This window comes from Nocardia aegles (genome assembly GCF_052545135.1).
The window spans coordinates 170713-1089195 of record NZ_JBQWRI010000001.1 but is presented as its reverse complement, the minus strand read 5'-3'; the positions used below and the strand labels follow the sequence as shown (position 1 = coordinate 1089195).

Genomic DNA, 918483 nt, shown 5'->3' with positions numbered 1-918483 from the left:
CACAAAAAAGGGGCGCAATCAAAAGTAAAAACCAGAGTCCGAAAACCCAGCAAAAACAATCGCCAGCAAAAAAGCTGACAAAAACATCCGACCCTCCACACGGGGGTATGAAGAGCCGAAACCAAAAAAATTTGGCACTGACATTCATCGACACACTGTTAAGTTCTCAAAGAACACACGCACACACATCCAGACCGAATAACTCCGGACCTTCCGTGAAGCAACTTTTCCAGCTTAGCCCACTCGCTCATCCGATCAAAATCGGACTCCCGATCGAGCTAGTGTGATTGTCAGGCGCTCCTCGTCCTACCTCGTTTCCCAGTCCTTCCGCTCGGCGTCTCCGCCTTGCTTCTCGGCTCCGGGTCGGTGTCCGTGTCGCTCTGACTTGGAATAAGTTACGCGGCGGATAACGCTTCGTCAAATCGCCTGACCAGCGCGCTTTTTCGCAGGTCAGAGGCGTGCGGACAGCGAGACTCGGGCACGAATGACACAAGTGTGATTCAGGCCACCACAAGATCGATAAGCACCGCTGCGGCGACAATCGCGCCGCCCGGCGATCAGCCGCCCATCGGAGTGCGGCGCGGAATGACTTTGCGATAAGTGATCCGCAATCCGCGGGTTCCCGCACCACCACGTCTTCATCGGTCAGGCTTCCGCATCGGCCGTCGGCGGCGAGGCCGAGCCCTTTGGACGACACGCTCACGCGGTCCGCTTCGCTTCCGGTGACAATCACATTCGTGACGTGATGTCCGACCGGATTCGCGTCGCCGAGCGTACGGGCCGCGTCGCCCGCTGTGTGAGCTTTTCCGCCAGGCGGCACGACCTACGACCGGGCCTGTTCAGTTTCGATTCCGACGGCGCGGCGAATACGACGGCGCCGCGGTGATCTTCACCGGCCTGGCGTACCCCGGTCACCACGGTGTGCCGGACCTGCCAGGGACGTAGGTACCGTGGCGAGATCGTTTTCGCCGGGACACCGGCGGAGTTGCCGGCGGAGGCCGGTCGCCGACCGCGGAGTACCTGCGGCGCAATTCGTTGCCGATGATCCCGCCGCCGGGGACGCGATCCCGGCATCATGAATTCATGGCGACACGGGAGGTGGTCCGGGCGGGGACTTTCGCGCGGATCTACGACCCGAGCGCCGGAGAGCCGCGAGCCTGGTACATCAACGATCACACGATTGTTCGCGACGATTCCGGGCGGTGGCACCTTTTCGGGATCACCCACCCCGAGCCCGCGGACCCGTCCGACGAGATCGAGTTCGCCCACGCCACCGCGGACCGGCTGCACGGACCGTGGACCAAACACGCCTCTGCGTTGAAGGTGGATCGGGACTACGGTGAGACGCATTTGTGGGCGCCCTATGTGCTCCGCGCCCACGGGCGGTACCACATGTTCTACGCGGCGGGTGGCGCCGACCGCACCGCCGCCGCGATGAACTCGGCGACCTCACCCGACTTGTTCCACTGGACCCGGTCCGCGGCTGGTCCGCTGTTCCGCGACGGCTACGACGCTCGCGACCCCATGGTGGTGCGCGTGGGCGACCAATGGGTGATGTACTACTGCGCGACCAGCGCCCCCGCCGGTGGTCACCATATCGTCGCCTACCGCACCAGCACCGACCTCGTGCACTGGGGCGAGCGGCACATCGCCTACACGGACCCGGCCAAAGGCACCGAAGCCGGCAATACCGAATCGCCGTACGTCCTCCGGCACGGCGGTTGGTGGTATCTGTTCATCGGTCCGCGCCCGCATTACGTCGGGACCGACGTCTTTCGCAGTGACAACGCCTTCCACTTCCGCATCGGCGACAAGGTCGGCCACGTCGCGGCGCACGCCGCCGAGGTGGTCGACGAGGACGGCCGCTGGTGGATCACCAGCGCGGGCTGGGGCCAGGGCGGGGTTCATCTGGCGCCGCTCGGCTTCCCACGAGCGCGAATCGCGAAGGCGGTCCCCCGCTGAGCCAGAATCTCCGAACCGAGCGTTATTTCGGCGAAACGCGTCTGCGAGCGCGGTCGCTGCTGGTATCTGTTGAGCGAGTCGAACTTCCGATCACCCACCCTACGGGAGGGACCGGCATGGCCCGTACCGGCATCAGGACCGGCTCGTGACCGCGCTGACGGCGGCGGGGCACGACGTGGTCCGCGGCGCGGCGCCGATCAGCGACAACGCCCTGGCCGGTTCGGTAGCGCGCACGGTCGCCGCGGCGGGCGCTATACCCGGCCCGCTGCTGTTGCTGTCGAATATCGACCCGGTCCAGCCCGGAATGGTGGGCATGGTCGCCGCCCGCAGCGACGATCCGGCGGAGAACCTGGCGAAGGTGTACCTGTATCCGGAGGTGTTCTTCTTTCCGGCGGGCGGCGCCTCGGTGCATCACCTGGCCGCGCCGGGCCGGATGACGCTCGCCCGGCTCACCCGGCTCGACGGCGACTACCGCATGCAGCTGATGCTCGGCGATTTCGAACACTACGACGAACAGACCAACGAAGCGCTGATGCAACAATCGCCCCGGGAGTGGCCGCACGCATTCGCCCTGCTGGACGCGCGCGCCGAGGACTTCCTGAACCGGTTCGGCGCCGACCATATTCACGCGGTGCCCGGCGACCACCGGGAAGCCGTGCGGGCTACGTGCGAATTGCTCGACGTCACCGTGGACGAGTTCACGCGGTGACGATGTTCCTCGGCATCGACATCGGGACCTCGAGTTCCAAAGGCGTGCTCACCGATGCGCGCGGCACGATCACCGCCAGGGCCGAGCGGGCACGTCAGATTTCCATGCCGCGCCCCGGCTGGGTCGAGCACGACGCGGAGAAGGTGTGGTGGGCGGATTTCCTCGCACTCGCCCGTGAGCTCGTGGCGGCGGCCGACGGCGCCGAGCTCGCGGGTCTCGCGGTGTCCGGGATCGGACCATGCCTGTTGCCCGCCGACGCGGAAGGCAGGCCGCTGCGCCCGGCCATCCTCTACGGCGTCGACACCAGGGCGAGCGCCGAGATCGCCGAGCTGAACGACGAATTCGGCGCGCGAGCGGTACTCGACCGGGCCGGGTCGCCGCTGACCAGCCAGGCCGTCGGACCGAAGGCGCGGTGGCTGGCCCGGCACGAGCCGGACGTCGCCGCACGCACCGCGATGCTGCTGATGGCGAGTTCCTTCCTGGTGCACCGGCTCACCGGCCGGTACGTTCTCGACCACCACTCGGCCAGTCAGTGTGTGCCCCTCTACGACCTGCGCGAGCGTGCGTGGGCGAGCGACTGGGCCGAGCGGATCGTGCCGGGCTGGAGGCTGCCGGAGCTGGCCTGGCCCGCCGAGATCGTGGGCCGGGTGAGCGCCGACGCGGCGGCCGCCACCGGACTTCCGTCGGGACTGCCGGTCACCACCGGGACCATCGATGCCTGGGCCGAGGCGGCCAGCGTCGGCGTCCGCGCTCCGGGTGACGCCATGATCATGTACGGCACCACCATGTTCCTGGTGCAGGTGCTCACCGACCCGCGCCCGCATCCCGGCCTCTGGGGCACCTGCGGCGCCTGGCCGGACACCTATACCCTCGCCGCGGGCATGGCCACCTCCGGCGCGGTCACCGACTGGCTGCGCAAACTCGTGGGCGGCGAGTTCACCGACCTGGTCGCCGCGGCAGCGGAGGTGCCCGCGGGCAGCAGGGGTTTGCTCGCGCTGCCCTATTTCGCCGGGGAGCGCACTCCCCTGTTCGACCCGGACGCTCGCGGCATCGTCGCGGGATTGACCCTCGGGCACGGACGAGCCGAGCTCTACCGCGCGGTTCTGGAGGGCATCGCCTACGGGGTGCGGCACAACCTCGAGGCCATGACCGAAGCCGGCGGGCAGGCAGGGCGTCTGGTCGCGGTGGGCGGTGGCACCAGAGGCGGGCTGTGGACCCGGATAGTCTCCGATGTCACCGGCCTGCCCCAGCAATTGCCCGCCGAGACCGTCGGGGCGAGCCTCGGCGATGCCCTGTTCGCCGCCGAAGCCGCCGGGATCGACACCTCGGCGTGGAATCCGGTCGTCGATACCGTGCGGCCGCATCCCGAGCGCGTCGAGAAATACGCGGAGTACTACCGCCACTACCGCGATCTGTACGATCGAACGACGACTATCGCGCATTTCCTTGCGGCCGAACAGCACCGGGCCGGGGCGGCTTCCTGATCGACGAATATCCGTGCGACGATGCAGAGTTGTTCCACGGAACGATACGAGGATCTCATGCCCACGATCACCCTGACCCAGGACAATTTCGACTCCGTCGTCACGTCGCATCCGATCGTGCTGGTGGATTGGTGGGCCGGTTGGTGTGGGCCGTGCCAGTATTTCGCTCCGGTGTACGAGGCGTCCGCCGAGCGGCATCCACAGATCGTGCACGGCAAGGTCGACACCGAAAACGAGGTCGCGTTGACCGCTGCCGCGCAGGTGACGCAGTATCCGACAGTGATGGCCTTCCGCGACGGCCTGCTCGTCTATTCCGCGGCGGGCGCGCTGGCGTCGGAGGCGCTGGAAGACCTGGTGCAGCAGATCTTGTGGCTCGACATGGACCAGTTCCGCCGGGAACTTGTCCAGCAGGCCGACACCCGGCAGTTGGTCGAGGCCGGCGGGACCGCCACGGCCCACCGGGCCGGGCTCGCGCCGACCGCACCCCGATACGGGTGGCCCGGACTGTGACCGCGCCGCGAGGTGAACTGTGGCGGCTGGACGGCACGCGAACGCGGTCGGTCAGCGCCGAGAATCCGACCGGGGCGCCCGGCGCGGGCGCCCGGGCGACCGAGGGCACCGGAGCGCACGCGGCGCGGCTGCTCGGCCCGGGGTGGAAGATCTCCCCCTCGATCGCACTCGCCCACGGCGAGACCGCCACGCTGGCCGACGTGTCGGGACCCGGCGTGTTCCGGCATTTCTGGTTGACCACGGAACGTTCCGTCCTCCGCGGACTGACACTGCGGATGACCTGGGACGACGCGGCACAGCCCGCGATCGAGTCACCCCTCGGCGACTTCTTCTGCAACGGATGGGGCGAGACGGCCCTGCTGAGTTCGGAGATGGTGGTCGTCGCGCCCGCGGGTGGGTTGAACAGCTACTGGGCTATGCCGTTTCGGCACCGTGCGCGCATCACGCTCGACAATCACTGCGGCCGTGAGGTTCCGGTGTATTACCAGGCGACCTACACCGAGCAGGATGTGCCGGACGACGCCGGGTACCTGCACACCCGATGGACGCGAACGACCGGTCTGGGGAATCCGGCCGTCCACACGATTCTCGACTCGGTGCCGGGGCCGGGCCGCTACGTCGGCACCTACCTCGCCATCCGCCCGGGCGCACCGGGGTGGTGGGGCGAGGGCGAGGTCAAGTTCTTCCTCGACGGGGACGCCGAGCATCCCACCATTTGCGGAACGGGCACCGAGGACTATTTCGGCGGCGCCTGGAATTTCGACCTCGACGGGACATATCGGACATATTCCACGCCCTATCTCGGGCTGCATCAAGTGCTGCCGCCGGAGCAGATCTATCGATCGGATCAACGCTTCGGCATGTACCGCTGGCATGTGCGCGATCCGATTTGTTTCGACCGCGAACTCCGCGTCACCGTGCAGGCCCTCGGATGGCGCGACGCCGAGACCTATCTCCCGCTGGAGGACGCCGATGTGGCGACCACCGCTTGGTGGTATCAGGCCTGAGCGGGGCGGTCGGCATCCGGCGGGAGCTCCGATGCCAGCAGTTCGTCGGCCCGCGCCAGCGCCGCGTCCATGCCCGCGGTGAGATCGTCCATCCCGGTCAGGCCGTCCAGCAGTCCGGCGAGTTCGTCCTGCACGGCGCGCAGTTCCGCGATCGCCGGGTCGACCGGGAACCACGCGACCGAGTCGCGCCACCACGGATCGTCGGCCAGCCACGCCCACAACACATCGCGCACCAGCACCGGGTCGGAGGTGTACATCTGGAACGACTCGGTCGGCGAACCGGCTCGGTGCTCGAGCTCGTAGACGCCGTCGGGCAGCAACCTGGCCCGTATGTCGCGCAGATCGGCACGGCTGAGTTCGAGCACGGTGTGTTCCGGCCCGGCCGGTTCGCCGAGCAGGTCGCCGAGCGCGTCCTCGGTCAATTCCGGCAGCTGCGTCCCGTCTCCCGTGCGGATACGCACGGCGGTGGGGTCGATGCTCATCGCGCCAGTCTGCCCGATACGGCGGCGGGATACCCGAAATGCTCCGGTAGGGGGCGGCTCGGGTGCAAGGTGGTCGGTATGGAGGTGCTCCAGACGGTCGGACGGTTCGCCGGATCGCGCGGCGGGCTCGTCCGCGACAGGCCACCGGTTTCGTCCGAGGTCTCGATGCGCCCGCGTCTCCCGCGCGGCGCATGCCGTATCGGCGACGCCAGCGGGCTTCGATCGGGGGCCGCCCGATGACGAGGGTGGCGGGAGTCGACAGCTCCACCCAGGCCTGCAAAGTCCTGGTCTGCGACGCCGACAGCGGTGAGATTCTCGCTCAGGGGCGGGCCCCGCACCCGGATGGGACCGAGGTCGCCCCGGCCGCGTGGTGGGACGCGCTGCGGACGGCGAGCGCGGGATTGCTCGACGGCGTCGACGCGATAGCGGTCGCCGGACAGCAGCAGGGCTTGGTGCCTTTGGACGCGACGGGCGTCCCGGTGCGCGACGCACTGCTGTGGAACGACATCCGCTCCGCCGACGCGGCGCAGGAATTGATCGCCGACCTCGGCGGCCCCCGGGCGTGGGCCGATGCGGTCGGCAGCGTGCCGGTGGCCGGGCTGACCGTCGCCAAACTGCGCTGGCTGGCCGACCACGAGCCGGAACTCGCCGACCGCACCGCGCACGTCGTGCTACCGCACGACTACCTGACCTGGCGGCTGCGGGGCGGCGGACCGGGACGCATGCTCGATCCGACCACCGACCGGGGCGACGCGTCCGGCACCGGCTATTGGTCGCCCGCCCATGGCGGTTATCGCGAGGACCTGCTCGCCATGGCCTTTCGTGGACGTCGCCCGGCCCTGCCCCGAGTCCTCGGCCCGGACCAGCCCGCCGGGCGCACACCGTCGGGCGCACTGATCGCCGCCGGCACAGGGGACAATGCCGGGGCCGCCCTGGGCTTGGGCATCGCCGATGGCGACGTGGTGGTTTCCGTCGGCACCAGCGGGACGGCCTACGCTCGCACCGACCGTCCGGCCGCGGACGCAACCGGCGCGGTCGCCGGGTTCGCGGATGCCACCGGCGCGTTTCTGCCACTGGTCTGCACGCTCAACGCCGCCCGCATCCTGACCTCGACCGCCGATCTGCTCGGCGTGGACCTCCCCACGCTGGAATCGCTGGCCGCACAGGAGCCGCCGGGCGCGGACGGTGTGGTCCTGCTGCCCTATCTCGCCGGTGAACGCACGCCCAACCTGCCGCACGCCACGGGCAGCCTGCACGGGTTGCGGCCGGAGGCGATGCGACCCGGCACGGTCGCCCGCGCAGCCTTCGAGGGTCTACTGTGCCATCTCGCCGACGCGCTGGACCACCTCACCGAGATCGGCGGGGTCACGCCGCGGCGGGTGCTGCTCATCGGTGGCGCGGCGCGCTCCCGGCTGGTGGCGGCGATCGCCGCACAGGTCTTCGGCGTCACGGTGACGGTGCCGGAGCCGGCCGAGTACGTCGCGCTCGGCGCTGCCCGGCAAGCGGCATGGGCGCTCAGCGGCGCATCCCGGCCGCCGTCCTGGCCCGCCTGCCCGGTCGCGGAGATTCCGCCACCGGACGACACCGCGACCGGACGACAGCTCCGGGCCGCGTATCGCAGCGCCCGCCAGGCGCTCCACGGCTGACCCGGTCCGCACCGCGATCCCCGCGCGCCGGAATATGCGGCTACCCCGTTTCCGGGTAGCTGATTTTCGTCGCCGGGTGGCGCCTCGACGGCCGGAGGGGTTGGATCACCCTCGTCGAAGAGAGGTAGACGAATGACCGATACCCAGGTGCGGAGGGCGGTGACGGCGGAACGGACGGAACTCGCCGAACTCCTGGCCGGACTGGACGCCGAGAGCTGGGACGCGCCGACCCTCTGCGCGGGCTGGCGGGTCCGCGAAGTGGCCGCGCACATCACGATGCCGTATCGCCTGTCGAGCGCACGCTTCGCGCTGGGGATGATCGCGGCGTTCGGCAACTTCAACCGCATGGCCGATCACACCGCCCGGATGGACGCCGCCACGCTCAGCACCTCGGATCTACTGAAATCGCTGTGGGACAACGTCGATCACCCCTGGCGGCCGCCGGGCGGCGGGCTGTCCAACGCGTTGAGCCACGACGTGATCCACGGGCTGGACATCACCGTGGCGCTGGGCCTGGACCGCCGGGTGCCCGAGGATCGGATGCGTTTGGTACTGGACACGGTCGATCCCAGGACCGTCAAACTGTTCGGCGCCGAACTGGGCGGCATCGAACTGCGCGCCGACGACCTGGACTTCAGCTACGGATCCGGCACGGTACTGTCGGGACACGCCCAAGACCTGCTGCTCGTCCTCTGCGGCCGCAAGTTGCCCGCCGGACACCTCGGCGGCGAGCCCGCGGAGCGATTCACCGTCTGGGAATGACCCCGGTGCGCAGCGCGCATGATGGCACCGACCGCACAGATCCCATCGCCCCAGGACTCGACCAACGCGGCACCGGGTGTCAGGTCATCAACGCCGGGCGCTGCGCCCGAGCGCGGCCCTGGGCGGAATCGGCTCGGCCGCGGGACCACCCGGCATGTTCGCCGCTGCGGCATTCCAGGTAGCCGATGGCGCTGCGGTCTCGCTCGATCCTCTACTGGATCAGGCCGAGCAATCCCACCGCGGCCAGTGCCCCGGTTAGCGCCGCGACCGGGCCACCGCTGTGGCGCGTGCGGCGGGTGACCCTGTCGACGAGCAGTGCGAGCTCGGTGCTCGGCTCGGCGCCGTCGCCGCGTTCAGGCCTCGCCGTGGGGGCTGAGCAGAAGCAGGGTGCGCACGATGGCTAGACTGAGCCAACTCCTCAGACAAGTAGCGGGGTAGTAGATGATCTCTCAGGTACGGCGTCACCCGCTGGCCGCCCAGGCGGCCGACATGCTGCTCGCCCGGATCCAGGCGGGCGAATGGCCCCTGGGTCACCGCCTGCCCGGTGAGACCACGCTGGCCGCGCAGCTCGGCGTCGGACGCTCGACGCTGCGCGAGGCGATCCGCGAGCTGGCCGGAAAAGGCGTGCTGGACAGCAGGCAGGGCGCGGGCGTCTTCGTGACCGCGGTCGAGGTGACCGAGCAATGGGATGCCGTGCTGCGCCGCGCCACCATCGCCTCGGTGATCGAAGCGCGCATCGCCATCGAGGCCGAGGCCGCCGCGCTGGCCGCCCAGCGGCGCACCCCCGCCGACCTGCGCACGATCCGCCGGACACTGGCCGCGCGCGAAGCGCACGGCGAATCGGTGGCCGAGCACGTCGACGCCGATATGGCGTTCCACCGGGCGGTCATCGTGGCCGCCCACAACGACGTGCTGACCCAGCTGTTCGACAGCTTCCTGCCCCGGCTGCGCCTGGCGATGATCGACATGCTCGAGATCCGCCCGGTGCCGTCGGAGTCCGCGGATCACGCCGCGCACCAGCGGCTGGCCGACGCGATCGCCGCGCGCAACCCCACCACCGCTGCGGAGTACAGCCGCGCCCACCTGACCACTTTGAAAGAGGCTTTCACGTGACCGAACCGGTGCTCGAACTGACCGACGTCACCTTCCGCCGCGAGGGCAAGAAGATCATCGGCGGGATCTCGCTGACCGTGCGCGCGGGCGAACGCTGGGCACTGCTCGGCCCCAACGGCGCGGGCAAGAGCACGCTGCTCGGCTTCTGCGGCGCCGTCACCTTCCCGACCTCGGGCTCGGTCCGAGTGCTCGGCGCGGAACTCGGCCGCGTCGAATTGCAGCAGCTGCGCCGCGGCATCGGGCAGGTGAATCCGCGCCATCCCTTGCGCTCGCCGCTGACCATCCGGGAGGTCGTGCTGACCGGCCTGACCGCGACGATCGACATCCCCATGCGCTGGACCCCGACAGCTGATCAGCTCGACCGAGCCGACGCGATGATCGACACCGTGGGTCTGTCCGGAAAGGCGAAGGAGGTCTGGCCCACGCTGAGCCAGGGTGAGCGCGGCCGTACCCTCATCGCCCGAGCGCTGATCGCCGAACCCCGGTTGCTGCTGTTCGACGAACCGTCCACCGGTCTGGACGTCGCCGCTCGCGAGCAGTTGCTCGACACCCTCGACACTTTGGACCGAACCCATCCCGACGTCGCCTCCATCCTGGTCACCCACCACCTGGAGGAACTGCCCAGCACGACGACGCACGCGTTGCTCATCGCGGGCGGCCACGCCGTCGCGGCGGGCCCGGCCCGGGAGACGATCACCACCGAGAATGTCACCGCCGCCTTCGCACACCCGGTAGAGGTCCGCCACGACGACGGCCGCTGGACCGCGCGGGCCGCCCGAAAACCCTCCGCATGGCCGCGGTAGGCGCTGAGCGAGCATGCCGGGACGTCGACTTCGCAAAAAATTCGGCCGGGTCTGTCGATTCGGGCGGTGGTCGTTCGATGCAGTGATGTGAGGATCGACCGATCCTGACACCACATCGACCGAGGATGCCCCGATGCGATACATGATGCTCATCCGCCTTGACCCCGCCACTTCCCCGGAGCCGGACGAAGCGCTGCTGGAACAGGTGGGCAAGGTGATCGAGGAGATGACCAAGGCGGGCGTGCTGCTGGACACCAACGGCCTGCACTCGATCACCGAAGCCACCCGGGTCGCCCAGTCCGGCGGCAAGCAGACCGTGCTGGACGGACCGTTCACCGAATCCAAGGAGATCGTCGGCGGATACTGCATTCTGCAGGTCAAGTCGAAGGAGGAGGCGGTGGAATGGACCTCCCGTTTCCTCGCCGCACACGGACCCGAATGGGATATCGGGGTCGAGGTCCGGCAGATCGCCGAGCCGGCCTGAGCGGGCGCGGCGGATGAGCGGGCAGCCGTCCGCGGATTCGGCGCGACGCGCCGTCGAAGCCGTGACCCGGATGGAGTGGCCCCGGTTGGTCGCCGGGCTCACCCGGGTGGTCGGCGATATCGGGGCCGCGGAAGAACTGGCGCAAGATGCCTTGGTCGCGGCGTTGGAGCAGTGGCCGCGCGATGGCGTGCCGCCGAATCCGGGTGGCTGGCTCATGCTCACCGCCAAGCACCGGGCGATCGATATGGTGCGGCGCAACCGCACCTTCGCCCGCAAGCTGCAGCTGCTCGGTCGCGACCTCGTGACCGAGCAGCCACCGCCGCCGGCTGCGGACGGCGACCTGGTCGAGGACGACCTGCTGCGGATGATGTTCACCGCCTGCCATCCGGTGCTCACCGAACCGGCGCGCGTCGCGCTGACCCTGCGGCTGCTCGGCGGGCTGACCACCGAGGAGATCGCCCGGGCGTTCGTCGTGCCGGAAACGACCGTGGCGCAACGGATCGTGCGGGCGAAACGCACCATCGCCGACAAGCGGCTCCCTTTCGAGGTGCCGCACGGGCCCCAGCTGGCCGAACGGTTGGCGTCGGTGCTGGCCGTGGTCTACCTGATCTTCAACGAAGGCTATGCCGCGACGGCAGGCGAGGACTGGGTCCGTGTGGAGCTGTGCCAGGACGCGCTGCGCCTGGCCCGCATGCTCGGTGAGTTGTTGCCCGCCGAACCGGAGGCACACGGCCTGGTCGCGCTACTGGAATTGCAGGCGTCCCGGCTGCCCGCACGCGCCGGAACCGGCAAAGAGATGGTGCTGCTCGACGACCAGGACCGCGCACGCTGGGATCGCTTGCTGATCCGGCGCGGACTGGCGGCCCTCGCGCGAGCGAACAGCGTGGCACGCGAGCGCGGTCTGCCTCCCGGCCGATACGCGCTGCAAGCCGCCATCGCCGCGGTGCACGCGATGGCGGCGACGCCGGAAGAGACCGATTGGCGGCGGATCGCCGGACTCTATGCCGTTCTCGCGCAACGCTTTCCCTCCCCCGTCGTGGAGTTGAATCGCGCGGTGGCGGTGAGCAAGGTGCACGGCCCCGTCGCGGGACTGGAGCTGGTGGACGCGCTCGTCGCCGCGGGCGCCCTCGCCGACTATCACCTGCGCTACGCCGTGCGCGGTGACCTGCTCGCCCAGCTGGGCCGGTATGCGCAGGCACGCGTCGAATTCACGCGTGCGGCGGAACTGACGGGCAACACTTCCGAGCGGGCTCTCCTGCTCGACCGGGCAGTGGCCTGCGCACAGGCCGACTGACCGCACCACGGTGGTAACGCCGCTTGATCCGTTCCCGGACGCCGGAGCCAACCACCATTGCCGCGGCGCCGGCTCAGCCGGTGATCAGCCCCGGAGTGAGTTCGTCCAGACCGGAGATGACCTTGGCGGCCAGGCCGAGCGCATCGGAAGCGGGCGGGTACTCCGGGCGTGGCGCCGCGATCACCCGCATCCCGGCCGCGTGGGCCGAGCGCAGGCCGTTGCTCGAGTCCTCGATGGCGACACAGTCACTCGGCCGCTGACGCAGGAAGGTCGCGACCGTCAGATAGACGTCCGGCGCAGGCTTGCCCCGCTCGACCTCCTCGGTGGAGAAGGTGACGGAGAAGTACTCGATCAGCCCCGTCCGGCCCAGCACCGCGTCGATGAGCGCGCGCGGCGACGAACTGGCCAGCCCGAGCGGCCAGTGCTCACAGATCCGCTGCACGGCCTCGACCGCGCCCGGCAGCAGCGGCACGCCCTCGGTGTAGCGCTCGGACATCCGCTCGATCACGTCCCGCGCGACGGTCTCCGGCGGCTCGCCGACACCGAGTTCGTCGCTCAGATAGGCCGACCATTCAGCTGTGCTCATCCCCATCAGCCGCTGCTGGGTGTCGGGCAGCCACCGCCCGCCTTTCTCCGCGACGTAGCCACGCCGCACCAGTTCCCAGACCGGTTCGGAGTCGATCAGGACGCCGTCCATGTCGAACACGACCGCGGTGATACCCATGCGCACAGAGCCTTTCGCCAGCCGAAGCGGTCAGAGATCCAGCACGGCCGCCACGCGTCTCCGGCCGCCGGAACCAGGCCGATACCACCCGGAAAACAGCGATATGCGGTTGCGCACCAGCCTAATGGGTGCGGTCGTCCTCAACCCCGCGCACGGCCGCAGCGGAGGCGGAGGTACACCGCGGTGACGGCCCGGGGCGACGGACACAGCACCCGCGCGGCGAGCATTCAGCGGGCAACCGATAACTTGTTCTTATGAACGAACCGCAGGCCGGCGACTCGCTGCCGAGCAAGGAGCACCACGAGGGCGGGTTCCGGCCGCTGACCGAGCTGATCGCCGCCCACGAGGCCGCCACGGACGACATCTCCCGCGGCGGGCCGCACTACGGCCAGTTCATCGAGCAGGTGCGCGGCCTGATGGACCGCGTCCGGCTGGCCTCGCCCTCCGACGAGCTGGCGGTGGAGGCGATCGGCGTTCTCAAGGAGCTGAACGACAAGCTGGACGCCGCCCTGGTGGACGAGTGGTCGACGCCCAATTGGACCCGCTTCGACCTGCCCGCCCGCGGCAACATCACCCTGCCCCCGTTCTTCATCGACCACGTCGACCCGCAGAACGGCGTCGACGCGCGCCTCACCTTCCGCACCTTCCACCTCGGCGGCAACAGCGCCGCCCACGGCGGCCAGATCGCCATCGCCTTCGACGACCTGCTCGGCCTGGCGGCGGCGGTGCGTTCCGGCGCGGTGACCAGGACGGCGTCGCTCACCGTCGATTACCGCTCCGTCACGCCGCTGAATACCGAGCTGAAGGTGCGCGCGTGGGCCGAACGGCAGGAGGGGCGCAAGGTCTACGTGCGGGCCACCCTGCACGACGGCGACCGGCTGTGCGCGGAGGCGAACGGCTTGTTCATCGTGCTGAAGCCCGGACAGCCCTGACAGCCGGCTGCCGAAGACCGCACCAGCGCTGGACCTGCTCGCCGGGCTGGATACCACCACCTCGCAGATGCGCGTCGTGGTTCTAAGCACCGCATGTTTCGATACATGCAATAGAAGATGTACCATTCCGCGGTGATCGATTCCAGTCGGCGGACCACCCGTCCTCCCGGCCGCCCGGCCTCCGCGACCAGGGAACAGGTCATCGAGCACGCTCGCCGAGCGTTCCTGGCCGGAGAGCGCGTGGACATCCAGGCGATCGCAGCGCAACTCGGGCTCAGCCGCGCCTCGGTCTACCGCTGGTTCGGCTCCCGAGACGGCGTGCTCGGTGCCGTGCTGGCCGGGGAGTTCGAGGCGCTGCTCACTCGCGCCGACGCCCGCCGCCGTTCCACCGGCGCTCGGCGCATCCTGGATGTGCTGTACCGGGTCAACCGCTGGATGACCGACAACGAACCGTTCCGGCACTACTTCGAGAACGAGCCGCTGTCCGGCCTGCGCATCCTCACCGCGAGCGACGGGCCGGTACAGCCGCTGGTCGTCGCCGCCGTTGAGGAGCTGATCGTGCGCGCCGCCGAAGAGGACGGATACGATCCGCCGCTGGACCCCCCGCTGCTGGCCTACGCGCTGGTGCGGCTCTGCGAGGCGTTCCTGTACAACGACAACGTCGCGGGCATTCGCGGTGACATCGACCGGCTGCACCAGGTCCAGGCGGCGCTGCTGGGCATCCCCGACGCGATCACACCATGACATCGTCCGGCTCGCCGCGCGGACCGCGCGCCTGCGGCGCGCCCCCGGAGCACGCTGCACGCCCGACCGCGCTCCAGCCGGAGGACGTCACGATGACCACCGCCTGGATCGGTCCCGGCGACGGCCACACCACACCCGCCGCCCGGCCTGCCGTGGACCGCGTGCGTGTGTTCGGCGCTGGACCGGCGCTGTTCATCAACGCTTACGGTCCGCGACCGTAGATACGTACGGCGTGGCCGGCACGAACCCGATTTCGAATCGCTGTGATCGAAATTCGGCTGATCGCGTCCGACCTGGCGGATTGGCCGGACAACCGCGTATATCGCCAGGTCGGGCCGCGCGGCACCCGGCGCAATAACATCCCCTGATTTGTCCTGGCGCAGACGCCGGAACGGGCGCGGCCGCAACCGCATTATCGTCGCTATTCGTGCAGGTCAGCGACAGAAAGGCGGAGAAGGTGGCGGCGGAACCCACGCCGGTGCGGCAGTTGCGCGCCGATCAAGCGCGGCGGGTGGCCGACATCTTGCGCCACCAGTTGCACGCCGGCGCGTTCGACGGCGCGCTGCCGCGCGAACAGGAGCTCGCCGCCGAATACGGAGCCTCCCGCAACACCGTCCGGGACGCCTTGGCACTGTTGAAGGACGAGGGCTTGATCGACCGAGCGCCCAAGGTGGGTACCCGGGTGGCCACCCGCAAGTACGACCACGGGCTCGACGCGCTGCTCGGGTTGCAGGAGACCTTCAAGGGACACGGCACCGTGCGCAATGAGGTGCGCGCCGCGATGCACGTCGCCGCACCACCCGCCGTCGCCCGCAGGCTCGGCCTCGCGCCGGGCGAGCGCGTGGTCTACCTCGAGCGGCTGCGTTACCTGGCGGATCTGCCGTTGAGCCTCGATCTCACCTACCTCGTACCCGACATCGGCACCGAGGTACTCGGCCACGACCTCGAGCACACCGATGTCTTCGTGCTGCTGGAACGCATCAGCGGCCAGTCGCTCGGATCGGCCGACCTCGCCCTGGAAGCGGTACCCGCCGACCCGCACACCGCCTCCACCCTCGACGTCCCCGGCGGCGCGCCGCTGCTGATGCTGGAACGACTGACCCGGCTCGACGACGGCCGACCGGTCGACTTGGAGTACATCCGCATGCGCGGCGACCGCATCACCATGCGCGGCAGCCTGACCCGCAGCACCCCCGAATGGAAGGTCCTCTAGATGGCACTGGTCGACCAGCGCGCCGATATCCCCGTCACCATCGACGAGTCGTTGTGCATCCAGGGCTGCACGCTCTGCGTCGAGATCTGTCCGCTCGACTCGCTGGCCATCAACCCCGACAACGGCAAGGCCTTCATGCATGTGGACGAGTGCTGGTACTGCGGTCCCTGCGCGGCCCGCTGCCCCACCGGCGCCGTCACCGTCAACATGCCCTACCTGCTCCGCTGATCTGGAAGACCGATGAAAGTGAAATTCGCTCCCGTCCTGCTCGCCGCCGCGCTCGCGTTGACCGGATGTTCGCTGGAGCAGTCCGACGACACCCCCGCGGGCACCGTCAAGGTGGTCGTCGGGTACCAGTCCAAGACCATCAACACCGTCACCGCGGGCACCCTGCTGCGCGCGCAGGGCTACCTCGAGCGGCGGCTACAGCAGATCACCGACAACGGCGGGGCGAAGTACCAGGTCGAGTGGCAGGATTACGACACCGGCGCGCCGATCACCGCGCAGATGGTGGCCGAGAAGATCGACATCGGCTCCATGGGCGACTATCCGTTGCTGATCAACGGCTCCCGCACCCAGGCCAACGAGCGAGCGCGGACCGAGCTGGTGTCGGTCACGGGGTACAACCCCAAGGGCGCGCTGAACATGGTCGTGGTGCCGAACGATTCGACCGCCACCGGCATCGGCGACCTGGCCGGGCAGAAGATCTCGGCCAGTGTGGGTTCGGCCGGGCACGGCACCTTGGTGCAAGCGCTGTCGCGTGCGGGGATCGACCCGGCCAAGGGCGTGGAAGTGCTCAACCAGCAGCCGCAGGTCGGCGCGACCGCCCTGGAGTCCCACCAGGTGGGCGCGCTGTCGCAGTTCGTCGCGTGGCCCGGCCTTGTCGTCTTTCAGAACAAGGCCAAGCTGCTCTACGACGGCGCCGAACTCGGCGTGCCGACCTTCCACGGCGTGGTGGCCCGGCGCGCGTACGCCGCCGATCACCCGGAGGTGCTCCAGGCGTTCTTGGCCGCGCAACTGGATGCCACCCGGTTCCTTCAGGACAAGCCGTTCGAAGCAGCGAAAATCGTCGCGGACGGATCCGGACTGCCGCAGGAGGTGGTGTACCTCTACAACGGTCCCGGCGGCACGAGTTTCGACACCACACTCAAGCCGAGCTTGATCGACGCGCTCACAGGCGATGTGGCCTACCTGAAGTCGATCGGCGACTTCGCGGACCTCGACATCGACCGGTTCGCCGACGACGGCCCGCTGCGCAAGGCGTACGCCGAGACCGGGGGCGACTACGACCGCGACCTCGCCACCACCGCCAACCCCACCCGGGTCACCGGCACCGACCCGGTCTGCGGCACACCGGCACAGGACCCCGCGCTGGCCGGCGAACTGTGGGTGGACGGCGTGGCGAAGCCGCAACCGGCCGCGGACCCGACCTGCCTGCTGCGCGCCGTCCAAGCCGCGAAAGCGCAGGGCCGGACGATCCGCGCCGCCTACGTCCCGGATGCCGAGCTCGGCACCCGCTGGTTCGCCGACAAGTCGATCTGGCTACGCGACGGCGCCGCCTACCTGCCCTTCACCACCGCCGCGGCCGCGCAGCGCTACCGCCAGGCGCATCCGTCCGCCACGCCGGTCGGCTACGACCAAGCCGTCACGGAAGTACGCGGATGACCAGCGAACTCGCCGCCCCCGCAGTGCGGGCCACGGCCCAACCCGCGATCCGATCGGATGCCGCCCCGACGTCGCGGTCGGCCTGGCGCTCGCGCCTGGTGCGCATCGCCTCGGTCGCCATCGCGGTCGGTCTGTGGCAGTTGCTCACGGCCAACAACGTGCGGGCGGGCCTGCGATTCGACACCCTCCCCACCGTCGGCGAGATCGTCGCCGAATTCGGCACGCAGTTGCGCTCCGACCAGTACTACCTGGACATCGCGCAGTCGCTGATCCGGATCGTCACCGGCTTCGGGCTGGCCGCGGTGGTCGGCGTGGTCGTGGGCATCGGGCTGGGCCGGTCGCGGCTGCTCGCCGACACCTTCGGCCCGCTGGCCGAACTCGTCCGCCCGATCCCGGCCATCGCGCTGGTGCCGGTCGCGATCCTGCTGTTCCCCAGCGACGAATCCGGCATCGTATTCATCACGTTCACCGCGTCGCTGTTCCCGGTGCTGGTCAGCACCAGGCACGCGGTGCGCGCACTGCCCACGATCTGGGAGGACGCGGTGCGCACGCTGGGCGCGTCCCGGCTGGACGTGCTCACCCGCGTGGTGTTTCCCGGCATCCTGCCCGGCGTCTTCAGCGGACTGTCCGTGGGCGTCGGCGTCGCGTGGATCTGCCTCATCTCCGCGGAGATGATCTCCGGACGTCTCGGCGTCGGCTACCGCACCTGGCAGGCGTACACCATCGTGGACTATCCGGGAGTGTTCGTCGGCATGATCACCATCGGCGTCCTCGGTTTCGCGACATCGGGACTGGTCGAGCTGGCCGGTCGCCGCATCACCCGCTGGCTGCCCAGGGAGGTCGACGCATGACCACAGTGATCGACGCACCGGCATCGACCGGAATGCGCCTGGATATCACCGGCGTTCGCATCGCCTATGGCGGCGAACCGGTGCTCGACGGACTGAACCTGTCCATCGCGCCGGGCGAAATCCTCGTCGTGGTCGGCAAATCCGGTTGCGGCAAGTCCACGTTGCTGCGCGCGATCGCCGGACTACGCACCCCGGAGGGTGGAGCCGTCCTGGCCGACGGCGACCACGTCAGCGGACCCGCGGCCGACCGCGCCCTGGTATTCCAGGACGACGCGCTGCTGCCGTGGCGCACGGTGCGGCAGAATATCGAACTCGCCCTACGCCTGAGCGGCACACCGCGGGCCCAGCGACGAGCCACCGCACTGCACTGGGTGGACGAGGTCGGGCTCACCGGCTACGCCGACTACCTGCCACGCGACCTGTCCGGCGGCATGCGCCAGCGTGTCCAGCTCGCACGCAGCCTGGCCGCCGCGCCACGCGCCGTGCTGATGGACGAGCCGTTCGGCGCCCTGGACACCCAGACCAGGGAAACCATGCAGCGCCTGCTGATCCAGACCTGGCGCGCCCACCCCACCACCATCGTCTTCGTCACCCACGACCTCGACGAAGCCCTGTTGCTCGGCGACCGCATCGCCGTGCTCGGCGGCGGCACGCTGCGCGCGCTGGTGCCGGTGCCCAGTCCGCGGGAGGCGATCGACCGGGCCGCGACGAAGGCCGAGATCTTGGAGAAACTGTGAACATTCCGCCGCTGTCGGAACGAATTCGGCTGGACTGCGACGTGCTCGTCATCGGCGGCGGCACGGCCGGCACGATGGCCGCGCTCACCGCCGCCGAGCAAGGCGCGAACGTACTGCTGCTGGAGAAGGCTCACGTGCGGCACTCCGGTGCGCTGGCCATGGGCATGGACGGCGTGAACAACGCCGTGATCCCGGGCAAGGCCGAACCGGAGGACTACGTCGCCGAGATCACCCGCGCCAACGACGGCATCGTCGACCAGCGCACCGTCTACCAGACCGCGACGCGCGGGTTCGCCATGGTGCAGCGGCTGGAGCGCTACGGCGTGAAGTTCGAGAAGGACGAGTACGGCGAGTACGCCGTGCGCCGAGTACACCGGTCCGGCTCGTACGTGCTGCCGATGCCCGAGGGCAAGGACGTCAAGAAGGCGCTGTATCGCGTGCTGCGTCAACGCAAGATGCGCGAGAAGATCCGCATCGAGAACCGGCTCATGCCGGTGCGCGTGCTCACCGACAACGGACGCGCCGTCGGCGCGGCCGCCCTGCACACCCGCACCGGCGAATTCGTGGCCGTCGGCGCGAAGGCGGTGATCCTGGCCACCGGACCGTGCGGCAGGCTGGGGCTGCCCGCCAGCGGATACCTGTACGGCACCTACGAGAACCCGACGAACGCGGGCGACGGCTACTCCATGGCCTACCACGCCGGCGCCGAACTCAGCGGCATCGAATGCTTTCAGATCAACCCGCTGATCAAGGACTACAACGGCCCGGCGTGCGCCTACGTCGCCAATCCGTTCGGCGGCTACCAGGTCAACGCCGACGGCGAACGCTTCGTCGACTCCGACTACTGGTCCGGCCAGATGATGGCGGAGGTGAAGCGCGAGATCGAATCGGCGCGCGGTCCCATCTATCTCAAGGTGTCGCATCTGCCGGACGAGACGCTCAGCGCGCTCGAAGGCATCCTGCACACCACCGAGCGCCCCACCCGCGGCACCTTCCACGCCAATCGCGGCCACGACTACCGCACCCACGATATCGAGATGCACATCTCCGAAATCGGTCTGTGCAGCGGACATTCCGCCTCCGGCGTGTGGGTCGACGAACACGCCCGCACCACGGTGCCGGGCTTGTACGCGGCGGGCGATCTGGCGTGCGTTCCGCACAATTACATGATCGGCGCGTTCGTCTTCGGCGATCTGGCCGGTGCGCACGCCGCGTCCACCCTGGATGAGGTGGCCGCGCCCGCCGAGCTGCCCGAGGACCAGCTGGCCGCCGCGCACGAGCTGATCTACCGGCCGCTGCGCCGACCGGACGGGCCGCCGCAACCGCAGGTCGAATACAAGCTGCGGCGTTTCGTGAACGACTATGTCGCGCCGCCCAAGACGGCGACCAAGCTGGCCATCGCGGTGGAGACCTTCGACCGGATGCGCGCCGAGATCGCTGGCATCGGCGCGCGCACCCCGCACGAGCTGATGCGCGCGGTGGAGGTGTCGTTCATCCGCGACTGCGCCGAGATGGCCGCCCGCAGCTCACTGACCAGGACCGAATCCCGTTGGGGCCTCTACCACGAGCGCGCCGACCTACCTGAACGCGACGATGTCGAATGGCGATATCACCTGAACCTGCGCAAGAACCCGGACGGAACCATGGCGTTCCTGAAGCGACCGGTAGCGCCGTACCTGGTTGCGGTGCCCGGGCTCGACGACCTGCCCGCGGCCGATGCCGAGGCCGTGCCGGTGCACCAGCCGCACCGAGTTGTCGGCCGTGCGCCGCACACCGCCGCCGGCGCCGAGCCCGATCGCACCGCGGCCGGCTCGCTGTCGCAGGCGGCCACTCCCCCGTCACCTCGGATCGTCGCCCTACTCGCTCTCGACGAACCCACCGTGGCACAACTGTCCACCTATCTGACGGATCCGGACGCGGGCGTGCGGGCCGCGGCGGTCGCGGTGCTGACCGAGCACACGCCGGAAGGCTTCGCGACCGCCCTGAGTGACGCGCTGGACGATGCGGCGGCCTCGGTCCGGCGCGCCGCTGCGGCAAGCCTGCGCGAGCTCGTCGAGGTCTTGCCCTCGGCGGCGGGGCTTTCCGACCGACTCGGTTCGCCCGATCCGGTCGTCCGGTCCACGGTCATCGATCTGTTGCGCGCCCTGCGGGCGGGCGAGCCCGGGCACTACCGCGCGGCGCTGGCGGACGAGGATCATCGCGTCCGCATCGAGGCGGTCCGCGCGCTGGTCTCGCTGAACGACCGGGACGGTGTCGCCACCCTGGCCGTCGACGGCAACCGGGAGGTGCGGGTTGCGGTCGCCCGAGGGCTGGCCGCCATCGGCGACGGCGGGGCCGAGGTGATCCGCCGCCTCGCCGACGACCAGGACCCGCTGGTCCGCGCCGCGGCACTGACCGCGTTCGCGCAGCTGGGGGCCGAACCCCCGGACATCACCGCGCTCGAGGCCGCCCTGCGCCACTCGGCCTGGCAGATCCGGGTGGGCGCGGCGCGCGGGCTCGCGGGCGCCGACCCGGACCTCGCGGTGCCGATCCTGGCTGCGGCACTGCACGATCCGCATCTCGACGTCCGCAAGGCGGCGGTGCTGTCGTTGTCGGGGTGGCTGGATCTGCCGGCCGCGCACGACGCGCTGCGCGCCGCGATCGACGACACCGACGCCGACGTGCGTGCGTATGCCCGGCGAGCGCTGGGCACCCAGCCGACGGCCTAGCACCACCTGGTTGCCGCACGTCGGATCGCTGATTGTCGGGGAAACGCGAGATCTACACCTCGGGACGGCTCGTTCCAGCACCGCAATTCGGGTGGGCCGCTGGTCGATCGCGACGGCCGCGCGCTGGGCACCGCGTTCGGTGCCGACGGGAACAGCAGCAACGTCGGCTTCGCCACCAGCCTGCTGGAAGTCATCGACCGGCTCGACCACGGATGGCGCCGCGACCGCCCGGTCGGCACCGGCCGCTGCGCCTCCTGACCGCCGTCAGGAGGCGTCGGCGACGATCACCACCCCGCTCGAGGCGTCCAGCAGCGGAATGGTCCGCTCCGCGGCGTCGTCGACGTGCACGCGCGGGTGTGCGGGCAGCTCGGCCTCGTAATAGGTACCCGGACCGTAGAACTGGCCGTACTTCACCACCACGCCGTCGAAGTCCAGCACGGCAGTCTCGTGCTGCTGGATCACCGCGCCCCGGCCCGCGGGCGGTTCCCACGCGATGCTCTGGGCGAGAAAGCGTTTCGCACCGGCCGCCCGCGCGGCGGCGATCAAGTTGCGGGTGCCCTCGGTACGGATGCGTGCGTTCGCCTCGGCCCGCTCCGGCAGCGACGCCGCATCGTCGGGCAGGTCGGTGAGCTGATGCATCACCAGGTCGGGCCCGAACCCGACCACCGCGGCGGTCAGGGCGTCGGCGTCGTACACATCGCACACCACCGGCTCGGCCCCCAGCGCCCGCAGCGAATCGGCCTTTCCCGCCGACCGGGTCATCCCCGCGACCTCATGCCCCGCCTCGATCAAGAGCGGAAGCAAGCGGACCCCGATCACGCCGGTCGCACCGGCCAGGAAGATGCGCACGGTGTCGATTGTGCCGTGCCTGCGTCGCCGGGTGTTCACGGCCCCTCAGCTCGGCCGCGAACGGCGCAACCTGATCTCGCCTCTTCGGGTAACCCTCGGCGGTTGCCCGCTCGATCACTGCGGCGAACACGGCAGTGCCGACGCGCGTTCCGCGGCGGGAACGGCCGTGCGCGACCGGTTTTCCCCACTCGGACCAGTGATCGGCAGTCGCCACGCACCCGGCGCGGCAACCAGTACCACCGAGTTCTTCGGCTCGATCGGCGCCGGCCTGCGGTAGGCGCTGACCGGTCGCGACACGCCGCATGTCAACACGCCGGAGGTCCGCCGCATAGCAATCTCCGGGCTACCATCTGAACAAGTCGCTCACCAGCGTTCCCGCTCGGACGATTCCGATCGTCCGAGCTGCCACAGCGGCATACCGAGGTCGGTGAGCTGCCCACACCGCTCCAGGTCCGGACTTCCCATGCCCGGCCGGGACGAAGCCCGGTAGCCGATCGGGCACAACGTAGGATGAATCCTCGGTCGTGGGTGCCGGTGCCGGTGCAGAAAGCAATTCGCCTGAGCGACAGCAGATTCGGTTTCTCGTCACCGACAGGACGCGGGTAGGAGGTATGCGGGTGGGCGCAGGTGCGCGGTCCGGAAAGCAGCGGGGCATTCGCGGTCGGATGAGGAAGACCGGCGCTGTCGTGGCAACGGCTGTGCTCATATCGTCCGTCGGTGCGGCTGCGGCCGCCGCCGCGCCGATCCACGCACCGATACTGCGCGCACCGGCGCGGGGTTTCAGCGAACTCTCCGTGCCGTCCAGCATGGGCCCGATCAAAGTCCAGGTCCAGTGGGCCGCTCGCGGCGGCAGCGCGGCACTGTATTTGCTCGACGGCCTGCGCGCGCCCGCCGACCACAGTCAGTGGACGACCGATACCGACGCCCTGAGCCAGTTCGAGGACGACAACGTCACCCTGGTGTTGCCGGTCGGCGGACACTCGAGCTTCTACACCGACTGGTATCGGCCGAGTAGCACCAACGGTCAAGAGACGACGTACAAATGGGAAACCTTCCTGACCCAGGAGTTGCCCGCCTACTTGCAGCGATACGGCGTCTCGCGAACCAACAACGCCATCGTCGGAGCCTCCATGGGCGGCAACGCCGCGCTGATACTGGCCGCATACCATCGCAACCAGTTCCAGTTCGCCGGATCTTTCTCCGGGTTCCTGCACCCGACGTTCCCGCTCTGGAACGAAGCGATGCGCGCCGCCATGTGGGACGAGGGCAACTTCGACGTGGACGACATGTGGGGGCCGGTCGGCGATCCGGCCTGGAGCCGCAACGATGCCACCGTGCAGGCGGAGCTGCTGCGCGGACTGCCGATATACGTCTCGACCGGCAATGGCCTGCCCGGCCCGCTCGACGTGCCGTTCGGAGTCGGGAACACGGTCAACGCGATGGGCCTGGAGTCGATGACGACGATCGCCGCCCAGATGTTCCGCGATCGCCTCACCGAGCTCGGCATGACCGCGCGCGTCGACACCGTCGACGGAACACACACCTGGCCCTACTGGCAGCAAGCGCTCGCGACCGCGCGGCCGATGATCCTCGACGCGCTCGGCGCGCACTGACGCCGTCGACACCTGCGTTGTGATCGGCCGCGCGGATCGCCGATCTGTGGGATATGTCAGGCAGTGCGGGATGTGCTGATCGGTTCGGAGGCCGGTGAACGGGTCGCGTGTGCTCGCGCGATGACCTGTCTCAGCCCATATCCGTTGACGATGGGTATCCCATAGCGGTGTTCGAATCTGGTGCGCAGGTCGATTCCGGCCGGTGCCGAACAGCACAGGGCGAAACGCACCGACGAGGTGTCCGGCGGTGTCCGTCCGGGCAGATCCGACAGCGCCGCGTACAGGTTCGGCAACGCCGACGCGTAAGTGGGCCGGATTCGCTCGATCCGTTCCAGGAAAGACGTCGGGTCGAGGGGACCCACCAGGGTGGTGCGGCCTCCGGCGACCAGCGGCGATAGAGCGCCCAGCAAGATGCCGTAGATCTGCCGCATCGGCAGGGTCGACATGCTGTGGTCGGCATCGGTGAGGGAGAAGACCGTGATCACCAACTCGCACATGGCCCCGAGGTGCCGGTGGTCGAGCATGGCCCGGTCGCCGCCGTAGGTGATCAGCGCCAGTGCCTCCCCGCCGGACTGTTCCGCCGGCGTGAGGTCGCGTTCGCCCGCGCCGAGCGCCGCGCCGGGCGGGATCACCCGGATCGACCGAGAGATTCCCGCCGGGCGCTCGGTGACGATGAGGACCTTGGGATCGGCGTCGGCTATCCGGTGGCCCGTCTGCGCGTCGGATTCCATCGGGTCCAGCACGGCCGCCGTGGCACCCAGCCGCCAGGTCGCGAACAGCGACACCACCAGCTCGACGGCGCCGGGCAGCATGATCGCGACGACGTCACCGGTCGTGACGCCCCCGGCGCGCAGGCAGGCCGCCGCACGCTGGACGGCGACCAGGAATTCGCAGTTGTTCAGTGCGGCGCCGTCGTCGGCAATGGCCGGTGCGTGGGGGGCCGCGACGGCGCGACGGTCCGGAAGGGTGGAAAGCGTCATGCGATGTCCTCGGCAGCGGCGTGGGTGCTGATTACCACGGTAGAAAGCCCAGCTCGGATCGCCACCGTCGTGCAACGATGAAATTCGTCGCCCGCCTTGTCGCCGGAAGACAATATCGACCGGCGCAAGCCCACCGTGCTCACGGCCAGGGGAATACGATCGGTTGGTGACGAGCTTTCGTCGCAACGGTGAAGTAGAGGTCGACCGTTGTATCGCGACGATCGCCGCCCGCATGAGCGAGCGGGTGACGGATATCAGCGCGAGCATCCATAGCTCGCTCGAGGAAGAGGTACCCGAGCTGCGCGCGGACGTCCACACCGTCGAACTGCTGCGGGCCAGCGTGCAGGGCAATGTCGACACCATGTTGCACGCGCTGCAACACGACATCCCCGCCGAACGCACCCACCTCCCGTCTGCCGCGACCGAGTACACCAGGCGTCTGGCCCAGCACGGCGTCCCGCTCCATGCCCTGGTGCGCGCCTATCACGTCGGACAGCGGCGGGCTACCGAACTGGTATTCGCCGAATTACACTCCGCCGCCGATATCGCGCCGGTCGATCGATTCGTCGTCGGCCGGGCGATCACCACCCGACTGTTCACCTACCTCGACCAGGTGATCCAACAGGTCGTCGTGGTCTATGAAGGAGAGCGCGAGCAGTGGTTGGACACCCGCAACAGTGTGCGCGCGCTCTGTGTGCGCGAGCTGCTGACGGGAAAGAAGTTTGTCGACGTCGACAGCGCCACCGAGCAGATCGGCTACCCGCTGCGCTGGCATCACCTGGCGCTCATCGTGTGGTATCCCGACACAGGGGACCGCGGTGACGAACTCGGCGAGCTGCAACGGTTCGTCCGGGAATCGGCCGAGACCACCGAAACCTCCGGCGGCCCCCTGTTCGTCGCCGACGATCAGCTGAGCGGCTGGGCGTGGCTGCCCTACCGTTCGGCGCGACCCGATGCCATCGCCGACGTCCGTGGTTTCGCGACCTCGCAACACGACGCCCCGTGCGTGGCGATCGGCACGATGGCCCCCGGACTGACCGGGTTCCGCCGCTCTCATCGCCTGGCCCAGGACGCGCGTACGGTCGCGCTGGCGCAGACGGACACCGAACACCACGTGGTCGCGGCCGATGACCCCGGAATATCGGTGGCGGCCCTGCTCGGTGGCAGCATCGCGGAAGTCCGGGAGTGGGTCGGCGACGTGCTGGGCGATCTGGCCTCCGACACCGACAACGACGCGCGGCTGCGCGACACGCTCCAGGTCTTCCTCCGCACCGGATCGAGCTACAAAGCAGCCTCCGCACAGCTCGACCTCCACTCCAACTCGGTGAAATACCGGGTGGGCCGGGCAGTTTCGCGACGCGGCAGGCCTATCGCCGAAGACCGGCTCGACGTCGAGCTCGCACTGCTCGCCTGCCACTGGTACGGTCCGGCGATACTGCGACCCGATACGACGTGACCGGCTGCCCGACTCGGCGGCGAAGCGCGGTGTTGCGCCGCATACGGGACAGCTTCTCGGGACCGCGCACGGCGTAGCGTCCGGTGACGAGTCCGTCGTCGACGCGCAGCGCCACGACGGTGTCGATCTCGCCATATCGCCGCGAGATCAGCGCCGGATGGCCGCTGACCGGCCACATCGGGCGCGATGAGCAGCGGCGCGGGCAACCAGGGGCCCCTGGACACCGGGCCCCGCCGCTTTGTGACACGCAAGATGGTGCCGGTCCCCGCGGTGGGTTCCCGGCGCCGCCAGGCCGAACGATCAGGAATCGAGAAGCGCTGGTCAGCGGGCCGCGGTTAGCGTTGGGACGCGAGCCGATCGCATACAGAGGAGGACTCATGGACTGGATCAGACGGGTTCGGCAGACACACCGATGGCTGGCCGTCGTTTTCACGGCGACCATCGCCGTCACGGTCGTCGCCTTGGCGTTGAAGGGTCCCGTGTGGGTCTCCTATGTGCCGCTGCCCCCGCTCGCCTTGCTGCTCTTCTCCGGTCTCGGCGTATTCGGATTGTCGTGGGCCGCCCGGCTGCGTGGCCGGGCGGCCGGGAACTCCTCGCCGCGGCAGGTCGCGTCGGCACCGCGGGTCCGGCAGTTGCATCGCTGGTCGGGCATCGGCTTCGTCGCTACCGTTATCGCCACATTCGTCGCCCTGGCACAGGAGGAGCCGATCGTCTGGGTCTCCTACCTGCCGCTGCTGCCGCTTGCCCTGCTGCTGTTCTCCGGCCTGTACCTGCTGGTATTGCCGCTTGCGGTGCGTCGGCGCACCGGTCGGCTCGCCACGTCCTAGTCGCCCAGCGGCGTGACGCGGGCGGCGGCGAGCCCGATCGCACCCGGCCACGGGTCGATCGCTTCGGGGAACGGCCGCTCGTGCCCGGGCGGCAGGGAGCGATATCGTCGCAGCATGCGAGCCCGGCCGTTGACTCTGATCCAGGACGACCTCGTCGACTACGACAGGGCGATGGAGCGCATGGGACAGCTGGTCGAAGAACGCCACGGCGGCGCGCGGCCGGACACCTTGTGGTTGCTGAGCCATCCGCCGGTCTACACCATAGGGCGGAAGACGCCGCAGGAGCACCTGCCGGACCCGGCCCACGACATCCCGGTCGTGCAGACCACCCGAGGGGGTCAGCTCACCTATCACGGGCCCGGCCAGTTGGTCGGCTATCTCATCGTCCGGCTCGATTCCGGCGAAGGGGTGGTGGACTACATCCGTGAGGTCGAGCTCCGCCTGATCGAGGCACTCGGCCGGGTGGGCGTTCCCGCCGAACGCCGCGACACTCCGCCCGGCTCCGAACTGCTCACCGGAGTGTGGACCCGCCGCACCGGCCGCAAGATCGTCTCCATCGGCATGCGCCAGAGCCGAGGGATCACCAGTCACGGCTTCGCCCTCAATGTGAACGGCGACCTCGAGCCGTGGCGCTGGGCCGTCGCCTGCGGGCTCCCCGATGTCGACATGACCTCGGTGACCCGCGAAACCGGCGCGGCCACCATGGCGCACGTGCGCTCGATCGTCGCCACCGCTTTCGAAGCGAGTGGTGCAGCCGGGTAGCCGCGCAGACCCAGGTATCGGGGCGCAGTAGTTCCGGTGCGAGCTTGTCCGCGGCCCACAGCGAGTTCGGTGGCGCACACCGAGGCCGCCAGTAGTGTTGCCAAACGGTTGCCAACGGTCGGACAGTTCTGGCCATCGGACGCCGGTGTGCCAGGTACGGTGCGGAGGAACAGCGTTGCGCCGAGCAATCGCAGGCGTCCGCATGCGGCACTGGCACCGGGAATCCCGAGACAACGGAGGTGCGGCAGTGACAGGCACACAAGCCACGCCCGGGACGTGGCCGGCGTTGCGCGTCGATGACTGGACCCCCACGCGGGAGACGCTGCACATGTGGACGCAGATCATCGGCAAGATCAGACTCTCGCATGCTCCGCTGGTCAATCACTGGTGGCAGGTCACCTTCTACGTCAGCCCGAGGGGACTGACCACCTCCGCCATCGCGCACCCGGCGGGATCCTTCGACGTCGAATTCGACTTCCTCGATCATCGGCTGCACATCAGGTCCAGCGACGGCCGGACCCGGCAGGTCACGCTGGAACCCAAACCGGTGGCGGCCTTCTACGACGAAACCGTCGCCGCTTTCGATGAACTCGGGATTCCGGTGCGAATTCAGGCCAGGCCCAACGAGGTGGAGCCCGCCATCCCGTTCGCCGAGGACTACGAGCATCGCTCCTACGACGCCGGTGCCGCGACTTTGTTCTGGCGACAACTGCTCGCCGCCGACCGGGTGATGCACGAATTCCGCGCGCGCTTCATCGGGAAAGTGAGCCCGGTGCACTTCTTCTGGGGCGCAATGGACTTGGCGTGCACCCGGTTCTCCGGTCGCGCGGCTCCGCGACACCCGGGTGGCGCGCCCAACTGTGGCGACTGGGTCATGGTCGAGGGCTACTCGCACGAACTGAGTAGTTGCGGCTTCTGGCCGGGCGGCGGGTCGGAAGGCGCCTTCTACGCCTACGCGTACCCTGAACCCCCGGGATTCGCCGATCACTCCGTCGGCCCGCGAGAAGCCCGCTACAGCCGGGAGAACGGCCAGTTCCTCCTGCCGTACGAGGCCGTTCGCGCCGCCCGGGCCCCGGAACGCATGCTGCTCGAATTCCTCGAGACCACCTACGAGGCCGCCGCCGACCTCGGCCACTGGGACCGCGCCGCCCTGGAGGCCGATCCGGACCGCTGGAAGCACAAGCGGCGAGCGCGCGAAACGGACCTGCCACGGCCGCCGGTCGAGTGATCTTCCACTGAACACCCCCCCACAGTCGAACCAGGGCGATCTGGATACAGGGTGTTTCACATCCCAAATCTCCCAGACTTGGGGATTGCCACCAGATATGGTCCACCAATCAATGTATCGTTATTTGACGGCACGTTAACTGACGGGATGAATGCACATGCACAACACGAGGAAGCGCGTGACAGTGTGTCGAATGGTGGCCGCGGCGGTGATCGGCGGGGCGGTCGTCATGGCGGCGGCAGTCGCCTCGCCCGAACCCACGGTCGCCACCACCGCGGACCGGTACTCGCACAACCCCTCCGACCGGCGCGGTTCCGGCGTGGGAGAGCGCGCTCTGAGCGGCAACCACGGCGGCTACCAAGGACGCAACGAGCGCCCGTGTCAGTACACCCCCGAGGGTTACTGCACCGGAGGGCGCTGACCACCGGATCGACTCGCCCGGTCGGCGGCGAGCGGAGCACCCGGGCGGCCCGGACGGGCCGCCCGTCCGCGTGACATCAACCCTCGGCCGGGCCGTAGGCGATGTGGACCACGCCGTTGGCGTCAGACCTCATGCTCGGTGAGCGCGAGCTTTGTCGCGTCGACACCCTCGCCCCACAGGCGCTTACGCTTGCCGAGCGCGATCAGGTAGACGAACAGGTGCAGGCGCGCGACCTGGCGGCCGCGCGGTTCGGGTCAGCCGATGATCGCGTTCATGATCGTGCCCGCGCTCGTCGCCACCGCGCCGCCGGCCATCGCGCTGGCCACCATCTTCGGCGACTCCAGGCTGCCGCCGTTCCACTTCTCCCACGCGAACCTGCCTCCGCCGTAGGTGATCGCCGTGATGCCGGACAGTTGCACCAACCAGGTGAAGTAGCGGCCCATCTGCATCAGTTTGTCCGCCAGCGGCGGCTCTTCTGCGGTCGGATTTTCGAATTGCGCGATCACGGTGTCGTGCAGCGCGGCGAGAATCATGCTCACGTTCCTGCTCCTTTTTCGCATGCCGAAGTGATGCTGAAGACAATTCGAGAGAAAGAGCTGCGCTACCGGAAGTTCGGCGCGCCACGGGCACCGCGACGCTCACGGCCGCCTATCCGGCGGTCCGTGTCGCGATCGTATCCCGCTTTCCGGATCGTGGCCGGAAAACGCGTGACAAGATCGATTAGACCGCATGGCAAAGGCGTATTCCCCGCGACACACCGTTGTGCGCATTCGACGCTGATGGTTCCCGAACGTGTCGGCGTTCTTCACCGAACTCGCGCGGGTCACCGCGCAGGACATCTCGACCAGGTTCGCCGCCGCCCACCGACTCTCTCGAGAAACGGACCAATCGGCCGAATTGCCGGTTGCCGCGGACCCGCCGCCCTATTGTCGATGCGTAATTCGTAAGCGCCAGGTCGCCTTCGAGGCGACAGCGGTGCGGCGCCGCCCCGGTCCGGCGGCGCCCGGGAAGGAGTCTTCATGCCGGACGGTCACGCGCGAGTGCGCGCCGGATCGTCGACCGGACTCGACACGAGCACTTCCTCGACGCCGACCTGCGCGATCCCGGCACAATCCTGGACGCTCCGGCCCTGGGCGATACCTTCGATCCGGATCGGCCCATCGCGATCTTGTTGGTCGCGGTGATGATGTTCTTCCGCGACAGCGACGATCCGTACGACGTCGTCGGCCGACTGCTGGACGCCGCCCCGTCCGGTAGCTACCTGGTGCTCACCCACTTCACCGGCGATTTCGGCCCGCGACCCATGGCACGCGCGGCGGCCGCGGCCGAGCAGGCCGGTATCGCCTTCCAGCCCCGCAGCCACGCGGAGACCGAATCCTTCTTCGCCGGAACGGAACTCGTCGAGCCGGGTGTCGTGCCGGTGGAAGCCTGGCGTCCGGACCCGGACGTCACCTCGGCCGCGGCGCGGTCGGCCTGGTACTTGGCCGGCGTCGGGCGCAAACCCTGAGCGGCGTTTGAGCCGCCGCCGTTCGGCAACTCACGTCGGAGATACCGGCGGCCACGGACGGCGAGGTGGTGGACATGGTCGACGACGTCGAGAAACGCTGGCGCGATCCGCGCGGGTTCCGGCGTGCCGCGACCTACGTCACTTCGGTACTCGCCGCGGCCGCGCTGGTCTTCCTGCTGGCCGTGCTGTGGGCCGCGCAGCGCGAGTGCCCGGACGCGGACAAGCTGCTGTGTGACACCGCCGCGCAGGTCGCCGTGGTACTCGGGCCGGCGGTGGTCCTGCTGATCGGCGGCATCGGCGCCTTCGTCGAAACCTACCTGCAGTGGCGGCGCGGCCGGACCTGGCCCATCTGGCAGGGGGCGGGCTGGTTCCTGTTCGTGCTGATGGTGGTCTACCTCGGCATCGGCGGCGGCGCGGTCGCGAGCTGATCAGCCGGCGACCCGGACGACCACCTTGCCGAAGTTGCGTCCCTCCAGCATGCCGATGAACGCTTCCGGGGCGGCGGCCAAGCCGGAGACGACGTCCTCGAGGTACCGCACGCGGCCGTCGGCGACCCACTCGCCCATCTCGCGCAGGAAGTCCGCGTACAGCTCGCGGACGAATTCGCTCTGGATGAATCCGCGCACCGTGAGGCTTTTGGTCAGAATCCGGCCGTAGTAGGCGGGCAGCCGGTCCGGACCCTCCGGGGCGCCGGTGGCGTTGTAGTTGGCGATCAGCCCGCAGACGGGCACGCGCGCGTAGGTGTTCAACAGCGGATACACCGCGTCCGCCACCGCGCCGCCGACGTTCTCGAAATAGACATCGATGCCGTCGGGAACCGCGGCCGCCAGCTGCTCGGCGAAATCGGGGGCACGGTGGTCGAGCGCGGCGTCGAAGCCGAGTTCGTTCAGATAGGCGACCTTTCGCGGACCGCCCGCGATGCCCACCACGCGGGTGCCGCCGATCTTGGCGATCTGGCCGACCGCCGAGCCCACCGGTCCGGTGGCCGCGGCGACCACGAGGGTCTCGCCGGGCCGAGGTTTGCCGATCTTGCGCAGCCCCGCGTAGGCCGTGAAGCCCGGCATGCCGAGCACGCCGAGGGCGGTCGAGATCGGAGCCTTGCCCGGGTCGAGCTTGCGCAGCCCGCGCGCCGAGGCGACGTCGTGGGACTGCCACCCCGAATAGGCCAGTACCAGATCGCCTTCGGCCAACGAAGGGTCGCGGGATTCGAGCACTTCGGCCACGGTCCCGCCGACCATGACCGCGCCGACCTCGACCGGGTCGGCGTAGGACTTCGCCGAACTCATCCGGCCGCGCATGTACGGATCGAGCGACAGGTACAGGGTGCGCAGCAGAACTTCGCCTTCGGCCGGGGCGGGGAGTTGCGCGGTCTCGGTCCGGAAATTCTCCGTGGTGGGCGCACCCACCGGCCGGGAAGCAAGCACGATTCGCGTCGACTCGACCATGCGCCCACCTTAATGGTGCGGTCGGACGTAGTCCGACCATGCCGGATCGTGTCCGGCGATCACCACCGCGATTCCGAACCGAGAACAGGCCGCCCTTCATTCATTCCCAGGGTCCGGCCGGGAATCCAGCGCCCGTCGCCGGAGGAAGAACGCCGCCGCGTCGGCGATGTCCGCGCCGCTGCTCACCGACTCCGGTCAGCCGGTCCGCGATCTGGCGGTCGGCGCAGCGGCGAGTTCCGAGCCGCACCGATCGGCGCCCACCTGGCCGAATTGTCCTTACTCGCGGAGGAATACGGCCGCGGACCACCGCACCGCGACACCAGACCGTTCGAGTACCTCGTATTGCTCCACATCGCGACGCGGCGAGGTACTTTGATCTTCGCACGCCGACCACAGCTTCAGCTCCATCCCGCACCCACCCGAGATGCACAGGAGTTCACTTTGGCACGGCACCGTCGCCCGAACCGCTCGCGCACCCGCGGCGCGCTCGCCATCGTCGCCGCGCTCGGCATCCTGCTCGCCGGCATCGCACCCGATGCGACGGCGCGCCCGATCGGCCCCTACGACGTCGGCGGGGCGATCGAAGTCGAGTACGACCAGGCCGGTGGGCCTGCGTTCTTCGGCGACCCCGTCACACCCGAGGACTCCGCTGCCCGCGGCGGCCGCTACCAAGCGTTCGAGCGTGGCTCGTCCATCTATTTTCACCCCGACACCGGCGCACATCAGGTCGGTGGCGCCATCCGCGAGAAATGGGGCAATCTCGGTTACGAGGGCGGAGCGCTCGGCTACCCCGTGACGCGGGAAGCGGCGACACCATCGAAACCGGGCAGCTACAACGTCTTCCAGAACGGTTCGATCTATTGGTCGCTCGGCACCGCAGCGCATCAGATCGGCGGTGTGATCCGCGACAAGTGGGGTTCCTACGGCTGGGAGAGCAGCCCGCTCGGGTTCCCCATCACCGACGAATCTCCTGCCCGCGCGGGCAACGGCCGCTACAACCTGTTCGGCGGCGGCGCCATCTATTACGCCCCGCGCACCGGCGCCCATGTCGTCTGGGGGTCCATCCGCGAGAGCTGGGAGGCCGCGGGCGGCGACGCCGGGCGATACGGCTACCCCACCAGCGACGAGTACGACTTCGAGAACGGGAAAGCCCAGGACTTCGAGGGCGGCCGCCTCACATGGGCGCCCTGAGCCGATCGCTCTGGGACGCGCGGCGCACATCAGCCGATCGGCCCGCTGGGAGCACGCCGGCACCGTGAACTCCCGGCACTCCGGACATTCGGAGCGGTTCGCGACGGGCTCCGCCGGCGGCCCCAACTCGCGTCGGGGCCGCCGCGGCCGAACCAGCCAGTGCCCGAGTCGATCCTCAGACCCCGACCTCGACAGGGATACTGCCACATCACAGCGGCCACGTCGCATCGGTGATCGTCCATCGGTACGTACACGCGCCCGTGCATGTGCATACGCGCAACCGGCTACGAAAGCCTCGAAAATGGAGGTGAAAGCATTGCGATAAGATAACGAACGAGTATCGGTAACCTCGTCTCGATATCGAAATGTTACCGATCTCTGGCGGGCGTTTTGCCGAGTTACCGCTGGGGACAAGGGATTTCATACCGCAGGACGAGGATTCGATTCGGAAGCTCCACTTCCCGCAGCACGGCGCGCGAATCCAGCCGACCGACCGGTTGCGAACATACCGCCCCAACTCGCCACCGACAGTGCGCCGCGGCGGTTCCTCGGTCGCGAATCATCCCCTCGGCAAACGTGCCGCGCGGAGCGACCGCACACACGCCGAGCACGGATAGGGCGCTCCGCGATCGAGATTATTCGCCCGAGTGCATCTCGGTGAGCAGCTCGCGCAGAAATCGCACACTCGCGCCCGGGGACAACGCCTCCACGCTGATCCGGTTCATCACCGACATGTACAGCTCGACATCGCGCTGCTTGTCCAAATACAGGGAGCTGGTGAGCTGCTCGGTGTAGACGATGTCGGCCAGCTCGGGCTCGGGGAACCGAAGGATACTGAAGGGGCCGCCGGCGGCGGAGTGCCCACCCGCCGCGTACGGGAGCACTTGGAGCCGGATGCTGGGACGGTCGGCCATTGTGACCAGATGCTCGATCTGCTCGCGCAGCACCTCCACTCCGCCGACGGGTCTGCGTAGCGCGTTCTCGTCGATGACCGCCCACAGCGTGGGAGCCGGGGCCCGGTAGAGGATCTGCTGGCGGCGCATGCGGATGGCGACGCGGCGTTCGGTCTCGTCGGTGTTGCCCAGCTGGATCACCGCGCGCGCGTAATCGGCGGTCTGCAGCAGCCCGGGGACGAACTGCGCCTCGTAGGTCCGGATCGTGGTCGCGGCCTGTTCGAGGCCGATGTAGGTCTCGAACCACGCCGGGAGCAGATCGCTGTAGTGCTGCCACCACCCCGGGTCGTTGGCCCGCCGAGCCAGTTCGAAGTACGTTTCGCGTTCAGCGGGGTCGACAACTCCGTAGAGGCTCAGCAGGTCGTGCAGATCGCGTTCCTTGAACCCGGTCCGGCCCAGCTCCAGCCGACTGATCTTGGCGTGCGATCCGCGGATCGCGTCGCCCGCCGCCTCTCTGCTGATTCCGCAGCCCTCGCGCAGCTGACGCAGCCGGCTGCCGAGCGCGATCCGCAGAACCGTCGGACCACGTTCTGCGGCAGGTAATTCGGCGCTGTCACCACTGTCTTCGTCATTGGTCATGCATGCCTCCGGCCGATCGGGGGTCAGACCGCGCGGCGTAGTGCCTCCACCGGCACAGCTGTCGGAACATCGGCGACGATCCTACTCGGCCGGGCCCGGACACCGGCCCAGACGCGAGCGCGTGCCGCGAATCGGCTGCGCACGTTCGGATCGACAAGAGCGCCAACGCTATATCCTGACCGGATTCCCAGGCGAGCCGGGACAGCTGTGCGTAAAGTCGCCCCCGACGGTGGCCACGCGGAGGAGGACCGCCATGACGTCGGCAGCGGAATCGACCCGTCCAGCGGGTGTGGACTTGGAGATACCCAGTATCGCACGGGTGTACGACAACGCCCTCGGCGGGGCGGACCGGTTCGAGCCCGACCGGCAGGTGCACCAGCGCTCGAGGAAGCCGGTGCCGGACCAGGTCTTTGCTGATGGGCCAGACGACGGAACTAGAAAGGTCTCCATGTCCGATCCCGCTCTCCAGACCGGTGTCCGCGCGCCGGTAGGTGTGGACACGACACGCGCGAGCATCGCCCGCGTCTACGACGCCACCCTCGGCGGCAAGGACAACTACGAAGTCGACCGCTACGTGCGCGACCGAGTCGCCGAGGTCGCGCCGCGGCAGCGCGATGTGGCCTGGATGAATCGCCGCTGGCTGCACCGCGTGGTGCGTTATCTGGCCGGCACCGTCGGCATCGGCCAATTCCTCGACATCGGCGCCGGCCTGCCGACCGTCGGCAACACCCACGAGATCGCCCAACAGCAGAATCCCACGGCGCGGGTGGTGTACGTCGACAACGATCCGGTGTGCAACATCCACGGCCGCGTGCTGCTCGAGCGCAACGAGTTCACCCATTTCGTGCCCGCGGATCTGACCGCGCCGAAAACTCTGCTGGCGCACTCCGAGGTCACCCGGCACCTCGACCTCACCCGCCCGCTGGCGCTGATCCTCTGCGGCATCCTGCATCACGTCGACGACGATCTCGATCCGGCGGGGATCATGCGTCAGTACATCGATGCGCTGCCCGCCGGATCCTACGTCGCGATCACGCATTTCTACGATCCCGCCGACGGCGGCGAGGCACACGAGATGGCCATCGAACTGCAACGGCGTTTCACCGAAATGGGTCTGGGCTCCGGCTGGTATCGCACTCGGGAGCAGATCGCCTCGTATTTCGGCGATCTGGATCTGATCGAGCCCGGCCTGGTCGAACTCGACGACTGGTGGCCGATGGGCCCCGCGTTGCGGCCGCGGCTGACCGAGGAACGTCTGCTGCTCGGCGGTGTCGGCTACAAGTCCGGATCGTCGAACGGCGTCGTGACCGCCCTGCGCCGCCGGTCGACCGAGGACGACCCATCGGATCCCACCGAACGAATCGGCTGAAAGGTACTTGCCGCGATGACATACGACGACCTGACCGGACCGGAGCTACGCGAGGATCGGTGGCGCTTCCTCGAAGTCCCGCTCGGACCGGACCAGGCTTGGCGCTACGCCGACCCGGCCGCGCAGACCGAGGTCGGCGAGGGCGCCGTATCGGTGCGGATCGACGCATTCACCCGATCCCATGCCGAGGTCCAGATCCTGGACAACCCGAAGCATCTGCTGGTGTCGACCGAAACCTTCGCTCTCACCGGCGGACCGCGGACCTTCGCGGTGGAGATGGCGGCGGAGAACATCGGCGCCACCGGCGAGGACTACCGCGACGGCTTCGCGGCGTTCAACGTCCTCGACATGAGCAGCGCCCAGGTCTTCGACTTGATCGCGACCAGCAGGCACGCGTACGCCATCCACGAACGGCTGTTCGTGCCGGGCGTCGTCCCGGCGGAAGAGGCGTTCACGCACGTGGTGCACGCGCCCTTGGCCGGAGTCGACATCAAGCCCGGCGAGTTCCACCGCTACGCCGTCACCATCGACCGCGCCGCGGGCATGGCAGGCTGGTACGTCGACGACGTTCCCGTGTACACCACGCGCGCGGCGCGGCTGCCGGAGACGATTCAGATCGGTTTCGGCATCATCACCCTGCATCCGATCGAAGACGGGCGCAGCACGTCGCTGCGCGGGCAGGGCCTGCACGCGCAGTGGCGCGACTTCACCGTGGCGTGACCCGAACCGCTTCCTCGAGCGAGTCCACCGAACAGAATGGCGCCCAGGCACACTCGGCCGGGCGCCACGCACGTCGGCCAAGCGGTCGTTCCCGATCGATCAGGTGCTCCGCTTGCGCGGCCACTCGACACCGCGCGAGCGGGCGTACTCGTCCGCCGAAGCGCCGTCCTCGTTCGGGTCGTACTCGTAGTCGTACTCGTCCGACTCCGTACGACGGCGCGGATCCCACACCATCGCCACGGCCGACACGGCCAGCAATGCCACGACAATGGCCGCGATGACTACATAGAGCACGTCTTCCACCCTCCTGAAGTAAACCGAACAGCACGTAGCCGTGCCGGATACTCCACGCGCACAGCTGGTTTCACGCCGCAGGCATGGTAAGCCGCACGGCCGGAGACCGGTCGTTCCGACGGCGGTTACCGGCCGGTCGCCACCGAATACCGGCCGGTCGGCTACTCCTGCCGATTCGACGGAAACACTCCCGCGAATCTTCAGCGTCGCTTAGGCTCGTCACCGTCCCGGTGGCTCCGGGACATCCGGCGCGGCACCGGCACGCCCAAGCCGGCCGCGATCGCTGGTGGTAGCGGTGGGGTTCACCCTATTCGATGAACCTCGCCGTCCCCACTTCCCATGAAATCCGAAGGACATTCAGCGGGAATCACCCGCTTGGGGCATCCGGCGAGCTACCGTCTTCGGTCATGGACGACATCGAACTGCAGCCTCCGACCGTCGCCTCCGCCAAGCAGACCGGCCTGGTCCTGGACATCGCCGCGCTCGACATCCACAACCCGCTCGCTCGGCCGGGCGAGATCACCTATCCCTACGTTCGCTGCACCGACCACCGGGTTCTGCGGCTACCCGAGCCGTTGCACCGGTGGGCCACCGAGACCATCGCGCTCAACCACAGCAAACACGCCACCGGCGCGCTGCCCCTGTTCCCCGGACAGGTCGAATTCGGCATCCTCGACGGAACCATGTACGCCGAAGTCCTTTGATCCCGCGAGAGCCCGGCGGACCCGGCCGGGCTCTGTCGGGTCACTGGGATGCGCCGTCGCAGCCGGACGGACCGCGGTCCCGCTCGGGCGATGCACGCCCGCGAAGGTCGCCGCGATCATCGCCACGGTCGCGCTCGCCCTGACCGTCGTCCTGGTCGCCTGCGATGATCGGATAGTGGCCCCGCGCTGTCGCGTGACGACGAAAACGCCTGGTGCGCGCTCGGGCCGGCTACGCGGTTGGCGCGGGTTGCGGGCGCACGACACACTGGAGCCCGTGAATCGCATGTCAATCCGACGACGCCGCCGCGGATCGGACGGCCTGCCGTGACCGATCTCGCCCGCGGTGAGAACCGCCCCGCGCCCGGCGACCGGCTGACCGTGACCGTCACCTGCTCGGCTCCCGTCGACGTATCGGCGCTGTTGCTGAATTCCGCGGGGCGCGTTCGCTCCGACGCCGATTTCGTATTCTTCAATCAACCGGTCGCCCCGGGCGTCACCTACCGGCACGGCCGAGGCGCGGGCGATGCGGTGGACATCCAGACCGGCGCGCTGCCCGGTGACGTGGACCGCGTGGTGGTCACCGCGAGCCTGGACGGCAGCGGCCCGCCCACTTTCGCCGCCGCGGGCTCGCTGCGCGCGACCATCGCGGCTTCGTCGGGCACGCTCGCCTTTCCGATGACGGGGCTGAGCACCGAAACCGCCGTGGTGTGCGTGGAGATCTATCGCCGCGCCGGCGGGTGGAAGGTGCGCGCGGTCGGCCAAGGGTACGACAACGGCCTGGCCGGTATCGCAACGGCTTTCGGCGTGAACATCGATGACGAGCCGGGCCCGCCGGCCTCGACACCGGCTCCCCCACCGGCATATCGACCCGCGCACTCCCCCGGGTACCATCCCGCGCCATCTCCGGCGTACCAGCAGGCGCCCCCACCCGCCTATCCACCCCAACCGGCCTATTCCGCACCGGCCGCCGCGGTGCCGCCGCCACCGATGCCTTCACCTCAGCAAGGAGCGCTGCCGATGCACAGCGAACTGTTCACCGCCGGCCACGCCGAAGTCACCGGTGCGGGCATCCAGAAGCAGGGCGGCAAGATGATCAAGGTGGCCGTGAACGGCGAGGTCCTGGCTCGCGCCGGATCGATGGTCGCCTACCAGGGCGATCTGCATTTCCAGGCGCTCGGCGCGGGCGGGATCGGCCGGGCGATCCAGCAGCGGCTGACCGGTGAGGGCGTGCCGCTGATGAAGGTGTCCGGGCGCGGCGACCTGTTCGTCGCCAACGGCGCCGCCGATGTGCACACCATCGACCTGGACGGCACCGACGGCCTCACCATCAACGGTGCCAACGTGCTCGCCTTCGATTCCGGCCTGCGCTACGACATCCGGATGGTGCAGGGCGCCGCCGGGTTCGCCGGCAACGCCGGATTGTTCAACTGTGTCTTCACCGGCCGTGGCCGCATCGCCATCACCACCCACGGCACGCCCGTGGTGCTCAATGTCGACCAGCCCACCTACGCCGATCCGCAGGCGGCGGTGGCCTGGTCATCGAGCCTGCAGACGGGCATCAAACGCAATGATTCGTTCGGGCTGGGCAGGCTGATCGGCCGCAGCACCGGCGAGGGGATGACGCTGTCGTTCTCCGGCCGCGGCTTCGTCATCGTGCAGCCGTCGGAGCTGCCGCCAGGAGGTTTCGTCGGAGGCACCGGCGGCGGGCAGGAGGCCGGCCAGAGCGGCGGTGTGCTGGGCGGCCTGTTCGGCTGACGCCGGGCGCATGCGCTCGAACCTGCACGACACGTGCCAGCAGCAACAACGGCCCCGTCGGCATGAGGGCGGTGCCGACGCGCCGCGGGCGGTTCCGCTGTGGTCGTGTCTCGCACGAGTCGCCGCCGGTTATCCCGTCCGTTCCAGCACGCCGCGCAGAAACGCCGCTTGGCCCGCGTGCTGCAGATCGTCCGAGATCACGCTGACCAGCCGCGCACCAAGCGTCACCGGCGGATCCCATCGGGTGTCGACGACACGGTCCAGATCGGCGTCCGCCAGCGTCCGGACGAAACGCAGCGTCTGCTCGTGCACCGCGTCGTAGTACGCCGCGAGCAACTCGGCGGACGCTCGGACGACCGCCACGTCGGCGGGCCGGTCACCGTAGCCGGTCGCGCCCTTGTCGAGGGGCAGACCGAAGCGGTCATACCAGCCCTTGGCGGTCCAGACCTGCTCGACACCGGCCACATCCGCGATGTGGTCGTCCTGCACGCGGGTCAGATGCCAGATCAGCCACGCGATCGAGTTGGCGCCCGAATCGATCCGCCGAGCGAGAATGTCCTCCGCCAGTCCGTCCACCGCTTCGTGCACCACCTCCCGGATCCGCTGGTACGCGTCGGTCAGCATGTCGGCACTGGTCGCCATCAGTCGACTCCTCTCGAGTGTCCGCTGCCCCGACCGTACCGAGCGCGGCCGGGCAGTACGAGCGTCGACATGCGTGCCCCGAGTTCAGCGCCATCCAACCGAATTGAATGTGCCGTTATATAACGGTACGATTGTCGATGGCGAGATCGGGTCGATGACCTTTCGAATCGGTCACCGACCGGAGGAAGACATACCGAAGTGAGGAACTACCGATGATTCACGACGTCGAAAACGGACGCGTCCGGCAAGCGGTCGCCCGCGTGGCGATGGTCGCAGCGCTCGCGCTGACCCCCGTTGCCGCGGTCGCCGCGCCCGCCGTAGCGCAGCCGACTGCCGCGCAGACGAGTCAGATCGAAGAGGTCCACGGCGCGTGGCACCGGCACGACGGGTGGGGTCGCGGCGGCTACGGCGGCTGGGATGGTTACGGCGGGTGGGGCGGCTACGGGTACTGGGGTAGCCCGTTCGGCTACTGGGGCAGCCCGTTCGGCTACTGGCCCGGCATCGCCCGGCTGCTGCCCGGCACCGGTAGCGCACTCTGAGCAGGAACACTCCCGCACAGTCGGCCAGGTGATTCCGGCCTCGCGCCCTCGTCGCGATACCGTGGGCACGGACCGGAATCACGTTCGCCACTCGCCGAAGGGGACGCGGCGATCCGCAATTGCGCGACATCACCGAGGGCGGCTACGTCGCGGCGGTCACCGATGAGGCCAACCATCCTGTGGTCGCACGGCGGTCCGGTGGGAATAGTTGGGAACCCGATGCGGTCGTTCCAGGTGCTTAGACAGGCGAACGAGAGGGGCCGCCGATGGCGACCGAAACCGTGACAGTATCCGTGGGCTTCCGCTCCGAGCGCGGCGCTATTCTCGGCTCGCTGATGCTGGCGACCGCGCTGGTCGCACTCGACTCGACGGTCATCGCCACGGCGGTGCTCACCATCACCGACAGTCTGGGCGGCTTCGCGCAGTTCCCCTGGTTGTTCTCCATCTATCTGCTGGCGCAGGCGGTGACGGTGCCGATCTACGGCAAGCTCGCCGACACCGTGGGCCGCAAACCGGTGATCCTGTTCGGTATCGCGATATTCGCGCTGGGTTCGCTGCTGTGCGGCCTCGCGACCAGCATGCTCGGACTGATCATCTTCCGAGCGGTCCAGGGCATCGGCGCGGGAGCGATCCAGCCGATGACGATGACGATCGCGGGCGACTTGTACACGCTGTCCGAGCGCGCCAAGGTCCAGGGCTATATCGCCAGCGTGTGGGCCATGTCCAGTGTGGCGGGACCGCTGCTGGGCGGCCTGTTCGCACAGTACGTCAGCTGGCGCTGGATATTCTTGATCAACCTTCCGCTCGCCGCGCTCGCCGGATGGATGCTGGTGCGCAATTTCGTCGAGAGCGCGCCCCGGAAGCGGCAGAGCGTCGACTATCCGGGTGCGGCGCTGCTGACGGTCGGCGCGGGCGCGTTGATCCTCGGACTGCTCGAAGGCGGTCAGGCATGGGCGTGGTCGTCTCCGGAGAGTATCGGGATCTTCGCGGGTGGCGTGGCGGTGCTCGCGCTGTTCGGGCTGGTGGAACGCGGAACGCGGAATCCGATCCTCCCGCTGTGGGTGTTCACCCGGCGTGTGGTGATCGCGAGCAGTTTGGCGTCGGTGCTGGTCGGCGCCATGGTTCTCGGCGCCACCTCCTATGTCCCCACCTTCACCCAGAGCGTGCTGGGTGCCGGGGCGCTGGTCGCGGGCCTCACGGTCGGCGCGCTGACGCTGGGGTGGCCGCTGGCCGCGTCCCAGGCCGGAAAGGTGTACCTGCGGTTCGGCTTCCGTACCACCGCGTTGATCGGCAGTGGATTGGCCGTCCTCGGCGCTGTCAGCACACTGTTCATCACGCAGCATTCCACGCTGTGGCAGGTCGCCGCGTCCTGCTTCGTGATCGGCACCGGTATGGGACTGGTCGCGACCCCGACTCTGATCGCCGCGCAGACCAGCGCCGAATGGACCGAGCGCGGTGTGGTCACCTCGGCCAATATGTTCGCGCGCTCGATCGGCAGTGCGGTGGGCGTCGCGGTGTTCGGCGCGATCGTGAACTCGCGCGTCGGCCACACCGATCACCCGGAGCCCGCCACACTGGCCTCGGCAGTGCATCTGGTCTTCATCGCGATCGCGGCGATGGCCGTCGTCATGCTCGCCGCCTCGGCCATGATGCCCCGGCGGTCGGTGAGTGCATGATCGAGGCAATCCCTGATCGAGGCAGTGGTTTTTCGGAAGCGCAGGCCCTGGAGCATGCTCAGCTTTCCTGTCGAACGAGAATCTGGAGGTCGCGGTGGCGCAGGCCGTATGCGTGATAGTCGGTGTGTTCTTCCTGGGTATGGGGGTCTACGCGCTTGCCGCGCCCGTCGCTTTGATCCGGCCGTTCGGCATCCGGCTCACCGAAGCGAGCGGGCGCTACGAGGTGCGCGCCGTCTACGGCGGCTTCGGACTGGCGATGGCGGGCGCGCTCGCGGTAGCCGCCCTCGACCTCGCAGCGCTGCGCGGCGGGATCATGGTCGCGATCGGCGCGGCACTGGCGGGGATGGCCCTCGGCCGGGTGGTGTCGGCCGTGCTCGACGAGCGCACGGCGTTCTATCCCACCTGGTTCTACGGCGCGGTGGAGACGATCGGGGCCGCCGCGCTCTTGCTCGCCGCCTAGCGGAAACCGACCGTCAGCTGGTGCGCGCGGCGTCCGTCTGCGAGCCGGCGCTGCCGAGTGCGCGCAGCGCGAAGTACCCGGCCGACACCAGCACCGCCCACACCACGCCGACGACCAGCGCCGTGCGCCCGCTGTCGGTGAACAGCAGCAGCACGACCACCACGCCGAGGAACGCCAGCGCGAGCACGGTGGTGTAGGGCGCGGCGGGCAGCCGGTAGTCGCTCGCGGGCAGCTCGCCCCGGGCGACCTTGGCGCGGTAGACCAGGTGGCAGACCAGGATGACGCCCCAGACGAAGATAATGCCGATGGTCGACACCGAGGTGATGTAGGCGAAGGCCTTGTCCGGGGAAACGATGTTGACGATCACGCCGATCACCATCGCCGCCGCCGACACGGTGATCCCGACGTAGGGCACCGCGTTCGGGCTCAGTGCGCTCAGCCGAGCGGGCGCCTCGCCGCGCAGCGACAAGGTGCGCAGCATGCGGCCGGTCGAGTAGATCCCCGAGTTGCACGACGACAGTGCCGCGGTGAGCAGAACGAAGTTGACGATACCCGCCGCGCCGGGGATGCCGATCAGTTCGAAGACCGCCACGAACGGGCTCCTGCCCGCGTGGAAGTCGCGCCAGCTGGACACCGACATGATCACCAGGAGCGCGCCGACATAGAACAGCCCGATCCGGAAGGGCAGCGTGTTGATCGCCGTGCGCAGGGTCTTGCGGGGCTCGCGCGCCTCACCGGCGGTGACGCCGACCAACTCCACCCCGACATAGGCGAACAGCACGATCTGCAACACCAGCAGAGACTGACCGATGCCGTTGGGGAACACCCCTCCGTCGGCCCACAGATTGGTGACGGTGGGATTCGGCGCGTGCCCGAACCCGAACAGGAGCACGCCGATGCCGAGCAGGATCATGCCGACGATCGCGGTCACCTTGATGGTGGAGAACCAGAACTCGCCCTCGCCGAACAGCCGCACCGAGATCAGGTTGGCGCCGAACATCACCGCGAGCACGACCAGGGCGGTGACCCACGGCGCGATGTCGAACCAGTACTCCACGTACTTGCCCGCCACGGTGATCTCCGCCATGCAGGTGGCCACCCAGACCGCCCAGTACGACCAGCCGGTCACGAAACCGGCGAAGCGGCCGAGGAACTCGTGCGCGTACTCGGCGAAACTGCCGGAGATCGGCCGGTAGGTCAGCAGTTCGCCGAGCGCCCGCATGATCACGAAGATGGCCAGGCCCGCCGCCAGGTACGCCAGGATCAAGGCGGGCCCCGCCTGCTCGATCGCGCCGCCGGCGCCGTAGAACAGACCGGTGCCGATCGCGCCGCCGATGGCGATCATCTGAATGGTGCGCGGGCTCAGACCCCGGGCATAGCCTTCCGAGTCGCCGCTGTCCACCGGAACCGACGGTTGCGTGCCGTGGAGGTGACGGTCGGAGGCTGTCATGCTGCGGTCCTTCCCTCGCTGGGCAGCGATGTGACGATCCGGTGCGCCGAACCCAGGACGGCGGATCATCGCGTGTCCGCCCTGGAATCATCTGGCCACGCTACCGCTGCGTCCGCCTGCGCGTCGTCTCCGGGCCGACTCGCCGCGGACGGTGGGCACTTACCGGGCGAGCGTCCGGCATGCCCTCATCGGATTCCCGACGATGGGTTCCCACCATGATCGAACCGGCGTCCCGGCGCACGCGACCGTGGCGCTACGCGCTGCGCACCGCCGTCGTTCCAATGCCTGAACGCGACGGCCCGCGACTTCGCCCAGATCGGGCAGGTCGTCCTTGACGGCGGCCGCGTGGGCGACGCGCAGATCGTGCCGCCGGCGTGGATCGAACGCATCCGCACCCCCGTTCACCAGGTGGGCGACTGGCCCTACGGCGCACAGTGGTGGCACCCGACCGGTGGGGACGGCGCCGATCTCACCGCCGTCGGTGTTTACGGCCAGTACGTCTACCCCGACCCGCCCGGCCGCACCGTCATCGTCATCGTCATCGTCATCGTCGAGCTCGGCGACCACGGCACCACCCGGGACGAGCAGGAGACCATCGAGGTGTTCCGCGCGATCGCGCGCGGCTGAGCCGACCGGCGAAATACACCGGGGACCGGGGACGTTGGCAGTGGAGATCGCCACTGTGGAGGAGACCCGATGATCGACGTCCCGCTGTCCGTACTGGATCTGGCGCCGGTGCAGTCCGGCCGCACCGTCGGCGAGGGGCTCGACGCGACCACCGAGTTGGCCAGGCGCACCGAGGCTTTGGGCTACCACCGCTTCTGGGTCGCCGAACACCACAACATGCCCGGTATCGCCAGCTCGGCGCCGAGCGTGCTGCTGGCTCACCTGGCCGCCGCCACCTCGACCATCCGGCTCGGCTCCGGCGGGGTGATGCTGCCCAACCACGCACCGCTCGTGGTCGCCGAGCAGTTCGGCACCCTGCACGCGCTGCATCCGGGGCGGATCGACCTGGGCATCGGACGCGCGCCGGGTACCGATCAGGCGACCGCCCGCGCGCTGCGACGGACCGCGGACGGACTGTCGGCGGAGTCGTTCCCCCAGGAACTGGCCGCGCTGCTGGGCTACTTCCGCGGGTCCGATCCCGGCGGCATCGCAGCGACGCCGGGACGCGGCGAGGAACCAGAGATCTGGCTGCTCGGCTCGAGCGGCTACAGCGCCCAGGTCGCAGCTCTGCTCGGAATCCCGTTCGCGTTCGCACACCACATCAGCCCGGACAACACCGAGCCCGCGCTCGCGCTCTACCGCGAGCACTTCCGGCCATCGCAGCGCCTGGAACGTCCGTACGCGATGGTGGCGGTCGCCGCGATCTGCGCGGACACCGACGAGCGTGCCGAACTCCTCGCCGGTCCGCGCGACCTGGCCTTCCTGAACCTGGTGCGCGGCACGCCGCGGGCGCTGGCCACGCCGGAGGAAGCGGCCGCGTTCCAGCCGTCGGAGCAGGAGCGCGCGTTCATCCGGCAGCGCCGGGCCGGGCAGTTGCTCGGCTCCCCGGAGACGGTGCGTGGCGGGCTCGAGGATCTGCTGCGGCGCACCGAGGCCGACGAGCTGATGATCAACACGCTGGTCTACGACATCGACGATCGCGCCCGGTCGTTCGAGCTGCTCACCGAGAAGGTCGCGGCCTGAGCGGGTCAGTGCAAGCGGAAGCCGTGGTTGGCCAGCGATTCGCGCAGCCGATGCCTGCCGTTGAGCGCCGCCGCCGAGGCCAGCCGAGCCAGTACGCGTTCGGTCCAGGAGTGCGAAAGCTGTTGCTCGGCATAGAATTCCGCGATCCGAGTCTCGTATTCGGCCACGTGCGCTCGCTGCGCGTCCAGATCGTAGGTCTCGTGGTGCAAGACGGCGTCCTGCGGCAGGCGCGGCTTCACCCGCGCGTCCCCGGCGGGATCGGGATGACCGACCACCACACCGAAGACGGCGAAGACCTGCGGCGGCAGCCCCAGCTCGACGGCGACTTCTTCCGGCTTGTTGCGCAGTGCGCCGATGTAGACAGTGCCGAGCCCCAGCGATTCCGCCGCCACCACCGCGTTCTGTGCCGCGAGTGCGGCGTCGATGAATCCGACATAGCTCGATTCGAGGTAGTCCGCGCCCTCCAGCGGCGCGCCCCGATCCTCGGCGAGCTGGCGCAGGCGTGCGAAATCGGCCGTCCAGACCAGCAACAGCGGCGCCTGCACGATGTGAGACTGGTCGCCGGCCAACGCGGCCAGGCGCGCCTTGCGCTGCGGGTCACGCACCGCGATGACGCTCCAGACCTGCAGATTCGACGAGGTCGGCGCGGACTGCGCGGCGGAGATCAGCAGCCGGAGGGTGGCGTCGGACACCGGGTCGGGCAGGTAGCGGCGCACCGAGCGATGCTCGTGCAGGATCTGCAATACCTGGTTCCACTGCGCGGGTTCGACCGGTCGCGGGTCGCGGTAGCGCTGCTGCACGGCATGGGTCGGGGTCGGCACGAACTGCGTCATGGGCATCATCCTTTCGCCCAGGGGGCGCGCCGTCAGCGGTTGCCCGCAGCCTGAGCGGAACACGGGTAGGGTGAGTAAGGTAATCCTAATTATTCATATCGGAGGTTCTCTTGGCACGTCCCCGCACCACGCTGACGGTGCAGCGCACCGAATGGCTTACCCCGCATCTGATCCGGGTACATCTCGGCGGGCCCGGCTTCGCCGCGTTCCGCCCCGGCGAGTTCACCGACTCCTATGTGAAGTTCATCTTCCCGCAGGACGGGAACGAAGTGCTGCGTACCTACACCGTCCGGTCCGTCGATTCCGTGGCCGGGGAGATCGCGGTCGATTTCGTCTTCCACGGTGCGGAGGGCATCGCGGGACCGTGGGCTGCCGCGGTCCGGCCCGGCGAGACCATCGACTGCTACGGCCCTGGCGGCGCCTACGCCCCCCGCCCGGATGCCGACTGGCATCTGCTGGCCGGTGACGAGGCGGCGCTGCCCGCCATCGCGGCAGCGCTCGAGGCTCTGCCCGGCGAGGCGACCGGGCTGGCGTTCGTCGAAGTCGCTGGTCCGGACGACGAACTGCCGTTGAAGAAGCCGGACGGCATCGAGCTGATCTGGCTGCACCGCGGCGTGCGGGCACCGGGCGAGGTGCTCGCCGAGACCGTCCGCCGCGCGCCGTGGACGCCGGGGCAGGTCCAGGTGTTCATCCACGGCGAGGCCGAGGCGGTCATGAAGGATCTGCGCCGCTACATCCGCAAGGATCGCGGCGTTTCCGCCGAGTGGGCGGCGTCGATCTCCGGGTATTGGCGCCGCGGCCGCACCGAGGAAGGCTTCCGGGAATGGAAGGCCGAACTGCGGGCGGTCGAGGGGGCCGACGGCTGAGCCTGCGGACCGCGAGTCGAGAAGCGCGGTCAGGTGTCGGCACACGGCGGCCGCCCGGGACGATCCCGGGCGGCCGCACCTGGTCACCGGCGCCGCTACTGTCGCGGCGCGCGCAACGCCTCCTCCACGAACTGCGTGGTGTAGGTCGCGGACAGGTCGATGCGATCGCGCACGGGCCGCACGTTCTTCGAGTACCTGCCGAGGATGTCCAGCACGTTCTGCGCGCCTTCGGGTTTCATCAGTCCGTCGCCGTTGAACATGCCGATGGAGTCGCGGATCGATTGGACGTAGAGGTCCTTGCCCGCGCTCGCATACTGCGGCGGCATCTTCTCGGCGATCTCCTCGGGCGTGTGCGTCCGGATCCACTGCAGCGTCTGCACGAACGCGGCGGCGAGCTTACGCACGATGTCCGGATGGGCCTCGATCGTCGCGCAGCTCATGTACAGCGACGTCGCCGGATACAGCCCGCCCAGAGCGGCTCTGGTGCCCGCCTCGGTACGCAGGTCGACGAGGATTCGCGCGTCGCCGGAGTTCACCATCTGCGCCACGGTGGGGTCGGTGGTCATGCCCGCGTCGATGCCGCCGTGGTTCATCCCCGCGATGAACGTCTGTCCCGCACCGACTTTCACCCGGGTGTAGTCGGCCGTGCCCATGCCGACCTGGCCGGTGAGCGCCTGGGTGAGGAAGTCGGTGGAGGAGCCGAGCGAGGTCACGCCCAGCTTCTTGCCGCGCAGGTCGGCGACCGAGGTGAGGTCCGCGTCCGCCTTCGACAGCAGCTCGACCTCACCCGGCACGTCCGACATCTGCACCACCGAACGGATGCACTGGTCCTTGGCCTGCAGATCGATCGTGTGGTCGTAGAACCCGACCACACCCTGCACGTCGCCGGTGAGCAACGCGGTCTCGGCGGTGGCTCCGGACTGCTCGCCGAGCAGCTTCACGTCGATGTCGTTGCGCTCGAAGAAGCCGAGTTGCCGCGTGAGCACGGCGGGCAGGTAGATCACCTTCTCCAGCCCGCCCACCATGATGGTGATCTGGGGGCGGCCGCCTGCCATCGGAATGGTGCGGGAGTCCCGGCATCCGGTGGCCATCAGCAGTGCCGCGATCACGACGGCGACGAGGGCCAACTGTATGCGATGCCTCATGCTCAGATCCCGTGGTTCGAGGTCGACTGCGAGGGCCGCCATTTCAGCAACCGATTCTCCGCCATGCCGATCCCCCACTCGGCGATCAGCGCGGCCACAGTGACGATGATCATGCCCGCGTAGATACCCGCCGAGTCGAACGTGCCCTGCGCGTTGCTGATCAGCAGGCCCAGCCCCTTACTCGCGCCGGCGTATTCGCCCACCACCGCGCCGATCAGTGCGAAACCGAAGGCGGTGTGCAGGCTGGACAGGATCCAGGTGGTCGCGCTCGGCAGCACGATCGACACCAGCACTTGCCTGCGGCCGGCGCCGAGGATGCGGGCATTGTCGATCACGTTGCCGTCCACCTCCCGAGCACCGGTGAACGCGTTGAAGAACACCGCGAAGAACACCAGCACCACCACGGTCGCGACCTTCGAACTCAGCCCCAGACCGAACCAGATGATGAACAACGACGCCAGCACGATGCGCGGAACGGCGTTGAGCGCCTTGATGAACGGCGCGAGTACCTCGGCCCAGTACCGGCTGCGGCCGAGCAGCACACCCAGCACGACGCCGGCCACCGTACCGATCACGAAGCCCAGTACAGCCTCCTGCACGGTGGTGTAGATCTGCAACCAGATCGAGCCGAATTGCGTTCCCTCGGTGAACCATTCGACCAACCGCGCCCAGATCAGCGACGGCTTGGAGTAGAAGAAGGGGTCGATCCACACCGTGGCGGTGAGCTCCCATGCGCCCAGCCACAGCGCCACCAGCGCGACGCGCAGGCCCCAGGTGCGGATCCGGGCGCGGCGCGCGGTGGTGCGGACCCTGGCCAGGATCTGCTCCTCGGTCTCGTTCGCCACGGCGGGCGCGTCGGCGGCGTCGGCTACCAGCACATCATGCGACACGGGAGGCTCCCTTCGCCCGGGCCGCCTCGACCTGATCGCGCAGCGTCTGCCAGATCTCCTTGTAGATGTCGCGGAACTCGGCCGTCAGCCGCACGTCCTCGACACTGCGCGGCCGCGCCAAGCCGACGGTGAAGTCCCCGCAGACGGTGGCCGGGCTCGCGGTCATCACGACCACCCGGTCGGCGAGCACGATCGCCTCCTCCAGATCGTGGGTGACGAAGATGACCGCCGCGTTGGTGCCCGCCCAGACCCGCAGCAACTCGTCCTGCATGAGCTGGCGGGTCTGCACATCCAGTGCGCTGAACGGCTCGTCCATGAGCAGGATTTCCGGCTCGTTGACCAGCGTCTGCGCCAGCGCCACGCGCTTGCGCATGCCGCCGGACAGCTGGTGCGGATAGTAGCTCTCGAACCCGGCCAGACCGACCTTGCGAACCCAGCCCGACGCCTTCGCGCGCGCCTCGGCCTTCGACGCGCCGCGCAGGCGCGGACCGAGCGCGACGTTGTCCAGCACGCTCTTCCACGGCAGCACCGCGTCCTGCTGGAACATGTAGCCGATGCCGTCCGGGATGCCGTCTACGTCCTTGCCGCGCACCAGCGTCCGTCCGGCCGAAGCCGGCTCCAGCCCGGAGACCAGCGACAACGTGGTGGACTTGCCGCATCCGGTCGGGCCGACGACGGCGAGGAATTCGCCGGGGCGCACGGCGAGGTTCAAATTGCGCACGGCGGTGTGGATGCCACCGCCGGTGCCGGGGAAACGCTTGGTCGCGTTCCGCAGCTCGATGAGGGATTGCGTCATTGCTTCCTACTCCTGCGAGATCGGGTAGGGCGAAGGTACGTGTCTCCGGTCACACGGCGGAGCTTGTGCGCACAACCGCCACAAACGCGGGATATGCGGGTTTTGCGCATTCTGCTCATGCGGCGTACGCGATGGTCTGCGCCTATGCTGCGGCCATGGCCACTGAGGGCGCGCGGGCCGTGCGGTTGCGGACCCAGGTTCTGCTGTCGCAGATCTTGGTGGTCGCGCTGACGCTCGGGGTCGCGTTCGTGGTGTTCGGCTACCTCAGTGATCAGCGGCTGCGCGACGCCTACGGCCAGCGCGCGCTGGCCGTCGCGCGCACCGTCGCCGCCGACCCGGTGGTGCGCGGCGAGGTGGCCGGGTATGCGCCGGGCGCGGTCGATCCCGGCGCGCGTGCGGAACTGGCCACCGGTCCGCTGGAGCGGCTCGCGGTGGACGCGACCCAGCGCAACGATGCGCTGTTCGTCGTGATCACCGACGACGCGGGCATCCGCCTGGCGCATCCGGACGCCGGGCGGCTCGCCGAGCACGTCAGCACCGATCCGTCCGAGGCGCTCGCGGGCCGTGAGTCGATCACCGAGGAACGCGGCACGCTCGGCGACTCCGTGCGCGCGAAGGTTCCCGTCATCGCTCCCGGTTCCGATCGTGTGGTCGGGGCGGTCAGCGTCGGCATCGCCACCGACGCGGTGCACGAGCAACTGCTCGGCGATCTGCGCACCGCGGGCGGGCTGGTCGCGGTGGCGCTCGCGATCGGCATCGCCGGATCGGTCCTGCTCGCCCGCCGGTGGCGCGGGCTGACGCTCGGGCTGGAGCCGGACGAGCTGGCGGAGTTGGTCCGCGGCCAGGCCGCGGTGCTGCACGGCATCGGCGGGGGCGTGCTCGCCGTCGACGCGGAGTGGCGCACGACCTTCGTCAGCGACGAGGCGCGCAGGCTGCTCGGCATCGCACCCGATATCGGGTGCCCGGTCGACGAGATCGGGCTCACCCCGCGGGTGCTGGAGGTCTTCGGCGACCTCGATCAGCAGCCCACCTCGGCGACGGTCGGCGCGAACGTCCTCATAGTCTCGGCGCGCCGGGTCAGCCGGGACGGACGCGATCTCGGCGCGGTGCTCACGGTGCGCGACCGCACCGACGTGGAATCGCTGACCAGGCAGCTGGACGCGGTGCAGTCGATGAGCACGGTGCTGCGCGCGCAACGCCACGAGTTCTCCAACAAGATGCACCTGATCAGCGGGCTGCTGCACAGCGGGCACGTCGAGGAAGCGGCGCGGTCGGCCGACGAACTGATCGGCGCGGGTCCACTCGGTCCGGCGACGCCGGGCATCGATGCCATCCACGACACGTACCTGCAGGCCTTCCTGGCCGCCAAGGCCGCGCATGCCAGGGAGAACGGGGTCGAACTCGTGCTCGGGCCCAACACCTGGGTCGAGGGCGATCTCGCCGATCCGGTGGACGTGACCACCGTGCTCGGCAATCTGCTGGACAACGCCATGGAGGCCGTGCGGGCCCCGGACCGGCCGGTACGCCAGGTGGAAGTCGAACTGGTGCAGGAGGGTTCGACACTGCACATCACCGTCGCCGACAGCGGTGACGGTGTCGCGCCCGATCTGGTGGACACGCTCTTCACCGAAGGGATCTCGACCCGCGACGACCGTGGCGTCCCCGGTGGGCGCGGGGTCGGACTCGCCTTGATCCGCCAGATCGCCCGCGCCCATGGCGGCGACGTGCGCCTGTCGAGTCCCCGCGGTGGCGAGCCGCCGCTCACCGGTGCGGAGTTCATCGCACGCGTGCCCGGGGTGCTCGTGGAAAGCGAGGTGTCATGGCCCCGCCGTCTCTGACCGTTCTTGTCGTCGACGACGACTTCCGCGTGGCGCACCTGCATGCCGGGATCGTGCAGGCCATCCCGGGTTTCACGGTGGCGGGAACCGCCAATACCCTCGCCGCCGCGCGGGAACTCGTCGCGGCGCAGCCGATCGACCTGGCGCTGGTGGACGTCTACTTACCGGACGGATCCGGCATCGACTTCGTCCGTGCGCTGCGCTGCGACGCCATGGTGCTCACCGCGTCGACGGAGAGCGAGTCCGTCCGCGCCGCCGTCGCGGCGGGTGCGGTGTCCTACCTCGTCAAGCCCTTCCCCCATACCGAACTCGCCGCCCGGCTCGCCGCCTACGCCCGCTACCGGCGCATTCTCGCCGTGCCGCAGGTCGACAACGCCCGGGTCGCCGCCGCGCTGCACGCGCTGCGTCCCTCGGTCACCGCGAGCCCGTCGGCAACCGCCCCGTCCCCTACCAAAGACGCTGTCCTGCGAGCGATTCTCGACGCGAGTGCACCCCTGTCCGCAGGCGAGGTCGCGAGCGCCATCGGTATCTCCCGGGCCACCGCCCAGCGCTATCTCGCCGCGCTCGTGGCCGGTGGCGCGGCGCGCATGAGTCTGCGCTACGGCAGCACCGGGCGGCCCGAGCAGGAGTACTTCGCCGCGCCTCCGCACTGAGCCGACGCGTGTCGCTCAGGCTGTTGTCGGCACGTTCGCAGCACCGCTGCCTGCTGTGATCGGGCGATGCGCCGCCCGCTGACCAGCGCGTACCAGCCGGCACCGAACGCGGTCGGCGGCGCGGTAGCGTCGGGGGCATGAGCATCCTCGAGGTCGCCGTCGTCGGCTACGGCTTGGCGGGGTCGGTCTTTCACGCCCCGCTGATCGCCGCGCAGCCCCGGATGCGGGTCGCGGCGGTAGTCACGTCCTCGGAGCAACGTGCCGACCAGGCGCGCGCCGAACACCCCGGTGTGCGTGTGGTGGCGCACGCCGAGGAATTGTTCGCCAACGCGGACGGCATCGATCTGGCCGTGATCGCGACACCGAATCGCACGCACGCGCCGCTGGCCCGGCAGGCGCTGGCGTCCGGGCTGCCGGTGGTGGTCGACAAGCCGTTCGCGGTCACGGTGGACGACGCCGAGGATCTCGTCCGGCGTGCGGAGCGGTCCGGCCTGGCGCTGTCCGTCTTCCAGAACCGGCGTTGGGACGGCGACTTCCGGACGGTGCGCGAATGCGTCGAGACCGGAAAACTGGGCCGGGTACGACGTTTCGAGTCCCGGTTCGAACGGTGGCGTCCGGTGCCGAAGGGCGGTTGGCGGGAGGTCGGCACCGACGAGGACGGCGCGGGCATTCTGCTCGACCTCGGCAGCCACCTAGTGGACCAAGCTGTGACCCTGTTCGGCCCGGTGGCGTCGGTGTACTGCGAGCTGGACCAGCGGCGCGACGGGATCAGCACCGACGACGACGCGTTCGTCGCGCTCACCCACAGCGGCGGAGTCCGTTCCCACCTCTGGATGAGCGCGGTCGCCCCGCAACTCGGACCGCGTTTCCGGGTGCTCGGGTCGAAAGCCGGGTATGTCACCTACGGGCTGGACCCGCAGGAGGACGCACTCCGATCCGGTCGCCGACCGGCAGACGATTCCCGCTGGGGCACGGTCGATCCCGACCGCTGGGGCGTGCTGGGCTCGGAACCGGACTTCACCCCCGTGCCGACCGCGCCCGGCGCGTATCCTCAGTTCTACTCCGGCATGGCCGCCGCGCTGCTCGACGGCGCACCGGTGCCCGTCGACCCGTACGACGCCGTCACCACGCTGCGCCTGTTGACGAGAGCCCGCAAATCGGCGGCCCGAGGGGTGACCGTCACGGCCTGACCGGCGCCGGCCACCTCGCTGCGACTCGATCACGTCGGTCCCCAGGATCCGGGCGGTGCGGCGAAGAGCGGACGCGAATGTGTGCAACGGTTTTCGCGGTGCCGCCGGCGCGGGTTCGGTCGGACTGCGACCGGGCAAAGTCGCGCAGGTCTCGCCATCCAGCTGGTGCCCGTCGCGATCGGCAGGGTGGTGCACCGGCGGCTCCCGGACGGGTCGCGGCGGATGCGCGCCACGGTCACGATCCGGTCCATTGCGGTCCTCGCGCCGGTGATCGCGGGGAACGTATGGCCCGAGCGCGGCAGTCCGCGGGCGGTTAAGGTGCGGCGGTGGACAGAGCGGAATTCCTCGAGCGCGGCGCTTCCGTCGCCGATCGTCTGACGACGACGCAAGCGCAACCGCCGTGGTGGCTGGTGGTGGCGGCCGCGGTGGCGGCGCTCGTGCTGGTGGGCTACGCCCCCATCTGGCGGTTGACCCGCAATATCGTCACCATCGCGCACGAAGGCGGGCACGCCCTGGTCGCCCTGCTGACCGGCCGCAAGCTCAACAGCATCCGACTGCATTCGGACACCTCGGGGCTCACCGTGTCGAGCGGCAAACCCTACGGCCTCGGCATGATCCTCACCACCATGGCGGGTTACCCGGCACCGCCACTGCTCGGTCTCGGCTTCGCCGCGCTACTGGGCGCGAGCCGGATCACGCTGATGCTCTGGACCGCCATCGTGCTGCTCGCCGCGCTCCTGATCAAGATCAGGAATGTCTACGGCGCCAGCACCGTGCTCGGCGTCGGAGCGATGGTGTTCGTGGTCTCCTGGTTCGGCACCGATACGCTGCAAGCGGGTTTCGCGTATCTGGGCGCCTGGTTCCTCCTGTTCGCCGGAGCGCGTCCGGTGCTGGAGCTACAACGAAGCCGTTCCCGACAGCAACGTGCCCGCTATCACGAGGTCGACTCCGACGCCGATCAACTCGCCCGGCTCACCCGGCTACCCGGCCTGCTGTGGGTTTTCGTGTTCGGCACGATCGCCGTGGGTTCGCTGGTGCTCGGCGCGTGGCTGCTCGTCTCCGCCATCGCCGAAATCTGCCTGCCGGGCGCGCCCTCCGGGTCCTGCTTCGCGGCTCGCTGACCGGGCGCGGCGCGGTAGGCGTACCTCCGCCTTCGCTGCGGCCATGCGCGGACTGAGGACGGACTGCGTCCGGCTGCGCCCGTTATGCGTACCTCCGCCTTCGCTGCGGCCATGCGCGAGGCTGAAGACGGACTGCGTCCGACCGCACCCATCAGGCGTACCTCCGCCTTCGCTGCGGCCATGCGCGAGGCTGAAGACGGACTGCGTCCGGCTGCGCCCATGATGCGTACCTCCGCCTTCGCTCCCGACCGCACCCATTAGGCTTCGATCCCGCCGTGTGCCAACGCCTTACCTCTTGCGGCGGCGGCGCATCGCCGACGCGTACCCGCTTCGGCCGACCCCAGTTCGCGATTCACGAATTCCGGAGCCAGCATGGCGAACATTCCCGCGTGCAACTCGAAATGGTTTGCACAGCAGTCATTTTCGACCCTCACCCTGCTCGTCACCGTACTACTCGTCACCATCGCAGTACGGCCCGCGACCGCTGTGGCAGCGGCCGATCCGGCCTGCGGCACACCGTTGACACCGGCCGAGAAAGCCGTGATCGCCGAGTTGTCCGACACCGGAGCACAGTCCGGCTCGGCGCTGTGGCAGCTGGAGCAGGCCATCGACCGGCACCGACGGATCACGGAAATACTGGTCCGCCACCGCGACCCGCGCGGAGTGTTCGCCCTCGGGCTCGACACGGTCGAACAGGCCGCCGTCCTGCCACTCCAGCGCGATCCCGCGTCGTTCGACGACCCGGAATGGGCGCACCGGATCAGTCTCGAGCTGCTGTCGCGTTTTCTGCGCGCGCTGCACGCGGAATTCACCGGCGCACCCGCCGAACCGCAGTGGGCGCACTATTTCGATCTGACCCGCCGCTGCGAGTTGTCACCCGCGCGGGTGGCGATGGCCGGGTACGACGCACATCTGACCGTCGACCTGTCCTATTCCGTCGCGGCGGTCGGCAGCACCCCGGCCAACGCTCGCGATTATTTCCGCATCGTCGACTCGATCGCCCAGCAGGGCGCGCTGATCATCGAGGAGACCAAGGCGGTCTACGGCGGTGACCTCGGGCCGCTGTGGCGCTTCTACTTCGTCGGCGAGGGCTTGGACTCGGTGCTCGGCCAGGGCGCGGCAACCGGCCCGTTGCTGCGGCTGGCCGACGCGGGCGCCAACGTCGTCATCTTCGGGAACGGACTCGCCCTGCGAGATCCGGCCGCGGCGCCTGCCGTGACCGCCGAAATAGACGCTCTGTGGCGGGGTTTGGATCTCGGTTTCGAGACACTGTCCGGCCTCGGTGGCCTCTGAACGAGGCAGAGCTCACCGCTTCAGCGCCGCCACGGCTTCCCGGATCACGTCCTCGGGCGGGAGTGTCGCGTCGAGGGTGCTGCCGTGCTCGTCGGCCTCGAGCCGCTCCAGAGTGGCCAGCTGCGAATCCAGCAGGCTCGGTGGCATGAAGTGCCCGCGACGTCCGGCCACCCGGCGCTCGAGTTCCTCCCGCGGCACGTCCAGATGCAGGAAGAACGCATCGGGAGCGGACGCGCGCAGCCGGTCGCGATAGTCCCGTTTCAGGGCGGAACAGCTCACGACGGCTCCGTGTGCGGATCGCTCGGCCATCCAGGCGGCGACGGCGTCGAGCCAAGGGGCCCGGTCGGCATCGTCCAGCGGCATCCCCGCCGCCATCTTCGTCGTGTTCGCGGGCGGGTGGAAATCGTCGCCTTCGGCGTACTCGACCCCCAGCTCATCGGCCAAGCGGACACCGACCGTCGTCTTTCCCGAACCCGACACCCCCATCACGACCAGCACCGGTACCTCGTGCACTCGAACCCTTCTTCCTTCCGGGGGCCGATCTCCCGTGCGCGGACTTGTCCTCGGCGACACTTGTACCGCCCGATCGCTCCGCCCCCTGACCACGCTCCCCGATCCACCGCCACACCGGGCCGATCGCGTTCAGCCGGTCCGGGGCTCGAGCCCACAGCCGCGAGCGCCCGATTCGCCCTGCGGCCGACCCGTTAGGGTCATCGATATGGAACTACGCATTTTCACCGAGCCGCAGCAGGGTGCGAGCTACACTACCCTGCTCACCGTTGCCAAGGCCGCCGAGGACTTGGGTTTCGACGCGTTCTTCCGCTCCGATCACTACCTGAGCATGGGCGGCGGCGACGGGCTGCCCGGCCCCACCGACGCCTGGATCACGCTGGCCGGCCTGGCCAGGGAGACCAAGCGGATCCGCCTCGGCACGCTCGTGACCGCTGCGACCTTCCGACTGCCGGGCCCGCTGGCGATCCAGGTGGCGCAGGTCGACCAGATGTCCGGCGGCCGAGTCGAATTCGGCCTGGGCGGCGGCTGGTTCGCCGAGGAGCACGCCGCGTACGGCATCCCGTTCCCCGCCGACAAATTCTCCCGGCTCGAGGAACAACTGGCCGTCATCACCGGACTCTGGGCGACCAAACCCGGCGACACCTTCAGCTACGACGGCAAGCATTACCAGCTCACCAACTCTCCTGCCCTGCCCAAACCGGTGCAGGACCCGATCCCGGTGGTAATCGGCGGGCACGGCGCCACCCGCACCCCGCGGCTGGCCGCGCAGTACGCCGGCGAGTTCAACATGCCGTTCGCCTCGATCGAGGACACCACACGCCAGTTCGACCGGGTGCGCGCCGCCGCGGAGTCATACGGCCGCGCCGCCGACGACCTGGTCTACTCCACGGCATTGGTGGCCTGTGTGGGCGCGAACGACGCCGAGGTGGCGCGCCGAGCCGAGGCGATCGGCCGCGAGGTGGACGAGCTGAAGTCCAGCGGCTTGGCCGGTTCACCCGCCGAGGTGGTGGACAAGATCGGCCGGTACGCCGAGATCGGCGCCAGCCGCATCTACTTGCAAGTGCTGGATCTGACCGATCTCGAGCATCTGGAGCTGATCTCCGCGCAGGTGCAGTCGCAGTTGTCGTGACGCTCAGTCGAGCGGACGGTTGGTCGGCACCACGACGAAGCTCGGCGCCGACGGATCCAGCGCGAGGTGCTGCGGCTTCAGCTCGGTGTTGTTGAGCATCGGCCGGAAGGCCAGCGCCTTCGGCGAATTGCCCGCGAAGACGTCGATCCGCAGCCGGTGGCCGGGTTGCAGCACCGCCTGGGTGGGAATCACCGCGATGTCGAGCGCCACCGGCTCACCGGGAACCACCGGCCGCACACTGTCCAAGGTGATCGGGTTGAACGGTTCGGTCAGGTCGCCGGTCGGTGTGCGGCGGCTCTTCTGCTCGTCGACGTCGCGCAGTGAGGCGGTCAGCTGTCCGGTGGACAGTACCTTCGAGGTCCCGTCCGGCGCGACGTCGTTCATGGTGACGCTCCAGTAGCCGTCGCCGGCGTCGTGCACTGTGTTCAGGTGCACGTTCACCGGCCCCGAGATGACGGTGGGCTCGGTCATCGGCGCGCTGGTGAAGGTCAGCGCGTTGCGCTCGGCTATGCGCGAGTCCTTCGCGCACACATCCACCACCGCGGCCATCCCGGCCGAGCCCTGCGCGGTGTCGCGGGAACACGCCGAGGCGATGCCGGGCGCCACCGTCAGCGTCTGGCGTTCGGCGGGGGCGGTCATCGTCAACGTTCCGTCGTGGACGGCCTTCCCCGCGGTGCCGCTCGGCTCGGCCGACAGATACACGCGGCGATGGTTGAGGTCTTTCTGCGGGAACTGGCCGAGGGAGATCCAGCCGCCGCCCTGCTCCCACACGGTGATCGGCCCGAAATCGCCCAAGCCGTGATCGATGTCCTTCAACCACTTGTCGAACCACACGCGCTGCAACACGTCCAGCCGTGGCGGCGCACCCGGAACACCGGTTCCCGCACCGGGATTCGCGTGATAGGTGTCGCCGACGACCAACTGTTTCCGGCCCGCGGGGAGCGGAATCGCGTTGTACAGCTTGGTCGCGCTGTTGGCGAAGATGTCGTGCCAGCCGCCGTAGACGAAGGTGGGCACCGTGATGTGCTCCGGATGGCCCTCGATGCCGCGCCGGAAATAGCTGTTCTCGTCCAGCGCGTCGGCCAGCGCGGGCGGCACATGGTCGAGCGAGGGCGTGAGCAGCGCCTGGGCCAGCAGATCCACGTTGCTGGCCGGATCGGACATCCGTTCCTGGAGCCACCCCCAGTCGAAGGTGCCGGTCAACATCGACCGCACGTCGGGAATCAGCTTCAGCTGGTTGACCGTGCTGAGCCACATCGGAAGGAACGTCGTCCCCACGCCGCCACCCGGTGCGACGACGTCGCGCATGAGGTCGCTGCCCGGTTCCACCGGGAAGATCGCCTGCAAGGGCGCGGGGGCGTTCTCGGCGGCGCGCAGCTGATTGATGCCCGAATAGGAGCCGCCGCTCATCCCGACCCGGCCGTTCGACCACGGTTGGGCCGCCGCCCACTCGATCACCTCGCGGGTGTCGAGCTGTTCGCGCTCGCCGAGGGTGTCCCACGATCCCTGGGAGAAGCCGGTACCGCGCACGTCGGCGATGACCTGGGTGTATCCGGAGCGGATCAGATCGCGATCCAGACCGAGCACCGTCTGCACGGTGCCGCCGTCGACCGCGTGCAGCAGATCGCCGAAACCACTGACCGGTGTGCGGGACAGATTCACACGGTTGACCAGCCGCACGGTCAACGGCTGCAAGCCGGGCACCGCGAGCGCCGTGTCGATCAGGTTGGTCATGAGCTTGGTGTACGGCGTGAGGTTCACGATGGTCGGCAGCGGCTGCCGCTCCACCTCGCCGCCCGGCCGCACCGGCCGGTAGACGTTGGCCTTCAACACGACACCGTCGCTCATCCGGATCGGCACATCCCAGTCGATGTGCACGTCGGCATACGGCTGAGGACCGTCGTGCAACGCGGTCCACCCCACATTGTGGGCGTCGACCGATGGTTCCGCGGCCGCCGGCACGGACAGCAAACCCACGGTCGCCAGCACCGCGACCATGGCCACCATCCGGATCGCCCTGTTCGTCGTTCGTCTCACGCCACGCCCCGCTGCCATCTCGCTCCCTCGACCGGTGTGCGGACCGACCATCCATCGCCCAATTGCGCGACAACGTAGCAATCGGCCGGCGAATAACGCGGGAGGTGCGGTCGGGTCGGTTTGTCGCGGGCGAACAGACGGTGAACGCCGCGCCGCCGCGTGCGCCGCGGCTTAGGGTGGAACGCATGACGCCGCTGCAACGCTACATCGCGGAGGAGATCGCGTCCGATCACGCCGACGGCCTGCTCGCTCGGCGGGAGGCGCTGCGCAGGCTGGGGCTGCTCGGGCTCGGCGCCACGGCCGCCGCCACTCTGCTGGCCGCCTGCGCGAAGTCCGATACCGGGATCACCGACTACTCGCCCTCGCCCCCGACACCCCCGTCGCCCCCGACGCCACCGGGTTCGGCCACCGCTCTCGCGACCAGCGCCGTCACTTTCGCCGGTCCCGGCGGGACACTGCACGCCGCGTGGGCGGAGGCGCCGCAGCCGCGGGGCGGGGTGCTGGTGGTCCACGAGAACAAAGGCCTCACCGACCACATCCGTTCGGTGGCAGGGCGATTCGCGGGCGCCGGATACTGCGCGCTCGCGGTCGACCTGCTGTCCGCACGGGGCGGCACCGCGACGTTCACCGATCCGGCCGAGGCGACCGCCGAGCTGAGCCGGATCCCGCAGGACCAGCTCGTCGCCGACTTGCGCGCGGGGTTGGACGAACTTCAGCGCCGGGTAGCGGGAAAGAAGCTCGGCGCCACCGGTTTCTGTTTCGGCGGTGGGCTGACCTGGTTGCTGCTGGCCTCCGGCCCGTCGCGATTGGCCGCGGCGACACCGTTCTACGGACCGTTCCCGGACAACGGCGATCTGTCCGCGTCGAAAGCCGCGGTGCTCGGGGTCTACGCGGCGGCCGACGCCCGCGTGAACGCCTCCCGGCCCGCCGCGGAAGCGGCACTGGCCCGCTCGGGCAACCCGCATCAGATCTTCACCGCCCCCGACGCGGACCACGCCTTCTTCAACGACACCGGTCAGCGGTACAACGCCACGGCCGCCACCGAGGCGTGGCGCCGCGTACTGGACTGGTACGGAACGTATCTCGGCTGATGCGGACCGGATCGGGCCGTTCGCGCGGCGTCCGGAGCCCTTTCCGGGACCCGGATTCCGGCCTGCGGTCGCGATGCGTTCGCCGTCCGCACGCTCGCGAGAGCAGGCGCGCGGTGCCGAGACTGCCCCATGCGTGCACCGCGCTCGCCGCACTCCTGCTCGCGGCGGCGCTGCCGGCATGCGCGGACCAGACCTCGACCGGGCCGGCCGGCACGCCTCCGGCGGCAGCCACCGCCGCGCCGAGCAATCCCGCCGGGCGCCCCGACCTCGATGCCGCCGAGGAAGTCGCCGTGGACCTCGACGTGCCGTGGGGGCTGGCCTTCCTGCCCGACGGGGCGGCGCTGGTCGCCGAGCGGGACTCCGGACGGGTACTGCGCATCGGCGCCGGCGGTGCGCCGGAACAGGTGTACCAGGTGCCGGGCGTCGCCGCTCGCGGCGAAGGCGGGCTGCTGGGGCTCGCCGTCGCGCCCGATTACGCCGAAAGCCGGTACGTCTACGCCTATTTCACCGCCGCGACGGACAACCGGATCGTCCGGTTCCGGCTCGACGGCCCACCTGAGGTTCTGGTCGACGGGATCGCGAAGGCCGGCAATCACAACGGCGGGCGAATCGCGTTCGGGCCGGACGGCATGCTCTACGCCGGAACCGGCGACGCCGGGCAATCCGGACGATCGCAGGATCCGGCGAGCCGCAACGGGAAGATCCTCCGCGTCACTCCCGACGGCCGCCCCGCTCCGGGAAATCCGTATCCCGGCTCACTGGTCTACAGCCTCGGCCACCGCAACGTGCAGGGTCTGGCCTGGGACCGCGACGGGCGACTGTTCGCGGCGGAATTCGGGCAAGACCGGTTCGACGAGATCAATCTGATCGAGCCCGGCCACAACTACGGCTGGCCCGATGTCGAGGGATCGGGCGGCGCCGCCCGCGGTTTCACCGATCCGCTGCTGACCTGGACCACCGCGGAAGCCTCACCGTCGGGGATCGCGATCACCGGCGACACCTTGTACGTCGCCGCGCTGCGCGGCCGTCGGCTGTGGACCGTGCCGCTCGTGGACGGCCACACAGGTGAACCCCGTGCCGAACTGCGTGACCGGTACGGCCGGCTGCGCACCGTGGCGGTCGCACCGGATGGAGCGTTGTGGCTCACCACCTCCAACACCGACGGCCGTGGCGAACCCGTCAGCGGTGACGACCGCGTCCTTCGTTTCCCGGCCCGCTGAGCCGCACCGCCCGCAGCCTGTTGTGGCGAGCGACACCGCTATTTCTATTGTGCACAATTGAATTGCTCCCTACATTATTACTCATGACCGATCACCTCACCCTCGGCGAGCAAGCCTGCTTCCCGCTCTACGCGGCGTCCCGGGCGATGACCGCGGTCTACCGCCCGAGGCTGGAGCAGCTCGGGCTCACCTACCCGCAGTACCTGGTGATGCTCGCGCTGTGGGAACGCGACGAACGCAGTGTCGGCGACGTCTGCCATGCGCTCGATCTGGATTCCGGCACGCTCTCCCCGCTGCTCAAGCGGCTGGAGGCGGCGGGCCTGATCGAGCGGCGGCGGTCGGCGGCCGACGAACGCCGCGTCGACATCCGGCTCACCGACCGCGGACGCGCATTGCGCACCGAAGCGGCCGACATCCCGGCCCAGATGGCCGAGGCCAGCGGCCTGTCCATGGACGACATCGCCGCCTTGCGCGACATTCTGCGCCGACTGACCCATTCGCTGAAGTCTCAGCTGAACGAAGGAGAGTAGACATGCCGATCCTCTACACCGCGGAGGCCCTGGCCAGCGGCGACGGACGTAACGGCCGCGCCAGCACCACCGACGGCAAGCTCGACCTGAATCTGTCGATTCCCAAGGAAATGGGCGGCGACGGCGAGGGCACCAACCCCGAGCAGTTGTTCGCGGCCGGCTACGCCGCGTGCTTCCACTCGGCGCTGCGCCTGGTCGGCAAGCAGGTCGGAGCGAACGTCGACGACTCCGCGGTCGGCGCCAAGGTCGGAATCGGGCCGAACGACGCGGGCGGCTTCGGCCTCGCGGTTACCCTGGAGATATCGCTGCCCCACCTGTCCAGGCAGGACGCGCAAGCGCTCGCAGACAAAGCACACCAGGTCTGCCCGTATTCCAACGCGACCCGCGGCAACATCGACGTCCAGGTCCTCGTCGCCGACGACTGATCGAGAAGGAACGGATATGCGTGCGGTAGTCATCGAACGGTTCGGTGCACCGAAGGACGTACTAACCACCACCGAACGCCCGGTCCCCGAGCCCGGTCCGGGCCAGGTGCGACTCGCGCTGATCCTGTCACCGATCCACAATCACGATCTGGCCATCGTGCGCGGCGTGTACGGCTACCGGCCCGAGTTGCCCGCCATCCCGGGCAGCGAGGCGGTCGCACGGGTCGACGCGGTGGGTCCCGGCGTCACCGACATGTCGGTCGGCCGGCGCGTGACGGTGTCCGGTGCGAGCAACGTGTGGGCCGAGTATTTCGTGGTCCCGGCCCGCCAGGTCATTCCGCTGCCGGACACGGTCTCCGACGAGACCGCGGCCCAGCTGCTGGCCATGCCGTTGAGCGCGCTGATGCTCATCGACGACCTCGGGCTGCGGTCCGGCGAGTGGCTGGCGATCAATGCCGCCAATGGCGCGGTCGGCAGGCTCGTCAACCTCTTCGCCCGGCAACGCGGCCTGCGCGTGCTGAATCTCGTGCGCGGCCCCGGTTCCGTCGCGGCGCTGCGCGAACTCGGCTACGAACCGGTGCTCGACACCGAGAGCGAGGGCTGGCGCGACCAGGTCGAAGCGGTCACCTCCGGTGCCCCCATCAGTCGTGCCGTCGATCAGGTCGGCGGTCGCGCCGCGGCCGACGAGCTGGCGTTGCTCGCGCCCGGTGGTCAGCTGATCTCCTTCGGCGCGCTCTCGGGCCAGCCGCTGTGGCTCGATCCGGGCAGTCTCATCTTCGGCCAAGTCACGGTCAGGGGCTTCTGGGGCGCCAAGCGGATCGAGGAGATCGGTGCCGACCAGCGCGGACGGCTCATCAGCGAGCTGATCGATCTGGCCGCCCGCGGTGAGCTGCGGCTGGACATCGAAGCCGCCTATCCGTTGGAGGCCGCGGCGGACGCCGCCGTCGCCACCGAAACGCCGGGCCGCACCGCCAAGATCGCGCTGCGCGGTCAGCCCGCCTGACCGGCGTCGAGCACGGCCATCGCGGCATTGTGCCCGGGAATGCCGCTGACGCCGCCGCCCCGGATGGCGCCGGCACCGCACAGGAACACGTTGCGGTGGCCGGTCGCCACGCCCCACCGGGCGGCGGGATCGGCCGGGTCGGCGTCCTCCGGGAGATAAGGGAAGGCCAGGTCCCGGTGGAAGATGTGTCCACCGGGCAGGCCGACCTCACGCTCGAGTTCGGTCGGCGTCTTCGCCTCCAGACAGGGCATGCCGTTTCCATCGGTCGCCAAGCAGTCCGCGATCGGTTCGGCGAGCGCCGAATCCAGTTGTGCCAAGGTCGATTTAACGAACTCGTCTTTCGCTGAGGCAGGATCGGCGGCGAAAAGTTTTTCGCGAGCGTGCAATCCGAACAGGGTGAGGGTGTGCGCGCCCGTCGCGGCCAAGTCCGGCGACAGGATCGTCGGATCGGTCAGGGTGTGGCAATAGATTTCGGCGGGCGGCGCGGACGGGATCCGGCCGATGGCGGCCTCGCCGTAGGCTCGGTCGAGTTGGGCGTACGACTCCCCGATGTGGAAAGTCCCGGCGAAGGCTTCCCGCGGATCGACTTCGGCGTCGCGTAACCGAGGAAGGCGGCGCAGCAGCATATTGATCTTCAACTGTGCGCCTTCCGGCTTCGGCGGCAGGGATTCGCCGAGCAACCCGGCGAGCGTATACGTTGCGACGTTCGCCAGGACGTGACGCGCTCCGATCCTGCCGTGCGCGTGAGCGACTTCCGCTGTGGCGCCGTCGGTTTCGATGCTCGTCACCGGACAGCCGGTGACGATCTCCGCACCTGCCTCTCGGGCGGCCGTGGCCAGTGCGTCGGTGAGCGCGCCCATGCCGCCGATCGGCACGTCCCAGTCGCCGGTCCCGCCGCCGATCACGTGATACAGGAAGCAACGATTCTGCCGCAGCGACGGATCATGCGCGTGGGTGAACGTGCCGATCAGCGCATCGGTGAGCACCACGCCGCGCACCGTGTCGTCGGCGAACGTCGACTCGATCGTTTCGCCCAGCGGCCGCTCGAACAGCGCCTCCCAGGTGGCCGCATCGTCCACGATGCGCCGCAACGCCTCCCTCGACGGAAGCGGGCGGGTCAGGGTCGGAAAAACCCTTCGGGCCAGCTGCCCCGTGGTCGCGTAGAACCGCTGCCACGCCCGGAATTCCCTATCCGAGCCGGTCAACCGCGCGAAACTCGCCTCCGTCCGCGCGTGCGCCGACGACACCAGCAAGCCCTCTTCCCCCACCGGCGTGTAGGACGAGACCGCCCGCCGCCGCGTCTCGAACCGCATGCCCAGATCCGTCACGATCGAGCGCGGCAACAAGCTCACCAGATACGAGTACCGCGACAACCGGGCGTCGAAGCCCGCGAACACCCGCTCGGACACCGCTGCGCCACCGACATGCGGCTGCCGCTCGAGCACCAGCACGGAGCGCCCCGCCCGCGCCAGATACGCGGCGGATACCAAACCGTTGTGGCCGCCACCGACGATCACGACATCGTAGAAGGAGCGCATCGGCGTCATGGGTTGTCGATAGCACGAATCGGTGGCGGATGACAGCGACCCGGCCGACAGCGGCCAGTGATGCGAGTTCAGCCCGCGATCGGATGCGGGGATCGAAATCCGCTCAGGTGGCCGCGGTGAGCAAGGCCGCCGCGGCGGCGCGAGCATGCCCGCCGACACCGGCCGGGCCGTGTATCGCCGCGACAACGGTCGCGCCCTCGACCAGCATCAGCAACTGACGGCCCAGCAAGACCGGATCCTCGACTCCGGCGCGGACGGCGATGCCGGTGAAGAGGTCGAGATAGCGATGCAGGTGCCGCGTGGTGATGGCCCGCACCTTGTCGTCGTAGTGCTGGGCCGACGCGTTCACCATGGCGCACCCGCGAAAGGTCGGTTGCGTGTATTTCCCATGACGATTGCATCGGTCTTGGGCTTCTTCCCAACCATGCCGGACACTTCTTGCAAAATGGGCGTCTGTCGGAGGTCGAAAGACTTCTGTGGTTGGGGCAGGCCCATCACCCACAAGCTGCGGTGCGGCAGCCACCCGGTCACGCGCCGAGCGTGGTGCGTGGCGGCACCGGACACGGACAAGACCGCGCCCGCGGAGTATCCCGCGACCGATAAACCCTCGCCGCTCGATCGGCTCACCGTGCGGTCGGCTTCTGGTCGGGTGGAGGTTGCGGTCGCACGATCAGGTCACAGAAGAGCCGCCTGTCCGCTGTGCCATCGAGTTTCGCGGTTCGGCTACTGGGCTACGATCGGGCTCCGTGGCTGACACAGTGGTGCAGGCGGGGCGGCCGTCCGTAGAGCGGGCCGAGATCGAGCGCGAGCGTCGCCCGGATCGGATCCGAGTCGTCGCGATCATCACCGGGCTGCTGAGCGTGGTGCTGGCTGTGGCTGTGCCGTTCCTGCCGGTCCGGATGGAGGTGGCCTCGCTCGCCTGGCCGCAGGCGGGAGTAGCGAGCAGTGTTGCGGCGCCGCTGGTCTCCTACGCGCCTGTTCAGCTTTCTGCCCGGGTGCCCTGTTCGGCGTTGGCTGCTGTAGCGGATACGGGCGGCGTCGTCGTCTCGACCATTCCTCGGCAGTCGGCGGATATGGAGCGGTACGGGTTCGTCGTCAAAGTGGTTCCCGCTACCGCGGATCGGCCCGGCAGGGTCGATGTGGTGTCGCGCAGCACGCTGCTGTGGTCTGGGTCCTCGGAGTCGATCCGCGTGCGCGACTGCGCGCTGGCGATCGAGGTGTCGGCAACGCGGGCGGTGGTGTCTCTGGTCGGCGGCGCCGATCCCGGCAACGTGATCGGCTCCGATGTGCGACCACAGGTAGTGGGTGTCTTCACCGACTTGGCCGGTGTCGCGCCGGAGGGGATGCGGGTGGACATCCACATCGATTCCCGGTTCTCGACATCACCGACACCGCTCAAGTCGGCCGCGATCGGGGTGTGCCTTCTGCTGACGTTGGCGTCGCTGGTCGCGCTACACCGTCTGGACCACATTGATGGCCGGTCCACGCGGCGGTTCCTGCCGCGACGGTGGTGGCGGCTTCGCCCGACCGATGGGGTGGTGTTCGCGATCTTGTCGGTGTGGCATTTCATCGGCGCGAACACCTCCGATGACGGCTACATTCTCGGGATGGCCCGTGGCTCGCAGTCCTCGGGGTACATGTCGAATTACTACCGCTGGTTCAGCGTGGACGAAGGCCCGTTCTACACGCCCTACACAGACGTGATCGCCTGGTTGACCCATATCTCGACAGCGAGCGCGTGGGTGCGGTTGCCGACCTTGGCCGCCGCGGTCGTCACGTGGTGGGTCATCAGTCGGGAGATCCTTCCGCGCCTCGGCGCGGCCGTACGCAACGACAAGATCGTGGTATGGACGGCCGCGCTGGTTTTCCTGGCGTTCTGGCTGCCCTACAACAACGGACTGCGCGCCGAGCCGTTCGTAGCGATGGGTGTCGTGCTTACTTGGGTCTCCATCGAACGATCCATCGCGACCCGCCGGCTGCTTCCGGCGGCCGCGGCGGTCATCATCGCCGCTCTCACCTTGACCGTCGCACCGTCGGGTCTGATCTGTGTCGCCGCCCTGCTCGCCGGGGCACGCAGTCTCACCGCGGTCGTGGTGCAGCGTGCCCGCACCGTCGGATATCTGTCGCAACTGCTGCCATTGCTCGCCTCCGGTCTGGTGATCCTGACAGTGATCTTCACTGATCGGACGCTGGCGGCCGTACTGGAGATGTCCCACGTTCATGGGCTGATCGGGCCGGGCGAGTCCTGGTTCTTCGAATTCCTGCGGTATCAGTACCTGCTGCAGGTCAACTCCGACGGGTGGCTGACGCGCCGCTTCGGCATGTTCATGATGGTGCTGGGGCTGGCCGTCTGCGTGGTCACGATGCTGCGCCGCGGCGGCCACATCCCCGGCACAGCGGTCGGGCCATCGCGGCGCGTTGTCGGTATCACCATCGCGGCGATGGTTTTGATGATGTTCTCGCCGACCAAATGGACTCACCAGTTCGGGGTGTTCGCCGGTCTGGCCACCTGCGTCGCGGCGCTGACCGCCGTCGCTGTCGGCCCCACGGTCATGCGGCCGCTCCGAAATCGCGCGCTGTTCGCCGCCGCGTTGTTCTTCGCGCTGGCTCTGACATTCGTCGGCGCCAACGGCTATTGGTACGTGTCCTCGTGGGGCATACCGTGGTGGGACAAACCACCGACCCTCGCGGGCAAGGGATTGTCGAGCTTCGCGGCCGGGTTGTCGTTTCTGGCCCTGACCACCGCGGCATGGTTCCACATCCGGCCGCATGCCCGGCTGCGTGAGCACTCGATCGCCGCACGTCTGTCCCGGGTTCCCGTGCTGGCGGTGTCGGCGGCCGTGATGGTGGTGTTCCTGGTGGGGGCGTTCGTCAAAGCGGCTGTTGCGCAATATCCCTCGTACTCACTCGCGAAATCGAACCTGTCCACCGCGTTCACCGGTGGCTGCGGTTTGGCCGACGACGTGCTGGTCGAAACCGATCCCAATGCCTCCATGCTGTCTCCGGTGTCTGGTGACTTCGGCTCCGCGCCGGCAGGCAGCGACAGCGTGGGGTTCAGCCCGAACGGAGTGGCGCCGGTACTCACCTCCGACGAGGTCGAGTCCACCACCGGCCGAGCCAATTCGGTCTCCGACGACCAGGACGAGCTGCGCGACGCCGCGAAATCCGCCGGATCGGAGTCCGATACCGCACGCGGCAGCGGGATCAACCTCGGCAACGTCGCGCTGCCGTTCGGTCTCGATCCGGCGACCACACCCGTGCTCGGAAGCTACCGCGATGGCAGCCAAACTCCCGCCACGCTCACCACCGGATGGTACCGACTGCCCGATCTCGTCGACGGAAGCCGCGGGGACATCATCGCGATCGCTGTGGCGGGAAGGATTCGCTCCATCGACTCCGACGGAGTCGTCCACCCCGGCCAGAACCTCGAACTGGAATACGGCAGCCGCCAACCCGACGGCAGCATCGCTGCCACCGGCCGCGTCCTGCCGATCGATATCGGCCCCTCGCCCATGTGGCGCAACCTGCGCGTACCACTCGACCAACTGCCCGTAGCGGCTGACGTCGTACGCCTCGTGGCCGAGGACAAGGACCTCGACAAAGACCAGTGGCTCGCCGTGACACCACCGCGCGTACCCCAGACGAAATCCCTCAACACCGTCGTCGGCTCGAAGACACCCGTGCTGCTGGACTGGGCCGTCGGACTGCACTTCCCGTGCCAGAATCCCCTGCCCACCCACGCAGGGGTCGCCGATCTGCCCAAATACCGAATCCTGCCCGACCGCAACGGCGCAACCATCACAAACCTCTGGCAAGGCCACGACGGCGGCGGCCCGCTCGGCTGGACCCAACTGCTGTTCACCGCACGCACCATGCCCGCCTACCTCGACAACGACTGGGACAGAGACTGGGGATCCATCGAGCAATTCATCCCACTCGACCCGACCACACGCCCGGCAACCATCACCCACGGTGACGTTCAGCGTTCAGGTACCTGGACAACCGGACACATCATCACCTCCTACTAACCGTCCGCATCGGGCGATGGTTCGCTGGTGGCCGAGCGCGAGATGGCGCCTCATCAGGAGGATGTCTCTTTGTCGCCCCCAGCTCCGCCGCTGTGACTGTCGCAATCTCCCTAGCGTCGCATCGAAGACGATTCGGTGCTGTCGATCCAGGCCAGCGACTGTCCGCGCGCCCGCGTAGGCAAGCGGCTTCCCGTCGAGGCTGATGACGAAGCTGCCCCGAGTCGCGTCGGATGGCTGGGGAAGTCGCTTGGCGACCGACTCGATCACGCCGGCACCCTCGTTCGCGATCCACTTGCACCGTAGATCCCGCACTGTCGCCTCGAACGCACGGCGCGAATCGGCATCGAGGTAGGCCAGAACCGCGCTGCCGAAGACCACCACGGTGGTATCGGAGGAGGCGGCGTCAACCAGATCCGCGACGGTATCGAGTAGGTCACCGGTGACCAATCGGGGCGGTTCCGTCCGAGCGACGCCGACCGCGGCGCGTAATCGCTGTAGTCGATGCCGCTGTTCGGGCCAAACCAGGCATTCGAGCCACCGCACATCCTCGGGGTCGTCGACATCGAGCGGATTCAGATCCACTCCGGCCCGCGACACCACTGCCGGGAGAGCGGCAGGCAACGGTGGATTGCCCGACGTCGCACAAGACAGCACCACCGGCGACACTCCACCAGCCGGATCGATCACCTGGTCGTCGTAGCGATAGCTGTACCGGTCGGGATAGAGACACAACCCAGCCGAGGCTCCCACTTCGATCAACGACAGCGGCCCCGGAATGCCCGCCAACACCGGCAGCAGGACCGCCGCACGCCCGGCCTCGTTGGTCTGCGTACGCCGCACCGACGCTACCTCGGCAACCTGTGCCCAGTGCCGCGTCAGCCACGTTTTGAAATCGGAATAGTCCGACGGTTCGACACCGACGTAACGAGCCGCACCCAGAACGAGGTTCGGTTGCCGCTTCTCCGGAGAAAGTTGCTCGATCAACCCGAGAACATCAGTGTCACAGGCGATTCCGCGACACCACTGTTCGTAGCAGGGTGAATGCCCTCGTACCTCGTACTCGGCGAAGAACTCGTAGCGCTGGGCCGTATCCACCCGTCCCCCTTCGACTTTCCGACCGGCTATCCAATACCGAGTCGCCGCTGCCGACGCTACCAAGCGGTCCGCTCGAACGGCCCCGCAGCCCAGACTGCTCCGCTTGTCACGCGGAAAGCAACATGTTGTGAGCACGCGGAGCACTCCATGTGCGTAGGTTCAGACCGCACCATCGCTGCGCCCGGCGATCTCGTCCATCAGCATCCGCAGGGTCAGGGAGTGCTTCTCGGGCGGAAGTGCGTCCATCGCGCTGCGTGCGGTCCGAACGCCTTCGGCTCGATCACCCGCTCGGACCAGCATCAGACCGCGGTGCATCTCCAGATGCGTTGCGAACCGGGGTAACTCGGCTGGAAGCTCCCTTCGCGCCTGCTCTTGCGCGGCGACTGCCGTTTTCTCATCTCCGAGCCGCGCGGCGAGCAGGGAAAGGAAGACGTTCATGCGCCACCACGGAACGGCGTAGTCCGAGGTCTGCTCGTAGGAGCCCGACTTGTCGAACACCCGCCGTCCCTCTTCGGCGAGGGCGCCCCCCGTCTCACCATCGCCTCGCAACACTGCCGCATGAGCCTTGCCCATGATCGCGTTGAGCCGCCCCAAACTCGGCTTGTCCGACAACGCCAGCGCCTGATCGGCGAAGAGATCGGCGACTCCCAGCGCCGCACCCTCGTAGCCGAGGGCTATCGCCGCACGCCCCCGCACCCACACTCGGGTCTGCTCATCGTCGGAACGGTCCGCGGCCTCGGCGGCCATTCGGTACCAGGTGACCGCCTTCGAGCCGTCCGATCCCGGAAACGTCTTCGCGTACAGCGTCATAAGCCGGGCGGCAGCTCCCCACATCTGCGGACTGTCCAACTGCTGTTGCAGGATCGCCAGGTCGATGGCCAAGCGCCGCTGGATATCCGCCGCCCCGAGAGACATGTAGTCGGTGCCGTAGGCGCTGAGCTTCTCCTGCCACGCCTCGATACTCGGCCCAGCACGATCCAGCCGCGCCGAGAAACCGGCGGCCAGCAGATCGGACGCCACTCCCGGCGCGATGCTGGTCGCGGCCACCTGAGCCAGGAGATGCCATCTGTTCACGCCTTCGTTCTCGAACACAGCCAGAGGCACGTCCAGCACCGCCGATAGATGGCGCAACCAGAACCGGCTGGGTACCGTGTCAGCGTTTTCCCAACGCCTCGAGATGTATTCCCGAGAAATACTCACCCCAGATTGAGCCGCCAATTCGTCGGACAGCCGTCCCTGCGACCATCCCCGCGCCTTCCGGAGTTCACGGATCAACTCACCGACACCCATAGCCCGATCTTCTCCAGGTTCGACGACACCTCCCACCGTCGAGCTGCATCACAGCCGGTACCGAGCGGGCGTGGTCAGTCTCGCCGGGCCCCGGAGGGCCACACCACAGTTACCGGCATCCCCCGCTTGCGTGCCGCCGCAACTACATCGGCTGTGCCACCGTACCCCCGTGCCGGCAGACCGTCCCACACGGCGATCAGTTCGTCCGCCTCCTCCAGCATTCGCACGCTCCCGGCCTGGTGTGCTTCGGAGTCGGACTCTTCTCGATCCAGCGCGATCACTTTTGTTGCGGCCGAATATAATTCGTCATACAGACGATGATGTTCACGTGGCAGGCTGTCCCGGTACATCCGCGCCGGCGCACCACTACGAGCAAAGAGCCGCCGGCCTCGAGCACCGCGCTCGCGAACAAGCTGTCCGGACCGTCTGCAATACAGCTCACGCCAACCAGCTCGCCGTCCGCACGAGCGGAGATCTGCGACCGCAACTCGGCTTCTACCAGCGCGGTCGTGTCCGAGGGAAGTCCTCGATGGCCGGTGATAGCCACCCGTGTCATAGCTGGTCCCGTCGGTAAAGGGTGGCCAGCGCATCATCCAGCCGCCGCGCCTCCGAAGTCTTTGCCGGGAGGCTAGCTCGGAAGTCTCGAGCACGCCGGGTGATTCGCTCGCTTCGGTGGCTAAGGCCGACAGCCAGGGCTTGGGCAGCTACCGCGCATGCGGCTTCGATCTCTCCAGTTCGTCCGCTGTGGCGCCGGACGGGCGCCGTTGCGTCGGCGAACCGTGACTGTCGATCAGATCCGCGTGGCGGCGTCGATCATGGTGAGCACATCCGAGGTCGGACGCACGTCGCCGAATGATCGGTAGATGGTGTGGAGTGTGGCGTTGTGGTCTCGGTTGCGGCGGGCGGCGTTGGCGTCGGCGACCATGATCACCCGCAGGCCGAGGGCGGCGGCGTCGCGCGCCGAGGACTCGCAGCACACGTTTGTGACGGTTCCTGTGATCAGGACCGTATCGATGTCTCGCTGTTCGAGTAGTTGCGGAAGGAGGCAACGACCAGGGAAGAAGGCGCTGAACGCGGATTTGTCGACGAACAGGTCATCGCCGTGGGTGGCCAGCTCGGGCCAGAGCCGAATGGGTAGCGGACCGGAAGCCTTGGCATTGCTGTAGGTTTCGGCGATTTTCGGGCCGAAGAACTCGATCGCCCGTTCGGTGGGTTCCCCGGTTGCGGGAAGGACCCACGCGACGGTTCCGCCGGCAACCCGCAATGCGGAGGCCAAGCGGTTGATGTTGGGCACGATCGCCTGGCAGTAGGGATTGTCGGAGACGTGCAGCGGCACCATGTCGATCACGGCCAACGCGGTGCGCTCGGGACGAAGATCCGGGTATGCGAACCGGCGTCCGCGACGGGTTTCGTGGCGAGCAAACTCCCTGGCCTCGATATGCCAGTCGTGTGTTGAGAGTGTCGGCGTGACGTCGCCGTCGTCGCGGATCAGGTCGTACACATACGAGTGGTCGCCTGCGCGGCTCACCCACACGCCCTCGGGCGGCAGGTCGCCTCGGCCCGCGTCGTCGAGCGGGCGGCTGGACACCGCACCGGATTCCGAGCACACCACCCACCCGAAGTCCGGCAGTCGTCGACACCAGAGGTCGAGATCGACACGCTGGTACGACGGAAAACCATGCGTCTCCCCGTCGCGGGTGAACTCATAGGTCAACCCGTCCACTCGCCGCACGAACTTCAGTTCCGACATCACGCCATCCTCGACGAACAACCCGATCGCCTCAACCGAAAACAACTCGCCGAGCTCGATCCTCGATGAACTCGCGGGGACACCCGAGACGCCATCGAGCCGCTCAGTAGTTCGGGCGCGGCTTCTGGCTTCCGCACGCGCACGTTCACAGGCTCGACGAGGGGCCGTCGCCTGCACGCACTTTCGAGCCCATGCGCCACACCGGGTTCGGGTGGCGTAACGGAGAAACCCCGCCCGGCGGTGAGGCCGGACGGGGTCGGGTGTCCCCCAACGAACGAGACGTCGGGTTCTTCGCCGCTATCTACTTCGCCTGGATGGACGGCTGGTTGATAGTGGAGAAGTACTGGATGGCGGCGCCGATCGCCACCGGGGCGGTGACCAGGATCTGGCCCGCGATGGTGCCCAGGGCACCGACGGCGATGATGCCGCCGAGGCAGCCGATGGCAGCGGCCGGGATGAACGCGCCGAACAGGCCGACGATCGTCGCCGAGGCGACGGTCGCGCCGGCGATACCGCCGAGCACGCAGCCGAGGGCGCCGCCGCCGATGCCACCGACCAGGGTGCCGAGGGTGGCGCCCATGGAGATGGTGCTGGTCAGGCGGGACCAGGCGGCCTGCTCACGGTCGTAGTCGTTCTTCCACGGCGCCTTGTCCTCGAACGGCAGGGCGACCGGCTTGTAGGCCGCGTGCGCCGTGTCGAACTGGGGGGTCAGGGTGGCGGTGTGGTCGGCGATGTCGGCCACAATCGGGAACTCGAAGTCATCGACCCGGAACTTCAGCGGCATCCCGGTGAGCACGGTGCCGTTGACGGCCTTGATCTTGAACGTGCCGTCCTCGACGACCATGGAACCGGCGTCGGTCGTGATGATCGACTGGGTGTCGGTGGCGTAGGCGGTGAAGTCGACGGCGTCGTCGCTGCCGGGCTGCGCACCGGCCGAGCCGGCAGCGATCCCGACTGCGGCGACCAAGCCCGCGGCCACCGCAACGATTTTCCTCATCCTTGTTTCTTTCCTCTCGGTTTTCCACGGGAAGCGGTCGCGACGAGCGCGCCGCATACCCGCCGCGGTCGCGGCGGGTAGGTCAGAGGTCGAGGACGAGCGGGCCCGACCTGGCCCGCGAGACACACAGCATCATCGTGTCGCCGCGCGCCCGCTCCTCGTCGGTGAGCAGTTCGTCCCGGTGCTCGATGTCGCCGGACACGACCGCGGTCTCGCAGCTGCCGCAGGTGCCTTCGCGGCAGGAAGTGACGATGCCGATCCCGGCGGCCTCCAGGACGTCGGCGATGGATTGGTTGGCCCCGACACGAAAGGTCTTGCCGCTGGCCGCCAAGCGCACCTCGAACGGTTCGTTCGACGCGAACTGCACCTGCCGCGGCACGAAACGCTCCACATGCACCGGCACCCCGGCGCGCGCGCCTTCGGATTCCGCCGCCGCCAGCAGCGGCTCCGGTCCGCAGCAGTACACAGGAGTGTCGCCGAGGTCGGCGAAGATCTCGCGCAGCGGCAGCAGGCCGTGTTCGTCCTGCGGCAGCAGTTTTGCCTGCGGAAAACGATCGGCGATGGTGTCGGCGAATGCCATGTGCTCTCGGGTGCGGCCGCCGTAATAGAGCGACCAGCGAGCACCCGCGGCTTCCGCAGCGGCCACCATGGGCAGGATCGGCGTGATACCGATGCCTCCGGCGAGGAAGACGTAACGGTCGCTGCCGACGAGTTCGAAGTTGTTGCGCGGCGCCGACACGCGCAGTACCGAGCCGGGCTGCGCGGCGCGGTGCAGGTAGGCCGAGCCACCGCGCCCGTCCGGTTCGTGCAGCACCGCGATCCGCCAGCGTGCCCGATCGGCCGGGTCGCCGCACAGCGAGTACTGCCGCACGCCCGCCGCGCCGACCGCGACATCGATGTGGGCTCCCGGGGTCCACGACGGCAGTTCGCCGCCGTCGACCGGGGCAAGGTCGAGCGCGAACACGCCCGCGGCCTCGTCGCGGCGGCGCCATACTCGCACCGCTGTGTCTGTCATATCCGTCCTCTGGCCCGGCAACGTCTCCGCGATCACCGTCGCTGAGATATGCCGCCCACGCAGCGGACAAATAGGCAGTCGATTCGCACAATCGACGTTGACTATCGCCCCCTCCCCCGAACACGCGCCGCACCGAGACTGACGCCATGACCACTGTGGCGCAATTGGTGGACAAGACCACCCAGTTCATCCGGGACCAGGTCGTTCCGGTGGAACGCGAAGTCGTCGTGGACGGGCGGGTGATGGACGACGCGCTGCGGCTCGAGCTGCAGAAGAAGGCCAAGGAGGCCGGCGTCTTCGGGCCGCTGTCGGATCCCCGGTACGGCGGCCTCGGCCTCGACACCCGAGCCCAGGCGCACGTGCTCGAAGCGGCTGGGGCCAGCCTGCTGGGCCCGATCGCGGTGAACGCGTGGGCGCCCGACGACGGCAACATCCACCTGCTCGCGCACGTCGCGAACGAAGAGCAGAAGCAGCGCTACCTCGCGCCGCTGGCCGCGGGCGAGGTCCGTTCCGCGATCGCGATGACCGAACCCGCCCCCGGCGCCGGATCCGACCCCGGGATGCTGCGGACCGTCGCCGAGGAGACCGATTCCGGCTGGGTCATCAACGGCGCCAAGCATTTCACCACCGGCGCGCAGGGTGCGGCGTTCACCATCTGTGTGGCGCGCACCGGCGACGGACCGACGATGTTCCTGGTCGACCAGGACAATCCCGGACTGCGGGTGGGGCGCCGGATGCCGACGCTCGACCGCACCAGTGCGCCCGGCGGCCACTGCGAAATGACCTTCGACAACTGCGAGGTGCCCGATTCCGCCGTGCTGGGCCAAGTCGGCCAGGGCCTGGCGCTCGCGCAGGTCCGGCTGGCGCCCTCGCGGCTGGTGTTCTGCATGAACTGGCTCGGGCTCGCGGTGCGGGCGCACCAGCTGACCATCGAGCACATCGGCACGCGCATGTCGTTCGGCGCTCCGATCGCCGAGCACGGCATCGCCCAGGGACTCATCGCGGACAACGAGATCGACATCGCCGCCGCGCGCGGCGTGATCCGCACCGCCGCCGAGACCGTCGACGCCCAGGGACCGACCTCCTCGCAGGCCCGGCACGAGGCGTCGATCGCCAAGACGTTCGTCTCCGAAGCGGTCTGGCGGGTGCTCGACCGGGCGGTCCAGCTGCACGGCGGACTCGGTGTCAGCGAGGACCACCTCGTCGCTCGATTCCTGGTCGAAGCCAGGGCCTTCCGGATCTACGAAGGACCCTCCGAGGTCCTGCGCTGGTCCATCGCCCGCCGCGCACTGCGCACCAAACGCTGAAGGAGACGTCATGACCACGCGTGAGATCGCCGGTTTCGCGGCGGCCTATCCCGAACTCGACTGCGACGCGGTCGATTACGAATACCTGCGGGCGGTGTCGCAGGAGATGGTTCCGTTCGGCCGCCACGTCGGCACGCTGATCACCGAGATCGGGCCGGAACGCGCCGTCGTCGAGATCCCCGCCGTCGGCACGGTCGGCAACCACATGGGCACCGTGCACGCGGGGGCGCTGTTCACCGCGGCCGACATCGGCGGAGCGGCCGCGTTCGTCGGCGCTGCGGCCACCCGCCTGCGCACTGTCGAGCGGCTGGTGCTGCGCGGCGCGAGCGCGTCCTACCGCAAACCCGCCGTCGGCCGCATTCGCACCATCGCCACCGTCGACCAGCGCGAACTCGCCGACGTGCTCGCCGCGACGGCCTCGCAGCGCTTCGAGCTGTCCGGCAAGGCGGCGCTGCTCGACGACAGCGATGTGGTCGTCGCGAAGTTCACCTTCGACTACGTCTGCGACATCACCATCGCGGAGGACGAGCGATGACCACCGCGGCACCGCAGAACCGTTCGGAGTTCACCACACTGGAATCGACCACGGTGCAGACCGACGACGGTGTCACCTTCACCGTTCGCTTCCTGGAATCGAAGAAGCCGGGCGCACCCGTCGTACTGATCCTGCCCGCCATGGCGATGAAGGCGAAGAACTATCTGTTCCTCGCCAAAGAGCTTCATGCGCAGGGGCTTTCGGTGGCGATGACCGACCTACGGGCGCATGGCGAGGCCAAGCCCGAGCTGGGGCTGCACCGCGACTTCGGCTACCGCGAGATGATCGAGACCGACCTGCCCGCTCTCGTCGCGGCGGTGCGGGCGCGGTTCCCCGAGGCGCCGATCCATCTGTTCGGGCACAGCCTGGGCGGGCAGCTCGCGTTGCTGTTCACCGCGGCCGAGCCGGAGCGGATCGCCGGCGTCACCGTCATCGGCACCGGCACGGTCTTCTGGTGGGCGTTCGGCGCGCGCCGCTGGTGGGAGGCGCTGAGCCAGATCCAGTGGATCGGCCTGGTCTCCCGCTGGAAGGGCCACTGGCCCGGCGGTGTGCTCATCCCCGCCCCGATGCCGGGCGGTGTCATGCGTGACTGGTCGATGCACTCGCTGACCAGCTACTACCGGCCCAAGGGCAGCAAGCGCCGGTACAACACCCTGCTGCGCAACCTGACCGCGCCGGTGCTGGCGATCTCATTGTCCGACGACGTGCTCGGCCCGAAGTCCAACGTCGACTTCCTGGTCTCCCGGATGCCGAACGCCCGGGTGACCCACTGGCACATCGACGAAGACGCGCCGGTGTCCAATCGCGACCACTTCCTGTGGATCAAGGACTCCCCCGCGATCGCGGCCCGGGTGGCGACCTGGATCGTCGCGGGCGAGCTGCCGGACTGAGGGGGCGACAGTGGCACGACTGCGAATCGAAGCGGTGTCGAAGCGATTCGGCGCCGCCCACGCGGTGCGCGAGGTGAGCCTCGACATCGCCGACGGCGAGTTCATGGTGCTGCTCGGCCCGAGCGGCTGCGGCAAATCCACACTGCTGCGGATGATCGCTGGTCTGGAGGATCCCTCCGACGGCCGGATCCTGCTGGACGACAACGAGATCACACACCACGCGCCGCAGCAGCGCGACTTGGCGATGGTGTTCCAGAGCTACGCGCTCTACCCACACCTCACCGTCGCCAAGAACATCGGATTCCCGCTGCGCGCCCGGCGCACACCGCGCGGGAAGATCGCCGAGCGGGTGTCGGAGGTCGCCGGAGTGCTCGGGCTGACCGAGTTGCTGCGCCGCAGGCCGTCCGCGCTGTCGGGCGGGCAGCGGCAGCGCGTCGCTCTGGCGCGCGCCATGGTGCGTGACCCCGGCGCGTTCCTGATGGACGAACCGCTGTCGAATCTGGACGCGAAGCTGCGCAGCGCGACGCGCGCCGAACTGATCGGGCTGCACCAGCGGCTGGGCGCGACGTTCCTGTACGTGACCCACGATCAGGTCGAAGCGATGACCATGGCCGACCGGATCGCCCTGCTCAACGAGGGCCGGGTGGAGCAGGTGGGCACGCCGACCGAACTCTACGACCGCCCCCGGTCGACTTTCGTCGCCGGATTCCTCGGCGCACCGCCGATGAATCTGTTCCCCGCCGTCGTCACCGTGCGCGACGGCTCGCTGCGCGTGGTGGCCGACGGCATCGATACCGAATTGGCCATCGACGGGGCGGATTTCGGTGACGATCTGGAAGTTGTCGCGGGCATCCGCCCGGAACAGCTGCGCCTGGATCCGGCCGGCGCCGACATCCGCGGCCGGGTGACGATGGTGGAGAACCTCGGCAGCGAGGAATTGATCCACTTCACCACCGGTGATCGCGTCCTGTGTGCCCGAGCGCCGCGCCCCGCGGGCGTCACGGTCGACGACAACATCGCGCTGCGGGCCGACCCGGCGCACATCCACCTGTTCCACGCCACCTCCGGGCTGCGCCTGACCTGGCAGGAGACTCGCCAGGACGCCCCCATCGACAGCGCGGGCGAACCCGTCGCCGTCGCCTGAACCTCGAACATCCCTACTCGATGAGGAGAAACACCGTGAAACGCACCGCGCCCATCCTGGGCCTGGTGTTGGCTACCACCTTGGCGCTCAGCGCTTGTGGGGGACTCGGTAGCACCACCAACGACTCGAAGTCCGACAGTGCGCAGGTTCCGGAGCTCAAGCCGGACCAGCAGGTGTCGATCGTCTTCGAGTCCTACAACTACGGACTCGCCGGCGCGTGGACCGACACCTTCAACTCCCTGATCGGCGACTTCCAGAAGAAGTACCCGAACATCAAGGTGACCGCGCAGAAGCCGCAAGGCAACAGCCCGAACCCGGCCACCGACACCATCTCCAGCATCCAGAACCAGATGGTCGCGGGCAACCCGCCGGACGTCGCGCAGCTCGGCTTCAGTGACCTGGACTTCACCATCCACCAGCTCGGCGCCAAGCCGCTGGACACCCTGGTCGGCAAGCAGGAAGTGCAGCACAACTTCGACGGAGCGAAGTATCCCTTCGCGCCGAAGGCACGCACATTGGCCGACTGGGACGGCCACACCTACGGCGTGCCTTTCGTGTTCTCCACGCCGGTTCTGTATTACAACGCCTCGCTGTTCGCCGAAGCGGGCCTGGATCCCGCGCATCCGCCGGCCACCTGGCAGCAGGTCGCCGAGGCCGCCACGGCGATCCACCAGAAGACCAGCAAGGACGGCATCTACGTCGACTGCCTGACCAAGACCGCCAAGGACTGGTGCTTCCAGGCGATGGTGCGCTCCAACGGCGGCCGGGTCATCTCCGACGACCGTAAGAAGCTCACCTTCGCCGACGCGCCCGCGGTCGAGGTCGCCGCGATGAGCCAGCAGCTGGTCAACTCCGGCGGTATGCCGAAGCTCAACCAGAAGCAGGGCTACGAGGCATTCGCTCGCGGTGAGATCGGCATGATCCTGGAGACCAGCGCGATCCAGGCGACCTTCACCACCGGCGCCAAGGACAAGTGGGACCTGCGCGCCGCTCCGATGCCGAGCTTCGCGGGCAAGCCGACGGTGCCGACGAATTCGGGTGCCTCGCTGCACATTCTGTCCAACGACCCGGCCAAGCAGCGCGCCGCGTGGGAGCTGATCAAGTTCCTCACCAGCGAGTCGGCCTACACCAAGATCTCGTCGGGCATCGGCTACCTGCCGCTGCGCACCGGTCTGATGGACGACCCGGACGGCCTGCAGGCGTGGGCCAAGCAGAATCCGCTGCTGCAGCCGAACGTCGCCCAGCTGGCGAACCTGGAACCGTGGGTCTCCATGCCCGGCAACAACTACCTGCAGATCCGTGACGGCATGATGGACGCTGTCGAATCGATCGTGTTCCAGGGCAAGGATCCGCAGTCCACCCTCACCGCCGCCCGTGACCAGGGCGCCAAGCTGATGCCACCGTCATGAGCGAGGTGACGATCGTCCAGCTCACCGACACCCACATCCGGCCTGCCGGGGAACAGGTGCACGGGAAGCTGGACACCTACGCCCACCTCACCCACGTCCTGCAGCAGCTGCGGGCCTCGCGGCGGCGCATCGACGCGCTGGTGCTCTCCGGTGACATCGCCGACGCCGGTTCGCCCGAGGCCTATCGGCGGCTGCGTGCGGCGGTCGAGCCGGTGGCCGAGGAACTCGGTGCGCAGACGGTCTACGTCATGGGCAACCACGATGAGCGCACCGCCTTCGCGACCGAGTTGCTCGGAGCGGTTCCCACCGCGGTCGATCCCGACGCCACCCTCGACCAGGTGGTCGACGTGGCGGGTATGCGGGTGATCGCGCTGGACAGCTCGACGCCGGGGCGGCACGACGGACGGCTGGAGGAGCACCAGCTGACCTGGCTCGCAGAGCAATTGCGTGTGCCCGCGGCCCGCGGCACATTGCTGGTGCTGCACCATCCGCCGATCCCGTCGCCGGTCGCCGCCACCGAGTACCTGCGGCTGGAAGAGCCGCAGCGGCTCGCCGAAGTACTGGCGGGTTCGGACGTGGGAATGATCATCTGCGGGCACAACCACCTCACCGGCGCGGCCGCGCTGGGGGGTATCCCGGTCTGGATCGGTCCGGCGATGTCCTACCGGATCGACACGATCGCGCCCGCCGGACGTCACCGGGGATTGGTCGGATACGGCTACAGCCGAATCGACCTGCTCGGTTCGACCTTCGTCGCCACCGCGATCGAGGCGACACCCGCCGACACCGTGTACGACCGGGACGAACAGGGATACCTCGACCAGCTGGTCGCACTGATGGCCCAGGCCCGGTAACTCGATGTTCGTCGTCGAATCCCACAGTGTGACCACGTCCGGCCCCGACCCGGTCACGCCGTCGCACCGCCCCGCCCGGTTCCGCCGGGCGGGGCGGTCCGCCGTGCCCTATCTGTATCTGGCGCCCGCGCTGATCCTGCTGGTCGTGTGGATCTACCGGCCGCTGGTCCAGGCGGTCGAGCTGTCCACGTATTCGTGGAATCTGCTGCCGACCGCGCCGATGAAGCCCGTCGGCACGGGCAATTACGAGCGGCTGCTGGGCCTTCCGGCCTTCTGGGACTCGGTGGGCCGCACCGCGGTACTGATCGCGGGCATGCTGCCGTTCACGGTGGTGCTCCCGCTGCTCATCGCGCTGGCCAGCCGGCGGGTGCACGGCCGGGCGCGGACGGTCTACCACGCGTTCGTCTTCGCGCCGTTCCTCGTCGCGCCGGTCGCGGCGGCGGCGGTGTGGCGCTGGCTGCTGCATCCCGGTAGTGGCTTCGTCGATCAGATCCTGCATTCGAATCGCAACTGGGTCTATGACGTGGATACCGCGCACGGGGTGATCATCGCGATCACTGGATGGCAGTTGCTCGGCTTCGCCGTCCTCGTGATCTGGGCCGGGCTGGCGGGCATCAGCAATGATTACGACGAGGCCGCCCGGGTGGACGGCGCGAGCGCCCGGCAGATCCGCCGGTGGATCACCTTGCCCCTGCTGTCGCCCACGCTGCTGTTCCTGGTGCTGACCACGGTATTGCTGAGTCCCACGCTGACTTTCCCGCTCATCGACTCGATGACGCAGGGCGGTCCCGCGCAAGCGACCACCAACATCTACTACCTGCTGTGGGACTACGCCTTCCACAGCTTCGACGCCGGGCTCAGCGCCGCCGCCGGCGTGCTGCTGTTCGCCGGGTTCGGCGTGATCGCGGGCGTGCTGGTATGGATCTCGGAAAAGGTTGCCTTCCATGACGATTGACCGATTGCGCACCGCGGGAAGTCATCTGCTGCTCGCCGTCACCGCGGTGCTGTGCGCGTTCCCGATCTACTGGCTGTTCGCCACGTCGCTGCGGCGACCCGAGGACGTCACCTCGCTGTCGCCGATCCCCTGGCCGATCTCGTTCGCCAACTACGCCGACGCGGCCGACAAGGTCGACGTGGTGGGCTTGATCGGCAACACCTTCTTCGTCGCGGCGCTCTCGGCGGCCGGGCAGCTGCTGATCGCACTGCTGGCCTCCTACGCGTTCGCGATGTACACCTTTCCGTTCCAGAAGCTGCTGTACCTGGCGTTCGTCGGCACCTGGCTGGTGCCGTTCCAGGTGACGATGCTGCCCAACTATGTCCTGCTGACCAAGCTCGGGCTGATCAATTCCCTGATCGGCGTGGTGCTGCCGACGTTGTGCTCGGCGCTCGCGGTGCTGCTGCTGCGCCAGCACATGGCGAGTTTCCCGAAGGAGCTGGTGGCGGCGGCGAAGATCGACGGCCGCTCCTCCTGGTCGATCCTGTGGACGGTGGTCGTGCCGAATCTGCGGCCGGCGCTGGCGGCGTTGGGAATTCTGCTGTTCATCAACGCGTGGAACGAATACTTCTGGCCCGCGGTGGTGCTGCGCCAGTCCAACAGCGTGCTCCAGCTGGGTCTGCGCAGTTTCATGGGCACCGAAGGCGACCAGTGGGGTCCGATGATGGCGCTGGCCAGCCTCGCCTGTCTGCCGGTGCTGCTGATGTACCTGCTGCTGCAACGGCACATCGTCAACGCGTTCGTGCGGTCGGGGTTGAAATAGGAACGCCGGCCCGCGGGGCCCGGGTCCCCGGTTCGAATCGGCACTGGCGCAACTGTTTCGTGGAATAATCATGCCGGTCTCCCACGGCCCGAGGAGGGCTCGATGCGATCGGTATCGCAGCTTGTTGCAGTGTTTTTCGGTCTTTCGCTCTGCGGGCTGGCGGCCTGCGGATCCACCGATTCCTCGACCACGATCTCATCGACCACCTCCGCTCCGAGTTCGAGCGCGGCGGGCACCGTGACCGCCGCGCCGGACGGGGAAACCGCCACCTCCGCGCCTTCGGCCACTGCACAGCAGTCATCCGGGACGGCGCCCGTCCGGACCGAGCCGGTCATCCCGTCAACGGTGCCGATCTCTTCGGCAGCCACCACGACGGGGGTGACGTTGCCCTCCACAACGCCTACGACCATCCCGCCGACCGCACCGATCTCTCCGGGCCGAGCGGCCAACGGTGTCGAAATCACGACCACGCCGAAGCCGGCGCCCCCGACGACGTCCGCTGAGCCTCGTAAATGACCCGGGAAAGCGCTGATTCGACCGGTTCACGGGGTTTCCGCCTGGCATCGACAGCGGCCGGAGCCATCGCATCGCAAGGCGCGATCATCGCGGCGGTGCTCTACTACTTCGGCGTCGTATACACACGCGCGTGGTACGGCTACTTCGGAGTGGAAGTCGGCATGCTCGGCCTGTCTGTGCCCGACTATCTCATCGGCAGCCTCACCAGCAGCTATTGGCCCGTGGCCATGGCCTTGCTGGCAGTACTCGCGTGCTACGGCCTTCGAGGAATCCCGCTCGCCGTTGCCGTGCGTACCCGGCGGCCCCGCGCCATGCTCCGGCGCTGGGCTGTGGCCGTTCTGATCGGCGGTGCCGTTCTCGCGACAGTGTTCGCCCTGCTGGTCATCGTCCGCGACCGGTTACCGCCGTGGCTGGGAGCGTACATACCGATCATGCTCATCGCCGCCGTGTCGCTGCTCGGCTATGCCATCGCACTACGCGAGACCTATCCGGCCGTTCTCGGCCGCCGCGGTATCGGTCGCGGGCGCTCACGATCCACCCCATGGCTGCCGATCTTGGCCTTGCTCGCTCTGGGGTTCCTCGGGTTCTCGTGGGCAGTGGGTTCCTACGCCCATGAGCGCGCCCTACGGGACGCCCGGATCACCGTGGAGACCGGTTTCGCCACGCGCCCGGTCGTTCTGCTGCTCAGTGTGGACCGGCTCGCGATCGAAGGCGGCGGTTCCCAAGTCGTCCCGATCACCGCACCCGGGGAGAAATACCGCTACGCGTACAGCGGTCTCCTACTGCTGGCGCGCACGCCGGACCGCTTCTTCCTGATTCCCCACAAGTGGACGAAAGCGAACCGCGATCGGATCTTCGTCATAGACAACGACGACAGTATTCGTATCGACCTCGCACCTCACCCGTGACCCAACCCCCTCCACGAATCTGAAGCGACGCTTTACCGTGGCTCGGTGAGCGGACGAGCACACCGTGCGCCTCGCCATCAGGATGTCAGTAGCTGACCAGCGGATTCGCCACTCGGTGTCAGTAGTTTTCGCCACCGAAATGTCAGTGCATGCCAGATGAGGATGTCAGTGCGCGTGTTCACAGCCGTTATGGGCTCCTTCACTGACCTGGCCGAAGCGTGCCAGGTAGTGCCAGACCTTTTTGAGGTCTCGAGGGTCGTGCCGGTTGGTGCGCGCAGCGTCTCCGATGATTCGAGGGTCCAGTTGGCCGTCGACGGCGATCTGGGCACCCAGCTCGACGTATCGCGGCCCCCGGAACGCGGGGTGACGGCGTAGTTGGTCCACGCTGAGTCGGAATCCTGGGTGCCACTCGATCCGGCACGGCAACCGTGTCGCTGCCTGGGCTACGGACGTGTTGCGGTAGCTGGGATCCAGGACGAGCGCCTCCACGTCGCGTTCGAATCGGACCGGTCCGTGAACGTGTGCCTCGATGTGGCCGTCGAGGATGTCGAGGCCACCTGCTTCGGCCAGTTCGATGAGCGAGAAGTGGTCGGCTACAGCGAAATCGGTGGGTTCGGTGGAGCTGTCCGGGTAGCAGAATGTGGTTCGTGCCAGGGTTTCGGCGGTGAGCCGGAAGAACGACGAACCGAACCGTGGCGCGCCGCCGTGCGGCTGATCACGGAAGTTCAAAGCGCCGTAGACGGGCCGCTCGGTGGCGGTGACGTGGTCGTAGGCGCCGGCGAAGATGCGATGTTCCCAGTGCCATCGGTCCCCGCCCGGATACGCGGTCAGGCCGCCGTTGCTGACTCCGGTGGCGAACTGCGACAGATAGACGCCGTCGTCGGCCATCTTCGCCAGGATCTGCTGCCTTGCCACGATGCGGTCGGGGTGGAAGTTCAGCGTGACGCGCAGAGCGGGATCCAGCGCAGGCCCCCGCACTGAGGCGGCAACATGCCGGATCGCGCGCTGCTGCGGCGACTCGGCGATGCTCCCCGTGTCGGGACTCACGGGGTGGTGGTCGCTTGCGCGGTTTTGACTTCGCCGTGGACCACGGCGAGGCGGACGCCGACCCCGCGGGCGATTTCGCGCAGCGATTGACCCTCGGCGTGGCGGGCGAGGATCGCGCGGCTGCGTTCGGTGTGCTCCCCGGCGGCGATGCCGTGCCGGATCTTCACCGAAACTCCTTGTCGGAAAAGGTCGTTGAGAACGATCAGGCCCTCGAGGGGGTTGCGGCCGAGCCGGTCGGCCTCCTGCACGGTGAGTATGTCGCCTGGGCGCATGTAGTCCAGCGCGCCCCGCAGACCGGGCCGATCGGCGACCGCGAGCGTGCCGCTGATCTTCTCCTCGAATACCCGCACGCAGATCGGGGCGAGGTCGTCGTGTTGACGCTGGGTTTCCTGCTTGCTCGTGCCGACCCGCACAAGTCCGACAAACGCCATCCGTGATCCTCCGAGCGTTCGGTAAACGTGTTCGACAACCTCCGGGAGGGTACCGGTAAAAGAACGGGTTTCCGAACACTTTTTCCTGCGCGGACACCGGCTGTGACTCGCAGCGGTAGATGGCGGTGTTCTCCCACCGTCAGGTGGCGCCGATGACCGCGACATGTGCGTGTGTTGCGTTGGGCAGGGCGTGACCTGGTGAACTCGCGCCAACCTTTCGTCCATTAGTGTCGCGGTCGTGGGTGGCGATAGCCGTTACGAAGCATACGAGGCGGACCTCTGGGAGCAACTGGCCATACTGCTGCCATCGGCCGAAGCCGGCGAGAACTTCCGCGACTGCCGGTCGACTGGCCGACAGGAGGCCGGATTATGGATCTTGACGCAACAGTTGATTGAGCACCAGGTGCCTATCAGCGACCGAACGCGCGCGGAGATCGAAGTGCTGGCCGAGCAATGGGGCGAACGACTGGCACGGCACGACGAAATCGTTGCATGTGCACGAGATTCCGATGTCGGACCTTCGATCCGATTGCTGCCCGACGAATCCTCATCGCCGGTAGAACCCGGCCGACTCGGCATCACAGACTCCACCTTGACGGGCCTGCTCGTCGTTCCATGGCTCGAATGCCTGCGATGTGGGCGAGTGCTGGACCGTGTTCACGCCAGGGAACCCTGGGCCGATCTGCGGTATGTGGCTGACTACTACACCATCCGGCGTCACACCGCGTCGGGCGTGGAACCCGAAATCTTCGACGGGTCCGACCTGCACAGCGCCTTTGAATTGCTGTTGACCTGCACGTGAACGCCTTAACCCGGCATTATCGGACCTCCCGACACTCCGACCCCGAACCCGCATTCGGTCTCATCGGCGCCACATGATCGTGCGAGAACACCGCCATCTGCCGGTGCGAGTCACAACACCGGCGCTGACCAGGGGGGTAGTCGTGTTCGGCAGACGGTCGTTTTCCGAACGCCGGTGTCAGTGTTCGAAGTCATCTGTATCTGTGGACCTGGGGCCGCCGCAGAACGAACTCACTGACCTCATCGGGTGGAATTCGATCACGAACCCGTCACCGACACGCGGGAGTTCACTGACAATTTTCGTGGCCAAAAGCTACTGACATTTCAATGGCGAGGCGCACGCCGCCGTCGGACGCGGGCCGTCACCGCGTCCGACGGCGGCGGCTTCATGAGGCGACGCGCGACACCGTGGTGAGGGTCCTGATGAGGGCGGTGTCGTGATCCGCGGCGCGAAGACGGGGATGATCGAGGATGTCGTGCAGGAATTCGGTCGTGGTGGCACGAGCAGTCGCGCGCGACGAGATGCCGCACCGTGCCGCCGCGGCCATCAGCGACCGCGCCGCCGACCCGCCGTCGAGGCGGGCCGGCGCGACGATCATGGCCGGGCAGTCGGCCGACAAACGGTCACCGTGCAATTCGAAGCACACCAGCCAGGCGGTCCGGGTGTCCGGACCGGTCTCCAGCGTGGTCATCGTCGCTCCCGCGGGCGGGGTACGAAGCGGGCGCAGTCGGCGGGTAGCCGCACGCCCGCGGTGCGCAGCTGGGCAACGCGGGTGAGGTAGGCCGCGCCCAGCATCATCTGGTCGGCGATGTCGGCGACGTGCCGGTTGCGCAATGCCGCCAGATAGCTGCCGGCCGCCCAGTTGTTGAATCCGCCCATCGCCGGCCCGCACCAGATCTGGTAATCGGCGACGCGACCGGCCTCGCCGCGAATGCTCCACCCCGACGACAGCCCCAGATACCACCGGAACACCAGCGCCATCTTCCGTTTCGGGTCCGCGTCCGCGCCGGCCAGCTGGGCCGGATCGCGTTCGGTGAAGTAGGTGACGCAGTCCCCCCACACGGCGTCGAGGGGCCGCTGGAACAGCGTGGCCTCGAGATCGCGGCGCAACTCGGCCGGGATCGCGTCGATACCGTCGTAGGCGCGGTAGGTGTCGTAGAGGCGCTGGGCGCGGGTGGCGAACATGGTGCCCCTGCGCAGCACCTGGACCTGGACGCCGAGCTCGAACATGTCCGAGGACGGCGCCATGGTGCAGTCGGCGAAATCCGCCTGGGTGAGCAGCTGTTTGGTGGTGTCGCACTGGGCCGCTTCCACGGTGGCCTGATTCACCGAACCGGTCACCACGTAAGCCGCGCCGAGCGCGAAGGCGGCGGCCGCGGCGGCGGGGGTGCCGATGCCGCCCGCCGCGCCGACGCGGACGGCCGCGGCGGCGGGCACCGTGCGGGCCAGCCGGTCGCGTGCCGCGATGATCTCGGGCAGCAGCACCAGCAGCGGTCTGCGGTCGGTGTGGCCGCCGGAGTCCGCCTCGGCCGTGATGTCGTCGGCCATCGGCACCTGTTCGGCGAGCCGGGCCTGCTCCGGTGTCAGGTCACCGGCCTGCACCAGCGCGCGCAACAGCCGCGCCGGAGCCGGACGCAGGAACGGCTCGGCCACCTCGACCCGGGAGACCTTCGCGATCAGGCGATGGCTCACCTGCACGCGGCCTTGCCGGTCGACGGACAGCCCCGCCGCCCGGTAGCGCACGACCTCGCCGGTGAGATCCATGAACGCCGACGCCTCCACGCAGCGAACCTGGTGCCGCAGGCAGGCGTCGACGATGGCGCGCTCCAGGGCGGGTTCGGAGGGACTGTGGATGAGGTTGCAGGCGAAGGGTTTTCCCACCAGCGTGCGGCTCAGCTCGGCCAGTGCGGCGTCCACCGCGGTGGGCGGCACACCCGCCGCGCCGTAGGAGGCGAGATACCCCGCCCGTGCCATCGCCGAAACCAAGGCGGGTGAGGCGATGCCGTTCGCCATCGCACCCGCCGCGTAGGCCGCCCGCACACCGTGAGCGGCGGCGAACCGCCGATCACCCAGTTGCTCGGGCGGCAGCGGGGCCACCGCCGCGAGCACCTGCGCGTGTGCCGCGGTGCGCTCGTCGGAGGTCGCGCCCGCCCGGCCGTCGTGGCGCACGATCCAGCACGGACGCGTCAGGTCGGACAGGACGGCGGTGATGCCGTCGGCGGTGTCCGCGAGGACACCGGCCGCAGACGTGGTCATCAGCGCTCCTCCCGCTCGACCAGTTCGACCGCGAGGTCGATCAGCTCGTAGATGCGCAGCCCCGGCTTCCACAGCGAACCGTCGGCGACGACGGTGACGCCGCGCGGGCCGCGCTGGATCTCCTTGATGTGGGCTTCGAGTTCGACGGTGCCGTCGGTGGGCAGGAACTGCCCGCGGTAACGCCAGCTGAATGCCCGGTCGGCGGGGATGCGGAAGACCGGATCGCCGATCGTGTCGGCGAATCCGGCGTCGAGCATCCACTCCTGGATCGCGTGGATCACCGACTCCACACCCAGTGAGCCCGGGATCACCGGGTCGAGGTGGAAGTGCCGGGCGAAATACCAGTCGGACGGATCGATCTCGCGCAGCGAGTGCAGATACCCGGAGTCGTACCTGCCGCCGCCGTCGACGACCTCGACCCGATCGATCAGCGCCAGGGTGCGCCGGGCGCACAGGCGGGCGGCCGGGTCGGCGCGGCGGGCGGCGACGTCGATGGTGCGTACCCGCGCACCCGGGTGCTCGGCAAGCCAGGTCGGCGCGGGACGGCCCGCGTCGAGTCCGGTCTGGTTGGCCAAGGCCTCGTCGCTGAAGTAGCCGAACATGGTCTCGCCGGTGTAGAACGGTTCGCCGTCCACGCTGAGCGTGTAGTCGAAGGTTTGCAGCGACGAGCCGGGCAGGATGGTGGTGGACAGCAGCCGGGAGGACTGGCGGATCGTCTTGTCCCGCACGTCGATCTGCCGCAGCACGGTGGCGGTGCCGCCCAGGTTGCGCAGGCTGAGGGTGGTGCCGGGCTGGGTGAGCGTGGGGCCCGCGTAGTAACCCATCAGCAGCGCCGCCTGCAACGAGGTCTCCATGTAGACGAAATGCGGCATGGAGTCGTTCGCGGTGTCGCCGTAGTACCAGGAGTCGGCAGGTGAGTCGTATTCGGTGGTGTAGGACGCGCCGTCCAGTTTCCCCCGCCTGCCGTCGAAATCGAGCACCCGGTCGACCAGCAGCAGGCCGCCGGTCGGCAACCGGGTCGCCCGCACGCCGGTGTACTCCGCGAATTCCGGACCCATGGCGATCTCTTGATCACCTCGGGCGAGGTGCGCCATGTGGAACTCGTTGAGCAGCAGGCTCTCCGAGACCTGGCCGGGGCCGACCCCGCTGCCCGGACGCTCTACCACGGTGACCGTGATGTCGAGCGCCCCTTCCGCGCCGGCCACGACCACCGTGCCGGTGACGTGCGGCCGGGGCACCAGGTCGAGCCCGGTCACCGTGAAGGTGATGGCGCCGGAGGCGACATCCGCGACGGCGCCCGCGCATTCGCCGACCAGGGAGCTGCCCGACAGCACCAGCGGCATGCCGAGATACAGCGCGAACACCTCCGCGGCCTGTATCGCCGCCGCGCGCGGATCGCCGTCGAACCGTGCTTGCACGCTGCCGTCGCCGTGGCCTCCGTACAACTCGATACGCGTCACCTCGGTGAGCGCGAGTCGGGTCGACCCGGCCAGCCGGGCCGCCGCCGCGCTGCCGGAGCGCCGATAGGCGGGTCCGAAGACGCCGCTCAGGTCGCCCTCGGCCAGCCGCAGCAGGTCCGCTCGATCCAGGTGGGTGCGGTCGGTGCGGGCCAGTGGTTTGAAGGCGGACTCGGCGGCGATGAATTCGCCCCGGGCACCGGAGGCCGCGCTCGCCGCCTCGGCATGGATGCCTCGGTCAGCGTGACCCGTCGCCTCGGCGGCGACACCCGAACGGCGCAGCGCTCGCTGCCACACCGCGCGCTGCATCGCCAGCTGCGCGCTCAACGCCGCCCGGTGCGCGGCGACCACACCGGAGCGGATTTCGGCGAGCGGACCGGCCGCGCGCGACGCGACGCCGTCGATATGCACCACCGGGGCTTCGCGATGCGTCCCGGTGACCGCGAGATCAGCTGTCGCGGTGTCGATCGGAGCCTGCTCCGAGTACCCGGCGCGCGGACTCGCCGGCGTGCCCGGGTCGTCGGTACCCGGCCGATGCGACGACGCACCGTCCGCGCTCTCCCGTGGCTGCGCGAACGCTGTCACCGGATCGAACGGAACGCCGTCGAATTCCAGGGTTGTCATGCCATCCACCGCCTCACCGAGGTCTGGAACTTCTCCGTCAGATCGGGTGTCGTCACCACCGTGACGTCCGAGAAACGTTGCAGTACAGTGCCGTCCGCCGTCGTGGCGGTGGCGTCGATCCGAGCGTCGAGCCGACCGGCGCGCGGGTTGTCCACCGTGAGTACGAAGGGCTCACCCGCGGGCAGGGGCTGGAAGTAGTCGATCCGCCCCGCGCCGAGCGGCAGGCAGGCACTGCCGAGCAGCCGGTGGCCCAGCACCGGCGGTCCCTGCAGAATCAGGTCGGCCAGGACCGGGTCGTGCAACCGCCCGGCGTAGGCCCCGCCCGCCACGGTGGCGGCGGGCAGTTCGCAGTCGAAGACGATCGCGTCGTCCGAGACCGCCCGGACCCGGCGCAATCCCTGCAACGCGGGCGCGTGGAACTGGACGGCGTCGCGGTAGATGGTCGCCTCGCCCACCGAACCGCTCGGCACCGGCTTGTGCGGTGGCCGACCCGTCGCTTCGGCGAGCAGCAGGGTCGCGCGGAAGTGGACGGCGTTCTCGCCGCGCACGGTCGCCCGCACCGTGGCGACGCCCTCTTCCGGCACGATCTCCAGTTCCAGTTCGTCCAGCGGTCGATCGAAAACGATCCCTTTGAGGACCTGGAAGTCCTCGACTCCGACCACCGTGCGGCCGGGCAGGCCACGTTCGGCGAAGTTGATCATCGCGCCGAGCCCGAAGGTGGCGGGCAGCACGATGTGCTCACCGATGCGGTGCGCCGCGATGATCGGGTCCGCGGTGATCCCGCTGATCGTCCGGCGGCCCCGCACCGGCGCGGCCACCGCCGTCGGGTCCGACAGCGACTTCGCCGGTCCGATGAGCACGACCGTGTCCGCGGCGCGTGCCTCGGTGAACTGTTCGGTGAACGCCGCCGCACCCACCTGCGGGTCGAGCAATTCGACACCGCGCGTCCGGAAGTGTTCCCGCAAGCCGGGCGTCACCATGCCGCCGTCCCACGCACCCCAGTCGATCGCGGTGACATGGCAATTCGGCTGATGCGCCCGCCAGCTCAGCGCGAATCGGGAGAGCGCTTCGTTCGCCGCCGCGTAGTCGGCCTGGCCCGCGTTGCCGAACAGCCCGGCCACGGAGGTGAACAGCACCAGGTGGCGCAGTTCGCCGACCGCGCGCAGCACCGAGGCCAGCCCGGCGATCTTGGGATCGAGCACCCGCGCGACCGATTCGGCGGTCTTGTCCGTGATCATGGAGTCGGCCAGCACTCCCGCTCCGTGCACGACGCCGGTGATCGCGTCCCGCCACGGCGCGAGCGCGGCGGCGACCGCCTGCTCGTCGGTGGCGTCGACCGCGAGGTACTCGGCGCGGGAGCCGAGAGCGGCCAGCGTCTCCCGGATCTCGCGAGTGGCACGGACTCCGGACACGGCACGCTCGATATCGCGCGGCTTGGCGCCGGAACCGGCCAGCGCACCTACCGCGGCGGCCTTGAGATCGGGATCGAGAACACCTGCCGCCCAGTCGGGTTCAGCGGCCGGCTCGGAGCGCCCGAGCAGCACGAAACGCGCCTCGCTCCGGGCGGCCAGCGCCAGCACGCAGGTCGCCGTGACGCCACGGGCGCCGCCGGTGACCAGCAGAACGTCCTCCGCGGTGAGCACGGTGGGATCCTGCTCCGTGCCCGTGCGGACCGGCAGCACCGTCCGCGCGGGCGCGTGTCCGCTCGGCACCGGAGTCCTTCGCTGCCACGCCGCGTCGATGCCGACCTCGAGGGTGTCGCGGGCCGAATCGAACAACTCGGCGGTGACCAGATCCGCCAACTGCCCCGCGGAACAGGCCGGATCGACATCGAGGGCCCGGCAGAACAGCTCCGGCTGTTCGGCGGCCAGGGTCTTCACCACACCGCCGATGCCGCCGAGCAGCGCGTGCTCGGGCTGCGCGCTGCCGAGGAAACCGAGCGCTCCGTCCAGCCGCGTCACCGTCACGAAGGCCGTTCGGCCCGATCCGCCGCGCAGCAGCGGCACGGCGCGGCCGGCCAGGAGGATGCCGTCGGTCAGGCGGTGTTGCGCCGAGGCCCAATCGGCGGCGCCGCCGAGCAGGGCGAGGCAGACGTCGATCGGCTCGTCGTCGAGCTCGTCTGCCGAATGCGCCTGTCGCACAGTCCAACCGAGGGCGGTCAGCGCCGCCGCGATGGCGTCCGAGCCGGCGCCCGGGTCGCCGGTGAGATCGACGAGCACCGCCCGTGCCCCGTCCCGGTAGGGCGCTACCGCCCGATCCGGCGCAGACAGCGAGACCAGTTCGACGGCGTGCCGCGACGTTCCCGCCGCGGCCTCAGCTTTTGGGTGGACATCACCGCCCGCGGCGCCGGCGAGCTCCACCACGATCTGATCCAGCGTGCGAAGCGTGCCCAGCTGCTCCGGGCCGAGGCTCGGTAGATTCGGAAATCGTTCCTGCAACGCGCCGATCACCTGAACCCGCTTGATCGAATCCACGCCGAGGTCGGCTTCCAGATCCATCGACGGATCCACCATCTCGACCGGATAACCCGTCTTCTCCGCGACCACCTCACGCAGCGCACGCCGCAACGTCTCACCCGACACCTGAGCGTCGGCGGCGCCGCTCGCCGCCGGGGACGATCCGGCGGCCGGGGCGCCGAGCAACTCGACGATCTGATCCAACGTCCGCACAGTGCCCAGCTGCTCCGGGCCGAGGTTCGGCAGCTGCGGGAAACGTTCCTGCAACGCGCCGATCACCTGAACCCGCTTGATCGAATCCACGCCGAGATCGGCCTCCAGATCCATCGACGGATCCACCATCTCGACCGGGTAACCCGTCTTCTCCGCGACCACCTCACGCAGCGCACTGCGCAACGCCTCACCCGACACCTGGGCGTCGGTGCCCGCGGGCGCGGTGCCGTTCGTCGCGGACGGCGCGGCGGTGGGCTGCGCTGTGCTGCCGAGCAACTCGACGATCTGATCCAGCGTCCGCACCGTGCCCAACTGCTCCGGGCCCAGGTTCGGCAGCTGCGGGAAACGTTCCTGCAACGCGCCGATCACCTGAACCCGCTTGATCGAATCCACGCCCAGATCGGCTTCCAGATCCATCGACGGATCCACCATCTCGACCGGATAACCCGTCTTCTCCGCGACCACCTCACGCAGCGCGCTGCGCAACGCCTCACCGGTCAGCTGGTTCTCGGTCGCCGGAGCCGCCGGCGCGGTGTGCCCGTTCGCCGCCGCAGCCGGTGCCGCAACAGGTTCCGGCGCGCGGACTGCGGGGGGCTCGTCCACGACCGTGGCGGTGGCCAGCGGCCGACGGACCGGCGCGGGCTCGATCGCCGCGCGCGGCGTCGGCACGGGGCGCGTGACCTGGGTCGAGGGCCGCGACACCGGGGCGAAGCCGCTTTCCAGTTCGACCAACTGGGCGAGCACCTCGCTGGCTCGCGCGTGGCTGTGGCTGATCGCCACACCGTGTTCCTTGACCGCCTCGATGGCACGGACGGTGCCTGCGTCGAGCCTGCCGTCGCCGAGCGCGCCCGCCAGGCCGCGAGCCATGTCCAGCTGACCGTCCAGGAACTGGCGGTGGGTGTGCAGGTGCTGGACGAGCGCGCTCTCCAGCGCGTCCGAACCGGCGTCGCCGGGCTGCGGTGTGGGGTACACGGGGATCTCCGTTGCTGCGGTGGAAGCGGTGGGCACGGCCCGCTGCTGCGCGGGCTGGTGATCGACCACGCTGTCGACCGGAGCGGGAGCCGCCGCGAGCACGCTGAGCCGGTAGTCGGCTTCGAGCGCGGCGGCGTAGGACTTGCGCCGGGTGTCGGGCACGTATTCCGGCGCCGACATGGTCACCGTCATGGCGCGGCCGGAGACGGCGGCTTCCGGTGCGGACGCGGTGTGGCGGTTGATGCCGTGCAGGCCGAATCCGAGCACGGCCAGGCGTACCGCCGCGCGGGTCAGCGCGAGATCGCTGTTGCCGATCGGACCGGAGTCGGTCGCGATGACGACCACGTCGTCGCCGAGGGTGCGCCGCACCAGCGAGGTCAGCACCTGCTTCGGCCCGAACTCCACGAACACGGTGCAGCCCGCGTCGCGCATCGCGGTGAGCGCGGCCACGAATTCGACCGGCTTGCCGAGCTGTTCGGTCAGCACCGCCCGGTTGGCCGCCACGTCGTCGCCGTAGCGGACGCCGGGCGTGTTGGCGAAGACCGGTGCGTCCGGCGCGCCGATGTGCACCTCGGCGACCGCGGTGGCGAACGCCGCGGTGGCGTGGGCGACATAAGGCGTGTGGAACGCACCGGACACCGGCAGCGCCCGCGTCGCCACGCCACGCTCGCCGCAGCGCGCGACGACGGCCGCGATCCCCTCGGCGCCGCCGCCGACCACGACCTGGTCGGGCGCGTTGTGATTGCAGATCCAGACGTCCTCGACTCCGTCGAGCAGTTCCTCGGCGGTCTGCCGGGAGGCGCCGAGTGCCACCATGGTGCCCGCCTCGACACCCGGCTCGGGGGTCATCGCCACGCCGCGCGCGCGAGCCAGCGCGTAGAAATCGGCGGTGGTGAGCGCACCGGAAGCCCACAGCGCGGTCAGCTCACCGAAGCTGTGCCCGAGGTACCCGTCGGCGCGGAAACCGTAGTCCGCCAGCGCGGTGAACTGCCCCGCGGACAGCGCGCCGATCGCCGGCTGGGCGAATTCCGTTCGGCGCAAGGCGGTTTCCTGCTCGGCCGCCGCGTCGTCGTCGAACGCGGGGGGCGGGAAGACCACCGACGACAACCGCACCGGCGCGCCCGCGAACGCCTCGTTGGCCGCGTCGAACGCCGCGCCGACGGCCGGCTTGTTCACCGCCGCGTCCAGCCCCATGTCGACGTACTGGCTGCCCTGTCCGGCAAACAGCGCGCCCGCCTTACGATCCGGCAGCGCGGCGGCCCGGAAGTACACGCCCTCGGGGTGCTCCCAGTTCGTGGCGTCGGGGTTGCGGACCAGTTCGTCCACCGCGAGCGAGCGCAGGTGCGCCGCGTTCTCCTCGTCCACCGAGACGAACCCGATGCGCGCGTGGTTCTCCGGGATATCGGCTCCGTCGGATGGCGCGACGCTGCGCACCGCATCGATCAGCCCGGCCACGTCGGGCGCGTGCCACAGGTGCGCCTGGGCGGTGCGGTGCAGCACCGGGTGCGCGGCGCGATCGGCCTCCGCCTCCTCCAGCACGACGTGGAAGTTGGTGCCGCCGAAACCGAACGCCGACGCCGCCGCGCGGCGCACCGGGCGCTGCGGGTCGCGGATCCACGGACGCGTGCGGGTGTTCACGTAGTACGGCGCGTCGGCGGCGGCGATCTCGGCGTTGGGCGCCGCGACGTTGATGGTGCCGGGCAGCACCTTCTGGTGCAGCGCCAGCGCCAGCTTCATCAGGCTCGCGGTGCCCGCGGCACCCTTGGTGTGCCCGATCTGCGACTTCACGCTGCCGAGGGCGGCGAAGGCCCGCTCCGGCGTCGCGTCGGTCAGCAGTTCCTTCAGCGCGGTGAGCTCGGTCTTGTCGCCGACGGGCGTGCCGGTGGCGTGCGCTTCGATGAGCGCGACATCGGCGGGCGAGATCTCGGCGTCGGCGTAGGCGCGGTCCAGCGCGACGCGCTGACCGCCCGCGCGGGGGGCGTAGATGCTCTTGGCGCGACCGTCACTGGAGGAGCCCAGGCCGCGGATCACGGCGTAGATCCGGTTGCCGTCGCGCCGCGCGTCCTCGAGTCTGCGCAGCGCGAGCATGGTGATGCCCTCGCCGAGCAGCGTGCCGTTGGCGTCGGCGGAGAAGGGACTGATCTGCCCGCTGGACGACAGCGCGCCCACCTTGCTGAAGCACATGTAGATGAAGATGGTGTTCTCGGTGTCCACACCACCGGTGATCATCATGTCCGCGCGGCCGTCCTGCAGTTCGGCGATGGCGGTGCGCAGGGCGGCCAGCGAGGCCGCGCACGCCGCGTCGACGGTGCAGTTGATGCCGCCGAGGCCGAGCCGGTTGGCCACCCGGCCCGCGGTGATGTTGGCCAGCAGGCCGGGGAACGAATTCGCCTCCCACGGTGCGAAAGCCGCGACGAACCGATCCGCGATGGCGTCGGCGTCGGTGTCGGACAGCCCGACCGAGCGCGCCGCCTCCTTCAGCACCGGCGTGGACAACCGCGCGGCCAGCGGGTGCATGAGCGGCACCGGGCCGGTGGTGCCGAGCACGACCCCGGTGCGGCTCGCATCGTACCAGGTGGAGTCCACCGCACCCGCGTCGCGCAGCAGGTCCCGCGCGACGCCCAGGCTGAGCGTCTGCATGGTGCTGGTGACTTCGAGCTGATTGGGGGGAAGCCCGAATTCCAAGGGGTCGAACTCGATGTCGGGCAGGAACGCGCCTCGGCGCGAGTAGGTCTTGTCCGGCGTGGCCGGGTCGGGATCGAAGTAGTCGTCCAGGCTCCAGCGCGACTCGGGGACCTCGGTGGTGCAGTCCACGCCGTCGACGATGTTCTGCCAGTACTCTCGGTGGTTGTGGGCCTTGGGCAGCAGCCCGGACATCCCGACGATGGCGATCGGGTTGCGCGCCAGGCGTCTGTCGTCTGTCACGGAGATTCCTCTCGAACCGGATGGGTGGTCAGGCGGCCACGGTGGTCGCGGTGCGCGACGCGACGAGTTCGGCCGCGCTCGCGGCGAACCGGTGGTGGCCCAGGGAACTGGGGTGCAGACCGTCGGCGGTCCACATCTCCGGCCGTTCCCATTCGGGCTCGGCGGCGATATCCAGCAGCAGCGTGCCGGTGTCGGCGGTGACCTCGGCGAGCACCACGTTGGCGAAGGCGAACCGCTCGCGCAGCAACGCGCGGAAGCCGTCCGGCACGGGCAGCCGAGCCGGGATGTCCGGGTAGCTGGCCGTGAACACCGTCGCGCCGCCCGCCCGCAGGGCGCCGAACAACTCGGCGAGATTGCGGGCGAAGCGATCCTCGGCGAAATCGCTCACCAGGTCGTTGACCCCGACGACGACGCCGAACAGGCCGGAGCGGCCCGCAAGGGCGACACGCAGTTGCCGTTCCAGCACGACTGTGGTCGTCGCGCCGTGCTCGCCGAGATTGCGCACCGCCGCGGGCCGCAACCCGAGCTGGCCGCCGAGGCGCGGTACCCAGCCTCGGTAGCCGCCACCGGCCGCGGCGTCGCCGCGGCCCTCGACGAAGCTGTCGCCCAGCGCGGTCAGCACGGGAGCGCTCATGCGGTCACTCCGTCCTTGCTGACGTGCCGGGCCGCCGCGGGGAAGTTCAGCTTCTCGTAGAGCGCGGCCAGCTCCTGCTCGCCGAAGTACTTGTCCGGCGGGTAGATTCCCGAGATCAGCCCGAAGAAGCGCTTGGTGTAATCGGCGTCCAGCGACGTCGCGCGGAACACCGAGTCGTAGTACGGGGTCAGCGACAGCTCCGAGATGCTCAGGGTCAGCTCGTAGGTGCTGGCGCTCTGGGCGTCGCGCTCGCGCTGGTACTGCGCCAGCGCCTCGTCCATCGGACGTGCGCCGGACAGGCCTTCGTCCACGTGGTCGGCGAGCAGCTGCGAGTACTTGAACGCGTCGGTGATGCCCCAGCCGGTGAACGGGTCCTTGTGGTAGCCGGCGTCGCCGACGAGCGCCCAGCCGGGTCCGAAGGACTGGCGGCGGTAGTTGTCCGGGTACAGCATCGGGCGGAACTGCTCCACCCGCTTGCCCGTGTCCCGCAGGCGAACGCCGAGCTCCGGGTCGATCTGGTCGACGACTTCCTGCACGCCCGCGTCCGGGTCGGCGCGGAACGCGCGGAACCGGTCGCGCTTGCGCATCACCGCGACCAAGGCCAGATCGTCGTTGGTCGGCCAGGACGCGAACTGCTGCTCGCCGAATCCGGTGCGGTGCTGCATGCCCCAGTCGACGCCCTCGTAGTAGGAGTAGTAGACGAAGCACGCCCCGGGCGAGCCCTCGTATTCCTGCGCGCCGACGGCCTTGGCCACCGTCGAGTTCGAGCCGTCGGCGCCGACTACGAGCTTGGCGCGGAACTCCTGTTCGGCGCCGTCGCCGATCGCGCCGCGGATGCCGACCACGCGGTCGCCGTCGAAGACCAGCTCGGAGACGGTGAAGCCCTGGATCACCTCGGCGCCGGCGTTGCCCGCGGCATCGACCAGGATCTTGTCCAGCACCGTGCGGCGCGGGCAGTAGACGGCGTCGACACCGTCGGCGGCGGGGTCGGCGAAGCCCTTGATGACGATGTCGGTGTAGGAGAAGTTCATGTGCCGGATCGGCGGAACGCCGGTGGCGACGACCTCGTCCAGCAGACCCCAGGACTTCAGGAAGCCGAGCCCGGCCTGGTGGATGTAGTGGGTCGACGGAGTGTCGCTGGGGAAGCTCGCGCGGTCGACGGCGAGCACACGGTAGCCCTTCTTGGCGAGCAGCATGGCCAGCGGGGCGCCCGCGACCCGAGTTCCGACAACGATAACGTCGTACATGTTTCGCATCACTTTCCGGTAGTCGAATTCCGATTCGAGTTTGTGGCCGGGCCGGGCGCTCGACCACCGCGGCGGGCCCTGATTCATCGGCCGATCGGCCGCGGCTATCGTGCGGGCCGGGGCGTGGAATACAGCAGTTCGATATCCGCGGCGTAGGCTTCGGCGATCGCGGCGCGGCGCAGTTTTCGTGACGAAGTCGACAATCCGGCCTCGACGGTGAAATCTCCGTCCACGATCCGAAATGCCCGAATCGATTCCGCGCGCGAGACGAGCGAATTCGCGTCGTCGACCGCTGATTGCACGGCGGCGGTGAGGTCGCCGTCCGGTTCGGCGGCGCGCCAGCGCTGCACCTGCGCCTGATCCAGCGTCACCAGGGCGGTCACGAAATCGCGGCCGTCGCCGAGCACCATGCAGTTGGACACCAGCGGATGCAGCCGGATCCGATCCTCCAGGGGGGTGGGCGCCACGTTCTTGCCGCCGGAGGTCACCAGGATCTCCTTCTTGCGTCCGGTGATCCGCAGGAATCCGTCGTCGTCGAGTTCCCCGAGGTCACCGGTGTGCAGCCAGCCCTCCGGGTCCACCGTCGACTGGCCGGCCGCGGCGCCCCAATACCCCGGCGACACGTGCGGTCCGCCGACCAGCACCTCGCCGTCCTCCGCGGCGATGGCCACCGAGGTCCCCGGGATCGGCCTGCCGACCGTGCCGATCCGGTTGGTCTCCGGGGCGCTCACCGTCACGGCGGTCGCGGCCTCGGTGAGGCCGTAGCAGTTCAGCAACAGCACGCCGAAAGCCGCGTAGAACCCGACCGTCGAATCGTCCAGCGAGGCACCACCGGAGATGACGTAGCGCAGCTCGCCGCCGAGCGCGGCCGCCACCGGATGCGCCGACGGTTCCGGGGTGGCCTGCGCCCGCACCAGTTCCAGACCGCGCTGTACCGCCTCCCGCTCCTCGGCCTCGGTGAGCAGGGTGCGGCAGTACTTGCGGATCTTCTCCAGGCCGTAGGGAATTATCGCCAGGAAGGTCGGCCGCACGACGGGCAAGGTCGGCACCAGGTCGGGAATGCCGGGCAGCAGGTGGGTGCGGCTGCCGCCGAACAGGCAGGCGAACAAGATGGTCTGGCCGAAGACGTGCGACAGCGGCAGGGCCAGCACGGTCGTCCCGTCGAACATCGCGCCGGTGCGGCGCACCGTGTTCGACGAGGACACGAACATGTTGCGATGGGTGATCAGACAGCCCTTCGACACGCCGGTCGTGCCGCTGGTGTACACGATCATCGCCAGGTCGTCGGGCCGCACGGCGGCGATGCGCGCGGCCAGCCCGGGATCGATCGCGCCGGTGGCCCAGTCCGCGATCTGCTCGAAGACCCAGACCTCGCCCGCGCCCGCCGCGCGCAGCCGCTCGGCATCCTCGGCGCTCTCGGCGGCGAAATAGGCACTGCCGCTGTCGCGCAGGATGTGCTCGATCTGACTCGGTGACGAGGTGGGGTAGACCGGTACCACCACCGCGCCGAGGGCCAGCAGCGCGCAATCCAGCAGCGCCCAGGCCAGATTCGTGCGGCCGAGCACCGCGACCCGATCACCCGCCGCGACGCCGCGCTCGGCCAGCGCCGACGCCAGGGCGCGGGCCCTGCGGTCCACCTCGGCGCTGGTCAGCTGCGTTCCGTCGGCGTCGCACAGCGAAAGCCGGTCCGGATGCTCGGCAGCGGCGCCGGAAATCACCGAGTACAAACTCGCCGATTCCGGTAGATCGTAACCATTCTCACCGACCGACACTGCGATGACAGACACTGTGTTCACAATGTCGAATTGTGGTCGGCGGCGCGGAATTACCGCGCCGCCGATATCGCGGTTCCTACCGCGCGAATGTCATCACCTATCGACGTGGTCAGGCCGATACCGCGCGGGCAATATCGATTTGCGCCGGTTCCGGACAATCGATGCACTCCAGGAAAAAGTCCACCGCAGGATTCGACTCGTCCGCACGCCACACCGCGTACAAATCGAGCGTCGGCACCGGATCGAACAGTTTCACCGCGACCGAGGCGGTGCCCGCTGCGCCCATGCCCATCGAAATCGCCCGCGGCAGTGAGGCGAACCCCACCAGCGGGCGCACCGAGACCATGTGCGCCGTCGCACCGGGGTCGTCGGCGGTCTGCGCCACCGCGAGGGAGATCCTGGAATCAGCCGCCGCCCGGAAGATCGAGTCGTACATCGCCGGACACTGTTCCCGGGCGAACAGCACACACTCCTGACCCTCGAGCTCGGCGAAGGGGACGCCGGGCCGGTCGGCCCACCGATGCCTGCGCCCGACCACGGCGACCAGCGGCACCCGGTGCAGCAGCCGCCGGTACCGGAAATCGGTGGTGCTGGGATGGCCGTAGACGAGGGCGAGGTCGAGTGACCCGTCGGAGAGCGCGGCCAACTGCGGGCCGGTGCGCTTCTCCCACAGTGACACCACGACGTCGGGATGTCGCTCGGTCATCCTGGTGAGCGCCTCCGGCAGCACATGTCTGCTGGCCGGAAGGTTGTAACCGATGTTGAGGGTGCCCGCCCGCCCTTCGGCGGTCGCCTTCGCGGCCTGCGCCGCGCGGTCCATCTGCGCCACGATGAGCCGGGCCTGACACTCGAACTCCCGGCCCGCTGGGGTCAGCTTGACCTCGTGCGAGTTGCGTGCGACCAGTTGCACGCCGAGCGATTTCTCCAGCTTCTGCAGCTGGGCACTGAGACTTGGCTGCGTGAGATGCAAGCGCTGCGCTGCGCGGCCGAAATGCAGCTCTTCGGCAATCGTGATGAACGAAACCAGATGTCGGAACTCCATGCCGCCGGCTCCTTTTTCCGCGTATCGGAAACGGTAGCGCCATCAAGTAACCGACGATGAACCACGATCGGACGGACCGTACCGAGACCGTAGCGGATGAGTGAACTGGCCCCGAAGGGCGAACGGGCTGTGCTATCCATGCCCGTGACCATCCAGGATGCTCCGAACTCGTCGGGACGGCAACTCGAACGGGCGCGATAAGACGAACTCCCCGCTCCGGCCGGACGCGGTCGGCGCCACGCCGCGAACGCCGTCGGTGACCCGGTGTTCTCCCGGGTGAGCGGACGACGCACGGCGGTCGCGACTCGCCCGGGCCGCCGTCAACCCGATGCCGCGGGCGGGCCCGGGCTGCGGTGCAGGGCGAGCTGGATCTCCAGCAGCAGGCGGTCGGCGGGGTCGTCGAGGTCCATGCCGAGAATCTCCTCGACCCGGCGCAGCCGGTAACGCAGCGTGTTCGGATGCACACACAGCACCGCGGCGGCGGCGCGCACGTCGCCGTGTTCGCGCAAGTAGGTTTCGACGCTGTCGCGCAGGCTCGCGGAATGCTTGCGGTCGTAGTCGAACAGCGCACCGAGCCGCGGATCCCGCAGTTCCGTTCGTGATCCGATCAGGTCGAGCACCTCGCCGAGCAGCACCGCGGTCCGCGACTCGGCGAGGGTGGTCACCCGGCTCGCGGGCGATGCGGCGGTGCGGTCCAGAACCCGATCGACCTCGGCGCGCGCGGCGGCCACCCCGCCGAGATCGGGCACCGGGCAGGCGATCGCGGCCCGTAGCGACAGCGACCGCTGTGCGTCGAACTGCTCGATCAGTTGACCGGTCCAGGCCGTCACCGCCTGCGCGGATCGGTAGCCGGGCAGCAGCACGTAGACGCGGTCACCGATCGCGGTCGTCACCGAATCACCGCGAAAAGAACTGGCGCGCAAGCGGAGTGCGCCCAGCGCAGCAGGCTCGGCGCCCGGCGCCTGCTCCCCCGCCGTGAGCGCGAAACCGATCACCGCGGCCGGACCGGCCGACGGTAAGTGCAGCGCGTTCGCCACCGCCGCGGCATCGACCGCCGCACCAGCGCCGAACAGCCGACCGATCAGCAGCGCCTCGGTGGTCGGCGCGTCCAGTCTCCGGGAGATCAGGCGTCCCACGATGGCCGCGGCGCCGCGCAGGATCTCCGCGGCGTCCGGTTCGAACGGCCGAGCGCCCTGCTGGAGCCAGATCGCGCCGAGCACGCGCGGAGCGCGGGCCTGCGCGTCCGCGGGCCTGCGGATACCGATCACCAGCCTGCGCTTGATGTTCAACTCGTCGTGGGCGGGCACGTCGACGACCTCGTCGGTGTCACGCAACCGATCGAACACGCCCCACTGCCGCAGCAGGGCCAGGTACTCCCGCGGTCCCTCGCGGCCGAGGATCGATCGCACGCGCAACTCGTCGGCGGTCTCGTCGGACGCCGAGTACGCGAGCACACGCGACTGCGGATCCTCGATCGACACCATCCCGCCAGCGTTGTCCGCGATCATCTGCGCCAGCGCGAACAGGTCGACCTCCGCGGCGAGCTCGTCACCATCCGCGCCCACGTTTCCGTCCTTCGGACAACTCGACAACACACTTGCTTCATCTTTGTTCAATCTGCTCATTATCTGGGCAGTTTTCCGGTGTTGACTACCCAGTACCGAAAATTCATCTGACAGATGGAGGTCCCATGGATGCCGTCGCGTCCCCGCCCCCGCCGGTCGACGAACCGGTGGGCAGCGTCGCGCCGGGCACCCCGGGCCTGACCATCGCCACCGGCGGCCACACCGACGACAGCAACGACACACCCACCGGGGCGGTCGTCGGCCGGCAGCCTTTCGGCGGGTCGCGCCCCTCTGGCCCCGACGACAAGGCAGGCTCGGCACAGCACCTGCTGCGCTGGACCTCCGCTCGCACGATCAAGGAAACCTTCGTCCCCGCGACCGACCACCGCTACCCGCACCAGGAGTTGTGATGGCCTTCTCCGGACTGCTGCGGCCCGCCGTGCTGGCGGCCTCCCGTTCCCCGCGCATGGAGCGCGCGATCACCCGCATCCCGGCCACCAAGAAGCTGGTCGACCGTTTCGTCGCGGGCGAGACCGAGGGCGACGCGGTCGCCGTGACCTCGGCACTGCTCGGCTCCGGCCGCTCGGTGACCATCGACTATCTCGGCGAGGACACCACCGATCTCGACCGCGCTCGCGGCACCGTCGCGCACTACCTGCGGCTGCTGGCGGCGCTGGCCGAGCTGGGCGCCACCGACGACGCTCCGGTGCCGCGGCTGGAGGTCTCGCTCAAGCTTTCCGCGCTGGGCCAGTCGCTGCCGCAGAACGGATACGCCATCGCGCGGGAGCACGCCTACGAGATCTGCACGGCGGCGAAGGCCGCCGGAGTCTGGGTGACCGTGGACGCCGAAGACCACACCACCACCGAAGCGACGCTGGCGATCGTGCGCGAGCTGCGCTTGGACTTCCCGTGGCTCGGCACAGTTCTGCAGGCCTATCTCAAACGCACCGAGGCGGACTGCCGCGCCTTCGCGGGTCCGGGTTCACGGATCCGCTTGTGCAAGGGCGCCTATCGTGAACCCGCGGCGGTGGCCTATCAGAGCCGATCAGCGGTGGACGAGTCCTACGTGCGGTGCCTGCGGGTCCTGATGGAGGGCACCGGTTATCCGATGATCGCCACGCACGACCCGGCGCTGATCGACGCGGCGCTGCGTCACGTGCGGGAAAGCGGCCGGAAGTCCGGTGATTTCGAGTTCCAGATGCTGCACGGCATCCGCGACTCCGAACAGCGGCGCCTGGCCGGAGCCGGTCACACGCTGCGCGTCTACGTGCCCTACGGAGACCAGTGGTACGGCTATTTCATGCGCAGGTTGGCCGAGCGCCCGGCCAATATCGCGTTCTTCCTGCGGTCACTCGGCCGCGACCGCTGAGCGAGAGCGCGAACGGTACCTGTGGTCGGCCGCCACTTACGCAGCCAGATGACGCGCCGCAAACCGCTCGGCGAGGTCGAGACCGCCGCCGCTCCGGCCGACGAACAGCTGTCGCGGTCACTGGGTTTGTGGCAGCTCACCGCGATCGGTGTCGGCGGCATCATCGGCGCGGGCATCTTCACCTTGGCGGGTGCGGTGGCGCACTCGGTCACCGGACCTTCGGTGGTGATCTCGTTCCTCATCGCCGGTGTGGCGAGCGCCGCCGCCGCGCTGTGCTACGCCGAGTTCGCCGGGATGGTGCCCACGGCCGGGTCCGCCTACACCTACGGATACGTGTCGCTGGGTGAGATCGCCGGCTGGTTCATCGGCTGGGATCTCCTGCTGGAATACGTCGCGGTCGCGGCGGTGGTGGCCATCGGCGTCTCAGGGTACTTCAGATTCCTGCTGGAACAGGTCGACATCGCACTGCCCGAGTGGATGATGGGCGCTTCGGGCACCGGCGAGGGCCACGTCGTCGACGTGTTCGCCATGCTGTTCTGCCTGGGCACGGCCTGGCTGCTCGCGCGCGGCATCCGCAGCGTCGGCCGGTTCGAGGCCGTCGCCGTCGGGATCAAGGTCGCCCTTGTCGTGCTGATCATCGTGCTCGGCGTGTTCCACATAGACAGCTCTAACTACACCCCCTATTTCCCGTTCGGCGCCGGCGCGGTGTGGACGGGCGCGGCCACCGTCTTCTTCGCCGTGTTCGGCTACGACGCGATGAGCACCGCAGCCGAGGAGTCCATCGAGGGCAAGAAGCATCTGCCGAAGGCGATCATCTATTCGCTGGCCATCGCGATGGTCCTCTACGTGCTGGCCACCTTGGTGCTCACCGGCATGCAGAACTACACCGAGATCAGCCCGGCCAGCGGGTTCTCCACCGCGTTCGAGTCGGTCGGGCAGCCGGGCGTCGCGAACGTCATCGCGGTCGGGGCCATCGTCGGCATCGTCACCGTGGTACTCACCTTCATGCTCGGCGTCACCCGCGTGTGGTTCGCGATGAGCCGCGACGGGCTGCTGCCGGAGTGGTTCGCCAAGACCCATCCGGTCCGGAAGGTGCCCACCCGGGTGACCTGGATCGTCGGCATCGGATCGGCGCTGATGGCCGGGCTGCTGGACATCACCGTGGTGGCCGAGCTGACCAATATCGGCATCCTGATGGCGTTCATCGTGGTGTCCGTCGCGGTGATCGTGCTGCGGCGCACCCGCCCCGACGAACCGCGCGAGTTCCGCCTGCCGTTCATGCCGGTCGTCCCGCTGACCGGCATCGGGTTCTCGCTGTATCTGATCTGGTCGCTGCCGTGGCAGACCTGGACGCGTTTCGTGATCTGGCTGGTCGTCGGCTTGATCGTCTACTTCACCTACTCGCGCGGGCATTCCAGGCTGGAGCGTACCCGGCCCGCCGCGACGGAAGGCCCGGCGACCTCCTGACCCCGGTCGTCGGGCTGGTCCGCGAGTACCCCATTGCGAAACGGTCGCCGGCCTGCCTACGGTCGACAACATCGGCATCGGCGGCAGCCGCGACGTCGCGCGGCTCGGAAGGAGCGGTGGCGGATGGATCTGCGGGAGGTCGTGGCGGCGGGTGTGCTCGAACAGCGCGAGTTGCTGGCCCAGGGCGCACTTTCGGCGGAGCAACTGGTCGAGGCGACGCTCGACGAAATCGACGCCGCGGCGGCTCTCGGCGCCTTCACCCATGTCCTCCGGGACGAGGCCAGGGCCGAGGCCGTCGAGCGGGACCGTGCGCGGGCAGCGGGCGAGGCGGTCGGCCCGTTGCATGGGGTGCCGATCGCGGTGAAGGACGAATTCGACGTCGCCGGCGTGGTGACCACCTTCGGCACCAGGGCGAATGCCACGCCCGCGGTGGCGGACGCCGAAGTCGTGCGCAGGCTGCGCGCGGCCGGGGCGATCATCGTCGGCAAGACCACGATGCCGGAATTCGGGCAGTGGCCGTTCACCGAGTCCAGCACCTTCGGCGTGACCCGCAATCCGTGGGACCCGAGCCGTTCGGTGGGCGGATCGAGCGGCGGGTCCGCCGCGGCGGTGGCCGCCGGACTGGTGTCCGCCGCGCTCGCGGGCGACGGTGGCGGGTCGATTCGCATCCCGGCGGCATGCTGCGGATTGTTCGGTCTCAAGCCGCAACGCGGGCGCGTGCCGATGTCCCCCAACGAGCACCTGTGGTGGGCGTTGGGCGCCGCCGGGCCGCTGACCCGCGGCGTGCTGGACTCCGCCGTCGTCTACGACGTCATCCGCGGCACTACCCCCATCGACCGATTCCGGGCGCCGGAACCGGCGACCTCGTTCGAGGCGGCGGCACGCGAACCGGCCCGGCCGTTGCGCATCGGCTACAGCACCAAGCCGCACGCCCTCATGGCGAAACTCGATCCGCACCATGTGCGCGCCCTCCGCGACACCGCGAGACTGCTCACCGAACTGGGCCACACGGTGGCGGAGGTCGACCCGCGCTACCCGGAATCAATGCACGCATTCTTCCCGCAGTTCTTCGGCGGCGTGCGCGCCGAACTGGCCGAGATCGATCATCCGGAACTGCTCGAACGCCGCACGAAGCAGACGGTCGCGGTCGGTGCCTGGGCGCGCAGGCCGGTCGTCGAATGGGCGATCCGGCGCGGCGAGGCGTTGACGCGCGCGATGGACCGCGTCTTCGCCGAATGGGATCTGCTGCTGACTCCCACGATCGCGATCCGCCCGCCCCTGCTCGGCGTGCTCGACGGGGCGAATACGGTACGAGCTCAGCTCGCCTCGATTCCGATGGTCGCCTACACCGAACTGTGGAACGTCACCGGCCACCCCGCCGCCTCGCTGCCCGCGGGGGTGGGCGACGACGGGCTTCCGTTGTCGGTGCAGCTGGTCGGCCCCACGAACGGCGAGACGACGATTCTTCCGGTCGCCGCGCAACTCGAGCAGGCACGCCCGCATCCCCGCCCGGTGGCCCTATCGCGTCGCTAGTTCTTCGGCGTCAACAGGACCAGCGGAATCTCGCGCGTGGTCTTGGTCTGATAACCGGCGTAGACCGGCTGCGCGGAGGTGACCCGGGGCCACAACACCGCCCGCTCCTCGGCGGTGGCCACCCGTGCCGTCATCGGCACCTTCGGCCCGCTTCGCACCGATACGACGACGTCCGGGTTGTCGCGCAGGTTCAGCAGCCACGCGGGATGGGCGGGGTCGCCGCCGCGCGAGGCGACCACGACGTAGGTGTCGCCGTCCACGATCGGCGCCGTGAGCATCACCGCGTGCGGACGACCCGATTTGCGGCCGGTGGTGGTGAGCTCGAGCGACGGCATGCCGGCGAAGTCGTTGCCCAGCCTCCCGAAACTGATCGTCAGTAGGACGCGATGCGCCGTATTCATGGCCTTCAGCGCGAAATTCGAGGGCATGCGATCCTCACGATCGGCTCGACGGGTGGTTCGGCTCGACGACCTCCGCACCCGGAGACCGCGAATCGGACTGTACTCGAACCGGCGCGGCTCGCTCAGCGGGCGGACCATCCCGACCAGCGCGCCACGTCGATGGCTATCACCGGACCCGGTGGCGGCTGCCGTTCGTACTGGGGGTAGCGCGCGGTCAAGCGGCGGATCGCCGCTTGCGCCTCCACCCCGTCGGCGATGCGGGCCGCTCCGTCGGCGCGGACCCACCACAGCTGGGTCCAGTCGTCGCCGTAGCGGTCGACCAGCACGGCGACCGCGGGGTTCGCCGCGATATTGTCCAGTCGGCGCAGCGCCGTTGTCGACTTCGGCTTCGCGTCGACACTGGTATAGACGACTTCCCCGGCCACCGCGAAGACGATGGGGACCACATGGGGGCGCAGTTGCGCCGAAACGGTCGCCAACCGCGCGACCGGACTGGTCGCGAATCGTTTGCGGGCTTCCTCGGAACTCAACCGCACACCCATCTCCTAGAGCTCGCCATCCCCGGAAATCGGGGATCGAGTACGTTCCGCCCCCTAGGCAACCGGACATTTGCCGTGAAATCGCGGCGATCGACCACTCCCACGCTACGGTCGAGTCAATGTGTGACCCGTCAAGAGGCTATGTCGCCAGAAGGTGGAGGCGGTCGTGGACATCGATATCACTGCCCGGCTGAACCTAGCGTTCGAGATGTGGGAGCGTGCGCACGGGCGCCCGCTCGCCGACGATGCGGTCGAGACATGGGTGACCGCAGCCGGGTACGACCTGCAACCAGGTCACCTGACGAAAGTTCGACGCGGCCAGGTCGCCACGCTCCCGGAGCAGGCCCGCGCCGGGCTGGCGCATGTGTTCGGGCTCGACCCCAACTATTTCGTCTACGATCCCGGCCCCGACCGGGCCTGCGACGCCGAAGTGATCGCGCACCTGGACAATTCGGCCCTGCGCCGACTCGGACAGGCCGTGAACGGCGTCTCGCTGCGCACCTTGCTGTACCTGGAGTCCGTCGCCGAAGTGCTCCGCCAGGCCGACGGCCTGCCCCCGTGCGAGCAAACCGCACAACTCTGATCGAACGACAGCGGCTCGGCTTCGGCCCCCGGGAAGCGCTCCCGCACGAAGCACCTTCCGCCCATCGTCCGCGTCATCCGGACATCGACACGGCAGCGGAATCGCCGGCCGCAAGCACGTTCCCCGGAATCCACCCGGGTCGCCGCTCCGGCATACCTCGGGCCGAATTCGGTTGGCGCCGCGTTCGGACCGCTCAGTACAGTGGGCCGGTGATTCGCACCGCCGCGCTGGCCCATGTCCGGGATCGTCGCCTGCTGCAGGCGCGCTCGGTCGGCAAGGACGTCTTCTACATGGCCGGCGGCAAGATCGACCCCGGCGAGACGCCCGAGGCCGCACTGCACCGCGAGGTGCGCGAAGAACTCGGCGTCGGCGTCGTCGCCTACGACGAGCTCGGCGTGTTCCACGCCGAGGCGTACGGGCACGCCCCCGGCACCCCGTTGCACATGACGTGCTTCACCGCGGAACTCGACGGCGAGCCACGACCCACCAGCGAGGTCGCCGAGCTGCGTTACTTCACCGTGAGCGAGTACGCCGCCATGGACCATGTGGCCCCCGGCTCGATGCTGGTCTTCCGCAGGCTGCACGAACTCGGCCTGATCGACTGGTAATCCGCGAAAAATTCTGGTGCGCAACGACTTTCGTCTGCGGACGCTCACAGGCCGTTCTGCTGCGGACCGCGCAGGAAGGCGCCGAGGGCGGTCTCGTCCAGGGCGAGTGCCTCGACGACCGACGCCGCGCCCACGATCACCACCGACAGGACGAAAAGCCAACTGACCGTGGTGAAAGCCAGGCCGAGCGGACCGAAATGCGCTTCGGCGTTCGCCGTGGTCCGCGGCAGGACCACCCGCCCCACCGCGTGCATCGCGGTCAGACCGGCCGCGGTGAGCACTCCCGACACCCACGACAGCCGCCCTCTCAGCGCTCCCTTCGTCAGCAGGAACGGCGCGACCGTCCAGACGCAAGCCCAGACGGCCAGCTCACCGACCAGGGCGAGCGGCCCACCCGCATAGCGGATGCGTGTGAGTTCCCTGGTCTGCCCGACCAGCGCCACCGCGATCGCGACGGCGAGCAGCGCGGCGAGCCAGCGCCACGCGTCCCGGGGGCCGAGAGCGGGCACCTTCCACACGGCCGCGTAGACGCGAGCCAGTGCCCGGGCGAACGACGTGCCGCCGAGCACGACCATGAGCAGACCGACCACACCGAACGCGGCCAGTGTGGGATCGGTCGACGTCGTGCCGGTGCCGGCGCCGAGGGAGCCGGAATCGAACCCGAGCTGGTCGTTGATCGTGTCCGCCGCCGCATGCCAACCGCTGAACACGGACGCGGCGATGATCACCGGAAGCACCGACGTGAAGATCTGCGCGGCGAGGACCATCGACCGATCGACGATCTGGATCTCCGCGAAGCCTTCGGCCACCCGGCGCACGGTGCGGCCGTACGGCGTTCCGCGCAGCCATCCGGTCGCTGCCCGGCTCCGTGCCAGCGAGACTTCCCGGGCCAACGCCACGGACAATTTCACCGACCGCACCGCACTTCACTTCCTCTGCTCGCCCGGCCGCGACGGGGCGGATTCGCGCGAGTGGTCCGCTGCGTCTCGATATCCGGCCCGTTCCGAGCCGGTGATCGCCGGATCAGGCGAACCACGCATTTCGCCGAATCGACGCTACGCCCCGCGCATGGCGACTCGCGTACATTCCGGCAACAATTGCGCTGATCGTGACCGGGAAATGTGCGCACCCGCGAAACGACACTCCGGGCCGCGTGCCTGTGCAAGGATCGAGTGCACCGGCACCATTGGACAGTTGTATGCGTGCGGGCCCGTTCCCCGGCTATTCCACGCATCGCACCGAATGACGCACATGGGATTTCTCCACCGAAACAGGAGTAGGCAGATGATATCCAGGACAAGCGTCAGCGGAATCGCCGCTGTGGCCGTCGCACTGCTCATGACCGCGGCGTGCGGGTCCGATGACGGCTCGAATTCCTCGGCGACGACGACCGAGCAGACCCACCCCCTGCGCAGCAGCCTGGCCGCCACCGCCTCCTCGGCCGTGCGCTCGGGCCTGAACACCGCGCAGCAGGCGATCCAGGACGCGATCAACGCGGCATTGGCCGCCGCGCCGATCACCTTCGACAGCGGCAGCTCCGACCTCAGCGGAGCGGATGTCGCCACCATCAAAGTGGCGGCGGTCCCGCTGAAAGGAAACGACGCCAAGGTCGAGATCACGACCTATGCCCAGGACGAGAACCCCGCCACCGCCAAATCCGTGGCCAAGGCCAGGGGCGACAACATCGCGGCCGAACTCGAGTCCGCCGGCATCGAGACGTCGCGCATCACCGTGAAACCCCAGGGCAACCCGACCGACCAGAACATCAAGGTCGACGAAGCGAAGATCGAGGTGGTCGGCAGCTGACCGTTGCCATCGGGCCGCGTCCGGCCCGATGGCGACGGACTCACACGGCTGCGAAGCGGGTGGGCAGCGCCTCCAGCCCGCGGATCACGACATTCGGCTTGTACGGCGGCGTGTCCGACAGCAACTCGATGTCGCGGACCTTCCGCAACAGCACCTCCAGCAGCACTTCCATCTCCAGCAACGCCAGCGGCGCGCCGAGGCAGTAGTGGATGCCCAGGCTGAAGCCGAGGTGCTTCTTGGCCGGGTTCATCGGATCGGAGTACCGGGCGACGTCGATGCGATCGGCATCGGCGTAGGCCGCGTCGTCGCGGTTGGCCGAATTGATCAGCACCACCACGCCTTCGCCCGGCTCGAAGTCGTGACCGGCCAGCGTGATCGGGCGGGTCGCGGCACGCGTGGTGACCTGGACCGACGGTTCCAGGCGCAAGAGTTCGTCGGGTGCCGTCGCGACCAGTTCCGGTCGCTTGCGCAACGTGTCGATCGCCTCGGGGTTGCGCATCAACTGCAACGAACCGGTGCCGATCAGGTTGGCCGTGGTCTCGTGCCCGGCCACGAACGTGGTGATGCAGGTGGCGAGCAACTCCTGTTCGGTGAGCACGTCCCCGCGATCCTCGACCTGGGACAGCACACTGAGCAGGTCGTCCTTCGGGTCACGACGGCGCTCGTTCAGCAGCTGGCGGAAGTAGCCCATGAAGCCGCGCGAGGCCGCGCTGCGCGCCTTCAGCGCCTCCTCGGGCAGCGTGTAGTCGTGGTCGAAGCCGCGCGCCAGGTCCTGCGACCACTGGTGGACCTGGTCGTAGGCCTCCGGTGGCACGCCGATCAGCTCACACGCGATGATCAGCGGCAACGGGTAGGCGATCATCTCGACGAGGTCGAATTCCCCTGCCTCCAAGGCCTGGTCGACCAGTTGCTCGGTGAGTTCCAGGATCCGCGGACGAAGCCTGGTCACCATGCGCGGGGTGAAGCCCTTGGTCACCAGGTTGCGCAGGCGGGTGTGGTCCGGCGGCTCCATCCACAGGAACGAGGTGGGCAGTTCCTCGGGCGCGTCGTCCGGCGATACCGTCGGATGCATCATCGCCGCCTCCTCCGCGTGGCTCCACGCGGTGGTCGACAGGACCGCCGCGCAGTCCTCGTAGCGGGTGAGCACGTAGTGGCCCAAGGGGGTCTGGTGCAGCCGGCCCGCCTCGCGCAACACCCGGGCCGGGCGGTAGGGATCCGGCCTGCCTTCGGGACCGAAGAGCTGGATAAGGGCGGTCTGGACGGCGGAATCCGGTTCCGCGACAGCCGCACCCGCGGTTGACGAGTCCATGTCGAGTAGTTCCTCCTGTGCGGAGCACCGACGCCGGTCGGTGCTGCCGGTAGTCGAAGTGGGTCAGCGATCGGAAGGGATGGACAGCCGCGGGTCCGGCGACGAACCCGGTGCGCGCAGGGGTCCGGGACCGGTGGGAAGAATGTTCGGTGCGGCCGCACGGGTGCGGCCGCGCAGCAGTACTCGTCCCGCTATCGCGGGATGCACTAGTGCCGCGGGCGGTTCGACCAGATTCGCCACCCGCAGGAAGGTCCGGGACACTCGCGGGTCGACGTGCGCGGCGCGGTGCACGCGGGCCACATACGCGTTGGTGAGCCGCGTGCGCACCGTGCGCGGCCCCACCACATCCGGATGCGCGAGATCCGCTCCCGCCGCCAGCTGCCAGGCGACGTCGAGCGCCTTGTCCGCCGCCGCGTAGAACCGCGCGGGGAGATCGGGCGTCGGTCCGCCGGCACGCAGACACACGCGTAACGCCAGCGCCTGCTGCGCTGCGACCGCCATGCCCTGGGCGTAGAGCGGGTTGAAGCTGCACAGCGCGTCGCCGAGCAGCAGGAAGCCACGGGGCACCTCGGCACGATGCCGGTAACCCCTGCGTACCGGAGCGCGGAAGCGATGGGGCACCGCGTCGCCGAGCGGTTCGGACCGGGTGATCAGATCGAGGATGTCCGGCGCGGCGAGCGAGGCGGCGAAACGGGAGAAGCCGCCGGGGTCGGTGGGCGGATGGTCGCCGAGGATGCCGGCCAGCGTCACGTGCCAGCGGTCGTTTTCCACCCGCACCGCACCGCCGCCGCGGCCGTTCGCTCCGGTCGAGATGATCACCGACGCGTGCCCGTCGAGCTGGCCTTCGATGCGCCGGTAGAACCGCGAGGCGTAACCCAGATCCACCTCGAGCCGCTCTTCGCTGGGTGGCTCGGCGCCGAGCGCGGTGAGCCACACCGACGCCCGCGAGCCGCGGCCGGTCGCGTCGACCACGAGGTCGGTGGCGTGCGTCTCGACGCCGGCAGCACCGGACACCGACACCGCGCGCACGCCGTGCCGGTCACCGATCAAGCCGCGCGCGGTTCCCGCCACGAGCCGCGCCTGGGGCAGCTCCGAAACACGCTGCCGCAACACGGATTCCAGCAGCGGCCGGGTCGCGATCAGCGACGTGAGCCCGGTCGCGGCCGGCGCGGCCCGCAACCCGCCCACATACCATCTGGTTCCGACCAGGGCTTCGGCCCGGGTGGCGCCGCGCGCGGTCATCTCGTCGGTGAATCCGGGCAACAATTCCTCGATGATGGTGCGGCCGCGATCCAGCAGGCCGTGCAGGTGCCGCGCCTGCGGAACGCCTTTGCGCATGCCCTCGGCGTCGAAACCGTCCCGCTCGAACACCGTGACCCGCGCGAAGTGTTCGGCCAGTACGCGTGCCGCCAGCAGCCCGGCGACGCCGGCACCTAGCACGACCGCGTGCGGTGTCCCGTTCACAACGTCACCGGCAGCGACACGATGCCGCGGTGGATCAGGCTCGGCCGGTACTCGATCACCTCGGACGCCGGCGCGAGCCGCGGCGCCCGGGCGAGCAGCTCGCCGATCGCGGCCTCGGCCTCGATCCGCGCCAGCGGTGCGCCCACGCAGTAGTGAATGCCGAGGCTGAAGCCGAGATGCTTGCGCGCGGGGTGGTTTCCGGCGTAGCGGGTGACGTCGAAGCGGTCGGCGTCCGGATACACCCGGTCGTCCCGGCTGGCCGACGCGGTGAGCACCACGACTCCGTCGCCCCGGCGGAACTGGTGTTCGCCGACCACGGTGTCGGCCAGCGCGACGCGAATGGTGAATTGGGTGGGCGCGTCGTAGCGGAGCATCTCGTCCAGCGCGGGCGCGATCAGCTCGGGCCGGTTGCGCAGCAGGTCGAGCTGGTCCGGGTTGCGCAGCAGCGCGAGCATGCCGTTGCCGATGAGATTGATCGAGGTCTCCATCCCCGCCACCAGGGTGAGCAGGGCCATGCCGATCACCTCCGGCTCGGTGAGCTGGTCGCCGTCCGCGCTCGCGGCGACCAGTGCGCTCAACAGATCCGGTGTCGGGTGCTCCTTCTTCCGCTGGACCAGCCGGGCGAAGTAGCCCATGCACTCCACCGCCGCGGCGGTGCGGGCCGCCACGTCCCGTGGCCCGAGCAGCGAGTCGGGGTCACTGCCCCGCGCGATGGCCAGCTGCCACTCCCGGAACTTCGGTCCGTCGGCCGGGTCGGCGCCGAGCAGCCGGACCGGCACCATCGCCACCGCCAGCGGCACCGCCAGATCGTCGAGCACGTCGAGTTCGCCGCGGACGAGAGCCGCGTCCACGATCTCCCGCACGACCTGCCCCGCGACCGGGACCATCTCGGCCATCAGCCGCGGCGTGAACGCCTTCGCGACCAGCTTGCGGTAGCGGCCGTGCTCGGGCGGGTCCATGCGGACGAAGGAACCGGGAATCGCCGCCGTGGTGTCGCGGAACGGACTGATGCCCGCCGCGTAGCCGTGCCCCCAGTCGGCGCCGGTGAGGATCGCGGCGCACTCCTCGTAGCGGGTGACCAAGGTGACCGGCACGTCGCCGAACGCGTACGGGAACAGCGCCGCCGCGTCCCGTACCCGCCGGTAGGCCGGGTACGGGTCGGCGCGCTCGCTCGGATCGAAAGCATCGAAGGTCACATCGGCGGGCGTAACGGTGTTCATCTGGCCTCCATCCGGACACGCAATTGGGACATGCCGCGCACCACCACGTTCGGCCGGTACAGCGGTTCCTCGAGCAGGGACAGCGCCGCCACCCGGCCCGCGATCGCCCGCAGCACCACGCCCATCTCCAGCCGGGCCAGTGGCGCGCCGAGGCAGTAGTGCAGGCCGAGCCCGAAGGACAAGTGCCGCTCGGCCTTTCGACCCTGCGCATACCGCGCGATGTCGAACTCGTCGGCCCGCGGGAACGCCGCCGGATCGCGGTTGGCCGACGCCAGCAGCACGATCACCGCCTCGCCCGGCGCGAAAGTCTTTCCCGACACGGTGATCTCGTCGTGCGCGGTGCGTGTGGTCAGATGCACCGGGGCGTCGTAGCGCAACACCTCGTCCACCGCGGGCTCGGACAGCTCGGGGAAGCCGCGCAACCGCTCGAACTGCTCCGGGTCGCGGATGAGCGCCAGCACACCGTTGCCGATCAGGTTCACCGTGGTTTCGTGCCCGGCGACGACGAGGATCAGCAGCGTGCCGAGCAATTCGGTGCGCGTCAGCCGGGCGCCCGCGTCGTCGGCCTGCACCAGCGCGGTGATCAAGTCGGCGCGCGGGGCGCGGCGGCGCTGTTCGACCAGGTCGCCGAAGAATTCGCCGAAGGCGTGCACGGCGGCGGTGCGCGCGTCCAACTCCGGTTTCGACAGCAACACATCGGGGTCGAGGCCGCGCGCGATGGCCGCGGAGATCGAGCGCACGTGCCCGTGCGCCTCGGGCGGCACGCCGAGCAGTTCGCACACCATGGTCAGCGGCAGCGGATAGGCCAATGCCTCGAGCAGGTCGACGTCGCGCTCGGCGAGCATCTTCGCCATCAGGTCGTCGACCAGCCGCTCGGCGCGCTCGCGCATACCGCTGACGGTGCGCGCGGTGAACGCCTTGCTCACCAGTCCGCGCAAGCGGGTGTGCTCCGGCGGCTCCATCCAGAGAAAGGAGCCGGGCAGTTCGACCTCGCTGTCGCCGTGCAGCAGATCCGGTTCCTCGGCGTGGCTCCAGCGCGAGTCCTGCATGATCGCCTGCGCCTCGTGATGGCGGGTCACCAGGTGGGTGCCGTGCGGGCCGGGCACGAACGGGCCGGCCGCGCGCAGCACCTCGTAGCTGCGGTACGGATCGTGCCGCGTATGCGGAGCTATGCTCTCGACAACCGCCAGCTGAACCGAGGTCATTTCCTCGACCGCGGAATGGTCGGAACTCACCGGCGACTCCTGGGTAGAAATGGACGCGGCGCGGAAAAGGATGACATCCGCCGGATCGCTGCGGACAATTCCGGGACGCGGAAGAAATTTCTCGTCCATCGTGCTGCGCGGGACCGGCCGGGTGCGGCGACGATCGCCCGTTCCTATCGGACCATAGCCGAAATACCTTATCGCGCAGTGCGATCGGATGATCGTGCTTGTTTATCGCCGACGTCAATTCACAATGAGTTCAATGCACCGTCACAATTCGCTGTTTCCGTGGCAGACATGAATTCCGCGGAATCGGCCGTCACCCTGCACGACCGCCTCGCCGAGATCGCCGCCGCCCATCCCGCGGTGGCCGCCAGGTTCTGGTCGGTGTCCGAAACCGTGAACTACGCCGAACTGCACCGGCGGTCGCTGGTCGCGGCGGCGGCCCTGCTCCGGCGCGAGGTGCGGCGCGGCGAACCGGTGGGCATTCTGAGCCCGAACGCTCCCGAGTTCCTCACCTGCCTGTTCGGTGTGACCGCGGCGGGCGGCGCCGCCACTCCCCTTCCACTGCCCGCCGGCGCGCGGGCGGCGAGTGGCTACCCGCAGAAGCTGGCCGCCATCATCGCGGCGGCGGGCATGCGCACGGTGCTGGTGTCGCACCGCTTCGCCGACCTGACGGCTCTGCTGGGCGACTCGCTCAACGTCGAGTTGGTCGATACCACAGTTCTTTTCGCCGCCGCCGCCGACGCCGCCGACGACGCCGCCGCGGCGGAGGCTCTTCCCGCGCTGACGGGCGACGATCCCGCCGTCATCCAGTTCACCTCCGGCAGCACCGCGACGCCCAAAGGCGTTCGCCTGACGCATCACAACGTCCTCAGCGGCCTGGCATCGATCCGCACCGGCATCGACCTGACCCTGGACGATCAGGGCGGCTTCTGGCTTCCGCTGTTCCACGACATGGGCCTGTTCGGCACGCTCTCGGCGATCCTGCGCGGCATTCCCGCACACGTGTGGTCTCCGCTGTCGTTCGTCAAGGATCCGGCCCGCTGGCTCGCCGAGTTCGCCGCCGGCGCAGCCACCATCACCGCGATGCCGAATTTCGGTTACGAGGCGCTGCTGGCCGCGGTGCCCGCCGAGCGGGTGCCCGACTACGACCTGAGCCGCTGGCGGATCGCGTTCAACGGGTCGGAACCGATCTCCCGGGACGTCGTCGTCGCGTTCTGCGAGCGTTTCGCTCCCGCGGGATTCCGCCCGGAGACGATGTTCGGCGTCTACGGCATGGCCGAGGCAACCCTCGCCGTCACCTTCCCGCCGCTGGGCCGCGCGCCCGTCTTCGAGTGGGTGGATCGCGCCGCGCTGTCGGATGACGCAGTCGCCCGACCCGTTCCATCGGACGCATCGGGCGCCCGGCCGGTCGCCGGAGTGGGCTCGCCGGTGTCGCGGATGCGGTTGCGCGTCGTCGCCCCCGACGAGGACCGCGACCTGCCCGACGGCGAAGTCGGCGAAATCCTCATTCGCGGCGACGCGGTCACCGACGGCTACCTCACCGCCGAACCCGCACGAGTGGCCGGCCTGTTCACCGGCGGCTGGCTGCGCACCGGCGACCTCGGCTACCTGCGGGACGGCGAGCTTTTCGTCACCGGCCGATGCAAGGACATGATCACGGTGCGTGGCGTGAACTACTACGCCCAGGACGTCGAGGCGGCCGTGCATGACCTCGACGGCGTGTACAAGGGCCGGTGCACGGCGGCGATCGACCCGGACGACGCGGACGTGATCGCGCTGATCGCCGAATCCGAACACACCGGGGCCGACGCCGACGCGCTGACCGAGGCGATCCGCGCCCGGATCGCCGCCGAACTCGGCCTGGCCGCAGTCCAGGTGCACCTGGTCGAACCGCGCAGCATCCCCCGTACCAGCAGCGGCAAGCTCCAGCGGCTCGCCGCCCGCGATCTCATCACCCACCGCAGGTAATCCCGACCGAACCGGAGCCTTTCGTGCACAGCTATGACGTCTTCCGCCACTACGAGCGCCTGCATTGGAAGCTGGCCGACCTCGATCTCGACGCCGTCGACAAGTCCCTGGTCCGCCCCGAGTACATCACCCTGGCCAAGAGCGCGACGATGGGCGAATCCAACGTGATCGCCGCGGTGCACGGATTCCTCAACGAGTTCGTCGACGACTACGACTTCTCCACATTCGCGGTGGTATGGGGCTATCAGGAAGTCCAGCACCACTACGCGTTCCGCTCCTGGCTGAGCGCGCTCGGCGAGAGCGTGGACGACAAGGCCGTCGATTCGATGCGCGAGCCGTACTCGCCGGGCACCACCCCCTCGGCGACCTTGGCCACCAACATCATCTCCGAGCTCACCGTCAACCACATCTATCGGGCGGTGGCGAGCTGGGTCGCCGAACCCGTGCTGAAGGGATTGCTGCTCAACGCCAGTCGTGACGAGGCGGGTCACGCGCGCGAGTTCATCCACTACGCCACCGAACGGCTGCGACGGCGACCCGAGGAACTGCCGTCGGTGCTGGAGACCCTGTACGTGTACAGCTCCGAGGCCAAGATCAAGCACCCGGTCAGCACGTTCAAGGCCGGGATCAGCGAACTCGGCGACCACGAGACCATCGACACCGGCTTCGACCTGTTCCTCGAGCAGGTCGCCGCCGAGGGCGAGCTGGATGTCCTGCACGACAAGGTCCGGCGCACCTTCGGCAACATGACCGGACTCGACCTGTCCAGCAACGCCAAGGTTCGCCGGGCCCTGGCCGACGCGATCGCCTAGCGCCGTGGACCGCGACAGCGCCTTCGAGGACACCGAGCACGGCGGGATGGACACCGTCCGGGTGCCCTGGTCGGTGATCCCGGATTACCACTGCTTCGGCTGCTCGCCGCACAACACGACCGGCCTGCGCCTGCGGTTCACCCCGCATCCGGACGGGCTGCAAGCCCGGTTCCGGCTCGGGCGCGAGTTCGAGTCCTACCCGGGTGTGGTGCACGGCGGGTTGATCGGCGTGATCTGCGACGAGGTGATGGGCAACCTCATCGTCCTGGCTCGCCACCACCCGGCGTTCACCGTCACGCAGCGCACCCGATTCCTCACTCCCCTGCTCGTCGGACGCGAATACCACTGCGTCGCAATGCTTTCCGGCGGTGAAGCGGACCGCCCGATCCAGACGTCGGCGGAGATCCGCGACGCCGACGGCCTGGTGTGCGCCAGCTCCACCGCGGCCTACCAGCCGTTCGCGCTCGACGACGTGCGCCATCAGCTCACCCTCGGCGACGACGATGTCGCCGCGCTCTCCCACGCGCTGTCCATCGGCACCGCGCTCGCACCGAACGGAGTCACGTCATGACGACCACCCACACCACCGACGACATCCTGCGCACGGTCACCGGCATCGCCACCGCCGAGACCGGGATCCCCGAGGCCGAGCTGCGCCCCGACCTGGACCTGCGCGGCATGGCCGGCGTCGATTCGGTGCGCGTGCTGCGCATGGTCGCCAAGATCGAGCGCACCTACGACATCGAGCTCGAGGACCAGGACGTGTTCGGCCTGTCCTCGTTGAACGATGTCGTCACGGCGGTCGGCAAGGCGCTGCGCGAGGCGGCGGCGTGACCGTCACCGACCAGCCGGTCACCGCCGACACCAACCAGCACTACGACCTCGACCCCGACATCTTCGGCCAGTTCCTCGACCCGCTGCGCAAATACAGTTCGGCGCTCTACGAATCCGAGTCCGACACCCTCGAGCAGGCGCAGCGGCGCAAACTGCGTTTCGTGGCCGACCGTCTCGGGCTGACCGGCGGGGAGCGCCTGCTGGACGTGGGCTGCGGCTGGGGCTCGCTGATCCTGTTCATGGCGGCGGAATTCGGCTGCGACACGACGGGGATCAGCCCGGCGCCGCGTCAGCACGACTACATCGCCGAGCAGGCGCGCGCCCGCGGCCTCGCGGATCGGGTGCACACCCGGGTCGGCCATTTCGAGCGGCTGGACCTGCCCGCGCGCGGCTTCGACGCCGTGACGCTGCTCGGCTCGATCGTGCACATGCCCGATCTCGGCGCGGTCTTCCGCCGCGCCGCCGGGGTGCTGCGCCGCGGCGGCACGCTGTATGTGTCGGAGAGCTGCTTCCGCAACGCGGCCGCACGCACGGCGTTCGACGCCAAGGCCGGCACGGAATTCGTGCGCGCGGACATCTTCGGGTGGGGCGATCTGCGTCCGCTCTCCGACCTGGTGACCGCCGCCGAGGACGCGGGATTCTCCATCATCGCGGTGGACGACCTCACCGAGCACTACCGCCGCACCATCGACGACTGGATCGCAGGCGTCGACGCCGCCGCCGAACGCATCGACGCGCACGGGCCCGGCTTGGCCGCGAAGCTGCGGCACTACCTGGAGATCGCGAACGCCGGATGGGGTTACACCACCAAGCATTACGCGCTGACCTGCCGTAACGCCCGCTGATCCGCAGGAGCAACAGATGAATATCGAATCGGCGCCGATTCCGGTCGACGAACTGGTCGCCGCTGTCGACGGGTTCCTCGCGGCCTCCCCCGCCACGCGGGCCTGGGACGTGGAGACCGCCGTCGACTGGTCCCGCGCGGACGCGGGCAGGCTCACCGAGGGCCAGCGGTCGGCGGTCGGGTTCGTCACCCTCATCGAGGACCACCTGCCCGGCTACTTCGACGTCTACCACCGCTATTTCCCCGTGGACGACACGGTGGATCGGGACGCGTTCGTACACAACCGCGAGCTCTACCACTTCACCGTCCGCTGGGCGCTGGAGGAGGACACCCACGCACGCGCGCTGAGCCGCTACCAGGTGGCGTCCGGGATGGCCGAGCGCGGCGCCCTGCGCGCCGAGCTGGCGATCGAGGGGCAGAAACCGTTCGACCTGCCCTACCGGCATCCTGTGCAGTTCTTCGCGTACGCGCTGGTGCAGGAGAAGGCGACGCAGATGTACTACCAGCACTTGCGCGACGTGGTCGACGACCCGGTGCTCGGGGAGGTGCTGGCGCGGTTGTCCCGCGACGAGGCCCGGCACTTCAGTTTCATGGCCGACGTCGTCGGCCGCTACCTGCGAGTGCACGGCGACGCGACCGTGGAGCCGATCCGCGAGGTCATCGCGACCTTCCGCATGCCCTTGGCCGACACCATGCGCGGCTACTGGCGGTGGGCGCTGAAGATCGCCGACGTGGCTTCCTACGACCACACCGAGGCCTACGAGCACCTGGTCAAGGTCATCGACCGCGCAGTGGACGCCCGCAGCGACCGTCTCGACGAACTGGTGCGCTTCATCGACGAATGCCGCTCACTGGCCTGAGCTTCGACAGCGCGCGGCCCGGCTCCTGTTCCGGGAGCCGGGCCGTTGGTGTTCGGTCCACAGGCAGGAATCGGCACTCGCCGATGAAACGCACCAACTCGTCGCTGTGGGTGTAGACCGCGCGGTCGATCACCTTGACCAGGTGCTCGGTCTCCCGCAATCCGTACACTCAGCGGCGTGGTCCCCGCCAAGCGCCCATTCCCGTTGCCGCAGCCCGCATCGACGTCCGACCCGTCAGCTATCCGTACCAACGATTGGACGGCGTTCCGCCAACTCCGGAACCTGCACGACCACTGGACCCTGAAGGCCTGGGCGCCCGGCCAGTCGGGCTACTACTGGTACCTCACGTTCGATGCACCTGCGCTGACCGATCTCGCGGAGCAGTGCCAGAAGAGTCTCGCCGACGACGGGATCGACCCGGTCCCCCTCGACGCTCTGCACATCACACTGCTGAGCGTCGGCAAAGTCGGCGACGTCTCCAGCGAACAGCTCACCGGCATCGCTGACGCCGCACGGTCACGGCTGGCCGACATCGCACCATTCGACGTCGAGATCGGGCCGCTGACCGGATCACGCAGCGCACTGAGGTTCTCGGTCACCCCGTGGAACAACTTGCTCACGCTGCACCGCGCGCTGCGTGCAGCGACCGCCGTGCACCGGCCGACGAGTCGCCTGGCCGAGACCACCGAACTCCGGCCACACCTCGGGATCGGCTACATCAACCGACCTCAGGACTCCGCGGCGCTGATCGCCGAGGTCGCCGCGTTGCGCGACCTACCACCGGTCACCGTGAGTGTGAGCAAGATCGACCTTGTCGAGCTGCGCCGCGACGGCCGCCAGTATCGCTGGACCGACCGCGCCGCGCTTCCACTCGGCTGAACATCTACACCTCAGGCGCCGAAACCATACGGTCCGGGCCGCACTCGCCGCCGGATCTGAGCCTCCACACCGGACGGCCCGGCTCCCGATCGTGTTCCGGGAGCCGGGCCGCCCGCTGTACTCAGTGTTCGGGCTGCAACACCAGGATGGTCGTCGAACCGTGCGCGATCAGCTTGCCGTTCGCGTCGGTGATCCGGCCCTCCGCCGTCGCGGTTCGCCGCCCGACGTGCACCGCGTTGGCCTCGCACGTCAGCCGGGAACCGTCCAGCGTCACCGACCGGATGAAGTTCAGCTTCAGCTCCAGAGTCGTATAGGCCACGCCGTCGCCGAGTTTCGTGAAGACCGCGCTACCCATCGCCGTGTCCATCAAGGTGGCCAGCACACCGCCGTGCACGGTGAACATCGCGTTGATCGTGGCCGGGTTCGGATCGAGGTAGTACCGGGTGTAGCCGTCACCCGCCGTCTCCAGTCGAATGCCCAGAGACGCGCCGACTCCTAGGTTCTCGCGAAGTCCCCGCTCGAAAACCGTGGTCAGTTCGGTGACACGGGACGCCACGGTTCCGTTGGCGTGAGTGTCGATGCTGGTCATGGCTTTTCCTCCCTGCGAACGTTGCCCCGCTATTCGACCAGCGCCCGATGAACGCCACCCGACGGCAACCGGTTGCATTTCGACATTCGATCGGGTGATAGGACACTCTTTCGTAGCGATTCCGCAGGTGTGGCCGATATACAGCCAGGTCGCCGCGCGAACAGCCGAATATTCGCCGAGTCACCATGCCGGGCGACCGCTCGATGGCCTCACATCGGTCGCGTGACCAACCGAGCGAGTCGCGTCACCTGCGACGTTTTCAATCGCACGTCCGCCCGTCCCGACTGCCCCTGATCGATCACCGCGAGGTCGTAGGTGAAGCACACTCGGTCCGGTCGGTCGATGCTGAACTCGATTGTCGCCCAACGCGGATGCGTCACCGGCACATCGATGTGTTTGAACCGGCCCGCCCACACCACCACTCGTCGGTCGGTGGTAACCGCGATCGCACCGGAGACCGCCTGCCGCTCCCATTCCACGAGACGACCGGATGATCGGACAACGCGACGGGTGACCGAACCGGTCAGACCCTCCGCCAAGAACACGACATCGCCGGACGCGACCAGCGACGCACGCAGATCCTCTGGCAACCGCCCCGACCCGAGCAGCAGCCGCTGCAGGGCATTCACTCATCCAGCGTAACCCGCATGCCCACCTCCCGCCCCAGATCGCCCGGCTCACAACTGCACCTCCAGGGATTGCCCGCTGCCGTAATGGCCGGGTCTCACAGCCGGGTGTAGTCCGCCTGGTCCTGCTCGAACGCGGTCAGGATCTGCGGTGTCAGCGTCTGGCGGGTGTTGGCGACGGCGGCCAGATAGTCCTCGAGGTCGGCGGGTTCACTCGTTTCCTCGCGTATCGCGCGTTCGAACGCCGACTGCGCGCCGGCGCGGGCCGCGTACTCGATATCCGCAGGGGTGAAGTGCACGGTGGCGCGGACCAGCCGGTCGATGTCGATGGTCTCGGCTGCCGGGCCCAGGTACCGCCGCCAGATCGCGTTGCGCGCCGGCTCGTCGGGCGGCCCGATCGGGATCACGTAGTCGAACCGGCCCGGCCGCAGGAACGCCGAATCCAACGAACGGACCGAGTTGGTCGCGCAGACCAGCAACCGGCTGTAGTCCTCTCGGAACACCGGAATAAGTTTGAGCAACTCGTTCGTCACTCCATGCGCCGGGCTGGTCGCCGTCCCCTCGCGCACACCGGCGATCTCCTCGACCTCGTCGATGAACAGCAGCAGTTCGTCGAGGTCGGCCAAGTCCGCGAACACCTCACGCAGAGACGCGGCGAGACCACCCCTGGCCGTCGCGGCCAGCCGAGACGGGAACAACTCCACGAACGGCCAGCCCAGCCGGGAGGCGACCGCTTTCGCGAAACTGGTCTTTCCCGTGCCAGGCGGTCCGAACAAGATCACGCTCTTCGGTGGCCTGACTCGATAACGTTCGGCGACATCCGGATGCGCCAGCGGCAGCACGATCCGCCGTTCGATGACCTCTTTCTCCCGGTCCATGCCCGCCATCGACTGCCACAACCCGGGTGGTAACAGCCGCCCGCCCAGCTCGGTCAGCAAACCGGACTGCGCCGGCGGCAACGGTTCCAGCAATTCGTAGAAGATCAGACCGGTCCTGCGCGCATAGCCGGAATTCTCGAACGCGACCGACCCGGTGGCACCCTCGGGAACGAGAGCGCAGATCCGGCGCACCCCGGTCGAGCGCAGCCGCCGCTCCAGCTCGGTCAGCAACGCACTGCCGATGCCCCGCCGACGCCACTGCGCACCCAGCGCCACCAACAGCACCCACGCACGCTCGCCCTGGATCTGCGCGACCGCCACGCCCACCAGCTCTTCGCCGACCTCGGCCACCACCGCCGGTTGCCCCGCCCGCACGGCCGCCAAAACCTCCGCCAACGCGAACACCGGCTCACCCGCAGTACCGACACGGCTCTGCTCCCAGATCCGGATCACTTGATCCAGATCATCATCGTGAAACTCGCGAAGACGCCACACCGGCATACACACCACCAACCGCGATCGAAGGGTGCACGAACCGAACCGCTCCCTAGTAAACACCTTTGTGTACGCGAGCACGCCGATCCTGCGCTCGGTGGTCCGAACTGGTGGCAACCCGTGCCGCGGCCGGATCGACCGGTTCACCTCCGGCCTCGCGGTAGGGCGGACACGACCGGCGGACACGACCGGCGGTCGCAGGCCGCGATCCGGACCGCGACCTCCGAATCGGTCGCCACGCCGACCGACCCGGCGAGCACGCCGGTCGCCGGGAGGAGGTGCGGTTACCGCTCGGACTGCGAACCGGGCCGCGGATCCGGTAGCTGATCGTGCGGTGGTCGCGGCACCGCGCCGCGACCTTGCCACAATATTCGTGCGACGGTCCCGGGCTTCAGCAATGTCTCGGGCGGATCGACGAGATTGGCGACCCGCATGAACGTGCGGGCGACAGCCGGGTCGACGTGCGCGGCACGGTGCGCACGCGCCAGGTAGGAATTCAGCACTCGGATTCGCGCGGTGCGCTGCCCAGCCACACCGGGGTGGTTCAAGTCGGCGCCGGTGGACATCCGCCACGCTACGTCGACGTAGCGCGCCGCATGGGCGTAGAACCGTGCGGGTAATGCCGCGGTGCCGTTTCGCAGGCACGCGCGCAGCGCGAGCGCTTGCTGCGCCGCGACGGTCATGCCCTGCGCGTAGAGGGGGTTGAAACTGCACAGCGAATCGCCGAGCGCGAGGAATCCGTCCGGATGCTTCGCGATTCGCTCGAAGTACCTCCGGACCGAACCGCGGAATCTGTGCGGCACCGGGTCGCTCAACGGTTCGGCGTCGGTCACGATGGAATGGATGTCGGGAACGGGCAGAGTCGCGGCGAACGCGGTGAAGCCGTCGTGATCGGTGGGTGGGTGATCTCCCAGCATCCCTCCCAGCGTCACGTGCCATTTATCGCCCTCGACGACGATCGCGCCGCCGCCACGCCGGCCCGGCATCGTCGAGACGACCACGCCGAGCTGACCTTCCAGATGTTCGGGTTTACGCCGGTAGGTACGCGACGAATAGCCCAGGTCGACGACCACGCTGTCCTGTTCGGGTGCCCGCGCGCCGATCGCCCGCAGCCACTCGGGTGCGCGCGACGCCCGCCCGGTGCAGTCGACGACGAGGTCGGCGGCCATGGCCTCGGCGGGGCCGCCGCACTCGCTCACCAGCACTCCGGTGACCCGTCCCGCCTCGGCGACAAGGCCGGTGGCGGCCATACTTTCCCGCACTGTCAGCCCGGGGAGCGCGGCCGCTCGGCGGCGTAACCCGGACTCGAGCAGCGGGCGGCTGGCGAGCAAGGTGACCAGGCCGGTATCGGTCGGCGCGGCACGCAGGCCGCTCAGATACCAGCGCGAGCCGGCCAGCACCTCCGTGGTCGGCGCACCGGCCGCCACGATCTCGTCGGTCAGTCCGGGGCAGAGCGTTTCGATGATGGCGCGCCCGCCCTCCATCAATCCGTGCAGATGCCTGGCCTGCGGGACTCCCCTGCGCGGCTCGCTGCCGACCAGAACGTCGCGCTCGAGCACGGTGACCCGGGGGAAATGCTCGGTGAGCACGATGGCGGTGAGCAGACCTGCGATGCCTGCGCCGAGAACGACGGCGTGCGGCGAATCGGAATTCACCCACTGAATCGTCGACGGCACAGTCGTGTATTCCCACCGATATCGGACGCTCCTATCAACCGATAACACTGTGCCGGAACGGGATGCGCTATCACGCCATCGAACACAGCTATTATCGAGGGCAATTCACAAATAATTCACAATGTCGCCATGACCCGCTGTTGCACTTCCGACGTGAATTCAGCAGAAGGGTCCGCGGTCGAGTCGAGTCCATTGGCGAGACTGTTCTTGCCCGAAGGCAGGCACGACCCGTACACCCCGACGCGCGAACTGCGCGCCGCCGGCCCGGTGCACCAGACACCGCTTGGGTTGCGGCTGCTCACGCGCTACGCCGACTGCGCCGCGGTGCTGCAGAATACCGCGTGGAGCCACGCGGACGAGGCCGCGCAAATGCATCCCAGCGTGCCCGCCGACAGCGCCGCGGAGGAGATGCCGACCTCGTTCCTCTGGATGGATCCGCCGGACCATACGCGGTTGCGCACTCTCGTCTCGAAAGCCTTCACCCCCCACATGGTTTCGGGACTGCGGCCGCGAATCGAGCAGCTCGTCGACGATCTGGTGACGAACGCTCTGCGGATGGGCGAGTTCGACCTCATCGAGCACATCGCCTACCCCTTGCCCCTGTCGATCGTCTGCGAACTCGTGGGCGTTCCCGCATCGGCCCATCCCGATGTGCTGCGCTGGTCGCAGGACCTCGCCCGCGGCTTCGACCCGGACCCGCTGATGACGCCCGAAGCGCACGAGGCCCGCAGCACCGCCTCCCGTGAGTTCATGGCCTTCTTCCGTCACGTGATCGACCAAAGGCGCGCGGATCCGCGCGACGACCTGCTCAGCGCGCTCGGCGCTGTCGAAGACCGCGGTGACGTGCTGACCGAGACGGAGTTGCTCAGCACCTGCGTCACCACGGTGGTCGCCGGGCACGAGACCACGGTCAACCTGATCGGCAGCGGTCTGCTCGCGCTCATGCGCAACCCCGGCCAGCTCGCACTGCTGCGCGACGATCCGGACCTCATTCCCAGCGCGGTCGAGGAGCTGCTGCGCTACGAGCCGCCGGTGCAGTTGACGACGAGGTCCGCGACCCGACCGATGACGGTGGCAGGTGCGGATTTCCAGCCCGGTGACGGCGTGGTCGTGCTGATCAACTCGGGCAATCGCGACGAGCGGGTCTTCGATGACCCCGACCGGCTCGACGTCACCCGCTATCACGATCGGTCGACACCGCCGCCGCGTCACTTGGCGTTCAGCCTGGGCATCCACTACTGCCTCGGCGCGCCACTGGCGCTGCTGGAGATGCGGATCCTGCTCGAAACCCTCATACGGCGGGTCGCCGTCCTCGAGCCACTGACCGACACACCGCCGTACAAGCCGAATCTCGTCGTCCGCGGCCTCTCGGCGCTGCCGACCCGCTTCCGGCCGGTCGAAGGGGCCACGCGATGACCGACACCCTCGACCCGTTCTCCCCCGAACTTCGTGCCGACCCGGCCCCGGCCTACCGGTCGTTGCGGGCGGCGGGCCGACTGCACGAATTCCGGCCCGGTATCTATCTCGTGCCGCACTACGCCGACTGCGACGCGATCTTCGGCGACCCGGCATTCGGACACGGCTACTTCTCCGGGATCAACCCGTTCCGGCCCGGCGTCGACCCACGAACGCTTCCCGGTTCGTTCCTATTGATGGACCCGCCCGAACACACGCGACTGCGCGCGATGGTGGCGCCATCCTTCACTCCCCGCGCGATCGCCCGACTGCGCGACCAGATCACCCACACGGCGATCACCCTGCTCGACCGTGCCGCGGCGGCCGGAGAAATCGACTTCGTCACCGACATCGCCTACCTGCTGCCGCTGACGACGATCTGCACGATGCTCGGCATCCCGCCGGCCGACCATGCCCGGTTCGGCGTGTGGACGTCCGCGATAAGCCGAGGCTTGGACCCCGACGCACTGCTGTCCGACGACGACAAGCATGCCCGCGCCGATGCCGTGCAGGCTTTCGGTGAGTACTTCGCCGACCTCATCACGCGCCGACGCGCCGAGCCCGGCACCGACCTGCTCACGAAACTCGCGACCGAGACACCCCTACCGCTCGCGGACCTCGTCGACATGGCTGTGCTGCTGCTCATCGCCGGGCACGAAACCACGATGAATCTCATCGCGAGCGGCGTGCTGGCCCTCGCGCGCCACCCCGACCAGCGCGCCATCCTCCGGGACGATCCCGACTCGAGCCGGCTCGCGGTCGAAGAGTTCCTTCGCTTCGACACTCCGGTACCGTTCCCGACCCGCGTGGCCTTGCGCGACGTCGAGTTCGCCGGGAAGACACTGCCACGCGGCACCGGTCTGATCCTGCTCGTCGGTTCGGCCAACCGGGACCCCGCGGCATTCGCCGACCCCGACACCCTGGACGTGCTGCGATTCGCGGGCAACCATCCGACACCGCGCCATCTCGCCTTCAGCCACGGACCGCACTTCTGCGTCGGCGCACCGCTGGCCAGACTCCAAGCCGAGGTGCTGTTCATCCAACTCATGCGCCGCATGCCCGATTTCCAACTGATCGACGATGCTCCGCCCTACCGGGAATCGATCTCGATGCGCGGCCCCCGCACGCTACCGATCCGAACAGTCACCTGACCACGAGGTTCACCGAACCACAAGCGAGACAGAGGAACGCCCCTGCCACCATCCGCCGTGGCGTGCGCTAGGGTTCGACTCCGTGTCCAAGCTGCGTCGGCGCGTGGTCGAGGCCGCCGAAGCGGCGCTGGTCCAACGCAAATACGTGTCGGCGGTCGATGTGTTCGCCGTTCTGGGGTGGGTGCGATCCGGTCAGGTCGATCGCTGGCGGCAGGGGCAGGTGCGGTCGCTGGAGCAGGTCGCGGCGGTGGACGGGCGGCGGATGTCCGAAGCGGCGGAACTACTGGGCGAGTGGGCCCGCGAGCAGGGGCTCACCGCGAGCACCGCGGCGTATCTGTCCAGCGGGCGCGATCGCGAGGAGCTACGGTTCGCCGACGACGGCGAGGACGCGGTGTTCCGGGTGCATTGGCTCTCGCCGGAACTCACCCCGGCGCGACGCGAGCAGGTCGTCCGACGCCAGAACCAGGCCCCGGATCTGACGGTGGTCGCGGCCGTGGAGCCGTGGACGTGCGCGGAATGCGCCGAGACCGGCCCGTATCTGATCACCTCCGCGGCCGGTCCGCTGTGCCTTACCTGCTCCGACCTCGACCATCTGGAATTCCTGCCCGCCGGGAATGCTGCTTTGAGCCGACGCGCCAAGAAGGAGAGCACCCTCGCCGCCGTGGTGGTCCGCTTCAACCGGCGGCGCAAGCGCTACGAGCGGCTCGGCATACTCGTCGAGGAGGATGCTCTCACCCGCGCCGAACAGCAATGCCTGGCCGACGAGGAGGCCCGTTCCCGCCGGCGCGACCGCGACCGTGTGCGCCGCGACGTCCAGGATGTCGAATACCGCGCCCGGATGACCGACGAGATCCGGCGCCTGTTCCCCGGCTGCCCCGCCGATCGCGCCGCCGAGATCGCCGAACACGCCGCTGTCCGCGGCAGCGGCCGCGTAGGCCGCACCGCCGCCGCAAAACTCCTGTCCCGCGAGGCCCTCACCCTCGCCGTCATCGCCTCGGTTCGCCACCGCGACACCGACTACGACCACCTCCTGATGACCGGCGTCCCCCGCGCGGAAGCCAGGGCCCGTATCCGGCCCACCGTCGAGCGCGTCCTCGACAGCTGGCGCGGCTGAGGCGCCACGATTTCGTCACGCTCGCACAGCAGCCGGATCCCGAGTCGGTATCGATCAGGTCATCCTTCGGCCCCGTCTCCCGCGGCAACCGGCGAACGACGGGCATGCTCGGCCACCCAGACGCCGACGCCGATCGCTCCGGCGACCGGCCACGACACCAATCCGGTGACCGCCGCCGCCCCGAGTCCACCGAAATAGAGCAACGACTCCCGATCGGGTACCCGGTTGCGCACCGCCGTAGTCGCCGATGAAACCCCGGTCGCCACGGTGCGCGGCCCGGGTGGCAGCGGAACTCGCGCCATCCGCATTCCCAGCGTCGGAATCGGGACCCGCATCCCGCCGCGCTCGGTGGTCGCGGCCTCGGAGCCGGTCGGCGATTCGGTCTTCGCGTCCGGCGCGGAACGTGCCGTCTCCGGCACTTCGGACCCGGCTTCGCGGACCTTCTCGGTTGCTGTTTTGGACATGACCGCTCCTTCCTTCGCCCTGTACCTCGTCGCTGTGTATGTGATCCAGCCAAGCCGTGCTCGCCGCACATCGCAACCCCTGGTCGGGATGCATTCGATCGCGAAGCGGCACATCGAACGGGCACCGCCGGACACGGCCGCCACGGCGGATCGGATCCCGGCGTGGGTGTGCGGTCTCCCCTTCGGACACAAGGGGACACCCGTTAGTGGCTGGCTAGTTGCTGCAAATCACGATACCTCGCCGAAGGTATGACAGTCTCCCCAGTTGTGTTCCAGGCCAGTACGTTTTTCACGCATTCCGAACTCACCGCTCAATGTTGCTGATAGTTTGCCGACGAAGGCAAGCTGAGGCAGACCACTGTTCGGCGAATGCGCGGAACTACCCCTGGAGGTCAAGGTCGTGACTCGTCCGCTTCTTCGTTCTCTCCGCAGTGCACGCGTCGGTTCCGCCCGTGTCCTCGGCGCGGTCGGCGGAATGGCACTCACTCTCCTGCTCGGGACGGCGGCAACCGCGGAACCGCTCTATCCGCACCCAGATCCGGACCCCTTCTACGCCGCACCGACCGATCTGGCGGCACACCGCCCCGGCGACATACTCGACGTGCGGGTGTTGCCGCCACTGGCACTCTTCCCCGGCGCGACTGTCCGGTTGGTCGAGTTCCGGTCCACCAATTCGCGGGGTGCGCCGATCTCGGCGACGACGACGATCCTCACCCCGATCGGCCAGCGGCCCGGTATGCCGCTGCTGTCGTATCAGCACTTCATCAATTCGCTCGGCACACACTGCGCGGTGTCGCACCTGCTCTACACCAACGACATGAACCTGTCGCTGACGACACCGATGTTGAACGTCCTGCTGGCGCAGGGCTGGAGTGTCGCGCTACCGGATCATCTCGGACCGCAGTTCGCGCTCGGCGCCGGGCGTTTGGGCGGCCAGATCACGTTGGACGGCATCCGCGCGGCGAAACAGGTACCCGAACTCGGGCTGCAGAACAGCCCGACGGTGATGACCGGCTACTCCGGCGGCGGTCTCGCCACGGCATGGGCGGCCGCGCTGCAACCGACCTATGCGCCCGATCTGCGGCTCGCGGGCGCGGCCATCGGCGGCGCCCCGATGAACCTGGTGACGATGGCCAAAGCGCTGGGTTTCGAACCGCATCCGGCGTTCGGCCTGGCCATGGCGACGGCGATCGGTTTGGAACGGGAATACCCGGACGAGGTGCCGACCAGCCGGTCGCTCAACGAGCGCGGCCTGGCACTGCGCGACGAGATGGCCAACAGTTGCACCAACGACATCCTCGCCGCGGGCATGAACGGGAGCGCGCGCGACTACGTGACCTCCACCTCGGTCTTCGACACGCCCGCCGCGTGGGCAGTGGTCGAGGAGAACAGTGTGGAGCTCTACCCGAGGGCCCCGGAAATGCCGATTTTCGAATGGCATTCACCGAGCGACACGCTGATTCCGATCGACGCCATCGACAACACCAACCGCCATTGGTGCGCGGCCGGAGTACCCGTGCAGACAGTGCGCGTGCCCGACGTGGAGCATCTGACCGCGGCGGTACTCGGCGCGCCCTCGGTGCTGCCGTGGCTGCAGGGCCGGGTTCGCGGCGAGCCGGCGCCCAGTACCTGCTGACCCCGGCCGCCGGTCATCACATCCACACGGGTCGCGCTCACGGAAGCTCCGTGTGGCCGGGCCCGGCACACGAGCCGGGCCCGTTCCGGATTGCGCGGAGATTCCCGGGGTAGACCGCACATACAGGAGGTGATGACATGCCGAAGGCTTGGACCGACAAGCAGGAACGACAGTACGAGCACATCAAGGATTCGGCGCAATCCCGGGGCGCGGGCACCGGACGCGCGAAGGAGATCGCCGCTCGCACGGTCAACAAGAACCGCGCCCAGTCCGGGCAGTCCAAGACCGCGAGCAAGACCTCGACCGACGACACGTCCCCACAGCGGCGCGGCGGCCGGCGTTCGCACAGCGGCGCCCAAGGGCCGACACGCGACCAGCTGTACAACGAGGCCAAGCAGCGCAATGTCGAAGGCCGCTCGAAGATGACGAAGAAGGAGCTGGCGCACGCGCTCGGACGGGACTGAGCTCGGCGACGAAGCGAAAGGAGTGGAGATGACCAAGCAGCAGGAAACGGGCACCATCACCGGCACCAGGGACAAGGACTACAACCTGATCTGGTTCGTCGAGGCGTCCCTCGAGAACGCACTGCGTCTGGACACGTTCATCCAGGACGCGGAACGTGCCGGAGACACCGAGCTGGTGGAGTTCTTCCGCAAGGCGCAGGCCGACAGCCGCAAGGGCGGCCGCATGGGTAAGGAACTCCTGGCCAACCGTCTCGCGCAATCGAATATGTGATTTTCGGATGAGCGGCGGACGGGAGCTCGAGTGGGCTCCCGTCCGCCGCGCTCTTCGACGGTCATGCTGTTCGATCGTCACCGGGAATTCGACAGTCACCGGGAATCGTGGCTTCCCGGCACCGATTCTCGGTACGCCGGGGCGCGACCTACTGCCGGCGACGTTCGGTACGTTGCACCTGTTCGTTGATCAGCGTGTCATCGTCTGCCGGAGGTTCGGGGTCGTGCCATTCCTCCGCCCTGCTCGACCGGTTGCCGCGCAAGGTGCCCTGCAGCTCGTGAACCATTTCGTCGTCGCGCAGCGGACCGTGCTTACTGTTTCCGCGTTCCATGGGTTTCTCCTGGGTTGGTGGATGTGGACATGCGCAGCGGCCTGTCGTGACGCGGTCCCGGCCACGCCTTCGGACCAACCACACTCGGCGGTTACCCGGCCGGGCCGAGCGGAATCCGATTCACCCCAACTGGGTGTCGTCGCCCACATCCTGGGTAAGTCGCTGTCGAACCTCGTCGCCGAGCCAAGGAGCAGATATGCGCGTCGTCGTGGTCGGTGCCACCGGAAACGTAGGAACGAGCGTGCTGGAGACACTGTCGGCCGAAGCGGGCGTCAGTTCGATCGTGGGGATCGCGCGCCGCGTGCCGGGCAAACCTCGCGCGGGTGTGGAGTGGGTGCGCGCGGATGTGCGAACCGACGACCTGGAGTCCCATTTCCACGGCGCCGACGTGGTGGTGCATCTGGCTTGGCTGTTCCAGCCCACCCACCAGCCCATGGTGACGTGGCGCGCGAACGTCGGCGGCACCGAACGCGTGCTGCGCGCTGTCGCCGCGGCCCAGGTTCCCGCTCTGGTCTACGCCTCTTCGGTCGGCGCGTACTCCCCGTGCCAGAGCGACGAGCCGGTGCCGGAGAGCTGGCCGACCGACGGCTGGCCGCCGGCCGCGTACATGCGGGAGAAGGCCTACGTCGAACGGCTGCTGGATCGGTTCGAGGCCGAGAACCCGGATCGCCGCGTGGTTCGCATGCGCCCGGCGTTCATCTTCCGCAGAGACACCGCCAGTCAGCAGCGGCGTCTGTTCGCCGGTCCGTTGTTGCCGAATCGCCTGATGCGGCCCGGCCTCCCTCCGATCCTGCCGATTCCGCGAGGCCTGCGGTTCCAGGCGGTGCACAGCGCCGACGTCGGCCGCGCGTACGCGCTCGCGATCGCGACCGACGCCCGTGGACCGTTCAACCTGGCCGCGGAACCGGTGATCGATCGCTCCTGGCTGGCCGCGGTCTTCGACGCCCGGGTGGTGTCGGTTCCGCCCGCGCTCATCCGCGCCGCACTCGCGCTGGGCTGGCACGCGCGGACACTGCCCGCCACGCCGGACCTGCTGGACGGGGTGATGCATCTGCCGATCATGGACACCGGCCGCGCGCGGGCGGAACTGGGCTGGACGCCGCGATTCACCGCCGTCGACGCACTCCGGCACCTGATCTCCGGGCTGCGGGCGGGCGCGGGAGAAGACACCCCGCCGCTGGCTCGCGACGCGGGCGGGCCATGGCGCTGGAAGGAGTTCACCTCCGGAGTCGGTGGCCGAGAAATCGGCGTCGGCTAACCGCAGTCCGCGCATGGCCGGAGCGAAGGCGGAGGTACGCATAATAGGCGCCGCCGGACGTAGTCCGTCCTCAGTCCGCGCATGGCCGGAGCGAAGGCGGAGGTACGCATAATAGGCGCCGCCGGACGTAGTCCGTCCTCAGTCCGCGCATGGCCGCAGCGAAGGCGGAGGTACGCGTACCCCGGCCAGCACCTGCTGGATGCGGGCGCTCGAGAACCGGCCCGCCGCCAGCAACGGTTCCGTCGAGCGCAGCGTGCGGCTGAGCACGAAAGCGCCCTCGAGGCTCGTCAGAACGGCGAGGACGAGGTCGCGGGCGTCCGCGGCGGACAAGCCGCGGCGGATGAAGTAGTCGGTGCCCTCGCTGATCCAGGAGGTGATGACTTCGGCGGCGACATCGCGTAGCACGGGTTCGCTGTCGGCGACCTCGCCCGCCACCGTGCCGACCGGGCACATGTTGATCCAGCCGGTGTGCTCGATCTGTTCGGCGGCCGCCGCGAAGGCGGCCGGGATGGCTTCGCGCAAGTCGTCGTGGGCGTCGAACAGCAACGGGAGCAACTGGAGGTACGCGGCTCCCGACGTGCGCAGCGCCGCGGCGGCGAGCTCCGGTTTGCCGCCGGGAAAATGGTGATAGAGCGATCCCATCGGGGCGCGAGCGGCGACGGTGATCTGCTTGACGCTGGTGCCCGCGTAGCCCTGCGTGCGCAGCAGCTCGGCCATCGCGGTGATCAGCCGTTCCCGGGTGCTGGTTGACATTTTCTCGGCCACCCTCCCAGACTAGAGCAAATACTCTAGAGCGATCGCTCGGATGGAGGCGGACATGCCCGTGATCGAACTCCCGGCAGGCCGGGTGCACTACGTCGAGCGCGGGGAGGGACCGCCGGTCGTCCTGCTGCACGGCCTGCTGATGAACCACACGCTCTGGGACGAGGTGCTCGACGCCCTGCCCGGAGGCTTCCGGTACGTGCTGCCGGATCTGCCGCTCGGCGCCCATCCACTGCCGTTGCGCCCCGGCGTCGACCTGAGCTTGCGCGGCCTGAATCACCTGGTCGCCGATTTCCTCGCCGCACTCGACCTGCGCGAGGTCACGCTCGTGCACAGCGATTGGGGCGGTGCGCTGTTCCTCACCGCCTACGGGCTGGACGAACGCGTCGGCAGGCTGATCGTGCTGCCGTGCGAGGCGTTCGACAACTTTCCCCCCGGTCTACCGGGCAAGATGGCCACCGTCGCCGCGCGTCTCCCCGGCGGTATCTCGCTGGCGCTGCGGCAGTTGCGCGTTCGGTGGCTGCGCCGTTCGCCGTTGCTGTTCGGCTGGATGGCGCGGCGCCCGTTGTCCGACGCGCTGGTGCACGGCTGGACCGAGCCGGGGCTACGCGACGCCCGGATCCGGCGGGATCTCCTCGCCTACACCAAGTCGGCGTTCCCGAAACACGAATTGATCGCCGATACCGAAGCACTGCGGAACTTCCGCGGCGACGCGCTGATCCTGTGGTCTTCGGCGGGCAAGGTGATGCCGCGCGAGCACGGCCGCCGGCTCGCGGAACTCATTCCCGCGGCGCGGCTGGTCGAAATCGACGACGCGTACGTTCTGTCCATGCTCGACCAGCCCGCCGCGGTGGCCGCGGCGATGTCGGCGTTCCTGCTCGACAACCACACCGCACCGGAGCGCAACCGGCGCTCGCCGCGATAGCGCTCGAGTGGCGGTCCGGCGACCGCCCGCCCGCGGGGGGATTCGGCGATCCGCTGCGGCTGGAGGCGCGAGCCGTCGGCGTCGATTTTCGCCTCCCGGGGCCGTCGCGCCGACGTGCCTCTGCTGTGGTCCGGTGGTACGAACGCGGTGAGCTGCGACGGGCCGGGGCGCAGAACCTGCTCAGACGGTATGGCCCGCAACGAGATCCGCCACCGAGTGATAGTGCAGCGTCTCCGCGGTGGGCCGCAGCACGGCGCCGTCCTCGGGTTCCAGCAGCATACCGACGTGATCGCCGAGGTCGTACCGGTCGCGGATGCGAGCGATGAACCAGCCGGGCACCGTGCTGAGCACCGGGATGCCGCCGGGACCGGCGTCCCAGTCGCAGTGCACGAACTTGTCGATGTCGTCGCCGGTCTCCCCGCCGAAAAGTCGCGCCAGGGAGAGCTGATCGGTGCCGAGCAAATGCACCGCGAGCCGGTCGGCGTGCTGCGCGACCCGATAGGTGTAGTTCTTCTTGGACAGGCCGATCAGAAACCGGCGCGGCTCGATGCTGACCTGCGTCGCGAAGCCGACCAGACAACCAGCGCGCTGGCCGTCCGCCTGCACGGTGACCAGCAACACGGGATAGTCCGCCGCCGCGACCACCGCGTCGAACACTGCGGTCCGGTCTTCGGTAGCCATCGGTCCTCCCAGCGTGATGCGGCGTCTTCCCCGGATGCCCGCGCGACCGTCGCGCAAACATGCCGGGACGAGCAGCGCCCACCCTACAACCGCGGCGGCAAGTCGTCTGAGACGCCGACGCCGGCCAGGGTGGGGTACCCATCCGACGGCCGGGTAGATCAGCTCTTTCCGATCTACATTTCCGTGGATGATAGTCCACCACAACGACTTCCGTGCCGACACCGGAAATCCATGGTGGCGGTCGCCACATTGCGAGCGCATTTCTGCCGCTGGCCCCGCCGCGGTTCGGCGGCACGGATCGTGCCCAGGCACGCAACACCGCGCGGGCCCTCCCCAGGCCCGGATCACCGATCCGCGCTCCGGCCGACCGGATCGGCGCCGGTGCGCCAGGACACCCGCCGCGGCGTCCGACCCGGTCGACGCCTTGCGCTGACCCGCGCCTCCGGCCGTGACGGGAGGCGCGGGTCCGCCGCTAATCCGCTGCCAAGTACACCGGCAGCTTGATGTGCCCGTTGGAGATGAAGCTGGACACGGTCCCGAGTTCGGCGGGATCGGCCGCCAAGCGCAGGTTCGGGAAGCGCTGGAAGAGCGCGGGCAGCGCGATCTCGGCTTCCAGCCGCGCCAGCGGCGCGCCCAGGCAGTGATGCGCCCCGTAGCCGAAGGCCAGATGTTCCTTGGTTGCTCGCCGCACGTCGAACTCGTCGGCGGTGGGGCCGTGCAGTTTCGGATCGCGGTTCGCACCGGCGTAGGACGCCAGAATCGGTTCGCCCTTGGCGATGCGCAGGCCGTCGATCTCGATGTCGTCGGTGGCGAAGCGCAGCGGCAGGTGCGCCACCGGCGCCTGGTACCGCAGCGCCTCCTCGATCAGATCGCTCCAGGCCGCACGCCCTTCGGTCACCTCCGCACGTTGGTCCGGGTGGGTCAGCAGCGCGAAGATGGCCTGATCGAGCAGGTTCACCGTGGTCTCGTGCCCGGCGCTGATGACGAGCAGCAGCGTGTCGATCAACTCCTGCTCGGTCAGCTGCGAGCCGTCCTCCTCGTCCCGGTGCGAGATCAGCAGGCTGGTCATGTCGTCGTCGGGCGTCTCCCGCCGATACGCGACGAGCTCACCGAGGATCCGGTACATCTCCATGTAGTTCGCCTGGGCCTCCTCGACTCCCAACGCGGTATCGAAGATCCCGTCGACGCATCGACGCAGCCCGGGATTCAGGAACTGCGGAACGCCCATCAACGCGCTGATGACCTGGATCGGCAGCGGGTAGGCGAAACCTTCCCTGAGATCGACCGCTGCGCCCGCCGGCGTCGCCGCGAGCGTGTCGAGCAGATCCACGGTGATCTGTTCGACCATCGGGCGCATCGCCTGGGTGCGGCGGTGGGTGAAGGCGGGCGCGACGAGTTTGCGCAGCCTGCGGTGATCGGCGCCGTACGCGGTGAACATGTTGTTCACTGCCACCCACGGCAACAACGGCCAGTCCTGTGGTATCTCACCGCCGATCAACGCGGGCCAGTGCTGCTTGGCGTCCTTCGACACCCGGGGATCGGCCAGCAACCGCTTGAGCACGTCGGCGTCGGTGACCGACCACGCACGCACGCGACCCGGCAATTCGACGAGGGCAACCGGCCCGCGCGCACGAATACGCGCGGACTCGCCCTGGATGTCGGCGCCGGTCGGGTCGAGCACTAGGGGTTGAGTGTCCATCGTGACTCCTTAGAAGACGGTCAGCGGCGGGGATTTCGGAAAGACGACCGGCAGGGACACCAGCGCACGATGAAACGGCCCCGGCCGCCAGTTCAATTGACCGGGCGGCACGGCCAACCGCATCTCGGGCAACGCGTCGAGGATCTGATCGATCGCGTCCTGGACCACCAGGTACGCGGCCGATTGGGCCGGGCAGGCGTGCGGTCCCGCACCCCACGCCAGATGGGCACGGCTGTCGGTGCGTTGCCCGACGCCGATCGCGGGATCGTTGTTGCATCCCGCCATGCTGATCAGCACCGGCTGGTGCGCGGGTAGCCAGACATCATCGATGAGCATCGGCTGGCGCGGATAGCTCACGCAGAAATTCGCCATCGGCGGGTCGTTGAACAACACCTCATCGAGGGCATCCCGGGTCGAAAGGCTCCCGCCGAGAAAGTCTCCCGCGAAGCGTTCGTCGGTGAGCATCAGCAGCAGCGTGTTGACGATCAAGTTCTGCATCGGCTCGATGCCCGCACCGTAGAGCGTGGCCAACTGATGGATCATCTCGGCGTCGTCGAGCCCGGCTTCGTGCCGCAACAGCCTGGAGGTGATGTCGTCGCCGGTGTCCGCGCGCTTCATCCGCACGATTTCGAACAGCGCTTCGGTGAGCATCGCGTTGCTCTTGTCCGCGTCGACGCCCTCGAAAAGGGCAGCCATACTGGTCGCGATCCGCTGGCCGATGTCGGGTGTGCAGCCGAGCATCGAGTTGAGTACCGCGAAGCTGAGGGGGAACGCGTACTGGCTGATCAAATCCGCCGCGCCGTCCTCACAGAAGGCGTTGATCAGCGGGATGGCGATCTGCTCGACGGTTCCGTGCAGCGCGTGCAGGTCCGCCCCGGCGAGGCCGGCGACATTCGCACGGCGGAAGCGCAGATGCTCGGGGCCCGCACTGCGCAGCGCGTTCGGCCGCCACTCCAGCATCGGCAGGATCGGGCACTCGCCGGTGATGCCCTTCTGCCAGACCCTCGGATCGGCCGGGAAATGATCGGGATCGTTCAGGATGCGCAGTGCGGTATGGTAGCCGATCACCAAGGTGGCGGGTACGCCCGGCGACAGCTCGACCGGAACGAGCGAACCGTACTGGCGGCGCATTTCGCGGTATGCCTGATGCGGATCTTCCGCGAATTCCTGCGTGAACAACTTATAACGGGGACCGCTGGTGTCGATCGGCGAGCCGTGCGAGACCGGGCATCCATTCACAGAAGTGGACGTCGGGAAGTGTGGCGTGGTCAATAGACGAAACTCCAGAGGAACGAACATGCGACGAACGCGATCACCGGCGCGGGCGCGCCGCGACGGCGTAGGCCGACGTGAAGCATGGAATCGGTGACAAGCCGGCGCACACCCGCAGCAGCTGCGTGCACGACGACCTCTGAGCGGCAACCTCCTTCTGGATCGGAAGCGGCGAGGTAGGCTCGCCGCAAAGCGGTACGGCCAGGGTGCCGCACTACCTCGGGCTGCGGCGCATAAACCCGCAAGACCGGATTTCCGGAAGAGCACCGGCAGGCGAATTCGACTCTGAGCCGTATTTTGCTGCAGCACAGCATATCTCGTACACCGAACCGACACGAGGGTGGGTTCCGCGTGCGCACGCCTGCGGTGTCACACCTCTGCCCGCGTATCCGCGAGGGATACGCGGGCGGCCCGTCCCGGCACCAGACCCCCGAGCGCCGTGCCGGGGTGGGATCGAGATGCTTTCCAGGCCGACCTACTCCGCCGCCTCCGGCAACACCGGCAGCTCGGAATGGCCGTTGGAGGGGAAGACGCTTCTCCCTACACCATGATCAACGGAGTGGACGGAGGGAAGACAACCGGCAGTGCCGCCAACGCCCGGTGGAATGGGCTCGGGCGCCAGACCACTTGATCCGCGGGCAGGGCCGGCCGCATTTCGGGGAGAGCATCGAGAAGCTGGTCGATGGCTTCTTGGACGACCACGGACGCGACGGACTTGGCGGGACAGGCGTGCGGTCCGGCCGCCCACGCCAGATGCGAGCGATTGCCGGTGCGGTCACCGCCGCGGATCGTCGGATCGTTGTTGCACGCGGACAGGCTGACCAGCACCGGCTGGTGCGCGGGCAACCAGACGGTGTCGATCAGAATGGGCTGGCGCGGGTAGGTGATGCAGACGTTCGCCATCGGCGGGTCGTCGAACAACACCTCGTCCAGCGCGTCTCGCGTCGACAGGGCGCCGCCGAGCATGTCGCCGCCGAAACGGTCGTCGGTGAGCATCAGCAACAAGGTGTTGGTGATCAGGTTCTGCTGCGGCTCGATTCCGACGCCGTAGAGGCCGATCAGGTTCGACAGCATCTCCTCGTCATCGAGGTTGGCCGGGTGCTGCGCCATCCGGGAGGTGAGGTCGTCGCCCGGCTCCGCACGGCGCTGGTGGATCAGCTCCATCAGCGCCTCGGAGAGCATCTGCATGCCTTTGGCCGCCTCCACGGTGTCGAACACCATCGCCAGGCCGGTCGCGACCCGCTGCCCCAGTTCCGCGGAACAGCCCACGACCCGGTTGAGCACTTCGACGACGAGCGGGAACGCGTACTGTGCGACCAGATCGGCGGACCCGGCCGCACAGAAGGTGTTGATCAGCGGAATGGCGAGGCGTTCCACCATCGAGTGCACCTCGTGCAGGTCGATGGCGTCGAGGCTCGCGACGTACGCACCCCGGTAGCGAGCGTGCGCCGCGCCGCTGTTGCGCAGCGCGTTCGGGTACCACTCCAGCATCGGGCGGATGGGCGAGCCCTCGGGGATGTTCTTCTGCCAGACGCGCGGATCGGCGGAGAAATGCTCGGGATCGTTGAGAATCCGCACGGCTTCCTGATAGCCGATCACCAGCGTGGCGGGCACCCCCGGCGACAGTTCGATCGGGACCAGCGAACCGTGGCGCCTGCGCATTTCCCGGTAGATCCGGTGTGGGTCGGCCGCGAATCCCTCGTGGTAGAGCGGAATTCTCGGACCGGCGGTGTCGACCGGCGATCTGTGTGCGACCGGGCAGGCGCCGCCGGATAGGTGCGTGGGGTGGGTAGAGGACTGTGGCGCGGTCAAACGCGAGACTCCAAACGGTGGAACAAGAATTCGACCAGTGTGATCAACGAACGCAGGCAGGTGCCGCGGTCCCGGGCATCCAGCGACGTCAGTGGGGTGCCGGGTTCCAGGTCGAGGGCATCGCGCACCTCGTCGAGCGGGTAGGGCCTGGCGCCTTCGAACTGGTTGACGGCCACCGAATACGGCACGCCGCGTTCCTCCAGCACCGAGAGGACCTCGTCGGACTTCTCGATGCGACGGGTGTCCACCAGCACCAGCGCGCCGAGCGCGCCGCGGGCCAGCTCCTCCCACAAGGGGACGAAACGCTGCTGGCCCGGAGTGCCGAACAGATAGAGCGCCAGTTTGGGACTGAGCGTGATGCGGCCGAAGTCCATCGCGACCGTGGTCTGCGACTTGCCCGGCAGCCCCGCCATGTCGTCTACGCCGACGCTGGCTTCGGTGATGGTCTCCTCCGTGCGCAGCGGCTTGATCTCCGAGACGCTGCTCACGAACGTGGTCTTGCCGACACCGAAGTTGCCGGCCACCAGCAGTTTCACCGAGCGGGTCACGGTCTCCGGCACGTAATCGACGGCGCGATCAGACGGCGAGAGCACGGAGCCCATTGAGTACCTCCTCCAGCAGAGCGATCTCCGGCAGGGACTCGGCCGGGGTGGGGGTGACCAGGTGTCCACCATCCAGGAGATCGGACGCGACGATCTTCACAACGGACGGCGGAAGGTCGAGGTACGCCGCGATCTCAGCGATCGACAGCGCACCCCGACGGCTGCACAGGGTCATGACCCGGCGCGCATCGGGCGACGCGCCGGGGAGCGGATCTTTGGCGGTCAGGACCAAGGTAACCAGGTCCAGCTCGCGAGTGGGGCGCGTACGCCCCCCGGTGCGCACATAAGCCCGGACCAGGTCCGGATCGCGCCGCGGCTTGCTCATGACGACGGCACCTCGCTCTCAGTCGGCTCCGTGCTGCCCAGCGGCGCAGTACCTCTGACTCGCTCGCTGCGTTCGATCATGCGATTTCGCTACCGTCAACGCGCCTGCGCGGCTGGCTGCCGAGCTCGCGTCCGACCCGGCCTGCCAGCTCGTTCATCCGGTGGGCGACGAGGCCCACGTCGATGTCGTTGGTGGTCGCAACGCCGAGCAGCGCGCCCTCACCCGCCGCGGTGATGAGGATCATCCCCTGGTCGTACTCGGTGATGTTCTGCCGTACGCCGTTCGTGGCGTCGCCACAGAATTCGCCGAGCGCCTTGCCGAGCGAACGTAGGCCGGAGGCCGCCGCGGCGAAGCGTTCCGCCTCGTCGCGGGCGATCCCCGTGGAGTGCGCGATCCGCAGGCCGTCGTCGGACAGCAACACCGAGAACCGCACACCCGTGATGCTGAGATCTTCGAGTAGCCAGCCCAGTTTGTTGCTGCTGTCGGTCACGGGTGTGGCCATCAGGATGTCATCCCTTCCGTGTCATCAGATGCGGCGGCGCGGCCGCTCTTGGAGCCGGTATGCCAAGCTGCGGCGATCTCGGGGCGAGCGAGGCCGGGTTCGGTGCGCGGCCCCACCGGGGCGAGTGCGACCGTTCTGCGACGCCGCTTGGGTAGCCCGCCGCTGGTGATCTCGCTCACCGACAGCGCCGGCTCGTTCTCGCCGGGCTGTTCGCTCGGCGCGTCCTGCGCGGGAACCGTGGCCGGCTCCGGTTTTGCCTCGGTCACGGGCGCGACCTCCTGGACGTTCTGCGGGGAGACCAGCAGCGACTCCGGGATGTAGACCATCGCGCGCATGCCGCCGTAGACGTTCGGGCCGTCGATGTAGACGGTGAAACCGTAGCGGCGGGCCAACGCGGCGATGCCCGGGAAGCCGACCTTCGGCGATGGGCCGAGCTGGTGGATGTCGACGGGCCGCTCGTGCGCGAGCACCTGGCGGGCCTCCTCCATCTGCTCGGCGTTCATGCGCACGCCGGCGTCATCGATGATGACGGTGACTCCGTGGTGACCCTCCTGGAAGTTGACGTCCACATAGGACGTCGGCGGCGAGTACCGCAACGCATTGTCCAGCAGGGTCGCCAGCGTGTGCACGAGCGGTTCCACCGCGCGGCTGATCACGACACGGTCGAGCTGATTGGGCCGCACCCGCAGGTATTCCCGGACACGGCCGATGGCGCCGCCGACCACGTCGGTCAGTGTCTGCGCGGGCCAGCGGCGTCCGGGCAGACCACCGCAGACGATCACGTAGGACTGCGCCTGACGGATCATCTGCTGCACCGTGTGGTCGATGCGGGTGAGGGTTTCGTACACCGCGTCGTCGCGATGCTCACGCAGCGCGGCGCTCACCACCTGGCTGACGTCCGCGCCGAGGCTGACCACCGAGGTGCCGAACGAGCGGACCGCGGCGCTGGTCGCCTGGCGCGATGCTGCGGCGACCTCGCCGCGCGCGGTCTCCTCGGCCGCCTTGATCGCCTGCTGCGCTTCGTTGTTGGTCAGGTCCCTGGTCTCCGAGCGCATCAGGCTCAGATCGTCGGCGTACCGCTCGGCGATCCACCGCAGGATCTGCGCGAGCCGCGAATTCTCCATGCCGGCCTGGACTTCGACCGGCGGCACCTGCGACTCGAACCCGCGGATCGACTCGGCCACCGCGGGTAGCGTGGTGGCGGCGAACCGCTCGAGCGTGTCCTCTGTCGCGCGCTGTTCCCTGGCCAGAGCCTCGGCCTTGGCCCGCTGAGTTCTGGCATACTGTACTGCGTACAACGCCCCCGCTACGGCGATCACCGAAGCGGCGGCGAGGATCCATGAAAGCACCACGGCGATATCTTGATTCATCAGTTCTTTCGTCGTTGACTGGTCTCGAGGAATCGGCCCATTGCCATCCTGCTTCGCTCGCCTTCCCTCGCCTGCCGACCATGAACGGACCGGTCGGTGGGGTCCGCGTCGGAGTACCGGAAACCCCGCGACGGCACCGGCGCTCACGGAGAGCGCCTACCGCACAGTGCCCGCAGGACAGGCGATTACATGTCAATCGCCGACCGCCCGGATCGTGTCCGAACGGGTAACCAGAATCCGACCATCCGCACATTAGCAGCATTCCGACGAAGTCTCCGCCGATCCCATCGACACTTTCCGGATTCCCGGAACTGGGCTGATAGGTGCCGCAGATCGCGACATAGCTGCGCAATAATGTTGGGCTGCCGCGCATCCCGCGGACCATTTGCCCTGCGTACAGCCCCGCGCCGCGGACCAGCGCCGGAATCGGCGGGGTCGCGCGGTGGCGGGCCGAGGCCGTGGCGGCCGCGCTGAGCAGGCCGAATGAGCGTTCGCTGCCGCTGCGAAAAAATGTATTGGCGGGTTCTCGAATTCGATTCCGCGAGGTTGCGTTCACCTCGACGCCGCGAGCCCGCCCGAACCGGCCGCCCGCGCGACCGAGCAGACCACCGGAGCCGGATACCATGCGCCCATGGCAAAGCTGAAGGTCTCGGTCGACGTTCCGATCTCGCCCGAGGACGCCTGGACGCACACCTCCAACCTCGCCGAACTCGGCCAATGGCTGACCATGCACGAAGCGTGGCGCGGCGAGGTTCCCGCCGAATTGACCGTCGGCACCCAACTGGTCGGCATCGCCTCGGTGAAGGGTCTGCGCAACCGGGTGACCTGGACCGTGCGGGCCGCCGAGCCACCGCGCCGCCTGCAACTCACCGGCGCGGGCAAAGGCGGCACCAAACTGGGGTTGCAACTGCTCGTCGCCCCGAAAGGCTCCGGCTCCGAAGTCACCGTCGACATCGAACTCGGCGGCGCGCCGCTGTTCGGCCCGATCGGATCCGGTGTGGCCCGCGCGGTCAAAGGCGATATCGAACGTTCTCTGGACCGCTTCATCGCCCTGTACGGCTGACCTCGGCCGTCACCCGCCGAAGATCGCTTCGGCCCCGGGACCACTGGACGAACCGGCGATCCCGGGACGAGCGACTGCTAGGCGTGCACCACCGTCGCCGCGTCGGCCGCCTGCGGGTTCTTCGTCTTCGTGCGCGGCAGGAAGGACGCCGGGATCAGGGTGAGCACGATCAGCACCAGCGCCACCACGTAGGTGTGGCTGAACGCTTCCGCGGCCTGCTGCAGACCGGTGTCGACGGCCCCGGGCGGAAGCTGGCCGGCCAGGCTGGGATCGAAGTTGGCCATGATGGCCGGACGCGCCAGCGGCTGGTTGTTCAGCAGGTTGGTCAGCACCACCGACATCGTCGCGGTGCCGATGGAGCCCGCGGTCTGATTGACGATGTTCATCAGCGTCGACCCGCGCGCCACCTGCTGGTGGGTCAGGGTCTGGATCGCCGCGGTCATGATCGGCATCATGGTGCAGCCCATGCCGAGTCCCATGACGAACAGCGCGCCGATCATCGGGAGATACGAGCTGTCCGCGTCGAGCTGGACGAAGTAGGCCGTTCCGATCGAGATCAGCGTGATACCGACCAGCACGATCTTGCCCGGGCCGATCTTGTCCACGAAACGGCCGGCGATCGGCATGCTGAGCATCGCGCCGATGCCCTGCGGCGCGACCAGCAGACCGGCTTGTAGCGCCGACTCCCCGCGCACCTGTTGCAAGTAGGTCGGCAGCAGCAGACCCGCTCCGAAGAACGCGATGGCGAACAGCACCATCGTGAGTACCGCGAAGGTGAGCGCGCGGTTGCGGAACAGGTGCAGATCGATCAGCGGGTGCTCGGTGCGCACGGCGTGGAACACGAACGCGACCATCAGCAGCGCGCCGATGACGGCCGGGATCAGCACCCGCGCCGCGAGCACGGTCCCCTGCTCCGGGATGGAGGAGACGCCGAACAGGAACAGCGCCAGGCCGGGCGAGGCCAGCAGCATGCCGATGAAGTCGAACGACTCGGACGGCTCAGGCCTGTCGCTGGGCAACACGATGAACGCCAGCGTCAAGGCGATCACGCCGATCGGCAGGTTGATCAGGAAGATCCAGTGCCAGCTGAAGTTCTCGATCAGCCAGCCACCCAGGATCGGGCCGCCGATCGGGCCGAGCAGCATCGGGACGCCGAGCACCGCCATCACCCGTCCGACCCGCTGCGGACCGGCCGCGTGGGTCATGATCGTCATCCCCAGCGGCATCAGCATGCCGCCGCCGAGGCCCTGGATCACGCGGAAGGCGATCAGCGATTCGATGTTCCATGCCGTGCTGCACAGCAGGGAGCCGAGCACGAAGAAGGTCAGGGCCATGATGTACAGCCGCTTGGTGCCGAAGCGGTCGGCCGCCCACCCGGTCAGCGGGATCACGGTGGCCAGCGCCAGCGTGTACCCGGTCATGGTCCACGCCGCGATGGCGTAGCTCGTGTCGAACTCGCGCTGGAAGGTCGGGATCGCGACGCTGACGACGGTGATGTCGAGAATCGACATGATCGCGCCGAGCACCACGACGCCGGCGACCTTGAAGACGGCCGCGTCGAGTTTGTCGGCCGTCGGGTCAGGCCCAGCCGCCTGAGTATCCGGAGGTTGTGTCACCGCTTAAGCCTGTCACCTTCGGGGCCGGAGCACCAGTCATTACCGATTCCCCACGCCGAAGAATTTCGCCGGCGCGGACAACGCCGCCCGGGTGAGCGCGAACGATGATGGGTGCACAGCGGCCGAGGCCGCGATCGCCGCGCCGATGTGCCGAGGGCCCGCAGCGGCGCGGCGAACAGATCGTTCCGTGCCCGCACGGCGCACTCGACGGGGGCTCCGGCCGCCGAACCGCTCAGCGCAACCGATACCGGCTGGTGGGAACGACATCCAGATTCCGGTCGCCGCCGAACGTCGCGACGCTGCCCATCAGACGGTCGATGCGGCGGGCCAGTTCCGCCCCGTCACCGCCGCTGCCGTAGAACGCGTGCGGATCGGTCAGCGCCTCGATTGGGAACAACTCTTCCACGATCCCGGCGATGTCCGGCGCACCGGCCGTGGCGGGCCCGGTCACGAGGTTCTGCACGTAGCCGAAGGTCGCCTGGGTGTCGATGGCGACGGCGGTGTGGTGGTTGCGCCACCGATCCAGCCACTCGGCATGCGACAGGTCGTCCGGCTTGCGCAGGAAGGCGACGTTCGACAGGCCCGGCGCACGCTCGAGCGCGGCGGTGACCGGCGGCGGGATCGGCGTCGCCTCCTCGACGTGCCAGCCCTCCACTCGCTCGGCCACCGCGCTCAGCACCCGCTCGGCATCTTCCACGCACGGCCCGTCGGTCCACCAGATGCTGATGACGGCCTGCACCGGCGTGTCGAAGGTCGTGATGCGCAGCATCGCCGTCTCGACCGCCGCGTCGGAGATGTTCGCCTGCACCGCGGCGGCCCCGGCCAAGCGCGGGGCGAAGTCCGCCGCGAGCAGGTCACCAACGCCCCACAGCGCAAAAATGCTCTTCATCGACAGGCCGCTTTCTAGAACACGTTTCACTCGCGTCCGAGCCTAGCCCACCGGCACGGTTGGCCGCCGCAGCTCGGGGTATCCGACCGTCAGCTCGCGAAGGTGGTGACCCGTGCGGACCATATCGACCGACATCCCGGCCAGACTCGATCGCCTGCCCTGGTCACGGTGGCATTGGATGATCGTGATCGGACTCGGATCGGTCTGGATCCTCGACGGGCTGGAAGTGACCGTCGTCGGCAGCGTGGCCGCCCGGCTGGCACAACCGGGAAGCGGCCTGGCCATCACGGCCGCACAGGTGTCCGGTGTCGCGGCGGCGATGTACGTGGCGGGCGCCGGCTCGGGCGCCCTCTTCTTCGGTTGGCTGACCGACAGGTTCGGCCGCAAGAAACTCTTCTTGATCACGCTGGCGGTCTACCTTTTCGCGACCGCCATGACGGCGTTGTCGTTCTCGATGTGGTGGTTCGTCCTGTTCCGCTTCCTCACCGGTTTCGGCATCGGCGGCGAATACGCGGCGATCAACTCCGCGATCGACGAGCTGATCCCCAAGCAGTACCGCGGCCGTATCGACATCGTCATCAACGGCACTTATTGGCTCGGCGCGGTCGGCGGCGCGTTGCTGTCCATCGTCGCGCTGAACACCGATCTGTTCCCGCCGAATGTGGGCTGGCGCTTGACCTTCGCGCTCGGCGCCGTGTTCGGCGTGATCATCTTGCTGGTGCGCAGGCATGTGCCGGAGAGCCCGCGCTGGCAGTTCATCCACGGTCACGAGGACGACGCGCAACGCTCGGTCACCGCGATCGAAGCGCGCGTGCGGGACGACACGGGCGCCTCGCTCGCCGACGTCTCCGAGCACCGGATCCGGATCAGGCAGCGGCGCAGCATCTCCTTCCGGGAGATCGGGGCGGTGATGGTGCGGCACTATCCGCGGCGCAGCGCGCTCGGGTTGGCGCTGTTCATCGGGCAGGCGTTCCTCTACAACGCCATCACGTTCAACTACGCGCTGATCCTGACCAGATCGTTCGGCATCCAGGACGACCGGGTGGGCTATTACTTCGCGATCCTCTGTTTCGGCAACTTCCTGGGACCGCTGCTGCTGGGCAGGCTGTTCGACACGATCGGGCGCAAGCCGATGATCTCGGGTAGTTACCTCGGTTCGGCGGTGCTGTTGCTGGGCACGGCATGGCTTTTCGCGGCGGGCTACCTGACCGCGACGACGCTCACCGCCTGCTGGACCGCGGTGCTGTTCGTCGCGTCGTGCGGCGCCAGCGCGGCGTATCTGACCGTCAGCGAGATCTTTCCGATGGAGACCCGCGCTATGGCCATCGCGTTCTTCTACGCGATCGGCACTGTCGCCGGCGGTGTCGCGGGACCGTTGGTGTTCGCCGGGCTGACCGCGGACGGCGAGCCGGGCAAGACAGCCCTGGCGTTCACCATCGGCGCGCTCGCCATGTTCGCGGCCGGTCTGGTGGAACTGGCCTATGGGGTGCGGGCCGAAGGGCGGTCGCTGGAGGAATTGGCCGAGCCGCTCAGCGCGACACCCGAGCGGTCGCGCGTCGAAGCCGGTCAGCCGCCGCCGAGCGGATAGGGACGACACCGCGGATCATCGCTCGCGGTGGCCCCGGCCGCAGCCGTAGCTCGATCATGTCGGCAGACCCAAAAGGCTTGCTGCTCACAGCGCTTGGCAACAATTGGCGGCCACCGACGCGGTGGCGGAAACGGTGCGGCGACCCTGCGAATCACAGGTCGGACCTGCTCGGAATTCGCGGGGCGGTCATGGGTGGAGTCATTCGCTACAGCCTCGGAAAGTCGAGCCAACTCGGAGCGAGTCTTCGGTTTCGCATGCCGCAAAATGCGGATGTCGCCGTAAACGCGCAGGGTTCGGTCGAATCGTCCCGGCCCGCCGTTTGCATCACAAGCGACATTCGTCATGCGAACAGCGATGTCATGGAAACTTCTGCGCAACCGGTATTCGGGCACGGTTTGTATAACCGCTGCACGCCCGCAATTACGCGCCGTCGGCGTACTGCCGGCCGGCGGCGGCAGGCCTTCCGCATCTCGTGGCGGATCCGACGAACCAGCGGCTCGTCAGTTGTGCCGCGGGTCGGCGGTCGAGGCGTGCGGCCGGGTGATCCGGCGATGCGCCATGACTTCGGCCCACCAACCGCTCAGCGGGCTGGGGTCGGGCCACACGATCCGATCTCGTTCTTCGTCGTCCGCGACGGGCGCTTCGGGTTTCTCGATCACGATGACGTTCCTCTGCGCTGGTGCACGTCGCCGTGCACATACTTGCGGAGAGCCCTCGTGTCGTGCGCGCCGGTAGTGTCGCGACAAAGCGCTTCGAATCGGCTGAACGTCGAGCAGCGCGGGTTCCTCGCCCCGTTTATCGGATGACCGCGCTGTCGATCCGATACATCCAACATTTACCACAGGAGACCTGAAACAAACGGTTTTTTCAGTGTACGATCCGGAAACCAATCGGTCGCTTGTTTATATTTTACGGCGCTGAACAGTGGAAATACCGGTTCGACCGGCTTTCTTACCCGAAACCGAAAAAGCGACGGGTGATGAAACACATGCCGCCTACTCCTCGCGGCTGCGGTCGCGACGGCGACGGTTGGCCCGGCCTCAGTGGGCGATGTTCGCACCACGCCCGCCGGGCCCGGAGGCTTTCGTAAATCCTTTGCCGCCAACCGTGTGACGGTCCGCCGCACGCGGAACGCGCCGCGCCGGCGCACCCGCGTCCGCTGATTCGGCTCGACACGCCCGGGTACCCGCCGAATGTGGTTCACCGAACCGAATCCGTCGGCACACACGACGAAGTCATCCGGGCGCCGAGGCCCACGCACCGGGTGGGCGCGGATGGCCGCGACAACCATCGGCGCGGGCGTTGGTGGCCGGGAAGACCTGGATGACGATGGCCGACCTCCGCCGGATAATCCGCAAACGCGGGCCTTTCGCATCGGTCTGCTTCGACAGTTCCCACGACACCGAAGACGCGGCGCGCGGCACCGAGCTGCGCTGGCGCTCGATCGACGCCGAACTCGACCGCAGCGGAGCCCGGCCCCGCATCCGGCGGCTGCTGGCGCAGGCGATCGAACTGCATCCGCCGGCGCGCGGGCGATGCGGCAGGCTGCTCATCGCCGATGAGACCGAGGTGCTGGCCGACGAACGCCTGCCGAGCCCGCCCGACATCGAGATAGTCCGGGTATCGTCCTTGCCCTACCTGTTGCCGCTGATCGAAGCGCAGGCGGAGAAAGTACCGCATGTCGTCGCCCTCGTGGGCCGGTTGGGCTCGGAGCTGTACGCACTCGACGGCCACGGCAGCGAAGCGACGCCGCCCCTCCGCGGCGCCGGCCATCCGGTGCTGGAGCCTCGGCGCGACCACTGGTCGCATCACACGATCCGGCGGTGGGTCGAGGACACGACGCGCCGCAACGTCCGCGAGTTCGCGGGCGAGCTGGACCGGCTCGCCGACACCGTGCACGCGGAAGTCGTCGTGCTCGCCGGAGAAGCCCTGGCTCGCGCGCAACTGCGGGCGGTGTTCGACGCGAAGGGCCGGGATGTCGTCGACGCCGAATCCGGCACCCTGACGCCGAGTTCGGATCCCGAAGCGCTCGACGTGGAAGTACGCGAGATCCTGCACCGGGTGGCGGCGCAGCGCCGCCGCCGGCTCCTCGACCGCTTCACCGCCGAGATCGAGCGCCCGGACGGCCTCGCAGTGGCCGGGCTGGCCGCGACCACCAGCGCGTTGCGCGCCGCCACCGTCGAGCGGCTGCTGCTCGACCGCATCGCGCTGGGCGACCGCTCGGTGCCGGCGGGATCCGCCCCAAACCCCCTGATCGGCCCGGCCACGAACGGCTCGGCCGGTGAGATGCGCCGCGCCGATGAGGCCCTTCCGGTCGCCGCGCTGTCTATCGGGGCCGAGATCGTCCTGGTCGACGCGGTGGCGGGCCTGCGCGACGGGGTCGGCGCCGTGCTGCGCGGCTCATAGCGCGCATCCGCGCCGGGTGCCCTTACGACTTCGGCACACGCTCGTGCAATGTGAGCAGCATATGGTCGAAAGCGGTCTGCACCGCCGGCGGAGCCGGGGGCAGGCGGTCGATCTCGGCGATGAGCTGGGCGGCGAGGTCACGCAGCTTGACGTTGGTCTCCTGCGAACGCCACTGCAACACGTGGAAGGCCTGGTCGGCGTTGATCCGGTAGACCCGCATCAACACACCTTTGGCCTGCTCGATCACCGCGCGCGCTTCGACGAGCCGCGGCAGCGTGTCGTCGAGCAGGTCCTGGCGTTCCTCGGCGATGGTTACCGTCAGGTCGACGTAGTAGCCCGCGGTGCCGACCACGGTGCCGTTCTTGTCGGTCATGATGTCGCCCAGCACGAGCACGTGGTGCGGTACTCCGGCGGTATCGATGATGCGATGACGGCTGCAGAACGGCTCGGCGTTACGCAGCGACTTCTCGATCGCCTCGGCGACATGATCCCGGTCCTCGGGGTGCTTGTGCGCGAGCAGCAGCTCGGTCGTCGGCGTCACCGTGTCGGGCTCGTAGCCATGCATCGCGGCGACTTCGTCCGACCACTCCCACCGCTGATCGGCGAACCAGAACCGGAAGCTTCCCGTGGCTTGCGGGGTCCCGGCACCGACCACCCGGGCTACCGCGCCTTCGACCGTGTCCACGATTCGGTCGCCCGATTCGTCCATCGCGTCAGTATGCTCCTGCCTGCAGCGTCTCACCGTGATCCCGGCGGTCGAGGCGGACGTCCCGACCGCACACCGCATGCGGTGACGACATCATCTTATTCCCGTCGAAACGGGTTCCCAGCTGCGGCGTCGGCCCGCACCGATCCGGTGCAGGCCGCTCCCCGGCGTCGTAGGAACCCGATCCGGAGCCACCCCCGATCGCGGACCGACGTGGCACCGGACCGATCCACCGCGAACGCTTCGCCGGCCGGATAGCCTTGGGATCGTGCCGGGGCAGGTGGAGTCTGCCCCGGCACACCCGTGCCGAGCGTTATTCAGCGTGCGCCAAGGCGACTCGCTGCTTCTCGGGATCGATATCGAGAATGCGCACCGTCAGAGTGGCACCGACCCGCGGTTCGGTGGACCACTCGGTTCGGTGCAGCAATCCGTGAATTCCCGGAGCGATCTCCAGGAACGCGCCGAACGGCACGATCCGCACGACGGTGGCCTCGAGAACTCCGCCCCGGGCGTGGGCCGCGACGAATTCCGGCCATCCGCGCTGCGGCGATTCCGAATGGGACATGTGTTCACCTCCTTCCGGCGTCCCTGTAGTGACATGGGATTTCGTGAAGAAGGCCGGCGGGCCCCTGGCCCGCCGAATGATCACTGCGCGGCCGGGTGACCGTTCTGTGCGCGGCGTGTCGCCGACCCGGCAGTCATGGCGACGACCATAACTCAGCACGACGCGGAGCGGCAAGATCACGAGGGATCCCCTCGGCGAGGCGAGCAACAGCCGCGCCCGCATCTCGTGTTCGACCGGTCCGGACCGTGATCAGCAGCCTCGGCGAGGGAATCAGCGGTTGATCTCCGCCCAGAAGGCACAATCGTGTCCGGCCGCGAAGTCCTCCGTCATGAAACTGCCGGTCGCCCGCATGAGCAGGGCGGGTCCATCGGCGCCGGTCGACTCCGGCCAGGGCTGCCATTCGGGCGAACCGGGCGCGTTCGGGTCACCGGTGTGGGCGAAGGTGGTCCACCATCGTTGCATTTGCACGGCGAAAGCGGCGGACGCACCGGTCCAGGGAATCGGCACGCCCATGAATCGGGTGAGCAAATAGTAGAGTTCGGCGGAGTGAAAGGCGCCGGGCAGAACCGGATTGGCGTCGCCGAGCGGCGCCTGGTCGAATTCGTACTGCCACAGCGGATGCCCGGCACCGCGCGCCGTTCGGCTGGTGGACAACGTGGGACACGCGAGCCCGCTGTCGGTGATCACCGCGCTCTGGGCGGCTGACGGTGAGGGAAATCGGTCCAGCGGATATCGGGCCAGGACTCGATCGGCGTCGACGCCGAAGGATTGGCGCACGAAACGTTCGTAGCTCGCCGCGTCCGGGATGTGGCCGCGGGCATAGTCGGTTTCGGCGATGATCAGCCCGCCTTCCGCGCTGGTGGTCCCGATCATGACCGGCGCCTTCCTGGCGTCCCCCACCAAGCCGGCGTCGAGTGTCCGGGTGATGACGACGCCGTCGATGCTCGGAAACCAGATCGGATTCTGGCCTTCGGATCGGGCGCTCGGCGAGTCCAGGAGTGTCGCTACGGGCAGTGCGCGCAGGCAGGCCAGCCGGGTTGCGGCGTCGCGGCAGCCGACGCTGTCCGCGTAGCGCTGCGAGCGCGCGAAAGCATCCTCCCGGTCGCTGGGGGCCAAGGGCGCTTGGGCGCAGGGACCGCTCTGGATGATCGCCTTGGCGAACAGCGCATCGGAACCGGGTGCGGCGAAGTGTGTGCAGACGCTCACGGCGCCCGCCGACTCACCGAAGATCGTGACATTGCCCGGATCACCACCGAAGACGTGCGCGTTGTCGCGCACCCAGCGCAGCGCGGCTTGCTGGTCCATGATGGCGACCGTTCCGGTGGCTCCGCCGGATTCGGCCGTCAGTTCGGGCAGCGCCAGGAAGCCGAACGGCCCGAGGCGGTAATTGGGGATGGCCACGATGACGTCGCCGTCGGCGGCCATCCGGGTGGGCCCGTCGTATTCGCTGTTGGAGCCGTCGAGATAGCCGCCACCGTGGAAGAACACCATGACGGGGAGCGGGCGGTCGCGGGCGCCGTCCGGCGCGTAGATGTCGATGGTCAGACAATCTTCGCCGGTAGAGCCGAGCGGCGGTATGCCGGGCAGGTATCCCGTCTGCGGACACTGCGGCCCGTGGTCGCGCGCAGGGCGCACACCGGGCCACGGCGATACGGGGCGTGGCGGCGCGAACCGCGCTTCGCCCCCGGTGGGCGCGGCGAACGGGATGCCCAGGTATTCGACGATCCCATCGACGGCGCGTCCGGAGATCCCGCCGCCGGTCACGAACACCTCCAGCGGCGCCGCCGCGACCACGGGCACCGGAGTCCCCGCGAACCACATACCGGCGGCGACCGTCAACGCGGTCGCGGTTCGCACGATCGAGCGAATCATGACGGTCCACTACCTCCGATGCGAGCGCTACGGTCGGCGGCGAGGCAGGCGGCCTCGTCCACCGCGGTAGCCGGCATCGATCGGCTCGGCGGCACGGTGCTGTCCGGGATGGGAGCAGACCGGTCGCACGCGGCATGAGCCGAATCGCCGCTGGAACCTTCACCTGGCAGTCACACGCCTACAGCGCCCGTCGACCCGCTCGGCAGACCCCGTCGACGGCGCTCCAACCCGCACCCGCGACAGCGGATACCGTGCCGGCCCTCATCGTCCGCCCGGCCCCCCGAAAGTCGCCGCTACCGACTCGAGCTGGAGCAATGGCACCTCGGCCGATGCTACAGCGGTCCGTAGCGCAGCGCGGTACCCGACGCAGACGTCCGGTCGCCGCAAAGCCAGGGGGCTCTACTCACGTCGGCCGGGCGGGCGATTCAGTACCACGGACGCTCGGCAGAACGCAGATCGACGGCCGTCGCCGAGGTCAGGGCGACGGCCAGGCAGCGCAACTCACCGGGAATCAGGATCGATCGGATCGCTCCCTGGAAACATTCGAGCACCGCGCCGTCGGACCACCGCACGTCATAGCGGTACCAGCACCGACCGGCGCCGCCCGCGCGCTGAACGTCCCGCTCGACCCGGACGGCCAGCTCGGCGAGCGCGGCACGAACCTGACTCGGCGCGCCGGTGCTGGCGATCTTCCACCACGGCCGATTGAAGTAACCTGGCTCGGAGATCTCGACCAGGTAGAGCAACGGCATCCCCACGACGTCGGAGGCGGTCATACCGCTCAGAGTGCCGCAAAACGGACTGGACGGACGGGTGAAACGCCGGGCGTCATCAATGCGATACCGACTGCGCCCGGCGCTGACCGTGTCACGAGCCGACGCGACCGAGCAGCCAGCTCGGACCGACCACCTCCGCACCGAAGGCCGCCACCCGGTCACGCAGTTCCCGGTCCGCCGTCACCACAGTGATCGGGCGGCTACCGTCCGCCCCGCGAGCCGCGGCCACCACACCGACGATGGCGTCGTCCCCGGAACCGTCCGCCCGCACCACCCGCAGGCCGCCGACCTCCGGATGCGTCGCATCGACCGCGGCCTTCGCCGCTCCCTCGAGCACCACGATCACCTCGGCGGATTCCGCCAGACGCGCCGGCAATCCGGTCATCCGTTCGAGCAAGCGCCGAGCGGCACCGGAGCGGTCGCGCCACCATCCGTCGGGCCGCGAACCGATGACATTCGCCGCGTCCACCACGATCAGCCGGGCATCGTCCGCCGCCACCCCTTCAGTCTCCTCCCACGCCCAGCACCGCTTCGGCGGCGGACTCGGCTTCCGTGGGCCGCGCCGCTCGCACAGCGGCGAGGGCGTTGATCCTGCCGTACCCGTACTTCTCGCTGTGCCCGTCGGCCCCATAGCCGCCGCCCTGCGGATCGATCTTGTCGCAGGCGCCTTTCAGCAGGTTCTTCGCCTCGTCCCAGGTCAGATCGGGATTCACCGACAACATCAGGGCCACCGTCCCGGCGGCGCCCGGACAAGCGCTGGACGTGCCGCCGAAGTCGTTGGTGTAGTCGCCCGCCGCATCGCCCGACGCCGCCGTGCCGGGGTTGTAGCCGTCCGCACCGTGCCGATCTACCGTCCAGATCCCCGGCGTCAGCGGGTCGGGATGCTCGAAGGCGCGGTACCCGATGTCGCTGCTGGGGAACGCGCACCAGACCGCTTTGCCGTAATCGCTGTAGACACTGTGCTTACCGGTGTCGTTGCAGGCCCCGACCGCGATGACCTTCGAGAAACTCGCGTAGCCGTCGTTGTCGACGGACTCGTTGCCGTTGCCCGCCGCGAACAGCACCACACAGCCCTTTCCGCCGCGGCCGCTGGTGACGGCGTGTTCGATCGCCAGTCTGGTGCTCGCGGGCAGCGCCACGACCCGGTTGTGCACGGGATCGCTCGGCTGGAACCATGCGCCGTCGGCCGGGCCCCAACTGCACGAGATGACGTCCGCACCGTGATCGGCGGCCCACTGGAAAGCGTCCGCCTCGGCGTGCGAACCGAGCCCGGAGGCGAGCCGGATCGGCATCAGCGCGGATTCCGGCGCCACTCCGGATGCTCCGGCCGTGCCGTTGGCGCACGCCACGCCCGCGCACGCGGTGCCGTGATTGTCACCGTTGTCGGGTCCGGTGCCGAAGCTGTCCTTCGGGCGCGGATCGCCGGTCTTCACGGTGACGTCCCGTGGCGCGACGATCTTGGCGGCACCGGCGAATTCGGGATGGTCGATGTCGACACCGTCGTCGATGATCGCGATCGTCACCCCGGCCCCGCGGGTGATCGCATGGGCGGCTTCCACTCCGGCGTGCGCGTCGATCGTGACACCGCCGATGGTGGTCTTCTTCAGATGCCACTGCTGGGGAAAGATCGTCTTCTTGGCGCGGCTGCGGATCAGCTCGGGATGGCAGTACTCGACGTCGTCGCGATTCAGCAGCGAGTTGGCGATGTCGAACACTTGCTGGCCGGTACCCTCCGGCGCCGCCGTGAAGTACGCGTTGGTGGCGTACGAAACCGTCTGCTTCACAGTCAGATTCGTCGCGCCCAGCACGGCGAGACAATGCTCGCGGTCGACGCGGTCGACGAACTTCACGAAGATGTTCTCGGTATAGAGCACCGGTTCCCCAGTGCCCGGATCCACCAGGACGTGCCCGGCGAACCGCACTTCCGGCGCGGCGTCGAGCACCGGCTTGCGCTCCTGAACCGACCTCGATCCCGCGGGCAGCCGGTAGACCTCGACCCCCGCCTCCGGGTAGGCCTGCACCAGTGTCGCGTCGTCTAGTTCAGCACCGAGGGGTGTGCGCACCGACCCCCATTGCCGCCGGATCCCGCGACCGCTGTGCGTGCGCACCACGATCAGATCGGGACTCTGCGCCAGCTCGAAACCAGGATCGTCCTTCGTGCCGAAATTCGCGATGGGCACCATGATCTCCTTCGCCGTGGGACCGGTGCACCAACTATGAACCACACCCCCGCCACCACGGAAATACCGAGTAGCGAGGCACTCCGGTGTAGGCGGCCCGGCGACAGTCCCACGGGCAGTTCGGGAATCAGAGAACAGCCATCGACCGAATCTTTCGCGGCGGAATGCACACCGTGCGCCGGTCGGTGTCCCGAATACGCGCAAGCGTGTGGTGGATCACTCTCCGCCCTCGTACGCCGGGCCGGTGCGATATCGTCTCAGCGCAGGCAGTCCATGTTCCGGGGTTCGGCGCTGCGGTGGATGCGCTACGGAGATGCCCGGTGCCCGTGTCGAATCCGCTCCCGCGAGGTCCTCGGTGTCGAACGGAGTCGAGGCGTTGCCGAGCGACCAGATGATCTTCTTGTTACTGGATCTCGTAGCGATCGTGGCCGCGGCGCGTCTGCTGGGATGGCTGGCGCAGAGGTTGGGCCAGCCTCCGGTGATCGGCGAGATCATGGCAGGCATACTCGCGGGCCCGACCGTACTCGGGGCGCACTTGTCCGAAACAGTCTTCCCGCACGACATCCGCTCGTATCTCACCGCATTCGCGAATGTCGGCGTGATGATCTTCATGTTCTCAGCGGGCCTCGAGATGGATCTCCGGTCTGTCGCCGGGCGGCGGCGGTCGGTCACGGCGATCGCACTGTCGGCCTACCTCACCCCGTTCGCGCTCGGTTCCGCCGTCGCGGTGTGGGCGCTGGCCCGGCACGACGGCGGCAACCGGTTGAACTTCGCACTCTTCATCGGTTGCGCGCTGGCCGTCACGGCGTTCCCGGTGCTGGCCCGGATCCTGCACGACCGCAAGCTGCTCGGCACCCGGCTGGGCCAGTCGGCCATGACCTGCGCCGCACTGGACGACGTTCTCGCCTGGTGTGTCTTGGCGGTGGTCATCGGCGTCGCCCGGCCGGGCCTCGGTCACCACTGGCGGTTGCTGTTGTTCGTTCCGCTGGTCGTGGTGTTGTGGTGGGCGGTGCGTCCCGCGCTGGATCGCCTCGCGGGCGCCGGATCCGAGAAGAACCCATCCACCATGGTCTTCATCGGCGTCTCGGGCGCTCTGCTGCTGGGTGCGACCACCGAATGGATCGGGTTGCACCTGATCTTCGGCGCGTTCCTGTTCGGGGTCGTCTTCCCTCGGCGGTTGCGAGCGGCCGTCGACAGCGGCGCCCAGCTCCTGAGCAGCATCTTCCTGCCCGCGTTCTTCGTGGTGGCGGGTCTCCAGGTCGATCTGGGCACCCTCGATCGCGCCGGTATCGGCGAGTTCGCCGCGATCATGTTCGCCGCGCTCGCGGGGAAGCTCGGCGGCACCTATGTGGCGGCTCGTTTCGGCCGCGCCGGCCGCACCGAATCCGCGGCCCTCGCGGCACTGATGAATACCCGCGGGTTGACGGAATTAGTGATCTTGAACGTGGGCCTGACGATCGGCGTCATCAACGAGCGGCTGTACTCGCTACTGGTCCTGATGGCATTGATCACCACGGCGATGACGGCGCCGTTGCTGAAACTCTTCGGTGTCCCGCGCGCACTGCACGACGGCGACCAGCCCGAGGAGACCGGGGAAGAACGGCGACGCACCGATTCCGCCGCACAGACCGAGACCGCGGTTCCCGGGCCTGGTTCCGCCGCGGGCTGATGATCCGGACGTGCGCGGAAGTTCGGTACGGAGCGCGCACCGCGGCCGTGGGCCTCGGGTAGTGCTCGCAGCGCCGGTTCCGGCGGCGGTGTTTCGTCGGACGCGTACCCGGGCATCACCACAGTCTCCGCAGGACGCACAGCCTCCAGCCCGGCGACAGTCATACACGACAACACCGGAACCGACGTCGGCGAGACCGCACACACCTCGAGGCAGTAGTTGGGGGCCGATCGTTGCGGTGATCGGTACTCGGACTACTACCCCGGGATTCCGGCGCGCACATAGCCTCGCTGGAGCATCCGAGCCGACTAGCCGAAAGAAGGAGTTCGATGTCCGATTTCGCGAGCTTCTCCAGCAGCAACGGGGGTTTTCGGAGTGTGGTCGTCACCGCTGTCGAGATGTCGACCGCGGTCGGCGCCGACACCGATGCGACGTGGAAGGGACTGCTCGCCGGAGAAACCGGGATCGCCAAAATGCGCGGTCCCGACTTCGAGCGCTCCGATGTCCCGGTCGACATCGGCGGCCAGTTCGAGCTCGATCCGACCGATGAGCTCAGCCGCGTGCAGAAGCGCCGCATGTCCTACATCCAGCAGGTCGCCTATGTCATGGGCCACCGGATCTGGGCGACCGCGGGCAGGCCGGAGGTCGACCCCGATCGGCTCGGCGTCTGCATCGGCACCGGTCTCGGTGGCGCTGACACGATCATCGAGTCCCACGACCTGATGCGGGAATCCGGCTATCGCAAGGTGTCTCCCTTCGCGGTGCCGATGGCCATGCCGAACGGCGCCGCCGCGGTGGTCGGGTTGGAGCTCGGTGCGCGAGCCTGCGTGCTCACGCCCGTGTCGGCATGCGCTTCCGGATGCGAGGCACTGGTACACGCGTGGCGGTCGATCATCCTCGGGGAAGCCGACATGATCGTGGCCGGCGGCGTGGAAAGCCGCATCAACGCCCTGGCGGTGGCCGGATTCGCGATGATGCGGGCGTTGAGCACCCGGGTCGACGAGCCCGAGCGCGCGTCACGCCCGTTCGACCGGGACCGCGACGGCTTCGTCTTCGGCGAAGCCGCCGCGCTGTTCGTGCTGGAGTCGGAGGATCACGCACGCGCGCGGGGTGCGAAACCCCTGGCCCGGCTGCTGGGCGCGGGCCTGACCGCCGACGGCTACCACATGGTCGCGCCCCATCCCGACGGCGCGGGAAACACTCGCGCGATGCGCCGCGCACTCGAGACGGCAGGCGTGAGCGGCACGGACATCGACCATGTCAACGCCCATGCCACCGCCACCTCGTTCGGCGACCTGGCCGAAGCCAGAGGGATCCGGGCGGCGGTAGGCGACCATCCCTCGGTCTACGCGCCCAAATCCGCGCTGGGACATTCCGTAGGCGCGGTCGGCGCGGTGGAAGCCGCCCTGACCGTGCTCAGCGTGCGCGACGGGGTGGTGCCACCCACGCTGAACCTCGACAACCGGGATCCCGAGATCGATCTCGACATCGTGCACGGCAGCGCACGCACCCAGACCATCGAATACGCGCTGAACAACTCGTACGGATTCGGCGGCCACAACGCGGCGGTCGTGTTCGGCCGCTGCTGAGCGGATCGACCCGCACCACTAGGCGTGGCGAGCCCGACTGCCGGAATCCGCTTCGCCGGCCCGGCCGCTCCCTGTGCCGCGGCGCGCTCGTCTTCCACGAGCGATCTCCGTCGCGAGCGCGTCGAGCGGCTGAGCGAACTGGCGCATCGGGTCCGCCAACCCGGTCAGCCAGGCCCGGGCCGCATCGACACCGGCCGGGTCCAGGGCATAGATCCGTCGCGTGCTCTCGGCTCGGACCCGCACCAGCCCCGCGTCGCGAAGCACCTTGAGGTGCTGGGAGACGCCCGGCTGAGAGATCGGCGTGCGCTGTTGTACGGCGGCGACCAGCGCGCCCGCGGGCTGCTCCGCGGCTGCCACCATTTCGAGGATGAACCGGCGGACCGGATCGCCGAGCGCCTCGAAAATCTTCGCCGGGGACCCATCCATCAGGCCTCGGAGCCGTCCTCGGGGGTAACCGTATAGAAGTCGATGGTCCGCAGCGCCGCCGAGTTCGCGGCCGCCGGGTCGTCTCCGTCACCGACGGCTGCCGCCGCCCAGCCGAGAGCCGCCGTCCGGACGAACGTCAGGCCCTCTGGCGTAGTCGGGAAGGCGAGCCCCTCGGCCGGATCCACCGGATCTCCGCTCGACAAGTGCAGCCCGAGACCCATGAGCGCCAGATCCCAACCCACGCCCACCGCGCCCGGTCCGTACTGCGCCCAGAATTCGGGGGCGATCGGCGCCTCGTGCAGCAACTCCAATTCGGTGCCGGCCGCGGTCGGCGTGAGAACAACCGTGAGCCAGGAAACCTGCGGTCCCATCTCCCAGGTCACGGCGAACCGCTCCGGCGCGTCGCACTGTTCGACGACACCGTTGGCGTTGCCGTGCAGCTGGTAGCGGCCGCCGACCCGTAGATCGCCGCTGATCGGCAGGAACCACCGCGGGATTCGCTCGCTATCGGTGAGCGCATCCCAGAGATCCGCTCGATCGGTCGGGTAGTCCCGCCGGGCGACAGCGATTCGGGTGGGTACGCCGTCGCGGGATCCGGTACGGACTTCGCGGGTCACCAGCCCGGCGATGGCGGCGGGATCGGTCAGCAGCGCCATAACAACCTCCTTTGATAAGACTAGACTTATATTAGCGCGGTACGGCGGGACCGCAAGACCGACGCAGCGCCGCCGCGCGGGACCGGACGCGCGCCGCTCGATCAGCCGTCCGCCGACAACCCTGCGATGGCGCGCAGCGCGGAGATCATTCCCGCGACCGGAATGCCGGGATCGATCGACCGGAACAGACCCAGCCCGACACCGAGGGCCAGCACGGCGACAGCGGCGTCGGCGCGAGGCATCGGGATATCGAGATCGTCGCTCGCCCGCAGAGCAGCGCCGACCATGCCCACGATGTTGTCGAGCCGGGTCGCCAGCTCGGCGCGCAGATGCTCGTCACGCCGCGCGTGCACACTGAACTCCAGTTCCAACTGCGTCCAGCCGGGCTCGCCGACCACCCGTTCGGCCCATTCGGTCATTCGCGTCAGCCGCTGGGCGGCCGTGGGCGCGGCGATGATCTCGGCGACCTCCGCCGCTCGCTCACCGTGAATTTCGTCCAGCACCGCCAGACACAAGTCGTCTTTGGTGCCGAAGTTCGAATAGACCGCGCCTTTGGTGAAACCGGCGGTTTTCGCGACCTTGTCCAGCGTCGTGGCCTGATAACCGTCCTGGAGAAAAAGCCGCTTGGCGGTCGCGATCAAAACGGCGCGCGTCCGCGCCTGGCGCTGCACTCGCGTCGGCCGTGAACGCTCCGCCCCCGCAGGCCGCCGACACTCATCGCCATTCCAGGACAATTTCGACCCCTTACAGATACTCTCAGTATCCGATTCTAGATGCCAGGGGTATCCCAATCGCAGGAAGGATCGCATCGTGAGGAGCCGAATACTCAGATTGGCCACAGCTTTGACGGGAACCCTCCTCGTGGTCGGGGGTGGGGCGGTCGCCGCCCCACACGCATGGACGGAACCGGCCGGGGAATCCGTGGCCGGCGACGATTTCTACATCCCGCCCGCGACACTCGCGGGCGCACCGGGCTCCATCATCCGCACCGAAGGTTCGCGGCTGGCGATCTCGGTCCCGGGGCAGCCGGGGCAGATCCCCGCGACGTCGACGCGCATCATGTACACCAGCAGCGATACCCACGGTGCGCGCACCGCGGTGACGGGGACCTATCTGGAGCCGTCCCAGCCGTGGACCGGGCCGGGCGAACGACCGCTGGTCTCCTACGCGGTCGGCACCAAGGGACAAGGCGATCAGTGCGCGCCGTCGAAATTGCTGGCGCAATTCATCCAATACCAGCCTCCGTTCGACGTGATCGTCGAATACGACGTACTGGCGATCTACACGCTGCTGGCCCGCGGCATGTCGGTGGTGGTGACCGACTACCACGGTCTGGGTACACCGGATGTGCACGACTATCTCAACCGCAAATCTCAGGCCTACGCGGTCCTCGACGCCGCGCGCGCGGCGCTGCAATTGCCGGGCACCAGCCTCAATCCCGGCTCGCCCGTCGTTCTGTACGGATACTCCCAGGGTGGCATGGCCTCCGCGGGCGCGGCCGAACTGCAGCCGAGCTACGCCTCCGACCTGAACGTGCGGGGCGCCTACGTCGGCGGGCCGGTGGTGGACGACGAGTACTTCATCGCCTTCAACGACGGACGAGCCCCACTCGGACCGGCCTTCGCGTGGATCCTCAACGGCATCGCCGCCGATTATCCCGAAACCCGGCCGGTGCTCGACGCCGAACTCAACGACACCGGTAAGGCGATCATGCGCGAGTCGATGGACAAGTGCGCCGTGCCGCTCGGACTGGCCCAGCAGTTCCCGAACACCTCGCAGTGGACCACCAGCGGGCAGCCACTGAACGCGGTGATCGATCAGTCCCCGGTGTTGAAGGCGGCGTTCAACGACCAGCGGGTCGGCACGCTGACCCCGGGAGTGCCCGTCCTCATCGCCTCCAACCAGGCCGACGAGGGCGCGCCGTACGTGCCCGTCCGGGAACTGGCCAGCAGCTGGTGCGGCGGCGGCGCGCCGATCCAACTGGACGCGAATGCCGAGATACCCAGCGTCATCACCGGATTGCGGGTTACCCACGTGCTGACATTCTTCCCGTCACTCGGCGCCTCGCAGGACTGGATGAACGAACGACTCGCGGGCCAGCCCACTGCCTCCAACTGCGGGGCGCTGCCCTGATTTGCGAAAGCACGACACACTCGGATACCTTCGGTATCTGACTTGCAGGGCCGGCACAGCGGTTGTGCTCGTAGTGCCGTGAGCTTCATGCACGATGGTCGGCCGCGGCCCGGTTTCACGACCGAGCCGCGGCCGACCTGCCTGCCCGGAGAAGCGCGGATGTTCGTGCGCTGGGCGGGCTGCACTCCCCAGATCTCCCAGTGCCCCGGATCTCGATTCCGGCGCACGATTTGCAGGACGTTTGCTTCTTAATCGCTGGTCAGCTGGGTCGAATTCGGGACAGAAAGGTTCGAATGTCGGAGTTGGCTCACCCCCGCCGGCCTGAGCCACTCAGGAGTGCACACCGGTGACATTCGGACATCCGGCAGGAATCGACCCGTACCCGGCGCGGCAACTCCGACTGTCCGACGACCGGATGTCGAAACTTCGCTGCCCAAATCGGCACGGCCTCCAGGCTTCCGACGTCGCTGTGACACAAACGCGCACCGGTCCCGATCCCGGCCACACCACGCCGAATCGAACGGGCAACGCGCTCAGGATTCGCCTCGCACACCTGCCGGCCGATCGATCGTCGGATCGCGTTCATACGCCGGGGATTACCCGCTCAGACGACGGTTTCCACAGTTCACTACCACTCAGCGAACTTCCAGTTATCCTGGATTGGCGCGCATGGTTCAGGTGTTGTCCGCAGTCGGAACTGTCGGTTGAGTGTCGTCCTCACGGATCGGCGAGATGACTATGACGATCTTCGAGCACACGCGAGCCCGCGACCCCAAGCGCTACCTGTGGATTCTGGGTTTGATCGCCCCGGGTTGCGCGCTGCTACCTTCCACACTGGTTGCACACACCGGACTGGAAGTGTTCTGGTGGATCGGCCCGATCATCGTGCTGGGGGTGATCCCCTTGCTGGATTGGGTCATCGGCGACGACGGAAGCAACCCTCGCGACGAAGACTACGAGGCGCTGACCAACGATCGCTATTACCGGTGGTGCACCTTCCTGTTCCTGCCGATGCAATTCGTCGGCCTGCTGATCGCCGGCTACATGTGGGCCAGCCACGAGCTGAGTTTGGCCGACAAACTCGGCTTGGCGGTCACCCTCGGCTTCGTCTCGGGTATCGGCATCAACGCCGCACACGAACTCGGCCACCGCGTCGAACATCTCGAACGGTGGCTGGCCAAGATCGCGCTCGCCCAGTCCGGATACGGGCACTTCTTCGTCGAGCACAACCGCGGCCACCACGTCCGCGTGGCCACGCCCGAGGACCCGGCCAGCGCTCGCTTCGGTGAATCGCTGTGGCAATTCCTACCGCGCACCATGGTGGGCGGATTCCGGTCGGCGCTGGAGTTGGAACGCACGCGCCTGGCCCGTAACGGCAAACGCTGGTTCAGCCCCGGCAATCATCTCCTGCAGGCCTGGACGATGAGCGCGGTGCTGTTCGGCGGCCTGATCGTGACCTTCGGCCCCGCAATCACGCCATACCTCGTTATCCAAGCGCTGATCGGCGCGGGTCTGCTGGAAACCGTCAACTACGTCGAACACTACGGGCTGCTGCGCGTCCGCCGCCCCGACGGCCGTTACGCTCGCTGCTCGCCGCGCGACAGCTGGAACAGCGACCGCCTGGTCACCAACATCTTCCTGTTCCACCTCCAGCGCCACAGCGACCACCACGCCAACCCCGGCCGCCGGTACCAGACCCTGCGCAGCAGCGATGTGGCGCCCCAGCTGCCCGCGGGCTACGCCACCATGGTGGTGCTCGCCGCGATCCCGCCGCTGTGGCGTACGGTCATGGACCGTCGCGTCCTCGACCACTACCACGGCGACATGACGCTCATCAACCTCAAGCTCCGCAGACGCCGGTTGGCGTTGCCCATCCGGCGTCCGCGCGACGACGTCCAATGGGCCGCGGACCCCGGCACACCCGACATGAGTCCGTCGAGCGGCGACGACGACCTGTTCTCGACCGGAGCGACTCGCTGACACGGCCGTCCGGCGGACGAGGCCAGAAGTCGAAGAACTCCCTGTGGCGGTCCACCGGAAGGTGCTCCAGTGCTCCGATGCACACGACGCGGTCGGCGCGGCGGTCGAAATCCTCCCAGCCCTGCACGCGCACCGCGCCGTACGGGCGGCCGCGGATCAGCCGGTCGACGAGCATGTCCCGCACATACCGGTACTGGTTACGGCTCGCGCCTCGACCGTCGGCGCGCATGTCGGGCCACGTCCGCCCAGCCGCAGCTGGGCACCGCGCGCGCTCGTACCAGCCCGTGTCTCAATAGTGGGGAGCTGTCGCACCGGCGCCGGAATCACCGCTGCTCGCCAGGGCACGGGCGAGCCTTCGCCGAAAGCTCTTCCGCAACGCGACGCGGGATCCTCCGGCGCTGAACCCGACCGCGGACACCAGTCGATCCCTGGCGTTGGATCACCGACGACGCGTGCGCCGCGGACGCCGGGCGTCAACCGCGGAGACGTTCGAACTCCGTCGCACAGTGGGCGGAGAAGATTGTTACTGCGTCGCCGTTGTCGCGGACGAGTTCACGTAGCCGCTCCTGGTTTTCGATCCGCGACTGCCGCCGAGTGTCGACATACCACTGAAAGAGACGCGCACCCAAGGGCATCGACTGCTGCGCACGCATCTGCCCGTGGTAGGTGTATGCGTCACCGGCGTGCAACAGCCAGCCGTCTCCGGTGTCGACGGCGACACCGACGTGACCGCGTGTGTGTCCGGCCAGTGGAATCACGAGTATTTCTGCGGGCAGCCCCCGCAGTGCACGCACCGCCTGGAAACCGAACCAGTGCTCCGCGTCGCTGTCGGATTCGTCGTACACCGACCACGCGGGCCCGTGCTCGAATTGCACCGGCCGATACCGCAACTTCTCGCGCCGACCGAACGGCCCGGCGACGGCGTCGAGTTCCGCGCGGTGCACATGCACGGTGGCCTGCGGAAAATCGGCGAGGCCACCGGCGTGATCGAGATCGAGGTGCGTCACGATGATGTCCCGGACGTCGTCGCGGGAGAAACCGAGCGCTTCGATCTGCCGGGCGATCGGCTGGTCGAGCACCGGATTCGATTGCCGGATGAGTTCACGCCCCACCCAGACATCCGGCCGGGCCAGCGCCTGCTCGCCGTAACCCGTGTCGACCAGGACCAGCCCAGCGGAGTGCTCGATCACCAAGCAATGAGACGCTCCGGCGGCCGCACGCCGAAACCCCGGCCGGCCGTCGAACAAACGGCCTCCGAAGGGACGAGTTCCGCCGGCATCGAGATGATGGACACGCACCAGTCCGCTCCTATCCGCGCCGCCCGGCCAGCCACGCTACACGTCGATGCCGCTGGACGCGACAGCTGCCGGTCGGATGCGGAATGCGAAGTGCGCGAGCGCATTCAACCTGCAAGGCTCGCGGCGCGAGTCGGAGGCACTCCCCGCCGCGGGATCGGTCGGGCGATGCGTTGTAGCCCAGGTACGAGGACGGCGCACCTGCTCCCCGGCTACCCCACCAGGCGGGTCGATGCCCCGGAATCGCGCTGAGCGCAACCCGTGTCCGACGATCATGCGCCTCGCTAACGTTCTCTCGTCGGACGCTGTTGTGGAGGAGTGCGCGGTGACCACTGAGTCGATTGTCGACGTCGATACCTCGCTGCACCCGCTCGACGACCCGGTGCGGGCGTCGCTGCGTGGTGCGCACCACCGGTTCGCCAGCTGGGTGGGACGGATCGGCCGCTACGACCCTGAGGTCGCCAGGTTCGTCGGCCACCCGCCGAGGCTGGACGAACAAGACTGGACCGACCTGGCCACGCTGCTCGGACCGGGCGCCAGCACCGCGTTGCGCGGCTTCGGCCACGAGCCGCCCGACGGCTGGACGGTGCTGAACCACCTGGACTCGGTGCAGATGGACGGCACCGCGCTGGACGTCGCCCATGACCCGGAACTGGAGGTGCTCACCGCGGCGGACGTGCCCGAGATCCTCGCGCTGATCGCTCGCACCCAACCCGGCCCGTATGCGCCGCGGACCATCGAAATGGGCACCTATCTGGGTCTGCGGGTCGACGGCGAACTGGTGGCGATGGCTGGGGAGCGGCTGCACCCGCCGGGATGGACCGAGATCAGCGCCGTATGCACCGATCCCGAATTCCGCGGCCATGGCTTCGCCACCCGCCTGGTTCGCGCGGTCGGCGCGGGCATCCGCGCGCGTGGTGAGACACCGTTCCTGCACGCCCGCGCCGACAATACCGCGGCGATCCGCTTGTACGCGACGCTCGGTTTCACGCTGCGCAAACGTTCGAACTTGACGGTCGTGCAGGTGCCATCGCAGTCGTCGCCGGAGGGCGACTCGCTTTGACGTATGTCCGCGCCGACCGACATCGTTGCACACGCGACCGATTTCGAGTTCATGGGCTGGGATCCGCGGTGCCTGCGATCCCGCCCGCACGTTCGCCCAATGGGCGGTAGACCACGTGGACGACTGCCGCCGACCGCACGCCCCTCCCCCATCGGCGATCCACCCCCGTCAACCCAACACTTCAACCCACTCTGACCAGGCGATTAGCACCCCTCCAGCCTGGTGCGGTAATCTCTTCGAGCGCCCGCACAGCGGACGCGACGGGCTGTGGCGCAGTTTGGTAGCGCACTTGACTGGGGGTCAAGTGGTCGCAGGTTCAAATCCTGTCAGCCCGACCAGCGCGGCCTTACCTGAACCAGTGACTGAAAAGACACTGGCAAGGGTAAGGCCCGAGTCGTTTCCGGGGGCATTTCCCTCGTTGACCTGCTGCTCAGCGGTTGGATCTGAGGCAGGTGGTAGCTTCCGCCGTTTCGCCCTGTTCGATCTGTCCCCGGATTCATGCTCGGCTCGTCCGACAGCCAACTGGATACCGACCGGAGCGGTACCCGTGCGGTGTCGGTAGGCCCGGTGAGCATCGTGCAGTTCGGTGAAGAGTGGCGTCTTCTCGTCCGCAGCCACGTCGGGGTCGTCCAGGTAGAACCGCTCGAAGAATGTTTCGTTGAGCAGGCGACGGATCGCGTCCGTGCCGCCCAGGTACAGCTGGCGGGGATTGGCGACCAGACGGAGCGCGTCCCGCAGCATCCCAACACCAAGACTCAGTTCTGCCGCCGTGTTGGTCAGTCCCGCTTGGATACGGGCGCGCTGGATGGTGATCTCCTGAATCTTCGCCTTGATCTTGCCTGTCGGCATGGTGTCGTCGGCGAGAGCGGCAACCAGACGGTCTTCCTGTTGATCCAGCTTCTTCAGCTGCCGCTGTAAGGCGGCGTGGCGTTCCTTCACACCGGCGGATTCATCGGCCAGAGTTTCGTCCAGGAGGCTACAAAGCTCACGCACGAAGTCGTCCGGCAGGCACAGGGTTTCGTAGTGGTCGATGATGGCCTGCTCGACCAATTCGACGCGAAGATGCGGCAGATTGCAAAGCCCATCCTCCCGGCCGCGGCAGACGAAGTATTGGTACTTGATGCCGCCGCGCCCGGTGACCTCAGCGAAGATCAGGCGGCTGGTCCGGCCGTGCTGGTGGCACCGATCGCAGAACAGGAAGCCTTTGAGGTAGTGGTGGTGTACCCGATCCCGCTGGCCTCGGCCGCTGCGGGCCTTCATCACTTCCTGCACCTGCTCGAACAACTCTGGCGTAATGATCGGCTCATGCCGGCCGGGATAGATGTCGCCCTTGTAGACGACGAACCCGACGTAGTACGGATCGCTGAGCATGTCATGCAGCTTGCTGCCTGATACGGGCTGCTCCGGGTAGCGTTTCGTCGGTCTGGTGGTAAGGCCCAGATCGGCCATAGTGGCCTCAAGCCTTTCGATCGGGTACTTGCCCGTGGCATACAGCTCGAACGCCTTGCGCACCAACGGTGCCCGCTTCGCATCAACCGCAATAGAGTTGACCAGCGTGCCTTCGTGATCCACCCGCACGTTCAGGTAGCCCAGCCGGGCGCGGGAAATGGTGCCACCGAGATCAACCGCCTTGCGCCGCAACTTCTCCTGGATATCCAGGCCCTGAATCTTGTTGGTAAAGTGATTCATCACGTCGACCATGCCCTCGATGGCTTCGGCATACGGTCCTTCGCCGAAGTCCTCCTTGGCACTGATCAGGCGGATACTCATTTTTTTGAGCTGGTAGTCCACGATGGCTGCTTCGTAGCGGTTGCGGAAGATCCGCGAGCGCATGTAGACGATCACATAGTCGATGTCAGGGTTGGTCCGTACGAACGTCAGCAGCTCCTGGAATACGGGCCGCTCGTCGATCGTCAGTTTCCCGGCCGAGTACCCCGGTTCGATGAAGACCTTTACTACGTCAGCATTCAGCTTCTCCGACTTGTCTTCTGACACGGCACGCTGGGTGCCAATGGAGAGGCCGTCAGGATCTATATCGACAGCCGTTGTAAGCTGGTCTTTGGTGGAGACGCGAAGGAGGAGGATAGATTTCTTACGTGCGCCCGGAACGGTGAGATCTTCCGGTGGGGTACTGCTCTTTCTCAATCGTGGCTCCTGGTGGTCGAGGCGGTGATGGCAAGGCGATCGACAAACCGTCTGGGCTGCGGAGCAAGGGCATCACGTAGTGATATCCATTGCCACAGCACGGGATTCGGCTCGTGGTGGTGACCATTTTTGACGGTGAATCTGACGGCTAAAGTGCCGAAAATGTGGACGTTTGTTCGTGCTCGGAGTTGGTGAATAACTGGGGTAAGGGCGGGGTCTGAGGCAAGAGGGGCAAAAGATGGTATACTTCCACCGAATTTGACTTTTGATGACATTTCAACAGATTGAAATGATGTCGATCCTGCAACGAAATGCTGGTTTGACGGTGAATCTTGACGGCTAATCGCACCGTCACCTTCATGCAATAGCGCACGCTCCAGCCGAGTCAGGCCATGTATCTGCGTTTCAAGGTCGCCATGCTCGTAGACATCCTGAGTGATCGCGAGCCGGGCATGGCCAAGTATCATTTGGATATCTTTGTCGGGAACTCTAAAATTCTTGAGGATGGTTGCAGCCGAGTGCCGGAATCCATGCAACTTCGTACGTCGAAGACCAGCTTTTCTTGCAAGCTTATGGAATAGGCTTGCAAAGTTACTAGCCTTCATAGGCTCTCCGCTTTCGGTCCGGAATACTAGATTCCAATCATCTACCGGTCGAATACCGAGATCGGCAATGGCGTTCCGGTAGTCGATCAACGCTTGCCGAATCGGCGCGAGAAGCGGGAGATCCCGTTTGCTTCGTTTGGTTTTCAGTGGCCCTGTTTGCAACCTGTTGCGCACAGACAAAAGTTGCTGACGGACACGGACTACTCCATGATCCCAGTCGATGTCTGACCAACGTAGACCAAGAATTTCGCCTTCCCTCATACCGTATAGAGACAGCATGAGGAAAGCCGGATACAGCCGTTCAGTGCGATTCGACTTCAGGAAGTGGCTTACCTCATCAGCTCTCCACGGTGTGAACGCTTTCGGTTCGTATTGCCCGATACTTAACAGTCTTGCAACATTGCGTGCTACAAGATCTTCGCGCATCGCGTGGGTCAGCATCGACATGAGCACCGTCTTAACGTGAACGGCCCTTGATGTAGTCATACCCCTGGTCAGTTGCTCATCCATTACTTTCTGGAGGCCGGAAACACTCAGGTGCGTCAGCGATTGTGAGCCGAATAATGGCTCTACATAGAGGTGGGCGATGCTCTCGTAAACCGCAACGGTTGATGGCCGCAACTTTTTCGGCGCAACTTCGGCGAGGTAGTAATCCAGATACTCGCGAACTGTCCACGAACGTTCAGGAGCAGGTATACCTCGCTCAACATCGGCCACCCGAACCGTCAGCTTGTCGCTGACTTCCTTGGCGGTCTTTCCGTAGATCCGGATTCGCCGCGAGGCACCACTAGCCGTCGGCAGATATACCGCGCCTTCCCATCGGCCATCCTTGCGCCTATAGACGCTGCCTCCACCCCTGACGCGGCGGCTCATAACAATTGTCCTCCGCTTAAGGGCAGTGAGTTCACATAGCGGTGTAGCTCGCTGCTCGGAATGAACCGCCGACGACCGATCTTGACGGATAGCAGCTGCCGTCGATGGATCAGGTCATAGATACTCCACCGACTAATACGCAATTGGTTCGCCGATTCAGGCACAGTCAACAGCGGACCTTGAGAACTCGACCGGTTCACATCACCAGTTTGGGATGGGCTGTCTATTTGATCGATCAGCCACTTCTTGCTTATTGGCTCGCCATCGGCTATCCGTATGGCAACCCCAGCCAATAGCCGGAGCATCTGACTGGCCTCAACCACTTTGTCTTTTTTTGTGTTCATTTTCACCTCCCTTCTCGCACACTCGATGCCAGTTCACCGCTAACTCACTTTTTAATTCCCGCCTTTCCGTATTCTGACCGCAGAATAACTCGCCTAGTTGTGAAAATCAATAAATGAAACGATAAATTCAGGTTAAATTAGAAGTGTGCAATCGATGTGCATTTTGCATCCTTAAACCATTTTCTAGAAGGGCACCGAAGCCCGGCAGGCAGGAGGAAAATGGCGGTGACCATTTACGCTCCCGACCTGCCGAACCTTCGATTTCCCTCACGGCTGAGCCATCGGAATCGTCAGAACCTTGGTGCTCAGAAATCGAGCATCATGGCCTGAAGAAAGTGCCTGGCTCAGTCCGTCGACGGATCAGCGGTGCGCCGTCCACGCTTCTGGGATGAAGCCGGCGGTTCCGTGCTGCTGGGTTCGCTCGCCTCGGGGGTTGTCGCGGGCTTGGAACGTCGCAGCCGGTTGATCGCATCTCGTCGGATTGCTGCTTCGCGCTCGATCTCGGCTATCGCTTCTTCTGCGCGCTCCGCAAGGTCGGCCTCCTCTCGTGCTTTCTCGATGTGATTCAGCACGGCTTGCAGATGTTCGTCTGCCAGCGTGTGGCCGCGGAGTTGAGCGATCAGACTCAGTTCCGCATGGATGTCCGGGTCTACCCGGATAGCCATGGTCTTGCGTTGGGAGTCGTTGTCCGGCATGGACATGGCAGCTACCTCCTCGGTAGGTGCGACTGGTGAGTGCCGGTATGGCGCTCGAACGACCAGCCGCATTCCACCGACGAGGACGACTCCGTTACCTGCCCACGGGGCCAGCCCGAACCGTGATCCTGGTGTTCATGCGGCTTCTCTCGATCGGAAGCTCCGATCCGAGGGCACCGGGTAGCCGGGAATCTCGATGTCCGAGTCGATTTCGTTTCCCCATGCGTCCCACCCCGGTTGGTGGCGTCGAGCGAACAGCTCCAGATATGGCCCGCTGCTGATTCTTTCGATGATCGCGAACTGTTCTTCCGGCTTGTGGCTGTGCTCCTGAACCGGGGCGATGAACCAGGTGGGTTGCGCCCGGAAGTTGACCGACGCTCGCCCCCGCGTGCCGAACAGCACATGTTCGGTCATGTTGCGGAGGTACTGGCCGAGTTGTAGGCGCGGTTTCATCCAAGTGAGCGGCGACCGGTAGGTGAAGCCCCATGCCTCCATCACCTCGAAGCCGTGCCGCAAGGTGGCGTTGGTGACCCACAGCCAGAGATGTGCATCCGCGTCGGCCAACTCATCGACCGGCAGTGCCTTGATCTGCTCCACCGTCATCAACGGATAGTGCTCGCTGGCGCCGTAGTGGCCTCGTTGGAGCACATCCCACGGTGGATCGACCAGAATCGTCTTGTAGCGCCGAAGCGGTGCGGGTCGGGTCATAGATCACCCCCTTTCTGAACGAGTTCGATGAGCTGGTCCGGCGAGATGACGCGGAACAATTCGGCGGGCAGACGGGTATCGCGTTCGATCCGCTCGCGCAGTTCGCTGCGTCGCTGTTCGGCGGTGACAGTCCGGGCAGCAGTCATGCACCACACGATCAGCGGGAAGGAACCGCCGCTCTTTTCCTGCTCAAAGCCGGTGCTGCGGTATTTCTCGTATTCCCGAGATTTCTTGACCAGCGTCGGGATGCTCTCGCTGCCCATGTCGCGCTCCAGAAACCAGGTACTCACCAACTCGCCGCCCACCGATCCGGCGGTTTCCAAGTACAGATCCGGCCGCAGTGTCAGCAGCGCACCGCCGAGCCCCTGGTAAGTGCGCCACGCCGCCGTTTCCACATCCGCGCGAAGCACTTCCAGCCTGCCGTGGAGTTGAGCTGTGAGCAGTGTGATGCGGCTTTCGGCCACGGCCAGCGTGTGATCGAGAAAGGTTCGACTCGGTGTGGTGTAGCGCCGCCGCACCGTGCGGCCGGATTCAGCTCGCAGCAGTTTGTCACCGATGACGTCGACGTAGTGCACCAGGCCACTCGATCCGGCCCGCAGTCCGCCGATGCGCCGTTCGAGGGTGCCGAGTACTCGCCACTGCCGTAGCCGGGCCAGTGCCCGCTGGGTAATTCGTAGTCCAGAACTCGGGCTGAGTTCGTGGAAGTGCAGATCGTGCAGCTGCCGAACGGTCAGGAACCGGTACTCGTCCACGGAGCGTAAAACCGCCCAGTCTCGCTCGCTCAGTGCCGCGCCGATCGCCGCCGCATCATGACGGATACGAATCGGCCTGCTGGGGCCGTGGGGACGAGGGGATGATGAAGAAAAACCAGCATCAGTCGTTGCACGAACGCGGACCGATTCGCCACCCACCGGCGAGGATGCACGGCTGGAAGACAACGCGAAGTGATCACCGATGTGGTGAGCGAGATGATCGCGTCGCAGCAGCGGGCAGACGGCGGCTGGGTCCATCCCGCACCCCGATTCGGCTGGGCAGGTTCCGGCGGTGAGTTGGCAGGACTCGGTCATGACCGCCTCCGCCGCTGATGCGTTCGGTTACCCCGTCCATCCGCGCCCAGATCGTCCAACAGACGTGAGAATCCAGCCTCGATCTCCTGAATCGGTCGACCGTAGCGTTCCCGGCTGAGTCGGCGGATTGCCTCTGGATCGCTCGTTACCGGAGGTGGTGCCTGTGTCACCCCGGACACCCAGGGCTGCAAGGTGTTGTTACGGACGAGGCGGGCGTAGACGTGATGCGCGGGCAGTGCCGTGAAATCCTCTGGCGTCAGAACGGATTGCCCGGCAGCCGTCGCCTTCGCATCGTCTGCGCTGAGAGCGAAGGCGACACGATTTCTCGCGTTGTTCCGGAAGGCATTGAGCATCTGGGCAGGCAGCTGTTTCTCATACTGATGCGCCAGATGAAACCCAGCGTGGAGGCTGCGTGACAGTGCCAGCGCTTCGTCCAAATCTGTTGGCAAATTGAGGAATTCCTGCACCTCGTCGATGTAGATCATGGTGGGTATCCGTAGCCCTTCGGGCACGCTGACCCGCTCCAAGATCGCTTGCCAAAGGTCGTAGAGCACCACGGCCGCGAGCAGTTGCGACGCTTCCGGCCCGATGATGCCCTTCTGGAGCGGCACCAGCAGGATCTTGCGGTCATTCAACACTTGACGAGTATTGAATCGGGGCCGCTGCTGGGCCAGTACCGCCCGAAGGTGCCGATCCAGAAGGGGGCGAATCTTATTACTCAGCGGTGCAACAACATTCGCGGCAGCCTCGGGCGTCATACCCTCATACCACTGCCAGAACGGCCCGCTGGAAAACGGATCATCACGCACCGCGGCCTGCACCAACGGGCGCCGGAACGCTGGGTTGGTCAGGATCAAGGGCAGCATGATCAGGCTGGCGTCCGGCCGACGCACCAGCACTTTCAGGCTATTACGCAAAATGTCGGCGCTCCGCGGGCCGAGCGATTCCCCATAGAGGGAACGAAAGGTGCCGAACATGCTGTCCGCGATGACATCCGGCGACAGGTGCTCCCGGCCACTGCCGGTTGAACGATCCAGTGGATTCAACCCGACAGGTGCGTCACTGAGTGGGTCAATGATCACTACGTCATCACGGCGTGACGCTGGAATCCGTTCCAGGACATCGTCAATCAGGTTTTTGGGCTCGATCACCACTACCGGCAGATTGGCCTCCATATCGGCCACGATCAGATTCTCTAGCAGCGTTGATTTTCCGGTGCCGGTCGGTCCGTTGATGACTGTATGTTTGAGCGAATCGACTGTGTTGTAACCGATCGTCCCTGACGAACCCGGCGCGTTAGCCAAGGCGATGATTCGCTCTCCACTCTGCACTGCCGCGGTCGGTCGAATCGGTCGGGGATGCGACGACGGCACACCGGGCAGCGAGACGTCATCCTTCTCCCGGATCGGCCAGGCCACCAGCAGCGTAATCTCCGGGACGCTCAGATGTGGGGCGGGAACGAACGAAGACCAGAAGGATGTACGCGGACGGTTCAGGCGGTCAACCGAGTCGGTTTGAAGGCGCAGCTGCACCCCGGATGAGTTCACCGTGGCCAGGGCTGACGCGAGGTTCAGCAGCAGGGATTTCCGACGGCCGGCCGCAGGCGCCGACACGCCGATCCGTACCGTCGCGGAGAAACCGTGCTGGCCCAACTTGCGCGTTGCCGCCTGGGTCGCACCTGGACGGTCGTCGGTTTGGATGCCGATGAGTACCTTCGACAGCACGCTTTGGCTGGTGTCGTGACGTTCCGTCGAGGGCAGCGAAGGCTGGCGGCCGTGCCCCAACACGATCTGGATAACCAGCTCCTCCCCCTCGGCCACCGCCGTCAGGGCAGACAAGATCGAACGTTCGGCAGCAAGCCGGTCGGCCGCTTCTAGCGGCCAGTCCGTGGCGGACAGTCCCAATCGCCGCGAGGCTCGTACAGGTGACCGACCCTCCTGCGGTGCGTCGGTCACCATGCTGCCGGGTACCAACTGCTCGATGCTGTGACGAAGTGTCTCGGCGTAACGGCGCTGGGTGCCGATCAGGAAGCGGATGCCCTCCTGATCGGCGCGGGCTTCGACGATGACCTTCGGGCGATGGTGCTGGGCGGCCCAATGCCGCAGCAGTCCTGCCGCCGCGGCTTCCGTCAACGGACTCGGCCAGAACACGTACTGCCACAGGATGGTTGTTGGGGTGATCGGTAGAGGGAGCTGCTCATTCGTCATCGGCAATCTCCTGCTGAGCTGCTTGAGCAGTAGGGGTGGTGTCGGTTTCGGCGGTGGGCGACGCCTTCGTGTTGCCGGTCGGTTGGATGGCATCATCAGCCGACGCGTCCGCGAGCGCCGCTGCAATCGCGGCTCGGCCCAGCAGACGAAGATCCGGTGCCGTCTTCCGGACACTGCGCACCGTGATGCGACGCTCCTGGCCCTTCGGCCGATTCGGCCGGTTACGTCCCTTTTCCGGCCTCCGGTAGTTGAATTTGTTGTTCTTCGACATACTTCACCCCTTCGTAGAATTACCTTTGATGATTTCGCGGCCATGACGAGCAGTGGCGCGAGTCGCGCCCACCCTGTCTGTCACTGCCGCTCTCTTCCACTATGTGGATGAGAAATTAACTGACAATTAAATGAGAGAATTTCGCAACACCGAAGCGAACAGTACGACTACAGGCTTTAGAACATCGGCTACCAGCGTTCTCGCAGTGTCCGAATCACAACGACCGCCAGCCAGACCAATACGCCACCGCCGACAATGAGGATCAACGGCCAGAGAATTGTCTGCACCAGGTAGACCGCAACGTACAGCGCGATAGCCGCGCCCAGCACCTTCAGGCATACCCCGACCAGGCGGTCAATGAGTCCAGGCTGTTCGTGGCCGCTCATGCCTGCCACCTGCGCACCCACGCCAGTACCTCATCGGCAAGGACGATGAGGAGGGTAGACACCTTTGTTGCCGTTCTCGGTGCCATTTCGGAATGCACCTCGTTCATATCGACAATCTCATGCAGTACGGCAACGAGCTTTGCCACCGTCGACTCCGCCAGGTGGCGTGTGACATCGGGATTGTCACCTTCGGGAATACCGCCGTCGAATTCCCAGGGCAGCGGATCAGGTTTCGATTCATGCCGACCCGAGTTAAATGTATCGCTCATATCTGAACGGCTCCTTAAATGTTGTGCCTACTGGTGCTGCCGCCTGTTTTTGGCATGACGGCAGCACCGCAGGAATTGCTAGAAGTGAAATTTGGGAACGGAACTGATCAGGCTGCTGCGTCGGTGATGCCGCCAGCCGTGGCCTGATCCGCCACCGCCGCGCCTGCAATCGCGGGCGTGGGCAGTCCGTTCGGGGCGGGGTGAGCCGAGCTGCCCGCTGGCCCGCTGCCGCCGGCCTCGGCTACATCCCGCCGCACGGCCAACCCTTCGAGTCGCGCCACCAGCTCGTCCAGCACTGACGTATCCACCAGCGTGGCGGGAGCGAACAACCCGAACGAATCCCGCTGGGCCGGGAGGAATTCCACGCCCCAGCCGCATCCCTGGTGCAGGGAGCGGGCGGTAGCGCGCAGCTGATCCGCTCCTGCAATGGGCCGGGCCATCTTCAGTTTCGTCAACGTCCGCACCTGCTGTCCCTTGGCGATGAGCAGGTCAATCCGGTTCGCGAGTTCATCCCGCTTCCGTTCCAGCCGTTCCCGCTGTTTCCGTATGGGTCGCAGTTGCCGCGACAGGTGCGACAGTTCATCGGTCAGCACCGAACCATCGCGGAAGACCGCCACGGCCACCACAAGACTCAGCACCGCTACCACGCAGGCGAAGAACAGACCCAGGATCACCGCGCCGGGCACGCCAACCTCAGCGGCCAAGGATTCCCGGATCACCCGAAAGCCCATCACGACGCTGGCGCCGATGCCGATCAATGCAGCAGCGACGATCAGCAGCCGCGGCACCAGACCACCGCGCCCCTTCGGCAGATTCGGCTGCCCTTGGGCATCCTTGGTACCGCGCAGATCGAAGCCCACGACATGAAGCGCCAAAGCCAAGCCCGCAGTGGCGAGCAGTCCGAAGACGATAGACGTGATGGCGGGCAGGAGCGATCGTCCTTCTGCTACTTGGTCCCATGCCACGTTGAACATGTCCCCGGCGAACAACGTGAACACCGGCAGGTCGACGATCGGAACCAGCAGCGCAGCCAGGCGGATGGCCTTCGGCACCCGCCGATGCTTCAAACTGCCGGAGACGGTGTCTTTCCTGATCTGCGTATCCACGGCGGACTGGCGTTGTTCGCCCTCCGTGGCCGTCAGCAGCTCGTCATGGGCACCCGTGATGGGCCGGGTTGCCAAACGGGCCATGTCGGCCTCCACGACGGCGATAGTGCCCCTCAGTTGCACCGCCCGCTGAATGAGCGTGCCGAGACGGGCCACACCCTCATCCCGACTTGTGGTGGCGGCCTGGATGCCTTCGCTGGTGACTTCGGCCTCCAGGTAGCTCACGCGATCGGCGGAGCGAGACTTGTTGATCCGCAGCTGTTCCCGGAACAACGCCCACACGATCGGGGCAGCTTGTCTCCGGGACAACGACCGGCCGCGTAGTGCGGTCCGCACGTCCGCTTTGGATACCTGGGGCGGGTTGTACGCCGGGGATGGCGGTGACGAGCTGGCCGTTCTGGGTGTTGACCGGGCTCTCCGGTTCAAGGGACGAGCCATAGGAACTCCTTCGGTGTTGATGGGGAGGAGGTGGAAGTGGAGGAATAGTGGTGCAGTCCGGCAGCAGTGGTGGCACCTGGGCTAGCGATAAGCCCTGTGGCGCAGAGGAATACAGCGGTGCTCAGGGTGAAATACGAGCCGTGTGTGTCACTGCCACAGCGTCACTTCCACCCGCCGGTTCAGCACGGCCGCCGACTCGATGAACTGACCATCGGGCGTCAGGTTGGGAATGACCGGCTCGTCCGCCCCGCGGCCAACCACCTGGCCCAGCAGGCTCGGTGGTAGGCCCAGGGTGACAAGCTGCGATGCCACAGCATCGGCCCGCCGGCCAGACAGGTTGCTGCTGTCGCGGCCGTCGAGTGTCGTGCAAGCGATGTGCCCGATCACATCCACTTGCCGCACTCGGCAGCGTCTGGCGGATTCCACCAGGGGGCGCAGCACTTCATCGGCCGAGGCTGACAACGCGGCACTGTCCGGAGCGAAATGCAGGATTTGATCATCCAGCTGGGTGTAGCGCGGGCATCCGTCGGCGTCGGTGTAGACAGCTGGCACTGGCACGATCGGTACGGACAGGGTTGCCCGCGGTGGTGCCGCCACCGGTTCGGATTCGGCGATGTCGCAGCGAGCGGCACCAGCCTTCTTGCAGATCTGCATCCACAGGTCTTCCAGCAACCGACGCCCGTAGGCAGGCAGCCGAGGCTGTACGCTGCCGCCGGTCACGCCGAGGCCGGCGAAGGTGACATGGTGGCCGGTCAGATGCAGGCGTCCCTGGCGCTGGACGGAATCCGCTACTTGGACGGGGTCGAAGTTCCAGCCAAGAACAGTGAAATCTACCGGGGCAACCGTGCTCAGGCCGGAGGACACCACCACAATGCGAGAGCCGGGATACTGGCTGGCGGCGTCGAGCGGCCCAGCCACATCCAACCCGGGTGCCGGGGCCTGAAGGGCGGCGAGATCCTGTCTCAGGGTCGCGATGTTCTCGCGGATCTTGCGATCCTTGGCACTACCGTGTTCGACGTCCTTGCCGCGCAGGGGCGTCAAGTCTCTCTCGATGACTGGACCGTCGACCGAAGTGACGATGCGGACGATGGCGTCGCCGGGCTTCGTGGCCAGGTTGGCGTAGGAGATGAGTTCTGCCTCAAGAGGTTTGGGGATGGTCGGAAGGGGTTCTGCCGAGGTTGCCGGAGCAACGATGACGATGGGGGCAGGCGTCGGGGTGGGATCTGCACCGCAGGCGGTGAGGCCGGATACAGCGGCCAGGGTTGCCGCGCTGGCGATAAGGCCGGTGATGTGGCGGTGCAGGCGGTGGCTGCGTCTGGTGGTGGGTGGAGACATGGTTTCCTTCAGAAAGTTCAAATGGGGATGGGGTGGGCACCAGGCGACGAGCCTGGCGCCCCCCGGAACGGCTTGAAGTCGGAGCTACTCGTGCGGCCAGTGGATGAACCAGCCGATGTGGGCCTTGGTCAGGAGTTCGCCGAGGCGCTTCGTGTGGCTCACGGCGAAGGGGGCCACTTCTTCGCATTCGGACAGGACCGAATCCAGATCCCGGCGCAACTCCTTGAGACGGGAATGGGCGAAGGCGAAGATTTCGCTCGCCACCTTCACGTCATCACTCTCCGGAACGACCGGATACAGCGACTCGGCCATATCCAGGCCGGTGGTTTCGGGGGTCATTTTGGTACCCACGGATGGGCACCTCCTTACATGGTTCATGGGCAGGTTCCCGAAATGGTTTATGAGGTTCACACTGTGGAGTTGTGCAAGGAACGTGTGCTGCGCCAATAGCGGAGCGCCGGGGTCAGATTCGAAGCTGAACCTGATACATCCACAATGCCAAGACGTCCCCGGTGTGCGATACGACATCCCCGCCACGTACCCCGCCAATTGAAGTGGCGGGGTACTCCGTTGCCCGACATTCCCGCCATGCGACTTGCTCAACGGAAGCTAGGCAGAAATTATTTGAATTTCCATATAATTTGTGCTTATATATGTTCAGCGTATTAGATATGTCAGAGCAATTTCCACCAACACCGCCGCTGCCTGAACGTGAACTACCCGAGCGAGCACCTCCGGGAGTTGATTTGTCTTCGCTTACGGCGGAGCAGATCGTCTATTTCCACACCGTGACAGACGTCATCGCCAGTCTTCCCGATGAAGATCCAATGCATTCGAAGATTTATGATTTGGGTGCGGACGGTATTGCATCAGATATGCAGCACGGTCTTACTGCTTTAGTATATAAAGACACGGAAAAGGCGCGGGAAGTTCTGTATAGCATGGCGAGTGACGAAACTTCGCCTCTGCAAGATCTAAAACAGGAATTAAGCACCTACCAACTGAAAGATCTTCTTAGAGTAGAGCATGCAAACGGCGATAACGAGCATATATTGATTACCGCAGGCCATTTGTTGAGAATAATGCGCAACCATCACAATAATCCCGCCGACCGATTAGGCGATGTGTCAGAGATTGTATATAACATTGCCCATAGCGAATGGGTGCGCCCTGACATTCGTGACTGGTTCTTACATGACTATCGGTCGCTCGGCTACGAAGAGTAGGCTAATCGGCATTCGTCCTCATTCTAGCTATCCGGACAAGCTGCGAGCCCGTACGATGCCCTCATGTACATCGATTCGGCCGACGACCCGGTGGCCACGCTGACCAAGGAGATCGGAAAGCTGCCAGCAGATCGTAAGGCGGCCCAAGAGCTATTTCAAGATCGCATATTTGAGACTGGCGATACTTCTGATCCCGACAATCTACGCCACCTGACCGAAGTCGTTGAGTATCTTCGCCCCGACCTATGGGGTCCGGGGCAATATTATGACGCTATAATAGCGGTGTTACGGAAAGCGGCTGGAGATGAGTTCGACGGAAGCCTCTGCACCGATCCCAATGAGCCGAGTCTGGGTGAAACACAAGCCACCTGGAGACAAATATTGTGGCTTAGACTGAACCTCCAAAAAGAAGATTTAGGGGGCGCTATTGATGGCAAAAAGAAGGCGGAATACCTCAATATTAAGTCGTCCGACTTCTGTGCGAAGATTGATGGCAAAGCACCGTCGCTGCGTAGCGTGCAGCGATACGTCGAGAAAGCTCGACCGCATCTAGCCACCCGGCTGCTCGAATTGTTGGCAGAAGAAAAGCTCAAGCGCGCATGGGAAGAATCTTCCAGTAATGCCGCAGATCCGCTCGCGCCGACCGAGCTTGTACCAGTAGAGTTGCCGTTTTTCCAGCGCTTCGAGGAGCAGGACCGATTAAGGCGCTGGATCAATGGCAAGGGTCGGGTTCTCCTAATAGCGGGTGATAGCGGCAACGGAAAATCCTCCATCGCGATCGAGACACTCAAAGAGCAGCCTGAATCGAAGATCTTTAAGAAGGTGGCGGTGGATGCTTCTTCTGAATATGCTCTTCTAAACTCGATGAGTCAGTACCTGGCATCATCTAAGATCGACATGGCAACTACTACCAAGAAATTTGCGGAGTTTCTTCAATCACTGTCACCCCTATCTGTGCTGCTGATTGACAACGCTTCCGACTGGTTGTCCATAAGAGAGCTTGTACTAGCAAGTCACCGAACGATAGTGACTGCCGAGGAACGGATTATCCCTAAGAATATTACACACTCAGAAATACAAGTCGATCCACCAACCTCGGATGTGGCGGTCCAAATAGTAAAGTCATTCCGATCGGCCGCGACCGAGGAGGAAGCGCAGCGCTTCGCTGCCGCTGTCGGGCGAAAGCCTCGGATTATCGTGGACTGTCTTGGCATGTTCTCGGAAGCAGAAATGTCTCTCGATGAGATGAGCGAATGCGTCGAAATTGAGGCGGTAAGGCTCTTGGAGACCGCAGGAACGGATGAGCGATCTGTTCATAAACTGTACCAACGCTATTTTTCTCGCATCGAGAACGAAAACGCGGTTGTTACTCTATGCCTAGCTACACTTGCCCATCTGGACCAGACAACTATTTCTAGAGCGGTCGTCGCTGATATCGTCGCAAGTTTGGTGCAGAAAAGATGCATGGAACCGCTTAGCGCATCATTCATTATCGTTGCGATGCGCATCCTCCAATCCCGGTTTCTTGTCAAGGTAAATCCGGAAGACATCGTCGTTCACGGCGTTACGCTTCGACTTTTTCGGGAAGTTGGCAAGAAATACCGCTGGGACGTCTACGTCGCTGGTATTGACGCGTACGTGCAGCAACGCGAATCCCGTGAACCGCCAAACTATCTTCGCTTGCCACATCGAATGGTTGCTGCGAGTGCTGCATGGTCGCCGGTCTTACTGCGCGTAGTGACTTCTATACACGCCGACGAATTCCGACGATTCGATGATGGGCTCTTGAATATCGCTGCGGCCGACTTACGGTACGGGTTGAATCAACGCGGCGATGCGCTTCATTATATAGCCCTGGTTCTTTTCATGGCTCGCTACGATGACGCTATATTGCAATGCTTCCATCCACTGGAACGGTCGGCGTGGGGTTTCGATCTGTATCGTTCCGGAGAGATGTCACGGCAGAGTGCCATTAATAATGGGACCAGGATTCGCCATACCCGTACCACGATTGTTGCCAATCATGTAGAGTCGAAGTACCTGTCTTGTAGCGCAGCATACGACTATAAAGGCTACATAGCATGGCAGGATATATATTGTGAACAAGTGGCACAGAGGCCGGACGTGACAGAATACGATGTGTATGTGCTCATGATGGCACGCGCCTTCGCCTATAAACAGCTTGGACACCTCCGGATCGCCGAGGGAATATTTGAGCGCATGCTGGATCGGCACGACTTGACAACCGCTGAAAAGCTTGAGATTGCCCGTAATGGCATGGAGTGTGCGGCCCTTCTCGGTGACGGCAAACGCGCTGATAAGTGGAGAAACGTTGCGACAGCGGAGCTAGATTATCTGGTTCCTCGTATGACGATACCAGCTGAAGCGAATTTCGTTCTGACGCGAGCCTGGATGTACTGGTTACTGATCCCTGATGGCATTGAAAACGCGGTAGTCGCACGCAACAACTTCATTTCGGGCGCGGTAATGTTGATGAGCTCCGGCTCTAGGCGGGAATCTTTAGAATTATATGCGGAAGCCCTAGCTGTTGAAGAATGGCTCAAGCTGCACACCGGGAGAGAAGAGGACGAGCTCGCTCGGTTTCTTGGTTATGGGGATCTCACGAAATTCCTAGAGACCACGAACGACAACCCGCATGTCGTAAATAGAATAGAGCTGCTGCATTTGACTGGGTCGATACTGCGTGACAATTTCAATGCTTCGTCAGTCGAGGCTGTAAGGCGTATTTTCTTCTCGGCCCAGGATGTATATCAAGATGAACGTACCGCGAACAACGCAGCTCTCGTCTTAACATACTTGCATGATAAGCTTGGGCTTGCGCGTGATGAAGCGATAGTTGATGAACTGTACAGAAAGTTTCTCAATCGGATCGATCGCGTCGATTTGATTGACATGGATCAACCGAGGTCTAGATTTGTTGCAATGATTGACGAGGAGTTGATTAATGACCCAGCATCGCTCTTAGTGTCCGCACAATGACGATGAACGAATCTCGCATTGCAACGCAGTAGCGCCTCTGTCTTTCGATGGCCGATCTAAGTCACGGTAGATTATCGCCACGCCTTCTTCACACCCAAGGCGGCCGACGTATCGGCGTCGCCCGCAGCGGAGGCCGGATGTCCTGCAACCGCGGCAAAACCGCCGTGTCCTCATCCTCCCGCCACCATCGTCCAGCTTTGCCCTTGGCCAGCACCTGTTCTATCGGGTGGGTTGCAGCCTCCATCTCGGATTGCGGATCATCCGAATAGCCCCCGCACGCTTGATCTTCCATCCACTCCTCCGGCGCCGATGCCGGCGGCCTCGGCAGCCAGGAACCGTCATCGCCGTTGCCGTCGCCTGAAGCGTCAGTCGAATCCGTAGCGTCACTGTGACGCCGCATGAACGCGACAGTGTGACGGTTCTCCGTCCGAACCGACTGCCACCACCGACCAACCCGGAAGCTCAGCACCGCCGTGAAGAACACCGAAGCAGGCCACAGGATCATGACGAGGGAGGCCGACATTCCACTCAGCAGTCGTCTTCGCTCATAAGCAACAGATACGCGGCCTCCAAGTGCACGATGCACTCGTCCGGATGGTGAAACCGGTGGATGTACCGAAGCTCTCGGGCACGTTCGACGGTTAGCTCCATCAAGGACACCTGGCACATGAACTCGGCCAGCTTGCCGTCAGCTTGCACAAAGGTCCTGTGCCGCCCGGGATGTGACGACATGTTCGGCTCCTTCCTGTGGCGCTCACTCCCACAGCTCCGCGCAAGGCAACAGAGGCAACCCATCAGGAACGTTGTCGTCGATGGTCACCACCAGCTGCAGGTCGGCGTAGCCGCTGCTGGTCAGCTCGTTCGCCACGCTTTGGGCTTGCTCGGCGCTCGCCTGGTAGTCGAGCGTGAGGGCACCGCTTTCGATGTGAATGTGACGCGGCCTGCTGCTCATTCCGGTTGCCTCCCTTGCGGTTTGGCCGTTGTCCGGCGGGCTGGTGCGGTCCAGAATTCGCGTAACCCCTGGTCAGGGGCTATACCGCGTTGGCTCGCCGCGTTATGCGTCCGGCGTATAGGCCGGACGTCACGAAGGGATTAGGCTCGGCGTGAGTCACCCCGAAGTTCGGTAAAAGTCCAGGTCAGCGATATAATCCAGGTGAAAGGGAATGCGCCCGTATGAGCGTCACGACTGAATCCAGTCACGAAACCAAGCCCCAGCGTCACAAGGTCACCGGCGATGTCCATCTGCTGCTGCGCCGCGGCAACGAGGTGCTGTTCGGTCAACGTCAGAACACCGGATTCGAAGATGGGGCATGGCATTTGCCCTCGGGCCACCTTGAGGCCGGCGAATCCGTCATCGACGCTCTGATCCGTGAAGCCGAAGAAGAGATCGGCGTGACGATCGCTCCGGCTGATGTGCAGTTCAGCCACATCATGCACAACTCGTCCTCGGGCGGCCGGATGGCGTTCTTCTTCACCGTGCGCAGCTGGCAGGGTGAACCCACCAACCTGGAGCCGGACAAGTGCAGCGCGCTTGAGTGGTTCGCGGCAGATGCCCTGCCCGACCATATGATTGACTACTGCAGCACAGCCATGCAGCACATCGCCAAGAGCACACCTTTCTCGGTCTACGGCTGGTAGTCGTGATGGCGGCATGTGCTGACGGCCCGATCGTCTGTGTTTCATACCTTGCCCTGGCCGAACTTTGGAGCGTGCCGCTGTTTCCGGTTGCCAACCACGGTGCCGAGGTACGGGCCACCGAGCAGTCCATCGCTGCCGATGGTCCGATGGCCGCGGCGGCGCTAGCGGCATTGGATGCGCCAACCACTCTCGTAGCCAACGATATTGGTGACGATGAGGACGGCCGGATTGTCCGAACCTGGCTGCGGCGCCGCAATGTTACGGCGACCGCCGTGTCCCATCCCGGAGTCGTCACGCCATGGATCGTGGTGATTGCTGATCAGCACCACACCCGGACCTGGTTCGCGCATCTGCCGGGGGTGGTAAAGCAGCTCGCCGCTGTCGACCTGTCACCGATCGCCACGGCATCGTTCGTGTACCTCGATGCCTACCAGCTCATCGAGACAGCGGCGGTGCGAGTGATTGAAGCGGCGCGTGCGGCGCAGGTGCCGGTGCTCGTTAACCTCGGCGGATCGCCGCTGTCGGATGGGATTCGGTCCGCGGCGGCCGGCTACGAAAAGCTGCTCGTGCAAACCAACGTCGATGACAGCGTCCACGCCGAAGCGTTCACCGTCGCCCGATCACTGCTGGCGGAAAGCAACGCGGCCTGGGCGGTAGTGACGGCTGGAGCCTATGGTGCGGTAGCTGTGAGCCGCACGGACGAAGTTGCCGCGCCTGCCTTTCCGGTGACGGTGCGGCATACCCATTGCGCTGGCGCCGCGTTCTCAGGCGGGCTGCTCTATGGCCTGCGGGAGGGGTGGTCGATGGCGAGCAGTATGGTGCTCGGGTCGGCGAGTGGGGCACTGCGGTGCGCACGACACCACAGTGCCCCACTGCCGACGCTGGCGGAGCTGGAGGCCGTCGTCGCTGGCGGTGGTCTCCAGCGTCAGCAGTCACGCTACGCTAGCTAATCCGATGCATGTCATGACCGCACTCGCCCGTGAGGCGCGACATGTCGCAGCCGCGTAGGCAGTGATACATCCGGTCCACCCGAGCCGGTTCGCCAGCGCCGTGGCCTTCGATGGGGCTATCGACGTAGCGGACCGGCCCATTGCAGTATTTGCACTTCTTCGTGCTCTGTGTGCTCACGGGCAGAGCGTAATCCGAGGGACCGACAGTCGATCTTGATCGTTTGCGCAGTTCAGAACAGTTTCCACTCGTCCAGTTGCCCGATCAGCCAGTCGAGGCGTTCGGGCGTCATCCGCTTCCGTTCGGCGTCTTCTTCGGTTTCCTGCCTGGCCCCGTACTGCCACCAGGCTTCGTTCGTCAGGCGGTCCATCACCAGGAAGCGATCCTTGACAGCCGGGCCACGGATGACCAACGAGGCGGTGTAGGGCTCGGCTACCACGGCGTGCACCATCGAGTGGTGCAAGGCGTAGCTGGAGCCGACGAGTTCCTCCCGTGCCTGGAGCACCGGCAGTTTGGCCGGATCGACATGCTCATCCACTTCAGCGTTGCCGAACAGGTAGTGCCGGTACTGGCCGCGCAGGATGCGGCTGGCGTAGCTCCACCGGTGATTGTGTGGCCGGTCGAAGTAGCCGGGCAGGAAGATGTGCAATCGAACGCGGAAGCCGGCCTCGGCGTCATCGTGCAGCACCAGCTTGTCCAGGATGTCGTAGTGCTCGCACAGGGTGAACAACTCCGGCCTGGTGGGCAGGACGGTGATTCGACCGCGCACGATGCTGGGGTCCTCGACCAAGATGTCGAGTACTTCGATGCAGGCGGTTTCGACGGCGTCGATGTCGTTCCAATCCAGGTCGCGAAGCTTCTCGACCAGGGTGTCCATGGCGTCCATCAGGCAGACTCGCTTTCGGGTTTGGCGCTGGATTTCCACAACCGGCAGACCGGCACGATGTCGTCGTAGGCAGCACAAGACGCTTTGCCCATCACCAGTTCCTCGGCCGGGCAGCCACCCTGACAGGCACTGGCTTTGCAGCCGCCGCAAGAGCTTTCGGCCAGCGCGCTGGTGAACAGGTCGAACTCATTAACCCCGTGGTTCAGTTGCACCTGACCGTCGACCATCTGGGCGAAGTGCAGCTCGGTGTCGAACAGGTAGGAGCAGACGTAGCAGCGTCCGTCCGGGAAGATCGAGATGCGATCCAGGGTCCGGCCGATGCACCCCTGGTAGCCCTCGGCGGCGTAGCGCTCCATTTGGTCACGCCGGGCATAGGTCGGCTGGTACCACACCCGCGTTTTGTACTGCGGTGCGACAACGTTCAGGTCGTCACAGAACTCGACCCACTCCCGCGGGTTCATGGCCATCTCCGAGTTGCCGTGCCCGGTGCCGATGGTCGAGAAGACATGGAACTTCACCAGGCTGACCCCGAGCTGATCGGCAATGTCGAGCAGTTGCAGCACGTCCTGCTCGTTTGCCTTGTTCACCGTGCAGATGATGCGGGTGTCGAAACCGCGGCGGGTCAGTTCGGCGGTGGTTTCCAGCGCCTGGGTGAAGGTCCCCGCACCACGGATCGCATCGTGGCTGTCGCCGCTACCCCCGTCCAAACTGACTTGGATGTAGGCGAAATCCTCGGGTTCGAGCTTGCGGAACTTCTTGAGCGCGGGCTTCTGGGCGTTGGTCGTGGTGATGACGTGCTTGTAGCCCAATTTCCGACTGAGACGAATCGCCTCGCAGTAGTGCGGGTGCAGCGTCGGCTCGCCACCGAGGATGGTCAGCTTGTCACCGCCCATCCGCCGCCAAGTGGTCAGGGTGTCCACAATCTGCGGCAAGGGCATCTTGAGCGCGCGGTCCAGCCGCTCACCCATGTAGCAGTGCTCGCAGCGCAATTGGCACGCTTCGGTGATGTAGAGGTAGACGTTGCGGAACCGGCCGTACGCGACGCGGTCAATCCGGTCCGGTTCAGGAACGTCGGCACCACGGGGCATGCGGGCATGGCCATAGCGGTCGCCGTTGGCTCGCAGGCCAGGGGTAGGCAGATCAACGGTTGTCATCGTGGTGCACTCCGGAAATAAGCAGCGGGGCAAGCAGATTCGCCGCCCCGTCGATGGTGTTGGTGGTGTCGAGCTGGGTGAGGGTGACATCGGCACGGGCGAAGCCATCGCGGATGCCGACTGCCGCCTGGTGGTAGCGCTGCATACGCGCTTTGAACAGCCGCGGTGAATCGCCGCGTCGGGGATGCAGCAGGCCCCCGCACCGGCCGCACTGCCACGGGTCGGCATCACTCGGGATCGCCGGCAAGCGGGGATCGTTAATCGGGTCACGCTCGCAGCGATGGCAGACCTTCCGGTTCCGGGCGCGCTGCCGGAGCGTCTTGACGTCGGTCACCACTTCGATGGCTTCGATGTGGCAGGGCGTCAGCGACGACAGGATCGCCAGCAGCTGATCAACCTGCGCCGCGGAACCGGGAAAATTGTCGAGCAGCACTGCCTGAACCGTCGGGTCCGCATTGACGGTCTCGAAGTAGGAGCGGAGTGCTGCGGCGACGGTGTAGTCGTCGATCCACCCCAACTGCTCCGGCGTAACCGCCGTTGCGGCCAGCACCTCCTGCGAGACATGCTCCCGCAGTCGGAACACCCGGCGCCCAGGTGCCGATCCGAGCTGCATCGTCAGCGTCGTTTTGCCCGCTGCTGGCGGACCAAAGATGGGAACTACTAGGGACAACGCCACGGCCTACCCCTTTCCTCGGCAAGGTTTTCGTGACCCGCCCAAGGGTCGGTTTCTGGGGTGAAAAGGGCCACGACAAGGGGGTATTCGGGGTATGTATGAAACGTATAGCGTCGCCTGTCAAGCGCTGGTAGGGTCACGCGACCAAGGCGAAACGGCGAGAAGACCCAGGAAAACCCGGGAGCGGCCATCATGACGCGGGGACCCCAGACAGAGCGGTACTGCGCTCGTTGTGGGAGCAGGCTCAATCGGTACAATCTTGAATCGCGTTGCGCGCCATGCGAAATCGCGCTCCGGAATGAACGACAGCAGCCGTCGCCGGTACCACCAGCCTTCTGGCAAACCGATCAGATGCGCGATGCGCTCGCCACTTGGCACATGGGCCGGGTGATCTTCGCCTACCGCACGCACCCATTTCACCATCGGCCCTTGCCGCAGGAGCTGGTTGCCACCTGGCTTGGCCTCACCCAGGCCCAACTCAGCCGTATCGAGAAGGGGCCAGCACCCGAGCAACTGTCGAAACTGATCCGTTGGGCGGAGGCGCTGGAAGTGCCGCCCGAGCTGCTTTGGTTCAAGCTGCCAGCAAAGTCCGGCGCTACGCTCGGTGATGTGAAACGCCAGGAATTTGTTCGCGCCGCGCTGGGCGTCACTGCGGCGGTCGCGACCAAACAGCCGCTACTGGATTTGCTGGCCCAGCTTGAACCAACGCCTGTCCCGTCGACGGTCGGCCTGGCAGAAATCGAGCAGGTGCGAACTGCCGCGCGCGAGTTCAGCTCCTGGGATCACACCTACGGCGGTGGCCTGGTTCGAGAAGCGGTCTCGGCCCAGCTGCGCTATGCCGTGAACTTGCTGGGTGCCAGTTGTGCCGAGAAGCACCGCATGGACCTGCACAGCGCGGTCGGGTTCCTCGGACATACGGCCGGGTTCATGGCCTTCGATGCCTACTCGCACGCTGATGCCCGCAGCATGTTTCAGCTCGGGCTGACCTGCGCCGAAGAGGTCGGCAACTGGCACCTTCGAGGCAAGGTGTTGTCGTCAATGGCTCGTCAGGCCATCTGGTGCGGGCACCCCGACGATGGGCTCACCTTCATCGAACTGGCTATGGTCCGGGCTGATCGACTGACGGCGACGGAGCGGGCCATGCTGCACGCGGCAAGAGCCCGAGCGCTGGCCAAACTGCACCGCACCGACGAAGCCGTGCGAGCGGTTGGACAAGCTGACGAGGAGTTCGCGCAGGCGGCGCCGGAGAACGACCCGCCCTGGATGGCCTACTACGACCATGCCCAGCACTCCGGCGATACCGGGCATGCCCTATTCGATGTGGCACTCGAAGGTCGGTTCGTCGGTGAGGCACGGCAACGATTGGAGATTGCCGTTGCCGGACACACCGACGCCTTCGTTCGTTCGCGGGCGATATCTGGCATCAAGCTGGCGTCGCTCACCATGGCCACTGGCGATCCGGTAGAGGCTGCCTCCTTCGGCCAGACTGCGCTCGGCGACGCTGGACACCTTCGTTCCCGCCGGGCGGCGGATGATCTGCGTGAGCTTCGCATGTTCACCCAGCCACATGCCCAAACAACGGAGGTTGATGAACTGCGCTCGCAGATCGACAGCACGCTGGTTTCCGCATGACGGACGTGACCGGAACCGATTGGCTGGCGATCGTGCGTTCGGCCGGCACCACGGTCGGCCTGGACGTGGACCATGCCGAACCGATTCAGGTGAGCGAGAATGCCATCTACCGGCTGCCAGGATCGGTTGTCGCTCGGGTGAGTCGCCCGGGGCAATTGGATGCAGCGCGGCGTGAGGTCAACGTGGCTCGCTGGTTGCAGCAATCCGGCGTTCCAGCGGTGCAGGTTGTTCCTGATGTCGACCAGCCCGTCGAGGTCGAAGGCCACGCGATTACCTTCTGGCGCGAGCTACCGCAGCATCATCATGGCACCCCGACGCAGGTCGCTGCCCTGCTCAAGCAGCTCCACCATCTGCCGATTCCCACCGAACTTAACCTCGGGAGAATCGCGCCGTTCGTGCGACTGGACGAGCGGATCAGTGCCGCCCACACCCTGTCTGATCCCGATAGACGTTGGCTCCAAGAACATTTGGCCGATCTCCGGCAACGGTGGGAGTCGCTTCCGGACGGCCTTCCCTGGTGTGTGATCCACGGTGATGCCTGGATCGGCAACGTCGCCGCGATGGAAGGCGGGAAGGCCGTCCTCCTCGATCTGGAGCGGACATCGGTCGGACCACCGGAGTGGGATCTGGTGCACACGGCGATCAAGCACAGTTCGTTCGGATGGATCACCGCAGAGCAATACGCCGCGTTTTGCGAGGTGTACGGCCATGATGTCGCCACCTGGGAGGGGTTCGAGCTGCTGCGGGACATCCGGGAACTACGGATGACCACGATGGCGGCGCAAACGGCAACAGCAGATCCCGCCTACCAGGGGCAGGCGCTTCATCGGCTGGCGTGCATCCGAGGGGAACGCGGGCCGCGGCCATGGGCAGGATGGAACCCGCTCGGATAGCCGGTGTCTGCGGGGCTACAAGCGGTTGAGTAGTTCAGCCGTTGTCACGCGTAGCGCGTTGGCTAGTCGTTGCAGGGTTGTCAATCTGGCCCAGCGCTTGCCTTGTTCGATCGAAGCGATCGTAGCAACCGCCAGGTCTGATCGTTCGGCAAGTTGCTCCTGCGTCAATCCACTGGCGCGCCGAAGAGCGGCAATATTTTTGCCAAACGATCGGAGGGCACGAGCTTCTTTCGCATTCATTCACCAATAACAGTAAACAACTACGACTAAGAGTTACAGAGACCCGTAGTATTAGTTCGCATTGTGTTCTATAATAAGCAACGGATGCAACTAATACTACGGGTATGGGTGTCATCCGAGTAAGCGGGGACAACTCAATATGGACAAAACAATGAAAACTCAGGATGAACGAAGCGGCAGCGTCGAAGCTGAATATGCCGACGTGCTACGCACGCTCGCCCAGCATGGCTATGACGCTAGCATCGCCGACACTGGCGGCGGCTGCGAGTCGATCGAGATTCCGCTCGATGACGGTGGTCGACTGCTTGTCAACGATAAGGATGACCTGCTTGCATGGAAACGCGCCAACCACAGCGGATGGAGCGTGAGCCGATTCGACGGAGATGGCGAGATGATCCAGTTTGAATCAACAAAAGTAGGATCTGTGGGTGGACTCCTGGTGCTAATTGCGCAGCTTGTCGATCGCCAGATCAACATCGGCGAAGACTTGCATAATAACAGTAACCTGTCAAAATAATAGCAATGGACCCCGATTATCCCAAATACGAACTCCTCGCTAAAGCTCTCGATGCTCAATTCGGAAACATTTACGAGTACAATATGGCCGAGGGGCAAGATGCTGGTTTTGACGGCCAGGAATGGACCGATGAGCTTCGCGCCGCAGTGAGGCGGTACGTCCTTCACGATCTACCGGCGGATGTTCGGGATTGGTTATTTCACTCCAAAGACCGTGCCGCTGCTGACGTCGACGTTGAGAAACAAGTCGACCAGCTGCTCCACCTGGAACCTTGGGAAGTGGCCTTCGAGGTGCGCAACGCCGCAGTGGCTGCGGTTCCGACACTTCACGATCTGATCGGCCATCTCGACACCTGGCCCTCTGGGGAGGAGTCTGCCGACACCATCGTGTGGTTGGAGGCCCATTCCACTTTGGCCGAGTGGCGCGCAGTTGCAGAAGCAAGCAATCACGACGAGCTACACGGGATCCTGGCGGCGAACCAAAGGCGTGCGTTGACACCGCATGATCTAGTGCGCGTGCTGTCGCCACCGGAACTCCTTGCGGCGTGGCACTGGGAATTTGGCCCGGCCGAATCTGATCTCACTGACGACGAATGGCGGCTCATTGAGTCGGCGATACCACCTCGAAAGATTGGAACCCGAAGAGGCGAAATCGTGTTCCGCCCGTGGAAAGAGCATCAGCTTGCCCAGAGACGCCGCAATCTCAATGGATTCCGCTACAAATTTGCCCGTGGCGTGGGATGGAACGAAGTGCCACCACGCTACGGCAATCGTCTCGACCAGACGTGGCAAAACTACGCAAAGAGCGGGTTGCTCGTCCGTTTGCGCGATGCACTGCAAGACAATCCGGATGCCATAGCCCTCGTGGCTTGGCTGGACCAGGTGATTGCCGAGAGTCCGAAGAAGCGCAAACAACAGCATGTGAGCGGGGCGGCGGCATGAGCCTCCATCTGCATCCACGGTCCTGGTACATCGAAGAGGTAGAGATCGTGGGCTATTCGCCTATGGGCTACCTGTTCGATGCCACGATGCGCTGCCGTCAGTGCCAGCGTGTACGCACGAAGCGGTACCTAGATACGCTTCTGGTCTTTCGGCTGAGCCTCATGGGCCTTCGTCATCCTGATTACCGGGAAAAGGCGACTGATCTTTCGGAACACGTCAGGGATGAGGTTTGGGCGGCGCTGTAAAGAACCAGATTGCAGCTCACCGGCAGGACCGTTCATCGGTTTGAGCAAGAGCTTGCTCCATCAGCGCTATCAGGGCGCACAAGAAGTCCGTGATTCGGTGCACCACCGACTCGAACATCTCGGCAGGACATCCCGAAGGTACGTATCCGTGGCACCACTCCGCTCTTTCACCGGTCGAGGAAATGACAGCTGCTGAAGCGCGCCGACGTCAGCGGGCGTACGCAACTGGTGCTTGGCTCACTGATTGGTATCCGTCAGCTCGGCGCAATTGGTTTGCTGTTGGCAACCGCGTTGGGGCATGCTTGATCTGGCACCGGCGTTGGCTGCCGCCGTGTCACTCCCGGCTCTGGAGTGGCGAAAGGTGCACGGTCTGTGGCTACTTCGTCTCAGCCTGAGCGGTTGCGGGTGAAACTAGTGGAACAGCTGAACTTCCTTGACCGTTCGGCAATCCTGTACGACCAGGGACACGAAGATGAGGCGCTGCGGATGGCCGTTGCGCTCCGGGTGCTCTTTCATCAGACGGCGAGAAGCGACGCCTTGATGGTCATGCTGGGGCACGGAGGCTGCGACGTGCTGAGTTCATCCAGAGGACTTGGAACCTGGAAGGACTACCTCAGCGAGCGGATCGACCTGAGCAGTCCGCGACCGGTCACGATGATTCCGATGTGCCAATCTGAATTTCTCCATGCAGTTTCATTCGATACATGGTGGAAGCAAGAAGTTGTCTTCCAGTACAACGGGACGAACTACACTCGGTACAAGATCATCTGGAGCATGGCCAACAAGGACGGTGGCGCACACGTCGATGACCTTGAGCCGTACTACGAGGTGCTGTGTTCGGGGAAATGGGCGCTCACGATCACCGGAAACTTGACCTACGCCGGTCCCGCGCCATTTCCCCAAGGTGTTGAGATCTCTCCGGATAATGGTCACTTTGCGCTCATTCGGCAGTTTGCATTCGAGGTTCTGCATAGTGCCGATGCTTTCAAGTGGCGAGGATGATGGAACTAGGCGAGGCCCGCACCGTGAACGTCCATGATCCATCGGCAACAGGATATATAATGTAGCTATGGCAATAGACGCAAAAGATGCCTTTCTGCACGTTATCTATGATTACCGATGCCTGGCGACGGCCGGCTATGCCTGGAGTGTCGCTGGCCCAACTGGTGCACATATCAAAGAGGCCAACCTATTGCTCCCCGAAGTGGGAACTATGATTCAAGATAGCATTCACGTTCACGCGCGCTCTCTTATAGACTTCTACACCAAGCAGGGGCCACGTACAACGGACGTAGTTCTGTCGAGATTTTCCACCAGTATATCGATCAGCTCGGGTCTGTCGACCTATCTGAAGAGTATGAAGCACCCGATAGAGGTGCATTCGCTCCATCTGACCGAGTGGCGCGATGTTCCATATCGGACGGCTAATGCAAACACCAGAGATGGCGCAACTAGAGATCGCCCCCAATGGCCTACCGAGAACGCGATCCTCATCGACCAACTCATCGAAGCTCTGAAAGAAGTATCACAACAGCAGAGTCAGTGGCAGAAACCGTTTGCGGAGCTTCATAGTGCCGCAGTGGCGAGGCTTAGCGATGGGGCCTTTGAATGGCCTGCGAACCTGGGTGAGAAGCAGAACGTCGATAGCTATTTGGTTGGGATTGGATTGTAGAGGTTGGACGATATCGCAATGACAACCCTGTAGGCTAACCGTTTCGAGACGTCGGCGGTGGTTCTGCCGAGCGTTCGTTGTCGCTGTGAGGTACGTTTCTACCCTGGATGCTCGGTGATCCGCCTTTCATTTTTCGACGTTTGATCTAAAATAAGATACATGAGTGCAAGAATAGCAAAATCTTCCTCAATTCCCGAGATTTCCGGTCACCGGTTTAGCTATTTGGATTACTATCACTCAGGTGAGGAATGGCTGGCGTGTCTTCATGTACTAATGGACAATCGAGACGAGAGGCATCGTGGATTGTTCACGGTCGAACCATTCATGCTATCCATGAGCCTGGAACTCCTGGCAAAGGCTCACGCTGCACAGTGTGACAGCGAGTTCGATGCAAAGTCGTATCGCCACGCAACGAGTAGGGTGATCGAGGACTACAAGGATCGCGTTCCAACTTTCGATTCAATTTCATCAGACACTGATCTCATGGCTCTCATCAAAGAGTACGAAAAGACGGTGGATGCCCGCTACGGCGAAATGTATATGAGCCTAAGTGGACCCGAGACGGAGCGGCTTATAGATGCTGCTCACGAAATGTATGCGGCAATTAGTGGCACTAAAGACCTTACCATTCGGTCAGCCGAAGAAAAACAAAAGATATGGCTAGATAATTTTCGCGATCGTCAGCGGTCAGGCATGCCCATCGATGACGCCTTCTTTAAAGATACTGCCGCGAACAACAATCGCGACTGGCTGCATATTGAGCCTCCAATCCGCGTGAGCGACATCAATGCACAGCTCTTGCTCCGCATGTACGAAGATAACTACTGGACTCCAAAATTGAGAAGGGAGGTGCTCGACTATCTTCGAGACGATCTATCAGATGACATATGTAACTGGCTTTTTGATCCTCGTCATGGCAGGCCGTTTAATCCAGTCAACAAGAAGTACAAGATCGCTGGCCTATTCAGACGCTGCCGCGAGCCTCGGGATGTAGCCCTTGCCGTGGCCAGGGCTGCTAATGCGGTTGGCCGTTCCACGGAAGAACCCCTCAACGCCGCTGGTCTTACCAGGTAGATGAACGCATCTCCACTCGTCGATTCCTGAGCGCCTTCCACACACTTCCTTTGGCCTTGCCGAGCTTCCGCGCGATAGCGTTGAGCGACTGCCCCTCAGTGTAAAGCTTTACCGCCCAGTCGATTTCCTCTTCGGTCATCGGCTGGTTCCGCATCTCGACCCCATGTTCCCGCAGGATCGACAGCAGCCCGCCTTTCGACAATTCGTACTGCTCGCACAGCGCGTTGGTTGATGCTCCACTTCTGTAGCCCTCGACCACCTCGGCGATGATGGCAGCAGACAGCCGACGATCCAACCGCCGCGGTTTCACCGCGCTGCTACCTGCCGTCGAATTCCTGCGGGTCGGTGCGGCATCCACCTTGGCGATGACTGTCTTCAACCAGTCCGGTTCCCACTGTTTCAAATACCGTCCGGTAACCCCGACAGAGAGAAATCCCCTCCGACCTGCATCGGAGGGGATTTTTTCTACGGTACCGCCCGCAGAGTTGGGGCCAATCTGGGGCCAGACTTGCCCCGCAGGTGCCGCGACAGCTGATTGCCGTCCTCCTGCAATGCCGCGATATCCGGGTGTAGGTACCGCTGCGTGATCCTGGGATCAGTGTGCCCGGCGATTGCGGACGCACCGCAAATCGTCAGACCGGATACGCACCCACTATGACCAGGCGTTTTTCAGTTGCCCATGTTTTGCGTGTCCTGCCGAGTACCGGTACCTGCGACTCTCTATGAAATCGCCGCCACAAACCCGTTGCAGCTACACCGCCCGGGAGTGTCAGAGACTTAATCGGACACTCCCGACCTAGGCCGTCAGTTTCGGTTCAGACCGTGCCTGCGCGTATCGAGGGCGACCTTGAAGTGGATCTCCGCCGCATCGATATCCCTGGTGGGCGTCGCGGGGTCGAAGACGCGCAGGATCGAGAAGCGAAAGCTGTTCGGGTCGAGGCCGCGCAGCTCGACGTTGCCACCGTGGCCGTTGGCCGCGTATGCGCTCCAGCGCTGCCGGATGCTCTCTGTGCCGTCGGCCTTGCCGACATACTGGCGGCCGTCCCGGGTGTCCGTGACCAGGTAGACACCCACCACCGATGAGAGTGCAGTGCGCCATGAGGCGTACCTGTGCTCGCGCATCACCGCCTGCAGCTGCGTGTGGTCGAGGACGAGGCGGTCGAAGCCTGGGAAGGGCACCGGCTGCGCATCCGCGATCTCGGTGACCGGATAGCCGGCGGCCGTGGGGCCGTTGAGTCTCCAGGTACGCGGCGACCTCCAGCCGATGACGAGCCGGTTGCTGAGGTCGGCCATGCGGTCTGAGACGACCAGGTCGAATGTTCGGAGCGCGCCATCGTTCGAGACCTCGCCGCGGTTCTCCACCACCGACCACAGGCGCGCCCGATCGCCGCCTTCGCGGATGAACACGATCCAAGTGCGCGGCGGGACGGCGGGGAAGATCCGGGGGTTCGTCGACTGCTGGCTCGTGTACGCCAGGATCTCTTCGTCCGATGAGTCTGCGTGGATGCCCGGCATGCCGGTGTCTTGGTGCTCCCTGACATAGGCGTGCCGAATCACCTGCGTGTCCACGGGGTCGATGCCGGCGCTCTGCATGATCGGTCCGAGAGTCAGGGTCATCCCGACATCAGCGCCCCGAACTTGTCGCGAAATCTCTCCGCATCGTCTTCCACTTTCCTTCCCACGCCCGTGCTGGTATCTGGACATAGGAACACAGGCCGGGGTGTCCAGCCAAACGTACGGAGTGGATATTCCCCCACGATGATCAGGCGTTCTCCAGTTGCCAATGTTCTACGTGGCCTGCCGACTACCGGCACCTTCGACTCTGACTAAAACCGCAACCGCGTTGCCACGCAGTCCCGGTCTGCTACGCAGATTTTGCAAATGAGGTGCTCTTAGCTTGTGATTCAACTGTGTGCGGAGATGCTGGCGACGAACCGGTCAGGAGAGGATCGAGAGAATGCAGGCTGGCGCATCAAGATGGCGGAGAACTACATCCAGGGCGGTGAAATCGCCGAAGGATGTCAACGCCTGGTGGATCACTTCGAGCAAATCGGCGGCATGTCGTCGACACGGTTGCGCTCGACACTGAACGCCGTCGCGGTGGATGTCCGCCCTCACGCCACGGTGCCCGAAGTTCGGGAATTCCTCGGTCTGCTCGCAACGGTGTAGGTGCCAGTTCACTACTCACCCTGGCAAACCGTTGTCCAGTTGCTGCCGGTAGAGCGACATCGCCGCAGTGATCAGCTCACGTGCGGCGTTGCCGATTGCCGCTTGCTCCGACACGGCGTTGAACGCCCGTTCGTATAGCCCGATCTCGCGGGGCTGGGTGACGGTCAGCTGTGCGGAGATGGTCTCTGCCTGCACCATGGCGCGGTCGAAGATCGCGAAGTTCATTAGCGGCACTCGGTATGGGGCGCGGAGGGGCACGATGCCGAGCACGACCCGAGGCAATGTCATGGCAGTGAGGAGCCGGTCGAGCTGTTCGACCATGACCTCCGCGTCGCCGACGACCGACCAGAGTGCTTGTTCCCCGATGATGAAGTGGAAGCGGTGACGACCTTTGTAGAGCACCTGCTGCCGCTGTAATCGGGCAGCCACCGATGCCTCAATGACGTCAGGTCCGCCGTACAGAGCTTCGACCGTCTTGAGGACACCGTGGATGTACCGGGAGGTCTGGAGCAGTCCCGGCACGAGACCAGGCTCGAACCAGCGAATGAGTTCGGCGTCGGCTTCCATCTTGCCGATGACCCGTTGCCACTGCGGCACCCGCATACGCCGGACTTCGAGGTAGGCGGCTTCGACGTTGTGCAGGGTGGCGATCAGGTCGGGCAGTTGCGCAGCCGCGTCGGCGTGATCGCACCACGTGCGCAGGTCGGACTCCGTGGGTGTCTGTTTGCCGTACTCGATCTTGGACACCTTGGACTCGTGCCAGCCTGCCAGTCCCGCCAGAGCGCGACCGGTCAGACCGGCACTTCGGCGGATCTCGCGCAGTCGTTGTCCGAGTGCCTCCTTCGCCGCCCGCGGGTTGGTCACCGATGTGATGCCTGGACGTATTCATTGTGGGGCACAGCCAGCGACCAGATCCGATCGCGCACTGCCCGGAAGTGAGCCGCGACCACCGGATCGGTCGTGACGGCAAAGCCTGCGCCTTCGCCGCTGCGGGTGAAGACACTGAACGCTGCCAGATGGTCATCGAAGAGCCAGTAGTCGTCGCCGGTCAGTAATGCGGGATCGATGGCGTGACGCGGCAACCAGCGGACGTCCTCTCCCGCCGCGATATTGCGAGGCGACACCGCCAGCGCCCACCGGGTGTAGTCGGTGTGCGGCTCGGTGACTACGCGGACGCGCTGAACAGTTTTGCCGGTCACGGTGATCTCGGCAACGAGGTCCAGCCAGCCTTGCTGCCATTCGGCATCCTCGGCTTCGCCGGCCAGGAACTGACGAAGCGGCTCAAACTCGCTGGATACGGCATAGCTGTCTTGGAGTTCGAGGTGGAATGCTCGTCGCCACGGTGAGCGGAACAGCTCGTCCAGTTCCTCACCCGTCAGTGAGTACATCCCGGCGGCGCTCCTTTCCGATCGGCACCTCAACGCTGGCTTCATGCGATGGAATGTCCATCTGCGCCAGTGCTTCGGCATCTGTGACGGGTGTACCCGTCAGGGTGAACGTACCGTGCCCGGTGTCTTGGAGCGGCGTGCCCAAGCAGGTGCCCCGTTCCAGGAATCCGAGCAGCGGGTGCGGAATCTCAATGAGTTCCGGCTGATCCGGCACGCGCCAGCCCTGCACCACGTAAGTCTGCCGGTCGCTGAGGTACAGCGTCGGTGATTGGTGCGTGCCGGTGTTCTTGCCGAGGAAACGTAAGCGCATGATGAACTCCCCTGCTACTGCTGTGCGTGAGTTTGCTTGTGTCGCAGACCAATACTCGCCATGGCTCTTACTGCGCGTCAACGATTTTCCACCGTGGACGCACACTGGCGCACACTCGTTGATCGCGCGCTGTCCGCATCCTTACCGTTCCTCCAGGCGCCCGTGCCTGGTGACTCTCCTCCTGGTCGCGGGTTGCCTGACCGACGACGCGACGAAGGGGACTCAGCGGTATGCACATCGATGATGCTCGCGTCATGAGGGCGCTGAGGGATACCCGACACTTGTCCGTCAGCGAACTTGCTCAGGCGACCGGTCTCGCTGCGCGACGTGTCCAGGCCGCGGTGCGATGGCTCCACTACTGCGGATTCCTCGCTCACCCCTCAGCCGGAACGCGTCCGCGCACCTGGACACTGAGCAAACGAGGAACTTCGTTCGCCGTGTCGCCCCGTGGTCGCACGGCACTTGATGTTCCGGCGACACCACGAACGGCGCGCTGATGCTGGACGCCTCACTACTCGACCGAGTCTCCTGCGCCAACACCACGTGGGCGGCTTCCAGCATCACCGCTGCCCACTCCGCGATGCAGGTGCACCTTGACTGTCGAGTCGGCGAGTGCCCAGCCAAAACCGCTGCGCACCGCATGCTGACCCGCGCCGGAGTACTGGTGCCGGATTCGGGGCGATGGCGAGAAGAGTGATTCTGAGTGTCGGCACCCGACCCTCCCTGAATTTCAATTCAAAAGTACCGACCGTCCGGTAATACTGCCGTTGCGAGGTCGAGTGTGATGTTCGCTGGACTGTCGCTATCCTGGTCTCCGCGAATGCTCTTCACCTCCACAAACAGGACGTGTCTCCATGTTCATCGAGAGTGTCACCCTGGACAACTTCCAGTGCTTCGGACCCGGTCGGACTACCATTCGATTCGATGATGGCCTAACCGCGTTCGTCGGTCCAAATGGGTCCGGCAAGACTGCCGCTTGCCAAGCACTTCTGCGGCTGTTCGGTATCACGACACACGAGCGGACTGTGCGAGTAGACGATTTTCATGTGCCAGCCAATGAGACCGTAGCTCCGACGACACGGCAGCTGACTGTTGAGGTAGTACTTGCGTTCCCTGAGTTAGATGCCGAGGACCAGTCCGACGATGACAATAAATCAACCAACTCGACACTGCCAGCAACGAGCCGTGCCGTCCCCGAGTTCTTTAAGCGCATGGCTGCCACAGACGAGTCGGACCTGAAGGTCAGGATTGTTCTGGACGCCGAATGGGTGGACGACGGCACTGTGGACGGCGCGATAACCGATACGCGCAGAGTCGTCAATACTTTTGCCGAGAAGTATGGTGAAGATAGTTGGGCACCGCTCACTCCTGCGGAACGAAGCCGTATTCAAATAGTATACATTCCCGCTTCGCGGGATGGAGCCCGCCAGGTAACAACGTTTTTGCGCAGTCGACTGTGGCGAGCCGCCCAATGGTCCACGGAACTTCGCGATTTAGTGAGCGACAGCGCCGCCGAAGTCGCGGATAAATTTACGAAAGAGCCAGTCGTCGAGGCTGTCGAAAACGCGCTAACCAACCGGTGGGAAGAGCTGCACGATGCAGGCACAAGTGCATTTCCAAGACTTCGACTGCTCGACGGTGAGCTGAACCAGTTGGTCCGCAATTCTGAATTGGTTTTCGAGCCCGATCCTACAGGCTCACCAAGACCGGCGCGGCTACTGAGCGATGGTCAGCGGTCACTACTGTATCTAGCGCTTACAGCCGCAACTCTCGATGTCGAAGCCGCAGTGGTAAATGGTGATCATGATAATGAATTTACTCTGGAGCCTGCCCGTCTTCCGAACCTCACTCTGATAGCAGTTGAAGAGCCGGAGAACAGCTTGTCTCCGTTCTTCCTGTCCCGCATAGTGAATCAGTTGCAGGAGTTGAGCAGTACCGAGGCGACACAGGTAATCTTGTCCAGCCATTCAGCGAGTGTCTTCACCCGCATTCGCCCCGAAGCTGTTCGCCATTTCCGCATCGACTCTGGTAGCACATCTGCGGGTGTCCATGAAATTGCACTGCCAACTGACGGCACTGAAGCAGGAAAGTATCTGCGTGAGGCAGTGCATGCCTATCCAGAATTGTACTTCGCCAAGTTCGTTGTGCTTGGGGAAGGTGACACTGAGCAAATTGTCATCCCCAGAATTGCTGAGGCGCAGGGGGTGTCGCTCGACTCATCGTTTGTGGCGGTAGTGCCGCTCGGGGGGCGGCACACCAATCACATGTGGAAGCTACTCAACGACCTCAAGATTCCGCACGCGACACTGCTTGACCTCGACTACGGTCGCGTTGGCGCTGGTCCAGCACGTCTGCGAGACGCTTGCAACCGATTGATTGACAACGGTTTTGATCCACTAACTGCTCTGGAAGGATACGACGATGTTTCGGATATTGCGGACACTCTAGATTTTGAAGCGTTAAAGCCGATCCTCAAACATCTGCGCAAATTTGGTATCTTCTTCGGCTCTCCTCTCGATCTTGACTATACGATGCTCTCCCGCTACCCGAATGCATACAAGGCTCTTGAAGCTGACGAGAATGGCCCGCAAGCATCCGATGCAACAGATACTGTGATCGGAAAGTTGCCCACTCAGCCACTGTTTTGGGCCGACCCTATTCGGGTTGAGCGCCTGCGCTGGTATCGATATCTTTTCGTCAACCGATCGAAGCCAAGTAGCCACCTGCGGGCACTCAGCCGTCTGACCGACGAGGAGTTGCGGAATGGCGCGCCAAGTGTAATCACTGCCCTTATAAGGTATATCCGACGCGAGGTCGGGATATGACACGTATCACCGTATCTTCTGCTGAGAATTTGCGTGCCCCGAACTTAAGTCGCTTCATTCCGAGCGCAGACTGGCAGCCGATCGAGATTGACGATCTAGAGCCCACGGCATGGGATGCGCTGCGGGACAGCGGAAACGTGGCAGTTGTCGCTGGACCAGGTGCGGGAAAGACTGAATTCCTCGCACAAAGGGCTGCGTACCTTCTACAAACTGGAATTTGCCCTTGGCCACATAGAATCCTGGCAATCTCATTCAAACGGGATGCGGCCGCCAATCTCAGACGCAGAGTCGCCACTCGAGTCCCGGACTACGCCGATCGCTTTGTATCAATGACCTTCGACGCTTTTACGAAGGGGCTACTAGATCGGTTTTCTCCTGCACTCCCTGCGGATTGGCGAAAAAGGGAAGATTACGAGATCCGATACACCACGGACTCTGAGGTCGGCCGGTTCCTAACCGACACGGCATCCGCAGCGCCAGTAGCACTGCGGCATCAGATTGCCGCAGTTCAGCCGGCGAAATTCCTGGCAAATATTGTCGGTGGACGCGAATTGCCAAAGGAAGTGTGGGTCGAGGAACCTGCGGATCCTGTAGAGTATGCGGTTCGCGCATGGTGGCACGCGCGATACCTCCGTGAGGGTGCCGCATATGTGGATTTCGTTATGATCAACCGACTCGCGGAATTAATTGTGCGCTCAGCACCTCAGCTTAGACGTGCTTTGCGGGCTACTTATCCGTTCGTTTTTATAGACGAGTTCCAGGACACTACAAGCGCTCAGTTCAATTTTGTGGAGTTGGTCTTTAGCAATGGCCCCATAGTGACGGCAGTTGGCGACAGTAAACAAAGAATTATGGGCTGGGCTGGCGCCTTGCCTCGGGCCGTTGAACGCTTCACCACCGCCTTCAATGCCACGTCTTACCCTCTGGCATGGAACTTTCGCTCCAGCGATGCGCTAGTTCAGTTGCAGCATGTTGTGGCCAGTGCGCTGGATGCTCACAGCACACCCGCGATCTCGAAAGCTACCGCTGAAACTGGGCACGATCCAGCAGTGATATGGCAGTTCACGAGCGCTGATCGAGAAGCCGCCTTCATAGCCGATTGGATAGCACAGGATATAGCTGCGACCGATCGCACGCCAAAGGACTTCGCACTGCTCGCACGACAGAAGATCGCCGAATTCGAGCCGCCATTTCGCGAAAGGCTCGCGCTCCACAATATAAATGTTCGCAACGACGACGAAGCGGTCGGGAAGATGAGGTTACAGGATCTCCTGAAGCATGATGTCACTCGTCTCCTCTTGGGTCTTTTTCGTTTGTCCACCCAACCACTGGGCCTGGCCGCGATATGGCGTGAGGTCTCAGAAATTCTAGCCCGTATTCATGGGGATCTTGATGATGACTTTGCCCTTCGTAATGTCGGAGAGACGCTTGCCGAGATTACGAGATTATTTCGCGAATGGCTAGAACTTAACCCTCCGGCAAAGGATTCTGCGGAAAGGGCTATCGCCCGTTTGATTGAACTGGTAGATGGACAAGCTTTGGCCCGATACGTCAAGGCAGCAGCATCCGGAGAGGAGCTAGATGTTGTGATTGACGCTATCAACTCACGCTTAGCAAACGTAGCTGACACTGGAGGACTGTGGGACGATGTCATCGAGCGCTTCGAAGCAGCCGAGGCGGTAGTGCTACTTACAGCTCACCGCAGCAAGAGCCTTGAATATCATACAGTCTTCTTTCTGGGTCTGGATGACCAACAATGGTGGAGCCATGACCGCAACCGTAGTGAGTCAATTTCGACCTTTTTCGTTGGTTTGTCTCGGGCTGCCCAGCGGCTGATTTTCACAACAACTGCACCTCGTGCCCGTACCGGAAAGATTGCTGATCTATTTGTCATGTTGGACAAAGCGGGCGTACCCGAGGTCCGACAACGATAATTGAGCAGTTCTGAGAGTCGGCGCTAAATATCTCGTTACCGTGCGCAATGCCTGGGCCACATACAATCCGTCTACCTCGTCGGTGGCCGCATTTGAACCCCTCTGCTTGTCAATGCCTTCCAAACGCTACCCTTCGCCTTGCCGAGTTTGTGGGCGATGGTCTTGATGGAGTCGCCTGCTTCGTAGAGCTTCGCGGCCTGGGTGATCTCGTCGGTCGTCATGGATTGAAAGCGAGTCTGTACGCCGTGGTCTTGGAGGATCTTCATGAGGCTGCCCTTGGACAGGTCGTACTGCTTGCAGAGTTGGTTTGATGAAGAGCCGGATTCGTACAGGGCCGCGATCTCAGCCAGGGTTTCGGGAGCGAAGCGCTGATCGAGGCGACGAGGACGGATCGGCGTTGTCGCTGGTGGACGCGGTGATGTGGTATCGAGGATCTTCACGAGGTTGCGAAGCTGAGCCGCGCGCAAGGGATTTGAAAGCGTGCCAAGAAGGCCGACAGAGAAAATCCTCTCCGACCTGGTCCGGAGGGGATTTCTTGTTATCTGGCTATCCGTAGTTGGGGACCGTAGATGCAGTGACAGCAAGTTCCCATCGTTCTGCAAGCCCTGCATGTCCGGGTGCAGGTACCGCTGGGGTGATGCGGAGGATCTGAGTGCCCGGCGATCTGGCTGAAGCCGACGCAAGGGCACCCCGGCGTCGGCCAACCAGGTCAGTCCAGTGTGCCGAAGATCGTGTCGCCGTAGGCTCTCGTAGCCCAGCTGCGCGTCCACCTCATCCCAATTGGTAGCACGCCGGAGAGCGCCGGTTTGAATCCGGCCCCCACGCGGCCCGACGCAAGAGCGCGCGTCCGGGTTACCGGGTGGGGCCGGTCGACCGTGACGAGACTTCCTCGATGTCGGTCTGGTGCCGTGACTTGCTGGTTTCGTGGCCTGCCGGTCGAGGGTGGCCGGTTCCGGCTGCTGTGCACCGGTCTGTCGCCGTGTGTCGACGCGGGCGGGTCTGCGGTGGGATTCGTCGGAACTACACTGGTCAGCATGCGCGCCACTCATGAGGAGCTCGTTCGGCTGGCTGAAGCCGTGCCCGACGACCAGGTGCAGGCCGCGACAGCGTTCCTCCGCCAGCTGGTACGCCCGACAGCTCCTCGGCAATTCAGCTGCACAGGGACGTTCAGCGGAGAGCCTGACCTGGCGGAACGGGCGAAGGAGATCGTTCGGGAAGAACTCGACCGGGGCACGGCTGAGTGATCGTTGTCGACACGGGCCGCTCGTGGCCCTGATGAACCACCGAGACAATGAACACGCGGTTTGCCGGGAACTACTCGAGAACGCTCCCGGCCCGCTGCTCGTACCCGCACCCGTGTTCACCGAGGTATGCCTCCTGCTGGAAAGCCGCCGCGGCACCGCGACCGAGCTGAAGTTCGTCCGAGACGTGGCCGACGGCCTGTTCACCGTCGTAGAGATGACATCCGCCGACCTCGAACGGATCTGCGAACTCTTGGACAAATACTCCGATCTGCCGCTCGGCACGGTGGACGCCTCCGTCGTCGCCGTGGCCGAACGATTCCCGGTCACCGCCGTTGCCACGCTGGACCGCAAACACTTCTCCATCGTCCAGTCGAAGGCCGGCCAACTGCTGATCGTGCCGTGACCTCGTGGGAGTTGGGGACCATTTGGGGACCACACGGCCTGCGCAGCTACGAACAACCCGAGGTCGTAGGGGAATCCGATTTACATGCGCATCGTGTGTGACGTGCGTAAATAGAATGTCCGAGCTTCTGGGGGGTAAGTGGCCGCAGGTTCAAATCCTGTCAGCCCGACAGAAGAAAACCCCTTCCGACCTGGGTCGGAAGGGGTTTTCCGTTCGGTGGTCAAGGGCTGAGATTCGACCCATCTCACAGAAATCCCACGTTTCGGGTCCTCGCCCAGTGCCCAGGCTGCAAGACCGATCTGTTGTCGGGCACGGTCTAGAGCCGGTCGACGTAGTGGGTCCGCGCCACGAACCTCGGCCCGCTTGCGCCGCAGCGTCGGTAGCATCAGCTTCTGCAAATTCCGGACCTTCTTCAGGTCCCCTACCTGTGATGCCGCGAAGATCCGCTGCCGCAACCGCCGTACCTGGTGCTCGACCGTGGTTGGCAGGAACACCAGCTCGACCTGGTTGGCCGCGCACCACGCCCGCACCTCGGCCGCTTGTGGACCGAGTAGTTGTCACAGATCAGACCCAGTTTCTGCCCCGGCCAGCGAGACCGCAGCGACGTCACGAACACGAGAAACTCCGCCCACCGCTTCCGAATCCGGTAATACAACTGCGCCGACGCCAGATCCAGAGCGCCGAACATGTGCCGAACACCCTGGGTGCGGTTGTAGGTGGCCCGCAGGCGCTTTGGCCGGCGTCGGCTGAACCAGCCACGCCCGGACCTCGGTTGCAGGTTCAATGGCCCGAACTCGTCGACACAAATCACCCGACCATCGGCGGGCGGATGGTCATACAGGTGCAGAACCAGGTTCATCGTGGCAACGAAATCGGAATCGTTGCTGCCCTCCCACGGTGTCGTCGCCTGCCACGACACCCCACCGGCCCGCAGGATCTGCCGCGGTCTCCCGACCGATCTCGACAATCGCATTGATACGCAACACATCCACGAGCTTCGACAAGCTCCACGCCGCGAACGGCCAGCCCAGATCGAGGAGACAACACCGAGCGATCACACAGATCCGATCACGCATCGCCTGATGGTCTTGCTCGGCCTGTCCCCGCCCCATTTTGGACACTGTTGGCGAATTCGGTTGCACCGGAGCCAGTTCGGCATGATCGACGTCAAGTGGTCGTGGTTGGTGTTGATGGAGGTTGGGGTGTCGTTGCGTCCGCGCGGGTGGGATGTGGTTCCGGTGGAGACGGTGCGGGTCACGAGGGTGGTGTTCCCCGATGAGTGCCCGGCCGTCCGGCTGCGGGACGTGCTGGGTTCGATCTTTACTGATGCGGAGTTCGCGCAGGCGTTCTCGGGTCGTGGTCAGCCTGCGGTGTCACCGGCGTTGTTGGCGCTGGTATCGGTTCTGCAGTTTTCCGAGGGGCTCACTGATCGTCAAACGGCGCAAGCTGTTCGGGCGCGGATCGACTGGAAGTATGCGTTGGGGCTGGAGTTGACCGATCCCGGGTTCGACTTCTCGGTTCTCAGCGAGTTCCGATCCCGGCTGATCGCCGGTGGCCTGGAATATCGTGTGCTCGACGCGGTTCTGGAAGCGGCGCGCCGAGCGGGGCTGATGAAGGGCGGTGCGCGGGCGCGCACGGATTCCACGCATGTGCTGGCGGCGGTGCGGGATCTGAACCGGCTGCAGTTCGTCACCGAGACACTGCGAGCGGCACTGAACATGCTGGCCGTTGCCGCCCCGGATTGGCTGGTCGGTGTCGTTGCCCCGGAATGGTTCGACCGGTACAGCGCCCGGTCGGAGGACGCGAGATATCCCAGTCGATGGGCTGCCCGCGCCGCGCACGCGAACCAGATCGGTGCCGATGGTATGCACCTGCTTGCCGCCGTAACCGCCGGCAGCGCTCCCGGGTGGCTGCGGCAGCTTCCGGCAGTCGAGCTGTTGCGCAGGATCTGGATTCAGCAGTACCAGGTCATCGACGACGTGGTGACCTGGCGCGACAAGAAGGACCTGCCACCAGCAGCGATCCGCTACTGCTCGCCCTACGACGATCAGGCCCGCACCGGCACCAAACGCGACGCGTCCTGGAACGGCTACAAAGTCCACCTCACCGAGACCTGCGAGCCCGACGCACCACACCTGATCACCCACATCGCCACCACACCGGCACCGGTCCCCGACATGGCCATGACCGCGGCGATCCACACCGGGCTGGCCGAGCGTGATCCGCTGCCCGGGGTGCATCTGGTCGACGCGGGATACGTCGATGCCGACCTGCTCATCACCAGCAAACGCGAACATGGGATCGAACTCCTGGGACCGGTCAAAGCAGCCACCGGCTGGCAGGCCGCCAACGGAGACGGATTCAGCTTGTCCGACTTCACGATCGATTGGGACAATGAGCAGGTCACCTGCCCGCAGGGAACAATCTCAGCAGCGTGGAAGACCGACCGATCCCAAGTCGGGGCTGAGGTCATCCGGATTCGGTTCCCCGGCTCGGCCTGTCGATCCTGCCCCGTTCGCGAGCAATGCACCCGATCCACGACGGGCCGGCGGCTCACACTCCGGCAGCGTGTCCAGCATCAGGCCCTCCAACTCGGCCGCGCTGAACAACAAACCCAGCAATGGCAGCACCGCGCCGGGGTCGAAGGCACCATCGCCCAAGGCATCCGATCCTGCGGCCTGCGCAGATCCCGCTATCGCGGACTACCCAAAACACGCCTGCAGCACCTACTGACCGCGGCTGGCCTCAACCTCAACCGCCTCAACAGCTGGTGGGAGACAACACCTTTCGCCCCAACACGAACATCACACTTCGCCACGCTCCGGCCCGCCGCATGAGGACTCAACCGAATTCGCCAACAGTGTCCAATTTTGGGTCCAAAGCATCGAACCCCTCGGCGTCGAAGCCGTGAACCATTTACCGCACATACGATTCCGAGACCTGCATCAGCGTCGCGATCAACCCGACCGGCTGACGCTGAGCCGACGCCATCACCACCACCGCCCGCCGCAGCCGAACCGGCTGGATGCTCCGGCGAGCAATCTGCGCCAGCTTGCGCCCCTCCTCCGGGAACACCGCTCTGACGAACACATCCGGCTTGCCAGCCACCAGCACCACCTCCGCCAGGCGACATCACCGGTCCCCGACACATGAGCAACCCACCACCCCGACCGATCACCACATCAACCTTCGCGGACACGGCACTAGCATCTCGAATCTCACCGCACCGGCTACCCCTCCTGTTCCAGTTCCACGACATCCGCGTGCTCGATCCCCGCTTCACGCAAGACAGCAAGTGCCTTGGAAGAGACCACGAGGTCCAGATCATCGTTTAATCCGAAGTCGGACAAGTACGCTTTACCAGTGAATACGAGCCATTTCCACTCAGGCAGCGGCCTATCCATCAGTTCTTCGCCTTCGGGCGAAACCGAAACCATGAGATCTGCAAAATCTACGCCGGTCAAAAAACTGGATTCGATCTTTTCACGGAGGTCGGATGTTACAAGGAAACACGGCGTGCTCGTAACCAAAGCATCACCAAGCCAATCCGAAAAAACATACTCTAGCTTATTTACAGAACCGATCCGGGGACTGCGATCATACTCCGTCCCAGGCCCGTGCCCACCCGCAACTTCAGGCTCTACTATATAGAATGACATGCCGTCATACTATAGCACCGGCGGATCGAAGAAAACACCCTTCTTTCGATCTATATAGGTGGCGAATTCCAACAAATCTTGTTTAGTCTGCATAGAACCAGATGCTGTTAGGTGACGCGCCTGTTTGGGGCAGCCGCCACAGATCTAGCAAGAATCTGGAGCGAATCCCGCATACGCTCGAAGCGATCAGCGGGTGGCGCCGGCTGGAGAAATGTCGGTTGACCCACTTGCCTGTGACCCTATTGACAGAAAACGATCGATGAGCAGACGGTCGGGAGATAAGCGGCGAGCCCAGTCGTAGGTGCGGGGCCCGTGTGCACCGGCGCCGACCGACAGTCGCCGCCATGAGCGGGCCGGCAGCTCGGCGATCAGTTCATCGACCCGGGCCACCCGGTCGGCGCGGGTGGCCACCCGCTGGTCGCAGCGGGTGGCCAGTACATAGGCCACATCGCGGGATTCGAGCCAGTCGCGCAGGTAGCCGGCCTGGCCGTAGGCTTAATCAGCGGTGAACCACGCGAACGGCACGCCTGCGTTCAGGGCCCGTTCCAGCATCGCAATCACCTGCCGTGGTTTCGTAGCGAACCCGACCTGCTCACCGATCCCCGCGGCCCGGCAACGCTCACGGTCGCCGGTCCAGGACTCGGGCAGATACAGTTCCCGGTCGATCAGCGCATGCCCGCGCGGCGACGCATAGGCGAGAAACACCCGATCTGGCAGTTCTCCATCCGCCCGGCCGTGCCCGAGTACTGCCGCTGCACCCCCGCCGAGCGCACTCCCTTCTTCAGCAACCCAGTCTCATCGGCCGCCAGCACCGCATCGCGGTCACCCAGCCGGTCCACGACATAGCCACGCACATCATCACCAACCCCATCGACATCCCAGTCCGCTCGCCGCAGCAGACGCTGCATCCCCTGCGGCCCCGACTCACCCGCACGCTCGGCCAAAGTCCACCCGTTCTTCCGCTCCAGCCCCACTACCAGCCCCCACACATACTCCCGCGCCCGAGCCCGCGGCTCAGCCCGAGTGAACCGGACACCCACCCGGGTCATCAACAAATCCAACTCCGCCACAGCACGATCCAACACCACACCACAGATCTACCAGCACGGACTCACCCGAGTGTCGTTGCAGTACTAATACTGCAACGGCACTCAGGTGAGTGAATGTCCTCGTCGCCGGTAGTGGGATAAGCGGGCTTGGTGCTGGCGTCGGCGGCGCCAGTTCGACCAGGCCCATACCCGACCGGCGTCGCGAATGGTGTCGAGGACCAGGCTGATGGTGAGGCGACGGATCTCCGGTAACGTAAGCGCGATCATGTCTTGACCGTCGTCGCTGGTTCCCCTTTTGCGGCAAGGGCTTTCGAGCCAGCGAGCCATGCGAGAGCGAGCATCGACAAGGTGATGTGGGCGTACCAGGCGCGCCAGCTGCGGACCTGGTAGTGGTCGAGTCCGGCCTCGTTCTTGGCTTGTTGGAAGCATTCCTCGATACGCCAGCGTGTTCCGGCGATCCAGGCCAGATCCGCGATGGCGGACCGGCGTGGCCCGTAGCAGACGTAGTAGGCGATCTGGGCCGGATCCGAGACGCTGCGCCGTGCCAGCAGCCAGTGCCCGCGACCGGGCGCCCACAACACCCTGATCGGGACTCTGGCCCAGTCGTAGTCACGAGGTCCGTGCGCACCCGCACCGGCCGAGATCCGCTGCCAGGAACGGGCCGGCAGCGCAGCGACGAGTTCGTCGGCGCGGGCCTGGGGTCCACCCGGTAGTGACCAGGGTGTCGTTGCGGCGGGTGGCCAGCACGTGGGCTATGTCGTGCTGTTCGAGCCAGAACCGCAGATACTTCACCGCTCCGTAGGCTTCGTCGGCGGTGAACCAGCGAAACGGGACCCCGCCCGCGATCGCCCGTTCGAGCATGGCCATCACCAGCCGCGGCTTGGTCGCGAACTCGACCTCGTCCGGGATCCCGGCACTACGGCAGCGCTCACGATCGGCGGTCCAGGACTCCGGCAGGTACAACTCCCGATCCACCAGCGCGTGACCTCGCCCGGACGCATAGGCCAGAAACACCCCGATCTGGCAATTCTCGGTCCGCCCGGCCGTGCCGGAGTACTGACGCTGCACCCCGGCCGAACGCAGCCCCTTCTTCAGAAACCCCGTGTCATCGGCGATCAGCACCGCGTCCCGGTCACCGAGCCGCTCGCCCACATACGCGCGCACATCGTCACGGACACCGTCGATATCCCAGTCCGCCCGCCGCAGCAACCGCTGCATCCCGTCCGGGCTCACCTCACCGGCCCGCTCGGCCAACGTCCACCCGTTCTTACGCTCCAACCCCGCCACCAACCCAGCCACATAATCCCGAGCCCTGCCCCGCGGCTCCGACCTCGTGAACCGCCCACCGATCCTCCCCAACAACGAATCCAACTCCGCTGCAACCACATCCATCACCACACAGGCACGATAACCAAACCGAGTGCCGTTGCAGTACTAAGTCTTGGAAAATTCCTGTTCGCGCGCCGATCAGCCTGAGAATCTCACGAACCGCCGCCGGCACAGTCGGCACATTCTGCGAGGCCGCCATTTCGTCGATATCAGCATCGGTCGCCCCCGCCGTTTCGTTCGGATCCATGCCGTAGCGAACCAATTCATCGAATATAGACCGTATCTCGGCAACCGCCGCTTCGTCCGCGTCACTCATGGTGCAGAAGAACTCGGGTGGCCGTCGATCGGCAATGACTGTTAGATATGCCGCGCACCCTTGACAAGGCCATCAGAATTCATCCTCGATCGCCGGAACGCAAGGCGATAGGTGCGTGTCGCGGACAACAGTGACTTGCCCCCGCTTCATAACCATTACTTGAAATTCGTTGATCAATCCGGAACGGTCTTCATCATCCCAAATATACATGACTCCATACGAACCGGGAGCCACAGTACCAATCTTTCTAAACGAGTCAATGATTTCCTTACCCTCGGTACCACAGTGGTTCAGAAGCCCTGCCAGGTGCAGTTGAGCTGAACCGTTTACAATCCGAGTATCAACCATTCCCTGCCCGGATCTCAAACATCGGACGATCTCTTCTGTCGCACGGTAAGCCCCTTCGAACTGAGCGCCACTCTCGTCGCCAGCGGAGTGTTGGACCGTGGTCCAGCCGTGGTATTCGAACATTTACTCGGATGCCCGCTTCCCAAATGTCCATATTTCCGAAAGATGTCCGTCTTGCGAGATCCCCACAACCACCGATCCGCTCCGGATATACCGTGTCGCGGCGATTTCCGAAAAGCGCAGGCAAGCGAACTGATCATCGATATAGAAGTGAAGATCTTCCGAAAAATTCGCTGTCGCCCCTGCGCGCGGATGCCAATCAATTTCGTGACAGCCCGACTTCCGCCACAACTCTTTCGTTATGACGGGCGCGAGGCACCCTCCGTACCGCGGGGCCTCATCGATCGGAGGTCTACCGATAGCGTTGACCTCAGAGAAGGGGGGCGCTATCAGTACGATAGCTTGCACAAGCGCACCGGTTTCAGGATCAGCTTTGAGCTCAACCTCTCCCCCGCGCAGACCAGAGATCATGATATAGAGCGGTTGATCCGACGGCTCGGGAAGCCATTGAATATCCAAGGGAATCCAGGGATCGCTAACAACATGAGTCCCATCGCACACGGCGGATCCAACAATACCGATCATCACTCGCTCCAACAAGGTTCAGATATGACGCGTATGATAGACTACCGGCAACCGCTCTTCCATTGCACCCCAACAACTTCCGGCATGCCGCAGGTCACGCCACCCACGGCGCTGTTACCGCAAAAGACTCAGTGGACGTGACCCGTCGGCATGATTGCGCTACCTCGATTTCACACTATGTCACCGTATCAATCAATTCCTTGACACTGTCCGCACAAGTACGGAAGAAGGCGGTGACCGATTCGACGGGGGTTACCCTCCCTCCCTCTGTCACACCCCACGTCGGGGGATTCGGTTCAGCAATATGGGGACCGTTGATCACTGCCGCAGCCTCGGTCTCATAATACTGAAATACAAGCATATGCTCCATATCTGTGATCGGGTTGAGTCCGGTCGGATACTCTCCAAGAACTCCACCACCATGGCCTTCCATTCGCCGTTCAACAGTCCGATATTGAAGTCGCCTACGCAGTGAAACATGCCTGTTCGCGCGCCGATCAGCCTGAGAATCTCACGAACCGCCGCCGGCACAGTCGGCACATTCTGCGACGCCGCCATTTCGTCAATTGCGGCATCGATCGAACCCGCCGTACGACTCGGGTCCATGCCGTAGCGAACCAGTTCATCGAATATAGACCGTATCTCGGCAACCGCTGCTGCGTCCGCATCGCTCATGATATTAATACTACCTCACTTCCAGATATCAATTTGCTTCTGCAAGAAGACTACCGTACATGTCGCGGATCCCAACCCTTATACCCGGGAACTCGTTAGCAAATTCCTTTAATACACCTTGACAGGAACCACAGATCACCCTATTTACAGGCAAATAGTCACCATTAGGACGATCGAAAACGATTCTCAGCTTGCCTGTTGAATCCCGGGTCAGTCGGTCACCAAGGCCTTCGAATATCTTGACTTCGGCGTCGTTTCCAGCGTTGGAGGTCGGCGTCCTTTCATAAGGGTATCGATCAGAGTCAGGCTTGTGGATGGGGTCGCGAGCAGCCCCATGGCTGCAGATTTCTTCTTTCAGAACCGGGTCGTCGCCGCTGGAGGCTCGGGAACGGATCTTCGGCCCGTTGGTCTGACGGAAAAAAATTTATCGTTCACGTAATTCGCGAGCACCCCTACTCTGTTCAATTAAATCTTGGACGCTATCGACCATGGCGGCGAAGAACGATGTCACCGAACCGTAAGGAGTGATCTCTCCATCTTCCGCGATGCCCCATACGGGCGGATCCGGCTTCGCGAGATCTGCTCCGTCTACCACCGCAGCATGTGCGCCCATAGAGTCCATGATCACCAGCATCCGCTCGGGGTCCGATAGCGGGTTTTTATCCTTCGGAGTTTGTTCCAAGAATTCGAGCACCATAGACTTCCATTCTTCGTCCAGAGCATCGATATCAAAGTCGCCGACAATCTGAAATTTTCCGTAGCGCTTGCCGATCAATCTCAACATCTCACGGGCGGCTGCGGGAACAGCAGATGCTTTCTGTATCAACGCCATCTGATCTATTTCCGAGTCGGTAGCTCCGCATACTTCCGCAGGATCCAGCCCGCTTGAAACCGCGCGGTCGAAAGCATCTCGAATTTTTGCAATAGCTACCGATTCGCTCACGCTGTCAATGATTGATTTTCTCGATTCTATACGGAGGTGGATACAAAATCCTAATACGGATTATGCGAACGCCCTCAACATTATCGATCCGGACCTTCAACCAGTACCATCGAATTGATCGATCCGCCGTTGCCGTAAAAGACAGAAAACCAAGTCAACCTCGACTTGCGGTAATACTTCTGAGTTCTTCCGTCCGACGCCTTATTTTGTTCAGCGGGAGGTCGCGCCGGGCCATAACCATACAGTCGCCTATTCGAAAATCGAGCAGCAGATGCGGCGCGGCAAAAAAACTGAGGTCAGCTCGCGATCATTCCACGGTCTGGCCACTGCCCCCTCTCCAGTTTGAGGCCGAGTATTTTTCTCGCAGCGTTATAGAACTGCCCGTCGTATCTTCCGTCGTCCGGCCGCGGCTGTTCCGAGAACTTGTCGATTGTCAACTTTCTGGTGAAGTTTTCGAAGTCTCCTCCGAAATCGTAGACGACGATGCTTTCGGATTCCGATTTCTTCCTGACATATAGGAGAATAGCCATCTACCATTCACTTTCGAAGTTTTCGCCGCGCGGCGAGGGTTGAACTTCTTCCCAGTTGAATTTTTCCTGCACGATCCCGTGAGCCTTTTTCATCCTTGTCGGACGGCTTGAAGTTCGCGGTTTTGTAGCACGTGGATCGCTTTGACGAGTCGTCCGGCCTTATCGGGGCAGCACCGGAGTTTCCGCAGTACTCGCCAGGTTTTGAGCTGGGCGTTCGCTCGTTCGCCGCGGCCACGCAGCTTCGCATGAGCACGGTTTGCGACTTTCTGTGACTTCGGCTTGTTCCTTCCCTTGTACGGGGTCAGCAGCGCATTTGCGCCTTGATATCCTTTGTCGGCCAGGGTAATCCACCCGCCCTGCTCGAGCTCGTAAAGGATCCGCCAGATCCAGGCCGCCTTCAGGTCGTGCACACTGCCGGGCAACGCGCCCGACACCCACACGATGTCACCGTCGGCAGTCACAATGACCTGCACGTTCATTCCGTGGTAGCAGTGTTTCCCCGAGAAGTAGGGGCGGTCGGCGTCCACCCGGTCGATCGGGATCGCCGTGCCGTCGAGGATCAGGTAGGCATGCCCGTCGGTCTTCGCAAGCCGCAAAGCCTTTCGCAGATCCGGTGATCGTGCGGCCAGCAGTTCGACGGCTTCTTCGACGTAGCGCCACGCGGTCGTGGTGGAGACCTCGAAACCCGCACCCAGGTCGCCGAAGGTTTCACCCTTGCGCAGGTAGGCCAGGACGAGCAGGGCTTGTCGGCCCGGGTTGAGCCGCCGCCACACCGACCCGATCGCGGCGCGGTGTCGCCGGATAACGCCAGCGACGTAGTCGAGCCCGAGTTGGCTCATTTGGTTAGTGCCTGACGTTGCCTGTGTGTGAGGGCGTTGAGGAGGGCCTGCCGTTCGGGGTCGATGGCTGCCGGGAAGGTTTGCTCGGTCCCGTTGATGGCGATGGTCGCTGAGCGCAGGACGCGGAGTTGACGCACGATCGCGCGGATGCTTGCGCCGGTGCGGGTTTGGGCGGTGCGGGCGACGGCGAGGGCGGTGAACACGATGGTCAGGTGGGCTTCGATCACGTCGCGGGTGCGGTGGAACATCGGCCGTGCTTGCAGGTCGATTTTGGACATCCGGAAGGATTGCTCGACGTGCCAGAGGTCGTGGTAGCTGGCGATCACCTGACCGGCGGGCATCAGATCAGCGGGCAGGTTCGTGACGTAGCCCTTCAACCCGGCCAGGCGGCGGGCCCGCGCCAGGGCGGCCTCGTCGAGGATAGTGTGGCCTTTGCTGGTGGTGACGAACCGCGGGGTCCGAGCACTTTTGGTCCCGTCGATGACGTCGCGGGCACGGGCTTCTTGTGCGTTGAGGGTGCGGTTGTCGCGGACGTAGCGTTTGGTCGAGTAGGCCCAGACCGCCCGCCACGACCCGAGATGGGTGTCGGGGTTCCAGACCGGTTCGGCCCGGACCGCGGCGTCGTTGTCGAGGTTGGCGCCGTGTTTCGGGGTGACGGTGTCGATGACCTGACCGTCGGTGAATACCTCTCCGTGCCAACGGAAATGGGACTCCAGATCGATCGGGGCCTTCGTCACCCGCGAGCCCACGATGAACCGCAGATCCGCTGCGTCGAGCGCGGCCAGGTTCTGCTCCGACAACATCCCCGCGTCGGCGACCACGACGATACTCTCGATCTGGTGCCGAGCCTGGAACTGGGCGATGATCGGCACGATCGTGTGCTTCTCGGCCTTGTTACCCTCCCAGCAACCGATCTCCAAAGGGAACCCGTGCCGGTCGACCAGCAGCCCCACCACGATCTGCGGATCGACGCGGCGTTCCTTGGAATAGCCCACCTTCCGTAGGTCGTCTTCTTTCTCCGCCTCGAAATACAACGTCGTCACGTCATACAAACACAGCGACACCTCCCCGCTGGTCAACACATTGCGGAAACACACCTCGGCGACCCGGTCGCGGTAGCGGCCACCAGCGCAGCGGGCCAGGGTGCGTTTCATCGTCGCGTAGGAGCCCGGCTGTTGCCCGAGGTCTTCCAGCACCCGCCCGGTGTCGAGCAGGCTTGTGGGTTCCACGATCCGGGCGATCACCAAGTCCCGGAACACGGCATCGCCCACCGCGTCGAACCCCAACGAGTCGTACACCCCGGCCAGCGCCTCGAACAACAACCGTGAACTCGTCCCGATCACCCGGCCCGACGCCACCATCTCGACAGGCTCGTCGGCAGCGCCAGCAGTGAACAGCGTGCCGCCCTCACCCCGACCCACCAGCCCCGCGGCCCGCGCCACGGGCTCCACCCCCAGCTCCAGCACCCCCTGCGCAGCGTCTTCGAGCAAGCCACGGGCCCGTTCCAGCAGAACCCCGAGCTCGGCCTCGGTATACGCCGACCCCACATCAGCCACAATCCGCCGCCAGCCCCCGACATACTCCGCGATCTGCACCGCCGTCGCCCCCGACGCCGTCCGCACCCGCCGAATCCACGCCACCACCCGAACACTAGACGACCCCGTTAGTGCCCGAAACAGGCACCAAAAACCAACATCACCCCAGGTCAACGAACTCCGAACCCACCAACCACGACAACGTGAGCCAACTCAGGCGGGCAGCGGGCACTCCGGGGGTGATTTTGGCATGAGAACCTTCATCGGCACCTGAAAGTGCTTGTGCCCGCCCGCCCGCATTCGCAGCGGCGTGCCGTCAGTGCAGATCAGTTGGGGTCAAGCGAGAACGCCGTTTGCCCTGCGTCACAGCACGCGAAAACTATCGCCTACCCTGCTGAGATTACCTTACTGTGGACGCAGCTCTTCGATCCTTTGCGCGTAGTTGTCAGGCGTTACGCGCCATCGGTCGGCATCATCATATTCGTATTCGACATTCAGACTCATGTCAGCCCGCTTGATCTGAATGAGACATGCCTTCCAGTCATTCTCGCCGCGGACACCTGTAGCCTCCCTGAATTCCTTCATCTTTTCCAGAAATCCGACGCCAGCTGGCACGTTGGCCGAAAATTCGCCATTATCAGTGTATGTATAGCCATACATTGATGCCGCGCCATCTAGATTTGCTACCAGCGCCAGGGAATCCCATTCTACTTCCCTATAGCTCCGAATTATTATTTCGCAGACCGACATCGAAATATCATTCGCAGCTTGGATGTCGAAACTTGGATCGGTCACGATCGAGCTCCCTCGACGATTTCTTCCATCTCACGATTTAAAAGTTCTTCTATTTCACGCGCAGTCAGACGATCGAACTTTCGCCTTGGCTCATTTTCGAATGAAATTTCGTTTCCGTACAGTTTCCGACAAGTGTCGTTTCGGACAATGTACTGAACATCGATTCGCTCAGGTCGTTCAGTTCCCTTAACTGGTTTGCCATCTGCCTGAAAGAACCCTATTTCGAGTTCAACCTCAGCACCCTTCCTCACCCAATCAGACCATTCATTCTCCATCTTCTTGTAAGCTGAAGTGTTGAAGTTACCATCTTGGGGGAACATGTTCTTCTCGCGCTGGTCTTTCATGAACCGGTGGCCCAGGCCATGGCCGCCATGGTCGGTGCTCCGTCCCCCAGAGCGTCCGATCTGAGCCGTGAGCTTGTCTTCCGCGCTGCTGCGCTCGGCGTTGGCCAAGACCTCTCGAATTGTGGCTGAGGTGCGGACTGAACGACCCATGGAATTGACCTGCCACGACGCCTCATTTCGTCCAGTGGTGGTCGTGTGAATGACCAATTCCGATGATGATTCGGTGGGGTGAGCAGAGTCCGGAGCCGATGTCGCGGGCGCGTCGCTCAGTTCGGTCTACAACGAATGGCGCATCTCGCTCCTGGAGGCACTCGCACGGTATGGGATTTCCCTTGACCAGGTCGATATCCGCATGCGCGGATCGGGTTTGGATTTCTTTTCCGGTGCACACAAACAACTGCCCACCGAAGAGGCACTCTCCGACAACCCCGAGGCGCTCGATCTACTGAGAGAATGGTTGGTCGATGATCCGGACCGGCCCGTCGGGCGACCTTTCAATTCCATGCACAGGCTCGGCTTGGAGGAGCCGAGCGACTTCGATTTGAATTTTTCGTCCGGAGAAATGTTCCGTCGGGCGGTCGAGAATTGGGACCCCGAAAGATACAGCGGTCCGCTCACCCGCGATCACGGATACCTGAACAAGCGGCTTGTCCTCACTGAATTCCCCCACTTGTTCCGATGGGCGATGGAGTGGACCGCTCGAACAGGAAGGGAGATGTCCTACGCCGTCTTCGACGAAAGCGGCCCTGCGGATGTATCACACCGGGGGTTCTTCGTTCATTTCCAGGACACGGATTGGATCGTCCATCGCGCTTCCGGTGGCGAAACCGTGCACGCGAGCTTCGGTTCGGATGACCAGTCGGGCAGAGAATTCGGCTCCGCCGTGGATACCACAGCGGTCACCGAACGAGAATGGCCGGAGAACTTCAGTACCGAGATTGTGACGGACAATGGATCGGTTACGAGCTCAGAGGAAGCCAAGACACTCGTCATCCAATCCGTAACCGATGAAATGACAGCACCGACAGAGAGCCTGGTTGCGGCCGGTTCAGCAGCACACGTGGATCCGTCTGCCGTAGCCCATATTGGAGACGGAAATTACGTGATAGCGTTGCGTAATTCCAGCTACGCTTCCATGGGCGGAGAATTCCTACACCGGTCAGGGCTGGATCCGAGCAGGCCATCACACACGCCGGACAATCTTCTCCCACTGGACGCCCCTGAAGCCGAGCGCATTCTCCGTGAAATGGCGGTGAGCGAGTTGATCATGGCCTGGGCGCACGACTCGAACGGAACGAATGTGCGCTCTCTCGCCATACAAGAAGCTGCGATAGTCGAATTCGGCTTGGACACCGTGCTGGATTGGCCGATGTCCGATGGGATACGCGACAGAGTCGCCCGTGAGGTCGCCCACCATGGAGCCGTTCATCGCGAACTCCTGCGTATCCAATACGAACTCACACAGAACGAATTGGCCCGGTTGGGCGTGAACAATCTCGTTTTGTATCGCGGCTATTCTTGGCCGGAGCAGGAACGTCCGCAATGGGCTCGGCAACCAGAAGGAACCGAAATGGAGATGCCGCTCCAACGGCCGCTCTCGTCATGGACGGGGAGCCGTCGAATAGCCGCCGACTGGCTCAGTGGCAATCTGAACCCTGGCCTCATACTCGCCGCGCGATTCCCGCGAGAACGAATCATGGCGTTTCCTCGTACTGGAATCGGATGCCTTTGGCAATACGAATTCGTCGTGCTCGGCGGACCGGGGTCGGCTATGCTGGATGGCATGTATGGAGAAGAGAGATGATGGGCGGGTTCAAGCCTCGGCTTCGGTTGACCCTGAGTGGAAAACTGAATCAGACAGGGCTCGACCAACTCCGGCACACACTGGGCCTCGCTCGCATCGGCCGGCTGAGTGATCGCGAGGATGAGCATTTCGGCAGTCGGGACTTGCCCGGCACTGTTGGTTCAGCAATGATGATAAATCTTTGGCGCGACGACAATGATTTGTGGTCGATCAGCATAGACGCGCAATCCGAAGTCGTGCCCTCAGCCGCCGATCTGGACGCTTGGCGATCCGAAGCGGAGGCTGCGGCCACAGAGGCAGGAATGACCGTGGTCGAAGAGCGGTTTTTCCTAGGAAACGACGAAGTTGTCAACCGCACAGAATGGCGAAACGAGGACTGGTTACGCGCCGCCGGATGGAGTATTCCCGCACAGACATTGGCTGAGCTTTGGTCCGAGATCGACGTATCGGCCAACGCTTCGGTGGCGGAGAAGCGAGAGAAACTCGTCCAGTTCATGCGAACCCCCGCGTGGGAGCCGGCTCCGGCACGTATAAAAAGCGAGGCAGAAGCGTTCTTGCACAGAGCACAGTAGCGATCCTGTTCAGGCATGAAGGGCGGATAACGGCCAGCGACTCAGGGAGAGGAGATCAATGGCTCTTACCTCATACCACGGAACTTTCCATACCGATAGCCCGCAGGCCATGGAACGGGCGATCCCCATAACGCGAGCGCACAACAGGCCAGCATTCGATCAGCAGGATGGGCAGTTCGATCATTCAACAATTCGATTGCTTCGGGCTCACGTTGCACCCAGCCACCATCCAAAGCTACGGACATAACATCATCCGGGTCGCCCGGATTGCCGTCGAAATCGGTAAAGAATATGCGGCGAGCAACAGGCCCTGGATGGTACGGATCCGAAGACTCATCATCAAATACCCTCTCGTTCTCATCGCCTTGCATGAAACGGTCCACTCAAGTAGCTTCCAGGGATTCCGCCCTTTACCAACCATTCATCGTCACGCCGCGTGTTCAGCATTGCCCGTATTCGTGCGCGAATATCTTTCGCCTTCGCATTGCTTAAGTGCCCGCGATGACCAGGCCTTTTCCAGTTGCCCATGTTCTGCGCCTCCTGCCAAGGGCTCCAACCTGCGACAGTCAGCCACCCACGACCAATGGTTTTCGCTGGTACAGCACGTGTGCGTAGTGGTCACATCCCCTCCGGAGATCACCACCCACACCGTCGCGACGATTCCGTCATCCAACCGGCACACACGTGAGCCACGTCAGGTCGGACCTGATCTCGGGCCTGTCGATGTAGTAGATCTTGGCACCTCGCGAGTGTTGCGGAGCGTGCCGGGGGCGCGTTCGGGGTCGTCGACGGCATGATCGACCGCGGTCGCCACGCCCTTGCGGAAGGTTGGCGGAGTGGCCCCTGCGAAGTCCTCTTTCGCGGGCGGCGCACGTGCGGGCGCATCCTGGTCCCGGTGAACAACACGAACAAGATCCCTCGGAACACCAGCCGTGGACCGTGGTGGACCCGTCCGGGGGGCCCGGCAGGTTCGATCGGAAGTAGCGGTTCGATAACCGCCCACAACTCGTCATCCACGATCCACGGTGCTGCCGCGACGAAACGTACTGCACCACAGCGTTCCTCGGCGCTGCCACAACGAACGCGTCGGAGGCTCTCGGCTGATCGTCAGGCGACGCTGTGGTCGTAGATTCTTCTGCCTTCGAAGTAGGTGTATTCGACCTGGGTCTGGTGGATTTCGTTCGGTGCGATGTCGAACAGGTTCTGGTTCAAGACGAGGAAATCCGCGGACCGCCCTGTCGCGAGTACACCGATGCTGTCGCCGAGTCCGATGGCACGAGCGGCGTTCCGTGTGAATGCGTTTATCGCGTCGCGGACATCTATGCGTTGGGCCGGATTGTTCAGACCGGGTACCGAGGGGTCCGGATTGGCCCGGGTCACCATCGTTTCCATGGCAATCCATGGACTCGGTATCGGAACCACCGGCCAATCCGATCCGGCCGTCAGGCATGCCCCGCTAGCGAGTAGATCCTTGAAGGGCCAGTTTCGGTCCAGGACTTCGGCCGGAACCTGGTTAGCGATGCTTTCGTCGAAAGGCGTGGGGAACCAGATGTAAGGCGAAGCGTCCGGTACAACGTCCAGCTCGGCGAACCGGGGCAGGTCGGTCGGGTCGATGTAGGCGACATGAGCGATCTGGAAAATCTGGCCGTCGCTGTGCTCCTTGCGGATCATCTCGATCGCGTTCAGGGCTTGCCGCACCGAACCGTCTCCGGTGGCGTGAAGTTTCGCGCCCAAGCCCAGCTGACGGCAACGCTCGAGTGTCGCCACCAGCTCCTCGGAGGTCCAGAACAGCGGGCCGGTGTCCTCGGGATCTTCGTGGGCCCCATGGCATACGTATGGCGTCAGTAGTGCGGCGGTCCGTGTCATCGGAACGCCGTCCAAGAACAGCTTCGCGAAATCGGGACGGACATGCGTGCGGCGGTACGCACGCGAGGCCGTGAACAACTCTTCGCCCACGAACTCCTCGCCGAAGAATGGCCGGGCCGGTAGTGAACCGACCACCCAGGCGGTGAGTTCGCCGCTGTCGTCCAGAGTGCTCAGCGCGCGAAGATCGCGTTCGGAGGTGCCCGCGTCCTGAATCGCGGTGATGCCGAAGGAATTCAGGAGCTTCACCGCTTCGCGAAGTGACACGATGTCGCGCTCGGCGGGATTCTCGATCGACCGTGCAGCCGCTTCCTCGACCGCGGCACACGCGGACTCGTACAGAACACCGGTGAGCTTTCCGGAGGCGTCACGCACGTAGGTGCCTTCGTCCGGGTCCGGTGTTTGCTGACCGATACCCGCAAGCTCGAGCGCTCGGGAATTCACCCAGCGGTTGTGGTGCGAGTCGTCGCGAAGCAGAACCGGTCGACCCGCGCTTGCCTCGTCCAGAGCTTCCAGGTAACCGCCCTTGGCGAGTTCGTCGATGACCGGACTACCGATCGTGCTGCCGATCACCCATTCGTTCGGAGCGAGCGTGGCGGCGCGGGACTTCACCAGCGTCAGGATGTCGTTCACGTCGGCGGTGGGGCTGATGGTCAATTCCCACGCGACCTGCGCACCGCCCAAGCCGAGGTGTGCGTGGCCGTCGCAGAGGCCCGGCATCACCATTCGCCCGCCGGCATCGATGATCTCCGTATCCGATGTAGCAAAGGCGGCCACCGACTCGGTGGACCCCAAGGCGGATATTTTGCCGTTCGCCACGGCGAATGCTTCGACCCATTCGTTGCCCGGATCGCAGGTATAGACCCTGGCATTGGTGACGATCAGGTCGGCCATCTCAGTCATGCACTTTTCCTTCTTGCTCGAACACTTACGCGGGCATCGATGAGCGGGCGCGGTAGCCGTAATCGGCAGGGAATGACACCCGAAACGTTTCGACCTGCAGGCCGAGGGTGATCATGTTGCTCCTCGAGAGGTTGCTTCCGGCCGGGTAGCGGCAACCTTACGACAGAGGTGAACGTTGCGTATGCAAAATAGACAATTAGTTACAAGAATTTACTAACCGTAATATCGGAGGGTGCGCCGAGCTTCAGCCGCGCAAGGGGTGGAACAAGTGGTTCGGGGATGGCGCCCGCCATCCCCGAACGCGGCAGCGAACGATGAGCGGATGGCCTAGTGGAGGATGTCGTGCACGATTCGGCCGCCGACGGTCGTCCTGAGCACCTGAGTCGAGGGCAGCGCGTCGAGGTCGCAGGTGATGGGATTGCGATCGATGATCGCGAGGTCAGCGTGGCTGCCGGGAGTGAGCCGCCCGATCCCGTCCCAGCCGAGTACAGCCGAACCGCCGACGGTCCACATATCGTAAGCCTCGGCGCGGGAGATGACTTGCCCGGGTCCGGCATTGAACCGCCCGCTGGGGAACATCTGATGGGTCACAGCGAGTTGCATCTGCTCGAACGGGTTCGCCGGTCCCCAGTCCATCGACGCCGCCAACGGTATCCCCGAATCAACCATGTGCCGCAGCGGATTCAGCAGTTCGAGTGCCTCCGAGCCGAACCGTTCGGCGATCATGTCGCCCTTGCCGAAGGTGAAACTTGTACTCGCGGTGAGGCTGAATCCCAGCTCCGCGAACTTCTTTGCCTGGTCGGCGCGCATGAGCTCGCCGTGCTGGATCACCCAGGGCACCTGATCGAGGTGGTACTTGGCCATCACTTCCTTGGTGAGAGCGATGTTTTCCTCGTGCTCGTCGGGGGTCAGTGACAGCACGTTGAGCCGCAGCCCGTGTTCGGCGCAGAATTCGTAGAACAGCCTGGTCTTTTCGATGTCGATCTGGCGATTGCCCGTGGTGGTCGCTCCGAATGGGTCCTTATATCCGGCATCGAAGCGGGCCAGTCCGACCGAACAGGGACCGGTGATCGTGGCGGTCATGCCGTCGATGCGCAGCCAGTCGTCGTCGACGCTACGGATGGCGAGCGCGCGTTCGAGGTTTTCGCGAACTTCCTGGAGGGACAGTGTGCGGTCGCCGGGGAGCGCATTGCTCTCGAGTTCGGGCGCGGCCTGCACACGAAGGGTCAGCAGTCCCTGGGAGCGGAACGCGCGATACGCCTCGATGTGCAGGAAGTCCATCGCGTGACCTTCGTAAATGGTCGTGATGCCCATGGCGTTGTACTCCGCCATCGCTCGGATCATCGCCGGTGGCACCAGCTCCGGTCGAATCAGGGGCGCCATCTTGGTCTGGAGTTCGCTGAAGAAGGGATCGTGGTTGTAGTAGGACGTGACGCTCCCCCGCAGGATGCCGGTGGGGTTACCCGCGGCGTCCTTCTCGATCCAGACGTTCGAAACCTGGTCGGGCGTAGACGCGTCGATTCCGAGTACCTGCAGGGCAAGAGAATTGAGAGCGACGATATTGGGCACCCGCGGAGCCCATGCCTGAATCAGTACCGGGTGGTCACTGGTGGCGCGATCGAGCACATGCCGATCCGGCAGAACGCCTTCGACGAGATCGCGCCAAGAACGGCGGACGAAGTAGTGCGGCTCGCCGATCGGTGTGGTCTGAATCCACTCACCCTTGGGCGTCTGCGCAGCGCTTTCGCGAATGGCTGCGATGATGTCGTCGTGGCTCTTCGCGTCGATGATATCGACGCTGCTGCCTCGGAACGCCGCGAAGTGCAACAGGTGTGGATGGGTGTCCACGAGGCCCGGAATTACGGTCGCCCCGTCCAGACTCTGCCGCTCGACGCCGGCGCCGGCCGCTGCCAGCACCTCGTCGGTGGAACCGACGGCGGCGACCCGGCCGTCGTTGATGAAGATCGCCTCACCGGTCTGCTTCGAGCTGACGAGTACCTCGGCATCTGTGTACACGATGTTTGTCGGTACAGCACTGTGTGACTGAGTCATCGTATTTCTTTCCTTCGTCGTCACCTCGACCGGGCAACGGTCCTGCTATGACTGGTGTCCGCCGGACCGAAGCCGGCGACTGAGGCAGAGTGTACTTCTCGTTCAATGTCCTGTCTTCAAGTATTTAGATTTTTCTGATGGTTAAAGAATCTTTACCTGATTGTGAGAAATGGCTGTTCAGAGTCCCGTCGTCCTTGCGGCCGCCGGCATTCGCTTCTCGGGTCATCCCGATCCCGCCGGGCGTTCGGCCTTCCTCACGGTCGGGTCACCGGCATCGGCTGCGCCGAGCCGGACCCGTAGGGGTTTCCACGTTCCACAGACGTAAGACACGACTGGCCTCTCGCCGAAACGGCGGTGCTCACCCGGCTCGATCGCTCGCCGGGTGATCTGCCCGACCACCGCGATCGAGTCGCTCGACATCCGTTATCGGCGTGCTGTCCGCGCCCGCGGACACTTCCCCACAGAGCAGGCCGCGTCGCCTGCTTGTATCTGATGACCCGGTCGCTGGACCCGACAGGCACGGGTCGGGCACGATGGACTATCAGCCGGCAATCCGGCATTCCCCCATCCGGACCCAAGCCGCGCGAAATCACCGCAGGCGCAACGCTATTACCGATCTTCACGGTCACCCGTGGCGAACACGCCGATTCAACGCGCGGCGACAGTCGGCCTCGGAGCCGAACATCAGCTGTCCTCGTTGAGCAATGAATCACGCACCAGCCCAAGGTGCTCGAGTTGCCCCAGCAGGCGCAGCAGCGACTGATCGGGGCTTTCATCGGCTGTGTCGACGATGACGTGGTCCCGATCCCACGGCTGATAATCGCGATCGAGAACCTGCTGCCACCCTGGTAGTGGCAGGTCAAGGATGTCGACCGAGCGCGAGGTGATGCGGCGCCGATGCTCGGCCGGATCTGAGCAGATCACCTCGATCTCGACCGCGGCGACGCCGGCGCTCTGGGCGGCACCCAGCCAGCTGTCACGAGTGATCGACAGCGGGTTCACCGATTCGGCGATCACGGTGAGCCCCTGCCGAAGGTGCTCCTCGGCAAGCGCATATCCAACGACATAACCGACGGACCCCACGGGATGCTCAGCCAAACCTGACCGCACGATCGCCTGTTCGATGGTGTCGACCCGCAGGTGCACGCCGCCGATCCGTGACGCCAGCAAACGCGCAAGCGTGGTCTTACCCGTGCCCGGAAGTCCTCCGATAGCGATGAGCATGTGCTCATCCTGCCAGTGGCGGCAATCGGCCGGACCCACCGATATTCGCCGCCGAATCACCGGCACTTGATGCGAGCGCACGCCAGGCACACCCTTTGGGGGTGACCTGAAGATCGGTGCGCACCAGCGAGATGTGGTAGGCGGTGTTGTCGTCGCCGAGTTTGCCGGTGTGGGCGAGAGCGTCGGTCACGGGTTTCCAGTCGGTGTCGGTGGTCGCCACCGGTTGGTGGGAAGCCGCGGTCGGGGTGATTGCGGGCGTGGTGGGGTTGTCGGTGTGCGCGCATCCTCCGGCCGCGGTGATCGCCGGCAGTGCGGCCGGCGCGGCCGCGTGGACAGGGTGTCGACGTGTCGAAACAGCCATGGCACGGCCTTGTCGTCGAAAGTGGCTGGTTCACCAGCCGGTTCAGTGGGTGGGTTCGAACTCCCACAACACCGGCGCACCATCGGGCCCCTTGGGGACTGGAAAGTAACTGTGGTGGGTGGCGGGGTCCACCGCCAGCGAGTGGGCGCCGTCGGCCAGGTGCGCGGCACCGACGGCGACGGTGTGGCCGTCGCGGCGGTCGAACACACTGACCCAGCCGCTTTCGGCCGCCACGTAGACCCGGTGTGCACCGGAGTCGTAGACCAGCACGTCAGGGGTATCGCCGACGGGGTCGCGGCCGGTGACGGCGCGGGCGGTCAAGTCCACGGTGACCATGGCCGCGCCTGCCTCGCAGCCGACGAACATCAGCCGACCGACCGAGTCCAGAGCCTGTCCGTGCGGATGGTCGCAGCCAGGAGTCGAAATCCGGTCGGTCACCATAAAGTTCGCCGGATCGATCACCGCCAGATCATTGCGGCCCTGGACCGCCACGACCATCCGGTCGGTGACCGGGTCGTAGACGACGTTGCCGACCTCACCACCCACCGCGACGGTGGCGCGCACAGCGCCGGTGTCGGCATCGACGACGGTCTCCGTACCGGCGTGCTCGTTTGTCGTCCACACCGCATGGCGGACCGGGTCGTAGGCCAGCCCGTCGGGGTATTCGCCGGTCGGGGCGGTGAACACGACCGCGCCGCTGTCCTCGTCGATCGCGACCAGCTGGTTGCGGCCGGTCGCGGTGGCATACACGCGGTGGATGTCCGGGACCACGATCACACCGTGTACGTCCGGTACATCGGGGATGGTGCGGACCACCTGGTGGGCGCGCACATCGACCTCGACCACCTCCCCAGCGCCCATGTGCGCGACAAACAGCAACCCGCGGCCGGCATCGAGGCTGGTGTAGTCGAATCGCACCGGCCCGCCGGTCAACCCCAACTGCGCGACCCGCCGCAGCGGCAGCTCACCGGTGTGCGGGGGGCCCGGCGATGGAGAGGCCGAGCATCCACTCACCGCCACGGCCACGGCGCCCAGCAGCGCCGCGAGCGTGCACGTCGGCCGCATCACCCACCTCCCGCTCCGTGTCACCGTGGTTTCGACACTACGCGGGGGCAGATGCGGTGAATCCCACCACCGGATCGGAGGGATCTCGTGCCCAACTCACCAGCGGCAAAGCCTGGGCACTGGGTGATGCTGTCCTATCGCATGCCCGTGGTTACATTTCCCCTGCGTGAATGAGCCGGCACCACTGAAAGCACGCCCCTCCGACCGCACACGCACCGTCGGGTTCGCGCGGATCCTCGCCTGCTTCCTGAAGCCGGCACTATCGGATTCAGCGGCCCCATCACGGTGGTCGGCTATATGCGGCGCGACCTCGTCGAACAGTGGCGTCGGACGAAGTGGGGCACCACAGGGAATTTCCCAACTCGGGTCAGAGCTTTACCAATACTTTCATTCTGTTGCCTGCGCGCAGTTCGGCGAACCCTTCGACCAATTCATCCAGAGCAATCTCGGTGACCCATCCATCAGTGGAATATTTGCCGTCTTCCATAGCTTCGATGACGGAATCGAAATCGGATGGCAAGTAGGCCATGGATCCGGTGATGGTGGTTTCGGACTGCACGACGCCGGTTGCATCGAGTTGTGCCGGATGTTCGTGTAGTGCCACGATGACAAGATTTCCCGCCGGCACCAGATTCGCGAGTGACTGCTGCAACCCGATCGAAATTCCGGCTGCGTCGAATGCCACGTCAACGCCTCGCCCCGAGGTGAGGGCGCCGACTCGGTCGGCGAGACGCTCCGCTGCCGGGTCGACCAGATGATCGGCCCCGAGTGACGCGATCGCATCACGGCGGGCCGCGCTGGGTTCGGACACGATAATCTGCTCGATGCCATGCGCACGTAGTGCGAACCATATGCCGATTCCGATCGGTCCGGCACCGACGACCAGGGCCGACTGGCCGGGACGAATTCCGCTGCGCTCCACCGCGTGCCATCCGACTGCCATTGGTTCGACGAGCGCACCGAGTCGCAGGTCCACCGCAGGTGGCAGTTTGTGCAACATCGACGCAGGCACACATGTGTAACCAGCCATGCCACCGCCAACGGAACTCAAACCGTGGAACGCTATATTGCGGCAGATATTGTAAGCGCCACGATCGCAAGCAGAACAATCGCCGCAGTAATAGATCGGCCACACCACAGCTCGGTCGCCGACCTCGATACCGGTCACGTTGTCACCGATGTCGACCACGGTTCCCGAAAATTCGTGCCCGAGGATCTGCGGCAGAAGCGCACCGGTGATCGGGTGCGGCTTGGTGAAATCGACGCCCGAACTGTCCGGATTGTAGTAGACATGCAGATCCGAGCCGCAAATTCCAGAATACGCGTTTTTCAGCTTCACATACCCTGGAGCGACCTGCGGATCCGGGACCTCCTCTATGCGAACGTCTTCTTTCGAGTAGAATTGGGCCGCCTTCACGCGATCTTTCGCCTAACTGGTCGATTTGCAGCCATCGGGAGATTTTATGAAAATGTCCGGCTGCGGAGAACTTCTCTAATTTCTCGGTTGACGTGATATGTTAGCCGACAGAACATGAGCAGCGGAAGTATACGAAAGTGGACACCTTTAAGGTGTAGTGATCTTTGTGTCGACCAGTCGCTTACCGGCTCCAGTCAATTGCGCTGCGATCCCGCTGAGCCACGCGACCCGCACCCTCACGTACTCGGCTGGCCGGAGGCCGGCGGGCCATCCCCTGCTGCGTATTCCCGCTGTGAGCGCCTCGGTGTGGCGGCTGCTTCGCGCGGCTCGGGTCCGATCTCTCGCTTGCTCTCGCTGGGCGCGCTGGAAACGGCGCTGATCGTGGGGCGCGGCGTTGGCAGCGTGCCCGAGTGCGCAGTCGGCCGGCGGCCCTACACGCGACGCCGCGGCAAAACCGTTCACCTGGAACGACCAGCCAGCGCTTGCCGCCGCCCGCCTGCTTCTCGACCAACTCGGTATGCGTCCCGAACACCTATTCGACGCTCCACATGAAACCGGCTCAGCGTTTCCGATGAACAGGTCGACGCCGCATCAACGCTCGCCGCCGATCCGGCTGTTCCGGCCTTCGCCGCGTACGTGGCGTCGGTGGATGCGGCGGTGTCTGCGGGTTCGTTGCGGAACTATGGCCCGTATTGGCGTCGCTTGTCGAAACATGGGGCAGCCGTGCATATCGCGCCGTTGCCGGTGAGTTTGCCGCCCCCTCCGGCGGACGGCTAAGCTCTGCTTCTCCGTGATCGAGCGGGGATCGAAAACTGTTCTGTTCAGCCTCGGGGGACATCGTGCACGACGAGTGGCTCACTCATACCGATCAGACAACGACGTCTGCGTCCATGCAGCAGTCACAACAGGCGATGTCATTTCAACCGCTACCACTGGCGGAGCCTCCGCAGCCAGGGCCTGCGAAGCGATTCATCGGCCGCCACCGGCTCGCCCTCACGGCGGTCGCCTTCACGATGGGCGTCCTGCTCGCCGCTGCCGCCGTTCTGGTCGCCGCCCGACTGAACCACTCCACCGATATCGCGCTGGCCGTGAACGACTGCGTCGCAATCGAATCCGAGCGTCCGGTGGAATACGCCTGCACCGACGAGCGAGCCGGGTACCGGATCGCGGCACGCCAGGACATCGTGTGGCCGGTGGCATCCGCCTGCATGAAATTCCAGGACACCACCCAGGCGGTGCCCGAACCCGCTGCTGCGGGCGAACAGCCCGATACCGCACTGTGCCTGGCCCCGACCAGGTTCAACACCACCGATCCCGGCGCACTGCAGGCCGGTGATTGCATAGACGTACAGGGCGCGGGTGACTCGATAACCCGCGTCTCCTGCCGGCAGAGTCCGCACGGCTCTCGGGTCGTCGCCACCGAACTGCACCGCCAGATCCCCGTCACCGATCAGGCGTGCCGCGCGCATCCATCGGCGCGTCAAGCATTCGCCCATCCCTCACTGGGCGGACGAACACTGGTGGTGTGCGCCGCGCCGACCGATCCGAAAGACATCAGGAGCGCGGTGGTCGGCGATTGCACCGACCGAAACCTGAGCAGATTGATCTCGTGTGACAGTCCCGAGGCCACGCTACGGGCCCTCACGGTGAGAATGGTTTATGTACGGCCCGAATCGCCGAAGTGCCGTGATGTCTTCGGCGCGACCGCGTCCTCCATGACAGACACCGACAAGACCGATCTCGTCTTCACGGCCTGTTTCGGACCGGCCGATCAGAACGCCGCACTGTATTCCGTAGTCGGCGACTGCCTCTCGGTCAGCGGCACCGGACCCGCCTCGCGCTCGCATCGGATCGATTGCACCGATCCCGCAGCCACACACGACGTGATCGAACGGCACGAATCCCCCGACAAATACTGCCCGTCCGGGACGGAGTCGGTGATCACATGGGATGCCGGAGTAACAACCGGCGTAACGGTCTGCCTCGCACGTCGCTGAGTCCGACACGCGCGACGCACCCGGCACAGGTGTGACCGGCCGAAGGGCCATCGCCGGAACGCTCGTGTCGTCGGCGGCGGGGTGAGTATCTCTGCCGTCGCCGGGATTCGTCAAATGTCCCTGTAGCCGAGCGGTAGCCGCTCCGGCCGAACAGACACCGACCCTTTCGGCCGATCAGCGGCCACCGATGTTCGGTTCAAGGGTGGCGGCGACCTTTTGCGCTGGTGCGCATGTCTCCTCGTCGGGGTACCAGACCTCGACGGTCAGAACACCGGTGGCAGTACGGAGGTTGACCGCGCAGCCGAGCATGGTCTGCGGACCGACGTAAGCGTCGCGACCGTTGATCTTCGTGACGGCGGGGGCCTGACCGCCGGGGCTGTTGGCGACCGACTGCGCAGACGCGAGGTACCGCTCGTAGGTCCAGGGAAGAGCGAGCGCGTTGGGATGCTCGAGGTGCAAGGTGCCGGTACCGCCCGCCGAGGAGAACTGACACCTCACTGAGCGACCGGTGAGGGTCTCGACGGCCTTCTTCGTGCGCGGGTCGAACCCGGCGCTCCAGATCACTCTGTCCGTGATTTCCTTACATGGATCGAACATTCCGGTCGGCTTGCTCTCGGTGGCCGAACAGCCGCTCGAAGCGCCGAGCGCGATGACGGCGGTGACGACACCGGCCAGTAGCATCCGCATATATCCCTCGTAACACTGCTCGTACGCCGTTGCATCGAACCGGCCGAAGACGATCCGGCGCAACTGTACCGACCGCGCGGTCCTGCGTTCGACTCGGCAGGCTTCCCACCACGCCGGTGATTCCGTTCCGGCGGACTACTGCCTCGGCCGCCGACGCTATGGCAACGATTGCCAGCGCCAGTTCGGCAACCGCCACAACGGTTGCGACGGTCATAGCGGCCCGAGTCCATTCGCCGACCCTCGAGCCGTGGTGCACCGGATCGGCATGATCACTGCCGAGCAGTACATGAAATCCCAGCATGCCGGCGTTCATCGCGCCGGTTACCGCCCAGGCCCGCACGGACGCGTCGCGCCACAGCTCCCAGGCGCAGAACCCGCAGCCGAGGACCATGAACGTGATCAGCGCCGTTCCGAGCGACGAGTACAGCTGCGGGCCGTTGGGCATCAGCGCATGCGACGTCGCCGACACGGCGGCGAGTATCGCGCCGAATCGGCCCATCCCGGCCATCGGTCGATCAGACGTGGTGGTGACTGTGGGCGTCATGCCCGCTCCCTCGCAGAAGAAGAGGCCGGCGGCTCGGAGGGGCCGAGTACCGTGCGGGCACCCAACCGCCGGTGCACTGAGGTCCGGCGGCGCAGCAGCCACCTTCCGCCTCGCCGAGCCGCCGGCGTCATCATCACTGGAGTAGCGCGGACAGACGCTCGACCAACTCGTCTTCCTCGACGGCGTCGGTGAAATGTGTCAGATAGGCGCCGTCCCGGTCCAGGAGGTAGGTGAACGCCGAGTGCGGCATCTGGTAGTCGTCCGGGTCATCAGGATCCACGGCAATCGCCGAGAACACTCGAAAGGACTTCTTGGCCTGCTCCACTTGCTCTGCCGAACCGGTCAGGCCGGTGAAGCGCGGGTAGTCGGACTCTAGGTAGCGCTTCATCACCTCTGGAGTGTCGCGCTCGGGATCGACCGTGACATACAGCGGCTGCACCCGATCCGCGAGGGGACCCAGCCGGTCCAGCACGGCCGACAAGCGGCGCAACGCCCGCGGGCACACCATTTTGCAGTGCGTGAATCCGAAGAAGATCAGCAGGTGATGTCCGCGGTAGGTTCGTTCGCTCACCTCTCGACCGTCATGGTCGACGAGTTCGAACGCGCCGCTGATGTACCGGCGCACGGATGAACTCGAGTTCGTGTTCATCGCTGCGCCCTTTCGGCTGGTGATACCTCGAGCTCGAAGGTGCGCGGTGCGCCCACCGGGACACGGAGCGCGAGTCCTTCCGCGACGTGCTCGAGGTCGATGTCCCGGCCACCATCGGCAAGCCGACCGGCCTGCACCGGTTCGCCCGATCGGCCGGTCGCCAGCACCACGCCGTCTTCTCGCAGCGACCAATGCGCCCGGTCGACGACATTGCCGAGGATGATCGAACCGTCGCCGTTGCGATCATCGTGTCGCTGGATACGGAAGGTGAGTGTGCTCGAGTCGGACGCGAAACGGGCTCGGCTCACCTCGATGTCGTCGGCGACGACCGTCAAGGCGGGCTCGGTGAAATGCGCTGCGTGCCAGGGCTCGTTGTACAGCTTCCACAAGCCGTCCGGCACATTCAGCCGCGCGTAACCGAGCAGGGTGTTACCGGTGAGCGGCTCGACCTCGGTACGGTTGCCGTTCTCGTCGCTGCGGACATCGTTTCTCGGATAGTAGAGTCCGCCGTTGCGCCACGTGGGGTTCATATAGCGATCAGCGTGCGCGAGCAGGCCGTCGAGCGTCGCGCTGTCGCCCATTTCCGATGCCCACGCCGCGACCCAGCCGAAATCGCAGGTGTCGTTGACGACCTTACGGCCCATGACTTCCATGTCCGGGGCGAAGCCGACGGACTTCGTCCCGTCCGGGCCGTCCACCAGCAACTTCGCGACTTGCTCGGGATAGTGTGCCCGGACGAAGTCCCGGTTCCACATATTCATCATTGCCCCGCACCACGCGTCCACCCATGGCGCGGACAGCTCGTTGGGCACGACGGTGCGGGTGTCCTGTGTGAACAACATGTTGTACCGACCGGTCGAATCGAGCCGGCCCAGCTGCGACCACGCCCGCTCGTAACTGCGGGTGACCTCGGCGGCGACGTTGCCGCCGTACACCAGATCGTGCATGCGGAAGCCCAGGATGGCAGGCTGGTTGCAAATCTGGAACACGCAGTTGGGCTCACAGGCGACGCCGAGATAGCCGCTCTCGACCATCTGCCAGTAAACCTGCTCGTTGAGCGAATTCTCGTCGTACTCGAAGCGTTTCGGCTCACCGCCCCAGAAGAACGACCAGTGTTCGAAGGTCAGCGCGCCGGGCTGCGCGTAACGATCGTCGCCGAAGAGATAGTGATACATCAACGACAGCGACTGAACGTAGGCGCTGTACATGATGTTGTCCCGGGCGACCGGGTCCCACGCCTCGTGGAGCCGGTCCATCAGGTGCGCGTTGAACACATTGCCGCCGCGACTGGAGTCGCGCCAATACAGCCACACCTCGGGCAGCAGGATCTTGTCCATGATCCGTTCGAAAACCGGCTTGAACACGCCCGGGGCGTTCGGCAGCCGGTGCACGTGGGTGAGCGCCAGCGCGTACGCCATGTAGGCGAGCTGGAACCGGTATCCCCCGAAATCGTCCTGGCCGGTTGCCTTGCCCAGCATCAGCGACCAGTCGTTCGGCAGCTGACGGGACAGATTGTCGAAATGCCGGAGGTGGCCGAGTTGTTGCGCGGTCAATACGGCATCGGCCGCGGCGGCGCCTTCGGCCTGCACCGAATTCGGCTCGAGCTTCGACGAGGTCATTGTTGTTCCTTTCTGGCGAGCGAGCCCGGCCGGGTTCGCTCGCCAGCCACATCTCAGTTGTCGAAGGTCAGTACGGCTTTGATGACGTGGCCGTGATGAGCCGCGTCGATGGCCTTGTTGATGTCACCGAACGAGAAGGTGTCGATCAGTTTGTCGAAGGGGAAGCGGCCTTCTTTGTAGAGGCTGATCATGCGCGGAATGAATTCCGATGGCACCGAGTCGCCCTCGATGACGCCGACCAGCGACTTACCGAACAGCAGCTGCCCGTGGTCGATGGTGATCTCGTTCGGAATGCCTTGGAAACCCACGGTGGCGCACACGCCCGGGGTCTGGAGGCATTCCAGAGCGCTGCGCACCACCGCGGCGAAACCGATGCAGTCGACGGAGTAGTGCGCCCCGAGTCCGCCGGTGATGCTCCGGATCGCCTCGGCGGCGTCGACCTCGGACGAGTTCACGGTGTGGGTGGCGCCGAGTTCGGTCGCTTTCGCCAGTCGCGACGGCTGGATGTCCACGGCGATGATCGTGGCGCAGCCGGCGACCTTCGCGGCGAGCAACGCCGCGAGTCCCACGGAGCCGGCACCGAAAATCGCGATGGCGCTTCCGGGCCGTGGCTTCAGCGTGTTGAGCACCGCGCCTGCGCCGGTTTGGATTCCGCAACCCAGCGGGCCGAGCAGTTCCAGGGGCAGATCGTCGTCGACCTTGATCGCGTTCCGTTCGGTGACCACCGAGTGTTGTGCCCATGACGACTGCCCGAACCATGCGCCCAGCACGGGAGCACCGTCTTTGCTCAGCGGCGTGGTGCCGTCCAGCCGGCTGCCGACCATGTTCAAGCCGAGGAAGTCCCGGCAGTGCTGCGGGACGGCGTTCACACAGTTGTCACACTTTCCGCACGAACTGTAGGTGAGCACCACGCGATCACCTGGAGCCAACGTGGTGACTTCGGAGCCGACCTGTTCGACCACACCGGAACCTTCGTGTCCCAACACGATCGGAGTCTGGCCCGCACCCGGCGCGGCGATCACGCCCAGGTCCGTATGACAGACCCCCGAGCCGACCATCTCGACCAGCACCTCCTTCGGTCCCAATGGAGCGATGTCCACCTCCTCGATGGTCACCGGTGTAGCGGCCGAATGCAGGATTGCTGCTGTCGATTTCACTTCTGTTCCTCAGTTCCTGTCCTTCTCGCGCGTCAGGACACCACACCGGCCACCTTGTTCAAGGTGATCGTCTGGTGGTTGGTGTACTCGGCCAGTCCGTGCAGCGAGTTCTCCGCGCCGATGCCGGACTGCTTGTGGCCGCCGAACACCTGGTGGGGAGAGTACTGGTGCACCTCGTTCAACCACACCGTCCCGGCCTCCAGCCGCTTGCCGATCCGTTCGACCGCCGCCAGGTCCGCGCCCCAGACGGTGGCACCGAGACCCCACAGCGTGTCGTTGGCGCGGGCGACGACATCGTCCTCGTCCGACCACCGCAGCAGCGGCAGGATGGGACCGAATGGCTCCTCGACGACGAGACGCGAATCCTCCGGCGGGCAGTCGACGATCGTTACCGGCACGAACCATCCCGGCGCGGCCGGATCGATTTTCCCACCCAGGGCAAACGTGTAGCCGTTGGCGGCGCAGTCGTCGAAGTACTCCATCACCTTGTGGTACTGCGGCTCGTTCTGAATCGGGCCCAGCTGAGTCTCGGCATTCGCGCCGTCGCCGACGACGACGGTCCGCGCGAAAGCCACCAGCTCGTCGCGCACGGCCTCGTAGACGCTGTCGTGGATGTATACCCGCTTCGCGGCGTTGCAGAACTGTGCGTTGTTCTGGAATGCCGCCCAGAACAACTGCGGCGCAATCTTTTTCGGATCGACATCACCCAGCACGATGGCCGGATCGTTACCGCCGAGTTCCAGAGTGATCCGCTTCAGCGTGCCGGCAGCCGAGCGCATGACATGCTTGCCGGTCTCGGTGCTGCCGGTGAACGCGATCTTCGCGATACCTTCGTGCGCGGTGATCCACTTGCCGAGTTCGTCGTCGCCGCTCAAGGCACTGAGCACACCCGGCGGCAGCAGATCCTGGACCAGTTCGACCAGCTTCAGATCACACAGCGGCGTGAACGGTGACGGCTTGACGATCATCGTATTTCCGGCCACCAGCGCCGGCGCGATCTTCCACACCGCCAGCAGGATGGGGAAGTTCCACGGCACGATCGCACCCACCACGCCCAGCGGAGTGTGGCGGCTGATCACCCGCCGTTCGGTGGAGTCTTCGAGCACTTCCTCCGGCAGCGACTGCTTCGCGATCTCACGGAACCAGGCAACCGAGCCGAGAACCTCCCATTCGGCCATCGCCCGCGGTTTGCCCTGCTCTGCGGTCAGCAGCGCCATGAACTCTTCGGCATGCTCCTCGAGCCGGTCGCCGATCGCGGACACGACAGCCTGCCGCTCGGCCAGCGGCGTGGCCGACCAGCCGACGAACGCAGCGCGCGCCGCCTCGACCGCCCGGTCCAGATCCTCCCGCGTGGCCACGGGGACCTGCGCTATCACCGAGCGTGTGGCCGGATTGTACACGTCCGCGACGCTGGTTCCGGACACGGATTCGCCGTCGATGGTCATGACGAAATCGCTATCGACGCCGACACGGACGCTGTTTCCGACTGTCACCGTTCGCTCCTTTGCTAGGTAGATCACATCTACAACGTGACTGCGTCAATGCTGCCGCGCGAGCGACACGAATCACTGTTCCGATTCCGAACGCTTTTGGACGTCACCCAGCAAACTTTTCGCAAGTTGTGTAGACCACAGTGGAAGGTCAGGTGGTCCTCAATCCAGCCTGGGACGAGTGAACTCATGAACGCCAACCCGCATTTGCACCGTCGATACCCGCGATAGCGGACGCTGCGCCACCTCGTCCGGCCTCGACCCGGGTGCTCCCGTTTCGCTCCATCCCGCCCGGCGGCAGTCCGCCGCGGGCGTGCTGAGCGTGTCGGATGCCGTCGTTAATCTGCGGGTATGGTCAACCCCGATACGGCACTGCGCCGCCTTCTGCGCGAAACAGGAAAACTGCTCCAGCCGTACGGGTTCCACGGCACCGAACCCACCTGGACGCGAGTCGAAGCGCGCGGCGTCGCCTCCGTCGGCCGCACCCGGGTCACCCGCACATGGACCGACGGACAACAAGTCCTCGGCTTCGGGCTGACTTTGACGGCCACCCCCACCTCGTGGTGGCAGTACTGCAATTGGCGCAACGCCCGTCTGGGGCTGCCCCGCGTACCGATGGAATCGGCCACCGGCCCCGGCCTGATCGACACCCACTCACTGCCCGATGAACTGACCACGCCCTGGACCCTGCGGGTCGACTCGGCACAACCTGGTCAGCACGCGCTGCAATCGGACATCGACACCATCCGCGACCAACTTCCGCGCCGCGTACACGCCTACGCCCGCAGAGCGCTACGCCTGCTGGAAGCCGATCGCTACCTCGAGGAACTGACGGCCCGGCCCGATCCCGGAATCCGGACTCGAGCAGCGATCATCGTCTTGCTCGCCGACCGCGGACCGGGACCGCACCTCGACGATGCGATACGCCGCTTCCGGCAATGCACCGCGGCACCGGACACCTCCGCCTACGCGGAGGATGCCATCACGTACGCACGCACCCGAACAGCGGTCGGCGAAGTCGTCATCGAGTGATGGGTTCCGGATCTCGGTGAGGCCGGCGATCACTCCGCCGATGCCGGGAGGCGGAGGAATCGGGCGCGGGCCCAGGAGCGAGTATCTGCCGGCGCCGAGCGGAGGGTGAACCGAGTTCCGGTGGCGTGGCCCGCTGGTGCATCCACCGAGCGGGCCTCCCTCGCGGCGCGGGTCAGGGGTGGAGCCGGCACTGCCCCTTCGGCAGCAACATTTGGTTGCCAGGTGTGAGCCGAGGTGTCAGCGGTATCCCGCACGGAGCCGATCGATAACGGACATCGTCTGTGAAGGAGGACCGGATCATGCGCGGAGTCGTCCTGCATGCCCCCGGTGACGTGCGCGTCGAGCAGCGGGAGGACCCGCGGATCGTCGAGTCCACCGACGCGGTCATCAGCATCACCGCGACCTGTATCTGCGGGTCGGACCTGTGGCCCTACCGCGGCATCGAAAAGTTGAAGGGGCCCACCCCGATGGGCCACGAATACGTCGGCGTGGTCGCCGAGATCGGGCCGGAAGTGACGACCCTCGAAGTCGGCGACTTCGTCGTCGGTTCCTTCTTCGCCTCCGACAACACCTGCGAGATCTGCCGGGCCGGCTATCAGAGCCGCTGCGTGCACAACGTACCGATCGGAATGATCGGCACGCAGGCCGAGCGGGCCCGCATCCCGCTGGCCGACGGCACGCTCGTCGTGGTCCCCGCCACGCCGACGCCGGAGCAGATCCCGCACCTGCTCGCCGCCTCCGACGTGCTCGGCACCGGCTGGTTCGGCGCCGTGGCCGCCGAGGCGGGTCCCGGCAAGACCGTCGCGGTCGTGGGAGACGGCGCGGTCGGGTTGCTGGCCACGCTGGCCGCCAGGCAGCTGGGCGCCGACCGCGTCATCGTCATGAGCCGCCACGCCGACCGCCAGGCTCTGGCTCGCAAATTCGGCGCCACCGATATCGTCGCCGAACGCGGTGACGCCGGTGTGGCCAGGATCAAGGACCTCACCGGCGGGCTGGGCGCGCATTCGGTCGTCGAAGCCGTCGGCACCCAGGAATCGATGGAACAGGCCATCCGGTCGGCTCGCGCCGGCGGGCACGTCGGCTACGTCGGAGTCAGCCACGATGTCGCGCTCGACGGCATGGAGCTGTTCTTCTCCGGCGTACACCTGCACGGCGGTCCTGCCCCGGTGCGCCGCTTCCTGCCGGAATTGATCGACCTCATCCTGCGCGGCGACATCCATCCCGGCGAGGTCTTCGACCGCACGCTGCCGCTCGAGGAAGCCGCCGAAGGCTATCGCGCGATGGACCAGCGCCGCGCCACCAAAGTCCTGCTCAGCCTGTGACACCTCGCCCTGTCAGTCATTCCGCACGGTTCGCGGTGCAGATGCGGTTCCCCATCGCGCGTGAAGACGACATCGGTGGGTAGGCCACGAACGTGACCGAACCAGGAAACAAGAAGGCACCCGAGCTGGGCGACCCGACCGATACCACTCACCCCGACGACATGGATCTCGAAACTTACGAAACTCCGCGGAACGAAGACCCCAACGAGGAGGCCGACGCGATGGAGCCGCCCGACTGAGCACCGTTTCGGCGCCGGGAATACGACTCGTCTCGCGGTGGTCCGTGTGCTCGATACGCGTGTACGTGGATACGTCCGAGATTCGGCCCAGCCGGGCAACCGAGCCCCAACCGGTGATGTCACACCTTACGGAATATCCACTTCTCCCGATCACTTTCCCGGTTGATCAACAGCTGCGGGCGGCCGTTCCCGATAACGCCGATGACGAATTCGTCGTCGCTGGTCGCGATCGGCGAGATCTCCGGGAACTCCGGCATGTCCCAGCCATAATGCTCGTCGCTGCACAGCAGCCGCCCATTCGCGCGGATCGCCGCGAGGTGGCCGCCGGTTTTCTTGTTGACAATGTCGAAATCGCCCTCTTCGGGATTGACCGGACAGGTCCACAGCTGCGCGTCGTCGTCGGCGGCACGCTGCCGCATGGTCACGCTGTCCGCGTTGCCGTCGACCGCGAGTGCCTGGCCGGTCTCGTAGTTGATGATCTGGTATGTCGTGGCAGTCTTTTCGGCCATGGTCTCGTCCTCACTGTGTGAGCGCACCGCTACCGGGCTCGACACCGCCCGTGACGCTGCGCTGATCTCGTAGTCGTCGTCCAAGGCGAATCACCACCAGCAAGTACACCAGAAACGGCCGCACACCGGAGCGGATTTCCTCAGCTGGATCCCGAGCACCGTCTCCGCTCCTCGATGCGGAAGTAATTCATCCGAAAGAGATGAGGGAAGTCCCGGCCGCGAATTCATATGCTGCACCGGGGACCGTGGTGCACACCATCGATTCCCGTCGAACGCACGACCTGAAGGGAGACGACCGATGACCGATACCGGCATGGGTGCCAAGCAAAAGATCGTGCCTTTGTCCTCGCTGACCGGGCAACCGCAGGCCCAGAAGAGCTCGCCCGGCTGGTACAAGTTGTACAACGACACCGACGTGTATGTTTCGGTCTACCGGCAGGAATGGGACAAGCCCAAATCGCTGTTCATTCTCGCCCCCGGCCAGACCAGCTCGGAGTACGAGGCCGGCCACGAGATCTACATCCTGTGGATCACGAATGTCGGCACCGAGTCGACGCCGATCACCTGGGATGGTTCCGGCGGCTTCAGCTGCGAGTACGTGTGGAGCGGTTACACGCAAGCGAACCAGGTGAACAACGTGAGCTCGTTCGGGTAGGCGGCGCGGTGAAGGCGCCGCACTATCGAACTCCCGAACTGGTCACCGTGCCGGACCCGGACCCGGGCAGGTGCTGCTGAAGGTCTCGGCGGCGGGCGTACGGCACTCCGGCATCGCCGATCCGGATTGCGGAGAATTCGCGGCGGGTCAGCTGAACCGCGCGCGTGAAGCACCGGGAGACGGGTTGCGGCCCACCAGAATCCTCGACGTGCGTCGCGAACTGCCCGAGGACGCCCGGCGCTCAGGAGCACTGGCCATCGCGGACGCAGGCGAGCAGGAGCTGGGTGATGTCGGCTCTCGGGGGCGTCGTGGAGCGCGGCTGGGTGGCCAACGGGATCTGCGCGAAGTCGGCGGTGTGCGCCGCGCCGAGCTGGGTGGCGGAGCGGAAACCGTACCGCTTCCAGGCGATCGACTGGATCTTCGGATCCTGGAGTGCCGTGATCAGCCGCTGCGCGGGAGCGGTGAGGGTGAGGATCGGATTGCTGTTGAAGATGGTCGGGTCCGGGTACAGCAGCCGGGCGTTTGCCAGCAGTGCCTCGGTGGCGGAGCCGTTGTCGCGGTAGCCGGCCAGCTGTTGCAGGATCTGGTTCTCGTATCCGGCGTACAACAAGGCCGCCCCTTGGATGAGCCATTCCCGGAAACCGCCGTCGGAACTGTCGGACTGCAGACCCTGCGCGTCGTAGAGGCCGCGGACAGCCGGCAGTCCGGACCTGGCCTCGGTGACCGTGGGCGGCTGGAACACATCACCCGATGCGATGACCGTCAATTCCAATTGCATCAGCGTGAAACCGGAGTTCGAGGATTTCGGGTCCGTACTGGTGATCCGAATGGGACCGGCGAGGTCGGACGCGCCCAGCGCCGACCACTTCTGCTTGGGCAGGACGAAGTCGAGCAGCAGGCGCTTGAAATCCACGATGTAGTAGCTGTTGTCGCGGCGCGCCACGATCCCCGCGCGTACGAGCGCGTCGGTGGCGGCCGCGCCCGCGTAGATCACTTCCGGGGTCTCCAGCACCGATTCGGCGCGGTAATCCGGGAATGCGGCGGTGTCGTGAGACGCCTCGAACACGCTGCGGGCACTCGCCGAAGACGGCCACAGGCAGTCGATCTTCTGATTGCGCAGCTGGTCGGTGGGTAGCTGCGCCAGCTCGTAGGAGCCGCGTTTGTCGAAGCGCACCTCGAGTCCGTACTCGTCGCGCAAGATGGCACGGACTTCGCTGTCGGCCATGAGCGAGGACTTCTCGGACCCGCCCAGGCAGGTGAGCTGCCGGGGGGCGGCCGGGGTGTCGTCGGAGCCGCGGATCACCACGACGCCCACAGCAATGGCGATCACGGCGACCACGACCGCGATGACGACGGGGAGACGGGATCTGTTCATCGCTCCTCGCTCGGGGGAAGCTGCAAAGGATTCATGAGTTCCAGGTGGGCCAGGTCCCGGAAGAAGGACGCCAGATCGGCCTCACCGACCTGCTCGGCGCTCTGCGCGGCGAACGCTTCGAAACCGGCGAGCGCGCCTCGGCTACGGATCAGCAGCGCCTCGGCGTCACGGTAGGCCGACGGGCGGTCCTGGATCTCCACATATCGCCGCAGCGCCGATTCCACACTGACCAGGTAGTCCAGCAGTTTGTTCGCGGTCATGGAAAGGCTTGCGGGATCGACGGTCTCGGTGTGCTCCACGAGGCGCGGAATGGTGTCGCAGGCGCGCAGCAGTGCGGCGCGTGTGTCGGTATCCGTGACGCGCGCGGCCAGCGCCGCCACCCGCTGGTTGGTCTCCGATACTCGTCGCGTCAGTCGTCTACGCCGAGCGACGGCCGCGAGCGATTGTCCGGCGACACCGGTGAGCACGGCAGCGCCGACCGCGACCAGCGCCGCACCGAGCGGCGATCCGAGCACGGCATACAGACCGAGGAAAGCGGAGACGAGCACGACCAGCGCCGCGACCACGGCGGCATTACCCGGCACCGGCCCCTCCTACCGGTAGCCGGTGGCCTGGCGCAACGCCGCCACCATATCGTCGGTGGTGATATACGACCCGCCGGTGCGCTCGGCGATCGTCCGGAGTGTGTTCTCTTGTACCGCCGAGCCGAATCCGATGACCACTACGGGGACTCCGGTGCGGGCGATGTCGTCGAGTCCTCGGCCGCCTTCGGTGTCGGCGCCGTCGGTCATCAGGATGACGAGACGTTTGCGATTCGGATCGGCCACCCGCGGGAACTGGTCGGCTGCGGCGCCGAGGCAGCGGTAGATGCCGGTGTTGCCGCCCGGCTTGCGGGAACGAACGGAGTCGCGCAGGCTCCGCAACTCCGGCGTCGCATTGCCGCTGGTCCAGTGCGCCGGGGCGGTGATGTCATCGAACAGCAGCACCGCGGTCCGGTCGTTCGGACCGATCTGGAGCAGATATTTCCTCGACTGCACCGGATCGAACAGCAGATCGACGGCCCGCTGCACCCCGTCCCAGCCGCCGTTGCCGGCCATGCTGCCGGAGGCGTCGATACAGTAGATCAGGTCGGTGGGGGTGCGATAGACGGTCTGGTAGTTCTCCAGCGCGGCGTCGATGACCGGAGCGGCCGGATACGTGATCGGCTGCTCGGTGATCGTCGCGCGGATGCCCCACGCCGGATCGAAGACCGCGCGCGGTGCGCCGGGCAGCGACAACCCGATGCTGGTGATCGGCCGCCGCCCCAGCTGCACCAGACGCTGCTGGGTATCCGCCGCAAGCAAGAAGTCTTGCAACTTACGGAAATTCGCCAGCTTCCCCGGATTGTCGCCGTGTGGCAGGAATCCCAGCGGGGCGTCCGAGATCGCGAGCACGCCCTTGGGGTAGATGACGTACAGCGGTTCCTTGCCCGCGCGCACCAGTTCCTGGTTGCGCTCGATCACCAGATCCTCGTAGGTGAACATGGTCTTGCACTGCCGGGGTGCGGCCAGGCATTCGTCCATGAGCAGTCCGGTGGACGGCGGTGTCTTACCGAAAGCCCGTGTGAGCCGCGTGATCCCGGTGCGCACCTGCTCCGAATCGAGTTGCGCCCGGGTCAGCGGCACACCTGGATCGTTGCCCGCGAAGTAGTTGAGGAAGCCGAGCAGCACGGTTGCGCCCGAGTTCGACTGGGTCGGATTCGTCATCCAGGTCGTGGTCTTCTTCGCCTCGACCGCCGCGAGGATCTCCTCGACGCCCACATCCCGTCCGGTGAATCCCAGCGCGTCCAACTCACTGCGCGGACCGGCGAACACCAGTGGTGTGCTGAACATGGGTTGCACCTGCTGCAGGCGGTGCCCGGTGTCACCCAACTGCTGGAAAACACTACTGGCGAACCAGAATCCGTCGTAGGGCGCGTCCCCGGACTCCAGCAGCCGGGCTTGGTCCACCGATCCCAGCCGGGTCATGGTGCAGGTCAGTTTCTGTTCCCGGCACCACGGCTGCACGACCTGCGCGAACACCGCATCGTGTTCGGAGCCCGCCACGATGTTCAGCACACCCGCATCGGGGTTGTACTCGCTGACCGGACCGGACGTGCGATCCTCCCCGCAACCCGATAGCAGAGCGCACAGCGTGAAAACGACTACGACAAGCACTGATGTGCGGCGATATGGCAATTCGCCACCTTCCCCTCGATGAGGCGATCGTAAACGCAGCCGAGAGCGGAAACAGTGAACTAGCAGTAACGTCCAGGCGAATCCTCATCTTTGCCGCGATCGCCGAACCGAGTGCCGCGTCCACTTCAGGGACCATCCGCAGGTGACTTTCGCGATCCAGGTGCGGGTTGCGCCGGCGCAGCCGAGTTCGCCCCAACGCAGTCGGACCGGCCGGCCACCGCTCCCGCGCGGAGACCACTGGTGCGCAGTGCGAATCTGGTGAAAATCCCAGAACCGTCGTTTACTTTCGGCTATCGTCGGCGGCAGAGCACCCGCTCTGCGGGACACCGGGGATACCGGCGCGGGATCCCGGAGTGCCCGCGCAGGCCCGGGCGGCCGGACCCACGACCGCCCTGTTCCACCGAGGAGCCGCATGTACCCCGGCGCACACGTCGACCGATTCCCAGACAAACCTGCTGTTACCGTCGTCGAGAGCGGCGAAACGCTGACCTACCGGGAACTCGAGGAGAACTCGGTCCGACTGGCCCGGCATCTGCGCGACGCGGGGCTGCGCAAGGGCGATCACGTCGCGCTGCTGTCCGGGAACGACCCGAAGATCTACGAGGTCTACTGGGCGGCATTGCGAACCGGTCTTTACATCACCGCGGTCGACCGGCATCTGTCCCCCGGCGAGATCAGCTACATCGTCAACGACTGCGGGGCCAGGGCGCTGATCGTATCGGCCGGTCTCGCCGACGCCGCCGAGCAGGTCGTCCCGCAGACACCCGCGGTCGAGATCCGCCTCGCCTTCGGCGGCCCGGTACCGGGATACAAGTCCTACGAGGAGGCCAGGGCGGCGGCCTCGCCCGAACCACTCCCGGACCAGCCGCGCGGCGCGGACATGCTCTATTCCTCCGGCACCACCGGGCGACCCAAGGGGATCCAACAGCCGCTGCCGGAGCGGCAGGTCGGCGATGCGCCCGGTGACACGTACACAGCGATCTTCGGACCGCTCTACGGATTCGACACCGAGACCGTCTACCTCTCCCCCGCCCCGCTCTATCATGCCGCGCCGCTGCGCTTCGGCGGCATTATCCACGCGCTGGGCGGAACGCTCGTGATCATGGAGAAGTTCGACGCCGAACGGGCCTTGGCCGCGATCGAGCGCTACCGAGTGACCCATAGCCAATGGGTGCCGACCATGTTCGTCCGGATGTTGAAACTCGACGAGGCCGTCCGCGCCCGCTACGACGTGTCCAGCCTGCGTGTCGCCGTGCACGCGGCCGCACCGTGTCCGGTCGACGGGAAGCGGGCGATGATCGACTGGTGGGGCCCGATCCTGTACGAGTACTACGCCTCGACGGAAGCCAACGGCGCCACCTTCATCGACAGCGAGCAATGGTTGCGCAAGCCCGGTTCGGTCGGGACGGCCGGTCTCGGCATTATCCGGGTGTGCGGCGACGACGGCGCGGAACTGCCCACCGGCGAGATCGGCACCATCTACTTCGAACGCGACGAGGCCCCCTTCGTTTATCACAACGACCCCGCGAAGACGGCCGAGGCGGTCCATCCGAACCACCCGACCTGGACCACCACCGGCGACATCGGCTATGTCGACGAGGACGGCTATCTGTTCCTCACCGACCGCAAAGCCTTCATGATCATCTCCGGCGGCGTGAACATCTACCCGCAGGAGATCGAGGACGCGCTCGCCCTGCATCCCAAGGTGCTCGACGTGGCGGTGATCGGCGTACCCGATGCGGAGATGGGCGAATCGGTGAAGGCCGTCGTCCAACCCGCCCCGGGTGCCGAGCCCGGCACCGCCCTGGCCGCGGAGCTGCGCGATTATCTGCGCGACCGTATCGCCCACTACAAGGTGCCGCGGAGTTTCGACTTCGCCGACGATCTGCCCCGGACGCCCACCGGGAAGCTGGTCAAGGGCAAACTCCGCCAGCGCTACCTGTGAGGTTCCCGGGCGTTACGCCGCGGAGGTGAGGTCGGCGCGCTCGCCTGCGCGCGTCATCAGGCGCGCGACGGCCGCCGCCACCAGGCCGGGCTGCTCCAGGATCACGGAGTGACCGGCGCTCTCGACGATCACGAAGTCCGAGTACTCGACTGCGGCGGCCATCGCGACGGAATGCGACGGGGGTGTCATCAGGTCGGCGGAGCCGCACAGCACCAGCGTGGGGATCCTGGAGAGCAGCGCTAGCGCGTCGGTTCGGTCGTAGACCATGAGGTCGCTCAAGAAGCTCGCCATCGTGACGATCGGCGTCTCGTTGCGCATCGCGTTGGCGAGTGCGAGCACGCGTGGGCTCACCGTGCGATCACCGAATTCCGCGGTACGGACCAGCGGGGCGAACAGCTGACAGGCCAGCAGCTTCGCCCGGTGCATCGCTCCCGGCGCGAGTCGGACGGCGGCCTGGAACGCGGACACGACCGGGTTGCGCAGGAGACGGCCGAATCCGACGTCGGTGAGGCCCCCGGCGGCGGTCGCGAGCAGGGCGACTCCGACGACGCGGGTGCCGATCTCATGCGGATTCTGGCCGGCGTAGGTCAGCGCGGTCATGCCACCCATCGAATGGCCGACGAGGACGACCGGTCCGGTCGGGGCGACGACGTCGAGCACCTCGCGCAGGTCCCGGCCGAGTTGGTCGACGTTGTAGGTCCGCCGTGGCGCTGCGGCGGACTCGCCGTGGCCGCGGTGGTCGTAGCAGACGATCCTGGCGCCGGCGTATCGGCGCAGCAGCTCGGCGCGAACGTAGGTCCAGGACTCACTGCGCAGGCAATGTCCGTGCAATAGCACGACGGTGAGGTCCGCATTTCTCGGGCCGTATTCGCGGACCGCGAGCGCCACGCCGTCTTCGGTCCAGACCGTGGCACGCCGTTCCGCCTCGGCGGCGATTGTGAGAGTCGACATGGGATGCTCCGGTTCACTGGCGATGACTCGTCCTACTCTCCGCCGTATACGTCGCCGTCAGCAGGCCCCCGAGTGCTGAGCTCCGATCCCCAAGGGGTATGCCGATCACCACCAAGGTGGGGTCGCCGCCGGAGCATCGTTCAGCCGGCGCGCGCAGTGGCATGCGAAGCTGCGTACGCGCTGCTAACGCACCGGATCGACGCCGAGCACCCCTAGGGCGAAATCGCCGTACTGCACGGCCACTTCCTCCGGCGTCGCCGGGCCGGACTCCCGAAACCACTGCGGGATGGCGGTGCACATGGTGGCTATGGCACGACCCGCCGCCCGGACCTGAGGAATGGTGATGCGACCCTCGGCGTGCGCCTCGGCGATCGCGTCGTCCAGGATGGCTTGGAGATCGCGGCGGGAGCGGGCGATGCGCGCGCGTTCGCTCGGAGAAAGACTGCGCATCTCACTGGCACCGATGAAACCGAGGTCGCGGCGGTGGGTGTGGAACAGGGCCAGCGCTTCGACGATCAGACGCACCCGGTGGACGCTGTCGCGGCCTTCGACACGAGCGGCGCGCACTCGCCAGTGCAGTTCGTCCATGGTCAGATCGAGAATGCGGACCAGCAGCTCGTGCTTGTCGCGATAGTGGTGGTAGAGGCCCGCAACGCTGGTGCCCGCCCGCCCGGCGATAGCGCGTACGGTCGTGCCGTGGTAGCCGATCTCGACGAACGACGCGAGCGCGGCGGCCAGCACCGGGTCGACATCCAGCGGGGCGAACTCGCGCCAGCCGCCCTGCGCGCCCGGCTCGGAATCGGCCCGGACGAAGCTCGGCGGCGCCGCGGCGGACGCGTCACCGAGCAAGTGAGCGATCGGCACACCGAGCACATCGGACACGCGAGCGAGCCGGGCGATCGAGATTCCGGTCTTTCCCGTCTCCACCGCGCTGAGCGTCGCAGGACTCACCCCGAGACGACCGGCAACTTCGCGCAGCGACAGGCCCGCGGCGCGGCGCGCGCGGCGGATCGCCTCGTGCGGTGGCCCCTGGTTATCCATATTGTTCAGGATATCTGAACATCGAAATTCCGCCACAGCTCCTGATAACCTTGTGAACTGCGCTTTTTGACACCACTCGCGCCCGGTGGGACAGTGTTCAGACAGAGCGATCGTTCGGTCAGAGGACGAGGCTCCGAATATCGAGGAGGAATGCGCGATGCCGATCGATCTGACCTATTCCGACGAGGTTCGGGCACTGATCGACCGCACCCGTGAATTCGTGCGGGAGACGGTGCTGCCGATCGAGGACGAACACCACGGCGACATCACCGCGGCCGGCGGTGACGGACTGCGCGTCACCCTGAACAAGCTGGCGCGCGAGGCCGGGGTCTTCGCGCCGCACGCGCCCGTCGAGTACGGCGGTCACGGGCTGTCGATGTCGGATCGCGCACCGGTGTTCGAGGAGGCGGGCTACTCGCTGTTCGGCCCGACAGCGCTCAACATCGCGGCGCCCGACGAGGGCAACGTGCACATGCTCGCCCACATCGCCGATCCGGAGCAGAAGTCGCGCTACCTGGAACCGCTCGCCCGCGGCGAGGTGCGCTCAGCCTTCGCGATGACCGAGCCCGCCCCCGGCGCCGGTTCCGACCCGACGGCGCTGGCCACCCGGGCGGTCCCCGTCGACGGCGGCTGGCGGATCAACGGCCACAAGCACTTCATCACCGGCGCCGACGGGGCGGGATTCTTCATCGTGATGGCCCGCACCTCCGGTGAACCGGGAGACCGGGGCGGGGCGACGATGTTCCTGGCGCCCGCCGACACCCCGGGCCTGCGCGTGGGCAGGCATATCACCACGCTGGACCGGGCGATGATCGGCGGCCACTGCGAGGTCTTCTTCGAGGACATGCTCGTACCCGACGAAGCGGTGCTCGGCGCCGTCGACCGCGGCTTCGACTACGCCCAGGTGCGGCTGGGTCCGGCCCGCATGACGCACGTGATGCGCTGGCTCGGGGCGGCGCGCCGGGGCCACGACATCGCCGTCGAGTGGGTCGCCCAACGCGAAGGCTTCGGTGCGCGCATCGGCGATCTGGGCATGGCGCAGAAGATGATCGCCGACAACGAAATCGACATCGCCGCCACCCGCGCGCTGCTGGTACGTGCCTGCTGGGAACTCGACAACGGAGACCACGCGGGCAACGCCACCTCGATCGCGAAGACATTCGCCGCCGAGGCGATCTTTCGCATCGTCGACCGGAGCATTCAGTTGTGCGGCGGACTCGGCGTTTCCGACGACCTGCCGCTGGCCCGCCTCTCCCGCGAAGTACGGCCCTTCCGCGTCTACGACGGGCCTTCGGAAGTGCACCGCTGGGCCATCGCCAAGCGTGCGGTCGGCGCGGCCCGCAAGGCGGCGGCCGACCGGCCTTCGCGCTGAACCGCCGCGCGGTCTGCGCGGGAGCGCCGCACCTCCGCCTTCGCTCCGGCATGCGCGGGCTGAGGACGGACTACGTCCGACCGCACCCTTCAGGTCGTTCGCCATCGAGCGGCATTTCCGGTTCGCCGGAATCCGCGCTTCCGGTCGATCGGCCGCGCGTGCGATCACGGAAGCGCCGCTCCGCGTAACATGCGGACGTCGTGGCTGCGCCGAGATATCCGAAGGCGGAGGTTCGCCGGCGACAGTGGCGAACAGCCTGATCCCTGCCAGTCCCCGGGATGATCGAAAGGAGAGCCGCATGCCCGCGCACGACCGCCGATATCTGGTCCTGTTGAATCCGACCGACCTCGGCGACGACACCACTCTCACGGCAATCCGTTCGGAGTTCTTCGATTGGCTGCGGAAATCCGGCGCGGAAGTCGTCGAGGACAGCGGCGCCAACCGGTTGGTCATCACGTCGTCCCTGGAAACGGCGGAGCGTCTTACCGGGCTCGAGTACGTGCATACCGTCGAGCCATACGCCTAGGGACCTCGCCGCCGAGACACCCGATACCGGGTGAAGCGGCTTGCACAGCAATCGAACCCTGAAATCGAATCCTGAAGCAGGCCGGTGGCGGGTAGCAGTGCCCCGTCACGTCATCGAACGCGGAATGCCGTCATTACCTGGCCCGCCGCCGCCAGCTCTGCTGACGGCGGCGGGTGCCTGCGGCGCGACGAACCGGCGCGTGGTTACCGCCCGTGCTGATGGGCGGACTGGCGGGCCTCGTCGACGTCCGCTTCGGCCCGCGCCTTCTCCGCCGCGGCTTCCTTTCCGGCCGCCTCGCGCTGCGATTGCGCCTTGTCCTGCTGCGCGCGACCTTCGTCCTTCAGGTCCTGGTGGCCGGTGACGGTGCCGGCCGCTTCCTTCACCTTGCCCTTGGCGTCTTCGACGACGCCCTCGATGCCCTCGCGAGCACCGCTTCCATGTTCAGCCACAACAACCTCCTGGAATATCGGAACAAGCTGACATCCGGCGCATACCCGGGAGACCGGCCTCGAATCTGGAGCGATGAAGTTCGCGCGTGCGTTCGGCCATCAGGACGAAGCCGCGGGGCAGATCCTGCCCGAGGACGTTGAAGATCGGCCGGGACCCCACCCTGGTGACGGGATTGCCAGACGTCGACAGATGCCGGGACGGGTGCGTGGCCCGGGTGAGCTAGCGACGCGGCGGGCGAATTACACATGGCCGGCCCTGCACGTCCGGCTCGGCCGACTGGTCGGACCACGCCGCCGACGTGGGCCGCATCGCCGCAGCCAGCGGTCCGGCATCGGTCGGACCAGCGACCGCCTACCGAGTCGCGGCGAGCGGTCCCGCTGATCCGCACCGGCCACACCGAGACCGGCGAGCGGATCCGTTAGGAGTGACCCGCGATGATCACCTGCGGAATACCGGTGCCGAGTGGAACCGGCCGGCACACCGGGGCCGGGCTGCCCGGATCCAGCACAGTGAGCAGCAACTCCTGCACGAACGGGTCGTACACCATATGGAAGTGCCCGGTGAGGTCGGCGGGACACAGGTCTTGCAGCGCGATGTTCCGTGCGCCCGGCCCACGCAACGCGATGTTCTCGAACGGCTGGATCATCTCGTCGACCCGACTGCCGACGGTCACGTACCGCACCCCGGGCACCGTGTCGCCGCCCGCGTTGAGCTCGAGCATGGTCGGCGACCCCTGCGCCTGCTGCACGGCGGCGAGCGAAGTCACCTGGGCGAATGCGTCCAGAGCGCCGGGGACCGCCTCGACGACCGGCACCAGTCCATACATCACACCGCCGTAGCTGGGCGATGCCAGGCCGACCCATTGGTCGACCTTGGGCGCACCGCCCAGCTTGTTGATGTAGTAGCGAGTCACGTTGGCGCCCTGCGAGAACCCGACCAGATCGACCTTGCCCGCGTGGGTCGCCGCGAGCACTTGATCGACGAACGCACCGACCTGGTAGGCACTGAGCACCAGATCCTCGGTGCCGTAACTGTGCCCGCCGGGCTTGCCGCCGTAGTTCAGCGCGAACACGCAGAACCCGGCCGCGGTCAACTGCGGCGCGATCCCCGACCAGTCGGAATAGGCCGAGGAGTCGGTGCCGTGCGCGAGCACCACCGGACGCGGATGCCGGGCACTCGGCACGCAGCCGAAATCGTTGGTACCGCTCGGGACCGCGTTCGGATGGCTCTTCTGATACCACGCGGCGGCCAGGTGGTCCGGCTGCGGCGGAGCGGCGTACGTCGGTACGTCGGGCGGGCGGAAGCCGAGCGGCTCGGCCGACGCTACGCCCGGACCGAGGGCGGCCACACCGGCCATCACAAATGCCAGCATGGCTTCACCCAAGTGTGAAACGCCCCAAGTTCCCGCACGGCTCGACTGTCGCATCTCACAATGATCCCTCTGATCGGCTCGAAATGCGCGCGGGGTAGGGGTGTTTCGCCTCCCCTACTTCTCGGGGGTCTCGTCCTCGGCGAGAATGCGGTAGAGGGACTTGCGGGTCTCGGTGAGCAGCTGCGCCGCCCGCGCCGCCTGCTGCGGAGTACCGGCCGCCGCGACCTGGGCCACCGCCCCCATCAGCTGTCCGACGAGCGCGCGCAGGTCCATCGCCTGAGCGCCGACGTCCTCCTGCACGTCCGCCCACGGATCGCCCAGCTCGTCCCGGTGCGCGGCCACGTATTCGGTGCCCGACTCGGTGAGCTTCGCGGTCTTGCGCCCGGCGACCTTCTCGATGAGGACCAGGCCCTCGTCCTCCAGTTGCGCCAGCGCGGGGTAGATCGATCCGGGACTCGGCCGCCAGATGTCGTCGCTGCGCTCGCGGATCTGCTGAATGAGTTCATAACCGTGCATGGGCCGCTCGGTGAGCAGCAACAACACGGCGGCGCGAACGTCACCACGCCTGCCTCGGCCGCCGCGACCGCGACCACGACCGAAGTGTGGGCCGAAGCCGGGCCCGAACCCCGGCCCGAACTCGGGGCCGAAGCCGTGGCGCCCGCCGCGGCGGAAGCGCCGCCCGTGTTCGCAGCCTTCGGGCAGCGGCCCGCGACCGTGCCTGCCGAATTCTCGATGCTCTCGGTGTTCCATGTCTGCCTCCCATGGCTCTCGTGCTCGAATCATGCTATCGACGATATATCGTCAATGCATCGGTAGCAAGCCCTGGTTTTCGGCATCCCGACCCACGTCCGGATGTCGACGCACCAGCGAGTCGATCCAATACGGCAGCCGCGCACCGTCGGCGACCATCACTCCGCCATATCGCCACGACGGCAGCGGCGGCGGCGCGCGGCAGAAGTGTCCCGAGGTGTCAGCCGATGTCGACCGGGTCGATCTGCACACGGAGGGGGGCATCCGAGCGGTACGTACTGCGCACCGCTTGGGCCGCGCGCAGGGCACGCGCGAGCGCGGCTCCCGATCGGCGCTCGACCCGCAACAGCAGGCGTTCGACCTCGGCGGGCGCATCGCCGGAGGAGAACGGTTTACGGGCGCCGTCCGGCAGCGGCACCGGTCCCAGCCGATCGACGATGTCGGGCAGGTCCGCCGCCGAGAGCAGTTCGGCGATGGTGTCGGCGGTGCCGTCGATCGCGGCGAGACGGACGGCGGGCGGGAAGCCGACCTCGGCCCGCGCCGCGACCTCCGCACGCGCGGCACCCACCGGATCCCACCGGACCAGAGCCTGCACGGTCGGGATCGAGGGCTCGGCCACGACGATGACCCGGCCGTGCGCGCGGACCAACGCCGCCGCGGCCATCCAGCGGCGTAGCGCGTCCTCGGCGGCCCGCAGGTCGGCACGGCCGAGCAGTGCCCAGCCGTCGAGCAACAGCGCTACGCCGTAGCCGCCGCTGACCACGGGCTCGGCGCCGACCGTGGCGACGACGACCTGCGGGCCCGGCTCCACGGTGTCGAGCACGGTGCCGCCGCCGGAACCGCGGATCGGCACGCCGGGGAAGGCGCGGCCGAGTTCCTCCGCCGTGCGCGCGGCTCCGATCACCACGGCGCGCAGTGCGCGCGACCCGCAGGTGGTGCACCGGAACGCGGTCTCGGTGATCCCGCACCAGCGGCAAGCGGGACTCTGCGCGACCGCGCCGGGGTCGACTGCCGATCCGCGCGCTTCCGGTAGTGCGAGCGGCCCGCTACAGTGCCGGCAGCGGGCAGGAGTACGGCATTTCCCGCAGGCCAGCGCGGGAATGTACCCGCGGCGCGGTACCTGCACCAGCACCGGTGCACCCTCCTTCAGCGCGGCGCGGGTAGCCGCGAAGGCGACGCCCGGAATTCGTACGGCACGCGCGACCGGATCGCGTTCCAGCGCGATATCGCTGTCGCCGGGGGCACTGACGCGCGGCGCGGCTTCGCGCAGCACCGCGCGATCGGCGACCAGATCGTGCGCCCAGCCGGAGTCGACGACCGCTTGGATCTCCGCGGTGCGCGCGAAACCCGCCGCGACGAAGGCCGCACCGGTTTCATGCGCCCGCAGCATCGCCACCTCCCGGGCGTGCGGATACGGCGCCCGCGGTTCGGCGTAGGTGTCGTCGCCGTCATCCCACAGCGCGATCAGCCCGAGATCCACGGCGGGTGCGAACACGGCGCTGCGCGTGCCCACCACCACCCGCGCCGAACCGCGCAGCACCGCCAGCCAGCGCCGGTACCGAGCCGCGGGACCGAGACCGGCGGACAGCCCGACAGCCGAGTCCCCCACCAGCCGAACGCATTCCGCCAGGACCCGATCGAGATCGCGCTGATCGGGGACCATGAGGATCGCGCTGCGTCCCTGCCGGGCCACCACGGCGGCGAGTTCCGCCAGCCGGCGCGACCAGTCCTCACCGGGCAGCGCCTGCCAGGCCGCGCGGGCCCCTTTCCGTTGGGCGAGGGCACCGACGAACGCCGCGCCGTGGACGTATCGCTCCCAGGGCGCGAGATCGATGGCCGGAAACGCCGGATCGGCACACTCGGTTCGGTTTTCGGTGTCGCCGCTCGTCTCCCCCACGCCGGTCGATCTTGCCTCCGGAAGCGCAGGCGCGGACGGCTCGGCGTCGAACTTCTGATCGGTCTCCGGCACGCGTACGTGTCGGCCGGTGCGCATGCTCGCGCGCTTCGAATCCGGTTCCGCCGCAGCGCCGCCATCCGAAGCACCGCTGCCTAAATTGCCCGAATCAGCTTGCACGACAGTGAATTCCGACGATACGACGAGCACCTCTCCGGCGGGCACGGAACTCGCCACCGCCGACTGCACGGGATCGCTTGCGGTGGCGGCGTTCTCGTTTGCGTCCTCGGCGGAAGCGGCTCGTGCCGCAGCCGACTTCGCCGCGCGACCGGCTTCGGTGCGGGCGTGACGCGGTGGTATCGCCAGACGAAGGACATCGGCGCGCGTGCCGGCGTAGCGGGCAGCGACCTTGTCGGCCAGGTCCAAGATTTCCGGAGTCAGCACGCGCTCGCCGGAGACGACACGTTCCAGCTTGATCAGTTTGCCGCCGTGGTCACTGTGCCGTGCTCGGGCCAGGAGATAGCCGTCGACCAGCCGACCGGCGAAACGAACCCGCACCCGGACCCCCGGCTGGGCGATTTCGTCCAGCTCGGGGGGCACCAGGTAGTCGAAGTCGCGGTCGAGATGCGCGGGCGAGAGCAGCGGAAGCACTCGGGCGATCGGCAGGTCCACGCCTGCGGGACCCGCGGCCGGACGGTCCGCCTCGGTGGCGGGGGCGTCCGCCGCGGGTTCGTTCACTCGGACCTGGTCGGTCAGAGTCCGACGGCGGCGCGCAGCTTGTCCGCGCGGTCGGTGTGCTCCCACGGCAGGTCGACGTCGGTGCGGCCGAAGTGGCCGTACGCGGCGGTCGGCGCGTAGATCGGGCGCAGCAGATCCAGGTCGCGGATGATGGCGCCGGGACGCAGGTCGAAGACCTCGGTGATCGCGGTACTGATGCGCGCCGGGTCGACCTTTTCGGTGCCGAAGGTCTCGACGAACAAGCCGACCGGCGCCGCCTTGCCGATCGCGTAGGCCACCTGGACCTCGACGCGGTCGGCCAGATCGGCCGCGACGACATTCTTCGCGACCCAGCGCATGGCGTAGGCGGCGGAGCGGTCCACCTTCGACGGATCCTTGCCGGAGAAGGCGCCGCCACCGTGGCGGGCCATGCCGCCGTAGGTGTCGACGATGATCTTGCGACCGGTCAGGCCCGCGTCGCCCATCGGGCCGCCGAGCACGAACTTGCCGGTGGGGTTGACCAGCAGGCGGATGTCCGAGATGTCCAGGCTGGGCAGCTCGAGGTCGGCGAGCACCGCGTCGAGTACCTTCTCGCGGATGTCGGGCGTGAGCAGGTTGTCCAGGTCGATGTCCGCGGCGTGCTGGGTGGAGACGACCACCGTGTCCAGGCGGACCGGGCGATCACCGTCGTATTCGATGGTGACCTGGGTCTTGCCGTCCGGGCGCAGGTAGGGCAGCACGCCGGACTTGCGCACCTCGGTCAGGCGCCGCGACAACCGATGCGCGAGCGCGATCGGCAGTGGCATCAGCTCGGGGGTGTCCTTGGTGGCATAACCGAACATCAGACCCTGGTCGCCCGCGCCCTGCCGCTCGATCTCGTCGTCGGAGCCGCCGATGCGCGCCTCGTGGGAGGTGTCCACACCCTGCGCGATATCCGGCGACTGCGCGCCGATCGCGATATTGACACCGCAGGAATTCCCGTCGAATCCCTTTGCCGACGAGTCATATCCGATTTCCAGTACCTTTTCCCGGACAATTCGGGGAATATCGGCGTACGCCGATGTGGTGACCTCACCCGCGACATGGACCTGACCGGTCGTCACGAGGGTTTCCACCGCGACCCGGCTGCGCGGATCCTCCGCGAGCAACGCGTCGAGAATGGAATCGCTGATGGCATCACAGATTTTGTCCGGATGACCTTCGGTCACGGACTCACTGGTGAAAAGCCGGCTCCCGGACGTGCGCACAGTTCTTCCCTCTCCCTCAACGGGTTACTCGTATCGGCTTGCGACAGTAACGCGATGTCGTGACTACGCAACCCTTATATCTCAGCCTATTCCAAATCACCGACAGGGCCGACCTCAACGCCGCGGCCGTACCGGACAGCTGAACTCCCGGTGTCCCGGCGGTGCCGAATCGCTGACAGCGCCGCGAACGACGGACCCGATGGCAATCCTGGCAGGGCCGCGGCCCGGTCTCAGCGCAGCAACACACTCAGTGCGTCGAGCACGCGGCTGGCCAGCAATGCCTTGGAGCCGTGATCGAGCGCCTGTTCGGTGCCGTCCGCGCCGAGCAGCCAGCCGTCGTTGGTGTCCACCTCGAACGCTTTGCCCTCGCCGACCGCGTTGACCACGAGCAGGTCGCAGCCCTTACGGGCGAGCTTGGCCCGCGCGTGGGTGAGGACGTCGCCGTGCTCGTCACCCGTCTCGGCGGCGAAGCCGACGATCGCGGTGCCGGGCAACTGCCCGTCACGGCGCGCCTGCACGAGCCCGGCGAGGATGTCGTCGGTCTTGGTCAGCGGAATGACGTCGGGCTCGCCGGCGCCTTTCTTGATCTTGGCGGCGGCGACATTGGTCGGCCGGAAATCGGCGACCGCCGCGGCCATGATCACCGCGTCGGCGCCGGCGGCGTGCTTGTCGACGGCGGTCTTCAGCTGTTCGGCGGTGGTGATGTGCACCAGGTCGACGGCGGCGGGCGCCGCCATCTCGATCGTGTTGCCCGCGATCAACGTCACGTGCGCGCCGCGCTGGGCGGCGACCCGCGCGAGCGCGTAGCCCTGCTTGCCGGAGCTGCGGTTGCCCAGGAAACGCACCGGATCCAGCGGCTCCCTGGTGCCGCCCGCCGTGATGACGACCCGGCGGCGCTCCAGATCCCGCGGGATCGCGTCGGCACGCTCCATGAGCAGCGACGCGAGGCCGAAGATCTCCTCGGGCTCCGGCAGGCGTCCCGGGCCGGTGTCGGCGCCGGTGAGCCGGCCCGCCGCGGGCTCCATGACGATCGCGCCCCGAGCGCGCAAGGTCGCGACGTTGGCGACGGTTGCCGGATGCTCCCACATCTCGGTGTGCATCGCGGGCGCGAACAAGATCGGACATCGGGCCGTCAGCAACGTGGCGGTGAGCAGGTCGTCGGCGCGGCCGCACGCGGCACGGGCCATGAGGTCGGCGGTCGCCGGGGCGATGACCACCAGGTCCGCCTCCTGGCCCAGCCGAACATGCGGGACCTCGGGCACGTCGGAGAACACACCGGTGTGCACGGGGTTGCCGGACAGCGCTTCGAAGGTCGCCTTGCCGACGAACTCCAGCGCCGAGGTGGTGGGAATCACCCGGACGTCATGTCCGGTCTCGGTGAATCGCCGGACCAGAGAGCACGCCTTGTAGGCGGCGATGCCTCCGGCTACACCGACGACGATCCTTGGGGTCACTACGCCTCCGGCCTAGTCGTGGTCACGGCGAACCGAGTCGGCCTCACTCGCCTTCGGAGTGCTCGAGCAGGTCGGAGTGGATTTCGCGCAGGGCGACCGACAGCGGCTTCTCCTGCAGACCCGGCTCGACCAGCGGGCCGACGTACTCGAGGATGCCGTCGCCGAGCTGGTTGTAGTAGTCGTTGATCTGCCGGGCGCGCTTGGCCGCGTAGATGACCAGGGCGTACTTGGACGACGTGCGCTCCAGCAGCTCATCGATCGGCGGGTTGGTGAGGCCGACCGGCGTGTCGTAGGCGGGCGCGGTGTTGCTGTCCGTACTGCTCACTAGGGAGACTCCTGCTGTGTGGTCTGTGGCATGAAACGTCTGTGGCATGAAACAAGTGGCCTGATCGCTCATGCGCAGGTGGGGGTCACGAACTCGAATTTGTGCTAACGAACAACGATACCAACTGCTCACAGGCGCTGGTCACATCGTCGTTGACGATAACCATGTCGAACTCGTCACAGGCCGCCAGCTCGGTCCTGGCCGTCTCCAATCGGCGCTCGATCACCTCGGGCGACTCGGTGCCGCGCGAGGTCAGTCGCGCGACCAACTCGTCCCAGCTCGGCGGGGCGAGGAAGACCAGGATCGCGTCGGGGATCGCCCGGCGCACCGATCGCGCGCCCTCGAGATCCACTTCGACCAGTACCGGAAGACCCGCCGCCAACGCGGCGCGTACCGGACCCGCGGGAGTGCCCGAACGTTGCAGCCCACCGTGGATGTCCGCCCACTCGAGCAGTTCACCCGCCTCGATCATCGCGTCGAACTCCGTACGGGAGACGAAGTGGTAGTCGAGGCCGTCGACCTCCCCGGGCCGCGGAGCCCGGGTCGTTGCCGACACGCTGAAGACCAGGTCGGGCAGTCGTTCGCGGACACAGCGGACCACAGTGGACTTGCCCACGGCCGAGGGGCCGACCAGTACGACCAGCCGACCCTTCCGCATGTGTTCGATCACCCTCGTCGTCAGGCGTCGAAGTCGAACCGGGCCAGCAGCGCCTTGCGCTGCCGGTCGCCGAGTCCGCGCAGCCGCCGGGTGGGGGCGATCTCCAGCTCGCTCATGATTTCCGCCGCCTTGACCTTGCCCACCTTCGGCAGGGCCTCCAGCAGCGCAGACACCTTCATCTTGCCGAGGATCTCGTCGGTCTCGGCGTCGGTGAGGACCTGCTTCAGGTTGGTGCCGCCACGCTTCAAGCGCTCCTTGAGCTCCGCCCGAGCGCGGCGAGCGGCAGCCGCCTTCTCCAAAGCAGCGGCGCGCTGCTCGTCAGTCAGCTGGGGAAGGGCCACGGTTCCTCCGTCTCATCGTTTATTGCATCAACTCCCGCCGGTAACCCGGCAGTCTCAGCGACCGTACCCACGACGTCCGCCGATTGCGAACCCACCCCCCAGGTCAGCGCATGATTCCGGATGGGGGCCGCACCCCGGCGTTCCGGCGCCCATCCCGTCCGCGCCACCGAGCGCATCGCGGTGCCGAATCCGCGAAATATGCCACCAGCAGGGCTTTTTCGACAAACCGAATGGTTTGCGGAAGGGTTGCGACACGGCAGCGCATCTCGCCAGCAACCCCTCACGCGCCCTACCAGGAACTTTCTGGAAATAGTCCGCGTGTCGCATGTTTTTTGCGCGTGTCGGGCGTCACATCCGGCCGTTCGGGCCGCGATGACCCCGGTTATCCGGCGCCGAAGGGTTTGCCTGTACATCGGTCCAGGAGCGATGCACCCATTCCGTGCACCGATCGGACCCGAAATCAGCGCAGGAGCGCGCACAGGCCCCGCTAATGGGCACGTGTGTGCGAACACCAGCACGCACAGGAGACGGAAACCGACGAAGGCCGGCGCGGATGCGCCGGCCTTTCGCGGTCACTTCTGGAGGAACGCGAACGCGTCCTGGAACGCGTGCACTCTGGCACGCAGTGCTGGAACGGTCGGTCCGTCCCGCAGCACCTCACGCGAGACGTTCGGCACGACGGCCGCGAGCATCGGCTCGGGGACCAGGTTCCGGATCGTTTCCGGACCGCCCCCTTGGGCGCCCACCCCCGGCATGAGAATCGGGCCGTTGAGCGCGGAGAGGTCGGGCGCGTCGCTGAGCGTGGCGCCGACCACCACGCCGACCGAACCGAACTCCACGCCCGCGTTGCGAGCCGCCGCCTCGTCGACCATGGTCTGCGCCACCGTGCGGCCCTCCGCGGCGACCGCCCGCTGCACCTGCGCCCCCTCGGGGTTCGAGGTCGCCGCGAGCACGAAGACGCCGCGGCGGCCTGCCTCGGCGAGCGTCAGCGCCGGTGCCAGCGAACCGAATCCCAAGTACGGCGACGCCGTGACCGCATCGGACCCGAGCGGGCCGTCTGCCAACCAGGTCCGCGCGTAGGCGTCCATCGTCGACCCGATATCGCCGCGTTTGGCGTCGGCGAGCACCAAGGTCCCCGAGGCCCGCAGCACCTCGATGGTGCGCTCCAGGACCGCGATGCCACCGGAGCCATACGCCTCGAAGAACGCGACCTGCGGCTTGACCAGCGCGACGCGGCCGTCGAAAGCCTCCACGCAGATCTCGGCGAACCGCTCGAGCCCCTCGACGTCCTCGGTCAGTCCCCAGGACCGCAGCAGCTCCGGGTGCGGGTCGATGCCGACGCACACCGGCCCCAGCTGCCGCATCGCCTGTCGCAGGCGGTCGCCGAAGGTCTTCATCTCACCCGTTCCGTCCGGTCGCGGCTCACCCACGCAGCACCGAGTGCAATTCCTGCAGCGACCGCACGCCGATGCCACCGTTGATGCCGGCCTCGATGCCCTGCACCGCGGCCGCCGCACCCTGCACGGTGGTGATGCACGGGATGTTCACCCCGACCGCCGCGCTGCGGATCTCGTAGCCGTCCACGCGGGGGCCCGAGTTGCCGTAGGGCGTGTTGAACACCATGTCGACCTCGCCGTCGCGGATCTGCTCCACGATCGTCGGCTCGTCGTCCGGCCGCACCTCGGAGTGCTTGCGCACCTGCTCACACGGAATCCCGTTGCGGCGCAGCATTTCCGCCGTTCCCTCGGTGGCGAGGATGCGAAAGCCGAGGTCGTGCAGGCGCTTCACCGGGAAGACCATCGCGCGCTTGTCCCGGTTGGCGATCGAGACGAACACGGTGCCCTCGGTGGGCAGCGAGCCGTAGGCGGCGGTCTGGCTCTTGGCGAAGGCGGTGCCGAAATCGGCGTCGATGCCCATCACCTCGCCGGTCGACTTCATCTCCGGCGACAGCAGCGAGTCCACGCCGCTGCCGTCGGCGCGCCGGAAGCGGTGGAACGGCAGCACGGCCTCCTTCACCGCGACCGGAGCGTCCAGCGGGACGTGCCCGCCGTCGCCCTCGCTCGGCAGCATGCCCTCCTTGCGGAGTTCGGCGATGGTGGCGCCGAGCATGATCCGCGCGGCGGCCTTGGCCAGCGGCACCGCGGTGGCCTTGGACACGAACGGAACCGTCCGGCTGGCGCGCGGATTGGCCTCCAGCACGTAGAGCACGTCGTCCTTCAGCGCGTACTGCACATTGAGCAGGCCGCGCACGCCGATGCCCTTGGCCAGCGCGACGGTCGAGCGGCGCACCGCCTCGATGTCGCTGCGGCCCAGCGTGATCGGGGGCAGCGCGCAGGCGGAGTCACCGGAGTGGATGCCCGCCTCCTCGATGTGCTCCATCACGCCGCCGAGGTAGACCTCCTCGCCGTCGCACAGCGCGTCGACGTCGATCTCGATCGCGTCCTCCAGGAACCGGTCGACCAGCACCGGATGCTCCGGGCTGAGCTCGGTCGCGCGCGAGATGTAACCCTCCAAGGAGTCCTCGTCGTAGACGATCTCCATACCACGGCCGCCGAGCACGTAGGACGGGCGCACCAGCACCGGGTAGCCGATGTCGGCGGCGATCTTGCGCGCCTGCGCGAAGGTGGTCGCGGTGCCGTACTTCGGCGCGGGCAGCCCGGCCGCGACCAGCACGTCACCGAACTCGCCGCGGTCCTCGGCCAGGTCGATGGCGGCCGCGCTGGTGCCGACCACCGGCACACCCGCCGCGGTGAGCCGCTGCGCGAGGCCCAGCGGGGTCTGCCCGCCCAGCTGCACGATGACGCCGGCGACGGTGCCGGACTCGCATTCGGCGTGGTAGACCTCGAGCACGTCTTCGAAGGTCAACGGCTCGAAGTAGAGACGGTCGGCGGTGTCGTAGTCGGTGGAGACGGTCTCGGGGTTGCAGTTGACCATCACCGTCTCGTATCCGGCCTGCGACAGCGTCTGCGCCGCGTGCACGCACGAGTAGTCGAACTCGATGCCCTGGCCGATGCGGTTGGGCCCGGACCCGAGGATGATCACCTTCGCGCGTTCGCGCTGCGGCGCCACCTCGGACTCGGCCGCGGGATCGAGCTCGTAGGCCGAGTAGTGGTACGGCGTCTTGGCCTCGAACTCGGCGGCGCAGGTGTCGACCGTTTTGAAGACCGGGCGGACCCCGAGCCGGTGGCGCAGGGCGCGCACACCGCCCTCGCCCGCCAGTTCGGGCCGCAGCGCGGCCAGCTGACGATCGGACAGGCCGTAGTGCTTGGCCCGGCGTAGCAGCGGTTCGTCCAGCACGGGCGCGTCGAGGATCTCTCGGCGCAGCTCGACCAGACCGGCCACTTCCGCGACGAACCACGGGTCGATGCCGGAGGCGGCGGCGACGTCCTCGATGCTCGCGCCCAGGCGCAGCGCCCGCTCCACCTGGTAGATCCGTCCCTCGGTGGGCGTGCGCAGATCCTCGAGGATCGCATCGACATCGGTCCAGGCGCCGTCGTCCTGGGTCCAGAAGCCGGCGGCCTTGGTCTCCAGCGAGCGCAGCACCTTGCCGAGCGCCTCCGCGAAGTTGCGGCCCAGCGACATGGCCTCGCCGACCGATTTCATCGTGGTGGTCAGCGTACCGTCGGCGCCGGGGAACTTCTCGAACGCGAAGCGTGGCGCCTTGACGACCACGTAGTCGAGGGTCGGCTCGAAGCAGGCCGGGGTTTCCTTGGTGATGTCGTTGACGATCTCGTCGAGCGTGTAACCGATGGCCAGCTTGGCGGCGATCTTCGCGATCGGGAAGCCGGTCGCCTTCGACGCCAGCGCGGACGAACGAGACACGCGCGGGTTCATCTCGATGACGATCAGGCGGCCGTCGCTCGGGTTCACCGCGAACTGGATATTGCAGCCGCCGGTGTCGACGCCGACCTCGCGCAGGATGGCGATGCCGAGGTCGCGCAGCTTCTGGTACTCGCGGTCGGTGAGCGTCATCGCCGGGGCGACGGTCATCGAGTCACCGGTGTGCACGCCCATCGGGTCGACGTTCTCGATCGAGCAGACCACCACGACGTTGTCGCGGCCGTCGCGCATCAGCTCGAGCTCGTATTCCTTCCAACCGAGGATGGACTCCTCGATCAGGACGTTCGCGGTGGGCGAGGCGGCCAGGCCGCCGCCCGCGATGCGATCGAGGTCCTCATCGTTGTAGGCCATGCCGGAACCGAGGCCGCCCATGGTGAACGACGGGCGCACCACCACGGGGAAGCCGAGTTCGGCGACCGTCTCGCGGACCTCGTCCATGGTGAAGCAGACCCGCGAGCGGGCGCTCTCGCCGCCCACCTTGGCCACGATGTCCTTGAACTTCTGCCGGTCCTCACCGCGCTGGATGGCGTCGAAGTCGGCGCCGATGAGCTCGACGCCGTACTTTGACAGCACACCGCGCTCGTGCAGCGCGACCGCGGTGTTCAGCGCGGTCTGGCCGCCGAGGGTGGCCAGGATGGCGTCCGGACGCTCCTTCTCGATGACCTTCTCCACGAACTCCGGCGTGATCGGCTCCACGTAGGTGGAATCGGCGAACTCCGGATCGGTCATGATCGTCGCCGGGTTCGAGTTGACCAGCGACACCCGCAGGCCCTCGGCCCGCAGCACCCGGCACGCCTGCGTGCCGGAGTAGTCGAATTCGCACGCCTGGCCGATGACGATCGGGCCAGAACCGATCACCAGGATGTGCTCGAGATCCTCGCGGCGAGGCATCAGGCTCCTTCCATGAGACCGGCGAAACGGTCGAACAGGTACGCGGCGTCGTGGGGTCCGGCGGCGGCTTCCGGGTGGTACTGCACGGAGAAGGCGCGGCCGTCGACCAGCCGGACGCCCTCGACCGTGCCATCGTTGGCGCAGACGTGACTCACCTCGGCCGTGCCGAAGGGGGTATCGAACCGCTCGCCCCGCTCGCCTTCCAGCGCGAACCCGTGGTTCTGCGCGGTGATCGAGATGCGGCCGGTCTCCTGCTCCACCACCGGGATGTTGATCCCGCGGTGGCCGAACTTCATCTTGTAGGTGCCCCGGCCGAGCGCGCGGCCGAGGATCTGGTTGCCGAAGCAGATGCCGAACAGCGGCAGGCCCTCGCCCAGCACGCCCCGGGTCAGCTCGACCGCCGCGTCGGCGGTGGCCGGGTCGCCGGGACCGTTGGACAGGAAGACCCCGTCCGGCTTCAGCTCGAGGATCTGATCCAGCGTGGTGGTCGAGGACACCACGTGCACGCGCATGCCGCGCTGCGCGAACATGCGCGGGGTGTTCGTCTTGATCCCGAGATCGACCGCGACGACCGTGCGCCGGTGTTCGCCGTCCGGCTCGATCGTGTAGAGCGCGTCGGTGCTCACCTCGCCTGCGAGGTCGGCGCCCAGCATGGACGGCTGACCGTTGACCCGGTCCACCAGTTCCGCCGCGGCGGCGAGCGCGTCACCGGAGAAGATGCCCGCCTTCATCGACCCTCGGGTGCGCAGGTGACGTACCAGCGCGCGGGTGTCGATACCCGCGATGCCGACGATCCGCTGACGTTCCAGTTCGTCCGGCAGCGTCGTGGTGGCGCGCCAGTTGGACGCGCGCCGCGCCGGGTCGCGCACCGCGTACCCGGCGACCCAGATCTTCGTGGACTCGTCGTCCTCGTCGTTCCAGCCGGTGTTGCCGATCTGTGGTGCGGTGGCCACCACGATCTGGCGGTGGTAGGACGGGTCGGTGAGGGTTTCCTGGTACCCGGTCATCGCGGTGCAGAACACCGCCTCACCGAGCGTCTGGCCCACGGCGCCGTAGGCCTGGCCGCGGAACACCCGGCCGTCCTCCAGCACGAGTGCTGCTTCTCCTGTCATCCCTGGTCATCTCCCGTCATCGTCCCGCTCTGATCCGCCGCGGGAAGCCTGCGCCACGCCGGATAGACCGACTTGTCGTCGCCGCGGAAACCGGTGTCGATCTCGGTTCCGGTCGGCAGCTTCCAGCGAATGACCAGCACACCATCTTCCGTCATCACTTTGCCCGCGTGGCCGCGTTCGGTGCGCACCGCCGTGATGGATTCCTCCGGAATCCAGATCACCGTCGCGCCGTCGCGTTCGAGCAGAATTCCCTTTTCGAACCGGGTGAGTTCGGCGGTGGCCCGGAAACCCAGGTCGCCCACCGTGATCCGGTCCTGCCAGCTCGGCGCGATGGTGCTGCCCAAGTACAGGCCGGTGGTCGGCTCCAGTACCTGCGCGCCCAGTTCGGCGGGCACGGCCGGCAGCGCGCCGATGCGCTCGGCCTGTCGCGCCGCGCGGTTGCGCCAGCCCCGGTACATCAGCCAGAGGCAGGCCACGAACAGCACCAGGAGCCCGATCACCCAGAGCGTTCTCTCCACTACGAACCTCCTCGTACGGCTGCGCCGCGGTCGCTCATCTACACCTCCGCCGGGTCGACCAGCGCCTTGCCGTCCCGTGCGGTGACCCGGCCGCGCAGCAGCGTCGCCGTCACCCGGGCCGGGAAGGTCATCGCCTCGAACGGCGTGTTGTTCGAGATACTGGCCAGGTCCTCGCCACGCACCGTCCAGTTCGCCGTCGGGTCGACCAGCGTGAGATTCGCCGGCTCGCCGACCTCGAGCGGCCTGCCGTGCTCGTCCAAGCCGACGATCGCGGCCGGGCGCTCGCTCATCACGCGGGCGACGCCGCGCCAGTCCAGCAGCCCCGGCTCGACCATGGTCTGCACGATGATCGACAGCGCGGTCTCCAGCCCGAGCATGCCGGGCCGCGCCGCGGCGAACTCGCAGCACTTGTCCTGCTCGGCGTGCGGCGCGTGGTCGGTGGCGACGCAATCGATGATGCCCTCGGCCAGCGCCCGGCGCAGCGCGGCGGCGTCGGACGCCTCGCGCAGCGGCGGGTTGACCTTGTTGACCGCGTCGTAGGTCTCCAACCGGGAGTCGTCCAGCAGCAGATGGTGCGGGGTGACTTCGGCCGTGATCGAGATGCCCTGGGACTTGGCCCATTTCACCAGTTCCACGGTGCCCGCGGTGGAGGCGTGGCAGATGTGCACGCGGGCGCCCGCGTCGCGCGCGAGCAGGGCGTCGCGCGCCACGATCGACTCCTCGGCCGCGCGCGGCCAGCCGGCCAGCCCCAGCCGGGCCGCGGTCGGCCCCTCGTGCGCGATGGCGCCCTCGGTCAGCCTGGGTTCCTCCGCGTGCTGGGCGATCAGCACTCCGAGGGAGTTCGCGTACTCCAGTGCCCTGCGCATGATCAGCGGGTCGTAGACGCAGTGACCGTCGTCGGAGAACATGCGCACCGCACCGACGCCCGCGGCCATGGTGCCCATCTCGGCGAGCTGTTCGCCCTGCAGGCCGACGGTGACGGCGCCGACCGGATACACATCGACCAGGCCGACCTCCCGGCCGCGACGCCACACATGGTCGGTGACGACCACCGAGTCGGCGACCGGGTTGGTGTTGGCCATCGCGAACACGGCGGTGTAGCCGCCGAGCGCGGCGGCGGCGGAACCGGTCTCGATGGTCTCGGTGTCCTCACGGCCCGGTTCCCGCAAGTGGGTGTGCAGGTCGACGAAGCCGGGCAGCAGGATCTGGCCCCGCGCGTCGATGATGTCGGCGTCGACCACGCCCAGATCGGTACCGATCCGACGGATCTCCCCGTCGGCGACGAGCACGTCGACCGGCTCGCCTTCGCCGTACAACAGCGCGCCCTTGATCAGAACGGTCGTGTTCGCACTCATACTGCGTCCTCTCCGGCCCGAGCCAGGCCCAGCGTGACCACGCTGCGCTGCCTCCCGCGCGCCCTCATGCCACGGCCTCCTGAGTCCCGACGAGCAGGCGGAACAGCACCGCCATCCGCATGTGCACCCCGTTGGTGACCTGTTGCAGTACAGCGGCTTTCGGTGAGTCCGCGACAGCGGACGCGATTTCCATGCCGCGCAGCATCGGGCCCGGGTGCAGCACGACGGCGTGGTCTTCCAGCAGGGCCAGCCTGCGCTCGGACAGCCCGTAGGTCACCGCGTACTCGCGGGCCGACGGGAAGAATCCGCCGTTCATCCGTTCGGCCTGCACGCGCAACATCAACACCGCGTCGGCGCCGATCAACTCCGCGTCCAAGTGGTGCGAGACGCGGGCGGGCCAGCTCTCCACGCCGATCGGCAGCAGCGTGCGCGGGGCGACCAGCACGACCTCCGCGCCGAGCGTGGCCAGCAGGAAGACGTTCGATCGGGCGACTCGACTGTGCAGGATGTCACCGACGATGACCACCCGCTTGCCCTCGATGTCACCGAGCCGCTGCCGCAGCGTCAGCGCGTCCAGCAACGCCTGGGTCGGATGCTCGTGCGTCCCGTCGCCCGCGTTGACGACCGCCGGGCCGGATCCGCGCCCCGCGGCGACCGCCCACTCGTCCATCCAGCGCGCGATCTGGTGCGCTGCGCCGGACGCCGGATGCCGGACGATCAGCGCGTCCGCTCCCGCGGCGTGCAGAGTCAGCGCGGTGTCGCGCAGCGACTCACCCTTGGCGACCGAGGAACTGCTCGCGCTCACGTTGATCACGTCCGCGCTCATCCATTTGCCCGCCACCTCGAACGAGACCCTGGTCCGGGTCGAGTTCTCGTAGAAGACGGTCATTACGGTGCGACCACGCAACGTGGGCAGCTTGTGCACCTCGCGGCCCAGCAGCGCCTGTTCGAACCGCTCGGCTTCGTCGAGCAGTTCGTTCGCGGCGGCGCGATCCAGCGCGGTGACCGACAGCAGATGCCTCACGCGCTTGCCTCCCGCCGCGAGCCGGCGTGTGGCAGCTTCATCACGCCTCCTCCTGGTGCAGGTAGACGCCGTCCCGGCCGTCGTGTTCGGTCAACAGCACCGAGATGTCCTCGCAGCGGCTGGTCGGCACGTTCTTGCCCACGTAATCGGCGCGGATCGGCAGTTCCCGGTGACCGCGGTCGATGAGCACGGCCAGCTGGACCGCGCGCGGGCGGCCGAGATCACGCAGGCCGTCGAGCGCGGAGCGGACGGTGCGACCGGAGAACAGCACGTCGTCGACCAGGACCACCAGCGCGTCCTCGATGCCGCCCTCGGGTACCGAGGTGCGCTCCAGCGGTCGGTGCGGACGGCTGCGCAGATCGTCCCGGTAGAGGGTGATGTCGAGCGAGCCCAGAGCCGGGCGGACCCCGGAGAATTCCTCGATCTTGCCGGTGAGCCGCGCGGCCAGGGTGGTGCCCCGGGTGGGGATGCCGATCAGCACCACGCGTGGCGCGTCCGGCTCGCCCGCGTCCAGCGCGGTCTTCTCGATGATCTGGTGCGCGATGCGCGCGATGGTCCGCCCGACATCCGAAGCCGACAACAGCTCTCGCCCCGCCGCCACCCATTCCGGGGTATGTCGCTGCGATGTCTCGGCAGCGCCGGACTTGGCGGCCCGTTCTTCGGGCACGGCCATGCCGACCTCCTTCCCCGCCTCACCGGACGGTCCGTTAAAGGATGTCTTACGGCAAGCAGCGTAGCAGCGCCGCGACCCCTGGTTTCACCAGGTATATCCCATGTGAGCGGGGCCACTGGCCGCCGTGGGAGGCGGCGGCCGCGCTCGGCCGCCGGCCCTGCCGCGCCCAGCGCTGTTCGCCGTCCGCCTCGGCGCCGACACTGCGACGCGCGGGCGTTTGCGAACAGCCGCGTCCACGGTCACCGTAGCGGCGATCAGGCCGCCGCCATTCGTGAGTCGCTAGCACATATGTTCGATAGGCGGTAGGCTCGGCCGCATGTCCACACCCCTACAAGGGTCGCTGCTCGACGGGTTCGGCGATACCGAACTCGGGTCGCTGCGCGATGCGCGCCGCACCGTGCTGGACCACGGCGCCTGGGTGGATCTGCTGCCCGGTTGGCTTTCGGGCGCGGACGCGCTGTTCGACCGTCTGGTCGACTGCGTGCCGTGGAAAGCCGAGCGCAGGCCGATGTACGACCGCGTGGTCGACGTGCCCCGGCTGCTGCGGTTCTACGCGGAACACGAACCGCTGCCGGATCCGGCGCTGGCCGACGCGCGCACGGCGCTGAGCGAGCACTATCGGCACGAACTCGGCGAACCGTTCCGCACCGCGGGCCTGTGCTACTACCGGGACGGACACGACAGCGTCGCCTGGCACGGCGACAACATCGGCCGCGGCGCCACCCACGACACCATGGTCGCGATCGTGTCGATCGGCGCGCCGAGGGCATTGCTGCTACGGCCGCGCGGCGGTGGCACGAGCCTCAAATACGTTGTCGGACATGGTGATCTGCTCGTCATGGGCGGCTCGTGCCAGCGCACCTGGGAGCACGCGGTGCCGAAGACGCGCAAACCCATCGGTCCGCGGATCAGCATCCAGTACCGCCCGCGCGGCGTCCGCTGACCCGGGCCGCGCGCCACCTTGACCTGAACCAACGTTGAGGTCGCAAACTCGTCGCATGAGTACGACAGCATCCACACCCCCCTTGGTCGAGGACACCACGGTCGACCACTCGGAGGACATCGTCGCGATCCGGCAGATCGTCGCCAACACGGAAACCGGATTCAACACCAATGACGCCGACCTGCTGTCGGCGGATTTCACCGCCAACGCGGCAGTCGTCAACGCCATGGGCACGCTGATCACCGGATTCGACGCGCTGCTCGACTCCAGCCGCAGCGGTCTGGCCGGATTCCTCAAAGACCAGTACGCCCGCTACGAGATCAGCGACATCACATTCCTGCGCCCGGACGTCGCGATCGCGCACAAACGCGCGTGGGCGACGACACCGGACGGCGAGCTCATCGACCGAGACCATGCCATGATCGCGCTGTACGTCTTCGTCAAGGAGGGCCAGCGCTGGCACATCGCCGCGCGGCAGAACACCTTGGTACCCACGGCCGAGTGATCGTCGTCCGTCACGTGTCCCCCGCTCCGGTTAGCCTGGCATCATGAGCAATCCAGGGGCGGGGGTCTTGGCCGTGATGCCGCTGCACACGATCAGCGAGGTCTACGGCGAGGCCGGGCTGCGTGAGCGACTACTGCTGGAAATCGCCGAGTTGCCGGACACGCAGCGCCTGGCCGCGGCACTCGATCTCGCGGCCGACTTGCATCGCGACGATCGGTACGGCCGCGAGCCGTACCTGAGTCATCTACTGCGCGTGTCGATTCGGATCATCAGCCACTACGAGGTCCGCGATCCCGATGTGGTCGCGGCAGGTCTGTTGCACGACTCGGTCGAGGACCACGCCCCCGAACTGGCCGCCGATCGCCCCGGCCCCACCGTCGACGCCGCACTGGACGCGCTCACCGATCGGTTCGGCGCCCGAGTGGCCGATCTCGTGGCCGCGGTGACCAATCCCGAGCCGGATCCGGCGCGTGACCGGCAGGCGCAATACCGCGAGCATGTCGCGACGAATCTGGACCGCGACCCATGGGCCCGCGTCATCAAGCTCTCCGACTTCACCGACAACGGCGTCGGCATCCTCTACGCCACCGCTCCCGCGATGGCGAAACTCGCCGCCAAGTACCAGCCGCTCACCGATGTGTACCGCGATCTGGTCACCCGGCCGGACACGCCGTTGGCCGAACACGTCCGGCAGCACATCCTCGATCAGCTCGACCGAGCCGACGAACGCTTCGAGGCCATTCTGTCGCCGGACTGATCGCGGCGTGGCGGAGCGGATCGAAAGCGCCTGCGGCACATATGGATCGGGCCGAAAACGCACACCCGTCGGTTCCCGCCGCGCGGGCCACGGCGCACTGCCGTCCGGACTACTACGACACGCTGCCATCCGAACCGCGGCCGGTCCGCGAGCAGGCTGATCGACGCGCCGGTCGCGATGCCGCGGGAGTCGTCACGGCGCGCGTAGCACCGATTCGACGAGCTCGCGCACCGCGGCCAGCAGCCGTTCCGTCTCCCCCGCCCGGACCATGGTCGGCACCATCTCGGCACTCAGCGCGCCGAGCAGCAACCGCCCGACCACTTCGGCGTCCAGGTCCGGACGCGCTTCGCGCAGCAACGTGGTGACGTGGTTGTCCCAGAAGGCGTGGAATTCGGCGGTTCGGGGATGCGGCGGCTCGGTGCGATAGGCGACCATCAGCTCGGAATTCGCGATCATCAGCCGCGCCATGGCGTCGAAGTAGGCGATCAGACGAGCATCGGCGGGCGCACCGGGACCGAGGGGCGGCGGGCCGCTGGTGACCGCGTCCATGAGCGCGATCGCGCTCTGCGCGACCATCTCGTGCAACAGCCCGGCCCGGCTGCCGAAGCGATGGAAGATCGTGCCCTTACCCACTCCGGCGGCGGCGGCGACGCGGTCCATGGTGATCGCTTCGGCGCCGTGCTCGGCCAGCAGGGCGAAAGTGGCGTCCACTATCGCCCGCCGGTTACGCGCCGCGTCCGCCCGCTCCTTGGGCCGTCCGTCGCCCATCGCACCCGCTTTCCAGAAAAGTTGACCGACGGTCCATATAATTGGCGAGTCAATTGGACCGTCGGTCAAGTTATGGAGTTCATGATGCAGGCAATCGTAATGACGGCGCCCGGAAGCCCCGACGTGCTGGTCGCCGCGGACGTTCCGACACCGCGGGCAGGCGCGGACGAGCTGGTGGTCCGCGCCGAGGCGATCCCGGTGTTGTACCCCGAGACCAAGCTGCGCTCCGGCGAGTTCCAGCTCGACGCGCCGCTGCCGCTGGTTTTCGGCTTCCAGGCAGCGGGAGTGGTCACCGAGGTCGGCATGCGGGTCGATCCGGCGCTGATCGGACGGCGGGTCGTCGTGTCGACCCAGGGTTGCGGCGCCTACGCCGAATTCGTCGCCGCGCCCGCGGGATCCGCGACGCCCATCCCGGACAGCCTGTCCTTCGTGGACGCCGCGGCGGTGCTGATGAACGGGTCGGTGGCGATCCCGCTGCTGGAGACCGCCGCGCTCACCGGTGCCGAAACCGTTCTGATCGAAGCTGCCGCCACGGGTGTCGGCAGCGCTCTGGCCCAATTGGCCAGAGAATTCGGGGCGGCTCGCGTCATCGGAACCGCCGGTGGGCCCGACAAGGCCGCCCATGCCCGAAAGTTGGGAGCCGACGAGGCGATCGACCACAACGATCCGGAATGGACCACACGGCTGCGCGAAACACTCGGCACGGCAACGGTGGACGTGGTGTTCGATTCGATCGGCGGCGCGAGCGCCGCCCGCCTGCTCGATCTCATGACGCCCTTGCGCGGCCGCATGCTCGGCTATGGATGGTTGTCCGGCGCACCGGCGCAGGTGTCGGCAAGCGACCTGCTCATGCGCGGACTCACCTTCACCGGCTGCGCCGGACCGGACTGGCTGAATCAAGTGGCCCAGGCCCGCGCCGCCGTTCTGGCCCGCACGGCGGCGGGCGGGCTCGACCCGCTGGTCGAGGCGGTGCTGCCGCTGGACCAGGCGAACCGCGCGCATCGGTTGCTGGAGGACCGGGCGGTGCTGGGCAAAATCGTGCTGCGTCCGGGCTCCACCGTGTCCGGATAGCACCGCACGGTCCGCCTTCGTGGCTAGGGTGGGCTCGTGCGGACTTCGCTGGAACCCCATGTCGGCGCCGCCAACGCGCTCACCGCACGGTGGTGCGCCGCGGCGGGCGAACGAGACTTCGTGCTGTCCGGCGCAGGGGTATGGCCGCTGCTCGCCTTGCTCGCCTCCGCGGCGGATGGTCCGGCACGCGACGAACTGACGGCTGCGACCGGCGTACCCGCGGTCGACGGGCAAGACGGAGCGCTCCGGCTGCTGCACGATCTCGGGCACGCGGAGGCGGTGTCGGCCGCTCTCGGCGTGTGGGTGCGCCGCGACCTGCCAGTACACGAGGCGTGGTCGCGGGCGCTCCCCGAGGGTGTGCTCGCGCGGTTGGCCGGGCAGTCCGAGCTCGACAGCTGGGCGGCCCGGCACACCGACGGGCTCATCGAACGCTTCCCCCTCGCGGTCGATCCCGAGACACTGCTGGTGCTGGCCACCGCGCTGGTCGCGAAGACTCGGTGGCGGGTGCCCTTCGACGTCGGGACGCTGACACCGGACAACGGGCCATGGCAGGGGCACCGCGGACCCGGGCTGTCCCGCACCAGCCGCGATCTGACGAACGCCGCGATCCTGGACGCACCGGAACCGGTCACCCGCGTCGTCGTCGAAGGCGTCACCGACCTCGACGTCCATCTTCTGCTCGGCACCGGGACGCCCGGCACGGTGCTCGACACGGGCCTGGCCGCACTGTCCGGCAGTGTTCCGATCCGCTCCGACCTGCCGCTCGGCACGACGGGACCGGGGCTGGACGTGCGCACCGAACCGGTGGTGCCCAACACCGGTCGACTGCGAATCCAGCTGCCGCCCTTCGAAGTTCGCTCCACCCACGATCTGCTCACCGTGCCGGACCGGTTCGGGCTGACCGCCGCGACCGACGGCACCCACGGCCACTTTCCGGCGATCTCCCCGTATCCACTGTGCGTCGGTCAAGGAGCGCAGGAAGTGCTCGCCCGGTTCAGCCACGAAGGTTTCGAGGCCGCCGCCGTGACGGCCTTCGCGTTACGCGCGGCAGCGGCGGTCCTGCGGCACGACTACGCGCCGGTCGTCTCGGTGGTCTTCGACCGCCCCTTCGGGTTCCTCGCCGTTCACCGCCCGACAGGTCTCGCGGTCGTCGCGGGGTGGGTCGCCACCGCGCCTACCTCGTCCCCCGGCACTCCGGCCTGAGCGCTACCGCCGGGCGAAGTGTGGGGCGTGCTCGGGCAGCACACCGCGAGCGAGCAAGAAGCCCGGCACGCTGCGGATCACGGGAATACGACGCAGGGTGCGGACCCACAGTGGTGCGCGCGAGGAACCGCTGATGTCGATTCGCCCGTCGAGGGCGGGAGCGATCGCGAAGGCGTGCAGGAGTCGCTGAATTCCCTGCGTCACCGCGGTCGGGAACCGGCGCCTGCGCTGCACCTTCGCCAGCTCCCTGGTGCCGAGCGTTCCGGACAGCAGCGCTGGAGCAAGGATTCTGGCCGCGGCTACCGCGTCCTGAACGGCTAGGTTGATGCCGACGCCGCCGACGGGGGACATCGCATGGGCCGCGTCGCCGAGGCAGAGCAGGCCGTTGGTGTACCACTTGATCAGCCGGTCGAGTTTCACCTCCAGTAACTTGACCTCCGACCAGCTGGTCAAGGCATCGATTCGGTCGTAGAGCCAGGGAGCGGCCTCGGCCAGGCCGCGCATGATGTCCGCCACCGGCCCGCGGCGGGCGGATTCGTCGGCGCCCTTGGCGATCAACGTCGCGCACTGCCAGTAGTCGCCGCGGTCGAGCAGAACCGCCAGCCGCCGGGTACTGACGATCGGCAGCGCGCCCGCGGGATCGGTACCGGTGCGGGGCAGGCGGAACCACCAGACGTCCATGGGCGTCGACCAGGTGCGGATCGGCAGCCCCGCCGCCGATCGCAGCAGCGAGGCGCGGCCGTCGCAGGCCACGGTGAGATCGGCTTCGATCGAACCGGTCGCGCCGTCGGCGGTCCGGTAGACGACGCCACCTACCCGGCCGTCGATCCACACCAGGTCGGTGGCCTCGGTGTTCATCCGCAGCCGGAAGGTGGGTTCGGCGGCCGCGGCACGCGCGAGAAGATCCAGCAGATCCCACTGCGGCACCATGGCGATGTACTTGTGCCTGCCCGGCAGGTGCGTCAGGGTGGCGAGCGTCTGCAAGCCGCCCGCGATCGGCAGTTGCACCCGATCCACTTTGCGCGCGGGCAGTGTCGCGAACTCCGCGCCGAGACCCAGTTCGTCGAGCAGGTCGAGCGTGGTGGGATGCACCGTGTCGCCGCGGAAATCGCGTAAGAAGTCCTTGTGCTTCTCCAGCACCGTGACCTCGACACCCGCCCGGGCGAGCAGCAGCCCGAGGATCATTCCGGCCGGTCCCCCGCCGACCACCAGGCAGGTCGTGCGCTCCATCGACTGTGTCTCCCTCGGTCACCACATTGCCGCAAGGTGTCGCCCGTTCGCGCAAATCCTAGTGTGGCGAGAGCTGCGCCGGACCCGGATCGGCGCCAGCCGACCGATTCCGCCACCTGCTGCGATAGCTAGCGTGTCTTTCTCTCAGGACACGCCGGTCGACCAGGTCCACACCGAGGTTCAGTAGGTCGCCATGAGATAGATCCCGGCGATGATCATGACGCAGGCGAGCACGCGCTTGGAGCTCACCGCGCGCCGCGGGAATCCCATCGACCCGAAGTGGTCGATCGCGAGCGCGCCGAACATCTGTCCAGCGATGATCAGGGCATTGAACGTGCCCGCGCCCACATCGGAAGCCACGGAGATCATCGCCAGGATCGCGGCCCCACCGAGCAGACCGCCGAAGGGCGCCCACCGCGGCATGCTCCGGATATCCGCCTTCGCCGGCCACGGCCGGTTCCTGGAGACCACCAGCGCCACCGTCAGGAAGACCGCGAAGCCGGTGAACGCTACGGCGTAGGAGATCACCCCGCACAGCCAGACGTTCTTCAATGCGAGTTTCAGCGAGTTCTGGCAGCCGGCTTCGACGGAGCGCAGCGCACCGCCGACCAGGATGAACGCGAAGATGAGTGCCATCGTGACGCGGGGCAGCGCACGGGTCTTTTCGGCGGTCTGAACCGTCATCGAGAATCCTCGGAGAGTGCGAAGAGTGGAATGGCTGGACCGGCAGCGGTAGGTGTCCTGGTGTCAGGTGACGCTGATCCCGGGCTGGTCGCCCGCGGGTTCGTCGGCCATCAGGTAGATCGCGAGCGTGATCAGCCCGCAGGCCACCAGACGCGGAGGGCTGGCGGATCGCTCGTCGAATCCCATGAGTCCGAAGTGATCCATGATCACGGCGACCACCATCTCGCCCACGATCACCAGCGCGCTGAAGGTCGCCACACCGACATGCCGGGCGACGGCGATCATGCCCATCACCGCCGCGCCACCCAGCAGGCCACCGAACGGCGCCCACCACGGCATGTTCCGCACGTCGTCGAGCGTCGGCCACGGCGTCTTGGAGGACAGCGCCAGGAAGATCGAAAAGCCGGTCAGCGCAACGGCATACGAGATCACGGCGCACAGCCACATGTTCTTCATGTGGTTCATCAACGTGTTCTGACAGCCGGCTTCGGCCGACCGTAGGCTGCCTCCGACCAGGATGAACAGGAATACCAGTCCGATGACGATGCTCATGGGCAATACATCCTTGGCTCGGCGGCGGGCGGACACCGAGTTGCGTGGGACGCAACGTTGTCCGCCCGAACAATGGGGCCGGTTGCGCCGGAGCCGACGCCCGACCTGTGTGACCTATATAACGTACCATTATTTAACGGCACGTTCAACGAGTGAGTCGAACTGGATGGCCCGCTCCGGCTGGGAAGGGGCGCGAACGCAGGGCTGCCATGATGGCACTCGTGCCCGAACTGGTCGATTCCTCCGCACGGAACCCGCCCGCGGCCACCTCCGAGCGGCGGCTGAATGTCCTGGACCGCGTCCGGCTCGGCTTGCTGGCGGCCGGTCTGCTGTGCGTGCTCACCGGGCTCCTGCCCCGGCACGAGGCCGTCGCGAACATGCGCCGCATCGGCCCGCTACTGCTGTTTCTCGCCGGCGTGATGGTGCTCGCCGAGCTCACCAGGCAGGCCAAGGTCTTCGACGCCATCGCCCATCGCCTCGCGATTCTCGGGCGCGGCCACTACCCCGCGCTGTTCGGCCTGTGCGTACTGTTCGCCTCCGCCACGACGATCCTGCTGAACCTCGACACCACCGCCGTGCTCATCGCCCCCGTAATGCTGGCACTCGCGGCGCCCGCCCGGATTCCACCATTGCCGCTGGCCATGACCACTTTGTGGCTGGCGAACACCGCGAGCCTGCTGCTCCCGGTCTCCAATCTCACGAATCTGCTCGCCGCCGACCGGGTGGCCCTCACCGCGACCGGATTTGCCGGGAGGATGTGGGCGCCGCAGCTGGTTTCGATCGCCGCGACGGCGCTATGCCTGTGGGTGTGGTACTGGCGGCGCGGATGCCGGGAAACCGATCGCTACGTACCGCCCGAGCCGGTCCGGCCCGCGAATTTCCGTGAGCGCTCGCTGTTGTACACGACAGCAGGGGCCTGTCTGCTGTTCATCGTCGCGATCCCCGTCGTCGGCGACCGGATCGGGGTCGCGGCGACGGTCGCGGCGCTCGTCGCGTCGGCGGCGTTCGCCGTGTTCGACCGCGGCGCCTTGCGGCTGTCGCTCATCCCGTGGCGGCTGCTCGTGTTCGTGGTCGGCTTGTTCCTGGTGGTGCCGACCCTGAGCCGATTCGGCCTCGGCGACGCGATGCATGCCTTGATCGGCACCGACTCGGGTGCTTCCGGCCCGTTCCGGGCCGCCGCGGCGGGCGCGGCTCTGTCCAATGTCGCGAACAACCTGCCTGCCTACACCGCGGGCGAGGCGGTGATCCCGGCGCAGAACGGCGATCAACTCCTCGCGTTGCTGATCGGCACCAATGTCGGCCCGCTCGTCACACCGTGGGGCTCGCTCGCCACACTGTTGTGCTTGGAGTTCTGCCGCAGGCACGGGGTGCGGGTGCCCATGCGGCGTTTCGTCGTGACCGGTGCCGTGCTCGCGACGGTCGCCACCACCGGCGCGGTCGCAGCGCTGCTGGTGACGAGTTAGCCGGAAGGCGGCTCCGCCCTTGACCTCGAGTGCGCTCGAGGTATAAGGATTGCCGTCGAGAGCGGATGGACACGTACGTCCCGGTTCGGTCTCACGCGCGGAACCACCGGTTCCGGTGCTCCCGCTGGTACAGCCGTACACCCACCAGCGGGAGCATGCGCGCGGTCTCGGTAGAAGTCGCACGGGTGCCGCGGCACAACCGTCCGGCTTCGTGCCACCGGACAGGATCGCGCGCCGAGTCGGGAAGCGGAAACGCCGGGCAGGGGTCCGACGCAGCGTCGACGCGTCAGTTCGGAGCCGTGACTTCCCACCCGTAGATCGTGAGCTCCGAGGAGCCGCTGCGGTGCACCGGATCGGAGAATGCGATTTGCGTTGCCGCATAGTGGCTTTCGGCGTAGATGACGCACGCGCCTCCGGTGCCGTCGGTGAAGCCGCCACTCTCGTGCAGCTGCCTCCGGTCGTGCAGCGACCGCAGGAACCGCCGATGCGGCTCGATCACGGCGGTGTCGAAGCGCGGAGTGCGCATCGCCGAGCCGAGGTACTTGTTCACGCCTCCGACTCGGGGCGCGGGGCCCTGGTCGCGGCCGCAGCGGCGCGCACCTGCGGTGCAACCAGCACGACCTGCCCCAGCACGCCGTTGAGGAAGGACGGGGAGTCGTCGGTGGACAGCTCCTTGGCCAGCTCCACCGCCTCGTCCACGGCGACGACCGGGGGGACGTCGCTCGCGTGGAACAGCTCCCAGACCGCGATGCGCAGGATGGCGCGATCCACGGCCGGAAGACGCGACAGGGTCCAGTCCTGCAGGTACGACTCGATGGTCCCGTCCACCCGGTCGAGGTCGTCGGCGACGCCTTCGACCAAGGTGCGGGTGTAGGCGTGCACCGGCGCGACCGACTGGTCGCGAGCGGCGAGCTCGGCGCGCTCGTCGAGCAGATCGGCGGCGTCGACGTCCCTGGCCTCCGCCTCGAACAGCAGGTCGACCGCACGGCGGCGGGCCTTGTGCCGCGCGCCGAGCTTCTTGTACGTGGACTTCTTGTCCACGGGCTGGTCAGCCACGGTCACATCATTTCGGATCGGCCGGCCCGCGGCTCAGGCGTTGACCCGGCCGAGGTAGCTGCCGTCGCGCGAGTCGATGCGCAGCTTGTCGCCGGTGTTGATGAACAGCGGGACCTGCACCTCGGCGCCGGTCTCCAGGGTGGCGGGCTTGGTGCCGCCGGTGGAGCGGTCACCCTGCAGGCCGATGTCGGTGTGGGTGACCTCGAGCTCTACGGAGACCGGGAGCTCGACGTACAGCGGCGCGCCCTCGTTCGTGGCCACCTGCACGGTCATGTTCTCCAACAGGAACCGGGCACTGTCGCCGATGGTCTCCTCGGCGATGGAGATCTGGTCGAAGGTCTCACCGTCCATGAAGACGTAGTCGGTGCCGTCGTGGTACAGGTAGGTCATGTCGCGGCGGTCGACGTTGGCGGTCTCCACCTTCACACCGGCGTTGAAGGTCTTGTCGACCACCTTGCCGGACACGACGTTCTTCAGCTTGGTCCGCACGAACGCGGGACCCTTGCCCGGCTTGACGTGCTGGAACTCGATGATCTGCTGGAGCTGACCGTCGATCTTCAGCACTAGGCCGTTCTTGAAGTCGCTGGTGTCCGCCACTGTCTTCGGATCTCCTCGTTCTACCGCTTGGTCTCGGGCAGACCGGCGTCAGTCGACGACGGTCAGGTCTTTGCTGGTGTGGGTGAGCAGCTCAGGGCCCCCTTCGCGCACCACGAGCGTGTCCTCGATCCGGACCCCGCCGCGGCCGGGAAAGTACACACCTGGTTCGACGGTCACCGCCACGCCAGACAGAAGTGTACCGGTTCCGGTTTTCGCGATTCCGGGCGCTTCGTGGATCTGCAAGCCGACCCCATGGCCGAGGCCGTGCACGAACAACTTGCCGTGCCCGGCCGACTCGATCACCGCTCGCGACGCGGCGTCCACGTCGGCCACCGGGGCTCCCGGCCGCAGCGCCTCGCGCCCGGCCCGCTGCGCTTCGGCGACCAGCGCGTACACCTCGCGCTGCCAGTCGGTCGGCGCTCCGAGCACGAAGGTGCGGGTCATGTCGGAGTGATAGCCGCCGACCACCGCGCCGAAGTCCAGTTTGACGAAATCGCCCGCGGCCAGCACGGCGTCGGTCGGGCGGTGATGCGGGACAGCCGAGTTCACGCCGGTGGCCACGATCGTCTCGAACGACACCGCTTCGGCGCCGTGTTCGAACATGGCCCATTCCAATTCCCTGGCCACCTGACGCTCGGTTCGGCCCGGACGCAGTCCGCCGCGCTCCAGCAGGGCGGCCAGACCGGCATCGCCCGCCGCGCAGGCCGCCCGCAACTGTTCCACCTCGTAGGCGTCCTTGACCATACGCAGTTGCTCCACCAGCCCGGGTGCGGCGACGAGCTCCAAGCCGGTGCGCTGTTCGAGGAAGCCGCGATGCTGATCGACGGTGACCACGTGGCTTTCGAAGCCCACCCGGCCGATCTGCCATTCCCCGGCCAGTTGCACGATCCGCCGCGCGGTGGCGCGCGCGATCTCGGCCCGTAGATCGGGAACCTGCTCGGCGACCTGGGTCCGATACCGCCCGTCGGTGCCGATCACGGTCTGGTCCTCGGCGGCGCGCGTGTCCCAGGAATGCACCAGCAACGCCGCGTTGGAGCCGGTGAATCCGGTCAGATATCTGATATTCACCAGATCGGTGACCAGCAGGGCATCCACCCCGTTCTCCACCAGCAGGCTGCGCAGCGCGCCACGCCGCGCCGCGTAGTCCGGCACATGACCCTGGTGATCAGCACGCATGTGTCAAAACTACCGCCGACACACCGGACGCCGACAGGCAACACGTGATCGGCAGAGCCGTCCGCTTCGGCCGAGGCCCCATGTTTTGGTCGAGAAGCGCTGTAGCCCAAGGATTTTCGACCAACCGAGAACTACTGACACGCGGCCTGTTCACATCCGCACCGATTGCGCACATTCCGGGCCGGAGCCGATGTCTCGCGCCGAGACCGGGCGAAGGTGGAGCCATGACTCCTCTCGCGTGCGCTGCGCTCGCCGCCTGGTGCGCGGCACTGACCGCGTTCGACCTGCGCGAACGACGCCTGCCGAACCGGTTGACCGGTTCGGGCGCGCTTGCCGTCCTCGGATATGCCCTGTACACAGAGCAACTCACCGCCGCACTACTGGGCGCGCTGTTGCTATCGGCGCCGTACCTGCTGGTGCACCTCGCCGCGCCCGCCGCGCTGGGCGCGGGCGACGTCAAGCTCGCGGTGATGCTGGGTGGGGCGACAGCCCTCGGCGGCGCCCGGCCGTGGGTATGGGCGGCACTCGGCGCACCGGCGCTCACCGCGTGCGTCGCGCTCGGAGCACTCGCCCGCCGCGGCGTACGCGGCTCCGGCGCCGCCGACCCCGGCGACAGCGCACTCACCGTGCCGCATGGTCCAGCGATGTGCCTGGCGGCCTTGCTGTCGCTACTGTGGTCGACCCTCGGATCGACCTGAGACCAATAATCGTCACCACCCGATCGCTCCGGAGTGCGCTGGACGTAACACGAAGCCAGCAAATCGATAGCAATTCATCGGTAGCATCAATCGCGGGCAACGACCTTCCCCGAGCTGTCGCCGCATCGGCGAGCGTGGCGCGTCACCTCGGAGGAGTCGTCCCTCGAGTGCGCCAGTACAGCGGAAGCAGCGTCGAGAAGGAGCCGCCCAGTGAATTCGAGACATCCGTTGCGGAGACCGATCGTCGTGGGAACCGACGGTTCGGAGCAATCGATCGTGGCGGTCCGCTGGGCGGCGCAGACCGCAGCGCTGCACGACGCTCCCTTGCACATCTCACTCGTCGTCGAATCCTCGCTCAGCTCCGACGACAACGACGATCCACCCCGTCCGGCGGCGTTGCTGCGACTGCGCGAGGCGGACGAGGCGATCGAACGCGCGGCGGACGCCGCCGTGGCGGCCGCACACGCCGTGCGCGACATCACCATCGGCACCGAGATCCGCACCGCGCACATCGCCACCGCCCTCATCGAGCGCTCCCGGAGCGCGGCGATGCTTGTGGTCGGTACCCGCGGGATCGGCCGCGTCCAGCGGGTCCTGCTCGGCTCGGTCAGCACCGCAGTCGCCCGGGACGCCGACTGCCCCGTGGCGGTGGTGCCGGCCGAGACGCCGCTGTGGGACCGGGCGAACACCGGTCCGGTGATCGTCGGCGTGGACGGCTCCACCGCCGAGCAGGCTGCCATCGGGGTCGCGGCGATGGAGGCGTCGTTGCGCGGGGTCGAACTGGTGGCCGTGCACACCTGGGGCGGGGTCGAGCCGCTGGCCGCGATCGGCACCGACTGGGCCGAGCTGCGCCGGACCGAGGAGGCGTTGCTCGCCACCAGCCTGGCCGGCTGGCAGGAGCAGTATCCAGAGCTGACCATCCGGCGCGAGGTCGTCCGCGACCGTCCGGAGCGGCAGTTGCTCGAACGCTCCCGTCACGGGCAGTTGCTGGTGGTGGGCAATCGCGGCCGAGGGACGTTGGGACGGCTGCTGTTCGGCTCGGTCGGTGAGGCGCTGCTGCGCTCGGTGGACCGCCCGATCGTCATCGCCCGCTGAGCCTGCGCCCCCGGTATTCCGGCCTTCCCTCGCCTGCGCGTCGTCACGGCGGGCCACGTTCCGGAGCACGGGCGTCGACATGGGAAGATAAACGATGTGCTGCGTTGGATAACTGCCGGAGAATCCCATGGTCCCGCTCTCGTCGCCATCCTGGACGGGATGGTGGCAGGCGTCGAGGTCACGTCGGACGAGATCTCCGCGCAGCTGGCCCGGCGCAGGCTCGGCTACGGTCGCGGCGCGCGAATGAAGTTCGAGGCCGACAAGGTCACCGTCGTCGGCGGCGTGCGGCACGGGCGCACCATGGGCGGCCCGGTGGCCATCGAGGTGGCCAACTCCGAGTGGCCGAAGTGGACGACGGTCATGTCCGCCGACCCGGTCGACCCGGCCGAACTCGCCGACCTGGCCCGCAACGCACCCCTGACCAGACCGCGGCCCGGGCACGCCGATTACTCCGGCATGCTCAAGTACAACTTCGACGACGCCCGCAACGTGCTCGAGCGCGCCAGCGCCAGAGAGACCGCCGCGCGCGTCGCGGCGGGCACCGTCGCGCGGAATTTCCTCCGCCAGGCATTCGGCGCGGAGGTCGTCTCGCACGTCGTATCGATCGGCACGGCGCAGAACACCTCCGGCATCGTGCCGACCGCCGCCGACCTCGCCGTGGTGGACGAGAGCCCGGTGCGCGCGTTCGACAAGGACGCCGAAGCCGCGATGATCGCGGAGATCGAGGCCGCCAAGAAGGACGGCGACACCCTCGGTGGCGTCGTCGAGGTGGTCGTGGCGGGCCTTCCGGTCGGCCTCGGTTCGTTCACCAGCGGCGAGAACCGGCTGGACGCTCGGCTCGCCGCCGCCCTGATGGGCATCCAGGCCATCAAGGGCGTCGAGGTCGGCGACGGCTTCGAGACCGCACGCCGCCGTGGCAGCCAGGCGCACGACGAGATGCGCCCCGGCTCCGACGGCGTACTGCGCTCCACCAACCGTGCCGGCGGCCTGGAAGGCGGCATGACCAACGGCGAGGCGCTGCGCGTGCGAGCGGCCATGAAACCGATTTCCACGGTGCCGCGCGCGCTGTCCACCGTCGACATGACCACCGGCGACGAGGCCGTCGCCATCCACCAGCGGTCGGACGTGTGCGCCGTGCCCGCCGCGGGCGTGGTCGCCGAATCCATGGTGGCGCTGGTCGTCGCGCAGGCCGCGCTGGAGAAGTTCGGCGGGGACTCGCTCACCGAGACCGTCGAGAACATCACCAGCTACGTCAAGCGCATCAGCACTCGGCCCCACGTGCCCGCGGACAGTCGGTCGCAATGATCGTGCAGACCGATCCGCGCGCCCCGCGCGTGGTGCTGGTCGGACCGCCGGGGGCGGGGAAATCCACGATCGGCCGCAAGCTCGCCAGGGAACTCGGCGTCGAGTTGTACGACACCGACGCCGGCATCGAGCGAGAGACCGGTCGCACGATCCCGGAGATCTTCGCCGAAGACGGTGAGCCCGAATTCCGCATGATCGAGGAGCGGGTGGTGCGCCGCGCCGTGCTCGCCGAACGCGGCGTGGTCTCGCTCGGTGGCGGCGCGGTGCTGTCCGCGAACACCCGGGCACTGCTGCGCGGCCGCACCGTCGTCTATCTGGAGATCAGTATCGCGGAAGGTCTTCGGCGCACCGGTGCGAGCACGCAGCGGCCACTGCTCAACGGCGCCGATCCCGGTGCGAAGTATCGGGAGCTGATGCGCACCCGTCGACCGCTGTACCGGGAAGTGGCCACCATCAGGATCCGCACCGACGGCCGCAGCCCGGGCCGCGTGGTACGGATGATCATGACAAAACTCGGGGTGGAGCCGGTCGAACCGGCCGCAACGGACCTGCGGCCACCGTCCAGCGGAATCCCGCAGGGCAGCAGCCGGTCCCGGGCCCGTCGGCGCGCCAGGGCCAGAGCGGCGGCCCGGCGCCAGGCAGCCGATCAACGCGAGACCACCGACGCCGCGACCGGCGACCCGGCTGAATCGGCGGTGACCGCCAACGTGCGATCCCGGCGCGCCCGCAGGAGCGTCACCAGCGAACCCGACGCCGCGAGCGGGGCGGGCAACGGCGCGGCGGCGGCGGGCAGCCGATCCCGGCGCGCCCGTGCCCGCCGGGCCCGCTCCCGGGCGCGGCAGCAGTCGACCACAGCAACAACAGAATCGGAGCAAGCCACGTGACAGAGCCGAGTCGTCTCGAAGTCCGGACCGCCGACCCATACCAGGTGATCATCGGCCGCGGGTTGCTCGGCGAACTCGTCGAGTCGGTCAACAACGCGACCAAAGGCGTGCGCACCGTGGCCGTCTTCCATCAGCCGCCGCTCACGGAGACCGCCGAAGTGGTGCGAAAGGCGCTGGCCGACACCGGCATCGACGCGCACCGCATCGAGATCCCGGATGCCGAGGCGGGCAAGGAGCTCGCGGTCGCCGGCTTCTGCTGGGAGGTACTCGGGCGCATCGGCCTGACCCGCAACGACGTCGTGGTCAGCCTCGGCGGCGGCGCGGCGACCGATCTGGCCGGTTTCGTCGCCGCCACCTGGATGCGCGGGGTGCAGATCGTGCACGTGCCCACCACGCTGCTGGCGATGGTCGACGCGGCGGTCGGCGGCAAGACCGGCATCAACACCGAGGCAGGCAAGAATCTCGTCGGCTGCTTCCACGAACCCGCCGCCGTGCTGGTCGACCTGGCCACCCTGGAGACGGTGCCGCGCAACGAGATCGTCGCGGGCATGGCGGAGATCATCAAGGCCGGTTTCATCGCCGACCCGGTGATCCTCGAGCTGGTGGAGCGCGCCCCGGAGGCCGCTCTCGACCCGTCCGGCGCGGTGCTGCCGGAGCTGATCCGCCGCGCGATCCAGGTGAAAGCCGACGTCGTCGCCGCCGATCTGAAGGAATCCAGCCTCCGCGAAATCCTGAACTACGGCCACACGCTGGGACACGCCATCGAGCGGCGGGAGCGTTACCGGTGGCGGCACGGCGCCGCGGTCTCCGTCGGACTGGTGTTCGCCGCCGAACTCGGTCGTCTCGCGGGTCGTCTCGATGACGCCACCGCCGACCGTCATCGCGCGATCCTGTCCGCCGTCGGCCTGCCGACCAGCTACGACGCCGACGCGCTGCCGCAACTGCTGGACGCCATGCAGACGGACAAGAAGACCCGCTCCGGCGTGCTGCGCTTCGTGGTGCTCGACGGCCTGGCCAAGCCCGGACGCCTGGAGGGACCCGATCCCACCCTGCTGGCCGCGGCTTACTCGGCGATCGCCCGCGAGGACAGTCCGAGCGGCGGCGCGGTGCTGCTGTAGCCCACCCGGCACACGACAACGGCGCGCCCGGCCACGGGCGCGCCGTTCTTTCGTCGTCGGATCAGACCACGCTGCCCGCGGCGGAGTACAACGAGGGCGGCTTGGAGCGCCCCTTACCGTTCTGCCGATCGGCCGACATCCGGCCGATGCCCACGCCGATCAGCGCGGGCACGAAGATCAGCAGGATGATGAACGACGCGCCCGCAGTGACTTCGAAGAGCAGGCCGTTGTCACCCAGGTCGAACCGAGGAAAGAAGTCCAGGATCCACGCCGCCAGCCCGCTGCCGACACCACCGAGGACGGCGGCCTTCAGCCACATCATGGTCAGATCGGCGCCGCGTTCGGGGTCTGCGCTCGCGGCGCGATCCCGACGACCGTCCAGCACACCCCAGGACACGATGGCCGCGATCAGCACGACCAGGCACAGCATGCGCATCGCCGCTCCGTGCGTCGGCCAGTAGACCATCGCGAACCCGAGCAAGGAACGCAACGCCACCACCAGCGCGCCCAGCACGACGGCCCGCAGCAACCACGAAGTCATGCGACACACCATAGCCGTGTTTCGCGGTAGCACCTGGCGTTTCGCTGCACGCCCGATCGTGCCATAGCGGCCGCGAGAACCGGTATCAGTTCCCGGGTCGACGACCCTCGTCCAGCGCCGCCGCCATCTCCGCGCGCGGCGCAGGTTGCCCAGTGAACAGCTCGACCTGCCCGTAAGCCTGATTCAACAACATCTGCAGACCGCTGACCACCGTGTGCCCGGCTCGCGCCACCGCATCGGCCAGCGGTGTCGGCCAGGGGTTGTAGATCGCGTCGAGCACCACCGGCGCCTCGGCTACCGCGGGGGCGACGACCGCCGCCGCGGCGGCCGGAATGGTGCTCACCACGGCGCCGGCCGCCGCACAGATCGCGCGGAGCGTCCCGGCATCGAATCCGGCCAAGGACGCGATCATCCCCAGCCGCTCGGCGAGGTCGAGGGCACCGCGCGCCCGTCCGGGATCCCGGGCGACCACGGTCACCGACTTCGCGCCCAGCTCCGACAACGCCAGCAGGGCAGGCCGCGCGGTGCCGCCCGCACCCAGCACCACGCCGTCGGTCAGGTCGGTGACACCGCCGCCGCGGAGCGCGCCGAGCACACCGTCCACGTCGGTGCAATCAGCCAGCCAGCCCGCGTCGCGGCGGACCAGAGTGTTGGCCGAGCCCACCAGCACGGCCCGGTCGGTGCGCTGATCCGCACAGGCCAGCGCCGCTTCCTTGCCGGGCATGGTCACCGAGAGCCCGACCCATTCCGGGCCGAGACCGTCGACCAGCCCGGGCAGCTGCTCCGCCGAGCATTCGATGCGCTCATAGCTCCAATTCAGTCCGAGCGCGCGGTACGCGGCGAGGTGCAGCTGCGGCGATCGCGAATGCGCGATCGGCTTGCCGAGCACCGCCGCCTTGCGATTATCGGCCACCGCTGTCCTTGGAACTGTCGAGGATGCCGCTGCGCTGCGCCCGTGCGATCAGGCGCAAATGCTCCTGATAGTCGTCGGTGAACAGGGTGGTGCCCTGCTTGTCGACGGTGACGAAGTACAGCCACGGCCCCGCCTCCGGGTTCTCCATGGCACGCAACGCGTTCAACGACGGCGCCGCGATCGGAGTCTTGGGCAGCCCGCGCATCGCATAGGTGTTCCAGGCGGTTTCCTGGCCGCGGTCTGCGTCGGTGGTCGCCACCTCGGTGCGATCCAGGGTGTAGTTCACCGTCGAGTCGAACTGCAGCATCTGACCGGCCCGCAGCCGGTTCACGATCACCCGCGCCACCTTGCCCATGTCCTGCGGTTTCGCCTCACGTTCCACCAGCGAGGCGGCGACCAGCGTCTGATACGGCGTCAATTTCGTGTCGGAGCCCGACTGCAGCAGTCCGGTGGATTCATAGCTCTTCGCACTCGCGGTCACCAATTGCCGCAGAATCTCCGACGGTGCCGCGCTGGGATCGAAATCCCATGTGCCCGCGGCGATCAGGCCTTCCAGCTGCCTCGTCCGATCCGGGCAGTCCCGGACACCCTGCATCGCCCACTCGGGCACCCCGAGCGCGGCCAGGTCGAGGCTCGCGCCCGCGGCATCGAGCTGTTCGTAGGTCACGCACTTCTGGCCGGCGCCGGTGCCGATGCAGCTGGCTTCCGCGATCTTGCGGTAGATGCCGTCATAGCGCCCGCCGGTGCTCATGTCGTGCTGGTCGTGCAGCAGCCGTCCCTCGGAGACGACCAGATTGCCGACCCTGGACTGCTTGCCGACCAGCGTGGCCACCGCCTGCGCGGCGGGGCTCTGGCTGGGGATCGCGTAGAAGCCGGGCTGCACCGTGTTCATGTTCGAATTGCGCACGGCCGCTTGAAAAAACGCACCCGAACTCGCCACGACGCCGCGCTCGACCATCGTCGCCGCGATCTGCTGCGAGGTGTCGCCGGGATGCACCTGCACCACCACCAGCGGCCCCCCTGGCCCCGCGAAGTCTTTCGGCGGAGTCAGACTCCCGATCAACTTCATCCCGGCGAAGATCACCGCACCGGCGAACAACAGGATGAAGACACCCGCCACGAACCATATGTTGCGGCGGCGCCTCTTGCGCTCGGCCGCTTTGCGAGAGGCGACCCGGGATCGCTTGCCGCGCTGCGAGCGACCGGAACGCTCGGGCTGGGCGCGTTTCGACTCTGCGCGCTTCGAGTCCGCGCGCGTCGAGCGGCGCGGCGACTCCACACGCGTCGCTCTCGGCCGCTGTCCGCCACGCCGCGGTGCCGGTGGCGGCGCGGGCTCCGGCTCCTCCTCGTCGTCGTCGACGTAGCGGGGGATGACGGTCGTGTCGTCGTCGTAGCGGTCGTAGCGGTCGTAGTGGTCGCTGTTGTCCTCGCCCCAGGCCCGGTCGTCTCTCCGGTAACGCCGATCAGCTTCGCGCTGTCGAAACAGTTCCTCGGCCCGCGCCCACCGATCCGTCATGCATCGTCCCCGGACGACGCAGGACGCCCCGCTTCCACCGACCTCAACACCGCACTCCGTTCGTCCAACCATCCTTGCAGGATCGACACAGCCGCCGCCTGATCGATCACTTGCCGCCGGCCACGCGCGCGAACTCCACTGTCCCGCAATGCACGTGCAGCTGACACCGTAGTCAAACGTTCGTCGGAAAGCCGGACCGGCACCGACCCGACCGCAGCCCGCAATCGCTCAGCGAATGCGCTGGCCAGCGTAGCCGCAGTGCCTTTCTCCCCGCGTAATGTACGCGGCAATCCGACGATAATCTCGACTGCCTCGTACTCCCGCACAATTTCGGCAATTCTTTCGATATCGGGTGCGGGAGCCGATCGCCGGGACTCTTTCGCGCGCGGCACGGTCTCCACCGGGGTGGCGAGAATGCCGTCGGGATCGCTCGCGGCGACCCCGATCCGGACACTGCCCACATCGACGCCGATCCGCCTGCCCCGACCGGGGTCGGTGGCCGGATGCGGCCGGTCGGCGCCGCGCTGGGCCGACCGCTCCGGTTCCGCTGGGTCGCCCATCACCCGGCGAGTTCGGCCACCCGCGCGCGGACCGCGGCCAGACCGGCCGGGATGCCGGACGGGTCCGAGCCCGCGCCCTGCGCCAGCTCCGGCTTGCCGCCGCCCCGTCCCGCGATGCTCGGGCCGAAACTGCCCACCAGATCGCCCGCCTTGATGCCGAGTTCCTGAGCGGGCTTGTTCACCGCGACCACGAACGGCACCTTGCCGTCGGCGTTGCCGAGCAGCACCACCACGGCGGGCTCGCTGCCGAACCGGCCGCGGATGTCGGTGGCCAATGTGCGCAGATCACCCGCGGAGACGCCCTCCGGCGCGGCCACGGCGACCAGCAGCAGCCGGCCGATCCGCTCGGCCTCCTCGACGAATCTGCCCGCCGAGGACAGCACGGCGGCCATCTTCGTGCGCTCGAGCTCCTTCTCGGCCGTCTTCAGCCGCTCCACCAGCTGCTCGACGCGAGCAGGCACCTCATCGGAGGGAACCTTCAGCGCGGAGGCGACACCAGCCAGCAGCGCGCGCTCCTTGGCCAGGTACTTGTAGGAGTCCAAGCCGACGAACGCCTCCACACGGCGTACACCGGAGCCGACCGACGACTCGCCGAGCACGGTGATCGGGCCGATCTGCGAGGAATGCTGCACGTGCGTACCACCGCACAGCTCCATCGAGAACGGACCGCCGATCTCGACCACGCGCACCTCGTTGCCGTAGTTCTCGCCGAACAGGGCCAGCGCACCCATCTGCTTGGCCTTCGGCAGATCGGTGACGAAGGTGTTCACCGGGAAGTCGGCGCCGACCGCGTCGTTGGAGACGGCCTCGATGTCGGCCTTCTGCCGCTCCGACAGCTGGCCCTGCCAGTTGAAGTCGAAGCGCAGGTAGCCCGGCTTGTTCAAGGAACCCGCCTGCACGGCGTTCGGCCCGAGCACCTGCCGGAGGGCGGCGTGCACCATGTGCGTGCCGGAGTGGCCCTGCGTGGCGCCCCGCCGCCAGGCCGGGTCGGCTTGAGCGAGCACGACGTCGCCCTCGGTGATCTGGCCGTGCTCCACCGTGGTCTTGTGCACCCACAGCTTCTTGGCGATCTTCTGCACGTCGTTCACGCGCAGTTTCAGTCCGGAGGAGGCGGTGATGGAGCCGCGGTCGGCGATCTGGCCGCCCGCCTCGGCGTAGAGCGGGCTGCGGTCCAGGATGACCTCGACGTCCTGCCCGGCGGTCGCGGTCGGCACCCGCACGCCGTCGGCGATCAGGGCGAGCACGGTCGCCTCGGAGGTGAGCTCGTCGAAGCCGGTGAACTCGGTGGCGCCGCGGTCGACCAGTTCTTTGTAGACCGTCAGGTCGGCGTGGGCGTGCTTGCGCGCCTGCGCGTCCTCCTTGGCGCGCTGACGCTGCTCGGCCATGAGCGAGCGGAAGCCCTCCTCGTCCACCGACAGCCCGGCCTCCGCGGCCATCTCCAGCGTCAGGTCGATCGGGAAACCGTAGGTGTCGTGCAGGGTGAACGCGTCCGACCCGGCGATCGTGCTGCCGCCCTGCGCCTTCACCGCGGCGGCGGTGTTGTCGAACAGGGTGGAGCCGGTATTCAGCGTCTTCAGGAACGCCGTCTCCTCGCCGACCGCGACGGTCTCGATGCGGCGGAAGTCGGTGGCCAGCTCCGGGTAGGACGGGGCCATCAGGTCGCCGACGACCTTCATGAACTCGCTCATCACCGGCTTCTCGGCACCGAGCAGGCGGGCCGAGCGCACGATGCGGCGCAGCAGGCGGCGCAGCACGTACCCGCGGCCGTCGTTGCCCGGGTTCACGCCGTCGGCGATCAGCATGGCGGCAGTGCGGGCATGGTCGGCGATCACCCGGAAGCGGACGTCGTCCTCGTGCTGGACACCGTAGGAGCGTCCGGTCAGTTCCCCGGCCTTGTCGATGATCGGGCGCAGCAGGTCGGTCTCGTAGACGTTGTCCACGCCCTGCAGCAGCAGCGCGATACGTTCGACGCCCATACCGGTGTCGATGTTCTTCTTCGGCAGCGACCCGACCGGCGGGTGCCCGAGCTTCGGGCTCAGCTCACCGCGGACGTCCTGCATGAACACGAGGTTCCAGATCTCGAGGTAACGGTCCTCGTCGGCGACCGGCCCGCCGTCGCGGCCGTACTCGGGGCCGCGGTCGTAGTAGATCTCCGAGCAGGGTCCACCGGGCCCGGGCACGCCCATGTCCCAGTAGTTGTCCTTGCCGTCGCGGAACTGGATGCGCTCATCGGGAATGCCCGCGACCCGCTTCCAGATCTCGGCGGCCTCCGGGTCGTCCTGGTAGACGGTCACCCAGATCCGCTCGGGATCGAATCCGTAACCGCCGTCGTCCTGCGGCTTCGAGATCAGCTCCCAGGCGAGGGTGATCGCCCCCTCCTTGAAGTAGTCACCGAAGGAGAAGTTCCCCGCCATCTGGAAGAACGTGTTGTGCCGGGTGGTGACGCCGACCTCTTCGATGTCGCCGGTCCGCACGCATTTCTGCACGCTGGTCGCCCGCGGGTAGGGCGGCGCCTCCTGACCCAGGAAGTACGGCTTGAACTGGACCATGCCCGCGTTGACGAACAGCAGGTTCGGGTCGGCCAGGATCAGCGAGGCACTCGGCACCTCGGTATGGCCGGCACGGAGGAAATGGTCCAGGAAACGCCGTCGAATCTCGTGGGTCTGCACGAATACCCAGCCTACCGGTGCCGCGCACCCGAATATTCATCGACCGGGCTCCCGCCGCGTCCCCGGCGACCCGCCGGCGAACCCGGCCCCAGCAGCGGCTCGCTGCGTTCGTTCCTCCTTGTCGGACGCACCGATACCGACGCAGTATGCCCGCTACCGGCGGTCAGCCTCGGACGATCCGGCGCAGCTTGTCGACCCTGGGACCGATTTCTCGTTCGTGACCGTGATCGGTGGGGTGGTAGTAGTCGACGCCGACGAGTTCGTCGGGCGGGTACTGCTGGGCGAGCACGCCGTCTTTGTCGTCGTGCGGGTACGCGTAGCCCTGCGCGTTGCCGAGCGCCGCCGCGCCGGCGTAGTGGCCGTCGCGCAGGTGCGGCGGGACCGGACCCGCCTTGCCCGCCGCGACGTCGGCCATGGCGGCGCCGATCGCGGCCACGACGGCGCCGGACTTCGGGGCCGTGGCGAGGTGGATCGTGGCCTGGGCGAGCGCGAGGCGGCCTTCGGGCAGGCCGACCAGTTGCACCACCTGCGCGGCGGCGGTCGCCGTCTGCAACGCCATCGGGTCGGCCATGCCGATGTCTTCGCTCGCGTGGATCATCAGCCTGCGCGCGATGAAGCGCGGGTCCTCCCCCGCGCTCAGCATGCGCGCCAGGTAGTGCAGCGCGGCGTCGACGTCCGAACCGCGGATGGACTTGATGAACGCGCTGATCACGTCGTAGTGCTGGTCGCCTGCGCGGTCGTAGCGGACGGCGGCCTTGTCCACGCTGGCTTCGACCAGGTCCACGTCGACGGTGCCGTCGAGCGAGGACTCCGCCGACGCTTCCAGGGCGGTCAGCGCGCGGCGGGCGTCACCGCCCGCGATCCGGACGATGTGGTCGAGCGCGGCGTCGGTCACCGTGTACTCGCCTGCGAGGCCGCGTGGATCGGTGAGCGCGCGGCCGAGCACCTCGCGGATGTCGGTTTCGGTGAGCGACCGCAGTTGCAGCACCAGCGAGCGCGACAGCAGCGGCGACACCACCGAGAACGACGGGTTCTCCGTAGTCGCGCCGACCAGCAGGACGATGCGGTTTTCCACGGCGGCGAGCAGGGCGTCCTGCTGGGTCTTGGAGAAGCGGTGCACCTCGTCGATGAACAGCACGGTCTGTTCGCCCGCCGATAGCCTGCGCCGCGCCAGGTCGATGACCGCACGCACCTCTTTGACCCCGGCCGAGAGCGCCGAGAGCGCCTCGAACCGGCGACCGGTGGCTCGGGAGATGAGTGCGGCGAGCGTGGTCTTGCCGGTGCCGGGCGGGCCGTACAGCAGCACCGATGCGGCGCCCGAACCCTCGATCAGCCTGCGCAGCGGCGAGCCGGGGCCGAGCAGATGCTGCTGGCCGACCACTTCCGCCAACGTGGCCGGGCGCATCCGCACGGCCAGCGGCGCACCCGCGTCCCGGCGCACCACAGTGTCGATCGAATGCTCCGCGGGCACCGCGGCCCCGGGCATGTCGAACAAACCATCGCTCACGACAGGAACGTTACCGAGGCGCACCGACAGCACGACATGCTGTTCCCGGGCGCCCGGTGCGGTGCGACGGCGCGGTCTCGACCAGCGAGGCGGCGAACGGAGTTGCGTGGCGCAGGTACTTCGGATGGGATCGGTACCCGTGCCTGAAAACGAATCCGTTTCAGATCCCTCGTCCATCGCACGCTTCGCTCGGCGCACCGTTCTCAAAGGCGGCGCCGCTGCCGCCGCCACTGCCGCCGCGGTGCTGGGCGCCGGGCGCGCGGAAGCCGCGACACCGGTGTTCCGGCACGGCGTCGCATCGGGGGACCCGCTCCCCGACGGCGTGATCATCTGGACCCGCGTGACCGTCTCCGACGACGCCACACCCGGCTCCGGCCTGGGCGAACCCGCGACCGTCCGGTGGGAGATCGCCGCGGACGAGCGGTTCGTCTCGGTCGCCGCGTCCGGCGCCGTGACGACCTCGGCGGACTCCGACCATACGGTCAAGGTCGACGTTTCCGGCCTGGCTCCGGGTGTCGAGTACTTCTATCGGTTCAACGCCCTGGGCCAGACCTCGTCGGTGGGCCGAACCAAGACCGCGCCCGCCGCCGCGGACGCCCCCGCCCGCCTTCGCTTCGGCGTGGTGTCGTGCTCGAACTGGGAGGCCGGCTACTTCGGCGCCTACCGGCACCTGGCCGCCCGCACCGACCTGGACGCGATCGTGCACCTGGGCGACTACATCTACGAATACGGCCGCGGCAAGTACGGCGGCCGCAACGGCACCGTGCGCCCGCACGATCCGGCCAACGAGATCGTCGACCTGGCGGACTACCGCATTCGCCACGCCCAGTACAAGACCGACCCGGATCTGCTCGGCCTGCACGCCACACTGCCGTTCATCTGCACCTGGGACGACCACGAATCCGCGGACAACTCCTGGTCCGGCGGCGCGAACAATCACGATCCCGCCACCGAGGGCGACTGGGCCGACCGGCGCGCGGCCTCCGCGCAGGCCTACCTGGAGTGGATGCCGGTTCGCGCGTCCGGCTCCGGCGCCGACGTGCGGATCTACCGCAGACTGCGCTTCGGCACCCTGGCCGAACTCGCCATGCTGGATCTGCGCAGCTACCGCGACCAGGAGGCGAAGCCGGGCGCGAACTGGCGCGCGGCGGACAACCCGGCGCGCACCATCACGGGCAAGGCGCAGATGGATTGGCTGACCGCGGGCTTGTCCTCCGCGCCGGTGCGCTGGAAGCTGGTCGGCAACTCGGTCATGATCGCCCCGCTGGCCTTTCCACCGCTCGAGCCCGCCACCACGGCGGCGATCACCAGCACCATGGGCGTCCCGCGGTCCGGCCCGTCGTTGAACGGCGACCAGTGGGACGGTTACACCGCCGACCGCACCCGGCTGTTCCGCGCCATCGTCGACCAGCAGATCTCCGACGTGCTGTTCCTCACCGGTGACATCCACTCCTCCTGGGCCGCCGATCTCCCGGTGGACGCCGCCGACTACCCGGGCGGCGCGACGGCGGGCGCCGAGTTCGTGGTGCCGTCGGTGACCTCGACCAGCATCGGGGACATGCTCCGGGCGAATTCCGTTCCGATCGCGGAATCGATCAAGACGGTCAACCGCCATCTGCGTTATGTGGACCTGGATGCGCACGGCTACGGCGTTCTGGAGGTCACCCCGGATCAGGCGCAGATGGACTGGTACTACCTGCTGGACGTGGCGGACCCGAATTCCGGTGTGCGGTACGGCGCTTCGTTCGCCGTCCGGTCCGGCGGCCGGATCGAGCCGCGACAAGCACCGCTGAGCTGAGCGCCGCAGCCGCCGACGCCACCGTTCGCCCGGCGTGCCGCGCCGGCCGGGCGCAAGCCCCTACTCCCCCCAGCGTTCTTCCAGCATCGCCGATACGTCCTCGGCGAAATCTCCCACGATGTCGTCCCCCGTGCACCGCGCGTCTTCGGCGAGCGCGGCCCAGCGGTTGATCAGCGCCGCCGAGCGCGGCACCGACAGCCCGTGCTCCCTGGCGGCAGCGATGCGGCTGTGGTCGGCGGGCAAGAACCAGTAAGTGGACAGCCAGACCCAGATCAGCCGAGCTTCCAGGATGCGCTCGGCCAGCTGATCGTCGTCGGCCAGCGCGGGCCACACACCCGCGACCTCCGCGCGCCAGGCCTCCACCATCTGCCGTGCGCGGTCCCGGGAGAGCTCCACATCGCACAGGCAGCCGGGGAAGGACACCAGCGCGTAGGCGATGTCCAGAGTGGCGTCGCGGAACCCACCCCACTCGTAGTCGAGGAAGCGAGCCCCCTCCTCGTTCAAGATCACGTTGTCCGGGCAGAGGTCCGACGGGCTGAACGCGCGGAAGCGGCCTGCGGAGTACAACCGGTTCCCACGCACGATGCGCTCGGCGATCTCGCCGGGCACCTCGATGCCCAGCTCGCGCTGGAGCAGGCCGGGCACCTCGGCGATCGCCGACTCGGCCTGCTGGGCGATGCCGTCCACCCGATGCACCACATCGACCCGGCGCAGCAGCGCGACGAAGTCCGCCTCGCGCCCGACGGTGGCGGCATGCATCCGGCCCAGTGCCTGGGCGAACGCCATCAGGGCGTTGCGGGTCGCCGGCTCGGCCCCGGAGCGGAGCACGGCGGACAGCAGGGAGTTCTCACCGAGGTCGCTGAGGATGAGCAGGCGGTCGGGAAGGCTGTGTGCGATCAGGTAGGCACCCGGCCGATGCTCCCGGCTCAACGCCGTGGTGAACTGATAGGACACCGTCTCGCGGAGGAACGCGGAATCGATGCTGGCCACCCCGGGCGCCAAGCCACCGGTCCGGCGATCCTGTGCGGCGCCGCGAACCTGCTTCACGATCAGGGTTCGCGGCAACGAAAAGGCGTTCTCCGCTACACGCACACGCAGGACAGTCGTCCTACCACTACCGCTGAGTTCGATCGGATCGCTCAGCTTTACCGGAGCACCCATTCGCTTTGTGAGCAACTGTTGCGCTGCGGACACGACTTCGGCGGCGCGTTCGGCCAATAGTGCGGTCATCGCCTCTCAAAGTACTCGCATGGGGTCACTTCTAGCGAGCGGTTACACAACCTTTCCGCGTCGCTCGGCGTGTCCGCGGCCCGGCCGGACCGCGACCACCGGTCGCTTGACACCTCTGCACCCGTCGGGTTTTCTCATCCTCAACTGCCCTGCGCCACACCGCAAACCAGTTGAGTGGAAAGGTCTACGCATGACCGAAACCCCGCCCCCCGCGCCCGAACGATCAGGTGGCGGCGCTCCCTCCCAGAACGACGACGACCGCTTCGCGGCGCGGCCCGGGCAGCACGAGAGCCCGAATCCACCGACTCCCGGGCCCGGAACCGGGCACGCCCACCACGAGATGACGGGTCCGGCCGGATATCCGCAGTTCCAGGACCCCGGCGCGGCGCACTACGGCAACGAACCGCTGCAGGCGCCTCCGCCCATGGGCGCCGGGCACCCCAGCTACGGCCCGCAAGGCACCGGCCCGGGCTGGGCGCCGTCGGGCCCCGCGCCCACGCCGGAACCGATCTACGGCTACCAGCAGGTCCCCACCGGTCCGGGCACACTAGACGTGGGCCGGGCGCTCAGTTTCGGCTGGGCGCGGTTGTGGTCCAATCCCGGACCGTGGGTGGGAGTGACCGCCATGGGGCTGGTCATCTACCTGGCGTTCGTGCTCGTCGTTCAACTCACCGACCCGACGTCGATGCTGCCGGTGCTACTGATCTTCCTGGCGGTCATGGCCGGGGTCTGGCTGCTGCAGGGGGCGATGGTGCGCGGCGCACTCTACGAAACCGACGGCACCCCACCGCCTTTCGGTGCCTACTTCCGCTTCGTCAACGCGGGCAACGTGCTGCTCACCGCGCTGCTGGCGTTCACACTGACCTTCCTCGGGTCGGCGCTCTGCGTGCTTCCCGGGGTCATCGCCGGGTGGCTGTGCATGTTCTCGCTGCACTTCGTCGTCGATCAGGACCAGGGCCCCTTCGAGGCGCTGAAGTCCAGCTTCATGCTGGTGGTCGCCAACGCCTGGCAGGTACTGCTACTGGCCCTGGCGGTGCTGGTGATCACTTTCCTGGGACTGCTGCTGTGCGGTTTCGGCCTGCTGATCGCGGGACCGGTCGCTGTGATCGCGGTGACCTACGCCTACCGGGTGCTGACCGGAGGCACCGTCGCCGCAGCGTGAGGCCCGCTCACTTCTCGACCAGTGCGCGAGCACCTACCCAGCGTTTGAATCGTTCCACCGGACCGGCCTCGCTACCAGCGCGCGGCCGGAGCTGGAGCACGATGATCCCGGCCACGACGATGCCCGCCATGTTCACCGCCAACTGGCCCGCGGAAAGGAATGCCACCCGCCACTCCCCCAAAGTCGCGGCGACCACGGCGAATCCGGCAGCGGGCACGGTGGTGACCGAAATGAACACGCCGACCAGCGCGGCCGACTTCGCGGTCACCAGCGACAGCATGCCCGCCGCACCCGCCAGCAGCGCGACGACCAGGGAGAAGGGGCCCACCTGATAGATGAAGTCGACCTGCTCGACGCTGCTCACTCCGTCCATGGTGAACCAACCGACCTGCTCCCACACCAGCGTCGCCACCAGGGTGACCGCCATCGCCACCGGAAACCCGACCGCGAGCGCGATGGCCGAGCGGCGGGCGAGCCGCAGGTCCCTGCGCACCAACGCCACCGCGAAAGCGGCCAGCGGACCGAACTCCGGACCGACGACCATCGCGCCGACGATCGTCACCGGCGAATCGGTCGCGACACCCACGGCGGCGAGCAGGCACGCGATCGTCAGGAACGCGAGGAACGTCGCGTTGAGGCTCGACTCCTCGTGCGTCTGCGCGAGTAGCTCCTCCCACACCACCGCGTCGCTCGGATCCCCGGGCGCCTCGCGCACCGCGCGCTCACCCGCCTCCGACAGGACCGTCTCGACCGGCGTGAGCGTCATTCCGCCGGAGCGGCAGACGCCCAGCGCGGTCAAGTCGTCGAGCACGTCGTTGGCGGCCTCCCGAGCCACATCCGCCTGGACGAGATCGCCCATCGGCTCCAGCGCGGCACCGCGGGCCAAGGTCACGTGCGTGACCCCGGGATCGGCGGCGAGTATCGCGAGTACCTCGTCGGTGAGCTCCGGCGGGCTGATCATGCGCAAATGCAGCAACGGTATTCCTCGCGGTCGGGCAGTCGTAACTGTCCAGAAGGTACCGTCAGCGGCAGCGCCCCGCTACGACGCGGTCTCGGCGTGCTCGCCCTTCTTCTGCTGCGGCTTGACGTCCAGACCCGCCTCTTTGCGTTGCAGTTCGCTGATCGGCGCGGGCGCGTCGGTGAGCGGATCGACGCCGCCGCCGGTCTTCGGGAACGCGATGACCTCGCGGATCGAGTCCTCCCCCGCCAGCAGCGCGGTGACCCGGTCCCAGCCGAAGGCGATGCCGCCGTGCGGCGGCGCGCCGAAGGCGAAGGCGTCCAGCAGGAAGCCGAACTGTTCCTGCGCCTCCTGCGCGGTGATACCCATCACGTCGAAGACGCGTTCCTGCACGTCACGGCGGTGGATACGAATCGACCCGCCACCGATCTCGTTGCCGTTGCAGACGATGTCGTAGGCATAGGCCAGCGCCGAGCCCGGATCGGTGTCGAAGGTGTCCAGCGACTCCGGCTTCGGCGAGGTGAACGCGTGGTGCACCGCGGTCCAGGCGGAGTGGCCCACCGCCACGTCGCCGCTCGCGGTCGCCTCGACGGTCGGCTCGAACAGCGGCGCGTCCACGATCCACACGAACGACCAGGCGTCCTCGTCGATGAGACCGACCTTGCGGGCGATCTCGACTCGCGCCGCGCCGAGCAGCGCGCGCTGCGCCTTCGCGGCGCCCGCGGCGAAGAACACGCAGTCACCCGGAACCGCGCCGACGTGCTTGGCCAGGCCGTCGCGCTCGACGTCGCTGAGGTTCTTGGCGACCGGTCCACCCAGGGTGCCGTCCTCGTTCACCAGCACGTACGCCAGCCCCTTGGCACCGCGCTGCTTGGCCCATTCCTGCCAGGCGTCGAGCTGGCGCCGCGGCTGCCCTGCACCGCCCGGCATGACCACCGCGCCGACATAGGGCGCCTGGAACACTCGGAACGGGGTGTCCTTGAAGTAGTCGGTGCACTCGGTGATCTCCACACCGAAACGCAGGTCGGGCTTGTCGCTACCGAATCGGCGCATGGCCTCGGCGTACGTCATGTGCGGGATCGGAGTCGGGATCTCGTAGCCGACGAGCTTCCAGAGCGCGACCAGGATCTCCTCGGCCAGCAGGATCACGTCCTCTTGGCGCACGAAGCTCATCTCGATGTCGAGCTGGGTGAACTCCGGCTGGCGGTCGGCACGGAAGTCCTCGTCCCGGTAGCACCGCGCGATCTGGAAGTAGCGCTCGATGCCGCCGACCATGAGCAGCTGCTTGAACAGCTGCGGGCTCTGCGGCAGCGCGTAGAAGTTGCCCGGCTGCAGGCGGGCGGGGACCACGAAGTCGCGCGCGCCCTCGGGCGTGGAACGGGTCAGCGTCGGGGTCTCCACCTCGACGAACTCGTGACGGCCGAGCACCTCGCGGGCGGCCGCGTTGACCTTGGACCGCAGCCGGATGGCGTGCGCCGGGCCCTCCCGGCGCAGATCCAGGTAGCGATGCTTCAGCCGCGCTTCCTCACCGGGCTGCTCGTCCAGCTGGAAAGGCAGCGGGGCGCTCTCGTTGAGCACCTCGAGTTCGGTGACATCCACCTCGATGGCGCCGGTCGGCAGTTCCGGGTTCTCGTTGCCGCTTGGCCGCGGCTCTACGGTGCCGGTGACGCGCACGCAGTACTCCGCGCGCAGCCGGTGCGCCTGCGCGGCGGGCTCGCCCTCGCGGAACACCGCCTGGGCCACACCGGACGCGTCGCGCAGATCGATGAAGATCACCCCACCGTGGTCACGCCGCCGGGCCACCCAGCCGGTGAGGGTGACGGTCTGACCGGCATGCTCGCTTCGCAGCGAACCAGCCAAGTGGGTGCGCAGCACGGGATTCCTTTCGACGACTCTGGCACCGGCGCGATGTGACCAAGTGCGAGTCCATCGTAGTGAGACACATTCGGTGAGTGGAAACCGAGATCGACGCACCCGTGACAAGCTGTATTCGAGTCAGTGTGCACCGGGGTTCCGAACGACCGAGGGTTGGGTGGCCCCGGGGACGAGCGAGAAAGCGACGACGATGACCTTCAACGAGGGCATGCAGATCGACCCCGACCGGGTTTCATCCGGAGGTCCAGGCATGGGCGGCAAGCTCGCGCTTGGCGGCGGAGCGGGCGGTCTCATCGTGCTGGTGCTGGCGCTGCTGCTGGGCGGCGACCCCGGATCCATCCTCGGTAACTTCACCGGCGCGCCGGACCAGAGCCAGACGCAGCCGGGCACGGCGGGTACGGCGGGCACCCCCAGCCACTGCAAGACCGGCGCGGATGCCAACAAATACGTCGACTGCCGGGTGGCGCTCACCGCACAGAGTTTGGACGCCGTGTGGTCGGCCGAGCTGCCGAAGCAGGCGGGCAAGCGGTACGCGCAGCCGAAAGTCGTGCTCTTCTCCGGAGCCACCTCGACCGGATGCGGCAACGCCACCAGCGCGGTGGGACCGTTCTACTGCCCGGCCGACCGAACCGCCTACTTCGACACCAGCTTCTTCCAGGAACTGGTGGATCGCTTCGGTTCCAGCGGCGGCCCGCTGGCGCAGGAATACGTCGTGGCGCACGAGATCGGCCATCACATCCAGAACCTGCTCGGGGACATCGGCCGCGCACAGCGCGATCCACGCGGGGCGGACTCCGACGCGGTGCGCACCGAATTGCAGGCCGACTGCTACGCGGGCATCTGGGCGCATTTCGCGGACGAGCAGCCTGCGCCCGGCGGCAACCAGCCGTTCCTGAAACCGCTGTCGGACAACGACGTCAATGACGCGCTGTCGGCGGCCGCCGCGGTCGGCGACGACCGTATCCAGCGCGCCGCGCAGGGCCGGGTGAATCCCGAAGCATGGACGCACGGTTCGTCCCAGCAGCGGCAGAAGTGGTTCCTCACCGGCTACAAGACCGGCCAGGTCCGAGCTTGCGACACCTACTCCGCGCCGGACCTGAACAACCCGTCCGGGCTGCGCTAGCACCGATTCCGAGCGACACAGCGCGCCGAGTCCCGCCGCGGGCAGGCGCGCTGTCATGATCTACGGCAGTTCGCCTGTGCCGCAGGCGGACACGGACAGCACCGGAAGATGGGATCGATGCGAGTAACGAAAGCCGTTCTGCTGGTTGTGACACTGATCGTCGCGGCGGGCTCGGGTGCCGCCACAGCCGACCCGGCACTGGACCGGCCCAGTGCGCTACCGCCGATCGCCGCGCCGCTGGCGCTGTTCACGCTGACCACCATCCCGGACGGCTGGCAGGCCCGGACGGATCTACGCCCGCAGCTGGAGATCTTCGCCGACGGCCGTGCGGTCAGCAGTCCCGATGCCGTCGCCGCCGAGCGCCGCCCCGAGACTCCGCCGAAACGGATCGACGGCCACATCCCCGCCGACGTGCTCAACGCGGCGCTGGCCGAGACCAAAGCGCTCGCGACGGTGGATCTCGGCGTGCCGAAGGCCACGGACCAGAGCAGCCGGATCATCGACCTCATGCCGCAGTCGCCGTCGGACGACGTGCATCTGGTGGTGTACTCGCCGGACACCACCGAGGGGCTCGGCGCCGAGCAACAGGCCGCGCGCAAACGCTTCGCCGACCTCTACCGGAAGCTGACCGACTCGTTCGTGCAGGACAACTGACGCTCTACTCGTCACCCGGCCCGACTCGTCACCCGGCCCGGCGGTGATCCGCTCGGGCCGGGTGCGGCGCATCGCCTGCCCGGCCTCGTGTCAGAACTGGTCCTGCTCGTAGTCCGAACTGATGATCTCGTCCGAGTGCGTCGCACCGATGACATCCGGCGTCGACTCACCCAGCGGGCCGGTGAGATCGTCGTTACCGGTGGGGCTCAGGTATGGCTGCACGGTGCGCGAGTGTTCCTCGTCGTTGCCGCGCTGCCCGGCCGCGGCGCCCGGCCCGCCCATGAAGCTGCTCGACCCTCCGGGTGCGGTGCTCGCGGGTGTACCGGTACCGAATGATGTGCCCGGTAGGCCGGCGACCGGCCGGATCGGCGGAACCGCCGCGCCCGGCAGGCCACTGGTCTTGGGAACCGAGGACGTACTCGGGCTGCCGGGACGGCCGGGGCTGCTGCCGAACAGGCTGCTCGGCGTGCCGTGGCTGGTGCTCGGACTGTGGGGGGTGCTGTGCACCGACGATGGCATGGTCGTGGGCGACGCCGTCGTCCCCGGTGTGGCGGAATCCAGGCTTGCCGCCTTGGTCGCGGTGTCCGACGCGGTCGACTGCGCCTGCTCCAGAATCGGCTGCCCGATGTTCTGCGCCAGCGCCTGCGCGACCTCCTGCGGCGCAGGCCCTCCACCGGGCGCGACCAACTGCTGCACCATGCCGCCGAGCTCGGCGGTTTTACCGGCCAGATCGCCACGGGTGGCGTTGACCACCCCTACCGCCTGACCGAGGTGTTCGGTGGCCGAGGCCATCAGCGTCGCCTGGGCGGGCGGGGTGAGGATCACCGGCGCGAGCGCGGTCGCCTGGGTGGCGAACGACGACGCGATGCCGAGCAGTTGCGCGTTGCCCTGCTGCACCACCGCGGCGGCGCGCTGCGTGAGCTCGGAGATGTCGATGCCCCGCTGGCTGGTCTCGCGCCCCTCCACATTCGCGTGCTGGCTCGCGGCCTGGGCGTTGCGCGCGGCCTGGCTCTGCCACAGCTGCTCGACGGTGCTGATGCTGCCCTTGCCGACCTGCATGGCCATCTCGATGACCTTGGAGGACTGGCTGAGGATCGCGGTCGGATCGAACGCGCCGATGACGCCGGTGCCGAAGCTGCTCAGCAGGTCGAGGATCGGCTTGATCAGGATGTCGACGCCGGGCAGCGCGGGCACCGCGGCACCCTGCAGCAGCGCGGCCACCGGGTCGGCGGGCAAGGCGGGCAGCGATCCGGCCGCGGCCGCCGCCTGGTTCACCGCGCTGGCGATCGCGCTCGGCGCGGCGGCGAGTGCGCCGTTCAGCACGCCGTTCGCCTGATCGAGCGCCGCGTCGACCGCGGGCGCCACGATCTGGCCGACCGCGGTGTTCGTGTCCCCGAGCAGCGCGGACATCTCATGCGCGAGGCCGTGCCCGTCCTCGGCGCTGGGCGCTGGGCTCAGTCCGGGCAGACCGGCGGGCAGGGTGGCGGCCGAGTGCTGATCCTCGGAGATCTTGCGGGAGAGCACGAATTCGGGCGGCTCGATGGGGGGCAGGTCGGCGGGCAACTGCGGCAGCGGCAGGTCCAGCACCGCCTGGGCCGGTGTCTGCTGCAGGGCGTCCAGCACGGTCTGCCGACCGTGCGCGGCGTTCTGCTCGGCCGCGTGCGCGACGGCGTGGCCCTCCGGCGCGATCACGCCGCTGTCGAGCGGTCTCATACCGCGCCCCCGATCTGGCCCGTGATCGACCCGAGCGCACCGGCGTTGGACCAATCGACGGCGTCATAGGCGGCGGCGGCACTGAACGCCGCCTCGGAGAGCTTGGCGTACTTCGCGGACAGATCGTTGATGTCCTTGGCCTGCAACAGTTGCGCCGCGGCGAACATCGCCAGGTAGTCGGCCCCGATCAAGCCGAACACCGGGACGAGCGCCGAAACGTTCTTCATCGCGTCGAAACGGCTCGCCCCCGCGAGATCATCGGCGATGCCGGCGTTGGTGGCGGCGAACGCCCGGACCGCGTCGGTCTCTACCGAGAGATCATTCATCGAGTTGCCCCCCAAATCGTCGTACAGATCAACGTCGTGCAGTTGTGTGGATCCGCCTGCTCCCTGCCGAATCGGCAAGGGCCGCTACGGTTGCGCTCAATATAGCGGACCGAACCGGAATGTTTCGAGCCCGGACGCGCCGCGAGACCGGGCGAACCGGACAAAACCGCAACGTGTTGCAAATTAGAACAAGTTCTATATTCTCTGTCCCATGAAGGTCGCAGTGACCGGCGCGGCCGGCTACCTCGGCACGAATCTGCTCCGCCTCCTCACCGAGCGCGGCCACCAGGTCACGGCCATCGACCGGGCCGTTCCCACCGAACCGGCGGCGCCCGGGGTCACCTGGATCCGGGGCGACGCACTCGACCCGGCCTCGATGCGCGCCACCCTGGACGGCGCCGAGGTGGTCTACCACTTGGTCGCGGTGATCACCCTGGCCGCGAGGAACGATCTCGCCTGGCGGGTGAACACCGAGGGCGTGCGCGTGGTCGCCGAAGCGGCGCTGGCAGTCGGCGCGCGCCGGATGGTGCACGCCAGCTCGATCCACGCGTTCGACCAGTACAGCTGCGGCGGCCGGATCGACGAGAACGCGCCGCGGTCGACCGATCCGGCGCTGCCGGTCTACGACCGTTCGAAATGGGCGGGCGAGGTGGCGCTGCGCAAGGTGATCGACCGGGGACTGGACGCCGTGCTGTGCAACCCCACCGGCGTATTCGGTCCACTGGACTACGGCAAGCCGCTCTCGCGCATCAACCGGACGCTCGAGGACGCGGCGCTCGGACGCGTGCCCGCCATGATCGGCGGCGGATTCGACCTGGTGGACGTGCGCGACGTCGCCGAGGGCTTGGCACTGGCCTGCGAGCACGGGCGCACGGGTGAGAATTACCTGCTCGGCGGATCGATGATCTCGATGCTCGAGCTGTGCCGCCTCGCCGCGGCCCACGGCGGCAAGCGCGGCCCGAAGTTCGCCATCTCCCCCACACTGATATCCGGCGTCATCCCGGTGCTCGCGCCGATCGGCAGACTGTTCAACTCCGACATCGTCTCCAAGGCGGCGCTCGGCGCGCTGATCGCCGCGCCGGTCGTAGACCACGGCAAGGCCGAACGCGAGCTCGGCTACCAGCCGCGTCCACTCGACGACACGGTGCGCGACCTGGTCACCTTCTGCACCGACCCGACCGCCCGCACACCGCCCGGAACCACGCGGATCGCTTGACAGCGGATAGAACACATGTTCGACTGAACAGGTGCGGTGGCAAAGCCAGACCCTGGACGCCGAGGACGGCGCCTTGCCCGGGCTGTCCCGGGCCGGTCTGGTGCGCACCGTGCGGACACCGGAGTTCGACGGCATCACCTTCCACGAAGTGCTGTGCAAGAGCGCGCTGAACCGGGTGCCGGAGGGCGTGAACGTGCCGTTCCAGTGGACCGTCAACCCGATGCGGGGTTGCTCGCACGCCTGTCGCTACTGTTTCGCGCGCAGCACGCACGAATATCTGGACCTGGACGCGGGCCGGGACTTCGATTCGCAGATCGTGGTGAAGACGAACGTCGCCGCGGTGCTGCGCAAGGAACTCGCGAAGCGGTCCTGGCGCCGCGAACCGGTCGCGCTGGGCACCAACACCGATCCCTATCAGCGCGCCGAGGGACGATACCGCTTGATGCCGGGCATCATTCGCGCGTTGACCGAATCCGGTACTCCGTTCTCCATCCTCACCAAGGGCACCCTGCTGCGCCGGGACCTGCCGTTGCTCACCTCGGCCGGCCGCGAGGTGCCAGTGAGTCTCGCGGTCTCCATCGCGATACTGGACGAGGATCTGCACCACAGCCTGGAACCAGGCACGCCGTCACCACGAGCCCGCCTGGACCTGGTTCGCATGCTCGCCGACGCGGGCTTCGCCGTCGATGTCCTGGTCGCACCGGTCATCCCCTGCCTCACCGACGGACGCGCCCACCTGGACGCGATCTTCGGCGCGATCGCCGAGGCCGGGGCCGAATCGGCGGTCGCGTTCCCCATGCACCTGCGCGGCAGCACCAGGGGCTGGTTCCTGTCCTGGCTGGCCGAGCATCATCCGGCGTTGCTGCGCCGGTACCGCCGGCTGTACCGGCACGGCGCCTACGTCACGCCGGAATACTCCGCGTGGCTGCGCGCGCGAGTCGCTCCGCTGCTCGCGGAGCACGGTCTGACGGCACGCGGGCGACCCGAACCGGAGACACGACCCGAATCCGCGCACACGAGCGGCGCGCAGCTGGCATTGTTCGCCTGACGCCCGCATCGTCGAATCTCGCGCGCTTCGGGGGCGCGCACCGCATTCGACGGAGTAGTTTGGCGATGGCACCTCTCAGCGACGAGGAAGTGAAGCAGGCATATGGTTTCACACCAAAAAGATGTCGGCACAGCGAAGTTGGAAAAGGTCGTCATTCGGTTCGCCGGGGACTCCGGCGACGGAATGCAGCTGACCGGCGATCGCTTCACCCACGAGGCCGCCGCCTTCGGCAACGACCTGGCCACCCAGCCCAGCTTCCCCGCCGAGATCCGAGCGCCCCAGGGCACGCTGCCCGGCGTCTCGTCCTTCCAGATCCAGATCGCCGACTACGACATCCTCACCGCGGGTGACCAGCCCGACGTGCTGGTCGCGATGAACCCCGCCGCGCTCGAGGCGAACCTCGAGGATCTCCCGCGCGGCGCCACCGTCATCGTCAACACCGACGAGTTCACCACGCGGGCCCTCGCCAAGGTGGGTTACGCCGCCGATCCGCTGGCCGACGAGACGCTGTCGGACTTCGTGGTCCACCGGGTCCCGATGACCTCGCTCACCCTCGGCGCCACCGAGTCGACCGGCATCGGGAAGAAGGACGCCCAGCGCGCGAAGAACATGTTCGCCCTCGGCCTGCTGTCCTGGATGTACGGCCGCCCGATCGGCGGCACCGAGCAGTTCATGCGGGAGAAGTTCGCGACCAAGCCCGACATCGCCGAGGCCAACATCCTAGCCTTCCGCGCGGGCTGGAACTACGGCGAGACCACCGAGAGCTTCGCCACGACCTATGAGATCGCGCCGGCCAAGCTGCCCCCTGGCACCTATCGCCAGATCACCGGCAATACCGCACTCGCCTACGGCCTGATCACCGCCGGTCAGCTCGCGGGACTGCCGGTCTTCCTCGGCACCTACCCCATCACGCCGGCCTCCGACATCCTGCACGAGCTGAGCAAGCACAAGAATTTCGGCGTCACCACCTTCCAGGCCGAGGACGAGATCGCGGGTATCGGCGCGGCGCTGGGCGCTTCGCTCGGCGGCGCGCTCGGCGTCACCAGCACCTCCGGGCCGGGGCTCGCGCTCGAGAGCGAGACCATCGGCCTGGCGGTGATGACGGAACTGCCGCTGGTGGTGATCGATGTACAGCGCGGCGGACCGTCGACCGGACTGCCGACCAAGACCGAACAGGCCGATCTGTTGCAGGCGCTCTACGGTCGCAACGGCGAATCACCGGTGCCGGTGCTCGCGCCGCGCTCCCCCGCCGACTGCTTCGCCACCGCGGTGGAGGCCGCGCGGATCGCCCTCACCTACCGCACTCCGGTACTGCTGTTGTCCGACGGCGCGATCGCCAACGGCTCCGAACCGTGGTCCATCCCGCAGGTGGCGGAGCTGGAACCGATCGACCCGGCGTTCGAACCGGACAGCGACGACGCCGACCCGTTCCAGCCGTACGCGCGCGATCCCGACACGCTCGCCCGCCCGCTCGCCGTCCCGGGCACGAAGGGCCGCGCCCACCGCATCGGCGGGCTCGAGAAGGCGGACGGCAGCGGCGACATCTCCTATGACCCGGCCAACCACGAACTCATGGTTCGCCTGCGCCAAGCCAAGATCGACGGCATCGAGGTGCCCGAGGTCGTGGTGGACGATCCGGACGGTACGGCCGAGCTGTTGCTGATCGGCTGGGGCAGTTCCTACGGACCGATCGGCGAGGCGTGCCGTCGCGCGCGGCGGCGCGGTGTGCCGGTCGCCCAGGCGCAGCTACGGCATCTCAATCCGTTGCCCGCCAACCTCGGTGACGTACTGCGCCGCTATCGCGTCGTGGTCGCGCCGGAGATGAACGGCGGCCAGCTCGCCATGCTGCTGCGGGCGAAGTACCTGGTCGACGTGCGGCCGTGGACGAAGATCGCGGGCACCGCGTTCTCCGCCCAGGAACTGGTCGGGGTCATCGACGCGGCGCTGGACGGGTCGATCGAGGAGATGGAACAGAACAAGGTCTTCGCCGCACGGGCGCGGGCCACATACCGAACGCTGCCCGACGAAATCCGCCCACAACCCAGTGCTGGATCGAGCACAGGCGCACAGGCAGCCACAGATCGAACACCGCCGGACAACGTCCGTCCACAACCCAGTGCCGGACCGAGCACAGGCGCACAGGCAGCCACAGATCGAACACCGCCGGACGAAATCCGCCCACAACCCAGTGCCGGACCGAGCACAGGCACACAGGCAGCCACAGATCGAACACCGCCGGACGAAGTCCGTCGACAGCCCAGTGCCGGGCCGAGCGCAGGCGAGGCAGCCACATACCGTATGACTGGGGGTAACGCATGACCATCGTGGAAACCTCACTGGTCGGCACCGATCTGGGGCTGACCGGGGTATCCGGAGTGCCGTCCGCGGACGGACCGCAGAAGGCGAAGGACTTCACCTCCGATCAGGAGGTGCGCTGGTGCCCCGGCTGCGGCGACTACGTGATCCTGGCGACGGTGCGCGGCTTCCTCGCCGAACTCGGATTGCGCAGGGAAAACCTGATGTTCGTGTCCGGGATCGGCTGCTCGAGCCGATTCCCCTACTACCTGGAGGCCTACGGCATCCACTCCATCCACGGTCGCGCGCCCGCGATCGCGACCGGATTGGCGGTCAGCAGGCCCGATCTGTCGGTCTGGGTGGTGACCGGTGACGGCGACGCGCTGTCCATCGGTGGCAACCATCTCATCCATGCGCTGCGCCGCAATGTGAACATGACGATCCTGCTGTTCAACAACCGGATCTACGGCTTGACCAAGGGCCAGTACTCGCCGACCTCGGAACAGGGCAAGATCACCAAGTCGACCCCGATGGGCTCGGTGGACCACCCGTTCAACACCCTGTCGGTGGCGCTGGGTGCGGAAGCGACCTTCGCCGCCCGCGCGCTCGACTCCGATCGCGCGGGACTCACCGAGGTGCTGCGCGCCGCCGCCGAGCACCGCGGCACCTCGTTCGTGGAGATCCTGCAGGACTGCCCGATCTTCAACGACGGCTCGTTCGACGTGCTGCGCCGCGACAACGCCGCCGACCATCTCGTCCCGCTGCGGCACGGCGAGCCGATCCGATTCGGCGCCGAGGGCGGACTCGCGGTCGTACGAAGGGGTTTCGGGCTCGCGGTGGCCCCCGTCGAGAGCGTCGCGGAGTCCGACATCGTGGTGCACGACGCGTACGCCGACGACCCGGCATATGCCTACGCGCTGTCACGGTTGTCCGATCAGGGGCTCGAGCATGTCGTCACGGGCATCTTCCGCAGCGTCTCTCGACCGACCTATGACGACGCGGTGCGCGACCAGACCCAGACGGCGCGGGAACAGAAACCCGTCGGTCCCGAATCGCTGCAGTCGCTGCTCACCGGGCCCGAGACCTGGACGGTCGGCTGAACCGGCCGCGGCTGCGCCGGCTCCAGGGGCCGGTCAGGCGCGCTTGGCGAATCCGAGGTCGATGACGGCGTCGCGCTCCTGCTCCAGCTCCGCGACCGAGGCGTCGATCCGAGGACGGGCCAGATCATCGATCGTCAGTTCGGGCACGATGGCGTACTCGCCGTTCGCGCACGTGACCGGGAACGAGCTGATCAGGCCTTCGGGGACGCCGTAGGAGCCGTCCGAGGGCACGGCCATCGACACCCAGTCACCGTCTCGGGTGCCGCGCACCCAGTCGTGGATGTGGTCGATCGCGGCGCTGGCCGCGCTCGCCGCCGAGGATGCGCCGCGGGCCTGGATGATGGCGGTGCCGCGCTGCTGCACGGTGGGCACGAAGTGTTCGGTCAGCCACGCCGGATCGCCGATCAGGTCGAGGGCGGGGCGTCCGGCGATGGTGGCGTGCGCGATGTCGGGGTACTGCGTCGCCGAGTGATTGCCCCAGATCGCGACCCGCGCGATGTCGGCGGCGGGCGCACCGGTCCGCTCGACCAGTTGCGCGATAGCGCGATTGTGATCCAGCCGCGTCATGGCGGTGAAACGCTCGGCGGGCACGTCCGGGGCATTGCTCATGGCGATGAAGGCGTTGGTGTTGGCGGGATTGCCGATCACGAGCACCTTCACGTCGTCCGCGGCGCTGGCGTTGATCGCCGCGCCCTGCTCGGTAAAGATCGCGCCGTTGGCGGCGAGCAGATCCGAACGTTCCATTCCGGCGGTGCGCGGCCGTGCGCCGACCAGCAGGGCGATGTCGGCGCCCGCGAAGCCGATCCACGGATCGTCGCTGATGTCGATGGACTCCAGTAAGCCGAACGCGCCGTCTTCCAGTTCCATCGCTACGCCCTCCAGCGACGCCACCGCGGCGGGGACTTCCAGCAGCCGCAGACGCACGCGCGTGTCCGGGCCCAGCATCGCGCCGGAGGCGATCCGGAACAGCATGCCGTAGGCGATCTGGCCCGCGGCTCCGGTCACGGCGACGGTCACGGTCCCAGCGGCGGTGCTCACGACGAACTCCTTGCGATCGGCGGACTTCTGCTGCCCACCCTAGCGACTCGCACCGCCGCCGAAGGCCCACGGTGAGCCACGCGACAGTGACGCGTGCGCGGCACGGCACCGGGCACGGATGGGGAACCGCAGAGTCAGGCGAGCGCTGCGACCTCGCTGTCGGTCAGCACAATCGGCGAAACCGCGTCCTTGGCGCGCGCCAGCCGCACCGCGCGATACAGCGGCCGTTCCTCCAGCCCGGCGTCACGCGCCTCGGCCCGCAACTGCTGCACCAGGATCTCCGAAACCGCTACGGCCGCGGCCAGTCGACTGGTGGCGAGCGCGTCCGCCAGCCTGCGCAAACCGAGTAGATGCAATTCGCGACCGCTGCCGACGTCGGTGTACATGGCCAGTGGGACGATCTGCGCGACCTCACCCGCGGTGATCCGCAGGGCGATCCGGCTCAACCGGGCCGGGAACACCAGAACCTCGACGCCGGTGGCCGCCGCCATGTCCACCCGCCGCTCACCGAACAGCCTGCGGGCATGAATCATCGTGCCGCTCAACCACATTCGCCGCCGACGTAACGCGACGGCGTACAGGACGGTGGGCGCGCCGACGACGACGCCGACGGCCGCGGCGATCGGCCAGCTCACCACGGTCGCGGCCAACAGCGCCGCGCCCAGACCGATACCCGACGCGGCCAGCGCGAGTCGGCGCAGCATCGGCGCGTACAACTCGGGCGCGACCAGATCGAGGCCCACCGGCGTAATCGCCTGATGGTCATCAGAATTCGTGGACACTATTCCGCCCTCTCGCGACTCCGGCGGCGGTGGTGTGCGCGCCGGTCACGCTCCCGTCGCCCGGCCGACGACGGTTCGACGCACAGTACCGTGCGCGCGGCGGTCCCGCCGCGAAACCCGAGGGCACCGCGCGCACCGCCACCTCGCTACCCGGCCAACGACTCCCGGATCACGCCGACCGCCTCGGGCAGCGGGATCTGCCGCTGGTCACCGGTCGCCATGTCCTTCAGCCCGATGGTGTTCTCCGCGAGATCACGATCGCCCAGCACGAGAGTGAATTTCGCCCCGGAGCGGTCGGCCGCCTTCATCGCCCCCTTCACACCACGTCCGCCGTAGGCCAGATCGACCCGGACCCCCGCCGCGCGTAGCTGCGCGGCCACCACGACCAGCCGCTGCTTGGCAGCGTCACCCAACGGCACGCCGAACACCTCACAGCGCGCCGGGTTGCCCGCCGACTTGCCCTCGGCCGTCAAGGCCAGCATCGTCCGGTCGACGCCGAGGCCGAATCCGATACCCGACAGCGGCTGTCCTCCCAGTTCGGCCATGAGACCGTCGTAGCGACCGCCTCCGCCGATACCGGACTGCGCGCCCAGACCGTCGTGCACGAACTCGAACGTGGTCTTGGTGTAGTAGTCGAGGCCGCGCACCATGCGCGGGTTCACCACGTACGGCACACCCAGCGCGTCCAGGTGGCCGAGTACCTGCTCGAAGTGCGCCTTGGCCGACTCCGACAGGTGATCGATCATCAGCGGCGCGTTCGCGGTCATCTCCCGCACCTCGGGCCGCTTGTCATCCAGCACGCGCAACGGGTTGAGCTGGGCGCGTCGTTTGGTCTCCTCGTCCAGCGGCAGGCCGAACAGGAAATCCTGCAGCAGTTCGCGGTACTGCGGGCGGCACGTCTCGTCACCCAGCGAGGTGACCTCGAGCCGGAACCCGTCCAGGCCCAGGCCGCGGAACCCGGCATCGGCGATCGCGATGACCTCCGCGTCCAGCGCCGGATCGTCGACACCGATCGCCTCGATGCCCACCTGCTGCAACTGCCGGTACCGGCCGGCCTGCGGCCGCTCGTAGCGGAAGAAGGGACCCGCATAGCACACCTTCACCGGAAGCTGGCCGCGATCCAGGCCGTGCTCGATGACCGCGCGCATCACGCCCGCGGTGCCTTCCGGACGCAGCGTGACACTGCGGTCGCCGCGGTCGGGGAAGGTGTACATCTCCTTGGTGACCACGTCGGTGGACTCGCCGACACCACGGGCGAACAGGCCCGTGTCCTCGAAGACCGGCAGCTCGATATGCCCGTACCCGGCCAGTCGGGCGGCGCGGAGCAGGCCGTCGCGCACCGCGACGAACTCGGCCGAGCCGGGTGGCACGTAGTCCGGTACCCCCTTCGGGGCGGAGAAGCTGCTGGTCTTGGTCACGATGCTCCAGTTTCCACCACCGCGGCCCCGCAAGTCCAACCGGTTCCCCGAACCGCCTCTCAGGAAGGTTGCGGAACAGTCTCAGGTAGAAATGGCACACTCTTATCCCGATGTAACCGGATACGGGAGGAACGTGGTAGTGCCGAGCAACGAACAGCGACGAGCAGCGGCGAAACGCAAGCTGGAACGTCAGCTCGCCAACCGGGCCGAGCGGGCGCGCAAGCGCAAGCAACTCACCATCGCCGGATCGGTACTCGGTGTCGTCGTCGTGGTCGCCGCCGTGACCGGGGTGTACTTCTTGACCCGCGGTGACGACAGCGGCGGCTCCGATTCCGCCGACGCCTCGCTGTCCAGCACTCCCGCCGCGGCCGCGCCGCCGGTCGCGAAGGCCAAGCCCGCGACGGTCGACTGCACCTACCGCGACAGCGCCAAGCCCGCCGACAAACCGGTCGGCAAGCCGAAGGCCGACGGCATCCCCACCACCGGCGTCGATGCCAAGATCAGCGTCAGCATGGAGACCAGCCAGGGGCCGATCGGGCTGACCCTGAACAACGCCGATTCGCCGTGCACGGTGAACAGCTTCGTCAGCCTGGCGGCGCAGAATTACTTCGACGGCACCAACTGCCATCGCATGACCGCGGGCGAGGGCCTGAAGGTCTTGCAATGTGGCGACCCCACGGGTACCGGGATGGGCGGGCCCGGTTACGATTTCGACAACGAGTACCCGACCGACCAGTACGCTCCGAATGATCCGGCGGCCACCTCGAAGCCGGTCACGTACAAGCGCGGCGTGCTGGCCATGGCCAACGCGGGGCCGGGAACCAACGGCAGTCAGTTCTTCATCGTGTACTCCGATTCCCTGCTCCCGCCGCAGTACACGATCTTCGGCACCGTGGACGACAACAGCCTCGGCACGCTCGACAAGATCGCCGCACTGGGGCAGGACGACTCCAACGGCCTCGGAGACGGGAAGCCCAAGCAGCCGGTCACGATCCAGTCGGTGCGCATCGACCGCTGAGTGTGGACGCATTCCGGGCCCGCGACAGGCTCCGGCCGCGGGGCCGGAGCCTGTCGACGAGAGTAGCGTAGTCGAACCTTTCTTCGGTTAGGGTGCCCTGAACCGAAGATCATCCGGCGCGCCCCGGAGACACGCCGGAAATGTGCGATACATGCTGATAAAGCAGCACGCTCGATCGTTTGTGCCGACCATTGTCAGGTAACCTCGAAACAAGGAGTTCTTGCAGCGTAGTGCGGCCTCGGCCGGGCTGTCCCCCGGGCAGGAAGTGCCACGCCACAAGTTCTTCGGGTGTCCACGTTTGCAGGCGGGACCCGCTGCACGGGACTACAGCTCGCGTGGCGGCGTCCGTAACGAAGCACCACAATCATCCATAGTGATCACCGCAGCATCGGGGAGCAGCCATGTCCGAGGAACTGGACGACATCGGCCGGGAAACCGCGGCCATGATGAGGACAATGTTGCAGCTTGCGACGCTCGTCGCCTTGCGGACCCGCGAGCGTGGTCAGAAGGAAGCCGAAGCGCGCGTCAAGCTCACCGAGGCCCGGCTCAAAGAGGCCAAGGAATTGCAGCTCCGGGAGGCGCGCGACGCGAAGGCCAAGGATCCGCGCAACACCGAGCTGGCCCGGCTGATCGAGAAGCCCATCCCGGAAAAGGGTGTGTCACTGGAAAAGGACCGGTTCTCCGCGCAAGCCGAGGCCTCCCGGATGGCAGCCAATGCCGCCACCAAGCCCGCCGTGCAGTACGACTCCGCGGAGCGCAGGATGGCGATCGCGGCCCATCTCGCGAAGATGGGGGTGGCGCCGGAGCTCGCCGCGGTACGGATGCTGATCGAAGTAGGGCAGGCACAACCGCCGGGTGAGGCCGTACGCACCCGCCCCGGCGAGGCGCCCGCGGTCACCAGGGCAGGACGGGAACAGGAATCCCGTGGCCTGGAGCGCACGCGATAGCAGGAGCCCAACGAATGCCCGCCGGATGAGCCGGCGGGCATTCGCCTTTCCGCACAATGCCGCGCGAACGACCGCGGCTACGTGGGGAATTCACCTATCGTCGGGTCGCCGAACATTCCATGCTGCGGCGACTTCGTCGGCAGCGGGCTGAGCATGTCCTTGTGGCCGTTGCGCACACTGCAATACTTGAACGGGCCCTTCGGGTCGAACAATTTCGCCATGTGCGGATCAGCGTGATCCAGGAACCAGACACTCAGTCCGGTCGACGCGTCCTGCCGGTAGTGTTCCCACGCGCGCCACAGCGCGTCCAGTCGGGCGACCGCTTCGGCGTGCTGCCACCATTCCGGGCACCACACCGTGTCGCTGAGATCGGTGACCTGCCGCCGGTAGACCACACTCAGGTATTCCTCGACGAATGCGACTACGCTCGCGTAGATCATGTTCTGCTGCTGCTCGTTCACAGCGGCCGGACCTCCTCGACTTGACCGTACTCCGGCGGTGGCGTCGACTTGCTCAGCGACGGCGAACCGATGATGTCCGCGATCTGCGTCTTGCGCTGCGGATCATGGTGCGAGATAGACTGTTTCACGTCGGCAGCGTACGCACCCTCCCACCACGGCACGGTACGGATGAGCACCGGTGGCGCACCGGAGGGGAACAGGATGGCCCGCCCGCGCGGCAGCGTCGCCAAGCCGTTGACCGAGAAGGTCTTGGACGAGCTCAGCGAGCGCGAATAGCTCTTGCCGCCCTTGGATTCGGAGACCGACTGCGAGATCGCGTCGTACTCGCCGAGCACGTCCGAACGCTCCTGCAAGAATTTCGTGTCGTCCACGCCGCTGCCGAGCACCTTGATGTTCGCCGCCGACCACAACGCGTTCATACCGCTCTCCCCCCAGCAGCGGGCACCCTGCGCCCAGGACTGGAGCACGGTCATCACGACGATGCCCCGCGAGCCGAAGTGGCTGTACTGCTTGGGCAGATCCTTCCAGCGCACCACGTTGGCCGCCTCGTCCAGCACTGCCAGCAGCGGGATCGCCAGACGCCCACCCGCCGACTGCGACGCCTTGCGCATCGCTACATCCACCACCGCCTCGGTGAGCGCGCTCACCAGCGGCGCGGCCGAACCGCGGCCCTCCAGCGACAAGCTGTAGAGCGTTCCGTTGTTCTCCAAGAACTCCAGCTCGTCGAATTCCCTGCGGTCGCCGCCCCGGGAGATCCACGGATGGACGTTCGACAGTTTGAGGCAACGGATCATCTTCTTGGCCGTGCCGAAGATACCGCTGCGTGTGCGCGGATCGGTATTGTACTGCGAGGACAGGCCCGAGGCCGTGTAGTGATGGCGGGCGGCGCGCAGCAACTCGATGGGCTCGGTGTCCTGCGGATTGGTCACCCACTCCCAGACCTGCACGATCGGCCTGCTGCCGTCGCGGTCGCCGACAGCGGCGGCGAGGAACAACCCGGCCAGCAGGTCCTCGGCCTCGGGATCGAAGAACGCGTCGGTCGTCGTGTCGCGGCCGTCGTCACCGTCGGCGAAATGCCCCGCCAGCCGAGCCGCGCGCATCTCACAACCTTCACGCCGGGCGTCCACCCAGGACAGCGGGTCCCAGAACCAGGTCGGCTCTTCACCCGCGACACCCTGCGGATCGAAGACAAAGGTGGGGCTTCCCTTGCCCTCGCGCACGTCTCGGGTCGCGTCTACCACGTCGCGCTTGTTCGACGTGGCCAGCACCGGACCGATCGCGCTGAGGATCGCCGGGATCACCCGCGACGTCGACTTGCCCTGGCGCGGACCCCAGATGTCCAGGTGCAGATCCTCATACGAACCGTAGAGCATCACTCCGTCGGCCACACCCACACCGATCGGCACACCCGGAGCGTCGTTGTAGCCCAGTTTCACCCCCAGCTGCTCGGCCTTCTCCCGGACGCCCGCCTCGGTGAGCATCGAGATCGCGCCGCCGTTGCCCATCACATCGGCCTTGTCGTCGACCGGCAGCCTGCCCTTGGACCGGCGCTTGCGCAGCTCCTTGCGGATCACCAGATACGCGACGACGCTCAGGATCACCAGCAGCAGAACTGCGGTGGCCGCGGTCGGCCAGCGCAGCTTTCCCCGCGCCAGATCGGCCGCGATGGCGATCGGGTTGAAGGGCACGTCCTGCGGGCTGCCCTCGAGCATGTTGCCCAGATGCAATGCGAGCCAGAGGGTTCCGAAGATCACGAAGCCGGCGTAGATCAGTAGCAGGCTGATGTCGGGTCCGGGGATCGCCGGATCCGTCACCTTTTTCTTCTTCGCCATGTGTCCCTCCTGGGTCGGCCGTCCGGTACGGAAAGCGGTGGTCAGCGGAATGCGTCGAGCCGCCAACCGTCGGGTGTGCGCACGACGGTGGCGATCACCGTCGCGGGTGGCAGTGGCTCCTTGCGTCCGTTCGGATAGACGACGGTCTGCTCGATCCCGATCTTGAACTGCTGGACGTTCGGGTCGCTGAGGGTGGGTGCCTTCTCACCGGAGGCGAACGTGAAGGCTTCCACGTGCGCCCCTTCCTTCGCCCAATCCGCCCACTGCAGTGTCGACTTCGGCGTCTCCACCGCGGTCGGCGTCGCATCCAGCATACGAATCAGACTGGGGCCGAGAAACTTCCGCGCCCGACGCAGGGAATCGCCCTGGGCCTCGCCGGCGGGCTGCCAACTGTAGATCTCCCGCAACGCCGCTACCGCGACGCCGTCCGGGGTCACCGGATCGGGGGCGGGCACACCCTCCAGCAACCGGGGTGTGGACGTAGCAGCGCGCGCCGCATCGGATCCCGAGTCCGCGCGGTCCGCCCGGCCACAGGCCGCGCCCAGCACCGCGACGCCCACCACCAGCATCACCACCAGTTTCGCGCCTGCATTCGCTCTATCCATCCAGGCTAACCGCACACCAGGGCGTCGCGGCAGTCCCGCCGCCGTGTGTTCGCGCCCGGGAACGCTCACAGCACCCTCCTCGCCCGTCCGTCTCCTGGCAGCGCGACTTCCGATACGCCACCGCCGGATCGGACGTCCGCGCCGGGCACCGACTGGATCATCCGCCCGTTGCCCGCGTAGACGCCGACCTGCGCGGGTCCACGCGGACCGAACGAACTGAACACCAGATCTCCCGGCCGCGCTGTGCTCATCGGCACTTCCGCGCCCGCCTCCCATTGCTGTTCGGCCGTGCGCGGCAATGTCACCGTGCCGGAAGACGCCGCGAACACGGCCGCCGCGGTCAGGCCAGGTCCGTCCAATCCCCCGCCGCTCGGTCCTTGCGGCCCACCGCCGCCCCAGACATAGGGGGTGCCCAGCCATTCGTGCGCGGCCTGGACGATCTGGTCGCCGGGCGAACCCTGCCCGGGGGTGAACCGGCCGAGCGAACCCGGCGCTCGGTATTGCGCTTCCATCGTGAGGATGTTGCGCACGTAGGGCTGGGTCTCGGCGTAGTGTGCGGCGAGCTGGTTCGGCATGCCACCGGAGGCCAGCACCGCGCCCTCACCCGCGTTGTACGCCGCCAGCGTCAGCGCGACGATGTCGCCCTGCACCCTGCCCTCGGCCTGCCACCGCTGGATCTGGTGCGCGATCGCGCACATGTAACGCCCCTGACCGATGATCGCGTCTCCGTCGTCCCACACACTGGCCACACCGTTGCCGTCGGCATCGATCACGTACGGCTGTCCGTCGTCGGGATCGATACTCACCGCGGTGCTCGGCAGGAACTGGGCCAGGCCCTGCGCACCGGCCGGCGAGGTGGCGCCGCGCCGGAAACCGGATTCCTGTCTGCCCTGCGCGGCCAGCAGCGACGGCGTGATCTGGGGACAGATCGATCCTGCGCGGCGGTACCAGATCTCCAGTTCCTGCGGCACCTTGCCCGCGGCGAGCGCGCCACCGGCGGTGCCGAAGCCGAGGCTACAGCGCGGATCACCGGAATAGGCGTGCGCACCGCCGACATCCGGGGTCGGCGCGCCGTCCAGCCAGGGCATCGGGTCGATCTGCCGTCCGCCGGTGAACCGGCCGCCCGGGACGATCTCGAAATGCAGATGCGGACCGCTGGATTCGCCGGCCGAACCGACCGCGCCGATATGCTGGCCCGCGGTCACCGTGTCACCCGCCCGGACGAAGACGCCGGAGTCCCACATGTGGCCGTACACCGCCGAGTACGAGCGGCCGTTGGTGTCCACCGAGTCGACGACGATCCAGTTGCCGAATCCGGACGCCGGACCAGCGGCGACCACACGGCCGTCGGAGACCGAGAAGATGGGCGTGCCGTCCGGCGCGGCCAGGTCGACGCCCTTGTGCGCGCCGCCCCGCGAGCCGAACGTGTCCGACACGGTGAAGGTTCCGGTGGCCATCGGCAACGTGCGGCGCAGTGGGCCTACTCCAGCGGCGAGCGAAGGCGTGGCGGTCGCGGCCGGATTGGTGGTCCGGCTCGCGCCCGGACCGGTGGTCGCGGCGGCGCGCCGATCGCCCGGAGGGTAGCCGCCCAGCTGCGGAAGCGCGGACTGGGAGCCGAGCACGGAGCCGCCCTCACAGGCGTCGTCGACGGCGGGCATGACGATGACCAGCACAATGGTCATCAGGCCGAGCACCGCGCCCAGCGCGGTCCACAACACCGATTTGCCGCTCACCGCCGCACTCCGGCATCGTGCCGCGCGCAGCCCCGGTTCACGTGCGGCGCCGAGTCTCGTTGAGGGTGTCGGCCAGCGTGCGGTTCATCTCGGCGGCGGCCGCCAACTGCTGTTGCAGCAGTGCGACCTTGCGCCGCAGCGCGGTGGCGTCCATTCGCTCGAGACTGGGGCCCTCGGCCGCGCGAACCCAGTTCCGCACCGAGTTCGTGTGCACACCGATCTGTTCGGCGACCACGCGGCAGGCCTCCGATTCGCTGCGCAACTTGCCGGTCAACGCGATGACCTGCTCGACCGCCGCTTGCCGCACCTCCGGCGAGACACGACGATAGGACCGGTGCGGCATCATGCGGCACTCCCCGGTGAATCCGTTCCCCGCGAGACCGATTCGGTGAACTCACTGAACCGCTGGTTGGTGTCGTGGATCCCGCTTTCCTTCTCCGACAGCGTGAATTCCATGTGGAACGGGATGCCGGGCCGGCGATCCTCACCGATCTTCAGCAGGAATTTACCGGTGCCGGGCGGGGAGGGCCGCTGCTGTCCCGGTTTGAGTGCCTCGCCGGTCAGCGCTTGCGGTGCCGACCATCCGGTCACCATCTCCTCCTCGGCCGATGTGAACGGAACGGTGCTGTCCAGCCGTTTGATCTCCTCGGCCGGGAGCGCGCCGAAGATCTTGGCGCGCGCCCGCTCGAGGAAACCGAGCGCCTTCGCGATGGCGGCTTCCGATCCGAGCGCCTGCAGGTCCTTGATGGTGTGGCTGATCATGATCAGCGCGGTGGCGATGCCGCGCTGCAATCGGGTGAGCTCGTCGACGCGGTCGACCATGAAGTCACCGAGGCCGAGCACCTGCCACAGCTCGTCCATCACCACTTGGAAATACCGCTGCGGGCCGAGTTTCGCGTCGGCGAGCACGTGCGCGGCCTCCACCGAGGCGAACCCGTCGGCCCAGCAGGCCAGCATGACCGCGGCCTTGAGCTTCTTGTCGCCGGTCGGGATGTGCGAGACGTCCATGCATACCGCGACCGCGCTGGTATCGATCGGCACGGTGGTCTGGCCGTTGAACACCGCGCCGAACGGTCCCTGGGTGAGCGCGCGTAGGGAGCGGCGCAGGCCCTTGATCGCCTCCTGGTATTCCGCGACATCGTCGGCGCCCGCGTCCAGCATCAGTTCCTCGCCGCCACCGACGATCACCTCGAGCAGGTTCTCCATGATCGGCGGCTTGTCCGGCGTGTACCCGCTGCCGGGCCGATAGAGGATGCGCAGTGCGGTGGAGATCAGTGTCTCCTCGTAATCGCGGACACGGTCGCCGCGTACCAGTTCCACTAGGCCCGCGATCAAGGTCACCTGCCTGGCCCGCAGGTCCTGCAACACCTGCAGTTGCAGCGCCGGGAACTCTTCCAGTCGCGGTACGACCGCGCCGAGCACGCCCGCCGCGAGCGGGTTGAGCTTGCCGTGCCCGTAACCCAGATCGATCACCTGGCCGCCGACGAGCTCGACCATCTTCCGGTAGTCCGGCTTGACGTCGGCCAGGATCAACGGCGTGATCCCCTGTGCGATGCCGCCGAGCACGATCCGGCGCACCAGCGAGGATTTACCGAAACCGTTGAGGCCGAGCACGAACAGGCTGGGCGCGGTGATGAAACTGCCGCGCATGAACCAGTTCATCGGATCGAAGCAGACCGGCGCACCGGTGTGCAGATGCGAGCCGAGGGGCGTGCCGATCAGCGGCGCGCCCGCCCCGACCGACCAGGGCCACAGGCCCGCCACCTGGGCGGTGGTGGCGCGGTACTCGACCGGGCGGCCGACCACGTTCATCCGGCCGCCACCCGGACCCGCGTAGCCGCGATCGGTGAGTTGCGCTGTGCTGCGGTCGAATCCGTCCTCGATCGTCTGCTCCGCGCGGGCCGCGTAATTGCGGCGGCGGATGTCGTCGGTGCGGACCCGGAACTGCGCCCATGCCGCCCGCAGGCCGCTACCCTCGCGGGCGATCATCTCCAGCTTGGCTCGGGTGGCGTCGTCGAGCAGCGGCGGCCCGGACTGCCTGCGCCGATCGGCTTTCGCCTTCGCGCGGCGGGCCGCTTTGTCCGTGTACGGGCTGCCCATGGCGCGGTCGGCGGTGTAGTCGACCTTCGCGGGACGTGCCACGCGGCCGTTCCTGGCATCGTTGCGATCCGGCCGCCCGGCGCCGCGCTCGGTGGCCGCATCACGAGACATGCGCGAGTTCCGCTCGGCGCGGGAGCGTTCGGTGTGCGGCCGGTCGGCGCGCACGCCGTCGGACCGGCCCGCGCCCGATCGCGCGCGCCGCTCCCCCGTCCGCCGGTCGGTCGTGTCCACGCCCAACCGGTCCTCGTCGTTCACCCGCCCCGGGTCTCGCGCGGGGCGCCGCCGCTGCGGCCGCTGTCCCCACTCGTCCCGGCCGGATTGTTCGAGCCGCCTGCGGCGCGCGTCCTCGTCCCGTTCGCGTACGGGTGGCTCGTAGTCCCGTGCCATGAATCGCTCACCCCGCCAGTGCCTTGGGAATTGTCGCGTGTTCCGGCAGGATCACCCCGCAACCGAGCGACGCCGCGAAGGCCGCCGCCTGGTAGCGGTAGCACCGCCGAATCTTCAAACGCGCCTGGGTCGACAGGTCGCGCGTGATGGCTTCGATGCGCGGAAGGTCACCGCGCAAGGGCTCGGTGATGGTCACCAGCGCCCCGAAGCGGGTCACACCGTGACCCCTGGCCTGCTCCTCGCGGGCCTGCTGAGTCGCGCCCACCCGCAGCGTCGCCGCCGCGGACACGACTCCGCGTTCGCTCTGTTGGGCCACCAACGCGTTCTTGAAATCGTCGTCGACGATCTCGGCGGCGTCAGCGGCCGAGTGCGGACGGTACACGATCGCGATACGTTTGCGTGGGACTTCGGGATTCGGTGCGAGCAGCCGCTGCAGCACCCGCTCGTCGACCGCGCCCTCGGGGGCGGCGTCCATCTCCCAGGTGACCGACCGGCCACCGTCGTGCACCAGGTGATCCCACTTCTCGTCGTGGGACACCGGGCCCGCGTCCGCCCAGTCCAGTCCATGTCCATCGGGTTCCCCCGCGGCCACCTCGAGGTCGGCTTGCGAGGCGGGATCGTAACTGCGACGGATGAACGAGATCACCTCGTCCGCCGACATGGGCTGGGCCCGCACACCGGCTTCCGCCAGTGCGGCGCAGATGCCGGGCAGGCGACGGCCGATCTCCACGGCCTCCTCGGCCGGGTTCTTGCGGCGCTCGGCGGTGGTGGCCTTGAACGTGATCGCCACCCGCGGCAGCAACTGCACCCGCTCCTGCGGCAGTTCGGTGGCCAGCTCGTACATCACCTGCTGGGCCAGTTCGGGCGCCTCCGGCCTGGTGATCGTGGAAACCTCGGTGAGCAAACGGTTTCCGGTCTCCGGCACGGTGTCGATCACCGGCACCACGGCGACGATATCGCTGGTCTGGCCGACCGAGGCGAGGAAGGTGCCCCACGCCGAGACCCACCGGTCGATCACGGGCTGATCCACCGCCTCGTGCCCTTGCGGCCACGCCCGCAGCACCACCGTGTACTGGGCGAACTGCGGCAGGTGGATCATGCCGAAGCTGTAGCCGCCCGCGTCGATTCCCTCGTACAACTTGGACGGCGCGAGCAGCCCCGGCAAGCGGGTGACACCACCGGGGATCCGGGAAAAACGGCCACCGCGGTACACGTGCTCGCCGCGACTGCGCGAGCGCATCCAGTTGAACATCATCAATCCCGTCTCGTAGCCCGAACGACCTCCGGTCCGCCACACCAGCGGGACCATCACGACGACGCCGGCGCCGCCGACGATCGCACCCCACTGGAAGCCGCCGACCATCGCGGTGATCAGCGCCGTGATCACGACCGCGAAGCCGAGCACGGTTTCCTCCCAGCGCAAGCCGAAAAGGCCCGCGCTGCGCGGCTTCTGCCAGAGTCCGTACGAGCGCCGCTCGTAGGTGTCGGTGATTGTCATCGCGGAATGGTGCTCCTCCCGAGATCGGGTGAGCGGTTCGTCCAGCGATCGCCCGCGACGTCACCCATGGCTTGGTCGGCCCGGCTCAGCCCGCCGCTCGCGGCGCGCGCCACGCCGATCCGGCCTGCCGTTCTGGCCGCTCCGGACGCTACCCCGGCCGCGCCCGCAGGTCCGGAGGCGCGCGGAGCCGCGCCGCCCTGGGGGCCGCCGCCACCACGCGGCGGGGTCGGCCTGGGCGCGCCGCCACCGCGCGGTCCGCCCGCGCCGCCCGGGCGCGGTCCGGTGCCGCTGCCGCTCACATAGCCGGCCCGGCCCGGCGCCGCCGTGCCCTTGACGCCGACCGCCTTGGTGCCCATGGCGCCGAGGGCCGCCACACCGACCAAGGTGCCGCCGGCCGCGGTGAAACCCGAACCGCCGCTGCCGACGATGGCGACGGCCGGAGTGGCCAGTCGCATGAGCGCGGGCAGCACGAATGCCACGCTGCACAACAGCACGATCGCGACCAGCATGCGCTGGGCCTGCTCACCGTCGGGCAGGCCGCTCGTCGGCGTGAGCGAGTCGACGTGGCCCGCCGTGGTGAACGCGATCATGTAGACGATCGCAGCCACCGGTTTCCACAGCATGAAGGCGATGATCCAGCCGATGAGCTTCTGATAGGACTGCTTGCCGATATTCATGCCGGAGGCCGCGGCCGCCAGCGGAAGCACACCGGCCGCGATCACCAGCAATCCCTGCCGGACGATGGCGAGCACGATCTGCGCGAGCGCGCCGAGCAGGCCCACGATCGCGATGATCAGCACCAATCCGGGCGAAAAAGCTTGCAGCTTACTGGTTTTCACCATCAGCTCGGCGAGGTCCTTGGCATTGCCGTTGGTCGAGTCGTCGATGATCCACTCCGCGAAGCGGTCCGACGCCTGCGTGCCCGCGACGATCACCGCGCCCAGCATCCAGGAGCTGAATACGACGCGGGTGAACATCCGGAACGATTCGGCCGCTTCGTTCATCGCGGCCCCGCGTCTGGCTTCGGCCAATCGCGCCCCGGACAGGATCACCGACGCGATCAACAGCAGGATCTGCGCTTGATAGGTGTAGTCGTTGATCTTGGTGAACAGCGATCCGGAATCGCTGGCCGCCTCGTTGGGCACCTTCATCCAGAAGGTCAACGCCAGGATGATGGCCTCGCCGAGACCGTTCATCAGCGAATCGACCACCTTGCCGAAGGTGGAATCCCAGGCCTTGTCCTTCACCGCCGTCGCCGCCTGGTTGGGATGCGAGGCGGCATTGCCCGCCTTGCACGCGGCCGACGCGGCGTCACCGAGGGTGAAGCCGGGCAGTCCGAGGCCGTCGAGGCTGTCGTGGATCTCGTTGCACGTATCGTCGAAGCCGTACGTCTGGCCGTAGGCCACGGTCGGAGTCGCGATCATCACTGTGAAGATGACCGCGAGGATTGTGACTAGCCGCCTCACCATTGTGTCCACCCATCGATCGAGCCGATCGTTTCGAGCGGCTGTGCGTCGCCCGCGGACGACTTCAATTTCCAGCCACCGTCACGCCATATCACGTTGAGTCTCATGGCCACCCAACTTCGCCCGCCGTGCAGGAACTCACGGGTCTTGCGGGCGACACGAACAACAGCGAAATCGTCACCATAGCTTTCGATTCGAAATGCGTCGGACGCGTACAGCAGCGGTTTGACGCGCTCCGGCAAGATGTCGGGCACTTTACCGTCGGCGATCTTGCGCTCCCGGTCGGCGAGTTCCTCGGGCGTGAGGATCACCAACTGCTGCCACAGCGTGTGGTCGGTCGGTCGTGCCACGGTCCGCCAGTAGATCTGCTCGGCGGCCAGCGCGGCGCCCTGCGGGGTCTTGGCGAACCCCGTCGGCACGCCGTTATCGATACGCGCGGGCCCATCGGTCGTCGAGAACGGAACGACCGGGCCGCCGTAGACCTGTTGCCACCCGCCCGGCTGGTTCGTCCCGCCCGGCGCGCCGGTCCGCCACTCCGGATCGGTCGGCGTCCGCGGCGCACCCGACTGCGAAAGCGCCTGTCCGGCGGGGTCGCTCGGAATATCGAAACGATGGCCGAACGAGTCCTTACCCGATCCGGCGAAAGACGACCCGGGAGTCGGCGCGCCGGAGGATTCGGCGGATGCCGGCGTGGTCCGCGGCACCTGGCCGGAAGCCGTGTCGTGGTCCCGGACCGCGAACACGGTGACGACCGCGGCCACCGCGACGGCCAGTACCGCACCGGCGCCCAGCACAGCCGGCGGCACGTGCTCGAAAGACCTCCTGCGGCTCACCATCTCGTCCACCCCTGCAACGACTCGATGTACTCGGTCTGGGGGTTGTTGGTGGTCGCGGGCTTCAGGCGCCAGTCGGCGGCGTCCCACACCATGACCAGGCGCGTCGCCGCCCACAGCTGCTTGCCGTCGATCACCGGTCCCCTGGTGGCCAGCCGGACGATGGCGAGATCGTCGGCGTAATCGTCCACTTTGAACGCGTCCGAGGCGACGAAGTAGCGGGTCACCTTCTCCGGCTGCTGTCGCGGTAGCCGGTCGTCGGCGAGTGCCTTGTCGTAGGCGGCGATCTGCTGGGCGGAGACCCGGACCTGGCGCACGTACAGGTCACGATCGGCCGGACGGGCGTTGAGCCGGTAGGTGATCTGCGCCGCGGCCAGTACCGCGCCCTGCGGGGTGTGCGAGTACCCGACGGCCAAGTCGTCCTCGATGCGCGTCGGCCCGTCGGAGGTGGAGAACGGGACGGACGCGCCGTACACCCGTTGCCAGCCGTGCGGTGCGGCGGTGCCCTCCGGCGCGGCGGTCAGCCAGTCCGGATCGCTGGGCTTGCGCTGCCGGGAGGGATCCTGCGGAAGCGGTTGCCCCGCAGCGTTGTTCGGGATGTCCACGCGCCTGCCGAGGATGTCCACCTCGGGACTCGCGAAGCCGGTGCCGCCGGAGCCTTCGGTGACGGCGGGCGCGCCTGCGACCGGATCGTCGTCACGGCTGACGAAAACGAAGATGCCGACCACCACGATGAGCGCCAGCACGGCGGCGGAGGCGACGATCCCGAAGGAGACACGGTCGCGCGCGTACGACTCCCTGTCGCTCACGTCGGTGCCTCCACTTTCACGATGTCGGTAGGTAATGCGTCGATCGAATCGATGGGTCTGACGGCCGAATCCGAGTCCGGCAGCCGTAATCTCCAGTCTTCACCGAACCACTCCACGGCCGTGTGATGCACCGCCTTCGACCTGTCGGAGTACTCGGTGTACACGTCGACGGTGGAGCGCGAGTCGGTATAGCCGGTGATCTTGTAGCCGAGCGAACGGGGGGCGAACTCCGGGCTCGCCGGGCCGGTGATCGACACTTGTACCCGATTGATCGCCCACTCGTCCTTGGCCGGACCCGGGACCAGTTCCGCGGCAGCCACTTTCGCCCACTGGGTATCGGCGGCCACCGCCAGCCGCACCGAGTGGGTCAGCGCGGCGACGGCCGCGCCGCGCGGCGAGTGCTCGAAACCGGTCGCCGCGCCATCTGCCGTCGACCGCGGCCCTTGGCCGGTGTGCGGCAGCGGCACCCCTTGGAACGGCTGCCATCGCACATCGGTGGGAGCGGCCGAGAGGTCGGGCCCCACAGGATCCGCGCCGCCGCCGCAGCCGACGGCCGCGAACAGCAGCGCGGCACCGACGACTCCGGCCGCGGGGCGGCGGATGTCACGCCGCAACGCCGCGGGGTCCGCCGGCCGCAATACTGTCGGATTCATTCCCGAGTCGTCCCCGTCCCGCTCCGCCGGCTCACGCGGGCAGAAACGCCAGGGCGATTCCCGACGCCGTGCTCGCCACTATTGCACCCAGCAGGCTCATCAGAACGCCGTGCGAGGCGTCGTTCATCGCCAGGTCACTGCGAAAGACCAGCCACAGTTTCCCCGCGGAGACGATCATCCAGGCCAGGCACACCAGAAGAACGAACCACAGCAGCCAGTTCAGCAGCTGCATCAGCGGTGCGAGAACGTCGGCGGGCATCTGCTTGTAGGCCAGCGACCCGGCCGCGAGCATGTGTACGGTACCCATCGCTGACCTCAGGTCCCGATGACCGCGTTCATGATGGTGCCCGCGCTGGTCGCGACCACGCCGCCGATCATCGCGCCCGCCACCATCTTCGGCGACTCCAGACCACCACCGGTCCACTTCTCCCAGGCGAACTTGCCGCCGGCGTAGACGATGCCGCAGATGCCGGACAGCAGGACGAACCACGTGAGATACCGCACCAGCTGCAGGATCTTCTCCGATCCAGGCGGCGCCTCGGGCGTCGGATTACCGACTTGCGCGAGTACGGTGCCGTACGTGTCCTGCACGGCGAGGAGGAGCGTGCTCATCGGGTGCCTTTCTCGAATAGTGGGTGGTGGTCGCCGGTGCGATGCGGACGTTCACTCATCGGACGGCTTGCGGAGATCCGGCGACCCGCGGTCGTAGGCGGCCTCCTCCAGTGCCGTCCGAGCGGCCGCCACGATGTCGGCGCCGAGCTCCCGGACATCGAGCGGGACTTCCTCCAGCAGGTCGAGCTTGCGTTTCCTGGGTGGCACCGGGTCGCCGGGCGACCACACCGGCAGCTGCTCCGGTTCGACCAGTGTCCACTCCTCGTACCACGGCACCTGCCACACCTGTCCGGCCAGGGAGCCGACCACGTCGCGGTAGCGCCGGATCTCCGGAGCCATCCGGCCCGGCCGGGCGGCGACGGTGATCAGGCCCAGCACGTCGGAGGGACCGGCGAAACCCGAAAGATGTTGGCGCAGAAGGTCGTGCGCGCGGGACAGACCGGCGATGGTCTCCCTGGCGACGAGGACGACGAATGGACTTTCGCGGTCGAAGACGCCGGGCCAGCGGCGGCCCGAATCCGCCGCGGGCGCAAGCACATGCGCGAGGGTACTGGCTCCCGCTCCGCCGTGCACACCCAGCAGCCAGACCAGCGGCGCACGACCGACACCCGGCACGGGGCGGTCCCAGATGGCGGCACGGCGGGACTCCGGCGGGGCGATCACACCGGCGGGCGCGGGGTCGGGCTGACGCGGAAAAATCATGGCGGCGGTCATGATGCCACCCCGGCGAGCAGGCGCCCATACGCCCGGCGCGTCTCGGTTGCCAGCGAGGCGTGCCGCACGAGTTCACCACGGGCCAGATGCGGATCGTAGGGAATCTCCCCGATCTCGCGGACCCAGCCGGACAGGTGCTCGCGCAAATGATCCGCTACCCGGGAGTCGTCGCCAGGATATTGATGCGAGACGACGATGGTGGTGTCACCGACGATGCCGCCACCATGCCCCTCCTCCGCGTCGCCGAACTGGTCGTCGAGCCATTCCAGGGCGACCCGCAGCCGGTTGGCCGCGTCGGTGCGCGCCGGAATGGCAAGCACCAGAGCGACATCCGCGTCATCGAGCAAAGGAAGCAGTTGCCGGGCGGCAATCGGATGTCCCCCGTCGTAGACGGCGGTGTATCCGGCGTCGCGCACCGCGCGGGCGACCGTGAGATAGGTCGCACGCCTGCGCAGCGGCGCGGCGTCGCGCCACAGCAGGCCGATGCCCGAGGTCGCCCGCGACAGGCACTCCTTCAACGGCGCGGGTTCGTCGTCACCGCGTCCGTACAACCAGGACTGCAAACTGACCGGGTGCAGATGCTCGTCCGCACCGCGCAGCGCGAGATCGCTACCCGCCGAGGTGGCGTCCACCGCGACAGTCGGCGTACCCCCCGAGCCGAGCTCGCCCGCCAAACCCAATGCCGTCGTCGTGGTACCCGCACCACCGCAGCCACCGACCACCAGGATCGGCCGCTGCGCCGGACGATCCGCCTCGGAGCCGTCACCCTTGCGCCGCAACCGCACCACCGGAGCCTTGGAACGCACCGGCCGCCTCGACGTGGCGCCCTCCCCGGGCGCTTCGTCGAGCCAGCGGCTCCAGTCCTCTCCCATCGCCTCTGCTCTCCTATCCGGCCCTGATACCCGTGATCAGGGTGCGGCCGTCGATCACCGCGGTGGTGACCGTCTGCCTGTTGTACGTGGCGGGGGCGCCGCCCGGCCGGTATTCGGTGACCTCCACCGAATACCGGTTGTCTGCGACCGTCACGATCCGCACGCAGTGCGTCGTGCCGATCGGGACGGAGTCGATGCCCCGCTGGATGACCCAGGCGGGCTGGACGTCGGCGTCCGGCGCGACGGCCGCGCGGGCGCGTTCCCCTGACCGTTCGACGTAGTACGCGTACTGGAACGACAGCACCGCGTCCGGCCCCGAGCCCGTGCCGCCCGGCTCCGCGCTGCGCACGATCGCGTCACTGCGCTCGGTCGGGCAGGCACCCGCGCTCACCGCGCGCGAATCGCCGCCCGCGTGCACACTTCCGACGGTGAGCTGCACCGACGCGGACACATGCGAGTCTCTGGCGAGCGCGGCGCGGTCGGCGGCGGAACGCAGCAGGAACAGCACGACCACGGCGGTGACGGCGATGGTCACCACCGCCGCGATCACGATGAGCAACAGCCGGGCCCGGCGCACCGCTGGGTGGGCGCGGGCGGCTTGCCGCAGCGCACGCGAGACCGCGGGGCGCGGCAGCTCGACCGGCTCGTGTTCGTCGTCGTCGGCCCAGGGCAACTGCGCGGGACCGGACTGCCGCGGCGCTACATAGTCGTCGTCGGGACCGGGCGCACGGCCGGTCACCACCCAATCCGACCATCCGCCGGTGAATTCGCTGCGCTGCGCCGGCAGATCCGGCGGGACCTGCTCGGGCTTGCGCCGCCACGGCTCGGCGTCGTCGCGGATGTAGTCCGGATAGCGCGAAGGCGCGTCGTCCTCCGCCGGGACGATGGTGTTCGCCTCATCCGGCTTGCCCGCTTCCGGCACACCGGTCTCCGGCTCGAGAGCGCCGTACCAGCGGGAAAGCTGTTTGTACGACTTCAACATTCCCCCATTCCCGCGGAGCAGGGCACGCAGTATCGCATCGTCGGACCCTCTCGGCGATCAGTTCGTGGAGAACGGGTAGGTGTTGGGTGTGCCGGTTCGGTCGGTGGGCGGAATCGACGTCACGCCGCTGGATGAGGCGCCATCGGCTCCTGTCCCGAACGGAAATTGTCCCGTACCGGACGAACTCGGCGTGGGAGACGCGCCGGAGCCGTCCCCGAAGAATCCGGTCGGCTGCTTCTCCAGCACCACCCTCGGCTCGGCCTTGCTGCCGAAGGCGTCGGCGACGTCGCGAGCGATCGCCGCGAACCAGTCGGCGACGAACCGGGTGGGAGCCGCACCGTCCGCCGAAACGGTCGCGCTGGTGTAAGCGGTGTGGCGCTGCACGGTGTCCCAGTACCGCACCCAGGTGGTCGTGTTCAGCAGCTCGCTGTTGTCGGTGATGTTCTGCGCCACCGCGTCGAACGCCTGGGTGACCAGGCGGACACCGGTGGTCGGCGGGATCAGCTGGGGAATCGCGCCGAGCAGTTTCGCGCCCAGCGCCAGGAGGGCGGCCGGCGGATTATGCAGACCCGCGGTGGCGAGCTCCGCGATGTTCGCCGGAGCGATCACCGTGCGCACCAGCGCCGCCACGGAGTTCACGCCGATCATGCCGACCTTCAGCAGCGCCTGCAGCGCGGCGGGTAGATTCAACGGGATGCGGGGATCCGAGGCGTCGGCGAGGCGCTGCGAGATCGACTTCCGCGGCGAGATCGACAGTCCGGCCAGCGAATTGCCCTGAATGTCGCCGTTGACCACCTCGGTCGCGGTCTTGATGGAGGTGAACGCCAGCGCCTGCGCGATCGACACCAGCGAGGCGATCGGGTCGCCGCCGCTGAGCTGGGACTGGCCCACCACGTTGGCGACCGCCTTCAGGATCGGCGCGCCGTCCGGGGCGTCGCAGGCGAGATCGCCCGCCGCGCAGAAACTCGCCACCCGACCGGTGAGCGCCCCGAAATTCGCCGCTCTGTCCCGCTCCGGGCCGATGCCGCCGCCGCTGGCGGGGGCCTGCGGCAGCGCGGCGATGGCTACCAGCCGGTCACCCGAGGTGCCCGGCGCCGGGTCCGGCGTCACCTTGCCGGGCGCGCCGGGAAACAGCGGCGCACCGGGGTTGCGCGTCGGGTCGCCGAACAACGCGACCGCGGCGACCTTGTCGGCGGGCAGCACACCACGGCCCTGGCCGATCTCCTGGGCGAACATCGAGGCGACGTGCGCGCCCTGCGAATAGCCGACCACCGCGAAGCGGCTGTTCGGGCAGGCGTCGGCGACGGTCCCGGCCATACTGCGCAGACGGGCGAGGCCGCCGGCGACGGATTCCGAATAGGGCACCGCCCCACCGGCTGTCGCACCACCGAAGCCGGATTCGTATGGCACGTACGCCCGATCGACCAGTCCGATGTCCGGAGCTTTCGCCATCATCGGGCGGAAAACGGTGGAGAGCATGCCGGTGTCGGTGGTGGGCGCCGCGTCCGGCGACGATTCACCGGTGCCCTGAATTCCCAAGGCGTACAAGGCGGGACAGGTGGCGAGGCTAATCCGGGTGGACGGACCCGCGGGATTCGGCGGCTCCGCCGCGGCGACACCGGCGGTCGCCACAGCCACGGCGAGTGCTACCAGCATCCCCGCTAGTCTTGCCGAGTATCCAGTCATAGCGATCCGCAATCGAGTCGTCTGCCGCAGCTACCTCAACGCCATGAAACGCAATAGACCGTAACAGATTCCGGCTATTACTGCCGCATCGACGGAAATCTTCCAGGACACACCGAGATGAACGCGCCACGCGGTGGCGCGTTCCGGGGAAGGGTCCGACAAGTTTCCGGCACCGCGCCCCGAATGGCAACCCCTGGAATCGAGTGGGGGCAGCCGAAAACTTGTGCGATAGGAGCTAATTGACAGCTAACGGAGGGGTGAACGCGTCACGCCGCGGAGGTGACGCGGTAGACGTCGTAGACGCCCTCCACGTTGCGCACCACATTCAGCAAATGCCCCAGGTGTTTCGGATCGCCCATCTCGAAGGTGAACTTGCTGATCGCCACCCGGTCGCCGTGCGTGGCCACCGAAGCGGACAGGATGTTGACCTTCTCGTCGGCCAGAACCTTGGTCACGTCGGACAGCAGCCGCGTGCGATCGAGCGCCTCGATCTGGATGGCGACCAGGAACACCGAGGACGGCGACGGCGCCCAGGACACGTCGATGATCCGTTCGGACTGCTCGCGCAGGGAACCGGCGTTGGTGCAGTCGGTGCGGTGCACACTCACCGCGCCACCGCGGGTCACGAAGCCCATGATCTCGTCGCCGGGCACCGGGGTACAGCATTTCGCCAGCTTGGCGACCGTGCCGGGAGCGCCGGGGATCAGCACGCCCGCGTCACCGGTGACCCGTTGCCTGCTCGGCGTCGTCGACGGCGTGGAACGCTCGGCCAGCTCGTTCTCCACGTCTCCGATCCCGCCGAGCTGCGCCATCAGCCGCTGCACGACGTGGTGCGCGGAGACTTGGTGCTCACCGACGGCGGTGTACAGCGTGGAGATGTCGGTGTAGTGCAGTTCGTGGGCGACCGCGGTCATCGCGTCGACGCTCATCAGTCGTTGCAGCGGCAGCCCGACGCGGCGCACTTCCTTGGAGATCTGCTCCTTACCGCTCTCCAGCGCCTCCTCGCGACGCTCCTTGGCGAACCATTGGCGAATCTTCGCCTTGGCGCGCGGGGACACCACGAAGTTCTGCCAGTCGCGGCTGGGTCCCGCGTTCTGCGCCTTCGAGGTGAAGACCTCGACGACCTCGCCGTTCTCCAGCTGACGCTCCAGCGCGACCAAGCGCCCGTTCACCCGCGCGCCGATGCAGCGGTGCCCGACCTCGGTGTGCACGGCGTAGGCGAAGTCCACCGGCGTCGACTTCTGCGGCAGCGTGATCACGTCACCCTTCGGCGTGAACACGAAGATCTCCGGCGACTTCAGGTCGAAACGCAGCGACTCCAGGAACTCGGCCGGGTCGGCGGCCTCCCGCTGCCAGTCCAACAACTGGCGCATCCACGCCATGTCGTCGACCTCGGCGGTGTCGCTGGAGTGTTTGCCCCTGGTCTCCTTGTAGCGCCAGTGCGCGGCGATGCCGAACTCCGCGGTGCGGTGCATGTCCTGGGTGCGGATCTGCACTTCCAGTGGCTTGCCGTCCGGCCCGACCACAGTGGTGTGCAGCGACTGGTACACGCCGTAGCGCGGCTGGGCGATGTAGTCCTTGAACCGCCCCGCCATGGGTTGCCACAGCGAGTGCACCACGCCGACGGCCGCGTAGCAGTCGCGCACCTCGTCGCACAGGATGCGGATGCCGACCAGGTCGTGGATGTCGTCGAAGTCCTTACCCTTGACGATCATCTTCTGGTAGATCGACCAGTAGTGCTTCGGGCGGCCCTCCACGATCGCGTTGATCCGGGAGGCGGCCAGCGTGTTGACGATCTCGGCGCGCACTTTCGCCAGGTAGGTGTCGCGCGAGGGCGCGCGATCGGCGACCAGCCGGACGATCTCGTCGTACTTCTTCGGGTGCAGGATCGCGAAGGCGAGGTCCTCCAGCTCCCACTTCACCGTCGCCATGCCGAGGCGATGGGCGAGCGGGGCGATGACCTCCAGCGTCTCCTTGGCCTTCTTGGCCTGCTTCTCCGGCGGCAGGAAACGCATGGTGCGCATGTTGTGCAGCCGATCGGCCACCTTGATCACCAGCACGCGCGGGTCGCGGGCCATCGCGATGATCATCTTGCGGATCGTCTCCGCCTCGGCGGCCGCGCCCAGGTTGACCTTGTCCAGCTTGGTGACACCGTCGACGAGGTGCGCGACCTCGGCGCCGAAGTCCTGCGTGAGCTGTTCGAGACTGTATCCGGTGTCCTCGACCGTGTCGTGCAGCAGCGCGGCCACCAGCGTGGTGGTATCCATGCCGAGTTCGGCGAGGATGTTGGCCACGGCGAGCGGGTGGGTGATGTAGGGGTCACCCGATTTGCGGAACTGATGCTTGTGCCGCTCGTCCGCGACGTCGAACGCGCGCTGCAGCAGCGTCAGGTTCGCCTTGGGGTACAGCTCGCGGTGCACGGTGGCCAGCGGCTCCAGCACCGGCTTGACCGCCGCGATGCCGCGCTGCCCGGTCATCCGGCGAGCCAGGCGGGCACGCACCCGGCGCGACGCCGAGGTGGGAACGGCGGAAGAGGTGCCTGGCTGGCGCGGCGGCGTCGCGTTGGCCTGCGTCGGCGGCTTCGGGGTCTGCGCGGCGTCGGTGGCGCCCGCACCGTTCGGCCGCGGGCCCGACGTCGATTGCTCGACCTTCGCCTCGCCCAGATGCTGAGTCATGCCACCACCTCTCCGCGCCTCGATCGGACCACCCTATCCGACCGGTGCAACCTCCCGGACCACCAACTTTAGTCCGGGCGAAGCACCCACGTCCGATCTGCTGACGAAGGATGCGCGCCGGGTTGTCGAGACCGAGTAGCCGGGGCAGGTGCGAAGGGGTCCCCCACCCGGCTCGCGTCGTCCCGTGGACCGGGGGCAAGTACCGTCCCCGCCATGATCGTCGCCCGTTCACTGCTGCTGTTCGCCCTCGCCGCCCTGGCCGAGATCGGTGGCGCCTGGCTGGTGTGGCAGGGCTGGCGGGAACAGCGCGGCGTCGTCTGGATCGCCGCGGGCGCGCTCGCGCTCGGCGCCTACGGCTTCGTCGCCACCTTCCAGCCGGACCCCAACTTCGGACGCATCCTGGCCGCGTACGGAGGTGTCTTCGTCGCGGGCTCGCTGGCCTGGGGCATGCTGGTGGACAAGTTCCGTCCCGACCGCTGGGATTACCTCGGTGCGGCGATCTGCCTCGTCGGAGTGGTCGTCATCATGTACGCGCCGCGCAGCTGACCGGGATATCGCCTCGATCGGCACCGACACGACTTGCGGAGGCTCCCGGCGCTGCCGAACTGACGGCGGGTCAGGTCAGCAGCGTCTCCGCCAATCCCTCCGTCGTGAGCTCCAGGCGGCGGGTCACCCCGATGTCGTCGAGGAACCGCGGATCGTGACTGACCACGATCAGCGCTCCCTCGAAGCCGGCCAGCGCCTGGGTGAGATGCTCCAGGCTGGGCAGATCGAGGTTGTTGGTCGGCTCGTCCAGCAGCAGCAGGCGCGGCGCCGGGTCGGCCAGCAGCAGCATCGCCAGCGCCGCGCGCAACCGTTCACCGCCCGACAGCGCGGCGGCCGCGACGTCGGCGTCCGCGCCGCGGAACAGGAAGCGGGCCAGCTGCGCCCGAATCCGCTCCGTGGACGCGTGCGGCGCCGTGGCGGCGACATTCTCGAACACCGACCGCCGCTCGTCGAACACGTCCAACCGCTGCGGCAGCATCCGCCACGGCACCTTCGGCCCCTCCTGGGCGATCCGCCGCAGCAGCGTCGTCTTGCCGACACCGTTGCGACCGGTCAACGCGATCCGCTCCGGACCCGACACCCGCAACGTCACCGTCGGCCCGCACGCCAACTCGACGCCGTTCAGCTCGATGACGTCCTGGCCCGGGTACAGCCGCGTGTCGGGCAGCTCCACCCGTATCTCCCGATCGTCGCGCAACAGCTCCTTGGCCTGCTCCAGCTGCTCCTTGGCGGTGTCCAGCTTTTCGATGTGGTTGTTGCGCAGCTTGCCCGCGGACACCTGTGCCTGCCGTTTGCGTTCGCCCATCACGATTTTCGGCTCTCGCTTCTGGTCCCACATCTTCTGCCCGTACCGCTGCCTGCGGTCCAGTTTGATGCGTGCCTCGACGAGTTCGCGGGCCTGCTTGCGGACATCGCTGCGCGCGTCCCGGATCGCGGCACGGGCCACTTCCTGCTCGGCGGCGACGATCCGCTCGTACTCGCTGAAATTGCCGCCGAACACACGGAGTTCGCCGTGGCGCAGCTCCGCGATGGTCGTCATCCGTTCCAGTAGCGCACGGTCGTGGCTGACTGTGAGCACCGTGCCGGAGAACTGGCCGATCACCTCGTAGAGCCGTCCGCGAGCCATCCGATCCAGATTGTTCGTCGGTTCGTCCAGCAGCAGCACATCCGGCTCGGCGAGCAACTCGGCGACCAGTCCGAGCAGCACTGTCTCGCCGCCGGAAAGGGTGTCGAGCGTGCGATCGAGATGTTGCACCGAGTCGGCGACGTAGTGCAGGCCGAGCCGGGCGAGCAACGCCAACGCCCGCTCCTCGACATCCCACTGGTTGCCCACCAGATCGAAGTCGGCCTCGATGCCCTGGCCGGTTTCGATGCGGTGCAACGCTTTTCGAACCTCCGCGATGCCGAGCACAGCGTCGACGCGTTGCCCCGCGCCGAGACCGAGGTCCTGGCGCAGATACCCGAGATGCCCGGTGACCGTGACGGACCCACGAACGGGCTTCAACTCCCCGGCGATCAACCGCAGCAAGGTGGACTTGCCCGCCCCGTTTCCACCGACCAAGCCGATGTGACCGGGGCCGACAGCGAGGTCGAGCCCCTCGAAAACGGGGGTGCCGTCGGGCCAACCGAAAGTGAGATCGGAAAAAGACAGATTGGTCATGCCAGCTCCCAGAGGTTGCGACGAGACACGGCGCGCGAACGCGGGCCGCACGGTGGCTACCTCAGATGAGCAACGGCAGAACTCCGATCAACGGGAATAAGACCTGTACAGGTTAAGCACAACTCCGACCGATGCACCAGTGCGATTCAGATCACATATCGCATCGAGAACCAGCCGCCGATGACGGCGGCGACGGGCGCGCTTCCCCGGCGACATCGCGGATCCCGGTGATCCAACCGTCGAGGTAATGTCCCACGGCGATGCGACCCGAAGCGTGATCCACGTCATCCGGTGCCGGCGAAAAGGGCGACGAAAGTCGCTGCGGCAAGGGCGGATTCGACGATCTCCGGGGAGCAGACCCGATAGACGACATCGTGTACTCGTCGTAGACCACCCGGATCCGGCGCGGCGGCTCGTCAGGCCGCATGCCGCGATCCTGACAGCGCCGCGGCTGCGGGTCGCAGATTTCGGCGGCGAGCGTGTCCCACACGCGGACTGTGTCGGCTCAGAGCTGAACGATCGAGGTCAACGGGTAGTCGCCCTGCCGGGCGCGCCCGCCGAGGAAGCCGAGTTCCAGCACCACCGCGGCCGCGGCCACTTCGGCGCCCGCCTGCTTGAACAGTTCCGCCGCCGCGGCGAGGGTGCCGCCGGTGGCGAGTACGTCGTCCAGCAACAGAACGCGACGGCCGGCCAGGTCGACACCGTTCGCGGGAATCTCCAGCGCGGCGGTGCCGTATTCGAGGCTGTACTCCCGGCTGATCACCGGCGGCGGCAGCTTGCCCGCCTTGCGGACGGCGAGCACGCCGGTGCCGAGGGATGCGGCGACACCGGCGCCGAGCAGGAAGCCACGAGCATCGACGCCGGCCACCAGGTCGGCGTCGGGTGCGCACGCGGCAAGGCAGTCGACCACGGCACGGAAACCCTCGGCGTCGGCGAAGACGGGGGTGAGATCCGCGAAACGTACACCGGCCGTGGGGAAGTCGTCGTGCCAGCGGGTCAAACGGTCCACCATCTCGGCGGCTCTGGTGGTCCGTTCGGCGGCTACATCCTCGGACTCGATCGCCGCGTGCTTGCTCATCGACACCTCTCCATGATTCACATCACCCACACCGTCTGTCACCGCTCGAGCACCCACCGGTCCATGTTCCAGCCGGTTCCGGCTTGGTTGGCAGCGGCGGTCCCGTTGCGCAGCCCCTTGCCGAAGGCGATCGTGCGTGGGGTGGCGAACAACGGAATGCTCGGCAGCTCCGCCCACAGCAGGTTCTCCGCCTCGGTGAGCAGATTCAGCTGTGCGGCCGCGCTGTCGTCGGCCCCGAGCTGATCGGTGATCGCATCGTAGCGGCCGTTGCCGTACCGCCCGAAATTGAGACCGCTACCGGTGCGCAACGCGCTGGTAGCGGCCACGCCCCCGAGCGAGCCCGCCGGGCCGGAGGCCGACGCGGTGCTTCCCAGGACGGCGTCGACCTTGCCCTCGGTGAGCCGGGCGGGAGTGAAATCGGGCGATCCGGCATCCACCACGGTGATGCCGGCCGGTTTGCAGGCCTCGGCGATCATGGCGACGGTCTGCGCGCGCCGGTCATCCGGGGCCGGGTAGCCGATCCGGACGGTGGGATTCGGCGCACCGGAGGCGGCGACGGCCCTGGTGGCGTTCGCCACGTCGCCGCCGGAATAGTTCTTCGCTCCGGCGATGACGGCTGGGTAGAGCAAGGCATCCTGTGGCACGATGTGCGCGTTCAGCGGCCCCGAGCCGAGCCCGGTCTTCGGTGCGTCCGGCACCTTGCCGAGCTTGTCGAACAGCGTCTGACGGGGCAGGCACAGCGCGAACGCCCGGCGCGCCTCGACCGAGGCGAACACCCCGCCGGTGGACAGCGCCAGCTGCTCGGCGCCGCGGCCGGGCACGGTCTGCACCGAGAAACCGTTCAGGTCGAGGTCTTTCACCGAGCGCGCGCCGATGTCGAGCACACCGACGGCGTTCTCGCCGATCTTCTTCTTCACGTCGAAGGTCTTGGGCCACACCACGATCCGCCCCGTCGCCGGTTTGTTGCCCCACCAGCGCTCGTTGCTGACCAGCACCAAACCGTCCTCGCTGCCGAAGGATTCGATGCGATAGGGCCCCGACGACGGGAACCGCGACAGGTCCAGCCTGCCATCGGCCGGGATGGTCCATCCGGTGTTCCAGAACTCGGCGATCCTGCCGAGGGCATTCGGATCCCCGGTCTGCAACGCCGACACGATGTTCGGCACGTTCGCCACTTGCGCCACGACATGCGCGGGCATCAACTCACCCGCTGTGAACAGGTTGCGCCACGGCAGGTACCGCCGCCCCGGCCGGAACACCACCGTCGCATCCCGCGAGCCGGGCTGGCAGTCGACCCGTTCGATGGCGTCGTAGCCACCGGTGCTCGCGGCGTCGAAAAGCGGGACGGGGCCCCGGTCCCCGGGCTTGGTGAACCGCCCGCTGCGGGCGGCCCAAGCCAGCACCAAGTCGTCGCAGGAGGTCGGCACCCCGTCGGAGTACACGCCGTCGGGATTGAGGCGGTACTGAATGGTCTGCGACTCGCCCGGCACCTCCTTGGCGGTCCCGAAGTCCGTGTCGGCGACCTGCTGGCCGTCCGGCCCGGTGTAGAAGAAGCCGGTGAGTACCCGGGAGAACACCGCGGCGGAACCGGAAAAGGCCCCGAGCGTACTTGCGCCGTTATAGGTGGCGATGGTGGCATCGGTCGCGTAACCGATGGAGGGCACCTGATTCTTACTGGAGCAGCCGACCATCAGCCCGGCGGCCAGCGTCCCCGCAGCGAGCGCTCCGATCAGTCGTACCGCACCGCGTGGCTGTCGCATGAAACCCCTTGTGGTGTCAGTTCCGCCTCTTGTGCCGCTTGCCGCTCGGGCGCGCACCGGGTCGCGGCGCCTGTCCCGCCGCGCGCTGCTCGCGCGGCGCCTGTTCGTATTCCCGCCCCGCTGCCATGCTCGCCCGGCGCTCGGCCGCGACGCCCGCACGGGCGCTCGCCGCACCGGCCCGCTTGGCCAGGACCTTCTTCGTGTGCGCCGCCACCGGCCCCCAGCGTTCCTTGATCGAGACCAGCAGCGGGGTCGCGAAGAAGATCGAGGAGTACGTACCGACGAGCAGACCGACCAACTGCACCAGCGCCAGGTCCTTCAGGGTGCCGACGCCCAGCATCCATACCGCGACCACCATCAGCCCGACGATCGGCAAGATACCGATCAAGGCGGTGTTGATCGAGCGCATGAGCGTCTGGTTCACCGCGAGGTTGGCCTGTTCGCCATAGGTTCGCCGAGTCAGGTGCAGAATACCGCGGGTGTTCTCCTCGACCTTGTCGAACACGACGACCGAGTCGTAGAGCGAGAAACCGAGAATGGTCAGGATGCCGATCACGGTCGCCGGCGTGACCTCGAACCCGACGAGCGAGTACACACCCGCGGTGACGGTGACGTCGAAGAACAGCGCAGCCAACGCCGCGATGGCCATGTGCGGCTCGAAGCGGATCGCGATGTACACCGCGACGAGCACGAGGAATACCGCGAGCGCGATGATCGCCTTGCGCGTGATCTGGCTGCCCCAGGTCTCGCTGACGTCGGAGGTGCTGATCGCGGCCCGGCTCGGATTGCCCGACTTGTCCTTCGGCTGGAACTGGGCGAACAGCGCGCTGTTCAGCGCCTCCACCTGCTTCTGGTTCAGCGCCTCGGACCGGATCAGCATGGTGGCCGATGCGCCGGTGCCGACGGTCTGCACCGAGACCGGGTCGGTGCCGATCGTGCCGCGATAGACGTCCTGCACCGCGCTGGTGGTCGCGTTCCCCGCCGGGAACTGGATGCGCGAACCGCCCTCGAAGTCGATGCCGAAGTTGAAGCCGCGGAAGATGATGCTGCCCAGCGAGACGAGCACGATCACGGCGGTGATGAGGTACCACATCCGGCGCTTGCCGATGACGTCGATCGCGCCGGTGCCGGTGTAGAGGCGATTGAAGAAGCCGTGCTTGGGCGGCTGCGGGTCGCCGACCGCCGCGAACACATCGGTGATCTCGGTGGCGCTCGTCTTGTCGAGCGAGTGGGTGGTGTGGCTGTTGGTCATCGCGTCCTCACGCCTTCCCGAGGGCGGCCTCGGCCGCCTTCCGCTCGCGGGCGACCTGCTGGATCGCGCCGAGGCCGTTCACCGACGGCTTGGACCAGAACGCCGTCCGCGAGGCCAGCAGCACCAGCGGCGAGGTGACCAGGAACACCACGACCACGTCGAGGATCGTGGTGAGGCCGAGAGTGAACGCGAAGCCCTTCACCTGACCGACCGCCAGGATGTACAGCACGGCCGCGGCGATGAAACTGACGGCGTTGCCGGACAGGATGGTCCGGCGGGCGCGCTGCCAGCCGCGTGGAGCGGCGGAACGGAAGCTGCGCCCCTCGCGCATCTCGTCCTTGATGCGTTCGAAGAACACCACGAACGAGTCGGCGGTCATACCGATACCGATGATCAGGCCCGCGATACCGGCGAGGTCGAGCGTGAATCCGATCCAGCGCCCGAGCAACACCATGATGCCGTACACCGCGAATCCGGAGGCCACCAGCGACAGACCCGTGACGAAACCGAGCATCCGGTAGTAGGTGAGGCAGTAGAGCAGCACCACCAGCAAGCCGACCGCACCGGCGAGCAGACCCGCCTTCAGCGACGACAGGCCCAGCGTCGCGGACACCGTCTCGGCCTCGGAAGTCTGGAACGACAGCGGCAGCGAGCCGTACTTCAGCGTGTTCGCCAGTTCCTTCGCCGATGTCGCGGTGAAGTTGCCGGAGATCTGGGTGCGACCACCCTGTTGCGGCCCCTGCTGCACGACGGGTGCGCTGACCACCTTCGAGTCGAGCACGAACGCGACCCGCTTGTAGATGTACTCGCCGGTGAGCGCCGCCCACGCGTCACTGCCACCGGACTTGAAGTCCAGGTAGACCTCGTGCCTGGCCTGCTGCTGATTCAGGCCCGAGCTGGCGTCCTTGATCTCCTGGCCGTCGATGCGGCTCTTGTCCAGCAGGAAGACCTCCGCGCCGTCGGTCGAACAGGTCACCAGCGGAAGGGCCGGGTCGTCGTTGCCCGCGAGCGGATCGGCCTTACCGCAGTCCATGGCGGCCAGCGCGGCCTGCTGCACGGACGGGTCGGTGCTCTGTCGCAGTGCCTTGGCCGCCTGGATCTCCTTGCTCGCCTCTTCGGTGGGCTCCAGGCCGGGATCCGCGGGTGGCTGCGTCGGCTGCTGAGCGGGGAACACGCGCTGCTGGGGAGCGGGCGCGGGCTGGGGCGTCTCCGGCGCAGCGGGCTGCGTCGTCGGCTGCGCGGCGGGCGCGGGCGGGGTGCCCGGCGTGGTCGCACCGCGTCCCGCCGCGGGCACGGCCTGCAGCACGGGACGAATGTAGAGCTTGGCGGTGGTCGCCAGCGCACGCGCCTGCTGTCCGTCGTCGCCGGGCACGGTGATCACGATGTTGTCGCCGTCGATGACGACCTCGGATCCACCGACGCCGAGCCCGTTGACACGGTTCTCGATGATGTCCTGTGCCTTCTTCAGGCTGTCCTGGCTGGGCTTGCTGCCGTCCGGCGTGCGCGCGGACAGCGTGACGCGGGTGCCGCCCTGCAGGTCGATTCCGAGCTTGGCTGTCGGGGACTTGTCACCGGTGAAGAACACCAGCGCATAGATCACGGCCAGCAGCGCGGCATAGACACCGAGCAGCCGCAGCGGGTGCGCCGATCCCTGGGAAGGTGGCACAGTACGTCATCTCCTAGGCGGGAAGTCGAGGATGGAACATGCGGACGTGCCTCAGCTAGGCCGGGTGCGCGGACGGACGGCCGCGGCGACATCCGGCGAGCCGGGGCACAACCGGAACGATCAGTCCTTGGTCAGGCGGGTCGCGGTCTGCTCGGCGGATTCCTCGACGGCCTCGGTGGTGTCCGAGCCGGTGGTCTCCGAGCCGGTCTCCTCGGTGCTCACCTGGTCGTCGGTGCGCACCTCACGGACGGCTTGGCGCAGCCACGTGGTGACCACGTCCTCGGCGATCTCGAGGTCGACCGTGGTGTCGTCGAGTTCGACCACGGTGCCGTACAGACCCGACGTGGTGACGACCTGATCGCCGATCTTCAGGCTGTCCTGCATCGCGGTGACCTTCTCGGCTTCCCGCTTCTGACGGCGGACACCGAGGAACATCGGCACGAGCAGGGCTACCAGTAGCAGCGGAAACAGCAGTTCCATCGTCGAAGTCAGTCCCTAGTGTCGTGGGTGGGATGGACAAGTACCCACACAGTCTGCCAGTTCGCCGCGCGGGTGCCACACCCGCACGCCCGCTGGGCAGCTACAACGGCCCATATCGCACACCTGCGCCGGCGTCAGGCGGTCGTGCCGTAGACGTAATCCGCCAGCGGGAAGCTCACCGCTTCGCGATGCGCGTTGAGCGTGCTGGTCGGCCGTAGCAGGGCGGCCTCGCCGTGCCGGCAGCCCGGCTTGCTCGAAGTGCAGCACCCCGACCACCGGCGACGTGCGCGAAGTTCCCTTCCGATCGGCCCGGCGCACCGAGCCTGACAGAATGTCGCCCGTGACTCCGGAAGACGTGCGCAGCACCCGTTTCGCGACCCCGACACTCGGGTGTCGCGGCTACCGCGCGGACGAGGTGGATGCTTTCCTCGAACTCGTCGCCGCGACACTGGCGGGGCACGGCGTACTCACCGCCGACGATCTGCGCGATGTCGGTTTCGGCGCGCCCCGCCGCGGTCGGCGCGGTTACCGCGCCGACCAGGTCGACGAGTATCTCGATCAGGTGCGCGCCGAGCTGGAGTCCCGGCAGCGTGGCATCCCGCCGGTGCCCGCCGCGAACGGCACCGGCCACGCCATGCTCACCGTCGACGACGTCCAGCGCATGCGATTCAGCCAGGCCCCGGTGGGCAGGCGCGGATACAACGAGGAAGAGGTCGGCGCGTTTCTCGATCTGGTCGCCGCGACCCTCGCGCACGACGGGCCGGGCAGCCTCACCCTCACCGATGTCGAGGCCATCCGTTTCACCGAGGCCCGCCTCGGCACCCGCGGGTATCAGCGCGACGAGGTCGACGCCTTCCGCGACTTGGTCGCCGCCGCCCTGCACGATCGCCGCTGATCCGCCGCCGCGGCTGCGATCACCCGGCTCATTCGAAGAGGTCGAGGGTGGGGTGCGGCTCGCGACCGCGCACTTCGATGGAGCCGAACACCAGGTCGGGCGGCGGGATGAGACCGAGGTGCTCCCAGGCGGCGGCGGTGGCGACCCGGCCGCGAGGTGTGCGCGCGACCATGCCCGCGCGCACCAGGAACGGTTCGCAGACCTCCTCCACCGTCGCGGCCTCCTCCCCGACCGCCACGGCCAAGGTGGACACCCCGACCGGGCCACCGCCGAAACTGCGGACGAGCGCGCCGAGCACCGCGCGGTCGAGCCGGTCGAGGCCGAGTACGTCCACGTCGTAGACCTCGAGCGCGGCCTGGGCGATCGGGCGGGTGATCCGGCCGTCGGCACGAACCTCGGCGTAGTCGCGGACGCGGCGCAGCAAGCGGTTGGCGATCCGGGGCGTGCCGCGCGAGCGGCCCGCGATCTCGGCCGCCGCCTCCTCCTCGATGACGACCCCGAGGATGTGCGCCGACCTTTGCAGGATGCGCAACAGCTCGCCCGGCTCGTAGAAGTCCATGTGCCCGGTGAAGCCGAAACGGTCGCGCAGCGGGCCGGTCAGCGCACCGGATCGAGTAGTGGCCCCGACCAGCGTGAACGGTGCGATATCCAGGGGGATGGAGGTGGCCCCCGGTCCCTTGCCGACGACCACGTCCACCCGGAAGTCCTCCATCGCCAGGTAGAGCATCTCCTCGGCGGGGCGTGCCATCCGGTGGATCTCGTCGATGAACAGCACATCGCCCTCGACCAGATTGCTGAGCATGGCGGCGAGATCCCCGGCCCGCTCCAGCGCGGGACCCGACGTGATCCGCAGGGCGGTCCCGAGTTCCGCCGCGATGATCATCGCCATGCTCGTCTTGCCGAGACCGGGTGGGCCCGACAGCAGGACGTGATCGGGTGTGCCGCCGCGCTGCTTGGCACCGCGCAACACCAGCGCGAGCTGTTCGCGGACCCGTGGCTGGCCGATGAAGTCGTCCAGCGACTTCGGGCGCAGACTGGCCTCGACATCGCCGTCGGACTTCAGATAGTTCGCGCTGACCTGCGATTCGGCGGGTTCGGCTGGATGATCCATGACGCCTTACCGGTTCTTGCCGAGCAGACCGAGCGCGGCCCGGAGGGCGGCGGAGGTGTCGACGGTGGGCTGTTGCTCCAGCACCGCATCGATCGCCTGTTCGGCTTGTCTGGCGGCGAAACCGAGGCCGACGAGCGCCTCGGTGACCTGCTCGCGCACGGACGTCACCACCGCGGCGGGCGCGGATCCGGGCGGACCGGAGGGCGCGGGCACGAGATTCACCTTGTCGCGCAGTTCCACCACCATGCGCTCGGCGCCGCGCTTGCCGATGCCAGGGACCCGGGTGAGCGCCGCCACGTTGCTCTCGGCCAGCGCTTTGCGCAGCGCCTCGGGCTCGAGCACGGCCAGCACCGCCATGGCCAGACGGGGTCCGACGCCCGACACGGTCAGCAACAGGCCGAACAGGTCGCGGGCCTCGGTGTCGGCGAAACCGTAGAGCGTCATCGAGTCCTCGCGGACGATCATCGCGGTGTAGAGCCGGGTTTCCGCGCCTCGGGTGAGCCCGGCCAGAGTGGACGGAGTTGCGTTGAGCCGGTAGCCGACGCCGGCCGCCTCGATCACCGCGTGGTCCAAGGCGATTTCCAGCACTTCACCGCGTACCGACGCGATCACCCGTGCACCGCCTTCCGTTGTTCGGCCAGCCGTTCCCTGTATCGGCGCCGCGCCGCGGCCGCCTTGGCCTCCGCCGCCGCCATCCGCTCCAGCAGCGGCGCCCGCCAACAATGGCAGATCGCCAGCGCCAGCGCATCCGCCGCGTCCGCGGGCTTCGGCGCGGACGGCAGGCCCAGAATACGGGTGACCATGGCGGTCACCTGCTTCTTGTCCGCGCTGCCGTTGCCGGTGACCGCGGCCTTCACCTCGCTGGGTGTGTGGAACGCGACCGGGATTCCCCGCCGCGCCGCGGCCAGCGCGATCACGCCACCCGCCTGCGCGGTGCCCATCGCGGTACGGACATTGTGCTGGGCGAAGACGCGTTCGATGGCGACGGCCCCCGGCTGGTGGGTGTCCATCCAGCGTTCGGCGGCGTCGGCGACCGCGAGCAGTCGCTGCGCCAGATCCATATCGCCGGGAGTGCGCACCACGTCGACGTCCACCGCGGTCACTTTCCGTCCCGATCCGCCCTCGACGACGCTGAGGCCGCATCGGGTGAGGCCGGGGTCGACGCCCATCACCCGCACGACATTCCTCTCGCAGACACGAACAATTGTTCGAGAGTCTAGCGGAGGCTTCGGCTTTCGCCGCCCAGCGACACAGCCCAGGCTGTTCACGGACAACCGCCGCTTCCCACGCGGCGCCCGCTAATCCCAGCAGCTCCGTACGGCTCGCGCGGGCCGCCCACCGGCGAGATCCCGAGGTTTCAGCTCCGGGAGACCTGCCGCGCGAACGCGCCGTGAGCCCGCTCGTCGAACAGGACGAATCGCGCCTCCGATACGGCCGTCTCGGTCGCGCGAACCGTGTCGACGGCGATCCGCGCCCCGTCGTCCATCGGCCAGCCGAAGATTCCGGTCGAGATCGCCGGGAACGCGATCGATCGCGCCCCCAATTCGTCCGCCACACGCAAGGATTCGCGGTAACAGGAGGCCAGCAGGGCCGAGCGGTCCTCGACGTCCGACCACACCGGCCCGACGGTGTGGATCACCCACCGCGCGGGAAGCCGGCCCGCCGTGGTGGCCACGGCCGCTCCGGTGGGAAGACCCCTGCCGTAACGGGATGCCCGTAATCGGCGGCATTCCGCCAGGATTTCCGGGCCGCCGCGCCGGTGGATCGCCCCGTCGACTCCCCCGCCGCCGAGCAGCGACGAGTTGGCGGCGTTGACCACCGCGTCGACCTGCTGTTCGGTGATGTCGCCGCGCACCAGCACCAGTTCGACCATGTTCGCATTCTGCCTCCCGCACCGCGGACGGCACGAGGACACCGAGGACCGGTCACCCAGGAGCGCCACAGCCGGTTCACAGCGGGTCTCGAGGAACGGCCTGCACAATGCCGGTCGTGCCGATTCTCGCCGCTCCCCCGTTTCCGGCGCCACCACCGGTTCCTCCGGCGAGTCCGGCGCCGAACCAGCAGCACACCTTCCACCACGGGATCTCATTGCTGCACGGCTGGTTGCCGCCGGCCGTCGCACTCCTCGCCGCGGTGGTCGTGCTGGTCGCCGTCGCTCGCAGCGGCCGACGGTGGTGGCTGATCCAGCTGCCGGTCTGCGTCGCGGTCGGCGTCGCGGGAGCGCTGGCGTCGGCGTGGTATGTGGCCGACGAAGGGTTGGCCTCCGACCCGGCGCCCATTCGGCTGTGGGCGTGGGTCGGCGCAGCCGCCGCGACCGTGGCCATCGCCGTCGTCGGCTGGCCGGGCGCACGCTGGTGGCGGCGCGGGATCGCGGTACTCGCCATCCCGCTGACACTGGTGAGCACCGGGATCGTGCTGAACCAGTGGGTCGGCTACTACCCCACCGTGCAAGCCGCATGGAGCGCGGTCACCGCGGGCCCGCTCCCGCACCAGACCGACCTTTCGGCGCTGCCCGCCCTCCGGAACACCACCGTCACCGACGGCACACTGGTGCCGGTGCGGATTCCCGACGCGGGCAGCGGTTTCCCGCACCGCACCGAATACGTCTACCTGCCGCCCGCATGGTTCGCCGGGCCGACCCCGCCCGCCCTGCCGGTGGTGATGATGATCGGCGGTGAGTTCAACACGCCCGCGGACTGGATCCGCAGCGGCCAGATCATGCCCGCCCTGGACAGCTTCACCAAAGCCAACGGCGGCCGCGCCCCGATCCTCGTCTTCGTCGACGCCAGCGGCAGCTTCAACAACGACACCGAATGCGTCGACGGACCCCGCGGCGACGCCGCCGGCCATCTGACCGAAGACGTGCCCGCCTACCTCGAATCGCGGTTCGGCGCCTCGGCCGATCCGGCGAACTGGGCGGTGGTGGGCTGGTCCATGGGCGGCACCTGTGCGGTGGACCTCGCGGTCATGCACCCGGAACTGGTCCACACCTTCCTCGACATCGCCGGTGATATCGGGCCGTCGTCCGGCACCAAAGAGCAGACCATCGCCAGGCTCTTCGGCGGTGACGCCGCCGCCTGGGCCGCCTTCGACCCGCTGACCGTCATGGCCGCGCACGGTCCCTACAGCGGCGTCGCAGGCCTGTTCGACGACCTCGTCCCCACGCAGCGCTACAGCGGTGGGGCCGCGCGCGCACCCGCTCCCGACGACGACCGCGCGGGCCTCGGCGGCCATGACGGGGTGCCCGATTCCGGTGAGGTCGGCGCCGCCGACAAGCTCTGCGCCGCAGGACGCGCGGTCGACATCGACTGCACCGTCTTCACCACCCGAGGCGGCCACACCTGGCAGTTCGCGTCGGCGGCGTTCACCTCGTCCTTACCGTGGATCACCGGCCGCGTGGGTCTGCCCGTTCCGGCCACCACCTGAACCATCCCGCAGCGGCGCCCACGTTCTGGTCGCCGCGACCGCCGCGCACGCTCGAAGCATGCGCCGATCGCGTCGGTCAGGTGCCGACGCGACGAGGTGCCCGCCGACCGCCGCGGAAGCGCACACGCTGGGCGACACCGGGCGAACCGTGGGCAAATTGGTACTCACCGTGCCATGAAATGTGCCACGATCAGGACGTTCGCGCTTCTACCATCCGAGGATGAGCAAAGGCGCAAAAGCAGTCCTCGAAGGCGGGCCGCACGATCTGCCCGCGCGCATCGTCCCGATCACCCCGCCCGGCGTGGAATTGAAGGTCCCGTTCCGCGGCGGGTACGAGCACTTCAAAGTCACCCAGCGGGAACAGGACACGCCCGAAGGGCGACTACGCGTGTACGAGTGGTGCGATCGCACCAAGATCGCGGAGTGATTCCGGCTCCCTCATCCTGGTGGCATCGACGCGCCGACCGGCCGGGCGATTCCACCGTTCGAGCCGTACCGTCGTGGACGAGGTGGCGGGCGCGATCGCCGATCCGGTGCGCAGGCAGATCATGGAACTGATCGTCGGATCCCGGCGCACCGCCGGGGACATCGCCGCGCATTTCGCGATCAGCTGCCCCGCGGTCAGCCGGCATCTGCGGGTGCTGCGGGAGAGCGGGCTGGTACGCGCCGAACTCGTCGGGCAAGCAGCGCTACCACGCGCTCGACACCGGGTCACGGTCGCGCTCACCGAGTGGCTCGCCCGCTCCCGGTAACCGACCGCCTGGACGCGCCATCTCGACGCGCTCGAGACCGAGGTCTACCGAACCAGACGCGAGCGCCGTTCCGATGACCACGACACCTTCCGGGAGCACACGGCCATGAGGGACCCGCAGCGGCAGCGCAGCATCGGGGCGGCCCGTGCGCAGACCGGCCGCCCCGATTTCGGGCACTACTATCCCGCCATACGGGAGTACTGCGCGCGGTCGATCGCTCAGTCCTCGAGCTGAGCGAGCACGTCGTCCGAGATGTCGACGTTGGTGTAGACGTTCTGCACGTCGTCGCTGTCCTCGAGGGCGTCCACGAGCTTGATCACCTTGCGGGCGCCGTCGACGTCCACCGCAACCGACACCGACGGCTGGAAACCGGACTCGGCGGAGTCGTAGTCGATACCGGCGCTCTGCAGCGCGGAGCGGACCGCGATCAGATCGCCCGGGTCGCTGATGATCTCGAACGACTCACCGAGATCGTTGACCTCCTCCGCGCCGGCGTCCAGTACGGCCAGCAGCACGTCGTCCTCGGACAGGCTGTTCTTGTCCAGTGTGACGATGCCCTTGCGATGGAACAGGTAGGCGACCGAGCCCGGGTCGGCCATGTTTCCGCCGTTGCGCGTCATCGCGACCCGGACCTCACCCGCGGCCCGGTTGCGGTTGTCGGTGAGGCACTCGATCAGCACGGCGACGCCGTTGGGGCCGTAACCCTCGTACATGATCGTCTGCCAGTCGGCGCCGCCGGCTTCCTCGCCGCCGCCACGCTTGCGGGCGCGCTCGATGTTGTCGTTGGGGACCGACGACTTCTTCGCCTTCTGGATGGCGTCGTACAGCGTCGGGTTGCCATCCGGGTCACCGCCACCGGTCCGGGCCGCCACCTCGATGTTCTTGATCAACTTCGCGAACAGCTTGCCGCGCTTCGCGTCGATCGCAGCCTTTTTGTGCTTGGTGGTGGCCCATTTGGAGTGGCCGCTCATTCCCTACTTCCTTCAGGTCGGTGGCACGTTCGGTCTGTGTACAGTACCGGCACGGCCGGGCGGACAACTTCTCCAGCCTACTCGGGCCGCCACCACGGCCGTGCGGAGCGGCCCCGATCACACGGTGGCCGAGCGGACCATCGCCACGAACATGCGGTGCACCCGCAGATCGCCGGTGACCTCGGGATGAAACGACGTCGCCAGGACGTTGCCCTGCCGCACCGCGACGATCCGGCCGGCGGCGGGACCAGCCGGCACCCTGGCCAGTACCTCGACGCCCTCCCCTGCCCGCTCCACCCACGGCGCGCGGATGAACACCGCTCGCACCGGGCCGTCGGTCAGGCCGGAGAACGGCAGGTCGGTTTCGAACGAGTCGACCTGCCGACCGAACGCGTTACGCCGCACCGTCATATCGATGCCGGACAGATGCTCGGCGTCCGGGCGGGTGTCGAGCACTTCCGAGGCGAGCAGGATCATGCCCGCGCAGGAACCGAACGCGGGCATGCCGTCGCGCAACCGCGTGCGCAGTGGCTCCAACAGTTCGAAGGCCTGCAGCAGCTTGCTGATCGCGGTCGACTCGCCGCCGGGCAGCACGAGCGCGTCCACGGCCGCGAGCTCCGTCGCACGCCGGACCAGCACGGGCTCGGCGCCGCAGTGCGCGAGCGCGGCGACGTGCTCCCGGACGTCGCCTTGCAACGCGAGCACGCCGATCGTGGGACGGGACTGCGCCCGTCCGGTGTCGGCGGCAGGTGCGGTGACCGAGGTAGCGTTCACGCCGGAAAGCTTACGAGCCCTACCAATGTGGGCCCGCTCACGGTCGGCCGCCGCAGGCGCATCGCGATGGCCGCCGGTTCAGTCTTCCCGCAGCGTGCGGATGAGGCCTTCCTGCACAACGGCCGCGACCAGTGTGCCTTCTCGGGTGAAGATCTTGCCGCCGGTCAGTCCACGGCCGAAACCGGCGGACGGCGAGGACTGATCGTAGAGCAGCCATTCGTCGGCGCGGAAGGGGCGCAGGAACCACATCGCGTGGTCGAGCGAGGCGTTCTGGGTCGGCTCGTCGGGATGGATGACCTTCGAGGAACCCAGCAGCGTCATATCGCTCATGTAGGCGAGGGTGCACACGTGCACCAGCGGATCGTCGGGCAGCACGTGCCGGTAGCGGAACCACACTTGCTGCTGGGAGACCACGCCGTCGCGGCGCGACACGTTCTCCGGCGGGACCATGCGGATGTCCCAGTGTTCCCACTCCCGCATCACCCACAGTCGTTCGGGCGTCATCGTGGTGCTGGCGTCGGGCAGATCCTCCGGCATCGGGACACCGGGCATGACGTCCTGATGCTCGGGCCCCTCGTCGCCGATGTGGAACGACGCCGACATGGTGAAGATCGCGGCGCCGTCCTGGATGCCGGTCACTCGCCGGGTGGCGAACGACCGCCCGTCGCGGATGCGCTCGACCTGGTAGACCGTCGGCTCCTGTGGATTGCCCGGCCGCAGGAAGTAGCCGTGCAGCGAGTGCACCTGGAACCGCGGTTCCACCGTCCGGACCGCGGACACGAGCGCCTGGCCGGCAACCTGGCCGCCGAATGTGCGCGGAAGCTGACTCTTGGTGGACGCGCCACGGAAGATGTCCCGCTCCAGCCGCTCTATCTCCAGCGCCTCTTCGATTGTCGCCATGCGCTGAGATTATCCCGGCCGCTGCCTGCGTCGCCGCTCGGCCGCCGGTGATCGTGCGGCACTGCCCACGCCGCACCGGCGGTCGCGCTTTTGCTGAGATGGACGGGTGCCGCGCTTCCTGCCCATCACCCCCGACGCCCTCGTCGCGCAGGTGATCCAGCCCGTGTTCACCGCTACTTCGCACACAGTGATCGCCGTCGACGGCGCGGACGCCGCCCAGCCGGTGGCGTTCGCCGACCGGATCGCGCAGGCGCTGCGCGATGCGGGCCGGTCGGCCTGCGTGGTCTCCCTGCACGACTACGTGCGCCCCGCCTCGTTGCGCATGGAGTTCGGCCGCACCGACGAGATGTCCTATCGCACCGCCTGGTTCGACTACGCCGCGCTGCGCCGGGAAGTGGTGGACGCGGTGCGCGAGCACGGCCGGTGGCTGCCCGCGTTGTGGGACGAAGCCGCCGACCGCTCCGCGCGCGCCGCGATCCGCACGGCGCCGCCCGCGACTACCGTCGTCATCGCGGGCCCGATGCTCGCGGGCCGCGGGCTCGACGCCGACCTCAGCCTCCGGCTGGATCTGTCCGAGGCCGCGCTCCGCCGCCGCACCCCGCCCGACGCGCAGTGGACCATCCCCGCCCTGCTGCGGCACGACGACGAGAACCCCGGCACGCCAACGTTCTTCGTGCGCTGGGACCACCCTGATCGTCCGGCACTTCGAGTCGACGCGGACCGGGACGACTGAGTTCCCGGTTCTGCCCATTTCGCACCGATGGTTACGGGGCTCGAGAATGTGGGGCAGCTCCGGCCATCAGGCGGCGCAGGCCGGGGATTGCTGGTTCAGATTGGCCAGCGCCTGGCAGGCCCAGGCCTTCTGCACCTTCCACTTGCCGTCTTCGAGGACGAACGGAACGTCGACCTGGTTCTCCTGCCCGTTGATGGTGAACTTGGCCTGGGCGGTGACGGTGTCACCGAAGGTGGTCACTCCCGTGACCACCGCTGTGGCGTTGGCCTGGTGGAAGGCCTCGGCCAAGCGGTTGGGCAGGCTCGGATCGGCCTGGATGCCCTGCACGAGGTCGGCCTTCTCCTCGTTCGGAACCGAGGGATCGAGCGCACGCTGCAACGTGGCGTTGAGCTCGTCGACGGTGGGCGGGGCAGGTACGTTCGCGGTCGCCGAGGCGGCAGCGGTGGTGGTGTGGGTGGTGTGCGAATCGCTCTTGTCGTCGCTGCCGCAGGCGGCCAGGCTCAGGGCGGCCACGACGGCCAAGCCTGCTGCTGCGATGCGTCCGGTGTCGAGAAGCTTCAACTGTTCGTCCTTTGCGCTCGGATCGGTCCGACGGTGATAGGGCGCGATATGGCCTGGGTGGCCATCGAATGGCGAAGCTACTGAGCGTGATTGTGAGAACCATGAGGCGACCTTCTGGCCGCCATAAGAACTGAACCTAGCATCGGAAGCGATCCCAGCGGGCTCATTCCGGCGACAGTTCGGCCGCCGGCGCCGTCGGCAGCGCGCGACGGCCGGATCGCGCCGGTGGCCGAGCGCCGGCGTCGAGATGAACTATCGCTCCGTGGGCCCGGCGGACGTGCAGTTCCTCCGCCGGTACCACGAAGTACCGCAGCCGCCCGGTTCCGGGCGGCAGACGCTACCGGCCGGGAGTCACCAGCCGCGCTCGGCCAGGCGGTGCGGCTGGGCGATCTCTTCGACGTTGATGCCGACCATGGCCTCGCCGAGCCCGCGCGACACCTTGGCCAGCACGTCCGGGTCGTCGTAGAAGGTGGTGGCCTTGACGATCGCGGCGGCGCGCTGCGCCGGGTTGCCGGACTTGAAGATGCCCGAGCCCACGAACACGCCCTCGGCGCCGAGCTGCATCATCATCGCGGCGTCGGCGGGCGTGGCGATGCCGCCCGCGGTGAACAGCACGACGGGCAGCTTGCCCGTCTCGGCGATCTCCCGGACCAGCTCGTAGGGCGCCTGCAGCTCCTTGGCCGCCACGAACAATTCGTCCTCGGGCAGCGACGACAGTCGGCGGATCTCCTGGCGGATCTTGCGCATGTGCGTGGTCGCGTTGGACACGTCACCGGTGCCCGCCTCGCCCTTGGAGCGAATCATGGCCGCGCCCTCGGTGATTCGGCGCAGCGCCTCACCGAGGTTGGTCGCGCCGCAGACGAACGGCACGGTGAAGTTCCACTTGTCGATGTGATTGGCGTAATCGGCGGGGGTGAGCACCTCGGACTCATCGATGTAGTCGACACCGAGGCTCTGCAGGATCTGCGCCTCGACGAAGTGGCCGATGCGAGCCTTCGCCATGACGGGGATGGAGACCGCGTTGATGATGCCGTCGATCATGTCCGGGTCGCTCATCCGGGAGACGCCGCCCTGAGCGCGGATGTCGGCGGGGACGCGCTCCAGCGCCATCACCGCGACCGCACCGGCGTCCTCGGCGATCTTGGCCTGCTCCGGCGTGACGACATCCATGATCACCCCGCCCTTGAGCATCTCGGCCATGCCGCGCTTCACGCGGGCGGTACCGACGGTCTGGGTGGTCTCGGGGATGGTCACGGCAAACTCCTCCAGGCGTGTGCGCCAATCGATCACTCGCATTCGAACGCCACGATTCTAGGTGGCCACAAAAGGCCACTTGATAGCCAGTTGGAGTGCACTGGCCTGCCCGATCTACGCCGGGCGCCCGATCACAGCGGGCCGACCACCAGCAACTGCGCCCAGTACTGCGCGGCCGCGGGACCGAGCAGCGGCAACAGGAAATCGAACAGCAGGTACGACATGAACCAACTACCTCCACAACCCGAACAGGAACAACTCCGCCGTCAGCGGGACCACGACACCGAAGCACATGCGTCCCCCACCTCAGTACCCTCCGGCGCCCTGGATCATCGCGACGCTATCACGATCGTGAAACACATCACACATGCCGCGGCTGCTCAGCGGATGGAGCGAACCTCCGGATCGCCGGTACCCGACGCGGCCTCGGCCGCTTCGGCCAGCAGCTCGTCCAGGTGATACGGGTAGACGGTTTCGCCGGAGCGGTCCAGCGCGACGATATCGGCAGCGGTGCACCATCTGTGCCCGGTGATGGAGCGACGTTCGATCACGGTCGAGTTCGCCGGTTGCGGTTCGAAACCACGGACCCGCAGGGCGAAGAACAACTCCTCCGACCGGATCAACTCGCCGTTGAACGGGAATACCGCCACCCGCCGCCAGATCGGACCGCGCAGGGATGCGGGGTCCCCGCGATATCCCGTCTCCTCGTACAGTTGCCGCACCGCCGCCGAGCGCAGGCTCTCCCCCGGCTCCACGCCGCCGCCGACGGTGAACCAGAACGACACCTCGGGCGTCTTCGGATCGTTGCCGCGCATCAGCAAGGTCCGGTCGTTCTCGTCGAACAACACGACCCGCGCCGTGGTGCGGATGGTGTCCACCGCGAGGCCGGTGGACGCGGCGGGGGTAGCGCGCTCGGTGATCTCGAAATAGGACGGCAGCGGGGCGGTGCCCCCGAGGTGCAGGATGCGGACCGGGCGGCGCGTGCGCAGTGCCAGCGTGTCGCGCACGGCGTCGTTGTGGAAGCGGCGGGCGATCAGCACCCGGGCCTCGGCATCGGCCAGCTCGGCGACGAGTTGCGGGCGCAGCGTGCCGATATCGACCGCCGACAGCGCGCTGGACAGCCGGTTCTCCACGGTCTCCCGCTCGGCGCGACCGGCTCGCTCGGCCCGGTCCGCCAGCGCCGCCAGTTGTCTGGCCTGCTCCGACACGGCCGGATCGGACACCGGACCAGCGATCGCCATGGCCACCGACCTGGCCACCACCGCCCGCCGGGCCAGCGCGGCGTCGAGCGCCTGCCAGGACTGGTCGGAGCGCACGTGCAGCCGGTCGAGCCGGTTGGCGGTGGAGTACGCCCACAAACCGATCGCGACGACGACCGCGGCGATCAGCGCGAGGACGAGGACGGTCGTCGCGGAGAAGGTGATCATCCGGCGGCCCGCACTCGCACGTCGCCGACGGTCACCGTCTCGTAGACACGCAGGATCTGTTCGGCCACCACCGGCCAGTCGTACTCGCCGACGACCTGGGTGGCTGTGTGCACGAGAGCCTCTCTGCGCATATCGTCGGTGAGCAGGCTGTGCAGCGCGCCGGCCAGTGCCGCGGAGTCGCCGACCGGGACCAGCATGCCCGCCGAACCGTCCCGCAGCACTCGGCGGAAGGCGTCCAGTTCACTGGCCACGACCGCGGTGCCCGCCGCCATCGCCTCGATCAGGATGATCCCGAAGCTCTCGCCGCCCAGGTTGGGCGCGACATACACGTCGGCGCTGCGCATCGCTGAGGCCTTCTCCTCGTCGGATACCTGGCCGAGGAAGCGCAGGTGACCGGACAGCCGGCCGGCTTCGCGGCGCAACCGGTCCTCCTCGCCGCGGCCGACGATCAGGATCTCGACGTCGGGATGCTTGCCCACCAGCTCGGGCAGCGCGCCGAGCAGGACGTCCATGCCCTTGCGCGGTTCGTCGTAGCGCCCCAGGAACAGCACCGTCCCGCCGGGCCGCGGGTAGCCCGGCAGCATCGGCGCGCGGGCGAACGCCGGGACGTCGACGCCGTTGGGGATCTCCACCGCGTCCGAGCCGAGCGCCTCGACCTGCCAGCGGCGCGCGAGTTCGGAGACCGCGATACGACCGGAGATCTTTTCGTGATACGGCCGCAGCACACCCTGAAAGGTGCTCAGTACCAACGATTTCGTCGTCGACGTGTGGAAGGTCGCCACGATCGGGCCCTCGGCGATCTTGAGCGCGAGCATCGACAGGCTCGGCGCGTTCGGCTCGTGGAGGTGCAAGACGTCGAAGTCGTTGCCTTCGATCCAGCGGCGGATCCTGGTGTAGGCCATGGGCCCGAACGACAGTCGCGCCACCGACCCGTTGTAGGGGATGGCCACGGCGCGCCCCGCCGACACCACGAATTCCGGCAGCGGGGTGCCCTCGGACGCGGGCGCCAGGACGCTCACCTTGTGCCCGCGTTCGATGAACACCCGCGCCAGTTCGACCACATGCGCCTGCACCCCGCCGGGGACGTCGAACGAATAGGGGCAGACCATGCCGATCTTCATGGCGATACGTCTCCCTGTTCGGCCTTGATGCTCGCCTGCGCCGCCTCGATCCTGGCACGCCGCTGGGGCGAGAGATCGCTCTCCCACAATGGTTGCAGCATGTGCCAATCCGCGGGGTGCTCGGCGATATTCGCCGCGAAGCGGTCCGCCAATGCTTGCGTGGTCGCGGCCACGCCACCGGAAACGTCCAGCGGCGCCTCGGTTTTCAGTCCCCAGTTCTCGCGGCTGGCGGAATCGACCTCGAACCACGCGTGCACCGGCAGCAACGCTGCACCGGTCTCGATCGCCAGTTTCGCCGCGCCCGCGGGCATCCAGGTGCGCTCGCCGAAGAACCGCACGGGCACCCCCTTGCCGGTGAGGTCGCGTTCGCCCATGAGACACACGATCTTGTTCTGCCGCAGGCGCGCCGCCAGCCGACCGAACGGCGGCTGCTCACCGCCGGTCAGCGGGAACACCTCGAAGCCAAGGCTCTCCCGGTAGGCGACGAACCGCTCGAACAGCGATTCCGGCTTCAGCCGCTCGGCCACGGTGGTGAGGCCGCCGTAGTGCTGCACCAGCCAGACGCCCGCCATGTCCCAGTTGCCGGAGTGCGGCAGCACGAGGATCACGCCTCGGCCCTGCGCGAGCGCGGCATCCAGATGCTCCAGGCCGTCGACGTAATAGTCGATCGCGGCATGGTCCATCGCGGGCAGCCGGAACGCCTCTCGCCAGTACCGCGCGTACGAGCGCATGCCGGCGCTGATCAGTTCGTCGGGCACGTCGGCGGGAAGCGCACCCAGCACGCGCGCCAGATTGCGCCGCAACTGGTTCGGCGGACCGCCCGCGTGGAACTGCCGATTGGCGCGGCGGGCGATCCGATCGGCGCCCCATGCGAACCACCGCCGTGCCGTCGGCTCCGGCAACGCACGCACCAGCCGCCAGCCCGCCGCGTATCCCACGACGCCCAGCCGGTCCCCGATCGTCATCCGCGCCCCCGCGCCATCGCTGCGCGATTCGTCGTCACGGATACCCGGACGCCACCGTCGATCGGTTCGCGCCCGGCATCGAGTGAGGTCACGACGGAAGTCCCGAGGTGTCGGCGGTTCCCCCACCGGGACGCTGCGACTGCCCGGCCGGGATCACGGTGCGTGCCCCCGGCGAGTTGCGCACGGCCAGTACGCGCTGCACGACGGTGACGATGCTGAGCACGGCGAGGATCCACATGGCCACATGCACGGCGTAGGTGAGCCACTCGATCCCCCAGTAGCCGCCGATTCCGGTGAAGCCGGCACCCACCAGGACGATGATCAGCCGGTCCGGCCGCTCGATGATGCCGCCGTCCGCGGACAGGCCACTGGCCTCGGCGCGGGCCTTCGCATAGGAGATCACCTGCGAGGTCACCAGGACGATGAGCGTCGCGGCGAACAACGGCTTGTGCTGCTCGTGGAAGACCGCCCACCAGGCCAGTCCGCCGAAGATCGCGCCGTCGGCCAGCCGGTCACAGGTGGCATCCAGCACCGCGCCGTATTTCGTGCCGCCACCGCGCGCCCGGGCCATCGCCCCGTCGAGCATGTCGAACATGACGAACAACCAGATCACCATGGTTCCCCAGAACAGGTGTCCGGTCGGGAAGAGCGTGACCGCGGCGGCGATGGAGGCGGTGGTGCCGATCAGCGTCATGGTGTCCGGTGTCAGTCCGGTGCCGACCAGCGCCCGGCCCAGCGGAGCCGTCGCTTTGGCGAACGTCTCGCGGCCGAGGAAACTCAGCACGGCCGATCCGCCCGGTCGCTCATCTACGCCTCCCTCCAGGCCGCAGACAGCAGCGCCCTGGTCTCCCGCAGCAGTTGCGGCATCACCTTCGCTCCGCCGATGACCGTGATGAAGTTCGCGTCGCCACCCCAGCGCGGGACGATGTGCTGGTGCAGGTGATCGGCCAGCGACCCACCGGCCACGCCGCCGAGGTTCAGCCCCACGTTGAAGCCGTGCGGCCGGGACACCTTCTTCATCACCCGGATGGCCTGCTGGGTGAAAGCCATCAGCTCGGCGCTCTCCGCGTCGGTGAGATCCTCCAGGTTGGCCACCTTGCGGTACGGCACCACCATCATGTGTCCCGGGTTGTACGGGTACAGATTGAGCACGGCGTACACCAGCTCGCCCCGGGCGACGACCAGACCGTCTTCGTCGGACATCTTCGGGATGTCGGTGAAGGGGTGGCCGGTCGAATCCTTGGGACCGGTGGCGGCCTCCGCGATGTAGGACATGCGATACGGCGTCCACAGGCGCTGCAGCCGGTCGGGTTCCCCGGCGCCGGTGTCCACGATGCTGCCCGGCTCGGCCGAGGCCGCGGTCCGGTCCAGATCCGCGATCCTCTCCGGCACCGTCCGCTCGGTCATGCCCCACCCTTGTTCGCTGATCGGATCTCGAAACCCTCGGCCGTCGGCGACGCGTTCTCCCGGCGCGCGATCCACTCGACGATGGTGGCCACCGCGTCGTCGACCGGCACGCTGTTGACCTGCGTGCCGTCGCGGAAGCGGAAGCTCACGGCGTTCGCGTTCACGTCGCGCTCACCAGCGAGCACCATGAACGGCACCTTCTGAGCGGTGTTGTTGAAGATCTTCTTCTGCATCCGGTCGTCGCTGCGATCGACCTGCGCGCGGACACCCTCGTGCCGCAGCCGCTCGATCACCTGGTCCAAATGCGGAGCGAAGGTGTCCGCGACCGGGATACCGACGACCTGCACCGGCGACAACCAGGCCGGGAACGCGCCCGCGTAGTGCTCGGTGAGCACACCGAAGAAGCGCTCGATCGAGCCGAACAGGGCGCGGTGGATCATCACCGGCCGCTTCTTGGTCCCGTCGGAGGCGGTGTACTCCAGTTCGAACAGTTCCGGCTCGAAGAAGTCGAGCTGAATGGTCGACATCTGCCAGTTGCGGCCCAACGCGTCCTTGGCCTGCACCGAAATCTTGGGGCCGTAGAAGGCGGCCCCGCCCGGATCCGGGACCAGCTGCAATCCGGATGCCTCCGCCACCCGAGCCAGGGTCGCGGTGGCCTCCTCCCAGACCTCGTCGGAGCCGACGTACTTCTTCGGGTCCTTGGTGGACAGCTCGAGGTAGAAGTCGTCCAGGCCGTAGTCCTTCAGCAGGTCGAGCACGAACCGCAGGATGCTGGTGAGCTCCTCGTTCACCTGCTCCTGGGTGCAGTAGATGTGCGAATCGTCCTGCGTCATACCGCGCACCCGGGTCAGGCCGTGCACCACACCGGACTTCTCGTAGCGGTAGACCGAGCCGAATTCGAACAGCCGCAGCGGCAACTCCCGGTACGACCGGCCGCGGGACCGGAAGATCAGGTTGTGCATCGGGCAGTTCATCGGCTTGACGTAGTAGTCCTGGCCGGGCTTGCGGACGGTCCCGTCCTCGTTGTACTCCGCGTCCAGGTGCATGGGCGGGAACATGCCGTCGGCGTACCAGTCGAGGTGCTTGGAGACCTCGAACAGGTGTCCCTTGGTGATGTGCGGGGTGTTGACGAATTCGTAGCCCGCGTCCACGTGCCGCTGCCGCGAGTAGTCCTCGAGTTCCTTGCGGATGATGCCACCCTTGGGGTGGAACACCGGAAGACCGGAACCGAGCTCGTCGGGGAAGCTGAACAGGTCCAGCTCGAGGCCGAGCTTGCGGTGGTCGCGGCGCTCCGCCTCGGCGAGCAGGTGCAGGTGTTCGTCGAGCGCCTCCTGGGACTCCCAGGCGGTGCCGTAGATGCGCTGCAGGTCCTCACGGCTCTGGTCACCGCGCCAGTAGGCGGCCGAGCTGCGGGTCAGTGTGAAGGCCGGGATGAACTTGGTGGTCGGGATGTGCGGGCCGCGGCACAGGTCGCCCCAGATCTTCTCGCCGGTGCGCGGATCCAGGTTGTCGTAGATGGTCAGCTCTTTGCCGCCGACTTCCATGACCTCCGGGTCGTCGATGCCGGACTTGTCGCTGATCAGCTCCAGTTTGAACGGCTCACCGGCCAGCTCGACCCTGGCCTCGTCGACCTCGACCACCCGGCGGGAGAACCGCTGCGCACCCTTGACGATCTTCTTCATCCGGGATTCCAGCTTGGCCAAGTCCTCCGGGGTGAACGGCCGCTGGACGCGAAAGTCGTAGTAGAAGCCGTCCTTGATGAAGGGGCCGATGCCCAGCTTGGCGTCGGGGAATTCCTGCTGCACCGCCTGGGCGAGCACGTGCGCGGCGGAGTGCCGGATGACGTTGCGGCCGTCGGGGGTGTTCGCCGCGACCGGCTCCACGTCGACGTCCTCGTCCGGGGTCCAGGACAGGTCCTTGAGCTCGCCGTCCGCCCGGACGACTACGACGGTGTCCGGCCCCTTGGTGGGCAGGCCCGCCTCGCGCACCGCGGCGCCCGCCGTCGTCCCGGCCGGCACCCGGACGAGGGCGACTGGGCTGATGGCGGCTGAGGTGGTCACGGCTGCGCTCTCCTTGGCGTTTCTCGGGTGCGGGCTGGGTACCGCTGGATGGTGGCCGATCGCATGTTCGTCCGGCGCGACCATGCTACTGTCCCGCCGCTTCGGCCCGCCTCTCCGGGTTTTGGGCTGTCACGGTCGGGTGGCGCGAGATCTATGTTCGAGTCTCGCTTCGGGTCACGCTCACGTTCCCGGCGTACCCGTCGAGTTGTCGCGCCGCATATGGTCAGCCCTCGGTGGCAAGGTCCGTGAGGAGTGCGATGCGTTCGGCGGCGGGGCGTTTCGGACAGCTGGTGCACATGTCGCAGCCGGGCACCTCGAACACCAGGCAGCAGGAGATGCGCCGCACGAAGGTGCGTCCGCCGATGTCGACGAAACGCGGAACCGGAAGTTTGCCGCCGATCTCGGCGGCCAGCCGCGCGCCCGCATCCGGCGACCCGGCGTCCAGCGCGCGGTTGCCGATCGCATCGGCCACGATCGCCCACAACGCGGGGACGCCCGCGCTCGAAACCCGGGCGACCGCCGGGATGACGCTCACCAGCGTCTCGTGCAGCGCCGCCGCGCTACCGGAGGCCCCTACGCCGCCGGCCGGGATGCGTACCCGTTCGATACCGCCGTCGGGGCGCACTTCGCACGCGAGGCGGTCCAGCGCGGCTTCGGGGGCGGCCTCGTCGTGCGCGTACGCCCGCGCGATCTGCTCGACCAGCGCGGACGCGACCATGCACCACCACAGGGTGCCCGCGATACGCGACGAGGTGGTCCCCCAGGACTGGCCCATCTCCGCAATGCGCGCGGCCAGCCATTCCGGTTGGGTGAGCATGCGTCCCGGAACGGTGGTCACCGTCACAGGGGGCTGCGCAGCCATTCCCATTCGACTCCGATCCAACTACCCACGAGCCCGAAGGTTCCCAATATCCACAGCGTCGCCACGACCAGCGCGGCGGTGCCGACCGCCCCGGCCACCTGCACAACCGGACCTTGCCCGGAGTACCAGTCCGTCAACTGCCGGTACCGGTCCCGCAGCCAGGCCAAAACCCCGCGCGCCCAAGCGAATTCGGTGGCGAGGATGCCGAGCCCGGCGAACACGATCGCCCAGCCGGGACCGGGATAGGGGATCGCGAGCACACCGGCCGCGAGTACGGTGACACCGACCACCGCGACCACGATCCGGTAGCCGAGGTACAGCGTAGGTCGTCGTTCGAGATCGGCACGGAAGGCGCGCCAGCGGGTCGGTCGAGGGGCCGAATTCGTTTCCAGGTCTGCAGGCACGTTTCCCAGAGTACGAGGGTCGGCATACCGGATCCCGCTCCACACTTGCCCGGATACGGTGATCCCGCCCGGGCCGGCTGCCCGGGCGGGATCACCTGTCCCCGTCGATCAGACCAGTTGCGGAGCGGGCCTATGGCCCGCGTCATCGATGTGCGCGATCCCGTTCTCGGTCACCTCGACCACCCGGGCGCTGGCGATGTCGAAGAACAGACCCGACACCGTGACGCCGCGCTCGGCGACCGCCTTGCGCACCGCCGGGTGCTGACGCAGCAACTCGAGCTGCACCGCGACGTTCACCATGGCCAGCTGATCGACCTCGCCGAAACCGGCCGCCCGCGCCGCGCCCGCCACCGGATGGCCCGCGTGGAACCGCTCCAGGCTCGGTCGCGCATGGGCGAGCCAGGCGTCCACGCCGGGGACCTGGGCGCCTGCGTGCAACGCTTTCATCGCACCACAGGAGGAATGCCCGCAGACCACGACCGAGCGGACGTTCAGCTGTTCGAGCGCGAACACCAGCGCGGCCTCCACCGACGCGTCGCCGTCGGCGGGCGCGAGATTGCCCACGTTGCGCACCGTGAACAGGTCGCCCGGCCCGCTGTTGGTGATGATGTTCGGCACGATTCGCGAGTCCGAACAGGTCAGGAAGAACGAATCCGGGTCCTGGTTGTCGCGCAGTTCATCGAGGTGCGGCCGGACGACGTGCGCGTGACTGCGATGGTAGGCAGCGACGCCCGCCGCGACCGGGTTCTCGTGCCGCTCGTCGCGCCGCCAGGGGCCGAGGATCTCGTCCCAGACCGAGCGCGCGAAGCTCCGCGCGGGCGGCTGTGCCGCTGCGTGGGCCATCCTGGCACCGCCGATCTCGACGAAATCGACGTTGCCGCCGTTGTTCACCTGCTGGCGGGCGAATTCCTCGATGGCCTCGAAAGCCGCGTGATCGAGGAAGTCCACGGTCATCTCCACCGTGACGTCGGCTCCCGGGGGGATCTTCGCGAACTGCGCCGACAGCTTCGGCAATGCGAGGAAGGTGGCCGAGCCGTCGATGGTGACCAGCCAACGCTGGGTACCGGGGACCTCTTCGGCCTTGATCGCCACCCGGACCACCCGCCACAGCAGCAGGCCGAAGGCCAGAGCGAGGCCGATCAGCACGCCCTCCAGCAGGTTCGCGAACACCACACCGAGCACCGTCACGGCGTAGACCAGCAGGTCGCCGGTGCGCCGGGCCAGTTTGATGTGGGCCAGCTTCACCAGTTGCATGCCGATCACGATGAGCAGACCGGCCAGCGCGGCCTTCGGGATCTGCTCCACCACGGAGACCAGCGCCACGGAGAACACCAGGACCCAGACACCGTGCAGCACCGCGGAGGCCCGGCTCTGCGCACCAGCCTGCACATTGGTGGCGCTGCGCACGATCACGCCGGTGACCGGCAGGCCGCCGAGCAGGCCGGACAGCACGTTCGCCGAGCCCTGCCCGATCAGCTCCCGGTCGAAGTCGGTGCGCTTGCGCGAATGCATCTTGTCCACGGCCACCGCGGACAGCAGGCTCTCCACGCTGGCGATCAACGCGATGGTGAGGATGGCCAGTACCAGACCCGACCAGTCGCCGCGCGGCAAGGCGGGCAGGCCGATGGCGTCGAACAGCGAGCCGTTGAGCACGATGCGCACCGCGTCGAGCGGCAGCACCAGCGACAGCACCGTACCCACGAGCACCGCGACCAGCGGACCTGGGACGACGCGCACCCGGGCGGGCAGGTACTTCCAGCCGAGCATGATCGCGATGACAACCGCGCCGATCAGCGTGCCGCCGCTGTGCAGCGACAGGAGCTGCCCGGGCAGCTCGACGATGTTGCGCCAAGCCGAACTGTGCGAGGAACCGCCGAGCAGCACATGGATTTGCTGCAGCGCGATCGTGATGCCGATACCGGCGAGCATCGCGTGCACCACCACGGGCGCCACGGCGAGGGCCGCTCTGGCCACGCGGCTGAGGCCGAGCAGGATTTGCAGCACACCGGCTGCGAAGACGATGAAACACGTCGTGCGCCAACCGAATTGATTGATCGTTTCGGCGACGACGACGGTGAGGCCCGCAGCGGGGCCGCTCACCTGCAGGACCGAACCACCGAGCGTTCCGGCGACGATACCGCCGATCACGGCGGCGATCAGCCCGGCAGCGACCGGGGCTCCCGAGGCGATCGCGATGCCGAGCGAAAGCGGCAGCGCGACAAGGAAAACCACGATCGAGGCGGGCAGATCGTGACGGAGGACAGCAGTGAAGCGGTCGGACAGCGGTCCGGAACCGTGGCCCGAGCCCGGCGGTGCGGGCTTTGACGGTGGCGGGGCTAAATCTTGATCGATAGCCATGACTCTCCTTCGCCGACTCGGCTGTCTCGCCGAGGTCGGTTGACGATCAACATGTCCAGCAGGGCACAAGACCGCGAACCGGCATCTCGCGGTGAAGCAGTCCCGACGCAGCGATGAGTCGAGATGTAAACGAGTGCAATTGTATTGGTAAAGACTTAGCAAAGCCTGAGAAGTTAGCCAATTGTGTGTGAATTCCCACTGCCCTGGCATCGCCGATCATCATGATCCACCGCACAATGCCTGGTCAGACGGGTTCCGCCGCGACCGGCCGCCGCTCGTCGCCGAACTCCGCGATTCCGTCGACCATGATCTCGATCACCCGGGCCGTGGCGAGGTCGAAGAACAACCCCGATACCGCCACACCCCGTTCCTCGATCCCCCTGCGGACGACCGGGTGCGCGTGCAGCGTCTCCAACTGCACCGCGACGTTCACCATGCCCAGCTGGTCCACCGGGCCGAACCCCGCGACGGCCGCGGCGGCGGCGACCGGATGCCCCAGCCGATAGCGCTCCAGGCTCGGCCGCGCGTGCGCCAGCCAGTCACCGAGCCCGGCCCCGGCCCGCACCTCGCGGTGCAACGCCTCCATCGCACCACAGCCGGAGTGGCCGCATACCACGACCGCGCGCACGTTCAGCCGCTCCAACGCGTAGATCAGCGCCGCCTCCACCGAGACGTCCCCACCGCGCGCAGGCACCAGGTTGCCCACGTTGCGCACCGTGAACAGATCGCCGGGGCCGCTGTTGGTGATGACGTTCGGCACGATCCGGGCGTCCGCGCAGGTGAGGAAGAACGAGTCGGCGTCGTGCCGATGGCGCAGCTTGTCCAGGTGCGGGCGCAGCAGGTGAGCATGGCCGCGGTGGTAGGCGGCGATGCCCGCCGCGATGCGGTCCTCCCGGTCGCCGGTGCGCCGCCACGGTCCGATGACCTGGTCGACGACCTGCCTGAAGTGCCCGCGCTCGGGCGGTCCGGCCAAGGCGGTGGCCATCCGCGCGCTGCCGAGTTCGGCGAATTCGACCGTGACGCCGCGGGTTTCGCGCTCGCGCGCCCATTCGGTGAGGAACTCGTGCGTGGCGTGGTCGAGGAAGTCGACGGCCATCTCGACGGTCACGTCGGCGTCGGCCGGGACCTTCGCCAGTTCGGCAGTGAGCTTCGGCAAGGCCAGGAAGGTGCAGGTGCCGTCGATGGCGACCGCCCAGCGGCGCGAGCTGGGAACCGGTGCCGCGACGATCAGCACACGCACCACCCGCCACAGCAGCAGCGCGAACGCCAGCACCAGACCGATCACCATGCCCTGCAAGAGATTCAGGAACACCACGCCCAGCACGGTCGCCAGGTAGACGTACATCTCACCGGCGCGCCTGGCCAGCCGGATGTGCGCCAGCTTGATCAGCTGCACACCGACGAAAATGAGCAGTCCGGCCAGCGCGGCGGTCGGGATCTGCCGCACGAGCCCGGCCAGCGCCACCGCGAACAGCAGGATCCAGACCCCGTGCAGCACGGTCGCCGCCCGGCTGCGAGCGCCGGCATTCGCGTTGGTGACGCTGCGCACGATGACGGCCGCGATCGGCAGGCCGCCGAGCAAACCGGACACGACATTGGCCGAGCCCTGGCCGATCAGCTCTCGATCGAAGTCGGTGCGGTGACCCGGCCGCATCTTGTCCACCGCGACGGCCGACAGCAGGCTTTCTACGCTGGCGATAAGGGCGATCGTGACCATGGTCGCGGCGACGGCCGTCAGCCTGCCGGAGGGCACCGCGGGCAGACCCAAGGATTCGAGCAACGAGCCGCTCAGCACGATGCGCTCGACATGTGTAGGCAGGGCGAGCGCCAGCAGCGTGGCCGCGACCACGGCGACCAGCGGCCCGGGAATCACGCGCACCCACCGTGGCGTGAAGCGCCAAGCGACCAGGATGACGATGACGACCAGGCCGACGCACAGGTCGCCGGTGCGCACCGACAGCAGTTGCTGCGGTAGACCGACCAGCGCGGCGAACGACGAACTCAGCGATCTACCGCCGAGCAGAACGTGCACCTGTTGCAGCGCGATCACCACGCCGATGCCCGCCAGCATGCCGTGCACGACCACCGGTGCGATGGCCAGCGCGGCGCGCGCGACGCGACTCAGCCCGAACAGGATCTGCAACACACCCGCCCCGGCGGTGATGAAGCACGTTGCGGCCCAGCCGAATTGATGCACGCTCTCGGCGACGACCACGGTGAGGCTCGCGGTGGGCCCGCTGACCTGGATCGCGGAACCACCGAGCAATCCGGCCACCACACCGCCGACGACGGCAGCGATCAAGCCCGCGGCCACCGGAGCGCCGGAGGCCACCGCCACGCCGAGCGAAAGGGGAAGTGCGACCAGGAAGACCACGATCGAGGCGGGCAGATCGGCACGGCCGATGCTGGTCAGGCGAGCGGAAATGCCTGCGTACGGCGACGTCCGTGGTACGGAATCGGTGTCGGTGGACATATTTTCTCCTTCGCCGGGGTGCCCCGGTTCATCGGTCAAACATGTTCTTGGCATCGAAAGCGAGCGGCGGGCGAAGCTCGGGCCGTCCCCCGATGGACGGAAGTACGACCCCTGACGCAGCGGTCGATACAATAGTAAAGAGTTCGCAAAGTGCGTGAAAAGGTTTCCGGTCCCGCTGACGGCAACCGCTACCATAATGTGACTCAGGTCACAATGCAACAGGGAGGGAAGGACGGCGTCGGCGCGACCGATGCCGAGCGTCGGACAACCAGCCCAGCCGCCACCCGCTCAGCTCAGCGGGCCCCGCCCGTCCTGGCATGCGCCACCACCGATCCGGCAGCGCAGCCGACTACCGCATCGCCGGCCACCGGAGCCCGCCCCGATCGAATGCGGGCAGACGATCACAGGCACCGAATGCGGCCGACCCGGTGGCCCAGCGGCCGGCGTGGTGGGCCGGTGATTCTCGCTCGCGCAGAAGGCCGGCGCACAGTTCGCCGGCCGCGGCGCGGCCCGCCGACTAGAGTCTGTCACGTGTCACGCTGTCGCTCGATCCTCCGCGCCGGTATCGCATGAGGGCCGTCGTGTACGACCGCTACGGCGGCCCCGAGGTGCTGTCGATCGCGGATACCCCAACGCCGTCTCCGGCGCCGAAACAGGTGCTGGTCCAGGTGCACGCGACGTCGATCAACCTCTCCGACTGGGAGACACTGCGGGGGACGCCGCTGTATTCGCGCATCGGCGGGCTCCGGACTCCCGGTCGCCCGGTTCTCGGATCCGATATCGCCGGACGGGTCGAAGCCGTCGGCTCCGAGGTCACCCTGTTCGCACCCGGTGACGAGGTCTACGGCGACAATCTGATGCTCAAGGGCGGATTCGCTGAATATGCCGTGGCTCCTGAATCGGCGCTGGCCCACAAACCGGCGTCGCTGAGCTTCGCCGAAGCGTCGACCCTGCCCCAAGCCGGGGCGATCGCCCTACAGGGCACTGCCGATATCGCTGCCGGAATGTCGGTGTTGATCAACGGAGCGGGCGGCGGATCCGGAGCGTTCGCGATCCAGTTGGCCAAGAACGCCGGGGCGCACGTGACCGCGGTCGATAACGCCGACAAGCTGGCGTTCATGCGCACGCTCGGCGCAGACGAGGTTATCGACTATCGCGTCGAGAACTTCACCCGAACCGGACCATACGACCGAGTACTCGACCTGGTCGCCCACCGGTCGGTCTTCGCCTACCGCAGGTCGGTCGCCCGCGGCGGCCGGTACCGCTGCGTCGGCGGCACCACAAGCGCGTTGCTGCGGATGACGACGGTGGGCGTGCTCGCCGGATTGGTGACCGGGCGTTCTCTCGGAGTCCTCGCGGTGAAGGAAGGGCCCGCGCACTTCACACCCCTCGCGGAGGCATGTGTCGCAGGACGGATCGGAATCCACATCGACCACACCTTCCCGCTCGACGAGACCGCGAAAGCGCTGTCCCACGTCGGTACGGGACGCGCCCTCGGCAAAGTGGTGGTCCAGATCCGCTGATTTGCGGGTGCTGCTGCTTCAGGGATGTCCGGTTTGATCAATTCGTTGGCGGGTCGTGGCCACGATCGAAGCCGACGGCGGACAGGCGGTCGCCGCCCAGGCGGATGTGACGGATCCGGCCCAACTGACCGGCCTTTTCGAGACGGCCGAACAGCACTTCGGCGGACTCGACATCCTGGTGAACAATGTGGGCACCGCCACCGTCGGTCCGATCGCCGAGGCGACCGACGACGAGTTCGACCTCATGTTCACCACCAATACAAAGGCCACTTTCATCGCACTGCGCGCGGCCGCCAACCGACTGCGCGACGGGGGACGGATCGTGGTCGTATCGTCCGGGGTGACCGCGACCCATCGACCGGGTTCGGGAATCTACGCCGCTACCAAGGCCGCGAGTGAAGCACTCGCTCGGGTATTGGCCAAGGAACTCGGGCCGCGTGGCATCACTGTCAACAACGTACTGCCCGGTGCCGTCCGCACCGAGGCACTCGCCGCGGCGCGCAGTCCGGCACTCACCGACCAGATCATCGATCAGACCCCACTCGGCCGCATCGGCGAGCCCGCCGATATCGGCGATATCGTCGCCTTCCTCGCCTCCCCCGACGCCCGCTGGATCACCGGTCAATCCCTGCACGCGGGCGGCGGGCTCTTCTGAGCAACATCTGGATTCGTGTCCTCAGGTCACGCGACGGCCCGCAGGGAGGCGTCCAGATGTGCCTGGGTGCGCGGGCCGATAATGGTCGCGGTCACATCCGGATGCGCCAGGACGAAACCGGCTGCCAGGTCGATCACGGTCAGACCGGACGCCGCGGCGAGTGCGGCGAGCGCATCGGCGGCGGCGAGTTCGGCGGCATTGGTGGGTGCATCGATATCGAAGCGGCCCGGATTCAGCTCGGCCCGATGCGACGGCGGCTGGGCTGCCCCGATCCGATACCGTCCGGACAACCAGCCCGCCGCGAGCGGACCATAGGTGAGTACGCCGAGGCCGTACCTGCGGGCGATCGGCAGCGTCTCCCGTTCGATGCCACGCACCAGCAGTGAGTACGGAACCTGTTCGGCAGCAGGACGATTCAGCTTGCGTTTATCCGCGGCTCATTGCACTTCGATGAGTTCGCCCGGCGCGAACACCGATGTGCCGTAGTAGCGGATCTTGCCCGCGCGGACCAGATCGTCGAGCGCACCGACGGTTTCGTCGATATCGGTAACCGCCTCGGTACGGTGCACCTGGTCTAGATGATCGGTAGTCAGTCGACGCAGCGAATCCTCGACCGCTCGGGTGAGCCAGCACCGTGAGTTCCCCCGGTGCGTGGGGTCGTCATCGACGGGTTGTGGAATTTGCCGGCCAGGATCACCTGGTCGCGGCGACCGCGCAGCGCCCGGCCGACAATCGAGGGGCCCTCGGAACATAACTCGAGGCGGGCGCCGACTCGGCCCCAGGCTGTCGGCGACCGAACTGCCCGAGATCCGAGTCGGCGCCCAGGTATGCCGGCTGGTCGTCGAACCCACGTTGTACTGGTCGGCGAACGTTACCTGGTGGGCTCGGGGAACGGCGAGTTGATCGTTGTGAAGTACTGGATGGCGGCCAGGATCGCCACCGGTGCCGTCACGAGCAGCTGGCCGACCAGGGTGCCCAGTGCGCCGATGGCGACGATCCCGCCGACGCAGCCGACCACGGCTGCCGGGACGAACGCGCCGAAGAGGCCGATGATCGCGGCGGAGGCGACCGTCGCACCGGCAATGCCGCCGAGTACGCAGCCCACCGCGCCACCGGTCAGTCCGCCGACGAGGGTGCCGATGCTCGCGCCCGCGCCGATGGTGCTGGTCAACCTGTTCCAGGCGGCCACCTCCCGGTCATAGGGGGTCTTCCACGGCGCGCCCTCCTCGAAGGGCAGGGCGACCGGCCGGTACGTCGCGTGCGCGAGATCGAATTCCGGTGTCAGGACAGCGCTGCGCCCGGCAATACGGGAGCTGATCGGGAAGACGAAGTCGTCCACGCGGAAGGATAATTCGGCTCCGGCGAGTACGCTGCCGTCGGCCGCCTTGATGGTGAAGGTCCCCCGGTCGTTCTCCAGCGTTCCCGAATCGGTCTCGATGTTCACCGATTTCGGAGTGGCGGTGGCCTTGTAATTCACTGGCGCGGTCTCCGCAGTGACGTCGGCGTAGCTGATCCCCGGCAGGGCGCTCAGCCCTGCTGTCAGGATTGCCACGGCGCCGATACGCTTGTTCATTTATCGGATCTCTCTTTCGAGGGTGAGAATGCGAACAGGTCAGTTCGCGAATTCGGGCGCGATCTTGTCCGCGACGAAGTCGAGAGTGCGTTTCGCTACGTCGATCGGAAGATTTCCCGAATGAATGGTGAGGCTGACCGTGATATCGGAGCCGTACGCGGCGCCGAGGCGGCTGAGCTGTGCGCGGACGTCGTCCGGGGTGCCTGCCAGGATGTGGTCGTCGCCGAGGCGTTTGTCGAAATGAAGGAGGGATCCGACATTCGCCAGGTTCTCGTACCCCGGATAATCGGCACTTCGCTCGGTTGCCCACGAGCGGGTGGCCTGGGCGATCTTGTCGGAGTAGAGCTGTTCGTCGCGCCTGCCCAGGCTCAGCGCTTCGTCGCGGTCCTCGGCGATGAACGCCCCGAGGCTGATCTGCACGTCCTCGGTTCCGGCATCCCGGCCGCCGGCGACCCAGCCGCGTCGGTAGGCGGCCAGGATCTCGGTGAATCCCGCCACGCCCGCGATGGCAGGGACCGCTTGCAGTCCCCGCCCGAGCTGCCCGGCCTGCTCGGCCGAGGCGGGACTGGTGGCCGTCGCCACGAAGACCGGCGGCCCGGGGCGCTGGTAGGGGCGCGGCAACAGTGTGACCGGCCCGAACCGGTGGAACGGGCCGTCCACGACGACATTCTCCTCGGCCCACAGGCGCTCGACGATCCGCACGCCTTCGTCGAACCTGGCCCGGCTCTCGTCGAGACTCACCCCGAACGCGGCGAATTCGTCGGGCAGGAACGCACGCCCGAAACCGACGTCGAGCCGTCCATGGCTGAGATTGTCGAGTACGGCCAGTCGCCCGGCCAGCTGCACCGGATGCGAGAACGCGGGGATGACCGCGCCGGTCGCGATACGGATGGACCTGGTCCGCGCGGCCACCGCGGACAGGAACGGTACCGGGTCCGGACTGTAGCCGCCGTAGGGGAAGAAATAGTGTTCGACGGTCTTCACGTGATAGAAACCGCGTTGATCGGCGTAAACCGCCAATTCGATGGCGTCGTCGAAATATTTGCCGGCGGGCAGATCGTCGGGTCCGACCGCGGGGAAGAAAGTTATGCCGAATTAAAGTCGACGGTTGCGGTGGCATCGGCTTCAAGGAATACGGTGGCATGTGGCGCGGAGAAGAAGCTGCCCGACACCGCGTCGGCCGTCGCGCGGCGTACGGCACTGACCGCCACGGCGCTGCTCGCGTCGGACTGTTCGACCGCGACCGTCTCACCGCGGCTGGTGTTCGGTGCCGCGAGGCCGTTGTGTCGCGCATGGTACTCGGTGAGGTCCTGTTCGGTGATCTGTCCCTGCGGCCCGGTCCCGGTGACGTCGCCGAGGTCGATGCCGAGTTCCCTGGCGTATCGACGCACATTCGGCTTGGCCAGCGGGCCTGGCTGTGCGGGTGGGTATGACAGGGAGTCGAATGCCGGTGAGTCCGACGGCGAGCCAGATGCCGGCAGGTCCGACCCCGAGCCAGATGCCGGCAGGTCCGACCCCGAGCCAGATGCCGGCAGGTCCGACCCCGAGCCAGATGCCGGCAGGTCCGACCCCGAGCCAGATGCCGGCAGGTCCGACCGCGACTCGGCGGCGATGGTCAGCAGTACCGCACCGACTTCGACCGTATCGCCTTCCTCGGCCTCCAGGGCGAGAACAATGCCGTCGCATGGCGCGGGCACTTCGACGATCGCCTTAACGGTTTCTATTTCGAGCAGTGTCTGGTTGGTGTGCACCGGATCACCTGGTGCGACCTTCCACTCCAGCACTACCGCGTCGGCGATACCTTCACCGACATCGGCCAGTGCGACGACAGTCGTGGTCATCGGGTCCCCTACCAGTTGAGCGATCGGGTGACGGCGTCGACGACGCGTGCCTGATCGGGAAGAAATTCGTTCTCCAGCCGCGCGGGTGGATACGGCAGGTTGTACGCACCGACCCGCAGGACGGGCGCATCCAGCGAATAGAAGCACTCCTCGGTGACGCGGGCGGCGACCTCGCCGCCGAGGCCGCCCGCGGTGTGCGCCTCGTGCACGATCACCACGCGACCGGTCTTGCGCGCGGAAGCGATCAGCGGTTCGTAGTCGATCGGCGCCAGCGAGCGCAGATCGATGACCTCGCAGCGTGTTCCGGACGCGGCGAGTTCGTCGGCCGCACCGGTCGCGACGGCGAGCGCGCCACCGTAGGTGATTATCGTGACGGCATCGCCAACGCGAACGGTGTTGGGAGCGAATGTCTTCCGTGCTCCTCCACCGATCGTTCCCTTGCGCCAGTACAACCGCTTCGGTTCGAAGAACACCACCGGATCCGCCGAGGCGATCGCCTCCTGGATCATCCAGTACGCGTCGTCGGGTGTCGCGCAGCTGACCACACGCAATCCGGCGGTGTGGGCGAAATACGCCTCGTTGGACTCGCTGTGGTGTTCGACCGCCCCGATGCCGCCGCCCGCTGGTATGCGGATGACAACCGGCGCGATGACCTGTCCGAGGGTGCGCGCCCGCAGTTTCGCCAACTGCGACACGATCTGGTTGAACGCCGGATAGACGAATCCGTCGAACTGGATTTCGCATACCGGGCGATACCCGCGGATGGCCAGGCCGATGGCGGTGCCGATGATCCCGGACTCGGCGAGTGTCGTATCGACCACGCGGTCGCTGCCGAAGCGCCGTTGCAGACCCTCGGTGACCCGGAAGACGCCACCGAGAGCGCCCACGTCCTGGCCCATTACCAGTACCCGCGGATCGCGTTCGAGCGCGCGCGCCAATCCCCGGTTGATGGCCTGGGACAGTGTCAGTTCGGCGCCGACGTCGGTCGCCGCGATGTCCTGGGAGATCGTCACCACGCGGGCACCGCCCGCCGCTCGCGTGCCGCGTCCCGCTCACGGATCAGTTCGGGACCGATCTCGGCGAGTGTGTTGTCGAAATACCACTCCAGCCGCGGCTCCGGAAGCGCGAGACATTCCGCACGGGTCGCGACCGCGGCAGCGCGCGCATCCGCCGCCGCGGTGGCGAAGAACGCCTCATCGGCCCAGCCGCGCTGTTCGAGCAGTGCCGCGACCCGCGAAATCGGATCCCTCATCTCCTGCTCGGATACTTCGGAATCGCTGCGATAGCGGGTCGGATCGTCGGCGGTGCTGTGCCCGGCGCGGCGATAGGTGATCGCCTCGATGAGCGCGGGTCCGCCGCCCGACCTGATATGGCGCAGCGCGCGTTCGGTCGCCGCGCGCACGGCGAAGACGTCGTTGCCGTCCACCGCGGCCGACCACAGGCCGTAGGACCGCGCCCGCACGTGCACGGGGGATGCGAACTGCTTGTGGGTCGGCGTGGAGATTGCCCACGCGTTGTTCTGGCAGAAGAACAGTACAGGGGCGGCGTTGACCGCGGCGATATTGAACGCCTCCCCCGCATCGCCCTCGCTGCTCGCGCCGTCGCCGAAATAGGCGAGGACCACGTCGTCCGCGCCGTCGCGCTGCACCCCCATCGCGTAACCGGTGGCATGCAGCAGCTGTGCCGCGAGCACCAGCGTGTAGATGTGGAAGTTGTGGTCGGCCGGATTCCAGCCGCTGTGCCCGACACCTCGCCACTGGGCCAGGATCTGGCCCGGACGCAGGCCGCGCGTCAACGCCGCCGCGTGTTCGCGATAGCTGGGAAAGACGTAATCGCCGTGGCGCAGCGCGGTGATCGAACCGATCTGCGCCGCCTCCTGGCCGAGACTGCGCAACCACAGTCCGAGTTCACCGCGTCGCTGCAGGAAGGTGGCCTCGTCGTCGACGGCCCTGGCCAGCGTCATGGCGCGGTAGTAGGTGCGCGCCGCCTGCTGATCGATCGAATCCTCGTCGTCCGGACGCACCGTGCCGTCCGGAGCCACCAACTGAAACGGTTGTTCCGATAACGCTGTCACTGTCGCTCCCGTGCTTCGCCGTGTCGCCGCAGCCGGTCAGAAGTTGCCGAGTCCGCCGCAGACATTGATCGCCTGCGCCGTGATCGAGGCGGCGGGCTCGGAGGCCAGATAGCTCACCAGCCCGGCCACCTCCCCCGGTGTCGAATAGCGCCCCAGCGGAATATTGGCGTTGAACTTGTCCAGCACCTCCTGCTCGGAGGTCTGCCACAATTGCGCATACCCGGACCGGACCCGTTCGGCCATGGGCGTTTCCACATATCCTGGGCAGACCGCGTTCACCGTGATCCCGGTCGGCGCGAGTTCCTTGCCCAGTGCCTTGGTGAAGCCGACCACGCCGTGTTTGGACGCGCTGTAGGGCGCCGCGAGCAGCACCCCCTGCTTACCCGCCGTGGACGCGATATTGATGATGCGTCCCCAGTCCTTGTGCTCCAGACCGCCCTTGCCCAGCACGTGTCGGGTGAGCCGGAAGACGCTGTTGAGATTGGTCTCGATGATGTCGTCCCACAATTCGTCGGCGATCTGCGAGGTCTGGCCGCCACCGCTGCGTCCCGCGTTGTTCACCAGGATCTCGATATCGCCGAAAGCTGCTGTGGCCGTGTCGACCAACTGCTCGAGTTGCTCAGTGGAGCGGACATCGGCGACCGTCCCCGCCACCTCGTGGCCCTGTTCGCGCAGCCGGGCGACCGTCTCCGTCACCGCGTCGGCGGTACGTGCCGCGATGAAGGTCCGATGTCCCCGCTCCGCGAGGGCGGTAGCGATGGCAAGACCGATACCGCTGGTCGCTCCCGTGACCAATGCCGTCCGGGGTGTTTCGGGCATCACACGCCTCCTGCAAGTTGTTCGATCTACCGTCGACAACGACTCTGGCTCGAGCCGGTACAGGCACGCTCCAGGCGGGCTGGCGTCGCGGCCGAGACACTAGTCGAACCGAGTTACGTTGGCCTGCAACCACTCTCGAAATGTGCGGGCCGGCCTGCCGAGCAGCGTGGTGACGGTGTCGTGCACGGTCGGTGTGATGGTGAGATAGCGGCGCTGCACCGGAATGTAGTTCTTCACGAATTCCGGCGGCTGGGTGCGCGAGAGTATCTCGCGCGCCTCGTCCTCGGTCAGCTGGACGAATTCGATGGTGCGCCCGAGTACTTCGGCGAGTATCTGTACCTGCTCGGCCACCGTCACCACTTCGGGACCGGTGAGCGTATAGGTTTTGTCCCGGTGCTCGTCGACGCCGGAATCGAAGACCAGCGCCGCCACCGCCGCGAGATCCTCGGGATCGAGCAGCGGCGCGGCCAGTTCGGGGAACAGCGCCTGTACACGGTTGTGCGCGCGGATGGTCGGCGCCCAGCGCAGGGCGTTGGAGGCGAGGCCACCCGGGCGCAGCACGGTCGACGGAACGGCGAGCTCGGCGATATGTCGTTCGGCCAGAATATGTTTGCGGTAGATCGGATTGTCGAAGCCGTCGAATTCGGTATTCACCACCGCTTTCGAGGACAGCAGTACGATCCGCCGCAGCCCGGTGCGCGCCGCGGCGGCCTTCGCGAAGGCCGCCGCGCCGTCGTCGGCGGTGAGCAGGAATACCTCGTCGATATCGGCGAGGGCGTCGGCGATCGATTCGGCGTCGGTGAGATCGCCGGTGACCGTCTCGGCGCGAGGGTCGATTTCGTCGGCGGGCCCGATATGGGTCAGCACGCGGACGGTGTGTCCGCTGTCGAGCAATTTCGTGGGAAGGTGCCGTGCGGCATTACCGGTGGCACCGGTGACGAGAATTCGAGACATCGCGTAATGGCCTTATGGTCGATCGTGAGGTTGATATGCGAGGTCGAGCGAGATGCCGCCGGCCACTGTCGGAGTTTCGTAGAGGTATTCCGCGCCGCGCAGCATCGCGTCGCGTAGCCTGCGGATCTTGGGCGAGGGCTCGAGACCGAGTTCTTCGCGCACCCGGGTCTGTAATTCCCGAAAGCGGTCCAGCGCGTCCGCCTGCCGACCCGAGCGGTACAGCGCGAGCATGAGCTGGGCGAATATGTTCTCGTTGAGCGAATGCCGTGCCGACAGGCTCGACAGTTCGCCGATGAGCTGATGGTGGCGTCCCAGCCGAAGCTCGGCCTCGATGCGCTGTTCGATCGCACCGAGACGGCGTTCCTCCAGTCCGCGCACATAGGTCTGCAATGCGATGCCGGTCTGGATGTCGACCACCGCGTCACCGCGCCAGATATCGGCGGAGGCGTTGAGCAGCCGCACGGCCTTGAGATCGTCACCGGCCGCCGCGGCCTTCTCCCCCGCCCGCACCAGACCGTCGAACCGGAACGCATCCACCGCTTGCGGTTCCACCCGCAGCATGTAGCCGTAATCCTTGGTGATCAGAATGCTGCGCGCCGCTTCCAGCGACCCGATGCCGGGCAGTTCACTGAGCGATTTGCGGATTTGCAGCACGTAGGTCTGCAGGGTGGAACCCGCCGTCGACGGCGGCTCGTCGCCCCAGAGTTCCTCGACGCAGATTCCGGTGGTGACGACGCTGTTGGCGTTCAGAATGAAAAGCGCCAGCAGCTGTTTGGGTTTCGGCGCGCTCGGCAGCACCGAGCGACCGTGGAAACCGACGAACAACGGCCCGAGAACACTGTATTCGACAGACACGACTTGCTTACCTTCGATTTCGGCGTCGACGGAACCACAGCGCACGGCTGCCGACGACGTCTACGACGGCACTCGGTAGAAACGGCTCCGGTGGGGCGCGGAATCCAGCGCGGACACGACGGCGGCCCCCGGGCTACGTCGTGCGCGTCACTCCAGGACATCGGCCGGAGCCGAGGACACACCGCTGTCGAACGGATTCGGTCGAGGGCATGTCGCGCAGTTTCGTCATCGCCGCCCTCCCTTCCGGTCGCACCTCGAATGGTAAGTCTCATGGCGGGGCCTCACAACGCGAGCGGCGCGGCCCCGACTGTGCTATGCCGCCGATCGGGGCACCTGTCCACCGTGCAGCGCGATCATGTCGGTGAACGATCCGAGCACATCGATCGGCTGCCCCAGTTGCTGCTCCGCGTCGAGTTCGAGCAGGGCGCGGTGCAGATTCGACACCAGCCGCTCCGTCTCACCGAGCCGGGCGAATTCACCGGTGTCGGCGGTGCGTGCGATCTCGAGCGCGGACAGTCCGGCGGCAGCGCCTTCGGTCGCCAGGCGCTGCACCCAGCGCAGGTATCCGATGTTGTCCGCGACCACCTCAGGTCCGGACACTGGGCCGTGGCCGGGCACGATAGTGACCGGATCCAGCTCCGTGATCGCCTCGAGCGCGCGGATCGTGCCCGCCACGGAACCCATCAGGCAGTAGGGCGCGACACCGGCCATGACGATATCGCCACCGAACAGCACGCGTCGCTCGGGAAGCCACACCAGCAGGTCGCCGGTGGTGTGCGCCGGTCCGGGATGGATCAGCTCGACACGCAGGCCGTCCGCGTGCAGCACGGCGTCGCCGTCCACCGTCAGATCCGGTAACCGCACCTCGATATCGCCCCAGTCCACCTCCGACCACAGTGCGGTCATCCCGAGGCCGGCGCGTTCGGCCTCGGCCCTGGTATTGGTGTGCGCGAGGATCACCGAGTGGTCGAACACCACGTTCCCGAACGAATGATCGCCGTGGAAATGCGTATTCACCAGCCAGGTCGGTTGGGCACCGCCCAGCAGCGATGCCACCGTCCGTGCGAGCCTGCGACTGCGGTATTCGGTCGCGGCCGTGTCGATGAGCACACTGTGGCGGGGCGATCGGATCAGGCCCGCATTGTTCACGCACCATCCGCCGTCGGGCTGAATGTAGGCGAACACATCGGTAGCCACCTCCTCCAGCACCGGATCGACGATATGGCCGGGTGCGTGCGCGGAAGTCATATCAACAGCGTGACCGCAGCCGATCCAGCCACGGTCCATGATCGCTCCAGCCGGGTTTCAGTCCCAGCGGGACGGACGCCCGCCCGGCACCACCTGGTGCTCGCGTAGGAACGCGAACGCGACGCCGAAATTCCGTCGAATGACCTCGAAATTGGTGGTGGAGGAGAATTCTGGGACGGCGTAGAGGCCACGCGCATAGGCCCACAGGTGCGGGTAGCCTTTCGGGTACAGCACATTGGTCTCGAAGATGCCCGGATAGGCGCATTCGAATCGCACCAGCGAAACATACAGTCGTACATCGGATTCGGTGATCACACTGCCGTTGAGATAGGTGCGCTCGGCCAGCCGCTCGTCGAGCTTCCCCAGGGCGTCCAGGGAATCGGTGATCAGATCGCGATGATTCTCCTCGCGCGCTTCGTGGCCGAGGATATGGATGACGCTGTGGATATTGTCGTAGAGCCACTCGTTGATCTCATCGATATCCGCGCGCAGCGCCGCCGGATACAGATCGATGTCACGGGTAGCGAATTCGTCGAAATGGATGGCGAGATCGCGGCTGATGGCATCGGCATCATTGCTCACGATCACGCGATTGTGGGTATCCCACAGCGTGGGCACCCCGGCCCGGTGGCCCGGTTCCATGGCTTCCCACACCGCGCGCAGGGCGGCGGGATCGTCATCGGAATAGCTGATGGACACCGTGTCTTCGAGCCCCTTGAGCTTTCTGGTGATGGCGGCGCGATTGGACCATGAGCAACCCCAGCTGACGAACAGTTGGTACCGGCCTGCCTCGGCCGGAAAAGATTCGGTGCCCAATCTGCCCTGGAACCGGGCGGGCGGGCGCACGATCGAGCCGTCGGGACGCCGGAGGACCCCCGCCGCCGAATCCGGCATATCGCAGCTGGCCGCGGGCGCGGATTCGGGCCGGCGGAATACGTTGGTGGTCACGGGCTCTGCTCCTTGTCGTCGGGAATCGTCACGGGCGCAGGAGTGGCGGCGACGAGCTCACGGGTGTAGTCATGGCGTGGATCGGACAACAGCGTGGCGGTCGCACCCGATTCGACGACGCGGCCGTCGCGCATGACGACGAGCCGATCGGTGAGATCGGCGGCCGCGGTCAGATCGTGGGTGATGAAGACGATGGCGAGACCGAGATCGTCACGCAGTTCGCCGAGCAGGTCGATGATGCGGCGCTTGACCGAGTTGTCCAGTGCCGACACGGCTTCGTCGCAGATCAGAAACTCTGGGTCGGTGGCGAGGGCGCGGGCGATGGCCACCCGCTGGCACTGTCCGCCGGACAGTTGGTCCGGGGTGTTGCCGAGCACCGCCGTGGGCAGCCGGACCCGCTCGGCGAGGTCCGCGACCCGCGCCCTGCGCGCGGCCCGATCACCGATTCCGAAGGCCCGCAACGGCTCTTCGATGGCGCGTCGGGCCGAATAGCGGGGGTCGATCGAGGAGTACGGGTTCTGCGCTATCACCTGCACCACGCGCCGGAACCGACGCCGCTCGCCGCGGCCCAGCCCGCGCAGGTCGGCGCCCCGGTAGCGCACCGCCCCGTCGTCGGGCGACTCCAGCCCGGCCAGCAATCGGCCCACCGTGCTCTTGCCCGCCCCCGACCCACCCACCAGCCCCACTGCGGCACCGGGCGCCAAACCCAGCGATACCTCGTGCACCCCGGTGAGACCGTGCACGCCGGGATAGAGCCTGCGCACCGCTTCCAGCCGCAGCAGATCCGTCCCGTCGGCGCCGGAGTTCGGCGCTACGCCGCTCGGGTCCGGCACGGCGGCAACGTGGACCGGCGGCTTCCGGTCCGCCGCAGTCGAACCCAGGAGGAAGGCAGGTGACGGTTCGGCGTGCGCGGCGGAGCCGGTGATCAACACGGGTGCGGGCCATCCCCCGCGCGCGGCGGGTGCGATGGTTCGGATATCGCCGCGCGCCACAATCGTGCCGCGATCGAGCAGGACACCGCGGTGGGCGCGCTGGGCGGCCAGGGCGAGGTCGTGGGTGACCATCAGGACGCCGATGCCGTCACGTTCGGCAAGTCCGGCGATCCAATCCATCACCCTGGCCTGGGCGAGGGTGTCCAACGCGGCGGAGGGTTCGTCGGCGATGAGCAGTGCGGGCCGGGCCGCGAGCGCGACGGCGATCAGAACCCGCTGCGCCATACCGCCGGATAATTCGTGCGGATAGCGACGCGCGATGGCCGCCGGATCCTCGAAACCCACTGTCGACAGCAGTTCCGCGACGCGGGCACGACGCTGTTCGCGCGAGAGCCGCCGCGCGTCGGCGACGCCCTCCAGGATTTGTGGACCGACACGCAGCACCGGGTCGAGTGCGACGGCGCAGTCCTGCGGAATGAATCCGACCCGGCTGCCGCGCACGGCACGCATCTGCCGCCGGTCATGTGGATCGACCCGCAGGCCGCCGAAGCCGAGTTCACGGGTCTCGGCAGACGCGCCTTCCGGAAGCAATCCGAGGACGGCGTTGACGATGCTCGACTTCCCCGATCCGGATTCGCCGAGCAGTGCGACGATCTCCCCGGGTGCGACGTCGAGATCGATATCACGCACCGCGGGAGCATGATTCGCGTATCGGACGGTGAGCCCGCGGACCAGCAGGGCCTGCGCGAGGTCCGCATCGTCGTGGCCCTCGACCCGAATCCCGGTGTGGGCGTGGCGAACCGGCGCGCTCTGGGTGATCATATTCCCGCCTCCTTCGGCTGCAGGTAGGACGACAGCACGTTCACCGCGATGACGACGACCGCGATCACCGCGCCCGGCGCGATGCTGAGCCACCATTCGGTCGATACCGACCCCCGCCCCGCCGCGATCAGCGCACCCCATTCCGGGGAGGGCGGCGCCGCCCCGAATCCGAGGAACGACAGGGCGGAGATCCCGAGCACCGCGGCGGCGAACTCCAGCGCGGCCAGCGCCGCGACCGGCCGGACGGCATTGGGCAGCACGTGCAGCCACAGCACCGCCACATGTCCTCGTCCCGAGACTCGCGCGGCGGTGATATATGGACGCGACCCGATACGCAGCACCTCGGCGCGCATCAATCGGGCCACGCTACCGATGCTCACCACCCCCACCGCAAGCGCGACATTCACGGTGCCGAAACCGAACGTCGTGATCAGACTCATGGCCAGTAGGAAGGACGGCACCGAGAGCAGCACGTCGACGATCCTGGTGACCACATCCTCGACGCCGCCGCGGAAATATCCCGCGAGCAGGCCGAGCAGCCCGCCGACGACCAGTGCGACCGCCACCGCCAGCAGCGCCGCGGGCACCGACGCCGCGGCGCCGTGCACGACGCGCGCGAACAAATCGCGCCCGAGACTGTCGGTTCCGAACCAGTGCGTCGAACTCGGCGGCCGGTAGGTCGCGTCCGGATCGACCGCGTACGGGTCACGGCGTGCGAAAACGCCGGGAGCAACCACCCAGCCCGCGACGAGTGCGATCACCACGAGCGCCGCCGCCACGCCCACGCGCGCGGTTCGCTCACGGGAGCGCATGGTCGCCTCGCAGTGTCGCCCGCGTCCGCATCGCCCCGCCACCGCAGCGAATACGCGGATCCAGATAGTGGTAGAGCAGGTCGATCAGGAGATTCACCGTGACGATGAGCGCCGATCCCAGCACCGTGATAGCCAGCACGACGGGCGTGTCCTTATCGATGATGGCGTCGGCGATGAGTTTGCCCATGCCGTGCCGGGAGAAGACGGTCTCCACGACCACCGAGCCGGAGAGCAGGCCGCCGATCAGCAGTCCGGTCATGGTCAGCGCGGGCAGTCCGGCGTTGCGGAGCAGATGACCGAACATGATCCGGCCTTCGCCGATGCCCTTGGCGCGCAGTGTCCGGACGAAGGGCTGCCGTGCGGTGGCGTCCAGGCTGCGGCCGAGGATCTGGCCGACCATCGCGGCGACGGGCACCGCCACAGTCAGCGCGGGCAGCACGACCGCGGCTGGTCCGCGTCCTCCGATACCGGGTAGCAGCCGCCACTCGAATGCTACGAAATGAATGAGCAGCAGCCCGATCAGGAAGGTTGGGATCGAAATACCCACGACCGGAGTCGTTTTCAACAATGCGCCGAACCAGCGACGCCGTAGCAGGGTTGCGAGCACGGCGAGCAGCACCCCGACCGGTAGGCCGATGGCGAGCGCGACGCCTGCCAGTTCCAGTGTTGCGGGCAGTGCCGCGGCGAGCAAGGACGCGACGTTCTCGTTCGATCTGATCGAAAAACCGGGATCACCGCGCAGCAGGCCGCGTGCGTAATCGGCGTACTGCACCAGTACCGGCTTGTCGAGGCCGAGATCGGCACGCAGCGCCGCCAGTTTCTCCGGAGCCAGTTCGACATTGTCGGCGCCGCTTCGGCTCAGCTGGATCTGGACCGGATCGCCGGGCACGACCCGCAGTACGACGAACGCCAGCGTGAAGGAGATCCAGATCGTGACCAGCGCGTGCAGCACCCGCAGCAGGACGAAGCGCGCCATCACGTGGCCCATGCGGTGTCATGGAAGCTGCCGTCGAGCGAGTACCCGTGAAGTCTGGAGTCGGAGGCCACCAGTGATCCCGTCTCGTAGAGCGGCACGGCCAGTCCGCGTTCGAGGATCGTGCGCTGGATCTGTCCGACCGTCGCGCTGCGCTTATCCGGTTCCGACTGCGCGGCTTGCTGATCCAGTGCCGCGTTGATCGGATCGTCGGCGGTGATACGGGCCCGATTCTTACCCGCGGCGGCGAATACCGTACGCAGCACATCGGGGTCGCCGCGGTTCTGGCTGAATACGAGCAGGTCGTAGTCACCGGCGTCCTGGGTCGGCGAGAGTTCGGCGACGGGCAGCCCGCGCAGCTTCAGTTCGATACCGCTCTGCGCCCACTGCTGTTGCAGCAGTTCCAGTAGCGGGCCGTTGACCTGGTCGATCGACGGATAGGTCACCGCGAGGGTCAACCGCTGTCCGTTCTTCGCCCGGACCCCGTCCGGGCCGGGCCGCCACCCGGCGTTGTCGAGCAGTGTGGCGGCCCGGTTCCGGTCGAAGGCGAGTTCCCCGCCCAGTTCCAGATATCCCGGTGTGTTGGCGGCGAGAATGCTTGTCGCCAAGGGCGGTCCGCCCCCGAGTGCGACACCGACCAACTGCCGTCGATCGGTCGCCGCGATGAGTGCGCGACGGACCGTGTCGTCGGTCAGGGGACCCCGTGTGGTGTTCGGGGTGATGGTGTAGACGATCCCGGGCGACTGGATACGCGTGGTGGTGTACCGGTCGGCGGGAAGACTGCCGATCTGGCGCTGCGAAATGCCGCTCGCGGCGTCGACGGTTCCGGCGGACAGCGCGTCGAACTGCACGCCCGGTTCCTTGACCAGTTCGAAATCGATCCGAGCCAACGCCGCCGGCCCCGGCTGCCATGGCGCGGCGCCCCAGCGGTAGTCCTTGCGGCGCACCAGCGATACCCGCTCCTTGCCCTGGATGGACTCGAGCGTGAACGGTCCGGTGCCCGCGAACTTCCCGGCGCAACGCTGCTGCGGCGCCAGGCTCCACGCGCCGGGCGAGATGGGGGCCAGTGCGGTGGTCGAAGTCGCCTGCACGAACGAACTCTTCGGGCTGGAGAAGCGCACCGTCACGGTGTCCTGGCCGCTTACCACGGTTTCCACGTAGCCCGCGAGCAGGCTGTTCGCGGTCGCCGCCTGCGCGCCGAGCGCGACAATCCCGTCCCAGGTGGCCTTGACCGCGGCGGCATCGAAAGGTGTTCCGTCGCTGAAGGTCACATCGGTGCGCAGCACGAAGGTGAATTCGGTCGCGGTGGCGTTGCCCGACCAGGAGCGCGCGAGCCACGGATGCAGCGATCCGTCCACCGGATTCTGATAGACCAGCGAGTCCACCAGCGGCCGGACGAACGGACTGCTGTTGGCCGTCAAATTCTGCGCGGGGTCGATGCAGTCCGCGGTGTTCGCCGTGGCGATGGTGAGTGTGTCCTTCCCCGACACGGAGTCGGTTCCGGCGCAACCCGCGGCGAGGGCGCACAGCAGTGTCGTAGCGAACAGGGCCCGCGCGGCGTCGGTGGTTCTCATCGGCGTGCGGACCGCCGGATCTCGGGGTCGAGATCGTCACGGACCACCAGGCGGTCGGCGACCGCGAGCGTGCCGTCGGCCGCCCGCCGCAATTCGTCCTCGACCAGCACACTCGGCAGGAAGCGCACGGTGCCTTCGCGGTCGACCAGCGAGGTCAGCGCGTAGTAGCTGACGCGCAGGGTGTCGGCGGCAGCGCCCGGCTCGATCACGAATTGGTCGAACCAGTGCCGGTGCGTCACGTCGGCATGCGCGGCCGCGGCCGCCCTGGTGGCCTCGGCGATGGCGTCGCGTCCACGCAGTTCGTCCTGACGCGAGGCGTGCCGCAGCACTCCGTCGGCGGTGAATGTCGCGGCGAATCCCTCCGGGTCCAGGTCGTCGAGTAGTCTGGCCTGCCTGGCCAGGAAACCGCGTACCAGGACGTGGGTCGCGACCTCGTCGGTGTCGGTCGCGGCGTGATGGGTGATGGTCACGTGATCCTCCGAAGAATTGTCATCGCTGTCGCGCAATGGATTTCGAGCTACCGAGCGCTGGGATTCGGCGAATTCCTTGGCGGCCTGCAGTGTTCGCACGCTGTTGCCACCCAGCGCCGCGCGGACCCGCTGTTCGACGTCGGCGCGATCGGTGGCGCCCAGCCGCTCGCGCAGCCGTTCCAGATCCAGCTGGACGCTGTGGTGCGCGGTGGCCAGCGTCGCGTCCCCGGTCTGCTCCAGCGTCCACTTGCCGTGGTGGGCAAGGAATCCCTCGGGCACCACCGTCTGCTTGTAGGCCAGTTCGAATCGGTCGGTCACCACCCGGTAGGAGCGCGTGGTGTGCGCGTCACCGGCGTTGTTCACGGTGTCCATCTCCAGGATCTGCGCATCGTCGACATAGGACAGCGCGACCCGGGACACGTGGGGCAGCCGGTCGGGCCATAGATCGCCCCGGTACAGGAAATCGAAGACCGGCTGCGCGTCGGAAAGGATCGAGACGGAATCGGAGAAGGTCAGGGAAACGATCGAACCGTCCTGCCTGCCGACCGCCGTGGCCGCGACGGCCGCCAGTTCGGCCGTGCTGTTCGCGTCGAGCGCCTGGGTGATCCACGCCACCGAGGCGGGGTCGTCGTCGATCGCGCTGAACCGGTGATCCAGGATCACCGAGGAGGTGCCGTCGTCGTTCGGCTCGACCCGCCAGGTCCCCGACATCGCGGCGACCGGCGCCGCGGTGACGAGTTGGCGGAATGCCACGGTCCGGTTCTCGGCGTCGAGTTCGCGCCGCGAGCGCCACGTCTTGACCGTGTCCTTGGCGCTGGCCCAGATGTCGAGCACTTCCGCGCCGCCGGCTTCGGGTTCGCGCCGCACGTGGACCGCGGGCGGGAAGATGATCGGCCAGCTCTCCGCCTCGGCGACGACCGCGTAGACCTGGGCGGCGGGAGCGGCGACGTCGACGGTATGTCTGGTCGTGTATTCGGTGGCGCGGGTCGCTGGTTCGGACATGACTTCTCCTGGGGGCTTGTTCGTTTCGAGAGAGAGCGCGTCAGCGCAGGTGCACGCCGCCGTCGACCGGGAGCACGGTGCCCGTCGAGTATCCGGCGCCGGCGATGCCGAGAACCGCCTCGGCCACGTCGCCGGGATCACCGATCCGGCGCAGCGGCGCGATGGTGCGCACCTGTTCGCGCGGTCCGGTGAGCGTGGTGGTGAATTCGGTGTCGATCAGGCCGGGCGCGACCGCGTTGACGCGGATCTGCGGTCCCAGCGTCGCGGCGAGCAATCGGGTCAGATGTTCGATCGCCGCCTTGCTCACCGCGTATGGGATCGAACTGCCCGCGGGCCTGCTCCCGGCGATGGAGGAGATGTTGATGATCTGCCCATGCGGTGATTTCCGGAGCTGCTCGACCGCGGCAACCGTCAACCGCCACGTGCCGAATACGTTGACCTCGAAGATATCCCGCCACACATCGATCGAGGCGGCGGTGAGATCCTCGTGCGGGATCTGGCGGGTCACCCCGGCGTTGTTCACCAGCACGTCGAGGCCGCCGAATTCGGCCGCCACCCGATTCACCAGATCGACGGCTTCGGTGTCATCGCTGATATCGGCTCGGAAGTAGAGCGCGCCCGGAATATCGGAAGCGACCTTCTCCCCCGCTTCCACGGAGTTGGCCGAATTTACCGCGACCCGGTAGCCGGCGGCCCCGAAGCGCCGGGCGATTTCGGCGCCGATTCCCGAAGACGATCCGGTGACCAGGACGACGGGATCTCCCAACGCCTCCGCGTGCTCGGTATTACTGCTCATTGCTGCTCCTTTCGCCCGTGGCCTCGAATTCGATGGCGGCCACCGGGCACGAATAACGCACCTCGGCCAGACGGGCGTGCAACACCGCGTCAGCCGGATTCACCTCGGCATCGACCACTACGACCGTGCCGCTGTCCTCGCTCTGCTCGAAATGGCTTGGCAGCAGCCGGGCACAGTGGCCCGAACCGATGCACAATTCGGGGTCGGCTTCGATGCGCACGACACCGCCTCACCACGACACCCGCAAGCGGTGCAGGCCGTAGACCGATTTCTCCGGCCCGAAGGTCTGATCCTCGGCGAGCCGTAGGGTGGGCACACGCTCGAAGAGCCGGGTCAGCGCGATCTCCAATTCCTTGCGTGCCAGCGGCTGGCCCAGGCACTGGTGGATGCCGAATCCGAAGGCCAGATGCCGATTCGGCTCCCGGCGGATATCGAATCGGTGCGGATCGGCGAAGGTCGAGGCATCCCAGTTGGCCGCAGGAATGGAGGCGATCACCCCCTCGCCGCGCCGGATCAGCGTGTCCCCGATCAACACATCCTCCAGTGCCACGCGCGGCACGCCGGTGTGCACGATCGACAAGAAGCGCAGCAACTCCTCCACGACCTGCTTGATCAGTTCGGGATCGGCGCGCAGCAGCGCGTGCTGGTCGGGATGGCGCAGCAGCGTGTAGACGCCGAGGCCGATCATATTGGCGGTCGTCTCATGTCCGGCGACCAGCAGCAGCAGTGCCGAACTCTTCAGGTCCTCGCGGTCGAGTTCACCGGTCGCTTCGCGTTCGAGGACCAGCCGGGAGAGCACATCCTCGCCGGGATCGTTTCGTTTGTGTTCGGCGAGAGTGCCGAGATACTCGCGCAATTCGACGACCGCCTGCGCGCTCTGCTCGAGCGTGAACTCCGAGCTCAGCATGCGGCGGCCACGGTCCTGGAAATATTCGTGGTCGCTGTACGGAACCCCGAGTAGTTCCGCGATCACCGCCGAGGGAATGGGCAGTGCGAAATGCGAGATCAGGTCGGCCGGCTCGCCCGCGGCGAGCAGTTGTTCGATGAAACGATCGACGATTGTTTCGATGGCGGGCCGTAAGCCATCGATCCGCTTGACGATAAATTCCCGGCTCAGCATCCGACGCAACCGATCGTGCTCCGGCGGGTCGAGACGCAGGAACGGAATGTGCTTGTGCCCCACGCTGGCCCGCAGTGCGCCGGAGACGAAGGGGAATCCCGGGTTACGGGCGTCGGCGCTGAAACGCTGATCGCTCAGTGCCGCTTTCACATCCTCGTACCTGGTCAGCAGCCAGGCCTCGGACCCATCGTACAGGGTGATGCGCGCGGCGGGCGTGTCCTCGCGCAGTAGGGCGTATTCGCGCGGCGGCGCGAGTTCGTCGGTACGGTCGAACGGGAACGCGGGTGCCTGGGTATGCGTATCTACGGGCAAGGGTCGAACCTTCCTTCGTGGAGCGAGTGGTGGTCACGACGTACCGAGCCGATCCCAGGACAGCGCGGGATCGTATGACCGCAGGCGGTTCTCGGCGAAGGACTTCGCGGCTTCGAGGGTGTCGAGGCTGTGCTTGCCGAGGGCAGAGCGGACCAGGCGGGTAGCCGCCTCGACGGTCGCGTCGGCCCCGAGCACCTGTCGCACCCCAGCCGGGTCGAGCGCGATGGTGTGCCGTCCGGTGATGGTCACGGAATCGGCGTGCTGTTGCACCGACCACTGTCCGAGATGAGCGCGCGCGATAGGCGGCACCGTCCGCGGCTTGTAGACGATGCGCGCGCGACCGAGGCAGATCCGGATCGAGGGGATATCGTGCTGGGTTCCGTCGTCGCCGAGCACCGTTGTGCACACGGTCTGCACGCCGTCGTCGTCCTCGTCGTAGGTGACGTCGTGGACGTGGGCGAGACTGCTCGGCCACAGTTCGAGCCTGGACAGGAACTCGAAGACGTCGCCGACCGATCCGTGGGTACGCACCACGTCCTCGAATGTGTACACCCACGCGCCCGCGCCGCCGGGCAGATCCGCAGACTCGGCCAGTTCAGCCAGGATCCGGCGGACCACCGGCTCGACCGAAACCGCCGTCGCGTCATCGGAGCCGCTCGCCCAGACGGTTTCGATATCCACGACGTCAGCGGTGTCGTCCCGATAGCGCACGACCGTGGTCGGCGCGTCGGGCCCGACGCCGAAGATCAGCGTGGTCGACTCCTCGGTCGCCCTGCGTTCCAGGCCGACCGACCGGACCGAGCCATCGTCCTCCAGCCACAGCTCGAAGGTCTCGACATCGTTGGTCGCGGTCAACGCCCTGGCATGGATCACCGGTCCGGCGAACAGCGGCCAGGAATGCACTTCGGCCAGGATCCGGTCGACGGGTCGCGCGTCAGATTTCTCGCTCGAGGTGTGGGAGGGCAGTGCGGTCATCGTCGACTCTCTTCTGCTTGTGGACGACTCGTCGGAATGCGCTGTCCCCCGGCTCGTCCGGGCAGCAGGGACGCGCTGATCGCGGCGCCGATCAGAATCACCGCCGCGACGCCGAATGCCGTGGCGTAGCCGTGGGTAACCGCACTTCCGGTCGGTATGCCTTCGCCTGCTCCGTTGGTGCGAGCGGCCGCGACAATGGTGAGGACGGCAAGCCCCACCGATCCACCCAATTGTCGGGTGGCGTTGGCCAGACCGGACACCACCCCGGCGTCCTGGGGGGCAACTCCGCCTATCGCCGTCGCCGCGGTGGGGGCGAGTGCGAGCCCGATCCCGAGGAAGACCACGAGTCCGGGGGCGATCACCGCCCAGCCGACGGAGGAATCCGAGTCGAGCAGGGTCAGCGCGGCGAAGGCCGCAGCCGAGATCACGGTCCCCGCAACGATGATGGGCCGCGCGGGTATGCCGCGCGCGAGAAGTTTGGCCGCCGACTGCGCCCCGATCACGGTGGTCACCGCGAAGGGCACGAAGACCAGTCCCGCCGCCAGCGCCGAAAGTCCCCGCACCCCTTGCAGATACAGCGACACGAAGTACAGCACGGAGAAGAAGCCCGCGCCGAGAAGGAACATTGTCAGGTTGGCCACCGTGACGGCACGCTGCCGGACTATCCGCAACGGCAGCAGAGGATGTTCGGCGATCCTGGTCTCGACGACCACGAATCCGACCAGCAGCACGATGCCGATCAGCGTCGCCACGGCCGCTTTCGCATCGAATGCCGCTGCCTTGCCGAATTCGACAAGGCCGTAGACCACGGCGATGAATCCCGCCGTCACCGTGACGCTGCCGAGGATATCGAGCCCGCCGTGCGGCCGGTCGGCGTCTCGGTCCAGGTAGATCAGCGCGAGTACCGCCAGCACGAGACCCACCGGCGCGTTGACCAGCAGAACCCAACGCCAGGAAAGGAATTCGGTCAGCACGCCGCCCAGTACCGCGCCGATCGCGCCGCCGACAGCGCCCATCATGGTCCAGGTCGCGATCGCCTGGGTGCGTTTGGGCCCCTCGGCGAAGGCGGCCGTGATTATGGCCAGCGTCGCGGGCGCCAGGACCGCGCCTCCGATACCCTGCACCGTGCGGGCCACCACCAGCCAGACCGCGTTCGGCGCGAGGCCACCCGCCAGGCTGGCGAGCGTGAACGCGGCCAGACTGAGCACGAAAACTCTTCTGCGCCCGAACAGATCCGACGCCCGCCCGCCGATCAACATGAATCCGGCGAAGGTCAGCGTGTAAGCGGTGACCACCCACTGCAGATCCTGCTCGCTGAAACCGAGCGACGCACGGATGCCGGGCAGCGCCACATTGACGATGGACACGTCGAGTACGACGATCAGCTGTCCCGTGCAGGCGAGCGCGACCAGGATCCATTCCCTGGTGCGTCGCGCCGCGGCCTGCGGCGCTGCGGCGTCGGCAGCGACTTTGTCGATTTTGCTTGTCATATTCCGTTTCCCGATCGTGGCGCTGCGCCGCGGCGTTCAGGCTCCGGCAGCGGCGCTCAGCCCGTTTTGCAGCTGTGCGAGCAGTTGACGTGGGGTGGTGATGTTCTCGAGCTCGTCATCGGACAACTTGACGCCATATCGGCGCGCGATGACCGCGGCGGCCTCTAGCAATGCCAGCGAGTCGTAGCCGAGGTCGGCGAAATCGGTGTCGAGCACGTCACCTTCGAGATCGACCGATTCGTCCTCGCCCGCGGCTTCCCGCAGGATGTCCTTTAATTCCGTGACACCGACCTGCACGCTCATGATTGGTCTCCTCAGCTCTTTCCGGTGATCGGATCAAGCCGAGCCTGACATCACTCGCTGGACGTTCCCTGGAATCGCGCTGTAGCCGCCCGCGTGAGCGCACGACAACAGTTGCCCCGACGCCTGGAAACCGGTCGCTGATCGGCGCGGATGCGGACTGCGTGGCTATCCATAGGACCATGATGGGATAGAAGCGATTGATTGGTAAGATGCCACTTTGAAGTGGGTTGCTAACTAATAGAAAGTTTGCAGCATGACAGCTGAAGTACAGGCTCTACTCCAGAGCGACTGCCCCGGTCGGGTCCTACTGGATCACATCACCGGCAAATGGGGTGTGCTGGTGCTGACCTCCCTGACCGAGGGTCCGCTGCGCTTTCACCAATTGCGCACGCGCATCCAAGGGGTCAGCGACAAGATGCTCACCCAGACCTTGCGCACCTTCGCGGACGACGGACTGGTCACACGCACCGTGCTGCCCACGGCGCCGCCGTCGGTGATGTACGAGCTGACCGATCTCGGCACCGAGGCGGCGCGCGAACTGGAACCTTTCCTGCGCTGGGTGCGTGCCACGGCGTCGGCCTCGGTCACAGCCGCGGCGTCGTAACCTCTCCGCCCCTGCGCTCGAGAAATCAGCGAAAACGCTGTGGCACAGGGATTCTCGGCGATAGGTAGGTCGTCCGCTTCCGGTGCGGTCACCGCCACGGTGTGCCGATATGTGTCGCCATCCCAGCAGGCCCGGCTGCTGACTCGGTCCGATGATCACGCCCGAGCACATCGGGATGGACGCTCATCCCCACTTCCCACAGGGAACGAACGAAGTCGGACAAACCCCGTCCGCGCAACGCGGGCCCGGTCCGCGGCCGCGCGCGGTGTGCGTGCTCTCGGCTATTCGTGGCCATCACGTCGACGCGCACCGGCTGACACGGTTCGCCGCCGAGTTCGGGAGGCTGTATCAGGACTCCTCGGGGTGGTTGCGGTGCGGCCTGCCGTTGCCGCAGTGACGAACTCGTTCTCGCTGTCGATTTGCGGGCGGCCATGCATCTGCCGGTGCCGCATTCGGGGGCGCGGTTGCACACCGAGACTCTCGGCGCGGTCATCGACCGCCTGGCGCGTAGCCAGGTGCGCGCCTACCACCTGTTGATGACTGTGGATGATGTGGCAGATCCGCAGGTGCACGCGGCCTGGTATCGATGTGGCGTTTACCGGCTCGGAGATCCAATGCCAGCCGGTGGGGTGATCGATCATCGGCAACCAGGTCCATTGCCGAGCGTCTGCTGCGGCAACACGATTCCGGACCGATGGACGATATCACTTCTACGCCCGTTCGTTCTCAGCGAAAATTGGTTCACCGCCTGAACCCAGGTGTCGATGGTGCCCATCAACCGGGCACGGTACGCGTCGATCACCGCCACCGCCTCCCACGCTGTCCGTTCACGCCGCTGATGCAGCACGGCCAGTTCGGCAGCCGCGCTCAGCACCGGGTCCTCGGCGGGCAACGGGAAGCCCCGGCAGGCCATGAGCAGTTCGTCCTTGCCCGGCAACAGAGGTCTCATCAGCCACCATCTCCGAGCGCGGGCAACCCCGCCGACCGCTGCGTCAGCGCGTCAGCGAGCTCGGTGTAGCCATCCACCAGCTCCGCCAGCCGATAGAGCACAGGATCAAGCCGGCTCCTGTTCCGAGCCGCTACGTATCGATCGGATTCGCCGCCCATCGTGCGAGCGTCAGCAAGGACACGATCAGGCGGATGATCGCCGATGGCACTTTGCCTGCTTACCGATTCAGGGGCCAGATACGCATTGCGATCGAAGACATTGACAAGGCTATGCGTCCGCTGCGTTGAGGGAGTCTGGAGCCACTTCACCAATCCTCGATCCCGACTGTCGCAGTCCGCCCCACCACGAAGCCCCGGGATTTACCGCGCTTCGAAGCCCCACAAGGCGAATGTGACAAACATCACATCAGGACACCGATGGGTCGCCATCAGTTGCGAGACTCCGACCAACTACTACGGATAGCTATTGCACGTATGTTGCATGCAATGCATCCTATGCTAGCCAAAAACTCTCTGACCAGCGTCTTTACAGTGGTCCCAGCTGGGATCGAACCAGCGACCTTCCGCGTGTGAGGCGGACGCTCTCCCGCTGAGCTATGAGACCTGACGGGTTTCCGGCGGCTCGAGGTGCCCTCCGGACGAGACGAAACATTAGCACGCGCCACCGGCGGTTCACCAAATCGCCATCCGGACAGGGATGGTTCGACGGGGCGCCACCACCCATCGGCAGCCCCAGCGTGGGCCCGGCACGTGGGCTACCGATGGCGGGTATGCCGGGTCGCGACCGCGCGAAGTTCGGTCGCAGACGCTGCCCCTCGACCACCGAAATGGGAACCCAGCGTCTCGACAACCCCATCCATCACATGGGCCACCCTCGTCCCAGCACGCCACTTTCCGGATTTCCACCGTTCTACCAGCAGATTTGTACCTTTCACCGAGCGTCCGCTAATGTTCTGTCTCGCACCACGGAGGCCGGAGACGAGCCCCGGGGAGGCAGAATGCGGATGTAGCGCAGCTGGTAGCGCATCACCTTGCCAAGGTGAGGGTCGCGGGTTCGAATCCCGTCATCCGCTCGAGAGGTAGGGCCAGGCAACATACGCCGTCCCCCTTTGCGCGGTGGAGTGGCCGAGTGGTGAGGCAACGGCCTGCAAAGCCGTGCACACGGGTTCGATTCCCGTCTCCACCTCGCGCGATTAGCTCAGCGGGAGAGCGCTTCCCTGACACGGAAGAGGTCACTGGTTCAATCCCAGTATCGCGCACCACCGTAGTACCAGGTCAGAGGCACTTTTCGAGGAAACTCGGAAGGTGCCTCTCCTGCTTTTCAGCCTCCGAACACCCACTCAGCACACACGAGGGTGAGTAACTCCGGGCTAGCAGGAGCAACTCAGAGCTACTTCGAGCCGTTCGACATCGCCGCACCGAGTAGCGCGGCGTGCGCCTCGAGGTCCTTCGCGAACAGGTCGATGTAGACCGATTCCGTGATCGCTGCGGATGCATGCCCCATCCAGTCGACGATGTACCGCGATGAGATGCTGCCGCGCACAGGCCTGCGAAGGTATGGCGCAAGTCGTGCGCAGTGAGTTCGGTTTCGCCGTCGTCGGCGATGAGATGTCAGCGCCGACTCACGCTCTACTTACCCCCGCCGAAACCGCCGCCCGCCTGCGCGTCCACCCGCAAACGCTGATCAATTGGCGGGGAAGGACGCGGCCCACGCTCGTTCAAAATCGGCCGCCGCCGTTTCACAGAAGCGCGCGAGCGCGTGACGGGTCCGTCCATGTGCCGCCGTCGCTACTTCAGTCGTCGTAGTCGGACGGCCACAAGATCATTGCGACGATGACCGCCAGCGGTAGCGCGATCACGAACACGAGAGCGGCTTGCGTCGCGCTCATCGGCGTACCCCGCCGAGCGCGGGCCAGCGGCCGAATGACGGACGGGATGCAGCGCATTCGACGTCGGCAACCGACATCAACCGGTCCAGCGTGACCGCGTCGACATGCGCCGAGGACGAGAGCATACCACCTCGGCCCCCGAGGACTCGACTTGTTCGACCAGACCGAGCACGGAAGTCGGATCGGCAAACCGCAGCGGGTACCCCAACCGCCGCGCCAATCTGCGCACCTGCGCCGTGTCCCATTCCACTGTCGGCGAACACGGGTCTATCCATCCGAGCGCGTCCATTCCCCTGCCTTCTGTCCCCTGCCGTTGGTAGGCACCCGCCGGCGGGGCAACATCGTCGGTGTCCGGCGGTCTCCACCCGGCGGCGGGCTGAGATCGAAGCTATGCGTGAAGGGTTCGCGCACCTACGTTTTCGGCGTCCGCAGGTGTCCACACCCTCGTTACGCTGGTGTGGTGGAAACCGGGGCGCTCATGCGTGCCGCTCGTGAAGCGGCCGGTATCTCTCTGCGCGCGATGGCGGAACGGTCGTTCTACAGCAAGACCTATCTGTCGGCGATCGAGACCGGGCAGCGCCCCGTGCCCGCCGGAGTGACCGCCGCCTACGAACGGGTCTTGGGGACAACGGACCTAGGCCGACTGACCACCGCCGCCAGGTCGGCTGCGAGCGTGGACGCCGGCGCCCTTGCCGACGTCGCCATGATGCTTTCGTCTACCCGCCGGATCGAGGACGCGGCCGGTGCCCTGGCGGTGCTTCCGGCGGTACGCGGCATGTCCGCTATGTCCGAGCAATTCGCACGCGAAGCACGCAAGGCCCGCACCGAGGCGGCGGCGCTCGCCTCCGAGATCACGCAGTACCGGGGTTGGCTCGAACACGCGGTGGGGGCCGACACCGCCGCGCGGCGCAGCCTGACCACGGCTGTGGACCTGGCGGCGGAATCCCGCGACCCAGACCGACTCGTCCACAGTCTCGGTTTCGCCGGATACGTGGCGTGGAGCGCGACCGGGGACTACGGCGAAGTGATCGCCCTGTCGGACGCCGCGCTGGCGGTCCGTGGCGCGCACCCCGTCCTGGTCGCCTACGCGCGGATGCGCAGGGCCGAACTACTGGCCGCGCGCGGGGAGGCAGGCGAAGCGCTGCGTGCACTCTCCGAGGCCGACGCGGCGACAGACGCGGCCGACGGTATCGAACCGCCAGAAGCCATGTACTGGTGGACACCCGGATTCGGCGGCGTGCAGCGTGGGGGCGTCCTGTCCTTGCTGGGCGACACGGCCAATGCGATCCAGGAAGCATCGGACGGCCTGGCCGAGATGCCCGCCGAGCATCGGCGAACCGAGTGGCTGGCTTCCGCGCTGCGCCGCGTCGACCCGGACATGAACCCGGTCAGCGGGTGATACAGCGCCCGGTCCGTGTACACACACGCAGAGTTTCGCCGGAGTTTTCCGCTCTGGCCCGGAGTTGATCGAATCGATCATCTCCGCTGGTAGCGTGCGATTCGGGTTCCAGCGCGGCGATTGCCGGGCGTCGTCGTGGCCAGGATGGGGTCGGTGTCGGTGGGTGGGGATACGCTGTGGCGCACAGTGCCGGAGCCGAGTCAGGGGGTTGTCGCGTGACGATCGGTGCGGAGGTCGCCCACGGCGCGGCGCCGGATGACGACGATCCGGACTCGCTCGATCTGCGCGACGACATCTCGTTCGAACTAGAAGAGGTCAACGAGGTGCTCGGCGAGTTGATCGCGATACGCGCCGACCAGAAGGCCAAGGACGGCGAGTTGCTGACGGCTCGGCTCGGGGTCGGTGGAGACAAGCCCGAGACGCTCGCCCGGATCGGCGCCCGATACGACCTTTCCCGCGACCGGGTGCGGCAACTGCACACCAAAGCGGTTGGGCAGATGATCCGGATGGCGCAGCTGTCCGGGCATCGCGCCGCAGCGGTCCTGTCCGCGCGTTATCCACTCGACGCCAGGGACCGGCAACTCACGCGCGCGCTACTGGTGGAGACGTACGCGACCGACACCGATATCGCCGCGACCGAACTGTCATACCTCAAGCTGCGGCTGGCCGGCCACCCGGCCGAGGACGCCAAACGGATCGCCGGATTCGTCACCCAGCGCATCGCGGCCTGGCAGAAGAAGACCAACCGGCGCCTGGCGAAACTGCACGACGCCGAGCCGCGCGCGACGAGTCAGCTGAATCCGTGGTTGGGGCAGGTCGATTGGCCCAGCGCCCGCGTGGCGGCCGCGATCCCGACCGCCACAGCGCGCACCGTGGACAGCGACGACGACGGCCGCGGACGCTTCTACCTGGACAAGGTCGGTCGCGACGTGCCGTTCGACTCCGGTTTGGAGGCCAGACTGCTGTGGATACTCAACGCCAGCGATCTGGTCGAGACGTTCATGGAACAACCCGCGGCGGTCGTCTACGAGCTCGACGGCACAGCGCGGGTGCACTATCCGAGCATCGTCGCGCGGCTGACCGACGGCCGCACGGTGCTGATCGACGTCGCGCCGCTGGGCCACGTCGGCTTCCACGTCAACGTCGTCAAATCCGCCGCCGCGCGGGCACACGCGCACGCCAACGGCTGGGGCTGGCTGGTGTGGACCGGCAGCCGCATCGGCATCCCGGATCTGCGCGCCCGCCCCGTCGACGCCGCCGCTGAGCGGATGCTGCGCGAACTCGTCGAGCGCGGCACCGTGCACTGGGCCGCGCTCCGCGAGGTGCGCGCGAAGACCGGCCTCGAGCTGCTGGACTTCCTCGCGCTGGTGCTGCGCCACGAATGGCGGTGGGACCGGGCGCCGTTCCGGCTCAGCGCACCACCATCGCCGCCGCCAGGAACGTGACGATCAGCAACATCGCGCAGATGGTGATCAGCTGCCAGCGGCCGATGGTCGCCTCCAGATTGGCGATGGTGTTGCGCAGGGCCTGGTCGCGCCGGTCGTGATCGGCGATCGTGCGCTGGGCGGCGGCGAGAGCGTCGGCCCGTTGCTGCGCGGCCTGCTCCGCGCGTTCCAGCCGCGTGGTGAGCTTCAGCAGGTGTTTCTGCTTGTCGCGTAATGCTTTCCGAGTCACGGCCAGCGACGTGCGCTGGTTCACCAGTTCCTGGCGCTGCCGGGCGATCACCGTGGCCTGTGTCTTCGTGTGGTACTCCCAGTCGGTCACGGTGGCCCAGCCTCCCGTCCTCTCGTCCCGATAACCCCAGGCGTATTCGCCGCTCACCCAGCCCGCGATGAACTCGCGCAGTTCGACCGGCTCCCGGCGCGGCGCCGCCATCGCGTGCTCGGTATCGAGCACGCCGGTGACCGCGCGGTAATCACAGGCGGCGGGCGCGAAGTCCGCGATACCCAGGGCGTGCAGGTACGGCACCCAGTAACCGGGCGGGCACAGCCACAACACGTCCGTACAGCCCTCGGCGCGCAGCCGCTCGGTGTGCTCCTGAGCGAGTCCACGCTCCAGTGGACCGCTGCGCACCTCGATCGCGTATACCCGGTCACCCTTGCGCCAGTACACGTCCACCGGCAATGTCCCGATGCGTCGGTCCACTTCGGCCTCGTCGGCTCCGTAGGCGAGCAGCCTGCCGCACAACCAGTATTTGAGCCGCCGAATATCCCACTGGGCGGCGGAACATTCCGGGCACTCACAGGCGTAGCCCGTCGTCGACCCGCGGGTACGACCGGAAGCCTCTCCGATGCCCAACTCGGCGAGCATCGCTCGGCGCCCGCAGGCGATCTCCGCCCGCTGCTTCGTTCTCACGCGACCACTCCCCTGCACAAACCACCGCAGGCCCGGCGACCTACGCCATAGATCAAGAGTGCGTCAGACTCGGCTACCTCGCCAGCCCCGTTCACCCCGCGCTCGGGTGTGCCACACGCGTGGTCGATCAGCGGAATCGGCGTTGTACTCTGCGGCACAAGGACTTTCATCATGCCACGGAACGGCGGCGAGTACTGCGGGCACCCTGAATTCGACAGTTGTCGCCGACCCGCGACACGCCCGGGCTTCGAGCGCGCCCGGCGGCCCGGGCACCGCGGCGAACTCCGAGCACGGAGTCGCGGCGAACCCGATGGAGGCGGATAATGACCGATCAGATGCGCCGACTGGTTTACCGGGCAATCCGGGTCACCGCGGAATCCGCGTGCAGAGGGCCGATTCCGGAAGCCTAGGCTGCTTCGATCAGGTCATGGATCGGTGCACCGCCGAATCTTCGCGAGCCGCGGATGTCCAACTGGGCGGATAGAATCGTCCGGCCGAGTGCGAGCTGGGCCGATACGGGGAAGTGGGTAGTGGATGGAGCACGGTCAGCAGACCGGCGAGTCGATCGGCGCGATGTTGGCGAGTATCTCGTCGGCGCTCCGAGAGGTCAGCGAGAAGCTCGACGCGGTGGCGGCCCGGATCGACGGTGCGCAGGCCGTGGTGAGCGAACCGACCGTCGAGGGGCGGCTGGCCAAGCTCGAGGCGTGGGCCTTCCGTGCCGGACAGGACATCTCGGGTCTCGATACCAGAGTGGAGCGCCTGGAATCCGGTGACGACCCGGCGCAGGAAGACCGGCAAACGGCTGCGCGACGCCCGCTACCCCGGGCAGCCGCGGGGCGATCGAACGCCCGCACGCCGGAACACGGCGGCGCCGAAGCCGTGGCGCCGAAGAGTGTTTCCAGCGAAACGGTCCTCGCCAGGAACGGCGCGCGACCGCAGAGCGCAGCGCGAGAGCCGGTGCACGCGGCGGCAGAACCGAGTCCCGCTGCGCAGTTCCCACCGCGGGCCGAGCCCGCGCCCAGCGCGCTCGATTCGAACGCCACCTCCGGTCCGGGATTCACCGCGCCCCGCGACCAGGTGTCGAACTTCACCGCCCCGCCCTCGCCGGAACCGGCTTTCACTACTCCGGTCCAGCGAGAACCTGTAACGCCCTTCACCGCGCCGGCGCCGCGCGACCCGAGCACGGGACGGCAGGAGACGTTCACCGGCTCGCGCGAACCCGCCACCTCGTACTCCCCCGGTGAAAACGCCGCGTACGAGAACATCGTCGCCTCCGCCCCGAGCAGCACCCACGGCGGCGCGGAGAACGGGACGGCCCCCGAGGCCGCAGGCGTGGGCCTCACCGGAGCGCACCGCGCCGGCGACGACGACCGGACTCCGGTCGAGAACACGCACGTGGACAAGCTGCAAGCCATGCTGGATGAACTCAAGCGCACGGCGGCGGCTCCGCTGGGCCGCTCCGACATCTTCGGGTCTACACCGGGCGAGTCGACCACGAACGGATATCAGTCCGAGCGCACCGACGCGCAGCGCCGACCGGCCGACTACCGGCTGTCCAGCCCGCCCCCGGTGTCCTGACGGACCTTGGGGCGTCGCCGCTTCGGCGGACGCCCCGCCGCGGCCGAACGCAGCAGGATCTGCTGGACGAGATCGCGCAGCCAGCGATGGCCCCCATCGGCGCTGTTGCGCGGATGCCACGCCATCCCGATGGCGACCTCGGGCAACGGCAGCGGTATCTCGAACGCGCTCAAGCCGATGGCGGGCAGTGTGGCGGCGCTCAACAGGGCCGGCGCGGGGCAGACCAGGTCGCTGCCGCGCACAGCGAACAGCGCGCTGGTCAACGTCGGCACCGTGGCGACCACCCGCCGGGTGCGACCGTGCAGGGCGAGTCGGTCGTCGATCGGGCCGTGCGAACGACCGGTGCGCGAAATACTCAGGTGGGGTGCGGCGGCGTACGCGGCGACGGTGACCCGATCGGTGACCAGCGGATGATCGGCGGCGGCGACTCCGATCAGGCGGTCGGTGAGCACTCTGCGCACGGTGGTCTCCGGATCGGTGTGGTCGATGACACCGACCTCGAGGTCGACGCGTCCGTCGCGCAACGCGGCGGTGCTCTCCAGTGTGTCGGGCAGGAAGCGCAGCGTCACGCCCGGCGCCTGGGCCCGCACCGCGGACAGCAGGGGCCCGGCCAGCTCGGTGAGCACCAGGTCGCCCGCCTGCACCGCGAACGTCCGGCGCAGCGCCGCGGGGTCGAGGTCGTCGCGCGGCGTCAGCAGTGCGCGCCCCTGCTCGACCAGTGTGCTGACCTCGTACCGCAATTCCAGTGCGCGCGGCGTCGGCACCAGGTGGCGACCGGCGCGCACGAGCAGCGGGTCGCCGAGCACGTCCCGCAATTTGGCCAGCGTCCGGCTCATCGCGGGCGGCGAGGTGTGTAGGCGCTCCGCGGCCAGGGTGACGCTGTTGGTGTCCAGCAGTGCGTCGAGGGCCACGAGGAGATTCATGTCCAGCGCTTCCACCCTTGGATTATCGCCAACGCAAACAGCGGCACCGGGTATTGCGCGCGCGATAACCCGGACGAGTCCTACCCCAGCGCCGCCGCCGGGGAATTGTCGGCGAAACCGTGGGTGGTGGCGGGGATCATAGCTGTGGGCACATGCCGTCCCGAGCAACCGACCTGGCGATATGCCCTGAACACGTCGGCCGCGGAACCACGACAGTCCTCGTCGAGCGCGCGGCCACCGCACCGCCCGCCACGATTCGCCCGACGCCACCCGCCGATTTCGGCAGTCGATGCAAATGTGCGCACACGGTCACCCAGCCGCGGCCAGGACCGGCGCCGCGGATCGGAGCTCCCTACCACCCGCGTGAGCGGACCACCACTGTCCGGAGCGGACGGGGACGCCTGGTGGCTGACCCGGCAGCTGTCACCCTTCGGACGGAAGCAGCTCCGGTTCGGTCGGTGCCGGCGGGCGTGCCACCGGGCCCTGCCCCGACTTGTGTCGGCCGGCCAGTCCCCGGTAGGACTCCGGCTTGATCCGCCCGAACACCTGCGCCACACGGGTGTGCAGCGGCAGGCGGAACTTCAGGTCGGCGAGCATCTCATCGATGTTCTGGACGGAGAACGGGACCACCGCCGTGCCGTGCGCGTGGCGGCCGTGCGTGCGTTCCTCCATCCAGCGCAGACGGGCGTCGATTTCCCGGTGGAGTTCGTCGGTGGGCGGCACAACCAGCCCGCCGGTCAGCAGCGCGGCGGTCCAGTGCGCGGCGACTTCGGCGTTCAGCGTGCTGATCGCCGAGGAGTTGTAGCCGGCGAAGGTCAGATTCGGGACCTCCAACGGCAGGATCTGGCGGTGCAGGCGGAAGTTGCCGTGCTCGTCGGTCAGCCTGCGCTGGACGTACGGGGTGAGGAAGGGCACACGCTGCTGGAACCCGGTCGCGCAGATCACGACGTCCGCCTGCAACACCTCCCCGCTGGAGAGCCGGATTCCCGGCGCCGCCTTCGCGCCGCCGCCCATCTCGGTGATCGTGGTGTCCCGGTGCACCGTGATATGTCCGTTGGCGACCTGCTCGTAGAAGCCTTCGCTCACGAGGCTGACGGTGCTCTCGGCGATCTCCTCGAACCGCCCGCCGGGCACCAGACCGAGTTCGCGCAGGTTCGAATGCTTGGTGACCAGCTCCTGGATCAGATCGAAGTTGCTGATCCGCACCGATTCGCCGGGGCCGGCCAGGAACCGGTCCATCCAGCGGGGCCGCAGATAGTGGAAGTGCGCCTCGCCGAAGCGGGTCAGCATCAGCCGCTCGTAGTCGATCACCCGCGCCAGCTTGCGCGGCATCTTCCAGAACAGCCGCCGGGCCACCACAGATGTGGACGCCGCGACCTCGCTCACCGCGGTGGCGATGTCACAGGCGGACTTGCCGTAGCCCACCACGACGACCGACTTGCCGCGCACCGACTCCAGGTCGGTGAATTCCGAGGAGTGGCACAAGCGCCCACCCGCCGCGCGGAACCAATCGGCGCCGCGGTACTCCGGCAGCGCGGGTTCGCTGAAAACGCCGTTGGCGATCACCAGGTGGTCGCACGAGGCCCGATGGATTCCGCTCTCATCGCGAATCTCCAGCAACCAGCCGCTGTCCACCGGGTCGGCGGCGACCACCTCGGTGCGCAACCGCAGGTGCTCGGTCAGCCCGAAGTGTTCGGCGTAGGCGGCCAGATAGGCCTGCATGTGCTGCCCGTCGAGAACACGTGGGTAGTCGCCCGGCATCGGGAAGTCGGAGAAGTGATACGTGTCCTTGGAGTTCTGCGTCTGCAGGCCCGGGTATCGCCGGGTCGCGCTCCACACACCACCGACATCGGGTGCACGGTCGAAAACCTCGACCGGAAAACCCGCCTGTTTCAGCACTTTCGCGCAGGCAAGACCTGCGATACCCGCACCGACGATCCCGATGCGGCTTCCGCTTGTCATGCGCGAGAGATTACGTCGCCCGGCGGCGCACAGCAAAGTCGGTCGACCGAATCCGCTCGTCAGCGCACTGCGGCCGGACCCACCGGAACGGCAGGAAGCTCGACGGTGGCTGTTCGCGTCCACGGTGGTCTCACGGCCTGATCGTCGGGTACCGGCCCGGCGCGCATCGTCGTCGAGGTCCGGCTACCCTGCGCCAATGAGTTCGATCGCGCCCGTCCTGCGGCGTGCCCGGATCGCGAACTCCTTCGCGTTCGGCGCACAAGGCTTCTTCCTCGCCGTCGTGCTGACCGAACTACCACAGCAGAAGGAGCGTTTCGGGCTGTCGGACGGGGTGATCGCCGTCTCGGTGGTATTGATCTCGTTGCTCGCGGGCGGCGGCAGTGTCCTGGCGGAGCGGCTGGCGCTGCGCTGGTCCAGCCGCGCGGCGGTGCGGATCGGGCTGCTGCTCGTGGCCGTCACCGGCGCGGCGGCCGCCTTCGCGCCGAACACGCCGCTACTGGTGGCCGCCCTCGGCTGCTACGGGATCGCGGTCGGCATCGTCGACGCGAGCACCAACATGCAGGCGGTGTTCATCCAGCACGGGTACGGGACGTTCATCCTGTCGTCGTTCTACGCCGCGTGGAGCGCCGGAACGATAGCCGGGGCACTGTTCGTATCCGGGTGCGAGGCCCTGGGGGTGACGCTGCGCGAATCGCTGCTCGCGGCCGCGGCGATCGTGCTGGTGCTCGGCTGGGCGCTCGGACGAGGACTGCTCGGCGTACGGGATGCGGAGACGAGTCCGGCCGAGACCGCCGCGCCCGGTTCCACCATCGCGCTGCGCGCGTATCTCGGGTTCGGCATCGCGATGGCGTTCGTCTTCGCCGTCGACCTCGCGGTGGGCAACTGGTCGGCCTTGTACCTCACCGACGACCTGCTCGCCGGTTCGGCGACCGCGGCGCTCGCCTACGCCGCGTACCAGGGGACGTCGCTGGTCGCTCGGATCGCCGGCGATTCGCTGGTGCGCCGTTTCGGTCCGCGCCGGGTGGTGCGGACCGCCGCGGGCACGGGAGCCCTCGGTCTGGCACTCGTGGTGGCCGCGCCGAGTCCCGCGGTCGCGATCACGGGCTTCCTCATCGCGGGCGCGGGCCTGCCCGTGATCGCGCCGCTGTGTTTCAGCGCGGCGGGGCAACTCGCGACCGGACCGGAACTCGACGCACTGATCGCGCGTCTCAACCTGTTCAACTATGCGGGGACCTTGCTCGGCGGCGGCGTGGTCGGCGCGGTCGCGGCGGGCCTAGGGCACCGCACGGGCTTCGTCATCCCTCTGCTGTTCGCCCTGGCCCTGATCGCGCTCTCGCGCGTCTTCCGCTTCCATCGAGTCGCGAGCGCCGCTCCTGCGCAGAGGTTGGGCCGGCCCACAGAACTCGGTCCTGCCGCGGGGTAGGCCGTGGCGGGAAGGCGATCATTCGTGCTCTCATGGAGCCATGAGCGACCTCCCAGTCATCGTCGACCGGGCCGGGCTGTGGGACGCGGAAGCGCTGAGTGACGTCGCCGCGGCCACTTTTCCCCTCGCGTGCCCGCCGGAGGCGACAGCCGACGACATCGAGGTCTTCGTCGGCGAGGTCCTGTCGAGCGAACGATTCGGCGAATATCTGAGTGATCCGGCCCGAATCGTGCTCAAAGCGGTCGCGGACGACGACATCGTCGGTTACGCGATGCTGGTCACCGGCGGCCCGGCGGATCCGGCGGTGGCCGAGTCGGCCGGGCCGCGTCCGATGGTGGAGATCAGCAAGATGTACGTGCTGCCCGGCCGGCACGGCACCGGAGTGTCCACCGCGCTGATGAACGCCGCGCTGGACTGGGCGCGTGCCGCGGAATATCCAGGCGTCTGGCTCGGCGTCAACCAGGCGAACGTCCGCGCTCGACGCTTCTACGCCAAACACGGTTTCACCGAGGTCGGCACCAGGACGTTCACCGTCGGCAACCAGGTGCATCACGACTACGTACTGCGGTTGGCCTTCTAGCCCTGCCCGCGCCCGTGCCGTCTCCGGTCGTCGCGGCCCGCAGATCGGGTGCGGTGATATCCGCGATATCCGCGATATCCGCGACCAGCCCGTGCAGCAGCACGACCGGGACGCCCTCGCCCGCCCACCCGAAGCGGACCTAAGCTCAGCCCAGCAGACGTGCGCGCAGGGCCGCGATATCGCCGTCGGTGAATCGCAGGCCGTCCAGGACGTACGCGTCGAAACTTCCGTAGGTCCGATTCACCTGGTCGAAGGCGGCGTCGAGCCAGGATCCCCGGACGCCGTTGAGCGGGTCGTCCTCGCTCGCGTCGCGGAATCGGTTGGACAGCAGATAGTCCTCGGTGACCGTGGCGCGATCGACGCCGAGCAGCGTGAGCAGTACGGCCGCCGTCCAGCCGGTGCGGTCCTTGCCGGCGGTGCAGTGGAACAGCACCGCGCCGTCGGCGCCGATGACGTCGCGCAGCACCGACGCGAAGGCCTCGTTCGCGCCGGGCGCGGTGATGAACGCACGATAGAGCCCGGCGCCGCCGGTGAACGTGGTGGCGATGACCTCGGGTGGAGCCTGGCCGATCACGTCGGCCCAGTGGGCCGTCGCACCCGCGGGCAGCCGGTCCGGCCCGAGCGCACGTTCGTAGACCGTGCGCAGGTCGTGGACGGAGCGAACGCGGTGGTCGGTCAGCACGGCCAGGTCCTCCGGCGTCGCGTTGTTCAGTTGCCCGGTCCGATACACCAGACCGGTGCGTACGATTCGGCCGTCGGTCGTGTGATACCCACCGATGTCCCTGGCGTTCTGCACCCCCTGCAGGTGCAGGGCGGAATCGGTGACCACGGCCGCGGGCGGGTCGGCCTGGCCGATGGCGGCTACAGGTCCGAAGCCGACCACCAGACCGGTCGCGATCGCGACCAGGGCGCGGAAACGAATGGCCATTCGGCTGCTCCGATCATCAGGCCTGCGGGGCTTGCACACGTTCTCTCGCCGATCGCCCGAATCGGGCCCGCATCGCTAGGCCGCGACCTCGAACCGCGACAGCGCGAGCAAGCGGGAGATGGCGCGCAGGTACTTCTTGCGGTAGCCGCCCTCGAGCATCTCGGCGGAGAAGATCTCGTCGAGTTTCGCGCCCGACACCGTCACCGGGACGCTCGCGTCGTAGAGCCGGTCGGCCAGTACCACGATGCGCAACGCCACGGCCTGATCGGTGACCGGATGCACGCCGGAGATGAACACCGACGACACCCCGGAGATCAGGGCACCGTACTTCGACGGATGCAGCGTGCTGAGGTGCTTCAGCAGTGCGTCGAACTCGTCGAGCGTGGAGCCCGGGGTGTTCGCCGCCCGCTCGGCCAGGCTCTCGGGCGCGGTGGGCTCCGGCGCGGGGGGCAGGTCGCGGTGCCGATAGTCCGGCCCGTCCACGCGCACCGCCTGGAAAATGGCGCCCAGCTTCTTGATCTCACGCATGAAATCCTGTGCGGCGAAACGCCCTTCGCCGAGCTGACCCGGCAAGGTGTTCGAGGTGGCCGCGATCGAGACACCGGCCGCGGACAGTTCGGTCAGCAGGCGCGAGACCAGCATGGTGTCGCCGGGGTCGTCGAGTTCGAATTCGTCGATGCACAGCACGCTGTTGCCCGAGAGCCGCTCGAGGGCGTTGGCGAAACCGAGCGCGCCGACCAGGTTGGTCAGCTCACCGAACGTTCCGAACGACTTGGGCGCGGGCGAGCTGTGGAAGATCGAGGCCAGCAGGTGCGTCTTACCGACGCCGAATCCGCCGTCGAGATACAGACCGGCGCCGCTGACCTGCTTCTTCTTGCCGAAGATGCCCTTCTTGCCGGCGGCCCTGGTGATCTTGACGACCTGATCGGCGAACCCCTCGGCCTTGCGGACCGCGTCCGCCTGGCTCGGTTCCTGGGGATCGGGAAGGTAGGAGGCGAAGCTCACCTCGTCGAACATGGGCGGCGGCACCATCTGGGCGACGAGCTGATCGGCCGGGACCTCCGGGTGACGATCGACGAGGCGTTCTTGCATGGACGAAGCCTAAAGTCGTGGTGAGATCTGATTTCATGCAGCGTAGCCAGAATGCGATCCAGCTCACAGGGCTCGGCCCGGACGACCTCGCGCGGATGTACGCCTTCCCCGCCGTGCTCGACGCGCCGTGGGTCCGCGCCAATTTCGTCGCCAGCATCGACGGCGCCGCCACCAGCGACAACCTGACCGAAGGGCTGGGCACTCCGGCCGACCGGACGGTGTTCATGTTGCTGCGTGAACTGGCGGAGGTGATCGTGGTCGGCGCGGGCACGGCACGCGCGGAGAACTACGGCGGGGCGCGCACCGACCCGGCGCGCCGCCGCGCGTTCCACGAGCGCGGCATCGGCGGGCATCCCGACGGCGCACCGCCGCCGATCGCGGTGGTCACGGCGAGCGCGGCGATCGACCCTGGCGCGCGCCTGCTCACCGATACCCAGGTGCCGCCGCTGATCATCACGACGGCCACCGCTCCCGCCGACCGCAAGCGGCGGTTGGCGGACGCGGGCGCCGAGGTGATCGAAGCGGGCGACATCGCGGTGACACCGGCCGGCCTGCTGCGGGTGCTCGCCGAGCGCGGCCTGCTGCGGGTACTCACCGAGGGCGGCCCGCACCTGTTCGGCGAACTACTGGACGCCGACGTGGTCGACGAGCTGTGCCTGACCACCGCGCCGCTGCTGGTCGGCGGCGCGGCGCGGCGAATCTCCCTGTCCGCGCACGAGTTCCGGGTCCGCATGACGCGCGCGCACGTCCTGCTGGACGACGACGGCACGATACTCACCCGGTGGGCCCGTCGATGAAAGAACCGCCCGAACCTGGCAGGCTGTAGCAATGCGCTGGACTCGGGCCGCCGTGCTTGCCGCCACCCTCTCGATCGTGACCGCCGGTTGCGGTGCGGGACCGTCGGATCGTCCTGGTGTCGCGGTGCAGCGCCCGCCGGTCGCGGGCACCGCGACCACCTCCGCCGCGCCCGCACCCCCGCCGAACGCCGAGCTGCCCAGAACCGACCTCAGCTGGCGCGAGTGCACCCAGCCGACCTTGGATCAGCTCGGACTCGGTCCCGCTCCCGCCGGGTTGGTGCTCGACTGCGCGGAGTACTCCACCCCGATCGACTCGACGGGCGCGGTGCTCGGCAGCTTCCGTGCGGGCGCGTTGCGGGCCCGGCTGGCACAGACCCCGGCCGACGCGCCGCCGCTGGTACTCACCTCGGGTTCGGATCGTTCGTCGTCCGCCACCCTGGCCGGGTTGGCCGCGGGCCCGGCCTCCGCGCTGCTGGCCGCCCGCCCCATCGTCGCGGTGGACCGGCGCGGCATCGGCAGCTCGCAGCCGATCGACTGCCTGCCGCCGGAGATCCGTCGCGGCCTGGCCGACAACGCCCAGTCCGGCTCCGGCCCGGGCGACCCGGTGGCGCGGATGACGAAACTGAGCCAGGACGGCACCATCGCCTGCCGCGACTTCCTGCAACCCTACGAGAGCACCTTCGACGCACCGCACGCCGCCGACGACATCGAGCAGTTGCGCAAACAGTGGCAGGTGGACCACATCGCGCTGCTGGGCACGGGCAACGGGGCGAAGGTCGCGCTCAGTTACGCCCGCAAGTACGGCGACCACGTGGCCCGGCTGGTGCTCGACTCCCCGGAGCCGGTCGGCACCGACGCCGTGACCCGCGCCGAACAAGCCGTACAGGGCGCCGAGGCCGCGCTGACGGCATTCGCGCAGCGCTGCGTCGGCGTCGGCTGCTCGCTCGGAGCCGATCCGCGCGCCGCGGTCACCGATCTGGTGAACCGGGCCGCGACCGGCGACCTCGGCGACATCTCGGCGAACGCGTTGCTGACCGCGGTGTCGGGCTTCCTCGGCAGCCCGCGCGCCGACCAGGCCACCCGGGTCGCCGAGCTGTCCGACGCGCTGGCCGCGGCCGGACGCGGCGACCGCGGACCGGTGAACAATCTGATCAGGCGCGAAGCCGCGGCCACCGAGAGCGACGGCCAGTTCGTCAATCGGTGCACCGACACGCAACTGCCGCCGACGCCGGACAAAGCCAAGGAGCTCGCCGGCGCATGGGCGGGCAAGTACCCCGTCTTCGGCAAAGCCGCGGCCATCGCGCTGATGGAATGCGTGGCCTGGCCGGTGTCGACCGCGCCCCCGCTGCCCGGCAAGCTGGGTATCCCGGTGCTGGTGCTGGGCGGAGTCGCCGATCCGGTGGTCGGCAACGGCGGTCAGTCGTCGGTGACCGGCGCGATCGGTTCGGCGGGCGCCCGGCACGCGGCGCTGTCCTGGCAAGGCTTCGGGCATCCGGTGTCCACGCATTCCAGCTGCGCGCAGCGGGCGGTGCTGGACTACCTGAAGGACGGCAAACTTCCCGCGGATGGCACCGCCTGCCCGGCTTGATCCCAGTGGCGCGCTGCCCGGCGTCCCAGTGGCGCGTCGGGCAGGTCCGGCCGACCACTGGTAATCCATCCGGTGTACCGTGCCCCAGTGTTCCTTCGACAGCTCGAGCCCAGGACCGCTCGCACCACCGCCGAGGTGATCAAGTTCGCACTCTGGCCCCTGGCGGTCATGACGGTGCTGAACCGGGTTTTCATCAAGGCTGTCAACGGCTTCATCACCGACGACTACAAGCCGGTATACCAGGCGTCTTTGGACTTCCTGAACGGGCGGCCGGTCTACACCGCGAACTTCGATTCGGTGGACCCGCACTACCTGTACCCGCCCAGCGGCACCCTGCTGATCTCGCCGATCGCCGCCATCGACTACGAGAAGTCGCGCTGGCTGTTCATCGCCCTGAACGCGATCGCGATCCTCGTCGCCTGGTATCTGCTGCTGCGGCTGTTCCGGTACACGCTGAACTCGGTCGCCGCTCCCGCGCTGCTGCTGGCGATGTTCTCCTCCGAGACCGTGATCAACACGCTGGTGTTCACCAACGTCAACGGCTGTGTGCTGCTGGCGGAGCTGATCTTCATCCACCTGCTGCTGAAACGGCGCGACCTGTGGGCGGGCGCGGCGCTCGGATTGAGTATCGCGGTCAAACCGACCCTGGCTCCGTTGTTGTTGATCGCGCTCGTGCGCGGGCAGTGGAAAGTGTTCGTGACGGCGCTCGGCGTGCCGCTGGCAATGAACGCGATCGCCTGGCCCTTGGTGCAGGACCCGGAGAAGTTCCTCACCCGCACCGCGCCCTACCTCTTCGAATCCCGCGACTACTTCAACAGCGCGATCGTCGGCAACGGCGAGTACTACGGACTGCCGCCGTGGCTGACCTGGGGCATGCGCGTGGCGCTCGGCGTGCTCGTGCTCGTGTCGCTGTGGCTGCTGTACCGCTACTACCGCGAGGACGAACTGTTCTTCGTCTGCACCTCCTCCGGCGTGCTGCTGACGGCCTTGTTCCTGCTCAGCTCGCTGGGGCAGATGTACTACTCGATGATGCTGTTCCCGTTCCTGATGACCGTCGTGCTGCGCAATTCGGTGCTGCGCAACTGGCCCGCCTGGCTGGCGATCTTCGGGTTCATGAGCTACGACAAGTGGCTGTCGGACCGCTGGCAGCACATCGGCCGCAACCTGGAGTACCTGCGCATCACCTTCGGCTGGGGCCTGCTGCTCATCGTCGTGTTCTGCGTGCTCGGCGACCGCTATCTGGCCGCGCGACGGGAAGGCAGACTGCCGTTCGGCATCGATCCCGCGTGGATGAGTTCGGCACCGGACCCGCGCGGCGCGCAGCCGCAGGTCCCCGCGGCTGTCCCGGCGGAAACCGCCGGCCCACACAACGGTTCGGCGCCCGCGGAGCAGAATCGTATTAGCGTGGAGCCATGAGTTCCGAAGCCGACACGTCCCTGCCCGCGCCGCGCATCCAGCTTTCGCCGCAGGAATGGCGGTCGAAGCTGAACCCCGAGGAATACGCGGTGCTGCGCGAGGCCGCCACCGAGCGGCCGTTCACCGGTGAGTACACCGATAGCAAAACCGAAGGTGTCTACGTGTGCCGGGCCTGCGGAGCCGAGTTGTTCCGCAGCACCGAGAAATTCGACTCGCACTGCGGCTGGCCGTCCTTCTTCGACCCGGCGGCGTCCGACGCGGTGATTCTCCGGTCGGACGACTCGCTCGGCATGCATCGGGTCGAAGTGCTGTGCGCGAACTGCCACAGCCACCTCGGCCACGTATTCGAGGGCGAGGGGTACAACACGCCCACCGACAAGCGCTACTGCATCAACTCCATCGCCCTGCGACTGCACCCCTCGGACAGCGCAGCGGAGTAACCACCCAACGCTCACCGGCAGCGTACGAAGCCCCGACGCTCGGCGCATGCCCCGAAAACTCTGGGCAAGCATTTGCCGGCGCCGGGGCACGACGGGTCAGGGCAGCGCGGCGATCAGCTTCTCGATCTCCACACGGGGGCCGGTGAAGAACGGGATCTCTTCGCGCACGTGCCGCCGGGCGTCGGTGGCCCGCAGGTCACGCATCAAATCGACGATCCGATGCAATTCGGGCGCCTCGAAGGCCAGGATCCACTCGTAGTCGCCGAGCGCGAACGAGCTGACGGTGTTCGCCCGCACGTCCGGGTAGCCACGCGCGGCCTTACCGTGTTCGGCCAGCATCCGGCGGCGCTCGTCGTCGGGCAGCAGGTACCACTCGTAGGACCGCACGAACGGGTACACGCAGATGTAGGCGCCGGGTTCCTCACCGGCGAGGAACGCCGGAATGTGGCTCTTGTTGAATTCGGCGGGACGGTGCAGCGCCGCGTTGCTCCAGACCGGCGCGCTCGCCCGTCCGAGCTCGGTGGTGCGGCGGAAGTCGGCGTAGGCGGCTTGCAGATCCTCGACACGTTCGGCGTGCGTCCAGATCATGAAATCGGCGTCGGCGCGCATCCCGGCCACGTCGTAGATGCCGCGGACCACGACGTCGCGGTCGGTCAGACCGTCGAAGAACGCCTTGGCCTCCTTGGTCGCCGCGTCCCGGTCCTCGCCCAGCACCCCGGGCTGCACCTGGAAGACCGAGAACATCAGGTAGCGGATGGTGGAGTTGAGAGCCTGATAGTCGAGTCGCGCCATAGCACTATCGTGCCACTCGCGGGGGAGCGCCCACATCGCCGGGCGTGAACTGCTCGATGTGCACGCGGGCGTCGGGGATGCCGAGAGCGCGTAGCCGGCGTTGAATATCGAGCAGGAACCCGGACGGACCGCAGACATAGACCTCGGCGTCCTCGGGCACGTTCAGCGCCGAGAGATCGGCCCGCCCGTGCCGGGCACCGGAGGTCTGTTCCTCGTACCAGAGTTCGATCTCGGCCTGTTCGAGCCGGGCAGTGAGTCGCAGGAGCCGATCACGCAGCGGATGGGTGCGTGGCGCACGGTCGGCGTGCACGATCAGCGTGCGACGGCCCGGCGCATGGGCAGCGAGATATTCCAGAACGCCGATCGTCGGGGTGATACCGATCCCAGCGGAGATCAGCACCAGCGGTGTCGCCGCCACGGTATCGAGGACGACATCACCGAACGGGAGAGTGATCTGCAGAGGGTCACCCGGGTATAGGTGCTCGTACAGCCACGAGGACACCTCGCCCGCCGGGCAGCCGTCGGCCGCCTCGACCCGCTTGACGGCGAACGACAGCGCGCCGTCGCGCGGGCTGCCCACCAGGCTGTACTGACGCAGCTGGCGCGCACCGTCGGGAAGCCGCACGCCGACCGAAACATACTGGCCGGGAGCGAATCCCGGCAGCTCGGCGGTCGGATCGGCGGACTCCACGGTGAAGACGGCGACGCCGGAGGGGTCGTCGTCGCGGGCCACGACGCGCACGTCGCGGAACACGTCGCCGGACTCCACGCCCGCCTCGGCGTAGAGTCCCTTCTCCTGGTCCATCAGCGTATCGGCCATCATCCAGTAGACCCGATCCCAGGCCGCCGCGACCACATCGTCGACCACGTCGGCGCCGAGCACTTCCACGATGGCCGCGAACAGGTTCTCGTGCACGATCCGGTACTGCTCCGGTGTCACCCCTAGCGAGGCGTGCTTGTGCGCGATCCGCGACAGCATGGTGGCCGGGTGCGGCAGCGCGGGGTCGACCAGATACGTGGCGAAGGTGGCGATCGAGGCGGCCAGCGCCCGCTGCTGACTGCCCTGTGCCTGATTGCCCCGGTTGAACGTGTCGCGCAGCAACTGCGGGTGGGCCTCGAACATGGTTCGGTAGAACACCGCCGCGATGCGATCGATGTTCGCCGCCACCAGCGGCAGGGTCGCGCGGACGACCTCGGCGTGCCGCGGTTCGAGTTCCGGTTCGGCACGGACGACGCTGTCGAGGGTCATGAAACTTCCTTCATCTCAGAGGTGACACTCGCCGCGGGGCGGACGAGCAAATGCAGCAACCCGGCCGTCGACGAGGTGACCAAATCCTCTATCGAATAACGGTCGAGTTCGGTATAGAAAGCCTTCTTCGCGTCGGCGAGAATTCGACGCAACCGGCACGCGCCGAGTAACGGACACAGATTCGGTTCCCCGCAATCCACCACGTCGCGGTCGTCTTCCAATTCCCGGACGAGCTCACCCACCGATGCGGCGCGCCCTGCCGCGGTGATGAACAATCCGCCGGATCGTCCACGGTGCGCCTCGACCAGACCCAGCTCGACAAGCCGCGAAACCGCTTTGGCCACATGCTTTTCCGATGCGCCGACCTGTCGCGCGATGAGTTTGGTGGTGACTCGGGAATCCTTCTCCTCCTCCACCGCGAGCCGCATGACGGTACGCAAACCGATATCGGTGAAGTGCGAGAGCTGCATGCCGCTCACGCTACCGGCGAATTCCACCGATTCCATATCCCGCGGGGAGTGTCCTTAATTACGCCGATTCGTGCGCAATTTCAGTGCGGCGCGAATTCATCGAACAGGGCCAGGTGAAAACAGGTCGATCGGGAGTAACGAAGAATTGCAGGAGCGCTATGGCGTGGCATGTGGTCGTGACAACGCACACAAGTGGGCCACGCACCGCGCCCGATCAGCGCGCGGTGTCCACCCCGACGCCCACCGCAATGCGCTGCGCTGCGGCCGCGCCGGAGGCGACGCACGCCGGCACGCCGACGCCGTGCAGGTACGCGCCCGCGACCGCCAGCCCGTCCAGCGCCGCGACCTCGGCTTCGACCGCCGCGATGCGGGCCGGATGGCCGGGCGCGTACTGGGCGAGGCCACCGGGCCAGCGCTGTACGACGGCCTGCACCGGCTCGATCGCGACCCCGGTGACGGTAGCCAGGTCCGCGGTGGCGGCGGCGACGAGTTCGGAGTCGGGCCACGACAGCGGCGAGTCGTCACCGAACTTGCCGAAAGAGACACGGACGAGCGCGGTTTCGCGTTGCGCGAGATGTGTCCATTTGCGGCTGGACAGAGTGAACGCTTTGGCGCGCAAGGGCTCCCCGGTGGCGACCAGGATGCCCGAGTTCCGCGGCAGAGCGGTCTCCCGGGGCAGCGCCAGCGCGACCACGGCGGAGGAGGAAAGTTCGACGCCCGCCAGTTCCGCCGCGGCGGCCGGGGCGACGGCGCTCAGCAGTCGCGCGGTCACCGGCGCCGGGGTGGCGAGCACTACCGCGTCGACGGCGCCGATCGGGTCGACCACCCAGCCACGCAGCCCCCTGGCCAGACGCGTTCCCGGCGTCGCGGTGACGAACCTCGCCCCGGAGCGTTCGGCGAGCGCCTCGAGCAGCACCCGGTAACCGTCCCGGATTCCACCGAAGACCGGCGCGTTCGACGGCGGCGGCAGCGCGGCACCGACCGCAGCGGTGAGGCTGGGGGCGCCGTTGTCCAGCGCGGCGGCGAGGGTGGGCAACGCGGCGCGGACACCGATGGAGCGGGAACTGCCCGCGTACACGCCGCCGAGCAGCGGATCCACGCTGCGCTCGGCGACCTGCGCGCCGAAGCGGTCGGCGACCAGGCGGTAGACGTCGATGTCGGAGCCGGGTTCCCAGTGCAGCGGCCGGTCGGGTTCGGCGGCGATCCGTGCCAGTGTCTCGGCGTCGACCAGCCCGCGCATCGACTCCGCGTTTGCCGGGACACCCATCAAGGTGCCCTCCGGCAGTGGATGCGCGCTCCCGGAGGACCACACCAGCGGCCGCAGACCCGCCGGGGTCACCAGCTGCGCCTCCAGCCCGAGTTCCCGCAGCAGCGCGGGCACCTCCGGCCGCCGCCCGACGAACGCTTCCGCGCCGAGATCCACTGGCTCCCCGGCCAATTCGCCGGTGTAGAGGATGCCGCCGACGCGTTCGGCGCGATCGAGCACGAGCACGTCGGCATCCGGCCCGAGCAACGTCCGCAACCGATACGCGGCCACCAGCCCGCTGATCCCGCCGCCCACCACCGCGATACGCATGCCTCGACCGTATCGCGTACCGCGACAGCGGCCACCCAACGGTCGGCGCCGGGATGACGCGGAACACACCCGCCCCCGAATCTGCGGCGATGACGAGCACTCTCTCGCCCGGGTCCACCGGGGTGGCCCGGCCTTGCCGCCATCGGATCGCCCACGTTCGCAGAGTCCCGAGCCGACGTCGGGTGCCGCGAAGGGCATGACACGCCCACCTCAGCGCTCGACGCAGGCGTCGCTGCGCCCGCTTCCTTCGCGGCTGAAGGGCTACCCGCCTGGACCGGCCTACAGCTCGTGCACGAGTTCCACCAAGGCCGTCAGCACGCCCGGATCGGTCTCCGGGAGCACCCCGTGGCCCAGGTTGAAGATGTGCCCGGCGGCGCCGAGCGTGATCGCCTCGTCCGCTTCGCGTGCGATCCGCCGCGCCTGCTCCTCGATCGCCTCCGGCCCGGCGAACAGCACGGCGGGATCGAGGTTGCCCTGCAACGCTTTTCCGGGCCCGACGCGGCGGACGGCCTCGGTCAGCGGCACTCGCCAATCGACGCCGACCACGTCGGCTCCCGCTTCGCTCATGGCGCCGAGCAGCTCGCCGGTTCCCACACCGAAGTGGATGCGGGGCACGCCCGCCTCGGCGATCTCGGCGAACACCCGCTCCGAATGCGGGAGCACGAAACTGCGGTAGTCGGCCAGCGACAGCGCGCCCGCCCAGGAGTCGAACAATTGCACGGCGTCGACGCCCGCCGCCACCTGCGCCTGCAGGAACGCGATGGTGATGTCGGTGAGCACACCGAGCAGCTCGTGCCAGGTCTGCGGATCGGCGTACATCATCGCCTTGGTGCGCTCGTGGTTCTTGCTCGGACCGCCCTCGACCAGGTAGGAGGCGAGGGTGAACGGCGCCCCCGCGAACCCGATCAGCGGCGTCTCCCCCAGGGCGTCGACCAGCAGGCGCACGCCGTCGGTGACCGCCCCCACCTCCTCGGGGCGCAGCCGGGGCAGCGCGCGCACGTCGTCGACCGTTCGCACGGGTACGGCGACCACCGGCCCCACGCCGGGCACGATGTCCAGATCGATCCCCGCCGCCTTGAGCGGAACCACGATGTCGGAGAACAAGATCGCCGCATCGACCCGGTGCCTGCGAATCGGCTGCAAGGTGATCTCGCACACCAGCTCGGGGTCGAAGCAGGATTCGAGCATCCCGATGCCCGCCCGCAGCTCGCGGTACTCGGGCAGTGAGCGTCCGGCCTGGCGCATGAACCACACCGGACGCCTGCTGGGCGTCGCGCCGGTCGCGGCGGCCAGGAAAGGGGCATCGGTCAACCGGCGGCGGGTATGAGTGCTCATCACGGCTATCGTATGCGGGCCCGGCGAGAGAGGCGGACGCGGAGGCGGCGGCGGTGACCGCGCAGACGCCGCATGGCCCGTAGCGGCGCGCCTCCGACTGCGGCGGGTGCACACGGGCTACCGTCAGCATTCGTGACACCGCTCGACTTCCGCGACGGCGCCGCACCGACCGAAGGACCCCATGGCGAGCCGGCTCAGTTTCGCGCCGCGGTCGAGTCGATGGGCACCGCTACCGTGCACCCTCGGATCGAGCTCGCGCCCATCCGGCCGCCGCAACGACTCGCACCGTTCTCCTACGCCATCGGCGCGGAGGTCGCACATCCGGAAACCCCGGTCGTACCGGTCGACTCCGAAGGCGACGCGTTCGGCAGGCTGATCCTGCTGCACGATCCGGACGGCGACGACACCTGGCACGGCACCTTGCGCCTGGTCGCCTACATCCAGGCCGACATCGACGCGGCGCTCGCCACCGATCCCCTGCTGCCCGAGGTGGCGTGGAGCTGGCTGGTGGATGCGCTGGAGACACGCACCGAGCCGTTCACCGCGCTCGGCGGCACGGTGACCTCGACCAGCTCGGTGCGCTACGGAGACATCGCCGGCCCACCGCGCGCCCATCAGCTGGAGATACGCGCGTCGTGGACGCCGGTCACCACCGACATGCGTCCGCATCTGGAGGCCTTCTGCGAGGTACTGGCCTATGCGGCGGGGCTGCCGCCGGCCGGGGTGACCCAGCTGCAGGTCCAGCCCGGTCTGTCCGGCGATCACCCCTGAACACGCCGCCGGCGCGCCGTGACCCGCCGGAGCCGCCCGCACCCGCTGGGCCGGGCCCGTCACGCCCGAATCGTCGACACATTTATGCGCCGATAGGACGGCGGCGCCGTGGCGTCGGCACGTAGAGTTCAACACCATGTCCGTACCAGACGAATCCGAACCCTCGGCCGCGACGCCACTGCTCGCGCCGGTAGCGGGCGTGCCACCGGTACTGGACACCGCCGCCGAGATCAGCGCTGCCGCCGCCCGGCTGGCCGCGGGTACCGGCCCGCTGGCGGTGGACGCCGAGCGCGCCTCCGGCTTCCGCTATTCGGCGCGCGCGTATCTGATCCAGCTGCGCCGCGCGGGCGCGGGCACGTTCCTCATCGACCCGATCCCGGTCACCGACGCCCTCGGCCCGCTGGCCGACGCGATCAACGGGCTGGAGTGGGTTCTGCACTCCGCGGACCAGGACCTTCCCGGTCTGGCCGAACTCGGCTTGCGCCCGGCGCGGCTGTTCGACACCGAACTGGGCGGACGCCTGGCCGGTTTCGAGCGCGTCGGGCTCGCCGCGATGGTGGAGCGACTCCTGGGCCGTGCGTTGCGCAAGGGGCACGGGGCGGCCGATTGGTCCACCCGGCCGCTGCCCGCCGACTGGCTGAATTACGCCGCCTTGGACGTCGAATTGCTGCTGGAGCTGCGCGACGCCGTGGCCGCCGCGCTCGATGAGCAGGGCAAAACGGATTGGGCGGCACAGGAATTCGAGCACATTCGCACCTTGGAGCCGCCCGCGCCGAAGGCCGAGCGCTGGCGGCGTACCTCCGGCATCCACACGCTGCGCCGCACCAGGCAACTGGCGGTGGTGCGCGAGCTGTGGACCGCCAGGGACGCACTGGCCCGCGCCCGCGACGTGGCGCCCGCGCGCATCCTGCCCGATGCCGCGATCATCGCCGCGGCGGCCGCCGAACCCAAGTCCATCGCGCAGTTGCGCACGCTGCCGGTGTTCGGTGGTCCGCGGCAGCGCCGGTATTCCCGCGAATGGCTCGCCGCGATCGAGCGCGGCCGTACGTTGCCCGACAGCGACCTACCGCCGCTCGCCCAGCCGTTCGACGGCCCGCCGCCGGTCAATCGGTGGGAGCGCCGCGACCCGGCCGCGGCGGCGCGCCTGACTCGGGCCCGAGCCGCCATGGCCGAGCTATCGGTGCAGCACGCGATCCCGGTGGAGAATTTGCTCGCGCCGGACCTGGTCCGTCGCCTGTGCTGGGACGGGCTGCCCGATTACGAGACGGTCGAACCCGCCGCCGTCGACGGATTCCTGAAGTCCGGTGGCGCCCGGCCGTGGCAGCGGGAACTCGACGTCCCGCTGCTGACCGCGGCGTTGCCGCCGTCGAACTAGCGTCCGCTCCGCCCGGGCCTTCGGCGTCAGCGAGCTGCCAGCCACCCGCTGATCCGGCGAGCGATATCGGGGCCGGTGAGGCCGAGTTCGGCGTGTACCTCAGCGCGCGAGGCATGGTCCAGGAACTCTTGGGGCACACCGAGATCGCGGGTCGGGATATCCAGCCCGGAGTCGCGCAGGCGGGCCGACACCGTGGAACCGATGCCGCCGTGCAGGCCACCGTCTTCCAGCGTGACCACGAGCCGGTAGTTCTCCGCGAGTTTCAGCAGCGTGTCGGAGACCGGCAGCACCCAGCGCGGGTCGATGACGGTGACCGAGACCCCCTCGGAATCCAGCAGATTCGCCGCTTCCAGAGCCGTACCCGCGAACGAGCCCACCGCGACGAGCAGAACGTCGCCGCGCACCGCCTGCACCGAGCCGCCGTCCGGCTCGGCCATCCGCAGCACGTGGATGCCGTCCAGCCGTTCGACCGCGGTGATGTCCTCGGCGACACTGCCTTTCGGGAAACGCAGCGCGGTCGGGCCGTCGTCGACGGCCAGCGCCTCGGCCAGTTCCTCGCGCAGCGTCGCGGCGTCGCGCGGAGCGGCGACCCGGATGCCGGGGATGATCCCGAGGACCGACAGATCCCACATGCCGTTGTGGCTGGCGCCGTCGGAGCCGGTGATGCCCGCGCGGTCCAGCACCACGGTGACCGGCTGCTTCAGCAGAGCCACGTCCATCAGCAATTGGTCGAAGGCGCGATTGAGGAAGGTCGAGTAGATCGCGACCACCGGATGCATGCCGCCGAGCGCGAGCCCCGCCGCGGAGGCCATGGCGTGCTGTTCGGCGATGCCGACGTCGAACATCCGATCCGGGAAGCGCTCCCCGAATGCCGCCAGTCCGGTCGGGCCCGGCATCGCCGCAGTGATGGCGACGATGTCGGCGCGGCGCTCGGCGTGCGCGATCAATTCCTCGGAGAACACCGAGGTCCATCCGCGCGCCTTGGGACCGCCGACCGGGACGCCGGTGAGCGGGTCGATGGGATCGCAGGCGTGCATCTGGTCGGCGACGTGGTTCTCGGCGGGCGCGTAGCCGCGACCCTTCTGCGTCACGGCGTGCACCACGACGGGGCCGCCGAAGTCCTTGGCCCGGCGCAGCGCGGCCTCGAGCGCGACGACGTCGTGGCCGTCCACCGGCCCGACGTACTTCAGGCCGAGGTCGCCGAACAGTTCCTGCGGACTCACCGCGTCCTTGATGCCCGCTTTCACCGCGTGCACCATCGAGTACGCCGATTCCCCCACCCGGGGAATGCTCTTGAGGATGCGTTTGCCCGTGTCCAAGGCGTGCTCGTAGGCGGGCTGGGTGCGCAGCGCGGTCAGCCGATCGGCCAGACCGCCGATGGTGGGCGCGTACGAGCGGCCGTTGTCGTTGACCACGACGACCACCGGGCGGTCCGAGGCGGCGATGTTGTTCAGCGCCTCCCAGCACATGCCGCCGGTGAGCGCGCCGTCGCCGACGATCGCGACCACGTGCCGGTCCTGCCCGGTCAGCGCGAACGCCTTCGCCAAGCCGTCCGCATAGGACAACGCCGCAGAAGCGTGCGAGGACTCCACCCAGTCGTGGGCGCTCTCGGCCCGGCTCGGATAGCCGGACAGGCCGCCCTGCTTGCGCAGCGAGTCGAACTGGTCCTTGCGCCCGGTCAGGATCTTGTGCACGTAGGCCTGGTGCCCGGTGTCGAAGATCAACGGATCGGCCGGCGAGTCGAAGATCCGGTGCAGGGCGATGGTGAGCTCGACCACACCGAGATTCGGGCCGAGGTGCCCGCCGGTCGCGGCGACTTTGCGCACCAGGAACTCGCGGATCTCCTCCGCCAGCTCGCGCACCTGCGGCACGGTCAGCCGGCGCAGATCCTCGGGCGTGTCGACCCGGGAAAGCACTCCCACCTGAACTAGCTCCCTCCGGATAGCGCATCTGATCCGATCAGTCTACGGAGCGGCGGCCGCCGCTCCCGCACGAGAACGATCACACCGACCGACACCGCCTCGAAACGTGAGACTCGACACACGGTACCCGGCCCAGAGTGACCGGTGGCAGCTCGCCGCCGAGGCCTTCGCGCAGATCGACGCGGCGGTACGGGTGATCGCGGCCCCCGGCGGCTACGGACCGGGCACGATGGTGCGATACCGGATCGACAGCGACCGACGAGGAGACTCCGTGCGCAAGAACACCGATCCGAGCGCAGGCACCGTCACCACCTACGGGCACGGCACCACTCGCGCCGTCCCCGACCTGATGCGGGTGACCGTCTCGGTCGAATCACGCGCGAGCGAGGTCGCGCTCGCCGCGGGGACTCGTCGGCGGCCGGCAGGGTCTCGGAGTAGCGCGGTCTACGAGGACCGACCGCTCAACGTTCGAGCAGCGCGAGGCATTCCACGTGGTGCGTCGCGGGGAAAGCGTCGAAGGCGCGCAGATCGGCGAGCCGATAGCCCGCGGCCCGATACAGGCCGAGATCGCGGGCGAACGCGGCGGGGTCGCAGCCGACATGGATGATCCGTGTCGGCCCACTGGCGGCGACCGCGCCGATCACCTCCTTGCCCGCGCCCGCGCGCGGCGGATCGAGCACCACGACATCCGGGGCGGCCGCGCCGACGTGCTCGAGCACCCAGCGCTCCACCCGCTGGGCCCGCAGTTCCACCCAGGGCAGGTCGCGCAACGCGGCGGCGCCGTCGGCGACGGCAGGCCGGGCGGATTCCACCGCGAGCACCACACCGGTGCGTCCGGCTCGCTCGGCGAGACGCGCGGCGAACACCCCGGCGCCGCTGTAGAGATCCCACGCCCGCCCGCCGGGCGCGAGTTCCGACCATTCCGCGACAAGGTCCGAATAGCGTTGCGCCGCACCGCGATGCGCTTGCCAGAAGCCGGTGGCCGCGACCTCCCACCGACGGCCGGCCACGTACTCGACCACGCGCCCGCTGCCCTCGAACACCCACTCGTCGCGCGCCGCGTGCGCCGCGGCACGTCGTGCGGACGCCGCGCGCCGGTCGTCGCGACGAGCGGGCTCCGCGCCGGGCCACTCCGCACCGCGCCGCCCCCCGCGCTCATCACGGCCGTGCGGCCGGTCGCGGCGACCGCCGCCGCGCCGATCCCGGCTGCCCGGCTCCGATCGCCGCCCACTCCCGCCGGGGCCGCGCCGATCCCCGCCGCGACTGTCCGGCTCGGCCTGCGCCGGCGCCAGTTCGACGACGTGCCGGATCCCGTCACCGTCCACCGCGATCACCAGATCGGCGCCGGGCGTCCACCGCCGGTCCGCGATCCCGTCCAACGCTCCCTCGACCGGTTGCGGGCACCGCAGATCCGCGATCACATCGGTGCTGCGGTAACGGTGCACGCCCGCGCGCCCGTGGGCGTCGACGGCGAGGCGGACGCGGGTACGCCATCCGCCGATCTCGTTGCCGGGCCCGATCGGCTCGACCACCACTTCCCGCTCGATCCCGGCCAGCCGCCGCAACTGTTCGGCCACCACCGCGGCCTTCAGCGCGCGCTGGGCCACCGGCGTGGCGAAGGAGAAATCGCAGCAGCCCGCGCCACCGGGACCGGACACCGGGCAGGTGGCCCGCACCCGATCCGGGGACGGCTCGAGCACCTCGACCGCGTCGCCACGACAGAACGAGCCGCCGCGATCCTCGGTGACCCGAACCCGCGCCAGCTCGCCGGGCAAGCCGTGGCGGACGAACACCACACGTCCCTCGTGCCGCGCGACACAGAAGCCGCCGTGGCCCGGCGGCCCGAGCCGTACCTCGAATGTGCCGGCCCGCCGATCGCTCATCCCGAATGCTCCGACAACGTCATGTCCGATCCTCGTACCCGCGCCGCACCGAGCCCGGAGCGTTCACCACACCGGGTGTCCGCGCCCGGGCGGACGAGCTCAACTGCCACGGCACGCTGGTCACCATCACACCCGGCTCGAACAGCAACCTGCCCTTCAGGCGCAACGCGCTCTGGTTGTGCAGCACCTGCTCCCACCAATGGCCCACCACATATTCGGGGATGAACACGGTGACCACGTCGCGCGGAGCGTCCTTGCGCACGCGCTTCACATAATCGAGCACCGGCTTGGTGATCTCGCGGTAGGGCGATTCGATCACCTTGAGCGGCACCGTGATGTCACTGTTCTCCCACTCCCGTACCAGCGCCCTGGTGTCGGCCTCGTCGACGTTCACCGTCACCGCCTCCAGCGTGTCCGGACGGCTGGCGCGCGCGTAGGCGAGGGCGCGTCGGGTCGGCAGATGCAGCCGGGAGACCAGGACGATGGAGTGCGAGCGGCTGGGCAGCACACCGTCCCAGTCGTGCTCGTCCAGCTCGCGCGACACCGAATCGTAGTGCCTGCGAATCATCTTCATGACGACGAAGATCGCCACCATGGTGCAGATGGCGATGTAGGCGCCCGCGAAGAACTTGGTGATCAGCACGATCACCAGCACCGCTCCGGTCGCGGTGAGACCGACCGCGTTGATCACTCGCGATCGCTTCATCCGCGCGCGCTGCGCCGGGTCGGTCTCGGTGCGCAGCAAGCGGGTCCAGTGCCGCAGCATGCCGGTCTGGCTGAGCACGAACGAGACGAACACGCCGACGATGTACAGCTGGATGAGCTTGGTCACCTCGGCGCCGAACAGCACCACGAACGCGATGGCCGCGCCCGAGAGGAACAGGATGCCGTTGCTGAACGCCAGCCGATCGCCTCGGGTGTGCAGCTGACGCGGCAGGTAGCGGTCCTGCGCCAAGATCGAGCCGAGCACGGGGAATCCGTTGAACGCGGTGTTCGCGGCCAGCACGAGAATCAGAGCGGTCACCGTCGTGATGAAGAAGAACCCCAGCGGGAATCCCGCGAACACGGTCTCGGCCAGCTGCGCGATCAGCGTCTTCTGGTGGTAGTCGGACGGAGCGCCGGTCAGGTCGGCGACGTCGTGCGCGTAGACGACCCCGATCTTCTGGGCGAGGACGATGATGCCCATCAGCAACACGATCGCGATTACGCCGAGCATGAGCAACGTGGTGGCGGCGTTGCGCGACTTGGGTTTGCGGAAGGCGGGCACACCGTTGCTGATCGCCTCCACACCGGTCAGCGCGGCACAGCCGGAGGAGAACGAGCGCGCGATGAGGAAGGCGAACGCCAGCCCATAGAGGTGCTCGTGTTCGGCGATCAATCCGAAACCGGCCGATTCGGCACGCAACTGCTCGCCGAGCACGAAGATCCGGAACAGGCCCCAGCCCAGCATGATGAACATGCCGATGATGAACGCGTAGGTCGGAATCGCGAATGCCGTGCCGGACTCCCGCACACCGCGCAGGTTCATCGCGGTCAGCAAGGCGATGGCGACGACGGCGAACAGCACCTTGTGCGTCGCGACGAACGGAATGGCCGAGCCGATGTTGGACGCGGCCGAGGAGATCGACACCGCGACGGTGAGTACGTAGTCGACCAGCAGCGCGCTGCCGACGGTCAGGCCCGCGTTGGGTCCCAGATTGGTGGTGGCCACCTCGTAGTCGCCGCCGCCGGACGGGTAGGCGTGCACGTTCTGGCGGTAGCTGGCCACCACGACAGCCATGACGAAGGCGACGGCCAATCCGACCCAGGGGGCGTACAGGTAGGCCGCGACCCCGGCGGCCGAAAGGACGAGAAAGATCTCTTCGGGGGCGTAGGCGACCGATGACATGGCATCGGAAGCGAACACCGGGAGCGCGATTCGCTTCGGCAGCAGTGTGTGGCCCAGCGAGTCACTACGGAAAGGCCTACCCAGCAGCACTCGCTTCGCTGCTGTCGTCAACTTGGACACTGGAGCGAGCATAGGCCCCCGCAGGGGGGCTCGCGCGCGTGGCTCGCAGGTTTGCTCGCCGGCTGGAGGGGGAACGTGGCCGGTGGAATCATTCGACGGGTAGCGTTCGACCGAACAACGAAGCAGACCGAACACCACGGTTCCAGGAACGAGGTTGCACGGTGTACGTAGTGATCATGGGGTGCGGGCGCGTCGGCTCGTCGCTGGCCCATGCCCTGGTCCGCGTAGGTCACGACGTCACCGTGATCGATCGGGACTCCAGTGCCTTTCTACGCCTGGGTTCCGATTTTCCGGGCGAGCGGGTCACCGGTGTCGGATTCGATCGAGATGTGCTGATAAAGGCGGGAATCGAACGGGCGGACGCGTTCGCGGCGGTCTCCTCCGGCGACAACTCCAACATCATCTCCGCCCGGGTGGCCCGGGAGATGTTCGGCGTGGAACGGGTCGTCGCCCGCATCTACGACGCCAAGCGCGCCGCGGTCTACGAACGGCTCGGCATCCCGACCATCGCCACGGTCCCGTGGACCACCGACCGATTCCTGCGGGCGCTCGTCGGCGACACCGGCACCACCACTTGGCGCGATCCCACCGGGACGGTTGCTGTGACGCAGCTGACGCTGCACGAGGAGTGGTACGGCCGCACCGTGCGCGATCTGGAGCAAACCGTCGCGGCCCGGGTCGCGTTCATCATCCGGTTCGGCCGGGCGGTGCTCCCCGACGGCAAGACGATCATCCAGGCCGACGACATCGTCTACGTGGCCGCCGCATCCGGCGCTGTGGGCGAGACCGTCGCCCTGGCCGGGAAGCCCCCAGCGAGCGAGGACTGAACATGAAAGTGGCCATCGCCGGAGCAGGCGCTGTCGGCCGATCGATCGCCAGGGAACTCCTGCGCGGCGGGCATCGGGTCATGCTGCTCGAGCGTGAGCTCGAGCACATCGACGCCGCCGCGATCCCCGACGCGATCTGGGTACACGCCGACGCGTGCGAACTGGCGCTGCTGGAGCAGGCCGGTCTGGAGACCTACGAGGTGGTCATCGCGGCCACCGGTGACGACAAGGCGAACCTGGTGCACAGCCTGCTCGCCAAGACCGAGTTCGGGGTGCGCCGGGTGGTTGCGCGCGTGAACGACCCGCGCAACGAATGGCTGTTCGACGGCTCCTGGGGGGTGGACGTCGCGGTGTCCACACCCCGCCTGCTCGCCTCCCTGGTCGAGGAAGCGGTGTCCGTCGGAGATCTCGTGCGACTGATGACGCTGCGTCAGGGCCAAGCGAACCTGGTCGAGATGACCCTGCCGGCGGACACCGCCCTGGCCGGAAAACCCGTGCGCACCCTCACGCTGCCGCGCGACGCCGCCCTGGTGACCATCTTGCGCGGCGGGCGGGTGATCGTGCCGCAGCCGGACGACGCCCTGGAGGGCGACGACGAGTTGCTGTTCGTGACCTCGGTGGAGGCCGAGGAGGACCTCCGGCTGGAACTCGCCAACCACGGCATCAGACCGTAACTCCCCGTGACACGGCCGGACGCGCATTCTCGGCGAAGCGCTGCCGGACGCCCTACGCTGCCGACTTCAGCTCCGCGCGCAGCTTGTTCAGCGCGCGGTGCTGCATCACCCGGACCACACCCGGGCTGGTGCCGATGGCCTCGGCGGTCTCCGCCGCCGACCAGCCGAGTACAATCCGCATCACCAGCACCTCGCGGTGCGCGGGGGCCAGCACCTTCATGAGTTCCCTTGTGGCGGTGCGCCGTTCGGAGGCCAGCGCCCACTCCTCCGGCCCGGCCGCGGAGGACGCGTAGTCCGGGACGTCGGCCATCGGGTAGGCCGGATGCTGTTGCGAGCGACGGAACGCGTCGGCGACCTTGTTGGCCGCGATACCGTAGACGAAGGCCAGGAACGACTTGCCCTGGTCGCGGTAGCGCGGGATGGCGTTCACGGTGGCCAGCAGGACTTCCTGCACCACGTCATCGGCGGTGACCTGCAGATGGGCCGTATTGCCCAGCCGCGCGCCGCAGTAACGCCGCACCAGCGGGTGCACGATCCGGATGATCTCGCCGATCGCCCGGCGATCGCCCCGGGCCGCCGGACCGATCAGTTTGTCCAGCTCGGCGGAGATCCGCCTGCTCTCCGACAGCGCGGGGTTGTGCTTGGCGGGCAACGCCGCGGTGTTGTGCTCGGTAGCCACGTCCGAGTCCTTTCTTGCCGATCAGTGCGTGTGTTCCGGTACGCATAGATCGTCTGATGAACTCGGTAGGGCAACCAGGCACCCCAGGGTGGGGAAGCACCCACCTCGGCGGTGGGGATCTCCCCACCCCTGTGGTTTTCGCCGGAGTGCTGCGGAAGGTTAACGCTCAGGCAGGTTCGCTCGCGCGCACCGACTCGGCGGGCAGGTGCCCGGCGCGGCGCACAGCCCAGATCGTGACGGCCAGCGCCACCGCGGTCAGCGGCCAGCCCATCGCGATGCGGGCGAAGGCGAGCCAGCCGGTGCGGTCGGTGTCGTAGAGCTGCGACTGCACCAGGTAGCGCGCGCCGAACACCAGGATCCAGGTGGTGGTGGCCAGGTCGTAGAGGCGTACCGAGCGCGGATCGGACCGCCAGTCGGAGCCGTGGCCGTTCAGAACGCCCCAGATCACGCCGACCAACGGTCTGCGCACCAGGATGGACGCGAGGAACACCCCGGCGTAGACGAGGCTGGTGTAGATGCCGAAGAGGAAGAATCCCTTGGCCTCGCCCATGCGGTAGGCGATGAAGGCGCAGATGCCGACGCCGAAGAAGCCGGAGATGGCGGGCTGGAGAGGATCGCGCCGCACCAGACGCCACAGGAGAATGGCGGCGGCCACCCCGAGGGCCGACCAGATCGCGGCGGACAGCCCGGCGAGGCTGTTCACGGGAACGAACACGACAACGGGGATCGTGGAGTAGATCAGGCCGCTGAAGCCGCCCAGCTGTTGGAGGAGGGTCTGCTCGGCACGTTCCTCGTCACGGTCGCGCGAGTCGAGCCCGGTGCGGTCGTCCGATCCTGCGTTGTCGTCGCTCGATGGCATGCGTCAGCTGTTCCCGCGCAATTCGTAGTAGGGGTTGAAGATCACTTTGCGGCCGTCCCGGTCGCCGACCCGGCCACGGACGAGGATGCGCCTGCCCGGTTCGATGCCGGGAATGCGCCTGCGCCCGATCCAGACCAGCGTAATCGTGTCGGTGCCGTCGAAGAACTCGGCCTGGACGCTGGCGCCCGCCGACTTGGGACACGCTTCGACACTGCGGAGCCTACCGAGCATGGTGGCCTCGTCACCACGCCGACACTCCGACGCGCGGGACGCTCCCGAGGCCTCGGATGTCTCGGCCAGCTCTTCGGCATCCAGCTGATCGAGGTCTTCGGTCAGCCTGCGGCCCAGACGTCGAAAATACCCTGAGGCTGCGGATGACATTGTGCACGCTCTCCTGCATAGAGCAGATGGCGTGGGTCGCACACCATCGTGAGGGATCCGATCCGCACGGCCTGCGGCGACCGTACAACGCCACTGTAGATGGGCCGGGCCACCCCCGCTACGCTCGGACCGGTGTTCGACTCCCCACACCCCGCGCGCGTCGTGGCGCTGCCAGGCACCGGGTCCGACGCCGCTTTCGCCGGGCGCGCCTTTGGGCCCGCGAGCGCCGCACGCGACCTGGATTTCGTCGTGGTGGAACCCGACCCGCGCCGGGTGGTGGCGAGCTGCCGAGCAGCGCTCGACGCGGCGGCGGATTCGGCCCCGATACTTCCGGCCGGCATCTCGCTCGGCGCGGCGATCGCACTGCAGTGGGCCGCCGAGCACCCGGACCGCGTCGTCGGGGTCGTGGCCGCACTGCCCGCCTGGACCGGACCCGACACCGCCGCCTGCCCCGCGACGCTGAGCGCGGCGGCCACCGCGGCGCAGCTGCGCGCGGACGGTCTGGACACGGTGATCGACCGGATGCGGGCGAGCAGCCCACAGTGGCTGGCGGACGCGCTGACCCAGTCCTGGCGGGCACAGTGGCCGCATCTTCCACAGGCGCTCGAGGAGGCCGCGGACTACAAGTGGCCCGATGCCGAGTTGCTGTCGGCTTTCGCCCCGCCGCTCGCGGTGGTCACGGCGATCGACGACCCGGTGCACCCGCGTACGGTGGCCGAGGAGTGGGCGGCGCTGGCCCCGCGCTCGTACCTGCACCGGATCACCCTGGACGAACTCGGCGCCGACCCCGCGATCCTGGGACACGCGGGTATCGGCGCCTTCGGGTGAGATCGTCCGCTCAGTTCAGACCGAGTTGCTGCATGGCTGATCCGTCCGCGCCCCGGCGCGGGCCCTGCGGCATTCGCGGCACCACCGGTTGCGCACCGGTCTGCGCCGCCACCTGCGCGGCCATCGCCTGCTGCTGAGCCTCCACCTGCTGCTGATGGGCCGCGGCAAGTTGCTCGGCCAGCTGCTGCGGCAGCACCACGGGCAGCGGATCTCGCACCGGCAGCGGATCCTCGCCGCGCCGCACCACCGTCTCGCTCAGGATCGCCCGCGCCGCCTTGACCAGCGGGCTGCCGTCGTTCGCCGCGCCGGAGGGGCCCGCCGCGACCAGCCGCACCATCCAGCGATAGCCGTCCACGCCGATGAAACGCAGGTCCGCGCCTTCGGTCACGGCCAGCAACTCCCGGCCCCACGGTCCGTTCTCGACCGACACCCGGGCGCCGTCCTTGCGCAGCGAGTCGGCCAGATCCGCGGCGACCAGCCGCCACTGGCCAGATGTCTTGGGCGCGGCGTAGGCCGCGACGGTTATCCGGCCGTGCTCGGTGGCCAGATGCACCGCCTGCGGCTGGCCCTCCGGGTTCATCTCGACCTGCAACTGACCGCCGGGCGGGACCGGCAACAGCACCGACCCGAGATCCAGCCGCTGTTCGGATACCGAATCCAGCAGGTCGGCGACCTCGTCATAGTCATAGGGGCCGGGTTTGCCGTACGGCCGGTCGACATCCAGATCGACACCCTCGTACGAGCGCTCATCGGTGGGGGCGTCGTCGTAGAAATCGTCGTCGTACTCGTAGCCGGACTCGCCCTCGTAGCCGGACTCGCCCGCGTAGCCGGACTCGTCCTCGTAGGCGGGCTCGTAGTCGGCCTCGTAGTCGGCGTAGTCCGCCTCGTCGTACCGGTCGTCCGCGGCCCGGCTCGATTTCTTTCTCTTTCCGAACATTCTCGTCATGCCTCCTCGCCGGTAGCCCGGCCCACCCCGTTGGTCTGCGCGGCCAGGCTCGCGTGACCGCCGCTGGAGCCGTAGCCGCCCGCTCCCCTGGTCGTCTCGTCGAGCGAGTCGACCTCCACGAAATCCACCAGCTCCACCCGCTGCACCAGCAGTTGTGCGATCCGATCACCGCGCCGCAACTCGATCGGCGTGCGCGGGTCGTGGTTGATCAGGCACACCTTGATCTCGCCCCGATACCCCGCGTCGACCGTGCCGGGGGTGTTCACCACCGAGAGCCCCGCCTTGGCCGCCAGACCCGAGCGCGGATGGATCAGGCCGACAGTGCCGACCGGTAGCGCGACAGCGACGCCGGTGCCGACCAGCACCCGCTGCCCCGGCTCCAGAATGACGTCTTGCGTGGTGCACAGATCCACGCCCGCGTCGCCCGCATGGGCGCGCGTTGGCAGGGGTATGCCGGGGTCGAGCCGCAGCAAGGGTATGGGTGAAAGTGCGCTCACGTTGGACGAGCCTACGCGTAGGCTGTTTGCCCTCGTGACTTAGTGTTGACTCGTGTCGGACCAGCCCAATCCCATGACCGAGGACGAGAAAACGCAGCCTGCGCAGCGATATCGAGAACGCCTGTGGGTGCCGCTGTGGTGGTGGCCGGTCGCGTTCGCCATCACCGGATTACTCGCGGCGGAGATCCACATGGGCGCGCCGGGGTTGCGTGCGTGGCTGCCGTATGTGCTGCTGTTCCCGGTGCCGGTCTGGGTGCTGCTGTGGCTGAGCCGCCACCGCGTCGAAGTGGCGCCGGACGCGAACGGCACACCGGAGCTGCGCGCCGATCGCGCACATCTTCCGGTGAATTTCGTCGCCCGCGCGGCCGCTGTCGCCCCCACCGCGAAAAGCGCGGCGCTGGGTCGCCAGCTCGACCCCGCCGCCTATGTCCAGCATCGACCCTGGGTCGGGCCGATGGTCGTGCTCGTGCTCGACGACCCGGACGATCCGACGCCGTACTGGCTGGTCAGTACGCGGCGGCCCGAACGGGTTCTCGCCGCGCTCGGTCTACCGAGCGCGGGCTGACACTTCTGTTTCGATCTCGTCGAGATCAGGCGGCGCAATCCATGCAGATCATCTGACCGCCCTTGTCACTGGCCAGCCTGCTCCGGTGATGGACCAGGAAACAGCTGGAACAGGTGAACTCGTCGGCCTGCTTCGGGATCACCCGAACCGTCAGCACTTCCTCGGACAGGTCGGCGCCGGGAAGCTCGAACGACTCCGCGGTATCGGATTCGTCGATATCCACGACGGCGGACTGTGCCTCGTTACGACGAGCCTTCAGCTCCTCCAGCGAATCCTCCGACACATCGTCGGATTCGGTGCGCCTCGGTGCGTCATAGTCGGTTGCCATGTCGTCTTCCCCTCGTCCTAACTCCGTATATCCCGGACCGGTCCGCTCACACCCGATTCCTGCTGGAATCGGCGCGACCGGTACCGCCCCGCCGGTGGTGCACGTCACACGCACACCGGTCACCTATCTGGGCGGATCATGCCGATCCACTCCCGATAGCGCTGGGTAAACGCAGGACATGCCCTTCTTGTTCCCGCGACCGACCACTGATTTCCGCACCGGTGATTCGATCTGGGCCGCCAGACAATAGCGGACGCCGGAGCAAAAGTCGCAATCAAAACACAGCCGAGTCGAAAATGAGGGCCAATCGACACCATCCCTGGAACGCACCGAGACCTTGCGCCGCGACCCCGCCACCTTTTCGTAGAGTGTGCTGGTGGTTTCACTGATCACCGAAGGTACCGCGACGGATTCGCTAGGCCGGCCGTACGTGCGACGCCGCCCCCAGCCCTGGCTCATCATGCTCGGCGTTCTCGCTCTGATCTGCGGGATCGTCTGGATAAAAGCCCTCACGACGCACGACACCGACCACACCGCGATGGCGTGCAATTCGCCGAGTCCGGCTTCGGATCCCGGTGCGCCGCAATCGACTCCGCTCGGCCAGCGAGTCGGCGCGGGCCGGTTGCAGGACGTGGAACCCGCACCGCTCGCGGACAGCAAGGTGCGCGTGCTGAACGCGAACAACCAGCGCGGCCAGGCCGCGCACGTCGCCGCTCAGCTCGGCGACCTCGGTTTCGCGAGCGCTCCCGGAACGCAATACGGCAACGATTCGGTATACGTCAACGGCGACCTGGAATGCACCGGGCAGATCCGCTTCGGTGTCAACGGCCGTCCGGCCGCGGCGTCCGTGCAGCTGGTCGCGCCGTGCGCCGAGCTGATCGAGGATCAGCGCGGCGACGACACCGTCGATCTCGTGCTCGGCTCGCTGTTCCGGGACATCCGCCCCAGCAACGACGCCGAGGAAGTGCTGCGTTCGCTCAAGAACCCGGCGCCGGGCAACTCCACATCCATCGATGTGAAGTTGCTCGACGCCGCGCGGCAGGCCCGCTGCTGATCACCGGTCCGGGATCGGCTCGGTAGCGCCGACCCGGGCCAGCAGTTCACCCAGCTCGACGGCGATACCGGGCGCGGCGGCCACCACCAGGTCGCCGTCGGCGCCCGGCGCCGTCGCGGGCGGCAGCGTCAGCCGCGCACCCGCCTCCGCGGCGATCAACGCGCCCGCGCCCCAGTCCCAGGCGTTCAGGCCGTGCTCGTAGTAGGCGTCCACTCGGCCCGCCGCGACATGACACAGATCCAGCGCCGCCGCGCCGAAACGGCGGATGTCGCGCACGTGCGGCAGCACCTGCGCGACGAGTTCCGCCTGCCTGCTCCTGCGGTGCCTGCCGTAGGCGAATCCGGTGGCGACCAGCGACATCGCGACCGATTCGACGGGCGTGCAATTCAGATGCTCCACCACGCCGTCGGCGTCGACACGCAGCGCACCGAGGCCGAGCCCGGCGCTGTAGGTGGCCGCCCGCGCGACGTCGACCACGGCGCCCGCGACCGACCGGCCGCCGCGCATCGCGGCCACCGACACGGCGTAGCCGGGCAGGCCGTAGAGGAAGTTGACGGTGCCGTCGATCGGATCCACCACCCAGTGGACGGTGTCCGCGCCGGCGTCATCGATGCTGCCGCCGCCCTCCTCGCCGAGGATCGGGTCGCCTGGGCGCTGTTCAGCGAGCAGTTTTCGGATCAGCTCTTCGGTCTCGGTGTCCACGATGGTCACCGGGTCGGTCTCGTGGCTCTTGGACCGCACGGCACCTTCGGCGGGCACGCCCGCGGGGCCGAATACTTCGGGGCGGCGGGTCCGGACATGGGCGGCGGCCGTCTCGGCGATGTCGACCGCGATACGGCGCAGGTCTGCTTCGTCGCCACGCGCGACGATCGAGACGACGGGGTCGGGGGTGTAGTCGGACACTGACGACGAGGTTTCCGGCACGCCCTCCATCGCATCACATGTCCTCGCCGAACGCCCAGCCACGCGCTCGCATTACTCTTGTCGTGCACGACACAGCGCCGTCGTCGGGCATCCCGTTCGCACGCCCACCGTGTCGTTCCGGGCCCCGTGCAGCGTTGTCATCACACCGGCCAGCACAGGGAGACGAGGGGTTAACCATGTCCGCTCGGGGGCACGCATTCGGCATCGACATCGGCGGCAGCGGCGTCAAAGGCGCCGCGGTCGATCTGGCCACCGGGGAGTTGGTCCACGAGCGGATCAAGATCGCCACTCCGCACCCCGCGACACCGTTCGCGGTGGCCGAGGCGGTGGCCGAACTGGTCGACAAAGCCCAGTGGACCGGGCCGGTCGGCCTCACCCTGCCCGCGGTGGTGCTCGGCGGCGTGGCGCGCACCGCGGCGAACATCGACAAGTCCTGGATCGGCACCGACGCGCGGGCGCTGTTCTCGGCCGCGCTCGGCGGCCGTCCGGTCACCGTGCTCAACGACGCGGACGCGGCGGGCATGGCCGAGGACCAGTTCGGCGCGGCGCGCAATTTCGCGGGTCTGGTCGTTCTCCTGACCTTCGGCACCGGCATCGGTTCCGCGTTGCTCTACCACGGCACGCTGGTGCCCAACACCGAACTGGGCCACCTGGAGGTCCAGGGCATGGAGAGCGAACACCGCGCGGCGGCCTCGATCAAGGAACGCGACGGACTCAGCTACGAGCAGTGGGCAGCGCAGGTCAGCCTGGTGCTGACAGCGCTGGAGAACCTGCTCTTCCCGGTCGTCTTCGTCGCCGGCGGGGGCATCAGCAGAGATGCCGAGCAGTGGATTCCGCTGCTCACCAACCGGACGCCGGTCATCCCGGCCCGACTGCGCAACACGGCGGGCATCGTCGGCGCCGCCATGGCGATCGCGGGGGGCGTGGCACCGTGAGGCGCGCGGGGACCGCGAGGATGCCGATCCCGGGATCGTGCCGTAGGTACCCTGGTTGGATCGTTACAATGGAACGTGCCCGGCTGAGCCGGAGAACCCCGACCGGCCCTCCGCCGGTGAAACCCGACAGATCGCTCCGCCGGAACACTACTCTGGCGTGACGCCGCACGAGACCGTCACGAAAGGGCGTACGTGGTAGCCACGAATACCCGTCAGACCGCCGAATCGGCCGATGCCGACTCCGCAGATGTAACCGCAGCACGGCCGGTCCGTAAGGCTGCCGCGAAGAAGGCTCCGGCGAAGAAGGCCGCCGCCAAGAAGGCGCCCGCCAAGAAGGCCGCGAAGGCGACCAAGGCTCCCGCGAAGAAGGCCACCACCAAGAAGGCGGGCCCCGACGGCGAGCCGAGCGCCGACGAGCCGCTCGAGGACGAGTCGCTCGATCTCGACGATCTCGGCGATCTGGAAGTCTCCGAGGAGGACCTCGCCGACGGCGACGATCTGGTCGACGTCGCCGAGGAAGCCGAAACCGAGGAAGCCGAGAGCGAGGAGGCCGACGAGCCGACGGCGGCCGACAAGGCCTCCGGCGACTTCGTGTGGGACGAAGAAGAATCCGAGGCACTGCGCCAGGCCCGCAAGGACGCCGAGCTCACCGCCTCGGCCGACTCGGTTCGCGCCTACCTCAAGCAGATCGGCAAGGTCGCGCTGCTCAACGCCGAGGAGGAGGTCGAACTCGCCAAGCGGATCGAGGCGGGCCTCTATGCCGCGGAGAAGGTGCGCGAGTTCGCCGAGCAGGGCGAGAAGCTGCCGGTCGCGATGCGCCGTGACTTCAACTGGATCGTCCGCGACGGTAACCGGGCCAAGAACCACCTGCTGGAGGCCAACCTGCGCCTGGTGGTCTCGCTGGCCAAGCGCTACACCGGACGCGGCATGGCGTTCCTGGACCTGATCCAGGAGGGGAACCTGGGTCTGATCCGCGCCGTGGAGAAGTTCGACTACACCAAGGGCTACAAGTTCTCCACGTACGCCACCTGGTGGATCCGGCAGGCCATCACCCGCGCCATGGCCGATCAGGCACGCACCATCCGCATCCCGGTGCACATGGTGGAGGTCATCAACAAGCTCGGCCGCATCCAGCGCGAGCTGCTCCAGGATCTCGGCCGCGAGCCGACGCCGGAGGAGCTGGCCAAGGAAATGGACATCACGCCGGAGAAGGTGCTGGAGATCCAGCAGTACGCGCGTGAGCCGATTTCGCTGGACCAGACGATCGGTGACGAGGGCGACAGCCAGCTCGGCGACTTCATCGAGGACTCCGAGGCCGTGGTCGCGGTGGACGCCGTGAGTTTCACGCTGCTGCAGGATCAGCTGCAGTCGGTGCTGGAGACGCTGTCGGAGCGCGAGGCGGGCGTGGTCCGGCTGCGCTTCGGCCTCACCGACGGCCAGCCGCGCACCCTGGACGAGATCGGCCAGGTCTACGGGGTCACCCGAGAGCGCATCCGCCAGATCGAGTCCAAGACCATGAGCAAGTTGCGCCACCCCAGCCGCTCGCAGGTCCTGCGCGACTACCTCGACTAGGTCGCATCACCTCGACGCCCGCATTCGTTGTCCGCTCGATTTTTCCAGCGGTCGGCGAATGCGGGCGTCGCGCTTCCGCACGTCCGAGCGGTACGCCACCGCGCGGGATCGCAAGGCCCTCCCGCGCTCGCGGTTGCCCCTGATCGCCAGCCGAAGAGACAAGACCTTCCGCTCACGACCGACTCGCTGAGCACTGACCGGCCGGGCCGGATCCGGCGTGCAATGCCGCACAACTCGGGCGCGGCAGTCGAAGCCGCGCCACAACGGGGGCAGTTCACCGGGCTCCCCTCCCACCCGGCAGACTTGCGGCGTGGTTGCCTCGACCTCGACTTCGAGTTGGCTGCGGTCACCGTGGACGCGGACCGTCGACCTGCGCGCCGAGTGGCGCGACGTGCAGGCCTGGCTGCGGCGTCCCGGGCTGTGGCGGCGGCTGCTGCCCGCGATCCGCGCGCACCTCGGGGCCGCACCCGCCAGCACCGCCTACGCGTTCACGCTCTTCGTCACCTGGTGGACGCTGCGTGGAGTCGGTGACTCGGTGGAGCGCAGATTGATCTTCTCGGCGTCGACCAACCTGTACAACATGCGGCACAACCCAGTTCAGGTGCTGGTCGCCTCGGCGTTCTGGACCGACGGTGGCTTTCCCTGGTCGACCATCGCCGGTTTCCTGGTCGTCATGGCATATGCCGAGCGCTGGCTGGGCACCGCGCGCTGGATCCTGCTGTTCGCGACCGGGCACATCGCGGCGACGCTGCTGACCGTCACCGGCATCTCACATGCCATCGACCGTGGCCTCATCCCGCTGCGCGTGGCCGTCGCCGCGGATGTCGGTACCAGTTACGGCTTTTCGGCCGTGCTGGCGGCGCTGGCATTCCGGTTCCGCGGCCGGGTGCGGCTGCTATGGGCCGGTGCGCTCCTCGCGACACTCGGTGCGGCGCTGTGGGTCGAGCCGACGTTCACCGACTACGGCCACCTCTGTGCCGCCGTGATCGGGCTGGCGGTCGGTGCGATCGCGAGCCTGTTCTGGCACCGGTGGGAACGGAGCGCCCGCAGCACCCGCGCCGCCCAGGACTGATCAGGAAACCTGCGGCTCGCGGCGCCCGCGGCGCTGCGACAGCCCCACCATCGGCTCGACCACACGCGCCGCGATCGGACCCAGCACCGCCATCAGTAGAACGTAGGTCGAGGCTAGTGCCGTGAGCTGACCGTCCATCGCGCCCGCGCTCACAGCCAGTCCCGCGATGACGATGGAGAATTCGCCCCGTGCGACCAGCACAGCGCCCGCCCGGGCGCGGCCCATCCGCCGGATGCCCTCGCGCGCGGCGGCCCACCACCCGGTCGCCACCTTCGTCACGGCCGTCACCGCCGCCAGCACGATCGCCCAGCCCAGCACCGGCGGGATCGCTCGCAGGTCGGTGTTCAACCCGAAGGCCACGAAGAAGATGGCCGCGAACAGGTCGCGCAACGGTTCGAGCATCTTCGCCGCCGCGTGCGCGGTCGAGCCGGAGATCGCGATGCCCAGCAGGAACGCCCCGACCGCCGCCGACACGCTCAGCGCCGAGGAGACGCCTGCCACCAGCAAGGCCGCGCCGAGCAGCGTGAGCAGGAACACCTCACGGTCGGCGCTGTCCACGATCGCCGAGACGTATCGCCCGTAGCGCAGCGCCACCATGAGCACCAGCGTGATGGTGATCAGTGCCACCGCCAGGGCACGCAACCCGCTGAGCCAGCTCAGCCCGGCCAGCACCGTGGTGAGGATCGGCAAGTAGACCGCCATCGCCAAATCCTCGAATACGAGGATGGACAGGATCACCGGTGTCTCCCGGTTGCCCAGGCGCCCGAGGTCGTCGAGGACTTTCGCCACGATGCCCGAGGACGAGATGTAGGTGACCCCCGCCATTGTGATCGCGCCGTCGACACCCCAGCCGAGCATCAGCGCGACCACCGCTCCCGGCGACGCGTTGACCACGATGTCCACCAGACCGGCCGCCCACGAACGGCGCAGGCCGGTCACCAGCTCCGCCGCCGTGTACTCCAGGCCCAGCAGCAGGAGCAGCAGCACTACACCGATCTCGCCGGCGATATGGCCGAAGTCGTGAGCGGCCCGCAGCTCGATGAGACCACCCTGGCCGAAAGCGACTCCGCCGAGCAGGTACAGCGGAATGGGCGACATACCGACCCGGCCCGCGACACGACCCAACATGCCGAGAACGAAAAGAACCGCTCCGAGCTCGATCAGGGCGAGCGCGGTGTCCGTCACGATTCAGCCGTGCGTCAATATCTTCGCGGCGGCATCCAAGCCCTCCGGAGTGCCGACGACCACGAGCAGATCGCCCGCGGTGAAGGTGAAATCGGGCCCGGGCGAGGGATGCAACTGCCCGGCCCGCATGACCGCCACGATGGAGGCCTTCGTGCGGGTGCGCATCTCGGTCTCGCCGAGGGGGCGGCCGTCGTAGGGGGAATCGTCCCCGATCGGGAGCTGGCGCGTGGTGATCCCGGGCAGGTCGCGGTGGTCGTCGTTGAGCTTGGCGACCAGCTGCGGCGCGCCGAGCAGATTGGCCAGGACCGCCGCCTCATCGGTGGTCAGCGGGATCTGCGCGGCACAGGCGTCGGGATCGTCGAGCTTGGAGACGATCAGGTCGATATCACCATCACGGTGGGCGACCACGCCGATTCGGCGACCGGAACGCACCTCGAAGTCCTTCCGGACACCGATGCCGGGTAGTGCGGTGACGTCGACGTTCACACCGTCCAGATTAGCCGGATCACCACTGCCGCGAACGGATCGGTCATCACTTCGGCCGATGGCGCGTCGCCGGCGCTGTGCTGTGATGGAGGCGTGTGGCGGTGGGCGGAGGTGCCGGAGCGAACGCGGGATGCGCTGGGCGCCGTCATCGCGTTCGCCGGCGGCGCCGGGCTGTACCTGGCAGGCCTGTCGACCATGACCGAGCGGGGCGAGCAGGTGTCATTGTGGGTGCGGTGCGGTGTCCTGGCCGGACTCTGCCTGGCGACCTTCTTCCGCCGCCGAATGCCGGTCGCGGCCATGCTGGCCGGGCTCTTCCCACTGGCCGTGGACATCCTGCTCGGCGCCACGGTGCCGGTGTGGATCGTCTACGCCGACTTGATCTACGCTGCCGTGCTGTACGCGGGCGGCCGGACGTCGCGGATCACGGCTCAGTGCTGGTCGGCGCTGTCCGTCGTTCTGGTGCTGGTGACCCTGGCCCCTGACCGGCGACCTGCGCGCGGTCGCGCTGGCCCTGGTGGCGGTGTTCAGCTTCGTCGCGACGCCGATCTGGTGGGCGAACTCGGTGCGTACGCACAAGGAGGTCGCGGACGCCGAGCGCACCCGCGCACAGGCGCTGACCTTGGTCGCCGAACTCGACCGGCGCGCGGCCATCGCCGACGAGCGCACCACGATGGCGCGCGACCTGCACGACGTGATCGCCGGGCACCTGTCGGCCATCGCACTGCTCTCGGAGGCGGCGCTCGGCGTGCCGGCCCGACCCGGAGCCGACTCGGCGGTGGCCGGGATCATGCGTTCCATCCGCGCCAACAGCGTCAGCGCACTGGAGGAGATGCGCACCATGATCGGATTGCTACGCAGCGACGACGACGTGGCGGAGGTGGCCGCGCCGCGCACACTCGCGCAGTTGCCGATCCTGGTGGACGCCGCACGCGCGGCGGGGATCTCGGTGCGGGTGCGCGAATCACCGGGCGACGTCGCGCTGCCCAGCGCGGTCGACCAAGCCGCCTATCGCATCCTCCAGGAGGCTTTGACCAACGCCATGAAACACGCCCCGGGACAGGAGGTATCCATCGACGTGCGCGTCGTGGACGAGCAGCTGACCATATCCGTCCGCAACCGGATGACACCCGCCCGGCCGCCGGAGCCCGTGGCCCGAGCCGGGCGCCGCGGTGTGGTGAATATGCGCGAGCGGGCCGCGGCCCTCGGCGGAAGTCTGCGCGCCGGAGCGGAGTCCGGCCACTGGGAAGTCCTGGCCACCCTCCCGCTCGGATGTGCGGGTGCCGCATGACGATTCGGGTGGTGATCGCCGACGACCACGCCGCGATCCGCGCGGGCCTGCGGATGATCCTGGCCGCCGAGGACGATATCGAGGTGGTCGGCGAGGCCGCCGACGGAGATGTCGCGGTGACGCAGGCGAAAGCGCTGCGGCCGCAGGTGGTGCTGATGGACGTGCGCATGCCGGGGGTCGACGGCATCACCGCGACCGAGCGGATCACCGCGGACGGCCTGGCGAAGGTGCTGATCCTGACCACATTCGACCTGAACGAGTACGTCTTTCGCACGCTACGCGCCGGGGCCTCGGGATTCGTGCTGAAATCCACCTCGGGCCGGGCACTGGTCGCGGCGGTGCGCGCGGTCGCGGCGGGGGACGGCGTGCTGGCGCCGGAGGTGACGCAAGCGGTGATCGCGGCGTTCGCCGCGTCGAATCCGGCTGTCGCGCAATCGGTTCCCGCCGGGCTCGGCGAACTCACCGAACGGGAACGCGAAGTGCTCGATTGCCTCGGGGACGGCCTGTCCAACGCGCAGATCGCGGGTCGGTTGTTCATCGGTGAGACCACCGTCAAGACGCACGTATCCCGTGTGCTGACGAAACTCGGTGTGCGGTCGCGGGTTCAGGCCGCCATCGTGGCACGTGAGATCCGCGACCGGTAGTCACGCCGGGAGCGGGGCGAACGTCCCGTCCGCCTCGGGCAGGTACTCCACGACTCCCGTGACCGCGCTCACCGGTAAGGGGCCGTACAGGTGCGGGAAGAGCATCGACTCCGGATCGGTCGGGACGCCCGGCTCCCAGGTGATCGGCGACCCGACGCGGCGGGGGTCGATCCGCAGCAACACCAGATCACGCCGCCCCGCGAACAACCGATTCGCCGGCAGGTGCACCTGTTGCGGCGACGAGAGATGGATGAACCCCGCCTGGGCGAGGGAGGGCGCTCGGTACTCCCCTGTTTGCCGAGCGGATAACCACTCGTCCAAAGTGCATAGGTGAACAAGCGTGTGAGTGTCGTAGGTCACGGGTAATCTCCCGGTAGACAACTGGATCGGTCGATCGAGAATGTGACGCAGTCCACATCGACGACAGGACCGGCGGCGTTCGCCCGTAGCGAAATCCCTGGTCGTGTTATCGAAAACACACTGCTTCATACGCGGGAACAAAGTCCCCCGTCCCGAACGTCTGACAGAGTAGTCATACCCCTGCTGGGAAGTAGCGGTAGCGAGCTCGTGGTGAGTGACCACGGGCCCCACACCAGGTGAACGGTCGTCGGGACCGGGAGCCAGGACGGAGGAGTCATGCCAGGAACCCTGACAAGCACCCCACTGACCGCGGTCGATCGTTGCGACCGCTGCGGGGCGGCGGCACGAGTGCGCGCCGTACTGCCCGCGGGTGGAGAGTTGCTCTTCTGCCAGCACCACGCGAACGAACACATGGATCGGCTGCGTGAGCTGGACGCCGTGATCGACACGGAGTCCGCTCCCACGCTCTGATCTGCTCCTCGCGTCCTGACACAACAGCATCGGACAACAGAACACCGTTTCCACCGGCAGCGGGCGACCCACAGGTCGCCCGCTGCCGGCGTGTCCGGCCGAGGTCAGTCCGCGTCCGCGCCGAGGATGCCGTCCAGCAACGTGGCCAAGCCGTATTCGACGGCGCCCTCAGGGTCCGCGGGCGCCTGTACAGCTCGCCCACCGCCGCCGCCGACGCGGGTGGCGAGCGGGAACCGGCTCGGCGGCATCACCTCGCCCAGCAGCGGGCCGTGCACTTCCCACGACCGCGCGTCGCCCATACGCGCGGTCTCCCGAGCCGCGGCCACCGCCTTGCGCGGGCTACCGGTGGCGAACTCCGAGAGCACGGCGATTGCCCAGTCAATCGCCACCGTCGGCAAGCCGAGCCCAGTACAGGCAGACCGGTGAACTGCTGGTACGGCATCTCGCCGAGCAGTTCGGGTGCGCGCGCCGTTCTTCCACGGCGGGCTCTCGCAGGCCGAACGCACCGAGATCGTCGCCCGGTTCCAGGCCGCGGACGGGCCATCGGTGAACTGCCGAACGACGTCGGAATTCCCGGGCCACGGATCTCACTGCGGCCGTCTGGCCCGGAAGCGGAAAAAACTCGCGCCGGTGTCGATTTCGACGTCGGTGAAGCCGATGCGACGCAGCCGGTCGGCGGCGGTTTCGGGTGGCACGGGCACACAGGTGTCGCCGAGGTGCATGAGCCGGAACATCCGGCTGTCGAGCCCGTCACTGCCCGCGAACACGCCGCCAGGACGCAGTACCCGCAGGGCCTCGGCGAACAGCGCGTCCTGCCGGCCGGGCGAGGGCACGTGATGCAGCATGGTGAAGCAGACCACCGAGTCGAATCCGCCCGGCGACAAAGGCAGGTCGGCGCCGTCACCGTCGATCACCGTCATCGCCAGGCCATGCCGGCTGCGCAGCCGGGCGGCCAGCGCCGGATCGATCTCGACGCTGGTGAGTGCCGAGGTTCGGGCCAGTAGCGCGGAAACGTTGGCGCCGTAGCCGGGCCCGATCTCCAAGGTGTCGGCGCCGAGGTCGAGGTCCGACAGCGCCCACGGCACGATGCGGGTCGCACTGGTCTTCTCCCACATCGACGAGCGGCACAGCAATCGGTGAAAAATGTTCATCGCCATGCCTATGACGCTAGGGACGAATCCCGCCCGGAACGACCGGCTACAGTGACAAATCGTGTCGCAGAACGGCCATGCCGTAGTCCATTCCGCCCCGACCGACGCGACCGCCATGGTGTTCGGGGCCGGAGTGCTGCCCGCCGGGTACTGGTTCGAACGGCACGAGCATCCGCAACACCAGATCGCCTGGGCCTCACGCGGCGTCCTCGCGGTCGAGGTGGGCGATAGCCGCTGGGTGTTGCCGCCGACCAGAGCACTGTGGATCCCCGCGGGCACCGCGCACCGCACCGGTACCTCCGACGGTGCGGCGATACGCGGCATCTTCCTGGAACCCGGCCGGTGCCCGGTCGAGATCGGCGAGCCCGCCATGTTGCGGGTGACCCGGCTCCTGCACGAACTGTTCGATCTACTCACCACGGCCGACACCACCCCGGTGCGGCGAGCGCGCGCCGAGGCGGTGGTGTTCGACCTGCTCGAGCCAGTCGCGGTCATCCCGATCGGCGCGCATCTGCCCACCGATCCCCGGGCGCGGCAGGTGGCCGACGCGCTCGCCGCCGATCCGGCCGACCCCCGCACACTCGCCGAATTCGCCGACCACGTCGCCGCCAGCCCGCGCACGCTGGCGCGGTTGTTCGTGTCGCAAACGGGTCTGTGCTTCGGCCAGTGGCGCACGCAGATCCGGGTGGCCGCTTCGCTGCCGCTACTCGCCGCGGGCATGCCGATCGCGCGGATCGCGGGCCGGGTCGGCTATGCGACGCCGAGCGCGTACGTCGCGGCGTTCCGGCGGGCGGTCGGGGTCCCGCCGGGGCGGTATTTCGCCGGTTGATCAGGCGTTGGTGCCGCTGTCCACGGTGAGGAACGCACCGGTCACACTGCGACCGGACGGCCCGGCCAGAAAGGCCACCGTCGCCGCGACATCGTCGGCGGCGCCGAAGCGCCCGAGCGCGGTCCCGTTGCGCTGCCGCGCCGCGTGCGCGCCATCGCTCGGATTCATGTCGGTGTCGGTGGAACCCGGCTGGACGAGGTTCACCGTGATCGCGCGCGGGCCCAGTTCGCGCGCCAGCGCCTTGGTGAAGCCGTTGAGGGCGGACTTGCTGAGGTTGTAGAGCGTCACCCCTTCGAACGGCGCGTGATCGGTCAGGTTGGTCCCGATGCTGATGATCCGTCCGCCATCGGGCATGTGCGCGATGGCGGCCTGCGCACCGACGAACGCGGCACGAGCGTGCACGTGGAGCGCGTTGTCGATCTCCGCGACGGTGAACTCCCCGAACAGCTTCGCCGGGAAGATTCCCGCGTTATTGACCAGGATGTCCAGCCCGCCGAGTTCGGACACCGCACGGTCCACCGCCGCGCGCACGGTGGTGGCATCGGCGCTGTCGGCCTGGAGCGCGACGGCTCGGCGCCCGAGCGCCTCCACCTCGCCGGCCACCGTCTTCGCCTGCCCCTCGGCGTGCTGGTAGGTCAGCGCCACGTCCGCGCCCGCCGCGGCGAGGCGGCGCACGATCGCGGCCCCTATCCCGCGACTGCCCCCGGTGACCAGCGCGACCTTGCCCGTCAGCTCCGACATCGGTACTCCTTCTATTTTTGTGTCGATCAGTACATAAATAGCCAAGCCCATTCGGCGGCGCGATGTCAAGAGGTATATTTAACGATCGACACAGAAAGGTCCGGCATGGCTGAACGTGGACGACCGCGCGCCTTCGATCGCGCCGAGGCATTGCGCCGCGCCATGGAGGTGTTCTGGGAGCACGGGTACGAGGGCGCGTCGATGAGCGATCTGACCGCCGCGATGGGGATCAACTCCCCCAGCCTTTACGCTGCGTTCGGCGGCAAGGAGGCGCTGTTCCGCGCGGCCGTGGACCTCTACGGGCACACCGACGGCGGCTACACCGCCCGCGCGCTGCGCGAGGAACCCACCGCGCGAGCGGCCATCGAGGCGATGCTGCGGGACAACGCGGTCGCTTACACCGAGGAGAACAAGCCGCACGGGTGCATGGTCGTGCTCGCGGGGTCCACCTACACCACCCGCAACACCGGCATTCGCGACTTCCTGATCGACAAGCGGCGCGCGACGACCGAGGACATCCGACGACGGCTCGAGCACGGCGTCGCCGAAGGCGATCTGCCACCCGGCACCGACAGCACGGCGCTCGCCGGTTTCTACACCACGGTTCTCTACGGCTTGTCCATCCAGGCACGCGACGGCGCATCGCTGGCGGATCTCACCGCGTCCATCGACTGCGCCATGTCAGCCTGGCCCACCCCGGACCGCTGACGCGGGCTACTTCCGGCGCAGCGCCGCGATGCGCTCACCGAGTTGTTCGGCGGTGGCCAGCGCGGTCGGCGGCCCGCCGCACTCGCGGCGCAGCTCGCCGTGGATCACTCCGTGCGGCTTCCCCGTGCGATGGTGGTGCATCGCCACCAGGCTGTTGAGTTCACGCCGCAATTCGCCGAGCCGATCGGCGGTGGCGACCCGCTCCGCAGCACCCGCCACCTGCGGACCGGGATCGGGGACAGGCGCGGACACGCTGCGATCCGCCACCTGTCTGGCCTGTCGCTCGCGCAGCAGCGCGCGCATCTGCTCGGCGTCGAGCAGACCCGGGATACCCAGATAGTCGGCTTCCTCGTCGCTTCCGGCGAAGGTCGCGGTACCGAAGGAGGATCCGTCGTAGATCACCTGGTCGAGCTCGGCGTCGGCGGCCAGCGCGACGAAGGACTTCTCCTGTTCGCCCGGCTCATCCTGCTGCTTGTTCGCATCGATCAGCAGGTCGTCGTCCAGGCCGTTCTTCTCCCGGTGCGGCTTGCCGATGACATGGTCGCGCTGCAACTCCAGTTGCGCGGCCAGATCCAGCAGCACCGGCACCGAGGGCAGGAACACGGTCGCCGTCTCGCCGGACTTGCGGGCACGCACGAAACGCCCGATCGCCTGCGCGAAGTACAACGGGGTGGAGGCACTGGTCGCGTACACCCCGACGGCGAGGCGCGGCACGTCGACGCCCTCGGACACCATGCGGACCGCGACCATCCAGGGCTGGGTGCTGTTGCCGAATTCCGCGATGCGGTCGGAGGAGGCCGGGTCGTCCGACAGCACGAGCGCCGGCTTCTCACCCGAAATATGTTCCAGCAGTTCGGCATAGTCGCGGGCACGGTCCTGGTCGGTGGCGATCACCAGGCCGCCCGCATCGGGCATGCCGGAGGCGCGCTTCTGGCGCAACCGGATGTCGGCGGCGCGCAGCACAGCGGAGATCCAGTCGCCGGCCGGATCGAGCGCGGTCCGCCAGGCACGGGCGGTCTGCTCGGCGTTCAGCGGCTCGCCGAGGCGGGCGGAATACTCCTCGCCCGCACTGTCGCGCCAGTGCGCTTCGCCCGAGTAGGCCAGGAAGACCACCGGCCGCACCACGCCGTCGGCGAGTGCCTCGGCGTAGCCGTAGGTGTGGTCGGCGCGGGACTTCGGGAAACCGGACTCGTCCGGTTCGTAGACGACGAACGGAATCTGGCTGTCGTCGCTGCGGAACGGGGTACCGGTCAGCGCGAGGCGGCGGGTGGCGTCGCCGAACGCCTCGGCGGTCGCCTCACCCCAGCTCTTGGCATCTCCCGCGTGGTGGATCTCGTCGAGGATGACCAGTGTCCGGCGATTCTCGGTGCGCACGCGATGGCGCGAGGGATGCGCGGCGACCTGCGCGTACGTGACCACGACACCGTGATAGTCACCCGAGGTGCCACCGGTGGAGTTGGAGAATCGCGAGTCCAGTGCGATGCCGCTACGCGCCGCGGACTGCGCCCACTGGTGCTTGAGATGTTCGGTGGGCGCCACCACGGTGATCTGGTCCACGGTGCGGTCGGCCAGCAGTTCGGCGGCCACGCGCAGCGCGAAGGTGGTCTTGCCCGCGCCCGGGGTGGCCACGGCGAGGAAGTCCCGGGGTTTGGTGGCCAGATACTTCGTCAGCGCACGTCGCTGCCAGGCCCGCAGGGAGCCGGCGACGGCAGGGCCGACCGCCTTCGGATCGCCCGGCGTCTCTGCCTCTCCCGCCACAGCGGCGCCACCCGACCCAGTCACGCAGAAGACCCTAGCGGCCCGGCACGGCGTGTCGCCAAACCGACGCGGCAGGCGCGACGGGCATCACACGGCCACCGGCCGGGACGCTGGGAGTTCATCCGATGCCCACCGACACGTCGCACACACACTCCGATGCCGATCGCCGAAGTGCGCGATGCTGTAGACACCATGACCGAGCAGCACGCCATCCCCGGCGATCAGCCGCGGACCGACGCACCGTCGACCCGCGCTGCCGCCGTGCGCCCGCCTACCTGGGCCGACCGCACGTTAGCGCGGACCGCGATGGTGAGCAGGCGGGCCGCGACGCTGGCCGTGCGGGTGGCGGAGAAGGCCTGGACCGATTCCATCTTCGCCAAGTCGGCCGCGGCGGCGTTCTGGCAGACGCTCTCGCTGGCGCCGCTGTTGCTCGGCCTGCTCGGCAGCCTCGGTTACGTGGGCGGATGGTTCGGCCCGGACACGGTGCAGATCGTCGAGTCCAAGATCATCACGTTCAGCCGGGAACTGTTCAGCGCGAACGTGGTGACCGACCTCATCGAGCCCACGGTGCAGGACGTCCTCGGACGCGGGCGCGGCGCGGTGGTGTCGGTGGGTTTCGTCCTGTCGCTGTGGGCGGGATCGTCGGCGATGGCCACCTTCGTCGACTCGATCGTGGAGGCCCACGGCCAGCAGGACGCACGGCACCCGGTGTGGCAGCGCATCTTCGCGCTGCTGCTGTACGTACTGTTCCTGGCAGCGTCGGTGTTCATCCTGCCGCTGGTGGCGCTCGGGCCGACGCTGATCGGGCGGGTGCTACCCACTGCTTGGCGGGCGACCGGACTGCAACTGCTGGATTTCTTCTACTACCCGGGCGTCGGCCTGCTGCTGATCGTCGGGCTCACCACCCTGTACAAGCTGGCCCTGCACACCTCGTTGCCCTGGCACCGGCTCTTCGGCGGGGCATTGGTGGCCGGCGTGTTCTTCATGGCGGCCAGCGAAGTGCTGCGCCGCTACCTGGCGTGGGTGAGCCGCACCGGCGTCACCTACGGCGCGCTGGCGACGCCGATCGCGTTTCTGCTGTTCACATTCTTCTTGGGCTTCGCGGTGATCCTGGGCGCGGAGTTCAACGCGGCGGTGCAGGAGTTCTGGCCCGCCCGCGCGACACGCATGGAACAGGTGAAGGAGTGGATCGCCAATCAGGTGCGCGGCGAGAGCGGAACCGACGCGGACACCGCAGATCGGGACGAGACCGCGGCGGGCCCGGACGACGCGGGCTCCGACGGCCCACGCGCCGTGCTCGACCTGCGCGCGGCGCGATCCTCGTCCAGCGAGTAGATCGTCGCCTCAGTCGCCCTTGCGTAGGCCGTCGTAGACCTTCTTGCACTCCGGGCACACCGGAGAGCCCGGCTTGGGCGAGCGGGTCACCGGGAAGACCTCTCCGCACAGCGCGACCACGTGGGTGCCCAGCACGGCGCTCTCGGCGATCTTGTCCTTCTTCACGTAGTGGAAGAACTTCGGGGTGTCGTCGCCCGTCGTCTCGTCGGTCGTCGTATCCGGGCGAACCATGGTGTCGGTGCTCACGCACTCCATGATGCCGCATCGCGCGCCGATCCCGCTGACCACGGTGCCACCTCAGTGACCACGATTCCGGATCGGAAGCCGACCTCGGTATCGCATCGGAGCCCACCGTCGAGGAATGGAAATTCGACCTCGGTCTGTGCGCGGGCGGACCAGAGTGGAAGACTCGAAGTATGCAGCAGAACGGCGATTCCCCATCCGCCGACGGCCGCGACCGCGAAGAGCACCCTGACGTGACGATGCCGACGCAGCCCCGCCGTTCCCCCGGATACTTCCCAGGCAGTGACGACAAGCACCCCGCGTTGATCACCGAGGCGGCGCCCTCGCTGGAGGACCAACACCGGGCCCGGGTGCGCAGGTACACCATCATCATGGCGTTCCGCATACCGTGCCTGGTCCTCGCCGCGATCGCCTACAGCGCGTTCGGCAACCCGCTGCTGTCCATCCTGATCATCGTCGCGTCGATTCCGCTCCCGTGGATCGCTGTGCTGATCGCCAACGATCGTCCGCCCCGCCGCAAAGACGAGCCCAGCCGGTGGGACCGTCCGCGCACTGCCATCGAGTCGCGTCCGCACAACGCCATCGACAACTGAGCCCGCCGGGAAGAGCGACTCACCGCCGGCAGGTCACGGCGCCGCTGCCGGGGCCCTGCGGATGACCGCCGACATCACGGCAGCGGCGCCGCACAGCGCGCCCGCCAGATACCAGGCGAGGTCGTAGCTGCCCTGGAGGTCACGAATGACACCCGCGCCGGTGGCCGCCACCGCCGAACCGATCTGATGCGAGGCGAACACCCAGCCGAACGCGACCGGACCGTCGGCGCCGAACAGCTCGCGGCACAATACGACTGTCGGCGGCACCGTGGCCACCCAGTCCAAGCCGTAGAAGACGATGAACACCCACAGGCTCGGCTGCGTGCCCGGCCCCAGCAGGGCGGGCAGGATCAGCAGCGACAGACCGCGCAGCGTGTAGTAGCCGAGCAACAGATGGCGCGGATCGATCCGGTCGGTCAGCCAGCCCGAGGCGATGGTGCCCGCCACGTCGAAGACGCCGACGACGGCCAGCAGGCTCGCCGCGGTGGTCGGCGGCATGCCGTGGTCGTGCGCGGCGCTGACGAAATGGGTACCGACCAGCCCGTTGGTAGACGCGCCGCACACCGCGAAACCGCCTGCGAGCAACCAGAATCCGGGACGGCGGGCGACCGCGCCCAGCACCGTGAGCGCCCGCGACGCCCCACCGGGGGCGGGTACGCGCAGGCCGGCCGTGCTGTCCGGCCCGGCGCCGTAGGCCCGCACGCCGAGGTCGCTCGGATAGTCCCGGATGAACAGCAGCACCAACGGCGCCACGGCCAGCGCCGCGCCCGCGACGATCAGCGAGGGCAGCCGCCAGCCATGGGCGTGCGCCAGCGCCGAAACCAGCGGCAGGAAGACCAGCTGTCCGGTCGCACCCGCCGCGGTGAGCACGCCGGTGACCAGACCGCGCTGCCGCACGAACCACCGGCCGGTGATCGTGGCGACGAACGGCATCGACATCGACCCGACGCCGACACCCACCAGCAGACCCCAGGTCAGCACCAGGTGCCACGGCCGGGACATGAACACTGTCAGCCCGCTGCCCGCAGCGACGAGCAGCAGCGCACAGCACACCACTCTGCGGATGCCGAAGCGATCCATCAGCGCGGCGGCGAACGGCGAGATCAATCCGTACAGCAGCAGATTCAGTGAGACAGCTGTTGCGATGGTGCCGTGCGACCAGCCGAACTCCTCGTGCAACGGGTCCAGCAGCACGCTGGGCACGGAGCGGAACCCGGCCGCGCCCAGCAGGGCGATGAAACCCGCGCCGGCGACCAGCCATGCCGGATGCCAGCGCCGGCGCGGCGCGACAGCCAGGGAAACAGGAGGCGTCTGCAGTTCGGTCACCCGATGAGCCTGCCCGAACCATGTCCACGCAACGAGTGGCTGAAATGCCACATACCATCAAATTCGCGCCAAACGCGGCGGCGCCGGTATTTTCTCGACAAGGTGGGCACGGGTACCTAGGGTCGCAGAAAGCCTCACGCACCACGATCACCGGCCACGGTTTGTTGCGGGCGACAAGACAGGAGTGCACATGATTCGGTGGATCTGGGTCTTCCTGGACCGCCCGGCACAGCGTTTCGACGACTGCGCGAAGTTCTGGTCCACGGTCACCGGCACCGAACTCTCCCCTCGGCGCGGCGCGAACGACGAGTTCCTCACCTTGTTGCCGGACCCGGCGTTGTTCGCCGCGGCGAGCGTCAAGATGCAAGCGGTGACCGGCCTCGGCGGCGTCCACCTGGACCTGGATGTCGACGACATCCCCTCCGGTGTGCGCACCGCGCTCGACCTCGGGGCGGAGCTGGTCGCCAACCACACCGATTACGCCGTACTGCGCTCCCCCGGCGGCCAGACGTTCTGCCTGACCCCCAGCGGCCGCGCGACGAGCACGCCCGCGCCCGCCGTACGAGCTCCGGACGGCACACTGTCGCGCCTGGACCAGGTGTGCCTCGATATCGGCCCCGACGACCACGAGATCGAGACCCGCTTCTGGAAGCTGCTGACCGGCTGGACCCATCACCCCGGCAGGCGGCCGGAGTTCGCCCGGCTGCGCTCCGAGGAACGGCAGTTGCCCGCGCAACTGCTGCTGCAGCGCCTCGGTGAGAACCGCACCACCAGCGCGCATGTCGATCTGGCCGCGAGTGATGTCGACGCCACCGCCGCCTGGCACGAGTCGCTCGGCGCGACCGTGCTGGAACGCCACGAACACTGGATCGTCCTGAGCGATCCCGGCGACGCGCTGTACTGCGTCACCGGACGCGATCCCAGCGGCGTCTGACCACGCGGCGGGTCCGGGGAGCATCGCGGTGCGGTGACAGAGGGCGCCTGATCGGCGTCCGATGGCCGCGGTGGCAGAGTACCGGTGTGTCTACGAACCGATCGACGACCACCGGATCACTGCTCACCGCGCTGTGCCCGGATCTGCGGACCGCGCTCACCCGGGTGGGCTACGACGCAGACACCCTGCTCGAGGTGCTCGGCGACGCGCACGCGGCGCTGGGGCGGTCAGAGCCGGTACCGGTACGCCGTGCGGCCCGCGCGGCCGGCGAGCTGGGCACCCTCATCCGCCTGTTGCTGCTCGGCGACGCGCTGCCCGAGCGGGAGGTGGCCGCGGCGCTGGCGCCCGTGGAGATGGATCGCGCGGTCGCGGCGGGCCTGCTGGACCGCGACGGCGACGAGGTGCGGGCGGCGCTCGACCTGCGGCCGCTGGACGCGGGCGCGGGCACGCGGTGGGTCCTGTCCGACCTCGACGACTCGATGCGCCGGCGGACGCTGACCGAGGATCACGTCCTCGGCGTCGGCCACGCCTCCCTCTCGTTGCTGCGCGCCACACCCACGGGGTCGGTCGGCACGGTCCTCGACCTCGGCACCGGATGCGGTGTGCAGGCGGTGCACGCCACCTCCTACGCGCGCCGCGTGACCGCCACCGATGTCAATCCCCGCGCGTTGTGGCTGGCCGAGGCCACCGCGGCGCTCAACGAGCTGGACATCGAACTGCTGGAGGGTTCCTGGTTCGAACCGGTGCGCGGACGGCGCTTCGACCAGGTGGTGGCCAATCCGCCGTTCGTGGTGGGTCCGGGACGTGTCGAGCACACATATCGCGATTCCGGGCTCGCACTCGACGGTGCCAGCGAACTGGTCATCTCACAGGCCGCCGATCTGCTCGCCCCGGGCGGCACCGCCGCGATGCTCGCCGCATGGGTCCACGTAGACGACGAGGACTGGCGCGGGCGTGTCTCGTCCTGGTTGCCCGCGCACGGTGTGGACGCCTGGGTGGTGCAACGTGACGTCGCCGACCCGGCACTCTATGTGGGCACCTGGTTGCGTGACGCGGGCGCGGACCCACGCGATCCCGCCGCGCAGGCGCGCGCGGAGCGCTGGCTGGACGCCTTCGAGGCCGCGGACGTGGCCGGGATCGGGTTCGGGTTCGTCTACCTGCGCGCCATCGACGGGCCGACCGAACTGCTCGCCGAGGACCTCACCCACGGCTTCGACGATCCGCTCGGCGCGGAGGCCATCCGGCACTTCGAGCGCTCGGCCTGGTTGCGAGCGGTCGCCGGTGACGAAAAGCTCGCGTGGTCTTCACGTTTCGTCGTGGACCCGGCGACCGCGCTGGAGCGGGTGTACCTGCACGGCGCCGACGGATGGGTGCCCGAAGTGGCGCGATTACATCGCGGCGACGGCCCTCGCTGGCAGCACGAAGTGGATGAGGTGACGATCTCGCTGCTGGCGGGAATGCAGGCCGACGGCTTGCCGTTGTACGAGCTGATCGAACTGCTGGCGCTCGCCCATGGATCCGCGGAGGTGGGCGCCGAGTTCGCCGCCGACGCGTTGTCCGTGGTCACCGACCTGGTACGGCACGGATTGATCAAACCCGTGTGAAGCAACCGCAGCCGCGCGCCGGCCGGTGCAGGTCCTGGCCGGGAGATTGTCCCCGCGCTGCGGCGCTTCTCAGGAACTTCTCAGACGAGAAGGGCGAAAACCGCTGCTCAGAGCAGTTTATGCCAGCCGTAACGGGGAACTTTCTCCCTGTCGGGTCCGTTTATCGGAGTGAGACACCACCGACAGGAGGCAAGTCATGACAAGCCCCGCCACCACTCGTGTGCGCACCAGCGATTCGGACCTCGACGCTCAGAGCCCCGCCGCCGACCTGGTACGTGTGTACCTGAACGGGATCGGCCGTACCGCGCTGCTCACCGCTGCCGACGAGGTCGAGCTGGCCAAGCGCATCGAGGCGGGCCTCTACGCGCAGTACCTGCTGGAAACCGGCAAGCGACTGTCGGCATCCCGCAAGCGTGATCTCGCGATGATTGTGCGCGACGGTCAGGCCGCCCGGTCTCATCTGCTCGAAGCCAACCTGCGCCTTGTTGTCTCGCTCGCCAAGCGGTACACCGGCCGCGGCATGCCGCTGCTCGACCTGATCCAGGAGGGCAACCTCGGGTTGATCCGCGCCATGGAGAAGTTCGACTACGCCAAGGGCTTCAAATTCTCCACCTACGCCACCTGGTGGATCCGGCAGGCCATCACCCGGGGCATGGCCGACCAGAGCCGCACCATCCGCCTGCCCGTCCACCTTGTCGAGCAGGTGAACAAGCTGGCCAGGATCAAGCGCGAACTGCACCAGCAACTGGGCCGCGAGGCCACCGACGAGGAACTGGCCACCGAATCCGGCATCCCGGTCGACAAGATCTCCGATCTGCTCGACCACAGCCGCGACCCGGTGAGCCTGGACATGCCGGTCGGCAACGACGAAGAGGCCCCGCTGGGCGATTTCATCGAAGACTCCGAGGCCACCTCGGCCGAGTCCGCGGTCATCGCGGGTCTGCTGCACCACGATGTGCGCAGTGTGCTCGCCACGCTGGACGAGCGCGAACAGCAGGTCATCCGGCTGCGGTTCGGCCTGGACGACGGCCAGCCGCGCACGTTGGACCAGATCGGCAAGCTCTTCGGACTCTCCCGCGAGCGGGTGCGTCAGATCGAGCGTGAAGTCATGGCGAAGCTGCGCAAGGGTGAGCGGGCCGACCGGCTCCGCGCCTACGCCAGCTGATCGTCCGGCGCCGGTCGCTCGAGGCAGCGCCGGCGTTTCGACGTGGTGACCCTTCCGCCGGGGTCACCTTCCCGCGCCGACCGGTATGCGCGCGTGCCCGTTCCCCTCCGGGTCGCGCGCGCCGGTCGGCGGTGTCGTATCCCCCCTCATCGGACGCCTTCCGGGCAGCTCAGCCCTGATCTACCGCGATGTCGTATTTGACCGTGTCGCCCTCGACGGAGGTCACCGTCAGCATCACACCGAGCGTGTCCCCGCCCACGGTGAGCGTGCAACGCATGGTGGTTCCTTCCTTGCCGGTGAGATCGCCGGGGCAATCGATCGCGTCGGGTTCCTGTCCGACCTTCTCGGTGAGCGAGTCTTTGACCGACTTCTCCAAGTCGGCCTCTTTGACCTTCGGAGTGCCGATGCTGACGGAACACGCGGTGAGCACCGCCGCGAGCAGCGACAACAGGGCAATACTGCGGATCTTCATGGCGAGCAGAGCTTTCTTCGGACGAATGTGACATCGTCCAGATCGCGGTAGGAGCGATCGTCCGTTATCGGACATTTCGCCTATGACGTATGCGAGCCGATGTCGCAGCCGCGCCACGCTGCGGGAGGGTAGCTCGCCGGGATGTCCGGCGAGGCTCAACCCAATCGCCGCGGCCCCGTGTCGAAACGGCTGGGCTCTGGGCCGATACGGGCGCGCGCGTAGAGGATTTCCGCCGAGGTCGGCGAGGCCAGCACCGGATCGAAGGACAGTTCCCGCATCTCCGGCAGGTCGTCGAACAGGGCCGAAATGCGCTGGGCCAGTTCCGCGAGGGCCGCTTTGTCCACCCGGGGGCTCGCCGGAGTACCCGACAGCAACGGCGCGGCCCGTGGCGCGTCGATCAGGGCCGTCGCCTCGTCGGCGGTCAATGGCAGTGCCCGATAGGCGCGGTCGCCGAGCAACTCGATGATCAGGCCGGACAGGCCGAATTCGATCACCGATCCGAACGATGGGTCGTCCTGCACGCGCAGAATGCAGCCGACGCCCTTGGTGGCCATCTTCTGGATGTGCAGTACCGGATCACCGCACAATTCCGCCAGGTCCGCGTATCCCTGTCGCACCGCTTCGGGCCGCCACAAATCCAGTCGGACACCGGTGAGATCCGGTCTGCGCCGCCATACTTCGCCGGTCGCCTTGGCCGCGACCGGATAGCCGAGTTCTTCCGCGGCCGCGACCGCTTCCTCGGCGCTGCGCACCTCGCGAAACTCGACGACCGAGATGCCATAGCAGCCGAGCAGTTCCACCGTCTCCAGATCGGTGAGCCTGCGACCGCCCGAACCGGCCATCCAATCGGCCACCAACTGGCGCGCGCGGTCGGTGTCGATGCCATCCGGGCGCACCACCGGCGAGACCGGCCTGGTTCGCCATTCGGCGTAGCGTCGCACCCTGGCCAGCGCCCGCGCCGCGCGTTCCGGATCCGGATACGACGGAATGGAGCCGTGCACCGCCGTGGCACCGGGACCGCGCACCGCCAGCAGGTTCGGGATTCCTTGCTCGGCGACGAACGTGGTGAGGATCGGCTTCTTCGCCTCGGGCACAGCGGCCGCCGCCGCCCGGATCGCGTCGGCGAAACCGGCGGTCGGCAGCGGCACCGGAGGCGAGAAGACGACGATGACGGCGTCCGTCTCGTCCGATCGCAGCGCCGCGGCCAGCGCGTCCAGATACGCGGCCGGCGTCGCTTGCGGGCCGAGGTTGACCGGCTCGGCGACCTCGAGGCCCTCCCCCCGGGCCGCGTCGACGGCCAGCCAGTTGAGCGCCGTGCTGTTGCCGACGACCGTCAGCCGCGAGCCGCGCGGCAACGGTTGATAGCCCAGCAGTGCCGCGCAGTCGAACAGTTCGGAGATCGAGTCGACCTGGACGATTCCGGCCTGAGCGAACAGGTCCCGCACGATCGAACGATCCATGCCCCCCGCGGGCTGGGCGACCGAGCGGCCGCTGCTCACCACGACGATCGGCTTGGTCCGGGCCACCCGGCGCGCGATCCGGGAGAACTTGCGCGGATTGCCGAAGGTTTCCAGGTACAGCAGCACCACATCGGTGTCCGGGTCGCTGTCCCAGTACTGCAGGAGGTCGTTACCGGACACGTCGGCACGGTTACCGGCCGACACGAACGTCGACAAACCGAGATTGCGGGCCGCCGCCTCCCCCAGGATGGCCACGCCCAACGGCCCGGACTGGCAGAAGAACCCGATTCGTCCGCGACCGGGCAACACCGGCGCGAGCGTCGCGTTCATGGCGACCGCCGGATCGGTGTTCGCGATGCCGAGCGCGCTCGGCCCGACCACGCGCATGCCGTGACCACGAGCGGCGGCCACGAGTTCGCGATCGGCCACCGGCCCCCCGTCGCCGGTCTCGCCGACACCCGCGGTGAGCACCACGAGCCCTTTGACACCCTTGGCCATGCAGTCGTCGAGCACCGACCCGATCGCCGCGGGCGGCACCGCGACCACGGCGAGATCGACCTCGTCGGGGATTTCCCGGACCGTCGCGTAGGCCCGTACCCCGCGCACCGATCTGCGGTTCGGGTTCACTGGGAATACCGGTCCCTGGAACAGACCCGACAGCAGATTCGCCAGCACTGCCCCACCGACCCGCCCGGTCGCGGGGGTAGCGCCGATCACCGCGACCGACCGCGGCGTGAGCAGATTGCCCACGCTGCGCGCCTCCGATGCGCGTTCGCGCGAATCACGCACCGACAGCAGTGCTTCGGTCGGGTCGATGGCGAACTCGAGATGCAGGACCGATCCGTCCCGGCTGCGCTCGACCTGATAGCCGGCGTCACGGAAGACCGTCACCATCACGGTGTTCTCCGCGAGCACCTCGGCGACGAAGGTCTCGATCTTGTTCTCGGCGGCGGCACCGGCCAGATGCTCGAGCAGAATCGAGCCGAGCCCACGCCCTTGATGGCCGTCGGCGACTACGAACGCGACCTCCGCCGCCCGCGGCCCGTCCCGCTCCAGCAGCTCATAGCGGCCCACCGCGACGATCGCCTCGCCCAGTTCCAGTACCAGGCCGACCCGGTCGTGGTAGTCGACATGCGTGGTGCGATACATGTCCTTGGGCGAGATTCGCGGGTAGGGGCCGAAATACCGCAGATACCTGGTGCGATCCGACAGCGCGCCGTGGAACTCCTGCAACCGATCGGCATCGTCGGGAGTGATCGGGCGCAGTCGTACGACGCCACCGTCGGAGGCGAGTACGTCGGCGAACCAGTGCTGCGGCGGCGGGGGCGGGGTGGCGGGAGCGTCCGCGGTATCAGGGAAGTCAGTCACGAGGATCCTCCGGGTCCAGACCCAGCAACCCGAAAGTCGCTCGGCGGGTGGCCAGCACGGCCATGTCGACGGCGCGCTGGGCGCGATCGACCCGCGCGTCACCGGTCTCACCGGTACCGCCGGGGCCGTCCCATGGACGATAGGCGACATCACCGCCGTCGCCCATGGTGCGCGGCGGGTCCGCCCGCGGCACCGCCGCGCCGACCATGTCGATCCAGTCCTGCGGAATCGCCGTCGCGGGGTCGATGATGCGGTCCAACGCGGTGGCCAGCAAGTGGGTCCAGGCCCGCGGGACCACCCGAACCAACCCGTATCCGCCGCCGCCGACGGCCAGCCAGCGTCCTTCGGCATAGCGGTCGGCGAGCTCCCGCATGGCGCGGAAGGCCGCGCGCTGTCCGTCGACGGTGAGTTCCATATCGGCCAACGGGTCTTCGCGATGGCTGTCCACCCCGCACTGGCTGACCACGATCTGCGGACGGAACGCCGCCACCGCACCGGGGACCACGGCGTGGAAACCGCGCAGCCACTGCGCGTCCCGGGTGCCGGGCAGCAACGGCAGGTTGATCGACGTGCCTTCCGCCGCCCCGACGCCGGTCTCCTCCGGCCAACCGGTGTTGGGCCACAGGGTGGCCGGATGCTGGTGCAGCGAGATGGTCAGGACCCGAGGATCGGCGTAGAAGGCCCGTTGCACGCCATCGCCGTGGTGTACGTCCACGTCGATGTAGGCGATCCGGTCGAAACCGTGGTCCAGCAGCCAGGAGATGGCCACCGCCGGGTCGTTGTACACGCAGAAGCCCGCCGCCGAATCCGCCATCGCGTGATGCATGCCACCGCCGATGCTCACCGCTCGCTTGGTGCGGCCCTCCGCGATCTCCCTGGCCGCGGCGAGGGTGCCGCCGACGATCGTGGACGCGGCCTGGTGCATGTGCGGAAAGACCGGGTTGTCCGGGGACCCGAGGCCGTAGGGCGGGGCGGCCGGCGAACCCACCGGCGGCACGGCGCGTTCGACCGCGTCCAGGTAGTCGGGCGTGTGGATGCGCAACAGCTCCTGGCGGTCGGCGGCGGCGGGTTCGAGCACGTCGATGCCTTCGAGCAAGCCGAGACTGTCCGCCAGCGCCATGGTGAACTTCAGACGCGCGGGCTGCATCGGGTGCTCCGGAGTCCAGCGGTAATCCAGAAATCGCTCGGTCCAGACGACAGTGCCGGGGCGGCTCGTTCCGGGCGAAATCGGCGCTCGATGTTCGCCGCGCGGTGCAGTGGCCATGGTCGCAACGCTAGCGGGAAGCAAGGAACCCCGCGAAACGTTCCTATGCAGTACAAATACAAGAAAGTCTGCTCACGGCCGCCTGCCGTGCGCCGATCGCGTTCCCGCAATGCCGCCGGAGATGTCGTGCGCAGCGTGGAGCAATACGATCCGGCACACGGAGGTGCCGTCGTGCGTGGGTAGAATTCGGGCCGACGAAGGGGTAACAGGTGAAGGATCTGGTCGATACCACGGAGATGTATCTCCGCACCATCTACGACCTCGAGGAGGAGGGCGTGGTGCCCCTGCGCGCCCGGATCGCCGAGCGCCTCGAACAGAGTGGTCCCACCGTGAGCCAGACCGTCGCGCGCATGGAACGGGACGGTTTGCTGCTGGTCGCGGGCGACCGTCATCTGGAACTGACCGAGAAGGGGCGCAGCATGGCCGTCGCGGTCATGCGCAAGCACCGGCTGGCCGAACGGCTGCTCGTCGACATCATCGGTCTGGACTGGCAGAACGTGCACGCGGAAGCCTGTCGCTGGGAGCACGTGATGAGCGAAGACGTCGAGCGCCGCTTGGTCGAGGTGCTCAACCACCCCACCACCTCCCCGTACGGCAACCCCATTCCCGGCTTGGACGAACTGGGCATCATCCCCCCCGCCGCCGCCCACGAGACGCTGCTGCGCCTGTCCGATCTGCCGCACGGCCGGCAGCATGCCGTCGTCGTGCGCAGGCTGGCCGAGCACATCCAGACCGACCCGGAGGTCATCGGCCGGCTGCGCGAGGCTGGTGTGGTGCCCGACGCCCGCGTCACCGTGGAGACCAAGCAGGGTTCGGTGATCATCACCGTGCCCGGCCATGACGGCTTCGAACTGCCCGACGAGATGGCGCACGCCGTCCAGGTGAAGCTGGCCTGACCCGTGAAACTTCTCGTTACGGGTGGCGCGGGTTACGTCGGCGGTGTCTGCGCGCAGGTTCTGCTGGAAGCCGGCCATGAGGTGGTCGTGGTCGACGATCTGTCCACCGGCAATCGTGAGGGCGTGCCTTCCGCCGCCCGGTTCGTCCAGGGTGACGTGGCGGTCGCCGCGCCGCAGCTGCTGGCCACCGAACCCTTCGACGGTGTCCTGCATTTCGCGGCGCAGTCGCTGGTCGGCGAGTCGGTGCAGCAGCCGGAGAAGTACTGGCACGGTAATGTCGTGAAGACGTTCGAGCTGCTTGAGGCGATGCGGCGCACGAACACACCGCGACTCGTTTTCTCCTCCACCGCCGCGGTCTACGGGGAACCCGAGCAGGTTCCGATCACCGAGGATGCTCCGACCCGCCCGACCAACCCGTACGGCGCGTCGAAGCTGGCCATAGACCATGCCATCACCTCCTACGCGATCGCGCACGGGCTGGCGGCGACCAGCCTGCGGTACTTCAACGTCGCGGGCGCCTACGGCGGGCTGGGCGAAAACCGCGTGGTCGAAACCCATCTCATCCCGCTGGTGCTGCAGGTCGCGGCCGGGCATCGCAAGGCGATCTCGGTTTTCGGCACCGATTGGCCCACCCATGACGGGACCGCGGTCCGCGACTACATCCATATACGCGACCTCGCTCAGGCCCATCTGCTGGCTTTGGCGACCGCGGAGCCGGGCACCCACCGGATCTACAACCTCGGCAGCGGCACCGGATTCTCCGTTCGCGAGGTGATCTCGGCGTGCGAGCGCGTCACCGGCCTTCCGATCGCCGCGCAGGACGCGCCCCGCCGTCCCGGCGACCCGGCGACGCTCATCGCGTCCAGCGAACGGGCCATCGCCGAACTCGCCTGGCGTCCCGAGCACAACGATCTCGACGACATCGTCACTGACGCCTGGGCTTTCCTCCGGTCGCTCGGCTCCCGCGCGCACAGCGCGAAATAATCCGCTGCGTCCTGCCCGGGTCGGCCCTGCACCGACTCCGGCCGCGGAGACGGTGCCACTGCCCTGGAACCGGAACAACACAGTACGCCCGGATAACGCACTCTGCTCCGCCGAATCGTCGCGGTGATTCGGCGCAGGCCGCAGCGACTCGGTACGACCGACCCGCATATCCGGCCTCACGGCGTCGGTTCCTCGAGGTCGACACCGAGACCGGCGGCGGTTCGGTAGCCGCTGTGTGCCAGGCGGCGCAGCTGTTCCGGGCGCATACCCAAGCGCAGCGAGGTGTCGAGCAGCATCGCCATCGGATGTCCAGGATCCGCCTCCAGCGCGGCTTCCAGCGCGATGCCCGCCAGCGGTCCGTCACCACGGACATAAGCGCTGTAGCCGAGCAGAGCGGCGGCCTCGGCACGATCCGTGCCGGTGAGCGCGCGGGTCAGCGCAGCCCACACCGCTTCGGCCGCACCGGCGTGGTCGCCGACGGCTAGGGCGAACATCGTGTCCCGCACTGCCCGATCACGCAGGGCCGCGGTGATCTTCGCGAGTTCGGGCGCCATCAGCGCGGCGCCCGAGGCGGTGTTGGCGATCTGCCACAGCACATAGTCCAGCGCTTGCCTGCTGTATCCGATCGGATCGCCGCGACGCGCGGCCCGCGCGTAGCGCTCGCCGGCGTGGGTGAGCGCGTCGGTCAAGTGCGCCGCCACCTCGGCACGCGCCAGCGGATCCGGCGCGACGAGATCGGTGAGCTCGGAACGCGAACCGCGAATCGGCCTGCCGTCCAGCACGTGGGTCAACGTCACCAGGGATGCCGCCGGATCGCGGAGGAGCCCGCGCCGCTGCGGTCCCCGCAACGTCCACCAGCGCTGCCCGGCGGCGATCGTACGCACCGCCCACACTCCCGCCAGCGTGATGTCACACGCGGCCAGCCGCCTGCCCAGCGAGCCGACCAGCAGGTCGAATCGTCCCGCCGCACATGCCTCGCCCTCGGCGCCCGGCTCCGCGGCGCGTTCGTCGACGACGACGGCCATGACCTCGGCAGCCTGGTCGTGCGCGCAGATCCGCGCGACCGCGGCCGCCAGCGTCGCTCCCCGCACGCGCCGGCCACCGGGCGAATCCAGATCGAACCGCACCACCGCGTCGACGGTCGCGCCACCGGACGTCCCGGGCCGCAGAACGAGCACGACCACCGACCGTTCCGGGGTGAATCCGAGCATCGCGGGCACCGCGGCGATCAGTTCTGCCGGATCGTCGACGCACACAACGTGTTCCGGAGCGCCGTGAAACTTCGGAGGATCTTCGCGGCATCGAGCCTGCCGAGATCGGCCACCGGGGTTCCGTGCACCTGGTGCGCCCTCCGCCGCGCGTGAAAGCTCTTGCGGCGCGACGATCGCGGCGGGAACGGCACGCGGCACAGCGTCGGAAGGGCCGCCGTACCTCGGTGGGCGGCCACGGCCGGAACCCGGCCGCGATTGGTCGTCCATGCCGGAAGCTCCGGCATCGACCGGTTCGGGGGCTCGGAACGGGTCAGCGGAAGTGGTCATGCTTCGACCATGCGGCTCGGCGGTTTCCCGTCCGCGACGCCGACCTGGCGATTCCGCCGCCCTGGGGAATCCGCTTCGCGCTGTGCACGACTCGACCGGAACGACGGTGGTCCCGCGATTCGTGTCGGAGGCGTCTGCTACCGTGCCGCCCGCTACCTTTCGCGCGCTGTGCGCACCGCCGTGGCGAACAGCGCATCCAGCGCCGCATTATCCGACTCGACTTCGGCGAACGACATGTAGGTCACCGAGATTCGTATGTCCCCGGTCTGCGCGACGTGCGTGCGCATGGACTGGATCAGCCGGGCACCTCCCGATTCCGGCCGCACGGTCCTGCGCAGCGAGAGGGCGTCGTCGGCGTCGACCGGCGGCGGCGAAGCCGGCTCGGACGTCACCGTGGTGGCGGCGCCCGCCCGGTTCACCCGCACCGATCCGCACTGCTCCAGCCGGGCGCGCACGGCTGCCAACGGTTCGTCGGTGCGGGTCAATTCGACGGTCAGCGTGGCGCGCGTGGCATCGTCCGTGCCGACCGCCATCGCGGTGTGATCGGGCCCGAAGTCCTGGCTCGGCGGCACGCACCGGCCGGGCTGGACGTTCGCGCCGCGGCCCATCCCGTCCAGGTCTCCTGCCGCTTGGGCCACGGCTTCCTGAGGTAGCACCACCGCCGTGTACGGCGCAGGGAACTGGTTCGGATCCGGCAGCAGTGTCGGCAGTTCGGCGCTCACGTGCCGGGTCACCGCAGTCGGCGCCGACGAGACCGGGCGACCCGGCACCGTCGACCCGCATCCCGCGAGCAGCACCGCGCAGACGACGGGTGCCAGCAGCTCCAGCCGCATGCTCCTCGAATCCGCCACGGTCACCTCCCCACTGTGCCAAACTCCTGGTGCCCGGTCGGCGATGCCACGCCGCCGGGCCGGGAATGCGCGGCCCACCGATGCGGTTGGCTCGGAGTAAGGGTCGGTGTCCGGCCGTGCGCGGTGACCGCCACGGTATGGGGGACAATGGACAGTGGTCCCCGGTTCGGACGACTGCTCGGCTCGCACCACCAGGGTTGGCGAACGATCGGGCGGGCAACCACACTGGCGCGTGCCGCACGCGTCCGGGCCGACAGGAGCCGCGCAGGAAGGAGTACGCGATGGACTACGAGTCGCGAATGTACGAACTGGAGTTCCCAGCTCCGCAGTTGTCGTCCGCCGACGGCGCGGGCCCGGTCCTGGTGCACGGACTGGAAGGGTTCACCGACGCCGGGCACGCGGTGCGGCTGGCGACCACGCATCTGCGCGAAAGCCTCGAAAGCGAACTGGTCGCCTCGTTCGACGTGGACGAGCTGCTGGACTACCGGTCGCGACGTCCGCTGATGACGTTCAAGACCGATCATTTCGCCGATTACGCCGAACCAGAACTCAACCTCTGGGCCCTGCGCGACACCGCGGGGACCCCGTTCCTGCTGCTCGCGGGTCTGGAGCCGGACCTACGGTGGGAGAAGTTCACCGCCGCGGTGCGACTGCTGGCCGAACAGCTGGGCGTGCGGCGCAGCATCGGCCTGAGCGCCATTCCGATGGCGATTCCGCATACGCGTCCGCTGGGCGTCACCGCGCATTCCTCCAACCGCGATCTGATCTCCGAGCACCAGCGGTGGCCGGGCGAGCTCCAGGTTCCGGGCAGCGCGTCGTCGCTGCTGGAATTCCGCATGGCGCAGCACGGTCACGAGTCGGTCGGCTTCTCGGTGCACGTGCCGCACTACCTGGCGCAGACCGCCTACCCGGAGGCCGCGCAAACGCTGCTGGAGCACGTCGCCGACAACGCGGGCCTGGAGTTCCCGCTGGCCGCGCTCGGCGAGGCCGCCGCCCGGGTACGCGAACAGGTCAACGAGCACATCGCGGGCAACGCCGAGGTGGAGACCGTCGTGCACGCGCTGGAGCGGCAGTACGACAGCTTCGTCACCGCGCAGGAGCGGCAGTCCAGTCTTCTGGTGGGTGACGGCGAGCTGCCCAGTGGTGACGAGCTGGGCGCCGAGTTCGAGCGATTTCTCGCCGAGCAAGGTCGTTACAACGGCGACGACGAGGGCGAACAGAACTGACCAGCCCGGCCCCCCGGTCCGGATCGCCCCTGCACGCGTGCCCGCGGACGAGGACGTAGGGTTGTCGGAGTGGATCTGACCGAACTGCTCGACATCCCGGGGACCGACGCCGACGCGCTCTACGAGTCGTTCGGTGTGTGGGCCGCCGAGCAGGGCACCCCGCTCTACCCCGCGCAGGACGAGGCGCTGCTCGAGCTGGCGTCCGGATCCAACGTCATCCTCGCCACCCCAACCGGTTCCGGGAAGTCGCTGGTCGCGGTCGGCGCGCATCTGTTCGCCCTCACCCAGGGGCTGCGCACCTACTACACCGCTCCGATCAAGGCGCTGGTGAGCGAGAAGTTCTTCGCGCTGTGCGATGTCTTCGGAGCCGAACGTGTCGGCATGGTCACCGGCGACGCCGCGGTGAATCCGGAGGCGCCGATCATCTGCGCGACCGCGGAGATCCTGGCCAATCTGGCGCTGCGCGAGGGCGCGGACGCCGATGTCGGCCAAATCGTGATGGACGAGTTCCACTTCTACGCCGACCCCGATCGAGGGTGGGCCTGGCAGGTCCCGCTGCTCGAACTTCCCCGCGCCCAGTTCCTGCTCATGTCGGCCACTCTCGGGGAGGTCGATTTTTTCGCCCGTGACCTGGAGCGCCGCACCGGCCGCTCCACCGCGGTCGTCGCGGGCACCGAGCGCCCGGTGCCGCTGAGCTTCTCCTATGCCCGCACTCCGATCACCGAGACGCTCGAAGAGCTGGTCAGCACCCACCAGGCTCCCGTGTACGTCGTGCACTTCACCCAGGCCGCCGCGCTCGAGCGCGCGCAGGCGTTGACGAGTGTGAACTTCGCGACGCGAGCGGAGAAGGACGCGATCGCCGATGCACTCGGCGAGTTCCGGTTCGCCGCCGGATTCGGCAAGACCCTGTCGCGGCTGATCCGGCACGGCATCGGCGTGCATCACGCGGGCATGCTGCCGAAGTACCGGCGGCTGGTGGAGCGTCTGGCTCAGGACGGCCTGCTGAAGGTGGTCTGCGGGACCGACACCCTCGGCGTCGGCATCAACGTGCCCATTCGCACGGTGCTGCTCACCGGCCTGACCAAATTCGACGGCGTGCGCACGCGCAGGCTCAAGGCGCGGGAGTTCCACCAGATCGCGGGTCGCGCGGGCCGGGCGGGCTACGACACCATGGGCACCGTCGTCGTGCAGGCTCCCGAGCACGAGGTGGAGAACACCCGGCTGCTGGCCAAGGCGGGCGACGATCCCAAGAAGCAGCGCAAAGTGCAGCGGCGCAAACCGCCGGAAGGCTTCGTCTCCTGGAGCGAGGAGACCTTCGACCGCTTGGTCGCCGCGCAGCCGGAGCCGATGGTGTCGCGATTCACGGTCACCAACGCCATGCTGCTGAACGTGATCGCCCGGCCGGGCAATTGCTTCACCGCCATGCGTCACCTGCTGGAGGACAACCACGAGCCGCGTCCCGCCCAGCGCAGGCACATCTTGCGCGCGATCCGGCTGTATCGCGCGCTGCGCGATGCCGGGGTGGTGCAGCAGCTGCCGGAAGCCGACGCGCAGGGCCGCCGCGCCCGCCTGACCGTGGACCTGCAGCGCGACTTCGCCCTCGACCAGCCGCTGTCGCCGTTCGCGCTGGCCGCGCTGGACCTGCTGGACAAACAGACTCCGAGTTATACCCTCGACGTGGTGTCGCTCATCGAGTCCACGTTGGAGGACCCGCGCCAGCTGCTGATGGCCCAGCAGCACAAGGCGCGCGGCGAGGCGATCGCGGAGATGAAGGCCGACGGCATCGACTACGACGAGCGGATGGAACTGCTCGAAGAGGTAACCTGGCCCAAGCCGCTGGCCGAACTGATCGAACCGGCCTACGAGACCTACCGCGCCGGGCACCCGTGGGTGTCGGAGTTCGCCCCCGCGCCGAAGTCGGTGGTGCGCGACATGATCGAGCGCGCCATGACCTTCGCCGAGCTGATCTCCTTCTACGAACTGGCCCGCTCCGAGGGCGTGGTGCTGCGCTACCTCGCCGACGCCTATCGTGCGCTGCGGCGCACCGTGCCCGAGTCGGCGCGCACCGAGGAGCTCGACGACATCACCGAGTGGCTCGGAGAGCTTGTGCGCCAAGTCGATTCGAGCCTGCTCGACGAATGGGAGCAACTGACCAACCCGGGCGCGGAGACCGACGCCGACCAGATCGCGTTCGGCGCCGAAACCGTGCGCCCGATCTCCGCCAACGAACGCGCGTTCCGGGTGATGGTCCGCAACGCGATGTTCCGCCGGATCGAACTGGCCGCGTTGCGCCGCTGGGACGAGCTGGCCGATCTCGGCCCCGGCCCGGACTGGGCCGAGGCGCTCGCGGACTACTACACGGAGTACGAGCGCATCGGCACGGGGCCCGACGCCAGGGGCCCGCAACTGTTCCAAGTGGAACGAAGACCCGGATTCTGGCAGGTGCGGCAGGTGCTGGACGACCCGGCGGGCGACCACGGCTGGTCGATCGACGCGGTGGTCGACCTGGCCGAGTCCGACGCCGCGGGTGAGGTCGTCTTCGACGACGTCACCGTGTCCGCAGGCTGAGCCCGCACCACTACCGGTCCCCCGGTCCCCGCAGGTCAGCGGATCCGCCGCGTCCGAAGGACGGTGTTGGGCGACCATGTGGCGAATCCAGGTTTCGACGGATTCGTTCCTGGGTAGGGGCCGCTGATACTCTCTCCCCCGCTGCCGAAGCGAAAGATCAACTATGCCCGAATCGCCGTACCTTGTCATCCATCCCGAGCGTGTCCGCCAGAATTTCCGTGCGCTCGATGCCGCGCTGTCCCCGGGCACGAGCGTCCCGACGAGGATCCGTTTCGCGGTGAAGGCGAGCCCGGTGCCGGAGATCGTGCGCCTGCTCGACGAGGAAGGCGCGGAATTCGACGTCGCCAGCATCGGCGAGATCGACCTCTGCCTCGGGCTGGGTGTGGCGCCGCAGCGGCTGTGCTACGGCAACCCGATCAAGAAGGCCGCCCACATCGCCCGCGCCCACGCCCTCGGGGTGCGCCGCTTCGCCTTCGACACCGAGGACGACCTGCTGCGCATCGCCGAGCACGCCCCCGGCTCCGAGGTGGAGTGCCGCTTCCTCGCCTCGGCGCCGGAGTCGCGCACCCCGTTCGGCACGAAGTTCGGCTGTAGCCCGGGCGAGGCGTTCCGGCTGCTGGTCCGGGCCAGGGATGTCGGGCTCGTCGTCGCCGGACCGTACTTCCACGTCGGCTCCCAGCAACTGGACCCCACCGCGTGGCGGATCGGCATCGAACAGGCGGGCCGGATCGCCGAGGCGTTGGCCGACAAGGACATCTCGGTCAGCTCGGTGAATATCGGCGGCGGGCTTCCGATCTCCTACGCCGACCCGGCGCCCGCGCTGGGTGAGATCGCCGCCGTGGTCAACCACGCGGCGACCGAATTCCTTTCCGGTAATACCGGATTGGTCGTCGAACCGGGCCGGGCACTGGTCGGTTCGGCGGGCACGATTCACGCCGAGGTCGTCGGCGTCCGCACCGCGCCGGACGGCCGGCGCTGGGTGTATCTCGACATCGGCCGCTACAACGGCATGGCCGAGACCGAGAACGAGTACATCGCCTACCGGTTCGTCACCGACCGCGACGGCGACCCTGTCGACGAGGCAGTGGTGGCCGGTCCGACCTGCGACGGCGACGATGTACTGTATCAACGCACGCGAGTCCTCTTACCGACCACGTTGCGAGCCGGTGATCGCGTTCGAATCCTCGACACCGGTGCCTATACCGCGAGCTATTCGTCGGTGTCCTTCAATGGTTTTCCGCCCTTGACCGTTCATGTCTCGGGCGCTGAGCGAGAGTGAGTTTGCCCATGACGGCGGAATTCACCGGTTGGCATGTGCTGGCCGAGTTCGGTGGTGTCGACGCAGCCCTGTGCGACGATCTCGAACGACTCGAATCGGCGTTGCGTGCGTCTCTGATCGCGGCGGGCGTCACCATCTGCGATGTCGTACACAAAAAGTTCGAACCGCAGGGGGTGACCGTCCTCGCGCTGTTGTCGGAGTCCCACGCCTCGATTCACACTTATCCGGAGTCCGGCGACATCTTCGTCGACGTCTTCACCTGCGGCAGCATCGGCGCAGGTGCCTCGAAGGCGGTCGAGCTTCTGCGGGACGCGTTGGCGCCCAAGGATGTTCGCATGCAGGTCATCCGCAGGGGACACGGCGGCCAGCGGATCGAGGAACCGGTGGGCGCGGGCCTGACGCGCATCTGGGACCTGCACGAGGTGATCGTCGACACCAACACCCCGTTCCAGCACATGGTCATCGCGCGCACCGAGCAGGGCATCAGCCTGTTCTCCGACGACGACCGTCAGTCCACCGAATTCTCCCAGCTCACCTACCACGAGGCGATGATGGTCCCCGCCTTCGTGCTGGCGGAGAAGCTGGACAAAGTGCTCATCATCGGCTCCGGCGAAGGCGTGGCCAGCCAGATGTCGGTCGCCGCGGGCGCCACCCTCGTCGACCACGTCGACATCGACCAGCTCGAGGTCGAGCTGTGCGCCGAGCACCTGCCCTACGGCTACACCAGCGAGGAGCTGGCCGCCGCCGTCAAGGGTGAGGGGCCGATCAAGGTGCACTACGCCGACGGCTGGGACTTCCTGGCCGAAGCCGAGCGGGCGGGCACTCGCTACGACGTCGTCGTGATCGACCTGCCGGACGAGCGCGTCGAGGACGCGCAGCACAACCGCCTCTACGAGGCGGAGTTCCTGTCTCGATGTCGTGCGCTGCTCGCGCCCGGCGGCGTGCTGTGCGCCCAGGCCGGCTGCGCGACGATGTGGCGCAACGAGACCCTGAAGCGGTCCTGGCAGCGTTTCCATGAGCAGTTCGGCACCGTGGTGCACTACGGCAGCGACGAACACGAGTGGTCGTTCCTGTTCGGTCTGGTGGACCGGATCGACAACCCGGTCGGCGGCATGACCGATCGCCTGGCGCTGCTGCCCTACAAGCCCGAAACCATCGACGCCAGGGCGCTGGAGCGCGGCGCGATCGAACCGCACGCCCTGCGGGTCTAGCCGACGGCACCCGAATGCGCCGGTCCCGAATCCGGGACCGGCGCATTCGGCGTTTCGTATTCGGTCAGGGGCGCTGTTGCTCGCGCCACTGCTCGACATCGACCCCGCCGACGCCCCAGTTCGACAAGGCGACCTCGTCGATCACGACATACGTGCTCGCGGGCGATTTTCCGAGCACGTCGTGCAGCAGATCGGTGACCCCCTTGATCAACCGCGCCTTCTGCTCGCGGGTGACGCCGTCGTCGGTGACTTTGATGTTCACATAAGGCATTTCAGGCCGTCCTTCCAGAGATGTACCCGCCGTCGACGGGGAGGATGTGTCCGGTGGTGAAGGCCGCGTCGGCGAGATACAACACCGCGGCCGTCGTTTCGGCGACTTCGCCGATACGGTTCAACAGCGCGAGTCTGCCCGACGCCGGCTCGTCACCGTCGCCGAACAGTGGTGTGCGGATGATGCCCGGGGCGACGGCGTTGACCCGGATGCCGTCGGCGGCGAGTTCCGCGGCGAGGCTGGTGGTCAGCGCGTGTACGCCGCCCTTGCTGACCAGGGCCGCGGAGGCGGGCAGCCCGGCGAGAGCATGATCGATCAGCACGGTGCCGATGTTCACGATGCTGCCGCCCCGCGCTTGGGTCAGAAACCGCCGCACCACGGCCTGCGTGGTGAAGTAGGTGCCTTTGAGGTTGCCGTTCAGATAGACGTCCAGATCTTCTTCGGTGACATCCACGAACGGTTTGGCTCCGAAGACACCCGCGTTGTTGACCAGCACATCCACGCCGCCGAACCGCTCCACCGCGACGCGCACCAAGGTCGCGGCGGTCGTGGCGGCGCCGATATCGCCGGGCACGGTGGCCACTTGCTCCGGCGCACCGAGTTCGGCGGCCACCCGGGTCAGCTTCTCCGGGTCTCGGCCGTTGAGCACGACGTTGTCGCCGCGTTCCACGAACGCCCGTGCGATATCGCGACCGATCCCGCTGGAGGAGCCGGTCACGATGACGGTTTTCGCCATAGTGGTCCTTTCATATAGACGACCGGTCGTCTTGGAACAGGAAGCCGAAGACGCCGGACAGTTGTGATACCGGGAATCAGGGCCGGAAGTAGTCCCCGAGGAGGCGATCGAGACACTTCTGCAGCGGAGCGAGGGTGCGCTCCATCTTCATCCTGATCACCGCCCCTTCCCAGGACTCGAGCAGGAGATCGGCCAGTTCGACCGCCTCGATGTCGGCGCGGATCATGCCGAGGCGCTGTGCCTGCGCGAGTTGCTCGGCGACGCGATCGCGCCACGCACGCCAGGCCGCCGACAGCGACTCTCGCAACAGCGCACTGCCTTCCAGTTCACCCCCGAGATTCGCGATGAGGCAGCCACCGGTGAAATCCGCCGCGACGAAGTCGTCCATCAGCCGCTCGAAGAACGCCCGCAAGCCGCTCACCGGATCGGTAGCCGCGCCGAACGCCTCGGTCAGATTGCGCTGGACGCAGCGGGAGTGGTGCTCGATGATCGCGCGACCGAAACTCTCCTTGCTGTCGAAGTAGTTGTAGAACGAGCCCTTCGGCACACCGACCTTGTCCAGGATCTGTTTGATCCCCGTGCCGTGGTAACCGTTGATCAGGAACCCCGCGGCGCCCTCTTCGACGAGAAGCCGCCGGGTGTCCTCGCTGCGTCGCGGTCCTGGCATAGGTTGACTATACGACCGGTCGTCTTGAAATGGGAAGCGCCGCCCGCGCGGCCTCACGCCACGGGACCCGAGCACCCGGGTCCGGCCGAGTCCGAGAAGCTCGCCGGGTCGTGCCGCCAGCGTGCGGACCGGGCGGCGAAAGACGCGAGATGCTCGGCGGCGAACCGATCCCGCTGCCAGTCCCCAGGGTCCGCCGCCACCGTCCAGACATAGGTCCACACCGGAACAATCCGGCCATCAAGACACACCTGGCGCAGGTCGTACTCGTCGTCCTCGAACGCGTCGAGAATCGTCCACTCGGTCGCGGTGAGATCGGTCAGCACGCAGCCGCGGGCGCGCCCGTGCGCCGCGGCGACCAGTCCCGGATACAGCCGCCGCGGCAGCGCGGCGGCGCGCCATCCGGGCAACTCGGCCGGCTGCAGCGCCGGCACCCGCCCGAGCAGCGCCGTCAGCACCTCGGGGAACTGCAGCGTGCCGTAGACGAACAGCGCGTGATCCGACCCGAACAGGCGGCCCAGCCGCCCACCTCCCTGCGCCGCCGGTACCACTCACCTCTCCTTTCACCGGTCCGCCACCATGCGCGGCTACATCGGCCGTTGAGCACGGACGATGGCGGCCAGGTATTCGTAGTCCTCGGCGCGGGCGCTGGACGCGCGGAAGACCAGGCCGATGGTCCGGCCGGGGGCGGGCGCGGAGAAGTGCGCCACATCCAGCGTGCCGCGGGCGGTCTCCGTCCGCACTGCCATCTGCGGGATCAGCGTCACGCCGAGTCCACCCGCTACGCACTGGACCACAGTGGACAGGGACGCGGCCCTGGTATCGCCGACGGCGGCCGGGTGCACATCGGCCGAGCGGCACGCCTCCAAGGTCTGATCGCGCAGGCAGTGTCCCTCGTCGAGCAGCAGCAGCGGCTGGGCGTCCAGCACCGACGCCGCGAGGTCGCTGCGTCCGGCCAGTTCGTGGCCGCGTGGCGTGATCAGCACGAATTCCTCGGAATACAGCGGGATCTCGACCAGGCCCGGCATCTCGGTCGGCACCGCGAGCAGCGCGACGTCCAGCACGCCGGTGCGCAGCCCGTCCAGCAGCCGGACGGTCTGGTCCTCGATGATCTGCGGGCGCAGCTCGGGCAGCCGCTTGCGCAATTCGGGCAGCAGTCCGGGCAGCACATAGGGCGCGACCGTCGGGATGATGCCCATCCGCAGGATGCCGCCGAGCCCGTCACCGGTCGCCGACGCGACGAAACGGTCCGCCGCCTCCAAGGTCGCCATCGCCTTCGGCAGCACCCGCATACCCGCGGCGGTCACCAGCACGCGCCGGGTACTGCGTTCGATCAGCTGGAGACCGAGCCCGTGTTCCAGGGCGGCGAGCGCCTGCGATAGCGTGGGCTGACTCACACCGAGACGGACGGCGGCGGTGCCGAAATGACGGTATTCGGCGATCGCCACGAACGCACGCAGCTGTGACAGGGTGGGCTGATAAGTCTGATCGGTCACCCCTATCAGTGTAGTGCGACCGATCACGTTTACCTTTTACCGTCGTTTCGGCAAGATCGCCCATGAGCTTTCACCCGCGGTATGAGTACCGGGTCCGAATCGGCGGCTCGTTTACCGCAAACGGTCCCGCGATGCCGCAGAACACAATTGACAACCACATGACGAGGAGATGAGCATGGCCCTGCTGACCATCGGCGACCAATTCCCGGCATACAACCTCACCGCGGTCATCGGCGGTGACCTGTCGAAGGTCGACGCTCAGCAGCCCGACGACTACTTCACCCGGATCACCAGCGACGACCACGCCGGCAAGTGGCGGATCGTGTTCTTCTGGCCGAAGGACTTCACCTTCGTGTGCCCGACGGAGATCGCCGCGTTCGGCAAGCTCAACGACGAATTCGAGGACCGGGACGCCGTAGTGCTCGGTGCGTCGGTGGACAACGAGTTCGTGCACTTCCAGTGGCGCGCGCAGCATGAGGACCTCAAAACCCTCCCGTTCCCCATGCTCTCGGACCTCAAGCGGGAACTGGCCGCGGCCACCGGCGTGCTCAACGCCGACGGCGTCGCCGACCGCGCCACCTTCATCATCGACCCGAACAACGAGATCCAGTTCGTCTCCGTCACCGCGGGTTCGGTGGGCCGCAACGTCGACGAGGTGCTGCGCGTGCTCGACGCCCTGCAGTCCGATGAGCTGTGCGCCTGCAACTGGAAGAAGGGCGACCCCACCATCGACGCGGGCGAGCTCCTGGCCGCCAGCGTCTGACAACCGCCGTCGCACCGGGATTTCCTGGTTCGTCACCCCCACCATCGACCACCGACCTGGTCCCCGCAGGGACCGCTTCGAGTAGAGGAATTGCCGAATGAGCATTGAGAACCTGAAGAACTCCCTTCCCGAGTACGCCAAGGACCTCAAGCTCAACTTGTCATCCATCACGCGCACCACGGTGCTGAACGAACAGCAGTTGTGGGGCACCCTGCTCGCGTCGGCGGCCGCGACCCGGTCGACGACCACGCTGCGTGAGATCGCCGAGGAAGCCGCCGATGTGCTGTCGGCGGAGGCGTACAACGCCGCGCTCGGCGCCGCCTCGATCATGGGCATGAACAACGTGTTCTACCGGGGCAAGGCGTTCCTGGGCGGTCGCTACGACGACTTGCGGGCCGGGCTGCGCATGCAGATCATCGGCACGCCGGGCGTCGACAAGGCCGATTTCGAGCTGTGGTCTTTCGCGGTCTCCTCGATCAACGGCTGCGCGCACTGCCTCGAGGCGCACGAGCACACGCTGCGCGAAGCGGGTGTGTCCCGCGAGGTGATCTTCGAATCGCTGCGCGCCGCCGCCATCGTGGCCGGTGTCGGCCAGGCGGTGCAGTCGACCGAGGCTCTGACCGCGGCCGCGATCTGATTTCACCCGGAAGAGGCCCCTGCGTCGGGGCCTCTTCCGCGTTCCCGATGTGGTCTGGATACAGCTGACGCCCCCGGCAGCCTAGTAGGCTCGGCGAGCATGGGCACACAGGTCGATGTGGTGCGAGTGTTCACCGACGCCGCCGGGCGGTTCGGCAACGAGCTGGGTATCGCGCGAGCGGACGACGTGGCCGCGGCCGACCGGCAGGCGCTGGCCGCCAAGGCGGGATACAGCGAGACCGTGGTCGTCGAGGAGCCGGTCGACGGCACCGCTGCGGTGCGGATCTACACCCCCACGATGGAGCTCCCGTTCGCGGGACACCCCTCGGTGGGGACCGCGTGGTGGTTCGCGGCGCAGGGCATCCCGGCGCACACACTGGATGTTCCCGCGGGCCCGGTGGCCGTGGAACTCACCGAGGGACTGACCTGGATCACCGCTCGCGGTGAGTGGGCGCCCACGTTCACCTTCCATCAACTGGCGGACGCCGAGGAGCTGGCCGCCCTGCGGCCGGACGAGTTCCCCGGCGGCCCGCACTACCTGTGGGCATGGACCGACGAGCATCGCGCCGCCCTGCGCTCGCGCATGTTCGCGCCCACCATGGGTATCGCCGAGGACGAGGCGACCGGTGCCGCGGCGGTGGCATTGAGTGCGTTGCTGCGCAAAGGGCTGGTCATCACGCAGGGCAAAGGCTCGCAATTGTTCACCCGGTGGGATTCCGACGGCTGGGTCCATTTGGGCGGCCGAGTCGTCGCGGACCAGTCCGTGGAGATCTGACGCCGCTCAGGGCAGGGTCACGCCCACGATGGGATCGCCGCTCGGCGCGTCCGAACCGCCGTCCGGCTCGACGCTCACCGCGAGCACTTCACCCGACCGGAAGCCGGTGACGAACGGCCGCTCGGTCGAGGGCACGTCGCTCAGCAATCCCACCGAGCGTGGTTGTCCGCCGGGACCGACCAGCCACACCTGATATACCTGGCCCAGCGGCGGCGGAGCGACCTGATCGAAGACGACGACCGCGCGTCCGAGTTCGGGTGAGGCGTCCACGACGAGCAGCCCGCCCCCGGCGAACGATCCGTTCACCGTTCGCGTATGCACCCGGTCGGCAGCGGACGGGTCCGGGTGGGAGCCGATGAGCTGTGCGGTCACCACGCTGCCACCGGTCACCAGACACAAGACGGCCGCGATGGGCACTGCCCAGCGCAGCGGCCGCCGCCACGACGAGATCCGCGTGCGCGACCGCTCGGCGCGCTCGTCGGGCAGCGCGGCCAGGATGCGGCGTTCCAGCTCCGGCGGCGGCGCGAGTTCACCGAGCACGGCCAGTCGGCCCATGACGTCGCGCACCTGCCACACAGTGTCCGAGAACGCCTGCCGCACCTCCGGGGCGGCGGCCGCCAGACGGGCATCTATGTGCCTGCGTTCGATATCGGCGACCGCGTCCAGCGCGCAGGGGTAGGCGAGGTCGATGAGATCCGCCTCCGACCGCGGCGAAGTGTCAACCATCGGCGCCTTCCCCGGACAAACACTTCTCCAATCGTTTCAGCCCGTCGCGGATGCGGGTCTTGATCGTGGGCAGCGGCACCGAAAGATGATCGGCGACCTCTCGGTAGGTCCACCCGCAGTAATAGGCCAGCGTGATCGCTTCACGCTGAGTGGGAGTCAGCGTATCCAGGCAGCTTGCGACCTGTTGCTCCTCGATGCGCTGGGTGACCGATTCGGCGACGACATCGTGGGCGCGCCCGAGCTTTTCGTGCGCGTAGACCAGATCTCGGCTGGTGGCCGAACTCTCCGCGCGAACCCGATCCACCGCGCGGCGATGGGCGAGCATCATGAGCCAGCCGACGGGAGTGGCCAGCGTGGCATCATAGCGATCGGCCATCGACCACACCTGGAGATAGACCTCCTGGGTCACCTCCTCCGCCGCGGCGTGACTGCGCAGGACACGCACCGTGAGCCCGAACACCCGAGGACTGGTCAACTGATAGAACTCGGTGAACGCGCCACGATCGCCCGCACCGGCGGCGGCGAGCAACGCGGCGAGCTCACGGCTCGCACGGGTGGCCTGCGCTCGGTCGTAGCCGCTGGGCAGCGGGCACGCGGGCGCCGGATCATCGGTTTCCGCTCGCGCACGGGCCGGACCGCCGGAGCGATGGGGTGAAGCAGAACCGTGTTCGTTGCCCATGGCCGAATCCCGTGCCTGCATGCACAGGGGTTCGGTATGCGGAGGAAACCGGATTGGTCACGGTCAACGAATGATCACGGCCACGAGCATGTAGGCGGTGCCCGCGTCCATCACCAGGTGCGGCACCGCAGCCCACGGTTTCGCGGGACCGGTGCGGGCGGCGACGCAGCCGCCGGAGCGCACCAGCAGCCCCAGCGGCCCCGGTACCGGCACCTGCGTCCAGCCGGTACCGGCGGTGACGGTCACCAGCACGGCATCGAGCAGGAACAGGACAGCGAGACCGAGCGCGGGTCCGACGGCCGGACCGCCCACATGGCCGGTAGCCGTGTGACCGGACATCGCGTAGAGCATCGCCGCGGCGGCGACGATGTGGTAGCCGAGCGGCACCAGCCGACCGATCGGCAACGGCCGTCCCTGGGCGGCGTGCTCAGCGGCACGGATCGTCAGCAGTCCGGCGAACACGACGGCCATCGCCGTCAACACGCCGCGCACCGCGTGCGGGCTCGCGCCCGCGGGAAACAGCAGCATGCCGAGCATGACCAGACACATCACCAGGTGCGCGGCATCGGACTCGGTGTGCCCGGCCGAGACATCCGATAGTGGACCCGTATCCGGGACAGACCCGGCCGATGACGACGTCGCCACCACCCGCGACAGCACGATCCCCGCGGCGGTCACGAACGCCGCCACCACCATCCACCGCAATACGGCATACTCCTGCGCGAACTGCGCCACACCCACCACCTCTCGGGACGGCGACCACGGTCGTCGCCGTTCCATGCTCGCATCCCGGAGCGGTCGGGGTGTTGTTTTCAACGACGGTCTGGTACACGCCGTTTGATCACCCGCCCGGCGCGTCAAGCGTCGTTCAACGCGCGGGTGAATCCGTCGACGAGTTCGGTGACCTGGTCGTCGGTCATGACGAAGGCCGGAGAGATCTGCATTGCCCCGTGGCCCGCGGCGCGACTGGAGATGCCGTGCGCGCGCAACGTCTTGACCAATCCCGGCCCTTCGGCGGGATCGGCGAGCTGAACGGCCGCGACGGCGCCGAATCCGCTGCGCACCTCGGCGACTCTGGGATGTTCGGCGAGCACCGACAGCTGATCGTGCAGGGTGGATTCCAGGCGCAGAGCGGCGGCGAGCAGGTCTTCCCGCTCGACGATGTCGAGATTCGCCAACGCGGCGGCCGCCGCGCCCGCGTGGCCGCCGTAGGTGTAGCCGTGCCGCCACCAGACACCGCCCGCGAAGAACGGCTCCGCCACGCGCGGAGCGGCGAAGACCGCGCCCATCGGGAGATAGCCGGAGGTCAGTCCCTTCGCGGTGGTCATCAGGTCGGGTTCGAGCGCGAGTCGGGACGAGGCGAACCAGGCTCCGCCGATACGGCCGAAACCGGTGACCACTTCGTCGGCGACGAACAGGATGTCGTGGTCGCGGCAGATCCGGCGCACCTCGGCGAGGTAACCCGCCGGTGGCGGATACACACCGCCCGCGCCGATGACGGGCTCGCAGAAGAACGCGGCGATCCGTTCGGCGCCGACCTCCTCGATCAAGGCGAGTAGGGCTTTCGCGTCGTCCCACTCCACGGTCCGTGTCGCGGGCATCAGCTCGCCGTAGCCCTCGCGGTTCCCTGGAAGGCCACCCAGCGCCGTGCCGCCCACATGCATGCCGTGATACGCCCTCCGCCGCCCGACCATGAGCGTCTTGCCGGGCTGCCCGAGTTCGTGCCAGTAGCGGCGGGCCAGTTTGGTCGCGGTGTCGACGGAGTCGGAGCCGCCCGAGGTGAAGAAGATCTTGCTGCCTTGCACCGGCGCGAGCCCGGCGAGCCGCTCGGCGAGCTCCTGGGTGACGGGCTCGGTGATGTCACCGAAATTGGAGTAGTGCGCGATCGTGCGCAGCTGGGCAGCGACCGCGTCGGCGATCTCGCCGCGCCCGTGGCCCACGTTGGCGAACCACAGGCCCGCGGTCGCGTCCAGGTAGCGAGTGCCCTCCCGGTCGAAGACGTAGGCGCCGTCCCCGCGGGCGACCACGAACGCTCCGTCCCGCTCGACGGCACCCATGTCGGAGAAGCCATGCCATAGCGCGTTCATGTCTCCACCTTTGCCGGTTCCCCGGCCGCGGTCCATACCTCCGAACCCGCACCGCCGCGTGGATCGGGCGCCCGGCACCGGCGCGGCGGCGCTGACCCGCGCATATCGCGGGGCGGCCCCGCGCTGACGCACACCGCCGGCTTCCCCTCCGCTACCGGCCGCACCGCCCGCCGGAAAAATGCGCCGGCGGATTTCGCTACGCTGGTCGATGCAATGACCAGGACAGCCGCCACCGATCTCCGCGACCTTCGCACCCGCCTGGCGAATCTCTCCCTTCGCGACGAACACCGGTTGCGGCGCAGGCTCGACAAAGCGCGCGGCGGCGATCTGGGCGCGCTGGAGGCCGAGATCACGTCGGCCGAACTGCGCGTCGAGGCGCGGCGCGCGGCGGTGCCGGAGATCCGCTACCCGGAGCAGCTGCCCGTCACCGCCCGCCGCGAGGACATCGCCGCGGCCATCGCCGAGCACCAGGTGGTCATCGTCGCCGGCGAGACCGGATCCGGCAAGACCACCCAGATCCCGAAGATCTGCCTCGAACTCGGCCGCGGCATCCGCGGCACCATCGGGCACACCCAGCCCCGCAGGCTGGCGGCCCGCACCGTGGCCGAACGTATCGCCGAAGAGCTGGGCACCGAACTCGGCGACGTGGTCGGCTACACGGTGCGGTTCACCGACCACGCCTCCGAGCACACCTTGATCAAGCTGATGACCGACGGCATCCTGCTCGCCGAGATCCAGCGCGACCGGCTGCTGCGCCGCTACGACACGATCATCATCGACGAGGCGCACGAACGTAGTCTCAACATCGACTTCCTGCTCGGCTACCTGAAGCAACTGCTGCCCCGCAGGCCCGATCTCAAGGTGATCATCACCTCGGCGACCATCGATCCCGAACTGTTCGCCCGGCATTTCGCGGACGAACAGGGCACGCCCGCACCGATCGTGGAGGTCTCCGGGCGCTCGTACCCGGTGGAGATCCGCTACCGGCCGCTCGCGCTGGAGCTACCGAGCGCCGCCGAGGACGACGAGGACGACGAGGACGACGAGGACGAGACGCGCATCGTCGACCGGGACCCGGTGGACGCCATCGGCGACGCGGTGACCGAACTGTTCGCCGCGGGCGACGGCGACGTGCTGGTGTTCCTGTCCGGCGAGCGCGAGATCCGCGACACCGCGGACGCGCTACGGGATCTGAAGCTGCCGCGCACCGAGATCCTCCCGCTGTACGCCCGGCTGTCCATCGCGGAGCAGCACCGTGTGTTCGCCCCGCACACCGGGCGCCGGGTGGTGCTCGCGACGAACGTCGCGGAGACCTCGCTCACGGTGCCCGGCATCCGGTACGTCGTCGACCCGGGCACCGCGCGGATTTCGCGCTATTCCATGCGGACCAAGGTGCAGCGGTTGCCGATCGAGCCGGTGTCCCAGGCATCGGCGCGGCAGCGCTCCGGGCGGTGCGGTCGCGTCGCCGACGGCATCTGCATCCGGCTGTACTCGGAGGACGACTTCGAATCCAGGCCCGCGTTCACCGATCCGGAGATCCTGCGCACCAACCTGGCCGCGGTCATCCTGCAGATGACCGCGCTCGGACTCGGCGACATCGAGAACTTCCCGTTCGTGGAGGCGCCGGACCGCCGCGCGATCCGCGACGGAGTCGCCCTGCTCGAGGAGCTCGGCGCACTCGCGCGCCGGGACGGCGCAGCCCGGGCGAGTGGCGACGACGCCGCACTGTCGTTGACGCCGATCGGCCGGGAGATGGCCCAGTTGCCGGTCGATCCCCGGATGGCGCGGATGCTGGTGGAGGCGCAGCGCACCGGCTGCCTGGACGACGTGCTGGTCATCGTCGCGGCGCTGTCGATCCAGGACGTCCGCGAGCGGCCCGCCGAACAGCAGCAGGCCGCCGACACCAAGCACGCCCGCTTCACCGTGGACGGCTCCGATTTCCTGGCCTACCTGCGTCTGTGGGAGTACCTCGGTGGACAGCGCAAGTCGTTGTCGTCCAATCAGTTCCGGCGCCTGTGCCGAGAGGAGTTCCTGCACTACCTGCGAATTCGCGAGTGGCAGGACCTGCACGGCCAACTGCGCACGATCACCAGGGGCCTGGGCTGGTCCACGCGGGCCGAGGGCTCGGCGGACGGCGCGGAACCGGGCCGGTCCGAAGCGGCGGCGCCGGATCGCAGGTCCGGCAACAGATCCCGCCGACGTCGCGGAGGTGACGGACGCGCCGGCTCCGAGCGTGGCAGCTCGGCCGCCGCGGCCGTCGTGGATGGCGACGGACTGCCCTGGGATGCCACGGCCATCCATCAGGCGCTGCTGGCGGGCATGCTCTCGCACATCGGCGTCCGCGAGGCGGAGACCCGGGAATTCCTCGGCGCCCGCAATGCCAAGTTCATGATCTTCCCCGGTTCGTCGCTGGCGAAGAAGCCGCCCCGCTGGGTGATGGCCGCCGAACTGGTCGAGACCTCACGGCTGTGGGGCCGGATGGCCGCGAGGATCGAGCCCGAATGGGCCGAGCGGCTCGCGGGCGACCTCGTCAAACGCACCTACTCCGAACCGCACTGGTCGACCAAGCGGGGCTCGGCGCGCGCCTACGAACGGGTGACGTTGTACGGGATCCCACTGGTAACCGGCAGGCCCGTCGACTACGGCCGCATCGACCCCGAACTGTCCCGCGAGTTGTTCATCCGCCATGCCCTGGTGCAGGGCGAGTGGCAGACCCGGCACGAGTTCTTCCACCGCAATCGCGCGCTGCTCGACGATGTCGCCGACCTGGAGCACCGCGCTCGCCGCCGCGACATCCTGGTCGACGACGAGGTGCTGTTCGAGTTCTACGACAAGCGCCTGCCCGCCGACATCGTCTCGGTGCGGCACTTCGACAACTGGTGGCGCACCGCACGCCGAGAGGACCCGGCTCAGCTGGACTTCTCCACCTCCACCGTAGTCAACGAGGGCGTGGCCGCGCTGGACCCGGCGGCCTTCCCCGACTCCTGGCGTCAGGGCGAACTCAGTTTCCCGCTGTCCTACCAGTTCGAACCGGGCAACGAGGACGACGGCGTCACCGTGCGGATCCCGGTGGAACAGCTCGCCCACGTCCGCGCCGTCGGTTTCGATTGGCTGGTGCCCGGCATGCGCGACGAGCTGGCTGCCGCGTTGATCAAGACATTGCCGAAAGCCTTGCGACGCAGCGTCGTTCCCGCCCCGGATTTCGCGGCAGCCGCCTTGGCGGCACTCACCCCGCGTGCGGAGCCGCTGCGCGCCGGACTGGCGCGCGAGCTGTCCCGGCTGGGCTCGGTGTCGATCGCACCCACCGACTTCGACCTCTCCGCACTGCCCGACCACCTGCGCATGACCTTCGCGGCCATCGGAGACGACGGCGCCACGCTGTCACGCGGCAAGAGCCTCACCGCGCTGAAAACGCAGCTGGCCGAACAGGTCTCGGCCTCGGTCGCGCGAGCTACCGCAGGCGCGGAACGCCCACCGTCCACGGTGTGGACTTCGGAATCGCTCGGCATCATCGAGTCGACAGTGCGGCGGGAGGTCGCGGGACAGACCGTCACCGGCTATCCCGCGCTCGTCGCCGAAGGGGACGGCGTGGCGGTTCGGGTGCTCAGCTCCCCCGCCGAGCAGGCCGCCGCTATGCGCCTGGGCACCAGAGCACTGCTGCTGCACGCACTGCCCACCTCCGTCCGCTCCGCGACCGCGGGCCTGTCACCAGCCGACCGCCTTGCCCTGAGCCAGAATCCGTACGGCTCGCTGGAGGCGCTGCTCGAGGACTGCCGCGCGGCAGCCGCCGACGAACTGCTCGCGGCCGCGGGCGGACCGGTACACGACCCGGCGGAGTTCGACGCGCTCGTCGCCCGGATCCGGCCCGACTTCGCCGCCACCGTGGCTCGCTTCGTGCGCTTGGTCGTGCCGATTCTCGCCGGTGCACACCAGGTCTCCGCGGCGCTGGAGCGAACGAGCGAGCGCGACATCGCCGAGGACGTCCGCCATCAGCTGGAGAACCTGGTATTCCGCGGTTTCGTGTCCGAGACGGGCACAACCAGGCTGCGTGAGCTGCCCCGCTATCTCCAGGCCGCGGTGGCGCGGTTGGATGCGCTGCCCGGCTCCGCCGTTCGCGATCGGCAGGGCATGGCCGAACTCGATCGGGTACTGGCCGCGTACGACCGCTTGATCGCGTCGCTACCGGAGAACCGCAGGAATGCGCCCGCGGTCACCGAGATCTGGTGGGTGATCGAGGAATTCCGCGTCAGCCTGTTCGCGCAGAAGCTGGGCACCCCGTTTCCGGTGTCGGCCAAGCGAATCGAGAAGGCGATCGCCGCCGTCCGGCGCTGAGTCAGTCGGCGGCCGACAACGCTTCCGCGCGGGCCCGGCGCATATCCCGGATCTCGCGTTCGAAGTCCTCGGCCGAGGTGAACGACCGGTAGACGGAGGCGAAGCGCAGGTAGGCCACCTCGTCCAGATCGCGCAGCGGGCCGAGGATGGCCAAGCCCACCTCGTGACTGGGCACCTCGGGAGATCCCTTCGCCCGCACCGCGTCTTCCACCTGCTGGGCGAGCAGGTTCAGCGCGTCGTCGTCGACCTCACGTCCTTGGCAGGCCCGGCGCACACCCCGGATCACCTTCTCGCGGCTGAACGGCTCGGTGACGCCGCTACGCTTGACCACCGACAGGATGGCCGTCTCCACCGTGGTGAACCGCCGCCCACATTGCGGGCAGGCGCGACGACGGCGGATGGCCGCTCCTTCGTCGGCCTCGCGCGAGTCCACCACCCGGGAGTCGGGGTGTCGGCAGTACGGGCAATGCATCCGAGAAATCCTTCGTCGATGCGCGTGCTCGCGTCCGGACCGGGCGCCGATCGCGCGGCGATCGGTCCGGCGAGCCCGTGTACAGAGGTCTATACCCCGGCACCAGGCATTCCGCGTGCGACACGCGGAATGCCTGCATAACACTTCGAGGATACCCGTCCGAGTTTCCGGTTTGTCGCACTCACCCCGGCTACCGGGCGGGGCTCGGTCATCCGGAGATCTGCCCGTGCGCGGCCGGGTCCGCGAGCAAGTCCGGCAACCGGGCGGCCAGGCCCGCACGGGCGATCGATCTTCCCTTGCCCTCAGCGTGAATTGCCGCTCCCCGGCGCGCTCGAGCCATCCACCACCGCCGGTACCGACCGACCGTGCGCACCGCCCCACTCACCCGCCCGCACATGCGCCAATGCGATCAGCCCCACCACGGCCGAAGCGGTGAGCAATGCGGCGACGGCCAGGGCGGCGAACCCGATCTGCGCCTGCTCGACCCGGCGCATCCGATGTTCGCCGCGGGGACGCCGCCACGCGAAAGTCCGTGCGCCGCGGCCGTAGGCGACCATGCCCGCGCCGGGACGGGCACCGGGCGGGCGGCGGGCGATCGCGGATCGATGCGCCTGCGTCAGCGCCTGCAAGCGCGCGCCGCCGTACAGCAGCCGCCGAGCACTCTCGTACCCGAGATCATCCTGCGCCGAAACGGGATCAGCGGCGCGGTGCTCGCCTTCGGCCTCCGCCGCGCCGAGGGAACGGGTGACATGGCTGATCGCAGTGCTCATCGGACAAACCTCCGTAGTGGGTGCTCCGCTGCCGTTCGAGCGTCGCCGTTCGAGCGTCGCCGTTCGAGCGTTCGAACATATGTTCCGAGTCTATTCGCTCATGTGTTCGAAGAACTGGTGTTCGATTTCTACCACGCCGCGGCGACAAAGTCAGCACGAACCCCCGACATGCGTCGAACAGATGTTTGATCCAGCGGCACGACCGGACTAGATTCGAAGGACCGAAGACATGACAGGCCGGGAAGACCCACGCCGGGCGCGGAAACGGCCTGGCACAGTAGGACCTGGCACAGCAGGAAAGGGCGGTTGCGGTGAGGCAGACGGACGACACGGGCGACGAGACCGACAGCGGCGCCGACACGGCGGGCACCGGGGCGGATCTCACCGTGCGTCAGCGCAGAGTGCTCGAGGTGATCCGCACCTCGGTGAGCGAGCGCGGCTACCCGCCGAGCATCCGGGAGATCGGTGACGCCGTCGGCCTCACGTCCACGTCGTCGGTCGCCCACCAGCTGCGCGCCCTCGAGCGCAAGGGCTACCTGCGCCGCGACCCGAATCGGCCGCGAGCCGTCGACGTCCGGGGCCTGGACGAAGTGGTGCGGTCGGTGACCAGCCTGCCGGTCGCCGCGGTGGACGACGGTGAGCTCACCGTCGAGGTCGAACGCCCCGTCCCCACCTTCGTCCCGGTGCTCGGCCGCATCGCCGCCGGTGGCCCGATCCTCGCCGAGCAGGCCGTGGAGGACGTCTTCCCGCTGCCGCGCGAGTTGGTCGGCGATGGTTCGCTGTTCCTGCTGAAGGTCGTCGGCCAGTCCATGATCGACGCGGCGATCTGCGACGGCGACTGGGTGGTCGTGCGGCAGCAGAACGTCGCCGAGAACGGCGATATCGTCGCGGCGATGCTCGACGGGGAGGCCACGGTGAAGACCTTCAAGCGCACCGGCAAGGACGTCTGGCTGATGCCGCACAACCCGGTCTTCGAGCCGATCCCCGGCAACGACGCCCAGATTCTGGGCAAGGTCGTCACGGTGATCCGCAAGATCTGACGGCCCGGCGGAACGATCCACCGCCGACGGGGCGCCTGTCGGCCGGTGGACGCCGCACTCACAGCTGATTGCCAGCCGGCACGCAGGAGATCCACCGGGACGCTTGCGAGACTCCTGCGGTGACAACGATCCCCGCCGAGGCCGTCGTGCCCGATGCGAATCCGATTGCCACTCCTCCCGAGCCGGGCGAATTGCCGCCCGCACGCCTATGGGAGCGCGTGGGGCTGGCGGTGCTGTTGCTCGGGACCGCGGCCGCGTATCTCTGGCACATCACGGTCAACGGGATGGGCAACGGCTTCTACGCCGCGGCCGCCTGGTCGGGTGCCCGCAACTGGAAAGCGGTGCTGTTCGGGTCCCTGGACCCGGGCAACTTCATCACGGTGGACAAACCGCCGGTGTCGCAGTGGGTGATGGGGGTGTCGGGTCAGCTGTTCGGATTCGGCAGCGCCAGCATGCTGGTACCGCAAGCGCTGATGGCCGTCGCCGCCGTAGCACTGCTGTACGCGATGGTCGCCGGAGCCACCACCAGCCGGGCCGCCGGTCTGCTCGCCGGTGCCGTGCTGGCCGCGACACCGGTGGTGGCGTTGATGTTCCGGTTCAACAATCCGGACGCCGTGATGGTGCTGCTGATGACCGCGGGTGCGTACTGCACGCTCCGGTCGGCGCGGCGGGCGAGCGTGCGCTGGCTGATGCTCGCGGGCGTCGCGCTCGGGTTCGCGTTCCTGGCGAAGATGCTCGAAGGCCTCATGGTGTTGCCCGCCTTGGCGCTCACCTATCTGATCGTCGCGCCGACCTCGGTGCGAAACCGCTTGGTGCACTTGGCGGCCGCCGCGGCGGCCCTGGTCGTCTCGTCGGGCTGGTATGTGCTGCTGACGATGCTGTGGCCCGCCACGGCGCGGCCGTATCTGGCCGGCTCGACGGACAACACGTTCATGGATCTGGTGCTGGGCTACAACGGGTTCGCCCGCTTCCTGGGACACAATCATCGCGGCGGCAACGGGTTCGCGCTGCCGGCCGGATACGAGATGCCCCCGGCTACGGGGCGCGGTGGCGGTGGGTTCGCCGGATTCAGCGGGCCGGGTCCGGCTCGCCTGTTCACCGGTGAGATCGGTTTCGAGATCTCCTGGCTGCTTCCGGCCGCTTTGCTCGCCTTCGCACTGGTGCTCGCCTCCCGCCTCCGTGCGCCGCGTGCGGATCCGATCCGTGCCGCCGCACTGGTATTCGGGCTGTGGCTGATCGTCGACGGCGTCGCGTTCACCGTGATGCGCGGCGGCATGCACGCCTACTACACACTGGCGATCGGTCCCGCCGTGGCCGGAATGTTCGCCGTCGGGGTGGCCGAGATGTGGCGGCGCCGATCCGAGGCGTTCGGCCGCATCGGCGCCGCCGCGCTGGTGCTCACCTCGGGGCTGTGGGCGTTCGTCCTGCTGAACCGCAATCCCGGGTGGCTGCCGCCGCTGCGCTGGACGCTCGTGGTGATCGCGCTGGCGGTGGCGCTCGGGCTGGTCGCCGCCGCGTTCCCGGCCGGGGCTCGACGAGTGCGAGCCAGCGCGGTATCGGTGCTCGTCGCCGTGGGCGTGCTCGCCGGAATCGGCGGATCGACGGCATATGCGGCGGCCACGCTGCCGCAGGCGCACACGGGCGGCAGTCCTACGGTGGGCCCGGCGCGGGCCGCGGCGACGCTGCCGGCGAACGACCCGCGCCGCGAGGTGACCGCGTTCATAGCCGGGGAGGTCGAGCCACAAGTCGCCGCGCTGTTGCGCGACACCTCCACACCCTGGTCGGCCGCCGTGGACCGCTCCTCGGTCGCGGCGTCGCTGGAACTCGCCAGCCACACCTCGGTGGTCGCCATCGGCGGCTTCACCTCCGACGATCCGGTGCCTTCCCTCACCGACTTCCAGACCATGGTGCGCACCCATCAGGTGACGTACTACCTCGCGCAGGAGGTGCGGCTGCCCGATTCGTGGCGGGTGCGCGATCAACCCGCCGGGACCGGTCGGACCGACGCCCCGGACAACGGGTGGTGGCGACCGGCCGGGCACAAGGACATCGCCGATTGGGTGTCGGCGCACTACACGGCGGTGCACATCGGCAACGTCGCGGTCTACGACCTCACCGCACCGGCCTGTGACGGTGCGCAACCCGCGTCGGCCGCCGCCTGCGCGAGATGAGCGCCGGATTGGCCACGGGCAGCCGCGAGGATCAAGGGTGGCGGTCGTCTGCGCCGAAGGGTCAGCTCCCGACGCCGAGGGCGGTCAGAAATACCAGTACGACGGTCGTCACGGCGAATACGCCGTGACCGGCGACGACGGCAACGGGAAAGTGCCCTTCGGGGGGTTCGGCCGCTCCGGTGGAACGCGCCCGGTAGGTGGGGATCCAGCGCAGCAACATCGTGAACCCGAGGAGCGCGACCGGGATCAGCAGTACGAACGCGATCCACGCCAGCGCGGTGCTGTCGACGACCAGGTACACGATCCAGACGATCAGTCCGGCCACCGCGAGCAGGAAGTGACCGAACAGTACTGGGGCCGGCAGCTGAGTGGAATTCGGCTGCCGCGTGCCCCCCTTGGCGATCCAGGTGCCGAGCAGGAAGAAACCGCCGCCCGCGGTGAGCAGCCAGAAGATCAGTGCGGCGATGCCCATGGTGTGCCTCCTGACGGTGGGAAGGGATTCAGTGTGTGAAGCCGCCTGCCTGAGTAGTCTCGTCGGCGACACGTACGCCGTACCGATAAGCGAGCTTGCCCCCGAGATATCCGGAGACAGCCAATGCCGCCAGGGCCGTCACCGACAGTGCCAGCGGACCGACCTGGACCGCGCGTGCGGTGTCGGCGCCCCGCCGCCACCCGAAACCGACCGCATAGGTGACGGTCACCAGCAGATTGAGGGTCATGTGCAGCAAGCCGGTGCGGAAGGCGGGCGTACCGGTCGGGATCGCGAGCAGATCGAGGAACCCGATGGTCGCGGCGGCCAAGGCGCCGAGCACGCCGATCGCGATCAACCACGACGACCCCTTGACCAAGAACTCCGGATCGTCGACCACTCGGGACGCGAGGTCGAACACCAGACTGGCGACCCAGGCGCCGATCGGGACGGTGACCAGGATCGGATGGAAAGGGTGCCCATACGGGCCGGCCAGCATGGCGCTCACCGGCCGCTTCGCCTGTTGGGTATCCCCGGTCATGGCGCACCTCCACCGAGGTCGATCGCCTTCGCATCCGCCGACCGACCACCGAGCCGGGGCTCGGCGACAGTCCGCCGAGTCACGTCACTCGGTCCGCGCCAACGGCCGGCGAATATCACTCTCTCGTGTGCGGGAATATCGCATCGATTACGGTGGGTCACAAAGCGGACGTACCACCGCACGGAAATTGCACACCTGGTTCGGGAAAACCGCAATCGCCCTGACGCCGTATTCTCGGCCGGTTACAAAACTGCGCTTTTTCTGACGTTGGAGCGGCTACGACATCATCGGAAGCATCGGCATCGGCATCCCCGGGAACATGTTGTTCCACAGTTCGCGCAGCATCCCCATCATCTGACCCATCACGGTAGTTCACCTCCCTTCGGGTGATTTCCGAAATACGGATCAGCCCGTCGGGCACGATGGCGGGGGAACGCGCCGACACACCGTTTCTGGACTTCAGCCCGGACAACTACCGGTGAAATACACGTGTCGCTCCTCGAGATCGGGCTCGACAGCTATATACAGGATACGCGCACCGACGTGACCTGAACCACGCCCGCGGGACCGGCGCATTTGCGAACCGTCGAGTTCGCCGCGATGCACGCTCTTTCCGAAAAAGCACCGGGCATTTCTGCGCCGTGGGCGGTACGGTCGCGGGCTTCGATGTTCGGTGGGCACCGTCGGCGACGCCGCCGACAGCTCGTCACTATCGCGCCGGGCTCTGTCGTGCGGCCAGTCGCCGGTTGGTGAGCTCCAGCTGCCGCACCGTGCCCGCTTCCAGAGCACTCGCCTGGGCATCGTCCAGGCGCCCGCACAGCCGTCCCCAGTGCACCGCGACCCGCTCCCCTACCGCGACGTCCGGCAGCGCCGCGTACCCGTCCACCCGGATCGGCAGCGAACGCGTCGTTTCCGCCGACAGCGCGAGACGTTCCCCGTCCCAACTCAGCCCGCGGCAGCGCAACACGATCTCACCGCCGACGCGGTCGAGCACCCTTCCCCAGCTGATCCGGCAGTTGTCGAGGACGCGCAGGGGATGTTCGTCGCCGTGCCGCAGCAGCCTCGACCACGGGTACACACCGAAGACGTGGAAGCAGTGGTTGGCGGCCGCCTCCTCGGCCAGCCGCGGTGTCAGGTGCGTCCAGTAACCGCCCGCGGCCGGTCCGAGCATATCCAGTAGTTCGGCGGTGAACTCGCGGGCATCCAGATCCGCGCCGACGCCGCCGCCCAGCCAGTAGGCTTCGACGAGCCTGCGGTCCAGTGGGTCCGCGATACCCGTCATGCGCGCCATCACGCGCAGGTACGGCCATGCTCCGGTGAACCGGCGCGCCACCGCCCGCACCTGCTCCTCCGAGCCGTCGCGCAGGGCCGTGGCGTCGGGCGGCCCGCAGTAGCCGAGCCGGTTCGGGGCGTAGGCGTACCGGGCGAACATCTCCGCTCCGCTGCCCGCCATCAGCACGGTCCTCCGCCGACGCGGCCGGGGGACCATCGCTGCTCGATCCGGCCGAGTCGCCACACCCCGACGGCGACCGCCCAGGTGAGCAGGAACATCCCCACGATCACGAACCCCATGACGCCCAGATCGAGCCCGCCGACCCACGCGAGTGGTCCGTCGGCGATGCCGAATTCGTCGGCCAGCAAGGAGATCATCTCCTGTGCGCCGATCAGCAGCGCCACGGCCACCGACAGACCGGTGACGACGATGTTGTAGTAGACGGTGCGCAGCGGCCCGGCGAACGCCCATCCGTAGGCGTAGTTCATGAACGCGCCGTCCAGCGCGTCGAACAGCGTCATGCCCGCCGAGAACAGCACCGGCAGCACCAGGATCGCGTACCACGGCAGGTCGGTCGCCGCCGCGCCGCCCGCGATCACCAGCAGGCTCACCTCGGTGACGGTGTCGAAGCCGAGACCGAACAGCAACCCGACGGGGTACATCTGCCACGGCGCGCGCACTGCCCGGGTCAGCGGCCCGATCACCCGCAGCAGGGCGCCGCGGTCGTGCAACCGCTGCCGCATTGTGGCCTCGTCGTAGCTCCCGCGACGCATCGAACGGAACACCCGCCAGATCCCGATCAACGAAACCAGGTTCACCGCCCCGATGGCGAGCAGGAAAATGCCGGAGATCCCGGTGCCGAAGAGGCCGGTCCATCGCTGCAACCCGGAGTTGTCGTCGCGCAGATTGCCCGCGAGCGCCTTGACGCCGAACGCCAGCAGCGCGACGAGGACGAAAACGATGGTGGAGTGCCCGAGTGAGAACCAGAATCCGACCGACAGCGGCTTGCGGCCGTCCGCGACCAGCTTGCGGGTGGTGTTGTCGATCGCGGCGATGTGGTCGGCGTCGAACGCGTGCCGCATCCCCAATGTGTAGGCGGTGACGCCGAGGCCGACGCCGAACACCGCGCCGTCCACCAGGTATCCACCGGGGACCACGAGCAGCAGCAGCGCCGACCACCCGAGGACGTGCAGGGCGACGACGATCGCGGCCATCCCCACGACGTCGCGCCGCTGCCGCCTGTCCAGCGGGGTACGCGACGCCGCAGGCGTGTCGGCGATCCGAACGATGATCCACACCTCGCCTTCTGGCTCGGGACCGATTCCGGTCCCCCGTCAGCAGATCCGCGGCAGTTGTTCGCCCGCGGGCAGATCCACTACCCGGGTACCGCCGAGTGCCGTGCGGGCGACCACCATGCCGGGATGTTCGGCGACGCATCGGCCGATGACGGCGGCCTGCGCGCCCAGCGGGTGCTCCCGCATCGCCGCGAGCACGCGATCGGCGTCCTCGGGCGCGACGAACGCCAGGAGCTTGCCCTCATTGGCCACGTACAACGGGTCCAGCCCGAGTAGCCCGCACGCATCGCGCACGCCGTCGGGCACCGGAAGCTGCCGCTCGTCCAGGGCGACGCCGACTTTCGCGGCGCGGGCGATCTCGTTGAGCGAGGCCGCGACGCCGCCGCGGGTCGGGTCGCGCAGCACGTGCACGTCGGCGCCGGTGGCCAGCATCGCCGCGACCAGACCGTGCAGCGGCGCGGTGTCGCTGAGCACGGTGGTGCCGAACTCCAGTCCCTCACGACAGCTGAGCACCGCGACACCGTGCACGCCGATCTCGCCGCTGACCAGCACGACGTCACCCGGCGTCGCGCGTTGCGGCCGGATGTCCACCCCGGGTGCCACCACCCCGATGCCCGCGGTGTTGAGGTAGATCCCGTCACCGTGCCCGGCGTCGACCACCTTGGTGTCCCCGGTGACCAGTCGGACTTCCGCCGCCAGCGCGGCGGTGCCGACCGCCTGTGCGATGCGCGCGATATCGGCCAGCGCGGTGCCCTCCTCCAGGATGAACGCGGTGGACAGCACCATCGGGCGCGCACCGGACATCGCCAGGTCGTTCACCGTACCGTTGACCGCGAGTTCACCGATCGTGCCGCCCGGGAACACCAGCGGCTTCACCACGAACGAGTCGGTGGAGAAGGCCAGTCGCGCGCCGTCGAGCGTGACCACCGCGGAATCGGTCAGGTCCGTGTTCGCGGCCGAGCCGAACGCGGGCAGGAACAGATGCTCGATCAGCTCGCCGGACATCGCGCCACCGCCGCCGTGGCCCATCACGATGTTCGGCGAATCCCGCAGCGGCATCGGGCAGACCCAGCCCTCCATGTCGATGGTCACGGGGGCGGCGCCTTCCTCAGGCATGAGCCACCTCCGCGGGCAGGTCCAGGCGCCGGTACAGGTAGTAGGCGGCGCACGCGCCTTCGGAGGACACCATGGTGGCGCCCAACGGGTTACGCGGCGTGCACTGCTTGCCGAAAGCGGCGCACTCGTGCGGTTTGATCAGTCCTTGCAGCACCTCGCCGGAGCGGCAGATGGTCGACTCGGCGGTGTGCAGGTCGCCCACGGCGAAGCGGCGTTCGGCGTCGAACTCCCGATAGCGTTCCGAGAGCCGCCAGCCGCTGCGCGGGATCACGCCGATGCCGCGCCAGCCCCGGTCGGTGACCTCGAAAACGTCGTGCAGCATGGCTTTCGCCGCGGGATTGCCCGCCGCGGCCACCGCGCGCGGATACGCGTTCTCCAGTTCGTGCCTGCCCGACTCCAGTTGCAGCACGGTGCGGCGGATGCCCTCCAGGATGTCCAGCGGCTCGAAGCCGGTGACCACCATCGGCACCCGGTACCGCTCGGCCAGCGGCGGGTACTCGTCGGTGCCCATCACGGTGCAGACGTGCCCGGCGGCGAGGAACCCCTGCACCCGGCAGGTCGGCGACTCCATGATCGCGGCGATGGCGGGCGGCACCAGCACGTGCGACACCAGCAGCGAGAAGTTCCTGATGCCCAGCCGCTTCGCCTGGTACACCGTCATGGCGTTGGCCGGAGCGGTGGTCTCGAATCCGATGCCGAAGAACACGACTTCGCGGTCCGGATTCTCCTTGGCCAGGTTCAGCGCGTCCAGCGGCGAGTACACCACCCGGACGTCGCCGCCCTCGCTCTTCACCCGGAACAGGTCCTTGGAGCTGCCGGGCACCCGCAGCATGTCGCCGAAGGAACAGAAGATCACGCCCGGTCGCGCGGCGATCTCCAGCGCCTTGTCGATCACCTCCAGCGGGGTGACGCAGACCGGGCAGCCGGGGCCGTGGATCATCTCGATCTGATCGGGCAGCAGCTGGTCGATGCCGTGGCGGATGATCGAGTGGGTCTGTCCGCCACAGACTTCCATGATCGCCCAGCGGCGGCTGGTCTCGGCGCGGATCCGGCCGAGCAGGCGCTGGGCCAGTTCGGGATTGCTGAATTCGTCCAGATATTTCATGACTGAGCCTCCGGTTCCTCGCGTGACGGCTCGGCGGCGGGATTGTCCAGGCCCGCCTGCTTCGCGGCGATGGCGAAACCGTCGCCGAATTCCTCGTTCAGTACGCCGAGGTGCTCGAACTCGGCCAGGGTCCGCAGCGCGGACTCCTCGTCCAGACGTTGGATCGCGAAGCCGACGTGGACCACGACATAGTCGCCGACCGCCGCGTCCGGGATGTATTGCAGGCACACGTCCTTGTGCACGCCGCCGAAGTCGACGACCGACATCAGCGTGCCGTCCCGCTCGTGCAGGCTGAGCACTTTGCCTGGTACCGCAAGACACATCGTTGCTCTCCTTCGCTCATCCCTCGCTGCACGCGAGGAGTTGCCCGAACGCGAGGCCGCCGTCGTTGGGCGGCAGTCGGTGGTGGGTGATCACGGTGAACCCGTTGTCGCGCAGCAGCGCACACGATCGCGCGAGCAGCAGGGCGTTCTGGAAGACGCCGCCGGACAGGGCGACTACCGTGCCCGGCACGGCGTACCGGGCCGCGAGGTCGAGCACCAACCGGGCGACGGCGGCGTGGAAGCGCGCGCCCACCACCTGGGCGGGCGCGCCCGCGCGAACGTCGGCGACCACATCCGCGATCACCGGTGCCGGATCGATCCCGGCCGGATCGTCGTCGGTGAGCGGGAATCGGTAGGCGGTGTCGCCTTCGGTCCCCGCACGCGAGAGTCCTTCCAGCTCGATCGCCGCCTGGGCCTCGTAGTCGACGACGTGCCGCACGCCGCACAGCGAGGACACCGCGTCGAACAACCGGCCCATGCTCGATGTGGGCGCACAGCCCAGCCCGGTCCGGAACTGGTGGGCCAGCACCGAACGCTCGGCGGGCGGACACGCCGCGACCGCGGGAATGTCCTCGCACCAGTCGATCCCGGCCGCGCGCAGATGAGCCAGCGCCATGCGGTAGGGCCTGCGCACGGCGATATCGCCGCCCGCGAGCGGCACGTACTTCAGGTGCGCCAGACGCCGGTAGCCCTTGTAGCCCGCCAGCAGGACCTCGCCGCCCCACACCGCCGCGTCCGGCCCGTACCCGGTGCCGTCGAAGGCGATGCCGATCACCTGCTCGGTGGCGCCGAGCCCGTGCTCGCCCATGACGGCGGCGATGTGCGCGTGATGGTGCTGGACGGTATAGACCGCTCGCTCGCCCGCGTGCCGGTGCGCCCAGGCGGTGGAACGGTAGCCGGGATGCGCGTCGGCGACCAGCTGCGCCGGGCGGACCCCGGTGAGTTCTGCGAGGTGGCGCTGCGCGGCGTCGAAGGAGCGCAGCGTCGCCAGGTCGTCCATGTCACCGATGTGCTGGCTCAGCCAGGCGTAGCGGCCGTCGGCCATCGCACAGGTGTTCTTCAGGTCGGCGCCGACCGCGAGCGTCGGCGGCAGCGGCACCGGCAGCAGCAGGGGCAGCGGCGCGTACCCGCGCGAGCGCCGGACGGGTAGCTCGCGGCCGTCGAGCGAGCGCATCACCGAGTCGTCGCAGGGCACCAGGATGCGCCGGTTGTGCGACAGCCAGCCGTCGGCGAGCCCGGCGAGGCGGGTGCGCGCGTCGTCGTCCTGGTAGCAGATCGGCTCGCCGCCGAGATTGCCCGAGGTCATCACGAGCACCTGCGGGCCCGGCGGGTCGCCGGGCAGACCGAACAGCAGCAGGTGCAGCGGGGTATAGGCGAGCATGACCCCCAGATCCGGGTTACCGGGCGCCACCGAGGGCGCGGGCACCGGGTCGCGGCACACGGTCGCCGAGCCGTACGCCGGATCGCGCGCCGGGGCTTCCTCGGGCGCGCGGCGGCGAGCGAGCAGCACGATGGGGCGAGCCGGGCTGGTCAGCAGCGTCGCGGCCGGGTCGTCGACGGCGACGATGGCCCGTGCCGTGGCCAGGTCCGGCACCATGACGGCGAACGGTTTGTCGCCGCGACGTTTGCGGCGGCGCAGCTGCGCGACGGCCGCCTCGTTCGTGGCGTCGCAGGCGAGGTGGTATCCGCCGATGCCTTTGACCGCCAGGATGCCGCCGGCGCGCAGCAGCCGCCGCGCGGCCGTCAGCGGCGCACCGGCGCCCGGCCCCGTATAGGCGAGGGTGGGGCCGCAGTCGGGGCAGGCGATCGGCTGCGCGTGGAAGCGCCGGTCGGCGGGATCGGCGTATTCCCGCGCACACCGGTCGCACATGGCGAAGTCGGCCATCGACGTGCGCTCGCGGTCATAGGGCAGGCTCGCGATGATGGTGAAACGCGGACCGCAGTTGGTGCAGTTGACGAACGGATGGCGATAGCGGCGATCGCGCGGATCACGCAGCTCGCGTTCGCAATCGGCGCAGATCGCGACATCGGGTGAGGCGAGCGTGCGACCGCCGCCCTCCCGCGTGGTGCCCGCGATATGGAATCCGGTGCCGCCGCGCGCCGGGATGTCGGCCTGCTCGACGGACTCGATCACCGCCAGCGGCGGCGGCCGCAGGCGCAACCGCCGGGCGAACTCGTCCAGATCGCTCGGCGCTCCTTCGATCTCGATGATCACGCCGTTGCTGTCGTTGCTCACGCTGCCGGACAGCGCCAGTTCGGCGGCGGTGGTGTAGACGAACGGCCGGAACCCGACGCCTTGGACCACGCCGCGCACCAACAGACGCCGCCGCAGCCGCAGCGTGCTCATGACCGGTCCCCCCGTTGCAGCAGACGCAGCCCGAGCAGCGCCGCCTCGGCTCCCGCCGCGTCGGTCTTCTCCACCGCGAAGCCCATGTGGATGATCACCCAGTCACCCGGCCGGGCCGGATCGTCTTCCAGCAGGCCGATGTTCACCTTCCGCTGCTCGCCGGACACGTCGACCAGCGCGATCTGGTCGTGGTAGCCGTCGGGGATCGCCAGCACCCGTCCCGGGATGCCCAGGCACATCGTCAGTCCTCCTGTCGCGCTGTGGCCCGCGGAAGTGGGGAGCCATCGGATGCCCCGGCGGGCAGGAACGCGGCGAGCACCTCGCCGACGGCGGCGACCGCGTCCGGCACCGCCGCGGCCACCGGCGCGGACAGGCCGATGCCCTCCTCCACGCAGGCGACCTGACAGCCGATCACCACCGTGGGCGGTAGCGCGCCGCCCAGCGCGCGTACCCCGGCGAAGACGGCGTCCGGGCTCATCGCGTGGGCGTCGAGCCGCGCGGTGCCGGTGTCCTCCGGCGCGGCGCCGAACACCTCGATCCGGCCGGGCGCGCCGCGGTCGGGCAGCGCATCGATCAGCACCAGCGCCGCCCAGGGGTCGAGCAGGTCGTAGGCGAGATGCATGCCGCGGATGCCGTAGTCGACCGCGCGCACGCCCGGATCGGGGTGGCGCGGCAGCCGGCGTACCACCTCCGGTCCGAATCCGTCGTCGCCGAGGAAGATGTTGCCGATCCCGGCGATCAGCACCGCGGCCGTCGAGTCACCCCTCTTTCTCGGTGGGCGTTGTCGCGCCACCCACGCGTGCGTCGTCGACCTGTCCGGTCGCCGTCTCCGCAGGGGCGTTGGCGGTGTCCTTGCGATCGTCGTAGGGAGGCGCTGCCGCTTCGGTGCCGGAAGGGGCTTGCGAGGAGAACTCGGTGCCCTTCTCGGTGTCGTCCGGATGCGCGGAGGTCATCTCCTCGTGATCGATGTGCCCCGGTTCCCGGTCCGCCGGGCCTCCGGCCGCGACGCCCGTGCCCGCGTCGCGCGAACCCGGCGCGCCACGTGCCGATTGTGGCTCTTCGCGATGCTCACCCATGATGCTCCTTTCCGGTGTCCCGCTACATGTGCCGGATCTTCAGGTATCGCCGGAGATCCGGGATCGACCGCACGCCGAGATACACTCCCGCCGCCACCAGCACGGCGACGACGGTCGTCGAGACCACTCCCACGGTTTCCATAGCGGACTTCCTTTCATTCCTCGGTGCCGTCGAGCGGCTCCAGTTCGTCGGGCGCGAAATACAGGTAGCGCCCGTACCATTCGTGCAGTTCGGCCGCCGGATCGGCGTCCAGCACCACCCCGACGTGCGCCTGCCCGTCCACGTCCTGGTGAACCGAGACGACCCGGGCGCACTGCCCGTCGAAGAACAGATCCTGGGCGTCGGCCCGGCGCGCCGGATGCAGCCGGACCCGGCTGCCCTTGCGCACCAGCGCTCCCGCGACCGGCACTGCGTCGAGATCCGGGCGAACGGCGCCGTCGGCCAGCGGGTCCCACCAATCGACGTCCTCGGGGACCTCCGGGATCAGCCCGGGCACCTCGGCATGCGGGTCGCGCAGCACCCCGTGCAGCTGCCGCATCGCGTCGGGCGACATGGCCTCGCAGCGGTCGATGATCTCCGCCGCGCGGGGGTCGGTGGCCCGGGCCCGCGCCTTCTCCGCGTCGGTCATGGTGAGTATGCGCAGCGTGAGGATCTCGTCGATCTCGGTGGAATCGAACAGCGCGCCTTCGCTCTGCTCCGCGATCTCCGGGTGGTCATAGAGGATGATCGGCGAGATGAGCAGCACGCTGTAATCGCCGGGCGGCCCGGCGAGTACCGGGAAGCACCGGTACCGATCGCAGCGGGCGGCCACGGCGGCGGCGTCGGGCGGCGGCTCGAGCAGGGAAACGAACTGGCCGTCGGTGATCTCCGCGATGATGTGCGCGCCGATCAGCGAGCGAGCGATGGCGTCGCGTTTGTCGGTCGCGGGTGCGCCCACATTCCGCAGGACGACGGTCAGCCGCAGGAAGCCGTCGTCGCGGTCGGCGGCGAGTTCCAGCTCACCGGCCAGTGGCAGTCTGCTGCGCACGAGCGTGCCCGGCGCGGCGCCGGCATCCGTGGCGATCCGCTCGGCGTCGGAGCCGCCCGGGATGTCCAGCGGCCGGACCAGACGGCCGGGCGCGACCGGGCCGACAACGATCTCCTGCTCGACCGCTTCGTCCCAGGACAGCCACGACCGCGCACCATCGGTCAGCTCCGCCACGGGCGTGCCGTCGCCGTCCACCACCTGACGGCGCTGCAGCTGGAGACACCGCACGGTCATGGTGAGCTGGGGATTCTCACCCGGGTCGATCAGGCACTGCGCCGACAGCGTCGGCTCCTCGCCGAGCCCGGCCGCGGCGGCCCCGCGCGGCCCCAGCACACCGAACTGCCACCGCGACTGGTTCTTGCGCGCGTCGGCCCGGTAGGGATAGAGCAGGTAGCCCTCGTAGAGCACCGCGTCGGCCACGGCGCGGGCACGGACACGGGCTTCGGCGGTCGTCACGGTGTCTCCTCGGTGCTGGTCAGCAGCCGGGTCACCGCGTCGTCGAAGCCGGGCAGGCCGTGGCTGGATTTGTAACCGGCCAGCGCCCGGAGCGTGTCGTTGTGCAGCCGCACCCACCCGGAATTCGGGTAGTACGCGTCCATCAGGCCCTGCCACACCGACACGGGCATCTCGAATTTGTCCTCGCGGTCCCACGGAATCTGCTGGATGGCGAATCCGGTCGTGCCCCGGATGAAGACCGTCCCGCTGAACAGGAACAGCAGCGGAACCACACCCTCGCGCAACGCGTGCAGGTACTTCGATCCGGTCACCTCGAAGTCGTAGGTGCACGGCATCGGCAGGTCCACCTCGGCACCGCCGGAGAAACTCGGCACCATGGTGGCGCAGTGCATCCAGAGGAAAGAACGCTGGGTCTCGTGCCACCGGTCGCGCGGCCCGAACAGGTCGACCAGCCCCGCGGACTCCTCGTCGGAATAGCCGCGGCGGAACGGCTCGATGCGCACTTGCGCGCGCAGGGCGATGGCGTGCACGGGTTCCTCCGCGAGCGCGGCGATGCCGACGCGCGCGGACAGGATCGGCGTGACGGCGTACGGCTCGGGTTTGATCTCGAGCACCGCGAACGTCGTCGAGTACACCGGGCTCATGCCGCACCACCGGATTTCGCGCGCGCCGACGCCTCGACGAAGAACTCCTCCAGATACCGGTGCACGTCCTGGCCGCCGTCGAATCCGCGCCACAGCAGCCGCATCCGGCCGACGAACTCGTAGCAGGCGTCGATCGGCAGCAGCAGGCAGGCCGCCTGCTCGGTGCGGCGGTCGGGCACCCGGATGAGCAGCGCTTCCACATCCGGGGCGAGCACATCCAGCTCGGGATGCCGGCGGAGAATCGAATTCCATTGCTCCAGCGGCAATTCCGATTCCGTCGCGCCCGCGGGCCCGGGATAGAACGCCACCGTCCGGTCCAGCGCGGAATTGCGGAAGAAGAACGCCAGATTCACCGGAATGTCCAGTGCGTCCCATTCCGCCCGGCTGATCGTGAAATCGGGGAACGTGAGATACCGGTCCGGCACCGCTCGATACCGCAGCGCCGCGTTCTGATCGACGAACAGCAGGTAGCAGCCGCGGCACACGCACATCAACTGCCTGCCCTCGACGTTCACCACATGCTGGTGCCGATCGGCGATCGGTTCGGCGCACATCTCGCACCGCTCGCCGGGCCGGGGAGCGGGCCCGCGATCCGCGGCGATCCGCTGGAGTGCGCGGAACGGGGTGCTCACCCGTGGACCTCCACCGGCACCGCCACCGACAGTTCGCCGGAGCGCACGAGAACGGGCAACGGCTCGAGGTGGCCCTCGCCGTCGACCCGGGCACCCGCGTGCACCACGTCGTAGTGCGCCCGGCAGGTCGGACACCGCAGCACCGCGTCACCGGCCGGGAACCCCACGCGCCGCTCCAGTGCCGCACCCGCGAGCGAGCGGTCGCACGCGGGGCAGTGGTCCCGGTAGGCGTACAACTCCGTGCCGACCCGGCAGGCCAGCACGGTCATCCCGGCGACGGTGAAGCCACCCACCTCGCCCGCGTTCAGTTCGGCCAGTTCAGGGAAGACCACCCAGTTGCCGGATCGCGCGCCGTCCGCGCGCACGCGCGAGAACAGCGAGTCGGCGGAGATAACCCCCGCCGACTCGGTCTGCGCGGCGACGACTTCGATGGACTCGATCTCCGGCGCGGCCGCCCGTACCGCGTCCTCCACCGCCAGTTCGAGCGTCACCGACGACGACGGACAGCTCTTGCAACTGCCCGCCAATTCCAGGCGGACCACGCCGTCGACGATGCCGACCAGGTGGACGTCGCCACCGTGGGAACCGAGATATGGACGCACGCTGTCCAGCGCGTTCCCCACCCGGGTGGCCACATCGTGCGGATGCAGCCCGTGCACGAGCAGCAGGCTCGCGACCAGATCGTCGCGGGTCAGCCGCTCGACCGCGGCGTCGTCGAGCAGCTCGACCACGCGGGTCAGCCCCGCGCCGTAGAGTCCGACCAGTTCGCGCACGAGTTGCTCCGCGCGGTCACGGGCGAGCGCACCGCCTGCCGAACTCGCTTCCAGCAGGGTCTCGATGCGTTCACCGGCTTCCCGCCACCGGGAGTCGTCGAGCGTCGCGTCGTCCCGATCGTCCGGGCGATCCTCCACCGTCACCTCCGGTCGTTTCGCCCGACGCGGACTCACTCGGGCGTGAGCGTCTGCGTCGGTGAGTGCAGCTTCTCCAGCGTCTTGCCCTTGCCGAGATACATGTGCACGCCACACGGCAGGCACGGATCGAAACTGCGTACGGTGCGCATGACGTCGATGCCCTTGAAGTGCTCGCGGTCGTTTTCCTCGAAGATCGGCTGGCCCTGCACCGCGTCCTCGTAGGGTCCCGGCGTGCCGAAGCTGTCGCGCGGGCTGGCGTTCCACGGTGTCGGCGGGTACGGGTGATAGTTCGCGATCTTGCCGTCGCGGATCACCATGTGATGCGACAGCACGCCGCGCACCGCCTCGGTGAAGCCGCAGCCGATGCCCTCTTCCGGCACCTCGAACTTCTCCCAGGTCTTGGTGTGGCCGGCCCGGATCTCCGCCATCGCCTTCTCCGCGAAGTGCAGCGCGCAGGCCGCCGCGTAGGCCTGGAAATAGGTGCGCGCACGGTTGCGCTCGAGCGTGTTGCTGCCGTGCTCCGGGATCGTCCATTCCAGCGTGACCGGACCCTTCAGCGCGGTCTTGGGCAGATTGATCTGCACGCTGTGCCCGGTCGCCTTCACGTAGCCGATGTCGATCAGGTTGGCCAGCGCCGTCGACCACAGCCGCGCCAGCGGGCCGCCGCCGGTGTCGAGGGAGAGGTGATCGGTGCCGTCGAACCAGCGCGGCGACATGACCCAGCTGTACTTCTCGTCCAGGTCGCGTTTCTGCGGCCGGGGGTTGGTGTGCTGGTTCCAGGGATGGCGCCGGTCCACCGGGTTGCCCAGCGGATCGGTCTCGACGAACATCTCCTGATCGGTCCAGTCCTCGTAGTACGAACTGCCCAGCAGGATCCGCAGGCCCAAGTTGATGTCGACCAGGGAGGTGGTCAGCAGTTTGCCGTCGACGACGACGCCGGGGGTCACATACATCTTGCGGCCCCAGTCCGCCATGTCCTTGTACTCGAAGTTGCAGAACTCCGGGTCCTGGAACGAGCCCCAGCAACCCAGCATCGTGCGCCGCAGACCGACCTTCTCGTACCCCGGCAGCGCCTCGTAGAAGAAGTCGAACAGATCGTCGTGCATCGGCACGACCTTCTTCATGAACTCCACATACCGCATCAGCCGGGACAGGTAGTCGGTCATCAACTGGATCGTCGCGACCGTGCCCGGTCCGCCGGGATACAGCGTGGACGGATGCACGTGCCTGCCTTCCATCAGGCAGAACATCTCCCGGGTGATCCGGCTGACCTGCAACGCCTCCCGGTAGAACTCACCGGTGAACGGGTTGAGCGCCCGCATGATGTCGGCGATGGTGCGGTACCCGTGGTCGCCGGCGTGCGGCGCCTCGGTGTTCTCGGCTCTGGCCAGCACGCCCGGATTGGTCTCGGAGACCATCTTCTCGCAGTAGTCCACACCGACCAGGTTCTCCTGGAAGATGTTGTGATCGAACATGTACTCGGCGGCCTCGCCCAGGTTGACGATCCACTCGCCGAGGTGCGGCGGACGCACGCCGTAGGCCATGTTCTGGCAGTAGCACGAACAGGTGGCGTGGTTGTCGCCGCAGATGCCGCAGATGCGGCTGGTGATGAAGTGCGCGTCGCGCGGGTCTTTGCCCTTCATGAAGATCGAGTAGCCGCGGAAGATGGACGAGGTGCTGTGGCACTCGACCACTTCCCGATTCTCGAAGTCGATTTTGGTGTAGATGCCGAGGCTGCCGACGATGCGAGTGATCGGGTCCCACGCCATCTCGACGAGGCGATCCGGCTCGATCGTTTTGTGCGACGGCTCCGGGATGATCTGGGTCATCAGAGAACCTCCTACCAGGTGCGGGTCGCGCCGGTCTCCAGCTTCCGGCCCCGGTGCCGCCAGTGCGGCTCCTTGTCGACTGTGCGTCCGGTGATATGACGGAGGCTGCGGATCACCGATCCGTAGAGCCCCGACGCGCTGGACGAGAGCTTCCCGCCCGGTGGTTCGTCCATGAACGGCATGAACTTGTCCGGGAAGCCGGGCATGGTGCAGCCGATGCAGATGCCGCCGACGTTCGGGCAGCCGCCCAAGCCGTTCATCCAGCCACGCTTGGGCACGTTGCACTTGACCACGGGTCCCCAGCAACCGAGTTTCACGATGCATTTCGGGGAGCCGTACTCGGTGGCGAACTCACCCTGCTCGTAGTAGCCCGCGCGGTCGCAACCCTCGTGCACGGTCGCCCCGAACAGCCACTTGGGCCGCAGCGCGTCGTCGAGCGGGATCATCGGCGCTTGGCCGGTCGCCATGTAGAGCAGATAGGTGAGCGTCTCCGACAGGTTGTCTGGCTGGATCGGGCAGCCCGGCACGCAGACGATCGGGATTCCCGCCTTGCTCTTCCAGTCCCAGCCGAGATAGTCCGGCACGCCCATCGCGCCGGTCGGGTTGCCCGCCATGGCGTGGATGCCGCCGTAGGTCGCGCAGGTGCCCGCCGCCACGATGGCCGTGGCCTTCGGTGCGAGACGGTCGAGCCATTCGCTGGTCGTCATGGGCTGGCCGGTGGCGGGATTGTTGCCGAACCCGCACCAGTAGCCCTCCTTCTTCAACTGCTCGTTCGGAATCGAGCCCTCGACTACCAGCACGAACGGTTCGATTTCCCCGCGGTCGGCCTTGAAGAACCACTCCAGGAAGTCGTCCGCACCGCCGTTGGGGCCGCACTCGAAGTCGATCAGCGGCCAGTGCACGGCGATCTTGGGTAGACCGGGGAGCGCGCCGAGAGCGATCTCTTCGACGCTCGGCTGCGTGGCCGCCGTCAAGGCGACCGAGTCACCGTCACAACTGAGTCCCGCGTTGATCCACAGCACGTGGATCAGCGTCTCTTCGGCTCGTACTGCTTCCTGAGTGGGCATCTCTCGCCACCTTCCGCAGCGGACCACGGGGGCCGAATCTCGCCTTTCTCGAAGAAGGGGTCACCCGCAGATGTGATCCTGATCACTTCACTTTAAGCGCGCCCGGCAGCATCCTCAAGAGCCGCCGGACCGGCCGCGCCACGCTGTTCGGCCAGCCAGTCGTACCAGGTGGACAGGCCCGCGCCGCTGCTCACCGACAGCGGCAGAACCGCCACGCCGGGGTGTATCGAGTCGATGTATTCCCGGCATCGGTTCAAGTCGAACTCGACATACGGCAGCAGGTCGGTCTTGTTCACCAGCACCAGCCCCGCCGCCTGGAACATGTGCGGATACTTCAGTGGTTTGTCGGTTCCCTCGGTCACCGAGATGACCACCACCTTCTCCCGCTCCCCCAGATCGAACAGCGCCGGGCAGACCAGATTGCCGACGTTCTCGACGAACAGCAGCGTGCCCGGCGCGGGGTCGAGCGTCTCCAGCGCGCGATACATCATCTCGGCGTCGAGGTGACATCCCGCGCCGGTGTTGACCTGAACCACGCCGCACCCTGTCGCCTCGATCCGTTCGGCATCGAGCAATGTCGCCTGGTCACCCTCGATCACCGCGATCGGGGCCTGGCCGGATTCCCGGATGGTGCGTTCCAGCAGCGTGGTCTTACCCGCACCCGGGGAGCTGGTCATATTGAGCGCGACGATGCCGCGCTCGGCCAGCCAGGCCCGGTTGCGCTGCGCCAGCTCGTCGTTCTTGGCCAGGACCTTCAGCTCCAAGGTCACCGTCTCGGTGGCGGGCACGTGGACGTGGTCGGCGCCGGGGCCGTGCTCATGGGGATGGTGCTCATGGTCCGCATGGACGTGGTCGTGCCCGTCGGCGTGCTGATGATCGCGCGGGAGGCGAATCAGCGCGGCGGCGTCGTCGCCGCACCCGCAGGTTGCGCACATGCCTCACTCACCTCCATGGATCGGATACGCAGCTCCCGCCCGGAGCGGATCTCGACATCGGCGCTGCCGCAGGGACACAGCGGGATCGGGTCCGGCAGCCGGAACTCGGCGCCGCAACTACGGCATGCCGCCACACCCGGGATCTCGACCAGGACCAGTTCCGCGCCCTCGGCGACCGTCGCCTCGGCCGCGACTTCGAAACAGAACCGCATGGCTTCGGGCACGACGGCGCACAGCGCGCCGACCTCGACGGTGACGGAGTGGACCCGTCGGCCCGCCGCGTGCTCACAGACGGCGTCGATGACGCTTCGCGTGATGGCCATCTCGTGCATCCCGACCTCGATTCCTCGAGTGGACAACTCGAGGCTACTCCGGGGCAAACCCGCAGAGGGCGGAATCTTCGAGACGCGGCGGACGCGTCTGCCCGCGCCATGCGCAGCGTCGGCCGCGGTCCCCGACACCGCTGGCCGGGATCTCCCTCCGATCCCTGCTGCCCGGCGGCAACTACCTGGTGCGCACCCGGGCACGGAACCCGGCGCGCGTCGCCCTCAGGTGCCCGGGCACAACCTGGTTGGCCCGATTCGGCATCGCAACTCCGCCACTCCGGGCGACCTGCGGACGGCGAGGCCGCCAGTACGTCCGGAGGCGATTGTGCCGCAACCCCGGGCCGACGGCAGCCGGCGGCCGGAGCCGGTCTCCTGGCGCGATCAGGCGAGTTTCAGGCTGCGCCCGATGATCTCCTTCATGATCTCGGTGGTGCCGCCGTAGATGGTCTGGACGCGGGCGTCCAGGTATGCCTTGGCGATCGGGTATTCCTTCATGTAGCCGTAGCCGCCGTGCAGTTGCAGGCAGCGGTTGATCAGGTCGAGCTGCTCCTCTGTGCTCCACCACTTGGCCATCGCCGCGTCCTCCGCGGTCAGCGTGCCCTCGTTGAGCAGTTCGATGAACTTGTCGACCATCAGGCGCACCGCGGTGGTCTTGGTGGCCAGCTCGGCGAGCACGAAGCGGGTGTTCTGCAGCGCCCCGATCGGCTTGCCGAACGCCTTGCGGTCGCGGACGTACTCGATGGTCATGTCCAGGCAGGACTCCATCGCCGCCGCCGCCATGACGGCGATCGACAGGCGTTCCTGCGGCAGGTTGTGCATGAGGTGGATGAAGCCCATCCCCTCGGTGCCGAGCAGGTTCCGGGCGGGCACGCGCACGTCGGTGAAGCTCAGCTCGGCGGTGTCCTGGGCCTTGAGGCCGAGCTTGTCCAGGTTGCGGCCGCGCTCGAAGCCGGGCATGCCGCGCTCGACCACGAGCAGGCTGAAGCCCAGCGCCCCCTTCTCGGGGTCGGTCTGCGCCACCACGATGACGATGTCGGAGTTGATGCCGTTGGTGATGAAGGTCTTGGCGCCGTTGAGGATCCAGTCCTCCCCGTCGCGCACCGCGCGGGTTTTGATGCCCTGCAGGTCCGAACCGGTGCCCGGTTCCGTCATCGCGATCGCGGTGATGATCTCGCCTGCGCAGAAGCCGGGCAGCCAGCGCTGCTTCTGCTCGTCGTCGGCCAGCTCGAGCAGATACGGCGCGATCACATCGTTGTGCAGCGAGAAGCCGAGACCGGAGTACTGGCCGCGCACCGACTCCTCCGCGACGATGGCGTTGTAGCGGAAGTCCTTCACCCCGCCGCCGCCGTACTGCTCCGGCATGGCCATGCCGAGGAAGCCCTGCTTGCCCGCCTCGAGCCAGACCTTTCGGTCGACGATGCCCTGCTCCTCCCACTTCGCGTGATCGGGCGCGACGTGCTGATCGAGAAACTTGCGGAACGACTCCCGGAACAGCATGTGCTCGGGTTCGAACAGTGTGCGCTCCACGCCAACCTCCTAGTGACCACACCGGCCGGGCCGCACCGACCAGTCGTTGCCCATACCGTACCCGGAAAGAGAATCGTTGTTCACTTCCGGGGCGCGAACCATGGTCTCACCAGGAGCGGCGGAACGGGTGGAGATCAGCGGATGAGATTCCTGGCAAACGGCCGAGGGGTTGCGGACGGTAAGCAGGCCCGCCTCCGGGCTCGCCTCTGGTCGGCACGCGCTCCAGTCGTCGATCAAGACGAACCGGGCGACCACGGACCACCGACGAAGCCCATTCGGACGAAACTCCGACCGACGCGTCGGCACCGCTCCCCGATGGCAGCGGCAATCATCCGGCGTGCGAGCTCCGATCCGTCGACGGGCCGGTGGTGGCGACGGTGACGACCGGAATGAGTGCGAGCCGTTCGGCCGAGAATCGGCCGTCACTCAACCCGTTCCGACGACTCGGCCCACCGACCGGATTCCGTAGCCGCGCGAGCCCCGGCTCGCGACGGCGACGCGTCCGGCCGGGAAGTTCCGCGGCGCAGGCGCTGGTCGAGCGCGGAAACTATCGAGCCGTCCACTCGCCGGCGACGGCGAGTCGGCACTGCGTGACGAGCCGTGCCAGCAGCACCGGCGATGAACCATCGACCCGAGAAGATCGCCGGAACGTCAGCGTTGCAGCCGGCCCCGCACACGGCCCACCAAAGTGCGGCCTTCGTCGCGCGCCCGCTCGGCGAAGAGGAAGTTCATCTCCTCCTCCAGCGCCTTGCGCACCACGTCGCGGAATTCCGTGGCGGCGGCGTGCATGTCGCCCGCATCGCGCCAGGGCGCCGGGTCGATGGGCGCGCCTGCGGCGAAATAGAAGCGTTCCGGGCGCGGGATCACCGTGGGACCGACGCCGCGGATGAGCGGCGGGGTGAGGTCACGGCTGAGACCGAGCGCTTCCACGGTCCAGCGCAGGGGGCGCAGGATCGGATGGTCACCGTCGATCACGATGTCGTACGCGTCGTCGACGCCGATCATCGCGACCGGGACGATGGGCGCGCCCGCCTCGATGGCCATCCGGGCGAAACCGCTACGCCCCTCCCACTTGAGCAGGTACTTCTCGTTCTTGTGCCGCACCGCCTCCCGGCCGCCGCCCGGGAAAACCAGCACGGCCTCGCCGCGCCGGAGCAGCGCCAGGCAGTTGGAACGCGTCGCCCGCACCGCGCCGTAGTGGTGCAGCAGGTGCCGGATACCGGGCACGTTGATCAGCACGTTCTCGGCCAGACCGCGGATCAGGCGGCCGCGCCGGCGCAGTACCTCCGGGAGCAGCATCGGGGCGTCGAGGGCGCCCAGTAGGTTGTGGTTACCGACGAGCAGCACCGGGCCGTCGGCCGGAATGTTCTCCAGGCCGTAGAAGCGCGGGCTGGTCCACACGCGCAGCGGCGCGAGCAAGGTGTCGATCACCCGCAGATCGGTGCCGGTCAGCGAAACCGACAGCGGCGCACCGTCGCTGAGTGCCGGATCGGCGCTGTTCGCGGCGCCGGAGCGCCGGGTGCGGGAATCGGAGCGGGCGTCCGACATGAACCCTCCTGGTGTCGATCCGATGACGATAGCGCAACGAAATCGACTGCGTCGCACCGGATGTGCGCGTCGCGTCGCGACACGCCCAACCCGGCCGATCGACCAGCCCATTCGCCGCCCCGGCAAGCCCGTCGCGAGAAGTTCGCCGCCACCCGCGCGAGGAAGGGCATCACTCGCGCGGCGCCGCCCGGTCCGCGATCGTGAACATGGGACGACAACGGCGCCGGTAGCGCGACGCGAGGTGCGCGCCTACTCCGGCGTACCGTTCGTACCCGCGTGCGCGTACTCCGACAGGGCTGCGGCGAGAGCATGCGGTACGCGCGCGCGAACGCGAGTGCCACCCTCCTCATGGTCCGAGCCCAGGATGCGACCGTCGGCGTGGATGCGGGCGAGCAGGTCACCGCGCGTGTACGGCAGCAGCACGCTGATCTCCACGTCCAAGCCGCCGAGCAACTCGGCGAGCCGCTCGCGCAGCGCGTCGATCCCCTGACCGCTGCGCGCGGAGACGAACGAGGCGTCGGGCAGCAGCGCACGCAGGTTGGTGAGTTCGGTCGGCCCCATCGCGTCGGTCTTGTTCACCACCAGCAGTTCGGGCGGGGCGGGCGTGCCGGATTCCTTGATCACGTCCGTGATCACCTCCCGGACCGCCTTGATCTGCTCGGCGGGCAGCGCGTCGGACCCGTCCACCACGTGCAGCAGCAGGTCCGCGCCGGTCACCTCCTCCAAGGTGGAGCGGAACGCCTCGACCAACTGGGTCGGCAGATGCCGCACGAAGCCGACGGTGTCGGTGAAGACGACCTCGCGCCCGTCGTCCAGCTCGGCCCGGCGGGTGGTCGGGTCGAGAGTCGCGAACAGCGCGTCCTGGACCAGCACGCCGGAGCCGGTGAGCTTGTTCATCAGGCTCGACTTGCCTGCGTTGGTGTAGCCGACGATCGCCACGGACGGGATGCCACTGGAAGTGCGGCGCGCCCGCATGGTGTCGCGCGCGGTCTTCATCTCGCGGATCTCCCGGCGCAGTTTGGCCATGCGCTCGCGGATGCGACGACGATCGGTCTCGATCTTGGTCTCACCGGGACCGCGCAGACCCACGCCGCCGTTGCTCCCGGCGCGGCCACCGGCCTGCCGGGACATCGACTCACCCCAGCCGCGCAGCCGGGGCAGCATGTACTCCATCTGGGCCAGCGAGACCTGCGCCTTGCCCTCCCGGGAGGTGGCGTGCTGGGCGAAGATGTCCAGGATCAACGCGGTGCGGTCGACCACCTTGATCTTGACCACCTTCTCCAGGGCGGTCAGCTGGGCGGGGGTCAGCTCACCGTCACAGATGACCGTGTCCGCGCCGGTCTCCAGCACCACGGAGCGCAACTCGTCGGCCTTGCCGGAGCCGATGTAGGTCGCCGGATCCGGCCGGTCACGGCGCTGGATCAGCGCTTCCAGCACCTCCGAACCCGCGGTCTCGGCGAGCGCCGCCAGTTCGGCCATGCTGGCCTCGGCCTGCGTGGCGGTTCCCGTGGTCCAGACCCCGACCAGCACGACGCGCTCCAGGCGCAGCTGCCGGTACTCGACCTCGGTGATGTCGGTGAGCTCGGTGGACAGGCCCGCCACGCGGCGCAGCGAGCTGCGGTCCTCCAACTGCAGTTCACCGGTGGTCGGATCGGCCGACCAACCTGATCGCTCCATCCGTGCCCGGTGCTCGGCCACGACATCGCCGGTCACGACATCGCCGGTCACCGCGTCGCCGGATACCACGTCGCCGGATACCACGTCGTCGGCCGGCTCGGCGGCGTGGTCGCTCGCGTCCGCCGAAGTGAATTCATACGTCTCTGACTTCCTCATACACCATCCATGCTGCCACGACATCACCGCAGCACGCATCCGGTTATCGGGCGAGATGCCGCTACCGACCGTCCCACCAGGATCCGGCGAGGCGGCCCGTGGCCAGCAGGACCGACGGCCCGCGCAGCCAGGCGGAGCCGCGCTCGAGCCCCACGGTCAGTTCGCCGCCGGGCACCCGGACCGTCACCCGGCCGGAATCCTCGCCGATCCGGAAGCCGTCGGCGGCCAGCGCCGCGGCGGCCGCGGCGACGGTTCCCGTTCCGCAGGAACGGGTTTCGCCGACACCGCGCTCGTAGACCCGCATGTCGACCGACCCCGCGGCGTCCAGCGCCGTGACGATCTCGACGTTCACCCCGTGCGGGAACAGGTCCGGATCGAAGCCGGGCGGCACGGTGAGGTCGAGCTTGCCGAGCGCGTCCGCGGACATGCCCGGATCGACACAGGCCAGATGTGGGTTGCCGACATCGATGCCGATCCCGGGCAGCGCCCAGCCCGCGATCGTCGCGGTGGACGGGCCGAGTTCGCGCACGCTCCCCATGCCGACGGTGACATCCCCGGTGACCGGGTTCCCGGCATGGACGGTGACCGGGCGCGCCCCGGCGCGGCTGCCGACGACGAAATTGTCGCGGGGCTCCAGTCCCGACGCGCGCAGATAGTGCGCGAACACCCGCACACCGTTGCCGCACATCTCGGCGATCGAGCCGTCGGCGTTGCGGTAGTCCATGAACCAGTCGTCGGCGCCGACGTCCTCCGGAAGCTCCGCGAGCACACCGGCGGCCCGCAACGCACCGGCCCGCGCGACCCGCAGTACGCCGTCCGCGCCGAGCCCGCGCCTGCGATCACACAGCGCGCCGACCTGCTCGACCGTCAGCGCGAGGGCCGCCCGCGGGTCCGGCAGCACCACGAAATCGTTCTCGGTGCCGTGGCCTTTGGTGAACTCGATATCCGGCACGTGCGATGTCTCCCTGTCTCCTCGTCATGTGGCAAACGTCCGGCGCTGCCGGGAAATTTCGTAGAGCGCCACCGCGGCCGCCGAGGGCGCCCCCAACGAGCTGGCCGTGCCACCCATCGGGATGTGCACGATGTCGTCGCAGGCCGCCTGCCAGGCGGCGCTCATGCCGCTGGTCTCGTTGCCGACCACGAGGACGGTCGCGTCGGTGAAGTCGTAGTCGTAGGCGGCGTGCCCGCCGTGCTCGTCGGTCCCCACGATGCGGGTCGGGATGCCACGGCGGATCTGCCGGTTGCGGAACTCCATCACCTGCGCGGGCCCGGCGGCGCGGATCACCGGCACGGCGAACAGCGAACCGGTCGAGGCGCGCACCGCCTGGGGGTCGTACTGGTCGGCGCCGTGCCCGGTGACGATGACGCCGCCGGCGCCGAACGCGTCGGCGGAGCGGATCAGCGTGCCCAAGTTGCCGGGGGAGTTGGGCCGGTCGAACACCACGACCACCGGCGCGTCCTCCCCCGGCTCACCCGGCTCGAAGGTCTCCAGTTCGGGCTGCCGCGACTGCGCGACCGCCACCAGCTCCGGTATCCCGCCGGACTTCTCACCGAGCTCGGCCATCAACTCGGGCACCAGGCCGACCTGCGGCACCCCGCTGGTGTCCAGCACTTCGCGGGCCCAGCCGGAGAGCTCCGGGCCGCCGAGGCGGTACAGCAGCGTCTCCAGCGGCCAGTCGTTGGCCACGGCCTGCGTGATCGGACGCACCCCCTGCACCAGGAAACGGCCGTCGCGATGACGCTTGGTGCGGTTGTCGAGATAGGCCTGCCACACCTGGACGGAGGCGTTGCGCGTGGTCACACGTCGGGTCACTGCGGAGTCCGTTCTTTCTCGTCGAGCAGGGCCAGTACCGTCGCGGCCGGATCCGCGGCGGCGCCGTCCACCCACCGCACCCGGGGATCGCGCCGGAACCACGAGCGTTGCCGGCGCACGTAGCGCCGGGTGCCGATCAGGGTGCGTTCCTGCGCGTGGTTCAGGTCGTATTCGTTGTCCAGATACGCCAGGACTTGTGCGTAGCCGATGGCCCGCCGGGCGGTGACGCCCTCGCGCAGGCCGCACTCGATCAGGCCGCGCACTTCCTCGACCAGCCCACCTTCGAACATGGCGGCGGTGCGCCGCTCGATCCGCGCGTCCAGGACCGAGGTCTCCCGGTCGACGCCGATGATGACGGTGCCCCAGCGCGGCCGCCCGATGGTCGGCGCCGAGGCGGCGAACGGCTGTCCGGTGAGTTCCACGACCTCGAGCGCACGCACCATCCGGCGCCCGTCGGTGGGCAGGATGGTGGCCGCGGCCACCGGATCGGCCGCGCGCAGCGCCGCGTGCACGGCCGCGACCCCGCGCTCGGCGAGCAGCGCCTCCCAGCGCGCCCGCACGGCCGGATCGGTGGCCGGGAATTCCCAGTGGTCCAGCAGCGCCTGCACGTACATCATCGAGCCGCCCACGATGACGGGCACCCGGCCGCGCTCCATGATCGCGGCGACGTCCGCGCTCGCCGCCGCCTGATAGGCGGCCACCGACGCGGTGTCGGTCACGTCGAGCACGTCGAGCTGGTGGTGCGGGATGCCCCGCCGCTGCGCGACGGGCAGCTTCGCGGTGCCGATATCCATGCCGCGGTACAGCTGCATGGCGTCGATGTTCACGATCTCGCCGCCGAGTCGTTCGGCGAGGTCGAGGGCCAGATCGGATTTTCCGGTAGCGGTGGGGCCGACCACGGCGATCGGAGTGATGGCGCGGGCCGTCATGGCGTGTCGTCTCCCGCGGACCGCCAGAGACTCGCGTGGTAGCCGACGCCGAACGGGGCGTCGCAGTAGCGCGTCTCGACCAGTGGGTCGGCGCGGAACAAGCCGGCCAGCACCTGGTAGGCCGGCCGGCCCGCCAGGCCCAGTTCGGCACACAACCCGGGGTCGAGTGCCCGCAACGCGGCGCGATCACCCGTGCTCAAAGCACGATCCAGCCGGTCCTGCACCGGACGGGCCCGTTCGTCGAGGTAGCCGGGTGCCCGGACCGACAGCGTCGCCGCGCCGTCGGCGACGACCAGCACACCGCGCGCCTCGTCGTCGCCGTCCAGCTCGGCACGCAGCTTCGTCCCGTACTCGTGGCAATGCTCGGGGGGCGCGTCCGCGGCGACGACGCGCGCCTCGGCGGGCGCGTCGGAGGCGACCTGCCCGCGCAACCATCCGCCGATCAGTACGGCCAGTGGCAACCCGGCATCGGCCGGTCGCGTTCCGGCGACCGCCGCGCTCGAAAGGCCGACCCGCACGTCCACGCCGAAACCACCGAACGTGCCGACGGTCTCCGGACCGAACGTGCGATCTCCCGCACCGACGCCGAGCACCGTCCAGTGGCCTGACACGGCCGCGAAGGCGCGCACGGTGTCGAGCACGGCGGACCGCAGCGTGGCCCGTGGATCCGAATCCCCGGTTCCCGCCGTGTCCACCGCACCACCGCACAGCTCGGGGACCAGCACGGGCGGCGACGGAACAAGGGCGGCGACGGAGAACACGTCGTAACCGTAGTCGTTCCCGGGACCACCGGTACCGCCCGGCTTCGAGTGTCTCTGCCGGAAACACCGCCGGGATTGATAGTGTTCGAGGAGCTACAACCCAGGTCATCAGGGGTGGAATCCCCGGGATTCCTCCGTGGGAAGGCGTGGATCGATGGTCACAAGAGCTCGGACCGGGTTGAATGGGATGAGCTAGGGCGTAACCAGGCAGCCGTGACGCGCGGCAGGGACGAGGAAAAATGACCGACAGCAACGGAACCGCGAAAGCCGGCCCCGGCAAGATGCCCCGTTCTTCCGGTGCCCCGAAACCGGGCGGCTCGATTCAACCGCCCAAACCGCACGCGGTCAAACCCGCCCCGGGCCCGGCCCAGCAGCATCCTCACCCTGTCGTCGTGCCCACCGTCTCCGATCCGAGCCTATGGGGCCGGGTCGACGACGACGGCACCGCATGGGTGAAGACCGCCGAGGGTGAACGGCAGATCGGCTCGTGGCAGGCCGGTGACGCCGCGGAGGGCCTGGCCCACTTCGGCCGCCGGTTCGACGATCTGGCCACCGAGGTGGCCCTGCTGGAGGCCAGGTTGGCCGCGGGCGCGGACGCCCGCAAGACCAAGGCCGCCGCGGTCGCGCTGGCCGAGTCGCTGCCGACCGCCGCCGTGATCGGCGACATCGAGGGCCTGGCCCGGCGCCTGCAGGCCATCGCCGAGCACTCCGAAGAAGCCGCCGCGCACGCGAAGGAAGAGAAGGAACGCGCCCGGCACGAGCACACCGAACGCAAGGAAGCGCTGGCCGCCGAGGCGGAGAAGATCGCCGCCGAGTCCACCCAGTGGAAGGCCGCGGGAGATCGGTTGCGCGAGATCCTCGACGAGTGGAAGTCGATCAAAGGCGTGGACCGCAAGGTCGACGACGCGCTGTGGAAGCGCTATTCCAAAGCACGCGAGGCGTTCAACCGCCGCCGCGGCGCGCATTTCGCGGAGTTGGATCGCGAGCGCGCCGCCGCCAAGGCGCGCAAGGAAGAACTGTGTGTGCAGGCCGAGGAACTGTCCGGCTCCACCGACTGGGTGGCCACCGCGAGCGTCTTCCGCGATCTGCTCTCCGAGTGGAAAGCCGCCGGGCGCGCACCGCGCGAGGCCGACGAGGCGCTGTGGCGGCGCTTCAAGAGCGCGCAGGACGTCTTCTTCGCCGCACGCAACGCCGCGGTCTCCGAGCGCGACGCCGAGTTCGAGCACAACGCGGCCGCCAAGGAGGAACTGCTGAACGACTACGCCTTCATCGATCCGTCCGCCGACCTGGAAACGGCCCGCAGCGCGCTGCGTGAGCTCCAGGACAAGTGGGACGCCATCGGCAAGGTTCCGCGCGAGCGCATGCAGGAACTGGAAGGAAAGCTGCGGTCGATCGAGAAGCGTGTGCGCGACGCGGTCGATGCGCAGTGGCGGCGCACCGACCCCGAGGCGATGGCCCGCGCCGCCCAGTTCCGCGAGCGCGTGGCACAGTTCGAGGAGCAAGCCGCGAAGGCGCAGGCCGCGGGCAAGGCCCGCGACGCGGAGCGGGCACTGGAGCAGGCCAAGCAGTGGCGGGAGTGGGCCGAGGCCGCCGAGGGCGCCGTCAGCAACCGCTGAGTCGTCGGCCCGATAGAAACGACCAGCGGCCTCTCCCGATCGGGAGGGGCCGCTGTCGTCGGGATGATCCCGGTCAGGAATCGCCCATGAGGCGACGACGGTCGCGTTCCTCCGCGGCCGCGGCGGCGTTGCGGCGCTGCTCCTCGGCGGCCAGATGCAGTGCGGTGCGGCTCCACACCACCCGGACCCAATGGAAGGTGAGCACGACGGTCACGATCGCGCCGAGGATCAAGCCGATGCCGGGGCCTGCGCCGACGTAGTTGCCGAGCCCGGGCGTCTGGCGGTGCCAGATGGACAGCACGCCGAATACGCCCGCCACGGCGCTGCCCGCGACCGCGATCCACGCCAGCGCCCAGCGGCGGGTCATCAGCGCCAGCATCGAGAACCCGATGCCGAACACCACGACGAACCAGACGAAGATCCGCGAGGGCAGCCCGATGTGCTCGGCCCGCGCGACGTCGGTGTTCAACAGCACGTCGAATCCGCGTGCCCCGCCCGCGTGCGGCAGCACCAACGAGACCAGCAGCAGGAACACCGCCCCGGCCACGACCATCGCGCGGACGCCCGGCTCGATCTCACCGGCGATCTTGCGCTCGACGTCGTCCAGATCGTCGCGGAACTGTTCGAAATCGGCGGTGCTCTCGACCGAGCTCACTGGTTCCTCGTTTCGTTCGTCTGCGTCGGGGCTCGCGGGCTCATGCCCCTGGTCGGCCGCGGACGCGCCGCGCTGGTCGTCGCCGGACGCGGGGACAGCGGCATCGGCGCCCTGGGTGGCGTCGTCGTTGTCGTCCGGGCTCGTGGTCATGCGCCGCATCCGGTCGAGCAGCCCGCGGCCGCGGGTTCCGGGGCGGGTGCGCCGACGCGGGGCAGTCCGAGCCCGACGCCGATCGGCGCGGTCTTCGGGGTGATACCGCGCTCGTGCGCGTCACCGGCGCGGGTGCGGCGGTGGGTCTTGATCACGGCATCGGCCACCAAGTGGTGCGGGGCCGCGGCGGTGATGTCCACGGTGATCAGGTCGCCGGGGCGAATCGGCTCGGCGGTGCCGCCCGGGCGGAAGTGCACCAGCCTGCCGTCGCGGGCGCGACCGCTCATGCGCGCGGTGGCGGCGTTCTTCTTGCCCGCGCCCTCGGCAACCAGCAATTCCACCTCGGTGCCGACCAGCTCTTCGTTGGCGGCCAAGGAGATCTCCTCCTGCAGCGCGATGAGCCGGTCGTAGCGCTCCTGGACTACGGCTTTGGGCAGCTGCTCGGGCATGTCGGCGGCGGGCGTACCCGGCCGCTTGGAGTACTGGAAGGTGAACGCGCTGGTGAAACGCGCCTGCCGGACCACATCGAGGGTCTGCTGGAAATCCTCCTCGGTCTCGCCGGGAAAGCCCACGATGATGTCGGTGGTGATCGCGGCGTGCGGCATCGCGGCTCGCACCTTGTCGATGATCCCGAGATAGCGCGCCTTGCGATAGGAGCGGCGCATCGCCTTGAGCACCCGGTCCGAACCCGATTGCAGCGGCATGTGCAGCTGCGGGCAGATGTTCGGGGTCTCGGCCATGGCCTCGATCACGTCATCGGTGAACTCCGCGGGGTGCGGCGAGGTGAAGCGGACCCGCTCCAAGCCGTCGATGTGCCCGCACGCGCGCAGCAGCTTGGCGAACGCGCCGCGGTCGCGGGGTTCGTCGGGGTCGGCGAACGAGGCGCCGTAGGAGTTCACATTCTGGCCGAGCAGCGTCACCTCGAGCACGCCTTGGTCCACCAGCGCCTGCACCTCGGCGAGCACGTCACCGGGGCGGCGGTCGACCTCCTTGCCGCGCAGCGCGGGCACGATGCAGAAGGTGCAGGTGTTGTTGCAGCCCACCGAAATGGAAACCCAACCCGCGTAAGCGGATTCGCGTTTGGCGGGCAGGGTGGACGGGAACGCCTCCAGCGACTCCAGGATCTCCACCTGAGCGTCCCGGTTGTGCCGCGCCCGCTCCAGCAGCACCGGCAGCGAACCGATGTTGTGGGTGCCGAAGACCACGTCCACCCACGGCGCTTTGCGCACGACGACATCGCGGTCCTTCTGCGCGAGGCAGCCGCCCACCGCGATCTGCATGCCGGGATGGCTCGCCTTGACCGGCGCCAGGTGACCGAGCGTGCCGTAGAGCTTGTTGTCGGCGTTCTCGCGCACCGCGCAGGTGTTGAAGACGACGAGGTCGGCCGTCGCGCCGGGCGCGGCCTTCACGTAACCCGCGTCCTCCAGCAAACCCGACAAGCGTTCGGAATCGTGCACGTTCATCTGGCAACCGAAGGTGCGGACCTCGTAACTGCGTGCTGTGCCCTCGGCGGGCGCGGGAGACAACACTGCCTGTCCGATCGAATCCACCCGTCCAGGGTACGGGGCGGGCTCCAGCGGCTTTCGCGGGCATCGGCGCGGGCGCGGGGTGATCCGCGGGGGACGGCGGAGGAACCGGGAGGTTACGCCCACGTGTCGGATCGGCGCGGCGGGACGGTGTGTCGCGGAAAGTCGGGCAAATTTCCGATTTTTGCCTAAGGTCATGACCATGACCGACGACGACGACGCGCCCGCCACGACCGGGGACGCCTCTGCCGGGGCCGTCAACGCCGCCACCAGCGGACCACCGATGATCTTGATGCGCGCAGTGGACAAATACTTCGGCGACCTGCACGTACTCGAGAACATCAACCTCGAGGTCCCCAAAGGGCAGGTCGTCATCGTGTTGGGCCCGTCGGGGTCGGGTAAGTCGACGCTGTGCCGCACCATCAACCGGCTCGAGCCGATCGATTCCGGTGACATCGCCATCGACGGTGTCCCGCTGCCCGCCGAGGGCCGCGCACTGGCCGCGCTACGCGCCGACGTCGGCATGGTCTTCCAGTCCTTCAATCTCTTCGCGCACAAGACGATCCTCGAGAACGTCATGCTCGCGCCGGTCAAGGTCCGCAAGATCAAGAAGCACGACGCTCGGACCCGGGCCATGGAGCTGCTCGACCGGGTCGGCATCGCCGATCAGGCCGACAAGTACCCGGCACAGTTGTCCGGCGGCCAGCAGCAGCGCGTCGCCATCGCCAGGGCGCTGGCGATGAGCCCGAAGGTGATGCTGTTCGACGAGCCGACCTCCGCGCTGGACCCGGAGATGGTCAACGAGGTACTCGAGGTCATGGTGTCACTGGCCAAGGACGGGATGACGATGCTGGTCGTCACCCATGAGATGGGCTTCGCGCGCCGCGCGGGAAATCGGGTGCTGTTCATGGCCGACGGCCAGATCGTGGAGGACGCGACGCCGGACGCCTTCTTCACCGCCCCGAAATCCGAGCGCGCGAAGGACTTCCTGGGCAAGATCTTGAGCCACTGACCTGCCGGACACAGCGGCCAGCACCCACTGGATAGGGAGAAGGAACTCGATGAGGATCACTCGCGCTCTGCGCATCGGTGTCGGAGCGATCGCCCTGACACTCGCCGCCGCGACCGCCACCGCGTGTGGCGGCGGCAACGACAAATCCGCCCTGGATCACGCCAAGGACGGCAAGCTCACCATCGGCATCAAGTTCGACCAGCCGGGCCTCGGCCTGCGGAACAAGGACGGGTCCTACAGCGGCTTCGATGTCGAAGTGGCCAAGTACATCGCCGGAAAACTGGGTGTGCAGCCGAACGACATCACGTTCAAGGAAGCGCCGTCGCCGCAGCGTGAGACTTTGATCGAGAACGGGCAGGTCGACTACATCGTCGCCACCTACTCGATCACCGACAAGCGCAAGGAGAAGATCGATTTCGCCGGGCCGTACTACGTCGCCGGACAGTCGCTGCTGGTGCGCGCCGACAACACCGATATCAACGGCCCGGACAACCTGAAGGGCAAGAAGGTCTGCTCGGTGAAGGGCTCCACCCCGGCCCAGAACATCGAGAAGAACTACCCCGACACGCAGTTGCAGACCAACGACACCTACTCGCTGTGCCTCGAGGGGCTGCGCGCCGGATCCTGGGACGCGGTGACCACCGACGACATCATCCTGGCCGGTTACGCGGCGCAGAGCAGCGGCGCGTTCAAGGTGGTCGGCAAGCCGTTCACCACGGAGAACTACGGCATCGGGTTGAAGAAGGGCGACAAGGAACTGCGCGACAAGGTCAACGACGCGATCGAGGCGATGATCGCCGACGGTTCCTGGAAGAAGGCGTTCGACTCGACCGTCGGCGCCTCGGGCTACCAGGCCCCGCAGCCGCCCACGGTGAACCGGTACTGAGCGTCCGCACCGTTCGCGCCCGTATGGGTGGCCCGTCCCGGACCGGGCCGGGCCACCCGCCGCACCTTCCCTGACCATCGAGACCCGATCGGAGGAACGCGTCCGCCGTGTTCGACCTGATCTCGAGGTACGACAGCCGAATCCTCGAAGCCTTCTGGGTGACCATCCAGCTGACCGTGCTGTCCGCGGTCGGCGCGCTGATCCTCGGCACCGTCGTGGCGGCGCTGCGGGTGTCTCCCGTGCCGGTCGCCCGCTGGGTCGGCACCGCTTATGTCACCATCTTCCGCAATACTCCGCTCACGCTGATCATCGTGTTCATGTCGCTGGGCCTCTACACGACGATGGGCTGGCGCCTCGCAGGCGAGGGGCCGGACTCGCTGGCACAGAACAATTTCCGCTTCGCGGTCGTCGGCCTGAGCATCTACACCGCATCCTTCGTCTGCGAGTCGTTGCGCGCGGGCATCAACACCGTGCCGATGGGCCAGTCCGAGGCGGGGCGCTCGCTCGGGTTCGGCTTCCTGCAGAACATGCGGCTGGTCGTGCTGCCGCAGGCCTTCCGGTCGGTCATCGCCCCGCTGGGCAGCGTGTTGATCGCGCTGACCAAGAACTCCACCATCGCCTCGGCGATCGGCGTCGCCGAAGCGGCGACCCTGATGGCGGAGATGACCGAGACCGAGGCCGCGGTGCTGGCGATCGGCGCGATCTTCGCGCTCGGCTTCGTGATCCTGACCCTGCCGACCGGCCTGTTCTTCGGCTGGCTGGCCAAGAAATACGAGGTGGCCCGATGAGCGCAGGCGCTTCGGTCCTGTTCGACGCGCCGGGCCCGAAGGCTCGGCTGCGCAACAACGTCTACTCACTGCTGGTCGTGGTCGCCGTGCTCGCGGCGGGCTGGGCCCTCTATCGCGGTTTCGCCGACAAGGGGCAGTTCACCGCCGAGAAATGGAAGCCGTTCCTGGACGCGGAGGTCTGGGCGACCTACCTGCTGCCCGGTCTGCGCGGCACGGTCGTCGCCGCGCTGCTGTCCATCGTGTTCGCGCTGATCATCGGCATGATCTTCGGTGTACTGCGGCTGTCGGACCATCGCATCGTGCGCTGGATCGCGGGAACCGTCGTCGAGGTGGCACGCGCCATCCCCGTGCTGATCCTGATGATCTTTCTGTTCGCGGTGTACTCCGAGTACGACGTGTTCGAGTCCGAGAATCTCGCGCTCGCCGCGGTGGTCACTGCGCTGACCGTCTACAACGGCTCGGTCATCGCGGAGATCGTGCGCGCGGGCATCCGCTCGCTGCCGAAGGGGCAGACCGAGGCGGCCGTCGCGCTGGGCATGCGCAAGAACCAGCTGATGCGGTTGATCCTGCTCCCGCAAGCGATCACGGCCATGCTGCCCGCGCTGGTATCGCAGATGGTGGTCGCACTCAAGGACTCGGCGCTCGGCTACCAGATCACCTATGTCGAAATCGTGCGCTCCGGCCAGCAGCTCGGCGCGGCCGAACAGAACACGATTCCGGCGCTGATCGTCATCGCGATCATCATGATCGCGCTCAACAGCGCGCTGACGCTGGTGGCGACCACGCTGGAGCAGCGGCTGCGGGCACGCAAGCGCGGGAAGGGCGGCGGGGCGGTCGTCGCCGCCGACTCGGTCATCACCGACGCGGCGCCCGGCGTCGACCTCAGCCGGAAACCCTGAGCCGACCGCTGCGGAATCGTTGCCGCGCAAGCGAACTGGTTACCGCGCGGTAATACCGTGCGGCCCGGTGCACGGCGCCGAAGTGTTGCGCTCGAGCTGAGCGCAACACTCGTGCCCCCGGCGGCATCCGGTCAATCTCGTAGGCATACGCCGATCCCCGGCATTCGACCGCTGGGACGGTCATCAGTGCTTCACACCCACGGGAGTTGATCGATGACCAGCCGTACCTCCGACCTTCTCTGCGCCGAGTCCTTCTCCTTTCCTCGTGAACCTCCTTTCCTCGTGAACTACGCCGCCCAGGCACGCGGACCTCGCGCGGATCGCGGTGGTCGGCGCGAGCGATCTTGCCGCCGCCTGCGAACGGCCCGGTCATCATCCGTCCCCTACCGGCCGACCACAGCCCCTGCGGGTGACAGCGTGGGCTTCCACGATCGGCGCCGCGGTACCGCTGCCCGCGACATCGGTACCGGTACCGCAGCAGGATCTGCCGAGGTTGTCCGGAGCGACGGTGGTCTCCCTCGCCTTTTCCGCGCCGGCGGTGACCATTTACGGCCTCGTGGCGTGGTACTGGGGCATGCGGCGAGTGGGGTCGGCGAAACGATAGTCGTCATGTTCGCGGTGCCGGTGTTCGCCGTGTCGGCCGGCACCGAACGCATCACCTGGCTGCAGATCGCCGGTGCGGGTCTCGTGCTCGCGGCGCCGACCTCTAGCCCGCACGATTCGAAAGTCCTCGACACAGGAGTAGGAAATGACGGTGACCACGACCTCGATCACGCTGGAACGCGCGACGCCCGTCGTCAGCGAGGCGCCGGCCGACGGCGCAACGCACGGGTTCGACCCGCTCACGGTGGCGGTTGTCGATCCCGGCGGCCATCTCGTCGCGTTACAACGCCAGGACGGCTCCGGCATACTGCGACCGCGGATCGCGACCGCCAAGGCCTGGGGCGTGCTCGGCCTCGGCGTCTCCGACCGTGAGATCGCCCGCCGCGCGGCGGCCGCGCCGACGTTCTTCACCTCGGTGGCCGCGCTCGCCGAAGGCCGCGTCCTCGACGGGTCCGGCGGTGTCTTCATCCGGGACGCGGCGGGCGGGATCCTCGACGCGGTCGGTTCGACGTGGGCCACGACCTCCTTGGACGACGAACGCGCCGCCGTGGCGGGTATGGCGGCCGCCGGTCTGTTCGCCGACGCGGGAGAGGTGTAGACCGACGATGCCGCACCCGAAACCCGCGCAGCGTTGCACCTCCGCCGCGGCGGTACGAAGGGTACAGACCTCCACCGCCGCGGGCCGAGCCCCGATCGGCTGTCCGAGCAGCGATGATCAGCAATCTGATCGAAAACGCCGTAGCCGCCCGAGGTTTCGCTAGCGCGGCAGCTGCGCCGCGCCGTACCCCGAGCAGGTAGCCGCACGCCGGCCATCCGCATCCCGCACAGCCGACCGGCGTGGAACGCAGTTGTGAGCGGGATGCGGCTTCGCCCGTGGTGGAGCACGGCTCCCCAGCTCCGGGAGCCGCACGGGCCATCGAGTTCAGTCGATGGACTCGTCGAAGTCGCCCTCGATCCCCCGATCGGCCAATTCGGCTTTGACCACCCGATAGGCCGTGGACCGGCCGTAACCACGGCGGGCGAGCATGCCGACGAGGCGACGAATCATCTTGTCCTGGTCCAGATCTGGCGGCAATGAGCGCAATTTGCGGCGAACCAGCTCGGCGGCGCGGGTTTCCTCGTCGCCGGTGGTGATGGCGTCGAGGGCGGCCACGGCGTCCGACTGCGCGACGCCCTTGCGCCGAAGTTCTTGCGCGAGCGCCTGTTTGCCTTTACCGGAGAAGGTGTGCCGGGAATGCACCCACTGCTCGGCGAAAGCCGCATCGTCGACGAGGCCCACCGCACCGAGGCGGTCGAGCGCCCGTTCGCTCACCTCCGGCGAGTACCCCTTGGCGGCCAGACGCCGAGCCAGCTCGGCACGGCTGCGAGCGCGAACGGCGAGCAAGCGGAGACACGCCTCCTTCGCCTGTTCGACCGTGCCGTCTTCGGATCCGGCCGCTCCCAGATCGGCTGATCGTCCTTCGGCGAGACCGGCGTCGGCCATGGGCGAGCCGGTACGCGCCTGCACACCCCGGGGACCACGACGGGACCCAGCCGGGCGCGCCCGCTGCGGATCGGACGCGCCCGGCCGAGTTCCCATAGTGTCCGGGGCAACCGGACCACCTTCGGCCCTCCGGACGAGCTCGATGTCCTGTCCACCGGACCGGACGCCGCCTGGCGAACCGGAGGCGGACAGAAGTTCTTCCAGCCGACGCCGCATCTCCTGCACCGCGTCGGGCCGTGGCCGCCCGGAACCGGCCGGAGCCGTTCCGGACGAGCGGCGGCTGTGCGTCGGCTCAGAAATCGGCGGGCACCTCCGCGGCCGCATCGGCCGTCACGTCGGCGCCGATGCCGAGCTTCTCCTTGATCTTCTTCTCGATCTCGTCGCGGACGTCGACGTTCTCCAGCAGGAACTTGCGGGCGTTCTCCTTGCCCTGGCCGAGCTGATCGCCCTCGTAGGTGTACCAGGAGCCGGACTTTCGGATGAAGCCTTGCTCGACGCCCATGTCGATGAGCGAGCCCTCCTTGGAGATGCCGTGCCCGTAGAGAATGTCGAACTCGGCCTGCTTGAACGGCGGGGAGACCTTGTTCTTCACGACCTTCACGCGGGTGCGGTTGCCCACCGCGTCGCTGCCGTCCTTGAGCGTCTCGATGCGGCGCACGTCCAGGCGCACCGACGCATAGAACTTCAGGGCCTTACCGCCGGTGGTGGTCTCCGGCGATCCGAACATCACGCCGATCTTCTCGCGCAGCTGGTTGATGAAGATCGCGGTGGTACCGGAATTGTTCAGCGCGCTGGTCATCTTGCGCAGCGCCTGGCTCATCAGGCGGGCCTGCAGGCCGACGTGGCTGTCCCCCATCTCGCCTTCGATCTCGGCGCGCGGCACCAGCGCGGCCACCGAGTCGATGACGATGATGTCGATGGCGCCGGAGCGCACCAGCATGTCGGCGATCTCCAGCGCTTGCTCACCCGTGTCGGGCTGGGAGACCAGCAGTGCGTCGGTGTCGACGCCCAGCTTGCGGGCATAGTCCGGATCGAGCGCGTGCTCGGCGTCGATGAACGCCGCCACCCCGCCCGCGGCCTGCGCGTTGGCCACCGCGTGCAGCGCCACGGTGGTCTTACCCGAGGATTCCGGACCGTAGATCTCGACGATGCGGCCGCGTGGCAGGCCGCCGATGCCCAGCGCCACGTCGAGCGCGATCGAGCCGGTGGGGATCACCGAGATGGGCTGGCGCGCCTCCTCGCCGAGACGCATGACGGCGCCCTTGCCGAAGCTCTTCTCCACCTGGGCCAGCGCGAGTTCGAGCGCCTTGTCCCGGTCGTACGCCTGTGGTGCCATGTCCTGATCCCCTTTTCGACGGGTAAGTCTCGTTCTGTGGTTGGCGCCTACAGTAGAGCGCGGCACCGACAAGTTCTGGCGACCAGCCTAGACGAACAGGTGTTCGAGTCAAGCGACGCGCCCGGCGCGCACCGCGCCGCTCCCGCCATCCCCGGCGAACGCCCGGCGATCAGCGCACGAGCGCGATCCGGTCGGTGTCCAGCAGCGTCTGCGCCTGTTTGAGCACGCGCAGCGACGGCGTCACTTCCACGTCGGTGATCCCGTCCAGCGCGCCGAGTCGCTCGGTCACGTACCGGTACAGGTCCGCGGTGTCACGACAGATGATCGAAGCGAACACGTTGGACGGCCCGGTGGTGGCGGCGACGAAGACGATCTCCGAGTGCGTCGCCATCGCGCGCCCCACGGCGTCCAGCTCGGCGGGCCGCACGCGCAGCCACAGCGCACCGCGCACACCGTAGCCCATCCGCTCGATCGCGAAATCGACGTCGAAGTACAGCACGCCCGCCGCGGTCAGCTCGGCCATGCGCCGCGTGACCCGCGGCGCCGTCCACCCGGTGGCGGCCGCGAGCTGGGCGTACGGAGCGCGCCCGTCCCGGCCGAGCAGCGTGAGCATCGCCTCGTCGGCCGGCGAAAGGTCCATCGGCGCGTCCGGTCCCGCATCCGCGGACCGGGACCGAGCGGGGCCGAGCTCGTCGAGCTGAGCGGCGGTGAGCAGGTGCCGATAGCGCGGCCATTCCTCGTCGAGCGGAAAACGGTGGATGACCTCGTGCGCGGTCAGTGCCAGCACTTGCGGGGCACGCGGCAGGATCTGCAACAGCAGTGCGTCGCGCCGCTCGGTCGAGCGCGGCCTGCCCACGCAGGTCACCTCGGAGCCGGTGGACAACAGGGTCACCCAGCTCAGATCCGGGAACCGCGCCAGGGATTCGGCCAGCCGCAGCGCTTTGTCCGGTGTCGATCTCAGGCGCAGCACCCAGCGCGCCTGGCCGAGCGGCACCGCGTTCACCTGTCCGGCCACGTGCAGGATGCCGCGATGGCGCAGCGCCCGGTAACGCCGGGCCACCGTCTGCTCGGAGACCCCGAGAGCGCCACCGAGCCGGGCGAACGGGATCCGGGTGTCGTGCACCAGCGCGTGCACGATCTGTTTGTCCAGCACATCCATTTCAGAGGATTCTCTCGGATTATCGTCGCGCTCAGGAGGAATCTAACGAACATACCGCTGCGGCTAGGGGGATCCATTCGATTGCCGCACGCTTGGCGTCGACATCGTTCGAATATGCCGTGGAGGCTCCCGTGAGGAAATGGCTACCCCTGTTCGCCGCGTGCCTGGGCACGCTGATGCTGCTCATCGACGTCACCATCGTGAACGTCGCCCTACCGGACATCGCCGCCGATCTGGACACCGGATTGTCCGGCCTGCAGTGGGTGGTCGACGGCTACGCCCTGGCGCTGGCGGCGCTGCTGCTGGTGCTCGGCTCGCTCGCCGACCGGGTCGGCGCGAAGCGCGCGTACCTGGCCGGACTGGTCGTCTTCGCGATCGCGTCGCTCGGATGCGGCGTCGCCGAGAGCGCGGCGGACCTGGTCGCGGCGCGGGCACTGCAAGGCGTCGGCGGCGCGGCCATGTTCGCCACCACACTGTCACTGCTGCACGCCACCTACACCGGCCGCGACCGTGGTGTCGCCTTCGGCATCTGGGGCGCGGTGTCCGGTGCGGCGGCGGGCATCGGAGTGGTGCTCGGCGGCGTGCTCACCGAGGCGCTGTCGTGGCGCTGGATCTTCTTCGTCAACCTGCCCATCGCCGTGCTGGCGATCGGGCTCACCGTCACCGTGTTCCCGCCCGCCCAGCGGCGCGTGGGCCGGCCGGTGGATGTGCCGGGCATGCCGGCCTTCGCGACCGCGGCGACCGCGGTCACCTACGGCGTCATCCGGGGCGGCGAGCACGGCTGGACCGACGCGGCCGCCGTGACCGCGTTCGCGCTGGGCGCCGCCGCGACGGCGATCTTCGGCTGGGTCGAAGCGCGCAGTCGCGCACCGATGTTCCCCTTGACGCTGCTGCGCAACCGCGATTTCGGCGCGACACTGCTCGGCGCGTCCGGGCAGACGTTCGCCGCGTTCGCGAGCACTCCCTTGATCTCGCTGTGGCTGCAACAGCAACTGCACATGTCGCCCCTGCACGCGGGTCTGGCGATGCTCCCGATGGCCGCGACCGCGTTCGTGGTGGCGGGCGCCTTCGGCCGGCTGCTGCACCACGTCGCGCCGAAGTGGACCATCGGCGGGGGGTTGGTGGTGGTCGGGCTGGGCAGCTGGCTGCTGATGATCGTCGGCGCCGAGTCCTCCTGGGTCGCGCTGATCCCCGGATTCTTGGTGATCGGCGTCGGGATCGGCGTCAACGCGCCCGCGCTGGTCTCGGTCGGCATGGCGGCGGTCGCCCCCGAGCAGGCCGGCACCGCCGCGGGTGCGGTGAACACTGCCCGGCAGCTGGGCCTCGCGCTCGGCGTGGCGGTGCTCGGTACCGTCTTCCGCGGGGTGGGCGACGCCGAGCAGCCGATGACGCTGCCGCACTTCGTCGCCGGGCTCGACGCGGCGTTCGGCGTCGCGGCGGCGGTGGGCATCGGATTCGGACTGGTGGCGTTCGGGTTGTTCCATCGGCAGCGCGCGGACGCCGGATCGTCCGACGCCGAGCGGCAGGCCGTCGCCGCCTGATCGTTGTCCGGCGCGAAGAAACGGCGGCGTCCGGGCCGGACGCCGCCGTTCCGCGTGGACCCGACGGCCCTAACGCAGAGGCAGCACCGACTCGTCGCCCGGATCGCGCGGCCCGAAGATGCGCCGCTCGGATTCCTCGATCCGGACATCGTTGATGCTGGCCTCGCGCCGGGACATCAGTCCGTCCGGCGCGAATTCCCACTGCTCGTTGCCGTAGCTGCGGTACCACCGGCCGGACTCGTCGTGCCATTCGTACTGGAACCGCACGGCGATGCGGTTTCCGTGGAAGGCCCACAGATCCTTGCGTAGCGCGTAACCGTTCTCGATGGACCACTTCCTGGTGAGGAACTCGACGATGGCGTCGCGGCCGGTGAAGAACTCGTCGCGATTGCGCCACACCGAGTCCTCGGTGTATGCGGCGGCGACCCGTTCCGGATCGCGCGTGTTCCAGGCGTTTTCGGCAGCCCGCACCTTGGCTTGGGCGGATTCCGCGTCGAACGGTGGTAGCGGAGGTCGCATGGGGCAGTTCCTTTTCTCGAAGTTTCAGGGATTCACGGGAGATAGCTCGGCAGGGCCCCATCGCAGCGCTCCCGCCGATCGCTCGACCACCGCTTCGATGGTGAAATCGAGGGAGCACTGCGCACCGGCCGGGAAAGTCTCCGGCGCCCAGACCAATTCGGCGGTGCCGGTGAGCTGCACCGTAGCACCCGTGGACCAGTCCGGGATCAGGATCCCGCAGCGGGGGTTGACCACGAGGTTGCCGAGCGTCATGAACATCGAATTGCCCCGGTAGTCCGGCCAGCGCAGCCGCGTGGGCGAGAGCACCTGCAGGAAGCCGGGATTCCCGCCCCGGTGCGAGGCGTCGGCGTTACCTTCCTCGTCCGCGGTCGCGACGAAGAACGTGTCGGCCGAGGCAATCGCGGCCCGCTGGCCATCATCCAGTTCGGCTCCGTGCCGCACCGTGGGCGCCGCACCGGATGGGTAGCTCTCGATGTCGCGCCGGGAGATGTGCTTGGGACAGTTCGAGTACACCTGATCGGTGACTATGCGCAAGCCGGCGGCATCCGGCGCCGACCTCCCGTTGACTCGCATCCGCCTGCGCCGCTGCGGTTGCAAGGCGATCATGCCGACGCGGGAGGGGTTGGTCAGCGCGTCGTGCAGCGGATCGGCGGCAGCGGGCCGGGTGTCGATCGCAATGGTCCGGTCGTCCACCGCCCGGACGAATCCCGGCTGCCCGACCAGCTCGCTCGCCCACAACCTGCCCCCGGCGTCCGCGGCGGCGAGCACCACCATCCGCTGTTCGGCCAGAAAACCGGCGGCTACCGCGGGGATATCGGGACGGATCGTGCGGCTGATCCGTTCGGCGGTGTCCGCTTGCCCCAGCCTGCGCTGCACGGCGACCTCACCGCGGTGGTACGCCGCCATCGCGATACTTCCTTCGCCACATCGCTGGATCAGAAGAAGCCGCAGGTAGGGGCGGCGCCGCTGGGTGCGGGGGCGGATTCCGCGCCACTGGGCGCATACACCTCCAGCCGGATGCCGTCGGGATCGGTGAAGAAGATCCCACCGGAGGCGGCACCCTCGCCGTGTGCCACCACCCCGTCGTGGGTGAAGGCGACCGAGAGCTCGCGCAGTACCCGCTCCACGGCGCGCACCTCATCGATGCTGTCGACCTGGAACGAAAGATGGTGCAGTCCCGGAGTTTCGGTGGAGAACGCACCGTCGCTCTGCTCCCACAGCGTGACGACCGGCTTGCCGTCGCGACCGAGGAAGGCCCAGCGACGCTGGTGGTCGCTGCTCGCCGCGAGTTGTTCGAAACCGAGAGCCCGCCGGTAGAACTCCACCGAGCGATCCAGATCGGAGACGTTCAGGCCGATGTGCCCGGTGCTGAGCTGGGGAGCGGCTGCCGCGGTCATGAGTTCCTCCTGGGAAGATTCAACCGTCTTATACGGTTTGACTGGTTAGAAGCTATCAACGTCAGAAGACTGGTGTCAACCATCAAAATTGTTTTCAATGGTTAGCAAGGAGGTGGTCCCATGGACGACGACGCGCGCTCGGTACCCTCGGGCATGCCTGATCCACGCCCCCACCTCGGTGAACCCTTGGCGCTCGATCTGCTGAACACGAGATGGATCCAGCACGGACCACAGGATCTGCTCACCGATGTCGCCGGTCTGCGCACCTGGCTGGCGTCGGCGGGACTCACCGATCGCGCGACCGCCGACGAGGCCACCTTGAACGCGGTGCTGGCCGCCCGGACCGCCATCTACGACGTGGTGGTGCACGCCTCCCCCGCCGGACTCAACGACGTGCTGGAACACGGCCGCGTCCGCCGGGCGCTCACCGCCTCCGGTCCGGCCGACCTGGTGGACGTCCCGGAGCAAGCCTGGCTGCCCGGATGGCTGGCTGCCGACAATCTGCTGGAGCTGCTGCGCACCGCACCCGATCGGATCCGCCAATGCGCGCATCCGGAGTGTGTGCTGTTCTTCTACGACACCTCGAAGAACGGCACCCGCCGCTGGCACTCCATGGCCATCTGCGGCAATCGCAGCAAAGCGGCGCGGCACTACGCGCGAAAAGCTTGAGGCTCAGAACAATTCGTCGAGCAGCCGGTAATACGTCAAGCGGCTCTCGTCCGGCTCGGCCAGCCCGTAGGCCGCGAAGAACGCCGTCACCTCCGCTTCGCCGAAATCCGCGCGCACATCGCGGACGGCAAGCGCCAGATCACGGTAGCGGTCGGCCACACCGAGGCCGCCGACATCGAGGAGGACCCCGTTGGCCAGCACGTTCGGTGGAGTGAAATCACCGTGCGCGACCACCAGGTCCTCTCCATCCGGCCGCTGCGCCAGCAGCCGCGCGAGAATCTCCGCCGGGGTGGATCCGGCGTTGTCGTCGTCGAAATCGTCCGCGTCCACGAGACCTTCGACCACGTTGCGGCGCGCCCGTGCCAGCACGACGTCCAAGCGTTCGTCGAACGGGCACTCGGCGACCGGGATGCTGTGCAACCGCCGTAGCAGCGCTCCCAGCACCGTGCCGATCGACGCCCCTCCGGCGTCCGGGTGCGCGGACAAGCTGGGCGCGCCGGCGTCCGCGAGTACCAGCACGTCGTCCTCGAACGCCGCCACCTCCGGGACGGCGATCCCGTGGTCGCGCAGCCAGGTGAGCCGCTGGTACTCGGCGACCGCCTTCGGCCCGCGTTCGAGCCAGTAGGCGCCATCGACGCGCACCATCCCGGCGCTCATGCCCTCGTGCTCATGCGACCAGTTCGGCGCCTCGCCCAGCAGCGCCGAGACGGTTGGTGGCAACGGAATCGGCAGCTCGCCCAGTGTGTCCAGCGCGGCGCGGGTTGCTTCGATCTCCTCGGGATCGCCCTCGGCGAGGCGCAGCCGCATCGCCTCGGCCAGCAGTTCGTGCGCCTCGGACAGGTGGTTTCGCTCGGCGAGTGCCTTGCCCAGGTGCTGCACGGCGAACGAGAGGACCTCCGGCGCGGCCGCCCGCGCGTGTTCCACCGCGCGGCGGTACAACGTCTCCGCGGTGCCCGCGTCGCCGCGGTAGCGGTAGACGTCGCCCACATTGATCCACACGGTGATCCGGCGTCGCTCCGTGTCCACCAGTTCCAGCGCGTGATCGAGGTGGTCGAGCGCCTCGTCGTAGCGACCGAGCAGCATGAGCTCGATCCCGGTCTGCCGATAGCTCGCGAAGTCGTCGGGGCGCGCCTGCGCCACCCGGACGGCCAGACGCTCGGTATCGTGCGGGATCATCCGCTGCCGCTCGTCGAACCGGTACCGCGGCTCGTCCCGCTCCACCTGCCCGGGCGCGCTCACCAGCGCGTCCTGGGCACGTCGAATTCGGCGCACAGGGCGCGCCAGACGTCGCGGGGATCGGTCCCGGCCTCGATGGCGGCGGCGCCGGTGCGCCCGCCCAACGCGGGGATCACATGGTCGGCCAGCAGGGCGTCGCCGCGCGCCACACCGAACTCGGTGTGCAACAGTTCCTGGAATTCGGTAAACCGCACCGTCCCGAACTTACTCGCGTCTCGCGCGTTCGCTGGTCAGGGGCACACCCGGCACTCGCTTCGATCAGCGGCGGACGGCGTGGCGGACCTGGTGGCACAGGGCGACGGGGTCCGGGAAGCCGGGCGTGGCGGCGGCCTCCCGTGCCGCTCGGGTGTAGCTCGGGTCGGCGAGGATCGCACCGACCGCGGTACGCACGGCCTCGGGTGTCAGCGGCCGGACGACGATCGAACTGCCTTGCCGGGCCGCGCGATTGGCCAGCTCCCACTGGTCGCCGCCGCCGGGAACGGTGACGATGGGGACGCCCGCGGACAGCGTCTTGGCGAGCAGGCCGTGACCGCCGCCGCCGACTACGACGGACGCATGGGTCAGCAGTTCGTCTTGCCGACCCAGCCCGGCCGTGGCCCACGAGGGAAGGTCGGCCGGCGGCGTGTCCAGCATCGACATCGCCACGCGCACACCGGTTCCGTCCAGTGCCGCCAGGACGGTTTCGGCCATGCCCGCCACACCGGTGTGCGCGGTCGAGGGAGCGACCATGACCAGCGGTGCGTCCCCGGGTGGAAGGTCCAGGATCGCGTCGGTCGGCTCCCACAGCAGCGGGCCGATCACGTGGGCCGATTCCGGCCAGTCGGGGCGCGGTACCTCGAGCGCGGGCAGGGTGGCGATCAGGCGCGCGGCGGGGCCGGGATCGACAGCAGGGAGGCCGACGCTCGCGCGCGCCCGCTCGCGCTGGCGACGCCCGTTCCGCAGGGCTCGTGCCGTCATCGCGCGCAACACGCCGTCGCGCACCCGCCCGGGCAGACCCGAACCGGGCGCGAGCCCGCTCCCGATGGGCGGCAGCCCCTTGGACGGCAGGTACAGCGGATGCGGGGACAGTTCCACCCACGGGACGCCGAGCCGTTCGGCGGCCATGCCGCCGCCCGCGGTCAGCACGTCGGAGATCACCAGTTCGGGCAGCATGGCGCTCAATTCGGGCAGCATCTCGGTGGAGATGTGCGCCGCCCGTTCGTGAATGCGCTGCCCCGCGTCGGCGTCGTCGTCCACCGGTCGCGGCGCCAGGCCCTTGAGTCTGCGCACCCCGATTCCGGCGGCGAGCGCGGCGTCCAACCAGCGCGGACCGGTGAACAAGACCGGCTCGTCACCGGCCGCCAGGAACCTCGAGCACAACGCGATAGCGGGAAACGCGTGACCGGGATCGGGCCCCGCGACGACGGCTACTCGCATCCGCCCAGCCTGCCACACCCCAGTGCGGCCCGATCACACCCGCATCGGCGGGTCCGCCGCTACAGCTTGCTCACCGTCGAGTTGTCCGAGCCCGAGACCGCCTTGTACAGCAGGTACAGCCCGAACACGATGGCGCTGATCACCAGGATCGGGAACAAACCTTTGATCAGCGCGCCGATGACGGCCAGCGCGATCCAGACGACCGCGACGATGCCGATGATCTTCCACAACATTTCGATGCCTCCAAGACGTCGGTTTCCGCTTCGAGCATGACACTTGGAGCACCGTGAATCACCAGGTGAGAAGGGATTTCGGGGTGGAAATCAGGGTTGTCCCTGACCTTTGTCGCGCGGCGATCGGGATTTCGCCGCGTGACCCTGCCCACCACACGCCGATGGTGTGCGCGTGAGTGGACGCGCACACCATCGTCGAAGACGAACCGATCAGCCTCGGGGCTCGGCGTCCGGCAACTCTTCGCCCAGCGGATCGTCGTGCGACATGCCGTGCGATTCCCGCATACCGAGATCGGCCGTGTCGACCGCGTAGGGATCGACCATCGGCTCCCGCCCCCCGCGCGACCGATCGCCGATCGGCGGCATCCGCAAGGTCTCCTCGTCGCGACCCGGATGGTTTCGCATGCGCGTGGCGACGTCTCCCGGTTCCCCGCTCCGCTGCTCCGGCGGGCGGGTCATCGCGGGACGGGCGCGCGGCGGCTGCGGCACCGGCTGTCTGCCGTAGACGTCCCAGGCGGATTGATCCGGATCGATCTGGTAGTGGTCGAACAGTTCCTGCTCGGCCTGCGGGCTGATCTGCCCGTTGTGGTCCAGCTGCGGCGAGGCCTTGACCGCATCTTTGCCGACTCGCACCTGCAACACGGCCGCGTCGGGGCGGTGCTCGGCGCCGGCCAGCGGAACCAGCGCGTCGGCGCTGAACAGACCGGTGGATACCGCGATCCAGGTGGGTGATCCGGAATTGTTGTCGACGTAGACCCGTTTGACCTTGCCGATCTTCTCGCCTTCGGGGCCGTACACCGAGTTGCCGATGAGCGTTTCCAGCATTTCAGTCATGGGTTCCTCCGCAGTTCGTCCGTGCGATGCGCAGCCCGACAGAACGCGGCTGTCCACCGCGCGTGCTGGGAAAAGAGTTCAATCGCCTGTGGGTAGATCGGTGACGTCGGATGCTGCGGCAACGCGCTGCGTTCTGCGCGCCAGCCGCACCGGGTCCTCGGCGCTGTCACACGTCAGGTACCGGCTGACGTCCAGCCGCTGCGTGTCCTGGTCGAGCAGCGATCGACGGTAGGAAACATCGAGCATGACGTGCTCCTGCCAGTAGTGCATGTGCCCGACCCCAGACGGAGCCGGAAATGATCAGCTACAGGGTGGCAACTACCCGTGCGTTTCCCGACCAAACAAGAATCAGTGACTAATTCGACGACACGCCGCAACTCGAGCAGGAAACAGCTATCTAATAGCTATTACCCTGCTCTTCGCCGCGGGCGGGCCGCTGCGGGCTCGGGTGCCCGCTCTTGATCAGCATCAGCGCCGACGGCCCGCTGGTGAACCGGAAGTCCGTGCCGCGAAGGTCGACCTCGCCGTCGGTGGCCAGCGACACCGGCTCGCCGGCGACCCGCACGTCCACGCGGGAAACCCGGCGATGCCGATAGGTGGGCGAGTACTCCAGCGTTCCGGTGAACGTCGCGAAGACCAGCCTCAGCCGCGAGAACGGAACGTCGGCGCGTAGATAACGGACATCGAGGGCGCCGCCACGCAACTGCGGACGCGACATCGGGATCTGGTCGGCCGGGTGATAGCTGCCGTTGCCGACGAACAGCATCCACAGCGCCGTGCGAGTGCCATCGACGGTGACGTGCAACGGCTGGGCACGCGACAGCACGCGCACCATCGCGATTCCCGCCGCGGGCCATTTGCCGATCCGGCGTTCCCAGCGGTCGCGGACGCGCACGAAATCGGGATAACCCCCGAGACTGGCGGTGTTGACGAAGGTCCGCCGCCCGGCGTCGTCGAAGCAGACCGCCGCCACATCGACGCGCACGGCTTCGCCCGCTTCCAGCCCGGCGACGGTCACCTCGGCCTCTTGCACTCCGGCGTCCCTAGCGAAGTGGTTCAACGTGCCGCCGGCGAAGACCGCCAGCGGCAACCGGTGACCGACCGCGTACTCCGCGACGGCGGACACTGTTCCATCCCCGCCGACGACACCGAGAGCGCGGATGTCGTGGCGTCGCAGCAGTTCGTCGACCCGCTCCTGGAGATCGTCACCGCCGCCGAGTTCGAGCATTTCGGCGGCGGGCAGTCGCTCACGCAGGTCGGCGAGCGCGCCGTCGCCGTCGCCCGAGCCCGCGTGCGGATTGCCGATCAGCAGCAACCCGGCGCCCTTCGGCAGCGGGTCGAGGTGTTCGACCGGGCCGAGGGCGGCGGGTTCGTCGTCGCGCACCGCCCACCACCGCCGAGTGATCAGCGCGACCGCGCCACCGAACAGCGCGCCCGCGACGACATCGGATGGCCAGTGCACACCGATGTGCACACGCGAATACCCCACCGCGGCGGCGGCCGGGGCGACCACGACGGCCGCCGCGGGCGATTCCAGCGCCAAGCCGGTCGCGAACGCCGCGGCGGAAGCCGCGTGCCCGGAAGGGAACGACGACGAGACCGGCGGCGCGACCAGCCTGCGCACGAACGGAACAGACTCGTCCGGCGGACGGCGGCGCGGGAACAGCGGCTTGGCCACGCCGTTGGCCACGCCGCTGGCGATGCTCAGCGCCAGCAATCCCCGCACCGCACCGCGCCGGGTCGCGCGATCACCGGCGACGAACAGGACCGACCCGAGCGCGATCCACAAGCGATTTTTGTCGGCAGCGGTGCTCACAGCCTTCAGTGCCCGGTCCGCCGGGGTCGCCCGCGCACGCGCACTGCGGTCGACCAGCCAGCGATCCAGGCTGCTCGTCATTCCGATCACCCCGCCGTCGCGTTCGCGAGTCGAGAGAAACCGCATCGCCGCAGCCTACCGACCGCCCGAGCACCGCGCCCGCGCGACCGCTCGGTGGCGGACCACGCGCTCCGGCGTCCACCGGATCGATCGGCGGGGTCGCCACCGATGCAATTTCACAACTCGCGGCCGTGGCCCGGCGGCACGGTTCGGCGATCGCGGGAATCCCGGATCGGCCGTCCGCCCAGCATTGTGGGAGGGCTCGACCTCAGGCCGAGAGCCGCGAACTCGTTGCCGCGACGTTTCGCGCCGGGCCGAGGAGTTTCGCCGCCGGGACCCAGCCGAACCGACCGACCCGGATCAGCTCGGTGGCCGCGGCGACGCGGGCACCGATTTGTCGGCCACCTCGATCAGCGCCTGCGCCCACCCGTCCAGCCGGTCGGAGGCGTGCCGCAGATCCGCCACGATGGTGTCGAAGTTGTGCCGCACCACGGTATGCTCCGGCGCCGCGAGAATCCGGCCCGCTGCGGCCACCACCTGCTCGTACTCCGCGACGCCCGCATCGAGCCTGGCCAGGATGCGCCGCAGGTTTTCGGTGAGTGCCACCGCCGCAGGCGAATTCGCGCTTCCGATGGCGCCGAGCCCTTGTTCCATCGCCGTGATGTCGGCGGCCAGAGCATGAAGCGCCGCCGCCCCCGATGCGGCCGTTTCGAGCAGGTCGGCCAGTTCGTCCGTGGGCAGCCGATGGGAACGCGCGATCTGAACACCCATACCGTGCAACGCCTTCTCCGCCCGGACCAGACGCGCGATCGGCGGCCGGGCGTTCGACCATAACGGTGGCTGCTTGCGCGGGAGGAACGCCGACTGCGGCAGCGGCGCTCCCCGCAGCCGCAGATAACGGCGCGTGCTCAGCGCCGCGCCGGTCACCAGTGCTACCGCTCCGCCGCCGACCATGACCACGGCCCACACCGGGGCCGAAAGGGCAATGAGGCCAACAGTTCCCACGGTGGTGAGGCCGGACACCGTGCCCAGCTGGAAGCTGCGGCGGCGAGCCCTGCGGCGGCGGCGCAGCTCCCGCTCTCGTGGATCGGCCCAGCGCCGCACGGCGACGAGCGCGTTCTCCCCGACTTCACGCAGACTGTCCGGCAGGCTGCCCGGTTGCGGCGCGAGCGCGGCTTGTGCCCGGATCATCGCCGTTCCGGGCGGACGCCGCCGCTCGCGAAATGCACTGCCGCTCATACCTTCTCTCCCACCGGTCGCACTCATCGGACAGACCGGGACCCGACTCGGCCGACGGCCGGCCGGTCGGGTCCCCACGCCTTGTCCTCCAGTGAACCAGCCCTCACCGACACATGTTCGCCGAACACTCGCTCGCCGCTACTGCTGCGCGGCCTGCCCCTTGTTCATCTGCGGCTGTGCCGAACCGGCCTGTGCCTGGTTGATGGCGGGCTGGGCGCCACCGGCGGGCAGCTGCTCTCCGCGCATGGACGCGCGGATCTGCTCCAGTTTGCTGTGCCCGGCCATCTGGATGCTGGCCTGCTGCACTTCGAGCATGCGGCCCTGCACCGAATTCTGCGCGAGTTCCGCGGCGCCCAGTGCGTTGGCATAGCGGCGCTCGATCTTCTCGCGCACCGCGTCCAGACTCGGCGTGCTGCCCGGCGCCGAGAGCGTCGAATCCATCTGCTGCAGCGAGGCGGAGACCTGCTCCTGCATCTTGGCCTGCTCCAGCTGGCTCAGCAGCTTGGTGCGCTCGGCGACCTTCTGCTGCAACAGCATCGCGTTCTGCTCCACGGCCTTCTTGGCCTGGGCGGCCGCCTGCAGCGACTGGTCGTGCAGGACCTTCAGGTCCTCGACGGACTGCTCGGCGGTGACCAGTTGCGCGGCGAACGCCTCGGCGGCGTTGGTGAACTGGATCGCCTTCTCGGTGTCGCCCGCCGCGGCGGCCTCATCGGCCAGCCGGACGGCCTGGCGTGCGTTGGCGTTGAGCTTCTCGACTTCGTCCAGCTGCCGGTTCAGCTTCATCTCCAGCTGACGCTGATTGCCGATCACCGACGCGGCCTGCTGCGAAAGGGCCTGGTGCTGCCGCTGGGCTTCCTCGATAGCCTGCTGAATCTGGACCTTCGGATCCGCGTGCTCCTCGATCTTCGCATCGAAGAGGGCCATCAGGTATTTCCAGGCCTTGACGAACGGATTAGCCATCGATTGATCCCGCCTCCATCTGACATGCCGCGCTCGGGCGCGACTCCAGTGCGCGACCGTCACGCACTCGATATGTGCCTATCCTCCACCATCTGGCACCCGGGCCGGGCGAACCCGGCCCAACCGACGCCTACGGAGAATCTATCCGCTTTCCGCCCCCGCCCGCAGCGTTGCCGCTGTGGCTGCGCCCGGTCGCCCGTCACGCACCCTTCACCAGGACCAACATGTCCGATCGCGGCGCCGGGATGACGATCCGGGTGTCCTCCGCCAGCGGCAGCGGCCGCGCGGCCGCATCGGCCACCGACATGGTGGCCGTCGCGGGCTCGGCCTGCGCGGCGGGCTCGGCCTCCGTCCGCTCCGGTTCGGCCGCGGACGTGGCGGCCGCGTCCGCGGGCGCGTCGGCTGCCGGTCCGTCGACTCCTGCCATGATCGTGCTCACGTCCCACAGCACCCGCGACAGCGGCACGTCCAGCGCTTCGCAGATGGCGGCCAGCAATTCGCTGGAGGCCTCCTTGCGGCCCCGCTCGACCTCGGAGAGATAGCCGAGGCTCACCCGCGCCGACGTCGACACCTCGCGCAAGGTCCGGTTCTGGGCGAGACGCGCACGCCGCAGACTGTCCCCGATCGCCTCTCGCAGCAGCGTCATCTCGTTCTCCTTCGCTCCCGGTCGCCGGGCCGACGCGATTCTCGGCCCCACGCATGCCGTTCTTTCTGGCACAACGTCGGAACCGGGGCGGATGGTTCCCGCCGGGGTACCCTCAGCCGCTGCGCCCGACGCGGTCGAGCGAGTCCGTACCCGTCTCCCGCACACACCGCAGCAATTCCGCCACCGCCGTGCGCGTCGCACCGATTCTGATCGTCCACCGGTCGCCCGGGAGTTTCAACCGCATCACCTCGGTGTGCCCCGGACCGGCCAGTCCGAGGAAGACCGTGCCGACCGGGTGCCCGTCCTGCGAATCGGGGCCCGCCACTCCCGTCAGGCTCACACCCCAATCCGCGCCGCAGCGGGTGCGAGCGCCGACGGCCAGCTGTTCGGCAGTGCTCGCCGCCACCGGGCCTTCGGCCGCGAGGACCTCCGCGTCGACGTCCGCGAGACTGTGCTTGAGGTCGGTGGCGTACACCACCAGGCCGCCGCGCAGCACAGCACTGGCGCCCGGCACCCCGGCGATGGTCGCGGCGAGCAGCCCCGCGGTCAACGATTCCGCGGTGGCTACCGTTTGCCGCACGGCCACTAGCGCACGGACGAGATCGAGGGCGGGCACCTCGGCGACCAGCGGATCGCTCATACGCCGCGGTTGCGCCCCGGGCCGCCCGCGAACCACACCCGGGCCGCCTGGCCGACGTAGTCGAGCCCGGTGGCCACGGTCAGCGCGACCGCCAGGTACATCAGCAGCATGCCGAGCCCGGCGACCCAGCCCGACAGTGGCAGCAGCAACATGGCGATGGCCAGTGATTGGACCAGCGTCTTCAGCTTGCCGCCCCGCCCGGCGGGAATCACTCCGCGCCGCACGACGATCAAACGCAGCAGTGTGACGCCGATCTCCCGGCCACAGATCACCAAGGTGATCCACCAGGCCAGATCACCGAGCACGGACAGGCCGATCACGGCGGAACCGATCAGCGCTTTGTCCGCGATCGGATCGGCCAGTTTGCCGAAATCGGTCACCAACCCGTATTTGCGAGCCAGTTGCCCGTCGAACCGGTCAGTGATGGCGGCGAGGCCGAACAGCGCCGCGGCGGCGATCCGCCAGCCCGTCTGGTGACCATCGCCGGCGAACAGCGCGAGGACGAACAGCGGCACGATCAGGATGCGCAGGATGGTGAGCACGTTCGCGATGTTCAGCAGCGGCGGCCCGCTCTCGGCCTGCGCGGGCGCGAAGCCGGGACGGATCGGTGCGGGCGCGCTCCAGGGGCGGTCCGCCTCGTCGGGTTGCACGCTCATGCCTTCGCCTCACCGGCGATCGGCTCGCTCACGACCGCCTCGTCGAGCCGCCGCACCGCACGGCGCGATGCGGTGAGCTGAACGAGTGGATCTGCGGCACACGTTCAGAGTATCGGTAGCCGGGCCGACTACTGTGCACCCCATGACCTCTCGGGGACCACTAGGTGGTTCGACAAGCGACGCGTATCCGGGCGCGGCTTCGGCCGCGCAGAGCTCCCTCCCGGTCGTCCGACGCGCACGAACCTCCGACGTGCCCGAGATCAAGCGCCTCATCGACGTCTACGCGGGCCGGATCCTGCTGGAGAAGAACCTGGTCACCCTCTACGAGGCGGTGCAGGAGTTCTGGGTCGCCGAACTCGACGGCCGCGTGGTCGGCTGCGGCGCGCTGCACGTGCTGTGGGCCGACCTCGGGGAGGTGCGCACGGTCGCGGTGCACCCCGACGTCAAGGGCACCGGTGTGGGCAAACTCATCGTCCAGCGGCTGGTCGCGGTGGCCCGCGAGCTCGAGTTGGAACGGCTGTTCGTGCTGACCTTCGAGGTGGAGTTCTTCGGCAGGCACGGCTTCGTCGAGATCGACGGCACCCCGGTCACCGCCGAGGTGTACGCCGAGATGTGCCGCTCCTACGACACCGGTGTGGCCGAGTTCCTCGATCTGAGCTATGTGAAGCCGAACACCCTCGGCAATACTCGGATGCTGCTGACGCTCTGAGTCCGTCCCCACAGGAAGCGATACCCGTGCCGATCTTCGCCGTCCACTACGCCTATTCCGAGGCCACCGCCGCGGGCCGGGACGTCCACCGTCCCGAGCACCGGGCCTGGCTGGTCGGCCTGCTCGAGGCGGGCACCCTGCTCAGCAGCGGTCCGTACCCGGACGGGTCCGGAGCGCTGCTGCTGTTCCGCTCGCAGGACGCGGGACAGCTGAAGGATCTGCTGGCCCAGGATCCCTTCGCCCGGGAAAACCTCGTCGACGACGTGCGCGCCGCGGAATGGGCCCCGGTCTTCGGCGCCTTCGCGCCCTGAGCGGCTACCGGTCCGCTCGGACGCGCGTACGGAGCAGGCTGGCGACCGTCGCGACCACCAGGATGACCAGGATCACGCCCAGCGAGACGGGCGTGGAGATCTCCGGGACCGCGACGTGCTCGCCGCCGTTGACGAACGGCAGCGTGTTCTCGTGCAGTGCGTGCAGCACGAGCTTCGCGCCGATGAACGCGAGGATCGCCGCCAGCCCGTAGGACAGGTACACCAGCCGGTCGAGCAATCCGCCGATCAGGAAGTACAGCTGTCGCAAGCCCATGAGCGCGAACGCGTTGGCGGTGAAGACCAGATACGGCTGCTCGGTCAGGCCGTAGATGGCCGGGATCGAATCCAGCGCGAAGAGCAGGTCGGCGAACCCGATGGCCAGCAGCGCCAGCAACAGCGGCGTGACCACCCGGCGTCCGTCGACCCTGGTCACCAGCTTGTCTCCGTCGTATTCGTCGGTGGTCGGCAGCACCCGCTTGGCCAACGCGACGATCCGGCTGTCGCGTTTCTCCTCGACCTCGACCTCGTGGCCGCTCTCGCGTAGCAGCTTGACCGCGGTGTAGACGAGGAACAGACCGAACAGGTAGAACACCCAGCTGAACGCGCTGATGGCGGCCGCGCCGACGGCGATGAACGCACCGCGCATGGCCAGGGCGAGCACGATGCCGATCAACAGCACCTTCTGCTGGTAGATCCGCGGCACCGCGAAGGTGGACATGATGATCAGGAAGACGAACAGATTGTCCACCGAGAGCGCCTTCTCGGTGACGAAGCCCGCGTAGTACTCCCCGGCGTAGGTCGACCCCCACTGCCAGGCGACCACGCCGCCGAACAGCAGCGCCAGCCCGATGTAGACCGCGGACCAGAACCCGGATTCCCGGAACGTCGGCTCGTGCGGAGTGCGGACATGGGTGAAGAAGTCGAAGACGAACAGGGCGAGGATCACCGCGACGGTGATCGCCCATTCGAGTGCGGTTACGTGCATAGGGCGTTCCGATCCGAGAACATGCTGTCCATAATGCCCGATTTGTCGGTTACTCCGCGATAGCGGATCAGTTGCCGCCCATAATTCCACACGCGTTCACCCGGTCGTTCGTGCCACTGTGGGCGCTGGTAGCCGACGACCACCGCGCCCTCGACCGCGCCAACTGCGATGAACGCGCACGCAGCCACCCGGCGAATATCGGTCGACCGCTTCGTCACCGCCCCGGCTCGCTCAGCGACGTCGTGCGCTTCACTCTGCCGCTGCCCGTGGCATCTCCGGCCTGCGCGGTGTGCACCCGCAGTGCCACATCGGCACCGGCACTCGGTCCTCGGCACGGCGCGGCGATGACCGGGCTCGACTGAAAGGCTGCCGTTGAGCTCCACCCCAGGCACGCGAGAACTGAACCCGGTAGGTCGGCGGCGACGCAAACCGGTACTCCACACCGGCATCCGGTGCTACTTTCTGAACTGCGAAGATCACAGACCACAGGAAGGCGAGACGATGACCACGACGGCTGGGCGACCGGGATTGCCGAGCAGTGCGTCGCGCGTCCGTACCGTGCTATGGGTCTGCCCCGTCTTCTGGCGGATGAGCGCGCGGAGCCGCCCCTGAAACGGGTCTTTCGCAGACCCGCACCGAGAAGGGGTCACTCCGCGGCGAACAGCCTGGAGTGACCCCTCTTTCGTGCGAACGGACATAGCGCGGCCGGTAGCGCGGCGGTCGCCGAAACCGCAGACCGTGGGTTGGAATCCCGCCGTCCGTGGTGAACTCCGACAGGTCGACCGACCGATCCCTCGTAGCCCAATCGGTAGAGGCGCCGGACCTAGATTCCGGTAGATGCGAGTTCGAATCTCGCCGAGGGAACGAATGCGACAGCTCGAGCGGTTTCGAGCTCGCGACAAAGATTCCGGCCAGGCCCGAACGCGGATGGCTGGTTCAGAGCAGACGACTTGACGATGTCGTGAACCCGCGGTGGCACACGCCGTCACCGCAGCGAGGTGGGCTCCGATGCGTAGGTGCCGGTACCCGCCACCGCTCATCGCGAGCGAAAGTCTGTTGCGAATGCGACACCGCAGACAAGATCATCGGATGAATTGTGCTCTGCCGACCGCGTCGGCTCCGCGATGACCGAGACGGCGTCCTTCGCAGCCGGCGGGCAACCCGGGGTCGGCATCTCGACCGACCCGCCGATCGAACCGGCTCCCGCCGCCTACGACGAACGCATGGCGTTGTGGACCTGTCTCGGTGCGGGCTTCGCGACACTTCTCGACGGCGCGGTGATCGCCTTCACCGCGCCCGCGGTGCAATCCTCGCTCGGCCTCGCCGACTCCGACATCCAATGGTTCCTGGCGTCGTTCTCGCTGATGTTCGGCCTCGGGCTCGCCCCGGCCGGTCGGCTGGGCGACGCGTACGGACGGCGCGGACTCTTCATCGCCGGACTCTCGCTTTTCCTGGCCGGCGGCGTCGCGTCGGCCATCGCCTCCGGCGCGTGGTCGGTCATCGGCGGACGGCTCGTTCAAGGCTTCGGCGCGGGGGTCATCAGCGCCCAGGTGCTCGCTGTCATCCAGGACGCTTTCACCGGACGATCTCGATTACGCGCACTGGCCGGATACACCTCTGCCGGCGCCTGGGCTGCGATCGCCGGTCCCTTGCTGGCCGGCGTCGCGATGTGGGCGTTGCCGGCCGAATCCGCGTGGCGGGTCATACTGCTTCTGCCCGTTCCGTTCACAATCGCGGCGATCGTGCTCGGTGTCCGAGGTCTCCCCCGCGTGCCGCGAGTGCGACGCAGGACCGACCTCGATCTGCCGGGTATCACCGTGCTCGGTGGGCTCGTAATCCTCGTGACGATCCCGGTGATCGAACCCGGATTGCCTGTGCCCGCCATGATGGGAGTGTTCGCGACGTGCGCTTTGCTCGTCGCCGGTCTCGTCCTGTGGGAGCGAGGCTATGCCCGCCGCGGCAGACTGGCGCTTTTCGCACCCGAGCTGATGCGTTCACGAGGTTATGTCACCGGAAATGTGGTGGCAGCGTTGTGGTTCGGGTCGGTCTTGGCCTCCGGCACCGTCAAGACCATCTATTTCCTCCAGGTATGTGACATCCCCGCGCTTGCCGTCGCCGTGGCGCTGATCCCTTCGGCCCTGGCGCGGATCGTGGCGGCCCGCTGGGGGCAACGGCTTTTCGCAACCCACGGCCCGACGTTGATCACCTACGGACTCGTGGTGCAGACCGTCGGTCTCGTAGCGAGCGCGGTCGCGGCTCTGTGCAGTGACGGATGGCCGTTGTTCCTGGTCCTTTCGGCGCTCCAGATCGCCTCCGGTCTATCCGGCGGTGTCGTGGAACCCCCGCTGCGAGCCGTCACCCTGGCCTTCTCGCCACCGTCCCTGCATGGTGTCGCGGCCTCATTCCTGCAACTGACACAACGCCTTTCGGCGACACTCTGCATCGCGCTCAGCACCGGAGTGCTGCTCGCGTTCGGGGCGATGGTGTCCGGGCGATCACTGTGCTGGGCGATGTTGCTGTGCGCGGCATGCTCGGCAGTGGCCACGGCCGTCTCGCTTTCCCATCAGCTCCGAACCGATCCACACCCGTGACGGCGGATCCTCCATCCGGATTCGTGCGCACCTCGAGTATCGAACCCGGCATGATTCAACCTCGTGCACTCGAGTCCACCAACGTCGGCTTCCGTGCCGGGTCAGCCGCTCAGGGTTGCAGCCTGCTCAGCAGGTATCACCACGGCGACCGCCGCCCCTGAAACGGGTCTGGACCCAGCCTGATCACTCCGATGACTCGGCGGGGTCACCGCCGTCCCCGCCGCCGCGGATCGACCACAGCAACCCTTCCAGCTCATCGGGTTTCACCAGCACATCGCGTGCCTTGGAACCCTCGCTCGGGCCGACCACGCCGCGGGTCTCCATGAGGTCCATCAGCCGCCCCGCCTTGGCGAAGCCGACGCGCAACTTGCGCTGAAGCATCGAGGTGGACCCGAACTGCGACGTGACCACGAGTTCCACCGCCTGCAGGAAGACGTCGAGATCGTCGCCGATGTCGGGGTCGACGTCCTTCTTCTCGCCCGCCTTCGCGGCGGTGACGCCCTCTTGGTATTCCGGCTCCGCCTGGTTCTTGGCGAAGTCGACGACGCCGTGGATCTCCTCGTCGCTGATGAACGCGCCCTGCAACCGCGTCGGCTTGCCCGCCCCCATCGGCAGGAACAAGCCGTCGCCCATCCCGATCAACTTCTCCGCGCCGGGCTGGTCGAGGATGACACGCGAGTCGGTCAGCGAGGAGGTGGCGAAGGCGAGCCGGGACGGGACGTTGGTCTTGATCAGACCGGTCACCACGTCCACCGATGGCCGCTGGGTGGCCAGCACGAGGTGGATGCCGGCCGCACGGGCCTTCTGCGTGATGCGGACGATGGCGTCCTCCACGTCGCGTGGAGCGGTCATCATGAGATCGGCCAACTCGTCGACGATGGCCAGGATGTACGGGTAGGGCCGGTACACCCGTTCACTGCCCAGCGGCGCGGTGATCGCCCCCGACTTCACCTTCCGGTTGAAGTCGTCGATGTGGCGCACCTTGTTGGCCTGCATGTCCTGGTAGCGCTGTTCCATCTCCTCGACCAGCCAGGCCAGCGCCGCCGCGGCCTTCTTCGGCTGCGTGATGATCGGCGTGATCAGGTGTGGAATGCCCTCGTAGGGCGTCAGTTCCACCATTTTCGGGTCGATCAGGATCATCCGGACCTCGTCCGGTGTCGCCCGCTGCAACAGCGACACCAGCATCGAGTTCACGAAGCTGGATTTACCCGAGCCGGTGGAACCCGCGACCAGCAGGTGCGGCATCTTGGCCAGATTCGCCGAGACGAACTCGCCCTCGATGTTCTTGCCCAGACCGATGACCAGCGGGTGGTGGTCGTTGCGCGTGGCGGGCGCCTTGAGGACGTCGGCCAGCCGGACCAGCTCCCGGTCGGCGTTCGGCACCTCGATGCCGACGGCGGACTTGCCGGGGATCGGCGCGAGCAGCCGGACGTTCTCCGTCGCAACGGCGTAGGCGATGTTGCGCGCCAGCGCGGTGATCTTCTCCACCTTCACGCCGGGCCCGAGTTCGACCTCGTAGCGCGTCACCGTCGGGCCGCGGACGAACCCGGTCACCGCGGCGTCGATCTTGAACTGCACCAGCACCTCGGTGATCGCCTCGATCATCGATTCGTTGGCGGCGCTGCGTTTCTTGGGCGGATCCCCGTCGGTCAGCAGCGACAACGGCGGCAGCGTGTAGTCGCCTTCGACCTCGCGGTCGGTGACGAACTCCAGCTGTTTCGGCGGCGGCGTCTGATCCACCGCCGCGGCGGGTCGCTGTTTCTTCGGCTTCGGTGTCGGCGCGGGATCCTCGGCCGCGATCGGTTTCGCGTCGCGCAGCGGTGGTTCGCCGAGCGATTCGGTGACCGCTTCGGGATCGCCGAACTCGTCGGCCGGGTAGTTCTCCACGGGCGTGCGCCCACGCCGCTTGGCGGTGACGCGGTGCACCGGGAATCCGTCCGCGTCGTAATCGGCCGGGTCGTGGTCCCGGCGCTCGCCGTCGAATTCGCCGTATTCGCCGCCGATCTCGGTGCCGAGGTAAGCCCGCAGCTTGGCGGGCACCTCGCGCACCGTCGTCCCGGTCACCAGCAGTGCGCCGAAGACAATGGCCAGCAACAGGATCGGGACCGAGAGCCAGGCGGTGAGGCCGTCGGTCAGCGGCCCTCCCGTGACGAGGCCGACGAAACCGGCTGCCCGGGAACGCCCGTGCGCGTCGGTGGGAGCGCCCGCGGCGATGTGCCACAGCCCGAGGACCGGCAAGCCGATCAGCAGGCCGCCGAGCACCAGCCGCGGCCGGATCTCGGGGCGCGGTTCGGTGCGCATCAGGACGACGGCGATTCCGGAGGCGACGAACGGCAGCGCGGCGGAGGCCGATCCGGAGATCGCGCGGATCACGTCTTCGACGAGGTGGCCGATGGGGCCGCCGGCCGACAACCAGACCGCCGCCGCTATCACAGCGCTCAGCGCGATCAGCCCCAGCGCGATGCCGTCGCGCCGATGTCCGTGTTCGATCTCGCCCGCGCGGCTCAGGGCGCGCGTGGTCGCGCCGAGCCCGCGAGCCACCATGGTCCAGCCGCCGCCGATGCCCCGCGTGATCACCGTGAGCGGAGCCGTATCGGATGGACGGCGCACCGGGCGCCGGGCCGCGGGGGCGCGCCTGCGGGGCGTGGCGGTCGCTCTGGGCGTCGCCGTGCGGGGCGTGGCCGCGCGAGACCGCGCCGTGGTGGTCCTCCCCCGCGCCGATCCCGCCCGCGCCCGAGTCGTCGAGGTGCTGCGGGACTTACCTGCCATGGCCCCAGGCTAGCCGCAATCGCCCCATCCGGACCATCCGCAACACTGATGCCGTCCCGCCTCGCGCGGCTTTTCGCCGGTCCCCGGTTCCGCGCGAAAGGGCGACGGCACGGAAATCAGACCGATCGGTCCGACTCGACTACCGCCCGGACGGCCTCGGGGGATCCGGCGGTCTCCAGCCGCACTTCGTCCCGGCCGAACGCGTGCAACAGCAGTTCCGACGGCTTGCCGGTCAGCGTGACGACGTCGTCGGACGCGGACCGTGCCACCGTGCGCCTGCCGTCCGGCGTCACCAGTTCGACCGTGACCGGCACCGTGCGGTAGGCCATCCTGGCCATCGTGCACAGCACCGACCAGAGGTGGTCCTCATCGGCGGCGGGCAGTTCGCGCGGCTGCCAACCGGGCTCGGCGCGGCGCACGTCCTCGTGATGGACGAACATCTCAGACAGATTGACCACGGCGTCGACCGGCCGCAGCGGCGACCACCATGGCGGGCCGGTACGCACCTGCTCCAGCAGGTCGGGGAACGGCTTGCTCGCCGCCTTCGCCTGGACGCGCTCGAGATACCCCGCGAGCGGCTTCAGCAGAATGCCCGGCGCGGCATCCGGCCGTCGTTCGCGAACCACCAGATGCGCGGCCAGATCACGCACCGTCCAGGCGCCGCAGAGCGTCCGCGCGTCCGGCCCCGCCGCCTCCATCGCTTCCACGAGTCCCCGGCGTTCCCGCTGTGCCATAGTCACAACCCGAACATACCGACCACTCGGCCACGCCGCCGCACGGCACGACGCACCGCGTTCACCGAGACCGCGGCGACCGACCACCGGAACCGAAAGCCATGCCGCACTTCGGCGTTGTTCGCGCGGGAGGACGCGCACACCTACGATCCCTTCGTGGCGAGCGCCTACGCGTTGGGCGCCACGAAAGCGCTGCGGGTCGGGACCGGTAGATGCCGTTGCCCTTCTCGGAATTTCACCACGCAGGGGCCGGAGCACCGGCGTCCGAGTTGCGGGGCACGTGACCATGCGCCAGATCGGTCGAGGCGCGTCCATATCACAAACGTTCGCCGCTTTCCTCGCCGGGAAATCTCCGGCTAGCGCAATGAGAATCGGCTCTGTACCTTGTCACTCGGTCCATCGGGTCGTGGGCCGATGACAAGAAGGGGCAAATCCTCGTGAAGAAGTTTGCTACGGGTGTGGCCGCGCTCGCAGCGGTCGGTGCCGCGCTGGCTGTCAGCGCGCCCGCCGCGAACGCCTACACCAATAATTACGGCGCGATAGCGCTGTCCACCTCCACCGGTTTGATCGGGTACTCCTACGACTACCCGAACTCGGCTGCCGCGGAGCAGCGCGCCGTGAGCTCCTGCGGCGCAGGGGATTGCCAGTCGGTGGTCTGGTTCCGCAACGGCTGCGGCGCCGTGGCGTACTCCAGTGGCACCGGCACCTGGAGCTGGGGGTACGCGTCGTCGCGGCGCAGCGCGCAGGGCCAGGCTCTGGCGCACAACGATTCCGATGCCTACATCGTGCACTGGAACTGCACGTCCAACCACGGCTGACGCCCGGACCTCGAGTCGAAGGAAACAACGTGAAGCACCGCACTTTCCGGACCACCGTGGCCGTCGTCCTCACCGCACTGGCCTGCTCGTCGACCGCATGCGCATCCAACAACGAGTCCTCGTCCACGAGCACCAGCCCCGATCCCGGCCACGCGGCGGGTGAGTTGGAGGGCGGCTCGAACAAGGGCGACAAGGAGGCCGGCTCCGCGCCGACCACGCCGTCCTCGCCTGCACTGCCGAAGCCCACCGCACAGCAACTGAACGAGCGGCTGCAGAAGGCGTTCGACCCGAACGTGCCGAACACCGAGAAGATCAGCTGGATCCAGGCGGCCGAGCAGGATCCCTACCTGGTCGCCAATCTCGTCGACGCCGCGAAGAAGCAGAAGGTCGCCGTCGAGGTCACCAACGTCGGCGACCCGAAGGACGGCAAGCTCAAGGCCGACGCCAAGGTCACCATCGACGGGACCCCGGTGGACAACGCCTTCATCCAGTTCGTGTCGGAGGGCGGCCAGTGGAAGGTCGACCACACCTTCGCCTGCAATATCGTCAAGAGCGCGAAGATCGAGTCCGCGGCCTGCCAGGAGTAGGCCGGCTGATGCTCGTAAGCGCCGGACAGCTCGGCTGTCCGGCGCTTTTCGCTGTCCGGGAGGTCACACCCCGATGACGGTCGGCACGATCATCGGACGACGACGGTAGGTCTCGGCCACCCAGCGACCCACCACGCGGCGCACACCTTGCGCGATGCGGTGGATGTCGGTGACACCTTCGCCCGCCAGTCGCAGCAGTTCGGCTTCCACCAGTTCCGCCGCGTCGAGCAGTGCGGTCGGATCGTCGGAGAAACCGCGTCCGCTCAGCTCGGGAGTGCTCACCGCCTTGCCGGTGGTCTCGTCGATGGCGACGGTGATGGCGATGAAACCGCCCTCGCCGAGCACCAGCCGGTCCGACAGTGTCGACTCCCCGACATCGCCCACCGACAGCCCGTCGACGTACACATGGCCCACCGGCACCCGGCCGACAACCGAGGCGATGCCGTCGACCAGATCGACGACGACGCCGTCCTCGGCGAGCACCACCCGCTCCTGCGGCACCCCGGTGGCCACCGCCAGCGCCGCGTTCGCGCGCAGGTGGCGCCACTCGCCGTGCACCGGCATCGCGTTGGTCGGCCGCACCGCGTTGTACAGGTACAGCAGCTCGCCCGCCGAGGCGTGCCCGGAGACGTGCACCTTGGCGTTCTGCTGGGTGATCACCGTGGCTCCGAGCCGAGCCAGGCCGTTGACCACCGCGAACACCGAGTTCTCGTTCCCGGGGATGAGCGAGGAGGCCAGCACCACCAGGTCGTCGGGACGGATGTTGATCTGCCGGTGGTCACCGCGCGCCATGCGTGACAGCGCCGACAGCGGCTCACCCTGCGAACCCGTGGAGATCAGCACCAAGCGGTGGCTGGGCAAGGTGGCGGCGACATCGAGGTCGACGACCACGCCGTCCGGCACGGTCAGATAACCCAGATCCTGGGCGATCTGCATGTTGCGGACCATCGAGCGGCCGACGAAACACACCCGCCGCCCGTACTTCTGGGCCACGTCGACGACCTGCTGGATGCGGTGCACGTGACTGGCGAAGGACGCGACGATGACCCGGCCGTTCGCCTTGCCGATGACCGAGTCGAGCACGCCGCCGATCTCGCGCTCCGGCGTGACGAAGCCGGGGACCTCGGCGTTGGTGGAGTCGACCAGGAAAAGGTCGACGCCCTCGTCACCGAGCCGGGAGAACCCGGCCAGGTCGGTGAGCCGTCCGTCCAGCGGAAGCTGGTCGAGCTTGATGTCACCGGTGTGCAGGGCGACGCCGGCCGGTGTGCGGATGGCGACGGCGAGCGCGTCGGGGATGGAGTGGTTGACCGCGAAGTACTCGCAGCCGAACGGGCCGTGTGTGGTGTGCTGACCCTCGGTCACTTCGATCAGCTTCGGGTGCAGGCGGTGCTCCCGGCATTTCGCGGCGACCAGCGCCAGGGTGAACTTCGAGCCGACGACCGGAATGTCGGTCCGCAGCCGCAGCAGGAACGGCACCGCGCCGATGTGGTCCTCGTGTCCGTGGGTGAGCACGACGGCCACCACGTCGTCGATCCGGTCCTCGATGGGGCGGAAGTCCGGAAGGATCAAATCGACGCCCGGCTGCTGATCCTCCGGGAACAGCACGCCGCAGTCGACGATCAGCAGCTTGCCGCCGTACTCGAAGACCGTCATGTTGCGGCCGATCTCGCCGATGCCGCCGAGGGCGACCACGCGCAGGCCGTTCTCGGGCAGCGCGGGCGGAGCGCCGAGCCGGTCGTGCGCGGCGATCGGATCAGCGTGCGCCGGCGGCTCTTCGCCCCGCCGCGCACCGGACTGCCCCCGTCCGCGACCCCCTCGCCGGGGCCCCGCATCCGGTGCCTTCGCCCCGCGGCGCGGCGGCACGGGCGCGGCCTCCCCGGCCGGCACCGCGGCCACCGTCGGCTCGTCGAGCGCAGGTTCGGGCAGCGCGGCGGTCTCCGACGGCGCGACCGGTGTCGTCTGCTCCGCCGGTGCGGAGGGGGCCGGTGCTCCCGCGGGGCGGGACGCACTGCGGCGGCGACGGGGTAGGGACTCGCTCACGAAAGCACTCCAACCGCTCGCAGTTCCGCGGCGAGCACCTCCAATTGCGCGCCGGTCGGCATCAACTGCGGCAGCCGCGGTTCGCCGACCTCCACACCGAGCAGCCGCAATCCGCCCTTGCTCATCGCGACGCCGCCCAATCTGGCCATCGCGGCGTGCAGCGGCAGCAAGGTGGTGTTGATCTCGCGGGCGCGCACGACCTCGCCCGCCGTGTACGCCTCCAGCAGCGCGCGCAGCCGTTCAGGCGCGAGATGCCCGATGACGCTGATGAATCCGGCCGCGCCGACCGACAGCCAGGGCAGGTTGAGCGCGTCGTCGCCGGAGTAGAACGTCAGACCGGTGCTCGCGATCAGCTCGGCGCCCAGGTTCAGGTCGCCCTTGGCGTCCTTGACCGCGACGATGCGGGGATGCTCGGCGAGCGTGCGGATGGTGTCGCCGGCGATCGGCACCGCCGACCGTCCCGGGATGTCGTACAGGGTGACCGGCAGATCGGTGGCATCCGCTATGGCGGTGAAATGAGCGACCAGCCCCTCCTGGGAGGGCCGGGAGTAATACGGCGTCACCACGAGCAAACCATGTGCGCCCGCCCGCTGCGCATTGCGGGCGAGCTCGATCGAATGCGCGGTGTCGTAGGTGCCCGCCCCGGCGATCACGGTCGCACGCTTGCCGACGGCGTCGACGACCGCGCGCAGCAGATCGGCCTTCTCCGATTCGGTGGTGGTGGGCGATTCACCGGTGGTTCCCGAGATCGCGAGCAGGTCGACGCCGCGATCGACCAGGCGGGCCGCGAGCGCGACCCCGGCATCGACGTCGAGCTTGCCGTCGGCGCTGAAGGGGGTCACCATCGCGACACCTACCGTGCCGGACGCACGCAGCTCCGTTGGCGTCGATTCACCGTTCTTCATGGTCAGAAAGGCTACCCGGTCTCGGACACGCCCTCGACACCGTCGTCGGCGATCAGGCCGCAACAAGGACGCGAATCCATATCGCCGACGGCGCCATGATGTCATATTGGCGCTTGCTCGACATCATAAATGACGTCACACTGGCGTCATGGATTTGAACAAGTACACCAGTCAGCTGCGCGAGAACCTGATCGCCGCCGCGGCACTCGGCGACGAGAAGACCCAGGCCACGGCGGCCGCTCTGGCCGCGGCGACGGAAGGCCCGGCCCGCTTGGTGCTGCTCGCCGCGCTGTCGGACCTCGCCGCCGAGGTCAGCGCCGCGCTCGACCACCGCACGGTGCACGTCTCGGTCGACGGCACCGACGCCTCTATCGATGTGCGCAAGAGCACTGTGGGTGAGGAGCCCCCTTCCTTCGAGGAGATGACCGGAGACATCAGCAGGGTCACGCTGCGGCTGGTGGAACAGATGAAGGCGCGTGCGGAAGAGGCTGCCGCACAGAGCGGTCAGTCTCTGAACTCGTGGCTGTCCAGCGCCGTCCACGGGGCCCTGCGCGACCAGATGCGCGGGTACGGGCCCAAACGAGACATCTGAACCGGTCGCGCTACAACAACGCGGCGAGGTTGCCGCGATCGCCGATGACGACCTCGTCCAGTTCGAGCCAGTCGGCGAGTTCGCGCAGCGCGCCGCCGAGGGCGTGCGCGGTGGCCGCGGTGTCGCGCCCGGGTTCGGCGAACGCGGCGGGCACCCACAACCGGCCGTTCGCGCGTTCCGCCCGCAGATCGACGCGGCCGACGAGTTCGCCGTCGAGCAGGAACGGGAAGACGTAGTACCCGTGCACCCGTTTGTGTTCAGGGGTGTAGATCTCGATGCGGTAGCGGAAGTCGAAGATCCGCTCCGTTCGGGCACGGAAGAAGATGAGCGGGTCGAACGGGCACAGCAGTGCGGCGCCCTCGATGCGACGCGGCGTGGGCGTGCCCGCCCGCAGATATGCCGGCTTCCCCCAGCCCGCCACCTCTACCGGGATCAGCTCCCCCGCGCTCACCAGATCGGCGATGGCCGGTTCGGTCTGGGTGCGTTGCAGTCGGTAGTAGTCGCGCAGGTCCGCTTCGGTGCCGATGCCGTGTGCGGTGGCGGCACGCAGCACGAGTTCCCGGACGGCGTCCGGCTCGGCGATCTCGCGGGCCAGGACGTCCGCGGGTAGCACCCGCTCGGTGAGGTCGTAGTGCCTGGTGAACCCCACGCGTGTGGCCACCGACAACGCGCCCGCCGCGAAGAGCTGCTCGCAGATCATCTTCGTATCGCTGAGATTCCACCAGGAGCCCTTCGGGCGCGGCTTGTCCAGCTCCAGGTGGCGCTCCACCTCGCCCGCGGTGGCCGGGCCGACCGCGGTGATCACGTCCAGAATGTCGTTGCCCAGGGTCGGATTACGCTCGACCACCTTGCGCATACCCGACCAACGCCCGTGCTCGTACCGCCGCATCCGCCAGCGCAGCAGCGGCCAATCCTCCACCGGGATGAGCGCGGCCTCGTGCGCCCAGTACTCGACCAGCGACCGTGGCCGCCGCGAGCCGTTGCTCCACGCGACCCGATCCAGGAGCGTGCGGTCGTAGGGCCCGATCCGGCTGAACACCGGCGCGTAATGCGCCCGCACCACCGCCGAGACCGAATCCAGCTGCAGCAGCTGTGTCCGGTCCACGACCCCGAGCACCGTCCGCCGCGTGATCCGACCGGGCCTGCGCGCACCGAAGCCCTGCGCCGCCAACGCCGTTCGCCGCGCCCCCGCAGCGCTCATCTTCCGCATGCGCGAAACGATGCCATGCCCCTCCGACACGTCAGGTCGATACCGTGACCGCACCCGTGGCGTCGATCTCGGTGCGGCGGTCCCGGTCCGACGCGGTGGCCAGGACCGTGGCCAGGACGCGGCGGCCGGTCGGGAGGATACGGACGGTGACCGAACCGTCGTTCGCGGCGTCCAGTTCCCTGGTGGCGGTGTCGATCACCTGCCGGCGCACCCGATGCGGAACGCCGGTGAAGCCGCCGTCGTCGAGCAGGATCACCTCGACCCCGCGGGAGCGGGCCCCGCGGGCGGCGCTGCTGAGCCGGCCGGTGGCCAGCTGCGGGGCCCGAAGACCATCCCGGAGTTCGGCTTCCAGGAGCCTGCACTGTTCCCGGTCGGCGGCGGTGAGGTCGTCGCCATCGGCGATGCGTTCCAGGATCGGACGCGCCACCGCGTCCAGTCGCGCCAGCTGACGGGTGCGTTCGGAGTTCTCCGCGGCCATCGCGGCCTCGGCGGCGGCGCGCATGGCCGCTTCCTCGCGCAGCAACCGCAGCGACCGCTGGGTGGGCCGCATGATCGCCGCGAACAGGGAAACCCCGGCGACCGTGGCGACCGGCACGATCGAACCGACGACGACACCCACCCGCAGGCCCGCCACCACGCCGACCACGGCGATCACCACGCCGATGCCGGCGACACCGAGCCAGGCCGCGGCCAAGCGTCCGCGCAGCACCAGTACGGCCAGCACATAGGACGCGGCGAACGCCGTCCATACCTGCTTCGACCAGCCGTGCTCGACATCGAACGAGGTCAAGGTGGTGGCCAGCGGTCCGGAGGCGGCGACGAACACGGTCGCGCGCCAGGGCAGCGGATCGGTCGGCGCCGCCACCACCACGACACCGGCCAGCGCCAGCACGACCAGCGCCGCGACCGCCGCGGCCACCGGCGATTCCGAAAAGTTCCGGACCATGTACAGCACGATGGTCGCTTCGAGCACGACCAGGAACAACCAGGCCGCCCGGTCGCGGAGCCCGAGCAGATCGCGCAGCGCGAATTCGGTCTCCCACTCAGCCATTTCCGCCCCACACCAGCGTCACGGTCGTGCCCTGGCCCGGCTCGGATTCCACGAACCCGGCACCACCGGCCAGCCGACGCATACGGCCCAGGATGCTCACGGAGATACCGAGGCGATCGACGGGCACTTCGCTCAGGTCGAAACCCGCGCCGTCGTCGCGGAACACCACACGGATCCCACCTGCGCTGATCGTCACCGTAACTGTCCGGCACACCTCCCGCCCGGCGACGGTGGCGTGCCGCAGACTGTTGCGCACTGCCTCGGCCAGCGCGGCCGCGATGGTGCTCGCGGCGTCCACCGGCAGGTGCAGGTCGTCGAATCCGGCCCAGCGCCGCGTGGTGAACCGAATGCCCGGGTTCACCTCGTGTACGGCCGAGCGGAGGAAACCGATCGCCGATTGCGCGTCCAGGCCGTCCGGTTCGGTCTCGGCTACCCGGCATTCGTCGAGTTGTTCCAGGGTCCGCTCGGCTTGGCGGCGTAGCACCGGAGATTCGGTCCCGGCCCGCGAGGCATCCAAGAGGGTGGACAGCACCGCGTCGTGGATCAGCGCGGCGAATCGCGCGCGTTCCCGTTCCCGGGCCGCCGCGCCCGCGACCGCCGCCGCGCGGCTGCTCTCGATCGCCGACTCACGATCCACTCGCGCCGCCGCCGCCCTGGCGTAGATCACGCACCACAGAAACAGCGCACTCAACCCCGCCGCCCTGGCGAAATCGCCCAGCAGCGCCAGCGCGGTGGTCTCCCGCAGCACGACCAGGTTGGCCAACGCGCTGAACGCCGCGCCCACCACCAGGTAGGCCACGGCCAGCGGGGGACGCCAGGCGAGCACGGCGGCGAGCACGCCCAAGGCCAGCACCCGGTACAGCCAGACCGACGCCGCCCCTTCGGCATTCGGCACCGCATACGCCAGCGGAACCACCGCCATCGCCCCGAGGAAGCTCACCGCCGCCGCACCGGCGACCCGCTGGATCACGCGCGCGCTCATGCCGACCGAGACGACCGCGAGCACCGGGAACGGTCCGAACGCCAGCGCAAGCTCGACGACCGTCCAGCGTACGGGCACGAAACGGCTCTGATCGGCGATCTCGGGCAGTTCCACGATCGCGGCGATGACGCCGGCGATGCCGATGGCGAAGCCGAACCGGCGCAAGATGTGATCGGCGGCACCCTCGGAGGCTTTCTCCCTGGATCGCAGGAGGACTCCGCGACGCCAACGGCTCGCACGCGGCCGGTCGAGCGGGAGCCGGCGGGGGTGCTGCGGAGTGTCCAGCATGCTGGACGTGATCATCCGCGCGGCTGCCGCTCGGGAACCGGCAACCACCCGTCCTCCACCGCGCGCTTGTACAAGTCGGTCTTGGTGGGCGCCGGACGACCGGCGTCGGCGTATTTCTGGCGGATCCGGCCGAGATAGTCGTTGACCGTCTGCTCGGACAGACCGGTCAACCGTGCGACCCGGGATGCTTTCTCACCGGACGCGTAGAGCATGAGCACTTCCTCTTGGCGCGGGCTCAGGCCCACGTCGGACAACTGCGGATCGCCATCGATGGCGGCCGCCCAGTCGGTGGTGACCACCTGTTCGCCGCCGGCCGCACGGCGCACCGCGGCGACGACGGTCGGCACGTCCTCGGATTTGCGCACCACACCCAGCACGCCGGCGCGCGCGGCGGAACGCACCAGGAAAGCGTTGTCCGCGCCGGTGAAGACCAGCACCTCGACGCCACGCTCACGCAGTGCGCGCACGTTGTCCTCGGGAGAGGAGCCGTCGGCCAGCCGTAGGTCCAGCACCACCAGATCCAGTTTCGGCGCGCCGTCGACGGCGGCCAGCAGTTCCCGGACGGTGCCCGCGGTCAGCACCAGATCGAGATCTGTTTCCGGCGCAAGCATCGCGGCGAGACCGATCGCGACCGATTCGTGGTCCTCGACCAATCCGATTCGGCGCGGGGCGTTCTCGCTGCCTTCGGCGCAGGTCACCTGGTTCTCCCATCCCGAGCTACTCGTCCTCATCCCCACCGCGACAACAATGGTCGACAGTATGCCGGGCGATGGTGCGCCTTGGTCAGACACCAGAATTCGGGGGAGTCAGGGCATGAGCCCGGTTCGGCGCCCTCGGTGCCTTCGTTGCCGTGCAGGTACAGGCCGTACGGACGCCCGCGGGTCGAGTCGAGACACGGATAGTAGAACGTGTCGAACGCGTCAGATCACGTTTGAAGTCCCCTACTATGGCGGCCCCGCTCCGCGCCCTCGTCTACACCTGTGTCAGCTCCGACGACGCAGGCGGCCGGTCCGTCGAGGAGCAGAAGGCCGAGTGCCGCGCGGTCTGGGTGGCGCTGCGCGTCAGCCGTCTTCGTCCTCGATGCGCTGCCGGATCACCTCCACCGTCCGGTCCTTCGGAATGTGCTCGGGCCAGAAGATGACCGCGACCATCACGGCGCCGGGCAGTGCGAAGACCAGCACCCATCCAAGCATGATCCACATCGTCAGACCTCCGGGTCTCGCACCGAGATCGGCTCCAGGTCGATCGTGGCCAGGCCACAGAGCACGGCGGTCAGAAGCTCTGCGTCCACGGCCGTGCCCTTTACGGCCTCGAGGGCGGCCGACACGTCGGCATCCAGCTCGGCGTACCACTCCTCCGGGCTGACCGGCCATCCGTCGGCACAGACGAACGACCACGAGCAGTCGTCGTGGTGGAGGTAGCAGCGTGAGCCGTCAATCGGCGCGAGCGCCCGCTTCCGCATGTCCTCATCGGTCCGTCGTCGCATGGGTAGGTCCACGGCCGCCCCTTCTCTTCGTCCAGTTGGCTTGCACCCGCCGCCGAGGTCTCGATGGGCACCCGACGGCGGGGCCGAAAACGACGCTATGGCTGCCTAATTCGGGTCGATACGAGATCGGGGTCTACTACCGTCTACAAAGCACGGTTACCTTGGGACTCATGCACCCCAACGGGGAGATCGTGACTGGTGAGCGGCTGCGCGCCGCAAGGGAGGCGGCCGGGCTCAGCCTGTCCGCGATGGCCGCGCGAACGCACTTCAGCAAGTCGTTGCTCGGCCTGCTGGAGACCGGGCAGCGCACCATCAAGCCGGAGCACGTCCGGGCTTACGCTGACGCGCTGGGGGTCGGGTCGTCGCTGTTCGTAGAGCCTTCGGACGGAGAGCAGGCGGCGGCGGACTGGCTGGCGCGAGTGGCCGTGTCGGACCTGGGTGGGGACACCCTGGAGCGGCTGGAGGCGGCGGCGGACGACCTTGCATCGGCCTACCCGACCACCCCGCCAAACGAACTCCTGATCCGTATCCGGCGGCACCTGGGCTATGCCGGACGCCTGATGGACGGGCGCATGACTCTGGCGCAGCACCGCCGCCTCCTGACCGTGGTCGGGTGGCTGGCCTTGCTGGGCTCCACCTGCCATGTCGACTTGGGCCAGACCTCCGACGCCGCCGCGCGTAGACACCTGGCCTGGAAGCTCTCCGAGGAGGCCGGGCACCGGGAGATCGCGGCGTGGTGCCTGGAGACTCGGGCGTGGCAGCAGCTCACCGGCGGTGAGTACGCGGCGGCGGCGGATCTCGCCCGCGCTGCGCAATCACTCGCGCCCGAGGACAGCTCCGCCTACATCCAGGCCACCGCTCAGGAAGGTCGCGCGCTCGCGCGGTTGGGAGACCGCCAGGGCACCTATGGAGCGCTGCGCCGGGTGGCCCGCCTGGTGTCGGCGCTGAGCATCCCCGAACGGCCCGAGCATCACTTCCGGTACGACCCCGCCAAGTCGGATGCCTACGTGGCCACCACGCTCTCCTGGCTGGGTGACCCGGCGGCGGAGTCCTACGCCCGGTATGTGCTGGCCGACCTGGCGGCGGCCCCAACCACCCGGCCGCGCCGCATCGCGATGGCGAACCTGGACCTGGCCCGCGCGCTGGTGGCCGCCGGCAAGCCGGAGGAGGCCGCGAGCGTCGCGCTGGAGGCGGTGGAGTCCGGCCGCCTGGTGCACTCGCACTATTGGCGAGTGGCCGAGGTGGTGGCAGGGATCGAGGACCAAGGTGCGCCCGGCGCTGCCGTGGTGCGCGAAGCGTTCCGGGATCTCTACTCACCTGCCTGAGCCACAGTGCACGCGAAACGTGCTGCGTCTGTGTATATCCCGCAGACAGCACAGCGCCCGACCCATGGGTAGGGCGCTGTTGAAGGTCGTCTAGCCCATCAACTGCGCGGCGACCGTGGCGCCGAGTTCCCAGCACGCTTCGAGGTCAGCCTTCGTTGGCTTACCCGAGACGACCACGTACTCTGCGGATTTCACCCACCCCAGCCCGGTTGTGATGGAGGTGACGCCCTTCTCCGCGCCCTCGGTTCCTTCGTTGCCGTGGAAGTATGCCCCGAACGGGCGGCCACGTGTCGAATCAAGGCAGGGGTAGTAAATGACGTCCAGTCCGTGTTTCAGGCCGCCGCTCATGTACCCGAGGTTGGCCGGGGTGCCGAGCACGTACCCATCGGCCTCCAGAACGTCCGTCGGCGACAGCGACAGTGCCGCGTGGCGCACGACCTCCACGTTTTCGATCTCGGGGTCGGTGGCTCCGGAGACGACGGCCTCGAACATCGCCTGCATGTGCGGGGACGGCGTGTGATGGATGATCAGCAACCGGGCCACCCTGCGATGGTATCGGCCCGCGCGACCGTCAGGCGGTGCCGCGCTCGTGCCGTTCCAACGCGACCGCGCGGCGCATGGTCTCGCGGGCTCTGGTGCGGTCGCCCGCGTAGTCGTAGGCGCGCGCGAGGCGGTAGGAGACCCGCCAGTTGTCCGGGTCGGCCTCCCACTCCGCCTTGACCGTCGCGAACAGTTCGTCAGCCGCCGCGCGTTCGATGCGGCCGGACGGCAGGCGCGGTAACGCGGAGGTGTCGAGCTCGAGGCCCTCGTCGTGGATGCGCCGCGCCAAGTGCTGATGCGCCAGGGCCGCGCGCACCGTGGCCACGACGATCCAGACGCCCAGTAGCGGAAGGATCAGCACGCCCGCGCCGATCACGATCGCCGCCACATCACCGGAACCGATCAGGCTGACCGCGATCCGTCCGAGCAGCAGGAAATAGAAGCCGAGCACCAGGATGAGCACCGCGATCGGCACGACCACCTTGACGATCTCCCCGCGGCCCTTCCGCTCGGCGGGCTCCGAGCCGCTCACGGTCGCGCTCCAGCACGGTCCGGCGCGACCGGGTGGGGCGCCTGCCGTGGGCTCACAGGTCCAGGAACGGGTCGAGTCCGACGGTGAGACCGGGGCGGTTCGCGATCTCACGCACGCCCAGCAGCACACCCGGGGCGAACGAGGAGCGGTCGATCGAGTCGTGCCGGATCGTGAGCGTCTCACCCTGCGTGCCGAACAACACCTCCTGGTGGGCGACCAGACCTGCGAGCCGTACCGAATGCACTCGCACCCCGTCCACGTCGGCGCCGCGCGCACCCGCCAGCTCGGTGGTCGTCGCGTCGGGGCTGCGGTTCAGGCCCGCGTTGCCCCGGGCGGCGGCGATCAGGCCGGCGGTGCGGTAGGCGGTGCCCGACGGCGCGTCCGCCTTGTTCGGGTGGTGCAGCTCGATGACCTCCACCGATTCGAAGAACCGGGCGGCCTGCTCGGCGAACCGCATGGACAGCACCGCCCCGATGGCGAAGTTCGGCGCGATCAGCACGCCGACCTCGGGACGACCCGACAGCCAGTTCCGCACCTCCGCCAACCGGGCCTCGTCGAAACCGGTGGTGCCGACCACGGCGTGGATGCCGTGCTCCACCAGGTACTTCAGATTCCCCATCACCACGTCCGGGTGGGTGAAGTCGACGACCACCTGGGTATCCGCCGCGGTGAACCGATCGAGCGGATCGTCCTTGCCGACGGCGGCGACCAGGTCCAGATCGTCCGCCGCCGTCACCGCCGCGCAGATCGCCTGTCCGACTTTGCCCCGCGCTCCGAGCACTCCGACCCGAATGGTCACCGCACCTCCTCGTTCCGCTTCCGGTCGACGCTCAGCCTAATGGGGCGAGCCGGCGGCGATCCCGCCGCCCGACCGTGGGCGGCGAAGGGGCTCAGCCGACCGAGTTCCATCAGCCAGTACCCGACGCCGCGACGAACGGCCATGACGAAGTGGGCGAACCGACGAGCACGATGCGCGCGCCGCCCTGGCGGACCGGACCCCGCCGGGCACGCCGAGTTCGCCCGCCCGCTGGAGCGATTCTCGACCCGATGGACCGGCCCGCCGACTGAGCGACCTGCGTCGGACGCCCGGCGACGGACCGGGTCAGTCGAAGACGATGATCTGGCGCAACGCGTGACCCGCGGCGAGTTCGTCCATAGCGCGGTTGATCTCGTCGAGCCCGATATGCGCCGAGACGAGCCGCTCCACCGGCAGACGTCCCGACCGCCACATGCGGACGTACTCGGGAATGTCCCGTGCCGGTACCGCGGAACCGAGGTAGCTGCCGACGATGGAACGCCCCTGGGCGACCAAAGCCAGTGGCGAGATACTGGCGCGCGCATCGGGAGCAGGCAGTCCGACCGTGACGGTCGTGCCGCCCGCAGCGGTCGCGGCGACGGCGGTCTCGAAGGCGCGGACGTTGCCCGCGGCCTCGACCACCACCTCGGCCTGCACACCGAGTTCGGCGACCTCGGCCGGGGTGTACGCCGCGTGCGCGCCCAGCTTCCGGGCCAGCGCCAGCTTCTCCGGCACGGTGTCGACCGCGATCACCTCGTGTCCCTCGGCGGCGAGCGACATCGCGACCAGCACCGCCGCCATCCCGACGCCGCCCAGGCCGACGACCATCACCCGGTCACCGGCGCCCGGCCGCGCCGAGTTCACCAGGGCGCCCCCGCCGGTCAGCACGGCGCAACCGAGGACAGCGGCGACCTCGGCGGGCACGTCGTCCTCGACCGGCACCACCGACCTGCGATCCACCACCGCGTGCGTCGCGAAAGCGGACACACCCAGGTGGTGGTGCACCGCGGCGCCGTCACGGAACAATCGCCGACCACCGTTGAGCAACTCGCCCGCGTTGTTGGCCGCGCTGCCGGGCACGCAGGGCGTGCGACCGCCGGTAGCGCAGCCCGCGCACTCGCCGCACCGCGGCAGGAACGTCATGACCACGCGCCGGCCGACCGCGATGTCACCGGCACCGGGGCCGACCGCTTCCACCTTGCCCGCGGCCTCGTGGCCGAGCAGCATGGGCACCGGCCGGATCCGGTTGCCGTCCACCACCGACAGATCCGAATGGCAGATCCCCGCCGCCTCGATCCGGACCAGCAATTCGCCCGGCCCGGGCTCGCCCAGCTCCAGATCGCACACGCTGATCGGCGCCGATTCGGCGAACGGCGCCGGTGCCGCGATCTGCTCCAGGACCGCTCCACGAATCTTCATGCCGCCGACGCTACCGCGCCCGGCGCGGGCACATCGGACGGTCGCCGTTCCCCGCCCGGGCACGCGCGGCCCGCATACGCTGCCCCGGTGTGGGAACCCGCGCGCGACGAACCGGCGGGCTGACGCGCCCGGGATGTCCTGCACTGTGATTGCTCACCGGACGGGACGACCCGGCTGATCCGGGCCGACTCGACCGGCGAGCAATCACGGCCACCCCGAGTTCAGCCGCGGTGTCGGGCAACTCGGGGCGGCTCGATCGTGCGGTTGTCGAATGTCGGCACATGGCATCTACCTCCGTTCTCGCGGGCAGCGCACCGGCTGCCGGTGGATGGGCGAACGCGATCAGGCGTAGAGCTTCGCCAGGAACGTGTTCAGGTTGTCGCGTACCCGCTCGATCTTCTCCTCCGGCGTGAGATCCTCGCGGTAGCGGCTCCCGAGCGCGGGACGCTTCTTGTTGCGCGCGTAGAGGGAGCAGGCCAGATCGGTGCACATGTAGGTGCCTACCGAGTTACCCCTGCGCCCGGATTCGCCGGCCTTGTGCGCGGTCATCAGCGAGACCCCGCCGCCGGTGTGGGTGGTCAGGCAGATCGTGCACATCTGCGCCCGGCCGCTGCCGCCGGTGGCATAGCGCAGTGCCACGCCCACCAAGCCGTCGTCCTGCGGCACGACCAGGTAGCCGCGGCCCGGCAAAGACGGATCACTCCAGCCCAGGAAGTCCAGCTCCGCCCAGGGCCGTTCGTCCAGGTCCTTGGGCACCGGCAGCCGTTTGGCATCGCCTTTAGAGCAGTTGACGAACGACGACCTGATGTCGCGTTCGGTGACGGGGTCCACGATGGGTCTCCTTCGGTCGATCGATGGGCAAACCGAAGCGACGTTACGGTTTCGTGGTGCGGGGCAACAACGGATTTTCCCCACCTCCCGCGCACTGTGCGCAGCAGTCGCCGAGGGGGCCGACATCACCGAACCGCTCTGGCTCCGATCCTGTTTCGTTGCTCCCCTGGCCTCGTCGGCGGGCGTGCGGCTCTCGGTGTGGTGTCGCCGTCTTCCTGGTGTGGCTGTGGAACTCGATACCGAACTCGCGAGAGGGTGCGACCTCGCCCGCGGCCGGACCGAGGAGGCCGAGGCCTACCTGCCGCCGCGCGACGAGCCCGACGAATAACCCACGTGGGCAATGGTTTCGAGGCAGCACCAGCGCATCGGTGGCACCGCTGCGCCGGTCGTCGCGTTTGGGCGGGACCGGTCGCGGTAACCGAAGTCCAGCTGGATCGGGCATTGTCGAGAGGACTCGCATGGCTCAGCACGCCGAAGACACGGTCGCGGGAAGGCCCGCGACCATGCCGTCGGATGTCAAGGGAAAATTGTCGATGTTCGACCGCTTCGCGACGGCGGCCGGCGCACTGGCCTCGAAGGCGGGATTCTTAGGGTGGCCGCTCGGGTGCGGACGAAACACGGCAAGGCCCGCACGACCGGCGGCGAGGTCGGCACCAGCCGCTGAACTCGCCTCGATGCGGGCGCCGCGCGGCGGTAGAGTGGGAACAGTCCCACGGTTGAAAAGTAGCCGAGACGGGTAATCGTCCTTGCGGTGTCTCCGGGATTCCGACCCTCGCCCGCACCACGTGGTACCAACCGCGCCCACCTGCCTGATACGACCCGGTTGTGACCAGTTCGTACGTCGAGCGGAGCAGCTCGACACATTCCTACGACGTGCTGGGCGGGATGCCGTATTCGAAAAAGCAGGAGTGCCGCAGCAATGAAGTCATTGGCCTTCCACAGCGACAGTTTGGGCGACACCGAGGATTTCCTCAGCCTGAACTACACGAGGATGCGGATCGGCAACAGCACGGGTGTACCGGTGCAGACGGACATCACCCGGAAGATCCTCGGCCAGGTCAGCCTGGACGATCTCGTATTGACCTTCGACATGAAGTACGACGCCCAGCCGCTGGGCAAGATCTGCCTGTGCGAGGTGGACTCGGGGTCGATCGAAGAAAACTACGCCGACGGCAGCACCGACTTCTTCCAGCCCGGCGAGCTGGGGCTGCTCACTCCACCCGACCTGCCGTATTCCGGGATCATCCATCACGCCCGCTACAGCATCACGATGTTCGACCCCGCGTTGCTCACCCAGGTCGCAGCCGCGGCCCCCGACCACGACCTGGAACCGGTCCGGCTGACCGGCCACCGGCCGGTATCCGCCGCCGCCGGGCGGCACCTGTCCAACGTGCTGGAGCACATGCGTGGTCTCGCCGCCGATCGCGTGGCGTGCGAGCAGCCGCTCATCGTCTCCACGGCGACGCAGTACCTGGCCGCCAGCGTGTTGCACGCACTCCCGAGCACCGCGCGCACCGAACCGACGGCGAGCGACCGCAACGACGCCCATCCCGACACCGTGCGACGCGCGCTGGCGTACCTCGAGTCGAGCGTTCGCGACGACATCAGCGTCGCCGACATCGCCGCGGCATCGTATGTCACCGTTCGTGCGCTGCAACTGGCGTTCCGCCGCCATCTCGACACCACGCCCATGGCGTACCTGCGGCGGCTTCGCCTGCGCGGAGCGCACGAACAACTGCGCGACAGTACGCCCGCCGCCGGACACACCGTGACCTCGATCGCCGCGGCTTGGGGCTTCGCTCATCCCGGACGATTCGCGACCGCGTACCGCGACGCCTACGGGCGAGCGCCCCACACGACTCTCCACGCGTGAGTTCGCCCGGCGCTCGACGGCGGTTGCGGCCGAACTCGCCGCGCGGCAGCCGCGGTCAGTCACACAGAGCCCGCCGACGCAGCTCGGCGAGGGTTCGCGACAGGACCCGGGAGATGTGCATCTGGGACACGCCGAGCACCGCGGCGATCTGCGCTTGCGTGCGACCCTCGAAGAATCGCATGTGCAGCACGCGCCGCTCACGCTCGGGCAGTTCGGCCAGCAACGGGGCGACCGCGAGGGCCTCGTCGGTCAGCTCATAGGACGGATCCTCGTCGCCGAAGGTCTCCGCGACCCGGACCGAGGCGCTGCCGCTGTCGTCGTCCTCGACGACGGCGTCGATCGAGTTCGTGGAGTAGGCGTTGCCCGCCAGCAGCGCCTGCGTGACTTCCGTCAGGTCGAGGTTCAGGTCCACCGCGATCTCGACAGCGGTGGGCATCCGCTCCAGGCGCTGCGACAGCCGCTCCACGGCCGGGCCGATGGTCAACTGGATCTCCTTGATCCGGCGTGGTACCCGCACCGCCCAGCTGTGGTCGCGGAAATGGCGGCGCACCTCCCCCATGATCGTGGGGACCGCGAACGACAGGAACGACGGCCCCCGCGCCGGATCGAAGCGATCGACCGCGAGCACCAGCCCGACGGCGGCGATCTGGTACAGATCGTCGTAGTTCTCGCCGCGGCCGACGAAGCGACGGGCGATGTGCTCGGCCAGCGGCAGGCACCGGCGCAGGATGTCTTCGCGCAGGCGTGCGTGTTCGGGGTTGTTCTCGTCCATCGCGGACAACTTCTCCAGCCACGGTTCTATGCCGTCGTAGCTGTCGGTTCCGCGCCGCGTCCGGCGGGGAGTGGCGGTCCTGTGGTTCGCGGTCGCCGGTGCCATGAGTTCCTCGTTTCGCTTCTCCAGCGTTGCCACGCTCGCCATATGGCGCAACGCGACGGTCGCCGGAATACCGCCCGACGGCTGTGTCAAGCGTTCGTGGGTACCGGACATTCCATGACCGGCACGCTCTCCCCCACGCCCAGCACGTCCAGGATGCGCCGCACGGGGCCGTCGTCCGGCACGGTCATCCCGACCGGGATACCCGCTCGCGCACTCCACTCCACCAGCCGTAGCACCTCGCGGACGCCCGCACCGGAAAGGAAACGCACCCGGCACAGGTCGATGACGATCGAAGTGGGCTGCGGCGTTGCGCCGCAATACTTCTCGGCAACTTCGGTGATCGCGATGAACCACTCGTCGGCGGTCGCCGCGTCCAGCTCACCGTGCGTGACGAGCAACAGACCGTTGGCGGTCCGGATGCCTTCCACGCCGTTCTGACAGGTCATGCACACCTCCGGCGGCCGGGTGGTCGGCACTGGACCGCACCTTCGAGCCTGTCAGTCGTTCGGCGACGATGTCAGCGCGATAGACGAAGTCGCCTGCGGCATCGATCCGGAAAACGAAATCCCCGCACCGTTTGCGGGCTCTCCGGCCGGGGATGCGATGGTCAGTCGCGGGGTATGCGGTGGTGGACGGTGAGCAGGATGTGGTCGAACGCGGCGACCAGATCGGCGGGCGGCGGCGGCACGAGCGGAAGTTCGGCCATCAGTTGCTGGGCCAGCGCACGCAGTTTCGTGTTGGTCTCCTGAGAACGCCAGCGCAGCACCTGGAACGCCTGATCGGCGCTGATCTGGTAGACGCGCATGAGCACGCCCTTTGCCTGCTCGATCACCGCGCGGTTCTCGTAGAGACCGGGCAGGGTCGCGGCGAGCATCGCTTGATGCGCTTCGGCGATGGTGTCGGAGAGATCGACGTAGAAGCCGGAGGTACCGACCGCGGTTCCGGTGTCGTCCAGGATCCGGTCGGCGACGACGAGCACGGTGTGTTCCTGGCCGGACAGGTCGATGAACCGATGCCTGCTCGAGAAGGTCTCGCCACGATCTACGGCGCGCTCGATGGTCTCGGCGACGTGCGTACGGTCGTCCGGATGTTTGTGCGCGAGCAACAGTTCCGTGGTGGGCTCGATCTCACCGGGACGGTATCCGTGCATCCGATAGACCTCGGCCGACCATTCCCAGCGCCGGGTGGCGAACCAGAACCGGAAGCTTCCCACCGCGGGCTGGTCCGACGGTACGGAGCCTTCGGTGGTCGCGTCCGGCACGCGGGGGTGCATGCGTTGAGTCATGAATGCAATGCCTCTCCGAGGTACAAGGGGCTTGCGGCCGTGACGCCACCCGGACCGCCGCCATCCCTTCGATGGGAGCACGCGGACACGGGCGCGTTCGGCCGAGAATCCGCTGTTGACTCAACGGCCGGCGCCCGCGCACATCGTGGCGGCAGCCGGTGACCTGCGACCCAGTATGTCATCCGCGTCGGGCGCGGGCATGGGGAGCCTCGGTTGCCGCCGGAAAAGCGAGGCCGGGCCGAGTTTCCGGGCATCGGGGTGATCGCCTGGCACACAAGAGCTTCCAGGCCCGCAAGCTTCGGGAGCACTGATCGGGTTCACAGCCGCCACCGGGCGGCAATCGCTTCGGACACCGTGACCGGCTCCGTCTCCGAGAACGCGGCGGCGGCACCCGACCCGACGAACTCCGCTGCCGCCGGCACCGCGCGGCGCACCGCGCTCTCCGGTCCGCGGCCCTCGGCCAAGCGGGCTGCCGCGGCAACGGCGAAACTGTCACCGGCGCCGCACGTGTCACTGCCCTCCGGCGCCCTGGCCACGGACGGAAGCGGAATCCGTAGGCGTTTGCCCGACGCTCGCAGGCAAACCAGCGCCCCTTCCGTTCCGAGCTTCACCGCGATCGCCCCGACGGCCCACCCTTTGGCGAGCTTCCACAGGTCCGGTCCGTGGTCCAGCCGCCCGGACAGCAGGGTGAGCGCTTCGGCACGGTTCGGTGTGACCAGCGCCGCGCCGGGGACCGGTACGGGTCCGCGCGGATGGGGATCCCAGACGATCGGAACGCGGTCGGCGTGGGCGCGCAGCAGCCCACGGATCTGCGGGTGCGCCGCGGCGCCGCCACCGTAGTCCGAGACCAGGACAGCGCGGGCCGCCGTCAGCACTGCGACCGCCTCGTCGGGAAGCGGGTCGGCGCCGACCCGCCCGGCGCCGGAGTCGACTCTGGTGATCAGGACGGGCCGCCGGGCCTGCCGGGCCCGGGCGTGACCGGTGGAGGCGGCCCACGGTCCGATCGCCCGCACTCGCTGCTTGCAGACCGTCGAACCGCGAACGGGAAGGGCGATGACCCGCAGATGCGGGTCCAGCAGCCCGCGCAACCGGGCACCCGCCTCGTCGGCGGCGAAGCCCGCGATCAGCACGATCTCCCGCTCCTCGGCCGCGGCGAGCCGGGCCGCCAATCCCGCGCCACCGGGGCGCAACGTCCGGTGCGCGACCTCGACGATGGGAGCGGCCGAATCCGGGCTGTATCGGTCGACGCGGCCGTCGACGTCGATGTCGAGCAGCGCATCGCCGATTACGACGAGCGGATCGCCCACCGACGTCACCGGATGTCCAACACCGGGTACGGCCCGCGCACGAGCATCCGACAGATCTCCGACACCGTCGCGACGGTGTCGGCCTCGTTGCCGGTCGCGTCGTCGCACAACACCGCATGCGGGTTCGGCGACGGGCTCGTGCCGATCGGCACTCCGCGCTCGGGAGGCGGCCTGTTGTGCTGGGTGACGTGGAGATTTCGGCCACCGGCGTCGCCACCACCGCGCTCGATCGGCAGGCCCGCGGACCGCAACACCATGGCGATCTTCACTGCTTGCTCCGTTCGTCGAGGACGACAGGATCGAACACGCAGTAACCGATCGGGGCCTCACGGCGAAGCCCGCACGTGCGGACATGCCCGAACCGGCCGTGCCGAAACATCCCGATCTCGAATGCGGGGCGGTTTGCGCCGCCGGACCCAGGTAGAACGACGACATTCGTTCCGGGCCGTCGGACGGATCGTCCACGCAGGAGGTCGCATGGCACAGGCGAGCGGCGCGATCGCCCGCGCGGGTGATTTCGTGGAGCGGATGACGGGATTCGAACCCGCGACCCTCACCTTGGCAAGGTGATGCGCTACCAGCTGCGCTACATCCGCATTCGCACCGCGGTGACCGGGATGCGACACAGAACATTAGCGGACACCCGTGGCAAAAAGCCAATCGCCGCTCATGCCGCCCGACCGCCGGCCGGTCACGGCGCAGGCCGAGACCGGCCGCGATCAGTCAGGCGACGGCGTGGCAGCGACCAATCGTGGCAGCGGCCAACCGCGCTCGCCGGGATGACCCGGACGAGCGGGTCGCGGTCAGCAGGCGTCGAAGCGCCACTGCCCGTCGACGAACGTCCAGGTCTTCGGCTTCGCGTCGTCCTCGGACGCGCGAGCGTCGAAGTTCTTGACCGTGACCGTCCCGGTCGTTCCGGACGTGGTGACGGTGACCTCCGACGGCTTGGACTTCAGGTCCCGGCCGTCGTAGAGCTGCGCCATGGACGCCGCGAAGTCGTCCTCGTTGAGGGTGAGCCGGCAACGCGCGGAACGGAATTGATACGCGGCCGCGTAGTCGTGACTCGCCAGCGCGTCGTTCATCTTCGTGGCGTCCGCACGCAGCGCGGCCGCGGTCGGCTCACCCGGCTTGCCCGCGTCCGCGTCCGTTCCGCCGCACCCGGCCAGCACGACGACGGGCAGCGAAACCACGCCGAACACGCGAAGAGCACGACTCGTTCGGTTCATCTCGACTCCTTGCCAGAGATCGCCGGATCCGATACCCGGACAATCGAGTTCAGCGCCCTCCGCCGAACACCGAAGGCCGGGCGGCCGAAACAGTATCGCGGCAACGGAACCTCCGCCAAGCCGCAACCCCGCGCTCGGGTCGGGGTCAGCTCGGCACCAGCCGGCGGACCGCAGCGGGCAGATCCCGGGTGCGCTTGTACGGTCCGGCGACCGACGCGGCGAACGGCCGCGCCAGCAGCGTCCGCGCGACAGCCGACACTTCGTCGGTCGTGACGGCGTCGATGCGAGCCAAGGTCTCCGACACACTGCGATGGTTGCCGTAGCTGAGCTCGCTGCGCCCCAGCCGATTCATCCGCGAGGCCGAGTCCTCCAGACCGAGCACCAGCCCACCGCGCAACGAGCCTTTGGCGCGGGCACACTCGGCGTCGCTGATGCCGTCGGCGGCGACTTCCTCCAGCACGCCGCGGGCCAGTGCCGCCACCTGCCCGAGGTTCTCCGGCTGGCAGCCGATGTAAACCGAGAACGCACCGGTGTCGGCGAAGGTGTCCACACTGGAATACACCGAGTAGGCCAGCCCCCGCTCCTCCCTGATGCGCTGGAACAAACGGGAACTCAATCCGCCGCCGACCACGGTGTTCAACACCGACAGCGGCCAGCGCAGATCCCCTTCGTGCCGTCCGAAGGCGCGCACGCCGAAGGCCAGATGTGCCTGCTCGCTGTCGCGATGGCTCCAGTGCAGCTGCGGGCTGCCCTGTGGCCGGAACCGGCCCTCGCGCCGCCGGGCCGGCTCCGCCGCGGGGTCGAGCCGGTTCTCGAAGGCGCGATGCACCAATTCCACGGTGTGGTCGTGCTCCACGTTGCCCGCGACCGCGACCACCATCCGGTCCGGCCGGTAGCGTCGCAGGTGGAACGACCGCAACTGCGCGGCTCGCATCCCTTCGATGGATTCGATCGAGCCGATCACCGGACGCCCGATCGGATGGTCGCCGAACAGCGCGGCCAGGAAAGAGTCGCCGACCAGGTCCTCGGGGTCGTCGTCGCGCATGGCGATCTCCTCGAGCACCACCTGCCGCTCCACGTCCACGTCCGAAGCCCGGCACAAGCCGTTGAGCACCACGTCGGAGACCATGTCGACCGCCAAGGGCAAGTCGTCGTCCAGGACATGTGCGTAGTAGCAGGTCTGCTCCTTCGCGGTGAAGGCGTTCAGTTCACCGCCGACCGCGTCCATCGCCTCGGCGATGTCCAGCGCCGACCGCGTCGGCGTGGCCTTGAACAGCAGGTGTTCCAGGAAGTGCGCGGCCCCCGCGACCGTCGGCCCTTCGTCGCGCGACCCGACGCCCACCCAGACTCCGACCGACGCCGAGCGCACCCCGGGCAGGTGCTCGGTGACCACACGCAATCCGCCGGGCAGCACGGTGCGCCGCACGCCGCTGTCCGCGTCCATCCGCAGCTCGAGTGACGAACCCCCCTGCCCGGTGCTGAGCAGAGGGGTTGTCGTCTTCTTCTTCGTCACAGAGACAAGTACTACTCGGTCCCCGCCGAGCCCGCATCGGCGGCGTCGCCGGTCTCCTCGGTGTTCTCCTCGACCGGAACGAGCGAGATCTTGCCGCGGTTGTCGATGTCGGCGATCTCCACCCGCAGCTTGTCGCCGACGTTCACCACGTCCTCGACCTTGGCCACACGCTTGCCGTTGCCCAGCTTGGAGATGTGCACCAGACCGTCGCGACCCGGCAGCAGCGAGACGAAAGCACCGAAGGCGGTGGTCTTGACGACCGTGCCCAGGAAGCGCTCGCCGACCTTCGGCAGCTGCGGGTTGGCGATGGCGTTGATCGCGTCGATCGCGGCCTGCGCGGACGGGCCGTCGGTCGCGCCGACGAACACGGTGCCGTCGTCCTCGATGGAGATGTTCGCACCGGTGTCCTCGGTGATCTGGTTGATCACCTTGCCCTTGGGGCCGATCACCTCGCCGATCTTGTCGACCGGGATCTTGATCGCGGTGACGCGCGGCGCGTACGGGCTCATCTCGTCCGGGGTGGTGATGGCCTCGGCCATCACGTCCAGGATCGTGGTGCGCGCGTCGTGGGCCTGGCTCAGCGCACCGGCCAGCACCTGCGACGGGATACCGTCCAGCTTGGTATCCAGTTGCAACGCGGTGACGAACTGGCGGGTGCCCGCGACCTTGAAGTCCATGTCGCCGAAGGCGTCCTCGGCGCCCAGGATGTCGGTCAGCGCGACGTAGCGGACCTCTTCCTCACCCTGGTCGTTGGTGACGGTGTCCGACACCAGACCCATCGCGATACCGGCGACCGGCGCCTTCAGCGGCACACCGGCGTTCAGCAGCGACAGGGTGGAGGCGCACACCGAACCCATCGAGGTGGAGCCGTTGGAACCCAGCGCCTCCGACACCTGACGGATGGCGTACGGGAACTCCTCCTGGCTGGGCAGCACCGGGATCAGCGCGCGCTCGGCCAGCGCACCGTGGCCGATCTCGCGGCGCTTGGGGGAACCCACCCGGCCGGTCTCACCGGTGGAGAACGGCGGGAAGTTGTAGTGGTGCATGTAGCGCTTGCTGGTCTCCGGGCCGAGCGAGTCGACCTGCTGGGCCATCTTCACCATGTCCAGCGTGGTGACGCCGAGGATCTGGGTCTCGCCCCGCTCGAACAGCGCCGAGCCGTGCGCCCGGGGCACCACGGCGACCTCGGCGGACAGTGCGCGGATGTCGGCCAGCCCACGGCCGTCGATGCGGAAGCCGTCGGACAGGATGCGCTGGCGGACCAGCTTCTTGGTGACGGAGCGGAACGCCGCGCCCAGCTCCTTCTCCCGCCCGGCGTAGTCGTCGGCCAGGCGGTCGAGCACGGCGAGCTTGATCTCGTCGATCTTCTCCTCGCGCTCCTGTTTGCCGGAGATGCTCAGCGCCTCGCTCAGCTCCCGCTTCGCGGTGCCCTCGACGGCCTCGTACACATCCTGGCCGTACGGCGGGAAGAGCGGGAACTCCTCGGTGGGCTTGGCGGCCAGCTCGGCCAGATCCTGCTGCGCGCGGCACAGGCGGGCGATGAACGGCTTCGCGGCCTCGAGGCCCTCGGCGACGACGGCCTCGGTCGGCGCCTGCGCACCGCCCTCGACCAGCGTGATGACGTTCTCGGTCGCCTCCGCCTCGACCATCATGATGGCGACGTCACCGGAGTCGACCACGCGGCCCGCGACGACCATGTCGAACACCGCGCCCTCCAACTGCTCGGTGGTCGGGAAGGCGACCCATTGGGACGCCGCCCCGTCGTGGATCAGCGCGACGCGCACACCGCCGACCGGGCCGGAGAACGGCAGGCCCGCGATCTGCGTGGACGCGGACGCGGCGTTGATGGCCACCACGTCGTAGAGGTCCTTCGGGTCCAGGCTCAGCACCGTGACCACGACCTGGATCTCGTTGCGCAGGCCGTCGACGAACGACGGACGCAGCGGACGGTCGATCAGGCGGCAGGTCAGGATCGCGTCGGTGGAGGGACGGCCCTCGCGCCGGAAGAACGAGCCGGGGATGCGGCCCGCCGCGTACATCCGCTCCTCGACGTCGACCGTCAGCGGGAAGAAGTCGAACTGGTCCTTGGGCTGCTTGCCCACGGTGGTGGCCGACAGCAGCATGGTCTCGTCGTCCAGGTAGGCGGCGACCGAACCGGCGGCCTGCCGGGCGAGGCGTCCGGTCTCGAACCGGATGGTGCGGGTGCCGTAGCTGCCGTTGTCGATCAGCGCGACGGATTCGAACACGCCCGGCTCGACCTCGACGGCCGAGCTCTTGCGTTCAGTTGTTTCGGTCATTGTTCTCTCTCAACCTCTCGTCTTCGCCGGCTCGAGCGCACGCTGGCGCGATCCGGCTGTCGTCAGCCGTACCGGGTACGGACGCGCGGCAACCCTCCTGGCTGCGACGCGCACACCCGGCCGAATCCCCTTGGAAACGGCGACGCGGAGGCGGTCATCGATCGAAGCCCGACGGCGCCAACTCCTGCCGTTAGGCCACTACCGAAGACCGACGCCACGCGACGGGTGCATACGGCTGTGCAATGTTGTCGTGCGACGGGGGCAGTCCGCACCCCTCTACACACATATAACCAACGGTGCGATTGTACGTCTCCCCGTTGGCCGAACCAGCGACCGCCTCGGACACCCCCGTGTCGAGCAACCGCCTACCACTCCGCCCATCGGCACACCGGCTGCCCGGTGGCCACGGCCGGAACCGCGCAAGCAGGGCCGGACCGACACCCCTGACTTCTGACGCGGCAGGCGCAACAACCAGCCGGCCCGCGTCGGGCCCGTACGAAACCACGACGGATCGCCTCACGATCAGGCAAGCGTGCACGACTCGGCAGAGCGAAAGTACTACGAGCAGTGGTTACCAGCGGCGACCCGAACGCCCAGAACAGCAATTACCTATAGACGCCGCACCCCCCGGACGGCGAACGAACAAACCGACGCGGCTGCGCCGGATAACGCCGAACAACGCGGCCCCGCCACGACAGGCATACGCCCGGACCGCACCGTCAAGACGCGCTCAGCTCACCTCGACCACGTCTTCCGAGCGAAGCGAGACCGAGCCTGTTCCGTTCGCGGCCCGGGTCGCGTCCGAGTGGCCGCTGCGTCGCGACGAAGTCGCCGGCAGCGGTCGCTCGGATGCGAGAAATCAGCGCCTGAGCCCGAGCCGCTCGATCAGCGAACGGTAGCGGTTGATGTCGTTGTCCTGCAGGTACTTCGACAGCCGCTTGCGACGACCGATCAGCGCCATCAGGCCGTGGCGGGTGTGGTGGTCGTGCTTGTGCTTCTTGAGGTGCTCGGTGATGTCGGCGATGCGCTTGGACAGCAGCGCGATCTGCGCCTCCGGCGAACCGGTGTCCTTCTCGTGCAGGCCGTACTCGGCGAGAATCGCCGACTTCTGCTCGGTGGTCAGCGCCATGGGGCATCCACTCCTGTTTCTCAGTTCCGCGCTCGAATGTCCGGTTACCCGGGTATGGGCGCCACCGCGGACCGCAGCAAACCCGAGGGACCACCCTACCGGACCAGCATCTTCCCGCCGAAATCGCGGGCCCCGGTCGTGCCCGGAATCCCGGATCGGTACATCCCGATCGACGCCAGCGGCAGGCGCTCCGCGAAACTCATCCCGACCTGCGGCGACAAGGACTGTCCGGCAGCCGGGCACGGCCGGTACGTCAGGCACCCGAGCAGCTCGGCGACGACCTGCCCTGGTTCATGAAGTCCTGACGTTTCAGCGCGCGTCGACGGCGGTGAGGATTTTGCGTGCGGTCTCCACATCGCGGCCCATGGACTCGATGAGCTCGTCCACCGAGTCGAATCTGCGCTGGCCCCGGATGTGCTCGACGAAGTCCACCGCGACATGCTGACCGTAGAGATCGGCCTCGCCGTCGAGCACATATGCCTCCACCGTGCGGGCGCGTCCGGAGAAGGTCGGGTTGGTGCCCACCGAGACGGCGGCCATGGCCCGGTCGCCGGGGGTGACGGTGCCGATGGTGGGGCCGGGGCCGAGCACGGTGAACCAGCCGGCGTACACGCCGTCGGCCGGAATGGCGGCATGCATCGGCGGCGCGACATTCGCGGTGGGGAAGCCGAGCTGCTTGCCGCGGCCGTCACCGTGCACGACGACGCCTTCCACGCGGTGTGGACGCCCGAGCGCCTCGGCCGCGGCCGCCATGTCGCCTGCGTCGACGCACGCGCGGATGTAGGTCGAGGAGAAGGTCACGGCGTGTTCGGCGAGCAGCGACACGCCGTCGACCTCGAAGCCGAAACGGTGACCGAGCTCGCGCATGGTCTCGACCGTGCCCGCGGCCTTCTTGCCGAAGGTGAAGTTGTCGCCGACCACCACCTCCACCACGTGCAGCCGCTCCACGAGCAGATCGTGGACATAACGCGCCGGAGTCAGCTTCATGAACTCCTGGGTGAAGGGAATGACGCAGAACACGTCCACGCCCAGCTCCTCGGCCAGTTCGGCGCGGCGGGTGAGCGTGGTCAGTTGCGCCGGGTGCGAGCCGGGGCGGACCACTTCCATCGGATGCGGATCGAACGTCATCAGCACCGCGGGCACGCCGCGCGCGGCGGCGGACTTCACGGCCCGGCTGATCAACTGCGCGTGGCCGCGGTGCACACCGTCGAACACACCGATCGTGAGGACACAGCGCCCCCAGTCCGCGGGCACCTCGTCGAGACTTCGCCATCTCTGCACGATTCAGACCCTAACTTGCAGCTCAGGAACCAACCCAACCGAAACCATCCGACCCTCATTTCAGTTTTGCTCCAAGATTGGTCGGCGCCAGCGACTCTAGAACATCCGCATTGTCGACCGCAGGGTGCGTTCACCCCGCCTCATCAATGTAGTGACGAGTCGCCACCGCCGCCCCCTGCGAGTGCCCCAACTGAGCACTCGCCCGCGACGGATCCCCGTCATCCCCGTCATATGCGTCGCCCCGGTATGCCGAAGGTTGCCGAACTGAACCACTGCGGAGAAGTCCCCTACCGAACATTCCGCAACGCCTCACCCGCCGTGCTCACCGCACCACCCCACCCTCCAACGACCGGAACAACGTCCCCTCCGCCGGGGTTTCGCCGCCTGCCGCTCGGCCGCGGATGGGAACACACCGGATCTGTCGAGAACGGCATGATTCCACGCCCCCCCGGGCAGCGATCCGCCCAGTTCCCGGTGGGTGAACGGCGAATAGCGATTCGTTGTCGATCCTTGCCGACCAGGGGTCGAGGATGTGTGTATCGGCACGCCAATGCCTAAGCTCGAGTATGTGCCAGGTAAACGAGATATCGCCACTCGACGCGAGTTGGCCGACGCCCCGGAGCCCGGCGATAGGCACGGCGGTACCGCGACGATCGCGCCGGTGCTCTCGTCGGTCGCCCAGGACTACCTGAAGGTCATCTGGACCGCGCAGGAGTGGTCGCAGGAGAAAGTGACCACCAAGTTGCTCGCCGAACGGATCGGCGTGTCGGCCTCGACCGTGTCCGAAGCCGTCCGCAAACTCTCCGACCAGGGGCTGGTCGAGCATGCCCGCTACGGCGCGATCGCCCTCACCCCGGAGGGTCGGCGGGCCGCCATCGCGATGGTGCGCAGGCATCGGCTCCTCGAGACGTTCCTGGTGAACGAGCTCGGTTACGGCTGGGACGAGGTGCACGACGAAGCCGAGGTGCTCGAGCACGCGGTCTCCGAACTGCTGATGGCCCGGATCGACGCGAAACTCGGATACCCCGGTCGCGATCCGCACGGCGACCCGATCCCGTCGGTGGACGGCGCGGTGCCCACCCCGCCCGCGCGCCAGCTCAGCGACTTCCACGCCGGTGAATCCGGCCGGGTCGCGCGCATCTCCGACGCCGATCCCGACATGCTGCGCTACTTCGACTCGGTCGGCATCGCCTTGGACACCGCCATCGCGGTCGTCGAACGCCGTGATTTCGCGGGCACCATCGCGATCCGCATCGGCGCCACCGACGCACCGACCGATCTCGGACGCCCCGCCGCCGAGGCCATCTGGCTGACCGCCTGATCGGTCCGCGTCAAGAGTTCCTCACGCGGCCGAGGCGGGTCCGCGGCTGCGCGAAGTCGTCGCGTCGGCTCACCGTCGAGTCAGCGGGGGTCGGCGGGAGTCGCGCGCTGGGCCGGCTCGGCCGCCCAGTCCGGCTGCGCCGCGCAGGCCGCGTCCAGCGCCGCGCGACCGTCGTCCGGGGCCGTGTCGGCGACCTCGCACAGCAGTTCACCCGTTGCCGGATCGAAGACCGGTAGCGTCCCGGCCGCCGCCCGCCACTGCCCCTGGATGAACAAGCCGCGCGGCACCGTGTCGATCGCGGCACGCTCTGCCGCGCTGAGCGCGCCTTCGATGAGCATGGTCGGTGGGCTCCTTTCGGCACCGCGCAGCCGTTGGGCCATTGCTGCGACCCGTTCGGCCATGTTATGCATATTGTCGACAATCCGACAATACGCACTCTTCTCATCCCACCCGCACCGGGAGGCGAATCACCATGACCGAGCTCTCGCCCATCCTGAAACAGGCCACTCCGGTGATCGTCGACCACGGCGCGGGGTGCTACCTCTACGGCACCGACGGACGCCGCTACCTGGACTTCACCGCGGGCATCGGGGTGACCAGCACCGGCCACTGCCACCCGAAAGTGGTCGCCGCCGCGCAGGCGCAGGTGGCTTCGCTCATCCATGGCCAGTACACGACCGTGCTGCATCGGCCCCTGCTGGAGCTGACCGAACGGCTCGGCGCGGTGCTTCCGGAAGGACTGGACACGCTGTTCTTCGCCAACTCCGGCAGCGAGGCGGTCGAGGCCGCACTGCGACTGGTCCGCCAGGCCACCGGGCGCCCGAACGTGGTCGTCTTCCACGGCGGCTTTCACGGCCGCACCATGGCCGCCGCGACCATGACCACCTCCGGTACCCGGTTCTCCGCCGGGTTCGGCCCGCTCACGTCCGGCGTGCACGTCGCGCCGTTCCCCACCGCCTACCGCTACGGCTGGAGCGAGCGGGAAGCCACCGTCTTCGCGCTACGCGAACTCGACTACCTGTTCGCCACGCTCACCTCGCCCGCCGAGACCGCCGCGTTCATCGTGGAGCCGATGCTCGGCGAGGGCGGTTACGTCCCCGGCAACACCGAGTTCTTCCGCGGGCTGCGCGAACGCGCGGACCGGCACGGCATCCTGCTGGTCTTCGACGAGATCCAGACCGGCTTCGGGCGCACCGGGAAGTTCTTCGGGCATCAGCACTTCGGCGTCCGGCCCGACGTGATCACCATCGCGAAGGGTCTGGCCAGCGGCTTCCCGCTGTCCGGCATCGCGGCGTCGCGCGAACTGATGACGCTAGCGTGGCCGGGCTCGCAAGGCGGCACCTACGGCGGCAACGCGGTGGCCTGCGCGGCGGCGATCGCCACGCTCGAGGTCATCGAATCCGAAGGGCTGGTGGACAACGCGGCCGCCCGCGGGACACAGCTGCTGCGCGGTCTGCGCGACAGCGCCACCAAGTCGATCGGCGACGTGCGCGGCCTCGGGTTGCTCGTGGGCGCCGAATTCACCACGTCCACCGGCGAGCCCGATACCGCCACCGCCGCGGCCGCCCAGCGCGCGGCGGTGGACAAGGGACTGCTGCTGCTGACCTGCGGCGCGCACTCGAACGTGGTGCGGATGATTCCGCCGCTGATCGTGACCGATACGCAGATCGAGGACGCTCTGGCGATCTGGTCCGAGGTGCTCGCCCAGTTGTAGCCGTGCACCCTACCCGCCCACTGTGCCCGCCCGGCGGGCCCGCTCAGGAAGCAGGACCGCATGGCCCGCTACATCACCATCACGCTCACCAAAGCCGCGGTGACCTGCCGCGCCCGTTTGCTCGACGAGGAAGCACCCCAGACCTGCGCCGCGGTGTGGAACGCGCTGCCGCAGGAAGGCGACGCCTTCCACGCCAAGTACGCCCGCAACGAGGTGTACACCCTGCTGCCGCGGATCGGCGCGGCGCCGCATCGGGAGAATCCGACGGTGACGCCCATCCCCGGCGACGTGTGCCTGTTCGATTTCGAGCCGTGGGAGATCGGCAACCCGGCATACGGCTACGAGTCCGGCTCCACGGCCGAGCACGAGCGCGGCGCGACCGATCTCGCGCTGTTCTACGGCCGCAACAATCTGCTGATCAACGGCGACCTCGGTTGGGTGCCGGGAAATGTCTTCGCCGCCATCGAGAATGGGCTCGCCGAGATGGCCGCTGCGTGCAACACACTGTGGTTGCACGGTGTGCGAGGCGAGACGCTCGTCGTCGCCCGCGCCTGAACCACGGCGGGAACGGTGGCCCCGCGGTCTTCCGCGGGGCCACTCTCGTTCAGGAGGCCAGCACGAATTCGGCGTAGCGGGCCACCGCGAGGATCAGATCGTCGGAGTGGCGCGGACCGACGATCTGCAGTCCGACCGGTAGACCCGCGCGGGTGGCGCCCGCCGGGATGCTGATCGCGGGTTGCTGGGTGAGATTGAACGGGTAGGTGAAGGGTGTCCACTCGGGCCAGCCGCGCAGGCCGCTGCCCGGCGGCACGTCGTGTCCTGCCTCGAAGGCCGGAATCGGCACCGTCGGGGTGATCAGGACGTCGTAGTCGTTGTGGAATGCGCCCATCGTGATGCCGATCTGGGCCGCCACGTCGCGCGCGGCGAGATAGTCGACCGCGGTGACGGTTTCACCGTGCTCCCATACCGCGCGCAGGCCGGGATCCACGCGTTCGCGCGTGCCCTCCGGGAAACCGGACAGCATGCGGGCCGCGCCTGCCGCCCACAGTGTCTCGAACGCCTCGCGCGGGTCCTCGAATCCCGGATCCGCTGTGGCGACCCGGAGTTCGGCGGCGGCCAGCCGGGTCACCGCCGCCTCCACGATCGCGGCGACCTCCGGGTCGACCGTCGCGTAGCCGAGCGCGGGTGAGTACGCCACGCGCAATCCCCGCACCTCGCGCTGCATTTCGGCGCGGAAAGCGGTGAGCGTGGGAGCCAGCGCGGTGGGATCGCGCGGATCGGGTAGCGAGAGGATGTCCATCAGCAGCGCCGCGTCCTCGACGGTGCGCGTCATCGGGCCCGCATGCGCCAGCGGACCGAACGCACTGGCCGGATACAGCGGAATCCGGCCATAGGTGGGCTTGAACCCGACGATGCCGCAGAAAGCGGCCGGAATGCGCACGCTGCCACCGCCGTCCGTACCCACCGAGACCGGGCCCATGCCCGCCGCGACAGCCGCGGCGCTGCCGCCGGAGGAGCCGCCCGCGGTGGTGGCCGGGTCGGCCGGATTCCGGGTTACACCAGCCAGCGGGCTGTCGGTGACCGCCTTCCACGCGATCTCCGGAGTGGTGGTCTTGCCGAGCAAGACCATGCCGTCCTCGCGCAGTCGCGCGGCCACCGGACTGTCCACCAGCCACGGTCCGGCCGGGTCGATGGATGTGGAGCCGCGTCGGGTGGGCCGGCCCTCGGTCAGGAATACGTCCTTGATCGAGATCGGCACGCCGTCGAGCAGCCCCCTGGCATGACCGGACTGCCAGCGCGCCTCGGAATCCTTCGCCTGCACCAGGGCCCGATCATGATCGACGAGACAGAAGGCGTTGAGCGCTCCGTCGCGGTCGGCGATCGCGCGCAGGATCGCCTCGGTTGCCTCGACGGGCGACAACGCACCCGCCGCGTAGGCCGAGACCAACTCGACCGCGGTCATGGCGGTCGGGTCGGTGGGTTGGTTCTTGACGGGGTAGCTCATAGATGGGCTCCTTCAGCCGGGCACGTACCCCAGCCTTTTGTCGACCACGTTGTCCAGCGGACGGCCGGCGATCCAGTTGTCGAAGTTCTCGGTGAACGCGTCGACGATCTCGGTGCGCCATCCGATGAAGTCACCGGAGTTGTGCGGGGTGATCCGGACGTTCGGCAGTTCCCACAGGGGGTGATCGGCGGGGAGCGGCTCGGGGTCCACCACATCGAGCGCCGCCGCGGCGATCGATCCGGTGCGCAGCGCGGCGACGAGATCGTCGGTCACGACGAGTTCCCCGCGCCCGACGTTGACAAACCTGGCGTGCGGCTTCATCGCGGCGAAGGCGGCGGTGTCGAACATGTTCCTGGTCTGCTCGGTGAGCGGAGCGATCGCGACGACGTAGTCGGCGCGGGCCAGTTCGGCGTGCAGGTCGGTGGTGATCTCGCCGAAATCCGGGTCCTGCGCGCGCGCCCGCCTGCCCACGGCGCGCACGGTCATCCCGACCGCGCGCAGCGATCGGGCGATGTGACGCCCGATCGAGCCGGTGCCCACGATCAACGCCGTCGCCCCCGCGACCCGTTCGGATTCCCGATGCCGCCACGCGTGCCGCTGTTGCAGCAGCAGCGAGCCGGCCAGGTCTTTGGCGAAACCGAGAATCTGCCCGAGGACGTACTCGGCGATCGCGGCGTCGAAGACGCCTCTGGTGTTGGTCACCACCACGTCACTGGCTCGCAGCTCGGGGAACATCGCCGGGTCGACGCCGGTGGATCCCATGTGCACCCAGCGCAGACGGTCGGCGGCATGCCACGCGCCGGGCAGCGCCCGGGTGCGAAAGTCGTAGACGAACAAGACCTCCGCTCCGCGCAGGGCATTCGCCAACCCGGGTGCCTCGGTGTATCGGATGGTGGCGCGACCTGCTACTCGGTCCATTCGTTCGGCGTCGGGCACACTGTCGCTGTGCAGGACGACGACAATCGGGCCCTGTTCCACATTGACACCCTAAGAGGGCATCGTATGATTGTCAACAATCCGATCGTGTTCGGAGGTCGTCCCGGCTGAGCGCGAGAGGGGCCGTAGTGGATCTGAGCTTTCCCGACCTCGAGGGGCCCGTTGCCCAGCGGGGTATCGGGATCATCGCACCGTTCGACCTCGCCCTCGAACGAGAGCTCTGGCGCTGGGCACCGCTGGAGGTGAGTCTGCACCTGGCTCGCACCCCCTACGAACCGGTCCCGGTGTCGCTGGAGATGGCCGAACTGGTCTCCGACGCGGCGCATCTCACCGCGGCCACCCGCAACGTGCTGCACGTGGAACCCGAACTCGTTGCCTACCTGTGCACGTCGGGCAGCTTCATCAAAGGCCTCTCCTACGAGAGGTCGTTGCGCGACACCATTTGCCGGGCGGGGGCGCAGGACGCGGTCACCACCTCCGGCGCCCTGCTCGAAGCGATCCGCCATCTGGACCTCACTCGAATCTCGGTGCTGACCCCGTATGACGAGATCCTCACCCACCGGCTGCACGAGTTCCTCGGCGAAGCCGGGTGTTCGGTGGTGCGCTCCGACCACCTCGGGCTCGGCGGCGGCATCTGGAAGGTCGGCTACCGCACGATCGCCGAACGCATCGTCGGCGCCGACGATCCCGAGGCTCAGGCCGTCTTCGTCAGTTGTACCAACCTGCCGACCTACGACGTGATCGAGCCGCTGGAGAAGGCCCTCGGCAAGCCGGTACTCACCGCCAACCAGCTCACCATGTGGGCCTGTCTCGGCCGGATGAAGCTGCCGATGATGGGCCCGGGCAAGTGGCTGCTCAACGTTTTCTGAAGGAAGACCATCACATGCACGCACCCACCGTCGGTTTCATCTACCCCGGCCACGCGGCCGAGGACGACTACCCCCTCGCGGCAGCGGCGCTCGGCGCGCGCCTTCCGGTGGCCCACAGCTACGGCACCGACCTGCACGCCGTCCCCGAACTGCTCGAGCTGGGCAGCCCGGAAAAGATACGCCTCGGCGCATCGCTGCTCGCCCGGCATCGCCCCGAGGCGATCGTCTGGGCCTGCACATCCGGCAGTTTCGTCTACGGGCCCGCCGGGGCGCGCGACCAAGTGCGCGCGCTGGCCGAGGTCGCCGGCGTCCCGGCGACCAGCACCAGCATCGCGTTCGCCGACGCCGTGCACGCGCTGCGACTGCGCACCGTCGCCGTGGCCGCCAGTTATCCCGACGAGGTCGCCCGGCTGTTCGTGGAGTTCCTCACCGATGCGGGCGCCGACGTCGTGTCGATGTCCAGCGCGGGGATCGACACCGCCGCCGAGGTAGGCACCCTCACCCCGGCCCAGGTGCTGCGGCTGGCGGCGGACAACGACCATCCCGATGCCGAGGCGCTGCTCATCCCCGATACCGCGATGCATACGATGGCGGTGCTGCCGGACCTGGAGGCTACGCTGGGCAAACCGGTGCTGACGGCCAATCAGGTGACGATCTGGGCGGGGCTGCGGCTGGCCGGCGCCGAGCCGGTCGTTCCCGGACTCGGGACCTTGTTCGCGGAAAGGCAGATCGATGTCCGTCGTTGATTTCGAGCCGGTGAACCGGCAGTCGACCGCGGAGATGATCGCCGATCGGCTCCGCGAGGCGATCATGCGCGGCAGTCTCGCGCCCGGATCGCAGCTCGGCGAGGCCGACCTCGCCGCGCGGTTCGCGGTCTCACGCGGACCGGTGCGCGAAGCCATGCAGCGGTTGGTGTCCGAGGGACTGCTGCGCAGCATCCGCCATCGCGGCATCTTCGTCATCGAACTGAACCTGGACGACGTCGTCGACATCTACCGGGCCAGGACGGCGCTGGAGGGCGGCGCGCTGGAGCTGATCCTGGACGGCCGCCGCCAGATCGCCTACGAGGCGCTCGGTCCCAGCGTCGCGGAGATGATCGCGTGCGCCGAACGAGGCGACGCGGTAGGAGTGTCCGACGCAGACCAGGCTTTTCATGAGGCGCTGGTCGAGAGTGCCGCCAGCCCACGGCTGGTGCGCGCCGCCCGCACCCTGCTGATCGAGACGCGAATGTGCCTGGGCGCCTTGCAAACCACCTACCCCGACCTCCGCGACCAGGCCCGCGAACACGTCGACCTGCGCGAAGCGATCGCCACCGCCGAACCCGCGCGCGCCCGCACGCTCCTAGCCGACCACATGGACGACGCGGTACGACGCCTCCGCCACCAGATCGGCCACTAGATCGCCAGGATGTCCACCTCGACATGCGTCACAGCTCCGTCATCACATCGGCACCTGAGCTCGGAGGCGAAAGCTCGCCGCATTCCGGTCAGCATCGACACAGGATCGGCCCGATTCTATGGCGACACACACCGGCACACAGACAAATTCAAGTTCACTATTCGGACATGACCTCCGCGGCCCTCCCGATCCGATCAAGGCTTACCGCGTAACGTTCATCTACGTTGACCCGCGCCGTGACGACCTCGACGATTTTCTGGCCGATACTGTCCAGCTCTTGTAGGCCGGACAGCATGTCGTTTTTGCGAACGTATGCGAAGTCGACGAGAGCCGGGCCGCTCTTCCAGCCCTCGTTGGCAGCAGCGGCGGGCGCTACCTTATCAAACTGTTTCTCCAAGCGGGCTCTGGCTTCACTGCTATTTGTGGAGATTGATTTCCCGGCTTGTCTAGCGGTTTCCGGGTCCATACAGACGTCGCCCATTATCTGCCGCCTTTCATATCCTGGATGGGCACGGGTGGTACTGGGATGAAATCGGCTCGTTCGAGTCAGGCGATATGATACTAGCGATGACGAGGGTCGCGTACAATGCGATGCACACAAAAGCAAAGGCCGTTACCATGATCCAAACCACCGTGAGCCCGCCAGGATTCTTTAACAGAACTCCGAGCAATACAATGAGTGAAAGCGCCGAAATCACAAGTAACACGGCACCCGCATAGTTCAAAACGATCGCAATTACCGGTACATCGATCGACTCCGTGCACCGCGTGGCGAGGAGTTCTTTCTTTCTATCGTCGAGCAGGCCGTCTGCCCAGACAGAGACGACCAGCGCACCCGTTAGAGACAGGACCGCCACAATTAGCACGAAGACAGTTGGGCGCTTCATCACCAGGTCTCCTTGGGTCGAATGATGCGGATGTTCTGCGTGCCGCCGTCCTGGTTGGCAAAGCCGATCCGGTCAGTAAGACTCAAGTCTCTGCCGCTCGTGGTGTGCTGCGAATAAAGTACGTCACCATTTGGAAGAACTGCTGTGACAACTGCCGCATGGTGCGCTTCGCCCGGATTGTAATCACCCACCTTCTGAGTGTGTTCGAAATAAATTACGTCTCCTGGTCTCGCGCCTGCAGCTCCGACTTCCTGCGCACCATTGTTCAAAAAGAAATTCTTCTGCTTCTCAGCGTTGAACCACGTGTCGGTGTGGCTGAGCCCCTGCAACGACCCTGGACCCGGTGGATCGAAATCAATTCCGGCCGTTCGGCTTCGCGTCCACGCATCCGACTGGGTGGTCAGAGTTCCCTTGGAATCCAGTCCAGCGGCAGAAAGTGTATTTGATACAAAATTAGCGCAGTTGTTGTCAAAGATATCGATCGAACTGTCGTTCCAATGCTCTCGCGCATACCTGACGGCCTCGACAGAACTATATCCATTCGAGCCTTCCAGTTCTCGCTTCACATTATCGGGTATTCCATTGAGATCATGCAGCTCCACCGGAACCGCACGCATCAAATCTTCTCGACGTTCAACCGACAGAGAATTCCACCATTGCTGAACAGTTTCGGGTGACTGACCTTGAGGGAGAGTTTCACGGATGGCGTCGAGAGCATCTTGAACTGCAGCGCTCTGCTGTTTCCGCGCTTCCTCCAACGAAGTGCTATTTACACTGATATTGAGTTTGCGTAGGGCACCGGCAACTTCCTCGTCCGCCTTCGTCGCTGCGTCGACAGCGTCCTTGATCAGTGCGTTGCACCGGTCCCTGACGGCGACGGCGCCATCGGGATCATAGTGATCCGGCGGAACAACGACCGTATCGCCGCTCAACTGGAGCCCCGCCACCGCCGCCGCGGAAATCGCGGAGCCGGCCTCGGTCTGCGCAATCCGCGCAGCGTCTTCCAACGAATCGAGCGCAGTGACCGCCCCGCGCAGGAGAACGCCGACCTCCTCGAGCTTGTTGGCGACGCCGGTAATCCGGTCGCGAACGATGTCTCCGAGATAGTCGGGCCATGACTCTTTCAACCTCGTGGTGCCATTTGCGTGGATCTCGGCTACGGCTTCTTCGCAGTCCTTCGCAGCCGCCAGCAGGTCGTCCGCCGCAGCTTGCCATTTCCCGGGGTCCGCGTTGCGGAGTTGGTCCAGATTCACCGGGAAACCGCCAGGGCATCGTCGGATCGGCATAGCGGTTGCGGTAGCGCAGCTGCTCGATCTGGCCTGTCGGCAAGACCTGAAACACTCTGAAAATTTTGCGCGAAAATCAGAAACTTCACCACATTATCCAAATTTGATCACATACTTTTCATACTTGATTACATCGATTCGATGATCGCAGCGATTGCGGCCGAGTTGGTGTAATCCTGACCAGTGATACCCAACCGGCTGATCGAAATTCGGTCCCAGTGCGCCCGGCTATCGTCGGACCCCGCTGTCCCGTGTTTCCCGGTTTGTCCGCGATTTCGGCTGGTGGCCCGCTGGTGCTGTAGATCGAGATCGAGTAGCGCGAGCCCTTCCAGGCACAGATCGCCCACCCGGACTGATGAACGCCCCCGATCCCGGTCTCTGCGGTCGCCGGGTCCACACCCGCTGCTCTAAGTACATCGTCGGGAACCCCTGTGCACGGGTCGAACAGGACCTTGGCCGCAGCGGTGCTCGAGGTGGGCAAGCCGCTCGTCGTATCCCCACACCCAACGACACCCGAGGCAGCCAGGGAACCAAGCAGCACCAACGTGATTCGACGGCTCATCCCCACCCTCCCGACCCGTGACAGCTCAGTGTGCCAACGGTAGCAGACGGCGGGCACTGCGGTTCGGGGCCGCCGATTGCTCCACGCGCGATGCAATCTACGCGCGGTGACCGCGCGGGACTGCTCCGGCACCGGATCAGAGGTTGGCGGGACGGACGACCATCACCGAGGACGCGCGATCGCCGGACTCGCGCAGCAGGGCGATAGCGCGGCCTTCCGGGTCGATGGCGGCGTAGACGCCGGGGATTCCGGCTGGGGCGAGCCAGCGTCCGTTGCGCAGGTCGTCGGCCTGTTTGTCGTCGATGTCGCGGCGCGGGAAAGCCGTTCGCACCGCAGCGTCGATGTCGAGGCTCAGCGGCGGCGTGCCCAATTCCGCGGCGACTGCCAGATCGTCCAAGGTGCGGGCGTGCTCGAGCGTGAACGGACCGACCCTGGTGCGGCGCAACGCGGTCAAGTGGCCGCCGGCGCCGAGCGCGGCGCCGAGGTCTCTGGCCAGCGCCCGCACGTAGGTGCCCGAGGAGCACTCGACCACCACGTCCAGGTCGACGAAATCGCCGACATCGCGCCGGGCGAGCACGTCGAACCGCGACACCGTGACCGGGCGCGCGGCCAGCTGCACGTCCTCGCCCGCACGGTGGCGGGCATAGGCGCGCTCGCCGTTCACCTTGATCGCGCTCACGGTGGCGGGCACCTGCTCGATGTTCCCGGTCAGTTCCGCTGTGCGCGTGCCGATATCGGCGTCGGTGAGGTGACCGGCCGGTGTCGTGGCCAGCACTTCGCCCTCGGCGTCGTCGGTGCTGGTCGCCTGCCCCAGCCGGATGGTCGCGGTGTACGCCTTGGTCGTCAGCGTGAGCAGGCCGAGCAGTTTTGTCGCACGTTCCACGCCGAGCACGAGCACACCGGTCGCCATCGGATCGAGCGTGCCCGCGTGGCCGATCTTCTTCGTGCGCAACAGTTTCCGGCATTTCGCGACGACGTCGTGACTGGTCCAGCCACCGGCCTTGTCGATGACGAGCAGTCCGCCGAGTCCGTCCATCAGACGTGCGCGATCGCGGTCAGGATGTAGCCGCCGGTGATGAGCCAGCGGCCGTCGAACGAGAGCAGCGGCGTGCCGCCGTCGGTGGTCTGCCCCGGCACCAGTAGTTCGGTATGGAAGCTGCCGCGACCGGAATCGGCGGAGCCGTCCTCGATCTCGAACGTGATGTGCGCGTCCTCGAAGCCGAGCCAGCGCAGTGTCAGCGGGAACCACGCCTTGTAGGTGGCCTCCTTGGCGCAGAACAGCAACCGGTCCAGGTGCAGTTCGGAATCGGTTGTCTTCAGCCACTCCCGCTCCGGCGGCAGGCTGACCGAGTCCAGTACGCCGTCCGGCAGGGTGGCGTGCGGCTCGGCGTCGATGCCAATGGAGCGGAACCGCAGCCGGTGGCCGAGCGCGGCGGCCTGGTAGCCGTCGCAGTGGGTCAGGCTGCCGACGATTCCGCGCGGCCACACCGGAGCGCCGCGTTCGCCCTTGCCGATCGCGACCGGCTGCTCGCCGAGCTGCGCGAGCGCCAGCCGGGCGCAATGCCGTGCGCCGATGAAGTCACGGCGGCGCTTCTCCACCGACTTGGCGATGAGATGCTCCTCCGCCGGATGCGGCCGCAGATCCTCCGGGTACGCCAGCAACTCGGCCGAGGCCACACCCGCGGGCAGAATGTTCTCGATCATCACCGACGAGCGTAGTCGAGCCGTACCGGGTGGGATCGCAGCGCCATGGGCGTCGGACTAGGCCAGCCCGCGCCGCTGCTGTGCCTTACTGCGCATCTCCGCGGCGGCGGCCTCCATCTCGGGAGTCACCTGGAAGTGCCCACCCCACTTGTTCAACGTGCCCGGCGGATACTGCGGGGTCGGCAGGATCTGGCGCAACAACCGCTCGGGCAGACCGCGGCGCTGCCATTCGCGCGGGTAGCCGAGCGACACCTCCTCGAACCGGACGCCGTCGTAGTGCGAGGTGCGCGGGATGTGCAGGTGACCGTAGACCGAGCAGACCACGTTGTAGCGGGTGTGCCAGTCCGCGGTCAGTTCGGTGCCGCACCACAGCGCGAACTCCGGATAGAACAGCACGTCGGTCGGCTGTCGCACCAGCGGGAAGTGGTTGATCAGGACCACCGGGGCGCCGGGGGCGAGCGCGTCGAGCTTGCGCTTGGTCACCTGTACCCGGGCATGGCACCACGCGTCCCTGGTCAGGTACGGATCCGGGGAAAGCAGGAATTCGTCGGTGGCCACCACGTTGCGCTCACGCGCGATCGCCAGGCCCTCCGCTTTCGTGGTGGCGCCCTCCGGCAGGAACGAGTAGTCGTACAGCAGGAACATCGGGACCAGTGTGATCGCTCCGCCGTGCTCCTCGGCGCCCGCGCCCTGCCACACCGGAAAGGGGTCCTCCGGCGTCAGCACGTCCAGGTCGCGGCACATCGACACCAGGTAGTCGTAGCGTGCCACCCCGGCCATCTGCACCGGGTCCTTCGCAGTCGTCCACAGCTCGTGATTGCCCGGCACCCAGATCACCTTGGCGAACCGGCCGCGCAGCAGCTCCAGCGCCCACCGCACGTCCTCGGCCTTCTCCCCCACGTCGCCGGCCACGATGAGCCAGTCCTCCGGCGAGTCCGCCTGGATCTGCTCGACGACCGGCCGATTCCCCTGGTGGCCGACATGAATGTCGCTCACCGCCATCAACTTGGGTATCACCACACCTACCTTGGCACATCGATCCGGATTCGCGCGCACCGGCCGAGCCGGGTGTCGATCACGTCGGCACTTCTGCGCCGACCAGAGCCCACCGGCCCGACAACGCCCGTACCGCGACGGCGATCAGCCGCAACAGCATGAACGCGGCGAGGCCGGACCAGATTCCGGCGACACCCCAGTCGAGGGCCAGCGACAACCAGATAGCGGGCAAGAAGCCGAGCAGAGCCGCTGCGAGCGTGGTGGTGCGCAGATAAGCCGCGTCACCGGCGCCGAGCAGCACGCCGTCGAGTGCGAAAACGATGCCCGCCACCGGAATGAGCGCGACGAAGAACCACCACACGACGTGAGCGCGATCGAGCACGTCCGGATCGTCGGTGAACAGTGCCGGAATTGCCACCGCCCCCGCCGCGAAGCAGGCGGCGAGCCCGAGGCTGAAGATCTCCGACCAGCGGGTCACACGCCGGGCGATCCCCCGGGCGCCTGTGGCGTCCCCCGCGCCCAGAGCCGCGCCGGTGAGCGTCTGCGCGGCGATGGCCAGAGCGTCCAGGGCGAGCGCCAGAAAGTTCCACAGTTGCAGCACCAACTGGTGGGCCGCCACCGACGCGGCGCCGAAGCGCGCGGCTACCGCGGCCGCCGAGACGAAGCACGCCTGGAAGGCGAAGCTGCGCACGATCAGGTCGCGCCCGAGCACGAGCTGGGCACGCATCACCGACCAGTGCGGAGCCAGGGAGACCCCTTCACGGATCAACGCGTTCAGAAACAGCGCCGCGGTCACGATCTGACCCGCCACGTTCGCCACCGCGGAGCCGGGCAGGCCCAGGTGCGGGGCACCGACCAGTCCGTGCACCAGCGCCGGGCAGAGGACTGCCGACACCGCGAGTCCGGCGAGAACATAAACCAGCGGCCTGCGCGTCTCCTGGACGCCCCGCAGCCACCCGTTCCCCGCCATGGAGATCAGGATCAGCGGCACGCCGAACAACGCGATCCGCACCCAGCCCAGCGCCTGCGCCGCGATATCCCCGCCGCCCGCGATGGCGCCGGTCACCGGCACCGCGAACGCTTGGACCAGCACCAGGATCGCGGCGCCGACGGCCACGGCGATCCAGGTGGCCTGCACACCCTCCGCGACGGCACCACGATGGTCGCCCGCGCCGTGGCGACGCGCCGAACGCGCGGTGGTGCCGTAGGACAGGAAGGTCAACTGCGAACTCGTCTGCGCCAGGATCAAACCGCCGACGGCGAGCCCGGCCAGCGCGAGAGCCCCGAGCCTGCCGACCACGGCCAGGTCGAACAATAGGTAGATCGGTTCGGCGACCAGCACGCCAAGGGTGGGCAACGCCAAGCCGAGAATACGTCCGGGCCCGGCCGCGGCGGCCCCGTCGACGCTCTCCGGCAGGGCCTGGTCACTGACATCCGCGCCCTTGGAGCCCTGTGCGCTCACGAACACCTCCTCCACAGCTCGCCCTCCGAGACCACCGTCGTTCCGACTTCGCTCCCACCGTGACACGAGCCACCGACAAACACGGCGGCGCCCGGCTTCGGCCGCGAAAATGACCGCATCACCGGTGATTCCGGCATCGGGTCACCCGAGCGCGGCCAGCAGCGCGCTGATCAGGTCTTCGGGGGCACCGTGCGCGGTGTACCCGGCGGCGAAGCGATGCCCGCCGCCACCCAGCGACGTAGCCACCTCGGCGACATCCACCCCGTCGCCCGCACACGATCCGCTGTCGCGGGAGCGCAGCGACACCGTCCACCGATCCGGCACCGCACGGGATTGCTTGAATACCGCGGCGATTCCCGCTTCGGCGGTCGTGCGCACGATGTCGATGACGCTCTCCACCTCCTCCGACCGCACGTCGTCGATGTCGTCACGCCGCACGAACGCGTACACCAACCCGACACCGCCGCGCGCCTCCGGGACGAGCCGCGCCGTCCCGAGCACCCGCGACAACATGGGCAGCCACTCGAACGGGTGGGTGTCCATCAAGGTTCGTGCGATATGCGCGCCATCTATTCCGGTGGCCAGCAGCCGCTCCGCCAATTCGTGCGTACCCGGACGCACCCACCGGAACGAACCCGTATCGGTGACCAGGCCCGCGTACAGGCAATGCGCCACCTCCGCATCGATCGGCACACCCCACGCGTCGAGCAACCGCGCGATCAGGCTCGTGGTGGACTCCGCGGCGGGATCGACCACGTTGATCGCTCCGAAGCGCGTGTTCGACCGATGATGATCGATCACCAATGTCGTTGCCGCGCCTGGTAATCGGTCGGCGAGCGCACCGAGTCGGCCCGCGCTGCCGCAGTCGACCGCGACCAGCAGGTCGACCTCGCCGCGCACCTCCACCGGCGCCACCAGATGCCGCACGCCGGGCAGCGACCGCATCGACACGGGCAATTCCGCGGGCTCGGCGAACGACACTTGCACCGGGACGCCGCGCCGGTGCAGCACCAACGCCAGCGCCAGACCACTTCCTATGGTGTCCGCATCGGGCTGCACATGGCAGACAATGCTCACCGAGCGCGCGGCGTCGAGCGCCGCCACGGCCGAGTCCAAGCCGGCCGTTTCCCGCATCGTCGTCATCGACTACCGCATGTCACTCGTCGGCGTCGCGTTCGACCTTGTAGGGGTCGGCATCGCCCGCGTGCCTGGCGGTGGCGGCCACCTTGGCGACCGCGTCGTCCGCGGCCCGCGCCCTGGCGAGCAGTTCCTCCATCTGCCGTGCCGCGTCGGGCACGGTGTCCAGTACGAATGCCAGCGTCGGGGTGAACTTCACCCCGGTTCCCGCGCCCACCTTGGAACGCAGAACACCCTTGGCCTTCTCCAGACCGGCCGCCGCACCGTCGTAATCCGGTTCGGCGTCGAGATTTTCGCCCATCACGGTGTAGTACACCGTCGCCTCCCGGAGATCGCCGGTGACCTTGGCGTCGGTGATGGTCACGAAACGCAGCCGCGGATCCTTCACCTCGTATTCGATCGCGGTCGCGACGATCGAGGAGATCCGCTTGGCGAGTCGACGTGCCCTGGCTTGATCCACCATGGCCGTTTCCTCCTCACTGTCAACTCTGTTCGATGGCGGTCGGAGCGTGGCCCGCAGGCCGCCACCCGAGCTCCGTCGCTGCTCCGCGGTCAGTCCTCGGGCCCGAAGACCCGGCGGCGCACCGCCAGCAACTGTAACTCCGGACGGGCCGCGACGTGCCGTTCACATCTGTCCAGTACCTCGGTCAGGTGATCCATTCCGGCACTGACCATAGCCACGCCCAGCAACGAGCGACGGTATAGATCGTGTTCCCCGCCTTCGGCGGCACTCACACCGAAACGCTGCAATTCGGCCAGGATCGGCCGGATCACCGAACGCTTCTGTTTCAGGGAATGCACATCACCGAGCAGCAGGTCGAACTCCAGTGCACCCAGGTACACCTACACCCCTCCATATCGGGAAGACCGGCCGGACGCCGCGCACTGGGCGCGGCGTCCGGGTCGTGGTCCTCGCGGCCTGTCAGTCGCGCGGCTTCTCGCGCAGCTCGTAGGCCTCGATGATGTCGCCTTCCTTGATGTCGGAGTAGGTGACCGTCATACCGCATTCGAAGCCCTCGCGGACCTCGGTGACGTCGTCCTTTTCCCGGCGCAGCGACGAGATCGACATCGTCTCGGCGATCACCATGTTGTCCCGGATCAGGCGCGCCCTGGCGTTGCGTTTGACCGAACCCGACGTGACCATGCAACCGGCGATGTTGCCGATCTTCGACGAACGGAAGATCGCCCTGATCTCGGCACGACCCAGCTCGACCTCTTCGTAGATCGGCTTGAGCATGCCCTTGAGGGCCTTCTCGATCTCATCGATGGCCTGGTAGATCACCGAGTAGTACCGGATGTCGACGCCCTCGCGGTTGGCCAGCTCGGTCGCCTTGCCCTCGGCGCGAACGTTGAACCCGATGATGATCGCGTTCGACGCCGAAGCGAGGTTGACGTTGGTCTCGGTGACGCCACCGACGCCGCGGTCGATCACCCGCAGACGCACCTCGTCGCCCACCTGGATCCCGAGCAGCGCCTCTTCGAGGGCCTCGACCGTACCCGAGTTGTCGCCCTTGAGGATCAGGTTCAGCTCGCTGGTTTCCTTCAGCGCGGCATCCAGATCTTCCAAGCTGATCCGCTTGCGGCTGCGTGCGGCCAGCGCGTTGCGCTTGCGCGCATTGCGCCGGTCGGCGATCTGCCGCGCGATCCGGTCCTCGTCGACCACGAGCAGGTTGTCACCCGCTCCCGGCACCGACGTGAAGCCGATGACCTGGACCGGTCGCGACGGCAGCGCCGCCTCGACATCCTCGCCGTGCTCGTCGACCATCCGGCGCACTCGGCCGTAGGCGTCTCCCGCCACGATCGAGTCGCCGACCCGCAGGGTGCCGCGCTGGATGAGCACGGTCGCCACCGGGCCTCGGCCGCGGTCGAGGTGCGCCTCGATCGCCACGCCCTGCGCGTCCATATCCGGGTTGGCCCGCAGATCCAGTGCCGCGTCCGCGGTCAGCAGGACCGCCTCGAGCAGCGCATCGATGTTGATGTTCTGCCTGGCGGAGATGTCGACGAACATGGTGTCGCCGCCGTATTCCTCGGCGACCAGGCCGTACTCGGTGAGCTGCTGACGCACCTTCTGCGGGTTGGCGCCTTCCTTGTCGATCTTGTTGACCGCCACGACGATCGGCACGTCGGCCGCCTGCGCGTGGTTGATCGCCTCCACCGTCTGCGGCATGACGCCGTCGTCGGCGGCGACCACCAGGATCGCGATGTCGGTCGCCTTCGCACCGCGGGCACGCATGGCGGTGAACGCCTCGTGACCCGGGGTGTCGATGAAGGTGATCAGCCGGTCCTCGTCGCCGAGGTGGGTGAGCACCTGGTAGGCGCCGATGTGCTGGGTGATGCCACCGGCCTCGCCCTCGCGGACGTTCGCCTTGCGGATGGTGTCCAGCAAGCGGGTCTTACCGTGGTCGACGTGACCCATGACGGTCACCACCGGCGGGCGCTGTTCGAGGTCTTCCTCGCCGCCCTCGTCCTCGCCGTAGGTGAGGTCGAACGACTCCAGCAACTCGCGGTCCTCGTCCTCGGGGCTGACCACGTGGACGACGTAGTTCATCTCGCTGCCGAGCAGCTCGAGGGTCTCGTCGTTCACCGACTGGGTCGCGGTGACCATCTCGCCGAGGTTGAACAGGGCCTGCACCAGCGCGGCCGGGTTCGCGTCGATCTTCTCCGCGAAGTCCGACAGCGAGGCGCCACGGGCGAGCCGGATGATCTCGCCGTTGCCGCGGGGCAGCCGCACGCCGCCGACGGCGGGCGCCTGCATCGAGTCGTACTCTTGCCGCTTCTGCCGCTTCGACTTGCGGCCACGCCGGGGCGCGCCACCGGGACGGCCGAACGCGCCTGCCGCACCGCCGCGGCCACCGGGACCACCCGGACGGCCACCGCCGCCACCGCCGCCGCCGGGACGACCGCGGAAGCCACCGGCCGCCGCACCACCGGCACCGGGCGCGCCGGTACCCGCACCGGGAGCGCCGCCACCACCACGGTAGCCACCGCCACCGCCGCCGCCGGCGGGACGACCGGCACCGGCACCACCGGGGCGGCCGGGACGACCCGCGCCGGGGCCGCCGGCGCCGCCGGGACGCGCCGCACGCGACGGCATCGCGCCGGGGTTCGGACGGGGCGGCATCGAGCCGGGGCTCGGCCGCGGACCGCCGGGACGCGGGCCACCAGGGCCGGGCGTCGGACGCGGGCCACCCTGGGCCGGGCCGGGCCGCGGACCACCCTGCGACGGACCCGGACGCGGACCACCCTGGGCCGGGCCGGGCCGCGGGCCGCCCTGCGACGGACCCGGACGCGGACCACCCTGACCGGGGGCCGGACGCGGCGCGGGACGCTCGGGAGCCGACGAATAGGGGTTGTTGCCGACGCGCGGGGTCTTCGGCCCGGGACGTGGGCCGGGTGCCGCACCGCCTGGCCGCTGGCCACCAGGGGAGGGCGCGCCGGGGCGCTGCTGCTGCCCGGGACGCTGCTGCTGCCCGGGACGCGGGCCGCCCGGCGTCGGACGCGGACCGGCCGGGGCGGGCGCGGAACTCGCACTCGGGCCCGAAGCCGCGGCGGCCTGCGGGGTGATCGATTCCCTGGCGGCGGGCTTGGGCGCCGGGGAAGGTCCCGGACGGGCGGCGGGGCCCGGCTTCACAGCCGGGGATTCGCCGGTGCGCGCCGCGGGAGCGGCGGTCTCCTGCGCGGTGGGCGCCGGCGGACGGGGACCGGGACGCGGGCCTCCGCCCGCGGGCTTGGGGCCCGGACGGCCGGACGGTCCGGGGCGTGCACCCGGCTTGTTGCCGTTGGAGGGCGCGGATTTCGCCGCGAACGACTCACGCAACCGACGCGCGACGGGAGCTTCCACCGTCGAGGACGCCGACTTCACGAACTCGCCCTGCTCCTTGAGCGTTGCGAGTAGTTCCTTGCTCGTGACACCGAGTTCTTTTGCCAACTCGTGCACGCGGGCCTTGCCTGCCACTGCTCTCCTCACTGAGAGGTCGAGCAGCGCCACCGTTGGGGACGGCGGCCCGCACGACCTCGGGTTATCTCCGATGGACGTTCATCGTTGGTACTTCACGGTGTGCTCATGAGTGCTCGTGCCTGTTCTCGAGGTAATGCTCCAGGGCTGAGATATCCAGATGTCCGGACACTCGTAGTGCTCTGCCGATCGCTCGGCGCCGCTCTGCCGCGCGCAGACAAGCCGAAAGGGGGTGCAACCAGGCACCCCGTCCGGGAAGTCTGCGCCGCGGATCGGGAACGATCTCGATGACGTGGGCGCCGTATCCGGTCTCACGGTCCCGAGCCACGATCCGCAACAGATCGACGGCCAGCTCGCGCTTCCGGCAACCGATACACGTCCGCACGGGAGCCGCTGGGCGCCGGGGCGCCGGGTGCTGCTCGGTGGTGCGGTCGGGCATTGGAACCGAAGGCTCGGACTGAACCTCCGACCACTCTACCGCTGCCGCGCTCGGAACGCCGAACCCCTCCCCCGCGGAAGTTACGAACATGTCATCCCGAGCACTCCGCGGGCGGGCTCCGGTCAACTGCGATGCGCCTCCGTCCGAACGGATCCGCCCATGTCGGGCGCGGCGTCGCTGCGGATATCGATGCGCCAGCCGGTCAGCCGCGCGGCCAGGCGGGCGTTCTGCCCCTCCTTGCCGATCGCCAGCGAAAGCTGGAAATCGGGGACCACGACGCGGGCCGCCCTGGCTTCGGGGTCGACGATGGTGACCGAAACCACTTTCGAGGGCGAGAGTGCATTACCGACGAAGGTCGCCGGGTCGTCGGCGTAGTCGATGATGTCGATCTTCTCGCCGGCCAGTTCGCTCATCACGTTGCGCACGCGCTGTCCCATGGGACCGATACAGGCGCCCTTGGCATTGACGCCGGGCACCGTGGTGCGCACGGCGATCTTGGAGCGGTGCCCCGCCTCCCGTGCCACCGCCACGATCTCCACCGAGCCGTCGGCGATCTCCGGCACCTCCAGCGCGAACAGGCGGCGCACCAGATTCGGGTGGGTACGCGACAGCGTGATCTGCGGGCCGCGCGGCCCACGGGAGACGCCGACGACGTAGCACTTGATCCGGTCTCCGTGTTCGTAGGTCTCGCCCGGCACCTGCTCCGCGGCCGGGATCAACCCCTCCGCGCCGTGCAACTCGCTGCCGATGCGCACCACGACGGTGCCGCGGGCGTTGGCGCGCGCGTCGCGCTGCACCACACCGCCGACGATGTCGCCCTCGTGCGTGGAGAACTCGCCGAAGGACTTCTCGTTCTCCGCGTCGCGCAGCCGCTGCAGCACGACCTGCCTGGCCGTGGTCGCCGCGATCCGGCCGAAACCCTCAGGGGTGTCGTCCCATTCGGAGATCACGTTGCCGTCGGCGTCCAGCTCGCGCGCCATCACCCGGACCACGCCGGTCTTCTGGTTGATGTCGATGCGCGCGTTGGGCTGGTGGCCCTCGGTGTGGCGGTACGCGGTGAGCAGCGCCGACTCGATCGCGGAGATCACGGTCTCGATCGAGATCCCCTTGTCGGCGACGATCGCGCGCAGGGCTTCGATTTCGATGTTCATTCCACGATCCCTTCGGTCGGCGAATCGGACGCTGTTACGGATTCGGACAGTGCAGTCGGTGTTCCTCGGAGCTCCGCGGCGTCGTCGACCGCCACCGCGCCTTCCGCACCCGGGGCGGGCCGCCCGGGAACGATTCCACCCGCGAGTTCCAGCTCCCGCGCGCCCGGCGGGGAGAACTCGACCTGGACGACGGCCGTGGCGATGTCGGCGAGCGGGACCGTCACCCGGTGCGGGTCGCGTGCGCCCCCGAGCACCAGCGCCACCGAATCACCGGTGAGCGCACCGACCCTGGCCTCGAAAGTCGCCGAGCCCTCCGGCGGCTGCGCGCCTTCGCGCAGCCGGACGCGCACCTTCCGCCCGCGCGCCCGCCGCCAGTGGCGGTCGGCGGTCAACGGGCGGTCGATTCCGGGGGTCGTCACTTCCAGCACGTAGGCCGTCTCGCCGAACTCCCCCGCGTCGTCCAGCAGCACCGACAGCTCGGTGCTCAGACGCGCCAGGGAATCCAGATCGGAGGTATCGCGGTCCACGGTCACCTGCACCCGAGCCTGCGCGTCCACGCGCGTGCCCGCCGTCGAGATCTCGACGCCCTCGAGGTCGAATCCTCGGCGTTCGACGAGACCAGCTACGAGCTGGCTCACCCTTTCCTCGGTCGGCATCGGCATGTGGGGCGGCTCCTGGTTCAGTTGTGACGCGGAAGGAAAATTCTCTACCGAAGGTCTAGCGTAACGCGCCACGAGAGTGTAAAGGACCAGTGGTCTCGAAGTACGCACGCCACGGCCGACGCTGGTCCGGCGCGGCCTCGCGAGTCTGGCACGATAGTGCCGTGCCCATCCGCCTTCCCGCCCCGCCGCGTGCCGGGTGCACCACCGGCATGCCGTCCGACCGGCACGAGCCCCGCCACAACGCCCTGGATCGTCGCAGCGCGCTGCGACTCGCGGGCGGCGCGACGGCCGGGGTGCTCGCCCTCGGCGCGCTGACCGGTTGCACCGGTGACGACGTGGTCCACGAGCCGGATCCACTTGCCGCGCAGGAGGTTGCGGCGCGCGCCGACGCCGCGGCCGCGACCGCTGCCATCGCCGTCGCACCCGACCGGCACGCCGCACTGTCGGCGATCGCTGCCGAACGCACCGCGCACGCCGACGCCTTGCGCACCGAGATCGACCGCGTGATCGGCGTCTACGCCGACGGCACCACACCGGCGCGCCGCACACGCGCCGGCGAATCCGGCCCATCGGCCGTGGCTTCGGGCAGCGCCGTGCCGCCCACCACGCCGCCGAGCGTGGATGCGCTGCGTACGCAACTCACCGCCGCCCAGAAATCGTCGGCCGAGCTCGCGCGCGCGTTGACCGGCTACCGGGCCGGTCTGCTCGCTTCGATCAGCGCGGCCTGCGCGGTCCAGACAGGGGTGTTGCTGGCATGACCGAGGACGAACGCCGAGCGCTCATCGACGCGCTGAACGCCGAATACGGCGCGGTGTACGCCTACGGGGTGATCGCCGCCTACGCCTCGCCCGAGCGCACCAGGCTGGTCGCCGAGCACACCGCTGCCCACCGGGCTCGCCGCGACACCACCGTGGACGCCCTCGCTCTGGGCGGCGCGACGGTGCCGCCGCCGGACTCGGCCTACACGGTGCCGTTCGCCGTGACCGATCCGACCTCGGCGGCCCGGCTGGCCGTGACGGTCGAGTCCGACACCGCTGTCGCCTGGCGGTCGGTGGTCGAGCGCGGCGACTCCATGGCCATCCGGCGCACCGGTGTCGAAGCGCTCACCGAGGCCGCCGTCCGGCTGGCCGCGTGGCAGTCGATTCTCGGCGCGAATCCGCCCACGATCGCGTTTCCCGGCAAGGCCTGACTCAGCGACCGGGCAGCTACCCGGGAGCTGATGCGCGGCAAAGGAAACGACGCGAACGATGGCGGCGGACAGCTCGGGCCGCCGTTCGCTCGCCTTCTCCCGCGGCCTTCGCGCCGATAGCGAACGGCCCCGGCCGAGGTGCCGGCGAGGGCCGTCCGGGAACAGGTCAGCCGCGAACGCGGGCCACCACCGCGTCCACGGCGGACGCGGCGGGGACCTGCTCGGTCTCGCCGGTGAAGCGGTCGCGCAATTCGACCTTGCCCTCGGCCCAGCCGCGGCCGATCACCAGCACACACGGCATACCGAGCAGCTCGGCGTCCTTGAACTTCACCCCCGGCGAGGCGGTGCGGTCGTCGAAGAGCACGTCCAGGCCCTGCGCGTGCAGGCCGGAGACCACCTCTTCGGCGCCGGCGCGGGCCGCGTCGTCCTTGTTCGCGATGACGACGTGCACGTCGTAGGGCGCGACCTCGGCGGGCCAGCGCAACCCCTTGTCGTCGTGCTGCTGCTCGGCGATCACCGCGACCATGCGCGAGACGCCGATGCCGTAGGAACCCATGGTCAGCCGCACCGGCTTGCCGTTCTCGCCGAGCACGTCCACCTCGAACGCGTCGGTGTACTTGTTGCCGAGCTGGAAGATGTGGCCGATCTCGATGCCGCGCGCCGCCACCAGCGTGCCGCGACCGTCGGGCGAGGGATCGCCGTCGCGGACCTCGGCCGCCTCGATGGTGCCGTCCGGGACGAAGTCGCGGCCCGCGACCAGGCCGACGACGTGCCTGCCCGGCTCGTCGGCGCCGGTGATCCAGCTGGTGCCCGTGCCGACGCGGGGATCGACCAGGTAGCGAATACCATTGGCCTGCAACGCCTTCGGGCCGATGTAGCCCTTGACCAGGAACGGGTTCTCGGCGAAGTCCGTTTCGGTGAGCAGTTCCACCTCGGCCGGTTCGACCGAGGCGCCCAGGCGCTTGTCGTCGACCTCCCGGTCACCGGGGACGCCGATCCCGACGATCTCGCTCTTCCCGTCCGGGTGGCGCAGCTTGACCATCACGTTCTTCAAGGTGTCGGCCGCGGTGACCGGGCGGCCGTAGCGCTCGGCGATACCCGCGCCGTTGGCCCAGTCGACCAGCGTCGCGATGGTGGGGGTGTCCGGGGTGTCGTGCACGACGGCCGCGGGCTGTCCTTCGATCGGCAGCGGCTCGGGAGCGGGGGTGACCACCGCCTCCACATTGGCCGCGTAGCCGGACTCCGGGCAGCGCACGTAGGTGTCCTCGCCGACCGGGCTGTCGGCCAGGAACTCCTCCGACGCGCTGCCGCCCATCGCGCCCGAGGTGGCGGCCACGATGACGTACTCGACCCCCAGCCGGTCGAAGATGCGCTGGTAGGCCTGGCGGTGTGCATGGTAGCTGGCCTGGAGGCCGTCCTCGTCCAGGTCGAAGGAGTAGGAATCCTTCATCACGAACTCGCGCCCGCGCAGGATGCCCGCGCGCGGACGCTCCTCGTCGCGGTACTTGGTCTGGATCTGGTACAGCGTGACCGGCAGGTCCTTGTAGGAGCTGTACTCGCCCTTCACGGTGAGCGCGAAGAGCTCCTCGTGGGTGGGGCCGAGCAGGTAGTCCGCGCCCTTGCGGTCGCGCAGCCGGAACAGGCCGTCGCCGTACTCGGTCCACCGGTTGGTGGTCTCGTACGGTTCGCGCGGTAACAGCGCGGGCAGCGAGATCTCCTGCGCGCCGATCGCGTCCATCTCCTGTCGCACCACGTCCTCGACCTTGCGCAGTACGCGCAAGCCCAGCGGCAACCACGAGTAGACGCCCGGGGCGACCCGGCGCACGTAGCCGGCACGGACCAAGAGTTTGTGGCTGGGCACCTCCGCGTCGGCGGGATCGTCGCGGAGAGTGCGCAGGAACAGGCGGGACAGGCGGGTGATCACGGAAGCACAGGGTAGTCGCCGGCCGGACGCCGGTCCCAGCGCATTACCGTATTCGTTCGTGCTGGTCCTGCTGCCTCCCTCCGAAACCAAGTCCGACGGCGGCGCCGGAGCGCCGCTCACGCTGGACTCGCTGGCGATGCCGCAGCTCACGGCCGTGCGCACCCGGCTGATCGAGGAAGTGGTGCGGTTGGCGGACGACCCGGAGCGCTCCCGCACCGCGCTCGGACTCGGCAAGGGCGCCGATGGCGAGATCGCCCGCAACGCGGCGCTGCGCACCTCGCCGACGCGTCCCGCGCTGGAGCGCTACACTGGCGTCCTCTACGACGCGCTCGACGCGCGTTCGTTCACCAGGGCCCAGCGGGCCAAGGCCGATGCCCGGCTCGGCATCGGCTCCGCGTTGTTCGGCGCGGTCCGCGCCGGTGACCCGATTCCCGCCTATCGCCTGTCCGGCGGTTCGAAACTGCCCGGCCTGCCGACGCTTTCGGCCGTCTGGCGCGACGAACTGTCGGCGGCGCTGCACGCCGAGGCGGCGGGCGAACTCGTCGTGGATCTGCGTTCGGGCACCTATCAGCAGCTGGGGCGGGTGCCGGGCGCGATCACCGCGAACGTCGTCACCGAGCATCCGGACGGGTCGCGCACGGTGGTGAGCCATTTCAACAAGCACCACAAGGGCCTACTGGCGCGGGCCCTCGTGCTCACCAGAGGCGAGCCGACCGACGTGCGGGGCGTCGCCCGGGTGGCGGCCAAGGCCGGGTTGCGAGCCGAGATCGCCTCGTCCACGGAGCTTGTCATCATCACCTGAGCGCGTCCGGCTGTTCAGTGGTGAGCGCGGCGGGATCGACACCCACGCGAGACCGCCCATACCGCGGCCTCGTCGCCCCGGCCGTGCGAGTCGAGATCGCACGACACGGCGATCAGATGCCGTGCGGCACCAGCAAGACGAGGGGGATGCGGCGGGTCGTTCGCTTCTGGTAGGTCTCGTAGCCCGGGTAGGCCGCGACCACCTCCGGCCACCGCCGCCCGCGTTCGGCCGCGGTGAGGACGTGTGCGGTCATCGACCGGGTGGGGCCGTGCCGGAACGACACCTCGACCTCGGGATGGGCGCACAGGTTGTGGAACCAGTCCGGAGAGATGTCGTCCCCACCCCGGGAGGCCACGATCAGGTAGCTGTCGCCGTCCACGACCGGGACGGTGAGGACGACGGTGCGCGGTAGCCCGCTGCGCCTGCCGGTGGTGGTGAGCGTCAGGGTGGGCATGTTCTTGAAGCGGGTGCCGACTCGGCCGCCGGTGCCGTCGAGCAGCTTGCGATGCAGGGTGGTCACGGTCTTCAGGTACAGGTCGGTGACGGTGCGGCGGGCGTCCGGCATGGGTGCTCCTCGGTCGGATGGGTCGGTCGAGGACAACGGTCCGGATCCGGCTTGTGAACGACCAGTAGCCGATCAGCGGTCCAGACGCTCGCGGGCGGCGGCGGTCCAGGCGGGGTTGCCGCACCGGCGGGCAACGCGCAGCGCCGCCCGGTAGTGCTCGGCGGCCGGGCCCGGCTCACCGCGCAGCGCGGCAAGGTCACCGAGCACCGTGTCGACCGGACCCACGACGTAGGAGCCGGTGTCGGCGCCGCCGAGGCGATCTCGGTAGGGCAGCAGGTCACGGTAGGGTGCGCCGGCCTCCTGCGGCGTGCCCAGCGCCGCGACCGTCATGCCGCGCAAGGTGAGGAACAACGAGCGGAACAGGTCGCGCCGGACCGGTCGAGCGCGCCGCCTGGCTTGTTCGGCCGCCGCGCGATCGCCGGCGGCGAGCAGGGCCAGCACCTGGAAATCCACGGTGGTGTCCACGGTCTCCGGGGCGGCGCTCTCGGCGAATTCGCCGATCATCTCGGCCAATTCCCCGGCCCGTCCCTGGTACCATCGCACCGCGAAAAGCGCCATGGCCGAAATCCCGCTCGCATTGATGATTTCCGCACGGGTCAGCAGTTCGCCGGCCTGTGCGTAGTGCCGCTCGGCGGCGTTCGGGTCCCCCGCTGCCAGCGCCAGCAGCCCGCGCGCCATGGCGTTGGCCACCTGCGCTTGCCGCCACTGGTAGCGGTCGGCCAGCACGGTAGCCGCCTCGAGGTGCTCGCCCGCGACGGCGAGGTCCGCGGCGAAAGCGGCGGCCTGGACGGAGATGGTGTGGCCCAGTACCAGGTAGGTGCTGTGGTCGTTGCGCCGACCGATCTCGATCAACTCGGCTCCGAGCGGGCCCCGCTCGCGGGTGTCGTAGAGCGATGCCCGGGCTTGCAATGCCGGAGCGAGCAGGGTGTCGTCGCCCAGTTCGCGGGCGATCGCCTCGGCTTCGGCGGCGGCGTGGCCGGCCCGTTCGCCGGACACGCCACCGATCTCGTCGACCAGGGTGACCAGCAACCGGCACCGGTCGGCGGGAGTGAGGCCCGGAAAACGCAGTGCGCCCTCGAGCCGGGCGACCACCTGGTGTTCGACCACACCGTAGAACCGATTCAGCCACGGTGTCGGAGTGTCCCAGGCGCTGAACGCCCGCAACAGCAAGTCGGGCCGGCCTGCTTCCTCGGCCGATGCCGCGGCGCGGCCGCGGGCGGCGCGCGCGGCGAGGCTGTTGCCACCGGCGAGGTGACTGCGACCGGCCCGGCACAGCATCGCGACCCGCTCTGCGACGGTGTCCGAGCCGACCTGGCGCTCCAGGGCCGCGACGGCACGTTCGTATCCGGCGGCGGCGACGTCGTGGGCGTAGCGCCGCTCGGCCCGTTCGGCCGCGGCCACCGCGTAGTCGGCGGCCCGCCGTGCCGTCAGCGGGGTCACCGATTCGCCGTAGTGGTGCGCGAGAGCGGCGAAATCCCCCGGATCGATCTCCTCGATCGCGGCAGCCACCCGCCGGTGCCACCGATCGCGGCGGACCCTCGGCAAATCCCCGAGGAGCGTGTCGCGAACCAGGATGTGGGTGAAACGGCCGCGGCCACTGGCCGGTTCGTCCAGCAACCCGGCCAGGACGCCGGCCTCCACCGCGTCCAGCACCTCGTCCGCACCCACCTCCGCGGCCCGCACCAGCACCTCGAGGTCGAACTCCCGGCCGATCACCGCGGCAAGGCGAAGCAACGCCACCACGGTCTCGGGCAGGCGGGAAAGCCTGCGGCGCAGGACGTCCCGCACACCCTGCGGGACTTCGGAGGCGGCCACCAGTTCGCCCTCGCTGCGCAACAGGCGCGCGATCTCGATGAGGTAGAACGGATTGCCGCCGGTGCGCTCGTGCAGTGTCTCGACCAGGGAGTCCGCTGGTGCGCTCCCGGTCAGTGCGGTGATGAGCCTGCCGCTGTCCTCGATACCGAGGCCGTGCAGGCGGACCCGTGCGCGGACGGTGGTCGCCAGCGTCGCGAGGGCATCGGCGAGCGCGGGCGGCACTTCGTCCGGGCGGTAGCCGATCACGACCAGCGCGGGCACTCTCGTGGCCACCGCGGCGAGCAACACAGCGGTTTCGGCGTCGCTGCGGTGCGCGTCGTCGAGCAGGATCGCGAGCGGACGGTCGGCGGCGACCACGGTGAGATAGCCGCACACCGCCCGGTGCAGCAGGAAACGACCGTGCGCGTGATCCGCCCGCGGCGGGTCCGCGCCGTCGGTGAGCAGCGGGGCGAGTCCGGGCGCGAAGTCACCGGGATCGTGCTCGCCGACCAGGCTGCGCAACATCTCGACCCAGGGCCACGCGGACGGTGCGGCCTCGTCCTCGGGGCAGTGACCGAGCACCACACGGAACCCGGAGTCCGTCAGTGCGTCGCGAACATGGCGCAGCATGGTCGATTTCCCGCTACCGGCCTCGCCCACCAGGGTCGCTGTCCTGGGCCTGTCGCCCTGGGCGGCGGCGTGCAGGGCGGCAAGTTCCGCGGCACGCCCGAGCAGCCCCGTGCTCGCCTCGGCGGCGGGTGCCTTCGGAGCCGGATCGGAGGCGAAGACGGTCTTCTCGCGCACCGGAATCCGCTGGGCCAGGATGTCGGCTTCCAACCTGGTCAGTGCCGGTCCCGGATCGATTCCGAGCTCTTCGGCGAGTACCGCGCGGGCCTGCCGCAGCGCGGCGAGCGCTTCCGCCTGGCGCCCGGCCTGGTAGCGCGCCAGCGCCGTGAGCCGCCACGCTTCCTCCCGCAGCGGATGTTCCCGGCTCAGCACCTCGGCCTGGGCCGCGGCCAGTGCCGGTTCATCCAGCTCGAGCAGCGTGGCTACGAGCTGTTCCCGCGCGCTCGAGCGCAATTCCTCGAGCCGCGCCGCCTCCGCGCTCGCCCATGATTCCTCCGCGTAGCCCGCGTACGCCGGCCCCTGCCAGCGGGCCAGCGCCCGCTCCAGGGCGCGCCGCCGCGCACGCGGATCGAGTTGCCGCGCCGCGGTATCCAGGTCGGCGCCGAAGACCCACGCGTCCACCGCATCGGTGTCCAGACGCACAGCGTATCCGGGAGCGCGGCTGATCAACACGGTCGCGGGCGCGCGCGGCGGCCGCCGCGGCTCGAGCAGCCGCCGCAGATTGGACACATAGGCCTGCAGCGCACCCAGCGCCCGCGGTGGCGGCTCACCGCGCCACAGGTCGTCGATCAGGCGATCGACCGAAACCAGCTCGCCCCGCGCGACCAGCAGCCGTGCCAGCACACCGCGTTGCCGCGGGCCGCCGAGATCGAGTTCACCGCGCTCGTCCGCCGCGGTCAGCGCGCCGAGTACCCGGATTCGAACCATGACCCGCCAAGTCTAGGGATGGCTGCTCTTAAGCGCGTCTCGAGCAGGCTACAAGCGACCGACCGCATGCTCGCCGCGGTCCCGACACCGACAGGAGCAGCTCGTGAACACCACCACAGCGCCCGCGCGCCCCGACACCTACGACATGGTCGTGGTGCACAACGCCTTCCGCAGACACTTCCACGCGCTACCCGGCCTCGTCACCGAAGTCGCGGCCGGTGACGTCGACCGCGCCCGGCGCCTGGTCGCGTTCCTGGACGAGCTGGGTACCGGCCTGCACCAGCATCACTCCGGCGAGGACGAGCTCCTGTGGCCCCTGCTGCTCGAACGCGCTCCCGCCGACGCGGCCTCGGTGCTGCGCATGGAGGAACAGCATGAGCGGATCGCCGAACTCACCGAACGCGCACACCGCCTGGCGGCCGAATTCGCCGCCGCCGCCGACCCTTCGGTCCGCGATCGGCTCGCCGTGACACTGCGTGCGCTCGCCACCGCCGTCGACGAACACCTGGCCGAGGAAGAACAGCACATCCTGCCCGTCGTCGAGAATGTCATGACCGCCACGGAATGGCAGGCGCTCGGCGAACGCGGCCGAGACCACCTGCCCAAGGATCGCCAGCTGGTCTTCCTCGGCTTCATCCTGCAGGGAGTGTCCGACACCGAACGCCGTAAGGTGCTGGCCGAGATGCCCGTTCCAGCACGCCTGGCCTGGCGTCTGCTCGGGCGCCGCGCCTTCGCCAAGGAGTACCGCGAGATCTATCGCACCGACCCCGAGTGGTGACGAGCCCGTTTCGATGCCTCGCATGTTGCCGGTCCGGGACCGGCAACATGGGAGCGATGCCCCTGCGGCGATCGTCGACCGCGCCGACGTCGACGGCTCGGCACACCCTCGGATCCACGCCGGCCATGTGCCCGAGCCGACGGGAATGCCGTGCCGCGCGACGTTGTTCGCTCAGAACGTGACCAGCATCGCAGAGCTTTCCGACGACCTGAAGAAGTACCTGGACGAAGAAAAGGTCTTCGCCACCGCGGCCACGATCGGGCCCAATGGGCAACCGCACCTGACCGTGATCTGGCTGAAGCGCGACGGCAACGACCTGCTCTTCTCCACCACGACCGATCGCCAGCAGGGCAAGAACCTCGCGCGCGACCCGCGCATCACCGTGCTGATCAATCCGCCGGACAACCCGTACGTCTACGCGGAGATCCGGGGCAGCGTGACCATCACGCCCGATCCGGAGAAGACGCTGCCCGACGAGCTGTCGGCGAAGTACACCGGACAGAAGTACGCGGACTTCAATCCCGCTTCGGCCGACGACGGTCCGCGCGTCATCGTGCGGGTGACACCCCGGCGAGTCGCGGGGCGGTTGTGATCGCTGTGCTGGGCGCGCACCAGCCGCGGTCAGCACGGGAATCACTATGAATCCGTTCACCGCCCAGCGCAGCTGACAGCTCAGGCCTGTTGCGCTTCTTCTTGAGCGTGCTGGGCCATGGCCAGCTGCTGCGGGGTGAAGCGCAGGGTCAGGGCGACCAATCCGGTCACGAACGCGACGAGGGCGCAGACGAACAGAACCAGGGTGTAGCCGTTGCCGAGCGCGGCGATCTCCGCGGGGGTCATCCCGGTCACCTTCTCGGTGCGGCCGCCGAGCGACAGGGTGCGGGAGGCCGCGATCGGGGTGAGCAGACCGATGGCCACCGGCGTGGCCAGATTCATGAACATCTGCCCGACCGCGGCCAGCGGGCCGATATTGGCGGGCGGCACGTCGACCAGCACACACAGCGGTGCGAGCACCATGGCGATGCCGACGCCGAAGCCGATCACCACCAGCAGCGGCAGCAGCGTGGCGAAGTACAGGACCTCGCCGTCGAGGGTCGAGCCGAACAACAGTCCGACACCGAGCACCGCGGCCGCGCCCGCGAGCAGCCAGCGCGGCGCGATGTAGAGCGCCGCCTTGGAGGCCACCGCGCCGCCGACACCGATGCCGACGGTGAACGGAATCGCCGCCACGCCCGCCTTGAGCGGCCCGTACCCGATGACGTTCTGCATGAACTGGGCGACGAAGAAGGTCATCGCGCCCAGCACGCCACCGGCCAGGAAGATGAGCAGGAAGGTGGCGACACGGTCCCGGCTGTCGAACAGCGACCACGGCAGCAGCGGGTGGTCCACCCGCCGTTCCAGCGCCACGAAGACGATCAGCAGCACGACGCCGGCGATCAGCGAACCGATGATCGCCGGGTGTCCCCACCCCATCTCCGGCCCTTCGGTGGCGCCGAACACGATCGACGCGCAGGCGATGGTGCCGAGCACCGCGCCGGGAAGATCGAGCGCCGAACGGTGGTGTTCGGTGTCGGCGAGTTTGTAGGCCGCGCCGAGAATGATCAACGCGCCGATCGGGACGTTGATCAGGAAGATCCACCGCCAGGACAGCTGGGTCAGCGCGCCGCCGACCACGAGACCACCGACGGAGCCGATGCCGACCATCGAGCCGACGATCGCGATCGCCTGGTTGCGTGCCTTTCCCGGCGCGAAGGTCGTCGCCACGAGCGCGAACGCCGTCGGCGCCGCGACCGCCGCGCCCGCGCCCTGGAACGCCCGCGCCGCGAGCAGCATCGCCTGGTTCTGCGCCAGCCCGCACAACAGCGAGGCCAGGGTGAACACCGCGACACCGACCACGAGCATGCGCTTGCGGCCGAACGCGTCGCCGAGTCTGCCGCCGAGCAGCATCAGGCCCGCGAAGGTGAGCCCGTACGATGTCACCGTCCAGGCGCTGCCCGCGCTGGACAATCCCATCTCCTCTTGCAGCCGCGGCAGCGCGAAGATCACGACCGTGCCGTCGAGCACGACCATGAGCTGCAATCCGCTCAGGACTAGAATGGCGAGCCCGAAGGCCCGCTGCGTCACTGGATACTGCATCGTCGCAGCGGGGTTCCGAAGCACAGTGAGTCACTGTAATTGATGCGGCTGCCGCATTTGTCCACCCACCGGCCCGGCCGGGCCGACGACGGGAAGCGGCACCGACCATCCGGCCGGTCAGGCCGACTCCCCCGCAATCGGCTGAGCGATCCGGGTCGAGTGCCGATGGCGCGCACACTCTCGGCGGACGGCCCCCGTCACGGGTGCCGATACGACCGGTTCAGGCGTACCTCCGGCTTCGCTGCGGCCATGCGCAGGCTGACGACGGACTACGGGTCCGACCGCACCCATCAGGCAATGGTCTGTGCGGCCAGGGCCGCTCGGCCTCCGATCGCGGCGGCGGCAAACGCTAGCCCGCTGCTGAGTCGACGTGCGGGACGATCGCATCGGCGGAGAATCCGGCGGTCGGGCCGATCACCACGATCGCGGGTGGGCGGATGCCCTCGGCGCGCACCCGAGCGGCCACTGTGCCGAGATCGGCGCGCAGCACGCGCTGTGTGCGCAACGTGCCCTCCTGGATGACGGTGGCGGGCGTGCCGACCGGGCGCCCGCCCTCCAGCAGCGCGGTGGCGAACTGCTCGATCCGCTCCACCGCCATCATCAGCACCAGGGTGCCGCGCAGCCGGGCCAGCGCGGGCCAGTCCACCAGCGAATCCGGATGGTCCGGCGCGACGTGCCCGCTGACCACCACGAACTCGTGGGTGACGCCGCGGTGGGTCACCGGGATGCCCGCGGCGGCGGGCACCGAGATGGGGCTGGTGACGCCGGGCACCACCGTGACCGGGACCCCGGCGGCCACGCAGGCCTCCAGTTCCTCGTAGCCGCGCCCGAACACGTACGGGTCGCCGCCCTTGAGCCGCACCACGAACTTGCCCGCCTTGGCTCCTTCGATCAGCGCGCTGTTGATCGCCTCCTGTGCCATCGCCCGCCCGTACGGGATCTTGGCGGCGTCGACCACCTCGACCTCGGGCCCGAGTTCGGCGAGCAGTTCCGGGGGCGCGAGCCGGTCGGCCACCACGAGATCCGCCCTGGCCAGCAGCCGCCGCCCGCGCACAGTGATCAGATCGGGATCACCCGGTCCACCGCCCACCAGGGCGACACCGGGCGAGATCGGCGTCGAGTCGTCGCTCACCACACCGGATTGCAGGGCTTCCAGCAATGCGTTGCGCACGGCCGCCGAGCGCCGGTGCTGCCCGCTCGCGAGCACACCGAGGGTCAGCCCGTCGTAGCGCGCGGTCGCGGGGGTGACCGCGGTGCCCAGCCGTGCCGTGTCGGCACGCACGCAGAAGATCCGCCGCCGGGTTGCCTCCGCCACCACGGCCGCGTTGGTCTCGGGTTCGTCGGTGCACGCGATCGCGTACCAGGCGCCGTCGAGATCGCCGTCGGTGTACTCGCGCAGGGTGACGGCGATCTGCCCGGAGCTCGCCATCGCCTCGACCGCTGGCGTCACGGCACGACTCACCACATGGACATCCGCGCCGGAGGCGATCAGCAGGCCGAGCCTGCGCTGCGCCACCGACCCACCGCCGACCACGACGACACGCCGTCCGTGCAGATCGAGCCCGACCAGGTAGTTCGGGTCGCCGGCGGGCGGGTCTTGCGTTGCGTCTGACGTGTTCGGCACAAGTTTCGAGCCTACGGCGTGACCATCCGGCACCGGCAATCGCCCGGGTCGCCGCCCGGCCGACGCGACGAGCGGTAACAAGCGATTCGGCAGTCCGTGGCGGTAGGTTGCTGTGGAGTCGTCCAGCTCGGAAAGGCGGACCGATGAAGCAGCCGACACCGGCGCGACTGCTCGATGTGGCCTACGAGGAGGCGTTGCGCGGGCTCGCCGAGGGCGGGATCCCGATCGGCGCCGCCCTCTTCGACGCCGACGGCACCCTGCTCGGCCGCGGCCGCAACCGCCGGGTGCAGTCCGGCGACCCCAGCATGCACGCCGAGACCGACGCCTTCCGCGCGGCGGGACGACGCCGCGATTACCGCGACACCATCATGGTCACCACGCTCTCGCCGTGCTGGTACTGCAGCGGCCTGGTCCGCCAGTTCGGCATCGGCTCGGTGGTGATCGGGGAGTCGCAGACCTTCTCCGGCGGGCACGAGTGGCTCGCCGGACACGGCGTGGCCGTCACCGTTCTGGAAGACCGGCGCTGCATCGATCTGATGACCCGTTTCATCGCCGAGCATCCCGCGCTGTGGCACGAGGACATCGGGTTCGCCGACGATCTCGAGGCGTGACCCACCGAGGTCGGTGCCACCGAGACCGGCTGCCCGGCAAGTGTGCGGTGCGCGGCCGATGAACACCGCACGATTGCGTCCGTAGTGGGCCATCGGCGGAGCGCAGGCATCGACGCGGCGATCGCGCGGCCCGATACGCAGCCGGTCGGATGGGCCTACCGCTCGTACAACGCGGCCGCGAGCACGACTCCGCGCACGACACGCTTGGACAGCACCAGCGACCCGCCTTCGGCGGCGAGTAATGCCGCGGCCTCGGCGACGCTCGCCGTGCCGACCGCCGCGCGAGTCCGGCTTTCCGGGTTGTGGACGGCGACGGCCGCCAGTTCGGCGGCAGAGTAGGACCGCAGCGGCACTCGGAGGTCCCGGGCGACGGCGCGCAGGCCGGGTTCGGTGCAGCGCGGCGCGATGCTGGCCAAGCACACGATCCGATGATCACCCACGCCCTCGTGCAGGGCGGCGCGGATCGTGCGGGCCGAGGTGCGTGGTCGCAGGCCGATGCCGACGACGACTTCAGCGGAGGGCACGCGAGCTCGCGAATCGTGCTGTCGCCGTGACGAATCGCCGCACCGCCTCGGGATTTCCCGCCGGGTGGGTATGCAAGTACGAGGCATGCACGTTGCCGCTGAGTGCCCCTTCTCGGATGGGCTCTCCCGTGCCGGCGCGCCAGCCCCACGCCGGATTCCGTGGCGGCGCGGACACCAGGCACGTGCGGTGGAATTCGTGGCCACGGACCCGTTCCCCGGCCCGCCACAACGGCGAGTCGGCCAGCGCGACGGCGTCTCGGTAACCGAGCGTCAGGCGCGGGCCGAACGCGGCGTCGGCCGCCACCACCCCGGCCATCGGGTGCCCGTCCAGCGAGCGGCTCAGGTACAGCAGTCCCGCGCATTCGGCATGCACCGGCATCCCGCGGCGCGCGGCTTCGGCCACTGCCCGCAACAGGGCGGAGTTGGCGGCCAGCTCCGCGGCGTGTTCCTCCGGGAAGCCACCCGGAAGAACCAAACCCGCTGTCCCGGTAGGCAATTCGTCGTGCAGCGGATCGAACACGACCACCTGCGCCCCCGCGGCTGTCAGCAACTCACGGTGCTCGGCATAGCCGAACGTGAACGCCGGGCCACCGGCCACGGCGATCAGCGGCCCCTCCCGGTCGGCCTGGGCGTGAACGGCGATCGCGCCGGAAGCACTGTCGGCGGCGCACACACCGCCGGGCTGGATGGCGACCCACGAGTCCCGGTCACCGCCGACATTCCCCGACGACTCGAGGGCACCGACTCCACCGAAAGATATCGACGCTGCCGATTCACCGGCGTCGCTGACAGACGTCGCAGCCGCGGGGGCAGCCGCCGCACCGGCAGCCGTCGACGTCTCCTCGGCAGCAGGCGCACCGAGTGACGTCTCGGTCTCGGCATCGGCGGCCCCTTCGAGCCCACGCACCGCCGCGGCGGGATCCCACGCGGCTCCCGGCGCGCACGAGCGTGCGAGTGCCGCGATGGCGTGCAGGTCCACATGTGCGGCGACGAGGTCCGTCATCGCCGCGACCGCCGCCGTCGCGGCCCGACCGTGTTCCACGGCCGGGATCAGGCCGAGATGCCGGGAAGGGACCTCGAGGTCGGCCAGGCGCGGCAGCGACCCGAGCACCGGCAGCCCGACGCGATCACAGGCTGCGCGCAGCACGTGCTCGTGCCGTTCGCTGCCGACCCGGTTCAGGATCACACCACCGAGGCGGACGCCACTGTCGAAAGTCGCGAATCCGTGCAACAGCGCCGCCAGGCTCTGGCTGTGCCCGCGAGCGTCCACCACCAGCACCACCGGCGCCCCGAGCAGGGCCGCGACCTGCGCCGTCGAACCCTCCGCCACGGGACTGGAACAGTGTTCGTCGATCCGCCCGTCGAACAGCCCCATCACGCCTTCGACCACGGCGAGGTCGCACCCCCGCGCGCCGTGCCGGTACAGCGGTACAACCCGCTCCACCCCCACCAGCACCGGATCCAGATTCCTCCCCGGCCGCCCCGCCGCCAGCCCGTGATACCCCGGATCGATGTAATCCGGCCCCACCTTGAACGGCGCCACCCGATGCCCCACCCGCCGCAACGCCCCCACCAACCCGGTCGCCACCGTCGTCTTCCCGCTTCCCGACGCCGGCGCCGCCACCACAACCGCCCTCATCCCCGCCCCCGCTTCGCGAGTGACTCGTGCGGCATTCTCGCGATACGCCGCGGTGATGTGCCGCTCGCGGAAATCACCATTCGATGCCTCGTTGGCCTTTGCGACCGGCGTCCATGGGGTGTTTGAGTTTGGTCATCTCGGTTACCAGGTCGGCGGCTTCGAGGAGGGGTCGGGGAGCGTCGCGGCCGGTGATGACGACGTGTTGGTTTCCCGGGCGGGCGCGCAGGGTGTCCACTACGTCAGCGGTGTCGACCCAGCCCCATGTGAGGGGGTAGGTGAATTCGTCGAGGACGTAGAAGCGGTGCTGTTCGGCCTTCAGGCGGCGGGCGATCTCCTGCCATCCCGCCAGCGCGGCCGCGGCGTGATCCTGTTCGCTGCCCTGCTTGCGGGTCCAGGACCAGCCCTCGCCCATCTTGTGCCATTCGACCGGCCCGCCCGCGCCGGTCTGCTCGTGCAGCGCGCCGAGAGCGCGGAAGGCGGCTTCCTCCCCGACCTTCCACTTGGCGCTCTTCACGAACTGGAACACCGCGACGTCGAAACCCTGGTTCCAGGCCCGCAGCGCCATCCCGAACGCGGCCGTCGACTTGCCCTTACCCGGCCCCGTGTGTACGGCGAGCACCGGCTGGTTGCGTCGCTGCCGTGTGGTCAACCCGTCGTCGGGAACGGTCTCGGGAACACCCTTGGGCATCGAATCTCCTTGCTCGTCCTGGGATCACTCCGACCGACCGCGCGTCCCGCCGAAAGCCACTGCTCGCGCAACCGGCCCGCCACACGGCCGAACGGCCGCGCTGTGCGTGCTCGGCCGAAAGCGCCGCGCAGCGGTCTGCACCGGACGCACCATCACACTCTCGCTCACGCCGCCCGCGAAACGCTTCGGCTCGCGGAACCCGAACGGACGACATCGGCGACCGAATCGCCGGTCAGCTCGGCCAATCGCAGATATCCGCCGCGCAGGTCGCGAGCCAGCTGCGCGGCGAGACCGAGGCGGATCATGCCGCGTTCGCAGTCGACCACGATCGAGGTCACCGCGTCCCTGGCGAGCAAGCGGGCCGCGGTACGGGCGCGGGGAACCGGGTCGGCGCCGCCCGTGGCGCGACCGTCGGTGAGCACCACCAGCATGGGTCTGCGGCGCGGATCGCGCACCCGCTCGCGCAGCACGATCTCCCGTGCCTTCAGCAGGCCCGCGCCCAGCGGCGTCTTCCCGCCCGTGCGCATCCCGGACAACCGGCGCACCGCGATGTCGACCGATGAGGTGGGCGGCAGCACGAGTTCGGCCTCCGCCCCGCGCACGGTGACGACGGCGACCTTGTCGCGGCGCTGGTAGGCATCGCGCAGCAGCGTGACCACCGCGCCGGTGACCGCGGACAACCGGTCGCGGGCGGCCATGGAACCGGACGCGTCGACGACGAACACGACCAGATTCCCCTCGCGGCCTTCCCGATACGCGCCGCGGAGGTCCTCGGCGGCCAGCCGCAGCGGCCCGGAGGCGCGTCCGCGGGCACGCTGATGTGGCGCGGAGGCGAGCACGGTGCCGAGCAGGTGCAGTCCCGAAGCGGTCTCGGTGCTGGAACGCACCACTCGCCCGTGCCGGGATTCCGCGCGGGAGCGGCGCCCCGGAGCGCCCTCGCCGACACCGGGCACTTCCCAGCGCGGTGTCCGCGCCCTGGCGGAAACCGGTGGGCCGGTACGACCTTCCCCGGATCGCTCGCCGCCCGGACCGTCCGGCGGCGAAGGATCGTCGGGGCCGCCGTCCGGGTCGTCGCCCGGCGGGTCCCGCCGCTCGTCATCGGTGACCGCACCATCGGTCGCTTCGGCATCCTGCGGCGCGGTCGGCCCCTGCTCGCGTTGCGCCTCCGCGGCGGCGTCGCGCATGGCGTCGTCGAGCTGTTGCTCGCTGATGCCGGGCTCGTCGAACGGATCGCGCCTGCGCCGGTGCGGCAGTGCCAATTCGGCGGCCACCCGCACGTCGTGCTCTGTCACCGCGTCGCCACCGCGCCAGGCGGCATGCGCGGCCGCGGTGCGCGCGACGACCAGGTCGGCGCGCATGCCGTCGACGTCGAACGCGGCGCACAGCGCGGCGATCCGGCGCAGTTCCACATCGTCGAGCGCGACCCGCCCCAGCCGGTCGCGGGCGGCGAGGATCCGCTCGGCCACCTCGTGGTCGGCCTCGGCGTAGCCGGCCGCGAATCCGGCCGGATCGGCCTCGTAGTCCAGCCTGCGGCGCACCACCGCCATGCGCACGTCGACCTCCCGCGAGGCGGCCACGTCCACGGTCAGGCCGAACCGGTCCAGCAGTTGCGGACGCAGCTCGCCCTCCTCCGGATTCATGGTGCCGACCAGCACGAACCGCGCCGGATGCGAGTGCGACACACCGTCGCGTTCGATATGCACCCGGCCCATCGCAGCGGCGTCCAGCAGCACGTCCACCAGATGGTCGTGCAGCAGGTTGACCTCGTCGACGTACAGCACACCGTGATGGGCGGCGGCCAGCAGGCCGGGACGGAACGCCTGTTCCCCGTCGCGCAGCACCCGTTCGAGGTCCAGCGAGCCGACCACGCGGTCCTCCGTCGCGCCCACCGGCAACTCCACCAGGCGCGCGGGCCGCGCGCCGGTATCGTCCACCACCGGCGGCAGCAACTGCGCCAGCGCGCGCACCACGGTCGATTTCGCGGTGCCCTTCTCGCCGCGCACCAGCACGCCGCCGATGCCGGGATGCACCGCGCAGAGAATCAGCGCCAGTTGCAGCCGCTCCTGCCCGACCACCGCCGAGAACGGGAATCCGACGTCGCCGTCCGAAGTCGACAGTGTTCGGCTGCGCGGATCGGACGTCGGCACTGTTTCGGCATGGGACAGGGACACGCCCCAACTCTAAGCGCGCGGCCACACCCATCCGATAGGGCCCTTCGATTCAGAACCGATGCGGGCGGACCCCGCCAAGCACCGCGCCCGCTCCGGAGACTTCCGGAGCGGGCGCGAATGGCGAGGTGGGAGGCTACTCGCCTCCCCTGCGCATCGGCACGTGTGGGATGCCGTCTTCCTCGAATTCCGGGCCGTCGACCTTGAATCCGTGCTTGGTGTACAGGTCGATGAGGTAGCTCTGAGCGCTCAGGCGCACCGTCGCCGAGCCGACCTCGGCCAGCGCCGCCTGCACCAGACGCGTGGTGTATCCGTGCCCACGGGCGGGCGCCGCGGTACAGAGCCTGCCGATGCGGAAGCTCTTCACACCGTCGCGGTGCTCTTCGCACAGCCGCAGTGTGGCGATGACCTCGCCCTCGTCATCGAGCCAGAAGTGCCGGGTCTCGGGAAGCAGGTCCTTCCCGTCCAGTTCGGGGTACGCGCACTTCTGTTCGACGACGAAGACTTCGACGCGCAGTTTCAACAGCTGATAGAGCGTCGCGGTATCGAGATCCTGTGCCCAGGAACGTTTGAGAGCAACCGTTGACATCATCGCGTCTTGCTATCACAACCTAGGCGTTCGCCGCGACCCCTGCGTGGCTCGGCGTGTTGTCGCCGCTGGTGACGAGGTTGAGCGTCTTGGTGGTCCAGTCCCACACTTCGTGGAACAACGCCGGGTCGTCGGAGAGCTTCACGCCCAGCGAGGGCACCATCTCCTTCAGCTTCGGCGTCCATTCGGCGTACTCCCGGGGGAAGCACCGCTGCAGCACGTCCAGCATGGCGGTGACGCAGGTGGAGGCGCCCGGGGACGCGCCGAGCAGACCGGCGATCGTGCCGTCCTGCGCGGCGATCACGGCGGTGCCGAACTCGAGCACGCCGCCCGCGCCCTTACGGCGGATCACCTGCACGCGCTGGCCCGCGGTGATGAGCTCCCAGTCCCTGGCCTCGGCGCGCGGAATGAACTCCGACAGCGTGAACACCTTGCCCGCCTCCGACTTCAGCAGCTCACTGACCAGGTACTTGGTCAGGCCGAGCTCGGTGACGCCGACGCCGAGTAGCGAGAAGATGTTGTCCGGCCGCACCGACTTGAACAGGTCGGTGTTCTTGCCGTCCTTGAGGAACTTCGGCGTCCAGCCCGCGTACGGGCCGAACAGCAGGCCCGGCTTGCCCTTGATGACGCGAGTGTCCAAGTGCGGCACCGACATCGGCGGAGCGCCGACGGCGGCCTTGCCGTATACCTTGGCCTCGTGCTGGTTGATCAACGCCCGGTTGACGCAGCGGAAGAACTGACCGCTCACCGGGAACCCGCCGAAGCCCTTCGCTTCCTCGATACCCGCCTTCTGCAGCAGCGGCAGCGCGCCGCCACCCGCGCCGACGAAGACGAATTTGCTGATCAGCTTGCGGGTTTCGCGGGTGCGCTCATTGCGCACCGTGACCACCCAGGATCCGTCGGACTGCTTGGACAGATCGCGCACCTCGTGCCCGAAGGCCAGATCCGCGCCGGAAGCGCCGAGGTAGGCGAGCAGTTCCTGGGTGAGCGAGCCGAAGTCGATGTCGGTGCCGCCGTCGGTCCAGTTCAACGCGATCGGATCGGAGAAGTCGCGCCCGCGCGCCATGAGCGGCAGGCGGCGGGAGAACTCGTCGGGGCTGTCGATGTACTCCATGCCCTCGAACAGCGGGTGCGGCGCCAGTGCCTCGTACCGCTTGCGCAGGTACTGCACGTTGTCGGCGCCGTGCACGAAGCTGACGTGCGGGATGGGATTGATGAAAGCGGACGGATCGCGGAGGATGCCGTTCTCCACGCCGTAGGACCAGAATTGGCGGGAGACCTGGAAGCGCTCGTTGATGTCGACGGCCTTGGTGATGTCCACCGAACCATCGGACGCCTGCGGGCTGTAGTTCAGCTCGCACAGCGCGGAGTGTCCGGTGCCCGCGTTGTTCCACGGATCGCTGCTCTCCGCGGCGGCGGCGTCGAGCCGCTCGAACAGGGAGATCGACCAGTCCGGCTGCAGCTGCCGCAGCAGCGCGCCGAGAGTGGCGCTCATGATGCCGGCACCGATGAGTACTACATCGGTCTTTTCAGTCAGGGCAGCGTTCGGCACGGGTAGATCGACTTCCTTGTCTGCGCGGGCCCACCGGGTGGGTGGGCCAGCCTGGGCACGGTGTTGTTGCTCGGTTCCGGCGTCCGCCGGTCCCGAACGGCATGGCGGGAGTCAGGTTACCCGCCGTTCACCTATGCACAATTGTGCACCTCACCACGCCGCCGGCCCGCAGCGCACCTGCTGAATGTGCGGAATGCGACAGAGATGATCGTCACTTCGTCGGCGGGGCGACGGCCGCGGCCTGTCCGCGTTCGACGCGGTCCAATAGATTGGTCGCGTGACGAACGAACAGTCGCTTGCCGAGCCGGTCGGCACCTCTCCGGATGGCGAAGGCTGGCGCCCCGACGTCCTGGGTCCGCACTATCAGCAGCGCACGCTGCCCCTCGGTCCCGATCCCGACGGCGAGGGCGAGGTGGTCGCCACGCTGGTGCGCTACGGGCCCTCCGGCGCCGTCGAGCAGACCGCGGGTGCGGTGCTCTACGTCCACGGCTTCACCGACTACTTCTTCCAGGAACATCTCGCCGAGCACTTCGCCGCGCGCGGATTCCAGTTCTATGCGCTCGACCTGCGCAAATGCGGACGATCGCTGCGCGGGGGACAGACTCCGCACTATGTGACGGATCTCGCTTTCTACGACCGGGAGCTGGAGGAGGCGCTGCGGATCATCCGGGCCGAGACCGGCGCTCCCGTCGTGCTCAACGCCCATTCCACCGGTGGCCTGGTCGTGTCGCTGTGGCTGGATCGGCTCAACCGCGACCGGGGAACGGCCGCCGCGGGCATCACCGGCGTCGTGCTCAACAGCCCGTGGTTCGACCTGCAGGGTCCCGCCTACTACCGGAGCATCGGAACGCCGATCATCAAGGCGGTCGGACGGTTCCGGAAAATGGTCCAGCTGCCCGGCGGCAAGGTCAGCACCTACGGCGACAGCCTGCACCACTCGGTGTCGGGCGCGTGGGATTACAACCTGGACTGGAAACCGCTGCACGGCTTTCCGGTCCGGCTCGGCTGGCTGCGCGCCATCCGCAACGGCCACGCCCGGCTGCACCAGGGCCTCGACATCGGGGTGCCCTCCCTGATCCTGCGTTCCCGGATGACCACATTCGCCAGGCAGTACGGCCCCGCCGTGGACGTGGCCGACGCGGTGCTCGACGTCAGGCAGATCCAGCGCTGGTCGGGCTGCCTGGGCGACCGCACCAACATGGTGCCGATCGACGGCGCCAAGCACGACGTGTTCCTGTCCGGTCCGCAACCGCTGGCCGAGGCGTTCCGCGAGCTCGACAGCTGGCTCGACTGGCTCGCGGGCTACCAGGCCGCGAAGTCACCAGAGGCTGGTACGTAACACGATCTCGGTGGCCAGCTCGTGGTCGGCTTCGGTGGCCACGTCGGTGACATCGACCTCGACGACCCGGAATTCGCCGTAGACGAACCGGCCCGAGGCATCGGCCACCGAGCGCGGCAGAGTCTTCGTCACCAGCAGTGTGGTCGGGACCTCGACCGGGCCGGTGGCCGCGTCCGCGACCGCTCCGTCGGCGCCGGGCGTCGCCGGATGGCCGCGATCGGCCACGACCAGGCTCTGGAAGCGGCCGAAACCGCGTGCGCATGCCTGCCAGGCCAGCACGGCGCCCGCGCCGCACCCGGCCAGGTTCACCCACGGCAGCCCCAGTTCGTCGAGGATCGTGGTCACACCGGCCGGGTCGAGGCCCTCGATCGACTCCACCGCGAAGGTGCGCAGATCCGAGTTGTGCAAGCGGGCGCACACCTGGTCGAAGACGTCCACAGGCTCGCCCGCGTCGGGTAGCAGCAGCACACTGTGCCGGGATTCCGGCCCGTCGATCCGCACGGTACACGCGCGGTCACCCACCGTGATCTGCCGAGATTCCATGCCGATTCACGGTACACGGCTCGCCGCGCCCGTGGCGGCGGGTCGGGGGTTGCGGAATCAGGCGAGCAGGCGCATGCCGGCGCGCTCACCTGCGTTGTGATCGAAGGTGACCGTCAGCTCACACCCGGCCTCCTGGCCGAGCTGCTGGATCAGCGCGTCGGCGAAGTCCGCGCCGTCGGCGGCCCGGCGCAGCGCCTGGCGCACGGTGTCGGCGCGTTCGACCACGATCTCGCTGGAGTCGAGCAGTCCGAGCAGCACGTCGGTGACCGCTTCGGGGTCCTGTTGGTAGCCGCGGCGCAACACCCAGTGGATCTCGGCGAGCACGATCATCGTGACGTAGCCGGGTTTGCTCTCGCTGAGCCCGTCGATCACCTGGTTGGCTCGGGCGGACTGCTCCGGGTCGTCCTGGGTGAGGTAGCGGATCAGCACGTTCGCGTCCAGGCCGATCATCGCGCTTTGCCTTCCACCACGTTGCCCGCGATGGCCTCGTTCATCTCGGGGAGACCGATCGGCGAGCCGGACCAGCCGACGATGCCCTTCAGCGACTTGATCGTGCGCGTTTCGGGCACCAGTTCGTAGGTGCCGTTGGGAGTGGGGACGAAGGCGACCCGCACTCCGGCGCGCAATCCCATCGCCACACGCACATCGATCGGGATGGTGATCTGTCCCTTACTGGTCACCGTCGCCGACACCACATTGCCCCCTCGGCTGTTGGGTCTCTTCTCCGCCGCCATCGTCCTCACCCGACCACACTCGGTCGGCCCAGCCTTACCTGGAGCCGAATTCCTTACTGCAAGGTAAGGCGCGAGGTGGCCCCCGTCAACCGATACGGTCGCTCGCGAGCACCACGTCGGTGGCCAGGATCGGCAGACCGGCGGGCGCACCGTCGTCGAGCAGGCGCTCGAGCGCGGCGAGGTCGAGGTGGTCTTCGATCAGATCGGCCAGCAGATCCAGTTGCGCGGCACGCACCGTCGCCACCGAAACATCCTCGGCCACAACGAACCCCGACCGTCCGGCCGCAGCGGCGACCGCGCGGAGCCACTCGCGGCGGAATTCGTCGGACTCCAGCAAACCGTGCAGGTGGGTGCCCCACACCGCGCCGCGGACGCTGCCCTCCGGCCCGCCGTCGACGGTGAGCCATGCCGGGTCGCCGCCGTGCGTGACACGGCCGTGATGGATCTCGTAGCCGCGCACGGCCACTCCCCCGGCGTGTCCCGCGCTTCGGCGCAGCACCTTCGACTCGGCGAAATCAACGGTCAGGTCGAGTAGCCCGAGCCCGTCCACCGCACCGGCGCCGGACTCGACGCGGTCGAGAATGTGGGTGCCCAGCATCTGATAACCGCCGCACACACCCAGGATCGGGCCGCCCGCGGCGGCGCGCGCCACCAGCGCGTCGGCGATGCCGGTACTCCGCAGCCACCGCAGATCCGACACCGTCGCCTTACTGCCGGGCAGCACCACCAGATCGGCGTCCGCCAGCCGGGACGCCTCGGTCACCCAGCGCACCGCCACGCCGGGTTCACAAGCCAGCGCCTCGACATCGGTCGAGTTGGAGATGCGCGGCAGCCGGATCGCGGCGACGGTCAGCCATTCGTCGCCCCTCGGCGGGCGGGGGCGGCCGACCGGCGCGTCGGCGAGGGTGCCCAGCGAGTCCTCCGCATCGATCCAAAGCTCCTCGGCATACGGCAGCACGCCGAGGGTGGGGCGGCCGGTGAGTTCGGTGAGACGCTCCAGTCCGGGCCGCAGCAGCTCCACCGCGCCGCGGAACTTGTTGACGATGAAACCCGAGATCAATTGCTGGTCTTCGGGTTCGAGAATGGCGACGGTGCCGAACAGGTGGGCGAGCACGCCACCGCGATCGATGTCCCCGACCAGCAGCACCGGGAGCGCCGCGGCGCGCGCGAGACCCATGTTCGCCAGATCCGTCGCGCGCAGGTTGATCTCGGCGGGCGATCCGGCGCCCTCGCAGACGACCACGTCGAATTCGGCGCGCAGCGCGGCGAGTTCCGCGGTCACCACGGCACGCAGATCCTGCCGATGCCGGAAGTAGTCCTCCGCGCCGACCGTGCCGACCGCCTTGCCCCGCACCACCAACTGGGAACGGCGGTCGCTGCCGGGCTTGAGCAGGACGGGATTGAACCGCACGCTCGGCTCCAGCCCGCACGCCTGGGCCTGCAACGCCTGCGCCCGCCCGATCTCCCCGCCGTCGAGCGTGACCACGGAATTGTTGGACATGTTCTGCGCCTTGAACGGCGCGACCCGCACGCCACGCCGCGCCAGCATCCGGCAGATACCGGCCACGACGACGCTCTTCCCCGCGTCCGAGGTCGTCCCCGCGACCAGCAGTGCGCCCTTCATCTCACGCCGGTCTTCCGGCGCACAGCCGATCCGCCGGTCACGGGAGGGTCAGGATCTCGGCCCCGGATTCGGTGACGACCAAAGTGTGCTCGAACTGCGCGGTCCACTTGCGATCCTTGGTCACCACGGTCCAGCCGTCCTCCCAGATCTCGTAGTCGATGCCGCCGAGGTTGATCATCGGCTCGATGGTGAACGTCATGCCCGGTTCGATGATGGTCTCCACCGCCGGCTGGTCGTAGTGCAGCACGACCAATCCGCTGTGGAAGGTCGGGCCGACGCCGTGGCCGGTGAAGTCGCGGACGACGCCGTAGCCGAAACGGTTGGCGTAGGACTCGATGACCCGGCCGATCACATTCAGCGCCCGGCCCGGCCGCACCGCTTTGATCGCCCGCATGGTGGCCTCCTCGGTCCGCTCGACCAGCAGGCGCACCTCCTCGTCGACGTCACCGGCGAGGAAGGTCTTGTTGGTGTCGCCGTGTACGCCGTCGATGTAGGCGGTGACGTCGATGTTGACGATGTCACCGTCCTCGATCACGGTGGAGTCCGGGATGCCGTGGCAGATGACCTCGTTCAGCGAGGTGCAGCACGACTTCGGGAAACCCTTGTAACCGAGGGTCGACGGGTAGGCCCCGTGGTCGCACATGTACTCGTGCGCGATGCGGTCCAGCTCGTCGGTGGTGACGCCGGGCGTGACCGCCTTGCCCGCCTCCGCGAGCGCCTGCGCGGCGATCTTGCCCGCGATGCGCATCTTCTCGATCGTCTCGGCGGTCTGCACCCACGGCTCGCGCCCCTCGTCGGCGGTCTTCTTCCACGCGTATTCCGGCCGCTCGATGGTGCGGGGGACTTCGCGGGTGGGCGACAGCGTTCCGGGGACGAGGGGCTTGCGGGCGCGGACAGACATAGCGAACAGCGTAATCGGCCGATCGCGCCGATGCCGAGGGCCAGCGGGAACTGCGTCGGACCACGGTCCGGTTCCCCTGGTGGGGACGAGCCGCACAGATGAACCGGGTTGACAGCGCAGGGTGGGCGTAGGCGACACAGTCGAGCAATTCGGCCACTCGCATTCATGGTGCGCATAAGCCGATCGGTCGACCGGAGGCCCTCTTCGGGTGGGCGTGCGTATTGCCGCTGAATCAACTCCTGACCGCACCGCGACAAATCGAAACGGCGTCGTCGCCCGAAATCCGTTTCGACCGGTCGAGGAAAGACCGCACGGCCGAGTCGGAGGTTCGAAGAGAATGGCTCCTAGCGAGGCGGACGCGCGCCACTCGGCGTGGACGCCAGGCACTCATAGCGGCTCTGCGTGCCGCGCTCATCTCCAGCGTCGTGTCGGCATCGGCTGCCGTGCACGTGCCGATCACGAACCTCCTCGCGAGTGCGTACCGCCTTCCTGACGCAGGTCGGGTTGTCGCCCGGATCTCGATCCGCGCACGAATGACGTCGAGTGCGGAAATATACGCCCGCCTCGATCCGGAAACTTTCGTGATCGCGGGACTCGCACCGGGACGTCGCCATTCGGACGAGTGACGCTGCGGGGCAGTGTCACTATCGCGGACGAGACCACCTTCGCGGCGAACTCATTGTTCGGGCAAACGGCGGCGACCACCGGCGACTTCGGTTACCAGGTCCGTGTACCCGTCGACGAGTTCGGCCAGCTGATACCAATGTTTATGGGTATTGTCGCTGCGCCCGCCCTCGGTGTGAATGATCTGATTGGCATCCACCCAGCTACGCGCCATCCGGTCCACCACGGCACCCAGGCTTTCGGTGTGCAGCGAGGACCCGTTGCGATGTTGCGGAATCTCCTGCGCGACCCACTCATTGATGTCGTCGACCAGTTCGCTGCGACGACAGTCGATTTCGGCGATAAGCGCGGCGTCCACAACCTGCGCGCGGCGCTGATGTAACTCGGCGAGTGCGTGTGCCGACCGCAGCAGTTCCCGGTCTTGGAAACGCCGTCCCTGGAATGCACACAACAATTGCGGCGCGGTCGGTATGGCGCCGACCGTGGGCGCGCTCACCGCTGCACTCCGAGTTGACCCGACCCCAACGCTCTTTGTACCAACATAATTGGCTCTCGATTCGGTTATCCCGGCCATCGGATGGGTTGTCACAACTAGGCTAGCTGGATCATGCACGTACAGATGCAAGAACGCAAGATTGCGTCCGCATTTTTGCGGTCAAGGGCTCCTTACGGCACGCGGCCGCCCAGAGCAGACCGGTCGCAACCTTTTTCGGCTCGCTGGTCGTGTGCTCGCCGCACCGATCGACGGCGATGAGCACCCGCGTCCGTTCCCGGCTTCCGGTCATTTTTCCATCCCGTCACCAGCTATGGGCACGGATTCGCCCACCACGGTGGACTTTCGGTTGCCGACAGTGTGCTACCGATCTTCCCGATACGAAGATCCCTCATCGAAAGCACCGCGCTCGCACAGCGATACCGAAGCGTCGCACCGATTCTCAGCCACTCGTCGCTACGCGGCCCATCCCGCCGCCGGCACCGTCCGCAGGACGGCCACGCCGACCACGATGCACGCCGGGGAATCCTATGGCCCGAGCCGCGGAACATCGCGTAAGACCCGTCCGACACGCCGCCGCGCGCGCCGGTCAGGCCAGCCCGAAGACCCGTCGGGCATTGCCGCCCAGATACAGCTCGCGAGTCTCGTCATCGAGACCGAGGGCGGCGAGGCCGTCGAGCGCGTGCTGCGGGAAGATCATCGGATAATTCGTGCCGAACAGCACCTTGCGGCGACCGCTGCCGGACTTCAGATAGGACACCAGTTCGGCGGGAAGGCGTTTCGTCGTGTACGCCGAGGTATCGATGACGACGTTCGCATGCTTGCGCGCTACCGCGATCATCTCCTCGGTCCACGGATAGCCGATGTGCCCGCACACGATCGTCAACTCCGGGAAGTCGAGCGCGACCTGATCGATGTACGGGATGGGTCGCCCGGTCTCCGACGGGCGCAGCGGTCCCGTGTGCCCCACTTGCGTGCAGAACGGGATCCCCAACTCGACGCACGCCGCGAACAGCGGATAGAAGCGCCGATCGGTCGGCGGTACTTCCCATAGCCACGGGAGCACCCGCAGCCCCTTGAATCCCTGGTCCACGCGCCGGCGCAATTCCCGCACCGCATCCATCGGCCTGCGCAGATCCACGGACGCGACAGGAAGCAGGCGCTCCGGCTCCTCGGCCGCCCAGGCCGCGACCTCGTCGTTGGAGATGAGGACACCTTCCGGCGCGTGCCACGCGGAGATGAGCGCTCGGTCGACGCCCGCGGCGTCCATCGCGTCGAGCGTGAACGACAGCGGGATCTCGTCGGCCGGGATCACGGCTCCGGTCCACCGCCGCAACGAAGCGAACATGTCGTGCGCGAGAAATCGCCGGGTCGGATGTTGCGCCCAGACGTCGATGGTCATGCGCGGATTTTGACATACGTCCCGGCGACTCGGAACCCCTGCTATGACGTCGCTATCGGAACGTTCCGCGGCAACGAATATTGCGGGACAGCGACTTCCAGCACGCGCCCGATACAGTTTGCCGAATCAGGGAACAGCAGCCGATGCGACCACCGTGATCACCCCAGTAACACCTCCCCACCTCACTGTATATATCAAACTTGATAACAAATCGTTGCGTTCGCTGGGCATAAACTGGGTATCGAGACGCAGGACCACAGACATCCGACACAGAGCAGGGCCATGGCAGGTTCGGACCCGTTCGCCACACCGCACGATCGACCTCCAGGTATCGAGCGGGAACTGGAGGGCGTGGGTCTCGACGACCCCGAAGTGATCGGCAAAGGCGGATTCGGTGTCGTCTTCCGCTGTCGGCAGCGGGCATTGAACCGCAGCGTCGCGGTCAAAGTCCTCACCGCGCCGCCGGATCCGGAACCGGAGCACGTCGAACGATTCCTGCGCGAACAGCAGGCCATGGGCGCGCTGTCCGGGCACCCGAACATCGTGCCGATCCTGCAAGTGGGCACCACCCGCAGCGGACGCCCCTACCTCGTGATGCCGTATCACTCGCACGGCTCGCTGGAGAGCCGTATCCGCCGGGAGGGTTTTCTGCCGTTACCCGAGGCGATCGGGATCACCATCAAGCTGGCGGGCGCGTTGGAGACCGCGCACCGGGCCGGAATCCTGCACCGCGACGTCAAACCGGGGAATGTCCTGCTCACCGACTACGGCGAGCCGCAACTGACCGATTTCGGGATCGCCCGTGTCGAAGGCGGTTTCGAGACCACCACGGCAACGGTGACCGGCTCGCCCGGGTTCACCGCACCGGAGGTACTGCGCTCCGGCGTTCCGTCGGTCGCCTCGGACGTCTACGGGCTCGGCGCGACGCTGTTCGCCATGATCACCGGGCACGCGGCGTACGAGCGCCGTTCCGGCGAGCAGCTCGTCGCGCAGTTCCTGCGTATCTCCGCCGACCCGCTGCCGGACCTGCGGCCAGCGGGCATCCCCGATGAGGTCGCGGCCGCCATCGAGGCCGGCATGGCGCGCGATCCTGCGGATCGTCCACCCTCGGCCGCCGCGTTCGGCGAGATGTTGCGCAACATCCCGCGCGCCAACCATGAGCCGGTCGAGCAGATGACCGTGCCCACCGCCGATCAGCCGGCACCCGAGGAGTTCAGCACGCGGCCGCTGACCGCCACCGCGCGTTTTCCCACCCCGCACCCCGAGACGCCGCCGACAGCCGAGACCACGTTCCGACCGGCGACGTCCACCTGGCCGCTGGTCCGGCGCGAGCGTCTGATCGACGCGTTGCAGACCGAACCGCCGCCCCGCCTCGCCGTCATCCATGCGCCGGCGGGGTTCGGCAAGAGCACGCTGGCGGCGCAGTGGGCCGAGCGCGTGGCCGACACCGAGAAAGTGGCGGTGGCCTGGTTGAACGTCGACCGCGACGATAACAACGTGGTCTGGTTGCTGACCGACCTGATCGAGGCGTTCAACCGTGTGCGCCCCGCGCTGACGCCCGGCCTGGCCCCGGTTCTCGAAGAGGGCGACGTCGCCGCCGCCCGCTACGTGCTCACCACGCTGATCAACGCCATCGACGAACGCGGCGAGCGGTTCGCGCTGGTGATCGACGATTGGGACCGGATCGACGACCCCGCCGCCGCCGATGCCCTGCTCTACCTGATCGACCAGGGTCCGCGGCACCTGCAGATCGTCATCACCTGCCGATCGCTGGAGGGCCTGCCGCTCGACACCCTGCGTGTTCGACACCACATCGTCGACATCGACACCGCCGCATTGCGCTTCGACACCGACGAGGCACGGCACTTCGTCACCGAGCAGACCGGTGTCGCCCTCGCCGACACCGAGAGCGCCGAATTGCGCGACTACACCGAGGGCTGGGCGGCGGCCTTACAGCTGGCCTCGCTGTCGCTGCGCGAGCACCCCGATCCCGCCTCGCTGATCGCCGACCTGTCCGGACACCATCACGGCATCGCGGAGTACCTGGCCGATAACGTGCTCGCCACCGTCGAGCCCGCACTGCGCGAGGTCCTGCTCGCGACCTCCCTTCCCGACCGGATCTCCGGCAGCCTCGCCACGACGCTGACCGGGATGCCCGACGGGCAGTCCCTGCTCGAGAATCTCGAACGCCGCAACCTGTTCCTGCACCGCGTCGACGAGAGCGGAGAATGGTTCCGCTACCACCATCTCTTCGCGGAGTTCCTGCGCCGGCTACTCGACCGCGACCATCGCGAGCGAGTTCCCGAACTGCATTGCAAGGCGGCCGCGTGGTTCGGCGACCACGGGATGCTCGGCGAGGCCATCGAGCACGCACTGGCCGCCGACAACAGCGACCTGGCCGCCGACCTCCTCGCGGCGAAATCCCGCGCCCTGGTGCAGGGCGGACAGCTCGCCACCTTCCTGGGACTGCTCGCCGAACTCCCGCCCGCCGTCGCCGCCGCCCGCCCGGCGCTCCAGATCGGTGCCGCCTGGACGCACACGCTGCTGCGGCGGCCCACCGAAATGCATGTCGCGTTACGGCTGGTGCGGGCCGCACTGGACAACGACCCGGCCCCCGATCCGAATGTCGCGCTCGAAGCCGACCTCATCGAGAGCGTGCAGCGCGCCTTCGACGACCACCCGGACGGCCTGGACGCGGTCGTCGGCAAATGCCTGGGCCGAGCCGACACGTTGGCACCGTGGGCGCTGTGCGCGGCCGCCAGCCTCGGGGCGTTCTCCGCGATCAGCAAGTTCGACTACGAGCGGGCACGGGAGTGGAACGACTGGGCCAGTCCCTTCTATCGGAAGAACCACAGCACGTTCACCTTGATGTACAGCCACTGCCTGGTCGGCATCGCGGCCAGGGAGCAGCTCGATATCGCCACGGCGGAACACAGCTTCCGGACCGCGGTCGAGATATCCACCACCTCGGCGGGCCCGCGGTCGTATGCCGCTCGCCTGGCCGGCGTTCTGCTCGGCGAGCTGCTCTACGAACGCGACGAACTCGCCGCCGCCGAGCACCTGCTCGATGAAGCGGGCAGGCTCGGCACCGAGGGCGGCCCGGTGGACTTGCTGATGGCCAACTACGCCACCGGCGCGCGGATCAAAGCCCTGCGCGGCGACCTGGCCGCCGCCGCGCGACGGCTGGAGGAAGGCGCCGAGGTGGCGCGGGCCCTCGAGCTGCCGCGCCTGGCCGCCCGCGTGACCAACGAGCAGGTCCGGCTCGGCCTGCAGGCCACCTATGTCACCGAACCACCGGCCGGCGAAGGCGGTATCGCCACGATGGCCGCGGAGATGCGCGAGGACTCCGCGATCCGCATGCTGCTGCGTTCGGGAGCCGCTAAACGAGCTGCTGCCGCCGCCGCGCGCGCCGGACAGCTGCGGGATTCCATCGACGCCGATCGACGACCGCGTGCCGCGGCGCAGGCCGCGCTGCTGCTCGCATCCTGCCTCGCGGCATCGGGGAAGACAGCCGCGGCGAAGGACGAGTTGGCCCCGGTCGTGGTCCGATACGCCGATGCCGGTCTCATCCGGCCACTGCTCGACGAGGGCCCCTGGATCATGTCGCTGCTGCACAGCTCGAGCTACGACCTGCGCGAAGGCCGCTGGGACGAGGAACGACGGATGATCCCGCCCGCGATCCTGCATCGATTGCTGACCGGCCGGGAATCCTGAGCTGCTCGGTGTCCGGAGTCACGCCGCGGGCACCGGATCGCTCCCGCGGCGCACTACACCGGTTGCGGACCGAGTGAGGTGTCGGTGTCCAGAATGTGCAACACCCACCGGCCCTTACCATCGGCCTTCGCCCGGTAGAGGCCGGTGTCGGCGGCATCGAGCAGCGATTCGGCGTCGGCGCCCGTCACCGGGGTGACCACCGCGCCGATACTGATCGACATGCGTAGCCGCCGGTCACCGGCCGTGATCGGGTCGACAAGCGCCTCCAGCAGGCTGTTGGCCACAGTGGCCACCCGGTGGTCGCTGGCGGGGGGCGGGATCAGCGCGACGAATTCGTCCCCGCCGATGCGGGCGACCAGACACCCGGAGCCACGCACACTGTCCTGTAGGCGTCCGGCCACCGCGGTCAATATCTGGTCACCGGTACCGTGACCGTAGCGATCGTTGATGTGTTTGAAGCGGTCGATGTCGACGAAACACAATCCCGCCCGATCTCCGTTGCGCGCGTCGGCGATCATCGCGTCGATCCGTTCGATCAGATGCCGCCGGTTCGGCAATCCGGTGAGCGGATCGTGCCGGGCCTGCCGATGCAGTTCCTCGCGCATCCGGTGCTGTTCGGTGACGTCCTCGCCGACCGCGAGCAGGTAATCGCCCTGCCCCTCCGCGCCCTTGACGAAGGTGATGGCGAACGACGCCCACCCGTAACTGTCGTCGGCGCGCCGGATGCGCTGCTCCAGTTTCACCGTGCCCGCGCCGGCCGGGACCAATTTCTCGTACACCAGTGTGCGAATACCCTCGCGGTCGTTGGGGTGTGCGAAGTCGTAGACCGACACCCCGCGCAAGCTCTCCACCGGGACCCCGATCATCTCGGCCAAACCCCGGTTGACGTCCAGCAACGTGCCGTCGGTGTCACCGAGGGCGATCGCGATCGCCGCGTTGTCGAACACCACCCGGAACCGCGCGTCGTCGGATCGGTGCGCGGCGCTCGCCGCTTCCTCCTCGGTGCGCCGCTGCGCTTCGTATCCTTGACCGACCTCGGCGAGCAGCGCCGCGAGCCGCCGCCCCGGCTCCGGGGCCGCTACCTGTTCTACCAGCCCGTACAGCACGTGGGCGGACGTACTGGGCACGGCCGGGCCGACCAGCCCCGCGGAGACCAGCGCCGCGCCCACGCGCCTGCCGACGCTCGCGTCGAAGGGCTCGGCGGCCAAGCCGGCAACCAGCTCCTCGACCATCCCGAGCAGCACGCCCTCGGGGTCCGGCACAGACGCGGACCCACCGGCAACGGCCTGCAGAGCGCGCCACCACAAGTTCGCCATCCTGGCGAGTTCGATCTGTTCCACCGCAACCCCCTCACCATTCAGGCCGGAGATAGCCCCCGACGCATCGTATCCACACATGTTCGACACCGTCGAGTACTGCCGCCTGGAGCATTCCCAGGAATGGTGAGGGTAGGGTTTACCGCGACCCGTTCTCCCGGAATATCGACGCCCCTTTGTACCGCAGCGTCGTCACCTGCCAGACCCAGGTCGCCTGGACGCAGGCGATCAGATCGGAGAGGTGGGTCGCGACGGTGGCCGCCAAGTCCGCGTCCGCCAGGCGGTCGCATCGTGCGGTGGCCACCGCGCACAGTTCCCGGAACTCGGCCAGGCGCGCGCGCACGATCTCGGCGGCGGCCTGTACGGCGTCGGCCAGCGACCACCCGGGGTGGTTCAGCAGCACCGCCGGGATCAAGTTGAAATCCGCCAGATCGACGATGCATTCCTTCTCGAACGAGAACACGTCGTTCATCAGCGCGCCGATCTCGACGGTCAGCACCCGCAGCCGGAGCAGATCGCCGGCCAGTCCGGACCGCCGGATCCGCTCCCAGGGCAGGTAGTCGTCCCGGCCGAACTCGCACAGCGCGATCGCCGGATACATGCCCGACACCTGGGACCGCAGGTCGATGTACTCCGCGACGCCGAGCAACCCGCCGCGCGCCCTGGCGTTCTGATCCTGAATCGCGGGCCGCAGGTGCTCGATGGTGGATTCGACGAACCGGTCGAGCCAGTCCGCGTCCGCGCGTGCGGACAGCATCGTGAGGAACGCCGAGGTCGAGGTCTCCAATGGGGTGGCGTCCTCCGGCGCCGACCGGGTACGCAGCAGCACACACAGCCGGTCGATCGCCACCCGCGCCTGTCGCTGTTCGGCGTCACCGAGGTGCCCGAACTTCTCCCGGCCCACGGTGTCGTTGAGCCAGAACAGGATCGCGTTGTACAGACCGATGATCGTCATCCGTTCGGCGCTGACGGCGCCCGGGTGCAGGTAGGGCGTCATGCTGTTGTAGTGCGGCCCCGCGGGTTCGAGCCAGATGCCGTGTTCGCGGCAGAAACGTTCCACCTCCGCACAGGCTTGCTCCCCGAACCGGTTGGGCCGGAAGTCGCGGCAGTAATCGACGATGTCCCAGTCGGGTGTGCCGAACATCGCGCGCAACGACCACTGCCGCCCGGTCCGCAGCAACATCTCGTGTTGCGCACGCATGTCGAGGATTTCCCGCTCGAGTGCCGATGTGTACTCACTGACCACAACGACTCCCTCCCACTATTGTTACTTCCCCTGGATTGTCTCCGAATCATCGGCAGTGGGGTCGGCCGAAGGACGAAGATCACGCCACACTCGCGCGTCGACAACATTGGCGCACTGGGGGTTTGACGCTGACACCACGGCAAACGGGGAGTTCGGGCCCGTGCGCGGCGCCACGACGCGCGATCGCCGATGGCGCATGGAGGCAAGCGGCCGGTTCAGGACGCGGCAGGGTGATCCGGCACCGACATCGCCGGACGCGCGACCTGCCCACGCGACCGCCTATCGGGTATCGGTCACCGGTGCGGCACTCACTTCGACGGCGGGACGTCGTGCATGGTCAGCAGCAGATGGTCGAAGCGGGCGCGTTGCGCCGCAGGCCCGCCGCCCATCGCGGGGACCTCGCCCACCAGTTGTTGCGCCAGCATCCGCAGCTTGATATTGGTTTCCTGAGAGCGCCATTGCAGCACCCGGAACGCCTGTTCGGCATTGATGCCGTAGACGACCATGAGCACGCCTTTGGCCTGCTCGATCACCGCCCGCGATTCCACCAGTTCGGGCAGCGTGTCGTCGAGGATCTCCTGCCGGTTCTCCTCGAGCGTGCCGGACACGTCGATGACATAGCCCGCGGTGCCGACCACCAGCTGCCGGTCGTCGAGCATGCGATCGGCGACGACGATGACGTGATGGGTGCGCCCGGCGGTGTCGATGACGCGGTGGCGTCCGCAGAACGGCTCACCGGTTCGCACGGCGGTGGCGACGGATTCGGCGACGAAAGCACGATCGTCGGGATGCTTGTGCGCCAGCAACAACTCCGTGCTGGGTAGCGCGCTCCCCGGGGCGTAGCCGTAGATCGCGGCTACTTCCTCCGACCATTCCCATCGCTCATCCTCGAACCAGAAGCGGAAGCTACCCACGCTCTGCGGCGTGCCCGCGATGACGCTCTCGATCGCGGAGGCGCTTCTCAGCGCGAGGTCGTCCATCCTCGTCACGCGGTCATTATCCATCGGCGCTCCGCGGCTACGGACGGGAACACGAGATGAAACCAAATCGTGGCAAACTCTTGGCATACACAAGAAACCGCCTACTACCTTGGCACTATGCATTGATTGCATATTTATAAATATTTTGGCAATTAATCCGCAATGGGCGTGCTACTCGGCGAACAGCGCTATTGCCGACGACCTCGGAGGCTGAATCCGCGCCGGGCGAGCGACGCCGCCCGGGCGCGGCAGCCGCACCGGACGACGGCCGGCGTCATCCCGGCTACGGCGTTCCCGCCGCGTGACGTTCCCGCCGCCCGGAACGCGACGCCGCGCAGTTCGGCGAGTCTCCACCGGCCCGCGCAATCGAGCAGTCGGTCCGCTTCACCCCGCGATTTCGCTCACCGGCCGTAAAGGCACCCGAAAACACTGACCATGACGTGTATCACAGGAGGTAGTCTCTGTTGCTGTGCCCACATCGGGCACAGATCCGCTGCGCGCAGGCCGCACTCGAGGGTGAACGTCACAACACGTTCCGGCACGTGCGCACACCGAAGGGGTTGAACTGATGGCAGGCAAGCGCACGGTACTGACCGTCCGGTTGCGGCGGCTGGCGGCCATGCTGCACGAGATGCGCGAGAACGCCCAGCTCAGCAAGGAAGAAGTCAGCGCGAAGACCGGGATCAACGTCACCACGCTGTATCGGATCGAGACCGCACAGGCGCGGCCGCAGCGGCGCACTCTGATGGCGATGCTCGATCTCTACCGCATCGGCGAGGAGCAGCGCCGGGACGCACTGGAGTTGCTGTCCGACGCGCTGAAGCCGGGCATGTCACGCGCCTACGAGGGCAGTGTGTCGGAGGTCTACGCCGCATACATCAACTTCGAGTCCGAGGCGTTGTCCGCCCGCCACTATCAGACCTCTTTCGTTCCGGGCCTTTTGCAGACCTACGAGTACGCCACCGCCGTGATCGACACTTCGATGCCGAAGTTGGAGGCGTCGGTCATGGAGAGCAGGGCGAAGGCGAGGATGGATCGCGCCGTCAACCTGACCAGGGACGACCCGCTCGAACTCTGGGTCGTCCTGGACGAGTCCGCCATCCGCCGTACCGTCGGCGGCCCCGCGGTGATGCGCGGGCAGCTCGAGCGACTGCTGCAAGAACTCAAGCGTAAGAACGTGATCCTGCAGATCCTGCCGTTCGACGCGGGTGCGCACCCCGGCATGGCGGGCTCGTTCACCTTGCTCGACTTTCCCGACCCCGCTGATCCCGAGCTGGTATACGTCGAGGGCATCGCGGGTGACGAGCTGATCGAGGGCCACACCGAGATCCGGCGTTTCGGCGTGATCTTCGATCAGCTGCGCGCCATGGCGCTGAGTCCGCGCGACTCCGCGGCCATGATCGAGGCGGCCGCGCGCCGGATCGACCAAGCGGAATAGGGCCCGCACCTCGTCGCACCGCGAATCCGACATCCGATGCCGGGCACAACCGTTGGACAACAGGTCCCTGCGGAGTGACCGTCCCGTTGCCTTGCTGCCGATCACCTGTTGTCGGAATGCCCGGATTCCGCGGATGACTAGTCGCCGACCGATAGGTAAGGTGGGCGCCGATGACCAGCATGGAAGCCCGTTTCGGGGATGCCACCCGGACCGTGCCCCTCCCGAACCCGTGGAATCTGACCGCTTATCTGGCCGCGGTGGCCGCACATCGCGGACGCTCGATCAGCCTGCACCCGGTGCCCAAGGCGATGTTGGCCGACACGGGCTGCGGCGGAGGCGGCTTGTGGGTGGCACGCAAGCACGACGACATCATCGTCTACGACGCCGCGGCGACCGGCCGCAACGCCGATCACGTCATCCTGCACGAGGTCGGCCACATGCTCTTGGGTCACCACAAAGACCAGGAGCGCGGCGATCCGTTACCGCCCTCGTTGGCCGTCGTCCTGCCCTCGATTTCGCCGCGCTCGATCGAACACGTGCTCGGCCGTGCCGATTTCGGCGCCGATCGCGAGCGGGAAGCCGAAGTCTTCGCCGACATGACCATGGTGTACGCGACCCTGCCCCGCCGACGCCGCCGCTCGTTCCGGCTGTTCGGGCGGAACTGACAGCTACCAGCGGTCGTAGCGGCCCTCGGGTAGTCGTCTCGCTCCGGCACGCAGGTCGTCGACGAGATTCTGGTAGCCGTCGGCCAATTCGTCGATCCGGACCCACGCGTCGTAGAAGACCGATTCCGGCGCGTGTGCCAGCGCCACGAACGCCTGAGCGGCCAGCACGGCCAGGCGGTCCACGATGTGGCCCACGGTCTCGGTGTGTTCGGGCGCGGCGGGCGGCGGGATCGGCGTCGCCAAGGTGACCCAGCGGTCGATGCCGCGCACGAGTTGCGCTCGGCGCCGATCGAGCTTGTCGCACCGGCTCGCGGGAGTGCGTTCGCGGGTCTGATGCAGTTGCGCCAGTTCTCCGGCGGCCTCCAGCATCGGATGATCCATGTGCGGCAAGCCCCGGAAGGCGGCCAACAGGAGTTCTTTCCCCGGAATCACCCTCACCTCGGACACCTGTTCCATTTTCCGAACCCCCAATCCGACCAGGGTGGACGCGTTTCGGTCGCGTCCTCGATGCCTTGCTTCGCCGGTGTCCCGGCACTGCCCGAACATCCACATATGCCCAGCGTGACCGAGAGTGGCCTGGACCGCGTCGAATTCGGTCACTTCCGCGCACGCGACACGCCCATTGACCGATTCATCCGGTCCCGCACCGCCTCTGAAGGTATGGCAAACATCCAGTGACATTGCGTTTTTCGATGCTCGACTGATCTCTGCTGGGAATATTGCCAGACGATACGACACGCCAGCCACGTTCCGGCGAGACTGGCAAACATCCCGACCGGCGGCAGCGATCGACGGCACGAGCGCGACGAGGTCGATCCACGCGGCGCCGCGGTAGGCCCACGCCGATCGACCGCCAGCACGACACCGTCCGCCCGCCGCAACATGCTGTCCGGCCGGAGGTCGGTGTGCAGCAGGGTGTCTCCTACCGTCGCCGTCGGCCCCACGGCTTCCAGCTCGGCTGATTTCGTCAGGTGACGAATGGGCCAGCCATCCGAGTCCGCCGCAGGCGCCTCCATCACGAAGGTTCGCCGGCCCGTCCATGCCGGTCCGTAGGCTTCCGCCACGTCGGCACATCAGCCGGCGGGCTCGGAGCGGTATCCGGCGCTTGTCTTCAGCGATCCGAATTCACCGCTCACCTCGACGATTCCTGACCGCGGTCCCGGATGACGTAGACACCGCGTCTCCCGCACTCAGCGTGCGAGCGTGCGCAGCGCTTCGATCAGTTCCAGACCGCCTGCGCCCAGCGGCGCGAGGAACCTGGCCTCGGCCTCGGCCCGGACCCGCTCTGCCGCGGCCAGCCGGGCCCGCCCGTCCGCGGTCAGTTCAACGATGTTCTTGCGCCGATCCTCGGCGCTGCGGCGACGGGCGAGCAGACCCTTGCGTTCGAGGGTGTCGGCGAACTGGGTCATGGTGGTGCGGTCGATACCGAGGCGCTGGGCTACCGCAAGCTGTGACAGTGGGGTGTCGGTCGCGTCCAGCAGGACCAGGACTGCAAGTTCACGGCTGTCGATTCCCAAGGGCCGCAGGGCAGTTCCGATTTCCTCGGCCAACCGGTGGTAGGCGTGTTTGAGCAGGTAGCCGAGGCGGGAGCGGAGCACATCGTCGGACGCAGCCATGACGCGCATTGTATCGCCATCCTGATTGTCAGCAGATCTGATGATCAGTAGAATTGATTAAATGAGGAACATCAGATTCGGCGTAAAGACCACACCGATGCGGGTCGGCTACGACGACGTCCTGCGCGTCTGGGAGGAGGCCGACGGCTTGCCCGAGATAGCGGACGCGTGGCTGTGGGATCACCTGCTCCCGCTCGCAGGAGCCCCGAACGGGACGGTGCTCGAGGGCTGGACGCTGCTGGCGGCACTGGCCGCACGCACCCGCAGGCTGCGGCTGGGACTACTGGTGACCAGCAACCGGATTCGCGAACCTGCGGTGCTCGGCAAGATCGCGAGCACGGTCGACGCCATCTCCGGCGGCAGGCTCATCATGGGTCTCGGCGTTGGCGGCACCCGCCAACCAGCCGATACCGGCGGGATCGCCGGACCGAATCCGGCCGAGGCCGAGTATGCCGCCTACGGACTGCCGATGGTCTCACCCGGCGAGGGCTTGGCACGCCTGGCCGAGACCATCGAGATTCTCGAAAGAATGTGGAGCGAAGCGGAATTCGACTTCCACGGCCGCTACTACACGCTGTATGGCAACCATAACGAACCCAAGCCGGCCACGCGCCCACCTTTGCTGATCGGCGGATGGGGCGATCGCACGCTGCGACTCGTGGCCGCGCACGCCGACCTGTGGAACATTCCTGGCCCGCCGCACAACAGCGTGGAGTTCCTTATCGAACGTTCGGTGGTGCTGGACGGACACTGCGCCGCGCTCGGCCGGGATCCACAGGAGATCACCCGTTCGGTGCAGTACATCGTCGACTACGACGACCCGGCGAGCACCCGCGGCACTGTCCTGGACCTGATCGGGGCAGGTTTCACCCATATCGTGCTGAGCCTGCGCGCGCCCTATCCCGACAAGGTCGCGACCTGGCTGGCCGAGAACGTCGTCACTCCGGTACGCGACCGGCTCTGAGGCGGGCGCGGCGAACGCCAGGCGCCTCATGGACCGGTGAGCCACAAGCTCGCCGCAGCTGCGGATCTGGGATCGGCATCGCTCAGGAAGTGACTTCTGGCGTGTCGAGGTAATCCAGACCGCCGATGTAGGCGGTGTGGCCCGGATCGGCGGGAGCGGCGGTGGCATCCGCGACCGCGGTGGCGAACTCCGTGACCGTGGGCAGATCGCCGTGCTCGCGGCGCGCGGCGACGGCGTCGGGGTTCCGGCGCTCCAGCAGCTGGACGATGATCGTGCCGTCGATCATGTCGCCGGAGACGACGTGCAAGGCGATACCCGCGTCGGAGAGTTCCGGGATCATGGCGCGTAGCGCGTCCTCGCCCGCGCGTTTGCTGGCGGCGATGGGTTCGTAATCGGCGGGAACGGGTTTGCGACCGTGGAAGTGCGCCTGATGGCTGGTCACGAACACGATCCGCGCGCCAGAGGGCATGTGCGGCAGGGCAAGCCGGACGAGCCGTTCCTGCGCGTCGCGATTGAGGGTCATCGCGTAGTCGGGCGCGGCATTGCGCTCCAGCCCACCGGAGGCGTTGAGCACCAGCACATCGAGACGGCCGAACTCCTCGACGACCTCGGCGACCAGGGCACGTGCCGAATCCGCGTCGGCGATGTCGGCGCCCGCCGTGGTGGCGCTGCCGCCCGCCTGCCGGATCGACTGCGCGAGCGTGTCGGCCCGCACCATTGCTGGCCACGATGGACCTCCTCGGCCAACGCTGGATCCTGCGCATCCTGTGGGAATTGGAACCCGACCGACTCGGCTTCCTCGAACTGCGCCGACGCATGGGCAACTGCTCCTCCAGCATGCTCTCGGTGCGCTTGCAGCACCTGCAATCCGCGGGCCTGATCGCGAAGAACCCGGACAAGTCCTACGAACTGACCACCGCGGGCATCGAACTCGGCACGGCACTCGGATCGGTCTGGGACTGGTCGCGCCGCTGGCGCGTAAGCCCCACCGAACCCGGTGCCGACTGACTCGTGCCAGGTGGCACCTCGGAGGGGCGGGTCGATGCGTTCCCGTCGGCTCCCGCCATGTGAGTCCCACTATCGGGGCTGTCTCCGCCGACGAGTTGACCTTCGAGTTGGTTGAGGCTCCATGATGGCCGGGTGGCGAGTTCGGAGTCGACAGGGTTGATCACGATCGGTGTGCTCGCGCGGGCAAGCGGGCTCACCGCGAGCGCGCTGCGGTTCTACGACGACTGCGGCCTGCTCGTTCCGGCCCGGGTCGATCCGCTGACCGGCTACCGCTACTACACCGCGGAGCAGCGGGAGCGGGCGGTGCTGATCCGGCAGTTGCGCGCGATCGATCTGCCGCTGGAGACCATCGCGGAGATTCTCGCCGGTGACACCGAGCGGGCACGGTGCCTGCTCGACCGTCACGTCGCGGACCTGGCGCGGCGAGCGGACGAGGCCGCGCGCGTCGCCGCCGTCGTCAAACAGTCGCTCGGCACCCACGTGGCGGTCGACGCGGTGACGTTGGCCGCGGCGCTCGACCAGGTCCGCACCGCCGTGGCCCGTACCCGGGAGATACCCGTGCTGGCGGGCGTTCTCCTGGAGGCGGGCTCGAACGCGATGACCCTCACGGCCACCGATCGCTACCGGCTGTCCACGCGCACGGTGGTGGCGAACCGGCAGCGGGGCGGCGATTGGTCCGTGGTGCTCGACCCGGACGGACTCGAATCGATCACCGAGCGGTTGCGCGGCATGGACGAGGTCGTCGTCGCGCCATCCGACGACGGACTGCTGATGACGGGAGGCGGCGCAGAACACCGATCGCCCGTCATCGAAGGTCCTTTCCCAGACCACCGCGCCCTGCTGGCAGGACTCGGACCGGTGCGAACCAGGGTGGTCGTCGCCCGGCGCCTGCTGCTGCCGCTTCTCGAAAACGCCGCTGACGCAATGCTATTCGCGATTCAGCCGACCGAAATATCGGTATCGGCGTCGGGGGCGATGCACTGCCTGCCCGCGAAGATCACCGGCTCTGCCGTCACACTGTCGTTCGCCCCCGCGACACTGCTGCCCGCCGTCCGCGCCGCCCTCGGCCCCGATCTCATGCTCGACATCATCGCCGCCGAGCAGCCGGTGGTCCTGCGCTCGGCCACCGACGGGGACCTCACCACCCTCGCCATGCCGGTCCGGTCACCGCACCACAACGACTCCGAATAAGTCATACAGGCGTACAGCCGATATCCACGCGATTACTGCACCGCACAATCGCGTCTGTCTGCGGCGTCGGCACCGCGATCCGATCACCATCTCCAGATCACATTGCCCACCCATGGCTACCACTTCCCAGCATCCAACCGCCCGCAGCCGCTTCCGGCTGTTGCCCGCCCAGCCTCGGCCGCTGGACGCCGGAGCCGACCATCCGGACTCGCACCCGAAAAGCATCCATCCACAACCCATCAAGGAGACCCGAATGGATCCAGCACACGACCACACCATGAACACCATCACCAGCGCCGTCGCACTCGGCCGCGACGACCGTCCGGACGAGGCGCGAGAGACCCTGCTCGCCGTGTGGGCCTCGCTGGGACCGCAGGGCGACGCACTGCACCGGTGCACCCTCGCCCACTATCTAGCCGACTTGTACGACGACGCCGCCGAAGCGCTCACCTGGGACATCCGCGCATTGGACGCCGCCGACTGCCTCTCGGACGCTCGCGCTCAAACCTTCGACGGATCATTGCGGGTGGCCGCGTTCTACCCGTCGCTGCACCTCAATCTCGCCGACGACTATCGCAGGCTCGGCTCGTTCGAGGCCGCACAGCGCCAGATCGACGCCGCCCGCACGCGTCTGCACACGCTCGCCGACGACGGCTACGGGGCGACGATCCGAACAGCGGTCGACGAAGTCGAGTCGGCCATCCACGAACGACGCACCGAACCCCGGGCCTCGGCGCCGACCGGAGGCCGCTGAAGCGCGAGCAGCCCGCACCGAATCGGTGCGGGCTGCCTGACGAAGGCGGCTACTTCAGGCGGAGTTTGCCGAACAGGCCGTTCTTCTCGTCGTCGGGTCCCGCGGTGAAATACAGCGAGTCGGTGTCACCGAGGCTCTCGCCGTTGCCGAACATCAGCGCCCACAGTCCTTCGATGGCGACCGGCTTGCCGTCGGCATCGCGCAGGTAGTCGGCGAACTTGCCGGTGGTGTCGTCGTAGGCGAGCACGTGTCCGGCGCCGCCGAAGTTGCCGACGAGCAGTTTGCCGCTGAGCGGACCGAACCCGTCCGGCGCGATCGTCACTGCCCAGGGCGCGTTGAGGCGCTTGCCGTCGTCGATGATGCGCACCAGCTTGCCGTTGGCGTCGAACTCGGCGAGCTTGCCCTTGTCCGGCTTGCCGCCCTCCTTGTCCTTGTCCAGCGAATCTTCCTCACCGGCATCGAACTTGGTCGCGTCCTTCTCGTCCGGCTGAGTGGTGGCATAGGCGACGAAGACCCGGTTGCCGATGGTCGAGACGTTGAACGGCGCGGGATCGCCGGGCTTGGCCTTCTTTCCCTTTTCGGGCGCGGCGGGGTCGATCGCGTCGCCGGTGGCGAACGGGTTGGCGAAGCCGGTGGTCGGGATCAGCTGCCAGTTCTTGTCGAACGTCCGGACCTGCGGGTCGGCGCCGAAGTCCGCGGCCAGCAGTTTGTCACCGGAGGGAGCCAGCGCGATCCCGAAGAACTGCATCCCCTGCGACTGACCGTCGAAGACCAGGTTGGCCGGCCCGTCGTGGCGCACGATCCGGCCCTCGAAGCCCTGCTCGGTCCAGGCGGAGATCTTGCCGGAGTCGGTGGCGAAGATGAAGCGCGCCGAACCGTTCAGCGGCCCGCCTTCGGCCTCCACCGGCTGGTCGTGGACGACGAACAGATCGGAGGTGATCGGCGCCGGGTTGAACACCACGCCGGTGGTCTTGCCCGCGCTCTTGTCCGAGGTGTCGGCGTCGGCGCCCGGGATGGTGACGATTTTCAAGTCGTCCTGGAAGAGCTTCTGCACCTTCTCGTCCGCGGACTTGGTCACGTCGCCGACGAACTGGAACGACTTACCGCCCGCGCCGACCCAGAAGTGCCCGCCTGCGCCCTTGGGACGGTTGGCCAGTCCCCAGGCGTTCACCAGATCGGGGAGAACGAACTGCGCCTTGTACTGCGCGTTGTTGGCCGCGAGATTGGTCTGGACGTATTTGTTGCCGTCGAGCGCGGGCACCTCGTCCGACTTCGAGTCCGAGCAGCCCGCCGCCACGATCAGCGCGACGCCAAGCGCCGACGCGCGCAGCAGACCACTTCGGGTCCGCGACCGCGGCTTACCGCCACGGCGCGACTCATTCCAGCGTCCGTTCAACTTCTTGTTCCTTTCCGACCACACCACATTGGTGATTAGGCGACGCTAACCTTAGCCTGCAGAAATTTCTGGGAGTACCCGAACGGTCGGACGAGGACAGGTTTAGGCTGTTCGCCGTGGTCGAACCCCAGCCTGCGATTGCTCTGCACCCGGATATCGCTCCGCTCGCGCCGCTGCTCGGCACGTGGCGCGGTGATGGGCAGGGTGAATACCCGACCATTCAGCCGTTCGGCTACGTCGAGGAAATCCGGTTCGGCCATCTCGGCCGCCCGTTCCTCACCTACCGGCAGAAGACCCGCGCCACCGACGACGGCAGGCCGCTGCACGCCGAGACGGGCTATCTGCGTTGCCCGCGCCCCGACCGCGTCGAATTGATCCTCGCGCATCCCACCGGCATCACCGAAATCTGCGAGGGGTCACTCGCCGTCGAGGACAGCACGCTGCGCATGGAATTGGACTCCACCAACATCGGGCGCAGCAGCACAGCGAAACTGGTGACCGCCCTCGGCCGATCGCTGCACCTGTCCGGCGACACCATCGACTACACACTCCGGATGGCGGCGGTCGGCGAACGATTGCAGCATCACCTCGCCGCCACGCTGCGCCGCGACGAGCCGGTGCCCGCGCCGTCAGAAAGCGCTCGGTAACCGCCGGCGGCCGCTGCTCAGCTCGCTGACCAGATCGTCGTAGCCGATGGCCAGTTCGGCCAGCCGCTCCCACGCGATCCACAGGTCCCACTCCTGCTCGGCCACCATGGCCGCGTATGCGCACGCGCTGAGCTGGGCGAGCCGGTCGACCACCGCGCCCAGCGACTCGGTGTGCAGGTAGGCGCCGCCGCGCGCGGCGGGCAACCGCATCTCGATCCAGCGGTCGACGGCACGAATCAGCTCCACTCGGCTCTCGTCGATGTCGCCGACTGCCGCCAGTTCCGTGGTGAGCCGTCGAACATGCAGTTCGGCGAGTTCGCGGGCCCACGACAGCACCGGATGATCCGGCACCGTTTCGCCCTCCCGGCACGCGCGTAGTAGTTCACTTCTGGTCGGCAAAGCACGGTTCACGGCGCACGTTTCCCGCCCGCGAGGGCCAGCAGGCAATTCACGATCACCATGCCGGACGGACGGAAGGTGTCGCGCGGAGCCGATACCCACCGGCGAAACACGCCATTCGCGTCGGCGGGCGACGGCAACGCGATTTCACCGCCGAACGGCACGACCGAAACGTCGAGGCGGAACAGGGCCGCGAACAACCGTGTGTCGTCGGGCAGGTCCGGCCTACACAGGAAAGTCCAACGGCGAGAACGGATATGCGCGACTACCGGCCCCAGCGAATGGCCACGGAAAAGCATATCGTCGCGCACCCGCTGCCCCAACTGGTCGGGCATCGTGATCCCGCCGACCACGCCCGCCTTCACGACGATCCGGCCGATTTCCGGATGTATCCAAGCGGGCAGCCCACAAGTACGGCGGTAAAACGCGCAGCGCGACGCGGGAGTGTCCGCGAATGCCGCATGGTTCATTCACCAGCCTCGATTCACATAGTTCGGTACGTGAAAATTCCCGGTCGCTGGACCTGGAACCGTTGGCACGGTTAAGGTTTCAGCACTTCTTCGATTGGGTCCGGGCGCTGTTCAGTAGAGCACCGGATATTGCTGGGCGGGAACAAACTCAGTTGTGGAATCGGGCGGAAACCGCCCAGGTTCCAAGGCCCCCCGCCACAAGGTTCCAGTTAGGTACCCGGCCACTGGCTTGGCTACGAAAGGGATTCGTCGTGACTTCAACAGGTTCCACCCTGCCCCGCCGGATGCTGGGGCGGCAGCTGCGCGAGCTGCGGATCAACTCGGGCGTCAGCGCGGAATACGCCCGCGATGCGATCGACGTGGGCAAACAGACCCTCTGGCGGATGGAGACCGGGCAACCCGTCCGGCTGCATCCGCTGTTCATCGAGCGGCTTTGCCAGGTGTACGGCGCGTCGGAAGAACGCACCGCCATCCTGCTCAACCTGGTTGAGGAGACCAAACACACGGGGTGGTGGCATGCCTACGGTGACACCATCGCCGCGGAGTTCAGCCTTTTCGTGGAGCTAGAGGCGGTTGCCAAGCGTCTGGTCTCTTACCAGACAACGCTCCTGCCCGGACTCTTGCAAACCGATGAGTATCGACGCGCCCTGATCTGGGTCGACCTACCCTCTATACCCGGACCCGAAGTCGAACGAAGGATCGAGATGTTCAGGCAGCGAAAGGCTCGCGTGGACGACGACTCGAACCCTGTACTCGTGGAGGCTGTTGTCGATGAATCCGCGCTCCGACGCGCGATCGGCGGTCCCTCAGTTATGGAGCGGCAGCTTCGGCATCTGCTGAGTGTCGGTGAACGCCCAAATGTTTCAGTGCGAGTGGTTCCCCTCGCAGCGCATGCCTACGTGGGGCTGGGCGCCGGTTCGTTTGTGATGCTCGACTTCCCGAAGCACCCGACCGCCCATCTGACCGAGCCGCCGGTCGTTTACATGCAGGGACTCACGGGCGACCTGTATCTTGAGAAGCCCGAGGAGATCCGACGGTATCGCCAGACGTACGCCGGTATCCAGCGATCGGCACTCGACCAGGAGCGAAGCCGAACTCTCATCGACCAGATCGCGAAGGAGTACGCCGAGTGAACGCCGACCTATCCGATGTCTACTGGTTCAAGAGCAGCTACAGCAGTGCTCAGAAAGACTGCGTTGAGGTTGCGTTCCTGCGTGGAGGCGCAGTGGGTGTGCGCGACTCCAAAAATCCCGCCGGCCCGGCCCTCGTGTTCAGATCGAGCGAATGGGACTCGTTCACTGCTCGCATAACCGACTGCGAACTAGACCTGACGCAGTCCTGACCAGCGCTCATCCGCAGCCCCGGCTTCCTCCTCGCGCGAGGCCGGGGCACTCGCTGAGCTGGGCAGGTTCCTCATGAGCGATGCATGTCAGGCCGCTTGCACCCGGGATACCACGCCGGTAGCGTCAACATTCACTGCAGGGGGCGGAGGAGCCGGTCCGGCCCTGGAGAGGCCAGGAACAACAACCCGGTGCGCGAGGGGAACAGATGACATCAGGGCGGAATTCGCAACGACTGACGATCCTCGCCGTCGGCACCGCACTCGTTCTGACAGCCTGCAATTCATCAGCCGACGATGCCGCGCCGGCCGGAGCCACCTCCACCAACCCGAGCATCGCCCCTGACGTGCCCACCGGCTACGACCCATGTACCGACATCCCGCAGAGCGTGCTCGATTCAGAGAACTTGCGCAGCAAGGACAAGCAGGACTCGAACGCATCGGGGGGTGTCAAGTGGCGTGGTTGCGCCTGGCTCCAGACTGACGGATACGCACCGGTCATCACCACAACGAACATCACCGTGGACATGGTGCGAAACAAGAAGTTTGCAGATGCCCGCGAGTACACGATCAATGGCCGCCGCGCGATCTCTACACGGCAGGTGGAAGAGCACCCCGACGGGGTGTGCACGATCAACGTGGAGATGAAGGGCGGAAGCCTTGAATTCTTCCTCAGTAATCCGCCCTCGCGAAAAAAAACCGGAAGCCTGGACACATGCGCACTGGCACGAACACTCGCTGAGAAGGTAGTGCCGACAATTCCTGCTACTGCGTGAAATTAGCTGAAGCGATCGAACTCACCGGGAGGGAGTAGCACATGGGTGACGACAGCGCGCCATCTCGGCCGATGGCGAATATTTTGAGCGCGGCAAACGAGGGCCAGCTAGGAATTCAGATGTCCGCAGAGGACTTCATCTATATTGACCGTGATTGCGAATATTTCAAGAGTGCGATTCAAAAGATACAGAGGTCTATGGACTTTGTGTCACGACAATCCCACTGGGGCTTGGGCGAGAGCGACGGTAACATGGTCTCGGCACAAACCTTGGTCGATCGGTTCAGAAAGAAGGCCCGCGGAGCGGAAGACCTCAACAGCGTCTACCAGATAATGGATGACCACTATCGCATCGTCGAGGACATCCAAGAAGTGCACCGCATCGTCCGAGATCGAATCATGCAGGTGGACAGCAACTTCGCCGCAGACTTCAACAAGCTGAACACCACCCTGCCCGAGCGCCCGCCTGTCGGGCACCGGTTCGGCCCGAACATCCTCCCAGACGGATCGACCAAATGAGCGGCTACGAGAACAAGCGAATCCCTGGCGGCGGCGAACACGCTGACAGTTGGGTGCACTCGCGAATCCTCAACACCTTCAGGCCGCTCGACCCTGCGAACGCCTTCACCCAAGCCGACGCCTACTGGAAAGCCCGCAACGAGTGGGAAGACGGCGTGAACACCTTCGCCCGCTCCATTCAAGCCTCCATCGCGCAAGCGTGGTCCGGCCCCGCCGCAGAGCAATCCAAGAACGCCATCGCCAAGTACACCAACGACGCGCTGAATTTGACGAACTCCCTGGAGGAGCTGTTCTGCCGCGTCCGCGACGCCGCCACCGCGATCAGCAATACGAAGAAGGCTATCCCGGATACCGTCGACTTTTCCTGGGACGAGCGCGTTTTCCACTGGACACGCTGGATCCTGAGCGACGATCGGTCCCGAGCCGAGCAAACCGCGCGCGAAGCGATGACGCAACACTACGTGCAGCCGTTCAGCGAAATGGACGGCAAGATTCCGGTGCTGCCCACACCGGTCGGCCCCACCGCGTCGGTCGACATCCCCGCGCCGCCGCCAGGCGGTTACCACAGCGGCGAAACCGGCGGGCCCAATCCGAACGACCCGGGCCAGCGTCCTGGCAGTACCTATTCGGGCGTCCCCGGCGACAAGGACGGCGACGGAAAGCCCGACGAGCAGCAGCCCACCACCGACGAGTCGAAGCAGGACCAGCAATCCTCCGACACGACCCCGTCCAACACGTCCACCGCACCCGCCGGGGTCGACCCGACGTCGACGGCGCCCACCACCACCGATCCCACCAAGACAGACCCCACCAAGACCGTCCCGACCAGCACCGGAACCCCGCACAGCCCTGGCACACCGGGCACGCCCGGAATCCCCGGGACACCGAGCCTGCCGCAACCGGGGCGCAGTGTCCTCGGCGCACCAGGGACACCCGGCACAACGGCGAACCCCGCGGCCGCCGCAGCGACGGCCGCGAGCACACGGGGCATGGCGGGTGCCCCCGGCATGATGTCACCGGGTGCGCGCGGCGGCGCCAAGGATGAAGAATCCAGCCACAAGATCCCGGACTACTTGATCACCCAAGAGAACACCGAAGAATTACTCGGCGAACTCCCGAGAACGCTGCCCGGCGGAGTCATCGGCGGCGACATCCAGTCCTGATCTCCCCGCCCCTTCCCCGGCTTTGACTCGGCACCACCCCACCCTGCCTACCAGCGGCGGGCGTGTGCGCGCACGACAGCGGCCGCCTCATGCGGCCAGATTGGACTTCGCATGGCTGAATGGACTTGGACTCCAGACGATTTCGCAGCCCTCTGGTTCGGCGACGCACACGACCGCATGCCCGGCCCGTTGCGCTACACCAGCCGTTTCGCCTTCCGCGACGACTTCGCAACCCACCGCACCGCTGTCCGCAACAGCTACTCCCCCGACGAGCTCGACGAGATCAACGCCGCCTTCCACACCCTGGGCACCTCCGACCTCCGCATCGAAATCCTCGGCGGCACCTGCAAGCACAAGAACAGCACAGGTCGCGACGACGTCCGCGAATACCGCATCATCGGCGCCCGCACCAACGACCGCGCCGTCGTCCTCAGCCAAGCGGGCAACCAACACGACCACGGCCCCATCCGCCTCCGCATAGTCCCCGCCGACCACCTCCCCGCCCGCCTCGTAAACGCGATTCCCCCTTGCCAACCCGGCTCCGAAAAGCCCGCCACCTTCCACCCCGACGACCTCACCCCCCGCCGCAACACCTACCTCCAGGACAACGCCCGCAACACCCCCCGCGAGCAATACCAACGCCTCCTCCACCGCCCCCTCGACGGCGGCGGCACCGCCGTCCTCATCACCGCACCCCTGCACACCCACACAAAACCCACCAAACTCCTCCAATGGCACGACATCTCATCCGATGGCCGCTACACCGAACACCGCTCGTCCCACATCACCGTCCGCCCCACCACCCCCGCCGACCTGACCACCCACTTCACCACCTGGATCACCAAGGCCCTCCACCACCTCGAATCCACCCGCCTCGAAACCTGGTAGCCACCCGAATGGAACCGAACCCGGCTCACCGGATCGGCTACCGCTCGCCCGCGAATTTCGTGGTCAGCTCGGTAAGGAATTGGACGGATCTACGCTTGTCACCATCGGTCAGGTGCAGGGGGCCGTTAGCCGTTCGAATCTCGGTGTCTTGGATTTCCAGAACGGCGTTCCATTCATTGATGCGGGTAGCAAACCGCACTCTGTTCGAGTGATTCCCTTCGTCTGCTCGCAGGTCATAAACCCACACTGCATCGCCGAGATCCGGCTTCTTTTCATATCCACGGATACCATCTGTGGGGTCCGGATTGTTCGGCGCCTGGAGTACGGTGTAGTTGCCGGCCGGGCTTTGTCCCTGAATGACATCGCAGAACCCACCACCGGTTACGTCTCTATCCTTGCGGAACCAGAATGGCTCGGGCTGTATTCCAACCACGTGCAACTGGGTTGTGAAGAAGTTGATCAGCGCATCGCACAGCTCGCCCTCTGTCATTGTCGGTCGAGCCTGTGCCGAAGTAGGCGGGGTCGCAGAAGGCGACGACGACGAGCATCCGGTCAGTACATTTACCATGACAGCGGCGACCACAGTTGCCAAGTAAATCCTCATTAACCAACCCTCCAGTCGGACTTGTCGCCATCCTTGGTCGACGCATCGCCTATCGCTTCCCGAATTCCGCCGATCCCCGCCCCATAGGATGCCTTGACACCACTCGGCCACCTGCCATCGGACAAACCCTTTTGAACTTCGACAAGATGGGAGATCTTGTTGCCCTCGATCATATTGTTCGCGGCGGCATCCGCCATACTGGATCAGGCGGGCGGTCGCGATGTGGGTGTGCATGGCGTCGATGGTGATCAGCAGTTTCGCTGTCGTTCCGGCCGCCCGCACCGCGATCCTCATCGATGTGAGAAGTGTTCATACGGCGGGTGTCTCGCTTGTCGTGTCGCTGACGGCGAGTTGCCCGATCACCAGGTGGGCGTGGTGGGTGAAGGCCGACACCGGATGCGCTGCGGTCGCACCCATGCGGCAGGCCAGGCGCAGGGTCTTGCCGTCGATGACGACCGCGAGCAACGTCGTGTCGGTGGCGGCCACAGTCACGGTGGTGAAGTAGCCGCCGAGGCGGCGGTCGAGGTCGGCGGGGTCGATCAACCCGAGCACACGCCGGAATGTCTTGTCGCTGGGCCGGTAAGACTTGGCCAACCCGAGGTCGGTGTGCAGGTCGGCGGGCGCGGTGCGTGCCCAGGTGGCGTAACCGGGGAACCCGCGCATGCAGGCGGTGGTAGCCAGGACCGCGATCGCGAGCAGCAGTCCCATCAGGTAGCGCAGGCCGCGGGGGTCACGCGGATCGGGCACGCGAGAGAGAACTCCCAGCAACCCAGGGTCCGGGATGCCCGGCGTGCCCGCCATCGTGGTCAGGTCGTGGCGTTGCAGGGTGTCGGGTACCGAGATCGGGGATATGGTTGCTGCGGGCACCGGTACTCCGGGCGCGATTCAGGCGTAGAGAACCTTCATCGATACCGGAAAGTGCCTGTGCCCCCGTATCTCGAGTGGCGTGTCAGCGCAGATCAGCAGTGGGTCAAACGAGAACGCCACTGCCCTGGCTAGAGACCCAGGGCAGTGACGTCACAGCTCGCGGCGGAAATCGGAACACATTGTGTTTCAAAGTGTTTCGCAGAATTCATTGGCATATCATGGACGACCTGATCTTGTCTATCCAGCTTGACAAAACGATTGACAGCGAAGAGAGTGATCGGAGCCGCCGAAGCGGCGGCAAGTACGCACCAGTGGGGGTTTGATGCCGATTCCAAAAAATCCGCTGACCGCATCAGTTACCAGCGGTCGCTGTGAGGCGCAGTGATGGCGGTCAAAGGCCACTATAATCACTACGACGACCCCGATGAATTCTGGGACGACGAGCCTATCGTCAGGAAGCGCCCCGACCGCGCTCCTACCGTTTTTCCTCCGCAGCCTCCTACCGTTCCGAGGCCCGCAGCCTCGGTTCCCGAGCCGTCTCGGCGTTCATCAGGTTCCTCCTTGATCGGAGTCGGCCTGTTCACAATGAGTCTCGACGAAGGTCACCTTCCGATAGATGTCGATGTGAGCCGGAATATCCACGACCGCCTGAATCCATCGGATCTCTCCACGGCAGCGATGACCGGTTATTTCGTGGCACTGTGGCGGCATGACGCGCCGATCATCACATCGGGCAGATGGACCGAATTGACCGTATCACCTTCCCGCCGTATAGAGTTGATCACGCTCCTCAGCACCCGGTCGCTCGCCGAATTCGAGATGGTCGAACGATCATTGCGGCTGAGTGATGAATTCGTCGGGCGGGGGCCGGTAACCGACTTCGGAATGCCCTCGATCATGATGAGTGCGAGCATCTCTCGCATCGGCAGTATCGAGATCGATCCGCGGTGGGGGGCCACGGCCAGCCCGTCCTACATTGCGCACGACATCCTCGACTGCGCGAATCAGATCCGGCAACAACGTCCACGGTTCCACGAAAGCGGGATTTGGGCCCACCGCACCGACGATGAGCTCGAACACGAGCTCGCAGAATACAAAAGCTACCTGATGAGGACCTCATAATGGCAAATTTCTCAACGGATCTGAACCAGTTGGTGAAGGCTGCTCGGGCCTGGGATCATGCATCGGACGCCCTTACCGTCGCCGCGCAGCAGGCGCAAAGTATCCATTTCAGCCACCAGGACGTCGTCTGGGGGCTGTTCCAGGAAACATGGGATGCGCAGATGGCGGCCGCGCGGTATATGTACGACAGACTGGTCGAGGGCAGAGATGAAACCGATTCCATCGCTAAGGTTCTGGATCATGTCGCAAAGGTATATCAGGAGCAGGATCAGAACTTCGCGAACGCCTTGATAAAGCTGGAAGAGGATTGAGGTTTACTGATGGGTGACACGAAATCTCTGGACGAGATCAATACCGTACTCGATCAGTTCTCGGACCAGATCGCAGAGATCAGGAACCAGCCGGCGAAGGTGGATGAAGCATTCCGGAGGGCGGCAATCGCTGCTGGCGAGATCGAGGCAGCAGCCTTCTTCGGATTGACCGGTGCGGTCGCCGGCGCCCTCTATGGCGCGATGACCGAGGACGACTTCACCGGTTACATGCAGGACCACAAGGAAGCGATCAAGAAGAAGATCCAGGAGCTCTTGGAGAAACTACAGGGGGCGGTCGACAGTTTGAAGGCACCCGTCGCCTTCCTGCGGACGAGCGAGGCATGGACGACGCTGAAGGGCAAGATCGGCGGCGCGCAGAACAACGAGGTGAACAATGGGAACATCACCGGCTACTGGGCGGGGGCGGCTGCGCTCAAGTACACAGCGGCGCGGATACTCCAGGACACCGCTATGGATTCCGCGAAAACGACCTGCGACAAGATGGCCGAAGCACTTGCCAAGATATCGGACATCGCTTGGGACTTCTACTCCAAGATAGTCACGGATATCGCAGACCTACTCATAAAACTCGGGAAAGCTCTTGCCAAGATCGGCACATTTGTCGCCACTCCTATAGGAGTTTCCGATGCGATCGATATCCTCGGAAAGGTGATAAGCAACGCCGTCGAGTACACGGATAAGCTTCTAGATACCATGCTTTTACAAGCGCAGAGCATCAATAAGATACGGGAGTCGACAGAAAACCAGAAAGGATTCCATAACAACCGGTGGCCGCGCAGCGCTTCCGACGACTTCAACGTCAACTCTCCCAGCTCTGAATGGCAGGCGACATGAACCTGCGAAAGCTTCTGGTGATTTCGATGCTGACGGTGCCGCTGTCGGCCTGTGGTGTGTTATCGCGCACTCATCCCGAAAAATATGAGATACCGGTGAGCAACCACACCATTCAGGAGTTGTGCGACTTTACAAAACAGTTTTTCGCCACCCGAGCTGGTACCGAAAATCTGAATATCGCTCCCGGCACTGGTGGAAAAGCGCTGACCGATAAGATCGACGGCGGCAACGGATGCTCCTATGAGAAAGCGGACGGATCCGCGTGGCCCTACCTCGGATATGTGTCCCTGTTTCGCGTCACCGCCAGTGGCAACACCCTGTCCATATCTCCCGCGACGACGGAGAACTACCCCACCAAGGTCCTGACTGTGGACGGCGCGACCGTCGAGGTAGCTACCGAGCCGCTGCCCAAGGGGGGCGATCACGCCACCACACTGCTCAACGTCGACCTCGTCGCCACGATCGACGGCTGGAAGGGCGAACTCCACTTCAGAGCCACCGAAGACCAGACGACGCGAGATGACCAAGCGACACGAGAAGGCGCACAGGCGCTGGTGAACATGATCTGCACGTTGAAGGGCTGATTCAGATCTGCTGATTCGGGACTCGACGCCGCAACATCGCATGGTGGATGTACCACTTGTCGACCTGACGGGTGAAGACGCTCACCAGTTCCCAGCCGAAGCACACGTCCAGCCACTCGACGCAGGCGGTGAGAGCTGACAGGTTTCCGTGGTGGTCGGGCTTGACCAGGCCCACATCCCAGGTAAGGCCGCGTCGTGGTTTTCGGCCACAGGCCCGGGTGCGGTCGGCGGACACGCTTCCATAAGCAGATGCCTCATAGAGAGACCGGCACCGACAGTCGTTGTGCGCGTGCGGGTTTCCGAGCACCGTGTGTACCGTCGACATCAATGGCGACACTCCCGGCCCGCCATACCGGCGAGAACAACTCCGGGGCAAAGCCGGACGATGCTATCCCGGCGCCGCACGCCGCACTGGTCAACGCGTGGCAACAATCTGGAAAACGGACAAAAACGGATCATTCGACGCGTTGCCACCGCGCTGTTCCTGGGGCATAACGGAGTTAACCGATCCGGCACCAGCATCGGCCACCCCCGATTCGGAGGAACCAGCAAATAGGGAGGCAGCGCCATGCCTACATTCCTCTACCCGTCTTCGGGACAGCATTCGCGGGATCCTCGTGCCACGGTGACGATCGGTATCCGAGCGGACGGCACCGCTGTGGTCCACGCGAAACCATCGCACCACGAACCGTCCTCCACCGCACCCGGGTTCGACTAGATCTGGCCGGGGTGGGACTCACGACACCGACGCGGTCCGAACTCCTGACCGCGTCCCAACGGACCCGACGCCTGGGTGCGGCGCACAGTTCTCCAGTCATCGGGCTTCGACATCGGCCGACACCGTTGGTGCCGCTTCAGAAGAGGAAGGAACGAACCGATGAACAAAGTAATCACCGTCCTGCACAGTGAGCCGGTCCGCGCATTGCTGTATCCACTGCTGGTCGCGCTGATCGGGTACGGGGTCACCAAGGGCGTTGTCTCATCCGACCTCTCCGGCTTCGTCCTCGCCATCGTCGCGGCGGCGCTGGGCCTGCCCGCGGTCGAGTCGGCACGTCACCGGGTCAGCCCGGCGCCACCGGACAGCGGTGAACCGGCATGAAAACGCCGAAGGAGAAGACCCGCCACGATCCCTTCGAGGTGGTGCTGTGCGCCGTCTTCGGTGTCTCGATGCTGTGGCAGTGCGTCTACGGGCCGCCGCCTGATTCGGCGACCGCGGCGATGCCGTCGGGATTCCGCACGCTATGGCTCGTCCTCATGCTGCTCGGCTGCGCAACGACGCTGGTCGGTCTGTTCGCCCGACAGGTCTGGGGCTATCTGGTCGAGCAGGTCGGTCTGGGCGCGCTCGGCTGGTCCCTGGTGGCCTTCGGTGCGCAGCTGCTGTTGTTGCAGCTGCAGAACCGAAGCTTCGGTGCGGCGACGTTTCTCGGTGGTCCGCTGCTGATCGCGCTGGGTGTCGCGTTCCTGTGGAAGCGCCGACACGTGCTGCAAGACGTCCGTGCGTTGCGGGCGGTGAAGATGAGGGAGGCGTCATGAACCTGGTACAGCAGTCGCCGCTCTTCGCGGCGCTGGTGCTCATCGCCAGCTCGTCGGCGCTGTCGGCGGCGGTGACAGCGTGGTTCAAGCGCGGCGACGTCGATGCCAGCATGACCAAGACGAAGGCCGATGCGGCGAAAGTCCTCAGCGACCTTGCTATTTCGCAAACACAGCAGATGTCCGAGCAGATGGGCGAGTTCCGCATGGCGCTGCGGGCGCACCGGGAGTGGGATCGGAAGATGGTGGCCCGGGTGCGGCAGGCGGGCATCGAATTCGACGACCCGCCCGAATTGTTCCTGTGACGCGAACAGGAGCTCGACGAGCGGGATACGCGACGCGTTGCCCGCCGAAAACGGTACTGCCACAACGCGTGCCGAATCGTTCATTTCGCAATCATCCACGCCGCCACCGATCCGAAAACGGACCAAAACGGATTCCAGACGCGTTGTCAGGCGGCGTATCTGGGAGTGAGATGGAATCAGCCGGGCCACTGGACAGTCGGGCGCCCTCCGGTACTGAGGAACAATCACCACAGCAGCAAGGAGGCAGCTACATGCCTACCATCACCTCTCTGTCCCCGGCATCGGGACCGACGGCCGGGGGCACGACAATCGTCCTCACCGGGACGGGACCGACCGGAGCCACAGCGGTCACCTTCGGCGCGACACCCGCGACATCGTTCACTGTCGACTCCGCTACGCAGATCACCGCCGTCGCACCCGCGGGGACCGGTACAGTGCAGGTCACCGCCACTGCATCCGGCGGAACCTGCAACGGCCTGCCTTACACCTACCTCTCGGTTCCCACGCTGACGCCAGCTGTGCCGAATGTGGGACCGGATGCCGGAGGAACGATCGTCGTACTGACCGGGACAGGTCTGTCCACCGCCACCGCGGTCACCTTCGGCGGCACACCGGCGACCTCGTTCACTGTCGACTCGGCCACCCAGATCACCGCTGACGCACCCGCAAGGACCGGCACCGTACAGGTCACATCACCACCTCAGGAGGAACAAGTAATGGTCTTACGTTCACCTACGTCTGACGGCTGAAGCGGCTGGGCCGTCGGCAGCACTGTTGCCGGCGGCCCGCTTTCGTCGCGGTTGGGCGAATACGACACGAGTCTCCGGCATCGCGGACGGAGGCTGCAGGGGTAAGGGGGTTCCGTTGGCGACCGTACTGAAGATGCTGCTGGCGGAGCGGCATCTCAAAAGTCATCACGATTTTCTGGCCGCGTACGACAGGTGCGCGGCACGGCTCGATCCGCCCATCCCGCCCGGGCACGGGCCTGCGAAGGCGCAGTACTACCAATGGTTGTCCGGGCGCATGATCGGACTGCCGCGCGACTATCACTGCCGGGTGCTGGAGCGTATGTTCCCGGGCTGGACCGTCGAGGGATTGTTTCAGATGGCCAACTCCGCACCGGTCGGCATCCGTTCGGAGGAAACGGGATTTTCCGGCATCGATGCCTCGCTCGAGGCCTTCCTCGGCGCCGAGATGACCACCAACGGAACGACGCTGGTGTACTCGGCGTTCGAGCTGACACGGCCCGCCCTGCACGCACTTCGAACAGCGGGCATCGACCGCAGGCGAGTGTTCCAGAAGCAGGGCGCGTTCGGGAACCGATACGTCGACCTCCCGTCGGTGGTCGCGGAGAACGATCTGCGGGGATTGTTGTACGTGCTCTCCTTTCTGCAACGCCAGACCAGCATCCCGGTAGAGGTCCGCAACGACCGGGATCTCGTCGCGCGCCGCGACCGCGCGTGCATCAGTTTCGGGCTCACCGGCAACGACTGCCTGCGGCGGTATCTGGACACCGCCGAGCAACCGCTGTTCACCGTGCACGACAGCGTCGCCGAAGACGGCTCCCGTTCCGTGCGTCTGCTGCTGGCCGACGCAAGCGCGTACGACTCCGGAGACGACCGCAACATCGGCATCGTCGCCCGGGTACGTCCCAGTCCGGACCGGCATCCCGGCCGCTACTGGATCCATTGCGGTGGTTTGGGTCCGCGCGGCACCGCCGGAGCGGGGTGGTACCTCGCCCACTCCTGGGGGACACTGCAACAGCGTGCCGGTGATCGCGATTTCGTCGCCGTCATCGGTGTCGACGAGTACTCCGACCACGCGGTCAGCCTGGAGCATCTGCTGATCGCGCCGGCCGCCGACGAGTGACGGTAACGGCCCCACGTCAGTATCCGGCTGGCAGCGCAGCCAGCATGTCCCGGGTCACCGCGACGGCGTTGTCGGAACTGCCGCCTTCGACCAGAAGCGTCGCGAATGCGAGATCGCCGCGGAAACCGACGAACCAGGAGTGCGACCCCCCGTCTACTTCGGCTTCGCCGGTCTTGCCGTAGACCGCGCCCTGGTCGGCGATCCGCTCGGCCGTACCCTCGACAACCACCTTGCGCATCATCGCGCGCAGCCCCTCGATGACGTCGGGAGCAAGCGCCGGGCGATCGCCATCGATCCGGGTGGGGCGCCCCGCGATCAGATACGGAACAGGGGCCGAGCCGTGCGCGATGGTCGCCACCATGAGCGCCATGCCGAACGGACTGACCACCACCTTGCCCTGGCCGATCCCGTCCTCGGTGCGCTGGATCAGATCGTCCGAGGCGGGCACGGAGCCGGAGACCGTCGGTAGCCCCACCACCGAATAGACAGGGCCCACACCGAGCTTCGCGGCGGTCTCGTGCAGCGCGGGACCGGGCAGGTCGCCGGCGAGTTTGGCGAACGAGGTGTTGCAGGACCGCTCATAGGCCGTGGACATCGGCACATTGCCGATGGTGAACAGGTTGTAGTTGGGGATCGTCCGCTCCCCGATCACGATTCGGCTCGGGCACGGCAGAACTGTGTCCGGAGTGGCGAGGCCGTTCGACATGGCCGCGGCGGCGGTCACGGTCTTGAACACCGAGCCGGGCGGATATTGGCCGATGGTCGCCAGCGGGCCGTCCCGATCAGCGGCCTTGTTCTGCGCGATCGCCAGGATCGCGCCGGTGGACGGGCGCAGCACCACCATCATCGTCTGCTCGGTACGCGCCTGCACGGCGTGCTGGGCGGCGTCCTGCACGTTGCGGTCGACGCTGAGCGAGAACGACGGCGCGGGCTGGGAGGGAACCTCCATCAGGACATCGGTATCGGCGCCGTTGGCGTTCAAAGTCACCACGCTCCACCCCGCCTTGCCGTCCACCTCCGCGATCACCGTCTTGCGCACCTGGGTGAGCAGATCGGGGGCGAACTCCCGATCGGTGGCGACCAGATCCCACTGCTGCGTCAGCGTGACGCCGGGCAGTCCGATCAGATCGGTGGTCACCTGGGCGGATTCGATGTCGTTGAGCAGCGCGACCGTATAGGCGCCGTGCGCGGCTTCGGCCGCGTCGAGAATCGACTGCGGCGTCAGCGACTTGTCGAAACGGTAGAGCGCGGCGGAGAGCGCGGTGGCCACGCTCTTCGGGTCGGCGGCGTCGGACGCGACGAACGCGACCCGCGACACCTTGCCCGGCACCATGACGTCGCTGCCGGACTGCTCGTTCACCCGCGCCCGCGGCGGCGGCTCCGACCGCAACGCCATCGTCTGGGTGTCGCCGAGTTTGGGATGGATGTCGGCGGAGGTCCAGCGGACCATCCACCGCCCGTTGCTGCGTCCCATCTGCAGCTGGCCCGAGTACTTCCAGGTCCGGTTCTTGGGTAGCCGCCACTCGTAGGTGTAGTCGACGGTCGCGGTGTCACCGGTCACGCGCGCCGCGCCGGTGCGGGCCGTGAGTTGTTCGGCCTGGAGCTGATCCCACGCGGAACGCAGTGCGGTGCTTGCCTTCTCCGGCAGATTCGTGAGGTCGGCGGCGGTGCGCACTCGGTGCTCGGCGAACGCTGCGACGAACGCGTCCGCGACCGGAACCGGCCCCTGGGGCTTGCTCGCACAACCGGCGGCGGCCACCGTGAGAGCCGCGACGGCGAGCGAGAGGAGCATCCGAGTGGACATCGGCACCGATGGTAGTAGTCACTGACCGGCAAACGCCTGCGGCACTCCGGGATTCGCCGCGCGGACGATCACACTCAGTCGACCAGGACGGTGGCGAAGGTCGCGATCTGCCGGAACCCGACCCGGCGGTAGGCGCGGCGGGCGATCTCGTTGTAGTCGTTCACGTACAGGCTCGCGATGCGGCCCGAAGCCACCACGGAGTTCGCGACCGCCGCGGTGCCCGCGGTGCCGTGCCCCTTCCCCCGATGATCCGGGTGCACCCAGACGCCTTGGATCTGACCGGTGCGCCGGGACAACGAGCCGACCTCCGCTTTGAAGACCACTTCGCCGTCCTCGAAACGAGCCCATGCGCGGCCGGATTCGATCAAGCTCTGGATGCGGCGACGATAGGCGCGTCCGCCGTCACCCGCGCGCGGATCGACGCCGACCTCCTCGATGAACATCGCGATCGCCGCCGAGAGGTAGCGATCGAGTTCGTCGCGACGCACCCGGCGGACCTCCGCGTCGGGCGTGGCCAGCGGTGGCTGGGCCAGCGCCAGCAGCGGCTGTTCTCCGCGTAGCTCGCGTTCGGGCCCCCAGTGCCCGGTCAACATCTCCCACAGCGGCAACGTCAGTTCTCTGCGCCCCACCACCGAGGAACAGATCCGGGGCCAGCGCATCGCGCGATCGGCGAACGCGCGCAACGCGCCACGATCCCCCAGCAACGGCACCAGGTTCGCACCCGAGAAACACAGTGACTCCGCGGGACCGCCCCTGCTCCACAGCTCCCCGTGGCCGCACCGGTTGTCCAGACCGAACTCTTGCAAGCGTGCCGCGACCATGCAGGAGGCGACGGGATCAGCATCCAGCACACGTAGCACCTGAGCAAGATCCCGATTAGCGAGCTGCCGCGCAGGGGCGTATTTGGCCCGGCGCGCCGGCTCCAGCAGACTCCGCACGGTGACAGCCTGCCACGAACCGGCGCGATGCGGTATGGCTATGCAGAAAGCGCTGGTAGGCGAGTCGTCAGCCGACGGTGACGACCGGTTCGCCGATGCCCGTGTCCGCACCCATCTCCTCGGCGATACGCATCGCCTCTTCGATGAGCGTTTCGACGATCTGCGCCTCCGGGACGGTCTTGATGACCTCACCCTTGACGAAGATCTGGCCTTTGCCGTTGCCCGAGGCCACACCGAGGTCGGCCTCGCGCGCCTCGCCGGGCCCGTTCACGACGCAACCCATGACGGCCACCCGCAGCGGCACCGCCATGCCCTCCAAGCCCGCGGTCACCTCGTTGGCCAGCGTGTACACGTCGACCTGGGCGCGCCCGCAGGAGGGGCACGACACGATCTCCAGCTTGCGCGGGCGCAGGTTCAGCGATTGCAGGATCTGCCCGCCGACCTTGACCTCCTCGGCAGGCGGCGCGGACAGCGAGACGCGGATCGTGTCGCCGATCCCCTCCGACAGCAGCGCGCCGAACGCGACCGCCGACTTGATCGTGCCCTGGAACGCCGGGCCCGCCTCGGTCACGCCGAGGTGCAGGGGGTAATCGCACTGCGCGGCCAGCTGACGGTAGGCCTCCACCATGATCACCGGGTCGTTGTGCTTGACCGAGATCTTGATGTCGCCGAACCCGTGTTCCTCGAACAGGCTCGCCTCCCACAGCGCCGACTCCACCAGCGCCTCCGGCGTGGCCTTGCCGTACTTCTCCATCATCCGTTTGTCCAGCGAACCGGCGTTCACGCCGATGCGGATCGGGATGCCCGCCGCGCCCGCGGCCTTGGCGACCTCCTTGACCCGGCCGTCGAACTCTTTGATGTTGCCGGGGTTGACCCGGACCGCGGCGCATCCCGCGTCGATCGCGGCGAAGATGTAGCGCGGCTGGAAGTGGATGTCGGCGATCACCGGGATCTGGGATTTCGCGGCGATCGTGGCCAGCGCGTCCGCGTCCTCCTGACGCGGGCAGGCCACCCGCACGATGTCGCACCCCGACGCGGTCAACTCCGCGATCTGCTGCAGGGTGGCGTTCACGTCGTGCGTCTTGGTCGTGGTCATGGACTGCACCGAGATCGGGTGGTCGCTGCCCACCCCGACATTGCCCACCATCAGCTGGCGGGTTCTACGCCGTGGAGCGAGCACTGCCGCGGGGGCGGTCGGCATCCCCAATCCGATTGTGCTGGTCACCTTCGGCTGCCTACTTTCGTCGTGTCCGGCCGGTTCGGTGCCGAGTCTAGCCGTGGCGTGCGACGCCCACCCTACGTCGCCGGTCACACCACCCGATCGGCGCGCCGGTCAGAACAACTTGATCGGGTTCACGATGTCGGCGGCCAGGGTGAGCAGCATGTACGCACCGCCGATCACCACGACGACATAGGTCGCGGGCAGCAACTTCAGGTAGTTCACCGGCGCCCCCGGCGCGAGCCCCTTCCAGCCGCGAACGGTGTTGCGGATCTTCTCGTAGATCACCACCGCGATGTGGCCGCCGTCCAGGGGAAGCAGCGGCAGCAAGTTGAAGATGCCGAGGAAGAAGTTCAAGCTGGCCAGCACCAGGATGAAGACGTTCCACAGGCCGCGTTCGGCGGTCTCGCCACCGATCTTGCTGGCGCCGTACACGCTGACCGGCGTCTCCGGATCCCGCTCACCTCCGGTCACCGCGTTCCAGAGCGCGGAGACCTTCGCGGGCATCTGGGTCAGCGAGTCGACCGTGCGCAGGAACATGTCCCCGGTGAACGCGGCGGCGGCCGGGACAGCGCCCAGCAGGTTGTATTGCACCGGGTCGTAGCGGTCCGGCGCAACGCCGACGGCGCCGACCACGCGGCCCTCGCCGCCACCCTCGGGATAGCGCACGACCCGCTCCGGGGTCACCGGAATGGTGAGGGTTCGGCCGTCGCGCTCGATGACGTAGGTGAACGGGCCGGTCTGCTTCTGGGTCTCGGCCTGGAACTGCCGCCAGGTGTCCACTTTGACGCCGTTCACTTCTGTGACGATGTCACCGCGCCGCAATCCGGCGCGCTGCGCCGGGCCCGTGCCGGTGCAGGGCTCGGTCGAGCCGTCGGGCTTCTCTTGCGGCACGCAGCTCATGACCCCCAGCGCGGTGGCGGGCGGCTCTTTCAGGTTCGGCAGCCCCCACCCGACCGCGAGCACGACGATCAGGATGAAGCCGAGCACGAAGTTCATCGCGATGCCACCGGACATCACCACCAGCCGCTTCCAGGTGGCCTGGCGGTACATGGCGCGGTCGAGTTCTTCCGGGCGCAGTTCGTCGAGCGCGGTCATGCCCGCGATGTCGCAGAAGCCGCCGAGCGGAAGCGCCTTCAGGCCGTACTCGGTCTCACCGCGGCGGAACGAGAAGATCTTCGGTCCGAATCCGATGAAGTACCGCCGCACCTTCATGCCGGTCGCCTGGGCGGTCCACATGTGCCCACATTCGTGCAGCGCGATCGACACGGTGATGCCCAGCGCGAACAGCACGAACCCCAACGCGAACACCATTTGCTCTACAGCCCTCCTGCGTATGCGCAGCTCGAATATCCCGCACCCACGCGTCCGCTCCTGGCCGCGAGCACTCTGGACCAGCGTAACCGGACAAAGTCTTGTCCTGTGTGTTCAGTGTGCCGGCACGCCGTCGCCGGGCGCGTCCGATCCGGCGCGCGAGGACATCAGCCGCGTACCCGAGCGGCGGCGAACTCCCGCGCCCAGGTATCCGCGGCGAGGACCTCGTCGAGCGATTCCGGCTCCGCGCGCCACTGCTGCGCCGCCTCCACCGCGGCGGCCACCGTGCCGACGATCTGCGGAAAACGGATGGCGCCGTCCAGGAAAGCCCGCACCGCCACCTCGTTGGCGGCGTTGTAGACCGCGGTGACGCTGCCACCGGCCTCGCCCGCCGCGCGGGCCAGCTCTACCGCAGGAAACACGTCGTTGTCGAGCGGTTCGAACGTCCAGGTCAACGCGGCGCCGAAATCGCAGGCCGCGGCCGCGCCGGGCACCCGGTCCGGCCAGCCGAGCGCCAGCGCGATGGGCAGCTTCATGTCCGGCGGGCTGGCCTGGGCGAGCGTGGAGCCGTCGGCGAAGGTGACCATCGAGTGCACGATCGACTGCGGGTGCACGGTGACGTCGATGCGGTCGTAGGGCACTCCGAACAGCAGGTGCGTCTCGATCAGCTCGAGTCCCTTGTTCACCAGCGACGCCGAGTTGAGAGTGTTCATCAAGCCCATCGACCAGGTGGGATGCGCCTTGGCCTCGGCGGGCTCGACCGACTCCAGCATCTCGGCGGTCCAGCCGCGGAACGGGCCGCCGGAGGCGGTGAGCACCAGCCGGTCGACCTCGTCGGCGCGACCACCGCGCAGGCACTGCGCCAGCGCGGAATGTTCCGAATCCACCGGGACGATCTGCCCGGGAGCGGCGGCACGTGTAACCAGGGAGCCGCCCGCGACCAGCGACTCCTTGTTGGCCAGGGCCAGGCGCGCACCGGACTGGAGGGTGACCAGGGTCGGCTCCAGTCCGAGCGAGCCGACCAGAGCGTTGAGCACGACGTCCGCTTCGGTGCGGCGCACCAACTCGGTCACCGCCCCCGGGCCGCCCAGCGGCAGGTCCAGCCGCTGGGCCGCGGCCGGATCGGCGACGGCCACATTGCGCGTGCCCGTGGCGGCCATCTGGGCGGCGAGCAGGTCGGTGTTGCCGCCACGCGCGGCGAGTCCGACCACCTCGAAGCGGTCGGGATTGGCGGCGATCACCTCGAGCGCCTGGGTGCCAATGGATCCGGTACTGCCCAGCAGCAGGACTCTCACGATGTCGGACACGACTTCATTGTGTCCTACCGCAGGAGCAGGTTCGACCGGCGCGGGCCGACTTACAACGACGCACCGTCGTATGTCACGATATGCGGCAGCAGCTCATCGAGTGCGTACCGGAATCGCGGTACAAGTAACAGCTAAGGAGCGATCGTGGCCGCCACGGAACTCGAACACGCCGACACCGAGCGCGTCGTCACCCGCGTGGACACCGCCGAAGTTCCCTCCGCAGCCTGGGGCTGGAGCGGCGAGTCGCGTCGCACCTTCCGGATCGCGGGCTGGATCGTCGCGCTGATCCTGCTGGCCATGCTGGTCGGCAACCACAAGGGCAAGGTCGAGGACATCTTCCTCGTCGGCTTCGCCGTCCTGATCGCGGGCATCCTGATCCGCGACTCCGTGCTGCAGCGCAAGCCGCGATAGTCCGAAAAGTCTTCTCGCACAATCTCATTCGTCCTGTACCGCTGCGCCTCGGCCCGGTACCGTGTGCGTCCGAGGTCCCCGTCCCCGCCGGGTCGCGGACCTCGGTTTCTGTTCGCACGACTACTTAGGACGCAATGATCAAGATCTGTTCGGCCGCCCTGCTCGCCGCGAGCGCGTTCGGCTCGCTGCTGCTGTTGCCCGCCGCACCCGCGCACGCCCAGTCACCGGCGTGCGGCGCGGCCATCGACGCGATCAACGCCGCCATCAGCGAATCGGGCGGGAACTTGGACCCGACCGTGCAGCAGTCGCTCGCCGCCAAGCTCTCGGCCATCCAGGCCCAAGACGTGGAGAAGGACGCGATCGCCGCCTACGCCCGCGCCCTCACCGACGACAAGGTCACGAGCATGGACGCCGCGACCGACGAACTGAACCGAGCCTGCAAGAGCTGATCGTCGGGCGGCGCGGACCCGCCGTGGTGCGCGCCGCCGCTGGCTGGATCGCTAGCGACCACGGCGTCGGGTGGGTTTCTTCTTGGCCGGAGCGGGACGACCACCCGTCTTCTTGGCCGGGGGCTTCTTCCGCGACTCGTACGGCTCGGCTCGGGCAGCGCTGCGGGAGCTGCGCTCGGAACGGCCACGGACCACGCCGATGAACTCCTCGACCAGAGCGGTGGCGCGGTCGGCGGGCCAAGCCAGCGCGACCTCCGTGTCGGGGACGTCGAGCATCGGCCGGTAGACGAGGTCGCGGCGATGATGCAGGCGAGCAAGCGAGTGCGGCACGATGGCCGCCCCACCGGCCGCGGCGACGAGCTCCAGTGCGCCGCCGACCGCGTCGACGTCCGAGGCGTCCTGGAGACGCTCGTCGGCCAGGTCGGCCATCCGCACCTCGTCGAACACCGACAGCGGGTGCTCCTTCTGCACCACCACGACCGGAACCTCCCGGTAGAGCGGGATCGCGCTCATGCCCTCGCGGTCGATCGGCAGCCGGACGAAGCACATGTCCACGCGGCCTGCGCGCAGCGCCGCTTCCTGATCCGCCTGCGCCAGCGCGCTCACCTCGAGCGGGATGTCCGGGAACCGCTCGGCCCAGATCCTGGTCCATTTGGACACCGTGACGCCCGGCACGAAACCCACCCGCAGGACTGCGGGACCCTCCGGCTCCTGTCCCGGTGCCGCCGACTCGGCCCGCGCGATGATCGCACGCGCCTGCTCCAGTAACTCCCGCCCGGCGTCGGTGAGCTGGGTCGGTTGCGCGCCGGGCACGAAAAGCTTTGTGCCGAGCGCGTTCTCCATGTCGATGACGGTATGGCTGAGCTTCTGCCGCGTGATCTGCAGCGATTTCGCCGCGCGCGCGAAGTGCAACTCCTGCGCGACCGCGACGAACCAGCGCAGGCGTACCACATCGATCGACTCCAACCGGCTCATTCGTGGAAGCGTAGGCCACCGCGCGGTCGGGCCCCGCCGCGCCGCCCAGTAAGCTGGGTCGGTGAGCCCGGACAAGAAACCGCAGATGATGAAGCCGTTGACGGCGGCGAACAAGCTCGGCATCTACCTCCCGGCCGCACCCGAGGAGTTCCGCAACGCGCCGATCTCCCGCACCCAGCTCGACGCGCTGCGCAACGATCCCCCCGATTGGCTCACCGAACTGCGCCGCACCGGCCCGTTTCCCCGCGACGTGGTGGCACGCAAACTCGGCATCTCCCACACCGGCTTGACCCGGGCCGGAGTATCCGACCACCTCACCGTCGACGAGATCGACGCTTTGCTCGCCGACCCGCCGGAGTGGCTCGTGCGCGAGCGGGAGAACTACGCCGCGGTCCGCGCGGAGAACGCGCGTATCAAGGCGAAGGAAGCCGAACGTCGCGCCGCCACCAACCGTCCGGCGAAGAACCGCGGCTAGAGCGTCCGTACACGTTCGCCCGTCGGCAGGCGGCCGCAAGGCTTCCTCGATGCGACGGCCGAGTTGCGACGACCGGCCTTCAGCCGGGAATCTCAGCCCTCCGCGGCCAACCCATACATCGCCATCAGATACTATCGCGTGCGATAGTATCGCGCTCGGTAGTATCGGCGATTCGGGAGGCGTGGCTTGGTCGACTTCATCGGGCGGCAACGTGAGCTGGACACACTTGCGGCCGCACTGACCGGGGTGCGGACCGAAATCGGAACAGCGAGACCGGGACGCTGCCTGATCCTGCGTGGCCGACGCAGGATCGGAAAGTCCGCACTGGTAGAGGAGTTCGTAGATCGGAACCGAGTACCGAACGTCTTTCACACCAGTGAGATCGGCTTCGGAACCGATCCGCTCACCGAGTTCGTCGACGCCGTGCGTAGTTCGTCGCTGCCTGACGCCGACGTCTTCGCCGAGGCCCTCCCGGGCAACTGGACAGCGGCGCTGCGCCAGCTCGCAGGCATCCTGCCGGACGACCAGCCGACTGTGGTAGTGCTCGACGAACTGCCATACCTCATGGATCCAGCAGGTGCGTTCGAGAGCATTTTGCAGCGGGCGTGGGATCGAGAGCTCTCACGCAAACCAGTGCTGCTGATCCTCATCGGCTCCGATCTCGCCATGATGCAAGCACTCACCTCATACGGACGGCCATTCCACCAACGCGGCACCGAAATGCGCCTGGGACCACTAAATCCGGCCGATGTGGCGGCGATGACGGGCCTGGAACCAGCAGCCGCCTTCGACGCGGCGCTGGTGACTGGAGGATTGCCTGTCATCGCGGCGCGCTGGCGGACGGGCGAGGATGTCCGGCCATTCCTCGCCCGTGAACTGGCAGACCCGGTGAGCCCCTTGGTCGTGTCCGCACAGCTGTCGCTCGCCGCCGAATTTCCGGAACAAACCCAAGCCCGACAGGTGTTGGCGACCATCGGCAGCGGTGAACGCACCTTCACCAACATCGCCAGAGCGGCCGGCGGCATCGCGCACTCGACGCTGACGCGGGCTATCGAGCTGTTGACCAGCAAGAGCATCGTCGCGGCGGAGTTGCCGATCAGTCTCACACCGTCCAAGGAACGCCGGTACCGGATCACCGACCCATATCTGCGCTTCTGGCTGACCTTCCTCGGTCCCCATCTCACCGAACTGGACCGTATGCGCCCCGACCTCACCCTCGAACGAATCCACCGCGGATGGACGAGCTGGCGAGGCCGCGCCATAGAGCCGCTGGTCCGCGAATCACTTGCACGGCTGCTCCCCGCACACGGCATCTCCGCGGCCCCCGCGATCGGCGGCTACTGGACCCGCAGCAACGACGTGGAAATCGACATCGTCGGCGCCGACCGCGAGCCCGTCGCACGCGAACTGGCATTCCTCGGGTCCATCAAGTGGCTGGAAAACTCACCCTTCGACAGTCACGACCTGACCGCGCTCCACCGCCACCGCCACCGTGTCACCGACGAACCGATCCCGCTCGTCGCCGTCACCCGGTCCGGAGTCACCACCGAACACCTCGACGCCGTATTCACCCCGGCGGATCTCCTCGAGGCCTGGCAACCTGGCAGTGAGCAGCCGCGATGATCGGCGGAGGAACGTGAAACGCGGACACCACGCTCAGATGGACCAATCTGGATCGACGCCGAACCGGACACCATGCCGTGACGGACACGATCACACCCTTGACGCCGCTCCCAGCGTCGATCGGATGTCAGCCCTCCGCGGCCAACTGCCCGCAGGCGGCGGCGATTTCCTGGCCGCGGGTGTCACGGACCGTGCAGGGCACGCCCTTGGCGTTGACCCGGCGGACGAACTCCTGCTCGACGGGCTTGGGGCTGGCGTCCCACTTGCTGCCCGGTGTCGGGTTGAGCGGGATGACGTTGACGTGCACCCGGGAGCCGAGCGCCGTGTGCAGTTTCTCGCCCAGCATGTCCGCACGCCATGGATGGTCGTTGATGTCGCGGATGAGCGCGTATTCGATCGAGACGCGGCGGCCGGTCTGGTCGGCGTAGTAGCGGGCCGCGTCGAGCACCTCGGCGACCGGCCAGCGATTGTTCACCGGGACCAGGGTGTCGCGCAGTTCGTCGTCGGGCGTATGCAGCGAGACGGCGAGCGTGACCGACAATCCCTCGTCGGCCAGTTTGCGGATTGCCGGAGCCAGCCCGACGGTCGAGACCACGACATTGCGCTGGGAGATGCCGAGCCCGTCCGGCGCGGGTGAGGTGATCCGGCGGACCGCGGCGACCACCCGCTTGTAGTTCGCCAGCGGCTCACCCATACCCATGAAGACGATGTTGGACAACCTGCCCGGCCCGCCCGCCACTTCCCCGTCCCGCAGCGCTGCGGCCGCGGCACGCACCTGGTCGACGATCTCCGCGGTGGACAGGTTGCGGTTCAGCCCACCTTGCCCGGTGGCACAGAACGGGCACGCCATGCCGCAGCCGGCTTGACTGGAGATGCACAGCGTCGCGCGATCGGGATAGCGCATGAGCACGCTTTCCAGCAGCGTGCCGTCGCCCGCGCGCCACAGCGTCTTGCGGGTCTCCCCATCGTCACACGCCACATGTTTGACCACGCTGAGCAGCGGCGGGAACAGCGCCTCGCCGATCTGCTCCCGGACCACGGCGGGCAGATCCGTCATCTGCGCCGGATCGGCCTGCAATCGCGCGTAGTACTGCCGGGCGATCTGATCGGCGCGGAACTTCGGCAGGCCCAGTTCCTCGACGGCCGCGCGCCTGGCCTCGGCGTCGAGGTCGGCGAGATGGCGCGGCGGCATGCCGCGGCGCGGAGCGTCGAAAACCAGGGGCAGGGAGACGGTCATAGTTGCTCCATTGTCCCATCCGGAGGAAAAGCGCCCGCACTCGACCGCATACGGGCGGCTCGACATGCCTGATTCGCCAGCGGGAAATACCTGCGGCGGTGATAGCCGTCGGCAATGATCGAGGTATGTCCACGCATGCCGAACACCCGCCGGAACCCGATCCGGACCTGTCGAAGCGCCGGCGCACGACGCCGCCGGGCGCCCCACCCACCGCCGCGACCAAGAGGTCACTGTCCTCGCGCACCGGCTATGCCTGGACCGGGCTCGTCGCGGGCATCCTGATCCTGGTCCTGTTGCTGATCTTCATCGTGCAGAACCTCGAGCAGGTCCAAGTGCACTTCTTCTTCTGGGACTTCTCGCTGCCGTTGGGCGTCACCGTACTGTTGTCGATGATCGGCGGCGCGCTCGTCATGGCCTCGGTGGGCGGCATGCGCATCCTGCAACTTCGCCGCGCGGCCAAGAAGATCTGACCTGCCCACGGATCACAGCAGCGTCGACAGCACCAGCCACGAGACGAACGCCGAGGGGAGCATGGAGTCGAGGCGGTCCATGATGCCCCCGTGGCCGGGCAGCAGCGTGCCCATGTCCTTGATGCCGAGTTCGCGCTTGATCTGCGATTCGATCAGATCGCCGCAAGTGGCCACCAGCACCAGGCCGACGCCGAGGACAACGCCGATCATCGAGTTGGCATCCAGCAGCAGCGTCACCGTGAGCAGACCGCCGATCACGCTGAACACCAGCGAGCCGCCGAAGCCCTCCCACGACTTCTTCGGGCTGATCGAGGGCACCATCGGATGCTTGCCGAACAGCACGCCCGCCACATAACCGCCGACGTCGGAGCAGACCACCAGAATCATGAAGGTCAGCACCCGCAGATTGCCGTCCGGTTCGAGCAGCAGCAGCGTGGCGAACGAGGCGAGCAGCGGAATCCAGGCCAGCGTGAACACCGTGATCGCGGTGTCGCGCAAGAAGTTTCGCGGAGCGGTCCGCAAGCCGTGGTCGAACAGCCGCCACACCATGCAGATCAACGTGGTCGCCGCGAACGCGCCGGCGACACCGCTCGCGCCGTACGGCCAGCCCAGCCAGAACACCGCTTGGCCGCCCACGATCAGCGGAACCCGCGGAACGAGCACATCCGCTTCGCGCAGCCGCTTGGCGACCTCCCAGGTGGCCACGCCGACCCCGGCCGCCGCGACGCCGATGAACACCTTCGGCACGAACAGCAGGATCGCGATCAGCGAAAGGCCCAGGCCGAAGCCGACGGCGAGCGCGGCGGGCAGATTGCGACCCGCGCGCGAACCACTCGATGCGGGAGCGCCGTGCGGCGCGGCGGGATGAGGCTCCGACGTCGTGGGGCCGCCTAACGGTTCATGACCGGAAGCCCCGGCATCGTGCGGGTGCTGTCGCGTCGCATCGGCTGTCCCGTTCACCGGCGGCTCCTCTGCCGCACCGGTCGCGGCGGCATTCTCGGCCACGATTGTCCCGTCGCTCAACTCGTCGTTCCGTTCGTCCCCCGCCCGGGCGGGCCTCGGCGCTGTCACGTGCGGCACTCGCCGTGACCCGCGCCTCCTCCGGGCCCCGTCACGTCTGCCGACCGATCCGCGTCAGACCTCGAGCAGTTCGGCTTCCTTGTGCTTCACCAGTTCGTCGACCTGGCCGACATACTTGGCGGTGGTCTTGTCGAGTTCCTTCTCGGCGCGCCCGACTTCGTCCTCGCCTGCCTCGCCATCTTTCTGGATGCGTGACAGTTCGTCCATCGCCTTGCGACGGACATTGCGGATGGCCACCTTGGCGTCCTCACCTTTGCCCTTCGCCTGCTTGGCGAGCTCACGGCGGCGCTCCTCGGTCAGCTGCGGCACCGAGATCCGGATGATGTCTCCGTTGTTGGTGGGGTTGACGCCCAGATCCGAATTGCGGATCGCGGTCTCGATCGGCCCCAGCTGGGCCGCCTCATAGGGCTTGATCACGACCATGCGCGGCTCCGGCACCGTGATGCTGGACATCTGGGTGATCGGGGTCGGCGATCCGTAGTAGTCGACCACGACCCGGGAGAACATGCCCGGATTCGCGCGACCGGTACGAATGGTTCCGAGATCGTCCTTCGCCACCGAGACGGCCTTCTCCATCTTCTCCTCGGCATCGAAGAGCGCTTCTTCAATCACGACCGTTTCCTCCACAGCGTCGTCATGTCATGATCCGCGGTCCGCGGGTATATCAGGACCGAACCAATGTGCCGATCTTCTCACCGGCGACCGCGCGGGCGATATTGCCCTTGGTCAACAAATTGAACACCAGAATCGGCATCTGGTTGTCCATGCACAAGCTGAAGGCGGTCGCGTCCGCGACCTTGAGGCCGCGCTCGATGACCTCTTTGTGGGTGATCTCGGTGTACATGGTCGCGGTCTCGTCGACGCGCGGATCAGCGGTGAACACCCCGTCGACCGCCTTGGCCATCAAGACCACGTCCGCGCCGATCTCCAGCGCGCGCTGAGCGGCGGTGGTGTCGGTGGAGAAGTACGGCATGCCCATGCCCGCTCCGAAGATGACCACGCGGCCCTTCTCCAGGTGCCGCTTGGCCCGCAGCGGAAGGTAGGGCTCGGCGACCTGGCCCATGGTGATCGCGGTCTGCACCCGGGTGTCCACGCCTTGCTGCTGCAAAAAGTCTTGCAGCGCAAGGCTGTTCATCACGGTACCGAGCATGCCCATATAGTCCGAGCGCGCCCGCTCCATGCCGCGCTCCTCGAGTTCCGCGCCGCGGAAGAAGTTCCCGCCGCCGATCACCACAGCCACCTGGACGCCGGTGGCGACCACCTCGGCGATCTGCTCGGCCACCGTCTGCACGACGTCCGGGTCGAGTCCGACGTTCCCGCCGCCGAACATCTCCCCGCCGAGTTTCAGCAGTACCCGGCGATATCCTGGGCGATCGGTCCCCGGGTCCGTCATGGGTCTCCAGTCTCCTTCGGCGAGGGATTGTCGTTCTTCCGGCGATTCGTTGCTCACGGCAGGCGCCGGTGATGTAGAGCAAGGCAGAACGGCACCTATCCTGCCTTATTCGGGTTGAGCGGCAGCAGAAGGCCCCCCGTCAACCGGCGTTCGTTCGGTCGGCGGGGGGCCTGCACGCTGGGGGCGCGGCGGAACTCAGTTCGCGCCGACCTCGAAGCGGGCGAAGCGAGTGATGGTGACACCGGCCTCGTCCAACAGAGCCTTGACGGTCTTCTTCGAATCGGTGACCGACGGCTGCTCGAGCAGCACGACGTCCTTGAAGAAGCCGTTGACCCGGCCCTCGGTGATCTTCGGCAGCGCGGCCTCGGGCTTACCCTCCTCGCGAGCGGTCTGCTCGGCGATGCGGCGCTCGTTCTCCACGATGTCGGCCGGAACTTCGTCGCGCGTCACGTACTTGGCCTTGAGCGCGGCGACCTGCATGGCGGCGCTGCGAGCGGCGTCGGCCGCGGCGTCGCCTTCACCGGTGTACTCGACCAGCACACCGACCGCGGGCGGCAGGTCGGAGGCACGCTTGTGCAGGTAGGTGGCGACCGGGCCGTTCAGCGAGATGACGCGGCGCAGCTCGAGCTTCTCGCCGATCTTCGCGGCGAGCGCCTGCACGGCCTCGTCGACGGTCTTGCCGCCCAGGTCCAGCGCCTTCAGCGTGTCCAGGTCGCCCGGCTTGGCGGCCGCCGCGGCGGCGACGACCTGCTCGGCCAACTGCTGGAACTCCGCGTTCTTCGCGACGAAGTCGGTCTCGGAGTTGATCTCGACCATGACGCCGTCCTTGGCGGCGACCAGGCCTTCGGCGGTGGTGCGCTCGGCACGCTTGCCGACGTCCTTCGCGCCCTTGATGCGCAGCAGCTCGACGGCCTTGTCGAAGTCACCGTCGGTCTCGGCCAGCGCGTTCTTGCAGTCCATCATGCCGGAGCCGGTCAGCTCCCGGAGCCGCTTCACATCGGCAGCGGTGTAGTTCGCCATTCTCGGCGAGCCTCCTTTGGAGAAGTGTGGGTGTTGACAGCGGCGATCACGATGACACTGGCGCGTGATCGCCGCTGAAACAGCTGGTTACGAGTCGCTCAGGTCGCGTGGTTACGAGTCGCTCAGGCCTCGGCCGAGGTCTCGGCGGCCTCGGCGCCGGGGGCGGCCTGCGCGAGCAGCTCCTGCTCCCACTCGGCCAGCGGCTCGCCCGCGCCCGCCTCCGGCTTCTCGTCGCCCGAGGACAGACCGGCACGTGCCTGCACGCCCTCGGCCACCGCGGAGGCGACGACCTTGGTCAGCAGGGCCGCGGAACGGATCGCGTCGTCGTTGCCCGGGATCGGGTAGTCGACCAGATCGGGGTCGCAGTTGGTGTCCAGGATCGCGATGACCGGGATGTTCAGTTTGCGCGCCTCGCCGACGGCGATGTGTTCCTTGTTGGTGTCGACGACCCAGATGGCCGAGGGCACCTTCTGCATGTCGCGGATACCGCCGAGGGTGCGCTCCAGCTTGTTCATCTCACGCGTGAGCATGAGGATTTCCTTCTTGGTGCGACCCTCGAAGCCACCGGTCTGCTCCATGGCCTCGAGCTCCTTGAGGCGCTGCAGGCGCTTGTGCACGGTGGAGAAGTTGGTGAGCATGCCACCCAGCCAGCGCTGGTTGACGTAGGGCATCCCGACGCGAGTCGCCTCGGCCGCGATCGACTCCTGGGCCTGCTTCTTGGTGCCGACGAAGAGCACGGTGCCACCGTGGGCGACGGTCTCCTTGACGAACTCGTAGGCCTTGTCGATGTAGGTCAGCGTCTGCTGCAGGTCGATGATGTAGATGCCGTTGCGGTCGGTGAAGATGAACCGCTTCATCTTCGGGTTCCAGCGCCGCGTCTGGTGTCCGAAGTGTGCGCCGCTATCGAGCAGCTGCTTCATGGTTACGACAGCCATGGCTCCCGTATCTCTCTTTCGTTTGCCGGTTGACGCAGCGAATCGGCGATCCGCTGCCCTGGCGCCACCGAATCGTCGGACCCGACCACGAAGGTGGGGACCAGCCGGCGATTCCCTGTTCCGAACACGCTGCCGCGAACCCAAACAGTCTCGAGCTCGATTCGAACAGCGCCGCTATGAACAAGCACGGGTGGCGCGCGAAGTCGGTCCATGCACCCACAGACCGCTCGATCAGTTTACGACCTCCCGGCACCAGATCTAAATCGGTCCGGTCCGGAGGCTTGGACCAGGCGAAACGGCAGCTTTCCACACTTGTGCCGGTTGTCCCCATTCCACGGATCGAGTGCTCGGCGACCCCGCAACCACGGAAGGCTGGAGCCCATGAAACCGATCTCCACCGCCACCACCTTCCTCGTTCCGCTGTTCTTCGTGCTCGGCGTCGTCACCGCGCCGCCGGCCGGGGCCGCGACGTCTGCCGCCGACGCCGTGCGCGGGGCGTGCACGGGGTCCGTGTGCCTGCCGTCTCTGTCCGGCCTGCTTCGGCGCGCGCCGCTGCCCTTCCGGCAATCCGGACTCGGTGCCGGTGGGGACGACCGACATGACACCAGTTCCGCCGGTGGTGAGCTGTGCGCACCACCCGCGCCCCTCTGCGGGTCGTGATCGGATCTGCTGGCCGGCACGAATGAGCAGGTCGAATGACCTATGGCGGGGTCGGCGCCTTTCCTCGGCGCTGGCGCTCGGCCTCGCCGCCACCGTCGCGACGATGCCGACCGCGACCGCGCGACCCGAAGGGCGGTTCGGCTGGCCGCTGCAACCGCGCCCCGCGGTGGTCCGGCACTTCGACAAACCCGCGCAGAACTGGCTACCGGGACATCGCGGGGTCGATCTGGCCGGCACCGAGGGGCAGGCCGTGCTCACCGCGGGCGAAGGGATCGTCGTTTTCGCCGGAACGGTGGCCGGCAAGCCGGTCGTGTCCATCGACCACCCCGGCGGGCTGCGCACTACATATGAGCCCGTTCGCGCCGAAGTTCCCGTGGGAACGCGGGTCGGACGCGGGGTCCGGATCGGCGCGCTGGAGTCGGGGCACCCGGGATGCGTGACGGCGTGTCTGCACTGGGGAGCCCGCGTCCAGGGCGGTCGCCGCCGCGACCCTGAGTATCTGGACCCCCTCGGGCTTCTGCACCTCACTGCCCTGCGGCTCAAACCGGTGCGGCCTGGATCCGGAGCCGGCCGATCCGCCGCTTCGCCGCGCATCGGGCGGCGGCCACGTCGACCCCGACCGGCGTGTTGTCGGCAGGAGGTGGCGAGACCGTAGAGCGTGGGGTGAAGATCGTGGCATGGCGGATGGGCTGGAGCCGTTCACGTACTCCGAACTCGGCGCGACCCGAGGCGTGCTGCCGGAGGGTTACCACGGGTTGCGGCTGCGGCGACGCCTCGGGCGAGGACGTGCGCTGTTCGAGCAGGCGGGTGCGCAGATTCTGGCCTACCGCGTGCAGAAGGACACCGGAATCTTCCGATCCGCCGATACCCCGACTGCCGAGCCCGGCACCGCCGTCACGGTGCGGCTCGGACGCGGTCCGTTCGGAATCACCGCCCCGTGTCGTGTGGTGTATGTCCTCGACGAACCCGACCGGCGGGGTTTCGCCTACGGAACCTTGCCCGGCCACCCCGCCTCCGGAGAAGAATTGTTCGCCGTCGAGTACGACCCCGCCGACGACATGGTCTACGGGCTGATCGTCGCGTTCTCCCGCCCCGCCGCCTGGTACACCCGGCTCGGCGGACCCGCGGTACGGCTGATCCAGCGCTTCGTCGCCGGCCGATACCTTGCGACATTGCCGACATCTGCGTGAAGACGGAGTACACGCCAAACATGCCCAGCTGCCATGACCAGCGGGCCGGATCGACCGCGGCGAAGTGACGACGCACCGGCCCGACCCGCCATCGCGCGGGCCGCGCCGCCGCGCGCGGCGGGCACAGTCGCCGGAGTGATGTTCGGATTCGTCGAAGGTCTGCCCGCCCAGATGCCGACGCACTACCCGGCGCCGCTCTCGCGCCGCACCGGAATCGCGGTCGGCCGCTTCTCCGGCCGGAGGCGGGGGAGAAAGACGCGAACTACGGCGTGACGATCGCGAAATCAGGGTCGGGAGCGTCGAAGACGTCGACCAGCTCGACGAGTTTGGTGACATCTCCCTCGATGACGATGTCCCCCGCGGCCGCCGCGACGCCGAAATCGTCGCCGGCCAGCAACACGCGGATCAGGGTGGCCTTGGTCAGGGTGAAAGTGGCGTCGGCTTCCGGGAGGGTCCTGCCGGAAGCGACGTCGTAGTGCGTGAGGCGGCCGTTGCGCAGTTCCAGCCGGTGGGTGCGGTCTTGGTCGGTGAGGATCCAGTCCGTCACCAGCCGATGATCCCACGCCTTGGGGCCGTCGACGCGCAACGCCAGGGCGTCGAAGATCTGGTCGACGGACAGGGCCGCCGCCAGCGTGGCCGATTCGGTCTTGGTCGGCGTGCCGAACGAGCCGTAGCGCAACTCGTAGGCTCCGCTGAGATAGAAGTTGCGCCAGGTGGCGTTCTCCGCGCCGTAGCCGAGTTGTTCGAAGGTGCTGGCCTGCAATTGTTTCGCGACATCGTTATCCGGATCGGCGAAGATGACGTAGTTGAGTACCTGCGCCACCCAGCGGTAATCCCCGGCCTCGTAGGAGGCCCGCGCTTTGCGCAGTACTTCGTCCGCGCCGCCCATGAATTCCACATGTCGCCGGGCGGATTCGACCGGCGGATGCTCCCACAGATGTGCGGGGTTGCCGTCGAACCACCCCATGTAACGCTGATAGACGGCCTTCACGTTGTGACTGACCGAGCCGTAATACCCGCGGGTGTGCCAGGCCTCCGCGATGGCGGGCGGGAGGGTGACCAGCTCGGCGATCTCCGCGCCCACGTAACCCTGGTTCAGCAGGCGAACGGTCTGGTCGTGCAGATACCCGTACAGATCCCGTTGCAACGAAAGGTATTCCACCAAGCGGTCGGTGCCCCAGGTCGGCCAATGGTGTGAAGCGAAGACGACGTCGGAGTCACGGGCGAACAGGTTGATCGCCTCGGTCAGGTATCTCGCCCATACCTGCGCGTCACGCACCAGCGCACCGCGCAAGGTGAGCACATTGTGCAGCGTATGGGTCGCGTTCTCCGCCATGCACAGCGCGCGGTGGTCGGGGAAGTAGAAATTCATTTCCGCGGGTGCTTCGGTGCCGGGCGTGAGCTGGAAGACCATCCGTATGCCGTCGATCGTCTTCTCTTCGCCGGTGGCGGTGATGTCGACGGTCGGCGGGATCAGCGTGACCGTGCCGACCGACGTGGTCTGCCCCAGCCCGGAGCCCACCGCGCCCAGCGGTCCGCGCGGCAGCACGGCGCCGTACATGTATCCCGCGCGGCGCGCCATCGCCGTGCCCGCGTAGATGTTCTCCGCCACCGCGTGTTCCAGGAATCCTGCGGGCGCCAGCACCGGGCAGCGGCCCGCCTGGACCGCCTCGGCGCTGGTGACGCCGCACGCGCCGCCGAAATGGTCGGCGTGCGAATGGGTATAGATCAGACCGGTCACCGGACGGTCGCCCCGGTGCGCGCGATAGAGCGCGAGACCGGCCGCGGCGGTCTCGACCGAGATCAGCGGATCGATCACGAGGACTCCGGTCTCGCCTTCGACCAGCGTCATATTGGAGATGTCGAAACCGCGAATCTGATAGATCCCCGCACCGACCTCGTACAACCCCTGTCGCACCGCGAGGCCGGACTGCCGCCACAGGCTCGGATGTACCGATGCCGGGCAGGGTTCGCGCAAAAAGGAGTAGGAGTCGTTGTCCCAGACGACGGTTCCGTCTGCTGAGGTGATCACCCCGGGATCCAGCGCGGCGATGAATCCGCGATCGGCGTCGGCCAGATCGGTCGTGTCGGCGAATGGCAGTGCGGCGGCCGCACGCTCGTGCTCCGCGACGATGAAGTCGCTCGGCTCGCTCGCTGTGCACATGTCGTCCTCCTGTCGTCTCGGCCAATCTTGCTGGGCCGCTGCCCGGTCAGGGCAGCGGTTCGGGGAAACCGGCCGCTGCCGCGGCCAGCGCCACCACGACCACCGCCACGGTCGTCGCGGCGATGACGCGGCCGCCGTGGGCGTAGCGGCCCCGGCGAAGACCACGGTTGCGCAAATAGCAGGCCCCCGTCAGCGCCGCCATCGCGATCGCGGCGCCGATGGGCGCCGCCGCGGCCGCGTGCCATCCGCTGCCGAGAGCCTGATGCAGAAACAGCGTGCCGACGACCATCGCGGACACGGCGGTGCGCCGCCACGCCAGTGCGGTGCGTTCGGCGGCCAGATGTGGCGCCCTCACCGCAGCAGCACCGCCACCGCCGCCAGCACGGAGAGGATCGCGATGCCCGCCGACAGGATCGGCACCAGCACCGTCTCCGGCAATGGATCGCCGCGCCGCATGGCCCCGCCGATGCGCCGCCAGTGCCCGTACGCGCCGATCGCGACGACCGCCGCCAAGACCAAGCAGCTGAGCGCGATCGCGCGCCGCAATCCCGCGATCCGGAACGATTGGACCAGTGTGTGCACCGCGACGCCACCGGCCAGCAGGCCCAGCGAAGTCCGCATCCAAGCCAGGAAGGTGCGCTCGTTGGCGAGGGTGAAGCGGTAGTCGAGATCCTCCTCGCCCTCTTCCGAGTCGGCTTCGGGGTTCGGCAGCGTCACGCCGCCTCGGTTCGGGTCGAACGACAGCGGGCCGCCGCCCGCTTGTGCTTCGCGAGCCGGTTCCGCTCGCCCGTGCCGGGCCTGCATGTCGTTGCGTGCAGCGGTGTTCCGATGCACAGGTCGACGCCGGACTGCACGGTGGTCACGACGCACCACGTTAGTGGGCAAAGCTCGCGGCGCACCATCACCGGCGGCGGGAACCCGCCTGATCCCGGTACCCGCGCTGCGCACGTTGCGCGGGCGAGGCCGCATACGGTCGGGCGGTCCGGATGGTCGCCCCAACGCCCGAACGCTTCCGGACAAATCAGCAATCCGATTCTCCAGGTGCGTCCGGGACCGGGAAATGCTCGGGTAGAACGCCAGAGATCGCGCGATACCGGCAGTTCACAGCATTCTTCAGCGGCGCAGTTCCGGTCGGCGACGATCACGGGCACACTCCATCACTTAGAGCGTTGGCAAACGATCCGCTACGTCAGGCTAACCGTCGCCGCGCCGGACCGTCCACGTGCCCCGCGCGCCCGTGACCGGGTGGTTATGCGGATGGGACGTCAGATCGCGACCACGTCGTCGAAGGCCATCGCCGGCCGCGCGACGGATGCGGATATCACCGCACGCCGCGGCCGGCCGAGCGACCGGAGTTCCGCGGCGAGCGCGTGGTCGCCCAACGCCGATTCCGCCCCGCCGAAACGCGCTCGCATGCCGGACGGCCGCATTTCCCAGCGCGTGCGGCGGGTGACGCCGTCGATGTGCGAGTAGGCGTCGAACGAGGCGGCGGCGCGGTGATTCGGGGTCGCGAAACCGGGCCGCACAGTGAGGTCCGCGATTCGCTGCCCGTTCTGCTGCCGCGCGCCGCGGCGCGTGCGGCCTGCTCTGTATCCGTTTCGCCATCTCAGGAACGCGTTTCACGATCGTCACTTGCGGAAGAACCCGATACCCGCGACTCTTGCCGAGGTTCGGGTGCATTGCGCAGGCGCGCTTCCAGGCCATCGAGGACGCACAGCAAGCCGAAGTCGAACGCCATCGCACGCGCGGCCTCCTGATCGGTAGGCACGGTCGTCCGATAGTCCGCGACCATCTCGGGGTAGTCGCCTGCCACCTCCCGCATCACGCGCAGCATGCCGTCGGCGTCGAGTTCCATCCCTTTGGACACCTTGTCCCAGGCAATCTCCGGGATCACCTGACCGAGGACGAAGCACATCACCATCCGGCTGGCCAGATAGATGTCCACGCCATGAAAACCCGCCTGGACGAACGCGCGGCGCAGCCGATCGCTCAACCGCAGCGAGTTCGGGCCGATACTGGGGAGTTGCCCGACCAGCGAGGCCATCCAGGGGTGCTCCCGGATGGACGCGCGCAAGCTGTAGGCGAAGGCGTTCAGCAGCTCGCGCCAGGACGCGTGCTCCGGCTCCGGAATCCGCACCAGACCCCAGAACTCGTCGAGCACCAATTCGAGCAACTCGTCCTTGTTGGAGACGTGCCAGTAGAGACTGGTCGCTCCCGCGCCCAGTTTCGCGCCGAGCTTGCGCATGCTCAGCGATTCCAGCCCGTCGGCGTCGAGAATCTCGACGGCCGCCGCGACGATCTGCTCACGGCGCAGACCGGGCGACTTGGGCCGGCGCGGCTGCCTGGTCCATACCGACGCGAACTGCTTGGTCACAACACGATCTTATCGTCGCTCGCACACCGTTCCCATTTATCGAACGCTGTGCGAGTGGATCGAACATTGTGCGAGATCCCCGGCGCTGGTGGGTTCTGGGGGTCCTCTGTCTGTCCTTGCTGGTGCTGATGCTCGACAGCACCGTCCTGAATCTGGCCATTCCCTCGTTGATCCGGGAACTGGGCGCGACGCCGTCGGATATCCAGTGGATCCTGGACGCCTACGTACTGGCCTTCGCTGGACTCCTGCTCACCGCGGGAAGCCTGTCCGACCGGTTCGGCAGGCGACGAGCACTGATCACCGGCCTTGCCGTGTTCGGGGTGGCGTCGCTGGCCGCCGTGCTGGCGACCGAACCATGGCAGGTCGTGGCCGCCCGTGTCGCGATGGGCGTCGGCGGATCGCTGTTGATGCCGTCGACGCTGTCGATCCTGATGACCACCTTCGCCGAGGACGAACGGCGTACGGCGATGTCGGCGTGGTCGACGGTCTCCATGGTCGGCATCGTCGCCGGACCCACGCTGGGCGGCTTCCTGCTCCAGCACTACTGGTGGGGCTCGGTGTTCCTGCTCAACATCCCGGTGGCGGTGCTCGCGATCGTGGCTGCCGTCGTGCTGATGCCGGAGACCACCGGCGAGCAGCGGCCGGTCGACCTCGTCGGCGTCGCGCTGTCCATCGTGGCGCTGAGCGCGACGGTCTACGTGATCATCGAACGGGAATGGAACATCGGTGTACTCGCGCTGGCGGCCGCCGCGGCGGCCGCCTTCGTCGTATGGGAGAGCCGATCGGCCCATCCGATGCTGCCGTTGGCGGTGTTCCGCAGCCGCGATTTCACCGGCACCTGCCTCACCCTGCTGCTCATGGTCTTCGGCATGGGCGCGGTCATGCTGATGCTCACGCAGTACCTGCAGTTCGTACTCGGCTACGGCCCGATGAAGGCCGGATTGGCGCTGCTGCCGTACGCCGTGGCCGCCGCGGTGTGCAACGGCCTCGGCGCGACGCTCGGCAAGACCCTGAGCAACAAGACGCTCGTGGTATCCGGCCTGCTCGTCATGGGAGCGGCCTTTGCCATCCTCGCGTTCGGAAGCGGCTATCTCTGGGTACTGGTCAGCATGCTGGTAATGGGGGTCGGCGGCGGTCTGGCGGGTCCGGCCGCCTACGCGGCCATCATGAGCGCGATTCCGCTGGAGCACGCCGGTGTCGGCTCCGCGATGAACGACACGATCCAGCAAGTCGGCATGGCGATCAGCATCGCCGTCCTCGGTAGTGTGCTGGCCGGGGTGTTCACCTCGAACATACCCGCCGACACGCCCGACGCGGCGCGTGCATCGATCGGCGCCGCGTTCCGGCTCGGCTATGTGGAGCCCGCCAAGGATGCCTTCACCGCCGCCATGTCCAGCGGCGCGTGGATCAGCGCCGGATTCTGCATCGCCGCCGCCGCGCTCGGCGCGGTACTGCTGCGCACCCGGCGTCCGCAACCAGCCGACCACCCGGACGCGGCTCCGGTCGCGCACGGCTGATCATTTCGGGGTGCCGCGCCGGCCGGGTGAGCTCATCGTCCGGCGCGGCGTCGCCGAACTCGACCACCGCATTCGGTTCGCGCAGAATAGCGATTCCGATTTCTCCGCGCCTCCTCCGGTATGAATGATTCCGACCCGGAGGCCGATGGCCTCTCGTGCGTGCTCCGAGCAGAGTTGGGGGTGTGTTCACACTGCGGCCTTCAACAAACGAGGGCTGGTGAAGCAATCAACCACTGGAGACATCATGATCACGAACAAAATGCGTGTAACGGCGGCAGCGGTAGCGCTCGCACCGATCATCGCCCTCGGTTCAGGTTTCGCTTCCGCCGCCCCGGACGTAGCACCGGGACCGGTGCAAGTGGCGGATCATCCGGTACCCGTTCAGGTCGAGCCGGCGACACTGGGCCTGATTTGGCCGCTGGGCATTTTCTGCGCTCCTCTGTTGCTGCTTCCGCCGGTGGCCAACGCGGTTGCCGTGGCCGTTTGCGCCGCCTGACCGCGTTTCGCCAGAAGCGCGTCGAACACGAGTGCGCCTCGGGTGGTCTCGTCGACCCGAGGCGCCTCACTTCTGCCCATCTATTCCCGCCGGACGAAGAAATTCGATCGGGCTCGGCCGGTGAACATCCGGGAATCGACGGTGACGCACGAACGAGTGCGGTTGAATAACCGGATGACCAAGTTCAGGAAACTCGTGGGCGCCGCGGCCGCACTCGCCGCGATGACGGCGCCGTTCGGAGCACCTGGGACCGCGCAGGCCGCGACGCCATCCGTTCTGGGTGGCGGCTCCGGCATCGTCGTCGGCGGTCAGAACATCTGCACGCTCACCACCATCGGACACGACTCCGGCGGTCGGCTGGTCGGGTTCACCGCCGGGCATTGCGGTGACGCGAATGCCGCCATCGTCCCGGAGAACGACCGCGACGCCGGTACCGTCGGCACTGTGGTCTACGCCGGCAGCGACCTGGACTATGCCGTGATCGAATTCGATCCGGCGAAAGTAGCGCCGGTCAACCAGGTGGGCGGAACCACTATCACCGGGCTGGGCGGGCCCGCCCGCCCCCCGGACACCGTCTGCAAGGAGGGCAGGACGACCGGCCGGACCTGCGGACCCGCTTATGGCGACATGTTCACGGGCGGCAATTCGACCTGGGCGCAGACATGTGTCGTCGAAGGTGATTCGGGCGCTCCGCTCGTCGTGGGGACGACGCTCGTCGGGATGGTCAACGGTTATTTGGCGGTGCCGTGCCTTGGACCGGAACTCGGCACCGACATCACCGCCATCACCGCCGACGTGAACGCACGCGGCGGTGCCGGAGCCGGTTTCCAGCCGATTTGATCGATTTTTCTTTTTCGGTCGGGGCCTTATCTCTCCTGGTCGGAGACGATGCCGAATTCGATAGCGCGCTCGACCAGGAAAAGTCGCTTCTGATTCGGGGGTAAGGCTTCGACCTGGAATATGCGGAACAGCGCCCGCATATGCGTCTTGACCGTGGAAAGGCTCAGACACAAATTGTCCGCGATCTGCTGGTTCGAGGCAGGGTACGAATACGCGTCGCGCGCATCGTAAGGGCGGCACAGCGCCTCGAGGACCACATACTGGGCCGGGGTGAGTGAATTACGGGTCGGCAGCGGTGAATGGGCGAGAGTCATTTCCTCGTCGAACGATTCGTCGACCCGGAACACGAATACCGATCGACCCACCCGAATCATATCGCCGGAGCCGAGCTTCCGCCGTCCGCCCACCCGTTCGCCATTGACGAATGTCCCGTTCTTGGACAATCCGTCGTCGACAATGACCCAGCATCCGCCCACGCGCTCGAGAATGGCGTGCAGCCGGGATACGGTCGGGTCGGAAGTCACGATGATGTCGGCGGCGCCGGACCGGCCGATCGTCATTCTGGCCGCGCCGCCGTCGAGGAAAATCTCACGCGCCCCGTCCGCTGTCACGGGCTGCGGCGACGTGGAAGCGATGGCAGAGCGGCGCCACGCGGACTGCCCCACCAGCGGGTACAGTTCGCGACGCAGAGCCTGTGGTCCGCTGGACGTAGACATCGCTCGTCTTCCCACTCGAAGTACGCCGTGAACTGCGGGCACTGATTCGCTACCTCAAGGGTGCGCTTTCTCGGCGCCGATCACATGCGTATTCGACTACTTCGATGCGCGAGCGAGGCAGTACCGGACCGCAGTGCACGACAAGAGGCACAAATCCAACCGATCGGTCTGGATAACGCCGGTTCCAGTGGGGACAGTCCAGAAAGTCGGAGTGAGCGTCCTCATTCGACCGCGCACCGAGGACCACGGCGCCCACGCCGTGGCACCCCGGCGACAACGATCGGTACCCGGACGTGTGGCCTACGGACCCAGCTGGGCCGGCTGTCCCCGCCGAGTTGCTCGCGGCCCTGGTCGACGAATACGACGGGACCGTGGTCGGAGACACGCCGGGCTCGGCACGAGCAGGGGCATGGCGGAGGTCGTGCGCGAATCCGGGCTGCGCGGAGAGACCGTCGTCTCGGTGGTCCGGTTGTACGTCGTCCCGGTCCCGCGGCGGCGGGGTGGGTTCGCAGCTGCCGACCGCTGCCGCGCGCAAGGCCACGAGTCGGGTACAGCCGGACAACGCCCGTTCGCGGGGCCTGCGCCACTGTTTCCCACCAGCGTCTCAGGCGCGAGGATGGGCCTGGTCGTGCACTTTCTTGAGCCGGTCGATGGAGACGTGGGTGTAGAGCTGGGTGGTGGCCATGCTGGCGTGTCCGAGGAGTTCCTGGACCACACGCAGGTCGGCACCACCCTCGAGCAGATGGGTTGCGGCGGTGTGCCGCAGACCGTGCGGGCCCAGGTCCGGCGCTCCGGGGATGGCCGAAACCACCTCGTGCACAACAGTTCTGGCCTGGCGCTGGTCCAAGCGCCTGCCCCGGCGGCCGAGCAGCAGCGCTCGACCCGACGCTGCGGTGGCGAAGGCGGGGCGTCCGCAGCGCATCCAGTTGCCGACCGCCTCGTCCGCGGGCGCCCCGAACGGCGCCGAACGCTCCTTGTTGCCTTTGCCGAGCACACGCACCACGCGCCGTTCCCGGTCCACGTCCTCGATATCCAGCCCGCACAACTCACTGACCCGTATGCCCGTGGCGTACAGCAACTCCACGATCGCCCGATCGCGCAGCGCCATCGGGTCTCGCTGCGCCGCACCGGATTCCGCCGCATCCATGGCGCCGAGCGCCTGTTGCCGCCCGAGTACGGCGGGCAGCACGCGATGCGCCTTCGGCGAACCCAACCGCAGCCCGGGATCGACCGGCAGCCGACCGGTCCGGGTGAGCCAAGCGGTGAACGTCCGCGCCGAGGACGCCCGCCGTGCCACGGTAGTTCGCGCCGCCCCTGCGGCGGCTTGCCGAGCCAGCCACGAACGCAGCAACATCAGGTCCAGCTCGCGTATCGCCGAATCCGCCGACCGCGCGTACAGATGCTCCAGCAAAGATCGCGCGTCCCCCAGGTACGCGCGCACCGTGTGTTCCGAGCGGTCGCGCCCGAGCCGCAGATACCTGCCGTACTCCGCCAGCAGCGCTTCCAGATCGTCGGGCAGTGCCTCCATACCTCCACCGTTGCGACTCGTGGCGCGGATGGCAAGCGACCGCGCCGAACCCGCTCATCGGCGCGGTGCCGTTCGGTGCCAACCGCTTTCATCAGTGGCCACCAGACCCGCCAATTCGAGAGCGGACAACATCGCACGAACCACCGGAAGCGACAATCCGCACTGCCGGGACACCTCCAGCGGCAACCGCGAGCCGATCCGCGGCAGCGCGGCGAAGACCAGCGCCTCCTCTCCGGTCAACTGATCCTCCGGATTGCCACCCGATGCCGCGGCCGCTGGGATCGACAGCCGCAACGGCCCTGCCTCGTCGACGACTTCGTCGGCCCGGGTCACCAGCAGCGCTTCGCCGTCGCGGATCATGCGATGACAGCCCACCGAAGCGGCCGAGGACACCGGCCCCGGCACGGCCATGGCGGGACGGCCCATGCGGCGTGCCCATTTGACGGTGTTCCGCGCGCCGCTGCGCAGCCCCGCCTCGACGACGAGCACGCCATCGGCGAGAGCGGCGATAATGCGGTTCCTGGCCAGGAACTGGTGCTTCCGCGCGACGACGCCGGGCGGGTACTCGCTGACCACCAAACCGGATTCGGCGATATCGGCCAGCATGCGCTCGTGCTGCGCCGGGTAAGGGCGGTCGATGCCGCAGGCCAGCACGGCGATCGTGTCACCCGCCACGGCCAGCGCCGCCCGGTGCGCCATGCCGTCGATACCGAACGCCGCTCCGGACACGATTGTCCACCCCTGCGCAGCGAGGTCGCTCGCGATCTCCCCCGTGACCCGGTTGCCGTATCCGGTGCTGCATCGCGCCCCGACCACCGCTACCGCGCGTTCAGTGGTCTCCAGCAGCGAGCGCGGGCCCCGCACCCATAGCACGAGCGGCACGGCGCCGTCGCGATCCATGCCCGGGTCGAGCTGGGCGAGGCCGAGCATGCGCCAGGCAGGCCATTCCGGGTCGTCCGGCGTCACCACGCGCCCGCCGATCCGCTCGATGATCTCGAGGTCCCGCGCGGCGACGTCGATGTCGCGGCGCTGCGCCGTGGGCCCGCGAAGCGGTTCGGGCAGCGCGCACTCCCGTACGGCACGTGCCGCCTCGATGACCCCGACCGACTCGATGAGGGCCGACAGCGGTGCACACGGCCCCTGTACCACCCGTGACAGGTACACCCACGCGAGCCGCCGGTCGTCGCGATCGCCGGACGGCGATCCGGGCCCGCTGACCGACATGCCGGCCACCGCGGGCCCGGGCACGTTCGCGACCGAAGGTGGGGTTGCCACAGACCCATCTCTGATCTCGAGCCGGTTCCTCCTCGCGGGCAGCCCCGCGGATACCGGCACCTCCTCGACGGCGGCCACGTCCACCGCCGCAGGCACGGCTACGGCGGCAGCAACGTCCGTGTCCCGAGGCACGTCCGCGGCGGTGGGTACGTGGGCGGTCGCTGGTATCTCGGCCCCCGCGCCTTCGGTAGGCATCACCGCGTTCATTGGTCACCTCGCTGGCGGAAGTTCAATGCGGACAGTACGTCCTGTACCGAGGGCAGTTCGCCGCCCCGCAGATCGCATATGGTCCAGGCGACGCGGATAGCTCGGTCGGCGCCTCGCGCGGACATACGACCGAGACGCAAAGCGGCCTCGACGGGGGCGAGCGATTCACGCGGCAATCGGAACCGTTGACGCAAGAGATGGCCGGGTACTTCGGCGTTGGTGAGCCATCCGTATTCGCCCCAGCGGGCGGCGGCGGCGCGCCGCGCGATCGCGACCCGGCCGCGAACAATCTCGCTGCTCTCGGCCGCATCGGTGCTGAACGCCCCACCGGACTGGCCGTGCATCCGCACCCAGATGTCGATCCGGTCCATCAGCGGCCCGGACAGTTTGCCGAGATACCGGCGGCGGGCCAGCGGCGCGCAGATGCAGTCGACGTCGCGCGCCGGAGCGCACGGGCACGGGTTGGCGGCCAACACCAGCTGGAAGCGGGCCGGGTACCGCGCGACGCCGTCGCGCCTGGCGATACGCACTTCCCCTTCTTCCAACGGCGTTCGCATCGCCTCCAGCACCTTCGTGCCGAGTTCGGCGCATTCGTCGAGGAACAGGACGCCGCGGTGCGCCCGGCTGACCGCGCCCGGCCTCGCGGTGCCCGAACCGCCGCCGATCATCGCGGTCACCGAGGTCGAGTGGTGCGGAGCGACGAACGGCGGCGCGGTGATCAACGGGTGATCACCGGCGAGCGTGCCCGCCATGGAGTGGATGGCGGTGACCTCCAGCGCCTCGGGCTCGGTGAGCGGTGGCAGCAGTCCCGGAAGACGTTGGGCCAGCATGGTTTTACCGATGCCGGGCGGCCCGGTGAGCAGCAAGTGGTGCCCGCCTGCCGCGGCCACTTCCAAGGCCCAGCGGGCTTCTTCCTGCCCCACCACCTCGCTCAGATCGCCACCCTGCCGCACCGTGTCCGGCAGCTCGCCGTCCGGCTCATCCAGCGTGCCTTCCCCGCGCAACCAGGCCACCACCTCGCGCAGGCTGCGCGCCCCGAAGACCTCGATGCCCTCGACCAGCCCGGCCTCGGCCAGGTTCACCGCAGGCACCACGACAGTCGACCAGCCTGCCTTACGCGCGGCGATCACCGCGGGCAAGATCCCGCGGACCCGCCGCACCCGGCCGTCCAGCGCGAGTTCGCCGAGCAGCACCGTCTTCGCGAGCCGTTCGGAGGTCACCGAGCCGGACGCGTCCAGCACCGCGATCGCGAGCGCCAAGTCGTACACGCTGCCCAGCTTCGGCAAGGTCGCGGGCGACAGCGCGAGAACAACCCGGCCGTCGGGCCACTTCTCCCCCGAGTTCGCCACCGCGGAGCGGACCCGGTCACGAGACTCCTGCAACGCGGTGTCGGGGAGCCCGACCAGGTGGACCGATGGCAAGCCCTGTCCGATATCGGCCTCGATCTCCACGAGCAGACCGTCCACACCGGTGACCGCGACCGAATGCGCCCGCCCGAGGGCCATTCAGAACACCGCCTCGAGATGGTCGATGACCGGTGTACTCCCCCGCGCCACCAGCACCGACACCACGTCGAACCGGATGCGCCGCCACGGCCCGTCCTGCTCGGCCAGCCACAGCAGGGCCAGCCGCCGGATCCGCTGCCGCTTGGCGAACGTGACCGACTCCGCAGGAGTGCCGTAGCCCAACCCGGACCTGGTCTTGACCTCGACGAACGCGGTCACTTCCCCGTCTCGCGCGATCAGATCGAGCTCGCCGTATCGGCACCGCCAATTCCTGGCGATGATTTCCATCCCGGCGGCACGTAGAAAGTCCGCCGCCAGTTCCTCCCCGTGCGCGCCGAGCGCCTGTTTGTCTGTCACCCGGCCAGCGTGCGCCGCAACCGGCTCAGGTCAGCGCCGCCGACCTGCGGAATCGGAAAACCTGTTGATAACCGAGTCGCTGTGCAGAACTCCCGCCGGGCTCACTCGGGCAAGCGCAGGTCCGGCTTTTCCAGCTCCTCGATATTGACATCCTTGAAGGTGATGACCCGGACGTGCTTGACGAAGCGGGCCGGGCGGTACATGTCCCACACCCACGCGTCGCTCATCCGCACCTCGAAATACACCTCGCCGTCCGCGTTCTGCGGCCGCAGCTCCACGGAATTGGCCAGGTAGAAGCGGCGCTCGGTCTCCACCACGTACGAAAACTGACCGACGATGTCCTTGTACTCGCGATACAGCGAGAGCTCCATCTCGGTTTCGTACTTCTCGAGGTCTTCGGCACTCATCGGGTGGGACATCCTCCTTCTCGCCGCATCGCGTCGTGTGGTGACATCATCGCGCATGCGCTGCGTCGGTAGCTACTCGGCCAGCCGTACGCCCATTCGGAAACTGCTCCGCCAGCGCCTCGTCCAAGCCCTCGGCCAGCACGGCGTCCGCGACATCGGCCGCCGCCGCGACCGGGCGCAACCCGGCGGCTTCCCGCACGTTGCGCCAGGAGCGGCGGTGCTCGCTGCTCGGGCCGAGACGATGCAGCGCGGCGGTGTGCTCGGGCGTGTTGTAGCCCTTGTGGGCGGCGAAGCCGTAGCCGGGGAACCGCTGGTCCAGCTCGACCATGATGCGATCCCGGGTGACCTTGGCCAGGATGCTGGCCGCCGCGATGCAGGCCGCCGCACCGTCACCCCCGATCACCGGCAGCGAGGGCACCGGTATGCCCGGCACCCGGAATCCATCGGTCAGCACATAGCCGGGAGTGTGCGCGAGGCCGGCCACGGCGCGGCGCATCCCTTCGATATTCGCGACGTGGATGCCGATCGAGTCGATCTCCCAGGCCGGGATGACGACCACCTGGTAGGCCAGCGCCAGCCGGATGATCACCGGGTACAGCTCCTCGCGGGCGGCCTCGGTGAGCTTCTTGGAGTCGTCGAGGCCGGCCAGTTTGTCGTACGCCTTCGGCGCGAGCAGGCACGCCGCCACCACGAGCGGTCCGGCACAGGGGCCGCGCCCCGCCTCGTCGACACCCGCGACCGGACCCAGACCGCTGCGGATCAACGCCGCCTCGAGCGTGCGCAATCCTCCGGCCCTGCGCATCACCACACGCGGCGGCCAACCGTTACCCACCGGCACTCGACCTTGCCCCACCGTCCAATTATCCTGCGCCCGCCGTGATCAGTTCTGCTGGGGATTCTCCGAGCGCACCGGGCCGATCCGGCCGGGCGGCCAGATCTTGAACACCGCCTTGCCGCGGACGTTCTCCACCGGAATGGTGCCCTGCAGTTCGTCGGTGATATGGGCGCGGGAGTCGGCGGACTGGTTGCGATTGTCACCCATCACCCACAGATGCCCCTCCGGCACCTTCACGGGCTTGAACTCACGTCCGCCGGAGGCGTTGTACGGCTGGCCCGGCACATACGGGGCGAGGTACCGGGCGTACGGCTCGTCCAGCGGCTTGCCGTCCACTATGACCCGGCCCTGCGAGTCGCAGCACTCCACGGTCTGGCCACCGACGGCGATGACGCGCTTGACCAGGTCGTTCTCGTCCGGCGGCACCAGGCCGAAGAATGAGAAGAAGTTCTGCACGCCCCGGACCGCGGGGTTGTCCGAGCGGATCGACTGGTAGCGGGTGTTCCACGACGGTGGGCCGACGAACACGACCACGTCGCCCGGTTGCGGGTCGCCCCAGTAGTAGCTCAGCTTCTCCACGTAGATACGGTCACCGGTGCATCCGGCACATCCGTGCAGCGTGGTTTCCATCGACTCCGAGGGAATGACGTACGGCCGACCGACGAAGGTGACCATCAACGCGGCGATCACCGCGGCGATCACGATGAGGATCGGGAGTTCCTGCCAGAACGGCCGCTGCTTCTTCTTCGCTCGCCGCTTGCCGCGACCCGCCCGCGTACTCTCGTCGCCCGATTCGGACACCGACACCGACCCACTTTCGTCTGCCACGCCGAACAGATTAGCCCGGCAGCGAAACCGAAGTCCGATGCCGGGCTGAGGAAGATCTGCTGTGCCGAAAAGCTAACTCAGCGCTTTTCCTTGATCTTGGCGGCCTTGCCGCGCAGATCGCGCAGGTAGTACAGCTTGGCGCGGCGGACATCACCGCGGGTCACGACATCGATGTGGTCGATGTTGGGGCTGTGCACCGGGAAGGTGCGCTCCACGCCGACACCGAACGACACCTTGCGGACAGTGAAGGTCTCGCGGATGCCACCACCCTGGCGACGGATCACGACGCCCTTGAAGACCTGGATGCGCTCCTTCGAGCCTTCGATGACCTTCACGTGCACGTTCAGCGTGTCGCCCGGCCGGAAGTCGGGAACGTCGCTGCGCAGCGACTTCTCGTCGACGAAGTCAAGGGTGTTCATTTCCATCCTTATGGTTTCGCGCGAACAGAGGACCCTAGCGGCACTGGGCGTGCTCAGCCGGTTCATGCTCCGATCAATGGGGTGCGCCGGGTCGACAACCACCCAGGGCAACCTGAGCATTGTGCCAGATCGGCGCGGTGCGGAAGAAATCGACCCTGGTGGCGGCGAGTCGGCGACTCTTCACGCTACCCCGACGCGGCACGGTCTTGCAGCGCCAGATCGTGACCACAACCGCAGCGCGCGGAGACCATGCGACACAGCGGCAGCTCCGGGAAACTCATGCCGCAGCGATCGTCCGCGGCCGCGGCCCCGGACGAAGGCTCCGCCGAGCGCGTTCATCAGCGGTTCTGCTCGCCGGATGTCGCGTCCTGCTCCAGCGGCGGGCTGGGCGTGTGCGGCGGGCCGTGGTGGGAATGCCAGAACAAATGCTCGCGGTGCGGGGCGGGCGGAGCGGGCACGACCGTGCGGGTGAGTTCCGCCTCCGCCGCCGTGCGGACGTGCTCGACGTCCGGTTTTCCCGCGACCAGATCCTGCACGAAGATCTTGACGCGGATGACCGGGCGACGGTAGCGCCGTTCCCGGACGATGGCCCGGTACATCAGGCGCCTTCGGTCGCCGTAACGCCAGCGCGCCCAGGGCGCTCCCGGGCGGCTCAGTCGCAGCGCACCGACGACCAGCAGCGGGAGGAAGAACATGCCGAACAGGCCGGTCCAGATCTTCCCCTTCGCGATCACCACCGCGGCGAGAGCCAGATTGACCACGGCGAACCCGACGACGAAGGCGCGGACCTCGGTGCTCGGACCGTGCCGGAAGTCGTTGATGTCCAGCATCCACAGCGGGTGGAAGCCGAGCAGCAGCAATCCCGTCACGGCGAGCGCGACGAACACCGCGTCCACCGATGTGCGCCCCTGCTCTTCCCAGTAGACGTCGCGCAGATAGAAGATCAGCGCGAATTCGTCGAGCACCAGCGCGGCGCCCACGCCGAAGAGCGCGGCGAGGATGCCGGCCGTGGCGGCGTCGGCGCTCTCGTACTGGGCGACCATGCCGACGCCGGAGGAGAGCACCAGGATCACGCCGAACACCATGTGGTGGATGTGCGTGTCACCGGCCCGCAGGTTGCCCGGCCACCAGCGCACCCGTGCGCGGATCAACCGGACGCTGACGCGGATGAACAGGAATCCGACGATGAATCCGAGCAGGAAGCACAGCAACGGCAGCCGCCCTTGGGCGATCACGTCCTCGTGGAGCCACCGTTGCATAGCCGCTACTTCCTCCCGCGGACCGGACTACTGGCCGAAGCCCGCCCTGCGCAACGCGTCCGCCATGGCGCCGCTCGGTGCCGGTGCGTTGCGACGCTGGTTGCCACCGCGCCCCTGTCCTTGATTGCGGTTTTGGCCCTGCTGCCTGTTCTGTCCATTCTGCCGCTGCCGCTGATCGCCGCCGCCGGATCGGCCGCCCTGCCCGCGCTGCCGGTTGTCGCCGCCCTTGGCGGGTGCGCCGGGCTCGTCGTCCAAGCGCAGGGACAGACCGATGCGCTGGCGCGCCACGTCCACCTCCAGCACCTTCACCTTTACCACGTCGCCGGACTTGACCACTTCGCGCGGATCCTTCACGAAGTTGTGCGACATGGCCGACACGTGCACCAAGCCGTCCTGGTGTACGCCCACGTCGACGAAAGCGCCGAAGGCGGCCACATTCGTCACCACACCCTCGAGCACCATGCCCGGTTTCAGGTCGGCGACCTTCTCCACCCCTGCGGCGAACTCGGCGGTCTTGAACTCCGGTCGCGGGTCGCGACCCGGCTTCTCCAGCTCGGCGATGATGTCGGTCACGGTCGGGACACCGAAGCGGTCGTCGGTGAAATCGCTGGCGCGCAGCGAACGCAGTGCCGTGGTGTTGCCGATGATCTCCGCGATGCCGCGTCCGGTCGATTCGAGGATGCGCCGCACCACGGGGTACGCCTCCGGGTGCACCGCCGAGGTGTCCAGCGGATCCTCGCCGCCGCGGATGCGGAGGAAGCCCGCGCACTGTTCGAACGCCTTCGGGCCCAGCCGCGGGACATCGAGCAGAGCGGTCCGGCTGCGGAACGGGCCGTTGTGGTCCCGGTGCGCCACGATGCTCTCCGCCACCGACCCGGCGATACCGGAGACCCGCGACAGCAGCGGCACGGAGGCGGTGTTGACGTCGACACCCACCGCGTTCACCGCGTCCTCGACCACCGCTCCCAGCGAACGAGCCAGCAGTGATTCGGACACGTCGTGCTGGTACTGGCCGACACCGATGGACTTCGGGTCGATCTTCACCAGCTCGGCCAGCGGATCCTGCAGCCGCCGCGCGATGGATACCGCGCCGCGCAACGACACGTCCAGGTCGGGCAACTCCTGCGACGCGTAGGCCGACGCGGAGTACACCGAAGCGCCCGCCTCGGAGACCACGATCTTGGTGGGCTTGTTCTCCGGAATGCGTGAGATCAGCTCGGCGGCAAGGGCGTCGGTCTCGCGCGAGGCGGTGCCGTTGCCGATGGCGATGAGTTCGACGCCGAATCGGGCGACCAGCGCGCCGAGCACCGCCAGCGACTTCTCGGTCTGGCCCTGCGGTTTATGCGGGTAGATCACCTCGGTGGCGACCACCTTGCCGGTGGCGTCGACCACCGCCACCTTCACGCCGGTGCGGTAGCCGGGGTCCAGACCCATCGTCGTGCGGGTGCCCGCGGGGGCGGCGAGCAGCAGATCGCGCAGATTCGCGGCGAACACGTCGACCGCGTCCTTCTCCGCCGCCTGCCGCAACCGCATCCTGGTGTCGATACCGAGGCTGACCTGCAGCTTGGTGCGCCAAGCCCAGCGCACGGTGTCCAGCAGCCAGGAGTCGGCGGGGCGGCCCCGGTCGGCGATGCCGAAGCGAGTGGCGATGCGGCCCTCGTAGACGGTGCGCTCGCCCGGCTGCGGCTCCTCGGTGTCCGGCTCGAGGTGCAGGGTGAGCACCTCCTCCTTCTCGCCGCGCAGCAGCGCGAGGACGCGGTGCGAGGGCAGCTTGTCGAAGGGCTCGCTGAACTCGAAGTAGTCGGCGAACTTCGCGCCTGCCTCCTCCTTGCCCGGGCGCACGGTCGAGGTGATCTGCCCGCGGTTCCACATCAGTTCGCGCAATTCGCCGACCAGATCGGCGTCCTCGGCGAAACGTTCGACCAGGATCGCCCGCGCGCCGTCGAGCTGCTCGGCGGTGTACTGCGCCGGATCGGTGGCCGGATCCTGGATCAGGGCGTCGGCCACCGGCTCGTGCCCGGCCTCGCGCGCGATCTGTGCCTTGGTGCGCCGCTTCGGCTTGTACGGCAGATAGATGTCCTCGAGCCGGGCCTTGGTCTCGGCGAGCAGGATCTGCCGGTGCAGGGCGTCGTCGAGTTTGCCCTGGCCCCGAATCGATTCGATGATCGCGGCCCGGCGCTCGTCGAGTTCGCGCAGGTAGTGCAAACGCTCCTCGAGCACACGCAGCTGCGCGTCGTCCAGACCGCCGGTGATCTCCTTGCGATACCGGGCGATGAACGGCACCGTCGAGCCCGCGTCGAGCAGCTCGACGGCGGCGCGCACCTGGGTCTCGCGCACCGTGAGTTCCTCGGCGATGCGACTGTTCACGCTGGCTGGGCCCGCGGTGTCGGAGCGTGGCACGGCGGGTGTGGACTCTGCACTGGCAGTCTCGGGCGCTGTCGTCACGTCGGAGACACTACCGTCGCCGCCCGGCACGTGGTCCACACCCGGGTGCACCTCCCTCGTCTCAGCCGTCGTCCAGGCCGAGCAGCCGCCGCGACAGTTCCCGCATCTCGGCCTTGCGGATCTTGCCGGTCACCGTCATCGGGAATGCCTCGACCACGTGCACGTAGCGGGGAATCTTGAAGTGCGCCAGCTTGCCGGTGGCGAACTCGCGCACGGCCGCGACGTCCAACGGCTTCGCGTTCTCGCGCATCCGGATCCAGGCCATCAGTTCTTCGCCGTACTTCGGGTCCGGCACGCCGATCACCTGCGCATCCAGGATGTCGGGATGGGTGTAGAGGAATTCCTCGATCTCCCGCGGATAGACGTTCTCGCCGCCGCGGATGACCATGTCCTTGATCCGGCCGGTGACGGCCAGATAGCCCTCGTCGTCCATCACACCGATGTCGCCGGTGTGCATCCAGCGGGCGGCGTCGATGGCCTCGGCGGTCTTGTCCGGCTGGTCCCAGTACCCGAGCATCACCGAATAGCCGCGGGTGCACAGCTCGCCGGGTTCGCCGCGCGGCACCGTGAGACCCGTTGCGGGATCGACGATCTTGACCTCCAGGTGCGGCCCGACCCGGCCGACCGTGGCGGTGCGCCGGTCGATGCTGTCGTCGCGCCGGGTCTGGGTGCTGACCGGAGACGTTTCGGTCATGCCGTAGCAGATGCAGACCTCACGCATGCCCATCCGGTCGATCACCCGCTTCATCACCTCGACCGGGCACGGCGAGCCCGCCATGATCCCGGTGCGCAGCGTGGACAGGTCCACGGCGACCGTGTCGAGTGCGGCGAGCATGTCGATGAACATCGTCGGCACACCGTAGAGCGAGGTGCAGCGCTCGGCCTCGACCGCCGCCAAGGCCGCTGTCGGATCGAACGACTGCGCCGGAATCACAATGGCCGCACCGTGACTGGTGCTGGCCAGATTGCCCATCACCATGCCGAAGCAGTGGTAGAACGGCACCGGGACGCAGATCCGGTCCTGCTCGGTGTATCCGCACAGTTCGCCGACGAAATAGCCGTTGTTCAGGATGTTGTGATGGCTGAGCGTGGCCCCTTTCGGGAATCCGGTTGTGCCCGAGGTGTACTGGATGTTGATCGGGTCGTCGGCCGACAACCGCGCCCCCAGGTCGACGAGCCGATCGCTGTCGATCTCGGTGCGGCACAGCTCCTCCCACTCGGGTGTGCCCAGCACGAGCACCTGGGCCAGCGCCGGGCAGTTCGGTCGCACCTCCTCGATCATCGCCACGTAGTCCGACGACTTGAACCGTTCGGTGGCGATGAGCATGCGCACGCCCGCCTGGCGCAGCACGTATTCCAGTTCGCTGGTGCGGTAGGCCGGATTGATGTTGACCAGGATCGCGCCGATCTTCGCCGTGGCGTACTGCACCAGAAACCATTCCGCGCAGTTCGGCGCCCAGATGCCGACCCGGTCGCCCTTGCCGATGCCCTGACCGGCGAGGCCGCAGGCCAGGGCGTCGACCGCGGCGCCGAGAGCGCGGTAGGTCCACCGCCGGCCGGTCGGCCGGTCCACCAGCGCTTCCCGATCCGGGAACGCCGCTACCGTGCGATCGAGATTGCCGCCGATGGTGTCGCCGAGCAGCGGGACGTCCGACCCGCCGGAGGCATAACTGGGCTGGGGAAACGCTGCCGATGTCATCGGGCACCGCCCTGCCGCAGCACGAGGTCGGTCGCGGACAGGTCGGCCTCGACGATCGCGAAAGCGACCCGGTCGGCCGGAGGCCGATCACACAGCAGGTCCGCCGCGGACGCGTCGGCGCGGTCGTAGCAGTCCAGCAGTTCGCGCGCCCGCTGATTCGGATCGGTGCCCATCTTCGGTTCTCCTCGTTCTGTGCTCCAACGCAACCCAGGTGTGCAATAGGATGTGGGTCACACCCCGCTGCCGACTACCCCCGAAAAGGGGTGAATCGTATGACCCACACCGCCTTGCTGCGTCCGCGCGACAGCGACGCGCTGCGCGCCGAGATCCGCTGGGTGGCGGGCACCGCGGGCGTGCCGGTGGCGTTCGGTGGCGAAGTGCACGCGGACGCGCTGCTGCTGTCGGAGTTCGTCGGCACGCTGACCAACGGCCTACGCGGTCTGGCCGTCGTGCGGGCCTCCGGGCTGGGCGGCCAGGTGATGGATTCCGGACGGCCCGCCGTGGTCTCCGACTATCGCCGCGCCTCCTCGATCACCCACGACTACGACGGGCCGGTCGCCGGCGAGGGCATCCGTTCCGTGCTCGCCGTACCCGTGGTGGTGGACCAGCGCTCCCGTGCGGTGCTCTACGCCGCGACGCGCGGCGGGAGCCCGTTGGGCGACCGCACTGCGGACCTCGTCGTCCAGGCCGGTCGCCGCCTGGCCACCGAGATCGCCGTGCGCGACGAGGTCGACCGTCGGCTGCGCATGCTGGAGGTCAGCGCGCCGTCGGCTACCGCGGCCCCGGCGATCACGGAGGAACTGCGCGACATTCACGCCGAACTGCGCGGCATGGCGCGTTCGGCCCAGGACGACCGGCTGCGCGGACGTCTGCACGCGGTATGCGAGCGACTCACCCGGGTCATGACCGGGGAGCCGCGGCCGGACCGACCGAGACTGTCCCGGCGCGAACTCGACGTCCTGTCCCAGATCGCCCTGGGTTGCACCAATCAAGAAGCGGCGCAACGACTCTCACTCGGCCAGGAGACCGTGAAGAGCTACCTGCGCAACGCGATGGTCAAGCTCGACGCCCACTCTCGGCAGGAGGCGGTGGTCGCCGCCCGCCGCCACGGCTTGCTGCCGTGAGACGTGGCGATCCCCGTCACGACGCCGGCTCGCCGCGGCCGGATCGGCGGCGCCGTGCGCCAGTGCGCAACCGGGCCGCGAGCCGGACGAAGGTCACTTGACGGAAGGACACCCGGGGCTCGGCATCGGCGACGATATCGATCAGCGCCGCATGGCCGCGGTGGCGAGTTCGAGCGAGTCGAGGGTTCCCGTGCCGAAGGCGCCGGCTCGCAGCGGGACAGGCGAGCGCCCGCTCGATGTACTCCGGTCTATCGCCCGGGTCCGGACGTGTCGTGGTCCGCCAGCAGGTCCGGGCGGCGTTCGCGGGTCCGCGCGAGGGATTGCTCGCGTCGCCAGGCGGCCACCTTCGCGTGGTCGCCGGACAGCAGGATCGGCGGGACGTCGAGCCCGCGCCAGGAGACCGGGCGGGTGTAGCTGGGACCTTCGAGCAATCCGTCGGAGAACGAATCCTCCTGATGCGATTGCTGGTTGCCGAGGACGCCGGGCAGCAGCCGGACCACGGCCTCGGCCATCACCAACACGGCCGCCTCGCCGCCGATCAGCACGTAGTCGCCGATGCTGACCTCCGCCACCCGGACGCGGCGGGCCGCGTCGTCGAAGACACGCTGGTCGATGCCCTCGTAGCGCCCGCAGGCGAAGACGAGATGCCGCTCGGCGGCCCAGCGGTGCGCCATGGCCTGCGTGAACGGCACCCCCGCCGGCGTGGGCACCACGAGCAGCGCGTCGTCGGGACACACCTCGTCGAGCGCGTCGCCCCAGACGGTCGGCTTCATGACCATGCCCGGCCCGCCCCCGTAGGGGGAATCGTCGACGGACTTGTGTACGTCATACGTCCAACGGCGTAGGTCGTGCACGGTGAGCGAGATCAGTCCCTTGTCGATCGCCTTGCCGAGCAGCGCCGTGCGCAGCGGCTCCAGATACTCCGGGAAAATCGTGACGACGTCGAGTTTCATGCCTGTCTCCTAGCGCCGCCGGGCCGCACGCTGTCGGCCGATCGGACGCCCACCGTCTCATTCCGGGTCGAGCAGACCCTCGGGCGGATCGATCACGATCACGCCCTCGGCGAGCGACACCGTGGGCACGATGGCGGTGACGAACGGGATCAGGATCTCTCGCCCGGCGTCCGCGGCCCGCACCTCCAACAACTCACCGGCCGCGGAATGCAACACCTCGCGCACGGAGCCGACCACGCTGCCGTCGGCGAGCCGGACCTCGAGCCCCTCCAGCTCGTGGTCGTAGAACTCGTCCGGATCCTCGGAAGGCGGGAGGTCGGCGCTGTCGACCACGAACAGCATGCCGCGCAGCGCGTCGGCCGCGGAGCGGTCGGTCACACCGGCCAGAAACACCAGAAGCCGGCCCGAGTGCTCCCGGGCCGACTCCACGGTGAACTCGCGAACCTCCGCCGCGCGCGGCAGCCGGCCGCGCAGACCGGCGCCCGGCGCGAAACGCGCCGCAGGCTCGTCGGTGCGTATCTCGACGACGAGTTCGCCACGCACACCGTGTGACTTGGCGACCCGCCCGACGACGAGTTCCATCTACTGGTCGGTGTCGACCACGTCGACCCGGATGCCCCGGCCGCCGATACCGGCGACGAGGGTACGCAGCGCGGTCGCGGTACGTCCACCGCGGCCGATCACTTTGCCCAGGTCATCAGGGTGAACGTGTACCTCGACGGTGCGTCCCCGGCGGCCGGTGATCAGCTCGACGCGGACGTCATCGGGGTTGGCGACGATGCCGCGCACCAGGTGCTCGACGGCGTCGGCGACGACAGCGCTCACTGCTCCATCACCTCGCGACGCGACCGGCCCGTGGTCGGGGCCGGTCTACGGACGGCTCGGGACGGGTATCGCCCGATCATTACTCGGCGGCCTCAGCGGACTCGGAGCCCTCTTCGGCGTCCTTCTTGCCCTTCTTCTTGGGCGTGACCGCCTCGGCGACCGGCTCGTTGTCCGCGGCGGCCAGCGCGGCGTTGAACAGGTCCAGCTTCGACGGCTTGGCCGGCTTGACCTTCAGGGTGCCCTCGGCGCCGTCGATGCCCTTGAACTTCTGCCAGTCGCCGGTGATCTTCAGCAGCTGGAGGACCGGCTCGGTGGGCTGCGCACCGACGCCCAGCCAGTACTGCACGCGCTCGGAGTCGATCTCGATGAGCGAGGGCTCTTCCTTCGGGTGGTACTTGCCGATGGACTCGATGGCCCGGCCGTCCCGGCGGGTGCGGGCGTCCGCGACGACGACGCGGTACTGCGGGTTGCGGATCTTGCCCAGGCGGGTGAGCTTGATGCGAACAGCCACTGCTGATCTGCCTTTCGTTGGTTGGTCACGACGCAATTCGGCGACCCGCATGGTCTGCGAGCCCGGTTTTGCGCATTCGAGTGTGTGACCGCCGCGCGGTACGGAACCGGAGACGGGCTGACACTTGTCCGGAAGGACGGTTGTCCATTGTGCCAGACGAGGTGATCACGCCAGAAATCGCGTCGTCGTGTTCCCGAAGCGGCACCGACCTGCCACAACGACGCCTGGGAACTCCCCCGAGCTACCCGACCGCGAAAACTCGCAGCAACAACAGCACCGAGGGCGCGCGTCGACACGCGTACGACGCGCGCCACGGAGCGGCTATCATCGCCCGAGCCTATCCAGGGCCAATGGTATTCGCGTACGGTTCTCGCTCGTCAGCGCACCAGCGGAGCAAGGGTGCGCCCGGCCAGCTCGACCGCGCCCGGTTCGTGCCCGTTGAACACCATATTGATGATGAGACCGTCGACGCCATGGTCGAGAACGCGGGTCCGCAGCTGCTCGGCAACTTCGTCCGGCGTGCCGACGAACTGGCGGTCGGCCGGACTCTGCGCCAGCTCGGAGTCCGACAGCGCCGACAGGTCGATGCCCATGCCGCTCAGGTAATCCCGCTGCTGCTTGCGCACGAGGTCACCGTCTTCATCCATCATGACGAAGCACAGGTAGCTGGTCTCCAGCGTCTGCGGATCCCGGCCGACCTCCGCGCAGCGCGCCCGCAGCGCCTCGATCTTGCGCGGCAGCTCGGATGCGTTGCAGATGATGTTGAGGTGGTCGGCGAAGCGGGCGGCCAGGCCGAAGGTCTTCTTCTCGCCGCTGCCGCCGAGCAGGATCGGCAGATCGTCGCGTACGCGCGGCTCGTTCATCGCGTTCTCGACCCGGTACCACTTGCCCTGGTGAGTGGGCCGCTCGCCGCGCAACATCGGCTGGATGATGTGCAGCGCCTCGTCGAGCCGCTCGAAGCGGTCGGTGAAGGTCCCGAATTCGAAGCCGAGGGAGCGGTGCTCGAGTTCGAACCAGCCCGCGCCGATCCCGAGCACCGCGCGGCCCCCGCTCACCACATCCAGCGTGGTGACCGTCTTGGCCAGCATCGCCGGGTTGCGGTAGGTGTTGCCGGTGACCAACGCCGACAACTGAATTCGCTCCGTCGCCGTGGCCAGACCGCCGAGCGCGGTGTAGGCCTCCAGCATCGGCTCGTCGGGCGTGCCGATGCCGGGCAGCTGATAGAAGTGGTCCATGACGAAGGCCGTGTCGAAACCGGCGGCTTCGGCCTCTCGGGCCTGTGCGATCACCGTGGGGAACAGCTCACGCACCGACTTGCCGTAGCTGAAGTTGGGCATCTGATATCCGAGGCGAATTGTCACGAAATCCGACCTTACGCCGCTTTCGGATACGCGCGCGGACGCCGCGGTGACGAGTTATCGATGGCCGGTGACCGGGCCGCGCCCGCCGTACACGCGCCCGCGCAGGACGACCGCGTACGGGGTGGTGAGCGTCTCGGGGTGGGTACGCGGATCCTCTTCGTAGACAACGAAATCCGCGGGGGCGCCGGCCTCGATGCCCGGTCGTCCGAGCCAGTCGCGGGCCCGCCAGGAGGCCGCGCCGAGCGCGTCGTGGCGCGACAGGCCCGCCGCACCGAGGGCGGCGATCTCGTCGGCGATGCGCCCGTGGCGGATGGAGCCGCCCGCGTCCGTCCCCGCGAAGATCGGCACACCCGCCTCGTGCGCGGCGGCGACCGTGCCGTGCACCCGCCGGTGCAGATCGCGCATGTGCGCGGCGTAGACGGGGAATTTGCCGGCACTGTCGGCGATACCGGGGAAGGTGTCGATATTGATCAGGGTGGGCACCAGCGCGGTGCCGTGCTCGACCATCATCTCGATGGTCTCGTCGGTCAGGCCGGTGCCGTGCTCCAGGCAGTCGATACCGGCGTTGATCAGACCGGGTAACGCGTCCTCGCCGAAGACGTGCGCGGTGACCCGCGCGCCGTTGGCGTGCGCGGCGTCGATGGCCTCCTTCAGGATGGCGTCGCTCCACAGCGGCCGCAGATCGCCTGCGGAGCGGTCGATCCAGTCGCCGACGATCTTCACCCAGCCGTCGCCGAGACGGGCCTGCTCGGCGACGATCTCCGGCAGGTCGCGTTCGTCGTCGAGCTCGATGCCCAGTTCGCGGATGTAGCGCCTCGGACGGGCGATGTGGCGGCCCGCGCGGATGATCCGCGGCAGGTCCTCGTGGTCGTCGACGAACCGGGTGTCGATGGGCGAGCCCGCGTCGCGCAGCAGCAGGGCACCGGCGTCGCGCTCGGTCTCGGCCTGCGCGATGGCGCCCGCGCGGTCCTCGTGGCCTCCGCCGTGCCGGATGCCGACATGGCAGTGCGCGTCGACCAATCCCGGCACGATCCACCCGGAGCCGCACAGCGTTTCGGCTCCGGGCACGGGTTCGAACGACACCAGGCCGTCGCGCACCCAGAGGTCGCGCACCTCGCCCTCGGGAAGAACCACACCGCGCAGGTGCACAGCAACCTCCTGGAACTCGTCTGCGGCCTCCAACCTACTGCCCGATTCCCGGATCGGTCCTCCGCGCGCAGCCTGCCACGAGGCAGGGAAGCCGAGCCGCTGCGCCGCGCTCGCCGCGTGATCGAACCGCGAACGCGGCGACTGTGGACAGCGTGGGCGGCGGGAGTGTGCTACTTCTTCGGGAACTTCAGTTTGGACAGGTCGAAGCCCTCCAAGCCGGGCGGCAATTGATCCAGACCGGCAGGCATGTTGGACAGGTCGGGCATTCCCGCGGGCAGGCCGGGCATCCCGCCCATCCCCGGGAAACCGCCGCGCACCTTCGGCTGCGTCGGACCACGGCCACCCTTCTTGCCTTTCTTGCCCTTCTTCGCGTTGCCGCGGCGGGCGCCGGGCAGCCCCATCTGACGACCCATCATCGTCATCATCTTCTTGGCCTCGAAGAAACGGTCGACGAGCTGGTTGACCTCGGAGACCTGGACCCCGGAGCCGTTGGCGATGCGCAGACGGCGGGAGGCGTTGATGATCTTGGGGTTCGCCCGTTCGCCCGGAGTCATGCCGCGGATGATCGCCTGCACCCGGTCGAGCTGCTTGTCGTCGACCTGGGCGAGCACGTCCTTCATCTGGCCCGCGCCCGGCAGCATGCCGAGCAGGTTCCCGATCGGACCCATCTTGCGGATGGCCAGCATCTGGTCGAGGAAGTCCTCGAGGGTGAGCTCGCCGCTGCCGATCTTGCGGGCGGCCTCCTCGGCCTGTTCGGCGTCGTAGACCTGTTCGGCCTGCTCGATCAGGGTGAGCACGTCACCCATCCCCAGGATGCGACTGGCCATACGATCCGGGTGGAAGAGGTCGAAGTCCTCGAGCTTCTCACCGGTCGAGGCGAACAGGATCGGCACGCCGGTGACCTCGCGGACGCTCAGCGCCGCACCACCCCGGGCGTCGCCGTCGAGCTTGGTGAGCACCACGCCGGTGAATCCGACGCCGTCGCGGAACGCCTCGGCGGTATTGACCGCGTCCTGGCCGATCATGGCGTCGAGCACGAACAGGGTCTCGTCCGGTTGCACGGCGTCGCGGATGCCCGCGGCCTGGCGCATGAGCTCCTCGTCGATGCCGAGACGGCCCGCGGTGTCGACGATCACGACGTCGTACTGCTTCTGCCGCGCCTCTTCGACACCGCCGCGCGCCACGGTCACCGGATCGGCGGCGGACATACCCAGCGGGTTCTCACCGCCGCCGACCGAAGTGCCGGGGTGCGGCGCGTAGACGGGCACGCCCGCGCGCTCGCCGACGACTTGCAGCTGCGTGACGGCGCCGGGGCGTTGCAGGTCGCATGCCACCAGCAGCGGCTGATGGCCCTGCCCCTTCAACAATTTCGCCAGCTTGCCCGCGAGCGTGGTCTTACCGGAACCTTGTAGACCGGCCAGCATGACCACGGTCGGCGGGTTCTTGGCCAGGTGCAGCCGCCTGGTCTCGCCGCCGAGGATGCCGATGAGCTCCTCGTTGACGATCTTCACGACCTGCTGGGCCGGGTTCAGCGCCGCGGAGACCTCCGCGCCCTTGGCGCGCTCCTTGATCCGCCCGATGAATCCGCGGACCACGGGCAGCGCGACGTCGGCCTCCAACAAGGCCAAGCGGATCTCGCGGCAGGTGGCGTCGATGTCGGCCGGTGACAGACGCCCCTTACCGCGCAGATCCTTGAGGGCACCGGTAAGCCGGTCGGACAGGGATTCGAACACCGATCGCGCTCCTGATCTCGGGGGACGTCACATTCTCTCCCAGGGTAATGGGATCGCCCGCGTGTTCGCGCAGGCGGTGCGTCCTTCCCGGCGCGGCGGGCTCGCTAGTCGAGCACGCGACGGCGCGGCCGGTCCGTTTTGCGGTAGTCGTGGTTCTCCTCGGCCACCATGAAGGCCGCCTCGTTGGCAGTCAGGCCCAGCTCGAGGGCCAGGCCGTCGAGCAGAGCCCACTCCGTCGTGCTCGGGATGGGCGAGCCGGCGACCGTGGAGGCGATCGTCATCGCGGTCACCGCCTGTCGCCCGGTCAGGGTGCGACCCGGAAGCCAGGAGACCACCCACCGGTCGCCGCCGACGCAGCGGGCCATGTGCGCGGTCTCGTCACTCGTCATCGTGGATGCGGGAACGACTTCAATTGCCACCGACCTGCTCCCCTCGTGCTCGCGATAGCCAGACGCTCTAGATCGTAGGGTCAGCTCGCGAGGCCCGAGTTGGGATGCAGCAAATATTGTGCAACGGATTTATCACCGGATAAAAGTGCTGCTAATCATTATTTTCCGATTCTGTAGCACCTTCGGCGGGCGGTTTCGGCGCAGTTCTGGGAACCACCGCGATAATCGCTTTCTCGATCGTTTCCCGGCGCGCGGGGCCGTCTTCGGCGCCCAGATCGAGGCAAAAGCTGTCGACCACCGCGGACCCCATCGTGACCACCTTGGCCCAGCGGACGTCGGCTCCGCAGCCGGCCAGCTCCGCGGCCAGATGGCTGAGCAGGCCCACCCGGTCCTCGGCGCGCAATTCGAGGATCGCCTGACCGGGCACCGAGGTGTCCGACCAGATCACCCGGGGCTGCGCCTGCGCGTACCGGCTCCGGCCGATGGTGCCCGCCTCGCGCTCGCGTTTGGCCAGCGCCGCGGGCACGTCCAGGTCGCCGGCCGTGGCCCGGATCAATTCCTGGCGCAGCAGCCCCGGGTCCGGCGGATCGCCGAACTTGGGCGCGACCACGAAGGTGTCCACCGCGGACGAGCCTTCGACGCCGAGCGCGGCCGACAGCACGCGCAGCGAATGCAGCGCGAGCACGCCCGCGGCGTCGGAGAGCAGCCCGGAGCTGTCCGGCGCGATGATGGTGACGACATAGGTGTGCTTGCTCGCACCGGGCTTCAGATCGACGTGCACGCCGCCCGCTCGAGCCTTCTCGACCAATTCCGGTGCGATCGGCTCCGGTGTGGGCAACTGGTCGCCCGCCATGACCAACCGGCAGCGCCGGACCAGTTCGCCGATCAGCGAGGCCTTCCAGTCGCCCCATACGCCGGGTCCGGTGGCCTGCGAATCCGCCTCCGCCAGAGTGTGCAGCAGCTCCAGCAGTTGCGGATCGCCGTCGAGCGCGTCGACGACGTGCCGCACCGTCTCGGGATCGGACAGATCACGCCGGGTCGCGGTCTCCGGTAGCAGCAGGTGATGACGCACGACCGCGCTGAGCGTACGCACGTCCGACGGCCACAGACCGAGGCGGCGGCCGATGTGGGTGGCCAGTTCCGCGCCGACCACGCTGTGATCGCCCGCGCGGCCCTTGCCGATGTCGTGCAGCAGTGCGCCGAGGGCGAGCAGGTCGGGTCGGGCCACCCGGGTGCTCAGCCCGCCCGCGTAGGCGACCGTCTCCATGAGATGGCGGTCGACGGTCCAGATGTGCTGGACATCGCGCGGCGGCAGGTCGCGCACGGCGCCCCATTCCGGCAGCAGCCTGCCCCACAGTCCCGTCCGGTCCAGCGCCTCGATCGCGTCGATCGTGCCGCGGCCCGCGCCCAACAGGACCAGCAAGTCGTTGAGGGCGTCCTTGGGCCACGGCTCACGGAGCTCGGGAGCGTCCTCGGAGAGCCGGTTGAGGGTGGTGGCCGACATCGGCAGGCCGGTCTGCGCCGAAGCCGCCGCGACGCGCAGGATCAGCCCGGGATCGCGCTGTGGACGGGCATCTCTGGCCAACACGACTTCGCCCGCGTGCTCGACGACTCCTTCGTCCAGCGGCCTGCGCACCGGCATCCGGCGCAGGCGCGCCAATCCCCGGCGCGGCAGCGCGTTGGCCGCGGTCCGCAGCCCCACGTCTACCGAGTAGCTGACCGTCCTGGCCGAATCGCTCAGTGTGCGGGCCAGGTCGAACCGGTCGCCGATGCGCAGGGCCGCGCCGATCTCGTCGGCGTCCTGCGCGCGCAACTGGTCGCGGGCGCGGCCCGCTACGCGGTGCAGTTCGGTGCGCACGTCCAGCAGCCGACGGTGCGCCTGCTTCAGTCCGCCGCCCGGCACGTCCGGTCCCAATCCGGGCATGGCGTCGGTGAGCTGGGCGATGGCCAGCGCATCCAGCAGTTGGATGTCACGCAGTCCGCCGCGGCCGTTCTTCAGGTCGGGCTCGGCGCGGTGCGCGATCTCGCCGTTGCGCTCCCATCTGGCCTGAGCTCGGGCGATGAGGTCGTCGAAGCGGGAGCGGATGCCGGTGCGCCACTCCCGGCGCACCCCGCCGATCAGCAGATTGCTCAGTTCCTGGTCACCGACGATGTGCCTGGCCTCGAGCAGGCCGAGCGCGGCGACGAGGTCGTCGGCGGCCACCCGCAACGCCTGCGGAACGGTGCGCACACTGTGGTCGAGTTTGATGTGCGCGTCCCACAGCGGATACCAGAGCTGATCGGCGACCTCGGCCACCCGGGCCGGATCGACGTCGTCTTGCAGCAGGACCAGATCCAGATCGGAGTACGGCAGCATCTCGCCGCGGCCGAGGCCGCCGACGGCCACCACGGCCAAGCCGCTGTCGGGGGCGATGCCCAGTTCGGCGCCCTTGCTGGTGAGCCAGAGTTCGTAGAGGTCGACCAGCGCTTGGCGCAGCGACCGGGCGTCCAGCCGGGGATTGCGCGGCTGGCCGCCGTCGAGCAGTTGGGTGCGCGCGCGAACCAGGTCGGCCGCTGCGTTGGACACCTTGCCGTTGCCTTGTTCGGTGATCTTCGGATCACCGTCGTGCTCGTACTGACTTGCCACAACCCACCGCCCATTTCATGCGCGCGGCCCCGCCCCTACCGGGAGCTCCGGCGGGAGCGGGGCCGCCGCTCTACTCGTTGCTGCTACAGCGCGTCGGTTCCGCGTTCGCCGGTCCGCACCCGAATGATCGACTCCACCGGGGTGACCCAGACCTTGCCGTCGCCGATCTTGCCGGTACGGGAGGCCTCCACGATCACCTCCACGACCTTGTCGACGGAGGCATCGTCCACGACGACCTCGACACGGACCTTCGGCACGAAATCCACGGAGTACTCCGCGCCGCGGTACACCTCGGTGTGGCCCTTCTGCCTGCCGTACCCTTGGACCTCGCTGACGGTCATGCCCAACACACCCGCCTGCTCGAGACCGGACTTGACGTCCTCGAGCGTGAACGGTTTGACGATTGCGGTGATCAGTTTCATGTTCGTCATGCCTCCTTGACGGCCGAACGTGCCGTGCTACCCAGAGCGGCGAAGTCGTAGGCGGTTTCCGCGTGCTCGGACTCGTCCAAGCCGACCGACTCCGCTTCTTCGCTCACGCGCAGCCCAATGGTGAACTTCACGATATAGGCAATGATCAGGGTCGCGATGAAGGAGAAGGCAAGTACCGCACCGGCGCCCACCGCCTGCCGCCACAGCTGATCGAATCCACCGCCGTAGAGCAGACCGGTTTTGGCCGCACCCGCCTCGGGCGCCGCGACGAAACCGACCATCAGGGTGCCGACGATGCCGCCGACCAGGTGCACGCCGACCACGTCGAGCGAGTCGTCGAAGCCGAACTTGAACTTCAGGCCGACCGCGAGGGCGCACAGCGCGCCCGCGACGATGCCGATGGCGAGCGCGCCGAGCACGTTCACCGAGGAACACGACGGGGTGATGGCGACCAGGCCCGCCACGATGCCCGAGGCCGCGCCCAGCGAGGTGGGCTTGCCGTCGCGGACCTTCTCCACCAGCAGCCAGGCCAGCATCGCGGCGCAGGTCGCGATGGTGGTGGTGATGAAGGTCGAACCGGCGAGGCCGCCGGAGGTCACCGCGGAGCCGGCGTTGAAGCCGAACCAGCCGAACCACAGCAGCCCGGCGCCGAGCATGACGAACGGCAGGTTGTGCGGGCGGAACGGGGTGGTCGGCCAGCCCTTGCGCTTGCCGAGCACCAGCACCAGGGCCAGACCGGCCGCACCGGCGTTGATGTGCACCGCCGTGCCACCGGCGAAGTCGACCGCGAGCAGTTTGTTGGCGATCCAGCCGCCCTCGTGCACGACGTTGCCGGCGGCGTCTTTGACGTCGAAGTCGAACACCCAGTGCGCGACGGGGAAGTAGACCACCGTGGACCAGATGCCCGCGAACACCAGCCACGCGCCGAACTTCAAGCGGTCGGCGACCGCGCCCGAGATGAGGGCAACCGTGATGATGGCGAACATCAGCTGGAAGGCGACGAAGACGGTCGCCGGAATCGTGCCCGCGAGCGGGATGTTCACCGCTTCGGTGGTGACCGTGCCCGCCGCGTCCTTGACCTCGGCGACGGAGTTGCCGCCGATCAGGCCCTTCAGCCCGAAGAACTGCGTCGGATCACCGATCACGCCGAACGTGTTGTCGCCGAAGGCCGTCGAGTATCCGTACAGCGACCACAGGACGCCGACCAGGCCCATCGCGCTGATGCTCATCATGATCATGTTGAGCACGTTCTTGGACCGGACCATGCCGCCGTAGAAGAAAGCAAGGCCCGGCGTCATCAGCAACACCAGCGCCGAACTCGCCAGCATCCATGCGGTGTCACCGGTATCCGGTGCACCGGTAAGTGGAAATGCCACCTTTATGTCCTCCTCATCTCGGGCCCTGCCGATTCCGGCAAACGGACCTGAACAGAAGGGTCCTAACTCGGTGTTTCATCTGTAGAGCTGCCGTGTTTCACCTACGTGAACGGATGGCGCAGCTGTGTTGCCACCACGTTTCGTCACCTACACCGGGGCTTTTCCGGCGCTGTGAGCACGGTGTTCGGAAAATCGGACATTCGTTACCGCACACGAGGAGTGGGCAAACTTCCGAGGTGTGACCGCCCTCGCACCGCGTTGGCGCTACAACGAACACCCACGGCGCACCTCGTGACCGGAACGCCGCGGCGACAACCTCTTTCGGCCGCGTTCGGCGAGTGGAACAGCTCAGCCCAGCAGCGCGTCGACGAACGCGGCGGGCTCGAAGGGAGCCAGGTCGTCGGCGCCCTCCCCGAGCCCGACCAGCTTCACCGGCACGCCCAGTTCGTGCTGCACCTGGAAGACGATGCCGCCCTTCGCCGTCCCGTCCAGCTTGGTCAGCACCACGCCTGTGATGTCCACCACTTCGGCGAACACCCTGGCCTGGGTCAATCCGTTCTGCCCGACGGTCGCGTCCAGCACGAGCAGGACCTCGTCGACGGCGGCCTTCTTCTCCACGACGCGCTTGACCTTGCCCAACTCGTCCATCAGGCCCGTCTTGGTGTGCAACCGACCGGCCGTGTCGATCAGCACCACGTCGACGCCGCGCTCGACGCCGGCCGCCACCGCGTCGAACGCGACCGCCGCCGGGTCGGCGCCCTCCCGGCCGCGGACGGTGTCGGCGCCGACCCGCTCGCCCCAGGTCTGCAACTGGTCGGCGGCCGCCGCGCGGAAGGTGTCGGCCGCGCCGAGCAGCACCCGGCGGCCGTCGGCCACGAGCACCCGCGCGAGCTTGCCGGTGGTGGTGGTCTTGCCGGTGCCGTTCACGCCGACCACGAGCAGGATCGAGGGATGATCGGGATGCGGCAGCGCGCGGACCGAGCGGTCCAGCTCCGGTCGCAGCTGCTCGATCAGCACGTCGCGCAGCACGGCACGCGCCTGGTCGGTGGTGCGCACGCTGCGCGCCGCCATCTCCGAACGCAGCCGGGAGACGACGGCCGTCGTGCTCGCGGTGCCGAGGTCGGCGAGGACCAGGGTGTCCTCGACCTCCTCCCACGAGTCGTCGTCCAGGTCGCCGCCGCCGAGCAGGCCGAGCAGGCTCTTGCCGACCGCGTTCTGCGAGCGCGACAGCCGTCCGCGCAGCCGGACCAAGCGGCCCGCGGTGGGCTCGATCTCCTCCAGCGCGACAGGCGCCTCCACGCCCGCCGGCGTGTCGGGCGCGACTACCTCGGTGGTGACCCCGGTGTCCGGGCCGGCGGTGTCGGCGACCGGTTCTGCGGTCACATCCTCGGCCGGCGCCTCCGGGGTCTCCACCGCCTCGGTCGCCTGCGGTGTCGCCTCGGCCGTCTCGGGCTCGATGGTCGGCTCCACGACGTCCGGGGCTGCAGCCACCTCGGTGACGTCCGATTCCGGCAACGGGACGTTCGTGATGCCGCGTTTGGGTGCGTCGCGCGGAATCGCGGCGTCGTCGCCGACGTGCGGCTGTCCTTCGGTATCGGTGCGCTCGACCGGTTGCGGTTCGGTCGCCGCGCCGCCCCGGCTGAAGGAGAATCCGCCGGACGCGGTGTAACCACCGGACCGGTCGGTCAGCTCCTTCTCCTGCGTGGGCGGAGTCAGCGACACGCGGCCGCGCTTGTACCGGACGAAACCGGCCACGAGCACGACGAGCAGCAGTGCGGCGACCGCGGCGATCAGGATCCAGACTTCGGGACTCACGCGAACCATCCTTGCAGACCGACCGTCACGGGATCGGCCCCGAGCCGCACCCGGCGCGCGAGTCGCGCGACCGGGCCTGCGTCGCAAACTCGGCGAACATCGCAGGTACCGGCCGTGGGCGGGCACGGGTGGGCACCGACACAGCCCGCCAGATTTCTTGTCCTGCGGAACTTCTCGCGAAGGGACAATAGGATCGGCGACGTGACCGATCGAAACGTGCTTGGGGGGCCGCTGGAAGAGTGCGGCACCGATCCTCTCACCGGCTTCTACCGGGACGGCTGCTGCAGTACCGGGCCGGAGGATCTGGGCAGCCACACCGTGTGCACCGTCGTCACGGCAGAATTCCTGGAGCATCAAGCGTCCATCGGAAACGATCTGAGTACGCCGCGCCCGGAGAACAATTTCCCCGGTTTACAGCCGGGCGACCGATGGTGCGTGGTCGCCGTGCGGTGGCTGCACGCGCACGAGGACGGCGTCGCCGCGCCCGTGGTGCTGGCCGCCACGCACGAAAACGCCCTGGAAGTGATCTCGATGGACATCCTGCGCAAGTACGCCGTCGACGTGCCCGACGACGTCAGCGACCTGCTCTGAGCATCCGGTAACTCTGTTCGGCCCGCTGCGTGGACCAGTGGCGCATAGGCGTCGCGGGCCGGTGTCCGATCGGTCCGTGGCGCAGGAGAGAACCGAATGGCACAAATGCGCCATTCGGCTCAGCGCGCCGCCCGCGCCCGTCGGCGATACGCTTTCTTCCGTTTCGTCATCATCGGCCGTCCCCGCGTGCACCACGATCGTGGCGGTCCGGTCCACGCCCCGCGCCTTCCGAAGTCATTGGATCGCAACGGCTGTCCGAGCGGCCGACCTCCGCGGCTGCTCGGCTGCGCGACGGCACCGTCACCCGCTCACACCGCGGCTGACCGGCCGGCGGTTCAGCCCGCCGCGCCGACCGGGGCCAGGTTCTCTCCGCGCAGCCGCTGGGAGATCACCTGGGTGATGCCGTCACCGCGCATGCTGACGCCGTAGAGCGCGTCGGCGATCTCCATCGTCGGCTTCTGGTGGGTGATGACGATCAGCTGGCTCTTCTCCCGCAACTGTTCGAACAGGCCGATCAGGCGGCGCAGGTTGGTGTCGTCCAGCGCGGCCTCGACCTCGTCCATCACGTAGAACGGTGACGGCCGGGCGCGGAAGATGGCCACCAGTAACGCGACCGCGGTCAGCGACTTCTCCCCACCGGACAGTAGCGACAGCCGCTTGACCTTCTTGCCCGGCGGGCGGGCCTCCACCTCGATGCCGGTGGTGAGCATGTCCGACGGGTCGGTGAGCAGTAGCCTGCCCTCGCCGCCGGGGAACAGTTTCGCGAACACCTCGACGAACTCGCGCTCCACGTCGGCGTAGGCCTCGGTGAACACCTGGAGGATGCGGGCATCGACCTCGGCGACCACGTCGAGGAGATCCTTGCGCGCGCTCTTGACGTCCTCGAGCTGCGTGGCCAGGAAGTTGTAGCGCTCCTCCAGCGCCGCGAATTCCTCCAGTGCCAAGGGATTCACCTTGCCGAGGGTGGCGAGGTCCTTTTCCGCGCGCTTGGCGCGACGCTCCTGGGTCTGCCGGTCGTAGGGCATCGGCGCGGGTTCGCTCACCTGCTCGCCGCGCTCCTTGGCCTGCTCGTACTCGTGCATCTCCAGCGCCGAGGGCGGCAGCGGCACGTCCGGACCGTATTCGGCGATCAGGTCGTCCAGCGCGATACCGAACTGCTCGGCGATGGTCGCCTCCAATTGCTCGATGCGCAGCGTCGCCTGGGCCTTCGCCACCTCGTCCCGGTGCACGGCGTCGGTGAGCTGGGACAGTTGCGCGGTGAGCGCACGCACCCGTTCCTTGACCTGCTCCACCTGCGCGGCGCACTCCGAGCGCTTGCGCACCAGCTCGTCCCGGCGAGCGCCCGCCTCGGCCACCACCCGCTCGAGTTCGGCGGCGATCTTCGCACCGGATTCGGCCACGGCGGCGGCCACCTCGGCCGCCTGTCTGCGCGCGGCTCGCGCGCGTTCGGCGCGGGCGCGGTTCTCCCGCTCGGCGCGGGCGGCGCGGCGAAGCGAATCCGCCTTCCCGCGAACAGATTCCGCACGCTCCTCGGCGGTGCGCACGGCGAGCCTGGCCTCGACCTCCATCGCCCGCGCCTCGGCCAACGCGGACGCCGCCTCCTCCCGCGCCCGGCCGGCGGCCTCGGTGCCCGCCGCGCCCGCGCCGTCGGCGTCGACCGCGGCCTGTTCGAGTTCCGCATGGCGCAGGCGGTCTTCCAATTCGGCAAGCGCGGCGAGCGCCTCTTCCCGGCTCGTCTCCGCGTCGTCGCGCTGGCCGACCAGCCGTTCGTTCTCCGCGTGCGCGGTGCGGGCGGTGTGGCCGAGCCTGCCCAGCCGCTCATAGATCGCGACCAGCGCCTGATCGGATTCGTGCAGGGCGAGCAGCGCCTGGTCGACCGCGTCCTTGCGATCGGCCTGCTCCTCGAGCGCGCCGGACAGCGCGGCCTCGAGTTCCTCGGCACGCCGCTGCGCCGCGACCAGGTCCGCCCGGGCGGTATCGATGTCGGCCTGGATCTCCAACTGACTGGGCGCGCGATCGGAACCGCCCAGCAGCCAGCCGTTTCCGGCCAGGTCGCCGTCGCGGGTGACCACGCGCAGCTCGGGCCGCGCCGCGACGAGCGCGCGCGCGGCGGGCAGATCGTCGGCCACGGCGATCCCCGCGGTGAGCGCCGCGATCGCGCTGCGCACCGTGTCCGGGCATTCCACCACGTCGACCAGCCAGCGGGCGCCGTCGGGCAACGCGCCGGGCTGCGGCCGATCGGTGTGCTCGGCGCCGAAGACGACGGCGGCGCGGCCACCGTCGGCGTCCTTGAGGGCCTGGATCGCGGCGTGCGCGGACTCGCCGGTATCGGCGGCGACGGCGTCGGCCAGCGGGCCGAGCGCGGCGGCGACCGCGGCCTCGAAGCCGCCGTGCACGCGCAGCAGCGCCGACAGGGGGCCGAGCAATCCCTGTTCGCGGTGCTCGACCAGCCAGGCGACACCGTCCCGGCGCGCCAGATTCATTCCGAGTGCCTCGATGCGCGCGTCGAGCGATGCGACCCGCTTGCTCGCGTCGCGGTCCTGTTCACGCAGTTCGGTGACCCGCTGATCGGCCAGTTCGAGGGCCTGCACCGCGTGCTCGTGCTGCGCGTCCAGACCGGCCTCGCCCGCGTCGAGTTCGGCGAGTTCGGCTTGCACCAAGTCGAATTCGGCTTGGGCGGCCTCGCCGCGGTGGCGGGCGTCGGCGATGGCGACCGACAGGCGCGCGATCTCCGCGTCCACCGACTGCGCCCTGGCCCGCAGGGTGTCCACCTTGCCGGACAACCGGGCCACTCCCTCGCGCCGGTCGGCGATCGCCCGCACGGCGGCCAGGTGCGCCTGCTCGGCGGCCTTGGCGGCGTGTTCGCGTTCGGCCAGCTGGTCTCGGGCCGCTTCCAAGGTCTCCGCGGCCATCTCCACCGCTTCGCGCAGCTCGGCCTCCTCGGCTTCGACCCGGTCGGCTTCGGCGTCGAGCTGCTCGGGATCGCGGCCGGTGCTGACCGGAGCGGCGGCGTCGAGGTGCCGTGCCCGGTCGCCCGCGATGCGGATGGTCGCGTTGACTCGCTCGGCGAGCGCGGAGAGCTGGAACCACAGCTGTGCGGCGGCCTCGGCGCTCGGCGTCAACCGGGACAGCTGGAATTCCTGCTGTGCCAGCGCCGCGTTCGCGGCGTCCAGTTCGGAGTGCACGGTGATCTGCTGCTCGCGTGCGTACGCTTCCTTGTTCTGCTGGCTGGCCAGCTCTTCGCGCCGGGTGACCAGATCGTCGGCGGCCAGCCGCAGCCGGGCGTCGCGCAGGTCGGCCTGCACGGTCTGGGCCCTGCGCGCCACCTCGGCCTGCCTGCCCAGCGGTTTGAGCTGGCGGCGCAGTTCAGTGGTGAGGTCGGTCAGCCGGGCCAGGTTGGCCTGCATGGCCTCGAGCTTGCGGACCGCCTTCTCCTTGCGTTTACGGTGTTTGAGCACACCGGCGGCCTCCTCGACGAACGCGCGGCGGTCCTCCGGGCGCGACTCCAGGATGGCCGACAGCTGGCCCTGCCCCACGATGACGTGCATCTCGCGGCCGATGCCGGAATCGCTGAGCAGTTCCTGCACGTCCATCAGGCGGCAGGAGTTGCCGTTGATCTCGTATTCGCCCGCACCGTCACGGAACATCCGCCGGGTGATGGACACCTCGGCGTAGTCGATCGGCAACGCGCCATCGGAATTGTCGATCGTCAGCGTGACCTCGGCGCGGCCGAGCGGGGCGCGGCCCGCCGTGCCCGCGAAAATCACGTCCTGCATCTTGCCGCCGCGCAGCGCTTTCGCACCCTGCTCGCCCATCACCCAGGTGAGCGCGTCGACGACGTTCGATTTGCCCGAGCCGTTCGGACCGACCACACACGTGATGCCCGGTTCCAATCGCAACGTCGTCGCGGACGCGAAGGATTTGAAGCCCTTCAGCGTCAGGCTCTTCAGGTGCAAGTTCGACGACCTTTCCGTGTTCTGCCGGGTCGGCGGTTCTGCCGGGTGGGCGGTTCTGCCGGGTGGGCGGTTCTGCCGGGTCGGCGGTTCTGCCCGGTCGGCGTTCTGCCCGGTCGGCGGTTCGCGTCGGGCAGCGCATCCGGCGACCTGTCATGGTATCCGTCGCGTGCCGGCAGTTTCCGGGGCGCGACGCCGGGCGCGGCCGAGTGGTGGTTCTGCGCTATCCGTAGGTTATCGACTCGCCGCCGGTTCGCGCGCATTTCGCTGTGCTCGAGGTTTGCCGAGACGACCGGCACTGACGCCACACCCTCCGGCCACATACGATCCCTCTGATTCGCCGGCGCAACGTTCGGGAGCGCACCACGATGTCTGCCCCTTCACCAGGGACAAGTACCCGGTTTCGCCTTGCCCGGATCGCGGGGCTGATACTCGGCAGCCTGCTGTTCCTGCACGCCTGCGAACGCAGCGAGAGCGCGCTGCTGGGCGATGTGCGGGTGGAGGTGGCCTTCGCGGCCGCTTTCGGTGCGGCCGCCCTGGTCGCGGCCTGGTTCGAGATCAAGCTACGGGCGCTGGAGGACGCGGACCCGCCGTGGGACGATGCCGAGGAGGCCGACATTCCCGTTCCCGGGAATTCTCCCGGTCGAGCCGGGCGATCCGCCGCCCCGGCGTACGGCGGGGGCGAGCGAGCCGGACGCATCGGCATCGGCGCGCGGTCGGCGCCCATGGCTCAGTTGCAGGACGACCCACCCGACCCCGGCGAACTCGGCGACCACGACGAGACCGAGCAGATCACCCGCACCGAGAGGGGTGAACTCGTCATCGAATCCGGCGCGCGAACGGTGCGGGCCAAGATGTCGCGCTCCGGCGACCTCGTCCTGCACGGTCGCAGCTACGGTGCTGCGCGGCTCGAATGGAAGTGGACGTTCACTCCGGACGCCTTTCCCGCTATCCGCGGCGTGCTCGGCGACGGGCCCGGCGACCTGCTCGATCTGCTCGAGGACACTCTTCCGTGGCTGGAAGCCACGGCCCGCCACGACCCCGGCGCGTGGTTGCGCGCTCACGACATCCCCGCGACATACCAGGAGAAGGGCGTCAGCGCCACGCAGGACACCCGGAAACTTCCCGCACTCCCGCCGGAGCATCCGCCGCAGCCGCCCCGCGCGAGCAGATCCCACCGGGAACCGCCGCGCGCCGAACCCAGTGCGGGGACCGCACGCGCCGCGGTTGGAGCGGACGAGCGCGCCCGGAATGAGCCCCGCCGCGAAACCCCAGCCGCGACATATTCTCGCGAGTCGCTCGCCAACGAGAAGAGCCGCCAGCGCGGAGCCGACTCAGCACCGCCGTCCCGGCGCGCCGATGCCGATCGACGGGCTCACGGCGACAAGCCCGGGCCCGCCGGACAACCGAACCGCTCCTCCGACGGCTACGGCTCGCCCACGCAGTCGCGCCGCCACCGCGACGAGCCCGAACCCGGCCGGCGCGGCGATCGGTTACCTCGCACCGACGCGGCTGACCCGCGCCCCACCCCCGGCCGTCCCGATCTGCCGAGACGTCGGCACAGCGACGACGAGCGCGTCACGCGCCACGCCCCGGGACGGCCGCGATGACTACGACGGCGAAACGCGGCGGAGCTCAGTTCGCGCGGTAGGTGAATCGGCCGTTCTCGAAGCCGGCCACCATGCGGAACGCCAGGACCGCGCCCCACGGGGCGATCACCCAGATCGGCCAGAAGTAGGTCAAGGCGCCGACGCCCAGCGAGATCGCGCCCCAGATGACGAGCACGAGCACGCTCACGGCGAGCCAGGCACTGCCCTCGATGCGCTGCCAGATCGGGATGCGCGGGCGCGCGGAAGCCGGTGCGCCCGCGTTCTCGGCCAACTCGGGCAGGTCGGACAACACCGCGCGCAGGTCCTCCCGGTCGATGGTGGCGTACACCTGGGCGACGCGCTGGTCGTACTCGGGCAGATCGATCCGCCCGTCCGCCATATGCCTGCCGAGCAGGCGCACCACGGCGTCGCGTTCGGCATTCGAGGCGCGGGTGCCGGTGGAGATGTCCATGCCTGGTCCTATCGACGGTTCAATCCTCCATAGTGGAATATATACAAGCCTAAGACTCCAAAGTGGAATGTCAACCCCCACGGCGACTCGCGCTGGAAACTCGAGACTCCGGGCGATCCGGCGGTAGGGTTCGAATCGAGAACAACTGTATAGACAGGTGTTCACCCCCGCGGCTCCATCGACGTCCGGATCCGCGGGCCGAGAACTCGCTCAGGAGGCACAGGTGTCGGAAACCGTCCGCGGAATCGTGGCCCGCAGCAAAGGCGCACCGGTCGAAATCGTCGAGGTGGTGATCCCCGATCCGGGCCCGCACGACGTGGTGGTGCGGGTGCAGGCCTGCGGAGTCTGCCACACCGACCTGCACTATCGCGAAGGCGGCATCACCGACGACTTCCCGTTCCTGCTCGGCCACGAGGCGGCGGGCGTGGTGGAAGCCGTCGGCGCCGCGGTCACCCACGTGGCCGAGGGTGACTACGTGATCCTCAATTGGCGCGCGGTCTGCGGCGAGTGCCGGGCGTGCAAGCGCGGCAAACCCTGGTACTGCTTCGACAGTCGGAACGCGAGCAAGAAGATGACGCTCGCAGACGGTACCGAGCTGACTCCCGCCCTCGGCATCGGCGCGTTCGTCGACAAGACCTTGGTGCACGAAGGCCAGTGCACGAAGGTCGATCAGGCCGCCGACCCGGCGGTGGCGGGTCTGCTCGGCTGCGGCGTGATGGCCGGCATCGGCGCGGCGATACACACCGGCAACGTCTCGATCGGTGACACCGTCGCGGTGATCGGCTGTGGCGGCGTCGGGGACGCGGCCATCGCCGGGGCCGGGCTGGCGGGCGCGCGCACCATCATCGCGGTGGACCGCGACGCCCAGAAATTACAGTGGGCCAAAGATTTCGGCGCCACCCACACGATCGACGCGACCACCGAGGACGTGGTCGAGAAGATCCAGGAGTACACCGACGGCTGGGGCGCGGACGTGGTCATCGACGCGGTCGGACGGCCGGAGACCTGGAAACAGGCCTTCTACGGTCGCGACCTGGCGGGCACGGTGGTCCTCGTCGGCGTGCCGACCCCGGAGATGACCCTGGAAATGCCGCTGCTGGACTTCTTCTCCCGCGGCGGCGCGCTGAAATCCGCCTGGTACGGCGACTGTCTGCCGGAACGCGACTTCCCCACCCTGATCGACCTCTACCGCCAGGGACGGCTGCCGCTGGACCGGTTCGTCTCCGAACGGATCGGGATCGACCAGGTCGAGCAGGCTTTCGCCAAGATGCACGCCGGCGACGTGCTGCGTTCGGTGGTGGTCTGGTGACCCTCCGCATCGACCGCGTCGTCACTTCCGGCGAGTTCTGCCTGGACGGGGGCACCTGGGCGGTGGACAACAACATCTGGCTCGTCGGCGGCGACGACGACGTGGTCGTCATCGATGCCGCCCACGACGCCGACCCGATCGTCGCGGCAGTCGCCGGGCGCACTGTTCGCGCGATCGTGTGCACCCACGGACACAACGATCATGTGACGGTCGCCCCCGAACTGGCCGAGCGACTGAACGCACCGACCCTGTTGCACCCCGGCGACGAGCCGCTGTGGCGCATGACCCATCCGGACGCGGGTTACCGGCCGCTCGCGGACGGCGATCGGATCCCGGTGGCAGGCACCGAAATCCAGGTACTGCACACCCCCGGCCACTCCCCCGGATCGGTCGCGCTGCATCTGCCCGCGGCCACGGCGGTGTTCACCGGTGACACGCTGTTCGCGGGCGGACCGGGCGCGACCGGGCGCTCGTTCTCCGATTTCGGCACGATCATCGAGTCGATCCGCGAACGCCTCCTGACGCTCCCGGAGGAGACCGCAGTCCATACCGGGCACGGCGATTCCACCACGATCGGCGCGGAGAAACCCTTCCTCGCCGATTGGATCGCCCGCGGCCACTGACAGTCCGCGGCCGCGGGCGGCCCACGACACCGCCCGTGGCCGCAGCGCGCGAATCAACCGTGGTAGGGGTACCGGCGATCCAGATCCAGATTCACTCCGAGGACGTCGACCCGCGCCTGGCCGAGGAAGCCCAGCGTCCGGCCACGGGTGTGCTCGTCCACTACGACACGTACCTGCTGCTCGGAGATTCCGCGCGCCTTCGCGACCCGCGCCACCTGGATGGCCGCGTACTGCGGAGAAATGTTCGGATCGAGCCCGCTCCCGCTCGCGGTGACGGCATCGGCGGGCACCGCCGGGTCGGCGGGCGCGTCGCCCTGGATCGGGACGATGCGTCCAGCGGAGTAGTCCTGTCCCGGTTCGGCGCATTCGACCCGGACGCCGCGGTAGGCGGCGACGAACGGCGCTGCCGGACATACCTCGTTGACGCTGACGACCCGCACAGGATGCGAAACGTCCCCATCGCGGTCACGCGGTCCGATCACCGAGAGCACCGCGCCGACACCATCTTTCGTGCAGAACGGGCGGCTGCCGTCGACCCCCTCGCGGTCGCCGACCGTCTTGCTGCGCGCGCAGACCGTGGTGAGCAGGCTCGCGCGCGCCGGGGTGTCGACGATGTCCTCCGGTCCGAGATTGCTCGCGGCGGTGGACATCGGGTCGTAGCCGTCACCGGATGCCGAGGGGCGGCTCTGGAAGTACTGCGCCAGGGCCGCACCGTCGGATCCGGTGAACGCTTGCCCGATCAGGCTGGAGCCCACGATCTTTCCGTCCGCGTCGGCCAACGACCCGTCCGCTTTCTCGTGCAGGCCGGGTAACTGGGCCACCGCGAAAACCGCCAGCGGATAGACGATTCCGGTGATCGCCGTGAGCGCGAGCAACGCGCGCAGGGCGGCGAGATGCTGCCGGATCCAGGTTGAAAGGCGCATGTCAGGACATCCCGGGGAGGAACTGGACCACGAGGTCGATGAGTTTGATGCCGAGGAACGGCGCGATGATGCCGCCGAGCCCGTAGACGGTCAGATTGCGGCTGAGCAACTTCGACGCGTTCGACGGCCGGTAGCGCACGCCGCGCAACGCCAGCGGGATCAGCGCCACGATGACGAGGGCGTTGAAGATCACCGCGGACAGGATCGCCGACTGCGGGCTGGACAACCGCATCACGTTGAGCAGGTCCAGGCCGGGAAACAGCGTCACGAACAGCGCGGGAATGATCGCGAAGTACTTGGCGATGTCGTTGGCGATGGAGAAGGTCGTCAACGCCCCGCGCGTGATGAGCAGTTGCTTGCCGATCTCGACGATCTCGATCAACTTGGTCGGATCGGAATCCAGATCGACCATGTTGCCCGCCTCTTTGGCGGCCGAGGTACCGGTGTTCATCGCCACACCCACGTCGGCCTGCGCCAGCGCGGGCGCGTCGTTGGTGCCGTCGCCGGTCATCGCGACCAGTCGTCCGCCGTCCTGCTCTCGCTTGATCAGCGCCAGTTTGTCCTCCGGCGTCGCCTCGGCGAGGAAGTCGTCGACTCCCGCCTCGTCCGCGATCGCCTTGGCCGTCAGCGGGTTGTCACCGGTGATCATCACCGTGCGGATGCCCATGCTGCGCATCTCGTCGAACCGCTCGCGCATGCCCTGCTTCACCACGTCCTTGAGGTGGATCACGCCGAGCACGCGGGCGCCGTCGCCGTCGACCTGGCCGACGACCAGCGGCGTACCGCCCGCGGCGGAGATGCCGTCTACGGTCGCGCCGAGTTCGACGGGCACCGAACCGCCCTGGGATCGCACCCATTCGGTCACCGCGCTCGCCGCGCCCTTACGCAGCTGACGACGCTCGACGTCGACGCCGGACATCCGGGTCTGCGCGGAGAACTCCACCCACCGCGCGCGGCTCAGTTCGCCCGGCGTCCGCTCCCGCAGACCGTAGGCCTGCTTGGCGTAGACCACGATGGAGCGGCCCTCGGGGGTCTCGTCGGCCAGGCTGGAAAGCTGTGCGGCGTCGGCCAACTCCTCCTCGGTCACCCCGGGCACCGGGACGAAGTCGGCCGCCTGGCGGTTGCCGAGGGTGATGGTGCCGGTCTTGTCCAGCAGCAAGGTGTTCACGTCTCCGGCGGCCTCGACGGCCCGGCCGGACATGGCGAGCACATTGCGCTGCACCAGGCGGTCCATGCCCGCGATGCCGATCGCCGACAACAGCGCGCCGATGGTCGTCGGAATCAGGCACACCAGCAACGAGACCAGCACAATGCCGGTGACGCCGTGCGCGTCCAGCGCCGAGGTGTCCGGCACGCCAGGATTGTTCGACTTGCTGAAGATCGCCATCGGTTGCAGCGTGACGACCGCGAAGACGAAGATGATCGTCAGCGCCGCCAGCAGGATGTTCAACGCGATCTCGTTGGGGGTCTTCTGCCTGCTCGCACCTTCTACCAGGGCGATCATCTTGTCGATGAAGCTCTGTCCCGGCTCCTGGGTGATGCGCACGACGATCCGGTCCGACAGCACGGTGGTACCGCCGGTCACCGCCGAGCGGTCGCCGCCGGATTCGCGGATCACCGGCGCGGATTCGCCGGTGATGGCCGACTCGTCCACCGAGGCGATGCCTTCCACGACGTCGCCGTCGCCCGGGATGACCTGCCCGGCCTCGACCACCACGTGCTCGCCGCGGCGCAGTTCCGCAGCGGCGACCCGTTCCTCGACCACCCGCGCACCCGGCGACCACTCGACCAGTCGCCGCGCGACGGTGTCGGTCTTCGCCTTGCGCAGTGTGTCGGCCTGCGCTTTGCCGCGGCCCTCCGCGACGGCCTCGGCCAGGTTCGCGAAGATCACCGTGAGCCACAGCCACCCGACGATCGCCCAGGCGAAGAACGTCGGGTCCATCAGCGCGAGCACAGTCGACCACACCGCGCCCAGTTCGACGATCAGCATCACGGGGTTGCGCCACAGGGTGCGCGGATCGAGCTTGCGCACCGCGTCCGGCAACGAGGTCAGCAGCATCTTAGGGTCGAGCACCCCGCTGCGGACGCTGTTGCCCCGCCGCGGCCGCTCGGACTCGGCCTGCTCCGAGACTTTTTCGATAGCGGGACTGGACATGTCAGTGGATTCCTTCGGCGAGCGGCCCGAGCGCCAGCGCGGGCAGGAAGGTGAGCGCGACCAGGATCACCGTCACACCGACGACCATGCCGACGAACTGCGGCCGGTGCGTCGGCAGCGTGCCGATCGACGCGGGAGTGGTGCCCTGGCGCGCGAGCGAACCGGCCAGCGCGAGCACGAAGATGATCGGCAGGAAACGGCCGAAGAGCATGGCCAGGCCCAAAGCGGTGTTGTACCACTCGGTGTTGCCGGTCAGGCCGGCGAAGGCCGAGCCGTTGTTGTTGGCGGCGGAGGTGAACGCGTACAGCACCTCCGACAGACCGTGCGGCCCGGAGTTCAGCATGCTCGCGCGCTGCCCCGGCATCGCCATCGCCGCGGCGGTGCCCACCAGCACGATAAGCGGGCTGATCAGGAAGTACGACGCGGCGAGTTTGATCTCGCGCGGCGTGATCTTCTTGCCCAGGTACTCCGGAGTGCGCCCGACCATCAACCCGGCGACGAACACCGTGATCACCGCCAGGATCAACATGCCGTACAGCCCCGACCCGGTGCCGCCCGGCGCGACTTCGCCCAGCTGCATGTTGAACATCGTCATCAGGCCACCGAGGCTGGTGTAGGAGTCGTGGAACGAATCGACCGCGCCGGTGGAGGTCAGCGTGGTCGCACCGGCGAAAGTGGCCGAATTCGCCACGCCGAAGCGCTGCTCCACACCTTCCATCGAGGAGCCGATCGCGGTGGGCACCGTGCCGTGGTGCTGGAGCTGGAGCAGGTTGGTCACGGTGACGCTGAGCAGTGCGATCGTCCCCATCACCGCGACGATCGCGTAGCCCTGCTTGCGGCTGCCCACCATCCGACCGAAGGTGCGCGGCAGCGAGAAGCTGATCACCAGCAGCAGGAAGATCTCCACCCAGTTGGTCCAGGGGGTCGGGTTCTCGAACGGATGCGCGGAGTTGGCGTTGTAGAAGCCGCCGCCGTTGGTGCCGAGTTCCTTGATCGCCTCTTGGCCGGCGACCGGGCCGCCGGTAATCGTCTGTAGGGCGCCGGCCGGCGTCTGCGCCACTTGGTCGTGCAGGTGGAAGTTCTGGATCACGCCGCCCGCCACCAGCACCACCGCGAAGACGAACGCGATCGGCAGCAGGATGCGCAGCGTGCCGCGCACCAGGTCGACCCAGAAATTGCCGAGATCCCCGGTGTGCTTGCGTGCGAACCCGCGCACCAGCGCCACGGCCACCGCCATGCCCACCGCCGCGGAAACGAAGTTCTGCACGGCGAGGCCGGCCATCTGCACCAGGTGCCCCTGGGTGGATTCGCCGGAGTAGTTCTGCCAGTTCGTGTTCGTCACGAAACTGACCGCGGTGTTCCAGGCCAGCGCGGGCGTCATCGCGGTGCCCGGATCGTTCAGGTGCAGCGGCAACGTGCCCTGTACAAGCTGGAAGACGAACAAGAACAGAATGCTGACCGCCGAGAAGGCCAGCACACTGCGCGCGTAAACGGGCCAGGGTTGCTCGACTTCGGGGTGGGCCCCGATCGCGCGATAGATGAGACGTTCGACGCGCGAATGCTCTCGTCGGTCGTATACCCGGTACATGTAATCGCCCAGCGGCACGTGCACCAGCGCGAGGGCCAGGATCAGGGAGGCCACGAAGGCGATCCCCGCGGTCGTCGTGCTCACTCAGAACCTCTCCGGAAACAGCAGCGCCGCGACCAGATAGACCGCGACGCCGACGGCGAGAACCAGACCGATCAGATTCGCGGTCACAACTTCTCCACTCCGCGCTGAACCAGCCCGAGCAGCGCGAACGCCGCCACGGTGAGCGCGGTGAACACCACGACCGACATAGCTCGACAACCTCCATCCGCGCGCCGGGCTTCGGCGCGACAGAGCGAGTGAAGCGCCCCGCCGGTGCGTCGGACCATTTCCTGACGACTTCTTGACGCCCCGGTACTCGGCATTTGCGGTTCGTTGACGGTCACGCGACGCCCGCAAGTATGGCGTCAAGGAACGCGGACGGACCGTCAACACACCGTAAAAATCGAGGTCCACCCGTCTGACAGCGGTAGAAGTGGGAGAGCCTGCCGGACCGGGCGATCGCAGCGCGACCGGTGCCGTCCAGGCGGGAGGCCAAGAGAGGATCGCAATGTCGGCAATGATCGTTGTCGTCGCCTTCGTCTGCTGCGCGCTGATCATCCGCGCGCTCGCAGCTCGGGAGCAGGCACCGACGCCCCTACCGGTCGTCGTCGAGACCGATGATGCGTGGTGGTGACATGGGATCGCAGCGCGCCGGGACCATCGAGGGGTGCTCGGCAGGAGCGGCGCGACGCGCGATGATGAAGGCGTGAAACGCGGTCAGCTGCGCATCTACCTGGGCGCCGCGCCGGGAGTCGGCAAGACCTACGCCATGCTCGGCGAGGCGCACCGGCGACTGGAGCGCGGTCGCGACGTGGTGGCCGCGGTGGTCGAAACGCACGGCAGGGAGAAGACCGCGAAACTGCTCGAGGGCATCGAGCGCGTACCGCCGAAGCTGATCGAGTATCGCGGCAGCACGTTCCCCGAACTCGACGTCGAGGCGGTGTTGCGCCGCGCGCCCGCGGTGGTGCTGGTGGACGAGCTCGCGCACACCAACACACCCGGCAGCAAGCACGAGAAGCGCTGGCAGGACGTGACGGAGCTGCTCGACGCGGGGATCGACGTGATCTCCACGGTCAACGTGCAGCATCTGGAAAGCCTCAACGACGTCGTCGAGCAGATCACCGGCATCCAGCAGCGCGAGACCGTGCCCGACGCCGTGGTGCGCGGGGCAGATCAGGTGGAGCTGGTCGACATCACCCCGGAAGCGTTGCGGCGCAGGCTTTCCCACGGCAACGTGTACGCCGCCGAGAAGATCGACGCGGCGCTGCGGAACTATTTCCGCGCGGGGAACCTGACCGCGCTGCGCGAACTGGCGCTGCTGTGGCTGGCCGACCAGGTCGACGCCGCGCTGGCGAAATACCGGGCCGACCACCAGATCACCGAACTGTGGGAGGCCAGGGAGCGCGTCGTGGTGGCGGTGACCGGCGGCCCGGAATCGGAGACGATCGTGCGCCGGGCCAGCCGGATCGCCACCAAATCCAGCGCCGATCTGGTGGTCGTGCACGTGGTGCGCGGCGACGGCCTGGCCGGGGTCTCCACCGAACGGCTGGCCCGGCTGCGTGAGCTGGCGGCCAGTCTGGGCGCCTCGCTGCACACCGTCACCGGGGAGGACGTGCCCACCGCGCTGCTCGAGTTCGCCCGCGAGGCGAACGCCACCCAGCTCGTGCTCGGCACCTCCCGCCGCTCGCGCTGGGCGCGCATGTTCGATGAAGGCATCGGCTCCACGGTGGTGCAGCGCTCCGGCAAGATCGACGTGCACATGGTGACACACGAGGAGGCGCACCGCGGATTCCGGTACGCGGCGCTGCACCCGCGCCGCCCCGTGGCCGCGTGGCTCGCCGCCGTTCTGGTGCCCGGCCTGGTCTGCGCCATCAGCGCCGCCTACCTCGACGAGGTGCTGGATCTCGGCGCGATCAGCGCTGTGTTCGTGGTCGGCGTGGTCGCGGTGGCACTGCTCGGCGGCGTCGTGCCCGCGTCCTTCTCGGCGCTGTTGTCCGGTCTGTTGCTGAACTGGTTCTTCGCGCCACCGCGCTACAGCCTGACCATCGCCGAGCCGAACAGCTTCATCACCGTGGTGGTGCTGCTCATCGTCGCGGTCGCGGTGGCGGCGCTGGTCGATCTGGCCGCGAAGCGAACCGCCCAGGCGCGCAAGGCCTCCCGGCAAGCCGAACTGCTGACCATGTTCTCCGGCGCGATCCTGCACGGCGCGGACCTGCCCCGGCTGCTCGAACAGATCAGAGAGGTCTTCGCGCAGCGCGCGGTCGGCCTGGTGTCGCGCGACCAGGTGCTCGCCCAAGTGGGTGCCGACCCGCCGCGGCAGCCCTCCGACGCGGACACCGTGGTGGAAGCGGGAGATGCCCGCCACTGGCTGCTGCTGGCCGGTCGCCCGCTGGCCGCCGCCGACCGTCCGGTGCTCAACGCGGTCACCAACCAGGCCGTCGCTCTGGTCCGGCAGGCCCGTCTGGCCGAAGAGGCCAGCGCCGCCGCGGCCCTGCTGGAGGCCGATCGGCTGCGGCGGGCGTTGCTGTCGGCGGTCAGTCACGATCTGCGCACCCCGCTGGCCGGCGCCAAAGCGGCGGTGTCCAGCCTGCGCAGCGACGACATCGAGTTCTCCGCGGAGGACACCGCCGAACTCCTGGAGACGATCGAGGAATCGGTGGATCAGCTCACCGCGCTGGTCGGCAATCTGCTCGACTCCTCCCGGCTCGCGGTCGGCGTGGTCACGCCGCAGCTGCGGCGGGTCTACCTGGACGAGGCGGTGCACCGGGCGCTGGTGAGCGTCGGAATGGGTGCGCGCGGGCTGCGGCGCGCGGCGATGGACCGGGTCCGGGTCGAGGTCGGCGACGTCTCGGTGCGCGCCGACAGCGGCCTGCTGGAACGGGTGCTGGCCAACCTGCTCGACAACGCGCTGCGGCACGCCCCACGCGCGGGCACGATCCGGGTCACCGCGGAACGCGCGCGCGACCGCGTCTCGATCGCGGTCGTCGACACCGGCCCCGGCGTGCCGCACGGCACCGAGGAGCAATTGTTCGAACCGTTCCAGCGCTTGGGCGACCGGGACAACACCACCGGCGTCGGGCTCGGCCTGTCGGTGGTGCGCGGGTTCGTCGAAGCGATGGGCGGCACCGTGCACGCCGAGCCGACACCCGGTGGAGGATTGACCATGCTGGTCGACCTGCCCGGCGACGAGCCGACGGACGCGAACGGCACGGGCGGTGCCGTGGCACATGAGACGACGAGCGCGGGTGAGTGAGGCGCCGGTGATGACACAGGAGGCTGCGGTTGTGACGAAGACGCCCGATGCGGTGGCGACCAAGGTGCTCGTGGTCGACGACGAACCGCAGATCGTGCGCGCGTTGCGGATCAATCTCTCGGTCCGCGGCTACGAGGTGATCACCGCCGCGACCGGCAGCGCCGCCCTGCGCGCGGCCGCCGATCGGCATCCGGACGTCGTGATCCTCGATCTCGGCCTGCCCGACATGGACGGCATCGAGGTGCTCGCCGGATTGCGCGGCTGGAGCTCGGCACCGGTGATCGTGCTGTCGGCGCGAACCGACTCCGCCGACAAGGTGGAAGCGCTGGACGCGGGCGCCGACGATTACGTCACCAAACCGTTCGGCATGGATGAACTGCTGGCCCGGTTGCGCGCCGCGGTCCGGCGCGGCGCCACCGACCCCGACGCGTCGGCGCCGGTGGTGACCACCGACTCGTTCACCGTCGACCTGGCCGCGAAGAAGGTCACCAAGCGCGGCGAGACCGTCCACCTGACCCCTACCGAGTGGGGCATGCTCGAGATGCTGGTGCGCAACCGAGGCAAGCTGGTCGGGCGCCGGGAGCTGCTGCGGGAAGTGTGGGGCCCGTCCTACGCCACCGAGACCCACTATCTGCGCGTTTATCTGGCGCAATTGCGCCGCAAACTGGAGGACGATCCGTCGCGTCCCAAGCACCTGCTCACCGAAGCGGGCATGGGTTACCGGTTCCAGGAGTAATCCCGGCGCCCGGTGCCCGCGCGGAATGGCTCGCGCCGGCGCGGTGTTGCCAGGGCCGCGAGCTGATCGCGACGACAATGGCAGGATCGAACCCATGGCTGAACAGACCGCTACACCCGTCACCGCCACCGCGGCGCCGAGCGCGCCGGAGCCCACGACATTGTGGGTCGAGCGCACCGGCCCCAGGGCATACACCGGCCGCAGCTCCCGCGGCGCCGAAGTCCTGATCGGTTCACAGGGCGTCCCCGGTGTGTTCACCCCCGGCGAGCTGCTGAAGATCGCGCTGGCCGCCTGCTCCGGTCTGAGCGCCGACTTCCCGCTGTCGCGCAAACTCGGGGACAACTTCGACGCGACGATTCGCGTCTCCGGCGACGCCGACCGGGAGAACGAGGTCTACCCGCAGCTGGACGAAGTGTTCGAACTCGACCTCAGCGAACTCGACGAGCAGGCCCGCGAACGGTTGCTGGTCACCGTGCAGCGTGCGATCGACAAGGTCTGCACCGTGGGGCGGACATTGAAGGCGGGATCGAAGGTGACGCTGTCGTTCGACATCGAGGCCTGATGGACGAGGCCGTTCGGTTGAGCGCCTGGGTGCACGGGCTGGTCCAGGGGGTCGGTTTTCGCTGGTGGACCCGGTCGCGCGCGCTGGAACTGGGTTTGGTCGGGCACGCGACCAACGCCAGGGACGGCCGCGTGCATGTGGTCGCCGAAGGGCGGCGACCGGCTTGCGAGCGGTTGCTCGCCCTCTTGCGTTCCGGGGACGCACCTGGTCAGGTCAGGTTGGTTGTGGAAAGCTGGGAGCCCGCGCGGGGTGATTTGACCGGTTTCGAGGAGCGGTAGTGGTGGTTCGGGCGACGAGGGGGACGCAGCGATGAGCACGCGAGATCCGGGGGACGAGCGCCGGAACGAGCCCGAGCGGCCGCCCGGGCCGCGACGCCCGGCAGAGGACGAGCAACCACCGGCCCCGGTGCCCGGCGACGAACCCGACTGGTCGACGCCCGGCTCCGGTGGCGTCGACCGGTCGACTCCCACGTCCGTGTCGGGCGCCGCCGATCAGCCCGAGACCGACTGGTCCACACCTACTTCGGTGCCGTCCGACGGCACGAGCGGTCCTGGCCGGGATCGACCGCCCGCCGCACCCCCGCCGCGCCGCGGCAGCATCCAGCGCCAAGAAGCGGGCGTGACGCAACCCCGCCCGCCCACGGTGGCCGAGGCACGGGCGCGCGACAAGGCCCGCAAGCGCGCCGAGGAAGCGCAGCACGCGGCCGCCGCGGCCGAGGAGGCCAAGAAACGCACCCGCAAGCGCGTCATGATCGGCGGGGTCGCCATCGTCGGCGTCGCCGCCCTGGTCGGCGGCGGCTATCTGGCCTATCGCGCCCTGGCCGCCCCGGACCGGGTCACGGCTCAGTGCGTCAAGACCGACAACGGCCAAGAGATCGTGGTCGACGACTCCTACTGCGGTGACGGCCGTCCCGGCTTCATCAGCGACACCGGCCTCAATCCCGGTTTGATCATCCTCGGCGGCGGGCCGCAGTACCGGTACTACTACGGCGGCACCGGCACGATCGGCACCCCGCCGACCGGCGGTACCACAATCAAACCGAAGGGCGCCGAGATCAAGACCAAGAGCGGCACCACCATCCAGCGCGGCGGCCTGGGCAGCAAGAGCACCGGTGGAGGATCATAGATGCGGCGCGTGCGCGACACGCCCCGGCCGGGGTGGCAGCAGATCGTCGAGAGCCAGGGCCTGGTCTACGGTGCCCCGGGGCGGGATGCGAGCGGTCAGCCGCGGCCGTACTGGGACGAGTCGGTGCATTACGAGTTCGAGATGTCGGAGATCCTCGCCTTGGAGGCCGATGTCGAACTCCTGCACTCGATGTGCCTGAACGCGGTGGAGCACATCGTGCTCACCGAGCGGTACGCCGATTTCGGCCTGCCCGAGTGGAGCTGGGGCCCGATCGCCGAATCCTGGCGGCGCTCGGATCCACACGTGTACGGGCGCTTCGACCTGCGCTACGACGCACGGCGTCCGGCGAAACTGCTGGAGTACAACGCCGACACGCCGACCTCGCTGCTGGAGGCGGCGATCGTGCAATGGCATTGGCTGACCGACCGCTACCCCGGCGGCGACCAGTGGAACTCGTTGCACGAGAAGCTGGTCGAGCGGTGGGGTGAGTTGCGTGACGTCCTGCCCACGTCCCAACTGCACTTCAGCTGGTCGGGCGCGGATGCCACCGGTGAGGACAACGTCACCACCGCCTACCTGCAGGAGACCGCGGCAGAGGCCGGATTCGACACCATCGCGCTGCCGATCGAGGAGATCGGATTCGATTCCGAGCTGGAGCGTTTCGTGGACCTGGCGGAGGCGCCGATGGAGGCGGTCTTCAAGCTCTACCCCTGGGAATGGGTGCTCGACGACGATTTCGGCAAACGCGTCGTGGACAGCCTGCCGGAGACCATGTGGATCGAACCGCTGTGGAAGACGCTGCTGAGCAACAAGGCGATCCTGGCGGTGCTGTGGGAGATGTACCCGGGCCACCCGAATCTGCTGCCCGCCTACCTCGACCAGCCCAACGAGCTCACCGAGTACATCCGCAAACCGAAGCTGGGCCGCGAGGGCGCCAACATGACGATCGTCGGCGCCGGGCTGGAGACCGCGACCGGCGGCGTCTACGGCGAGGAAGGCTACGTGTACCAACTGCTCGACCCGCTACCGGAATTCGACGACATGCGCCCGGTGCTCGGCGCGTGGATCGTCGGCGACGCCGCGGCGGGGTTGGGCATCCGCGAGACGGCGGGACTGATCACCGACGACGGCTCCGCCTTCGTCCCGCATCGCATCGCCACCGACTGAGCTTCGTCACCGTCAAGCACGAACCATCTCGGCCGCGTGCCGATACGTCGCGGAAGGATCAAGATGACCGCAGTCGCCCTGGAATCGGGGTACTGGAACTCGCTCGCCGAGGGTGTGGGAGCGATCATCCTCTACGCCCTCGTCGGCTTGGTGCTCATGCTCGTCGGCTTCTACGCCATCGACCTGACCACCCCGGGCAAGCTGCGCACACTCGTGGTGTCGGGCAAGCCGAACGCCATCATCGTCGCCGCGGCGGGCATGATCAGCATGGCGTTCATCGTCGTGCTCGCCATCTTCGCCGTGGGCGGCGGCGGCAAACTCTCCGAGGGCCTGATCGCCGCGCTGGTGTTCGGCCTGGTCGGCATTGTCGCCCAGGTCGTCTCGGTGCGAGTCATCGAACGGGCGCTCGGCATCGACATCGGCACCGCGCTACATGCCGACACCTACACCACCGAGGTGCTGGTGGTGGCGGCCGCGCATTTCGCGCTCGGGCTCGTGGTCGCCTTCGCGATCCTGTAGGCCTCATGGCGCTACGCGGCATCGGCCAGGATGCTCGGTGCCCACCGGCACCGCGTTCCGGGGGTGAATGCGGTTGGTTCAGTGCTCGTCCCCGTGGGCGAGGCAGTACGCCGCCGCCGCGAGGTATTGGCGGCACTCCGGGCCGTGACCGGCGTGCACGCTGCGAATGAACAAGGCGCGATCCATGTCGAGATCCGTCGAGGGCTCGGCGGAACAGTCCCGATACCGGGTCCGCCACAGATCTTGGATGTCCAGCGAGGTCTGCATCGTGCACCTCCCGTGCTGCGTATCAGTGCGAGAAGGCCGGCAATGTCCTTACATCAGGGGCTTACCCGCTTCCGCCCCGCGACAACCGGTACGGGTCACCGGGTCACCAACCGCCAGTCGTCGGGCAGGTGCGCCGCGGTGATCTGCGTGCCCTCGGCCTCCAGGTCGACGGTGGTCGCACCGAGCCGCAACGCGCGCAGCGACACCTTGCCCCACCGCGCGGGCAGCTGCGGTCGCACGGTGAGCGTCCGGCTCGGTGCGTCGGGGTCGAGTCCGAGGAACGCGCGCACCAGCAACAGCGGCGCCGCGCTCGCCCACGCCTGCGGCGAGCAGGAAGTCGGATACGGCACCGGCGTGGCGAATCGCGAGCGGGGAAAGCCGCAGAACAGCTCCGGCAGACGCCCGTCGAACACGGCCGCCGCGTCCAGCAGGCCGGTCGCCAGCCGAGTCGCCAGCTCCACCGCACCGGGCACATGCCGGTAGCGCAGCAGTCCCGCCACCGCGATCGCCGTATCGTGCGGCCACACCGAGCCGCAGTGATAACTCATCGGGTTGTAGGCGCCCATGTTCGACGCCAGCGTGCGCAGGCCGAATCCGGAATCCATCTCCGGGCCGGCCATCCGCGCCACCAGTTCCGCCGCGTGCTCGTCGGTGGCGATGCCCGACCAGAGGCAGTGCGCGACATTGCTGGTCAGCGCGTCGACCTGACGCTTGCCGCCGTCCAGCGCCACGGCATACCAGCCGCGGTCGGCCAGCCAGAACTGTTCGGCGAACTTGACGCGCAATTCCGCCGCGCGTTCGCGCAGCTGCCCGGCCGGCCGGGGATCGTCGAACGCCTCCGCCAGTTCGGCCCTGGCCAGCATCGCGGCGTGCACGTACCCCTGCACCTCGCACAGCGCGATGGGTGCTTCGGCGATATGTCCGGTCGCGTCGTTGATTCCGTCGAAGCTGTCCTTCCACCCCTGGTTGACCAGGCCGCGGTCGGTCGCGCGGCGGTACTCGACAAAGCCGTCGCCGTCCCGGTCGCCGTAGTCGGTGATCCAGTGCAGCGCGGCGTCGGCGGCGGGCAGCAGTAGCCGGATCGCCTCCGGGTCGGCGCCCCAGCGATGGCATTCGGCCAGCAACATCACGAACAGCGGTGTGGCGTCGGCGGTTCCGTAGTAGATGTTGCCGCCGAACACCGGCCCGCCCGACGGACCGCGGCGCATCTCGTGCATGATGCGGCCGGGTTCCTCCTCGGTGAGCGGGTTCACGTCCTGGCCTTGCAGTTCGGCCAGCTGCTGCAACGTGCCGAGCGCCAGATCGACCTCCAGCGGCAGCGCCATCCATGCGGTGAGCAGGCTGTCGCGGCCGAACAAGGTCATGAACCACGGCGCGCCCGCTGCGACGAAAGGCCGGGCGTCGCCGGATTCGTCGTGCATCTGCAAGGCGCCCAAGTCGCTTTCGGTGCGGCGCAGCACCCGCGTGAGCGCCGGATCGGACGCCGCGATGTCGGTGGCGGTGTCGCGCCATGCCTCGATCTTGCGGCCCGGCGCGCTGAGGTTGTAATGCTCACCCGGCGAGATCGCCTGGAATCTCTGGTTGCCCACGGTCGGCTGGGCGATGATCTCGGTCTGCCAGCATTCGCCGACCGGCACGATCACCCGCCACAGCAGCGAACCGGGCATCACTTCGGGTTCCACGGTCGCCGAGATCGAGATGCCCCGGCTGCGGTCGGCGTGATCGTGCAGCACCAGTTCCCCGTCGGCGACCGTCACGTCGGCGCGCCCGTGTCCGGCGCGGCCCTCCTTCACCGCGAACAGGTCGACGAAGTCGGCGTCCACATGCAATTCCAGCAGCACCGCGGTGGGCTCGCGGCCCATGTTCTCCAGCGTGATCAGCTCGTGCATGCCGTCGGCCACGATCCGTTCGCGCACCACCAGCAGCGTGCTGTCGGCCAGGCCCGCCTGTGGGGGCCTGCGCAACACGAACCTGGCGGCGAACGCCTCTGGACTCAGCACCGAAAGCGACTCGGCGGGTTTGCCGTTCACCAGCAACTCCCAGCGCGACAGCACGCGGGCGTCCCGGAAGAACAAGCCGTGCGGCTTGCCCGGTTCCACGTCGCCGAGCCGATTGGACAGGCAGAACGTGCCGCCTTCGACCAGGGTCACCGAACCGCACCCCCCGAACCCGGCCGGCTCACCGGAGTTCAGGGGGGCGGAGCTCACCGGCACGAAATCGGTCACGCCAAGCCGCTCGCCGCGATCCGGATCGGCGAGCCGGACACCGGGGCGTCGAGCGGCGCGGCCTCGGGCGCCGCGGTGGCGAGCGGCGCGGCGCCGGACCGCTTCGTGGAGCGCAGCACCCGGCGGTACACCTGCTCGTAGCCGAAGCCGAGCGTGTCGGAGCCGAACTTGGCCTGCACGTGCGCCCGGCAGGCGTACGGATCGATCGCCCTGACCTCTTCGATGGCCGTGGGCAACTCGGCGGGATCCTCGCAGATGCGGCCGGTCACGCCGTCGACGATCACCTCGGACACCGCCCCGCCGCGCAGCGCGACCACCGGCGTGCCACAGACCATGGATTCGATCATCACCATGCCGAACGGTTCCTCCCAGCGGATCGGGAACAACAGGCAACGCGCATTCGCAAGCAGCTTACGCTTGGCCGTCGCGTCGGCGAGACCGAACACGTGATCGTTTTCCGTCAACAGCGGCCGCACCTTCTCCTCGAAGTAGGCCAGCTCGGGCCGCTCGCTGCACTTGCCCGCGAGCACCAGCGGGATGCCCGCGGAGTGCGCGGCTTCCAGCGCCAGGTGCGGGGCCTTGCACTCGTTGAACCGGCCCAGGAACAGCGCGTAATCGTCCTTCTCGACGCGGAACGGCCAATCGTCGACGTGCAGCGCATTGTGCACCCGCCCGGACCAATTGAGACCCTGCGCCAGCTCGCGCTGGCGGTCGCTGATCGCCACCAATGCGACTTCATCGCCCAGATCCTGGTAGTAGCGGTAGATGTCGTCCTCCACCGGCCCGTGAACGGTCAGCACTGTCGGCAGGCCCATGTTCTGGAAGACGGTCGCGTTGAGCGGGCCCGCGAACGTGTGGTCGTGCACCAGGTCGACACCCGAAGTGGCCACGAGCTTCTCGATCGCTCGGCGCACCCGCAACGCGTGCACGACCTCGGGGAACGGCTCGCCGAGGCGTTCGGGCAGCGCACGGTCCCACACCGGCACGAACTTGGCCTTCGTCCCCGGCTCCCCCGCGCCCAACAGAGTGACGTCGTGGCCGCGGGCCACCAGCGCGTCGACCAGGTCGGCCACCACGGCCTCGACGCCGCCGTATGCCTTGGGCGGGACGTCGAAGTACGGCGGAACGACCATCGCGATGCGGAAGGGACCGCTGGAACGATCGGTCGACAAGTAGTCGGACGACGGCATCTCCAGATCGGACGACGCCTGCGCGGAAATCGGCACGGAAAGCGCGCTCATGACCCTCCTTCCAGGGACAACCAAGTAGCACTCGCATTCACCCAGCACTCGGAGTACCGGGCGCCGAACTGAACTAAGTGGCCGCCGCGGCGGGGGTGAAGACCTAGCTGCACCGCCGTCCATGGGGCTTGGTTGGCCTGCTCACGCCTCCGGCATGATCAGGGGGGCCGAGAGGGAGGTACCTCAGAGGGCGCCGTTCAAACCACACAGTTCGGGAAAAATCCGCTCCCGCAGCGTTCGTTCGGCTACCGATGGGTAGTCCGGTGGCCCCGCGTGGCAGGCCGGGAGCCTTCGAAACCGACGTCCGGGGTTCACTGATCCAGCAGACAGCGACCGGGGTCGGGCAGGTCGCCGCACGGCGCGTTGCCGTGTGCGCGCACCACCTCTTCGCCGGTCTGATCGGTCAGGAAGTGCAGGAAACTCGCGGCGAGCGAACCACCGGGCAACTCGCCGTTGCTGTAGGCGTACTCGACGCCCCAGAAGGGATAGGTGCGCCGGACGGCGGCGTCCCGGCTCGCGCCGACGCCGTCGATCGTGATCGTCGGCAGACCGGCTCCGACGGCCTCGGCGAACTCCGAATAGCCGATGGCGCCGGGTATTTCGGCAACCGCCTTGCGCATGTCGGCGGTGACCTGCACCTCGCACTGCGCGGGCGCGGTGACGACCGTGCCTTTCAGCGCCGTGCAACTCACATGCGGGCGCTCCGGCTGCACGCCGTCGAACAGCCTGCGTTCGAAGATGGTGCGCGTGCCCGAGCCGGGTATGCGGTTGACCAGCACCACCGGCAGGTCCGGACCGCCCACCTCGCGCCAGTTGCCGATCTTGCCCCGGTAGAGGTCCTGGATCTGGGCGACGGTGAGATCACGGACGCCGACACCGGGATGCGCGATCATGGTGAACAGCGACAGCGCCAACGGCCGGTTCACCAGTGTCGGATAGCCGCCGCCCTTCGCACCGTCGGTGATGGCGAGCAAACCGGAATTGCCCGCGCCCTCCTCGGCGAGCCGGTCCAGTCCGCGCTCGGATCCCTCGAAGCCGTACGTGAAATCCGCACCGGTGCAACTCTTGCGGTACTGCTCGGCGGCGTCTTCGATCACCTGGGCGAACGCCGACGATCCGATCACGGTCAGCTTGCCCGAGGCGCACTCCAGCGGCGTCGGCGACGGCTCCAGCGCGGACACCACCAACTGGACCGCGATCACCAGCACCAGGAATACCGTGAGCGCGACCATCATCCGGGAAACGCCGGTGCGGCTGCGGGTTTCGGTGATCCGCCCGCCTTTGATACCGCCACGCAGCACCGGCCGCGGATATTTACCCGCGCCCGCGGAACGCTGCAGGATCGCCAGAATCTTGTAGTGATCGCCGGGACCCAGCGGCACCTTCGGTAGATCGATGACGCCGACGTCACCGGTACCCTCGGGCACCGCGATACCGGAATCGGGGCCGAGACTGTCGGCCAGCGCATCCTCGTCGCTGAGCTCGTTCACCGCCATGCCGATCACGCGGCGCTGCGGAAACCGCAGGTGCAAGCCGACCTGCGCGGCGTCCGGCGCCTTGTAGTCATGGCTGTCGATGGTCGTGATGCCGCTGTTCTCGACGCGCACCAGAACGATCGAGATATCCGCCAGGGCAGGGCTGGCGCCGTCGAGCGAGGGGCACAGCTGCGGGAGCACACCGGGGAACACCGACGCGATGTCGCCGGTGACCGGGGTATCCATCTGCACTCGGTAGCCGAGGCGCCTGCGGCCGGCAAAAACGAACTCCCACAGGAACGCACCGATGGGCACGGCGATACCGACGAGCGCGAGCACGATGTCGATCGGAAAATTACCCACCAGTTGATCCCACCCCTAGCAGTTCGTGTGGCCCCTTATTCTCGGCGGCAATGACCTTCTGGCACAGGCAAAGTCGTATTGTTCGGCAACAGTTAACCAGGCGGTCACGCCGCCGCGCGAGTCCAGGCCAGCAGATCCGCCAGCGGCCAGGTGTTGATCACCCGTTCCGCCGCGACGCCGTTCGCGAGCGCGCGCTCACAACCGTATCCCTGCCAATCGAGCTGGCCAGGTGCGTGCGCGTCGGTGTCGATCGAGAAGTGACAACCCATTTCGGCCGCCAGGCGCAGCAATCGCGAAGGCGGATCGAGTCGTTCGGGCCTGCAGTTGATCTCCACGGCGGTGCCGTAAGTGCGACATGCCTCGAACACCACCTCGGCGTCGAACGTCGATTCCGGCCTGGTGCCCCGTCCCCCCGCGACCAGGCGGCCGGTGCAGTGGCCGAGCACGTCGACGTTCGGGTCGGCGACCGCGTGCACCATGCGCTTGGTCATCGTGGCGCTGTCGTCGCGCAGACGCGAGTGCACACTGGCCACGACGATATCCAGCCGGGCGAGCAGATCCGCCTGCTGATCGAGGGTGCCGTCGTCGAGGATGTCCACCTCGATGCCGGTCAGGATGCGCAACGGCGCCATCCGGTCGTTGAGTTCGGCGACCACGTCCAGTTGCCTGCGCAATCGCTCGGCGGACAGACCGTTGGCCACGGTCAGGCGCGGAGAATGGTCGGTCAGGGCGCAGTATTCGTGCCCGAGCGCAGCCGCGACCCGCATCATCTCCTCGATCGGGCTGCCGCCGTCGGACCAGTCCGAGTGGGTGTGCAGATCGCCGCGCAGTCGCTCGCGCAACGGCTTGCCCGGCACCCCGATCGGCTGCGCGGCCGCCCGCAACTCGGCCAGGTACCGCGGTACCTCGCCCGCGTACGCCTGCTCGATGACGGCGGCGGTCTTGGGTCCGATGCCCGCGAGCTCGGTCCAGGTGCCTGCCGCCCGGTGCGCCGCGCGCTCGTCGGCGGACAACCCCGCGACGACGGCGGCGGCGCGCCGGTAGGCCTTCACCCGGTGGGTCTCCGCGCGGGAGCGCTCCAGCCAGAAGCCGATCTCCCGCAGCGCCGCCTCCGGACCGGGCGCCGCGGCGCCATCCGGGATCCCGCTCGTTTCCTGGCCGGGCACCGGATCAGTGCAGCCGACTGTATTTGACGAAGGCCACCCCGTCCTCGAACACCGTGCTGGTGATCACTCGGAACTTGGCCGGTTCCGGCAGCCGCGACCCGGTGCCGAACAGCGCGCGGCCGCGGCCGAGGACGATCGGGTAGAGCTTGAGGAAGATCTGGTCGATCTCCGGCAGCAATGCCTGCGCCAGTTCGCCGCCGCCGCACAACCAGATGCCCAGCCCGCTTTCCCGCTTGAGTTCGCGAACCTTCTCGATCGGATTCTGCGAGATCAGCTCGACGGCCGGATCGGGACTTTCGGGCAGTGTGGTGGAGACCACGAACTGCCGCAGATGCGCGTAGGGGGTGGAGGTGCCGGTACGGACGCCGAAGTCGTGCGTCTTGCGTCCCATCAGCACCGTGTCGAAGTAACGATTGCGCTCCTCCAACCCGATCGCCTCACGCACCTTGGTCGGCAGCGTCTCGGGGTACTGCGCGTTGATCGAGGGACCGTGGTCGCCGCCGACCGGGAAGAAATCGACCGAGCCGTCCTCGGTGGCGATGAATCCGTCAATGGTCGACGCGACGTAATAGGTGAGCTTGCGCATGCTTCCCTTCCTCACGGTCGGCTGACATTCCGAACCGCCCTGAGGAAACGGTAGCTCGCCCGCGCTAACGACGACGAGGCTTCGGCTGGCAGCGCGGGCAGGAGAAGGACGAGCGGTTCATGAACCGCTCGCGGATGATCAGCGCACCACACCGGCGACACGGCTCGTGTTCCCGACCGTATACGGCGAGGGAGCGTTCGAAGTAACCCGACTGGCCGTTGACGTTCACATAGAGCGCGTCGAACGACGTACCGCCCGCCGTCAGCGCTTCGCCCATGACGATGCCGACCTCGGCGAGCAACCCGCGCACCGCGGGTCTGGACAGCCCCGATGCGGGCCTGCCACCGTGGATCCCGGCACGCCACAGCGCCTCGTCGGCGTAGATATTGCCGATGCCGGAGACGACGCCTTGATCGAGCAGCACGCGCTTGATCTCGCTCTGCTTGCCTCGGATGACGGCGACCACGGATTCGACGTCGAAGCGCGGATCCAGCGGATCACGGGCGATGTGCGCGACCGGCTCGGGCACCAGGGTGCCGTCCACCTCGACCAGCGGCGCGAGCACCCAGCCGCCGAAGGTGCGCTGGTCGACGAAGCGCAGTTCGGTGCCGTCGCCCAAGGTGGCCCGGATGTGGGCGTGCTTCTCCAGCGGCGCGTCGGCGGGCTGCACCAGCATCTGACCGCTCATACCGAGATGCACGACCAGGGCAGATTCCGGATCATCGAAGGTGAGCCAGAGAAATTTGCCGCGTCGTTCGGCCGCGGCGACCTTCAGGCCGGTCAGCCGCGCGGCGAGGTCGGCGGCGCCTTCGAGATGGCGACGTACCGAGCGGGGGTGGGTGATCGCCACCGATTCGATCATCTGGCCGACCACGTGCTCAGCGAGCCCACGCCGCACGACCTCGACCTCGGGAAGTTCGGGCACGTCAGGTTTCGGCGGTCAGCGCCTCGTAGGCGGCCCCCGCGGCCTTCTGCTCCGCTTCCTTCTTGGACCGGCCGACGCCCTGCCCGTAGGCCCGGCCGCCGATCACCGTGGTGGCGGTGAACTCTTTGTCGTGGTCCGGCCCGGTCGAGGTGATCTCGTAGCTGGGCACGCCGAGACCACGCTCGGCGGTGAGTTCCTGCAGGCTCGTCTTCCAGTCCAGGCCCGCGCCCATCCGCGGTCCGCGCTCGAGCAGCTCGGCGAACAGCCGCAGCACCACGGAGCGAGCCACCTCGATGCCGTGCTCCAGATGCACGGCGCCGAGCAGCGACTCCATACCGTCGGCGAGGATGCTCTCCTTGTCGCGGCCACCGGTGAGCTCCTCGCCCTTGCCGAGCAGCAGGTGGGCACCGAGCCCGCCCTCACCGAGCCCGCGGGCGACCTCCGCCAGTGCGCGCATGTTCACCACGCTCGCGCGCAACTTGGCCAGCTCACCCTCGGTCTTCGAGGGATGCTCGTGATACAGCCGTTCGGTGATACTCAGCCCGAGCACGGAGTCGCCGAGGAACTCGAGACGCTCGTTCGTCGGCAGACCGCCGTTCTCGTACGCGTAGGACCGATGGGTCAGTGCGAGGCGCAGCAGATCCGGCTGCAGATCGACGCCCAACGCGGCAAGTAGGCTCGCGTGTTCACCGGACGAGTCGGGTTCGGGATGGGTCACGTCGTTACGAGAGGTCGGGCGATCAAACCGCCGCGGTGACCTGGCGGCCCTTGTAGGTGCCGCAGGACGGGCAGGCGATATGCGGCAGCGTCTTCTCGCCGCAGGCGCGGTTCGGGCAGGTGATCAGGGTCGGCGCGGTGGCCTTCCACTGGCTGCGCCGCGACCTGGTGTTGGAACGGGACATCCGGCGCTTGGGAACGGCCACGACTACTTCTCCTCTGTCTAATTGCTCTGCCGGTTCGGCTGATCGGTCTTGCTCAGTGGTTTCGGTCGGCCGCACCCTCGTCGGGGCGGTCGGGGCGGTCGGCGCCGGGCGATCCGGAGGCGAATTCAGCCAGTCCGGCCCAGCGAGGGTCAAGTATCTCATGCCGGTGGTCGGATCCCGCAATCGCCATCCGTACGCCGCATTCCGGGCACAGTCCCGCGCAGTCCGGGGTGCACAGTGGCTGCAGCGGCAACTCCAGGCCGACGGCGTCGATCACCACCGGCTCCAGATCGATGAGGTCGTCGTCCATGCGATAGACCTCGTCGTCCTCGGTGGTCTGGTCGGTGGTGCTGTCCGGATAGGCGAACAACTCGGTCAGGTGCAGGGTGACCGCATCGGTGAACGGCTCCAGGCAGCGCGAGCACTCCCCTTCGATCGGCGCCGCGACCGTCCCGGTGACCAGCACTCCCTCCGACACCGCCTGCAACTGCAGGTCGAACTCCACCTGCGCGCCCACGGGAACGCCGATCAGATCCAGACCGATCCGCTCCTCGGTGGTGACGGTACGGCGCAGTTCGCGCATGCTTCCCGGCCTGCGGCCGAGGCTGCGGGTGTCCAGCACGAAACCGGCGTCCGGCGACCGGCGCTTGGCCGATTGGGGACGCGACGTGGAACCGGAACCGGCGGACATCACGAACTCACTCACAGTCGAGGGGATACGGGCAACCACTCAACAATACGCGATCACGTGGTGCCGCCCCAAACGCCGCCCATGGCGCTCGGGGCGGCTACCTGCGGAATTCGGTCGCGTAGTCGGGTGCGCCCGCCCCGCTGCGCAGCTGATGACGTCCGCGCCCGACCGTGCGCAGCGTGCTGGTCAGCGTCTCCTCGAAATCGGCGAGCCGGGAGTCGACGTAGTGGTCGCATTCCGCGCGCAAGCGATCCGCCTCGGCGTGCGCGGCGTCGATCACCCTGGCCGATTCGGCGTGCGCGGCGCGGACCACCTCGGTCTGTGTGACCAGCCGCTCCTGTTCGGCGAGTCCGTCGGCGACGGAGCGGTCGTAGGCGGCCTTGCCCGCGTCGATCATCCGCTCCGACTCCGCCCGCGCCCGGCCGGTCACCGCCTCGTATTCGGCCTTGCCGTCGGCCACCACCCGGTCGGCTGCCTCCTGGGCCGAGGCGACCAGGTGATCGGCGTGGGCGGCGGCCTCGGCGACCATCCGGTCGGCGTGCGCCTTGGCGTCGGCCAGGATGCGATCGGCTTCCTCCCGCGCCGAGTTGATGGTGCGATCGGCCTGCTCGTTCGCCCCGGTCACGGCGGCCTCGGCCGCGGTCCTGGCATCGGAGACGATCTTGTCGCGATGGTCGAGCACGTCTTGGGCGTCGTCGAGTTCGCCGGGCAGGGCGTCGCGGACGTCGTCGAGCAATTCGAGCACGTCGCCGCGCGGCACGAGGCAACTGCGTGTCGGGGGGATGCCGCGCGCCTCTTCGACGATGGCGACGAGTTCGTCGAGCGCTTCGAATACGCGATACATGCTCACTACCCTCCTGCTGACTCACGGCGAAACTTTCCGCCGACGCCCAGTGTGCCCCTCGTCACCGCTCGTGCCGAGTCCCTTTTCGGTGTGTCGTGCCAGTGTCTCGCACGCCACAGAATCAAGTGGAGTAGATCTCTCCGCTTCGTGTTAGATTTTTGCCGGAGGTCGACCAAGATCTTCAGCACGTACCGCGTTCCCCGGATCGCGGGCAAGGAAGCCGGAGGTACGGACAACCCGCCGTCGAATATCGCCAGGCGCCGACACGTCAGCGATCGCCGAATACGCGCTACGAACGGAACCTGCGAAGAGTCGACGGGGGAAGCATGCGAACGCCATCGCTGTTGTCCCTGCCGAGGGCTTGTGTTCGATCGGAAAGACGATGACCCTACTGGAACTGCCGCGACCGAGCGCCACCAGCTTTTTCGTGCCGTGGGCCGGCCCATCTCCGGTGCTGCCGACGACCTCGGTGACGACGAGTTTCGGCCGCCTGGCCCGGTACCTGCGCGGGGATCGCGCCTTCGCCCAGCTGATCCGTTTCGCGCTGGTCGGCGGCTCCAGCAACATCGCGTATGTGCTGTTGTTCTTCGCCATGCACGGCGTCGGACCGCTGCTCGCCAACGTCGTCGGCTCGATCGTCAGCACCATGATCGCCAACGAGCTGCACCGTCAGCTCACTTTCCACGCCGCGGAACGGGTCCGGTGGTCCACCGCGCAGTGGGAAGGCGGCGGGCTCGCGTTGGTCGGACTCGGCGTCACCACCGCGGCGCTGGCCGCACTCGGACTGTGGGCGCCCGGTCTCGGGGACACCGCCCAGGCCGTTGCGATCCTGGCGATCACCGCCGCGGTCGGCGGGATGCGCTTCCTGGCCCTACGCGGTCTGGTGTTCTGAACCGCCTCTCCGGGTATTCAGGCCGTACCAGTGAGGTGGGACGCGGGTCGCGTTCAGGTCTTGCGTTGACGGCGCGGGAGTTTTGGGCGTTCCCGGTGAGTTACCCATGTTCTTGCGTGATCAGTGGTTACGCTGACGCAGACCGGGTGGTGAACCACCCGGTCTGCAAGCTCGACTGGCTCCACGCCTCCGCAATGCGGGGGTCCGCTGGTCCGCCGCTGCCTCAGCGTCTCCCAGGAAGCGTCACCCAGGATTTGCGGAGCGGCGCGGGGCAGTGCGGGTTCGCGGCCGGGGATGTCAGTTCTTGCGTTCGGCCAAGCGGTCGATGAGGCGCTTGTGGACCGACGGGGGCAGCATGTCGGTGACGTCGCCGCCATACGCGGCGACCTCTTTGACCAGTGAGCTGGACAGGAAGCTGAAGGTCGGGTTGGTGGCGATGAAGAAGGTGTCCACCCCGGAGAGCTTCTTGTTCATCTGCGCCATCTGCAGTTCGTAACCGAAGTCACCCGCGTCGCGCAGGCCCTTCACGATCGCGGTGATGCCCTGTTCGCGCGCGAAGTCCACCAGTAGGCCCTGCCACGACTCCACCCGGACGTTACCCAGATGTGCGGTCGACTCGCGCAGCATCTCGATGCGCTCCTCGACGGTGAACATGCCCTGCTTCTTCGGGTTGATCATGACGGTGATGACGACCTCGTCGAACTGGGCCGCCGCCCGGGTGAAGACGTCGAGGTGTCCGTAGGTCACGGGGTCGAACGACCCGGGGCACAGTGCTCCTGCCATGAGGCGACGCTAGCAGGACACACGCCGCCGGGCACGAGTGGCCGCGCCCATGCCTAGTCGTCCGGTTCGAACTCCGCCAGCTCGATGCGGGTTTCGCCGTACCGGCGCGACTTGGCCGGAACATAGCCTGCGGGCCAGGCGATTTCGGGCGAACGCGCCGAACGCTCCAGTACGACCAGCGCCCCGGCCCGCAGCCAACCGCGCTCGGTCAGCGCGCTCAGGTCGGCCAGCACCGCGGCGTTGTCCACCGCGTAGGGCGGGTCGGAGAAGACCACGTCGAAGCCGTCCGCCCCGCCGAGTTGCAGCACACTGGCCACCGTCGCGACCCGCAATTCGGCGCCGGTCAGCCCGAGGTCGGCGATATTGCCGCGGACCACGGCCGCCGCCTTGCGATCGGATTCGACGAGCAGCGCGTACTCGGCGCCGCGCGACAACGCCTCCAGCCCGAGCGCACCGGAACCCGCGTACAGGTCGAGCACGCGCGCGCCCGCGAAGTCCAGCCGGGCGTCCAACGCACTGAACAGCGCCTCCCGGACGCGGTCGGAGGTCGGGCGGGTGCCGGACGGCGGCACCCGGAGGCGCCGACCGCCCGCCGCACCCGCGACGATCCTCGTCATCCCGCGGATGATTCCCGAGCGGCCAGTTCGATGAGGAGGTCACCGCCTTCGACCTGCTGCACGGTGCTGATGGCGACGCGGTCGACGATGCCGGCGCGGGGCGCGGTGATCGCGGCTTCCATCTTCATGGCTTCGATGGTGCCGATGGTGTCGCCGGCGGCGACCGTATCGCCTTCGGACACCGCGAGGGTGACGACACCGGCGAACGGTGCCGCGACGTGGCCGGGGTTGGTCTTGTCGGCTTTCTCCGCGGCCGGGATCTCACTGGCGATCGAGCGGTCGCGCACCGAGACCGGTCGCAGTTGCCCGTTGAGGATGCACATCACGGTGCGTATGCCGCGCTCGTCGGGCTCGGAGATCGCTTCCAGGCCGATGAGCAGGGTGACGCCCTTTTCCAGTTGCACGCGGTGTTCCTCGCCGCGGCGCAGCCCGTAGAAGAACTGGTTGGCCGACAATCCGGAGGTGTCGCCGTACTTCTCGCGGTGGGCGAGGAATTCGGCGGTCGGGCCGGGGAACAGCAGCCGGTTCAACGTGGCCCGGCGCTGCGCGGAGTTACCGGACAAACCCTTCTCGTCCGCGGGGGTCAGCGGTGTCTCGGGCTTCGCCGCGCCGCGCCCGGCCAGCGCCTTGGTGCGGAACGGTTCGGGCCAGCCGCCGGCGGGTGTGCCCAGTTCCCCGCGCAGGAACCCGATCACCGAATCGGGGATGTCGTAGCGGCCGGGGTCGGCGGCGAAGTCCTCGACCTCGACGCCGGTGCCGACCAGCGCCAGCGCCAGGTCACCGACGACCTTCGAGGACGGGGTGACTTTCACCAGACGCCCGAGCAGCCGGTCCGCGGCGGCGTATTTCGCCTCCACTTCCTCGAACCGGTCGCCCAACCCGAGCGCGATGGCTTGCTGGCGCAGGTTCGACAACTGTCCGCCCGGGATCTCGTGGGTGTAGACGCGGCCGGTGGGAGCCGGTAGCCCGGACTCGAACGGCGCGTACACCTTCCGCAGCGCCTCCCAGTACGGCTCCAGGTCGCACACGTTCTGCAGGTTCAACCCGGTGTCGTACTCGCTGTGCGCCGCCGCGGCGACGATCGCCGAGAGCGCGGGCTGGCTGGTGGTGCCCGCCATCGCGGCGCTGGCGCCGTCCACGGCGTCCGCACCGGCCTGCCATGCGGCCAGATAGGTGGCCAACTGCCCGCCCGGGGTGTCGTGCGTGTGGACGTGCACCGGCAGATCGAAATTGCTGCGCAACGCCCTGACCAGGGTGGTCGCGGCCGGCGCGCGCAGCAGTCCGGCCATGTCCTTGATCGCCAGCACGTGCGCGCCCGCGTCGACGATCTGCTCGGCCAGCTTCAGGTAGTAGTCCAGGGTGTAGAGCGACTCGTCCGGATTCGACAGATCCCCGGTGTAGCTGATCGCGACCTCCGCGATCGCGGTACCGGTCTCACGGACCGCGTCGATGGCCGGACGCATCTGATCGACATTGTTGAGCGCGTCGAAGATACGGAAGATATCGATGCCCGTGGCGGTCGCCTCGGAGACGAACGCGCGGGTCACCTCCTCCGGGTACGGGGTGTAGCCGACGGTGTTGCGGCCCCGCAGCAGCATCTGCAGGCAGATGTTCGGGATCGCCTCCCGCAACGCCGCCAACCGCTCCCACGGATCCTCGTACAAGAACCGCAGCCCCACATCGTAGGTCGCCCCGCCCCAGCACTCCACCGACAGCAACTCCGGGGTCAACCGCGCCACATGCCCCGCCACCCCCAGCAGGCCGTTGGTGCGCACCCGGGTGGCCAGCAGCGACTGGTGCGCGTCGCGGAACGTGGTATCGGTGACGCCGACCGCCTTCTGCTCGCGCAAGGCCCGCGCGAAACCCTCCGGCCCCAGCCGCAGCAGCCGCTGCCGCGAGCCGTCCGGCGGCGGCACGGTCAGATCGATCGCGGGCAGCTTGTCGTGCGGGTACACCGTGGTCGGCCGCTCACCGTGCGGCTTGTTCACCGTGACATCGGCCAGGTAGTCGAGGATCTTGGTGCCACGGTCGGCCGACCGACGCAGGGTCAGCAGCTGCGGACGCTCGTCGATGAACGAGGTGGTGACCCGCCCCGCCTGGAAATCCGCATCGTCCAGCACCGCCAGCAGGAACGGGATGTTCGTGGCCACGCCGCGAATCCGGAACTCCGCCAGCGCCCGGCTCGCCCGGGCCACCGCCGCACCGAAGTCGCGGCCCCGGCAGGTGAGCTTGACCAGCATGGAGTCGAAGTAGGCGCCGATCTCCGCGCCCAGATTCGCGCCACCGTCCAGGCGGATGCCCGCGCCACCGGGGGTGCGGTACGCGGTGATCCGGCCGGTGTCGGGACGGAACCCGTTGGCCGGATCCTCGGTAGTGATCCGGCACTGCAACGCCGCGCCGCGGATGGTCACCGCGTCCTGGCTCAGACCCAGTTGCTCGAGCGTCTCCCCCGCCGCGATACGCAGCTGCGACTGCACCAGGTCCACATCGGTGATCTCCTCGGTCACCGTGTGCTCCACCTGGATACGTGGGTTCATCTCGATGAAGACGTGATTACCGCGCTCGTCCAGCAGGAACTCCACGGTTCCCGCACACGAGTAGCCGATCTGCCGAGCGAAGGCCACCGCGTCGGCGCAGATCCGCTCCCGCAGCGCCGGATCCAGATTCGGCGCGGGCGCCAACTCGATCACCTTCTGATGCCTGCGCTGCACCGAGCAGTCCCGCTCGAACAAGTGCATCACGTTTCCGTGCTGGTCGGCCAGGATCTGCACCTCGATATGGCGCGGGTTCACCACCGCCTGCTCCAGGAACACCGTCGGGTCGCCGAAGGCCGACTCCGCCTCCCGAGACGCCGCCTCGATCGACTCGCGCAACTGCTCCGGCGCAGCGACCCGGCGCATCCCGCGCCCACCGCCACCGGCCACCGCCTTCACGAAGATCGGATACTCCAGCTCCCGCGCCGCGGCCAGCAACTGCTCCACATCCGACGACGGCGCACTCGAACGCAACACCGGCAGCCCCGCCGCCTTCGCCGCCTCGATCGCCCGCGCCTTGTTACCCGCCAGCTCCAGCACCTCGGCCGACGGACCGACGAAGGTGATCCCCTCCCGCTCGCACGCCGCCGCGAGATCCGGATTCTCCGACAAGAACCCGTACCCCGGATAAATCGCGTCCGCGCCCGCCGACTTGGCCGCCTCGATGATCGCCTCGATCGACAGATACGCCCGCACCGGATGACCGGGCTCGCCGATCTGATACGACTCCGCCGCCTTCAACCGATGAACCGAATTACGGTCCTCGTAGGGAAACACGGCGACCGTCCCGATGCCGAGTTCATAGGCCGCGCGGAAAGCACGGATAGCGATCTCACCACGGTTGGCAACCAAGACTTTCGAGAACATTGACATAAGGTACCCGGCCGCGTGAACCGCATCGACACGGAATCCCCCTTAGCAATCCTTTCACAAGGCCATTTCGCACCGTTGCGAAGTTGCGTTAACCGGGCCGACACATGTGCGGTACGGCCGCAACCGGTGTGCCGGCCGGGGTCCGCTTCGGCCCCGAAGTCCGGCGACGGAGACCGCCGAGCAGCCGTCCGATGGCCGAGCCCGGCATCGAGCCGCGCTCGGCTGGGGCCGGTCCGCAGCCCCGGACCAGGCGAACCGGCCCATACGACGAGTTCGCGAAGGCCGATCCAGGATGGCCCGCGCCGGATTGCCGCTAGAGCCGATCCGGGTCCGCATGGGCGACCCGGCCGATAGCCGGAACGGAAAACAGGTGCGCAATCGGCACGCGACGAGCGCTTCGACCACATGCTGGTGTGACATCCCTCGCAGAGTGCTCGTTTCGCCGCGTCTTATGCTGAGCATGCAGCTGGTTCACCGCAGCACGACGAGATGGAGCCCCGACGTCGCGCGACGGAGTCGAGCCCGCCGGTGCGTCGACGTCACGGCGGGTGAGCGGGAACCCGTATGGCGATGGCTTTCGTCCTCGGCAATGGAGAAACATTGTGACTGTTGCACAGCAAAAGCCGTTCACCGCGACGGTTCTCGGGCTTCCACGAGTGGGGCCACGGCGCGAACTGAAGCGGGCCACCGAAGCCTATTGGGCAGGCAAGATCGACGCCGACCAGTTGCACGCCGTGGCACGCGACCTCCGGCACGCTCAACTCACCGAATTACGAGCCGCAGGCCTGGACTCCATCCCGGTCGGCACATTCTCCTACTACGACCAGATGCTCGACACCGCCGAGTTGCTGGGCGCGTTGCCGCCCCGGGTCGCCGGGATCGCGGACCCGCTGGAACGGTATTTCGCCGCCGCGCGCGGCACCGACACGGTCGAACCCTTGGAGATGACCAAGTGGTTCGACACGAACTACCACTACCTGGTGCCCGAAATCGAGCCACAGACCGCCTTCTCGCTGCATCCGGAAAAGTTGCTGGCGCAATTGCGGGAAGCGCTCGAGCTGGGCGTGCCCGCGCGACCGGTGGTGATCGGGCCGATCACCTTCCTGAAGCTGGCGAAAGCGACCGGGGGCTCGGCGCTGGCACGGCTGATCGAACTGCTGCCGCTGTATCGGGAGCTGCTGCGCAGGCTCGCCGTCGCCGGTGCCGGGTGGGTGCAGATCGACGAGCCGGTGCTGGTCACCGACCTCACCGCGGAGGAGATCGGCCTGGTGCAGGTCACCTACGAGGAACTCGCCGACGCCGCCGAGCGGCCGAAGATACTCATCGCGACCTACTTCGGGCAGCCGGATGCGGCTCTGGCGGCGCTGGCGAGCACCGGCATAGACGGTGTCGCCCTCGACTTCACCGCGGGCGCCGACGTCGCCGCGGTGACCGTGCCGGCGGGCACAGTGCTCGTCGCGGGGATCGTGGACGGCCGCAATGTGTGGCGGACCGATCTCGACCGCGCCTTGGCCACCCTCGGGACGCTGCTGGAATCCACTGCGCACGTGGTCGTTTCGACATCGTGCTCGCTGCTGCACGTGCCGTACTCTTTGGCCGCGGAGACCGGACCGGACGAGCGGCTGCGGTCCTGGCTGGCGTTCGGCGCGGAGAAAGTGGCCGAGGTTCGCCTGCTCGCGACCGGGCTGAGCCAGGGCGCTGAGGCGATCGCCGCCGAGTTGGCCGAGGTGCGCGCGGCGCTGGCGTCGCGGAGGTCGGACCCGCGGCTGAACAATCCGCGGGTGCGCGCGGCGCTGGCCGCGCTGGGGCCGGACGCCACCCGTCGCGCGCCCGCCGAACAGCGCCGGGAACTGCAACGGGACCGATTGCGGCTGCCCGCACTGCCGACCACGACGATCGGTTCCTACCCGCAGACCTCGGCCATCCGGCTGGCCCGCGCCGCGCTGCGCAAGGGCGAGATCGATCGCGCGGAATACGTGCGGCGGATGCGCGCCGAGATCGCGGACGTCATCGCGCTCCAGGAGGAACTCGGATTGGACGTGCTGGTGCACGGCGAGCCGGAACGCAACGACATGGTGCAGTACTTCGCCGAGCAACTCGACGGGTTCGCCGCGACCGAGCACGGCTGGGTGCAGTCCTACGGAACCCGCTGCGTGCGGCCGCCGATCCTGTTCGGCGACGTCGCGCGGCGCGAGCCGATGACCGTCGAATGGATCGGCTACGCGCAGTCGCTCACCGACAAGCCGGTGAAGGGCATGCTGACCGGCCCGGTGACCATTCTGGCGTGGTCGTTCGTGCGCGACGACCAACCGTTGAGTGAGTCCGCCCGCCAAGTGGCGCTGGCGATCCGGGAGGAGACCGTGGACCTGGAGTCGGCCGGGATCCGGATCATCCAGGTCGACGAGCCCGCCTTACGGGAACTTCTTCCGCTGCGCACGGCCGATCAGCCGAGGTATCTGGAATGGTCGGTACGGTCGTTTCGGCTCGCGACCTCCGGGGTGTCCGATGCGACGCAGATCCATACGCACCTGTGCTACTCGGAGTTCGGCGAGGTGATCGACGCGATCGCCGGGCTGGACGCCGATGTCACGTCCATCGAGGCGGCACGCTCCCGCATGGAGGTACTCGACGACCTCAACGCGGCGGGATTCGACCTCGGCGTCGGCCCCGGTGTGTACGACATCCACTCTCCTCGGGTGCCGAGTGTCGACGAGATCATCACATCGCTCCGTGCGGCACTGAAAGCCGTTCCGGCCGAACGTCTCTGGGTGAATCCCGACTGCGGGTTGAAGACCAGGGGCCGCGCCGAGGTGGAAGCATCGCTCCGCAACATGGTCGCCGCGGCGGCAGCCGTGCGGTGACCCCGCCCGCCGATCGGTGATCGGTGCCCCCTCGCCTGTCGAGGGGGCACCCGAATCCACCGACGGCCTCAGTCGGATTCCGGCTCCGGCCGGGGCGGCTGCCGCCGTCGTAGGGTGTACCGATCACACGGTTCTTCCCGCCGCGTCACCGGTAACTCCCGCGCCCGCGCACGCATCCCCCGCCGCCACGCCGTATGACATCCGGAACAACGCTCCATCGGCTACCCCTCCGCACAAGTCGACTACGACACCGTCTTTCCCCTCTTGCCTACTTTCGACGTGCCCGCCTGCGATTCGGTTCCACATCTTTCGAAAATTCACTTCGCAAACCCGAATCTCGCTGTACCCAGGTAGTTTTCATCCCATGCCGACCCAGCAGCACGAGGTGCTCGTAGAGATGTTCCGGTCGCGGCCGAGCCTGGCGGCCGGTCTGCTCACCGACGCGTTCGGCATCTCCCTACCCGCGTACGCGGAGGCGCGCACGGGATCATCCGATTACACGGACGTCGGGCCGAACGAATTCCGGGGCGATGTCGCCTTGGTCTGCACCGACTCGGCAGGAATCGCGGTTGTCGGCATCGTGCTGGAAGTACAGCTCGGTCGTGACCGTTCCCGGCGGTGGGCTTGGCCCGTCTACGTCAGCACTCTGCGAGCCCGGTTGCAGTGCCCGGTCTTCCTGATGGTCGTCACACCGGACGCTCAGGTGGCCGCGTGGTGTCGCAAGCCGATCGAGCTCGGTCACCCCGGCCTCGTGCTCCGCCCGCTGGTCCTCGGACCGGACGTGGTACCCGCCGTCACCGATCTCGACGACGCTCGGGCGCTACCGGAACGAGCCGTCCTCTCCACGCTCGCGCACGCGGACGGCCCAGATGCCGATCGCGTGTTCGAGGCGCTTCTCGCCGGATTGCAGAGCACGGATGACGAGCGGGCGAAAATGTACTATGACCTTGTTGTCGCAGCACTGTCGAAGACGGCCCGGCATCGACTGGAGGAACTCATGACGTCGACCTTCAAGTACGAGTATCAGAGCGACTTCGCCCGCAAGTACGTGGCGCAAGGACGCGACGAAGGACGGACCGAAGGACGGACCCAAGGACGCACCGAAGAAGCGGTGCGAGCCCTCTTCCTCGTGCTGGAAGCGCGGGGGATCGACATCGCGGCGAAGACCCGGGCCGAGATCACCGAGTGCACCGATCTCGACCGGCTCGAATCCTGGACGCGCAAGGCCGCCACGGCCGAATCCGAGAACGATCTGTTCGGCTGAGTCTCGCCCCTACAGTCCGAAGGCGCGGTTCATGGCGGCCATGCCGAAGTAGTCGCGCCAAGTGGTGACGGCGATTCGACGCATTCTCCACAACACGGCGGCAAACCTCTCTTCGCACGCTACGCAGATCGAATACATTCCTGGACACCTCACAGAAGCATATTTTCGGGAGTCCCAACGCGCGTTACTGCGATGATTGCGAATGATCGCAGCTACCATCGTGCACGTGCGCAAGATGTATGCGGGCGCCCGGCTGCGGCGATTGCGTGAAGAACGGAGGATGACCCAGGCGGCTCTGGCGAAATCACTGGATCTGTCGCCGAGCTACCTCAATCAGCTCGAGCGCGATCAGCGCCCACTCACCATTCCCGTACTGCTGAAACTGAATTCGACCTTCGACCTCGACGTCCAGTTCTTCGCCGCCGACTCGGACGCGCGGCTCGTTTCGGACCTGCACGACGTGCTGGTCGACGCCGCGGGCGGGCACGCCGCTCCCCTGACGGAGGTCGAGGAGCTGGCGACCCGCCAACCGGAGGTCGCGAGAATCGTCGTCGCGATGCATCGCCGACTGCGCGCCGCCACCGATCAGCTCGACCTGCTGTCCGCACGGGTGTCCGCGCCCGCAGGCGCACCCGGGGTGCCGATGCCCTACGAGGACGTGCGCGACTTCTTCTACGACCACCACAATCACATTCCACAACTCGACATCGCCGCCGAGCAACTGTTCGAGAATTCCGGGCTGACCATCGGCTCCCTGGATCGCCAGCTCGCCCGCATCGCCGAGGAGCGCGCCGGAGTCACCGTTCTGGTGCGCGGCGACGGCGCCGACCCCACCGTCCCCAAACGACACTACGAGCCGGAGACCCGTACGCTCACGCTCGCTCGCCGGTTACGGCCAGGCCAGCGCGCCTTCCAGATCGCCACCACGCTCGGCCTTCTGTTGTACGGGGCCGAGCTGGATGCCGTGCTGGCCGAGAGTCCCTCGCTCAGCGGCGAATCCCGCACGCTGGCGCGAATCGGACTGGCCCATTACTTCGCGGGCGCGCTGGTGTTGCCCTACGGACGATTCCTGCGCTCGGCCGAGGAACTGCGCTACGACATCGACCTGCTCGGCCTGCGTTTCGAGGTCGGGTTCGAGACCATCTGCCATCGGCTGAGCACCCTGCAACGGCAGGGCCGGCGTGGCGTTCCGTTCTTCTTCGTCCGCACCGACCGGGCGGGCAACATCTCCAAACGTCAGTCCGCCACCGCATTCCACTTCTCCCGGGTCGGCGGCAGTTGCCCGCTGTGGGTGGTGCACGAGGCCTTCTCCCATCCCGGCCGGATTCTGACCCAGGTGGCCGAGATGCCCGACGGCCGCCGGTATCTGTGGATAGCGCGCACCGCGGCGATCGCCCCGCACGGATTCGGCACCGCGACGAAGAACTTCGCCATCGGCCTCGGCTGCGATATCGAATACGCCGACCGCTTGGTGTACTCGGCAGGGTTGCAACTGGACGACCCGGCGGCCTCGATCCCGATCGGCGCGGGTTGCAAAGTGTGTGAGCGTCCCGCCTGCGCGCAGCGCGCCTTCCCGCACATCGGCAGCCCCTTGGGGGTCGCCGAACATACCAGCACCGACCTGCCCTACCCCCGGCTCGGGCACTGACGGCTCCCATTCCGGCAAGCGACACCGCGGCGATCCGAGCGACGATCAGGACTTGGCCAGGTACTCCAGCCGCTCGGCGTCCACCGCGGCGTGCATCATCCGCGCCAGCCCGGGATGCCTGCGCAGCCCCGGGTCGGAGGCCACCACCGCTCGGGCGAATTCCTGCGCGGCGGTGATGACCTCGAGATCGTCCAGCAGTGACAGCAGCCGCAGCGAGCGGGCCGTGCCGGACTGGGCGGCGCCGAGCACGTCGCCCTCACGGCGGGTCCGCAGATCGAGTACCGCGAGTTCGAAACCGTCGGTGGTGGCGGCGACCGCGTCCAGCCGCGCCATGGCCGACCCGCCCGGCGCGGCATCCGTGACCAGCAGGCACAACCCGGGGTGCTCGCCCCGGCCGATCCGGCCGCGCAGCTGATGCAATTGGCTGACGCCGAACCGGTCGGCGTCGACGATCACCATCACCGTCGCGTTGGGCACGTCCACGCCGACTTCGACCACGGTGGTGCACACCAGCACGTCCACCGATCCGTCATTGAAGGCTCGCATCACCTGGTCTTTCTCGTCGGCGGGGAGTCTGCCGTGCAGCAGGCCGACCCGCACGCCGGACAGCGGGCCCGTGCGCAGCATCTCGAAAACGTCGAGCACGGCCTGGGTGGTCGGGCCGTCCTTCGCACCGTCGCCGTTCTTCGCGCGCCCGTTGCGGGACCTGCCCGCGGTCTCCTCGTCGTCGCCGATGCGCGAACACACCACGTACGCCTGGCGTCCGGCGGCGACCTCCTCCACGATCCGCTCCCAGGCGCGATCCACCCAATTCGGATGCTGCCGGCGCGGTACCACCTTGGAGACGATCGGCGAGCGGCCTTTCGGCAGTTCGGTCAGTGTGGAGGTCTCCAGATCGCCGAGCGTGGTCATGGCGATGGTGCGCGGGATCGGGGTCGCGGTCATCACCAGCAGATGTGGACTGGTCCCCGCTTTCGCCTTGACGCGCAGTGCGTCCCGCTGCTCGACGCCGAAGCGGTGCTGTTCGTCGACCACGACCATGCCGAGGTCGAAGAACTCGACGTTGTCCTGGATCAGCGCGTGCGTCCCGATCACGATGCCCGCCTCGCCGGTCACCGCTTCCAGCAGCGCCGCCTTCTTGGCCGCCGCCGACATCGACCCGGTCACCAGCACCACCCGGGTGGCGTGATCGGCCGCGCCCAGCTCGCCCGCGGCGCCCAGGTCGCCGAGCATGCCGCGCAGCGACCGATAGTGCTGCGCGGCGAGCACCTCCGTCGGCGCGAGCAGCGCGCACTGCAGTCCCGCGTCCACCACCTGCAGCATGGCGTGCAGAGCGACGATCGTCTTGCCGGAGCCCACCTCACCTTGCAGCAACCGGTGCATCGGCTGCTCGTTGGCCAAGTCGGCGGAGATCTCGGCCACGACCTGCTGCTGTCCCGCGGTGAGTTCGAAGGGCAAGCGCTGGTCGAACGCCGCGGCGATACCGCCCGCTCGGGGCGCGCAGGCGCGTGCTCGGCGCCCGGACACCTCATGCCTGCGCTCGGCCAGCACCAACTGCAAGGCCAGCGCCTCGTCGAACCGCAGTCGATCCTTGGCCCGATCGATGTCGTCCTTGCGCTCGGGCAGGTGGATCAGGCGCAACGCGTCGGACAGGTTCGGCAGCGCGCGTTCGCCGCGCACGTCTTCCGGCAGCGGATCGTCGAGCGGATCGAGCTGGTCGAGTACCTGGCGCACGCAGGCGAGCACGTCCCAGCTCTGCACCTTCGCGGTCGCCGGATAGACCGGGATGAACTCGCGCTCCAGGAACGAGGTGTCCACTCCCCCGTCGCCTTTCGCGCTCTGCGCGAGGCCACGCAGGTCGCCGCCGCCGCGCACCTTGGTCAGCGCGCCGACCGAGTCGTCGTCGCCCTCGGTTTCCGGCAGGATCAAGTAGCCGGGATGGCTGAGGTTCCACTGGCCGGGGCGCCAGTAGTTCACGGTGCCCGACATCATCGCGCGCAGACCTTCGCGCACCACGTACTTCACCTTGTCGCCGTTGAAGAAGGTGACGTCGACGCCGCGACCGGAGCCGGTGTCGAGCACCACCTTCAGCAGCGATCCGCGGCGGTTGCGCATCGGCCGCAGTTCGGCCTTCGTGATCCGTCCGATGACGGTGATGTGCGAACCGTCCTCGGGCGCTTCCTCGGTGAGCGGCTGCCCCTGCGTCGCGTACCGCAGGGGGTAATGGCGCAGCAGATCCTCGACGGTGTGCATGCCGAAGGCGTCCGCGAGCGAGGCCGCGGCCTTCGCGCCGAGGATGTGGTCGAGCCGATCGCTCAGTGTCGCCATGCCCTATTCCACTCCGATCTGCACCGAATCACCTTGCTGCCCACCGGAATACACGATCACCTCGACACCTGGGAAGTGCTGCGCGATATGCGCCGCCAATTCGCCGCCGAGTCCGTCCGGCGCCGCCGCGCCCATCAGCAGGGTGACCAGTTCGCCGCCGAAGGCGAGCAGCCGGTCCAGCAGCGTCCGCCCGGCGGTGCGCACATCGCGCTCGATCACGACGACGTCGTGCCCGGCCAGGCCGAGCCCATCGCCCGGTTCGCACGTGCCGACCATGGTGAGCGCGCGTTCGGTCGCCGCGCGCAGCGATCCCCAACGCGTGGTCGCGGCCGCCTCCGACATGGCGAAGGCGTCGTCCACCGCGATGCGTCCGCGGTCGTGCACGGCCAAGGCGGCCAGTCCCTGAACCATCGACGCGCTCGGCAACAGCAGCACGTCCCGATGGGCGTCCCGGGCCGCGACACCGACGGCGACGAGTTCATGTGCGGGCAGCGCACCGTTGGGCAGCACCAGCACCTCGCGGTTCGGCATGCGCCGGATCGCGGCCAGCAGCGTGGCCGCGGTCACCGGTTCGTCCGCCAGCACCACAGCGCCCGCGTTCTCGAACAGAGTCGCCGCGCCCGCGCCCGCGACCACTGCGAGGACCCCGCGATCGGCCGGGGGCGTGGCGGCCGGAACGCTTCGGCCGAACGTCCCGGCCACCACGCGAGGCGAATCGGCGGCCGGAACGGATCCCGCGCTGCGGTCGATCAGGGCACGCCCGGCCCTGGACGCACCATTGTCGGAGGGTTCGCCGGAGGCCACCGGGGCCGCACGCGTGGCGCGATCGGCCGCGCCGAGACCTCTCGACACGTCGGACAGGTCCCGGTGCGACGTGAAAATGACGTTCTCGACCCGGATTCGGCTGAGCCTGCCCGCCGCGATGCCCGCCTCCACCGCCGCACCCGCATCGGCACAGTGCACGTGCGCCGACCAGCATCCGCCCCCGTCGCCGACGACGACGACCGAGTCGCCGAGTTCCCCGAGACGAGCGCGCAGCGCGGCCACTTTCCGCTCGTCGGAGTCCGCCAGCAGATACATCACCTCGTACTGCGGTTCGGCCTCGCGGGCGGGCGCCGAACGCGCGGCCGCCGCGGGCCGCGGGTACTCCGGCCGCCTCGGCGTCTCCCCGCGGGTCACGGCGACCAAGCTGTCCAGCAGCACGACCAACCCGCGGGCTCCCGCGTCGACGACTCCGGCACGACGCAGCACACCCAATTGGAACGGTGTGTCGCCGAGCGCTTTGGCCGCGCCGTCGGCCGCCGCCAGTGCCACGTCCGCCAGCTCCTGGTCGGGGCATCCCGCGGCCGCAGCGGTCGCGCAGTCCAGCACGGTGAGGATCGTCCCTTCGATCGGCACGCTCAGCGCCTCGCGCACCAGTGCGGATGCCCTGGCCAGCGCGGCGCGCAGGCTGTCGGCCGCGAACGGACCGCCGTGCATCGTGTCCGCGACGCCGCGCAGCACCTGGGACAGGATGATCCCGGAATTGCCGCGGGCGCCGACCGTCGCACCGTGCGCCATCGCGACGGCGACGGCGACGGCGGCGCTCCCGACCCCGTTCGCCCGCGCGGCCTCTTCCCCCGCTTCCACCGCGGCGCGCATGGTGGCCAGCAGATTGGTGCCGGTGTCGGCGTCGGGTACCGGAAAGACATTGAGCGCGTTGATCTCCTCGCGCCGATGCTCCAAGCCGGCGAGACAGGTACGGCCCCAGCGCAGCAACGCCGCGCTATCCAGCACATCTCGCGCTCCGGACACCGTCACCTCGCTCCCTTCCGCCACCCGCACACCACCACCGCCCGCCAGGTTAGCGGGCGGTCCCGACAGGCAACCGGCAAGACCGCGCCATTAGAATGGATATGCCCGGCGACCGATCCGGCACTCACTCGTGGGGACCGGTTTGGTGGATCGGAGTCGGCACAGCTACCCTTGCAGGGTTGCCTCGCGCGGCCGTCACCGGTCTGCGCTGGTCGGCTCTCCGCCGACCGGGCACTTGACATTGCACGAGGACGAGTCGCCCCGCGAAGGCGACGGTCCCCACCATTGACATGAAGGAGTTCGCGACTATGGCTGCCGTCTGCGACGTCTGCGCCAAGGGCCCCGGCTTCGGGAAGTCGGTCTCGCACTCGCACCGGCGCACCAACCGTCGTTGGAACCCGAACATCCAGACCGTTCGCGCGCAGGTCGCCCCGGGAAACACCCGCCGCATGAACGTGTGCACCTCCTGCCTGAAGGCGGGCAAGGTCGCCCGCGGCTGATCCGCCGTCCGGCTGACCGGCATCGTCGGCACACGCCCCGGCACCCGCATCGGGTGGTCCGGGGCGTCGTCATGAGTGCGGGCCGAGCATGGTCGCCGTGACCGAGCATCCGTGGCGGGTCCAGCCGCTGACCGCCGAATACGTCCGCAGCCTCGCCGAATGCCACATCGCCTGCTGGCGCGAAGCGTACCGGGGACTGGTGCCCGCGCACGTGCTCGACGCCTTCGACATCGAGCGGCGAGCCGAGCAGTGGGAGCGCGACCGCGTGCGCTATCCGGGCCGCACGCACATCGCGATCGTCGAGGACGTGGTGATCGGGTTCTCCAGCGCGGGCCCGCCGGGCGGCACGGACGCGGTGACTCCGCTCGAACTGCACGCCCTCTACGTCCGTTCCCCCTGGCACGGCAGCGGGGTCGCCGACGACCTGATTCGCGCCGCGCTCGATCCGGCCGCTCCGTGTTCACTGTGGGTGTTCGAGCAGAACGCGCGCGCCCAGGCGTTCTACCGGCGGCATGGTTTCGTGCTCGACGGCACACGCAAAGTCGAGGCGTTCACCGCTGCGATGGAGGTGCGCATGGTGCGTACGCCGACGATGCACGCGGGTGAGCGCCCCGCGCGCTCGCTCGATTGATGCGCGGACCATCGACCCGAATGCGCCCGGCCCAGGCCGCTAAGGTGCAGATCATGACCACCAGCGAGCAAGCCGGGTATGTGACGACCGTCGAGGGCGTCCTTCAGATCACCATCGCCACGTCCGCCAACGGCACGGCCATGGACTTCGCGGGCATCAACGCAGGCACCGCCGCACTCGGTTCGCTCGGATCCGAGGTGGGTGCGGTACTGCTGCGGGGCACCGGCGCGAACTTCTGTGTGGGAGGCGACGTGCGCGGCTTCGCCGCGGCACAGGACCGCTCCGCGCACATTCACGGTCTGGCTTCCGGTCTGCACGATTTCGTCCGCGCTCTGGACGAGACCACGGTGCCGGTGGTGGCGGCGGTGCGGGGCTGGGCCGCGGGCGCGGGCATGAGCCTGGTCTGCCTGGCCGATATAGCCCTGGGCGGCCCCGGCACCAAACTGCGCCCGGCATATCCCGGTATCGGGCTGAGCCCCGACGGGGGCATGTCCTGGACGCTGCCGCGGATCGTGGGGCGAGCGCGGGCGCGCGAAATCCTGCTCACCGACGCCGTCCTGGACGCAGACGAGGCGGTGCGCCTCGGCCTGCTGAGCAAACTCGTTCCCGACGGCGAGATCGCCGCGGAGGCGCAGCGCCTCGCGCGCACCCTCGCCACCGGACCGCGTTCGACCCACGCGAGGATCAAAACGCTGTTGCGGCAGTCGGAGTCCGCGACCCTGAGCGATCAGCTCGACAGCGAGCGCGACGGGATCGCCGCGGCCGCCGGCTCCGCGGCGGGACGCGAGGGCGTCGACGCGTTCGTCGCGAAGCGCAAACCCGACTACGCCGGGCTCGCCTGATCACTCCCTGGTGAGAGCACGAATTTCGCCACCGCGTCGGTGAAGGAGTCGTTGTCGTCACCGGCCGCGGTGTGCGCGGCGCCGCCGATCTCCACCAACTGGGCGTGCGGCACCAGCCGCTGGAACGCTTCGGCGCCTTCGGCGCTCACCACGTCCGAGCGCATGCCGCGCACCAGCAGCACCGGGATGCGCAGCGCTCGCGCCGCGTCCTCCATCGACTCGATCATCGCCGACGGGTCCTCGACCCGATCACTGAGCATGTCCGGATCCCAATGCCAGTACCAGCGACCGTCGCGCTCGCGCAGATTGCGCAGCAGTCCCGCCGGGCTCTTCGGCCGGGGCCGGTGCGGCAGGTATTCGGCGACCGCGTCGGCCGCCTGTTCGAGGCTGTCGAAGCCGTCGCGATGCTTGCCGAGGAAGTCGACCACCCGGGCGATGCCGTCCGGCTCGGGCCGGGTCACGATGTCGACGAGCACCAGCGCGCTGATCGCCGCTCCGCCCGGCCGCGTGGTGGCGAGCAGACCGGTGATTCCCCCCATGCTGGCTCCGACGACTACCGCGGGCTCACCCAGCTGTTCGAGCACAAGCAGCAGGTCATCGACCATGGTCTGGTGGCGATAGTCGCGATCCGGCGCCCACTCGCTCTCGCCGTGCCCGCGGGCGTCGACCGTGACCACCCGCATGCCCGAGGCGCCGAGCCGAGCGCCGGTCTTCTTCCACGAATGGCGAGTTTGCCCGCCACCGTGCAGGAAGACGACGAGCGGGCCGTCGACCGGGCCGAACTGATCGGCGGCCAGCTCGATTCCGCCCGAACCGCGCAGCCGGAGCCGGGACGGTTCGAGAAGATAGTTCGCGTTACTCACGATCCGTAGGATCGCACAAGCGCCGGGACGCGCCGGCGTGAACCCGGCGTTTCCAGTGTTCAGCAGCCGAGATTACCCACGAAGAACAGGCACGCGATCTTGGCGTTCACCGACGCGGAGAGGGTGGAGGAGCCGCTGGAGGTGTATTCCTCGGCGACCGGGGTCGTGGTGGTCTCCGTGGCGGGCTCGAGCCGCAGCGGAGCCGCGCTCGCGACGGCGGCGCCGCTGCTGAGAGCGGCGCAGAAGGCCAGGGTCGCGGTCGTGCCGCGCAGCGCGCCCCGGACGGTGTTGTTGTGCATGGAAACAGCTCCTCACTCGTTGACTCGGTCGATCACACACAGACGCCCCACTCAGGGCAGGCGCCAGTCAACCGGTTCGGCCCCCAGTTCGTCGAGCAGTTCGTTCACTCGTGAGAAGGGGCGGGAACCGAAGAACCCACGCGACGCCGACAGCGGCGACGGGTGCGCGGACTCGATGTAGGGCACCTCGGCTTCGGTCAGCAGTGGCTTAAGGGTCGCCGCGTCGCGGCCCCACAGGATCGCTACCAACGGCTCGTCCCTGGCGACCAAGGCGCGGATCGCCTGATCGGTGACCGCCTCCCACCCCTTGCCGCGGTGCGAGGCGGGCTTGCCGGGTGACACGGTGAGCACTCGGTTCAGCATCAGCACACCCTGGTCCGACCACGGGCTCAGATCACCGCAGGACGGCGTCGGGTGGCCGAGATCCTTGCTGTATTCGGCGAAAATGTTGGCCAGACTGCGTGGGATCGGCGAAACATCGGGCGCCACAGAGAAACTCAACCCCATCGGGTGGCCGGGCGTCGGATACGGATCCTGGCCGACGATCAGCACGTGCACCGCGTCGAACGGACGCTGGAAGGCCCGCAGGACGTTCTCACCGGACGGTAGATAGCCACGGCCCGCGGCATTCTCGGCACGAAGGAAATCGCCCATGGCGGTAATCCGATCCGCCACCGGCTCGAGTGCCTTCGCCCATCCCGGATCCATGATCTCCGACAGTGGTTTCGCGCCCATGACCGCACAACTTAGCGTGGTCGGCCGTCGGCTGACGAGTCCGCCCCACGGAACGATTCCCACCCGCCCTCGCCGGTCTGCGCGACGCCGTCAACGGTGAGCCCGCGACCGGCGGCGACCCGCCCGATCGCGACCCATCCGGGGGGCAGCGCGGTGCCCGGCGCCCAGGTGCCCGCGAAGGCATGGTCCTCGCCGCCGGTCAGGATCCATTGCGCCGCATCGGCATCCAGCCGGGCGGCGATGGGTTCCAGCGCCGGGTCGCGCAGGGCGGCCGAATCCAGATCGATGGCCACCCCCGAGGCCGACGCGATATGCCCCAGATCCGCGAGCAACCCGTCGGACACATCGGTCAGCGCGTGCAGGCCGAGCTCGCGCGCACCGATCGAACTTTCGCGGCGCTCGGGGCCAAGTGCGTCGAGCACGAGCGCGTACGGCGGCTGCGGGACACGATGCGCGGCAAGCGCTTCCGCGAACTCGGGTCCGGTCGTTCCGGCGGTGAAGGCGGCCAGTCCCGCGGCCGACCAGCCGAGGCGGCCCGCCACCGCGACGACATCGCCCACCCGCGCGCCCGCTCTGGTGACCGGCGCACCGCGGCCCGGATCGCCGAAGGCCGTGACGGAGACGACGAGTTCGCGGCTGCGGACCAGGTCGCCGCCCGCGATGGACGCGCCCGCCCTGGCAGCCTCGGCCCACATGCCGTCCGCGAGTCCGTCGATCACCTCGAGCGGGGTATCGGCCGGGCAGCCGAGCGCGACGACGAACGCGGTCGGCGTCGCCCCCATGGCCACCACGTCGGCGGCGTTCTGCGCGATCGCCTTGCGGCCGACGTCCTCGGGGCTGGACCAGTCCAGCCGGAAGTGGCGGCCCTGCACGAGCATGTCGGTGGTCACCACGAACCGGCCGTCCGGCGCCGCGACCAGCGCCGCGTCGTCGCCGGGACCGAGCAGCACACCCGGCGCCTGTACCCGACCCGCGTTGATGCGCTCGATCAGCGCGAACTCGCCCAGTTCACGCACTGTTCTCGGGGCCCTGCTCGCGCTGATGACCGATCCTTTCCGGCGCGCCGCTTGCTGGAATGAGCCCGACGGTACCCTTTCGGTGGCACTCGAGCAGCAACCGGCCCCGTGCCCAGCGGCGCGGGAGCGACCCACGCCGACGCGCGACGAAGAGAGGATCGGTGAGCATGGCGGCGGATTCGTCGGACCGCGATTCGGCGGAGCCCGAACGCGAACGCACCGATGCCACGAACCGCGGGAGCGCCCCGGAGCAGCCCCCAGCGCCCGGCAGTGCAGACGATCGCCGAGCGGCCGCCGCCTCGAACGCGCGGACCACTCCCTCCTCGGCGAAAGGCGAGGACAGTGCGAGAGCGGAAACGGCTGCCGATGCCGGCGCGCCGGACAGCCGGGCGTCGGCGCATCAGTACCCGCCCGCGCTCATCGCGACCGCCGTGGCGCTTCCGGTCGTACTGGTCGTCGCGGTGCTCGTCGCCGCCGTACTCGCGCGCCACGCGCCCGTCGAGCGCGAACCGCTGGCGCTCGGCCCGGTCCCCGCACCCGCGGCGGAGGGCCCGGCCTGTTCCGCCCTGCTTCCCGCCTTACCCGCGAACCTGGGTGAGTTCACGAAATCGACCCTGGTGGAGCCCGCTCCACCGGCCACTCGCGCATGGCAGCGCGCCGAAGGCGGCGACGCGATCGTGCTGCGCTGTGGACTGGATCGCCCGCTGGAATTCAACCGCGCCTCGCCGCTGCAGATCGTGAACGGCGTGCAGTGGTTCGAGGTCCGTGATCAGGCCGCCGCGGCGAGCACCTGGTTCGCCGTCGACCGGGGAACCTACGTCGCCCTCACCGTCCCCGACGGCTCGGGTCCGACGCCGCTGCAAGAAGTCTCCGACACCATCACCGCCACCCTGCCGGCCCAGCCGATCGACCCGGGACCGCTGCCCAACTGAGTGCCGCGAATGCGCCCGGTACTAACGCAGACCAGTACTAACGCAGACCGGTGCCGCGGACGAGCGCGGTTTCGATGAGCGTGGAGACCAGCACGGCATAGTCGATGCCGGTGGCCTCCCACATACGCGGGTACATGGAGATGGCGGTGAATCCCGGCATCGTGTTGATCTCGTTGATCACCGGCCCCTGCTCGGTGACGAAGAAATCGACCCGCGCCAGACCCTGGCAGTCGAGGGCCTGGAAGGCGCGCACGGCCAATTCCCGGATCCGGTCGGACACCTCGTCGTCCAGTTTCGCGGGAACGTCGAATTCACAGACGTCGTCGAGGTACTTCGTATCGAAGTCGTAGAACGCGGGCCCGTTCGCGGTGACATCGCTGTCCGGCATCCGGATCTCCGCGACCACGCTCGCCGCGACCCGGCCGTCCGGGAATTCCAGCACCCCGCACTCCACTTCGCGCCCGACGATGCCCGCTTCGACGATCACCTTCGGGTCGTGCGCACGCGCCGCGGCGATGGCCGCGTCCAGTTCGTTCCAGTCGGTGACCCGGGTGATGCCGATCGACGATCCGCCGCGGGCCGGTTTGACGAACACCGGCAGGCCGAGGCGCAGCCGGTCCGCCTCGGTGACCGTCTCGGTGCCGGGCCGCAGTACCACCTGGGTGCCGATCGGCAAGCCCTCGGCCGCGAGCAATTTCTTGGTGAACTCCTTGTCCATGCCCGCCGCGCTGGCCAGCACGCCGGGGCCGACGTAAGGAATTCCGGCGAGTTCCAGCATCCCCTGCAAGGTGCCGTCCTCACCGAAGGGCCCGTGCAGGATCGGGAACACCACGTCGACAGAACCGAGCGCGACGCCGGGATCGTCGAGCGCGATCAGTTCCCCGGAGCGGCTCGGGTCCGCGGCCAGGGTCAGTGCCGTACCGGTGGCGTCCACCGACGGCAGGGCACGATCGTGGATACCGAGTGCGGCCACGTCCGGACCGCCGAGCACCCAGCGGCCCTCCGCGGTGATGCCGATCGGCACGACCTGGTACTTCTGCGGATCCAGGTGGCGCAGCACGCTGCCGGCCGATACGCAGGACACGGCGTGCTCGTTGCTGCGCCCGCCGAACACCACAGCCACCCTGATCCGGTTCGTCATGCTCCGAACCGTACCCGTTTCGGTACGCACTCCCACCGCTGACCGTCCCGGACACCCGCACCCGGTGGACCGGGATCACTCCGGCTTCATCCGCCGCCCGAGCAGGTTGCCGACGGCTTCGCGCACGGAGAGCCCTTCGTGACAGACCTGATGCACCGCCGTGGTCAGCGGCATCTCGACGCCGTGCCGTTCGGCCAGGGCGCGCACCGATGTGCAGGACTTCACCCCCTCGGCGACTTGGCCATGCGTGGCCGACTGGGCGGCCTCCATGGAACCGCCCGCGCCGAGCACGTGACCGAACGACCGGTTGCGCGACAGCGGGGAGGTGCAGGTGGCGACCAGGTCTCCGACTCCGGCCAGGCCCGCCAGCGTCACCGGCTCCGCTCCGAGTGCCACCCCGAGCCGGATGATCTCGGCGAGACCGCGGGTGATCAGGCTCGCGATCGAGTTGTCGCCGAGGCCCATTCCCGCCGCGATGCCACAGGCGAGCGCGATGACGTTCTTGCACGCGCCGCCGATCTCGCAGCCGACCACGTCGAGGTTGGTGTAGGGCCGGAAGTAACCGGTCGCGCAGGCGTGCTGCACCGCGACGGCGCGATCGTTGTCCGAACAGGCGACCACGGTCGCGGCCGGCTGGCCCACCGCGATCTCACGCGCCAGGTTCGGTCCCGACAGCACCGCGATCCGGCTCGGATCAGCCCCGGTGACCTCCTCGATCACCTGGCTCATCCGCAGCAGCGTCCCCGTCTCGATGCCTTTCGCCAGGCTCAGCAGCGTGGCATCGTCCGGGATCAACCCCTTCCAGTCCGCGAGGTTGGATCGCAGCGACTGCGACGGCACCGCCAGCACGACGATGTCGGCTCCGTCCAGCGCCACCGCCGGATCGTGCGTGGCCGCGACCGGCGGCAGCGGAATATCCGACAGGTAATCGGGATTGCGATGTTCGGAGGCCAGCGTCGCGGCGACCTCGGGCCGACGGGCCCAGATCGTGACCTCGGTTCCCGCGTCCGCCAAGACCTTCGCGAACGCGGTGCCCCACGATCCCGCGCCCAGCACTGCCGCCCTCGTCATCAGCCCAATATGCCATGGAAGGATTGCCCGCATGCGCCCGCACGCCGTGCATGCCGTGATCGCGGTCAAGAGCCTCGATCAGGCCAAGAGCCGACTGGCCGACCGGCTGCGCCCGGAATACCGGGCGCGCCTGGTGCTGGCGATGCTCGCCGACACCGTGACCGCCACCGCGGCGGTCACCGAGGTCGTGTCGGTCACCGTGGTCACGCCCGATCCCGCCGTCGCGGACCTGGCCCGCGCACTGGGCGCGGAAGTCCATCCGGAACCGCCGCAGCCGCACGCCGACGGGCTGAACAACGCGCTCGCCGCCACCGCGGCCGCCCTGCGCGGCAGGCACGGACCGATCGATCTGCTCGCGCTGCAGGCCGATCTGCCCGCGATGCGACCGGAAGAACTGTCGGACATGCTCGCCGCCGCCCCACGCGGGCTGCGTTCGATCGTGATCGATCACGAGGGCAGTGGCACCGTCGCGCTCGTGGTCCGCGACCCCGTCGCCGCGCTCGATCCGCGCTTCGGCTCCGGGTCGGCACGCAGCCATATCGACGCGGGCGCGGTCGATCTCATCGGCGACTGGCCGGGGTTGCGTCTGGATGTCGACACCGCCGCCGACCTGGACCGCGCGGTGGCCCTCGGGGCGGGGAACGCGACGCGCGCAGTCCTGCACGACATCGGCTGGCCGGGCGGCGTTCACGAACCTGTTCCACACGTGTGCTAGCCGGTCGCCATGGTGTCGGGAGACACAGCCCGATCCCGCTCGCGGGATGCGCACGACCTGTCCGGTAAGGGATGATCGGTGGCGTGAGCGATACGGAAACCGTCAAGCAGCAGCCGTTGCTACCCACGCCGCCCCCGGCTGCGACACCCCTGACCGCCGACTCGTCGGCGACCCGGTTGCCACGCGATCGCTACCTCAATCGCGAGTTGAGCTGGCTGGACTTCAATGCCCGCGTGCTCGCCCTCGCCGAGGACGCGTCGCTGCCGTTGCTGGAGCGTGCGAAGTTCCTGGCGATCTTCGCGTCGAATCTCGACGAGTTCTACATGGTGCGGGTGGCCGGACTGAAACGCCGCGCCGAGACCGGCCTGCTGGTGCGCTCGGCCGACGGCCGCTCCCCCAGCGAGCAACTGGAGTTGATCGCCGCGCGCACGCAGGAGATCGCCGTGCGCCATGCCCGCGTCTTCCTCGACAGCGTGCTGCCCGCGCTCACCGCCGAGGGCATCGCGATCATCGACTGGGGTGACCTGGACGAGGACGAACGTCGGCGCCTGTCCGGCTACTTCCAGGATCAGGTCTTCCCGGTGCTCACCCCGCTCGCGGTGGATCCCGCGCACCCTTTCCCCTACATCAGCGGACTGAGCCTCAACCTCGCGGTGACGGTGAAGGATTCCTCGACCGGCGGCGAGCACTTCGCCCGCGTCAAGGTGCCCGACAACGTCGACCGGTTCGTCCGCGTGCGTCGCACCGAAACCGGCTCCCCGATCGCGGCGTTCCTGCCGATGGAAGCGCTCATCGCCGCGCACCTGGACCTGCTGTTCCCCGGTATGGAGGTGGTCGAGCACCACTCGTTCCGCATCACCCGCAACGCGGATTTCGAGGTCGACGAGGATCGCGACGAGGACCTGCTCCAAGCGCTGGAGCGGGAGTTGGCCCGGCGGCGGTTCGGTTCGCCGGTGCGACTAGAGGTGTCCGACGACATGACCGAGCACATGCTCGATCTGCTCTTGCGCGAGCTGGACGTCGATCCCGGCGACGTCATCCAGGTGCCCGGCCTGCTCGACCTGTCCTGCCTCTGGCAGGTGTACGGCGTCGACCGGCCGAATCTGAAGGACACTCCGTACGTCCCCGCGACCCCGCCCGCGTTCGGCGAGCGCGAGACGCCGCGCAACGTCTTCGCCGCGCTGCGCGAGGGCGATGTGCTGGTGCACCATCCGTACGACTCGTTCTCCACGAGCGTGCAGCGGTTCATCGAGCAGGCCGCCGCCGACCCGCAGGTGCTCGCCATCAAGCAGACGCTCTACCGCACCTCCGGTGACTCCCCGATCGTCAACGCGCTCATCGACGCCGCCGAGGCGGGCAAGCAGGTGGTCGCCCTGGTGGAGATCAAGGCGCGCTTCGACGAGCAGGCCAACATCAAGTGGGCCCGCGCGCTGGAACAGGCCGGCGTGCACGTGGTGTACGGCCTCATCGGCCTGAAGACCCACTGCAAGACCTGTCTGGTGGTGCGCCGCGAGGGCGCGACCATCCGGCGCTACTGCCACATCGGCACCGGCAATTACAACCCGAAGACCGCACGCCTCTACGAGGATGTCGGATTGCTCACCGCCGCACCGGATATCGGCGCCGACCTGACCGACCTGTTCAATTCGCTGACCGGCTACTCGCGGAAAGAGAACTACCGCAATCTGCTCGTGGCCCCGCACAGCGTGCGCTCCGGCATCATCGAGCGCGTCCAGCGCGAGACCGAGCTGGCGGCGCAGGGCAAGGACGCCCGAATCCGGCTCAAGGCCAATGCGATCGTCGACGAGGAAGTCATCGACGCGCTGTACCGGGCCTCCCAGGCGGGCGTGCCGGTAGACATCGTGGTGCGCGGCATCTGCGGTCTGCGCCCCGGTGTGCCGGGCATGAGCGAGAACATCGGGGTCCGCTCCATCCTCGGCCGGTTCCTGGAGCATTCCCGCGTCCTGCACTTCCAGGCACAGGACGAGTACTGGATCGGCAGCGCCGACATGATGCACCGCAACCTGGACCGCCGGGTCGAGGTGATGGCGCAGGTGAAGGATCCGCGGTTGACCGAACAACTCGGCGAGGTCTTCGACTCGGCCCTGTCGCCGACCACACGCTGCTGGGTGCTGCAACCGGACGGCACGTGGCAGGCGTCGCCGGGCATCTCCGGCGACGGGGACAAGATCAGAGATCATCAGGAGTTCTTGATGCGGCTGCGGAGGCCAGATCAGCAGTGAACGCCGAAACGGGGTTCGAACAGGCGCGGAGCCCGTTCTGGGACCCTCGCGTCACCGCCAATATTCACGCCGCCGGAGCGGTGCTGTGGCGTGCGTCGTCCACGGGTGCCATCGAGATCGCAGTCGTCCACCGCCCCAAGTACGAAGACTGGTCGCTACCGAAGGGCAAACTCGATCCGGGTGAGACCCCGGTGCTGGCCGCGGTCCGCGAGGTCCGCGAGGAGACCGGGCTGGAGTGCAGGCTCGGCCGCTACCTCGGCCACGTGACCTATCCGATCCCCGGCCATCGCAAACTGAAGCGGGTCGACTATTGGGCCGCCGAACTGGTGGGTGGGGAGTTCACCGTCAACTCCGAGGTGGACGTGCTCAGCTGGCATCCGCTGGATCGGGTGATGGACCAGTTGTCGTATCCGATGGACCGGCAGGTGGTGCGCGGCTTCACCCGGCTGCCCGCGCGCACCGACACCCTGCTGTTGGTCCGGCATGCCACAGCGGGCCGCAAGGACCGCTTCAACGGTCCCGACGAGCAGCGTCCGTTGGACCGCCAAGGCGAGGCGCAGGCACAGGCGCTCACGCCGAATCTCCTGGCGTTCGGCGCATCTGAGGTCTATTCGGCTCCCCCGCTGCGTTGCGTGCAGTCGGTGGCGCCGCTGGCGGAGAAGCTCGGCGTCGAAATCACCGAGGAGCCATTGCTTTCCGAGACCGGGTACGCCGAAAACCCGGACGAGGCCCGGAAGCGTTTTCGAGCCCTGGTGTCGGACAAGGCGATTCGCGTCGTTTGCAGTCAGGGCAAGGTGATCCCCGATCTGCTGGGATGGCTGGCCGAACGCGACGGAGTCGCGCTGCCGTCGGCGCGCAATCGCAAGGGCAGTGTGTGGGTGCTGTCGTTCGTCGGCCATCGCTTGGTCGCCGCCGACCATCTGGATCGATCGCTGTCAGCCTACGTGGTGCCGTCCGATTAGCCCGGCAGCTTCCGCGTCACCGCGCGGGTCGGCGGGCGCCGATGGCGGCCACGGCCGTGAAGTCTCGGTAGGCGAACAGCCGTAAACGGCCCCGGGTGTCTCCCGGGGCCGTCTCGACGTTGAGGCGAATGGGCCCAGTCGTGGGGCCGCGCATTCAGCGCCGATCCGGCGGTGGCTCGAGATCAGCGGGTTCCGCGAGTCGAGGCCTTCTTGGCCGCGGTCTTCTTCGCGGTGGTCTTCTTGGCGGCGGCAGTGGTGGTCTTCTTGGCCGCCGTGGCCTTGGTGGCCGTCTTCTTGGCCGGAGCCTTCTTCGCGACCGCGGTCTTCTTCGCGGGCGCCTTGGTCGCAGCGGTCTTGGTAGCGGTCGTCTTGCGCGCGGTGGTCTTGGCCGGGGCCTTGGCGGCGGCCTTGCGGGCCGTGGTCTTGGCGGGCGCCTTGGTCGGTGTCGACTTCTTGGCGGCGGTTTTCTTGGCCGCCGTCTTCTTGGCCGCCGCCTTCTTCGCCGACACCGGCGCATTCACCCCGCGCTTGACGGCGGGCCCGGTCGCGGCCAGTTTCTGCTTACCCGCGATCACCGCCTTGAACTGAGCGCCAGGGCGGAACGCGGGCACCGAAGTGGGCTTGACCTTCACCGTTTCGCCGGTACGCGGGTTCCGTGCGACGCGAGCCGCACGCTTACGCTGTTCGAACACACCGAATCCGGTGATTGTGACGCTCTGACCCTTGTGCACCGCGCGCACGATGGTGTCGACCACATGCTCGACTGCCGCGGTGGCCGTGCGCCTGTCCGTACCCAACTTTTCGGTCAGAACGTCGATCAGTTCCGCCTTGTTCATTGAATCCTCCGCAGACTAATGGCCCGTCGTCGGACCGACTAGGTACCACGGTAAACCCACTTTGGGCAAGAGTCTATGTGCCACGCCAAAATTCATGTGGTTTAGCACACGCCCAGCTACCCGCAACTCCGGTTGACCCGCTAACCGGCGAGGGTGATTACGTCTGCGAAATATGTGCCGGGAGGGTAGTGGGTTTCCATGTTGGCCTTGCCTTTTCGAACCGGGAGATCGTGTCCTCCCGACGCAGCGTCAGCCCGATGTCATCCAATCCCTCCAGCAGACGCCACCTGGTGTAGTCATCAATATCGAACGGCAACACGACGGTTGCGGCCGTCACCGTGCGCGCCTCGAGATCCACAACCAATTCCAAGCCCGGCTGTTCCTCGAGCAACTTCCAGAGCATTTCGACATCGTTCTGTGACATCTGAGCGGCGAGCACACCGCCCTTGCCCGCATTGCCGCGGAAGATGTCGGCGAACCGGGATGAGATGACCACCCGAAAGCCGTAGTCCGACAGCGCCCAAACCGCGTGCTCGCGCGACGATCCGGTACCGAAATCCGGACCCGCCACCAAGACACTACCCCTGTTGTAAGGCGCGATGTTCAGAATGAAGTCGGGATCGGCCCGCCATGCGGCGAACAACCCGTCCTCGAATCCGGTCCGCGTCACACGCTTGAGGTAGACCGCCGGGATGATCTGATCGGTATCGACATTGGAGCGGCGCAGCGGCACCCCGATGCCCTTGTGCACGGTGAAGGCTTCCATAACGAATCTCCTGGGTTTGATTGAGGGAATCGGGGGCGGTCAGTCCAGATCCGCAGGCGACGACAGTGTTCCGCGGACCGCCGTGGCGGCCGCTACGAGGGGAGAAACAAGGTGCGTACGGCCGCCTTTACCCTGCCTGCCCTCGAAGTTGCGGTTCGAGGTGGACGCACAACGCTGGCCGGGTTCGAGCTGGTCCGGATTCATTCCCAGGCACATTGAGCAGCCCGCCTGCCGCCATTCGGCGCCCGCCGCGGTGAAAATCTCCCCGAGTCCTTCTTTTTCCGCCTGTACGCGCACCCGCATCGAGCCCGGTACAACCAGCATTCGCACGCCGTCGGCGACATGGCGTCCCTTCAAAATCCCGGCCACCGCACGCAAATCTTCAATGCGTCCGTTGGTGCACGAGCCGACGAATACGGTGTCGATCGGCACTTGTCGAAGCGGAGTACCCGGCTCCAAGTCCATGTAACGCAGAGCTTTCTCCGCGGACTCCCTGGCGACCTCGTCGGCGATGGCCGCGGGGTCGGGCACCGTCTCGCCCAGCGGGGCGCCCTGCCCCGGGTTGGTGCCCCAGGTGACGAACGGGGTCAGCTCGGACGCGTCGATGTGCACCTCGGCGTCGAAAACGGCGCCCTCGTCGGTCTTCAGCGCCTCCCAGGCGGCCACCGCGGCGTCCCAGTCGGCCCCCTGCGGCGCGTGCGGCCGTCCTTTGAGGAATTCGTAGGTCGTCTCGTCCGGCGCGATCATGCCGGCCCGTGCGCCCGCTTCGATGGACATGTTGCAGATCGTCATTCGAGCCTCCATCGACATGGCCCGAATCGCCTCGCCGCGGTACTCCAGGACGTAGCCCTGGCCGCCGCCCGTGCCGATCTTCGCGATGACGGCCAGAATCAGGTCCTTGCTCGTCACGCCGGGGGGCATGACGCCGTCCACCGTGATCGCCATCGTCTTGAACGGGCGCAGCGAGAGCGTCTGGGTGGCAAGCACATGTTCGACCTCGGAGGTGCCGATGCCCATCGCCAGCGCGCCGAACGCGCCGTGCGTCGAGGTGTGGCTGTCACCGCAGACCACGGTCATGCCCGGCTGGGTCAGGCCAAGCTGCGGTCCCACCACGTGCACGATGCCCTGGTCCAGGTCGCCCATCGGGTGCAGCCGCACACCGAATTCCGCGCAGTTGCGGCGCAGCGTTTCCACCTGGGTGCGCGAAATGGGGTCGGCGATCGGCTTGTCGATATCGATCGTCGGGACGTTGTGGTCCTCGGTCGCGATCGTCAGATCGGGCCGTCGCACCGGCCTGCCCGCGGCGCGCAACCCGTCGAAGGCCTGCGGGCTGGTCACCTCGTGGACGAGATGCAGGTCGATGTAGATCAGGTCCGGTTCGCGCGAGGCACCCGCACCCTCCCCGCGAGCGACGACGTGCTGGTCCCATACCTTCTCGGCCAGCGTGCGCGGTTCGGCCATTGTCGATCACCTTTCGGACGAAGCAGCCGTTCCGCGATCTGGACTCCGATGCGGCGACGGTTGCACAAGTTGGGATAGCTGCGCCTGGTCCGAACGTCGAGACGACGAATCCGCGAAGGTGGATTTCTCAACATTCGAGACGCTAGTATCGTTCTATGAGACAGCATAGCGGCATCGGCGTCCTCGACAAAGCAGTGGCGGTCCTGTACGCCGTAGCCGAGCATCCCTCGGGTCTCAACGAGCTGTGCGCGCGCACCGGTCTACCCCGCGCCACCGCACACCGTCTCGCCGTCGGCTTGGAAGTGCATCGGCTGCTCGCGCGCGACAGCAACGGCACCTGGCGGCCGGGCCCGGCTCTCGCCGAGCTCGCGACCAGCGCCGACGACCCACTGCTCGAGGCCGCGTCGGCCATTCTGCCCCGGCTGCGCGAGATCACCGGCGAGAGCGTGCAGCTGTACTGCCGCGACGGCAACTCCCGCGTCTGCGTGGCGGCGCTGGAACCGCCCGTCGGACTGCGCGACACCGTGCCGATCGGGGCACGGCTGCCGCTCACCGCGGGGTCGGCGGCCAAAGTACTGCTGGCGTGGGCCGACCCGGAACTACAGCACGCCATCCTGGCCGACGCGGTGTTCGGCGAGCGCGCGCTGGCCGAGGTGCGCAAGCGCGGGTGGGCGCAGAGCGCGGCCGAGCGCGCCGCCGGCGTGGCCAGCGTCTCCGCGCCGGTGCGCGATGCCGGAGGCGCCGTGGTCGCGGCCGTGTCGGTGTCGGGACCGATCGATCGGATGGGCCGCAGGCCGGGCGCCCGGTGGGCGGCGGATCTGGTGGCGGCGGCCGAGGCCCTGCACAAGCGCCTGTAACCGGTACCAGTCCGGACTCTCTACAGTTGGCCCATGGGAGTCAACCAACGGGCACAGATCGTGATGTCCGACACCGAGATCACCGAGTTCCTGCGGCGCAGCCGGGTCGCCACGCTGGCGACCATCGGCCCGACGGGCACGCCGCACCTGACCGCGATGTGGTACGCGCTCCTCGACGGCGAAATCTGGTTCGAGACCAAGGCGAAATCGCAGAAGGCGGTGAACCTGCGCCGCGACCCCCGGGTCACCTGCATGATCGAGGCGGGCGACACCTACGACCAGCTCAGGGGCGTGTCGATCGAGGGCCGCGCCGAGATCGTCGAGGACGCCGAGAAACTCTTCGCCGTCGGCGTGAGCGTGTGGGAACGCTACACCGGCCCGTACAGCGAAGAGCTGCGGCCGATGGTGGAGGCCGTGCTGAACAAGCGGGTCGCCGTGCGCGTGGTGCCCGAGCGCACACGCAGCTGGGATCATCGCAAGCTCGGCCTTCCGGCGATGCCGCTCGGCGGCACCACGGCGCAGGCGCTGGACTGACCCGAGCGTGAGCGGCTCGCGCGACGCGCCCGAAATCCAACTGACACAACCACCCCGCACGGGCTAGCGTCAGGTGTTCGACAGCAATCGGCCGGGCAGCGCCGCCCGCGAGGACGCGCCGCACGGCCGCGACGACGAGGAGCAGCGATGGCGGATTCGGGTAAGTCCACTGGCGCCGACGAGGTGAAGCGCAAGTTCCGGGAAGCACTGGAGCGCAAGAACCAGAACAACGCCCGCGCGGCCGACCACCTCGACGGACGGCCGAAGGCGTCCGCGGCGCACGCCGCGGTCGGCCACAAGCGGGAATTCCGGCGCAAGAGCGGATAGTCCGCGCAGTCGGCGAAGGCCCTCCGGCAAGATCGCTGGAGGGCCTTCGTTTTGCCACGGCTCCGCGATCAGCGCGCCCGGCGGCCGTTGTGTGCCGCCACCCGCGGATCGGCCCACGAACGCTTGAACGGCCCTGCGGTGGCACGACCCGGCGCGGGTCCCACTACGCCGCGGTGCCGCCACGACTCGGTCTGTCCGGGAGCCCTGGCCGTCCGGTTCCGGTGACCCGCGCGTGCCTTCGTCACACGAGGTGCGCCGCTCGCTGAGAAAACTACGGTGGCCGCCGTAGGGTGTCGGAGAAGGGCCACCCCGGCACGTCGCGCGGGTGTCCGCACAGTTCGCCCTGGGTGTCCCGACGGCCGTGTCCCGCGCCGAGGCGTGGTCGGCGGGCGTGGCCAGGCACTCGCGACGAGTCCCAGGTTCTCCCGGGGAGGTGGGCGAGGCACGAGTCGGATCGTCTGGCCGGGCCGCGGAAGCGAGCAGGTATACCCGGGCACCGACCGTCGGGCACCAGAGGGTGGGACACGGCACAGCCGGCAGTCCCGCCCGTGCTCAGGCCAGCGGGCACACTCGCGGGGACTCATCGCACCGGTGCGGCCCGGGTCCACCGCTGATCGCACCACCGGACGACCACGGTCCACGCGGGGCGCAGGCCCTTCACGGGAGTCCGGGCCGTGCCCTCCGGGCGTGCAGGTCGCACCCACAACCGTTGCGAAACGAGAAAGGCCCATGCTCCATGAGCATGGGCCTTTCACTCGTGTAGCCCCGACGGGATTCGAACCCGCGCTACCGCCTTGAGAGGGCGGCGTCCTAGGCCGCTAGACGACGGGGCCAGGACTGCTTCTCGCTTTCGCGAGCAGCGCCGTGGTTGATCTTTCGATCAGGAGGCTCGGCTAGTTTATCCGGCCGAGGCCCGGCGACCAAATCGCCAGGTGTTGAGCGATTTCGGCCGCGAACCGAAGTCTTACAACACACTCCGCTGGGGTACCAGGACTCGAACCTAGAATGGCTGAACCAGAATCAGCTGTGTTGCCAATTACACCATACCCCAATGACCAGGTCGTTCCGCCTCGCGTCTGGATGACTCGAGACCGTGTTCCGGGCCGAGAAGAAGAGTACCAAACGGCTACGGGTCAACTACAAATCGCCTGGTCAAAGCCATATTTTTAGCCTTCGGAGCCGGTCTGACCCGCCTTCCGGTCCAGCGCCGAGCGCAGCCGGTCCAGGGTGACCTCGCGGCCGAGCAGTTCCAGGGATTCGTACAGCGGCGGGCTGATATGCGATCCGGTGACCGCGACCCGCACCGGGGTGAAGGCTTTACGCGGTTTCAGCCCGAGATCATCGATCAGCGCCTTTTTCAGCGCGGCCTCGATCGCTTCCGTGGTCCACTCGGTCAACGGCTCCACCGCGGTAATAGCGGCCTGCAATATCCCGGTCGCATCGGGACCGAGATTCTTGGCCCCGGCCACGGGGTCGATCGCGAACTCCTCCGCGGGCGCGAACAGGAAACGCAAGAGGTCCCAGGCGTCGGACAATACGACAATCCTGGTCTGCACGAGTTCCGCCGCCGCGGCGAACACCTTCTCATCGATTTCGGCGCCGATATGGCCCTGTTCGGTGAGATACTCCCGCAGCCGGTGGGCAAAATCACCCGGCGCCAGCAATCGGATGTGCTCGGCGTTGAGCGCGTCCGCCTTCTTCTGGTCGAAACGGGCCGGATTCGAATTAACTTTCGAAATGTCGAAGGCCTCGACCATCTCCGCCATGGAGAACACATCGCGGTCCTCGGACAGGCCCCAGCCGAGTAGTGCGAGATAATTCAGCAAACCCTCGGGGATGAACCCGCGGTCGCGATGGGCGAACAGATTCGACTCCGGATCACGCTTGGACAACTTCTTGTTGCCCTGACCCATGACGAACGGCAGGTGACCGAACTCCGGAGTGAAATCGGTGACGCCGATCCGGCGCAGCGCGGCGTACAGCGCGAGCTGGCGGGGAGTTGAGGAGAGCAGGTCCTCGCCGCGCAGCACGTGGGTGATCCGCATCAGCGCGTCGTCGACGGGGTTGACCAGCGTGTACAGCGGCTGACCGGTGCCGCGGGTGAGCGCGAAGTCCGGGACGCTGCCCGCCTTGAAGGTGGTCTCCCCGCGCACCAGATCGTTCCAGGACAGATCTTCCTCGGGCATCCGGAGCCGAACCACGGCGGGACGGCCCTCGGCCCGGTACGCCTCGATCCGCTCCGGTGTCAGGTCGCGATCATAGTTGTCGTAACCCAGCTTCGGATCGCGCCCCGCGGCGCGATGGCGGGCCTCGACTTCCTCCGGCGTGGAGAACGATTCGTACGCCTCACCCGCCTCCAGCAAACGCTGGACGACGTCCTGGTACAGATCTTTTCGCTGCGACTGGCGATATGGTCCGTACGGCCCGCCGACCTCCGGACCCTCGTCCCAGATGAGACCGAGCCAACGCAGCGCGTCGATAATCGCCCGATAGGATTCCTCGGAATCCCGTGCGGCATCGGTGTCTTCGATTCGAAAGACGAATGCGCCACCGTGGTGGCGGGCGTAAGCCCAGTTGAACAGCGCCGTCCGAATCAGGCCGACGTGCGGTGTTCCGGTCGGTGACGGGCAGAATCGGACCCGTACTTCAGTCATGGCTCTCTTTCGATCAGCGTTTGGCGGCAACGGGATTGGTGAGGGTTCCGATGCCCTCGACGGTCACCGACACCTGCTGACCCTCGCGCATCGGGCCGACCCCCTCGGGGGTGCCGGTGAGGATGACGTCGCCCGGCAGCAGCGTCATCACGGTGGTGATCCACTCGATGAGTTTCGGAATGTCGTGCAGCAGAAGCGAGGTGCGGCTGCGCTGGCGCACTTCGCCGTCGAGCTCGGTTACGATCTCCAGATCCGAAGGGTCCAAGGATGTCTCGATCCACGGACCCAGCGGGCAGAAGGTGTCGTAGCCCTTGCCCCTGGTCCACTGGCCGTCGTGGCGCTGCTGGTCGCGGGCGGTGACGTCGTTGGCGGCGGTGTAACCGAGCACCACGTCCAGGGCACGGGCGGCGGGAACGTCCTTGCAAGGGCGGCCGATGACGATCGCCAGCTCGCCTTCATAGTCGACCTGAGCGGAGCTGGGCGGCAGGATGATCGGGGCGTTCGGCCCCACGATCGCGGTGTTCGGCTTGAGGAAGATCACCGGGTCGGCGGGCGCGGGACCGCCCATCTCGGCGGCATGGGCGGCGTAGTTCTTGCCGATGCAGACCACCTTGCTGGCCAGGATCGGCGCGAGCAGCCGTACGTCGGCCAGTGCCCAGCTCCGCCCGGTGAACGTCGGTGTGCCGAACGGGTGTTCCGCGATCTCCTTGGCCACGCTGTCGCTTCCGTCGCCTTCGATGCTGACGAAGGCGACTCCATCGGGACTGGCAACTCGACCTAGACGCATGCCCGGAGTCTATCGACCCGCCGCCACCTGCTCGAACGCGCCCGACCGAGTGGTTTGGAAACTGCCGGGATCCGGCGGCGACGGCGCGCTGTGAGCAGCCCGACAGCCACAGCCGTCGAATCGGGCCACCGCCGGGTGTACGGTGAGCAGCGTAGTTCATAAAGTGGGAATCATATCCCAAATAATGAGATACCAAATAGTGAGATTTCAAGGTGAGGCCGATGGCGACCGTTACACAGATCGACGAGGTTCGGCGCTGGTCCATGCTCGGCCTCGGCGTGTTCGCCCAGGCCTCGAGCGCGGTTTTCATCCACGGCGTCCCGTTTCTCCTACCCGCGCTGACCGACCGCGGCATGCCCCTGGCGACGGCAGGCCTACTGGTGGCCATGCCCACTGTGGCGCTGGTGTGCACCCTGATCGCGTGGGGATATCTGGTCGACCGGATCGGCGAACGCAAGGTGCTGGTCGGCGGACCGCTGCTGATGCTGGTGGCCGGCTGCGCCGCGGCGGCGACGACCAACGACATCGCCCTGGGCGCGCTGCTGTTCCTCGGCGGCGTCGGGGCGGCCAGCACCAACGGCGCGAGCGGCCGGGTGATCGTCGGCTGGTTCCCGCCGCAGCGGCGCGGGCTGGCGATGGGCATCCGGCAGACCGCGCAGCCGCTGGGCGTCGGCGTCGGCGCCCTGGCGATTCCGGCTGTCGCCTCCGCGCACGGCGTGCCCGCGGCCATCCTCGTTCCCGCACTCATGGCGGGTGTGGCGGCCATGGGGTGCCTGGCGGGCATCGTCGATCCGCCACGTCCTGACCGGTCCGCCGCCGATCCGGCATTGCGCGCCAACCCCTACCGCGACAACGCCATGCTGTGGCGCATCCATCTGGTCTCGGTGCTGCTCGTCGTCCCGCAGGGCACCGTGTGGACATTCGCGCTGCTGTGGCTGCACCGCGACGTCGGCTGGTCGGTGCCCGCCGCGGGTGCGCTGGTGACCGTCACACAGATCCTCGGCGCCCTGGGCCGCATCGGCGCGGGCGCGTGGTCGGATCGCGTCGGTAGCCGGATGGGCCCGCTGCGCACGGTGGCCGTCGCCGCTGTGCTGTCGATGGCCGCGCTGGCGCTTGCCGCATCGGCCCACTGGTGGTGGGCCGCCATTCCACTGCTGATCGCCGCGTCCGTGATCACCGTCTCCGACAACGGCTTGGCCTTCACCGCGGTCGCCGAGATCGCGGGCCCGTACTGGAGCGGCCGGGGCCTCGGCATCCAGAACACCGGGCAGAACCTGGCCATGGCCGCGGTGCCGCCCGTGTTGGGCGCCCTGATCACCGCGAGCGGCTTCCCCGCGGCTTTCCTTCTGGCCGCAGTCTCGGCGGTCGCGGCAGTCCCGCTGGTCCCCCGCGACCCCGACTAGTTTCGCGCATCGAACGATTGCGGTACCTGAACCAAGGGTCGCCGCGCTTCGCTCGGGCGACGCCGTAGGCGTATCGGGGCGAAGGTGCCGAAGCAGGAAGGTCCCGCTGCCGGGCCGGCAGCGGGACCTTGCGGTGCGACGGTCAGAGGGTAGCCGCGATGCGGTCGCCGATTTCCACGGTCGAGGCCGCGCCCGAGCGCGACTCGAGGTCCTTCGCGACCGCCGACTCGATGCGCGCGGCCGCCTCGGCCTCACCCAAGTGGTTGAGCAGCAGGGCGACCGAGAGGATCGCCGCGGTCGGGTCGGCCTTGGACTGGCCCGCGATGTCGGGGGCGCTGCCGTGCACCGGCTCGAACATGCTCGGATTGGTGCCGGAGGCATCGATGTTGCCGCTGGCGGCGAGGCCGATGCCACCGCTCACTGCGGCGGCCAGGTCGGTGATGATGTCGCCGAAGAGGTTGTCGGTGACGATCACATCGAAGCGGCCCGGGTCGTTGACCATGTGGATGGTGGCGGCGTCGATGTGCTGGTAAGCCGTTGTGACCTCGGGGAACTCGGCCGCGACCGCATCCACCGTGCGCTGCCAGAGCGAGCCGGCGAACGTGAGCACGTTGTTCTTGTGCACGAGCGTCAGATGCTTGCGCCGGGCCTGCGCCTTGGCGAAGGCGTAGCGCACCACGCGCTCGATGCCGAAGCGGGTGTTGGTGCTGACCTCGGTCGCCACCTCATGCGGGGTTCCGACGCGGATCGCGCCGCCGGTGCCGGTGTACGGACCCTCGGTGCCCTCGCGCACGACGACGAAATCGATCTCGGGGTTACCGGCCAGCGGGCTGATCACGCCCGGGAACAGGGTGGACGGCCGCAGGTTGACGTGGTGGTCCAGCGCGAACCGGGTGCGCAACAGCAGGCCGCGTTCGAGCACGCCACTGGGCACCGACGGGTCGCCGATCGCGCCGAGCAGGATCGCGTCGTGCTGCTTCAGCTCGGGCAGCACCGAATCCGGGAGGATTTCGCCGGTCGCGTGGTAGCGGCGTGCACCGAGGTCGTACTCGGTCTTCTCGACGCCGGGCACGACCGCGTCGAGCACTTTGAGCGCCTCGGCGATGACCTCGGGCCCGATCCCGTCGCCCGGGATGACAGCAAGCTTCATGACAAATGCTCCGTTCGATAGTGCCGGTCGCGCCCGCCGCACCGTGCGGCCCGGAGGCGACCGTCGGCGTGCGCACGCCATTCCGGCCGGGTGATCGCAGCACCGTCACGGTACTCGGCGCGGCCGGATCGCCGAGCACCGGGCGCGGGGACGCGCCCTGACGAAGAGACCGGCGCCGCGCACGAATACTTCCGTGCGCGGCGCCGATTCCGCGTTCCTCGGGGGCGCTGCGCCCCGGGTCGAGTCAGGACAGATCGACCTGGACGACCTTGGCCGCACCGACGGACTCGCCGATGGCGGCCTGGACCTCCGCGGGCACCTCGCGGGCCACGCGCAGCACCACGGTGGCGCCCTCCCGGTCGACGTCCTGGGTCAACTGCGCGGCCAGGATGTCCACCTCGGCCTCGCCGAGCTTGGTGCCGATCCTGCCCAGTGCGCCCGGCCGGTCCTCGTAGTTCAGGATGGCCAGGTTGAGGCCCTCGGCGCGCATGTCGTAGTTGCGGCCGTTGATGTTGACGATCTTCTGCACCAGCTGCGGCTCGGTCAGCGTGCCCGCCACGTTCAGGGTGCTGCCGTCGCCGAACACCGCGCGCAGGTCGACGACACTGCGGTGGCTCGGGCTCTCCGTGGCCGTGGTGACCTCGGCGGTGATGCCCCGCTCCTTGGCCAGCGCGGGCGCGTTGACGAAGGTGACCTGGTCCTCGACCAGTGCCGAGAAGATGCCGCGCAGCGCGGACAGCTCCAGCACGCCGACCTCCTGCGCGGCCAGCTCGCCGCGCACCTGCACCTCCACGCTGACCGGCAGCTGGTTGGACAGCGCGCCGAGCAGGGCGCCCTGCTTGCGGACGATGTCCAGCCAGGGAGCGACCTCTTCGCCGACGGCGCCACCGGTGACGTTCACCGCGCCCGGCACGAACTCACCGGCCAGCGCCAGCAGCACCGACTTGGCGACGTCGGTGCCCGCGCGGTCCTGGGCCTCGGCGGTGGAGGCGCCCAGGTGCGGGGTCACCACGACCTGCGGCAGGTCGAACAGCGGGCTGTCGGTGCACGGCTCGGTCTCGAACACGTCCAGGCCGGCGGCACGCACGTGGCCGGACTTGATGGCCTCGGCCAGGGCGGCCTCGTCGACCAGGCCACCGCGAGCGGCGTTGACGATGATCACGCCGGGCTTGGTCTTGGCGATGGCCTCCTTACCGATGATGCCCTTGGTCTCCGGGGTCTTCGGCAGGTGGATCGAGATCAGATCGGCACGCTCGAGCAGCTCGTCCAGGGTGAGCAACTCGATGCCCAGCTGCGCGGCGCGCGCGGGCGACACGTAGGGGTCGTAGGCGACGATCTTGGTCTCGAAGGCGGCCAGACGCGCGGCGAACAGCTGACCGATGCGGCCGAGGCCGATGACGCCGACGGTCTTGTCGAAGATCTCGACGCCGTTGAACTTGCTGCGCTGCCAGGTGCGCTCACGCAAGGTGGCATCCGCGGAGGGGATCTGGCGGGCGGCGGCCAGCAACAGGGTGACCGCGTGCTCGGCGGCGGTATGGATGTTCGAGGTGGGCGCGTTCACGACCATGACGCCGCGCTCGGTGGCTGCGGGCACGTCGACGTTGTCCAGGCCGACGCCCGCGCGGGCGACGATCTTCAGATTCTTCCCGGCTTCCAGCACCTCGGCGTCGACCGTGGTCGCCGACCGCACCAGCAGAGCGTCGGCCTCGGGCACCGCGGCCAGCAGGGCCGGGCGGTCGGGTCCGTCGACCCACCGGACCTCGACTCCGTCACCGAGCGCGTCGACGGTCGACTGGGCGAGCTTGTCGGCGATCAGAACTACAGGACGGCCTGCTTGGCTCACGTGGAGTACTCCTGGGGATGGGGTCGGCAATTACCGCCGACCAGCTTAGTGCGCCCGATTTCCGTCTCGGCTACCACCTGGTGGGCAGCCGTCCCCAGTCCTTGCTCTGGTGAGAATATGCAGACCGGTCTACAGTCAGCGAATGGGCGTCAAAGGCACCGAGACTCGCGGCAAACTCGTCGACGCGGCGCGCACGCTGATGCAGCGGCACGGCTACTACGGCGCCGGGCTCAACCAGATCCTGGCGGCCAGCGGGGCGCCACGCGGATCGCTGTACTTCCATTTTCCCGGCGGCAAGGACGAGTTGGTCGCGGCGGCGATCGCCCAGGCGGGCACGGAGATCGCGACGCTGATCGACACGATCGAGCCGGGCGACGCCGCCGCGGCCGCGAGCAGGCTGCTACGAGCGTTCGGCGACCGACTGGAAGCATCCGGCTGGCAACAAGGCTGCCCGGTCGCCACCGTCACCCTGGACGTCGCGGCAGGGAACGATCCGATCCAGGCCGAGTGCGCCGCCGCGTACACCGCGTGGGAGCAGGCGCTGCGGATCCGGCTGCGAGCCGATGGCCGCGACGACGCGGACGATCTGGCGGCCGCGGTGCTCGCGATGGTGGAGGGCGCACTGCTGCTGGCCCGTGCGCAGCGCAGCCGGGAACCCTTGGAACGGGTCGAGCGCACCCTGCGCGCCATGATCTGAGCACCGAATACGTCTGTTACACAATGCTTTTCACGTGGCAATAAAATATCGAGGCGACGAACGGCCAGGACGCGCGCTCGGGCGGACCGAGGCGTGAGGACCTCCGGACAAGCGGAAAGGTCCCGCACCATCCCGGTGCGGGACCTTTCGAAAGTCAAGTCGCGATCAGAGAACGCGGACGTCCTGGGCCTGCGGACCCTTCTGTCCCTGGCCGATCTCGAACTCCACGCGCTGCCCCTCATCGAGGGACCGGAAACCCGAGCCGCTCACAGCCGAGTAGTGCACGAAGACGTCGGGCCCCCCACCGTCTTGTGCGATGAAGCCGAAGCCCTTCTCGCTGTTGAACCACTTCACAATGCCTTGAGCCATTTCATACTTTCTGTAGACGAGCCAGGTGGTGTTATCGATATGCCCTGGTCTCGTAGATCAACGATGCCACGATCCGACGAATTACTCACGTTTCGCACCACCAACTGTGAGCTAACGCTCATCTTGGCGCTCGGCACCGTGGTGCGCGAGTGCACCCGCAACGCTCGCTCAGGGGCGGGCTGGTCTGTCACCTCCCACGCTCGGTCGGGTCCCGATCGCACGATTTCGTCGAGCCCACTCGCCGGGTACCCGTATTTTCGCCGGATAACGCGCTCGCCGCCCTCCCCGACGAGCATGCCCCACCTACCCGCACCGGGCAGTGTGGAGCTTTTTTCGATGCGACTGGCAACCGATCCCGATTCGCTACCGATTCGCTGCTGATTCGATACCGATTGGATACCGATTACCTTGTGCCGCAACGGATTTCAGCTTACCACGCGCACCCGCCGACCTCAGCCGGGGTTCCTGGACCGCCGGCGCACCGTTCGTCGAGTTCTGGTCACGACCGGAGATGACGCACCTGACGCGGTTTCGCCTCATCGTAGGCGGCGCGGCCCGGCAACTGCTCGGGCACGCCGACCTCCCACCAGGCGCCCGCGTCGGTCCACGCCGACGGCCGCGTCCGCACGACCAGCACGGCGGGGCGCCGCTCGGCCATCGCCGTCGCCCGCGCCCGCGAGTAAGCGTCACGAAATTCGTTCAGGTCGGCGGCGGTGAACGCGGTGCACCCCAGCGCGGCGGCATGGGCGGCGAGATCGGCTCGGGGCGGTTGCTCGTGCGTGGTGCGGCAATCGCCGTAGAAGTTGTTGAACGGTTCGCCGCCCTGCCCTTCCTGCAGCCGCGCGATCACGGCATAGCCGTCGTTGTCGCAGACCACAGCGACGAACGGATGCCCGGCGAAGGCCGCCGAGAACAATTCCGAGTTCAGCATCAGATACGAGCCGTCGCCGAGCAGCGTCGTCACCAGGCCGTCGGTACGCGCCATGGCCGCACCCCACGCGCCCGCCAGCTCGTAACCCATGCAGGAGAAGCCGTACTCCACGTCCATGGTCGGCGCGCCGCCGGTCGCCCGCCAGCCGCCGACGAGCTCACCGGGCAGACCACCCGAGGCGGTCATCACATAGTCGTTCGGCCCGCTCAGGTCGTTCACGGCGCCCACCACCTGCGCGTAACTCGGTGTGCCAGGAGTCGGCGCGCGCAGCTCGTCGATGTGCGCGTTCCAGTCGCCGCGCAGTTCGGCGGCTCGCGCGGTCCACTCGGCGGCGACTCGCCACGCTCCCGTCTGCCCGGCCAGCTCGCACACGGTGGCCTCGGCGTCGCCGACCACCGCGACGGCGCCGTGCTTGACGGCGTCGAAGCGTGCCACGTTGATCGTGACCAGGCGGACGTCCGGCGCGAACGCTGTCCAGGACGCGGTGGTGAAGTCCTGTAATCGGGTGCCGACCGCGAGAACCAGGTCGGCTTCGGCCGCGATGGTGTTCGCCGACGCCGAGCCGGTGATGCCGAGCGGTCCCGCGTACAGCGGATGCTCGTGCGGCACGAGGGTGCGGCCCGCGGTGGTCTCCACGATCGGAATGCCGCAGCGCTCGGCGAACTCGAGCACGGTGGGTCCCGCGCCCGAATACCGGACGCCACCGCCGAGGATCAGCAGCGGACGGCGCGCGGCTAGCAGTGCGGCGGCGGCGTCGGCAAGTGCCCGGCGATCGGGACGTGGCCGGGTCAGACGGTGTACCACCGGCTCGAAAAGCGCGTCGGGGAAGTCGTAGGTTTCGGCCTGGACATCCTGCGGCAGCGCCAGGACGACCGGACCGGCATCGGCCGGATCCGTGAGCACTCTGGCCACCTGGGGCAACGTGGCGATCAGCTGTTCCGGGCGGGTGATGCGGTCGAAGTAGCGGCTCACCGCGCGGAACGCGTCGTTCACCGTGACGGTCGGGTCGCCGAAGTGCTCGACCTGCTGCAAGACCGGGTCCGGGGCGCGCCCGGTGAAGGTGTCGCCCGGAAGAAGTAGCAGCGGCAGGCGATTCGCGTGCGCCACGCCCGCCGCCGTCACCATGTTGAGCGCGCCCGGACCGATCGACGAGGTGGCGACACCGACCTGACGCCGGTGCGTGGCCTTGGCATACCCGACGGCGGCCAGCGCCATCCCCTCTTCGGTGTGCCCGCGCCAGACGGGGAGTTCGTCGCGCCGCTCGTGCAGCGCCGTGCCGAGGCCCAGCACGTTGCCGTGGCCGAAGATCGCGAAGACGGCGGGGAACAACGGCGTCTCGCGACCGTCGAGTGTCTCGGAGCGCTGGGCGATCAACCAGGCGACCAGCGCCTGCGCCGTGGTCGGTCTCATCCGATCCGTCCTTCGGGAGAGGTGACCGGGCAGCGCGGATCGAGCGGCTCGGTGTCCCACCGCGTCCGCACCCAGCTGTGCGCGGGGTCGTCGCAGAACGCCATCGATCGCTCGGGTGCTGGGCCGGCCAGAATGTTGAGGTAGTACATGGGGTAGCCCGGCGCCGCGATGCACGGGCCGTGATACCCGCGCGGGATCAGGAAGATGTCGCCGTCGCGGACCACGACGTTCACGTCGACCGTGCCGTCGGCGGTGTACGTGCGGTGCATGCCGAATCCCTCGCGAGAGGGTGTGATCCCGTCCCGTCCGGCGATACGGAAGTAGTAGATCTCCTCGTTGACGACCTCGCAGTCACTCGCCTCGTCGTGCTTGTGCGGCGGGTAGGACGACCAGTTGCCGTCCGGGGTGATCAACTCGCAGGCATTGAGCTTGTCCGCGTGTTCCCACACACCGGGTATGCCGAAGTTGGTGACCTGGCGGGTCGCGCTTCCCGCGCCGCGGACTTCGACCGGCACCTGCTCGGCGGGGCCGTAGCGCGGCTCGAGGTGCTTCCCGCAGCGGGCCATCGGAAGTGCCACCTCGAGGTCGCCGCCCTCGGCCACGAGTTCCAGCTCCGCGTCGCGCGGGACGTAGGCGAAATCCGTCACGCGGGTGAAGACCGATTCCCGCCCGGTCAGCGCGAAGGTCCTGCCCTCCACGCGCACCGTGCACGCCCCGGCCAGGGGGAGAACGAACGCCTCGCACTCGCCCGTCCGCACGATCCGTGACTCACCCGCGCCGACCCGCAGCACCCGCAGCCCGACGTAGGACAATCCGGCGTCTCGGGGTGTCAGCAGGATGGGGTCACCGTCGTGGCCCAGCGTTCCGTCCGGACGATGCAGTGTCATCGCGCGTCCTCGCCTCCTGCTGCCCATGACGATGTCGATGCCGGACAGCGCCCGCCGCCGCCGCGCCTCATCGGGCTTTCGTCAGCACGCGAGCGACGGTTTCGCCGCAGTCCGCGGCTGGACCGCAGATCGGTCCGCGCGGCTTCCCGCGTCAGCTTCTCCATTGCGGTCCCGGCTCCGCCACACAGCTGCTTCGTCCCGCCTGCGCGACTCGGCCGCACAGCAATTCCTCGATCTCCGTGCCCGTGGGCATCGCGTCCGCGCAGGCCAGACGCGCGGCGACCAGGGCGCCCGCCGCGTTGGCGTAGCTGGCGATGCGCCGCAGGTCCCAGTCCGAGAGCAAGCCGTGGATCAGCGCGCCGCCGAAACCGTCACCCGCGCCGAGCCCGCACACCACGTCCACGCGACACGGCGGCAGCGTCCAGCGGTCCTCGGCGGTGGCCACCAGTACGCCGTCGCCGCCCTGCTTGATCACCGCCAGGCGCACGTCACGGGCCAGCAGCCGATCGGCCGCCGCGTCCGGGTCGGTGGTGCCGAGCGCCACCTCGGTTTCGGCACGGTTGCCGACCACCACGTTCACGTGGTCGACCATCCACCCGATCTCGGCTCGCGCGGTCTGGTGATCCGGCCAGAACATCGGCCGGTAGTCCAGGTCGAGCACCGTATGCCCGCGCCGCGCCCGCCGCAGCAGAATTTTTCGCTGCGTGCTGCGCCCCGGCTCGGCGCTCACACCGGTACCGGTGACCCATAGCAGGGGCACCGCATCCACGACTTCCCAGGGCACTTCGTCCGGAGTGATGGTCAGGTCCGGCGCGATCGGCGCCCGGTAGAACAGCAACGGCGGATCGGACGGCGGGTTGAGCTCGCAGAAGACCACGGGCGTCTGGAGGCCCGGCGCGGTCGTCACATGACGGGACGAGACGCCGAAGTCCTCCAGCGCCGTGCGCACGAAGTCGCCGAAGCCGTCGGGGCCCACCTTGGTCAGCACCGCCGTGCGGCGGCCGAGCCGGGCGGCGGCCACGGCGACGTTGGTCGCGGTGCCGCCCAGCGACTTCGCGAAACTGCGCACCCGCGCCAAGGCGACCCCGCTCTGTTCGGGATACAGGTCCACTCCGACTCGGCCGATGGTCAACGCCTCCAGCTCGGTCACGAATCCGCCTCCTCGTTCACGGCGTCACCACGCGTTGCGGTTCCTGCCGCACTGCTTCCCGTTTCGCCTGGCCCGCATCCACTCCGGGCAGGTCGATCCCGGATTTCTCGTACGAGTCCGTCGACGCCCCGCGCCACCGCGTCGTCGATCGGCTTCGCCTGCCGGCCACCGGAGGCGTTGTGCTCCACGCGGATTCGAGATTCCTGCCCGCCGCTTCCGCGCCGTTCGCGACGACGTTCCAGAACGCGTCACCCGGGCCGGCGCGGGTCACCACCGCGACGGATTCCCCGGTCCCGGCGGCGATCGGCGTCTGCGCGGGTGCGGGCGCGCCGGGTCCGGTGCACGCGGCCGTGGCGGTCCACGCCGGCAGGCGGCTCGAACGCCGCCCTCTCGCGGTCTGGCCGTGCTGTGGTGTCGGGGACATCGTCGTCGTCGCTTCCGCTAGATGCCCGCCCCGGCGAGCGCGATGTCCGCGAGGTGGCGCAGGCTGCGCCCGGTGCGGTCGCTCGCCTGGCGTGCCGAGTCGCCCGGGTGCAGCGCGGCGTCCTGCTCCAGCACGTACCAGCCTCGGTAGCCCGCGGCCTGCGCGGTGCGCACGAGCGCCGCGATATCGACCTCGCCCTCGCCCAGCGGCACATACAGTCCGCGGCGGACGGCCTCGCGGTAACCCAGCTTTCCGGCGCGGACCTGATCGGCCAGCGCGCCGCGCACGTCTTTGAGATGGATGTGCCCGAGCCGCTCGGCGCGCCGTCGGGCGAGCCGAACCGGATCCGTGCCGCCGATGAGCAGATGCCCGGTGTCCAGGCAGATGTCGAGATCGGAATCGGCGAGGAACCGCTCGACCTCGGCCTCACTCTCCACATGGGTGCCGACATGCGGGTGCAGCACCGTGCGCAGCCCGTATGCGGCGGCGGCGTCGCGGATCGCGGCGGCCGTGTCGACCAAGGCGCTCCATTCGGAGCCGTCGAGTTGCGGGCGCGCGTCGTATCCGCCGCATCCGGTCGCGGCGGCCAGCACGAGCACTTCCGCGCCCACGGCGGCCAGCTGGGCGGCGGTGGCCTCGGCGCGGGCGACGGCGTCCTGCCGGTCGCGGTGCAGCGTGACGGCGAGGAACCCGCCGACGGCGGTGAGCCCGAACGTCTCCAGCAACCGGCGCAGCTCACCGGGATCGCGGGGCAGATAGCCGGGAGGACCGAGTTCCGTTGCGGTCAAGCCGAGCGCGGCCATCTCCGCCAGCACGGCGTGCGCGTCGAGCACGTGGCCCCAGCCGGGAACCTCGCAGACTCCCCACGAGATCGGCGCGGCCGCGATGCGCAGCGGGGATAGTGGGCGTTCGGTCATCGGCGCTTCTCCGACCTTCGACGTCGAGGTAATCCGCTCTATTGGAGCGCTCCAACTATGTAACGCGGGCCATAGCGTGTCAAGAGTCGTCAGCGCGTTGCCAAAGCGCCGTTACCAGGCAATATTCCCCTCCCAACGCCGTATATGGACCCGATACCCCGCCCGTGAAGTCCGATTGGAGCGCTCTATTGATCGGCCCGCGCGCAGCTTGTATCGTCCGAGCCGAAAAGGCCTGCGAGCCAGGAACGGAGGCGACATGGCACGACCGACCATGGACGATGTCGCCGCCCGCGCGGGCGTCTCGCGGGCCCTCGTCTCGCTGGTCATGCGCAACTCCCCCAAGGTCAGCGAGCATCGTCGCCGCGCAGTGCTCGACGCGGCGAAAGACCTCGGCTACCAACCACACATCATGGCCCGGTCGCTGGCCAGCCGGACCTCCAACATCGTCGGCGTCCTGGTGTCCGACCTGCGCAACGCATTCTTCGCCGACGTTGTCGAGGGCATGGACACCGCCGCCCAGGCCTGCGGCCTCGAACTGATCCTCAACACCGGCAGGCGCACCGCCGCCCGCGAGCGCACCGCGCTGGAGAGCCTGCTCTCCTTCCGTCCCGGAGGCATCATCCTGCTGTCGCCGATCCTGCCCGCCGCCGCCATTCGCACAGCGGCGCAGCAGGCTCCGCTGGTGCTGGTCTCGCGTACCTCCACCGTCGCGGAGATCGACACGGTCAACGACGACGGCGAGGCAGGCACCGGTTTGGCCGTCGATCACCTGGTCTCGCTCGGGCATCGGCGCATCGTGCACCTCGACGGCGGAGGCGCTTTCACCTCCGCGCCGCGCCGCAAGGGCTACCGCGCCGCCATGCAGCGCCACGGCCTGGAACCGATGGTCGTGCCGAGCGAGCACACCGACTCCGCGGGCATGGCCGCGGTACGCCAATTGCTGAACCTGTTCTCCCGCGACAACTTCCCCACGGCGCTGGTCTGCGGCAACGACTTCAACGCCGTGGGAGCGATGTCCGCGCTGGAGGAAGCGGGCCTGCGGGTGCCCGAGGACGTCTCGGTGGTCGGCTACGACAACACCTCGCTGGCCGCGCTGCGTCACGTCGCCCTGACCACCATCGACCAGCCCCGCATCCAGATGGGCCACCTCGCGATCGAGGCGCTCGCCGAACGCCTCCGCGACGGCCGCGCCACCCCGGTCCGCCGCCGGGTGGAACCGTCGCTCGTCGTCCGCTCCACCACGTCCGCCCCGCGCTGAACCACCGGGCCGGCGGCCCGCCTACGTCGCGTCCATATATAAGGAGAGCCGATGCCATCTCGAGCCGTCACGCTGGGCCTCGCCGGAACCGGCCGCATCGGGACCGCACACGCCGAGACCTTGAAGAAACTCCCGAACGTCGCCACCGTCCTCGTCGCCGACGCCGACGCCGACCGTGCCCGCACCACCGCCGCCCACCTCGGCGTCGAATTCGCCCCCGACCTAGACGCCCTCTTCGCCGCCGACCTCGACGGCCTGATCATCGCCACCACCACCGACTCCCACCCCGAACTCATCATCCGCGCCGTCGACGCGGGCATCCCCGTCTTCTGCGAAAAGCCCGTGGCCGCCGACATCACCGGCACCCTCGCCGTCATCGACCACCTCCGCGACTCCCCCATCCCGGTCCAGATCGGCTTCCAACGCCGCTTCGACGCCGGCTACCGGGCGGCGCGCGAAGCGATCCGCTCCGGCAAGCTGGGGTGGCTGCATACCTTGCGGGCGACCACGCTCGATCCGGCCCCGCCGCCCGCAGAGTACGTTGCGCGGTCGGGTGGCATCTTCCGCGACTGCGGGGTGCATGATTTCGACATCATCCGCTGGGTGACGGGGCGGGAGATCGTCGAGGTATACGCGCTCGGGGGGAACCGGGGTGCGGTGTTCTTCGCCGAAGCGGATGACGTCGACACGGCGGCGGTGGTGCTGCGATTGGATGATGGGACGCTGGCCACGGTGTCGCTGACCCGATACAACGGGGCCGGGTACGACGTTCGGCTGGAAGCGTTGGGGTCCAGCGGGAATGCCATTGTCGGATTGGACGACCGCTCGCCGCTGACTTCCGTCGAACCCGACCACAGCCGCTCTCCCTATCCTCCCTATGGGGGGTTCATGGAACGGTTCCGTCCGGCGTATGCCGATGAGCTGGCAGCGTTCATCGAAGTCGCGATAGGGCAGCTCGACAATCCGTGCACTCCGGCCGATGCCCTCGAGGCGTTCTATGTGGCAGAGGCGTGCGAACTGTCACGCAGCGAAGGGCGAGCGGTGGAGGTTGCCGAAGTCCGGCGCTGAGGTCGACGGACGGTCCCGCGCCCAGCGCATTCAGGTGGATGCCGACGCGTTGTGGGTCAAGCGGCGGCGAATTCGCCGTCGCGGACACCCGCCGTGAATGCCGCCCATTCAGCCGCTGTGAACATCAAGATGTGGTCGCCCTTGGTGAGGGTAACCGCACCATCGGGGAGGTGGTCGAGGATCGGCATCTCGGGGGTTTGCGCCACTCGCAGGCCGCGCGCGAGGTCGAGGAAGCTCGCCCACTGGTCTATCGGCACCGAGATGACCGGCTGGAGCACGAGGTTGTTGGCTGGATCACGGAGATACTTGCTGTCACGGATGAGTGCGAGATGACCGCTGAACGCGACCTCCACACACTGCCCGCCGTTTGTTCCGCTGTAACTCGAGGTCCGCCACATCAGGCGGTCCTGGGAAGTCATTCCGTACTCCTACGCTCGCTGAAGACGATCCATGCGCCCGCGAATCAACCGGGCGGACTCCTCAGCTGACAAGGCCAGCGATCGGAGCCGATCAGCAATGATTTTATACATCGCGACCTGGTCCTGATCCTGCACGTACAGGGCTCCGGTCTGGTACTCGATATAGCCGAGACTCAGCGCTTCGTCGAAGTTCAAGAGCGTAAAGTCACCGTCCAACCCGACGTGAACCGCGGTGGTGGTGGGCATGATTCGCACGTCGACGTTCTCGCGGTGCATCAGGTCGAGCAGGTGTTGAAGTTGCTCCGCCATAACCGCAGAGCCGCCGACCAGCCGGTCGAGAGTTTGCTCCTCGACTACTGCCTGCAGTCGAAGCGGATTGGTCTCGCTGGTCAGGCGCTGCCGCGCCATACGGGCGCGGATTGCCTGTGGCAGATCGAGTGGCGCGATCTGGAGACCGCCGCTCAGCAGCGCGGTGGCATATCCCTCCGTCTGGAGTTGCCCTGTCAAGGTCATCGCCTGATACGTGAACTGACTGGTCGCCAAGCCTTCAAGGCCGACGAAGGCTTTGAACCAGTTCGGCAGCACCTCGCTGAACGGTGCCCACCACGTACTCTGGTCCGCTCTGCCAGCGAGTGACGCGATGCGGTCGATCTGGTCGACTTCCGAGCCGTAGAGCCGCATCAACTTGGCCGCTTCGTCCGGCTGTTGCTGGTACTTGCCGGTCTCCATGTTGTTGATCTTCGGCTGGGTGCAGCCGAGCTCTTTGGCGGCTTCCGCCTGACTGATTCCTGCACGTAAACGCGCCGAACGCAGCTCGTGCCCGATCAAGAAGCGTAGCGCCGATGGGTCCGAGCGGCTGACGGTCACTGCGGTGTCCTCCTGGGGTCCGAGTTCGTGCGACTCAGTATTCACCACGCCCTGCAGAGTACCGCCTCAATTTTATTAGCCCTTGTATGAGCTTATATATTTGCTTATCCTCGATTCACGGCGGCTGAGGCCGCGAACAACGACCGGGAACAGGGATCAGCGATGACCGTTCTCCATGACTTGACGCTGATATCCAGCGATCGCACCGCACACCACGCCCGCAGCGTCGGAGAAGGCGGCTGGGCGGTCAGCTACCTACGAGGCAGGACGCTTACCAAGAACCAAGCCGGAGCGGCGCTGCTCGCCGCAGAACAACTCTCGGCGATCCAGCAGTACGCCGCCCCTCTGGGTCTGACTGCACTCGAACTACTCGGTATGGTTGCGCCCGAATGCACTTGGCTCCCACCGTCGGAGCCGTCCGATGGTCACCGACGCGGATGGTTGCGAAAGGCGGCGTGGCGATGATGCACGGCTTCGCATTGCTGCGTGGTGCCCGTATCGCGGAGTTCGGCAGAGGCGCGGCACAGGGGCGGAGAGAAGCGGCAGAGCGCGCGTGGGAGCCGATCCGGTCGAGGACGCGACTGGCGGTGTGCGCCAACGCCGACGGCCGCCATTCGCAGGAGCAGTGATGTTCGAGGGTTGCCACGTACCTCGCGAAGTCGCCTACTCTATAGGTTCCTCGGATTTCCGGTCCAGCTGACGTTCGGACGGACGTCGCTCGTCACCACCGCCAGCCTCGGCGCGATAACGATGCCGCCGGAGTTGGGTCGAGCGGTCCGCCAGGTGATCGGGGACGCGTGGACGGTGCCGATCATCAGTTACGCGAGAGCGGGCCGTGAGTGGGTGTTTCTGGTCGGCCCGAACCGGGGCCGCGGGCTGGGTGAACGTTCTCTCGCGGCGCTCGCATGGCATGGGGTGCGGGTATTGGACGCCGGTAGTCGAGTGTGGTTGCCGATGTCCGACCCCGCAGTCGGATGGTATTGGACATCACCCCCACAGGAAGGTGCGCAGGGTGTGCCACCACGCACGTTGGTTCTTCAGGCAGCCCGGACCGTGCTTGACGACCGGGCACTCTGCGTCGGCCACGATAAGTAAAGCTGCGAGATGCGCACGACCAAGCGCGGTGAAGTTGCCAACTGCGCGTGCTCCGATTCCGATCGAAAGGTCGAAGTGATCATCATCCGCGACCCCGATGGACCCGTCGACGCACACGTATTCATCGACGGCCGGGCGACTTCCGTCACCGAATTCATGATCGATGCTGGTGCCGGGTGGTGCTGGGCGGATTGGAGGCACTGCCGAGACCAGAACATCACGGCCGCTTCTCCGTCTGCCAGGCAAGTCCTGCTGGCCGTATACGCCGACCCTCCAGGCGGAAAGTACGTAGAGGAGCGCGGGGACGCGCAATGGCTTGATGGTGGCTCGCCCGACTGGACCGATACCTAAATCAAACCGGGTGGACCCGATCCACGGCAACCCACACAGTCATACAAGGAGAATCAACGATGATATCGGAGCGACTGACCATCGGAAGTTGGGTCAGCACAAGCGAAGGTTGCCCGGTAAGGACCGTTGTCGAGGACCACTACGAGTACGTAACCTTCGTGTTCGGCACTTCCGGTAACGAATTCGAGTTGATGATCGACCGCGCCACCCTGGCCGAGGTGGTCCGACTCGGCTCGAAAGCGTTGCGCGAGTGCCCTGTGCCCGCTCAGATGTGAGTCGAAGGCGGTGATCCCCTTCGCCACCTACCACCAAACACCGCCACTATCGGCGCGAGTCACACCGGAGGTTCGTGGAACCGTGCGTTATTGATCTAGGGAAGACCGACGTCGTAGGCCCGCGCGACCTGATGTGGCGAGAACAGCGCCATTTGTCGCTAGAAGTCGCAGTCGGATGCGCCACGCGTAGGCACCGAGGCGACTCGAACGGCAAGAATCACCAGCGAATCGCGCGGCCTGCGGCGACGGCCACGGCGGCGGACGGCCTGACCGATACCGCAATCTCACGGCGACGCAGCCACGTGCAGTTGGGGCCACCAGCCGCCAGATCGCCCCCTCCACCTGGAAGGATCGACACGGATCCAGCACCCATGCAACACTCCACTCGTGGACTACGGGGCAGAGCTGGAGCTGCGGCAGATGATCTTCGATCACCTTGCTGAGCTGCTCGCCGAGCAAGGCTCACTGAACCGCGCAGAACTAACAGCGCTCTCGGTGAACGGTGAGACCAGACGTCTCATCGACCAGAACCGCGGTATCTGGAACCCACGCGACCTCCAGGCAACGCTGTCTATCGTTTCGAAGCCTGATAGTCAATACTCGGATGAAGAAGTCGGCGAGTCGCTTTTCGCATACTCGTATCGCGAAGGAAGTACCAACGGCGACAATACAAAACTCCGCCGAGCATGTGAGCTGGAACTTCCCATCATCTTGCTGCGGTGGATCCGCCCTAGCATCTACGTCCCCGTATTCCCTGTATATGTGGTCGCAGACGACACCGAAAACCGCAGATTTATCCTGGCGCTGGACGAAAGCCTACGATTCGTATCAGACCCGCTGAAATTGCAACCACTCGAGCGCAAATACGCCCAGCGCGCCATGCGACAGCGGCTACACCAGCCCGAGTTCCGCGGCAGGATACTTCTCGCATACGGTCGCCGGTGCGCCGTGTGCGAACTGCGGCATCCGCCGCTGCTCGATGCAGCGCACATACTCGCCGATACGCACGAAAAAGGAGTCCCAGAAGTCGACAACGGCCTGTGTCTCTGCAAGATTCACCACGCCGCATATGACACCCAGCTTCTCGGTATATCGCCCGACTACGAGGTTGTGGTCGGAGAGAAGATGATGCAAGACCCGGATGATGGTCCCATGCTGCGATATGGATTCCGCGAAATGAACGGTCGGCGGCTTTCCCTGCCGAACCGACGGAAAGACCGACCGTCGCGAGATCGACTCGCTGAACGCTTCGCCGAGTTCAAGGCCGCTGGATGAAAGCAGTGATGATGGAGGGTTATTCAGAGTTCTTCCTGAAGAATTCCAGTCCGAGCACGGTGGAGATGGTCGTAGCGAAGGTGGTGAAGGGTCTGCGATAGTCGGTATGCAGTATTCGCCAAGTCTTGAGGTTGGCGATTACCCGTTCGATCATCTGGCGGACGCTGCTGATCGCGGTGTTGTACTCCCGGTCGCTGTCGTAGAACTCGGCGCCGCGCGGTTTCCTGATGGGCGTTTTCATGCCCTATGGCCATCGCCTGGCGGGAGCTTGATTTCGCGCTCGACCATGAGTCGCGCGAGGACTGCCCACCATGGTTGCGGTTCGTCAATGCCACCGAGATCAGAAGCCATGAAGCCCGCGGTTTCAGCCACTTGGGCGATCACGCGAAATCGGCAGACCTGTGCTCCGGGCTGGCTGTGGACAAGACCAGCGCGCGTAATTCTGCGAACTATCGAGCAGGTTCCGCGGCGGCGCTCGCTGATCTGGGTGAGATCGACGCTGCTGTAGAAGAGGGAATGTCGGTTCTCGCCGACTTGGAGAACTCCGTGTCCTCCACCCGCACGCTGCGTCTGCTCGAACCAGTGCGGGTAGCGGCAGAAGGCCGGGTCGAGGAATTTTCGACACGATTCGACGAGCTGGCGGGAAGGACGATCACCGTATGACCTCCGAGGATTCCGCGTTGTCTGACCTGAATTTTCAGCGCTACACCGCTGCGCAGGCGCGGGATCTGCGCGACAAGATCGAAACCATCTTCCGAGACTCCTACGTCGATGCGATCGACTCCGGCGAGGAGTTCGAATCGCCCGAGGCGTTCATGCACCGGTTCGACACCTACACCGACCCCGCCCGCGCCGGTGCGTTCGAGCTGCTGATCGCCCGCCTCGACGGCGAACTCTGTGGCCAGGCGTGGGGTTGGCCGCTCACCGCCAAGACCGGGTGGTGGGACGGACTGAAACTCGACGAAGGCGACCAAGCGTCCTTTACCGCAGAGAACGGCTCCCGCACATTTGCGTTCAGCGAGATCATGGTGCGCAAGCAGTTCACGGGGAAGGGTATTGCGCGTGCCCTGCACGACGAACTGCTCGAGGGTCGGTCGGAGCAGCGTGCAACCCTGCTGGTCCGACCGGATAACCACCGGGCGTATGACAAGTATCGCCGGTGGGGGTGGCACCGCGTCGGCACGCTGCGCCCGAATTGGCCCGATGCGCCGCGATTCGATGTTCTGATGCGCGATCTTCAAACGGCTCACGTGGACCGGCAGGGCACTGCTGCACACTGACGAAAGAGCTGCGAACCGGCGCTTCCGCGCAGCAATTCCGGTCCCCGTCGACAGAGGTCGTGTAATGCATCCGGACGTTGTCGACCGTCGGGGATCCGCCTCGCACCCTTGCGCCAGGTCGAGATGGAATGCTGGGCCAGCAGCGGCGGATACCCATCCCTGAGCGAGCGCAACCTTGATGGTGTGGGCCACCTCCGCTGCCAGCACTGGTGGGAATGATCCCTGGGGACAGAGCGGGGAGATACATTCGGGCGATTACCATTGCACAAACTGCGGATCGACCGTGCGTGCTGACGCGTTGCTAGTATCGGGCGGTTCGTATGGACGGGAGGGAATATGAGCAGCGTATCGGGCTGCGATCGTCGGCAGAAACGGGTCATGGCGTCGCGCCGTGTCTCGTACACCTTGCCCGCCCTGGTGGCTACGGCGCTGGTGTCGAGTGGCTGTGGGGCTGGTGGCACAGCCGCTCCCCGCCCGATTGTCACCACGGTCTATGCGACCACCTCGAAGTCCCCGGCTTCCACAACTCCGCCGGTGACCACCACTACCCCACCGACGACGACCACTCCTCGGATCACCTCGACCACGCCGACCACCGGCACCGCGCAGCCGATTCACGTCGGGATCTGTGTCGACCAGACAACGGACACCCGGGTGATCGATGACCTCTGCGACACCACCGACAGCCGCTACGCCACGTTCTGGTACCGGCACACCGACGACCTGGTGTACCCGGCGGTCGGCGCCGCGGTGGCCCTGGCCGCAGGAACCTTCCTTCGCCCGAGCGGAACCGCAGTTCAGGACCGGGGCGTTCCGACCAGTGGCGGCACAATCCAGCGCGGCGTGCTCGGCCAGGGGCGCCCTGACATCGGCGGCGTCGGCTCGTAGCCAGCCGGGGCGGTCGAGTCCATCCCGGCGAGAATCGATGCTACGAATGTGGCGCTTCACCAGGTTTCCGGCCTCATCCGACTTCAGCCGTGTGGCCGCCTTGGGCGCGCGGTTCTCGAAGCGGCTCCGCTCAATTCACCATTGAATTACTTCGACGAGTTCGGAACGCGGAATCCGTTCGCGGCGCTGAACCCGTCCCTCAGAACCGTAGTTCACGCACGGTATGGAGGTCGATGCCATGGCGTGCGTAGATTTTGATGGTGTTCTCGCCGGTGAGGTCGGCTTCGGTGTAGCCGAGTAGTTCGGCGATCCGGATCACTTCGTGCTTGGTCGCGGCTTCGATCTCGAGGTAGGGCGGGATCTGTGGCCAGGTGTCGATTTCGAGTTGGGCGCCGTCGAGGTCGAAGCTGATCCGTTTGGCTTCCTGGCTGGTCGGCGACGCCGCCTCTGTCCCGCTGGAACTGGCACAACGACTCGGCCTGACCGGGCGCGCGGCAACCCGCATCGTCGACACCGCACGCACCGGTTCACAATGGATGCGCGAGCATGTGCTCGGACACCTCCGGCCGATCAAATAGCTGACAAGTTGCCCCATTGGACATCGAATCAACTAGAGCATGTCGGACAATGCTCGGGTTCAGGCGATCGCGGCGCCTGGGGACGACGGCTGCACGGTGGGTGATGGCCCAGTAGGTGGACTTGTAACCTCCACGACGGCTAGCGACACACCCCCGAAGGGGCGATCGGCCGTCAGCTCTTCTTCAGCTCTTCGGCGAACATCACGATGATGCCGCTGGGACCGCGGACGTACGTGAGCTTGTAGACGTCCTCGTAGGTCGCCACGCCGCGAAGCGGACGGCAGCCGTGCCGCGCGGCTATCTCGAGGGCTTTGTCGATGTCATCGACCGAGAACGCGACGCGGTGCATGCCGATCTCGTTGGGACGAGTGGGCTCCGACTCGATCGCTTGGGGATGGATGTACTCGAAGAGCTCGAGGCGACCGTGACCGTCCGGCGTCTGGAGCATCGCAATCTTTGCGTGGTTGCCATCAAGACCGACGGCGGTGTCGGTCCACTCGCCGCTGACCGTGTCACGGCCGACGACCGTGAGACCAAGATCGGTGAAAAATGCGATCGCCGCTTCGATGTCGCGAACGGCGATGCCGACATTCTCGAGTTTGATGGCCATGCATTGCATGCTACCGAGCTGGGCCCATGACAGCGGGGGCTCCGATCAGCACACAACACTGGCAAATACTGGACAACACTGGAAGCACATCCTACGCTCGCACCCATGCCCGACGCCGCGGAGCTGCTGGAAGCCCGCATTACCGACCTGCGCGCCGCGGTCCGGCGCGCGGTCGCTTCGGGTGATCGTCTCGCGGCCCGGAAGTTGCGCGGCGAGCTGCGGGCCGCCGAATCCGAGTGGGACGAAGCCGTTCTCGGCGCCGACGCCCACGCGCCTGAGCCCGCGCCCGCGCCGAGTCTTCCTGTCCGCGAGCACGTGCACCGCGCACTCACGTTGCTGGGAGTTCCCTCCGCCCCCAAACTGGTGTTGCAGGTCCACACCGCATTCTTCTCCGGCGATCTCGTTCCCGCGCGTCTGACCAGCCTGCGCCGTGACGAGGAACGCTCCTTCCGGGCGGCTCCCCTCGTCCGCCCGTACTACGTCTGCGCGGCCCTGACCACGGATCTGCTGGCGCCCGCGCGCGGGCTCTTGGCGTTGAGCAGCTGGCCCTTGCGCCAGCGCATGATCGGCCCGCTGAGCCCACGCGTCGACCTGTTGAGCACTGCGGTCCGCCTCGCCGACCATCTGCGCGCGCAGGAGAACCCGACTCCCGAAGCGCGCAGGCTCATCTGGCGGCTGGCCAACTCGATCCCCGGCGTGACTGGCACCCCGGACACGATTGATGCCGAGGCAGTGAAAGACGCCGCGCGGCGTGAGCTCGCGGTACACCGGGAAGACGACGCGCGCCATCGGGACCGGGCCGCGCGCCGGGCGGCTCAGCAACTCGACAATCCCGCCCAATTGTTCGGCGTCCGGCTCACCGTGGCCGGCAAACGAAAGGAGGTGGGTTGAACACGCTCTCGGCCAGGCTCGACGAGTTGCGCGGCGCCGCGCCCGCCATGCGGCACAATGCCCGCACCATCGCCGCCCTCACCGCCAATCCCGGCTGCGCCCGCCGCGCCCTGCTCGACGCCGCCGCCGTCGACAAGTCCGCGCTCGCCCGGGAACTCGGCTACCCGCCGCAGTTCGGTCAGTCCTCGTTCGCCATCACCCGGGGCAACTCTTTCGAGGCGATGGTGAAGGCCAACGGCTGCGCCGAACTCCTCGCCCTCCTGCGCGACACCCTCGGCCTGACCATCCCCGAGGTCGCCTACCACGACCTGGAGTCCGTCGCCGAGAACACGGGCAATGCCGTGCGCTGTCAGCGCACCCGCCAGCTGCTGGCCCAGGCCCTCGACACCGGCGAGGGCACCCTTTTCGACCACCCCTTGCTCCGTCTCGACATCGCCGGGGCCACCGCCTATCTCGAACCCGACGTGGTCGCCCTGCAGATCGACGGCATGTTCCATGTCGTGGAGATCAAGTCCTTCCCTGTCGTGGATGGCCGGGCCGACCCCGCCCAGGTCGCCGCCGCGGCCCGCCAGTCCGCGGTGTACGTGATCGCGTTGCGCCGCCTTCTCGAGGATCTCGGCGCCGACCCCGAGAAGCTGGTCTCCCACAACGTGATCCTGGTCTGCACCAAGGACTTCACCAACCGCCCGGTCGCCACCATGGTCGACCTGCGCAAGCAGATCGCGGTCGTCTCCCGCCAGCTGTCCCGGCTGACCGCCATCGCCGACCTTGTCGACCTGGTCCCCACCGGCGCCACCTTCGAACCCGGCCCACAGCTGGAACAAGTGATCTCCGGCATCCCGGCCCGCTTCGCCCCCGAATGCATCTCCACCTGCGAACTCGGCTTCGCCTGCCGCGCCGAAGCCCGCGCCTGCGGTTCGGTCGACGCGCTCGGCCGCGGCGTCCGCGACGAACTCGGCGGCCTGGTCGACCTGGACACCGTCCTCGCCCTGGCGCGCGGCTCGCTCGCTCCCACCGAGGACCAGTTCGACATCGCCGAATTGCTCCGTACCGCACACCGTTTGCGCCAGGAGACCGCGTGATGAGTCCAGACCGGTCTACTTTCGGCTCGCGACGATGAGTGTCCTGTCCGCCCTCGCCAAAGTCGAAGCCGCCCGTGCCGGGCACGCCCAGTCCACCGCCACCGTTCGCCACTGCCACCTGTCCGAGCGGCCGATGGTGCTGATCCCGCTGCGGCTCGCGGGCGAAGCCGCCGCGCCCCTCGCCGTGCTCGCCGGAACCAGCCCCGACGAGGCGCGGTTGCTGATCGTCCCCCAGCCCCGCGACCGCGTCCTGCGCCTGCGTTTCGCGGAAGAACTCGCCGAGATCCTGCTCCCCCACATCACCCGCTACACCGACGACACCGAACCCGTCGTCATCGACAAGAAGACCAACGAGACCATCGACCGCTGCGTCGACGCACCCCAGATCTGGGTCCCCAACCCCGCCGCCGTCACCTTCCTCGAGCTGCTCGGCCGCTCCCTGCGCTTCCGCCGCGCCGAGGGCGAAGACGCGGTCCCCGAGTCGATCCCGCTGCTGGGCCGCTGGCTCACCTGGTACTGCGACCGCGCCGAACACCCCGGCTCCACCGCCCTGGCCGCCCTCACCACCCACCTGTCGACCCACTGGACAACCGGCCAATCCTCGCTCGAGGATGCCAATCTCACCGCCCTCCTCGGCTGGATCGCACCCCCGGACGGCCGCACCGGCCCCGAAGCGGCGGCCCGCGCCGAGGACCCCACCCTGTGCCCACCGGCGGGCCCCGGCCACCGACCCCGGCTTCGACAATGTCGTCCTGGCCCCACTGATCACCGCCTATGACACCGCACCTGACGAGGTCGCTCGCACGCGCGCCGTGCGGCGGCTCGAGCAGGCCCTGCGTACCCAGCTCGAACCGACCTGGACCCTGATGTGGCAGGGAGTCTCGCTGCTTCGCGCCCTCCCCGAAGGCGCCAGCGTCGCGAAGCGCTGGGCCGAGGACGTCCGCTCTTTCTCCTATTTCGCCGAAACGCTCGCCGAGGGCGCTCCCCAGCCCCGCCGCGACTCGGCCGTCTCGGCGGTCCGCCGACTCCTCAGCCGTGAACAGGCCCTCGAAAAGCTCACCGCCGCCATGGCCTACGACGACCCCTACGTCATGCTCGAACACCGCCTGGCCGGCAACGCCTGCCTGGCCGAGGTCATCGACGCCGCACCCACCCGGACCACTCTGAGCGACAAGGGCAAACGGATCCTGCGGCCCCTCCTGCGCGTCACCACCACGGACCCGTTCACCCCCGCCGTCGGCGAAGCCCTGCACAACACCGCGGTCAGGGGCCAGCAGGCCACCGTCCTCGAACTCGACGACGACATCATCGTGGTCGAACTGAGCGGCGGAATGGGCCGCAGCACAACGACTCCCGCCGAGGGCACCGTCAGCACCGAGGGCGACCGCATCGTCCTCGCCCGCTTCGGCCCCGACGGCAACTTCCGCCCCGCCGCCCTGCCCTCCCCTGAGGAAACCCCCTGGACGCACGGCGGCCCGCCGGAACTCACCGAGGAGCCATGACATGTCCGCCGCCGATACCACCGTCGCGAACATCCTCACCGACCTCGCCGACCCCACCCACAAGGCCATCGTCGTGGATTCCCCGCCCGGCGCGGGCAAATCCACTCTCGTGGTCAAGGCAGCCCGCCAGCTCGCCCAGGACGGCACCCAGCGCATGATCGTCGCCCAGACCAACGAACAGGTCGACGACCTCATCGCCCGGCTCGCCACCGCCGAACCCGGCCTGCGCATCGGCCGCCTCTCCGCCCAGGGCTATCGCCGCGCCGAACGCATCGACCTGCCCACCGTGCGCGACGCCGTGAAAGTCGCCGACCTCGAGGACTGCGCCGTCCTCGTCGGCACCGCCGCGAAATGGGCCACCCTCACCGAGGGCACCTGGGAACACGCCATCGTCGACGAGGCCTACCAGATGCGCTCGGACATGCTGCTGCGCATCGCCCGCCGCTTCGACCGCGGCCTGTTCGTCGGCGACCCAGGCCAGCTCGACCCGTTCGCCACTGTCGAATCCGATCGCTGGGCCGGGCTCGACTGGGACCCCACCATGAGCGCCGTCTCGGTCATGCTCGCCAACAACCGCGACCGTCACATTCCCATCCACCGCCTGCCGGTCTCCTGGCGTCTGCCCGCCTCCGCCGCCCCCGTCGTCTCGCGCGCCTTCTACCCTTTCACCCCGTTCGACGCAGGCACCGCCCCCGGCACCCGCCACCTGGGATTCCGCACCGGCGGCCTGCGCACCTCCCTGGACCGCTGCCTCGACGAAGCCGCCGAACACGGCTGGGCCTTCTACGAACTACCCGCACGTAACACCCTGCGCACCGACCGCGAGGCGTTGGCCGCGGTCGCCGCCCTGACCGTCCGCCTCCTCGAACGCGGTGCCGAAGCCACCTCCGAACAGGGCACCCACCCCGTCACCGCCGACCGCCTCGCCGTCGGCACCGCCCACCGCGACCAGGCCGAGGCCATCCGCCTCGCGCTGCGCGGCACCGTCGCCGAACCCGTCACCGTCGACACCGCCAACCGGTTGCAGGGCCGCGAATACGACGTCACCGTCGTCCTGCATCCCCTATCGGGCCGCCGGGATGCGAGTTCTTTCCACCTAGAGGCCGGCCGCCTGTGCGTCCTGACCTCCCGGCACCGCCACGCCTGCATCGTGGTCGGCCGCGCCGGTATCCCCGAACTCCTCGACGCCCATCCGTCGGCCGAACCGGTCCACTTGGGTGTCGCGGTGAAGTTCCCCGACGGCTGGGAGGCCAACCAGTCCGTCCTGAATCACCTTTCGGCGCACCGCATTCCAGTGTGACGGGCTGTCCGCCGTTGCGCCGGCACGCGGCTGCGTCCTCTCCGAGGCACCCGGCTCGGGTCTGCGGAGGCGGACACGCCCGGGACGATTGACGTCACTTCCCCTCTAGAGCCTCGATGGCATGTCCGTCAGCGAACGTTTCCGAATGTGCGGATCACTGCCCGGAAAGCGAGGATCCTACTTTTGGAGGGTCTCGGGGCCGATCTGCAGCAGTGACCAGACCAGGAGTGCGCCGACAATGATCGTGAAGAAGACGATCGACGGAACACCGCCGTTATCAAAGGTTTTCGTCCATGTCTTAACCGTGGCCGCCTCGGCGAAGAAGGTCAGAATGAGCACGCTGAGGACGGCGACCGCAGCCCACACAGCACGGGGCTGATGCGACACGTAGCCCAGGATCCACCCGGACAACAAGGTGACGGGCAGCGCGAGCAGCATCCAGCTGAAACCGAGCAAGAACAGTTTGTCGCTGTACTCCTTCGGGTCGAACTCACCGGCCTCGTCCGGCGATTCGTTCGCTCCCGGCCGGACGCGCCCGATCTGGACGACGGCGTGTCCGAGGCAGGCCACGGCACACGCGACGATCAAGGTGAAGTAGCCCCCGGCCGGGTCGAGCGGCGGGTGGCGCGCCCAGTGCAACGGCAGCCAACTGACACGATATGCCCCTACGCCCTTGGTCTCAGGGCAGACGCGGCCACGCCAGCGCAGCCATCGTCGAATCCGACGGTCAGGCTGCGTCGCCGCTCGCGTAGCACGCCCCCTTCGCGGTGGGCGACGCCCTCGCCGAAGTCGATGCGCAGCTCGGCGCGACGGGCGTCGACTTCCCGCACCACCCCACAGACACCGCTGAACGGCCCCTCCGGGAAGTAGACGACATCTCCTGGTCCGTAATCGGTGAACCCCACGCTCGTCACAGTAACCGAAGTCTCCGACGCTCGGCCGCAGCTCGGTGTCGAGGTCAGCGGGTACGCGCCCGTGTGGACAGCGGTCCGCGCCGGCCAGCGGCACGGTCGGCGAGCAGGATCATGACGTCAGGTTTCGCGATGCGATATCCGGTCGACTCCGACCGCCGTCGAGGGCGGACAGGTGACGTCCCAAAACACGGATACAGCCGGTTCCGCAACCGGTGAGCAATACATATAGGGGAAGCCCCTAATGCCGCGGTTCGATTTTCCCCGCAGCGCGGAAAACACCCGTGACCTTTCGCGGCAAGTGCGCAAGAGTGTAATTGTGCAGTCGCTGCCCCGTCGGTAAGCGCGACCGCGATGCAGTGACCGTAGATCCAAGATCTGTCTGCGGGGGGAGGCCGTGGGCAGACCCCGCGACGGGGGATGGCGGGCGGAAACGCTCGCCGCAGAGTGAAAGGATTTACGTTGTTCTCGTCAAGCGCACGCCGTACCTTGGCCCGCGTGGCTGTCGCCGGTGCGATCGCCGCAATCCCGTTGACCGCGCTGGCGACGCCCGCGTCCGCCACTCCGAGCACACCCACGGTTACCCAGGCCGGGTACGAGCAGTATTACAACAACGTCTTGGTCGACCGGCCCCACTACGGCGCACCTCCTTATGGCCGCGGCCCTGGCTGGGGGCAAGGCTGGGGCGGCGGGGGCTGGAACCAGGGCTGGGGCGGCGGAGGCTGGAACCAGGGCTGGGGCGGCGGAGGCTGGGGCGGGGGCTGGGGCCAGGGATTCGGCCCGGGCACAGGCTCGTTCGGCAGCAGTTAGACAGTCCCCTGAAGACGCCGGTGGCCCACTCCGAAATCCGGAGCGGGCCACCGCGCGAATCAGCCCGAGTATCAGGCGGTTTCGGTGATCGGGCGATCGACCCAGCTCATCAGGCCGCGCAGCTTGGCGCCGGTGACCTCGATCGGGTGCTCGGCGTTCTTCTTACGCAGCGCCTCGAGCTCCTTGTTACCGCCCTCGACGTTGGCCACCAGACGCTTGACGAAGCTGCCGTCCTGGATGTCCTTGAGGATGTCCTGCATGCGCTTCTTGGTGTCGGCGTCGATGACCCGCGGGCCCGACAGGTAACCACCGAACTCGGCGGTATCGGAGACGGAGTAGTTCATCCGCGCGATACCGCCCTCATACATCAGGTCGACGATCAGCTTCAGCTCGTGCAACACCTCGAAGTAGGCCATCTCCGGCGCGTAACCAGCTTCGACCATGACCTCGAAACCGGTCTTGACCAGTTCCTCGGTGCCGCCGCACAGCACAGCCTGCTCACCGAACAGGTCGGTCTCGGTCTCTTCCTTGAAGGTGGTCTTGATGACACCGGCGCGGGTGCCGCCGATGCCCTTGGCGTAGGACAACGCCAGCGCCTGACCCTCGCCCTTCGGGTCCTGGTCGATCGCGATCAGCGCGGGAACGCCCTTGCCGTCGACGAACTGACGACGCACCAGGTGGCCCGGGCCCTTCGGGGCGACCATGCCGATGGTGACGTTGGCGGGCGGCTTGATCAGGCCGAAGTGGATGTTGAGGCCGTGGCCGAAGAACAGCGCGTCGCCGTCGGCCAGGTTCGGCTCGATGTCGTTGGTGAAGATCGACGCCTGCGCGGTGTCGGGCGCGAGCACCATGATGACGTCCGCCCACGCCGAGACCTCGGCCGGCGTGCCGACGGTCAGGCCCGCCTCCTCGGCCTTCGGACGCGACTTCGAACCCTCGGCCAGACCGACGCGGACCTCGACGCCCGAGTCGCGCAGGCTCAGCGAGTGCGCGTGGCCCTGGCTGCCGTAGCCGATGACAGCGACCTTGCGGCCCTGGATGATCGACAGGTCGGCATCGTCGTCGTAGAACATCTCGACTGCCACTGTGGTTCCTTCCGGGATCATCCCCGCGCGAGGCGGGGCACACCGGCTGGCGCCGATGTGGATTTACGTTGTTCTGGATCGGATCACCCCCGCACGTGGCGGGAGGGGATCATTCCCGCGTGAGCGGGGAGGCGGCACGCCAACCGTCGATCGCAGAAAGACTAGCGTGTGGCCGCCGCCGGGCGGTCGGCCCCATCGGTGTGCCGCTGGTCAGCTCATCGGGTGGCGGTGATGGACTTCGGTCCACGGCCCACCGCGACGACACCGGACTGCACTATCTCCCGGATGCCATACGGTTCGAGCATCCGCAGCAGCGCGTCGAGCTTGGACCGGGTCCCGGTCGCCTCGACGGTGAGCGCGTCCGGCGACACGTCGATGACCTTCGCGCGGAACAGACCCACGGCCTCGATCACCTGCGTGCGCACACTGGCGTCGGCGCGCACCTTCACCAGGATCAGTTCGCGGGCCACCGAACTGTCGGAGTCCTGCTCCACGATCTTGATGACGTTCACCAGCTTGTTGAGCTGCTTGGTGACCTGCTCGAGCGGCAGGTCCTCGACGGTGACGACGATGGTCATGCGCGAGATCTCGGGGAGCTCGGTGCCACCGACCGCCAGCGACTCGATGTTGAAGCCGCGGCGGGAGAACAGCGCCGCGACCCGTGCCAGCACGCCCGGTTTGTCCTCGACGAGAACGCTGAGGGTATGCGTGGTACTCATCCGTTGTTCACCTTGTTCTGTTCGTGCGACATCGCCGTGTGGATGACCGCGGGCTCGGCGGCCTGCTCGTCATCGTCGAACAGCGGACGGATGCCGCGAGCGGCCATGATCTCGTCGTTGCTGGTGCCCGCGGCGACCATCGGCCACACCTGGGCGTCCTTGCCGACGATGAAGTCGATCACCACGGGACGGTCGTTGATGGACTGCGCCTCGCGGATCGCGGCCTCCACGTCCTCCTCGCGCTCCACCCGGATGCCGTGGCAGCCGAGGGCTTCGGCGAGCTTCACGAAGTCGGGGATGCGCAGGGTGTGCGTGCCCAGGTCGGTGTTGGAGTAGCGCTCCTGGTAGAACAGCGTCTGCCACTGACGCACCATGCCGAGGTTGCCGTTGTTGATCAACGCGACCTTGATCGGGACGCCTTCGACAGCGCAGGTGGCCAACTCCTGGTTGGTCATCTGGAAGCAGCCGTCGCCGTCGACCGCCCACACCTCTTTGTCCGGCGCGCCCATCTTGGCGCCCATGGCCGCCGGGACGGCGTAGCCCATGGTGCCCAGACCGCCGGAGTTCAGCCAGGTGCGCGGCTTCTCGTACTTGATGAATTGGGCGGCCCACATCTGGTGCTGGCCGACGCCCGCGCAGTAGATCGCGTCGGGTCCGGCCAGGCGGCCGAGCGCCTCGATGACGAACTCCGGCGACAGCGAGCCGTCCGCGGGCGGGGTCCAGCCCAGCGGGTAGGCGTCGCGCACGCCGTCGAGGTAGGTCCACCAGTCGCCCAGCGCGAGCGGCAGCGCGTCGCCCGCGGCCGCGTCGGCCTTCAGGGTCTCGATGAGCTCGATGATCACCTCTCGGCAGTCGCCCACGATCGGGACGTCGGCGTGGCGGTTCTTGCCGATCTCCGCCGGATCGATGTCGGCGTGGATGACCTTGGCGCCGGGCGCGAAGGAGTCCAGCTGACCGGTGACGCGGTCGTCGAACCGCGCGCCCAGGGTGATCAGCAGATCCGACCGCTGCAAGGCGGCGACCGCGCCCACGGTGCCGTGCATGCCGGGCATGCCCATGTTCAGACGGTGGCTGTCGGGGAACGCGCCGCGCGCCATCAGGGTGGTGACCACGGGAATGCCGGTCAGCTCGGCCAGCTGCAGCAGCTCGGCCGAGGCGTCGGCCTTGATCACGCCGCCGCCGACGTAGAGCACGGGCGCCTTGGCTTCCAGGATCATCCGCGCGGCCTCGCGCACCTGCTTGCCGTGCGGCTTGGTGACCGGGCGGTAGCCGGGCAGCCGCATCTCCGGCGGCCAGCTGAAGGTGGTCTGTGCCTGCAGCACGTCCTTCGGGATGTCGACGAGCACGGCGCCGGGGCGGCCGGACGCGGCGAGGTAGAACGCCTCCGCGATGATGCGCGGGATGTCGACGCCGTCGGTGATCAGGAAGTTGTGCTTGGTGATCGGCATGGTGATGCCGGAGATGTCGGCTTCCTGGAACGCGTCGGTGCCGATCAGGCTGCGGCCGACCTGGCCGGTGATGGCCACGATCGGGACCGAGTCCATCTGCGCGTCGGCGATCGGGGTGACCAGGTTGGTCGCGCCGGGGCCGGAGGTGGCCATACACACACCGACCCGGCCGGTCGCCTGCGCGTAACCGGTGGCCGCGTGACCCGCACCCTGCTCATGGCGGACGAGCACGTGACGGACCTTGGTCGAATCGAAGAGCGGGTCGTAGACGGGAAGGATCGCGCCGCCGGGAATGCCGAATACGGTGTCGACGCCGAGCTCCTCGAGCGACCGGACGACCGACTGCGCGCCGGTGACCCGCTCGGGCGGGAGCTGGCGGCGGTTGGCCGCGGACGTCGCGTTGGCAGCGGGCGTGGCCTGCTGATTCGCCGAAGGCGCTGGCCTACGGGCCGAAGGCCCGGGCCGTGCGGTAGGTGCGCTCACCGTCTTCGTTCCTCACTTGGTTGTGGTTCTGACCCCGGATGTTGTGCCAGCGGTGTCTTGCGCTTCGCCATGCCGGACATTAGTCCGAACATAAAAAAGCCCCCGACAGCGCAGGGCTGATCGAGGGTGGCGCGTCGCAACGCGAGCTGACGTATTCGACTCAGTGTGTCAGGCTCAACGCTGGACGCGCCGGCCGATTACGAGCAACTCGTTTCGATTCACGCGCACGACGTTAAGCGGGTGTGAACCGAAGAGTCAAACAGATGACCCTATGCGTCCCATTATGTGGGACAGTGCGGCTGCTTGTGTCCGTTCATCAGGATGCGAGGATGGTGGTGTGTCATCACCGCATCAGTCCGTGCCACCGCCTGAATCGTCCCACACACCCGCGGGGACAACCGATACGGGTGGCGCCTCCGACGCCCATGTGATCCGTATCCCACGGCTGGCCTTCCTGGGTGTGTTCATCCTGCTGATGTGCGTGTTCTTCCCGTTCGTCGGCTGGCCCGCCGGACTGTGGTGGCTGCTGCTGATCCCGGTCGCGGTGCTGGCGTGGGTGCTGCGAACGCAGACCCGCGTCTCGGACGCGGGTCTGGAGCTGCGGACGCTGTTCGGCTCGCGTCACCTCGACTGGGGGCAGCTGAAGGGTCTGCGCATCCCGAAGCGTGGATACGTGCGGGCGGACCTGACCGACGGCACCGAGGTGAAGTTGCCCGCGGTGAGCTACGACCGGCTGCGCGATCTCGCGGCGTTCTCCCGCGGACGGATTCCGGACCCGTTCGCCGAGCCCGAGCAAGTCGCGCGACAAGAGCCCTCCGCCGAACCCGCCGACGCGAGCCGACACGGCGGGACCTCGAGCGCCGAGGGCGGCCCGGCGACCAATGGGATCGCGAAGTCCGGCGAGAACACCGAGGAAGACGCGCGACGCGACGGCACGACGTGAGCGCCCACCGCAGCCCGACCGGCGGGTCGTGAAATCCGGCGACGGCCATGTCATCGCCGCGACCGGTACCGAGGCGCAACGGTCGCCGCTGTTGGGAGGCCGCGGTCGAGTGATGGGATGATTTCCCCGGAGCAGTGATCCTCCGTCCCGTCCCCACCCCGACGCTCGCGCACCTGCGGCGTCACCGTCGCCCGCGACACCACGCACCGGCGACACACCCAACCCGGCTGACCGCGATCGGACGCCACACCACCCGGCCGGTGGGCACGCCCACCGGGAGTAACGTGGTGGATTGCCGTGCACGCCCCGCGCCCGTCGCACGTCAGCCCCCGCGACCCGAGGACCATCGAAATGCCACCGCTTCGTTCACGAACCACGACCATCGGCCGCAATGCCGCAGGCGCACGCGCACTCTGGCGCGCCACGGGCATGACCGACACCGACTTCGGCAAGCCGATCGTCGCCATCGCGAACTCCTACACCCAGTTCGTTCCCGGCCACGTGCATCTGAAGAACGTCGGCGATATCGTGGCCGACGCGGTGCGCGCCGCCGGTGGCGTGCCGCGCGAATTCCACACCATCGCCGTCGATGACGGCATCGCCATGGGACACGGCGGCATGCTGTACTCGCTGCCCTCGCGCGAGATCATCGCCGACTCGGTCGAATACATGGTGAACGCGCACACCGCCGACGCGCTGGTCTGCATCTCCAACTGCGACAAGATCACCCCGGGCATGCTCAATGCGGCCATGCGCCTGAACATTCCGACGGTGTTCGTCTCCGGCGGGCCGATGGAGGCGGGCAAGGCCGTCGTCGTCGGCGGGGTCGCGCAGGCGCCGACCGACCTGATCACCGCGATCTCCGCGAGCGCGAACCAGGCGGTGTCGGAGGAGGGGCTGTCCGAGGTCGAGCGCTCCGCGTGCCCGACCTGCGGTTCCTGCTCGGGCATGTTCACCGCGAACTCGATGAACTGCCTCACCGAGGCGCTGGGTCTCGCGCTGCCCGGCAACGGCTCCACCCTCGCGACGCACGCCGCGCGCCGGGCACTGTTCGAACGGGCGGGAACCGTGGTGGTGGACATCGCCAACCGCTGGTACCGCGCGGACGACGCGTCCGTGCTGCCGCGCAATGTCGCCGATGCCAACGCTTTCCGCAACGCGATGGCGCTGGACGTGGCGATGGGCGGTTCGACCAACACCGTGCTGCACACGCTCGCCGCCGCGCAGGAAGGCGAGATCGACTTCGATCTGCACACCATCGAGGAGATCAGCCGCCGGGTGCCCACACTGTCGAAGGTGTCGCCCAACTCCGACTACCACATGGAGGATGTGCACCGCGCAGGCGGCATCCCCGCGATCCTCGGCGAGCTGCGCCGAGCGGGACTGCTGGAGACCGACGTCGCCACGGTGCACAGCGCGAGCTTCGACGAGTGGCTCGACACCTGGGACATCCGCTCCGGCAAGGCGTCCGCGGAAGCCATCGAACTCTTCCACGCCGCCCCGGGCGGGGTGCGCACCACCGAGCCGTTCTCCACCGCCAACCGCTGGTCGTCACTGGACACCGACGCCGAGGGCGGCTGCATCCGCGATCTCGAGCACGCCTACACGAAGGAAGGCGGCCTGGTCGTGCTGCGCGGCAACATCGCGCGCGACGGCGCGGTGCTCAAGACCGCGGGCATCGACGAGGAGCTGTTCTCCTTCCAGGGCCCGGCCGTGGTGGTGGAGTCGCAGGAGGAGGCCGTGTCGGTCATCCTCGGCAAGAAGATCAAGCCGGGCGACGTGATCGTGGTCCGCTACGAAGGGCCCGCGGGCGGGCCCGGCATGCAGGAGATGCTGCACCCGACCGCCTTCCTGAAGGGCTCGGGCCTCGGCAAGGAGTGCGCTTTGATCACCGACGGCCGTTTCTCCGGCGGCACCTCGGGCCTGTCGATCGGGCACATCTCGCCCGAGGCGGCCAGCGGTGGTGTCATCGGACTGGTCGAGAACGGTGACCAGATCCGTATCGACGTGACCAGCCGCACGCTCGAGGTCCTCGTCGACGACGCCGTGCTGGCCGAACGCCGAGCCAAGATGGAGGTCTCCGATCGGCCGTGGCAGCCGGTGAACCGCGATCGCCCGGTGACGACGGCGCTGCAGGCGTACGCGGCCATGGCCACCTCGGCCGACAAGGGCGCCGTTCGCCAGGTGCTCCCCCGCCTCTCCGGGTCTCGAGGCCGGACCGATTCGGCGCGGTAGGACTTGGTCTCCGGTCCTGAGTTACCCGTGCACCTACGAGATCAGTTGTCACCTGCGCTGAGACCGGGGTGACAAAGGATGACGGCCCGTTCGTCCCGCCTGGGACGAAGGGGCCTTCGGTCCGTCTGGATTCAGTCGAAGGGGCCGATGCCCGTCAGCGGATTGCCGCCGTGCAGGTACCAGTACGCGCCGACCGCGGCGGCGACGGCCAGCAGCAGGATGACGAAGGACCCGGAGGCGGGGCGGATGGCCCAACCACGGTTGCGGTCGAAGGACAGGCGACCGGGACCGGTCAGGATGATGACGGCCGAGATGCCCGCGAGGACGCTTTCGTATTCCACCGCTCCCGGCCCGGCCTTGTACTGGAACCCGGGCGCCATGCCCTGCTTCCAGGCCCAGGCGTCCAGGATGACCGCGAGCACCGCACCGGCCGCCAATGGCGTGGCCAGGCCGAAAATCAGCAGCGTGCCGCCGCCGACCTCGCCCGCTGTCACCAGGAGGGCGGACACGCTCGGGTGGTCCCAACCGCCGCGCTCCATCATGTCGCGGGTGCCGTCCAGGCCGGGGCCGTGGAACCAGCCGGTCAGCTTCTGCAGGCCGTGGTAGAGGAAGGTGGCGCCGACGATCACGCGCAGCAGCAACAAGCCCAGGTCGAGCGTGCCGCGGCGGACCTCGCCGTTGCGGCGGCGCAGTCGCCCCGTGTCGCTCGGCGGGGCGGGAGCGGGCGGAATGCTGGCGTACCCGTAGGTGGGCACGGCTGTCGCGCCCGCCGCGGGGGTGCCCGCGCCGGTGCCGGGGACCTCGGGCTCGAGCCCGAGTTCTTCCTCGGTGCGCGGCACGTCCTTGGACAGCTGCGGCTGCTGGGTCGGATCCACCCGCTCGAACTGCTCGGTCGGCGAGTCGTACGGGCTGGTCACTCCCCGACCGGTGGACGACACCGCCGTCTGCTCGGCCGTGGAGGGAGTGGCGTTCCCGGCCTTGGGTTCGGATGTTTCTCTCGGCTTGTCGGTCACGGCCAATACCCTATGCCGCACCGCACGGGGCGGGCGAGTTCGGCGCGGCGTGTCAGTGCGCGCGCGACACCCCCACCCGGAAGGGCGCGAGCGACGGAATTTCCGTAACGTCTGGGCTATGAGTTTGGTTGTCGTGGGCCGCGTCGCGGCGAGTCTGGCGCTCGGCTGCGTCCTGCTGGTCGGATGCGCCCGGTTCGACGATTCGGCGTCCAGTCCGTTCACCCCGGAACCGACCCTGCACGGAGCCAACATCGACCCGAAGAAACCCAGCCAGCCCCCCACCTCGACCACCCGGCCGAGCGGCCCGTGCATCGATCCCGACCCGGCGGTGGTCGCCACCTGCCTGGATACCACCGGCGGCCTGGTCGCGCTCCCCGACGGCGCGCTGGTCGCCGAGCGCCGCACCGGGCGCATCCTGAAGGTGGCGCCGGATCAGCCGCCGGTCGAGATCGCCCGGCTGGACGTGGACGGCTCCGGCGACGGCGGGCTCAGCGACATCGCGCTGTCGCCTACCTACGCCGAAGACGGCTTGATGTACGCGTATATCACCACCGGCAGCGACAACCGGGTGGTCCGCATCGCCGAAGGCGGCTCCCCGAAGGACGTGCTCACCGGGATTCCGAAGGGTGCGAGCGGAAATCACGGCGCGATCGAATTCGCCTCCCCCGACCAGATGCTGGTACTGACCGGTGACGCGGGCAATCCCGGCGCGGCCGCTTCGACGAGTTCCCTCGCGGGCAAACTGCTGCGCGTGAACTCCCCCGTGCCCGGCCGGTCGCCCGCGCCCGAGATCGCCGTCTCGGGTATCGGCAGCGCCGGGGACGTGTGCCGGGACGGCAAGGACAGCATCTGGATCACCGACCGCACCGCGGCCGAGGACCGGCTGCAGCGGCTCGGTGGCGACGGCACGGTCACCACCGTGTGGACCTGGCCGGACCGGCCCGGCGTCGCCGGGTGCGCCGCCGCCCAGGACGGTGTCGCGATCTCGCTGACCCACGCGAAGGCCCTCGCCATCGCCGCCGCCGACCCCATCACCCACGCGGTCACCGCGACGCCGACGCTGACGGCGCAGGACAAGTACGGACAACTCGGCGGCGCCGCGGTCGGCGCCGACGGCACCATCTGGGTGACCACGGTGAACAAGACCGACGGCCAGCCGGGACCGTTCGACGATCGCGTCGTCCGCATCCCGCCCCCGCAGGCCGGAGGCGGCGGACCGGACTGAGTTGTCCGCACTCCTCGAACCCGGACAGCGCACCGGGAACTATCAGCGGGGAACCACCACGCTGATCACCGGCGCCGATGCCGCGTCCCGGATCTCGGCGGAAGACCTTGCCGGAGCGAAGGCGGAGGTACGCCTAGCCGCAGGCGGCGAGGACGAGTTCCCGAACTCGCGCCGCGTCGGCCTGGCCGCGGGTCGCCTTCATGACGTCGCCGACGATCTTGCCCGCGGCCTGGACCTTGCCGGAGCGGATCTTGTCGGCGATGTCGGGGTTGGCGGCCAGCGCCTTCTCCACCTCCGCTTGCAGGGCGCTGTCGTCGCTGACCATGCCGAGGCCCTTGGCTTCGACGATCTGCGCCGGGTCGCCCTCGCCGGCCAGCACGTGGTCGACGACCTGCTTGGCCACCTTGTTGTTGATCGTCTTCGCGTCGACCAGCTTGATCACCTCGGCGACCTGGGCCGGGCTGATCGGCAGTTCTTCCAGCGCCACCTCGCGCTCCTTGGCCTTCTCGGTGAGGTAGGCGACCCACCAGGAACGCGCCTCGTTGGCCGGGGCGCCCGCGTCGACGGTGGCGATGATCAGGTCCAGCGCGCCCGCGTTGACCAGGTCGCGCATCACCTCGTCGGACAGGCCCCAATCGGACTGGATGCGCGCGCGGCGCAGCCAGGGGTATTCGGGGATGGTGCCGCGCAACTGCTCGACCCAGTCGGCGTCGGGCGCGACGGGCTCGAGGTCCGGCTCCGGGAAGTAGCGGTAGTCCTCGGCGGTCTCCTTGCGGCGACCGGGCGACGTGGTGCCGTCGGCCTCATGAAAGTGCCGGGTCTCCTGCACAACCGTGCCGCCGCCGGCGAGCACCGCGGCCTGCCTGCGCATCTCGTAGCGCACCGCGACCTCGACGCTGCGCAGCGAGTTGACGTTCTTGGTCTCGGTGCGGGTGCCGAATTCCGTTGCGCCGATGGGCATCAGGGAGACGTTCGCGTCGCAGCGCAGCGAACCCTGCTCCATCTTCACATCGGACACCCCGAGCGACTTCAGCAGATCCCGCAGCGCCGTCACATACGCCCGAGCCACCTCGGGGGCGCGCTGCCCCGCGCCGGTGATGGGCTTGGTGACGATCTCGATCAGCGGCACGCCCGCCCGGTTGTAATCGAGCAGGGAGTGGCTCGCGCCGTGGATGCGGCCGGTCGCACCGCCGATGTGCACCGACTTGCCGGTGTCCTCCTCCATGTGCGCGCGCTCGATGTCGACGCGGAAGGTGCTGCCGTCGTCGAGCACCACGTCCAGGTGCCCGTTGGTGGCGATCGGCTCGTCGTACTGGCTGATCTGATAGTTCTTCGGCTGATCGGGGTAGAAGTAGTTCTTGCGCGCGAACCGGCCCCACGGCGTGATCGAGCAGTTCAGCGCCAGCCCGATCCGGATGGCCGACTCGACGGCCTTCTGGTTGACCACCGGAAGCGACCCGGGCAGACCGAGGCACACCGGGCACACCTGAGTGTTCGGCTCGGCGCCGAACTCGGTCGGGCAACCGCAGAACATCTTCGTCGCGGTGTTCAGCTCGACGTGGACCTCCATGCCGAGCACCGGCTCGAACCGGGCGATGACATCCGAGTAATCCATCAGGTCGACCGTGGGTGCGCTCATGGCCATCAGTTTAGGTAAGCGCTCGCGCCGCAGCGCAGGGGCTCTCGCGTCCCGTGGCGCTATTTCGCCGGGACCCGCTGCCGCAGCCAGCCGGTGACGTAGTCGAGCACTTCGGGAGCGATGGTCGTCTCGATGGCGCCGTACTCGCTGGGACGGCCCGTCTCCGTGGGCTGCATCAGGTGGTTGAGACCCGGGAAGACGTGGACGGTCGCGTCGGGGTCGGCGGCGAGGTGGTCGCGCATCGGCTGCTCGCTCTGCGCCGGGGGCACCTGGAGGTCCTTGCCGCCGAAGAACGCCAGCACCGGAACGCGCAGCGCGGCCAGGGCGGGCGCCGGATCGTAGGCGACCAAGGAGGCCAGATACGGGGTGATCTGCGCGGCCGCCTGATCGTCCGGCACGCGCTGGTCGGCGGGCAGTGCCTGGTTCTGCCGAACGGCCAGTTGTCTCGCACCGTCGAGGTCGCCCGCTTTCAGCAGGGCGGCCAGCTCGGCGGTGTCGCGGACCCGGGTCTGCACCTGGTCGGGAGGGGTGCCGTTCGCGGTGGCGAGCAAGCGCGTCTGTTCGACGAGCACGTCCGATCCGGGAACGCCCGGTCCGGCCATCAGCACCGCGAAGGCGACGCCGCTGTCCGGGCGCGCGGCGACCAACGGCGCGAGGTAGCCGCCCTCGCTGTGGCCGAAGAGCCCGACCCGCGCCGGATCGATGTCGGAGCGGGCGCGCAGGAAGCGGACGCCCGCGGCGACGTCCTCGGCCAACACGGTGTAGTCAGCGTCGTCCAGCTTGCCGCCGGTGCCGCCGACGCCGCGGTCGTCGGTGCGCAGCACCGCGTAGCCCGCACGGGTGAAGGTGTCGGCCAGCAGCAGGAACGGCTTGTGGCCCATGAGTTCCTCGTTGCGGTCCTGGGCGCCGCTTCCGGTGATCATGAGAATGGCGGGGAACGGGCCCGCACCCTGCGGTTCGGTCAACGTGCCCGCGATGGTGATGCCGCCGTTGCTGTAGCTGACATCCTCCGTCTTGTACGGGAACGGCGGCTTCGGTTCCTGCGGATGGGCGGGCGGTACGACCTTGCCACGGCTCAGCACCAGCGGGAATTTCTGGCCCGCCTGGCTGAGATCACCAGTGATCCGGTCGGTTCCGGACTCGTACTTGCCGTGGAACACCGGGTCGCCCGGGACGTCGGGGACCGCGAAAGACACGCCGTTGCGGTCGGAGCTGACGTCTTTGAGTTGCACGCCGCTCATGCCCTGCGAGGGGATGTCGATGGTGGCCGTGCCGTCGTCGTGGAAACTCACGCCGACCGGCACCGGCCGGCCGGGGAGCTCGACGGCGCCGTGCCAGTCACCCGTGGTCGGCTCGGGCGGATTCGACTCCGAACACCCGGCCGCCAGTGCCGTGATCACCAACAGTGCCAACGCGATCAGTCGCCCACTGCGCATGCGACTCACAGTACCGACGACGCGGGCCGGTCCCGGCCTATTCGCCGCGCGCGTACCGCACCGCCGCGGCGATCTCCGCCATGTCGAGTCGCAGACTCGGGTCCCGTTCCTGCACCTCCCGGAACTCCAGCAGCGCGTCCTCGACGGTGCTGCGCCGAGCCAGCCGGACCAGCTCCCGACGCGCGTACTCCCCGAGCGGAATACCTGCGGAGCGAGCTCGGCGACCAAGGACGTCGAGAGCATCGATCGGCAGGTCGTATCGCCGCACCAGAGCCACCGCGTCATCATCGATCTGCGACGCCAGATCGCGTCGCGCCCTACCCGAAGAACGCCTCCGCCTCGCGGTAGCGCTCCGCGGGCACCCGCTTGAGCTGCTTGGTAGCCTCCGACAGCGGGACCAAGTCGATGGCGGTGCCGTGCAGCGCGACCATCTGGCCGAACTTGCCCGCGTGCACCGCCTCGGCCGCGTGCAGGCCGAAGCGGGTGGCCAGCACCCGGTCGTAGGGCGTGGGGCTGCCACCGCGCTGCACGTGACCGAGCACCGTGGTGCGGACCTCCTTGCCGATGCGCCGCTCGATTTCCACGCCGAGTTGTTGGGCGACGCCGGTGAATCGCTCGTGGCCGAACTCGTCGATACCGCCCTCGCGCAAGGTGAATCCGGAGTCCGGCGCGGGGTGCGACCCCTCGGCGACGACGCAGATGAAGTGCTTGTCGCCGCGCTGGAAACGCCGCTTGATCATGGCGCACACCTCGTCCACCTCGAACGGGACCTCCGGCACCAGCGTCAGGTGCGCGCCCGCCGCCATGCCCGCGCCGATCGCGATCCATCCCGCGTGGCGGCCCATCACCTCGATGAGCATGACGCGCTGATGCGACTCGGCGGTGGTGTGCAGCCGGTCGATCGCCTCGGTGGCGATGTTGAGTGCCGTGTCGTGGCCGAAAGTGACGTCGGTGCAATCGATGTCGTTGTCGATGGTCTTCGGGACGCCCACCACCGGGACGCCTTCGTCGGACAACCAGCTCGCGGCGGTGAGCGTGCCCTCGCCGCCGATCGGGATCAGTGCCTCGATGCCGTTGTCGTCCAAGGTCTGCTTGATCCGGCCCAGTCCGGCGCGCAGTACGTCGGGGTTGGTGCGAGCGGTGCCGAGGATGGTGCCGCCCTTGGTGAGGATCCGGTCGGTGCGGTCGTCGTTGCGGATCTGGATCTTCCGGTCCTCCAATAGGCCGCGCCAACCGTCCTCGAAGCCGACGATCGCGTCTCCGTAACGGCCGTTCGCGGTGCGAACGACGGCGCGGATGACCGCGTTCAGTCCTGGGCAGTCTCCGCCTCCGGTCAGAACTCCGATGCGCATGGCCGCTATCTTGCCCCTCATGTCCGATCTCGGCAGCCCCGCCCCCGTGAATGTCGCGTAACACTGACCTGGACAGATGGCCTCACGCGGTCGGGCAGTGTCCCCCGGCCAGTTCGTCGAGATGCTGGGAGACGACCGTGGCGAGTTTGTCCAGAACGTTCATGCCGTCGTTGAACGATCCCGACTCGGGCTGCACCGCGACCGCGATCGCGATCTGCCCCGAGGGGACGTTGATGATCCCGAACTGCCGCACCAGGTAGTTGCCCGCCACGTCCGGCCCCCAGCCGCCCTTGAACTCGGCGCCCCTGAACTCGCCCAGACCCCAGCGCTGACTGGTGATGACCTGTTCCATCAGCGACGTCACGCGATCGACCTGAGGCAGGCAGGGCAACCGCGAGGCGAACCGCACCTGGTCGGCCAGCGACCACTCCGCCTGGCCGAAGGCCGAATGCTCGGCACGGGCGCGGGTGGCGGGCACGACGGTCTTGCTGTCCCCGCCTTCGCGCAGTACCGCCTGCACGGCCTGCGCCGCCTCCTGCGGCGTGCCCAGCGACTGCCACAGCACGTCGGCGGCAGCGTTGTCGGATTGCGTGATCGCGGCCGACGCGGCGTAGTTCGAGCTGTTCGGACTGCGCCGCAGCGCGGCGATGGTCAGCGGCACCTTCATCGTCGACCAGGCCGGACCGCTGGTCCATTCGCCGAACGTGACCGGCTTCTCGCCGCCGACCGGCACAATGGCCATGCCCAGCTTCCCGCGCACGCCCGCCGCGAGCTCGGCGTAACTCGCGGCCAAGGTGCCCGGCACGATGACGGAAAGGCCCTTCTGGTCGGTGCGGGCCGCGGCCTCGGTAACGGTGGGTTCGCTCGACGAATCCTCGGAGCGGTCGGTCCCGCACCCCGCTACCAGAGCCGCGGCGAGCACCGCACAACCAAGGACGTTTCGGACTCTGCGGACGCTGCGGACGCTGTGGACTCTTCGGACTCTTCGGACTCTGCGGAATCGATCAGTAGACATTCTCGGCACATTCTTCTCGCGAACTCCCCCGGCCCGCCGACCCAGCGACCGCGACGGCATGGGCGCGGCCTCGGGTCGACCGCCTCTTGTCTCCCCGCCCGATGACGACGGCGCGGTCAACAAGCATGGACACCTCCACCTACCCGCCCGATGTCGCCGAGCGGCCGGGTTCGGAACCGGCGCTCGACACCGGCCTCACCCGAGAATTGCTTCTCGTTATCCCGGAGAACGTACTAGATGAATCGATTACGCCCCAGTTCACCGAAAGCTCCTGACCGCCACGACCACTGCCGAACCGGTCGACGCATGCCGGTCGCAATCAATAGCATTCGAGTATCACAGCAGGATTTTCGGGTGTTGCCCCATGGACGTCCGGCACCAGCTCGCCGGCCCGCAGCCGTCGACTTCCACTTCGACGGATGTCGCGGGCACTCCCGCACCGGAGCACCGCCTCCCCGGTGCGGCGCGAGCTGCGCGCAGCCGAGACCGCCATCTTTCCGCGAGATCACCAGGCGCGAAACCGTCGCGCCGTGGACCTCGCACCACGGTCGTGGACGCAGCCCGCGGCGCCGAGCCGTGCGCGCGGTCCACCGGTGCGTGAATGCCGTACGCTGGCTGACTTCCCGGGGGATGTCAGCGAGCGGAGTGGATGCACCATGAGTACAGGCGCCGAGGAAATGGTGACCCGGGCCAGAGCGCGGCTGGAGCGGGTGACGCCGGAGCAGGCCGCCGCGGTGCAGTCCCGGGGAGGATTGATCGTCGACATCCGGCCGCACGCGAACCGGAGCGCCGAGGGTGAGATTCCCGGCGCGGTCGTGGTCGAACGGATCGTCCTGGAGTGGCGCCTCGACCCGAACGGCGAACACCGGCTGCCGGACCTCACCGCCGACACTCCGGTGGTGATCGTGTGCAACGAGGGCTACGCCTCCAGTCTCGCGGCGGCCGACGGGCTGTGTCTCGGACTGCGTCAGGTGACCGATCTCGTCGGAGGGTTCCGAGCGTGGCGTGCGGCGGGCTTGCCGGTGGTCCCGGGCGGTAGCCCGGCGGTGCCGTAGTAATCGTGGCATTGTCGCCACCCGGCAGAACACCGCGCGCCGCGACGACGGCACCGGAACTGGCCGCGGTTTGCTGCCGTGCGAGTTCCCATACCCCGGCCTAGCTGTATCCGGCGTCGCGCATCGGCAGCACATGTGACGAATCGCACCGTGGACCGTGATGCAGGTCATTGCCCGAAAAGGCGCGGTTGGGCATCGTCGGCAATTCGTTTTCGGAAATGACCCAGTTGGAGACGCCCCGATGGCCGACCACAATTTTGCTTACGATCTCACGCTCGACGAGGTGCGACGGCGCAGCGCCGTCGTCGCGGCGCTCGGCGACGACTGGGATCCGGTCGCGGTGCTCGCCGAGGAGGATCTGGCCTACCACATGCTGTACTCGAATCTCGACGATGAGCAGCAGCGGATCTACGACGAACTCGTCCGGGCCGGAATCCTGCCGGACCGGGCGACGCGCCAGATCGCCGACTGAATTCACCGCGAACAGAAACCATCACCGCCGTTCTGCGGATCGGCTCCAGCCAGTCGTGACTGTCAGTAGACGTACACCACCGCGTTCTCACCGCCGCTGCACGTGACCAGCGGCCCTTCAGGCAGGCAGTTCATGGTGTAGGTCCGGCCGGTGACCGGGCTGGTCGCGACGACCGCGCGCGGCGCGGCGCGAGTCGTGTTCTGCGTCTGGCCGAGTGCGGCGTAGGCTCTGCGCACCTCTTCGGCGAACGCGCAGCTGGTCACGGCGGTACCTGTCGCGGACTGGGTGAACGTCCCGGCGGCGGCCTGTCCCTGGCCGCATGGCTTCGCGCCCGCGGGCAGCGTGACCTGAGTCGGTTTCGCCGACGTGGAGGCGAGCGGGGCCGATGTGCGGCTCGGCGCCTGAGTGATCGGCCCGGCCGCAGGCGCGGACGCATCGGACTGCGCGGTGGCGGAGGTCGTCTCGGCCTGGCCGCGGCCGAACGACTGCCAGGCGATCGCGCCGCCGACGGTCAACGCGACGATGGCGACAACGGCCACGATGATGGGCAGCGCTATGGAGCGACCCGGACGAGAATCGGAGTAATCGGCCTCGTCGTAATCGCCGTAGCCGTATTCCGGTTCGTCGCGGCCGGGTGGGTGGCCGGTACGCGCGTCCGCTGCGGGAAGGTGGTCGGACGGGCCATGTGACGTAACCGAGCGGGGCGACTGTCCACCATCGGGATACCGCGGTGGCTGCGGATAATTGCCGAGTCCCGGATGCCCGTCGGCGAAGGTGTGATCGGGTGCCTGCGAATAGGCTTGCGGCGGCATGCCGGAATATGCCTGCGCCACAGTCGGTTGCGCGTATACCCGCGTGGAATTCGGATCGGCGTACCCGACATCCGGCTGTCCCGCGTACGCGGGATCGAAATCCTCCGGTGCCGCGGAACGGGCATGGCCCTGCGGATACATCTGCGCCGGCGGGGCGGCGGGCTCCGGATACACCCGGGTGGATTCCGGATCGGCGTAGGCGGGCTCGGCATGCTCCCGCACGCCCGAATCGGTGTGATCCCACGGACCCATCTGGGGCGGCGCGGCGGGCTCCGGCGCCCGCGGATACACCTGCGTCGGCGGAACAACAGGTTCCGGCGCCTGCGGATATCCCGCGGCTTCGAAATACGCCTGGGTCTCCGGATACAGGTGCGCGTCCGGGAACGGACGCATCGGGGGCAATTCCACGTCCGGCGGGTACGGCGCTGGTACCGGTTCCGCCGCATCCGTCGACGGCAGCGGCGTGAACTGGAACTCCGTCGGCCGCACCACCGTCGGCGCGCTCGGATGGATCACCGCAGGCAGCGACAGTTCGCCGGTCGATTCCGGCGCGACCGCGGCACCGGCCTGCTGCGACCGGTTCGGCGCGCGCACCACCAGCGTCGGCCCGGTGGCAGGGGCCGAGGTGAGGGCCGCGCGGGCGGCCCTGGCCAGCGCGGTCGCGGTGGGGTAGCGGTCGGCCGGGTGCTTGGCCATGCCGCGGTTCACCACCTCGTCCAACGCGTGGGGAATGCCACTGGCCTGGGCACTCGGCCGCGGCGGCGGATCGGACATGTGCGACTTGATCAGCACGTTCATGCTGGCCGACGGGAACGGCGTCGCTCCGGTCAGGCATTCGTGCAGTACGCAGGCCAGCGAGTAGACATCGGCGCGGCCGGTCACCGGACCGACGTCGAAGCGTTCCGGGGCCATGTAGATGTAGGAGCCGACGGCCATGCCGACCAGCGTCACCGCGCTGTCGCCTTCGGTGTGCGCGATGCCGAAATCGGCGAGGTACGCAAAATCCGTGTCGGTGACCAGGATGTTCGCCGGTTTCACGTCGCGATGCACCAGATCGTTGGCGTGGGCGGCATCCAGGGCCGAGGCGATCTGCTCGATGATACCGACGGCGCGAGCCGGGCTCAGCGGTCCCTGGCCGCGCAACAGGGTGCGCAGGTCGACGCCGCGGACCAGCCGCATGTCGATGAACAGCACCCCGTCGATCACGCCCCAGTCGTGGATCGGGATGACATGCGGTTCGGCCAGCCGTGCCGCGGCCTGCGATTCGCGCCGGAAACGCAGCTGGTACATCGGGTCTTGGGCGAGTTCTTCCGACAGCAACTTAAGCGCGACCACCCGGTCCTTGACCGTGTCGTACGCCTCATATACCTCGCCCATTCCCCCCTTGCCCAGCAACGACCGCAGTTCGTACGGCCCGAACCGGGTTCCGGTTCTCGGCCCAGGTTCCTGCACCCGTCATCCTCCGCATCCCGGGCAGGGATCACACAGGAGATCACGCGGTACGCGACTGGAGCCTGCCCGTCACAGATTGGATTCTCCGGGTGTCACCACCCCGTGGTCAAACGCGAACGCGATCGCCGCGGCGCGATGGCGCGGCTCGAGCGTGCCGACGAGCTGTCCGGCACGACTCGTCACGGCCACTTCCGCGATGCCGAGTTCGCGCGATCGCGCCCGCGTCGCGCGCGGCTGGGATGCCCATCGTGGGGCGTCGGCGGTCGACTGAACTCGCGGTTCACAGTGGCAGGTCGGCGAACCACGCCTTGAATTTCGCCGAGGTGATGCCGAATCCGGAGGTGGGCATGCTGTCGGTCAGGGTCACGGTGGCGAACAGCAGGTAGTTCGACCGAGCCGGGTCGTCGTCGAAGTCGACGACGAGATAGCCGTCCGGCAGCCCGCCGGCGGTCTCCTGCCAGCGGTAGGTCGAATACGACTCGCCGTTGTTGTGTTCGGTCGCGGACGTATTCGACGGCAGGTCCCGCACCGCGGCCCGGGCGTCGGCGGCCGACTTGAAGCCGATGAGGACGTAGTCGGGCTCGTCGATCGGCGTGCCCCAGCAGTTCCAGGCCGTCGCCCAGTTCGGGAAGTCGGGCACGCCATTGGCGCTGGACACCTTGCTGCCCGGCTTGGCGGTGCCGAGGAAACAGGTCTTGCCGCGATAGCCCGGTCCGGAGCCGATGTTGTACCTCGTATCGACACCCTGCGGCAGCAACTCGGGGAACGCTGTGGCGAGCTTGTCCGCGTCGGACGACCCCGGGGGCGTCTTCGGGCCGAGCTCCAGCGGCGACGCGGAATTCGAGAATCCGACTTTCGCCACGATGACGCCGATGCCGATCAGCAGCGCCACGATCACCAGAAGGATCGTCACGATCAGCCCGGTATGCGAGCGGCCTCGCGGCGGATAACCCGGCTGGTGAGGCGGATAGCCGATCGGTGGACTCACGGAGGAATGCGGCTGCGCTGCCGGATAATTCGGCTGTGCAGCCGCCGCGGCATAGCCGTTGGCGGCCGAAAACTGCTGGCCGCTCATAGGATTCGGCTTGTACTGCGGCGGCGCGGTGTACCCGGGGGCGGATGCGGTAGGGACGTAGGTCGGCGGACTCGCCTCCGGCCCGGGATAGGCCAGTTGCGGGAGGACGGTGGGCGCGGGCTGCGGCTGGTACTGCGCGGCCACCACCGTCGCAGCGGGCTCGGTGAGTGCTCGCCGTGCGGCCGAGGCGAATTCGGTGCAGGAGACGTACCGGTCGTCGGGTCGCTTGGCCATGGCCTTGGCGATCACCGCGTCCAGCGCGGGCGACAGGCCGGCCCGCCGAGCCGCGGCGGAGGGCGGCGGCAACTGGAGATGGCCGCGAATGATGTCCGCCGGTGCGGGGGCGTCGAACGGGGCGATGCCGGTCAGCAACCAGAACAGCGCGCAGGCCAGCGAGTACTGGTCGGAGCGGTGGTCCAGGTGGGCCCCGGTCATCTGCTCGGGCGAGGCGTAGGCCAGCGTCGCGGTGAACATGCCGGTCTGGGTCAGGTGGGTGGAATCCTCACGCAGCCGGGCGATGCCGAAATCGGTGAGGAAGACCCGCTCGCCATGGCCGCCCACCGCGCGGGCCAGCATGATGTTCGCCGGTTTGACGTCGCGGTGCAGCACCCCCATCCCGTGCGCGTAATCCAGGGCGGACGCGACGCCCTCGATGATCTGCACGGCCCGCTCCGGCGGCAGGCTCTGCGGATTCACCGTCGCCGCGTCGACGCCGTCGACGTACTGCATGGAGATCCACAGCTGCTCGTCCTCGGTGCCGCGGTCGTACACCGCGACGATGTTCGGATGGTCCAGCTGCGCCACCAGATCCGCCTCCCGCTCGAAGCGAGCCCGGACCTCCACGTCGGTGAACAACTCCCGGTTGAGCAGTTTGAGCGCGGTCTGCCGAGGAAGTCTGGGGTGGCGGGCGAGATACACCGATCCCATGCCCCCCTGGCCGAGGAGCTTCTCTATGGTGAACCCGGCGAACACCGCACCGCTGTCGAGCAACACGCCCCCTTCAGGTGACCGCTTTCATACCGATCCTGGAGCCTACCGGGTGACGCTGTGGCCACGGGGTTTCGAATTCTCCCGGAAGATCGGCAAAACTATGTTCGAGACATCGAGCCGTTGACGCCGCGCGCCGCGGTGATGTCTCCCGTCCCGTCACCGACCGGACGGGCCCGATGAGATATTGTGCACCGCCGTTCTGCAGCGCGACGCGTCACCGGTGGTGGGGAGGACTCGGTGGTGAGGTCGACGAGATCTGCTTCGACGTGTCGTTCTGCGCTGCGCGCCGGAGCGATGGTGGCGCTGCTCACGCTGACCTCGTGCACTCTGCTTCCCGGTGATCGGGGCGACACCGATTCCCCGGCGGTGGTCGACACCGCGGGGGCATGGCGGCCACGGCTCGCGGTGTCCGTGCCCCCTTCGCTGGCCGCTGATTTCACCCAGTTGCAGCCGCAGCTGGGCGGACAGGTCGGTATGGCGATCATGCCCGTCGGCGGTGGCCGGATGACCATCTTCGGCGACTGGGCCAGCGGCATCGCGTGGTCGACCATCAAGGTGCCGCTCGCGATCGCCGCGCTGCGGCACGACTCTCGGGAAGACATCGTCCACGACGTGGAAGCCGCCATCACCTGGTCGGACAACGACGCCGCCGAGGCGCTGTGGCAATCGCTCGGCGACGGGCTGCAAGCGGCCGAAGCGGTGCAGGACGTGATCGACGAGGCGGGCGACGCCACGACCGGGGTGGCGGGCCCGCGCACCACGCTGGACTACACCTCCTTCGGCGGCACCGAGTGGACGCTGGCCAACCAAGCCCGCTTCGCCTCCCGGCTGCCGTGCCTACCAGAGTCGTTCCGCGTCACCGAGCTGATGAGGGAGATAACACCCGAGCAGGCATGGGGTCTGGGCGTGCTGGAGGGCACGGCATTCAAAGGCGGCTGGGGCCCCGATGACGAGACCGGCGTTTACACTGTCCGCCAGTTCGGCCTGGTGCCGGTACGGTCCGGCATGGTCGCCGTCGCGCTCGCGGCGACGGCCGATTCCGGCAGCTTCGACGACTCCACCACCATCCTGAACCGGATGGCGCGGATGCTCGGCCGGCACCTCGACGAACTGCGCGGCGGATCCTGCCCGCCGATGTGAATCCAGCTCAGCCCGGAGTGACCAGTCCGGTTTCGTAGGCCAGCACCACCGCTTGCGCCCGGTCGCGCAGATTCAGCTTCGAGAACACCTTGGAGACATGGGTTTTCACGGTCTGCTCGGCGACGAAGAGGGTTTCGGCGATCTCGGAGTTCGACATGCCTTTGGCGATCAGTTCCAGCACTTCCCGCTCGCGGGGAGTCAGCGCGGACAGCTGCGGCGACGGCTTGGCGCGGGCCGCGCTGCGGCGGCGGGTGACGTCGGCGATGAGTCTGCGGGTGACCGTCGGTGCGAGCAGCGCCTGACCGTCGGCGACCACGCGCACCGCGCGGACCAGTTCCTCGGCGGGCGCGTCCTTGAGCAGGAACCCGCTGGCGCCTAGACTCAGCGCCTCGTAGACGTAATCGTCGATGTCGAAGGTGGTGAGCATCAGCACGCGCACCGGCGGGTCGAACCCGGCCGCCAGGATGGCGCGCGCCGCGTCCAGCCCGTTCATCTCCGGCATGCGCACATCCATCAGCACGACATCCGGGCGCAGCCGTTTCGCCTCGGCCACCGCGACTTTCCCGTCCGCCGCGTCGCCCACCACGCTGATATCCGGCTGCGCGGCCAGCAGCGCCCCGAACCCCTGACGGACCATCGCCTGGTCGTCGGCGATCAACACCGTAATTGCCACCCGCTCACCCTAATTGCCTCGTACGACAGCGCGCTGTGCCGGCACCGAGCGCGGATACGGCTTCGTCGTCCGGCTGCGGAGCGGCACTCAACGTCCCGGTTCGCCGTGTCCTGCGGCAGCACCGACAGCTGCGGCGGCTTCCGGCACGGTGAGCGGGAAGCGCGCGTGAACTCCGTATCCGCCGTCCGCGCGCGGCTCCGCTGTCACCTCGCCGCCGACGGCCAACGCTCGCGCCTGCATACCGGCGATGCCGTGGCCGCCGTTGCCGACTGTCCGGGCGGGCGTGGCCCCCGGCCCGTTCTCGACATCGAGGAGCAGATCCGCGCCGCGCGCGATACGCACCTGGACCGGCGCGCCCGGGGCGTGCCGGGAGGCGTTGGACAGTGATTCCTGGACGACGCGGAACAGGGCGAGGCCGATGGTCTCCGGGATCGCGTCCAGCGCACCGTCGACGGTCCACTCGATGTGGACGCCCGCGCGGCGCGCGCCTTCGAACAGCCCGATCACGTCGGCCGCCTTCGGCTGGGGCGCGTGCTCGGGCAACTGGCCGTCGCTGCGCAGCACACCCAGCATGCCGCGGATCTCGTTGAGCGCTTCGCGCGCCGTGGCGCCGATGGACTCGAACTCGGCGCGCGCGGCCGGGGTGACGCCCTCGACCCGGTACGGCGCGGTCTGCGCCTGCACCACCACCAAGGACATGTGGTGCGCCACGACATCGTGCAGATCCCGGGCGATGCGCGCCTTCTCCTCCAGGATGGCCCGGCGGGCCCGCTCGAGTTCGTTCTCCTCCTCCTGACGCACCAGCTGCCGCCGCGACAGCGCCAGCCAGCGGATGAGCAGGCCGAACAGCACCAGCGCGGCCAGCGCGATCGGCCAGCCCCACGCGGCGTTCGCGAACGCATCGCCTTCGCCGGGCATGGTGGTCCCGAACAGCAGGGCCGTCGCCGCCCAGGCCACCGCCACGATCTGCCCCGGGGCGCGCAACGCCACGGCGAACAGCAGCACCAGCAGACACAGCACGTGGACCACCTGGAACGGCAGCTCGTTGTTCGGCTGATGCGGGATCGCCAGCGCGATCACCAGCGCGGAGCCCGCCGAGATAGCCCAACCCAACGCCGGGTTGATCCGTACCAGCAGCACCGGGAAGGCGGCGAGCGCCGCAATGAACGGCTGCGCCGCGGCGGGCACCGCGTGGGTCAGATGCAGGGTCGGCCAGGCCACCGAATACCAGATCAGCGCGACCAGCACCGTGCCGAGGTCGAACCAGGTCCGCGCGTCCAGCCGTCGCATCCAGCCGCGACTTTCTCGGTTCATGCCTACGACACTAGGAACTCCCCGTTCACGGCGGCCTCATACCCACGGGTGATTTCCGCCCCGATACCCCGGGGTGAGCCGGCGCGGCGGCTGCCCCGGCGGCACGGCACGCGAAACGCCCCCGGGCGTGAGGCGGACGCGGAAAGCCGGTCCCTAACGTCGTCGCCATGAGCACACCGACCAGCGCCGGGCGCCAGACCCGGTTCGCATCGGCCGCCGGAGCCCGAAATCATTCCGCCGCAGCCTCTTCCGTCACCGCGCAGACGCGGCGCTACGCCGCGCTCACCGCGACCGCGGTGACCACCATGGCGGCGACGGTCTTCCTCTCCCCCGCCCCGCAGGCCGCCGCGACGGCCGCGCCGATCGAGAGCCCGCAGGCCAGCGCCGCCGTGGCCGAACTGGCCGCGGGTGGCCCCGGCGCGTTCACCGCGATCCCGGCGGACTTCACGGCGTCGTTCGGCTACCGGCCGAGCACGGTGGACGGTCTGCTGGTCGATCCGGACGGGGACTGCTCGTCCCCGGTGACGCTGCCCGCCGAGTTCGATACCGCGTGCAAGGCTCATGACCTCGGCTACGACCTGCTGCGCTACGCCGACCAGCGCGGCGAACCGCTGGGCCCGTGGGCGCGCCAAGCCCTCGACGCGACGCTGGACCGGCAGATGCACCAGGCCTGCACCGCCCGCGCGGACTCGTTCTCCCGGGCTCGCTGCGACGCGATGGCGTCGATCGCCAACACCGCCGTCGATCTGAACTCGCGGCGGCAGGACTACGGTGCGCCGGTGGTCGAGCCCCTGTTCAGCGCCGCCGAGTCCGATCGCGGGTCGAGTTGGACGCTGCTGGGCGTGCTCGCCGCCGGAATCACCGGCCTGGGCGCGGTTTTCGTCGTCCGCAACCGGCGACGTGGCTCGGCACCCGCGGCTTGCCTGCCACCTGCCCCCGCAGCGGCGACGGTGTGGCGATGACGGCGTTCGTCGCGGGGTGGCCGAACCGCCTTCCCCGGTTCCGTGTGCGACCGCCACGCATCGGCACGACACTCGGCATCGGGGTCGGCACACTGGCGTCGTTGGCCCCTGGCCTGCTCCCGCGCACCCCGGGCGCGCAAGCCGTGCTGACCGGGCTTCTCGCGGCGCTGACGCTCGGCGTGGCCGGAACGCTGCGAATCCTCCTGCGACGCCGGGGTGTCGATGTCGATCGGCACCATGCGTGGCTGCGGCTGCCTCTGCTGATCGCGACATCGGTGTTGGTGGCGGGAGCCGCGGCGAACGCGGGACACTGGCAGAACCGGCTGCGCGCCGCGATGGGCACACCACCGATCGGCGCAGATTACTGGATGCGGTGCGCGCTGGGCGCGGCGCTGATCATCGGACTGTTCGCGGCGGCCACCCGCTCGATCGCCTGGGCGTGGCGGAAGCTGGGCTGGGCGCGGGGCGCCTCGCTGGCCGCTGTCGCGGCGGTGCTGCTGTATCTCGTCGGGGTGCCCGCGATGGCCGGATGGCGGGAGGCGGCGTACGCGCGGGCCGATGCCGAGCTGGATCCTGCTCTGGTGCGGCCTATTTCGCATGCGGAGTCGGGGAGCCCCGAGTCGGCGGTGAGCTGGACGTCGCTGGGCGCCGAAGGGCGCAAGTTCGTCAGCGACGCGTCGGTGCGCGCCGTGCGGGTCTATGTCGGGGTGGCCTCCGCACCCGACCTGGACAGCCGCGTCGAGCTGGCGATCCGGGAACTGGAGCGGTCGGGCGGCTTCGCGCGCTCGCACCTGGTCGTCACGGTGCCCACCGGATCGGGCTGGATCGACGCGAACGCCGTGGCGGGGTTCGATCGGCGCTTCGACGGTGATGTGGCGCTGGTCGGGCTGCAATACTCCTATCTCCCGAGCTGGGCGACGTTCGTGTTCGGCCGGGACGCGGCGGTGACGGCCGCACGCGCCTTGTTCACCGCCGTCGAGCGCCACACCCAAAGCCTGGCGCACAAGCCGAAGCTGTACCTGTACGGGCAGAGTCTGGGCGCCCTCGGCGGCAACGCCGTCTTCGCCGATGACGCCGAGCAGGACGACCGGACCTGCGCTGTCCTATGGGCGGGCCCACCGGCCGACCAGGTCCACCGCGGCGGCGCGACGGTACTGGCCAACAGCTCCGATCCGGTGGTCCACTGGTCGCTTTCCCAACTGTGGCGCGCGCCCGACCTGGCAGGCGCCCGCGTCGACGCTCCGGTTCCGCAGTGGCTTCCGGTGATCAGCTTCGCGCAGACCACCGCCGACCTGCTCGCCGCCCTGCACGCTCCGCCGGGCCACGGCCACCGTTACGGCCAGGATCAGGGGACGGCGATGGGTTCGTGCTGAGCCGCTCGGCATGGCGCCCACGACACCCTTCATAGAACATGTTCTAATTCCGTCATGGCCTTCGTCATCGACCTCGACGCCGACATCGACGCCCCCGCCGGCCTGGTGTGGCAGGTGATCACCGATTTCCCGCGCTACGGCGAGTGGAATCCCTTCGTCACGGAGTGCCGCAGTTCGCTGGTGCCCGGCGAGCCGATCGACATGCTCGTCCAGGTCTCCGGTTCACAGCCGCGCAGGCAGCGGGAATGGATTCGCTCCCACACCCCGGGCCGCGAGCTGAGCTACTCGATGAAGCCCGTGCCCCTGGGTGCGCTGCACAGCCTGCGCTCGCACACCGTGACGCCGCTCCCGGACGACCGCGCGCGCTACGAATCGCACTTCGAGCTCGGCGGCTGGCTGCATCCCGTGGTCGTCATGTCGCTCGGCGAGAACTTGCGCCGGGGTTTCGAGGGCATGACCGACGGCATCCGCAAGCAGGCCGAATCGCTGCGCGCTTCCTGAGGGCGGCGACACTCCGGCGCCGAACCGACCGGAGAGCGCGGTTCGATGGCTGATCACTCGCGCAGCCGCTCGGCACCGCGGATACGGGAAACCGAGCGGCTCTGCGCGGAACTCAGGCGATGGGACCGCGGGCGGCCTCGTAGGCCGCGCCCACCCGGTAGAGGCGATCGTCGGCGAGGGCGGGGGCCATGATCTGGAGGCCGACGGGCATGCCGTCGTCCTTGCTCAGACCGGAGGGGACCGACATCGCGGGATGACCGGCCAGGTTGGTCGGCAGGGTGCACAGGTCCGACAGGTACATGGCGAGTGGATCGTCGACCTTCTCGCCCAGCTTCCACGGCGTGAACGGGCTGGTCGGCGAGACGAGCACGTCGACCTGCTCGTAGGCCTTGTCGAAATCGCGGGCGATGAGCGTGCGCACCTTCAGCGCCTGGCCGTAGTAGGCGTCGTAGTAGCCCGCCGACAGCGCGTAGGTACCGATCATGATGCGCCGCTTGACCTCGGGGCCGAACCCGGCCGCGCGCGTGGCCGCCATGACCTGCTCGGCGCTGTGCTGCCCGTCGTCGGCGACGCGCAAGCCGTAACGCATGGCGTCGAACCGCGCGAGGTTGGACGACACCTCCGACGGCATCACCAAGTAGTAGGACGACAGCGCGTATTCGAAGTGCGGGCAGGACACTTCGACCACCTCGGCGCCGAGATCCCTCAGCACCGCCACGGCGGCGTCGAAGGAGGCGAGCACGCCGGGCTGGTAGCTGTCGGAGTGCAGTTCCTTCACCACGCCGATCTTGACGCCGCGCAGGTCGCCCTGCGCCCCGGCGCGCGCGGCGGCCACCACCGGCGGCACCGGGACGTCGCGCGAGGTGGAGTCGCGCGGGTCGTATCCGGCGATCACCTCGTGCAGCAGGGCGGTGTCCAGCACGGTGCGACCGCATGGACCGCCCTGGTCCAGCGACGACGCGCACGCGACGAGGCCGAAACGCGACACCGTGCCGTAGGTGGGCTTGGTGCCGACGGTGGCGGTGACGGCCGCGGGCTGGCGGATCGACCCGCCGGTGTCGGTGCCGATGGCCAGCGGCGCCTGGTGCGAGGCCAGCGCCGCCGCGGAGCCGCCGCCCGAACCGCCGGGGACACGGGTGGTGTCCCACGGGTTGCGGGTCGGGCCGTAGGCGGAGTTCTCGGTGGAGGAGCCCATCGCGAACTCGTCCATATTGGTTTTGCCGAGGATCGGGATGCCCGCCGCACGCAACCGCGTGGTGAGCGTCGCGTCGTACGGCGACACCCAGCCCTCGAGGATCTTCGACGCACAGGTGGTCGGCATGTCCGTGGTGGTGAACACGTCCTTGAGCGCCAAGGGAACTCCGGCCAGCGGCGAGGCCGGCTCGGCGCCCGAGGCGATCGCGGCGTCCACCGCTGCCGCGGCCTCCAGCGCCCGCTCCCCCGCGACATGCAGGAAGGCGTGGTACTCGCCGTCGACCGCGGCGATCCGGTCCAGGTGCGCCTGGGTGACCTCGACCGAGGACAGCTCGCGGCCGTGGATCTTGTCGGCCAGCTCGGCCGCCGACAAGGTGGTCAGGTCGCGCCCACCCGTCTCCCGGCCACCGCCCCCCGTGGAATCGCGATGCGATGCCGCGTTCATTCGCCCTCCCCCAGAATCTGCGGCACCATGAACCGCTGCTCGTCCACGGCAGGCGCGCCCGACAGCGCCTCCCGCGGGGTCAGGCCCGGCACCACCTCGTCGGGACGGGTGACATTGGTCGCCGGGTTCGGCGACGCCGTAGCCGGGACGTCGGCGGCGGCTACCTCGGAAATGGTCCGCACATGGCTCAGGATCGAATCCAGCTGTCCGGCGAACTGATCCAGTTCCGCGTCGGACAGCGCGAGCCGGGACAGCCGGGCGAGGTGTGCGACCTCGTCGCGGGAGATGGCGGGCACCGCGGGACCCCTTTCGGCTTCGTTATCAACAGCGCTCAACCCACACAGCCTAATGGGAGTTGATCGGCCCACCACCCGGCACCCGGGGTTCGCCGGCGCGGCGGAGGAACCGTCGCGCAGCGGGCCCCGACAACCCCTCCGGCCCGCGACACGACCGACCGACCAGCCCGACACGCCGCATTCGTACGAATTTTCCGAGTGGCGTGTGTCACTGGACGGCATTCGACTCGATAACCGGCGGTAAGGGGTGTAAATATTGCGTCACCCGGGTATCCGTTGAGAGCCTCGGCCGCCCTAAGAAAGGAAACGCACGTGTCGTATCTGCTCCGCGTGCAACTTCCGGATCGACCGGGAAGCCTCGGTGCGCTCGCCCTCGCACTCGGCTCCGTCGGCGCCGACATCCTCTCACTGGACGTGGTCGAGCGCGGCGCGGGCTACGCCGTCGACGATCTGGTCGTCGAAGTGCCCTCCGGCGCACTGCCCGACACTCTGATCACCGCCGCCGAATCGATCGGCGACGTACACGTGGACTCGATCCGCCCCTACACCGGCGTGCTCGACACCCACCGCGAGCTCGAGCTCATCGATCAGGTGGCCAGCGCTCGCGACGACCGGATGCAAGTGCTGGTGGACGGTGTGCCCCGGGTGCTGCGGGTCGGCTGGAGCACGATCATCGATATCGGGCCGCACGGGGCCCACCGGGTGGTGGGCAGCCCGAGTGCGCCACAGACACAGGCCGGTTCGGCACCGTGGATGCCGCTGGAGAAGCCGACGGTGCTCGACCCCGAAGCCGACTGGGTGCCGGAGATCTGGCGCGACATGGACACCAAACTCGCCGCCGCTCCGCTCGGCAACACCGGCAAGGTGCTGCTGCTCGGCCGGCCGGGCGGCCCCGACTTCCGGCCCTCCGAGGTGGCCCGGCTCGGCTACCTCGCCGGGATCGTCGCCACCGTCCTCGGCTGATTCCGCAGGGGCGCTGGAAGTTCCGCGCCGCAGATGATCACAGAGACGCGAGCGCTCGACGCGAACCCATTACGGCTGCGGTCGAAGGCCGCATCCGCGAAGGGCGGAAACCTAGGCGGAATCGCCGGAAGGGGACAGCGGTAGCCGGAGTACGTGCAGCAGCTCCCCCGCGGTGGTACGCCAGTCCCGGCTCGGCACGGGGCGGAAGCCGAAGCGGTCGTAGATCCGCCGGGCGTCGACCATGGCCGACATGGTGGTGAGGGCGACCGCCGCGCAACCTTCCGCGTGGGCGAGGTCGATCACGCTGCGCACCAACGCCGTTCCCGCGCCGAGTCCGCGCGCGGCCTTCGCGACGGCGAGCATGCGGAACTCGAGTTCACCCGGCAGCGCGATCTCCGCGTACGGATTGCCTGCCGGGGCGACCGTGAGCGAGCCGACGACGCGGCCCGCGTGCGCGGCGACCAGGATCCGAGCCGACGCGGCGCGGCGGGCGGTGTCGGCCAGCTCGCCCGCGTACCAGCTGCCCGTCTCCACGTAGCCTTCGCCGACGTAGACCTCCACCGTCAACTCGCCGATCGCCGCGTACTCCTCGGGCCGCGCCGCCCGGACGACGACACCCGCGTCCCGCTCATCCATACCCGGCATGATGCCATCGACCATAGTGTGGGCTACGTCGCACGGGCTCGCAGCGCCCCAGCGGAAGAGGCCTCCCGTGACCGGCAGCGACCGCTCAGCCGGGACGAGAAATCTGCCAGCGGTCGGGCTTACCCGCCGGATAGACGACGGTGAGCAGATCGCCGATCGACGGCCAGGAACTGGTGTCCCACGTCAAACGGCCGTACACGATCTTGCCGGGGACCGAAGGACCGGTCAGTTTTCCGGTGATCGTCACGTACTGCTCGCCGGGAGCGTCCGGAGGCGGGCTCACACCGGTGATGTACAGCGTGCCCTCCTCCGGGTTCGCCAGGCGGTAGCCCCGCCTGCCGCGGAGCGCGAACACGATCAGCGTCACCAGCACCGCGGTCAGGGTTACCAGCGCGACGAACTGCAGCATGTCCCCATGCTAGGTACGGCTTCACATCGGCGTGAGTTCACTGGTGCCCCGAGCGGTGCGCCGGACCTGCCAGACCGACGTGCGGGTGCGCTGGGAACGCCCGTTGCACCGATCGATCAGCATCCGATTGTCGGTGGTGAAGATCAACTGCGCCCCGCGGACATTCGTCTCCGGATTCTGGAACAGCTGGATCAGCCGATCGGTCTGCTCCGCGGGCAGGCACGCGCCGATATCGTCGACGGCCAGCACCCGGCCCGCGTCGAGCGCGTCGAGCAGCGCGGGAAGGACCCGGAGCAGCGACAGCGTGGCGGAGGATTCGTCGTCGATCCCGAACGGGGCGTCGATGCCGTCGTGCACCAGGCTCAGGCCGACGCCGCGGCGGGCCACCATGCGCGTGTACAAGGCGTCGCGTGCGGCCGTCAGATTGGTCAGCTCCCGTTCGAGCAGCACCGGAGTCAGGCCGTTGTCGAGCAGCAACTGGTCGGCATAGCCGGGCGAGGAGGCGCACAGGTCGATCTGCTTCCCGATAGCGGCGATATCGGCGTCCAGATCGCGCAGATAGTCGGCGTACATCGGGTCGTGTTCGGCGACGAGCAGGTCGGTGATGCCGAGCTCGGCCGTGCGCAGCAGCATCAGCAGCCGCGCCGCGTTGTCCGGAGATCTGGAGAGGTGACCACCCAGCCGATGGGCGATGGCCTCGGGTTCGGCGGGACCGCGCTGCACCTCGAGCATGGACTCGAACCAGCGGTAGGCGGGCACCAGCGCCTCGGAGTACATCTGACCGGCGAGACCGAGCAGCAGGGCATTCGGGCGGACCAAGGCAGCCAGCGCGGTGATCCCGTAGCGCGCCGCCTCGAACATCGGACCGATCTTGATCTGTTCCCCGTTGCGCTCGAACACGATTCGCTTGCGCGACCGTGGATGGGTGTGCAGCCACTCCGCCATGACGTCGGCATGGTCCAGCCGGAACCCGTAGGTGTACGGCACGCCTTCGGCGACGAACGCCGCCACGAACTCCGAAGGCCGGTCTAGGAATCCGAGATGCGGCGCCCGCACCGGGCCCGCGTACGGGTCCCAGCCCGTCACCGAGTGCAGCACCGCGTCGCGCATCTGCCCGAGCGCATCGATCAGGTTCGTCTTGCCCGCAGCGGCGCCGCCGTGCACGGCGGTCACCGGCACCGCCACCGGCCCGCTTCCCTTGGTGAGCCGCAACTCCTGCTCGTCGGCCAACGATCTGTGATTGGTCACCTGAAAAGTGCGCAGCATGCCGCCATACTCCCGTCTGCGCGACGGGTGGGCGACATCAGGCCGGTGGCGTCCGCGATCCGCCTGCGCTACCTGGGCGAACAGGTCTGCGACCGATAGCTGCGCGCCCGGCGGCTCACAGTCGGCCGGATCGTCGGTCGGCTGCCACGGATCGGTGTGGAGGTGACCAATGCGACACTGCCGACCGGTGAGTCATTGCCCGATCCCGATTGCTGGGCACTTCGCTCAGGCGCCGAGCCCATCGACCTGATCGGCAGCGGGTTGTCGGTGTGGTCGGCTTGCGATGTCCTTCTGGTAGTGGAGGTTTCGGACGAAACGTTGGTGCAGGATCTCAACCGCAAGGCGGATCTGTACAGCCGCGCCGGATACCCGACTTATTGGGTCGTCACCAAAGACGTGATCTACGAACACACCGAGCCGACGTCGGAGGGTTATCGCACCCGGACCAGGTACCGGCCCGGTGACCACATTCCCGTCCGCTACGCGGACACCACCATTGCCGTGGACGATCTGCTGTTGTCCCAGTAGCCAGACGACCGTCATCAGGACAGCAGGTGTGATAGCGGGTTAGCATGCCTGCACGCTACGGTCCTACCGCGGCGTACTGCCGAAGTTGTTCGATGGGATGAGGGTAATGATGGGTTCGACGGTTCGTCGCGTTGTGGCCGGAGGCTCCGTCGCCGCCGCGCTCGCGCTGGGCTCGCTGACCGTGGCGCCGGAGGCGGTGGCGGACGCGCCCTGTCCGGAGGGCACCGCACGCGTGTTCCTGGCCAACAGCACGAATACCTGCCAGGGCGGCGGGACGGTCAGTTACGACCCGCCCGGCGTGGTGTCGAAGGTGTGCTCGACGGCGAGCGCCGACGTGTCCGCCGAGGCGACGTTCAAGAATCGCCGTGGCAAGATCATCACCCAGAAACTCGACTTGAGCGACGGCCGCTGCGGGCGGTTCGACATCGCGGGCCAACTGGGCAGCACGGTCACGGTCCGCTGAGCGGGTCGCGCCCGAACAGCAGCGCGCTGTCGCCGAACTCGTGCCACAGATAGCCGGTGTCCACCGCCACGGCGTACGCGGCGGCGACGGTTTCCTCCCCCGCCACCGCGACCAGGAGATCCAGGTGTGACGCGCCGGGCGCGTGCCAACCGGTGATCAGACCGTCCACCACACGGGCCGGTCGCTGAGCGCCGAGCACCAGGTCGGTCCAGCCGCGCGATGCGTGGACCAGGCCCGAATGGTCGGCGGCGGTCTCCAGCGCCCGGGTCACCGTCGTGCCGACCGCGACGACTCGCCCACCGGCGGCTTTCGTGTCGTTCACCAGCCGCGCGGTCGCGGCGGGCACGACCAACCGCTCCGGGCTCGGCGGTTCCCCGGCCTCGGGCGAAGAGACGCCGGTGTGCAGGGTGATCGGCGCGAGAGCGACGCCCGCGACGATCAGATCCAGCACCAGACGCTCGGTGAACGGTCGTGCCGCGCTGGGCATTTCCGCGCTGCCCGGCACCCGCCCGAAGACCGTCGTGTAATAACTGGTCGACCACCGCTGCGGCACATAGGAATACGTGATCGGGCGGCCGTGCACGGCGAGCAGCCGGAACACGTCACCGGTGACGTCCGCACTCCAGAGACGGCGTCCGCCGGGGAGCCAGGGCACGCGCAGTGTCACCGCCGCACCCGGCGATCGCAGCACGGTCCCGGCCGAGAGCCGCTCGGCCGGATAGGGAGTCCGCTCGGTGGTCCGGACTTCCACCACCCAGCGTCCGTCGTCCAGCCAGGTGGAGAAGTGCACCACGACCGGCTCGCCGTCCATCGTGGCATCGACCGCCGACGGCATGGTCGCCGAGTTGTTCACCACCAGTAGGTCGCCCGGGCGCAGGCGGTCGGGTAGTTCCCGGAATCGGGCGTGCGTGAGTCCGTCGCCGGCGACGAGCAGGCGGACGTCGTCGCGCGCAAGCCCCCGCGCCTCGGGCGGGACGGTGGCGTTGCGTTCGGGAGTCAGATCGAAAGACGGCAGTTCGGTCGGCACCGTCATGACGCACGCCCGGCCATGAAATCCGCTGCGGCATAACGCCCGTTCGTCGGCTTTTCGGCGAGCAACCGCAGCAGTGCGGGCACCACCGTCGCGGGCTCGGGCCGGTCGGAGATGTCTACGCCGGGAAACGCGGCCTGATGCATCTCGGTGCGCATGTCGCCGGGATCGAAGGCATAGATGGAAACGTCCGGATGTTCCGCACCGAGAATCGCCGTGAGCTGATCGAGCGCCGCCTTCGACGAACCGTATCCACCCCACGTGGGATAGGGCTCCACCGCGGCGTCGGAGCTGATGTTCACCAGGGCGCCGTCGGGCCGCAGCAGAGGTAGTGTGATCCGCGTAATCGCCAGTGGCGCAACGACATTCGTGCGCAGGACGCGCTCGAATTCGTCGAGTGGATAATCCGCGAGGCGCGGCAGCGGACTCGGTCCGAGACGGCTGGCGTTGTTCACCACCAGGGCGAGTTCCCCCGCGCCGCGAGCGGCATCCGCCAGCCGCGCTCGATCGGCCGGGTCGGTGACGTCGCCGGGAACCGCCAGGAACGACGGCCCGAGTTCGTCGGCCACGCGCCGCAACCGGTCGGCACGACGCCCGGTCCCCAGCACCCGCCACCCCTGTTCGATCAGCGCCCGCGCGAGCGCCGCGCCGAATCCGGCCGATGCGCCGGTGATCAGTGCGGTAGGACGAGACATGATGACCTCCTGGTAGTCGCCTACCCGTCGATCCTCATACCTCAACGTATCTTCAGGTCAAGCGCCGATCACTCCTCGGCTTCGGCGTCCTCCGCGGCCGTTTCCGGGGTGACCGCCTCGGGACCGCCGGCGAGCAGCCGCTGGAACCCCTCCTCGTCGAGAATCGGCACACCGAGTTCCTCCGCCTTGGCGGCCTTGGATCCGGGCGCGTCACCGACCACCACGAACGCGGTTTTCTTCGAGACCGAACCGGCCGCCTTGCCGCCGCGCATCAGGATCGCCTCTTTGGCGCCGTCGCGGGTGAAGCCCTGCAGCGAGCCCGTCACCACGATGGACAGGCCCGCCAGATTGCGCTCGATGGACTCGTCGCGTTCGTCCTCCATCCGCACACCCGCGGCACGCCACTTCGCCACCACGGCGCGGTGCCACTCGACGGTGAACCACTCCGCCACCGCGGCGGCGATGGTCGGGCCGACGCCGTCCGCGGCGGCCAACTCCTCGACCGACGCCGCTTCGATGCGGTCCAAGCTGCCGAACTCGGCGGCCAGCGCCCGTGCCGCGGTGGGGCCGACGTGCCGGATGGACAGGCCGACCAGCACCCGCCACAGTGGCCGATCCTTGGCCGCGGCCAGGTTCTCCAGCAGTCGCTTGCCGTTGGCGGAAAGGCTGCCGTTCTTGTTGGCGTAGAGGGATGTGGTGAGCAGCGCCGCCTCGTCCAAGTCGAACAGGTCACCTTCGTCGGTGATGGCGCCGGACTTCAGTAGATCGATCGCACCTTCGTAACCCAGTGCCTCGATGTCGAAGGCGCCGCGACTCGCCACGTGATAGACGCGCTCGCGCAACTGGGCCGGACAGAACTGCTGGTTCGGGCAGCGGATGTCGGCATCGCCCTCCTTCTCCGGGCGCAGTTCGGTGCCGCATTCAGGGCAGTGCGTCGGCATGACGAATTCGCGCGCGTCCTCGGGACGCGCGTCCACCACCGGCCCCAGCACCTCCGGGATCACGTCGCCCGCCTTGCGGATGGTGACCGTGTCTCCGATCAGCACGCCTTTGCGTTTGACCTCGGCCGCATTGTGCAGAGTGGCCATCGCGACCGTGGACCCCGCGACGGACACCGGCTCCATCACCGCGAACGGCGTCACCCGGCCCGTGCGGCCGACGTTGACCTGGATGTTCAGCAGTTTTGTCGTCGCCTCCTCGGGCGGGTACTTGTAGGCGATCGCCCAGCGCGGCGCGCGCGAGGTGGAGCCGAGGCGGCGTTGCAGCGCCGTCTCGTCGACCTTGATCACCTGGCCGTCGATCTCGTGCTCGATGTCGTGCCGGTGCTCACCCCAATACGCGACCCGCTCGATCACCGCGTCGATGCCCTGCACCCGCCTGGTGTGCTCCGACACCGGCAGACCCCACGCGGCGAGCGCGCGGTACGCCTCGTACTGCGAGGTCGGCGTGTAGCCCTCGATCCGGCCGAAGCCGTGACAGATCATGCGCAGCCTGCGCCGTGCGGTGACCGACGGATCTTTCTGCCGCAGCGAACCGGCCGCCGTGTTGCGCGGATTGGCGTAGGGCGGCTTGCCCTCGGCCACGATGGCGGCGTTGAGCGTCTCGAAATCCGCCAGCCGGAAGTACACCTCGCCGCGGACCTCCAGCAGTCGCGGGATCGGGAACTCCGCGCTGGAGGCCAGCTCGCCGGGGATGTCGTCGATGGTGCGCGCGTTGAGCGTCACGTCTTCGCCGGTACGTCCGTCGCCTCGGGTGGCGCCGCGGATCAGCCTGCCGTTCTCGTACACCAGGTTGAGCGCGACACCATCGATCTTGACCTCGCACAGATAGTGCAGGTCCGGTCCGGTCTCGGCCTCGACCCGGGCGGCCCAGGCGCGTAGCTCGTCGATGTCGAACACGTTGTCCAGCGACAGCATCCGCTCGAGGTGGTCGACGGCGGTGAAATCGGTCGCGAACCCACCGCCGACGAGCTGGGTCGGCGAATCCGGCGTGCGCAGGTCCGGATGTTCGTCCTCCATGGCTTGCAACCGCCGCACCAGCGCGTCGAACTCCCCGTCGGAGATGATCGGCGCGTCGCGGACGTAGTAGCGGAACTGGTGCTCACGCACCTCGTCCGCGAGTTGCTGCCACTCCACCCGCTGCTCTGGCGTCGCCGGGGCCGCCGCGATCTCGCTGTCACTCACCCATCGCACATTAGCGCAGGCCCCCGACCGGGAGCCGCCGTGTTCGCGCACGTCGCCGCCCTGGCGGACACGAATTCCGCCGGTCCGTTTCGCGGTGCGAGCACAGGCGTTGCGGCGGCGTCGCGGCGCCGCATGCCCGTCCCGACGGTGCGGCACCCACACCGGGCCGATCGAGTTCGGGAGGTGTCATGACAGCGCGATCCGTCAGTCGAAGGAAAGCTCCTCCGGCTCTTCCGCATACGCGCGCGCGATCTCCGCGGCCAAGCGCAGTGCGCGCCGACTCCACTCCACCGAGACGCCCGCCAGACCGCACGCCGGACTGACCGCCACCCGGTGCGCCAGCGTGCGGCGGCCGAAGCCGAGCCGATCGACCAGCCGGACACCGGGCTCGGCCAGATCGCGCCAGGTGACGGGGGTCGCGGGCACGTCGGTCGGAACCACACCGAGCACCAACTGTTTGCCCGCTTCGACGGTCTCCCCGACTTCGTCGAGTTGCCTGGTGCCGATCGTGCTCAGGTCGAAGCCGATCGCGGCGGCGGTGCTGCGACGCAGCAGACCCAGCGCGGGCGGCTCCGCGCAGCTGTGCACCAGCACCGGCGCGGACTGAGCGGCGATCACCGTGTCCAACAGCGCGAGGGCTTCCGGCTCGGGCACCGCGCGCACCGTGTTCAGCACGCTCACACCGCGCAGCGAGCCTTCCAGCACCGCGGTCAGCGACGGTTCGTCCAGTTGCAGGACGACGCGCGCGCCGAGCCGCTTGCCCACCTCAGCGACGTGCTGCGCCAGCCCCTCGGCCAGGGAGTCCGAAAGATCGCGCACCGCACCGGAATCGGTGAGCACACGGTGCCCGCCGGGCAGTTCGACCTGCGCGGCCAAGGTCAGCGGGCCCGCCGCCTGCACCTTGACCAGCCGTTCGCCGCCGGACAAGCCGGCGTTCTCCCACGCTTCCTCCAGCGCGTCCAGATCGGTGCGCAGCAGATCGTGGGCCCGGCGCGAGACCGCGCCCGGTCGCTGGGCGAGCCGGTACCCCCTCGGTGTCGTGTCGAAGCGCAGGTCGACCAGCAGGGCGGAGGCCCGGCCGATCAGGTCCGCGCCCGCGCCGCGCCCCGGCAACTCGACCAGGTGCGGCAGCTCACCGAGTTCGCCGACGATGGTCGCCGCGGCCTCACGCGGATCGGTGCCCGGCCAGGAGCCGACGCCCGTCGCGATGCCGCCCGGAAAGCGCACCGGCTCGGTCGCCGTACCCGTCCCACTGTCTCGTGTCACGTCAGCCGTGCCGGTCTCGTCCACCGTCGTCGTACTCCGTCCGTTCGATTCCGCCGTTACGCGACCGCGCCGCGCCCAGCGGCAAGACCGTCCTCCGATGCACGCACGGAGCAGCCCCGGGGAGACGCTGCCCGAAAGATCACCGCCGCGCGTCGGCCCGCGCGTCGCTCGGGACCGGCTCGCGGGCAGTACCGGAAATGGTGCCACTTCCGATCACCTCGTCACCCTCCGGATCCGGACGGTAGAGCACCACGGCCTGACCCCGCGCGACACCGGTCAGCGGCTCCCGCAGCCGCACGCGCAGTCCGTCGCCCACCGCCTCGGCGACCGCGGGCGCGATGCCGCCGTGCGCGCGGACCTGCGCCACGCACTCGATCGGGCCCGCGAGCGCGGAGCCGGACGTCCAGATCGCGCGCTCCGCCTCGACCGTCCAGACCCGCAGGTCGTCGGCCGACCCGACACGAACCGTGCCGGACTCGGGATCGATGCCGGTGACGTACCGCGGCTTGCCGTCGGCGGCGGGACCCGGCAACCCGAGACCCTTGCGCTGGCCGATGGTGAACCCGTGCACGCCCTCGTGCCGCGCGAGCTCCTGTCCGTCGGCGTCGACAACCGCGCCGGGCCGGATGCCGATCTTCGCGCCGAGGAAGGCGCGAGTGTCGCCGGAGGGGATGAAACAGATGTCGTGGCTGTCGGGCTTGTTCGCGACGGCGAGTCCGCGCTCGGCGGCCTCGGCGCGAATCTGCGGCTTGGGGGTGTCACCCACCGGGAACATCGCACGCGAGAGCTGCTGCGCGGTCAGCACCGCCAGCACATAGGACTGGTCCTTGTCGGCGTCGACGGCGCGGCGCAGCACACCGCCGTCCAGTCGCGCGTAGTGCCCGGTGACCACCGCGTCGAAGCCGAGCGCCACCGCGCGATCGGCCAGGGCGGAAAACTTGATCTTCTCGTTGCAACGCAGGCATGGATTCGGCGTCTCGCCCGCCGCGTAGACCGCGACGAAGTCGTCGATGACGTCTTCGGCGAAGCGGTCGGCGAAATCCCAGACATAGAACGGAATGCCCAGTACGTCGGCGGCGCGCCGGGCGTCACCGGCGTCCTCCTTCGAGCAGCAACCGCGCGACCCGGTGCGCAGCGTGCCCGGGGCCGCCGACAGCGCCAGATGCACGCCCACCACGTCGTGACCGGCGTCGACGGCACGCGCCGCCGCCACGGCCGAATCCACACCACCGCTCATCGCGGCGAGTACCCGCATCAGGCACCTCCTCTCGCACCGGCCAGGCCCGCGGCCTTGGCCCGCTCGACCACCTGCGGCAAGACTTTCAGAACTGCGTCGACGTCGGCGCGCGTCGAGGAGTGTCCCAGCGAGAAGCGCAGCGATCCGCGCGCCTGCCACGGCTCGACGCCCATGGCGATCAGCACGTGACTGGGCGTTGCGACGCCCGCGGTGCACGCCGAACCGGTCGAGCATTCGATGCCCACCGCGTCCAGCAGCATCAGCAGCGAATCCCCCTCACAGCCGGGGAAAGTGATGTGCACGTTGCCGGGCAGTCGCCGTTCGCCGGCCGGGCCGTTGAGCACCGCGTCGGGTGCCACCGCGCGGATGCCGTCGATCAGCGCGTCTCGCAACGCCACCAGCTCGGCGGTCCGAGCCTGGCGTTCGATCGAGGTCTGGCGCAGCGCGGCGGCCAGCCCGAGCGCGGCCGCGGTGTCCGAGGTGCCCGACCGGAGGTCGCGCTCGTGCCCGCCGCCGTGCAGCAGCGGTACGCACGGCACCTGCCTGCCGAGCAGCAGCACCCCGATACCGTGCGGTCCCCCGACCTTGTGCCCGGCGAAGCTGGCCGCGGAAAGGCGGCTCGCGCCGAAGTCGATGGGCAGCTGCGCCGCCGCCTGCACCGCGTCACTGTGCATCGGAACGCCGAATTCCGCTGCGATGGAAGCGAGTTCGCCGATCGGCTGGATCGTGCCGACCTCGTTGTTCGCCCACATGACGGTGACCAGCGCGACCTCGTCGGGATGGGCGGCGAGCGCGGCGCGCAGCGCCGCGGCCGCGACCACACCGTCGGCGTCGACCGGCAGCCAGGTGACCTCGGCGCCCTCATGCCGCTCGAGCCACTCCACCGCATCGATCACCGCGTGGTGCTCGACAGAGCTGGCGATGATCCGGTTCCGGCGCGGATCGGCGTCGCGGCGCGCCCAGAAGATGCCCTTCACCGCCAGGTTGTCGCTCTCGGTGCCGCCGGAGGTGAAGATGACCTCCGAAGGCCGGGCGCCCAGGTCCGCCGCGATCGACTCGCGCGCTTCCTCCAGCAACCGCCGGGCGGCGCGCCCCGAGCCGTGCAGCGACGATGCGTTGCCCGTGCCGCCCAGGGCAGCCGTCATCGCCTCGATGGCCGCGGGCAACATCGGTGTGGTGGCCGCATGATCGAGGTAGACCGTCTGGGACGCAGCACCGTTGACCGGACCCGAAAAAGCCGACTTCATGACCTATAAACCCTAACCCACCATTCACCTGCGGATCCGTGGGGCCGATCCCCTGCCGTCTACGACCTGCCTACGATTTACCCACCACATGCAAGCCGATCCGGTCACCACGGTATTCCCTCAACCCCCGCGCCAGCGCCTCTCCCAGCGTCAATGCCCCTACCTGCTGCCGGTCGACCAGGTGCGTGCAGACAGCGAGCAGGCCGCTGCCGCGCGCAGCCGAGAGCAGGAACTGCTGCTCACCCTCGGAGAGCCGGAACGCCAGCCCCGCTTATTTGCTGTCCGTGGCAGCCACGGAGCGGCCGCGGGCGGTCAATTCGAACGGCTCGGGGCGTAGCGTTCCGCGCTCCCGGAAGGTCAGCGGCGTTGAGGAGGTTGTGCGCAGATCGAAGGCGTGCGCCAGCCGGCCGAGCATGAGTGTCGCCTCGTGCAGCGCGAACGCCCGCCCTATACACGAGCGGGGGCCTGTGCCCCACGGTTGGAAGAATCGATCCGGAAAGGCGCGCAGCGCGGTGGAGTCGAAGCGGTCCGGGTCGAAGTCCTCGGCGGACGCACCCCACACTTCGGGGTCGCGCTGCGCGGCGAGCGCGAGGACGAACACCGCACGCCCGGCCGGGACCAGGTAGCCGCCAAGATTCTGGTCCGTGCGTGCGATCCGGAAATAGCCGGGCGCGGGCGGCCACAGTCGCAGGCATTCATTGAGGAACTGGCGCGTGAACCGCATCTTCGTCACATCTTCATAGCTGAGACTGGTTGTCCGCGCGGGCATCTCGGCACGCACACGGTCTTGATAGTCCGGGTTCCGCGCCAGGTAGTAGACCGCCGGACCCCGCAGCGCCGCCCGTACGTGGCCGAGGAGAGGCACGTCATTCGTGGATTCCGATGCCCACTGCAGCGTGCGGCTCAGCTCCCGAACGAAACGGTCCGAATCACTGGCCGCCCCATCGGGATCGAAAAAACCGCAGGTTCCGATCGAACCCGGCTCGCGCGATCACTTCGAGGGTGGCGCGAGTCATCGCCGAATGAACGGACACGCCGCCACTGCCGGCCGACGCCCATTCGGTCACCAGATCATCGGCGACAGAGGCCATCGCATCGTGATAGGTGCGCATCGCGGCCTGAGCGAACCCGGGCGTGCGGATGCGCCGAGCCTGTCCCCACAGCGGATCCTTCGAACTGGCCGTGAGCATCCCGTGCGGGGCGATCGGCCGCAACTTTGGCGAGCGGACCTAGAAGCACACGCGCCCAGGCTGTTTCGTCGCCGCACTGTGCCGACAATCGGGCCCCGGCCACGATGACCAGCTGACTCAAACACGCCAGTTATCCGATTGCCAGGCACCGCGACACAGCCGCCGGCCCCCCAGATGCAGCTTCACGTAGCCCGGCTGCGCCTTCGTCGCCTACTGTGCGGCTGCGGTGCGGCGGCCGCGCAGCATCGGGCGGCGGCGTGGGCGGCGCACTTCTGGTGCCTCGGTCGTGAGCGACGGGTCCTGGACCCGGGTGTGCCCCGCCTCGATCCACCCTGTGGCTTGCAGCGCACCGTGGCGCGGCGACTCGGTGCCGCGGACGGCGGCTTCGCAGCGGCGGGCCAGTTCGCGCCGGTCGGCGCCGGGCGCCAGCACCGGCTCCAGCACCACTTCGGCGACCATTCCGCGCGAGCGCAGCACCCGCCCGGCGGAGGAGCCGAAGGTGTCGGCGCCGACGAATGCGGGCACCGTGCACGGCACGCCGTGCCGGTCCAGGTACCGCAACCGCACCGGCTGCACGGGGGTGCCGGTGTCCACCGCCGCTTGGAACAATGCCGGACGCATGCCGCCGTAGGCGCGGCCACACCACGTGGTGCCCTCGGGGAAGACGCCGATCCGCTCACCAGCGGCCAACCGCGCCGCAACCGCGGTCACCACGCCGGGCAACTGCCGCAGGCTCTCGCGCTCGATCGGTATCACCCGCATCAGCTTGGCGAGTTTGCCGAGCAGCGGCCAGTCCAGCATGTCGGCGCGGGCCACGAAGCCGAGCGGCTGCACCGAAGCGAGCGCGACGATGTCGGTCCAGCTGATATGCCCGGTGACGACAAGCACACCCCGGTCGTCAGTACCGAAGCCGGGTGCGAGCGCGGTGTCGCCCTCATCGGCGACACCGCGCTCGGCCGCGGTCACCCGGTTGTCGACGACACGCAACCGCAGGCCGATGCAGCCGAGCAGTAGGCGCGCGTAGCCGCGCTGCAACGGCACCCGCTTGCCGCGCGGGGTCACCGCGTGCGCGATCGGGTAGCTGAGCAGCACTGCGGCGATGCCGGCCAGCCGGGCGGCCACCCGGGCCGGGCCGACCTGGTCGATCGAATCGATGCAGCCGGAACCACAGGGGCTCGCCGGCATCCAAGCGTGCGCGGCGGACGGGGCGGGTGGCGCGTCGAAAACCACGGTCCTCACCGTCCTCCGTCAAACGACGCGGCGGCGTCTTGTAGGCGGTTGAGGTAGCGGGTGTTGATGGTGTTCAGCCCGAGCAGCACGACGAAGTCGGCGACCGCGAAAGCGGGATCGTGGGCGGGCTCACCACAGATCTCGGCGCCCAGCCTCAGGTATCCGCGCACCAGCGGAGGCAGCTTCGGCCGCGACGGCGGGGTCAGTTCGTCCAACGTCTTGCCGTCGACGATCACCGGGTTGTGCGGGTGCACCCGGCGCTCCGGGTCGGAGGCGTGCCGACCGAGCAGCATGTCGCGCACGCCGCGCACGTTCACCCCTGGCGGGTCGGCCGGGGTGTCCTGCATCGGCACCGACACGCAGCCCATCACCCACTCGTAGCCGGTGAGCTGGATGTAGTGCAGGATGCCCGCCCACATGAGGGTGAGCACCGAGCCGTTGCGGTGGTCGGGGATCACGCACGCGCGGCCCATCTCGACGATCCGCATACCTTCCGGATCCAGTTGCGCCAGATCGAATTCCGTCGCCGTGTAGTACCCGCCCGCGGCGGCGACCTTGTCCGGCGGCAGCATCCGGTAGCAGCCGACGAATTCGCCGCTGGCGTCGTCACGCACCAGCATGTGGTCGCAGTGCTCGTCGAAATGGTCGGCGTCCAAACCGCTGCCGTCGTCCGGGATCTGGAACCCCGGCTCGTTGGCGAACACGTTGTAGCGCAGGCGCTGGGCGGCGACGCGGTGGTCGAGGTCGGAGGAGACCACCAGCGAGTAGCGCGACCGTCCCTCCCCGGAGTCCGTCGGTCGAGCCGGGGCCGTCAGCACGGACGAAATAGTCATATCCACGATGAAGCCAGTCCGACAATGCGCCCCAGCAACCTCGAAGTGTCGCCGCGATGCCGGTTGGGTGAACGAGACGGCTGTCACACCTAGCGTTCACCGAGCGGTTCCACCACGTTCGCCCCTCCGCATCGAAACCGCATCCGACATGCGGTTATCGGCCAACTACCGACTCATGCCGACAATCCGCGGGCCGAACGAGTGCCCGCAAACGGAATAGTCGGCGACGACCCGACGCCACTCCAACATGCAAGCCCAGACAGTGTGATCGCCGGCTCACGAAACCAGACGGCCCGACGACAGGTTTCGAGCGAAGCTGTTCAGGGGCGCTGCGCGCTCCTTCGTGGGTTGGGAAATTCCATTTTCGTGTCAGCGAAATCGAGCCGGCGCCGTGCGCGGCCCCACTCGCGTGTGCGCGGCCGTCGCGTAGGCGACGAAGGAGCAAGCGGCGGTCGCGCACACGCGAGTCATAAAGGGGGCCGCGAACACCCAGCGCCGCAGGCGCTGGAAATCGAACACAGCTTTACGCGGCTCGACTCTCCGCGGCGAGCACCTTCGGCGCGGTCGTATCCGCTTCGGCGAAACCGGGACGCCCGGTGAAGATGAACGCGACCAGCCAGGACGCGACCGCGGCGAAGCGGTTGCGGAAGCCGACCAGGTAGAACAGATGCACCGCCAGCCACATGACCCAGGCGATCAGGCCACGGAAGGCGATGCGCTCGTTCAGCTTCGCCACGGCGCTGAAACGGCTGATCACCGCCATGCTGCCCTTGTCCCAGTAGGTGAAGGGGGTACCGGGCTGCTTCTTGCGGCGGATGATGTCGGCGGCGTGCCTGCCTTCTTGCATGGCCACCGGCGACTGGCCGGGGTAGCCGTTGAGCGAGGTCATGTCGCCGATGGCGTAGATGTCGGCGTAGCCGCCGACGGTGAGGTCCGGGTTGATCAGCAGTCGGCCGGCGCGGTCGGTCGCCGCGCCCGTGGCCTCGGCCAGGATTTTCGCGAACCCGCCCGCCTGCACGCCCGCCGACCACACCACGGTCTCCGCCGCGATGGCGTGCTCGACGCCGTCTGCGCTCTTGACAGTGACCTTGCCGTGCTCGATGTCGGTGACGAAGGTACCGAGCAGTACGTCCACGCCGCTGCTGGTCAGCGACTTCTTCGCGTACTCCGACAGCCCGCCGCCGAACGGCGGGAGCACCTCGCCCGCGCCCTCCACGAGCGTGACCGAGACCTCCTGGTGGAAATGCCGTTTCGCCAGCTCCTTCAGCTGGCCGGCCACCTCGACGCCGGTCGCGCCCGCGCCGACCACGACGAAGCTCAGCAGCCTGCGCCTGGTCTGCTCGTCGGCTTGCGCGGCTTCGGCGAACACCCGCGCTATCTGCGCGCGCAGCCGGCGCGCGTCATCGATGGTCTTGAGCGAATAGGTCTTCTCCGCGAAGTCGTCGCGACCGAAGTAGGACTGGCTCGCGCCGGTGGCCGCGATCAGCGAGCCGTAGCGGATGCGGTGCGATACGCCCTCGTGTTCATAGGTGACGACGGCCCGGTCAGGATCGATGTCGACCACGGTGCCGAGGCGCACGTCGGCCTCGCGATGGCGGCGCAGGATGCCGGCGATCGGCGGCGCGATCTCCTCCGATGTGAGCACACCGGTCGCCACCTGGTACAACAGCGGTTGGAACAGATGCTCGGGCGTGCTGGAGATCAGCACATAGTCCACCCCCGACTTGGCCAACTGCTTGGCGGCGGCGAGCCCGCCGAAGCCCGATCCGACAATAACGACACCCGCGGTTTCGATCCCCGCGTCCACGTACTGCATGACAGCCTCCTTCTCTCATTACGAACCGTTATCCAGAGGGCGGATATTTCAGGTGTTTGGGCGCATAATTAAGATGACTCTTATCTCGATTCGTAATTAATGAGGAGGCCGCCGTGGAACTCCGGCAGCTCACCTACTTCGTCGCGGTATGTGAGGAGCTCAGCTTCAGCGGCGCCGCGGCGCGCTGCTTCATCTCTCAGTCGGCGATCAGCCACCAGATCTCCCGGCTGGAGCGCGACCTCGGTGTGCAACTGTTCGAGCGCTCGACCCGATCGGTCGTGCCCACCGACGCCACCGCACGGCTGCTTCCCCTCGCGAAACAAATGCTGAGCCTGGAATCGGCGATCCGTGCCGCCGTGCGCACGGTGGGGCCGCGCATCCGGCTCGCCGCGAACATGTCCTTCGCCACCCGCTCGCTGTCGGCGATCGCGGGGGCGCGCGCCGCGCACCCGGAGGCGGAGATCGAGTTCGTCATCAAACCCTTCCGCCAGCGCATCACCGCGGTGACGGACGGCGACTGCGATCTGGCCCTGATCCGGGGCCGCGTCGACCAGCCCGGCCTGGTGGCCGAGCAGCTATGGGTCGAGGATCTGGTGATCGCCACCTCCGGCGCGCATCCGCTGGCGACGAAGGATGTGGTGACGCTGGCGGATCTGGCGTCCTATCCGCTGCTACTCCCCCCGGAGCAGGAACAGGTCCTCTTGCACACCGTCATTCGCAACGCGTTCGCCGAACTCCCCACCGGCCCGACCTTCGGACCGCCCATCCCGCCGGACCACACCGCGACGATGGAACTGATCAACCGGCCCGACGCGTGGACCGTGCTCTACGCGGAGAGCACCACCGAGGGGCTGGTGGTGCTGCGGCTGGCCGAAAGCAAGCTGCGCATCCCGGTGTCGGCGGTCCTGCGCACCGACGCCCGGCGCTCACCGATCCTGAACACCCTGCTCACCGCACTGCACCGGTGTTGATTCGGGATTCGAGGGACGTCAGCGCCCCCGGGCGACATGGTTTGTCGCTGAACGCACTTCCCTAGTCCATTGCCGTCTTCGGCTACCCTGCTGCCACGGTCCCGGACTCTGGAGGTGAGGCCCGGGCCGCGATCATGGTGCTCCGACGCTGCAACGTCCTATAGTCGACTGCCCTGATTTCTCGGAATTGGAAGCCTTGTCGGGGCGACGGCGGCGGCGCAGCGCAAACCCGGAGGCCGACCACACAGAACGGGTTCGCCGAACGGACCGTCGATTCCCTCTACCCGGGGGCGCGCGGGCGAAATCAGCGCGGCGTCGCCGATCTTCTCTTGGGAGGAGCCGTAGATGTCGATCTTGCCGGTGGTGTCGGTTCTAATCAGCCGGTACCCGATCTTGGTCGGGTCTTCCTTCCGCATCGCCTCCCACATGCCGCGGTCGATGAGCCATTGCGTGAAGGCGGGGTCTTTCGCGGCGTCTTGTTCGAGTTTGTGCCACAGATAAGGGTCGGTCATCTGCTGGGCCCGGTACGCGCCGTCGGGAATCAGCGCGCCGCCGACCTTGGGATCGCCCGGGTTGCCGCCCTTGGCCTCCACGATCATGAGCGTGCCGTCTTTGAAGGCGACGATATCGTGCTTGTTGCCGCCCTTAGATGCTCCGTGAGGAAGGGTCGACACGTCCGGCTGTCGCGTCGCGACCGGCAGCAGCATCCATTTTGGAAGGTCTGTCGTCGAGAATCGACAGATGTAGTCCTCGCCGCTCTCGATGAGCATCCGGCCGCTGAGCCGGGCTTCGCATACGGTCGGTATGAAAACCTTCCGGTATTCCGACAGTAGAGCCAACAAACCGTCGGAGGCCGTTTCAGCTACGCACGCCCCAGCCGATCACACCAGCTGTTGTCGTACCCAATCCGGGATCTCGCTGTCGCGGCGGACGTAGACAGCAAGCTCCGCGCGCAGGTCATCGGCGGAGGGAGCCGGCATCCAATCAGGGATCTCCGATGTCGAGAACATCGCTCGATATCGGTCCGGACCCGCGATCGAGATCTGACCACTCAACCAGGCCCCGACCCGGTCGTCGAACGACACCCGCTTGTGTTCGGAAAGCAACTGCAGCAAGCCCTCCGACGGCCGCAGGTTGTCTACGGAACCACTGCTCCGACGCACCTGCACACCCGCCGCACCCGAATCTCCCACCAATGTCGCCCACAGCAGCACGAAATCCCAATCCGCACCGACCATCTCGACAACCTCGGTGACCAGGGCCCGCTCGACCACCTCGACCCCGACCACATCGGGCGCCCAGGACTCCCACCGCGCGCCTATACCTTCACCGGACAACTCGCGCTTCACAAGATCGATCATCTGTCGCACCACCGGAGGCGGCTGCGTGTCACTGAACAAGACGATATCCACGCCGGCCATCTCAGCCAGACCACGCTCTCGAGCCAACTCGAGCGCATAGCCGGACCGGATCGCATGAATGTAACTGTTCATCTTCCGGCGCAAGTCCTCGCACAACACCACCAGATCACCATCGCGATACGACCGCTCCTCCACCATCACCAACACCAGACGACCATCCGGACCCACCGCGACCTGGTCGACACGATCGGACTCACTCACCGTCATCTGGCCACCTTCCACATCCTGCCTCGTTCGCAGGACGCTCCTCGATTCCATCCGCGCTCCATACGGGTGCTTACCTCTTCTACGGTAGCCGCCGACGCAGCCGCTACATCCTGGATGCTCACAACACCCGCCCCCTCGAATTTCAGCCACAGCGCGCTAAACAATAGCCAGCACTGCGAATTACGAATTATCAGGTAGGCAATTGAGAAGGCCTCAACAGGCACGGTGTCGGCGCATCGGCTTGTGTCATGTTCTGTACGGCCCGAGCCGATCAGTGTCCGCGCATCCGAGCGTATTCTGGGAATCGCTCGATCATCGCTGCGTCGAAGCCCGACGCACGCTCGATAGAGTCCCATTTATGGAACCCATCGCGGCGCAGGTACCATTCCATCAGAATCGCCGCATCCCGCACCCGACCGTTCAACACAGACAGCACAGCGACAGCTCGGAGCAGAACCGGGTGCGGATTCTCCGGGTCCCTACTTTGTGTGGCTGGTGTCCGTGCACCCTGGACCAGCTTTTCCGGACTGTCGAACCGGGAGAACCACTCCGCGACAGGACCCCTCAGGAGCCGCATGAACTCGCCCACCGCGCGTTCCACCCCCGGCTCGCCTCCCACCGAGATCTCCCCCGGATCGAGAGGTCGCTCGAAATACCCGAAGTTTACCGACTCCATATAGTTTCGGTCCCAACCACCCTTGGACAATACTTCATCCGGCATATCCCGCAGGACACCCTCCACAGCCGACGAAACGACCCACCCGCTCGCAGCGATCCCCACACCACCGTGACCGTTTCGCTGAATGGTGGCCTTCACCGCCATCGTCATATTCGGCACCCCGCTATCAGGTGCGACGAACCAGGCCCTTACCCAGGACGGGTTCCTGACACCCGGTTCGGCGACACCTAAGCTGTCGAGCGGCTCCGAAGGTGTGAAACCCTCCACCGCCAAGGCCTCGGTCAGCTGACCGACCACCATCTTCGTCAACCGCACTGCGCCGACGGCCATCGTGTTCCCCTCTCCGAAAAATCCAGCTTACTGTAAGCCAATCATCCTCCCTCAATGAGGCCCGACCCTACACTTCAGCAGCCTACAGATGAGCGCCATAGGCGATGACCCGCAACTCTTCTGCCCGGGCATGTTGATCAGGACCCATAGCCGTAGTCGAGATATTCACGGTCACCGATTGATCCACCCGCCGATTGACTTCGCGAATTCCAGGTAGCCGCGCCACACCCTGCCAGTGCCAAGAATTCCACCGAAACGACAGGGCATGTGTATCGCCTCCAATAGTCCTCAGCACATCGGACTGCATGCTGACATCGCGAGCCTGTGGGTTTCCAGCGGGGCGGATGGGCGGATTGCCCGCGCCCAGCAGACTGTCTTCCAGCGCTTGCAGACTCCGCTCGAGATTGCGAACCAACTCCAGAGCCTGGCGCCGAGATTGATAGTGAATTGCAGCGAGATAGTCACCAGAATTGAAAGAGCGCCGAGCCGCCTCCGCGTTTAGTTCCGAGAATGCGCTCAGCGCCGAATTCCTCCATTCCGGATTCTCGATCGTACCGTCGACCAGATCTCCAAGAATTTTCGGATCGTCAGCGGATCGACTGAGCACAGCATCCGTAGGCGCCCATTCATTATTCCATCGAACTGTTTCCACGCGGTCGATCACCATATCGCTAGTGTCAACCTCAGCTTGCCTTAGCAACTCCAGCAAGTCTGGATTCTTTTTCAAGTCTATCTCGAAAGATTTACCTTTCTCGGCATAGTATCTGTACCCATCGAACTGATCGGGAAAGTATTTGGATTCATTGAATTTGGACTCGACAAGGACGAGCTTGCCGTCTTTATCTATGGCAATAAAGTCCGGCTTGAAGAACTCGCCAGGCTTACCCGGAACGGGATCTTTGCCTTTTCCCCGGCAGCGATAATACGCTATCCCTGCAGTACTAGTTTTGCCCGAGTGAGTGCGTCGCCTACGAATCCGCGGACATTGGAATCTTTTTCGATATTATCGACATTCCAGTTCGGATGGCCCTGATCCATGCCGTCACGGGCCGGGCTTGTGGCACTCTCCAGCGCATCTTGCTCAGGTTGCGGCGGGTTCGGCTTTTTCTGTTTGGGCTCACCGGTTGTGGTCGGCTGCTTTCCACCGGGCAATTTGTCACGCGGCGGCTTGGCCCCCCTCGTAGTACCGGGGATGGACCCATCCCAGTGGAGCGTGCCGTCTACTCCGAACTTCATGCCCAGCGGAACACCCGCCTCCGTGCCGGGACTGGTCCCGTCCCAGACGAGTTCACCGTTGCGGTCGAACATCGTGCCCTCGGGGAGCTGCGGAGGGTCCAGGCGACGCGGGGATTCCCCTACCTCGGCCCCGTCCCCGCGCGGACGCGAATTATTGGGATGTCCGCTGCCGGACCCGCCCCCCGGCTGGAAACGGTCGAAGCCAAGGATGTTCCCAGGGCTATCATTGCGGCATGTCCAGGCCCGGTGTCGAGCGTCCTGACCTCCCTGAATACCCGACCTGGGAGGAACTGGAGCGTCTACCCGAGGAGATCGCGGAACAGATCGAACTCTGGGAAGGTCGCGTGGTGTGGATGCCCCGTGGTCCCCGGGAACATCAGCGGTTCACCCGCCGGATCGTCAACGAGATCGAGCGGTGTGCGCGTGCGGATATGTCGGTGCGGCCCGAAAGCTGCTGGGAGGCCGAGTTCGAGACAAATGTCTTTCTCGGAGCAATCGGGAAATCCGACTTCCTCACTCCAGACTTTCTCGTGCACCGCTGTCTGCCTCCATATCAGGACGTACGGGCAGCCGACACACTTCTCGTGGGTGAAGTGCTCGCACCGTCGAACACCGCGCCCGTCCTGGCCGCCAAGGCGGCACGCTACGCAAAGGCCGGGATTTCGTGGTACTGGGAAGTGACGCTGAAAGCGGATGTCAGCGCCATTGCTTTCATTCGGGCCTACGGCTTGGAGACCGGATACGCGCAGCTACCCGATGGGGTCAGGCCGTTGCACACGGCCGCATATCGGCTCGTCGGCGAGTGGGCGAATGACGGCGAAAAGGAAGAGAGAGTGTCGTTCACACACCCGTTTCCGATCGACATACCGTGGACGGCACTCGCCTTCTGAACGGGTGTGGCGAGGCATCGTCACTGCCGTGGACCGCTGCAACGCGAACGGCCCCGGACCGCAGTCCAGGGCCGTTCGGCAGCGCAAGGCGTTATCAACCCTTGTGCGCCTTGACCGCCTCGGTCAGCTGCGGGGTGACCTTGAACAGGTCGCCCACGATGCCGTAGTCGGCGATCTCGAAGATCGGCGCCTCTTCGTCCTTGTTGACAGCGACGATGGTCTTCGAGGTCTGCATGCCCGCGCGGTGCTGGATCGCGCCGGAGATGCCGAGGGCGATGTACAGCTGCGGGGAGACCGTCTTACCGGTCTGGCCGACCTGGAACTGGCCCGGGTAGTAGCCGGAGTCGACGGCGGCGCGGGAGGCGCCGACGGCCGCGCCGAGCGAGTCGGCGAGGGCCTCGACCACCGAGAAGTTGTCGGCGGAACCGACACCGCGGCCACCGGAGACCACGATGTTCGCCTCGGTGAGCTCCGGACGGTCACCGGCCACGACCGGCTCGCGCGAGGTCACCTTGACCACGCCCTCTTCCTGCGCGGGCACCTCGACGGTCACCTTCTCGCCCGCTCCGGCCTGCGCCGAGGCTTCGACGGCGCCCGGACGGACCGAGATCACCGGGACATCGCCGGTGGCCTTCGCGTCGACGGTGAAGGCGCCACCGAAGATGGAGTGCACTGCGCTGCCGTCGTTGTTCACTTCGATGACGTCGACCAGCAGGCCGGAGCCGATGCGGGCGGCCAGGCGACCCGACACCTCCTTGCCCTCGGCGGAGGCGGCGACGATGACGGCGGCGGGCGAGACCGACTCGGTCAGCGCGGCCAGCACGTCGACCTTCGGGGTCACCAGGTAGTTCTCCACATCGTCGGACTCGGCGATGTAGATCTTCTCGGCGCCCGCGGCGGCCAGCGCGTCGGCCAGCTTCTCGCCGGTGCCCGCCGTGCCGAGCACGACGGCGGCGGGCTCGCCGAGGGCGCGAGCGGCGGTGAGCAGTTCGGTGCTGACCTTCTTGATCGCACCCTCGGCGTGCTCGACGAGCACGAGTACTTCAGCCATGTGTTTGTCTCCTAGGAAGTCTGCAGCGCTACCGAGATCAGATGATCTTCTGGCCGATCAGGTACTGGGCGATCTTGGTGCCGCCGTCGCCTTCGTCGGCGATCTTCTCGCCCGCGGTGCGCGGCGGCTTCGGCGTGGCGCCGGTGACGACGGAACCCGCGTTGGCGACGCCCACGGTCGACGGGTCGACGCCCAGGTCGGCCAGCGTGAAGGTCTGCACTTCCTTCTTCTTCGCGGCCATGATGCCCTTGAAGGACGGGAAACGCGGCTCGTTGATCTTCTCGGTGACGCTGACGATGGCGGGCAGCGAGGCCTCCAGCTTGAACACGCCGTCGTCGGTCTCGCGCTCGCCGGTGATCTTGTCACCGTCGACGGTCAGCTTGCGCAAGTGCGTCAGCTGCGGCAGGCCCAGGTACTCGGCGATGATCGCGGGCACCGCGCCGGCGCGGCCGTCGGTGGCCTCGTTGCCCGCGATGACCAGCTCGACACCCTCGACCTGGCCGAGCGCGCTGGCCAGCACCCATGCCGTCTGCACGGCGTCGGAGCCGTGGATGGCCGGATCGTTGATGTGGATGGCCTTGTCGGCGCCCATGGACAGCGCCTTGCGGATGGCCTCGGTGGCGCGATCGGGACCGGCGGCCAGCACGGTGACCTCACCGCCCTGGGCCTCCTTGATCAGCAGCGCCTCTTCGACGGCGCGCTCGTTGATCTCGTCGAGGACGGCGTCGGCGGCCTCGCGATCGAGGGTGTAGTCACCATCGGTGAGCTTGCGCTCCGACCAGGTGTCGGGAACCTGCTTGATGAGTACGACGATGTTCGGCATCGGTCTTCGTCGACCTCCTGTTCTGGTTACACGTGTGGGTGGTCGCACGAACTGCGCCGTACGCCCGGGTGGGTGGCTCAGGCCGTGACATTACCTTACGTTAAGTTACCCATCGGTAACTTAGTGGCTTCTCTCTCACATCTGGTTACCACGCACTACAGTGCGCCGTTGCGGCACCCCCTGTCCCGGCGAGTGAAGCCGCCGTTCCGGGCCGACCGGGTGGGATGTGCCCCGCGGACCCGGTGCCAGTAACGTCGGAGCGATGAGCGAGGCTGTGATCCCTGCCGCAGCGGGCGACCCGTCCGGCATCATCGTGGAATCCGAGACCAGCGTCGGCGCCGTCCGATCACTGCCGCTGACCGGCGAGCGCACCGTTCCCGGCATCGCCGAGGAGAACTACTGGTTCCGCAGACACGAGATCGCCTACGCCCGCCTGCTGGACCGCTGCGCCGGAAAGACCGTGCTGGAGGCGGGTAGCGGCGAGGGTTACGGCGCCGACATGATCGCAGGCGTGGCCGCCACGGTGACCGGCGTGGACTACGACACCGGCGCCGTCGAGCACGTGCGCGCGCGCTACCCCCGCGTCGAGATGATCCAGGGCAACCTCGCCGAGCTGCCGCTGGACGACGCCTCGATCGACGTCGTGGTGAATTTCCAAGTGATCGAACACCTTTGGGACCAGTCCCAGTTCCTGCGCGAGTGCCTGCGCGTGCTTCGCCCCGGCGGGGAGCTGCTGATCAGCACCCCCAACCGGATCACCTTCTCGCCCGGTCGCGACACTCCGCTCAACCCGTTCCACACCAGGGAACTCGACGCGACCGAGTTGACCGAACTGCTGGTCGACGCTGGATTCGAGGTTTCGGAGCTGATCGGCGTGCACCACGGACCGGGCCTGAAAGCGTTGGACGCCAAACACGGCGGGTCGTTCATCGACGCCCAGATCGAACGAGCGCTGGCCGGGGAGCCTTGGCCGGCGGAACTCACCGCGGACGTCGCGCGCGTCACGGTGGACGATTTCGAACTGCTCGCCGCGGATATCGACACGAGCCTGGATCTGATCGCCATCGCGGTGAAGCCTTGACCGATCGCGGCAGCGTACCCGGCGGACACGGAGCAAGCCCCGTGCCGGGCCAGTTCACCTTGGTCCTGCATTCCCACCTGCCCTGGCTGGCCCATCACGGTCGCTGGCCGGTCGGCGAGGAATGGCTCTACCAGTCCTGGGCCGCGTCCTACCTGCCCGTCGTCGAGGTGCTGCGAACTCTTGCGGCCGAAGGCCGTTCGCATTTGCTCAGCCTCGGCATCACGCCGGTGCTCGCGGCCCAGCTGGACGACCCGCACTGCCTGGCGGGCATGCACCACTGGCTGGGCAACTGGCAGCTGCGCGCCGACGAAGCCGCCATGGCGGGCAACGTCGCACTCGGCAGGCACGAGCACCGCTTGGCCGCCGCCGCCCTGGCCGAATTCGAGCAGTACTGGCGGCACGGCGCCGCGCCGGTCTGGCGCACGCTCATCGACGCGGAGACCATCGAACTGCTCGGCGGCCCCCTCGCCCACCCCTTCCAGCCGCTGCTGGACCCCCGGCTGCGCCGGTTCCAGCTCGCCGAGGGCCTGGCCGACGCACGGCACCGCTGGGGCCACACGCCGACCGGCATCTGGGCGCCGGAATGCGGATACACCCCCGGCATGGAGGTGGGCTACGCCGCCGCGGGCGTGACGCATTTCATGGTCGACGGGCCCGCGCTACGCGGCGACACCACGCTCGGCCGCCCGGTGCACGACTCCGACGTGATCGCGTTCGGGCGCGATCTGCAGGTGAGTTACCGGGTGTGGTCACCGAAGTCCGGCTATCCCGGCCACGGCGCCTACCGTGACTTTCATCACTACGACCATGCGACGGGTCTCAAACCCGCACGGGTCACCGGCAAGACCGTCGCGGGCCCGGACAAGGCTCCCTACGATCCGGAACCGGCCGCCGCGGCCGTGGTCAGGGACGTGGACGACTTCGTGCGAACGGTGCGCGAGCGGTTGATCTCCGAATCCGAGCGGATCGGCAGGCCCGCCCTGGTCGTCGCCGCGTTCGACACCGAACTGTTCGGCCACTGGTGGCACGAGGGCCCACAGTGGCTGGCGCAGGTGCTGCGCGCGCTGCCGGAGGCAGGCGTCACCGTGGGCACCCTCGCCGACGCCCGAGCGCGCGGCTATCTGGGCGAACCGGTGCCACTGGCCGACTCCTCCTGGGGTTCGGGCAAGGACTGGCGAGTGTGGGCGGGCGAGCAGGTGCGCGACCTGGTCGAACTCAACGACGACATCGTGCGGTTGACCCTGGACACCGTCGACAAGATGCGCGCCGCGCAGGGCGGCACGCCGGGACTTCGCGATCACGTCGCCGATCAACTGCTGCGTGAGGCGATCCTGACCGTCTCCAGTGACTGGGCGTTCATGGTCAGCAAGGATTCCGCCGCGGGCTACGCGCGTGACCGTGCGCACCGCCATGCCCACGCGGTACGGGAAATCGCCGCGGCCGTCGGGGCGGGCCAACTCGCGAAAGCACGGCAGTTGGCGGCAGGATGGGGGGAAGCTGACGGACTCTTCCCCGGCGTGGACGCGCGACGACTCTCCACCGCGGCGTCCATACCCAGCGCAACCGGGGCAGTATCCGCCGCCGCGCCGGGCCCGGATTCCGCCACCGCGGCCCACGGACCGGTTCCGGCGGATCCCGGCCGGGCCGCAGAAGGACGTGCATGAAGATCTTGATGGTGTCGTGGGAGTACCCGCCGGTCGTGGTCGGCGGGCTCGGCAGGCATGTGCATCACCTCGCCGTCGAACTCGCCGCAGCCGGCCATGAGGTGGTCGTCCTGTCCCGGCGCCCCTCCGGCACCGACGCCTCCACCCATCCCACGCACTCCTATATCGCCGACGGTGTGCTGGTCGTCGCGGTCGCCGAGGACCCGCCGGTATTCGACTTCGGCGAGGACATGCTCGCCTGGACGCTGGCCATGGGGCACGCCATGGTGCGCGCGGGCGTCGCACTCGGGAAGCCGGGCATCGGCGACGGCTGGACGCCCGACGTGGTGCACGCGCACGACTGGCTGGTCGCCCACCCCGGCATCGCCCTGGCCGAGTACTACGACGTGCCGCTGGTGTCGACCATCCACGCCACCGAGGCCGGGCGGCACAGCGGCTGGGTCGCGGGCAAGGTCAACAAGCAGGTGCACTCGGTGGAATGGTGGCTCGCCAACGAATCCGACGCGCTGATCACCTGTTCGGCGTCCATGCAGGACGAAGTGGAGCGACTCTACGGTCCGGAGCGGATCCCGATGACGGTGATCCGCAACGGCATCGACGTGGGCGCGTGGACCTTCCGTCCGCGCGCACCGCGTAGCGGGCCGCCGCGGCTGCTGTACGTGGGCAGGCTCGAGTACGAGAAGGGCGTGCAGGACGCGATCGCCGCGCTGCCGCGCATCCGCCGCGCCCACCCCGGCACCACCCTGACCGTCGCCGGCGTCGGCACCCAGTTCGCGTGGTTGCGCGAACGCGCCCGGGTGCACCGCGTCGCCCGCGCGGTGACCTTCGCCGGTCAGCTCGACCACGCGGAACTGCTCGGCTGGCTGCACGGCGCCGACGCGATCGTGCTGCCCAGCCGGTACGAACCTTTCGGCATCGTCGCGTTGGAGGCGGCCGCGGCGGGCACCCCGCTGATCACCTCCACGGCGGGCGGCCTCGGCGAGGCGGTGATCGACGGGGTCACCGGCGCCTCGTTCGCGCCCGCGGACGTCGACGGCCTGGTCGAGGCGGTCCGCGCCACCCTGGACGATCCCGCCGCCGCGCAGCAGCGCGCCTACGCCGCCAGGGAACGGCTCACCGCCGATTTCGCCTGGGACGTGGTGGCGGCGGAGACCGCCCAGGTGTACCAGTCGGCCAAGCGGCGGGTGCGCAATCCGCTGGGCCGCCCGTCCATCGTGGAACGCCCGCTGCCGGAACGCGATCCGACGTAGGCCCCGGCCGCGCTAGGGCGCCAGTTTCTTGACGATGCGCTCGATGGTGAGCCAGGTGCGGGTGGTGATGTCCGTGCCGTACGTCTTCTCCAGCCACGCCATGAAGTTCGGAGTCTTGCCCGGCTGACTGTTGTCGATGACGGCCAGGACGGCGCGGGCGGTCTCGTCGTAGCCGACGACCCGGGTGAGCGGGTCGGGCCGCTCGGGCAGGGTTGCCGGAGGCTCGGCCGGGTCCTTGAGGAACGTGGCGATCAGATACGTGCCGCGTTCATGGGTCAGGCCGTGGAACGGGTCGGTGTCCAGCAGCGCGCGCAGTTCGTCGTGGCTGCGGATGATGGTGCCGCCGCCGATCCCCAGATCCCGGATCAGCGCCCGCTGAATGCGCTCCTCGAGCGCGGGCACGTCGGTCTCCGCGCTGCGGAACACGATATTTCCGCTGGCCAGGACCGAACCGACGCCCTCGAACCCGAGCGATTCGAACACTCCGCGTAACTTCGCGTTACTCATGTTCGGATTGCTCGGCATGATCCCGCGCAACAGGGCGGCGTAGGCAGTCATAGCGCCGAACCTACCCGCCCGCACCGACGGATTCGCGAGGCTGCCTCGCTAAGCGAACCTCCGCCTTCGCTCCGGCCATGCGCGGGCTATTAGGCGTACCTCCGCCTTCGCTCCGGCCATGCGCGGGGCTGAGGACGAACTACGTCCGGCTGCGCCCATTAGGCGTACCTCCGCCTTCGCTGCGGCCATGCGCGGGGTTGAGGGCGGACTACGTCCGGCGGCACCTATTAAGCGGTCTGCGTGGCCCCGTTCTTCTTGCGCGCGATGTCCTCCAGCGCGGCAAGGTATTCGGCGCGCTTCTCGGCGCCCGCCTCCCAGGCCGCCTTGCGGTTCTTCACCACCTTGGCCGGTGCGCCGACGGCGATGCTGTAGTCCGGGATCTCGCCCTTGACCACGGCGTGCGCGCCGAGCACACACCCGCGGCCGACGCGGGTTTCCCGCAGCACGGTCACCTTGGCGGCGATCCAGGTGTCGGGGCCGATGCGCACCGGGCTCTTCACGATCCCCTGGTCCTTGATCGGCACGGTGATGTCGTCCATCTTGTGGTCGAAGTCGCAGATGTAGCACCAATCGGCGACCAGGGTCGATTCCCCGATCTCGATATCGAGGTAGGTGTTGACCACGTTGTCCTTGCCGAACACCACCTTGTCGCCGATGCGCAGCGAACCCTCGTGGCAGCGGATCGCGTTGCCGTCGCCGATGTGCACCCAGCGGCCGATCTCCATGCGGCTCAGTTCCGGCGTGGCGTGGATCTCGACGCGACGGCCGAGGAAGACCATGCCGCGCAACACGATGTGCGGGTTGGCCAAGCGGAACTTGAACAGCCGGTAGTAGCGCACCAGATACCAGGGCGTGTACGCCCGATTCGCGAGCACCCAGCGCAGCGACGCCAACGTCAGAAAACGCGCCTGCTGCGGATCCCGGCGGCGCGATCCCCGCCAGCGCGAGCGCAACGGTGCGCCCCACATGCTCGTCACGAACGGTTCTCCTGTCGTGGTCCTACCGGTCGTCGCCCGCCTCGACGGCGGACGGTTAGAGCCTATCGCCCACCACGAGCGTTGCGACGAGCACCCGTTACCACAACGCGGGACTCGTTCACCCGCGCACCGGCCTCCCGTACAGTGACTCCTGCGCCGGAGGAGGCGCGGATGCGAGCCAACGACGACAGGAGTACGGCAGGTGCGAAGCGGCGGCGTACTGGCTACTTCCATGTGGCGACCGTCCCGGAAACGCGCCGCGGTCGTGCTGGCCGCGGTCGGCGCGCTGACAGTGGCCGGTTGCGGCACCGATTACGACGACATCACCGTCGGCACCGGCAAGGGCTGGACCGCCGCCTACCACGACGGCCGCAACAGCGGCACCGCTCCGGTCACCGGATCGCGGAAGCTCGGGCTGAGCTGGCAGCGGCCGGTCGGCGGACCGATCGCCCAGCCGGTCACGCTGGGGCCCGACAGCCAGCTGTTCGTCACCACGCGGCTACCGAACTGCTCGATCTTCTCCTTTCAAATGGCCACCGGCCGCAAGCGGTTCTGCAACGCTCTGGGCCCGAGCGCGATCTCCGCGCCGTCCGCGGTCGACTGGATGACCAACGTCTACGTCGGCGACGACAGCAGGGTGATCTCCTTCAACTACCTGGGGCAGCCGCGGTGGGCGACGCCCGTGGCCGGAACGCCGGTCTCGGTGCAGTTCACCGGCGACGGCAAACTGCTGACGGTCAGCCAGTCCGGGCAGGTCGACGTACTGTCCAGGCAGACCGGCGACCGGGCGGTTGCGACCGTGCAGTTGCTCGGCGAACCGGACTTCCTCGCGCACCCTGGCCTCGGCTGGCCGGACGCGGGCCAGGGACTCGACGACTGCGCCGTCGGAGGGCCGCAGTGCCCGGTCGCGAACATCTCCGCCATCGACGCCGCCAGCGGCCGTTTCTACGTGACGTTGTGGCAACCGGGGCGGCCCGCCGCGGCTCTCGTGGCGCTGCGCTACACCGGCGCCAAGGTCGCGCGGGAGTGGAGCACCGAACTGCTGCTCGGGGGCAGCGCGACCAGCCCGGCCCTGTCCGCGGACGGCGGCACCGTCTACGTCGGCGACAACAACAACCGCCTGATCGCCCTCGACACCGCCGACGGGCGGACCAAGTGGGTCCACCGGCTGGACTGGACACCGCGCGGCGGCATCTCGGTGTCCAACGACGGCCTGGTCATCCCGTCGGGTGAGGAAGGCTATCTGCTCGCGCTCCGAGACAACGGTGACACCGCCGAAACCGCTTGGGAACGCAAGGATCTCGCACTGCGCGGCGCTGCCGCGCAGACGGCGGGCGATACCGGCTACGTCACCGCGGCGATCGGCGACGGCCTGAACCTGGTCACCTTCGACACGCGAACCGGAGCCACCATCGATTCCGACGTTCTGCCCGGCGCGAAGGGCACGACCACCGGCACATCGGTCGGCGCGGAGGGCGAGGTCGTGGTCGCCACCCGCATCGGCGAGATCTTCGCGTTCAAGCCGGAGTAGACCCGGCGTTCTCACTGGCCGGGGACGTGCCGAGTACGGTTCTCGCCGGAGCGGCCGCGCCCGGATCCGGGATGATGGCCGTCCTGTTTCGACAGCAGGACGATGGTGACGACGAGCCGGTGGGCGGGGCGGTACGGCTCGTCGTCGCCGAACTTCCTACCTAGGGCCCAGTTCCGCCCGGATGGTCATGGGGTGGCACAGAGAAAGACCGTCGCGGTACGCCCGATGCGAGTGATGACCAGCGTGTGCGGTTGGCTGCCACGAGGTTTGAGGCGTGAACGGAGGGCATCGGGGTCGATGTCGACACCCCGGGCGAGGATTTCGAGGGGACCGCAGTCGCGGCGGCGCAGTTCGGCGCGAAGGGCTTTCTCGCGGAAGTCCATGCGGTCGAGGACGCGGAAGCCGCGCACCCCCTCGGGCACCGTGTCGCCGGTGAGATAGGCGATGCGGGGATCGAGTTGCCACAGACCGTGTTTCGCGGCGTAGTGGCGGACGAGACCGGCGCGCACGACCGAGCCGTCCGGGTCGACGATCCACTGCCCCGGTGCGCGCTCGTCGATGGCGTCGGGTTCGGCGTCGGTGATGGTCCAACCGGCGGCCTGGGACGAGAGCACCGTGGCGCGCCGGGTGACGCCGGGCTCGGTGAGTCCCGGCGACCATAGGCACGCCTCGCGGACCGAGCCGTCGAGCGACACCACTTCCACCTCGCCGGGCCACCCGAGCCGGTCGAAATCCAAACCGGGAGCGCATTTCACGGCGAGATCGCGCGCACGATAGGTATCGAGCAGATCCGGCAGCGGCGGTTGCAGTTCGGCAGGGTTGTGGGTGCGGCGGCCGTCGGCGCGCCGGGCCGGATCTGCGATCACGACGGTGCCCATGCTGCACGGTGCCAGCGCATCCGCCTTGGCCAGCAAGACATTGCGATGACCGGACAGATTGCTCGCCGCCATCGCCAGCCGTACATCGTCCAGATCGCTGCCCAGCACAGCGGGACAGTGCGGCGCCAGGGCCGCCAGCTCGGCGCCGATCGAGCAGGTCACGTCGTGCACCGCCCGCCCGGCCAAGCGCGCGGCCCGGTGCCGGGCGACGGCGGTCGGCGTCGCCTGCTGCAGGGCGTCGTCGGTGAACAGCCACTCCCCGGCGTCGGCGAGTTTGGCCGTGGCGCGGCGACGCAACCGGACCGTCTCGACCAGAGCCGCCGCCCGGTCACCGTGGGCACGGCGCACCTGCTCGAGATCCTTCAGCAGGGACGCGGAGGTCAGCGCCAGTCCATCCACCTCCGCCAGCGCGGCCCGCCCGGTCGCGCTATCCAGATACCCGACATCATCGCGGGTGAAGCGATAGGCCACTATCGGCTCCACGCCGGCGGGTGAACCGAGTCGACTCGCGTGAGTCCCGCGAAAGCGATCGTGCCGGTGGCGGTTCGGAAGAATGCCGCCCGGTCACGGCGTTCCCACCGCCACGTGGGTTCGCCCGCACCCGCCACGGCTGCACCGACGGTGCAGCCGTGGTGGTGTGCGATGCGGTCGCGACAGGTATTGCGCGCCACTACTTCCCGGCGGAGCTGGGCTTCACGCCGGTGATCATGGCGTTGTAGAAGAACTGGCGCGGAACCACCCGGCGCATGATGTTCTCGTCGACCCAGCTCAGCCCGAGCCAGGCGCGGTACATCGCCATCCGGTAGCGCCAGGTGAGCTTTTCGGCGGGCACGGCCGCTTCGAACGTGCGCACCGGCCAGCCCCACAGCGCCGCGGCGAACTCTTCCGTCGTGGCCGCCACCTCGACCGCACCCGCCGAGCGCGCCATCGCCTCCAGGGCGCGCGGATCGAAGGTGTGCAGGTCGACGACCGCCTCGAGGGCCGCCGCGCGCGAGGACTCGTCCAGTTCCTCCTGCGGTCGCCGCCAGTCGCTGAGCATCGGCAGCTTGGTCACCGTGGTGGTGGCCTTCCACGTGATGCGTCCCAGCCAGCGGGCGTAGAAGTTGCCTGCCGTGGTCGGCTCGCCCGCGAACACGAAGCGACCACCCGGCTTCAGCACGCGCAGGCACTCCTTCAGCGCCAGTTCGACGTCGGGGATGTGGTGCAGCACGGCGTGGCCGACCACCAGATCGAAGGTGTCGTCGTCGTAGGGGATGGTCTCCGCGTCGGCGACCCGGCCATCCACGTCCAGCCCGAGGTTCTGCGCGTTGCGCAGCGCGACTTTGACCATGCCCGGCGACAGGTCGGTGACCGAGCCCGACTTCGCCACGCCCGCCTGCATCAGGTTCAGTAGGAAGAATCCGGTACCGCAGCCCAGTTCCAGTGCCTTGCCGTAGGGCAGCGGCGCGGGGCCGACGGCCGCGTCGAACCGGCCGCGCGCGTATTCGATACAGCGCTCGTCATAGGAGATCGACCATTTGTCGTCATAGGTCTCGGCTTCCCAGTCGTGGTAGAGCACCTGGGCCAGCTTCGTATCCTCGAGCGCTGCTGCGACCTCTGCCTCGGTGGCATGCGGGTTCGGCGCGGGGTCGTCGGGACGTACCGTCATGGTCGGCAAGCCTACCCAAATCCGCAGTTGACGACTGCTATCGGCCCACGAACTCCGCCGACCCTGGACCGTCGGCCAGATAAGAACCTGTTCCGATCAGCCGATCTTCCGTCGTGAACAGGGCGGACCACTCGCCACGGGCCCGATCGAGACCGTGCGGACCGGCTTCGAAGACCGCTTTGGCGGCGGCCAGCGCGCGGGCGGGACCGCGGGTGAACTGGCGCGCCCACCGCATCGCGGCGGTATACACGTCGTCCGGGGCGACGACTTCGTCGACCAGGCCCAGCGCCTTCGCCTCGTCCGCTTCGACGAAACGACCGGTGTAGACGAGGTCCTTGGCCGCGCCCGGCCCGATCAGCAGGGCGAGCCGCCGGATGCCCGCCAGCGGGATCAGGCCCGTCTTGATCTGTGGCAGGCCGAGTTTGACGTTGTCACCGATGACGCGGCGGTCGGCCCCCAGCGCCAGCTCCAGCCCGCCGCCGAGGCAGTAACCGCTGATCGCCGCGATGGTGGGCTGCCGGATCCGCGCCAGGCAGCCGAGGGCATGCTGCAGGTCGGCCGCCATGGCGGCGGCCTGGGCGCTTCCGAGTCCGAACAGTTCGGCCACGTCGTCGCCCGCGCAGAACACTCGCTCGTCGCCGTAGACGACGACCGCGGCGACTCCTGGGTCCGCGGCGACGGCGTCGGCCGCCTCGGCCAGCTCGCGCACCAGCTGCAAGTTCAGCAGGTTCATCGGAGGGCGGACGATCCGGAGGACGGCCACGCGCCGCGCGGCGTCACCGTCGGTCAGCTCCCGGGTCACGAATTCGGCCATGGAACGCACGCTACCGCCCCACCCAACCGCCGGCGCACACAGCACGAGTGGGCAGCTCCGAAACGGCAGCGGACGGCACTACCCCGAGCACAGCCCCGAGCCGGCCGTGGAGGGCCGGGGATCATCCGCTCCGGCGGTCACGCCCGCTCACGGACGCACAGATCGCTCGAGCCGCCCGGTATCGGGCAGGTCGGCGAAGTAGCGGTGGTTGTCCGGGAAGGACAGCCGCTTCTTGCCGTCCACATCTTCCAGTACCGGCATGATCGGATCGATCGTCCGCGGCGCGGCCAGGATGTCGGCGGTGGAGCCGAATCCACTGAGCGCGTCCAGCTGCGACCAGGTCGGCGGCAGCAGTACGTCGGCCCCCGAACGCCACCGCGCCAGCGCTTGGGCCGGAGTGCGCCACTGCACGTCCGCCGCCTCGGAGGTGGCGCCGTCGGCGAGTTGCCCCTCCGGCAGCACCGCGACGAAGAACCGAGTGTCGTAGCGACGCGGCTCGACGACGGGGGTGATCCAATTCGCCCACGGCCGCAGCAGGTCGGCGCGTAGCACCAGCTTCTCCTCGGCGAGGAAGGACGCCAGCGACAGTTCCCTGCGCTCGAGCCGCGCGCGGGCCTCGCGGTAACCGGTGGTATCGGAGACGACGCTGTCGGCGGTCGGCCCGGCCAGTAGCACACCGCACTCCTCGAACGTCTCCCGGACGGCCGCGCAGACCAGCGCCTTGGCCCTGGTTGCGCTGGTCCCGAATTGTTCGGCCCACCAGGCGGGTTCGGGACCGGCCCACGCGATGTCGGCGGTTCCGTCGGACGGGTCGACCCCACCGCCGGGGAACACGGTCATGCCCGCGGCGAACGCCATGGCGCCGACCCTGCGCTGCAGGAAGATCTCGGGCCCGTCGGCTCCGTCGCGCATCAGCATCACCGTGGACGCGTCCTTCAGCGGCGGTGCCGGTTGTTGAGTGTCTGCCTGTGCTTCTGTCTCACTCACCCTTGCACCTTAATAGGTGCAGCCGGACGTAGTCCGCCCTCAACCCCCGCGCACGGCCCGGGTCAGCGGGTGCGGTGCTTGCCCGCCCGCCGGGAGCGCCGCGCGAAGTAGCGGCCGTCGACTCGATCCAGCGCGATCGATTGGCGGAAGGCGTCGCTGAGGTTCTCGGCGGTGAGCACGTCGGACAGCAGGCCTTGCGCGACCACTTCGCCCTCGTTGAGCAGCAGGCCGTGGGTGAATCCGGGTGGAATCTCCTCCACGTGATGGGTGACCAGCACGATCGCGGGCGCGTCTGGGTCGGCGGCGAGATCGCCGAGTCGCTCCACAAGTTCCTCGCGGCCGCCCAGGTCCAGGCCCGCGGCAGGCTCGTCCAGCAGCAGCAGCTCGGGATCGGTCATCAGCGCGCGGGCGATGAGCACCCGTTTGCGTTCGCCCTCCGACAGCGTTCCGTAGGTGCGGTCGGAGAGATGCTCGGCTCCGAGGCTCTCCAGCATGTCGATCGCGCGATCGGTGTCCACGTCGTCGTAGCGCTCCCGCCAGCGGCCGAGCACCGCGTAGCCCGCGGACACCACCAGATCACTGACCTTCTCGTCGGTCGGGACCCGGCCCGCCACCGCGGCCGACGACAGGCCGATGCGCGGGCGCAGCTCGCTGATATCCACCTTCCCGATCCGCTCCCCGAGCAGATGGGCGATGCCCGCCGTGGGATGCAGCTCGGCGGCGGCCATCCGCAGCAGCGAGGTCTTGCCCGCGCCGTTGGGGCCGAGGACCACCCAGCGTTCGTCGAGCTCGACCTGCCAGGTGACCGGGCCGACGAGGGTATGGCCGGAGCGGCGGACGGTCACGTCGGTGAAATCGATGAGCAGATCGGGATCCGGTTGCGGCACGCGCTCCATCTTGGCCCACGCCAGGGGGCACTTGCCAACGCAGGGCGGGGAAAGCCGATCCGGCGGGTCGGGATCTATGCTGGAATGCCGCCGCGCCGTCGCGCCGCCCAACACGCCCGGGACTCCGTAGCGGAGGTTCACCAGGACCGGGCGGGCACCGCGATCACCGTCATGGAACCCGGAGCCACTTCGGTGAACCCCGCGTCGCGCACGGCGATTGCCGCGCCCTCGGCCACCTGCTCGGCCAGCGCTGCCCAGTGCTGCGCGTCGGCCTCGCGCACCGCGCAGCGGAAGCCGAGTTCCGCCCAGCGCAGCGCGTGCTCCACCGGCAGCGCGCCGGCCAGCAGCATGCTCGCGTGGCCCACCTGCGCGGCGGACTTGCCCAACGTCATTCCGAGCCCGGAGTTCACCCACAGCACCGGCAGTCCGGGATCGGGCGGGCCTGGCTCGTCGTGCTCGAGATCGGTGCCGCCGATCTGCAAACGCTTGATCCGCGGGTCGACCGCACCCACCGGCCCCGGGACCAGCGCCCGCGCCTGCGCGCCGTCGATCGCCACGGTGACGCCCGCGACGTCGCAAGTCGCCTGCCACTGTGCGCCGCGAGCGCGCCGAGCCACCTTGCGGATGCGGGAGCGCTTCCACGCCAGATAGCGTTCCTCCCACTCGCCGCCCGACCCGACTCGCTCGTCCAGGCACAGTGCCACCGCGGCCGACGCGGCGGCGGCGAGCAGCGCACTGCGCGGCGGCGAATCGACCTTGGGCAAATGCAGGACCATCTGCATCGCCTGCACCATGGCCGGGTCGTCCGGATCTGCGCCGCCGCCGTAGCCTCCGGCCAATTCCGCGTGCCGGGCCCGAAACCCTTCGATATCCGATACCGTTGCGCCGCTGATATCTGCCGCGCCGCTGGTATCGCCGTCCTCACGGACTTCGCCGCATTCCGGAATGCTCGTCATCGCTCCACCTCGATCATCGACGAAAACGTCTCGGTCGGCTCCAGGCCCTTCCCACGGAACACGTCGCGGACCGACTCGCCGTACCGCGACCAGCAGGCCCTACGTACCGGCGCAGAAAACCGGGCCGGATGATCAGCCCAGCGGCACCCGGCGCAGCAGGCCGTCCCTGGCGTCGGCGGCCTCGACCTCATGCCGGGTGACTCCGAGGATGAACAGGACAGCGTCCAGATACGGATACGAGAGGGCGGCATCGGCGACCTCACGCAACGCCGGTTTGGCGTTGAAAGCGACACCGAGGCCTGCGGTGTTGAGCATATCGATGTCGTTGGCGCCGTCACCCACCGCGACGGTCTGTTCCATCGGCACCCCGGCGTCGGCGGCGAACTTACGCAGGGCAGTCGCCTTGGCCGCGCGGTCGACGATCTCGCCGACGACGCGGCCGGTCAACTTTCCGTCCACCACTTCCAGGGTGTTCGCCTGCACGAAGTCCAATTCCAGCTCATGCGCGAGCGGTTCGATCACCTGCCGGAAACCGCCCGACACCACGCCGCAGCGGAAACCGATCCGGCGCAGCGTGCGGATGGTGGTGCGGGCGCCGGGGGTCAGCGCGATCCGGTCGGCGACCTCCTCGATCACCGACTCGTCCAGCCCGGCCAGCGTCGCGACCCGCTGCCGCAGCGATTCGGCGAAATCGATCTCCCCGCGCATGGCGGCCTCGGTCACCTTGCGGACCTCGTCCTCCACGCCCGCGTGCGCGGCGAGCATCTCGATGACCTCGCCCTGGATCAGGGTGGAGTCGACGTCGAACACGATCAGCCGCTTACCCCGGCGGGCCAGTCCAGCGCGTTCCACCGCGACGTCCACCCGCTCGGCCACCGCGACCTCGGCCAGCGCGGTGCGCAGCCGCGAATCGGTGTCCGGGCCGGAGTCGGTCGCGGTGACCATCAACTCCATGCCGGTCACCGGATAGTCGGCGATACCGCGGATGGTGTCGATGTTGGCCCCCAACGCGGCCAGTTGCCGCGACACCGCGCTGAACGCGCGCGCCGTGACCGGGCTGCCGAGGATGACCACCGCGTGGGTGGACATCGGCTGCCTGCCGATGTCCGCGTCCACCTCCACGTCGACGTTCATGCCGACGGTGTTCATGGCCTCTTCGAGTTCGTCCTGCAACGCCTCGGCGTCGGTGGGGCAGGTGACCAGAACACCCAGGGTCAACCTGCCGCGGATCACGACCTGCTCCACGTCCAGCAGGCTCACCCGGTGCCGGGACATGGCCGCGAGCAGCACTGACGTCACACCGGGGCGGTCCGGCCCGGTGACGGTGACGAGGACGGTGGTGTCGGCCAACTGATGCGCTCCATGTTCGATGTTCGCCGTCGTTGTGCTGGACGTCGTTGTCGCAACGCACAGTGCGTACTGATCTCCACAAACGAGTGTGCACCCGCTGATCACCTGCGGGTGCACACTCGTCGCGATGAATCCTACGGCGCGGCCGGGCATCGCCCGTCCGGCCCCGCCGAGCAGGCGTCCTACTGCGCCAGGACGTTCGGCTCGTGCAGGTCGGTGGCGTGCTTGCCCGCGCCCCAGCCGACATGCGCCTCGGCGCGCATGCGCTCGACCATGTGCGGGTAGTGCAGCTCGAACGCGGGACGCTCGGAGCGGATGCGCGGCAGCTCGTAGAAGTTGTGCCGCGGCGGCGGGCAGGTGGTGGCCCACTCCAGCGAGTTGCCGTAGCCCCACGGGTCGTCCACGGTGACCACCTCGCCGTAGCGGTAGCTCTTGAAGACGTTCCACAGGAACGGCAGCATCGACGCGCCGAGCACGAAAGCGCCGATCGTGGAGACCGTGTTCAGCGTCGTGAAGCCGTCGCTGGGCAGGTAGTCGGCGTAGCGGCGCGGCATGCCCTCGGCGCCGAGCCAGTGCTGGACCAGGAAGGTGGTGTGGAAGCCGAGGAACGTCGTCCAGAAGTGCCACTTGGCCAGGCGCTCGTCGAGCATCCGCCCGGTCATCTTCGGGAACCAGAAGTAGATGCCCGCGTAGGTGGCGAACACGATGGTGCCGAAGAGCACGTAGTGGAAGTGCGCCACGACGAAGTACGAGTCGGTGACGTGGAAGTCCAGCGGCGGGCTGGCCAGGATGACGCCGGACAGACCACCGAAGAGGAAGGTGACGATGAAGCCGATGGAGAACAGCATCGGCGATTCGAAGGTCAGCTGACCCCGCCACATGGTGCCGATCCAGTTGAAGAACTTCACACCGGTCGGGACCGCGATGAGGAAGGTCATGAACGAGAAGTACGGCAGCAGCACGGCGCCGGTGGCGTACATGTGGTGGGCCCACACCGCGATCGACAGCGCGGCGATACCCAGGGTCGCGTAGACCAGAGTGGTGTAACCGAAGATCGGCTTACGCGAAAAGACCGGGAAGATCTCCGAGACGATGCCGAAGAACGGCAGCGCGATGATGTACACCTCGGGGTGACCGAAGAACCAGAACAGGTGCTGGTAGAGCAGGATGCCGCCGGTCGCGGGGTCGTAGATGTGGCCACCCAGGTGACGGTCGTAGGCCAGGCCGAACAGCGCGGCGGTCAGCAGCGGGAAGGCCAGCAGCACCAGGACGCTGGTCACGGCGATGTTCCAGGTGAAGATCGGCATCCGGAACATGGTCATACCGGGAGCCCGCAGGCAGACCACGGTGGTCAGCATGTTCACGCCACCGAGGATGGTACCGAGACCGGACACCGCCAAGCCCAGGATCCACAGGTCGGTGCCGACGCCGGGCGAGTGCAGGATATCGGTCAGCGGCACGTACGCCGTCCAGCCGAAGTCGGCCGCGCCGCCCGGGGTGATGAAGCCCGCGGTCGCCATGCTGGCGCCGAACGCGTACAGCCAGTAGCTGAAGGCGTTCAAACGCGGGAACGCGACGTCGGGGGCGCCGATCTGCAGCGGAAGGATGATGTTGGCGAAGCCGAACACGATCGCGGTCGCGTAGAACAGCAGCATGATCGTGCCGTGCATGGTGAACAGCTGGTTGAACTGCTCGGTGGAGAGGAACTGCAGGCCCGGCCGGGCCAGCTCACCACGCATCAGCAGGGCCATCAGGCCACCGATGAGGAAGAAGCCCATCGACGTGGTCAGGTACATCACACCCAGGACCTTCGGGTCCGTGGTGGTGACCATCTTGTAGATGAACGAGCCCTTCGGCCCGGTCCGAGCCGGATACGGCCGAGTCGCTTCCAACTGAGGGACTGGCTGGGGCTCTACGGCAGTCACTGATCCTCCTGAAAGGTGCCTTTAGGTCGCTCCGCAGGCTCCGCTGATCGCATCCAACCCGATGTCGGGATAGACGACAGTTCGCTTGCGCTCTCCGAATCGTAAACCCGTCGAGATGGACCGAGCCGAACGGGTCCTACTCTCTGTCGTATTTGTTGGCCGCGACTGCGTCGCGGCGTGTTCGCGGCCCCTTCATGGCTCGCGTCCGAGCGGCCGCCGCTTGCTCCTTCGTCGCGGACGCGGCGGCCACTCGGACGCGAGCCGGGCCGCGAACGGCGGATGCTCGGTCTCGCTCCGCTCGAAAGACGTGGTCGAGGTGCGCTGGGCGCGTAGTCGGCGACCGACCGGCTGGAGGCTCGCGGTATCGGCGCCCGGTGCAGGTGCGCTGGAGGCTCGCGGTATCGGCGCCCGGTGCAGGTGCGCTGGAGGCTCGCAGTAACGGCGCCCGGCGCAGATACGGCTGCCGGTGGCGGCAGCGATGCTGCCTTTCGCGGGAACGAGCCCTTCTCGGCGAGGCGCGGGCCAGGATTGGAGTGCGTGCCTACCCAGGGGGTGGCCGAGTCTGTCCACAGCCTGGCCGCGGACTGCGTCGAATCAGTGGTCGGCGAGATCCTCGAGCCACTGCGAACCCGGAGGCAGGCCGAGTGGGGCTCGGCGTGCCCCGCCGGGCGGTGCCGGCGGCGCTTTGCCGCGGCGCGCGGGCAGTCCGGCGCTGGAAAATCGGCGGGCCGGGACCGATGAGTTCGGTGGGTGGCGGGCGTCTGTAGAGGTGACACGAGTTCACCTCAGGCCAGGAGACCAGCGATGACCGAAACGAACCGCACGACGATCGGCGATCCCTGTTGGGTCGACTTGTACAGCTCCGACCTCGATCGGAGTATCGCGTTCTACCGCGAACTGTTCGACTGGACCGCCGAGAGCGCGGGCGAGGAGTTCGGCGGGTACGTCACCTTCCGCAAAGACGGGCGCGCCGTGGCGGGCGCGATGGCCAGGATGCCCGGCGACACCGACAGCCCCGAACAGTGGACGGTGTATCTGGCCAGTCCCGACGCGCGGGCCACCGCCGACGCGGCGACCGCGGCGGGGGCCTCGCTGGTGGTGGCGCCGATGGCGGTCGGCGAGCTGGGCACGATGGCCGTGCTCGGCGACGTCGGCGGTGCCGGTGTCGGCATCTGGCAGGCCGGGACGTTCCCCGGCTTCGAGACCGTGGGCCTGGTTTCCGGCGGGCAGTGGAGTGCGCACGCGGGCGCGCCCTCCTGGTTCGAGCTGCACACCCGCGCCTACGACGCGTCGTTGACCTTCTACCGGGAGGTGTTCGGCTGGTCGGATGTCTTCACCATCTCCGACGCCCCGGAGTTCCGCTACTCCACCATCCACGCCGAGAGCCCGATGCTGGGCGGCGTCATGGACGCCTCGGCTTTCCTGCCCGAGGGCGCACCCGCGGGCTGGATCGTCTACTTCGGCGCCGACGACGTGGACAAGTCCGTCGACCGGCTCACCGAACTGGGCGGCACGGTGCTCTCGCCGCCGCAGGACACCCCCTACGGCCGGATGGCCGCGGTCACCGACGCCACCGGTGCCCGTTTCAGCATCGGCGGCAATCGAGCCTGAACCCGGCGGCCCGCACGAAAGATCCGACGCACACCCGGGCGTTGCGTGCGGGCCGTGGGCGGGCGCGAAATCTGCCCATCGACCGGATTCGCTCCGGCGGAATCGTCGATTCGGGTGGCCGATTCCCCGCCCGCGAGCGCACTGCACCCCCTCGACCTAACGAATGGACCGGCGGGCGCCGACATGTACCCTCACTCGCATGCCGGTGAGCGACGTGACGCAGGTACGCACCCGAATTCGCGCGGTTCGTCATCGCGACGGCGCGGCCGGTCGCCGGCTCCGGGCGGTCGTGGCCGGGTGTGCGGCGCTGCTGCTCGCAGGGTGCGGCGGCGCGACCGACGACTCCGCTTCCATCGTGCGCACCACCACCAATATCGCGGGCGCGGGCGTGGTCGGGCTGGAGCGCGACACCACCCGGGCGTGCGCGCTGCCGAGCGCGCCGGATCCCACGGGCGGGGACACCCGCAGCGTCACCCATGCGGCGGGCGTTTCCGAGGTGCCCGCCGACCCCCAGCGCATCGTCGTGCTCAGCACCTCCGCGCTGGACGCGGTCTGCGCGCTCGGCCTGTGGGAGCGGGTCGTAGGGACGGTGACGATGGACGGGCCGAGCCCGCAACCGGCGTATCTGGGCACCGGCGTACTGAGGATTCCCGGCGTCGGCACCGCCGCGCGGCCGGACCCGGCCCGGATCGCGGCCCTGCATCCCGATCTGATTCTGGGTGAGAACCCCACCGGCACAGCGAGTTTCAGCGCGTTGCAGGCTATCGCCCCGACCGTGCTGGTCGGTTCGAACAACGGCTGGCAAGCCGAATTCGTGGCGTACGCGGCGGGTTTGGGACGGCGCGACGCGGCGGAGACCGCATTGCGGAACTACCGCACCGAGGCGCGCGATACCGGTACCGCGCTGGCGGCGGGCCAGACCCAGGCATCGATCGTCAGGTTCACCGCCGACGCTGCGCGGGTGCAGGGCGGCGACAGCTTCTCCGGCCAGGTGCTCGCCGACGCGGGCGTGCAGCGTCCAGCCGCGCAGCGCGGATCCTCGTTCGACGTGCGCGAGGACGAGTTCGCCACCAAGGTCGAGGGCGATCTGATCTACGTGATCCTCGCTGGTCCAGATGGCAAGAAGCACGGTGAAGCGGTACTGCGCACCGACGAATGGAAGGAACTCGGCGCCGCCACCGACCGCCGGGTGTTCGCCGTGGAGGACAGCGTCTGGCACGGCGACGGCCTCACCGCCGCCCGCGCCCTGCTCACCGACCTGCGCGACACGCTCAACGGCTACGTGACCGACTGACCGCCCACCCCCTTGGGTGGGGTTTCCCCCACCCTGGGAGTGCCCGGACCAGCGCTGGGGTTGCTGTCGGAAAGTCCCTTCGCGGACGAGATTCAGAGGTACGCCGAGAACCTCTCAATCGAACCCGAGGACACGACATGCACACGCTGACCGATTCGCTCGCCGACACCCGGTACTCCCTGCCGGTGGCACAGCCCGTTGCCGGGGTCGATCCGAACGCGGTCGTGGCGTCCACCGCCGATTGCGACCTGACCTACGCCGAGCTGGATCGCTGGTCCAACCGCCTGGCCCGATTGCTGCTGCGCCTCGGCGCCGGCCCCGGCACCCGGATCGCGGTGGCGATCGACCAGGCGATCGAGTCCGTCGTAGCCGAGCGCGCCGCCACCAAGATCGGCGCCATCACCGTCCCGGTGACCGACGACGGCTCCTACGCGCTGGGCACCGCCGTGGGCATCACCACCAAGGACCAGCGGCCCGAGCACGCGAACGAGATCACCTGGCTGGTGCTGGACGAGCGCTCCACCCTGCAGCGCTACCTGACCAGCTCCGCCGCCCCGCTGCGCGCGGACGACCTCGACCTTCTCCCGAAAGCCGCCTGACCGGTCACAACCCCTCCCCCGCGACCCGAACAGCGATGTTCGGGTCGCGCAGTGTGCCCAATATCCCCGCAGCGCCGACCGCGCCGGTTCAGAATTGACTTGCCGCGTGCTGTGCGGCAGCAGGTACTACCGCTACCGCGGTGACTACGGGTGGTCACTGTCGATCGGCCCGATCGCGGTCAGAATGTAGGACACTTCATGCAACAGCCTTCCCTTTCGGCGCAAGACCCGGACACAGTTCTTCCCGACGGGGCCTTCGCCCTCTCGGCGGCACAGCGCGGCATCTGGTTCGCCCAGCACGTCGCCGGTGCTACTCCGATCTCGATCGCCCAGTACGTCGAACTCAACGGTCCGATCGACGTCGACTTGCTCGCGCGTTCGGCGCGGCAGGCCGGGCGTGAATTCGGTACCGGCTACCTGCGCCTCGTCGAGGTGGGGGGGCATCCGTTCCAATTCGTCGACCCCACGCTCGACGACAGTCTGGAGACGCTGGACTTCCGCTCCGAACCCGATCCGGAGGCGGCCGCGCACGCGTGGATGCGCGCGGAGTACGAGGCCCCGCTGGAGCTGACCCGCGACCGGCTGGTACGCATCGCCATGCTGCGCGTCGGCGCGGACCGCTGGTTCTGGTATTCGCGGATCCACCACATCGTGCTCGACGGCATGGGCGCGCTGACCATGGTGCAGCGCACCGGAGAGCTGTACAACGCCGCCGTCGAAGGCCGCGAGGCGTCGCCTGCGAAGGCGGAGGACCTGCGCAAGATCGTCGAGGCGGATCTGGCCTACCGCAGTTCGGAGCGGTTCGGCGCGGACCGGGAGCACTGGCTGGCGCACCTGGACGGCATGGCCGATCCGGTGAGCCTGGCCGGTCGTACCGCACCGGTGGACGGGCATCCGAGGCGGGCCACCGGCGCGCTGCCCGCCGACACCGGACAGCTGCTGGACGCCGTCGCCGAGCAGGTGTCCTCGGGTGTCGCGCCGACCGTGGTCGCCGCCTTCGGCGCGTATCTGTCCGCGATGACCGGCGCACCGGAAGTCGTGCTCAGCCTGCCGGTGTCCGCGCGCACCACCGCGACACTGCGCCGTTCCGGCGGCATGATCGCCAACGTGGTCCCGCTGCGGCTGCGGATGACGCCCCACACGACCGTCGGCGACGTGATCCGGGCGGCGCAGGGTGAGCTGACCGGGGCGCTACGGCGCCAGCGCTACCGGCAGGAGGACATCTTCCGCGATCTCGGCCGGCCGATGGATGAGGCCGGCTCCTTCGGCCCCTCGGTGAACCTGATGATGGTCGACACCAGAATCCAGCTCGGCCCGGTCACCGGGCGGCTGCACGTGCTGACCTCGGGGTTGATCGACGACCTTTTCGTCAACCTGTATCCGGGTGTCGGCGGCGAGAGCACGCATATCGACTTCCAGGCCAACGGCAACCTCTACACCGACGCCGAGCTGTCCGGGCAGCACCGCCGCTTCCTGTCGTTCCTGCACCGTTTCTTGGCCGCCGGACCGGACGCGCCGCTGGCGAGCGTGCCGGTGCTGTCGGACGACGAGCGCACCGGATTCGCACCCGCCCGCGGGCCCGCGGGTGTCGCGGCGCGGACGCTGCCCGGCCTGCTCGCCGCGGGCGCTGCCCGCGATCCGCTGGCGACCGCGCTGGTGGCGGACGAGACCGCGATGACTTACCGCGAGGTCGACGACTACACCAACCGGCTGGCCCGGGTGCTGATCGCCGCGGGCGCCGGGCCCGAGCGCACCGTGGCGATCTCCATCCCACGGTCCATCGCCTCGGTGCTGGCGACGATCGCGGTGGCCAAGACCGGCGCGGCGTTCGTGCCGATCGACCCCACCTACCCGGCCGACCGGATCGAGCACATGGTCGGCGACAGCGGTGTCGTCGCGGGCATCACGCTGGCCGCCGCGCGAAAGTCGTTGCCGCGCCGGGTGTCCTGGCTCGTCCTCGACGACGAGGGCACCGAGCGGGCGATGGCCGAGCGGGACGCCGCGCCGCTGACCGACGCCGACCGCACGGCCGCGATGCACCCGGACCAAGCCGCCTACGTCATCTACACCTCCGGTTCCACCGGACTCCCGAAGGGCGTGCTGGTCCCGCACCGCGGGCTGGCCAACTTGGTGGCGAGTTCCGGCGCCGGATTCGGCATCGACCGCCAGTCCGTCGTCGCCCATGCCGTGTCGCCGAGTTTCGACATCTCGGTCGAGGAGATCCTGGTCACGCTGGCGTCCGGCGCGACGCTGGCCGTGGTGCCGCCGTCGGCGTACGCGGGCGAGGAGCTGGCCCGGGTACTGCGCGCCCACCGCGTCACCCACCTCAACGTGACCCCGGCGGTCGTGGGATCGCTCGACCCGGCGACCCTGCCACAGCTGCGCACTGTGATCGTGGGCGGTGACGCCTGCCCGCCCGAGCTGGTGACGAAGTGGGCGGGCCGGACCCTGCTGAACGGCTACGGCCCCACCGAGACCACCATCACCGTCAGCCTCAGCGCCCCGCTGACGCCGGACGGCCCGGTCACCATCGGCCGTCTGGCCCGCGACGTGTCGGCGGTGGTCCTCGATCCATGGCTGCGGCCGCTGCCGCCGGGCACCGTCGGCGAGCTCTACCTCTCCGGTCCCGGCCTCGCGCGCGGCTACCACCGGCGCAACGGGCTGACCGCCGACCGTTTCGTCGCCGACCCGTACGGCACGGGTGAGCGCATGTACCGCACCGGCGACCTCGTGCGCTGGGTGCACAACGACGGGCACGTGGAACTGGAGTACCAGGGCCGCAGTGACTTCCAGGTGAAGGTGCGCGGCTTCCGCATCGAGCTCGGCGAGATCGACGCCGCCTTGCAGCGGCAGCCCGATGTCGACTTCGCGCTCACCCTCGGCGTCGAAACCGGTTCGGGCGCGACCGCGCTGGTGTCGTACGTGCTGCCGGAGCCGGGTGCGCACATCCACGCTGAGGCGCTGAAAGCCGCTGTCGGAGAATCGCTTCCGGCCTACATGGTGCCCTCGGTGATCATGGTGCTGGACGATCTTCCGCTCACGCCGCTGGGCAAGGTGGACCGCAAGGCGCTGCCCGCACCGGATTTCGGCGCGCGCGCCACGGCGAGCAGGCCGCCGTCCACGCCACGCGAGGAGACGCTCGCCGCGCTGTTCGCGGAGGTGCTCGGCCTGGAATCGGTGGGGGTCGACGAGAGCTTCTTCGCGCTCGGCGGCGACAGCATCGTCTCGATCCAGCTGGTGTCGCGGGCGAAGGCGGCCGGACTCGGGTTCGGCGCACGGGATGTCTTCGAGCGCAAGACCGTCGCGGCGCTGGCCGCGGTGGCCACCGACGTGCCGACCGGAGTGGTGCACGAGCTGCCCGGCGGCGGGGTCGGCGAGGTAGAGCTCACGCCGATCGTGCACGCGATGCTCGAGACCGGCGACACCTGGCGGCGGTTCGCCCAGGCGGTGCTGATCGAGCTGCCATCCGGGATGCGGCGCGCGGATCTCGTGGCCGCCCTCGCAACGCTGCTCGACCGGCACGACCTGCTGCGCTCGACGCTGCGCAGCGCGGGCGACGGCTGGAGCTGGGTGGTCGCCGAACCCGGTGCGGTGAACGCGGGCGCCCTGCTGGAAGTCGTGACCGCGGACGCCGACCTGGACGAGACCTGCGAGCGCGCGTTGCAGCGCGCCGCCGACCTGCTCGATCCGGAGACGGGCGTGGTCGCGCGTTTCGTGTGGATCGAGCGCGCCGACGCCGCGCCGCTGCTGTGGCTGGTGCTGCACCATCTCGTCACCGACGGCGTTTCCTGGCGGATCCTGCTGCCGGATCTGGCCACCGCCGCACTGGGCGCCGAACTCGCGCCGGTCGGCACCTCCTTCCGGCGCTGGGCGCACGGCCAGCGCGAGCACGCGGCCACGCGCACCGGCGAACTGCCGCTGTGGCAGCGCATCGTGGCCACGCCCGATCCCGCGCTCGGCTCGGCGCCGATGGACCCGGCCGTCGACGTGGTGGGTTCCATGGCGCACCTGACGACCGTCGTGCCGCCGGACATCGCACAGTCCGTGCTCACCACCGCGCCGGAACGCTTCCACTGCGGCGCCGACGACGTGCTGCTGGCCGGGCTCGCGCTCGCGGTGGCCCGGTGGCGCGGGCGCACCTCCACGGTGTTCACGCTCGAGGGCCACGGCCGCGCCGAGACCGTCCTGCCGGGCGCCGACCTGGCGCGCACGGTGGGCTGGTTCACCAGCGTCTACCCCGTCGCGGTCGATCTGACCGCCATCGACCTGGCGGACGCGTTCGCGGGCGGGCCCGCGGCGGGAGCCGCGATCAAGGCGACCAAGGAGCAGCTGCGCGCCCTGCCGGACAAGGGCATCGGGTTCGGCATGCTCCGCTATCTGGTCCCGGACACCGCGGCGGCGCTGGCGGACGCACCCACCCCACAGATCAGCTTCAACTATCTCGGGCGCGCGTCCACCGGCGGCGACGCGGAACCGTGGCTGCCGCGCCGGTTCGCCGCGACCCAGGACGACCGCGCGCCGCTGGCCGCCGCGGTCGACATCAACGCCGTGCGCACCGCTGCCGGGCTCGAGGTGACCTGGGCCTACGCCGGGCGGCTGTTCGACGAGGCCGATCTCGGCGAACTCACCGCGCTGTGGGAGCAGGCGCTCGGCGCGCTGGCCCGGCACACCGCGTCCACGAGCGCGGGCGGACGCACGCCGTCGGACTTCGACCTGGTCACCGTCACCCAGGCGCAGATCGACGCCTGGGAGCGCGCCTACCCGAATCTCGCCGATGTGTGGCCGCTCTCGCCGCTACAGTACGGGCTGCTGTTCCACGCGCTGTACGACTCCGACACCGCCGACGGCTATACGGTGCAGTCGCTGCTCACGCTGGCCGGAACCGTCGACGCGGCCCGATTGCGCCGCGCCGCACAGGCTTTGGTGACCCGGCACGACAACCTGCGCGTCGCCTTCGTCGAGACCGAGGACGGTCCACGTCAGCTCGTCCTGGCCGACGCCGAGATCGACTGGCGGGAAGCGGACCTCACCGGGATCGCCGACGAGGCCGAGCGCGCCCGGGAGCTCGACCGGCTGATCGCGGTGGACGCCCGTACCCGGTTCGAGCTCACCCGGCCCCCGCTGCTGCGCTGCATGCTCATCCGGATCGCCCCGGACACCTACCGTTTCGTGCTGACCAATCACCACCTGGTGCTGGACGGCTGGTCGACGCCGCTGCTGGTGCGCGAACTGCTCACCCTCTACGTCACCGACGGCGACGCCGCGGCCATGCCGCCCGCGCACTCCTATCGCGAGTTCCTGACCTGGCTGCAGACCAAGGACGACGCGGAATCCCTCGCCGCCTGGACCGAGTCGCTGGCCGGCATCGACACGCCGACCCGCGCGGTGCCCACCCTCGCCGGAATCGAATCGACCGAAACCGGCATGATCTCCGTCGACCTGTCCCGCGACACCGTGGCCGGGCTGGAGACCGCGGGCCGCGAAGCGGGCGCGACGGTGAACACCTTGGTGCAGGCCGCGTGGGCGATGCTGCTGGCCATGCTGACCGGTCGCACCGACGTGGTGTTCGGCGGCACGGTCTCGGGACGGCCGCCGGAACTGGCCGGGGTCGAGGAGATGGTCGGCCTGTTCATCAACACGCTGCCGGTGCGGGTGCGCCTGGATCCGGCGGAGAAGGTGGCCGACCTGCTCGCACGCCTGCAATCCGAGCAGGCGCGGCTGATGGACCATCAGCACGTCGGGCTCGCCGCCATCCACCAGGCGGTCGGCCTCGCCGAATTGTTCGACACGCTCACCGTGTTCGAGTCCTACCCCATCGATCGGGAAGCGCTGTCGCAGGCACTGGACATCGCGGGCATGCGCGTGCTCGGCGTGGAAGGCACCGACGCTACGCCGTATCCGCTGAACCTCATGGTGATTCCGCTGCGCGGCGACGAGGGCCGCGACACGCTGCGGGTCACGCTGAAATACCTGGCCGATCAGCTGCCGGTGGAGCAGGCCCGGCCCCTGCTGGATCGCTTCGTCCGGCTGCTGAACCAGCTCGCGGACAACCCGCGCGCGCTGGTCTCCCAGCTGCAGTACTGCGACGACGCCGAGCGCGCCGCGCTGGTGCCGGTACACGGCCCGGAGTCGGTGCCGCAGGCCACGCTGCCCGAGCTGCTCACCGCCGGCGCGCGGATCGATCCGGACGCGATCGCGATCACCGCGGGCGAGCTCACCATGTCCTATGCCGAGCTGGACGCCTGGTCCAACCGCTACGCCCGGGTGCTGCTGCGCCGCGGCGTCGGGCGCGAGGTGTTCGTCGTGCTGGCCCTGACCCGCTCACTGGAATCGGTGATCGCCGTATGGGCGCTGGCCAAGACCGGCGCGGCGTTCGCGCCGCTGGACCCGAACTACCCGGTGGAGCGCATCGAGCACATGCTCAGCGACTCCAAGGCCCCGATCGGCGTGACGGTCACCGCGACCGGTGAGACGCTGCCCGGCACGATCGACTGGTTGCTGCTCGACGATCTGAACACCATCCGGCGGGTGATGACGGTGTCCGAAGCGCCGATCACCGACGAGGAACGCGGCGGCGCGATCGACCTGGACCAGACGGCGTACCTGATCTACACCTCCGGCTCCACCGGCAAACCCAAGGCCGTGCTGCTCAGCCACCGTGGCATCGCGAATCTCGTCAGCGCGCAACGGCAGACGCTCGCGCTCGACCCCACCGTCAGCGCGCTGCAGGTGGCGTCGCCGAGCTTCGACGCCTCGGTGTTCGAACTGCTCATCGCGCACGGCGCGGGCGGCAGGCTGGTGGTGTCGCCGCCGGACGTCTACGGCGGAACCGAACTGGAAACGCTGCTGCGCACCCAGCGCGTCACCCACGCCGTGATCACGCCGTCGGCGCTGGCCACCATGGAACCCGCCGGGCTGGAGCACCTGCGCGTGCTGGCGGTAGCGGGCGAGGCGGCGACACCGGAGCTGATCGAGCGGTGGGCGCCGGGCAGGCGGATGGTGAACCTGTACGGCCCCACCGAGTTCAGCATCTGGGCGACCGGGCCGGGTGAGCTCGTCACCGGCGAGCCGATCACGATCGGCGGGCCGATCCGCGGCGCGGCCACCGTGGTGCTGGACGCCTGGTTGCGTCCGGTGCCGATGGGCGTGCCCGGTGAGCTGTACCTCGCCGGTCCGGCGCTGGCGCGCGGCTATTTCAACCGTTTCGAGATGACCGCGAGCAGATTCGTCGCCGACCCCTTCGGCGCACCCGGCGAGCGGATGTACCGCACCGGCGACATGGTGCGCTGGGTCGACAACGGCGACGGTCCCGAGCTGGAGTACCTGGGTCGCAGCGATTTCCAGGTCAAGATCCGCGGTCTGCGCGTCGAGCTGGGCGAGATCGACGCGGTGCTCTCCCGCGACGACGAGGTCGAGTACGCGGTGACCATCGGGCGCACCGGTCCCGCCGGGACCACCGTGCTGGTCTCCTATGTGCTGCCCGCCCAGGGCGTGCGACTGGACGTCGAGCGGCTGCGCGCGCGGGTGGCCGCCGAACTGCCCGGCTACATGGTGCCCGGTTACCTCGTCGTGCTGGACACCATTCCGCTCACCCCGGTCGGCAAGCTGGACCGCAAAGCCCTTCCGGTGCCGGACTTCTCCGACAGCCACCGGCCCTATCTCGCACCGCGCACGCCGGTGGAGGAGGCGGTGGCCGCGGTGTTCGGCGAGGTGCTCGACCGCGAACGCGTCGGCGTCGACCAGTCGTTCTTCGAACTCGGCGGCAACTCGTTGAGCGCCACCAAGGTGGTGGCGCGGGTGAACGCGGCGCTCGGCTCTCGGATCGCGCTGCGCGATCTGTTCGACGCGCCGACCGTGGCCCAGCTGGCGGCCCGGGTGGTGCCCGCCGCCGGCGCGGCGCCGGGCGGGTTCGGCCTCGCGCCGCGGATCCGGCCGGATCGGGTGCCGCTGTCTCCCGCGCAACAGCGCATGTGGGTGCTCAACCGGATGGATCCGGCTTCCGCCGCCTACAACATCGCGGTGGCCCTACGGCTCACCGGAGAGCTGGATGTCCCGGCGCTGCGCGCGGCGCTGGTCGATGTGGTCGACCGGCACGAGAGTCTGCGCACGCTCTACCCCGCCGATTCGGAAGGGCCGCGTCAAGTCGTCGTGGACGCCGAGGTGGCCGTGCCCGCGATGCCGGTGGTCGATACCGAGGACGGCGCGCGACTGCGTGAGCGCATCACCGAATCGGCGGGAACCGGCTTCGATCTCGCCACTCAGCCGCCGCTGCGGGTGGGCCTGTTCCGGATCCGTGACGGCGTCGAGCCCTCCGCGAGTGCGGCACCGGTGTCGTCGGCTCCGTCCACGAACGAAGCGCCGGTCTCGTCCGGGCCCACGGCCGCGACCGCGCCGGTCTCGTCGAGTTACACCGCGAGTTCCGGCGCGATCGCCGCCACGCCGCCGGTGCACGTCGTCGTGCTCGTGGTGCACCACATCAGCGCGGACGGGGCATCGATGGCGCCGCTGGCCGCCGACCTGGTCGCCGCCTACTCCGAGCGGGCCGCGGGCGGGCACGCCGAACGCGTCCCGCTCCCGGTGCAGTACGCCGACTTCGCGCTGTGGCATCGCGAGCTGCTCGGCGACGAGGCGAACCCGGAGTCGTTGGCGGCCCGGCAGATCGAGTTCTGGCGCGCGACCCTCGCGGGCGCGCCCGACGTGCTGGAACTGCCCTCCGACCGGCCGCGCCCCGCGGTGCAGACCATGCGCAGCGCCGACTTCGGCTTCACCGTCGACGCCGAGACGCACCGAGCGCTGGTGGACTTCGCCACCGCGCACAGCGTCAGCCCGTTCATGGTCGTGCACGCGGCGCTCGCGGTACTGCTCGCGCGTCTGGCCACCACCGACGACGTGCTGATCGGCACCCCGGTCGCCGGGCGCGGCGAAGCGGCGCTCGACCAGCTCGTCGGAATGTTCGTCAACACACTGGCACTGCGGACGCCGGTGGATCCCGGCGCGGGCTTCGCCGCGTTCCTGGACACCGTCCGGTCCACGGACCTGGACGCGTTCGCCAACGCGGATGTGCCGTTCGAGCGACTGGTCCAGGTGCTGGATCCGGCTCGCTCGACCGCGCACCACCCGCTGTTCCAGGTCTCGCTGTCACTGCAGAACTTCGTCGAACCCGTGCTGGAACTGCCCGGCCTCCGGTTCGAGGTGGAGGACGTCGAGCGCGACGCCTCCCAGTTCGATCTGACCCTGGACCTGCGCGAGCGCTTCACCGACCGCGGTCCGGCCGGCATCGAGGCCGTGCTGACCTACGCCACGGATCTGTTCGACGAGACGACGGCGGCCGCGTTCGCCACCCGGTGGCGGCGCGTGCTCGCGGCCGTGCTGGCGCGACCCGAGGTCCGCATCGCCGATATCGACATCCTCGACGACAACGAACGGGCGACGCTGGTGCCGGTGCGCGGTCCCGCGGCCGCAGCGGCCACGACCCTGCCGGATCTGCTGGCCGAGACCGTGCGGCGGTACCCCGATCGCATCGCCTTGGTGTCCGACGGACAGACCACCACCTATGCCGAGATCGACGCGCACGCCAATCGCCTCGCCCGACTCCTGCTCGAGGCGGGCGGCGGTCCGGAAACCGTGGTCGCACTGGGGCTTGCGCGTTCGACGGAACTGCTCGTCGGCATGTGGGCCGCGGCGAAGGCCGGCGCGGCGTTCCTTCCGGTCGATCCGAAGCACCCCGTCGAGCGCATCGACCACATGCTCACCGATTCCGGCGCGACGCTCGGGCTGACCGTCGCCGCCTTCCGGCCCACGCTGCCCGACAGCACGAACTGGCTGGTGCTCGACGACCTCGCGCTTGTCGAGCGGTGGGGCGCCGCGAGCAGCCGCCCGCTGAGCGATCGCGAGCTACCTGGTCCCATCCGGCCGGACAACGCGGCGTGGATGATCTACACCTCCGGCTCGACGGGCACGCCGAAGGGCGTCTCGGTCTCCCATCGCGGCATCGCGGATCTCGTCGCGGCGCAACGATTTTCGCTCGGCCTGGACGAGCACTCCCGGGTGCTGCACGTGGCCTCGCCGAGTTTCGACGCGTCGGTGTTCGAGGCGATCATGGCGTTCGGTTCCGGGGGCGCGGCGGTGGTCGCGCCGCCGGAGGTGTTCGGTGGCGGCGCGCTGGCCGAGCTGATCGACACCGAACAGGTCAGCCACATGGTGATCACTCCCTCCGCGCTGGCGACGCTCGACCCCACCGAGGTGACCAGCGTGCGGGTGCTCGCGGTGGCAGGCGAGGCGGTCGGCGAGGAACTGGTCGAACGCTGGGCCACCGGACGCGCCCTGGTCAACCTGTACGGGCCCACCGAATCGACCATCTGGGCAACAGCTTCGGCGCCGCTGGTGGTGGGCGAGCCGGTGTCCATCGGCACTCCGGTGCAGGGCGCGCAGGTGCTGGTGCTCGACGACCGGCTGCGGCCGGTTCCGTTCGGCGTGGCGGGCGAACTGTATCTCGCCGGACCGGCGCTGGCGCGCGGCTACCACGCGCGAGCGAGCCTGACCGCCGCCCGCTTCGTCGCCGGACCGTTCGGCACCCCGGGGGAACGGATGTACCGCACCGGTGATCTGGTGCGCTGGATCCGCGGCGACGCCGGGCCCGAACTGGAGTACTTGGGCCGCACCGACTTCCAGGTCAAGGTGCGCGGACAACGGATCGAGCTGGGCGAGATCGACGCGGTGCTCGGCCGCGCCGACGGCGTCGACTTCGCGGTGACGCTCGGCGTGCCCGGCCCCACCGGGGCCACCGCGCTGGCCGCCTACCTGGTCCGCACGCCCGGGACCGAGCTCGACGTGGCGAAGGTGCGCGCCTTCGCCGCCGACATCCTGCCCGGCTACATGGTGCCCTCGGCGTTCGTCGTGCTGGACGAGATCCCGCTCAACGCGGTCGGCAAGCTGGACCGCAAGGCATTGCCCGCACCGCAGTTCCGGGCCGACCACACCGAGTACCGCGCACCGGTCACGCCGACCGAACAGCGGCTGGCCGCGATCTTCGGCGAGTTGCTCGGCGTGCCGCGGGTGGGCGCCGACGACTCGTTCTTCGCGCTGGGCGGCGACAGCATCCTGGCGATCCAGCTGGTGTCGCGCGCCAAGCAGCAGAGCATCACCTGCACCCCGCTGCAGGTGTTCGAGCACCGCACGGTGGCGGCGCTGGCCGAGGCCGTCGACGCGGCGGGCACCGCGGTGACCTTGGCGGAGCTGCCCGGCGGCGGCGTGGGTGAACTGCCGCTCCCGCCGATCGTGCACTACATGCTGGAACGCGGCGGGAACCACGACCGCTTCGCCCAGACCGCGGTCCTCGAGTTGCCGGTCGGCATCGAGCGGTCGCAGATCGTCGCGGTGCTCACCGCCGCGGTGGACCGGCACGACATGCTGCGCGCCCGGCTGGTGGACGACGGCGTGGACGGGCCACGCGTGCTGGTCGGCCCGCCCGGATCGGTCGACGTGGACGCGCTGGTGCACCGCGTCGAGTTCACCGCCGTCGATCCGATCGAACTGCACGAGTTCGCCATGACCGAGCTGGACGCCGCGGCCGACCGGCTCGATCCGGCCGACGGCACGGTCCTGCAATTCATCTGGCTGGACCCGGTGGGCGACGCGGGGTCGCGCACCGGATCGGGCCGGCTGATCGTGCTGGCGCACCACCTGGTGATCGACGGGGTGTCCTGGCGCATCCTGATTCCGGACCTGGTGGCCGCGTGGGCCCAGGTGTCGGCGGGCGCCACCCCGGTGCTCGCGGAGACCGGAACCTCGATGCGGCGGTGGGCCCATGCGCTGGCCGAGGAGGCGCGATCGCAGCATCGGGTGGCCGAACTGGCGTACTGGCACGACGTGCTCGCCGGACCCGATCCGCTGATCGGCGGCCGGGAGCTCGATCCCGCCGTCGACGTGACCGGCACGCTGCGCATGGTCGAGCGGGAGGTGTCCGCCGAGGTCACCACCGCGCTGCTCACCACCCTGCCCGGCCTGTTCCAGGGCAGCGTCAACGACACGCTGCTGGCCACCTTGGCGCTGGCGCTGGCGCGCTGGCGCGACGCCGACCCGTCGACGCTGCTGCGCCTGGAAGGTCACGGCCGTCAGGAAGAGGTGGTGCCCGGCGCCGATCTGTCCCGCACCGTCGGCTGGTTCACCAGCATCTACCCGGTGCGCCTCGACCTGGCACAGATCGACATCGACGACGCGCTCGCCGGCGGTCCCGCGTTGGGCGCGGCGATCCGCGCCGTGAAGCATCAGCTGCTCGCGGTGCCGGACAAAGGCATCGGCTTCGGCTTGCTGCGCTACCTCAACTCCGAGACCGCGCGGCAGTTGCCGCGACGGCTGCCGGGGCGGATCGGCTTCAACTACCTCGGCCGGTACGCCGGCGGCGACATCCCGGCCGGACTCGAGGGTCTGGGCTGGCTGCCGACCGACGACCTGGGCGATGTGCACGTCGCCGAAGACCCCGGCGTGCCGCTGCACTCGGCGATCGACGTGAACGCGGTCGTGATCGGCGACCGGCTACGCGCGAGCTTCGGCTTCCCGTCCACCCTGCTCGACCAGGACGAGGTCGCCGAACTGGCCGATCTGTGGATCGACGCCCTGAGCGCCGCGGCCCGGTTCGCCCATACCGCGGCGGCCCGCACCGCCGCCGAGGAGGAAGCGGCGGCCACGGCGTCTGCGCCCGTTCCGGCGGCCGGCGGACTCGGATTGGACGTGGTGCTGCCGATCCGGCTCGGGGGCGAGCAACCGGCGCTGTTCTGCATCCACCCGTCGTCCGGGATGTCCTGGACTTACCTGGGATTCGCCGACGCGCTCGCGCCCGGCCGCCCGATCTACGGGCTGCAAGCGCCCGACCTCGGCGGCCACGAACCGCCCGCGCGTTCGATCGAGGAGTTCGCCGAGCGCTACGTGCGAGAGATCCGGACCCTGCAACCCCAGGGGCCCTACCACCTGCTCGGCTGGTCGTTCGGCGGCCTGATCGCGCACGCCGCGGCGGCGCGGCTGAAGGCCGAAGGCGCCGAGGTGGGCGTGGTCGCGCTGCTGGACGCCGACACCGCCGACATCGACGGCGACAGCATCGAACAGCTCACCGCCGGCTCGTTCGCGCACACCTTCGGCGCGGTGTTCGGCATCCACGACATCCCCGCGGACGCGTCCGCGCAGCAGGCGGCGGATCTGATCCGCGAAAGGCTCGGCGGGGTGTCGCTGATCGACGCCCCGACGCTGGAGCGCATGGCCGCGTCCTACAACGCCGCCGCCCGGACCAGAACCGGCTACCGCCGTCCGGTGTTCGACGGCGACATCGTGTACTTCAGCGCGATCGTCGACACCTCCGACATCTTCGGTCCCGACGGCTGGGGGCCGTACGTGACCGGCGAGATCATCAACCACGACATCGAGGCGACCCACGACGAACTGACCGCACCGCACGTGCTTCCGGTCGTCGCGCGCCTGCTCGATGCACATCTTGGAGGCCTGGGATGAATTCCGACCAAGGAGTCGTCGTCGAGGGGATCGAGAAATCCTTCGGCACGGTCAAGGCACTACGCGGAGTCGACTTCGCGGCCGAGCCGGGCGAGGTGCTCGGCATCCTGGGACCGAACGGCGCGGGCAAGACCACCACCGTGAACGTCCTGTCCACGCTGATCCGGCCGGACCGCGGCCGTGCGACGGTCGCCGGGTTCGACGTGCTGGCCGACCCCGCGGCCGTCCGCCGCAGCATCATGCTGACCGGGCAGTACGCCGCGCTGGACGACATGCTCAGCGGCTACGAGAATCTCGTGATGTTCGGCAGGCTGATGGGTTTGCGCAAGCGGGCCGCCCGCGCCCGCGCGGACGAACTGCTCGCCGAATTCGACCTCGAACGCGCGGCGGGCCGCCGGGTGGGCACCTACTCCGGCGGCATGCGCAGGCGTATCGACATCGCCTGCGGTCTGGTCGTGCGGCCCGACGTGGTGTTCCTGGACGAGCCGACCACCGGGCTGGATCCGCGCAGTAGGCAAGGGGTGTGGGATCTGGTCGCCGGATTCAAGAAGGCGGGTATCACCACCCTGCTCACCACCCAGTACCTGGAGGAGGCCGACGCGCTCAGCGACCGGATCATCGTCATCGATCACGGGGTGGTGATCGCCCAGGGCACCGCCGACGAACTGAAGGCGCGCACCGGCGGCAGCTACTGCGAGGTGGTGCCGCTGAATCTGAAGGACCTGCCCGCCATCGCCGCCGCCCTGGGCTCGCTACTGCCGCCGGAGAACCGGGACGCGCTGGGTCCGGACTCCGATCGGATCGCCATACCCGCTCCGGACGGCGCGAAGACATTGCTGGAAGCGCTGCGCCGGCTGGACAGCTCGGGCTTCGACCTCGTGGACGTCGCGCTGCGCCGCCCGTCGCTCGACGACGTGTTCCTCCAGTTGACCGGGCATCTGGCGACGACGGAGGAGATCGCGCGGCGGGAGGGCGTGTCATGACGGCGGCGACCTGGCTCAGCCAGACCCGTGCCACCCCGCTGCGGCCGCAGCAGTGGTGGGTGCTGACCACCCGGTTGATCGCCCCTTCGGCGCAGAGCGGTGAGGTGATCACCTCGGTGCTGGCGCCGGTGACGTTCACCGCCAGTTTCTACATTCCGCTGAAGACCATCATGACCGTCATCGGCACCGGCTTCAGCAGTTACGCGCAGTACATGATGCCGTTGGTGATCCTGCAGGCCGCCGCCTTCACCGCGGTCTCGGCGGCGTTCCGCGCCGCCACCGATTCGGTCGCCGGGCTGAACCGGCGCTTCGGCTCGATGCCGATCGGCCCGCTGATCCCGGTCACGGCGCGCCTGTCCGGCAGCGTCTTCCGCCTGATCATCGCCTTGATCAGCGCGTCGATCTGCGGACACGTCATCGGGTTCCGCTTCTACAACGGCCTCGCGCACACGATCGGTTTTGTGCTGTTCTCACTGCTCATCGGGGTCGCGTTGATCTGGGGCGGCGACGTGATCGGCACCATGTCGCGCAACCCGGAGGCGACGGCACAGGCGCTGGTGCTACCGCCGCTGATCCTCGGCATGCTGTCCACCGGGATCGCTCCTGCCGATCAGTTCCCGGAATGGGTGCAGCCGTTCGTGCGCAATCAGCCGGTGTCGCAGTGGGCCATCGCCTTGCGGGCGTTCGCCGGTGACACCGGACCGAACGCGGGTGCGGTGAGCTGGTCACTGCTGGGTCCGCCGTTGGCCTGGGCGCTGGCCTACCTTGCCACCAGCGTCCTGCTGTCGATGCGGCTGAGCTCGAGGAGGGCGTGATGGCACTGCTGACCGAACACCAGGATCGGTTGCTCACCGGCGCGGAGATGTCGGTGTCGGCGCTGCTGCGGCACACGCTCATCCAAACCCAGCGGCTACTGCTGCGCTGGGCGCGCAACCCGGTCACACTGCTGGAGACGCTGATCATCCCCTGCCTGCTGCTGATCATGCTCAACACCGTGATCGGCGGGCAGATCAGGAAGTTCACCGGCGAGAGCGCGCTGTACGGCTCGGTGCCCATGGTCGCCTTGGTCGGCGCGCTCTCCGGTGCGGTCGCCGGAGGTGTCCTGCTCGGCCGCGAACGCGACGCGGGCCTGCTCGCCCGCTTCTGGGTGCTGCCCGTGCACCGCGCCTCCGGTCTGGCCTCGCGGGTGCTCGCCGAGGGCTGCCGCATCTTCGCGTGCACCATCGCCGTCGTGCTGGTGGGCTTCGTGCTCGGGTTCCGCTTCCACGAGGGCGTCGCGGCGGCGATCGTCTTCCTGTCGCTGCCGGTGTTCTTCGGACTCGCCTTCGCCACCATCGTCACCTCGGTCGCCGTGTTCACCGCCAAGTCCACTCTGGTGGAGAGCATCACGATCCTCACCTCACTGATGATGTTCTTCAGCACCGGCTTCGTGCCGCTGGTCGCCTTCCCGAAATGGATTCAGCCGGTGGTACACAACCAGCCGATGTCGGTGGGCGTCGACGCCATGCGCGCGCTCGCCTACGGCGGACCACTCGCCCGCCCGCTCACCCTGACCGTCGTGTGGTCGCTCGGCGCGATCGTCCTGTTCGCGGTGCCCGCGAGCATCGGCTACCGCAGGGCCAGCAGACGCTGAACCGATCCTGTTCAGAGCTCTCAGTCGGGCTACGTACCGGTGCCCCCGAGTCCGATCTGGGTCTTCGGTCGTCTCGACTCCCCTCCAGGCTCACTCGTCCGGCGTGTACTCGGCGTAACGCCCCGACTTGCGGAAGGTGGCTGCGGCCAACTCTTGTGCGGCTTGAACCAGTGCGGCTATGGCCCGGTGGTCGGGACCGAGGTACGGGTTCACTTCCTCGGCAATCTTCTGCAACTGATCACGCAGCGTCACCGAAAGCTCCCGGGGCAGCGTTCCGGGAAACTCCGGTGGGTTATCGGGATCGATCGGGTACTCGACCGGTTCGGGGGTTGACACGCCGATGGCTCCTTCAGAATCGAGGGTGGCACTGCGAGGTCGGTACCTCCACGGTGCCGGATGCGTTGTTGTAGGTGAACTGGTCCCCTGAATCTTGCCCCGTATACCGACGCTGACGCGCCACTTGCCGGCGTAGCAGGCGGCCGACACCGTGTAGGAGTGTCCACCGCCCCGGTACGGCGGCGGGGTGCTCGGGACAGCGAACGCCACGAACAAGCACCAACAACGGGTGCCCTACCTTGCTGGCGAACGACCCCGGCGGGTACGTCGTCCAAGCGTGGAAGACAGACCGGGCCGATACCGTCGAGCTGCCACACCTGCTACTCGGTTTCCTCGAACCGGATACGTTCATCGGTGCGACTTTGACCGACACCGGCCGGGGAACATTCCGGCTCACCGGTCGGCCGGTCACCGAACCGGAACTAGTCGCACAGCTGGACATCGCCGACGACGAAACCGCCATCGAGGTTCCGAAGCTGGAAAGGACGTTCTACGGTGCTGCTAGTGCCCGATGACGGGTTCCCGGACCTACTCCGGACCTGCAAGCGGGAAGCGTTTCACCTCGAAGTGCTCGACTCGTACGCCGAACCGAACGAGCATGAACCGTTCCGGCGATTCCTGGCAGACGAGCCGGATGACTACGCATGGTTCCAGCCGTGGACAGACCTGGTACAGGAGACGACCAGCCGGGGCGTGGCGGTCACACGGGTACGTATCGTCACCGTGCCACACACCGACTACACCCGGTTCTCTATGCGGATAGCGGAACTCAACACCAAGGCGGGGGAAAATATTCGGTATCTGCCCCGGCATCTCGCCGGGGAAGTCCCGCCAGATGATTTCTGGTTGTTCGATGACGATAAAGTCATCTACTCGGCATTCGGTGAATCCGGAGGCTGGTCGGGTGCCGTAACCACCGACCCGAATATTGCCGCCTACTCTCAGCGGTTGAAAGAACGGTTCTGGTCTCTGGCTACCCCGTATCGAGAGTACGTCAGATAGTGACCGGTTCAGTCGACCAGCAGCGCGAATATCTCGGCGCACAACTCCGGGGTATTCGGGTTGCCGCTGGGTTGTCCGGTGCGGAGTTGGCACGCCGTAGCGGATGGGACGCAAGCAAGGTCTCGAAGATCGAATACGGCCGGATACGGCCGTCTCTGGAGGACATCTCGGCGTACTGCCGACACTGCAACGCGGGCGACCAACTAGCAGACCTCCACGCGGCGACAGAGCATAGATACCGCGTACCTCGAATGGCGGAAGATTCTCGGTACCGGAACCAAGCGCAGACAGCAAGCGTCGATCAAGTGGGAATCCGAAGCTCGGATCATCCGATCGTTCGAACCGGTCTTGGTTCCCGGTCTTCTACAGACCGCCGACTACGCGGCGGGCATCCTGCGGAAGGTAATCGAGTTCCAGCAGATTCCGAACGATCTGGACGCGGGGGTATCCAAGCGGATGCAGCGGCAACAAGTCCTGTACCAGCGTGACCACTTGTTCCACTTCGTCATCGGTGAACAAGCCTTGTACACCACCGTAGGAGATGATCAGACGATGGTCGGCCAACTCGACCGGCTCTCAGCCGTCCAAGGTATGCCACGTGTGACGCTCGGAATCGTGCCGATGCCCGCACCGTTCGAGACGGCTACCACGTCGTTTCTGATGTTCGATTCGAGCCGTGTTCTGGTCGAGAACATCACAGCAGAGCTGTCGATCACTCAGCCACGAGAGATAGCGGTGTACCACCGGACGTTCGATGTCCTGGTCGGTCAGTCCGTGACCGGCGAAGCGGCACGGGGGCTGATCCGCAAGGCGCTGGCCACTCGAGCGGTGTAAAGCCCTTGTCGGCCCAGTCCGCCCAGAATCGAACGCCCGTCGGTCGGCGAGGTGAACGACGGCCGGCCCCGCATCGCGGTGACGCGGGTTCCAGGGCCGCCCTGACAACGACCAGCGATGCCGATGCGGTCCACCACGGCCGCGTGCCGCACAATAGGAGGCCGCGCGCGGCACGTCCCCGCGGTCTCCCACCCGTGGGACGCCTGCCGCAGCGACACAAGGTGTTGTGCTGAGCGGACATGTCGGCCACAAGGAGTAGTGTTCGAAGGGCGATATTCCGTCGGCAGCGTGCTCGGGAAAGGCGTGGAGGCAGGATGAAACTGATCGACCGAGTGTCGGCCATCAACTGGAATCGGGTGCCCGACGAAAAGGACGCCGAGGTCTGGGACCGGCTGACCGGCAACTTCTGGCTGCCGGAGAAGGTGCCGGTCTCCAATGACATTCCGTCGTGGAACACCCTGACCGCCGACGAGAAGCAGCTGACCATGCGGGTCTTCACCGGCCTGACCCTGCTGGACACCATTCAGGGCACGGTCGGCGCGGTGAGCCTGATCCCGGACGCGCTCACCCCGCACGAAGAGGCGGTGCTCACCAACATCGCCTTCATGGAGTCGGTGCACGCCAAGAGCTACAGCTCGATCTTCTCCACGCTGTGCTCCACCCGCGAGATCGACGAGGCGTTCCGCTGGTCGGAGGAGAACCGCAACCTCCAGCGCAAGGCCGAGATCGTGCTGGAGTACTACCGGGGCGACGATCCGCTCAGGCGTAAGGTCGCCTCCACGCTGTTGGAGAGCTTCCTGTTCTACTCCGGCTTCTACCTGCCCATGCACTGGTCGTCGCGGGCCAAGCTGACCAACACCGCCGACATGATCCGGCTGATCATCCGGGACGAAGCGGTCCACGGGTACTACATCGGCTACAAGTACCAGAAGGGCTTGGAGCTGGTCTCCCAGGCCGAGCGCGACGAGCTGAAGAACTACACCTTCGAGCTGCTGTTCGAGCTCTACGACAACGAGGTCGAATACACCCAGGACCTCTACGACGAAGTCGGCCTCACCGAGGACGTGAAGAAGTTCCTGCGCTACAACGCGAACAAGGCGCTGATGAACCTCGGCTACGAGAGCCTGTTCCCCAAGGACGAAACCGAGGTGAACCCGGCCATCCTCTCGGCACTGTCCCCCAACGCCGATGAGAACCATGACTTCTTCTCCGGTTCGGGCTCGAGCTACGTCATCGGCAAGGCGGTCAACACCGAGGACGAAGACTGGGAGTTCTGAACCGTCGACTATGATGTGGGACAACGGGGCCCGGCAGTGATGCCGGGCCCCTCCTTGTCTGTCGAGCGCGGCGCGCCCTCAGATCCCGAGGACCAGTTTGGCCGTCGTGAAGTAGATGATCAGCCCGGTGGCGTCCACCAACGTGGTGACCATCGGGGCGGAGACGACCGCGGGGTCGATGCGCAGCTTCTTGGCCAGCAGGGGCATGGTGCCGCCGATGGTGGCGGCCCAGCCGCAGATCAGGACCAGGGTGATGCCGACGACCAGGGCGATGCGCGGGCCGACGAACAGCGCGCCGATCGCGAGGCCCACCGACGCCAGCAGTGACCCCAGCACCAGCCCGACCCGGCATTCCCGCCAGATCACCCGCAGCAGGTCCGACACCCGGACCTCGCCGACCGCCACCGCGCGTACACAGGCGGTGGCGGCCTGTGCGCCCGCATTGCCGCCCGCGCCGATCAACAGCGGGATGAACAGTGCCAGATGCGCCGCCTGCTGCAAGGTGCTCTCGAAGAAGTCGGTCACGCTCACCGTGAGGGTCGCCGCGAACAGCAACAGCAGCAGCCACAGCGCGCGGTAGCGGGCCAGCTGGAACACCCCGGCGGCCATGTAGTGGCCTTCCCACGGCGCCGATCCCGCCTGCAGCGCGACGTCCTCGCTGTCGGCGGCCTCGATCACCTCGACCGCGTCGTCGATGGTCAGCAGCCCGACCAGCCGGTCCTCGCTGTCCACCACCGGCAGGTTGATGTCGTTGGTCTCGCGCATCAAGCGGGCGGCCTTCTCCGCCGAATCGGTGGCGCGCGCGAAGGCGGGCTCGGTGACGACCAGCTCCGACACCATCGTCTCCGGCTCGCTGAGCACCAGCTCGCGCAGTTCGACGATGCCGGTCAGCCGCCTGCCCGCGTCCACGACCGGCAGCGTGTACACCGTCTCGGCGTTGCCGCCCTTGGCCCGCACCATGCCGAGCGCTGCGGCCACAGTGAGGTCGCGCGGCAGCGCCACCACCTCCGGCGTCATGTACTGCCCCGCGGACCCCTCCGGGTAGCCGAGCAGGCTCGCGGTCATCCGCCGCTCCCGCGGACTCAGCCCGGCCAGCGCCTTCTTGGCGACCTTGGCCGGCGCCTCGCGCAGCATGCGGGCGCGATCGTCGGGCGCCATGCCCTCGATCAGGTCGCGGAAGCTCTGATCGCGCAGCCCTTGCAGGATCTGCTGCTGATCCACCGGCTCGAGTTCCTCGAAGACGGCCAGCGCCAGGTCTTTGTCGAGCAGGCGGAACGCCATCCCGGCCCGCACGGCGTCCATCCGGGCGAGCTGATCGGCGATGACGTGCGGCGGGTGGTTGCCGAGCCAGTCCAGCGCGGCGTCCACGCGGTGGGTGTCGACGACGTCCTGCAGGGACTCGGACAGCGTCGGACGTACTTCGATGATGTCGGTCTGCGACATGGGAGGACCTCAGCACATGCGTGAGTGAACGGAGAATTCGAAATTCACACCGCGGGCGCCGGCCCCTGCCGTCGCGACCTGACTAGGAGTGCGAAGGGGCGGCGCCGCGCGGCCTTCGACTGGGAGGTTCGCTGCGCATCGCTACCCCACCTCCCTCTCGTCGTCGCCGCGGATCTCGGATATCCACAGCTATCCGCCAGATATCCGCAGCTATCCGCACCGTTCGGAAAAATATCTCATGGACCGAAAACGTCCTAGTGCAGCTTACATCGCTTCGGGGGCAATGATCACCTTACGGCGGACAGCTGTGACCGAAGCCGCTCTACACCGACGTCCGCACGTCCGGCGGGACCACTTCATAGGCCATCGGCCGCCGTAAGACAGGGTTATACGCAGTCGGCGTAGAACTGTTGCTCCCATGCCTGGGAACCTGGACAGTGTTTGCCAGGCAAGTGCCGCAAGTCATCGGCGCCCGCCCCCGCCATTACAGCTCACGGAAGTTTCGAAGTGTCGACAGCCACCGCCTTGATCCGCCGTCGCGCGGTCGACTTCATGCGCGTTCCGCACGGAATCTGTTGCCGCTGAAGCAACGCGGCCCGCATCTGCGACCGAGCCCCGCACGGTCGTCCACCGCCGCATCGCTGCCGTTGTGGTGTCTCCGGATGCCGAGCGTCGAATCGCACGGCGTCTTCTCGTCTTCGAAAGAACAACAATGTCTTTGTCGCTATCGTCCCGGCGCGTCGCTCGCGCTCTCTCCGCCGCCGTAGCGGTACTCACCGGCGTGTCCGTGCTCACCGGCTGCGGCGAGTCCGCACCCGCCAAGACCGCCGACGGCAAAACCGTGCTGCGCTACCAAGGCACCACCGGGCAGGTCACCCCCTTCGAATTGGCCGACGACCTGGGCTATTTCAGCAAGATCAGCCTGCACTGGGAAGGCGACACCACCAGTGGCCCCGCCAATATCCAGGCCGCCGCGACAAACCAGGTCGAGTTCGGCAGCGCGTTCAACGGCGCGGTGGTCAAGCTGATCGCGGGCGGCGCGAAAGTCACCTCGGTGCTCAGTTCCTATGGCGCCGACGAGAAGTCGTTCACTGGTTACTTCGTGCGTGACGACTCCGGCATCACCTCGGCGCGGGATCTGATCGGCAAGAAGGTCGCGGTCAATACCCTCGGCGCGCACCACGAATTCATCACCAGGGAGTGGCTGCACCAGCAGGGCCTGACCGAGGACGAGATCAAGCAGGTGCAGCTGATCGTCGTGCCGCCGGCCAATACCGAGGACGCGCTCCGCAAAGGGCAGGTCGACGTCGGGACCTTGGGTAGCGTCTTCCGCGACAACGCGCTCCAGCGCGGCGGTATCCACCCGCTCTACACCGACAAAGCCATCTTCGGCACGTTCGACTACGGCACCTACGTCTTCCGCAACGACTACATCGCCAAGAATCCCGAAGCGGTGGAGGACTTCGTGCAGGGCACCGCGCGCGCGACCCGCTGGCTCCAGGTGACGCCCCCCGACCAGGTGCGCGAGCGGTTCACCCAGATCATCGGCAAGCGCGGCCGCAACGAGAACACCAACCTGGTGCCGTATTGGCTCAGTTCCGGGATCCCGGTGCCCGGCGCGGTGGTCGCGGACAAGGAGTTGCAGATCTGGATCGACTGGCTGGTGCGCAACGGCGAATTGCCGAACGGCAAGTTGAAGGCGGCGGATCTGTTCACCAACAAGTTCAACCCCTACGCCAACGGCAAGTACAAGCCGGAGGCCGGGCCGACCGGAGAGGTGGTGGCCGCCAAATGACCACAACGGCGACGAAACTGTCGCTCACCGGAGTGCGCAAGCAGTTCGCGGTGCGCGGCTCGCAGGAGCGGTTCACCGCGCTCGACGACATCTCGTTGGAGCTGCGCGAGGGTGAGTTCCTGGTGCTGGTCGGTCCGAGCGGTTCGGGCAAGTCCACGCTGCTCGACCTGCTCGGCGGGCTGAGCAAACCCACCTCGGGGGAGATCCTGCTGGACGGCAAGCCGATCACCGGCCCCGGCCTGGATCGCGGCATCGTCTTCCAGCAGTACGCGCTGCTGCCCTGGCGGACGGCCCGCTCCAATATCGAATTCGGGCTGGAAGCCAAAGGCCTGCGCCGCAAGGCGCGCCGGGAACTCGCCGAGCACTATCTGGAACTGGTCGGGCTGTCGGGTTTCGGCGACCGCTACCCGCACGAACTGTCCGGCGGCATGAAGCAACGGGTCGCGATCGCGCGCAGTCTGGCGTTCGATCCCGAGGTGCTGCTGATGGACGAGCCGTTCGCCGCGCTCGACGCGCAGACCCGGGAGTCGTTGCAGGACGAGCTGTTGCGCATCTGGCGTGCCACCGGCAAGACCGTCCTGTTCATCACCCACGGCATCGATGAGGCGGTGTACCTCGGCCAGCGGGTGGCCGTGCTGACCTCGCGGCCCGGCCGGATCAAGGCCATCGTCGACGTCGAGATCGACCGGGACACCGACGACGACATCCGCTCCTCGGAACGCTTCCGGGACTACCGCCACCAGATCTGGACGCTACTGCACAGCGAAGTCCAGCGGGCCGCGAGCCTGGAGCTGAAGTCCCTGTCCGACCGCCCGGCCGATGTCGAATCCACCACCGAGAGGACGGCCGATGTCTAGTGCCATTCAGTTGACCGAGCGGCCAGTACTGGAGAGTGCGGCCGCACCGACCCGCCCCGCCCCGCAGCCCCGCACACCGGCCGTGCCCGCCGCCGTGACGAATTCCGCCCGTGCGGTGAGCCGGCTGGCCTGGCAGGTGTTCAAACCGACCGTCGTCATCGCCCTGTTCCTGCTGCTGTGGCAGCTCGCCCCGACGCTCGGGCTGGTCGACCAGGTATTCCTGCCGCCGTTCTCGGTGGTCGCGCAGGCGTTCGCCGACCTGGTGGTGAGCGGGGAGATGTGGACCCACCTGTCCGCGAGCCTGAACCGTTCGCTGGCCGGGTACGCGCTCGCGTTGGTCGCGGGCATTCCGGTGGGCGTCGCGATCGCCTGGTACAAGCCGGTCGCGGACTTCCTGAACCCGATCCTCGAACTGTTCCGCAACACCGCCGCGCTGGCGTTGCTGCCGGTGTTCTTGCTGATCCTGGGCATCGGCGAGACCTCGAAAGTCGCCATCGTCGTCTACGCGAGCTTCTTCCCGATTCTGCTGAACACCATCACCGGCGTGCGCACCGTCGACCCGCTGCTGATCAAATCGGCCGCGTCCCTGGGGTTCTCGCCGTTGCGACTGTTCCAGAAGGTGGTCCTGCCCGCGGCGCTGCCGTCCATCTTCACCGGTCTGCGGATGGCCGCCGCCAGTTCGATCCTCGTGCTGCTGGCCGCCGAGATGTTCGGGGCCAGGGCCGGGCTCGGCTATCTGATCACCGCCGCGCAGCAGAACTTCGCGATCCCGAACATGTACGCGGGCATCCTCGCGATCTCGCTGCTCGGGCTCGCCTTCAACGCCTTGCTGGTCACCCTCGAACGTCGCCTGTCGCGGTGGCGCGCCCCGGCGAACGCCTGAGCCATGTCCGCCCGCCTCCCGCTCGCAGGACAGTCACCGTGCGGGCGCTGACCAAACGCCGCGTCGTCGATTTCATGCGCGTCTGCGGCAGCGCTTGTCGCCGGGCCGCAGACCCCGCCCTCCGGTCTTCGCCGGCCCGACCCTTTAGTTCGAAATGAGTTCTTCCGATGACCGCTGTACACGAAACCCCCGCCTCGACCACTACCGATGACGCGGTGCGCGTCGCTCCCGTCGCCGGTCACATCGGCGCCGAGATCTCCGGCGTCGATCTGCGTGAGCCGCTGACCGACCAGCAGGTCGCGACCATCACCGACGCGCTGCACACCTACAAGGTGCTGTTCTTCCGCGATCAGCACATCGATCACGCTCAGCAGATCGCCTTCTCCCGCCGCTTCGGCGCGGTCACCCCGTCGCACCCGTACGACGACGACGCGCCGACGGAGTACCCGGAGATCCTCGCGGTCGACAGCAGGCTGTACGAGAAGCGGTTCGGTGTGCGCAAGCACAGCTACACCAACCAGTGGCACACCGATGTCTCCGCGCTGATCAACCCGCCCGCGGCCTCGATCCTGCGCGCCGAGATCGCCCCTGAGCGCGGCGGCGACACCGGCTGGACCAACCTCGTCGCCGCCTACGAGAACCTGCCCGAGTCGCTCCAGCGATTCGTCGAAGGGCTGCGCGCCGAGCACCGCTTCGGCGGCAGCAGGCCTGCCTGGGACTCCGACAGCGACTACGCGAAGAAGGTCTCGGCCGCGCCGCTGATCACCGAGCATCCGGTCGTCCGGGTGCACCCGGTGACCGGGGAGCGCGCACTGTTCGTGAACCCCGGCTTCACCACCCGGATCGTCGGGCTCTCCCCGAGCCAGAGCGACGCGGTGTTGAAGCTGCTGTTCGACGAGGTCACCAACCCCGCCTACACGGTCCGCTTCCGCTGGCAGAAGGGCAGCCTCGCGTTCTGGGACAACCGTGCCACCGCGCACCTCGCCCCGAGCGATCTGGACCATCTGGATGTCACCCGCGTGCTGTACCGCACCACCCTCGAGGGCGACATCCCGGTCGGCGTCGACGGTGCGCCGTCGACGTCCGTGGCCGGCGAGAAATTCACCGGCGCGTAGGGAACCGACAGGCGAAATCGGCCGGGCGCGCGAGCTCCCGGCCGATTTCGTGCGGTCACCGCACGGCGAGCCGACCGGTACGACGGCAGCTCGACTCGCCGCCGCCGGGAGACCACGCGCGGCCCGAGCAGCACGGCGACATCTCCGCGACCCCGAGCACCCGAACCGAAACCGGCTCATCCGGAGTCACCGGCTCCCAGGTGCGCCTGCGGCGATCTCCAGCACGGCACGCTCCACGTCTGCCCAGCGGCTCCCGCCGGCCCATTTCACCGCGCGCGGCCGGCGTCGGTGCTCGGTCCACCGTAGCCGGAATTAGGTGCGGCAAGCGCCGAACGGTTGCCAGACCGCGGCGGACTGGTAACAGTGAGGTACGGAAGCCGCGGCGCTCGCCGCGGTGGTTTCGGGTACACGCGAAGGAGATATTCGTGCGCTTCGGCATCTTCGTTCCGCAGGGTTGGCGGCTCGACCTGGTGGGCATCGACCCGGCGGACCAATGGGGGGTGATGCGAGACCTCGCCCAGCGCGCCGACGCGAACCCGGCGTGGGAATCGCTGTGGGTGTACGACCACTTCCACACCATCCCCGTCCCCACCGAGGAGGCGACCCACGAAGCGTGGTCACTGATGTCGGCGTTCGCCGCGACCACTTCGCGTATTCGCCTCGGCCAGATGTGTACCGCGATCAGCTACCGCAACCCGGCCTACCTGGCGAAGGTGGCCGCGACGGTCGACCTGATCTCCGGCGGACGCGTCGAGATGGGCATCGGCGGTGGCTGGTACGAACACGAATGGCGTGCCTACGGCTACGGCTTCCCGTCCGCGGGCGAACGACTGGGCCGCCTCGACGAAGGCGTGCAGATCTTCCGGCAGGCCTGGACCAAGGGTTCGGCCACCCTCGACGGCAAGTACTACCAGGTGGACGGCGCGATCGTGCGTCCACTCCCCGTGCAGCAGAACGGAATTCCGCTCTGGATCGCGGGCGGCGGCGAGAAGAAGACGCTGCGCATCGCCGCGAAGTACGCCCAGTACACCAACTTCAGCGGCAATCCGGAGGAATTCACCCACAAGTCCGAGGTGCTGCGCGGGCACTGCGCCGACGTCGGCACCGACTTCGACGCGATCGTGCGCAGTTCCAACTTCAACGTCGTCATCGGCTCCACGCAGGCCGAAGTCGAGGATCGCATCGCGGCGCTGAAGGCCCGCCTGACGCCCGTCATCGGCGAGGACGCGGCCAAGTCCTACTTCGAGCAGCTGTACCACAGCGGCGCCACCACCGGCACCCCAGAACAGATCGCCGAGAACCTCCGCCGAGTCCGCGACCTCGGCCTCGGCTACGCCATCCTCAACTTCCCCGAAGCCGCCTACGACACCTCCGGTATCGAACTGTTCGAACGCGAAGTGCTCCCGGCCCTGAGGTGATCGCCTGGGCTGTGCCTGGAGCGGCCGAGCCCCCGAACCTCTGCCCCAGGCACAGCCCCCGCCAACGGCAGAGCCCGCGCGAACTCGGTGCCCAGGTACAGCCCGCCACACTCCGCGAACCCCGTGCGCTGGGCGCAGCACCCGCCGACGACCAGGCTCGCAAAACCGAGCCCTGCCCAGCCCCGAATGGCTCGATTCGCCACGTACGCGCCCCCAGCGGAGCGAGTCTTACGAGCGACCGTTCGCAGCGCCGCAGGCGCTGCCAATAAACACCGATCACACCTTGCGGCCGACCGCGCACCAACAGTTCACTTGGGAGTCGAGCCAAGGCGGTGATTCGCCCTGCGGACGCCATTGGTTGGTGACGACGATTCCCGGGTCCAGTAGTTCCAGTCCGGTGAAGAACCGGGCGATTTCGTCGCGCGTGCGCGTCTGGGCATAAATACCGCTCTGCCGATACAGGTTGAGCGCGTCGGTCATCATCTCGGGTTCGAGGTCGGCGGTGATATGCGAGATCACGAGGAACGAACCCGGTGCCAGGGCACCCATCAACGTCTCGACGACCCCGTAGGGGTCTTGCTCGTCGTTCAGAAAGTGCAGGACGGCGACCAGACTCAGCGCTACCGGACGCTCCAGGTCCAGAGTCTCGCGCAGTTCGGGCGCGGACAGGATCGCCGCAGGGTCCTCGAGGTCGGCGTCGACGTAGGCGGTGCGCCCCTGCGGCGTGCCGGTGAGCAGGGCGCGGGCGTGGGACAACACGATCGGGTCGTTGTCCACGTAGACCACCCGCGCTTCGGGCGTCGGCGCCTGTGCCACCTGGTGCAGGTTCGGCTCGGTGGGGATGCCGGTGCCGATGTCGAGGAACTGCGTCACGCCCAGCGAGGTGAGCGTGTTCACCGCGCGGTGCATGAAGAGCCGGTTCTGCCGAGCCGCGACCCGGCTGGTGGGAAACGCCGCGATCACTTTCTCGGCCGCATCCCGATCCACCTGGTAGTGGTCTTTCCCGCCCAGAACATAGTCGTATATTCGAGCGCTGCTCGGCACGCTCGTGTCATAGGTCCGCCTGAGCGGCTTCCCGTTTCCGCCGAGATCGGTCATCATCGTTCCCATCGCTACCGGATCGCCTCTGCCCCGAAATATTCCAGACGCCGACGACCCACCGCACCTTGCGGGAGGAACAGCATCGGATGGGGTTGCGAGCTCAGAGCATAGGCAAGTGCGCGATCTCAGCGGCGTCGAAACGCGAAAAGGGCCCGCACCGGACCCTTTTCGCTACCGAACTACAGCATGCAGGAGACGCAACCCTCGACTTCGGTTCCCTCCAACGCCATCTGGCGCAGCCGGATGTAGTAGAGGGTCTTGATGCCCTTGCGCCAGGCGTAGATCTGGGCGCGGTTGAGATCGCGGGTGGTGGCGGAGTCCTTGAAGAACAACGTCAGCGACAGGCCCTGATCCACGTGCTGGGTGGCCGCGGCGTAGGTGTCGATGATCTTCTCGTAGCCGATCTCGTAGGCATCCTCGTAGTACTCGAGGTTGTCGTTGGTCATGTAGGGCGCCGGGTAGTAGACGCGCCCGATCTTGCCTTCCTTGCGGATCTCGATCTTCGACGCCACCGGGTGAATGGAGCTGGTGGAGTGGTTGATGTAGGAGATCGACCCGGTCGGGGGCACCGCCTGCAGGTTCTGGTTGTAGATGCCGTGCTCCATGACCGAGGCCTTCAGCTCGCGCCAGTCGTCCTGGGTCGGGATGTGCACGCCCGCGTCGGCGAACAGCTGCCGGACGCGATCGGTCTTCGGCTCCCACACCTGATCGGTGTACTTGTCGAAGTACTCGCCGCTGGCGTACTTCGATTCGGGGAAGCCGCCGAAGTACGTGCCGCGCTCGATCGCGATCCGATTGGACGCCCGGATCGCGTGATAGACCACGGTATAGAAGTAGATGTCGGTGAAATCGATGCCCTCTTCGGACCCGTAGTGGATCCGTTCGCGCGCCAGGTAACCGTGCAGGTTCATCTGCCCGAGGCCGATGGCGTGCGAGGAGTTGTTGCCCTGCTCGATGGACGGCACCGAGTAGATGTGGGTCTGGTCCGACACCGCCGTCAGCGCCCGGATGGCCACCTCGATGGTCTGCGCGAAGTCGGGCGAGTCCATCGTCTTGGCGATGTTCAGCGAGCCGAGGTTGCAGGAGATGTCCTTGCCCACCTTGGCGTAGGACAGGTCGTCGTTGAACTCCGACGGCGTGGAGACCTGCAGGATCTCCGAGCACAGGTTGGAGTGGGTGATCTTGCCCGCGATCGGGTTGGCCCGGTTCACCGTGTCCTCGAACATGATGTACGGATAACCCGACTCGAATTGCAGCTCGGCGATGGTCTGGAAGAACTCGCGCGCTTTGATCTTCGACTTGCGGATGCGCTTGTCGTCGACCATCTCGTAGTACTTCTCGGTGACGTCGATGTCGGCGAACGGCTTGCCGTAGATGCGTTCCACGTCGTAGGGCGAGAACAGGTACATGTCCTCGTTCTTCTTGGCCAGCTCGAAGGTGATGTCCGGGATGACCACACCCAGCGAGAGCGTCTTGATGCGGATCTTCTCGTCCGCGTTCTCCCGCTTGGTGTCCAGGAACCGGTAGATGTCCGGGTGGTGCGCGTGCAGGTAGACCGCGCCCGCACCCTGCCGCGCGCCGAGCTGGTTGGCGTAGGAGAACGAGTCCTCGAGCAACTTCATGATCGGGATGACGCCCGAACTCTGGTTCTCGATCTTCTTGATCGGCGCACCGTGCTCGCGAATGTTGCTCAGCAGCAGCGCGACCCCGCCGCCGCGCTTGGACAGTTGCAACGCGGAGTTGATCGAGCGCCCGATCGACTCCATATTGTCCTCGATGCGAAGCAAGAAACAATTATGGACCACCACGCCGCGGATCGAATACGTGTGGGTGCCCGCAACATGCAGGTTATACACCTTCTCAGGGGTTTCCGCGATGCGATCGATCGCGCGGACGCCGTAGACGTGACGACCGTGGACGACCTGGTACGTCGTGCGCTTGCCCCCCTTTCGTCCGGTGTAGTTGTACAGGTTCTTGCCGATGTCGAAGATGAATTCCTCGTTGTTTCCCGGCAGGCCGGGCACGAATACCTGGCCGGTCGTATTGCCCGCCCGGTCGACGTAGCTACGGACAACCGACACGATGCCGAGACGGCGCAGAATCAGCTGCACCTGGTCGATGAGCTCGGGATTGACCAGCTCGAGCATCATGCCGCCCGAAGTGCTGCAACCATCGCCGCGGAACAGCCCGGCCAGCAAGCCGCGTTGGAAGTCCTCGTCGGCGGTGAGCACGTCACCGCTCAATTGTTTGGTGCCATAGCCGGTCCCGGCCAACGACAACAGCAATGATGCGACGACCTTGCTGTTGCACACCATCCGGGTGGAGTGATCGGAATGGTCGGTGTGCAAGGACAGGTCGACCCCGAACACCTGCTTGAATGCCATGCCGAGTTCGACGTGGTAATCGACCTCATGCGCGCCGAGGGTGAAATGTACGCCGTTGGGCACGCTCACGTCGGTCGACCGCTTGGACACATGGCCTTCGGCCAGATACCAGCCGAGGATCAGGCCGAGCTCGTAGGACTCCTCGACGAAGCGGTTGACCGCCACGAAACGCCGGCTGTGGCGGCACTTGTTGCGGTGCTTCGCGTCCGTGTTCACCTTCTGGATCAGCCCGTCGACCTCTTCGTACACACCTTCGCCGGTGTGCTCCATGAGGTCGAACACGCGCCGGTCCCGTTCGCCCAGCGGCGCGGTGGTCACGATGAAGTCGGTCGGGTGCACGTCCCGCGCGGCCAGCCACACGAAACCGTTGAACGGGTCGGCGCCGTCCGCGTCGATGAGCGTGTCGACCTCACGGGTGGTCCACACCAGGATCGGATGCTCAGGGGTGCATCGGATCGGCTCCTTGTGACCGAAGTGCGAAATCGCGACCAGCGCTTGATCGTTGGGGTTCTCGATCAACGCTTCGACCGCACGGTAGGAACCGTCGTGGGACAAGACCCGGTCACCCGGCCGCAGCGTCTCGATGGCGCGGGGACCGTCGATCGTGTCCACCGGCGTGCCCGCCGGGAAGCACGACACCGGCTCGCCACGCTGCTTCTTGCCCGAGTTCAGGAAGGTCGGGGTGGCCGGCTGGAAGCGGCCGTCGATGATCTCGTCGACCAGCTTGCCCGCCAGCGCCTCGTCACCGGCGGCGAGGGTCAGCGCGACCATGCAGACCCGGTCCTCGAACCGCTCCAGGTAGCGCTTGCCGTCGAAGGTCTTCAGCGTGTACGAGGTGTAGTACTTGAACGCGCCGAGGAAGGTGGGGAACCGGAACTTCTTGGCGTAGGCCTGCTTGAACAGCTTCTTGATGAACTGGCGGCTGTACTGCTCCAGTACTTCGGCCTCGTAGTAGTTCTCGTCGATCAGGTAGTCCAGCTTCTCGTCCAGGTTGTGGAAGAAGACGGTGTTCTGATTGACGTGCTGCAGGAAGTACTGGTGGGCGGCCTCACGGTCCTTGTCGAACTGGATCTCCCCGTTCGGACCGTACAGGTTCAGCATCGCGTTGAGAGCGTGGTAGTCGAGGACCTCGCCCGAGTCGCCGCCGCGCACCGGGGGCTGCTCTAAGCGAGCTGTCTTTCCGGCCGGTGCTGTCGTTGCTGTTGCCAAAACAATCCCAATCCCTCTCGGACGCGCTCGACGTCCTCCGCGGTTCCCATGAGTTCGAAGCGATACAGGTACGGCACCCCGCACTTGCGTGCGATGAGTTCGCCCGCATAGCAGAAGGTGTCGCCGAAGTTCGTGTTGCCCGCCGCGATCACGCCGCGCAGCAACGCGCGGTTGTGCGGATCGTTGAGGAACTTGGCGACCTGCCTCGGCACGAAGTCCTTGTCGGAACGATCGCCCCCCAGTACGTGCCGACCGCCCCCATAGGTGGGGACGATCAGCACGTACGGATGGTCTACGCGCAGTGAGTCGGCGGTGTGCAGTGGTATGCGAGTCGCCGGGAGACCCAGCTTCTCGACGAAGCGATGCGTGTTCTCCGAAGCGCTGGAGAAGTAGACCAGCGCCGTCGTCTCCGACATGGTCGCCTTCCTCTTCTCGGGAGCGCCGCGGCGCTCCGCCCTCGGATGAACCGGTAGCGGTGGAAGCGTCAGGCCGCCACGGTCGCGAGCGACTTGATGCGGTCGGGGCGGAAGCCAGACCAGTGATCGTCTCCGGCCACCACGACCGGCGCCTGCAGGTACCCGAGTGCCATGACGTAGTCCCGCGCCTCGTCGTTCTCCGAGATGTCGATGACCTCGTAGTCCACCCCGGCCTTGTCGAGGGCCTTGTAGGTGGCGTTGCACTGGACGCAAGCGGGCTTGGTGTACACGGTGACGGTCATTGACATCCCTCTCTCCTTGTGCCTGATCCACAGCCTGTGATCCGTTGCAAACACGATCCGACGCATGCTGCGCAAACTCCTGGAGCCGAGCTCGAACCCCCTGATCAGCCACCTGTGGCCGACTCGTGCCGAGTGAGGTCTCTCGCCGTCTTCCAGTACCGAAGACACTACACCTAGTGGCCGACAGATTCCTACAACACGACATGTAGCGAGTTCCATCGATGTAATTCCATCGAGAGAAGTACCAGGCAGCTCGATTCAGCCTTCGGCAAAAAAGTGACGCAGATCACTATCTGACGCGTCAGCTTACTTTCAGCAAACTCTCTGGCAAACGAAGAGGGCCACCGCCGCGCCCGCGGCGATGGCCCTCGTTCAGACCGGAGGAGAAGCTTACACCGACGCCAGTTCGCCGCGCGTCGCCTCCACCAGCTCACGCACGGTGGCGGCCAGCTGGGACAGCGCCTCGGCGTCGTCACGCGGATGCGTGTCGGCGAACCGCTCACCGACGACCCCGAAGTGCAGGTGCGCGGACTCGACCACCCGCGCGCCCGCCACGCCCAGCGCCTTGACCGCGTCGCCGTGTGCCCACTGGGCCGCGTTCGGGCTGACCGAGGCGCTCACCACCGCGGTGGGCTTGTCCTTGATGGAGCCGGCACCGTACGGGCGGGAGGCCCAGTCGATGGCGTTCTTCAGCACCGCCGACAGCGTGCCGTTGTACTCGGGGGTCACCACCAGCAGGCCGTCGGCGGCGGCGACCGCGTCGCGCAGCGCCTGGGCGGCCGCGGGGACGGAGCCGGGGACGTCGATGTCCTCGTTGTAGAAGGGGATGTCGGCGAGCCCGTCGTAGAGAGTGACCTCGACACCCGCCGGCGCGGAATGCGCTGCGGCCTCGGCGAGCCGCCGGTTGACCGAGGCGGCGCGCAGGCTACCGACGAGTGCGAGAATGCGGGTCTGACTCATGACGACTCCTGGTGTACTCATGAAGTGGTGTCCGTACGTTCACCACACACCAACCGGACCATGGTCCGATTACTTCCCGCGGAGTCTCCGTGAACGCTGTGAACTACCCCACACCGGACGCGTCCACCGATAGCGCCCCTCGGCTGCTCGACGTCCGCGCGCCACTGCCCGGCACGTCGGAGCCCGCCGAGCGCGCGGACGCGGCGCGCAACCG

General features: G+C 68.1%; 867 protein-coding genes, 10 tRNA genes and 14 pseudogenes (1 of these 891 only partly in view). 342 read left to right on the top strand and 549 right to left on the bottom strand.

Annotated elements, in window-relative coordinates:
- Nucleotides 1–1083: 1083 nt before the first annotated feature.
- The 5 genes from ACT89H_RS05295 (at nucleotide 1084) to ACT89H_RS05275 (ending at nucleotide 5672) form a co-directional block, all read left to right on the top strand.
- Entirely contained in the window at nucleotides 1084–1962 is an 879-nt protein-coding gene (locus ACT89H_RS05295; protein WP_445107312.1) for a glycosyl hydrolase family 32, read from the top strand.
- A gap of 145 nt (nucleotides 1963–2107) precedes the next feature.
- Nucleotides 2108–2671 carry a hypothetical protein gene (locus ACT89H_RS05290; protein ID WP_445107311.1) on the top strand — a complete coding sequence of 188 codons (564 nt, stop codon included), beginning with the start codon at nucleotides 2108–2110 and terminating at the stop codon, nucleotides 2669–2671.
- Between the two features lie 2 nt (nucleotides 2672–2673).
- Nucleotides 2674–4155, top strand: a complete 1482-nt coding sequence (locus ACT89H_RS05285; protein WP_445107363.1) for an FGGY-family carbohydrate kinase — start codon at nucleotides 2674–2676, stop codon at nucleotides 4153–4155.
- A 57-nt stretch (nucleotides 4156–4212) separates the two neighbouring features.
- A complete protein-coding gene (locus tag ACT89H_RS05280) occupies nucleotides 4213–4665 on the top strand; it encodes a thioredoxin family protein (RefSeq protein ID WP_445107310.1) in 453 nt (150 codons plus the stop codon).
- On the top strand, nucleotides 4662–5672 hold the full coding sequence (locus ACT89H_RS05275; RefSeq protein ID WP_445107309.1) for a glycoside hydrolase family 172 protein: 1011 nt from the start codon (nucleotides 4662–4664) through the stop codon (nucleotides 5670–5672). The genes ACT89H_RS05280 and ACT89H_RS05275 overlap by 4 nt, the downstream gene beginning before the upstream one ends.
- Here ACT89H_RS05275 and ACT89H_RS05270 read toward each other — a convergent pair.
- Complete coding sequence (locus tag ACT89H_RS05270) at nucleotides 5663–6154, bottom strand: hypothetical protein (protein WP_445107308.1); 492 nt, start codon at nucleotides 6152–6154, stop codon at nucleotides 5663–5665. The genes ACT89H_RS05275 and ACT89H_RS05270 overlap by 10 nt on opposite strands.
- Before the next feature lie 236 nt (nucleotides 6155–6390).
- Here ACT89H_RS05270 and xylB point away from each other — a divergent pair, with 236 nt between their 5' ends.
- The 6 genes from xylB to ACT89H_RS05240 all read left to right on the top strand — a co-directional run bounded on the left by xylB (nucleotide 6391) and on the right by ACT89H_RS05240 (nucleotide 12256).
- Nucleotides 6391–7800: a xylulokinase gene (gene xylB / locus ACT89H_RS05265; RefSeq protein WP_445107307.1), complete on the top strand. Its 1410-nt coding sequence runs from the start codon at nucleotides 6391–6393 to the stop codon at nucleotides 7798–7800.
- Between the two features lie 132 nt (nucleotides 7801–7932).
- Complete coding sequence (locus ACT89H_RS05260; protein WP_445107306.1) at nucleotides 7933–8562, top strand: maleylpyruvate isomerase family mycothiol-dependent enzyme; 630 nt, start codon at nucleotides 7933–7935, stop codon at nucleotides 8560–8562.
- 441 nt (nucleotides 8563–9003) lie between these two features.
- Nucleotides 9004–9675 (top strand): FadR/GntR family transcriptional regulator, encoded by a 672-nt coding sequence (locus tag ACT89H_RS05255; protein ID WP_445107305.1) that lies wholly within the window; start codon nucleotides 9004–9006, stop codon nucleotides 9673–9675.
- Complete coding sequence (locus ACT89H_RS05250; RefSeq protein ID WP_445107304.1) at nucleotides 9672–10478, top strand: ABC transporter ATP-binding protein; 807 nt, start codon at nucleotides 9672–9674, stop codon at nucleotides 10476–10478. Before ACT89H_RS05255 ends, ACT89H_RS05250 begins: the two co-directional genes overlap by 4 nt.
- Nucleotides 10479–10611: 133 nt before the next feature.
- Entirely contained in the window at nucleotides 10612–10962 is a 351-nt protein-coding gene (locus ACT89H_RS05245) for a YciI family protein (RefSeq protein WP_445107303.1), read from the top strand.
- Between the two features lie 13 nt (nucleotides 10963–10975).
- Complete coding sequence (locus tag ACT89H_RS05240; protein ID WP_445107302.1) at nucleotides 10976–12256, top strand: RNA polymerase sigma factor; 1281 nt, start codon at nucleotides 10976–10978, stop codon at nucleotides 12254–12256.
- 73 nt (nucleotides 12257–12329) lie between these two features.
- Here the strand turns inward: ACT89H_RS05240 and ACT89H_RS05235 are convergent, their stop codons facing one another.
- The gene (locus ACT89H_RS05235) at nucleotides 12330–12980 is read right to left on the bottom strand and encodes an HAD family hydrolase (protein ID WP_445107301.1); all 651 of its coding nucleotides are present in this window, start codon (nucleotides 12978–12980) and stop codon (nucleotides 12330–12332) included.
- A 254-nt stretch (nucleotides 12981–13234) separates the two neighbouring features.
- On the opposite strand from ACT89H_RS05235, the gene ACT89H_RS05230 reads away from it, so the two are divergent.
- The 9 genes from ACT89H_RS05230 (at nucleotide 13235) to ACT89H_RS05190 (ending at nucleotide 21830) form a co-directional block, all read left to right on the top strand.
- Nucleotides 13235–13912, top strand: coding sequence for a PaaI family thioesterase (locus ACT89H_RS05230; protein WP_445107300.1), 678 nt, complete (start codon nucleotides 13235–13237; stop codon nucleotides 13910–13912).
- A 132-nt stretch (nucleotides 13913–14044) separates the two neighbouring features.
- Complete coding sequence (locus ACT89H_RS05225) at nucleotides 14045–14656, top strand: QsdR family transcriptional regulator (protein WP_445107299.1); 612 nt, start codon at nucleotides 14045–14047, stop codon at nucleotides 14654–14656.
- Between the two features lie 92 nt (nucleotides 14657–14748).
- The gene (locus ACT89H_RS05220) at nucleotides 14749–14877 is read left to right on the top strand and encodes a hypothetical protein (RefSeq protein WP_445107298.1); all 129 of its coding nucleotides are present in this window, start codon (nucleotides 14749–14751) and stop codon (nucleotides 14875–14877) included.
- Between the two features lie 206 nt (nucleotides 14878–15083).
- Nucleotides 15084–15869 carry a GntR family transcriptional regulator gene (locus ACT89H_RS05215; RefSeq protein WP_445107297.1) on the top strand — a complete coding sequence of 262 codons (786 nt, stop codon included), beginning with the start codon at nucleotides 15084–15086 and terminating at the stop codon, nucleotides 15867–15869.
- Nucleotides 15870–16097 carry a 4Fe-4S dicluster domain-containing protein gene (locus tag ACT89H_RS05210; RefSeq protein ID WP_445107296.1) on the top strand — a complete coding sequence of 76 codons (228 nt, stop codon included), beginning with the start codon at nucleotides 15870–15872 and terminating at the stop codon, nucleotides 16095–16097.
- A gap of 12 nt (nucleotides 16098–16109) precedes the next feature.
- Nucleotides 16110–17534: an ABC transporter substrate-binding protein gene (locus ACT89H_RS05205; RefSeq protein WP_445107295.1), complete on the top strand. Its 1425-nt coding sequence runs from the start codon at nucleotides 16110–16112 to the stop codon at nucleotides 17532–17534.
- Nucleotides 17531–18385, top strand: a complete 855-nt coding sequence (locus tag ACT89H_RS05200) for an ABC transporter permease (RefSeq protein WP_445107294.1) — start codon at nucleotides 17531–17533, stop codon at nucleotides 18383–18385. Before ACT89H_RS05205 ends, ACT89H_RS05200 begins: the two co-directional genes overlap by 4 nt.
- Nucleotides 18382–19122: an ABC transporter ATP-binding protein gene (locus ACT89H_RS05195; protein WP_445107293.1), complete on the top strand. Its 741-nt coding sequence runs from the start codon at nucleotides 18382–18384 to the stop codon at nucleotides 19120–19122. The genes ACT89H_RS05200 and ACT89H_RS05195 overlap by 4 nt, the downstream gene beginning before the upstream one ends.
- Nucleotides 19119–21830: a fumarate reductase/succinate dehydrogenase flavoprotein subunit gene (locus ACT89H_RS05190; RefSeq protein ID WP_445107292.1), complete on the top strand. Its 2712-nt coding sequence runs from the start codon at nucleotides 19119–19121 to the stop codon at nucleotides 21828–21830. The genes ACT89H_RS05195 and ACT89H_RS05190 overlap by 4 nt, the downstream gene beginning before the upstream one ends.
- 264 nt (nucleotides 21831–22094) lie before the next feature.
- Here the strand turns inward: ACT89H_RS05190 and ACT89H_RS05185 are convergent, their stop codons facing one another.
- Nucleotides 22095–22718 (bottom strand): NAD-dependent epimerase/dehydratase family protein, encoded by a 624-nt coding sequence (locus ACT89H_RS05185; protein WP_445107291.1) that lies wholly within the window; start codon nucleotides 22716–22718, stop codon nucleotides 22095–22097.
- 626 nt (nucleotides 22719–23344) lie between these two features.
- On the opposite strand from ACT89H_RS05185, the gene ACT89H_RS05180 reads away from it, so the two are divergent.
- Nucleotides 23345–24292, top strand: coding sequence for an alpha/beta hydrolase (locus ACT89H_RS05180; protein ID WP_445107290.1), 948 nt, complete (start codon nucleotides 23345–23347; stop codon nucleotides 24290–24292).
- Between the two features lie 56 nt (nucleotides 24293–24348).
- Here the strand turns inward: ACT89H_RS05180 and ACT89H_RS05175 are convergent, their stop codons facing one another.
- Nucleotides 24349–25272, bottom strand: coding sequence for a class I adenylate-forming enzyme family protein (locus ACT89H_RS05175; protein WP_445107289.1), 924 nt, complete (start codon nucleotides 25270–25272; stop codon nucleotides 24349–24351).
- Nucleotides 25273–25438: 166 nt separating this feature from the next.
- Between ACT89H_RS05175 and ACT89H_RS05170 the strand changes: the two genes are divergently transcribed.
- The 5 genes from ACT89H_RS05170 to ACT89H_RS05150 all read left to right on the top strand — a co-directional run bounded on the left by ACT89H_RS05170 (nucleotide 25439) and on the right by ACT89H_RS05150 (nucleotide 29966).
- Nucleotides 25439–26728 (top strand): PucR family transcriptional regulator, encoded by a 1290-nt coding sequence (locus ACT89H_RS05170; protein WP_445107288.1) that lies wholly within the window; start codon nucleotides 25439–25441, stop codon nucleotides 26726–26728.
- A 377-nt stretch (nucleotides 26729–27105) separates the two neighbouring features.
- The gene (locus ACT89H_RS05165) at nucleotides 27106–27555 is read left to right on the top strand and encodes a hypothetical protein (protein WP_445107287.1); all 450 of its coding nucleotides are present in this window, start codon (nucleotides 27106–27108) and stop codon (nucleotides 27553–27555) included.
- Nucleotides 27556–27669: 114 nt separating this feature from the next.
- Nucleotides 27670–28317, top strand: a complete 648-nt coding sequence (lipB, locus tag ACT89H_RS05160) for a lipoyl(octanoyl) transferase LipB (RefSeq protein WP_445107286.1) — start codon at nucleotides 27670–27672, stop codon at nucleotides 28315–28317.
- Nucleotides 28318–28519: 202 nt separating this feature from the next.
- Nucleotides 28520–29545, top strand: a complete 1026-nt coding sequence (locus ACT89H_RS05155; RefSeq protein WP_445107285.1) for a DUF5996 family protein — start codon at nucleotides 28520–28522, stop codon at nucleotides 29543–29545.
- Between the two features lie 178 nt (nucleotides 29546–29723).
- Entirely contained in the window at nucleotides 29724–29966 is a 243-nt protein-coding gene (locus ACT89H_RS05150) for a hypothetical protein (protein ID WP_445107284.1), read from the top strand.
- A gap of 254 nt (nucleotides 29967–30220) precedes the next feature.
- On the opposite strand, the gene ACT89H_RS05145 is transcribed toward ACT89H_RS05150, so the two are convergent.
- Nucleotides 30221–30499: a hypothetical protein gene (locus ACT89H_RS05145; RefSeq protein WP_445107362.1), complete on the bottom strand. Its 279-nt coding sequence runs from the start codon at nucleotides 30497–30499 to the stop codon at nucleotides 30221–30223.
- Nucleotides 30500–31017: 518 nt separating this feature from the next.
- Here ACT89H_RS05145 and ACT89H_RS05140 point away from each other — a divergent pair.
- Nucleotides 31018–31473, top strand: a complete 456-nt coding sequence (locus ACT89H_RS05140; RefSeq protein WP_445107361.1) for an SAM-dependent methyltransferase — start codon at nucleotides 31018–31020, stop codon at nucleotides 31471–31473.
- A 74-nt stretch (nucleotides 31474–31547) separates the two neighbouring features.
- Entirely contained in the window at nucleotides 31548–31901 is a 354-nt protein-coding gene (locus tag ACT89H_RS05135; protein ID WP_445107283.1) for a hypothetical protein, read from the top strand.
- Here ACT89H_RS05135 and curA read toward each other — a convergent pair whose 3' ends face one another.
- A complete protein-coding gene (gene curA / locus ACT89H_RS05130; protein WP_445107282.1) occupies nucleotides 31902–32918 on the bottom strand; it encodes an NADPH-dependent curcumin/dihydrocurcumin reductase in 1017 nt (338 codons plus the stop codon).
- Nucleotides 32919–33359: 441 nt separating this feature from the next.
- Here curA and ACT89H_RS05125 point away from each other — a divergent pair, with 441 nt between their 5' ends.
- Nucleotides 33360–34109, top strand: coding sequence for an LGFP repeat-containing protein (locus ACT89H_RS05125; protein WP_445107281.1), 750 nt, complete (start codon nucleotides 33360–33362; stop codon nucleotides 34107–34109).
- Between the two features lie 635 nt (nucleotides 34110–34744).
- Here the strand turns inward: ACT89H_RS05125 and ACT89H_RS05120 are convergent.
- A complete protein-coding gene (locus ACT89H_RS05120) occupies nucleotides 34745–35641 on the bottom strand; it encodes a Sco1979 family transcriptional regulator (RefSeq protein WP_445107280.1) in 897 nt (298 codons plus the stop codon).
- A gap of 253 nt (nucleotides 35642–35894) precedes the next feature.
- Here ACT89H_RS05120 and ACT89H_RS05115 point away from each other — a divergent pair, with 253 nt between their 5' ends.
- Nucleotides 35895–37010, top strand: a complete 1116-nt coding sequence (locus ACT89H_RS05115; protein ID WP_445107279.1) for an SAM-dependent methyltransferase — start codon at nucleotides 35895–35897, stop codon at nucleotides 37008–37010.
- A 15-nt stretch (nucleotides 37011–37025) separates the two neighbouring features.
- Complete coding sequence (locus ACT89H_RS05110) at nucleotides 37026–37730, top strand: DUF6081 family protein (RefSeq protein ID WP_445107278.1); 705 nt, start codon at nucleotides 37026–37028, stop codon at nucleotides 37728–37730.
- A 99-nt stretch (nucleotides 37731–37829) separates the two neighbouring features.
- On the opposite strand, the gene ACT89H_RS05105 is transcribed toward ACT89H_RS05110, so the two are convergent.
- Nucleotides 37830–38024, bottom strand: coding sequence for a hypothetical protein (locus ACT89H_RS05105; protein ID WP_445107277.1), 195 nt, complete (start codon nucleotides 38022–38024; stop codon nucleotides 37830–37832).
- 407 nt (nucleotides 38025–38431) lie between these two features.
- Between ACT89H_RS05105 and ACT89H_RS05100 the strand changes: the two genes are divergently transcribed.
- Nucleotides 38432–38728 (top strand): hypothetical protein, encoded by a 297-nt coding sequence (locus ACT89H_RS05100; RefSeq protein WP_159839961.1) that lies wholly within the window; start codon nucleotides 38432–38434, stop codon nucleotides 38726–38728.
- A 324-nt stretch (nucleotides 38729–39052) separates the two neighbouring features.
- Nucleotides 39053–40483, top strand: a complete 1431-nt coding sequence (locus tag ACT89H_RS05095; protein WP_445107276.1) for an AIM24 family protein — start codon at nucleotides 39053–39055, stop codon at nucleotides 40481–40483.
- A gap of 129 nt (nucleotides 40484–40612) precedes the next feature.
- Here the strand turns inward: ACT89H_RS05095 and ACT89H_RS05090 are convergent, their stop codons facing one another.
- Complete coding sequence (locus ACT89H_RS05090; protein WP_445107275.1) at nucleotides 40613–41125, bottom strand: mycothiol transferase; 513 nt, start codon at nucleotides 41123–41125, stop codon at nucleotides 40613–40615.
- A 212-nt stretch (nucleotides 41126–41337) separates the two neighbouring features.
- Between ACT89H_RS05090 and ACT89H_RS05085 the strand changes: the two genes are divergently transcribed.
- The 3 genes from ACT89H_RS05085 (at nucleotide 41338) to ACT89H_RS05075 (ending at nucleotide 43800) form a co-directional block, all read left to right on the top strand.
- Nucleotides 41338–41664 (top strand): hypothetical protein, encoded by a 327-nt coding sequence (locus ACT89H_RS05085; RefSeq protein ID WP_445107274.1) that lies wholly within the window; start codon nucleotides 41338–41340, stop codon nucleotides 41662–41664.
- A gap of 266 nt (nucleotides 41665–41930) precedes the next feature.
- Nucleotides 41931–43340, top strand: coding sequence for an MDR family MFS transporter (locus ACT89H_RS05080; RefSeq protein ID WP_445107273.1), 1410 nt, complete (start codon nucleotides 41931–41933; stop codon nucleotides 43338–43340).
- 94 nt (nucleotides 43341–43434) lie between these two features.
- Complete coding sequence (locus ACT89H_RS05075; protein WP_445107272.1) at nucleotides 43435–43800, top strand: DUF4345 family protein; 366 nt, start codon at nucleotides 43435–43437, stop codon at nucleotides 43798–43800.
- Between the two features lie 13 nt (nucleotides 43801–43813).
- Here ACT89H_RS05075 and ACT89H_RS05070 read toward each other — a convergent pair whose 3' ends face one another.
- Nucleotides 43814–45250: an amino acid permease gene (locus tag ACT89H_RS05070; protein ID WP_445107271.1), complete on the bottom strand. Its 1437-nt coding sequence runs from the start codon at nucleotides 45248–45250 to the stop codon at nucleotides 43814–43816.
- 345 nt (nucleotides 45251–45595) lie between these two features.
- Between ACT89H_RS05070 and ACT89H_RS05065 the strand changes: the two genes are divergently transcribed.
- Together ACT89H_RS05065 and ACT89H_RS05060 are read left to right on the top strand one after the other, a co-directional pair.
- Complete coding sequence (locus tag ACT89H_RS05065; protein WP_445107270.1) at nucleotides 45596–45877, top strand: hypothetical protein; 282 nt, start codon at nucleotides 45596–45598, stop codon at nucleotides 45875–45877.
- Nucleotides 45878–45946: 69 nt separating this feature from the next.
- Nucleotides 45947–46939, top strand: a complete 993-nt coding sequence (locus ACT89H_RS05060; protein ID WP_445107269.1) for an LLM class flavin-dependent oxidoreductase — start codon at nucleotides 45947–45949, stop codon at nucleotides 46937–46939.
- 5 nt (nucleotides 46940–46944) lie between these two features.
- Here ACT89H_RS05060 and ACT89H_RS05055 read toward each other — a convergent pair whose 3' ends face one another.
- Nucleotides 46945–47772, bottom strand: a complete 828-nt coding sequence (locus ACT89H_RS05055; protein ID WP_445107268.1) for an NADPH-dependent oxidoreductase — start codon at nucleotides 47770–47772, stop codon at nucleotides 46945–46947.
- Nucleotides 47773–47882: 110 nt separating this feature from the next.
- Between ACT89H_RS05055 and ACT89H_RS05050 the strand changes: the two genes are divergently transcribed.
- Nucleotides 47883–48638, top strand: a complete 756-nt coding sequence (locus ACT89H_RS05050; protein WP_445107267.1) for a siderophore-interacting protein — start codon at nucleotides 47883–47885, stop codon at nucleotides 48636–48638.
- Between the two features lie 95 nt (nucleotides 48639–48733).
- Here ACT89H_RS05050 and ACT89H_RS05045 read toward each other — a convergent pair whose 3' ends face one another.
- The 3 genes from ACT89H_RS05045 to ACT89H_RS05035 are packed head-to-tail and all read right to left on the bottom strand — an operon-like array spanning nucleotide 48734 to nucleotide 51469.
- The gene (locus ACT89H_RS05045; protein ID WP_445107266.1) at nucleotides 48734–49783 is read right to left on the bottom strand and encodes an ABC transporter substrate-binding protein; all 1050 of its coding nucleotides are present in this window, start codon (nucleotides 49781–49783) and stop codon (nucleotides 48734–48736) included.
- 2 nt (nucleotides 49784–49785) lie between these two features.
- Complete coding sequence (locus ACT89H_RS05040) at nucleotides 49786–50673, bottom strand: ABC transporter permease (protein WP_445107265.1); 888 nt, start codon at nucleotides 50671–50673, stop codon at nucleotides 49786–49788.
- On the bottom strand, nucleotides 50663–51469 hold the full coding sequence (locus ACT89H_RS05035; protein WP_445107264.1) for an ABC transporter ATP-binding protein: 807 nt from the start codon (nucleotides 51467–51469) through the stop codon (nucleotides 50663–50665). Before ACT89H_RS05035 ends, ACT89H_RS05040 begins: the two co-directional genes overlap by 11 nt.
- A gap of 155 nt (nucleotides 51470–51624) precedes the next feature.
- On the opposite strand from ACT89H_RS05035, the gene ACT89H_RS05030 reads away from it, so the two are divergent.
- From ACT89H_RS05030 to ACT89H_RS05010, 5 genes are all read left to right on the top strand, one after another.
- A complete protein-coding gene (locus tag ACT89H_RS05030; RefSeq protein ID WP_445107263.1) occupies nucleotides 51625–53307 on the top strand; it encodes an ATP-binding protein in 1683 nt (560 codons plus the stop codon).
- Nucleotides 53289–53960, top strand: coding sequence for a response regulator transcription factor (locus ACT89H_RS05025; protein ID WP_445107262.1), 672 nt, complete (start codon nucleotides 53289–53291; stop codon nucleotides 53958–53960). Before ACT89H_RS05030 ends, ACT89H_RS05025 begins: the two co-directional genes overlap by 19 nt.
- A 137-nt stretch (nucleotides 53961–54097) precedes the next feature.
- On the top strand, nucleotides 54098–55150 hold the full coding sequence (locus tag ACT89H_RS05020) for a Gfo/Idh/MocA family protein (protein ID WP_445107261.1): 1053 nt from the start codon (nucleotides 54098–54100) through the stop codon (nucleotides 55148–55150).
- Between the two features lie 326 nt (nucleotides 55151–55476).
- Complete coding sequence (locus ACT89H_RS05015) at nucleotides 55477–56271, top strand: M50 family metallopeptidase (RefSeq protein WP_445107260.1); 795 nt, start codon at nucleotides 55477–55479, stop codon at nucleotides 56269–56271.
- 372 nt (nucleotides 56272–56643) lie between these two features.
- On the top strand, nucleotides 56644–57564 hold the full coding sequence (locus ACT89H_RS05010) for a DUF5995 family protein (RefSeq protein WP_445107259.1): 921 nt from the start codon (nucleotides 56644–56646) through the stop codon (nucleotides 57562–57564).
- 12 nt (nucleotides 57565–57576) lie between these two features.
- On the opposite strand, the gene ACT89H_RS05005 is transcribed toward ACT89H_RS05010, so the two are convergent.
- Entirely contained in the window at nucleotides 57577–58050 is a 474-nt protein-coding gene (locus ACT89H_RS05005) for a gluconokinase (RefSeq protein ID WP_445107360.1), read from the bottom strand.
- A gap of 232 nt (nucleotides 58051–58282) precedes the next feature.
- Here ACT89H_RS05005 and ACT89H_RS05000 point away from each other — a divergent pair, with 232 nt between their 5' ends.
- A complete protein-coding gene (locus ACT89H_RS05000) occupies nucleotides 58283–59206 on the top strand; it encodes an LLM class F420-dependent oxidoreductase (protein WP_445107258.1) in 924 nt (307 codons plus the stop codon).
- Between the two features lie 3 nt (nucleotides 59207–59209).
- Here the strand turns inward: ACT89H_RS05000 and ACT89H_RS04995 are convergent, their stop codons facing one another.
- A complete protein-coding gene (locus ACT89H_RS04995; RefSeq protein WP_445107359.1) occupies nucleotides 59210–61213 on the bottom strand; it encodes a CocE/NonD family hydrolase in 2004 nt (667 codons plus the stop codon).
- Between the two features lie 215 nt (nucleotides 61214–61428).
- Between ACT89H_RS04995 and ACT89H_RS04990 the strand changes: the two genes are divergently transcribed.
- The 5 genes from ACT89H_RS04990 to ACT89H_RS04970 all read left to right on the top strand — a co-directional run bounded on the left by ACT89H_RS04990 (nucleotide 61429) and on the right by ACT89H_RS04970 (nucleotide 65512).
- Nucleotides 61429–62334, top strand: a complete 906-nt coding sequence (locus ACT89H_RS04990) for a dienelactone hydrolase family protein (protein WP_445107257.1) — start codon at nucleotides 61429–61431, stop codon at nucleotides 62332–62334.
- Between the two features lie 113 nt (nucleotides 62335–62447).
- Nucleotides 62448–63554 carry a PQQ-dependent sugar dehydrogenase gene (locus ACT89H_RS04985; RefSeq protein WP_445107256.1) on the top strand — a complete coding sequence of 369 codons (1107 nt, stop codon included), beginning with the start codon at nucleotides 62448–62450 and terminating at the stop codon, nucleotides 63552–63554.
- 83 nt (nucleotides 63555–63637) lie between these two features.
- Nucleotides 63638–64084 carry a MarR family winged helix-turn-helix transcriptional regulator gene (locus ACT89H_RS04980; protein ID WP_445107255.1) on the top strand — a complete coding sequence of 149 codons (447 nt, stop codon included), beginning with the start codon at nucleotides 63638–63640 and terminating at the stop codon, nucleotides 64082–64084.
- 2 nt (nucleotides 64085–64086) lie between these two features.
- The gene (locus ACT89H_RS04975; protein WP_445107254.1) at nucleotides 64087–64509 is read left to right on the top strand and encodes an organic hydroperoxide resistance protein; all 423 of its coding nucleotides are present in this window, start codon (nucleotides 64087–64089) and stop codon (nucleotides 64507–64509) included.
- 16 nt (nucleotides 64510–64525) lie between these two features.
- The gene (locus tag ACT89H_RS04970) at nucleotides 64526–65512 is read left to right on the top strand and encodes a zinc-binding dehydrogenase (RefSeq protein ID WP_445107253.1); all 987 of its coding nucleotides are present in this window, start codon (nucleotides 64526–64528) and stop codon (nucleotides 65510–65512) included.
- Here ACT89H_RS04970 and ACT89H_RS04965 read toward each other — a convergent pair.
- Both ACT89H_RS04965 and ACT89H_RS04960 read right to left on the bottom strand, forming a co-directional pair.
- The gene (locus tag ACT89H_RS04965; protein WP_445107252.1) at nucleotides 65500–67059 is read right to left on the bottom strand and encodes a phytoene desaturase family protein; all 1560 of its coding nucleotides are present in this window, start codon (nucleotides 67057–67059) and stop codon (nucleotides 65500–65502) included. The genes ACT89H_RS04970 and ACT89H_RS04965 overlap by 13 nt on opposite strands.
- 103 nt (nucleotides 67060–67162) lie before the next feature.
- Nucleotides 67163–67411 (bottom strand): hypothetical protein, encoded by a 249-nt coding sequence (locus ACT89H_RS04960; protein ID WP_445107251.1) that lies wholly within the window; start codon nucleotides 67409–67411, stop codon nucleotides 67163–67165.
- A gap of 394 nt (nucleotides 67412–67805) precedes the next feature.
- On the opposite strand from ACT89H_RS04960, the gene ACT89H_RS04955 reads away from it, so the two are divergent.
- On the top strand, nucleotides 67806–71087 hold the full coding sequence (locus ACT89H_RS04955; protein ID WP_445107250.1) for an arabinosyltransferase domain-containing protein: 3282 nt from the start codon (nucleotides 67806–67808) through the stop codon (nucleotides 71085–71087).
- On the opposite strand, the gene ACT89H_RS04950 is transcribed toward ACT89H_RS04955, so the two are convergent.
- The 6 genes from ACT89H_RS04950 to ACT89H_RS04925 form a co-directional block, all read right to left on the bottom strand.
- Nucleotides 71046–72182, bottom strand: coding sequence for a DUF2332 domain-containing protein (locus tag ACT89H_RS04950; RefSeq protein ID WP_445107249.1), 1137 nt, complete (start codon nucleotides 72180–72182; stop codon nucleotides 71046–71048). The genes ACT89H_RS04955 and ACT89H_RS04950 overlap by 42 nt on opposite strands.
- Before the next feature lie 159 nt (nucleotides 72183–72341).
- On the bottom strand, nucleotides 72342–73472 hold the full coding sequence (locus ACT89H_RS04945) for a helix-turn-helix domain-containing protein (protein WP_445107248.1): 1131 nt from the start codon (nucleotides 73470–73472) through the stop codon (nucleotides 72342–72344).
- Between the two features lie 277 nt (nucleotides 73473–73749).
- Nucleotides 73750–74028, bottom strand: coding sequence for a hypothetical protein (locus tag ACT89H_RS04940; protein WP_445107247.1), 279 nt, complete (start codon nucleotides 74026–74028; stop codon nucleotides 73750–73752).
- 234 nt (nucleotides 74029–74262) lie between these two features.
- Nucleotides 74263–75222 carry an isochorismatase family protein gene (locus ACT89H_RS04935; protein ID WP_445107246.1) on the bottom strand — a complete coding sequence of 320 codons (960 nt, stop codon included), beginning with the start codon at nucleotides 75220–75222 and terminating at the stop codon, nucleotides 74263–74265.
- A 301-nt stretch (nucleotides 75223–75523) separates the two neighbouring features.
- Nucleotides 75524–76219, bottom strand: a complete 696-nt coding sequence (locus ACT89H_RS04930) for a DUF8020 domain-containing protein (RefSeq protein ID WP_445107245.1) — start codon at nucleotides 76217–76219, stop codon at nucleotides 75524–75526.
- A gap of 82 nt (nucleotides 76220–76301) precedes the next feature.
- A complete protein-coding gene (locus ACT89H_RS04925) occupies nucleotides 76302–77234 on the bottom strand; it encodes a PDR/VanB family oxidoreductase (protein ID WP_445107244.1) in 933 nt (310 codons plus the stop codon).
- 146 nt (nucleotides 77235–77380) lie between these two features.
- Between ACT89H_RS04925 and ACT89H_RS04920 the strand changes: the two genes are divergently transcribed.
- From ACT89H_RS04920 to ACT89H_RS04885, 8 genes are read left to right on the top strand one after another with little or no spacing between them, the layout of a single operon-like run.
- Nucleotides 77381–78541 carry an acyl-CoA dehydrogenase family protein gene (locus ACT89H_RS04920; protein ID WP_445107243.1) on the top strand — a complete coding sequence of 387 codons (1161 nt, stop codon included), beginning with the start codon at nucleotides 77381–77383 and terminating at the stop codon, nucleotides 78539–78541.
- Nucleotides 78542–78551: 10 nt separating this feature from the next.
- Nucleotides 78552–79076: a YiiD C-terminal domain-containing protein gene (locus ACT89H_RS04915; RefSeq protein ID WP_445107242.1), complete on the top strand. Its 525-nt coding sequence runs from the start codon at nucleotides 78552–78554 to the stop codon at nucleotides 79074–79076.
- On the top strand, nucleotides 79073–79966 hold the full coding sequence (locus ACT89H_RS04910) for an alpha/beta hydrolase family protein (protein ID WP_445107241.1): 894 nt from the start codon (nucleotides 79073–79075) through the stop codon (nucleotides 79964–79966). The genes ACT89H_RS04915 and ACT89H_RS04910 overlap by 4 nt, the downstream gene beginning before the upstream one ends.
- Nucleotides 79967–79976: 10 nt before the next feature.
- The gene (locus tag ACT89H_RS04905) at nucleotides 79977–81110 is read left to right on the top strand and encodes an ABC transporter ATP-binding protein (RefSeq protein WP_445107240.1); all 1134 of its coding nucleotides are present in this window, start codon (nucleotides 79977–79979) and stop codon (nucleotides 81108–81110) included.
- A 35-nt stretch (nucleotides 81111–81145) separates the two neighbouring features.
- On the top strand, nucleotides 81146–82519 hold the full coding sequence (locus tag ACT89H_RS04900) for an ABC transporter substrate-binding protein (RefSeq protein WP_445107239.1): 1374 nt from the start codon (nucleotides 81146–81148) through the stop codon (nucleotides 82517–82519).
- Complete coding sequence (locus ACT89H_RS04895) at nucleotides 82516–83373, top strand: metallophosphoesterase (protein WP_445107238.1); 858 nt, start codon at nucleotides 82516–82518, stop codon at nucleotides 83371–83373. Before ACT89H_RS04900 ends, ACT89H_RS04895 begins: the two co-directional genes overlap by 4 nt.
- Before the next feature lie 4 nt (nucleotides 83374–83377).
- On the top strand, nucleotides 83378–84328 hold the full coding sequence (locus ACT89H_RS04890; protein WP_445107237.1) for a carbohydrate ABC transporter permease: 951 nt from the start codon (nucleotides 83378–83380) through the stop codon (nucleotides 84326–84328).
- Complete coding sequence (locus ACT89H_RS04885) at nucleotides 84318–85130, top strand: carbohydrate ABC transporter permease (protein ID WP_445107236.1); 813 nt, start codon at nucleotides 84318–84320, stop codon at nucleotides 85128–85130. The genes ACT89H_RS04890 and ACT89H_RS04885 overlap by 11 nt, the downstream gene beginning before the upstream one ends.
- 68 nt (nucleotides 85131–85198) lie before the next feature.
- On the opposite strand, the gene ACT89H_RS04880 is transcribed toward ACT89H_RS04885, so the two are convergent.
- Nucleotides 85199–85525 (bottom strand): hypothetical protein, encoded by a 327-nt coding sequence (locus tag ACT89H_RS04880; protein WP_445107235.1) that lies wholly within the window; start codon nucleotides 85523–85525, stop codon nucleotides 85199–85201.
- Nucleotides 85526–85642: 117 nt separating this feature from the next.
- On the opposite strand from ACT89H_RS04880, the gene ACT89H_RS04875 reads away from it, so the two are divergent.
- On the top strand, nucleotides 85643–86554 hold the full coding sequence (locus tag ACT89H_RS04875; protein ID WP_445107234.1) for a hypothetical protein: 912 nt from the start codon (nucleotides 85643–85645) through the stop codon (nucleotides 86552–86554).
- 165 nt (nucleotides 86555–86719) lie between these two features.
- On the opposite strand, the gene ACT89H_RS04870 is transcribed toward ACT89H_RS04875, so the two are convergent.
- Both ACT89H_RS04870 and ACT89H_RS04865 read right to left on the bottom strand, forming a co-directional pair.
- Complete coding sequence (locus ACT89H_RS04870) at nucleotides 86720–87601, bottom strand: DUF3626 domain-containing protein (protein WP_445107233.1); 882 nt, start codon at nucleotides 87599–87601, stop codon at nucleotides 86720–86722.
- Complete coding sequence (locus ACT89H_RS04865; RefSeq protein ID WP_445107232.1) at nucleotides 87598–88032, bottom strand: recombinase family protein; 435 nt, start codon at nucleotides 88030–88032, stop codon at nucleotides 87598–87600. Before ACT89H_RS04865 ends, ACT89H_RS04870 begins: the two co-directional genes overlap by 4 nt.
- Nucleotides 88033–88270: 238 nt before the next feature.
- Here ACT89H_RS04865 and ACT89H_RS04860 point away from each other — a divergent pair, with 238 nt between their 5' ends.
- Nucleotides 88271–88834: a hypothetical protein gene (locus ACT89H_RS04860; protein WP_445107231.1), complete on the top strand. Its 564-nt coding sequence runs from the start codon at nucleotides 88271–88273 to the stop codon at nucleotides 88832–88834.
- A 385-nt stretch (nucleotides 88835–89219) separates the two neighbouring features.
- On the opposite strand, the gene ACT89H_RS04855 is transcribed toward ACT89H_RS04860, so the two are convergent.
- The 9 genes from ACT89H_RS04855 to ACT89H_RS04815 all read right to left on the bottom strand — a co-directional run bounded on the left by ACT89H_RS04855 (nucleotide 89220) and on the right by ACT89H_RS04815 (nucleotide 106000).
- Nucleotides 89220–89525 (bottom strand): hypothetical protein, encoded by a 306-nt coding sequence (locus ACT89H_RS04855; RefSeq protein ID WP_445107230.1) that lies wholly within the window; start codon nucleotides 89523–89525, stop codon nucleotides 89220–89222.
- Nucleotides 89522–91090: a PfaD family polyunsaturated fatty acid/polyketide biosynthesis protein gene (locus ACT89H_RS04850; protein WP_445107229.1), complete on the bottom strand. Its 1569-nt coding sequence runs from the start codon at nucleotides 91088–91090 to the stop codon at nucleotides 89522–89524. The genes ACT89H_RS04855 and ACT89H_RS04850 overlap by 4 nt, the downstream gene beginning before the upstream one ends.
- The gene (locus tag ACT89H_RS04845) at nucleotides 91090–93171 is read right to left on the bottom strand and encodes a beta-hydroxydecanoyl-ACP dehydratase (RefSeq protein ID WP_445107228.1); all 2082 of its coding nucleotides are present in this window, start codon (nucleotides 93169–93171) and stop codon (nucleotides 91090–91092) included. Before ACT89H_RS04845 ends, ACT89H_RS04850 begins: the two co-directional genes overlap by 1 nt.
- Complete coding sequence (locus ACT89H_RS04840) at nucleotides 93168–99737, bottom strand: SDR family NAD(P)-dependent oxidoreductase (protein ID WP_445107227.1); 6570 nt, start codon at nucleotides 99735–99737, stop codon at nucleotides 93168–93170. Before ACT89H_RS04840 ends, ACT89H_RS04845 begins: the two co-directional genes overlap by 4 nt.
- Before the next feature lie 28 nt (nucleotides 99738–99765).
- A complete protein-coding gene (locus ACT89H_RS04835) occupies nucleotides 99766–100371 on the bottom strand; it encodes an SGNH/GDSL hydrolase family protein (protein WP_445107226.1) in 606 nt (201 codons plus the stop codon).
- On the bottom strand, nucleotides 100368–101618 hold the full coding sequence (locus tag ACT89H_RS04830) for an NAD(P)/FAD-dependent oxidoreductase (RefSeq protein ID WP_445107225.1): 1251 nt from the start codon (nucleotides 101616–101618) through the stop codon (nucleotides 100368–100370). Before ACT89H_RS04830 ends, ACT89H_RS04835 begins: the two co-directional genes overlap by 4 nt.
- Before the next feature lie 104 nt (nucleotides 101619–101722).
- On the bottom strand, nucleotides 101723–103405 hold the full coding sequence (locus tag ACT89H_RS04825; protein WP_445107224.1) for an AMP-dependent synthetase/ligase: 1683 nt from the start codon (nucleotides 103403–103405) through the stop codon (nucleotides 101723–101725).
- Nucleotides 103406–103502: 97 nt separating this feature from the next.
- Nucleotides 103503–104435, bottom strand: a complete 933-nt coding sequence (locus ACT89H_RS04820) for a LysR family transcriptional regulator (RefSeq protein ID WP_445107223.1) — start codon at nucleotides 104433–104435, stop codon at nucleotides 103503–103505.
- Between the two features lie 320 nt (nucleotides 104436–104755).
- Complete coding sequence (locus ACT89H_RS04815) at nucleotides 104756–106000, bottom strand: PucR family transcriptional regulator (RefSeq protein ID WP_445107222.1); 1245 nt, start codon at nucleotides 105998–106000, stop codon at nucleotides 104756–104758.
- Nucleotides 106001–106233: 233 nt separating this feature from the next.
- On the opposite strand from ACT89H_RS04815, the pseudogene ACT89H_RS04810 reads away from it, so the two are divergent.
- From ACT89H_RS04810 to ACT89H_RS04795, 4 genes and pseudogenes are all read left to right on the top strand, one after another.
- Nucleotides 106234–106410, top strand: a pseudogene (locus ACT89H_RS04810) (L-glutamate gamma-semialdehyde dehydrogenase); the annotation flags it as partial.
- Nucleotides 106410–107369 carry a proline dehydrogenase family protein gene (locus tag ACT89H_RS04805; protein ID WP_445107221.1) on the top strand — a complete coding sequence of 320 codons (960 nt, stop codon included), beginning with the start codon at nucleotides 106410–106412 and terminating at the stop codon, nucleotides 107367–107369. The pseudogene ACT89H_RS04810 and the gene ACT89H_RS04805, both read left to right, overlap by 1 nt.
- 48 nt (nucleotides 107370–107417) lie before the next feature.
- A complete protein-coding gene (locus ACT89H_RS04800; protein WP_445107220.1) occupies nucleotides 107418–108836 on the top strand; it encodes an amino acid permease in 1419 nt (472 codons plus the stop codon).
- Nucleotides 108837–108959: 123 nt separating this feature from the next.
- Entirely contained in the window at nucleotides 108960–110369 is a 1410-nt protein-coding gene (locus tag ACT89H_RS04795) for an amidase (RefSeq protein ID WP_445107219.1), read from the top strand.
- Here the strand turns inward: ACT89H_RS04795 and ACT89H_RS04790 are convergent.
- Nucleotides 110366–110797 (bottom strand): nitroreductase/quinone reductase family protein, encoded by a 432-nt coding sequence (locus tag ACT89H_RS04790; RefSeq protein WP_445107218.1) that lies wholly within the window; start codon nucleotides 110795–110797, stop codon nucleotides 110366–110368. The two genes, ACT89H_RS04795 and ACT89H_RS04790, sit on opposite strands and share 4 nt — an antisense overlap.
- Before the next feature lie 95 nt (nucleotides 110798–110892).
- Nucleotides 110893–111312, bottom strand: a complete 420-nt coding sequence (locus ACT89H_RS04785; RefSeq protein ID WP_445107217.1) for a TIGR03668 family PPOX class F420-dependent oxidoreductase — start codon at nucleotides 111310–111312, stop codon at nucleotides 110893–110895.
- A gap of 163 nt (nucleotides 111313–111475) precedes the next feature.
- On the opposite strand from ACT89H_RS04785, the gene ACT89H_RS04780 reads away from it, so the two are divergent.
- Together ACT89H_RS04780 and ACT89H_RS04775 are read left to right on the top strand one after the other, a co-directional pair.
- Nucleotides 111476–111892 (top strand): hypothetical protein, encoded by a 417-nt coding sequence (locus ACT89H_RS04780; protein ID WP_445107216.1) that lies wholly within the window; start codon nucleotides 111476–111478, stop codon nucleotides 111890–111892.
- A gap of 209 nt (nucleotides 111893–112101) precedes the next feature.
- Complete coding sequence (locus tag ACT89H_RS04775; RefSeq protein ID WP_445107215.1) at nucleotides 112102–112500, top strand: NUDIX hydrolase; 399 nt, start codon at nucleotides 112102–112104, stop codon at nucleotides 112498–112500.
- Nucleotides 112501–112544: 44 nt separating this feature from the next.
- Here ACT89H_RS04775 and ACT89H_RS04770 read toward each other — a convergent pair whose 3' ends face one another.
- Nucleotides 112545–113420 carry a hypothetical protein gene (locus tag ACT89H_RS04770; RefSeq protein ID WP_445107214.1) on the bottom strand — a complete coding sequence of 292 codons (876 nt, stop codon included), beginning with the start codon at nucleotides 113418–113420 and terminating at the stop codon, nucleotides 112545–112547.
- A 364-nt stretch (nucleotides 113421–113784) separates the two neighbouring features.
- Here ACT89H_RS04770 and ACT89H_RS04765 point away from each other — a divergent pair, with 364 nt between their 5' ends.
- Complete coding sequence (locus ACT89H_RS04765; RefSeq protein ID WP_445107213.1) at nucleotides 113785–114306, top strand: OmpA family protein; 522 nt, start codon at nucleotides 113785–113787, stop codon at nucleotides 114304–114306.
- 40 nt (nucleotides 114307–114346) lie between these two features.
- Here ACT89H_RS04765 and ACT89H_RS04760 read toward each other — a convergent pair whose 3' ends face one another.
- The 4 genes from ACT89H_RS04760 to ACT89H_RS04745 all read right to left on the bottom strand — a co-directional run bounded on the left by ACT89H_RS04760 (nucleotide 114347) and on the right by ACT89H_RS04745 (nucleotide 119534).
- Nucleotides 114347–115615 carry a cytochrome P450 gene (locus ACT89H_RS04760; protein WP_445107212.1) on the bottom strand — a complete coding sequence of 423 codons (1269 nt, stop codon included), beginning with the start codon at nucleotides 115613–115615 and terminating at the stop codon, nucleotides 114347–114349.
- 63 nt (nucleotides 115616–115678) lie between these two features.
- The gene (locus ACT89H_RS04755; RefSeq protein WP_445107211.1) at nucleotides 115679–117079 is read right to left on the bottom strand and encodes an NAD(P)/FAD-dependent oxidoreductase; all 1401 of its coding nucleotides are present in this window, start codon (nucleotides 117077–117079) and stop codon (nucleotides 115679–115681) included.
- The gene (locus ACT89H_RS04750; protein ID WP_445107210.1) at nucleotides 117076–118299 is read right to left on the bottom strand and encodes a cytochrome P450; all 1224 of its coding nucleotides are present in this window, start codon (nucleotides 118297–118299) and stop codon (nucleotides 117076–117078) included. Before ACT89H_RS04750 ends, ACT89H_RS04755 begins: the two co-directional genes overlap by 4 nt.
- Nucleotides 118296–119534 (bottom strand): cytochrome P450, encoded by a 1239-nt coding sequence (locus ACT89H_RS04745; protein ID WP_445107209.1) that lies wholly within the window; start codon nucleotides 119532–119534, stop codon nucleotides 118296–118298. Before ACT89H_RS04745 ends, ACT89H_RS04750 begins: the two co-directional genes overlap by 4 nt.
- A gap of 267 nt (nucleotides 119535–119801) precedes the next feature.
- On the opposite strand from ACT89H_RS04745, the gene ACT89H_RS04740 reads away from it, so the two are divergent.
- From ACT89H_RS04740 to ACT89H_RS04715, 6 genes are read left to right on the top strand one after another with little or no spacing between them, the layout of a single operon-like run.
- Entirely contained in the window at nucleotides 119802–121478 is a 1677-nt protein-coding gene (locus tag ACT89H_RS04740) for a fatty acyl-AMP ligase (protein ID WP_445107208.1), read from the top strand.
- Nucleotides 121479–121501: 23 nt separating this feature from the next.
- Nucleotides 121502–122290: a ferritin-like domain-containing protein gene (locus tag ACT89H_RS04735; protein ID WP_445107207.1), complete on the top strand. Its 789-nt coding sequence runs from the start codon at nucleotides 121502–121504 to the stop codon at nucleotides 122288–122290.
- A 4-nt stretch (nucleotides 122291–122294) separates the two neighbouring features.
- A complete protein-coding gene (locus ACT89H_RS04730; protein ID WP_445107206.1) occupies nucleotides 122295–122861 on the top strand; it encodes a PaaI family thioesterase in 567 nt (188 codons plus the stop codon).
- On the top strand, nucleotides 122858–123124 hold the full coding sequence (locus ACT89H_RS04725; RefSeq protein ID WP_445107205.1) for an acyl carrier protein: 267 nt from the start codon (nucleotides 122858–122860) through the stop codon (nucleotides 123122–123124). The genes ACT89H_RS04730 and ACT89H_RS04725 overlap by 4 nt, the downstream gene beginning before the upstream one ends.
- Entirely contained in the window at nucleotides 123121–123969 is an 849-nt protein-coding gene (locus ACT89H_RS04720; RefSeq protein WP_445107204.1) for an SAM-dependent methyltransferase, read from the top strand. The genes ACT89H_RS04725 and ACT89H_RS04720 overlap by 4 nt, the downstream gene beginning before the upstream one ends.
- A 16-nt stretch (nucleotides 123970–123985) precedes the next feature.
- Nucleotides 123986–124828 carry an acyl-ACP desaturase gene (locus tag ACT89H_RS04715; RefSeq protein WP_445107203.1) on the top strand — a complete coding sequence of 281 codons (843 nt, stop codon included), beginning with the start codon at nucleotides 123986–123988 and terminating at the stop codon, nucleotides 124826–124828.
- Here ACT89H_RS04715 and ACT89H_RS04710 read toward each other — a convergent pair.
- Nucleotides 124800–124988 (bottom strand): hypothetical protein, encoded by a 189-nt coding sequence (locus tag ACT89H_RS04710; protein WP_445107202.1) that lies wholly within the window; start codon nucleotides 124986–124988, stop codon nucleotides 124800–124802. The two genes, ACT89H_RS04715 and ACT89H_RS04710, sit on opposite strands and share 29 nt — an antisense overlap.
- Nucleotides 124989–125005: 17 nt before the next feature.
- Here ACT89H_RS04710 and ACT89H_RS04705 point away from each other — a divergent pair, with 17 nt between their 5' ends.
- Complete coding sequence (locus ACT89H_RS04705; RefSeq protein ID WP_445107201.1) at nucleotides 125006–125707, top strand: 2'-5' RNA ligase family protein; 702 nt, start codon at nucleotides 125006–125008, stop codon at nucleotides 125705–125707.
- A gap of 121 nt (nucleotides 125708–125828) precedes the next feature.
- Here ACT89H_RS04705 and ACT89H_RS04700 read toward each other — a convergent pair whose 3' ends face one another.
- The 4 genes from ACT89H_RS04700 to ACT89H_RS04685 form a co-directional block, all read right to left on the bottom strand.
- Nucleotides 125829–126296: a PaaI family thioesterase gene (locus ACT89H_RS04700; protein ID WP_445107200.1), complete on the bottom strand. Its 468-nt coding sequence runs from the start codon at nucleotides 126294–126296 to the stop codon at nucleotides 125829–125831.
- A 209-nt stretch (nucleotides 126297–126505) separates the two neighbouring features.
- A complete protein-coding gene (locus ACT89H_RS04695; RefSeq protein WP_445107199.1) occupies nucleotides 126506–126925 on the bottom strand; it encodes a hypothetical protein in 420 nt (139 codons plus the stop codon).
- 95 nt (nucleotides 126926–127020) lie between these two features.
- Nucleotides 127021–128301: an ATP-binding protein gene (locus tag ACT89H_RS04690; protein WP_445107198.1), complete on the bottom strand. Its 1281-nt coding sequence runs from the start codon at nucleotides 128299–128301 to the stop codon at nucleotides 127021–127023.
- Between the two features lie 278 nt (nucleotides 128302–128579).
- Entirely contained in the window at nucleotides 128580–129950 is a 1371-nt protein-coding gene (locus ACT89H_RS04685) for an FAD-dependent oxidoreductase (RefSeq protein WP_445107197.1), read from the bottom strand.
- Between the two features lie 174 nt (nucleotides 129951–130124).
- Between ACT89H_RS04685 and ACT89H_RS04680 the strand changes: the two genes are divergently transcribed.
- The 3 genes from ACT89H_RS04680 (at nucleotide 130125) to ACT89H_RS04670 (ending at nucleotide 133691) form a co-directional block, all read left to right on the top strand.
- A complete protein-coding gene (locus tag ACT89H_RS04680) occupies nucleotides 130125–131387 on the top strand; it encodes a cytochrome P450 (RefSeq protein WP_445107196.1) in 1263 nt (420 codons plus the stop codon).
- Complete coding sequence (locus ACT89H_RS04675; RefSeq protein ID WP_445107195.1) at nucleotides 131384–132577, top strand: cytochrome P450; 1194 nt, start codon at nucleotides 131384–131386, stop codon at nucleotides 132575–132577. Before ACT89H_RS04680 ends, ACT89H_RS04675 begins: the two co-directional genes overlap by 4 nt.
- 82 nt (nucleotides 132578–132659) lie before the next feature.
- The gene (locus ACT89H_RS04670) at nucleotides 132660–133691 is read left to right on the top strand and encodes a DUF2293 domain-containing protein (protein ID WP_445107194.1); all 1032 of its coding nucleotides are present in this window, start codon (nucleotides 132660–132662) and stop codon (nucleotides 133689–133691) included.
- Between the two features lie 59 nt (nucleotides 133692–133750).
- On the opposite strand, the gene ACT89H_RS04665 is transcribed toward ACT89H_RS04670, so the two are convergent.
- Complete coding sequence (locus tag ACT89H_RS04665) at nucleotides 133751–134155, bottom strand: hypothetical protein (RefSeq protein ID WP_445107193.1); 405 nt, start codon at nucleotides 134153–134155, stop codon at nucleotides 133751–133753.
- 475 nt (nucleotides 134156–134630) lie between these two features.
- On the opposite strand from ACT89H_RS04665, the gene ACT89H_RS04660 reads away from it, so the two are divergent.
- The 3 genes from ACT89H_RS04660 (at nucleotide 134631) to ACT89H_RS04650 (ending at nucleotide 136526) form a co-directional block, all read left to right on the top strand.
- Nucleotides 134631–135791 carry a lipase family protein gene (locus ACT89H_RS04660; RefSeq protein WP_445107192.1) on the top strand — a complete coding sequence of 387 codons (1161 nt, stop codon included), beginning with the start codon at nucleotides 134631–134633 and terminating at the stop codon, nucleotides 135789–135791.
- A gap of 137 nt (nucleotides 135792–135928) precedes the next feature.
- Nucleotides 135929–136255: a plasmid stabilization protein gene (locus tag ACT89H_RS04655; protein WP_445107191.1), complete on the top strand. Its 327-nt coding sequence runs from the start codon at nucleotides 135929–135931 to the stop codon at nucleotides 136253–136255.
- Nucleotides 136256–136283: 28 nt separating this feature from the next.
- Nucleotides 136284–136526: a hypothetical protein gene (locus tag ACT89H_RS04650; protein ID WP_355076543.1), complete on the top strand. Its 243-nt coding sequence runs from the start codon at nucleotides 136284–136286 to the stop codon at nucleotides 136524–136526.
- Nucleotides 136527–136674: 148 nt separating this feature from the next.
- Here the strand turns inward: ACT89H_RS04650 and ACT89H_RS04645 are convergent, their stop codons facing one another.
- Nucleotides 136675–136857, bottom strand: a complete 183-nt coding sequence (locus tag ACT89H_RS04645; protein ID WP_445107190.1) for a hypothetical protein — start codon at nucleotides 136855–136857, stop codon at nucleotides 136675–136677.
- A gap of 196 nt (nucleotides 136858–137053) precedes the next feature.
- On the opposite strand from ACT89H_RS04645, the gene ACT89H_RS04640 reads away from it, so the two are divergent.
- Entirely contained in the window at nucleotides 137054–138115 is a 1062-nt protein-coding gene (locus ACT89H_RS04640) for an NAD-dependent epimerase/dehydratase family protein (protein WP_445107189.1), read from the top strand.
- 138 nt (nucleotides 138116–138253) lie between these two features.
- Here ACT89H_RS04640 and ACT89H_RS04635 read toward each other — a convergent pair whose 3' ends face one another.
- Nucleotides 138254–138868: a TetR/AcrR family transcriptional regulator gene (locus ACT89H_RS04635; RefSeq protein WP_445107188.1), complete on the bottom strand. Its 615-nt coding sequence runs from the start codon at nucleotides 138866–138868 to the stop codon at nucleotides 138254–138256.
- Nucleotides 138869–138932: 64 nt separating this feature from the next.
- Here ACT89H_RS04635 and ACT89H_RS04630 point away from each other — a divergent pair, with 64 nt between their 5' ends.
- Nucleotides 138933–139802 carry an alpha/beta fold hydrolase gene (locus ACT89H_RS04630; RefSeq protein WP_445107187.1) on the top strand — a complete coding sequence of 290 codons (870 nt, stop codon included), beginning with the start codon at nucleotides 138933–138935 and terminating at the stop codon, nucleotides 139800–139802.
- 180 nt (nucleotides 139803–139982) lie between these two features.
- Here ACT89H_RS04630 and ACT89H_RS04625 read toward each other — a convergent pair whose 3' ends face one another.
- The 8 genes from ACT89H_RS04625 to ACT89H_RS04590 all read right to left on the bottom strand — a co-directional run bounded on the left by ACT89H_RS04625 (nucleotide 139983) and on the right by ACT89H_RS04590 (nucleotide 148065).
- A complete protein-coding gene (locus tag ACT89H_RS04625; protein ID WP_445107186.1) occupies nucleotides 139983–140483 on the bottom strand; it encodes a flavin reductase family protein in 501 nt (166 codons plus the stop codon).
- A gap of 472 nt (nucleotides 140484–140955) precedes the next feature.
- Nucleotides 140956–142182 (bottom strand): cytochrome P450 family protein, encoded by a 1227-nt coding sequence (locus ACT89H_RS04620; RefSeq protein WP_445107185.1) that lies wholly within the window; start codon nucleotides 142180–142182, stop codon nucleotides 140956–140958.
- 9 nt (nucleotides 142183–142191) lie between these two features.
- Nucleotides 142192–143481, bottom strand: coding sequence for a cytochrome P450 (locus ACT89H_RS04615; protein WP_445107184.1), 1290 nt, complete (start codon nucleotides 143479–143481; stop codon nucleotides 142192–142194).
- Between the two features lie 513 nt (nucleotides 143482–143994).
- On the bottom strand, nucleotides 143995–145266 hold the full coding sequence (locus ACT89H_RS04610; RefSeq protein ID WP_445107183.1) for a cytochrome P450 family protein: 1272 nt from the start codon (nucleotides 145264–145266) through the stop codon (nucleotides 143995–143997).
- Nucleotides 145263–145868, bottom strand: a complete 606-nt coding sequence (locus ACT89H_RS04605; protein WP_445107182.1) for a GTP-binding protein — start codon at nucleotides 145866–145868, stop codon at nucleotides 145263–145265. The genes ACT89H_RS04610 and ACT89H_RS04605 overlap by 4 nt, the downstream gene beginning before the upstream one ends.
- The gene (locus tag ACT89H_RS04600; protein WP_445107181.1) at nucleotides 145843–146193 is read right to left on the bottom strand and encodes a DUF742 domain-containing protein; all 351 of its coding nucleotides are present in this window, start codon (nucleotides 146191–146193) and stop codon (nucleotides 145843–145845) included. The genes ACT89H_RS04605 and ACT89H_RS04600 overlap by 26 nt, the downstream gene beginning before the upstream one ends.
- 76 nt (nucleotides 146194–146269) lie before the next feature.
- Nucleotides 146270–146695 carry a roadblock/LC7 domain-containing protein gene (locus ACT89H_RS04595; RefSeq protein WP_445107180.1) on the bottom strand — a complete coding sequence of 142 codons (426 nt, stop codon included), beginning with the start codon at nucleotides 146693–146695 and terminating at the stop codon, nucleotides 146270–146272.
- Nucleotides 146695–148065, bottom strand: a complete 1371-nt coding sequence (locus ACT89H_RS04590) for an ATP-binding protein (protein WP_445107179.1) — start codon at nucleotides 148063–148065, stop codon at nucleotides 146695–146697. Before ACT89H_RS04590 ends, ACT89H_RS04595 begins: the two co-directional genes overlap by 1 nt.
- A 631-nt stretch (nucleotides 148066–148696) precedes the next feature.
- Between ACT89H_RS04590 and ACT89H_RS04585 the strand changes: the two genes are divergently transcribed.
- Nucleotides 148697–149128 (top strand): type II toxin-antitoxin system Rv0910 family toxin, encoded by a 432-nt coding sequence (locus ACT89H_RS04585; RefSeq protein WP_445107178.1) that lies wholly within the window; start codon nucleotides 148697–148699, stop codon nucleotides 149126–149128.
- A 77-nt stretch (nucleotides 149129–149205) separates the two neighbouring features.
- Here ACT89H_RS04585 and ACT89H_RS04580 read toward each other — a convergent pair whose 3' ends face one another.
- On the bottom strand, nucleotides 149206–150744 hold the full coding sequence (locus tag ACT89H_RS04580) for a DHA2 family efflux MFS transporter permease subunit (protein WP_445107177.1): 1539 nt from the start codon (nucleotides 150742–150744) through the stop codon (nucleotides 149206–149208).
- 232 nt (nucleotides 150745–150976) lie between these two features.
- The gene (locus ACT89H_RS04575) at nucleotides 150977–151633 is read right to left on the bottom strand and encodes an EthD domain-containing protein (protein ID WP_445107176.1); all 657 of its coding nucleotides are present in this window, start codon (nucleotides 151631–151633) and stop codon (nucleotides 150977–150979) included.
- Between the two features lie 112 nt (nucleotides 151634–151745).
- On the opposite strand from ACT89H_RS04575, the gene ACT89H_RS04570 reads away from it, so the two are divergent.
- A complete protein-coding gene (locus ACT89H_RS04570) occupies nucleotides 151746–153221 on the top strand; it encodes an MFS transporter (RefSeq protein WP_445107175.1) in 1476 nt (491 codons plus the stop codon).
- Between the two features lie 500 nt (nucleotides 153222–153721).
- On the opposite strand, the gene ACT89H_RS04565 is transcribed toward ACT89H_RS04570, so the two are convergent.
- Nucleotides 153722–153880: a hypothetical protein gene (locus ACT89H_RS04565; protein WP_157114807.1), complete on the bottom strand. Its 159-nt coding sequence runs from the start codon at nucleotides 153878–153880 to the stop codon at nucleotides 153722–153724.
- Between the two features lie 664 nt (nucleotides 153881–154544).
- On the opposite strand from ACT89H_RS04565, the gene ACT89H_RS04560 reads away from it, so the two are divergent.
- Nucleotides 154545–155627 (top strand): baeRF2 domain-containing protein, encoded by a 1083-nt coding sequence (locus tag ACT89H_RS04560; RefSeq protein ID WP_445107174.1) that lies wholly within the window; start codon nucleotides 154545–154547, stop codon nucleotides 155625–155627.
- Between the two features lie 22 nt (nucleotides 155628–155649).
- Here the strand turns inward: ACT89H_RS04560 and ACT89H_RS04555 are convergent, their stop codons facing one another.
- From ACT89H_RS04555 to ACT89H_RS04530, 6 genes are all read right to left on the bottom strand, one after another.
- Nucleotides 155650–156336: a PAS and ANTAR domain-containing protein gene (locus tag ACT89H_RS04555; protein WP_445107173.1), complete on the bottom strand. Its 687-nt coding sequence runs from the start codon at nucleotides 156334–156336 to the stop codon at nucleotides 155650–155652.
- Nucleotides 156337–156646: 310 nt separating this feature from the next.
- Nucleotides 156647–156898, bottom strand: coding sequence for a S1 RNA-binding domain-containing protein (locus ACT89H_RS04550; protein ID WP_445107172.1), 252 nt, complete (start codon nucleotides 156896–156898; stop codon nucleotides 156647–156649).
- Between the two features lie 270 nt (nucleotides 156899–157168).
- Entirely contained in the window at nucleotides 157169–158770 is a 1602-nt protein-coding gene (locus tag ACT89H_RS04545; protein WP_445107171.1) for a carboxylesterase/lipase family protein, read from the bottom strand.
- Between the two features lie 425 nt (nucleotides 158771–159195).
- Nucleotides 159196–159546, bottom strand: a complete 351-nt coding sequence (locus tag ACT89H_RS04540) for a hypothetical protein (protein WP_445107170.1) — start codon at nucleotides 159544–159546, stop codon at nucleotides 159196–159198.
- 91 nt (nucleotides 159547–159637) lie between these two features.
- Entirely contained in the window at nucleotides 159638–160045 is a 408-nt protein-coding gene (locus tag ACT89H_RS04535) for an NYN domain-containing protein (RefSeq protein ID WP_445107169.1), read from the bottom strand.
- Between the two features lie 4 nt (nucleotides 160046–160049).
- Nucleotides 160050–161726, bottom strand: a complete 1677-nt coding sequence (locus ACT89H_RS04530; RefSeq protein ID WP_445107168.1) for a S8 family peptidase — start codon at nucleotides 161724–161726, stop codon at nucleotides 160050–160052.
- A gap of 355 nt (nucleotides 161727–162081) precedes the next feature.
- Here ACT89H_RS04530 and ACT89H_RS04525 point away from each other — a divergent pair, with 355 nt between their 5' ends.
- Together ACT89H_RS04525 and ACT89H_RS04520 are read left to right on the top strand one after the other, a co-directional pair.
- On the top strand, nucleotides 162082–163395 hold the full coding sequence (locus tag ACT89H_RS04525) for a cation:proton antiporter (RefSeq protein ID WP_445107167.1): 1314 nt from the start codon (nucleotides 162082–162084) through the stop codon (nucleotides 163393–163395).
- A gap of 329 nt (nucleotides 163396–163724) precedes the next feature.
- Nucleotides 163725–164984: a KasA/KasB family beta-ketoacyl-ACP synthase gene (locus ACT89H_RS04520; protein WP_445107166.1), complete on the top strand. Its 1260-nt coding sequence runs from the start codon at nucleotides 163725–163727 to the stop codon at nucleotides 164982–164984.
- An 18-nt stretch (nucleotides 164985–165002) separates the two neighbouring features.
- On the opposite strand, the gene ACT89H_RS04515 is transcribed toward ACT89H_RS04520, so the two are convergent.
- The 3 genes from ACT89H_RS04515 to ACT89H_RS04505 all read right to left on the bottom strand — a co-directional run bounded on the left by ACT89H_RS04515 (nucleotide 165003) and on the right by ACT89H_RS04505 (nucleotide 166707).
- The gene (locus ACT89H_RS04515; protein ID WP_445107165.1) at nucleotides 165003–165410 is read right to left on the bottom strand and encodes an ArsR/SmtB family transcription factor; all 408 of its coding nucleotides are present in this window, start codon (nucleotides 165408–165410) and stop codon (nucleotides 165003–165005) included.
- Nucleotides 165410–166066, bottom strand: coding sequence for an SRPBCC family protein (locus ACT89H_RS04510; RefSeq protein WP_445107164.1), 657 nt, complete (start codon nucleotides 166064–166066; stop codon nucleotides 165410–165412). Before ACT89H_RS04510 ends, ACT89H_RS04515 begins: the two co-directional genes overlap by 1 nt.
- Before the next feature lie 101 nt (nucleotides 166067–166167).
- On the bottom strand, nucleotides 166168–166707 hold the full coding sequence (locus ACT89H_RS04505) for a TetR/AcrR family transcriptional regulator (protein WP_445107163.1): 540 nt from the start codon (nucleotides 166705–166707) through the stop codon (nucleotides 166168–166170).
- 190 nt (nucleotides 166708–166897) lie between these two features.
- On the opposite strand from ACT89H_RS04505, the gene ACT89H_RS04500 reads away from it, so the two are divergent.
- Nucleotides 166898–168199 carry a lipase family protein gene (locus ACT89H_RS04500; protein ID WP_445107162.1) on the top strand — a complete coding sequence of 434 codons (1302 nt, stop codon included), beginning with the start codon at nucleotides 166898–166900 and terminating at the stop codon, nucleotides 168197–168199.
- A gap of 732 nt (nucleotides 168200–168931) precedes the next feature.
- The gene (locus ACT89H_RS04495) at nucleotides 168932–170179 is read left to right on the top strand and encodes an alkane 1-monooxygenase (RefSeq protein ID WP_445107161.1); all 1248 of its coding nucleotides are present in this window, start codon (nucleotides 168932–168934) and stop codon (nucleotides 170177–170179) included.
- A gap of 31 nt (nucleotides 170180–170210) precedes the next feature.
- On the opposite strand, the pseudogene ACT89H_RS04490 reads toward ACT89H_RS04495, so the two are convergent.
- Both ACT89H_RS04490 and ACT89H_RS04485 read right to left on the bottom strand, forming a co-directional pair.
- Nucleotides 170211–170408: pseudogene (locus ACT89H_RS04490) on the bottom strand (class I SAM-dependent methyltransferase); the annotation flags it as partial.
- Between the two features lie 244 nt (nucleotides 170409–170652).
- Entirely contained in the window at nucleotides 170653–171477 is an 825-nt protein-coding gene (locus ACT89H_RS04485; protein ID WP_445107160.1) for an MBL fold metallo-hydrolase, read from the bottom strand.
- 322 nt (nucleotides 171478–171799) lie between these two features.
- Here ACT89H_RS04485 and ACT89H_RS04480 point away from each other — a divergent pair, with 322 nt between their 5' ends.
- Together ACT89H_RS04480 and ACT89H_RS04475 are read left to right on the top strand one after the other, a co-directional pair.
- The gene (locus ACT89H_RS04480) at nucleotides 171800–172537 is read left to right on the top strand and encodes a GNAT family N-acetyltransferase (RefSeq protein WP_445107159.1); all 738 of its coding nucleotides are present in this window, start codon (nucleotides 171800–171802) and stop codon (nucleotides 172535–172537) included.
- Between the two features lie 261 nt (nucleotides 172538–172798).
- A tRNA-Pro gene (locus ACT89H_RS04475) sits at nucleotides 172799–172875 on the top strand.
- Here ACT89H_RS04475 and ACT89H_RS04470 read toward each other — a convergent pair.
- From ACT89H_RS04470 to ACT89H_RS04410, 13 genes are all read right to left on the bottom strand, one after another.
- Nucleotides 172838–174682, bottom strand: coding sequence for a recombinase family protein (locus tag ACT89H_RS04470; RefSeq protein WP_445107158.1), 1845 nt, complete (start codon nucleotides 174680–174682; stop codon nucleotides 172838–172840). The two genes, ACT89H_RS04475 and ACT89H_RS04470, sit on opposite strands and share 38 nt — an antisense overlap.
- Entirely contained in the window at nucleotides 174679–176160 is a 1482-nt protein-coding gene (locus ACT89H_RS04465) for a tyrosine-type recombinase/integrase (RefSeq protein WP_445107157.1), read from the bottom strand. Before ACT89H_RS04465 ends, ACT89H_RS04470 begins: the two co-directional genes overlap by 4 nt.
- On the bottom strand, nucleotides 176157–176504 hold the full coding sequence (locus tag ACT89H_RS04460; protein WP_445107156.1) for a helix-turn-helix domain-containing protein: 348 nt from the start codon (nucleotides 176502–176504) through the stop codon (nucleotides 176157–176159). Before ACT89H_RS04460 ends, ACT89H_RS04465 begins: the two co-directional genes overlap by 4 nt.
- A 344-nt stretch (nucleotides 176505–176848) precedes the next feature.
- Nucleotides 176849–177205: a hypothetical protein gene (locus tag ACT89H_RS04455; protein ID WP_445107155.1), complete on the bottom strand. Its 357-nt coding sequence runs from the start codon at nucleotides 177203–177205 to the stop codon at nucleotides 176849–176851.
- A 129-nt stretch (nucleotides 177206–177334) separates the two neighbouring features.
- Nucleotides 177335–177907, bottom strand: coding sequence for an MT-A70 family methyltransferase (locus tag ACT89H_RS04450; RefSeq protein WP_445107154.1), 573 nt, complete (start codon nucleotides 177905–177907; stop codon nucleotides 177335–177337).
- Nucleotides 177904–178659, bottom strand: a complete 756-nt coding sequence (locus tag ACT89H_RS04445; protein ID WP_445107153.1) for a replication-relaxation family protein — start codon at nucleotides 178657–178659, stop codon at nucleotides 177904–177906. Before ACT89H_RS04445 ends, ACT89H_RS04450 begins: the two co-directional genes overlap by 4 nt.
- Before the next feature lie 311 nt (nucleotides 178660–178970).
- Entirely contained in the window at nucleotides 178971–181181 is a 2211-nt protein-coding gene (locus ACT89H_RS04440; RefSeq protein ID WP_445107152.1) for a type IV secretory system conjugative DNA transfer family protein, read from the bottom strand.
- A complete protein-coding gene (locus tag ACT89H_RS04435) occupies nucleotides 181171–181452 on the bottom strand; it encodes a hypothetical protein (RefSeq protein WP_445107151.1) in 282 nt (93 codons plus the stop codon). The genes ACT89H_RS04440 and ACT89H_RS04435 overlap by 11 nt, the downstream gene beginning before the upstream one ends.
- A gap of 188 nt (nucleotides 181453–181640) precedes the next feature.
- A complete protein-coding gene (locus tag ACT89H_RS04430; protein WP_195035800.1) occupies nucleotides 181641–181838 on the bottom strand; it encodes a hypothetical protein in 198 nt (65 codons plus the stop codon).
- Nucleotides 181835–182107 (bottom strand): hypothetical protein, encoded by a 273-nt coding sequence (locus tag ACT89H_RS04425; RefSeq protein ID WP_195035801.1) that lies wholly within the window; start codon nucleotides 182105–182107, stop codon nucleotides 181835–181837. The genes ACT89H_RS04430 and ACT89H_RS04425 overlap by 4 nt, the downstream gene beginning before the upstream one ends.
- Before the next feature lie 107 nt (nucleotides 182108–182214).
- Nucleotides 182215–183486: a hypothetical protein gene (locus ACT89H_RS04420; RefSeq protein WP_445107150.1), complete on the bottom strand. Its 1272-nt coding sequence runs from the start codon at nucleotides 183484–183486 to the stop codon at nucleotides 182215–182217.
- 312 nt (nucleotides 183487–183798) lie between these two features.
- Entirely contained in the window at nucleotides 183799–185007 is a 1209-nt protein-coding gene (locus tag ACT89H_RS04415) for an OmpA family protein (RefSeq protein ID WP_445107149.1), read from the bottom strand.
- 63 nt (nucleotides 185008–185070) lie between these two features.
- The gene (locus ACT89H_RS04410) at nucleotides 185071–185337 is read right to left on the bottom strand and encodes a hypothetical protein (protein ID WP_445107148.1); all 267 of its coding nucleotides are present in this window, start codon (nucleotides 185335–185337) and stop codon (nucleotides 185071–185073) included.
- A gap of 320 nt (nucleotides 185338–185657) precedes the next feature.
- Between ACT89H_RS04410 and ACT89H_RS04405 the strand changes: the two genes are divergently transcribed.
- Complete coding sequence (locus ACT89H_RS04405; protein WP_445107147.1) at nucleotides 185658–186212, top strand: hypothetical protein; 555 nt, start codon at nucleotides 185658–185660, stop codon at nucleotides 186210–186212.
- 63 nt (nucleotides 186213–186275) lie between these two features.
- Nucleotides 186276–189212 (top strand): P-loop NTPase family protein, encoded by a 2937-nt coding sequence (locus ACT89H_RS04400; RefSeq protein WP_445107146.1) that lies wholly within the window; start codon nucleotides 186276–186278, stop codon nucleotides 189210–189212.
- Between the two features lie 88 nt (nucleotides 189213–189300).
- Here the strand turns inward: ACT89H_RS04400 and ACT89H_RS04395 are convergent, their stop codons facing one another.
- Complete coding sequence (locus ACT89H_RS04395; RefSeq protein WP_445107145.1) at nucleotides 189301–189735, bottom strand: hypothetical protein; 435 nt, start codon at nucleotides 189733–189735, stop codon at nucleotides 189301–189303.
- A 231-nt stretch (nucleotides 189736–189966) separates the two neighbouring features.
- Complete coding sequence (locus ACT89H_RS04385; protein ID WP_445107144.1) at nucleotides 189967–190164, bottom strand: hypothetical protein; 198 nt, start codon at nucleotides 190162–190164, stop codon at nucleotides 189967–189969.
- Between the two features lie 221 nt (nucleotides 190165–190385).
- On the opposite strand from ACT89H_RS04385, the gene ACT89H_RS04380 reads away from it, so the two are divergent.
- Both ACT89H_RS04380 and ACT89H_RS04375 read left to right on the top strand, forming a co-directional pair.
- Complete coding sequence (locus tag ACT89H_RS04380) at nucleotides 190386–190850, top strand: NUDIX hydrolase (RefSeq protein ID WP_195130261.1); 465 nt, start codon at nucleotides 190386–190388, stop codon at nucleotides 190848–190850.
- Between the two features lie 71 nt (nucleotides 190851–190921).
- Nucleotides 190922–191800, top strand: coding sequence for a carbohydrate kinase family protein (locus ACT89H_RS04375; protein WP_445107143.1), 879 nt, complete (start codon nucleotides 190922–190924; stop codon nucleotides 191798–191800).
- A gap of 230 nt (nucleotides 191801–192030) precedes the next feature.
- Here the strand turns inward: ACT89H_RS04375 and ACT89H_RS04370 are convergent, their stop codons facing one another.
- The 3 genes from ACT89H_RS04370 to ACT89H_RS04360 are packed head-to-tail and all read right to left on the bottom strand — an operon-like array spanning nucleotide 192031 to nucleotide 194514.
- Nucleotides 192031–192684: a hypothetical protein gene (locus ACT89H_RS04370; protein WP_445107142.1), complete on the bottom strand. Its 654-nt coding sequence runs from the start codon at nucleotides 192682–192684 to the stop codon at nucleotides 192031–192033.
- Nucleotides 192684–193838: a radical SAM protein gene (locus ACT89H_RS04365; RefSeq protein WP_445107141.1), complete on the bottom strand. Its 1155-nt coding sequence runs from the start codon at nucleotides 193836–193838 to the stop codon at nucleotides 192684–192686. Before ACT89H_RS04365 ends, ACT89H_RS04370 begins: the two co-directional genes overlap by 1 nt.
- Entirely contained in the window at nucleotides 193825–194514 is a 690-nt protein-coding gene (locus ACT89H_RS04360) for an adenylate kinase family protein (protein ID WP_445107140.1), read from the bottom strand. Before ACT89H_RS04360 ends, ACT89H_RS04365 begins: the two co-directional genes overlap by 14 nt.
- 348 nt (nucleotides 194515–194862) lie before the next feature.
- On the opposite strand from ACT89H_RS04360, the gene ACT89H_RS04355 reads away from it, so the two are divergent.
- Together ACT89H_RS04355 and ACT89H_RS04350 are read left to right on the top strand one after the other, a co-directional pair.
- Nucleotides 194863–196143, top strand: a complete 1281-nt coding sequence (locus ACT89H_RS04355) for a helix-turn-helix domain-containing protein (RefSeq protein WP_445107139.1) — start codon at nucleotides 194863–194865, stop codon at nucleotides 196141–196143.
- A 65-nt stretch (nucleotides 196144–196208) separates the two neighbouring features.
- Nucleotides 196209–197036, top strand: a complete 828-nt coding sequence (locus ACT89H_RS04350; RefSeq protein ID WP_445107138.1) for a phosphotransferase enzyme family protein — start codon at nucleotides 196209–196211, stop codon at nucleotides 197034–197036.
- A gap of 15 nt (nucleotides 197037–197051) precedes the next feature.
- Here the strand turns inward: ACT89H_RS04350 and ACT89H_RS04345 are convergent, their stop codons facing one another.
- Entirely contained in the window at nucleotides 197052–197276 is a 225-nt protein-coding gene (locus tag ACT89H_RS04345; RefSeq protein WP_445107137.1) for a helix-turn-helix domain-containing protein, read from the bottom strand.
- Nucleotides 197277–197427: 151 nt separating this feature from the next.
- On the opposite strand from ACT89H_RS04345, the gene ACT89H_RS04340 reads away from it, so the two are divergent.
- The 5 genes from ACT89H_RS04340 (at nucleotide 197428) to ACT89H_RS04320 (ending at nucleotide 201725) form a co-directional block, all read left to right on the top strand.
- Complete coding sequence (locus ACT89H_RS04340; RefSeq protein WP_445107136.1) at nucleotides 197428–197793, top strand: hypothetical protein; 366 nt, start codon at nucleotides 197428–197430, stop codon at nucleotides 197791–197793.
- Between the two features lie 5 nt (nucleotides 197794–197798).
- Nucleotides 197799–198734, top strand: coding sequence for a hypothetical protein (locus ACT89H_RS04335; protein WP_445107135.1), 936 nt, complete (start codon nucleotides 197799–197801; stop codon nucleotides 198732–198734).
- Nucleotides 198735–199351: 617 nt separating this feature from the next.
- Nucleotides 199352–199981, top strand: a complete 630-nt coding sequence (locus ACT89H_RS04330) for a hypothetical protein (protein WP_445107134.1) — start codon at nucleotides 199352–199354, stop codon at nucleotides 199979–199981.
- Between the two features lie 67 nt (nucleotides 199982–200048).
- The gene (locus ACT89H_RS04325) at nucleotides 200049–200651 is read left to right on the top strand and encodes a hypothetical protein (RefSeq protein ID WP_445107133.1); all 603 of its coding nucleotides are present in this window, start codon (nucleotides 200049–200051) and stop codon (nucleotides 200649–200651) included.
- A 159-nt stretch (nucleotides 200652–200810) separates the two neighbouring features.
- Nucleotides 200811–201725, top strand: a complete 915-nt coding sequence (locus tag ACT89H_RS04320) for a hypothetical protein (RefSeq protein WP_445107132.1) — start codon at nucleotides 200811–200813, stop codon at nucleotides 201723–201725.
- Here the strand turns inward: ACT89H_RS04320 and ACT89H_RS04315 are convergent.
- Both ACT89H_RS04315 and ACT89H_RS04310 read right to left on the bottom strand, forming a co-directional pair.
- Complete coding sequence (locus ACT89H_RS04315) at nucleotides 201715–202104, bottom strand: helix-turn-helix domain-containing protein (RefSeq protein ID WP_445107131.1); 390 nt, start codon at nucleotides 202102–202104, stop codon at nucleotides 201715–201717. The two genes, ACT89H_RS04320 and ACT89H_RS04315, sit on opposite strands and share 11 nt — an antisense overlap.
- A 425-nt stretch (nucleotides 202105–202529) precedes the next feature.
- Nucleotides 202530–203342 carry a GIY-YIG nuclease family protein gene (locus tag ACT89H_RS04310; RefSeq protein ID WP_445107130.1) on the bottom strand — a complete coding sequence of 271 codons (813 nt, stop codon included), beginning with the start codon at nucleotides 203340–203342 and terminating at the stop codon, nucleotides 202530–202532.
- A gap of 303 nt (nucleotides 203343–203645) precedes the next feature.
- Between ACT89H_RS04310 and ACT89H_RS04305 the strand changes: the two genes are divergently transcribed.
- Nucleotides 203646–203894 (top strand): hypothetical protein, encoded by a 249-nt coding sequence (locus ACT89H_RS04305; protein WP_445107129.1) that lies wholly within the window; start codon nucleotides 203646–203648, stop codon nucleotides 203892–203894.
- A 15-nt stretch (nucleotides 203895–203909) separates the two neighbouring features.
- Here the strand turns inward: ACT89H_RS04305 and ACT89H_RS04300 are convergent, their stop codons facing one another.
- Genes ACT89H_RS04300 through ACT89H_RS04290 form a run of 3 tightly spaced genes read right to left on the bottom strand, consistent with a single transcriptional unit; the run spans nucleotide 203910 to nucleotide 205592 of the window.
- Complete coding sequence (locus ACT89H_RS04300) at nucleotides 203910–204758, bottom strand: helix-turn-helix domain-containing protein (RefSeq protein WP_445107128.1); 849 nt, start codon at nucleotides 204756–204758, stop codon at nucleotides 203910–203912.
- The gene (locus ACT89H_RS04295; RefSeq protein WP_445107127.1) at nucleotides 204755–205282 is read right to left on the bottom strand and encodes a DUF6879 family protein; all 528 of its coding nucleotides are present in this window, start codon (nucleotides 205280–205282) and stop codon (nucleotides 204755–204757) included. The genes ACT89H_RS04300 and ACT89H_RS04295 overlap by 4 nt, the downstream gene beginning before the upstream one ends.
- Nucleotides 205263–205592: a hypothetical protein gene (locus ACT89H_RS04290; protein ID WP_445107126.1), complete on the bottom strand. Its 330-nt coding sequence runs from the start codon at nucleotides 205590–205592 to the stop codon at nucleotides 205263–205265. Before ACT89H_RS04290 ends, ACT89H_RS04295 begins: the two co-directional genes overlap by 20 nt.
- Nucleotides 205593–206446: 854 nt before the next feature.
- On the opposite strand from ACT89H_RS04290, the gene ACT89H_RS04285 reads away from it, so the two are divergent.
- Both ACT89H_RS04285 and ACT89H_RS04280 read left to right on the top strand, forming a co-directional pair.
- On the top strand, nucleotides 206447–208417 hold the full coding sequence (locus ACT89H_RS04285) for an ATP-dependent nuclease (protein WP_445107125.1): 1971 nt from the start codon (nucleotides 206447–206449) through the stop codon (nucleotides 208415–208417).
- The gene (locus tag ACT89H_RS04280; RefSeq protein ID WP_445107124.1) at nucleotides 208414–210351 is read left to right on the top strand and encodes a UvrD-helicase domain-containing protein; all 1938 of its coding nucleotides are present in this window, start codon (nucleotides 208414–208416) and stop codon (nucleotides 210349–210351) included. Before ACT89H_RS04285 ends, ACT89H_RS04280 begins: the two co-directional genes overlap by 4 nt.
- 71 nt (nucleotides 210352–210422) lie before the next feature.
- Here ACT89H_RS04280 and ACT89H_RS04275 read toward each other — a convergent pair whose 3' ends face one another.
- Nucleotides 210423–210791: a helix-turn-helix domain-containing protein gene (locus ACT89H_RS04275; protein WP_445107123.1), complete on the bottom strand. Its 369-nt coding sequence runs from the start codon at nucleotides 210789–210791 to the stop codon at nucleotides 210423–210425.
- Nucleotides 210792–211385: 594 nt separating this feature from the next.
- Here ACT89H_RS04275 and ACT89H_RS04270 point away from each other — a divergent pair.
- Complete coding sequence (locus ACT89H_RS04270; protein WP_445107122.1) at nucleotides 211386–211595, top strand: hypothetical protein; 210 nt, start codon at nucleotides 211386–211388, stop codon at nucleotides 211593–211595.
- Between the two features lie 31 nt (nucleotides 211596–211626).
- Nucleotides 211627–211998, top strand: coding sequence for a type II toxin-antitoxin system VapC family toxin (locus ACT89H_RS04265; RefSeq protein ID WP_445107121.1), 372 nt, complete (start codon nucleotides 211627–211629; stop codon nucleotides 211996–211998).
- A gap of 80 nt (nucleotides 211999–212078) precedes the next feature.
- On the opposite strand, the gene ACT89H_RS04260 is transcribed toward ACT89H_RS04265, so the two are convergent.
- Nucleotides 212079–212492 (bottom strand): reverse transcriptase N-terminal domain-containing protein, encoded by a 414-nt coding sequence (locus ACT89H_RS04260; RefSeq protein WP_445107120.1) that lies wholly within the window; start codon nucleotides 212490–212492, stop codon nucleotides 212079–212081.
- A 708-nt stretch (nucleotides 212493–213200) separates the two neighbouring features.
- On the opposite strand from ACT89H_RS04260, the gene ACT89H_RS04255 reads away from it, so the two are divergent.
- Nucleotides 213201–214835, top strand: coding sequence for an IS1182 family transposase (locus tag ACT89H_RS04255; RefSeq protein WP_445107358.1), 1635 nt, complete (start codon nucleotides 213201–213203; stop codon nucleotides 214833–214835).
- A gap of 79 nt (nucleotides 214836–214914) precedes the next feature.
- Here the strand turns inward: ACT89H_RS04255 and ACT89H_RS04250 are convergent, their stop codons facing one another.
- From ACT89H_RS04250 to ACT89H_RS04195, 12 genes and pseudogenes are all read right to left on the bottom strand, one after another.
- On the bottom strand, nucleotides 214915–215106 hold the full coding sequence (locus ACT89H_RS04250) for a hypothetical protein (protein WP_445107119.1): 192 nt from the start codon (nucleotides 215104–215106) through the stop codon (nucleotides 214915–214917).
- A gap of 122 nt (nucleotides 215107–215228) precedes the next feature.
- Nucleotides 215229–215657: a hypothetical protein gene (locus tag ACT89H_RS04245; protein ID WP_445107118.1), complete on the bottom strand. Its 429-nt coding sequence runs from the start codon at nucleotides 215655–215657 to the stop codon at nucleotides 215229–215231.
- Nucleotides 215658–215942: 285 nt separating this feature from the next.
- Nucleotides 215943–216745: pseudogene (locus ACT89H_RS04240) on the bottom strand (IS701 family transposase); the annotation flags it as partial.
- 224 nt (nucleotides 216746–216969) lie between these two features.
- A pseudogene (locus tag ACT89H_RS04235) lies at nucleotides 216970–218104 on the bottom strand (IS701 family transposase).
- Between the two features lie 319 nt (nucleotides 218105–218423).
- Complete coding sequence (locus ACT89H_RS04230) at nucleotides 218424–218822, bottom strand: Imm7 family immunity protein (RefSeq protein ID WP_445107117.1); 399 nt, start codon at nucleotides 218820–218822, stop codon at nucleotides 218424–218426.
- 840 nt (nucleotides 218823–219662) lie between these two features.
- Nucleotides 219663–220019, bottom strand: a complete 357-nt coding sequence (locus tag ACT89H_RS04225; protein WP_445107116.1) for a hypothetical protein — start codon at nucleotides 220017–220019, stop codon at nucleotides 219663–219665.
- Between the two features lie 424 nt (nucleotides 220020–220443).
- Complete coding sequence (locus tag ACT89H_RS04220) at nucleotides 220444–220962, bottom strand: hypothetical protein (protein WP_445107115.1); 519 nt, start codon at nucleotides 220960–220962, stop codon at nucleotides 220444–220446.
- A 296-nt stretch (nucleotides 220963–221258) separates the two neighbouring features.
- Nucleotides 221259–221492, bottom strand: coding sequence for a hypothetical protein (locus ACT89H_RS04215; RefSeq protein ID WP_445107114.1), 234 nt, complete (start codon nucleotides 221490–221492; stop codon nucleotides 221259–221261).
- Nucleotides 221493–221581: 89 nt separating this feature from the next.
- A complete protein-coding gene (locus tag ACT89H_RS04210; protein ID WP_445107113.1) occupies nucleotides 221582–222331 on the bottom strand; it encodes a transposase family protein in 750 nt (249 codons plus the stop codon).
- Nucleotides 222328–223971, bottom strand: coding sequence for an IS1634 family transposase (locus tag ACT89H_RS04205; RefSeq protein ID WP_445107112.1), 1644 nt, complete (start codon nucleotides 223969–223971; stop codon nucleotides 222328–222330). The genes ACT89H_RS04210 and ACT89H_RS04205 overlap by 4 nt, the downstream gene beginning before the upstream one ends.
- A gap of 300 nt (nucleotides 223972–224271) precedes the next feature.
- Nucleotides 224272–224661, bottom strand: a complete 390-nt coding sequence (locus ACT89H_RS04200; RefSeq protein WP_445107111.1) for a hypothetical protein — start codon at nucleotides 224659–224661, stop codon at nucleotides 224272–224274.
- A complete protein-coding gene (locus ACT89H_RS04195) occupies nucleotides 224658–225212 on the bottom strand; it encodes a DNA/RNA non-specific endonuclease (RefSeq protein ID WP_445107110.1) in 555 nt (184 codons plus the stop codon). Before ACT89H_RS04195 ends, ACT89H_RS04200 begins: the two co-directional genes overlap by 4 nt.
- Nucleotides 225213–225372: 160 nt before the next feature.
- On the opposite strand from ACT89H_RS04195, the gene ACT89H_RS04190 reads away from it, so the two are divergent.
- From ACT89H_RS04190 to ACT89H_RS04180, 3 genes are all read left to right on the top strand, one after another.
- Nucleotides 225373–226809: a hypothetical protein gene (locus ACT89H_RS04190; RefSeq protein WP_445107109.1), complete on the top strand. Its 1437-nt coding sequence runs from the start codon at nucleotides 225373–225375 to the stop codon at nucleotides 226807–226809.
- On the top strand, nucleotides 226806–227381 hold the full coding sequence (locus ACT89H_RS04185; protein ID WP_445107108.1) for a hypothetical protein: 576 nt from the start codon (nucleotides 226806–226808) through the stop codon (nucleotides 227379–227381). The genes ACT89H_RS04190 and ACT89H_RS04185 overlap by 4 nt, the downstream gene beginning before the upstream one ends.
- 167 nt (nucleotides 227382–227548) lie before the next feature.
- Nucleotides 227549–228178, top strand: coding sequence for a hypothetical protein (locus tag ACT89H_RS04180; protein WP_445107107.1), 630 nt, complete (start codon nucleotides 227549–227551; stop codon nucleotides 228176–228178).
- A gap of 88 nt (nucleotides 228179–228266) precedes the next feature.
- Here the strand turns inward: ACT89H_RS04180 and ACT89H_RS04175 are convergent.
- From ACT89H_RS04175 to ACT89H_RS04165, 3 genes and pseudogenes are all read right to left on the bottom strand, one after another.
- Nucleotides 228267–228401: pseudogene (locus tag ACT89H_RS04175) on the bottom strand (transposase); the annotation flags it as partial.
- Nucleotides 228402–228488: 87 nt separating this feature from the next.
- Nucleotides 228489–230147 carry an amidohydrolase gene (locus tag ACT89H_RS04170; protein ID WP_445107106.1) on the bottom strand — a complete coding sequence of 553 codons (1659 nt, stop codon included), beginning with the start codon at nucleotides 230145–230147 and terminating at the stop codon, nucleotides 228489–228491.
- 327 nt (nucleotides 230148–230474) lie between these two features.
- Nucleotides 230475–232163 (bottom strand): amidohydrolase, encoded by a 1689-nt coding sequence (locus tag ACT89H_RS04165; RefSeq protein ID WP_445107105.1) that lies wholly within the window; start codon nucleotides 232161–232163, stop codon nucleotides 230475–230477.
- A 412-nt stretch (nucleotides 232164–232575) separates the two neighbouring features.
- On the opposite strand from ACT89H_RS04165, the pseudogene ACT89H_RS04160 reads away from it, so the two are divergent.
- A pseudogene (locus ACT89H_RS04160) lies at nucleotides 232576–232742 on the top strand (transposase); the annotation flags it as partial.
- Between the two features lie 141 nt (nucleotides 232743–232883).
- On the opposite strand, the gene ACT89H_RS04155 reads toward ACT89H_RS04160, so the two are convergent.
- The 4 genes from ACT89H_RS04155 to ACT89H_RS04140 all read right to left on the bottom strand — a co-directional run bounded on the left by ACT89H_RS04155 (nucleotide 232884) and on the right by ACT89H_RS04140 (nucleotide 236266).
- Nucleotides 232884–233423, bottom strand: coding sequence for a P-loop nucleotide/nucleoside kinase family protein (locus tag ACT89H_RS04155; RefSeq protein WP_445107104.1), 540 nt, complete (start codon nucleotides 233421–233423; stop codon nucleotides 232884–232886).
- A gap of 4 nt (nucleotides 233424–233427) precedes the next feature.
- Nucleotides 233428–233784 carry a hypothetical protein gene (locus ACT89H_RS04150; RefSeq protein WP_445107103.1) on the bottom strand — a complete coding sequence of 119 codons (357 nt, stop codon included), beginning with the start codon at nucleotides 233782–233784 and terminating at the stop codon, nucleotides 233428–233430.
- Nucleotides 233785–233826: 42 nt separating this feature from the next.
- Nucleotides 233827–234849, bottom strand: coding sequence for a YncE family protein (locus ACT89H_RS04145; RefSeq protein ID WP_445107357.1), 1023 nt, complete (start codon nucleotides 234847–234849; stop codon nucleotides 233827–233829).
- Between the two features lie 367 nt (nucleotides 234850–235216).
- The gene (locus ACT89H_RS04140) at nucleotides 235217–236266 is read right to left on the bottom strand and encodes a 2,3-butanediol dehydrogenase (RefSeq protein ID WP_445107102.1); all 1050 of its coding nucleotides are present in this window, start codon (nucleotides 236264–236266) and stop codon (nucleotides 235217–235219) included.
- Between the two features lie 911 nt (nucleotides 236267–237177).
- Between ACT89H_RS04140 and ACT89H_RS04135 the strand changes: the two genes are divergently transcribed.
- Complete coding sequence (locus ACT89H_RS04135) at nucleotides 237178–238263, top strand: LppU/SCO3897 family protein (RefSeq protein ID WP_445107101.1); 1086 nt, start codon at nucleotides 237178–237180, stop codon at nucleotides 238261–238263.
- Between the two features lie 174 nt (nucleotides 238264–238437).
- Here the strand turns inward: ACT89H_RS04135 and ACT89H_RS04130 are convergent, their stop codons facing one another.
- The 5 genes from ACT89H_RS04130 to ACT89H_RS04110 all read right to left on the bottom strand — a co-directional run bounded on the left by ACT89H_RS04130 (nucleotide 238438) and on the right by ACT89H_RS04110 (nucleotide 244412).
- A complete protein-coding gene (locus tag ACT89H_RS04130) occupies nucleotides 238438–238950 on the bottom strand; it encodes a DUF3558 family protein (protein ID WP_445107100.1) in 513 nt (170 codons plus the stop codon).
- Between the two features lie 677 nt (nucleotides 238951–239627).
- The gene (locus tag ACT89H_RS04125; protein ID WP_445107099.1) at nucleotides 239628–240143 is read right to left on the bottom strand and encodes an SCO family protein; all 516 of its coding nucleotides are present in this window, start codon (nucleotides 240141–240143) and stop codon (nucleotides 239628–239630) included.
- Nucleotides 240140–241762, bottom strand: a complete 1623-nt coding sequence (locus tag ACT89H_RS04120) for a linalool dehydratase/isomerase domain-containing protein (protein WP_445107098.1) — start codon at nucleotides 241760–241762, stop codon at nucleotides 240140–240142. Before ACT89H_RS04120 ends, ACT89H_RS04125 begins: the two co-directional genes overlap by 4 nt.
- A 53-nt stretch (nucleotides 241763–241815) precedes the next feature.
- A complete protein-coding gene (locus ACT89H_RS04115; RefSeq protein WP_445107097.1) occupies nucleotides 241816–242919 on the bottom strand; it encodes an NAD(P)-dependent alcohol dehydrogenase in 1104 nt (367 codons plus the stop codon).
- Between the two features lie 32 nt (nucleotides 242920–242951).
- Nucleotides 242952–244412 carry an aldehyde dehydrogenase family protein gene (locus ACT89H_RS04110; protein ID WP_445107096.1) on the bottom strand — a complete coding sequence of 487 codons (1461 nt, stop codon included), beginning with the start codon at nucleotides 244410–244412 and terminating at the stop codon, nucleotides 242952–242954.
- A 348-nt stretch (nucleotides 244413–244760) separates the two neighbouring features.
- Between ACT89H_RS04110 and ACT89H_RS04105 the strand changes: the two genes are divergently transcribed.
- From ACT89H_RS04105 to ACT89H_RS04095, 3 genes are all read left to right on the top strand, one after another.
- Nucleotides 244761–245441 (top strand): hypothetical protein, encoded by a 681-nt coding sequence (locus ACT89H_RS04105; RefSeq protein ID WP_445107095.1) that lies wholly within the window; start codon nucleotides 244761–244763, stop codon nucleotides 245439–245441.
- 299 nt (nucleotides 245442–245740) lie between these two features.
- Nucleotides 245741–246763, top strand: a complete 1023-nt coding sequence (locus ACT89H_RS04100; protein WP_445107094.1) for a zinc-dependent alcohol dehydrogenase family protein — start codon at nucleotides 245741–245743, stop codon at nucleotides 246761–246763.
- A 92-nt stretch (nucleotides 246764–246855) separates the two neighbouring features.
- Entirely contained in the window at nucleotides 246856–247002 is a 147-nt protein-coding gene (locus ACT89H_RS04095; protein ID WP_445107093.1) for a hypothetical protein, read from the top strand.
- 119 nt (nucleotides 247003–247121) lie between these two features.
- Here ACT89H_RS04095 and ACT89H_RS04090 read toward each other — a convergent pair whose 3' ends face one another.
- Nucleotides 247122–247511 (bottom strand): RICIN domain-containing protein, encoded by a 390-nt coding sequence (locus ACT89H_RS04090; RefSeq protein WP_445107092.1) that lies wholly within the window; start codon nucleotides 247509–247511, stop codon nucleotides 247122–247124.
- Nucleotides 247512–247809: 298 nt separating this feature from the next.
- Between ACT89H_RS04090 and ACT89H_RS04085 the strand changes: the two genes are divergently transcribed.
- The gene (locus ACT89H_RS04085) at nucleotides 247810–248166 is read left to right on the top strand and encodes a hypothetical protein (protein WP_445107091.1); all 357 of its coding nucleotides are present in this window, start codon (nucleotides 247810–247812) and stop codon (nucleotides 248164–248166) included.
- Between the two features lie 241 nt (nucleotides 248167–248407).
- Here the strand turns inward: ACT89H_RS04085 and ACT89H_RS04080 are convergent, their stop codons facing one another.
- From ACT89H_RS04080 to ACT89H_RS04070, 3 genes are read right to left on the bottom strand one after another with little or no spacing between them, the layout of a single operon-like run.
- Nucleotides 248408–249541 carry a hypothetical protein gene (locus ACT89H_RS04080; protein ID WP_445107090.1) on the bottom strand — a complete coding sequence of 378 codons (1134 nt, stop codon included), beginning with the start codon at nucleotides 249539–249541 and terminating at the stop codon, nucleotides 248408–248410.
- A complete protein-coding gene (locus tag ACT89H_RS04075) occupies nucleotides 249538–250125 on the bottom strand; it encodes a hypothetical protein (protein ID WP_445107089.1) in 588 nt (195 codons plus the stop codon). The genes ACT89H_RS04080 and ACT89H_RS04075 overlap by 4 nt, the downstream gene beginning before the upstream one ends.
- A 9-nt stretch (nucleotides 250126–250134) precedes the next feature.
- Nucleotides 250135–251757, bottom strand: coding sequence for a VWA domain-containing protein (locus tag ACT89H_RS04070; RefSeq protein WP_445107088.1), 1623 nt, complete (start codon nucleotides 251755–251757; stop codon nucleotides 250135–250137).
- 412 nt (nucleotides 251758–252169) lie between these two features.
- Between ACT89H_RS04070 and ACT89H_RS04065 the strand changes: the two genes are divergently transcribed.
- Nucleotides 252170–253702: an acyl-CoA synthetase gene (locus tag ACT89H_RS04065; RefSeq protein WP_445107087.1), complete on the top strand. Its 1533-nt coding sequence runs from the start codon at nucleotides 252170–252172 to the stop codon at nucleotides 253700–253702.
- Between the two features lie 12 nt (nucleotides 253703–253714).
- Here the strand turns inward: ACT89H_RS04065 and ACT89H_RS04060 are convergent, their stop codons facing one another.
- Together ACT89H_RS04060 and ACT89H_RS04055 are read right to left on the bottom strand one after the other, a co-directional pair.
- Nucleotides 253715–254653 carry an alpha/beta fold hydrolase gene (locus ACT89H_RS04060; RefSeq protein ID WP_445107086.1) on the bottom strand — a complete coding sequence of 313 codons (939 nt, stop codon included), beginning with the start codon at nucleotides 254651–254653 and terminating at the stop codon, nucleotides 253715–253717.
- Between the two features lie 183 nt (nucleotides 254654–254836).
- Entirely contained in the window at nucleotides 254837–255694 is an 858-nt protein-coding gene (locus tag ACT89H_RS04055) for a TetR-type transcription factor C-terminal domain-containing protein (RefSeq protein WP_445107085.1), read from the bottom strand.
- Nucleotides 255695–255851: 157 nt separating this feature from the next.
- Here ACT89H_RS04055 and ACT89H_RS04050 point away from each other — a divergent pair, with 157 nt between their 5' ends.
- Nucleotides 255852–257066 carry an acyl-CoA dehydrogenase family protein gene (locus ACT89H_RS04050; RefSeq protein ID WP_445107084.1) on the top strand — a complete coding sequence of 405 codons (1215 nt, stop codon included), beginning with the start codon at nucleotides 255852–255854 and terminating at the stop codon, nucleotides 257064–257066.
- A gap of 298 nt (nucleotides 257067–257364) precedes the next feature.
- Nucleotides 257365–257592 carry a hypothetical protein gene (locus ACT89H_RS04045; protein ID WP_445107083.1) on the top strand — a complete coding sequence of 76 codons (228 nt, stop codon included), beginning with the start codon at nucleotides 257365–257367 and terminating at the stop codon, nucleotides 257590–257592.
- 203 nt (nucleotides 257593–257795) lie between these two features.
- Here ACT89H_RS04045 and mbp1 read toward each other — a convergent pair whose 3' ends face one another.
- The 16 genes from mbp1 to pyrR form a co-directional block, all read right to left on the bottom strand.
- On the bottom strand, nucleotides 257796–258041 hold the full coding sequence (gene mbp1 / locus ACT89H_RS04040; protein ID WP_445107082.1) for a microaggregate-binding protein 1: 246 nt from the start codon (nucleotides 258039–258041) through the stop codon (nucleotides 257796–257798).
- A gap of 419 nt (nucleotides 258042–258460) precedes the next feature.
- Nucleotides 258461–259414 carry an esterase/lipase family protein gene (locus tag ACT89H_RS04035; protein ID WP_445107081.1) on the bottom strand — a complete coding sequence of 318 codons (954 nt, stop codon included), beginning with the start codon at nucleotides 259412–259414 and terminating at the stop codon, nucleotides 258461–258463.
- A gap of 114 nt (nucleotides 259415–259528) precedes the next feature.
- On the bottom strand, nucleotides 259529–260164 hold the full coding sequence (locus ACT89H_RS04030; RefSeq protein ID WP_445107080.1) for a PadR family transcriptional regulator: 636 nt from the start codon (nucleotides 260162–260164) through the stop codon (nucleotides 259529–259531).
- A gap of 220 nt (nucleotides 260165–260384) precedes the next feature.
- Nucleotides 260385–262730 (bottom strand): primosomal protein N', encoded by a 2346-nt coding sequence (locus ACT89H_RS04025; protein WP_445107356.1) that lies wholly within the window; start codon nucleotides 262728–262730, stop codon nucleotides 260385–260387.
- An 80-nt stretch (nucleotides 262731–262810) separates the two neighbouring features.
- Nucleotides 262811–264022, bottom strand: coding sequence for a methionine adenosyltransferase (gene metK, locus ACT89H_RS04020; protein WP_445107079.1), 1212 nt, complete (start codon nucleotides 264020–264022; stop codon nucleotides 262811–262813).
- A gap of 230 nt (nucleotides 264023–264252) precedes the next feature.
- Entirely contained in the window at nucleotides 264253–265476 is a 1224-nt protein-coding gene (gene coaBC / locus ACT89H_RS04015; protein WP_445107078.1) for a bifunctional phosphopantothenoylcysteine decarboxylase/phosphopantothenate--cysteine ligase CoaBC, read from the bottom strand.
- A 43-nt stretch (nucleotides 265477–265519) separates the two neighbouring features.
- Nucleotides 265520–265849 (bottom strand): DNA-directed RNA polymerase subunit omega, encoded by a 330-nt coding sequence (gene rpoZ, locus ACT89H_RS04010; RefSeq protein ID WP_445107077.1) that lies wholly within the window; start codon nucleotides 265847–265849, stop codon nucleotides 265520–265522.
- 37 nt (nucleotides 265850–265886) lie between these two features.
- Nucleotides 265887–266459 carry a guanylate kinase gene (gmk, locus tag ACT89H_RS04005; protein ID WP_445107076.1) on the bottom strand — a complete coding sequence of 191 codons (573 nt, stop codon included), beginning with the start codon at nucleotides 266457–266459 and terminating at the stop codon, nucleotides 265887–265889.
- Between the two features lie 20 nt (nucleotides 266460–266479).
- A complete protein-coding gene (gene mihF, locus ACT89H_RS04000; RefSeq protein ID WP_028476708.1) occupies nucleotides 266480–266800 on the bottom strand; it encodes an integration host factor, actinobacterial type in 321 nt (106 codons plus the stop codon).
- A 572-nt stretch (nucleotides 266801–267372) separates the two neighbouring features.
- The gene (gene pyrF / locus ACT89H_RS03995; protein WP_445107355.1) at nucleotides 267373–268197 is read right to left on the bottom strand and encodes an orotidine-5'-phosphate decarboxylase; all 825 of its coding nucleotides are present in this window, start codon (nucleotides 268195–268197) and stop codon (nucleotides 267373–267375) included.
- A 25-nt stretch (nucleotides 268198–268222) separates the two neighbouring features.
- Entirely contained in the window at nucleotides 268223–271531 is a 3309-nt protein-coding gene (carB, locus tag ACT89H_RS03990; protein WP_445107075.1) for a carbamoyl-phosphate synthase large subunit, read from the bottom strand.
- Nucleotides 271531–272643 carry a glutamine-hydrolyzing carbamoyl-phosphate synthase small subunit gene (gene carA, locus ACT89H_RS03985; RefSeq protein ID WP_445107074.1) on the bottom strand — a complete coding sequence of 371 codons (1113 nt, stop codon included), beginning with the start codon at nucleotides 272641–272643 and terminating at the stop codon, nucleotides 271531–271533. The genes carB and carA overlap by 1 nt, the downstream gene beginning before the upstream one ends.
- Complete coding sequence (locus ACT89H_RS03980; RefSeq protein WP_445107073.1) at nucleotides 272640–273161, bottom strand: PH-like domain-containing protein; 522 nt, start codon at nucleotides 273159–273161, stop codon at nucleotides 272640–272642. The genes carA and ACT89H_RS03980 overlap by 4 nt, the downstream gene beginning before the upstream one ends.
- Before the next feature lie 38 nt (nucleotides 273162–273199).
- Nucleotides 273200–274516, bottom strand: coding sequence for a dihydroorotase (locus ACT89H_RS03975; RefSeq protein ID WP_445107072.1), 1317 nt, complete (start codon nucleotides 274514–274516; stop codon nucleotides 273200–273202).
- A gap of 64 nt (nucleotides 274517–274580) precedes the next feature.
- Nucleotides 274581–275540 (bottom strand): aspartate carbamoyltransferase catalytic subunit, encoded by a 960-nt coding sequence (locus ACT89H_RS03970; RefSeq protein ID WP_445107071.1) that lies wholly within the window; start codon nucleotides 275538–275540, stop codon nucleotides 274581–274583.
- A gap of 40 nt (nucleotides 275541–275580) precedes the next feature.
- Entirely contained in the window at nucleotides 275581–276213 is a 633-nt protein-coding gene (gene pyrR, locus ACT89H_RS03965; RefSeq protein ID WP_445107070.1) for a bifunctional pyr operon transcriptional regulator/uracil phosphoribosyltransferase PyrR, read from the bottom strand.
- 316 nt (nucleotides 276214–276529) lie between these two features.
- Here pyrR and ACT89H_RS03960 point away from each other — a divergent pair, with 316 nt between their 5' ends.
- The 3 genes from ACT89H_RS03960 to ACT89H_RS03950 are packed head-to-tail and all read left to right on the top strand — an operon-like array spanning nucleotide 276530 to nucleotide 278418.
- Nucleotides 276530–277156, top strand: a complete 627-nt coding sequence (locus ACT89H_RS03960; protein WP_445107069.1) for an alpha-ketoglutarate-dependent dioxygenase AlkB — start codon at nucleotides 276530–276532, stop codon at nucleotides 277154–277156.
- Between the two features lie 55 nt (nucleotides 277157–277211).
- Nucleotides 277212–277661 (top strand): SgcJ/EcaC family oxidoreductase, encoded by a 450-nt coding sequence (locus tag ACT89H_RS03955; RefSeq protein WP_445107068.1) that lies wholly within the window; start codon nucleotides 277212–277214, stop codon nucleotides 277659–277661.
- Nucleotides 277662–277704: 43 nt separating this feature from the next.
- Entirely contained in the window at nucleotides 277705–278418 is a 714-nt protein-coding gene (locus ACT89H_RS03950) for an HD domain-containing protein (protein ID WP_445107067.1), read from the top strand.
- A 192-nt stretch (nucleotides 278419–278610) separates the two neighbouring features.
- On the opposite strand, the gene ACT89H_RS03945 is transcribed toward ACT89H_RS03950, so the two are convergent.
- Entirely contained in the window at nucleotides 278611–279186 is a 576-nt protein-coding gene (locus tag ACT89H_RS03945; RefSeq protein WP_445107066.1) for a TetR/AcrR family transcriptional regulator, read from the bottom strand.
- 84 nt (nucleotides 279187–279270) lie between these two features.
- Between ACT89H_RS03945 and ACT89H_RS03940 the strand changes: the two genes are divergently transcribed.
- Nucleotides 279271–280257: a quinone oxidoreductase family protein gene (locus ACT89H_RS03940; protein ID WP_445107065.1), complete on the top strand. Its 987-nt coding sequence runs from the start codon at nucleotides 279271–279273 to the stop codon at nucleotides 280255–280257.
- Between the two features lie 36 nt (nucleotides 280258–280293).
- A complete protein-coding gene (locus tag ACT89H_RS03935; protein ID WP_445107064.1) occupies nucleotides 280294–281460 on the top strand; it encodes a serpin family protein in 1167 nt (388 codons plus the stop codon).
- 3 nt (nucleotides 281461–281463) lie between these two features.
- Here the strand turns inward: ACT89H_RS03935 and ACT89H_RS03930 are convergent, their stop codons facing one another.
- The 3 genes from ACT89H_RS03930 to ACT89H_RS03920 all read right to left on the bottom strand — a co-directional run bounded on the left by ACT89H_RS03930 (nucleotide 281464) and on the right by ACT89H_RS03920 (nucleotide 283926).
- Nucleotides 281464–282690 carry an FAD-dependent oxidoreductase gene (locus tag ACT89H_RS03930; RefSeq protein WP_445107063.1) on the bottom strand — a complete coding sequence of 409 codons (1227 nt, stop codon included), beginning with the start codon at nucleotides 282688–282690 and terminating at the stop codon, nucleotides 281464–281466.
- Nucleotides 282691–282870: 180 nt separating this feature from the next.
- Nucleotides 282871–283374 (bottom strand): DMT family transporter, encoded by a 504-nt coding sequence (locus tag ACT89H_RS03925; protein WP_445107062.1) that lies wholly within the window; start codon nucleotides 283372–283374, stop codon nucleotides 282871–282873.
- Between the two features lie 63 nt (nucleotides 283375–283437).
- Nucleotides 283438–283926 (bottom strand): DMT family transporter, encoded by a 489-nt coding sequence (locus ACT89H_RS03920; protein WP_445107061.1) that lies wholly within the window; start codon nucleotides 283924–283926, stop codon nucleotides 283438–283440.
- Nucleotides 283927–284138: 212 nt separating this feature from the next.
- Here ACT89H_RS03920 and ACT89H_RS03915 point away from each other — a divergent pair, with 212 nt between their 5' ends.
- Nucleotides 284139–285389, top strand: coding sequence for an ArsB/NhaD family transporter (locus ACT89H_RS03915; protein ID WP_445107354.1), 1251 nt, complete (start codon nucleotides 284139–284141; stop codon nucleotides 285387–285389).
- 286 nt (nucleotides 285390–285675) lie between these two features.
- Here the strand turns inward: ACT89H_RS03915 and ACT89H_RS03910 are convergent, their stop codons facing one another.
- The 4 genes from ACT89H_RS03910 to ACT89H_RS03895 are packed head-to-tail and all read right to left on the bottom strand — an operon-like array spanning nucleotide 285676 to nucleotide 288218.
- Nucleotides 285676–285939 (bottom strand): YciI family protein, encoded by a 264-nt coding sequence (locus ACT89H_RS03910; protein ID WP_445107060.1) that lies wholly within the window; start codon nucleotides 285937–285939, stop codon nucleotides 285676–285678.
- A complete protein-coding gene (gene nusB, locus ACT89H_RS03905; protein WP_364425835.1) occupies nucleotides 285936–286445 on the bottom strand; it encodes a transcription antitermination factor NusB in 510 nt (169 codons plus the stop codon). Before nusB ends, ACT89H_RS03910 begins: the two co-directional genes overlap by 4 nt.
- Nucleotides 286446–286478: 33 nt before the next feature.
- The gene (gene efp, locus ACT89H_RS03900; RefSeq protein ID WP_445107059.1) at nucleotides 286479–287042 is read right to left on the bottom strand and encodes an elongation factor P; all 564 of its coding nucleotides are present in this window, start codon (nucleotides 287040–287042) and stop codon (nucleotides 286479–286481) included.
- Between the two features lie 48 nt (nucleotides 287043–287090).
- Nucleotides 287091–288218 (bottom strand): M24 family metallopeptidase, encoded by a 1128-nt coding sequence (locus tag ACT89H_RS03895; protein ID WP_445107058.1) that lies wholly within the window; start codon nucleotides 288216–288218, stop codon nucleotides 287091–287093.
- 224 nt (nucleotides 288219–288442) lie between these two features.
- On the opposite strand from ACT89H_RS03895, the gene ACT89H_RS03890 reads away from it, so the two are divergent.
- From ACT89H_RS03890 to aroB, 5 genes and pseudogenes are all read left to right on the top strand, one after another.
- Nucleotides 288443–288916 (top strand): prepilin peptidase, encoded by a 474-nt coding sequence (locus tag ACT89H_RS03890; RefSeq protein WP_445107057.1) that lies wholly within the window; start codon nucleotides 288443–288445, stop codon nucleotides 288914–288916.
- Nucleotides 288917–289126: 210 nt separating this feature from the next.
- The gene (locus ACT89H_RS03885; RefSeq protein ID WP_445107056.1) at nucleotides 289127–290011 is read left to right on the top strand and encodes a universal stress protein; all 885 of its coding nucleotides are present in this window, start codon (nucleotides 289127–289129) and stop codon (nucleotides 290009–290011) included.
- Between the two features lie 96 nt (nucleotides 290012–290107).
- The gene (aroC, locus tag ACT89H_RS03880; RefSeq protein ID WP_445107055.1) at nucleotides 290108–291316 is read left to right on the top strand and encodes a chorismate synthase; all 1209 of its coding nucleotides are present in this window, start codon (nucleotides 290108–290110) and stop codon (nucleotides 291314–291316) included.
- Nucleotides 291313–291831: pseudogene (locus tag ACT89H_RS03875) on the top strand (shikimate kinase); the annotation flags it as partial. The gene aroC and the pseudogene ACT89H_RS03875, both read left to right, overlap by 4 nt.
- 365 nt (nucleotides 291832–292196) lie before the next feature.
- Nucleotides 292197–293318, top strand: a complete 1122-nt coding sequence (gene aroB / locus ACT89H_RS03870) for a 3-dehydroquinate synthase (protein WP_445107054.1) — start codon at nucleotides 292197–292199, stop codon at nucleotides 293316–293318.
- Nucleotides 293319–293379: 61 nt separating this feature from the next.
- Here aroB and ACT89H_RS03865 read toward each other — a convergent pair whose 3' ends face one another.
- The 6 genes from ACT89H_RS03865 to ACT89H_RS03840 form a co-directional block, all read right to left on the bottom strand.
- Entirely contained in the window at nucleotides 293380–293859 is a 480-nt protein-coding gene (locus ACT89H_RS03865; protein ID WP_445107053.1) for a B-4DMT family transporter, read from the bottom strand.
- Between the two features lie 85 nt (nucleotides 293860–293944).
- On the bottom strand, nucleotides 293945–294772 hold the full coding sequence (locus ACT89H_RS03860; RefSeq protein WP_445107052.1) for a shikimate dehydrogenase: 828 nt from the start codon (nucleotides 294770–294772) through the stop codon (nucleotides 293945–293947).
- Entirely contained in the window at nucleotides 294762–296288 is a 1527-nt protein-coding gene (mltG, locus tag ACT89H_RS03855) for an endolytic transglycosylase MltG (RefSeq protein WP_445107051.1), read from the bottom strand. The genes ACT89H_RS03860 and mltG overlap by 11 nt, the downstream gene beginning before the upstream one ends.
- The gene (ruvX, locus tag ACT89H_RS03850) at nucleotides 296285–296848 is read right to left on the bottom strand and encodes a Holliday junction resolvase RuvX (protein WP_445107050.1); all 564 of its coding nucleotides are present in this window, start codon (nucleotides 296846–296848) and stop codon (nucleotides 296285–296287) included. The genes mltG and ruvX overlap by 4 nt, the downstream gene beginning before the upstream one ends.
- Nucleotides 296848–299517 (bottom strand): alanine--tRNA ligase, encoded by a 2670-nt coding sequence (gene alaS / locus ACT89H_RS03845; protein WP_445107049.1) that lies wholly within the window; start codon nucleotides 299515–299517, stop codon nucleotides 296848–296850. The genes ruvX and alaS overlap by 1 nt, the downstream gene beginning before the upstream one ends.
- Nucleotides 299518–299680: 163 nt before the next feature.
- Nucleotides 299681–301003 (bottom strand): replication-associated recombination protein A, encoded by a 1323-nt coding sequence (locus ACT89H_RS03840; RefSeq protein ID WP_445107353.1) that lies wholly within the window; start codon nucleotides 301001–301003, stop codon nucleotides 299681–299683.
- Between the two features lie 145 nt (nucleotides 301004–301148).
- Here ACT89H_RS03840 and ACT89H_RS03835 point away from each other — a divergent pair, with 145 nt between their 5' ends.
- The gene (locus tag ACT89H_RS03835) at nucleotides 301149–302822 is read left to right on the top strand and encodes an alkaline phosphatase D family protein (RefSeq protein ID WP_445107048.1); all 1674 of its coding nucleotides are present in this window, start codon (nucleotides 301149–301151) and stop codon (nucleotides 302820–302822) included.
- A 60-nt stretch (nucleotides 302823–302882) separates the two neighbouring features.
- Here the strand turns inward: ACT89H_RS03835 and ACT89H_RS03830 are convergent, their stop codons facing one another.
- Nucleotides 302883–304052, bottom strand: a complete 1170-nt coding sequence (locus ACT89H_RS03830; RefSeq protein WP_445107047.1) for a phosphotransferase family protein — start codon at nucleotides 304050–304052, stop codon at nucleotides 302883–302885.
- Between the two features lie 190 nt (nucleotides 304053–304242).
- Here ACT89H_RS03830 and ACT89H_RS03825 point away from each other — a divergent pair, with 190 nt between their 5' ends.
- Nucleotides 304243–305214 carry a hypothetical protein gene (locus tag ACT89H_RS03825; RefSeq protein ID WP_445107046.1) on the top strand — a complete coding sequence of 324 codons (972 nt, stop codon included), beginning with the start codon at nucleotides 304243–304245 and terminating at the stop codon, nucleotides 305212–305214.
- Nucleotides 305215–305221: 7 nt separating this feature from the next.
- On the opposite strand, the gene ACT89H_RS03820 is transcribed toward ACT89H_RS03825, so the two are convergent.
- Both ACT89H_RS03820 and aspS read right to left on the bottom strand, forming a co-directional pair.
- The gene (locus tag ACT89H_RS03820; protein ID WP_445107045.1) at nucleotides 305222–306190 is read right to left on the bottom strand and encodes a DUF389 domain-containing protein; all 969 of its coding nucleotides are present in this window, start codon (nucleotides 306188–306190) and stop codon (nucleotides 305222–305224) included.
- A 63-nt stretch (nucleotides 306191–306253) separates the two neighbouring features.
- Nucleotides 306254–308047 carry an aspartate--tRNA ligase gene (aspS, locus tag ACT89H_RS03815; protein ID WP_445107044.1) on the bottom strand — a complete coding sequence of 598 codons (1794 nt, stop codon included), beginning with the start codon at nucleotides 308045–308047 and terminating at the stop codon, nucleotides 306254–306256.
- 190 nt (nucleotides 308048–308237) lie between these two features.
- On the opposite strand from aspS, the gene ypfJ reads away from it, so the two are divergent.
- Both ypfJ and ACT89H_RS03805 read left to right on the top strand, forming a co-directional pair.
- Nucleotides 308238–309170 carry a KPN_02809 family neutral zinc metallopeptidase gene (gene ypfJ, locus ACT89H_RS03810; RefSeq protein WP_445107043.1) on the top strand — a complete coding sequence of 311 codons (933 nt, stop codon included), beginning with the start codon at nucleotides 308238–308240 and terminating at the stop codon, nucleotides 309168–309170.
- A gap of 117 nt (nucleotides 309171–309287) precedes the next feature.
- Nucleotides 309288–309824, top strand: a complete 537-nt coding sequence (locus ACT89H_RS03805) for a hypothetical protein (RefSeq protein WP_445107042.1) — start codon at nucleotides 309288–309290, stop codon at nucleotides 309822–309824.
- Nucleotides 309825–309914: 90 nt separating this feature from the next.
- Here the strand turns inward: ACT89H_RS03805 and ACT89H_RS03800 are convergent, their stop codons facing one another.
- Together ACT89H_RS03800 and ACT89H_RS03795 are read right to left on the bottom strand one after the other, a co-directional pair.
- Nucleotides 309915–311537, bottom strand: coding sequence for a hypothetical protein (locus tag ACT89H_RS03800; RefSeq protein WP_445107041.1), 1623 nt, complete (start codon nucleotides 311535–311537; stop codon nucleotides 309915–309917).
- Entirely contained in the window at nucleotides 311534–311863 is a 330-nt protein-coding gene (locus ACT89H_RS03795; RefSeq protein WP_445107040.1) for a type VII secretion target, read from the bottom strand. The genes ACT89H_RS03800 and ACT89H_RS03795 overlap by 4 nt, the downstream gene beginning before the upstream one ends.
- Before the next feature lie 211 nt (nucleotides 311864–312074).
- Between ACT89H_RS03795 and ACT89H_RS03790 the strand changes: the two genes are divergently transcribed.
- The 4 genes and pseudogenes from ACT89H_RS03790 to ACT89H_RS03775 all read left to right on the top strand — a co-directional run bounded on the left by ACT89H_RS03790 (nucleotide 312075) and on the right by ACT89H_RS03775 (nucleotide 317522).
- The gene (locus ACT89H_RS03790) at nucleotides 312075–313079 is read left to right on the top strand and encodes an NAD-dependent epimerase/dehydratase family protein (RefSeq protein ID WP_445107039.1); all 1005 of its coding nucleotides are present in this window, start codon (nucleotides 312075–312077) and stop codon (nucleotides 313077–313079) included.
- Between the two features lie 31 nt (nucleotides 313080–313110).
- On the top strand, nucleotides 313111–314127 hold the full coding sequence (locus ACT89H_RS03785) for an Rv2578c family radical SAM protein (protein ID WP_445107038.1): 1017 nt from the start codon (nucleotides 313111–313113) through the stop codon (nucleotides 314125–314127).
- 102 nt (nucleotides 314128–314229) lie between these two features.
- Nucleotides 314230–316143: pseudogene (locus ACT89H_RS03780) on the top strand (2-oxoacid:acceptor oxidoreductase subunit alpha); the annotation flags it as partial.
- Between the two features lie 299 nt (nucleotides 316144–316442).
- Nucleotides 316443–317522 (top strand): 2-oxoacid:ferredoxin oxidoreductase subunit beta, encoded by a 1080-nt coding sequence (locus tag ACT89H_RS03775; protein WP_445107037.1) that lies wholly within the window; start codon nucleotides 316443–316445, stop codon nucleotides 317520–317522.
- 33 nt (nucleotides 317523–317555) lie between these two features.
- Here the strand turns inward: ACT89H_RS03775 and ACT89H_RS03770 are convergent, their stop codons facing one another.
- The 3 genes from ACT89H_RS03770 to hisS form a co-directional block, all read right to left on the bottom strand.
- Nucleotides 317556–318560: a malate dehydrogenase gene (locus tag ACT89H_RS03770; RefSeq protein WP_445107036.1), complete on the bottom strand. Its 1005-nt coding sequence runs from the start codon at nucleotides 318558–318560 to the stop codon at nucleotides 317556–317558.
- A gap of 134 nt (nucleotides 318561–318694) precedes the next feature.
- Nucleotides 318695–319342 carry a hypothetical protein gene (locus ACT89H_RS03765; RefSeq protein ID WP_445107035.1) on the bottom strand — a complete coding sequence of 216 codons (648 nt, stop codon included), beginning with the start codon at nucleotides 319340–319342 and terminating at the stop codon, nucleotides 318695–318697.
- Nucleotides 319343–319488: 146 nt separating this feature from the next.
- The gene (gene hisS / locus ACT89H_RS03760; RefSeq protein ID WP_445107034.1) at nucleotides 319489–320760 is read right to left on the bottom strand and encodes a histidine--tRNA ligase; all 1272 of its coding nucleotides are present in this window, start codon (nucleotides 320758–320760) and stop codon (nucleotides 319489–319491) included.
- Nucleotides 320761–320899: 139 nt separating this feature from the next.
- Between hisS and ACT89H_RS03755 the strand changes: the two genes are divergently transcribed.
- Both ACT89H_RS03755 and ACT89H_RS03750 read left to right on the top strand, forming a co-directional pair.
- On the top strand, nucleotides 320900–321778 hold the full coding sequence (locus tag ACT89H_RS03755) for a peptidylprolyl isomerase (RefSeq protein WP_445107033.1): 879 nt from the start codon (nucleotides 320900–320902) through the stop codon (nucleotides 321776–321778).
- 401 nt (nucleotides 321779–322179) lie between these two features.
- Nucleotides 322180–322725, top strand: coding sequence for a hypothetical protein (locus ACT89H_RS03750; RefSeq protein WP_445107032.1), 546 nt, complete (start codon nucleotides 322180–322182; stop codon nucleotides 322723–322725).
- Between the two features lie 77 nt (nucleotides 322726–322802).
- On the opposite strand, the gene ACT89H_RS03745 is transcribed toward ACT89H_RS03750, so the two are convergent.
- The 18 genes from ACT89H_RS03745 to ACT89H_RS03660 all read right to left on the bottom strand — a co-directional run bounded on the left by ACT89H_RS03745 (nucleotide 322803) and on the right by ACT89H_RS03660 (nucleotide 342643).
- Nucleotides 322803–323186, bottom strand: coding sequence for a DUF4913 domain-containing protein (locus tag ACT89H_RS03745; protein WP_445107031.1), 384 nt, complete (start codon nucleotides 323184–323186; stop codon nucleotides 322803–322805).
- Nucleotides 323183–325018 (bottom strand): type IV secretory system conjugative DNA transfer family protein, encoded by a 1836-nt coding sequence (locus tag ACT89H_RS03740; RefSeq protein ID WP_445107030.1) that lies wholly within the window; start codon nucleotides 325016–325018, stop codon nucleotides 323183–323185. Before ACT89H_RS03740 ends, ACT89H_RS03745 begins: the two co-directional genes overlap by 4 nt.
- A 41-nt stretch (nucleotides 325019–325059) precedes the next feature.
- Complete coding sequence (locus tag ACT89H_RS03735; RefSeq protein WP_445107029.1) at nucleotides 325060–325623, bottom strand: hypothetical protein; 564 nt, start codon at nucleotides 325621–325623, stop codon at nucleotides 325060–325062.
- Nucleotides 325624–325688: 65 nt separating this feature from the next.
- Nucleotides 325689–327356 (bottom strand): peptidoglycan DD-metalloendopeptidase family protein, encoded by a 1668-nt coding sequence (locus ACT89H_RS03730; protein ID WP_445107028.1) that lies wholly within the window; start codon nucleotides 327354–327356, stop codon nucleotides 325689–325691.
- A 37-nt stretch (nucleotides 327357–327393) separates the two neighbouring features.
- Nucleotides 327394–327702 carry a transposase gene (locus ACT89H_RS03725; RefSeq protein WP_067802237.1) on the bottom strand — a complete coding sequence of 103 codons (309 nt, stop codon included), beginning with the start codon at nucleotides 327700–327702 and terminating at the stop codon, nucleotides 327394–327396.
- Nucleotides 327699–329843: a putative type IV secretion/conjugal transfer ATPase gene (locus ACT89H_RS03720; RefSeq protein ID WP_445107027.1), complete on the bottom strand. Its 2145-nt coding sequence runs from the start codon at nucleotides 329841–329843 to the stop codon at nucleotides 327699–327701. The genes ACT89H_RS03725 and ACT89H_RS03720 overlap by 4 nt, the downstream gene beginning before the upstream one ends.
- A gap of 7 nt (nucleotides 329844–329850) precedes the next feature.
- The gene (locus ACT89H_RS03715) at nucleotides 329851–331341 is read right to left on the bottom strand and encodes an SCO6880 family protein (RefSeq protein ID WP_445107026.1); all 1491 of its coding nucleotides are present in this window, start codon (nucleotides 331339–331341) and stop codon (nucleotides 329851–329853) included.
- Nucleotides 331338–332765 (bottom strand): hypothetical protein, encoded by a 1428-nt coding sequence (locus ACT89H_RS03710; RefSeq protein WP_445107025.1) that lies wholly within the window; start codon nucleotides 332763–332765, stop codon nucleotides 331338–331340. Before ACT89H_RS03710 ends, ACT89H_RS03715 begins: the two co-directional genes overlap by 4 nt.
- Nucleotides 332766–332803: 38 nt before the next feature.
- Nucleotides 332804–333643 carry a DUF8175 domain-containg protein gene (locus tag ACT89H_RS03705; RefSeq protein ID WP_445107024.1) on the bottom strand — a complete coding sequence of 280 codons (840 nt, stop codon included), beginning with the start codon at nucleotides 333641–333643 and terminating at the stop codon, nucleotides 332804–332806.
- A complete protein-coding gene (locus ACT89H_RS03700) occupies nucleotides 333637–334449 on the bottom strand; it encodes a DUF8175 domain-containg protein (protein WP_445107023.1) in 813 nt (270 codons plus the stop codon). Before ACT89H_RS03700 ends, ACT89H_RS03705 begins: the two co-directional genes overlap by 7 nt.
- Nucleotides 334446–335102 carry a DUF8175 domain-containg protein gene (locus ACT89H_RS03695; RefSeq protein ID WP_445107022.1) on the bottom strand — a complete coding sequence of 219 codons (657 nt, stop codon included), beginning with the start codon at nucleotides 335100–335102 and terminating at the stop codon, nucleotides 334446–334448. Before ACT89H_RS03695 ends, ACT89H_RS03700 begins: the two co-directional genes overlap by 4 nt.
- A gap of 31 nt (nucleotides 335103–335133) precedes the next feature.
- Nucleotides 335134–335409: a hypothetical protein gene (locus ACT89H_RS03690; protein ID WP_445107021.1), complete on the bottom strand. Its 276-nt coding sequence runs from the start codon at nucleotides 335407–335409 to the stop codon at nucleotides 335134–335136.
- Nucleotides 335410–335417: 8 nt separating this feature from the next.
- Entirely contained in the window at nucleotides 335418–335714 is a 297-nt protein-coding gene (locus ACT89H_RS03685; protein ID WP_039799032.1) for a hypothetical protein, read from the bottom strand.
- Nucleotides 335715–335765: 51 nt separating this feature from the next.
- Nucleotides 335766–336428: a DUF6668 family protein gene (locus ACT89H_RS03680; protein ID WP_445107020.1), complete on the bottom strand. Its 663-nt coding sequence runs from the start codon at nucleotides 336426–336428 to the stop codon at nucleotides 335766–335768.
- Nucleotides 336425–337300 (bottom strand): MinD/ParA family ATP-binding protein, encoded by an 876-nt coding sequence (locus ACT89H_RS03675; RefSeq protein WP_445107019.1) that lies wholly within the window; start codon nucleotides 337298–337300, stop codon nucleotides 336425–336427. Before ACT89H_RS03675 ends, ACT89H_RS03680 begins: the two co-directional genes overlap by 4 nt.
- A 13-nt stretch (nucleotides 337301–337313) precedes the next feature.
- The gene (locus ACT89H_RS03670) at nucleotides 337314–338282 is read right to left on the bottom strand and encodes a DUF8176 domain-containing protein (protein WP_445107018.1); all 969 of its coding nucleotides are present in this window, start codon (nucleotides 338280–338282) and stop codon (nucleotides 337314–337316) included.
- A gap of 57 nt (nucleotides 338283–338339) precedes the next feature.
- Nucleotides 338340–339938 carry a cutinase family protein gene (locus ACT89H_RS03665; protein ID WP_445107017.1) on the bottom strand — a complete coding sequence of 533 codons (1599 nt, stop codon included), beginning with the start codon at nucleotides 339936–339938 and terminating at the stop codon, nucleotides 338340–338342.
- A 296-nt stretch (nucleotides 339939–340234) separates the two neighbouring features.
- Nucleotides 340235–342643 (bottom strand): RelA/SpoT family protein, encoded by a 2409-nt coding sequence (locus ACT89H_RS03660; protein ID WP_445107016.1) that lies wholly within the window; start codon nucleotides 342641–342643, stop codon nucleotides 340235–340237.
- A 213-nt stretch (nucleotides 342644–342856) separates the two neighbouring features.
- On the opposite strand from ACT89H_RS03660, the gene ACT89H_RS03655 reads away from it, so the two are divergent.
- Nucleotides 342857–343189 (top strand): YnfA family protein, encoded by a 333-nt coding sequence (locus ACT89H_RS03655; RefSeq protein WP_445107015.1) that lies wholly within the window; start codon nucleotides 342857–342859, stop codon nucleotides 343187–343189.
- 70 nt (nucleotides 343190–343259) lie between these two features.
- Here the strand turns inward: ACT89H_RS03655 and ACT89H_RS03650 are convergent, their stop codons facing one another.
- The 6 genes from ACT89H_RS03650 to yajC form a co-directional block, all read right to left on the bottom strand.
- On the bottom strand, nucleotides 343260–344849 hold the full coding sequence (locus ACT89H_RS03650; protein ID WP_445107014.1) for an ABC-F family ATP-binding cassette domain-containing protein: 1590 nt from the start codon (nucleotides 344847–344849) through the stop codon (nucleotides 343260–343262).
- A 505-nt stretch (nucleotides 344850–345354) separates the two neighbouring features.
- Complete coding sequence (locus ACT89H_RS03645; RefSeq protein ID WP_445107013.1) at nucleotides 345355–345927, bottom strand: adenine phosphoribosyltransferase; 573 nt, start codon at nucleotides 345925–345927, stop codon at nucleotides 345355–345357.
- 38 nt (nucleotides 345928–345965) lie between these two features.
- On the bottom strand, nucleotides 345966–347687 hold the full coding sequence (locus ACT89H_RS03640) for an ABC transporter substrate-binding protein (RefSeq protein WP_445107012.1): 1722 nt from the start codon (nucleotides 347685–347687) through the stop codon (nucleotides 345966–345968).
- Nucleotides 347688–347703: 16 nt separating this feature from the next.
- Nucleotides 347704–348939 (bottom strand): protein translocase subunit SecF, encoded by a 1236-nt coding sequence (secF, locus tag ACT89H_RS03635; RefSeq protein WP_445107011.1) that lies wholly within the window; start codon nucleotides 348937–348939, stop codon nucleotides 347704–347706.
- 7 nt (nucleotides 348940–348946) lie between these two features.
- Nucleotides 348947–350605: a protein translocase subunit SecD gene (gene secD / locus ACT89H_RS03630; RefSeq protein ID WP_445107010.1), complete on the bottom strand. Its 1659-nt coding sequence runs from the start codon at nucleotides 350603–350605 to the stop codon at nucleotides 348947–348949.
- Between the two features lie 120 nt (nucleotides 350606–350725).
- Nucleotides 350726–351085, bottom strand: coding sequence for a preprotein translocase subunit YajC (yajC, locus tag ACT89H_RS03625; RefSeq protein ID WP_445107009.1), 360 nt, complete (start codon nucleotides 351083–351085; stop codon nucleotides 350726–350728).
- A 331-nt stretch (nucleotides 351086–351416) separates the two neighbouring features.
- Here yajC and ACT89H_RS03620 point away from each other — a divergent pair, with 331 nt between their 5' ends.
- Nucleotides 351417–351980 carry a DivIVA domain-containing protein gene (locus ACT89H_RS03620; RefSeq protein ID WP_445107008.1) on the top strand — a complete coding sequence of 188 codons (564 nt, stop codon included), beginning with the start codon at nucleotides 351417–351419 and terminating at the stop codon, nucleotides 351978–351980.
- Nucleotides 351981–352008: 28 nt separating this feature from the next.
- Here ACT89H_RS03620 and ruvB read toward each other — a convergent pair whose 3' ends face one another.
- From ruvB to ACT89H_RS03600, 4 genes are all read right to left on the bottom strand, one after another.
- Entirely contained in the window at nucleotides 352009–353091 is a 1083-nt protein-coding gene (gene ruvB / locus ACT89H_RS03615) for a Holliday junction branch migration DNA helicase RuvB (RefSeq protein WP_445107007.1), read from the bottom strand.
- Nucleotides 353092–353097: 6 nt separating this feature from the next.
- A complete protein-coding gene (gene ruvA, locus ACT89H_RS03610) occupies nucleotides 353098–353703 on the bottom strand; it encodes a Holliday junction branch migration protein RuvA (RefSeq protein ID WP_445107006.1) in 606 nt (201 codons plus the stop codon).
- Nucleotides 353700–354269 (bottom strand): crossover junction endodeoxyribonuclease RuvC, encoded by a 570-nt coding sequence (ruvC, locus tag ACT89H_RS03605; protein WP_445107005.1) that lies wholly within the window; start codon nucleotides 354267–354269, stop codon nucleotides 353700–353702. Before ruvC ends, ruvA begins: the two co-directional genes overlap by 4 nt.
- Nucleotides 354270–354448: 179 nt before the next feature.
- Nucleotides 354449–354964, bottom strand: coding sequence for an O-acetyl-ADP-ribose deacetylase (locus tag ACT89H_RS03600; RefSeq protein WP_445107004.1), 516 nt, complete (start codon nucleotides 354962–354964; stop codon nucleotides 354449–354451).
- A 116-nt stretch (nucleotides 354965–355080) separates the two neighbouring features.
- On the opposite strand from ACT89H_RS03600, the gene ACT89H_RS03595 reads away from it, so the two are divergent.
- The 3 genes from ACT89H_RS03595 to ACT89H_RS03585 all read left to right on the top strand — a co-directional run bounded on the left by ACT89H_RS03595 (nucleotide 355081) and on the right by ACT89H_RS03585 (nucleotide 357269).
- Nucleotides 355081–356517 carry an alpha/beta hydrolase gene (locus tag ACT89H_RS03595; protein ID WP_445107003.1) on the top strand — a complete coding sequence of 479 codons (1437 nt, stop codon included), beginning with the start codon at nucleotides 355081–355083 and terminating at the stop codon, nucleotides 356515–356517.
- Nucleotides 356518–356737: 220 nt separating this feature from the next.
- A complete protein-coding gene (locus tag ACT89H_RS03590) occupies nucleotides 356738–356944 on the top strand; it encodes a DUF5988 family protein (protein ID WP_445107002.1) in 207 nt (68 codons plus the stop codon).
- Between the two features lie 19 nt (nucleotides 356945–356963).
- On the top strand, nucleotides 356964–357269 hold the full coding sequence (locus ACT89H_RS03585) for a metalloregulator ArsR/SmtB family transcription factor (RefSeq protein WP_445107001.1): 306 nt from the start codon (nucleotides 356964–356966) through the stop codon (nucleotides 357267–357269).
- 218 nt (nucleotides 357270–357487) lie between these two features.
- Here ACT89H_RS03585 and ACT89H_RS03580 read toward each other — a convergent pair whose 3' ends face one another.
- The 3 genes from ACT89H_RS03580 to ACT89H_RS03570 form a co-directional block, all read right to left on the bottom strand.
- Nucleotides 357488–358240: a YebC/PmpR family DNA-binding transcriptional regulator gene (locus ACT89H_RS03580; RefSeq protein ID WP_445107000.1), complete on the bottom strand. Its 753-nt coding sequence runs from the start codon at nucleotides 358238–358240 to the stop codon at nucleotides 357488–357490.
- Between the two features lie 117 nt (nucleotides 358241–358357).
- Entirely contained in the window at nucleotides 358358–359014 is a 657-nt protein-coding gene (gene pdxT, locus ACT89H_RS03575; protein WP_445106999.1) for a pyridoxal 5'-phosphate synthase glutaminase subunit PdxT, read from the bottom strand.
- Between the two features lie 78 nt (nucleotides 359015–359092).
- Nucleotides 359093–359914, bottom strand: a complete 822-nt coding sequence (locus ACT89H_RS03570; protein ID WP_445106998.1) for an acyl-CoA thioesterase — start codon at nucleotides 359912–359914, stop codon at nucleotides 359093–359095.
- 106 nt (nucleotides 359915–360020) lie between these two features.
- On the opposite strand from ACT89H_RS03570, the gene ACT89H_RS03565 reads away from it, so the two are divergent.
- Nucleotides 360021–360647: a nucleoside/nucleotide kinase family protein gene (locus ACT89H_RS03565; protein WP_445106997.1), complete on the top strand. Its 627-nt coding sequence runs from the start codon at nucleotides 360021–360023 to the stop codon at nucleotides 360645–360647.
- A gap of 66 nt (nucleotides 360648–360713) precedes the next feature.
- Here the strand turns inward: ACT89H_RS03565 and ACT89H_RS03560 are convergent, their stop codons facing one another.
- From ACT89H_RS03560 to ACT89H_RS03505, 12 genes are all read right to left on the bottom strand, one after another.
- Nucleotides 360714–361208, bottom strand: coding sequence for a WKL family lipoprotein (locus ACT89H_RS03560; protein WP_445106996.1), 495 nt, complete (start codon nucleotides 361206–361208; stop codon nucleotides 360714–360716).
- Between the two features lie 351 nt (nucleotides 361209–361559).
- On the bottom strand, nucleotides 361560–362504 hold the full coding sequence (pdxS, locus tag ACT89H_RS03555; protein WP_445106995.1) for a pyridoxal 5'-phosphate synthase lyase subunit PdxS: 945 nt from the start codon (nucleotides 362502–362504) through the stop codon (nucleotides 361560–361562).
- Between the two features lie 338 nt (nucleotides 362505–362842).
- A complete protein-coding gene (locus tag ACT89H_RS03550; protein WP_445107352.1) occupies nucleotides 362843–363886 on the bottom strand; it encodes an NUDIX hydrolase in 1044 nt (347 codons plus the stop codon).
- Nucleotides 363886–365010, bottom strand: a complete 1125-nt coding sequence (locus tag ACT89H_RS03545; RefSeq protein WP_445106994.1) for a glycosyltransferase family 4 protein — start codon at nucleotides 365008–365010, stop codon at nucleotides 363886–363888. Before ACT89H_RS03545 ends, ACT89H_RS03550 begins: the two co-directional genes overlap by 1 nt.
- Complete coding sequence (locus ACT89H_RS03540) at nucleotides 365007–365975, bottom strand: phosphatidylinositol mannoside acyltransferase (RefSeq protein ID WP_445106993.1); 969 nt, start codon at nucleotides 365973–365975, stop codon at nucleotides 365007–365009. Before ACT89H_RS03540 ends, ACT89H_RS03545 begins: the two co-directional genes overlap by 4 nt.
- 88 nt (nucleotides 365976–366063) lie before the next feature.
- Nucleotides 366064–366759, bottom strand: a complete 696-nt coding sequence (gene pgsA, locus ACT89H_RS03535) for a phosphatidylinositol phosphate synthase (RefSeq protein WP_445106992.1) — start codon at nucleotides 366757–366759, stop codon at nucleotides 366064–366066.
- A gap of 23 nt (nucleotides 366760–366782) precedes the next feature.
- Nucleotides 366783–367382 carry an ATP adenylyltransferase gene (locus tag ACT89H_RS03530; protein WP_445106991.1) on the bottom strand — a complete coding sequence of 200 codons (600 nt, stop codon included), beginning with the start codon at nucleotides 367380–367382 and terminating at the stop codon, nucleotides 366783–366785.
- Entirely contained in the window at nucleotides 367379–369442 is a 2064-nt protein-coding gene (gene thrS, locus ACT89H_RS03525) for a threonine--tRNA ligase (protein WP_445106990.1), read from the bottom strand. Before thrS ends, ACT89H_RS03530 begins: the two co-directional genes overlap by 4 nt.
- A gap of 223 nt (nucleotides 369443–369665) precedes the next feature.
- Entirely contained in the window at nucleotides 369666–370280 is a 615-nt protein-coding gene (locus tag ACT89H_RS03520; protein WP_445106989.1) for a (2Fe-2S)-binding protein, read from the bottom strand.
- A gap of 2 nt (nucleotides 370281–370282) precedes the next feature.
- Nucleotides 370283–370708 carry a TIGR02611 family protein gene (locus tag ACT89H_RS03515; RefSeq protein WP_445106988.1) on the bottom strand — a complete coding sequence of 142 codons (426 nt, stop codon included), beginning with the start codon at nucleotides 370706–370708 and terminating at the stop codon, nucleotides 370283–370285.
- A 108-nt stretch (nucleotides 370709–370816) separates the two neighbouring features.
- Nucleotides 370817–373066 carry a solute carrier family 23 protein gene (locus ACT89H_RS03510; protein ID WP_445106987.1) on the bottom strand — a complete coding sequence of 750 codons (2250 nt, stop codon included), beginning with the start codon at nucleotides 373064–373066 and terminating at the stop codon, nucleotides 370817–370819.
- 244 nt (nucleotides 373067–373310) lie between these two features.
- Nucleotides 373311–375539, bottom strand: coding sequence for a SulP family inorganic anion transporter (locus tag ACT89H_RS03505; protein ID WP_445106986.1), 2229 nt, complete (start codon nucleotides 375537–375539; stop codon nucleotides 373311–373313).
- Nucleotides 375540–376108: 569 nt separating this feature from the next.
- On the opposite strand from ACT89H_RS03505, the gene ACT89H_RS03500 reads away from it, so the two are divergent.
- Entirely contained in the window at nucleotides 376109–377062 is a 954-nt protein-coding gene (locus tag ACT89H_RS03500) for an NAD(P)-dependent alcohol dehydrogenase (RefSeq protein WP_445106985.1), read from the top strand.
- 55 nt (nucleotides 377063–377117) lie between these two features.
- Nucleotides 377118–377717, top strand: a complete 600-nt coding sequence (locus ACT89H_RS03495; RefSeq protein ID WP_445106984.1) for an SDR family oxidoreductase — start codon at nucleotides 377118–377120, stop codon at nucleotides 377715–377717.
- 26 nt (nucleotides 377718–377743) lie between these two features.
- Here ACT89H_RS03495 and ACT89H_RS03490 read toward each other — a convergent pair.
- The 22 genes and pseudogenes from ACT89H_RS03490 to ACT89H_RS03385 form a co-directional block, all read right to left on the bottom strand.
- Nucleotides 377744–378469, bottom strand: a pseudogene (locus ACT89H_RS03490) (aldo/keto reductase).
- A gap of 119 nt (nucleotides 378470–378588) precedes the next feature.
- Nucleotides 378589–379290 (bottom strand): DUF8020 domain-containing protein, encoded by a 702-nt coding sequence (locus ACT89H_RS03485; RefSeq protein ID WP_445106983.1) that lies wholly within the window; start codon nucleotides 379288–379290, stop codon nucleotides 378589–378591.
- A 39-nt stretch (nucleotides 379291–379329) separates the two neighbouring features.
- Nucleotides 379330–380346 (bottom strand): LLM class flavin-dependent oxidoreductase, encoded by a 1017-nt coding sequence (locus tag ACT89H_RS03480; RefSeq protein WP_445107351.1) that lies wholly within the window; start codon nucleotides 380344–380346, stop codon nucleotides 379330–379332.
- 29 nt (nucleotides 380347–380375) lie between these two features.
- Nucleotides 380376–381131 (bottom strand): biotin/lipoyl-containing protein, encoded by a 756-nt coding sequence (locus ACT89H_RS03475; protein ID WP_445106982.1) that lies wholly within the window; start codon nucleotides 381129–381131, stop codon nucleotides 380376–380378.
- Nucleotides 381132–381139: 8 nt separating this feature from the next.
- Nucleotides 381140–382093 carry an alpha-ketoacid dehydrogenase subunit beta gene (locus ACT89H_RS03470; protein WP_445107350.1) on the bottom strand — a complete coding sequence of 318 codons (954 nt, stop codon included), beginning with the start codon at nucleotides 382091–382093 and terminating at the stop codon, nucleotides 381140–381142.
- 47 nt (nucleotides 382094–382140) lie between these two features.
- Nucleotides 382141–383205, bottom strand: coding sequence for a thiamine pyrophosphate-dependent enzyme (locus ACT89H_RS03465; protein WP_445106981.1), 1065 nt, complete (start codon nucleotides 383203–383205; stop codon nucleotides 382141–382143).
- A 36-nt stretch (nucleotides 383206–383241) separates the two neighbouring features.
- Nucleotides 383242–384024: an SDR family NAD(P)-dependent oxidoreductase gene (locus ACT89H_RS03460; protein WP_445106980.1), complete on the bottom strand. Its 783-nt coding sequence runs from the start codon at nucleotides 384022–384024 to the stop codon at nucleotides 383242–383244.
- 99 nt (nucleotides 384025–384123) lie between these two features.
- On the bottom strand, nucleotides 384124–384978 hold the full coding sequence (locus tag ACT89H_RS03455) for an NAD(P)H-binding protein (protein WP_445106979.1): 855 nt from the start codon (nucleotides 384976–384978) through the stop codon (nucleotides 384124–384126).
- 12 nt (nucleotides 384979–384990) lie between these two features.
- Entirely contained in the window at nucleotides 384991–385833 is an 843-nt protein-coding gene (locus ACT89H_RS03450) for an AfsR/SARP family transcriptional regulator (RefSeq protein WP_445106978.1), read from the bottom strand.
- Nucleotides 385834–386145: 312 nt separating this feature from the next.
- Nucleotides 386146–387081 carry an MBL fold metallo-hydrolase gene (locus tag ACT89H_RS03445; protein ID WP_445106977.1) on the bottom strand — a complete coding sequence of 312 codons (936 nt, stop codon included), beginning with the start codon at nucleotides 387079–387081 and terminating at the stop codon, nucleotides 386146–386148.
- A 57-nt stretch (nucleotides 387082–387138) separates the two neighbouring features.
- Nucleotides 387139–388029: a glutathione S-transferase C-terminal domain-containing protein gene (locus ACT89H_RS03440; protein WP_445106976.1), complete on the bottom strand. Its 891-nt coding sequence runs from the start codon at nucleotides 388027–388029 to the stop codon at nucleotides 387139–387141.
- Entirely contained in the window at nucleotides 388026–389783 is a 1758-nt protein-coding gene (locus ACT89H_RS03435) for an ABC transporter ATP-binding protein (protein WP_445106975.1), read from the bottom strand. The genes ACT89H_RS03440 and ACT89H_RS03435 overlap by 4 nt, the downstream gene beginning before the upstream one ends.
- Entirely contained in the window at nucleotides 389780–390595 is an 816-nt protein-coding gene (locus ACT89H_RS03430) for an ABC transporter permease (RefSeq protein WP_445106974.1), read from the bottom strand. The genes ACT89H_RS03435 and ACT89H_RS03430 overlap by 4 nt, the downstream gene beginning before the upstream one ends.
- The gene (locus ACT89H_RS03425) at nucleotides 390582–391583 is read right to left on the bottom strand and encodes an ABC transporter permease (RefSeq protein WP_445106973.1); all 1002 of its coding nucleotides are present in this window, start codon (nucleotides 391581–391583) and stop codon (nucleotides 390582–390584) included. Before ACT89H_RS03425 ends, ACT89H_RS03430 begins: the two co-directional genes overlap by 14 nt.
- The gene (locus ACT89H_RS03420; RefSeq protein WP_445106972.1) at nucleotides 391571–393142 is read right to left on the bottom strand and encodes an ABC transporter substrate-binding protein; all 1572 of its coding nucleotides are present in this window, start codon (nucleotides 393140–393142) and stop codon (nucleotides 391571–391573) included. Before ACT89H_RS03420 ends, ACT89H_RS03425 begins: the two co-directional genes overlap by 13 nt.
- The gene (locus ACT89H_RS03415; protein ID WP_445106971.1) at nucleotides 393139–394614 is read right to left on the bottom strand and encodes an SRPBCC family protein; all 1476 of its coding nucleotides are present in this window, start codon (nucleotides 394612–394614) and stop codon (nucleotides 393139–393141) included. Before ACT89H_RS03415 ends, ACT89H_RS03420 begins: the two co-directional genes overlap by 4 nt.
- 40 nt (nucleotides 394615–394654) lie before the next feature.
- Nucleotides 394655–395410, bottom strand: a complete 756-nt coding sequence (locus ACT89H_RS03410) for an SDR family NAD(P)-dependent oxidoreductase (protein WP_445106970.1) — start codon at nucleotides 395408–395410, stop codon at nucleotides 394655–394657.
- A complete protein-coding gene (locus ACT89H_RS03405) occupies nucleotides 395400–395630 on the bottom strand; it encodes a ferredoxin (RefSeq protein WP_445106969.1) in 231 nt (76 codons plus the stop codon). The genes ACT89H_RS03410 and ACT89H_RS03405 overlap by 11 nt, the downstream gene beginning before the upstream one ends.
- A 9-nt stretch (nucleotides 395631–395639) precedes the next feature.
- Nucleotides 395640–396842 carry a cytochrome P450 gene (locus ACT89H_RS03400; RefSeq protein ID WP_445106968.1) on the bottom strand — a complete coding sequence of 401 codons (1203 nt, stop codon included), beginning with the start codon at nucleotides 396840–396842 and terminating at the stop codon, nucleotides 395640–395642.
- A gap of 33 nt (nucleotides 396843–396875) precedes the next feature.
- Nucleotides 396876–397817, bottom strand: a complete 942-nt coding sequence (locus tag ACT89H_RS03395; protein WP_445106967.1) for an SRPBCC family protein — start codon at nucleotides 397815–397817, stop codon at nucleotides 396876–396878.
- Nucleotides 397814–399307, bottom strand: coding sequence for an MFS transporter (locus ACT89H_RS03390; RefSeq protein ID WP_445106966.1), 1494 nt, complete (start codon nucleotides 399305–399307; stop codon nucleotides 397814–397816). Before ACT89H_RS03390 ends, ACT89H_RS03395 begins: the two co-directional genes overlap by 4 nt.
- Nucleotides 399308–399343: 36 nt before the next feature.
- On the bottom strand, nucleotides 399344–399610 hold the full coding sequence (locus ACT89H_RS03385; protein WP_445106965.1) for an acyl carrier protein: 267 nt from the start codon (nucleotides 399608–399610) through the stop codon (nucleotides 399344–399346).
- A gap of 253 nt (nucleotides 399611–399863) precedes the next feature.
- Between ACT89H_RS03385 and ACT89H_RS03380 the strand changes: the two genes are divergently transcribed.
- The gene (locus ACT89H_RS03380) at nucleotides 399864–400214 is read left to right on the top strand and encodes a winged helix-turn-helix transcriptional regulator (RefSeq protein WP_445106964.1); all 351 of its coding nucleotides are present in this window, start codon (nucleotides 399864–399866) and stop codon (nucleotides 400212–400214) included.
- Nucleotides 400215–400561: 347 nt separating this feature from the next.
- Nucleotides 400562–400966, top strand: coding sequence for a DUF4254 domain-containing protein (locus tag ACT89H_RS03375; RefSeq protein ID WP_498049526.1), 405 nt, complete (start codon nucleotides 400562–400564; stop codon nucleotides 400964–400966).
- On the opposite strand, the gene ACT89H_RS03370 is transcribed toward ACT89H_RS03375, so the two are convergent.
- Entirely contained in the window at nucleotides 400852–401163 is a 312-nt protein-coding gene (locus ACT89H_RS03370) for a hypothetical protein (protein ID WP_445107365.1), read from the bottom strand. The genes ACT89H_RS03375 and ACT89H_RS03370 overlap by 115 nt on opposite strands.
- Before the next feature lie 71 nt (nucleotides 401164–401234).
- On the opposite strand from ACT89H_RS03370, the gene ACT89H_RS03365 reads away from it, so the two are divergent.
- Nucleotides 401235–401450, top strand: a complete 216-nt coding sequence (locus ACT89H_RS03365; protein ID WP_445107349.1) for an excisionase family DNA-binding protein — start codon at nucleotides 401235–401237, stop codon at nucleotides 401448–401450.
- A gap of 244 nt (nucleotides 401451–401694) precedes the next feature.
- Here ACT89H_RS03365 and ACT89H_RS03360 read toward each other — a convergent pair.
- Nucleotides 401695–401766 (bottom strand) — tRNA-Val (locus ACT89H_RS03360).
- A gap of 396 nt (nucleotides 401767–402162) precedes the next feature.
- Between ACT89H_RS03360 and ACT89H_RS03355 the strand changes: the two genes are divergently transcribed.
- The 5 genes from ACT89H_RS03355 (at nucleotide 402163) to ACT89H_RS03335 (ending at nucleotide 405895) form a co-directional block, all read left to right on the top strand.
- Nucleotides 402163–402235 (top strand) — tRNA-Gly (locus ACT89H_RS03355).
- A 42-nt stretch (nucleotides 402236–402277) separates the two neighbouring features.
- Nucleotides 402278–402348, top strand: a tRNA-Cys gene (locus tag ACT89H_RS03350).
- A 1-nt stretch (nucleotide 402349) separates the two neighbouring features.
- Nucleotides 402350–402424 (top strand) — tRNA-Val (locus tag ACT89H_RS03345).
- A 1087-nt stretch (nucleotides 402425–403511) separates the two neighbouring features.
- The gene (locus tag ACT89H_RS03340; RefSeq protein WP_445106962.1) at nucleotides 403512–404450 is read left to right on the top strand and encodes a helix-turn-helix domain-containing protein; all 939 of its coding nucleotides are present in this window, start codon (nucleotides 403512–403514) and stop codon (nucleotides 404448–404450) included.
- Between the two features lie 215 nt (nucleotides 404451–404665).
- Nucleotides 404666–405895, top strand: a complete 1230-nt coding sequence (locus ACT89H_RS03335) for a sigma factor-like helix-turn-helix DNA-binding protein (RefSeq protein ID WP_445106961.1) — start codon at nucleotides 404666–404668, stop codon at nucleotides 405893–405895.
- Here ACT89H_RS03335 and ACT89H_RS03330 read toward each other — a convergent pair.
- A complete protein-coding gene (locus tag ACT89H_RS03330; protein ID WP_445106960.1) occupies nucleotides 405861–406805 on the bottom strand; it encodes a hypothetical protein in 945 nt (314 codons plus the stop codon). The two genes, ACT89H_RS03335 and ACT89H_RS03330, sit on opposite strands and share 35 nt — an antisense overlap.
- Before the next feature lie 534 nt (nucleotides 406806–407339).
- Here ACT89H_RS03330 and ACT89H_RS03325 point away from each other — a divergent pair.
- A complete protein-coding gene (locus ACT89H_RS03325) occupies nucleotides 407340–408383 on the top strand; it encodes a hypothetical protein (protein ID WP_445106959.1) in 1044 nt (347 codons plus the stop codon).
- Here ACT89H_RS03325 and ACT89H_RS03320 read toward each other — a convergent pair.
- Together ACT89H_RS03320 and ACT89H_RS03315 are read right to left on the bottom strand one after the other, a co-directional pair.
- Nucleotides 408350–409321 carry a LysR family transcriptional regulator gene (locus tag ACT89H_RS03320; protein ID WP_445106958.1) on the bottom strand — a complete coding sequence of 324 codons (972 nt, stop codon included), beginning with the start codon at nucleotides 409319–409321 and terminating at the stop codon, nucleotides 408350–408352. The two genes, ACT89H_RS03325 and ACT89H_RS03320, sit on opposite strands and share 34 nt — an antisense overlap.
- A gap of 408 nt (nucleotides 409322–409729) precedes the next feature.
- Nucleotides 409730–411268, bottom strand: coding sequence for a flavin-containing monooxygenase (locus tag ACT89H_RS03315; protein ID WP_445106957.1), 1539 nt, complete (start codon nucleotides 411266–411268; stop codon nucleotides 409730–409732).
- On the opposite strand from ACT89H_RS03315, the gene ACT89H_RS03310 reads away from it, so the two are divergent.
- Nucleotides 411249–412691, top strand: a complete 1443-nt coding sequence (locus ACT89H_RS03310; RefSeq protein WP_445106956.1) for an MFS transporter — start codon at nucleotides 411249–411251, stop codon at nucleotides 412689–412691. The two genes, ACT89H_RS03315 and ACT89H_RS03310, sit on opposite strands and share 20 nt — an antisense overlap.
- 40 nt (nucleotides 412692–412731) lie before the next feature.
- The gene (locus tag ACT89H_RS03305) at nucleotides 412732–413271 is read left to right on the top strand and encodes a GNAT family N-acetyltransferase (RefSeq protein WP_445106955.1); all 540 of its coding nucleotides are present in this window, start codon (nucleotides 412732–412734) and stop codon (nucleotides 413269–413271) included.
- 145 nt (nucleotides 413272–413416) lie between these two features.
- Here ACT89H_RS03305 and ACT89H_RS03300 read toward each other — a convergent pair whose 3' ends face one another.
- A complete protein-coding gene (locus ACT89H_RS03300) occupies nucleotides 413417–414199 on the bottom strand; it encodes a tyrosine-protein phosphatase (RefSeq protein WP_445106954.1) in 783 nt (260 codons plus the stop codon).
- Between the two features lie 75 nt (nucleotides 414200–414274).
- Complete coding sequence (zapE, locus tag ACT89H_RS03295; RefSeq protein WP_445106953.1) at nucleotides 414275–415291, bottom strand: cell division protein ZapE; 1017 nt, start codon at nucleotides 415289–415291, stop codon at nucleotides 414275–414277.
- Nucleotides 415292–415308: 17 nt separating this feature from the next.
- Between zapE and ACT89H_RS03290 the strand changes: the two genes are divergently transcribed.
- From ACT89H_RS03290 to msrB, 4 genes are all read left to right on the top strand, one after another.
- A complete protein-coding gene (locus ACT89H_RS03290; protein WP_445106952.1) occupies nucleotides 415309–416088 on the top strand; it encodes a pyrimidine reductase family protein in 780 nt (259 codons plus the stop codon).
- Nucleotides 416089–416119: 31 nt separating this feature from the next.
- On the top strand, nucleotides 416120–417676 hold the full coding sequence (locus tag ACT89H_RS03285) for an alpha/beta hydrolase (RefSeq protein ID WP_445106951.1): 1557 nt from the start codon (nucleotides 416120–416122) through the stop codon (nucleotides 417674–417676).
- Nucleotides 417677–417763: 87 nt separating this feature from the next.
- Nucleotides 417764–419092, top strand: a complete 1329-nt coding sequence (locus ACT89H_RS03280) for a glycosyltransferase family 87 protein (RefSeq protein ID WP_445106950.1) — start codon at nucleotides 417764–417766, stop codon at nucleotides 419090–419092.
- A complete protein-coding gene (msrB, locus tag ACT89H_RS03275) occupies nucleotides 419089–419532 on the top strand; it encodes a peptide-methionine (R)-S-oxide reductase MsrB (RefSeq protein WP_445106949.1) in 444 nt (147 codons plus the stop codon). The genes ACT89H_RS03280 and msrB overlap by 4 nt, the downstream gene beginning before the upstream one ends.
- Before the next feature lie 96 nt (nucleotides 419533–419628).
- Here the strand turns inward: msrB and hemQ are convergent, their stop codons facing one another.
- The 5 genes from hemQ to hemE all read right to left on the bottom strand — a co-directional run bounded on the left by hemQ (nucleotide 419629) and on the right by hemE (nucleotide 424954).
- Entirely contained in the window at nucleotides 419629–420324 is a 696-nt protein-coding gene (gene hemQ / locus ACT89H_RS03270) for a hydrogen peroxide-dependent heme synthase (RefSeq protein WP_445106948.1), read from the bottom strand.
- 4 nt (nucleotides 420325–420328) lie between these two features.
- Complete coding sequence (locus ACT89H_RS03265; RefSeq protein WP_445106947.1) at nucleotides 420329–421573, bottom strand: globin domain-containing protein; 1245 nt, start codon at nucleotides 421571–421573, stop codon at nucleotides 420329–420331.
- Nucleotides 421570–422043, bottom strand: coding sequence for an RrF2 family transcriptional regulator (locus ACT89H_RS03260; protein WP_445106946.1), 474 nt, complete (start codon nucleotides 422041–422043; stop codon nucleotides 421570–421572). Before ACT89H_RS03260 ends, ACT89H_RS03265 begins: the two co-directional genes overlap by 4 nt.
- Before the next feature lie 214 nt (nucleotides 422044–422257).
- Nucleotides 422258–423619 (bottom strand): protoporphyrinogen oxidase, encoded by a 1362-nt coding sequence (locus ACT89H_RS03255; RefSeq protein WP_445106945.1) that lies wholly within the window; start codon nucleotides 423617–423619, stop codon nucleotides 422258–422260.
- A 279-nt stretch (nucleotides 423620–423898) separates the two neighbouring features.
- Nucleotides 423899–424954: a uroporphyrinogen decarboxylase gene (gene hemE, locus ACT89H_RS03250; RefSeq protein ID WP_445106944.1), complete on the bottom strand. Its 1056-nt coding sequence runs from the start codon at nucleotides 424952–424954 to the stop codon at nucleotides 423899–423901.
- A 132-nt stretch (nucleotides 424955–425086) separates the two neighbouring features.
- On the opposite strand from hemE, the gene ACT89H_RS03245 reads away from it, so the two are divergent.
- On the top strand, nucleotides 425087–425725 hold the full coding sequence (locus tag ACT89H_RS03245; protein WP_445106943.1) for a DUF3000 domain-containing protein: 639 nt from the start codon (nucleotides 425087–425089) through the stop codon (nucleotides 425723–425725).
- 136 nt (nucleotides 425726–425861) lie between these two features.
- On the top strand, nucleotides 425862–427100 hold the full coding sequence (locus tag ACT89H_RS03240; protein WP_445106942.1) for an HRDC domain-containing protein: 1239 nt from the start codon (nucleotides 425862–425864) through the stop codon (nucleotides 427098–427100).
- Nucleotides 427101–427126: 26 nt separating this feature from the next.
- Here the strand turns inward: ACT89H_RS03240 and dxs are convergent, their stop codons facing one another.
- From dxs to ACT89H_RS03225, 3 genes are all read right to left on the bottom strand, one after another.
- Nucleotides 427127–429022 (bottom strand): 1-deoxy-D-xylulose-5-phosphate synthase, encoded by a 1896-nt coding sequence (gene dxs / locus ACT89H_RS03235; RefSeq protein ID WP_445106941.1) that lies wholly within the window; start codon nucleotides 429020–429022, stop codon nucleotides 427127–427129.
- A 461-nt stretch (nucleotides 429023–429483) separates the two neighbouring features.
- Nucleotides 429484–430905: a class I SAM-dependent RNA methyltransferase gene (locus tag ACT89H_RS03230; RefSeq protein WP_445106940.1), complete on the bottom strand. Its 1422-nt coding sequence runs from the start codon at nucleotides 430903–430905 to the stop codon at nucleotides 429484–429486.
- A 19-nt stretch (nucleotides 430906–430924) separates the two neighbouring features.
- Nucleotides 430925–432913 (bottom strand): APC family permease, encoded by a 1989-nt coding sequence (locus ACT89H_RS03225; RefSeq protein WP_445106939.1) that lies wholly within the window; start codon nucleotides 432911–432913, stop codon nucleotides 430925–430927.
- A 161-nt stretch (nucleotides 432914–433074) separates the two neighbouring features.
- Here ACT89H_RS03225 and ACT89H_RS03220 point away from each other — a divergent pair, with 161 nt between their 5' ends.
- Entirely contained in the window at nucleotides 433075–433740 is a 666-nt protein-coding gene (locus tag ACT89H_RS03220; RefSeq protein ID WP_445106938.1) for a potassium channel family protein, read from the top strand.
- Between the two features lie 2 nt (nucleotides 433741–433742).
- Nucleotides 433743–434414, top strand: coding sequence for a potassium channel family protein (locus ACT89H_RS03215; RefSeq protein WP_445106937.1), 672 nt, complete (start codon nucleotides 433743–433745; stop codon nucleotides 434412–434414).
- A gap of 52 nt (nucleotides 434415–434466) precedes the next feature.
- Here the strand turns inward: ACT89H_RS03215 and ACT89H_RS03210 are convergent, their stop codons facing one another.
- The 3 genes from ACT89H_RS03210 to ACT89H_RS03200 form a co-directional block, all read right to left on the bottom strand.
- On the bottom strand, nucleotides 434467–435093 hold the full coding sequence (locus ACT89H_RS03210; protein ID WP_445106936.1) for a sigma-70 family RNA polymerase sigma factor: 627 nt from the start codon (nucleotides 435091–435093) through the stop codon (nucleotides 434467–434469).
- Between the two features lie 166 nt (nucleotides 435094–435259).
- Nucleotides 435260–435952: a DUF3159 domain-containing protein gene (locus ACT89H_RS03205; RefSeq protein WP_445106935.1), complete on the bottom strand. Its 693-nt coding sequence runs from the start codon at nucleotides 435950–435952 to the stop codon at nucleotides 435260–435262.
- Nucleotides 435953–435955: 3 nt separating this feature from the next.
- Nucleotides 435956–436333 (bottom strand): OB-fold nucleic acid binding domain-containing protein, encoded by a 378-nt coding sequence (locus tag ACT89H_RS03200; protein WP_445106934.1) that lies wholly within the window; start codon nucleotides 436331–436333, stop codon nucleotides 435956–435958.
- A 132-nt stretch (nucleotides 436334–436465) separates the two neighbouring features.
- Here ACT89H_RS03200 and ACT89H_RS03195 point away from each other — a divergent pair, with 132 nt between their 5' ends.
- Complete coding sequence (locus ACT89H_RS03195; RefSeq protein ID WP_445106933.1) at nucleotides 436466–437161, top strand: alpha/beta fold hydrolase; 696 nt, start codon at nucleotides 436466–436468, stop codon at nucleotides 437159–437161.
- Nucleotides 437162–437171: 10 nt separating this feature from the next.
- On the opposite strand, the gene ACT89H_RS03190 is transcribed toward ACT89H_RS03195, so the two are convergent.
- Nucleotides 437172–438098 carry a DUF3710 domain-containing protein gene (locus tag ACT89H_RS03190; RefSeq protein ID WP_445106932.1) on the bottom strand — a complete coding sequence of 309 codons (927 nt, stop codon included), beginning with the start codon at nucleotides 438096–438098 and terminating at the stop codon, nucleotides 437172–437174.
- Between the two features lie 5 nt (nucleotides 438099–438103).
- Entirely contained in the window at nucleotides 438104–438604 is a 501-nt protein-coding gene (gene dut, locus ACT89H_RS03185) for a dUTP diphosphatase (RefSeq protein ID WP_445106931.1), read from the bottom strand.
- A gap of 73 nt (nucleotides 438605–438677) precedes the next feature.
- Between dut and ACT89H_RS03180 the strand changes: the two genes are divergently transcribed.
- The gene (locus tag ACT89H_RS03180) at nucleotides 438678–439169 is read left to right on the top strand and encodes a DUF3093 domain-containing protein (RefSeq protein WP_445107348.1); all 492 of its coding nucleotides are present in this window, start codon (nucleotides 438678–438680) and stop codon (nucleotides 439167–439169) included.
- Nucleotides 439170–439194: 25 nt separating this feature from the next.
- Here ACT89H_RS03180 and ACT89H_RS03175 read toward each other — a convergent pair whose 3' ends face one another.
- A complete protein-coding gene (locus tag ACT89H_RS03175; RefSeq protein ID WP_014351871.1) occupies nucleotides 439195–439497 on the bottom strand; it encodes a DUF4193 domain-containing protein in 303 nt (100 codons plus the stop codon).
- 376 nt (nucleotides 439498–439873) lie between these two features.
- Between ACT89H_RS03175 and cei the strand changes: the two genes are divergently transcribed.
- Nucleotides 439874–440551, top strand: coding sequence for an envelope integrity protein Cei (cei, locus tag ACT89H_RS03170; protein ID WP_445106930.1), 678 nt, complete (start codon nucleotides 439874–439876; stop codon nucleotides 440549–440551).
- Here the strand turns inward: cei and ACT89H_RS03165 are convergent, their stop codons facing one another.
- Entirely contained in the window at nucleotides 440552–441484 is a 933-nt protein-coding gene (locus tag ACT89H_RS03165) for an inositol monophosphatase family protein (RefSeq protein ID WP_445106929.1), read from the bottom strand. It abuts the gene before it with no gap.
- 167 nt (nucleotides 441485–441651) lie between these two features.
- Here ACT89H_RS03165 and ppgK point away from each other — a divergent pair, with 167 nt between their 5' ends.
- The 3 genes from ppgK to ACT89H_RS03150 all read left to right on the top strand — a co-directional run bounded on the left by ppgK (nucleotide 441652) and on the right by ACT89H_RS03150 (nucleotide 445054).
- Nucleotides 441652–442410, top strand: a complete 759-nt coding sequence (gene ppgK, locus ACT89H_RS03160; protein ID WP_445106928.1) for a polyphosphate--glucose phosphotransferase — start codon at nucleotides 441652–441654, stop codon at nucleotides 442408–442410.
- A 192-nt stretch (nucleotides 442411–442602) separates the two neighbouring features.
- On the top strand, nucleotides 442603–443982 hold the full coding sequence (locus ACT89H_RS03155; protein WP_445106927.1) for an RNA polymerase sigma factor: 1380 nt from the start codon (nucleotides 442603–442605) through the stop codon (nucleotides 443980–443982).
- A gap of 310 nt (nucleotides 443983–444292) precedes the next feature.
- A complete protein-coding gene (locus tag ACT89H_RS03150) occupies nucleotides 444293–445054 on the top strand; it encodes a rhomboid-like protein (RefSeq protein ID WP_445106926.1) in 762 nt (253 codons plus the stop codon).
- Here the strand turns inward: ACT89H_RS03150 and ACT89H_RS03145 are convergent, their stop codons facing one another.
- Together ACT89H_RS03145 and ACT89H_RS03140 are read right to left on the bottom strand one after the other, a co-directional pair.
- Nucleotides 445055–446239 (bottom strand): cation:proton antiporter, encoded by a 1185-nt coding sequence (locus tag ACT89H_RS03145; protein ID WP_445106925.1) that lies wholly within the window; start codon nucleotides 446237–446239, stop codon nucleotides 445055–445057. It lies immediately after the preceding gene.
- 3 nt (nucleotides 446240–446242) lie between these two features.
- Nucleotides 446243–446725, bottom strand: a complete 483-nt coding sequence (locus tag ACT89H_RS03140) for a cation:proton antiporter regulatory subunit (RefSeq protein ID WP_445106924.1) — start codon at nucleotides 446723–446725, stop codon at nucleotides 446243–446245.
- Between the two features lie 514 nt (nucleotides 446726–447239).
- Between ACT89H_RS03140 and ACT89H_RS03135 the strand changes: the two genes are divergently transcribed.
- Nucleotides 447240–448013: a sensor histidine kinase gene (locus ACT89H_RS03135; protein ID WP_445106923.1), complete on the top strand. Its 774-nt coding sequence runs from the start codon at nucleotides 447240–447242 to the stop codon at nucleotides 448011–448013.
- Nucleotides 448010–448657, top strand: a complete 648-nt coding sequence (locus tag ACT89H_RS03130; RefSeq protein WP_445106922.1) for a response regulator — start codon at nucleotides 448010–448012, stop codon at nucleotides 448655–448657. Before ACT89H_RS03135 ends, ACT89H_RS03130 begins: the two co-directional genes overlap by 4 nt.
- Here ACT89H_RS03130 and ACT89H_RS03125 read toward each other — a convergent pair whose 3' ends face one another.
- Nucleotides 448658–449017, bottom strand: a complete 360-nt coding sequence (locus tag ACT89H_RS03125) for a DUF952 domain-containing protein (RefSeq protein WP_445106921.1) — start codon at nucleotides 449015–449017, stop codon at nucleotides 448658–448660.
- Nucleotides 449018–449293: 276 nt separating this feature from the next.
- Between ACT89H_RS03125 and ACT89H_RS03120 the strand changes: the two genes are divergently transcribed.
- A complete protein-coding gene (locus tag ACT89H_RS03120; protein WP_159838275.1) occupies nucleotides 449294–449488 on the top strand; it encodes a DUF7455 domain-containing protein in 195 nt (64 codons plus the stop codon).
- A 104-nt stretch (nucleotides 449489–449592) separates the two neighbouring features.
- Here the strand turns inward: ACT89H_RS03120 and ACT89H_RS03115 are convergent, their stop codons facing one another.
- Together ACT89H_RS03115 and ACT89H_RS03110 are read right to left on the bottom strand one after the other, a co-directional pair.
- On the bottom strand, nucleotides 449593–449877 hold the full coding sequence (locus ACT89H_RS03115) for a hypothetical protein (RefSeq protein ID WP_445106920.1): 285 nt from the start codon (nucleotides 449875–449877) through the stop codon (nucleotides 449593–449595).
- A gap of 198 nt (nucleotides 449878–450075) precedes the next feature.
- Nucleotides 450076–450645, bottom strand: a complete 570-nt coding sequence (locus tag ACT89H_RS03110; RefSeq protein WP_445106919.1) for a class I SAM-dependent methyltransferase — start codon at nucleotides 450643–450645, stop codon at nucleotides 450076–450078.
- Between the two features lie 55 nt (nucleotides 450646–450700).
- Here ACT89H_RS03110 and ACT89H_RS03105 point away from each other — a divergent pair, with 55 nt between their 5' ends.
- On the top strand, nucleotides 450701–451468 hold the full coding sequence (locus tag ACT89H_RS03105) for an AraC family transcriptional regulator (protein ID WP_445106918.1): 768 nt from the start codon (nucleotides 450701–450703) through the stop codon (nucleotides 451466–451468).
- Here ACT89H_RS03105 and ACT89H_RS03100 read toward each other — a convergent pair whose 3' ends face one another.
- Nucleotides 451469–452209 (bottom strand): SDR family NAD(P)-dependent oxidoreductase, encoded by a 741-nt coding sequence (locus ACT89H_RS03100; protein ID WP_445106917.1) that lies wholly within the window; start codon nucleotides 452207–452209, stop codon nucleotides 451469–451471.
- A gap of 105 nt (nucleotides 452210–452314) precedes the next feature.
- Here ACT89H_RS03100 and ACT89H_RS03095 point away from each other — a divergent pair, with 105 nt between their 5' ends.
- On the top strand, nucleotides 452315–452917 hold the full coding sequence (locus ACT89H_RS03095; protein WP_445106916.1) for a TetR/AcrR family transcriptional regulator: 603 nt from the start codon (nucleotides 452315–452317) through the stop codon (nucleotides 452915–452917).
- A 6-nt stretch (nucleotides 452918–452923) separates the two neighbouring features.
- On the opposite strand, the gene ACT89H_RS03090 is transcribed toward ACT89H_RS03095, so the two are convergent.
- Nucleotides 452924–454675: a DEAD/DEAH box helicase gene (locus ACT89H_RS03090; RefSeq protein WP_445107347.1), complete on the bottom strand. Its 1752-nt coding sequence runs from the start codon at nucleotides 454673–454675 to the stop codon at nucleotides 452924–452926.
- A 306-nt stretch (nucleotides 454676–454981) separates the two neighbouring features.
- On the opposite strand from ACT89H_RS03090, the gene ACT89H_RS03085 reads away from it, so the two are divergent.
- Nucleotides 454982–456010 (top strand): YihY/virulence factor BrkB family protein, encoded by a 1029-nt coding sequence (locus ACT89H_RS03085; protein ID WP_445107346.1) that lies wholly within the window; start codon nucleotides 454982–454984, stop codon nucleotides 456008–456010.
- 9 nt (nucleotides 456011–456019) lie between these two features.
- Here the strand turns inward: ACT89H_RS03085 and ACT89H_RS03080 are convergent, their stop codons facing one another.
- Complete coding sequence (locus tag ACT89H_RS03080; RefSeq protein WP_039799212.1) at nucleotides 456020–456256, bottom strand: DUF3039 domain-containing protein; 237 nt, start codon at nucleotides 456254–456256, stop codon at nucleotides 456020–456022.
- A 236-nt stretch (nucleotides 456257–456492) separates the two neighbouring features.
- On the opposite strand from ACT89H_RS03080, the gene ACT89H_RS03075 reads away from it, so the two are divergent.
- A complete protein-coding gene (locus ACT89H_RS03075) occupies nucleotides 456493–456846 on the top strand; it encodes a DUF3099 domain-containing protein (protein ID WP_445107345.1) in 354 nt (117 codons plus the stop codon).
- Between the two features lie 33 nt (nucleotides 456847–456879).
- Here the strand turns inward: ACT89H_RS03075 and ACT89H_RS03070 are convergent, their stop codons facing one another.
- Nucleotides 456880–458172: an MFS transporter gene (locus tag ACT89H_RS03070; RefSeq protein ID WP_445106915.1), complete on the bottom strand. Its 1293-nt coding sequence runs from the start codon at nucleotides 458170–458172 to the stop codon at nucleotides 456880–456882.
- A gap of 190 nt (nucleotides 458173–458362) precedes the next feature.
- Here ACT89H_RS03070 and ACT89H_RS03065 point away from each other — a divergent pair, with 190 nt between their 5' ends.
- From ACT89H_RS03065 to ACT89H_RS03055, 3 genes are all read left to right on the top strand, one after another.
- Nucleotides 458363–459106, top strand: a complete 744-nt coding sequence (locus ACT89H_RS03065; protein WP_445106914.1) for a VOC family protein — start codon at nucleotides 458363–458365, stop codon at nucleotides 459104–459106.
- 86 nt (nucleotides 459107–459192) lie between these two features.
- Nucleotides 459193–460710: a DUF7782 domain-containing protein gene (locus ACT89H_RS03060; protein WP_445106913.1), complete on the top strand. Its 1518-nt coding sequence runs from the start codon at nucleotides 459193–459195 to the stop codon at nucleotides 460708–460710.
- Between the two features lie 196 nt (nucleotides 460711–460906).
- Nucleotides 460907–461875 (top strand): sigma-70 family RNA polymerase sigma factor, encoded by a 969-nt coding sequence (locus ACT89H_RS03055; RefSeq protein ID WP_039799182.1) that lies wholly within the window; start codon nucleotides 460907–460909, stop codon nucleotides 461873–461875.
- A gap of 169 nt (nucleotides 461876–462044) precedes the next feature.
- On the opposite strand, the gene ACT89H_RS03050 is transcribed toward ACT89H_RS03055, so the two are convergent.
- From ACT89H_RS03050 to ACT89H_RS03040, 3 genes are all read right to left on the bottom strand, one after another.
- Nucleotides 462045–462347 carry a DUF4333 domain-containing protein gene (locus ACT89H_RS03050; protein WP_445106912.1) on the bottom strand — a complete coding sequence of 101 codons (303 nt, stop codon included), beginning with the start codon at nucleotides 462345–462347 and terminating at the stop codon, nucleotides 462045–462047.
- A 155-nt stretch (nucleotides 462348–462502) separates the two neighbouring features.
- Nucleotides 462503–465175 (bottom strand): bifunctional acetate--CoA ligase family protein/GNAT family N-acetyltransferase, encoded by a 2673-nt coding sequence (locus ACT89H_RS03045; protein ID WP_445106911.1) that lies wholly within the window; start codon nucleotides 465173–465175, stop codon nucleotides 462503–462505.
- Nucleotides 465168–466439, bottom strand: a complete 1272-nt coding sequence (locus ACT89H_RS03040; protein WP_445106910.1) for an acetoin utilization protein AcuC — start codon at nucleotides 466437–466439, stop codon at nucleotides 465168–465170. The genes ACT89H_RS03045 and ACT89H_RS03040 overlap by 8 nt, the downstream gene beginning before the upstream one ends.
- Before the next feature lie 209 nt (nucleotides 466440–466648).
- Between ACT89H_RS03040 and ACT89H_RS03035 the strand changes: the two genes are divergently transcribed.
- Entirely contained in the window at nucleotides 466649–467335 is a 687-nt protein-coding gene (locus ACT89H_RS03035) for an iron-dependent transcriptional repressor DtxR (RefSeq protein ID WP_445106909.1), read from the top strand.
- Nucleotides 467336–467338: 3 nt separating this feature from the next.
- Nucleotides 467339–468319 carry a UDP-glucose 4-epimerase GalE gene (gene galE / locus ACT89H_RS03030; RefSeq protein ID WP_445106908.1) on the top strand — a complete coding sequence of 327 codons (981 nt, stop codon included), beginning with the start codon at nucleotides 467339–467341 and terminating at the stop codon, nucleotides 468317–468319.
- A 176-nt stretch (nucleotides 468320–468495) separates the two neighbouring features.
- Here galE and ACT89H_RS03025 read toward each other — a convergent pair whose 3' ends face one another.
- Together ACT89H_RS03025 and ACT89H_RS03020 are read right to left on the bottom strand one after the other, a co-directional pair.
- Entirely contained in the window at nucleotides 468496–469575 is a 1080-nt protein-coding gene (locus ACT89H_RS03025) for a DUF4192 domain-containing protein (protein WP_445106907.1), read from the bottom strand.
- Nucleotides 469576–470009: 434 nt separating this feature from the next.
- Nucleotides 470010–470708: a sensor domain-containing protein gene (locus ACT89H_RS03020; protein ID WP_445106906.1), complete on the bottom strand. Its 699-nt coding sequence runs from the start codon at nucleotides 470706–470708 to the stop codon at nucleotides 470010–470012.
- 281 nt (nucleotides 470709–470989) lie between these two features.
- On the opposite strand from ACT89H_RS03020, the gene ACT89H_RS03015 reads away from it, so the two are divergent.
- The 4 genes from ACT89H_RS03015 to speD all read left to right on the top strand — a co-directional run bounded on the left by ACT89H_RS03015 (nucleotide 470990) and on the right by speD (nucleotide 476992).
- The gene (locus ACT89H_RS03015; RefSeq protein ID WP_445106905.1) at nucleotides 470990–471934 is read left to right on the top strand and encodes a PAC2 family protein; all 945 of its coding nucleotides are present in this window, start codon (nucleotides 470990–470992) and stop codon (nucleotides 471932–471934) included.
- A 69-nt stretch (nucleotides 471935–472003) separates the two neighbouring features.
- Nucleotides 472004–474502 carry a DEAD/DEAH box helicase gene (locus tag ACT89H_RS03010; protein ID WP_445106904.1) on the top strand — a complete coding sequence of 833 codons (2499 nt, stop codon included), beginning with the start codon at nucleotides 472004–472006 and terminating at the stop codon, nucleotides 474500–474502.
- Nucleotides 474503–474665: 163 nt separating this feature from the next.
- On the top strand, nucleotides 474666–475781 hold the full coding sequence (locus tag ACT89H_RS03005) for a type III PLP-dependent enzyme (RefSeq protein ID WP_445106903.1): 1116 nt from the start codon (nucleotides 474666–474668) through the stop codon (nucleotides 475779–475781).
- Nucleotides 475782–475789: 8 nt separating this feature from the next.
- A complete protein-coding gene (speD, locus tag ACT89H_RS03000) occupies nucleotides 475790–476992 on the top strand; it encodes an adenosylmethionine decarboxylase (RefSeq protein WP_445106902.1) in 1203 nt (400 codons plus the stop codon).
- Nucleotides 476993–477056: 64 nt separating this feature from the next.
- Here the strand turns inward: speD and ACT89H_RS02995 are convergent, their stop codons facing one another.
- The 5 genes from ACT89H_RS02995 to ACT89H_RS02975 all read right to left on the bottom strand — a co-directional run bounded on the left by ACT89H_RS02995 (nucleotide 477057) and on the right by ACT89H_RS02975 (nucleotide 480159).
- Nucleotides 477057–477263 (bottom strand): tautomerase family protein, encoded by a 207-nt coding sequence (locus ACT89H_RS02995; protein WP_445106901.1) that lies wholly within the window; start codon nucleotides 477261–477263, stop codon nucleotides 477057–477059.
- Nucleotide 477264: 1 nt separating this feature from the next.
- Nucleotides 477265–477999, bottom strand: coding sequence for an SDR family NAD(P)-dependent oxidoreductase (locus tag ACT89H_RS02990; protein WP_445106900.1), 735 nt, complete (start codon nucleotides 477997–477999; stop codon nucleotides 477265–477267).
- Between the two features lie 76 nt (nucleotides 478000–478075).
- The gene (locus tag ACT89H_RS02985) at nucleotides 478076–478666 is read right to left on the bottom strand and encodes a TetR/AcrR family transcriptional regulator (protein WP_445106899.1); all 591 of its coding nucleotides are present in this window, start codon (nucleotides 478664–478666) and stop codon (nucleotides 478076–478078) included.
- A 53-nt stretch (nucleotides 478667–478719) separates the two neighbouring features.
- Entirely contained in the window at nucleotides 478720–479214 is a 495-nt protein-coding gene (locus ACT89H_RS02980) for a gamma-glutamylcyclotransferase family protein (protein WP_445106898.1), read from the bottom strand.
- Nucleotides 479215–479250: 36 nt separating this feature from the next.
- Nucleotides 479251–480159: a hydrogen peroxide-inducible genes activator gene (locus tag ACT89H_RS02975; protein WP_445106897.1), complete on the bottom strand. Its 909-nt coding sequence runs from the start codon at nucleotides 480157–480159 to the stop codon at nucleotides 479251–479253.
- A gap of 175 nt (nucleotides 480160–480334) precedes the next feature.
- Here ACT89H_RS02975 and ACT89H_RS02970 point away from each other — a divergent pair, with 175 nt between their 5' ends.
- The 3 genes from ACT89H_RS02970 (at nucleotide 480335) to ACT89H_RS02960 (ending at nucleotide 482333) form a co-directional block, all read left to right on the top strand.
- Complete coding sequence (locus ACT89H_RS02970) at nucleotides 480335–480922, top strand: peroxiredoxin (RefSeq protein WP_445106896.1); 588 nt, start codon at nucleotides 480335–480337, stop codon at nucleotides 480920–480922.
- 97 nt (nucleotides 480923–481019) lie between these two features.
- Nucleotides 481020–481559 (top strand): alkyl hydroperoxide reductase, encoded by a 540-nt coding sequence (locus tag ACT89H_RS02965; RefSeq protein WP_445106895.1) that lies wholly within the window; start codon nucleotides 481020–481022, stop codon nucleotides 481557–481559.
- A gap of 99 nt (nucleotides 481560–481658) precedes the next feature.
- Nucleotides 481659–482333 carry a PhzF family phenazine biosynthesis protein gene (locus tag ACT89H_RS02960; RefSeq protein WP_445106894.1) on the top strand — a complete coding sequence of 225 codons (675 nt, stop codon included), beginning with the start codon at nucleotides 481659–481661 and terminating at the stop codon, nucleotides 482331–482333.
- Between the two features lie 6 nt (nucleotides 482334–482339).
- Here the strand turns inward: ACT89H_RS02960 and ACT89H_RS02955 are convergent, their stop codons facing one another.
- From ACT89H_RS02955 to ACT89H_RS02940, 4 genes are all read right to left on the bottom strand, one after another.
- Nucleotides 482340–483059 (bottom strand): anti-sigma factor, encoded by a 720-nt coding sequence (locus tag ACT89H_RS02955; RefSeq protein ID WP_445106893.1) that lies wholly within the window; start codon nucleotides 483057–483059, stop codon nucleotides 482340–482342.
- Entirely contained in the window at nucleotides 483052–483738 is a 687-nt protein-coding gene (gene sigK, locus ACT89H_RS02950; protein WP_445106892.1) for an ECF RNA polymerase sigma factor SigK, read from the bottom strand. The genes ACT89H_RS02955 and sigK overlap by 8 nt, the downstream gene beginning before the upstream one ends.
- Nucleotides 483739–483801: 63 nt before the next feature.
- A complete protein-coding gene (locus tag ACT89H_RS02945) occupies nucleotides 483802–484518 on the bottom strand; it encodes a DUF5134 domain-containing protein (RefSeq protein ID WP_445106891.1) in 717 nt (238 codons plus the stop codon).
- Between the two features lie 77 nt (nucleotides 484519–484595).
- Nucleotides 484596–485825 carry an aminotransferase family protein gene (locus tag ACT89H_RS02940; RefSeq protein WP_445106890.1) on the bottom strand — a complete coding sequence of 410 codons (1230 nt, stop codon included), beginning with the start codon at nucleotides 485823–485825 and terminating at the stop codon, nucleotides 484596–484598.
- Between the two features lie 213 nt (nucleotides 485826–486038).
- Here ACT89H_RS02940 and hrpA point away from each other — a divergent pair, with 213 nt between their 5' ends.
- Entirely contained in the window at nucleotides 486039–490157 is a 4119-nt protein-coding gene (hrpA, locus tag ACT89H_RS02935; RefSeq protein ID WP_445106889.1) for an ATP-dependent RNA helicase HrpA, read from the top strand.
- A 1-nt stretch (nucleotide 490158) separates the two neighbouring features.
- Here hrpA and nrdR read toward each other — a convergent pair whose 3' ends face one another.
- Nucleotides 490159–490629: a transcriptional regulator NrdR gene (gene nrdR / locus ACT89H_RS02930; protein ID WP_039799225.1), complete on the bottom strand. Its 471-nt coding sequence runs from the start codon at nucleotides 490627–490629 to the stop codon at nucleotides 490159–490161.
- Nucleotides 490630–490931: 302 nt separating this feature from the next.
- Nucleotides 490932–491399, bottom strand: coding sequence for a hypothetical protein (locus ACT89H_RS02925; RefSeq protein WP_445106888.1), 468 nt, complete (start codon nucleotides 491397–491399; stop codon nucleotides 490932–490934).
- 311 nt (nucleotides 491400–491710) lie between these two features.
- Here ACT89H_RS02925 and lexA point away from each other — a divergent pair, with 311 nt between their 5' ends.
- Entirely contained in the window at nucleotides 491711–492439 is a 729-nt protein-coding gene (gene lexA, locus ACT89H_RS02920) for a transcriptional repressor LexA (RefSeq protein WP_445106887.1), read from the top strand.
- 119 nt (nucleotides 492440–492558) lie between these two features.
- Entirely contained in the window at nucleotides 492559–494610 is a 2052-nt protein-coding gene (locus ACT89H_RS02915; protein ID WP_445106886.1) for an ArnT family glycosyltransferase, read from the top strand.
- Between the two features lie 61 nt (nucleotides 494611–494671).
- Here the strand turns inward: ACT89H_RS02915 and ACT89H_RS02910 are convergent, their stop codons facing one another.
- From ACT89H_RS02910 to ACT89H_RS02780, 27 genes are all read right to left on the bottom strand, one after another.
- Nucleotides 494672–495082 (bottom strand): hypothetical protein, encoded by a 411-nt coding sequence (locus ACT89H_RS02910; protein ID WP_445106885.1) that lies wholly within the window; start codon nucleotides 495080–495082, stop codon nucleotides 494672–494674.
- 28 nt (nucleotides 495083–495110) lie between these two features.
- Entirely contained in the window at nucleotides 495111–495620 is a 510-nt protein-coding gene (locus ACT89H_RS02905) for a DUF2231 domain-containing protein (RefSeq protein WP_445106884.1), read from the bottom strand.
- A 709-nt stretch (nucleotides 495621–496329) separates the two neighbouring features.
- Complete coding sequence (locus ACT89H_RS02900; RefSeq protein ID WP_445106883.1) at nucleotides 496330–497073, bottom strand: DUF6390 family protein; 744 nt, start codon at nucleotides 497071–497073, stop codon at nucleotides 496330–496332.
- On the bottom strand, nucleotides 497073–498140 hold the full coding sequence (nicT, locus tag ACT89H_RS02895; RefSeq protein ID WP_445107344.1) for a Nickel transporter NicT: 1068 nt from the start codon (nucleotides 498138–498140) through the stop codon (nucleotides 497073–497075). Before nicT ends, ACT89H_RS02900 begins: the two co-directional genes overlap by 1 nt.
- Before the next feature lie 87 nt (nucleotides 498141–498227).
- Complete coding sequence (gene hypE / locus ACT89H_RS02890) at nucleotides 498228–499304, bottom strand: hydrogenase expression/formation protein HypE (RefSeq protein ID WP_445106882.1); 1077 nt, start codon at nucleotides 499302–499304, stop codon at nucleotides 498228–498230.
- The gene (gene hypD / locus ACT89H_RS02885; protein WP_445106881.1) at nucleotides 499297–500409 is read right to left on the bottom strand and encodes a hydrogenase formation protein HypD; all 1113 of its coding nucleotides are present in this window, start codon (nucleotides 500407–500409) and stop codon (nucleotides 499297–499299) included. The genes hypE and hypD overlap by 8 nt, the downstream gene beginning before the upstream one ends.
- Nucleotides 500406–500732: a HypC/HybG/HupF family hydrogenase formation chaperone gene (locus ACT89H_RS02880; protein WP_445106880.1), complete on the bottom strand. Its 327-nt coding sequence runs from the start codon at nucleotides 500730–500732 to the stop codon at nucleotides 500406–500408. Before ACT89H_RS02880 ends, hypD begins: the two co-directional genes overlap by 4 nt.
- A gap of 16 nt (nucleotides 500733–500748) precedes the next feature.
- On the bottom strand, nucleotides 500749–503079 hold the full coding sequence (gene hypF, locus ACT89H_RS02875) for a carbamoyltransferase HypF (RefSeq protein ID WP_445106879.1): 2331 nt from the start codon (nucleotides 503077–503079) through the stop codon (nucleotides 500749–500751).
- Nucleotides 503076–503318 carry a HypC/HybG/HupF family hydrogenase formation chaperone gene (locus ACT89H_RS02870; protein WP_445106878.1) on the bottom strand — a complete coding sequence of 81 codons (243 nt, stop codon included), beginning with the start codon at nucleotides 503316–503318 and terminating at the stop codon, nucleotides 503076–503078. The genes hypF and ACT89H_RS02870 overlap by 4 nt, the downstream gene beginning before the upstream one ends.
- Before the next feature lie 2 nt (nucleotides 503319–503320).
- Nucleotides 503321–503824, bottom strand: a complete 504-nt coding sequence (locus tag ACT89H_RS02865) for a hydrogenase maturation protease (protein WP_445106877.1) — start codon at nucleotides 503822–503824, stop codon at nucleotides 503321–503323.
- A gap of 13 nt (nucleotides 503825–503837) precedes the next feature.
- Complete coding sequence (locus ACT89H_RS02860) at nucleotides 503838–504155, bottom strand: hypothetical protein (RefSeq protein ID WP_445106876.1); 318 nt, start codon at nucleotides 504153–504155, stop codon at nucleotides 503838–503840.
- Between the two features lie 22 nt (nucleotides 504156–504177).
- Entirely contained in the window at nucleotides 504178–504297 is a 120-nt protein-coding gene (locus tag ACT89H_RS02855) for a DUF6893 family small protein (protein WP_085994907.1), read from the bottom strand.
- A 13-nt stretch (nucleotides 504298–504310) separates the two neighbouring features.
- Nucleotides 504311–505639 (bottom strand): hypothetical protein, encoded by a 1329-nt coding sequence (locus tag ACT89H_RS02850; protein WP_445106875.1) that lies wholly within the window; start codon nucleotides 505637–505639, stop codon nucleotides 504311–504313.
- The gene (locus ACT89H_RS02845) at nucleotides 505636–506283 is read right to left on the bottom strand and encodes a DUF6084 family protein (protein WP_445106874.1); all 648 of its coding nucleotides are present in this window, start codon (nucleotides 506281–506283) and stop codon (nucleotides 505636–505638) included. Before ACT89H_RS02845 ends, ACT89H_RS02850 begins: the two co-directional genes overlap by 4 nt.
- The gene (locus tag ACT89H_RS02840; protein WP_445106873.1) at nucleotides 506280–506915 is read right to left on the bottom strand and encodes a DUF5947 family protein; all 636 of its coding nucleotides are present in this window, start codon (nucleotides 506913–506915) and stop codon (nucleotides 506280–506282) included. Before ACT89H_RS02840 ends, ACT89H_RS02845 begins: the two co-directional genes overlap by 4 nt.
- Nucleotides 506912–507826: a NifU family protein gene (locus ACT89H_RS02835; RefSeq protein ID WP_445107343.1), complete on the bottom strand. Its 915-nt coding sequence runs from the start codon at nucleotides 507824–507826 to the stop codon at nucleotides 506912–506914. Before ACT89H_RS02835 ends, ACT89H_RS02840 begins: the two co-directional genes overlap by 4 nt.
- 32 nt (nucleotides 507827–507858) lie before the next feature.
- Nucleotides 507859–509655: a nickel-dependent hydrogenase large subunit gene (locus ACT89H_RS02830; RefSeq protein WP_445106872.1), complete on the bottom strand. Its 1797-nt coding sequence runs from the start codon at nucleotides 509653–509655 to the stop codon at nucleotides 507859–507861.
- Nucleotides 509656–509666: 11 nt separating this feature from the next.
- On the bottom strand, nucleotides 509667–510722 hold the full coding sequence (locus ACT89H_RS02825; RefSeq protein WP_445106871.1) for an NADH-quinone oxidoreductase subunit B family protein: 1056 nt from the start codon (nucleotides 510720–510722) through the stop codon (nucleotides 509667–509669).
- A gap of 92 nt (nucleotides 510723–510814) precedes the next feature.
- A complete protein-coding gene (gene hypB / locus ACT89H_RS02820) occupies nucleotides 510815–511657 on the bottom strand; it encodes a hydrogenase nickel incorporation protein HypB (protein WP_445106870.1) in 843 nt (280 codons plus the stop codon).
- Nucleotides 511615–511989, bottom strand: coding sequence for a hydrogenase maturation nickel metallochaperone HypA/HybF (locus ACT89H_RS02815; protein WP_445107342.1), 375 nt, complete (start codon nucleotides 511987–511989; stop codon nucleotides 511615–511617). Before ACT89H_RS02815 ends, hypB begins: the two co-directional genes overlap by 43 nt.
- A 375-nt stretch (nucleotides 511990–512364) precedes the next feature.
- On the bottom strand, nucleotides 512365–513510 hold the full coding sequence (locus tag ACT89H_RS02810; RefSeq protein ID WP_445106869.1) for an acyl-CoA dehydrogenase family protein: 1146 nt from the start codon (nucleotides 513508–513510) through the stop codon (nucleotides 512365–512367).
- A 651-nt stretch (nucleotides 513511–514161) separates the two neighbouring features.
- Nucleotides 514162–515058: a lysophospholipid acyltransferase family protein gene (locus tag ACT89H_RS02805; RefSeq protein WP_445106868.1), complete on the bottom strand. Its 897-nt coding sequence runs from the start codon at nucleotides 515056–515058 to the stop codon at nucleotides 514162–514164.
- Nucleotides 515059–515307: 249 nt separating this feature from the next.
- Nucleotides 515308–516735: a GTPase HflX gene (gene hflX / locus ACT89H_RS02800; protein ID WP_445107341.1), complete on the bottom strand. Its 1428-nt coding sequence runs from the start codon at nucleotides 516733–516735 to the stop codon at nucleotides 515308–515310.
- Between the two features lie 217 nt (nucleotides 516736–516952).
- On the bottom strand, nucleotides 516953–517834 hold the full coding sequence (gene dapF / locus ACT89H_RS02795; RefSeq protein ID WP_445107340.1) for a diaminopimelate epimerase: 882 nt from the start codon (nucleotides 517832–517834) through the stop codon (nucleotides 516953–516955).
- Between the two features lie 33 nt (nucleotides 517835–517867).
- Nucleotides 517868–518704 carry a TrmH family RNA methyltransferase gene (locus ACT89H_RS02790; RefSeq protein WP_445106867.1) on the bottom strand — a complete coding sequence of 279 codons (837 nt, stop codon included), beginning with the start codon at nucleotides 518702–518704 and terminating at the stop codon, nucleotides 517868–517870.
- Nucleotides 518701–519633 (bottom strand): tRNA (adenosine(37)-N6)-dimethylallyltransferase MiaA, encoded by a 933-nt coding sequence (gene miaA, locus ACT89H_RS02785; RefSeq protein ID WP_445106866.1) that lies wholly within the window; start codon nucleotides 519631–519633, stop codon nucleotides 518701–518703. The genes ACT89H_RS02790 and miaA overlap by 4 nt, the downstream gene beginning before the upstream one ends.
- Entirely contained in the window at nucleotides 519630–520394 is a 765-nt protein-coding gene (locus ACT89H_RS02780; RefSeq protein ID WP_445106865.1) for a class III extradiol ring-cleavage dioxygenase family protein, read from the bottom strand. The genes miaA and ACT89H_RS02780 overlap by 4 nt, the downstream gene beginning before the upstream one ends.
- Before the next feature lie 239 nt (nucleotides 520395–520633).
- On the opposite strand from ACT89H_RS02780, the gene ACT89H_RS02775 reads away from it, so the two are divergent.
- Nucleotides 520634–522010, top strand: a complete 1377-nt coding sequence (locus ACT89H_RS02775) for a DUF349 domain-containing protein (protein ID WP_445106864.1) — start codon at nucleotides 520634–520636, stop codon at nucleotides 522008–522010.
- Between the two features lie 73 nt (nucleotides 522011–522083).
- Here the strand turns inward: ACT89H_RS02775 and ACT89H_RS02770 are convergent, their stop codons facing one another.
- Both ACT89H_RS02770 and miaB read right to left on the bottom strand, forming a co-directional pair.
- On the bottom strand, nucleotides 522084–522824 hold the full coding sequence (locus ACT89H_RS02770) for an Rv2732c family membrane protein (RefSeq protein WP_445106863.1): 741 nt from the start codon (nucleotides 522822–522824) through the stop codon (nucleotides 522084–522086).
- On the bottom strand, nucleotides 522812–524365 hold the full coding sequence (gene miaB, locus ACT89H_RS02765) for a tRNA (N6-isopentenyl adenosine(37)-C2)-methylthiotransferase MiaB (protein ID WP_445106862.1): 1554 nt from the start codon (nucleotides 524363–524365) through the stop codon (nucleotides 522812–522814). Before miaB ends, ACT89H_RS02770 begins: the two co-directional genes overlap by 13 nt.
- A 259-nt stretch (nucleotides 524366–524624) precedes the next feature.
- On the opposite strand from miaB, the gene ACT89H_RS02760 reads away from it, so the two are divergent.
- The 5 genes from ACT89H_RS02760 to ACT89H_RS02740 all read left to right on the top strand — a co-directional run bounded on the left by ACT89H_RS02760 (nucleotide 524625) and on the right by ACT89H_RS02740 (nucleotide 529127).
- A complete protein-coding gene (locus ACT89H_RS02760) occupies nucleotides 524625–525353 on the top strand; it encodes an amino acid ABC transporter ATP-binding protein (protein WP_445107339.1) in 729 nt (242 codons plus the stop codon).
- 49 nt (nucleotides 525354–525402) lie between these two features.
- Nucleotides 525403–526239 (top strand): glutamate ABC transporter substrate-binding protein, encoded by an 837-nt coding sequence (locus tag ACT89H_RS02755; protein WP_445106861.1) that lies wholly within the window; start codon nucleotides 525403–525405, stop codon nucleotides 526237–526239.
- Nucleotides 526240–526346: 107 nt separating this feature from the next.
- Nucleotides 526347–527027, top strand: coding sequence for an amino acid ABC transporter permease (locus ACT89H_RS02750; RefSeq protein WP_445106860.1), 681 nt, complete (start codon nucleotides 526347–526349; stop codon nucleotides 527025–527027).
- Complete coding sequence (locus ACT89H_RS02745) at nucleotides 527024–527926, top strand: amino acid ABC transporter permease (protein WP_445106859.1); 903 nt, start codon at nucleotides 527024–527026, stop codon at nucleotides 527924–527926. Before ACT89H_RS02750 ends, ACT89H_RS02745 begins: the two co-directional genes overlap by 4 nt.
- Nucleotides 527927–528674: 748 nt before the next feature.
- A complete protein-coding gene (locus ACT89H_RS02740) occupies nucleotides 528675–529127 on the top strand; it encodes a GlcG/HbpS family heme-binding protein (protein ID WP_445106858.1) in 453 nt (150 codons plus the stop codon).
- A 324-nt stretch (nucleotides 529128–529451) separates the two neighbouring features.
- Here ACT89H_RS02740 and recX read toward each other — a convergent pair whose 3' ends face one another.
- The 3 genes from recX to ACT89H_RS02725 all read right to left on the bottom strand — a co-directional run bounded on the left by recX (nucleotide 529452) and on the right by ACT89H_RS02725 (nucleotide 532507).
- Nucleotides 529452–530012 carry a recombination regulator RecX gene (gene recX, locus ACT89H_RS02735; protein WP_445106857.1) on the bottom strand — a complete coding sequence of 187 codons (561 nt, stop codon included), beginning with the start codon at nucleotides 530010–530012 and terminating at the stop codon, nucleotides 529452–529454.
- Between the two features lie 292 nt (nucleotides 530013–530304).
- Nucleotides 530305–531348 carry a recombinase RecA gene (gene recA, locus ACT89H_RS02730; RefSeq protein WP_039799269.1) on the bottom strand — a complete coding sequence of 348 codons (1044 nt, stop codon included), beginning with the start codon at nucleotides 531346–531348 and terminating at the stop codon, nucleotides 530305–530307.
- 169 nt (nucleotides 531349–531517) lie between these two features.
- Nucleotides 531518–532507 carry an Lrp/AsnC family transcriptional regulator gene (locus ACT89H_RS02725; RefSeq protein WP_445106856.1) on the bottom strand — a complete coding sequence of 330 codons (990 nt, stop codon included), beginning with the start codon at nucleotides 532505–532507 and terminating at the stop codon, nucleotides 531518–531520.
- 131 nt (nucleotides 532508–532638) lie between these two features.
- On the opposite strand from ACT89H_RS02725, the gene ACT89H_RS02720 reads away from it, so the two are divergent.
- The gene (locus ACT89H_RS02720) at nucleotides 532639–534048 is read left to right on the top strand and encodes an MFS transporter (RefSeq protein WP_445106855.1); all 1410 of its coding nucleotides are present in this window, start codon (nucleotides 532639–532641) and stop codon (nucleotides 534046–534048) included.
- Nucleotides 534049–534117: 69 nt separating this feature from the next.
- Here the strand turns inward: ACT89H_RS02720 and ACT89H_RS02715 are convergent, their stop codons facing one another.
- From ACT89H_RS02715 to ACT89H_RS02705, 3 genes are read right to left on the bottom strand one after another with little or no spacing between them, the layout of a single operon-like run.
- Entirely contained in the window at nucleotides 534118–534567 is a 450-nt protein-coding gene (locus ACT89H_RS02715) for a nuclear transport factor 2 family protein (protein ID WP_445106854.1), read from the bottom strand.
- A 24-nt stretch (nucleotides 534568–534591) separates the two neighbouring features.
- A complete protein-coding gene (locus ACT89H_RS02710; RefSeq protein ID WP_445106853.1) occupies nucleotides 534592–535473 on the bottom strand; it encodes a pyridoxamine 5'-phosphate oxidase family protein in 882 nt (293 codons plus the stop codon).
- Nucleotides 535474–535502: 29 nt separating this feature from the next.
- Complete coding sequence (locus tag ACT89H_RS02705; protein WP_445106852.1) at nucleotides 535503–535964, bottom strand: VOC family protein; 462 nt, start codon at nucleotides 535962–535964, stop codon at nucleotides 535503–535505.
- A 153-nt stretch (nucleotides 535965–536117) separates the two neighbouring features.
- Between ACT89H_RS02705 and ACT89H_RS02700 the strand changes: the two genes are divergently transcribed.
- Nucleotides 536118–536633, top strand: a complete 516-nt coding sequence (locus tag ACT89H_RS02700; RefSeq protein ID WP_445107338.1) for a CGNR zinc finger domain-containing protein — start codon at nucleotides 536118–536120, stop codon at nucleotides 536631–536633.
- A gap of 3 nt (nucleotides 536634–536636) precedes the next feature.
- Here the strand turns inward: ACT89H_RS02700 and ACT89H_RS02695 are convergent, their stop codons facing one another.
- The 12 genes from ACT89H_RS02695 to pgsA (ACT89H_RS02640) all read right to left on the bottom strand — a co-directional run bounded on the left by ACT89H_RS02695 (nucleotide 536637) and on the right by pgsA (ACT89H_RS02640) (nucleotide 546369).
- Entirely contained in the window at nucleotides 536637–537872 is a 1236-nt protein-coding gene (locus ACT89H_RS02695) for an aminoglycoside 3'-phosphotransferase (protein ID WP_445106851.1), read from the bottom strand.
- Nucleotides 537869–538063 (bottom strand): DUF3046 domain-containing protein, encoded by a 195-nt coding sequence (locus ACT89H_RS02690; RefSeq protein ID WP_445106850.1) that lies wholly within the window; start codon nucleotides 538061–538063, stop codon nucleotides 537869–537871. Before ACT89H_RS02690 ends, ACT89H_RS02695 begins: the two co-directional genes overlap by 4 nt.
- Nucleotides 538064–538127: 64 nt before the next feature.
- Nucleotides 538128–539285 carry a glycosyltransferase gene (locus ACT89H_RS02685; RefSeq protein WP_445106849.1) on the bottom strand — a complete coding sequence of 386 codons (1158 nt, stop codon included), beginning with the start codon at nucleotides 539283–539285 and terminating at the stop codon, nucleotides 538128–538130.
- Nucleotides 539286–539344: 59 nt separating this feature from the next.
- Nucleotides 539345–539518 (bottom strand): hypothetical protein, encoded by a 174-nt coding sequence (locus ACT89H_RS02680; RefSeq protein WP_039799283.1) that lies wholly within the window; start codon nucleotides 539516–539518, stop codon nucleotides 539345–539347.
- A gap of 210 nt (nucleotides 539519–539728) precedes the next feature.
- On the bottom strand, nucleotides 539729–540352 hold the full coding sequence (locus ACT89H_RS02675) for a PRC-barrel domain-containing protein (protein WP_445106848.1): 624 nt from the start codon (nucleotides 540350–540352) through the stop codon (nucleotides 539729–539731).
- A gap of 78 nt (nucleotides 540353–540430) precedes the next feature.
- Nucleotides 540431–540598 carry a hypothetical protein gene (locus ACT89H_RS02670; protein WP_445106847.1) on the bottom strand — a complete coding sequence of 56 codons (168 nt, stop codon included), beginning with the start codon at nucleotides 540596–540598 and terminating at the stop codon, nucleotides 540431–540433.
- A gap of 151 nt (nucleotides 540599–540749) precedes the next feature.
- Entirely contained in the window at nucleotides 540750–542294 is a 1545-nt protein-coding gene (locus ACT89H_RS02665; protein ID WP_445106846.1) for a bifunctional phosphatase PAP2/diacylglycerol kinase family protein, read from the bottom strand.
- Between the two features lie 294 nt (nucleotides 542295–542588).
- Nucleotides 542589–543467: a phage shock envelope stress response protein PspM gene (pspM, locus tag ACT89H_RS02660; protein ID WP_445106845.1), complete on the bottom strand. Its 879-nt coding sequence runs from the start codon at nucleotides 543465–543467 to the stop codon at nucleotides 542589–542591.
- Nucleotides 543468–543605: 138 nt separating this feature from the next.
- Nucleotides 543606–544427, bottom strand: a complete 822-nt coding sequence (locus ACT89H_RS02655) for a PspA/IM30 family protein (RefSeq protein WP_445106844.1) — start codon at nucleotides 544425–544427, stop codon at nucleotides 543606–543608.
- A gap of 199 nt (nucleotides 544428–544626) precedes the next feature.
- Nucleotides 544627–545073, bottom strand: coding sequence for a helix-turn-helix domain-containing protein (locus tag ACT89H_RS02650; RefSeq protein ID WP_445106843.1), 447 nt, complete (start codon nucleotides 545071–545073; stop codon nucleotides 544627–544629).
- Nucleotides 545074–545185: 112 nt separating this feature from the next.
- Nucleotides 545186–545713 (bottom strand): CinA family protein, encoded by a 528-nt coding sequence (locus ACT89H_RS02645; protein WP_445106842.1) that lies wholly within the window; start codon nucleotides 545711–545713, stop codon nucleotides 545186–545188.
- A complete protein-coding gene (gene pgsA, locus ACT89H_RS02640; protein ID WP_445106841.1) occupies nucleotides 545710–546369 on the bottom strand; it encodes a CDP-diacylglycerol--glycerol-3-phosphate 3-phosphatidyltransferase in 660 nt (219 codons plus the stop codon). Before pgsA (ACT89H_RS02640) ends, ACT89H_RS02645 begins: the two co-directional genes overlap by 4 nt.
- A 142-nt stretch (nucleotides 546370–546511) precedes the next feature.
- Here pgsA (ACT89H_RS02640) and ACT89H_RS02635 point away from each other — a divergent pair, with 142 nt between their 5' ends.
- Both ACT89H_RS02635 and ACT89H_RS02630 read left to right on the top strand, forming a co-directional pair.
- A complete protein-coding gene (locus tag ACT89H_RS02635; protein ID WP_445106840.1) occupies nucleotides 546512–547078 on the top strand; it encodes an amino-acid N-acetyltransferase in 567 nt (188 codons plus the stop codon).
- Nucleotides 547079–547104: 26 nt separating this feature from the next.
- On the top strand, nucleotides 547105–547389 hold the full coding sequence (locus ACT89H_RS02630; protein WP_445106839.1) for a YciI family protein: 285 nt from the start codon (nucleotides 547105–547107) through the stop codon (nucleotides 547387–547389).
- Between the two features lie 4 nt (nucleotides 547390–547393).
- On the opposite strand, the gene ACT89H_RS02625 is transcribed toward ACT89H_RS02630, so the two are convergent.
- Nucleotides 547394–548374 carry a TerC family protein gene (locus tag ACT89H_RS02625; protein WP_445106838.1) on the bottom strand — a complete coding sequence of 327 codons (981 nt, stop codon included), beginning with the start codon at nucleotides 548372–548374 and terminating at the stop codon, nucleotides 547394–547396.
- 690 nt (nucleotides 548375–549064) lie between these two features.
- On the opposite strand from ACT89H_RS02625, the gene ACT89H_RS02620 reads away from it, so the two are divergent.
- The 3 genes from ACT89H_RS02620 to ACT89H_RS02610 all read left to right on the top strand — a co-directional run bounded on the left by ACT89H_RS02620 (nucleotide 549065) and on the right by ACT89H_RS02610 (nucleotide 550965).
- Nucleotides 549065–549137: transfer RNA gene (locus ACT89H_RS02620), tRNA-Arg, on the top strand.
- A gap of 27 nt (nucleotides 549138–549164) precedes the next feature.
- A tRNA-Leu gene (locus ACT89H_RS02615) sits at nucleotides 549165–549238 on the top strand.
- Nucleotides 549239–549498: 260 nt separating this feature from the next.
- Nucleotides 549499–550965 carry an MFS transporter gene (locus ACT89H_RS02610; RefSeq protein WP_445106837.1) on the top strand — a complete coding sequence of 489 codons (1467 nt, stop codon included), beginning with the start codon at nucleotides 549499–549501 and terminating at the stop codon, nucleotides 550963–550965.
- Between the two features lie 183 nt (nucleotides 550966–551148).
- Here the strand turns inward: ACT89H_RS02610 and ACT89H_RS02605 are convergent, their stop codons facing one another.
- Both ACT89H_RS02605 and ACT89H_RS02600 read right to left on the bottom strand, forming a co-directional pair.
- Nucleotides 551149–553734, bottom strand: coding sequence for a DNA translocase FtsK (locus tag ACT89H_RS02605; protein WP_445106836.1), 2586 nt, complete (start codon nucleotides 553732–553734; stop codon nucleotides 551149–551151).
- A 116-nt stretch (nucleotides 553735–553850) separates the two neighbouring features.
- The gene (locus tag ACT89H_RS02600; protein ID WP_445106835.1) at nucleotides 553851–554474 is read right to left on the bottom strand and encodes a TIGR03085 family metal-binding protein; all 624 of its coding nucleotides are present in this window, start codon (nucleotides 554472–554474) and stop codon (nucleotides 553851–553853) included.
- Nucleotides 554475–554905: 431 nt separating this feature from the next.
- Between ACT89H_RS02600 and ACT89H_RS02595 the strand changes: the two genes are divergently transcribed.
- Together ACT89H_RS02595 and ACT89H_RS02590 are read left to right on the top strand one after the other, a co-directional pair.
- Nucleotides 554906–555286: a DUF4189 domain-containing protein gene (locus tag ACT89H_RS02595; RefSeq protein ID WP_445106834.1), complete on the top strand. Its 381-nt coding sequence runs from the start codon at nucleotides 554906–554908 to the stop codon at nucleotides 555284–555286.
- A 29-nt stretch (nucleotides 555287–555315) separates the two neighbouring features.
- Nucleotides 555316–555873: a WKL family lipoprotein gene (locus ACT89H_RS02590; RefSeq protein ID WP_445106833.1), complete on the top strand. Its 558-nt coding sequence runs from the start codon at nucleotides 555316–555318 to the stop codon at nucleotides 555871–555873.
- 63 nt (nucleotides 555874–555936) lie between these two features.
- On the opposite strand, the gene ACT89H_RS02585 is transcribed toward ACT89H_RS02590, so the two are convergent.
- Both ACT89H_RS02585 and dapA read right to left on the bottom strand, forming a co-directional pair.
- Complete coding sequence (locus ACT89H_RS02585; RefSeq protein ID WP_445106832.1) at nucleotides 555937–557913, bottom strand: ribonuclease J; 1977 nt, start codon at nucleotides 557911–557913, stop codon at nucleotides 555937–555939.
- Nucleotides 557910–558818, bottom strand: coding sequence for a 4-hydroxy-tetrahydrodipicolinate synthase (gene dapA / locus ACT89H_RS02580; protein ID WP_445106831.1), 909 nt, complete (start codon nucleotides 558816–558818; stop codon nucleotides 557910–557912). Before dapA ends, ACT89H_RS02585 begins: the two co-directional genes overlap by 4 nt.
- Nucleotides 558819–558966: 148 nt before the next feature.
- Here dapA and ACT89H_RS02575 point away from each other — a divergent pair, with 148 nt between their 5' ends.
- Nucleotides 558967–559410, top strand: a complete 444-nt coding sequence (locus tag ACT89H_RS02575) for a hypothetical protein (RefSeq protein WP_445106830.1) — start codon at nucleotides 558967–558969, stop codon at nucleotides 559408–559410.
- A 10-nt stretch (nucleotides 559411–559420) separates the two neighbouring features.
- Here the strand turns inward: ACT89H_RS02575 and ACT89H_RS02570 are convergent, their stop codons facing one another.
- The 7 genes and pseudogenes from ACT89H_RS02570 to ACT89H_RS02540 form a co-directional block, all read right to left on the bottom strand.
- Nucleotides 559421–560620: a winged helix-turn-helix domain-containing protein gene (locus ACT89H_RS02570; protein WP_445106829.1), complete on the bottom strand. Its 1200-nt coding sequence runs from the start codon at nucleotides 560618–560620 to the stop codon at nucleotides 559421–559423.
- 31 nt (nucleotides 560621–560651) lie between these two features.
- The gene (locus ACT89H_RS02565) at nucleotides 560652–561671 is read right to left on the bottom strand and encodes a DUF8320 family protein (protein WP_445106828.1); all 1020 of its coding nucleotides are present in this window, start codon (nucleotides 561669–561671) and stop codon (nucleotides 560652–560654) included.
- The gene (locus ACT89H_RS02560; RefSeq protein WP_445106827.1) at nucleotides 561664–562989 is read right to left on the bottom strand and encodes an ATP-binding protein; all 1326 of its coding nucleotides are present in this window, start codon (nucleotides 562987–562989) and stop codon (nucleotides 561664–561666) included. The genes ACT89H_RS02565 and ACT89H_RS02560 overlap by 8 nt, the downstream gene beginning before the upstream one ends.
- Nucleotides 562953–563672, bottom strand: a complete 720-nt coding sequence (locus ACT89H_RS02555; RefSeq protein WP_445106826.1) for a response regulator — start codon at nucleotides 563670–563672, stop codon at nucleotides 562953–562955. Before ACT89H_RS02555 ends, ACT89H_RS02560 begins: the two co-directional genes overlap by 37 nt.
- Before the next feature lie 86 nt (nucleotides 563673–563758).
- Nucleotides 563759–563860 (bottom strand): annotated as a pseudogene (locus ACT89H_RS02550) (flavodoxin family protein); the annotation flags it as partial.
- Nucleotides 563861–564002: 142 nt separating this feature from the next.
- Nucleotides 564003–564134, bottom strand: coding sequence for a hypothetical protein (locus ACT89H_RS02545; protein WP_445106825.1), 132 nt, complete (start codon nucleotides 564132–564134; stop codon nucleotides 564003–564005).
- Nucleotides 564135–564145: 11 nt separating this feature from the next.
- Nucleotides 564146–564427 carry a hypothetical protein gene (locus ACT89H_RS02540; RefSeq protein WP_445106824.1) on the bottom strand — a complete coding sequence of 94 codons (282 nt, stop codon included), beginning with the start codon at nucleotides 564425–564427 and terminating at the stop codon, nucleotides 564146–564148.
- 170 nt (nucleotides 564428–564597) lie between these two features.
- Between ACT89H_RS02540 and ACT89H_RS02535 the strand changes: the two genes are divergently transcribed.
- On the top strand, nucleotides 564598–565752 hold the full coding sequence (locus ACT89H_RS02535) for a helix-turn-helix domain-containing protein (protein WP_445106823.1): 1155 nt from the start codon (nucleotides 564598–564600) through the stop codon (nucleotides 565750–565752).
- A gap of 90 nt (nucleotides 565753–565842) precedes the next feature.
- Here ACT89H_RS02535 and ACT89H_RS02530 read toward each other — a convergent pair whose 3' ends face one another.
- From ACT89H_RS02530 to ACT89H_RS02510, 5 genes are all read right to left on the bottom strand, one after another.
- Nucleotides 565843–566295 carry a flavodoxin family protein gene (locus ACT89H_RS02530; protein WP_445106822.1) on the bottom strand — a complete coding sequence of 151 codons (453 nt, stop codon included), beginning with the start codon at nucleotides 566293–566295 and terminating at the stop codon, nucleotides 565843–565845.
- A gap of 28 nt (nucleotides 566296–566323) precedes the next feature.
- On the bottom strand, nucleotides 566324–566824 hold the full coding sequence (locus ACT89H_RS02525; protein ID WP_445106821.1) for a hypothetical protein: 501 nt from the start codon (nucleotides 566822–566824) through the stop codon (nucleotides 566324–566326).
- 52 nt (nucleotides 566825–566876) lie between these two features.
- Nucleotides 566877–567623, bottom strand: a complete 747-nt coding sequence (dapB, locus tag ACT89H_RS02520; protein WP_445106820.1) for a 4-hydroxy-tetrahydrodipicolinate reductase — start codon at nucleotides 567621–567623, stop codon at nucleotides 566877–566879.
- Nucleotides 567624–567926: 303 nt separating this feature from the next.
- Complete coding sequence (locus ACT89H_RS02515) at nucleotides 567927–569039, bottom strand: alcohol dehydrogenase catalytic domain-containing protein (RefSeq protein ID WP_445106819.1); 1113 nt, start codon at nucleotides 569037–569039, stop codon at nucleotides 567927–567929.
- Between the two features lie 342 nt (nucleotides 569040–569381).
- Entirely contained in the window at nucleotides 569382–569870 is a 489-nt protein-coding gene (locus tag ACT89H_RS02510; protein ID WP_445106818.1) for an FBP domain-containing protein, read from the bottom strand.
- 919 nt (nucleotides 569871–570789) lie between these two features.
- Here ACT89H_RS02510 and ACT89H_RS02505 point away from each other — a divergent pair.
- Nucleotides 570790–571743: a helix-turn-helix transcriptional regulator gene (locus ACT89H_RS02505; RefSeq protein WP_445106817.1), complete on the top strand. Its 954-nt coding sequence runs from the start codon at nucleotides 570790–570792 to the stop codon at nucleotides 571741–571743.
- A gap of 55 nt (nucleotides 571744–571798) precedes the next feature.
- Here ACT89H_RS02505 and ACT89H_RS02500 read toward each other — a convergent pair whose 3' ends face one another.
- The 11 genes from ACT89H_RS02500 to ACT89H_RS02450 form a co-directional block, all read right to left on the bottom strand.
- A complete protein-coding gene (locus tag ACT89H_RS02500) occupies nucleotides 571799–572620 on the bottom strand; it encodes an RNA polymerase sigma factor SigF (protein ID WP_445107337.1) in 822 nt (273 codons plus the stop codon).
- An 86-nt stretch (nucleotides 572621–572706) separates the two neighbouring features.
- Nucleotides 572707–573066, bottom strand: a complete 360-nt coding sequence (locus ACT89H_RS02495; RefSeq protein WP_445106816.1) for an STAS domain-containing protein — start codon at nucleotides 573064–573066, stop codon at nucleotides 572707–572709.
- A 161-nt stretch (nucleotides 573067–573227) separates the two neighbouring features.
- On the bottom strand, nucleotides 573228–573905 hold the full coding sequence (locus tag ACT89H_RS02490; protein ID WP_445106815.1) for a PAS and ANTAR domain-containing protein: 678 nt from the start codon (nucleotides 573903–573905) through the stop codon (nucleotides 573228–573230).
- A 317-nt stretch (nucleotides 573906–574222) separates the two neighbouring features.
- Nucleotides 574223–575212, bottom strand: coding sequence for a PfkB family carbohydrate kinase (locus ACT89H_RS02485; RefSeq protein ID WP_445106814.1), 990 nt, complete (start codon nucleotides 575210–575212; stop codon nucleotides 574223–574225).
- A 5-nt stretch (nucleotides 575213–575217) separates the two neighbouring features.
- On the bottom strand, nucleotides 575218–575481 hold the full coding sequence (locus tag ACT89H_RS02480) for a hypothetical protein (protein WP_445106813.1): 264 nt from the start codon (nucleotides 575479–575481) through the stop codon (nucleotides 575218–575220).
- A gap of 251 nt (nucleotides 575482–575732) precedes the next feature.
- A tRNA-Gly gene (locus ACT89H_RS02475) sits at nucleotides 575733–575808 on the bottom strand.
- Nucleotides 575809–576015: 207 nt separating this feature from the next.
- Complete coding sequence (locus ACT89H_RS02470; protein WP_445106812.1) at nucleotides 576016–576438, bottom strand: hypothetical protein; 423 nt, start codon at nucleotides 576436–576438, stop codon at nucleotides 576016–576018.
- 145 nt (nucleotides 576439–576583) lie between these two features.
- Nucleotides 576584–577882, bottom strand: a complete 1299-nt coding sequence (locus tag ACT89H_RS02465; RefSeq protein WP_445107336.1) for a M16 family metallopeptidase — start codon at nucleotides 577880–577882, stop codon at nucleotides 576584–576586.
- A gap of 80 nt (nucleotides 577883–577962) precedes the next feature.
- Nucleotides 577963–580248, bottom strand: coding sequence for a polyribonucleotide nucleotidyltransferase (locus ACT89H_RS02460; RefSeq protein WP_445106811.1), 2286 nt, complete (start codon nucleotides 580246–580248; stop codon nucleotides 577963–577965).
- Nucleotides 580249–581107: 859 nt separating this feature from the next.
- A complete protein-coding gene (gene rpsO, locus ACT89H_RS02455; protein ID WP_039799352.1) occupies nucleotides 581108–581377 on the bottom strand; it encodes a 30S ribosomal protein S15 in 270 nt (89 codons plus the stop codon).
- Between the two features lie 309 nt (nucleotides 581378–581686).
- Nucleotides 581687–582658: a bifunctional riboflavin kinase/FAD synthetase gene (locus ACT89H_RS02450; RefSeq protein WP_445106810.1), complete on the bottom strand. Its 972-nt coding sequence runs from the start codon at nucleotides 582656–582658 to the stop codon at nucleotides 581687–581689.
- 550 nt (nucleotides 582659–583208) lie between these two features.
- Between ACT89H_RS02450 and ACT89H_RS02445 the strand changes: the two genes are divergently transcribed.
- Nucleotides 583209–583979, top strand: a complete 771-nt coding sequence (locus ACT89H_RS02445) for a metal-dependent transcriptional regulator (RefSeq protein WP_445106809.1) — start codon at nucleotides 583209–583211, stop codon at nucleotides 583977–583979.
- Nucleotides 583980–584059: 80 nt separating this feature from the next.
- Here ACT89H_RS02445 and ACT89H_RS02440 read toward each other — a convergent pair whose 3' ends face one another.
- Entirely contained in the window at nucleotides 584060–584380 is a 321-nt protein-coding gene (locus tag ACT89H_RS02440) for an aldehyde dehydrogenase family protein (protein ID WP_445106808.1), read from the bottom strand.
- Between the two features lie 71 nt (nucleotides 584381–584451).
- Here ACT89H_RS02440 and ACT89H_RS02435 point away from each other — a divergent pair, with 71 nt between their 5' ends.
- Both ACT89H_RS02435 and ACT89H_RS02430 read left to right on the top strand, forming a co-directional pair.
- A complete protein-coding gene (locus tag ACT89H_RS02435; RefSeq protein WP_445106807.1) occupies nucleotides 584452–585693 on the top strand; it encodes an aspartate aminotransferase family protein in 1242 nt (413 codons plus the stop codon).
- A 60-nt stretch (nucleotides 585694–585753) separates the two neighbouring features.
- Entirely contained in the window at nucleotides 585754–586248 is a 495-nt protein-coding gene (locus ACT89H_RS02430) for a DUF3830 family protein (protein ID WP_445106806.1), read from the top strand.
- A 49-nt stretch (nucleotides 586249–586297) separates the two neighbouring features.
- Here the strand turns inward: ACT89H_RS02430 and ACT89H_RS02425 are convergent, their stop codons facing one another.
- Entirely contained in the window at nucleotides 586298–587698 is a 1401-nt protein-coding gene (locus tag ACT89H_RS02425) for an amidase (protein ID WP_445106805.1), read from the bottom strand.
- A 12-nt stretch (nucleotides 587699–587710) separates the two neighbouring features.
- Complete coding sequence (locus ACT89H_RS02420) at nucleotides 587711–588676, bottom strand: D-2-hydroxyacid dehydrogenase (RefSeq protein WP_445106804.1); 966 nt, start codon at nucleotides 588674–588676, stop codon at nucleotides 587711–587713.
- 86 nt (nucleotides 588677–588762) lie between these two features.
- On the opposite strand from ACT89H_RS02420, the gene ACT89H_RS02415 reads away from it, so the two are divergent.
- From ACT89H_RS02415 to ACT89H_RS02405, 3 genes are read left to right on the top strand one after another with little or no spacing between them, the layout of a single operon-like run.
- Nucleotides 588763–589503 (top strand): maleate cis-trans isomerase family protein, encoded by a 741-nt coding sequence (locus ACT89H_RS02415; RefSeq protein WP_445106803.1) that lies wholly within the window; start codon nucleotides 588763–588765, stop codon nucleotides 589501–589503.
- Nucleotides 589504–589517: 14 nt separating this feature from the next.
- A complete protein-coding gene (locus tag ACT89H_RS02410) occupies nucleotides 589518–590249 on the top strand; it encodes a maleate cis-trans isomerase family protein (RefSeq protein WP_445106802.1) in 732 nt (243 codons plus the stop codon).
- The gene (locus ACT89H_RS02405) at nucleotides 590236–590901 is read left to right on the top strand and encodes a GntR family transcriptional regulator (RefSeq protein WP_445106801.1); all 666 of its coding nucleotides are present in this window, start codon (nucleotides 590236–590238) and stop codon (nucleotides 590899–590901) included. Before ACT89H_RS02410 ends, ACT89H_RS02405 begins: the two co-directional genes overlap by 14 nt.
- Nucleotides 590902–591058: 157 nt before the next feature.
- Here the strand turns inward: ACT89H_RS02405 and ACT89H_RS02400 are convergent, their stop codons facing one another.
- The 15 genes from ACT89H_RS02400 to rimP all read right to left on the bottom strand — a co-directional run bounded on the left by ACT89H_RS02400 (nucleotide 591059) and on the right by rimP (nucleotide 605142).
- Entirely contained in the window at nucleotides 591059–591382 is a 324-nt protein-coding gene (locus ACT89H_RS02400) for a hypothetical protein (RefSeq protein ID WP_445106800.1), read from the bottom strand.
- Nucleotides 591383–591395: 13 nt separating this feature from the next.
- A complete protein-coding gene (locus tag ACT89H_RS02395) occupies nucleotides 591396–591788 on the bottom strand; it encodes a hypothetical protein (RefSeq protein WP_445106799.1) in 393 nt (130 codons plus the stop codon).
- Entirely contained in the window at nucleotides 591788–593041 is a 1254-nt protein-coding gene (locus ACT89H_RS02390; protein WP_445106798.1) for an amidase domain-containing protein, read from the bottom strand. The genes ACT89H_RS02395 and ACT89H_RS02390 overlap by 1 nt, the downstream gene beginning before the upstream one ends.
- A 151-nt stretch (nucleotides 593042–593192) precedes the next feature.
- Nucleotides 593193–593636 carry a DUF3558 family protein gene (locus ACT89H_RS02385; RefSeq protein WP_445106797.1) on the bottom strand — a complete coding sequence of 148 codons (444 nt, stop codon included), beginning with the start codon at nucleotides 593634–593636 and terminating at the stop codon, nucleotides 593193–593195.
- Nucleotides 593637–593772: 136 nt separating this feature from the next.
- Entirely contained in the window at nucleotides 593773–594672 is a 900-nt protein-coding gene (gene truB / locus ACT89H_RS02380; protein WP_445106796.1) for a tRNA pseudouridine(55) synthase TruB, read from the bottom strand.
- Nucleotides 594672–595340, bottom strand: a complete 669-nt coding sequence (npt, locus tag ACT89H_RS02375) for a 4'-phosphopantetheinyl transferase Npt (protein WP_445106795.1) — start codon at nucleotides 595338–595340, stop codon at nucleotides 594672–594674. The genes truB and npt overlap by 1 nt, the downstream gene beginning before the upstream one ends.
- A 57-nt stretch (nucleotides 595341–595397) precedes the next feature.
- Complete coding sequence (locus ACT89H_RS02370; RefSeq protein WP_445106794.1) at nucleotides 595398–596357, bottom strand: metallophosphoesterase family protein; 960 nt, start codon at nucleotides 596355–596357, stop codon at nucleotides 595398–595400.
- Nucleotides 596358–596415: 58 nt separating this feature from the next.
- Nucleotides 596416–597753, bottom strand: coding sequence for an MATE family efflux transporter (locus ACT89H_RS02365; protein WP_445107335.1), 1338 nt, complete (start codon nucleotides 597751–597753; stop codon nucleotides 596416–596418).
- Between the two features lie 186 nt (nucleotides 597754–597939).
- Nucleotides 597940–598941, bottom strand: a complete 1002-nt coding sequence (locus tag ACT89H_RS02360) for a DHH family phosphoesterase (protein ID WP_445106793.1) — start codon at nucleotides 598939–598941, stop codon at nucleotides 597940–597942.
- Between the two features lie 13 nt (nucleotides 598942–598954).
- Nucleotides 598955–599398, bottom strand: a complete 444-nt coding sequence (rbfA, locus tag ACT89H_RS02355) for a 30S ribosome-binding factor RbfA (RefSeq protein ID WP_445106792.1) — start codon at nucleotides 599396–599398, stop codon at nucleotides 598955–598957.
- Nucleotides 599399–599487: 89 nt separating this feature from the next.
- Nucleotides 599488–599778 (bottom strand): DUF503 domain-containing protein, encoded by a 291-nt coding sequence (locus ACT89H_RS02350; protein WP_195149198.1) that lies wholly within the window; start codon nucleotides 599776–599778, stop codon nucleotides 599488–599490.
- Nucleotides 599779–599857: 79 nt separating this feature from the next.
- Nucleotides 599858–602890: a translation initiation factor IF-2 gene (gene infB, locus ACT89H_RS02345; RefSeq protein ID WP_445106791.1), complete on the bottom strand. Its 3033-nt coding sequence runs from the start codon at nucleotides 602888–602890 to the stop codon at nucleotides 599858–599860.
- A gap of 106 nt (nucleotides 602891–602996) precedes the next feature.
- Nucleotides 602997–603329: a YlxR family protein gene (locus tag ACT89H_RS02340; RefSeq protein WP_445106790.1), complete on the bottom strand. Its 333-nt coding sequence runs from the start codon at nucleotides 603327–603329 to the stop codon at nucleotides 602997–602999.
- 122 nt (nucleotides 603330–603451) lie between these two features.
- Nucleotides 603452–604480: a transcription termination factor NusA gene (gene nusA, locus ACT89H_RS02335; RefSeq protein ID WP_445106789.1), complete on the bottom strand. Its 1029-nt coding sequence runs from the start codon at nucleotides 604478–604480 to the stop codon at nucleotides 603452–603454.
- Nucleotides 604477–605142, bottom strand: coding sequence for a ribosome maturation factor RimP (gene rimP, locus ACT89H_RS02330; protein ID WP_445106788.1), 666 nt, complete (start codon nucleotides 605140–605142; stop codon nucleotides 604477–604479). Before rimP ends, nusA begins: the two co-directional genes overlap by 4 nt.
- A gap of 161 nt (nucleotides 605143–605303) precedes the next feature.
- On the opposite strand from rimP, the gene ACT89H_RS02325 reads away from it, so the two are divergent.
- Both ACT89H_RS02325 and ACT89H_RS02320 read left to right on the top strand, forming a co-directional pair.
- The gene (locus tag ACT89H_RS02325) at nucleotides 605304–605900 is read left to right on the top strand and encodes a hypothetical protein (RefSeq protein ID WP_445106787.1); all 597 of its coding nucleotides are present in this window, start codon (nucleotides 605304–605306) and stop codon (nucleotides 605898–605900) included.
- Nucleotides 605897–606331, top strand: a complete 435-nt coding sequence (locus ACT89H_RS02320; protein WP_445106786.1) for a ferritin-like domain-containing protein — start codon at nucleotides 605897–605899, stop codon at nucleotides 606329–606331. The genes ACT89H_RS02325 and ACT89H_RS02320 overlap by 4 nt, the downstream gene beginning before the upstream one ends.
- Before the next feature lie 166 nt (nucleotides 606332–606497).
- On the opposite strand, the gene ACT89H_RS02315 is transcribed toward ACT89H_RS02320, so the two are convergent.
- Nucleotides 606498–608255: a proline--tRNA ligase gene (locus ACT89H_RS02315; RefSeq protein WP_445106785.1), complete on the bottom strand. Its 1758-nt coding sequence runs from the start codon at nucleotides 608253–608255 to the stop codon at nucleotides 606498–606500.
- Between the two features lie 58 nt (nucleotides 608256–608313).
- Here ACT89H_RS02315 and yaaA point away from each other — a divergent pair, with 58 nt between their 5' ends.
- A complete protein-coding gene (yaaA, locus tag ACT89H_RS02310) occupies nucleotides 608314–609057 on the top strand; it encodes a peroxide stress protein YaaA (RefSeq protein WP_445106784.1) in 744 nt (247 codons plus the stop codon).
- Between the two features lie 112 nt (nucleotides 609058–609169).
- Here yaaA and ACT89H_RS02305 read toward each other — a convergent pair whose 3' ends face one another.
- The gene (locus ACT89H_RS02305; RefSeq protein ID WP_445106783.1) at nucleotides 609170–609622 is read right to left on the bottom strand and encodes a nitroreductase/quinone reductase family protein; all 453 of its coding nucleotides are present in this window, start codon (nucleotides 609620–609622) and stop codon (nucleotides 609170–609172) included.
- 72 nt (nucleotides 609623–609694) lie between these two features.
- Entirely contained in the window at nucleotides 609695–612970 is a 3276-nt protein-coding gene (locus ACT89H_RS02300) for an ATP-binding protein (RefSeq protein ID WP_445106782.1), read from the bottom strand.
- A gap of 103 nt (nucleotides 612971–613073) precedes the next feature.
- Here ACT89H_RS02300 and ACT89H_RS02295 point away from each other — a divergent pair, with 103 nt between their 5' ends.
- On the top strand, nucleotides 613074–613748 hold the full coding sequence (locus ACT89H_RS02295) for a hemerythrin domain-containing protein (protein WP_445106781.1): 675 nt from the start codon (nucleotides 613074–613076) through the stop codon (nucleotides 613746–613748).
- 178 nt (nucleotides 613749–613926) lie between these two features.
- Complete coding sequence (locus ACT89H_RS02290; protein ID WP_445106780.1) at nucleotides 613927–614340, top strand: PPOX class F420-dependent oxidoreductase; 414 nt, start codon at nucleotides 613927–613929, stop codon at nucleotides 614338–614340.
- An 80-nt stretch (nucleotides 614341–614420) separates the two neighbouring features.
- Here ACT89H_RS02290 and ACT89H_RS02285 read toward each other — a convergent pair whose 3' ends face one another.
- Both ACT89H_RS02285 and cobA read right to left on the bottom strand, forming a co-directional pair.
- A complete protein-coding gene (locus ACT89H_RS02285) occupies nucleotides 614421–615881 on the bottom strand; it encodes an MFS transporter (protein ID WP_445106779.1) in 1461 nt (486 codons plus the stop codon).
- Nucleotides 615882–616230: 349 nt separating this feature from the next.
- Nucleotides 616231–617505 (bottom strand): uroporphyrinogen-III C-methyltransferase, encoded by a 1275-nt coding sequence (cobA, locus tag ACT89H_RS02280; protein ID WP_445106778.1) that lies wholly within the window; start codon nucleotides 617503–617505, stop codon nucleotides 616231–616233.
- Nucleotides 617506–617672: 167 nt separating this feature from the next.
- Between cobA and ACT89H_RS02275 the strand changes: the two genes are divergently transcribed.
- Complete coding sequence (locus ACT89H_RS02275) at nucleotides 617673–618116, top strand: nucleoside deaminase (RefSeq protein ID WP_445107334.1); 444 nt, start codon at nucleotides 617673–617675, stop codon at nucleotides 618114–618116.
- A gap of 155 nt (nucleotides 618117–618271) precedes the next feature.
- Here ACT89H_RS02275 and ACT89H_RS02270 read toward each other — a convergent pair whose 3' ends face one another.
- The 6 genes from ACT89H_RS02270 to mqo form a co-directional block, all read right to left on the bottom strand.
- The gene (locus tag ACT89H_RS02270; protein ID WP_445106777.1) at nucleotides 618272–618640 is read right to left on the bottom strand and encodes a cobalamin biosynthesis protein; all 369 of its coding nucleotides are present in this window, start codon (nucleotides 618638–618640) and stop codon (nucleotides 618272–618274) included.
- Nucleotides 618627–620279, bottom strand: a complete 1653-nt coding sequence (locus tag ACT89H_RS02265; protein ID WP_445106776.1) for a cobyrinic acid a,c-diamide synthase CobB — start codon at nucleotides 620277–620279, stop codon at nucleotides 618627–618629. Before ACT89H_RS02265 ends, ACT89H_RS02270 begins: the two co-directional genes overlap by 14 nt.
- A 73-nt stretch (nucleotides 620280–620352) precedes the next feature.
- On the bottom strand, nucleotides 620353–620967 hold the full coding sequence (gene cobO, locus ACT89H_RS02260) for a cob(I)yrinic acid a,c-diamide adenosyltransferase (protein ID WP_445106775.1): 615 nt from the start codon (nucleotides 620965–620967) through the stop codon (nucleotides 620353–620355).
- Nucleotides 620968–621131: 164 nt separating this feature from the next.
- Nucleotides 621132–623114 (bottom strand): VWA domain-containing protein, encoded by a 1983-nt coding sequence (locus ACT89H_RS02255; protein ID WP_445107333.1) that lies wholly within the window; start codon nucleotides 623112–623114, stop codon nucleotides 621132–621134.
- Between the two features lie 157 nt (nucleotides 623115–623271).
- A complete protein-coding gene (locus tag ACT89H_RS02250) occupies nucleotides 623272–623727 on the bottom strand; it encodes a GNAT family N-acetyltransferase (protein ID WP_445106774.1) in 456 nt (151 codons plus the stop codon).
- 19 nt (nucleotides 623728–623746) lie between these two features.
- Nucleotides 623747–625276, bottom strand: coding sequence for a malate dehydrogenase (quinone) (mqo, locus tag ACT89H_RS02245; protein ID WP_445106773.1), 1530 nt, complete (start codon nucleotides 625274–625276; stop codon nucleotides 623747–623749).
- 277 nt (nucleotides 625277–625553) lie between these two features.
- On the opposite strand from mqo, the gene ACT89H_RS02240 reads away from it, so the two are divergent.
- Entirely contained in the window at nucleotides 625554–626615 is a 1062-nt protein-coding gene (locus ACT89H_RS02240; protein WP_445106772.1) for an alpha/beta hydrolase, read from the top strand.
- Here ACT89H_RS02240 and ACT89H_RS02235 read toward each other — a convergent pair.
- From ACT89H_RS02235 to ACT89H_RS02205, 7 genes are all read right to left on the bottom strand, one after another.
- A complete protein-coding gene (locus ACT89H_RS02235) occupies nucleotides 626595–627158 on the bottom strand; it encodes an alpha/beta hydrolase (RefSeq protein WP_445106771.1) in 564 nt (187 codons plus the stop codon). The two genes, ACT89H_RS02240 and ACT89H_RS02235, sit on opposite strands and share 21 nt — an antisense overlap.
- A 57-nt stretch (nucleotides 627159–627215) precedes the next feature.
- Nucleotides 627216–627608 (bottom strand): type II toxin-antitoxin system VapC family toxin, encoded by a 393-nt coding sequence (locus ACT89H_RS02230; RefSeq protein ID WP_445106770.1) that lies wholly within the window; start codon nucleotides 627606–627608, stop codon nucleotides 627216–627218.
- Complete coding sequence (locus ACT89H_RS02225) at nucleotides 627605–627892, bottom strand: AbrB/MazE/SpoVT family DNA-binding domain-containing protein (protein WP_445106769.1); 288 nt, start codon at nucleotides 627890–627892, stop codon at nucleotides 627605–627607. The genes ACT89H_RS02230 and ACT89H_RS02225 overlap by 4 nt, the downstream gene beginning before the upstream one ends.
- An 85-nt stretch (nucleotides 627893–627977) precedes the next feature.
- Nucleotides 627978–629516: a cobyric acid synthase gene (locus tag ACT89H_RS02220; protein ID WP_445106768.1), complete on the bottom strand. Its 1539-nt coding sequence runs from the start codon at nucleotides 629514–629516 to the stop codon at nucleotides 627978–627980.
- A 37-nt stretch (nucleotides 629517–629553) separates the two neighbouring features.
- Nucleotides 629554–630417: a type I methionyl aminopeptidase gene (gene map / locus ACT89H_RS02215; RefSeq protein WP_445106767.1), complete on the bottom strand. Its 864-nt coding sequence runs from the start codon at nucleotides 630415–630417 to the stop codon at nucleotides 629554–629556.
- 676 nt (nucleotides 630418–631093) lie between these two features.
- Nucleotides 631094–631615, bottom strand: coding sequence for a DUF4254 domain-containing protein (locus ACT89H_RS02210; protein ID WP_445106766.1), 522 nt, complete (start codon nucleotides 631613–631615; stop codon nucleotides 631094–631096).
- Between the two features lie 508 nt (nucleotides 631616–632123).
- The gene (locus ACT89H_RS02205; protein WP_445106765.1) at nucleotides 632124–632936 is read right to left on the bottom strand and encodes an amidohydrolase family protein; all 813 of its coding nucleotides are present in this window, start codon (nucleotides 632934–632936) and stop codon (nucleotides 632124–632126) included.
- Nucleotides 632937–633218: 282 nt separating this feature from the next.
- Here ACT89H_RS02205 and ACT89H_RS02200 point away from each other — a divergent pair, with 282 nt between their 5' ends.
- Nucleotides 633219–636650, top strand: a complete 3432-nt coding sequence (locus ACT89H_RS02200; RefSeq protein WP_445106764.1) for a protein kinase domain-containing protein — start codon at nucleotides 633219–633221, stop codon at nucleotides 636648–636650.
- Nucleotides 636651–636703: 53 nt separating this feature from the next.
- Here the strand turns inward: ACT89H_RS02200 and ACT89H_RS02195 are convergent, their stop codons facing one another.
- The 3 genes from ACT89H_RS02195 to ACT89H_RS02185 form a co-directional block, all read right to left on the bottom strand.
- Nucleotides 636704–637990: a diguanylate cyclase domain-containing protein gene (locus ACT89H_RS02195; RefSeq protein WP_445106763.1), complete on the bottom strand. Its 1287-nt coding sequence runs from the start codon at nucleotides 637988–637990 to the stop codon at nucleotides 636704–636706.
- Between the two features lie 115 nt (nucleotides 637991–638105).
- Nucleotides 638106–639212: a terpene synthase family protein gene (locus ACT89H_RS02190; protein WP_445106762.1), complete on the bottom strand. Its 1107-nt coding sequence runs from the start codon at nucleotides 639210–639212 to the stop codon at nucleotides 638106–638108.
- A 308-nt stretch (nucleotides 639213–639520) separates the two neighbouring features.
- On the bottom strand, nucleotides 639521–640192 hold the full coding sequence (locus ACT89H_RS02185) for a PAS and ANTAR domain-containing protein (protein WP_445107332.1): 672 nt from the start codon (nucleotides 640190–640192) through the stop codon (nucleotides 639521–639523).
- A gap of 568 nt (nucleotides 640193–640760) precedes the next feature.
- Between ACT89H_RS02185 and ACT89H_RS02180 the strand changes: the two genes are divergently transcribed.
- Nucleotides 640761–641630, top strand: a complete 870-nt coding sequence (locus ACT89H_RS02180) for a helix-turn-helix domain-containing protein (RefSeq protein ID WP_445106761.1) — start codon at nucleotides 640761–640763, stop codon at nucleotides 641628–641630.
- Nucleotides 641631–641800: 170 nt separating this feature from the next.
- The gene (locus ACT89H_RS02175) at nucleotides 641801–642295 is read left to right on the top strand and encodes a hypothetical protein (RefSeq protein ID WP_445106760.1); all 495 of its coding nucleotides are present in this window, start codon (nucleotides 641801–641803) and stop codon (nucleotides 642293–642295) included.
- Nucleotides 642296–642298: 3 nt separating this feature from the next.
- On the opposite strand, the gene ACT89H_RS02170 is transcribed toward ACT89H_RS02175, so the two are convergent.
- The 3 genes from ACT89H_RS02170 to ACT89H_RS02160 form a co-directional block, all read right to left on the bottom strand.
- A complete protein-coding gene (locus ACT89H_RS02170; RefSeq protein ID WP_445106759.1) occupies nucleotides 642299–642742 on the bottom strand; it encodes a DUF4254 domain-containing protein in 444 nt (147 codons plus the stop codon).
- A gap of 149 nt (nucleotides 642743–642891) precedes the next feature.
- Nucleotides 642892–643359: a hypothetical protein gene (locus ACT89H_RS02165; protein ID WP_445106758.1), complete on the bottom strand. Its 468-nt coding sequence runs from the start codon at nucleotides 643357–643359 to the stop codon at nucleotides 642892–642894.
- Between the two features lie 126 nt (nucleotides 643360–643485).
- Nucleotides 643486–643911 carry a MarR family winged helix-turn-helix transcriptional regulator gene (locus tag ACT89H_RS02160; RefSeq protein WP_445106757.1) on the bottom strand — a complete coding sequence of 142 codons (426 nt, stop codon included), beginning with the start codon at nucleotides 643909–643911 and terminating at the stop codon, nucleotides 643486–643488.
- A 61-nt stretch (nucleotides 643912–643972) separates the two neighbouring features.
- Between ACT89H_RS02160 and ACT89H_RS02155 the strand changes: the two genes are divergently transcribed.
- The gene (locus tag ACT89H_RS02155) at nucleotides 643973–644875 is read left to right on the top strand and encodes an LLM class flavin-dependent oxidoreductase (RefSeq protein ID WP_445106756.1); all 903 of its coding nucleotides are present in this window, start codon (nucleotides 643973–643975) and stop codon (nucleotides 644873–644875) included.
- Between the two features lie 82 nt (nucleotides 644876–644957).
- On the opposite strand, the gene ACT89H_RS02150 is transcribed toward ACT89H_RS02155, so the two are convergent.
- On the bottom strand, nucleotides 644958–645593 hold the full coding sequence (locus tag ACT89H_RS02150; RefSeq protein ID WP_445106755.1) for an SDR family oxidoreductase: 636 nt from the start codon (nucleotides 645591–645593) through the stop codon (nucleotides 644958–644960).
- Nucleotides 645594–645604: 11 nt separating this feature from the next.
- Here ACT89H_RS02150 and ACT89H_RS02145 point away from each other — a divergent pair, with 11 nt between their 5' ends.
- From ACT89H_RS02145 to ACT89H_RS02135, 3 genes are all read left to right on the top strand, one after another.
- The gene (locus tag ACT89H_RS02145) at nucleotides 645605–645883 is read left to right on the top strand and encodes a winged helix-turn-helix transcriptional regulator (RefSeq protein ID WP_083880716.1); all 279 of its coding nucleotides are present in this window, start codon (nucleotides 645605–645607) and stop codon (nucleotides 645881–645883) included.
- 132 nt (nucleotides 645884–646015) lie between these two features.
- Nucleotides 646016–647074: a DNA polymerase III subunit beta family protein gene (locus ACT89H_RS02140; protein ID WP_445106754.1), complete on the top strand. Its 1059-nt coding sequence runs from the start codon at nucleotides 646016–646018 to the stop codon at nucleotides 647072–647074.
- Between the two features lie 112 nt (nucleotides 647075–647186).
- Nucleotides 647187–647828 carry a hypothetical protein gene (locus tag ACT89H_RS02135; RefSeq protein ID WP_445106753.1) on the top strand — a complete coding sequence of 214 codons (642 nt, stop codon included), beginning with the start codon at nucleotides 647187–647189 and terminating at the stop codon, nucleotides 647826–647828.
- Nucleotides 647829–647877: 49 nt separating this feature from the next.
- Here the strand turns inward: ACT89H_RS02135 and ACT89H_RS02130 are convergent, their stop codons facing one another.
- Nucleotides 647878–649224 carry a TIGR03118 family protein gene (locus ACT89H_RS02130; protein ID WP_445106752.1) on the bottom strand — a complete coding sequence of 449 codons (1347 nt, stop codon included), beginning with the start codon at nucleotides 649222–649224 and terminating at the stop codon, nucleotides 647878–647880.
- A gap of 116 nt (nucleotides 649225–649340) precedes the next feature.
- On the opposite strand from ACT89H_RS02130, the gene ACT89H_RS02125 reads away from it, so the two are divergent.
- Nucleotides 649341–649871 carry a peroxynitrite isomerase gene (locus ACT89H_RS02125; RefSeq protein WP_445106751.1) on the top strand — a complete coding sequence of 177 codons (531 nt, stop codon included), beginning with the start codon at nucleotides 649341–649343 and terminating at the stop codon, nucleotides 649869–649871.
- On the opposite strand, the gene ACT89H_RS02120 is transcribed toward ACT89H_RS02125, so the two are convergent.
- Together ACT89H_RS02120 and ACT89H_RS02115 are read right to left on the bottom strand one after the other, a co-directional pair.
- Nucleotides 649854–650222, bottom strand: a complete 369-nt coding sequence (locus ACT89H_RS02120; protein ID WP_445106750.1) for a DUF4254 domain-containing protein — start codon at nucleotides 650220–650222, stop codon at nucleotides 649854–649856. The two genes, ACT89H_RS02125 and ACT89H_RS02120, sit on opposite strands and share 18 nt — an antisense overlap.
- A 56-nt stretch (nucleotides 650223–650278) precedes the next feature.
- Nucleotides 650279–650740 (bottom strand): DNA-directed RNA polymerase subunit beta, encoded by a 462-nt coding sequence (locus ACT89H_RS02115; protein WP_445106749.1) that lies wholly within the window; start codon nucleotides 650738–650740, stop codon nucleotides 650279–650281.
- A gap of 251 nt (nucleotides 650741–650991) precedes the next feature.
- Between ACT89H_RS02115 and ACT89H_RS02110 the strand changes: the two genes are divergently transcribed.
- From ACT89H_RS02110 to ACT89H_RS02085, 6 genes are all read left to right on the top strand, one after another.
- Nucleotides 650992–651873 (top strand): helix-turn-helix domain-containing protein, encoded by an 882-nt coding sequence (locus ACT89H_RS02110; RefSeq protein WP_445106748.1) that lies wholly within the window; start codon nucleotides 650992–650994, stop codon nucleotides 651871–651873.
- Nucleotides 651870–652082, top strand: a complete 213-nt coding sequence (locus ACT89H_RS02105; protein WP_445106747.1) for a DUF397 domain-containing protein — start codon at nucleotides 651870–651872, stop codon at nucleotides 652080–652082. The genes ACT89H_RS02110 and ACT89H_RS02105 overlap by 4 nt, the downstream gene beginning before the upstream one ends.
- A gap of 206 nt (nucleotides 652083–652288) precedes the next feature.
- On the top strand, nucleotides 652289–652855 hold the full coding sequence (locus tag ACT89H_RS02100; RefSeq protein WP_445106746.1) for a DUF3558 domain-containing protein: 567 nt from the start codon (nucleotides 652289–652291) through the stop codon (nucleotides 652853–652855).
- Between the two features lie 41 nt (nucleotides 652856–652896).
- A complete protein-coding gene (locus tag ACT89H_RS02095; RefSeq protein ID WP_445106745.1) occupies nucleotides 652897–653373 on the top strand; it encodes a hypothetical protein in 477 nt (158 codons plus the stop codon).
- The gene (locus tag ACT89H_RS02090; RefSeq protein WP_445106744.1) at nucleotides 653370–654536 is read left to right on the top strand and encodes a WXG100 family type VII secretion target; all 1167 of its coding nucleotides are present in this window, start codon (nucleotides 653370–653372) and stop codon (nucleotides 654534–654536) included. Before ACT89H_RS02095 ends, ACT89H_RS02090 begins: the two co-directional genes overlap by 4 nt.
- Before the next feature lie 111 nt (nucleotides 654537–654647).
- Nucleotides 654648–655424, top strand: coding sequence for an ESX secretion-associated protein EspG (locus ACT89H_RS02085; protein WP_445106743.1), 777 nt, complete (start codon nucleotides 654648–654650; stop codon nucleotides 655422–655424).
- A gap of 37 nt (nucleotides 655425–655461) precedes the next feature.
- Here the strand turns inward: ACT89H_RS02085 and ACT89H_RS02080 are convergent, their stop codons facing one another.
- Both ACT89H_RS02080 and ACT89H_RS02075 read right to left on the bottom strand, forming a co-directional pair.
- Nucleotides 655462–655914 (bottom strand): hypothetical protein, encoded by a 453-nt coding sequence (locus ACT89H_RS02080; protein ID WP_445106742.1) that lies wholly within the window; start codon nucleotides 655912–655914, stop codon nucleotides 655462–655464.
- Nucleotides 655915–656337: 423 nt separating this feature from the next.
- Nucleotides 656338–656895 carry a transposase family protein gene (locus ACT89H_RS02075; protein ID WP_445106741.1) on the bottom strand — a complete coding sequence of 186 codons (558 nt, stop codon included), beginning with the start codon at nucleotides 656893–656895 and terminating at the stop codon, nucleotides 656338–656340.
- Nucleotides 656896–657279: 384 nt separating this feature from the next.
- Between ACT89H_RS02075 and ACT89H_RS02070 the strand changes: the two genes are divergently transcribed.
- Genes ACT89H_RS02070 through ACT89H_RS02055 form a run of 4 tightly spaced genes read left to right on the top strand, consistent with a single transcriptional unit; the run spans nucleotide 657280 to nucleotide 659767 of the window.
- Nucleotides 657280–658017, top strand: a complete 738-nt coding sequence (locus ACT89H_RS02070) for a hypothetical protein (protein ID WP_445106740.1) — start codon at nucleotides 657280–657282, stop codon at nucleotides 658015–658017.
- The gene (locus tag ACT89H_RS02065) at nucleotides 658017–658328 is read left to right on the top strand and encodes a hypothetical protein (protein ID WP_445106739.1); all 312 of its coding nucleotides are present in this window, start codon (nucleotides 658017–658019) and stop codon (nucleotides 658326–658328) included. The genes ACT89H_RS02070 and ACT89H_RS02065 overlap by 1 nt, the downstream gene beginning before the upstream one ends.
- A 9-nt stretch (nucleotides 658329–658337) precedes the next feature.
- Nucleotides 658338–659183, top strand: a complete 846-nt coding sequence (locus tag ACT89H_RS02060) for a hypothetical protein (protein ID WP_445106738.1) — start codon at nucleotides 658338–658340, stop codon at nucleotides 659181–659183.
- Nucleotides 659168–659767: a hypothetical protein gene (locus ACT89H_RS02055; RefSeq protein ID WP_445106737.1), complete on the top strand. Its 600-nt coding sequence runs from the start codon at nucleotides 659168–659170 to the stop codon at nucleotides 659765–659767. Before ACT89H_RS02060 ends, ACT89H_RS02055 begins: the two co-directional genes overlap by 16 nt.
- A gap of 1 nt (nucleotide 659768) precedes the next feature.
- Here ACT89H_RS02055 and ACT89H_RS02050 read toward each other — a convergent pair whose 3' ends face one another.
- Entirely contained in the window at nucleotides 659769–660002 is a 234-nt protein-coding gene (locus ACT89H_RS02050) for a hypothetical protein (protein WP_445106736.1), read from the bottom strand.
- Between the two features lie 642 nt (nucleotides 660003–660644).
- Between ACT89H_RS02050 and ACT89H_RS02045 the strand changes: the two genes are divergently transcribed.
- The 5 genes from ACT89H_RS02045 to ACT89H_RS02025 all read left to right on the top strand — a co-directional run bounded on the left by ACT89H_RS02045 (nucleotide 660645) and on the right by ACT89H_RS02025 (nucleotide 663471).
- Nucleotides 660645–660866, top strand: a complete 222-nt coding sequence (locus tag ACT89H_RS02045) for a hypothetical protein (protein WP_445106735.1) — start codon at nucleotides 660645–660647, stop codon at nucleotides 660864–660866.
- A complete protein-coding gene (locus ACT89H_RS02040; protein ID WP_445106734.1) occupies nucleotides 660863–661300 on the top strand; it encodes a hypothetical protein in 438 nt (145 codons plus the stop codon). Before ACT89H_RS02045 ends, ACT89H_RS02040 begins: the two co-directional genes overlap by 4 nt.
- Entirely contained in the window at nucleotides 661297–661602 is a 306-nt protein-coding gene (locus ACT89H_RS02035) for a hypothetical protein (RefSeq protein ID WP_445106733.1), read from the top strand. The genes ACT89H_RS02040 and ACT89H_RS02035 overlap by 4 nt, the downstream gene beginning before the upstream one ends.
- A gap of 251 nt (nucleotides 661603–661853) precedes the next feature.
- Nucleotides 661854–662351: an IPT/TIG domain-containing protein gene (locus ACT89H_RS02030; RefSeq protein WP_445106732.1), complete on the top strand. Its 498-nt coding sequence runs from the start codon at nucleotides 661854–661856 to the stop codon at nucleotides 662349–662351.
- 115 nt (nucleotides 662352–662466) lie between these two features.
- A complete protein-coding gene (locus ACT89H_RS02025; protein ID WP_445106731.1) occupies nucleotides 662467–663471 on the top strand; it encodes a hypothetical protein in 1005 nt (334 codons plus the stop codon).
- A gap of 16 nt (nucleotides 663472–663487) precedes the next feature.
- On the opposite strand, the gene ACT89H_RS02020 is transcribed toward ACT89H_RS02025, so the two are convergent.
- The 5 genes from ACT89H_RS02020 to dxr form a co-directional block, all read right to left on the bottom strand.
- Complete coding sequence (locus tag ACT89H_RS02020; protein WP_445106730.1) at nucleotides 663488–665275, bottom strand: penicillin-binding transpeptidase domain-containing protein; 1788 nt, start codon at nucleotides 665273–665275, stop codon at nucleotides 663488–663490.
- Between the two features lie 74 nt (nucleotides 665276–665349).
- The gene (locus ACT89H_RS02015; protein ID WP_445106729.1) at nucleotides 665350–666213 is read right to left on the bottom strand and encodes a GNAT family N-acetyltransferase; all 864 of its coding nucleotides are present in this window, start codon (nucleotides 666211–666213) and stop codon (nucleotides 665350–665352) included.
- Nucleotides 666214–666280: 67 nt separating this feature from the next.
- The gene (ispG, locus tag ACT89H_RS02010; RefSeq protein WP_445106728.1) at nucleotides 666281–667438 is read right to left on the bottom strand and encodes a flavodoxin-dependent (E)-4-hydroxy-3-methylbut-2-enyl-diphosphate synthase; all 1158 of its coding nucleotides are present in this window, start codon (nucleotides 667436–667438) and stop codon (nucleotides 666281–666283) included.
- Nucleotides 667439–667546: 108 nt separating this feature from the next.
- Nucleotides 667547–668746: a M50 family metallopeptidase gene (locus ACT89H_RS02005; RefSeq protein ID WP_445106727.1), complete on the bottom strand. Its 1200-nt coding sequence runs from the start codon at nucleotides 668744–668746 to the stop codon at nucleotides 667547–667549.
- Between the two features lie 167 nt (nucleotides 668747–668913).
- A complete protein-coding gene (dxr, locus tag ACT89H_RS02000) occupies nucleotides 668914–670053 on the bottom strand; it encodes a 1-deoxy-D-xylulose-5-phosphate reductoisomerase (protein ID WP_445106726.1) in 1140 nt (379 codons plus the stop codon).
- Nucleotides 670054–670197: 144 nt separating this feature from the next.
- Here dxr and ACT89H_RS01995 point away from each other — a divergent pair, with 144 nt between their 5' ends.
- Complete coding sequence (locus ACT89H_RS01995; protein ID WP_039799490.1) at nucleotides 670198–670464, top strand: DUF2631 domain-containing protein; 267 nt, start codon at nucleotides 670198–670200, stop codon at nucleotides 670462–670464.
- Between the two features lie 134 nt (nucleotides 670465–670598).
- Complete coding sequence (locus ACT89H_RS01990) at nucleotides 670599–670913, top strand: hypothetical protein (RefSeq protein ID WP_445106725.1); 315 nt, start codon at nucleotides 670599–670601, stop codon at nucleotides 670911–670913.
- Between the two features lie 51 nt (nucleotides 670914–670964).
- Here ACT89H_RS01990 and ACT89H_RS01985 read toward each other — a convergent pair whose 3' ends face one another.
- Nucleotides 670965–671888, bottom strand: a complete 924-nt coding sequence (locus ACT89H_RS01985) for a LysR family transcriptional regulator (protein ID WP_445106724.1) — start codon at nucleotides 671886–671888, stop codon at nucleotides 670965–670967.
- 61 nt (nucleotides 671889–671949) lie between these two features.
- Here ACT89H_RS01985 and ACT89H_RS01980 point away from each other — a divergent pair, with 61 nt between their 5' ends.
- Nucleotides 671950–672363: a DUF5997 family protein gene (locus ACT89H_RS01980; RefSeq protein WP_445106723.1), complete on the top strand. Its 414-nt coding sequence runs from the start codon at nucleotides 671950–671952 to the stop codon at nucleotides 672361–672363.
- A gap of 186 nt (nucleotides 672364–672549) precedes the next feature.
- On the top strand, nucleotides 672550–673986 hold the full coding sequence (locus ACT89H_RS01975; RefSeq protein ID WP_445106722.1) for an ATP-binding protein: 1437 nt from the start codon (nucleotides 672550–672552) through the stop codon (nucleotides 673984–673986).
- A gap of 127 nt (nucleotides 673987–674113) precedes the next feature.
- Here the strand turns inward: ACT89H_RS01975 and rlmN are convergent, their stop codons facing one another.
- Nucleotides 674114–675223 (bottom strand): dual-specificity RNA methyltransferase RlmN, encoded by a 1110-nt coding sequence (rlmN, locus tag ACT89H_RS01970; protein ID WP_445106721.1) that lies wholly within the window; start codon nucleotides 675221–675223, stop codon nucleotides 674114–674116.
- Between the two features lie 125 nt (nucleotides 675224–675348).
- Between rlmN and ACT89H_RS01965 the strand changes: the two genes are divergently transcribed.
- Nucleotides 675349–675693, top strand: a complete 345-nt coding sequence (locus tag ACT89H_RS01965) for a LapA family protein (RefSeq protein WP_445106720.1) — start codon at nucleotides 675349–675351, stop codon at nucleotides 675691–675693.
- Between the two features lie 12 nt (nucleotides 675694–675705).
- Here the strand turns inward: ACT89H_RS01965 and ACT89H_RS01960 are convergent, their stop codons facing one another.
- The 5 genes from ACT89H_RS01960 to rpsB all read right to left on the bottom strand — a co-directional run bounded on the left by ACT89H_RS01960 (nucleotide 675706) and on the right by rpsB (nucleotide 680121).
- Nucleotides 675706–676653, bottom strand: coding sequence for a phosphatidate cytidylyltransferase (locus ACT89H_RS01960; RefSeq protein ID WP_445107331.1), 948 nt, complete (start codon nucleotides 676651–676653; stop codon nucleotides 675706–675708).
- Between the two features lie 174 nt (nucleotides 676654–676827).
- Complete coding sequence (frr, locus tag ACT89H_RS01955; protein WP_195042345.1) at nucleotides 676828–677385, bottom strand: ribosome recycling factor; 558 nt, start codon at nucleotides 677383–677385, stop codon at nucleotides 676828–676830.
- A 52-nt stretch (nucleotides 677386–677437) separates the two neighbouring features.
- The gene (gene pyrH, locus ACT89H_RS01950) at nucleotides 677438–678166 is read right to left on the bottom strand and encodes a UMP kinase (RefSeq protein ID WP_445106719.1); all 729 of its coding nucleotides are present in this window, start codon (nucleotides 678164–678166) and stop codon (nucleotides 677438–677440) included.
- A 195-nt stretch (nucleotides 678167–678361) separates the two neighbouring features.
- The gene (gene tsf / locus ACT89H_RS01945; protein ID WP_445106718.1) at nucleotides 678362–679186 is read right to left on the bottom strand and encodes a translation elongation factor Ts; all 825 of its coding nucleotides are present in this window, start codon (nucleotides 679184–679186) and stop codon (nucleotides 678362–678364) included.
- A gap of 122 nt (nucleotides 679187–679308) precedes the next feature.
- A complete protein-coding gene (rpsB, locus tag ACT89H_RS01940; protein WP_355069923.1) occupies nucleotides 679309–680121 on the bottom strand; it encodes a 30S ribosomal protein S2 in 813 nt (270 codons plus the stop codon).
- A 381-nt stretch (nucleotides 680122–680502) separates the two neighbouring features.
- On the opposite strand from rpsB, the gene ACT89H_RS01935 reads away from it, so the two are divergent.
- Genes ACT89H_RS01935 through ACT89H_RS01925 form a run of 3 tightly spaced genes read left to right on the top strand, consistent with a single transcriptional unit; the run spans nucleotide 680503 to nucleotide 681971 of the window.
- Nucleotides 680503–680781 (top strand): hypothetical protein, encoded by a 279-nt coding sequence (locus ACT89H_RS01935; protein WP_445106717.1) that lies wholly within the window; start codon nucleotides 680503–680505, stop codon nucleotides 680779–680781.
- A 22-nt stretch (nucleotides 680782–680803) separates the two neighbouring features.
- On the top strand, nucleotides 680804–681436 hold the full coding sequence (locus ACT89H_RS01930) for a M23 family metallopeptidase (RefSeq protein WP_445106716.1): 633 nt from the start codon (nucleotides 680804–680806) through the stop codon (nucleotides 681434–681436).
- 22 nt (nucleotides 681437–681458) lie between these two features.
- Nucleotides 681459–681971 carry a DUF1990 domain-containing protein gene (locus ACT89H_RS01925; RefSeq protein ID WP_445106715.1) on the top strand — a complete coding sequence of 171 codons (513 nt, stop codon included), beginning with the start codon at nucleotides 681459–681461 and terminating at the stop codon, nucleotides 681969–681971.
- A 262-nt stretch (nucleotides 681972–682233) separates the two neighbouring features.
- Here the strand turns inward: ACT89H_RS01925 and ACT89H_RS01920 are convergent, their stop codons facing one another.
- The 5 genes from ACT89H_RS01920 to ACT89H_RS01900 form a co-directional block, all read right to left on the bottom strand.
- Nucleotides 682234–684135, bottom strand: coding sequence for an alkyl/aryl-sulfatase (locus tag ACT89H_RS01920; RefSeq protein ID WP_445106714.1), 1902 nt, complete (start codon nucleotides 684133–684135; stop codon nucleotides 682234–682236).
- Between the two features lie 46 nt (nucleotides 684136–684181).
- Entirely contained in the window at nucleotides 684182–684490 is a 309-nt protein-coding gene (locus ACT89H_RS01915; protein WP_445106713.1) for a DUF202 domain-containing protein, read from the bottom strand.
- Nucleotides 684487–684852, bottom strand: a complete 366-nt coding sequence (locus tag ACT89H_RS01910) for a YidH family protein (RefSeq protein WP_445106712.1) — start codon at nucleotides 684850–684852, stop codon at nucleotides 684487–684489. The genes ACT89H_RS01915 and ACT89H_RS01910 overlap by 4 nt, the downstream gene beginning before the upstream one ends.
- A gap of 548 nt (nucleotides 684853–685400) precedes the next feature.
- Nucleotides 685401–685661: a hypothetical protein gene (locus tag ACT89H_RS01905; RefSeq protein WP_445106711.1), complete on the bottom strand. Its 261-nt coding sequence runs from the start codon at nucleotides 685659–685661 to the stop codon at nucleotides 685401–685403.
- Between the two features lie 80 nt (nucleotides 685662–685741).
- Nucleotides 685742–686509, bottom strand: coding sequence for a TetR/AcrR family transcriptional regulator (locus ACT89H_RS01900; protein WP_445106710.1), 768 nt, complete (start codon nucleotides 686507–686509; stop codon nucleotides 685742–685744).
- A 68-nt stretch (nucleotides 686510–686577) separates the two neighbouring features.
- Here ACT89H_RS01900 and ACT89H_RS01895 point away from each other — a divergent pair, with 68 nt between their 5' ends.
- From ACT89H_RS01895 to ACT89H_RS01885, 3 genes are all read left to right on the top strand, one after another.
- Nucleotides 686578–688026, top strand: a complete 1449-nt coding sequence (locus ACT89H_RS01895; RefSeq protein WP_445106709.1) for an MFS transporter — start codon at nucleotides 686578–686580, stop codon at nucleotides 688024–688026.
- Nucleotides 688027–688243: 217 nt separating this feature from the next.
- On the top strand, nucleotides 688244–688522 hold the full coding sequence (locus tag ACT89H_RS01890) for a hypothetical protein (protein ID WP_379251464.1): 279 nt from the start codon (nucleotides 688244–688246) through the stop codon (nucleotides 688520–688522).
- 174 nt (nucleotides 688523–688696) lie between these two features.
- Nucleotides 688697–689362 (top strand): chymotrypsin family serine protease, encoded by a 666-nt coding sequence (locus ACT89H_RS01885; RefSeq protein WP_445106708.1) that lies wholly within the window; start codon nucleotides 688697–688699, stop codon nucleotides 689360–689362.
- Nucleotides 689363–689388: 26 nt separating this feature from the next.
- Here ACT89H_RS01885 and ACT89H_RS01880 read toward each other — a convergent pair whose 3' ends face one another.
- From ACT89H_RS01880 to ACT89H_RS01820, 13 genes are all read right to left on the bottom strand, one after another.
- Nucleotides 689389–690027 carry an FHA domain-containing protein gene (locus tag ACT89H_RS01880; RefSeq protein WP_445106707.1) on the bottom strand — a complete coding sequence of 213 codons (639 nt, stop codon included), beginning with the start codon at nucleotides 690025–690027 and terminating at the stop codon, nucleotides 689389–689391.
- A 655-nt stretch (nucleotides 690028–690682) separates the two neighbouring features.
- Entirely contained in the window at nucleotides 690683–691606 is a 924-nt protein-coding gene (locus ACT89H_RS01875; protein WP_445106706.1) for a tyrosine-type recombinase/integrase, read from the bottom strand.
- A gap of 54 nt (nucleotides 691607–691660) precedes the next feature.
- The gene (dprA, locus tag ACT89H_RS01870; protein WP_445107330.1) at nucleotides 691661–692830 is read right to left on the bottom strand and encodes a DNA-processing protein DprA; all 1170 of its coding nucleotides are present in this window, start codon (nucleotides 692828–692830) and stop codon (nucleotides 691661–691663) included.
- A gap of 254 nt (nucleotides 692831–693084) precedes the next feature.
- Complete coding sequence (locus ACT89H_RS01865; RefSeq protein ID WP_445106705.1) at nucleotides 693085–694593, bottom strand: YifB family Mg chelatase-like AAA ATPase; 1509 nt, start codon at nucleotides 694591–694593, stop codon at nucleotides 693085–693087.
- On the bottom strand, nucleotides 694594–694950 hold the full coding sequence (locus ACT89H_RS01860) for a YraN family protein (RefSeq protein WP_445106704.1): 357 nt from the start codon (nucleotides 694948–694950) through the stop codon (nucleotides 694594–694596).
- 101 nt (nucleotides 694951–695051) lie between these two features.
- A complete protein-coding gene (locus ACT89H_RS01855; protein WP_011210678.1) occupies nucleotides 695052–695357 on the bottom strand; it encodes a DUF2469 domain-containing protein in 306 nt (101 codons plus the stop codon).
- 46 nt (nucleotides 695358–695403) lie between these two features.
- Nucleotides 695404–696210, bottom strand: a complete 807-nt coding sequence (locus ACT89H_RS01850; protein WP_445106703.1) for a ribonuclease HII — start codon at nucleotides 696208–696210, stop codon at nucleotides 695404–695406.
- Nucleotides 696211–696237: 27 nt separating this feature from the next.
- A complete protein-coding gene (gene lepB / locus ACT89H_RS01845) occupies nucleotides 696238–697020 on the bottom strand; it encodes a signal peptidase I (RefSeq protein WP_445106702.1) in 783 nt (260 codons plus the stop codon).
- A 77-nt stretch (nucleotides 697021–697097) separates the two neighbouring features.
- The gene (gene rplS, locus ACT89H_RS01840; RefSeq protein ID WP_011210681.1) at nucleotides 697098–697439 is read right to left on the bottom strand and encodes a 50S ribosomal protein L19; all 342 of its coding nucleotides are present in this window, start codon (nucleotides 697437–697439) and stop codon (nucleotides 697098–697100) included.
- 338 nt (nucleotides 697440–697777) lie between these two features.
- On the bottom strand, nucleotides 697778–698698 hold the full coding sequence (locus ACT89H_RS01835) for a hypothetical protein (RefSeq protein ID WP_445106701.1): 921 nt from the start codon (nucleotides 698696–698698) through the stop codon (nucleotides 697778–697780).
- A gap of 27 nt (nucleotides 698699–698725) precedes the next feature.
- Nucleotides 698726–701098 carry a Tex family protein gene (locus ACT89H_RS01830; RefSeq protein ID WP_445107329.1) on the bottom strand — a complete coding sequence of 791 codons (2373 nt, stop codon included), beginning with the start codon at nucleotides 701096–701098 and terminating at the stop codon, nucleotides 698726–698728.
- Nucleotides 701099–701204: 106 nt separating this feature from the next.
- The gene (locus ACT89H_RS01825; protein ID WP_445106700.1) at nucleotides 701205–702842 is read right to left on the bottom strand and encodes an AMP-binding protein; all 1638 of its coding nucleotides are present in this window, start codon (nucleotides 702840–702842) and stop codon (nucleotides 701205–701207) included.
- Entirely contained in the window at nucleotides 702839–703015 is a 177-nt protein-coding gene (locus tag ACT89H_RS01820; RefSeq protein WP_445106699.1) for a hypothetical protein, read from the bottom strand. Before ACT89H_RS01820 ends, ACT89H_RS01825 begins: the two co-directional genes overlap by 4 nt.
- A 99-nt stretch (nucleotides 703016–703114) precedes the next feature.
- On the opposite strand from ACT89H_RS01820, the gene ACT89H_RS01815 reads away from it, so the two are divergent.
- Nucleotides 703115–703966, top strand: a complete 852-nt coding sequence (locus tag ACT89H_RS01815) for a helix-turn-helix transcriptional regulator (protein WP_445106698.1) — start codon at nucleotides 703115–703117, stop codon at nucleotides 703964–703966.
- Between the two features lie 248 nt (nucleotides 703967–704214).
- Here the strand turns inward: ACT89H_RS01815 and trmD are convergent, their stop codons facing one another.
- From trmD to ftsY, 12 genes are all read right to left on the bottom strand, one after another.
- Nucleotides 704215–704919 carry a tRNA (guanosine(37)-N1)-methyltransferase TrmD gene (trmD, locus tag ACT89H_RS01810; protein WP_445106697.1) on the bottom strand — a complete coding sequence of 235 codons (705 nt, stop codon included), beginning with the start codon at nucleotides 704917–704919 and terminating at the stop codon, nucleotides 704215–704217.
- 57 nt (nucleotides 704920–704976) lie between these two features.
- Nucleotides 704977–705501, bottom strand: a complete 525-nt coding sequence (rimM, locus tag ACT89H_RS01805; protein ID WP_445106696.1) for a ribosome maturation factor RimM — start codon at nucleotides 705499–705501, stop codon at nucleotides 704977–704979.
- On the bottom strand, nucleotides 705502–705744 hold the full coding sequence (locus tag ACT89H_RS01800) for an RNA-binding protein (protein ID WP_011210690.1): 243 nt from the start codon (nucleotides 705742–705744) through the stop codon (nucleotides 705502–705504).
- A 79-nt stretch (nucleotides 705745–705823) separates the two neighbouring features.
- A complete protein-coding gene (rpsP, locus tag ACT89H_RS01795) occupies nucleotides 705824–706255 on the bottom strand; it encodes a 30S ribosomal protein S16 (protein ID WP_445106695.1) in 432 nt (143 codons plus the stop codon).
- Nucleotides 706256–706632: 377 nt separating this feature from the next.
- A complete protein-coding gene (locus ACT89H_RS01790; RefSeq protein WP_445106694.1) occupies nucleotides 706633–707616 on the bottom strand; it encodes an LLM class F420-dependent oxidoreductase in 984 nt (327 codons plus the stop codon).
- Nucleotides 707617–707670: 54 nt separating this feature from the next.
- A complete protein-coding gene (locus ACT89H_RS01785) occupies nucleotides 707671–708765 on the bottom strand; it encodes an amidohydrolase family protein (RefSeq protein ID WP_445106693.1) in 1095 nt (364 codons plus the stop codon).
- A gap of 170 nt (nucleotides 708766–708935) precedes the next feature.
- Nucleotides 708936–710498 (bottom strand): signal recognition particle protein, encoded by a 1563-nt coding sequence (gene ffh / locus ACT89H_RS01780; RefSeq protein WP_445106692.1) that lies wholly within the window; start codon nucleotides 710496–710498, stop codon nucleotides 708936–708938.
- A gap of 104 nt (nucleotides 710499–710602) precedes the next feature.
- Entirely contained in the window at nucleotides 710603–710917 is a 315-nt protein-coding gene (locus ACT89H_RS01775; protein ID WP_445106691.1) for a hypothetical protein, read from the bottom strand.
- Between the two features lie 121 nt (nucleotides 710918–711038).
- Entirely contained in the window at nucleotides 711039–713477 is a 2439-nt protein-coding gene (locus ACT89H_RS01770) for a [protein-PII] uridylyltransferase (RefSeq protein WP_445107328.1), read from the bottom strand.
- A 119-nt stretch (nucleotides 713478–713596) separates the two neighbouring features.
- Nucleotides 713597–713935 carry a P-II family nitrogen regulator gene (locus tag ACT89H_RS01765; protein ID WP_040868325.1) on the bottom strand — a complete coding sequence of 113 codons (339 nt, stop codon included), beginning with the start codon at nucleotides 713933–713935 and terminating at the stop codon, nucleotides 713597–713599.
- 5 nt (nucleotides 713936–713940) lie between these two features.
- Nucleotides 713941–715320 carry an ammonium transporter gene (locus ACT89H_RS01760; protein ID WP_445106690.1) on the bottom strand — a complete coding sequence of 460 codons (1380 nt, stop codon included), beginning with the start codon at nucleotides 715318–715320 and terminating at the stop codon, nucleotides 713941–713943.
- A 348-nt stretch (nucleotides 715321–715668) separates the two neighbouring features.
- The gene (gene ftsY / locus ACT89H_RS01755; protein WP_445106689.1) at nucleotides 715669–717135 is read right to left on the bottom strand and encodes a signal recognition particle-docking protein FtsY; all 1467 of its coding nucleotides are present in this window, start codon (nucleotides 717133–717135) and stop codon (nucleotides 715669–715671) included.
- 201 nt (nucleotides 717136–717336) lie between these two features.
- Here ftsY and ACT89H_RS01750 point away from each other — a divergent pair, with 201 nt between their 5' ends.
- The gene (locus ACT89H_RS01750; protein WP_019048221.1) at nucleotides 717337–717726 is read left to right on the top strand and encodes a DUF2237 family protein; all 390 of its coding nucleotides are present in this window, start codon (nucleotides 717337–717339) and stop codon (nucleotides 717724–717726) included.
- A 335-nt stretch (nucleotides 717727–718061) separates the two neighbouring features.
- Here ACT89H_RS01750 and smc read toward each other — a convergent pair whose 3' ends face one another.
- Nucleotides 718062–721682 carry a chromosome segregation protein SMC gene (smc, locus tag ACT89H_RS01745; protein ID WP_445106688.1) on the bottom strand — a complete coding sequence of 1207 codons (3621 nt, stop codon included), beginning with the start codon at nucleotides 721680–721682 and terminating at the stop codon, nucleotides 718062–718064.
- A 365-nt stretch (nucleotides 721683–722047) separates the two neighbouring features.
- On the opposite strand from smc, the gene ACT89H_RS01740 reads away from it, so the two are divergent.
- Nucleotides 722048–723289, top strand: a complete 1242-nt coding sequence (locus ACT89H_RS01740) for a hypothetical protein (RefSeq protein WP_445106687.1) — start codon at nucleotides 722048–722050, stop codon at nucleotides 723287–723289.
- A gap of 25 nt (nucleotides 723290–723314) precedes the next feature.
- Here the strand turns inward: ACT89H_RS01740 and ACT89H_RS01735 are convergent, their stop codons facing one another.
- Nucleotides 723315–723740 (bottom strand): DUF1707 SHOCT-like domain-containing protein, encoded by a 426-nt coding sequence (locus ACT89H_RS01735; protein WP_445106686.1) that lies wholly within the window; start codon nucleotides 723738–723740, stop codon nucleotides 723315–723317.
- Nucleotides 723741–723963: 223 nt separating this feature from the next.
- On the opposite strand from ACT89H_RS01735, the gene ACT89H_RS01730 reads away from it, so the two are divergent.
- Nucleotides 723964–725049 (top strand): S-(hydroxymethyl)mycothiol dehydrogenase, encoded by a 1086-nt coding sequence (locus tag ACT89H_RS01730; protein WP_445106685.1) that lies wholly within the window; start codon nucleotides 723964–723966, stop codon nucleotides 725047–725049.
- Complete coding sequence (locus tag ACT89H_RS01725; RefSeq protein ID WP_445107327.1) at nucleotides 725043–725672, top strand: MBL fold metallo-hydrolase; 630 nt, start codon at nucleotides 725043–725045, stop codon at nucleotides 725670–725672. The genes ACT89H_RS01730 and ACT89H_RS01725 overlap by 7 nt, the downstream gene beginning before the upstream one ends.
- Nucleotides 725673–725725: 53 nt before the next feature.
- Here the strand turns inward: ACT89H_RS01725 and ACT89H_RS01720 are convergent, their stop codons facing one another.
- From ACT89H_RS01720 to kdpF, 4 genes are read right to left on the bottom strand one after another with little or no spacing between them, the layout of a single operon-like run.
- Nucleotides 725726–726595: a potassium-transporting ATPase subunit C gene (locus ACT89H_RS01720; protein WP_445106684.1), complete on the bottom strand. Its 870-nt coding sequence runs from the start codon at nucleotides 726593–726595 to the stop codon at nucleotides 725726–725728.
- A 1-nt stretch (nucleotide 726596) separates the two neighbouring features.
- On the bottom strand, nucleotides 726597–728750 hold the full coding sequence (kdpB, locus tag ACT89H_RS01715; RefSeq protein WP_445106683.1) for a potassium-transporting ATPase subunit KdpB: 2154 nt from the start codon (nucleotides 728748–728750) through the stop codon (nucleotides 726597–726599).
- A gap of 1 nt (nucleotide 728751) precedes the next feature.
- On the bottom strand, nucleotides 728752–730422 hold the full coding sequence (gene kdpA / locus ACT89H_RS01710) for a potassium-transporting ATPase subunit KdpA (protein ID WP_445106682.1): 1671 nt from the start codon (nucleotides 730420–730422) through the stop codon (nucleotides 728752–728754).
- Complete coding sequence (gene kdpF, locus ACT89H_RS01705; protein WP_445106681.1) at nucleotides 730423–730938, bottom strand: K(+)-transporting ATPase subunit F; 516 nt, start codon at nucleotides 730936–730938, stop codon at nucleotides 730423–730425.
- On the opposite strand from kdpF, the gene ACT89H_RS01700 reads away from it, so the two are divergent.
- From ACT89H_RS01700 to ACT89H_RS01665, 8 genes are all read left to right on the top strand, one after another.
- The gene (locus tag ACT89H_RS01700; RefSeq protein WP_445107364.1) at nucleotides 730889–731014 is read left to right on the top strand and encodes a hypothetical protein; all 126 of its coding nucleotides are present in this window, start codon (nucleotides 730889–730891) and stop codon (nucleotides 731012–731014) included. The two genes, kdpF and ACT89H_RS01700, sit on opposite strands and share 50 nt — an antisense overlap.
- Before the next feature lie 72 nt (nucleotides 731015–731086).
- Nucleotides 731087–733633 carry an ATP-binding protein gene (locus ACT89H_RS01695; protein ID WP_445106680.1) on the top strand — a complete coding sequence of 849 codons (2547 nt, stop codon included), beginning with the start codon at nucleotides 731087–731089 and terminating at the stop codon, nucleotides 733631–733633.
- 31 nt (nucleotides 733634–733664) lie between these two features.
- On the top strand, nucleotides 733665–734369 hold the full coding sequence (locus ACT89H_RS01690) for a response regulator (protein WP_445106679.1): 705 nt from the start codon (nucleotides 733665–733667) through the stop codon (nucleotides 734367–734369).
- 94 nt (nucleotides 734370–734463) lie between these two features.
- Nucleotides 734464–734931: an OsmC family protein gene (locus ACT89H_RS01685; protein ID WP_445106678.1), complete on the top strand. Its 468-nt coding sequence runs from the start codon at nucleotides 734464–734466 to the stop codon at nucleotides 734929–734931.
- Nucleotides 734931–735209: an acylphosphatase gene (locus ACT89H_RS01680; protein WP_445106677.1), complete on the top strand. Its 279-nt coding sequence runs from the start codon at nucleotides 734931–734933 to the stop codon at nucleotides 735207–735209. The genes ACT89H_RS01685 and ACT89H_RS01680 overlap by 1 nt, the downstream gene beginning before the upstream one ends.
- Nucleotides 735210–735240: 31 nt before the next feature.
- Nucleotides 735241–736056 carry a hypothetical protein gene (locus ACT89H_RS01675; RefSeq protein ID WP_445106676.1) on the top strand — a complete coding sequence of 272 codons (816 nt, stop codon included), beginning with the start codon at nucleotides 735241–735243 and terminating at the stop codon, nucleotides 736054–736056.
- Entirely contained in the window at nucleotides 736057–737223 is a 1167-nt protein-coding gene (locus ACT89H_RS01670; protein WP_445106675.1) for a glutathionylspermidine synthase family protein, read from the top strand.
- 63 nt (nucleotides 737224–737286) lie between these two features.
- Nucleotides 737287–737742: a DUF350 domain-containing protein gene (locus tag ACT89H_RS01665; RefSeq protein ID WP_445106674.1), complete on the top strand. Its 456-nt coding sequence runs from the start codon at nucleotides 737287–737289 to the stop codon at nucleotides 737740–737742.
- A 78-nt stretch (nucleotides 737743–737820) separates the two neighbouring features.
- On the opposite strand, the gene ACT89H_RS01660 is transcribed toward ACT89H_RS01665, so the two are convergent.
- The 11 genes from ACT89H_RS01660 to ACT89H_RS01610 all read right to left on the bottom strand — a co-directional run bounded on the left by ACT89H_RS01660 (nucleotide 737821) and on the right by ACT89H_RS01610 (nucleotide 748448).
- On the bottom strand, nucleotides 737821–738009 hold the full coding sequence (locus tag ACT89H_RS01660) for a hypothetical protein (RefSeq protein ID WP_039799555.1): 189 nt from the start codon (nucleotides 738007–738009) through the stop codon (nucleotides 737821–737823).
- A gap of 95 nt (nucleotides 738010–738104) precedes the next feature.
- Nucleotides 738105–740222, bottom strand: a complete 2118-nt coding sequence (locus tag ACT89H_RS01655) for an amylo-alpha-1,6-glucosidase (protein WP_445107326.1) — start codon at nucleotides 740220–740222, stop codon at nucleotides 738105–738107.
- 8 nt (nucleotides 740223–740230) lie between these two features.
- Nucleotides 740231–741424, bottom strand: coding sequence for a glycosyltransferase family 4 protein (locus tag ACT89H_RS01650; RefSeq protein ID WP_445107325.1), 1194 nt, complete (start codon nucleotides 741422–741424; stop codon nucleotides 740231–740233).
- A 362-nt stretch (nucleotides 741425–741786) separates the two neighbouring features.
- Nucleotides 741787–743313 carry a PstS family phosphate ABC transporter substrate-binding protein gene (locus tag ACT89H_RS01645; RefSeq protein WP_445106673.1) on the bottom strand — a complete coding sequence of 509 codons (1527 nt, stop codon included), beginning with the start codon at nucleotides 743311–743313 and terminating at the stop codon, nucleotides 741787–741789.
- Nucleotides 743314–743417: 104 nt separating this feature from the next.
- A complete protein-coding gene (locus ACT89H_RS01640; RefSeq protein WP_445106672.1) occupies nucleotides 743418–744479 on the bottom strand; it encodes a PHP domain-containing protein in 1062 nt (353 codons plus the stop codon).
- A gap of 4 nt (nucleotides 744480–744483) precedes the next feature.
- Nucleotides 744484–745065 (bottom strand): dihydrofolate reductase family protein, encoded by a 582-nt coding sequence (locus tag ACT89H_RS01635; protein WP_445106671.1) that lies wholly within the window; start codon nucleotides 745063–745065, stop codon nucleotides 744484–744486.
- Between the two features lie 64 nt (nucleotides 745066–745129).
- Nucleotides 745130–745990 carry a bifunctional DNA-formamidopyrimidine glycosylase/DNA-(apurinic or apyrimidinic site) lyase gene (gene mutM / locus ACT89H_RS01630; protein ID WP_445106670.1) on the bottom strand — a complete coding sequence of 287 codons (861 nt, stop codon included), beginning with the start codon at nucleotides 745988–745990 and terminating at the stop codon, nucleotides 745130–745132.
- 1 nt (nucleotide 745991) lies between these two features.
- Nucleotides 745992–746708 (bottom strand): ribonuclease III, encoded by a 717-nt coding sequence (gene rnc / locus ACT89H_RS01625; RefSeq protein ID WP_445106669.1) that lies wholly within the window; start codon nucleotides 746706–746708, stop codon nucleotides 745992–745994.
- Between the two features lie 22 nt (nucleotides 746709–746730).
- Nucleotides 746731–746913 (bottom strand): 50S ribosomal protein L32, encoded by a 183-nt coding sequence (rpmF, locus tag ACT89H_RS01620; RefSeq protein ID WP_014987105.1) that lies wholly within the window; start codon nucleotides 746911–746913, stop codon nucleotides 746731–746733.
- Between the two features lie 52 nt (nucleotides 746914–746965).
- Nucleotides 746966–747604 carry a YceD family protein gene (locus ACT89H_RS01615; RefSeq protein WP_445107324.1) on the bottom strand — a complete coding sequence of 213 codons (639 nt, stop codon included), beginning with the start codon at nucleotides 747602–747604 and terminating at the stop codon, nucleotides 746966–746968.
- A gap of 97 nt (nucleotides 747605–747701) precedes the next feature.
- Nucleotides 747702–748448: a DivIVA domain-containing protein gene (locus tag ACT89H_RS01610; RefSeq protein ID WP_445107323.1), complete on the bottom strand. Its 747-nt coding sequence runs from the start codon at nucleotides 748446–748448 to the stop codon at nucleotides 747702–747704.
- Nucleotides 748449–748830: 382 nt separating this feature from the next.
- Here ACT89H_RS01610 and ACT89H_RS01605 point away from each other — a divergent pair, with 382 nt between their 5' ends.
- Nucleotides 748831–749340: a GtrA family protein gene (locus tag ACT89H_RS01605; RefSeq protein WP_445106668.1), complete on the top strand. Its 510-nt coding sequence runs from the start codon at nucleotides 748831–748833 to the stop codon at nucleotides 749338–749340.
- A 297-nt stretch (nucleotides 749341–749637) separates the two neighbouring features.
- Here ACT89H_RS01605 and coaD read toward each other — a convergent pair whose 3' ends face one another.
- The 3 genes from coaD to ACT89H_RS01590 are packed head-to-tail and all read right to left on the bottom strand — an operon-like array spanning nucleotide 749638 to nucleotide 754141.
- Entirely contained in the window at nucleotides 749638–750123 is a 486-nt protein-coding gene (coaD, locus tag ACT89H_RS01600; protein ID WP_445106667.1) for a pantetheine-phosphate adenylyltransferase, read from the bottom strand.
- Nucleotides 750124–750176: 53 nt separating this feature from the next.
- The gene (gene rsmD, locus ACT89H_RS01595) at nucleotides 750177–750740 is read right to left on the bottom strand and encodes a 16S rRNA (guanine(966)-N(2))-methyltransferase RsmD (RefSeq protein WP_445106666.1); all 564 of its coding nucleotides are present in this window, start codon (nucleotides 750738–750740) and stop codon (nucleotides 750177–750179) included.
- Nucleotides 750737–754141, bottom strand: coding sequence for a pyruvate carboxylase (locus ACT89H_RS01590; protein ID WP_445106665.1), 3405 nt, complete (start codon nucleotides 754139–754141; stop codon nucleotides 750737–750739). Before ACT89H_RS01590 ends, rsmD begins: the two co-directional genes overlap by 4 nt.
- A 605-nt stretch (nucleotides 754142–754746) precedes the next feature.
- Between ACT89H_RS01590 and metE the strand changes: the two genes are divergently transcribed.
- The 3 genes from metE to ACT89H_RS01575 all read left to right on the top strand — a co-directional run bounded on the left by metE (nucleotide 754747) and on the right by ACT89H_RS01575 (nucleotide 759920).
- Entirely contained in the window at nucleotides 754747–757008 is a 2262-nt protein-coding gene (metE, locus tag ACT89H_RS01585) for a 5-methyltetrahydropteroyltriglutamate--homocysteine S-methyltransferase (RefSeq protein ID WP_445107322.1), read from the top strand.
- 364 nt (nucleotides 757009–757372) lie between these two features.
- Nucleotides 757373–758272 (top strand): RpnC/YadD family protein, encoded by a 900-nt coding sequence (locus ACT89H_RS01580; RefSeq protein ID WP_445106664.1) that lies wholly within the window; start codon nucleotides 757373–757375, stop codon nucleotides 758270–758272.
- Nucleotides 758273–758474: 202 nt separating this feature from the next.
- Entirely contained in the window at nucleotides 758475–759920 is a 1446-nt protein-coding gene (locus tag ACT89H_RS01575) for a short-chain fatty acyl-CoA regulator family protein (RefSeq protein WP_445106663.1), read from the top strand.
- 45 nt (nucleotides 759921–759965) lie between these two features.
- Here the strand turns inward: ACT89H_RS01575 and recG are convergent, their stop codons facing one another.
- The gene (gene recG / locus ACT89H_RS01570) at nucleotides 759966–762248 is read right to left on the bottom strand and encodes an ATP-dependent DNA helicase RecG (protein ID WP_445106662.1); all 2283 of its coding nucleotides are present in this window, start codon (nucleotides 762246–762248) and stop codon (nucleotides 759966–759968) included.
- A 3-nt stretch (nucleotides 762249–762251) separates the two neighbouring features.
- A complete protein-coding gene (locus tag ACT89H_RS01565; protein WP_445106661.1) occupies nucleotides 762252–764066 on the bottom strand; it encodes a DAK2 domain-containing protein in 1815 nt (604 codons plus the stop codon).
- Nucleotides 764067–764350: 284 nt separating this feature from the next.
- Between ACT89H_RS01565 and rpmB the strand changes: the two genes are divergently transcribed.
- From rpmB to ACT89H_RS01550, 3 genes are all read left to right on the top strand, one after another.
- Nucleotides 764351–764542, top strand: coding sequence for a 50S ribosomal protein L28 (rpmB, locus tag ACT89H_RS01560; protein ID WP_039799620.1), 192 nt, complete (start codon nucleotides 764351–764353; stop codon nucleotides 764540–764542).
- A gap of 97 nt (nucleotides 764543–764639) precedes the next feature.
- Nucleotides 764640–765173 (top strand): GNAT family N-acetyltransferase, encoded by a 534-nt coding sequence (locus ACT89H_RS01555; RefSeq protein WP_445106660.1) that lies wholly within the window; start codon nucleotides 764640–764642, stop codon nucleotides 765171–765173.
- Nucleotides 765174–765226: 53 nt separating this feature from the next.
- Nucleotides 765227–766015 (top strand): enoyl-CoA hydratase/isomerase family protein, encoded by a 789-nt coding sequence (locus ACT89H_RS01550; protein WP_445106659.1) that lies wholly within the window; start codon nucleotides 765227–765229, stop codon nucleotides 766013–766015.
- Here the strand turns inward: ACT89H_RS01550 and ACT89H_RS01545 are convergent.
- Genes ACT89H_RS01545 through ACT89H_RS01530 form a run of 4 tightly spaced genes read right to left on the bottom strand, consistent with a single transcriptional unit; the run spans nucleotide 765997 to nucleotide 768955 of the window.
- Nucleotides 765997–766878: an alpha/beta fold hydrolase gene (locus tag ACT89H_RS01545; protein WP_445106658.1), complete on the bottom strand. Its 882-nt coding sequence runs from the start codon at nucleotides 766876–766878 to the stop codon at nucleotides 765997–765999. The genes ACT89H_RS01550 and ACT89H_RS01545 overlap by 19 nt on opposite strands.
- Nucleotides 766879–766937: 59 nt before the next feature.
- On the bottom strand, nucleotides 766938–767177 hold the full coding sequence (locus tag ACT89H_RS01540) for a hypothetical protein (RefSeq protein ID WP_445106657.1): 240 nt from the start codon (nucleotides 767175–767177) through the stop codon (nucleotides 766938–766940).
- Nucleotides 767178–767228: 51 nt separating this feature from the next.
- Nucleotides 767229–767912 carry a uracil-DNA glycosylase gene (locus ACT89H_RS01535; RefSeq protein WP_445106656.1) on the bottom strand — a complete coding sequence of 228 codons (684 nt, stop codon included), beginning with the start codon at nucleotides 767910–767912 and terminating at the stop codon, nucleotides 767229–767231.
- 11 nt (nucleotides 767913–767923) lie between these two features.
- Nucleotides 767924–768955: a thiamine-phosphate kinase gene (locus ACT89H_RS01530; RefSeq protein WP_445107321.1), complete on the bottom strand. Its 1032-nt coding sequence runs from the start codon at nucleotides 768953–768955 to the stop codon at nucleotides 767924–767926.
- 140 nt (nucleotides 768956–769095) lie between these two features.
- Here ACT89H_RS01530 and ACT89H_RS01525 point away from each other — a divergent pair, with 140 nt between their 5' ends.
- Nucleotides 769096–769860, top strand: coding sequence for a DUF3515 domain-containing protein (locus ACT89H_RS01525; RefSeq protein WP_445106655.1), 765 nt, complete (start codon nucleotides 769096–769098; stop codon nucleotides 769858–769860).
- A gap of 37 nt (nucleotides 769861–769897) precedes the next feature.
- Here ACT89H_RS01525 and ACT89H_RS01520 read toward each other — a convergent pair whose 3' ends face one another.
- Nucleotides 769898–771001: a D-alanine--D-alanine ligase family protein gene (locus tag ACT89H_RS01520; protein WP_445106654.1), complete on the bottom strand. Its 1104-nt coding sequence runs from the start codon at nucleotides 770999–771001 to the stop codon at nucleotides 769898–769900.
- Nucleotides 771002–771076: 75 nt separating this feature from the next.
- On the bottom strand, nucleotides 771077–772072 hold the full coding sequence (locus ACT89H_RS01515) for an NAD(P)H-dependent glycerol-3-phosphate dehydrogenase (protein WP_445106653.1): 996 nt from the start codon (nucleotides 772070–772072) through the stop codon (nucleotides 771077–771079).
- A gap of 31 nt (nucleotides 772073–772103) precedes the next feature.
- On the opposite strand from ACT89H_RS01515, the gene cofC reads away from it, so the two are divergent.
- From cofC to ACT89H_RS01500, 3 genes are all read left to right on the top strand, one after another.
- Entirely contained in the window at nucleotides 772104–772787 is a 684-nt protein-coding gene (cofC, locus tag ACT89H_RS01510; RefSeq protein WP_445106652.1) for a 2-phospho-L-lactate guanylyltransferase, read from the top strand.
- A gap of 71 nt (nucleotides 772788–772858) precedes the next feature.
- Nucleotides 772859–775030: an RNA degradosome polyphosphate kinase gene (locus tag ACT89H_RS01505; RefSeq protein ID WP_445106651.1), complete on the top strand. Its 2172-nt coding sequence runs from the start codon at nucleotides 772859–772861 to the stop codon at nucleotides 775028–775030.
- Nucleotides 775027–775992 (top strand): NUDIX hydrolase, encoded by a 966-nt coding sequence (locus ACT89H_RS01500; RefSeq protein ID WP_445106650.1) that lies wholly within the window; start codon nucleotides 775027–775029, stop codon nucleotides 775990–775992. Before ACT89H_RS01505 ends, ACT89H_RS01500 begins: the two co-directional genes overlap by 4 nt.
- Before the next feature lie 182 nt (nucleotides 775993–776174).
- Here ACT89H_RS01500 and ACT89H_RS01495 read toward each other — a convergent pair whose 3' ends face one another.
- The 3 genes from ACT89H_RS01495 to leuC all read right to left on the bottom strand — a co-directional run bounded on the left by ACT89H_RS01495 (nucleotide 776175) and on the right by leuC (nucleotide 779055).
- On the bottom strand, nucleotides 776175–776828 hold the full coding sequence (locus ACT89H_RS01495) for an HU family DNA-binding protein (protein WP_445106649.1): 654 nt from the start codon (nucleotides 776826–776828) through the stop codon (nucleotides 776175–776177).
- Nucleotides 776829–776985: 157 nt separating this feature from the next.
- Complete coding sequence (gene leuD / locus ACT89H_RS01490) at nucleotides 776986–777594, bottom strand: 3-isopropylmalate dehydratase small subunit (RefSeq protein WP_445106648.1); 609 nt, start codon at nucleotides 777592–777594, stop codon at nucleotides 776986–776988.
- 39 nt (nucleotides 777595–777633) lie between these two features.
- Complete coding sequence (leuC, locus tag ACT89H_RS01485) at nucleotides 777634–779055, bottom strand: 3-isopropylmalate dehydratase large subunit (RefSeq protein WP_445106647.1); 1422 nt, start codon at nucleotides 779053–779055, stop codon at nucleotides 777634–777636.
- A 155-nt stretch (nucleotides 779056–779210) separates the two neighbouring features.
- On the opposite strand from leuC, the gene ACT89H_RS01480 reads away from it, so the two are divergent.
- From ACT89H_RS01480 to ACT89H_RS01470, 3 genes are all read left to right on the top strand, one after another.
- The gene (locus ACT89H_RS01480) at nucleotides 779211–779912 is read left to right on the top strand and encodes an IclR family transcriptional regulator (protein ID WP_445106646.1); all 702 of its coding nucleotides are present in this window, start codon (nucleotides 779211–779213) and stop codon (nucleotides 779910–779912) included.
- Nucleotides 779913–779945: 33 nt separating this feature from the next.
- The gene (locus tag ACT89H_RS01475; protein WP_445106645.1) at nucleotides 779946–780446 is read left to right on the top strand and encodes a pyridoxamine 5'-phosphate oxidase family protein; all 501 of its coding nucleotides are present in this window, start codon (nucleotides 779946–779948) and stop codon (nucleotides 780444–780446) included.
- A gap of 147 nt (nucleotides 780447–780593) precedes the next feature.
- Nucleotides 780594–780773: a DUF5302 domain-containing protein gene (locus ACT89H_RS01470; protein ID WP_445106644.1), complete on the top strand. Its 180-nt coding sequence runs from the start codon at nucleotides 780594–780596 to the stop codon at nucleotides 780771–780773.
- 760 nt (nucleotides 780774–781533) lie between these two features.
- Here the strand turns inward: ACT89H_RS01470 and ACT89H_RS01465 are convergent.
- The 4 genes from ACT89H_RS01465 to ACT89H_RS01450 all read right to left on the bottom strand — a co-directional run bounded on the left by ACT89H_RS01465 (nucleotide 781534) and on the right by ACT89H_RS01450 (nucleotide 784214).
- A tRNA-Glu gene (locus ACT89H_RS01465) sits at nucleotides 781534–781606 on the bottom strand.
- Nucleotides 781607–781752: 146 nt separating this feature from the next.
- A tRNA-Gln gene (locus tag ACT89H_RS01460) sits at nucleotides 781753–781824 on the bottom strand.
- Between the two features lie 115 nt (nucleotides 781825–781939).
- Nucleotides 781940–783427, bottom strand: a complete 1488-nt coding sequence (gltX, locus tag ACT89H_RS01455) for a glutamate--tRNA ligase (protein ID WP_445106643.1) — start codon at nucleotides 783425–783427, stop codon at nucleotides 781940–781942.
- 13 nt (nucleotides 783428–783440) lie between these two features.
- A complete protein-coding gene (locus tag ACT89H_RS01450; RefSeq protein WP_445106642.1) occupies nucleotides 783441–784214 on the bottom strand; it encodes a fumarylacetoacetate hydrolase family protein in 774 nt (257 codons plus the stop codon).
- Between the two features lie 221 nt (nucleotides 784215–784435).
- Here ACT89H_RS01450 and ACT89H_RS01445 point away from each other — a divergent pair, with 221 nt between their 5' ends.
- A complete protein-coding gene (locus ACT89H_RS01445) occupies nucleotides 784436–785617 on the top strand; it encodes an MFS transporter (protein ID WP_445106641.1) in 1182 nt (393 codons plus the stop codon).
- Nucleotides 785618–785759: 142 nt separating this feature from the next.
- On the opposite strand, the gene ACT89H_RS01440 is transcribed toward ACT89H_RS01445, so the two are convergent.
- Together ACT89H_RS01440 and serA are read right to left on the bottom strand one after the other, a co-directional pair.
- Nucleotides 785760–786767, bottom strand: a complete 1008-nt coding sequence (locus tag ACT89H_RS01440) for a 3-isopropylmalate dehydrogenase (protein ID WP_445106640.1) — start codon at nucleotides 786765–786767, stop codon at nucleotides 785760–785762.
- A gap of 244 nt (nucleotides 786768–787011) precedes the next feature.
- The gene (gene serA, locus ACT89H_RS01435) at nucleotides 787012–788610 is read right to left on the bottom strand and encodes a phosphoglycerate dehydrogenase (RefSeq protein WP_445106639.1); all 1599 of its coding nucleotides are present in this window, start codon (nucleotides 788608–788610) and stop codon (nucleotides 787012–787014) included.
- 142 nt (nucleotides 788611–788752) lie between these two features.
- Between serA and ACT89H_RS01430 the strand changes: the two genes are divergently transcribed.
- Entirely contained in the window at nucleotides 788753–789307 is a 555-nt protein-coding gene (locus tag ACT89H_RS01430; protein WP_445106638.1) for a TetR/AcrR family transcriptional regulator, read from the top strand.
- Between the two features lie 165 nt (nucleotides 789308–789472).
- On the opposite strand, the gene ACT89H_RS01425 is transcribed toward ACT89H_RS01430, so the two are convergent.
- The 6 genes from ACT89H_RS01425 to ACT89H_RS01400 form a co-directional block, all read right to left on the bottom strand.
- Nucleotides 789473–789676 (bottom strand): cold-shock protein, encoded by a 204-nt coding sequence (locus ACT89H_RS01425; protein ID WP_014987157.1) that lies wholly within the window; start codon nucleotides 789674–789676, stop codon nucleotides 789473–789475.
- A gap of 499 nt (nucleotides 789677–790175) precedes the next feature.
- Nucleotides 790176–792017 carry a 3D-(3,5/4)-trihydroxycyclohexane-1,2-dione acylhydrolase (decyclizing) gene (iolD, locus tag ACT89H_RS01420; protein ID WP_445106637.1) on the bottom strand — a complete coding sequence of 614 codons (1842 nt, stop codon included), beginning with the start codon at nucleotides 792015–792017 and terminating at the stop codon, nucleotides 790176–790178.
- Nucleotides 792014–792904, bottom strand: a complete 891-nt coding sequence (gene iolB / locus ACT89H_RS01415; RefSeq protein WP_445106636.1) for a 5-deoxy-glucuronate isomerase — start codon at nucleotides 792902–792904, stop codon at nucleotides 792014–792016. Before iolB ends, iolD begins: the two co-directional genes overlap by 4 nt.
- Before the next feature lie 151 nt (nucleotides 792905–793055).
- On the bottom strand, nucleotides 793056–794054 hold the full coding sequence (gene iolC, locus ACT89H_RS01410; protein WP_445106635.1) for a 5-dehydro-2-deoxygluconokinase: 999 nt from the start codon (nucleotides 794052–794054) through the stop codon (nucleotides 793056–793058).
- A 16-nt stretch (nucleotides 794055–794070) separates the two neighbouring features.
- Entirely contained in the window at nucleotides 794071–794478 is a 408-nt protein-coding gene (locus ACT89H_RS01405) for a hypothetical protein (RefSeq protein WP_445106634.1), read from the bottom strand.
- A gap of 17 nt (nucleotides 794479–794495) precedes the next feature.
- Nucleotides 794496–795395, bottom strand: coding sequence for a TIM barrel protein (locus tag ACT89H_RS01400; protein WP_445106633.1), 900 nt, complete (start codon nucleotides 795393–795395; stop codon nucleotides 794496–794498).
- A 256-nt stretch (nucleotides 795396–795651) separates the two neighbouring features.
- Here ACT89H_RS01400 and ACT89H_RS01395 point away from each other — a divergent pair, with 256 nt between their 5' ends.
- Together ACT89H_RS01395 and ACT89H_RS01390 are read left to right on the top strand one after the other, a co-directional pair.
- Nucleotides 795652–796653, top strand: coding sequence for a LacI family DNA-binding transcriptional regulator (locus ACT89H_RS01395; RefSeq protein ID WP_445106632.1), 1002 nt, complete (start codon nucleotides 795652–795654; stop codon nucleotides 796651–796653).
- A 51-nt stretch (nucleotides 796654–796704) separates the two neighbouring features.
- Entirely contained in the window at nucleotides 796705–797721 is a 1017-nt protein-coding gene (locus ACT89H_RS01390) for a Gfo/Idh/MocA family protein (RefSeq protein ID WP_445106631.1), read from the top strand.
- Nucleotides 797722–797777: 56 nt separating this feature from the next.
- Here ACT89H_RS01390 and ACT89H_RS01385 read toward each other — a convergent pair whose 3' ends face one another.
- Both ACT89H_RS01385 and ACT89H_RS01380 read right to left on the bottom strand, forming a co-directional pair.
- Nucleotides 797778–798140: a DUF397 domain-containing protein gene (locus tag ACT89H_RS01385; RefSeq protein ID WP_445106630.1), complete on the bottom strand. Its 363-nt coding sequence runs from the start codon at nucleotides 798138–798140 to the stop codon at nucleotides 797778–797780.
- A 9-nt stretch (nucleotides 798141–798149) separates the two neighbouring features.
- The gene (locus ACT89H_RS01380; RefSeq protein WP_445106629.1) at nucleotides 798150–799055 is read right to left on the bottom strand and encodes a helix-turn-helix domain-containing protein; all 906 of its coding nucleotides are present in this window, start codon (nucleotides 799053–799055) and stop codon (nucleotides 798150–798152) included.
- Nucleotides 799056–800111: 1056 nt separating this feature from the next.
- On the opposite strand from ACT89H_RS01380, the gene ACT89H_RS01375 reads away from it, so the two are divergent.
- The 3 genes from ACT89H_RS01375 (at nucleotide 800112) to ACT89H_RS01365 (ending at nucleotide 802003) form a co-directional block, all read left to right on the top strand.
- Nucleotides 800112–800453 carry a hypothetical protein gene (locus tag ACT89H_RS01375; protein ID WP_445106628.1) on the top strand — a complete coding sequence of 114 codons (342 nt, stop codon included), beginning with the start codon at nucleotides 800112–800114 and terminating at the stop codon, nucleotides 800451–800453.
- Nucleotides 800454–800512: 59 nt separating this feature from the next.
- Nucleotides 800513–800728 carry a hypothetical protein gene (locus ACT89H_RS01370; RefSeq protein WP_445106627.1) on the top strand — a complete coding sequence of 72 codons (216 nt, stop codon included), beginning with the start codon at nucleotides 800513–800515 and terminating at the stop codon, nucleotides 800726–800728.
- 387 nt (nucleotides 800729–801115) lie between these two features.
- Nucleotides 801116–802003, top strand: coding sequence for an HNH endonuclease (locus ACT89H_RS01365; protein WP_445106626.1), 888 nt, complete (start codon nucleotides 801116–801118; stop codon nucleotides 802001–802003).
- 19 nt (nucleotides 802004–802022) lie between these two features.
- Here ACT89H_RS01365 and ACT89H_RS01360 read toward each other — a convergent pair whose 3' ends face one another.
- A complete protein-coding gene (locus ACT89H_RS01360; RefSeq protein ID WP_445106625.1) occupies nucleotides 802023–802244 on the bottom strand; it encodes a transposase family protein in 222 nt (73 codons plus the stop codon).
- A gap of 5 nt (nucleotides 802245–802249) precedes the next feature.
- On the opposite strand from ACT89H_RS01360, the gene ACT89H_RS01355 reads away from it, so the two are divergent.
- The 3 genes from ACT89H_RS01355 (at nucleotide 802250) to ACT89H_RS01345 (ending at nucleotide 804171) form a co-directional block, all read left to right on the top strand.
- Nucleotides 802250–802666 (top strand): hypothetical protein, encoded by a 417-nt coding sequence (locus tag ACT89H_RS01355; protein ID WP_445106624.1) that lies wholly within the window; start codon nucleotides 802250–802252, stop codon nucleotides 802664–802666.
- The gene (locus tag ACT89H_RS01350; protein ID WP_445106623.1) at nucleotides 802663–803283 is read left to right on the top strand and encodes a GNAT family N-acetyltransferase; all 621 of its coding nucleotides are present in this window, start codon (nucleotides 802663–802665) and stop codon (nucleotides 803281–803283) included. Before ACT89H_RS01355 ends, ACT89H_RS01350 begins: the two co-directional genes overlap by 4 nt.
- A gap of 534 nt (nucleotides 803284–803817) precedes the next feature.
- Nucleotides 803818–804171: a hypothetical protein gene (locus tag ACT89H_RS01345; RefSeq protein WP_445106622.1), complete on the top strand. Its 354-nt coding sequence runs from the start codon at nucleotides 803818–803820 to the stop codon at nucleotides 804169–804171.
- 199 nt (nucleotides 804172–804370) lie between these two features.
- On the opposite strand, the gene ACT89H_RS01340 is transcribed toward ACT89H_RS01345, so the two are convergent.
- Entirely contained in the window at nucleotides 804371–804694 is a 324-nt protein-coding gene (locus ACT89H_RS01340; protein ID WP_445106621.1) for a hypothetical protein, read from the bottom strand.
- 227 nt (nucleotides 804695–804921) lie between these two features.
- Nucleotides 804922–805359 carry a VOC family protein gene (locus ACT89H_RS01335; RefSeq protein ID WP_445106620.1) on the bottom strand — a complete coding sequence of 146 codons (438 nt, stop codon included), beginning with the start codon at nucleotides 805357–805359 and terminating at the stop codon, nucleotides 804922–804924.
- A 105-nt stretch (nucleotides 805360–805464) separates the two neighbouring features.
- On the opposite strand from ACT89H_RS01335, the gene ACT89H_RS01330 reads away from it, so the two are divergent.
- The 5 genes from ACT89H_RS01330 to ACT89H_RS01310 are packed head-to-tail and all read left to right on the top strand — an operon-like array spanning nucleotide 805465 to nucleotide 810134.
- On the top strand, nucleotides 805465–806250 hold the full coding sequence (locus ACT89H_RS01330) for a hypothetical protein (protein WP_445106619.1): 786 nt from the start codon (nucleotides 805465–805467) through the stop codon (nucleotides 806248–806250).
- A complete protein-coding gene (locus tag ACT89H_RS01325) occupies nucleotides 806247–807332 on the top strand; it encodes a hypothetical protein (RefSeq protein WP_445106618.1) in 1086 nt (361 codons plus the stop codon). The genes ACT89H_RS01330 and ACT89H_RS01325 overlap by 4 nt, the downstream gene beginning before the upstream one ends.
- A 34-nt stretch (nucleotides 807333–807366) precedes the next feature.
- Nucleotides 807367–808110: a hypothetical protein gene (locus ACT89H_RS01320; protein WP_445106617.1), complete on the top strand. Its 744-nt coding sequence runs from the start codon at nucleotides 807367–807369 to the stop codon at nucleotides 808108–808110.
- A 34-nt stretch (nucleotides 808111–808144) separates the two neighbouring features.
- Nucleotides 808145–808834 carry a hypothetical protein gene (locus tag ACT89H_RS01315; protein WP_445106616.1) on the top strand — a complete coding sequence of 230 codons (690 nt, stop codon included), beginning with the start codon at nucleotides 808145–808147 and terminating at the stop codon, nucleotides 808832–808834.
- A gap of 1 nt (nucleotide 808835) precedes the next feature.
- Entirely contained in the window at nucleotides 808836–810134 is a 1299-nt protein-coding gene (locus ACT89H_RS01310; RefSeq protein WP_445106615.1) for an AAA domain-containing protein, read from the top strand.
- Nucleotides 810135–810311: 177 nt separating this feature from the next.
- On the opposite strand, the gene ACT89H_RS01305 is transcribed toward ACT89H_RS01310, so the two are convergent.
- A complete protein-coding gene (locus ACT89H_RS01305) occupies nucleotides 810312–810773 on the bottom strand; it encodes a hypothetical protein (protein WP_445106614.1) in 462 nt (153 codons plus the stop codon).
- A 26-nt stretch (nucleotides 810774–810799) separates the two neighbouring features.
- Entirely contained in the window at nucleotides 810800–811039 is a 240-nt protein-coding gene (locus ACT89H_RS01300; RefSeq protein ID WP_445106613.1) for a hypothetical protein, read from the bottom strand.
- Between the two features lie 504 nt (nucleotides 811040–811543).
- Between ACT89H_RS01300 and ACT89H_RS01295 the strand changes: the two genes are divergently transcribed.
- Nucleotides 811544–811855, top strand: coding sequence for a hypothetical protein (locus tag ACT89H_RS01295; protein WP_445106612.1), 312 nt, complete (start codon nucleotides 811544–811546; stop codon nucleotides 811853–811855).
- A gap of 71 nt (nucleotides 811856–811926) precedes the next feature.
- Here ACT89H_RS01295 and ilvC read toward each other — a convergent pair whose 3' ends face one another.
- From ilvC to ACT89H_RS01280, 3 genes are all read right to left on the bottom strand, one after another.
- Nucleotides 811927–812928: a ketol-acid reductoisomerase gene (ilvC, locus tag ACT89H_RS01290; protein WP_445107320.1), complete on the bottom strand. Its 1002-nt coding sequence runs from the start codon at nucleotides 812926–812928 to the stop codon at nucleotides 811927–811929.
- A gap of 227 nt (nucleotides 812929–813155) precedes the next feature.
- Nucleotides 813156–813659: an acetolactate synthase small subunit gene (ilvN, locus tag ACT89H_RS01285; protein WP_039799659.1), complete on the bottom strand. Its 504-nt coding sequence runs from the start codon at nucleotides 813657–813659 to the stop codon at nucleotides 813156–813158.
- Entirely contained in the window at nucleotides 813656–815590 is a 1935-nt protein-coding gene (locus tag ACT89H_RS01280; RefSeq protein ID WP_445106611.1) for an acetolactate synthase large subunit, read from the bottom strand. Before ACT89H_RS01280 ends, ilvN begins: the two co-directional genes overlap by 4 nt.
- A 337-nt stretch (nucleotides 815591–815927) precedes the next feature.
- Here ACT89H_RS01280 and ACT89H_RS01275 point away from each other — a divergent pair, with 337 nt between their 5' ends.
- Nucleotides 815928–816533 carry a PH domain-containing protein gene (locus ACT89H_RS01275; RefSeq protein ID WP_445106610.1) on the top strand — a complete coding sequence of 202 codons (606 nt, stop codon included), beginning with the start codon at nucleotides 815928–815930 and terminating at the stop codon, nucleotides 816531–816533.
- A gap of 351 nt (nucleotides 816534–816884) precedes the next feature.
- Nucleotides 816885–818768, top strand: a complete 1884-nt coding sequence (ilvD, locus tag ACT89H_RS01270) for a dihydroxy-acid dehydratase (RefSeq protein WP_445106609.1) — start codon at nucleotides 816885–816887, stop codon at nucleotides 818766–818768.
- A 131-nt stretch (nucleotides 818769–818899) separates the two neighbouring features.
- Here the strand turns inward: ilvD and ACT89H_RS01265 are convergent, their stop codons facing one another.
- Nucleotides 818900–819781: a DoxX family protein gene (locus ACT89H_RS01265; protein ID WP_445106608.1), complete on the bottom strand. Its 882-nt coding sequence runs from the start codon at nucleotides 819779–819781 to the stop codon at nucleotides 818900–818902.
- 118 nt (nucleotides 819782–819899) lie between these two features.
- On the opposite strand from ACT89H_RS01265, the gene ACT89H_RS01260 reads away from it, so the two are divergent.
- The gene (locus tag ACT89H_RS01260; RefSeq protein WP_445106607.1) at nucleotides 819900–821006 is read left to right on the top strand and encodes a PQQ-dependent sugar dehydrogenase; all 1107 of its coding nucleotides are present in this window, start codon (nucleotides 819900–819902) and stop codon (nucleotides 821004–821006) included.
- 133 nt (nucleotides 821007–821139) lie between these two features.
- On the opposite strand, the gene gatB is transcribed toward ACT89H_RS01260, so the two are convergent.
- The 5 genes from gatB to ACT89H_RS01235 form a co-directional block, all read right to left on the bottom strand.
- On the bottom strand, nucleotides 821140–822645 hold the full coding sequence (gene gatB, locus ACT89H_RS01255) for an Asp-tRNA(Asn)/Glu-tRNA(Gln) amidotransferase subunit GatB (RefSeq protein ID WP_445106606.1): 1506 nt from the start codon (nucleotides 822643–822645) through the stop codon (nucleotides 821140–821142).
- Nucleotides 822646–822704: 59 nt separating this feature from the next.
- A complete protein-coding gene (locus ACT89H_RS01250) occupies nucleotides 822705–824081 on the bottom strand; it encodes an alpha/beta hydrolase family protein (protein WP_445106605.1) in 1377 nt (458 codons plus the stop codon).
- A gap of 37 nt (nucleotides 824082–824118) precedes the next feature.
- On the bottom strand, nucleotides 824119–824358 hold the full coding sequence (locus tag ACT89H_RS01245; protein ID WP_445106604.1) for a hypothetical protein: 240 nt from the start codon (nucleotides 824356–824358) through the stop codon (nucleotides 824119–824121).
- A 40-nt stretch (nucleotides 824359–824398) separates the two neighbouring features.
- Entirely contained in the window at nucleotides 824399–825433 is a 1035-nt protein-coding gene (locus ACT89H_RS01240) for an ATP-dependent 6-phosphofructokinase (RefSeq protein ID WP_445106603.1), read from the bottom strand.
- An 82-nt stretch (nucleotides 825434–825515) separates the two neighbouring features.
- A complete protein-coding gene (locus ACT89H_RS01235) occupies nucleotides 825516–826355 on the bottom strand; it encodes a serine hydrolase (protein ID WP_445106602.1) in 840 nt (279 codons plus the stop codon).
- 218 nt (nucleotides 826356–826573) lie between these two features.
- Between ACT89H_RS01235 and ACT89H_RS01230 the strand changes: the two genes are divergently transcribed.
- The 3 genes from ACT89H_RS01230 to ACT89H_RS01220 all read left to right on the top strand — a co-directional run bounded on the left by ACT89H_RS01230 (nucleotide 826574) and on the right by ACT89H_RS01220 (nucleotide 827975).
- On the top strand, nucleotides 826574–826723 hold the full coding sequence (locus tag ACT89H_RS01230) for a hypothetical protein (RefSeq protein ID WP_445106601.1): 150 nt from the start codon (nucleotides 826574–826576) through the stop codon (nucleotides 826721–826723).
- 381 nt (nucleotides 826724–827104) lie between these two features.
- Entirely contained in the window at nucleotides 827105–827503 is a 399-nt protein-coding gene (locus tag ACT89H_RS01225) for a rhodanese-like domain-containing protein (RefSeq protein WP_445106600.1), read from the top strand.
- A gap of 241 nt (nucleotides 827504–827744) precedes the next feature.
- Nucleotides 827745–827975: a DUF6400 family protein gene (locus ACT89H_RS01220; protein WP_445106599.1), complete on the top strand. Its 231-nt coding sequence runs from the start codon at nucleotides 827745–827747 to the stop codon at nucleotides 827973–827975.
- A 62-nt stretch (nucleotides 827976–828037) separates the two neighbouring features.
- Here the strand turns inward: ACT89H_RS01220 and ACT89H_RS01215 are convergent, their stop codons facing one another.
- Nucleotides 828038–830239, bottom strand: a complete 2202-nt coding sequence (locus ACT89H_RS01215; protein ID WP_445106598.1) for a serine/threonine-protein kinase — start codon at nucleotides 830237–830239, stop codon at nucleotides 828038–828040.
- A gap of 280 nt (nucleotides 830240–830519) precedes the next feature.
- Complete coding sequence (locus ACT89H_RS01210; RefSeq protein WP_445106597.1) at nucleotides 830520–832307, bottom strand: serine/threonine-protein kinase; 1788 nt, start codon at nucleotides 832305–832307, stop codon at nucleotides 830520–830522.
- Between the two features lie 291 nt (nucleotides 832308–832598).
- Between ACT89H_RS01210 and ACT89H_RS01205 the strand changes: the two genes are divergently transcribed.
- Nucleotides 832599–833444 (top strand): serine hydrolase, encoded by an 846-nt coding sequence (locus ACT89H_RS01205; RefSeq protein WP_445106596.1) that lies wholly within the window; start codon nucleotides 832599–832601, stop codon nucleotides 833442–833444.
- 7 nt (nucleotides 833445–833451) lie between these two features.
- Here the strand turns inward: ACT89H_RS01205 and ACT89H_RS01200 are convergent, their stop codons facing one another.
- Nucleotides 833452–834117 (bottom strand): response regulator, encoded by a 666-nt coding sequence (locus ACT89H_RS01200; RefSeq protein WP_039799687.1) that lies wholly within the window; start codon nucleotides 834115–834117, stop codon nucleotides 833452–833454.
- 87 nt (nucleotides 834118–834204) lie between these two features.
- On the bottom strand, nucleotides 834205–835431 hold the full coding sequence (locus ACT89H_RS01195; protein ID WP_445106595.1) for a sensor histidine kinase: 1227 nt from the start codon (nucleotides 835429–835431) through the stop codon (nucleotides 834205–834207).
- Between the two features lie 167 nt (nucleotides 835432–835598).
- On the opposite strand from ACT89H_RS01195, the gene ACT89H_RS01190 reads away from it, so the two are divergent.
- From ACT89H_RS01190 to ACT89H_RS01180, 3 genes are read left to right on the top strand one after another with little or no spacing between them, the layout of a single operon-like run.
- Nucleotides 835599–836393 (top strand): hypothetical protein, encoded by a 795-nt coding sequence (locus tag ACT89H_RS01190; RefSeq protein ID WP_445106594.1) that lies wholly within the window; start codon nucleotides 835599–835601, stop codon nucleotides 836391–836393.
- Nucleotides 836390–837766, top strand: coding sequence for an alpha/beta-hydrolase family protein (locus ACT89H_RS01185; RefSeq protein ID WP_445106593.1), 1377 nt, complete (start codon nucleotides 836390–836392; stop codon nucleotides 837764–837766). The genes ACT89H_RS01190 and ACT89H_RS01185 overlap by 4 nt, the downstream gene beginning before the upstream one ends.
- A gap of 54 nt (nucleotides 837767–837820) precedes the next feature.
- On the top strand, nucleotides 837821–838267 hold the full coding sequence (locus ACT89H_RS01180) for an SRPBCC family protein (protein WP_445106592.1): 447 nt from the start codon (nucleotides 837821–837823) through the stop codon (nucleotides 838265–838267).
- A 112-nt stretch (nucleotides 838268–838379) separates the two neighbouring features.
- Here ACT89H_RS01180 and gatA read toward each other — a convergent pair whose 3' ends face one another.
- Nucleotides 838380–839906, bottom strand: coding sequence for an Asp-tRNA(Asn)/Glu-tRNA(Gln) amidotransferase subunit GatA (gatA, locus tag ACT89H_RS01175; RefSeq protein ID WP_445106591.1), 1527 nt, complete (start codon nucleotides 839904–839906; stop codon nucleotides 838380–838382).
- A complete protein-coding gene (gene gatC / locus ACT89H_RS01170) occupies nucleotides 839903–840202 on the bottom strand; it encodes an Asp-tRNA(Asn)/Glu-tRNA(Gln) amidotransferase subunit GatC (protein ID WP_067797657.1) in 300 nt (99 codons plus the stop codon). The genes gatA and gatC overlap by 4 nt, the downstream gene beginning before the upstream one ends.
- A gap of 312 nt (nucleotides 840203–840514) precedes the next feature.
- Between gatC and ACT89H_RS01165 the strand changes: the two genes are divergently transcribed.
- Nucleotides 840515–841165: an ACT domain-containing protein gene (locus ACT89H_RS01165; protein WP_445106590.1), complete on the top strand. Its 651-nt coding sequence runs from the start codon at nucleotides 840515–840517 to the stop codon at nucleotides 841163–841165.
- Between the two features lie 111 nt (nucleotides 841166–841276).
- On the opposite strand, the gene ACT89H_RS01160 is transcribed toward ACT89H_RS01165, so the two are convergent.
- The 3 genes from ACT89H_RS01160 to ACT89H_RS01150 all read right to left on the bottom strand — a co-directional run bounded on the left by ACT89H_RS01160 (nucleotide 841277) and on the right by ACT89H_RS01150 (nucleotide 843485).
- Complete coding sequence (locus ACT89H_RS01160) at nucleotides 841277–841801, bottom strand: GNAT family N-acetyltransferase (RefSeq protein ID WP_445106589.1); 525 nt, start codon at nucleotides 841799–841801, stop codon at nucleotides 841277–841279.
- A 94-nt stretch (nucleotides 841802–841895) separates the two neighbouring features.
- Nucleotides 841896–842219, bottom strand: coding sequence for a hypothetical protein (locus tag ACT89H_RS01155; protein WP_445106588.1), 324 nt, complete (start codon nucleotides 842217–842219; stop codon nucleotides 841896–841898).
- 21 nt (nucleotides 842220–842240) lie between these two features.
- Nucleotides 842241–843485 (bottom strand): AAA family ATPase, encoded by a 1245-nt coding sequence (locus ACT89H_RS01150; RefSeq protein ID WP_445106587.1) that lies wholly within the window; start codon nucleotides 843483–843485, stop codon nucleotides 842241–842243.
- A gap of 162 nt (nucleotides 843486–843647) precedes the next feature.
- Here ACT89H_RS01150 and ACT89H_RS01145 point away from each other — a divergent pair, with 162 nt between their 5' ends.
- Together ACT89H_RS01145 and ACT89H_RS01140 are read left to right on the top strand one after the other, a co-directional pair.
- Nucleotides 843648–844013: a Uma2 family endonuclease gene (locus ACT89H_RS01145; RefSeq protein WP_445106586.1), complete on the top strand. Its 366-nt coding sequence runs from the start codon at nucleotides 843648–843650 to the stop codon at nucleotides 844011–844013.
- Between the two features lie 109 nt (nucleotides 844014–844122).
- Nucleotides 844123–844476, top strand: coding sequence for a hypothetical protein (locus tag ACT89H_RS01140; RefSeq protein ID WP_445106585.1), 354 nt, complete (start codon nucleotides 844123–844125; stop codon nucleotides 844474–844476).
- Here the strand turns inward: ACT89H_RS01140 and ACT89H_RS01135 are convergent.
- The 10 genes from ACT89H_RS01135 to ACT89H_RS01090 form a co-directional block, all read right to left on the bottom strand.
- A complete protein-coding gene (locus ACT89H_RS01135) occupies nucleotides 844463–845509 on the bottom strand; it encodes an S-adenosylmethionine:tRNA ribosyltransferase-isomerase (RefSeq protein WP_445106584.1) in 1047 nt (348 codons plus the stop codon). The two genes, ACT89H_RS01140 and ACT89H_RS01135, sit on opposite strands and share 14 nt — an antisense overlap.
- Nucleotides 845506–846201, bottom strand: coding sequence for an SDR family NAD(P)-dependent oxidoreductase (locus ACT89H_RS01130; RefSeq protein WP_445106583.1), 696 nt, complete (start codon nucleotides 846199–846201; stop codon nucleotides 845506–845508). The genes ACT89H_RS01135 and ACT89H_RS01130 overlap by 4 nt, the downstream gene beginning before the upstream one ends.
- Nucleotides 846202–846269: 68 nt before the next feature.
- Nucleotides 846270–848384, bottom strand: a complete 2115-nt coding sequence (gene ligA, locus ACT89H_RS01125; protein WP_445106582.1) for an NAD-dependent DNA ligase LigA — start codon at nucleotides 848382–848384, stop codon at nucleotides 846270–846272.
- Between the two features lie 204 nt (nucleotides 848385–848588).
- A complete protein-coding gene (locus tag ACT89H_RS01120; protein WP_445107319.1) occupies nucleotides 848589–849650 on the bottom strand; it encodes a methionine synthase in 1062 nt (353 codons plus the stop codon).
- A 139-nt stretch (nucleotides 849651–849789) separates the two neighbouring features.
- On the bottom strand, nucleotides 849790–850905 hold the full coding sequence (gene mnmA / locus ACT89H_RS01115; RefSeq protein WP_445106581.1) for a tRNA 2-thiouridine(34) synthase MnmA: 1116 nt from the start codon (nucleotides 850903–850905) through the stop codon (nucleotides 849790–849792).
- Entirely contained in the window at nucleotides 850905–852134 is a 1230-nt protein-coding gene (locus ACT89H_RS01110; RefSeq protein ID WP_445106580.1) for a cysteine desulfurase family protein, read from the bottom strand. The genes mnmA and ACT89H_RS01110 overlap by 1 nt, the downstream gene beginning before the upstream one ends.
- A 271-nt stretch (nucleotides 852135–852405) precedes the next feature.
- The gene (locus ACT89H_RS01105) at nucleotides 852406–852999 is read right to left on the bottom strand and encodes a cytochrome P450 (RefSeq protein ID WP_445106579.1); all 594 of its coding nucleotides are present in this window, start codon (nucleotides 852997–852999) and stop codon (nucleotides 852406–852408) included.
- Nucleotides 853000–853534: 535 nt separating this feature from the next.
- Nucleotides 853535–854563: a lysophospholipid acyltransferase family protein gene (locus tag ACT89H_RS01100; RefSeq protein ID WP_445106578.1), complete on the bottom strand. Its 1029-nt coding sequence runs from the start codon at nucleotides 854561–854563 to the stop codon at nucleotides 853535–853537.
- A complete protein-coding gene (locus tag ACT89H_RS01095) occupies nucleotides 854560–855387 on the bottom strand; it encodes a GNAT family N-acetyltransferase (protein ID WP_445106577.1) in 828 nt (275 codons plus the stop codon). The genes ACT89H_RS01100 and ACT89H_RS01095 overlap by 4 nt, the downstream gene beginning before the upstream one ends.
- Before the next feature lie 523 nt (nucleotides 855388–855910).
- Entirely contained in the window at nucleotides 855911–857203 is a 1293-nt protein-coding gene (locus tag ACT89H_RS01090) for an NAD(P)/FAD-dependent oxidoreductase (RefSeq protein ID WP_445106576.1), read from the bottom strand.
- 113 nt (nucleotides 857204–857316) lie between these two features.
- Here ACT89H_RS01090 and ACT89H_RS01085 point away from each other — a divergent pair, with 113 nt between their 5' ends.
- Nucleotides 857317–858174, top strand: coding sequence for a LysR family transcriptional regulator (locus tag ACT89H_RS01085; protein ID WP_445106575.1), 858 nt, complete (start codon nucleotides 857317–857319; stop codon nucleotides 858172–858174).
- 158 nt (nucleotides 858175–858332) lie between these two features.
- Here the strand turns inward: ACT89H_RS01085 and ACT89H_RS01080 are convergent, their stop codons facing one another.
- From ACT89H_RS01080 to ACT89H_RS01060, 5 genes are all read right to left on the bottom strand, one after another.
- On the bottom strand, nucleotides 858333–858944 hold the full coding sequence (locus tag ACT89H_RS01080) for a hypothetical protein (protein WP_445106574.1): 612 nt from the start codon (nucleotides 858942–858944) through the stop codon (nucleotides 858333–858335).
- A gap of 111 nt (nucleotides 858945–859055) precedes the next feature.
- Complete coding sequence (locus tag ACT89H_RS01075; RefSeq protein ID WP_445106573.1) at nucleotides 859056–859802, bottom strand: hypothetical protein; 747 nt, start codon at nucleotides 859800–859802, stop codon at nucleotides 859056–859058.
- A 271-nt stretch (nucleotides 859803–860073) separates the two neighbouring features.
- Nucleotides 860074–860811, bottom strand: coding sequence for a hypothetical protein (locus ACT89H_RS01070; protein WP_445106572.1), 738 nt, complete (start codon nucleotides 860809–860811; stop codon nucleotides 860074–860076).
- Nucleotides 860812–860893: 82 nt separating this feature from the next.
- Nucleotides 860894–861478, bottom strand: a complete 585-nt coding sequence (locus ACT89H_RS01065; RefSeq protein WP_445106571.1) for a hypothetical protein — start codon at nucleotides 861476–861478, stop codon at nucleotides 860894–860896.
- A 260-nt stretch (nucleotides 861479–861738) separates the two neighbouring features.
- Nucleotides 861739–862119: a hypothetical protein gene (locus ACT89H_RS01060; protein ID WP_445106570.1), complete on the bottom strand. Its 381-nt coding sequence runs from the start codon at nucleotides 862117–862119 to the stop codon at nucleotides 861739–861741.
- Between the two features lie 161 nt (nucleotides 862120–862280).
- Between ACT89H_RS01060 and ACT89H_RS01055 the strand changes: the two genes are divergently transcribed.
- The gene (locus ACT89H_RS01055; protein ID WP_445106569.1) at nucleotides 862281–862937 is read left to right on the top strand and encodes a Uma2 family endonuclease; all 657 of its coding nucleotides are present in this window, start codon (nucleotides 862281–862283) and stop codon (nucleotides 862935–862937) included.
- Between the two features lie 94 nt (nucleotides 862938–863031).
- Here the strand turns inward: ACT89H_RS01055 and ACT89H_RS01050 are convergent, their stop codons facing one another.
- Both ACT89H_RS01050 and ACT89H_RS01045 read right to left on the bottom strand, forming a co-directional pair.
- Nucleotides 863032–863988, bottom strand: coding sequence for an electron transfer flavoprotein subunit alpha/FixB family protein (locus tag ACT89H_RS01050; protein ID WP_445106568.1), 957 nt, complete (start codon nucleotides 863986–863988; stop codon nucleotides 863032–863034).
- Nucleotides 863989–864025: 37 nt separating this feature from the next.
- Nucleotides 864026–864811 carry an electron transfer flavoprotein subunit beta/FixA family protein gene (locus ACT89H_RS01045; RefSeq protein ID WP_445106567.1) on the bottom strand — a complete coding sequence of 262 codons (786 nt, stop codon included), beginning with the start codon at nucleotides 864809–864811 and terminating at the stop codon, nucleotides 864026–864028.
- 262 nt (nucleotides 864812–865073) lie between these two features.
- Here ACT89H_RS01045 and ACT89H_RS01040 point away from each other — a divergent pair, with 262 nt between their 5' ends.
- The 3 genes from ACT89H_RS01040 to ACT89H_RS01030 are packed head-to-tail and all read left to right on the top strand — an operon-like array spanning nucleotide 865074 to nucleotide 868806.
- On the top strand, nucleotides 865074–865892 hold the full coding sequence (locus ACT89H_RS01040) for a class I SAM-dependent methyltransferase (protein WP_445106566.1): 819 nt from the start codon (nucleotides 865074–865076) through the stop codon (nucleotides 865890–865892).
- 41 nt (nucleotides 865893–865933) lie between these two features.
- On the top strand, nucleotides 865934–867556 hold the full coding sequence (locus ACT89H_RS01035) for a 1,4-alpha-glucan branching protein domain-containing protein (protein ID WP_445106565.1): 1623 nt from the start codon (nucleotides 865934–865936) through the stop codon (nucleotides 867554–867556).
- A complete protein-coding gene (locus ACT89H_RS01030) occupies nucleotides 867553–868806 on the top strand; it encodes a glycosyltransferase family 4 protein (RefSeq protein WP_445106564.1) in 1254 nt (417 codons plus the stop codon). The genes ACT89H_RS01035 and ACT89H_RS01030 overlap by 4 nt, the downstream gene beginning before the upstream one ends.
- Before the next feature lie 12 nt (nucleotides 868807–868818).
- Here ACT89H_RS01030 and ACT89H_RS01025 read toward each other — a convergent pair whose 3' ends face one another.
- Entirely contained in the window at nucleotides 868819–869364 is a 546-nt protein-coding gene (locus tag ACT89H_RS01025) for a DUF1697 domain-containing protein (RefSeq protein WP_445106563.1), read from the bottom strand.
- A 227-nt stretch (nucleotides 869365–869591) separates the two neighbouring features.
- Nucleotides 869592–870341 (bottom strand): acyltransferase, encoded by a 750-nt coding sequence (locus ACT89H_RS01020; RefSeq protein WP_445106562.1) that lies wholly within the window; start codon nucleotides 870339–870341, stop codon nucleotides 869592–869594.
- A 202-nt stretch (nucleotides 870342–870543) separates the two neighbouring features.
- Between ACT89H_RS01020 and ACT89H_RS01015 the strand changes: the two genes are divergently transcribed.
- Complete coding sequence (locus ACT89H_RS01015; RefSeq protein ID WP_445106561.1) at nucleotides 870544–871872, top strand: outer membrane protein assembly factor BamB family protein; 1329 nt, start codon at nucleotides 870544–870546, stop codon at nucleotides 871870–871872.
- Nucleotides 871873–872057: 185 nt separating this feature from the next.
- Here ACT89H_RS01015 and ACT89H_RS01010 read toward each other — a convergent pair whose 3' ends face one another.
- The 8 genes from ACT89H_RS01010 to ctaD all read right to left on the bottom strand — a co-directional run bounded on the left by ACT89H_RS01010 (nucleotide 872058) and on the right by ctaD (nucleotide 881317).
- Nucleotides 872058–873221, bottom strand: a complete 1164-nt coding sequence (locus tag ACT89H_RS01010) for a THUMP-like domain-containing protein (RefSeq protein WP_445106560.1) — start codon at nucleotides 873219–873221, stop codon at nucleotides 872058–872060.
- A gap of 199 nt (nucleotides 873222–873420) precedes the next feature.
- The gene (locus tag ACT89H_RS01005; RefSeq protein ID WP_445106559.1) at nucleotides 873421–874398 is read right to left on the bottom strand and encodes a class I SAM-dependent methyltransferase; all 978 of its coding nucleotides are present in this window, start codon (nucleotides 874396–874398) and stop codon (nucleotides 873421–873423) included.
- A 37-nt stretch (nucleotides 874399–874435) separates the two neighbouring features.
- Nucleotides 874436–875212, bottom strand: coding sequence for an enoyl-CoA hydratase-related protein (locus ACT89H_RS01000; protein ID WP_445106558.1), 777 nt, complete (start codon nucleotides 875210–875212; stop codon nucleotides 874436–874438).
- A gap of 147 nt (nucleotides 875213–875359) precedes the next feature.
- Nucleotides 875360–876130, bottom strand: coding sequence for an NUDIX hydrolase (locus ACT89H_RS00995; RefSeq protein WP_445107318.1), 771 nt, complete (start codon nucleotides 876128–876130; stop codon nucleotides 875360–875362).
- Between the two features lie 131 nt (nucleotides 876131–876261).
- On the bottom strand, nucleotides 876262–877095 hold the full coding sequence (locus ACT89H_RS00990; protein ID WP_445106557.1) for an ABC transporter ATP-binding protein: 834 nt from the start codon (nucleotides 877093–877095) through the stop codon (nucleotides 876262–876264).
- A gap of 128 nt (nucleotides 877096–877223) precedes the next feature.
- Entirely contained in the window at nucleotides 877224–878042 is an 819-nt protein-coding gene (locus ACT89H_RS00985; protein WP_445106556.1) for an aminoacyl-tRNA hydrolase, read from the bottom strand.
- A gap of 132 nt (nucleotides 878043–878174) precedes the next feature.
- Nucleotides 878175–879392 carry a phosphoserine phosphatase SerB gene (gene serB / locus ACT89H_RS00980; protein ID WP_445106555.1) on the bottom strand — a complete coding sequence of 406 codons (1218 nt, stop codon included), beginning with the start codon at nucleotides 879390–879392 and terminating at the stop codon, nucleotides 878175–878177.
- A gap of 182 nt (nucleotides 879393–879574) precedes the next feature.
- Nucleotides 879575–881317 carry an aa3-type cytochrome oxidase subunit I gene (ctaD, locus tag ACT89H_RS00975; RefSeq protein WP_445106554.1) on the bottom strand — a complete coding sequence of 581 codons (1743 nt, stop codon included), beginning with the start codon at nucleotides 881315–881317 and terminating at the stop codon, nucleotides 879575–879577.
- A gap of 804 nt (nucleotides 881318–882121) precedes the next feature.
- On the opposite strand from ctaD, the gene ACT89H_RS00970 reads away from it, so the two are divergent.
- From ACT89H_RS00970 to ACT89H_RS00940, 7 genes are all read left to right on the top strand, one after another.
- Nucleotides 882122–882928, top strand: a complete 807-nt coding sequence (locus ACT89H_RS00970; RefSeq protein ID WP_445106553.1) for a VOC family protein — start codon at nucleotides 882122–882124, stop codon at nucleotides 882926–882928.
- A 199-nt stretch (nucleotides 882929–883127) separates the two neighbouring features.
- A complete protein-coding gene (locus tag ACT89H_RS00965; RefSeq protein WP_445106552.1) occupies nucleotides 883128–884222 on the top strand; it encodes an ABC transporter substrate-binding protein in 1095 nt (364 codons plus the stop codon).
- A gap of 137 nt (nucleotides 884223–884359) precedes the next feature.
- Complete coding sequence (locus tag ACT89H_RS00960) at nucleotides 884360–884821, top strand: AMP-binding protein (protein ID WP_445106551.1); 462 nt, start codon at nucleotides 884360–884362, stop codon at nucleotides 884819–884821.
- Between the two features lie 198 nt (nucleotides 884822–885019).
- Nucleotides 885020–898321, top strand: a complete 13302-nt coding sequence (locus tag ACT89H_RS00955; RefSeq protein ID WP_445106550.1) for a non-ribosomal peptide synthetase — start codon at nucleotides 885020–885022, stop codon at nucleotides 898319–898321.
- Nucleotides 898318–899304, top strand: a complete 987-nt coding sequence (locus tag ACT89H_RS00950) for an ATP-binding cassette domain-containing protein (RefSeq protein WP_445106549.1) — start codon at nucleotides 898318–898320, stop codon at nucleotides 899302–899304. Before ACT89H_RS00955 ends, ACT89H_RS00950 begins: the two co-directional genes overlap by 4 nt.
- Nucleotides 899301–900119 (top strand): ABC-2 transporter permease, encoded by an 819-nt coding sequence (locus tag ACT89H_RS00945; protein WP_445106548.1) that lies wholly within the window; start codon nucleotides 899301–899303, stop codon nucleotides 900117–900119. Before ACT89H_RS00950 ends, ACT89H_RS00945 begins: the two co-directional genes overlap by 4 nt.
- Nucleotides 900119–900937: an ABC transporter permease gene (locus ACT89H_RS00940; RefSeq protein WP_445106547.1), complete on the top strand. Its 819-nt coding sequence runs from the start codon at nucleotides 900119–900121 to the stop codon at nucleotides 900935–900937. The genes ACT89H_RS00945 and ACT89H_RS00940 overlap by 1 nt, the downstream gene beginning before the upstream one ends.
- Before the next feature lie 90 nt (nucleotides 900938–901027).
- On the opposite strand, the gene ACT89H_RS00935 is transcribed toward ACT89H_RS00940, so the two are convergent.
- A complete protein-coding gene (locus ACT89H_RS00935; RefSeq protein WP_445106546.1) occupies nucleotides 901028–901273 on the bottom strand; it encodes a hypothetical protein in 246 nt (81 codons plus the stop codon).
- 239 nt (nucleotides 901274–901512) lie between these two features.
- Here ACT89H_RS00935 and ACT89H_RS00930 point away from each other — a divergent pair, with 239 nt between their 5' ends.
- From ACT89H_RS00930 to nrdF, 5 genes and pseudogenes are all read left to right on the top strand, one after another.
- Nucleotides 901513–901788, top strand: coding sequence for a hypothetical protein (locus tag ACT89H_RS00930; RefSeq protein WP_445106545.1), 276 nt, complete (start codon nucleotides 901513–901515; stop codon nucleotides 901786–901788).
- On the top strand, nucleotides 901778–902275 hold the full coding sequence (locus ACT89H_RS00925) for a DUF6879 family protein (protein WP_445106544.1): 498 nt from the start codon (nucleotides 901778–901780) through the stop codon (nucleotides 902273–902275). The genes ACT89H_RS00930 and ACT89H_RS00925 overlap by 11 nt, the downstream gene beginning before the upstream one ends.
- Nucleotides 902275–902427, top strand: a pseudogene (locus ACT89H_RS00920) (helix-turn-helix domain-containing protein); the annotation flags it as partial. The gene ACT89H_RS00925 and the pseudogene ACT89H_RS00920, both read left to right, overlap by 1 nt.
- Nucleotides 902428–902623: 196 nt before the next feature.
- Nucleotides 902624–903109, top strand: a complete 486-nt coding sequence (locus ACT89H_RS00915; RefSeq protein ID WP_445106543.1) for a DUF5753 domain-containing protein — start codon at nucleotides 902624–902626, stop codon at nucleotides 903107–903109.
- Between the two features lie 314 nt (nucleotides 903110–903423).
- Nucleotides 903424–904386, top strand: a complete 963-nt coding sequence (nrdF, locus tag ACT89H_RS00910; protein ID WP_445106542.1) for a class 1b ribonucleoside-diphosphate reductase subunit beta — start codon at nucleotides 903424–903426, stop codon at nucleotides 904384–904386.
- 78 nt (nucleotides 904387–904464) lie between these two features.
- Here nrdF and mgtE read toward each other — a convergent pair whose 3' ends face one another.
- Nucleotides 904465–905829 carry a magnesium transporter gene (gene mgtE / locus ACT89H_RS00905; protein WP_445106541.1) on the bottom strand — a complete coding sequence of 455 codons (1365 nt, stop codon included), beginning with the start codon at nucleotides 905827–905829 and terminating at the stop codon, nucleotides 904465–904467.
- A gap of 712 nt (nucleotides 905830–906541) precedes the next feature.
- Between mgtE and ACT89H_RS00900 the strand changes: the two genes are divergently transcribed.
- From ACT89H_RS00900 to ACT89H_RS00880, 5 genes are all read left to right on the top strand, one after another.
- Nucleotides 906542–907624 carry an ABC transporter substrate-binding protein gene (locus tag ACT89H_RS00900; protein ID WP_445106540.1) on the top strand — a complete coding sequence of 361 codons (1083 nt, stop codon included), beginning with the start codon at nucleotides 906542–906544 and terminating at the stop codon, nucleotides 907622–907624.
- Nucleotides 907621–908481, top strand: coding sequence for an ABC transporter ATP-binding protein (locus ACT89H_RS00895; RefSeq protein WP_445106539.1), 861 nt, complete (start codon nucleotides 907621–907623; stop codon nucleotides 908479–908481). Before ACT89H_RS00900 ends, ACT89H_RS00895 begins: the two co-directional genes overlap by 4 nt.
- A complete protein-coding gene (locus tag ACT89H_RS00890) occupies nucleotides 908474–909364 on the top strand; it encodes an ABC transporter permease (protein WP_445106538.1) in 891 nt (296 codons plus the stop codon). The genes ACT89H_RS00895 and ACT89H_RS00890 overlap by 8 nt, the downstream gene beginning before the upstream one ends.
- Before the next feature lie 167 nt (nucleotides 909365–909531).
- Entirely contained in the window at nucleotides 909532–910479 is a 948-nt protein-coding gene (locus ACT89H_RS00885) for a TauD/TfdA dioxygenase family protein (RefSeq protein WP_445106537.1), read from the top strand.
- A 425-nt stretch (nucleotides 910480–910904) separates the two neighbouring features.
- Complete coding sequence (locus ACT89H_RS00880; RefSeq protein WP_445106536.1) at nucleotides 910905–911897, top strand: LLM class F420-dependent oxidoreductase; 993 nt, start codon at nucleotides 910905–910907, stop codon at nucleotides 911895–911897.
- 276 nt (nucleotides 911898–912173) lie between these two features.
- Here the strand turns inward: ACT89H_RS00880 and ACT89H_RS00875 are convergent, their stop codons facing one another.
- From ACT89H_RS00875 to ACT89H_RS00845, 7 genes and pseudogenes are all read right to left on the bottom strand, one after another.
- Nucleotides 912174–912995 carry an SAM-dependent methyltransferase gene (locus ACT89H_RS00875; RefSeq protein WP_445106535.1) on the bottom strand — a complete coding sequence of 274 codons (822 nt, stop codon included), beginning with the start codon at nucleotides 912993–912995 and terminating at the stop codon, nucleotides 912174–912176.
- Nucleotides 912996–913177: 182 nt separating this feature from the next.
- Nucleotides 913178–914794, bottom strand: a pseudogene (gene nrdE / locus ACT89H_RS00870) (class 1b ribonucleoside-diphosphate reductase subunit alpha); the annotation flags it as partial.
- A gap of 255 nt (nucleotides 914795–915049) precedes the next feature.
- Nucleotides 915050–916021 (bottom strand): annotated as a pseudogene (locus ACT89H_RS00865) (LAGLIDADG family homing endonuclease); the annotation flags it as partial.
- A pseudogene (locus ACT89H_RS00860) lies at nucleotides 916010–916534 on the bottom strand (ribonucleotide reductase N-terminal alpha domain-containing protein); the annotation flags it as partial. The pseudogenes ACT89H_RS00865 and ACT89H_RS00860, both read right to left, overlap by 12 nt.
- Nucleotides 916535–916545: 11 nt before the next feature.
- Complete coding sequence (gene nrdI / locus ACT89H_RS00855) at nucleotides 916546–917007, bottom strand: class Ib ribonucleoside-diphosphate reductase assembly flavoprotein NrdI (protein WP_355078742.1); 462 nt, start codon at nucleotides 917005–917007, stop codon at nucleotides 916546–916548.
- A gap of 68 nt (nucleotides 917008–917075) precedes the next feature.
- Entirely contained in the window at nucleotides 917076–917309 is a 234-nt protein-coding gene (locus ACT89H_RS00850; RefSeq protein WP_039799742.1) for a redoxin NrdH, read from the bottom strand.
- A gap of 390 nt (nucleotides 917310–917699) precedes the next feature.
- The gene (locus ACT89H_RS00845; protein ID WP_445106534.1) at nucleotides 917700–918269 is read right to left on the bottom strand and encodes an NAD(P)H-dependent oxidoreductase; all 570 of its coding nucleotides are present in this window, start codon (nucleotides 918267–918269) and stop codon (nucleotides 917700–917702) included.
- Nucleotides 918270–918412: 143 nt separating this feature from the next.
- Between ACT89H_RS00845 and ACT89H_RS00840 the strand changes: the two genes are divergently transcribed.
- Nucleotides 918413–918483: the beginning of a TetR/AcrR family transcriptional regulator gene (locus ACT89H_RS00840; protein ID WP_445107317.1), read on the top strand. Its footprint extends 535 nt past the window's final position; the window shows 71 of its 606 coding nt (coding positions 1–71); it begins with the start codon at nucleotides 918413–918415; its stop codon lies beyond the right edge, outside the window.

Excerpts from the sequence above, each read along its gene's own strand:
- ACT89H_RS05295 (WP_445107312.1), top strand. The coding sequence starts at position 1,084 with ATGGCGACACGGGAGGTGGTCCGGGCGGGGACTTTCGCGCGGATCTAC.
- ACT89H_RS05285 (WP_445107363.1), top strand. The coding sequence starts at position 2,674 with ATGTTCCTCGGCATCGACATCGGGACCTCGAGTTCCAAAGGCGTGCTC.
- ACT89H_RS05280 (WP_445107310.1), top strand. The coding sequence starts at position 4,213 with ATGCCCACGATCACCCTGACCCAGGACAATTTCGACTCCGTCGTCACG.
- ACT89H_RS05270 (WP_445107308.1), bottom strand. The coding sequence starts at position 6,154 with ATGAGCATCGACCCCACCGCCGTGCGTATCCGCACGGGAGACGGGACG.
- xylB (WP_445107307.1), top strand. The coding sequence starts at position 6,391 with ATGACGAGGGTGGCGGGAGTCGACAGCTCCACCCAGGCCTGCAAAGTC.
- ACT89H_RS05260 (WP_445107306.1), top strand. The coding sequence starts at position 7,933 with ATGACCGATACCCAGGTGCGGAGGGCGGTGACGGCGGAACGGACGGAA.
- ACT89H_RS05255 (WP_445107305.1), top strand. The coding sequence starts at position 9,004 with ATGATCTCTCAGGTACGGCGTCACCCGCTGGCCGCCCAGGCGGCCGAC.
- ACT89H_RS05245 (WP_445107303.1), top strand. The coding sequence starts at position 10,612 with ATGCGATACATGATGCTCATCCGCCTTGACCCCGCCACTTCCCCGGAG.
- ACT89H_RS05240 (WP_445107302.1), top strand. The coding sequence starts at position 10,976 with ATGAGCGGGCAGCCGTCCGCGGATTCGGCGCGACGCGCCGTCGAAGCC.
- ACT89H_RS05235 (WP_445107301.1), bottom strand. The coding sequence starts at position 12,980 with ATGGGTATCACCGCGGTCGTGTTCGACATGGACGGCGTCCTGATCGAC.
- ACT89H_RS05230 (WP_445107300.1), top strand. The coding sequence starts at position 13,235 with ATGAACGAACCGCAGGCCGGCGACTCGCTGCCGAGCAAGGAGCACCAC.
- ACT89H_RS05220 (WP_445107298.1), top strand. The coding sequence starts at position 14,749 with ATGACCACCGCCTGGATCGGTCCCGGCGACGGCCACACCACACCCGCC.
- ACT89H_RS05210 (WP_445107296.1), top strand. The coding sequence starts at position 15,870 with ATGGCACTGGTCGACCAGCGCGCCGATATCCCCGTCACCATCGACGAG.
- ACT89H_RS05205 (WP_445107295.1), top strand. The coding sequence starts at position 16,110 with ATGAAAGTGAAATTCGCTCCCGTCCTGCTCGCCGCCGCGCTCGCGTTG.
- ACT89H_RS05200 (WP_445107294.1), top strand. The coding sequence starts at position 17,531 with ATGACCAGCGAACTCGCCGCCCCCGCAGTGCGGGCCACGGCCCAACCC.
- ACT89H_RS05195 (WP_445107293.1), top strand. The coding sequence starts at position 18,382 with ATGACCACAGTGATCGACGCACCGGCATCGACCGGAATGCGCCTGGAT.
- ACT89H_RS05180 (WP_445107290.1), top strand. The coding sequence starts at position 23,345 with ATGAGGAAGACCGGCGCTGTCGTGGCAACGGCTGTGCTCATATCGTCC.
- ACT89H_RS05175 (WP_445107289.1), bottom strand. The coding sequence starts at position 25,272 with ATGACGCTTTCCACCCTTCCGGACCGTCGCGCCGTCGCGGCCCCCCAC.
- ACT89H_RS05165 (WP_445107287.1), top strand. The coding sequence starts at position 27,106 with ATGGACTGGATCAGACGGGTTCGGCAGACACACCGATGGCTGGCCGTC.
- lipB (WP_445107286.1), top strand. The coding sequence starts at position 27,670 with ATGCGAGCCCGGCCGTTGACTCTGATCCAGGACGACCTCGTCGACTAC.
- ACT89H_RS05155 (WP_445107285.1), top strand. The coding sequence starts at position 28,520 with ATGCGGCACTGGCACCGGGAATCCCGAGACAACGGAGGTGCGGCAGTG.
- ACT89H_RS05145 (WP_445107362.1), bottom strand. The coding sequence starts at position 30,499 with ATGATTCTCGCCGCGCTGCACGACACCGTGATCGCGCAATTCGAAAAT.
- ACT89H_RS05135 (WP_445107283.1), top strand. The coding sequence starts at position 31,548 with ATGGTCGACGACGTCGAGAAACGCTGGCGCGATCCGCGCGGGTTCCGG.
- curA (WP_445107282.1), bottom strand. The coding sequence starts at position 32,918 with ATGGTCGAGTCGACGCGAATCGTGCTTGCTTCCCGGCCGGTGGGTGCG.
- ACT89H_RS05120 (WP_445107280.1), bottom strand. The coding sequence starts at position 35,641 with ATGACCAATGACGAAGACAGTGGTGACAGCGCCGAATTACCTGCCGCA.
- ACT89H_RS05115 (WP_445107279.1), top strand. The coding sequence starts at position 35,895 with ATGACGTCGGCAGCGGAATCGACCCGTCCAGCGGGTGTGGACTTGGAG.
- ACT89H_RS05110 (WP_445107278.1), top strand. The coding sequence starts at position 37,026 with ATGACATACGACGACCTGACCGGACCGGAGCTACGCGAGGATCGGTGG.
- ACT89H_RS05100 (WP_159839961.1), top strand. The coding sequence starts at position 38,432 with ATGGACGACATCGAACTGCAGCCTCCGACCGTCGCCTCCGCCAAGCAG.
- ACT89H_RS05090 (WP_445107275.1), bottom strand. The coding sequence starts at position 41,125 with ATGGCGACCAGTGCCGACATGCTGACCGACGCGTACCAGCGGATCCGG.
- ACT89H_RS05085 (WP_445107274.1), top strand. The coding sequence starts at position 41,338 with ATGATTCACGACGTCGAAAACGGACGCGTCCGGCAAGCGGTCGCCCGC.
- ACT89H_RS05080 (WP_445107273.1), top strand. The coding sequence starts at position 41,931 with ATGGCGACCGAAACCGTGACAGTATCCGTGGGCTTCCGCTCCGAGCGC.
- ACT89H_RS05070 (WP_445107271.1), bottom strand. The coding sequence starts at position 45,250 with ATGACAGCCTCCGACCGTCACCTCCACGGCACGCAACCGTCGGTTCCG.
- ACT89H_RS05060 (WP_445107269.1), top strand. The coding sequence starts at position 45,947 with ATGATCGACGTCCCGCTGTCCGTACTGGATCTGGCGCCGGTGCAGTCC.
- ACT89H_RS05055 (WP_445107268.1), bottom strand. The coding sequence starts at position 47,772 with ATGACGCAGTTCGTGCCGACCCCGACCCATGCCGTGCAGCAGCGCTAC.
- ACT89H_RS05045 (WP_445107266.1), bottom strand. The coding sequence starts at position 49,783 with ATGAGGCATCGCATACAGTTGGCCCTCGTCGCCGTCGTGATCGCGGCA.
- ACT89H_RS05035 (WP_445107264.1), bottom strand. The coding sequence starts at position 51,469 with ATGACGCAATCCCTCATCGAGCTGCGGAACGCGACCAAGCGTTTCCCC.
- ACT89H_RS05030 (WP_445107263.1), top strand. The coding sequence starts at position 51,625 with ATGGCCACTGAGGGCGCGCGGGCCGTGCGGTTGCGGACCCAGGTTCTG.
- ACT89H_RS05025 (WP_445107262.1), top strand. The coding sequence starts at position 53,289 with ATGGCCCCGCCGTCTCTGACCGTTCTTGTCGTCGACGACGACTTCCGC.
- ACT89H_RS05020 (WP_445107261.1), top strand. The coding sequence starts at position 54,098 with ATGAGCATCCTCGAGGTCGCCGTCGTCGGCTACGGCTTGGCGGGGTCG.
- ACT89H_RS05010 (WP_445107259.1), top strand. The coding sequence starts at position 56,644 with ATGGCGAACATTCCCGCGTGCAACTCGAAATGGTTTGCACAGCAGTCA.
- ACT89H_RS05005 (WP_445107360.1), bottom strand. The coding sequence starts at position 58,050 with ATGGGGGTGTCGGGTTCGGGAAAGACGACGGTCGGTGTCCGCTTGGCC.
- ACT89H_RS05000 (WP_445107258.1), top strand. The coding sequence starts at position 58,283 with ATGGAACTACGCATTTTCACCGAGCCGCAGCAGGGTGCGAGCTACACT.
- ACT89H_RS04995 (WP_445107359.1), bottom strand. The coding sequence starts at position 61,213 with ATGGTGGCCATGGTCGCGGTGCTGGCGACCGTGGGTTTGCTGTCCGTG.
- ACT89H_RS04990 (WP_445107257.1), top strand. The coding sequence starts at position 61,429 with ATGACGCCGCTGCAACGCTACATCGCGGAGGAGATCGCGTCCGATCAC.
- ACT89H_RS04980 (WP_445107255.1), top strand. The coding sequence starts at position 63,638 with ATGACCGATCACCTCACCCTCGGCGAGCAAGCCTGCTTCCCGCTCTAC.
- ACT89H_RS04975 (WP_445107254.1), top strand. The coding sequence starts at position 64,087 with ATGCCGATCCTCTACACCGCGGAGGCCCTGGCCAGCGGCGACGGACGT.
- ACT89H_RS04970 (WP_445107253.1), top strand. The coding sequence starts at position 64,526 with ATGCGTGCGGTAGTCATCGAACGGTTCGGTGCACCGAAGGACGTACTA.
- ACT89H_RS04965 (WP_445107252.1), bottom strand. The coding sequence starts at position 67,059 with ATGACGCCGATGCGCTCCTTCTACGATGTCGTGATCGTCGGTGGCGGC.
- ACT89H_RS04960 (WP_445107251.1), bottom strand. The coding sequence starts at position 67,411 with ATGGTGAACGCGTCGGCCCAGCACTACGACGACAAGGTGCGGGCCATC.
- ACT89H_RS04945 (WP_445107248.1), bottom strand. The coding sequence starts at position 73,472 with ATGGGTGTCGGTGAGTTGATCCGTGAACTCCGGAAGGCGCGGGGATGG.
- ACT89H_RS04940 (WP_445107247.1), bottom strand. The coding sequence starts at position 74,028 with ATGACACGGGTGGCTATCACCGGCCATCGAGGACTTCCCTCGGACACG.
- ACT89H_RS04935 (WP_445107246.1), bottom strand. The coding sequence starts at position 75,222 with ATGTCGGAACTGAAGTTCGTGCGGCGAGTGGACGGGTTGACCTATGAG.
- ACT89H_RS04930 (WP_445107245.1), bottom strand. The coding sequence starts at position 76,219 with ATGAGGAAAATCGTTGCGGTGGCCGCGGGCTTGGTCGCCGCAGTCGGG.
- ACT89H_RS04925 (WP_445107244.1), bottom strand. The coding sequence starts at position 77,234 with ATGACAGACACAGCGGTGCGAGTATGGCGCCGCCGCGACGAGGCCGCG.
- ACT89H_RS04920 (WP_445107243.1), top strand. The coding sequence starts at position 77,381 with ATGACCACTGTGGCGCAATTGGTGGACAAGACCACCCAGTTCATCCGG.
- ACT89H_RS04915 (WP_445107242.1), top strand. The coding sequence starts at position 78,552 with ATGACCACGCGTGAGATCGCCGGTTTCGCGGCGGCCTATCCCGAACTC.
- ACT89H_RS04910 (WP_445107241.1), top strand. The coding sequence starts at position 79,073 with ATGACCACCGCGGCACCGCAGAACCGTTCGGAGTTCACCACACTGGAA.
- ACT89H_RS04895 (WP_445107238.1), top strand. The coding sequence starts at position 82,516 with ATGAGCGAGGTGACGATCGTCCAGCTCACCGACACCCACATCCGGCCT.
- ACT89H_RS04890 (WP_445107237.1), top strand. The coding sequence starts at position 83,378 with ATGTTCGTCGTCGAATCCCACAGTGTGACCACGTCCGGCCCCGACCCG.
- ACT89H_RS04885 (WP_445107236.1), top strand. The coding sequence starts at position 84,318 with ATGACGATTGACCGATTGCGCACCGCGGGAAGTCATCTGCTGCTCGCC.
- ACT89H_RS04875 (WP_445107234.1), top strand. The coding sequence starts at position 85,643 with ATGACCCGGGAAAGCGCTGATTCGACCGGTTCACGGGGTTTCCGCCTG.
- ACT89H_RS04865 (WP_445107232.1), bottom strand. The coding sequence starts at position 88,032 with ATGGCGTTTGTCGGACTTGTGCGGGTCGGCACGAGCAAGCAGGAAACC.
- ACT89H_RS04855 (WP_445107230.1), bottom strand. The coding sequence starts at position 89,525 with ATGACCACGCTGGAGACCGGTCCGGACACCCGGACCGCCTGGCTGGTG.
- ACT89H_RS04850 (WP_445107229.1), bottom strand. The coding sequence starts at position 91,090 with ATGACCACGTCTGCGGCCGGTGTCCTCGCGGACACCGCCGACGGCATC.
- ACT89H_RS04845 (WP_445107228.1), bottom strand. The coding sequence starts at position 93,171 with ATGACAACCCTGGAATTCGACGGCGTTCCGTTCGATCCGGTGACAGCG.
- ACT89H_RS04835 (WP_445107226.1), bottom strand. The coding sequence starts at position 100,371 with ATGAGCGCTCCCGTGCTGACCGCGCTGGGCGACAGCTTCGTCGAGGGC.
- ACT89H_RS04830 (WP_445107225.1), bottom strand. The coding sequence starts at position 101,618 with ATGTACGACGTTATCGTTGTCGGAACTCGGGTCGCGGGCGCCCCGCTG.
- ACT89H_RS04820 (WP_445107223.1), bottom strand. The coding sequence starts at position 104,435 with ATGGAGTTCCGACATCTGGTTTCGTTCATCACGATTGCCGAAGAGCTG.
- ACT89H_RS04805 (WP_445107221.1), top strand. The coding sequence starts at position 106,410 with ATGGCCTTCTCCGGACTGCTGCGGCCCGCCGTGCTGGCGGCCTCCCGT.
- ACT89H_RS04800 (WP_445107220.1), top strand. The coding sequence starts at position 107,418 with ATGACGCGCCGCAAACCGCTCGGCGAGGTCGAGACCGCCGCCGCTCCG.
- ACT89H_RS04795 (WP_445107219.1), top strand. The coding sequence starts at position 108,960 with ATGGATCTGCGGGAGGTCGTGGCGGCGGGTGTGCTCGAACAGCGCGAG.
- ACT89H_RS04790 (WP_445107218.1), bottom strand. The coding sequence starts at position 110,797 with ATGCCCTCGAATTTCGCGCTGAAGGCCATGAATACGGCGCATCGCGTC.
- ACT89H_RS04785 (WP_445107217.1), bottom strand. The coding sequence starts at position 111,312 with ATGGGTGTGCGGTTGAGTTCCGAGGAAGCCCGCAAACGATTCGCGACC.
- ACT89H_RS04765 (WP_445107213.1), top strand. The coding sequence starts at position 113,785 with ATGATATCCAGGACAAGCGTCAGCGGAATCGCCGCTGTGGCCGTCGCA.
- ACT89H_RS04760 (WP_445107212.1), bottom strand. The coding sequence starts at position 115,615 with ATGGACTCGTCAACCGCGGGTGCGGCTGTCGCGGAACCGGATTCCGCC.
- ACT89H_RS04750 (WP_445107210.1), bottom strand. The coding sequence starts at position 118,299 with ATGAACACCGTTACGCCCGCCGATGTGACCTTCGATGCTTTCGATCCG.
- ACT89H_RS04740 (WP_445107208.1), top strand. The coding sequence starts at position 119,802 with ATGAATTCCGCGGAATCGGCCGTCACCCTGCACGACCGCCTCGCCGAG.
- ACT89H_RS04725 (WP_445107205.1), top strand. The coding sequence starts at position 122,858 with ATGACGACCACCCACACCACCGACGACATCCTGCGCACGGTCACCGGC.
- ACT89H_RS04715 (WP_445107203.1), top strand. The coding sequence starts at position 123,986 with ATGAATATCGAATCGGCGCCGATTCCGGTCGACGAACTGGTCGCCGCT.
- ACT89H_RS04700 (WP_445107200.1), bottom strand. The coding sequence starts at position 126,296 with ATGACCAGCATCGACACTCACGCCAACGGAACCGTGGCGTCCCGTGTC.
- ACT89H_RS04690 (WP_445107198.1), bottom strand. The coding sequence starts at position 128,301 with ATGCCGGTGTGGCGTCTTCGCGAGTTTCACGATGATGATCTGGATCAA.
- ACT89H_RS04675 (WP_445107195.1), top strand. The coding sequence starts at position 131,384 with ATGACCGACACCCTCGACCCGTTCTCCCCCGAACTTCGTGCCGACCCG.
- ACT89H_RS04665 (WP_445107193.1), bottom strand. The coding sequence starts at position 134,155 with ATGTCCAAAACAGCAACCGAGAAGGTCCGCGAAGCCGGGTCCGAAGTG.
- ACT89H_RS04660 (WP_445107192.1), top strand. The coding sequence starts at position 134,631 with ATGGCACTCACTCTCCTGCTCGGGACGGCGGCAACCGCGGAACCGCTC.
- ACT89H_RS04655 (WP_445107191.1), top strand. The coding sequence starts at position 135,929 with ATGCCGAAGGCTTGGACCGACAAGCAGGAACGACAGTACGAGCACATC.
- ACT89H_RS04650 (WP_355076543.1), top strand. The coding sequence starts at position 136,284 with ATGACCAAGCAGCAGGAAACGGGCACCATCACCGGCACCAGGGACAAG.
- ACT89H_RS04645 (WP_445107190.1), bottom strand. The coding sequence starts at position 136,857 with ATGGAACGCGGAAACAGTAAGCACGGTCCGCTGCGCGACGACGAAATG.
- ACT89H_RS04640 (WP_445107189.1), top strand. The coding sequence starts at position 137,054 with ATGCGCGTCGTCGTGGTCGGTGCCACCGGAAACGTAGGAACGAGCGTG.
- ACT89H_RS04635 (WP_445107188.1), bottom strand. The coding sequence starts at position 138,868 with ATGTCAACCAGCACCCGGGAACGGCTGATCACCGCGATGGCCGAGCTG.
- ACT89H_RS04630 (WP_445107187.1), top strand. The coding sequence starts at position 138,933 with ATGCCCGTGATCGAACTCCCGGCAGGCCGGGTGCACTACGTCGAGCGC.
- ACT89H_RS04625 (WP_445107186.1), bottom strand. The coding sequence starts at position 140,483 with ATGGCTACCGAAGACCGGACCGCAGTGTTCGACGCGGTGGTCGCGGCG.
- ACT89H_RS04620 (WP_445107185.1), bottom strand. The coding sequence starts at position 142,182 with ATGGACACTCAACCCCTAGTGCTCGACCCGACCGGCGCCGACATCCAG.
- ACT89H_RS04615 (WP_445107184.1), bottom strand. The coding sequence starts at position 143,481 with ATGTTCGTTCCTCTGGAGTTTCGTCTATTGACCACGCCACACTTCCCG.
- ACT89H_RS04605 (WP_445107182.1), bottom strand. The coding sequence starts at position 145,868 with ATGGGCTCCGTGCTCTCGCCGTCTGATCGCGCCGTCGATTACGTGCCG.
- ACT89H_RS04600 (WP_445107181.1), bottom strand. The coding sequence starts at position 146,193 with ATGAGCAAGCCGCGGCGCGATCCGGACCTGGTCCGGGCTTATGTGCGC.
- ACT89H_RS04595 (WP_445107180.1), bottom strand. The coding sequence starts at position 146,695 with ATGGCCACACCCGTGACCGACAGCAGCAACAAACTGGGCTGGCTACTC.
- ACT89H_RS04590 (WP_445107179.1), bottom strand. The coding sequence starts at position 148,065 with ATGAATCAAGATATCGCCGTGGTGCTTTCATGGATCCTCGCCGCCGCT.
- ACT89H_RS04585 (WP_445107178.1), top strand. The coding sequence starts at position 148,697 with ATGGCAAAGCTGAAGGTCTCGGTCGACGTTCCGATCTCGCCCGAGGAC.
- ACT89H_RS04575 (WP_445107176.1), bottom strand. The coding sequence starts at position 151,633 with ATGAAGAGCATTTTTGCGCTGTGGGGCGTTGGTGACCTGCTCGCGGCG.
- ACT89H_RS04560 (WP_445107174.1), top strand. The coding sequence starts at position 154,545 with ATGACGATGGCCGACCTCCGCCGGATAATCCGCAAACGCGGGCCTTTC.
- ACT89H_RS04555 (WP_445107173.1), bottom strand. The coding sequence starts at position 156,336 with ATGGACGAATCGGGCGACCGAATCGTGGACACGGTCGAAGGCGCGGTA.
- ACT89H_RS04550 (WP_445107172.1), bottom strand. The coding sequence starts at position 156,898 with ATGTCCCATTCGGAATCGCCGCAGCGCGGATGGCCGGAATTCGTCGCG.
- ACT89H_RS04545 (WP_445107171.1), bottom strand. The coding sequence starts at position 158,770 with ATGATTCGCTCGATCGTGCGAACCGCGACCGCGTTGACGGTCGCCGCC.
- ACT89H_RS04540 (WP_445107170.1), bottom strand. The coding sequence starts at position 159,546 with ATGACCGCCTCCGACGTCGTGGGGATGCCGTTGCTCTACCTGGTCGAG.
- ACT89H_RS04520 (WP_445107166.1), top strand. The coding sequence starts at position 163,725 with ATGTCCGATTTCGCGAGCTTCTCCAGCAGCAACGGGGGTTTTCGGAGT.
- ACT89H_RS04515 (WP_445107165.1), bottom strand. The coding sequence starts at position 165,410 with ATGGATGGGTCCCCGGCGAAGATTTTCGAGGCGCTCGGCGATCCGGTC.
- ACT89H_RS04510 (WP_445107164.1), bottom strand. The coding sequence starts at position 166,066 with ATGGCGCTGCTGACCGATCCCGCCGCCATCGCCGGGCTGGTGACCCGC.
- ACT89H_RS04495 (WP_445107161.1), top strand. The coding sequence starts at position 168,932 with ATGACTATGACGATCTTCGAGCACACGCGAGCCCGCGACCCCAAGCGC.
- ACT89H_RS04465 (WP_445107157.1), bottom strand. The coding sequence starts at position 176,160 with ATGAGCCGCCGCGTCAGGGGTGGAGGCAGCGTCTATAGGCGCAAGGAT.
- ACT89H_RS04460 (WP_445107156.1), bottom strand. The coding sequence starts at position 176,504 with ATGAACACAAAAAAAGACAAAGTGGTTGAGGCCAGTCAGATGCTCCGG.
- ACT89H_RS04455 (WP_445107155.1), bottom strand. The coding sequence starts at position 177,205 with ATGTCCATGCCGGACAACGACTCCCAACGCAAGACCATGGCTATCCGG.
- ACT89H_RS04450 (WP_445107154.1), bottom strand. The coding sequence starts at position 177,907 with ATGACCCGACCCGCACCGCTTCGGCGCTACAAGACGATTCTGGTCGAT.
- ACT89H_RS04440 (WP_445107152.1), bottom strand. The coding sequence starts at position 181,181 with ATGACGAATGAGCAGCTCCCTCTACCGATCACCCCAACAACCATCCTG.
- ACT89H_RS04435 (WP_445107151.1), bottom strand. The coding sequence starts at position 181,452 with ATGTCGAAGAACAACAAATTCAACTACCGGAGGCCGGAAAAGGGACGT.
- ACT89H_RS04430 (WP_195035800.1), bottom strand. The coding sequence starts at position 181,838 with ATGAGCGGCCACGAACAGCCTGGACTCATTGACCGCCTGGTCGGGGTA.
- ACT89H_RS04425 (WP_195035801.1), bottom strand. The coding sequence starts at position 182,107 with ATGAGCGATACATTTAACTCGGGTCGGCATGAATCGAAACCTGATCCG.
- ACT89H_RS04405 (WP_445107147.1), top strand. The coding sequence starts at position 185,658 with ATGTCAGAGCAATTTCCACCAACACCGCCGCTGCCTGAACGTGAACTA.
- ACT89H_RS04400 (WP_445107146.1), top strand. The coding sequence starts at position 186,276 with ATGTACATCGATTCGGCCGACGACCCGGTGGCCACGCTGACCAAGGAG.
- ACT89H_RS04395 (WP_445107145.1), bottom strand. The coding sequence starts at position 189,735 with ATGTCGGCCTCCCTCGTCATGATCCTGTGGCCTGCTTCGGTGTTCTTC.
- ACT89H_RS04385 (WP_445107144.1), bottom strand. The coding sequence starts at position 190,164 with ATGAGCAGCAGGCCGCGTCACATTCACATCGAAAGCGGTGCCCTCACG.
- ACT89H_RS04380 (WP_195130261.1), top strand. The coding sequence starts at position 190,386 with ATGAGCGTCACGACTGAATCCAGTCACGAAACCAAGCCCCAGCGTCAC.
- ACT89H_RS04370 (WP_445107142.1), bottom strand. The coding sequence starts at position 192,684 with ATGGACGCCATGGACACCCTGGTCGAGAAGCTTCGCGACCTGGATTGG.
- ACT89H_RS04365 (WP_445107141.1), bottom strand. The coding sequence starts at position 193,838 with ATGACAACCGTTGATCTGCCTACCCCTGGCCTGCGAGCCAACGGCGAC.
- ACT89H_RS04355 (WP_445107139.1), top strand. The coding sequence starts at position 194,863 with ATGCGCGATGCGCTCGCCACTTGGCACATGGGCCGGGTGATCTTCGCC.
- ACT89H_RS04345 (WP_445107137.1), bottom strand. The coding sequence starts at position 197,276 with ATGAATGCGAAAGAAGCTCGTGCCCTCCGATCGTTTGGCAAAAATATT.
- ACT89H_RS04340 (WP_445107136.1), top strand. The coding sequence starts at position 197,428 with ATGAAAACTCAGGATGAACGAAGCGGCAGCGTCGAAGCTGAATATGCC.
- ACT89H_RS04335 (WP_445107135.1), top strand. The coding sequence starts at position 197,799 with ATGGACCCCGATTATCCCAAATACGAACTCCTCGCTAAAGCTCTCGAT.
- ACT89H_RS04325 (WP_445107133.1), top strand. The coding sequence starts at position 200,049 with ATGGCAATAGACGCAAAAGATGCCTTTCTGCACGTTATCTATGATTAC.
- ACT89H_RS04320 (WP_445107132.1), top strand. The coding sequence starts at position 200,811 with ATGAGTGCAAGAATAGCAAAATCTTCCTCAATTCCCGAGATTTCCGGT.
- ACT89H_RS04310 (WP_445107130.1), bottom strand. The coding sequence starts at position 203,342 with ATGACCCTGACTCTCGGACCGATCATGCAGAGCGCCGGCATCGACCCC.
- ACT89H_RS04305 (WP_445107129.1), top strand. The coding sequence starts at position 203,646 with ATGCTGGCGACGAACCGGTCAGGAGAGGATCGAGAGAATGCAGGCTGG.
- ACT89H_RS04295 (WP_445107127.1), bottom strand. The coding sequence starts at position 205,282 with ATGTACTCACTGACGGGTGAGGAACTGGACGAGCTGTTCCGCTCACCG.
- ACT89H_RS04290 (WP_445107126.1), bottom strand. The coding sequence starts at position 205,592 with ATGCGCTTACGTTTCCTCGGCAAGAACACCGGCACGCACCAATCACCG.
- ACT89H_RS04285 (WP_445107125.1), top strand. The coding sequence starts at position 206,447 with ATGTTCATCGAGAGTGTCACCCTGGACAACTTCCAGTGCTTCGGACCC.
- ACT89H_RS04280 (WP_445107124.1), top strand. The coding sequence starts at position 208,414 with ATGACACGTATCACCGTATCTTCTGCTGAGAATTTGCGTGCCCCGAAC.
- ACT89H_RS04270 (WP_445107122.1), top strand. The coding sequence starts at position 211,386 with ATGCGCGCCACTCATGAGGAGCTCGTTCGGCTGGCTGAAGCCGTGCCC.
- ACT89H_RS04265 (WP_445107121.1), top strand. The coding sequence starts at position 211,627 with ATGAACCACCGAGACAATGAACACGCGGTTTGCCGGGAACTACTCGAG.
- ACT89H_RS04245 (WP_445107118.1), bottom strand. The coding sequence starts at position 215,657 with ATGTCATTCTATATAGTAGAGCCTGAAGTTGCGGGTGGGCACGGGCCT.
- ACT89H_RS04230 (WP_445107117.1), bottom strand. The coding sequence starts at position 218,822 with ATGTTCGAATACCACGGCTGGACCACGGTCCAACACTCCGCTGGCGAC.
- ACT89H_RS04225 (WP_445107116.1), bottom strand. The coding sequence starts at position 220,019 with ATGAGCGATGCGGACGCAGCAGCGGTTGCCGAGATACGGTCTATATTC.
- ACT89H_RS04215 (WP_445107114.1), bottom strand. The coding sequence starts at position 221,492 with ATGGCTATTCTCCTATATGTCAGGAAGAAATCGGAATCCGAAAGCATC.
- ACT89H_RS04210 (WP_445107113.1), bottom strand. The coding sequence starts at position 222,331 with ATGAGCCAACTCGGGCTCGACTACGTCGCTGGCGTTATCCGGCGACAC.
- ACT89H_RS04185 (WP_445107108.1), top strand. The coding sequence starts at position 226,806 with ATGATGGGCGGGTTCAAGCCTCGGCTTCGGTTGACCCTGAGTGGAAAA.
- ACT89H_RS04180 (WP_445107107.1), top strand. The coding sequence starts at position 227,549 with ATGGGCAGTTCGATCATTCAACAATTCGATTGCTTCGGGCTCACGTTG.
- ACT89H_RS04170 (WP_445107106.1), bottom strand. The coding sequence starts at position 230,147 with ATGACTGAGATGGCCGACCTGATCGTCACCAATGCCAGGGTCTATACC.
- ACT89H_RS04155 (WP_445107104.1), bottom strand. The coding sequence starts at position 233,423 with ATGCTCATCGCTATCGGAGGACTTCCGGGCACGGGTAAGACCACGCTT.
- ACT89H_RS04150 (WP_445107103.1), bottom strand. The coding sequence starts at position 233,784 with ATGGCTGTTTCGACACGTCGACACCCTGTCCACGCGGCCGCGCCGGCC.
- ACT89H_RS04145 (WP_445107357.1), bottom strand. The coding sequence starts at position 234,849 with ATGCGGCCGACGTGCACGCTCGCGGCGCTGCTGGGCGCCGTGGCCGTG.
- ACT89H_RS04135 (WP_445107101.1), top strand. The coding sequence starts at position 237,178 with ATGTCATTTCAACCGCTACCACTGGCGGAGCCTCCGCAGCCAGGGCCT.
- ACT89H_RS04130 (WP_445107100.1), bottom strand. The coding sequence starts at position 238,950 with ATGCGGATGCTACTGGCCGGTGTCGTCACCGCCGTCATCGCGCTCGGC.
- ACT89H_RS04125 (WP_445107099.1), bottom strand. The coding sequence starts at position 240,143 with ATGAACACGAACTCGAGTTCATCCGTGCGCCGGTACATCAGCGGCGCG.
- ACT89H_RS04120 (WP_445107098.1), bottom strand. The coding sequence starts at position 241,762 with ATGACCTCGTCGAAGCTCGAGCCGAATTCGGTGCAGGCCGAAGGCGCC.
- ACT89H_RS04105 (WP_445107095.1), top strand. The coding sequence starts at position 244,761 with ATGGTCAACCCCGATACGGCACTGCGCCGCCTTCTGCGCGAAACAGGA.
- ACT89H_RS04100 (WP_445107094.1), top strand. The coding sequence starts at position 245,741 with ATGCGCGGAGTCGTCCTGCATGCCCCCGGTGACGTGCGCGTCGAGCAG.
- ACT89H_RS04090 (WP_445107092.1), bottom strand. The coding sequence starts at position 247,511 with ATGGCCGAAAAGACTGCCACGACATACCAGATCATCAACTACGAGACC.
- ACT89H_RS04085 (WP_445107091.1), top strand. The coding sequence starts at position 247,810 with ATGACCGATACCGGCATGGGTGCCAAGCAAAAGATCGTGCCTTTGTCC.
- ACT89H_RS04080 (WP_445107090.1), bottom strand. The coding sequence starts at position 249,541 with ATGAACAGATCCCGTCTCCCCGTCGTCATCGCGGTCGTGGTCGCCGTG.
- ACT89H_RS04065 (WP_445107087.1), top strand. The coding sequence starts at position 252,170 with ATGTACCCCGGCGCACACGTCGACCGATTCCCAGACAAACCTGCTGTT.
- ACT89H_RS04060 (WP_445107086.1), bottom strand. The coding sequence starts at position 254,653 with ATGTCGACTCTCACAATCGCCGCCGAGGCGGAACGGCGTGCCACGGTC.
- ACT89H_RS04055 (WP_445107085.1), bottom strand. The coding sequence starts at position 255,694 with ATGGATAACCAGGGGCCACCGCACGAGGCGATCCGCCGCGCGCGCCGC.
- ACT89H_RS04050 (WP_445107084.1), top strand. The coding sequence starts at position 255,852 with ATGCCGATCGATCTGACCTATTCCGACGAGGTTCGGGCACTGATCGAC.
- ACT89H_RS04045 (WP_445107083.1), top strand. The coding sequence starts at position 257,365 with ATGCCCGCGCACGACCGCCGATATCTGGTCCTGTTGAATCCGACCGAC.
- ACT89H_RS04035 (WP_445107081.1), bottom strand. The coding sequence starts at position 259,414 with ATGCTGGCATTTGTGATGGCCGGTGTGGCCGCCCTCGGTCCGGGCGTA.
- ACT89H_RS04030 (WP_445107080.1), bottom strand. The coding sequence starts at position 260,164 with ATGGAACACCGAGAGCATCGAGAATTCGGCAGGCACGGTCGCGGGCCG.
- rpoZ (WP_445107077.1), bottom strand. The coding sequence starts at position 265,849 with ATGCCACAGACGTTTCATGCCACAGACCACACAGCAGGAGTCTCCCTA.
- gmk (WP_445107076.1), bottom strand. The coding sequence starts at position 266,459 with ATGCGGAAGGGTCGGCTGGTCGTACTGGTCGGCCCCTCGGCCGTGGGC.
- pyrF (WP_445107355.1), bottom strand. The coding sequence starts at position 268,197 with ATGAAGACCTTCGGCGACCGCCTGCGACAGGCGATGCGGCAGCTGGGG.
- carB (WP_445107075.1), bottom strand. The coding sequence starts at position 271,531 with ATGCCTCGCCGCGAGGATCTCGAGCACATCCTGGTGATCGGTTCTGGC.
- carA (WP_445107074.1), bottom strand. The coding sequence starts at position 272,643 with ATGACAGGAGAAGCAGCACTCGTGCTGGAGGACGGCCGGGTGTTCCGC.
- ACT89H_RS03975 (WP_445107072.1), bottom strand. The coding sequence starts at position 274,516 with ATGAGTGCGAACACGACCGTTCTGATCAAGGGCGCGCTGTTGTACGGC.
- pyrR (WP_445107070.1), bottom strand. The coding sequence starts at position 276,213 with ATGGCCGTGCCCGAAGAACGGGCCGCCAAGTCCGGCGCTGCCGAGACA.
- ACT89H_RS03960 (WP_445107069.1), top strand. The coding sequence starts at position 276,530 with ATGTCCACACCCCTACAAGGGTCGCTGCTCGACGGGTTCGGCGATACC.
- ACT89H_RS03955 (WP_445107068.1), top strand. The coding sequence starts at position 277,212 with ATGAGTACGACAGCATCCACACCCCCCTTGGTCGAGGACACCACGGTC.
- ACT89H_RS03950 (WP_445107067.1), top strand. The coding sequence starts at position 277,705 with ATGAGCAATCCAGGGGCGGGGGTCTTGGCCGTGATGCCGCTGCACACG.
- ACT89H_RS03945 (WP_445107066.1), bottom strand. The coding sequence starts at position 279,186 with ATGGGCGACGGACGGCCCAAGGAGCGGGCGGACGCGGCGCGTAACCGG.
- ACT89H_RS03940 (WP_445107065.1), top strand. The coding sequence starts at position 279,271 with ATGCAGGCAATCGTAATGACGGCGCCCGGAAGCCCCGACGTGCTGGTC.
- ACT89H_RS03930 (WP_445107063.1), bottom strand. The coding sequence starts at position 282,690 with ATGGAGCGCACGACCTGCCTGGTGGTCGGCGGGGGACCGGCCGGAATG.
- ACT89H_RS03925 (WP_445107062.1), bottom strand. The coding sequence starts at position 283,374 with ATGACGGTTCAGACCGCCGAAAAGACCCGTGCGCTGCCCCGCGTCACG.
- ACT89H_RS03920 (WP_445107061.1), bottom strand. The coding sequence starts at position 283,926 with ATGAGCATCGTCATCGGACTGGTATTCCTGTTCATCCTGGTCGGAGGC.
- ACT89H_RS03915 (WP_445107354.1), top strand. The coding sequence starts at position 284,139 with ATGGCACTCGTGCCCGAACTGGTCGATTCCTCCGCACGGAACCCGCCC.
- ACT89H_RS03895 (WP_445107058.1), bottom strand. The coding sequence starts at position 288,218 with ATGCGTGCTGATCACCAGGGTCATGTGCCGGACTACGCGGCGCGGCGT.
- ACT89H_RS03890 (WP_445107057.1), top strand. The coding sequence starts at position 288,443 with ATGACTCCTCTCGCGTGCGCTGCGCTCGCCGCCTGGTGCGCGGCACTG.
- ACT89H_RS03865 (WP_445107053.1), bottom strand. The coding sequence starts at position 293,859 with ATGACTTCGTGGTTGCTGCGGGCCGTCGTGCTGGGCGCGCTGGTGGTG.
- mltG (WP_445107051.1), bottom strand. The coding sequence starts at position 296,288 with ATGACGGATCGGTGGGCGCGGGCCGAGGAACTGTTTCGACAGCGCGAA.
- ruvX (WP_445107050.1), bottom strand. The coding sequence starts at position 296,848 with ATGGGCGACCCAGCGGAACCGGAGCGGTCGGCCCAGCGCGGCGCCGAC.
- ACT89H_RS03840 (WP_445107353.1), bottom strand. The coding sequence starts at position 301,003 with ATGCCCGGGGCCGCGGTGCCCGCGGAGCATTCGATCGACACTGTGGTG.
- ACT89H_RS03835 (WP_445107048.1), top strand. The coding sequence starts at position 301,149 with ATGGGATCGGTACCCGTGCCTGAAAACGAATCCGTTTCAGATCCCTCG.
- ACT89H_RS03830 (WP_445107047.1), bottom strand. The coding sequence starts at position 304,052 with ATGACCGCACTATTGGCCGAACGCGCCGCCGAAGTCGTGTCCGCAGCG.
- ACT89H_RS03825 (WP_445107046.1), top strand. The coding sequence starts at position 304,243 with ATGACCGAAACCCCGCCCCCCGCGCCCGAACGATCAGGTGGCGGCGCT.
- ypfJ (WP_445107043.1), top strand. The coding sequence starts at position 308,238 with ATGACCTTCAACGAGGGCATGCAGATCGACCCCGACCGGGTTTCATCC.
- ACT89H_RS03805 (WP_445107042.1), top strand. The coding sequence starts at position 309,288 with ATGCGAGTAACGAAAGCCGTTCTGCTGGTTGTGACACTGATCGTCGCG.
- ACT89H_RS03800 (WP_445107041.1), bottom strand. The coding sequence starts at position 311,537 with ATGAGACCGCTCGACAGCGGCGTGATCGCGCCGGAGGGCCACGCCGTC.
- ACT89H_RS03795 (WP_445107040.1), bottom strand. The coding sequence starts at position 311,863 with ATGAATGATCTCTCGGTAGAGACCGACGCGGTCCGGGCGTTCGCCGCC.
- ACT89H_RS03790 (WP_445107039.1), top strand. The coding sequence starts at position 312,075 with ATGAAGGTCGCAGTGACCGGCGCGGCCGGCTACCTCGGCACGAATCTG.
- ACT89H_RS03775 (WP_445107037.1), top strand. The coding sequence starts at position 316,443 with ATGACCATCGTGGAAACCTCACTGGTCGGCACCGATCTGGGGCTGACC.
- ACT89H_RS03750 (WP_445107032.1), top strand. The coding sequence starts at position 322,180 with ATGTCCGAGGAACTGGACGACATCGGCCGGGAAACCGCGGCCATGATG.
- ACT89H_RS03740 (WP_445107030.1), bottom strand. The coding sequence starts at position 325,018 with ATGGCGAAGAAGAAAAAGGTGACGGATCCGGCGATCCCCGGACCCGAC.
- ACT89H_RS03735 (WP_445107029.1), bottom strand. The coding sequence starts at position 325,623 with ATGGATAGAGCGAATGCAGGCGCGAAACTGGTGGTGATGCTGGTGGTG.
- ACT89H_RS03725 (WP_067802237.1), bottom strand. The coding sequence starts at position 327,702 with ATGATGCCGCACCGGTCCTATCGTCGTGTCTCGCCGGAGGTGCGGCAA.
- ACT89H_RS03720 (WP_445107027.1), bottom strand. The coding sequence starts at position 329,843 with ATGGCACGGGACTACGAGCCACCCGTACGCGAACGGGACGAGGACGCG.
- ACT89H_RS03715 (WP_445107026.1), bottom strand. The coding sequence starts at position 331,341 with ATGACAATCACCGACACCTACGAGCGGCGCTCGTACGGACTCTGGCAG.
- ACT89H_RS03710 (WP_445107025.1), bottom strand. The coding sequence starts at position 332,765 with ATGATCGCGACTCCGACCGTGGCCTACGGCCAGACGTACGGCTTCGAC.
- ACT89H_RS03705 (WP_445107024.1), bottom strand. The coding sequence starts at position 333,643 with ATGGTGAGCCGCAGGAGGTCTTTCGAGCACGTGCCGCCGGCTGTGCTG.
- ACT89H_RS03695 (WP_445107022.1), bottom strand. The coding sequence starts at position 335,102 with ATGAATCCGACAGTATTGCGGCCGGCGGACCCCGCGGCGTTGCGGCGT.
- ACT89H_RS03690 (WP_445107021.1), bottom strand. The coding sequence starts at position 335,409 with ATGGGTACCGTACACATGCTCGCGGCCGGGTCGCTGGCCTACAAGCAG.
- ACT89H_RS03685 (WP_039799032.1), bottom strand. The coding sequence starts at position 335,714 with ATGAGCACGCTCCTCCTCGCCGTGCAGGACACGTACGGCACCGTACTC.
- ACT89H_RS03680 (WP_445107020.1), bottom strand. The coding sequence starts at position 336,428 with ATGACCGCCGCCATGATTTTTCCGCGTCAGCCCGACCCCGCGCCCGCC.
- ACT89H_RS03675 (WP_445107019.1), bottom strand. The coding sequence starts at position 337,300 with ATGGGAGAGGACTGGAGCCGCTGGCTCGACGAAGCGCCCGGGGAGGGC.
- ACT89H_RS03670 (WP_445107018.1), bottom strand. The coding sequence starts at position 338,282 with ATGTTGAAGTCGTACAAACAGCTTTCCCGCTGGTACGGCGCTCTCGAG.
- ACT89H_RS03665 (WP_445107017.1), bottom strand. The coding sequence starts at position 339,938 with ATGCTGGTAGCACTCGCCGTGGCTGTGGCGACCGCCGGTGTCGCCGCG.
- ACT89H_RS03660 (WP_445107016.1), bottom strand. The coding sequence starts at position 342,643 with ATGACTCAGCATCTGGGCGAGGCGAAGGTCGAGCAATCGACGTCGGGC.
- ACT89H_RS03655 (WP_445107015.1), top strand. The coding sequence starts at position 342,857 with ATGATCGTCGCCCGTTCACTGCTGCTGTTCGCCCTCGCCGCCCTGGCC.
- ACT89H_RS03650 (WP_445107014.1), bottom strand. The coding sequence starts at position 344,849 with ATGACCAATCTGTCTTTTTCCGATCTCACTTTCGGTTGGCCCGACGGC.
- ACT89H_RS03645 (WP_445107013.1), bottom strand. The coding sequence starts at position 345,927 with ATGAGCAAGCACGCGGCGATCGAGTCCGAGGATGTAGCCGCCGAACGG.
- ACT89H_RS03640 (WP_445107012.1), bottom strand. The coding sequence starts at position 347,687 with ATGCGACAGCCACGCGGTGCGGTACGACTGATCGGAGCGCTCGCTGCG.
- secF (WP_445107011.1), bottom strand. The coding sequence starts at position 348,939 with ATGACCAACAGCCACACCACCCACTCGCTCGACAAGACGAGCGCCACC.
- yajC (WP_445107009.1), bottom strand. The coding sequence starts at position 351,085 with ATGGAACTGCTGTTTCCGCTGCTACTGGTAGCCCTGCTCGTGCCGATG.
- ACT89H_RS03620 (WP_445107008.1), top strand. The coding sequence starts at position 351,417 with ATGTCGCCCGTGACTCCGGAAGACGTGCGCAGCACCCGTTTCGCGACC.
- ruvB (WP_445107007.1), bottom strand. The coding sequence starts at position 353,091 with ATGGATCATCCAGCCGAACCCGCCGAATCGCAGGTCAGCGCGAACTAT.
- ACT89H_RS03600 (WP_445107004.1), bottom strand. The coding sequence starts at position 354,964 with ATGGTCGAACTGGTGCTGGTGCGCGGCGACATCACCGAACAGCAGGTC.
- ACT89H_RS03590 (WP_445107002.1), top strand. The coding sequence starts at position 356,738 with ATGAGCAAAGGCGCAAAAGCAGTCCTCGAAGGCGGGCCGCACGATCTG.
- ACT89H_RS03580 (WP_445107000.1), bottom strand. The coding sequence starts at position 358,240 with ATGAGCGGCCACTCCAAATGGGCCACCACCAAGCACAAAAAGGCTGCG.
- ACT89H_RS03570 (WP_445106998.1), bottom strand. The coding sequence starts at position 359,914 with ATGGCGACAATCGAAGAGGCGCTGGAGATAGAGCGGCTGGAGCGGGAC.
- pdxS (WP_445106995.1), bottom strand. The coding sequence starts at position 362,504 with ATGCGAGTGATCGATTGGCGCACACGCCTGGAGGAGTTTGCCGTGACC.
- ACT89H_RS03545 (WP_445106994.1), bottom strand. The coding sequence starts at position 365,010 with ATGAAGATCGGCATGGTCTGCCCCTATTCGTTCGACGTCCCCGGCGGG.
- ACT89H_RS03540 (WP_445106993.1), bottom strand. The coding sequence starts at position 365,975 with ATGACGATCGGGGACCGGCTGGGCGTCGTGGGATACGCGGCGGGCTGG.
- ACT89H_RS03530 (WP_445106991.1), bottom strand. The coding sequence starts at position 367,382 with ATGACCGAGCGGACGGTGCCGGAGAGGATCGCGGATCTGGACCGGACC.
- ACT89H_RS03510 (WP_445106987.1), bottom strand. The coding sequence starts at position 373,066 with ATGGCTATCGATCAAGATTTAGCCCCGCCACCGTCAAAGCCCGCACCG.
- ACT89H_RS03505 (WP_445106986.1), bottom strand. The coding sequence starts at position 375,539 with ATGTCCACCGACACCGATTCCGTACCACGGACGTCGCCGTACGCAGGC.
- ACT89H_RS03500 (WP_445106985.1), top strand. The coding sequence starts at position 376,109 with ATGAGGGCCGTCGTGTACGACCGCTACGGCGGCCCCGAGGTGCTGTCG.
- ACT89H_RS03485 (WP_445106983.1), bottom strand. The coding sequence starts at position 379,290 with ATGAACAAGCGTATCGGCGCCGTGGCAATCCTGACAGCAGGGCTGAGC.
- ACT89H_RS03475 (WP_445106982.1), bottom strand. The coding sequence starts at position 381,131 with ATGACCACGACTGTCGTCGCACTGGCCGATGTCGGTGAAGGTATCGCC.
- ACT89H_RS03460 (WP_445106980.1), bottom strand. The coding sequence starts at position 384,024 with ATGCCCGAAACACCCCGGACGGCATTGGTCACGGGAGCGACCAGCGGT.
- ACT89H_RS03455 (WP_445106979.1), bottom strand. The coding sequence starts at position 384,978 with ATGTCTCGAATTCTCGTCACCGGTGCCACCGGTAATGCCGCACGGCAC.
- ACT89H_RS03445 (WP_445106977.1), bottom strand. The coding sequence starts at position 387,081 with ATGACTTCCGCGCACGCACCCGGCCATATCGTCGATCCGGTGCTGGAG.
- ACT89H_RS03435 (WP_445106975.1), bottom strand. The coding sequence starts at position 389,783 with ATGATCACCCAGAGCGCGCCGGTTCGCCACGCCCACACCGGGATTCGG.
- ACT89H_RS03430 (WP_445106974.1), bottom strand. The coding sequence starts at position 390,595 with ATGCGCTCCCGTGAGCGAACCGCGCGCGTGGGCGTGGCGGCGGCGCTC.
- ACT89H_RS03425 (WP_445106973.1), bottom strand. The coding sequence starts at position 391,583 with ATGGGCCACGTGATGGCGCGCTTCGTCCTGCTGCGGGTGCTGCACGCG.
- ACT89H_RS03420 (WP_445106972.1), bottom strand. The coding sequence starts at position 393,142 with ATGAGAACCACCGACGCCGCGCGGGCCCTGTTCGCTACGACACTGCTG.
- ACT89H_RS03415 (WP_445106971.1), bottom strand. The coding sequence starts at position 394,614 with ATGTCCGAACCAGCGACCCGCGCCACCGAATACACGACCAGACATACC.
- ACT89H_RS03410 (WP_445106970.1), bottom strand. The coding sequence starts at position 395,410 with ATGAGCAGTAATACCGAGCACGCGGAGGCGTTGGGAGATCCCGTCGTC.
- ACT89H_RS03395 (WP_445106967.1), bottom strand. The coding sequence starts at position 397,817 with ATGACCGCACTGCCCTCCCACACCTCGAGCGAGAAATCTGACGCGCGA.
- ACT89H_RS03390 (WP_445106966.1), bottom strand. The coding sequence starts at position 399,307 with ATGACAAGCAAAATCGACAAAGTCGCTGCCGACGCCGCAGCGCCGCAG.
- ACT89H_RS03385 (WP_445106965.1), bottom strand. The coding sequence starts at position 399,610 with ATGAGCGTGCAGGTCGGTGTCACGGAATTAAAGGACATCCTGCGGGAA.
- ACT89H_RS03380 (WP_445106964.1), top strand. The coding sequence starts at position 399,864 with ATGACAGCTGAAGTACAGGCTCTACTCCAGAGCGACTGCCCCGGTCGG.
- ACT89H_RS03370 (WP_445107365.1), bottom strand. The coding sequence starts at position 401,163 with ATGAGACCTCTGTTGCCGGGCAAGGACGAACTGCTCATGGCCTGCCGG.
- ACT89H_RS03325 (WP_445106959.1), top strand. The coding sequence starts at position 407,340 with ATGGAGCACGGTCAGCAGACCGGCGAGTCGATCGGCGCGATGTTGGCG.
- ACT89H_RS03310 (WP_445106956.1), top strand. The coding sequence starts at position 411,249 with ATGCGGCTTCCGCTTGTCATGCGCGAGAGATTACGTCGCCCGGCGGCG.
- ACT89H_RS03315 (WP_445106957.1), bottom strand. The coding sequence starts at position 411,268 with ATGACAAGCGGAAGCCGCATCGGGATCGTCGGTGCGGGTATCGCAGGT.
- ACT89H_RS03305 (WP_445106955.1), top strand. The coding sequence starts at position 412,732 with ATGAGCGACCTCCCAGTCATCGTCGACCGGGCCGGGCTGTGGGACGCG.
- ACT89H_RS03300 (WP_445106954.1), bottom strand. The coding sequence starts at position 414,199 with ATGGCCATTCGTTTCCGCGCCCTGGTCGCGATCGCGACCGGTCTGGTG.
- zapE (WP_445106953.1), bottom strand. The coding sequence starts at position 415,291 with ATGCAAGAACGCCTCGTCGATCGTCACCCGGAGGTCCCGGCCGATCAG.
- ACT89H_RS03285 (WP_445106951.1), top strand. The coding sequence starts at position 416,120 with ATGCGCTGGACTCGGGCCGCCGTGCTTGCCGCCACCCTCTCGATCGTG.
- msrB (WP_445106949.1), top strand. The coding sequence starts at position 419,089 with ATGAGTTCCGAAGCCGACACGTCCCTGCCCGCGCCGCGCATCCAGCTT.
- hemQ (WP_445106948.1), bottom strand. The coding sequence starts at position 420,324 with ATGGCGCGACTCGACTATCAGGCTCTCAACTCCACCATCCGCTACCTG.
- ACT89H_RS03265 (WP_445106947.1), bottom strand. The coding sequence starts at position 421,573 with ATGACCCTCGACAGCGTCGTCCGTGCCGAACCGGAACTCGAACCGCGG.
- ACT89H_RS03260 (WP_445106946.1), bottom strand. The coding sequence starts at position 422,043 with ATGCAGCTCTCGCACTTCACCGATATCGGTTTGCGTACCGTCATGCGG.
- ACT89H_RS03255 (WP_445106945.1), bottom strand. The coding sequence starts at position 423,619 with ATGCGTATCGCGGTGGTGGGCGGCGGGATCAGCGGGCTGGTGGCCGCG.
- hemE (WP_445106944.1), bottom strand. The coding sequence starts at position 424,954 with ATGAGCACTCATACCCGCCGCCGGTTGACCGATGCCCCTTTCCTGGCC.
- ACT89H_RS03240 (WP_445106942.1), top strand. The coding sequence starts at position 425,862 with ATGTCCGTACCAGACGAATCCGAACCCTCGGCCGCGACGCCACTGCTC.
- ACT89H_RS03230 (WP_445106940.1), bottom strand. The coding sequence starts at position 430,905 with ATGAGCGATCGGCGGGCCGGCACATTCGAGGTACGGCTCGGGCCGCCG.
- ACT89H_RS03215 (WP_445106937.1), top strand. The coding sequence starts at position 433,743 with ATGAAAGTGGCCATCGCCGGAGCAGGCGCTGTCGGCCGATCGATCGCC.
- ACT89H_RS03205 (WP_445106935.1), bottom strand. The coding sequence starts at position 435,952 with ATGCCATCGAGCGACGACAACGCAGGATCGGACGACCGCACCGGGCTC.
- ACT89H_RS03200 (WP_445106934.1), bottom strand. The coding sequence starts at position 436,333 with ATGTCATCCGCAGCCTCAGGGTATTTTCGACGTCTGGGCCGCAGGCTG.
- ACT89H_RS03190 (WP_445106932.1), bottom strand. The coding sequence starts at position 438,098 with ATGTTCGGAAAGAGAAAGAAATCGAGCCGGGCCGCGGACGACCGGTAC.
- ACT89H_RS03180 (WP_445107348.1), top strand. The coding sequence starts at position 438,678 with ATGACCGAGGACGAGAAAACGCAGCCTGCGCAGCGATATCGAGAACGC.
- ACT89H_RS03175 (WP_014351871.1), bottom strand. The coding sequence starts at position 439,497 with ATGGCAACCGACTATGACGCACCGAGGCGCACCGAATCCGACGATGTG.
- ACT89H_RS03165 (WP_445106929.1), bottom strand. The coding sequence starts at position 441,484 with ATGGAGGGCGTGCCGGAAACCTCGTCGTCAGTGTCCGACTACACCCCC.
- ppgK (WP_445106928.1), top strand. The coding sequence starts at position 441,652 with ATGTCCGCTCGGGGGCACGCATTCGGCATCGACATCGGCGGCAGCGGC.
- ACT89H_RS03130 (WP_445106922.1), top strand. The coding sequence starts at position 448,010 with ATGACGATTCGGGTGGTGATCGCCGACGACCACGCCGCGATCCGCGCG.
- ACT89H_RS03120 (WP_159838275.1), top strand. The coding sequence starts at position 449,294 with ATGCCAGGAACCCTGACAAGCACCCCACTGACCGCGGTCGATCGTTGC.
- ACT89H_RS03110 (WP_445106919.1), bottom strand. The coding sequence starts at position 450,645 with ATGGCGATGAACATTTTTCACCGATTGCTGTGCCGCTCGTCGATGTGG.
- ACT89H_RS03100 (WP_445106917.1), bottom strand. The coding sequence starts at position 452,209 with ATGTCGGAGCTGACGGGCAAGGTCGCGCTGGTCACCGGGGGCAGTCGC.
- ACT89H_RS03095 (WP_445106916.1), top strand. The coding sequence starts at position 452,315 with ATGGCTGAACGTGGACGACCGCGCGCCTTCGATCGCGCCGAGGCATTG.
- ACT89H_RS03085 (WP_445107346.1), top strand. The coding sequence starts at position 454,982 with ATGGTGAGCAGGCGGGCCGCGACGCTGGCCGTGCGGGTGGCGGAGAAG.
- ACT89H_RS03075 (WP_445107345.1), top strand. The coding sequence starts at position 456,493 with ATGCCGACGCAGCCCCGCCGTTCCCCCGGATACTTCCCAGGCAGTGAC.
- ACT89H_RS03065 (WP_445106914.1), top strand. The coding sequence starts at position 458,363 with ATGATTCGGTGGATCTGGGTCTTCCTGGACCGCCCGGCACAGCGTTTC.
- ACT89H_RS03055 (WP_039799182.1), top strand. The coding sequence starts at position 460,907 with ATGACAAGCCCCGCCACCACTCGTGTGCGCACCAGCGATTCGGACCTC.
- ACT89H_RS03050 (WP_445106912.1), bottom strand. The coding sequence starts at position 462,347 with ATGAAGATCCGCAGTATTGCCCTGTTGTCGCTGCTCGCGGCGGTGCTC.
- ACT89H_RS03040 (WP_445106910.1), bottom strand. The coding sequence starts at position 466,439 with ATGGCCACTGCACCGCGCGGCGAACATCGAGCGCCGATTTCGCCCGGA.
- ACT89H_RS03015 (WP_445106905.1), top strand. The coding sequence starts at position 470,990 with ATGGACTACGAGTCGCGAATGTACGAACTGGAGTTCCCAGCTCCGCAG.
- ACT89H_RS03005 (WP_445106903.1), top strand. The coding sequence starts at position 474,666 with ATGCCCGAATCGCCGTACCTTGTCATCCATCCCGAGCGTGTCCGCCAG.
- speD (WP_445106902.1), top strand. The coding sequence starts at position 475,790 with ATGACGGCGGAATTCACCGGTTGGCATGTGCTGGCCGAGTTCGGTGGT.
- ACT89H_RS02995 (WP_445106901.1), bottom strand. The coding sequence starts at position 477,263 with ATGCCTTATGTGAACATCAAAGTCACCGACGACGGCGTCACCCGCGAG.
- ACT89H_RS02990 (WP_445106900.1), bottom strand. The coding sequence starts at position 477,999 with ATGGCGAAAACCGTCATCGTGACCGGCTCCTCCAGCGGGATCGGTCGC.
- ACT89H_RS02985 (WP_445106899.1), bottom strand. The coding sequence starts at position 478,666 with ATGCCAGGACCGCGACGCAGCGAGGACACCCGGCGGCTTCTCGTCGAA.
- ACT89H_RS02970 (WP_445106896.1), top strand. The coding sequence starts at position 480,335 with ATGGCCCTGCTGACCATCGGCGACCAATTCCCGGCATACAACCTCACC.
- ACT89H_RS02965 (WP_445106895.1), top strand. The coding sequence starts at position 481,020 with ATGAGCATTGAGAACCTGAAGAACTCCCTTCCCGAGTACGCCAAGGAC.
- ACT89H_RS02960 (WP_445106894.1), top strand. The coding sequence starts at position 481,659 with ATGGGCACACAGGTCGATGTGGTGCGAGTGTTCACCGACGCCGCCGGG.
- ACT89H_RS02955 (WP_445106893.1), bottom strand. The coding sequence starts at position 483,059 with ATGGTTGACACTTCGCCGCGGTCGGAGGCGGATCTCATCGACCTCGCC.
- sigK (WP_445106892.1), bottom strand. The coding sequence starts at position 483,738 with ATGGGCAACGAACACGGTTCTGCTTCACCCCATCGCTCCGGCGGTCCG.
- ACT89H_RS02945 (WP_445106891.1), bottom strand. The coding sequence starts at position 484,518 with ATGGAACGGCGACGACCGTGGTCGCCGTCCCGAGAGGTGGTGGGTGTG.
- ACT89H_RS02940 (WP_445106890.1), bottom strand. The coding sequence starts at position 485,825 with ATGAACGCGCTATGGCATGGCTTCTCCGACATGGGTGCCGTCGAGCGG.
- hrpA (WP_445106889.1), top strand. The coding sequence starts at position 486,039 with ATGACCAGGACAGCCGCCACCGATCTCCGCGACCTTCGCACCCGCCTG.
- nrdR (WP_039799225.1), bottom strand. The coding sequence starts at position 490,629 with ATGCATTGCCCGTACTGCCGACACCCCGACTCCCGGGTGGTGGACTCG.
- ACT89H_RS02925 (WP_445106888.1), bottom strand. The coding sequence starts at position 491,399 with ATGAGCACTGCGATCAGCCATGTCACCCGTTCCCTCGGCGCGGCGGAG.
- ACT89H_RS02910 (WP_445106885.1), bottom strand. The coding sequence starts at position 495,082 with ATGGGCATCGCCGCACTGATCTTCTGGCTGCTCACCGCGGGCGGCGGT.
- ACT89H_RS02905 (WP_445106884.1), bottom strand. The coding sequence starts at position 495,620 with ATGACCGGGGATACCCAACAGGCGAAGCGGCCGGTGAGCGCCATGCTG.
- ACT89H_RS02900 (WP_445106883.1), bottom strand. The coding sequence starts at position 497,073 with ATGGCGGGCAGCGGAGCGGAGATGTTCGCCCGGTACGCCTACGCCCCG.
- hypE (WP_445106882.1), bottom strand. The coding sequence starts at position 499,304 with ATGCCTGAGGAAGGCGCCGCCCCCGTGACCATCGACATGGAGGGCTGG.
- hypD (WP_445106881.1), bottom strand. The coding sequence starts at position 500,409 with ATGAAATATCTGGACGAATTCAGCAATCCCGAACTGGCCCAGCGCCTG.
- ACT89H_RS02880 (WP_445106880.1), bottom strand. The coding sequence starts at position 500,732 with ATGTGTCTTGCGGTACCAGGCAAAGTGCTCAGCCTGCACGAGCGGGAC.
- hypF (WP_445106879.1), bottom strand. The coding sequence starts at position 503,079 with ATGAGCACGCTGCGGCTGCGGCGGCGTCTGTTGGTGCGCGGCGTGGTC.
- ACT89H_RS02870 (WP_445106878.1), bottom strand. The coding sequence starts at position 503,318 with ATGTGCCTGGGCATCCCGGGACGGGTGCTGGCGATCCCCGACGGCTAC.
- ACT89H_RS02860 (WP_445106876.1), bottom strand. The coding sequence starts at position 504,155 with ATGGGTGAGCATCGCGAAGAGCCACAATCGGCACGTGGCGCGCCGGGT.
- ACT89H_RS02855 (WP_085994907.1), bottom strand. The coding sequence starts at position 504,297 with ATGGAAACCGTGGGAGTGGTCTCGACGACCGTCGTCGCCGTGCTGGTG.
- ACT89H_RS02845 (WP_445106874.1), bottom strand. The coding sequence starts at position 506,283 with ATGAGCCCGGTGTACTCGACGACGTTCGCGGTGCTCGAGATCAAACCC.
- ACT89H_RS02830 (WP_445106872.1), bottom strand. The coding sequence starts at position 509,655 with ATGACCCAGATCATCCCGGAGCCGTCGCACAAAACGATCGAGCCGGAT.
- ACT89H_RS02825 (WP_445106871.1), bottom strand. The coding sequence starts at position 510,722 with ATGCCCACTCAGGAAGCAGTACGAGCCGAAGAGACGCTGATCCACGTG.
- hypB (WP_445106870.1), bottom strand. The coding sequence starts at position 511,657 with ATGTGCGCAACCTGCGGGTGCGGCGACGACGCCGCCGCGCTGATTCGC.
- ACT89H_RS02815 (WP_445107342.1), bottom strand. The coding sequence starts at position 511,989 with ATGCACGAGATGGCCATCACGCGAAGCGTCATCGACGCCGTCTGTGAG.
- ACT89H_RS02805 (WP_445106868.1), bottom strand. The coding sequence starts at position 515,058 with ATGTCGGACGCCCGCTCCGATTCCCGCACCCGGCGCTCCGGCGCCGCG.
- hflX (WP_445107341.1), bottom strand. The coding sequence starts at position 516,735 with ATGGAGCGATCAGGTTGGTCGGCCGATCCGACCACCGGTGAACTGCAG.
- miaA (WP_445106866.1), bottom strand. The coding sequence starts at position 519,633 with ATGACGGCCCGCGCCATCACTCCGATCGCCGTGGTCGGCCCCACCGCT.
- ACT89H_RS02775 (WP_445106864.1), top strand. The coding sequence starts at position 520,634 with ATGACCGACAGCAACGGAACCGCGAAAGCCGGCCCCGGCAAGATGCCC.
- ACT89H_RS02770 (WP_445106863.1), bottom strand. The coding sequence starts at position 522,824 with ATGCGGCGCATGACCACGAGCCCGGACGACAACGACGACGCCACCCAG.
- ACT89H_RS02760 (WP_445107339.1), top strand. The coding sequence starts at position 524,625 with ATGATCTTGATGCGCGCAGTGGACAAATACTTCGGCGACCTGCACGTA.
- ACT89H_RS02755 (WP_445106861.1), top strand. The coding sequence starts at position 525,403 with ATGAGGATCACTCGCGCTCTGCGCATCGGTGTCGGAGCGATCGCCCTG.
- ACT89H_RS02745 (WP_445106859.1), top strand. The coding sequence starts at position 527,024 with ATGAGCGCAGGCGCTTCGGTCCTGTTCGACGCGCCGGGCCCGAAGGCT.
- ACT89H_RS02740 (WP_445106858.1), top strand. The coding sequence starts at position 528,675 with ATGACGGTGACCACGACCTCGATCACGCTGGAACGCGCGACGCCCGTC.
- recX (WP_445106857.1), bottom strand. The coding sequence starts at position 530,012 with ATGGCCGACGCCGGTCTCGCCGAAGGACGATCAGCCGATCTGGGAGCG.
- recA (WP_039799269.1), bottom strand. The coding sequence starts at position 531,348 with ATGGCACCACAGGCGTACGACCGGGACAAGGCGCTCGAACTCGCGCTG.
- ACT89H_RS02725 (WP_445106856.1), bottom strand. The coding sequence starts at position 532,507 with ATGGATGTGCTGGACAAACAGATCGTGCACGCGCTGGTGCACGACACC.
- ACT89H_RS02715 (WP_445106854.1), bottom strand. The coding sequence starts at position 534,567 with ATGCGACCTCCGCTACCACCGTTCGACGCGGAATCCGCCCAAGCCAAG.
- ACT89H_RS02710 (WP_445106853.1), bottom strand. The coding sequence starts at position 535,473 with ATGGCGGCGTACCACCGCGGTGAGGTCGCCGTGCAGCGCAGGCTGGGG.
- ACT89H_RS02705 (WP_445106852.1), bottom strand. The coding sequence starts at position 535,964 with ATGACCGCGGCAGCCGCTCCCCAGCTCAGCACCGGGCACATCGGCCTG.
- ACT89H_RS02700 (WP_445107338.1), top strand. The coding sequence starts at position 536,118 with ATGCCTGATCCACGCCCCCACCTCGGTGAACCCTTGGCGCTCGATCTG.
- ACT89H_RS02685 (WP_445106849.1), bottom strand. The coding sequence starts at position 539,285 with ATGCGAGTAGCCGTCGTCGCGGGGCCCGATCCCGGTCACGCGTTTCCC.
- ACT89H_RS02680 (WP_039799283.1), bottom strand. The coding sequence starts at position 539,518 with ATGTTGTGGAAGATCATCGGCATCGTCGCGGTCGTCTGGATCGCGCTG.
- ACT89H_RS02675 (WP_445106848.1), bottom strand. The coding sequence starts at position 540,352 with ATGACTGAAATGCTGGAAACGCTCATCGGCAACTCGGTGTACGGCCCC.
- ACT89H_RS02670 (WP_445106847.1), bottom strand. The coding sequence starts at position 540,598 with ATGCTCGATGTTTCCTACCGTCGATCGCTGCTCGACCAGGACACGCAG.
- ACT89H_RS02665 (WP_445106846.1), bottom strand. The coding sequence starts at position 542,294 with ATGCGGTTTCTCTCGACTCGCGAACGCGACGGCGGGGTGATCGGAATG.
- pspM (WP_445106845.1), bottom strand. The coding sequence starts at position 543,467 with ATGAGCGGCAGTGCATTTCGCGAGCGGCGGCGTCCGCCCGGAACGGCG.
- ACT89H_RS02655 (WP_445106844.1), bottom strand. The coding sequence starts at position 544,427 with ATGGCTAATCCGTTCGTCAAGGCCTGGAAATACCTGATGGCCCTCTTC.
- ACT89H_RS02650 (WP_445106843.1), bottom strand. The coding sequence starts at position 545,073 with ATGACGCTGCTGCGAGAGGCGATCGGGGACAGTCTGCGGCGTGCGCGT.
- ACT89H_RS02645 (WP_445106842.1), bottom strand. The coding sequence starts at position 545,713 with ATGAGCGATCCGCTGGTCGCCGAGGTGCCCGCCCTCGATCTCGTCCGT.
- pgsA (WP_445106841.1), bottom strand. The coding sequence starts at position 546,369 with ATGAGCGTGCAACCCGACGAGGCGGACCGCCCCTGGAGCGCGCCCGCA.
- ACT89H_RS02635 (WP_445106840.1), top strand. The coding sequence starts at position 546,512 with ATGACCTCTCGGGGACCACTAGGTGGTTCGACAAGCGACGCGTATCCG.
- ACT89H_RS02625 (WP_445106838.1), bottom strand. The coding sequence starts at position 548,374 with ATGCACGTAACCGCACTCGAATGGGCGATCACCGTCGCGGTGATCCTC.
- ACT89H_RS02610 (WP_445106837.1), top strand. The coding sequence starts at position 549,499 with ATGACCGAGACGGCGTCCTTCGCAGCCGGCGGGCAACCCGGGGTCGGC.
- ACT89H_RS02605 (WP_445106836.1), bottom strand. The coding sequence starts at position 553,734 with ATGGCAGGTAAGTCCCGCAGCACCTCGACGACTCGGGCGCGGGCGGGA.
- dapA (WP_445106831.1), bottom strand. The coding sequence starts at position 558,818 with ATGAAGAACGGTGAATCGACGCCAACGGAGCTGCGTGCGTCCGGCACG.
- ACT89H_RS02575 (WP_445106830.1), top strand. The coding sequence starts at position 558,967 with ATGGATTTGAACAAGTACACCAGTCAGCTGCGCGAGAACCTGATCGCC.
- ACT89H_RS02570 (WP_445106829.1), bottom strand. The coding sequence starts at position 560,620 with ATGCGGAAGATGAGCGCTGCGGGGGCGCGGCGAACGGCGTTGGCGGCG.
- ACT89H_RS02565 (WP_445106828.1), bottom strand. The coding sequence starts at position 561,671 with ATGGCTGAGTGGGAGACCGAATTCGCGCTGCGCGATCTGCTCGGGCTC.
- ACT89H_RS02555 (WP_445106826.1), bottom strand. The coding sequence starts at position 563,672 with ATGAGGACGAGTAGCTCGGGATGGGAGAACCAGGTGACCTGCGCCGAA.
- ACT89H_RS02545 (WP_445106825.1), bottom strand. The coding sequence starts at position 564,134 with ATGCTTGGATGGGTGCTGGTCTTCGCACTGCCCGGCGCCGTGATGGTC.
- ACT89H_RS02540 (WP_445106824.1), bottom strand. The coding sequence starts at position 564,427 with ATGCGACGACGGACCGATGAGGACATGCGGAAGCGGGCGCTCGCGCCG.
- ACT89H_RS02535 (WP_445106823.1), top strand. The coding sequence starts at position 564,598 with ATGCACCCCAACGGGGAGATCGTGACTGGTGAGCGGCTGCGCGCCGCA.
- ACT89H_RS02515 (WP_445106819.1), bottom strand. The coding sequence starts at position 569,039 with ATGAAGATTCGTGGAGCGGTCCTGGAGCAGATCGCGGCACCGGCGCCG.
- ACT89H_RS02505 (WP_445106817.1), top strand. The coding sequence starts at position 570,790 with ATGAAGTCATTGGCCTTCCACAGCGACAGTTTGGGCGACACCGAGGAT.
- ACT89H_RS02500 (WP_445107337.1), bottom strand. The coding sequence starts at position 572,620 with ATGGCACCGGCGACCGCGAACCACAGGACCGCCACTCCCCGCCGGACG.
- ACT89H_RS02495 (WP_445106816.1), bottom strand. The coding sequence starts at position 573,066 with ATGACCTGTCAGAACGGCGTGGAAGGCATCCGGACCGCCAACGGTCTG.
- ACT89H_RS02490 (WP_445106815.1), bottom strand. The coding sequence starts at position 573,905 with ATGACTCAACGCATGCACCCCCGCGTGCCGGACGCGACCACCGAAGGC.
- ACT89H_RS02470 (WP_445106812.1), bottom strand. The coding sequence starts at position 576,438 with ATGAACCGAACGAGTCGTGCTCTTCGCGTGTTCGGCGTGGTTTCGCTG.
- ACT89H_RS02465 (WP_445107336.1), bottom strand. The coding sequence starts at position 577,882 with ATGGACGCGGACAGCGGCGTGCGGCGCACCGTGCTGCCCGGCGGATTG.
- ACT89H_RS02460 (WP_445106811.1), bottom strand. The coding sequence starts at position 580,248 with ATGACCGAAACAACTGAACGCAAGAGCTCGGCCGTCGAGGTCGAGCCG.
- rpsO (WP_039799352.1), bottom strand. The coding sequence starts at position 581,377 with ATGGCGCTGACCACCGAGCAGAAGTCGGCGATTCTCGCCGAGTACGGC.
- ACT89H_RS02445 (WP_445106809.1), top strand. The coding sequence starts at position 583,209 with ATGCCTAAGCTCGAGTATGTGCCAGGTAAACGAGATATCGCCACTCGA.
- ACT89H_RS02440 (WP_445106808.1), bottom strand. The coding sequence starts at position 584,380 with ATGGCCGAACGGGTCGCAGCAATGGCCCAACGGCTGCGCGGTGCCGAA.
- ACT89H_RS02435 (WP_445106807.1), top strand. The coding sequence starts at position 584,452 with ATGACCGAGCTCTCGCCCATCCTGAAACAGGCCACTCCGGTGATCGTC.
- ACT89H_RS02430 (WP_445106806.1), top strand. The coding sequence starts at position 585,754 with ATGGCCCGCTACATCACCATCACGCTCACCAAAGCCGCGGTGACCTGC.
- ACT89H_RS02425 (WP_445106805.1), bottom strand. The coding sequence starts at position 587,698 with ATGAGCTACCCCGTCAAGAACCAACCCACCGACCCGACCGCCATGACC.
- ACT89H_RS02410 (WP_445106802.1), top strand. The coding sequence starts at position 589,518 with ATGCACGCACCCACCGTCGGTTTCATCTACCCCGGCCACGCGGCCGAG.
- ACT89H_RS02405 (WP_445106801.1), top strand. The coding sequence starts at position 590,236 with ATGTCCGTCGTTGATTTCGAGCCGGTGAACCGGCAGTCGACCGCGGAG.
- ACT89H_RS02400 (WP_445106800.1), bottom strand. The coding sequence starts at position 591,382 with ATGGGCGACGTCTGTATGGACCCGGAAACCGCTAGACAAGCCGGGAAA.
- ACT89H_RS02395 (WP_445106799.1), bottom strand. The coding sequence starts at position 591,788 with ATGAAGCGCCCAACTGTCTTCGTGCTAATTGTGGCGGTCCTGTCTCTA.
- ACT89H_RS02385 (WP_445106797.1), bottom strand. The coding sequence starts at position 593,636 with ATGAGCCGTCGAATCACGTTGGTGCTGCTTGGTTCCCTGGCTGCCTCG.
- truB (WP_445106796.1), bottom strand. The coding sequence starts at position 594,672 with ATGGACGGACTCGGCGGACTGCTCGTCATCGACAAGGCCGGTGGCTGG.
- npt (WP_445106795.1), bottom strand. The coding sequence starts at position 595,340 with ATGATCGAGAACATTCTGCCCGCGGGTGTGGCCTCGGCCGAGTTGCTG.
- ACT89H_RS02360 (WP_445106793.1), bottom strand. The coding sequence starts at position 598,941 with ATGACGACGATGCGGGAAACGGCCGGCTTGGACTCGGCCGTGGCGGCG.
- rbfA (WP_445106792.1), bottom strand. The coding sequence starts at position 599,398 with ATGGTGGATCAAGCCAGGGCACGTCGACTCGCCAAGCGGATCTCCTCG.
- ACT89H_RS02340 (WP_445106790.1), bottom strand. The coding sequence starts at position 603,329 with ATGCCCGACCGCACCACCGAGCAGCACCCGGCGCCCCGGCGCCCAGCG.
- nusA (WP_445106789.1), bottom strand. The coding sequence starts at position 604,480 with ATGAACATCGAAATCGAAGCCCTGCGCGCGATCGTCGCCGACAAGGGG.
- rimP (WP_445106788.1), bottom strand. The coding sequence starts at position 605,142 with ATGCCGATGCCGACCGAGGAAAGGGTGAGCCAGCTCGTAGCTGGTCTC.
- ACT89H_RS02320 (WP_445106786.1), top strand. The coding sequence starts at position 605,897 with ATGACCGAGGACGAACGCCGAGCGCTCATCGACGCGCTGAACGCCGAA.
- ACT89H_RS02305 (WP_445106783.1), bottom strand. The coding sequence starts at position 609,622 with ATGCCGGACGCCCGCCGCACCGTCACCGACCTGTACCTGAAGACCGTG.
- ACT89H_RS02300 (WP_445106782.1), bottom strand. The coding sequence starts at position 612,970 with ATGGTTCGAATCCGGGTACTCGGCGCGCTGACCGCGGCGGACGAGCGC.
- ACT89H_RS02285 (WP_445106779.1), bottom strand. The coding sequence starts at position 615,881 with ATGCAGTATCCAGTGACGCAGCGGGCCTTCGGGCTCGCCATTCTAGTC.
- ACT89H_RS02265 (WP_445106776.1), bottom strand. The coding sequence starts at position 620,279 with ATGAGGGCGGTTGTGGTGGCGGCGCCGGCGTCGGGAAGCGGGAAGACG.
- cobO (WP_445106775.1), bottom strand. The coding sequence starts at position 620,967 with ATGCCCAAGGGTGTTCCCGAGACCGTTCCCGACGACGGGTTGACCACA.
- ACT89H_RS02250 (WP_445106774.1), bottom strand. The coding sequence starts at position 623,727 with ATGATGTCAACGGTTGCTCTCAAACGTTCCTGGGCACAGGATCTCGAT.
- ACT89H_RS02235 (WP_445106771.1), bottom strand. The coding sequence starts at position 627,158 with ATGGAATCTCGGCAGATCACGGTGGGTGACCGCGCGTGTACCGTGCGG.
- ACT89H_RS02230 (WP_445106770.1), bottom strand. The coding sequence starts at position 627,608 with ATGATCGGCCTGGACGCGAACGTGCTGATCCGCTACCTCACCCAGGAC.
- ACT89H_RS02225 (WP_445106769.1), bottom strand. The coding sequence starts at position 627,892 with ATGGCGGCGGAGAAGAGACCCAACAGCCGAGGGGGCAATGTGGTGTCG.
- ACT89H_RS02220 (WP_445106768.1), bottom strand. The coding sequence starts at position 629,516 with ATGAAGGGCGCACTGCTGGTCGCGGGGACGACCTCGGACGCGGGGAAG.
- map (WP_445106767.1), bottom strand. The coding sequence starts at position 630,417 with ATGTCTGTCCGCGCCCGCAAGCCCCTCGTCCCCGGAACGCTGTCGCCC.
- ACT89H_RS02210 (WP_445106766.1), bottom strand. The coding sequence starts at position 631,615 with ATGGCCGGGATAACCGAATCGAGAGCCAATTATGTTGGTACAAAGAGC.
- ACT89H_RS02205 (WP_445106765.1), bottom strand. The coding sequence starts at position 632,936 with ATGACCATCGACGTCTGGGCGCAACATCCGACCCGGCGATTTCTCGCG.
- ACT89H_RS02200 (WP_445106764.1), top strand. The coding sequence starts at position 633,219 with ATGGCAGGTTCGGACCCGTTCGCCACACCGCACGATCGACCTCCAGGT.
- ACT89H_RS02185 (WP_445107332.1), bottom strand. The coding sequence starts at position 640,192 with ATGGACGACCTCGCGCTGAGAAGCGCCTCCGCGATCGAGAGCGTCATC.
- ACT89H_RS02180 (WP_445106761.1), top strand. The coding sequence starts at position 640,761 with ATGGCAGGCAAGCGCACGGTACTGACCGTCCGGTTGCGGCGGCTGGCG.
- ACT89H_RS02175 (WP_445106760.1), top strand. The coding sequence starts at position 641,801 with ATGACCAGCATGGAAGCCCGTTTCGGGGATGCCACCCGGACCGTGCCC.
- ACT89H_RS02160 (WP_445106757.1), bottom strand. The coding sequence starts at position 643,911 with ATGGCTGCGTCCGACGATGTGCTCCGCTCCCGCCTCGGCTACCTGCTC.
- ACT89H_RS02155 (WP_445106756.1), top strand. The coding sequence starts at position 643,973 with ATGAGGAACATCAGATTCGGCGTAAAGACCACACCGATGCGGGTCGGC.
- ACT89H_RS02150 (WP_445106755.1), bottom strand. The coding sequence starts at position 645,593 with ATGGTGCGGGCCGACACGCTCGCGCAGTCGATCCGGCAGGCGGGCGGC.
- ACT89H_RS02145 (WP_083880716.1), top strand. The coding sequence starts at position 645,605 with ATGGACCTCCTCGGCCAACGCTGGATCCTGCGCATCCTGTGGGAATTG.
- ACT89H_RS02135 (WP_445106753.1), top strand. The coding sequence starts at position 647,187 with ATGGCTACCACTTCCCAGCATCCAACCGCCCGCAGCCGCTTCCGGCTG.
- ACT89H_RS02115 (WP_445106749.1), bottom strand. The coding sequence starts at position 650,740 with ATGAACCATGCGGCATTCGCGGACACTCCCGCGTCGCGCTGCGCGTTT.
- ACT89H_RS02100 (WP_445106746.1), top strand. The coding sequence starts at position 652,289 with ATGACATCAGGGCGGAATTCGCAACGACTGACGATCCTCGCCGTCGGC.
- ACT89H_RS02095 (WP_445106745.1), top strand. The coding sequence starts at position 652,897 with ATGGGTGACGACAGCGCGCCATCTCGGCCGATGGCGAATATTTTGAGC.
- ACT89H_RS02090 (WP_445106744.1), top strand. The coding sequence starts at position 653,370 with ATGAGCGGCTACGAGAACAAGCGAATCCCTGGCGGCGGCGAACACGCT.
- ACT89H_RS02085 (WP_445106743.1), top strand. The coding sequence starts at position 654,648 with ATGGCTGAATGGACTTGGACTCCAGACGATTTCGCAGCCCTCTGGTTC.
- ACT89H_RS02080 (WP_445106742.1), bottom strand. The coding sequence starts at position 655,914 with ATGACAGAGGGCGAGCTGTGCGATGCGCTGATCAACTTCTTCACAACC.
- ACT89H_RS02070 (WP_445106740.1), top strand. The coding sequence starts at position 657,280 with ATGGCGGTCAAAGGCCACTATAATCACTACGACGACCCCGATGAATTC.
- ACT89H_RS02065 (WP_445106739.1), top strand. The coding sequence starts at position 658,017 with ATGGCAAATTTCTCAACGGATCTGAACCAGTTGGTGAAGGCTGCTCGG.
- ACT89H_RS02060 (WP_445106738.1), top strand. The coding sequence starts at position 658,338 with ATGGGTGACACGAAATCTCTGGACGAGATCAATACCGTACTCGATCAG.
- ACT89H_RS02055 (WP_445106737.1), top strand. The coding sequence starts at position 659,168 with ATGGCAGGCGACATGAACCTGCGAAAGCTTCTGGTGATTTCGATGCTG.
- ACT89H_RS02045 (WP_445106735.1), top strand. The coding sequence starts at position 660,645 with ATGAACAAAGTAATCACCGTCCTGCACAGTGAGCCGGTCCGCGCATTG.
- ACT89H_RS02040 (WP_445106734.1), top strand. The coding sequence starts at position 660,863 with ATGAAAACGCCGAAGGAGAAGACCCGCCACGATCCCTTCGAGGTGGTG.
- ACT89H_RS02035 (WP_445106733.1), top strand. The coding sequence starts at position 661,297 with ATGAACCTGGTACAGCAGTCGCCGCTCTTCGCGGCGCTGGTGCTCATC.
- ACT89H_RS02030 (WP_445106732.1), top strand. The coding sequence starts at position 661,854 with ATGCCTACCATCACCTCTCTGTCCCCGGCATCGGGACCGACGGCCGGG.
- ACT89H_RS02020 (WP_445106730.1), bottom strand. The coding sequence starts at position 665,275 with ATGTCCACTCGGATGCTCCTCTCGCTCGCCGTCGCGGCTCTCACGGTG.
- ACT89H_RS02005 (WP_445106727.1), bottom strand. The coding sequence starts at position 668,746 with ATGGTGTTCGCGTTGGGGTTCGTGCTGTTCGCGCTGGGCATCACCGTG.
- ACT89H_RS01990 (WP_445106725.1), top strand. The coding sequence starts at position 670,599 with ATGATCAAGATCTGTTCGGCCGCCCTGCTCGCCGCGAGCGCGTTCGGC.
- ACT89H_RS01985 (WP_445106724.1), bottom strand. The coding sequence starts at position 671,888 with ATGAGCCGGTTGGAGTCGATCGATGTGGTACGCCTGCGCTGGTTCGTC.
- rlmN (WP_445106721.1), bottom strand. The coding sequence starts at position 675,223 with ATGACCGTCTCCCTGCCCCTGGTTTTCGACGCTCCGCGCCGCGGCATG.
- ACT89H_RS01965 (WP_445106720.1), top strand. The coding sequence starts at position 675,349 with ATGTCCACGCATGCCGAACACCCGCCGGAACCCGATCCGGACCTGTCG.
- pyrH (WP_445106719.1), bottom strand. The coding sequence starts at position 678,166 with ATGACGGACCCGGGGACCGATCGCCCAGGATATCGCCGGGTACTGCTG.
- tsf (WP_445106718.1), bottom strand. The coding sequence starts at position 679,186 with ATGGCGAACTACACCGCTGCCGATGTGAAGCGGCTCCGGGAGCTGACC.
- rpsB (WP_355069923.1), bottom strand. The coding sequence starts at position 680,121 with ATGGCTGTCGTAACCATGAAGCAGCTGCTCGATAGCGGCGCACACTTC.
- ACT89H_RS01935 (WP_445106717.1), top strand. The coding sequence starts at position 680,503 with ATGAAACCGATCTCCACCGCCACCACCTTCCTCGTTCCGCTGTTCTTC.
- ACT89H_RS01930 (WP_445106716.1), top strand. The coding sequence starts at position 680,804 with ATGAGCAGGTCGAATGACCTATGGCGGGGTCGGCGCCTTTCCTCGGCG.
- ACT89H_RS01925 (WP_445106715.1), top strand. The coding sequence starts at position 681,459 with ATGGCGGATGGGCTGGAGCCGTTCACGTACTCCGAACTCGGCGCGACC.
- ACT89H_RS01920 (WP_445106714.1), bottom strand. The coding sequence starts at position 684,135 with ATGTGCACAGCGAGCGAGCCGAGCGACTTCATCGTCGCGGAGCACGAG.
- ACT89H_RS01885 (WP_445106708.1), top strand. The coding sequence starts at position 688,697 with ATGACCAAGTTCAGGAAACTCGTGGGCGCCGCGGCCGCACTCGCCGCG.
- ACT89H_RS01875 (WP_445106706.1), bottom strand. The coding sequence starts at position 691,606 with ATGGAGGCACTGCCCGACGATCTGGAAGCGCTGCTGGCGGAGTACGGC.
- dprA (WP_445107330.1), bottom strand. The coding sequence starts at position 692,830 with ATGTCGGTCAGCGGGCCCGGATCGCCGTCCGGCGATCGCGACGACCGG.
- ACT89H_RS01865 (WP_445106705.1), bottom strand. The coding sequence starts at position 694,593 with ATGGCCCTCGGGCGGGCGCATTCGGTCGCGGTCACCGGTGTGGACGGT.
- ACT89H_RS01855 (WP_011210678.1), bottom strand. The coding sequence starts at position 695,357 with ATGAGTGCCGAAGACCTCGAGAAGTACGAAACCGAGATGGAGCTCTCG.
- rplS (WP_011210681.1), bottom strand. The coding sequence starts at position 697,439 with ATGAACACCCTTGACTTCGTCGACGAGAAGTCGCTGCGCAGCGACGTT.
- ACT89H_RS01835 (WP_445106701.1), bottom strand. The coding sequence starts at position 698,698 with ATGCAACGGTGGCTCCACGAGGACGTGATCGCCCAAGGGCGGCTGCCG.
- ACT89H_RS01825 (WP_445106700.1), bottom strand. The coding sequence starts at position 702,842 with ATGACATCGGCAGCGTTTCCCCAGCCCAGTTATGCCTCCGGCGGGTCG.
- ACT89H_RS01820 (WP_445106699.1), bottom strand. The coding sequence starts at position 703,015 with ATGGGCACCGATCCGAATCAGCGGGCGCGCGAACTGCTGGACTGCTAC.
- ACT89H_RS01815 (WP_445106698.1), top strand. The coding sequence starts at position 703,115 with ATGACCCACACCGCCTTGCTGCGTCCGCGCGACAGCGACGCGCTGCGC.
- trmD (WP_445106697.1), bottom strand. The coding sequence starts at position 704,919 with ATGAAACTCGACGTCGTCACGATTTTCCCGGAGTATCTGGAGCCGCTG.
- rimM (WP_445106696.1), bottom strand. The coding sequence starts at position 705,501 with ATGGAACTCGTCGTCGGGCGGGTCGCCAAGTCACACGGTGTGCGTGGC.
- ACT89H_RS01765 (WP_040868325.1), bottom strand. The coding sequence starts at position 713,935 with ATGAAACTGATCACCGCAATCGTCAAACCGTTCACGCTCGAGGACGTC.
- ACT89H_RS01740 (WP_445106687.1), top strand. The coding sequence starts at position 722,048 with ATGTCTGCCCCTTCACCAGGGACAAGTACCCGGTTTCGCCTTGCCCGG.
- ACT89H_RS01735 (WP_445106686.1), bottom strand. The coding sequence starts at position 723,740 with ATGGACATCTCCACCGGCACCCGCGCCTCGAATGCCGAACGCGACGCC.
- ACT89H_RS01720 (WP_445106684.1), bottom strand. The coding sequence starts at position 726,595 with ATGCGCCTTTCAACCTGGATCCGGCAGCATCTCGCCGCCCTGCGCGCG.
- kdpB (WP_445106683.1), bottom strand. The coding sequence starts at position 728,750 with ATGTCCAGTCCCGCTATCGAAAAAGTCTCGGAGCAGGCCGAGTCCGAG.
- ACT89H_RS01700 (WP_445107364.1), top strand. The coding sequence starts at position 730,889 with ATGTCGGCAATGATCGTTGTCGTCGCCTTCGTCTGCTGCGCGCTGATC.
- kdpF (WP_445106681.1), bottom strand. The coding sequence starts at position 730,938 with ATGATCAGCGCGCAGCAGACGAAGGCGACGACAACGATCATTGCCGAC.
- ACT89H_RS01685 (WP_445106678.1), top strand. The coding sequence starts at position 734,464 with ATGGCTGAACAGACCGCTACACCCGTCACCGCCACCGCGGCGCCGAGC.
- ACT89H_RS01680 (WP_445106677.1), top strand. The coding sequence starts at position 734,931 with ATGGACGAGGCCGTTCGGTTGAGCGCCTGGGTGCACGGGCTGGTCCAG.
- ACT89H_RS01675 (WP_445106676.1), top strand. The coding sequence starts at position 735,241 with ATGAGCACGCGAGATCCGGGGGACGAGCGCCGGAACGAGCCCGAGCGG.
- ACT89H_RS01670 (WP_445106675.1), top strand. The coding sequence starts at position 736,057 with ATGCGGCGCGTGCGCGACACGCCCCGGCCGGGGTGGCAGCAGATCGTC.
- ACT89H_RS01665 (WP_445106674.1), top strand. The coding sequence starts at position 737,287 with ATGACCGCAGTCGCCCTGGAATCGGGGTACTGGAACTCGCTCGCCGAG.
- ACT89H_RS01660 (WP_039799555.1), bottom strand. The coding sequence starts at position 738,009 with ATGCAGACCTCGCTGGACATCCAAGATCTGTGGCGGACCCGGTATCGG.
- ACT89H_RS01650 (WP_445107325.1), bottom strand. The coding sequence starts at position 741,424 with ATGCCGTCGTCCGACTACTTGTCGACCGATCGTTCCAGCGGTCCCTTC.
- ACT89H_RS01635 (WP_445106671.1), bottom strand. The coding sequence starts at position 745,065 with ATGCGCAAGCTCACCTATTACGTCGCGTCGACCATTGACGGATTCATC.
- ACT89H_RS01615 (WP_445107324.1), bottom strand. The coding sequence starts at position 747,604 with ATGTCCGCCGGTTCCGGTTCCACGTCGCGTCCCCAATCGGCCAAGCGC.
- ACT89H_RS01610 (WP_445107323.1), bottom strand. The coding sequence starts at position 748,448 with ATGTATCGCGTATTCGAAGCGCTCGACGAACTCGTCGCCATCGTCGAA.
- ACT89H_RS01605 (WP_445106668.1), top strand. The coding sequence starts at position 748,831 with ATGACCCTACTGGAACTGCCGCGACCGAGCGCCACCAGCTTTTTCGTG.
- coaD (WP_445106667.1), bottom strand. The coding sequence starts at position 750,123 with ATGGCAGGAGCACTGTGCCCCGGGTCGTTCGACCCCGTGACCTACGGA.
- rsmD (WP_445106666.1), bottom strand. The coding sequence starts at position 750,740 with ATGACGAGGATCGTCGCGGGTGCGGCGGGCGGTCGGCGCCTCCGGGTG.
- ACT89H_RS01590 (WP_445106665.1), bottom strand. The coding sequence starts at position 754,141 with ATGTTCTCGAAAGTCTTGGTTGCCAACCGTGGTGAGATCGCTATCCGT.
- ACT89H_RS01580 (WP_445106664.1), top strand. The coding sequence starts at position 757,373 with ATGCCGACCCAGCAGCACGAGGTGCTCGTAGAGATGTTCCGGTCGCGG.
- ACT89H_RS01575 (WP_445106663.1), top strand. The coding sequence starts at position 758,475 with ATGATCGCAGCTACCATCGTGCACGTGCGCAAGATGTATGCGGGCGCC.
- recG (WP_445106662.1), bottom strand. The coding sequence starts at position 762,248 with ATGGCGACACTGAGCGATCGGCTCGACCACATCCTCGGCGCGAAGGCC.
- rpmB (WP_039799620.1), top strand. The coding sequence starts at position 764,351 with ATGGCTGCCGTCTGCGACGTCTGCGCCAAGGGCCCCGGCTTCGGGAAG.
- ACT89H_RS01550 (WP_445106659.1), top strand. The coding sequence starts at position 765,227 with ATGACCACCAGCGAGCAAGCCGGGTATGTGACGACCGTCGAGGGCGTC.
- ACT89H_RS01540 (WP_445106657.1), bottom strand. The coding sequence starts at position 767,177 with ATGCACAACAACACCGTCCGGGGCGCGCTGCGCGGCACGACCGCGACC.
- ACT89H_RS01535 (WP_445106656.1), bottom strand. The coding sequence starts at position 767,912 with ATGGGCGCGAAACCACTGTCGGAGATCATGGATCCGGGATGGGCGAAG.
- ACT89H_RS01525 (WP_445106655.1), top strand. The coding sequence starts at position 769,096 with ATGGCGGCGGATTCGTCGGACCGCGATTCGGCGGAGCCCGAACGCGAA.
- ACT89H_RS01520 (WP_445106654.1), bottom strand. The coding sequence starts at position 771,001 with ATGACGAACCGGATCAGGGTGGCTGTGGTGTTCGGCGGGCGCAGCAAC.
- ACT89H_RS01515 (WP_445106653.1), bottom strand. The coding sequence starts at position 772,072 with ATGACGAGGGCGGCAGTGCTGGGCGCGGGATCGTGGGGCACCGCGTTC.
- cofC (WP_445106652.1), top strand. The coding sequence starts at position 772,104 with ATGCGCCCGCACGCCGTGCATGCCGTGATCGCGGTCAAGAGCCTCGAT.
- ACT89H_RS01505 (WP_445106651.1), top strand. The coding sequence starts at position 772,859 with ATGATCGGTGGCGTGAGCGATACGGAAACCGTCAAGCAGCAGCCGTTG.
- ACT89H_RS01495 (WP_445106649.1), bottom strand. The coding sequence starts at position 776,828 with ATGAACAAGGCGGAACTGATCGACGTTCTGACCGAAAAGTTGGGTACG.
- leuD (WP_445106648.1), bottom strand. The coding sequence starts at position 777,594 with ATGGAAGCCTTCACCGTGCACAAGGGCATCGGGGTGCCGCTGCGCCGC.
- leuC (WP_445106647.1), bottom strand. The coding sequence starts at position 779,055 with ATGGCCGAACCGCGCACGCTGGCCGAGAAGGTATGGGACCAGCACGTC.
- ACT89H_RS01480 (WP_445106646.1), top strand. The coding sequence starts at position 779,211 with ATGAGACAGCATAGCGGCATCGGCGTCCTCGACAAAGCAGTGGCGGTC.
- ACT89H_RS01475 (WP_445106645.1), top strand. The coding sequence starts at position 779,946 with ATGGGAGTCAACCAACGGGCACAGATCGTGATGTCCGACACCGAGATC.
- ACT89H_RS01470 (WP_445106644.1), top strand. The coding sequence starts at position 780,594 with ATGGCGGATTCGGGTAAGTCCACTGGCGCCGACGAGGTGAAGCGCAAG.
- gltX (WP_445106643.1), bottom strand. The coding sequence starts at position 783,427 with ATGACTGAAGTACGGGTCCGATTCTGCCCGTCACCGACCGGAACACCG.
- ACT89H_RS01450 (WP_445106642.1), bottom strand. The coding sequence starts at position 784,214 with ATGCGTCTAGGTCGAGTTGCCAGTCCCGATGGAGTCGCCTTCGTCAGC.
- ACT89H_RS01445 (WP_445106641.1), top strand. The coding sequence starts at position 784,436 with ATGGCGACCGTTACACAGATCGACGAGGTTCGGCGCTGGTCCATGCTC.
- ACT89H_RS01440 (WP_445106640.1), bottom strand. The coding sequence starts at position 786,767 with ATGAAGCTTGCTGTCATCCCGGGCGACGGGATCGGGCCCGAGGTCATC.
- ACT89H_RS01430 (WP_445106638.1), top strand. The coding sequence starts at position 788,753 with ATGGGCGTCAAAGGCACCGAGACTCGCGGCAAACTCGTCGACGCGGCG.
- ACT89H_RS01425 (WP_014987157.1), bottom strand. The coding sequence starts at position 789,676 with ATGGCTCAAGGCATTGTGAAGTGGTTCAACAGCGAGAAGGGCTTCGGC.
- iolD (WP_445106637.1), bottom strand. The coding sequence starts at position 792,017 with ATGAGACCGACCACGGCGCAGGCGCTGGTCGCCTGGTTGATCGCCCAG.
- iolB (WP_445106636.1), bottom strand. The coding sequence starts at position 792,904 with ATGACACTGCATCGTCCGGACGGAACGCTGGGCCACGACGGTGACCCC.
- ACT89H_RS01405 (WP_445106634.1), bottom strand. The coding sequence starts at position 794,478 with ATGTCCCCGACACCACAGCACGGCCAGACCGCGAGAGGGCGGCGTTCG.
- ACT89H_RS01400 (WP_445106633.1), bottom strand. The coding sequence starts at position 795,395 with ATGACCGAACGCCCACTATCCCCGCTGCGCATCGCGGCCGCGCCGATC.
- ACT89H_RS01395 (WP_445106632.1), top strand. The coding sequence starts at position 795,652 with ATGGCACGACCGACCATGGACGATGTCGCCGCCCGCGCGGGCGTCTCG.
- ACT89H_RS01390 (WP_445106631.1), top strand. The coding sequence starts at position 796,705 with ATGCCATCTCGAGCCGTCACGCTGGGCCTCGCCGGAACCGGCCGCATC.
- ACT89H_RS01385 (WP_445106630.1), bottom strand. The coding sequence starts at position 798,140 with ATGACTTCCCAGGACCGCCTGATGTGGCGGACCTCGAGTTACAGCGGA.
- ACT89H_RS01375 (WP_445106628.1), top strand. The coding sequence starts at position 800,112 with ATGCGCACGACCAAGCGCGGTGAAGTTGCCAACTGCGCGTGCTCCGAT.
- ACT89H_RS01370 (WP_445106627.1), top strand. The coding sequence starts at position 800,513 with ATGATATCGGAGCGACTGACCATCGGAAGTTGGGTCAGCACAAGCGAA.
- ACT89H_RS01360 (WP_445106625.1), bottom strand. The coding sequence starts at position 802,244 with ATGAAAACGCCCATCAGGAAACCGCGCGGCGCCGAGTTCTACGACAGC.
- ACT89H_RS01355 (WP_445106624.1), top strand. The coding sequence starts at position 802,250 with ATGGCCATCGCCTGGCGGGAGCTTGATTTCGCGCTCGACCATGAGTCG.
- ACT89H_RS01350 (WP_445106623.1), top strand. The coding sequence starts at position 802,663 with ATGACCTCCGAGGATTCCGCGTTGTCTGACCTGAATTTTCAGCGCTAC.
- ACT89H_RS01335 (WP_445106620.1), bottom strand. The coding sequence starts at position 805,359 with ATGGCCATCAAACTCGAGAATGTCGGCATCGCCGTTCGCGACATCGAA.
- ACT89H_RS01330 (WP_445106619.1), top strand. The coding sequence starts at position 805,465 with ATGCCCGACGCCGCGGAGCTGCTGGAAGCCCGCATTACCGACCTGCGC.
- ACT89H_RS01320 (WP_445106617.1), top strand. The coding sequence starts at position 807,367 with ATGAGTGTCCTGTCCGCCCTCGCCAAAGTCGAAGCCGCCCGTGCCGGG.
- ACT89H_RS01310 (WP_445106615.1), top strand. The coding sequence starts at position 808,836 with ATGTCCGCCGCCGATACCACCGTCGCGAACATCCTCACCGACCTCGCC.
- ilvC (WP_445107320.1), bottom strand. The coding sequence starts at position 812,928 with ATGTTCTACGACGACGATGCCGACCTGTCGATCATCCAGGGCCGCAAG.
- ilvN (WP_039799659.1), bottom strand. The coding sequence starts at position 813,659 with ATGAGTACCACGCATACCCTCAGCGTTCTCGTCGAGGACAAACCGGGC.
- ilvD (WP_445106609.1), top strand. The coding sequence starts at position 816,885 with ATGCCACCGCTTCGTTCACGAACCACGACCATCGGCCGCAATGCCGCA.
- ACT89H_RS01260 (WP_445106607.1), top strand. The coding sequence starts at position 819,900 with ATGAGTTTGGTTGTCGTGGGCCGCGTCGCGGCGAGTCTGGCGCTCGGC.
- gatB (WP_445106606.1), bottom strand. The coding sequence starts at position 822,645 with ATGAGCGCACCCACGGTCGACCTGATGGATTACTCGGATGTCATCGCC.
- ACT89H_RS01250 (WP_445106605.1), bottom strand. The coding sequence starts at position 824,081 with ATGCGCAGTGGGCGACTGATCGCGTTGGCACTGTTGGTGATCACGGCA.
- ACT89H_RS01240 (WP_445106603.1), bottom strand. The coding sequence starts at position 825,433 with ATGCGCATCGGAGTTCTGACCGGAGGCGGAGACTGCCCAGGACTGAAC.
- ACT89H_RS01230 (WP_445106601.1), top strand. The coding sequence starts at position 826,574 with ATGGACACCTCCACCTACCCGCCCGATGTCGCCGAGCGGCCGGGTTCG.
- ACT89H_RS01225 (WP_445106600.1), top strand. The coding sequence starts at position 827,105 with ATGAGTACAGGCGCCGAGGAAATGGTGACCCGGGCCAGAGCGCGGCTG.
- ACT89H_RS01220 (WP_445106599.1), top strand. The coding sequence starts at position 827,745 with ATGGCCGACCACAATTTTGCTTACGATCTCACGCTCGACGAGGTGCGA.
- ACT89H_RS01205 (WP_445106596.1), top strand. The coding sequence starts at position 832,599 with ATGGTGGCGCTGCTCACGCTGACCTCGTGCACTCTGCTTCCCGGTGAT.
- ACT89H_RS01195 (WP_445106595.1), bottom strand. The coding sequence starts at position 835,431 with ATGAACCGAGAAAGTCGCGGCTGGATGCGACGGCTGGACGCGCGGACC.
- ACT89H_RS01190 (WP_445106594.1), top strand. The coding sequence starts at position 835,599 with ATGAGCACACCGACCAGCGCCGGGCGCCAGACCCGGTTCGCATCGGCC.
- ACT89H_RS01185 (WP_445106593.1), top strand. The coding sequence starts at position 836,390 with ATGACGGCGTTCGTCGCGGGGTGGCCGAACCGCCTTCCCCGGTTCCGT.
- ACT89H_RS01180 (WP_445106592.1), top strand. The coding sequence starts at position 837,821 with ATGGCCTTCGTCATCGACCTCGACGCCGACATCGACGCCCCCGCCGGC.
- gatA (WP_445106591.1), bottom strand. The coding sequence starts at position 839,906 with ATGAACGCGGCATCGCATCGCGATTCCACGGGGGGCGGTGGCCGGGAG.
- ACT89H_RS01160 (WP_445106589.1), bottom strand. The coding sequence starts at position 841,801 with ATGGATGAGCGGGACGCGGGTGTCGTCGTCCGGGCGGCGCGGCCCGAG.
- ACT89H_RS01155 (WP_445106588.1), bottom strand. The coding sequence starts at position 842,219 with ATGCTGCAGTTCGTCGCGCTGGTAACCCTGACCGCGGTGCTGGTGACG.
- ACT89H_RS01150 (WP_445106587.1), bottom strand. The coding sequence starts at position 843,485 with ATGCTGCGCACTTTTCAGGTGACCAATCACAGATCGTTGGCCGACGAG.
- ACT89H_RS01140 (WP_445106585.1), top strand. The coding sequence starts at position 844,123 with ATGGGTTCGACGGTTCGTCGCGTTGTGGCCGGAGGCTCCGTCGCCGCC.
- ACT89H_RS01135 (WP_445106584.1), bottom strand. The coding sequence starts at position 845,509 with ATGACGGTGCCGACCGAACTGCCGTCTTTCGATCTGACTCCCGAACGC.
- ACT89H_RS01130 (WP_445106583.1), bottom strand. The coding sequence starts at position 846,201 with ATGTCTCGTCCTACCGCACTGATCACCGGCGCATCGGCCGGATTCGGC.
- mnmA (WP_445106581.1), bottom strand. The coding sequence starts at position 850,905 with ATGCGGGTACTCGCCGCGATGAGCGGTGGTGTGGATTCGGCCGTGGCG.
- ACT89H_RS01110 (WP_445106580.1), bottom strand. The coding sequence starts at position 852,134 with ATGAAGTCGGCTTTTTCGGGTCCGGTCAACGGTGCTGCGTCCCAGACG.
- ACT89H_RS01095 (WP_445106577.1), bottom strand. The coding sequence starts at position 855,387 with ATGACTATTTCGTCCGTGCTGACGGCCCCGGCTCGACCGACGGACTCC.
- ACT89H_RS01090 (WP_445106576.1), bottom strand. The coding sequence starts at position 857,203 with ATGCAGTACGTGGACGCGGGGATCGAAACCGCGGGTGTCGTTATTGTC.
- ACT89H_RS01080 (WP_445106574.1), bottom strand. The coding sequence starts at position 858,944 with ATGCTCATCGAGAGCGGCGAGGACTACATCTGTCGATTCTCGACGACA.
- ACT89H_RS01075 (WP_445106573.1), bottom strand. The coding sequence starts at position 859,802 with ATGACGGTGAGTGAGTCCGATCGTGTCGACCAGGTCGCGGTGGGTCCG.
- ACT89H_RS01070 (WP_445106572.1), bottom strand. The coding sequence starts at position 860,811 with ATGGCCGTCGGCGCAGTGCGGTTGACGAAGATGGTGGTCGGTCAGCTG.
- ACT89H_RS01065 (WP_445106571.1), bottom strand. The coding sequence starts at position 861,478 with ATGGTGATCGACCGCGTGGAAACAGTTCGATGGAATAATGAATGGGCG.
- ACT89H_RS01060 (WP_445106570.1), bottom strand. The coding sequence starts at position 862,119 with ATGTTCGACCGCAACGGTGAACTCGTCTGGGACGGGACCAGTCCCGGC.
- ACT89H_RS01055 (WP_445106569.1), top strand. The coding sequence starts at position 862,281 with ATGTCCAGGCCCGGTGTCGAGCGTCCTGACCTCCCTGAATACCCGACC.
- ACT89H_RS01050 (WP_445106568.1), bottom strand. The coding sequence starts at position 863,988 with ATGGCTGAAGTACTCGTGCTCGTCGAGCACGCCGAGGGTGCGATCAAG.
- ACT89H_RS01045 (WP_445106567.1), bottom strand. The coding sequence starts at position 864,811 with ATGCCGAACATCGTCGTACTCATCAAGCAGGTTCCCGACACCTGGTCG.
- ACT89H_RS01040 (WP_445106566.1), top strand. The coding sequence starts at position 865,074 with ATGAGCGAGGCTGTGATCCCTGCCGCAGCGGGCGACCCGTCCGGCATC.
- ACT89H_RS01030 (WP_445106564.1), top strand. The coding sequence starts at position 867,553 with ATGAAGATCTTGATGGTGTCGTGGGAGTACCCGCCGGTCGTGGTCGGC.
- ACT89H_RS01025 (WP_445106563.1), bottom strand. The coding sequence starts at position 869,364 with ATGACTGCCTACGCCGCCCTGTTGCGCGGGATCATGCCGAGCAATCCG.
- ACT89H_RS01005 (WP_445106559.1), bottom strand. The coding sequence starts at position 874,398 with ATGACGGTACGTCCCGACGACCCCGCGCCGAACCCGCATGCCACCGAG.
- ACT89H_RS01000 (WP_445106558.1), bottom strand. The coding sequence starts at position 875,212 with ATGGCCGAATTCGTGACCCGGGAGCTGACCGACGGTGACGCCGCGCGG.
- ACT89H_RS00995 (WP_445107318.1), bottom strand. The coding sequence starts at position 876,130 with ATGCTGATGCGCGACGGAGCCGACGGGCCCGAGATCTTCCTGCAGCGC.
- ACT89H_RS00990 (WP_445106557.1), bottom strand. The coding sequence starts at position 877,095 with ATGGAGCGCGTGCCGCAACCGGATCCCGATCTGCTCATCGATTTCACC.
- ACT89H_RS00985 (WP_445106556.1), bottom strand. The coding sequence starts at position 878,042 with ATGACGAGCATTCCGGAATGCGGCGAAGTCCGTGAGGACGGCGATACC.
- ACT89H_RS00970 (WP_445106553.1), top strand. The coding sequence starts at position 882,122 with ATGACCGAAACGAACCGCACGACGATCGGCGATCCCTGTTGGGTCGAC.
- ACT89H_RS00965 (WP_445106552.1), top strand. The coding sequence starts at position 883,128 with ATGCCGGTGAGCGACGTGACGCAGGTACGCACCCGAATTCGCGCGGTT.
- ACT89H_RS00960 (WP_445106551.1), top strand. The coding sequence starts at position 884,360 with ATGCACACGCTGACCGATTCGCTCGCCGACACCCGGTACTCCCTGCCG.
- ACT89H_RS00955 (WP_445106550.1), top strand. The coding sequence starts at position 885,020 with ATGCAACAGCCTTCCCTTTCGGCGCAAGACCCGGACACAGTTCTTCCC.
- ACT89H_RS00950 (WP_445106549.1), top strand. The coding sequence starts at position 898,318 with ATGAATTCCGACCAAGGAGTCGTCGTCGAGGGGATCGAGAAATCCTTC.
- ACT89H_RS00945 (WP_445106548.1), top strand. The coding sequence starts at position 899,301 with ATGACGGCGGCGACCTGGCTCAGCCAGACCCGTGCCACCCCGCTGCGG.
- ACT89H_RS00940 (WP_445106547.1), top strand. The coding sequence starts at position 900,119 with ATGGCACTGCTGACCGAACACCAGGATCGGTTGCTCACCGGCGCGGAG.
- nrdF (WP_445106542.1), top strand. The coding sequence starts at position 903,424 with ATGAAACTGATCGACCGAGTGTCGGCCATCAACTGGAATCGGGTGCCC.
- mgtE (WP_445106541.1), bottom strand. The coding sequence starts at position 905,829 with ATGTCGCAGACCGACATCATCGAAGTACGTCCGACGCTGTCCGAGTCC.
- ACT89H_RS00900 (WP_445106540.1), top strand. The coding sequence starts at position 906,542 with ATGTCTTTGTCGCTATCGTCCCGGCGCGTCGCTCGCGCTCTCTCCGCC.
- ACT89H_RS00895 (WP_445106539.1), top strand. The coding sequence starts at position 907,621 with ATGACCACAACGGCGACGAAACTGTCGCTCACCGGAGTGCGCAAGCAG.
- ACT89H_RS00890 (WP_445106538.1), top strand. The coding sequence starts at position 908,474 with ATGTCTAGTGCCATTCAGTTGACCGAGCGGCCAGTACTGGAGAGTGCG.
- ACT89H_RS00885 (WP_445106537.1), top strand. The coding sequence starts at position 909,532 with ATGACCGCTGTACACGAAACCCCCGCCTCGACCACTACCGATGACGCG.
- ACT89H_RS00875 (WP_445106535.1), bottom strand. The coding sequence starts at position 912,995 with ATGACCGATCTCGGCGGAAACGGGAAGCCGCTCAGGCGGACCTATGAC.
- nrdI (WP_355078742.1), bottom strand. The coding sequence starts at position 917,007 with ATGTCGGAGACGACGGCGCTGGTCTACTTCTCCAGCGCTTCGGAGAAC.
- ACT89H_RS00850 (WP_039799742.1), bottom strand. The coding sequence starts at position 917,309 with ATGACCGTCACCGTGTACACCAAGCCCGCTTGCGTCCAGTGCAACGCC.
- ACT89H_RS00845 (WP_445106534.1), bottom strand. The coding sequence starts at position 918,269 with ATGAGTCAGACCCGCATTCTCGCACTCGTCGGTAGCCTGCGCGCCGCC.